This window comes from Planktothrix sp. PLAVEN19ND (genome assembly GCF_057220675.1).
The window spans coordinates 4,403,675-5,326,420 of record NZ_CM170132.1 but is presented as its reverse complement, the minus strand read 5'-3'; the positions used below and the strand labels follow the sequence as shown (position 1 = coordinate 5,326,420).

Sequence of the window (922,746 nt, the reverse complement as noted above, 5' to 3'; positions counted from 1 at the left end):
AGAATTGTTCAAAGGGCAGAGGAGGACTAATCAAATACCCTTGAATAAAATCACAACCTTGTTGAGTTAAAAACTCTCGTTCTAACTCCGTTTCTACCCCTTCAGCAATGACTTTAAAATTCAGTTGACGGGCTAGTCGAATAATCGCAGAAACAATCGCTGAATTTTTATTATTTTGCGTAATATCTTTAATAAAACAGCGATCAATTTTTAAAATATCAAATAAAAAGTTTTGAATATAACTTAAAGAAGCATAACCCGTGCCAAAATCATCAATGGCAATTTCGATGCCCAATTCCTGTAACTGTTTAAATTTTTCTAAGGTTAAATTAATATTATGAACTAGCACACTTTCGGTTAATTCTAATTTTAATCGCTGGGGTTCTAAACCTGTTTGTGTTAATATTGATATCACATCGGATACGAAGTTCTCATCTTCAAGCTGTTGAGCCGAAATATTAACCGCAATTTCCATGGCTGCAAGTCCCACCTGTTTCCAAGCAACCGCTTGGGTGCAAGCAGTTTTTAATACCCATTTCCCTAAAGGCACAATCAAACCTGTATTTTCAGCAATCGGGATAAATTCAATCGGCGAAATATTCCCCTTTTCAGGAGATATCCACCGAATTAATGCTTCTGCACCAACAATTTCCTCGGTTTTTAAATCTATTTGAGGTTGATAGTAAAGACTGAACTCCTGATTTTCTAGGGCTTGAGCGAGTTCAAAATCTTGTTTTTTGAGCAATGAAATTCGAGATTCTTCTAATTGATTGACTTTTCGTTCTAATATTTCTAAAATCCCATAGAGTTCCAAAGGATCTAAAACCTGAACTAAATTACTCTCGGTGATAATTCCTTGTAATTCTCCCCGTTCATTGACAACTACTAATCTGCGGATTTTATGTTTTTGTAAAATTTGTTGTGCTGTTGATAGAGATTCTGTAGATTGAATTGAAAATATAGGAGAACTCATCACCGCTTCGGCGGTGAGATTTTGTAAATTAAGTTCCAAGGCTTGCAGTTGTAAAATATCTCGTTCGGTGACAATTCCGACGGGGTAGAATGTGCCTTCTTGTTCAACCACAACCACAATACAACTAATATTATATTGAGCTAAAATTGTCGCAATCTCACGAATAGAAGTTAAGGGATCAACTGTAATAACCTGACGAGTCATCACTTCTGAAACTTGGCGAAACCTCAAAAAATGGTGATGATTTAAAACCTGTCGCAAGCTGCTTAATGTGATTAACCCTAAAACTTGTTTCTGTTCATTCAGAATCGGTAAGTGACGAATTTGAAAACGACGCATCATATTATGAACCACAAATACATCCGTAAATTCTTCACGGTTTAAGGTAATTACGGGTTTTGTCATAATCTGTTTAACCGTTATTTGAGATAAATTTTCAGCTTGAACGGCTAGTTTTACCGTATCTCTTTCGGTTAAAATGCCCACTAATTCTTCATCTTCCATCACCAATAGACATCCGGGAGGCTGAGAATAAAAAGTTAAATTTTCAGTCGGATGGGGTAATTCGGGGATTAAGCACTGTTTTGTATGGGTTTGATTCATGATCATTAATGCTTCCAACAGAGGCGTATCCGGTGTTACGATCGCACAAATAGGAATAATTGCATTTTGAAGATTAATGATTTCATCTAGCATGGTAAAACTCATGTAATTTTTTGAATTTGAGCTCAGGATTAATCCTATTATTTATTGCCCATTCCCTATTGATCAGAAATTTGGGACACCCATCAAATCGGATTGCTATAGTGACGCGGGGTATAAACCCATGGCTTTTTATCTCCTTGCTGAATCATCCGAGTTTTACTTGATCCGATTAAAATAACTGTCCGCATATCGGCATCTTCAACGGTCAATTGTTCTAGGAATTTGATCGTCACGGTTTGCCCTTTTCGACCTAAATTACGCGCTAAAATAATCGGGGTTTGGGGCGATCGCCACTTTAATAAAATCTCTTTTGCCTGGGAAAGTTGCCAAGTCCGATCCTGAGAAACTGGGTTATAAAATGCGATCGCTAAATCCGCCTCTGCCGCTAACTCAATTCGCCTAGCAATGGTTTCCCAAGATTTAAGAATATCGGATAACGAAATTGCACAAAAATCATGTCCCAAGGGCGCGCCCACACTCGCCGCCGCCGCTTGCATCGCCGAAATCCCAGGACAGACCTGAATCTCCACGGTTTCCCATGCCGGTTTTGCCTTTTTTTCTAATACTTCAAACACCGCCGATGCCATGGCATAAATCCCCGGATCACCGGAAGAAACTACCACCACCGACCGCCCTTGAGTCGCTAAATCTAAAGCTGTTTCCGCCCGATCTAATTCCACCCGATTATCCGATTCATGGCGAATAATTTCCGGTTTCCGCAGAAATTCTACTAAATCTAAATAGGTTTTATAACCCACCCAATCCGTTGCGGTTTCCAGCACCTCTCGCACCTCTGGAGACATCCAACGAACTGCACCCGGCCCCGTTCCCACGATCGCTAATTTCCCCTGATTTAGCCCGGTTTCTGGCGGGGAAATCGGGCTTTCTTCCCCTAGGGTAGTTCGGTAGAAATCCTTTTTCTCCTCCGTTGATTTTCCCTGATCCAACAGATAAACCAAACAATTTAAACTCGGTTTTGCTAATGCCAAACTATTATAATCTCGAATCTCAATAGTTAATTTCCCATCGGTGGCAAAGGGTAACTGACTCTTTTCTAACCAGTCGGCTGCACCGATTAATTTTACTGTTTCACCCGCCAACAAATCAGCAATAAAAGTTTTAGCATCATCGGGATTAACTAATTGATAACCCGCAGGGGGAGATAATAATGTAGTTTTAAATCTAATCTCGCCACTGGTGGTAATTGCCGGGGAAATTTGCAGGGCTGAGGCAATTTGACGGGCTAAATCATTAACTCCTTGTAAACCCCCCAATAAAGGCACAACAGCACTACCATCTTCCGCGATCGCTAAAACCGCAGGTTCGGTATTTTTATTCATCAATAAAGGAGCAATTGTCCGAATTAAAATTCCCGCCGCACAAACTCCAATTATCGGTGTTCCGGTTTGGAATAATTCTCGCACCGTTTCCCCAAAATTTGTATAGGTTAAATCCGCCGATTGAGTCCGATGAATTAAACCATAAATCATGGATGAACCGAGTACCCGTTGAATTTCCCGAGCAACTTTTATACTGGTTTCTGTTAGAATAATAATAGCGGGTGGTTTCATTGGGGTTGGGTGGTACTCGGAACTAAAATTAATGACCAATAGGTAACGGCTTCGGGATCAACTTCAGTAATCGGAATAATTTTTTGATTCGGTAAAGTCGCTCTTTCGATATAAAGGGCGCGATTTAATAATCCTAATTCCTGCAAAATATCCCGAACTTTCGCAAAATGTCGGCCTAATTTAATAATAGCAGCAGCGTCAACTTTGGAAAGGCGATCGCGCAATATTTCCGCCTCCAATGTGCCGGGCATAATGCTAAAAACATCATTGCGATAGGTGATCGGCACGCCCAACATGGCGGCACTGGCCATCACCGAAGAAATTCCGGGGACAACTTCAATGGCAAACCGCCCCGCGAGGCGATTAAAGATATACATAAAACTGCCATACAGCATGGGATCGCCCACACAGAGCACCGCCACATCTCGCCCCAGACTCAACTGTTCGGCAATCTTGTCGGCTGCGATATCATAATAGGGTTGGGAACTGCGCTCCACACTAAAGGGGAGGGGCATGGGAATTTCAATTTGATCGGGGCGAATAAAATCAGCTACGATCGCCCGGGCCAAAACCTTGCCATTTTCTAGGGTCGGATAGGCAATGACCGGGACAGTGGTTAGAATGCGGTGGGCTTTGAGGGTGAGTAATTCGGGATCTCCCGGGCCAATACCCAATCCATAAAGTCGTCCTAATGGGCTCATAATTCGTTTTCCTTTGCTAAGGCGTTGACTGCGGCGGCGGCGATCGCACTTCCCCCCCGCCTCCCGTGTAGGGTGATAAAGGGAACACCGCGACTATTGGCGGCTAATTCGGCTTTTGATTCTTCTGCCCCCACAAACCCCACGGGAAAACCCAAAATTAGGGCGGGTTTTGCTATTCCTAAATCCAGTAATTCCAGTAAGCGAAATAGGGCGGTGGGGGCATTACCAATGGCAATGACAGCCCCGGCTAAATCCGGTTTCCATAATTCCAAAGCCGCGGCCGATCTGGTATTATTAATTCGATGGGCTATTTCGGGAACCTCTGGGTGATTCAGGGTACAAATAATCTGATTATTTTGAGGTAATCTCTTGCGGGTAATCCCATTAGCAACCATCTGAGAATCACAGAGAATTTTAGCACCATTTGTAAGGGCATCCCGTCCGATTTTTACCGCATCGGATGAGGCTTCTAAATCCTTAACAATATCGGTCATTCCACAGGAATGAATCAAACGCACGGCTACATGAGCTAAATCCTCCGATAGATTTTCTAAGGGAGTTTCAGCGCGAATCATCGCAAAGGATTTTCTATAGATATCGTCACCATTTCGCAGGTAATCTAACATATTAATTATTTGATGTTTAAAAAATTATTCTGGTTGGGTTTTATTGAGATCAATACAAACTTTCTTAATTAATGGAAGAATATCAACCAGTTTTCCCTCACAAACTTGATGGTTTAACGAGTCTTGACCCTTGCCAATATAAACTTGATATCCCTCAACTTTTTTGCCATTTTGTTCAATTGTTGTTCCTAAAAGTGTAATTTCTGCCGGACTCGGTTGGGCGCATAATTTATCACAACCGGATAAATGAATATTCACAGGGGAATTCAGCGTTAACTGTTCCTTGAGATAATCTCCTAATATTAAAGCATGGATTTGGGTTTCCGTTGCCGCTGCCGCACACCCGGGTTTTCCCGCGCAAGCAACAATTGCCGCATCGACTAAAGAATTTGATAATCCGAATGGGGCGAGTTTGGGGAATAATTCCGGTATTTTTTGATCGGGAATATCGGGAATTAAAATAGTCTGCCAAGGGGTTAAGCGTAACTGACCACTCCCAAAGGTTTCCGAGATTTCTACTAATTCCAAGAGTTGATCTGCACTCAATTTTCCTAATTTTAAGGATAAGCCTAAATAGGATAATTCGGCTTGTTTTTGGGGATGAATTCCTAAATGGGCATAGGGTTGGGAGGGTAAGGAATTTAAATTTTTTAAAACTGTATTTTCTGCGTCAGAAATTAGAGTTAAGGGATACTCTAACTCAGCCTTAACCAATTGAATATATTTTTCCAATCCCCAATCTTTGAGTAAGTGTTTCATCCGAGGTTTTTTCCCGGTTGGAGATGGATTTTTCCGCACATAATCGATATAAACATTAACCAAAGATTCTACTACGACTAAACAGTTTTCTGGTTTAATAAAAACTGAAGTAGGATATAAAGTTTTATCGCCTCCGAGGGCTAACTGGAAGTAAATATCAGAGGTTAAATGGATAGAATCAACAGCAACTGCTGAGAGTTGAATTTCGTTATAACGGTGTTCCCAAACTATGGGTGAGCGGGTTCCAATTCCTACTTTTCCCCCGCCATCAATGCCTATACTAAATTTAGGACTTAGTTCAAGAATTGAGGGATGATTCTGAATAAAATTATCTAATTTTTCAACCCATGGACGAGTATCAATTAATTCTTGAGGATCAATTCCGGCGGTGGGACTAGCCATAATATTCCGCAGGTGATCGATCCGAGGATCAAAAGCGGCTAACCCCAGGTTTTGTAAGGTTTGAAATACGTCTAAACTCGGGGAAGTTTGTACCGCCCGAATTTGCAAATTCCCTCGATTTGTAACTTGTAGGGTTTCACTTCCCCACTCTTGGAGTAGTTGGGCGATCAATTTCCCCTGTTGAGTATTCAGCCATCCCCCAGGAGTGCGGATGCGAATTAAAAACCCATCTTGGGCGGGAGTCCCATAAAATAACCCCGGACAAACTTTTGTTTTAACTAACCAATTCACAGTTGTTTTTTCTCCATGCAACGCAGAGAATGAGTTAGAAACTGGTTTTTTTTCTATTCGTTTAAAACCGTGTTTCTATCCAATCTTAAACCGCTTGAAATTGGCATTCTGACTCGCAAGGGAAAAGCTGAAAAAGTAAAATTCAATTATTTTTTCCTTGATTACAGTTGCGGCACAGTAACGGAATCTCACCGGACTTTCCCAACAACAAGCTAGGGAATTATACCACAGTTGACACTCTGCGTTAAAAAAATGTAGGGGCGAGGTCTCCTCACCCTAATCGGGGAATCTCGCTGTATCATCTGTGTCTGCACCCAATTAAGATAAGTACCTAAACAAAATTAATTACACATCCTCTTCATCAAATACCGGAGGCCAGATTTCTGCAACTATTAATTCCCATCCAGGTAGCAGTTCGCTAACAGTTAAAATATCACCATTTCTTAATATAATTACAGGCTGATCTGGTCGGTAAATTTCCAGTTGACAGGTATCGGGGTCAATCAGAATTGCAACTTTAACACCCTGTTGGATATAAACTTTAATTTTATCTCGCAGTTTTTTTAGACGATCGCTTTGAGATTTGACTTCAACGACTAAATCGGGAACTAGGGTCGCAAAATATCTCACACTTCTGAGCAAGCGATCGCGCAATACAAAAGTAACATCCGGTGCTTTTAGGTCACTATTTGGTAAAATGAACCCACCTGCTGAGTCAAAAACACGACCCAAACCACGAGGTTTCACCCAATTACTGAGTTGACGAGCAAATTCTAAGGAGACTTCACTGGCGACTATATCTGATGGCCCCATAATGGTGATATTACCCTGTTCCAGTTCAATTTGATAGTCCAAACCAGCTTCACACAAGACGGACTCGATCCGCTCTAGGTCTTTGACGGTCATTTCAGGCATGGTGCAGAAGTCCCAGGAGATTGTTATAACTGATCTTACCGAAAATACACTTGAAGCAGGAGCGCATTTCACCTTCAATGTAACTCAATTTTATATTAATATCACGCTCAATATAAATATTGCTATATTCAGTTAAAATAAGTAAAGTTGAAACTATTGCTAAAAAATGAACACCCTATCTACTTCCACAATTCAACCTCAAACCCTGACCAAAATTGGCGTAATTGGAGGGGGACAACTGGCTTGGATGATGGGAATAGAAGCCTCATCTTTAGGGGTTTCTTTATTTGTTCAAACCCCCCAAACTGACGACCCCGCCGTACCTTTTGCCACGGAAACTATTTTAGCCAAAATTGATGATGCCACAGCCACGGCAAAATTAGCAACTCATTGTGATGTCATTACTTTTGAAAATGAATTTGTGGATTTAAACGCCCTATCTAAACTTGCGGAACAGGGGGTTTGTTTTCGTCCTCGTTTATCAGCTTTATCTTTATTATTAGATAAATATGATCAACTCAGTTATTTAGAAAAAATCGGTTTACCCGTTCCCGAATTTCAACTTTTAAACCCCGAAAATGGTAAAGTAATTGATCATAATTTGGGTTATCCGGTGGTTTTAAAAGCCTGTCGTTATGGCTACGATGGCCAGGGAACTTTTATTATTAAAAATGCCGAGGAATTATCGAAAACTTGGGCAAAATTCAATTATCCTCCCATGTTATTACAGAAATTTGTTCCTTTTGAACGGGAATTAGCGGTGATTGCAGCCCGTTCAGTTGCGGGAGATGTGGCAGTTTATCCCATAGTTGAAACAGTGCAGAAAAATCAAGTTTGTCATCGGGTTATTGCTCCAGCTAATATTAATAAAACTATAGCCGAACAAGCAGAAGCGATCGCAACAACCCTACTTAATAGTTTACAAGTTATTGGTGTATTTGGGATAGAATTATTCTTAACATCCGAAGGTAAAATATTAGTTAATGAAATCGCCCCCCGCACCCATAATTCCGGTCATTTTAGTTTAGATGCTTGTGAAACTTCCCAATTTAAACAACATTTAAGGGCGGTGAGTGGTTTACCGTTAGGCAATACCGCTTTAAAATGTAGTGGGGCGATCATGGTGAATTTATTAGGGTTTGAAACCGCTAATAGTGAGTATTTAGAAAAGCGTCAAAAGATCGCAGAAATTCCTAATTCCTTCATTCGTTGGTATGGTAAAAACACATCTCGCCCAGGTCGAAAACTAGGTCATGTAACGGCGTTAATTCACACAGAAAATGGTCAAAACATAGAACAAGAAGCAAATGCGATCGCCTCTAATATTGAATCTATTTGGTATTCTTAGAATGTAGAAGTCCCGCCCACGCACCAAACCCCAATTATTACTAATTATAACAAAAAAACAATTCACAGCTTTTTTTTAGTAATATATTATTAATTCAAAGGAATATTGTCACTAATTAAAAATGGCAAACTCAATCTATTCTATTCCTATTGAGTCATCATTAGGAATTGCTAAACATTATTTTATTTCTTCCGATGGAACCTTTGAAAATTCAATCGGTTGGGGGCCTAATGGCGTTGAATATAAAGGCAAAGCAGCCGAATTAACCCCTGAACAAGAACAACGGATTTTAGAATATCCTCAAAGATTTGGAGAGTATAATATTCATCGGAATAATTGTGAAATGTTTGCTTGGTATGTGATTACAGGTAAACAATATTCAGGACAAATTCAAGACAAAATTCATACTGCTATTGGAGCTTTAGCCGTTTCTTTAGTTCAACCTGTTTTAACCGTTCGCAGTTATGAAAGTTATCAGTTAAAGCAGGCTATTACTAACAAGTTAAATGAAGATTTAAAAAGTGCTAGAAAAGAAAAACTGAAACAACAGCAAAAACAGCGTGATGAATTTTGGCGAAAACGAGATGCGGGTGAATTGTAGATAAAGTATTATTAGGTGCGTGGGCTGCAAGGGAGTATCCTACAAAGTTAAACAACTTGGCAAAAATTCCCTATATTTTTTTGATGGGGTAAAGGTTTACCCTCTGCTTGATAACTCTCAATTAATAATTCAATAACCTCCTCTGCATTATTAACAGCATCTTGATAGGAATTTCCATGGGTACAAGGTTGCATAATATCCTCAAATTCAGGTAAAAATACCACAAAACATTGATCTTCCTCAGACCATTGAATAATAATTGTGTATTTCATTCTTCTGTCTCCTTAGTAATTAACTCCCTAACAAATCCGAGGTAACTGTTCTCCACTCAACATATCAATAATCCGTTTTGCTCCGATTGTACTTTCCATAGTAACTAAAGGATTTGAAGTCGTTTTAACGCAACCAATTAAACTCGCTTCTGGAATTTTTGCCCGTAAAATTGATAAGGTTTTTTCAATATCTTTCTCAGGAACAAACACCGTAAACCGCCCTTCATTAGCAACATAAAGGGGGTCAAATCCTAAAATTTCACAGGCTCCTCTAACTTCTTCTAATACATTAATAGCCGTTTCTTGAATTGCAATTTCAACTTTAGCAGCAGTAGCAATTTCATTTAAGGTACTGGCTAAACCGCCCCGGGTTAAATCTCGTAAACAGTGAATTTCTATTCCCGCCTCTAATAACTCTAAAACTACATCCGCCACAGGTGCAGAATCACTTTCTATTGTTGTTTCAAACTCTAATCCTTCCCGCACCGCCATAATTGCAATCCCATGTCGCCCCAAATCTCCATTAATAATAACAGCATCTCCAGCTTGAACGGATAGGGGATTAATCGTTAAATTATGTTCAATGATTCCAATTCCCGATGTATTAATAAAAATCCCATCTCCTTTGCCTTTATCAACAACTTTAGTATCTCCAGTAACAATTTTAACCTGAGCTTTTTCGGCAGCTTGTTTCATCGATAGAATAATTTCCCATAAAGTTTGAATTGGTAAACCTTCTTCTAAAATAAAACCCACACTTAAATATAAAGGACGAGCCCCCGCCATTGCCAAATCATTAACGGTTCCATAAATCGCCATTGAACCAATATCTCCCCCTGGAAAAAATAGGGGATTCACCACATAGGAATCCGTTGTAAATGCTATTTTATTTCCGTTTAATTGTAGAGTAGCTGCATCATGTTCCACTTGATTAGAACTCCCAAAAGTAGGTAAAAACATTTTGTCAATTAATTGCCGCATAAGTTTACCACCTCCCCCATGAGCGAGTAAAATATGAGGATATTGTTGCAGAGGAATGGGACAAGTTAAACTAAAATCTGGATTAGAGGTCATGGAGAGGTTATTGATAGAATTACTATCAATTCTATAATGAAATTTACGGAACTTCAAAAAATCATGAAAAGTTATTATAATTTCTCTCAAAACTTAACTACTGGTACAACATTTATTACTGTCGGTGGAGCGACTGGGGCCGGAATTTATAGCACAATTGGTGGTGTCGGACTGGTAGGAAGTTTTGGGGGAATTGGGTTAGGAATGATGCCCTTAATGGGTGTGGGGGCGGTGGCGGGGGCTGCAACTTATGGAGCATTTAGAGCTATTAATCAAGGGGATGCTATTGCTTGGGGTGCAGTAGGATTAGGGGCAATTTCTGGGATAGGAATTTCTTCGGTTGTGGGAGGAATGGGGTTAGGTTTTGCCGGAACAGGCGTCGGAATTGGTATGGGAACATTAGGGGTTTTTGGCGGAATTGTTGGCTTAGGATTATATGGAATTGCCCAATTAATTGATGCTGGCGGAAGCCCAGAAACAGCGTTTCAAGCCTTTGACCGGATGGAAGAACGGATTTTAGATCAGGAATTTTATACCGCCGCGTTATTAGAACTTATTCCTGAATTTCAAGAAGAAATATTAAAACAAAAATTCAATGATTTAGAAATAGATGAAGAATTGAAACAGCTTAAACAAAATATTCAAGATCCCCAGAAATCATCTGCTCAAAAAAAACCAGAAAAACCTAAGATTGAAAGTCACAATCTTGTTATTTGTCCCCATTCACCGGATTTAATGTGGACAGAAACACAACGTTTAGCCGGACATCAAGATTCAATTCATGCGGTGGCTTTTAGTCCTGATGGTCAAACTTTGATTAGTGCTAGTGATGATCGCAATATTCACATTTGGGACGTTAATACAATTAAGAAAAAATATACTTGGTTTATGCCCTATGAGATGTATTCTGTTGCCATTAGTCCTAATTCAGAAATAGTTGCCACGGGGAGTGTTAATGGTCGAATTACCCTCTGGAATTTTCAGACTCGACAACTGAATCGAACTTTATTAGATCTGAATTTTCCTGAAAAAAATATGGGAATTATTACGTCCCTTGTATTTAGTCCCGACAATCAAATTTTAATCAGTGGAAGTAGCGATAAAACCGTTAGACTTTGGTATTTTAAAACCGGACAATCTAAACGAATTTTGAACGGACATACTGATGGAGTTTGGTCTGTAGCTATCTGTTCTAAGAGTCAATTTGTAGCTAGTGGTAGTGCTGATCAAACCATTAGAATTTGGGATCTTAAAACCTATCAAAATCCTATGGTTTTAACCGGACATTCTAACTGGGTGACTTCGGTTTTATTCACTCCTGATGATCAAACTTTAATTAGTGCAAGTGCAGACAATACAATTAAAGTCTGGGATTGGAAAAATCAGCAATTAATTCGGACATTAACTGGACATTCTGCCGCTATTTTTTCTATAGATTTGAGTCCCAATAGTCAAATTTTAGCGAGTGGAAGTGTCGATCAAACGGTTAAATTATGGAATTGGAAAACAGGAGAATTATTGCAAACGCTCTCCGGTGGTTCTCCCGTTGCCTTTAGTCCCGATGGTCAACGATTAGTTAGTGGAAGCAAAAAGGGTATTTTACAACTCTGGTATCAACAATTGAGTTTACCGGAATTAATTGCATCTGAATGTTATCAAAATTGGTGGCAAGTATTAGGGGTAAATCCCAAGGCAACACCGAATCAAGTCAAACAAGCTTATTATCAATTAGCAAAACAATATCATCCTGATTATAACGTTAAATCAGAAGCGATCGCTGTTATGCAAAGAATTAATCACGCCTATGAGACTTTTTTAAATGAATGGAATCAACAGGTGCGATCGCAATCAATAAAATGATCAATTTAACAAATATAAAGATTAGTAACTAAATCAAAAAAACAAGAATAATTATAATTTTTGAATAAAGTTAGTTGTGTACTATTACAACATAATTTAGATATTTCGCAATTTTATTTCGAGTGATTGATTATTCATGTTGCTTTTCAATCGCTCTTGATAAAGATACATAATATCGTTAATAGCTACTTCTTTGACTTCAATTGAATTAACTAATTTAATCTGTCTAGTTGTTCCTCTGGTAATAATCCAAACTTGTTTATGATGATTATAAAATTCTTCTGTTGTTCTTCCAGATAATTCAATACTACCTTGCTTCAGTTTATTACAATAATTATTTATTTGTTCACTTTTACTGTTTTCTATATTCTGGAAATCAAGAGTACAATCATAAATAACTGCTAAATTTCCAATTTTGAAAAAACCATCAGCTTTTCCTGCTTGTCTTTCTCCCCCAAAATTATATACTGTCTCTATTCCCAATAACTTTAGTAAATAATAAGCATATTCTTCAAATTGTTTCCAGTTATTTGTTGTGATAATTTTATCAAAAAATCTCGGTGATAAATCTGAATCTAATTGTATTTTTTGATTCGGGTTATCCTTGTTAATGTCTGAAATTTTATTAGGAATAAAATTATTTTTTAAAGTAAAAGCAATTAACTTATTCATAACTCTCTGAAATTCAAGCATTTCATCCGTGAAAATACGGATTTTGGTGCTAATAAATTCATTCTCTAACTTTTTTCTTTGATCTATTACAATATATTTAGTACCATTTTTTGATTCCTTCACCTCAAAAAAATAGTAATGGGAACTGCTAAAATATTTTTCTTCTAAAAAAATTAGATTATTTTGCGATAAATTAGATTCTATTTGATTATTATGATAATTGTTATCAGTTTTAGTAACAGAAGTGTCATTTAAGGAAAAATCAATTAGCTTATTCAAAATTCTTTGAAATTCAAGCATTTCATTTTCAAAAATACGCATTTTCGTACTAACAAATTCATTTTCTACCTTTTTTCGTTGATTGATAATAATATACTTAGAACCATTTTTTGCTTCTTTGACTTCAAAAAAATAATTATGTGAACCGCTAAAATATTTTTCTGTTAAAAGAAGATTCCTTTTTTCAGAAGAAAACCAATTTTCTGTCATATTTTTTATCCCTTTATATTAGCTGAGTTATTAAATAAATATAATATCAATATATATAACACCTCATCAAGTCAAACAAACTTATTATCAATTAGCAAAACAATATCATCCTGATTATAACATTAAATCAGAAGCGATCGCTGTTATGCAAAGAATTAATCACGCCTATGAGACTTTTTTAAATCAATGGAATCAACAGGTGCGATCGCATTCATAAAAAACAAGATATAGTTGTAAAAATTCGGGAGCGTTTCTTATGGAAGTTGAATTAATGTATCAGCACGCTTACACCCTTGGGCGTTTGCGGCTTCTAGGTGGAGAACAAGTGCGGGTTGAAGCCGCTTCGATGGTGGGAATGTCCAGTGGTGTCACCTTGCAGACCCAGGCTACAGGTGGTTTTCTCAAGTCTCTAGGACGGGCATTTCTAGGAGGTGAAAGCTTTTTCCAGAATGTCTACACCGCACCAGCGCAAGGAGGGGAAATTCTAGTAGCTCCTGGCTTACCCGGCGATCTGATGACTCTGGATATTACTGAGCCGATGTTGGTACAATCAGGAGCCTATGTTGCCTCTGATATTAGCCTTGAAATTGACTCTAAATGGGGTGGCTCCAAGTCTTTCTTCGGTACGGGGGGCGGGCTGTTCATGCTACGAGCGCAGGGTCGTGGCAAGATGGTGGTTTCTTCCTATGGAGCCATTCACGAAATTACCCTAGCCGCCGGACAGTCCTATACCATTGATACCGGACATTTGGTGGCACTACCCGAAACCATGCCCTTCAAAACCCGTTCTATTGGCGGGATGAAGACATTTCTGTTTAGCGGTGAAGGGTTTGTGGCTGATCTAACTGGCCCTGGGAAGTTTTTGGTGCAAACGCGATCGCAGGATCAATTCCTCTCCTGGTTAATTCCTAAACTGCCCCAAAGTTCGAGTACCAGCAGTAGTAGTAGCCAATAAAAAGCTGCATTTTGCGAGACATTAATCACTTTTTTGTATCAATAACAAGGTTTTCTTAATATCATGAAACTTCTTTCTTGTTTATTCTCCATTTCTCTGCTGACAATCACGTCTCTGATTAGTTATCCATCATCTGCAAGTACAACGGACAATCAGAATTTATTGGTATTAATTTGACGAGATCAAATAACAAAAATTTTACAATGATCCTTCATCGGCAGTAGAGAAGATATAGTTATAAAATTCTGTTCCTGTAACGACATTGATCACAACGACTCGACTTGTATCTTTATCGTACATCACACGAACTTTTTTATCTTGAGCCATAAATTTATTCCCCGAAGTCCGCTTTAACATTCCCGCGAAGAAAAACTCTCCATCCTGAATTTGAACAGCAATTTCGTTAGTATTTCTTTGGGGAGTCATATAAGTCTTTTCAGGTGCAGAAGACTGAGCAATCTGCATGGGGGTATTCTGTAAGTAATTAGCTTGAACAGGTAAAGAAATACCTACTGTACCAACAAGACAAGCGATCGCTAATAAGGAGGTTTGAAATTTCATAGTTGTTTCCAAAAATCAAGTTGAATGTTAACAAAAATCAAAACTTTATATTTGATTCCCCATCGCTAGGGAAACGATAAAGTTATCACCAAACAAAACTGTAGGGGTTAAACTGGCATATCAAACCCCTACAATAAAATACCACAACCTATTGAGGATTGCTAGATATATTCGGTTTTCTCAACATTAGAGATTTCGGTTGAGATTTAGGACGGACGCGATAAACTTTGAATTTGTTTAATGCTAAACTAGCGGCTTGTACGACGTTAGTTTGAGGATCTCGCAATGCTTTTTGTAAGATCGGAATGACTTGATGAGAGGGTATCTTTCCTAAAGCAATAATCGCTTCTTGACGAACACTCGGATCAAGATCTTGACTCAATCGAGTTAAAATGGGGATGCTTTGTTGCACTTCCCGACTCAATCGACCAGAAGCAGTGAGTTTTCCTAATGTTGCAGCAATAGCATAACGAACTTGAGGGTTAGGATGTTGTAAATATCCGGTTAATGTGTTAATAGATGCAAAGTTTCCCGATGCTCCAATTGCTGAAATTTGCTGAATTAATTCTTCCTCTGATGAGAGTTTTGTTGAAGGTAATGTTATTTTTTCTGTTTGAATAGTAGCGGTTTCTGTAACAACTTCCTCAACGGTAGGAGACTCTAAAACCGGAGATTCTGTAACAATTTCCTCAACAGTAGGAGACTCTGAAACCACAGGTTCTGTAACAACTTCCTCAACGGTAGAAGACTCTAAAACTGGAGATTCTGTAACAACTTCCTCAACGGTAGGAGACTCTGAAACCGCAGGTTCTGTAACAACTTCCTCAACGGTAGAAGACTCTAAAACCGCAGGTTCTGTAACAACTTCCTCAACAGTAGGAGACTCTAAAACTGGAGATTCTGTAACAACTTCTTCAACGGTAGGAGACTCTAAAACCGCAGGTTCTGTAACAACTTCCTCAACAGTAGGAGACTCTAAAACTGGAGATTCTGTAATAACTTCTTCAACAGGAGAAGATTCTAAAACTTCCGGTTCTGTTTCTAAAACTTCATCTTTAACAAAAGATGTTTCTGGCAAAGTAAGGATTAGTTCTGTTGCTGGAGTTACTGCTTCTGGTAAAATTTCCGATTCAACTCCTTCATCGGCAGAAAATTGACTCAGTTCCCGAACCTGTGCTTGACTTGTTTCCAATTCAGCAGTAACTTGTTCCAAAACTGTTCGATGCTCAGTCAAAAATTGATCTAGTTCTTCAACTTGAGCTTCACTTTCTTGTAATTGTTCTGTAATTTTTGCAACCTGAGTTTCAGATTCAAAAAGCGATTGATTCAGTTGTGCAACCTGAGTCTCTTTCTCCTGTAACTGCACACTTATCTGTTCGATTCGAGCTTGATATTGATTTTCTAACGTTTGTATTGCTTGCTGAAGTTGATTTTGATGTTTCTGTTCTGACTCTTGAACAGCTTGTTGAATCCGAATCTGATGTGATTTTTCCTGTTCCTCTCGTTGCCGACGATTGTTTTCTTCTGTACTATTTTTATGATTGGAGATCTGTTGGTCAAACCACCAGTAGGCCAGTCCTACACCAACCACGACCCCAATAATTAACATAACCGCTAAATTGCCGAAAACCATAAAATCACTCCTATTTGATCGAAATCTAACGCAGTTCTCTCAAGATAAGCTGTTAAGCATTATCAATCCCAAAATATGGGTTTATAATCTATAAACTATAGGTTGCTTATTTTGATACGATACTACTATACCCAAAAACAAGCAAAGTGATCCAAACGGCTATTAATCAAATACCAGTCCAGTCCCTATCAAGGATTGAACTCTGAATATCAGGCCAATAATTGTAGAATTATATTCACCTTTAACTTAACTCTTGACCAACTACCGAGAAAAAGCGATCGCAAATAGGAGTGATTACTGATTCCGTTCTTTTTGGAATATGGGAATAGAAACTTCAAATGCCGTAAAATTATCTTGATCTCGGTAACAGAGAATTTCCCCTCGATGTTGTTCTACCACAATTTTATAACTAATCGATAAGCCTAAACCCGTTCCTTTGCCCACCGGTTTTGTAGTAAAAAATGGGTCAAAAAGCCTATTTTTTACCTTATCTTCAATTCCCGGGCCGTTATCTCGAATTGTAATTCTAACCTGTTCTAAAGGAGGTAATTTCCCCTTGAGTTCTGTCAAATTCGGATGAATGACCTCCGTAGTGATTTTAATAATTCGAGGTTCGGGTCGATTATCTAAGGCATCAATTGCATTGCCAATCAGATTCATAAACACTTGATTTAACTGTCCGGCATAACATTCAACCTTGGGTAACTTGCCATATTCCTTGATTAACTCAATTCCACCGGATGCCCCTTTAGGTTTTAAACGATTTTGTAAGATTAATAATGTACTATCAATACCATCATGAATATTGACGGGCTTCATTTCGGCTTCATCTAACCGTGAGAAACTTCTCAAAGATACGACAATTTGACGAATCCGATCGGCTCCCATTTCCATCGAAGATAGAATTTTCGGTAAATCTTCGACTAAAAATTCTAATTCAATTTCTTCGCCTTTAGCTTGAATAGCAGGAGTCGGAATCGGATAAATTTCCTGATACAATTCCAACAATTCTAAAATATCTTGAGTATATTCCTTGGCATAGGTAAGATTCCCATAAATAAAATTAACCGGATTATTAATTTCATGGGCAACTCCGGCGACCATTTGTCCAAGACTCGACATTTTTTCACTTTGAATTAATTGGGATTCCTTCTGTTTTAAATCCTGTAGGGCTTCACTCAGATGAAAGGCTTGGGTTTGGGCTGCTAAGGCCGCCGCCCGGGTTTGGGCATATAATTCTGCCTGGTCAATGGCGATCGCTAACTGATCCACCACCGCGCGTAAAAGTTCCACCTCACTGTCCCGCCAAGGTCGATATCCTCCATAATGATTACAGACTACCGCTCCCCGTTGACCCGAGCGCGTTTCCAAAGGTAATAACAACAGGGAAAAAATACCCGCCTCCTGTAAAAACCTTCTGGTAGATTCATCTAAAACCGTTGTGGTGTGAATATTATCAATTTTAATCGTCTGAGCCATCCGAATTTTTTCGGCTAACAGAGGGATTTGTTCCGGGGGATAGTCCTGCAAACCATTGGATAAATTGGGATTTAGGGATTCGTGGGTGACAGTAAAACTGGGTTGTTGATTGGGTTGAATGTGCATATACCAGAGGAAATGACATTGATCCACCTGCAATAAAGCCCGAATTTCACTCACAGCAGTTCCAAGAATGGTATCAATATCTAAGGAATCCCGAATCTGACTCGCCAACCGAAATAATAACCCTTCCCGGCGACTTTGGAGTTCTTCCCGCGCCTTCACCCGATCAATACCCACGGCTAAAGCATTGGCTACCCATCCCAAAACCCCCCGGGCTTCGTCATTGAGAGTGGAGTGGCTACAAATTGCCATTAACCCCACCAGACGACCTTCCACCACCAAGGGAAAATCAAACGTCCGATTTTTCATTAGGGGTAGGGGGTAGGGAATAGAACTGGTTAAAACATCGGTTTCGGTAATATTATCTTCATGAACGGCTAACCCGGCATTGGCTTGGAGTTCTAATTGATTGCTATTCAGATTTAATGTCCAGATTCCCACCCCGGCCACATCAGGATAATCGGCGATCGCCTGTATACAATGGCTGAGAATCGTGGCAATTGACCCCCCGTGTCCTAGGGCTGTTCCCACTTCTGCTTCCAATTGAGAAAGCCGTGATCGCTCTAACAACAAGGTTTCAGCTTCTTTTCGTTCCGTAATATTCCGTGAAACCGCAATAATTTCATCAATGTCTTGTGAGTTCTGATTTCTCAACCCATGACAGGTACTTTCAAACCAAATATAGTCACCATTACAACATCGAATTCGGTAACTGACAGTATAAATATCTTGACAATTTCTCAATAGCGAATATTTTTCTTGAGTCCCGGCCAAATCCTCGGGATGAATCAAGTCATAGACCGATTTCCCGATCAATTCTTCCGGTGCATATCCTAATAATTGCTGACTAGCCGGAGAAGCATATAAATATGTGCCATCGTTGCTATGTCGAGAAATCAAATCCGTCGCATGATCAGCCAAAAGCCGATAACGAGCCTCGCTTTCGCGCAAAGCATCCTCAGACTGTTTGCGTTGGGTAATATCGGTTTGAATTCCGATAAAATGAGTTAAACGTCCTTCTCGATCGCGCACCGGAGAAATTGACAGTTCATTCCAGAAGTAATTGCCATCTTTGCGATAATTTTTTAAGGTAACGCTACATTCCCGATGTTGGGTAATCGCATCCTTGAGGTGGGCTAATTCTTTTGGATCAGTATCCTCACCCTGAAGCATCCGACAATTGCGCCCTAAAACTTCCTCCTGAGAATAGCCGGTTAATCGTTCAAAGGCGGGATTACAGTAGATAATCGGACAATCGGTGGCGGTAAAATCGCTAATCACAATTCCGCTAGGACTGGCCTTAATTGCCCTTTCCAGCAATTCCATCCGCACTTCGGACTGTCTGCGTTCGGTAATATCAATTCCCGTCGCAATCACATATTTGATCAAGCCATTCGCCTGAAACAAAGCCGTATTTGACCAAGCAATCCAATGGCGTCGGCCATTAGGCTGAATCCATTCCGTTTCCCAAGCATTTAAACTTGTATGATTCGGGATCGGCGGAAGGGAATGTTGAGTTTCCATCGATTTGGGAGATTCATCAAACTCAATCATTATCGACGATCTAGGGGCTGGTTGGCTACTAGAATCTAAGGGCAATAGGTTAACCCCCAACTCATCAAAGGTTTTTCCTTCGACTTCCTCGGCGGAATATCCCGTCAGTTGTTCACAGGTTCGATTAAACCGAATAATTCGACCCTCGGGATCAAGGACAATCACCAAAGCACTTACGGTGTCGAGAACCGCACAAACAAAGTCCCTTTCTTGGCGAACGACTTCCCAAACTTGCTTGCGTTCATTAATAATATCTTCGAGTTGACTGAGTTTGGTTTGGGAGTGAATCAGTTGGCGGTGTAAGTTAATTTGGCTAATAATTTGATGGTTGAGGGATTGTAAAGCCTTAATGGTTTCTGGTGGTAGCTCCCGGGGCTGATAATCCATGATCGACAGCATCCCTACCATTAAGTTATCGGTGGTGATCAAGGGAAGACCCAAATAAAACCGAATCCCAGGCTCTCGTTTAACTAAGGGTTGGTTAGAAAGCCGGTGATCATTCCAGGTATCGGGAATAATAATCGGTTCTGGAGATAGTTTTAAGGTAGATTTAGGAGGGTTCAGGGTTAAGGACTGATCGAGATCGTCTTGATCCTCCGTCAGCGATTCTAGTTGGCAGTGCAATTCAATAATAAACTCGCAGAAATTCAAATAAGAGTGTATTTTTCCCGTTAAACCCACCTGAGATTTCAACCACTGATGGCTGGTATCCATAAAGGTAATTAAAGCAATGGGCGTCTGGGCTAGATGGGACGCTAGGTGAGTCAAATCATCAAAGGGAATTTCAGCAAACCTGTGGATGACCTGAGAAAGATTATTGCCCTCTGGGCTGAACATGGTTTGACCTAAAAATCTTGCGTTCATTATCGGTAATCACCATACAAAGGGAGTGGCTAGATATCAGCAACCGGGTATTTCGCTTTTTGGGATGAGATGTTCGTATTCACTGAGGGGTCAAGGGTTAGTCGCTAACACCTCAACACCTTAACACCTCAACACCTCAACTGTTACCCGACATCTGACTTTTGTTTGACTCGCCCTAGCTGTATGACATTGTTTGTCCAAACGTCCTGATCTCACACAACCTTTTTAATCTACTTTAATCTTAACAAAGGTTGCAGCCACTTCTACTGGTGATATCGGCTGATGCAAAAAATCTTTACGGACACAAACCACTCTGGCAAGGCATCAAAAAAGGGTTTTTTGTGCTTTTTCCGTATTAGCGAAACCGACGACAACCAGGGGGTCTAGGAATTGTAGTTTGGTATTTTTACTTTTTAATTATTTGTACTATTCAAAAATAGCCATTGTTTTCGAGGTTAGATCAATCAAAAACACCGAAAACAGATTTGATCAAATTTCTTCATGATTATCCGGCTTAAAAGTATAGAATTGTTTATATTAAAACGAACGAATACTTTTCATCTATAATGAAAATAATAGATAGTCGGACTCAGATCCAGTCATCAAGGCTATTTTTTATAGGTTTGATTACTGATGAGCAGGGCATCTCGACTCACCGAACATGAATTACTATGCCAGTATCTCAAAGTTCTATACCCACTATTTTAGCCGTTGACGATAGTAGAGTTATGCAAGGACTCGTCCAACAGGCATTAGGGAAGGAATATCGTGTCCTTGTTGCTGATAATGCTGTGGATGCTTTATCCACCATTTACCATGAAGCCGTTTCGGTTTTACTTTTGGATGTAGCCATGCCGGGAATTGATGGCCTAGAACTCTGTCGCACCGTTCGCAGTATTCCTCAGTTTCAGAATTTGCCCATTATTATGTTAACAGCAAGGGACGGTGCTTTTGATAAGGTTCAAGGCCGTCTAGCAGGGGCGAGCGAATACCTTACTAAGCCCTTTGACGCTCAAAAGTTATCGGAAGTTGTTGGCCAAGTTCTACAACTCCAGTAAATTAATCCTCAAGCCTATCCCCACTAAACACTAAAAAAAAAGAGGACTATCTAGTAATATTATTTCTTATATTCCCCCATTACCCTGTTACTGAGCGAAGTCGAAGTATTACCCATTCCCCATTACCCTTTCGTAATTCGTAATTCCTACTTCGTAATTCCTACTTCCCTTTAAAAAAAGTTAAACTGTTCCTCTGTAATTCGGTTCGCTTCATACAAGGTTTCTGCGATTTCTGAAAGGGTTAAGACCGCGTGGGCTTGATAATTGTTATCCTTTAATCGTTCTTTAACTCCTCGTTCATGATCAATTAAAACCACAATATCATGAACGTTTAACCCCGCAGATTTTAGCTTTTCGGCTCCTTGAATCACACTATTGCCCGTAATTAAAATATCATCCACTACCACAATGGTTTCCCCTGGTTGAAAGTGTCCTTCAATTAATCGCCCCGCACCATAGGCTTTAACTTCTTTTCGCGGAAAGATCATCGGACGTTGTAATCTTAAGGATAACCCCGTCGCGGTTGGTAAAGAACCATAGGGGATACCCGCAATTCGATCAAAACTTAGGGTTTCTAAAATATCTCCATAGGCTCCGACAATTTGATGAAAAATTTGGGGTGTGGAAATAATCCGTCTCAGGTCAATATAATAGGGGAAAGTTTCTCCCGATGATTGAACATGATCCCCAAAAATAATACAGCCAATATCATACAATTGTAAAATCAAATCTCGATGGGGTTGATGTCTTAAAAAACAAACATCGGGCAACCATAAATCGCAGGTGGGATTTCCTCTGATTACCTGTTGTCGTTCTATATTAATTTGCTCTCTTAACTGTTTGATTCCAGTTCCGATGGTTTCTTTTTCTAATAATTTAGGAGGAATGGGTAATAATAAGCGATCGCCATTTAAACTTAATCCAGCAGCTAAAATTGGGGTTAAATCGTCTACATCCATTAAATCATTTTCTTCGGCTACATCCCCTTCTAATAAGATAAATTGTTCCGGGGCGGCTTGACGAATTTTGGCTAACATATCCGGTACCATCCCCACAAATAATCCCAATTGTTCAGGAGTTCCCCAAGTTTGAGCGACCTTAACTAATTCCAAATATAAAGGTTGTTGAGATTGAGGATATTCTTGGATAATAGAAGCCGAAGGATTAGCCGTGGCACAGGAAATAAATACCGCTTGATCAGGATAAACTAAAAAAGGTGCAACTTGATCTAATCCAGCATAAGGAGTTAAGGTACAAGCGCCAACCTTTAAGTCTTCAAACACAAAACGAGCAAAGACGGTACTCGAATGCAAATCACTATATTTCGCATCTAAAATAATAGGAATATTAGGCGGAATCACTTTTAATATTTTTTCTAATAGTTTCAATCCAGGGATTCCCAAACTTAAATAAAACCCTAAAGAAAGTTTATAGGCACAGACAAATTCCGCAGTTTCTCGAATCACAAAGCCTAGCCAATTCTGCCACTGTTCAAGAATATCCGCCGAATCACCATCAATTCCCTCACAATTGACCGTTTCAAAAATATGGCTATCGGGATCGGGTTCCAAGGCAACATAAAGCAAACTATTTTGTTGTTCAATTGCCGCTAATAATTGATTAAAAAAGTTCATTTTAAAGGTTAATTATTAATAATTGACAGGGATTACAGATGATGATTATAATTATAATGCCTGAAAGGTCGAGTTAAAAAATTAATCTTTGTTGATATAGCCTTCTAGGGGCAACAGGTTCTCTGATCAATCCTATAACTGATTACTGAAATGTTGAATACCAAAACCATACTCTCAGCCCTGTTAATTTTTGTGCCGATTTCGATTGCGGGTCACTTTTTGGAGTGGGGATCAACTCTTGTATTTGTCACCTCAGCTTTAGCGATTATTCCCCTAGCAGCTTGGATGGGAACTGCGACCGAAGAAATAGCCGTTGTCCTGGGCCCGAATTTAGGCGGGTTGTTAAATGCCACCTTTGGGAATGCGACGGAATTAATTATTGGAGTTGTCGCCCTGAATGCTGGACTCATTGATGTGGTAAAATCCAGTTTAGTCGGGTCAATTATGGGAAACCTCCTCCTAGTTATGGGTTTATCCATGTTCTTAGGAGGTTTACGCTTCAAAGAACAAAAATTCCAGCCCGTTATTGCCCGTTTGAATGCCTCGGCGATGAATTTAGCCATCATTGCTATTTTAGTACCAACGGCAGTAGATGTTACCTCCATTGGCATTGAGGAATCAACCATGCAAACCCTCTCAGCGGCGGTGGCGGTGGTTTTGATTACAGTTTATGTTCTTACCCTGCTGTTTTCCATGAAAACCCACTCCTATTTATATGACGTGGGAGTGGCGGAAAACGATGAAGACGGCGTAATCACCCAAGAAGAAGCCGGACATGAGGCAGAAAAGGTGAATTTAAAGCTGTGGATTGGGGTTTTGTTAGTGGCTACCTTAACTGTAGCCTTCGAGTCGGAATTATTGGTGGGGACTTTAGAGGAAGCTACCTCTAGTCTGGGACTGACAGCACTATTTACCGGGGTGATTTTAGTTCCCATTATTGGTAACGCGGCTGAACACGCCACCGCCGTTACCGTGGCGATGAAAAATAAAATGGATTTATCCGTATCCGTGGCCCTAGGTTCGAGTTTGCAAATTGCTTTATTTGTGGCCCCCGTGTTGGTTTTAGCCGGATGGATATTAGGGAAACCGATGGATTTAAACTTTAACCCCTTTGAATTAATCGCCGTTGCCGTGTCCGTGTTAATTGCTAACTCCGTCAGTTCCGATGGCCGTTCCGATTGGTTAGAGGGGGTATTACTCTTGGCTGCTTATACTGTTTTGGGGATTGCGTTTTACTTCCATCCGATTATTGAGGGGATTGGTTGATAAGCTGTACTGCATTTAAACTGCATATTCTAGGGATCCCGGATGCTCCCACAAGCATCGGGCAATTTCCTGATCGCAATTCATAGATGCAGTACAGCTTAATCCTGATCCGGTCTTCTACCCGACGAACTAAAAGTATGATCACGGAAACCGATGGTGAGGAATTTTGGGTTGAAGTTCTCAGCATTCTAAATAGTAATGACTAGACGCACAACCCAAAACGTAATACAATTCTCATCGGTTAGTCGCCCTTACGGACACTCCGAAAGGATTGCTGTTAATTTTTTATAGGGAAAGAATAGTGGGTCTTTTTAGTCGTTTTTCGCAGGACATGGGCATTGACCTAGGGACTGCTAACACATTGATTTATGTATCGGGTAAGGGCATTGTACTACAAGAACCCTCGGTTGTCGCCATTGACAAACTAGAAAAAATCCCGTTGGCGGTGGGAGAAGAAGCCAAAAAAATGTTGGGCCGCACTCCAGAAAATGTAGTGGTACTACGACCCCTGCGGGATGGGGTGATTGCAGACTTTGATGCAGCCGAACAAATGCTAAAACACTTTATTCGGCGGGTGAATGAGGGAAAAACCCTGATTGCGCCTCGAATTGTGATTGGGATTCCCAGTGGAGTAACTGGAGTAGAACGCCGGGCGGTGATTGAAGCGACTTCTCAGGCTGGGGCGCGGGACGTCCGACTAATTGATGAACCTGTGGCCGCGGCCATTGGTGCGGGTTTACCCGTTTCCGAAGCGACAGGAAATATGATTGTGGATATTGGGGGCGGGACAACGGAAGTCGCCGTTTTGAGTTTACAGGGAACGGTATTGAGCGAGTCCGTGCGGGTGGCTGGAGATGAACTCAATGATGCCATCATTTTGTATATGAAAAAAGTTCATAACTTAGTGATTGGAGAACAAACGGCTGAGGATATTAAAATTAAGATGGGTTCCGCTTACCCCAACCCCGCCGCCGATGAAGAAATGATTATGGAAGTACGGGGGATTCATTTATTATCAGGTTTGCCTAGAACCGTGACTATTAAATCTCCAGAAGTGCGCGAAAGTATGGCAGAACCTCTATCAATTATTATTGATGCGGTCAAACGCACTTTAGAACGGACTCCCCCAGAACTGGCTGCTGATATTATTGACCGGGGAATTATGTTAGCCGGTGGAGGAGCTTTACTCAAGGGCATTGATGCCTTAATTAGCCACGAAACCGGAATTATTACCCATATTGCGGCTGACCCCCTATGTTGTGTGGTGTTAGGTACTGGTCGGGTATTAGAAAATTTCAAACAGTTGGAACGGGTTTTTACTGGGAGTTCCCGCAATCTGTAACAATTGATAATCGATAATTGATAATTGACCCTGAAAAAAGTAATTATCAATTATCAATTATCTTCACAGTTAATTTTAATTGGTATGCAAACACGCAGTTGGTGGAGTCGCAGTCGGAATCAATTTTTTTTACTGGGTTTGGCAATTTTAGCCGCTTGGTTAGTGCGACAAACTCAAGGGGCTGCTTTATATGAAATGTACTATTGGGTGACTCGTCCGTTTCATTTATCGGCATCAACCGTAACGGAACAGGAAAGAATTGTTCGACAAATTGATCCTCGAATTAATCAGTTGGAAGCTCAAATTCAAGAACTGAAAAACCAAAATCAAAAGCTTCAGGATCTTTTAAATTATGTCGCTGCTAAAAAACAGGGTAAGGGAATTGTGGCTCCTGTGATTGGTCGCAGTGCCGATTCTTGGTGGAAACAAATTATTATTGGTCGTGGGAGTCAGCAGGGGGTTCGGAATCAGGATTTAGTGGTGGCTCCCGGTGGATTAATTGGACGGGTGATTAGTATGACACCTAGTACCAGTAAAGTGATGCTTTTGAGTGATCCGATGAGTCGCATTGGGGTGACGATTAGTCGCAGTCGCAATATGGGATTTCTCAAGGGAAATTCGACCGAACAAGGAATCATGGAATTTTTTGAAAGTGATCCTAAAGTTAAGGTGGGAGATGCGGTTGTTACTTCTAGTTATAGCCAGCTTGTCCCTGAAGGTTTGCCCATTGGTAAAGTCGTTTCTGTAGATATGAATAAAGCCCCATCCCCCGAAGCAATTGTTGAGTTTTTTGCCTCTATTCCTTCTGTGGAATGGGTGATTATTTATCCGAATCAAAAATCAGTAATTGATAATTAATTGCTCTTACACTGATTACTGATAAACGATAATTGATAACTGATTAAATATGTTTTTTAAGCCTTATCAAGTTTTAAATTTGATGATTACCATTATTTCTTTAATGGTTTGTATTTGGTTATCTTTGGTTCGGATTCCTGGGTTAGAACTCTTTGGAATTACCCCGAATTGGGTGTTAATTTGGCTGGTGACTTGGAGCATTAAACGCTCTTTTTTACAGGCTATGGTTGGGGGTTTATGCTGTGGGTTGATTTTAGATGGATTAACAGTTTCTTTTCCTTCCCATATTATTCCCTTGGTGATTGTTAGTCTTTTAACCGTAGTGATTTATAAACGAATTATCAAAAAAATTCAAGAGGATTTTATTTCTGTTGCTGTGATGGTTTTTGGGATGGCGATTTTAGTGGAAGCTATCCGAGGTTTTCAATTGAACAGTTTTGGATATTTGGCTTTAGATGAATTATTCCGATACCAACAACGGGTAGCACTGTCCACAGCAATTTTGAGTAGTTTGTGGACTCCTGTCATCTATCTGCCGCTTAATCGCTGGTGGGCATTTCTGGAAACCTCAAATCAACTAAAATCTTAGGGGCGGGTTTGGTGGAGAGTTGGGTTAATTCACAAAGTTCTCACGGAACTCGCTTCTACACGCTCTCACCGAAACTTATATGCTTAAACATAGCGATTTTGACCAAACAGATACAGCAGTTCGCGCTAAAATTCTCAGTGAAGCTCTCCCCTATATTCAAAAGTTTTCTAATCGTACAATTGTGGTGAAATATGGGGGGGCTGCGATGAAGGATAGCAGCCTGAAAGATAAGGTGATGCAGGATATTGTGTTACTATCTTTTGTCGGAATTCGGGTGGTGGTTGTCCATGGCGGCGGCCCAGAAATTAATAGTTGGTTAATTAAATTGGGAATTGAACCTCAATTTAAAAATGGGTTGCGAGTCACTGATGCCGCAACGATGGATGTAGTGGAAATGGTGTTAGTGGGTCGGGTGAATAAGGAAATTGTCTCTTTGATTAACCAGGCTGGAGGGGAAGCTGTTGGCCTATGTGGCAAGGATGCCAACTTAATTAAAGCTCGTCCTGAAGGTCAGGCGGATATTGGCTTTGTGGGAGAAGTCAGTAGTGTCAATACTAAACTTTTAGAGTCTTTGGTGAGTAGTGGTTATATTCCCGTGGTTTCTAGTGTGGCAACGGATGAAGATGGACAGGCTTATAACATGAATGCTGATACGGTTGCCGGGGAAATTGCGGCAGCCTTGGGTGCTGAAAAGTTAATTCTGTTAACCGATACAGCCGGAATTTTGGAGGATTATCATAATCCCGATACCTTAATTGCCCAAGTTAATATTCAGGAAGCCCGACAATTAATTGAACAAGGAATTGTTTCCGGGGGGATGATTCCTAAAGTCAATTGTTGTGTCAGAAGTTTAGCCCAAGGTGTGCGGGCGGCTCATATTTTAGATGGTCGTGTTCCCCATGCTTTATTGCAAGAAGTCTTCACTGATTCGGGGATAGGGACGATGATTGTCGCTTCTGAATTTATGCGTTAAAGATTCACCGATAGAGAGATAACAACAGTTGGGTCGGGCGGGTTTATTAATATCTGAGTAAAGTTTACTAGATTTGGGAGAACCCGCCCCTACAGGTTTATGTTGTTTTTTCAGGCTGAGTTGCAATGTAATCTTGAATGCTTTGATAGTATCCTCTCTGATAAGCTTGACGTGCTTCCTCAATTTCTGCGATAATTCCGGGGTCTTCTTCGAGTTCGGCTTCACCTTCAAATATCTGATCTTCTAAAATTTCTAAAAGCCGATGTTTTTAGGATAAATCTAAAGATTTAATCGCTGTAATCAAGGAATCAAAGGAAATATCAACTTGAATTGTTGTTGTCATAATTTTTATCCCATCTATTTCTAGGGTACAAATTAAAAAATAATCCCAGTATAACCGATTCGGTTTTGAGTTTGGTCAAGAGCGATCGCTATTTTTATAAAAGTATGATGTTTGGGTTGGTAGCTATGCGATCGCCTTCGGTTGGGCGGAACCCATCGCGCTATACTAGATTAAGAACGACTAAGGAAATATAGCCCATGTCTTTTGAGATTAAATTGAGTGAAAAATTGCTTAAAATTCAAAACCTGTTAGAAGATTTACAGGATTTACAAGATTTAAGAACAGCACAACAAAAAGAACAAGAAAGTCCTACTTTTTATTTAGATGAAGTTAAGCAAATATTAAATTTATCTTAGCTTAAATTCATCAATATTAAAAATTCCTAATTAACTTAACCAAATTTTAGCACTTCGTAGGGGCGGGTTCGAGACAATCTTTGTTAATTCACATAAATTTTAATAAACCCGCCCTTCCTGATATTTATTCAACTAAGGGGGGCAGGTTTATTAAGATTAGGGTGGGGTTTTCTAAATCTGAGAGAAACCCGCCCCTACTTCATACCCAATAGAAACCCTGTTTCCAACACTTAACTTCCGCCAACCCGCGCCACATCACGGGAATTGGCTTCAAACGCCGCCGTTAACGCATCATCCCCCGTTAAACCGGATTTTTCCGCTTCTTTTAATGCTTCCAAAACCCGCTTATAATCCCGGGGAATCACTTTAACAAAAGTTGGAATCATTTCCGTCCAATTTGCCAAAATTTTCAACGCTTTTTGACTCTTGGTATACTCCGCGTGTTTAGCAATAAGTTGATAAACCTGATTAATTTCTTCCGGGTCTTCCAACTTTTCTAAATCCGCCATAGACGTATTACAACGGGTAGCAAAATCGCCACTTTCATCGAAGATATAGGCAATACCGCCACTCATCCCCGCCGCAAAGTTACGTCCGGTCGCACCCAGGACAACGACCTTACCGCCAGTCATATATTCACAACCGTGATCTCCCACACCTTCGACAACGGCATTGACACCGGAGTTACGCACCCCAAAACGTTCACCCGCTAACCCTCGGATATAGACTTCCCCCAGGGTGGCGCCATATAGGGCGACGTTGCCGATAATAATGTTATCTTCAGGGATAAAAGTGGAAACTGCCGGAGGATAAATAATAATTTTACCTCCGCTTAATCCCTTGCCTACATAATCGTTAGCATCCCCTTCCAATTCTAGCGTCACACCCTTGGGAACAAAAGCCCCAAAACTTTGACCCGCACTGCCTTGGAAATGCAGATGCACCGTATCTTCGGGTAAACCTTGCCAATGGTTTTTGGTGATTTCATTGCCTAAAATCGTTCCCACCGCCCGGTTAATATTTTTAATCGGTAGGGTCGCTTCAACCTTCTCACCTTTCTCAATAGCAGGTTTACACAAATCCAGTAACACGGTGATATCCATAGATTTATCTAACCCGTGATCCTGGGGAATCTGACAATAACGGCCGATATCGTCCCCAACTTGCGGTTGATAAAGGATTTTCGAGAGGTCAATTCCCTTGGCTTTCCAATGGTCAACGGCTTTCTTGCCTTCCAATACATCCGTGCGTCCCACCATTTCCGTTAAGCTACGGAAACCCAACTCAGCCATGATTTCTCGGACTTCCTGGGCGATGAACTTCATGAAATTAACGGTATACTCAGGATCACCGGAAAAACTCTCCCGCAGTTGGGGGTTTTGGGTAGCAATACCCACCGGGCAGGTATTTAGGTGGCACACCCGCATCATAATACAACCCAGGGTAACTAACGGGGCGGTTGAAAAGCCGAATTCCTCGGCCCCTAACAATGCCGCCACCACCACATCCCGGCCAGTTTTCATCTGACCATCAGTTTCGACTGCAATGCGCGATCGCAAATTATTCAACACCAGGGTTTGATGGGTTTCTGCTAACCCCAACTCCCAAGGCAGTCCGGCGTGTTTAATTGAAGTTTGGGGAGACGCACCCGTCCCACCATCAAACCCGGAGATTAAAACCACATCGGCATGGGCTTTAGCTACCCCCGCAGCAATGGTTCCGACTCCGACTTCCGAGACTAATTTCACACTGATCCGAGCCTGGCGATTAGCATTTTTCAAATCATGGATTAATTCGGCCAAGTCCTCAATGGAATAGATATCATGGTGAGGAGGGGGAGAAATCAAACCCACGCCAGGGGTAGAATGGCGAACTTTGGCAATGGGCGGATAAACCTTACGTCCGGGCAGTTGTCCCCCTTCTCCGGGTTTAGCCCCCTGAGCCATTTTGATTTGAATTTCCTTGGCTTGGGAAAGGTACAAACTCGTGACCCCAAACCGACCGGAGGCGACTTGCTTAATAGCGCTATTTTTCGAGTCCCCCTGTTCGTTTGTCCAGGTGTAACGGTCTGGGTCTTCGCCACCTTCTCCGGTGTTAGACTTACCCCCAATTCGATTCATGGCGATCGCTAAGGTTTCATGGGCTTCCTTAGAAATCGATCCATAACTCATCGCCCCGGTTTTAAAGCGTTTCATAATCGCTTCAATGGGTTCGACTTCTTCTAAAGGAATCGGTTGACGATCTTTAAATTGCAATAAGCCGCGCAGGGTGAAATATTTTTGGTTTTGTTCATTCACCAACTGGGCGTATTTTTTGAACAATTCATAATCTCCCAAACGCACCGCTTTCTGGAGGGAATGAATCGCTTCCGGGCTTAATAAATGGGCTTCTCCTTCCTTACGCCATTGATATTCACCCCCCACATCTAGGGTATGGGTTTTCTCCCCGGGTTGGTTGGGGAAAGCGTGGGTATGGCGGAGGATTGCTTCTTGAGTAATAACCTCTAAATCAGCCCCTTCAATCCGAGTAGCCGTCCAACTAAAGTATCGATCAATCACCGATTGATTTAACCCAATAGCCTCAAAAATTTGGGCACCACGATAACTTTGTAAAGTGGAAATCCCGATTTTTGAAGCCACTTTAACGACCCCTTTTGTGGCGGCCTTAATGTAATTTTTGCAAGCGGTTTTATAGTCCACTCCCACTAATAATCCCTGCTCGATCATATCGTGGATACTTTCAAACGCCATATAGGGGTTAATGGCCCCGCAACCATAACCGATTAACAGGGCGTAATGATGGACTTCTCGGGGTTCACCGGATTCTAAAATAATCCCTACCCGTGTCCGAGTCCCTTGACGAATGAGATGGTGATGTAAACCGGATACCGCTAACAGGGCCGGGATGGGGGCGTTTTCCGGGTTGACTCCGCGATCGCTCAAAACTAACAGGTTCACCCCACCTGCAATCGCCTTGTCAGCCTGGGCAAAAATCCCCTCCATTACCGCTTCAAGACCTTTTACCCCATCTTTGGGGTTAAACAGAATCGGCAGGGTAACGGCTTGAAAACCGCCCCCATTCACAAATTTAAGTTTAGCTAATTCTTCGTTACTCAGAATTGGGCTTTTCAGTTCGATCAGGTGGCAACTTTCCGGCTCGGGTTTTAAGAGGTTGCGTTCCGCCCCGATAGTCGTTTCCGCCGAGGTGATAATTTCCTCTCGAATGGAGTCAATGGGGGGGTTTGTGACCTGGGCAAACAGTTGTTGAAAATAATCATAAAGCAGTTTCGGGCGATCGGATAACACCGCCAAGGGGGTATCGGTTCCCATGGAACCCACCGCTTCCACCCCATCCCGGGCCATGGGGGTTAATAACAGGCGTAGATCCTCGAAGGTATAACCAAAGGCCGTTTGTAGCTGAACTAACCCATCCTGTAGAGACGTGCCATGGCGCGTCTCTCCATGGGGCGTTTCTACAGGGTCTGGGAGGTTCGCCAATTCCACCATATTCTGGTTGATCCAGTCCCGATAGGGCTGTTCCGTGGCGATTTTGGTTTTAATTTCCTCATCGGTAATGATCCGCCCCTGTTCCATATCCACCAGGAACATCCGCCCGGGTTGTAACCGACCTTTATGGGCCACCCGTTCCGGTTCGATGGGGAGAACTCCGGCCTCCGACGCCATAATTACGAGATCATCCTTAGTGACATAATAGCGGGAAGGTCGTAAACCGTTGCGATCGAGGACAGCCCCCATCATCGTCCCATCGGTAAAGGCAATGGAAGCCGGGCCATCCCAAGGTTCCATTAAGCAGGAATGGTATTCATAAAAGGCCTTTTTCTCGTCACTCATGGACTCGTGGGCCGTCCAAGGTTCGGGGATCATCATCATCACCGCATGGGGAAGTGATCGCCCTGCCAAGACTAACAATTCTAGGGCATTATCAAAAATAGTAGAATCGCTACCTTTAATATTAATTACGGGTTGAATTTTTTTCAGATCCTCCCCAAACAATTCCGACTCCAACATCGACTGGCGGGCGGTCATCCAGTTAATATTGCCTCGGAGGGTATTAATTTCGCCGTTATGGGCAATGTAGCGATAGGGGTGGGAACGTTCCCAACTGGGGAAAGTATTGGTACTGAAGCGGGAGTGAACCAACGCTAAGGCACTTTCCATATCGGGATCATGGAGTTCGGGGTAATAATCACCCACCTGTACAGGCATCAGCATCCCTTTATAGACCATTGTCCGACAGGAGAGACTCGACAAATACAAATAGGTGTCCACCTGAGTCACCCGGATCTCGCTATGGGCGCGTTTACGGATCACATACAATTTCCGTTCAAAGGCCAAATCATCTATTAAACCCGAACCCCGTTGAATAAACACCTGCTGCATGAAGGGTTCACTCATTTTAGCGGTATTTCCCAGGGAGGAGTTATCCGTCGGTACATCCCGCCACCCTAAGACCTGTTGACCTTCATCGGCCACAATTTTCTCAAAAATTCGGCGACCGCTTTCCCTGGCGTTGGTATCGGGGGAGGCGTACATCATCCCCACGCCATATTGACCGGGTGCGGGTAGGGTAATATTCTGCGCCGCGGCGACTTTTTTCAGGAACTTGTGGGGGAGTTGCATTAAAATTCCCGCCCCGTCACCCGTATTGGTTTCCGCACCACAGGCGCCGCGGTGGTCGAGGTTGAGCAGGATAGTTAACCCCTGTTCCACAATATCGTGGGACTGTTTGCCTTTCATCTGCACAATAAACCCGACCCCGCAGGCGTCGTGTTCAAATTGTGGATCGTATAAACCCTGTTTTTCGGGGAATTTGTGAGTATTCATGACAGTCAATTTAAGGTTATGAATGTAGATACCTAGAGCTTTACAGTCTCCGAGGGCAACGAAGGCCCATTAAGGGAGGGAAAAACCTATTATGTCAGCTTACCTTGGTTCAGGGGAGTTGTGGGGGAGTTAGGGGAGTTGGGGAAAACAAAAAATTGTTCTGTTTGTTGGTATACATTTAGACTAAGTTGGGACTGAATGATCAAGATTATTAACCCTAAAAAATGGACACAAATTCGGTGTGTAGGGTCGGGGCGCGCCCAAAGTCCGTCAACTTAACTCTAAAAGTAGGCGCTCAAACCCGAATTCCCTTGATCTGATCCCAAGTCAATGATCCCCCCTAGCCCCATTAAAAAGGGGGGACAAGAGATCAAAGTCCCCCTTTTTAAGGGGGATTTAGGGGGATCTAATCTCGGCTGTAATCACGGGTTTTCGGCTTAATTTGACGGACTTTGGGCCCGCCGTCCCCCTACGATGATTCGGATTTTCAGCTATTTGTACAACTGATTTAGACTTGCTATAATTTTACAATCTATTTAGAATTGTTATAGAATAATACTCCGATAAAAGTCGGTAGATTACTAACAAGTTAAAAACTTATGGATAACAACAATAAACAAGTTTACAATTATACCGTTATTCTGGAAAAAGAACCCGAGGTCGGTTATCATGCTTTTTGCCCTATTCTAAAAGGTTGTCATTCTCAAGGAGATTCCTTTGAAGAAGCGATCGATAATATTACAGAAGCGATTGAATTATATATTGAAAGTTTAAGGGCTGATCATCAGTCAATTCCTAGAGAAGATTTAATTGTTAAGCCATTAAGGATCTTAGCATGAGTAATTTTCCCAGTGTCAAGGCTAAAGACTTTATCAAAGTTATCGAAAATTTAGGTTTTATTTTGACCGTCAAAAGGGGAGTCATGCTCTGTATGAGGATGTGTAATTAATTTTGTTTAGGTACTTATAGCAATCCGTGTAGGGTTTGTAATATTTTATCCTAGGGGTTGGGAGACTTAACCCAAGCACCAAGAGGGTTGGAAGACCCAACCCCTACAGATTTTTATCACAACTCAAATAGGATTGCTATATTAATGTTTTGACACTCAATCATCTTGACGCTTGGAAATGATATTAAAGTTTTGATCAAGGTAAATCTCATAACTCTTTCCATCGGAGCAAATCACGTCATCAACTTCATAACGATTGCGATTTAATTCAAAATCTACATCATTATCATCATCAAATGAACACCCCTGACCTGCCAAAACCTGTTTAATTCTAGTAATTTCCTCTGGGGTTGCGTCTCGATCGTCATCGGCTCGAACACTGTCTATCCCCAAAATCAAGCTAAAAAATGACAGAGATATCAATAAAAGACAACCCGAACCTGTTTTTTTCATCATTTTTCTTTAGAGTATTCACGCAATTTTCAATTTGTTATTATAGACTACGGGTTGTGCTCAACAGGCAGATTTGAAACGGAAAACCTTCACTCACCAGAGAGAACCTGCGGATACGGTGAGATCCTGCATAGTAATGCCATAAGCTTCCTCTCGGCACAGAAAAGCCGCCAATGCTCCAATCTCTCCCGGTTGGATGATTCTCTGTTGCGGATTTGATCGCTTGGTTGCTTGGATATATTCATCTGCACTTTGTCCTTGGGTTGTTTCAGCAATATGCCCCATCCAGCTTTTACCAAAACGAGTTTCTACCCAACCCGGACTGATGGTATTGCAGGTTACGCCATGTGGGGCTCCCTCCAGGGCGACGCAGCGAGTTAAACCCACAACAGCCGCCTTGGAAGCGCAGTAGGCAGCAGAAGCAGGAGCACCGACGGATGCGGCAGTAGAAGCAATATTGATAATCCGTCCCCACTGGCGATCGAGCATTCCTGGCAAACACAGCTTAATGGTACGGTAAACACCATTAAGGTTCACATCCATCACCTTCTCCCAGAGGGCATCGGGATGGCCACACATGGTTTGTTCGGCGGTAATTCCGGCTGCATTTACTAAGATATCCACCTTGCCCAAAGTTTGAACTGTAGCATCGTAAAAGGTTTGTACAGATTCGATTAAGCAAACATTCAGGTTGAGGGCGATCGCTCTGACTTCTCGCGACTCAATTTCCTTTCTGGTTTCTTCGAGTTCCTCAGCACCGGGTAGGTAGACTAATTCCCCAGCAGCTTTACTTGAAACCCCTGTAAGTAAAGAACCAATAGCAATATCAGCACCTGCTTCGGCTAATGCCAATGCGATCGCCCGACCCATCCCTGAAGCACCACCGGTAACCATGGCAGCCCGACCTTTTAAATACTTTTCTTGACTCATTTCTAGTTTTTTTATCAGTTCAATAACTATTTTATTAGCCTAATTTCAATCCAAATACTCCCACTAGAATGAGTAAATTTGATATTGCTCATAAATTACCTCTCGGATTTTTCGAGAATTTACTTTTTGACAGATGCTATTGTACTCTAATTGTCTCCTCTATGGTAATCTAGGTATGTTAATTAAGCAAAAGGGAAAAGCATTGTTAAGCGAATATCATAGAAAAAAGTTACTGCATCACTTTCACTGTCTGGATGCAGATAATTCGGGCTTCATTAGCAAAGAAGATGCTAAGATCTTTGCCGAGAGATTTGCCAAGCTCCGTAGCGCGGATTTAGGTTCAGAAATTCACAAAGATTTGTTGTTTAAGTGGCTTAATGTTTGGGAGAATTTTTGGTCTAAAGCGGATTTGGATGAAGATGGTAAGGTTAGTCCTGAAGAATTTTGTCAAAGCATAGAAAAAGCGGTTTCAAATCCAGATTACAACGACCCTTTAATAGAGACTTTGTTTGACATTATTGACTTAGACGGTGATGGTCACATCTCACAACAGGAGCATCGTCTCTTTTTCAGTGTGTTTGACCTAGATGCTGAAAAATCAGCCTTTGTCTTCTCCAAACTTGATATCGACCAGGACGGTATTCTCTCTAAAAAGGAGTTTGTTTCTGCTAAGAGAGAATTTCTCACTGAAAAAGACGACGGTGCTGTAGGCAACTGGTTTTGGGGTTCTGTGGGGTAATGCACGCCATGATTGTGGGGAATTATCTTTAGCCTCCCCACCAACAACTGTTCTAGCCTACAACCTCTCCAACTCTACGATTTAATCTGAGCCAGCAATTTAAATATCCTAATCTTTGATAAAACCGCTTCGTTTAAAATATGAAAAGTATACATTAAGTAATTGAGTATTGACGGGGGCACAAATAATAGATGTTTCCCCCAGAGCATTGAGGGTGTTTTGGTAATCAAACGATTGAGATGCCATTGAAGATGTCTCTAAATAGGTTAATGGCTTTCCGGGCATCTTTTCAACCACAAGCGGTAATAAGGGGCTGAGGGAATTATCTGTTAAATGCTTGACAACTTCTAGGATTTCTGATTGCCAATCTTGATAGGGAATTTGCCCAATAGAATATCCCAGAGAGTTAATTTCTTTAATTAGACTGCTCAAGTGTAAAGGCTGAGGATTAACTAAGTGGAACGTTTTACCGATAGATTCTTGTTGTTTTGATATATAAACAATAGCACTACTGACATAATCTACAGGGGTCATATCCATCATCAAATCTAACTGAGGAGCATTTCTTAATAGGATAAAACTTTTTAACAGGCGGGACATAAGATCATTGGTATTGGTCAAACCCGTTTCGCTATGTCCTGTGACCATTCCCGGTCGGTAGATGCTAATAGGAATTCCTCGCGATTGGGCAATTTTGATTACTTTTTCAGCTACCCATTTACTTTGAGCATAACCCTCATCAAGACCTTGACTTTCTTCAATGCTATCATCTTCTTTGATTCCCTGTTTCCCTGCATAAGTATCTGACTCAAAGATAGCTAAAGTTGAGATATAATGAACCGGTTTGAGTTTAATTTGGCTGGCTAATCTCAAGACTTCTTGAGTCCCTCGTACATTAGTCGCCTTTAATGCTGAATAGGGATAAATTAAATTAACCAAAGCTCCGTTATGATATATTACATCAATTTCCCTGGCTAACTGGTGAAACTCGGACTTGGATAATCCCAAAAGTGGCTGAGATAAATCTCCCAAAATGGGAATAATTCTAGCCTGAAAAGTGTCATCCCATAATATATACTGTTCCAAGTTTTTTTGAATTTTCTGCTGACCTTCTTGCCCATGGATAGCACGAACTAAACAGTAAATCTTGGCTGAAGTTTGCTGTAGTAACTGTTGCAGCAAAAAAGCCCCTAAAAATCCGGTAGCCCCAGTCAAGAAAATGTGATCCGCTTCCCTCACTAGCTCTGTAGAGTTTTCCGGTGGATAAATGCCATCATCTAATACGACTTCGGCTGATAAATCTATACTTTTGATGGGACGGATTGCACCAGATTTCTCGATACTCTTAATAGTTTCTTCCATACCAGTAATGGTAGGATTTTCAAAGAAGTAAAGCAGCGGTAATTCTACCCCGAAAAACTCGCGAACTTGGTGAAGGATTTGGGCAGTTAATAATGAATGACCGCCTAATTCAAAGAAGTTATCATAAATTCCGACTGGCTCAATTCCTAAGACCTGCGCCCAGATTTCAGCTAGTTTTTCTTGAACGGAATTTTGTGGCGGTATAAAGGGTGATTCTAAAACGGGTCTGCTTTCATTAGGTGCAGGAAGCGATCGCCTATCCACCTTTCCATTAGGTGTTAGTGGCAGACTATCCATGATTACAAAATTAGAGGGAATCATGTAATCCGCTAGTTTTTCTTTCAAGAAACTGCGCAACTGGGGAATAAATTTCTGGGTGCTATCTTCCTGTACGGGGTTATTTGCATAAGCAATCCAAGGTTTGAAAAAGAAACTATTTTCTATCTTATGATTCAATTCACTAGAAAATACTTCTCCCTGACGCTTAAACAGCACATCAAAACAGCCATTTTTTCCCTCATCTGACCCGTTAAGATTGATTGAATAAGGGAGTTCTTGACTTAATGCCCAAATATCCTCGGGTTCGATCACGTCTGGAGTCATTTGTTGTAGTAATTTACGCAGTTCTCCCACACTTTGCGGACAATTGCTGCTAGTTAGTAATTCTTGCGCTTTCACATCAGCAAAAATCCGAGCATTGGGAATGTGACGGATGCCTAAAATTGCAGGTTGAGTTTCGGCTAGAATTTGCCGTAATTTTACTAATGTTAATCCGTCTTGATTCCAATTCAGCCAAGGATGATTAATTTTCGGTATGACTTGGGTTCCTATTCGTAAAATAACATCATAACGAAAGCGCACCAATTCATTAGGATAACGCCCACGTTTAATTTGAATTTCTACATCAATAATCTGTGGTAAATGATGCTTAAGCGCGATAAAAAATGCTGGATCGATGACCAGTCCTTTTTCTTGGTTGATGCGTTTTTGGATGCGTTTTTGAAGTTGTGCTGTAGATAATGATTCGGGAGCTTGATACAACTGCACAGAAGTATGGAAAGCTGGTAATAAGGGCAAACTCCGCACATCACCGATGAAGATCGAGCTACCGGGTTTTAGTCGTTGCACCAGACCTTCTAAAACTTGGACTAAATAATTAATACTAGGGAAATATTGAATCACGGAATTGATCACTACAGTATCAAAGTTTTCCGTTTCTATTCCTTCTAAATGATCGGCTGCTCTTTGATAAAGACTGACTGACCCATTCTGTTTTTGCTTCTTGAGTTGTTCCTGAATATAAGATATTGATGCTTCAGTAATGTCTGTACCACAATAATGGGTGCAGTAGGGAGCAATTCTAAATAGTAATAATCCTGTACCACAACCAATTTCCAATAAACGCTGGGGTTTTAATGAGAGAATCCGGGCCACTGTATGTTCAACCCATTCGCGAATTTCTGCGGCGGGAACTGGCAAACCTGTATAACTGTTGTTCCATCCACTAATATTAAAGGTTGGATCTTCTTCTACTTCAGTAGCAGACTGACTATAAGCGTCGTTCCAGATTTTCTGCCATTGGGCAGTTTGTTCGGTATGGGAGTCGTTAACGGAAATGGGTTCCGATAAGGCTTGGGTTTCTGGACGGGGAACCACATAAGCCACTAAGCGTTTGTCCCCGTTGGCTCCTTCCCTGGCAATGACGATGGCTTCTCTAACCCTAGAATGCTGAAGTAATAGTGTTTCAATTTCCCCCGTTTCGATGCGGAAGCCGCGAATCTTAACTTGATGATCTCTGCGTCCGATATACTCGATATTACCATCTGGGAGAAAGCGAGCTAAATCTCCTGTTTTATAAAGACGAGCACCTTTTTTCTGACTAAATGGATCTAAAATAAATTTATCTGCGGTGAGTTTGGGTTGATTGAGATAACCTCTGGCTACACCATCCCCACCTATCAATAATTCTCCCACTTCACCGATAGGAATAGGTCTGCAAAAATCTTCTGGAGAAAGCGGATTTTGCTGTAAAATATAAATTTGAGTATTAGCAATGGGCTGTCCAATAGAAATTTTTTCGTTAGCTGATTTTACGGGGTAAATCGTTGACCAAATAGTGGTTTCAGTGGGGCCGTACAGATTCCACAGGGAGCCCACTTTTTCTAATAATTGAGTCGCGAGTTTTTGGGTTAATGCTTCGCCACCACAGAGAACTTTTAGTTGTGGATTTCCTGGCCAACCGGCTGCGAGTAACATTTGCCAAGTGGCGGGAGTTGCTTGCATAACTGTAGCACGCGATCGCTCTAATTCCTCGATCAATTGGGTTCCATCGGCCGCAACTTCTCGACTGACTATCACTAAACGCGCACCGACGATTAGGGGTAAATAAATCTCTAATCCAGCAATATCAAAAGATAGGGTCGTGACAGCTAGTAGAATATCTGTTGCTGTCATTCCGGGCTCTCGACTCATAGACATTAAAAAGTTGACAACAGATTGATGCTCAATCTGCACGCCTTTAGGTTTACCCGTAGAGCCAGAAGTATAGATGGTATAAGCTAAATTTTGAGGAGTTACTTCGCTAATCGGATTGTCTTTACTGTATTGATCAATTTCTTCCCAATTCTCGTCAATACAAATAACTTTAATATGATATTCTATACTGGAATTAATAAAAATTTTGATTAAATTTTTCTGAGTTAATATTATTGATAATTGGGCATCTTCTACCATGTAAGCCAGGCGCTCTTGGGGATAACTGGGGTCTAAAGGAACGTAAGCTCCTCCTGCTTTCAGAATAGCTAAAAGTCCAATTACTGTAGAGTGCGATCGCTCTAAACAAATGCCCACTAAAACTTCCGGTTTGACTCCTTGATGTCGTAAGTAATTTGCTAACTGATTAGCTCGGAAATTCAGTTCTTGATAAGTGATTTGCTGGTCAAAAAAATCTACCGCTATCCGCTCACCGTTAACTTGGGTTTGAGCTTCAAATAAGTGATGAATACATTGATCTTTTGGATAATTTGCCTCCTGGGTTCTATTTTGGAATTCAAACCGTGCCATATCTGCCACTCCCTCTGAAAATTGATGAGAACTCCCGGCATTTTATCAGAAAAATGGGTTTAAAACCTCGTCCTAGAAGGACGAGGTTTTATTAAGATAAATAACAAAACTACCGAATTACTGTGGTTTTCTGTTAGCATATTAGTGGTTGTGAAAAGACCCGCCCGAATCAAAGATACTCCGAAATAAATAACAAGGTTGAAAGTCCTGTGGGGTTGAGATGAGAAACTGGGGAAGCGGATGTAAGGCAATGGTAAATCCAACCTTGAACGCATTAATTAACAAATTAAACAAAAAGTTTAACTTAGTGAACGAGGTTAAACTCAGGTCGCGGGAGGGCATTCCGAGACTTAAAACGGACGTGGAGACAGTGTAAGACTACTTTTAAAGTAGCAACAGTCTGCGTTGGCGAAGCCTGCGCGAAGCGCGAAGCGTCAACCCCGTTCAGCGACCATCCTAAAAAGGTGGCGTGGTGAGGAATCCCCGTCCGTTTACGGCGGGGCGGATGTCAACATCATTGCGTTGTAGCCATGAGTGAAACAGCGTTGGCTTTGGTTTTTGAATCCCTTGGCTATTCATCAATTCCCATGGGGGAGACGCCTCAATATTCGGTCGAATGAATAAAGACGTTCTTGAACTCCAGAACCTAACCCTGCCGTTCATTTAGCGGTCATTTTTGAAATTTTGGATAGAAATTGGATAGAAACGAAAAACCGCAACGTTGCGGTTTTTGCTATTGCAATAGATCGTTAATGCCTTTTTTGTCAGTCTCAAGCTGCGACATGATTTTGTTGAGGCGACTCACAACATAATCTTTGTCGAACTTGACCAATCGCACCTTGGACGGCTTCAATCTTGGACACTCGCTTTTTAATACACAGGTTAATTTCCTAGTAAACCCGTTAGGGTTAAGCATTTCTCTGTTCACCGGAATATTAAAACATCTAACTTCTGTCCAGCTTCTTTCTTCTAAAGGCAATTCTTCATGTTCAGGCATAGGGGCACAAGGGTAAGTAAAATTGATTCTATTTATAGATGCCTCGTGTTTAAAGATATGCTAGTCAATCCCGGTTGTTCCGACCATCCGAGACAGTAGAATGATGATTTTATCAAGCTTGCTGGATACATTCTTCATTTCGGCTTCGAGCTCCTGTTGCTCCTGAAGAATATATTTTTCAGCCTTCAAAACTAGGTCTCTTGCAATCTGTCCGAGGAACCAGGATATCACCCCTAGTAATCCGTAATCAAATAGTAATTTTGCAATTTGAGCGTCCATTTTATAGATAAGGCTTTGCCTTAGAAGAATAGTTGGAATAATCAAAAGTTAATTGAAATTCTGTCAATGACATGGTGATGTCAAATTCATCCCAAACAGCATCACCTTTAGCAATACTCCAATCAACGTATTTGTCCCCATCAACGGGGATTAATTTATCCTCTTGCTGACCAAGGAACACAAACAGATGAAAAATTGAATCAATTAAGTTAGCTCGTCCCAGGGGATAAACACCCAAGCCGGGGTCAAGGGTAAAATTAAAAGGATTGACGGCAACGATTTCACCATCAACGATTTTCCCTTTACAGTTCAAGGTAACAGTTGTCCATTTCTCTTTGTCGTTAGAAGAAATTTCTATTAAGTCAATATCAGCTTGGGTTTGTTGGAGTTCAAAAACCTTCCGACATTGGCTTAAAAGTAATTCTTCAAAATGAGTATCGGAGGCAAATTGAGGGTAAGAATTTGTTGGGAGTAACATTATTCTTGGTATTGGTAAATGGCTAATTGCACATCACTAAACCACCAGGGCGGCTCATAAAATAAATGAAACTGAGAAGAATTTGCGCCTTCTATTAGGGAGAAATCCAGTAAAGCCCATTTACGCAATATTAATTTTCTATTTGTTGCGTAAATGGGGGAAGGAGTATTAATTGAACCAACATTTAAAGTAATTCTCCCCCCGTAATACCATTTTTGATTAGAAGTAGAGACGTAAGCCCTAAAATATCTACTAATAAAAGGAATTACTAAAGGGATAGACGGAATTTTGTTTTCTCGTGTTGGTTGTCCGGTTACACTTGTACTTCCCTCATAGACTGGATACCATAGCGCATCGTTACTTAGATCCGGCATTTCAAACTATGCTCAAATTCGTTTAGATGTCGCTGAACATTTCCAGTGGTATCGTTGACTAAATCAAGATATTCCCCTGTGTTAATTTGTCCCCAAAGCCAAGAATAAGTTTGATCATTTAAAAAATCAATCTCAGGTTCGTATTCTGGCTCAAAGTATTGAGGGACAATAATTAAAGAGTCTTCAATTTCATTCATTATAATTAAGGAGCAGCAGCAGTTACCGCAATGTCAATGTCCCCTTGGTGGGTAAAGTAAGTAGCATATTTATCCTCTGTTTCTAGGGCTTTTCTGATTGCTTCTCGCGCCGCTTCGTAACCAGTGTCGGTTCCAATTTTTTGACCAAAACTACAGCTAATAGAATTTTTTTTGCGATAGCTGTAAGGTCGCCCCGTAAAACGAGAAACAACATCAGCAACGGGAGCACCAATTTCGACTAATTTGCATTTGGCGGGTTGAATTTTTTTACCCCGAGTATCAACAATAAAGCTACTAGCAGCCGGAAGGACTGCCCCAGATGCAGGCGGGACATAAGCATATTTATCTGCACCAAAAAGGACAGTTGTTAATTTTGTGATTAAAGCAGTTTCTGTTTCCGCTTTATCGGATGGGGCTGTTCCTGCCTTGACGAGATTAACTAATAACAGAATTTTTTTCGATTGATCTATCCCAAATGGGAAAATATATCCTAGTTCTTTGCCAATATTAGAACGTTTGTTGGTAGTTTTATCAATCGTCGCTTTATACGCAGTTTGTTTTTCTGCCCTGCTTTTTTTAAGCCATAACTCATAAGCGTCTTTGTCTGCTTTAAGTTCATCGGCGCGCATAATATCGCTGAAACGTCCCATAAATACTTACTCCTAATTTTCTGCTTTGATGCCAGTATCTACGACAAATCAAGCGAATTTAAAGAGATATTTTTTACCAAGGGCATATACCCTTACGGGAGATTTGGCAGAATGTCGCCATTAGGATTAACTAATACGATAGGTTGCTTCCAATTGGTTAATAATAACTCGGCATGATTAAAAACGACCTCAGCAATAGGTCTTAACCTATCTCGTTTTTTTTCCTCTCCAAGAACTATGATTTTTTCAGGAATAGTAGGATATGCAGCCATAGGATCTTCGGGGACGGAATGCTTGACCCATTTAGGCTCGTATACATGATTTTGAATAGCAACAATTTTTTTTATTAATTCAATGCCATCAGATTTATTTTTGCATAAAAGCTGTAATTGATAACCTCTCTCCCAATCATGGTAAATTACCTGCTCTTTTCCCTTTTTCCATGTATAATTTATAAAATTACCGTTAGTATCTTTCTTGGTTGAGAAAAATAACTCCTTAATCTTTTTAGCAATTTTTTCAATATCATTTCGGGTAATTTTATCTAATTTCTCTATTTTTGGATCATCGGTTTTATCCATGATCCGAAAACTGATCCGACCGTAAACAGGGGAAAATTCAGGATCAACATCTTCCCTAGATTCCTTAAACCAGAGGACAACTTGTGGCTGTCCTTTTCTTTTAATTAATCCTCCCCCTGACATAACGGATGCGCCGCCTCCTAGCCCCCGAATTTCTAATAATTGATCTACAGCTTTTAATAACGATATTTGCAGTTCAATGTTTAAAGTATTTCCACTAATGATAATAGGCTGATCGTCTTTCCCCTTGAGCTTAACTTGAAAAACATCAAATTGAGGTTGGTCTGCTGATTCAATCCCTGATTGAATATTCTCATCCCCAAGAAATACCGTCGGAGACTCCGCTCTATTCAATTTTTCAATAGCGCGGTCACGCCATTTCCCTTTTTTCGATTGCGACATTTATTGTTACGCGATGACTAATTAGACTAACTTAAATAAAATTCATCAGGCGATTAAGTTACAAGAAATGGCTAAGCCTAGAGCGATTAACACAAAAAAAGACACCCGAAGGCGTTCTCGGCCAGCCGATCTCAGTGGACAAAGGCAGGCAATCAAAAGCGATTTCCAAACACAATTAGCAGCCGAAAAAGAACGCTGGCAATTGATTGGGGGATTAGTTCGGATGTGGGTACGGCAAGCCCTGGGATTACCCGGAAATGATCAGGGGTTGAAACTCTACTTAGACCAAATGGAAGATGGGTTTAACCGGACGGCTCAATTTGATCCAAAGGTTAAAATAATTGGCTGGGAGAAAGGCGATACTCCCATCTGTATTAGATTAAATAGAACAGCAACCTTTGTGGAGCTAGAAGACGGGCAAGCAATTTTTAAAACAAGAGTTAAGGAAGGGGAAACCTCGACCCCTAATAATCCAACAAAATCCGAAAACAAAACGACTGAATTATCAGGAAAAAGAACTAAACCACCAAGTAAAAAATAATCAAACAATAAATATGACAGAAGCAGCAATTAAAGAGAATGATTTTAATATAGAACTATGGGAATTAGGTAATTCCTGGAAAAGAAGTGTGACGGGACTTTTTAATTATGAACATACTCAAAAATATCAGAAATTTTTAAAGGATTCTGGCAGTTCTTTTTATCAAGCAAAAATACAAGGAGCAAAAATCATAAGTTCCGTTAAGGATTTTTTTGGGTCTGCCATGAAATTCGGAAAAAATGTAATTAACGGAGGAGTCGAATTATTTCAATTGATTTCCAGAGGTGATTGGGGAACCATCGGAAAAATTTGGGGGGAGGTTAAGGAAAATGATCCGGCGGCTTGGTTAGCTGGTTCCATTGCTGCGGCGGGTATTGTTGGTGTCGCGGGGGCGGGGATTAGTGCGGTTGTAGGGGCGCTCGGAAGTATTCCGTTAGTCGCCACTGGAATTGCCACTGTTGGGGGTTTTGTAGGATGGGTGAGTGGGGGAGTAGGAGCTTTATTGTCTTCCCCGTTCATCCTAAGTTTGACGGGGGGGAGCATTGGTACTTTTTTGTTGGCATTCACGAAAATTGCGCCTAAAATTTACAACTTTCAATGGCAGGTGAGTGACGAACAATATCAATCTGCAATAGATGACGCGATTACTAATTTGTATGAACCAGCAGGGGAATTTCTAGGGAGAGCTTCAGGGGCTTTTATTGCTGGCAAATTCAGTGGCATGGGTAAGCCACCAAGGGTACAGATGGACATAACGACCTTGGCTTTAATGCACGCGACTGGCGATGACGAGATTAAGGAGGAGATTGAGGACGCAGCGACTGAATTTATGCACACCGGAGTGCGGTGTTTTCTTGGGGTAGGAATAACCTACCTTTATCAAGAATTTCGGCATCTTGTACGGTCTGCTTACAATAAATCTCCAGAGTTTGCAAAGAAAATTTTAAGAAGCATTCCAGCATGGGGAGGCGGGAATATAGGAGATAGCATTGCCAATTGGGGAAATAAAGGGAACAAGGGCTGGTCAATCAAGTCGGAAATAGACTTAGAAGGAAAAATAGAAGCGGTTGAAGACAAAAAATTGAAAGGTTTCTTAGAGGGATTTTTTGAGAATTTTTGGGATTCCTTCTCGGAGTGCGTAGAATACTCCTCCGTAATGAAGGGAGGAGCTTATTAATTATTCCTATAGCTTCATGAAAATACTCATGATGTAGTACCAAATAGATTCTCCAGTATCAGAAAAATGAGTATGTAGATACTCTTGCTGTACGGTTGACAAAAAGTCGGGAAGTAGTTTTTCCGTTGAACTTTCCCTGTTTTCGTTCAGGGAATTCATCGCACTTTCTACTCTGGCTTCTTCTTCTTTGTCTTTAGGATTAACCTTGGGGTCAAAGCCTTTTCCTCCCAATCTTTTCTTTGTTGCTTTATTTTTGGGAGAATCAGGAGAAATATCAAAAGGGGCTATAAAATGGCTCCCTTTTTGATGAAATGGAAGCCCTAAACCATACATAATTGTATAGACGATTGATAGCGTTTCCAGTGTTGCAACTTGCTGTTGAGTTTCTAATACGGATTGTCGGATCAAGATATTTAATCGGGTCGCACTATCAATTTTATTTTCCAATAAAAGTTCGACAATTTCCTTGCAAGCTGATGTTGCATCTGGATAATATTTTGTCATTGCCTGATCACCTTCTTTTGCCGGGTCACTATCTTTAAGAGTTGCGGTAAACGGTGATACTGTGTTTAAATCCAATATCTGTATAATCTTTTTAAGCACATTTGGGTAATCATAAACTACCGTACTTCCCACCCCGTTAGGGGCAAAAAGTTCATTGGGTATTTTCATCCCTTCTTTTTTCAAGTTGTCTGCTCTTAAAATTTCTGAAATATTTTTGCTGTTATAAAGTTCTGCTAAAATCAATTGTGGAATCGATTTAAATTGAGTAGTTGATGCTTTTAATCCTTCCTCTTTATTTTTTGCTTCAAGCCATTGTTGATAGTCTAAAGAAGTTTTCCCTTCGCTATACTCCTTGAGCCACCTTAAATAATGAAAAATCGGATTTTTCCGATCCTTCTCAAACTCTAATTCATCAACTCCAACAGCTAATCCTACTTTGCGATTGCTTAATAAAGACAAAAATATATTTAGATGCAAATAATCTTGAAACGCTACCTCTTTTTTTGGTTCCTCTAGCATTTTATCGATATCTTTTTCAAGTTTTTCAAGTTTTTCTCCCGTGGTTTTGTAGGGTTTCAACATCTCATCAACCGCCAAAACCTTGGCGATTTTACGCATTAAACTAATAGAGGCATCACAACATTCAGACATTATTTTTTCAGGGGGTATAGGTCGGCGTGGTTTATCTGTTTTGGGAGTATTAATATAATAACAATCATTAGAAGATTGACTATAAAACCAAGTTGCTGTTTTTTTAGCTAGTGGGGGGCTTTCCCCTTCTAAAAAATAATAGTTTTTGTCATATCTCCCAAGCTCAGGATATAATCTTAATATTGCGCCAAATCCTACTGAAAATACTGTGGCGTTGCCGTTTTCATAATTAAAAGACATCCCCGGATACCAGATTCGATTCTGTGGTTTATTTCTCCATAAAATCATACTACCTATATAAGATGGCCCTATCCCGATTACTTGACCCCCCGATCTTTCTTCTGGGTTCAAATCATTTAATATTCCGGGGGGGGCTGCACCCTGTTGGCTGGTAGTTGTAGTAAAACTTATTAGATAATCATAGCTTTTTAATTCATACGGAAAAGGGTTAAAGTCGGAATTAGGAGGCAAGGTATTAGTGTACGCCCATGATCCTACCTGTTTGCTTATCGTTAACGAGACAGGGCAAACCATACCTGAATAACCAGGTGGGGGGGAAAATATGCGAGGGGCTGGCAATGAAAAATCATTATTGGGGTCGGGGTCGGGGTCGGGGTCGGGCTCCGGTTCCTCACAAGTATCTTTGCTCACCGCAAAACCCACACCCCAATAAGTAACTTGCAGGGTTTGTTCACACTTAGAGACTGAAACCTCAACATCAGCGCCCCCAATTCCTAAACTAACCGAGCCGCCTGTAATCTCTCCCGTGTCCAAATCAACCACAACGCCACCACCTACCCCCACGACACCGCCCGGAATTTTAACCTCGCCTGATACACCCAATTCATTACTAGAGACGTCATAACTAACATCCCCAGACAAGGGGGATATATCAATATCAACAACCCCTTTAACACTTACATCCCCATAATCAGCGACGGTCACGGAACCGCCCAAGCCGCTTTTTGACTGTCCGGCCGATCCTTTTTCTGCCGAGGTAAAACTACTACCACCTTTTTTCGCCATTGCCATTAAAGACTCCCCTCAATCCCAGAAACAAGAGAGGATTGATCATGCGAAATAGCCCAAACTGACTGCTTAAAGTTCCACTCGCTTTCGTCGTTGTAAGTTTGCCCCGGCTTTAGCTGTGGACAAGCCCCTTTAATGCAATCAGCTTGATTACCAAAGGCAAAACTAACCGGGGATTCGCCTTCATTTTTAAATGATAGTTTAACCCGTGATTGGTTAGCTCCGATCAATAATTGGGGAAAAGCTGGTGTAATTGTTTTTGCAAAATTAAACGGCGTTACATTTATTCCAACTTTTCTTATGCCATTAATAACATAAGAATAATCAATCTCAATTTGCAAATAATCGTTGAGACCTAACAACCCACTCCCAGAATCAATTAACCTGCATTTTAAAATATCGTTAATCCCCCATAGTTTAACGGGGATGTTCCCATCGCATAAATAGGGACGGATTAACGATTTATGATATTGCATTCCTTTATTCTGAAGGTAAATATCTCCTGTTTCGTGTTCGATTCCGTCTTGAGATTTGAACAATCTAAAAATTATATTAGGGTTATGATATTCAGTTTGTAAAAGTTTATTGTTTCTTGTCCCTGCTCCATCTTCTGGGTAAATGTCAGGGAATGGAGCCACGGGGAGGGATTCAATGGCTATTAAAAGCCTGAATCCTTCTATTTTAAGGATGCAGTCCCATTCATATAAAAGATTAATAGCATCAATTTTAGATTGCAGAAACAACAATGGGTTAAACAATTCAATAAAATTATCATTGTCATAGCCTGTAATTCTTGTTGACTTTGAATTAGCTCCTTCAAACAAAGTTTTGTTTTCCATAGTACAATGTTAATAAGTATATTGTTATATGATAACATTATGGGCTTCATTGTTGGTAACTCGTTCAGTTCTAACCTTAATAGTTCGGTATCTTACCCTTTTATCAAAGAATGGGAGGGGAATATTATCGAAAAAGTTATTGTTGTTCCCGAATCCAAGGATTTAAGAGAAATTAGCATCTATTCGGATGGGGCGATCAATCTGTATTGGGGAGAACAAATAATCCCATTCTGGACAATAAACAATCAAGTATTTGTTGATTCTAGCACTGCTACCAGTCTAAGTATTGAACCGTTAGATGGTGACGTAAATGTTAAAATATTAGTTAGAGCGACTAAACCAATTAATTATGAATTAGGAGGTCAATTAATGATTCCTGTGAGGCTTAGACTTGCTATCGGAACGGGAGCGAATTATGTTGATATTAATGAGGGTTCCTACGATTCAGACAACTATCAATATTTGATAAACTTGCAGAAACTCAAAGACTCTGATTCTGGAGTGACGGGCTTTAAACTTTTTGATATTTGCTCTTTTTATCCAGGTAAACCAATCGAATTTTCTGTATTGATTGACAGCACGGCAACCAATAATTATCAGCCTGATAGTATTGCTATACAAATCTTTGACCCCTTAGCAGTGGGTGAGGTCATGTTCGCGATCGCTAACGATGTAGTCAACCTAGAAGTCAATGGTTTGGGAGATAAATTTATAGGGAGCCTCACCCGTGACGCCTTCTATTATGAAGCCGTCAACAATAAGATTAATGTTTTTCCCGATTACAGCCGCCACGTTGGGCGGTTTGTTGCTATCAATAGCACGACGGGAAAATATGATACCGCAATCATTAAAGGCTACACGCCAAACAGCAACGAACTACTGGGCGGTACTTTTACCTTAACAGGTTCCTTCTGATATCTTTAAACAATGAGTAAAAGGCTCTTAAAATCAATCCATACATTTATTGAAAGAGCCTTCTATTATGGTTGCTATTATTAGTCCTCCCTCTACATTTGATGGAAATATTACCCAAAAAATCCTCGGAGTAATTCAACCGAAAGAAACAACCTTAATTGCCAATACCGCAGCAGATATCCTTGAGGCAGACGAATCCGCAATATTAGGTAGAAAAATTTTAAGTATTTCAAATACCGGAACGGAAGCCGTTTATATCAGTTATGGTGTCACGGCAACAACGACTAATTTCGATTATCCTCTTTACGGAAATCGCCAGCTTTTAGATATTGAGTACAACAAAGAGAGAATTAGTGCGATCGCTGCTGCACCCGCTACTATTAGAGTTAAATTTGCAAAATACAATGAAGTGTAAATATGGCAATATTAATTGAACCCCCTACAACCTGGAATAACTTACAAAATAAACCTACCATTCTGGCTGATAATCAGGTTCACTGGGATGAGATACAGGGAATTCCTTCTAGGATTTCTTTTTTAGCTAATACTATCCCAGCTAATTACAGTCCGTGGGTTTTAAGTGATTTCTATAGCCAAAAATTGGAATGGCTCGAATTGAAGACATCCCCCGGAGCTTTTACGATGGTACAAAGGAATGTCACGGGGAGAATCGATGCGACAAGTTTCCGTGCGACCGCCATCCCCACCTCAATCACAGACTTGAGTATCGGAAATTTCTACCGAGATTCTAATGGGTTCGTCAAGGTAGTCTATTAATTATGCTCTTTTATCGCAAAACCCCCCAGAATTTCTGGGGGGTTTTAATTTAACTAAATTCCGCAACGTTGCGGTTTTTAAAATTCATAGGGGACTAGATTGTTGCTGTTGCAGTCCCCATCATCAAAAGGGATTGAATCAAATTCCTCCTCTTCTTCAATGGCGGGAGGCATCAAGCCATTCCAGATGACCTCAACTTCGGTTAAATTTTGGAGGGTTGAACCCATGTAACCGTAGAAGTCGTTAGTCCCTTTGGTGATTGTTTCCATTTGGGCTTTCATTGACTCAACCAACTGCTTGAAGTTGATCAAGCGTTGGGCTTCCATGTTGAGTTCCAGAATTTCACGTTTCAAGCTTTCAACTTCTGATCGCTTATCCCGAACCGTAGCCAAAAGGTTTTTCAGTTCCCCTGATAGTTTCAAATCGCGATCGCTAAGAGAAGTAACATCGTCATAAGTAAACCCAGCTTGATCGGCTACCATCAATTTTAAATGTCGGAATGATTCGGTATAGTCCTCCCAATCCTCTAAGTGTGCCGACATATCTATCCGTGAGGATTGGTAGTTTCCGACGTTTCGAGTTAAGCCAAATGAAATGGTTGTAATTTTCATAATAGTTAAACCTCCTCTACAACATAAACGGGTTGACCATCAATCCAGGCAATAACCCCTTCTTCTGTCTCCACTGCTTCATTCTCATTCAGATGAATTTTATCAACCCGATTCAATAGAATTTTGTTAACTAACTCCTGCAATTTTTGGTTGTTAGCCTGTATTTTGCTTGACACTGAATCGGGTTCAGAATTAGACATTTCTAAAAAGGTGTCAGCCACAATTAAGGCATCACAAATAATTGACTTGGCTAGTCGATTATCTTGAGCCATTAAAGTAACCGTACCCGAATCATCGAACATAGTCCCCAATAGATTCAATGCGATTATTTGTCTGTCTGTTAACATCTCAATCTCCTTACAAATAATCAACGACTTTAATTAATCTTTCCATGATTGCCTCTAGTTCAATCTCGACTGTTAGCTCGAAAAATTCCTCCTTTATAAGTTCTTTTACGAAGTCAATGTAACCAATACTTTGCTTTTTGAAGTCTCCAAGCGTGTCCTCTGAATCAGTGTTACAGTCAAACATGGTTTACAAAAACTCAATGATGTCATCTAACATTTGCCAAATATCTTCCACTTGGGTTTTAATACTCGGTTCGATGTTTTCTTCTTCTAGTTGATGGTTAACCTCATCCATAAAGTCTAGTGTGAGTTCCCTGAAGGTTTTAGGGGTTTCAACATTTACGTCAGTCTCTAACAATTGTTCCTCCTTTCATTAATAAGTTGAGGTGAATTTACAGTGTCTAGCGAGCGACAGACACTGTAAATCAGCTAACAATAAAGAGGGAGAACTAAACAGGGGGTTAATGTTCTCCCATATTGTCTTTATTTTCGCTTCACCCCCTACTAGGCAACTAAAACTTTTTCCGATAAAACCATTGGCAAGTCATTGAAGTTTACCCCTATAGCACGACAGTAGTTGTGCCATTGTTGTCGCGTCATAGACGGTTCAACGCCATTGTTTTCCCATCGCGCCAAAGTAGAAACGGCAATGTCACCAATAAGAGCAGCTAACTGCTCCCTGGTTAATCCCGCTTTCTCTCTCAGTTGGCGGCTCAAAGTAGTTCGTTTAACCTCTTGATCGTTTTCTTCTTCTAGCATAGCATTATAACATCTCAATTTGACAAGTCAAGATAACGTGCTATATTGAGATGTAGGAAACAACAAAAAGCCATCCCTTGGTCAGACAAACAAGGGTTTCCTGTCACGGATTTAGCTTCTGTTGTGATTCTAAGGCCAACAGCAAACACCGTTTTGTTGTGATAAGCCTCTCGTTACCACATCCGTACCGTTGATGAGTTGAGGACGTGCCATGTAACAGCTATTCTCTCTGTCGATTTCCTCTAATTTCGGACATATACAGCAAAACCTGGGGTGAAACTCCCCAGGTTTCATTAAAACCTTTCGGTCAATCTAAACTCATCGGGGCATCTATACCAGAAGACCTTTACCCCGTAGGGGTTTAACCCCTCGTAATGCCATGAACAAACCTTGTAGCGATCGCGGAAGCGGTCGTTAAAATCCCACAAAAAAAGGGCAACCCCTTGCCCCTTCAGTCGTTAACTAATTAATAAGATGTCAACAGAACTAGAGTCTAAACCAATCAAAGAGCTAAAAGATATCGCTCTCCAGATGGGTATCAAACCCGCAGGCGATACCCGTAAAAAATCCGTCTGGATTGAAGCGATTAGTCAGAACTTTGTTGAATCCCCCCTCCCTTCTGTTCCCGTTCAGTTCCCAGAACCAGAAGATGAGGATGAGCCAAAACTGAGCCAAGATGCGATCGCTCACTGTCCAATCTGTGAAGGTAAGCCTGTTTATCGCTGTCCGAGGTGCAATGGTCAAGGTTCTGTAGGAGATCCTGAAACTCTAGGAGCACACATTATTGATTGTCCTCGATGCGCAGGATGGGGCGCAATCCATGATGTTCAATCGTATAACCCAGACCGACTTGTTAAGCTTCCATGTCCCCTCTGTGACGGAAAAGAACTCAGCGATGTCCTCCGCGATTGGAATGCTTTATCAGAGCAAAAAATCCCTGGTATTGAAAACTTTGAGGGATTCGCAATCACCCTACATCAACCTTGGGCAACCTTGGTCGCTCTGGGATTCAAAGCCTACGAAACCCGTTACTGGAGGACAAGCCACAGAGGACGATTGCTAATTCATGCCGCAAAACGCCCGATCAACTGGGATGAACTTAATCTGGCAGAAATTGAGCAATGCCCATACCTGCCAGATATTAAAGCTTTAGATTATCCCTTGGGGGCAATTGTTGCAGAGGTTCAGTTATCTGAATGCTACCGAATGACAACCAAAGAAAATTACAATCCCATCTCCGAAATTTACATTGATGGCCCGGAGTTAACAAGCGTAGAAAAACTGTTTGGAGATTGGACAGAAGGGCGTTATGCCTGGAAGTTAGAAAACGTTCAACCCTTGCTTATTCCTGATGTTAAAGGTTTTCAGAAATTGTGGAAATTCACTTTACCGTCAAAGGAAAATTGCACCTGTCCCCGATGCAAAGGGAAAGGATTAATTCTTGATGATGAAGCCTGCTTAAACCCTCTCCATGCCAGTGACCCCTACTACGATTGTCCTCGGTGCAAAGGTGAAGGGATTGTTAATTGTGACTCAATCGAATCGGGAATTAAAAAAACTACCGAGGCGACTCTATGCAGTGCTTAAAAACAATCCCACCCCTATTAGGAGGACAGGGACAAATCGAATATTTAGCCATGCTAATTATCGGTTTAGAATATCCTATCCCTGATCCAGATTCCAATCTAACCACCGAAAATGTAGCAGCTTGGATTATCAAAATGATCCTTTTCAATAGTGGGTTGAACCTCTATGACGCTCAAGGGGGATTGGGTGATTACCTTGATTGCTTCAAATTCAATTATCCCCATTACTTCAATGGGCAGCCATTTCAAGTATTCTTACCGGAGGGCGAATATCATGGCACTTGCAACAGCAACTAAAACAGAGCGAACGGAAAAGGCGGCTTTCTACGAAAAACTCTCTAAATATGATGCGTCTTGGGCAAAAAGAAAAGCCATTGAATTCAAGCAATCTGCCGACCGCACCTTAACCGAATGGGAATTACAAGGGAACATCTTAATCGACGCAAAAGCACGATTGGGACACGGCAATTTTGAGGAGTGGATAGCCACAGAATTTACCCCAAACTACAAAATCGGAATCGACACGGCAGAACGGATGATGAACGCTGCCAAAATGTTAAAAGACCGCCCAAAATTAGGGGGGTATGGCTACACTCTGATTGCTGAATTAAGTAAGCCAAGTACACCCTCAGAAGTCGTAGAAGAAGCAGAGAATCGAATCGAATCTGCAACCCCGATGACAGTACGGGAAGTCCAGAAAAAGGTTAAGGAAGTTAAACCCAAACCCCTATTTTTAAAAGGACAATTTGTAGAGTTCCTTAACGGTGCTGAAAGAACAATTGGGCGGATTGAATCTTCCCGTACCCTAAAGGAAAAAAACAGTTTTGAATATAAAATCCAGAAGCTTCACGGCCCCTCTTTTAAAGGGAAGTTTTTGGAACACAACCTCAAACTTTGTCCGGTGCAAACCCGTCAGAATTATTATGACGATTGCTCCATGAAACCAACGTTAGGAATTCAAGTTGTTTTCTGTCCGATTACTACTTGGGGACAAACTTGGAAAGATGAAGTTTTTACTGTCGCATCAAACCTAAGTGATTGGGTAGTGATATCTAAAAATGAACACAGAATTTTCGCTCATTGGGCTGAATTAAAACCCTATGAGCAACCAATAGAAGAAGATCAGAAAGTAGAAGAAGCGATAATAGATGTTGAAAGCACTGATATTGACAAAAATATCACACCAATTTCATCATCTATTCACGATGCAGTCAATCTTTTCAAGGAACATTTTGAAGCCAATGTTCGGGGCCTTCTTTGTTCCGTGAATGGCGATCAATTTGAATACTTGTTACAGATGGTTATTGAGCATAAAGAGAAGCGAGAAAAAGAAGCTGCTTGATATAAATGGGACAAATAAAAATCCCCCTCATTGGAGGGGGAAACCATCAGGGTGTATGAAAAGCATTTACTTGGTCAATAATTGTTTCAAGGTAATAATATGATAGCGCAACTTGAAAGAAAAATCAATAATTTCTCGTCCTTCAATGATGAACTTCCCCCGTCCAACATTGAAGCCGAGGAAGCAATATTAGGGGGGATTTTATTAGACCCTAACGCAATATCAAGAATTGCTGATTTTGTATCTCCCGAACACTTTTATCTTCATGCTCACGCCTTAATCTATGACGCTTGCCTAACGTTGCATAAACAAGGTAAAACGCCTGACCTGATGACCGTTGCGACACACTTAGCTAATAATGAACAATTGGATAGAGTAGGAGGACAATTAAAATTAGCCCAACTCCTAGACTCAACAGTTTCGGCAGTAAATATCGACCAATACGTTGAACTCATTGCAGAAAAAGCAGTCCGAAGGAAACTGATAGAAAATGGTTACAAACAGATTGCTTTTGCTTACGAACAACACACCCCTTTAGGAACAATATTAAGTGAAGTAGAAAACTCAGTCTCTAGTTTCACCCGTTCCTATGCTCGGACTAATTTTGTCCGAGAAAGTCGGATTCGATTCCAACAAATTTGTCAGGAATTGGAAAAAATTGAAGATGAACTAGACGACAACGAAGCCCTCAAACAATGGGAACTCCGAGAACTTGCGAAAAAGTACGGGTTTGGCAGTGGGGGTAGTGGTGTCAGGGATTTACTAAACTTTCACGCATCATGGATTAATAGCCAACACAGAAACCGATCTATGAGCGTTGATGAATACGTTCAACAATTCGGACAATCTCCCGAAAAATGGTTACTCGCTGGATGGATTCCGGCTGAATCCATAACCCTTGAACACGCAAAAGGGGGAGAGGGGAAAACCCGATTAACCGGGTCAATGTGCAAGGCATTATTAACAGGAGAATCATGGGGGGATTACTTCGTTCCCAAGCCTTGCCAGATTCTTTTTATTGAGACAGACCAATCAGAACGAATCACTGCAACCCAACTGATTGAGCAAGGATTCATGGATGAAAATCCAAAAGTGCGATCGCGATTCCGTCCCCTCAGTAATTGGGGGATTGAACAATATGGGGTGTTGAGGGCTGAAATCAAAGAGATGCAGGAACGTCACCCAGAAAACCCTGTAGTCGTGGTGATCGACTCCTTAACTTCGGTTTCCAACAACTCTAAATATAGTGAGAACGATCAAGAATATGCCCGGCCGTTGATTCGACTTCGGAAGATTGCCCGTGATTTCGGGGTTACGTTTATAGTCTTGCATCACAGTAATGCTGAAGGACGTTCACGCGGCACCACTGCCATCCATAATTCTGTTGACCAAGTATGGCGGCTTGAACGCATTACGAATAACAATCCCCAAAGTGCTGAGGCAAACCTGATTATTCAGAAAACCCGTAGCCGTGAACCGGGAACCTATCGCCTGGAATACAACCCGGAAACCTGGCATTGGAATATTAAAGGCAGCGTTGTTGATATTGATGGCGATTCCCAAGTTGAAAACTACAGCGCCCGTGAACGAGAAATCATTGAGTTCTTCCGTCTCCGTCCAAATATTCCTTTTGAGAGACAGGAACTCGCCTATACCCTCGGTATTTCCGAAAGCACCCTAGGGAAAGATTTGGGCTACCTAAAACGTCGCGGTTTGGTTTCATCCATCCGTAAACCAGGATCAAAAAGTTATTGGTATTTCGTCGGGGAAATTCCTCAACTTTCTGATATTTCCTTAACAAATCTTCAACCTGATCCAACTGATCCACCAACTGATCCGAAAAATAGCTCTGCTGATCCTTCTGCTGATCCAAAAAGCGGATCAGGTGTTATCCCTTTCCCCTCAAGCGATACACCCCCATCAACTTCTGCTGATCCAGGTGATCCACCAAAAAATTTAATTCACCTCGATGTCAACAGAAAAAAAATTGCGGATCAGCAGGATCAGCAGAATTTTGCCCCCTCAAATGTAGACCCAGAAGTGAATACAACTGATCCCAAAAATTCGGATCAGCAGGATCAGGTCAAAGAAATATTACAAGATTATGAGAACTGCGACGACGAGTGTAATTGTGAACCCTACGAAAAATGGATACCAGGTCAAACGAAATTGATGGCACTCAAAGATCCTATTTACCGAGGCTGTACTGGGATATTTCAGGATCTAATGTTCACGGCAGCAGGGGAAATCTTCATTCTGTTAGACATCAGGACGACTAGCAGCGCTGCGGACAAGAAAGGATGGCTGAAATTGTCAGAAGTTCAGGAGGTTTCGGGATGAAAAAATATAAGGGGAAAGTCGGAGTCTCCTCCGACAAAGGAACCCTCCGGCTATCCCTCCCACGATTCCTGTTCAACTCCCGTAAATTCATCTATTTAGGATTACAGGACACCCCTCAAAACCGAAAATTAGCCAAAGCTAAAGCTCAAAGGATTGAAGCTGACATCACCTATGAACGCTTTGATTTCAGCTTAGAATCCTACCTACCAATTAGAGCTAAGGCTAGTAAGGAGAGCAACACTCTCGTTGCTCTCTATCAAAAATATATTGAGGCCAAGAAAAATACAGTTAGGCCTGGAACTTGGATGAATACTTATATGGTCATGCTTCGCCATATCCAAAGATCACCATTTCCCGACGTCGATCCAAACATAGATGATGGATACTCTCAACGATTCTATGATTGGGCAGCCCAACATCTAACCCCTGATACCTGTAAAAGATTACTAATGCAGGTCAACGCCTGTTTAAAATGGGCGATCAAATCCAAACAGATCGCGTTAACTCACTCTCCTTTTGAAGGATTGGCAGCCCAATCCAGAAGTTTAACCAGGATTTCTAAAGAAGAGGAAACCGATATCAATCCTTTTTCAAGGCATGAACGAGACACCATCATAGAAGCCTTCAAAAATCATCAACAATTTTCGCACTACTACAACTATGTCCAGTTCTGCTTCTTTACTGGGTGTCGGCCATCAGAGGCGATTGCGTTGGAATGGGAGGATATCGCGCCTAATTTTACTTCATTGACATTTAAGGCAGCGATTGTGAGGGGTGAGGGGGGGATGAAAAAATGTGAGGGGCTGAAGACTCAGAAAAAAAGGGTGTTTCCCTGTAACGCTCAAGTCCAGGCAATCCTTAAACTTGCCAAAGACCGATCAACTACAAATCTAGTGTTTACCTCGGTGACTGGCAAAGTAATTGAGACCAGTTATTTTCGGACAATTTGGAAGAAGATTCTTGATGAATTGGGAATCGAATATCGCAAACCTTATCAAATGCGACATTCGTTTATCACTCTTTGCCTTGAATCTGGTGTAGATGTTAAGGATGTCGCTCGGCTTGTGGGAAACTCGCCAGTAGTTATTTATAAACATTACGCAGGGCGGCGGGTTGACTTGAGTATTCCAGACCTATAACTCGAAAATAGTATTGTCACCGGAACAGTAGCCATTGGTGACAATACTATGTCTAAAACTGCACAAATACTCAACAATGGATAGATTTTGGATAGAACCGAATCTTTAGCTTTTCCTTCACAACACCCAAAGCCTTACGGAGTGGCTATTACAGAACTTTGGATTTATTCGATATTCGGTTGAGAGAGAAACTCTGGGAGTCTGAATCAAGTAGGGGCGAACGGCTGTTCGCCCCTACCGCTTGATGTTAGAAGTTGGCCGATCAAACATTGTCAAACAATCGACCGTGGCTATTGGCACGTCTCTACTCGTACCAGAAGTGTGGGTAATTCACTCTAACTCTCGCCGCCCTTCCAATGCCCGGGCTAAGGTAATTTCATCCGCATATTCTAACTCGCCGCCCATCGGTAAACCAAAGGCAATTCGAGTGACTCTGGTAAAAGGTCTTAACAGTTGACCGATATATAATGTTGTGGTTTCCCCCTCAATACTGGGACTAATGGCAATAATCACTTCTTTAATCTGTTGTTGACTCACCCGCCGCACTAGGGGTTGAATGGTTAATTGTTCTGGCCCAATCCCATCCATCGGAGAAATCACCCCCCCCAAAACATGATACTTGCCCTTATATTCCCGTGTTTTTTCTAAGGCGATGACATCCCGGGAGTCGGAAACCACACAAATTGTATCGGGGTCGCGTTGGGGGTGACGACAAATATCACAAACGGGTTCAGCCGAAAGATGAAAACAAACCTGACAAAAACCTACTTGCTGTTTCGCATCCAATAACGCTTGGGCTAAGGCTTGCACATCTTCATCGGGACGCTTAATAATATGAAGCGCTAGGCGTTGGGCAGTTTTTGGCCCCACACCGGGTAAATGCTGTAATTGCTCAATGAGTCGAGCTAAGGGACGAGTATAAACCGTCGGACTGCCTCCAATTCCAAACCGTAGTAAGCCCTTCAGGGCTTTCTGAGAGAGTCCTTTAGGACTCACTACATTTTAGCTTAAAAATTCCCCCTCTCCTTCTCCCCCCATCTATTCGGTTTCCGCATGGAAATTATGCTCAATGGGTTTTGATTGTTTGAACAAGTGTGACTAAGCTAGGGATAACCCACAAAAAAACGAATCCTCTAAACAAAATCTGTATGTTTGAATTAATCCCCTTTCATAAATTCCGTGATACCCCCAGTGTCCGTTTTTTTGATATTACTATTGCCAATTCAAACGCCCGCGATTTAGTATTCCATGAGGGGCCAGCCATTAGTCCGAATAATACGGAAACTGGCTATTGGCAATTTTATCTTCATCCTCATCAAGAAGATAATTTGTTAGCGGTGAGTGGGGGACGTACCTTTTATTTAGTTAATTTTGCCTGGAAAGATCCCTATCATATTGTTAGATTAGATGCCAACCGTCACATTTTGAGGATTCCCCCCGGAACCTTCCATCGTTCTGTTTCTGACCCCGATGGTTCTTTGGTATTAAACCAAGCCGTTAGAACCGCAGAAGCGACTATTCAAAGTGAGTTCCGGGTTTATAATAGTTTTGAAATTCCCCGTTTGCTCAGAGTAACTTCTAAATTCGGCCCGGAACCCATTTTACACGGTTTTGATCAGGAAGAACGACAAGCGGCTTAAATTAGCACCTCAGAAACCGGGTTTCTCGAAGGAACCGGGTTTCTCTGTTGGTTTCTAATTTTTCTCTAAAAATCGATTTGGTCAAATCACAATTTTTTAGGTTAATCTGTTCTAAATTCAGGGATCTGAGATCGGCTTCCCAGAGCGGTAATTCTGAAAAATCTGCCCCGACTAAATCTATATTGAGAAAACACAATAAATTAATCAAAGTTCCAAAAGCATAACCGCAGGGGCCTTGTATTTCTCTGAGTTTGATTAAAATGATATTAAGCTGTTCGGCTACGTCTTCTGGGCTATTATATCGGGCGACAAGTTTCTGAATTAAAGGCTGAACTAGGCTAGAATTTTGATACTCTTGAACAGAGTCGGTTGCTGTTGCTTGGAAAATTGGATAATTTTGTAATGTCAAAAATAATGGACAATAACGAGGAGTCTTGTTGTCATGTTCCCAAGTTAAATCTTGGTAAAAATCTTCAATAATTTTTTCTGTTAGATAAGCTCCAATTAAATGAGTTTGAGTAAATGCTAAACTTTGTTTTTCAATTAGCGATCGCCGTTGCAAAGATTCTAAAGTTTCCAGTAATAGGGCTTCAGAAACAGGCGGAAATACATTTTCTACAAGTTGTTTAATAGAAACAGATTGACCCTCAATTGTCAACCAGTACATGATCTTTTGTTCTAATTCCGATAAATGGTTGAATTGCTGATCCAATATTGCTTTTATTCCATTAAAAATTAGATGATTTTCGCTTATAAATTCTGCGATACTATTGTTAAATAAATCTTGAATTGATGTAGCAACCAGTTTTAATAAAAGAGGATTACCCGAATAATCCCTAACCAGTTTTTTATACTCTAAAGAACTTCCTTTAACCTGTTTCAGTTTTAAAATTTCCTCTCCTGCTTGAGAATCTAAACCTTGTAACTTTAAGACTCGCACAGGTAAAAGATTTCCGGCTAAAATAGCAATTTCTTGAGGGATTTCTCGACTGGTGATTATAATACAACTTTGATGGTTAATTTCTCCTAGTTGTCGCAGCAGTTGCCCATATTCTTCATATCCATTTCGGTAGTTTCCTGTTAACATTCTATCTTGAAAAATGGCATCAAACCCATCAAATATAATTAAACAGCGATGGTTTTGTAAGTATTCAATAAAGCGTAAAATTTCGACTTCAATTCTTTGATAAATTCGGGGGGGGGGAGAGAGAAATCAAACAATAATCACATATCTCTGTTAGTAATTTAGATAAAGATAAACCAGTATTAAGGTTATAATAGAAAACAAATTCAAACTGTTGCTTAATTTCATGGGTCAGTTTAACGGATAACGCCGTTTTCCCAATTCCTACCATCCCTGAAATAGCAATCAAGCGACAGTTTTCTTCTAAAATCCATTGTTTGAGCGTTGAGATTTCAGTGTTTCTACCAGAGAAAAAGGAAACATCAATTGCTGTGTTTAAACCATAATATTTGGGATGATTTCTAACTTTTTCTGATTCTAATTTTTTAGCTATTATGATCTTTAAATAGGAAGAACAATCATGAATTGTCAATGGTTTTGATATAATCTCAGACTGACTAGATACCTGTTTTGATTTATGGGCATAGGAGTGAATAACTGCATGGAAAGTAGATTTGCTAACGGGAGTTCCTAGGATTTGAGAGAGCGATCGCCACAACTGAGAACCGACCCCTTTAATATAATCTGTATCATAGTCGAAGGCTGTGGCAATTTCTTGATAAGATTCTCCCTGCCAAGACCCCCGCAACACCAGTTCTTGAGTATCGCTCAACCGATTTGATGGAAACAGAGGAGTTAATAGAGCTACAATTTCATCTGGTGTGATCTCTGGCATGGTTTATTAACGTCGCACTCTCATTTTATTTGGATTCTATCACCTTTTCTTACTTTTTTTACTGTTCTTTGTTTATCTTCAGGTTTCTTTACATTAAAGTGATCACCTTTTCTTACTGTCAATCAACAAGTGATCAAGTTAGTCTAATAACAGAAAGCCAGAAAGTCTAATATAGCTGTTTTCAATCTGGAGAGGTAAAGCTATGAACATGAGGTTATTGAGTGCTACAACAATTCTTTTTTCGTCTGTAGTTTTGTTTCCATCTATAGGATTATCTCAAAGCACTGCTGCTTTTGAACAAGGTTTTGCTCAACCAGAAAGTAGCAATAATATAGCAAAGACGGCTCCAGTGATGCAACGGATTACATTACCAAACACCTGCTTAAACAAGAAACTGACTATGTAAGATTTCAGCCTATTTTTGAGAAAGATGTAATTACATTTAGTGCAGATGGAAAAAACATGATGGATTTAGAAGAATTTGTTGATGGTTATATGAAAATAAAAGACTATCGAGATCAAGTGCAAAAAGTCGTTGAAGAACTAACGTAATAAATTGGGGTTTTAAAAATCCTAATCTAGCCCAACCGTGTCATCTCAACTATCAATATAATTCCCTTTTAATGATCCGACTTCTGAGCCAGAGTTATCAACTAGAGTAGGGAATAAGTTAAAAGGGTTTTATTCGTTGATAGTTAGGGTCAATTCAGCCAAAGGATAACCTATCATGAAAAGATTAACGTCATCATTATTAATCGGACTCGCATTAACTCTAGGAATCTCCAACAGTTCATTATCAGCCCAACCCCCAACAGAGTTTAAAACCTTTGCCCAGTGGTGTGAGAATCAAAACCAATTAGGTGAGGAAACTAAACATACGATTGAAGTGTTGTTAAAAGTAGCAGAAACAACGGATTGTAATCAAGCTAATAAAATTTTATCTGAAAGCACTACAATTGATCTATCTAGCAATGAAATTAGTGATATTAGCCCCTTATCCTCTTTAACTCAATTAATAAGTCTTCCCCTCAGAAAAAATAAAATCAGTGATATTAAGGCTTTATCTACTTTGACTCAATTGAATTATCTTTTCTTGGATAGCAATCAAATTAGTGATATTAAGCCCTTATCTACTTTGACTCAATTGAATACGCTTTACCTCAGTGACAATAAAATCAGTGATATTAAGCCTTTATCTAGTTTGACTCAATTGACAGATCTTGAACTTGCTGGAAATCAGATCAGCGAGATTAGCCCTTTATCTAGTTTGACTCAATTGACAGTTCTTGTACTTGCTGGAAATCAGATCAGCGAGATTAGCCCTTTATCTAGTTTGACTCAATTGACAGGTCTTGAACTTGCTAGAAATCAAATTAATGATATTAGTCCTTTATCGAATTTGAATAAATTGGTTGCGCTTTTTCTCAGTGACAATAAAATTAGTGATATTAGTCCTTTATCGAATTTGAATAAATTGGGTACGCTTTTTCTCAGTGACAATAAAATTAGTGATATTAGTCTTTTATCTTCTTTAACTCAATTGGAGTTGCTTTTCCTGAATGGTAATCAAATTAGTGATATTACCCCCTTATCGAGTTTGACTCAATTGACAAAGCTTTCCCTGGGTGAAAACCCAATAGAACAGAAAATCTGTCCTCTACCCGATCAATCAATTTGTAAGTTTGAAGATTAAAAAATGCGATCAATTGCACCCCCTAAACACCTGTAAATTTTACCAAAAAAAGGAAAACATTATGAAATCTTACACTAACAAAGAAGAATTAACCCAAATCGGCTCCCCCAATCTTTGGGTAATATTAGGCTTAGGAACCGCTTTATTTATAATCTCAATGAGTTTTATTTATCCATTAATAGCAAAGGACTTAGTATTAATGGTTGGCATCTTTACTCTTCTTGTTGTCTCAATTGTAATGATTGTCATTTATATCGCTTGGGCGGCTATTCTTAATCTCAAAAAAACTCAGATCACCGATCAGATTAATCGTCAACTAGCCGGAGATTTTATTAGTAGCCCTGACAACTATTGGTATCGCTGGCAATACACCGAACGAGATCGAAAATGGATTGCATCTTATATTTTTTTACAAGGACTTGGGATATTATTATTATGGTCTCCGTTTATAATAATTGTTATTCTAATCATTGAAATTTTAAACGGGAGAAAATTTCATTATCATCCGACGGGAAATTGGCTTCAAGATCTGATTAACTTACTGGGAGTAGAGATCTGTATTGGCTTCGGAATCGGATTAGTATGTTTTATAGCTGGGATTTTTAAAGCAGCCAAAAGCAGCAAAGATATTCATGATGTTTATATTGGTGAAAATGCGTTTTATGCAGATGATGAATATTGGTGCTGGGAAGGAACGCCCTATCATTTATCTAGCATCAATTTATCAAAACGAGTCTTAAAATTTGAATTATTTTATCAATTACAAAAATCAGAACCCGATCAAGATTTTGTTTTGACAACTCGTTTATTTGCGGATGAACCCAATGGGGAGATCACTCGCTCTATTTTTGTTCCTCTCGGTCAAGAAGAAGCTGCTGATCAGATAGTGAAAGAATTAACGAAAAAATGTATTCCAAACCCTAAGAAGGGCAGGTATTCTAATAGCGACTATTCTGGCGATAGTTACTACGGTGATAATGATTACTCTGACTCCGATAATAGCTGTTCCTGGGGAGATTCCGGTGATTCTGGAGATAGTTGTTCTAGCGATGATTAGTCTATTGACTTTTTCTTTAGCATTACAGCAGTTTTAGACTTAATCGGGCATAGTCAGGGCGGGTTTAGGCAGATTTTTTATAGATATCGAAGCCCAAGGGGAACCCGCCCCTACAGAATCATCAGATTTGAGCCTGGGGTCAAACCCTTTAATTAACGTAGGGGCGGGTTCTGTGTTGATTTGTGTTTCTCACAGATTAGCTGGAAAAACCCGCCGCACCCCACCATTAATATTCAATTGACTTTTGTATTTCATCAACTCGCAAAATGCTATAGATAACCCCTAACCCCATGTTCAAGGACTCCCAATTCCCCCTTTTTAATGGGTATTTAGGGGGATCTAATCTCAGGGTAAAAGCCCTGAAGGGCTTACTACGAATTTACCAGATTAATGTTAAATCCAATATAAATCTAGCTCATTGCTCCGGTGTTAAACTGAACCAGCGATCGCTTAATTAGTAAAGTTAAATTGAAATAAAATGACCTCGAAGTTGTTGAGGAGAAATACCATAAACTGTCCCGATAACCTGATTTGATCCCGCGACACGAATTACTGTGTCAGAAAGGAAATCGGTTGAAAGTTCCAAGATTAAATTTGCTTCGGTCAGGCCTTCTGTTAAACCAATTTTATCAATACCGGGTTCAAAATCCACGATAGAATCTGCTAAAATTTTATCTGAACCAGAGGTTACCAAGGAAAGAATAAATAGATCCGATCCTATTCCTCCGGTTAAATAATCGGTTCCTAAATCTCCCGTCAAGGTATCATTTCCGGCTTCTCCATATAGATTATCATAATCCTGACCTCCAGCTAAAAAATCATCCCCTAATCCACCCGAAAGAATATCAAATCCTAAATTTCCATAGAGAGTATCATTTCCTTTATTTCCATAGAGATCATCAGAACCTTTTCCCCCAAAAATATTATCATCTCCCTCTAAACCTTTAATTGTATCATCTCCTTGATATCCATAGAGAAAATCGTTATTAATTGTGCCGATAATATTATCATTTCCACTATAGGGAGAAGGATTAATAATTTGATTAATCCAATCTGCATAAACCGAAACCCGGGTATCGGAAGCATATTCTCCAAAGCTCTCATCTAATTTATTAGTAACATCAATACCCGGCATTGCTGGGGTAAAACCGGTGGAGGTTAGACCAGCAATTTTGCCATTAATAAAACCTGGGCCCCCCGAATCTCCAGGACTAATATTGACTTCTTCTACTCCCAATCCTAAATCATAAATCCCAAATTCTTGTCCAAAGGCATCATTTTGGGCTAAACCATTATCAAAATCATAAACTAATTGTTTGCCAGGTTGATTATTATAATGGTAAGGGGTACTATTAAATAACTCACCGAGAGCGTCATAACGATTTTTCCCTATACGCTTAGTTGGAACAGGATCAGAATAGCCATTCTGTCCTGAATTACCCGTTGCAGGAATACCATAACCTACTTTTTGTATCACCTGACCAACCTCGTCAAACTCGGTATAAATCTGATAGCGATTTGCCTCTTGAGGTGCAGGTTGAGCCAGTTCTAAAATAGCAATATCATTATTAAAATTAAAATCATGACTCCATTCGGGATGAATATAAATTTGAGAAACCGGAATTGCTATTTGACCCGAGGGTAAGTTAAAATAAACGGTATATTCTGAGGGTGAATAATAATCAGGTTGACCCAATTTATCGGTAACACAATGGGCGACGGTTAAAATATGATTACCCGTAATTAATAATGAGCCTGTACAGCTTCCACCAGAAATATCTTGAATCTTAACAACACCATCTAAACCTGTCCCTGGTTGTACAATATAACCTGGATTATAAGGATCGGAAGTAGGAACAGCAATCCGAGGTTGAGGTGCAATTACAGAAAAATAATTTGACATTTTGCTTGACTTAAATCAGGATAGTCTGGGTGGGTTTAGTCTGAGTATTCAGAATAAAATGGATCAATTTTTGATTTTATATTAACATAAAGAAAAACGATTCAATTTCTGGAACCCTGTATGGCAGCAAACATTGAAATTTACACTTGGAGAACCTGTCCCTTCTGTATTCGAGCTAAGGAATTGCTGAAAAGTAAAGGCTTAGACTTCACCGAATATAGCATTGATGGGGATGAAGTAGCACGAGATAAAATGGCACAACGGGCTAATGGTCGCCGTTCACTTCCCCAAATTTTTATTAATAATCAATATATTGGGGGGTGTGATGATATTTATGCCTTAGATCGTCAGGGAAAACTTGATCCTTTACTGGGTTAATTCTATTCTCAATCCTGGCAAAATAAAACACTCCTGATTTATTCTGAGTTGGTTTTAAATGCCTGGATTGAGTATATCATACTTTGTTTAATTTGTTAACTGTTAATTGTAAATAAAGATGAAATTTGCTTTCATTATTGACCCCATCGAAAAATTAAATCCAAGTCATGATACCAGTGTTGCTTTAATGGAAGCTACGCAACTTTTGGGACATGAAGTTTGGGTCACAGAAGCTCACCAATTAAATGTGATTGCAGGTCAAACCTGGGCGCTTTTAACCCAGGTTAATCTGATTCCTATTATTAGAGATCAGGATCGTTGGAAAGTTGAGGAACCCTGGTTTTCGGTGGATCAATCGATACTCCAACCCCTAGAAAATATGGATGCGGTGTTTATGCGAACCGACCCCCCAGTCACGATTCCCTATCTATATGCCACCTATCTTTTAGACTATATTAACCCGGAAAAAACTTTGGTGGTTAATTCTCCTAGTGGGTTAAGAACAGCAAATGAAAAAATGTACGCACTGCAATTTAAAGATTGCATTCCGACAACCATTGTTAGCCGCGATAAACAGGTAATTCGGGAGTTTGTTGAACGTCAAGGAGCGGCGGTTTTAAAACCTTTAGGTGGAAAAGCAGGAGAGGGAATTTTATTTTTGTCAGGGAGCGATCGCAATCTCAATTCTTTAATTGAAATTAGCACTCAACAGGGTATATATCCGGTGATGATTCAGACCTTTTTACCGGAAGCAAAAGAGGGAGATAAACGGATTATTGTGTTAAATGGTGAACCAATTGGAGCGGTTAATCGCATTCCTACTGGTCAAGAATTTAGAGGAAATATGGCTGTTGGTGGACGGGTTGCTAAAACCGAAATTACAGATCGAGAACATCAAATTTGTCAAAAATTAGCATCTCAATTAGTTGCTGATGGCTTATATTTTGTGGGAATTGATATCATTGGCGGATATTTAACAGAAGTCAATGTTACCAGTCCAACGGGGATTCGAGAAATTGATTTATTGGATGGGGTTTATTTAGGAAAACAGGTGATAGAATGGGTAGAAAATAAAATCACGAACCGCTTTTGATCTGAGTTAATTTATAACTCTATTCTTCGGAGTAGTTCTGTATTATTTCTCCAAGAAATTACTCGCCCCGATTGATAAACTTTAGCAATAAAAGGTGGCGGATGATTCAAAGCAAATTTTGTCATTTTGGGCAAAGTATTTACAAAAGTGGAAGCGATCGCATCTCCTGATAAATTTGTTGAAGCTAAAACAAATACCCTCACATTTGCTTGAGCAATACTCAAAATCTGAGAGATGCGATAGCCAATTTTTTCATCTTTAGTTAAAACAACCCAATGGCGATTTCCTACTTCTATTAACCATTCCTCATCTCTAATATTTTGGGGAAAATGAGCATCATGAATTTCAACAGTTGCTCCTGCATTTCTTAAAGATTCTGGAACTTTAACTCGACCCAAACATCTATCAATAAAAAAGATAACTTGAGCGGTCATGCTACTAAGTCCAATTCGCTGCGAATTCCTTCTTCAATTAAGCTACGCTCACATTGATAATCAATTGCCAATTCATGAATAGATTCTCCGGCTTTATACCGTTCTGCTAAAATAATAGTTGGAATTCCAGTTCCCATTAAGACAGGACGACCAAAGGAAATATAGGGATCAATCACAACAATTTTGGGAGCATTTATATCAAAATTTCGAGTAAAAGGAAATAGTTTAATTGGTAATCCTGATGGATCTCGTTCAATTCTACTTAAAAATTGATAAAAAACTTCTTTTAAAGCTAATTGACCTTTTAAAGAAACATTTAATAATTCCCCAAACTGTTCAACAAATAGATTAACACCATCGGTTTGAAATTCTAATTTTGCTAAGGGATGGGGTGCAGAAAATTCTTGATTAAGATAATCTAATGCTGCACGAACTTTAGCTAAAGGGACTTGATGGAGGCGACGGATAGCACTTAAAACATGAGCTTCAATTAAATTCGTAAAAGATAGTTTTTTTTCCGAAGCTAATTCAATTAGGGGGGCAAAATATTTTTTTCCTTGACGAGTGGGATAATAACGACCATAGACCCAAGACCTCAATGTTCCAGTCGGAAGTTGCAAATATTTTGCGGCTTCTGTTAAGGAATAATTTGGCAAATCACGAACATCTAAACCCATAGACATGATCTCTAATCCTTCAGATATTTTACGGCTGTTCATAACTGATCATATTATATCAAATTTGTGTTAAAATTCGATCAATATTTTAATTTATTGAATCAGGAGAAACCATGACAACAAACACAAAAATTGGCATTGCCATAATTGGAACAGGATTCGGTAAAAAAGTTCATATTCCCGCCTTTCAAGACCACCCTAAAACCCAAGTAGTTGCGGTTTATCATCGAGATTTAGACAAAGCAAAAGCGGTCGCCTCTAGCCATAATATTCCCCATGCTTGTAACAGTATTGAGGAGATTTGTGCTTTATCTGAAGTTCAAGGAGTTGCCATTTCTACCCCGCCTTTTCTGCATTTTGATATGGCTAAAATAGCTCTAAATGCCGGGAAACATCTGTTATTAGAAAAACCCACAGCCCTAACGGTTGCAGAAGCAAAATATCTCTATCACCTCGCCCAATCTAAAGGCTGTATTACCAGCTTAGATTTTGAATTTCGGTTTATTCCCGCTTGGCAACATTTATCGCAACTGTTGGCGGAAAATTATGTAGGTCAAAAAAGATTAATCAAAATTGATTGGTTAGTTTCTAGTCGTGCCGATGAGACTCGTCCCTGGAATTGGTATGCTCAAAAAGACAAGGGAGGCGGGGTATTAGGGGCAATTGGTTCCCATAGTTTTGATTATATTTCCTGGTTGTTGGGTTCAATTAAACGCCTCTGTGGACAACTGAATACTTCGATTCTCTTACGTCCAGATCCTGAAGCTGGGGAAGAATTAAAAGTTGTTGATGCCGATGATATTTGTACCCTCATTTTAGAATTAGAGGATGGCACTCCCTGTCAAGTTTGTTTAAGTTCTGTTACCTACCAAGGACGGGGACATTGGGTAGAAATTTATGGTAGTGAAGGCACATTAATTTTAGGTAGTGATAATCAACAGGATTATGTGCATGGATTTCGATTATGGGGGAGTCAAAAGGGGCAACCTTTAAGTGAAATTTCTATCCCCCAAACCTTAGAATTTCCCCGAATTTATCCCGATGGTCGGATTGCTCCGGTGCTGCGAGTGGTTGACCAATGGATAACAGGAATTGAACAAGGAATAAGTTTAACACCTTCGCTGAAAGAAGGAGTTTATTCTCAACTCTTAATGGATTTAACCCATGAATCCAATGCAACGGGAACTTGGGTGAATGTACCGGATTTTGCCTCTTTTTTAGTGAGTGAATAGAATAGATATAGCCACCCGTATCGAGGTTGTTAGATTTGATGGTGTGGATAGACGATTATTGTGGTATGATGGCACTGTAGGTTCTATCATGCCAGTTCACTCACAGTCGATCTAGCAATCTATATAGAGTTAATCAAAAAAGGTGCCGGGTTTTGGTGTCTAAATCCAAGCGCACGCAGGCTTGAAACACCAAAACTTTATGCTAAAATCTTGTAGCCTTTTTCAGATTACGATAGCTACAAAACAACAGTCAAAAAGTGCTATTAGTAGTCAATACTGTTTCTGTTCTATTTCGTTTAGTTTGATTAAACGAACTCCCATCAAAATCAAAATCAGTCCAGAGAGTCACCGACTAGAACAGCGCTAAAATCACCCACAGGGGTCGATAGCGTGCTGAGACTATTGCGGTTTAAGTGTCAACTGTTATTAAGGTTAATACCATGGAGGTTACTATCATGAAAACCTTGCTTCCTAATGTCTTGGTGTTAAAATGTTTCCGTAACAATATGACTAATTCCTATGCCATGATTGGTTTGAGTTATGTAGTTAGTATATTTTTAATTTTATTTACTTTTTTTTGTGTCGCGGCTTCTCAATCTCCTAATGTTTCTGTTAAGTCTGTTCAACCCTATCATTCTGGGTCATAAACGGTTTTCTGCTGGAATCAAGGGGAAGAAATTTAACCTGTTTTTAAACTATTCTTAAATTTCTTCTCAAGTTTGGGTTAAACCCCAACGGTGGACTTGATATTACCTATTAATGGTAAAATCAAAAGCCATAACAATCCGCGACGCACGAGACGGAGAGAGAGAGGGCGGGTTTATCGATATTTAGGTTGGGTGCATTTAAATTTAGGCGAACCCGCCCCTACAAAAATCCGTCCTAATTACCAGGCGCGACTGCTATATATTAATTTTAACAGGAAAAAAGATCCATGAATATTCGCATTGGTAATGGGTATGATATTCATAAACTAGTCCCCGGACGGGCATTAATTTTAGGCGGGATTAAAATTGATCATGAATTCGGACTATTAGGACATAGTGATGCGGATGTTTTAACCCATGCCATTATGGACGCTATGTTAGGGGCATTAAGTTTAGGAGATATTGGGCATTATTTCCCCCCAACCGATGAAAAATGGGCGGGGGCGGATAGTTTAGTCCTCTTAAAACAGGTGAATCAACTAATATTAGATCGAGGTTGGAAAATCGGAAATATTGATTCCGTGATTGTCGCCGAACGTCCGAAATTAAAACCCCATATTAGCGCCATGTGCGATCGCCTTGCTACCACCTTAAACCTCAATTCCGATCAAATTGGAGTCAAAGCCACCACCAACGAAAAATTAGGCCCCGTGGGTCGAGAGGAAGGAATTGCCGCCTATGCCGTGGCTTTATTAGAAAAAGTCAATTAAAATTCCTGGGAATAGTTATATCGTTGGAATTTCAATGATAAACTCCGAACCTTCTCCGTAGGAAGAAAAGCAACTCAGTTTCCCTCCGTGTTTTTCCACAACAATTTGACGACTAATAGATAAACCAATTCCTGTCCCTTTTCCGACTGGTTTGGTGGTGAATAAATGCTCAAATATTTTTTGTTTCACATCTTCTTTCATCCCCATGCCATTATCTTTAATTCTGATAATAGCCCACTGTTCATCCTGAGATAATTCTGTACGGATACTAATTTTGGGAGGACGAGATTGATGGTTTTGATAAGATATTTTTTCGGTTACATCATCTAACACATCAATAGCATTGGCTAAAAGATTAAGAAAAACTTGATTCAATGGCCCAGGATAGCAATTAATCGGGAGCAAATCCCCATAATCTTTAATAATATCAATGTCGGGACGTTGTGAATTTCCTTTCAAGCGATGTTTTAAGATCATTAAGGTACTATCAATTCCTTCATGCAGATTAAATTCAACTTTTTGATCCGTATCTGCCCGAGAAAACGTCCGCAAAGAGATACTAATTTGTCTAATTCGTTCGGTTCCCATTTTCAGAGAACCCATTAATTTAGGTAAATCTTCAATCAAATAAGAAAGATCAATCTTTTCAATCTGCCTAACAATTTCTGGCACCGTTTCAGGATGGTTATTTTGATAAAGAATAATTAACTGAATCAGATCATGAATCGCCGTTTCCGCATAACTTAAATTGCCCAAAACAAAGGAAATCGGATTATTAATTTCATGGGCAACTCCAGCAACCAATTGACCAATACTTGCCATTTTTTCGCTTTGAACCATTTGTAATTGCATGGTTTTCAGGTCTTGTAAAGATTGTTCAAGCTGAAGGGCTTTTTCCCTTTCCCTAGCCTCTGAAGCCTGCAATTCCAAATAAAGACGAGTATTTTCTAAGAACGTTGCAGCTTGCGTGCAATGGGTTTTAATTCGAGCAATGAGTTCATCTTTGGTAATAGGTTTAGTCACATAATCATTCGCCCCAGCTTGTAAACCAATCACCAAATCAGAGACTTGATTTTTAGCCGTGAGTAAAACAATGGGTAACTCATTGGGTTGCCATCTTTCTCGAACTTTGCGAGTAACTTCATAACCGGTCATCCGAGGCATCATTACATCTAATAACATTAAATCCGGTTTCCAACCCTGATTGAGCAAATTCAAGGCTTCCTGACCCGACGCAGCCTCGGTAATTTCATATTGATATAAAGACAAATGATTGACTAAAACCTGACGATTTACGGGTTCATCATCAACCACTAAAATTTTATATTTTTGTTGTTTTTCCTGCCTAAATGTTGATAACATTTCCTCGACACCCAACTCCTCAACCCGAGTAAAAGAGGGTTCAGAATAGACAGGAAGATCAGAACTTAAAACCAAAGTTGCAGGAATATTATCTCTCAAACTAAAGACAGAAACATTAGAATAACTGATTTCTGAATCCCAACTAATTGGTAAAGTAAAATGAAATTTAGAACCTTCATTTAATATTGATTCTACCCAAATTTTTCCGCCTTGTAATTCGATTAATTGCTGAGTAATTGCCAAGCCTAAACCTGTGCCTCCATAGATTCTAGCCGTAGACCCATCCGCTTGTTCAAAAGATTCAAAAATGCTCTCTAATTTATCTTCTGGAATCCCAATTCCCGTATCAGAAACCGTAATTTGTATTTGTTGTAATCCCGCATGAGAAATAACCTGAGCCAAAATTTCAATCTTGCCACTATCTGTAAATTTGATGGCATTTCCAATCAGATTATAAAAGATTTGTTGCAGGCGGTTTTCATCAGCCATTACCGCAGGTAACGTGAGTAAAATTCTATTATTAATCTGTAATTTTTTTTGATTAATTAAGGGTTGAATTAGATTAATCACGACTTCAACAACCTCTCGTAAGCCAACGGATTTTAACTGAAGTTCTAGGGTTTTATGTTTGAGTTTAGAGAAATCCAAAATATCATTCACTAAATTAGCCAACCTTCTCCCACTGGATGCAATCATTCTTAAATTAGCCATTGTTGCCGATGATAACTGACCAGTTGTACCGTCAATTAAGGATTCAGCAATGCCAATAATTCCATTTAAAGGTGTGCGCAGTTCATGGGAGGTATTTCCCAAAAATTCATCCTTGAGTTTATCCGTTTTTTGTAATTCTATTTGTGCTTTCTTGAGTCTAACTTCTCGGGCTTGAACTTCCGCCACCATAGTATTAAAGGAGGTGGCTAATTGTCCTAATTCATCGGGGCGGGTGGTATCCAGATGAATATTAAAATCCCCCATAGAGATTTGTTCCGTTGCTACCATCAGTTGACCCAACGGTTCAGAAACTTGGTGGCGTAAAACCGATAATAATATGATAATTTCAATCAGCAAAGAAACGCCCCCTAAAATTAAAACAAAACGGGCATTATTCAGGGCAACTTCTGCTAAAATTGATTTAGGAAAAACCGTCACAAAATACCAATCTGGCGTTTCCAGTTTAGCTAAAGCTAAATATTCTTTATCTTGAGTATTTTCAACAACAACTTTCCCCAGTTTTAAGTTTTTCACTAATTGAAAAATTCTAATTAAATGGGGATCTTCAGATTGAAAAATATCTAATTTACCCTGATTTTTTTTGATCTCATCCATTTTATTGGGATGGGCAATTAAACGACCATCGGAACGAAAAATTAGATTATAAGTTCCCGGGAGACGGTCTTGCAAAGTTCGTTCCAGGAGTTCATTTAAAACAATATCATGGCCGATGGTCGCTACCTGTTTTCCTGCAATATCAACGGGAGTTCCACAGGAAATCATCCAGTTTCTAGCAATTTGATCATAATAAACTCCTGTGCAAACGGTTTGATGAGTAGGGTTATGTTGGGAGTCCGTCATCCAAAAAGAGTTTTCATGAGGAATATAAAGATCAGAGGTGGTATTTTCCGCCCAAGGAACCTCTGGCCAATACATAATTCCAATATTTTCAGGAGTATTAATATAGGTATTTTGAAACCGACTTTGCCAAGCCATACCAGAGGAAGTGACGAGATCATAAAAAGTGAGAACCCGACGACGAATTTCTGGAGTCAGTTCAACGGTTTTGCCAATATAAACTCCGGCTTGACGGCTGCGGTCAAAGCCTTCGGGTTGATTTCTCATGACTCCATCCTTAAACGCAACAAATTTTTGATCAAATTCTAGTTGCGGATCATAATCTTCCCATTCTTCTAAACGACGTTTAATTTCCTGTTTTAAAATTGCATGATTATCTTCTGCTAAAGTAAAAATATTGCTTTCCCGTTGTCCCCGTTCCACAATATATTTATCTAATTGTTGGATAGTTTGGGTTTCTAAGATAGACATTAAATGCAGATAACTAAGAGCCGTCGATCCCAAAATTACTAAAGCAATTCTCACCCCCATTTTAACCAGGGTTTCACGGGTAATTGAACCTTTCTGTTTGGGAAATATTTTTTTACGAAAACGGGCCATATTGTTTTTCCTACTGAGGCTAGTTAAAGTTTGAAAACTACGGATTAAGTGGGTGAACTGTCGATACATCCTGATGTTATGGCGCGGGTTGAGAGGCTCAATTTTTCTCTCAATGATTTTGTATTTAAAACAACATTGATCCGTAATTTGCGATCGCCTAATTCCGGTGAAATTATAGATAATTAATTATAAACTACACTAACCCTACCAACTTATAGTATTTTTTTATCAAAATCTCAATAAATATATGTTCCATCGTCAGTTACAGAATCGGATTATCCATCACAGCTTTTTGTTTTTGTTCCTGGTCAGTCTGGGTTTGACCCTGCTCCTCCCCGCCTGTGGTCAAAATCCCATCTCTCCTCCTGTCGTGGACGGAATTCCCCGACGTCCACCCATTGAAATCAGTTTTGTGTCCTACGCCGTAACCCGCGCCGCCTACGCCGAAATTATTCCTCTGTTCAAAGAAAAATGGCAAAAAGAACATCACCAGGAAGTCAGAATCAGACAAAGTTATGCGGGATCAAGTACCCAAGCCCGAGCCGTGATTAATGGACTTCCGGCGGATGTGGTGCATTTAGCCTTGGCCCTCGATACCCAAAAAATTCAGGACGCGGGCTTAATTCAACCCGGGTGGGAACACCGAAGTCCGAATCACGGGATTGTCGCCCACTCCGTCGGGGCGATTGTCACCCGGGCGGGCAATCCCAAAAACATCCGTACTTGGTCGGATTTGGCCAAACCTGGAGTTTCTGTGATTACGGCCGACCCCAAAACCTCGGGGGGTGCGCGCTGGAATTTCTTGGCGTTGTGGGGGGCGATTACCCAAACTGGGGGGACGGAAGCCCAAGCCCTCGATTTTGTGACTCAAGTTTATAAAAACGTCCCTGTCCTGGCCAAAGATGCCCGGGAATCAACGGATTTATTTTTGAGGCAAAATCAAGGAGATGTCTTAATTAATTATGAAAATGAAATGATTTTATCGGCTCAAGAAGGACTGGCTAAAAATACTTTTGTGATTATTCCCGATATTAATATTTCGATTGACAATCCGATCGCCATTGTGGATAAATATGTCGATCGCCGAGGAACTCGTGAAGTCGCAGAAGCCTTTGTAAAGTTTCTTTTTACTCCTGAAGCACAAAGGGCTTTTGCTAAAGTGGGATTTAGACCTTTAGATCCGATATCCTCCGAACAATTTCCCCCCATTAAGCAATTATTTAATGCCGAAGATTTAGGGGGATGGAGTAATATTCAAGATAAATTTTTTCAAGATCATGGAATTTTTGATCAAATTCAGTCAGAAATTAGGAACACACAGACTCCGTGATATGAGGAGCGACCATTGAATCAATCGGTGTTTTATAGAAACCATTTGAGATATCAGGACTTACGCAATTGCGCTATATATAGCGCATAGAAAATCGGGCGATTAACGAATAAAATTAATCTGACAAATATTCAAAGGTATAATCGGTTCAAACTCCTTACGATCAGAAGTGAGTAATATTCCCCCCTCCCGATTTGCCAAAGTCAAAGCAAAACAATCCGCCAGAGAAATCCTTTTAATAGTTGCCTTATAGTTAGCAACTTGCTGCCAAAAATCTCTAGTTAAATCAGAACGAAAAATCACATTAGCTTTTTCTAATCTGTTAATAACTTCTTTCGTAAAAGACTCCCCATCGCTTCGTAAAAAGCCATAGTAAACCTCACAAATATTAACACTATGAATCATACATTGAGCATCATCTCCTAATAAATATTGCTCGACAATATCAGCCCCTATTTCATCCTTAACAAGACAAATCACAGCACAAGCATCTAGGATAACCTTCATCGGTTTCTATCCTCCCAATCAATTTCTGCTTGTTTATGTTGGGCAAAATCCTCACTACTCAGCCTAGAATTGGCAGCCATCCCTCTTAAGCCTTTAACCCATTTTTCTTTTTGCGCTTGATTAATCACTTCCGAATCAGACTCCTCAATCTGAGCAAACCGTTTCTTAAGCTGCTCCAATAACAAAACCTGATCCGTGATGGACAAATTATCGACCGATTTTAGCACTTCCTGTAATGTCATAAAACCTCCCCTCAATCCTAAAACCAACCTTAGCTAATTGTAACTTAGGTTCTCTCCTAGCGGGCGATCATTAAAGGATCTCAAATGGCTTCTATAATTAACTATAGCAATCAGCTAGTTTTTGTAATATGATTCCATTCAAAAGACATTGGTTCCAAAAGACTTTATTCATCCTCTTAGCCCTGGTTCTGAGTGCCTGTAGTACCGCTCAATCCCAAATTCCGTCTCGGTTGGTGGTCGCCACGCCCAGCGGCCCAGCCACCTTTAATCCGCCCTTGAGTCAATCGGCCTATACCGTCTTTGGTTATTTGTATGACCCGTTAATTCAAGACGACCCCGTGACTGGAGAATTAATGCCTAAATCCGGTTTAGCTGAATCTTGGGAAATTTCTGATGATAAACAAAAAATTATTATTACTTTAAAAGACGGGTTGAAGTGGTCAGATGGCAAGCCCTTAACCGTGGATGATATTATTTTTACCTATAACGATATTTATTTAAACGATAAAATCCCTACGAGTTTTAAAGATATTTTACGAGTGGGAAAAAGTCGCAGCTTTCCCACGGTCAAAAAATTAGATAATCGCCGGGTGGAGTTTGCCGTTTCCGAACCCTTTGCACCTTTTTTACAATATGTAGCCGGATTAAGTATTTTACCCGCCCATATTTTAAAAGATTCAATTACCGAAACCGATAGTGAGGGAAACCCCAAATTTTTAACCACCTGGGGAACCGACACCAACCCCCAAGATATTGTCGGAAATGGTCAATATCGGATCAAAAGTTATACCCCTTATCAAAGGGTAATTTTAGAAAAAAATCCCTATTATTGGCGCAAAGACAAACAGGGAAATCCCCAGCCCTATATTGAAGAAATTGTCTGGCAAATTATTGAAAGTACCGACAATCAATTATTAGATTTTCGTTCCGGTTCCTTAGATACTTTAACCCTACAAACGGAAACATTTCCCCTATTAAAACCCGAAGAAAAACGAGGGAAATATACTATTTATAATTCTGGCCCCGATATGGGAACCGTGTTTATGTCATTGAATATGAATCGCGGAAAAAATGCCCAAGGAAAACCCTTTGTTGATCCGATTAAGTCTAAATGGTTTAATAATAAAGCCTTTCGACAGGCGGTTTATTATGGGATTAATCGGGAAGTGATGAAAAATAATCTCTATTTAGGATTAGGGGAACTCCAACATTCTCCCATTCCCGTCCAAAGCCCCTTTTATTTATCCCCAGAAGAAGGATTAAAAACCTACACATATAATCCTGAAAAAGCTAGACAAATGCTAATTGATGCGGGATTTAAGTATAATGCTCAAGGACAATTACTTGATAGTGACGGTAATCCAGTTCGCTTTACCCTTTTAGCCAGTGCCGGGAAAAAAATTCGGGAACAAATGGCTACCCAAATTAACCAAGATCTGGGTAAAATTGGGATTCAAGTTGATTTATTATTTCTCAGCTTTAATACCTTAGTCGAACGTCTTTCCAGTTCTCGGAATTGGGATGCCTATTTAGGGGGATTCAGTGGAGGAGGAATTGAACCTCACGGGGGTTATAATATTTGGTCAGTGAATGGACGGTTACACACCTTTAATCAGGGGCCGCAACCAGGGGAAACGGGGATTACCGATTGGCAAGTTGCCGATTGGGAACAACAAGTGGATGATTTATTTGTGAAAGCCTCCCAGGAATTTGATCCGAAAAAACGCAAAGAACTCTATGGAAAAGCGCAGAAAATTGTTGCCGAAGAACTACCCTTATTATATATGGTAAATCCCCTGGCCTTTGAAGCCATCAGAGATCGGGTTGAAGGCGTTGAATACACCCCATTAGGGGGAGGATTTTGGAATTTGTATGAACTTAAAATTGCTGAATAATCGGTTTAAATCCTGATGAATCCTGAAGCCTTACAACAGTTACTAGAACAAGTAGCATCTGGTCAAATTACCCCGAATGATGCTTTAGATAAAATCAAATACTTTGATTTTGAACCCGTCGGAGATTTTGCCCATATTGACCATCATCGAAAATTAAGAACCGGATTTCCCGAAGTCATTTGGGGATTAAATAAAACCCCGGAACAAATGATTAAGATTATCGAGGTGATGCGTCAGCGAAATCCGGTGGTGATGGCAACACGGATTGAACCCCATGTTTATCAACAATTGCAAGCCCAAATCCCGGATTTAAAGTATTACGAAATCGCCAAAATTTGTGCCCTTCACCCAGACGAAATTCCCCTGGCTAATTCTACAGGAATCATCACCATTTTAACCGCCGGAACCGCCGATTTACCCGTCGCCGAAGAAGCTGCCGTCACCGCTACCTTATCTGGTTTTGAGGTAAAACGGTTATCGGATGTGGGAGTAGCCGGAATTCATCGTTTACTCAGTAATTGGCCGATAATTGCCGATGCGGATGTATTAATTGTGGTGGCTGGGATGGAAGGAGCCTTACCCACTGTAGTTGGAGGATTAGCCGATTGTCCGGTGATTGCGGTGCCCACCAGCGTTGGTTATGGAGCCAGTTTTAACGGGTTAGCTCCCCTATTAACTATGCTGAATTCCTGTGCTACTGGGGTAGGGGTGGTGAATATTGATAATGGGTTTGGGGCGGCAATTTTAGCCTGCCAAATTTTAAGATTAGGAGAACGCTTAAAACGCAAAATTGAGCCTTAAACAAGGGTTCCCCATTCCCCATTCCCCATTCCCCATTCCCCATTCCCCATTCCCTATTCCCTATTCCCCATTCCCTATCGGTTTTTGTAAAAACAAACGTCGAGGTTGCCCGAATAATGCAAAATTCCAACCCGAATCAATCTCAATTAATCGATAACCCATTTTATAATATAGACCTCGGGCTTGATGATTATTTTCTAAGACATGAAGATAAAGATTAGAAAATCCCCAACGTTGGGCTGTTTGTTCACAAGTTGCGAGTAATTTTTGGGCAATTCCCAGCTTGCGATATTGGGGATGAACGGCTAAATTAGAAATATATAAATAGCGTGAGGTTAAAGATAATTGCCAAGGATAACGCGATCGCAAACCGATTTCTATTGTTCCTAAAACCGAGGGTTTAGCAGACCTGACTCCTGAAACCACCGCCACTAAACACAAATATTGGTCTGTATTTGCCAATAAACGATAGCGTGAATCCTCATAAATTCCTAACCGTAAAATCGGATAAATCCAGCCCAAAAGTCCCTCCTGGGAATGAAAACTCTCGGCCAAAACATCCGTTAATCCCGTTAAGTCCTCAGCAGTTGCGGGCCGAACCTGTAAACTAGAAAAATCCACAGAACTCTCCGTTGGTAGGGAGTTTTCCTGTCCAGGCAGGTTTTTTGAACCCGTGCCATTTCCGTAACCCCAGAAAAATGTGTTAGATCTCGAAGTGGAAAACAATTGATTCACAGTATATCGATGGTGCAATATTAATTCCGATCCCCCTTTTTAGGGTGATCGTGGCAGTTCTATACTTTCTGAGAGAATAAGGGAATTCCACGTCCAGAAGTATCAAGGTACAATCAATATTGTGCATCAATACCCTGATTGTGGTTTAACCCGTATTAGATAGGGGTCAAATTCATATCCTATTGGTAGATCTTACCGATCATAGCCCCCTACATCCATTGCAGCAGGAGATTCGGTGCATGAGTTCCCAGAAAAAATCTAAGCCGACGATCTTGGTTGTCGATGACGAACCCGATAACCTAGATTTGCTGTATCGCACCTTTCATCGGGAATACCGGGTGTTGCGAGCAGATGGTGGGCCGGAGGCGCTAGATATTTTAGCGTCCGAGACCGACGTGGCGGTGATTATTTCTGACCAAAGAATGCCGCAAATGAGCGGGACAGAATTCTTGAGTTTAACCGCGGCCCAATATCCCGATATTATTAGAATTATCCTCACTGGCTACACCGACGTCGAGGATTTAGTCGAAGCGATTAACTCAGGTAAAGTTTTTAAATACGTCACCAAACCCTGGGATGCGGAGGAACTCAAAGCCATAGTTAAACAGGCTTTAGAAACCCATGGGGTTCTCAAATCCCGTACCGAAGAACTTCGACGCGCCCTGCAACAAGAATCCCTCCTCTACGCCGTTACCAATACCATTCGCTCGGCTCCCAACTACCGGGAAATGCTGCAACGGATCGTGGAAACCGTTGGCCAGATGTTTGAGGCCCGCTATTGCCTGCTGCGACCCTTTCAAGATCGACAAATGGTGGATGAATGGTTTATGTATCAGTCTGGACGAGGAGAAGTCACAGAAACCCCAGATAGTCAAAAACCGTCCCAGCATCTGCTGCAATTATTAGTCTGGGAAACCACTGACGTCGAAGTAATTCAGGACGGGGCCACCGATGAACGGGTCTTATCGGTCACCGAACGTCAACAGGCCTATGATCAAACTCAAATTCGGTCAAGTTTAGTGGTTCCCCTATTCTATAAATTGGACTTAATGGCGGTTTTAGCCCTGCATCACTGCCAAGAACCCCATATTTGGCTCGACCACGAAGTGCAGTTAGTGATTACCGTGGCTGACCAAGCGGCCCTCGCCCTCTCCCAAGCCCGGGCCTATGACCAGGTGCGGGAACTGGCGAAACGGGAAGCCCTAGTTAATACCATCACCTCAGCCATTCGTTCGAGTCTCGATCCGCGCACGATTTTCGCCGCCATTACCCAACAATTGGGAGAAGCCCTACAAGTCGATGGTTGTGCCTTATCCCTCTGGACAAGGGATGATGAATATGTTCAGTGTGTGGGGTTGTATGATGCGACTCGCCAGGCTTCGATGGTTAGTGATGAATGGTCATCCGAAGCCACTACTCCCACCCCTAAGCTGTCCCTAGAAACCTTACCGCAGTCGGCCGTTCCGATTCGAGAAAATCCAGTCTTAAAAAAACTTTTACGCAGCCGCCAACCCGTTATTATTGAGGACTTAGATCTGCAACCGGAATGTAAGATTGCGGAATTACCCCTACGTTCTGCTTCTAAAGCCCTAATGTTAGTGCCTTTGCAGTCCGAAGGCCAGATTATTGGCAGTATTTCCCTGCGGCAAAATAATCGGACTCGTAAATGGCAGGAGTCGGAAATTAATTTAGTGGAAGTGGTGGCCGTACAGGCGGCTCTGGCGGTGCAACAGGCGCGTTTATATCAAAAAACTCGACAACAGGCGGAACGCTTGTTAGAAGCTGACCGGGTAAAAACGGAATTTTTCCAGAATATTTCCCATGAGTTTCGCACCCCTTTAACCCTAATGATTGGGCCGTTGGAATCGGCAATTAATCAACAGCAGGATTTACCCCAGGAACAAGCGAAAATCGCTTTAAGGAATTCTCGACGACTATTGCGGTTAGTGAATCAATTATTGGATTTACAACGATTTGATGCCGGACGAATGCAGCCCAGTTTTCGTCCCTGTGATTTGATTGCTTTTTGCCATAGTACCGTTGAGTCTTTTCAACTTTATTGTCAGAAGAAAGAAATTTACTTAGAAACGGAGTTAAACCATTGTCCGTTGCTGTATTTAGATCTAGAACGTTTTGATAAAATTCTCTATAATTTATTATCTAATGCCATGAAGTTTACCCCCGCTGGAGGAACTATTACCCTGAGAGTTGAACCGATCGGAAATCATTGTCGTTTACAAGTTACAGATACCGGAATTGGGATTAAACCTGAACAAATTCCCTATTTATTTGAACGGTTTCGGCAGGCGGAAGGGTCAGCTAATCGTTCCTATGAAGGGTCGGGTTTAGGGTTAGCTTTAGTCAAGGAATTAGTGGAACTGCACAAGGGACAAATTTCCGTGGAATCTGTGTATGGGAGAGGCACCACTTTTACGGTTTGGCTACAACAGGGAACCTCCCATTTACCCGGGGAACAAATATTAGAAATTCAGGCGGAATTAAATTCTAGTCGGGCTTCGGTGGAGTTTGCGGATATTGATGTGGATGTGACGGAGGGAGATGATTCTGATGGGGTTGAAGCTGGTCAAGAGAATATAATTTTAAATGAGAATATTCCCTCTACTAATTTAGTTTTAGTAGTAGATGATAACCCGGATTTACGCCGTTATGTCTCCAAAATTCTACGCCAATCAGGTTATAATGTGGTGGTGGCTTGTAATGGGGTGGAAGGGTTTGAAATTGCCCAAAAATATCACCCGGAAGTGATTATTACGGATTTAATGATGCCTTTAGTATCGGGGTTAGATTTAATTCGGTTAATTCGGAATAACCCTGAATTGAAGGGAACCCCGATGATTTTATTAACGGCTAAAGCTGATGAAGATACCCGTTTAGAAGGGGTGGAACGGGGGGCTGATGCCTATTTATCGAAACCCTTTAATGATCGGGAATTGTTAGCAGAAGTTAGAAATTTACAGTCTTTAAAAGAGAATGAAAGGCGTATATCTGAATTAAATCGATATTTAACAGAATCAGTATTGAAGCGATTTTTACCCGAAACCATGGTAAAAAAAGCCGCAACTGGTGAATTATCGTTGGATCTGAGTCCTGAACCTCGGTTAGTCACAATTTTATTTAGTGATATTGTCGGATTTACTCAGATGTCGAATCAGTTACAATCCCAGGGGATTGCGGTGGTGTTAAATGAGTATTTAGCGGAGATGACCCGGGTGATTTTTGCTAATGGGGGTACAGTAGATAAGTTTGTCGGGGATGCGGTGATGGCTTTATATGGCGCCCCGGAGGAGTTATCAGCCCAAAAACAGGTGAAACAGGCGGTGAACTCGGCGCGGCAAATGTTGCGATCGCTCGATAAGTTAAATCAACACTGGCGAGAACAGGGTATTGTCGGGGAAAATGGAGTTGAACCCGTGCGTTTTCGATGTGGAATTCATATTGGGACGGCGGTTGTCGGGATGTTTGGATCTCAAGAGCGATCGGATTATACCGCTATTGGCCCGGCGGTGAATATGGCGGCTCGCTTACAAGAAGCTGGACGTCCGAATAGTATTTTAGTCTCTACAGAAGTAGCCAGCTATCTCCCTCCAGAGGAAATTTTAAACCAAGAATTCCATAAATTAAAAGGCATTGGGGACGAAGTATTGACCCTGATGGTCAGCCCCGAACTCCCCTTTAATTAATTGTAGTGAATCCTTTAGGACTCTGAGGCGTAAACTGATATTGTAGTGAGTCCTTTAGGACTCTGAGGCGTAAACGTCTCACTACAAGTGATCACAATAACCGAAAAAAATCTAATTTCCTAATATTATATGAAATCTAATATGAAATCCCTAAATGTATGCTCCATATTCTACAAATTTCCCCCTTTTTAAGCATGATGAAATGGGTATGTGATAGTTTAGATTTACAAACAGATATAGGATTTATTCTACAGTGGATGTTTGTAACCTTGGTGGGATTTTTAGTTAGTTTAATTTGGATAGAAATTGGAGAAAAACCGGATTTAGGAGCCTTAGAAGGAGCTATTGGCGGATTAATTATTAGTCTGGCTCAATGGTTTATTTTGAAACAGTATATTTCCCAAAGTTGGCGATGGATTTTTGTTCATGTTTTCATATTCAGTATCATCGCCTTAACTCCGGTCGGACTCTTGGGTTGGGTGGCTCCACGCACCTTAAATCTTACCCCTAGAATTGTCCACGGGTTGATAGAAGGAGTAAAATTAGGACTGTGTTTAAGCCTAGGACAATGGTGGGTCTTACGCACTGAAGTTTTCCAAGCCTGGCGATGGATAATAGCCAGTGTCATCTCTTGGGGGGTCGCATTACCCATCGGTTGGATGTTTGGAGGAATTATGCGTCAGGGGACAAGTTTCTTTCTCGGAGACGTTTTAGGTTTATTCCTGGTTTGGACAATTGTTGCTGGGATGACCGGGACAGCACTAACTAGGTTATTATGGTATCCGGTTAAACAAGGTGATTGGTAGGAAGTTCAAGTTGTTTACGGTGATCAACCTCCGTTGTTTCCTCATTTTGATGAGGAAACAAGAGTTCGGAAGTAGATATAACTTCCCCTTGATGCGAGTCTATTTCTGGGGTTAAAACTGATTCTGAGGGATCGGGTAAAATATTTAATAGAATTTTAGGGCCAGATATTGCTAAGTGAATCACCTGTCCATCCACTAAAGGGATTTGTTGAACCGCCTGTCCATTGACATAGGTTCCATTGGTTCCTAGATTCACGACCAGCCAACGTTGATTGATATGACAAATCTCGACATGGTAACGAGAAACGACCGCACTATAGAGAACAACATCATTCTTCAGCGATCGCCCAATCCGAATCACATTGTCCTTGTCAAATACCCAACTGCGGACAGGAATCGATTGGAGAGGATGTAATAAGGTTAATCTAATCACATTGGCAGAATCTAACAATCAACAGCTATGCCATGAACCTATTTTCAATCGAAAATTTGGAATTCTCGGTTTTTAGGGAATAGAATCAAAAACTTCCTTCATTTTGGGGTTTAATAGGGGTTAGATTTCCTAATTCCCTTAAATAAGCTGTTAATGATCTAATCCCACGGTTCAACCGATTTGAATAACAGGGAAACCCGGTTTTTTCTCACCCCCTCCTAACCCTTGGAAAGTTGAAAAATAAACGAAACCAAATCCCCTTTTCCTAAAGAAATCCGATCACCTGGTTTTAACCGGTGACGATTCCCCTTGGGCAGAGCCGTATTATTAATATAAGTGCCATTAGAACTGCCCACATCTTCAATATAATACGCATCTCCTTCAAGGCGAATATCCGCATGGCTACGAGACACAATTTCCGAATTGGGAAATCCCGAAACATCCACATCGGGGGGGACTAAATCATTCGGTTTTCCCAAATGAATCACCGACACATTTTGAGGTAATTCCAGATCCGTACTGGTTTGGACATGAATTAACTTAGCCGTCTGTTGCTGTAACTGAGTCGCCGAACTTTGGGAACCCAAATTCATCGGAACCGGAGGGGGTTCAGGAATGACCATCGGAATCACCGGAGGAGTCGTTTCCATTGCCACAGGAGGGGGAGATTTCTCTAAATTTAACCCCGAACTCACCGCCACTTCCGGTGTGGGTAGATTCGGAGGCGAAACCACCGTCGGAATTACCGCTTGTATTTCCTCCTGATTACTAACCGTCGCGGGCTGTAAATTCGACCCACACTGACCACAGAAAGCCGCATCCGTTTGTATCGTTGCCCCACAATGGGGACAGCTGGTAGTGGAGGGCAAAGGCGTATAACAGGCTTCACATTGGGTCGCGCCTTCTGGGTTTTGATGACTACAATTCGGACAAACAATCATAGGATTTGGATAAGCAAACTTGAGTAAAATTAGGGTTTCAGATGCTTAATTTTGGCAAATTTTCAGCGAGTTTGGCTCCGGCTTCCCGATCCAATAACCACCAAAGTTCCCCCACGGGTTGAATTAGGCGGCTGGGATAGGTAATGGCATCCTCCTCGGTGGCGAACACCCGGTCTAACGGTTCTTGTTTATTTGACCCGGTGACCAGAAACAGGACACAACGGGCCTGATTAATCAAAGGAACCGTAAAGGTTATTCGGGGCTGACCATCCTTATTGCCAACGGTAATTAAGCGATCCTCAACGGTTAAGGCTGCGGTATGGGGAAATAAAGATGCGGTGTGAGCATCATCTCCCATCCCTAATAAAACCACATCAAAAGCGGGGAACTCTCCGGCATTGAGCGCAAAGAATTGTACTAACTCCCTATTGTATTGTTCTGCATCGGCAATGGGATTATTGGCTAAAGTTGGCATCGGATGAATATTAGTGGCGGGGAAATTCACCCGATCCAGCCAGGCCTGCGCTGCCATTTTTTGGTTACTATCGGGGTGATCCGGCTCCACATAGCGTTCATCTCCCCAAAAGACATGAATTTTATCCCAAGGTAAAGGTTGTTTGGCTAGGGCTTCATATAGGGGTTTGGGGGTACTCCCTCCGGCTAAAGCGATCGTAAATTGATTCCGAGTTTCAATTGCTTCTGTGATTTTAGCCAGAAGGATTTCTAAAGCTCGCTCAATGAGTTCCTCTCGATTCGCTAAAATTTCTATATTTTTTTCCACTGGGATAGCCTCACAAGATGGATTTCGACATTGAATTCACAGGCTATAATAATCATAGGGGGTTTTGTTCGTTAGCGGTTGGGGTACAAAACCCAGCATTTCTTATCTGAATTACTTGACTATCTACCCCTGTTCCTTTCAACCCAGCAATCGGCTGTTTGTCAGTTATGTCACACCGAATTCCTGAGTCTATTCGTGCCGTAGGGGAGGAATTGCGGTTTCTCCTGCAACCTCGTATTTGGGGCTCCGTCAGCGTTCTGGCAGTGGTGGGGGTTTTCTTTTGGCAATTTTCTGAAAACCCCGAATGGTTTAGTTTAGATGGAGAATCAACCCTAAATCCTGGCAACTCCGAGAGTCAACTCACCCCGGAACAACAATCGATTGCTGCGGATATTGATAACTCTAAAGTTTTACTAGACGCATTAGGGAGTAATAATCCCTTGATTTCGCCTTTAAATTCTAATAGTGAGGTCAATAAAGATTTACTTAAACAAACTCAAAACCCAGATAAAAAATCTGAGCCGAGTCCTCGGTCTAATCCTTTATTGGATAGTTTATTTTCCCCATCCAATTCCACAAATCAACCCCCCGTAGAGGAAAATTCCCCAAAAACCTCCAATCTTCCCAATTCGGTTTCTGAAAATTCTCCTACCTCTACTACTGGCAGTTCTAACTTGGGTCTAAAGGGTTTGGGCTCCCCTGCAACAGAAACCACAAATCCCGAAACGGCAAAAACCCCCCTACAACAAGCTATGCAGAACTATCTGCAAACCCAGGAAACAGAAAACACGGATTCGGCTGCACCCTCTGATACAACTGATGCTTCAAAAAGCTCATTAATCAACGATAAAAATTCCGCCAGTAATCCTCCGAATAATCTCACTAATTCTAATTCAGCCTTAGATCCCAGCCTTGGAACAGCAGTTGGTGTCACACCTTTTACTGGAAACCCAACCCTTACAGGACAGGTTACTCAACCCAGTTGGAGTGTTCCCAGAGACAATCCTAATCAGGCTGTTGGTACGGTTCCCCTGCCCCCGATTCAGAATCCCTATCAAACTAACGTTACCCTACCTCCGGTGGTTCCTACCGTGCCAACAGTTACACCTGGAACCGTCCCCAATTCTGGGTATGCCAACTTCAATTCCTTACCTTTAAATAATACCGTTCCCTCCTATTCAGTCACGCCTAACACGAATATTAACAGCACTGTTCAACCCGTTCAACCGAATAACTACATGACTCCTAGTAATATGAATCCCAATATACAACAGGGTCAAATTGGTCAACCCCAACCTAATTTTTCCGTTCCTAACCGGGTTCCAGGTCGTTATATTGGCGGGGGGGAAATTAACACTTTTGCCAACCCATAAATTAGAGAGGAATTGGGAATTACGAAATAATACTGTAATCATCCCAATCTTAATTATCGCTGTTACCAATTCAAATCAATCTCTATCTCTATCTGGAATATTGCACTCAGGGCATTCTCCAAAATACCACTGACTTTCCTCCTCATTATACCAAGAACTCCAAACTTCCCCACTATTATATGAACTCCCCAAAAAGTCATCTTCATCTTCTTCCAATCCAGAAAAAATATCTATTTTTTTGTCTGGATGATCAAATTTTTTCAATGCTTCCAAAAGCGTTTCCTCAGAAGATGTTTCAGCATTCCAGACCTCCTCAAAGACAGCCGTAGAATATTCTTCGTCGTTGTTGTATGTCCTAGCATAAACACTCAAAATTTCTCCAGAAAAAAAAGTTCCAATATAAACAGAAGGCTTTTTGATCCAATCATAGCCACGAGCGCGTCCATTATAATATTCAATCACTACATCACTGCCACCTGGTATGTGTGAAAGAAAATTTGTTCGAGCTTCGCGCTTAACCCACAATACACAATTAACAAGATGTTCTGGTAAACCGATATAAACGTGTTCAATTTCTTCATTTCTTTTTAACCTTTCTTCAAGTCGTAATTGTTTTTGATCTTTTATTTTTTCAGTTTGAGATTGCTTACGGACTAGTTCTTCTTCTTCTGCTTCTTTTTTCTGACGAATTTTCTCGTTACGTTGTTGTTCAAACTCATTTTTACGAACTGAACCCACCAAAGCTAGTGTAATTTCATCTAACCATTGGGGTACGGAACTATCAATATTGACCCATATCTTTTCAATAGAAGCAACTAGATCATCTTGCTCATGCTGAGGGATATCTTGTGCATTTAACCAAATCTTCCTGACTTTTTCACGATCACTATTATCAATCTCATACCAAAAGTTAATATCTACGGATAAACCAGAATCTAATTCTTTAGCAAGTTCGGGGTAATCGTGCTTGATATTTCTAATGTGAAACCAAATCCCCTTTTTTTGTCGTTGGTAAGTATTCTTAAATGTGCAACTTACAAAACCGAAACCTCTGTCTAAATTGTATTCACGAATATGACCAAATTCAATTTCCATAAATTTAATCCCTCAGATTTACGTCGAATTTAACCTAGCCTATATAATCAATGTGTGTTTTACTAAATTATTATAATAAATTTGAATTGTAGTTCCACTTAGAGACCCGCATTATCTTACTCCAACTGATTTACGGTTCTATTATCATCCAATCATACAAACTTAACAAGACGGAAAAAGACGGATAAAGAAGGAGATTTTCTTAAGAATGTATAAAGTGGGCGGAAAATGACGGATAATGGCGGATAAGTAATTTTTTTGGAGGGGTCAATCTCAAAGAGATGGACTGGGAAACTGTGTTAAAGTCGATTGATGAGTTAGTCTTTAAACAAACCGGAAAGCACCTTGATAGTTTGCAAATGGAAATTTTAAAAGGGGTTTTCAATAGTCAGAAGTACAGAGAGATTGCAGAACAGTATAAATGTACTAAGGGTCATGTCAAGGATGAGGGATATGAACTCTGGCAACTTTTGTCAGAAATCTTAGGAGAAGATCTAAATAAGTCGAATTTTTGCGCTACGGTTGAACGGTTAGGATTCGCAAATTCTCAACATCAGATTATTGGTAATCCCGTTCAGATTGGCAATCTTAATTTGTGTTCTAATCCCGAAAAATTAGATTTAGACAACTGGGATGCTGTCAATACTGAATCAAATCAGCAAAATACAAGACCTTCCAAGCAAACAATTGACGATGTTTTGCGTGTTACCCAATTAAAAACTATTTCTAAGTTAATCAAACTAGGTTTAACAGCAGAACAAATTACTGAAGTTGTTGATTTACCTTTAAATAAAGTACAGGAAGCTATGGAAAAATAAATTAACATTGGTTTAATTATCACTTTCAATTGATAGATTAGCAGCAAGCCCTAGAATTTCGCCAAAAGAGGAAACAGGAATTAAATGTTTATTTTTCGAGTAGTGGCAGTGGTTTAAATCTCGGAGCTTGACATGATTATAACTAAGCTCTATACTAGGAATATGGATGCAGCAGACATGAGATAAACATGACATCCCGTTACCCTTTAGGGTCGAGGCAAGTCCGGTAAAGACGATCTGAATACCAAAAATATAAACAAGTTTTTGGCGAAGGCTCCTGAAGGAGCCTTTGTTATTTAAGGCTTAGGTAGTTTCTTGTTATTCAATAAGTTCTTAGCTATGACGAAGAAATTGACTTTCTTTATTTTCCCTATACCTTCGTTTTTGGGATAGGCACTTGTTACATGGAGTCTTAGCCTTTTACTTTCCTTGAATACTCGAAAAACAACAAAATAATCAACTTTAACACCCTCTGAGTCCACAACTTTCACAATTGCATAATTTCCATACCCGGCATGACAGACTAAGGTTGCACTCTGACCTAGTGCCTTGATAATTTCAGGTAACTGCTTTGATAGGTAATATCTCTCAAAATTGAAGGGTCTGGACTCTCTTGGCGCATTGTACATTAATAATTGTGATTCTTCGTTTGTAAGCTCTTGTAATTCTTTAGTGAAGCAATGTAAGCCATAGGTTACTATAAATTTGTATGTAATCAGATTATTTTTGTCCCTATCATCAAGATATTCAACCGAATGGGCGTTTAGATGTGATAAATCGTAAATTTCACTATTTAGTGTAAAGTCTCTCCACTTTATAACTTCTGTTTCAACAGTATTAAATCTTTCACCCATCTGGATATAATATATAGCAATTCGCGCTATTATTTTTACAAGTGCCGAATATGATTATACCACAAAGATACAAAGAACAAAAAGAAATTGTAAACAATAAGCTCTCATTGCTACAACTAAAACAATTGCAGTGATGTATCAATCATCTGGTTTTAATAATTTTTTGTTGACCGCCACTCAATTTCATTGATTTTAAATAATCTTTAGCTTGAACAATTCGTTCCTCCTAACTGGGTTTCAGATCGTTTTCAGATCGTTATATTGGCGGGGGGAAAATTAATACCTTTGCTGATCCATAAAACCGGATTCAAACTATAATTTAATTATCAAAAATAGGAAATAAAACTGAATCAATCCCCCAAATAAACCCGGCAATTCTGATTAGAATTGATTCAACCCGTAAAAAAAATCACCCCTGAAGGACTTTACTATTGCAACCAACATGATTACTATGGGAAAGACAAAACATCACGGTTTGGAGTGAGGAAACAGGATGTACATCGTACAAATTGCCTCTGAATGCGCCCCAGTCATCAAAGCGGGAGGCTTAGGCGATGTTGTGTACGGACTCAGTAGGGAGCTAGAACTGCGGGGTCATACCATTGAAATTATTTTGCCCAAGTACGACTGCATGAGGTATGACCAAATTTGGGGACTTCATGAAGCCTATGAAGACCTCTATGTTCCCTGGTTTGATGGCGCAATTCATTGTACTGTCTTTTGTGGTTGGGTTCATGGAAGCTTATGCTTTTTTATTGAACCTCACTCCGAAGATAATTTCTTCAACCGAGGTTGCTATTATGGTTGCGTAGACGACCATTTACGATTTGCCTTTTTTAGTAAGGCCGCATTAGAGTTTTTACTTAGAACTGATAAACGTCCCGATATTCTCCATTGCCATGATTGGCAAACGGGTTTAGCTCCTGTGATGTTGTATGAAATGTACAAATATCATGGCATGGAAAATATTCGGGTTTGCTATACCATTCATAACTTTAAACATCAAGGAATCGCGGGGACAAATATCCTTTGGGCAACGGGATTAAACCGAGAATCCTACTATTTTGAATATGACCGTTTACGCGATAATTTTAACCCCTTTGGCTTAAATTCTATGAAAGGGGGAATTGTCTACTCTAACTTTGTTACAACCGTATCTCCTAACCATGCCTGGGAAGCCCATTATGGAGAATTTGGTTATGGTTTAGGACATACTTTAGAACTGCATCAACATAAATTTGGTGGCATATTAAACGGGATTGATTATGCGGTTTGGAATCCTGAAATTGATTCATTTATTCCCCACCCCTATAGTCCCGAAGATTTAACAGGAAAGGAAAAGAATAAAAAAGCTCTACGGGAAAGATTGTGGTTAAGTCATGATGATAAACCTCTTATTTGTTATATTGGTCGTTTAGATGATCAAAAAGGGGTGCATCTGGTGCATCATGCGATTTATTATGCCCTGCATCGACAAGCTCAATTTGTATTATTAGGTTCAGCAACCGAACCCAGTATTAATTCTTGGTTTTGGCATGAAAAGAACTTTTTAAATAATAACCCCGATTGTCATTTAGAACTTGGGTTTAATGAGGAATTATCCCATTTAATTTATGCAGCGGCGGATATTATTGTGGTTCCGAGTAATTATGAACCCTGCGGATTAACTCAAATGATCGGGTTAAAATATGGGGCAGTTCCAGTTGTTCGGGCTGTGGGAGGATTAGTTAATACGGTTTTTGATCGGGATTATGACGAATATCACGAACCGGAAGAACGAAATGGTTATGTTTTCAATTACACGGATTTTCAAGCCCTAGAATCCGCAATGGATCGAGCCATTGGCCTGTATAATTACTATCCCGATGAATTTGAAAAATTGAGAATTCAAGGCATGAATTATGACTATTCTTGGAACCAACCGGGAACAGATTATTTAGCCATTTACGAATTCATTAGACATAAGTAATTGAGTTGCTACGGATTTAAACCTGGGTTTGTGGAAAGCAGTGCCAGCGTCCTCGCTGGCTGGTGTTCATATCGCTGTGCGATCGCACGTTTCAGCAGTTTTAGGTTTCTGCGGTAAAAGATTCTGGGTCAATGTCCCAGTTTACCCAAGAAATGGCGGCACGGGCAGAAGTGAGGTCAGGAGGAACCCGCAAAACGTGAATATGATTTGTACTCGGACAAGTCATTTTCAACAGATGAATTGGTTCAATATCCACCTTAGCATCAATTTTAAGTAAGGTATATTCGCGCCAAGAGTCAAGTTCAATGGCTTGGAGTTCCTTACAGATGCGCTCATAGCCCATTTTTTGGATCAACAGTCGGCGAATTTCCGAATTTTTTTCCGTCAATAACCACTCAGCTTTTCGCTGGCTGGGGTGAGCCCAATATTGCCGAGGAAATCCCTTCATCCCAAATACAGAAACTTCCAAGTTTTGATTAGGATGATTAGCAAGTGCTGAGAAATCCTGAATCGGATTGTCCCTTAGATCAATATACTTCAAGTCTTTTAATTGTCCAATTTCCGGTGGTAGTTCTGTCAGAGAATTACGACATAAATCAAGTGTTTGTAGACTTTGCAACTGACCGATTTCCGGTGGTAGTTCTGTCAGATAATTACGCTCTAAATAAAGTGTTTGTAGACTGTGCAACTGACCGATTTCCGGTGGTAGTTCTGTCAGAGAAGTATGGTGTAAATAAAGTGTTTGTAGACTGTGCAACTGACCAATTTCCGGTGGTAGTGCTTTCAGATGATTATTCCCTTGATTATTCCCTAAATAAAGTGTTTGTAGACTGTGCAACTGACCGATTTCCGGTGGTAGTTCTTTCAGAGAAGTACCCTCTAAATAAAGTGTTTGTAGATTGTGCAACTGACCAATTTCCGGTGGTAGTTCTGTCAGACCATTACTGTTTAAATTAAGTACTTGTAGACTTTGCAACTGAACGATTTCCGGTGGTAGTTCTTTCAGAACACGATTACCCCCTAAATTAAGTGTTTGTAGACTGTGCAACTGACCAATTTCCGGTGGTAGTTCTGTCAGACGATTATGCTCTAAATTAAGTGTTTGTAGACTGTGCAACTGACCAATTTCCGGTGGTAGTTCTTTCAGACGATTATTCCCTTGATTATTCCCTAAATCAAGTGTTTGTAGACTGTGCAACTGACCAATTTCCGGTGGTAGTTCTTTCAGAGAAGTATTCTTTAAATCAAGTGTTTGTAGATTGTGCAACTGACCAATTTCCGGTGGTAGTGCTTTCAGAAGACGATTATACTCTAAATTAAGTGTTTGTAGACTGTGCAACTGACCGATTTCCGGTGGTAGTTCTGTCAGAAGATAATTACGATCTAAATAAAGTGTTTGTAGACTGTGCAACTGACCAATTTCCGGTGGTAGTTCTGTCAGACGATTATTGCATAAATAAAGTGTTTGTAGACTGTGCAACTGACCAATTTCCGGTGGTAGTGCTTTCAGAGAAGTATGATCTAAATTAAGTGTTTGTAGATTGTGCAACTGACCAATTTCCGGTGGTAGTTCTGTCAGAGAATTATGCTGTAAATCAAGTGTTTGTAGACTGTGCAACTGACCAATTTCCGGTGGTAGTGCTTTCAGATAACTACGCTCTAAATCAAGTGTTTGTAGACTGTGCAACTGACCAATTTCCGGTGGTAGTGCTTCCAGAGAAGTATGCTCTAAATTAAGTGTTTGTAGATTGTGCAACTGACCAATTTCCGGTGGTAGTGCTTTCAGAGAAGTATGATCTAAATTAAGTGTTTGTAGACTGTGCAACTGACCAATTTCCGGTGGTAGTGCTGTCAGAGAATTATACTGTAAATAAAGTGTTTGTAGACTGTGCAAATGACCGATTTCCGGTGGTAGTTCTGTCAGAGAACTATCCTCTAAATTAAGTGTTTGTAGACTGTGCAACTGACCAATTTCCGGTGGTAGTGCTTTCAGAGAACTATACTCTAAATTAAGTGTTTGTAGACTGTGCAACTGACCAATTTCCGGTGGTAGTTCTGTCAGAGAATTACTGTTTAAACTAAGTGTTTGTAGACTGTGCAACTGACCGATTTCCGGTGGTAGTTCTCTCAGATAATTAAAGGATAAATTAAGTGTTTGTAGACTGTGCAACTGACCAATTTCCGGTGGTAGTGCTTCCAGAGAACTATGCTCTAAATTAAGTGTTTGTAGATTGTGCAACTGACCAATTTCCGGTGGTAGTGCTTTCAGAAGAGAACTATACTCTAAATTAAGTGTTTGTAGACTGTGCAACTGACCAATTTCCGGTGGTAGTTCTTTCAGACGATTATCTCTTAAATAAAGTGTTTGTAGACTGTGCAAATGACCAATTTCCGGTGGTAGTTCTGTCAGAGAATTACGCTCTAAATTAAGTTCTTCCAGGTATGTATGCTGTTGAAAAAAGTCAGATAGAGGTTCTGTAAGCCTTGACCCCGATAAATCTAGCGATAAATTTAGTTTCATGAGATTCTCCAGTTGTTCAAATTTGTTTAGGAGAGCGATCGCCATCAAACCCACCAAAAGGAAGTTGTGGGATGATTGCCAAATCAGCAATTTTTAGGTTTTTACTGCAAAAGCTTCCGGGTCAACATCCCAGTTCACCCAGCAAATGGCTTCACGGGCGGAAGTGACGTCAGGAGGAACGCGCCGGACATGAAAACGCAGGCTGCATCACTCGTTGCAGCACTCGCCACCCGTCGCGCGATATCTGTTGAGTCTAGGACAATAGATTAATCAGCAACAGGGTGCCATCCTGTGGGTTCATACTCCCGTTGAATCCGCACGGCCCAATCCCCCTTGGGAATTTGCAGCGCATGATGTTCTTCGTGGCTGAGGGTAGCAAACTCAGACAAGACACGCAGATACAGCGTCCCATCCCGTTTATAGAGTTCTGCTTGTCCGTTTGAAATTTGGTGTTTGTGTCCGGTGGCTTCACCGAGGGCAAGCACCAGATGGTCTTGCTTATAATGATCATATTGAACTTCTGCTGTGCGGGGAATTAAAAGAACGTCACCTTGTCGCATCGGTTGCATTGTACTTCTCCTGTATAGCCGTTGTTATTTCCTAGTCTAATCGCTGTGAATAGTTGAGTTAGGGTCAAAATCAATTTACACTTTAGCCCAGATGGTTTGTACAGGCTATTTGGGATTCTGAGGCGATTACCCTGGGGCTAATTCTCTTGCGCGATCGCACGTTTCAGCAGTTTTAGGTTTCTGCGGCAAAAACTTCGGGGTCAGGGTCAGGGAGTAACGGTTATTTCTCTAACCGCACCGCATACCATTGCAGATATTGACCCGCACCCACATCTAGGTCACAGCTTGTATCAAGAAGACACTTGGCTTGTTCTTCAATGGTAGCAAAGCGCTGTAAATCTCTGGGTAAGTTGTCTTGACATTGCGACAAAACGGATTTGAGTTTTTCCAGGAGTTCCGTAACATTCATAAACTGTTCCGGTTCATGGGTTTCTAACAGCAGAAAGGTATCCTCATCATACATCAGCGCATCTGGCATAGTAGTTTTCTCGCAAAATATTAATATAATAATAATAGAACAAACTAAACTACACCCGCTTGAAAAATCTGGTTTGCTGTGAGGTTCAAATCTGGAAAAGTTGGCGACACAATCCGATCATTCTCTCGAAACTTGACGATTTGATATTCACCGTCAACCAAGTTACAGATAGAAATTGTCGGTTGTTTGGGATTTCCAATAAAATTGCGTCCGCCCAAAGCAGCATAATCGATAATCCAATATTCCGGTATACCCATCTCCTCATAATCGGCATATTTTAAATAGTAATCATCTCGCCAATTGGTTGATACAACCTCAATTACCAAAGCTATCGATGCACCTAAACTGAGGGTAGATTGTTTTTGCCATAATGTTTCGTTAGCCAGATTTGCGCGATCGAGCACCAAGATATCAGGAAAATAACCACAATCTTTTTCAGGAGGTCTAACTATCACTTGGCGGGGGATACCGTAGGGTAATCCCAGACGATCTATTTGAACGGAGATTTTGATGCCAAGAAAACTGATAACTTCCTCGTGTTCGCCTACTGGTTGTGCCATCTCAACAATATCTCCATTATGCAGTTCGTAGCGTACCGCCGAATTTTCTGGCAGCCACTCCACAAATTCCTCGAAGTTTACGAGTTTGGGTAAAGCTTGAGTCATAGGTTTTGAGAATTACCGATAATATAAATTATATCTCTAAGTTCTATTATCTAAACCAGTTATGACGCTTTGGAGAGCATAATGTTAAGAATTAGTATTGAAAACGTAGGAGATCACTTGAAAGCCCTCTTAGAAAGAGTAGCTCAAGGTGAAGAAATCATCTTAGTTGATGGGAGTAGAGAAGTTGCCAGACTTGTTCCACCAAAAACAAGACAAGAATGGGTATTGCAAAGAAAAAGATTTCGAGACTCTGTACTCTTGACAGGTGAATCGTTGAGGATGACAATTATTCAAGCCAGAGAAGGAGAACGGTATTGATTTATTTAGATACGAGCGTGTTAGCTGCTTTTTACTGGTCAGAAGCACTCAGCGAAATAATAGACGATTTATTAAACAATGAACCCGAACCCGCATTGAGTCAATTGCCAAGGTATTAGGAGTTCCAGTCCAAATTTTAAGACTTTAGCGCGACCAAAAAATTTCGTTTTAATTAATGCTTGCTTGGGAGCACAACTGCATTAATCCAGACTGAATCGGTATATATTGTTCAGGTGTTAAAGTTCCTAAATAAGCTAGAACTCGACGAGGATCAATGCTCCGCAATTGATCTAAAAGAACTATAGAGGGTTGAGGTAAACCACCTACTCCAGCTTCTAAACAGGGATAAAGGCTTGGATTTTGGCGTGACCATAATCCGGTTTGAGTTGTCAGAGGTACAACTATTAACATTGGATAACGTACTTCTCCCCAAGGCAATCCAATCACAATTACAGGTCGATTGCCTTGCTGTTCATGTCTTCTCGGAATGTGACCGGGTAAGGCAACTAAGATGACATCCCTGCTTGACAGTAAATCAGGCCGGAACATCTTTACCTCCAATTACTGCTAATCCTAAACCTGGGATATATTCAACTGGTTTCCCTTGGGGTTGACCATTGATGCCCCAATCGTAAATATCAACTTCTGAGAGGTTAGCTTCAGCTTCCTGAATTTGTTGTTCTAGTAACTTATACAGTTCATGTTTAGCTTCTAAATCCAGACGAGAGATGGCTTCTATGATTGTGGTCAAAGGAATTGATACATTTACGATTGTTTGAGTCATAACAGAAATTTGGGCTATTGTTTGCACAAAAAGGTTAATGCTAATAATTATTATAACACTAAATATCAACTTCTGGCTTAAATATTTGACACCCATAGACAACTTATAAAAACCCGCCCCAACCCCACCAACAAATGATGCAAACTGGCTTGACAATTATCAGCTAAAACTGAAAGAGATCGGAGCGATCACGCTTTCCCTCTAAAAAAACGATCACGATATTTTCGTGACCAACGCGATCGCACCTCCCCAAAAAAGCGATCGCTTTTAAGAGGGGGCGGGTTTAGATAGGTTATGGGTTAGTATTGAATCTTGTTGCGGAACCCGCCCCTACAAAAAGTTACTATTAGCCGATCGCACCTTGGTTGATATTAAACCCCTAAAAGGTCGGAATGACTGGCGCTTGAAAGTGGGAGATTATCGGGTAATTTTTATAATTGATAATGAAAATAAAGTTTATTTTGTTACTAAGATTGGGCCGCGTGGAGATATTTATAAATAAGAAGGTAAGGGCGATCACATTTAAGAAGAAGAAGGGCGGGTTTAGGAATATTATTGGTGAGAATTGAATATTATTACAGAACCCGCCCCTACCAATAGTGATCGCCCCCAATAATTCCTGTAGGGGCGGTGCCAAGAGTGCCCGCCCGACTATGACAGTTATCGCCGCGTCAAGCCCTCTACCGAAGTAAGCGTATAGACATTAGGCAAGAAATCTAGGGGATTAGGAGATCCAAGAAGATCAAATGATAGTTGTTTGTAATCACTAGCAAATAGTCCTCCTCCCAGTCCATTCCCAATCCCAACGTCTAAGAAATTATCCAAGCTTTCACTACCCGGGCCGCCTAGCTCTCTGCCGCGATTTGTCAAAGTGAAATTTAACTCTCCTTGACCCTTTTTATCTTCTGGAATTAGAAAACTGGTAGATCCTAGACCTTTTTGACCACTCCCCGTGATCTCTACAATTCTGCTGTCGTTGTCTGGATTCGAGTATTTGACATTGAGGTTAGCAGTCTCCAGATAAGGGATAGCAGATGGTTCTATCTCTATTTTTAACGAGGCAGTGGATGGTGCTGGGGGACTTGGTGTTGGATTTAGTGTTGGGGGAACTGTTGGAGATTGCGGATCGCAAGCATTGATTCCTAATTCTTTGCGAAGATTAGATGATAGTTCGCCTTTACCATCAAAGAAATATTTATTGATGCCACTAAATAAGTTTTGAACTGAATCGCCAATCTTAAGAAGTTTTGTTAGTGGCCCAGGAAGGGGAATTTTATCTTCTACCGCTCCTGTTACTGCTTCTTTGAGGGCTTCGTCGTTGCCAAACAAAGCTGTACAAATAACACCAGAAGCTTGACTTATTGCTTCAAATTCCTCAATGGCACTGCTATTTCCATTTACTGGTAATCTAAATTTCTGAAACACAGAGCCAACCTTTTCAGCACCATCTTTCCAATTACCTACCATTTCTGCTGTTTGCTCAAATGCTTGACAAAAACCTTTGCCAAAAATGCAACTAATCTCTAATGCTAAATTTCTGGCAAAGTCTGTTCCCAAGTCTCCAATTCTACCAACTTCTATTTCGCCTGCTGGACTTTTCTCTATTACACTGGCTGAGTTATTGTCAATTCGTTGCAGAATGACTGAGTTGGAGGAACCTGCTTGCTGGAGTTCCGCTCGCGTTCCTTCTGGATTGTAGCGAACTGTGTAGGGTTGAAGGCTGCTGTTGTCTTGATTCGATGGTGTGTATCTGACAGATTCCTGATACACTTGAGTGTCAGTTTTCTTGATGGTAGAAACAAACTGACTTCCATCACTGCCTGCTAGAATCATTTCATAAGTATCTGCTGATATCTGTCTGGTTGTCGGTGTGTCATAAGTTACAATGTTTGCTTTTACTAAGCGTCCTTGCACGTCTGCTGGTGAGACTCCTGCAACCCGACCCAAGATCGCACCAGTAGCAGTATTTTTAATTACCGTATCTGAAGTTCCTGGTACGATAGAAGCTGCTTCTAAAGTCACTCCTGCTTCTGTTAAACCCTCAGTTAGTCCAATAAAATCATCGTCTTTATTGAAGTCTGTGATTAGATCGGCAGTAGATAGAGTGATCACAGCACTATTACTAGGCAAGACAAAAATATCTTGACCTCCACCCCCAGTCAAAGTATCTATCCCAAAGTCACCGTACAGAAAATCGTCGCCGTCGCCACCGTCTATTAAGTCAGCACTCTTTCCCCCATAAATTGTGTCGTTCTCTTGGCTGCCGAAAAGATTGTCATTTGGCTCGGGAGTTGGCGTGAACGTTGGAACCGGAGTCGGTGTTATCGTTGGAACCGGAGTTGGCGTGAACGTTGGAACCGGAGTTGGCGTGAACGTTGGAACCGGAGTTGGCGTGAACGTTGGAACCGGAGTTGGCGTGAACGTTGGAACCGGAGTTGGTGTGACCGATGTAACCGGAGTTGGTGTTATCGTTAGTTCGGGAGTTGGTGTTATCGTTAGTTCGGGAGTCGGTGTGACCGATGGAGCCGGAGTTGGTGTGGCCGATGGAACCGGAGTTGGTGTTATCGTTGGCTCGGGAGTTGGTGTTACCGTTGGCTCGGGAGTTGGTGTTATCGTTGGCTCGGGAGTTGTACTAACGGCAAAACTGCTGCTAGGAACATTTAGCAAGACTGCGATCGCACGATTGGTAAGTTTGTCTATGATCAGCGTATCGCCACTACCAGTACCATCAGCACCTGTACCCGCAGTCAAAGTGTAGTTATCAAAATTCAAAAAGCCATTCTTGCTGGTAATGCGATCGCTTCCAATTTGATAATCGGTAATATAATCAATACTCTGATCATCTAGCCTCAGGAAAAATGTATCAGAGCCATCGCCACCTGTTAGCGTATTGATACCGCGATCGCCGTACAAAATATCATTGCCTCCACCACTGACAATTAAATCATTGCCTTGACCGCCGAATAACCAATCATTACCATTTCCTCCTATAAGAGTGTCTTGATCTTGGTTCCCGAAAAGGGAATCATCACCACCTCCGCCATCGATTGAATCATTTCCTTTCCCAGCGTAAACAACTTCAGCATCAGAAGAACCGCTCACGCTATCATTACCTTGGCGAATTACCAAACCAGACATACCCTGAAGTTGTCCGGCTTCGAGTACAACATTGTCGGCTGTATCTTCTCCGACTAAATAAATCCCTTCTTTTTTGATAGTCATAAGAATAAATATGAGTGTTTGGAAATCCAGTCGCTATACCTTACGGCAGGCTAGGCCAATAGCACTGGGAGGAAAAAGGAACTTGGGTTTCAAGGAGCGAATTTCTGGGAAAAACCCGGTTTCTTAGCTAGTTGCAGATTGTAAACCTCACCTATTTGTCAAAAAAACTCCACAGCATGGGTATCTTTTGGCGAAAGACTCGGTGTGATGTCCAAAAGTCGAACGGTCTGTCGAACAACTTTGATCATGCCAACAGACTACCAACCACCCAGGGAAAAAAAGTTGCCAAAAGGTGACGATTCAGGTAGGATAAAGTGACAAAAAGTGAAAAAAGTGAATAACATAGGTCTAAATCCCCAAATCCAGAGAAATAGACCCGGTTTCAATTACTATTAATTAATCCCCTATCTTGCGATGGATATTGAACAAATTGTTGAATCTATCAAGCAAATTGTTGATTCCAAAAGTGGAAAATACTTGAAAGATATTCAAGTGGATATTTTGCGGGGCGCATTGAAACAAGAGGGATATATTAAAATTTCTCAGGCCACAAACAGAAGCCTAGAGAGTATTAAAAAAGAAGCCTCTTTACTCTGGCAATTATTGAGTCAAATTTTCGGGGAAAAAGTTACGAAATTTAATGTTAAAGAAGTGTTAATGCGATCGCTTTATTCCGTTTCCCCGGCAAAATATAATACCCGTGAAGATTGGGCGTATGCACCGGATGTATCTTATTTTTTAGGACGAGAAACTGATTTAAACACCCTGAAACAATGGGTGATCCAAGATCATTGTCGTCTGGTGGCGGTGGTGGGACTACCAGGGAAAGGAAAAACTAACCTTTCTGTGAAATTAGCAAAAGAAATTAAGGGAGAATTTCAGGGAATTATTTGGCGATCGCTTGTCAATGCACCTCCGATTCAGGAGATCATTAAAGACTGGATTCTATTTTTATCCCAGCCAGAAAAGGCTGATTTACCGGATAGTTTAGACAGACAAATTGCTCTATTAATTGCTTATTTAAAACAATACCGATACTTATTAATCTTAGATAATATTGAGACGATTATCGCCACAGAAACTCACATCGGAAAATATAAACCCGGTTATGAAGACTATCAACAATTATTAGAAAAAATTGCACAAGTTTCCCATCAAAGTTGTTTACTCTTAACCAGTCGGGTCAAAATTAGTCATTTAGAAAAATCCGTAGGTCAAAATCAGCCCGTGCGTTTTTTCATGTTGGGAGGGTTAACTATTGACCAAGGAAAGCAACTATTTAAAGAAAAAGGTGAATTTTTAGCCAGCGAAACTGAATGGGAAACCTTAATTAATTTTTATCAAGGAAATCCTTCAGCCTTAAAGTCAACTGCTTGTCATATTAAAAATATTTTTGCTGGGAATATTGGGGAATTTCTGAATACAGGAAACTTATTTTTTAAACATCTGAGAGAATTATTAGAGTGGCATTTTGAGTCTTCCTGTCCAGAAGAACGTCAGATTTTATTTTGGTTAGCAATTCACCGAGAACCCGTTTCTATCTTAGAATTAAAACCGAATTTGATTTCGGTGATTACTCAACACCATTTATCCGATTATTTAGAATCATTATACCTCAAAATGTTGCTAAAAAGAATAGAAAATCAATACTATTTTACCCTGCAACCATTGTTAATGGAATATGTCACCCAAAAATTGATTATTACCGTCACTCAAGAATTAATCGCTGGAGAATTTAATCTTTTTAAGAGCCATGGGTTAATGGTAGCTACGACTAAGGACGATATCAGAAATAGCCAAATCATAAAAATCATTAATCCGATTATAGACTCTTTGTTAGAACAATTTAAAACTCAACAAAATTTAGAAATCCATTTAAAATCTATTCTCTTACAAACTCAAGAAAAATATCCCCTCGCTTCCGGTTATATTAGGGAAAATTTGATTAATCTGTTGCGCCATTTACCGACTAATCTCAAAAGTTATAATTTCTCTGATTTTACCCTTGGGCAAGCTAACCTACAAGGGGTTAATCTTCAAAACGTTAATTTTTCTAACTGTTATTTAGGAAGTTTTGGTTTTTGTGCTATTTGACCCGAGTTAGAGGCTTTAAATATTCCCCAAGTCGTCTTTCCTCTGGTGGGCTAAAGCCACCCAAGCTCCCAAACTTCCATCCCGAATTTGTGAATGGTATGATTTGTGGTTAGTCCCATGTTAAAATTAAATTCAATACCGATAATTCCGACCGAATTACAGGGGTTAGAAAAAAAGCGAGTTTAACTGGCGGGTTGGCTGTAACCAAAACCCTTAACTCGTAGAGTTTTTTATTGAAATAGGTATCCCACGCACATGACTTTATCCACAACACCTCCCAAGGTCAGTAAACCCTCAAAAGTAGAAGGGCTCAAAGAACGCAGCAATAGCTTGCGAGAACCCCTCGCCACAGAACTTTTAAATGATTTGAACTACTTCTCTGAAGATGCGATTCAAATTCTCAAGTTCCATGGTTCCTACCAACAGGATAACCGAGATAATCGAGTCAAAGGGCAGGAAAAAGACTATGGAATGATGCTGCGAACCCGCAGTCCTGGGGGTTTTATTCCGCCTCAATTGTATTTAACAATTGATCAATTATCCGATGAATATGGCAACCATACCATTCGGGCGACCACTCGTCAAGGGTTCCAATTACACGGGATTTTAAAGAAAAATCTTAAAACGGTTTTGGCTTCTATTGTTAATAGTATGGGCTCAACTTTAGGAGCTTGTGGAGATATTAACCGCAACGTCATGGCACCGACCGCACCTTATAAAAATCGGCACGATTATCAATATGCCCGGACTTATGCTAATAATATTGCCGATCTATTAACTCCCCAAACCGGAGCCTATTATGAAATTTGGTTAGATGGGGAAAAAGTAATTACCGCCGAAGAACATCCCGAGGTCAAAGCCGCCCGCATTCGGAATACGAATGGCACGAATTATCCCGACTCCGAGGAGCCGATCTATGGCACTTATTATCTGCCCCGGAAGTTTAAATGTGCGGTCACAGTTCCGGGGGATAATTCTATTGATATCTATACCCAAGATTTGGGTTTAGTGGTAATTACAAATGCGGCGGGAGAGTTAGAAGGATTTAATATTTTAGCCGGGGGAGGCTTAGGACGCGCCCATAATAAGGAAGAAACCTTTGCTCGGGTCGCCGATGAAATTGGCTATGTGGATAAAGCAGATATTTATGATGCGGTGAAAGCCATTGTTGCGACTCAACGGGATTATGGCGATCGCACTAACCGACGTCACGCCCGACTTAAATATTTAATTAATGATTGGGGCGTGGATAAATTTCGCCAAAAAGCCGAAGAATATTTCGGCAAAGCCTTTAAACCGTTTAAATCTTTACCTCCTTGGAAATATCAAGATTATTTAGGATGGCATGAACAGGGAGACGGTCAATTTTTCCTAGGAATTTCGATTGAAAATGGTCGGATTAAAGACGAAGGAAACTTCCGCCTCAAAACCGTTTTACGCAAAATTGTAGAACAGTTTGAAATTCCGATCTTAGTCACCGGAAACCAAAATGTGATTCTGTATGAAATTTCCCCAGAAGTTCAACCCAAAATCCAAACCCTGCTCAAAGAACACGGGATCAAAACTGAAACCGAAATTGATCCCCTAGAACGCTATGCCATGGCTTGTCCGGCGTTCCCGACCTGTGGATTAGCGATCGCAGAATCAGAACGGGTCATCCCTAGTGTATTGGGACGGATTCGGGTATTGTTGGACAATGTGGGTTTGCAACCTGAGCATTTTGTCATTCGGATGACCGGATGCCCCAATGGTTGCGCCAGACCCTACATGGCGGAGTTAGGCTTTGTTGGCAGTGCCCCTGATGCCTACCAGATTTGGCTAGGGGGTTCTCCGAATCAGACACGATTAGCTCAAGCTTTTGTTGATCGCTTATCGATTCACGATCTTGAAACTTTTCTGACCCCGATTTTAGTTTATTTTAAACAGGATCGGAAAGCTGGAGAGAGTTTTGGCGATTTTTGCCATCGTGTCGGCTTTGACGAGCTTCGCAAGTTTATAACCTCTTACTCAACGACTGCCTCAATGAATATTGAAACTCAAGAAGCACCCGTTTTTACAGGTAGCCAGACCCTACCAGAGATGATTGATGCTGATGCTGATGCCCCGGTTGATCCGAGCAAAATTCGGCATCGGGTCAGTGTACGCGATTCTGTTTATAATCAGTTGAAAGCTGAATCTAAACGTTTGGGAAAACCCGTGGTTGAGTTAGCCACCCAAGCGATTGAAGAATATTTGGAAAAACTGAAAGTAGAATAGTCAGGTTGAACTGAGGGGGTTTTAGGTTAGAGTATCTAACCAAGAATTTAATCGGTTTTATTCATGGTTCAACTTCAAAGGATTGCGATCGCCCCGGAACAACTTCAAAATGAACACCTATCTTTAACGGCTGAACAACAGCATTATTTAGGTCGGGTGTTACGGTTGAAACAGGGCGATCGCTTTATTATTATTCAGGGTCAATGGTGGATGGCAGAATTATTAGTCTCTTTACCTGCACCCTCTCCCCAGGCTAAATTAATTGAAAAGGTCTCGATCCAAACCGAATTACCGATTGAAGTTATATTAATAGTTGCCCTGCCAAAAGCCGATGGATTTGAGGAAATTCTGCGTTGTTGTACGGAGTTAGGGGTGACTCAATTTATCCCGGTAATTAGTAAAAGAACGGTATTAAAACCCAGTCCCCAAAAAGTAGAACGGTGGCGAAAAATTGCTAGAGAAGCCGCCGAACAATCAGAACGCCTGATTATTCCTAATATTTTTGATCCGGTTTCATTTCAATTGGGATTAGAAAAAAACGATCATTCTTGTTATCAATATATTTGTGAAGGTCGGGGAAATTATCCTTCTTTAATCCAGGAATTAATTCCCCTAGAAGCAGAAAAAAGACTCAATAAAATTATCCTAGCAACGGGGCCTGAAGGGGGGTGGACGGAGGAGGAAATTAAACAGGCGATTGCGATCGGATTTCAACCTATTTCCCTGGGAAAACGCATATTAAGAGCCGTTACCGCCCCGATTGTCGCCGTATCCCAAGTTGTCGGAATCATTGAAGGGAATGGGGAATAGGGAATGGGGAATGGGGAATGGGGAATGGGGAATGGGGAATAGGGAATGGGGAATAGGGAATGGGGAATGGGGAATGGGGAATGGGGAATGGGGAATGGGGAATCCAAATAATCGTAGGGGCGAGGCGCGCCTCGCCCCTACACACCTTTTGTACAATTAAATTAGACTTGCTATAGTAAGTCCAATTAATTTAAATTTGCTATAAATCCCTAATCTCTTTGATTCAAAGAATGATAACTTTCGTCTGAATCTTCATCTTCTAACTCAAAATTAGTATCCGAATAAAGTTCCAAGCGCTGAAGATTTCGTTCTCGTAACTGATGGGAACTTCTGCTATTTCCTGGCAGACGATTGGCTGATCGGCGTTGCAATTCAGAAGTAGAAGGTTTGCGAGTAAAGGTTTTCCAAGCCACTCGAATTCCGGTAAAAATACCACCCGTGGTAGATTGCAATTTTCTCGCTTGCAGTCTAGCACTATCTAACCCTTGATCGACTTGTTTAACCACTTGACTCGCACTTTGTACCCCCTCGCTAACATCCTCCGTCAATTCAGTAATTTCCAACCCGGTTAGCCGAATCGATTCCAAAGTTGGAGGAAATTCACGGGAGAGAGTATCCGCCAATTTTTCCACACTCCGAGCCGCCCTTGCAATAGCTTGCAAAGCAGGTAAAGCAGCAATCACAACAGCAGTAAGGCTGACTGCAACAAAAAATAGTGACAGTCCAAGCCAAAACAAAGGTTCAGTCACTTAATTTCCATTAACAACAAAATATTTTTGTCCGTCCCCATTAGTATAGCGATTTTCAGGAAAAATCCCCGATCCCTAGCGTTCCCCTGTGGTTTTTGAGGACTCAGGGAGAGGGTTTTGGGCTTCAGAATGATAAAGGGTTTGTTGTTGTTGACTCGCTTCTAATCCAGCCGAAACCGCCTCTTTGAGACGAATCAGGGTTTCATCCCAATTGCGTAGGGCTGACCCCGAAAGTCGATTAGCCTGTATCTGAACATTCGTGGATAGATCCTCCGCCAGTTCAGGTAAAGCCTCGGCTGATTTTTTAAGTAACTGTCTAGTTTCTTTTCCCGAACGAGGGGCTACCAGTAAACCGACTACCGTACCGACCACCGACCCCAAGACTAAACCCCCTAAAAACCGTCCTAACCGTTGATTTGACATATAAAAACCGCAATACCCATTCCATCCACGGACTCTATCCATTGTAAACAATTTTGTTCCTAGAGATTTGATTTTCTGGGTTTTCCTCCTTTTGGCCAGAACTTAACCGCTAAGGAAATGAGTCCCAGAGCTTGTTGAAGTTGTTGTAGTTTGACCTGAAATTGATGATAGTTTTGCCGGAGTTGATAACTGCCCCGTTGTCCAGAATTAATAAAATTTGGGGCTTTCTCCAGAACAAAACGGGTGCGTTGTTCCATCAGGATTAACCTTTTTTCCAAACGATTAATGGTTAATGTCAACATCCAGATTTTTCTCGCCAGAGATAAACACAGCAGAGAAATGAAAATATTAATGACAATAACGATAATCACCATTTTTCTAGGGATAACTGTTTAATATCCATCTGGCCCGATAGTGGTCTGATCACAGTTTGCATCGGATAAATTTGCCATTTTAGCTCGAAATAAATTGCATCCTGCTAATTGGGCATTTGTTAACTTGGCATTTTCCAAATTCGCATTACTCAAATCCGTATGTCTGAGGTCAGCTGACCTTAGATTAGCACCCGATAAATCCGCGCCTTGGAGATTACAATGGCTTAAATTAGCACCCCTCAAATCAGCATAGCCAAGGTTGCATCGAGACAGGGTACTTCCTTGTAAATTCGATTCGGATAAATCCACTTGATAAAGTTGCGTATCCCCCAGTTGAGCCTCCTGAATTTGGGTTTTCTGTAAATTAGCGTAGCTGAGGTTGGAATAGGGCATATAAATCCGGTTTAAATTACTACCCGCCAAGCCAATCTCCTCCAAGTTGGCTTCAAATAGATCGGACTCACTTAAATCAATGGCGCCAAAGTCCCGTTTACCCTCGCTGTATAAAGCGAGCAATTCCTTTGAACTAATCTTCTGCATTTCTTATATATTAAGCAACGAAACCAAAACCACCTCTAAGATTGAGGGAGTTGGAAAAACAGGGAAAATATTTTTGCCTAACCTCTGTTTACTTTAAAACCTAGTCAGAAATAGCCATGCTGTGTTAACAATTTTTTTTGTTTCTATCGTAGGTCGCAGGTCATGGCCGCAATAATTCAGCGATTCGGGGGAAGGGGGGTAAAATTGAAGCAGGGGAACAGATGTCTGAAAAATCGTACACTAGAAAATTGTGTACTCAAGCGATGGAGATAACGAAGGTTATTATGGCATCGTTGTATATTCCCTAAATATTCCGATAACCGTTAATGTGTTGACATTAATATTGCTGTGAGTGTAATGCAGTTAGAACAGTCCCAAAGTCAGTCAATTCCAATTATATTGGACAGTTTACCCGATCTACCGTTTGGTGAAAAAGGATGCCCACGTCGCGCCCGAGTAGAAATTGATTTAATGTTACTGGCGATTGAAGCCCTGTATCTGGGGGGAGCAGAATATATGCTGGTCGTGATCTCAGAACTGGATTTACAAACGGTTATCCCCAATCGGGTAGAATTGTGGCGACTCCGCAGTACCAATCCGTTACGCCGATTTAGCCAGCGTCGGGTGCTGAGTCTGTTGGAAGCCAAAGCCTTAGTCGTGATTATCTCTAACCTGGGAAGACGGTTAACGGCCAAAATTCGGCAGTTACTTATGGATTATGAGACCCTAACCCAAAAACAAATTCCCATTGAACGACATTTACAATTGTCTAACTACTTAACCCAATTTCGGGCGCATTTCCGCAGTCGGATGAATTCCCGGCGGGCGTTGGTGATGGCTTATAGTTCTGATGAAAAGTTAAATGAGCTAGGGATACGTTTATTAGAGAAACTTCTCTTTTGTACAGGGACGGCTGGAATGCAGCGATTTTGGATCAGTTTGTTTGATGGAGAAGTCTCATGACGATTGAACGTCAATATAGTTTACCGAACTGCAAACTAATTTTGCAGGGTTACAACACCGGAAGTGATGGTAAATCCGATGGACGGGCCAGTTTAAATGTTCTGATGAATGCAGAATGTCATTTTGTCGGTCATCCCCAGCCCATCACCGGAGGACGGGAGTTTTTTGAAAGTTTAGTCCGACAGGTGAGTCGCTATGTTCAAGGGTTCCTGAGTGGACTAAGCGCCCCGGAATCCTTCCGTCAGCAGTCGGAGCTAGTCGCATTACACCCCATTGCGGGAGAGCTACACCAGTTAACGGTTCATCAACCTCCCCAGGAACATTCCTCGGATGAATCCCCCTTAGCTCCGCCACCTGTGCAGGTCAATTTAACCACGGTACAATTATTTGATCTCATCGAAGCGGTGGATCAATTTTTGGCCGATAGCCAGACCTTGCCCGAACTGTCTATCCAGTTACAGCCCCTGTCTAAACGGTATCTCAAACCAGAACAGCCTATTGTTCAAAGGGCTGTCCCGGCAGCAATTGGGATATCGAGTCTAGCACTAACGGCCTTGGCTCTATTTGCGTTGCCGATTCCCGATATTAAACGACCCGAAGACCCGAAACTGCAACCGCAAACCCAAAGCTCAACGGTTCCTACACCAACCAATACTCCCCCCCAAGGGTCTTCCCCCCAAACAACCGTACCGCAACCTTTACCCCCTAATCTTTCCAGTCCTCCCCCGATTACCAATCCCCAAGAACTTCAGGATTTAAAAGCTCAATTAAGTGAAAAGTTGATCAAGGCCTGGATACCGACAGCATCGGTGAAAACTCCCTTAATCTATCGGGTGAGCGTGGCCAAAGATGGGGCAATAGTGGGTTATAAGTCTTTGAACCCGGAACCAGGAACGGAAACGAAACAAACACCCCTACCCGATTTATTGTATAAACCTGTAGGAAGTCGTCAAATCAATGAACCTTTGGCCATTTTTCAGGTAACGTTTAATCCTGATGGGAATTTAGAGGTGAGTAATTTACCGAGTAACACCGAGGCGAGTCCCCAAACTTCCCCCAAAACCCCCGCCTCCAATTAAGGAGACCAACTGATGACCCAATCTGCAAAACCCCGCCCCACCAAGCCCCAGCCCTCCCCTCGCCGATTTCGAGGCCTATTATTTCTGGGGGCGACGGTGTTTAACCTCCTACTTTTGGGGGTGGGTTCCTCCATCGCTTGGTTGGTGGGAATGGCTGTGGCTCAGGTCTATCCGAATTCGAGTTCTGAGGTGCCGTTAACCCAGCAGTTGCTCAATCGGGTTCAGAATTGGGGTTCCCAGGGAATAGTCCCTCCACCGATGGTTAGTCCTCCGGCTCCTCAACCGATTCCCGCACCCAGTCAACGGTTAACTGACCCCCAACGTCAACAACTGCGGATACAGTTACAGCAGTTACAGGGACAGTTGAATACCTTGATTGGACGGACGGCGGCGGTAGAAAGTCAATTGGGAGCCAGTCGTCCTACCGAACCCCTAGAGGAGCGTTTACAAATTCTGGAACAGCAATTGGCTTCTGCACCTCCGATTTCAGGTTCAGGAAATAATAAACAGGCTCCTGCGACTATTTCAGCCACGCCTGAACGTCGTCAAAGTTCTGATACCCTGGTGGTGACTTTTCCCAGTGATGTGTTGTTTGATGTGGGTAGTACCATTTTGCGTCCAGGGGCGAACGTGATTTTAGATACGATTCTTGCCGATATTAAAACCTATAAGGGTTCTGCTGTTAGGGTCATGGGTCATACGGACAATCAAGGCAGTCCTCAACAGAATTTAGATTTATCTTTTAGTCGGGCAGAAGCGGTGATGAAATATTTATCCGAGGCGATTGGTACAGACTATCACTGGGCGGCAATTGGATACGGGGCAAATCGTCCCACGGTTGATAATAATTCTGAAAATAATCGACAACTGAACCGTCGAATTGAAGTAGCAATTACGCCATAAATCAGTTATCAGTCATCAGTTATCAGTTATCAGTTGTAGGGGCGGGTTCATCGAGATTGAGGTGATTAACAACAGATATAAAAGAACCCGCCCGTACCAGTTATCAGTGTAAGAGTTAATTAATTGACGAATAAATCCCCCATAAATTCATTACCCATTCGTAATTCGTAATTCCCCATTCCCTTTTCCCTCAAATGAAAATAGTTTTTTTTGGTACGCCTGAATTTGCAGTTCCGAGTTTAGAAAAATTATTAGCCGACCCTGAATTTGAAGTTTTGGCGGTGGTGACTCAACCGGATAAACGCCGAGGTCGGGGCAGTCAATTAACCCCTTCTCCAGTTAAAATGTTGGCTCAGACCCATGAATTATCGGTTTGGCAACCCAAACGGGTGAAAAAAGATCAAAACACCTTAAAACTATTGCGAGAGGCTCAGGCGGATGTTTTTGTGGTCGTAGCCTATGGACAAATTTTGTCCCCAGAAATTCTGGAGATGCCTCGGTTGGGATGTGTGAATGGTCATGGCTCTATTCTCCCCAAATATCGCGGCGCGGCTCCGATTCAATGGTGTTTGTATCACGGGGAAACCGAAACGGGAATCACCTCCATGTTGATGGATGCGGGGATGGATACCGGGCCGATGTTATTAAAGGCGGTAACACCCATTGGACTATTAGAAAATGCCACGGATTTAGGACAACGGTTAGCCCAATTGGGGGCGGATTTATTAGTAGAAACCTTAATCAAATTAGACCGAGGAGAAATTCGGGCCATTCCTCAAGATAATTCCCTGGCGACCTATGCTCCCTTAATCAAAGATGACGATTATCGTTTAGACTGGAATCGATCGGCGATCGCTTTACATAACCAAATTCGCGGGTTTTATCCCAACTGTATAACATCATTTCAAGAAAAACCCTTAAAAGTTTGTGCTACGGTTCCTTTAGCACCGGAATATCTCCCTCAATTTCCCCCGGAATACCAGAATTTATCACAACAATGGCCGAATTTTCCCAACTTTCACCGACAACCGGGAGAGGTGGTCGCCCTGATTAAACGTTTTGGGATAGTAATACAAACAGGTGAGGGATTATTATTACTCACCCAAGTCCAATTGGCGGGTAAACGGATGCAGTCCGCTTGGGATTTTGTGAATGGAACCCGTCTGGCGGTGGGGGAAATTTTAGGTTAGAATCATCTTGGAAATAAAAATAATGGGAATTTAGGGTGCTATTGTCATAACAGAAAAGGATTAGTCCGACTTTTCGTACTGAATCAACGCCTTTTCTCGTTGTCCTTTGAGTATGATTAAAACAGAGCAGCAAAATTAACAACAACTACCCAGCAAATTATGGAGAGGGTTGGTCAAATTCCAGAAGAAAAATTTCAAATTATCCTAGCAGGAGATATTGTCTCTGTTCGCTTACCCGAACGCTTGAGTGTTTTAGAAGCAGTTTCTTTCAAAACGACTTGTCAGGATGTAATTTCCCTGACTCCTCCGCCCAAAAAAATCATTCTTGATTTTGGTCTGACTATATTTATTGATAGTAGTGGCATTGGGGCGCTGATTAGTAACCTGAAAACCACAAAAGCCAAAGGGATTGAGTTGGTTTTAAAATCCGTTGGTTCTCAGGTGATGGGGGTTTTTTCCCTCACTTCCCTTGACCAAGTATTAACCATTGAACCTCCGAGTGAAGACGATAAACTCAAGGATAAAATCAGAGGGGAAAATCGTCTCCCGGTGACTCATCCTTCTGTGCGGTCTTGGGTGAAGCGATTAATTGATATAACGGGTGCTATTGTTGGTTTAAGTATTTCATCGGTATTAGCGGTTCCAATTATTATTGCGATTCGTTTAGATAGTCCAGGGCCGATTTTTTTTGGTCAGGTGCGTTGCGGTTGGATGGGAAAACGATTTCGGATTTGGAAGTTCCGGTCTATGTGTACGAATGCGGAAGCCTTAAAAGATAAAATTCCGAATCAAGCAAAAGGAGCTATTTTTAAGAATGATAATGACCCTCGAATTACCAAAGTCGGTCGGTTTTTGCGGCGAACCAGTTTGGATGAACTCCCACAATTTTGGAATGTTTTAACTGGAGAAATGAGTCTGGTGGGAACTCGTCCACCGACACCCGATGAGGTAGAACGTTATGAAGTTCCTCAATGGCAACGCTTAGATGTTAAACCCGGGATGACCGGGGAATGGCAGGTTAATGGTCGTTCTCAGGTAAAAAATTTTGAGGATATTATTCGTTTAGATTTGAAGTATCAGGAAAATTGGAGTCTGATGTATGACATGAAGTTGATTGTCAAAACTATCATAGTTGTATTTAATAGAAATAGCGGTGCTATGTAGAGAATTGATGATTAATTCAGCACTACTGGCACAATCAAATCTTCAGGTCAAAACCACTTTAACCTCCCTAGAGGATGTGTTGATTTGGTTTGAAAACATTGCCTTGGATTTTCTTCCTTCGGATATTTTTCATCAGTGTCAAATTGCTTTGACGGAGGGATTTACTAACGCTGTCCGTCATGCTCATTGCGCCTTACCCGAAACAACACCCATTGAGTTAGAAGTTAGGATATTTTCCCCCTGGATTGAAATAAAAATTTGGGACAGGGGGGAACCCTTTGACTTAGAAAAAACCCTGGAGTCTTTAATTAAAATGCACGCCGACCCCTTGGAACATGAAGGTGGGAGAGGATTGATTTTTATGTCTAAATTAATGGATGAACTTCATTATATACGGTTAGACGATCAGCGCAATTGTTTAGTGATGAAAAAACAGATTTAATTACGAATTACGAATGTCATAGGATTTGTTTGGGTTAATTATGATGACCATATCCTCCACCCCCAGGGGTTTCAATGACAAAAATATCGTTGATATTCATTGCGACGGTGGCGGTACTAGTTAATTGTTCTATTGTTCCATTACTACGGATAATATAATTTTTACCCACTAACCCAGGTTGTCCGCCATTTAATCCAAAAGGAGGAATGATTCGATGTTCTGATAGAATTCCGGCGGTCATGAGTTCTAGGAATTTAACTTTTCTAATGATGCCATTTCCGCCTTTAAATTTTCCTAAACCCCCACTATTTTCTCGAATACTAAATTCTTCTAATAATACTGGATAACGCCATTCTAATACTTCCGGGTCAGTTAAACGGGAGTTCGTCATGTGGGTATGAACTGCATCGGTTCCATGATAATTAATTCCGGCACCTGAACCGCCACAAATGGTTTCATAATATTGATAATTTTGATTTCCAAAGGTGAAGTTATTCATCGTTCCTTGAGAGGCTGACATCACGTTTAATGCCCCATATAGAGCATCAACAATGGCTTGGGAGGTTTCCACATTTCCCGCCACGACCGCCGCTGGATAACGGGGGTTTAAAAAACAACCTTCAGGAATGATAATTTCTAAAGGTTTCAAACATCCGGCATTTAAGGGAATATTGTCATTAACCAAGGTTCTAAATACATATAAAACGGCAGCTTTACAAATGGATTTTGGGGCATTAAAATTAGTTGGAAGTTGGGGAGAAGTTCCCGTAAAATCTATAATTGCTCTACGGTTATTTTTATCGATTTTAATATTAACTTTAATCATTCCCCCGTTATCCATTTTATAACTAAATTCACCATCGGTTAATACATCAATTGCTCGACGCACCGATGCTTCTGCATTATCCTGAACATATTGCATATAGGTTTGAACGGTATTTAAACTATAATATTCAACCATTTTGAGAAGTTCTTGAACGCCTTTTTCATTGGCAGCAATTTGAGCTTGTAAATCGGCAATATTGGTAGCCAGATTTCGGGCAGGATAGTTTCCAGATGTTAACAAATTTAAGAGTTCTGTTTCTAAAAAATTACCTTCTTTAACCAATTGAACATTATCAATTAAAATTCCTTCTTCTTGAATATTTATACTATTAGGAGGCATAGAACCCGGTGTTATTCCCCCAATATCCGCTTGATGTCCCCTTGAAGCGACATAAAATAAAATAGTCTGTTCCTGTCTATTTCCTCCCTTTACTAAGGGGGGGGTAAAAACCGGAGTTATAACCGTAACATCCGGTAAATGGGTTCCCCCATTATAGGGATTATTTAATAAATAAACATCCCCGGGTTTGAGACTTTCACCTTTTGCAGCAATTAAACTTTCAATACTGTCACCCATTGACCCCAAATGGACGGGAATATGGGGTGCATTAGCAACTAATTGACCGTTTTGATCAAAAATTGCACAGGAGAAATCAAGACGTTCTTTAATATTAACAGAACTAGCGGTATTTTGCAGGGTGATTCCCATTTGTTCGGCGATAAATTGAAATAGATTTTTAAAGATTTCTAATTTTACAGGGTCAGCTTTTATTCCCCCATCTCCTCTGACTAAGGGAGGTTTAATAGAATTAGTTTGTTTTAAAACCAAATAATTTTTTTCAGTTATCTCCCCTTGCCAACCCGGTTCAATAATATTCGTGCCGATGGATTCTATAATCATCGCTGGGCCATGAATAATATCTCCAGGTTGTAAATCACTTCGATTAAAAATAGGGGTTTGTTGCCATTCATTCTGGGTATACATGGGAACAACAGTAATGGGGGTGAGAGACTGATTAGTTCGGTTTAATATCGGTTCTTCAAAGGTATCCATTTTTTGAATAATTTCTGTAGTTATTGATTCAACAATTAAGGCTTTTTCCGGTTTAATAAATCCATAACTGGTTTGATGCTGTTGTTCAAATTTTTGGGTTAAATTAGACAAATTACCGATAAAACGAATGGGTAATATGGAATCTGTCCCCTCATATTTGAGATTGAGTTTCAGAATTATCTCTGTTTTTGAATCTGGATTTTCTAATTCTGTTTTTGCCTCAGTTTCTAAATCTGAAAAAATCTGTTCTAACTCGAAAATCAAACATTCTGTTAAGGGTTTTTCCATGGCTTTTTCTCGTAATATTCTGATATCAGCCAGCCCCATTCCATAAGCCGATAAAACCCCTGCGTAGGGATGAATAAAAATCTGTTTCATGCCCAAGGTATCCGCAATTAAACAAGCGTGTTGACCGCCCGCCCCACCAAAACAACAAAGGGTATAGTTAGAAATATCATAACCCCGTTGTAGGGATATTTTTTTAATAGCATTTGCCATATTTTCAACCGCAATGGTAATAAATCCAGTGGCGACTTCTTCGGGGGTGCGGTTATCTCCCGTTTGGCTTTTAATTTCTAGTGCTAATTCCCTAAATTTTTGTTGAACAATTTCAGCATCTAAGGGTAAATTGCCATTTTTTCCGAATACTTTGGGGAAGAATTGGGGCTGAATTTTTCCTAACATCACGTTAGCATCCGTAACCGTTAATAGCCCGTTATTGCGATAACAAGCTGGCCCAGGATTAGCTCCGGCGGACTCTGGCCCCACTCGATATCGTGACCCGTCAAACCTTAAAATTGAACCGCCTCCGGCGGCGACGGTGTGAATAGCCATCATCGGAGTTCGCATTCTCACCCCAGCTATTTCGGTTTCAAATTGTCGTTCATATTCGCCATTAAAATGGGCAACATCGGTAGAAGTTCCACCCATATCGAAAGTAATAATAGAATCAAATCCGGCTTTTAAACTGGTTTGAACTGCGCCAATAATTCCTCCGGCTGGCCCTGATAATATACTATCTTTTCCCTGGAATTTTTGAGCATTGGTTAAGCCGCCATTGGATTGCATAAACATTAATTTGATGGGGTTTGATCCCCCCCAGCCCCCCTTAAAAATGGGGGAGTTGGAGTTATTGATATTTTCAATAATTTCTAACTCTAATTCTTCTTTTATTCCTCCTTCCTTTACTAAGGGAGGATGACAATTTAATTGAGTGGTAACTTGATCAATATATCGCCTTAAAATGGGAGATAAATAAGCATCAACAACGGTGGTATCTCCTCGGCTGACTAATTTCATTAACGGACTAACTTGATGGGATACGGAAATTTGAGTAAAGCCGATTTCTTGGGCTAAAGCTGCGATTTGTTGTTCGTGTTGAGGATAGCGATAACCGTGCATTAAGACAATGGCACAACTTCTAATTCCGGTTTGATAAACTTGTTCTAATTGGGGTTTTAATTGGTCTAAATTAACGGGTTTTAATTCATCTCCTTGGGCGGTATAACGTTCTTCGACTTCGATAACTTGTTCATAGAGCATTTCGGGTAATATAATTTGACGGGCAAAAATATCGGGGCGATTTTGATAGCCGATTCTTAACGCATCTTTGAAGCCTTTTGTTATAATTAATAGCGTGCGATCGCCTTTTCTTTCTAATAAGGCATTGGTGGCGACGGTGGTTCCCATTTTGACCTCAGAAATCAACTCACTAGGAATGGGTTGATGGGGGGATAATCCTAAAATTTCTCGTATCCCTTGAATGACAGCATCAGAATAGTGTTGTGGATTTTCTGATAATAATTTATGGGTGATTAATCTGCCATCGGGTTGGCGGGCAACAATATCGGTAAAGGTGCCGCCTCGGTCAATCCAAAATTGATATTTTGTAGTCTTGTCGATTAACAAATCAAATGTCGCATTTAACACATTAATATCGCTTTAAAAAATAGGAATAAAACCCTTTAATGATCAGCATTATAGCATTTTTTTAGAGAAAGATCCTTCGCTTTGTGATTTACACATTATGTGTCGCTTTTAGCCATTTTTTAGGACTCTATAGAAAATCGGGCGATTTTCTATGCGCTATATATAGCCTAATTGCGTAAGTCCTGTTTAACTAATCATGGGTTATTTTTAAACCGTCAAAGGGATACATTCTAAGCTGCCCCCTTGTCATAGTCCATCTTAAACAGTGTCTCACTCAACCAGGCTTTAAAATCGGGATCATTCGTAAACTTACGATAGGCTTCTGCATGGTCGAAGATAAAGTCTTGAAACTTATCGACTAACTTTTTATCAAAGGTAATTTTGGCGTTTTGACGGTCTGAATATTGTTTGGCGTTTTGATATTCTTCATCTTGACTAATTTCTTGGGGTAAGTCTTCAAATAAAAATTGTCGCACTTTGTCTTTTTCTATCCAATCAATATTCCCAAAGCGGTTATTAAAATCTTGAATAATATTACTGAGTATATCAATATTAGGATCATATTTGCTACCACTGGTATCGGGTGGCGGGGGTGCAATTTCGATGTTACCTTCAAGCTGAATTGCTAAGGTTGTTTGCCTTTCTACTCGGTAACTCTCCATATCAATACTTTCTAAAATCCCTTTGGATAAGTCAGCTTCATTCAGGCTAGGAAGTTTATTAACCAGCAACTTGAGAAAGCTTTTTAAACTTTCCCAATAGGGGTTACGGAAATGGCGAATCTGTACCAGAAACTCATAATTTCGCACAAATAATTTAGCTTTTTTCTTAAAATCCGCTTGTTCATTTTCGTCTAATTCGTCTTTAAAAGTTTGTTTACATTCATCCAGAATCGGGTCAAGTCGATCGCGCTCTACACCCTTAATAAATAAATCCATAAATTCATTAACTTGATCTTCTGAATAAACTTGATAAGCGTCCAGTGCGTCTTGTAAATCGTTGAGGCGGTTTAGGTCGGTTTCTTCGCTGAGAATCGTTGTTTTATAAAAAGGATCAAAGGCGGCTTTAATAATATCGGCTGAGTTAACAAAATCAAGAATAAATGTATCTTTTTTATCGGGTTTATAGGCACGATTAAGACGGGACAAGGTTTGTACTGCTTTAATATCTGCTATGGTTTTATCGACATACATGGTGTGTAATAACGGCTGATCAAATCCGGTTTGATATTTATCAGCAACGATTAAAAAGCGATATTCCTCTTTCTTAAATTGATCAGGGATATCTTTACTCGGAAAACCATTCATTGAGGATTCAGTTTCTAATTTTCCATCCACATCTTTACTCCCAGAAAAAGCAACAATTGTTTGATAAGGGGAGGCAATTTCTGTTAAATAGGCATCAAAGGCGAGTTTATAACGAATAGCGCTTTCAATACTATTGGTAACTACCATTGCTTTTGCTTCTCCGTTAATTTTCTGTTGACTAATCACTTCATCCATAAAATGATTGATCATAATTTCTGTCTTTTGGCGGATGGCGTGGGGATGACCTTCTACATATTTTTTAAGCTTTTTCTTAGCTCGTTTCGTATCGAATTGGGGGTTATCTTCAATTTTTTTCTGAAGTTTACAATAGCTATTATAAGTGGTATAATTTTGTAAAACATCGAGAATAAATTCTTCCTCAATGGCTTGTTTCATGGAATAATTATGAAACGGATAAAACTTATGATCCGTGGGATTTTGCACCCCAAAAGTTTCTAAGGTTTTATTTTTGGGGGTGGCGGTAAAGGCAAAATAACTGGCATTAGGGCAAAGTTTTTGTTCTTCAATAATCCTAATAATTCTATCTTCGGTGGTTTCTTCTTCTTCCCCTATTTCTTTATTCAAAGACGCGCTCATTTTCGCGGCGGTACTTCCGCTTTGGCTAGAGTGGGCTTCATCAATGATAATCGCAAAATGTTTATTGGCTAAGGACTGAATTTCTTTAACAATATAGGCAAATTTAAAGACGGTGGTAATAATAATCTTTTTACCTGCTTCTAAGGCTTTTTTGAGTTGTTGACTTCCTTCGGTGATAGCTTCAACTACGCCTTTAACCTGGGCAAACTGTTTAATATTATCGCGGATTTGTTTATCTAAGACTATCCGATCTGTAACAACAATAATAGAATCAAAAATTGTGTTAATATCGCTAGTATCGGTGAGTTCTACGAGTTGATGACTGAGCCAACTAATGGAGTTACTTTTACCTGAACCTGCGGAATGTTGAATTAAATAACGTTTACCGATACCATTATTTTTAACATCGCTTAAAAGTTGTCTTACCGAGTCGAGTTGGTGGTAACGGGGAAAGATTAGTTTCTTTTTATCCGGTTTTCCGTCTTCTTTTTCTTTAACAATATGAACGTATTTTTCAATAATATTACTCAGGCTAGATTTAGTTAGAATTTCTTTCCAGAGGTAATCGGTTTTTATTCCATTGGGGTTGATGGGGTTGCCAGCACTATCGGGAAAAAGTAGGTTTTGTTCGGATTTTTGACCTTTATTAAACGGAAGGAAAATAGTTTTTTCTCCTTTGAGTTCGGTGGTCATAAAAATCAGTTCCTCATCAACGGCGAAATGAACTAAACAACGGGCAAAATTAAATAAAGCTTCTTTGGGGTCGCGGTCTTTTTGGTATTGTTTGATGGCATCTTGTACATTTTGTTTGGTTAAGTTATTTTTGAGTTCAAAGGTGATAACGGGTAAGCCATTAATAAAAATTGCCATATCGAGGGAAAGGCGTTTTCTATCGTCGCTGTATTGCAGTTGGCGAGTAACAGAAAAAATATTAGCGTTATAGTGTTGAATAGCTTGGGGGTTGAGTTGGGAATCGGGTTTTTTATAATAGAGAGTTAGTTTAACTTCATCGGCTTTAATCCCGTTTCGCAGGATATCAATAATACCTTTTATTTTAATTTGGTCGGAGATGCGTTGCAGAAGTTTTTGTTCAAATTTGGTTTGATATTTAATTTCGAGTTTAGCGATTTCTTGGGGTTGAGTATGGCGGAGAAATTGCAAAAGTTTGGTTTTATCTATACAATAAATGCGATCATAGTCATGGGGTTGACCTTTAACATAATGGGATGTTTCAATTAGGCTTTTTTCGATTAAGGCTTCTAAGCCTTTTTCTGAGGTGTCAGTTGAGGTCATAGGATTCTGGAGACTGGGTTAATACAATTGTAGGCGATGTTATAAATATTGGCTACATTGTCGCAAGTTCGGGAGGTTTGGGGGAATTTCTGCTATCACTGTCATTGTCAAACCCCCTGACGTCTATTTTTCCGGTGACGACATCGGAAATTAGGGTAGTGCGGTATTCTTGGATCAGTTCTATTTGTTTTTCTATTTGGGCGATCGCAAGAGCAATTTTGTCACTCTCTATTTCTATATAATTCAGTATCTTTTGCTGTTCTTCTCTTGGTGGCTTGATTAATAGAATATCAAAGAAGTCTTCCGTGTACATTCGCAGCCTAGATAACCTAATTCCCTTCGATCTACAATTGTATTCATAAATATAGGCATGAGTTCTAATTAGATAATCAAGATAAGCTGATAAGAAGTTTTCAGAAGTAATTTGCCTATAAACCCCATAAGATGAGCTAACTATTCCACTATAATTTGATACTCCTAAAGCTCCCATCCACGCCCACATAATATTGCAGACTATATCTCCTATTTTACAAGTTTTATATCCTTCATAAGATTCAGCCTGAAACATTGTGATATTTTTTTCACTTCTAGGAGTAACACCTGTAATGTGGGACACAGATAATAGTTCTTCTGTGCCAGTTTGTGAACGTTCATCAACTTCATATAAATAATATTTTGCCCGTTTCAATTCCCAATGTTCAGGAATTTCCACCAACCACTCAATACCAGAATGTTTCATAGGTGCATTAGGGTTAATTCCTTTCGTAACAGCACGGTTAATTATGGTGGTTTTCTGTTCGTTGAGTAATTCGATAAGCTGTTTTTTGTTGCGGATGTATTGTTCTATTTGTTCTAGTTTGTGGTCTATGAAATGCGCGATCGTTTTTTGTTCTTCAGGTGGTGGAAAAGGAACATATATTTTTTTAAAATTGTCAAAATACAACCTATTCCTTTCATACATAATTCCATAAGCATTTCTGTCAAATTCAGTTAAATATAGATCCGTTCTAAATAAATAGTGAAAATAATTAGGATCTATTTTTATTTTTGGTCTACACACTGCATAAGCAGGACTAATAATTCCTTCATAATTAGAAACTCCAATGCTTCCCATAAAAGCATTCATCAAGTTGTACCCAATGTCACCTTTTTGAATCCTTTTATAGTTACTTCTATCCTCTGGCGCTCTTTCCTTACGTCCTGTCTCAGACTGCTTCACTATTCCCTTATCACTCAATATTGATAAAAGTTCTAAATCACCATATCCAGTCTCGACCATTTCCCGAAAAATCAATGAATTTCGTACAACACCCCAATGTTCGGGAACTTCTTCAATACCAGGTAATCTATGCTCTTGCTTATAAACTAGATAACACTTCATTTTTTAACCTCTTTTTGTTTCAGCCTTAATTTCTTGTAAAATCCTAGAAACTTCTTCTTGTGAGTCAATATGACGCAATAAAACTTGTGCGGTTTTATCTAATAAACGTTCATTAAATAACTTCGCTATATCTTGCCTTAAACCTTGTCCAATATAAAATTTCAACAAAGCTTCTACAGACATATCTTTATTAGCAGCTACTTCTGCCAAAGAAGCTAAAGTATCTGTTGGTATATTGAGAGAAACAACCTCTGTAACACGGGGACGGAGTTGTAATTGTAATTCTTCATCGTTATTGTTGTTCATATAATCTCCTTTCGCTATTCGTTGCAGGACGGGCAGAAATAATTCTTTTTCGAGCTTTTCTTTCTACATAAACAATTAATAATAAACGTTGTGATAGGGAATATCCCAAAATAAAATCGCGCTGTTCATTATTAGCACTTGCATCTCCCTCCTGATAAAATGGATCAAAAAATACCTCTGCTGCTTCTTCAAATATAACACCATGCTTAACAAAATTGCTCTCAGCTTTATTTGTATCCCATTCAAACTCAACCCCCTGAATTCGGTAAACAAAATTCATTATTTATTGCATTCCTCCCTTAATTGAATTACTACTCACTGACAATCTGATGTAAAACCCCCTCCGTTGCTGATTCTAATGCTAAAATATCCGCCGTTATGTCTTCCAAACTCCGTAACGGCTTAAACTGATAAAAATATTTAGTAAACGAAATTTCATAACCTCTGACTATCTTATCATAATCAATCCAAGCATCGGGTACATGGGGCAAAACCTCACGGGTAAAATAGTCCTCAATATCTTCTTTCATTGGTACACTTTCAGTATCTCTCAACTCAGAATCTGGTTCATAAATTATCCCTTCCTTAGTCTTTTTATTAATCACAGGTTCGGCGGTTTCATCTTTCTCCGTAAAACTATCATAAATCAACTTAAACTCAGATTTTGTTAACTTAATATTATCCACCTTTAAAGCCTTTTCCAAAACCTGCTGAACCTGGTTAAAATCCTTGTGAATTTCACTACCAAAAACATCCTTTAAAGTTTCCAAAACCGGATAAAGTTTCGGTTGTGCTTTCTCCTGAAACAGCTTTACCCGTTCAGGTGTCACCTGAAAAGTTAACCGCAAGGGACGATCAACGGTTATCTTATGAAAGCCAAAATCATCATTATCAAAAAGCTTAGATTTATCGGTTTCTGCAAACGCTAAAAACGTTTCCGTAATTCGGTTAATATCTGCTTGAGTTAACTGGCAATTTTTGTTCCCTAAATTCTTTCGTAATTTGCCATACCACTCCGTCCCATCTATTAACTGTACTTTCCCTTTTCGGTGTTCCGGTTTACGGTTAGACAAAACCAAAATATAAGTCGCAAGCCCCGTATTATAGAACATATTTAAAGGCAAAGCGATAATAGATTCTAACCAATCATTTTCAATAATCCAGCGTCTAATATTACTTTCCCCGCTTCCCGCATCTCCAGTAAATAAAGCAGAACCATTGTGAACACTAGCAATGCGACTCCCCAAAGGTGTTGATTGCTTCATTTTAGAGAGCATATTCACTAAAAATAATAACTGACCCTCACTGCTACGGGGTAAAAGAACTAACTTTTCTCCTGCGGGTAAACCAGGATGTTCGACAGCAAAGCGCGGGTCTTTAACATCCTTTTTCTTCCCATCAAAAATTGCCTCCTTATCCACACTCCATGACTTCCCATAAGGAGGATTTGCTAACATAAAATCAAACTCAAGATGGGAAAAACAGTCATTAGAAATGGTAGAAGCAAAGCGAATCTTTTCAGGATCTCGACCCTTAATCAACATATCCGATTTACAAATAGCATAGGTTTCCGGGTTCACTTCCTGACCATATAATTCAATTTTGACTTTCTTACCCGTCTTTTCTGCCAACTCTTGAATAAAAGCTTCTGATTCCGTTAACATTCCCCCAGAGCCGCAAGCATCATCATAAACTAAATAAGTCCCGCTTTGGATCTGTTCTTCAATGGGTAAAAATATCAAATTAACCATTAATTGAATAATATCGCGCGGTGTGAAGTGTTCCCCCGCTTCTTCGTTATTCTCCTCATTAAACCTGCGAATCAACTCCTCAAATACCGAACCCATATCCAGGTTAGTTAACCCTTCATAGATAATTTCTCCAACTTCATTTTTGACAGGTTCAGAACTAAGGTTAATTTGATTAGAAACAAATTTATCAACTAAGGAAAAAAGCCGATTACTTTCTTCTAAGGTTTCCAGTTGATTTCTCAACTTAAATTTACTAATAATTTCCTGTACATTATCGCTAAATCCATCTAAATAGTTCTCAAAATTCGACCGAATTTGACTCGGAAAATCCAGTAAACTTTTTAAAGTAAATTTAGATTTATTATAAAAAACATAACCCGATATTCTCGGTAATTGTTGGGCGATCGCATTATCACCATAATTCCCATCTTCGAGTTTTTGATAACGCTCAAGTACCTGATCTTTAGTGGGTTCTAATAAACAATCTAAACGCCGTAAAACCGTCATCGGTAGGATGACATCTCGGTATTTCCCCCGCACATAGACATCCCGCAGGACATCATCAGCAATATTCCAAATAAAGTTAACAATAGTGTTGTGTGTACCATGATTCATAGGAGTTAACGGTTAAGTATGCGATCGCACTTTCCATATTAAAGTCTACCAGTTGAAGCGATCGCTCTTTTGAATCCCCTCTATATGTAGCATGAATTACCCCCACATATAGGGTTACGTCCCAAAATTTGCCTAAGTCCTGATATAATTAACTTTTTGCTGTATCAACCCCCGGACAAGAATCTGTCATCATAGACAAATAATCTGGCAATCGACATCAAATCTAATGGGCGATGCGGGATTTGAACCCACGACCCCTTCCGTGTGAAGGAAGTGCGCTACCACTGTGCTAATCGCCCGCACAATTGATTAATATAACACAGCTTTTTACAGATTGTCAACCCCAATATCTCTCCGTTGAGTTTGAGAATAAGGCAAGTTATTCTGTTGTCTGGATTTTGAAGGGTTGAGAATTGTTAGCTAGAATATATTAATAAGGACTTTGGTGGATAACCTCTGATAATTTTATGTTTGTTCGCTATGTTAGTTATTTTTTGACTCACCTAACTTTGCTTGTAGGAGTTCCCCTGATTTCCGCCTTCCCGGTTAAAGCCCAAACCGCTCCTCTAATTCGTCCTCTCCTACCCAGACGGCAACCCGTGTTAAGAAACCCAGTTCGAGATTTTCCCTATGTTTTAGGAGTGGGGGATAAAATTCGTGTGGATGTTTTTGGCGTAGAGCGATACGGGGGCGAACAATCGGTTCTTGCCGATGGAACCATTAGTCTTCAAGGGATTGGGCCTGTCCCGGTGGTGGGTTTGACTCTGGTGGAAACTCAAAAATTGATTACTCGACTCTATTCAACAATACTCCGACAACCGATTGTTACGGTTAATTTAGTTACACCTCGTCCTGTACAGATTGCCATTGCTGGTGAAGTTTATCGTCCCGGTTCCTATAATCTAGGAGTAGATCAACAATTTGCTCGACTAACCCAAGCAATCAAAATCGCTGGAGGTCTAACTCAAGCGGCGGATTTAAGTTTAGTTCAACTCCGACGGACTACCCCACAACAACCCGTTGTTACCTTAAATTTAGCGGAATTATTAGCTCAGGGAGACTTAAAGCAAGATCCGATTCTCCGGGATGGAGACAGTATTTTTATTCCCACGATAACAGGTTTTAACTCAGAACAAATGCGCCAAATCGCTTCTTCTAGTTTAGCCGGGTCTTCCAACCAATCGATTCAGGTGGTAGTTGTCGGGGCGGTCTTTCGTCCGGGAGCTTATTCGTTAACTCCAGAAGCGAGTGCAATCGATACTACCATTTCTGGAACCACCACAACAGTAACTAGAATTAATTTACCCACGGTCACCAAGGCGTTACAAACAGCCGGAGGGATTACCAATGTAGCTGATATTCGCCATATTGAAATCCAACGCATCACCAGAACCGGGGTACAAACCACAAAAATCAATCTTTGGGAACTGTTGCAATCGGGAGATATCAACCAAGATGTATTTTTGCAAGAAGGGGATACTATAATTGTCCCGACGGCTACTAATATTGCCGCGGTCGATTTACAAAAAATTGCTTCCGCCAGTTTCTCACCCGCCACCATTTCGGTGAATGTGGTCGGGGAGGTCAAAAATCCCGGTGTGATTCAAATTCCCCCTAATCGTCCTTTGAATCAAGCCCTACTATCGGCGGGCGGGTTTGATAACAACCGTGCTAATAAAAGTTCCGTTGAACTGATTCGTCTGAATCCTAATGGTTCAGTAACTCGAAGAACAATTGATATAGATTTTACATTGGGGAATGCCCAGGAGAATAATCCTGTATTACAGAATAATGATGTGATTATTGTTCGTCGGTCTTTGATAACTAGATTGGGTGATAGCGGTTCTTCGTTATTGCAACCGATTCAGAATGCCTTCACATTGTACCGATTATTTAGTGATGTAATTCCAACTAGGTCAAATAAGTAGTAATCAATAATAAATAATCAGAATATTGACCTCTGCGTCCGGTTTTATTTACATCCCGGGCATTTCTGAGTGTCCACCCAATACCGCAGGACTCAACATTCCAAAAATCATGGCAATATGGGCAACCACTAGAAAAATAGCCACAAAGGTAGCATGGATTTTGAGTTTAGATTCTTCACTTTTGTGTTTAGCAATTAAGTTTAATTCTAAAAGACTAATTCCCAATAAAGGCACAACTCCTAATAAATAAAATCCCACCGCAATCACGTCAATAATGGTTCTCCATTGTCCCGCCATTGTGATGGGAATTACGGCTTTAAAAAATAGATGTAAAAAGATCACTAAAAAGTAAAATCCTGCTAAAATCCCGGCGATTTTATTAATATTTCTGACTATTCCTGTTAAATTTCGAGTAAATAAAATATAAAGTTCGGAGACGGCAATTGTTTCTGCCAGAATAACAGGCACAGCCATAAAAATCAAAAGATTCCAGGGCTGGTTAGTGGCTAGAAGCTCCATATAATGAGTCATATTCATTGGACATTCTCCTATATTTCTATAACTAATACTAATCTATTACAGTCCTATTTGATTGGCCTCCAAAATTTATGATTCATCGGGAATAGCCAATGGGCAATGGTTTTTAGGAAAAGGGGAAGTAGGGAAGATGACAATAGAATGAAAGCCATACCGGGCCTGGCTTCTGGAAATAATTCGACTTTTGATTATTTGTACTTATCATTTTAAAAACAAAGAACATTTGTTTCTATCGGTTAATCGGGGTAGATTAGAGGTTGTAGGGGGAACCCAAATTGAAACAAAAGTTTACAGGTGGAATATTCAAAAGATTAAGGAGACATAAAAATGAATGAGATTTTTACTGCTATTTTTACTGGTATTACAGCTTTTACCGCTACAAATTTGGATGATTTAGTTATTCTTACACTGTTGTTTTCTCAAGTTAATGCCACCTTTCGTCGTCGCCATATTGTTATCGGTCAGTATCTCGGTTTTTGTACTTTAATTATTGCTAGTATGGTTGGTTTTTTTGGGGGTTTAATACTACCCGCCGAATGGATTGGACTTTTGGGTTTAGTTCCCATTACCATTGGACTTAATCAGTTACTCAATCCTGATGATGATGATTCATCCTCCGAGCCGGAATTAGAAACGGAATTTTCTCCTACTTCTGGTTTAGCTAGGTTAATTTCTCCTCCCGCTTATAGTGTAGCAGCGATTACTATTGCTAATGGTAGCGACAATATTAGTATCTATATGCCCTTATTTGCTTCTGCGGGTATCTCTAGTTTACTGATTATTATTTCAGTCTTTTTGTTGCTGGTGGGAGTTTGGTGTTACATGACCTATAAATTAACTTGTCAACGGGATATCTCCAATTTACTCGCCCGTTATGGGAATCATTTTGTTCCCTTTGTATTAATTGGTCTGGGTGTATTTATTATCCTTGATAGTGCTTCTTTAAGTCCCATTGCTTTAATTACTAGCTGTTTGTGTTTAATGGGATTAATCAAAATTATTCAAGCCTCACAATTCAAAACTCAAAGTTTGTAATCGGAAAACAAGATGAAGGTTTTACCTATGTCTGTCGTTGTATTTTTACTGGGAATCAACTTCTTTGTTTCTGCCTCCTCTGTGGGAGAAACCTCCTCCCCTTCAACCAGCAATTCCGATGCTCTGGAAGTGGGTCAAAAAGTCATTTGGCTTTACAAAGCCCGTGCTGATTCGGCGAATGTCCATAAAGTTCCGGCGGAAATTGTTAAGCTAGGTTCTAAGCAAGTACAAATTAAGTTTTGTAAAAATAATAATGAATTCGTCAATCGCTGGGTGAACCGAAATCGACTGGAAATGATTCCTTCTATTCCCAGTTACGACCCAGAAATTTAATCAATTAAATTTATTAAAATGACAAGTAAGACTATTTGCTTTTATGAATTGATGCCACTTAAACTAAGGTCATAGCAAATTAGAGCGAAATGGCTATAATTCAATTGTTGGCATCTACCCAATTTTTAAAAAAGGAAAACAATATGCGGTTTCTCAAAATTGTGCTTGTCGGTCTTTTATTATGCGTGAATCTAATGATTGCCCAACCCTCTTGGGCCAGCAAAGATCTTACTAAAGGGGCTGACTATGCAGAGGTTACTCAGACATTGAATCAACTTCTACAAGTTAAAGATACACCAGAAGAAGCCGGTTATACTCCTGAGCAATTTCAACAGCGACTGGCTCAATTAGAGTCCCAGAAAAAAATTATAGAAACTGCGAAAAAACGGGCTCAGTGCCACAATGAAACAGGAAAAACAGTAGGGGTTTATGCCAGTGACGGCGGCAAAACTCCTAGCGAACTCTATTTTCTCGCAGCCGGTCAAATTACCGATGATGATTGGGATTGTGATGGCTTCTACTTCCCCGCAGGAACTCAAGTAGTATTCAGTCCGAATACTCCCGCCGAAGAATTAACAGAAACCCATTACGGTGAATTTTGTTGATGGTACTCAGTCCGTTGCTACGGCCGACCCGACAACCGGGGCAATTCAATTAAATATTGAACCCGCCAAAATTGTCAAAGCGGCGGAAAGCAATGGGTTAATCCCCACATTATCCCAAGCGGAGATTGATACCCAAATTCCGAGTCCAGAGTTGATTGACTAATTTTAAGTTCGGGGGAATGAATGAGTTTTAATTCATTCCCTGGGCTTGAATAGCGGTAATCGCGACGGTATTCACAATATCGGTAATCGTACAACCCCGACTTAAATCATTCACGGGTTTATTTAATCCTTGTAAAACCGGGCCAATGGCAACGGCATTCGCAGACCTTTGTACGGCTTTATAAGTATTATTTCCGGTGTTTAAATCGGGGAAAATAAATACCGTTGCGTGTCCGGCAACTTCACTTCCTGGTAGTTTGGTTTTAGCTACATCTTCATCAACGGCCGCATCGTATTGGATGGGGCCTTCTATTTTTAAATCGGGGCGTAATTGACGGGCAATCAAGGTCGCTTCTCGCACCTTATCCACATCTTTTCCTTGTCCTGATTCTCCGGTGGAATAGGATAACATCGCTACTAAAGGTTCAACTCCAAATTGTTCAGCAGTTAGGGCAGAACTAATGGCAATATCGGCTAATTGTTGGGGGTTAGGATTGGGATTCACCGCACAATCTCCATAGACCAAAACCCGGTCTTCTAAACACATAAAAAACACACTAGAAACAATCGAACATCCCGGTGGAGTTTTAATAAATTCCAAGGCGGGACGAATAGTATGTCCGGTGGTATGAATAGCCCCGGAAACCATCCCATCCGCCATACCTTTATGAACCATCATCGTGCCAAAATAGCTTAAATCGTGCATCACATCTAGGGCGCAATCTTCCGTAATTCCCTTATGTTTTCGCAATTGATAATAGGTTTGAGCATAGTCTTCATGCCAGGGAGATGTCATGGGATTCACAATATTTACTCCTTCTAATTTTAAGCCCAGTGAAATTGCTTTTTCTCGGATTTCTTGGGGATTTCCTAATAGGGTAATATCCACAATCCCCCGTCTTAATAGAATTTCAGTGGCTTTTAAAATTCGTTCTTCTGTGCCTTCGGGTAGAACAATATGTTGACGTTGTTTCTTAGCCCGGGCGACCAGTTCGTACTCAAACATAATCGGAGTAATATGGGAAGAACGGGATAGAGAAATCCGGGTTTCAATTTTAGACGTATCAATATGGTTTTCAAATAGTCCTAAAGCTGAGGCAATTTTTCGTTCATTATCGGGGGTAATTTTTGAGTGAATATTATTAATGATGGTTGCAGTATTATAGGTATCGGTTTCTACGCTAAACATCGGTACTGTCCATTTTGTAAACCCTTGAATTAGTTTTTGCAGAGAGGGTGGTAGTTCAAACCCCCCAGTTAAAATAATTCCGGCAATATTGGGGTAAGTTTCTGAAAAAGCCGACGCTAAACACGCTAGAATAATATCAGCCCGATCTCCTGGGGTAACAATTAAACAGCCTTCTCGAATATGATAGAGAAAATTAGGAACGTGCATCGCCGCTACTTTAAACGATAACACTTCCTGTTTTAATTGTTCGGAATCGCCATGAACAAATTCACCCTCAAGGGCAGTTATAATTTCCCCGACGGTGGGTTTAGAAAGAGCCTCTATTTCGGGTAAAATAAAGACGGGATCATCATAAGACCAAATCTCTGCCAGTTCCTGGGAAACGGATTGAAATTGTTCGGGAGAAATTCGATTAACCATGGTTGCTACCAGGGTTAAATCCCTTTCTATAAAGGCTTTTCGTTCACTTTTAACACTACTAATCACGTCTTCTTGGCTTTTTCCCTGTCCATTCGCGACTAATAAAATCGGTGCATCGAGTTGATTAGCAATTTCGGCATTAAAGTTAAATTCAAAAGCGGAAATAATATCAGTAAAATCCGTGCCTTCACAAACAATAAAATCACATTTTTCTTCTAAAGCCTTATATTTCTCAATAATCCGTTTCAGGATTTCTTCAAACTGTCCCTCGGCAATTAAAGTCCGGGTTTCTTCATGGGTCACGCCATAATAATCTTGATAGGGAAACTCCAAATGATAGCGACTCCGAATCAGTTCAATATCATTATCTAGTTGAGTTCCCGCTTGAATAATCGGCCGGAAAAATCCTAACCGTCGGATGCGTTTCGAGAGTAATTCCATAATTCCTAACAGAATTAAGGACTTACCACTATCGGGTTCAATGCTAGTAATATATAGGTTGCTAATCATAAATAAAAAAGGCAATAGACACTCTTGCAGTCATTGTAGGCTGATTTGTTAACTAGACTGTTGCACTTGTCGCAATTTTGCTGTTTTTTTAAAATTGTTACATTTATTAACAACTTAGGGACATCCAGAACCCACCCGAATGGGATAATTAACAATTGGTCTTTACTAAAAATATTTTTACCCCGTTTCTTATGTCTTCAGAATCTCATAAAAATGCCTTAAATCTGGTTCAACGTCCCCGTCGTCTGCGTCGCACCGATGCCCTCCGGCGCATGGTCACGGAAACCCAGCTTACGGTCAATGACTTAATTTATCCTCTGTTTATCATGGAGGGGGAAAATCAAAAGGTTGAGGTTTCTTCTATGCCTGGAAGTTACCGCTATACCTTGGATTTACTGTTAAAAGAAGTTAAGGAAGCCTGGGAGTTAGGCATTCCCGCCATTGCCTTATTTCCCTTGGTTGCGGAAGAAAAAAAAGATAACGCCGGAACGGAAAGTTATAACCCAGACGGCCTAATTCAGCGTACTGTTAGGGCAATTAAACAGGCAATTCCTGATATTATGATCATCACGGATATTGCCCTTGATCCTTTTTCAAGTAAGGGTCATGATGGAATTGTCAGCGAGGATGGGGAAATTCTCAATGATCAAACCGTCGCAGTTTTAGTTAAACAGGCGATTTCCCATGCCCAGGCGGGGGCTGATATTGTCGCCCCTTCGGATATGATGGATGGTCGAATTGGGGCGATTCGTCAGGGGTTAGATGAGGCGGGCTATACTCAGGTAGCGATTTTGGCCTATACCGCTAAGTATGCCTCGGCCTATTATGGCCCTTTTCGGGATGCCTTGGATTCGGCCCCGAAATTTGGCGATAAAAAAACCTATCAAATGAACCCCGCGAACTCCCGAGAAGCCTTGACAGAATTGGCTTTAGATGAAGCCGAAGGCGCTGATATTGTCATGGTTAAACCCGCTTTAGCCTATTTAGATATTATTCATCTGTTGCGCTCGTCAACGGATTTACCCGTGGCGGCCTATAACGTCAGTGGGGAATATGCCATGATTAAGGCGGCTGGACAAATGGGTTGGATTGATGAGAAAAAAGTGATGTTAGAAACCCTCACCAGTATTAAACGGGCTGGGGCGGATTTAATTCTCACCTATTTTGCTAAGGAAGTCGCTCTAATTTTGCGCCCCTAAGCAGTCAATTTACCCGGAAATAAATTTCGGGCTAAAAGCTCAAACCCGTTAAAACGGGTTAAAAAAGATCAATCTTGAGTCATCTTTAGATGACTTTAGCTCTTAGCCCGAACTTTAGTTCCGGGCTTTTGGCATGAAGTTGACCCATTACCTATTACCCATTCCCTATTTCCTCACCCAACCATTCACGGTAAATCGACTATCTTTAAACTGTTTAGACGGACAATCAACGGTTAGAACTTCGTGCATTAAACCACTATAAAAAAAGACAATTCGATTATTCACAGGTTCAATCGCTTGAAAATTTTCTAATTTAGAATAGGCATACTGACCTTGCCATTGGGTATCATAAATTAATAATTCTCCTCCACTAAATGCCTTGGGTTCCTGATAGAAATAATAAACATAAGTTAACATTCGAGTTTCATCCCTAGCTGAACCATTATCATTATGAGTTCGGAAGTAATGGCCGTGGTTATGGGCCGTGAGTTGGGCATCAATATGGGTAATCGGAAATGGGGGAATCTCGAGTTTTTCTAAGGCTTTCCAGAACACCGCTTTGATTTTATTTAGAATGATATCCCCAAAATCTGGAGAATAATAGAGAACCAAAGAATCCCGATGTTCAGGATAGTCTGATGTATTAGTGGCTGGGCCAGTTAATTGAAATTGCTGTTCTTCTTCTAAAGCATAATTCAGGAGTTTTTGATGGTCTTCTGGGGATAAAAAATTATCAATTTGCCAATATTTAATTTTAAAAATTTCCCCTTGGGGTTTAGCGGGAATTACGGGAGTATGCGCTTTAATAAAAATCGGTGGTTCGGTAATGACTCCGACTAAAGAATGACTTGAAAACCATAGGGCTTGTTGCTGTCCATTCATCGGAATTTGAAACAGTTTGGGCGGTTCATCTTGATTTTTTTCGGTGGGATGAACCACAGCATTTAATAAATTCAAGAGTAAGGGAGAATTGGAGGCTAAAGTAATTTGATATTGATAACCTCCTAAAAGGAGTATCGTCACATTAATATCTTGAGGGGTTGCTGCTGTTGTTAAACTGTCCATATTTTATAACACAAAACAGAGAATAATTGGATGTGCAAATAATTTTGTGTAGGTACTTAAAAACCCGTAGGGGTTTGGTCTCCAAACCCTCTTTGCGCCTAGGTTTGGAGACCAAACCCCTATGATAAAATATTACAACCTATTTAGGATTGCTATAGTAAGTAGTTACACAAAATAAATTACCTAGTTGAGAGAGGGAACACCGGATCTGGGAACAGGGAACAGGGTGGAGGATGTGTAATTAATTTTGTTTAGGTACTTATATAAATTAAATTAGCAATTAATTATAGCATACTTTCTTTTATTTATCTGGGCAAAGAGGGTTGGGAGACCCAACCCCTACGATAAAATGGGAATTGTAAATTAAAGTAAAATTTAATTCTCAAGTTATATTCGATCAGGGATAATCTAAAGTGAGACATTTTTCAACAAAAGTAAAGTTTTATCTATGAATCATCCCCTATCGCCCCAGTGCCAAAATTTACAACATCAGGTTGAAGGCTTAGTTAAACTCCTACATCAAGAACCCTCTCTACGTCAACAGGATATTACTGCTGTTCATGCTTCTTTGAAGAAAGTCATTTCTCCCAAATTTGAAATCGTGTTTGCGGGGGCGTTTAGTGCTGGAAAATCGATGTTAATTAATGCCCTTTTAGAACGGGAATTATTATATAGTGCCGAGGGACACGCCACCGGAACAGAATGTTATATTGATTATGCTGAACTTGATCAAGAGCGAGTAGTTTTAACCTTTTTAAGTGAAGCCGAAATTCGGGAACAAGTCGCTACTTTATGTCAATTATTGGGGTTATCTTCTAACGTTAATATCAATCGAAATGACATGATTGATGTATTAGTAGAAGGATGCGAAAGAATTATTCAGCAAGAAGGAGGAGTGAATAAATCGGAACGGGCAAAACAAGCTAAAGCCTTAGATTTATTGCTCAAAGGATTTACGGAAAATCGCGATCGCATTCAAACCCTAAATAACGCCACCTATTCGATGGAACAGTTTAACTTTTCCAACCTCAAAGAAGCGGCGAGTTATGCCCGTCGAGGGAGTAATAGCGCGGTCTTAAAACGGATTGAATACTATTGCTACCATCCCCTATTAAAAGATGGAAATGTGATTATCGACACCCCGGGAATTGACGCTCCCGTGGAGAAAGATGCCCAATTAACCTATAACAAAATCGAGAACCCCGATACCTCGGCGGTGGTCTGTGTTTTGAAACCTGCATCGGCGGGAGAAATGACGATTGAAGAAACGGAACTCCTAGAAAGAATTCGTCAAAATCCTAGTATCCGTGATCGCGTTTTTTATATCTTTAATCGGATTGATGAAACCTGGTATAATGCCCAACTACGTCAACGGTTAGAGAACTTAATTTATTCTGACTTTCAAGATACCACCCGAGTCTATAAAACCAGTGGATTATTAGGGTTTTATGGCAGTCAAATTAAAGGCACAAGTGGACGCGATCGCTTTGGTTTAGATAGTATTTTCGCTGAGAGTATTAAAGGATTTGGAGGGGAAGAAGAAACCCCCCAATTTGTCTATGCTTTTAATAACTATTGCGGCAGTTCTCGCAAACTTCCCCTCCAGTTTCGAGTCACTATTAATGGCTTTGAATCTCCGAATCAAAACTACACCCGAATTTTAGCCGATTGGGGACAACCGTTAATTGATCAGTTAATAAAAGATAGCGGAATCGAAGAATTCCGGGATGCTATTACTTACTATTTAACGGAGGAAAAACGCCCCCAACTGTTTAAAAATCTAGCCGATGATTTAGAAGATATTTGTATTCCGCTACGCAAGTATTATGAATCAATTCAACGGGACTTAGACAGTCAACCCCGGGAAATTGAAGCGATGAAAGCCCAAGAATTACAACTTCTCAATCAACAATTACAAGAAGCAGGGCAAGAATTTCGAGATCATATTAATGAAGAAGTCAATCAGATTGTCACCAGTAAATGTGATGGCTTTGAACAGGATTTTAAGCAATTACAATCTCGAATGGTGCGGCGTTTAGATGAATTATTAGATAGTTTTTCGGTCGAAGAAGCCTATAGTCGAGCAACTTTCAATCATCCTCGGAATGCAACCGCACCTTTATTAGCGGTTTTAGTTGAAGCGTTGTATTATTTAGCGAATCAATTAGAGGATATTTTAGTCGAGGCTATTAAATCTGTGAATGCAGGTTTTTTCCGTCGTTTAGTGGAAAAAGTTCGCAAGACTGAATATTATCGCAAACTCAATCGTTTATTAGGGAATGATGGGGGGTTAGAAAAACGCTTAAAAGAGTTGGAAGCAGAAGTAAATCAAGCCTTAATTGCCATGGCTAAAACTGAATGTGATCGCTATGTGCGAGAAAGTCCTAAATTCTATGATGAAGGCACATTTTCGATTTATCAATTTCGCCAAACTCTATTACAAACTTCATCCAGTTATGATTGTACCACGATAGTCGATGCCGAACCCGCTATCCGTCAATTATTGAAGTTAGATTTTGAACCTAAAGTCTCAAAATCTATTTATCAAAACTTCCGCCAAACCGTTAACCAAACCCTGAAAACCCATCTATTACCGATGACGGAAATTCAAGCGGATGAGATTATGCAACAGTATAGTCAAGCGCGGGTTTATTTGGAAAAAACCTTAGAGCAGGAAGCGGAGGAGAAAATCAAAAATAATGCCCAATCTAATGCGGAAGTGAATCAAAAGATTAAGGAATATAATCAATTTGTTTCGGAAATCAATAGTTGTTTACAGTCGATGCAACTGTTTGAACATTTATTACCGACTATTGCTGATTCTGGTGTTGTTGATGAGCCTTCTGATTTCTAATTAGAGTCTATAAAAACCCCGATTTCTTTGAGAATTTGGGGTTTTGGCTACACCGATTTATAATAATTTTAATGTTGACAAAATATTGTTATAACTCTAAAATAAACATATTGATATTTTATGAAGTTATTGTTAGACATGAGTGATCTAGTTGATTCAAAAAACTGTGAAGATTATGAAGTTCTGTTATTTGGAAATCATACTTGTCTTGTTGAAAAAATGAAACAAGATCTGGAGTATGCTTTGAAAGATCGTGCACAAGGTATTTTAGACTCACTTGCTAACAAACAATCTATAGATAAGAGTTATTATGACTGGTTTGGAGAAGGAAAAGAGTGTAAACTTTTAAAGTTAGGTGCGAAGGAATGGCAACCCGGAACCCTTAAAATGAAAGTTACTCTTGAATTCTGTCCAGAAGAACCTGAAGAAGATCAAGTTGATGGGGAAGAAGAAATCGACGAAATGGTAAAATCCTTAGATGATATTCGTCAAAAATTAAACCAAGAAAATCATAGTTAAATAAACCAATAGGCAATAGTTTTTATAAATATATCAAGTCTAAATGGATTGTACAACAGGACTCGCGGTGATTATTAATCTCAAAAAATATCTATATTCCCCTGTAGGGGCGAGGCGCGCCTCGCCCCTACGATGAATTGGATTTCAAACTATTTATACAATTGATTTAGACTTGCTATAGATAGAATAAGAATTATTGCCCTCTATTAGAATAATAGAATAATCAAAAAATTAATCCTTATCCCCTTAACTTTCACAAATAACCATGAATAATATAGAAAAAATTTACACTTTATATTTTGCAATTGATGATCTAACGAATATAATTTGTGGGATTATTAATACTAGAGAAAATCCCAGAAAAGTGAATGGCGATGAACTTTTTAATAAATTATTGACTAAAGCCAAAAATCAATATTCTGATTTAAACTATGATCTGGTTTGTGAAATGGGCGCAACTAATACTAAGGCAGAAAATGAGTTTGGGAGAATTGCCTCAGCCATAAATAATTCTTTAGGGAAATTAGAAAGTGATCGGAATGTACGACTGATTTATTACCTATGGTTTGCCCTGAATTTAGCATTAGTTGAATATGCTTTTACTTCTCCCACAGCTAACAGTCATAACCTATATTCTGAGATGGAAAATAGGTTAAAATTGGGTTCCGAAAAATATTTGTCATTGTCCCAATCTAATCTTGAAGATTGGCAGAATCTTGATTTGATCATTAAGTCAAAATTGGGTAATTTTTAAAGAGGGTGTTGGGAAATTAGTAGATTATGATCTATAATTAAAGAATAGAACAATAGTTGAATCATAGGTAAAACCATGAATAAAACCCCCAGAATTTTTATCCCTCCAGAAGTCAGAACCTATGTATTTGGACGGGACAATTATCAGTGTAAAAGTTGTGGTAAAAGAGAAAATGAAGCCCAATTAACTATTGATCATATTATTCCCTTGGCTAAAGGGGGAACTAACGATATTAGTAATTTACAAACCTTGTGTTTTCAATGTAATCGAAAAAAGAAAGCCGATCTTGATCCGCGTTTTAAACGGCACTTCACAAATTGAAAATTGATCCCACAAATGATAAGATAGTAGGTGCAGACTACCCAAGTCGGGATTTTAACTGTAAAAATGATAAATCCGCTTAGAAAAAAACTGCACTACTTAGTGGATCAGATCTCCGAAGAAGACTTAGGAAAAGCATGGAAATCCCTGCAAACCCTAATTTATGATACCTATATGCTCAAAGCCATTCAAGAAGCCAAGGAAAGCCTCAGACCAGGGGATTCCTTAACCTATGATGAAGCCTTAGAAATGCTGCATTTTGAGTATAATCGATCAACAACTACCCATCCAGAACATCCGACCTATCGTCCCATGCCCAAAGTGAATGAGTAAATAAATAACCCTGTTGTGACTCTCGATGTTCGCTATGGTCGTTCTTTTATCCATGACCTGATGAACTTAGAAGCATCAGCTTATTCTAGGGTCTATCATTTTGTGTTTGTCGAATTTAAAGATGTTAACAATATCAAAGATTTACCCGAACTTAAAGCTTTAGGTTCCAGTGCTATTTTTTATCGATTTACTTTAGAAAATCATTTAATCGGAATTGAAGTCACCGGTCAAATTGTTAAATTCGTCCGTATTTTACCGAAACCCCATCTATAGAGTAGGAGTATTCTTGGTTCGGGGTTTTGCACCCGTTTCTTTGATAAGATGAGTAACACCTGATCTGTTCATCTGGGAGTAGAGAATCGCATGAGTCGGGGAGATGGTCGAAAGCTGAAACTCATGGTCGTCGATGACGAACCAGACAACTTAGATTTGTTGTTTCGGACATTTCGCCGGGACTTCCAAGTGTTCAAGGCCGACAGCGCCCTCAAAGCTCTGCAAATTCTCGACGACGAGGGTGAAATGGCTGTGATTATTTCTGATCAACGAATGCCAGAAATGAACGGAAACCGAATTTCTCGGTAAAACCGTTGAACGTTTTCCAGACACCATTCGGATTCTGTTAACCGGATATACGGATGTCGAAGACCTCGTGGAAGCGATTAACTCTGGCCAAGTTTTCAAATATATCACCAAACCTTGGAATCCCGAAGAACTCAAGTCTGTAATTCAACAAGCTTCGGAAACATACAAATTCTTCAAACAAAGGACAAACACCCTGCGGCGCGCTCTGCGTCGGGAATCTCTTTATAACGATGTTGTCAGCGCCCTGCGAGAGTCCCTCGACTACTCCAGTATGCTCCAGACCATTGTTCGCACCCTGGGAGAAACCTTTAATGCCACGGGCTGCTGTATTCGCTCGGCTGAAACGGGGAAACTTTCGGCTCAAACTTTTTCCTATGGGGGAGAAACAGAGAATGTCCAAACTTGGTTATCTCAACTGGAAACCTCAATGCAAGGGGTCTTAGAAAGTCGAGAAATTGAAATTCAACAGGGGGAAAACTCTAACCCAGTTAGTCAAATCGTTTTACCCCTGACCTATCAACATGATTTATTGGCGGTTTTAGCCCTTTATCAAGAAAACAGTTCCTCTCCTTGGTCAGAGGATGATATTCAACTGTTGGAAGTCGTTTCCGAACAGGCATCCTTAGCGCTGTCCCAGGCCAAACTCTATCAACGCACGGTAGAGTTAGCCGAACAGATGCAGAACGAACTCAAGGTCGCCAGTCAAATTCAAAATAATCTCCTGCGTCAAAGTTGGCCAGAGTTTGAGACCCTGCGGGTACAAGCCTGTTGTCATCCAGCCCGGGAGGTGGGGGGAGATTTCTTTGAAGTCTTTACCCATCCCCAGGGAGATATTTGGGTCGGTTTGGGGGATGTATCGGGTAAAGGAGTTCCGGCCGCCCTATTTATGGCCAGTGCGATTTCGGTGATGCGTCGGGAACTTTCCGTGGAAACGTCCCCCGAACCCGATCAAGTCATGCAAAATCTTAATAGCATTTTGTCCGATGATTTAGTCAGTAATAATCACTTTATTACAATGGTTGTGGCTCGTTACACGCCCTCTACGGGATATTTAGCCTATGCCAATGCTGGACATATTTATCCCTTGGTTTGGTCAAGGCTGGAGAGTAACCTGGGGGAAAATCACCCGAATCCCTCTGTTCCTGTCGAACCGTTGTTTCTCAAGACCCGTGGGATTCCTTTAGGAATTCTTCCTGTCTGGAGGGGCAAAGGAGACAGTCTTACCCTCAACCCCGGTGATATCTTTTTAGTAACTAGTGATGGGATTACTGAAGCTACAGTGGTGCAAGAAACAACCGATGGCAGTCCCGCCATTCGTTCAATGTTGCAACAGGAGGGACTTTGGAAGTTACTCCAACAGCAAGAAAAACTAAATTTAGATGGCTTATTAGCCGCTATCCGAGAACATAATCCCGTTCAGGAAGATGATCAGACTATACTCTCTCTGGAGGTTTTGTTGACCGATGAAAACTGAGCTTCAAGTGCCAAGCGATATTAGGTTTTTAACCATCGTTGAAAACTGGTTATTGAGCAGTTTGGAAGTCGAACTAGGAGATCATGTGGATTGGCCCCGTCAGTCAAATCGGTTTCGCCTTGTCCTTGCAGAAGCTTACTCCAACGTCATCCGTCATGCTCACCGCGATAAACCCCATCTTCCTGTGATGGTTCGTTTAGAATTACAAGAACGAGATATTTCTTTAGAAATTTGGGATCACGGTACCGGTTATGAAATCGATAATTATAATCCGCCTAAACCAGAAGATAAACAAGAAAATGGTTATGGTTGGTTAATTATGAATCGACTAATGGATCGGGTGGATTATTCTTTACAAATTGAAGGTGGCAATTGTTTGAAATTACAAGCGAGTTTACCCGATAAAACCCCGAAAGCATAGGCGCTGATTCAATACAAACAGGAGACAGAAGGAATGGTAAATTTTCTCCTTCTGTGTCCCCATTAGTTTTTTTAAATAAATATTAATTACCCCATCAAAACCCCTTTCCCTTTCTTTGTGTCTTCGTGTCTTTGTGGTTCCTTATTGTATCTATGAATTCACCAATTAACACCAATCTAGTTAAACAAAAAGCCCTAGATTTGGGATTTCATCAAGTTGGTATTGCAGCTATCACTGAAACGGAAGAAAACCGTCAACATCTGCAATCTTGGTTAGATCAAGGATATGCGGCGGATATGGCATGGATGAATAGCCCCAAACGCCAAAATATTCGTCAGTTAATGCCAGAAGTGGCATCGGCTATTTGTGTAGCACTCAACTATTATACCCCCGATCAACAACCAGAAAATCCCGAATTGGGTAAAATTTCCCGTTATGCTCGGGGACGAGATTATCATAGGGTTTTACATAAAAAATTAAAGACTTTTTCCGAATGGTTACAACAACAAGCACCTGGAATTCAAGCCCGATATTATGCCGATACCGGGCCAATTCAAGATAAAGTTTGGGCGGAAAAAGCAGGAATTGGATGGATTTCTAAAAACAGTAATTTGATTACCACAAAATACGGATCTTGGGTATTTTTAGGGGAAATTTTAACTAATTTAACCCTCACGCCCGATCCTCCCCATACTCAACATTGTGGCACTTGTACCCGATGTTTAGAAGCCTGTCCCACGGGCGCAATTACCCAACCCTTTGTAGTCGATGCTAAACGTTGTATTGCCTATCATACCATCGAAAATCGGGCAGAAACCTTACCCGAAAATATTAGCAAAAATTTAAACGGTTGGGTCGCCGGATGTGATATTTGTCAAGAAGTTTGTCCTTGGAATCAACGTTTTTCCCAGGAAACAGACGTCATAGAATTTCAACCCTATCCTGAAAATATTGCCCCTAAATTAACCGAATTAGCCGAACTTTCTGAAACCGAATGGGATCAACGATTTCGGGCTTCTGCTTTAAGACGGATTAAACCGCAAATGTGGCGTCGGAATGCGCGAGCAAATTTGGAGCATTAAGAAAGTAGAATAATTGATCATTGAATTACTCAAATATGCACCGGAAAAATATTCATAATTTGCCTAAGATGGGATCGAAATGACTCAATTCCAAATTGTTTGATAATGTTTTTTCTTAACTGTTGAGGTTTATATAAAATAGGGTTTGGGTAAATTCCTTGCAAAATTTGTAATAGGTTTAAAGCGATCGCTTTGACATCCGTGGGATCAACTAAACAGCCTAATTCCCCCCCTAACAAGGGATCAACTGCACCATCTTGATTTCCTGCTAAAACGGGTTTACCACAGGCTAATGCTTCTAAATAAACAATTCCAAATCCCTCTCCCTGACTGGGTAAAGCAAATACATCACATAAATTGTAGTGATCACATAATTCTTGATCAGAAACAAAACCCGTTAAAGTAACATTATATTCTAAACCCAGATGTTTAATTAAATCTTTAATTCGAGGTGTATCATCTCCTTTTCCCACTAAAATATAATGGATATTGGGGAAAGATTGACGAATTAATCCTAATGCTTGTAAAATTTGATCATATCCTTTATAGCGGGCTGATTTTCCTAAGCGAGTAACACTTAAAATAATCGGTTGTTTAGCAGTTAAATTATAACGATCTAGTAAATATTCAGGTTTAGGAGCAATTTGAAACTGCGTGGGGTCAAAGGTATTCGGTACAACAATAACTGGTTTAAAATCGAGGTTTTGTTCTTGAATTAAGCGATCGCGCGTATAGTTACTAACGGCTATAATTTTATCAGCATCATGGAGAGCTTTTTGCAATTGAATAGATTTCAAATCCCAAACTTCTAACCCATGAGCAACAACCCAATAACGAACTTTAAAAAAACGTTTGAGATAATAGCAAATCCAACTATAGTTAACATGGGTACAAATAAAAATCAAGGATGGGTTTTCAATTGCTAACTGCACCATTTTGAAGGTCATCAAACAGCTTTGCAGCCACCGAGGAAAGCGTCCAAAGCTATGAAATTCAGTCTGAGGTAGAAATTGATGATTTTCAGGACAAGACCTATCATATTTTAGCAAAACTTGGTATTTTGCTTGAGGGTCAATGAGTTGTAATCCTTGCAAGAAAAAAGTAGTATAGGTTTGAATTCCCCCCTTAAACCCAAAAATATTAGGAGCTAAAAGTGTATATTGATTCTGGGATTTAATCATAACTTTGGTTAGTCTTTACAGGTCTTGTACTTTATCAACTTTGCGAATTATTAGTATTAAAACTAAAGTTTCCACCAAGGGAATAGTTTAAATATTTCTCGCTGAATCACTTGATAGACCCTCATTTGGGATGTCTGAAAATGAGCTTCCCCTTTTAATTCGGGTTGTAATTGTTCATCAATATTATTAATTAATATTTTCACATTTAAGACTTCTCTTTGAGTGGATTCATCGGATTTAATAACAGGTGAAATAGATAGGATTTTTGCAGGATATTCTTGTAATGTAGCTTGACGAGGTTTAAATGTAACAGATGAACCACTTTTAATTAAATCTCTATCTTCTTGACGAATTTCTGCTAATCCTGTTAACTGGGATAAATTCACAATATTTAAAATTTCTTTCCCCGCTTCTAAAGTTCGATTATTCAATAAGTCTAAATCAGAAGTTGTAACCGTTCCAGCTATAGTCGATTTTAGAGTTAACTGTTGTTTTTGTTCCTGTAAACGTTTTAATTCAACTTCTTGTTGAGTTACTAAGTTCTGTTGGTTGGAAATTTCAGTTAATGCCGCTTCTACTTCCTTTTGAGAGGATACACTCTCAGCCATTCTTTGTTGAACTTGGAATTGAGCTTGGTCTAAGTTCTCTTGACTTAATTGAGCGACTTCATTAATTTGCTCAGATTTAGCTTGAATCGTTTGATCTTTCTGACTTTTTAGTTCCTGAATTTGCAGAATTTGATTGCGTTTTTGATTAATTTGCTGTTGATGGGTTTTGATTTGTTGTTCTTCCTGAAGAATTTTACTTGTTAGTTCTTCAAATTCTTTTTCTGGGTTTACAAAAGCTGAAGCACCTAATACTCCTTGTTCCTTTAAAGGTTTTAGCCGATTCAGGTTACCTTCTACTATTGTTAACTGGTTTTTTAGTCCTTGGATATTAATTTTAACTTTTTCAATTTCACTTTCTATTCCTGAAATTTCATCTCCTATCCCATTAATTTGATGTTGTATTCCAGTGATTTCATTTTCAATTCCTTCCTGTTCTTCCTGAATTCCTCGAATTTTTGGTAAACCTTTTTCAGAAATAGCTCCCTTTAATTCATCTTGTCTTTTATCAAAATGTTGTTGGGCATTCGCTTCTAGGATTTTAGCAACTCCTAATTTTGATTGAGCAAGAATTAACTGCTGTTGTGCCGCACTTAACAGTGTCTTACCCTCTGCTAATTTTAGTTGAGAATCAGTAATTTGTTTTTCTAACTCTGGACTGGAAATTGTTCCTAAAATTTCCCCTGGGTTAACAACTTGATTCGGGCGCACAGAAAGCATTAAAATACCCGCTTGAGGCATTGTAATAGCCTGACGTTCTCCAACCGTTGAAGTAATAGTTGTTTCCCCACTCAGTCTAGGGTTAACTGGAATCATCCCAATACCACTAATTCCCAAAACTACAACCCCCCAAATTATCAAGGAATTAGAACTCTTAGGTGCGGGTTGAGAAACTGGAGCGGGTGCTTCTACAGGTTTGGCAACCGGAGTATCTTGAACCACAGGAGGAACAACTTTTAGACGGGGTTGGGATGGGTTTTGAGGGTGGTTAGTCATGGTGAAATCTCCGAATTTAAGGGTTAATTTTGAATGTTAACGGTCTTGGGGGAGAAAATAATAAATTGCCCAGATGAGCAACAACATTAATGATAAAATAGGAATATTCGTGAATGACCAGTCAGCAATTCTAACGAATAAAAATCCAAACACAAAGTAGATATAGACAAAACTTAAAGGGGCATAAATCGCTAAAATTAGAGCATCTTTTCCCGTCTCCTGAATTGGTTTTCTAGTGAATAAATTTTTATAAAATCCAAACGAACGACTGCGGAGATTATTAATTCCAGTGAGGGCAACCGCAAGGTAATAGCCATCAAATTTAGCCAGGGGGTTGAGGTTAAGGGCAACGGTGAACAGAGCCGCCGACATTAATAAATAGCTCAGGAAATTTAACCAGGTTCCAGGACTAGACCCGTTCCATAAAAATAGGCTAATTGCTGCTATGATTAACTGAACTAAAACCCCCGCACCGATGACAAGAACCCGTTGATATCGCTTCACTAAACAGTAACTATCGCTAGTATCTGTATAGGCGGCGGGCATGAACATAATCATCAATAGTCCAATTTGAGGAATAATGCCGCCGTAATATTTGAGGGTGAAGGCGTGTCCGAGTTCGTGCAGGGTGACAACCAACATCGTCAACAACCCAAAGGGAAGCAGCAGGGAACTGGGGGAATGGGCCAATAGTTTTTGTCCAGTTTGGAGCAGTTCACCGTGTTGGGAATACCCCATCAGGGCGGCGACGGTCAGGAATACACCCAGAAGCAGGGCAACCGGTTGAGTCCAGACCCACCGCAAACCCTTGATATGTCGGCTTAACCAGGGGTCGGGGTTGAACAGGGGAATGCGGAAAAACAACAACTGCATGGGGTTGAATTTGCGTTTCGGCGGTTGGGGCGGTGTGGTTCCCTCCAACATGGCCGTTACCGTCAGCATTTGCAGCAAATATTTAATCTGGTTTTGGGAAATACCAAATTCCGCAGCCACCGCAGCCATGGGCTGATGTCCCAGTTGGTCGATGATGGTTTTATCTTGTTCGGTGACTTGGATAAATTTGACGTCTTCCGGGTTCCGCAGAATCCAATATCCATCGGGGTGTTCTATCCACTGCACACAATCTTTCAGTTTTAAGAAGGTTTTGGAGAGAGGCTGTTTTTTAAGTAAGGTATTTAAAAGCCCCAGGTCTGGGTTCTCGCCGTTTTCTTCTTCATCCAAGGCTAATATATTGAGTTCAATCAATTTTTGTAGCAGGTTAATCACAAAATCGGGAGTTAAGGTTTCTCCAAATTCCTGTTGACAAACTTTTTGAACTTTTGTAATCGTGAATTGTCCAGTAAAATATCGCAGGGCAAAGCTTTCTTGAGATGAAAATAAATGGTGGGTTTGACCTTGTTTAGCTTTCAGGACAATTTGATTAAAATTTTTGACTTTTGCCAATTTCCAGTAGAGAGTTAAGTCTGGACAAATCCAGTCTAAACTGTTGGATTCAGGGAGAGGATTTTGAGCATTCATGATTACCTAGATGCAATAATTTATTCTATTAAACTTTTAGAGATAAGTCAAGGGTTTATTAGCTTTAATATTTATTAAAAATGAGGGCTTTGGGGAGAATGCGATCACGCCCTAAACACAAATTATTCTTAACATCTTGTCCCCCCTTATTAAGGGGGGCTAGGGGGGATCTTCTTCGAGTAATCTAAGTGGAGATCCCCCCCAACCCCCATTGAGAAGGGGAGCTTTAAGAGGTAAGCGATCGCAATACTTTATATTCTCCAGTTTTCTAGGGTCAAACTGATAACTGTTTTGATGCGGTTGAAGTCACTATCAGATGTTACTAGGGTAAGATGATAACGCCGAACAATAGCAGCTATCCAGAGATCATTTTCATCAAAACCTAATTCTGTTATTTTAGTTGTTTTTCGTTTCGTTTTTTGTTGGGGGCCAAATTCCTTGATTAAGGCAGCTTTAATTTGTCCATAGAATTTAGCGGTTTCTTGATCAATATAATAAACTCTAATATCTTCAATAAACTGGTTTATTAGAGTTAAATTTTGATCTTTATTAGTGGAATTTTCTGCCATATAAATTAGCTCACCTGCTGTAATAATAGAGGTAGCTATATTAGTTTCTCCTACCTGTTCTATGTTTTGGATAACGGCTTGGTTATTGAGGAGAATAAGGCTACAATGATTGGTGTCTAAAAGATACATTATTCAAAAGGATTAATATGTTTATTGACCAATACTTTTCCTCTGGTTTGATTAACTAAATTAAGGCAGTTTTGTAAGTCATCACCAACCCACTGACCAGCGTGTCGCAATACCGACTGACCAGAAGCGGGTTTGTAAGAAATATTTTCTGGTGATGGATAATCAATATTTTTAGCGTTTTCTTTTTGTTTAATAAATTCAACAAATTCAGCTATTATCTTGAGGTTATCTGCCGAAATTTTTAAAAGACTTTGCTCGATGTGCTTTCGCAATTCAATAGTATTCATTATTTTTAATAAATTGATATATAAATTATCTCAATTATATATTGATTGAGATAATTTGTCAATTCTTTTTGTTATCCATAGTTGGCTTTGAATAAATAGAATGCGATCGCCCTCTTTAACACAAATTACCATCAACATCTTATCCCTCCTCAACTTAACCTATAATTCCTCCTAACATCTTGTCCCCCCCTTTTTAAGGGGGGCTAGGGGGGATCTTCTTCGGGTAATCTAGGTGGAGATCCCCCCAAACCCCCCTTGAGAAAGGGGGCTTTAAGAAAATGCGATCGCCCTTTTAACACAAATTACCATCAACATCTTATCCCTCCTCAACTTAACCTATAATTCCTCCTAACATCTTGTCCCCCCCTTTTTTAGGGGGGCTAGGGGGGATCTTCTTCGGATAATATAAGTGAAGATCCCCCCAACCCCCATTGAGAAGGGGGGCTTTAAGAGGTAAGCGATCGCTCTCTTTAACACAAATTACTCTTAATATCTTATTCCCTCCTCAACTTAACCTATAATTCCTCCTAACATCTTGTCCCCCCTTTTTAAGGGGGGCTAGGGGGGATCTTCTTCGGATAATCTAGGTGGAGATCCCCCCCAACCCATTGAGAAGGGGGGCTTTAAGAAAATGCGATCGCTCTTTTTTAACACAAATTGCCATAACATCCTATTCTCTCCTCAACTTAACCTATAATTCCTCCTAACATCTTGTCCCCCCTTTTTAAGGGGGGCTAGGGGGGATCTTCTTCGGGTAATATAGGTGGAGATCCCCCAAACCCCCCTTGAGAAAGGGGGCTTTAAGAAAATGCGATCGCCCTCTTTAACACAAATTACCATCAACATCCTATTCCCTCCTCAACTTAACCTATAATTCCTCCTAACATCTTGTCCCCCCCTTTTTAAGGGGGGCTAGGGGGGATCTTCTTCGGATAATATAAGTGAAGATCCCCCCAACCCCCCTTGAGAAGGGGGGCTTTAAGAGGTAAGCGATCGCCCTTTTTAACACAAATTACTCTTAACATCTTATTCCCTCCTCAACTTAACCTATAATTCCTCCTAACATCTTGTCCCCCACTTTTTAAGGGGGGCTAGGGGGGATCTTCTTCGGGTAATCTAGGTGGAGATCCCCCCAAACCCCCCTTGAGAAGGGGGGCTTTAAGAGGTAAGCGATCGCTCTCTTTAACACAAATTGCCATCAACATCTTATCCCTCCTCAACTTAACCTATAATTCCTCCTAACATCTTGTCCCCCCCTTTTTAAGGGGGCTAGGGGGGATCTTCTTCGAGTAATATAAGTGGATATCCCCCCAAACCCCCCTTGAGAAGGGGGGCTTTAAGAGGTAAGCGATCGCTCTCTTTAACACAAATTTCCATCAACATCTTATTCCCTCCTCAACTTAACCTATAATTCCTCCTAACATCTTATCCCCCCCTTTTTTAAGGGGGCTAGGGGGATCATGCCCAGATTCAATAACTCCAACTTCCATCTTCCTTATAATTCTAAACTGACACCCATTGCTCAACAACTGCGACAAAATGCCACCCCAGCAGAACGTAAACTTTGGCAAGATTTTTTGAGACATTTTCCGTTTCGGGTGTTGAGACAAAGACCCATTGATAATTTTATCGTTGATTTTTATTGTGCTGCTTTGAAATTGGTCATTGAGATAGATGGGGATAGTCATTTTACGGAACAGGGTAAACAATATGATGCAGAAAGAACTGTGATTTTAGAGGGGTATGGATTGAAAGTTGTTAGGTTTACGAATGTTGAGGTGTTGCAGAGTTTTGAGGGGGTTTGTGGGGAGTTGTTGGGTTTGATCCCCCCTAACCCCCCTTAAAAAGGGGGGGATAAGAGTGGAGTATGATCGCTCTGATTTGAGAAAAAGATATCAATAAAAAGCAGTGATGGATCGAAAGAGTTTTCTGCCAAAAGTCTCAAGATATCTTCAACTTTGGGTTGTAGCTCTGGGTGTTTACGGATGAGGGCTTTGTAGGCACGTTTAAAATATGAAGTAAAAGTGATAGTTTTCAACGGTTTAGCTCCGCGATCGCTTCATCAACTGTACCTCTAAAGATGTTTCCAGATTGATAGTCCTGTTTTCCTTGTGCAATGTTAGCGGCAATTTCGGTGCGACGGCGATCACTAAGTCTTCGGTGCATAATGACAAGCAGAGCGGTTTGTTCGTCTATAGACAAGGTTTCGATCGCGTCTAAAATGCTGTCAAATGTTAAAGTTTGCATGGTTAGTTAGATTGGGAGGCTTAGATAGCTTTGTCTCATTTTACTTCTGATTTGAGAAAAATAAATATATAAAATGCGTCGCATCGCAGTGCTGGCTAAACCTACTGTTAATCTTGTGGCAGATTTAGGGATGAAACGATTGACAATAAGCAAGTATTCCATGATAAAAACCCTCCGAGATTGTTAGAAGAAATGATCAGGAAAAACAACTAATTTGAGCAATATGTTGAGGTGAATGTAGAGCGATCGCCCTTCCCATCCCCAACCCAACGCTCGCTTAGGGCGGCTTAGAAACCGGGTTTTTGCAGAAGATATCGGTTAAGAGGGAAAGGTTATCTGAAAAACCCGGTTTCTTTTGTTTGGGGGCGATAGCTTTTTTGATTTATTCCAAAGGGACGAATGCTTTTGACATAAAATTTGCCATGCAAACGATCAGGCGATTCGGATAAATCCAGCTACATTTGACATTTTTTGTGTTTTATTGTCTGTTCTAGGGTTGGGATCGTTGCCTACGTTACCTTCAGAAGTCTCAATGACATCACTTCCAGGCGTATATTTCCTCACAATACCAATGTGATTTGTGTCTCCGGGAACATGAGGCCAGTCAAAAATCAGTATGTCTCCAGGCTGGGGTGTAATACTTCCTTTTTCATACCAGTAACCCTGCTTCTTAGCCCAATATTTCCACGACTCGACTAAAGCCATCGTTGCCCAAAAACCTTCGGGCTGATCTGGAATTTGAAATCCAGCTTGTCGGCAACAATAAGTTACAAATGCAGCGCACCAGTCGTAGAACACTGGAGCAGTACCAATCTGCCCTAGTTTTTGCATTGGTTGGCGCAAAGGCTGGAGATATTTTTCAGCTTCGTTATTAGAGTTAATCCATGCAAGCTTTTTAACCGCTTCCTGCTCAGCAAACTTAGCAAGATCAGCTAACTTCCCTTTCTGAGTTGGAGTCGGTGTTGGAGTTGGTGTCGCATTGCCTACTGACAAGTAAGCACCAGCAATGTAGGCTGTTTTGCCATTAACGATGACTTCATACCAGTCGGTACGACCGTTATCATAAGAACTACCAGTCACCTTCCTCAGCACTTGTACAGTAGTTCCGTTATTCAGTGTCGTAATAGCAGCTTGGGCTGTAGATGCTGATGGACGGACATTGACATATCCTATTGGAGAACTAACTTTACCTGTCTGAGTCGGTGTTGGTGTCGGTGTTGGTGTTGGTGTCGGTGTCGCATTGCCTACTGATAAATAAGCACCAGCAATGTAGGCTGTTTTGCCATTAACGATGACTTCATACCAGTCAGTACGACCGTTATCATAAGAACTACCAGTCACCTTCCTCAGCACTTGTACAGTAGTTCCGTTATTCAGTGTCGTAATAGCAGCTTGAGCCGTAGATGCTGATGGACGGACATTGACATATCCTATTGGAGAACTAACTTTACCTGTCTGAGTCGGTGTTGGTGTCGGTGTTGGTGTTGGTGTCGGTGTCGCATTGCCTACTGATAAATAAGCACCAGCAATGTAGGCTGTTTTGCCATTAACGATGACTTCATACCAGTCAGTACGACCGTTATCATAAGAACTACCAGTCACCTTCCTCAGCACTTGTACAGTAGTTCCGTTATTCAGTGTCGTAATAGCAGCTTGAGCCGTAGATGCTGATGGACGGACATTGACATATCCTATTGGAGAACTAACTTTACCTGTCTGAGTCGGTGTTGGTGTCGGTGTTGGTGTTGGTGTCGGTGTCGCATTGCCTACTGATAAATAAGCACCAGCAATGTAGGCTGTTTTGCCATTAACGATGACTTCATACCAGTCGGTACGACCGTTATCATAAGAACTACCAGTCACCTTCCTCAGCACTTGTACAGTAGTTCCGTTATTCAGTGTCGTAATAGCAGCTTGAGCCGTAGATGCTGATGGACGGACATTGACATATCCTATTGGAGAACTAACTTTACCTGTCTGAGTCGGTGTTGGTGTCGGTGTTGGTGTTGGTGTCGGTGTCGCATTGCCTACTGATAAATAAGCACCAGCAATGTAGGCTGTTTTGCCATTAACGATGACTTCATACCAGTCGGTACGACCGTTATCATAAGAACTACCAGTCACCTTCCTCAGCACTTGTACAGTAGTTCCGTTATTCAGTGTCGTAATAGCAGCTTGAGCCGTAGATGCTGATGGACGGACATTGACATATCCTATTGGAGAACTAACTTGACCTGTTTGACTTGACGCTAGTGTCACCGAAGTCGCCGTCCCAGTCTGATAACTGACAGGCAGATAAACGGATTGACCGACTTGCAATTGCCGCGCTTCGGCATCAGTAAAGGTTCCACCGGTGGGAGTTTTCATAATCTCTCGCCAACGATTAGCATTACCTAATTCCCGTTGAGCAATAGCTGATAGGGTATCACCAGGCTTAATAATGTACTGGCGACTTTGCCCTGGTGTCCCTGGAGGCGCAGAATATGAATTAGTGCGAGCATTTTCTAGTTGAACAAACGACACACCAGCATATTGAGCCGGAGTTAAGATGCGTTCCTTAATCCAACTGCCAGTAGGCCAGTTTGCTTCAGTAATCCGAACCCGCCCATCTGGATAAACTTCTTCCAAAAAGGCAACGTGACCGACAGATCCAGCCCCTTTAGTATTCGGTGGCCAAACTACTAAACCCCGCGCCCCCTGAGTTGGTGTGGAAGTAACGGGCAAACCTACCTTCAAAGCATCGTTTTTCCACGCCCCAGCATTGCCCCGGAATAAAGCATTATTCTTAATAGCTGCTGGTAACAATCCAGTCTCTAGCATCCGACCGTAGGCATACCAGGTACATTGGCCAATCCAGTTGTACGCAAACGGGTTTACTGGCCCACTTCGATAGTTAGGTGAATTGGAATTAATAGGAATTTGAGGGATAGGCTGAGGTTGTGGCTGGGGTTGTGGCTGGGGTTGTGGCTGGGGTTGTGGTTGTGGCTGGGGTTGTGGTTGAGGTTGGGGTGCGGGTGCTGATACCTGTCGAGGAATCTGTATTCTCTGACCTGGATAAATGAAGTTGGCGTTAGCAATTCCGTTGTTCTGAGCAATAAAGTTGTAGTACGTTGCTGAACCACTACCCATTGTTCGTAAAGCGATCGCACTGAGGGTATCTCCTGATTGAATAGTGTAGGAATCCCACTCATAGTATTTCCCTAGGAACGCAGTTGCAACAGCCCTTTCTGTAGCGATTACTTTCCCTTCTCCACTCCAAGTATCAGGAATTAGGGTCGCCAATACGTCATACTCTTTTCCTGTTGTTACCTTCGCCAACTGTACCGCCGCCGCAATATTCAGTAACCCGGCTCCGGTTTCCTGATCGAAACCCGTTACACCTAAATCCGTTGCCGTATTCTTAATAATCTCAATCACCTGACGATAACTTAACTCAGGATTTGCCGCCCAAACTTGCGAAACAGCACCCGTGACTTTCGCCGTCGCCACCGAAGTCCCGGCCATCGTACCAACTCCATCACCAGTCGTGGACAACACTGGATTTTCCACTGTCCCCCCATCGGCCATGATATCTAATCCGCGGCCGTAACTGGAATAGTCCGCGCGATCATAAGCTTTAGAAAGGGCAATTTGATCATTGATTCGTTGCGCCGCCCCAACGGTAATAATATTGTCAAATTCCTGGGAAGCTTGACCCAAAACAGACATGACATCCCCATCATTACCCGACGCCGCTACAATTAATACCCCATTCTGCCGAGCATATTCAATCGCCGCTCGTTCTTGTGGGGTTAATTCATAACGAGTGGTGACACTTCCATCGGGATTAATTTGGGTTAAATCTAAACTTAAATTAACCACAGCATTCGGTTGTCCTGATGCTTTAGCCGCATCCACAAATTCCACTAAAGATTCTGCCCATTTTCCTGAACCAATTGCCCGTCCAGCCCAAATTGGAGCGTTATCATTAATCCCATCAATACCAATGCCGTTATTTTGTTGGGCGGCAATAATTCCTAATACATGAGTTCCATGTTCGTTGCCTTCTCCCGCCGCTAAAGTGGGGTCAGCATCGCCATCAACTTTATCGCTTCCCCAGGTAATTCGAGTATAGTCAATATCAGGATTATTTCCACTAAATCCAGTATCAATGACTCCAACTAAAGGTTGCTTTTCTGTAGCAAATTCAAATTGTACAGGGGGTTCGACGGGGGTAGGAATTGGGGGTTGAGTTCCTAATTTTGCCTCTAGTTTTTCGATTAATTGTAAGGCGGTAGAATTGAGGCTGGTAGAGGGTTTGTTTTGCAGTTGAGTGGTTAATTGTTCTAAGCGGGTAATCAGGGTTTGATTAACGGGTTGCTCCGATAGGGTTTGATGGCGTAATTGTTGGGTGAGATTTTCGAGTCGATCTACCAATGGATTATTCGGTTCTTGTGGAATAATCGGCGTAATTTTTATTTCTGTTGTTTGGATATTATTCTGAGTAATATTAAGCGGTACAATCGGATTATTGTCGCTAGATATTTCTTCAGGATTATTAATGGTTTCCGTCGGATATTCAGGGGTTTCTACTTTGGTTAATGTATCATTTTGTTCACTTCCTATAACAATCGGTTCTGTTTCTTCAATTAAATCTTGATTGTCTTCAGCAACAATAACTTCCGGTTCTGTTTCTGATTCTGGGTTAGTTTCAGCAACAACAACTCCGGGTTCTGTTTCAGATTCTGGGTTGGTTTCAGCAACAATAGCTTCGGGTTCTGTTTCTGATTCTGGATTATTTTCAGCAACAATAACTTCTATTTCAGGTTCAGGTTCAGAAGTAGTTTCAGCAACAATAACTTCAGGTTCTGTTTCTGATTCTGGGTTATTTTCAGCAACAATAACTTCAGGTTCTGTTTCTGATTCTGGATTATTTTCAGCAACAATAGCTTCAGGTTCTGTTTCTGATTCTGGATTATTTTCAGCAACAATAACTTCAGGTTCTGTTTCTGATTCTGGATTATTTTCAGCAACAATAACTTCAGGTTCTGTTTCTGATTCTGGGTTAGTTTCAGCAACAATAACTTCGGGTTCTGTTTCTGATTCTGGGTTAGTTTCAGCAACAATAACTTCGGGTTCTGTTTCTGATTCTGGGTTAGTTTCAGCAACAATAACTTCGGGTTCTGTTTCTGATTCTGGGTTAGTTTCAGCAACAATAACTTCGGGTTCTGTTTCTGATTCTGGGTTAGTTTCAGCAACAATAACTTCGGGTTCTGTTTCTAGTCCAGAGTTATTTTCAGCAACAATAACTTCAGGTTCTGTTTCTGATTCTGGGTTATTTTCAGCAACAATAACTTCGGGTTCTGTTTCTAATTCAGGAGTAGTTTCAGCAACAATAACTTCTGATTCTGTTTCTGATTCAGGAGTAGTTTCAGCAACAATAACTTCTGATTCTGTTTCTGATTCAGGAGTAGTTTCAGCAACAATAACTTCTGATTCTGTTTCTGATTCAGGAGTAGTTTCAGCAACAATAACTTCTGATTCTGTTTCTGATTCAGGAGTAGTTTCAGCAACAATAACTTCTGATTCTGTTTCTAATTCAGGAATCGTTTCCGCAACAACAACTTCGGGTTCTGTTTCTAGTTCAGGAGTGGTTTCAGCAACAATAACTTCGGGTTCTGCTTCAGATTCAGGAATCGTTTCAGCAACAATAACTTCGGGTTCTGCTTCAGATTCAGGAATCGTTTCCGCAACAATAACTTCAGGTTCTGTTTCTAGTTCAGGAGTCGTTTCAGCAACAATAACTTCAGGTTCTGTTTCTAGTTCAGGGTTGGTTTCAGCAACAACAACTTCGGGTTCTGTTTCTGGTTCAAAATCGAAATCATCTGCGAGTAAACCATCGAGTTCATCGAGTAACGAAGCGAGATCATCTTCAATTTCTGGAAGCGGATCTTCTGGGGTAATATAAGGTTTAGCATAAGCAATTAACCCTTCACCTAAATCGGAAGTTCGCCAGTCTTTTGCCGGGTTGATAACTTCATCTAAATGAACCGCTTTTCCTGTTGCTCCTCTGACTTGAAAAATAATATCATTGTAGTCTTTATCCGTATTCGCATCTACTCGTAAATCCTCCATCACGAAGGTATTTCCATCGCCAGTCACATCAGCAATTTGTCCGACATTAAATCCATCTTCAGGATTAGCTGTTGCGAGGGAAAATAGAGGACGCAGCGCACCTTGTACATCAGGATTGTTAAAAACTTGGGCTACTTTTCCATTGGGAACTAACATAATCGCAAACTGATCTCCAGCTTGCATATTGAAAGTTTTTACACCCTGATATTCTCCTTGGTTCCAATCAACTTCGTTCGATAATTTTCCACTGAATTTAGCTCCTTCAGTAGCATCAGAAATCACAATATAACCCAATTCTGAGTTACTTAAAGCTCGACTCGCGGCTTCTTGAATAAAGTCCGATGAACCAGGTTCAAATTGTTCCATCCCCTCTAAACTAAAGATGGCTAATTGTCCTTTATATTTCCCCCCATCAAATAGATAATCAATTCCAACTTTTCCGGTTTCGTCAACGGTAAACACGCCAGAATCAAATTTAAAGTTAGGTGTTGAGGTAGCGATCGCATCTACTACATCAACTTCACTCACTGCATCTATTTGTTCAGTTGGTATTATTTCTGTTGCGGGTTCTCCCTCGACTTCTGAAGTAGTTAGATGATCGGATTCTAACTCAGATTCGGGTTCAATTTGTTGATCATTAACCTCAGTTTGAGATTGTAATTCAGCTTCATTTAGGATTGATAATTCTTCAGATTGTTCGGTTTCCTCTAAAGTATTGACATCCTGGGTTTCTGTGTTAATATCGGGAGATAATTCTTCAAAATCCTTAGATTCCTCTAAAGAATTTGCAGCAACTTGATCTGGATCTAATTCTGAAATACTGTTATTAGTTTGATCAACTTGGGAAACTGAATCAGCCGTTGTTTCTTCAGCAACTGTATCGGTTAAGTTTAAGGATGTTTCAATATCTGGATTTTCAGGAATATTGGTTTCTTCAGTAACTTCAGCAACGGGATTAAAGTCTTGAGTTTCTAATAGTTTTGGATCGGTTTCAGCTACATTTTCCGAGTTTTGAGGATCTTCTGGAGAGGGTGTATCAAGGGTATCTAAATCTTCCCCAACTAAGTCCTGACTCCCATCAGTAATATCTGGGTCTGAGTCTAAATGAGTAACAAAAGCTATTTCTTCTAAGTCGTCATCCGCTAAGATATCTGGGATTTCCTGCGGGTGTATCGCTAAATCTTCACCGCCATCTGTAACATCCCCTTCGTCTACTGAGATCTCGAATTCATCATCTAGGGGTGTTACCAGGTCTACATTAACCGGATCAGGTGTATCGTCCCCACCATCGATAAAACCACTAGGTGTCAGAATCGGTTCAAGGATAAAAGACTGCTGATGCTGCGGAGCACGAGAACCAAAAAAGCCTTTTCGGGAAGCCATAGATACACCTGAAAGATGAGAATAAGCAAAAAACCAGGGATTTAGTTCCAAAAAGCCTTACTTGAAGGCGTTTTAGTTAAAAGATAAGCCTGATTTAAACTATCTTCTAATCTAAGTCAGTAACATTAATTTTGTCAAGCTTTTTCTTATATAAGTTATATCTATCTTCCCACACGAGTCCATCAAAGGATCTTCTACAGTGCTACGCATTACACACTCCAAAATCCTGAAACTCATTCACGGCTTACTTTTCCGGTGTTTCCCCTGGTGCTATGAAGCAGCCGAAAAAGAAAGCGATCACTCCTTCGCAAAAAACAATAACCGCGAAATATTTACGCTGTAGACGCAGGAAATTATCTAAAAATTGATTAATATTATTGTTACTTTTAAATTCCAAATAATGCTTTCATTCGTTCTCTTATCCAGACCAGAGGATTAATCTCTAAATCTTCTTCTTCCCCCAATACTCCCATTTCTCTTAATAGTTGTTGACGTTCAACTAATTCCTGTTTGCGTTCAACTAATTTTTCTGCAATTTGATCCGCGACTTGCGGATATTTAGATAAAAAATAGTGAAATACATTGCGATCAACCACAAATAAAATGGTTGTTTCTAGGGTTCTAACCGCCGCTGTGCGGGGGATTCCCATAATTAAAGCTAGTTCTCCAAAGAAGTCCCCAGCTTGTAAATTTCTAATCTGTTTATCGAGTTTTTCTGATATAATTTCTACAGAACCTGAAAGAATAATATGGAACGCATCCCCCGGATCTCCTTCATGGAAAATAAACGCTCCAGGAACAATAGTTTCTCGATACCCTTGTTCAATTAATCCTAATATTTCCAGTTCGGTTAACTGTTCAAAATAAACAACTTTTCTTAATAAATCTCGCAGGGATATATGATTAATAGATTCCAGTTCTAAACCTTGAGAATTTTCAATAGTTTGAATCGGAAAAGATGGGGTTTCAACCGGAGAATTAACAACAGTTTGATCGGGGTTAAAAATCATTCTTAGGTCTTCGGGATTTTTAATCCATAAATCTCTTTGGGGTAGAGGAATAGTAATATTGTTTTTTTTAAAAGCATTTTCAATCATATAGTTTAAGGCACTTTGAATCGGAAGTCTAGCTTTGGGTTGATCAATCCAAACTAAGAGTTCAAAGTTAATACAATCATCTCCAAAATTTCTTAACCAAACTTGAGGAGCCGGATAGGATAAAACTCTGGATTCTTGACGAGCAACGGTTAATAAAACTTCTGTCACTAACACCGGATCACTTCCGTAAGCGACGGGGATTTTAATATGAATTCGACTATTAATATTTCCATAACTCCAGTTAATAATATTGGCATTGACTAAACTTTGATTGGGGACAATAATTGAGATTCCATCATTAGTTAAAATGGTTGTAGCGCGAATTGATATTTTTTTAATATTGCCTTCTAAATCATCAATTTCAATATAATCTCCTACTTTGACCGGACGTTCAATTAGTAGGATTAATCCACTGACAAAATTCTGGAATAATCCTTGAAATCCTAAACCAATTCCAATCCCTAAACCCCCGGCTAAGAAGGTTAAAGATCGAATATCTAAACCGCAGGCTTGAGGAACAATAATAAACCCTAATGCAATTACAAAATAATAAAAAATTGTGGCGATCGCTTCTCGACTTCCTTCATCAAATCCCCATTTAATCAATAATTTATCCCGCAGCCAGTTTGTCACCAATCGCGCCAAGAAAATTACGACTAATAGTGATATAATTACCGTAATAATTAGACTTACCGAAATCGTGATTTCGCCGATTCTAATGGGTTGGGTGAAAATCGTATATAAAAATTGTATAATTTTCTGAATAATGATCATGGTAGGGAATAGGAAATAGGATTACACCTAAAGTAAATTCTATAGCCAGATTTTCATTATAATCGATAGGAACCCTATTAATTACAATAAATATGACTACATTTCAATTAATTATTTTAGCTGGTGGGGGATTGATTGCTGGGATTTTAGCGGGATTTTTAGGAATTGGGGGCGGGACGGTTTTAGTTCCTTTATTAGTAGCCTTAGGATATACACCTGTTCAAGCGGTCGCAACCAGTAGTTTATCCATTGTGATTACGGCTATTTCTGGAAGTTTTCAAAATTGGCGGATGGGATATCTGAGTTTAAATAAAGTAATTGGTATAGGATTTCCTTCGGTATTAACGGCACAAATTGGGGTATTTTTGGCGGGAATATTTTCCTCAAGATTATTATTATTTTTATTTGGCTGTTTATTATTATTAAATGTTTATTTAGTAGAAGTTCGTAAACAAATAATAGCTAAGAAAAAACAACGGGAAGAACAACAAACCTCTGAATCTACTATAAATTCTGAGGATAATATGCCATTTAATCCGGTTTTCTCTCGAATTTTAACCGGAAGTTCCGCCGGAATTTTAGCCGGATTATTTGGCGTGGGTGGAGGAATTATTATGGTTCCTTTGCAAATATTGTTATTAGGAGAAACCATTAAAGTTGCGATTCAAACCAGTTTAGGAGTGATTATGATTACAGCTATTTCTGCTTGTGTTGGACACGCAACTCAAGGGAATGTATTATGGATTCCAGGAATTATTTTAGGGTTAGGAGGATTATTCGGAGCGCAAATTAGCACCCGATTTTTACCCAAATTATCCGATCAAACCGTGACTCTAATGTTTAGAATATTTTTAATTATTCTCTCAATTTATATCTTTAGACAAGCCTATATACAATCTTCGTAGTCACCCCTTCAGGGGTGTTTCATAACTCTGGAAAAACACCACAAAAACCAATATGAATCTAGTTATTAACGCTACAGATGATCCCCCATAAACCCCCTTAAAAAAGGGGGAATAAGTTGCACTGTTAAAGAGAATCATTTTTTTTCTAACTGTGTTATTTGATCCGAATAGCTAAAGCATTGCGGGCTTGTTCTCGATCATCAAAATGGATTTTTTCAGTCCCCAAAATTTGATAATCTTCGTGACCCTTTCCCGCAATTAATACCCCATCTCCCGGTTGAGCTTCCAGAATAGCAGTATGAATTGCTTTAGCCCGATCTGCAATCACAATCGGTTTGATCCTGTCAGGAATTCCGGCTAAAACATCTTGTAAAATCTGTTCCGGGTCTTCCGTGCGAGGATTATCCGAAGTCACAACGGCAATATCAGCTAATTCTGCCCCAATTTTCCCCATTTTCGGGCGTTTAGTCCGATCGCGATCGCCCCCACAACCAAAGACACAAATCATCCGACCCGGAATAAACGGACGGGACGCCTTGAGTAAATTCTCCAAACTATCGGGGGTGTGAGCATAATCCACAATTACGCTAATATCCTGATCAGGACTAATTTGTACCCGTTCCATCCGTCCTGGAACTCCCTCAAACTGAGTCGTTTTTTCGACAATGGTAGTTAAATCTAAGCCCAAACTTAGCCCCGCCCCAACAGCAGCTAACAGGTTAGATAAATTATATTGACCGACCAAAGGTAAATAAAATTCCGCCTCTGTTTGGGGAGTATGGAGAACACCCTTAACCCCCGTGGGTTGGTAGGACAGTTGATCCGCCCAGAGATCAGCCCTTGGGTCACTGGTGCTATAACTCCACGCCCTATCCCCCAATTGGGCTATTAACCTTTGGCCATAGGGGTCATCGGCATTAATAATAGCTCGACCCTTGAGATAGTCGGGACTAAATAATAGGGATTTCGCCGCAAAATAATCCTCCATTGTGGCGTGATAGTCCAAATGATCTTGGGTTAAATTGGTAAACACGGCCACTTGAAACGGACAACCAAGAACCCGTCCCTGGTCTAACGCATGGGAACTCACCTCCATCGCCCCAAACTCACATCCGGCGGCCACCGCCTGGGCCAGTTGTCCCTGTAATTCTACGGAGAAGGGGGTGGTATGGGTGGCCGTTTCTTGGAATCCTGGCCAACGGGCGTACAGAGTTCCCAGTAAGGCTGTGGGATGGTTACTATGGCTGAGGATAAATTCAATCAAATGGGTGGTTGTGGTTTTGCCATTGGTTCCTGTGACCCCTACCAGGCGCAATTTTTCCGCCGGATGGTCATAAAAAGCCGTGGCAATTTGGGCGCAGGTTTGGGTCAGATTATCGCTGGGAATGATACAGGGATGTTCGGCGGTAATGCGGTCTTGGGTTTTTTCGACGGCGGTTTGGGAAATAATAGCTGCTACCGCACCGGAGGCGATCGCACTAGGCCAAAATTCCCCGCCATCGACCCGGGTTCCGGGCATTCCTAAGAACAAATCCCCCGGTTGACAAGCAATAGAGTTCGTTTTTAACCCCTTAACTTCTTGTTCTAAAGCCGGGTGAGACTCGGACGATATTGATATCCCAACTTTTGCTAATAACTCTTTAAGCTTCATCTGCTGCAACTCCTGACAACGGGACTGAATTTATACTGGATCATAGGTTATGAAGTAGATAGTATAATAGATTAAAAGGATTTTATATCTTCCCCATTACCGATCACGGATTTAAGAGGATTTCACGGATTTCACAGATTAAAATCTGTGTTAATCTGCGTCATCCTATTAAATCCGTGATCCCCATTCCCTTTATTTTAATTAAAGTTATGGTTTCTCAACCTGCAACTCTTAACCCAACGGAAATTATCTATCCCGAAACTGATGGAAAACCCATGGCAAATAATACAGAACAATTTAATTGGATTGTGGCAATTGAACAGAATTTAGAATGGTTATTTGCTCATGATCCTAATGTATTTGTAGCCGGGGATTTATTCTGGTATCCGGTGGAGGGAAAACCTCATATTGTCAATGCACCGGATGTTTTAGTGGTATTAGGAAGACCGAAAGGAAAACGGGGTTCTTATTTGCAATGGAGGGAAGAAGGAATTGCCCCGCAAGTGGTTTTTGAAATTCTTTCTCCGGGGAATACAAAGTCGGAAATGGAACGCAAATTAGTGTTTTATGAACGCTACGGCGTGGAGGAATATTATATTTATAATCCTGACAATTATCAATTCCAAGGTTGGCAGCGTGGGGATGGGGGGTTAGATGTAATTGAAATCTCTGAAAATTATGTTAGTCCTCGGTTGGGGATTCGTTTTGAAGTTTCAGAACACCCACTAAAAATCTATCGCCCTGATGGGGCAAAATTCTTGTCTTATGTGGAAATTAATCAACAGTTGGAACAGGAAATTCAACGGGCAGAAACTGAACGTCAACGAGCAGAAACCGAACATCAACGAGCAGAAACCGAACGTCAACGGGCAGAAACCGAACGTCAACGGGCAGAAGAAACGGAAGTATTATTAAGACAAGAAACCGAACGTAGTCAACGTTTAGCAGAACGTTTGCGACAGATGGGAATTAACCCAGATGAATTAGATTAAGGGTTAAAACTGGCTAAGATTAAGGTTAGATCGTCATCGGTTCTTTCTGTGACCCGGGGCGATCGCAAAAACCCGATTAACTGTTCTTGAGCATCGGTTTCATCGGTGATGGTTTCTACAAATTTAAACAGAGGAGAAAAGAACGGGTGATGGGGTTTTCCTTCTGGCATTTTTAACGCTAACATTTGTAAACCATCGGAAAAAGCAGCTAAATATTTCGGTTGTCCTAACCAGAGGTTGATTTGTGCAGTTTCAACTGCATTCGGAGCAATTAAAAATACCGTTTCATTCAAATATTCTCCACTAGTTGGTATGGTTAATTCCAGAATATTTCCGGTTTTATCCTCCACAACCATTGCCCCATCTCCCACTTGAGCAACAGCGACTAATTCCGGTGTGGCTATACCTATAATTAAAGTAGTTGCTAATTCTCTAACTTCTGTTTCTTGGGTAACAGATTCTGTTTGGATAGCAATTAAAGCCGCATTTAAAGCCTCTTTTAGATAATCTTCCCAAACAATATCTATATCAACAGAATTAATCTGTTTTTCCAGAGTCTCTAAAGCTATTTTAACAGCAATATTCGCTCCTAAATCCGCTAATTTTGCCGAACCTGCTCCATCAGCTACAGCAAAAATTAATTGATTATTAGATAACCGTTTATAACCCTGAGCATCCTGACAAGGCATATTTTGTTTTTCATGACTTTTTCCGGTTACTGATGCTGAGACAACTTGCCAATGACCAATTAAATCCATTGTAATTTTATATAATTTAACGACGGACAGAAAACTCCTATTTTTTATGAATAATTGCTTAAACACTTCCCCATCCTGGAGGTGGTAAAGCCACTTGTTCATCAACTTTAGAATGGGAAACGGTTTGCATACTTGTAGATAACCAAATAAACATTTCTCTAAAGTCTAACCCTCGTAATTTTAACGGAGTTCTCTGGACAATTTGAGCTAATTTATCCAGATTTGCCCCTTCAACTCCCACAGCAAAAAAAGCCACCTGTTTTTTAAATTCTTCCTCTTGAATTCGTCTAGTTGCTTCTTCTGTCACCCGGTCATTTTCTCCTTGAGGTTCACCATCGGTAATCATAAATACCCAGGGACGATAATAGGTAATACCATTATTACGATATTCTAACTTTCTCGCCGCCACTAAATCTAAAGATTGATTAATTGCAGTTCCCATAAAAGTTTGACCTTGGGCGGTTAATAAAGGCGGTTCAAACTGATCGGCAGTAACAAAATCCTGTAAAATTTTAACTTGATTATCAAAGGAAATAATTGCTACTTCCACCCGTTTTTTAGCGAGTTCATCCCGAATTAAATCATTTCTAAACGCCATCAGTCCATCGTTTAAGGCGTCAATGGGAACTCCTTGCATGGATGCGGAAGTATCCAACAACAACACACAGGGACACCGAGGTTCAGGATTTTCTGCAAATTCAACCGCTTCATCTAGTCTCATAATTGTGATCTGTTCTGTTTACAATTACTAGGATACTCACTATTATATCCTAAGTCGCCTAGGATAAATTAATAGAACTCCTGCGGAAGTTATGTGATTATTGCCAATCTTCCCAAGACTGATTAAAAATAGACATTCCTGGGAATAAAATCGGATTATTATTGCTTTCTAATAACCGTTGTAACTCCTCTAATATTGGTTCCCGATAGGGTAAATCATCCACTAATTCATAGGGAAAAACTTCGGTTTTTAAGCTAAATGCTGCGGTGGTTCCCGCCGCCGCCCCCACCGACCATTCAAAGGAATGAACCCGATAAGCCGCCGCCGCAACATGACTGGCAGCAATACTTTTTCCTGCTATTAATAGATTATCAATTTTTTGCGGAATCATGGCTCTTAAAGGAATTTGAAAGGGATAAGCTTCCCCCTGTCCTTGACGTTCTCCTTCCCGTTCCATATTCCCTGGAGTTTCCGGTGGACTTAGGGTTAAACAGGGGTGAAAATCAATCGCATAATGACCAATTCCTACGGTATCAGGATAAATTGTAGCCCGAGAACGGGCTTTAATTTCTGCAATAGTTTTTTCGCCGGAGAAAGCGGGTAAACTGTTTAATCTCCCTAACTCTAACCACAGCAGTCTATAGGTTTCTGGAGTTAAATTTTTAGTGTACCAATCTTGACGAAAGTTATTCCGAGAAATATCAATTTCTGATACCCTAAATCCGTCTTTTTGACCATAGGAAGGACGACCAATGATTCGTCTCCCTTCTCGGATATAGGGATATTTAGATAACCCATGAACGGTTCCCATGGGAGAATTTAACCCTGATAAATAGCGATAATTGGGATATTTTTGTTTAATACCTTCACCCAGTTGGGAGTCGGTAGTTCCTGCTACTAACCAATAGAAAAACCCTTGGGCATTTTCTTCTCCTTTTCGCAAGGTTTCTGTTCTTAACCCGCCTTTCCATCCCCCTGGTTCGAGTTGATCTGTTGCTTCTAATTGAGCGGGGCTTAAAATTAAGTTATCTGCTGAGGTTCCGGGTCGATAATCGTTTCCCCACGTCCAATTTTGCATAGTAATATCCCCAGGATAAATCGGCCATTCCCTGGGATTTCCTGACCGTTTTTCTTTGGGATTCATACTATGAATTCGCCGATAGGTATAAACTAAATTAAAATTGGCTAATCGGGGTAATTCATAACTATAATAGGGAGCATATTGATCATAAAATGAGGGTTTTTCATGGATTTGGGGATTTTTAGTCGCCTCCATAGCAAAGGTATAGGTAAATCCTTGAGTACAATAGGGATATTTTGTAATACTAGATGATGTGGGTTCTTGGGGAGAACGGGGATCAATTCCGAGTTGATGGGGAATATTAGTTAAACCAATAATTTCTCCGGTTTCTGTCGCTTCAATAATATACCAATCGGCTCCTTGATTCGCTTTTCGTTTAGGAATAAATTTAATAATTGTTTTATGTAATTGTGGGGAATTTTCATACTCATAAGCATCATCAATAATCGCAGATAAAGGTTTTGTATTTAAGGGCGGTTGTCCAGGGGCAGAAATATGTTGAATTGCGATCGCTTCTATAATTTGATGATCGGTAATTGCCATATCTTTAATGACAGTAGCGGGAAACCAGTGTAATTTTCCTTTCCCTTTCTTTTCGGATTTTTTTAACATTTTTAATAAAATTTCATGCCCAGCTTCTGGCATAAAACAAGCCTCACTCACCCAACAAGCACCCGGGTTCAGAATTCCATATTTTTTTTCAATTTCTGCCCGTAATTCTAAATACCCTCTCGGATAAAATAAAAGAGATCTTTGGGTCGGTCTTTCATCGAGGGCGGAGGTTCCCTGGGCAGAAATTTGTCCCCCAACCCAGTCGGTAATTTCGGTTAAACAAACGGTTTTTCCTGCCAGTAACCCTTCATAAACCGCCGCACTTCCCGCCAGTCCGCCCCCAACCACTAATAGATCACATTCTACTTTTTGATCAATTCGATCAGGGGTTACTAAGGCAAGGGATAAACTGGGATTTAAAGAGATGATACTAACGATTAAACCAATTAGGAATTTTGGGATCATTTTAGTGCTGTTTGCTCCGAACTTTATAGACATTTAATGACTTGAAAAGTTCCCAGTTAGAATAGATATGTCATAATAGAATTAACCCAGTTTATAAACATAGAAACCTTGACAGAGAAACTTCATTTATTGAATAGAGAAAATAAAATCACCATTTGTAACAAAATCATAATTAATATATAGAATATAAGATCACCCTTTAAACCAGGCTCAGACCCCCTATTTAATTTTCGGTATCAAATACTCCGTTCCTCACTTTGATTTATGATTGAACTTCTAGCGGTGCTATCGGCTTCGGCGGCGGCGGGATTAAGGATTGCTTTACCCTTACTGGTTATTGGTTTATTGCGAAATGATTTATGGTCGAGTGTACCGTTTCTGTCTAAATTTTCTCCACAGGTTGTTGTCGGGGTTCTCGTCAGTTGGTCATTATTTGAAATTTTTGCATCAAAAAAACTACTGGGACAGCGGATTTTACAAATAATACAATTACTATTTAGCCCCTTTGTGGGTGCTATTTTGGGTTTAGCGATCGCCGGAGCAACTAACGTTCAACCGGGCTTATATTGGATTATTGCCATTGTTGCGGGTTTACTGGCTCTGGTTTTACAATTAGTGCAAACAGGATTATTTTATCGTCTACGGGGTTTGCCCCTATGGGTGATTTTAGGACAGGATATTCTTTGTATTTTCTTGGTAATTTTTGCCTTCGACGCCCCTAAACAGGGGGGATTAATTGCATTATTATTACTATGGCTTTCCATTCGGATTTCTGGGGAATGGTATCGCTGGTACAGGAAACAAAGTCACCATGGAGAACGCAACCCCCGACGTTATAAACGGGAACCGGATTGATTATATGAAGTATCAAAGCTGATCCTTATTCCCCACCAAATTCTTGATATTCTTCTAATGGGATTGCATCAAAATCCGGGTATTCATAATTGTCAATGATCTCCTCTAAGGAGTGGATAACAAATGGTAAATTGGCTCCAATTAATCCGCGTTTAATCGATTCCGATGTCTCGGGAAATAAAACAAATAAAGGATAAAGATCCTCCGCCTCTTGGGAATCAATATGTTTATAATGGTGAGGCATAATCCATTCATAATCTTGATCTAATAGGACTTGAGTTAATCGCCAGCGTCTTAATAAATCCGATAATTCTTCTTGAGGACGATGAATAAAAACAAAAATTTCCGGCCCAATTTTAACTTTCCATTCTGGGTCACACATCAGAATCCCAATATCGCAGGGCAAACCCAGGGCATCGCCAGGTTTAATACTAATTCCCGGCACTCCCGAATAGGAAACGCCATGACGCAAACGCACGATGGGTAAGGGAATCGTAATCACACTATCATCGGAGCGGCGAATACTCGGAACCATTTCAAAATAAGGACGATGTTGCTTGAGTAAAGTAATTACAGCTTCCGAATTACTATATTCTGCCAGCAACGCTTCATAATGAGATTTTTGAATAGACATAACCTGGATAAAAAATTAATTTCAAATTATTAGATTCAAGGGAATACATATCGTTTAGTCTTCCCTTGAACAGTGTTCAACCCATTTTTTCAAATACTGAAAACATGGGCAAATACATAGATAACAAAATTGAACCGACAATTCCGGCCACCATCACAATCATCAGAGGTTCTAACATACTGGTGAGTCCTTTTACGGCTTCTTCCACTTCCGTTTCATAGAACGCCCCCACCTTCATCAACATTTTATCCAGTTCCCCCGATTCTTCCCCAATGGCAATCATTTGAATCGCCAAAGCCGGAAATACATTTCCCTCCTGTAAAGCTAAACTAATTAAACCCCCCTGTTGAATAGACTCTCTAGCATGGTGAATCGTTTGGGCAATCAGGGCATTTCCCGCCACTTCTTCCACAATTTCCAGGGAATTCATAATCGGCACCCCAGACCGAGTTAAGCTCCCAAAAATGGTACAAAACCTTGCTACAGCAGAAATTTTAATCAGGTTTCCAAAAATCGGTAACTTCAGAAATAGCTTATCAAAAAACATTCTTCCGGCGGGGGTTTTATAGGAAATTTTATAGGCCGTCAATAGCCCAAAAATTACTCCGATGATAATTCCCTGCGGAATCGGTGGCCAAGTTCTACAAAAGGAACTAATATTGAGCATAATCTGGGTAAACATTGGCAGTGTTGCCCCAATATCCTGAAACACCTTAGCAAAAGTGGGAAGCAAAAATGTTGTCATCCCAAAAAAGATAGTAATAGCAATAAAAAACACGGTTTTGGGATAGGACATCGCTGACTTAATTTCAGCGCTGGTTTTGTGGTTTTTTTCCATCATCACCGCCAGCCGTTCTAAAACTTCATCTAATACCCCCCCAGTTTCTCCCGCCGACACCATACTAATAAAAAGCTGATCAAAAATATCGGGAAATTTCCTCATCGCCACAGAAAGTTCCGTCCCTTCTTCCACATCAGCCCGAATCGAAGTTAAGGCGTTTTTTAACTTGGCATTACTACATTGTTCACTTAATACACTCAAACATCTCGCCATCGCAATCCCAGCATTAAACATAGACGCAAACTGACGAGCAAAAATTGCCAAGTCTTTAACTGTAATACTTGCCAGGGCAATACTAATACTTTCTTCAATTCGTTTAAAGTCGAAACCCCGATTTCTGACTTGACTCCGAACTACACTACCTGCCATATATTTTTACCTATTCAGTATTAATTAACCTTTTACTGATCACTGGTACGGGCGGGTTCTTTTCGATCTTTGTTAATTACCGTGCATCTCGATGAACCTGCCCCTAATCAGTCATCAGTTAACAGTCAACAGTTATCAGTTAAGAAGTTGACAGTTAACTGTTAACTATTTTTAGCCCACAAATATTAACAATGAACTCTTTACTGTCAACTGATGACTGATAACTCTTACACTGATAACTGTTAACTGATGACTGATGACTGATTATGCTCTAGCTTTTTGTCCCTTAGTCGCCGAGGGAGCCGGGCCAATTAAACGTTCCAATTCATCGGGTTTAGACGATTTACTCATCGCCGCTTCCCAAGTCACTTGACCCTCGGTATAGAGTCTCGCCAAGGCCATTTCCATCGTTTGCATTCCTAACTTTGCCCCCATTTGAATTTGGGAATAAATTTGAGCGGTTTTTCCCTCCCGAATCAGGTTAGCCATAGCCGGAGTATTCATCATAATTTCGATGCAAGCCCGACGACCTCCCCCAATGGCGGGAACCAAGTTTTGACTACAAACCCCCACCAGTGAACCCGATAACTGGGAGCGAACTTGAGGTTGTTGGATAGGTGGGAATACGTCTAACATCCGGTCTACCGTCGCCGCTGCCGAGTTCGTGTGCAGGGTTCCAAAGACTAAGTGACCGGTTTCAGCCGCCGAAATCGCCAGACCAATGGTTTCTAAGTCCCGCATTTCCCCCACCAGAATAATATCGGGGTCTTCCCGCAATGCCGCTTTTAAAGCATTCGCAAAACTCTTAGTGTCTTCTCCCTTCTGCCGTTGGTGGAATAAACTTTTAATATTAGGGAACACATATTCAATCGGATCTTCCACCGTCAGAATATGTTCGGAGCGAGTCCGATTCACTAAGTCTAACAAAGCCGCCATGGTTGTGGTTTTACCCGAACCCGTTTGACCAGTGACCAACACCATGCCCCTCGGACGTTCGGTCATATCCCGAATCACTTGGGGAACCCCTAATTTATCCGCATTAGGAATCTTAGAGGCTAAGGCCCGTAAACAAGCCGCCCAGCACCCCCGTTCCCGATAGACATTCACCCGGAACCGCGCCAGTCCCCGTACCCCATAGGCACAGTCCAATTCCCATTCCTGCTCTAACTGCTTACGCTGCATATTATTCAGCATTTGATAGATCAGAGATTGCACTTCCTCCGCCGATAGAGTTTCCCCAAATTGAGGCTGAGGGGTGAGTTTCCCACTAATTCGGAAAAAGATGGGCGCGCCTGCTTGAATATGAATATCAGACCCCCCCTGCTCGACTAAAGACTCTAAAGCGTCTTCAATCATTAATCCCATTATTGTTCTCCTCTAAATTAAGTTGTAACGATTTGATCAGTTGGGAGTGTTAACCCAAGACCTCTGAAAATTAAGAATTTCTCCTAGTATTCCCAATAGTAGTGTTTTACTAAGCACCAAAACCCCTGGGAAACCTGTGGAAAATAGCAATTTTTCCCCCATGTTTAGCTGGTAAAGCGTGGGGTCATGCAATAGGGACAATCTAACCATTCCGGTTTCAATTCCGCTTCACAACTCTTACAGGTTAAGCCCTGTTTCCGTTTGGCTTTGAGTTCAGCTTCTAAACCCGAATCGGTAAATGTGACCCGTTCCACTTCTTCAAAGGTGGTATAGCCTTCACGGACTAGCTGCAAACTGTAGGCTAAGATGGTTTTCATGCCTTCTTCCACGGCCGCTTCCTTAATTTGTTCCGTGGGGGCACCTTTGGTAATTAGGGTTTGCAGTCTTTCAGTCACCTTTAAGAATTCGTAGACCCCTACCCGACCTTTGTAACCCAGTCCATTACATTTTTTGCACAACTGACCCCCATCCGTCAGATGCTTGCGTTGTTCAGGAGCAATGGTATTGGCTTTATAAAAGGTAATATCAACTTCTTGGGAAGCCGATAGTCCATAGCGACCTAGTTCTTCAACCGTGGGGGTATAGGGAACCCGACACTCGCCACAAACCCGACGCATCAGACGTTGGGCGAGAATCCCTAATAAGGCAGCCGACACCATGAAGGGTTCTACCCCCATTTCATCCAAACGGGCGATCGCCCCGGCGGCGTCGTTTGTGTGTAAAGTCGTTAACACTAAGTGTCCAGTTAAGGCGGCTTCAATAGAAGTTTTAGCTGTTTCTAAATCCCGGGTTTCCCCCACGAGCAATACATCGGGATCTTGTCGTAAAAACGCCCGTAAAATATTAGCAAAAGTTAAATTTTTCTCTCGAATTACCTGACATTGGGTAATTCCGGGTAAGGCATATTCAATCGGGTCTTCGGCCGTACTAATATTAATCCCAGGATCGTTGCGTTCGGCTAAAACCGAATACAAGGAGGTGGATTTTCCTGAACCCGTTGGCCCGGTGACTAAAATTAACCCAAAGGGTCGAGAAGCGGTTTCCCGAACTAAGGCTAAGGTTTCTTGATCGGTAATTAATTTATCTAAGCCTAATTGAGTGGAGGAACTATCCAAAATCCGCAAAACAATTTTTTCCCCGTAGCGACTGGGGAGACTATTCACCCGAAAATCGATCGTCCGTCCTCGAAACTTCCGACGAATCCGACCATCTTGGGCTTGACGGCGTTCGGCGATATCCATTTCCGCTAGAATCTTAAACCGGGAGGTAATGGCGGGAATCACCTTTTTCGGAAACTTATAATATTCCTCTAAAACCCCATCTCGACGCATCCGAATCCGCATCTCATGTTCTTGGGGCTCCACGTGAATATCGGATACTCCTTCCGAGAGAGCTTTAGCGAGAATGATGTTCACCGCTTTAATCACCGGGGCCGTTTCCGATTGTTCGATTTCATCGGCCAAATCCATGCCACCGCCTTCATCCCCCACATCCTCAAGGTCTGTGGTATCAAAATCCCCGGCGGTAAAATCTAATTTTTCTTTATCACGAATGGCAGCTTCGACGGCTTTGCGTTTAACATCCTCATCACTGTAGGCAGAAATGATTTGGTCATAATCTTCATGGGTAATCACCCGCCGTTGTAACTTCAGGGCTTTGGGTCGCAGAATTTGGTTTCTTAACTCCTCCAACGCCGTTAGGTTATCGGGGTCAACCATCGCAATCAAGACCGAGGAGGGATCATTTTCGACTTTGCGTAGGGGAATAAAGCGATGGCGTTTACAGGTTTCTAAACCCGTCTCCAGAAATTTCAGCATGACTTCGAGTTCTTCCGTCGTCATCGGTTCAATTTCAGGATCATAGGCTTCGACCCCATGAACAATTCTCAGTTCAAATAACTGTTGTTTTTTGTACTGACGGGCTAACTCCGGGGGCAGAGGCTGACCCGTGATTGATTCCAAAATTTCCGTTAGGGGCTGACCGGGGCGGGCAGTTTTTAGGGCCTGCTGAAGTTGCTCAGGATTAATATAGCCAGATTGAATTAATTTGTTGCCAAAGGGAGTATTACTTTGAACAACCAAGGCGCGTCTTTGGGATGTATTAGTCATAGCCTAGACTTAAGGTATATATCTTTAAATTTTCTAGCCGATTTTCAGACCCATCTAAGAGCCAAGTCTCCAGAATACAACCGCTTTCATCTGCAATTTATCTGGATTTTAACTTACACCGCAGGGAAGTCCCCCGCTCCACCTGGTACTCCCGGTTAGCGGTGAGTAGTTCACTTTATTAATAATCTATATTGATGATAGCTTTTCCTCAGTCACCAGATTGTATTTTAAGATTTAATAGTTTGAGGCAACTGAATGGAAGAACTTCTGATTCAAGATAACTCCTCAAAAATCCTACTGTTGCGGTATTCCCCCTGGGGTGGGATGAATGGCTCCGATTCAGTTAAAATTTTTGAAGTAACGTTTACAGTCATAAAGGGTGAGGTTGCTCCTAATATCTTGAAGGTTTAGGAAATCTCGCTGGATTTTTTGTGATCAACAAGGACAAAGTACGATTATGGTGCCTAATTCAACAGCTAATACTCCTGATGAACTAACGGGTCAATCCTATTCAACCTCTGAATCGGAAGCGAAAAGCTTTGGTGATCTCGAAGATGATGCTACAACGGCGACAGAATCAAGCTCTGAAACTTCTGTGGCAACGGACACGACTGCTCCTGGCGAAACCACCTTTGGTCAGGAAATAGAATCAAGCGGTGAGGGCCTTCAGCAAGAATTCATGGCCTTAGCAGAAGCCAATACTTCCTTGAAAGCTCAACTAGAAGACATCACGGGGCAATATCGCCGTCTAGCTGCGGATTTTGAAAACTTCCGCAAACGGACTCAAAAGGAAAAAGAAGATTTAGAAATTTCCATTAAAGGGTCAACCCTGAAACCGTTACTCCAGGTGGTGGATAACTTTGATCGGGCTAGATCTCAAATTAAACCCCAGACGGATGCGGAAATGAATATCCACAAAAGTTACCAGGGGGTTTATAAATTAATGGTAGATTCCCTCAAACAACTTGGGGTAGCGGTGATGCGTCCAGAGGGAGAGCCTTTTGACCCGAATTTACATGAAGCGGTGATGCGAGAACCTACGGATGCCTACCCGGAAGGAACGGTGATTGAGGATTTAATGCACGGTTATCAATTGGGAGAAAAGGTATTACGTCATGCCATGGTGAAGGTAGCAACCGCTCCAGAACCGGGTTCTTCCGATTCTACAGAAGCATCCACGGCAGAAGCAGAAACCCCTTAATCAGTTGTCAGTCATCAGTTATCAGTTATCAGTTAATAGTTAATAGTTATCAGTCAATAGTTAATACCTGTAGCAATCCTATTTGATTTGTGTTCAAAATTACTGAGCCAAAGGGAACATCGCATATGGGATAATACTTCTGACTGTTTCATATCAGTATTGAAATGTTATAACCTCCTTCTCGAAAGCGCAGATTGCTATAGTTATTGACTGATCACTGTTTATCGATAATAACTGATAACTGATTACTGAAAATAATTTTTGACTGATAATAACTGTTTACGGATAACTGATGACCAATAACTGATAACTATTAACTATCGACTGATAACTGATCACTGATCACTGATAACTGATAACTGATAAGAGGAGTTATGGGAAAAGTCATTGGCATTGACTTAGGAACAACAAATAGTTGTGTGGCGGTCTTAGAAGGGGGTCAACCCATTGTCATTTCCAACTCTGAGGGAGGACGAACCACTCCTAGTATTGTGGGATTTGGCAAGTATGGCGATCGCCTCATCGGTCAATTGGGCAAGCGACAAGTCGTTACCAATGCGGAAAATACCGTTTACAGCATTAAGCGGTTTATTGGGCGTCGGTGGGAAGATACCGAAGAAGAACGCTCCCGGGTTCCCTATAACTGTGTGAAGGGCAAGGACGATACCGTTAATGTCCAAATTCGCAACCAAGTCTATACCCCGCAGGAAATCTCGGCGATGGTCTTGCAAAAGCTCAAGGAAGATGCAGAAGCCTATTTGGGAGAAGCCGTCACCCAAGCGGTGATTACGGTTCCCGCCTATTTTACCGATGCTCAAAGACAAGCCACCAAGGACGGCGGAACCATTGCCGGGTTAGACGTACTGCGGATTATTAATGAACCCACGGCGGCGGCTCTCTCCTATGGGTTAGATAAACAAGACCAAGAACAGAAAATTTTGGTATTTGACCTCGGGGGCGGTACCTTTGATGTCTCCATTCTGCAACTCGGAGACGGGATTTTTGAGGTCAAATCAACCGCAGGAAATAATCATTTGGGTGGGGATGATTTTGATAACTGTCTCGTGCAATGGATGATCCAAAAATTCAAAACCCAGGAAGGAATTAACCTATCATCGGAAAAAATGGCGGTGCAACGGTTACGAGAAGCCGCCGAAAAAGCCAAAATCGAGCTATCCAATCGCAACACCACTTCCATTAATTTACCCTTTATTGTCTCCGATGATTCTGGGCCTAAACATTTGGAACTAGAACTAGGTAGGGGTGAATTTGAAGGGTTGGTGAAACATCTCGTAGACAGCACGATCGAACCCGTTGCCCAAGCCCTCAAAGATGCCAGTTTACAACCGGATCAGATTAATCGGATTATTTTAGTCGGGGGGTCTACCCGCATTCCGGCGGTGCAACAAGCCATTAGTGATTATTTTGGCGGTCGCACCCCAGATCGTTCGGTTAACCCCGATGAAGCCGTGGCTTTAGGTGCCGCCATTCAAGCGGGAGTCTTAGCCGGGGAAGTGAAGGATTTATTGTTATTAGATATTACCCCTTTATCTTTAGGCTTAGAAACCCTCGGGGGAGTCTCAACTAAAATTATTGAACGCAATACTACTATTCCCACGAGCCGGTCTCAAATGTTTTCTACGGCCGTTGATGGTCAGTCCTCCGTAGAAATTCACGTCCTCCAAGGAGAACGAGCCATGGCAAAGGATAATAAAAGTTTAGGCAAGTTCCTCCTCAGTGGTATTCCAGCGGCTAAACGGGGTATTCCTCAAATTGAAGTCGCCTTTGATCTTGATGCCAATGGCATTCTCAAGGTTTCGGCTCAGGATAAGGGGACAGGGCAGGCACAAAGTATTGAAATTAGTAATACCGGAGGACTGACCGAAGCGGAAATTGAACGGATGCGTCAAGAGGCAGAGGTTTATGCCGATGAAGATGAAAAACGGCGTTTAGTTGCCGATTTGAAAAATCAGTCCGAAACCCTATTCTATAATTGTAAAGAAACCCTGAAAGGAAATGCTAACCGGATTAGTGATCAACTCAAAGAACGAGTCCGTCAAGAAGCTGCTGCCTTAAAAAAAGCCGTGGCTAATGCCGAGATCTCCTACGAGGAGATGAAACAACAGGTAGAATCGTTCCAAGAAATGTTGTATGCTTTGGGTTCGGCCATTTATGAACAAGCTGGCCAGAATTCTTCCCCGTCCCCGTCCCCGTCTTCGTCTTTCGCTTCTGAGGATTCAACATTGGATGCCACTCAAGAAGATGTAGAAAACACGGAAAATGCAGAAGATTTAGAAGGCATGGAAGATACCGATGATACCAGTAGCGGGTTATCCCTTGTGAACAACAGTATCATTGACACTCCCTTTGGAATAGATCCAGTTTCTGTTCCAGAGCCAGCACCCGATCCGGGCAATCCTTTTACCTCTCAATTCACTGAATAATTTTAGGCAAAATACTCTATGGCAGGCGATTATTATGAAATATTGGGTGTCTCCCGCGAGGCAGATACAGAAGAACTTAAGCGTGCCTATCGTCGCCTAGCTCGCAAGTATCACCCCGATGTGAATAAAGAAGCGGGCGCGGAAGAACGGTTTAAAGAAATTAGTCGCGCCTATGAAGTGCTAAAAGAACCGGAGTTACGGGCGCGATATGACCGCTTTGGAGAAGCCGGGGTATCGAGTGGTGCGGGTGGCTTTGACCCCAACTTTACCGATCCGTTTACCGATATTTTTGAGAGCTTCTTCAGTGGGTTCGGTGGCGGGGCGGGCGGTAATACCCAAGCGCGTAAACGCACTGGCCCGGCACGGGGGGATGATCTACGCTTAGACCTGCGTTTAGAGTTCAAAGAAGCGATTTTTGGCGGAGAAAAAGAAATCCGCATTAAGCATTTAGAAACCTGTGAAACCTGCACTGGAACGGGCGCTAAACCGGGGACTCGCCCCCAAACCTGTTCTACCTGTGGCGGTAGTGGTCAAGTCCGTCGGGCGACTCGGACTCCCTTCGGTAGTTTTACTCAAGTTTCCGTTTGTCCGAACTGTAATGGTACGGGACAGATGATTGAGGATAAATGTTCCACCTGTGGCGGTCGGGGTTTAAATGAAGTCACGAAGAAACTAAAAATTAATGTTCCGGCCGGGGTGGATAATGGCACTCGTTTACGGGTTGCTAACGAGGGGGATGCAGGCAAACGCAGTGGGCCTCCGGGGGATTTATATGTGTTCTTGTCGGTGGCACCCGATCCGAAATTTAAACGGGATGGGATTAATATTCTATCGGAAGTCAAAATTAGCTATCTTCAGGCAATCCTGGGGTTTGATTTTGAGGTGGAAACTGTTGATGGCCCCACTAAGTTAACGATTCCGGCGGGAACTCAACCCGGAACGGTATTAACCTTAGAAAATAAGGGGGTTCCCCGTCTGGGAAATCCGGTGAGCCGGGGGGATCATTTAATTACAGTTCAGGTGGAAATTCCTACCAAGGTGGCACAGGAAGAACGGGAACTGCTGGAACAGTTGGTCAAAATTCGAGGCGATCGCACGGGAAAGAGCGGAATTGAGGGGTTTTTGGGTAACTTATTCCACCAGAAGTAAGGGAGCAGGGGAGGCAGGGGAGGCAGGGGAGGCAGGGGAGGCAGGGGAGGCAGGGGGGGCAGGGGAGGCAGGGGGGGCAGGGGGGGCAGGGGAGGCAGGGGGAGCAAGGGGAGGCAGGGGGAGCAAGGGGAGCAGGGGGGGCAGGGGAGGCAGGGGGAGCAGGGGGGGCAGGGGGAGCAGGGGGGCAGGGGAGGTAAACTCTTTCTATTCCCTATTACCTATTACCTATTACCTATTACCTATTACCTATTACCTATTACCTATTACCTATTACCTATTACCTATTACCTATTACCTATTCCCTATTACCTATTCCCTATTACCTATTACCTATTACCTATTCCCTATTCCCTATTCCCTGTTCCCTATTCCCTGTTCCCTGTTCCCTATTCCCTATTCCCTGTTCCCTGTTCCCTGTTCCCTGTTCCCTTGCCATCTGTAGCACTAATTTAACGATTTTATATCAGATTTTGATTGTTTTAATACCTTGTTTTTATGAGAGAAACCGATACTTTAACGCCGGATGCTCAATTGGATTTGCGGGGGACTCCTTGTCCTTTGAATTTTGTTCGGACTAAATTGCGCCTGGAACAGATGACATCGGGTTCGCTGTTGGAAGTTTGGTTAGATGGGGGAGAACCCATTGAACAAGTCCCCGATAGTTTGACCATGGCGGGATATCATATCGAACAAATCAAAGATTGTGGAGAGTTTTTTGCGGTTCAGGTTCGTTCCTCACTCCTAAACCCGTCCAATGATCAGTGATGACTCCTTAAATACAACGGAACTGGTGGGAACCGTCGTCGCAGTTCAAGCGAATTTCTATCAGGTTCAACTGGAATCTGACCAGGTTTTAGCACCTGAACCCCTATTGCTATGTACCCGTCGTTCTCTTTTAAAAAAGATGGGTCAGCAGGTGATGGTGGGGGATCGGGTGGTGGTGGAGGAACCGGACTGGTCAGGAAAACGGGGGGCGATCGCTCGGGTGTTTCCCCGAATTACGGAACTGAGTCGTCCTCCCATTGCCAATGCGAATCAAATTTTGTTAGTTTTTGCGATCGCCGAACCGGAGTTAGAAATCACGGCTTTAAGTCGGTTTTTAGTGAAAGCTGAATCAACGGGTTTAGAAGTCTGTTTATGTTTGAATAAGTGCGATTTAGTGTCGTCCGAGGCGTTATTATTTTGGCGCGATCGCTTATTAAATTGTGGATATTATCCTTTATTTATTAGTGTTAATAGTGGTTTAGAATATACGGTTGATTCTGAGCGTAGAGTGATTGAAAAATCTATTTTTCAATCTGAAAATACCTTTAAAGAAAATACTTTACTTTATCAACTTAAAGATAAAACCACAGTGATTTCCGGCCCATCGGGGGTAGGAAAATCCAGTTTAATTAATCAATTAATTCCGAGTCTGAATATAAGAGTCGCTACGGTTTCAGGAAAGTTAGGACGGGGAAGACATACCACTCGCCATGTTGAATTATTTCAATTACCAACTGGGGGATTATTAGCCGATACACCGGGATTTAATCAGCCCGAATTAGAATGTCATCCAGAAGAATTAGTTGATTATTTCCCAGAAGCAAAACGCCGTTTAAGTACCGGAAAATGTCAATTTAGTGATTGCTCCCATCGAGATGAACCGAATTGTATTGTTCGGGGCGACTGGGAACGTTATCCGATTTATTTGGAGTTTTTAGAAACTGCGATCGAGTATCAAGCAGCTATTCAACAACAACCGGATGTAGAAACCAATATGAAATCTAAAACAAAATTAGGAGGTAAACAACAATTAGAACCTAAATTAGCTAGTAAGAAATATCGCCGTTCTTCCCGTCGTTTTCAACATCAAACCCTACAGGATTTATGTGAAGAATTCAAGGATGATGAGTAGCGCTTATTAAATTTTATCATGGTGATTCATCTTTATATCATCTTATAGATGCTATGGATTATGCTTCTAACCCCCCCTGTAGAGACGTTGCATGCAACGTCTCTACAGGGGGAATGTGTAGTGCTATATAACTTTTTGTTGCTCCATCACATCAGTAGAATTACGCAAATTAACGAAAAAGTGCGATTTTAGCGAATTATTTTTCCGAATAAATACTGTTTTTTTTAAAGGATAACCCTGATAGAATCAAGCCAAATCAGATGAAAAGTAGTGTTAATAAAATGATTTACTACTGTTCATCGGTATCCCCATTTTTGGTTGAAAATTTCCATGTTAAGACAATCTGATGTAGCTCGAATTTTAGGAGTTTCTCATCAACGGGTCTCTCAATTAAGACTTAGACATCGGATTGAGTTTACCTGGAATGGAAACTTAAAAACCTGGGTCACAACCGAGGAAGAAGTTGAATATTTTCTAGCCTGTCGAGCCCAGCGTTCTACTATGATTGAAAATTAGGAAGTATTCTTAATCTATAGCCGAGAATCGGGAATAATGGGATTTTAATAGATTTTCAGCCTAATAAAGTCTAAATTAACTTTATAGCAAGAGGCAATAGGGAATGGGCAATGGGCAATAGGTAAATACTTACTATAAGTAGCTTTTAGCTTTCAAGAATGTCCTAATAGATGTGGCAACTGCTATATAAGCTGAGAATATATCCCAATTTCCCGATATTCACTCGATCAATTGAAAATAAATCACCGTCCGAAATCCTTCAATTATATTAATTTCCCTTAAATATTCAGATTTTAAGATTAACTGTTGTATTGTTTTCCCTCGGTCAGAGTTCCGCACACCTAGCACCTAATTTTCGGTGAACCGTACTAAAAAGGTCGTGAAAATAAGATAAACTACTTTAATAGAGTTGGGTATAGTAAGAAAGTGTTATAGGAAATCTCTAACTTAGAACCTTCCTAATATTGTTAATTTTCGATCAATTAATTACCATCAAAGTAGAGGATAAATATGCAACCTACCGATCCGAATAAGTTTACAGAAAAAACCTGGGAAGCCTTAGCCCGGACTCCCGAACTTGTCAAACAATCCCAACAGCAACAAATTGAAACTGAACACTTAATGAAAGCGTTGCTCGAACAAGAGGGATTGGCTAAAAATATCCTGAGTAAAGCTGAAATATCCGTTAATCAGTTTCGAGAAAAAACCGATAGCTTTATTAATCGCCAGCCTAAAATAACCGGAACAATTGCTAATGTTTATTTAGGTCGAAGTTTAGACACTCTCCTGGATAAAGCTGAAACCTATCGCCAAGAATACAAAGATGATTTTATTTCCATTGAACATCTATTTTTAGCTTATACTAAAGATGATCATTTTGGCAAGGCTTTATTTCAAGAATTTCACTTAGATGAAACCAAACTCAAATCTATTATTACTCAAATTAGAGGAAACAATAAAGTGACTGATCAAACACCCGAAAACAAATATGAATCCCTGGAAAAATATGGTCGAGATTTAACCGAAGCCGCCCGTCAAGGAAAACTTGATCCGGTGATTGGACGAGATGATGAAATTCGCCGTACCATACAAATTTTAAGCCGGAGAACTAAAAATAATCCGGTATTAATTGGGGAGCCTGGTGTGGGTAAAACGGCGATCGCCGAAGGTCTTGCTCAACGAATTATTGCCGGAGATGTGCCTCAATCTCTCCAAGAAAGACGGTTAATTGCTTTAGACATGGGGGCGTTAATTGCTGGGGCAAAATTCCGAGGGGAATTTGAAGAACGCCTAAAAGCGGTATTAAAAGAAGTTACCGATTCTAACGGGGCAATTATTCTATTTATTGATGAAATTCATACCGTTGTTGGAGCGGGTGCAACCCAAGGAGCAATGGATGCCGGGAACCTTTTAAAACCTATGTTAGCCCGGGGAGAATTGCGTTGTATTGGAGCAACAACCCTAGACGAATATCGCAAGTATCTTGAAAAAGATCCAGCTTTAGAACGGCGTTTTCAACAGGTTTATGTTGATCAACCGACCGTTGAAGATACTATCTCAATTTTACGCGGATTAAAAGAACGTTATGAAGTGCATCATGGGGTAAAAATTTCCGATAGTGCTTTAGTGGCGGCGGCGGTATTATCAACTCGATATATTAGCGATCGCTTTTTACCCGATAAAGCCATTGATTTAGTCGATGAATCTGCTGCTAAATTAAAGATGGAAATTACATCTAAACCGGAAGAATTGGATGAAATTGATCGGCGAATTTTGCAACTAGAAATGGAACGTTTATCGTTAAAAAAAGAAAGTGATGCTGCTTCGGTAGAACGTTTGGAACGGATAGAAACGGAATTAGGAACTTTAAAACAAGAACAACAAAGCCTAAGTTCCCAATGGCAATCGGAGAAAAATGTGATTACCGATATTCAATCCATCAAAGAAGAAATTGATCGGGTTAATATTGAAATTCAGCAAGCCGAACGTAACTATGATTTAAACCGAGCGGCGGAATTAAAATATGGGAAAATGGAGGAACTCAAGAAAAAACTTAAAGCCATAGAGGCTCAATTAGAGAATACTCAAACCAGTGGTAAAACCCTATTGCGGGAGGAAGTTACCGAATCTGATATTGCGGAAATTATCTCAAAATGGACAGGGATTCCGATTAGTAAATTAGTCGAGTCGGAAATGCAAAAACTTCTAACTTTAGAAGCCGAATTACACCACCGAGTGGTCGGTCAAGATGAAGCGGTAACGGCTGTTGCTGATGCCATTCAACGCTCAAGAGCGGGGTTATCTGACCCCAACCGTCCCGTCGCTAGTTTTATCTTTCTAGGCCCCACGGGAGTCGGGAAAACGGAGTTAGCAAAAGCCTTAGCTTCCTATTTATTTGATACCGAAGAAGCGATGGTGCGAATTGATATGTCGGAATACATGGAAAAACACGCGGTTTCCCGTTTAATTGGGGCGCCTCCAGGGTATGTGGGTTATGATGAAGGGGGGCAATTAACTGAAGCCATTCGTCGCCGTCCTTACACGGTAATTCTGTTTGATGAAATCGAAAAAGCCCATCCCGATGTATTTAATATAATGTTGCAAATCCTGGATGATGGGCGGGTAACGGATGCCCAAGGTCATACTGTTGATTTCAAAAATAGCATTATTATTATGACCAGTAATGTGGGATCACAGTATATTTTAGATGTGTCGGGTTCCGATTCCCAATATGAAGAAATGCGGAGTCGGGTATTAGAAGCAATGCGGGCAAGTTTCCGACCGGAATTTCTCAACCGAATTGATGAAATGATCATTTTCCATGCCTTACAAAAATCAGAATTGCGACAAATTGTGAGTCTGCAAGTTGAACGTTTATCGAAACGTTTAGTAGAACGGAAAATGACGTTAAAATTATCGGATGCTGCCTTAGATTTCTTAGCAGAAGTCGGTTATGATCCGGTGTATGGGGCACGTCCGTTAAAACGGGCCATTCAACGGGAATTAGAAACCCCCATTGCTAAGGCAATTCTTCGCAGTGAGTTTATTAATGGGGATACAATTTTTGTGGATATCGAAAACGAACGATTAGTTTTTAAACGTTTACCCCAGGAATTGTTGACTGTTCAAGAGTGATAAATTAATCGTTTTTTTTACCTCTTATCTGCTCGGTAAGGGGTATTTTATATCGGTAACTAGAACAAGAAACTAGGTTTCTCAAAAATTTTTGTCCAATATTTACTCTATTTCCTAATCTTGAATTTACCCAAAAAATTCCTCATATTGATCATGACTACCAATCCAAAACCATGTAACTGTATCCTCTTGTAAAACTCCAATCGCGCGATAACTTCGCGTAATTCTGACTGACCAAATATCCTCATCACGATTAATACACTTAAAGTGTAAGGAGGGATAAAAAGGATTATTTGACCATAAACGATACGCTTTTCGGGCTTCTTTACGAATGTTGAGTGGAAGGCGATGATATTCTGACCAAAAGGACGGTAAGGTAGCAGACCTCATAATTGCTCATAGTCCATGGGTTGTGCTTGTCCTTGAGCAATTTGTTGTTTTGCCAGCTTTGCTGCTGCGACTAACTTGCTTTGGGTTTTTTGAAAAGATTGATCCCACTGCAATTCATCTTCCAAATCGGCGTTTTTATTTTTTATATCTCTAATATATTTTCGTAAATGCTCAATAAGCTGTTGCTGTTGAGCATCTGTCAGAGATTCTATGATTTTAACAACGGTTGCTATGTTTTCTGTTGACATTGTTGCTTCGAGTGGTACTCATTAATTGGAATATTTGGATTATAACACCCATTAACTTTGGAAAGAGAAACCGAGTTTCTGAACATCTGTATTGGTACAACGTTAGAGATTTAATCTATTCCCTATTAGATGAATAGTGGTATAATTAGCTATATTCCTAGTTACTAAATTTACTGTATAAGTGTATGAGTAATTTGCAGGAGATTGAAACTGCTGTCAGTCAATTAACGAAAGAGGAACTAGAAGCTTTCCGTGTGTGGTTTGCAGAATTTGATGCAGAAATATGGGATCGGCAATTTGAAGAAGATGTTGCAGCAGGTCGGCTCAATGGGCTGGCTCAACAAGCACTGCAACATCTAGGGGAAAGACGTTGTACCGACCTGTGAAATATCGCGCAACCCCGGATTTATAGTATTACTATAGTAGTAATAAATCGTCTGTAACAGAGGCAATGATGAATACATTAGAAAAGTTAGAACTCCTGAGTGAAAACTGTAGCGATCGCACGGAATTAGATCGAATTATTGGGCAACTTCTCAACATTATTTTGACTCGTCATCGTCAGAAGTTAGCGATCTATGATCAGGATATTAAAAAGTTTGAGCAAATTTATAAGCTAGATTCTAACCAGTTTATTCAACAATTTGAATCAGGAATATTAGGGGATGAGATGGATTTTTTTGAATGGTTTAGTTTATGTGAATTACGTCAAGATATTTTAGTCAAAATTGGTAAATTAGAAAAAGCATTATGATGAATGCTGAAGATTATTTGGCTTTGATAAAATCCTTAATTGCTCTTTGTCCAGAAGTAATAGATTTTAGTATTCTTAGAGAGGAAACACAAGTTACTAAAGGACTATGGCGATACCGAATAACTTTAAAAGATCATAGTTTTTTAGAAATGTTTGAGTTTTTTGAAATTCAATCTGGACAAGTAAAAATAATCAAGTATAGTTTCCATTGGCAAAAATATGATGGACAATTGATTAAACGTTGGGATAATGCGGCTCATCATCCTGAGATAGAAACTTATCCTGATCATCTACATGATGCTGCAGAAGACTCTGTATTTCCCTATCAACCAGTGGGGTTTGGCGGGATTTTAAAAATAGTTTCTGAGCAATTAAATTTTTATTTAGAAGATTGAAAGATATTAGATGTTTAGCACCTTAGAAATTGATATTTTAAATTCAGAATACTTGGATCATAACACCAATTAACTTAGGAAAGAGAAACCGGGTTTCTCAACAAAACTTTCTGTTTTCGCCGATAGATAACATGAGAAACCCGGTTTTTGATTACCTTGATATTAGCAAACCGTTAGAAATTGCTATTTTAAATTGGGAAAAAATACGGCAGGGGAAAAATGGAAAAACTCTGATAACTCTTGAATATGGCGAGTTGTGAGTTGGCGTTTTTCATTTAGAATATCAGAGACAATAGATTCTGTCTTAAAGATAGAAACAAGGTCTTTTTGTTTAAGGTTTAGTTCCGCAATTAAAACTTTTAAAAGCTCCACACCATAAATATCAGGAATCAGGTCTTCTTGTTGATTTTCATATTCGGAAACTAATGCACCCAAAACATCTAAATAGTCTTCTTCTTCTGGGGTGAGTTCGGGTTTATCTAGTAATCTGTTAATCACAGCTTGAGTCGCTGCAAAATCTTCTTCCGAGGTAATGGGACGAGGAGGAAAATCTTGGAGGAGTTGCATATATTTTTCTGCTGTCATCATAGGTTTAATCTCTATAAAAATTTAAGCAAAAATGATCAACTCAATTCATGATTGATTGTTCAGAAAAAAGGAAAGCAGAATGATTTTAATAACTTTAACGAGCTATATTTTAACCTTTACAGATTATACTCCTGTTTTTAAAACCAAGTATCTTTTTTCCAGTTGCCTTTGCTATATTCTGCGTGTGTTAGCATGGCTCTGATATAGACTTTTCCTTTCGGAAATACGATTTTTGCAATCAGTCTATAATTGTTCCCACAAATATTGAAAACCGTTAGTTGTCCAACAGCGTCAGCATGGGGAAAGGTTTGATGGACATCCTCTAAGTGCTTCCATCGGCTTTGACTGGCAATTTTATGCCAAGCTTTTAATCCGCTTTCTGCATTAGGATGCTTCTCCCAGAATTGTTTCAAGAGAGTTTTGCTGATAACGTGCATAGGCAACTTGGTTCACAGATAAGGTTTACAGCCATCATCTGCTTTCCTTTGTTTAAATGTGGTTTTACACACTTCGCCAATCTTAGCATATTGCGAAGTTTTTTGTCAATCCTCCAAATCAACTTATGAGGAGGCAATTCTCTAATATCGTTGCGTCCCTTAGTTAATTAACTGGTAAATTGAGTAACAATAGAATCTAGTTCATTTTGAATTTTTTCGAGTTTTTGGTGTTGTTGATTAATCCAAACAATCGTTTTTTCTTTTTCCTCTAAAGTCTTAGTATGAGTTTCTTCTTGTTGCTTAATCAAATTTTCATAGAGTGCGATTGCTTGACTAATAAAATAAGCAACGACAAGATATCGTTCTTGATAAACTAATGCAATATTTTCAACAATTGTATTAAAATTTTCTTCTTCAGACTCAAGAAACTTTTGAAAACCTAAGTTATAGACTTGTTGCTTACACTTAGTATACACCTCATCTTGATCTGGCCCACCAAAGAAAAAACCTCCAATGGCAGTTGCTAGACCCCCTAGACCTCCAACGATCAGTACAGGGATAAATCCTAAGCCTGTAACGGTAAGTAATAGACTTGCCAATCCGACTGCTCCCAAGCTACCAAACACATTGAATCCACCCTCATCATTATTTTCGCTACCAGCCATGAAAGAGTTAATTCCCAAATTATTAGCTCGGATATTGCTCGCCATGTTGCTAGTAAATTGGTCATCTAAATTGAGTCCTAGTTGATTATCCAATTCTTGTAAATCTATTCTAATCGCTTCTAATTCAGAATGAATTACCCTATTTAGTTCTTTTACCTGTTGGGATAAAATTTCTGATTGTAAGTTATTAATCCAATTTTGTATTTCTTCAGAAAGACATTGAGTAAATTGTTCGCAGTAATCCTGCAAAACTTTCTGCTTATCTACAAAAGGTGAATGTTCCGATGTCCATGTACCAGCTTTTTTAACTATACGTTCTTCCAACCCTTCAACCCATTTATTCCAAGATTCAGTCGCGTATTCCTGGGAAACAGCTACACTATATTTTACCTGATCTAAAATCCTAAGATCTCGTCCACTTACTTCTCCAATTTTCTCGAAAATTTCCAGTTTTGCTGATTCAGAAATTTTGATCTTTCCCTCTAAAATTTTCTCATACTGTTTCAGATCATTGTCAGCTATTTCAGTTAATGCTTGAATTCGATTTACACTAGAAGCAACTTCAATTTTACCTCGCTCATTGACTAAAAAGTCTTGAATACAATTAATAAAATAATCAAAAGTTTCTATGTATTCATTATGCTCATTATTCACAATAGCATCTAAGGCTAATTTTGCAGAAATATAGTGAATTCGATTTTCTCCTGAAATAATGGGGTTTTTACCTTGAATGTTTTCTTCAATTCGTTTAGGAATTTGATTGCGTCCCTTCTCCGTTTGTACTAAGTCCCAAAAATTAACTAAAATAAAAAGATTATTAGCAGGTTGATCAGATAATCCTGCATTTAAGGTAAGTTTTAATCCTTCTATTACATCTCGTTCCGATTTAGCCAAACAACGGGAAGCACTGGTGATAAAAATAGCTGCGTCCGTATCTTTAAGAATCTTTTGAGTAATGGCTTCTCTATCAGGATGTTCATTCAATCCAGGAGAATCAATAATTTCAACTCCACTGCTACAAATGTCTAAATCAGGATGTTCAAAAATAATTTCCTCAATTTCACAATGAGCCAGTTCATCACTTAAATTTCCAATAGCAGCTTCTTCCGAAATACTCGCTTTTTCTTGATAATCTTCTATGGCAATATCTTCTTTACGTCCATCTTTATAACAACAAATGACCCGTTTTTGCTCTCCATATCGTAAAACACTCACTACTCCAGTACAAGGAATTTCTCGTACAGGTTGGATTTCTTCACCGACTAACGCATTTAAAAAGGTTGATTTTCCTTGACTAAATTCTCCCACCACCGTTACACGAAACCGTTTTGATTGATTTTTCTGAGAAATTTCTTGAATATCATCAATTAAATTTTTAGACCAGACTTGATGCTTATTTTGATCAATAATTTTATAAAATTGATCACAAATATTATTTAATTGTTGGCGATATTCTTGAAATTGTTTTAGGTTATCATAATTAGGTAAAACACGAATCTTATCTCGCTTTATTCTAGGTTTTGCAGGTAAAATCTCAACAATATTTTTGGCAGCTACAACAAAAATATTATCTAATAATTGAAATTGAGCCAGATCAAGTAAACTATGAACTTCAATAAGAGCTTCTTGATCTTCAATAACTAGGTCGGTAAAAGCGGATTCAAAAATTTGTATATGTCGAGAGTCAATATTAACTTGATTAGCAAGGTTTTCTAAATAATCTTTTTCTCTAAGTTCCATCTCACCATCTGAAGCCGACATCTGATAACCAAAACCAATTAATAACAGTTTCTCGGAATCAGACAGAGTAGATATTAATAACAATAAGTCATGGAAGTTTTTATGAATTTTAAAGAAAAGAATATGTTTTGTAAAAATAGGGACTAATTTTTTTAAATTGCTGTTAGGAGGAATCAGACGAGTTAAATTCGTTTGCCAACGCTCTCTTTCTTGGGGTGTAATTTTATCATCCTGGTAAATAACACCCATCAATACGCACAGCAATGAAGCCATAAAAACGACCGCAGGGGTAGCATCTTTTTTCTGGAGTTCTTGCCCTGCCATCCGTGATAGTAAAGCTAGAGACTCAGAGTTAATTAAGCTGATGTCCATATATCAGTTCAATGGAATTTATAAGATTGTGAATGGTTCTATGGTATCATAAAAAAGCAAACTATTCTAAATTAAATTGCACTTAAGTAAGCGTAACAAAGGTTACAAAAAAAATAAATTGTTTACAGAAGTTAAATTTTCTTAACTTTCTACTCTGACTAAACAAAGGAGAAAAGCAATGGATTACATCTTTAGTGCGGCTAATCAAGCTCTTTGGGCTGCGGGTAAGCTAATCCAAGTGACAACCAATACAGGTCAACTTTTACCCATATTAAGAGATCCTGTAACAGGTCGATTTGTTGAAATCGCTAAAAGTTTAGCGGTTGATAATGCAGCTTTTGCACCTTTTATCACTGGTAACCCCCTTCTAGGTTTAGCTATGGTAGCGGGAAATATGGTGATGAAAACAGGTAATATGTATCCGAATAATCAGGGATTTCAAGCTGGTAGCTTCCCTCTAGGTTTAGTTATGGCAGGGGGAAATATGGCGATGAACGCAGCTAATATATATGGGAGTAATCAGGAATTTAAAGCGGTTCAGGGACAGTTAAATGTTCTACAAAGCAGTTTAGGCGTTTTACAAGCAACTACTGCTGTTATTGGTGTGGGTGTAGCTGCTACTGCTGCTCTTTCTGCGGTGAATTTATGGCAAACTTTAAAATTACGAGAAGATGTTAAACAACTGAGATTAGAAATTAAAGACGGATTTATTGATCTCAGACAAGCGTTAAAAAATCAAGGATTAGAAGTTATTCAACATATTAATCAAGTTGCTCAAGATATTACCTTTAATCAACACCGTTTAGAGTTTGTTAAAGCTTATAGCCGATTTTTAGAAGCTACCAAACTTATACAAATTGCTACGTCTATTCAAGATATTAATGCTAGAAATATCGAGTTATCTAACGCCCGACAAACGTTAAGTGAATCTTTGGCAATTTATAATAGTCCTCATATTCTTTCTGAAACGTCAACCGCAGGTCAACTGAGACGATATGAATGTGCTTGGATTATTGAACAAGCGATCGCTTTAACATATTATTTACAAGGAGAACCTAAAGCATTAAGTGAGCGTCTATCCCATTTTCAAAATAAAATTCGTCAAGATGCTTTAAACGTGATTGAAAATTGCCAAACACAAGACGAGTTAGATTTTATCTTTCCTGAAATTACCCGGATTCATAATCATGATCTAGCAGCTTTAGAACTCTGGAAAAATCAAGTTGATTGGTTCAACAGTTTACCTCCTTCTGACGTAAAATTGTTAGAAAGTGTAGATTTGAACAAGAGCGAGTTAAATTCTGTTTATAATTCAGAATCATCTTTAAAAGCTATTGAGAAACCGCCCGAACATATTTTTTATGAAAATATCAAAGAAAAATCTCATTCTTCCTCCTTAGAACAACAGCTTAAATTTTTAATGCGTTCTGATTTACGAAAACAAGCCGAAATTTATGTGAGTGAAAATGCTGAAAATTTCGGTTATAGAACATTAAATCTAGCCAATTTGGAAAAATCATCTAATTTAACAGTTGCTAATCTTTATTGGTATTTTAAAGTTAGAGAAGAATCAAAAGAACAAATCGAGGAAGAAGTTAGTGTTTAAACCCTAATCTAATATTTTTGTAGAGTGCGTAAGCAACGCGCACGCACCCTACGGGTTTAAGAGGGTTTAATAGCGGCAGATAAGGCGGAATAATCGTCGTCTGATTTTCCCAGGGTTTGGGTGGCTTCTAATATTGCTCTCACTCCTTCTAAAGAACTGGTATTTAACCCCATTGATGTTGCTTCTTTTAAGAACAAATTTGTGTCTTTTAATAAATGTTTGGTGGGGAAATTGGGGTTTTGATAATTTTCTTCTAACATCCGTTGTAATTTTTTATCAAAGGTGGGAGCATATAAGGCACTTTTGCGTAAAATTTCCATAAATAGTTCGATATCTACTCCTTGACCTTGAACAAAATTCAAACTTAGGGCGAATGCTGTTGTTAGGGAAGCAATTAATTGATTTAAGGCTAACTTTAATGCTGCCGCGCTGCCAACTTCCCCAATATATTTGGGTTCTCCTAACGGTTGTAAGACATGAAACCACTGTTTAAATTGGGCTTCTGTGGAACCGACCATAATTTGTAATGTTCCGGCTTTAGCTTCAGGAATACTCCCCAAAACTGGCGCTTCTAAATAGTTTCCCCCGGCTTTAATAATTTCTTTTTGGATATTTTTACTATCCGTTGGGGAAATAGTTCCCATAGAAATAATTGTTTTTCCTGATAAAAATGATTGCGATTCTGAACGGAACAAAACTGACTCAATGGCATCTTGATTGGTTAACATTAACAGAATACAATCACTAGCAGTGATTAAACCTTGGGGAGTTCCTGCTACGGTTGCTCCGGCTTCCCTTAACGGTTCTACTTTCGATGTTGTGCGGTTATAAACAACAACTTTAAACCCCATTTCCATTATTCTTAGGGCTATTGGTAATCCCATTAACCCGGTGCCGATAACTCCAATTTTCATTTTATCTTAACTCCTGTTGGCTAAAAATACTAATTTGCAACCTATATAATAATAGGGCAAAATTTGACGACTATTATTATTTAATCAATTAAAATGTCTTCTGATAAATCACTTCCTTGATGTTGCCAATCAATATCGGGGATCTGATTAAATCCTTGTTTTAGACATTCTTCCCAAAGTTTACGAATTTGTGCTAAATAGGGATCTCCTAAACGGAATCTGAGCCGATTTTTGATTTCCAAACTATTTTTTTCATACAGGATTAAATCAATTGGTGGCCCGACAGAAATATTGGATTTCATGGTAGAATCAATTGAAAGTAAGGCACATTTAGCAGCGGCTTCTAAATCGGTATGAAAACTTAGAGTCCGATCTAAAATGGGTTTACCATATTTGGTTTCTCCAATTTGTAAAAAAGGCGTTTCTCTAGTAGCATGAATAAAATTACCTTGGCTGTAAATCAAAAATAGACAAGGATCTTGTCCTTTGATTTGGCCACTTAATATCATAGAACATTGGGGTTCAATGCCGTCTTTTTTCAGCCACTTTTCATCTATTTCTTGAATTTTTCTGAGTTTTGTACCAATATATCGAGCCACTTCATACATGGAGGGAAGACTATGCAAATTAACATCTTCCTGACTTTTGATATCCCGATCTAATTCGCTGACAATCCCCTGGGTAACAGAAAGATTTCCGGCGGTACATAATAGAATAACGCGATCGCCATACTTAGAAAAATCAAATAACTTTCGATAGGTAGAAATATGATCAACTCCAGCATTCGTGCGGGAGTCCGAAGCCATCACGAAGCCCGTATCTGTAATAATTCCTAAACAATAAGTCATAAATGAAGTCGAAACAAAATTAGCAGACTGCCAAACATTAGAGCATAGACTTTTTGGATAGAACCTGTCAACCGAAATTAACTGTCAAGGGAACTTGAAGATTTTGTTTTGTGTGATGCAATCAAAAAAACCGTTACAGGCTACCCTCCTAGGAATATAGCATCTGGCCTTTGGAGATTCGGCCCCAAGGGGGGGATAGTCAGTTATTTTAAGAAATGTTAAACTTCTTAACATATAATGTAGTTATGTTAAGACTGTAACTGCAAATCAGAGTTACAGAGCTTAAACATTGGAAAAACCCCCAGGTCGTAATGCCTAGGCTAACCGTCCGTACTCGATGACGAAAGATATCAGTCCTTCGTGCTTCGAGTAGGGGCTTGACGTATCAAACCTATATAGGTTAAGGTATCCTGCCGGAGATGAGCCATGAAAATTGCTAAAACCTCAGACACAGACTCTGTACGCGCTTATCTACGAGAAATTGGTCGCGTTCCCCTGTTAACCCATGAGCAAGAAATTGTCTATGGTAAACAAGTTCAGCGCTTGAATCTCGTTCAAAATCAGTGGGAAGATCTAGCGACCCGTTTAGGTCGAGCGCCCAGTCCCACGGAATGGGCGGAAGCAGTGGGACTATCGGAAGCGGAATTAGAACGGGTGATGGAACAGGGCCAAAGTGCAAAACGCAAAATGGTGGAGGCGAATTTGCGTTTGGTGGTATCCGTCGCCAAAAAGTACATCAAGCGGAATGTAGACTTGCTGGACTTAATTCAAGAAGGCACGATTGGGATGCAGCGCGGTGTAGAAAAATTTGATCCGACTAAAGGATATCGCTTTTCCACCTATGCCTATTGGTGGATTCGTCAGGCGATTACCCGGGCGATTGCCGAAAAAGGCCGGACAATTCGTCTCCCAATTCATATCACCGAAAAACTCAACAAAATAAAAAAAGCCCAACGTCAGTTAGCTCAAAAGTTGGGACGAGCCGCGACCGTAGCGGAATTAGCCGTGGAATTGGATCTCACCCCGCGACAAATTCGGGAATATTTAGAACGTGCCCGTTTGCCCCTGTCCCTGGATCTGCGGGTTGGTGATAACCAAGATACGGAATTAGGGGATCTTTTAGAAGATACGGGAACGTCTCCCGAGGATTTTGCCTTACAATCTTCTCTGCGTACGGATTTAGAAGTAATGATGGCTGACCTAACGGAACAACAGCGTCAGGTATTATCCTTACGATTTGGTTTAGAAAATGGGCAAAGTTTAACCTTAGCTAAAATTGGCGATCGGCTGAATATTAGTCGAGAACGAGTCCGACAAATTGAAAGAGAAGCCTTAACAAAATTGCGAAAACGAAAAAAAGATATTGATGACTATATGGCTAGTTAAATCATTGATCTAGGGGGGATAACACGCCCTCAAAGAGTAGGGATGTTTTCTGAAAACGTCTCTACATCCTGCTAGATTAGAGTGTAGAGATCAACATTTGATTTAGATTGAGATCCACTGAAACTCTTGTATAAGGGGGAAGAAAGATGAACGACCGATCTAACCGCAATTCAGAATTTTTTCAGGAAGAAACCGGAGAAATGGGGAACCTCCTGTGGCAATATGTCCAATCCATGAGTCCCGATACCGTTTCCCAACTTTCTAAACCTAATTCGTCGGAAGTCTTCCAAGTTATGGAGCGGAATATAATAGGACTATTGGGCAATTTACCCTCCGAACATTTTGGGATTACGGTCACAACCAGTCGTGAACATTTAGGACGGTTATTAGCGTCGGCAATGATTAGTGGCTATTTTCTTCGCAATGCTGAACAAAGAATGGCATTTGAAAGATCTGTCCCAGGTATTGAAAAAGCCCCTCAAGAATAGTTATTATCCTTGATTATGTGCCATTCTATGAATACAAAATGTTTCAAATTTTGGCAAGCTGAATCTTGAGTTTGCCAAATTTTTGTATTGTTCATTTAAGTAAATTATTATCTATCCTATGCTTGAAACGTCCTCTCCCTTACCCCATAAAATTATTGGTGTTGGTGTGATCTGGAATCATCAAAAACAAATTTTAATTGATAAACGACGTGCTGAGCGTTCATTAGGGGGACTGTGGGAATTTCCCGGAGGAAAATTAGAACTGGGGGAAACCCTGGAAGATTGTATTAAACGGGAAATTAAAGAAGAATTAGCTATTGAAATCGAAGTCGAAGATCATTTAATGACCATTGAACACGCCTATACCAATTTTAAAGTCACTTTAAATGTCTATCACTGTCGTTATTTGGGTGGAGAACCCCAGCCTTTAGAATGTGATGAAATTCGCTGGGTTACCTTAGATGAAATTGATCAATTTCCCTTTCCCAAAGCCAATGAAAAAATTATTGCGGCCTTGAGAAATAATCCCTAGGTCAAACTCTTATCCTTAATAATAAACTGGTAAGGTAAAGTGAAAACAACTGCCTCGGGTGGAACTAGAATCGACCCAGATATTTCCGTAGTGAGCAACAATAATTTTTTTGCATAGGGATAAACCAATACCATAACCATCCTGACCTTCATCCCTGGCTAAACGAAAACCCTCTTGAAAAATGCGATCGCGATTTTCTTCAGGAATTCCTGGCCCACTATCGGCAATACTCACCTGTACCTTTTGACTGGTGCGGTGTAACACACTCACTTCCAGGGTTCCGCCCCGGGGAGTATATTTAATTGCATTATCTAATAAATTAACAATCACTTGCCGAATTCGTTCTGGATCAGCATAAACCCAAGGGGTATCATGGGGAATATCGGTTTTCAGATTCAACGATTTAGACTGAAATTGTGAGTCTAACTCCGCTAAAATTTGCTGTAGAAAAGTCGTTAATTCTAACTGATTCGGTTGAATTTGCAAACGAATATTAGGACTATTTGATGTTTGTAAAATATCCGTAATCATCCGATCAATAATCTGAATTTGAGCGCGAGCTTGTTGAATTAAACGCAGCTTCAAAGCCGGAGTAATTTGCTCAGAAGATAAAGTTTCTATGGCTAAGGAAGTCGCGGTTAAAGGACTCCGCAAATCATGGGCTAGAATTTCAATAATCCGATCTTTAAACTGTAATTGTTGCTGTAAAAGTTCCTTTTCTTGTTGGAGGTGAAATATCTCGTCACTGAGTTGAATTAACTCAGCGACATGGGCCACCGAATTGGCAAAATGAGAGGCGGGAGAACCAGAATGTTGTTCATCCAACTCCAATAAATCCGTCGTTTGTTTCCAACGTAGCCACCAGTGTTCCAGTTGAGCCACTAAATCACTACCCGCGAGCACCTGCCGAGGTTCGGGGTGAATTTTGATTAGGGTGGGTGTGGCTATCAGTTTAAAATGTTCAGCCAAATAGGGCTGTTCACCGACATCAATAATCTGAAGTTCAAATTCATCTTGAGTATTTAACTCCTCTAGGAAATCACGAATTCGCCGAATTCTTTCTTGGGAGCTAGGACGCTGATCAACAAATAAAAGAAGTTGCAAGGGGACTTCTGGGGAAGGGGACTGTTTCTCGGGAAAGGCCTGCATTTCATGGGTTTTGAGCAGGTGCGGTAAACTATTTTCACCGTCTCTGAAGGAAGAAGGATAGTACATGGGCAACTGCATTTATTTATAGTGTAATTTAATATCTTCTTTAGATTTGATTTTTTTTGGGGATCGGGGAAACTCCGAAAGAGAATGGTAGACTATTGCGTGATTGTAATTTGATGTCCCTCACCCCTCTTGAGTGTATGGGGGTCTTGATAGCTGTTGAAAAAATTTAGGTAGATCCCAAATGTTCCTAAGCGGGCAAAACTGGCAGAAAAATTCGTCGTTGAAATGGGTCGTAGGAGTGGCGATCGCATTTTTTATCATTTGTTTAAGCCTAACTCTACACCGTTACTTTAGTTTTTATGCCTCCTATGACCAGGGCATTTTTAATCAAGTCTTTTGGAATGGTGCTCACGGGCGTTTTTTTCAAAGTTCCCTGTCTTCTGCCCTATCCACCAATGTTGTCCACCAGGGGGAGTTTCCCAGTGTTAGTTACCATCGTTTAGGACAGCATTTCACCCCAGCTTTATTACTTTGGTTACCCCTTTACGCGCTGTTTCCTTCCCCGGTTACCCTCTCGATATTACAAGTAACATTAATTACCGTCGCGGGACTGGTGTTATATCTCCTAGCTCGTCAGCATTTGGAACCCCCTTTGGCTGCTTTAATCAGTGTCAGCTTTTATGGGGCTAATGCGGTTATCGGCCCCACCCTGAGCAATTTCCATGATATCTGTCAAATTCCTTTATTTATGTTCACTGCGCTACTAGCGATGGAAAAACGCTGGTGGTGGCTATTTTGGATCTGTGCCGTTTTAATTTTAATGGTGCGGGAGGATTCAGGGATTATTTTATTTGGGGTTGGGGTTTACCTAATTTTGAGTAAACGTCATCCCATTCAGGGTTTGATCGTTTGTCTACTGAGTTTTGGTTATATTTTAGCCCTAACTAATTTAATCATGCCCCTATTTTCGGCTGATATTTCCGAACGGTTTATGATGGAAAGGTTTGGTCAATATGCCGATGGAGATAAAGCTTCAACCTTAGAAATTCTTTGGGGAATTATTAGTAATCCCGGAAGATTAATCATGGAAATTTTTACTCCTTTTGGGGGAACATTAAAATATTTATTAGGTCAGTGGTTGCCCTTGGCTTTTATTCCCGCTATTGCCCCCGCTTCTTGGATGATTGCGGGTTTTCCTTTATTAAAACTATTTATGGCTAAGGGAGAATCGGTATTATCGATTACGATTCGTTATGCCCTAACGGTGGTTCCTGGGTTATTTTATGGCACAATTTTATGGTGGTCAAATCGTCAAAAACAGTTACAAGAACAGTCTGACCTACAATTAAACCCCGAATCAGGAGAAATTTTGGGAGTCAAGGTGGCTTTACCTTCGGTCAAATTCCGTCGATTTTGGTTATTTTGTATTGGGTTATCGTTATTCTTTAGTTTCACATCCAATCCCCATCGTAGCCTCTATTTTATTATTCCTGATTCGGTTGATCCTTGGGTTTATATTCCCGTTACCACCCAATGGTCTCATATTGCCCAATTTAGACCATTAATAGATGCCATTCCCCCCGATGCCAGTGTTGCTACCACGACCTATATTGTACCCCATTTGTCCAGTCGCCGAGAGGTATTAAGATTTCCGTTATATCAGTTAAGGAATGATGCGGGGGAGGTAGTTTCTGTTGAGTATATTTTAGCGGATTTATGGCAATTAAAAAAATATGGGATTGCGTTTTCAGGCGATCGCGATGCTTTCAAAGAAATTACCCAACGAATTGAACAGTTAACTGCTAATCGAGAATACGGGATTATTGATTTTAGAGATGGGGTAATTTTAATGAAAAAAGCTGTTCCCTCTGAGCCCCAAGCGGTTAAAAACTATCAAGATTTTTTAGCTTCTAAACCGAAGTGAACTGACATGAATCAGATATAATTAGCCAAATACAAACAGTGGCCGACAAGAAAGGTTATAATCATCACCAAGGTTCCGGGATAGAAGTTAGAACAGGATAAGAATGATGGAAAAAACTGATTTAAAACTGGAAGCGTTTCTACGGCAGGAAGCCAAACAACGCAAAATTTCCCGATCGGAATGGGAAGTCATGGCTTTGATCACCCAAGGTTATGATATTCCAGAGATTGCTGAACACATTCAAATTCAGGCTTCAGCAGTACGCCAGCGCCTGAGCCAAGTCTATGATAAGTTTGAAATCGAAGGAAGGGGCCCGGTAAAACTGGCGAAACTGCAAAAATTACTGATGTCTCGTTACCAGGAATATCAGACTGTTTTACCTGACACCACCTCAAATACCAACATCTTCAAAAATGATTGGGGTGAAGCGCCTAAACTCTCTGGGTTTCATGGACGCCAACAACAACTAACTCTGCTAAAAAACCAGATATTACAACAACAATGTAGACTTTTAGCCATACAAGGTATGGGTGGGATCGGTAAAACTAGCTTAATAGTTAAACTCGGTCAAATTCTGCAAAATCAGTCTTATTGTTTATTTTGGCGATCGCTCAAAAACACACCTTCCCTATCCGATCTGCTAACAGAACTGCTAGAATTTCTGAACCATGAAATTGATATTCCTGAGTCTACAGAAGGCAAAATATCCCTACTTATAAAACAGCTTAATTCCTCTCCCTGTCTAATTATTCTCGATGATGCGGAACAGATTTTGCAAAGTGGCAGTTCAGGAAAATATATTCCTGGATATGACGACTACGGACTATTTTTTGAAGTCGTTGGGGAAAGTCAACATCAAAGTTGTTTAGTGGTCATTAGCCAGGAAAAAATCAGAGAAATTAGTTTATCTGCCCAATTATCCTCTCAAGTTCATCAGTTTTTTCTCGAAGGTCTCAATGCCGAAGAAGTAGAGCAACTTTTACAAGAACAGGGTTTAAAAGGAACCGCAAATAATTGGCAAGAACTGGTGCATTATTATGGCGGAAATCCCTTGGCTTTAAAGTTATTATCTCTGATGATTATGGATATTTTTCAAGGAGAAATTGGGGGGTTTTTGAAATACGGTACTATTGTACTTACTGAAGGATTTAAAGAAATTTTAGATCCTCAATTCGATCGCCTTTCCGATACCCAAAAACAGATTTTATTTTGTTTATCTGAAGCTGATAAACCCCTATCTCTGAAGGATTTACAAGAAAAATTATCTAATTTTTTAAGTTTATCTAAAATCTTGGAACCTTTGGAATCTTTGTTGGGGCGATCGCTGGTTGAAAAAATCCAACATCAACCGGGTAATGAAGTCCTATTTAGCTTACAACCCCTAATCCAAAAGTATATCAAACAGCAGCAATTGTCTGGTTTATAAATATCAAATAAATGTGTGAACTACTGTATTAACCCTGAATGTAAATCGCGTAAAAACCCCAATTCCTTGCAGTTTTGTCAATCCTGCGAAACTCCTCTACTATTGCAAGGACGTTATCGCTTGTTGAAACCTTTACGAACCCTTGATCCTCGATATTCAACGGATATCTTTGAAATAGATGATCAAGGACATTCCAAAGTTATGAAAGTCTTAAAATATGATGATCCTGAACTGGTAGATCTCTTTTTTCGAGAAGCCTCAATTTTAAGAGATTTGGATCATCCGGGCATTCCTAAAGTTGAGAGAGGCGGATTTTTTAAGATTAAACCTACCGGAAGTTCTCGTCGGCTTTACTGTTTGGTCATGGAAAAAATTGCCGGGGAAAATTTAGAAACTTGGTTGAGTAGCCATGGTAGTATTTCAGAAAATTTAGCTTTAAAGTGGTTAAGACAAATTTGTGAAATTTTAGAAATTTTACACCAAAAAAAATTTTTTCATCGAGATATTAAGCCTGCTAATATTATTTGTAAACCCGATCATAGTTTAGCCTTAATTGACTTTGGAACTGTTAGGGAAATGACAGTGACCCATTTAGCAAAAATCAATTTAAGCAATGTTACCACCGTTATTTCCGGGGGTTATTCTCCCCCAGAACAGATGAATGGACAGGCGGTACTACAATCAGATTTTTTTGCTTTGGGGCGTACATTTGTTCATTTACTCACCGGAATATCTCCCCTAGAACTTCCCAAAGATTCCAAAACGGGTCAACTGATTTGGCGAAATAAAGCTCCTAAAATCTCTAGTGCTTTTGCTGATTATATTGATAGGTTAATGGAACTAGAATCCTATAATAGACCCCATAATGCTAGAGAAATTTTAAAAGATTTAACTCCCTATAATTTACGCCGTAAGCAAATTGAACGTTTTACCCATCAAGTTATTCAGTCTGATCAATTTAAAGTTTTCTTTGCCCTTTCGATCACTTTAAGTATAACAGGAAGTATCATCTTTTATTTAGTTAAAACACCTATTGCTAATTATTATTATCAGAAAAGCGTAGAATTTCTTGAAAAAGGAGACTCTACCCAAGCTAAATTTTATCTTGAAAAAGCCTTGATTTTTAATAAAAATGCTGCTAAAGTATACAATAATCTGGGATTAATTTGTAACAAAAAAAATGATTTTGAATGCGCTCAAAAAAATTATCAAAAAGCACTAGATATTGATTCTAAAAATTATGTTGCTCATTATAATTTAGGAAAATTATATGATGATTCAGGGGATTTTCAACAGGCGGAAATCGAGTATAAATTAGCAATGCAGTCTGATCAATCCGTTGGGGTTTATGCTCAGAATAGCTTGGCTCGTTTACAAATTTTAAAGGGTGATCCAGCAACAGCAATTCAATTAAGTTCAGAGGGGTTAAAAAAAACAGATCGAGCTAATGTTCAAGCAGCTTTACATAAGAATTTAGGCTGGGCTTATTGGATGAAAACTGAGTATATTCAGGCTGAAAAGAATTTACGAAAAGCGATTAAACTCGATGAAAAACGCCGAGATAGCCATTGTTTATTAGCTCAGGTGTTAGAAGCTAAAAATCAGAAAACTGAATCTTTAGAAGAATGGAAGGCTTGTTTAAAAGCTGACTCTCAGGATAGAATAGAGGTTAGAATCTGGCAAACGATCGCCCGTCAACGTTTAAAAGAGGCTAGACAAATTCTATGAAACTCAAAATAGCAGTAACTTTGTTGAGTTTAATTTTTATTGTATTGACAAGAAGTGAATTAATTCAAGCCGCTCCAGAAAATCAGTTATCTTATCCTTTAGCTCAGAAGACTACTGCCCAAGAAACATCACCCAATGACTGTAAAAATCCCCAGGGTTGTATAGAAGATTCTCCCCGAAATCCAGAGGATAAAAATACTCCAACAATTGTTAGTCCTAAGAATTATTCTACTTTAGAAAGTGATAGACCGGAATTTTCTTGGTATGCGGTTGAAGGCGCAACAAATTATATTGTTCGTCTGGTTTATAGTGGAAGTTCAGAAGGGATAGGAGAAAGAACAATAGAAGCAAAAACAGTTACACCCGATGAAAAAGGAGTGATTACAATTGATTATCCCTTTAATCCATCTTTACAGCCGGGAGAAGAATATAAACTAACTGTTGAAACTGATATTTCTAACTCCAAAGTCGGGATAACTGTTTTTAAAGTTAGATCCCTCTAAATCCCCCTAAAAAAGGGGGACTTTGAACTCTAATTCCCCCCCTTTTCTAAGGGGGGTTAGGGGGGATCTAGGGCTTAATAAAAGTCAAGGGACTACTGATTACAGAATAGATTAGATCCCCCTAAATCCCCCTTAAAAAGGGGGACTTTCAACTCTAGTTACCCCCTTTTCTAAGGGGGTTGGGGGGGATCTAGGACTTAATAAAAGTCAAGGGACTACTGATTACATAATAGATTATATCCCCCTAAATCCCCCTTAAAAAAGGGGGACTTTGAACTCTAATTCCCCCCCTTTTCTAAGGGGGGTTAGGGGGGATCTGAATCCCGAATGTAACACAGTTAAAGTCGATTTCCCACTAATATAAAAGCTCCCCAATAATAGGGAGAATTAAAATCCTTATATTTCTTATTATTAAGTAATTCGATTTGAGCTTGATGTAAAGCTTCTGCTTTTGTTAGGTTAGGATTGCTCAAATTTTGATAGAATAAACCCATGAGTAAAGCAGTAGAGCGATCGCTAACATTCCACAGACTCGCCACTACAGTTTCCGCCCCAGCTTGAATAGCAACACCCGCTAACCCTAAACTAGCGCGACGGTCTCCGGCGGCAGTTTGACAAGCGCTCAAAACCATTAATTCAATCGGAGTAAAATTTTGTTCATTTCTGTTTCTGAGTAATTGATCTAATTCTTTCAAATAGATCTTATCATCATAGGCGAGAATAAATGTTTGATTGGGATCGGAACTAAAATCGCCGTGGGTCGCAATATGTAAGCCGGAAAAATGCGATTGATTGAATTGTGAAGTCAAGTTTTTTCGGGTAAAATCCTGATCTAATAACACTTGGCTGGAAATTACTTTAGATTTAATATTTTCAATTTCATATTTAACATTTTTTAAAGGTTTAAAATCTTGATTAGCTTGAGTTAAACCAATTAGTAAAGATTTTGAAGGTTGCTTAAATAAAGGATGAGAGGGTTTGAGGAGAAAACCTAAATTAAAAGCTAAAGTATATTTTTCAATTAAATAATGGTTTTGCTCATCTTTGAGAATCGAGAAGGGAATCCCCTGTAATAAACTATCTAAAACCAATACTAATGTTCCTTGAGGGGGTAAAAATTGTTCAAGGGGTTGAATTAAAAGCTGATATAATTTGAGAGTATTAGCATCTAACCAATTTTGGGAAGCACTACTTCTAAATTCTCCTTGTTGCAAAGTATCTTGTAATTTATTAATAGCAACTTTTACCATTTCCCAGTTAGTCCGATAAAGTTGATACTCAAATGGTTTAGTTCCCTGAACAATGATAGCAACTTGATTTTTTGTTTCCAAGACTAACATATAAATAACCGGAACTGTTCTGTCTAAAGATTGTTTTTCCAGAGTATTACATTGTAGAAAATTTTCCAGTTCAATTTGTTGAAATTCAGAGATAACTTGAGTTACATTTTGCAATGTTTCCGGTGTGGGAGTTTGAAGTTGTAAATAGATATAGCTTTCATAAATTGGCTTAATTTTTTCTAGGAAAGATAATTGATTATCTAATTCTGAAACCAGAACATTAGGACGAACTTTTTTTAATATTTCCAGGGAATCTTGATAGAAACTTAACGCTTTTTCAACTTGTCCCTGGGTTTCATAAATTTGTCCTAACTGATAATCAAACTGATAAACAATATCCCAAGCGTGAATGGAGCGAGCTAAACTTAAACCAGATTGAGTTAATCTTTGAGCATCTAAAGGTTGATTTTTCTGTTGAGATAATTTTCCTAACAGTCCTAAAGCATAGGATTGAGATCTTTTGTTATCAATTTCATTGGCTTTTTCCAGAGCAGATGCAGTGATGTTCCAAGCTGTATCGAAATATTCTTGGGTTTCCAACTGGCTAAAAATTTGAGCCAATTTTAATTGAGCATAAATTTCTTGAATAGCTGAAAAGTTTGAAAAGATAGATAAATCTTTAATAAATGCTTCAGAAATAGTAGAGATTTGTTCCTGATTTTGGTTAATTATTTTTTGAATATTGAGATTATCTTCATTGACAAATTTACTTAACGCAGCTTTTAATTCCAGACGTAAATTGAGTTGATTTAGATTAGCTTTAACTGGGAGAGAGTTTTCTGCTTGAGTTGCGACTTGTTGATAGTGTTTTAGGGCTATTTCTGCTTGGGCGATCGCATTTTTTAGATTCTGAGATAACTCAGTTCTTTTGTATAAATCATATTTTTGTTGATATTGAGCGTGTTCGGTATTGGCTAAACTGAGTATAATTCCATTAACCTGCTCAGTTTTATGAAAAGATTCAGCAATTTTTAGACTTTTTTCTAAGGTTGTATAGGATAAATCTAACTTTCCTAATTTGCGAAGAATATCCCCTAGATTCTGTAAAGCAATTCCTTGTATCATTGTTCCCTGAAGTTGAGAAAAATCTTCTGTTTCTTCTCCTCCTCTCTGACAAATTTGGTTATTATTTTTAATTTCAAGTGCTGGGAGTAAAATTAAACAAGCTTGATAATTATTTCCCAGTGCTTGTAACGCCAGACTTTGATTAATTTGACTTCCGATAATTCCTTCATGATCCGATAATTTAGTATAAAGTTGATTGGCTTTTTTCCAGGTTTCTAAAGCCATTTCAGCTTGACCTAAATTTAACTGTTGATGTCCTTGTTGTGTGAGGTGTTGCGCTTCTAGGTGTAAGGGAGTTGACGTTAATCCAACCCGAGGTTTAACTAGATTTAAAATTAAGATTAAAGTTAGTCCTAGTAATATGAATAAAAGAAACTTAAATTTGTAAAAGATAGATTTCATAAATAGGACTTAATAAAAGTTAAGAAACTACTGATTATATAATAGATCAGATCCCCCTAAATCCCCCTTAAAAAAGGGGGACTTTGAACTCCAATCTCCGCTTTCCAATGGAGACTTTGAATCCGGTTCCCCCTTTTCCAAGGTGGGCTAGGGGGGATCTAGGACTTAATAAAAGTCAAGGGACTACTGATTACATAATAGATTATATCCCCCTAAATCCCCCTTAAAAAAAGGGGGACTTTGAACTCCAATCTCCGCTTTCTAATGGAGACTTTGAATCCGGTTCCCCCTTTTCCAAGGGGGGCTAGGGGGGATCTAGGACTCAATAAAAGTCAAGAAACTACTGATTATATAATAGATTATATCCCCCTAAATCCCCCTTAAAAAAGGGGGACTTTGAACTCCAATTCCTCCCTTTCTAATCGAGATTTTGAATCCGGTTCCCCCTTTTCCAAGGTGGGCTAGGGGGGATCTAGGACTTAATAAAAGTCAAGGGACTACTGATTACATAATAGATTATATCCCCCTAAATCCCCCTTAAAAAAGGGGGACTTTGAACTCCAATTCCTCCCTTTCTAATCGAGATTTTGAATCCGGTTCCCCCTTTTCCAAGGGGGGTTAGGGGGGATCTAGGACTTAATAAAAGTCAAGAAACTACTGATTATATAATAGATTATATCCCCCTAAATCCCCCTTAAAAAAAGGGGACTTTGAACTCCAATCTCCGCTTTCCAATGGAGACTTTGAATCCGGTTCCCCCTTTTCCAAGGGGGGTTAGGGGGGATCTAGGACTTAATAAAAGTCAAGAAACTACTGATTATATAATAGATTATATCCCCCTAAATCCCCCTTAAAAAAGGGGGACTTTGAACTCCAATCTCCGCTTTCTAATGGAGACTTTGAATCCGGTTCCCCCTTTTCCAAGGGGGGCTAGGGGGGATCTAGGACTCAATAAAAGTCAAGAAACTACTGATTATATAATAGATTATATCCCCCTAAATCCCCCTTAAAAAAAGGGGACTTTGAACTCCAATCTCCGCTTTCCAATGGAGACTTTGAATCCGGTTCCCCCTTTTCCAAGGGGGGCTAGGGGGGATCCAGGACTCAATAAAAGTCAAGAAACTATTGATTACATAATAGATTATATCCCCCTAAATCCCCCTTAAAAAAAGGGGACTTTGAACTCCAATCTCCGCTTTCTAATCGAGATTTTGAATCCGGTTCCCCCTTTTCCAAGGGGGGTTAGGGGGGATCTAGGACTCAATAAAAGTCAAGAAACTACTGATTATATAATAGATTATATCCCCCTAAATCCCCCTTAAAAAAAGGGGACTTTGAACTCCAATCTCCGCTTTCTAATCGAGATTTTGAATCCGGTTCCCCCTTTTCCAAGGGGGGTTAGGGGGGATCTAGGACTCAATAAAAGTCAAGGGACTATTGAAGATTGCTATATTTCAGGACAAGAAGGAACAGGAATAGATGAAGAATTGGGACGGGAATTAGTAATTTCAGCGACTAATTCAACCATACCATTTTCATGAATGATCCAACCTTGTGCTTCTACAATATTTCTTGACTTTACTTGAGGATTAGGGTAAATTTGTTGAGATGAAAACCGACGATCAACCCAACCTTGATCAGAACTCAGGGGTTCGGTGGTAGGATTTAAGGGTAAACCACCAGTTCCAGTAATAATAAAACTACTCAGTTTGGTATTTCCTGGGAGACACCTTTGATCGATTAATGTTTCTGCATTGACAAACTTTTCCTGTAAATTAGTTAACCCAGAAGCAGGATCAACAATTGGAAGATTAAGCTCAACTGTACCGTTAAATTCTGACCCTAAATCACTGGTTGCTGTAATATCGCTGGTTCTCGGATTTTGTTGTTGTCGAAAACTTGTTCCAAAGATTCCTTGAGCATTAATCACAACTCGTCCGCCATTTCCCTGTACTGAATTAGCTGTAATATCGCTATTTTCTAAAGCCGTTATTTTTTCCGTATTGATAACAATATTACCGCTACGAGCAGAACCCTGAGCATTTGTTGTAATATTGCTGTTATTTCGCAAGCGAATATCCTCGGTTTGAATATCGATGTTACCAAAATTACCAGCATTGGTTTCAGCCGTGAATTGACTATTATCTAATCTAATAGTTGGAGCCAAAATATTTAAGTTTCCAGAAGCTCCTGAACCATTGGACGTAACAGATATTTCTGCTCCATCTTTAAGAATAATACTATCGGCTTGAAGATTTAAACTACCCCCTCCACCTGTTGATTTTTCCCCCGTGTTAGCATAGATAGCACTGGCAGGACTTTGATTATCGCCAATAACAATAGTATTAAAGAAACGTTGGCGTTCAAAAAATGTCGGATCACTACCCGAAAGAAAAATCCCTTCAGTGGCATTAATTGTGATGTTACCCGCTTGACCCTGACCTTTGGCAAAAGTCAATAATTGTCCACCTGTCAACGCTTCAAATCGATCTGTATTAATGACAATATTACCACCCTTGCTATTATTAGAAGTCCGAGCATTGACAACAGCACCTTGGGAAATTTGAAACGAGGGAGTGTTAATGACAATATCTCCGGCATCTCCAACGGCTTCAGGTTCAGTGTGAGCAAATAAACCACTACCAGAATAATCCAATCCAAATCCTGAAACCGAGACAAAATTTTGGGCATTCACAAGAATATTTCCGGCCCTTCCTTGTCCATCAGTTCTAGTAATAATAATTGCACCATTTGTAATAGATAAAGATCCTGTCAAAACATTAATATTTCCGGCTGTTCCGACTCCGGTTTCCTTGACGGTACTGAAAAGACCACTTGATAGTTTAAGGTCGTCCTTTTCTATAATCGGTTCCAAACCATCTAAAACAGTTTGATCTTGGACAAAGAGGTTAATATTTCCCCCATTACCCCGCCCTTCTGTACTCCCCGTAATTACTGCACCATTGGTCACAAAAACTGACCCAGCACTCAAACTAATATCGCCACCATCACCAACCGTTTCACTGGTTTCGCTACGACTGTAAACCCCAGTGCTAAAACCGTCCCAACGCGAACCATCAAAGGTTGCCCGGTCACGAATATTAAGGATAATATTACCTGCATTTCCATGACCAAAGGTACTTGCTTGTATTGCTGCACCATTAGTGAGGGTTAAAGTACCTGCGGTGAGAGAAATGTTTCCTCCTTGACCCATTCCATATACTAGATTTAAAGCTGCGCTAGAGTTTTCATTTTCCCTTGCTGCACCATCAAATCTTGCCGTATCACGCACATTAATCTCAATATCCCCTACATTCCCTTTTCCCAAAGTTGCTGCGAAAATTTGGCCTCCATTCAACACCGTTAAAGTACCTGTGGAGATTCTGAGGTCGCCACCATTACCCATGGCATCATCTAGGATAGCATTTGAGATAAAGCTATCTGGGCCGATGATCGTGACGTTGTTTGTGGCGTTGATGTCTATGTCTCCCGCTTGAGCATCAGGAGAACCCATTCCGGCTGCAATTCCCGCTTTGAGGGTTGAACTTTCTTGTAATGTCAGATTTCCAGTCGTTACAGCAATATCACCCCCCATTTCACCCCGAACAGTAACTTCTGTACCATTGGTCAGCAGAATATCCGCTCGGCTCACTCCACTGGGAAAACTCAAATGGCCCTCTGGACTTAATCCTACAATTCCCGATTCTGCAAGACTTCCTAATTCAATTCGACCACCGGGGGCCAGTAAAAAGGCATTATCTAACTTGAGTGAGCCTCCGACTAGACTTAACGCTTTTCCTGTCCCGACTCGTAGCCCTCCCTCACCTTCCTCTGTTGATGCTTGAGAAGCTTGGACAACAATACTGGCTGGATTTGACCCATATTGCAAGCCGATGGGAACATTAATCGTCAGTAGGGGTGGAGCCTGGGGATTAGTGGCACTAAATTCGCTACCATCATTGAATAAAAGACTTTCAGCCGTGCTACCCAAAAACGAACCCCCAATCTCAAGGCGAGCATTGGGGCCAAAAACAATCCCGTTCGGGTTAATTAAAAATAAGTTAGCAATCCCATTGGCTCGAATCAGTCCATCTAGGTTAGAAACCCCTCCACCCGTCACACGAGTAATAATATTTACAATTTCCGTGGAATTATTGAAAAATGCTTCCGTACCCGTTGGTAAGGAAAACTCACCGAAACTATGAAACAGATTGGTTCCCGCAGGTGTTCCGCCGTCGATTTGAAAACGGTTTTGTTCTTGAGTGACGGCAGAATTGATGGGTAAGGTCGCATCAGGGATGACTTGAGCTTGAACGGAGATAGAGGCACTGGTTAGACTGAAGGCAACAAGACCTAATTGCCATTTAGAGGATGTCATGGGTTCAAAAGAGGTAGTCTGGTTGAAATTCTCTTTTTAGTATATCGGGAAACTGAAAAATATTGTTGTTTATCGGGAAGCGATCGCATATTTCTTCAAGCCCTTTATTAATAAATAAATCCACAATATCCCGAAGCATCCAAATATCTGCAAGTACCCAACAGGAGAATCAGAAATCGGGTTTCTTGGTTAAATCTGGGTTATGATACAAAGATTGTTCCAGAAACCCGATTTCAGGCAGTCTCTCGTTAGGTTTTCTAATCTAAATTATTCGGCCAGAGATTTCTTTCCTGCAACCATTGTTGATTAAACAATTTAGATTGATAGCGAGCGCCCCCATCACATAAAACCGTTACAATTGTATGACCTGGCCCCATTTCTTTCGCTAAAGCTACCGCCGCTGCCACATTAATGCCAACGGAACCCCCCATAAACAAACCATCTTTTCTTAATAGTTGATAAACCACCCGCACTGCTTCTTGATCGTCTACTAAAATAGCATCATCAATCGGAACATCCTGCATATTTGCCGTGATTCGACTATTCCCAATACCCTCTGTAATGGAATTACCCTGAAGGCTAATTTCTCCGGTTTTCACATAACTATATAAACCACTGCCCATCGGGTCAGCTACAACGGTTTTAATCTGAGGATTTTTCTCTTTTAAAAACAGCGAAACCCCCGCAAACGTTCCTCCGGTTCCGGTGGCAGCCACCCAAGCATCAACTTTACCATCGGTTTGTTGCCAAATTTCTGGCCCCGTTGTCTCATAATGGGCAATCCGATTGGCTAAATTATCAAATTGATTTGCCCACACGGCATTTTCCATTTCTGAAGCCAAACGTCCCGATAATTTAACATAATTATTGGGGTCTTTATAAGGAACAGCCGGAACCGGACGAACTTCTGCCCCTAATGTTCTTAATGCTTCCATTTTCTCAGGAGATTGAGTATCGGGAATAATAATTAAACATTTGTAACCCTTAGCATTACAAATATGAGCTAATCCAATCCCAGTATTGCCTGCGGTTCCTTCTACAACGGTTCCACCGGGTTTAAGTAATCCTTTTGCTTCTGCATCTTTAATAATATATAAAGCCGCCCGATCTTTCACAGACCCGCCGGGATTTAAAAATTCTGCTTTCCCTAAAATTTCGCAGCCAGTTTCATCGCTGAAACTATTTAATCGAATTAAAGGTGTATTACCAATTGTGCCAACAAAACCGTTTTTGATGTCCATGAGCAACGTCCTAGTTAAAATTTAGTAATGGGTTTCTTTTATTTTAAAGATTAACAGGACTAATGCAAAAAACCCGGCTTGGTAAAACCGGGTTTTTTGTTGAAGATGGTTTTATTTATTGGGTTGAGGAGTCAGACGTAAATAGGGTTTAACTTCTTGATAACCTTTGGGGAACTTCTCTTTTAAGACTTCTGGGTCTTTCAGGGAAGGGACAATTACACAATCTCCCCCATCCTTCCAGTCGGCGGGAGTAGCAACGCTGTAGTGGTCAGTTAGTTGGAGAGAATCAATCACCCGCAGAATTTCATCAAAGTTGCGTCCGGTGCTGGGGGGATAGGTGAAGCTCAGACGCAGTTTTTTGTTAGGGTCAATGATGAAGACACTCCGCACGGTCAGGGTGGCATTAGCGTTGGGATGAATCATGTCGTACAATTCGGATACTTTGCGATCGCCATCCGCTAAAATGGGGTAATTAACAATCGTATTTTGGGTTTCGTTAATATCTTGAATCCAACCTTTATGGGATTCGGTATCATCTACACTCAAAGCAATAACTTTAACGTTGCGTTTGTCGAATTCGGGTTTTAACTTAGCAACAGTTCCCAATTCCGTTGTACAAACGGGAGTATAATCGGCAGGGTGAGAAAATAACACCACCCAGCTATCCCCAGCCCAATCATAAAAGCTGATATCGCCTTCAGAAGACGCTTGAGTAAAGTTAGGGACGGTATCCCCAAGTCGAAGTGTCATAGTTAATATCCTGTAAGTTCAATGAAAACCTGTGTTCTTATTATACTCCAGTTTTCCCATCGGATTCAAGGGATTCTATACAAAAAGCGTTTCAAGACTTGAAAAAATCACGATTTAGGGGTAAGGATTTGATCATATTATGAAAGGATCTACAGGGTCAACCCTCAAAAATTTGTAAAGTTTTGTAAAAAAATGAGAGAATATTTGATAGCATACTTAACAAACTTTAATCTTCAGACTCATATTCATGACTTTATTAATTGTTGGTGGGACTGGCACATTGGGGAGACAGGTGGTGCGTCGCGCCATTGATGAGGGTTATACCGTGCGCTGTTTAGCACGCAGTTACCGCAAAGCCGCATTTTTAAAAGAATGGGGGGCCGAACTCGTTCCTGGGGATTTATGTGACCCTGAAACCTTAAAATCTGCCCTAGAAGGAGTAACGGCCGTCATCGACGCAGCTACGGCGCGTCCTACGGATTCCCTCGGGATTAAACAAATAGACTGGAAAGGGAAAGTTTCTCTGATTCAAGCCGCCAAGGAAGCGGGAGTGGAAAGGTTTATCTTTTTTTCCTTTTTAGATGCCGAGAAATATCCTCAAGTCCCTTTATTAGAAATCAAGCGCTGTACCGAACTATTTTTAGCCGAGTCCGGTTTAAATTACACCATTTTAAAGCCCTGTGGATTTTTTCAAGGGTTAATTAGTCAATATGCCATTCCAATTTTGGATAAACAAGCGGTTTTGGTACCCGGGTTAAGTTCTGCCGTTGCCTATATGGACACCATCGATGTCGCTAAATTTGCGGTTAAGGCCCTATCCGTTGCTGAAACTGAGAATAGAAGTTTTCCCATCGTCGGTTCCAAAGCCTGGACAGCCGAGGAAATTATTCGTTTGTGTGAACGGCTTTCGGGTAAAGAAGCTAAAATTACCCGTACCCCCACCCAAGTCCTGCGTCTATTCCGTCAGATCACGCGCTGGTTTCAGTGGAGTTGGAATGTCTCCGACCGTCTAGCCTTTGCCGAGGTTTTAGCCAATGGTCAATCCCTGCAAGCCTCAATGGATGAAACCTATCAAGTTTTTGGCATCGACCCCAAGGAAATCAGCACCTTAGAAACCTATATGCAGGAATACTTTAGTCGAATTATGAAAAAACTGAAAGAACTCGAATATGAACAGGAAAAACTGAAAAAACGCAAAAAAAGAAGCAATCCCTTCAAGCCCCTCTAACTGAATGCAATCGCCCAAAGACAGAGTATGCTTTAACTATAGCTAAATTTTTGTGTCTGCTCAGAATTGGGATGGAAATTCCAGTTCTGAGATAGACCCTGACTCTGTTTAAACTCAATTTTAAGAAGACGTCGCGTGCCAAAAGTAGGGATTATTTATAATGACTCCAAACCCACCGCTTGTCGTGCTGCTACCGAGATCAAAGATAAGCTGACAGGGCAAGGATTCAAGGTTTGTACTGCACCCGGAACCGGGGGGATATTAGGCTATTCCATGGGGCCAAATCCTTTACATCGGATTCCTATAGATCAACTTGCCCCTCCTGATTTTGATCGGGAGATGATGTTTACTATTGTTCTGGGTGGGGATGGTACGGTTCTCTCGGCCTCTCGTCAACTGGCACCCCATGGAATTCCTCTGTTGGCGGTGAATACGGGTCACATGGGGTTTTTAACCGAAACCTATCTGAATCAACTGCCTGCGGTCTTGGAACAAGTGATCGACGGCAACTATATTATTGAAAACCGTACCATGATTGCGGTGGAGGTGTGTCAGTCAGAGCAAGTGCTATGGGAAGCGCTGTGTCTGAATGAAATGGTGTTACACCGGGAACCCATGACCTGTATGTGTCATTTTGAAATTAAAATTGGTCGTCATGCTCCGGTGGATATTGCCGCTGATGGGGTGATTATTTCCACTCCCACGGGTTCAACGGCCTATTCCTTATCAGCAGGGGGGGCGGTGGTGACTCCCGGGGTGGAAGTGTTACAGTTACTGCCCATCTGTCCCCATTCTTTGGCTTCTCGGGCTTTGATTTATGGGGAAAAAGAACCCGTGATCATTTATCCGGCGAGTCCGAATCAGTTGGTGATGGTGGTGGATGGAAATGGCGGTTGTTATGTCCTTCCAGAATATCAGGTCAAAGTTCAGCGATCGCCCTATCATGCCAAATTTATTAGGCTTCAACCCCCGGAATTTTTTCAAGTTCTCCGAGAAAAATTGGGCTGGGGACTGCCGCATATTGCCAAACCGACTTCTGTGGAGTTGCCGTAGGTAGGGGGTAGGGGAGGCGGGGGGAGCGGGGGGAGTAGGGGAGAAGGGAGAAAACTTTTCTGTTCCTTTATGTTTCTTAGTCTTTGGCTTGCACGTTTGTTTCCTCTGGCTGCGCAACAGTCAACAGTCTAACTGGGATAGTGAGCATTGCTCGGTGGGTGGCAAATATATTGATAAAACCCCCCACCCAATCAATAACCTCGCACACTTCAGCAATTATCGCCTTTGCTGCGTCTAAATCTTCTGCCTGAGACGCATGATAGTGCGCCCTGATTAGTGGTTTAATATCCTCAATATTTTGCCATTCAGATTTAGGTTTGAGCGGAATATTAATATAATAACTATAAGCTTGACGATGGGCTATACTAACATTTTCAGAGTTTTGATTCAATAAGCGATCGCCTTTTTCTTGGACTAGCGGATGCAGTTGATAGGATTCATGTTGGTAATCATAATATAGCAATTGCCGACGCTTGAGAGCCAGGATAATATTTTCTTTGAGTTCATATTTACCTACTTCTGGCATTTGAGTAGAAATTGCAGCAAAAGATAAAGGATATTCTGAAGTTTGATAGACAGAAATTCGGCTCAGACAAGTTTGCTCTATTTCACTAAGACGCGCTATCATTTCATCAATTAACTTTTCGATATCTCGGATTAATAACCAGTCTCTATCCTGTAAAAATTTACCTACATTTCCTTGAAATTCAGCATCATCCCGAATTAAGGTGGCTACCAGTTGCAAGGCTTTAGGATATCCTTGATAGCGGGCTGATAATTCGGCTAATTCTTCTTCATTCCCTGTTAGATTAAAAGATTGTAATAAGGTAATTGCTGCATCTTGATTGAGTCCATTTAGCAGGATTTCACGGGTAAGAGTTGGCGGTAATTCCGCTAAACTTTCACGACTGGTAAATAGGATTTTGCTTTGATGTTCTGTTTCTAATAGTTGTTTGAATAACCAAGCATATTCGGCACAATTGTCGGCGAAATAACCAGCAGTTTTTGCCTCTCCGGTTTTCAAAAGTGTTTCGGCGCGATCGAAAACGAGCAAGCAAGGTTTTTCTCTGAGGATTTTGAGCAGATTTTCAGTTTTTTTGCCACAAAATTTTTAGTTCATCTTGTGAAAATCTTAATAAGTTAGGGATTAAACTAAATTTACTGGTTAAGGTATTAACCATATTTGATACAAAAATAGATTCAGAGGATATAGTTAATTATTTAAACGGAAAAGAACAGGGAAAAAAATCATCTGTTCAGACAGATTGGGAAAAATTTATTAAGGATATAGAAAAAGATAATGAAGAGAATGAGAAGTTAAAAAAGGATAATAAAAAGCCAGTCTGGTATAGCAATTACCCCAAAGATGATAATGAAATTCGTCAGACTGTTTGTGAGATTTTAACAGCTTGGCGAGAGGCTTTTAAACTTGGTTATTTTGAACTCATCCCCGAACGAGAACATGAGAAGTATGGAAGTAGATGCCAATGGACACAGGATATAGTTAATGATTTGTACAAGCCCAAAAACAACATATTTAATGAAGATGAAGAGGCTATATTTTTATATAGAATACTATTCTATATAACATTGAGAACGGTAATTCGTCACACGGTTATTTTGGAAAAAAGAACAGGAGAGCTACTGCTCAAGCCTGAAACGCGGTTAATGAGTCAAGAAAAACGAAAAGAGTGGAGAAATGCTTACACCAAAGAATTAATAAGTTTGATATCCAGACTGCGTGAATTACATAAACTCAGAAGTCGAGAAGAGTTTAACCAGAATAACGATCAGAAGCAACCTGTTTTGACATTTTTAGATACCTATTCTTATGGTTGTTCGATTGGTTATAAATTTTTAGAAGAAAAGTTTAAAGATAATACCTCTCAAATTAAAAAGAGAGATGTGCGAGATATTGAAGAAGATTCATACAACCTTATTGTGACAGATCCTCCTTATGGACTTAACATAAAAGAGAAAATAGAAGATTTAGCCAAGCTGTATCAAGATGCTTTTAAAGCTATAATCAATGCCTTGAAAGATGATGGACAATTAGTTTTGGGACTTCCTGATCGTTCTCATACGGGACGACAATTACCATTTTTTACACAAAAAGACTCCGTTAGAAGACAGATTATTGCAATAGCGGAGAATGAAGGATTTGAGGTTATTAATATTTTATCAGAAGTTCCTGAGCCTAAAGAGATATTTCAAGCTCCTTATTACTGGGAATCAGAACGAGCCTTGCGACGTGCGATTCTGCATTTTAGATTTCGGAGGAAGAATAAAAAAGTAGGTAGTGATAATATGTAGTGAAACTTGGACTGCTGATCGTTTGTACGCGATCGCCCTTAAAATTAGAATAGACTGACAATATCTAATGTGTTACAATTGAATAAAACTCTACCCCAAGGAGTTTTACCTAATTTTATAATAGCTGAAAGATATGTTTTGGATTTTGAAAAACTCAATCAGCACAGATCCACAAGGATGCCTCAGTTTAAACCTCGAACCCAAGTCAACAGAGTATCGCGTTCTGGTCAACGAAGCCGGACAAATTTTATTAGACCCAATAACCAATATACCTGATCGCGAACAGTGGTTGTGGCAAAACCCCCAAGCATTAGCGTCAGTCAAGTGCGGCCTCGCCCAAGCAGCTAAAGGTGAAGTACAGGATTTGGGTGACTTTTCTGAGTATGCTGATTTGGAGATTGAAGATTGATAAATTTTCGGATAGAATTTTCTTCATCAGCTAGAGATAGCTTAATTAATCTTCAAGAACTCGATGCCAAAAAATACAATAAAGTGCTGAAAACACTTGGATTGATGGCAACTAATTTACGCCATCCCAGCTTGAAAACTCATAAATACGACACATTATCAGGCCCTAATCAGGAAGAAATATTTGAGGCTTACGTCGAAAACAAAACCCCAGCAGCGTTTCGAGTTTTTTGGTATTATGGCCCGGACAAAGGAGTAATCACAGTTATTGCCATTACGCCTCATCCCTAAAGTGCGATCGCTATCCCTTGACGACAGGATCTACGGGGAGGTGGGGGGACTAGGGGAAGGAGAAGTGTGTTAGAACAGTTTTAAATGTTTTGATCAAAATAAATAAATAAATGAATAAGTTGGGGTTAGAACAGCATCCTTCGATCTTAGTTATTGAGCCAGATGAACTGTTAGCTCAACAGATTAGCCTAGATTTAGAAGAAGCGGGTTATTATCCGATTGTGGTTAATAACGGCACTGCCGGGTTACATCAAGCAAACGAATTACAACCTGCATTAATAGTAATTGATCGACTATTGGGAGGTGAGTCGGGGCTTTCTGTTTGTAGTCATTTACGCGATTTGGGCAGCCGGATACCTTTGTTAGTTTTAATGGCAAAAGATGCCATAGAAGATCGGATTGCCTGTTTAGAGTCAGGGGCAGATGACTATTTTTTAAAACCCTATCGGTCGGAAACTTTTTTAGAACTGGTAAATCTCTATTTGCAACCTGCAACTAGCAGTAACGAACAATTACGGTTTGGGGAATTAGTCTTAGATTTAGCCACCAGAAGGGCGCTACGCAATGGTAGAACTATTGATCTAACGATGAAGGAGTATGAGTTACTCAAATATTTGATGGAACATCCGCGAGAAGTATTAACCAGGGAACAAATTTTAGAGAATGTTTGGGGTTACGACTTTCTGGGAGAGTCCAATGTGATAGAAGTTTACATTCGTTATTTACGACTCAAAATTGAAGACGAAGGAGAAAAACGCCTAATTCAAACCGTTCGAGGGGTGGGATATGTCCTCAGAGATGGCTGAATTCGGAAGAATAAATAAAAAAATATCAAAATCGTCTAAGATGCTGTACAATTTTTTGTCGCTGAGGATACAAATTTTCTAAGAACGTTGAACCTTGAACTGTTAGTTGGATTGAGGGCAGGTTTGCTCCGGGCTTCTATCCCAAAAGCCTTAGTTTCCACGGGCTTAGGAATGGTCGGTGTATTATGCGTTAGCTGTTCACCCTTGTTGTCATCGGTTTCAACAGCACAATCTTTGAGCCTAGGAACTGCGGTTTCTCAGTCTCCTATAGGAACTCAAGAGCATGGGGGTCAAATGTTACCCATTACGGCAAAGGCTAAAATTGGGGGTGAACTTATTCAGCTTGAAGTAGCTAAAACACCCCAACAGCAAGCATTAGGCTTAATGTATAGAACCGATCTGGCTGATGATCGGGGAATGCTATTTCCCTTTGCTCAACCTCGGGTTGTGGGGTTTTGGATGAAAAACTGCAAAATTCCCCTAGATATGATTTTTCTGCGGGATGATGTGGTGAAGGCCATTCAGGTTAATGCTCTCCCCTGTGAACAGGAACCCTGTCCTACCTATGGCCCTAATGTTCCGGTGAATCGGGTGATCGAACTCCGGGGCGGACGATCTCAGGAATTGGGTGTGAAAGTGGGCGATCGCATCCCGATCAACTTTCTGAATTCTCAGCCCTGAGCTTTAAATTCAACAAACTTTACAAAAGTTCATGTAATTTGTTAAAACTTTAATGATAGGGTCTACACAATAACAAATAAATTTGTTAATCTGTTCATTCGGTGAACCGTTCAGCGTACCAGTCGTTAACCCTATACAGTTGATTTATTCTTCTTAGGTGTGAGGAGAGGCAAGCGGGCTAAAAAAATTGATCCACGACAATGATTTGTTGTCAAGGCTGATTTTGAGTCAAGTTCCCGCGTCTTGAACAAGCTAGGGTTAAATAACCGTGAAACTGTGACTCTACATCTTAGAGTTCCGCTACTTCTCTCTGTTGACAAGCAAACTGTTCTGTCGAGCAACGATTAATTTTGATGGCTTCATCTGTTTTAGGGGTTACTTATTCTTTCAGAAAGTGAACCTATGACAGAAAATTGTGTGGCTACCACTCCATTGTGCGGAATGTTTATCGCAGCTAATGTAGATGCGTGAGAAGAAAACTGGGTAAATAGTTTAGTAATACTTAAGTTTTTCTCCAGCCCAATCAATAGCTACGGATCAAGATTCTGAAGTTTCAAACCTCAGACTTGATCGGTATATCAATCTATAAAAAAAGGCGATTAGCCAATTTTATCAAAATTTTTTTTGTTAACCCTTTAATCCTTATTAAATTAGGAGGTGAATGTTAGAATGACACCCAATAACTACTCTCGGTTTATTCACTTTTTGCAGGATGAATTATCCCTATCGGCGGATTCAATTGCCATGGCAGAAAGAGCGAATCATCCCACGGATGCTCAACATAAATATCAAGATCCTAGTCCCGTATCCATGACCCTATGGCAATATGGTTTAGTGACTTTAGAACAGTTAGATAAAATTTTTGACTGGTTAGAAACGGCTTAAAAAATCAATTTTCAAGAACAATATCATCTTGAATACTGCCATAAAAAAGGTGGGAAGCAGGGGAGGCGGGGGAAGCAAGGGGGGCAAGGGAAGCAGGGGAGGCAGGGGAGGCGGGGGAAGCAGGGGAGGCAGGGGAAGCAGGGGAAGCAAGGGAAGCAGGGGAGGCAGGGGAAGCAAGGGGGGCAGGGGAAGCAAGGGGGGCAAGGAATTCACTTGTAATTCTTCTCCCCCTGCTCCTCACCTCCTCATCCCCCCCTGCTCCTCATCCCCCCTGCTCCTCACCTCCTCATCCCCCCCTGCTCCTCATCCCCCCTGCTCCTCACCTACTCATCTCCCCCTGCTCCTCATCCCCCCCTGCTCCTCACCTCCTCATCCCCCCCTGCTCCTCATTCCCCCTAAACAATATTTAATTAAGATTCTGCTAACACCCGGGCCGCCGCAGCCACTCCCGCACCCGGAGTAAATCCTTGATAACCGAGTTCCTGTAATGCGGCTTCTAAGGAAGCGATCGCCGTTAAAATATCGCGATCACTCACAAATCCTAAATGCCCAATACGGAAAATCTTACCCTTGAGATGATCCTGTCCTCCGGCTAAAACAATATCGAATTTCTTCTTCACAATAGCCCGAATATCTTCAGCATCTAAACCATCGGGAGGAACAACGGCCGTAATCGCTGGACTGGCACATTCATCGGCCGCAAATAACGATAATCCCAGGGCTTTTACCGCTTCCCGAGTCACTTTAGTTAACCGTTGATGACGGGCAAAAATATTTTCTAGCCCTTCTTTTTTCATCATTTGTAAGGTGACTTGTAAGGCAAAAAACAAGTTCACCGGAGGAGTAAAGGGATTAGTATTTTTCTTCGCTGATTTGCTATACAATCCCAAATCTAAATAATAGCGCGGGAGGTTAGCGGTTTTGTAGGCTTCCCAAGCCTTATCACTCACCGCCACAAATCCCAAACCCGGGGGAATCATATAACCTTTTTGGGAACCCGAAGCCACCACATCAATCCCCCATTCATCGATGGGAAGATTAAAGGCTCCTAAACTGGTGACCGCATCCGCAATCATTAACGCTCCATGGGCTTTAACATGGTGATTAATCGCTTTTAAATCGTTAATCACCCCGGTAGAGGTTTCGCTGTGGGTGATAATCACAGCCTTGATTTCTTTATTGGTATCCGCTTCTAATTTAACTCGGAAGGCTTCCGGGTCGAGGGGTTGTCCCCATTCGGCGGTGACGGTATCAACTTCTAACCCGTAGGCGGTGGCGACTTCTACCCAACGTTCTCCGAATTTACCGTTAGAACCACATAACACCTTTTCCCCCCGACTGAGGAAATTAATAATTCCAGCTTCCATCGCCCCCGTGCCACTGACGGTTAAAATCAGGACATCATTTTGGGTTTGGTGTAACCATTTCAGGTTTTCCGTCACCTCGGCCATGATTTTGAAAAAATCGCCACTGCGGTGTCCGATGGGGTGTTTGGACAGCGCCAGTAAAGCCTGTTCAGGAACCGGAGTGGGCCCTGGAATCATCAACATTAATTTATCGTCCATGGTCTGTTTCTATTAATAAGGGTTTGGTGTTCTGCATCAGTCACAGAAGGAATATTTTTGGCACGGATTTATACGGATTAAGAGGATTCACACGGATTACCTTCTTTTCTGCGTTTCCAATCTTATACCAAGCGAAGGCGCGGTTTTCTGATCATATCACTTAACGGCAATCAGTTGATTTAAGGCAACACCCGGATCGGGTTGCCTGATTAAAGATTCCCCAATTAAAACAGCTTTTGCCCCGGCTTCGGCGACTAAACTGATATCTTCACGGGTATAGAGTCCCGATTCACTCACAACTAAAATATCACGGGATTGCAGTTGGGATTGTCGGCTTTGTAACAATTGGCAAGTGGTTTGAAGATCGACAGAAAAATCCTGTAAATCTCGGTTATTAATCCCAATTAAGTTAACACCATCAAGGGTTAATACCCGATCTAATTCTTCCAGGGTATGGACTTCTATTAGGGCGGTCATACCTAAAACTTTGGCAATTTTTAGGAAATATTGCAGGTCTTGGTCGGAGAGAATTGCCGCAATTAATAAAACTGCATCGGCTCCATAATATCGAGCTAGATAAATTTGATAGGGATAGATAACAAAGTCTTTACATAGTAGGGGTAAATCAACAACAGCCCGAATTTGGGAGAGGTTTTCAAAACTACCTTGAAAGAATTTTTTATCGGTTAAAACCGATAGACAACTGGCACCTCCTTGTTGATAGGATTGAGCGATCGCCACGGGGTCAAAATCTTCTCTAATTACTCCTTTACTGGGGGAGGCTTTTTTAACTTCGGCAATGACCGCCGGTTGGGTTTGACTGGATTTTAATGCCTCAAAAAAGTTACGGGGGGCGGAAATTGTATTGACTTTTTGTTTTAATTGTTCTAGGGGTAAACGTTCCCGCAGGTCGGTGATTTCTTTTTCTTTATACCAAACAATTTCTTCTAAAATATTCTGGGGTTCTGCACCCGGGATAGCAACTTGATAGCGTAAACTTAAGACTTCAACGGCGGGATTAGGCTGACGACGACGAATAGAGACCATAGATATTGAGGAGGTTTACTGTTATTTAACTCGACTTGATTAAATTAAAGCATAAAATGTGTTATTATTTCATTTGTGTTAATGATTGGGTTACCTGGGTAAATTTTGAGATAAAAAAACAAATGACTATTGATTCCCAGAATCATGATATTTAATAAATAAAAATAGGGACTCTTTTATAAGCTGGGGTTTCCGCTACTGGATCAATTTGTGCCTTGAATAAAATATTGGCTTCAGGATAAAACATAAATGCGCTACCGGATAAAATATTACCTGCAATGATTTCAATAGGGTCTAATTCCCCCGCATCTCCTCGAACTTTGACCCATTGATGGGGTTGAAAACCTGCTTTTTTTATGTCTTTAATATTCATTAAAATACACTGACGGTGGGGCATTCCTCGATATTTGTCCGCCGAATTATAAACAATAGTATTATGTTGTCCGTAACCTCGACCCGTGCTTAAAATTAATACTAAACCTGGAGTATCTTCTTTCACTCCAAAATATTCTTTATGGGGAATTGTTAATTTTGGTAATGGGGTAATAGTCATTTGAGCTTTACCATTAGCTGTAGCAAAATGAGGTTTAGTAAAAATACGCCCCTCAATGGTAAATTCCGTTTGAGATTGGTCAATTTCAGCGATTTTAGTGTAACCGGGAATAGTTTTAGAAATTAACTCTCGAATATATTGGGTATCTTGTAACCGTTTCCAGTCGATAGGATTTTCTCCGAGTAGGCGATAAGCAATTTCTGTGATTAATTCAACTTCTGAAATTAAATCAGCTTCGGGGGCATTAAGATGGGTTGTACCGGGTTCATTTAAGCGGACAAAATTGTTACCTGATTCAGTCGTTGTGCGGTGAGGATTTTCAAATCGATTAAATACAGGAAGAATAATAGTATTTTCCTGAGCTAAACCGTGAAAATGACCTAAATTGGGTTTTGTGGCGACATAAAATATCGTTTCAATGTTAGATAAAGCCTGTTTTGCTTCGGTTAAATCGGGATTAGCGGCATATAAATTTCCCCCTAAACAAAACAAGGTATCAATTTTTTTCTCCAATGCAGCAGTAATTAAACCTCGGGCAGAATAACCTTTTGTTTCGGTCAGGGGTTGACCTAAAAGTTGTTTTAAAGCCTGTTTTATGGGTTCACTTAATCTAATTGTAACTCCCATGGAGCCAAAACCCTGAACATTAGAATGTCCGCGAATCGGCATTGTCCCCGCGCCTAATTTTCCGGCATTCCCCGTAATTAAAGCGGTATTTGCTATACTTTTAACGTTATCAACTCCGTTGGTATGGTGAGTAATTCCCATCGCCCAAGCAAAGACAACTTTACTTGATTTTCCAATTGTATAGGCGACTTCTTCGATTTCTTCTTGGGATAAACCACAAGTATCAGTAATCGTTTTCCAAGTCGTATTTTTAGCCTGTTGAATTACCTCTTGCCAACCATCGGTATGATGGTTTAAATATTCAAAATTAATCAAATTTTGTTCGAGCAAAGATTTTTGAATCCCCACAAATACCGCCACATCACTACCAGGAATCGGTTGTAAATAAAGGGTAGAAATATCCGAGCCGCCTTTGAGTAAGGATTTAATCGGAAAGGCGGGAGATGCAAATTTAACTAATCCGACTTCGATTTGAGGATTAATAATAATAATTTTACCATTTTTATTCCGAATTTTAATTAATTCATTCATTAATCGGGGATGGTTAGCGGGGGCATTTGATCCCACTAAAACCACACAATCGGACTCCTTAAGACTTTCAAGGCTAACCATGGATGTGCCACTACCAAAAACCTCTTTTAAACCTACCGTAGAAGGGGCGTGACATAAATCGGAACAATCGGCTAAGTTATTACTCCCTAATGCCCTGAGCATCAATTGAAGGAGAAAAGCTGCTTCATTTGAGGATCGCCCTGAGCTATAACTGGCGACTCTTTCTGGGCTTTTTTTAAAGGCTTTTTCGGCTATTTTATAAACTTCTTCCCAACTAATTCGTTCATAATAAGAAGTGTTTTTTCTTAAAATAACTGGATAGCTTAACCGACCCAAATTATCGCATTGTTGAGAGTCTAATTGTTGTAATTCTTGAATAGTAAATTTTTGAAAAAAATCCGCTTTAATACCTGCTTGTAACTCGGCGGCGATCGCTTCCACACTTTTCGCACAACGTTGTAAATATTCCCCATCTTCATTAATAAAACCGCCCTTTTGCCCGCCCGTACCCCAGGCACAGGATAAACAACTACTTTGATGATTCAACTTTTCCCAGATTTTCAACCCTTGAGGCGAGATACTTTTTTCCATCCAATATTGCAGTACGGGCAAACCGCCACCCGTAGATGGAGAATTGTGGGAGTCAGTTGGTTGAGTCATCGGTTAGAAACCCATGTTTGTGAATATGGTTATTGTGAAGACACAAGATGTTAATGCAGCATTGAATATATAAGTAAGTAAACAAAATTAATTACACACGCTCGTTGCCCTAAAGCCATTGAAACAAATAGAGAGCAATAAATCAGATGTGCAAATAATTTTGTGTGGGTACTTATAGGTTAAATCTTGGTTGGCGTGATCGCACCACTCCAACTTAACTTTACTTTAGGGATAATTTGTCAGAATCAAAAATTCGGATGCTGGAATTGGTTGGATTTCGACATAAGCAATCCCATCTTGTCCCTGCACTGACACCTTTGAACCCACCGGATGAGGACTCGCATAACCCGGATTTCCTACGACCGCCGTATTTAGAATCACCGTCATCTCACTTCCGAGCGGGTTGAGATTAGCATCTACTACGACTCTCGCGCCTCGATGATCTGTTCCATTACTGTTTAGTACGCAAACCGCTTCTTCATCATCTAAAATCCTTGACCAGCCAATAATTTCTCCACTCCGTCCGTGATCGCCAAAGGGCAAGTTCAAGAGAGGAATCGCGCTCGGTCGCAAATACTGCCGTCCTAACCGCAGCACAGGGAACTTTTTGCGCAGTGCCGCCATTGCAGCAATCCTAAGATATACAGGGTGGTGCGGATCGAAACAATGAGCACCCGCTGTCCCAAACGGCCCAAAGCCAGGTAAGTTTAGATCGAGATCTTTTAGTCCCGCCACTCCAGATTGCCGTGGATGCTCTGGGCCAAACATTGCTTCCCGCAAATAGCGATCGGATTTCTTCCAGTCAGGCAACCACTGCCGTTCAGAGGGTTCTGGCCCCGCCAAGGCCTGCTCAGTTCCTGCGTAAATGCAAGGAATCCCCAAGGTAAACAGTTGCAAGGCGACCCCCGCAATCACCTGATGCTCCGATACTGCTTCACTGGAAAAGCGGATTTTTTCACCAAAGACATGATCGTGATCGTCCAAAACCGAAACATGACGTCGCCCGATATTCCGGTGTGCCCCCATCACGGCATTCCCTGGATCAAATCCGTTAAAGAAAACTCTTGGATCAATCAGCCCTTTAGCAACCTGGTTAAGATTTACCCGCATCTCGCCGATATCGAGGGCAGCGTTGAGATTCTGCCCCACCACATCCAGATAACGGTCTTCGTTGTAGTCTCCGCCTGCTACTTCTGCTACCAAAAAGAAGTCACTCTTACCCAGATTGGCTGCAAATTCCTTAATCGCCCCGCAGAAATTGCGAGCTTGCTCGTAGGTTATATGCTTAAGCGTATCAATCCGAAAGCCATCGCAGTCTGTTAGCGCAATCCAGTATTTATAACACCGGGCTAAGTTATCTAAGAGATGGGGATAGTCTAACTGGAAATCCCGCAGGGTAATGAAGTCCGAACGTCGGAATTCGGCATTAGGATCATCCAGATCCCCCCGCCCTAAATCACCCGTGCCAGCACGAGTATAGCAATCTGGTTCCTGAAGTTCGAGCGGCCAGACTCCTTCGGGAGCCGTTTTAGGTAGCCCCGCAATGGGTTGTCCCTGCTCACCCAGCCACGAGCCAAACTGATACCAACCAGTTGTATAGGGGGGTTTTAATTCCCCCCCAGGAGTACCAGGGGCATAGATCCAGTTAGAGCCTGAATGGTTAAAAATGATATCAAGGATAATGCGTAGCCCCTTTGAATGGGCTTTATTGACCAGACTGACCAGATCCTGGCGAGTCCCAAAGCGAGGATCAACCTCCAGAAAATCTTGAATCCCGTAACCGTGATAGCTATTCAAGTGACTCCGTTGCTGAAAGATTGGCCCTACCCAGATCGTGGTCACGCCTAGTTGGTTCAGATAATCCAGCTTTGACTCTAATCCTTGGAGCGTCCCTCCCTGCCAGCGATATTCTCCCGACTCTGCCCATTTGTCAAATTGCCAAGACTGACCATTGGGCAGATTCGGTCGGGCTTGATTCAGTTGCTGCCGATTAAGTAGAGGGCGTTTGTTCTCTTGACCATCACTAAAGCGATCGGGTAAGAGAAAGTAAAGTACCTCATTTCTCCAATCCGCAGAGGAGGGAAAGTAACTCTCACGTCGGGGTAAAGAAAAGTCTTTTAGACTATCTGGGCGATTGTTATTGAGATTCTGATCGGCAAATGTCATAGAAATTAACTCAAGATTAATGAACAATATTGCCCGGTAAATTTTTTTCCAGGTGCATTGATAGATTTAGTGAGTGTGATTATTGGCAGGATTTTTGCCACCGTCTTACTACAAATTATCCTCATTAATATGTGGTGGCAGAAATGCTCTGAATTTGATTAACTAACAGATAATTAATGATTTTATCAAGTGTATTCAATTATTCCTAATCCCACGCCAACCCATTGGGTCAGCGTGGGGCTTTTCGTTAATTCCGCTCCCACGGATTTAACAAAAATTAACAGTCGTAGTAGAGGGCAAACTCGTAGGGAGTGGGACGTAACCGGGTGGGGTTAACTTCGTTATCGAGTTTGTAGGAAATCCAGTTAGCAATAAAGTCTTCCGTGAACACACCGGGTTCAGTTAAGAAGGCGTGATCCTGTTCCAAAGCTTCCAAGGCTAATTCCAAAGAACCTGGGGTGGAAGGAATCTTGCGCAGTTCTTCAGGACTGAGATCGTAGATATCCACATCCAAGGGTTCACCCGGATCGATTTGGTTTTTAATCCCATCAATCCCCGCACAGAGCATGGCTGCAAAGGCCATATAGGGGTTAGCGGTGGCATCAGGACACCGGAACTCTAAGCGTTTGGCTTTGGGGTTATTTCCCGACAGAGGAATCCGTACAGAAGCCGAACGGTTTCCTTGAGAGTAGGCCAAGTTCACCGGAGCTTCATACCCAGGAACTAAGCGTTTATAGGAGTTGGTGCTGGGGTTGGTCAAGGCCAACAATGCCGGGGCGTGTTTGAGAATCCCGCCGATGTACCACAGCCCCATGTCGCTGAAGCCCGCGTATTTATCGCCGGCAAACAGGGGTTTACCATCTTTCCAAATAGATTGGTGGACGTGCATCCCAGAGCCGTTATCAGCGAAAACGGGTTTAGGCATGAAAGTGACAGTGCGGCCGTATTTTTTAGCGACGTTTTTGATCACATATTTGTAGATCATCAAGTTATCGGCGGATTCAACCAGCGTCCCGAATTTTAAACCGAGTTCGCACTGTCCACCCGTGGCCACTTCATGGTGATGTTTTTCAATGGGAACCCCACATTTTGCCATGGTTAATAGCATTTCGGTACGGATATCTTGGAACGTATCCGTGGGAGCTACGGGGAAATAGCCTTCTTTGTAGCCTGGTTTGTAGCCTAAGTTACCACCGGGTTCTTCCCGTCCCGAATTCCAACGACCTTCAACGGAATCGACATAGTAATAGCCGCAATGTTGGGTTTGGTCGAAGCGAACATCATCAAAAATGAAGAATTCCGCTTCCGGGCCAAAAAATGCCGTATCCCCCATTCCGGTCGAAACTAAATAATCAATGGCTTTTTGGGCAATCACCCGGGGACATCGACTGTAGGGTTCTCCGGTACGGGGTTCTTGAATACTACAAATGATGCTCAGAGTCGGTTCTGCCATGAAGGGATCGATCCAAGCTGTTTTTGGATCTAACACCATGGACATATCAGATTCGTTGATGGCCTTCCAACCGCGAATACTGGAACCATCAAACGGTACGCCGTCTGTAAAGGAGGATTCATCGATTTGGCTGTTATGTACCGTTAGATGCTGCCAGGTTCCTAGCATATCCACGAATTTCAGGTCAATCATTTGAATCTTTTGGTCTTCGATTAACGATAAGACCTCTTGGGCTGTCTCTGGCATGGATGAATATCTCCTCAAAAATCTTCTTGATTATCTCTGACAGGTTTGGCAGTTTGACTGACAAAGCATCTGGCTGATCATAGTAAGTCAGATTGATTAAGTTTTGTATTGAGTGTTACAATACAACACGTCGCGACTTCAGAATAATTGAAAGATATTATAAGGGAGATAGACTTCATGCAAGATGCCGTTACCAGCTTAATAAAAAATTACGACAGAACGGGTCGCTATTTGGATCGGGATGCCATCGATCAACTCAAGTCCTATTTTGCGACTGGGACAGCCCGAGTTCAAGCAGCCGGAGTGATCAACAGCAATGCTGCTGATTTGGTTAAGCAAGCTGCTTCGTCTTTGTTCAACGAGGTTCCCGAGTTGATTCGTCCTGGGGGAAATGCCTACACTACCCGTCGCTATGCAGCCTGCTTACGCGATATGGGCTACTACCTGCGTTATGCGACCTATGCTCTGGTGGCCGGGAATACGGATGTTTTGGATGAACGGGTACTTCAAGGTTTACGGGAAACTTATAATTCTTTGAGCGTTCCCGTTGGCCCTACTGTTTTCGGGATCGGGATTCTGAAAACTTTGGTCACCCAACAGGTTGCTGCTGCCGGGTTGCCCACGGGAGATTATTTAGAACAACCTTTTGATCATTTAATTCGGGAATTGGGTGAACAGGATATTTAATTCTGGACTCGATTTTTTTGGGAAAACACCCCTTGGGTTCATCGGGGTTGCGCTCAGTTAAGTTGATCAATAATAGGGCGATCGCTAACAACTAGGAAGCATCGCCTTAATTTGCTTTAATTCAGGGTTTTGGGTTAAAAATTTAGCATATAACTCCCTAGGGTCTGGTATTTTAAATAGCCCTTAAAATTCTTCAAATCGACCCCAAACTACGCAGGTTTCCAGATTGTATTTCGTCGGGTTCTTCTCAATATTTTGGGTGGTAGTCATTTCTACTTTGCCGTTGGGATGGATAATATGAATAAATTCTCCACTTAAAACGGCTAGGGGGGAAACGGATCTATTTTCTGGTTCAGGAAGCGGAAAGGGATTGAGGGTGTTCATAATTTGCTCCTGTTGAATTTGACACAATCTTAACATTAATTAACTCATAAAATTAATTTTAAATTAGTGATATTTCTAATAGGAAATATAGATTAATCTCAAGAAATAAAGTGATGAGGATCACAGCGTAAAATCAGTTATCAGTCATCAGTCATCAGTTTATTGCCCATTCCCTACCTCCCCTGCTCCCCCTGCCTCCCCTGCTCCCCTGCTCCCCCTGCTCCCCATTTCCCGTGAAACAACGACTTGATACCTTATTAGTAGACCTTAATTTATGTGAGTCCCGCCAACAGGCTCAAGGGTTAATCCGGGCGGGATCGGTTTTAGTGAATCAACAAATGATTGATAAACCTGGAACGGAAGTTAATGTAGAAGCCCAGATTCAGGTGAAACAGCGATCGCGTTTTGTCTCCAGAGGTGGGGAAAAACTCGCTAAAGCCCTGGAGGAATTTAAAATTGAGGTGAGCGATCGCGTCTGTCTGGATGGGGGAATTTCCACTGGCGGTTTCACCGATTGTTTATTAAAAGCCGGGGCGACAAAAGTTTATGGTGTGGATGTCGGTTATGGACAAGTAGACTGGGGAATTAGAAATGATCCCCGGGTGGTTTTGAAAGAACGGACAAACCTGCGCTATTTAACTCCCGATCAATTGTATGGAGAATTAGATACACCGGAAAATTATCCTGATTTTGCCGTTGTGGATGTATCATTTATTTCTTTAACCAAAATTTTGCCCCCGTTGTGGCAATTGTTAAAGCCGAATCGGGAAGTGGTACTGTTAGTCAAACCTCAATTTGAGGTGGGTAGAGAACGGGTGGGTAAAAAGGGAGTTGTCCGAGATTCTAAGGATCACGCCCGTGCTATCTTTCAGGTGGGTTCTGTTGCGATATCCTTGGGATGGCAATATCGAGGTTTAACTTGGTCGCCTCTCCAGGGCCCGGCCGGAAATATTGAATATTTGTTGTGGCTACATACGGTCGGTCAACCCCTTCCTTCTGAGTTGGCGATCGCCCAAATTACTCAACTCGCCCAACAAACCCTAACCCAATCCCCCAGTCACCCTTAACTTTTTCAGTCTCTGTAATGAATTTATCCAAACTACTAAAGCGCATTACGATTTATGTCATCAGCGCTTTCATGTTTGTTTTTTGTGTGATTGTCCTCGCGGTTGTGGCGATCGCCATTAAGGTTTTAGTCTTGAAACTTGCCCATAGATTTGTTTACCCCATTTTTATATTTGGCGATTTACTCAGGGGTTTAGAAATTATTGATTTACTTAATATTTTGGTGTTTGCGATTTTAGGGATGGGATTAGGAGTCGCAACGGGTTTGTTACCCACTCAAGATGCTCGAAAAATTAGTCAAGTTTTTCTGATTATTTTAATTCCAATTATTTTAGCGGTTCCTCAAGTCGTTAAATACAATCTTTGGGTCGAGGATATTGCTCAAGATGATGATCTTTCCTTTCCGCAAGCGCAAACTGTAGCTGATTCTTTTCTTCAACGCAGAATTAATCAGGATGGGGTTTTCGGGTTTTATTTATATACTGGACAGTTTCCCATGGTTCCGACCCGACAACTGCAAATGCAGGAATTAGAACGTTTGGAACAGCAAATTAACTCTAAATTTGTGCGGGTAAGTGGGATTCCTCCAACTTTAATTACGATTATTATGGGGGTTTGTTTTTGGGGAATTCGGATGTTTTATTTTTCGGTTGCTGTGATTACGGCGATCGCCCATTATCGAGAAGGATTAAAGATTGTTGCCAAATAGTCAAATTTTAGAGGGTTGCTATATTGATTAAAAAGTCAAGCGTATGTTCATGTTAGCCGTAAGAACATCATCTCCTAAATCGAGATTTTTGTCAAGTAGTCAGGGGAACTAATTTAGCGAAAATTTGGGATGAAGTGGGATCTTGAAGCAGAAAATGGGGAGTTATGGGTTGAGAAAAGTCAACGCCAATAGGGTCTACCTTTCCAAAATAGACCGATTAAAATTCCCATGGTGGTAATTTGAGAGGTACTGAGTAAAATCACAGGGGGAAAGATGGATTTATAGAGGAATAAAACGACTAATAAACAAAGGAATAATGCCCATAAACAAGCAACGTTAAGAATAACTTTAGAGGGCTGAACTTCTATTAAATAAATTGATAAGGCTCCCACTCCCACCCCTACTCCAAATATAATCAACATCCCCAGGGGAGGAGTCAATAAAAGCAGCATCATTTGTTTGAATGCTGGAGAGTGAGTGATTCCCCAGAGGGTAAAAACTTCTGCGATCGCAACTATTAAATAAGTCAAGGCGACATTTTGTAACAAAGACGACCAGGGTAAATTTTTTAGCCGTTGGATAAAATTATTCATAGATTTTTTACTAAAATTCACCAGTCTTAACGGGTCTACCCAGTTGAACTTAATTTTATCGATTTTTTGATTCAACTCACGTTAAAATTTTTGATGTTGAGAACCCCGAACCCATTCCAAGTCCAAAACTGATAACGCAACAGAGGAGAAACCGATGATAGAAACATCAATTAACTGTGCAGAAGCCTGTATAAATGGCTGTGTTTTGGGGGATAAATGCCCCAATCGGGAATATATCCCAGAAACGGAGAACTTTATCAATAATACATCCTTAGACCAAATGTTAGAAATGGCGGAGGAAGCGATGCGGAAGAAAAGAATGCAGCCCCCCACTTGGGTTTTACCGGATTTTCCTGAGTAAATCTATGTCGGGTTGGGGGAATTAAGACCCACTAATTAACGATGGGAAAAGGGATAAAACTAATTATAAGATGCCCTTTTCCCTTTGAATCTATTAGTTAATTTTATTGGCTACAATCCGAATCCGTTTATAGTCAGCAATCCAAGTCCCATTCTTAAATAATTTGGGACGTAGGCGACTTTCGATATCGTTCATAATATTTAGTTGTTCTGAGGCTGGAATCCCTTTAAAAAATTCTCCAGCAAACATTCTCAACCAGTTATTTAAGCCTTTGTCTCCATCTGTTAATGGAGTGGGACGATCCACCAAGGTTGCCAGCTTTAACTCAAATCCTTGGGTTTCTAAAAGCATTCCATATTCGCTAATACTGGGAAAATACCAGGGATTCAGGGTTTTATTTTTGGGGTATCCCGCAGCATCTAAAGCCTGATCCATTGCTGTAATAATTGTATCAATATTGCCTTTCCCGCCAAATTCTGCCACAAAACGTCCCCCGGGTTTTAAGGCTCGACAAACTCCAGAAATGACCTTTTCCGGTTGCTTAATCCAATGTAAAACCGCATTGGAAAACACCGCATCAAACTGTTCTTTCCAGACTAAGTTGGCTCCATCAATCACCAAAAAATTCAGACCAGGATAGGTTTGATTGGCTTTTTTAACCATGGTTGAGGCTTTATCAATGCCGATAACTTCAGCCCCTGTGTTTGTGATTTTGTAACTCAAGTGACCTGTACCACAACCGAGATCAAGAATGTGTTCCCCTACACGGGGATCAAGCAATTCCAAGAGATCCACAGCTAAATTGGAGACAAAGCTATGGTGACTATCGTATAATTTTGCATCCCAATAAGGCACAGGAGCCATGGGAGCATAGTTTACGGTCTTAGTATTCATGGTGGCAGTAAGGCAGAATTTACTTGTCGTTTCTTATTATGCAACATTCTGTTCATGATTAACTAAAAGTCAAGGAAAATTTAGACTGATTTCAAGAGGCAGGTTTTGTGTTAAAGCCCAAAAGTTGATTCCATCGAGAAAAGCCGATCTTGACTCCTTGCGATTGGGAAACAGGAATCTCTTTATACCATCTGGTGAAGCGTTATTTCATCTAGTTGAAGATAGAGATTTACTCAACCCCTTATTTTATTTTTATCAAACTATTTAAAATTCTGAGAAAATGGTCATTACCGAAAGTATAGTTGCTTTGGGGTTAATCGGAATTGACAAAACAAACTAAATATGGTATCGATGTCCCATGGCACAAAATTGGGTCAAACAAATCTATCCTAAATACATTTTAACTTCACATTGGGAAACAATATTAGGCCCAAAGAATGATGCAATTTTAGTTGGGGTGATTACGCAAGGCTATAATCTAAGAAAATCAGGGTTTTTATCATTTATTATGCCAATAAGTTGTATCAGCAGCTACTTTTTCGCCTTAGTATCCAGGACAGTTAATTTATGTTTCCCTTAAAATCCGATCTAATTTACAAAAGAATTTCTAGCCGAGCTTTTTTGATTAGTGTTCTGGCAGTTTTCACAGTGATTCTGACCGTGACACTGCACTCTGCATCCTTTGCTATGAATAATCCTGATTCAGCAATGAATCAAACAGTCCATGCTCAGGAGTTAATAGCCCAGGTGTCAACCTCGGATCAACCTTCCCCGAGCGCCCCTTCTGACATCCCAACCGCCGATACAGCTTTGTTGTTTCAAAATGACCGTTATGCGGTGAGAGTGTTTCGACAAGGAAACAAGGCTTATGTCAATATCTATGACAAAGAAAACAAAACTCTAACCCTTAAAAAAATCCCAGTTTCAATTACTCCGGCTAAAAATCCCAAAAAAGATCCGATTAAATACGTTGCTACGATCGATAACCAAAAATATATCGTCATTATTAATCCGTTAGGTGCTTCAGAGTTAACCATTTTGAAGGGGGAAACGGTAGTCTACCGCCAGGAGAGTAATCAGGTTGAGGTTGCCCAAAAAGTTCCGGGCATTTCTGACCAAACTGAACCAGTTAACCCAACCCTGGCTCTAGTCAGAACAATATTCATCAATTATGCCAAACTAACCATCTTTGCTCTGATGTTTGCGATGGCAATTCGCTGGCGGTTTGAGGATGTGATCTGGTTGGGTCAACAACCGTCTCTCCTGCTGCGATCGCTAGTCTCAGTATTCATTGCCGTGCCCTTATTAGGGGCATTAACCATGCTGATTCCGGGGTTGACCGTGGCACAACACATTGGGATTTGGGCGATGATCACCTGTCCCGGCGCGCCGATGATTCCGTTTAAAAGCCTACAAGCCGGGGGAAATGCCAAATTTGTCGCCAGTTTACAGTTTATGGTGTGCATTCTAGCAATTATTAGCATTCCCTTAACGGTTATGATTCTAGCTCAGTTCTCTCCCAATGAACCCTGGTTGTCGCCCCAAGAAATTGCCAAACAAATCTTTTTTGCTCAGGTGTTGCCCATGGGAATTGGTGTTTTACTGGCTGAATACGCGCCCAAATTTGCAGAGGATCTGGTGGAACCCGCGACCAAAATTGCCAAATTCATGCTTTTGCTGGTGGTGATTATTTTGCTCGCCGTCAGCCTAGAAAAAGTTCTTAATGCCGGATTTACGGCTTACTTGGCGATGGCTTTTCTCTCGATTACTTCCCTGGCCTGTGGTCATTTCTTGGGCGGATCTGAACCTGACACTCAAACCGTTCTAGCATACTCAACGGCCACTCGCAATGCTGGTTTAGCGGTTCTACTGGTCAGCTTAAATTTCCCCAATCTGGATTATGTTAAAGGTGGGATTATTAATACGCTGATTACCTATGCCTTAATGGCAGCCTTTGTATCTATTCCTTATACAATCTGGCGGAAACGAACAATGGTTAAAAATTAGAGCGGTATTAGTTAGTAAAAGATTAAGGTTAAGTTAAGCGACTTTAACATTTTGTAGCAGATCCAGAATGTTCTACCCTAGAACATTGGATCTGTATTTTTGAGGAAAAGTAATTATGTCAGGTAGCGAATTAAAAGCTGATTTTTGGGTGAGCGAGTATATCACACCTTGGGATATTTATGTTCATGGAATTACCAAGGTATTAGCCTATAAAAAAACTCCCTATCAAGATATGTATGTGGTGGAAACCGGGGCCTATGGAAAAGCCTTAGTTCTTGATGGGAAATGGCAATCTTGTACCGGAGATGAATTTCTCTACCACGAACCCTTAGTCCATGTCGCCTCGGTCTATCATGGGTCTCCTAAAAAAGTTGCGGTTTTAGGTGGGGGAGAGGGGGCGACCATTCGGGAGGTTTTGCGCTGGAAAACCATTGAATCTGTGGCAATGATTGACTTAGATGGGGATGTGGTCGATGCCTGTAAAGAATATCTCCCAGAAATGCACGAAAATGCCTTTGATGACCCCCGCACCCAACTGATTATCGGGGATGCCATCGACTTTTTAGATCAGACTCAGGAAAAATGGGATATTGTGATTTCTGATTTATCCGATCCGATTGAAGATGGGCCATCCTTTAAACTGTTCACTAAAGAATATTTTGAAAAAATTCGTCAAATTTTAACCCCCGAGGGCTACGGGGTAATTCAAGCTGGCCCGGTTTCCCCGAATGAGATGAAACTGCACGTTCGTCTGGTGAATACCCTGAAAACGGTTTTTCCCCATGTTCACTCCTATACCAGTTATATTTCCACCTACGGAAGTCCCTGGAGTTTTATTATCGTTTCTGCTCAACCGATTAATACCCGTCCTGAACCGGAAAATGTGGATAAAGTGTTACAAGAGCAAACCACCGGAGGGCTACGGATGTTTGACGGGACAACCATGTTAGGAATGTTACAAGTTCCGAAACATTTGCGGGATGCGATCGCGGCTGAAACCGAAATTTATACCTTAGCTGAACCGCCGAAATTCTTTGGCAAAGGGGCTAACGCTTAATAAATAGTTATCTATTTGAACACTTTCCCATTATTTTAAGGTGGGAGAGTGTTAACAATTAACCAAAATCTAGTAGAATACATCCCGATACCCGCGTTCTGTGTACCGAAAAATTAATTATAAAAAATCCCACTAACAACCCCTTTTTAGTGATTGAGGAGTCAAACATTAATGGCAAAATCTAAATTATTTCGTCCGGGCAATATTATTTTACTAGCAGGATTAATCGGTCTGGGTTTTGGGGGACTGGGATGGAAACAACAGTTCGCCAAAGCTCAAAATGCTGAAGTCGCAACAGGTTTAAACTGGTCGGGGGCTTCTTTCCCCGTTGAAGGCTTTCAAGAATACACCTCCCCCTTCGGATATCGAGGGTCAGGTTTTCACTATGGTTTAGATTTAGCAGCCCCCCAAGGCAGTTATATTCGCAGTTGGTGGCAGGGGACGGTGACAGAGGTTTGGCAAGATGACCGTTGCGGGACTGGCATTGCGATTCAGTCTGGTCAATGGGAACATATTTATTGTCATATTCAAGGTAGCGTGGAAAAAAACGCTCAAGGGACTTATTTTATTGACCGACAAGGGGGGATTCAACTCTGGGAAGGTCAACAAGTTCCTTCTGGGACGAGAATTGCTAGGGTGGGAATGACGGGACGGACAACGGGCCCTCACCTACACTGGGGATTAAAGCATAATGGCAACTGGGTTGATCCCGGTCGGGTATTACGCTCGATGTACAATCAGCAAGTTCAACAGGCGAATCGGGGTTAATTCTTGACTCGTACCGCCTCAAGTTAAATTTCTGTCAAAAAAATGAGTAACCCTTGATACAATAGTTAACGTGAGATTTGAAAATTTCTACCCGCAGGCTGATGTAGAACGCGGCGTTTATGTGTCTTCAAATCGAAACAACAACGGTATCCATAAATTGAGACCAGCAATTGAGATTTTGCGCTGGTCTTTTTTGTTGGGTAATCGGGATCACGGATTTAAGAGGATTTCACGGATTTCACGGATTTTAATCTTTGTTAATATGCGTAGTTTCAGAAGATTTCATCGCTTTAGTTAAAGGCTGGATTCTGGAATTTGCTCATTATTTTTTGAGTTAATGAAACTATTTTTTCGATAAAATATTTTAAATGTTTAGGAGATTTAATCGCCCAAATATTAATGACTAAACAGGTTGTTCCTAGGGATAATAGAATATAGGTGGGAATCATCACCACACCAATCATAAACCAACTGAAAACGTGCAGCACCATCAATCCCGAATATAAACTAGCAAACCCAGAAATAAGGAGGATTTGAGAAGATGGACGATTTAGACCGATAAAAATTAAGGTTTGTAGGGTAGCTAATAAATTAAACGGGATTAAAAACGCACAAATTCCTAAACAATTATTTCGAGAAAACTCAGCAAGTAGGGTTAAATCTATCATGATCAAAACTCTGGTTTTTGAAAATAGCTAGAGATGCAATATTTTTTATAGTTTGGACTTTTCTATTATAGCCTTTTTAATGGCTATCGTTTCTTGGTTGTCCAAAAATTAGTAAACATCATCAAAAAACTACCGACCACAATCACTAAAGCGAGTCCGACGGGGATCGCCGTTTCCAAATCAATATTTTCCATTGTTTTTGTTTCTATGCAATCAAGAGATACCTTAACACAGATATTTCTACTTGGGGAAGGGAAAGGCCATAATTTTGAGGACTGACGATTTCACAGACCTTGAGCAACTTTGGCTTTCTTCTGTTACCATTAAATTTGTTACATATCTTAATCTATAGGAATAGTCATTTAACAAAATTATTGGGAGAAGGCAATGGTAGAGCAACAAAAAGGACAATGGGATGGGGGACGGTTTCTCAAAACCCTGGCTTATTTTGGGGTTGTTCCTTTTATTGGTAATATTAACTGGATACAAAATTTATTGGGAATAGGGAAAAAACAACCCAAACCGAAACCGAATATTATATTAGTAGTTGGGGCGACCGGAGGGGTGGGAAAACGGGTAGTAAAACGGTTGCAACAACGGGGAATCACGGTGCGTTGTTTGGTGAGAGATATTAAAAGAGCTAGAACCCTATTAGGGAATACGGTAGAATTAATTGAAGCAGATTTAACCATTCCTGAAACCTTAACTCCGGCTATTTTTCAAGATGTTACCACGATTATTTGTTGTAATGGAACTAAAGTTCAACCCGTGGAGGGAGATACTCCCAACCGAGAAAAATATTATCAAGGAATTAAGTTTTATTTGCCGGAAGTGGTTGATGTGCCGGAGTTAGTCGAATATCAAGGCATCCAAAATCTGATTTATGCTGCATCTGGAACCCTCAAGAAAGCGGGAGATAAAATTATATTTGATTTTACCAAACCCACGGAGGAGATCAAGGAAATTTGGGGAGCCTTAGATGATATTGTCATGGGGGGAATTAGTGAAAGTTCGTTAAAATTAATCCCCGATGGCGGATTATTTACCGGATATGTTTCAACGGCTAACTCAGGGGGTTTTGTTTCGGTGAGAACTCGCAATTTTGAACCCCCTTTAAATTTATCAGACTATCAGGGAATTGAGTTACGAGTCAAAGGCGATGGAAAACGATATAAATTTATTATTCGCTGTAATGACGGTTGGGATAGTGTGGGCTATTGTTATTCCTTTGATACGGTTTATAATATTCCGATTACCATTAGAATTCCGTTTACAGAATTAATTCCGGTATTTCGAGCTAAAACGATAAATGACGGAAAACCTTTTGATTCTAGTCAGGTATTTTCTCTCCAGTTAATGTTGAGTAAGTTTGAATATGATGGAGCTTTAAACCCGAAATTTCAACCGGGATTATTTCAATTAGAAATTGAGTCAATTAAAGCCTATGGGGGAACAGTATTCCCTCGATTTGTTCAGGTAAGTTCGGCGGGGGTAACTCGTCCCGGGAAACCCGGATTAAATTTAGCAGAAGAACCCCCTGCGGTACGTTTAAATGAACAATTGGGAGGGATTTTAACTTGGAAGTTAAAAGGAGAAGATGTGATTCGTTCTAGCGGTATTCCCTATACGATTATTCGTCCCTGTGCGTTAACGGAAGCCCCCGGAGGTTCGGCTTTAAAATTTGCCCAAGGTGATACAATTAAAGGGCAAGTGAGTCGAGATGATATTGCCGAATTATGTATTCAAGTATTAACTCAACCGTCAGCTTGTAATACGACCTTTGAAGTTAAAACAGAACCGGATAGTCAATTTTCAGGAAATTGGGATGAGTTATTTTCTGAGTTAAAATCCGATTAACATAATTCGTTGTTGCGCTTCAGCGCAATCTTGAGGGCTAAAGCCCAACAACGTTAAAATCCGATTAACATAATTCGTTGTTGCGCTTCAGCACAATCTTGAGGGCTAAAGCCCAACAACGAATTTTATTATTGAATGGAACGTGATGTTAAAGTTTAAACCCGTTTTCACCCCTTATTTATTTTTATTTCCGGCTTTATTAATGCTTACTTTGACCGTATTTTGGCCAGCATTACAAGCCTTTTATTTGAGTTTATTTAGTTACGATTTACTCACACCCCCCGAATGGGTGGGGTTAAAAAATTTTCAACGGTTATGGACAGATGAGGTATTCTGGGAAACCTTAAAAAACACCTTTCTTTATTTAATCATAGTAGTTCCTATTTTAGTCTTTGCACCCCTAACCTTAGCAATTTTAGTTAATCAAAAATTACGGGGAATGAATGGATTTAGAACTGCTTATTATGTCCCGGTTGTAATTTCCATGGTCGTGGCGGGAATTGCTTGGAAATGGTTATATGCAGAAAATGGTTTTTTTAATCAACTTTTGAACGCTATTGCTATTCCGCCGATTCCTTGGTTAACCAGTCCGAATATTACCTTATTTAGTGTGATGGCGGTGACTATTTGGAAAGGGTTAGGCTATTATATGGTAATATATTTAGCAGGATTGCAAAGTATTCCCTTAGAACTCTATGAAGCCGCCAGTATCGATGGTTCTGATGGGTTTAAAAAACATTGGGATATTACGTTACCTTTGATGAAACCCTATATGGTTTTAGTCGGGGTAATTTCGGCGATTTCCTCAACTAAGGTATTTGAAGAAGTTTATATTATGACCCAAGGAGGGCCGAGAAATAGCTCTAAAACCATTGTTTATTATTTATATGAACGAGGATTCCTACAGTTAGAATTCGGTTACGCTTGTACGATTGGGTTAGTTCTATTTTTAATTGTTTTAGGATTATCGATTTTACGATTAGTGATTGAACGGTTTACGGAAAATATCAATAGCAGTAATCATTTGATTTGACACTCCCACGCCTGAAGGTAGTGGGATTTTTGAATCAACGACCGAACGTAAAATAATTATTGGCTTAAATTTCAAAAAACCTAGGGGCGATGTCAGCATCACCCCGGAAGATAACTAGATATTTTCTAGGGTAAAAGATCTGGTTCGTTCTTTTTTACAATTCGTTGAAGCCTGCTAGAGATTAATTATTCAGGATTTAATTATAGGAACGAGTCTCAATTTTGCCATCAGGATAGGCTAAATAAATTTGTTTCAAGTTAGGAAAACTATTACTTTTCAGCCTGCCTTCAAAACTTGGTGTTTGCACTTCCTCACCCTTTACCCCGACAGTGGCAACGAGCTTGTTATCCTGAATATGAATCAGGTATTTAGATTGTAGAATTTCCTGCTGTTTGTCTGAACAGAACTTGATTTGATATTTATAATAGGTGTGATCAAGATAGTGACAATTAGCCCCCCATTTGCCCTTAAACTGTAGTAATCCATTATTCAAAATCGGAGGGACAACACCCAAATCAATCGCCGTATTTCCTCTCTGAATTGCTGTATTGAACATTTGATAATAAAGAGCAATATTGACAAGATTTAACTGGACTGCATCCTGGCTAACCTGATCGATTATCCCGACTTTATTAAAATACGCAGGAGACCCCGCTAATTTAGGCCAGAGGACGTGTATTCCTCCCAAGCGTTTTCCCCCACTTTTAACAAAAATTAGTGAAGAACGAGCCACCTGCTCCTCTGTATAAAGTGTTTGAAACGGATGAATCGAGGCATTCGCATCGTGACGCCGTTTCATCAGTGGAACCCACATCTGCTCATAAAACTCTCGATAGTCTGTCTCCGTTTCCCCAAACTCGATCTCAAAACCGGCTTTCAATGCTTTTCGAGTTTTGCGGCGTTCAGTCTCAGGTAGTTGGGACAGCAATTCTTCAATGGTTTTTGGTAAGGGGGCAATTGATTCTAGGAACATTGGAGCCAGATACACACCTTTTTTTGGGGGTCTTGCCCAGAAAAGGTGGTTAGTGACGACAACATCAAGATCCGATAATTCCGGGTAGGACTGTTCGTGGTATCGTCCCAATGGGTTGATTCGGCCGAGGTCTTGTTTTTGGAAAGTGTTCAGATCAAAAAATATGTCATTCACCATGTGAGTTTGCTTTGTATTCCCCAAAAACAACACCTTGATTGTGGTGTCGCTTCCAGGCAAATTACCGGAGAGATAAGTAGCGCGAAATAGGTCTGAATTTACTAAGTCTCCGAGGTAATGTCCAAAAGACCGTAACTTCTTCAGTGGACGAAGAGCATCAGCCAGGGCTGTTTTTAACTGAAGTTTTTGGTGCATCAAGGTATTTATTCCTAAAAATTGGGTTATGTGTTTTGTGATCATCGCTCTCATCTATCGATGACAATGGATCAGATTGTATATTTTGGCTATGGTCTTGATCTGGAAACGCACCCGGTGAAAAATTTTTCAGCCCAAATTCGGTAGGAAATTGATTATGGCTGAAAGAGTATGGTTGACCAATTGTATACTCCTGCTCGAACAAATGACCAGTGCCAGGGCTGTTTGATGATTGGGAGGGTTAAGTCTTAAAGAAACGAAACAAAATCCTCAAATATTCGCAACATTTGTTAATTTTAAGAAACGTTCTGAAGAAAACATAATTTTTCACAAAAAGCCTGTATCGCTTTACTGACAATATTCTTTTACTTTTAGTTACTATAGGCATAAAAAGAACCTATATTGCAATAATGAGAGAAAGTAGTAACATTTTAGATGGAGGGAAAAAACCCTCTCCTGACTACAAAAGTTCAAGCCTAGAGAGAACAAAGGAGAGAAATCTGAAGAACTGCAAAGTTCAAGATTCAAAATTCAGGAGTTCTAAACATTAAATTTGTTATGATTTAGAGCGAGTAAATTCAGAATGTACAGGTAAGGATTAATACATTCCAATCTAAGTTTGAACTTAAATAAACAATAAAGATTGACTGAATTTTAATAGAACAGTCATTCCAATGGGAGGAACTTTAACATGGTTGACGCTTATGCAACGACTGCAACAGTAAATTCAGAAGCGAAAGAAAAAGCTTTTGTACTGTGGTTTGATGAAGTAGGAATTTCTGATATTCCATCGGTGGGCGGGAAAAACGCATCTTTGGGTGAAATGATTCGAGAACTCACTTCCCAAGGTGTTAATGTTCCCAATGGATTTGCTACCACTGCTTATGCTTATCGTTATTTTATTGAGTCTGCGGGTTTAGAGAAAAAACTACGGGAACTCTTTGCAGACCTCGACGTTGAAGATATGCCGAACCTGCGACAACGGGGTAAACAGGCTCGTTCATTAATCCTTGACACTCCGTTTCCACCCGAATTAGAAGCAGCGATTACCAGCGCTTATAAAACACTCTGCGAACGCTACAGCACGGACGGCGATTTTTGTAATCAGTTTGGCGACGAATATAAAGAGGAATGCAAACGTTATTCCAATGATGTGGACGTTGCTGTGCGTTCCTCCGCCACCGCCGAAGACTTACCTGATGCCAGTTTTGCCGGACAACAGGAAACCTACTTAAACGTTTATGGCGAAGAAGGGGTTTTAGAATCCTGCCATAAGTGCTTTGCCTCAATTTTCACCGACCGGGCAATTTCCTATCGCACCATTAAAAATTTCGACCATTTTAACGTGGCTCTGTCCGTCGGTGTGCAAAAAATGGTACGGTCTGACCTGGCTTGTTCCGGGGTGATGTTCTCCATTGATACGGAAACCGGATTCAAAAATGCCGCCTTAGTTACTGGGGCCTATGGGTTAGGAGAAAATATTGTTCAAGGTACGGTTAACCCCGATGAATATTTCGTATTCAAACCGACCTTACTGCAAGGGTTCCGTCCTATCTTAGAAAAACGCTTAGGCAGTAAAGAACTGAAGATGGTCTATGACATCGGAGGTTCTAAACTAACTAAAAATATCTCAGTTCCGCAATCGGAACGGGATAAATACTGTATTACTGACGACGAAATTTTACAACTGGCGAAGTGGGCTTGTATTATTGAAAACCACTATTCGCAAGTCCGGGGTACTTATACTCCGATGGATATTGAATGGGCAAAAGATGGGATTACCGGACAATTATTCATCGTCCAAGCCCGTCCCGAAACCGTGCAATCCCAGAAATCCGCTTCCGTTCTGCGCAACTTTAAACTGCTAGGAACCAGTAAGGTTCTGTCTCGCGGTCGGGCCGTGGGTGAAATGATTGGTCAAGGCAAAGCCCGGGTGATTCTGGACGTGCATAAAATTGATGAATTCCAAGCGGGTGAAGTGTTAGTCACCAATAAGACTGACCCCGACTGGGAACCGATTATGAAGAAATCTAGCGCCATCGTTACCAACGCGGGCGGACGGACGTGCCACGCGGCAATTATCGCGCGGGAAATGGGCATTCCAGCCATTGTCGGTTGCGGTGATGCCACCTCAGTAATTAAAAACGGCCAAGAAATTACCGTTTCCTCATCTGAAGGAGAAGAAGGTCGGGTTTATGAGGGGTTAGTTCCCTTTGAAATCCAAGAAACCGTTCTCGATAATCTGCCCAAAACCCGCACGAAAATTTTAATGAACGTGGGCAACCCGGAAGAAGCCTTCGGTTTGTCTTCGATTCCCTGCGATGGTGTGGGGTTAGCGCGGCTGGAGTTTATTATTGCTAACCATATTAAAGCCCACCCCCTAGCGTTGTTGAAATTTGACCAACTCGAAGATGAGTTAGCCAAACGGGAAATCGCCGAGATGACCAAAATCTACGACCATAAACCGGACTTCTTCGTCGATAAACTGGCCCATGGTATCGGGATGATTGCCGCGGCCTTCTATCCGAATCCGGTGATTGTGCGGATGTCCGACTTCAAGAGTAACGAATACGCTAACCTGTTAGGCGGCCGTCAGTTTGAACCCAAGGAAGAAAACCCGATGATTGGTTGGCGCGGTGCCTCCCGTTACTACGACCCCAACTACCGCGAAGCCTACGGGTTAGAATGCGTGGCCCTGAAACGGGTGCGGGACGAAATGGGTTTAACCAACGTTACCCCGATGATTCCCTTCTGTCGCACCCCCGATGAAGGTCGGAAAGTGTTAGCAGAAATGGAAAAACACGGGCTGAAACGGGGCGAAAATGGTTTAGAAGTTTATGTGATGTGTGAACTTCCCAGTAACGTGATTTTTGCCGATGAATTTGCCGCCGTGTTCGATGGGTTCTCGATTGGGTCTAACGATTTAACCCAATTAACATTAGGCTTAGACCGGGATTCTGCGTTAGTTGCTCATATCTTTGATGAACGCAATGAAGCGGTGCTGCGGATGGTGACTATTGCCATTAAAGCGGCGAAAAAATATGGTCGCAAGATTGGGATTTGTGGTCAAGCACCCAGTGATTATCCTGAGTTTGCCCGCTTCTTAGTGGAGTTGGGAATTGATTCAATTAGTTTGAATCCTGACTCGGTGATTAAAACCATTCTGGATATTGGCAAGATGGAAGAAGCTGGCACGTTGTTAGATGAAGTGATGGACGTTGCCAAAGCCAAATAAACTATTGTAGAGACGTGCCACGGCGCGTCTCTCTCTATAGAGATTGTTTCCTAAATTTTAGGATTTGATATATTAGGGTATGGCGATGCTGTACCCTTTATTTATGGGCATAATCTTGCCAGTGAATATAGCAGTTGCCACATCTATTAGGACATTCTTGAAAGCTAAAAGCTACTTATAGTAAGTATTTACCTATTGCCCATTGCCCATTCCCTATTGCCTCTTGCTATATATTGCATTTTTATGGAAATATGAAAAATAATATTTCTAAACTCAAAAATAAACTAATTCTAACCTTCGGATATGGTAATCGAAAAAATTATGATTTATTTTTAGAATATCTGAACAAATATCAGGTTAATTTTGTCATTGATGTGAGAATGACTCCCCGGGCTTGGAGTCGTAAATGGTATGGGAATAAACTTCAAGAAGTTTGTGAAGCTCATAATGTTAAATACATCTCTAAAACTGCTTTGGGTAATACATCTGGTCAACAAAATTGGATTCCTCCCGACCGAGAAGCCGCCGGTATCGCTCTGCGTGAAGTTGCTGAACTCGCTGAAAAAGGAACGGTCTTATTATTGTGTGCTGAAATGAACTTTAATAGATGTCATAGAACAGATGTGGCTAGTCATCTAATTAAACTAATTTCTAATAGTCAAATCGAACATTTAGAGTAGATTAACTTATTTTTTTTAATACAAGAGATATTGATAAGGATTTGGCAGTCGGTGGAAAGAAATATCCTAAAACCGATACTAGGTAACCAAATGAACCGAATTTCGCCCCGGATTTTATCTTGTTTTCGCCATCGGGCAATCCGCACTATTTTAGTCCTATTCTGTTTAGGGGGAATAGTACGATTATTTCCCTATTTGATCCCCATTCATGCAGCAGATATTCAACAAAGAGATGTGGCTTTTGAATTTAGCGATCGCAATAATTTACCCTTGGGAACAATTCTGAGTTCCGATCAAAATCATACCGCAATTGTTCCTTTAAGTCAAGTTTCACCCCATTTTATTCAAGGAATTATTGCGGCTGAAGATAAACGCTATTATCAACATGGGGCGGTTGATTCGGTTGCCCTGATTCGTTCTATTTTAGAAGCCTTTCAAGCCAAGAAAATTGTTAGTGGTGCGTCTACTATTACCATGCAATTAGCTAGATTATTAGAACCCGCACCTCGAACCTTACCGAATAAATTCGGTGAAATTTGGTTATCTTGGCGACTCACCGCCGGAATGAATCAACAGGAAATACTAGAAAATTATATTAATCGTTTACCCATGGGAGGTAATTTATATGGCGTTGAGGCGGCGGCAAAAACCTATTTTAATACCTCATCATTAGAGTTAAATTTAGCCCAAGCAAGTCTATTAGCCGCCCTTCCTAATGACCCCACAGACCTGAATCCTTATTATAATTTATCCTCCTTAAAAAAACGTCAAAATTATGTATTAAAAAGAATGGTTGAAGATGGATATATTACCACTATTCAAGCGGAACGCGCCTATCAAGAAAAGTTACAATTCCAACCCCAACAACAAGGAATTATCGCCGCCCCCCATTTTTTATTCTGGCTAACCGAAAAGTTAACCAATTCTCTCCCCCCTTCCCCCATTAATAAGGGGAGTATTTATCAAGAAATAACCCCTAACCCTCCTCCTCCTAACTCTCCCCCCCTTACCAAGGGGGAGCCGGGGGGGGTCAGAGAGTCAACCTATAAAATTAAAACCACAATAGATCGCCCTTTACAACAATTTGTTGAAGCCCAAATCCAACAAATTATTACCAGTTTAAAAGACCATAATGTTCATCATGCTGCGGCTTTAGTAATTAATAATCATACCGGAGAAGTATTAGCTTATGTTGGTTCTCCTGATTATTTTAATACCGATAAATTCGGGCGAAATGATGGTGTTCAAGCCTGGCGACAACCCGGATCAACCTTGAAACCTTTTTTATATGAATTAGCCTTATCAAAAGCAATTATTCAACCCCATAGCATATTAGCAGATGTCCCTAGTTATTACGCCATTCCAGGGGCAAAACTTTACAGTCCAACGGACTATAGCGAAACATTTTTAGGCCCGGTGCGGGTGCGGGTAGCCTTGGCAAACTCTTTAAATGTTCCCGCCGTGAAAGTATTAGAAAAAGTCACGGTGACCGTATTTTTAGAACGATTAAAACAATTAGGATTTCAACATTTAACCCAATCTCCTGATTATTATGGTTTAGGATTAACTTTAGGAAGTGGAGAAGTAAGTTTATGGGAATTAGCCCAGGCTTATTTAATTATGGCAAATCAAGGTAAAATAGTCACACCAAATGTGATCATAAATCAAACTAAAGACATTAAAAATTCTCAACTTTCTATTGATGCTCCTGTCACCTGGCAATTAATCACCAATATGTTAAGTGATGCCCATGCCAGATCCCATTCCTTTGGTATTGATTCTGTCTTGAATTTACCCTTTCCCGTTGCAGTTAAAACCGGAACTTCTTCCAATTATCGAGATACTTGGACAGTAGGTTTTACCACGGATTATACCGTAGCAACTTGGGTGGGAAATTTTGACGGTCAAGGGATGCAAAATGTATCGGGAGTGACGGGTGCTGCACCCTTATGGAACCGGATTTTATTGCATTTACATGAAACAAAAGAACCTGCTAATTTTCCCGCCCCAGAAGGGTTAATTCAGTTACCCATTTGTGCAACTACAGGGTTACGTCCGACGAAAGATTGTTCCGGTGGAATAGTATTAGAATATTTTGATCCCAAAGCGATCACCGAATACGAGAAAAAATCTCCTAAATTAGTTTTAAATTCTGAATATAATGAATGGTTATCTCGACAATCTCATCCTCAGTTAACCCAAAATCAGTTAAAAATTATTTCTCCTGAAGCTGATGATTATTTTATAATTAATTCGGGAGAACCTGCTCAGTTAGAATTTAAAGTTATTGGCAATTCTCAAGAGTCTGTGGAATGGTGGTTAAATGGGGAAAAATTAAATTCTCAGTCTGATCATTCTCTGTTTTGGCAATTACAACCTGGACAATGGAGATTAACAGTTAAACAAGGTACTCAACAGGATAGTGTTCAATTTCAAGTGCAAAAAGCCAACAAAAAACCATATCGTCGAGGTTTTTCGCTTGTCAATACTAATAAATAGGTTTAGATAATTTATGGCTCTAATTAAGTTGTAGCTGTATTGGTTAATTGTAGTGAATCATACAGATTCTTTTCTTTACAAAACCTTTATAATCCTAGACAAATTCTTTTCCAATCCTTTACCTAATTGTTGATTGAGATTTATAAACTAGAAAATAGACAACCGAAAAAAGTTGTATTGTCCCTCAACAAGTTGAAATATGCTTAACCTGATTTCTTCTGTGCTTAACCCTCTCCGTCAATGGTTGGATAATCTGGATATTCACAACCCTGATTTGGCGTTATTTTTATATCGGGTAATTCCGGCGCAGTGTCCGTTTGCCCGGAATATCAAACTATTTGGACATACCATTGTACACATTCCTCCCCTGTGCAAATTCAATCCTTTATATGAACAATTGATGGGTTTGCGGTTTCGGGCAATGTGTTATTTAGTTGATGACTGTGGTATGACCATTTGACCCTTGAAATTATAGCAGTCGTACCGGGCTGTTAGGACAAAAACAAATGCTTATTCTTTACTATTGCTTGTTGCCTATTCCCTATTCCCTTCTATCAGTATTTTTCAATAGCAGGTCGAACTAAAATAACTGTACATTGACAGTTTTTAGCGATCGCTTCTGGAATATTACCTTGAATTACTTGTCGTAACATTCCCTCTCGACTTGCGCCTAATACAATCACATCACATTGATCTTTATCCGCTAAGTCAATCACCGCTTCCGATACGGAATTAGAACAAACATTGCTAAAAATTACCTCCGTATTTAAACGATGACTTAAATTTTCCGAACCTTGGTTAAAATCTATAATTTCTTGTGTAGAAATCATACTTTTAACTACTCGAAAAAGACAAATTTTGGGAGAGAAACTTAACTTAACTAATGCAGGTAAAAGCTGCACCGAAACTGAATTTTCCAGAGTGTCTCTAACTGGAACTAACCAACGATGCCAAGCCAAAACTGGGCAATTAGCAGGATCAGAATTTGTATTAGTTTGAGGAGCATGAGGCGTTTGATTTTGACCCCATTTTATCAACATAACTTGGCAGGGAACTAGACGAATAACCGCATCCATCACATTACCAAAAATTCGATCTGGTGCTGATATATCCCCATGCCAACCCATTAATAATAAATCAATATGTTCCTCTTGAGTTATTTCTAAAATCGCTTGGGCAACATCATGGGCAACTCGAATTTGAGTATGAACAGAAATCTTTAAATTCTGCCCTAAACGTTCGGCTTGTTGTAATAAACGCCGACTTTTTGTTAATCGTACAGAGGTTTCCGAAGGAGATTTACTATAGGGAATAGTAATCACTGTAATACATTCTAATTCATAATTGCGTTCCTGGGCGATCGTTACGGCAACTTTTAATAATGCCGGGGCAGTTTGGGGGTTATATAATGATACTAATAAACGCCCATTTCCCGTTTGTGGCCCCCGAGTTTGATAGGCAATATAAGAAGATTCATGATGTCGCCCGACTTGGGTTGCTTCCCCATTAATCTGCCCTAATTCTGCCCGAATAATATCACTGCGAGTAATAATTCCCACTAAATGATGACGTTCTACAACGGGTAAACGACTGAGTTTATAATGACCCAATAAGTATAATACCTGAGTTAAATTATCATCGGGATTAACAGTAATTGGTTGAGTAGTCATTAACTGATTAATCGGAGTATGATTGGGTAATTGACGATTACTAATTTGGGCTAAATCAGTTTGGGTAATAATTCCGACTAACTTGCCATTTTCAGTGACAGGAAATCCACGATGATGAGATTTTGCAAAGGCTTCAATCACTTGTTCTAAAGTCAAATGACCTGCCAGGGTTTCGACATTTCTTTGCATCACATCAGCAGCCCGTAATTTCTCTAATATTCCATCAATAGGTTGATCAGGTTTGAGTTCGATTCCACTCAATTTTAATAACTGATCATAGAGAGATTCAGGATCAATTTTTTCCGCAATTAAATAGGCTACAATAGAAGAAATCATTAACGGTAAAACTAACCCGAAATCCGTTGTAATTTCAAACACAATCACAACCGCCGTCATCGGTGTTCGCGCCACAGCACAAAAAAAAGCCCCCATTCCCGCAAAGGCAAAAACCATGGGTTGGTCAATTCCTAACATAAATTCTGATTCCCAGGTTCCGACTAAATTACCTAGGGCTGAACCTAATACTAAAGAAGGGGCAAATAATCCTCCAGGTGCGCCAGAACTGGCTGCAATTATAGTCAGAAGAAAATGAGCCGTAAATACTAAAGCACTGGTTTTCCAGGGTAATTCCCCACTTAAAATTAATTCTCGAATTCCGGTATTATTTCTAAAGGAAAGGGGCAATAATGATACGACTAAACCCGATAATAACCCGGCAACTGCCATACGCTGAGGTAATCCCCAACGTAACACTCGGCGATTAAATTTTGAACCGGCAATAATACTGTGACCAAAAATTGTTCCTAAAACTCCCGCTAGAATTCCTAATAGAATAAATAAAGGAATTTCTCTAGCATAGAGTAATCGATCCTGTATGGTTTCTAATATGATCGTTTTTGTCACACTATTACTGAATTCTTGACCCCCTAATAAACGGGAAACCACCGCACCAATAAAAGAGGCAATAATCGCCGGGCCGAGGGTAATTCCTGACACATCATGCAGCAGTTCTTCTACTACAAATAACACCCCGGCGATGGGAGCATTAAATCCAGCGGCTAATCCGGCGGCGGCACCACAAGCGATTAATTGACGACGGTAATTCGGAGAAGTGGGAACCCAACGACTAATCCAAGCGGCTAAAGCAGCACCAATTTGGACAGTCGGCCCCTGACGTCCTAAAGTTAATCCAGAACCCATCGTAAACATCGTGCCAATAAGTTTAGCAAATGCCACTCGGAAGTCAAGGGAAATGGGTTCTCCAGCCAATGCTGCTTTCACTTGTGGAATCCCACTTCCGGCGGTTTCTGGTGCTAATCTTTCCACTAAAAAACCCGTTAATAAACCGCCAATTAATCCCACACATGGAAGAAATATCCAAGCGGGAATCGCAGAATTTAAGGATGTGGAAATTCGCCAAGAACCTAACCAACCCGCACCTTCTTTTAATAGAAATGCCGCTAAACCGGACACTAAGCCAATTAAACCCGCTTCAATAATGGCAAAACGTTTCGGGGTAGTGGGTGATAAAATTTTGGAGAACAGAACGGAAACTTCTCTGGGGATAGAGATGCGCCACATAATCAGTCATCAGTTAACAGTTATCAGTTATCAGTTATCAGTTAAGAAGTTAACAGTTATTAGTCATCAGTTAACTGATGACTGATTTAACGATCCGTTGAATCACATCCTCGATGGTTAAATTGTCCGTTTGAATTTCCATCGCATCGCTGGCTTTTCTCAAGGGTGAAATAGCTCGATTACTGTCAAACCGATCCCGCTCGGCAATATCCTGTTCTAATTGTTCCTGAGTAATTTCCGTTTTCCCTTGACTATGCAGTTCTAATAATCTCCGTTTTGCCCGTTCTTGTACAGATGCAGTTAGGAAAATTTTTAATTCGGCATCGGGGAATACCGTTGTGCCAATATCCCGACCTTCGGCAACAATTCCACCTTGATTCCCAAACGCCTGTTGCTGTTTAACTAAAGCCTGACGCACAGCCCATTGAGCCGCGATCGCCGACACCTGAGCCGTAACTTCCAAGGATCGAATGGCCTCAGTCACATCCTGACCATTAATCAGTGTTCTGGGTTGCTCTCCGTCGGGGATCAATTCAATTCGACATTGACTGACAATTTCAGCTATAGCAACTTCATCCTCAACTGGAATTCCAGACTGTAACACCAACCAGGTCACGGCCCGATACATGGCCCCGGTATCCAAATATAACAATCCCAACGCCTGGGCAATTTTGCGGGTAACGGTAGATTTCCCGGCTCCGGCGGGGCCATCAATGGCAATTATCGGTTGACGACGGCGCAGAATCACATTATCAATTAAACGAGTCTGACCCACGCGAGCCGCGATCGCTAATAACCCCTTGGTTTCAACAATGGTTAAGGGGATTAACGTCTGGGGTTCCACTAGCTCAATATATTCTATCCGTACCCCCGGTTCCGTCTCCAATTCAGTTTGGACAAAGGTTTTAATCTCCGTTGCGGAATTACAACCTTTGTGGAAATGTTCTTGCCCGCGACGTAGGGCTCGATATAAAACCGTTGCTTGTTGTTGTTCTAAGGTCGTTAAATATTGATTCCGAGAACTATAGGCCAATCCCGACGGCTCCCGCACAATTGGACAGGGAATAATCTCAATGGGCAAGTTCAAATCCTGAACCAGAACTTGAATAATCGCCACCTGTTGGGCATCTTTTTGTCCAAAGTAGGCCCGATCCGGTTGAACTAAATTCAATAGTTTTGTCACAACGGTCGCCACTCCCGGAAAATGTCCGGGCCGAGATTTCCCACATAATCCTGACATGATTGATGTAGGAGGAATCACCATCGTCTGCACTGAGGATTGATACATCTCCCCTACTGACGGGGCAAATATCACATCAACTCCTGCCTGTTCACACTGCTGCAAATCCGTTTCTAACGCCCGAGGATAGGTTTGGAAATCCTCATTTGGCCCAAATTGCAGAGGATTCACAAAAATACTCACCACCACCAAACCATTCTCGGCTCTAGCCCTTTGAATTAAGCTCAGATGCCCCAAATGTAAGCCCCCCATCGTGGGAACTAGACCCACAAAATGTAGGGGGTTTTGAGTTCGATAGGAACGAAGATAACACCGCAGAGCAGCAACGCTAGTCAACAAACGAATCATAAATCAGTTAACAGTTATCAGTTATCAGTCATCAGTGTAAGAGTTCATTGTTAATATTTGTGGGCTAAAAACTGTTAACTATTAACTGATGACTGTTAACTGTTAACTGATAACTGATTTATGATTACTGATTAGCAGTCAATACATCAATTTGCACGGGAGCCACTCCACTGCCAATCATCCCAATGGCTTGAGCCGCGCCCGTCGATAAATCCAGCACACGACCTCCAGCATAGGGGCCACGATCATTAATCCGCACCACAACGGATTGGCCGTTATCTTTATTGGTGACTCGTACCGTCGTTCCAAAAGGCAAGGAGGGATGGGCCGCGGTTAAATCGTATTGATTAAAGGTTTCTCCATTGGCCGTTAGACCCCCGTCAAAGCCAGGGCCATACCAAGATGCCCAACCCTCAATCCGTTGAAACAAAAATCCCGTTGCCACGTCTGGAATCGAAAGCTTGGGTTGACCTTCAATGGCATTTAAGGGAGGAGCATTCCCAATTTGGCGTCTGAGTCTATTCGTGGCTTGTAGGGCATCAGTTGCCTTGTCATTGGTGGTATCAGGCAGAATCGTTTGCGAGTCGATGCTGACCAGTTCCTGACCGGCTGCTTCAATCAGGTAACGCTGACGTTGTTCATCCCATCGCACTTGAATCGTGCTGGCATCAAAGTTATTGCGAATCAGTTGATTAATTTCAGCTGCAACCGCAGTGGCCCTGGAAACGGGATCGGTGGCGACGGTGGCTTGAGTTGCAGGGGTTGTGGGGTTATTGGGTAGATAGGCTTGATCTGAATACGACCCCACTTTGATGCGTTGAAGGGTTGGGGGTGTGATGGCTTTGGGATCGAAATTCGTGTTTTTGATAAACGTCAGGACGGGAATATTTCTAATATAGAGGGTGGCAGCTTGTTGTTGATTCAGTTCATGGGCTTTGATTTTGGCCACGCTATCGGGTAATAAGGCTGCATTAGCTTGTTGGGATTGATATTCTCCCACTTTAATCACATCAGTGGATTCTGAACCCGTTAGACTTTTTCCTTGACTGAGGTCAGGATTCAGTTTAGACGCTGATATTGATTCAGCATGGCCCGAGGAGGTTAAGCTCAAAACAGGCAGAAGAATAACTGCTGTAAGACCGCCCCAAAGTTTATGTTTCATAGATATACTCTCAAAACTGCTGGTTATCGAGTTGAAGCTTTACCCTGGTTGATATCTCCTGAATTCGGAGCCTTGAAATCAGCTAATAAAATGCTGAAAGTTTCAATTGTTGGGTTTTAAACCAAATATCAGGTAATTCAATTCGTCAACTCACACTCGTTCCCCATTCACCTTTGTTTGAGGAACTGCAACAGACTAACATGAACTTGGAATTTTGGGGATCACTACATATCAAGGGTTTGGGGGTTTTTTCAAAAACTAAACTGTTCAGTGTCAAGGTATAACCCTGATCGATAAAAGGATGTAGAGATTCTAAGGCCATGAAAATTTTCCCCATCACGTTTTGATTAAATTTTCTTATGGGTTTAATTAATAGTCTGGCCATCAGTGCCACGAGAACCCAAAATAATCGTGCCGAAAGTTGATTAACTAACACCGCCGGGAATTCCCCCGCTCTACCTATACCCAGGTGAGCGGTGGGATGAAAGGCGGGTCAACTCCGTACCTACGTTGACCCCGTCTTTCCGATGATCTTTACTGTTTTCGGGAGTATGTAGTAATATATTCCGACCAGGAGGTGATATTGAGTGCTACACAAAGCTGTACAAGTCCGTCTGTATCCAACTGCATTGCAAAAAGCACTACTAGCCCAAACATTTGGATGTTCGCGCTGGTGGTGGAATTATGCCTTAAATAAATCCATTCAGGTTTATCAAGATACGGGCAAAGGGCTGGGACAGGTAGCACTCAACGCCCTACTGCCTAAACTCAAAAAAGCCGAAGATACCCTGTGGTTAGCTGATTCTTATAGCCAAGTTTTACAAGCTACAACACTTAATTTAACCACTGCTTACAAAAACTTTTTTGAGCAACGCGCAGGCTTCCCTAAGTTTAAATCTAAACATAGTAAACAGTCAATTCAATACCCTCAAAACGTCAAAATTGTTGATAGTAATATCAAACTTCCTGGCAATATTGGAATAGTCCCAGCCAAAATACATAGACCAATTGAGGGAAAAATCAAGACTGTAACTATTAGTAAAACACCATCAGGCAAATATTTGGCATCTATCCTGACAGAAGTAGAAGGGGAAAATCCCACTATTTCAGAAGGTAAAATCTATGGTGTTGACTTAGGAATCAAACACTTTGCCGTTGTTACTGATGGTGAAAAGATTTCTAAATACGATAATCCTAAACATCTTGCTAAACATGAGAAAAACCTCAAGCGTAAGCAGAAGAAATTAGCGCGTAAACAAAAGGGTAGTAAATCCAGAAATAAATATCGTCAAGTTGTTGCCACATTATACGAACGAGTTAGTAATTCTAGGCAAGATTTTCTACATAAACTTAGTCATAAGTTGGTCAGCGATAGCCAAGCTGTCATAGTAGAAAATCTTCATGTCAAAGGCATGGTTCGTAATCACAATTTGGCAAAAGCAATATCTGATGCAGGATGGGGAACTTTCAACAATTTCTTAGCTTACAAACTAGAACGAAAAGGCGGTAAATTAGTTGAGATAGATAGATGGTTTCCCAGTTCCAAACTCTGTTCCAATTGTTTCTATAAAGTGAGTGAGATGCCGTTGGATGTTCGTGAATGGACTTGTCCTAATTGTGGTAGTGATCATGACCGTGATGGAAACGCAGCTATGAATATTAGAACAGAGGGTATCAGAATCATCAAGGCGGAAGGTGCAGCCGTTTCTGCTGTAGGAGGGGAAGTAAGACCCCATCTTGGGCGAAAGTCTAAGATAGGGCATTCGCCTGTGAGTACAGAAGCCGACACTGTACTTGGTACTCCAAGTCAGTGTGGGTAGTTCACATATCCTTTAGGTAGCTCAAGGAAAGCAGAAGATGGATTATCGGGAAGCTGGTGTTGATATTCAAGCGGGTCGGGATTTTGTCGATCAGATTCGCAACCTCGTCCAGAAAACCTATCGACCGGAAGTTCTCGGGGGACTCGGGGGGTTTGGGGGCTGTTTTGCCCTGCCTGCGGGGTATACCGAACCCGTTTTAGTATCGGGAACCGATGGAGTCGGAACCAAGTTAAAATTAGCCACGATCCTCAACCGTCACGATACCGTGGGGATTGATTTAGTGGCCATGTGTGTAAATGATGTTCTCACCTGTGGGGCGGAACCCTTATTTTTTCTCGACTATTTAGCCACGGGAAAACTTGATCCCGACCAACTGACTCAAGTGGTGGCCGGGGTCGCCCAAGGGTGTCAACAGGCTGGATGTAGCCTTCTGGGAGGAGAAACGGCCGAAATGCCCGGATTTTATCAACCCGGGGAATATGACATGGCGGGTTTTTGTGTGGGCATTGTGGAAAAAAGCCGAATGTTAAATGGGTCTCAAGTCCAAATCGGGGATATTGCGATTGGACTGGCCAGTAGTGGGGTGCATAGTAATGGGTTCAGTTTAGTTCGTAAAGTGGTGAGCGATCGCGGATGGGAGTGGAATCAATCCCCGGAAACCTTGGGGGGTAAATCTATTGCCGAGGTTTGTTTAACCCCGACTCAAATTTACGTTAAATCCGTATTACAAGCCCTGCGTAACGGTTTAGAGATTCATGGCATGGCCCATATTACCGGAGGAGGTTTACCGGAAAACTTGCCGCGCTGTCTGAGTTCGGGACAATCGATTAATATTCATCCCGACAGTTGGCCGATTCTCCCGATTTTTCACTGGTTAGCTCAAGAGGGTGAAATTAGCTCTGCGGCGATGTTTGATACGTTTAATATGGGGATCGGTTTTGTGGTTTTGGTCGCGCCCCAACAAGCCGAAAGTACAAAAGCATGGTTTCAAACCCAAGGAATTGCCGCCTATTCTATTGGGGAAGTGGTATCAGGAACGGGGGATTTAATCGGATTACCTGCCCATTAATTGATACAATCAAAGGCTATTGTTCAATTGTTCAATTGTTAAATTCCATTCCCTAATTAATTACCCATAATGTCAGTTGCATGGCAAATTGCCAAAACCTACGAAGATATTCTGTATCATAAAGCCGACGGGATCGCTAAAATTACGATTAACCGTCCTGAAAAACGCAATGCTTTTCGACCTAAAACGGTTTTTGAACTCTACGATGCCTTTTGTGATGCCCGAGAAGACCTTAATATCGGTGTGGTATTGTTGACAGGAGCCGGGCCCCATACCGATGGAAAATATGCCTTTTGTTCCGGCGGGGATCAAAGCGTGCGGGGGGATGCCGGATATATTGATGATACGGGTATCCCTCGATTAAACGTTTTAGATTTACAACGGTTAATCCGAAGTATGCCGAAAGTTGTGATTGCTTTGGTGGCGGGATATGCGATCGGGGGCGGTCATGTACTGCATTTAATTTGTGATTTAACCCTAGCGGCGGATAATGCAATTTTTGGTCAAACCGGGCCGAAAGTCGGCAGTTTTGATGGGGGATTTGGAGCGAGTTATTTAGCTCGAATTGTCGGTCAAAAGAAAGCCCGAGAAATTTGGTATTTGTGTCGTCAATATAATGCTCAACAGGCCCTAGATATGGGGTTAATTAATCATGTTGTTCCCGTCGAACAATTGGAATCAGAAGGAATTGAATGGGCCCAGGAAATTCTGGAGAAAAGCCCCATTGCCATTCGCTGTTTAAAAGCGGCGTTCAATGCCGATTGCGATGGCCAAGCAGGTCTACAGGAACTCGCCGGCAACGCCACCTTACTCTATTACATGACTGAGGAAGGAACGGAAGGGAAACAGGCTTTCTTGGAGAAGCGATCGCCGAATTTCCGTCAATATCCCTGGCTTCCTTAGGCTAGGATATTATTTTTGCGGGGACTGGGAACTCCTAGCCCCCAAATTTTTCCATTAAGCTAATAAGGATTCTGCTTCCTCTAGCTGATGAACTCGATGGGATTCCAAAGGAATCACCTCCCCCGGGCGAGGCGTTTCTTGGGGTAAGTGGATGAGCTTTTCTAGGGTTTCCCAAGATGGAGCGAAGGCGGGAAGTGCTAATTGACAAGATTTCCAACTCCCTTTAACCGAAACTTGAAGAAGCTGACAATGCCCCCCACGATGGCCTTCGGGGGTGTATTTTTGGCAGTTACGGCAGACCGATATCAAGTTTCCAGACTCCATACTTTTATTTCCCCAAGAACATTACCTATCTATAATTATCGGGGATCATCAAATTCGGCTTTTTTATCGTCAAACTTAGATTCTGTATGGTTTTGAGTTAAATTTTGGGACTCAAAAAATTTAACACTTATTTTATTTTTTGTTTGAAATCAGATTCAAAATATTAAGAAATGTAAATTTGATATACTGTACCTGAAACAAAGTAAAATCTATAGGGATCAAGGCTTAATTTAGATTAAGGCATAGATAAACTCAGTACAAATCCCGTTTAAAACGACTTAATCGCTCAATTTGTAACTACCAAATCGATCCCCGACTTTAACAGGACTTACGCATCACCGCTATCCATAGTAGGGGTAATTCATGAATTACCCCTACATCTAGGGTTACATCTCCAAATTTGCGTAAGTCCTGTTTAATTGTGGAGTTGTGCAGAGTATGTCAATAAGCGGACGATGGGACTCGAACCCACGACGTTCAGCATGGGAAGCTGACATTCTACCACTGAATTACGTCCGCGACTGGGTTTTAATTTCAAATTGTTCCCCATTATAACCTAATTTTCCCAATTTTCAATCCCCCCAAATCCAGAAAAAACGAAAACCCGCAAACGGCAATGCTGGGATCACAGGTTAGGAAGACTGAAGATCGATGAGGAAAAGAGAATATTATTGTTTTTTAGCTATTATTTCGCAATTAATCATTGAGTTTTATCGATAAAAAAGATTACCACTACCCCCCCTCGCGATCGCAAGACCTGGGAGAAAAATTTTCATCCCTGAATGGCAACGCCGTCGAAACCCCCACTCTTATTGCCCCATAGAAACTTCTCCTCCGAACCAAGGGTTGTCACTACCCCTTTTGATTTCCCGATTTCAGTGTTCTTGGTTCGAGGATTGATTAATCCAATCATTACTATCATTCAATCAAATCTAAGCTAAATCTCTTGACTGGCAGGGGTTTTACAGAATTGTTTGATCTGAGTTAATCATATTGCTAAAATTATATGTAATACTATAAATTTATAGACTTATATCTATAACAAAAATCGCGAAAACCATCAAATATTGGGTAAAAGGAGGATATAGAATTTTGATGCAAGCAACATTACACCAACTAAAGGTATTTGAGGCGGTGGCTCGTCATAGTAGTTTCACTAAAGCCGCCGAAGAAATGATGATTACCCAACCAACGGTCTCTACCCAAGTGAAACAACTGACTCAGACCGTGGGTTTACCGTTATTTGAACAAATTGGCAAACAACTCTATCTGACTGAAGCCGGGGAATCTTTATTATCTACCTGTCAGAATATTTTTGAACAGTTAGACAATTTAGAAATGCAGGTAGCAGCTTTAAAAGGGACAAAACAAGGACGGTTACGGTTAGGGGTGGTTTCAACAGCTAAATATTTTGTCCCCCGATTATTAGGTTATTTTTGTCAACAATATCCCGGGATTGATATTGCCTTACAAGTCACAAATCATGCGACGTTAATTCAACGGATGCAAGATAATGAAGATGATTTATATATTCTGAGTCAACCACCTGAAGATATTGCTTTATCCAGTCAACCTTTTTTAGATAATCCCCTAGTCGTAGTGGCGAGACAGGATCACCATTTGGTGGGAGAAAAAAATATTCCGATTAAATCTTTAACGGGAGAACCTTTTATTATGCGAGAACAAGGTTCAGGAACACGGCAGGCGATTCAAAAGCTATTTGATCGTTATAAAATTGATGTGAAAGTTCGGTTAGAATTAGGGAGTAATGAAGCTATTAAACAAGCAATTGCCGGAGGTTTGGGACTGTCTGTTTTGTCTAAACATACTTTAATTTCAGAACAATTAACGGGAGAATTAACAATTTTAGATGTGCAGCACTTCCCGATTCATCTGCGTTGGTATGTCACCCATTTAGAAGGAAAGCAAATCTCTATTATTGCAGAAACGTTTTTAAAGTTTTTATTAGAAAATACCAGTCATATTCCCACGCTAGAAACAATGATTTTACATCAGCAACGCTCTGCAAACAATGGTCATGAAGATTTAGTGAAAAAAGGATGGAATACAAACTGAAATGGGATAGTCAGTCGGGTGTATTTCATGACCCTGAACGCACTCGACTGACTATTTTTGGGGAATAAGATAGTTGTTTATAATCACAACACCAGTATATAAAACAATTCCCCCATTCCTTTGCAGGGAAGGGGGTTAGGGGGGTTATATCAACGCCGGAATACCCAAAATATCCTCAATTTTCGGCATTTCTTCTAAGGGAATTACCCGACCTTCATCTTCAAATCCGGCAATTTGATCGAAGTTTAAATAACGGTATAAATCCGCAGCAAAAGGATCAACTTTTTGGGTCACAATTTCCCGATATTCTTCAACCGTTGGAATGCGTCCTAACAACGCACAAACCGCCGCTAATTCCGCCGAACCTAAATAGACTCGTGCATCTTTCCCCATGCGGTTATTAAAGTTTCGAGTAGAGGTAGAAAACACCGTTACCCCATCTTCAACTCGGGCTTGATTTCCCATACAAAGGGAACATCCGGGCATCTCTGTTCTCGCTCCAACCGCATCAAAAACCTGATAAATTCCTTCATCCCGCAATTGCTTTTCATCCATGCGAGTTGGGGGACAAATCCACAGACGAACATTCGTTTTCGCTGCCCCTTCTAATATCTTCGCCGCCGCCCGATAATGCCCAATATTCGTCATACAAGAACCGATGAATACCTCATCAATTTTGTCTCCCGTACATTCCGACATTAACTTAATATTATCGGGGTCATTAGGAGCCGCCACAATCGGTTCTTTGATCTGGTTCAAATCCACTTCAATAATATCAGCATATTCCGCATCCGTATCCGCTTCCATTAACACCGGATTTGCTAACCATTGTTCCATTTTTGCTACCCGTCGCATCATCGTTTTGGAGTCTTGATAACCCCGTGCGACCATATTAGTCATCAAGGCAACATTAGACCGTAAATACTCGGCAATGGTTTCTTGACTGAGCTTAATCGTAGACCCAGCACAGGAACGTTCGGCCGTTGCGTCGGTTAATTCAAAGGCTTGTTCCACCTTTAAATCCGGTAAACCTTCCATTTCCATAATCCGACCATTGAAAACATTTTTCTTGTTTGCCTTCTCCGTCGTTAACTTGCCTTGCTGCATGGCAACATAGGGAATGGCGTTGACAATATCCCGCAGGGTAACACCCGGTTGTAATTCTCCTTTAAATCTGACTAACACCGATTCCGGCATATCCAAAGGCATCACCCCGAGTGCGGCGGCAAAGGCTACCAACCCCGAACCGGCCGGGAAAGAAATGCCCAGGGGAAAACGGGTGTGGGAGTCGCCGCCAGTTCCCACCGTATCGGGTAACAACATCCGGTTTAACCAAGAGTGAATAATCCCATCCCCCGGACGCAGGGCCACACCGCCCCGAGTGGAGAAGAAATCCGGTAATTGTTGATGGGTTTTGATGTCAACGGGCTTGGGGTATGCTGCGGTATGACAGAAACTCTGCATCACCAAATCGGCGGAAAATCCCAAACAGGCGAGTTCTTTTAACTCATCCCGGGTCATCGGGCCAGTGGTATCCTGGGAACCTATGGTGGTCATCAACGGTTCGCAGGATGTCCCCGGACGGACTCCCGGCAACCCGCAGGCTTTTCCGACCATTTTCTGGGCGAGGGTAAAGCCTTTTCCGGTGTCTTCGGGTAGGGAGGGACGGACAAATAGGGTGCTGGGTGCAAGTCCCAAGGCGGCGCGGGTTTTATCGGTTAAGCTGCGACCAATTAATAACGGAATCCGACCCCCGGCCCGGACTTCATCTAAAATCGTATCGGGTTTGAGGGTAAAGGTGGAAATCACCTCTCCGGCTTCATTCGTAATTTCACCGTTGTAGGGATAAATAGTAATCACATCCCCGGTATTCAGTTTACTGACATCACACTCAATGGGCAAAGCACCGGAGTCTTCGGCCGTATTAAAGAAAATCGGGGCAATTTTACCCCCGAGAATATAGCCCCCAGAGCGTTTATTGGGAACGTAGGGAATATCATTACCAATGTGCCACAACACGGAGTTAATCGCCGATTTCCGAGAGGAACCCGTACCGACAACATCTCCGACATAGGCGACGGGATGCCCCTTTTTCTTCAGTTCAGCTAGGGTTTCTAAGCCTCCGGGCATCCGACTTTCTAACATCGCTAGGGCGTGTAAGGGAATATCGGGGCGGGTGGTGGCGTGGGGGGCGGGGGAAAGGTCATCGGTGTTGGTTTCCCCTGGGACTTTAAAGACAGTCACGGTAATGCTTTTAGGCAGTTTCGGACGTCCGATAAACCAGTCCGCTTCCGCCCAAGCATCAATCACTTGTTTAGCAAAGGGGTTAATCTCTGATAAATGCAGAACATCATTAAAGGAATCGAAGACTAACAAGGTTTTGCTGAGGGCGGTAGCGGCGGCGGCGGCAATATTCTCATCCCCTGCTTTAAGTAAGTCGATTAGGGATTGGACGTTATACCCGCCCACCATTGTACCTAAAAGGGAAACGGCCCCTTGATGGGATATCAGGGGACAGGTGATTTCGTCTTTAGCAATGGCGGTTAAAAAGGCGGCTTTGACATAGGCGGCTTCATCCACACCGGGGGGAATGCGGTCTCGGAGCAATGTCATCAAGAATTCTTTCTCCTCCTCTGGCGGGTTTTTCAAGAGTTCGCAGAGTTCGGCGGTTTGTTCGGCGTTGAGAGGAAGGGCCGGAATTCCCAGTTGGGCGCGTTCTTCCGCCTGTTGACGATAGGCTTGTAGCATGGGTTGAGGTGTTCTCCTATAATGGTTTGATTGGTGTGATTTTAGAGCTTAATGGTTGGGTAGGGGTCAACAGCCGTTGACCCCTACAGGTTATTGTAATGGGATCAGGAAATAGGTTAAAGTTATGGGTAAACTAAAATTGCAAAAATTTGTATTTTGGTAATCCTGATGAAAGGTCAAACCCATAAAGGTATTTTAGTTAAATGGAAAGATGATCAAGGTTTTGGTTTTATTAAATCAGAAACCAATAGAAAAGAAGTTTTTATTCATATAAGCGCTATTCCCAAACAAAGTCGTCGCCCCAAAATAGGAGATACAATTATCTATGAATTAAAGATTGAAGATAATGGTAAGTTAAAAGCTAATTCTGCTACGATTCAAGGCGTTAAAATTAAATCTTTATCTAAAAAAACAAATACTAATCGAAATAAAAATAATAATTTATTTACTAAACTTATTGGGTTAATCGGAATGGGATTTTTTGCAATTATCACACAAAATTTTATTTCTAGTAGTTCGCCACCACCAATAGTTCAATCAGTAATCAAACCAGGTTGTGAAATCAAAGGTAACATATCTCAAAATAGTGGGAAAAAATATTATCATGTTCCAGGAATGGAAGATTATGAATCTACGGTAATTAGTCCTGAATATGGTGAAAAATGGTTTTGCACAGAACAAGAAGCTATTTCTAATGGATGGGTTAAAGCACCTAATTAATCTGTAATGGTGTAGGGGTGAACGGCCGTTCACCCCTACAATGTAATTAAGATGGAATCAACATTTATCATTAAATCTAAAATTATGAAATACAATCCTGATCTACATAAACGTCAATCAATTCGATTAAGAGGATATGATTATTCTCAATCAGGTTTTTATTTCATTACAATTTGTTGTTATCAACGTAAATGTTTATTCGGAAATATTATTGATAGTCAAGTGGAGTTAAATAATTTGGGGGAATTAGTTAAAGAAGAATGGGTAAAATCAGCAATAATCCTTTATCTTGGGAAAATGATCAATTACATCCTAATAATCCTTCTAAATGGTAATTAGTGCGATCGCTTGTTGTGGGAGAATAGGGGGAAAATGCGATCGCATCTCAGAAACCCGGTTTCTAATGCACGTTTATTCATTCCCATAAAATTCATCTAAAATGGAATTAATCTCATTAACGCTAATATCTTCTTGTTCAGATTTACTGTAAATCGTTAACAATAAAACTGAAGTTGGAGATTCAACACAATAAATTAATCGATAACCTCCGCTTTTGCCTTTTTGAATATTACTATTTTTAACCCTGACTTTGTAAATAAAATAATTGATCCCAAATCCTTGTAAGCGATCGCCAATAAAATTTCCTTTTTGCAGTTCTATAATAACAGACTGAGTATCAGAACGAATATTTCGGTATTTTTTCGCTAAATCTCTTAAATTTCGTTTGTACTCAGGTGTTAAATCAATGTTGACGAAGGAGGAATTATTCTGCATCTATCCCCTCCCACATTTTTTCTAAAGGAATTCTTTGTCCTGTTTTCATTTCGTGTAATGCTCGTCTTAAACTCGCTTTTATTTCTTCCACAGGGGTATCATCAGGATCAGATTCTGATTTATCCTGCGGAGAAACTAAAACAATCACTTTCACCCGACTTGGTGTATTAATATCAAGGTTATGATCTAAAATTAATTGCCCTTTTTCATCCACTGTTCCCATGACTTCAAATGCTTGCATAATTCCATCTCCTGTCATAGTTTACCTAATATTATTATAGCAGATTTTATTAAATCAGGATTAGGAATAAAGTGCGATCGCTTCTCAGAAACCCGGTTTCTATTCTTTACGATAGCCCAGTAGTCTTTTATTTTCTAATCTGGCTCCCTCTTCCAACCATTTAATAGAATCAGATTCTTTGTCAGGATTTAACCATATAATTACTTTAATTTCAGGTATATCTTCTGAAACTTTTGCTAAATAATCCCTAACTTTATCATCTAATGATATAATAATTTTATCGGTAGCGATCGCAGCCTCTACCAGACAAATATCTTTCCAAATTGCTTCTCTGGTTTTATAAGTTATATCTAACTGTTCAAGTTTATTCCTTAATTCAGTTAACGTTACATTTTCACAATATTTATACTTTCTTCTGGCTATCATACTAACTCGCCATTTTCTAGCAAATGTTGATTCATGTTTATTCCATTCTGCTTTTAATTCATCAGTCATTACCATAGAATGACATATTTTTAAAACAGCATTTAAAAAATCACGGCAATGTTTTGAAGTTGGATGTTTAGCGTCTTCTCCACCACAAGAACGAGCGACAGAAGCATCAATAACTAAATATTTTGATTGTTTATTCTTCATTAAAGCTAGTTAGATTCATTCATTAATTTTAATTCAGCTGCATCTAAATAGCGACTTTCTTCTTGTAAATCAACTTCGCTAAAATCTTCGGGCCAATCTCCAAATGTACCCGCTTCATCTAAATCAGCCGTTGTTATATTTGTACAACCTTCTTGATCACGAGTAAACCAATGTAACTTAATTTTATCAGGTTTAATTTTATCTTCTGCAACTAAGGATTGAATTCGTTTTAAAATCAAGTCACTATGAGTTTCTACCACAACTCTTATCCCTCTATTTGCCGATTCTACTAATATATCAGCGAAGGCGGCTTGAGCGCGAGGATGTAAATGTATTTCTGGTTGTTCTAGGTAAACTAATTGTTTAGGTTCAGCAACTAATAACGCAACAAGAGCAGGTAAAGTTTGAGAAACACCAAAACCTACATCAGCAATGCTAACCATATCTGTAGATTTAGTTTTAGAATTAAAATTACAAGGAAGTCGAGCTACTCTAATTTCAACTTGAGTATCATTAATCTGTTTAGTGTCAACTTTACCTGTTAACCCTAAAATACTTAAATATCTAGCTAAGTCTTTAAGTTTAGAAGATTTCGTAGTTTGCCAATTATTAATCACACTAGCAACATAAGGCTCAAAAGTACCCGGAAATTGTTCCCCAATTGCTGTTACTGGATAAGTCCGTTCTGGATTTCCTCTTAAACCCGGTACATGAATAATACTGCGAATAGATTGTTCAAATATTCCGGTTTGACTAAAGATAGAAATTGTTGATGACAGAGATTTTTTGTCATCATTTGCGATGACTTGAGTTTCTAAAAAACATCTAATCCTGGTAATAGTAATAAAAATATTGTTAAATTGATAAGGTAATTTAATGAATGAATTTTTATAGCTCTCTAAAAATCCTTTGGGTAAAACATTCTCAATTTCTTCCTGGGTCATATCTTTTCGTAAAACTGTTTCTGGTTGGTTTTTTTGTTGATAAACCATTTGTTTTATGTCAATGCCCTTACTCGTTTTATAAAATTCCAATCGGATAGAGATAAATTGATTAATTTCAATTTCAACAAAAAAATCCTTATATTTTTTAGAAGATAGTTTAGAAAAAACTTGTTCTGTAGATGTAAATTTAACATTAGCACCATTTAACAATAAAGCCCCTGGATCATAAGTTGCTTCCAAGGTTTGCTTGAGCAGGAGCAAGGGTTGCATAATACTAGATTTACCTGAACTATTGGCTCCTGAAAGTATCGTTAAATTTTGAATTTCTATAGAGCAGGGATTGGCAATAGATTTATAGCCACCAACAGATATTTTAGTAATTCCTTCAAATTCTTCATTTTTTGATTTTGTAGAATTACTTATTTGAACTGATTTATACATAATTTTAATTGAATTAAAAACTTTACCCGATATTATTATAGCAAATTTTATTAAATCAGGATCAGGAATAAAGTGCGATCGCCTATCCTGTTTCCAGACCAACAACAAAACTTTTAATCAATATTAATACTTACCCTGAACTTCATAAGCTAACGTAAATCGGTAATATGTTAAAAAATATTAACCCCGTTGATTAACTGATGACCCATAGTAATATCTGGGTTAAAATCAAATCTAAAATAACAAACGAGAGGATAATTGTGTTAGAATTGCTACGAACCCTAATTCAAAGTATTCAACCCTTTTTAGTCCCGACTTGCTTTGTTTTGGCTTGGGGATTATTGATTTTGATGACTTGGAGTATTGTGGCTGCAATTGGAAATACGGTGAAACAAGCCAAACAAATGCACCAAATCCCCTGTGCTCATTGTATATTCTTTACCGGGGACTATCACCTCAAATGTCCGGTACAACCAACTATTGCCCTATCGGAAGCTGCGATTAACTGTCCCGACTATAGCAGTTGTCACCCTACTTCTACCCTCTAATTTACCCAGAAATTTAGGATTTCTCAATTCATGGGTCACATTTCGGAGAATGTACCGATCACTTTCTCCTGTGCTTGTTTGAAAACATCTTAATAATTGGGATCAAAAATTATAATTAATCATTAAAATTGGCTATTATCTTCAGTGATGACGATGATAGCCAATTAATGTATAATCAAAAACTTAATAGTTAATCCTTGAGACTATGAATATCATCCAACTCGATGTCCGCCTAACTGTTATTGTGGGAATTTTAGTCCTGTATTTGGGAAAATACCTAACTAAAAAGATTAAATTTCTTCAGAATTTTAATATCCCTGATGCAGTTTCTGGAGGTGTCCTCGCCTCCTTATTTTTTGGGATTTGTTATGGGATTTTTAAACAACAAATTGAATTTAATCTCTATATCCGCGATACTTTATTGATTGTTTTTTTTACCACAATAGGGCTTTCTGCTAAACTGAAAACCTTAATTAAAGGGGGTAAACCCCTATTCATTTTGTTGGTGGCGGCGGTCTTTTATTTGATTGTACAAAATGCCACGGGGGTGGCGATCGCAGCCTTGACGGGGTTGGACTTACCGATTGGGTTGCTGGCCGGATCGGTGTCCCTGAGTGGCGGACATGGGACAGTGATCGCCTGGTCTCCCCTATTTCGGGACAGCTATGGCATTGCCAACGCGCCAGAAATTGGGATTGCAAGTGCCACCTTTGGTCTAGTCTTTGGAGGAATTATTGGGGGGCCGATCGCCAAATTTTTAATTAATAAAAACCGACTCCAAGCTAATAATCCTAATCAAGATTTAATTATTGGCATCAAGGAAGATGAGAAAAATGTCAAAATTGACTATAACACCATGCTGAACTCCGTTTTGGTGATTGCTATTGCCATAACTTTAGGACTAGAAATTAATCTGATCGCTACAGCAATTGGTTTAAAATTACCGATTTTTGTCAGTTGTTTGTTAGCCGGAATTATTCTCACCAATACTGTCCCCTTGGGATTCAAACGCTTTCCTTGGCCGTCCGATACTCCAGCTTTGGCCTTAATCTCCGATATCAGTCTGGGTTTGTTTTTATCGATGTCTTTAATGAGTTTGCAGTTATGGACATTGGTGGATTTAGCAGGGCCGATCGCCCTATTATTGCTGGTGCAGTTATTCATGATCACGGTTTATACGATTTTTGTCGTGTTTCCCGTCATGGGCAAAAACTATGATGCGGCGGTGGTTTCAGCCGGATATTCAGGACTAGCATTAGGGGCAACTCCCACGGCGATCGCCAACATGACCGCCGTCACCGAACATTTTGGAGCGTCACCCCAAGCCTTTATTATTGTTCCGTTAGTGGGTGCTTTTTTTATTGATATTGCCAACGCCCTGATCATCCAAAATTTTCTCAATTTTGTATCGTAGTCAACGGGGGAGCGTCTCCACAGACTCATTAGTCATATTGGGTAAGTTGTGTTTCTAACATAGTTAATGATTTAAAATTGATAAAATGTATCTGATTGTGAAATCAGATTAACCAAAAAATAGGTCTTTCTATCAGTAATATAGCAATCCTATTTGAGTTGTATTGAAAATTTAGGTTCAAAAGGGAACACCAGATAAAACTTATGGCTGCTTCATATCAGTTGTAAATTATTATAACCTCCGTCTCGAAGGTGCGTATTGCTATAGCTCGGTTGTATGTTAATATATTTTTTTATCGATAAATCACTGAAATAAAAGGCAATCAGTTTTTGTGGGTTTTATTTCTCTGGGGATGGCAACGATTTATTCAGACAATTCAACGGCAGTTGTCACCTCTGTTTTTTTTCAAGCCTTAGTAATTAGTGGATGGGTTTTTATTTGGGAAGCAATCTCTCTACTGTTTTTCAAAAATCGGGAATTTTATCATCGCTACCGTACTTATAAAAGATTGCAGAATGCCCCGGTAATTTTCACGGAAAAAGAAAATACTCCCTGAATACACCCTAGTCCTAAAAAGTTGACTATAATTAACTGATACTATAGCGTTTTACCCCCTCAAAAATATGATTACATTACGCAAATCTCAGGATAGAGGACAGGTTAAAATTGATTGGTTAGACAGTTATCATACCTTTTCCTTTGGCAACTATTACGATCCCGAATATATGGGATGGCGGGCGTTACGAGTAATCAATGAAGATCGAGTCCAACCCCGGGGGGGTTTCCCGACCCATGGACACCAAAATATGGAAATTATTACCTATATTTTACAGGGTTCCCTAGAACATAAAGATAGTTTAGGGACAGGTTTCTATTATTAAACCTGGTGAGGTTCAACGCATGAGTGCGGGGACTGGTATTCGTCATAGTGAATTTAATCCGTCTTCTACTGATCTGGTTCATTTATTACAAATTTGGCTTTTACCCGATACCCAAGGTTTACCCCCTAGCTATGAACAAAAATCTTTTCATCCTTTAGAAAACTCCGGTCAATTCCAATTAATTGCTACAAGAAACCCAATTGATCATGCGGTCAAAATCCATCAAGATGTTAATTTATATGCCGCTATTTTAAAACAAGATGATCGCCTTTCCTATTCCTTTTCTCCCGAGCGTTATGGTTGGATACAAGTGGCTAAAGGGGAAATCATTCTCAATCAAATCTCCTTAACTGCGGGTGATGGGGCTGCGATCGCCCAAGAACCTGAAATTACCCTCACCGCCACCACCGATGCGGAAATATTACTCTTTGATTTGGCCTAAAATTCAATTGACCCGGATCTTACCCTTTCGTTTTAAAATCTTAATAATATTGAAAAACTATCTAGCTCCGATAACAAGCATATTTCCATTAAATCCCTATGGCTATTGGCTATCTCGCCCTGGTTCTCCATGCCCATCTTCCCTTTGTTCGCCATCCTGAAAGTGACTATGTATTAGAGGAAGAATGGCTGTTTGAAGCAATTACCGAAACCTACATCCCTCTAATCAAAATGTTTGAAGGGTTAAAGCGGGATGGAATTGACTTCAAAATCACCATGAGTTTGACTCCACCCCTGGTGTCGATGTTGCGAGACCCTCTGCTTCAAGACCGATATGACCAACATCTGACCCTACTCCAAGAGTTAACTGAACAGGAAATTGATCGCTATCAAAAAACCCCTCATCTTCGTTACCTGGCCGAACATTATGCCGAGGAATGGCAGGAAGCCCGTAAACTGTGGGAACGCTATCAAGGCGATTTAGTCACGGCTTTTAAACAATTTCAAGATAGCAATAATTTAGAAATTATCACCTGCGGTGCGACTCACGGCTATTTACCGCTAATGAAGATGTATCCCCAAGCGGTTTGGGGACAAATTGAAGTCGCCTGTCAACACTATGAAGAAACCTTTGGTCGTCGTCCTCGGGGAATTTGGTTGCCCGAATGTGCCTACTATAATGGCTTAGAACGAATGTTAGCCGATGCGGGAATTCGGTATTTTCTCACCGATGGTCATGGGATTCTCTACGCCCGTCCCCGTCCCCGTTTTGGCACCTATTCCCCTGTCTATACAGAATCTGGTGTGGCGGTATTTGCCCGGGATAACGAATCTTCTCAGCAAGTTTGGTCTTCGGAAGTGGGCTATCCCGGGGCGGCGGAATACCGAGAATTTTATAAGGATTTGGGCTGGGAAGCCGAATATGAGTATATTAAGCCCTATATTATGCCCAATGGTCAGCGCAAAAATACCGGGATTAAGTATTACAAAATTACGGGTCGGGGTCTAGGACTGGGAGAGAAAGAACTTTATGACCCCTATTGGGCTAAAGCTAAAACTAGCGAACACGCGGCTAACTTTGTGATGAACCGCGAGCGCCAAGTGGAACATCTCCACGGAATTATGCAGCGTCCTCCAATTATTGTCTCTCCCTACGATGCCGAACTATTCGGACATTGGTGGTATGAGGGGCCCTGGTTTCTGGATCAATTATTCCGCAAAACCTGGGAGAACCAAAAGGTTTATGCCATGACCCATTTAGCCGATTATCTCCAAGAGTTTCCTACCCAACAGGTTTGTCATCCTGCCCAGTCTAGTTGGGGATATAAGGGATTTCATGAATATTGGCTCAATCATACCAATTCTTGGATTTACCCCCATCTCCACAAAGCGGCGGAACGCATGATTAAAATGGCGGGTCGAGAACCAACAAGTGAGCAGGAGTTACGGGCGCTCAATCAAGCGGCGCGGGAATTACTCCTAGCACAGTCCTCCGACTGGGCTTTTATCATGAGTTCGGGAACCATGACTCCCTACGCCGTGCGTCGTACCCGTTCCCACCTGATGCGGTTTAACAAAATCTACGAAGATCTCAAAATTGGCAAAGTAGATTCAGGTTGGCTGGAAAAGGTCGAAGCTATTGATAATATCTTCCCCAATATCGATTTTCGCGTCTATCGACCCTTGATGTAAGAAGTAGTAATTACGAATTACGAATTACGAATTGGTAATATTTCACTTCCCCTGCCTCCCCTGCTCCCCCTGCTCCCCCTGCTCCCCCTGCCTCCCCTGCTCCCCCCGCTCCCCCTGCCTCCCCTGCTCCCCCCGCTCCCCCCGCTCCCCCTGCCTCCCCTGCCTCCCCTGCTCCCCCCGCTCCCCCTGCTCCCCCTGCTCCCCCTGCTCCCCCTGCTCCCCCTGCTCCCCCTGCTCCCCCTGCTCCCCCTGCTCCCCCTACCTCCCCCGGTAGGTTTTTTTTGTTATTGAATTCTAAGAAAAATGTAAAGATTTGTTAAATCAGGGCATTTTGTAATGTAGACTACAGAATGTTCTGGTATATTAGAAATTGAAGACCAAAACAGCCTTTTATTTTTTAGGCTATTCATTCAGGAGAACAAGCTCATGGGTACTCAAGAACAAGCTCGCGCTTTAATGATGCGTCATCACCACACCATCAAAAATCGTCAACAGTCCTTACTCAACCGGGTTTCCGATCAAGTTGGTGCAGAACCCGGTGATCCAACCACGATTCAGGGCAAACCCAGCGCCCATTCTGCCAGCAGCTACGGTCGCAGCAATGCCACAATGAGCTAGAAAGATTAATAATTGTAATCTTTCTTAATATTTTTGTTAAGAAAACTTTAACAAAAAACCATTCAATTTAAAACACAGGAGAAACAAATTATGAATACTCAAAATCAAGCTCGGGCTTTAATGATGCGTCATCACCAAGTGATTAAAAACCGTCAACAATCGATGTTAAATCGGGTTTCCGATGAAGTCGGTACAGAACCCGGCGATGTCTCAACCATTCAAGGCAAACCCAGTGCCAATTCTGTGAGTAACTATGACCGTGGCAACGGGATGATTTAGCTGAGTTGAATATAATATTAAACTCAAAAAAACATTCAATTTTAAACACAGGAGGAACAAATTATGGATACTCAAAATCAAGCTCGGGCTTTGATGATGCGTCATCATCAAGTAATTAAAAACCGTCAACAATCCTTACTAAACCGAGTCGCGGATGAAGTCGGCATTGAGCCAGGAGATTATCGGACAACGATTCAAGGCAAACCCACTGACAGCGCGAGCAGCTATGACCGCAGTGGCTCGTCCATGAGTTAATTGAGTTGTTACTGAGATAACTGTAAATTCACCATGAATCAATCAATGCCCCCGCTTTGCCTAAGCAAGTGGGGATATTTTTATGGTTGACGGTTGAGGTGAAAATTAGTTAAGTATGGCGATCGCTCAATGATATAATAAGCCAATATTCCCTGTAAATAAGCAAACTACTCCGTTAATAATCCCCTATAGAAACCGGGTTTCTAATAATTTTAACCGACAAAATCACTTAATTAATCAGTCAATTCCCCTGGAGGAAAAGTGATGGAATTTGCCACAATTAATTTATCGACTCCTCTGCAATTAACGATTAATTTAACGGATGAGCAGTTTTTTGAGTTATGTCAAAAAAATCGAGATTTAAAATTTGAACGGACTGCATCAGGAGTTTTAATGATTATGCCACCAACGGGAGGAAATACAGGGAGACGCAGTATTAAAATAGCGGCTCAACTCGAAATTTGGAGTAGTAAAACCAATCTCGGTGAAGCTTTTGATTCTTCGACCGGATTTAAACTTCCCAATGGTGCGGATCGTTCTCCTGATGCGTCTTGGGTTAAGCGCGATCGCTGGGATACTTTAACCCCCAAACAACGGGAAAAATTTGTGCCTTTATGTCCTGATTTTGTGATAGAATTACGGTCAGCAAGTGATACGTTAAAACCCTTACAAAATAAAATGGGAGAGTATCAGGAAAATGGGGCAAAATTAGGCTGGTTAATTGATCCGAAAAATAAACGAGTTGAAATTTATCGCCCAGATCAAGAAGTAGAAATTCAGGAAAACCCTACAACATTATCAGGGGAAAATATTCTCCCCGGATTTATATTAGACTTAACCTTAATTTGGTAAAACGTAGTAAGTCCTGAAGGGCTCCCATATTTTTTAAAAGGGGTTGATAGAATGCGGGTTCGGCTTCAGAGGTTTGAGACCGAATGGGGGTAAAGATTTGAGAAGATTATGCAGCATTTTCCCCCAAATAGTTGAGGATAATCAATTTAAGTTTTATCACCCTGGTTCTTGATATAATCCGTTCTCGGTAATATTGGAAACGAAAGGGGAAATCATGTCGGATTGGACAGTGATTGAGGGTGGGGTGACTGCCCCTAGAGGGTATCGGGCATCGGGAATTACGGCCGGACTGAAAGCATCGGGATTACCGGATTTGGCTTTAATTGTCTCTGATGTAGATGCGATCGCAGCCGGGGTATTTACTACCAGCCAAGTTAGAGCCGCCTGTGTTGATTATTGTCGTCAACAACTCCAAGCCAAACCCAGCGCCAGAGCGGTTTTATGTAATTCGGGACAGGCTAATGCCGCCACGGGGGCAGCAGGTTGGACAGATGCGGTAGACTCCGCCCAAACTTTGGCCCAAGTCTTAAATATTGCACCAGAATCGATTTTACTGGCTTCTACCGGAGTCATCGGTCAACGGATTAAAATGGATATCCTCAAAGCCGGGATTCCCAAGTTAGTCGAGGAATTGTCAGAGAATGGTAACGCGGCCGTAGCTAAGGCGATCATGACCACAGATTTAGTCCCGAAAACCATTGCCTTAGAAACGATGTTTGGCGACCGTCCCGTGAGAGTGGGGGGAATTTGTAAAGGGTCTGGGATGATTCACCCCAATATGGCGACGATGTTGGCTTTTGTCACCTGCGATGCGGTGGTTTCTCCTCCCCTGTGGCAAGAAATGTTAAGCCGTGCAGCCAACCGGAGTTTTAATCAAGTTACCGTTGATGGCGATACGAGTACCAACGATTGTTTAATCGCCTTGGCTAATGGGGCGTCTCGGACTCCAGCGATTACGGGTATGGGGCCAGAAGCGGAAAAATTAGAAGGGATGTTAACAGCCGTCTGTGAATATTTGGCCAAAGCGATCGCCCGGGATGGGGAAGGAGCCACCTGTTTAATTGAAGTTCAAGTTTCCGGTGCCCAGGATGAAGCATCTGCGAATAAAGTTGCTAAAACCATTGTAGGTTCATCTTTGGTGAAGTCCGCCATTTTTGGTCATGATCCTAACTGGGGAAGAATTGCGGCGGCGGCGGGCCGGGCGGGAGTCCATTTTGACCAAAATGATTTGGAAATCAAATTAGGGGATTTTGTCTTAATGCAGCAGGGTCAACCCCTAGCTTTTGATCGGAATGCAGCTAATGAGTATTTAAAACAAGCCAAAACAGGAGAATATCTCAAGGAAGATACGGTATTAATTTCAGTTAAAATCGGCAATGGCTCCGGTGTGGGCAAAGCCTGGGGATGCGATTTAAGTTATGACTATGTAAAAATTAACGCTGAATACACCACTTAATCAGTTAACAGTTATCAGTTATCAGTTATCGGTTATCAATTTATTGTCTGTTCCCTGTTCTCTGTTCCCTGTTCCTATACAAAAAACACAGGTTTCTTCCCGTTGAATTTCCCCGGAACAATCTCGAATTTCTGTATAGCCTTTTCCCTGACAATGGGGACAGATTTGATCAATGATTCTGTTTTTTTTCATAAGATTAAGCCCTGAAGGGCTTACTACAATGATTGTGATTAAGCCCTGAAGGGCTTACTACGGTTTAATTATTCATTCCTACCATGGGAAAGGATAATTGATTGAATTGAGTTATTTTTTCGGAAGTGGCTTTTAAGGGGGTTTGATTTAAACGATTAAAAATATAACGAGAAATGTCAGGGAAAACCTGTTCATTTTTTGCATAGGCGGGATCATCTCCAAAGACGGCTAAAATATAAATGGCTTTATCGTTTAAGGTTCTAACAAAGGCGACTTCTTGACGAGAACGACTGGTATAACCGACTTTAGAAGCATAGTAAATATCGGGGGGTAAGGATTCTCCTAAAAATCCTTTAACCGAGTTGGAATCAATATTTTTCCAGGCTTTGGGGTTCAAATCTCGGGTTAATAAATAAGCCATTTTTGTACTCGCTAAGGGAGAAATGGCTTGTTTTGTGTAGATTTCATACATTAATCGGGCTGTTTGGTCAGTGGTGACGCGATTTCCTTGGGAATAGGAAGGAATTTCTCGCAGTTGTACATCTCTACCCGTAGGTTCTTCTCCTACCCCGGTAATTGGATAATTTTTAGTGGTTAAATTAATTCCAGTATAACCGGATTTCTCAAAGAATTTATTAACTTGACTGCGTTTTTCTACCCATTTATCTAATTCGGATTTGTCTAAGTTTTCCCCTGATTCAGTTTGGGTAATCGCATCAACAATCCGACTGGCTGAATCATTATCGGAAATTCGCATCATCTGGGATAGGTCGGTATAAAAGGGCGATTCCTTGGGAATATATCCTTTTTCTGCATAGCCAAAAAATTGAACCATCCAAAATAATTTGGCAACACTGGCGGGAAATCTGAGTTTGGTATTGTTATATCCGGCGATGGTATGGGTAGCAGGTTTACTAACATCAATTAATGTAATGGATAGGGATTCGGTGGGTAATCCTTGGTTTTTAGCAATATCAACTGCACCATCAATAATAGTTTGTAAGTCTTGACTGGGGACTAAATTAGGAGGGGTTTTGATGTTATAAGCTACGGTTTTATCTGTTTCGGTCGCCGGGGCAGAAATGGTAATATTCTGAGTTTGGGGTTGGGGTTTTGCGGGTGGAAATAATAGTTTTAACACTGCTCCCAATGTCCAATTAACAGTTAATAATAGGGCAATTAAAAATATAATTCGAGAGTATTTTAATTTCGCTAATCTATGAGGTACTCTAGTCCCTACTCTAACAGGAGATTGCCTGTTAGAACGATGAGGAACAGAATAATTTCTAACGGAGCGACGACGTTGGGTAATATAAGCCATATTGGAGAAAGATATAAGGGGAGCAGGGGAGGCAGGGGAGGCAGGGGGAGCAGGGGGAGCAGGGGAGGTAGGGGGAGCAGGGGAGGCAGGGGGAGGTAGGGGGAGCAGGGGAGGTAGGGGGAGCGGATACTTGATTATATTAATTAAAGGTTAAGTATCAACTATAGCAATCCGTGTAGGATTTGTGATAAAAACCCGTAGGGGTTGGGTCTCCCAACCCTCTTTGCGCCTGGGTTGGGAGACCCAACCCCTACGATAAAATGTTACAACCCCTACACGGATTGCTATATTAACAACCTAATCATTTATACCATTTATCCTCAATATTTTATTCTGTGCCATCGGGTAAAGTTAAAGCAATTTGATAGATTTGACGACGGGGTAAGGAGGTGGCTTCGGCAAGTTGGCGACTGGCTTGGGAACGGGTAATCCCTTGCTGGAGTAGACATTGGAGTTCGGCTTTAAGTTGATCTTCGGTGACCACGGTTGGGGTTTCGGTGACACCAGCAATGACTAATGTTAGCTCACCTTTGGGGTTATGATCTTGATAGTATTGTACGGCATTTTCTAAGGTTCCTCGCCAAAATTGTTCATGGAGTTTTGTTAATTCCCGGGCAATTACAATAGACCGTTTTGCTCCTAAAATTAGGGCTAAATCTTCCAATGTTTCCACCAGACGATGGGGCGCTTCATATAAAATTAGGGTGCGAGATTCCGTTTGTAAACTGCTTAAACGCTGTTGGCGTTCTTTATTTTTGGTGGGTAAAAACCCTTCAAAAATAAATCGATCTGTGGGGAGTCCCGCCGCACTTAAAGCTGTTATACTAGCACTAACTCCAGGAATCGGAATTACAGCAATATTTGCTTCAATACAAGCCTTAATTAGTTCATATCCTGGGTCAGAAATTCCTGGCATTCCCGCATCCGTAACCAAGGCAATTGTATGTCCCTGACTCAGAGATTCCACCAAACTCGGAATCCGGCGTTGTTGATTATGTTCATGGTAACTGAGTTGGGGGGTTTTAATGTCAAAATGGTGTAATAGCTTGCCCGTATGACGGGTATCTTCGGCCGCAATCCAATCAACAGTTTGTAAAATTTTTATCGCCCGCAACGTAATGTCTTCTAGGTTCCCAATGGGAGTTCCTACAATATAAAGGTTTCCAGCTTGATTGGTCATCTTAAATTTAAGGCCCTACGGAAATATAAATGTGACATAAAACACACTCCCTCAAGGATAATATCAGATATCCTGGAGGGTAGGATGGGATATCCAGTTCATTGTTGACCACGAGATCAAGATTGATTGATCCTAACCCACACCCATCATGAACTAAACTAAAATGCTGACCATATCAGGGTTTGACACAACTACTTTACTGTATAGTAGCCCCACCAGTTTAGTCTATCGGGCCCATTGGATTCCCTATCAACGGCCTGTGGTGCTGAAAGTCCTGCGGGGAAAAGGGTACAGCCCTAAACAGATGGCTCAGTTTCAACGAGAATATGAACTGATTCAGTCTTTAAATTTGCCCGGAGTGGTTAAGGTTTATGGGTTAGAGTCCCATCAGGATCACTCCATAATGATTTTAGAAGACTTTGGGGGATCATCCCTGAGCCAGTTAAAATTGGCGGGTCAGTTAAGCTTAATTGAATTTCTGGAATTAGCCATTGACATTACCAAAATTTTAGGTCAAATCCACGGATTTAATATTATTCATAAAAACATTAATCCGAGTAATATTGTCTTGAATCCAAATACGGAAGTTATTAAACTGATTGACTTTGAAATTTCCAGTATTTTATCCCAAGAAAATCTCAGTTTTATTTCTGCTAATATCCTAGAAGGAACCCTGGGCTATCTATCCCCAGAACAGACGGGAAGAATGAATCGAACCATTGATTATCGAAGTGATTTCTATTCTTTAGGGGTAACTTTTTATGAATTAATCACGGGTCGATTACCCTTTACCAGTGAAGATCCTTTAGAATTAGTCCATAGTCATATTGCTAAAACTCCTATTTATCCCGATCATTATACTAACTTTAGTCTACCGGAAACCCTATGCCAAATTATTCTCAAATTAATGGCAAAAAATGCCGAAGATCGTTATCAGTCAGCCTATGGGATTAAAAGTGATTTAGAACGTTGTTTAGAACAAATCAAAACCCAAGGTTATATTGAATCCTTTGAACTCGGAAGTCAAGATTTATCAGATAAACTGCACATCCCCGAAAAATTATATGGTCGAGAACAACCCCTGGAAACCCTATTAACCGCTTTTGAACGAGTGAGTCAAGGAGATCGAGAATTAATTTGGATTTCTGGTTATTCTGGAGTCGGAAAATCCTCCTTAGTACAGGAAATTTATAAACCGATTACGGCTAAACGGGGAATTTTTATTTCGGGAAAATTTGATCAATATAAACGGAATATTCCCTATTTTGCCATAGCTCAAGCCTTAAATGAATTTTGCCATCAAATTTTAACAGAAAGGAAAGAAATATTAGAGCAATGGAAGCATAAAATTTTAGCTTTTGTCGGAAACAAAGGACAATTATTAATTGATATTATTCCTGATTTAGAACGAATTATTGGTAAGTTTTCTGTAACTGAATCCTTAGATTTACAACAAACTCCTAACTGTTTTTTAAAGGTTTTTCAAAAACTTATCCAAGCCCTAACTCAACCCCAACATCCCTTAGTAATTTTTTTAGACGATTTACAATGGGCAGATTGGGCTTCCTTAAACTTAATTAAAACCTTAAGTCAAGATGAAAGTATTCAATATTTAATGATTATTGGAGCCTATCGTCATCATGAATTAAATCTCAATCCCCCCTTAAAATCAACCTTAGAAGCGATTAAAATTACCCAAGACCCGGGAGTTGAAATTAGTCTCGATAATTTAAGTTTATCAGATATCAATGATTTAATCGCGGAAGGATTAAACTGTTCTACGGAAGTAAGTCAACCCTTAGCCCATTTAGTCTATCTAAAAACCCAAGGAAATCCTTTTTCTACTCGAGAATTTTTGAAATCCCTTTATACAGAAGGACTATTACAATTTGAATATCCGACTCAATTATCCTGGACACAAGGTCACAATAAAGGCAAATGGATATGGGATTTTGAACAAATTCAGGCTAAAAATATTACAGATTATCGAGAAAATTTTAGTGATTCTATCCCGGAATTTCACCCGATTAATTCATCTAATTCCTTAGACATTGCCAGCATTTTCAAAGCCTCTCAAGCCCTTTCCCGGGAAATTTCGATTGAGCATTTACTCACAAAGATCATGAAAATTGTTGTAGAAAATGCCGGAGCAGAAAGAGGACATTTAATTTTAGAATCCGATAAACAGTGGTTAATTCAGGCTGACGTTACAACGGTTCACGATGGAGTTAAAGTTTTACAAGCAATTCCGATTGAAAAAATTAATTCCGAAACTAATACCCCAGAAGTTTGCAACTCCATTGTTAATTATGTAATTCATACTCAAGAAAGTTTAGTTATTCATCAGGCGACAAAAGAGAATAAATTTGTTAGCGATGATTATATTATTTTTAATCAGCCTAAGTCGATTTTATGTGTTCCCCTTTTGAATCAAGGAAAACTGATTGGAATTCTTTATTTAGAAAATAATTTGATTGCTGGAGCTTTTACATCTCAACGGTTAGAAGTTTTAAATTTATTGTCTTCTCAAGCAGCAATTTCTATTGAAAATGCTTTACTTTATAAAACCTTAGAAGAAAAAGTTACTGAACGCACTCAAGCCTTACAACAAGAGATTTTAGAACGGAAAAAAGTTGAAGAAGTATTGAAACAGGCGAAAGAAGATGCCGAAGCCGCTAACCGTGCTAAAAGTGAATTTTTAGCAAATATGAGCCATGAATTAAGAACTCCTTTAAATGGAATTTTAGGATATACCCAAATTTTAAAACGCTCGATAACTCCATCGGAAAAAGATCAAGCGGGCATCCAAATTATTCATCAATGTGGAACCCATCTTCTCACCTTAATTAATGATCTTTTAGATTTGTCTAAAATCGAAGCTGGAAAATTAGAAATTTCTGCAAAAGTTGTTAATTTAGATACGTTTTTAAAGGAGGTTGTAGAAATCTGTTCTATCAAAGCTAAACAAAAAGGTTTATCTTTTATTTATCAACCCCTATCCCAACTGCCGATAGCTGTAGAAATAGATGAAAAACGCTTACGACAAATTTTAATTAATCTCTTGGGAAATGCGATTAAATTTACCGATTATGGCACAGTGACTTTGAGAATTAAAGTCATAGAAAAACCCCCAGATAATTCCAGTTTTTATCAAACAATTCAGTTTCAAATTGAAGATACGGGAATTGGCATAAATCCCGAACAATTAGAAAATATTTTTCTCCCTTTTGAACAAGTTGCAGAAATATCCTATCGTTCAGAGGGAACTGGGTTAGGGTTAGCAATTACCCAACGATTAATTAAACACCTAGGAGGAGATTTGTATGTAGAAAGTAACAGGGGAAAGGGGAGCCATTTTTGGTTTGAATTGAATTTACCAATTTCGACAGAAGTGCAACCTATTTCTGAAGCTAATTCTTTATATTCAATTGTGGGATTTAAAGGGGATAAAAACAAGATTTTAGTTGTAGATGATAAACAGGAAAATCGCCTGATATTGTTGGATTTATTACAACCTTTGGGGTTTGAAATTGTAGAAGCCAGTAATGGTCAAGAAGGATTATATCAACTGAAAAAAAGTCAATTTGATTTAATAATTGTAGATTTAGTTATGCCAATTATGGATGGTTTTGAAATGACTAGACACATTCGTTCTTTACCGGAATTTCATGATATTCCTGTGATTGCAACTTCCGCTTCTGTTTATCAATGGGATAGAGAACAAAGCCAAAATGCTGGATGTAATGATTTTCTTTCTAAACCCTTGGAAGTAGAGGAATTATTGATTAAACTAAAGACTTGGTTAAAATTAGAATGGGAATATGATTATCCCGAAAAAAATTTGCCCCAGACTCCGGCAGAAAATAGTCCTGATTTAGTTATTCCCAGTTCTGAAATTTTATCAAGTTTAATGAAATTAGCCAAACGAGGAAGGGTTTTAGAACTGGAAGCAGAAGTGATTAAACTTAAACAAATTAATCCTGATTTAAGTTTGTTTTCTGATAGAATTAAATATCTAACTCAAGATTTTAAAATCACACAAATTAAGGAGTTTCTCAATCAATGGACAATCAACTAATTTTAATTATTGATGATAATGGAACTAATTTAAAAGTCCTGTCACAAACCCTAACCAGTGCCGGATTTCAATTAGCTGTAGCCACCAATGGAGAAGAAGCCCTAGAACAAGTCCTAGAAGAATTACCCGAACTGATTTTACTAGATGTTAAAATGCCTAAAATTGATGGATTTGAAACTTGTATTCGTCTGAAAGCTAATCCTAAAACCAAGGATATTCCGATTATTTTTATGACGGCATTATCAGAAACTATTGATAAAGTTAAAGGTCTTTCTTTGGGGGCAGTTGATTATATTACCAAACCCTTTGATGAACAGGATGTTTTAGCCAGAGTTCGGGTACATTTACGTTTAAGAGCGGCACAAAAACAAATTATTTCTCAGGAAAAATTAGCCTCATTAGGAACCATTACCGCCGGGGTTGCTCACGAACTAAGAAATCCTTTAAATTTTGTCATTAATTATGCCCAATCTTCCCTTGATAGCCTAAATCAATTGTTAGCAAATATTCAGCAAAATCCTACCGAAGATTCCCAGGAAATTCTAACTCAATTGCAGGATATAATCACCGATGCTGAGGCTATTGATGAGCATGGACAGCGGGCTAGTCGAATTATTGAAAGTATGATGCAGTTGGCTCGTTCTGAACCAGGGGAATATCAATGTATTAATCTTAATGATATTTTAGATCAAGCGATTAAACTAGCATATCATAGTTTTCGAGTCAAACATCCACAGTTTGTCATTACCATTAAAACGCAATTTGATCCCCATCTTGAGGTCATAGAAGTTATTATATCTGATTTACATCGAGCTTTAATTAATATTATTGATAATAGTTGTTATGCCCTTTATTTGAAAATGCAAGAAAATATGAATCGAGAGGAAAAATTTGATCCTACTTTGTGCTTAATTACAAAAAATCAAGATTCTGAAATTGAAATTAAAATTCATGATAATGGCATAGGAATTCAACCCGAATTCATTGATAATATTTTTACTCCATTTTTCACCACGAAACCCCCAGGACAAGGCATTGGACTCGGCTTATCTTTAACCCATGATATTATTGTTTTACAGCATGGAGGCACCCTGCAACTTGACACGCAATGGAAACAATATACGGAGTTAATCCTAAAATTGCCTAAAAACCAAAAAGGGAATTAATCAAATTATATTTGTTCTTGAAAAATAGGAGAAAATTAAATTATACTCAATATCAAGATCTCAAAATATCACACTTAATATCCTTTTTCTTAAATGGTTTTAATCGATTATTCAAACGAAAATCCTATGTTACATTCCTCCGCAAAATCTCTATCTTCCCTCGCAGAAATTACACTCTATTCAGATTCTGTTACTATGCCTTCAACCCCTGCTTTTATTTTAGTTATTGATGATGAACCAGAGTTAAAACGATTAATCGAAAGACGATTAAAACCTCAGATTAAAGCGGGAGAATTTCAGTTTTTATTTGCTACTAATGGTATAGATGCTTTAGATATTTTACGTTCAAACCCTCATATTTCCGTCATTTTAACCGACTTAAATATGCCCGGAATGGATGGCTGGGCATTGCTGGAACAAATGCCTAAAATTGATCCGCTACTGAAAGCTATTGTTGTTTCTGCCTATGGCGATATTCAAAATATTAGAACCGCCATGAACCGAGGGGCATTTGATTTTTTAACTAAACCGATTAATTTTCAAGATTTAATTGTTACCATCCGAAAAACCATCGATATTGTTACTAATAGTCGGCTGCAAAAACAACAACTTAAAACTGCTGTTGAGAATTTGCAATATCTTGCTCTTTATGATAAATTAACGGGACTTCCAAATCAAAATCATGTGTTAGAATGTATTCGCTCTGCGGTTGATCATCAATTAGATTTTGCTCTATTTTATTTAGCATTAGATCGGTTTAAAATAATTCGGTATGGCTATGGAAAAACCTTAGCTGAAAAGTTTTTAATTCAAGAAGTTGAACGGATCAAAAGCTGTTTGCAACCCAGCGATATTTTAGCTAGAATCTGGAAGGATGAATTTGTCCTATTTCTACCCAATATAAAATCAGAAAATATTGCTTTAGAAAGAGCCAATAAACTCCATCAAGCCTTTAAATTATTCCTACCAGAACGTCGAATTACCGCCTCGGGAAATACTAATATTGGTGTTGCATTATCTAGTTTATTCTACGAACAAGCGGAAGATTTTTTAAGAGCAGCAGATACCGCTATGCACTATGCTAGAATGCAGAGCAATAAAAATTGCACGGTATTTTTTAATCCAGAAATGCAAATTGCTGTTTTGAATAGATTACAGTTAGAATCTGATTTAGAATTAGGACTAGAAAATCAAGAATTTCAAGTTTATTATCAACCAATTTACAATTTAAAAAATCAAAGTTTAGTCGGTTTTGAAGCCTTAGTTCGTTGGCAACATCCCAGTCGAGGATTAATTCCACCCTCTGATTTTATTCCTCTGACAGAGGAAACCGGACTGATTATTCCTTTGGGAGAATGGGTACTCCGAGAATCCTGTCGTCAATTTAGTTATTGGAAAAAAGAGTTTCCTGAGCAATTTCCTTTAAGTTTGAGCGTTAATTTATCAGGGTTGCAAATCTTAAAATCTGATTTCAGTGGCTTAATTGATGATATTATTGAATCTAAAGTTTTAGAAGGATTTAGTTTAAAACTAGAAATCACTGAAAGTATTTTAATGGAAAACCCCGAAGCTGTTACTGAGTACATGAATCAATTTAAAAGTCGCAATATCCAATTATCTATTGATGATTTTGGGACGGGTTACTCTTGTTTATCTTATTTACAATCTTTACCTTTAGATACTTTGAAAATCGATCGTTCATTTATTGTGAATATTAATTGCAATCCCAAAAGTTTAGATATTATTAAAACCTTGATTACTTTAGCCCATAGTTTGAATTTAGATGTGGTTGCGGAGGGTGTAGAAACTGAAAAACAGATTAATACTTTGAATGATTTAGGTTGTGAATATGGACAAGGATATTATTTTTCACCCCCGATTACTGTTGATGCTGTAACTCAGTTATTACAAAAAAATCAATTAATTTCCTAGAGTTTTGATCTTCTTTGATTTCTTAATTTAGTTTAAATAATCCCATGATCAAAGGTTTATTTGTTGGACTAATTACACTCGATTTGATTTATTCTGTTACTCAATATCCCCAGGAAAATCAAAAAATTGTCGCCTCTGATTATATCGTTGCAGCCGGAGGGCCAGCGACCAATGCTGCCGTTACTTTTAATAGTTTAGGCAACCAATCTATGCTATTAGGTGGATTAGGAACCCATGACCTAACTCAACTGATTAGAAAAGATTTACAACAATATTCTGTAAATATTATAGACTTAGATCCTAATCGTTTAGATGCTCCTCCTGTTTCATCTATTATTGTAAATAATGTCACCGGAGATCGCACTGTTATCTCAATTAATGCTACAAAATCTCAAATTTCAAGCCCCTCAAATTTATTCCAATATTTAGACAATATCGATATTATTTTAATTGACGGTCATCAAATTCCGGTCAGCCAAAGTTTAATTCAACAAGCAAAAATCAAACAAATTCCTGTTATTTTAGATGGCGGAAGTTGGAAACCAGGTTTAGAAACCCTTTTACCAGATATTCACTATGCCATTTGTTCCAATAATTTTTATCCGCCCTATTGTCAAACCTCTGAAGATGTTTTTGCTTATCTTCAAGGGATGAATATTCCTAACATTGCCATTACTAAAGGAGAAAAACCGATTCAATATATTAGTCTTAAAGCAGGAAACGGTAGTATCCCCATTCCCAGGATTCAAGCAGTTGATACTTTGGGCGCGGGAGATATTTTCCATGGAGCATTTTGCCATTTTATTCTATCTGAAAACTTCCCCACCGCCCTAGCTAACTCCGCCCAAATTGCATCTCAATCTTGCCTACATTTTGGTACTAGAAAATGGATTAAATTTTTAAATAATCACTAATCTTTATAGACAACTGGGGACAAGTAGGATATAATTAGAATATCTTCTTCTTTCCGGTTTTCACGAGTATAATTTTTGTTAAAATCTCTGATTATTAATATGACCGATATTCAACCTTTAAAAATCACCCTTCCCCCCTTACAAATTACCTTAAATGATGGGCAACAAGTCAGCTTGCAATGGCTTCCTCAATCCCCTTTAACTGAGTCTTCTCAACATCCTGAACCTCCCCAACCTCCGCTTCCTGATGGTTGGAAAAAATGGGTTGCGGCTAATAAGTTTCTGCATCAATCCGATGATGCCTTAATTGAATGTATGGTGAAAAATGGGATTGATGTTAAGTTAGCCATTGAGGAAGTCACAAACCTCGCTAACCAACCCTATTTTCAAGCCGCCGAGGAGGTTTTACAAAAGCTAGAAAAATTAGAATCTATTCTACAAATTAAAAATCAATTAGCAGCTTTAGGGTCTAATTATCATAGTATTCCTCGAATTCCATTTTTATCCAAAGATGAATTTTTAGACCAATATTATTCCCAGAATAAACCCGTTATTTTGACAGGTATTATGAAAAATTGGGAAGCAATGGAACTATGGACACCAGACTATTTAAAAGAAAACTATGGCAATGTTAGTATTCAAGTCCAGGGAAATCGCAACTCCGACCCGAATTATGAAATTAATTTAGAACAACATCGAAAAACGATGTTATTTGCAGATTATATTGATTGGGTAGTGCGGGCGGGAGAAACCAATGATTACTATATGGTTGCCAACAATAACACCCTGAATCGTGAAGAAATGCAGGGACTTTTTCAGGATATGGAGGTATTTCCCGAATACTTAGACCCAGCACAGAAAGTGGGGAAAACGTTTTTCTGGTTTGGTTCAGCCGGAACTGTTACCCCTTTACATCATGATACCATTAATATCTTTTTAGCTCAAGTTTCAGGACGAAAACTAATTAAAATGATTTCCCCGGAACAGACCCCATTTATTTATAATAATATTGGGGTATTTAGTCCGATTGATCCGGCAAATCCTGACTATAATCGCTATCCATTATATCGCAATATTCGCTCTATTGATGTGATCTTACACCCTGGGGAAGTAATTTTTCTTCCGGTGGGATGGTGGCATTATGTCAAAGCTTTAGAAATGAGTATTTCCGTTTCATTTATTAATTTTAAATTTCCTAATGATTATGATTGGAAAAACCCATCTTCAGTCAACAGTTATTAGTAGGGAATGGGGAATGGGGAATAGGGAATGGGGAATAGGGAATGGGGAATAGGGAATGGGGAATGGGGAATGGGGAATAGGGAATGGGGAACACTCTTACACTGATAACTGATAACTGTTTACTGATCACTGATTACTGATGATCCCCCGACGATAGATTTCTTTTGCATAATCTGTCCAGGTTCCCTGTCCCCAATAGCGAAAACAACTGGTTTGTAATAACAAATTGTACAATAATGCTTGTTGATAGTGAAATTCTTTAGTAATATTTGGGTTTTCTTTAACTAGAGAATCATACTTTTGGTGAAACGCAATGCTTAATTGATTCATCGGTTCCAAAACATTTTCATACCCTTGAACCCAACTTAAATTATTCGTCCAGGATGCCCCCTCCATTTGAAATTGATGATCGGTTTGTTTTAAAATTGCGATCGCCGCTTCTACCGTCTCCAGTGTCATTTGATTAGGATCAACTTTTTGCCAAATTTTATGCTGCTGAACCGCTTGACAAGCGGGGTAATCTTCTGGGTTCACCCCCGCTGCTTCTAAAAGTTCTAAATATTCCGTTCCATTCATTGCCACAACCCCATGATTTTGATCTCGCAATTCATAGAAAATCCGCAAGAAATCCCGGGGATATTCATTCATCATTACCCCGCCATTTTCCCCATCAGCAATTTGTGAGACTAAAGGCGGAATATTAACCCCAGAAATAGATTGTTTTTCCTTAGTTTTCGCTTCAAAATATGGCTGCATTTGGGCGACTAATTTAGTATCCGATCCCTGGGTTTTAATTAAAGCAATTATACTCAAGGTTTCTCCTTTAGAATTGCGGGCAATTAAACGATTTGGAATATATTTTTGGTCGTGGGGTAATCCTAAACCTTCTAAGGTTTCAACGGAATGTTCCTGAACTAATAACCAACGATAACCGCAGGATTTCAACGCTTTAATATACTCATACAAAGTATCAGGATGATTAGGTAAGTGCATTTCTGGAGGCGAAAAACCCTTAACACGCTTTAACGCATCCTCTCCAAAAATAGAGGCAAAATGATGTTGCCAAGCCTGAATTTGGAGTAAAATATCAGGAATAGGAGTCGAAGGAATTACCCCATGACTCCACATTGTTCCTAACCATTCCACATAGGGTTGATAGTTTGGATCACAGGTGATTTTTTTCAGATCATTGAGAATATCATCCCGCCCCATTTGGCGTAATCCCCATAATAAATTCCCCGAATAATCCAACATAATTCTAGGATTACAACCTTGGGAGATTAATTGAGGAATAAACTCTCCCATCCGACGATAACACCAGGCAAAAACTTCCGCATTATGATTGTCTCCCTCTTGGGGATGTTCAAACATATATTGTAGATTGCTGATTAATTCCCCATTATCACCAGCTGGAATAGTCGGTTGATGAAAATGTAACCCACAGGCAAAACCCGCTTTAATTTGATCTAACTTTAAATTAGTTTGAGGTAAAAATATAGGACAATTATGATTAACCAGAGATTGAATTTCAGCTTCCCAGCCGCAAAAATTAGGAAGACCAGAACGCAAGTCTTCTAAAACAGGTAAAGGAGCCAAAAGGCTAGATTTTGTCATACAACTAAATTTTGAGCAATTAAAATGCAATAAAAATACAAATCTGATTATACTCTTAAACCCAGACTCAGCAAAAAAGACTTTGAATCCAGGGTAAGATTCCATCGGAATTGAGCAGTGGGTTTAATATGTGTTCAATTTCACAAAACTGGGGGTTTTGATTTGGACAATAAAACGTTATAGTTAATGACGCTACTACTTACGCCAACGAGGACAACCTTTTTACTGATGGACAATTATCACCGATATTCTATCCCCAGATTTGACCGATGACCATTTATCTGTTTGATGGGGTTAATTGTTGAATTGAGACGGTGAAAAACCTCTAAATATTAATTTTATTGTTGATGCAAAATTTTGAGTGTTGAAGGTGATATGAGTATCAATTTTGGACGAGAAATCTGCGGTGATTTACCCAGTGCAGAAACACGGGAATGGTTAGTAACCAATGGCATCGGTGGCTATGCTTCAGGAACAATAGCAGGCTTGCTGACGCGCCGTTATCATGGTTTATTAGTAGCGGCTTTAAATCCCCCCTTAGGACGTACCTTATTAGTCCCCAAAATAGACGAAATTGTAGAATATCACCAACAAGTTTATCCCCTTTATACAAATCGTTGGAGTGGTGGCGCAATTAATGGCTACGGACATCATCATATTGAAAAGTTTCACTTAGACCGTACCGTACCGACCTGGAAATTTGCCTGCGCCGATGCTCTCCTGGAAAAACGGATTTGGATGCAGCCCGAGGCTAATATTACTTATGTTCGCTATAACTTAACTCGCGCCTCGGGGCCAATTATCCTGAAGCTCAAAGCCTTCGTCAATCATCGAGATTATCATAGCGATACCCATGCTGGGAATTGGAAAATGCAAGTGGAAGCGGTGGAAAATGGGGTTTGTGTCACCGCCTTTGGCCAAGCCACTCCCTTCTATTTATTGACGGATCGGGCGACGGTACAACCTACCCATCAATGGTGTTATAACTTTGATTTAGCTAGAGAACGGGAGCGTGGCCTGATGGATCATGAGGATCATCTCCATATTGCCACCTTCACCGCCACCTTGCATCCCGGGGAATCCTTATGTTTTGTCGCGAGTACCGAAGCTCGCCCCAGTTTAAACGGAGAAGCCGCCCTAGAAGTCCGTCGCAGCTACGAACGCAAATTATTAGGGTATTGGCAAGATAGCTGTCCTAGCAATATTAGGGAAGTGCCGGAATGGGTACAACAGTTGGTATTTGCAGCCGATCAATTTGTGGTGAATCGGGGTATTCCTGAAAATCCCATCGGTAAAACCATTATTGCTGGATATCCCTGGTTTGGGGATTGGGGACGGGACACCATGATTAGTTTACCCGGTATTACCATCACCACCGGACGCCTGCAAATTACCCGTGCCATCCTCTATACCTATTCCAAATATGTCAAGGAAGGAATGTTACCCAACCGTTTCCCCGACGAGGGAGAAACCCCTGACTACAATACCGTTGATGCAACCCTGTGGTATTTCGAGGCAATTCGTCAATATTATGACCTGACCGAAGATATTGATATTGTCGAAAATTTGTTTCCCGTTCTAGCCGATATTATCCAATATCACTGTCGCGGGACTCGCTACAATATCCACCTTGATCCCGCCGATGGTTTACTATACGCCGGAGAACCGGGATCGCAGTTAACCTGGATGGATGCCAAAATCGGCGACTGGGTGATCACCCCCCGCATCGGGAAACCCGTGGAAATTAACGCCCTTTGGTATAACGCCCTGCGAATTATGGGGAAATTTGCCCGTCAAATCGGTAGACCCTATCAAGAATATGATGCCCTAGCCGATCGCGCCTTAGCTCGGTTTGAACGATTCTGGAATCCTGAACTGGGCTATTGTTATGATGTGATTGACGGGATTTATGGCGATGATGCTTCCCTGCGTCCCAATCAAATTTTTGCCGTTTCCCTCCCCCATAGTGCCCTATCCCACGAACAACAAAAAGCCATTGTTGAAACCTGCGGACGGTTTTTGTTAACATCATCGGGATTGCGATCACTGGCCCCGAATCATTTTCACTATCGGGGATATTATGAGGGAAATCCAGTACAACGAGATAGTGCCTATCATCAAGGCACGGTTTGGGCTTGGCTGTTGGGGCCCTTTGTCATCGCCCATTTACGGGTGTTTCAAAATCCCAATGTAGCGCGTAGTTTCCTCGAACCGATGATCAACCACCTGACCACGGGAGGACTGGGAACAATCAGCGAAATTTTTGATGGCAACGCTCCGATGCACCCCCGGGGTTGTATTGCCCAAGCCTGGTCGGTGGGAGAAATTCTGCGGGCTTGGTTAGCCACCGAACGTTAGATCAAGGGTCGTGGAAAACCATGGGTTTAAAGGCAGTTCTATTTGATTTTAATGGAATTATTATTAACGATGAGTCCATCCATGAGCAACTCATTGCCGAACTTTTGTTAACTGAAAACCTGCGTTCTCAACCCGAGGAAATTCGCAAATTTTCTTTAGGACGGAGCGATCGCGCCTGTTTAACTGACCTATTAACCTACCGGGGTCGCGTTGTCAGTAATGCTTATTTAGATCAGTTAATTGAACGGAAATCTATTAGCTATCGAAATTATTTAGAACAATTAGAACAACTGCCCCTCTATCCAGGTCTGCGGGATTTGCTCCAACAGTTGCAAGCAGCGGATCTGAAGTTAGGAATTGTCACCGGGGCGTTACGGGCGGAAGTGGAACTGGTGTTAACGCGCAGTGGCCTGAAAGAGTATTTTCCAATTATTGTGGCTGGGGATGAGATTATCCTAAGTAAACCTGAACCCCTAGGCTATTTATTAGGCCTGCAACGATTAAATCAGGCTTACCCTGAGCTAAATTTACAGCCATCGGAGTGTCTGGCTTTAGAGGATACCTATGTGGGGATTATGGCGGCAAGGCGGGCCGGAATACAAGTCGTCGGTGTCGCCCATACCTATCCCCTACATATGCTGCAACGCTGGGCAAATTGGGCTGTTGATCGCTTCGGTGATCTGGAACTTGAACGGATGCAAAAATTTTTTTTATAGGAACCTTTGCAATCTCAGGTTTAGTTGTGTTAGGATAGTGAATCGGAGTCGGGGATCATTCCTCACACTTTGATCCTTTGACTCGCACGGGGAATTAGCTCAGTTGGTAGAGTGCTGCGATCGCACCGCAGAGGTCAGGGGTTCGAATCCCCTATTCTCCATTGTCCTCGTTAATATGCTAAGATCGAGGCCAATCAAGTCTAGCTTGAAGTTTTATATACTGCCTGCCACATCTATTATTTTTGTATAGCAACCTATTTTTACCCCTGGTTTGACCACGGGGGCATATTCCTGATCTGAAAATTTATTTTTTCAAAAAAATAAGCCTATTTTCCTAGCCCTAGATAGAGGAAAAACCAGGAAAATTAAAGCTAATATTGATCACGCTCTAAAATACTGACATTTTTAAAATCTAAATGAAAGTAATCACTTTGGGTCAATCAATATTAGTTGAGAAAAGTCTGAGTTTGATCAAAACCTGCGTGGGGTGGATTATCCGTAAAATTAATTTTATGCAATATCCAGATTCTCAAAATGAAACATCAGACCTAATTGAATCAAAGTCAAACAATAATAAGCTCCTAAATCATTCTTTTCAAACCCAAGAAAGGGTTAGACAACTACTTGACAGTAGCCAAGTAGTGATTTTTAGTTGTCAGCCTCAACCTAAATATCAAATAACATTTATCAGTAACAATGTCAAAATTATATTGGGATATGATGCTGCTATATTGTTAAGAGAAAAGGATATTTGGCACACCTATGTTCCACCTTCAGACCAAGATCAATGGCAGAATGCTTTTGTGCAATTATTAGTCAAGGAGAACTATATTCATGAAGCCCAATTCTTACACGCTAATGGGAATTTTTGCTGGTTACGAGTGGAAATGCGCCTAATTAAAGATGAAGGAGGAAATATTTCCGAAATCCTTGGTTACTTCGTTGATATTACGGATCGCAAAGCAGCAGAAATGCAACTATTAACCGCAGAAAATCGTTTAAAAACAGTGATTGAAACCGTTGGTAGTGGAATTACCCTCAGTGATAAACAAGGTAATTTTTATATTTTTAATTCTAAAATGACGGAAATCACTGGATACTCTTTGGAAGATGCTCAATCTCATCCAGATTTTTTAGCCCTATTATATCCGAGTTCCACATCCTATAGCCAAGCTCAAAACCGATTAAACAATGTAGCTTTAATGGGTTCAGTCTTTAATGCAGAAACCACAATTCCCACCAAAAATGGAGAGTTAAAAACCTTGCTTTTATCTACGGTAATGATAGAAGATCAGGAGAATCCGTTATTTTTATCGACTTTTCAAAATATTACTCCCCTTAAACGAGCCGAAAAAGCATTATGTCAAATGGTTGTTCAAGAACATTTGATTTGGGAAATTACCCATAAAATTCGTCAGTCTTTGAATTTAGAAGATATTCTCAATACAACAGTTACGGAAGTTCAACAGTTACTTGAATGTGATCGGGTTTTTATTTATCAAATTTTTCCTAATCGTCAAGGAAAAGTTATTGCGGAAACCAACCCAAATAAATTGTTAAAAACCCAACCCTCGAAAACTCCTTTAATTCCTTTAAACTGCTATGAAAAATTTAATCAAGGTCGAATTAGAGTTCTGAATAAGATTAATCATGATCCGACTGATTCAGAAATGTTGAAGATGATAAAATATTGGGAAATTGATTCTGCAATTATAGTTCCTTTATTGGAAATGAATCAACTGTGGGGACTTTTAATTGTTGATCAAAATCAGGGTTTGCGCCATTGGTTAAAATGGGAAGCCAACTTATTGCGACAAATCTCAGAACAGGTGGGAATTGCTATTCAACAAAGTCACCTCTATCAAGAAACTCAAGATCAAGCTCATCGCGCCCAAATTTTAAATCAGGTGATTCAAGTAATTCGTCAATCTTTAGACTTAGATACAATTTTTTCAATGGCTATTACTGAAATTGTTAGTTTATTACGTTTGGATAGGGCTTGTATTTTGCAATATCTTCCCCAGCAAAAACAATGGCAAGAGGTGGCTTGCTTTAGTGAGCATCACTATATTATTCCTCCAGTTTTTCCTCAGATGCAACAAACATATTGTTTAGACAGTGATGCCTTTGATGTTCTTACTTCTGAAGAAATTCAATATTTAACTGGAATTTCAGGAAGTTGGTTGCCGATTCCTTTGCGGGTGGGTTCTAAAATTTGGGGCTGTTTGGGATTACTTAAACATCAAAACCTGAAGGGCTGGAAAGAGTCAGAAATTGAGTTAACCTGTGCGATCGCAGATCAATTAGCGATCGCAATTCAACAGTCTGAACTCTATCAAGAATTACAAGTTGCTAACCAACAATTACTGCGCCTCGCCACCATTGACGGTTTAACTCAAGTCGCCAATCGTCGCCGTTTTGATCAATATTTGGAACAACAATGGCAAGATTTACAAGCGGACAAAAGTTCTTTAGCTTTGATTTTATGTGATATTGACTACTTTAAACAATATAATGATTACTATGGACATCTTGCCGGAGATAGCTGTTTGAAAAAAGTCGCTCAAGCCCTGGAGAATATTCTACGAGATCCTGTGGATTTAGTCGCTCGATATGGGGGTGAAGAATTTGCAATTATTTTGCCGAATACTTCTTGGAGTGAGGCGATTCAGCAGGCACAACATATCCAAAATATGATTCTACAACTGCAATTACCCCATGCCGATTCCCGGGTCAGTCAATGGCTGACTTTGAGTTTGGGAATAGCTTGTACCATCCCTTCTGATGACATCTCCCCCTCTGTGTTAATTGGGGCTGCGGATCAAGCCTTGTATCAAGCGAAACAGCAGGGACGCGCCTGCTATTGTGTTCACGGAGTGGAGGCTATTTGAACCACCGCATACGAATTGAACTCAATTTGCCAAGTTAGATGATCACACCGGAAAATAAACTCAAGGCGTTGAAGGTCTCTTGGCATTGTTTTAGTCAGATTGGGATCAATTAGTTTCGGTTAGGGCTGTGTTGAGCGGTTGTTTCCCGAAACTAATTTTCAGCAATCTGGGTCATCTTTGCCATCAATTATTCTGTATTTGTGGATGCTTCCCAATGAAATCCAGTCACCCCAACCGTCGCCCCCAAGCGATCCCCCCTGTGAACAAGAAGCAGCCCCGCCCATTTATATTGGCGTTGATGTTGACTGGGGTTTTAGCTTTAAAAGCTGACTCAAATTTATTAAAATCTGCCTTAGTTCACAGTCGAGCAGTCATCTCTGATTCCCTTACCATTACCCAAAAGCCTGTTTCTCCCAGACCGACAGAAACACAACGGTTATGGGAAATTCCTGAAAATCCTATTGCTATTTCTCCCATCACCCCGACCTATCGGGTTTTGCCGAATCCTTTATTTAAACATCAGGGACATTTACCCAAAACCATTCCGGTTATCTATGCAAAAACCCCTTTAAATCCTGAATGGGCAGTTAATGTCGGGGATCGGGCTAAGGTTTTACCCCCGACCGTGGACAAAAAAATTCGGGAAACTATCGCCCAGGAATCGGGAGTTATTGTCCAAGATCTTAAAATTGTAGAAGCGCGTCAACAAACTTGGCCAGATACCTGCTTAGGACTAGCTAAAACCGATGAAATCTGTGGCCAAATGTTAGTTTCAGGGTGGCGGGTAGTAGTCTCCGATGGTCGCCAAACCTGGGTCTATCGCACGGATGCTCAGGGAAGAATCATCCGTTTAGAATCCCAAGGTCATTCGTTAAATCTTCCATCCTCGGTCTTAGAGTCGGTGTTTAAGGATATTCTGCAACGGTCAGGTTTATCTCCGTCTCAACTGACTCTGGAGGCGGTGGAAGAACAAATCTGGCCCGATGGTTGTTTGGGGTTAGTGCAACCGGGGATGTTTTGTACCCAAAGTCTGGTGGCGGGTTGGCGGGTGATTGTCGGTCACGAAAACCAGCGTTGGGTTTATCGCACCAGCCAAACGGGTTCTAGTATACAATTTGATCAACCTGCTAGTTTAGTTATACCGAGTTTGCGTGTACAATTTTTGAATATTCCTGGGAATAATTTGTTATCTCCTTGGACAAAAACCTTAATTGCCCATCTGTCAACTTCCTGTCAAGTCTCGAATTTTGTTAATTTATCTATAGGAGAAACGTGTTCAAATTAATCAGTTTCCCCTTAAACTTATATTTAATATAAAGTATGACTGATATTAGTGGAACTTGGTTAGGAACCTATTGGCAACAGGGAGTTCCTACTCGTTTTGAAGTAACATTTATTCAGAGCGGTAATTCCTTAGCTGGGAATATTTTAGATGAGGGTTATTTGGGAGAAGCTCAAATTAGCGGGGCTGTGCTGGGTCGAGGGGTGAGTTTTACCAAACAATATCTAACGACTTCTCCCGATACGGTTAGTTACACGGGGACGGTCTCCGAAGATGAAAATTATATTCAGGGACAATGGCAAATTAGTCGGTTGTCCTCGGGAACTTGGGAAGCCCATCGCCAAGGAGATAATTTATCCTTGGAATTTAATAACATCATAGTTGAAAAGGTTCCGGTTTTTTCTTAAGCAATCAATTCCGTATCAACCCGAAGCCGTTTCTGTTTAAATTACGCCGTTGTTGGGCTTTAGCCCTTCTTCAAGGAGTGCTGAAGCCCAACAATTTGCCCGTTAGATAGATCAATTTTTAGATGATTTGCTGTCTCTACAGCGTAAATATTTCGCAGTTGATAATCCCATAACTAAAGTGATAGTTACACTTAATAAAAAGGCAAATATCCCCGGATGAGTGAATATTGTTAATGGGGATTGATTAGAATTAATCAAAGGTCTTTCAACATAACCAGAAAATGTTGATGCTGCTATTCCTCCCACACCTAAACTGATTCCTAAGATTGCAATTGTTTTTTCTAAGGAGCGATCAATTTCCGCCTGTTCAATTTCAACTAATCCGCGAATAGTATTAATTAATTCTGAAAACAAATTTTGACCCGGTATTAAATAACCTAAATCAACGTTAATTTGTTCTATAAACTTGTTTTTTGTGCGGGTTTCAAATTCATTGAAAAAGGGTAAATTATCCTCTGGTATCAGAATATTATTCAGTTTATTTAGATAATGTTGATAATTTTTAAGATTCGTTTCTATTGTATTTAACTGAAGTTTCATCTGTTGAATATATTCGCCATATTCAAAGGAAGATTGAGGAATTTCAATTAACTCCTGTTTTAAATTTGCTAGTTTTTCTGTTTGATTTTGGGGTAATTTCTTGAGATTATCTACTTTGGGTAATAACTGTTTATATAAATCCTTCGCTTGTTGATAACACCAACGAGCTTGAGTATAGCTATACAGAATTTTATGGCGACAACACAACAAATTAATTAACAATTCATAATATTTTCCCTGTGCTTCTAACATTTGGGTTCGCGGAGAACAATTAAACCAAATTAACAAATTAATCGAGCGCGAGGGGTTATATTCTCCCGTATCATATTCAAAAATAGGACTTCCAAAAAACTCACCTTGTGAGGGAGTATTTTTTAACAAACGTTCTGCGTCTGAACTCGGAAATAACTCCTTAATACAAGCATTGGCAAAATCTTGATAGTGATCTGATTCTGATAGTAAAGGTTCCGCAAATAATATTAAGGTTTGTCCTAAATCTGATTTAATATTCTTAGGTAATAAACAATAATTAGGGTTTAAGAAATAGTTAAATTCAGACAGATTAACAACAGCTTCAGGACGATGAAAGGTAATATCAATGGCGTAGGTATCATGTATTTGTAGGGGATAAACTCCGCCTTTGAGTTGGGGTTTATTCAGTTCGGGAATAGCATAAAAATGTAAAAACTGCTCTGATAAAAGTTCTACATAGTCATTTGAGATATCATCTTCTCCTGGGGGAAAACCAATTTTTCCTTGATCTTGCTCAAGTCGATTAATTAATGTTTTTAAATGGGGAGAATTTAATGTTTCTCCTAATTCTTGGCATTTTTCCCAAAGGTGATTTGCTGTTTCTATAGGTTCATCCCCTAACGCTAAATTATTTCTAAGTTGAAAAGCCATTAGCGTTAGTTTGGGATTTTTAACGGTTCTGATTATTGATTGATCTGCCATAAATTAGGATTGAGCAGGAGGTTTTTTAACGGATTGTTGAATTGCGTTTTTTAATGTTTCTTTGTTAATTTGTTGATTTGGTTTAGGAATATTAATAAAGTTAGTTCCGGGTATACGATCAACTTCTGATATAGAATTATTCAAGATTTCTAATTGAGCATCTACAATTTCATCATGGTTTTCATACCAGGTTGCGATCGCAACGGATAAGGTTTCAAGATCATCAGGTAAGGGTTCAATTAACGCGATTAATTCTTGACGTTTTGACTCAGTAAATAATTGAGGCTGTTCCTGTAACAGTTGCATAAAGGCTTGGAGGTTTTGCTGGTAGAAAGACATGGGCTAATACTCTAACGCAATATAGAATTAATTATATCAAATTTAGGGTTAATTTTGTAAACCTGCTCCAAGAAACCGAAAAGCCCTGAAATAAATTTCGGGCTTAAAGCTAAAGTCATCTAAAGATGACTGAAATGCTAAACCGTTGAAATTTAACCCGTTTTAACGGGTTTGAGCTATAAGCCTGAAATTTATTTCAAGGCTGATCAAATTTTAATACTTATTTCCCGATCGCACAAAATGCAGCCCAATAATAGGGAGAAGCAAAGGGTTTTTCATTATTATTCATGTTCTGTAAAGACTGACGTAACTGCATTTTATTCCCCGGATCGATCCAAGCTAATAATTCGGCTTTGGTCGCATTTCTTAACCAATTTTGAGCATGATTTAACGCGATCGCAACTTCTTCACCCTCCTGCAATAATTGATAAAATTTAATCATTAAAATAGCCGTAGAAATATCACTCACCGCCCACAGAGAACTGACAACATTAGTCGAACCCGCAACTAGAAACCCACTGGGTAAACCAATATATTCATCACTATTAGATTGAACATCAATTAACCCCGTTTCACAGGCGGAAAGGGTGACTAAACGACAGCTACGCAAATCCAATGTAAACACATCCCCCAAGGTTAAACATTCACTCAGATCGAGAGTTTGACCTTTTTCCAGGCGAAGATGGCGACTCGGATCAAGGGGCGAAGGTGCGGGCTCTAGGTAACAGTCTGCGAATAGTAATGCAGACAAAATAGGATTCTCAAAATTAAAATAACCGTGACAGGAAAAATGGTGACAGTTAGCCGTTTTTAGGGTGGTTTGTTGTTCATTAAAGGTGGTTTTTTTCGCGTTTTCATGGACTAGAATATGACTCGGATTAAAATAAGTGCGAATACTGTTAACTTCTAAGTCCGTATAGTCTAAATCTTTTGTCGGATTTTGAATCGCAAATAGTTGAGAAAAATCGGGACGCTGGCGGTTTTTTGCGGTTTGTAATAGTTGACAACTGGGAGCATAACTCACCCCACCGGAAAACAGATCCATTAAAATGACAGACTCCTGTACGGGCGAGGCGCGCCTCGCCCCTACCCCTGACGAGGAAGTTAACTCTCCTAAACGATCTGGAGATATCGGTAAAGCGTGCAGGGGGAATAAATGCAGGAAACGGTTAGGAATAAGTACCAGACTATCGCATTTTTCCCCGATAATATTGAGGATTTGGTCAAAATGTAGGATTTCTCCCAGACGTTGCAGACGGGAGTTTAGGGTGTTTTGCCATTGTTTTTTATCAGTTCGGTAGGCGGTGAGGTAGTCGTCAGCCCATGCTGTCAGGGCGTTATAGTCTTCGGGGGTGGACTGCCAGAGTTTGATCCCCCCTGCCCCCCTTAAAAAAGGGGGTTCTGAGTTTTCCGATTCCCCCCTTTGATAAGCAGGGGTTAGGGGGGGTGGAGTAACAATAAATACCACAAACTGATCGCTTAAAATATACCATTCCAAAATCGCGGTATTGTCCCCCGTCAACGCTTGAATATCGCTAAAGGGGATGGGTTGAACCTTTTGGGTGAGGCGGAAATCACCGTCAATGGGGGTAATATCACGGGTAATGAGGTCGTCGAGTTGTTGCCGCAGTTCGTTGAGACGGCTACGATCTGGGGGTGAGGTTTGCAGGGCGGCGATATTGGGGCTACGTTCTCCGGTTGTCCCGTCCCCAAAGCGGTTGCGGGTGCGTTCTTCGATTTCCAGGCGGCGTTGTTCGGTTTCGATGTTTCGACGCAGACGGTCGAGTTCATCGAGGACGGTTTGGGGGATATCGCCTTTGGGGTAAAGGTCACGGGTTGCCAACAGTTCAACGAGGTTACGGGTTTTGCTGCGTTCAACATATTCTATGGCGGCGGTATAGTTTTTCAGTTCGATGCAAACTTCCACCATTCGTTGATAAAGTTTTTGCCATTCTTCCGCTAATTTCTGTTTATCTGCATCTCCCCCTTTAACAATTCCTGCCCGTATTTCTTCGAGGGTTTCAATGGCATTATCAAAGGTTTCGTAAGCTAACTGCCATTGTTGAATATTTTTATAAGCCCGTCCTAAATTAAATGATGTTTCTAAATAATTGTAAGGAAATGCTGCACGGGTTCTAATTTCTAAAGCCGCTTGAAAGGCTGCGATCGCCCGTTCAATATTCTCGGCTTTTTCCCCTTTGATTCTATCATAATAGGCAGCAGCCAGATTATTTTGAGTCTCTGCCCAATTTTCAGGAAATGCTGCACGGGTATAAATTTCTAATGCAGCTTGAAAGAAGGTGATCGCCTGTTCAATATTCTCGGCTTTTTCCCCTTTTATTCTACCATAATAGGCAGCAGCCAGATTATTTTGAGTCCTTGCCCAATTTTCAGGAAATGCTGCACGGGTATAAATTTCTAAAGCAGCTTGATAGAAGGTGATCGCCTGTTCAATATTCTCGGCTTTTTCCCCTTTGATTCTACTCCAATAGGCAGCAGCCAGATTATTTTGAGTCATTGCCCAATTTTCAGGAAATGCTGCACGGGTTCTAATTTCTAAAGCAGCTTGATAGAAGGTGATCGCCTGTTCAATATTCTCGGCTTTTTCCCCTTTGATTCTACTCCAATAGGCAGCAGCCAGATTATTTTGAGTCATTGCCCAATTTTCAGGAAATGCTGCACGGGTATAAATTTCTAATGCGTTTTGACAGGCTGCGATCGCCTGTTCTATATTATCAGCTTTTTCCCCTTTGATTCTATGCCTATAGGCAGTAGCAAGATTCATTTGAGTCATTGCCCATTGTTCAGGAAATGCTGCACTGGTTCCAATTTCTAATGCAGCTTGATAGCCTGTGATCGCCTGTTCTATATTATCAGCTTTTTCCCCTTTGATTCTATCCTTATAGGCAGTAGCCAGATTATTTTGAGTCATTGCCCATTGTTCAGGAAATGCTTCACAGGTATAAATTTCTAATGCAGCTTGAAAGAATGCGATCGCCTGTTCTATATTCTTGGCTTTTTCCCCTTTGATTCTACTCCAATAGGCAGCAGCTAGATTATTTTGAGTCATTGCCCATTGTTCAGGAAATGCTGCACGGGTTCTAATTTCTAAAGCAGCTTGATAGAATGCGATCGCCTTTTCAATATTCTCGGCACGCTCTCCCCGTATGCGTTTATAGTAGGCATTTGCCAAGTTATTTTGCGTACCTGCCCATTGTTCAGGATAAGCGGTAAGGGTTCTCACTTCTAAAGCCGCTTGATAGTAAGCGATCGCTTTTTCAATATTCTCGGCTTTTTCCCCTTTGATTCGATTAAGATAGGCAGAAGCCAGATTATTTTGAGTGTCTGCCCATTGTTGAGGAAATGCTTCACGGGTTAAAATTTCTAATGCAGCTTGATAGGCTGCGATAGTAATCTCTAAATTGTTCTTTCGACTTCCCAGGGGAAACTGTTGGATTAAATTACCACAATTGACAATATCTGCGGCAATATAGGTAGCTTTTTCTATGGGAAATTCTTTAAATTTAGCAGTTGCCAAATTCGTTAAAATATCGGCTAAATTTTCATCAAGTTTATCGAGATTTTTGGCAAGTAGGGGATAAACAATTTGAGGATTTCCATCACTATCTGAAATTGCTTGCAAAACTTCCATTAAGAAGTTATAATAATCTTCAGGGGAATTCATTTTACCTAGCAAAGTCGATAATTGTTCTGCTAAATTGATTAAAAATTTCGCATCTTGTTGTCTTCCGTCTTCCTGCAATTGTTGGGATATTGCTAATAAAACCTGTAGGAAATCTTGATCCAGTAATTCTTGATTGTCCTGTAAAATTTGCGGTTCTTCGCCACTGGGACAGGCGAGAAGATTGTTAATTAAAGTTAAATAGGCGTTTAGGCGTTGTTCGTTCATGGTTAGGGGTGGGGAATAGAGATTATTTTAAAAATGATTAGGCCGTTTAGTCGGCGTGTCCTGGGAACTATTAGTCATAACCCTAACTCCCTGATGTTAGTCTGATTCAATTCTAGCTCAACAGGAGAATCAGAAACCGGGTTTCTTCCTTAAATCTGGGTTAGGATAAAAAGATTGTTGCACCAAACCCTGCGACTCAATTTCGAGATAAACTGGGGTTACTTGTTTAGATACTTCTCTATGCTGATTCCCCATGCTGAGAATGCAGTGGTTGATATTCGTAAACTACGGGACTACTGCCTCAATTTAGAACACGACGACGGTAAGCACAAAGCCCGGCTGTTTTCGTCTATTCTGGGGATGACTGCTGATGATGCGGAAGAATTGCGCCAAATTCTGCTGGAAGTTGTTAAAACTCAAGCAGCGCAACTCGGTAGACTAGATGAGTTTGGTCAACGTTACACCCTCGATTTTACCGTCCAATGGCAAAATAAAAGTACAAGGCTTAGGAGTGGTTGGATTATCGAGCAGGGTTCGGATATTCCCAAGTTAACCACCTGTTACCCCCTGTAATCAATAGAGGCAATATTTATGAAATCCAAAACCATCAAGTTGTTAGATGTGGTGGCTCTCACCGTTGACCTTCCCGAATATAATTTGTGCCAAGGACAAGTCGGAACAGTGGTAGAAATTTTGGCAAATGGGGCTGCGTTTGAAGTCGAATTTAGTGACCATCGCACGGGTCGCACTTATGAATCAATTGGGTTGCGTCCAGAGCAAATCATTGTCTTGCATTTTGAACCCGTTTCCCCCGATACTCAACTCGCAATGCTCCCGGTCTAACCTGCATAATTACCAAATTATACAAGCGAATTAGCGATCGCTAACCCACTTAGGTTAGAAGTATTACTAACAACAATTATACCTAACTTGTTCAATTATACCTCAACAGGGAGTTCAGAAATCGGGTTTCTTCCTTAAATCTGGGTGAGGATAAAAAGATTATTGTAGAAACCCGGTTTCTTGGGGTTCACTGACGTAGCCTACAGGAATTTTAGATATTAAAACAAAGGTTTAATTCCTGCTAAATCCAAAATTTTAGGAATTAAATCTTCCCGTTTAACTGCCATAATATGGACTCCATGACAGAGTTCACGGGCAATTTTAATCTGTTCGGATGCAATTAAAATTCCTTCTTCTAGGGGGTGTTTAGACTGTTCTAAACGATCAATAATTGTATCGGGAATACAAACGCCCGGAACATATTTATTAATAAATCGAGCATTTTTCGCGGATTTTAATAGAAAAATTCCGGCTAAAATCGGCTTTTTACTACTATCAGCAATTTCAGTCATAAATTGATCTAACCGATCAAAATCCGTAATTAATTGACTTTGAAAAAATTGCGCCCCCGCTTCTATTTTCCGTTCAAATCGGCTTTTTAACCCTGACCAACTGGAAGATTGGGGATCAACAGCCGCCCCCGGAAATAAATCCGTCGCCCCATCGGGTAAGATTTTATTATTCCAATCTTTACCTTGATTGAGTTTATCAATCGCTTGTAATAATCGCACAGATTCTAAGTCAAAAACCGCCTTAGCATCGGGATGATCTCCGGCTTTGACCGGATCACCGGTTAAGGCTAAAATATTTCTAATCCCGAGGGCTTGGGCACCTAATAAATCCGCTTGTAAACCAATGCGATTGCGATCGCGACAAGCCAATTGATAAATCGGTTCTACCCCATGATGCAATAAAATAATTGAAGCGGCCAGGGAACTCATACCTAAAACAGCCCGACTCCCATCGGTAATATTAACTGCATGAACTCGACCTTTGAGGAGTCTGACCATTTCAATCATGTGGCTGGGGTCTGCGCCTTTGGGGGGGGCGACTTCCGCCGTTACAATAAATTCATCTAAAGTTTGACAAGCAGTACGAAAACGATTCATTCTTAGGGTCTGAGGTTATTTTTTAAAGGTTAATGTTGAGAGTTTGTAGCCTGGTTGAAAGTTCCTGAATCAGATCATCAAATAGGGATGATCAATTTTAATTCATCGGAATTGAACTTATAAAGGTCGGGAATATCCCATGGCTTCCTTAATGCGAGTTAGGGTTTGGTTAGCCACCGCTTCGGCTTTTTCTCGACCAGTTTTTAACACCGATTCTAAATAGCCCCGATCATCCATTACCGCTTTATATTTTGCCTGGATGGGTTTAAGATTTTCAATCAGAGTTTCTGTGAATAAAGGTTTAAATTGACCCCATCCCATATCCTGAGCTTCTGCTGCAACTTCGGCTTTAGTTTTACCCGCTAAAATTCCATACAGCATTAATAGATTATGACATTCGGGACGGTCTGGATCATCAAAGGTTAAACCACGAACTGCATCGGTTTTACAGCGTTTAATTTTTTTAGTAATGGTATCAGGATCATCTAATAAATTAATCCGACTTAATTCGGAGGGATCGGATTTTGACATTTTGCGAGTCCCATCGGTGAGACTCATCACCCTAGCCCCTTCAGGACGAATTAAGGGATCAGGTAATTTTAATAGGGTTTTTCCTTTCCCGAATAAATGATTAAATCGTACGGCTAAATCCCGGGTTAATTCCAGATGTTGTTTTTGGTCTTCTCCCACGGGAACTTTATCCGCATCATAGAGTAGAATATCTGCCGCCATTAATACGGGATAATCGAGTAATCCCACACTGACATTTTCCCCCTGTTTAATTGCTTTTTCCTTAAACTGAATCATATCTTCTAACCAATTCATCGGGGTAATACAATTCAGTAGCCAGGTGAGTTCAGTATGGGCGGAAATATGGGACTGAACAAAAATTGTAGAATGGTCTAAATCGATGCCACAGGCTAAATAAAGAGCGGCAATAGTGTAGGTATCGGTTGCTAAGGTTGCAGGATTATGGGGGACGGTAATGGCGTGTAAATCGACGACACAGAAGAAGTTATCGTATTGCGCTTGATGGTCTACCCAGTTGCGAATCGCCCCTAGATAGTTGCCTAAATGCAGGTTTCCGGTCGGTTGTACTCCAGATAGAACTCGCTGTTTACCCATAAGATGATATTAACTGAACTTAATACTCTATCTTGGCACGAATGGGATAATATGGTTGAAAAATTGAAGCATCGTGTGTTTCTGCTTTTAGAGACGAAGGAACACCAACACCCGTTAGGTCGATTTTTTAAATATTTTTTAATCTTTTTAATTACTTTAAATACCCTGGTGGTTTGCATTGAATCGATAGATGAAATGTTTAAAATTTATCAAACGATTTTAAACGCATTTAATCAGTTTTCCTTGGGGGTTTTTACCTTGGAATATATATTAAGGGTCTGGTCATGTACGATCCTTAAAAAATATCGTCATCCTGTTTGGGGAAGGCTAAAATATATGTTAACTCCCCTAGCAATTATTGATTTAATTGCTTTTGTACCCTTTTATTTTCCTTTTGATCCCGGCAATTTTCAAGAGATGAAATTCTTGCAATTGACTCGCTTTTTACAAATTTTGAAATTAGGTCGTTATTCCCAGGCAACTCGAATTTTAACTCAAGTGATTGATCTGAGAAGAAAGGAATTAATCTTAACATTAAATGTGGTATTTTTTTTGTTGATATTTTCAGGAAATTTAATTTATTTTGCCGAACATGAAGCACAACCGGATAGATTTCCTCATATTCCGGCGTCCATGTGGTGGGCGGTAATTACCTTAACAACGGTGGGTTATGGAGATGTTTATCCTATTACTCCCCTGGGAAGATTATTAGGGGGTATTTTAGCGTTATTAGGAATTGGACTTATTGCCTTACCTGCGGGGATTATTGCCTCTGGTTTTACGGAAGTGATTGCCCTGAATCAACGGACAAATAAAACCCTTTATCCTAAAATTTGTCCCCATTGTGGTAAAAATATTGATCAACCTCTGGAACATTCTAGGGATCTTGATCATTAATTGATTTTGCGGTTATGATTGAAAAAGTTTAATCTAATTTTGCTAAAATTAAGGAAGATTTAATCATGGGTCTGGAACGAAAACTATTTAGAGGAATGTTTGAACAAACAGAAACGGTCGAATTGAGACAAATATGTTTTACTCCCAGTCGCATTTTTGAACCAGGACATTATATTGCTGGAGAGTTACCTGATATTGCTTTTGATCTGGGTTTAGTGGATAAATTACCCCCAGTTCGTGGCAAAAGTGCCGAAATTAGTCAACCCTATCCTGATGATATTGAACATGATCAATGATGCTTATGCTTGGATTGAAAAAGCACTCCATACCATTCATAAAGCGGACTGGTATCGTTCGGTTCAAACTGTCGAAAGTCAACCGGGATCTACTCTTATTATAGAGGGTAAATCCTTAATTAATTTTGCCAGTAATGATTATTTGGGATTGACTGGAGATCAACGGTTAATTGATGCCGCGATCGCAGCTACCCAACAATTTGGTACGGGGGTGACAGGTTCTCGATTATTAACTGGACATCGCCAACTCCATCGAGATTTGGAATTAGCGATCGCCGCTTTTAAACAAACCGAAGATGCCTTAGTTTTTAGTTCTGGTTATTTAGCTAATATTGGCACAATTGCGGCTTTAGTTGGGCAACGGGATTTGATTTTATCCGATGAATATAACCATTCTAGTCTAAAAAATGGGGCAAAAATGAGTGGGGCAACGGTGTTAGAATATCAACACAATCACCCAGAACATTTGAGAAAACTATTAGAAGAAAATCGTCTTCCCTATCGCAAAGCCTTAATTATTACAGATAGTGTATTTAGCATGGATGGAGATTTATGTCCCCTACCTGATTTACTCGATTTAGGCGAAGAATTTTCCTGTATGGTATTAGTAGATGAAGCCCATGGAACCGGGGTTTTTGGTAAAAATGGAGCCGGATGTGTCGATCATTTTAACTGTACGGGAGAGCCTTTAATTCAGATGGGCACTCTGAGTAAAGCCCTGGGAAGTTTAGGGGGTTATGTCGCAGGATCGGCGGAATTAATTGACTTTTTAAGAAATCGCGCTTCTAGTTGGATTTATACCACCGGATTGAGTCCTGCGGACACCGCCGCCGCCTTAGCCGCGATTCAAATTGTGCAAACCGAACCCCAACGCCGGAAACAATTATGGCAAAATGTAAAAACCGTAGAAACCCTATTTCGAGATCATAAAAAACCATCTAATTTACCAATTTCCCAGACCCTTTCCCCAATTTTTTGTGTTCCGATTAAAGATGCAGCCACGGTATTAACCCTCAGAAATCAACTCAAAGAACAGGGTATTTTTGCCGCGGCTATTCGTCCCCCAACTGTCAATACCAGTCGGATTAGGATTTCCTTAATGGCAACTCACACCCCCATGCAGTTACAAACATTGGTTCAGGTTTTAACCGATATAATTTTTGAAGGAAACACCAAGACACAAAGACATCAAGAGCTATAATTAAGGAGTATTAATTCGTAATTCGTAATTCGTAATTCGTAATTCCCCATTACCCATTACCCATTCGTATCCCTATATTAATGAAATACATTCTTCTATTGACTGGTTTAACTGTTACTTTAATCGCCACCCTATCCTCCTGTGCCAATAGTCCCACGGGGGAAGCGATCGGAAATTCTCTAAAAGCTGATCCTCAATTAGAAACTTCCCCCCCGCCTGAACCGATCATCACACCGACTCAAACCCCTGAACCTGTAATCCCTGCGGTTGAACTTCCGGCTGATTTTCCCTCAGAAATTCTGCCCTATCCTAATGCCACTTTACGAGAGGTTATGCCTTCCACAACGGATAAAACGGCTGTAATTACCCTCTGGGAAACCCCTGATCCGAGTAATGCTGTTCAGAGTTTCTATAAAAAAGAATTAGTGGCAAAAAAATGGGAAATTATAGATAATTTAGATAATGAAAATAGCGATAATCTGAATGCGGAGAAAGATAATTTAAAAGTTACTATTGCTCAACAATCTAATCCTAAAGCAGACGGAAAAACCTATTTTCAAATTCGTTATCAACCCATTCCTGTTACGGCGATCGCTTCTCCCACACCTACACCCACGATCACTCCTAATCCCGAAACATCAGAAAATAATTCTGTTTCTAAAGAGTTAACTTCCTTTGTTTCTGATATCGCAAAATTGGGTATTTTTAAAGCCCCCAATTCCCAAGAAGCCGGAATTTTACCCAACCCGAATGGTACGATTACTCGCAGTCAATATGCCCGTTGGCTAGTTGAAGTGAATAATAAATTATATGCCGAGAACCCAGCCAAACAAATTCGTTTGGCTGCGGGGAATAGTCAACCCATTTTTACAGATGTTCCAAAAACCCATCCGAATTTTGCTGAAATTCAAGGATTAGCAGAAGCTGGTTTAATTTCAAGTCCGTTATCAGGAGATAATACGGTGACAAAATTTCGTCCCGATTCCCCTTTAACTCGGGAGGATTTAATTGCCTGGAAAGTTCCCTTAGATACTCGACATTCCCTACCGAAAGCCAATATTGATGCAGTTAAAGAAAGATGGAGTTTTAAAGATACCTCTAAAATTGATCCGGGAGCTTTACCTGCTATTTTAGAAGACTATAATAATGCGGATAATTCTAATATTCGTCGAGTTTTTGGGTATACCACTTTATTCCAACCTAAAAAACCTGTTACTCGCGCACAAGCCGCCGCTACCCTTTGGTATTTTGGATTTCAAGGAGAAGGAATTTCGGCTAATGAAGTATTAAATAATCCTAATCCCAATCCCAATCCTAATCCAACACCAACACCAACACCAACACCAAATTAAGGGGAGGAAAAGCTGATGATTCAGGAATTAGCAGATTTAAAAGCAAGTCTTTTAGAAGGACGATATCAGGATGCGTTAACCCTCATTGAACAATTGGATGGCATGAGTAGACAGGCTAAAATTGATGCCATTGAATCACAGTTAGTCAGAATGTTGATTCATTTAGTTAAAAATCAATTAGAACAGCGCTTAACAAATTCTTGGGCGGCATCTATTCGCGGAGCTTTAGTAGAAATTAAAAGATTGAATTTGCAAGACAATAGAACATCTACTTATATCAAGCAAAATGAATGGCAATCTTTGATGGAAGATGCTTTAGAATCAGCAATTAGTGATGCTTCTGTAGAGGTTTTCCAGGGAGATTATACCCCCTTCCAATTATCGGAAATGGTCGATAGGGAGGCTGTAATTTTAGTGGGTGATAGTTTAATTGATTTAACCTATCGTTTTTCTAAAAAGGAATTACCAAATATTGTTAATCAAGCATTAATGCAATTACCTGGGGGAATAGCTTGGGGGAAGGGGAATTAGAAAAGATTGCGCTGAAGCGCAACAACGGGGTTTATGATAAGTTTTACTGATGTTTTTTGCAAAAATGTTTTGTTTTTTAAAGGATTGTCAGGAAATCTTGAAATTTTATTGAAAATAACTCTCAAATAGTTGACGGAATCATGGGGGTTCTGGTATAGTTAGGGAAATACCTCTCAAGGGTTTACTGTGTCTAATCTCCAAAACAGAGGCTAAAACCATGATTCCATCGTCAAATATCTTGATTTCCTGACAGAATTAGGGAGAGATGATGCACCAATTTTAGGCTAAAAACCGCAAGCTGAAAATGGGCATCTTGACAAAAAACCCATTTTATGTAGTAGACTCAAAAACGGAGTTTATCCTTCTCTTTCTTCGTGTCTTTGTGGTTTTTTAAAACCCTAATGTCCAAGCAACTTATCGCGTAACTGTTTAATTCGATCTCGCAACTTAGCTGCTTCTTCAAATTCTAACTTTTTAGCTGCCGTCTTCATTTGAGTTTCTAATTGGATAATTAAATCGGGAATACTTTCTAAGGGAAATTCCTCAAAGGTTTCTATCTGTTTCGCAGTAGTTTGAGCATTTAACCGTCGGGACACATCCAAAAATTCCAAAATAGAATTACTATATTTTTTAATAATTTGTTGGGGAATAATTCCATGTTTTTGATTGTATTTCCGTTGAATCTCCCGTCGTCGGTTAGTTTCCTCAATCGCTTTAATCATACTTTGGGTTAAATTATCCCCATATAAAATCGCCTGTCCCCTGATATTGCGCGCCGCCCGTCCGATAGTTTGAATGAGTGAGCGATGCGATCGCAAAAACCCCTCCTTATCCGCATCTAAAATCGCCACTAAAGATACCTGGGGTAAATCCAACCCTTCCCGCAATAAATTCACCCCAATTAACACATCAAACTCCCGATTTTGTAATCCTTGAATAATTTCTATCCGTTGAATTGACTGGATTTCAGAATGCAAATATCTAACATTAACTCCCCTTTCTTGCAAATATTCCGTCAAATCTTCCGCCATCCGTTTAGTTAAGGTCGTAATCAAAACCCGCTCATCCCTAGCAACTCGTTCTTGAATTTCCCCATATAAATCATCCACCTGTCCTGAAGTGGGACGGACAAAAACTTCTGGATCAATTACTCCCGTCGGACGGATAATTTGTTCCACCACTTGACCTTGAGATTGTTCAATTTCCCAATCTCCTGGCGTCGCGGAAACAAAAATACATTGATTCACTGTTTGCCAAAATTCCTCCGATTTCAACGGACGATTATCCGCCGCACTAGGTAAACGAAATCCATGATCAATTAAGACTTTTTTTCTGGCTTGATCGCCATTATACATTCCCCGAATTTGAGGTACACTGACATGGGATTCATCCACAATTAATAACCAATCATTGGGAAAATAATTAATTAAACATTCTGGAGGTTCTCCCGCCTGTCTTCCGGCTAACTGACGGGAATAATTTTCCACCCCATTACAATATCCCACCTCCCGCAACATTTCCAAATCATAACGGGTGCGTTGGGATAACCGTTGTGCTTCTAATAGTTTACCTTGACTTTCGAGGGTACTGACCTGTTGTTTTAATTCCTGTTCTATATCATCACAGGCTATTTCTAAACGATCTTCTGGGGTAACAAAATGTCGGGCGGGATAAATATTTAAACAGTCTAAACTTTGCAAAACTTCCCCCGTAACAGGGTCTGTATAACGAATCGCTTCAATTTCATCCCCAAAAAATTCTACTCTAATTATTCGATCTTCATAGGCGGGGCCAATTTCTAAAACATCACCTTTCACCCGAAACCGTCCCCGGCTTAATTCCACATCATTGCGGGTATATTGTACCGAGACTAATTCGCGTAACAATTCCCGTTGATCAACTTCTTCTCCCACCTGTAAAGAAATAGCAGCTTTTAAATATTCGGCTGGCATTCCTAACCCATAAATACAGCTAATCGAAGCCACCACAATCACATCTCGTCGTTCAAATAAAGAGCGGGTGGCGGAATGGCGGAGCATATCAATTTCATCATTAATTGATGAGGTTTTTTCAATATAAGTATCTGTCACCGGAAGATAGGCTTCCGGTTGATAATAATCGTAATAACTAATAAAATATTCCACCGCATTCTCGGGAAAAAATGACCGAAATTCGTTACATAATTGGGCGGCGAGGGTTTTATTATGGGCTAACACCAGAGTCGGACGTCCGATTTTTTCAATTACCGAGGCGATGGTAAAGGTTTTTCCAGTTCCCGTTGCCCCCAATAGGGTGCTGAAGGGTTGCCCATTTTGAATATTATCGGTAAGTTGGGCGATCGCCTGGGGCTGGTCTCCCAAGGGTTGAAAGGGGGCATGAAGTTTAAAGGGTTTCATTGCCAAACTTGATTAAGGATTCAACTAGGATAACAGCTAAGTGCCAAGAGGGTTGGGAGACCCAACCCCTACCCTGAAATATTACAACCTCGACGCGGATTGTCCATTTTCACACCGCAAATCACGAAAAATCAAGTAATAGGGCGAATAGATGACGGGCGATTGTCAACTGGTGTATGCTAAGTTTTATTAAGTTTTTTGGCTTGCTGAGAGAACATTATGGATTCGCCGATTCTAGTCTCGATTAAACCTTGGCTGAATTTCTTTCATCCGGTGTTGATGTGGATTTTGTTAGGATTATCTGTTTATGCGATGTATTTGGGGGTACAAATTCGTCGTACCCGGGAAGCGGACGGAGACACCAAAAAAGAGTTAATTAAGGGAAAATTCAATATTAAACATCACCAAATCGGTTCAGTTTTGCTGGCTTTGATGGTGTTGGGAAGTATTGGCGGGATGGGTGTCACTTATATTAACAACGGTAAACTGTTTGTTGGCCCCCACTTATTAGCGGGACTGGGAATGACCGGAATGATTGCGATTTCTGCCTCCTTAACTCCCTATATGCAAAAAGGAGTTAATTGGGCTAGATATAGTCATATTACCCTGAATACGATCATCCTGGGACTGTTTGCTTGGCAAGCTGTCACTGGGGTTGAAATCGTCCAACGAATTATTAGCAAAATGTGATCCCGGAGGGAATAGAAAATAGGCTGTTACTCTCAAAAATTGGGTTAAGTCAGATGTGAGAAATTAAGAATTATCCAATTTATTGAGAGTACAGTTTAATTTGACTTCAAGTGGTTTTCAATCTTTTTTACCTTTGTTTTTAGTTTCCAGAAATAAAGATATTGCTCAAGATGTGAGTATCGAGAACAACTATTTCAGACATTCCCAATCCTGTTCATGGATAATAGGGCTAATAATATCTCCTAAAGTTTTGGCTTTACCAGCTATCAAAGCCGAAGGAATCCGACGCTTTGGGGGTATTTTCGTTTCTTCTAAGACGGTCACAATAATACGCGCTGAACTCACTTGAGGTTGTTCTGATAGCCATTTCACCTGACCGTTTTCATAAATTGCTTCATAACTTTTTAACACAATAATCTCCTTTGGCTATATTTTAACACAAACAAGTTAGATAAAGCAACCCTAATTAACGATGCCAAATGGTTTGATTTCCAGGTTGATCAATTAAGGCAATTCCTAACCCTTTTAACTGATCTCGAATGCGATCGCTTTCTGCAAAATTTTTAGCTTTTTTTGCCTCTAAACGTTGCTGCACTAATATTTCAATTTCACTATCACTTAACCCTAACTCCTGACTTTCCTCCGGTTTTGCTTCTAATCCAAAAACCGTGGCTAATTCTATTAAAGTTTTCCAGGTTTTCTGTAAGTGTTCGGTCGAGGTATTAATATCGCCTCCATGAATTAGGATATTGCGATCGCGTCTTAATTCCTTAGCCAACTCAAACAAAATCACCAGCCCTTCCGGGGTATTAAAATCATCATCCATTGCCTCTTTAAACCGACCAATAGCATCAACATCAATTAGGGCTTTTTCATTGGGTTTAAAGCCTAATTCCTCGCCGTATTCGCTACCAAATAATAACCCCTCTTTTAAGGTATTCCATCCATTTTCAGCCGAAGCGATCGCTTCATCGGTAAAATCTAAGGGTTTGCGATAATGGGCTTGTAAAATGAATAAACGAATCACCATCGCATCCAAAGGACTATCCAACAAACCGCGAATTGTGGTAAAATTTCCCAAGGATTTAGACATCTTTTCCCCACTCACCCTAACCATGCCATTGTGCATCCAATAATGGGCTAAAGGTTGATGGGTTGCGGCTTCAGATTGAGCAATTTCATTCTCATGGTGCGGGAAAACCAAATCCCCGCCCCCGCCGTGAATATCAATCGTATTTCCTAATAGCGATCGCACCATCGCTGAACACTCAATATGCCATCCAGGGCGACCTTTTCCCCAAGGTGAATCCCATGCTGGCTCCCCTAGTTTTGCAGCTTTCCAGAGGGCAAAATCCGAGGGATCTTTCTTCTTTATTGTATCAGTGTCGGAGGAGGAAATTCGACCACTCGCACCCGCTTGTAATTGTTCCTGTTGACGGCCGGATAATTTGCCATAATCGGCAAAATCTTTTACACTATAGTAAACATCCCCATCCACGGCATAGGCAATCCCTTGATCTTCTAATTCTTGAATTAATTGAATAATTTGGGGAAGATGTTCCGTCACCCGGGGATAGGCATTTGCATCCCTAATATTCAAGCGCCGGATGTCTTCAAAATAGGCTTGAATATATTTATTAGAAACCACATCCATTGTGGTGCTTTCTAATTTCGCCCGGTTAAGAATCTTATCGTCAATATCGGTAAAATTCTGAATATAATTAACCCTATAGCCACTATATTCTAAATAGCGCCTCACAATATCCCAAGCCAGATAGGATCTCGCATGACCTAAATGGCAATAATCATAAACCGTCACCCCGCAGCAATACATTTTAACCTGTCCTGCTTCTAGGGGTTGAAAATCTTCTTTTTGACGAGTTTGAGTATTATAAATTTTGATAGCCATGTTTTTTATAGGGAACAAGGAATAGGGAATGGGGAATGGGGAATGGGGAATAGAAAGAAGATTGGGTCTACACTTAACTCCTATAAACGTGCCTATATCGGTTAAAAAGTTATTCGTGTATCTCTAATCTCTAAACTGATAACATTCAACAGTCAACAGTCAACAATTAATTTTAACTTCCTGAAAAAAACAACTTCTCGCCCCGGTATGACAAGCGATATCGCCAATTTGTTCTATTTTTAATAATAGAGTATCGGCATCACAATCATAATATAATGATTTAAGTTTTTGAATATGTCCTGATGTGGCTCCCTTGTGCCATAATTCAGAACGAGAACGACTCCAATAGTGAACTTCTTTAGTTTCTAAGGTTTTTTGAATAGATTCTTTATTCATCCAAGCCATCATTAAAACCGTACCATCTTCTGCGTCTTGAGCGATCGCTGGAATTAATCCTTGAGCATTAAATTTTAATGCTTCTATCCACAAATAGTCTTGATTCATAGTCAGTTTATATTTTTAATCCATTAATTCCTTAAACTTCAGCATCAAGGTTAGGGTCACAGTTTTGAGCTTTTTTCTTGAAGGTTTGGAAAATATTATAAAAACCGTTAGCGCGAGAAGGGGTTAAACTCGCTTGTAACCCAGTTTCTTGAATAAAGCTCGGGTCAAGTTGAACAACTTCTGTGGGAGTCATTCCATTCATTCCCATAATCAAAAAAGCCACTAATCCTTTAGTTAATTGAGAATCAGATTCTCCCTGAAACTGAACTTTTCCCTGTTCATCTAAGTTAGCAATCACATAAACCTGTGACACACAACCCGGAACTTTATTATCAGGAATTTTCTGATCTTCTGGAAAGGTAGGAAGTTTTTGGGCAATGGTAATTAACTGTTCATAACGTAATTTATTAGAAGAAGCCCGTTTAAAACGCTGTACAATCCGTTCTAAAGTTGGGGGTAGGGGAGTTGTGGTGGAAGACATAATCCAAAACCATAAAATTTCTACCTCAGTTTAGCAGGTGTTGGCAGGTAGGGAGGCTATTCACACTGTAGAGACGTGCCATGGCACGTCTCTACGACATCTAAAGATGACCTTTATTCACCCATTAAAAGGGGTTTGTAGGGGCGAGGTCTTCTCGCCCACTTTAAAGTCCAGACAACCCAGGCGCCAAGAGGGTTGGAAGACCCAACCCCTACGATAAAATGTTGCAACCTTAATGAGTAGCGCTATATCACCCTTTCAAGCAACGAATGGCTTCTAATAACCCCCGGGCTTTATTCAGGGTTTCCTCATATTCTTTTTCGGGTTGGGAGTCAGCTACCATCCCCGCCCCCGCTTGCACACTAACTCGATGTTCCCCTTGACCCTGGTTTTGAACAATCATCGTGCGGATGGTAATGGCAGTATTGAGTTGTCCTTCAAAATCATAGTAACCATAAACCCCGGAATAGGGGCCGCGACGACACCCTTCTAATTCATGGATAATTTCCATCGCCCGAATTTTCGGCGCGCCGCTCACAGTCCCGGCGGGAAAACAGGCTTTTAAAAGATCCCAAGCGGTTTTATTTTCTGCTAATTCTCCAATCACATTACTCACAATGTGCATCACATGGGAATAGCGTTCAATTACCATTAATTCATCAACTTTAACTGTTCCCATCCGACAAACCCGACCCAAATCATTCCGTCCCAAATCGACTAACATAATGTGTTCCGCGACTTCTTTAGGGTCTTTTAATAAATCTTCCCCTAACGCCTGATCTTCTTGATGGCTTTGACCACGGCGGCGAGTACCCGCAATGGGACGGACGGTGGTGATCAATTTTCCTTCTGGGTTTTTGTCCGCTTTCACCATAACTTCGGGACTAGAACCGATTAATTGCCAGTTTCCAAAGTTAAAATAAGCCATATAAGGAGATGGATTAATTAACCTTAAAGAACGATAAAGGGAAAAGGGATCGCCGGAATATTCAGCCGTTAATCTTTGGGATAAAACCACTTGAAAGATATCCCCGGCTTTAATATATTGTTTGCCTTTTTCTACATTGGTGCAAAATTGCTCCTGGGAAACATTACTAATATAATTTAAAGGCGGTTGTTGATCGGGGGGAGTCCATTCTAAAAGGGTATTTTGGGGGGATAATGGGGATTGTAATTTAGCTACTAATTGTTTGACCCGATCGCTCGCCTGTTGATAGGCCGTTTCTAAATCCGTATTCCGAGTATCGGCATAGGCGATCGCCCAAATTTTCCGTTTAACCTGATCAAAGATTAATAAATTATCAACCTGCATCCATAACCCATCGGGTAAATTATCGGAATTGGGGGAATATACCGGGACGCGGGACTCGATCCACTGAATTAATTCATAACCCCAAAAGCCAAATAATCCCCCAATTCCGGCGGGTAACTGGGGCAATTTTACCGGATGATAGGGTTGTAAACAGTCTTGTAGGGCTTGGAAGGGATCGCCTGTAAATTCTTGAATTGTTCCATCTCGCCATTTTTGTACCGTGTGGTCGCCATGAGCTTCTAAAATCCAAACCGGATCACACCCCAAAAAACTATAACGCCCGATGGTTTCTCCGCCTTCAACCGATTCCAAGAGAAAATTATAGGGTTGATTGGCACAAACCCGATACCAAGCCGAAACCGGAGTATCTAAATCAGCCACCCATTCTTGATAGACCGGAATAAAATTTCCTGTGGAAGCCAGTTGAGTAAATTGGGAGAAATCTGGAAAAATCATAGCGACTAATGGCGAACAATAAAAAATAAAGGATGAAGGCAAGAATAAACTATCCTCCATCCTAATATGTTTAGGGCATTGCCCTGGTTAATTGCACCTGATCGGTCTAAACGTCAGAGGTGCTTTTACCTGTGAATTTGACTTTAACTGGATCAACATTGCTACCAATATTGTGACTAACGGTGTTGACAGCTTCGCGTCCTTCGTTGACTTTTTCAGGGAAAACGCCATCTTTGGGATGCAGGTATTCAGTTTCGCCGTTGGGGAAAACCCGATAGATTTTATAGTTGTCGATTTTGGGTTTGAATTTTGACCGCAGTTGAGCGCCTAAAGCTAGACACTGTTCCTTGCGGGCTAAATACAGCAGGTTTTCCCCTTGGTTCATAATTGCTGCGCCACCTGTGGGCATTTCAAACACCTGTTCTTTGCTGCTAGTCCAGGTGATCGCGTATTTTTCTTCAACCAGGGCTTTTGTTAATAAGCCACCAGTGCTGCCACCAAACTTTGGTGGTGTTCCAGTCAGTGCTTCTGCCATAGGAATATCACTCAAATTATGTTTTTAGGGCATCGTAACACTGATGTTGCCCTTGTCTATAGCAGTCGTAAAGAACCGTTACAGAAATTAGGGGGTAGGGGGAGGTGGGTAGGTTGGGGGAGCTACTCTTAATTTGTCTACCGCTTACCAAAAATCTGGGTTTAAGGCCCCGAGGCGACTTTTGGGATGATAGCTTATCAACTTAATCTGGGTTATTCTAATCTCAAATGCAATATTCAAAAATTCAATGCGTGTTCAATCTTTTCGTCTTTTCAGGGGATTTCAGGTTCCTTCGGTATCAACGGCTATGACCTTTTGTGGATTAGTCATTACAATTTTATTTCTATTAATAGCAGTATTATCACCTTTATTTTTGACTTGGGGATGGATACAAAGTCCGACGGAATTTCTTTCTAACCCCATCCATCAACCGCCATCTTTTCAACATTGGTTGGGAACAAGTCGTTTAGGATATGATGTCTTTTCTCGGACATTATTTGGGACTCAAGTAGCTTGGCAAGTCGTCTTATTGGCAACGCTTTTGAGTGTCGGAATCGGCGTCCCATTGGGAATGGTGAGTGGATATTTAGGGGGGAAAATAGATCGGGTTTTATTATTTTTAATGGATACGATTTATACGTTACCCGGATTATTACTTTCGATTACTTTAGCGTTTGTGGTGGGAAAAGGGGTTTTGAATGCGGCTCTCGCCCTGAGTGTAGCCTATATTCCTCAATATTATCGCGTGGTTCGCAATCATACTACTTCGGTTAAAACGGAATTATTTATTGAAGCCGCCCAAGCTTTAGGGGCAAGTACGTGGAGAATTTTAACCCGTTATTTGTTTTTAAATGTGATCCAAAGTGTTCCGGTATTATTTACATTGAATGCGGCGGATGCCATTTTAACCCTGGGGGGATTAGGATTTTTAGGCTTAGGTTTACCCGATGAAATTCCCGAATGGGGACATGATTTAAGAATTGCCTTAGAAGCATTACCCACCGGAATTTGGTGGACAACTTTATTCCCTGGTTTAGCATTAACCATCATGGTCGTTGGTTTATCTCTCTTAGGAGAAGGATTAAACGATTTTCTCAATCCCCGTTTGCGGAATCAGCGTTAATAGTGGGGAATTGGTAATTACGAATTGGGAACAGAAATAATTAAAAAGTGATGTCTATAAAAAAATAGCTGTCCCAATAATTGGGGACAGCCATTTTCATTAGGTATTTTTACTTTTTTGTATAAAGTTTTTATCCTAAGATTGTTCAAGACAAATTGCATCACGCTTCGACTGTTTCCTCCGAATCTTCTGTATCTAAATTATCGGGATCAACGTAATAACAAACGGTGTCATCAACACAGATCAATGCCCAACCCGATTCATCAATATTTCTTAATTTATAGGCTCCTTGTTTCACAAAAAAGCCTTTGTGGTTACGGGTTTCGGCTTTGACATAAACTTGGCTATCCATAGTGATCCCATCTCCTTATTTATTATCAAAAAGTTTTTTGACTGGCTGATTTTGATTGTTAATGACTGAAGTTTCCAAATAGTATCACTATTTTTTGTCTTTGTTAGTTAACTTATGTAATTTTTTGTTGCGCTTTCTTAATACTTTTTAGGAGTTTATAGATTTTCAGTCATTTTCAGCCGTTTTTAGTGGATTTACAGCAGTTTAAAGAATTAAATTATCCATTCAGTTGTTGTGAACTTTTACCTAATTATGCTCATTAGAGCAGCAAAATTAGGTAAAAGTTCCCTAACTTTCAAATAACCATTGTTTGACTCGGGCTAAGGATTTCCAGTCGGGTTTGCGAGTTAATCCATCTTCAAAATTCTTTGCTAATTCCTGTTGCCAGTCTGTATCCACTAATACTAATTGACTAGCGAGTTCAACGTGGGAACGTACCCCCGTTTTCCCTAATTCCAACATCGCCGTGGCTAAATTCACTCGCGCTTGGGGATCATGGGGATTGAGTTTAACGGCTGATTTTGCCGCGTTATAGGCTAATTTCGGTTTATCTACTAATAGATATAACCAAGCTAAACTTGTCCAAGCATTACTATTTTTTGGGGCGTGATCACAAATATCCTTAAACACTGGAATCAAGGTTTCCGGGTCTTCCCCCGCTTGATACCGTTCAAAACCTTCCTTAAATAATTCTTCTGGAGTCGTCATGAGTTGTTATAGATTTAAAACACGGCAATAGGCTATAGACTGAGCTATTTAGCGCAAAATCTATACCCATGGCAAATTGCCAATCTTCAATTATACAGCAGGGAACACCGGAACAGGCAACACTGGGGGAAAAGATTTTGCTGCCCCGGGTTTGCTGCATCAAACTGCATAAAAAACACCCAAAACCAGATGGCACAAGGTACAAGATTTTAAGGAGGGATTTCCCTATTTCCTTCTAATCCCAGAAACCCGGTTTCTCAAGTCTTAGGTGGCAAAGGACTTACCACAACCGCAGGTTTGAGTGGCTTGGGGATTGGTAAACTGAAACCCGCCACCAATTAGGGCATCCGTATAATCGAGGACTAGGCCGTAAATGTAGAGTAGGCTTTTGCGATCGCAAACGACCTTAAACCCCTCATAATCAAACACGTCATCATCCTCTCGAATGGTACTAGGGTCAGCAAAATCCATTAAATAGGACATTCCAGAACAACCGCCCTGGCGGACTCCGACGCGCAGACACAGATCTTTTCCTTGCTTTTCCCGCAGAAATTGGACTTGTTTGATGGCTGATTCGGTCATCTGAACCCCTTGGGTTGGGGCTTGAGTCGTTTGTGTCATGGGTTGGCTTGACTCCTGTGGTAATGTTTTACACTGATCAAAAAATAATAGCCCTTTGATCAATCTTCTCTATTGTTAATAGTTTATCGCAATTAAACCTGGCTGGGCGACACTCCCAATCGGCTATTTTTTGCCCAACTATTCCGGCTGTTGAGGATATTGTCTAAGCCGCCAACTGAATAATAAGGCTAGAATCACCGAAGGTAAGCAAACGGCGACTAGGGCAATGGTTGAGGATGTGGGAATTGCCAGCAACGGGCCGAGGAACTTAATCAAAACCGATAGTCCCAGGGACAAGAGTAGAACTTTGAGTAGAAATGTAATTTTGTTATCCATAGATGGCATTGTATAAATAGAGAGGGTGCGATCGCAAGCGATTTGTAGGGGCGGGTTCGGCAACAATTTTTGAGGCTCACAGATCACCGTTAAAAACCCGCCCCACCCCAGCATTAATTTCCATTAATCGTGAATTTAGGGATGAGATCAGGGCGGGTTTTGGTAGATTGTTTGTGGGTATTTGAGATGGACTCGAACCCGCTCCTACGAAAGCGCCGTTTCCTTTTCCCAAATTGGGAAGTCAATAAGTTCCCTCGAATTAGAGCTTAAATGATTATTTAATAGTTTACTTGAGAAATACCAATGCAAAATCAAGACCCCGAATTATTAGAAAAAATTCGTCAACAGTTTGACTCAGCACCCTATCCTAGAATTCCCTTAGAAGACAACCCGAAAAATAACTATGAATTGCTATTTATCCATAATTTGGTCACTTCCTATTATTTAAAATATCAGAAGGTTATTAATACAGAAGGCAAAGTAATTTTAGATGCCGGGTGTGGAACTGGATATAAATCCTTAGTGCTAGCCGAAGCTAATCCGGGGGCTAAAATTGTTGGGATTGATATTTCTGAACAATCTGTTGAATTAGCTCATCAACGTTTAAGGTTTTATGGGTTTGAAAATGCTGAATTTCATGTGTTGGCGATAGAAGACTTACCTCAACTCGGTTATCAATTTGATTATATTAATGCGGATGAAGTGCTTTATTTATTGCCTGATATTGTAAGGGCATTAAAGGCAATGAAGTCGGTTTTAAAACCGGTAGGTATGATTAGAACTAATCTCCACAGTTTATACAGACGTTTTAATTTATTGAAAGCCCAGTCCCTTTTTAAACTGATGGGATTAATGGAAGGAACCCCTGGGGAAATGGAAATCACAATAGCCCGGGAAACAATTCAATCTTTAAAAAATCAAGTGTTATTTAAATCACAATCTTGGGAAAAAGGCTTACAAGATAATGATGAATGGGTTTTAATGAATTACTTTTTGCAAGGTGATAAAGGGTTTACAATTCCCCAAGTCTTTGAAATGTTAAAAAGGGCAGAGTTAGAGATGATCAACATGGTCAATTGGCGACAGTGGGAACCCTTAAATTTATTTGAAGATCCAGAAAATTTACCTGCATTTTTAGCCCTTAGTTTGCCTGAATTGTCCATGGAAGATCGCTTACATTTCTATGAATTGTTACATCCAGTTCATCGATTATTGGATTTTTGGTGTGGTCATCCCATAGAGACAACTACTGTGGACATTTCCGACTGGACGCAAACCGACTGGGAAACCGCAACGGTTTATTTACATCCCCAGTTCAAAACCGACCAAGCCAAGCAAGACCTGATTGAATGTATTCGCACGCATCAACCTTATGAAATTAGTCAGTATGTCAAGTTACCAACTCTTGTCCCCTTGCACCTTGAGAGTCGTCGGGCTAGCTGTTTGCTGCCGTTGTGGGAGGGAAAACAATCGATGATGTCTTTAGTGGAGCGATGGAAACAGATCCAACCTGTAGACCCCGTTACCTTAGAATTGATTAGTGATCAGATGGCTTTTGAGCAAGTAAAAGAATTACTCAGTGATCTGGAACCATTTTTGTATATTCTGTTAGAGCGATCGCTTTAAAATTAGTTCAAAAAACAGTTCCTATCTGAACCACCTATAAGGGAAATGAGCAGGTTCTTAGATGTATTCAAGTAAAAAAATCCCTATTTCGACTACTATAATTAACAGAAAAAACTATCATGGAAAATCACGATCCTGAATTATTAAAAAAAATTCGTCAACAGTTTGATTCAGAACCTTATCCGAGAATCCCCTTAGAACAATCACCGAAAACTGATTATGAATTGCTGTTTATTCATAATTTAGTCACGCCTTATTATCTCAAATATAAAACAGTTATTAACACAGAAGGAAAAGTTATTTTAGATGCTGGGTGTGGAACGGGATATAAGTCCTTAGTCTTAGCCGAAGCCAATCCTGGGGCTAAGATTGTTGCCATTGATATTTCTGAACAATCGGTAGAACTGGCTCGTAAACGGTTAGAATATCATGGCTTTGACAATACAGAATTTCATGTATTACCAATAGAAGATTTACCTCAACTCGGTTATCAGTTTGATTACATTAATCATGATGAATCTCTCTATTTATTCCCTGATATTACAGTCCCTCTAAAGGCAATGAAGTCAGTATTGAAGCCAGAGGGAATGATTAGAACAAATCTTCATAGTGCATTTCAGCGAGTTAATTACTTTCGGGCACAATCCCTATTTAGCAGAATTGGATTAATGGATGGAAACCCGACGGAGTTAGAAATTAACTTCATCGGTGAACTAATGAAATCTTTTAAAAATCAAGTTTTATTAAAGTCCCAAACCTATAAACCTGAAAAAATAAATGAAAAAGAATGGGTGTTAATGAACTATTTATTTCAGGGAGACAAAGGTTATACGATTCCTGATTTATTTTCAGCGCTCAGAACGGTTGATTTAGAGTTTATTAGTATGGTTTCTTGGCGACACTGGGAGCCCTTAGATTTATTTGAAGACCCAGAAAATTTACCTGCCTTTCTAGCCCTCAGCTTGCCGGAATTGTCCATCGAAGAACGCTTACATTTCTATGAATTGTTACATCCAATTCATCGGTTATTGGATTTTTGGTGCGGTCATCCTAATGATAATATGTCCGGTGTTCCGGTTTCAGATTGGGAGGATAGGGACTGGCAAACCGCAAGAGTTTATTTGCACCCTCAACTGAGAACTATTCAAGCCCAGGAAGACCTGATTCAATGTATTAATACCCATCAACCTTATGAAATTAGCCAGTATGTCAAGTTGCCCACACTGGTTAACATCCATCTCGAGAGTAGTCGCGCCGCTTGTTTACTGCCGTTGTGGGAGGGTGAACAGTCTGTCATGTCTTTGGTGGAAGGATGGAAACAGATCCAACCTGTAGATTCTGTAACACTTGAATTGATTAGTGATCAGATGGCTTTTGAGCAAGTGAAAGAACTGCTTAGTGATCTGGAACCATTTTTGTATATCCTGTTAGAGCGATCGCTTTAAAATGGATGTAAAAAAATAGTTCCTAGTTGAATTTAATGATAAAATCGATAATGACTTTGTTAGCTTTTAATTAAGAAAAAAACATATTTTTACAGAAAAATATTATGGAAAATCAAAATCCTGAATTATTAAAAAAAATTCGTCAGCAGTTTGATTCAGCGCCTTATCCGAGAATTCCTTTAGATAAATCCCCTAAAAATGAATATGAATTACTGTTTATTCATAATTTAGTCACCCCTTATTATTTGAAATATAAAAAATTAATTAATACAGAAGGTAAACTAATTTTAGATGCTGGGTGTGGAAGCGGATATAAGTCCTTAGTCTTAGCCGAAGCCAATCCTGGGGCTAAAATTGTTGGGATTGATATTTCTGAACAATCGGTAGAACTAGCCCGACAGCGTTTAAAGTTTCATGGGTTTGAAAATGCTGAATTTCATGTATTGTCAATAGAAGACTTACCTCAACTGGGTTATCAGTTTGATTATGTTAATGCGGATGAAGTTCTTTATCTGTGCCCGAATTTATTCAATTCGATGCAAGCGATAAAACAGGTTTTAAAACCACAGGGCATTATTAGAGCCAATCTACATAGTTTACATCAAAGAGCAAATTATTTTCGGGCGCAATCGTTATTTAAGATGATGGGAGTGATGGATGAATCTTCTCAAGAACTTCAGGCAGAGGTAGCCAGAGATACTATAAATTCTATCAAAAATGAAGTTTTACTGAAAGCTCAAACTTGGAATACGCCAGGTTATAAAAATGAAGAATGGTTGCTTGCTAATTACTTATTACAAGGGGATAAAGGCTATACAATACCAGAGGTTTTTGCTGTTTTGAAAGCAACTGATTTACAGTTTCTGAGTATGGTGAAATGGCAACAATGGGAACTAATGGATTTATTCAATGAGCCTGGGCACTTACCTGGCTTTCTAGCCTTAAGTTTACCAGAAGCATCGGTGGAGGAGCAGTTGCATTTATTTGAGTTGATTCATCCTGTCCATCGATTATTGGATTTTTGGTGTGGTCATTCTGAGCAGGAGTGTATTGTCCCGGTTGGTGAATGGACTGAAGCCAACTGGCAAACCGCACAAGTTCATTTACATCCCCAACTGAGAACCGATCAAGCTAAAACAGACTTAATTGAATCTATCAAAACCTATAGACCTTATGAAATTAGCCAATATGTGAAGTTACCCACTCCGATACCTATTATTCTTGAGAGTAGTCAGGCAGACTGCTTGCTGCCCTTGTGGAGTGGAGGACAGACGGTACTGTTCCTGGCAGAACGTTGGCAGCAAATCTATTCTGTAGATTCAGTTACCCTAGAACCTATTACTGGCCAGAGGGCATTACAGCAGGTTAAAGAAGTCCTAATCCTTCTGGATGGCTTTCTGTATGTGCTTTTGGAGCGTTCAGGATCAAATTGAAAAAAATTTTTGTTGAGGTGATATGAACTTTCCACCTGGTGGGTAAGTTAGAAATACCAGATAAAAAGTTAAACATCCCCCCAAACGGAGAAAAGACTATGAAGACTGAATTTAAAGCAAAATTCCTGCAATACGTTTCTAATAGAAAAAAAGAAGAAGGTTTCACCTTAATTGAACTGTTAGTTGTTATCATCATTATCGGTATTTTGGCTGCGATCGCCCTGCCTTCCTTCCTCAGCCAAGCTAACAAAGCCAAACAATCCGAAGGGAAACAGTATATTTCTTCCATTAACAAAGGTCAGCAAGCCTACTTTGTCGAAAATAATGGTTTTGGATCTGATGTCACGCAACTGGGAATTGGCCTCAAAACACAAACCTCTAACTATAACTATTCAATTAGTGCTACTACAGCAAGTAACGTCGGTAGTCTTGCCACACCTATTAACAGTTCAGCTTTGAAAGGGTATGCTGGTGGTGTTGGATTAGTGCTGGTTACAGGCAGTGATGCCAAGACAGCCCAGAGTGTACTTTGTGAAACAACTGTCCCAGGAAATCCTGTTGCTACGACCAATGATGGAACTGTTGTAGGTTGTGGAACTGCCATGACTGTCGTAACGAAATAGTAACTGTCAGGTTGAAGGAATTTCCTTGTTAAAAACAATAAGCAGGTGGAGTTGTTATTTCTACCTGCTTTGTTGTATGTATTTTTTATTATCTGATTAAATAGGATGATATGGTTGCTCAAGATTTACTATCTATGACATCGGATTGGCAAGAAAAAGCTGAACAATTGTTATTAAAAAATAATTATACTGAGGCTGAAAAGCTCTATGAACAAGCGATTGAAGTCCAACCGGAAATAAAATCCCACTATTGGCATTTAGGATTGGTATTGCTATTACAGGGGCAAGAAGCAGAGGCACAAACCACTTGGTTATTTGGGATGGCTGATGGGGAGCCAGAACAGATAGAGGAATGGACTCAAGAATTAATTCAAGTCTTGGAAACCGAAGCCGAGCGACGACGGTTAGACTTAGAAGACTATGCTGTAGCTTGGGCAATTCGACAACATATCCGAGAAATTAAGCCGACAGATATTAATAATCTTGTGCATTTAACCGGATTATCAATCTGTTTACGAACCTACACCGGTCGAGAACCCATTGAGTTAGGTTTGCTGGAGTTGCTCAAACAAGAATCCGCAACGGTAGATTCAGAATTATTACTCGAAGTCATTAAAAGTGTTGTAGATAGCGCTCCCTTACTCACTTCATCCCTGAATTTAACAGAAGCTAGTTTAGTTCATATTCAGAACACCGATATCTTTATTAATCAACTGATCATTCCTTTTGTGTATAAAATGGCTCACTCAGCCAAACAACTCAGTACCGCCGCCAAATTTACTGAACTGGGTTTGCGTTTAGCTCCTGAACATCCTGAGTTACTCTGTTTTAGTGCTTCTGTCTATCAAGATAGCAACCGTTTTGACCAGGGAATACAAGCCGCTAAACTCTATTTTTCTATAACTACAAATTTAGCCGCAAAATTTTTTGCCATCCACCTCATTATTCGGGGATTGATGAGTGCTGGGGGCTACTGGAAAGAATTTGCTGAAGCCACTGAACAGCAAAAAGACTTATTAAAAGTGTTACTAGAGGAACAGCCAACAGATTTATCGCAAGTGGAGACAATTAGATTATTTAATACAATGTTTTTTTTCCCCTACTTTGAAGATAATCCTCAAGAAAATACCAGGCTAAGAAGTCAAGTTTCTAACCTGGCTCAATTAAATATAGAAAACTATGCTAAAGAACAAATAGAACGATATCGCAACCGACAAACTACCCGTTTAAACCAGACTTATGTTGAGCGACGCTTAAAAATCGGATATATTTCCCATTGTTTTCGTACCCATTCCGTGGGGTGGCTGGCGCGGTGGCTATTTCAATATCATAACAAAGAGAAGTTTGAAATTTATGGTTATTTTATTTGTTATGATCATTATAATTACAATCAAGTACAAGAGTGGTATGTTAATAATATTGAAAACGTTCGTAAATTAGACTTTAGTGGTCTCGAAGCGGCAGACAAAATTGATGAAGATGAAATTGATATTTTAATTGATCTTGATAGTCTGACTTTGACAACAACTTCTGAGGCTATGGCCGTTAAACCTGCACCGGTGCAGGTAACTTGGTTGGGCTGGGATGCGTCTGAAATTCCCACGATTGATTATTATATTGCTGACCCTTATGTGTTAGCTGAAGATGCTCAAAGTTATTACAGTGAAAAAATTTGGCGTCTCCCTCAAACTTATTTAGCTGTTGATGGCTTTGAAGTCGGTATTCCTAATGTTCGCCGAGATCAGTTGGATATTCCCAGTGATGCTATTATTTATTTTACGGCTCAACGGGGATATAAATATCATCCCCACACCGCCCAATTACAATTAGAAATTCTCAAAGCTGTTCCTAATAGTTATTTTATTATTAAAGGAGTAGCCGATCAAAAATCACTCAAAACTTTTTATGCTGAAATTGCTGACGCTCTGGGGGTAGATTGCGATCGCTTAAAACTACTCCCGTCGTCACCTACAGAAGCCGTCCATCGCGCTAATTTAGCCATTGCTGATGTGGTACTGGATACTTACCCGTATAACGGCGCAACAACGACAATGGAAACTCTATGGATGGGGATTCCGATGGTAACTCTAGTCGGACAACAATTTTCAGCCCGAAATAGTTATACCATGATGATCAATGCGGGAATTACCGAGGGAATTGCTTGGACAGATGAGGAATATGTACAATGGGGGATTAAGTTAGGAACAGATGAAAATTTGCGAAGTCAAATTTCTTGGAAATTGATCAAAAATCGACAAACGGCTCCGTTATGGAATGGGAAACAATTTACCCGGGAAATGGAGACTGCTTACGAACAAATGTGGTTAAATTATATTAATAATAAAACTTAAATTTGTAATTTATGGTTAAAAACTTGATAGCAGGGGCGAGGCGAGCCTCTCCCCTACAAAGGAATTGAGATATTTTTTTAAGACCAATAAATCTGTTAATTTTTTACTTAAACTACTCCAATGAATTTACTAAACAGGAATCAACAAGGGATTAAATATCTGGAAACAGGGGATTATGTTGCCGCTATAAATCATTATGAAGAACTGATTAATACTCAGCCAGAAATCATTTCCTCTTACTGGTATTTGGGTTTATTACTGTTGCTACAAGGACAGGAAGTTGAAGCTCAAACGACTTGGTTAGTAGCAATGGCGGAGGGAGAACCGGAAGAAATTGAACAGTGGACACAGGAATTAATCCAAGTTTTAGAAACGGAAGCCGAACGCCAACAGCTAATATTAGAAGACCAGACAAAAGCCTGGGTAATTCGTCAGCATATTCGGGAAATTGATCCCACATATATTAATAATTTATTGCATTTAGTTCAATTATCTGCTATAGGTCAAACCTATACGGGTGAAGAACTAATTGAATGGGGAATTTTGGATTTACTTAACTCCGATCCTATTCCAACCACAGAAATTAATCCTGAACTTTTACTTCAAGTTTTAGATAAAATTTGCCAGCAAGCACCTGAACATCCTTCATCATACCAATTTGCTGAAACTTGTCTTAATTATATTACCGATATTCAATCTTATCTCAATTTTTTAATTCCATTTATTTATAGATTAGCTTACTCTCGACATCAAACACATCTCTCGATTAAGTTTACAGAGCTAGGGTTAAGATTGCATCCTAAACATCCCGAATTACTTCGATGTATATCTATGTTTTATCAAGATATTCGGGAATATGCCAAAGGAATAGAAGCGGCGGAGTATTGTTACTCGATGGCGGAAGATTTCCCTGATCAAGTTTATGCGAGATTTTTATTACTTCGAGGTTTAATGAGTGCAGGTGGACGGTGGAAACAGGTCTGTGCTGTTATGGAAGACTACCATTCCCTGCTGACTCGGTTAGTAACAGAAAAGCCAACTTTATCTTATGATTTAGCCGTGGGTTGTTTTATCACAACTTTTTTCTTTCCCTATTTTCAAGATAAAATTCAGGAAAATTTATTGATTCGGCGCGAAGTTTCGCAGTTTCTTCAGTCTAATATAGAAAGTCAAATTCCGCAGGTTATAGAACAATGTCGGCAGTGGGAATCTCGGCCCAAAACCTTGATATCTGCTGAAAAACCTCTAAAAATTGGCTATGTTTCTCATTGTTTACGCAACCATTCTGTTGGCTGGTTAACCCGGGGTTTATTTGAACACCATGATCGAGAAAAATTTGTCATTCATACCTATTTATTGGCGGCTTTAGATAAACCGGATGAATTGCAAAGCTGGTATATTAATAAAAGCGATAAAACCCATCAATTAGGGTTAGAAGGAAGGGAAGTCGCCCAAAAAATTTATGAAGATGAGATTGATATTTTAGTGGATCTCGACAGCTTAACGTTAAGCTCTACCTGTGAAACCTTAGCCATTAAACCAGCACCCATCCAAGTGACTTGGTTAGGTTGGGATGGGTCTGAAATTCCATCTGTTGACTATTTTATTGCCGACCCTTATGTGTTACCTGACAATGCTGAAAATTACTACAGTGAAAAGATTTGGCGTTTACCTCAAACCTATATTGCTGTTGATGGTTTTGAAGTAGCTGTTTCTAATATTCGTCGAGATCAGTTAAATATTCCTAATGATGCTATTATTTATTTGACGGCTCAAGGGGGATATAAATATAATCCTGATACGGCTAAATTACAGTTACAAATTTTAAAGGAAGTTCCTAATAGTTATTTCTTGATTAAAGGAAAGGCAGATCAAGAATCTTTGAAAACATTTTATGCTGAAATTGCTGACTCTGTGGGGGTAGATGGCGATCGCTTAAAACTCTTACCCTTATCACCCACAGAAGCTATACATAGAGCTAATTTAGCCATTGCTGATGTGGTAATGGATACCTACCCCTATAATGGGGCGACAACCACTATGGAAACTCTGTGGATGGGGATTCCATTGGTAACCCGAGTGGGGCAACAATTCTCAGCCCGAAATAGTTATACAATGATGGTCAATGCCGGAATTACAGAGGGAATTGCTTGGACAGATGAGGAATATGTGGAATGGGGAATTAAGTTAGGAAAAGATGAGAATTTACGCCAACAAATTGCTTGGAAATTAAGGAAAAATCGACAAACGGCTCCGTTGTGGAATGCGAAAAAATTTACCCGAGAAATGGAAAATGCTTATGAACAAATGTGGTTAAACTATATTGAGAATAAGACTTAAATTTGTAATTTATTTTCATAGCAACCAAGGGAGAAGCACGCCTCCCCCCTACTTAGGTTTTAACCGCATAGTCTTTTTCAGGTATTATTGTTTTCTAAATCATAAACTGGGATGATTTCTGATCCAACAGATGCGATCGCTTCTTGATTTTCATGCTCTAATTTAATTCGACCCTGGAGTTGAGGACATAAAGCAGACCACTGGCTAGAATTTAGCTGATCTATTAAAGCAATTTCTACACCGTCATCAAGCTCTAATTCTTCTTCCATTAACAAATTCATCATCACACTAGACAATGCTAAATTTGCATCTTCATCTGATATGTTTTGATGATCAATGAGTAAGGTGATTTGACTCCGGTTGGGATGAGTTGTTAGCGTTTTAATTATATTCGCTAATTCGGTATAAAGCACTTCTTCTGGTTGGCTCCAATCGGGAAAAACAACTAAATTAATCTCTCTAAGGTTTAAACGCAGAAGTGTGGCATCAATTAAAGCAGAACTAATAATATTAGCCATTTTTGACCAAGAAAACTTCCGTGTTTGTTCCAATCCCTTCGCCATTAAAATGTTACGGTATTTGAGTTTTTGTACCTCGCAAAGTGCATCAGTCATGGCATCAATATCATCATCTTTAATATAAATTGCAGCCTCTCCTGCGACTTCAGGAATCGAAGCATTTGCACAAGTAATAACCGGACAACCACAGGCTAAAGCTTCTGCAATGGGCATTCCAAAGCCTTCATATTTAGAGGGATAAACTAGGGCGGTGGCTCCTGAATAAGCAGATCTGAGTTCTTCATCACTTAGGTACAAAGAATGAACTGTACTACCTGCTGCTAACTCTCGATATTCGTGTCCTAATAAATAACCCGCTCCTGTACAGATCACATCAAATGCTGATTTACTATAAAGTTGAGAAAACCCTTGAAAGAACAAAACAGCATTTTTATAATCACTACCGGCTCCAACTAATAGAAAATAGGGTTTATTAATTCCATATTTAGTTTTAAATTGAATAATTTCTCCTGGGGGTGCAGGATAGAAAGCATTAGAAATTCCGCAGTGAGCAACCGTAATTTTAGAATTGATATTTGGAAACAATTTAACTAGGTCATTTGCTGTACTTTCTGAAATGGAAATATAAGCTGACGCATGGGCAATTCCTAGGTGTTTTTCCCGCCACATTGGTTCATCTAAGTTCGCCCCTAAAATTTCAGGAATCATATCATAGGCTATAAAAACCGATGGTGTTGATAGGGGCGTTGTATAGTAAGTTGAAACAAATAAGTCTGCTGCTTCTTGATCACAAACTTCTTGAAGCATCTGGCGGTCAACTTCTGTTTTAGAATAGTCATAGGCTGGAACGGAAAGATACCTAATTCCCGCTATTTTGGGGGCTGTTTCTGCTCGATCTAAAACAATAATATTTTGACCAAATCCGTTAACTGCCCATTCTAAGAATAACGATTGCCAAACCCTGGCTATTCCGGTTTTAAACATTTGGAAAAAGACCCCATCAACAATAATATTGAGCGGGCTATTTAACCTTGATGTCTCTAAATTGGGAGACAAGGATGATTCTGTATTGATGCTGTTGACTGAATTAGACGGAAAATATTTTTCCAGAATATTGTTAAAGTCTTGGTTAATTAAAGATGATTTTTCTACTTTTTTAAGTTGCTGACGGGATAATTGTTCAAACGGGTTACAAGGTAATTCTTTTTTGGTTAATAAATGTAATGAACTGCCATTAGAGTAAAAGTTTAAATCATATCGCTCTGCTAAAATTCTTAGGGAATGATGGGTATAAATTGAAATATGTTGACCTTCATGTAAAACATAATACCACCAGTCATTCGGTTTGGGATTGCTAACCGGGAGTAGCTCTGTACTAAATAAAATAGTTGAGGATATTTTTAAGAGATTTTCTAACTCAATACTAGGATTAATCAGATGTTCAAAGACTTCAAAAGCCGTTACAATTTCAAAGGCATTATTTTCAGTTGTATCTAAATTAATCTCGAAATTTTGAGCAAACAAATTATTACAAAATTTATCAAACCAATAAAAATCAAAACCATTATCTCTCATTAACCTAACAAATAATCCATATCCGGCTCCATAATCTAAAAATTTGCTCTGATGATCAAAAAAATTAAAAATTAGTTTACTGGCAACATCAGAAAACATTAAGTTTCTGAACACCAACCCAACATCACTGATCGCTATTGCATTAGAATATGCTTCTTCTAACCAGTAGGGTTCTTCAGTTTGAATAAATCTGCAATTTGAACACTGGAAATAACTAACATCATACTTATTAAGAATTTGAGCCGTAGCAAAATAGTTAGACTTAGAATTACAAACTTTACATTTCATAAATAATATCAATAAATTAGTTTGAGATAATGAGAAAACTTTGAGCTTTCTTCGGCTTAATATTACTAAGATTCTACTGAGAGTCAGGAAAAGTTACTCTGCTCCTATGATACCCAATATCATCCCATAAATGATCACTTTTTAAAGTTAATTAAACTCATTCCTCCTAACAATCTTGTACTATATTATATAGGTTCTATTCAACACTCCTAAGTTTGACTATGGATAATCAACGCTTTATTCAAGAACTACCGAATTTGTATGAACAGTGGGGGACTGTCTTTGTCCACGCGCAATTTAAACGGTTTCAGCAAGTGCTTAACCTCGCTTCAGAGCAGTTTCCCCAGAATTTGCTCCCGTTACTCAACTGTGCGGTGGCTAGTCTGGAACCCAATGAAATTTATTGTGAGATTGGAACACAAAAGGGTTTAACCTTGATTGGTGCGCTTTTGAATCAACCAGAAGCTATTGCCTATGCTATTAATGACAGTCCTGATTTTACACCAGATAGTGAAAGTTTGGAACAGCTATTTAAAAATTTACATCAGTTTAACCTGGAGGAACAGGTTTGTTTTTATAACCAAGATGTTGAAGAATTTTTATTAGAACTGCGACAACTAGAAACGGAGATTAAAATAGGGGTTTATGTTGTCCAGAGTGCGACCGATTATCGTTCTACTTTATTAGCTTTATTGTTAGCTAAACCCCTATTATCAGATTCAGCTTTAATCATCGTTGATCATGGAAATATTGGTTTTGTTCAGCAAGCAATCTGGGATTTTTTAGCATCTTATCCACAAGCGGAATTGTTCACAGAATTGTCTATTTTAGTAAATAGTCATCTCCCTGATAGAATTCAAGTTTTAAGTTGGAACCAGAACAGAACATTTAATTATTCAGTGGAAATATTTCAAGCACAACGTCAAGATATTGTCATCAAAAAAATTCTTGAATTAGCAGAACAAAAACCCACAGAGGATCAGTTACAGCAAATTTATCAACAAGGGATAAATGCGCATCAAAACCAACAGTTTAATTTAGCTGAAAAGCAATATAAATTCTTGCTTAGATGGCAAAAAGAAAATACTGAAATTTGGGTTAATTTGGGAATTTTGTATTACCAAAAAGAAATTTATTTTCAATCTATCTTAATATTATCTCATGTTTTAAAACAAAATACAAATAATAATTTAGCGTATTATTATTTAGGAATGAGTTATGAAAAATTGAATCAAATTCCACAAGCGATCGCAGCCTACCAAAAAACAATCGAATTAAAACCCGATCATATTGATGTCTATAATAACTTAGGAAATCTCTTAACGCAACAAGGGCAATTTATAGAAGCGGAAACCGCTTATCGTCAAGGGATTAATATTAACCCGAATCATTTTGGCAGTTATTTAAACTTAGGGAATCTTTTTCTATTGCAAAATCAAATAGAATCAGCCCTAGAAAACTATCAAATTGCTTTACAAATTTTTCCTGATCATCCTGATATTTTACACAATTTAGAACTGGCTAAAGAAAGACAACAAAATCCCGCACCCTACTATAAAAGTTTTGGCGATCGCCTGTATGAATTACGTAATTATCAAGAAGCGATAGCCCAATATCAAAAACTACTCAATTTACAACAGGGAGATGTTAATACTTATGAAAAACTCCATCACTGTTACTGGAATTTGGGAGAACATGATAGTGCAATTAATATTTTAAAAACAGCCCTAGAGCTTTATTCACAATTTGCACCTCTCCACTTTACCCTAATTACAAATCTTCTCTATCAGGGAAGAACAGAGGAAGCCACTACACAAGCGGAAATAGCCTCGGAATGTTTACCTAAAGATTATACTTTTATATTACTAAAAAATTTAATAGTTCCGATGTTTTATCACTCCGTTGAGGAAATTAGTGATTATCAAGAACGGTTTAAAAAAGGATTAAAAACCTTAATTAAAACCACGGATTTTAATAATCCTGAAACCTTAGAACAGGCGTTTTTAGGAATGGGAAGATTTACTAATTTTTACCTAGGTTATCAAGCGAGAAATATTATAGAAGAACAACGGATTTATGGTGATTTCCTCCATCGGATGATGTCAGCAAAATATCCCCAATGGGTGCAACCGTTAACCCTACCAACAGTTGAAGATAAAATCAGGGTAGGATATGTTTCTAATTATTTGCATTGTTATAGTGGGTCACTTTGGTTAACAGGTTGGTTGCGCTATGCTAATCATAATCAGTTTGAAATTTACTCTTATTATACTGGCAATTCTCCCGATCCAGTTACGGAACAGTTTCGACAATATAGTGATCAATTCTATCATATTCCCGACAATTTAGAAGCGGTTGCCCAACAAATTTTTAACGATAAACTGCATATTTTAGTCTACCCAGAAATTGGCATGAACCCCCCAACAATGGAACTAGCCGCCTTGCGTTTAGCGCCTATTCAATGCACCGCTTGGGGTCATCCCGTAACCTCGGGACTACCAACAATTGATTATTTTCTTTCTAGTCAATTAATGGAACCGGAAAAGCCCCAGGAACACTATTCAGAAAGCCTAATTTTATTACCTAATATTGGGGTTGCTTATCCCCAACCGCAAGATATTCCAGCCTTAGTTAAAACCCGCTCAGATTATGATTTACCCGAGGATGCGGTGATTTATTTATGTTGTCAAGCACCGTTTAAATATTTGCCTCAATATGATTATATTTTACCAGAAATTGCAGTAAAAGTTCCTAATGCTAGGTTTTTATTCTTCCGAGGAACCCTATTAAATAATCGGTTAAAACAAGCATTTGCTAATTATGGGTTAAATGATCAAGATTATTGTTTACATCGAAACGTCCCTGAGCGGTTTGATTATTTGATGTTAAATTTGCTTTCTGATGTGTTTTTAGATACCTTTACTTGGTCGGGGGGAAATACGTCTTTAGAAGCGATCGCTTGTAATTTACCCATTGTAACTTGTCCTGGGGAATTCATGCGCGGACATCATGCGGATAGTTTCTTAAAAATGATCAACTTAACAGAAACCATTGCACAAAATGAAGCCGAATATATTAAAATTGCGGTTAAATTAGGATTAGATCCCTTATGGCGAAAAACACTTTCTCAACAAATGAGCGATCGCCATCATCTGATTTTTGATGATCAAGTTTGTGTCGCTGCATTAGAGGAATTTTATCAAACCGTTGTTGGGCTTTAGCCCTCTCCTATTGGGGCACTCATCCCAATAACTTTCATACTTCAAGAAACCCTGTTTCTGCATAACTCCTGATTATTCTAACTGTTCAGCGAGTTGTCTAAGCCAATTGATAAATTCTCTGAGTTCAAAGTTGACTTGATGCCAAACTAAAGGGTAATTTTCAACAAGTTTTTCTAGCCTGTTAGGATCTAATTCAAAACCATACAAATTTCTAACAATATGCCTAAAACCTAGATACTCATTTAACAGAATAACTGTGTCTGGAGTCAAAATCGCTGGCAACCCTTCTCTTTCTATACTCATTCTATTTAAAAGTCTTTTATGCCAATCAAAACTTGAGGGTAAAGAACCATTTAATTCAGAAACAATGAGTTGAAAAATCCGCTCACAACCTGTATAAAAGTTATGTAACTTTAAGGCTAGACTTTCATGAAAAATTGTAGCCCGGTCTGGATCATTTTGAACTTCCTGATAGACTTGAGCGATCGCTAATTCCAACCTTCCTAAACGTTCTAACTCAATTTCAATATCAGTCGCCAGTTCTCTAATTTTACTCGCTGACATTGGCTTCATAAACACATTCTCCTGTGGCTAAAACCCTTTCTCGAAAGTGGGGTTCTAAGTCTTCTAGGGGTTTCAAATCAACCCATCGGGATGTTAAGTTATTAGCGATCGCAACGGCTGTAAAATAATCCCTGGTTGGCACTCCTTCTACCGCTAAATCAATATCAGAATTTTCATTAAATTTTCCTCGAACTAAAGAACCAAACAGAATAATTTTTTTAATAGAAAATTGTTCTATTAATACTTTGACAATCGCTTGAACTTCTGTTCTGGCTTGTTCCGCTCTAATTTGATCTTCTAACTGTTGCTGTTTTTGCTGTTTTAGCCAGTAGTCTAAATATTTCATAACTGGAATTTATTTTTTATTTTTCTGTTTTAATTCAGTTAATGAATTTTGATAATCCTGCCGATCAGGATATAATTTTACTAACTTTTCTAAGGGTTCAACTGCTCCTTGAATATTATTTTGTTGCAACCGAACATTCACTAAACCTTCCAATGCGGTTGGGTTATTTGGTTCCCGTTTTAATACAATTTCATAGCCTTTTTCTTGCTTTTGTAATAAAGCACTTGCAGATTGTTGTTCTGTCGTTTGAGTCGCTTCAGGTTTTTTTTCAAATGCACCTTTGAACACTTTTCCTAATCCAAATATACTCGTACCAAAAAAAGACAGCAGTGATAGGAACATAATCACTTTTTGTACCTGCTTAGAGCGTTCCATTTTACGGATACGCTCGGCTCCATATTGTTTTTCTAATGATTGTTTCTCGGCGGGATTCATTGCTTATACCTTCCTCTTATTTTCGATTATTTGGCTTTAATAGTACCTATTTTTAGAATACCCAATTTGATCTCAAAACTAATCAGAACTAGATTCAGGTAATTCCCCAAACTGTTGACGGTAGCGGCTGAGTAAGGTTTCTAACTCTTGGGAACGCTTTTGAGCTTGTTCAGCTTGGTGTTGGGCTTGTTCAGCTTGAAGTTGGGAGGCTTCAGCTTGGCGTTGAGCTTGTTCAGCTTTTTGTGCGGATAATTCATCGGGTGTGGGCAGAATTTCACCCTCTGGAGTTGCCCATCTTAACCATACGGTTTCAACGGTTTTATAAACTCCTGACCATCGTACTAATGATAAGCCTAATTGTTGACTGAATAATCGATTAAATTGATCGGGAAAAATTGGTTCATAACTGCCATTTTTTAAAGTAAAACCTGCCAATTCATCGGAGTTAAAAGGATCATACCAGAAATATTCGGGAACCCGAACTTGATTTTGATAAATGATTTTTTTGTTAGTTTTATCTTCTTGGGCGGTACTGGGTGATAATAGTTCAATGATCACATCGGGAGCTTTTCCCTCTTCCCAAACGACCCAACTTTTTCGTTCTTTTTTGGGAACTCCTAATACGGCAAAAAAATCGGGGCCTTTGAAGTCTTGGTTCCGCACTTGGGCTAAACTAAAGTAGAGGAACATATTGCCCCCAACATAACCATCTTCTCGCGGTTCTAACCAAGGAATTAACGGATCAATGAGTAAATCCATTTGCATTTTATGGCGTTGGGTTTCCATGGGGACTCCATCGTCATAGGGTAGTTCGTCTTGAGTGGGCGGTAATGTTAACCCATTTAGCAGTGTTTCTGGTGACATTGCCCTCAATTAATCAATAGATTAATGATTTTTAAGATATTATATCACAATAGTTTGTTGTTGCGCTTGGGTGCTTAGGGGAGCTAAAGCTCAACAACTAGCTGAGGTTAGATTGTTTTTGACTTTTAATTAATACATTTGCAAACCAAGGACTAATTAATAATATTAATAACATTCGGGTCATTTGCATTGCTAAAACAATTCCCGCATCTCCTCCGAGTTGAATTACCGTTGCGATCATCGCTGTAATGCCTCCGGGTGTGGAACCTAATATGGCGGTCATGGTATCAACCTGGGTGATTTGATGGAAAATATAACCTGCACCCAAACAAAATAGAATTAATATGATAACTAAAAATAATTCAATTAAAACAGCTTTCCAGAGTCTTTTGGCATTCTGCCAGTCAAACTTTAAACCCACCGAAAATCCCACAAATAATAGCCCAATTGTAAACAGCAAAGGGGGCATTTTAATCGCATAGGGAAATGTCCAAAACACAATTAGACTAACTAGAAACGGCCCAATAAACAAGGCCGAAGGTAAACTAAACATTTCCCCTAAAACGATTCCTAATGCCGCACAAACCCCCATAATTCCTAGGTTGTAAAGCATTGGTAAAGCAGGTGAAGTGTCAAGGGGAATAGAGACCACAGACCCGACAGCCACATCCCCCGCAAACCAAAACCCGACGAGGGCAGGAACAATTAATGCTACTAATAGAATCCGCAGATATTGTAACAGGGCAACGGCGATCGCATCAGCCCCCATTTCCTCACTCATGGCAATTAAACTGTAACTCGCCCCAGGAACACAACTGAGGAACCCGGTCGCCCGGTCAATTCCGCCCCAGCGTCCTAAAAAATAACCATTCAAAATACTCATACCCCCGGTCACCAAAATACAGAGCATCAGGGGGAAGGCGTAAGTCCCCATTAACCCTATAGTACTAAGTGAAAAGCCCGTAGCCGTTGCGATCGCCACAATAGCTTGACCCACAATAAAAAAGATCGGGGGTAGGGGCTGAGGTTTGCCCTGAAACACCGCATAAATAATCCCCGCCACCATTGGGCCAATTAGCCAGGCAACGGGAACGTGCAACCAATTGAACAGATAACCGACGCCCACAGCTAACATAAATAGAGGTAGAAGATGGGCAAGTTGGGGCAAAGTTTGAGATAACTCTTGCCCCAAGTTGGTGAGGGTATTTTTATAGTCTGTATTCATTGAATAGGGGCGATTTTTGATTAAAATTCTATGAAGTTGGAATCGATTTCAGGGTGGTCAACGCTTCCTCAACGTGACGCGAAAAATCTAGCATAGAATCAAACAGATGTCGCACTACGCCGTCCTTATCAATCACATAGGTAACGCGGCCCGGGAGCACCCACATCGTCGCTGGAACACCATAGAGTTGACGCACTTTATTCCCGGTATCGCTCAACAAAATAAACGGCAGATTGTATTTTGTGGCAAACTGTTGATGAGATTGGGCCGAATCCGAACTAATGCCAATCACTTCCGCCCCCGCATCTGTAAAAACTTGATAACTGTCTCTAAAGGCACAGGCTTCGGCGGTACAGCCCAGGGTATCATCCTTGGGATAGAAGTAGAGGACAATAGATTTTTTTCCCCGAAAGTCTTTGATGCTCACTGATTCGCCCGTTTGCGAAGTTAAGGTGAAATCAGGAGCCATATCCCCTATTTTAACAGCCATATTGGTGATAACCCTGTATGATTTGGTTAAATGTTAACGTTTGTATCATAGCGCCAACAATGAGAGATCCAGAGATCCGGCGATTGAAATCGCAGCTACACAACCCAAACCCGCCTGCGCGGGTTGAAGATAAAATCAGAGAACATTATGTTAATCTGTTAATTAGTCCGCGCACCATCCGGACTTCGTTTGTGTAGCCGCGATTTCAATCGCTGGGTGAAAAATTCTGGGTGAAAAATTCATTTGTACTATTTAACCAATTCTCTAAAATAATATTAACTCAACATTACCATTTTTACCATGAAAACATTATTAATTTATCCTCAATTCCCGTCTACATTTTGGTCGTATGAAAAAATCCTAGAATTAGTTGATCGTAAAGTGCTGTTACCGCCCTTGGGATTAATTACTGTGGCGGCAATTTTGCCTCAAACCTGGGAATTCAAACTGGTTGATCGTAATATTACGGCGGTAACTGAAGCGGAATGGGACTGGGCAGAATTAGTCATCCTTTCGGGAATGATTGTCCAAAAATCCGATTTTATCTCCCAAATTCAAGAAGCCAAAAGACGCGGGAAATTAGTCGCCGTGGGTGGCCCCTATCCCACTTCTGTCCCCCATGAAATTGAAGATTCCGGGGCAGATTTTCTGATTTTAGATGAAGGGGAAATTACCCTACCCATGTTTGTAGAAGCCTTGGAAAAAGGTGAAACTTCCGGGGTATTCCGCACGGAAGAAAAACCCAGTGTCACCTCAACTCCTATTCCCCGTTACGATTTATTAGAATTAGATGCCTATGATTCTATGTCGGTACAATTCTCCCGGGGATGTCCGTTTCAATGTGAATTCTGTGACATTATTGTGCTGTATGGTCGCAAACCCCGCACCAAAACTCCAGAACAATTGTTAAAGGAATTAGACTATCTTTATGAATTGGGATGGCGACGATCAATATTCATGGTAGATGATAATTTTATCGGGAATAAACGGAATGTCAAATTACTGTTAAAAGCCCTAAAAGTTTGGCAAGCTGACCATCAATATCCCTTCCGATTTAATACCGAAGCCTCTATTGATTTAGCCGATGATGGTGAATTAATGGACTTGATGGTGGAGTGTTATTTTGATGCGGTATTTTTAGGGATTGAAACCCCTGATACCAGTAGTTTAGAAATGACTAAAAAATATCAAAATAACCGCAGTCCGTTATTAGAAGCCGTTGATAAAATTATCCGCGCTGGCTTACGTCCGATGGCAGGATTTATTCTGGGATTTGATGGGGAAAAACCAGGGGCGGGATCTCGAATTATTGAATTTGTTGAACAATCTGCGATTCCCACGGCTTTATTTAGTATGTTACAAGCCTTACCCAATACGGCTTTATGGCATCGTTTAGAGAAAGAAGGACGGTTAATTAATCCTAAAAAGTTTGATATTAACCAAACTACATTAATTAACTTTGTTCCTACCCGTCCGGTGGAAGAAATTGCTCAAGAATATATTGAAACCTTCTGGCAATTATATGATCCTGAACGCTATTTAGAACGCACCTATCGCTGTTTCCTCAAGTTGGGCGCGCCGAAATGTCATCCCCCGGGTAAATTCCCCAGTTGGATTGATTTAAAAGCCTTAGCAACTGTGATTTGGCGACAGGGAATTAAACGCCAAACTCGCTGGAAATTCTGGGGATATTTGTTTAGTATCATCAAATATAATCCCGCCGTCTGGGATCAATATTTAACCCTCTGCGCCCATAACGAACATTTCTTAGAATACCGCCAAATTGTCAAAACTGAAATTGAACAACAGTTGGCAGAATATCAAGCTCAAAAAGCCCAACTTCCCGCCAAAATTCCCGCATAATTTAATCATCAACCCGTAGGGTGTGGCCATTAATGCCCACGCACTATTGATGTTAACTTAAACCTAAAATCCTGTTTTTATCCTAGACTAGATCCCCCCTAACCCCCCTTAAAAAGGGGGGAATTAGATCCCCCCTAAGCCCATTAAAAAGGGGGGAATTAGATTTCAAAGTCCCCCTTTTTAAGGGGGATTTAGGGGGATCAAATCTCAGCAATAATCAGGGGTTTTCAGTTTAGGTTAACACCAATGCTTACCCATCCCCTGATTATTGATAAATTTATTTTAAAAACCTGACATCATAAATGATATTTATAGAAAAATGATATTTTTTATGATTTCTTAACAATTTATCGAAGGTTTTATTAAATTTTTCTAAATTTGCTAGATATGACACCAAAATTGATCAATTTTATGGTAGGTTGCAACAGCAACTTATCAGGATTAAAACTGATAGTTCAATTCAAGTGCATTCTCAAGAGGTTTAATAATGCCACTGACTAAGAAATGTCTTGCTGAGTTCATGGGAACATTTTGGCTAGTTTTTGGAGGGTGTGGATCTGCTGTTTTTGCCGCTGCATTTCCCGATCCAACTAAAGATCCAACTAATCCCTTTGGGATTGGATTTGCTGGGGTTGCATTAGCTTTTGGTTTAACCGTTTTAACTATGGCCTATGCCATAGGTCATATTTCCGGTTGCCATCTCAATCCGGCGGTTTCCTTTGGATTATGGGCGGGTAAACGCTTCTCTGGAGGCAAAGATTTAGCACTTTATATTGGTTCTCAAGTTGCCGGAGCAATTTTAGCCTCTTTAGTGCTTTATTTAATCGTTAGTGGGAAAACCGGATTTGATCCAGTGGCTTTTAGAAGTGGTTCTAACCCCTTTGCTACCAATGGATATGGAGATCATTCTCCCGGCGGTTACAACTTATTTGCGGCAGTGCTGCATGAATTTGTGTTGACATTTATGTTCTTGATGGTGATTATGGGATCAACCGATAGTCGTGCACCTCAAGGGTTTGCCCCCATTGCCATTGGTTTAGGATTAACCTTAATTCACTTAATCGGCATTCCAGTCACCAATGTATCTGTAAATCCGGCCCGTAGCACAGGCCCGGCATTGTTTATTGGCGGTTGGGCAATTCAGCAATTATGGTTATTCTGGGTCGTTCCGATTTTGGGAGGAATTGCCGCCGCCCTCACCTATAACAATTTATTTGGTGAATCCCCATCTGATCCCAATTCTTAATCAATAAAAGTTTTAAATTCATCCTCGTTTTGTGTTTAATATCTTTCTTTCTAGGTAGGTGGTCAAAAAGCTAATTGTTGCGCCTTAGCGGACTAACGCAGTGCGCTGAAGCGCAACAATAAGTTGAACTTTATATGGGTTTATTTTTGACCACCTACTAACTCCAAACCGAGGGAGAAAATTAATCAAGGATCAATATTCAAGCCTTATTCTTCCTCTCCCGATTCAAAGGGTTGAATTGAAACCACCGGAGCAATAGAAGTTAGTTTTAACTCAGGATGATCGGCTTCCGCTTGACGACAATTCCATTCATTTTTAAACAGCAAAACTGGACGATCCCAACTATCTTTAACCACCGCCGCGTTAAAAATTCGTCCCACTTTATTTAAAACCTCCCAACCTCCAGTTACCCAACGGGCCACAGTATAGGGGAGAGGTTCTAATAGGGTTTCAGCCCCATATTCATTTTGCAATCTAAACTGCACCACCTCAAATTGCAGTTGACCCACCGCCGCTAAAATCGGGTCACGTTTAGATTGATCCACAGAAAACATAATTTGTACCGCCCCTTCCTCTCGTAATTCTAAAACTCCCTTATGGAATTGTTTAAACTTAGAAGGATTGGGATTTTTTAAATAGGCAAATAACTCCGGGGTAAAACAGGGAATCCCTTCATATTCTAATTTTTTGCCCATATAAATGGTATCCCCAATGGCAAAAACCCCCGGATTATTTAATCCAATCACATCCCCAGGATAGGCCGTTTCAATCGATTGTCTTTCCTGGGCAAAGAGTTTTTGCGGACGGGAAAGACGGACAACTTTTCCAGTCCGGGCATGATTCACCGTCATATCTTTTTCAAATTTTCCCGTACAAACGCGCACAAACGCCACCCGATCTCGGTGTTTGGCATCCATATTCGCTTGTAGCTTAAAAACAAAGCCCGTAAACTCTGGATATTCGGGTTCCATATCCCCCAAGGTACTCAGATGGGAACCGGGTTTTAAGGCATAATCTAAGAAGGAATCTAAGAATAATTGCACCCCAAAGTTAGTCATGGCACTGCCAAAGAAAACCGGGGTCATTTTTCCAGCATGAACTAAATCTAAATCAAATTCGGAACCGACGTGTTCTAGGAGTTCTAATTCTTCTTTTAATTGTGCATAAAGATCGGGATCTAAAAATTCCTGAAGGCGGGGATCATCTAAATCAAAAACCGTATCTAACGCTTCTCGACTTCCGTGGGCACTGCGTTCAAATAAATGAATTTTTTGTTTACGACGATCAAATACTCCTTTAAAGCGATCGCCCGTACCAATCGGCCAATTTATGGGATAGGTTTTTAACCCTAATTCTTTTTCTATTTCATCCAGTAATTCTAAGGGTTCTTGACCCGGACGATCCATTTTATTAATAAAAGTAAAAATAGGCAGACCCCGCATTTTGCAGACTTCAAAAAGTTTGCGAGTTTGCGGCTCTAAACCCTTGGCGGCATCTTCTAACATCACCGCATTATCAGCAGCAGCTAAGGTGCGGTAGGTATCTTCACTAAAATCTTGGTGTCCGGGTGTATCTAGTAGATTAATTTGACAGTTGTTATACTCAAACTGCAAAACCGTTGAGGTAATCGAAATTCCCCGTTGTTGCTCCATTGCCATCCAGTCTGAGGTAGCATGACGTTGGGCCTTCCGTACTTTAACAGCACCAGCTTCGTGAATGGCACCTCCGTAGAGGAGTAATTTTTCGGTCAGGGTGGTTTTTCCAGCATCAGGGTGAGAAATAATCGCAAAGTTGCGACGTCGCTCAACCTCCGTTTGAATTTCCGTTTGAATTTCTGTAGTCATTAAAGCCTAAATCGGGAATTTGTATCACAAGTATAATTATAAAGGTTAAAGGTGATTTTTGCTGCGGGCGATCGCATCACCCTATTACTGTTGGTGCTATTATCAATTGTTAATCCCCTTTTTTTGAACCCAAATTCAAACTTTTATTGTATCTTTAATTTCCAATGATAAATTCTAAATTGTCATGAATTTCACCTGGATGATTTCACAACAACTGGTTGCAATGACCTCCTGGATGCCTCATGGTTCCTGCTACCTTTGGCAATCTCAATTAATGGGGCTACATCTGGTTTCGGATTTATTGACTACGATCGCTTATTTTTCTATTCCCCTTGGCTTACTTTACTTTGCTCGTCGGAGTCAAGATATACCCTTCTCTAATATTTTAATCCTATTTAGTACGTTTATTTTTGCTTGCGGACTCACCCATTTGATGTCAATTATCACCCTTTGGTATCCTTTGTATTGGCTATCCGGTGGATTAAAGGCAATTACTGCAATAGTTTCAATTTTTACCGCCTGTTCCATTATTCCTTTAGTTCCTAAACTGTTACAGTTTAAAAGTCCCAAAGAACTTGAAAAAGTTAATGAGTTATTAAATAAAAATCAACAACATTATCAAAATTTAATGGATGCTTGTCCAGTGGGTTTGTTTGAAACCGATGCAACGGGACAGTGTTTATTTATTAATCAATATGGCTGCAAAATTACGGGAACTCAACCTGCGGATGCGTTGAATAAAAATTGGGTCTATGGAATTTATCAGGAAGATCGCGAAAGGTTAATTCAAGAATGGTTAACTGCGATTGAAAATCAACAACCCTTTTATTCAGAATATCGTTTACAGGCCGCCGATCAAAATGGGTTTTGGGTATTGGGTCAAGCGATTCCGATGAAAGATGAAGTGGGACAGGTGACCGGCTATATTGGCACAATTACAGATATTAATGACCGCAAAATAATAGAGGAAAATTTACAAAAATCTCAACAAATGTTGCAATTAATTATGAATACGATCCCGCAAAGAGTTTTTTGGAAGGATCGAAATTCAGTCTTTCAAGGGTGTAATTTACAATTAGCTTTGGATGTGGGATTAAAGTCTTCTGAAAATATTATTGGTAAGACAGATTACGATTTAAGTTGGACTTTGGATGAAGCTGAATTGTATCGACAAGTTGATCGAGAGGTCATGGAAACGAATACCCCTCGTTATCGGATTATCGAAACTCAATTACAAGCAAATGGAAAACAATGTTGGTTAGAAACTAATAAAATTCCTCTCCATGATCCAGAAGGGAATGTAGTGGGAATATTAGGAACCTATGAAGATATTACAGAGCGAAAATTAGCGGAAGAATTATTAGCAGAATCTGAAATCCGATTTCGACAACTGGCTCAACAGGAAAAACTAATTAATCATTTAGCCAATCAAATTCGCAATTCCTTGGATTTAAAAACAATTTTAGAAACAACAGTGTTGCAGGTTTGGGAGTTAATGAAGGTTGACCGATGCTATTTTTGTTGGTATCGACGGTCAGAAATGAGTTTCAATTCAGATTACCAAAATTTATCTCAATCCCATTCTAATTCAGTCTATTGGGAAATAGTAGCCGAAGCCAAAGATCCGGCAATTCCTGATATTATTGGTCGATATTATTTAGAAGATGTTGGTATTTGGTCGGAGAAGTATTTGGATTTAGAAATGGGACGAATTGATCATATTGATCATGTCCCCGAATCTGAAAGAAAGTCATTTTTGCTCAAGTTTGGCTTGGTATCTGTGCTGTCTCTCCCCATCCAAACTCAAATGGGAGAAATCGGGGTTTTAGTTTGTGGAAATCATCAAGAACCCCGTTGTTGGAGTGATTCTGAAGTAGAATTATTACAGGCTGTCACCGCGCAAGTGGCGATCGCCATTAATCAAGCCCAACTTTATAACCAAACCCGAGAAGCAGCGACTTTAGCTAAGGCTCAAACCCTGGAATTAGAAGCGACTTTAAATAAATTACGACAAACTCAAGCCCATTTAATTCAAACCGAAAAGATGTCTTCTTTAGGTCAGTTAGTGGCGGGAGTCGCCCATGAAATTAATAATCCAATTAATTTTATTTATGGAAATGTTAATTACGCGACCCAATATCTGGAGGATTTATTAAGTTTAGTAGCACTATATCAAGCTCATTATCCTGAACCAATTTCTGATATTAAAGAAGTAATTGAAACCGTAGATTTAGAATTTTTGCAACGAGATTTTCCCAAAATATTAAGTTCAATGAAAGTTGGGGCGAGTCGCATTCAACAAATTGTTTTATCCCTGAGAAATTTTTCTCGTTTGGATGAAGCAGATGTCAAACAAGTTAATTTACATGAGGGCTTAGAAAATACATTATTGATCTTACAAAATCGCTTATCAGAAACTGGAGAAAGACAAAAAATTCAGGTGATCAAAAATTATGGGGAATTGCCCTTAGTGCATTGTTATGCAGGTCAGATTAATCAAGTCTTTATGAATTTACTCACTAATGCTATTGATGCCATTCAGGAGCGAATCGTAGAACAAAATCAACAAATTATTTCTAATCTAAATCCCAATGATGTAGAGTTATATGCCGAAGATGATATCGGTTTTAATTCATTGAATTGTTGGAAACCCACTATTACGATTACTACAGAAGTTATTGAGAATAATCAGGTTTTAATCAGAATTGCTGATAATGGGATGGGAATAACGGAAACCGTTAAAAATAAATTATTTGATCCATTTTTTACCACAAAACCTGTAGGTAAAGGAACTGGTTTAGGATTAGCCATCAGCTATCAAATTGTGGTAGAAAGACATCTAGGTCAGTTAAAATGTTCCTCTCAAGTTAGGGTCGGATCGGAATTTACAATTGAGATTCCCATTCAACAACACAAAAATTTTACTCCTGATCAAAGCTAATTCCTTCATATAAAAGCTCAATCGGACATTCAAATTCTATGCTTTGTAATGCGATCGCATCTCCATTTGTGTATTCATAATAATACCACATTTTTCCTTCTCCCCGATGATAAATCTCAACACTCATCGATTCTGAATCAATTAACACATACTCTTGTAAACTAGGAATCTGGCGATAATATTTGAGTTTTTTTGTGCAATCATAACTAGCGGTACTGGGGGAAAGAACCTCAACAATAACTTTAGGGTTTTGAATAAACTTACGAGATTTTAAATCTTCAGGATCACAAGTTATGACTAAATCTGGATAAAAATAACGACTGTTTTGATTAGCCTGAACTTTCACATCGGAGACATTAACTCGACATCCTCTTTGACGTAAATGGGGTCTGAGTGAGGTATATAAGTTAAGAACAATGTCATTATGAGGAATACTCCCTCCGGTCATTGCCACAATTTCACCATCGACATATTCATGGCGCATTTCCTGTGTGGCTTCCCATTTTAGGTATTCTTCTGATGTCATTTTTGGAGAATCTTGAAAATTAGCAATCATGATTTTTTCCTGTATTAATCTAGGCTATTGAATGGCTATCTACTGACAATATTAACATTAATTAGATAAATTGTCATCTATATTTAGCCATAATATTATACTCAATTTCCTCTTCTTCAGTCCATTGTCTATATTTAAACTGATAATTTATTCCCTTAATTGCCAAGGTTGCTAGATAGTTTTCTGCGGTTTCAATTCTTTGTAACGTCCAATTTTTAGCTAATTCCGAATCCTGGGAAATTTTCAAAATTTTTAGGTGTGAATCCAGAGGAGTTGCAATTTCAATATCCTCTAACCCAACTAAACCTTCTCCCGTGGCTTTTAAATAGGCTTCTTTGCAAGTCCAGAGTTGAAAAAATGCCGAATATTGTTTTTCTGAATTAAGGGAATTCAACCACTGGTATTCAGAGTCACAAAAAAAGCGTTTTGCCAGAGATAGAACTTCAATTTCCCGAATATATTCTATATCTATGCCGATATTTTCTTCAAGGGCGATCGCATACATCGCTTTCCCATAGGCATGAGATAAATTAAACTTTAGGGGTAAGGAAGCTTGATCTAAACTCGGTTTTCCATTAGAACTGTACTTAAAGTAAATCTGTTTTGGAGAAAGGTTTAAATAGCGGCTGAGAATCATTCTTAATGTTCCCCTGGCAATCGTAAATGCCTGTTGATCTCGTTCAAACTTAAACCGTCTCGCTCGTTTTAGCTCATCATCAGCCAGAATACTTTGATAAAATTCAAAGTGTTGAGGCGATCGTGTTAGATTGGTTTGCCAAATATGAACCGTCTGGGAAGATAACTGAAAATCCGATAAAACCATTGTCCTGATTAATCTTATTAATGGAGTCAACAATTTCACTTGTTTTGTCTGATTCTGGTGCGGATCACCCCAAAAATTAACAGATCTGAGACTATCAAGGGTGAACAGATCAGATATTATTAGATAATCAAGGTAGACCGCCCACCCTAACCCGAGATGATCACTATGGAATCCTCAAAAAATCAGCGAAAAAAGCAAGTAAAGCGAGCGCTGGAAAAAACACCCACTCCGAAATATGTCGATCACTATATTACCTTAGCTAACCTCAGCTATTACCTGCAACTCCAGCAGCAGTATTAAAAAAATTCGATATATAGCAGCATTACCCATTATCTATTACCCCTTACCCCCTCGTAATTCATAATTCGTAATTCCCCCTTGCCCATTACCCATTTCTATATGTCATGCTTCAACTACAGACTGATCTTGATCTGCGGTGATATCATACCCAATGGACAGCTAATTAATACTAAATATGGTTAACTTAACACCGAATCCTAGTTATAGCGTTACAATTCGTCTGGAACTGCCTAACCGTGCCGGAATGTTGGCTAGTGTTTTTCAAGCGATCGCCACCGTCGGGGGAAATTTAGGCCAAATTGATTTAATTGAACAAACTCTGCACAAAACCATTCGGGAAATCAGTGTGGACGCCTCTAGTGAGGAACACGCAGAACAAATTGTCCAAGCGGTAAAAGATTTAACTGAGTTAAAAGTATTAGCGGTTTATGACCGAACATTTAATCTCCATCGTGCCGGAAAAATCAGTATTCAAAGTAAAATTCCGCTCAAATCTCAATCGGATTTAGCCATGGCCTATACTCCGGGGGTAGGTCGAATTTGTAAAGCGATCGCAGAAGATCCAGAACAAATTTATCAACTGACCATTAAACAAAATACCGTCGCGATTGTGACTGATGGTAGTGCAGTTTTAGGCTTGGGAAATTTAGGGCCCGGCGCAGCTTTACCCGTGATGGAAGGGAAAGCCATGCTATTTAAAGAATTTGGAGATGTTGATGCCTTTCCGATTTGTTTAGATACCCAAGATACTGACAAAATTATCGAAACGGTTAAATATCTGGCCCCAGTTTTCGGCGGCATAAATTTAGAAGATATCGCCGCTCCTCGCTGTTTTGAAATTGAAGCCAGGCTGCGAGAATCTTTAGATATTCCGATTTTTCATGATGATCAACATGGCACGGCAATTGTTAGTTTAGCCGCGTTAATTAATTCCCTAAAATTAGTCAAAAAATCCCGGGAAGATATCCACCTGGTTTTAAACGGGGCGGGTGCTGCGGGGGTTGCCATGGCCCGTTTATTTAAAAAAGCCGGAGTGCGGAATATTACCCTCTGTGATTCTAAGGGAATTATTAGTCATAATCGCACCGATATTAACGCACAAAAACGGGAATTTGCCGTTAACTTATCGGGAACTTTAGCGGATGCGATGAAGGATGCGGATGTGTTTATGGGAGTTAGTGCCCCTGGGGTGGTAACTCCAGAAATGGTGCGATCTATGGCGAAAAATCCTATTGTTTTTGCGATGGCTAATCCGATTCCTGAAATTCAACCGGAATTAATTCTAAATGATGTCGCAGTCGTAGCAACCGGACGGAGTGATTATCCCAATCAAATTAATAATGTTTTAGCCTTTCCCGGTCTATTTCGAGGGGTGTTAGATTGTGGAGCTAGAAGTTTAACCATTTCCATGTATTTAGAAGCCGCAAATGCGATCGCCTCTTTAGTTTCTCCCACGGATTTAGATCGGGAATATGTTGTGCCTTCGGTATTTGATAAACGGGTTGCGACAGCCGTCGCCAGTGCCGTTACCCATACCGCCCGTCAAGAAGGTTTAGCCCGCAATTAAATAATCGTAGTGAGTCCTGAAGGACTCTCTTAAGGGTGTGAAAGACTCACTACGATTTTTTATATAAAAAATTTGTTTGAGATAAACAACCATGTCTAAAATTCTGGTTATTGAGGATGAAGACTTAATTAGAGATAACATTATCGAATTACTAGAAACAGAAAAATTTGAAGTTTTTAATGCCGGAAATGGCAAAATTGGTTTACAATTGGCAATTCAGCATCAACCAGATTTAATTTTGTGTGATGTGGCGATGCCGGAAATCGACGGTTATGGGGTTCTCGTTGCTTTACAAAAAAATCCGGTCACGGCAACTATTCCCTTCATCTTCTTAACAGCAAACTCCGATGTCGGCGACCTGCGAAAAGGAATGCAGCTTGGGGCTGATGATTATCTAACCAAGCCTTTCACCCCCACAGAATTACTCAAAGCCATTGTGATTCGTTTGAAAAAAAATGCCACTTTAAAAGCTAATTATACTCACCAATTAAAAATAGCTGAATCTAAACTTAATCAATTAATTTATCAAGATAGCCCCACTAACTTACCCAACCGTTTATCCCTGTTGGAATATTTTCAACAAAGGTTGGATGAGTTTTCATTGCTGTCTGTTGCTAATCAAAATTGGCAACAAAATGGGATGATACCGATTATCTATTTAGGGATAGATCGGTTTGGTAGAATTAACGATATTTTAGGTTATGAAGGGGGAGATTCCCTTTTGAAAGCGGTGGCCGAGCGGTTAAGAAAAAGTTTACCTGCTGATAATATTATTATTCATATTGATAGCAATCAATTTGCAATTTTACTCCCACCAATTTTGGAGCAACAACAGATTAAGACCGTAATTGAAAACTTACAACAGCAGATCTCTGATCCCTTTGTGTTAACAAATCGAGAAGTTTTGATCACCGTTAGTGCTGGAGTTTCCCTTTATCCCCAAGATGGTCGGGATATTCAACACCTGCTGCGGGAGGCCAAACAAGCCATGAATCAAGTTAAACAACAAGGAGGAAATCATTATAGTTTTTATATTCCTGCTTCGGAACATCAACTGTCGGAAAGGATTGATTTAGAAGTTGCTTTGCGGTATGCTTTAGAAAGAGAAGAATTGGAACTTTACTATCAACCGCAAGTCAGTTTGAAAACGGGAAATATTATTGGTGCGGAGGCCTTACTTCGCTGGAAACATCCCCAAAAGGGCAGGATTTCCCCAATAAAATTTATTCCTATTGCGGAAGAAACGGGTTTAATTGAATCCATTGGCGAATGGGTTTTATCTCAAGCCTGTCAACATAGTCAAGCCTGGCGATCTCAAGGTTTAGGAAGTTTGCGCGTGGCGGTAAATTTATCGGGGCGGCAATTCCAAACACCTAATTTATGCCAAAAGTTAATGGAGATTTTACTCACTACGGGCTGTGAACCGGATTATTTAGAATTAGAATTAACCGAAAGTTTATTAATTCGAGATGCTGAATTATCCATCCAACAGTTACAGGCTTTAAAAGCCTTGGGAGTAACCATAGCTATTGATGATTTTGGGACGGGATATTCTTCCCTAAGCTATCTGCAAAAATTCCCCTTTGATGTGCTGAAAATAGATCAATCTTTTGTCCGCAATCTCCATACTAATAAAATCAATGCCACCATCACGCAATCTTTAATTTCAATGGCTCATCTGTTAAATTTAAAAGTGATTGCTGAAGGGGTAGAAACTCAAGAAGAATTAAATATCTTGCAGAGCTTTCAATGTGATGAAATTCAGGGGTATCTATTTAGTCGTCCGCTCAATTTAGAGGATTTTCAAACTTTAGTTAAAAGTGGAAGTCAATTAAATATTTCTCAACCTCATCCATCATAATCCTGAATCAAAATTATTGAGGAAATCAAAATGACCAGAATTTTAGTAATTGAAAATGAACAATTAATTCGGGATAGCATTTTAGAACTGTTAGAAATTGAAGAATTTGAAACCCTTTCTGCCGAGAATGGAAAGATCGGTTTACAAGTTGCCCAAAAATTTAATCCTGATTTAATTTTATGTGATGTGGTGATGCCGGAAATGGACGGTCATGGGGTATTAGAGGCCCTGAGAAAAGCACCAGAAACTAAGATAGTTCCGTTTATTTTTCTAACTTCTAAAGCCGATAAATTAGACTTACGAAAGGGCATGGAACTGGGAGCAGATGATTATTTAATTAAACCCTTTACCCCCAAAGAATTACTAAAAGCGATCGCCACTCAACTAGAAAAAAAAGCCTCAGTTCAAAAATTTTCCCAGCAAAAATTAGATGAACTTCGCAACAATATTACCCATTCCTTGCCCCATGAATTAAGAACTCCTTTAAATGGAATTTTGGCATCAACGGAACTTTTACTCGATGAGTTAGATTTTATGGAAACTCATGAGATCCGTGAAATTGTCGAGCAAATTTCCCTATCGGGTAAACGTTTGTATCGGTTGACAATGAATTTTCTGCTCTATGCTGAATTAGAACTAATTGCCACCGATCCCAAAAAGATTGCCAGCTTACGTCAGGATAAAACCCGATCCTCGCAAACAGTAATTACGGAAAAAGTAATGGCTCAAGTTCAAGAGGAAAAACGGGAGGCAGATTTATTTCTCAATCTACAAGATGTGGCGATCGCGATGGCAGAAATGAGAGTAGAAAAACTGGTTGAAGAATTAGTTGATAATGCCATGAAATTTTCCGCCCCCGGACAACCGATTGAAATTAACGGATTTGTTAAAGGTAATCAATTTGTTTTATCAGTTAAAAACTATGGACGAGAGATCACCCCTCAACAAATAGCTCAAATTGGAGCCCATGTTCAGTTTGAACGCAAATTGTATGAACAACAGGGTTCGGGATTAGGATTAGCCATTGTCCAAAAACTGATAGGACTTCATCAAGGTCAACTGATCATAGAAAGTCCCAGCGATCACCAAACTCTTGTAACCGTTTATTTACCTTTGTCTGCTTGACGGTTGACTATGGCTTTTTTTCTTTGAAAAATAACTATAATATCCGGTGATTTATGACAAAAAATAATAAAAAAGCAGAGAGGCAACACCTCCTTGACCAACAGGAACAAATCATTGAACAACGGGTACAACAACGCCTGCGGGAACTCCAACTCCCCCTCGACTCCAGCGCGCAACCAACCATAGAAGCTAAATTAGAACAAGCCCATCAACAGTTAATCTTTCACGTCGAAAATTCTCCTTTAGCTGTGATTGAGTGGGATGAGCAGTTTCGGGTCAAACGGTGGTCGCCCCAAGCCGAAAAAATCTTTGGATGGAAGGCAGAAGAACTTCTGAATCGCCATTGGAATAACTGGGAATTTGTATATCCAGAGGATTTAGAACAGGTAAATGCGATCTCGTCGCGGTTGCTCAATGGTGAGGAAAACCGGAATATCTGTTGCAATCGGAACTACACAAAACAGGGGAATTTAGTATATTGTGAATGGTACAATTCTGCTTTAAAAAATGAAAATGGGCGAGTTATTTCTCTTTTATCTTTAGTGCAGGATGTCACTATTCGTGAAACAGCCCAACAGGAACTCAAGCGTCGCGCCCGACAACAACAGGTGATTGCCGAATTAGGTCAATATGCCCTCTCACAAACCAACTTAGGGCACCTGGCCAAAAAGGTTGTGACCTTGGTGGGAAAAACATTAGGGATCAAATATGTTCAAATTTGGGAATTACTCCCCAACCAAAGCACATTTTTGTTAACGGCGGGATTAGGTTGGCGGCCTGGTTCGGTGGGGCGAGTTACTCTGAGCAATAGCCCCCAGTCCCAACCAGGCTATACATTATTAATGAAACAACCGATTATCACTGAGGATTTGCGGGTTGAAACCCGCTTTAACGGTTCGGCATTTTTTTCCAATCATCATATTGTTAGTGGGGTAACAGTTTTAATTTCTGGAAAAGAAAAGCCCGTTGGGGTGTTAGGAATTCATTCTCAGGAGCAACGAACCTTTAGCGCCGATGAAATTAATTTTTTACAAGCCGTTGCTAATATTATTGCCTCTGGTGTAGAGCGTCAACAAGCCGAAGCGGAGTTAAAAACCCTAAATCAAGATTTAGAAGTTCGAGTGGCTGACCGGACAACAGAACTAATTTTCATGAATGAAAAACTCCAGCGCCAAGTTGTCGAGTTAAAAAAAATAGAGTCTCAATTAGAAAATAAGACTAATCAACAAGCGATTATTGTCAAATTAGGTCAAAAAGCCCTATCAGAAATGAATTTAGTTTCCCTAATTAATGAAGTAGTGATTCAGATTGCTAACAATTTAAACGTTGAGTATTGCAAAGTTTTAGAATATTATTCCGGGGAAAATTTTCTCACCTTAGCAGTTTGGGATGAACCCTTGGAAAATTATATCCTTCTGAGTCACGAGCCCCTAGTTTTACCATCCTTGAACAGAAATCCAGACCCCGACAATCAGGAGGATTTAACATCTAACTTATTTTCTGGTAGCTGCAAATATAGGCAGAATTTACAGCCAACAGAACTTAATTATGGCAAGTTTAATTTTCTCAATCAAGGAATTTGTGTTCCGATTATGGGGCAAAATTATCAGCACTTAGGACAGTTAGACATTTATGGTAAAAAAAATCAACTGTTTAGCGAAGATGATGTAAATTATTTGCAAACTGTGGCGAATATTCTAGCAACGGCAATTGAAAGAAAACAAACGGAAGCGGCTCTACGGTTTAGTGAAGAACGATTTAAAATTACGCTAAAAAATTCGCCTATTGTTGTGTTTAATCAGGATGTAGAGTTACGCTACACTTGGATTTATAATCCGGCGGGAGGATATGAACCAGAAGCAATTATTGGTAAATTTGATTTTGATATTTTTTCTGTGGAAAATGCGATTCAACTCACCCAACTTAAACAACAGGTTTTGAACACAAAAGTTGGTTTGCGAAAAGAGGTGACTACTAATTTGGAGGAAGATTTTCAATGCCATGATTTAACCATTGATCCTTTATTGGATTTAGAAGGAAATATTATCGGAATTACTGGCGCGGCATTAGATATTACGGATCGCAAAAAAGCTGAATTAGAGTTACAAGAAAGTCAACGGTTTATTCAACGAATTACTGATGCTATTCCTAATATTTTATATATTTATGATTTAATTGAAACTCGCAATATTTATGTGAATCAAGAAATTATTAAAATTTTAGGATATACGCCAGAACAAACTTTAGAAAAAGGTTCAAATTTCCTCTCTGAAGTGATTCATCCAGAGGATTATATAAGGTTAGCAAAACATTATCAGAAAATTGCCACCGCCAATGACGATGAAATTTTAGAGTTTGAATACCGCATCAAAGATACTCAGGGAAATTGGCATTGGTTGGTCAGTCGAGATACAATTTTTGCTCGGACTTCCGACGGTAAACCTAAACAAATTCTAGGAACCGCAACGGATATTACAGAACGGAAAAAGGTAGAAGAACAATTGCGGCTGAGTGAACGAGCGATCGCCTATAGTAGTAATGGGATTGTGATTACTGATGCTCGACAACCGGATAATCCCATTGTTTTTGTCAACCCGGCTTTTGAAAAAGTGACTGGATATTCTGCCGCAGAAGCCCTGGGGAAAAATAGCCGTTTTCTTCAAGGTAAGGATCATAATCAGCCCGAGTTACAACAAATTAAAAATTCATTAAAACAGACAAAAAATTGTAATGTCGTATTAAGAAATTACCGAAAAGATGGATCTCTATTTTGGAATGAACTCAATATTTCTCCCATTTATGATCAGGAGGGAAATCTCACCCATTATTTAGGAATCCAGAATGATATTACTGAAAATAAATTAGCCGAGGAACGTTTAGCTCAACAAGTGATTCGAGAACGATTAATTGCCACTATTACCCAACGAATTCGAGAATCTTTAGATCTAAAATCTATTTTATCAACAATGGTGACGGAAGTTAAACAATTTTTGAAAACCGACCGGGTATTAGTTTATCGCATTTACAATGATTACACAGGTTGTGTTATTTCTGAAGCCGTTAGTCCTGAGTGGTGTTCCCTTTCAGAACAAACTTTTTCTGAAGAAATCTTTCCCTCAGAATGTCATAACCATTATATTCAAGGCAAAATTTGCTCGATTGCTAATATTAACAATGGTCATATTTTACCCTGTTTAGTTGAATTTTTAACTCGATTTCAAGTGCAAGCTAAACTAGCGGTTCCTATTGTTGAAAATGGGACGTTATGGGGTTTATTAATTGCCCATCAATGCAGTCAAACTCGACAATGGGAAGAATTGGAAATTTCCCTACTAGAACAAATTACCAGTCAACTCGCCATTGCGATTCAACAATCTGAACTTTATGAACAATTACAAACAGAATTAAAAGAAAGATCTCTCGCTCAACAATCTTTATTAGTCAGTCAAGAACGATTAAAATATTTGCTATTTTCTAGCCCAGGAATTATTTATAGTGCCAAACCAGGAGGAGACTATCAAACCACATTTATTAGTGATAATATCAAGACTCTTTTAGGATATGATGTTTCCGAATTTACTCAACCTGGATTTTGGTTAAGTCATATTCATCCAGAGGATATTGAGAAAATTATAAATCAATTATCTCCGTTATCTCCGTTGTTTGAGCAAGGATATTGTAGTTATGAATATCGTTTTCAACACCGGGATGGTAGCTATCGTTGGATGTATGATCAAGCCAAATTAATCCTCGATGCCCAAGGAAATCCTTTAGAAATAGTTGGATATTGGATTGATATTAGCGATCGCAAAAGAATTGAAGAACAATTATGGGCAACTACATCCCGGTTAAGCACATTGATTGAGAATTTACAATTAGGGGTTTTAGTTAAGGATGAATTTCAGAGAATTGTATTAATTAATCAAGCCTTTTGCGATTTATTTAAGATTAAAGAATCCTCCGATCAACTGATCGGTATAGATGGCAAAACATTTTCCTTTGAATATCAAAATCTCTTTAGCGATCCCACACAATTTATTATTAGAAATAAAGAAGTCATGGGCAGAAAGCGAGTGATCACGAATGAAGAAATCTCTTTAGTTGATGGACGGACTTTTGAACGAGATTATGTTCCGATTATCATTCAAGGAGTCTCTCAAGGTCATTTGTGGATGTATCGAGACATTACTGAACGCAAAAAAGCAGAAGATACCCTGGTGACATCCTTGCGAGAAAAAGAAGTTTTACTCAAAGAAATTCACCACCGGGTCAAAAATAACTTGCTGGTGGTTTCTAATCTTTTAGAATTTCAATCGGATTATATTCAGGAACCCGGATTAATTAAGGTTTTGGACGATAGCCGCAATCGGATCTATTCCATGGCTTTAATTCATGAAAAACTCTATCGTTCAACTAATTTAGAAAAAATTAATTTTGGAGATTATTTAGAAGATTTAATTGATAATTTATTTGAATCTTATAATATCCAAGCTGGTCGAATTGAGTTTGAACTCGATATTGAACCCGTGGGTTTGAATATTGAAACTGCTCAACCCTGCGGTTTAATTGTGAATGAATTAGTATCTAATACCTTAAAACACGCCTTTCCCAATGGTCGCTCAGGCATTGTTTATCTGGGACTACATCAAAACCCCGAAGATAAAATTATTCTAACGGTTCGAGATAATGGCATCGGTTTTCCCGCTGGAGTAGACTTTAGAAATGTTGAATCCTTGGGAATGGAATTAGTTTGCACTCTCACCGAGCAACTTGAAGGAACTATCACCCTCAACCGAGAAAACGGAACCTTATTTACCGTTAGTTTTTCCGAACTTCAATATCGACATCGGTTTTAATCGGAAGCAATTTTCGAGGGCCTGTATAGCTACTCCCCGTCACCCACAGATGATTTGTATACAGCTAAACTGGATCAAATAAAAAAATGTTAATATAGTTAATAGGGAAAGGAGGGAGAACAATGGCAGCCATTAAAATTTTAATTGTCGAAGATGAATTGATCATTGCTAAAGGATTGGCAAGAAAATTAGAAAAACTAGAATATGTGGTGGTGGGGATTGCGTCCTCTAGTGTATCGGCATTACAAAAAGTGACAGAAACCCAACCGGATTTAATTTTAATGGATATTGTAATTAAGGGGGATTTAGATGGAATTGAAACGGCAAAAATTATTCAAGAAAAGTTTAATATTCCGGTGATCTATGTAACAGCTTATGCTGATGATGAAACCTTAGAACGGGCTGAAAAAACGCAATCCTATGGATATATTCTGAAACCGTTTAAAGAGCGAGAAGTTCATGCCGCGATTAAAATTGCCTTAAAAAAGCATCAAGCCTCCTTAGAAATGCAGCAGTCTTTGGAAGAAGCCCAATCGGTTAACGATGATAAATCGCGGTTTTTATCTATTGCTTCCCATGATTTAAAAACCCCATTAACAGCGATTCAAATGTCCGCCGGAATGTTGAAAGATTATAGTGATAAATGGCCAGAAGATAAAAAGCAAAAACATTTAGATAGGATTCAAACCTCGGTGCATAATATGAACAATCTTTTAGAGGATTTGTTAATATTAAGTCAGGCGGAATCAGGGAAACTAATCTTTAATCCTGAGCCCATAGAAATTGTTGAATTTTGTCAAGCCATTATCGAAGAAATTAAACCTATTGCTAATACTACAAATCCTCTGGTATTAATCACTTCTCCAGACGTTATTCGGGGAAATTTAGATAAACATTTACTGCGTCATATTTTATTAAATTTGTTATCTAATGCGATCAAATATTCTCCTGATGGGGGTAAAATTAGCCTGACAATTCACCAAGAGGGTCAATTTGTCCGGTGTGAAGTGGCCGATCAAGGAATTGGTTTACCAAAAGATTATCAAAATAAACTATTTCAACAATTTGAACGCGCTAGTAACGTAGGAAATATTAAAGGGACGGGGTTAGGATTATCAATTGTTAAACAATCTGTTGATTTACATCAAGGTAAAATCACAGTTAAAAGTGAACCAGGAGAGGGAACAATATTTACCGTAATTTTGCCTTTGTAGACCCTAATTTTTTTAACGTAGTGAGTCCTTTAGGACTCTCACAGAGCAAGGGCTCACTACGGTTTTAACGACGGCGTAAAATTTCTAAAAGGGTTTTTAAGGAATGGGGCATCGGGGCGATCGCTTCAATTATTTCTCCTGAAATCGGATGGTTTAAGGTCAGTTTCCAAGCATGAAGCGCCTGTCCGGGTAAATTCACACCAATCGCTTTTCCGCGACTATATTCCGGGTCGCCCACAATCGGATTTCCCATGAAAGCACTATGCACCCGAATTTGATGGGTGCGCCCGGTTTCTAAGGTAAATAACATTAACGTATAGTTCCCAATTCGTTCTTGTATTTGCCAATGGGTAATCGCTTCCCGACCACTATTTTCTATGGGAACAATTGCCATTTTTTTGCGATCAATCGGATGGCGACCAATGGGTTGATTAATGGTTCCTGATTCGGTTTTAGGAACCCCATAAACCACCCCTAAATATTGCCGACGGGCGGTTTTAGATTTAATTTGAGCTTGTAAACTTTGCAGGGCAAAATCCGTTTTAGCCACCACTATTGCCCCGGTGGTATCCTTATCTAAACGATGCACAATTCCGGGTCTTTGTACCCCGCCAATTCCTGATAAGTGATCACAATGGGCTAATAAACGATTAACGAGGGTATCATTCTGATGTCCTGGTGAGGGATGAACGACTAATCCCGCAGGTTTATTCAGAATTAACAGACAATCATCTTCATATAAAATATCCAGGGGAATATCTACTGCTTCTAAGTCTAAAGGTTCCGGGGGTGGGAGAATAATTTCTAAGCGATCGCCACCTTGCACAGATACTTTTTTAGTGGTACAAACCTGTTGATTAATTTTCACCCATCCAGCACCAATTAAAGTTTGAATCCGCGATCGAGATAGATCAGGAATCTGTTGAGATAACCACACATCTAACCGTCGATGCTGTTTATCCTGGGGTAAATTTTCCTTGTCTACGGTTAACTCAATCAGAGCGGAATCATTCATTATTTTGTTCAGGTTGTTGTTCTAGGATAATCCCCAAGGTATCTAAGGTGATTCCCAAGTTTTTTTCTAAATTGGTCAAGGCATTCAGATACTCTATTTTAGCATTTAATTCGTTATTTTTGGCTGCATCTAAGTCAGTTTGAAACCGGACGAGATCTAAAAGTGTCGCCCCCTCTACACCCAACTTAATTTTCTCTACTTGGTTCAACAGTTGCTGTTGAGCTAACTCTTTTGCCCGTTGATATAATTCAACTTGTTTAAGGTTCAATTCAATATCTTGTAAATTTTTAGTCACCTCAGTATTAACGTTTTGGATAGTTTCTTTTAAATCGTTTTCTGCTTTTAAAACGTTAACTCGACTTCGTTGAAAATCACGCTCTATACTGCGATCGCCCAGAGCTTTACTAAAAGTCAATCCGGCACTTAATTCCGTTCTATTATCAATAATATTTGGTGCAGGATCATGTCTAACCACTGTTTCTAAATCAATATTCCAACGGCGGTTATTTTCAGCAACAATCGATAGTGTTTTTGCATTTTCCAAATTCAATTTTGCTTTTAAATAAATGGGTTGATGCTCAAAAATAGACTGTCTAATCCGATCAATATCTAAGGTTGGGGGCTGAATTTCCAAGTTTGCAGATGCCATGATATTAACATCTTCATCAATATCTAATAATTCCAATAAATCCAGTCGTCGTTGCTTTAAATTATTTCGAGAACTTAATAAAGCTATTTCTCGATCAGCAACCTGAGATTCTACCGTAATTAAATCGGCTCTGGGTTTGCGTCCAGCATCAATAAAAACCTGAGTATTTTCGACTTCTTTTTTAGCATTTATTAAAGATTGCAAAGCAATTTTAACTTGTTCTTGAGCTTGTAATACACTACGATAGGATATAATTATTTCGGTGATTTTATTAATCAAAGTAAATTTTAAATCCAGTAAATTAATGGTTTCTGTTATGCGGGCAATTTCAATATCAGCACGGTTAACCCTTTGACCAGCTCCCCTTAATAAAGGTTGTTTAAAAGTTAATTCTAAATTTTGTCTTAAAACATCTCGATCCGAACCTCCTGAACCTTGATAATTTTGTTGTTGTCGCTGTCCAACCCAACCCATATTCAACTCTCCCCCCGTGGGAATTTTAATTACTAATCCTGCTGACAACCTTAAACCATTGCTCATCACGGTTGAATTTCTTTGACTAATATCACTCCAGTTAATTGATAAACTCGGAGTAAAATTCGGATTAAATTTATCCTCAGCCACGATTAAATCCTGACGTTGGACAATGCGTTCTAAATATTGATTTTTAATCGTCCGGTTATTTTCTAAACCCAAAATAATCACATCATTTAAGGTCAATTCAACGCCATCAGTTTCAGTAACAACCGGAACCAGGGGGGAAGGTTGAACCTCTGGAGGTTGTTGAGTTATCCTCTGATATTGGGGACGATTAGCGGTTAAATTTAGAGAGGTCATACTATTTTCTATCATTTCCCTAGGATTTGGTTCCTCTGGCTCAACTTTAAACGAATAATTATCTATATTGAAAGATTCAGGATCAGGAGTTAAATATATATTTTGTTCCAAATTCTTTGATTCAATAACTGAATTATTATTCGGGTTGATATTTTCTAAAATTCCAAAAATATCGTTAGATTTGATAGAAGGTGGAGCCATTAAATTTCCTGTGGTAAAATTAATCGGAGCAGGGGGAGGAACAGGATTAAAATTAGTTGGAGGTTGCACCAAAGGAATTAGAGGAGAGAATAATTCTAACTTTGTAGAGGATGAATTATTAATCGGTTGAGAGGGAAGGGCCATAAAAATTATCCCACCTACACCGGAGATTAAAGTTATAATAATTCCTAAAGGCAAAAAATTGAACGATTCAGATTCAGTTAAATTTTCCGAGTTAACTGCTGACTCAAACTCGAAATTATGCTGTTCTTCCATAACCCTTAATCCCTGATTTTGTGTTCAATTGTTAATTCTTACCTATTCTCCTTTTAAGGCTTTTACGGGGTCAAGTTGACTGGCGCGTAAAGCAGGGAAAAATCCGGCTCCTACCCCGACTAATATAGCTGAACTCAGAGCCAGTATAGCCGTTCTATTTTCAAATTCATAGGGTAACTTAAATTGTTTAGCTACAACAACTGTTGCACCATGAACGGTGACAATAGCAATAGTTCCCCCAACAAAACTTAAAATAGCGGCTTCTAAAATAAATTGCAACAAAATATCTAATTGAGTCGCACCCACCGCCCGTCTTAATCCAATTTCTGGGGTACGTTCTATCACCGAAGCAATAGTAATATTGGCAATACCAACTCCTCCTACAATTAAAGAAATTGCACCTACAACTAATAACGCTTTAGAAACAGAATCTAGGGTTTTTTGCTGTTCTAAAATTCTCCTAACCGTGTTAGCAACATAAAATTTTTCTCCGGTAAACCGTTGTTCTAATATTTTTTTAGATTGTTTACCCATAGGCTCTAAATCTTCAATTTTATAGGGGCGTAACCACAAATTATTGATGTTTTTTACCCCTGTAATTGCACTATAAATTGCCATGGGAAGATAAACTTCACCTTTTGGTTCTTCCTGTTGAGTTTCTTGACTTTCAATAATTCCAATCACAATATAAGGCCTGAAATCAAGATAAACAGTTTTTCCTATTGGCTTGATTTCCTCAAATAGTTTATCCCTTAAAACTTTGTCAATAATAATGACAGGTTGATAGGTTTCAAAATCATTGGTGGTAAAAGAACGTCCAGCAATTAATTTACGTCCTGATGTATTTAAAAAATCGATAGTTGTAGCTCTAACAGAAGGACTAGCGTCTTGATTCTGGAAAACAATCTGCGAGGAATCCATCCAACTCATACCACTAATGGATTTCAACCCTTTTAACTGTTTTTTTAAAGCAGTAAGGTCATCTAAACTCAGTTTGGCGGAAGTTTTTGTGATTGGGTTCCACATTGGAAATATGAGAATTCGCGGAGCATCTCGTTCAGCTAATTGTTGCTCAATCACCGCAGTGCTAATATTTTTAACTTGCAAGGTTGCACTCACCGCAGCTACCCCCATAAATACCCCAATTCCTGATAGAAAAGAACGGACTGGACTCCCTAACAAGGAACTACAACTTAATTTAATTAAACTTAGACCAGAAAGACTCATAATGCGGTGTTTCTAATAGTTTTTTATTCTCCTCTTAACGCTTTTACCGGGTCAAGTTGACTGGCGCGTAAAGCGGGGAAAAATCCGGCTCCTACCCCAACTAATATCGCGGAACTTAGAGCCAGTGCTGCCGTTTTCTGTTCAAATTCATAGGGCAACTTAAATTGTTTAGCCACAACAACTGTCGCGCCATGAACCGTAATAATCGCAATAGTTCCTCCCACAAAACTCAAAATAGCTGCTTCTAAAATAAACTGTAACATAATATCTAATTGGGTCGCACCCACCGCCCGCCTCAGTCCAATTTCTGGGGTACGTTCTATTACCGAGGCGATGGTAATATTAGCAATTCCAACTCCACCCACAATTAAAGAAATTGCACCGACTACTAATAACGCTTTAGAAACAGAATCTAGGGTTTTTTGCCGTTCTAAAATGTCTTCAGCCGTCTTTGAAAAATCAAATTCATAGCCGATAAACCTTTTTTCTAATATTTTTTTAGCCTGTTTACCCATCGGGTCTAAATTTTCAATTTTAGAGGGACGTAAGAGCAAACTATCAATGCTTTTTTGTCCTGTAACTGCACTATAAATAGCCATGGGAAGATAAACAACACCTGTGGGTTCTTGCCCATTCCATAGCGGTTTAGTCACAACAATTCCAACCACAACATAGGGCCTAAAATTAATATAAATAGTTTTTCCTAAAGGATCTATACTTCCAAAGAGTTTATCGGCTAAAAATTGATCAATAATGACTACGGGTTGATAGGTTTCAAAGTCACTGGAATTAAAAGATCTTCCAGCAATTAATTTACGTCCTAATGTGTTTAAAAAATCTATAGTTGTAGCGAAAGAAAAAGGATTAGCTTGCTGATTTTCAAAAGAAACTGATAGGGAACCTATCCAATTATTGGCACTGATAGATTTTAACCCTTTCAACTGTTTTTGCAAAACTGTCAGATCTTCTAAACCGACTTTTGCCTGATCTTTTGTAATCGGGCTCCAGGGTGTATATATTTCGATTTGTGGTGCATCTCGTTCATCTAATTGTTGCTTAATCACCGCCGTGCTAATATTTTTAACCTGCAAGGTTGCACTCACCGCGGCTACCCCCATAAATACCCCGATTCCCGATAGAAAAGAACGAACGGGATTACCTAATAAGGAACTGCAACTTAACCGAATTAAACTTAGAATAGAAAGACCCATGATGTTGTTTATCCAACTGCTAAATCAACGATCTAATAGAGGCGTAAACGCCTCACTACGATTATTACCCATTGATTAATTCATTCAATTTATGATTAACTTCCTGAATATCTTGCCACATTAACCATTTCGGAGATCCGGGTTCCTTAGCAGGATTTCTTAATAAATAAGCGGGGTGAAAAATGGGCATACATAATCGCCCTTCCCACTCCATCCATTGCCCCCTGATTTTAGTGATACCCCGTTTATCTCCTAACAAGGATTTAACCGCCGTTGCTCCAGTTAATAAAATAATTTTAGGATTAACTAAACGAATTTGTTCTAATAAATACGGTTTACAGGCTTCGATTTCTGCTGGGGTTGGGGTGCGATTATTGGGCGGACGACAGCGAATGGCATTAGAAATATAAACCTCTTTTTCTGTACTCAAACCCACGGATTCCAAAATTTTTTCTAATAGTTGTCCCGACCGACCGACAAAGGGCAAACCCTGTTCATCTTCATTTTGCCCGGGTGCTTCTCCAATAATCATAATTGGCGCTTGAATATTGCCTCGACCAATGACCGCATGGGTACGATTTTGTCCTAATTCACATCGATAACAATGATTACAATGGTTAGCAATTTCTTCTAAGGTTTGATAAGTTCCTACAGGAATCGCAATTTTGGCATCAGTCGGAATTAAATCTCGATTCAAATTTGTTGACGGAGCAGCAGGTTCAGTATTTTTAAAATCAAATAAACTCAATTGTTCGTGATCAGACATAATTAAAGGGAGTAGGATTTAGAGTATTGACGATTAACCGATACCCAATTTACAACTATTTTCCATCCCGTGGGAATTTCTCAAGTTGCAACTCTCAACGGCAACAGTCATCATAGAGATGATGCGATGGTCGGGGGCAAGCAGATCATGTTATTCACACCAATATTTAAAGATCGGACTCAAGCGGGTGAGGAACTGGCAAAAGAAATTTTGTTACAGATGAGTTTAGAACATCCGAGTCGGGACATAAGAATTGTTGTCTATGCCTTACCCCGTGGGGGTGTACCCGTGGCTGTGCCTATTGCTCAAGGGTTGCACGCTCCTTTGAGTGTGATTGTGGCCAAAAAAATCACCTTTCCCGATAACCCCGAATTGGCCTTGGGTGCGGTCACCTCCGATGGCCATGTGTTATGGTCGAAACGCAAACCCCTGGATCTGGAGCTTCAACAGAGGATGTTGGAACAGGCTCAGACCAAAGCCCAGCAGGGGTGGGAACGGCTTTCTCCGGCCTGTCCTGAGATTAACCCCCATGGAGCTTTAGCCCTGATTGTCGATGATGGTATTGCCACGGGAATGACCATGGCCGTGGCGGCAAAGGCATTGAAAGCTCATCACCCCCTGGCAATTTGGATTTGTGTTCCCGTGGCGCCACTAGAATTAATTCCCTCTATGCAGCTATGGGGCGATCGCGTTATTGTCTTAGAAACTCCCCATCCTTTTTTTAATGTTAGTCGGTTTTATCAACAATTTGAACAGGTAGAGACAGAAACAGCTTTATCCGATTTACAAAAACAAACCTGGCTCAGATAATTATTAATCATGATCAGACGTTGGAATTTTTGGTGGCAAACTTTAGTGTTATCAACCCAATATAACCCCCCTCAATTTATTGAGTTACTAATGTTAATATTAGGGTTTTTTTTACTCCTGATTTGGATGGGAAATCAACAATGGCCCTATTTGGTGCTGTCCATGAGTTATGTCGCGGGATCATCTACTTCGATTTTAGTGAGGGAAGCGATGATTCCTTCCCCTAGTCTACAACTCCCCCAAAAACTGGCAATATTATTGTTAATTCTGAGCCTTTACACCCTCTTGGATTTAATTGGGTGAATAATTCCCCTAAATTTGATATAAAATTAAACGGTTTCCCATCGGATCATAAGCATAAATTTCTCGACCATGGGCAGCCGTGATGATTTCTCCCGGGGGCGGATATCCCAGATTTTTTAAATGGGCGATCGCTTGTTCTAAATCTAGGACTTCTAAACACAAACTCATCCCAGTTTTACCCGTCGGAGAAAATTCAGAAATATCGGTGGCTTTAGGTTGAAAAATTCCTAATTTCAAACTCGGTAACTGAAATTCTGCATAACGATTAGGAATATAATTTAACGGTTGTATTCCCAACAATTGAGCATAAAACTCAACCAAAATTTCCATTTTTGGATCACCGAGGGTGACAAATACCTGATTACAGTGTAAAACCATAAAGGGAATTAAAATATTTAACCTTAATATTAAACTTAAAATTGAGAGCATAAACTAATGACAAGAATTTTTTTATCCGCAGGTCATGGAGGATTTGAAAATGGTGTAAGAGACCCAGGTACAATTGCCGGGGGGACAACCGAAGCCCAAGAAATGATTCGGATTCGGGATTTAGTCATCGGTGAATTGCGCTCTCGGGGTGTACAAGTGATTGCGGTTCCTGATGATTTGAGTCAAACTCAAACCATTGATTGGATTAATACCCATTCCCGCTCTGGAGATAGGGCTTTAGAATTGCAAATGGGAGGCTCCTCAAACCCCCTAATTCGAGGGGCTACAGCCTTTTATATTGCGGGCAATCAATCTCGAAAACAAGACGCGGAATCCCTATTATTATCCCTGCTTCAACAAGTGCCTCAACTCCCCAACCGAGGGACAAAACCGGACACCGAAACTGGCTTAGGAAGTTTAATTTTTTGCCGTTGGATTGCTATTCCTTCCCTCTATCTGGAATTGGGATTTCTAACCAATCCCACTGATCGGGCTTTGATTCAAACTCGACGTCAAGATATGGCGATTGGCATTGCTAATGGACTGACAGATTGGTTAGGAAATAGTTCAACAAATCCTATTCCAACCGTTCCCCCAGGTACACCAGTTTATGGTTCTATTGGGATTAATATTAATGGTCGTCGCTATGGGGAAAATGGAATTTTAGTCAATGGAAATGCTTATATTCCAATTGATATAGTCGATAAATTTGGATTGAATTTATCACAAATTTCTGCTCGGGTAAGAAGAATTAGATATAATAATATTGTTTATATTCGGGCTGTTGATTTCAAGAGTTTTGGAATTTCTGTGGGCTGGGATAATCCCAATCGAAGTGTGGTTTTTCGTTCTAATATTCGTCCCTATAATAGTCAAATGGATCAGATTATGGGCAATGGTTTAACCACAGAAGTTCAACTAATTATGTTTATCAAAACTCAAGATTATCAGATGCTTAATACCGTGCCTGAAATTGCTAAATTTTATCGAGAAGAAGCGGCTATAGAAGGTGTGAATCATGATATTGCGTTCTCTCAAATGTGTTTGGAAACTAACTTTCTACAATTTGGCGGCACTCTCAAACCCGAACAAAATAATTTTGGAGGTTTAGGAAGTTTGGGTGGATCTGCCGAAAGTGCTTCTTTCCAGACAATTCAAATCGGAGTTAGAGCCCATATTCAACATCTAAAAGCTTATGCAAGTTATGAACCTTTAGTCCAAGATATTGTTGATCCTCGCTTTGAATTTGTTACCCGAGGAATTGCTCCTTTTGTTCAGCAATTAAGCGGGAGATGGTCAGATGATTCCACCTACGGCGATCAAATTTTAGCCTTGCTAAGAAGACTGTATGAAATTTAAGGAAATACAAAGACACAAAAAAAGGAGAAGGTTGATTATTTTCCTTTCTCCCCTCAATCTTTAGGCTTCTTTTACAAATCGAATAATTTCTCTAACATGATTAAGGAATTGTCCATCGGTGGTTAATTGAGCGATCGCATTTTTAGCCTCTTTTTCTAAACGCTCATGTTCGGATAAATTAGTGGATTTTAAGGATTCTAAATTCGCCGTTAATCGGGTGAAATCTTGACGAGTTGCTTGCCATCTTTGTTCCTGTTGAGAAGCCCAAGAATCCGCATATTTAAGATTCAATTGGCTTTGTAATTCTTTCAAGGTTAATTCTACAGTTTCAAAGCGATTTCGCAGTTCTACCACGTCCTCGCGGGGATAGGAAATTTGACGGCGAACCATGGATAATCGGATTGATAAATATTGGTAAGCCCGCACCGATGGCCGTAAAATAGTTAATAATAAAGCCGCCCCCGCACCCAAATAACCTACCAGACTAATTCCCGACCAAGCTAACCCATAAAGTCCTAAAGTAGATATTAAGTGTAAACCCAAAGCCACCCCCAGGGAACGTCGGGCTAACTGGGTGACATATTCCACTTGTTTCGGTTCAACGGGAATCCCTTTTTTTTTCGATTCCTCGGCTTCGGCTAAAACTTCTTTAGCTTCAAAATGAATATTCCAAGGAACGGTTACAATTAATAATAACCACCAAAAAATGGCACAGGCAATCACCCAATCTAAAAAGGTTCCCGCCGAAATTTGCAACCATTGTAACACACTAAACAAAATTAACAAAAGGATGGTTAATCCCAAACCAAAAAAACCATAATTAAACTGAACTCTCATGATGATTAATCCTAATTAATGATATGGCAATCCGTATAGGATTTGTGATAAAAACCCGCAGGGTTTGGAAGACCCAACCCTATTTGCGCTTTCTATTTAAAAGTCGGATTTCCCTGTTCTCTTTTAATCCCGATTATGGATAAAAATATTCAGATCGCGATCGCCCCTGTGACACTTCTTAAAGTTTCACACCCTGAAATTAGGATAAAATTAGATTTGAACCCAAATTTTTATGAAATTTATCAATGATTAACCCAACTGGAAAAGTTTATTTAATGGGGGCTGGGCTAGGGGAAATTGCCTATCTTACCCTACAAGCACAACAATTACTTTCCCAAGCAGAAGTCATAATTTATGATGCTTTAGTCGATGATTCTATTTTAACTTTAGTTCCGACAAATTGTTTGAAATTGGAAGTCGGAAAACGAGGTGGGAAACCCAGCACTCTCCAAACTGAAATCAATCAATTATTAGTTCAATATTGTCAATTAGGAAAACAAGTAATTCGTTTAAAAGGAGGTGATCCTTTTATTTTTGGACGAACAACATCGGAAATTCAAGCCTTAATTGAATCGGAATGTAAATTTGAAGTAATCCCCGGACTTTCTTCGGCTTTGGCGGCTCCAACCCTCGCCCATATTCCCCTAACTGACCAGGTAATGAGTCGTTGTTTTGCCGTCCTAACTGCCCATGATTTAGAAGCCTTAGATTGGCAAATTGTTTCTCAGATAGAAACCCTAGTTATTCTAATGGGAGGACGGAATTTAGCTGAAATTGTTCATCAACTCTTACGCCATGAACGACTCCCTCAAACCCCAATTGCTATTATTCAATCCGGCGGTTGTCCACAACAAAAAGTTTGGGTTGGCAGATTAAATGATATTGTAGAAATAACAGCCAATCAATCCCTATCTCCCTGTGTGATTGTGGTGGGTGAAGTCGTCCGTTTACGCGATTTTATCAACCCGGATCAATACCCTTGGCAACGGGAAAAACTGCCTCAAAATTCTATTTTAAATTCGGCTACTATGAACCAACCCCTATTTGGTAAAACTATATTAGTAACTCGTTCCGTCGAACAATCCAGTCTCCAAAGTGACTTATTAAAAGCTCAAGGAGCAATTGTTATTGAAATGCCCGCTTTAGTGATTACCCCTCCGTCGAGTTGGGAGAGTTTAGATCAAGCGATTGAACAATTAGAAAATAGTTTTGATTGGTTAATTTTGACATCTTCTAATGGAGTAGAATACTTTTTTAATCGATTAATTGTCTTGGGGAAAGATACCCGCAGTTTAGGTCAAACTAAAATCGCCGTAGTCGGTAAAAAAACCGCCGCTAGTTTACAAGAACGTTATTTAAAACCTGATTTTATTCCGCCGGATTTTATTGCGGATTCCCTAGTTGAATATTTCCCCGATTCCCTAGAAGGAAAAAGAATTTTATTCCCCCGAGTTGAAACCGGAGGACGGGAAATTTTAGTACAGGAATTAACTGCAAAAGGAGCAATCATCACAGAAGTTGCTGCCTATGAATCCGGTTGTCCTGAGAGGATTTCGCCTGAAGTTTTAGAGGCATTACAAACTCAAAAAATTGATGTGATTACTTTTGCCAGTTCCAAAACCGTTAAGAATTTCTGTCAACTGATTCAAGCCCTACCGGAACAAGCTTTAACCCCGGATTATTTAGATACAATTTGTATTGCTTCGATTGGCCCCCAAACCTCTAAAAGCTGCATGAATCTGTTGGGACGGGTAGACATCGAAGCGCGAGAATATACCCTAGAAGGATTAACTCAAGCAATTATTAATCACTTGTCCCTATTTCAATTAAAATTGACTGATTAGTCGTTAATTCCTGTTGAGTAATTCCACTTTTGAGACAAATTAGGATAAAATAGTTTTCAGAAGTTTGGAGAATGATAGATCTATTAGAGAATAGCTACTGATATGAAATATCTCAATATACAGGAAATTGATCTCTCCCTAAATACGATTGTTGACGAGGTGACGACAAACCAATCTGAAGTTGTATGGTTTACCCATTGTTAGAATTGTCCCCTGTCAAACTACACCGATAACAAAACATTATCCACTTAGGGGAAAACCAATTACTATTGCCAGTGATTTTGATGAACCTATGCCTGAGATCAGTTAGCACAAACTCATTCGGGGGTTGTGATCGAACCTTTATCACCCATAGATGCCATAGCGAGTACACAACTACCAGAGGTTTTTCACAAAGATCCAGCCGATAGAATTTTAGTAGCGATCGCACGACGCTATGAAATTTCCCTTGTCACCTGCGATGCTAAGATTCTTAATTATCCATTTGTCAAAACAATTTGGTAAGTATTTTTTGATTTAGGAATTTTGAGCAAGTGGGTGATTCTCCTTTGAGGTAATCTTTTCCCGACTTGCAAGCTCGTCTAATTGGGATTAACTTAAGATAGAAGTCAAAAAAATGATGAACAAAATCCAGTGAATTTGCGTCTATTGATCAAATTGTCCTCTGATGAATTTTGTCCCAGTTTTTAACGGGTAACGGGTAATGGCAAATCAAGGGAATTTATATCTAGGAGTTAAATTATGGGTTTAGGGTCGTTTTCATCTGATTCCCTTCTTTATCTGCTAACGGGAACAGCAACGGTTGTCACACTGGTTGTCAGTCAGTCTGCAATTGTCCTGGCAAAAACGGCGCAACAGGTGGCAGAAATCGCCGAACCCATTACCGTGCAAATTAACAGTCCGTTAGGGGATGGGTCTGGGGTCATTATTGCTAAAAATAACAGGGTTTATACGGTTTTGACGGTGAATCATGTTGTAGAAGATCCAAATGTTAAATATAGTGTGCGAACCTCCGATGGAAATAGTCATCCGCAGATAAAAATTGTTCGGCTACAAAATGATGATAAAGAACCGGATTTAGCTATTATTCAATTTGAAAGTTCTCAAAACTACCCAATTGCCACATTAGGTAATTCTGAACAGGCGGTTATTGGTGCTCAGATTTATGTTTATGGATATCCGGCAACCGGGGGATTAACTGGAGTGGAAAGGGAACCGGAATTATCCCCGGGATTAGTTACCAGTCGCCCAAAAAATCGTCCAGAAGGCTATAATTTACGCTATCAAGCGGTGACTTGGAGTGGCATGAGTGGGGGGCCGGTTTTCGATTCTGAAGGCCGGGTAGTGGGGTTACATGGCCAGGGGGAATTTGGCTTTGCCCAAACCAGTTCTGGTGATGTAGCTCCGATTAAAACGGGATTCAATGCGGCTATTCCCATTAATTTATTTATCGCAAAACTATTAGAAACAGGCTTAAAATCATCGGATTTAGTCATTGATGAAAAACTACCGGAAGCTAACCCAGTTTCCTTGGATTTTCCCCGAACCTATCAGGCGTTTTATTTTCAAGGTTTAACTTTATTAGATCAAGGTGAAACCTGGGATGCGATTTATGCTTTCAATCATGCGATTGAATTAAATCCTAACACTCCTGAAGCCTATTTTAATCGGGGAATTGCCCGGACTCTTTTAGCCACTAATATTGGTGAACCCACTCGTGGCCTTAATCCAATTGAGGATTATACCGAAGCCATTCGTTTAAATCCTGGTTTTGCGGATGCCTATTATAATCGAGCTTTGGCTTATCTGAAATTGAAGAATAAAATTAACGCGAGATCGGATTTTCAAAAAGCAGCTGAACTTTATGATAAATTAGGTCGAAAAGCTGCCTATCAAGAGGTGTTAGATCGTCTCAAAGAACTTGAATAGGCTACTTTATTTTTGGGGTTCTATATTCAATTTGATCATCTCCATAGGGTATAATAAATTTATAACCCAGAGTAGGAGGAGTTCTCCTTCCCGACCCAGGGTTTTTCTAACTTAAATCCTCTGTTATCTAATATTGGAATAGTTGACGGTGGGATGTTAAATTAATAACTGATTTACTGAGAGAGGAAAAAAACATGGATGCCAATACTATTAGAGAAAGAGTTGCTTTAATTGAAGGTAAACGAGAATCCCTCGTTAAGCTATTGGAAAAACCCAATTTAGGAACTCTTAGAATAGACGTTAATCAAGCCTTAGAAGAAATTGACGAATTAATCGAAGAATTTAAGCGGACTTTTCCGAATTCCGATCATAATTAACGGTCAATTATTTTCTATGGGGAATGGGGAATGGGCAATAGGCAATAAAATACTTTCCTATTGACCATTACCTCGTCCCTATTCACCTTAAATGGGTGTTTTTATCCTAGAGTAAATTCCCCTAAATTTCTCCAAACTTGACCGACCGTTCTTTGTTAAAATCCTGAATATTCATGAGCTTAAATAATACAAAAATAGAAACAACTGTTTCTTCAGAATGGGCCGAACAACTCCATCAATTATCCCTGGAAACCGGACATTCCTTAGAAGAATTAGTTCAAGAAGCCATTGGTCAGTATTTAGATAAAACCCGAGTTTTTTTGAGTAGTCAGTCTGTCGATTTGGAATATTTTAATCTCCAAAAAGAATTATTAGATTTACAGGGAAAAGTTGAATCTTTAAAACCATTATTAAATAAAGTTGCCAAGTTAGAAGCTAAAATAGTCGCTCTGGAAAAAATAGTTATCCCGGAACTTTCGCTTTCCCCTAGTTCTACTTTTTCCCAACTGTTAACCGATGACAATGATCAGGATGAGCCGGATGAAGTTCTGACGGATTTTTTAGTGGATTAGTTAGCCCTAAAGGGCTGACTACAGGTCTAGGGGAGGCATTATTCCTAGTTTTTCTTCTAATAAAATTTTGAGGAGAAATTGGGTAATCAAAACCAAACCTAGTCTGGCTTGAGCTAACTCAGGTTGGCTTTGTTTGACTTCTCCCCAAATTTGACAATAACGATAAAATTGTTGAAAATGTTGGCTAAATTGTTCGGCAATTTTTTGCCAATTTTGAGGACTATCAGAACAGAATAGAAGATCGACCAGATTCACCGATTGGGTCAATAATTGATATTCATAACTTTGGGTAAAGTGTAGTTTTCCTTGGGGATTTAACCAGGGAATCGGCGGAGAATTGGGATTAATTTTCAAGGGTAATGTAGCAATTAAATTAGATGATTCTAGGGTAATTAACTGATCGCGATCGCCTAAACGCAATAAGGAACAACAGCGAGCATGACTATATTGAATCCCAAATAGATCGGGCAGAATTTGCCGCTCCTGAATCGGAGTGGGTGTCCAGGGATGGCGGATCATTTGTTCTAACCAAGCGGCAATTCCGAGATCGGTGAACTCAAACTGCAATAGTCCCGAGGGTAATACCCGAATCGTGACATCCGGTAATTTACCCAAGTTGAGGGTTTGGAACTTCAGACCGATGGACGTGGCCAGATCCAAAGGGGATTGATGCAAACGGGAGGCTAATTTCAGGGCGATCGCCGATCCATAGATTACCCTGGTATTATTTTTAATCCAATTTACGAGAATTTCCTGAGAGTCCGCCGTATCAATTCCTAAAGAATCTAAAGTTCGTCTCAGTTGTACCCTTAACCTACCTGCTAGAGTTAGCATGAGTGATCAAACGACCTTGGCAAGTTGCTCAAATCTGATATTACCAGCACACCCGGTCAAAGCACGATCCCAATTTTTTGAAATTTATTTTTGAAAAGAATTGATTATTGATTCCCAAAGGGATGTGTTTTTTGCTACATTGGTTAAAATATCTTAAACCCGTTTACCTCAAGCATCAAATACACCGTTTACCCCTAGGTGTCTTAACCGCCCTCTCGCCTTTGATTTTGATTGAAAATTTCTAATTACCCGATCTAATGATGCAGTCTTCCCCGATTCCAACCGATTCTAACCGACCGTTTTTAACCTGGCAACGGATTACCGACTGGGCTCAGGAACATTACCGTTGTCGTAGTTTCACTAAAGATGAACGGATTCCAGCCCGTCCTGGGTTACTGTATTTAGTGCAACGAGGGGCTGTCCGGTTAGTGGGTAGCGCTGAACTCCAATATGCCGAGAGCAGACCCAAATCCAGACCGCGTAATCGCAATTTAGACGAAGCCTTTTTGGGTTTTGTGGGGGCGGGTCAGCCCTTTGAATTGATTGCCCAGTCTCCTTTTAGCTTGCAAGCCTATAGTCACGCCGATGATACAACGGTTTTATGGATGTATTGGCATGACTTGGATAACTGGCCCCATTTTCGTCGGGAAGTCCTTGATGCCTTTCGTTACCAGCATCAACGGAAATTACTGTGGTTAAGTACATTGGGTCAACGACGTACCATTGACCGACTTCTGGGATTTTTAACCTTACTGATTGAAGAATACGGCGAGTATTATACCAGTGGTGATGGGGAGGATGGGTTTAAGGGTTATCGTCTCCCTTGGTCATTAACTCACTCTCAAATTGGTAGTGCGATCGGGACTACACGGGTTACGGTAACCCGGCTGATGGGAAAACTCCGTCAACAAAACCTGATTTATACTCAAGATGATAACTTCATTTGTATCCCCGTTGACCCGGAAACCGACAATCAAACCCCAGATTTAACAGCAGAATCAGGCTTTGAGGAAGAATAATAATCAGTCATCAGTCATCAGTTAACAGTTAACAGTTAACAGTTAGCAGTTAGCAGTTAGCAGTTAGTAGTTAGTAGTTAACAGTTAGTAGTTAGTAGTTAACAGTTAGTAGCCCACCACTATTAACGATGAACTTTTTACTAATAACTGATAACTCTCACACTGATAACTGATTACTGTTAACTGATCACTGATAAAACTTGCCGTAATTGTTCCGTTGTCCGGGTTTGATTTTGGGAAATTTCGACCAACTGATTCAATTCAGTTGTGGTTTGTTCTAACTGTTGGCGAACTTGATTCCAGGAGTCTTGAACTGGTTGTAACATTTCCTGATATAAACTAATCCGGCCCCAAAGTTCGGCTACCATCCGTTGCTGTTCGATCCAACTTTGTTCCGCCGCTTCTAACTGTTGGCGGGTTTGTTCGGTGGTGTTGGTGCGACTATTGAGATCGGCTTGCCGTTGTTCAAAGCTCGAACTCAGTTGCTGAATTTCGGTTTCCAAGGTTTGGAGTTGCTGTTTTTGTTCCTGTTGTTGGGTTTCTAAACTGGCAATCACCGATTTAAAATCAACAGCCCCTCCAGGGGTTACGGGGGTTAGACCCTGGCGACGGAGTAAAACCGCTTGATATTGGGTTTTATGTTCCTCCCGTTCTTTGAGGGTACGACGCTGACCCACTAAGGTTTCATTCAGCATTTGATAGGCGTCTTGTTCATCGGCTAATTCCGTTTGTAAATTTTCCCGTTCGGAATCACTAATGGTTTTGAGTTTTTCCTGAATTGCCTGAATATCTTCGAGTTTGTATTTGAGTTCCTCCTCCTGTTCTCCCACCATCCGAAACCAGCGATCCCACTCTTTTTCGAGTTGTTTAACTTCGGTTTCTAATTGTTCCAAGGACATCGCTTCTAAGGCTTGGACATCTACCTTGACACTGACAGCCACCGGATCACTTTCCGATTGACGAGAGGCTAAATCCTGTAACTGTTCTAATAGGGTTTGACGGTTTTGGATCAGGGTTTTTAAGATTTGGGCATAGTCCTGTTTTGTTTGAAGTAACTGTTGCTCACCGACTAACTCCGCCCGGTTTTGGATTAAAGTATCCTGGGCCTGTTGCCATTGCTGCCATTGCTGTTCAATCTCTGTGGTCTTACTGTCTACGGTTTGTTGAAGTTGTTCTGCTTCGGAACGCTGTCCCCGTAACAGTTGGTGATGTTGTTCGAGTTCATTCAGAGCACTGGCTACCTGTTCCCGGGAGCGTTCGAGTTGTGTTTGTAGGGGTGAAATCGAAATGGGGTTAGATAGTTGATTGAGTAAATTTCCCAGGAGTTCTGACTGTTCCGCAGTGAGGGAAGGAGACGACTGCAAGGCGACCTGTTGTTCTTCAAGGTGTTGTCGTTGCTGTTGTAATGCGGCCCTAGTGCTTTCAATATCTTGACGGGCTTGATCAATTTCAGAACGTAGACGGTTACTTTCATCCTTAGAGCGATCGATTTCTTGACGCTGCTGTTCGAGTCGCTCTAATTCTCCCTCCAGTTGTTCCATTTGTTCCCGTCGGGCTTCCATTTCCATTTCCCGACGATTCAATTCTTGACTTTGGTAAGTCAAGGACTCTTTCCACTGTTCGATTTCTTCCTGTTGGGTTTTGAATTTTTCTTGCAACCGAGAAAAATCTTGGAGAATTCCCACCAGTTGGCGCGCAGCTTCTTGAATGCGCTGTACCTGTTTACCCGTATTCAGATCGACTAAAACTAAAGTTCCATCCTTGAAGTTATTCGCATCTTCAGCCAGGACGACCTCATCCCCAGATACGGCACTCCAATTGTTTTCACCTCGCTGACAAGCCAATAGCTTGAGTTCTGTCCTCCCGCCACCCAGACCAAATTTGTTACTCTGCTTTTGTACTTCCGCTAAATAGAGCATCGGCCCTTTATCCTCTTGAGGTGTTCAAGCATGATTTTGATTTACCTGTCTTAATCATAAAACCTTCTGGGAGTAGCAGTTAACAGTTTATGCTTTGCCCTATTCTACAGGCTCAATTCCAGCAGCGCGCAGTTGAGCTTTTAATCTTTCGGCCCGTTGATATTCCTGTTCGGCCCGTTGCCGTTCCTGTTCGGCCCGTTGCCGTTCCTGTTCAACCTTTTCTGCACCCCACCATAGCAAATTCCCCTGTTCATCCCACCAGCGCAACCAATGGCCCTGACGGTTTTCGCGAGTTCCTTGCCAGACTCCCAGAAAAAGCTGCATTTCCGGTATCCAAAACCAGCCCTGCTCATTCACCGATTCCAGTTTATACCTTTGGGTATCACCAAAACCGTACAATTCTAAGCTCCCTGAGTGGGGTTCAAAAATCCCGTAATTCGGGACTTGCAAAATCTGTTCATAGAAAAAGAATTTCCCGGGGGGATAGGTTTCTTTCACGGAATATTCTCCGCCATCGGTATCGGATAAAAACTCTAAGACCAAGGCTGGAATTTCCCCCTGGAGTTGGGGGGTATAACTGCGAACCACCTCCCCTCGACTCACGGAAATCTGGGGAATGTAGGCCCAGTCGGGGGCTTTAACGGCGATTTTGCCATTGATAGTCGCACAAATGCCGTAGTTCGTCGGGGTGAGGGCCGTTTCTGGCAGTTTTCCGGCCAGTTGCAAACTTTCGGTGAGGGCGGCGGCGAGGGCGGGTTGATTGATATTATCCACAGGGTCATTGGGTAGCACAAAATCATCTGGCAACTTTTCCCAAGTAATTGTGTAGGTGGGGGAGGTGGCTAACATGATCATGCGGGTAAGAGGAATTGATTTATAGGATTATATCAATTATTTGCTTAACCTTCAACAGATGCCTCCGTATTGTCTTCAGGAAAAACAACATCTTCGTACAGCAAAGAAATAGGACAATGGAAATTAACGCTGGTGAAGTGAACTTCCAAGTCTGTCTCGTTGGCAATAGTTTCTTCTGGGGAATAAGCAGTGAGTTCCCATTTTTCTTTCTCATTGAGTCGGTAACAATCTACACTCATTGTTTCTGCTTCAATCAGAACATATTCTTTTAAAGTATCAATTCGACGATAATTCCTAAATTTTTTTCCCTGATCGATATGTTCTGTACCTGGTGACAATACTTCTACAATTAGACAAGGATGATAGACAACCTGGCGAGCAGTTTGATCTCGACTATCACAAGTGACCATGACATCAGGATAGTGAAAGGGGCCATTGTCCGAGACTCCCACTTTAGCATCTGCCATAAAGACTTTACATTTTTTCCCCCGTAGGTGATTTTTGAGCGCTGCGGCGAGGTTTAAGGCAATAGAGTTATGGGCAAGAGTTCCCCCGGTCATCGCCAAGACTTGCCCATTAATATATTCATACTTCAGGGGTTGTTGTTCTTCCCATTTCAGGTATTCTTGGGGAGTCATCAATTGGGGCTGGGGATGAGCAATCATCAGCTATTTATCCTTTTAATTTAAAGTTTTATCACTTCTGTTATTAAGTTATAGAAAAGATGCGCAACAACGGCGCAACAACGGTTTTGTTTGGATTAATTTATTATAATTTAGGTGGCATCAGCCACCTTGGGTTTAGATATATTTTTTCAACAATAATTCTAACTGTTGTATGCGTTCTGAAGGAATTTGATTCAAGGGGGTTAAAACCGCATATTTTAAGGCGGAATGGGCTTCGGATTTCGGTAAATGATATTTTAACCGACGCACGGTTTCTTGAATAACTTGTTGAGCATTAACCGCATTTTTGCGGAGGTTTTGAATCACCATTTCAACGGTGACATGATCATGATCAGGATGCCAACAATCATAATCGGTAACTAATGCTAAGGTTGTATAGGCAATTTCCGCTTCCCGGGCTAATTTGGCTTCGGTTAAATTGGTCATCCCAATAATTGTTCCCCCCCAACTGCGATATAAATTAGATTCGGCTTTGGTAGAAAAGGCTGGCCCCTCCATACAGACATAAGTTCCCGATAAATGATAATTAATATCAGGTAAATTTAAACTGGCGATCGCTTCTCCTAATACTTTTGATAATTGGGGACAAAACGGATCACCAAAGGTAATATGAGCTACAGCCCCATTGCCAAAAAAAGTAGAAACCCGTTGATTGGTTCGATCAATAAATTGATCAGGAACCACTAAATCTAAGGGTTTAAATTCTTCTTTTAATGAACCCACCGCCGAAGCGGAAATAATATATTCAACACCCAAACTTTTGAGTGCATAAATATTAGCCCGATAGGGTAATTCTGTCGGTAAAAATCTATGGGTACGTCCATGTCTAGCCAGAAATGCCACGCGCATTCCTTCTAAAGTTCCGACTAAAATAGCATCGGAAGGCTGACCATAGGGAGTATCAATATGGAGTTCCTCTACATCGGTAAATGCCTCCATGTTATACAACCCACTGCCGCCAATAATGCCAATTTTAACCTGAGTCATGCTTTTTTCCTTGATTAAGTTGTACTCAGATATTGTACCGAAAATTGGGCAGAATTGACTCGGGGAAGATATTAATTTTTTTCCGATTGGGATGATTCCCTTGTAAGATGTCCCCTTCTTCGTTAAGCTATTAATCAGTTATCAGTTGTAGGATTACTTCACTCATACAGACGCGCCGTGGCACGTCTCTACACTGATAACTGATATTAGTCATCTCCTTCAACAATAAACATGAATTGGAACTCTATTAAACCCCCAAAATATTGGGAGTATTTGCGAATTAAACGCTTAAAATCCTTCACCCGTTCAGTGACAAGTCAAATTCAGAAAATTAGACTGGGAAAAATTACCAAATTTCAACGTTATTTAGCCTTGAGCATTTGTTGTGTTTTCTTGGGATTAACCTTGGCTCAATTTCCCGTTCTTTCCACTTCCGTTAATATCTCAACAGTCAGACAAGAACCATCGGAAAATTTATTATCCCAGGGAATAATTAATCCGACAAATTCCATTAGTCATCAACGAGAATTTAGGGGAGTTTGGGCAGCAACGGTTGCTAATATTGATTGGCCGTCTAAATCAAATTTATCAGTTGATCAACAAAAATTTGAACTAATTGCTATCCTAAATAGGATGCAAGAATTAAACTTAAATGCCTTAATTCTGCAAGTGCGTCCGAATGGAGATGCCTTGTATAGTTCTAGTATAGAACCTTGGAGTGCGTGGTTAACAGGAACCCAAGGAAAACCCCCCGAACCCTATTATGATCCGCTACAATTTGCCATTGAAGAAGCCCATAAACGCAATATTGAACTCCACGCTTGGTTTAATCCTTATCGGGCAAGATTAAGAGGAAATGCGCCCTTTGCACCGAATCATATGGCATCAAAATTCCCCCAATATGCCTATCAATATGGGGATTTAATGTGGATGGAACCGGGGGCAAAGGAAGTTCAAGATCAAACCTATAATGTGATTATGGATGTGGTACAACGTTATGATGTTGATGGCATTCATTTAGATGATTATTTCTATCCCTATCCTAAAGATGGTATTCCCTTTCCTGATAGTCAAACCTATAATTCCTATCGTGCTGCCGGAGGTAATTTAGGGCTTGCCGATTGGCGACGACAAAATGTTAATCTGATGATTAAACGCATTCATGATGGGATTAAAGCGACCAAACCCTATGTTAAATTTGGGATTAGTCCCTTTGGCATTTATCGCCCTGGTGCTGCCCCGGGAACAGTTGGACTTGATCAATATAATTCTCTCTACGCAGATGTTAAACTATGGGTCGAACAAGGGTGGATGGATTATTTATCACCTCAACTGTATTGGAAAATTGATCCCCCTCAACAAAGTTATCCCGTGTTGTTAAATTGGTGGTTACAAAATAATCCTCAAAGACGTCATATTTATGCCGGAAATGCTCTCTATCGGATTGAAAATGAATGGTCTATTTCTGAAATCCAAAGACAGATCGCAATTTCCCGACAAACAGCCCCCCAATTATCTTTAGGAAATATCTTTTTTAGTATGAAGATATTCCGAGATAATCGTCAGGGGGTGAATGAAATTTTCAAAAGTGCGGTTTATCCTACTCCAGCTTTAGTTCCGATTATGCCTTGGTTGGATAATCAACCCCCGGAACCTCCTAGCGGAATTGAAACTAATTCTGGTATGATTTCTTGGATGCCTGCTAATACTAATGATATCCGTTCTTGGGCAATTTATCAACAATTTTCTACGGGTTGGCAGTTAGTGAAAGTGGTGAATAAAGATACTACTTCTATTCGTGTTAACCCGGGAAACTATGCGATTCGTGCAGTAGATAGAATGGGAAATGAAAGCGTTGAACAGGTTGTTTCTGTGTCTTAAAATTAGATCCCCCCTAACCCCCTTAAAAATGGGGGAACCGATCACCCCTAACCCTCATTAACAAGGGGGTAATAGGGATCAAAGTCCCCCTTTTTAAGGGGGATTTAGGGGGATCGACCAAACGGCTGTAATCATCAGTTTTCGACCTATTTACTATTAATTCGACGCAAGGTTAATACATCGCTGATATTTTTGATTTGGGCACAAGTGCGTTCAAACTGTTCGCGATCGCAAATTTCAATTCCCAACTCAATTAACGCCGGAGCATCGGGAAATGTCTTAACTTGGGCGCTACAAACATTAATATTATTATCTTTCAAACGAGATAAAATATCATTCAAAACCCCCACTCGATCCAAGACTTCAATACAAATATTCACCCCGTATGTTTGAGGACGTCCGCCCTGTTGATAGTTCGGATTCCAACTCAAAGGAACGAATCTTTCTCCCTCCACTGTTAAGGTATTAGAACACCCTTGTTGATGAATGGAAATCCCTTTTGTGCGGGTGACAACCCCAATAATCGGTTCCCCTGGAATCGGATTACAACATCCAGCCATATGATAGAGTAATCCTTCAACTCCCATAATCGGAGAATTACTGGGGGAAGAAGACGGAAGTTGAGAATAGGAAGGTAGGTGAGGAACCTGTAAAGAAGTAGTAGTCAGTTCTTGGGAAACCGTTTGAATTTGACTCTGGGATTTCACCACATCCCGCAGACGATTCACTACTAAATTTAAGGTGATTTCCCCATAACCTAATGCTGCTAATAAATCATCAACATTATGATAGTTACAGCGCTTAGAAACCGAAAGCATGGGTTCAGATTTGAGCAGGGATTCAAAGCCATTTTTCCCCATTTCTTTTTCTAACAATTCCCGTCCTCGGTCAATATTTTCATCCCGGTGCGATCGCTTATACCACTGACGAATCCGGTTTTTAGCCGTATTAGTTTTAACGAAATTCAACCAATCTAAACTGGGGCGAATATTTTTCTGGGTTAATATTTCCACAATATCGCCATTTTTCAGGGGAGTATCTAAGGTAACAATTCGCTCATTGACTTTTGCTCCTTTACAATGATTCCCGACTTCACTATGAATCCGATAGGCAAAATCAACCGGGGTCGCCCCGTGAGTTAAGGCAATTACATCTCCTTCTGGGGTAAAGACATAAACATCGTCAAACTCTAAGTTACTTTTAACGCTTTCTAGGTATTCTGTAGCATCTTTTAAATCACTTTGCCACTCTAATAATTGGCGTAACCAAGTAAACTTATCATCCATGCCAGTGACTTCACCCATATTGGAATTGCCTTTTTCTTTATATTTCCAATGGGCGGCAATCCCATATTCAGCAATATGGTGCATTTCTACGGTGCGAATTTGGATTTCAACGGATCTTCCCGTATTGCCAATTACCCCCGTATGTAAGGACTGATAGCGATTGGGTTTAGGCAATCCGATATAATCTTTAAAACGACCTGGAATCGGGCGAAAAGCATCATGAACAATTGCCAACGTCCGATAACATTCTTCGTTAGTTTCCACAATAACTCGGAGGGCAGCGATATCATAAATTTCATGGAACTGTTTCTGTCTTTGGTTCATTTTTTTATAAATGCCATACAGATGTTTAGGACGTCCACTGACTTCATAACATTTAATTCCCGCTTTCTCTAGTCTTTCTCGTAAAACGTGAGCAAGTTGGGCTAATTTTTCTTCCCGAAATGCTCGGCGATCGAAGACTAATTCCTTAATATCTTTGTAGGCTTCGGGTTCTAAATATTTAAAAGCTAAATCTTCTAATTCCCATTTCAAGCGACCGATCCCTAAACGGTTAGCCAGGGGGGCAAAAATTTCTCGGGTTTCTAAGGCAATGCTGCGCTGTTTATGTTCGGGTAAAAAGTCCAAAGTTCGCATATTATGGAGTCGGTCAGCGAGTTTAACTACAATCACCCGAATATCTTTTGCCATAGCTAAAAACATCCGTCGGAAATTTTCCGCTTGACGTTCTGTGGTATTAGAAAAATTAAATTTGGACAGTTTGGTGACGCCTTCAACTAAATGGCGAACTTCTGCCCCAAAATGCTGTTCTAGTTCTTCTGGGGTGACTTCGGTATCTTCAATAATGTCATGGAGAAAACCGGCTGCCACCATCGCCGAATCCCCCCCTAAATAGCGCAATAAACCCGCTACGGCAATCGGATGATTAATATAGGGTTCTCCCGATTTGCGATACTGTCCTTGGTGCAATTGATAGGCAAATTGAAATGCCCGCACAATTAAATCGCTGTTTGTCGAAACAGATGTATCGGATTTTACTAAATCGCCAGATATCTCCATACATTGATGCAACCAATCGGGGATGCTACAATCATAGGAAAAGTCTTTTTTAGCAAGGGTTTGAATATTCATGATAGTTACACCTAAAGGGTAATAATACTGATAAAATTATCAGATAACTAAAAATTATGTGCTTTTTAATACCCGTACAAGGAACAAAAAGCCCCAAGCAGTGAAAGGCTGAAGTTTCACGGAATTGAATTGCACTTGATAGAAGAATAACACCTCTTAAGGTAAGCTTAATCTACCTCTTAATCCATTTTTACAGCAGAGGCTTAACCGCCAATCTCCCTGAACATCAGGATTTGGTCTATGGGGTAGCGGATCGGATTTAGCCGAAAAGGGGCAAAAACACAGATCACAATACTTATCTATTATTTAAGAATTGTAGACAAGTTTCTTCATAATATGTTGTCAAAATCTGCTTGTAAGGCGATCGCGCAGTTCCAAAATAGCTTAAAACAGCTTGATCTCAAGGTGATTTTAGTTCCAGTTGATCCCATCGGTTTAAAACAAAGTTTTCAGCAGCTAAAAGCCACCTTTGAAACCGAAATTATGGGGATCAGCCAGGGTGATTTTGATCCCGCCGTTGAGTCTCTAATTCAATCCTATTTAACCGAAACCCATAAACAGATGCGACTTTTGGAAATGGATATGAAATTTCTGCAAGCCGCCCGTCAAAGTGCCACCTTTAACAGTCGTCTTATCCCGATTCAAAACCGCCTTAATACTTTATTAAGTTATTCTGAGGATATTTTGAAGTTAGGGAACATCACAGATCTTTAATAGCATGAATACTCAATATCAAAATTTTTTAATTCGAGATTGGCTACCGCAAGATCGTCAGGAAGTGGTGGATTTAATTGCTTCTGTTTTAACCGAATATGGTTTAGGGTCAGAACCCCATGGCGCGGATATAGATGTTTATGAAGTGGAGAAATATTATCAACAGACTGGGGGAGAATTTTGGGTCATAGAACAGGATCAACAATTAATCGGAACGGCGGGATTTTATCCCATTAAACGAGGAAATCGGGCGGCAGAAATTAGAAAAATGTATTTATTACCCCCAGCCCGAGGAAAGGGATTAGGAAAGTTTCTATTATTACAATTAGAACAAACCATTAAACAAAAAGGGTTTAAGGAAATTTGGATTGAAACCGCATCGGTTTTAAAAGAAGCGGTACAACTCTATGAACATTCTGGCTATGAACCGACAACCGGAGTCGAAACCCAACGTTGTGATTTGGTTTATAGAAAGATTGTTAGTTGATAATTCCCATGACCTATTTCCTAGTATTAATAAAAGATGGAGTCCTGAAGGACTCACTACGGGTTAGGATTAAATAGTTGGAAGATTTGCCGACAAAAGAGTTTTAATTTTTCCGCCGATTCGGGTTCAGGTTCAGTTTGACCCACAAAATTCCAATTTTCAATGGTAGAGACTTTCCACTGTTGTCCTTGATGGTCATATCCGGCGGCTTCGACACCAATCACCCGACGGGTTTGATCAATCGGATCATGATAAAACCGAATTTCAATTAAAATGCAGCGACTTTGCAATAACCGACTTCGACCAGGGAAATGGAACCCAATATCAATAGAATCAGGATCAACCAATTCCCGTGTCTCTGGGTCATTTGTCCAGGGTTTAAGATCGACCCGGGCGTCGGGAAATTGAGTTTTAAATAAAGTCACAACCGATGCAATTTTGCTGGCAACCACCACGTTATTCGCCTGTTCAGCAGCATTCACAAACCTATTCTCCTGAAAAACAACCGTCTGAGTACCTTGAATTAACTTAGATTAACTATCTTAACGTCGAATTTAAGCATTTAGACTGATAACAGATAACTGATTTGGGCAATGGAGGAGGAAAAAAGTTCGGTTTGACTATCAGTTTATCGAAAATTTGAGTTTAAAATCCCATAGAATTTGATATAATTAGCGAAATAGATTATTCTAAAAGTCTCTATAAAATTTAATATTAATTTAACTTTTACCATGACGACTTCAGAAATTTGTTCTTCCTTTCCGAATAGGGGATACCAGGTGATCCAGTCCCCAACCTGGGATGCACGATGGCAGATTGATCAATTTTTGGGAGTGATTCATGATCTGATCCTAATCATTGATTGTGAACAGCAACAAATTCATGTTTTACCTACGGAAGCTGCCCCTAATTTATCTTCAGAATTAAATGTATTTAATCTAGTTTTACAGGAGTTACAAAATCCACAGGACTCCTCAGAATTTCTCTCTCTTATTCAACAGGTGATCAAGACTCAAGTAGCCCAAAATATTATTTATAAATGTTATCATTATCAGAATGATTATCAGATTTTAGTTGAGATTTATCCCCTATCAACAACAGAAGTTATCGCTGTAATTAAAGATCTGAGTCAATGTTCAACGGTGCAAGCAGTTCTGCAAAAAGTATCCGACAAAAACTATTCCCCAACCCTGACTCCCACCCCAACTATACAGGTAACTAAAGAATGCTTAAAAAAACAAATTGAAGAACGACAACGGATTGAAACCCAACTTCAAACTCGCAAAGCCGAACTAGAAAAATTAATGGATAATGCGGGGGATTGTATTGTTCGGCTAGATCAAAAATTACGCCATCTTTTTGTTAACCGTCGCACCGCTGTACTGCTTCGAATTCCTCAAGAAAAATTTATTGGAAAAACGAATCGGGAATTAGGAGTTTCTGATCCGGTTGCTCAAGAATGGGAGCAAAATTGTCAACAGGTATTAGATACGGGACAGCCTCAACAATTTGAGTTTGACTTTGAAACCGCCGAAGGACTGCGATCTTTTCAGACTTTAATTGTGCCGGAAATTCAACAGGGGGGACAGGTTAAAACCCTATTAGCAACCACACGAGATATTACCCAACAAAAACGCACTTTTGCGGAAACTCAAAAACAAAATCAATTTTTAAACCTATTAACCGAAGTCACCTCAAAAATCAGGCAATCTTTGGAACTGGATTTAATTTTAAAAACCACCGTTGAGGAGGTACAGAAAGTTTTAAATGTTGATCGAGTGATCATGTTAAAATTAGATTTTCACAGGGGAGGAACTGTAGTTCAAGAAGCGGTTATGCCCCAATGGTCATCCCTATTATCCCAGAGAATTTATACCCCGGAATTAACCCCCTACCTGTGCGATGCTACCGTACCTGATAGGGTGATTAGTTTTAGCGATATAAGTCAAGAAAATTTGGAAAGTTGCTATTTACAATTAATGGAATATTTCCAAGTTAAAGCTAGTTTAATTGTTCCGATTTGGTTAGAAAAAAAAGAAATTGATTCGATTATTACCCCACCAGAAAATCCAGAATTAACCGATCATTTCCCCGACCCCAAACCGAAATTATGGGGATTTTTGATAGCCCATCAATGTGCAGAACCGCGACAATGGAAAACCCTCGAAACTAACTTTTTAAAACAACTGGCTGATCAAGTCGGAATTGCTTTAAAACAGGCTCAGTTAATTGCCGAATTAGAACAGACTCATCAATGCTTATCCTGTCATTTTGATAATTCTCCCTTGGTTGTAATTGAATGGGATCAGCAACTCAAAATTAAACGCTGGTCATCCCAAGCTGAACGGATTTTTGGTTGGACATCGGCGGAAGTTTTGGGTCAGAAATGGTCAACCTTTCAAGAAGTTTTTGCCACCGATATCTTAAAAGTGACTCAAGAAATGATTCAACTGATTGATGGCACTAATAATCACCAAATTATTGAAGCTCAAAATCGCACAAAAGACGGCAGAGTGATTGATTGTGAATGGTATAATTCCGTGGTGCGGGATGAAGATGGGAATTTAGTTTCCCTCCTGTCCTTAGCGCAAAATGTCAGCGATCGCAAACAAGCCGAACAAGAATTAGTCAAAAGTGAAGAACGATTCCGAACCATTTTTGAACAAGCCGCCGTCGGATTTGCCCTGATTGATTTCTCGGGAGAACTCCTGCGAGTCAATCAACGCTATTGTGAGATTACAGGCTATGCCGAAAAAGACTTAATCGGTCAAACTATTCATAATTTTATTCATTATCTCAATTCCGAAGGAATGGAGTGGTTAGAACAAATTCAAGATCAAGATTTACTCGAAACATTTTCCATCGAAAAACAGTATATTCGCCCCAATGGTCAACGTAATTGGGTGCAAATTTTCGTGTCTACCCTAGATCAATTATGGCAAGGAAAAAAATATATTTTATTAGCCTTAGAAGATATTCAAGAACGCAAACAAACCGAAGAAGCCCTGCGAAAAAGTGAAGAACGATGGCAACTGGCTTTACGGGGAAATAACGACGGCATTTGGGATTGGAATATTCAAACGGAGGAGGTATTTTTCTCACCCAGATGGCGGGAAATGTTGGGGTATCAGGAACAGGAAGTCTGTGACCATTTAACCCAATGGAATAAACGAGTCCATCCCGATGATTTACCTTGGGTGATGAAAGCCATTCGAGAACATTTAGATCAAAAAACACCTTTTTATATTACGGAGCATCGAGTTCAATGCAAAGATGGCAGTTATAAATGGATTTTAGATCGAGGTCAAGCCCTATGGGATGATCAGGGAAATTTAGTGCGGATGGTGGGATCTTATACTGATATTAGCGATCGCAAACGCGCCGAAGAAGAATTACACCGGGTTAACCGAGCTTTAAGAACCATTAGCGACTGTAATCAAGCCCTAGTCAGAGCCACCACAGAAACCGAATTACTCCATGATGTTTGTCAGATTTTAATTAATGTTGGGGGCTACCATTTTGCCTGGGTTGGTTATACCCAATATACCTCAGACAAACAAATTATTCCCATTGCTAAAGCCGGATTTGAAGCAGGCTATTTAGATAATGTGACCGTGACTTGGGATGACAGTCAATGGGGTCAAGGGCCTTCGGGAACGGCCGTTAGAACTGGGCAAACCTGTGTTTTTCAAAACTTTGAAGCCAATGTCGATTATGCCCCTTGGAAACAACAAGCTCAAAAACGGGGTTATACCTCCTCCATTGCCCTGCCTTTAATCATGGCGACCGACTCTCACAACCAACATTTACAACCGAAATTGAACGGAGAGATTTCATTGATTCCCTTTGGGGTACTGAATTTATATTCCACTCAAGCCAATGCCTTTGATTCAGCCGAAGTGAAATTACTCAAAGAATTAGTGGATGATATTGTCTATGGAATTATGGCGTTAAAAATTCGAGCGTCCCATGCAGAAACCGAGAAAAAATTCCGCCAACTGGCTGAAAATATTGATGATGTTTTTTGGATTACTAATGCCCTGGGCAATCAATTTATTTATGTGAGTCCCGCCTATGAACAAATTTGGAATCGAAATATTAATGCCCTCTATCAGAATTTCCAGACTTTTATTCATACCATTCATCCCCAGGATCAAAATCGGGTTTTACGCGCCAGGCAAAATCCCGAGGGTCGGGGATTTGATTTGGAATATCGCATCCTGCGTCCCGATGGCTCCTGTCGTTGGATTTGGGATCGGGGATTTCCGATTTTGAATGAAACCGGACAATTAGATCGTCGGGGGGGAATTGCTAAAGATATTACCCATCGCAAACAAACCGAACAATTATTACAACAAAATAATGAAGAATTAGAATTACGAGTCGCTCAACGTACAGCCGAATTAGAAACCGCCAATGAGCGCTTACAATTTGAACTAATGCAGCGACATCGGACTGAGTTTAAATTGCGAAAAAGTGAGGAACAATATCGCACCTTAGTCAAGAATTTTCCCGATGGAGCGGTGTTTTTAGTGGATCTGGATTTGCGTTATACCATTGCCGATGGCATGGGCTTAGTCCTCAAGGGTTTATCTCGAAAAATGTTAGAAGGAAAAACCATTTGGCAAGTCCTACCGACCGCTTTATTAAAGATTGTTGAACCCCTATATCGGTCGGCTTTAGAGGGGGAAATGACGATTTCCGAAGTGGAATATGAGGGACACATTTATTATCATCAAGCCTTACCCGTTCGCAATCAACAGGGAGAAATTTTAGCAGGAATGGTGGTGATGCAAGATATTACTCAACGCAAACAAGCTGAAGCCGAACGAGATAAACTGATTTCGATTATTGAAGCGACTCCCGACTTTATTTCCTCGGCAAAACCCGGGGGAGAAGTGGTTTATTATAACCAGTCGGCTCGGCGAATTTTAGGATTAGATCGAGAGGGAAAAATCAGCGATCAACATATTCCTAAAAACCATCCCCAATGGGCGGTTGAAATTATTGAAAATCAAGGATTTCCTACGGCAATTCGAGAGGGATCTTGGATCGGTGAAACTGCACTAACCAGCTATGATGGGCGGGAAATTCCCCTATCTCAATTGATTATTGCCCATAAAAATCAGGAAGGACAGGTGTATCTTTTCTCCACCATGGCTCGGGATATTACCGAACAAAAACAAAGTCAAGCGAATTTGCTCGAAGCCGAAAGACGGTGGCGGAGTTTATTAGAAAATGTCCGGTTATTAGTGGTCGGATTAGATCGAAATGGGAAAGTTGAATATGTCAATCCCTTTTTATTGGAAGTCATGGGCTATACCCAAACGGAAGTTTTAGGAAAAAATTGGTTATCAGATTTTCAAGAAAATTCGGCTCAAAGGCTGAGTGCCTCAGACTTTGCAGAACTATTAGAATATGATTTTAAACCCTATAGTCAACAGTTGATTGAAACCAAATTGGGAGAGGAAAAAATTATTAGTTGGAATCATACGCTGTTAAAAGATTTACAAGGAAATGCGATCGGGATGATGAGTATTGGAGAGGATATCACCGAAAGATATGCCATTGAACGAATGAAAGATGAATTTATTTCCGTGGTTAGTCATGAATTGAGAACCCCCTTAACTTCCATTCATGGCGGGTTAAATCTGTTATCGACGGGATTAATTGATCCCCAGTCCGAACGGGGAGTCCATGTGATGAAAATTGCCGCCGAAAGTGCCGAACGTTTAGTTAGATTGGTGAATGATATTTTAGAGTTAGAACGCTTAGAATCGGGAAAAATTTGTCTGAATAAACAAGTTGTGAATTCGGCAGATTTACTGTTGCGAGCTACGGAACAAATGCAGGTTATGGCTAGTCGAAGCGGGATTAATTTAGAGATTTTTAGTCAAAGTTTAGAATTTTATGCCGATCCTGATCGGGTGTTACAAGTATTAACTAATTTATTAAGTAACGCGATCAAATTTTCCGAATCAGGGGATAATATTAGGTTAAGTGTCAAGACGGAACCTCCAGAAAATCCTGCGGAAGAACCCAAGATTTTGTTTGAAATTCAAGATCAAGGTCGGGGGATTCCTCCTGATAAAATTGAACGCATTTTTGAGCGTTTTCATCAAGTTGATGCCTCAGACTCTCGCAAAAAAGGCGGAACCGGGTTGGGTTTAGCCATTTGTCGTTCAATTGTCGAACAACATGGTGGGCAGATCTGGGTACGGAGTAAAGTGGATCAGGGCAGTTGTTTTTACTTCACCCTACCGATGGCAATACCAACCGAAGTGGAATCATGACAACAAAACGAATTCTGATTATTGATGATGATGATGGGGTGCGGGAGATTATCCAAATTTGCCTGGAAGTTGCTGGGGGTTGGGAAGTCATCACCGCTTGCTGTGGGAGTGATGGATTGGTTTTAGCCCAGAAAGCCCAACCGGATGCCATTCTCTTGGATGTGATGATGCCCGATATGGATGGGGCCACCACCTTTAAGCATTTACAAGCTAATCCCGAAACCCAGCATATTCCCACAATTTTGTTAACTGCTAAGGCAAAAATGAGTGAAAAACAGCAATTTATTCAGTTGGGAGTAACGGGGGTGATTACTAAACCTTTTGAAGCCATGGATTTAGTGGATCAAATTCGCACTCTGCTGCAATGGACGGATTGAAGCGTAACAAATTATTGCAAAATCAGTATGAGAATTTTTTCCTCACAAAATCTTCACACTTATTGGCTACAGTTCAACTATAGGCAATTGCTTTTTTTAGGTTGAACTGTGTTCCATGTATTTAACCCCTAAAAGTCTAACTTCGGTTGAAAACACCCAGACTTCGATTGATCCCTTTCCCGAATCGTTCAAAAGTAAGTGTCCCATCGTGACGTTTTCGACTGGTTCATCTTTAAATCGGCCTTTTTACAGCCTTAGCCGTTTGGCACAGGAAAATGTGATTAACTCATCGGATCAAGGAAGGGAAAATCAGGGTGAGATAGATCAATCCTATGTGGAATTGGCTATTGATGTTCTTCGCGCTCAAAACCAGGAATATATCCAAGCATTGAAGGATTTTTTAACAGTTTTGCCCAATCCCGGCTGGGTTGAATTGGTTTTAATCAAGGCGATTTATCAACTTGCCGAAATTGATCACGAGGCTGGCCGTTGGGTTTTGCATCATTCTGCCTATTTGATGCCGGAGTTGGACATCAATAATTATGCGGTGCAATGGGTTTGTTTTAAACTCCAATCTCAGGGGTTTATTTTCGATCAGGATTTTTGGTTTGTAGCCCCTTTGCAACTCGGACTCACGAAAAATGCTGAACTGGAATTATGGCAGGATGTTTCCCTGGGCGATCGCTTAATTCTCGAAGAAATCTTTAAGATTCATGACCCCTAAGTCGCATTTTTGATCAGGGTTTAAATCCAGTTCTAACCTTGATTTTTTTGAGTTTGTTTTAATTTTTATTATTTCCCATTTTGGTTTTGAGGAGGTTAATTATGTCTAATGTGATTTGTCCCTGCTGTTCATCTACGCTTCTGCGACATATTCGCCACACAGGAGTTTATTGGTATTGTAGTCGTTGCCATGAAGAAATGCCTGATTTGTCCCTAAGCTCTGCAAAACCAGAGAAACAAAAACAGACCGCTCCATTATCTTCGGTGAAAGAATCCCCAAATTTTAAGTTTAATTACATTCATTGGATCAATCAAAAAAATTTGTTAAAAGTTGCTAATTCAGCCTGATTTATACAATGGTGGATTTGGTAAAACAGTTTTTCCAGTTAATTCGGGTTCTGATATTCAGGACTCTGAACCAAACTCAAGCTGAAATCAAGGTACTTTTGGCTCCCTTGTTTGTAAATCGAGATCTACAGGAAGCTCTGCAACGCTCTTATAAAGAATTATCCGATTTTAAGTTCGCCCTCGATCAATCCTCTATTGTAGCGATTACTGATGCCCAAGGGAAAATTACCTATGTTAACCCCAAGTTATGTGATATTTCTAAATATTCTCGGGAAGAATTAATCGGCCGAGATCATAGAATTGTTAATTCGGGATATCACTCCAAACACTTTTTTACCGTTCTCTGGTCAACGGTTCAGTCTGGCAAAATTTGGCGGGGAGAAGTTCGGAATCAAGCCAAAGATGGCACCTACTATTGGGTTGATACCACCATTGTTCCTTTTTTAGATGAAAAGAATAAACCCTATCAATATATTGTGATTCGTAATGACATTACGGAGCGGAAAAAAGCCGAATTTCAACTGTTATATGATGTTTTTCATGATCGACTAACGGGATTAGCCAATCGTAGCTTTTTGATTAGTGAAATCGATAAATCCATTGAACAGGTGCAAAAATATCATCAGGATTTATTTGCTGTATTATGTTTAGATTTAGATCGGTTTAAAGTAGTAAATGATAGTTTAGGGCGTCATGCAGGAGACCAATTATTAATTGCCTTTGCCCATCTGATTCAATCCTTAGTTTCCCATCCTAATATTGTCGCTCGTTTAGGGGGGGATGAATTTGCAATTTTACTCAAATCCATTGAATCTCCCCTAGAAGCGATTGATCTGGCCAAACAGATTAATCATATCCTATCCAATCCTTTTGAAATTGGCGGACATCAAGTCTTTAAAACCAGTAGTATTGGGATTGTTTTAGGCACAACCCATTATCATCAATCGGAAAATATCCTCAGAGATGCCGATATTGCCATGCACGAAGCCAAGGAAAAAGGCAAGGGATGTTTAGAAATTTTTGACAAAAAAATTCATGATCAAGCCCTAATCAAAATGCAGTTAGAAATTGAACTGCGTCAGGCAATTATTAAACAGGAATTTGCCGTTTTTTACCAGCCAATTGTTAACTTAAAAACCGGAAAAATCAAAGGATTTGAAGCCCTTGTGCGTTGGCTACACCCCCAACAGGGGATGATTTCTCCGGCGGATTTTATCCCCCTAGCCGAAGCCACCGGATTAATTGTTCCCATCGGAAATTGGGTATTAAAACAAGCCTGTCAACAACTGCAAGAATGGCAAACCCTAAAAACCCTGAAAAATTTAGTTCACCCCTTAACTATAAATGTTAACTTTTCAGCCAAACAATTTGATTTATCTAATGTTATTGAAATTGTAGAAAACATTTTAAACACTACCCAGATTTCCCCAGGTGATCTCAAAATTGAGTTAACCGAAAGTATTTTAATTGATAACAGTAAAACCCTAGAGATCATTGCTCAACTCAAATCCTATCATATTGGCTTGAGTATAGATGATTTTGGGACGGGATATTCCTCCCTCAGCTATTTACATCGCTTCCCCTTAGATACCCTGAAAATCGATCAATCTTTTATTAGAAATATGGGACAAAAGGGTCGAGAAACCGAAATTGTTTTAGCAATTATTAGTTTAGCCCATAACTTAGGAATGGATGTGGTTGCCGAAGGAGTTGAAACCCAGGAACAGTTAGATCAACTGCGACAATTTAATTGTGAATATGGACAGGGTTATTTATTCTCTAAACCCCTAAGTGCCGAGGCCACTGAAGCCCTATTACACTCTAATCCCCAATGGTAATCTAATCTTCAACTGATATTTCCCTTGTCCATCGAAAGTTTCATGACAGATCAAGTAAAATTTGTTAAAATTCCCATGTTAATGGAATCAATTCCAAAACACAAAAGTCGATTAAATTTTAATTAGGAGAAAAAATGGCTGATAACAGACTTCGTAACTTTTTAATTGGTGCCGGAATTGCCACTGCGGGTGCTATTGGAACTAAAGTCGCCGTCGATTATTTCAAAAATCGAGGCAAAGAGGAGGTTGTAGATCAAAGCAAAGGAGATGCGATCGCCGCTTCTCCAGAACAAGTTAGTTATGCTGTGGTTCAACCCAGTGAAGTCCAGACCTTTTTAGATAAAAGTTTTGGCGAAGTGGGTCGTTATGTCCCTATCCGAGAACCCAAAGTTTTTGATTATCAAAATCAACAATATATGGTGATTTGGGCTGAAGATAATAAAAACAAGAAAAATCAAATGATGGCCTTCCAATATACGGACACCGGCCGGAAAATGATTGCTAGTGTCGGATATACTTCCGCCAAAACCGATTATAACCTTCCTGGCCTGGGTAGTACACCCTTTGCGGTAGAAGTCAATGGTCAAAAATTAACCTCCGGTCAAGGAGAAACAGGCGGCAGTAACGATGTCGATTTTGTTCTAGCCTAAACCCCCGTAGAGACGTGCCACGGCGCGTCTCTCTTTGCTTTTCCTAATTTGATTTAAAATTAATTGAATGTGTATGGCGCGAGATAAATTCCACTATGCTGTTAGACGAGGATTGGAAAAACAGGATTGGAAAATTACTCATGATCCATTGCGTTTAGAATTTGGAGCAGATGACCGTTTAGAAATTGATCTAGGAGCGCAAGAAATGCTGGGAGCGCAACGGACTGGAGAAAAAATTGCAGTAGAAATCAAAAGCTTTTTGAGTGATTCGGCAATGTTGGATTTTCATTTAGCCTTGGGTCAATTTTTGAATTATCGTTTAGCATTGGAAGAAATTGAACCTGATCGAGTTCTTTATCTGGCAATTCCTTTAACAGCTTATGAATCTTTTTTCTATCGAGATTTGCCCAGGTTAGCAATTCAAAAATATCAAGTCAAACTAATTGTTTATGAACCCCAAGCGGAGGTTATTTTACAATGGATAAATTAGCTCAATATCGCCAAATTATTCAGGAATTATTATTAGAATATGCAGCAGGGAATCCCTTGGGTGGGGAAATTGAATCCCAGACCGTTTTTGATCAGCAAACAGACCGATATTTGTTAGTTGATTTAGGTTGGAAGGGGCAACGGAGAATTTATAGTTGTTTGATTCATTTAGAAATTCGAGGGGAAAAAATCTGGATTCAGCGCAATCAAACTGACTGTTCCTTAACGGATGAATTGTTAGCCAAGGGTGTATTAAAAGAGGATATTGTCTTAGGACTCCAGCCCACTGAGTTACGAAAATATACGGGTTTGGGTGTGATTTAAAGATTTCTGAGAATAGGATAAAATAGCAACCATATTTCCACCCTGCCCAGTACAATGAACGAACAACGCCTACTCGCCTAAGCTGGGTAGCAGCTTACTACCTGACTGGACTCGAACCCGCAGGACATTTTAACCCTTCTCCGGGTACGGGAGTTGGGGACAAAGCCGGGGGTTCGGTGGAAGGTTGATCGGTTTTGCAAATATTAGCGATCGCCATTACACCCCCTGCGGTATGGCTCACCGTCACGACTCCAGCATAACTAGGGAGTCCGTCTTGTTTGGCCGCCGCCGTCATCAACACGGTTTCCGCATATTGACCTTCGGTATTCACGCTGTAGCGATATTCTCCGGTGTCTAAATTCGCATTCAAAGATAACCCTTGAATAGAGTTGGCAAACTGACCATTAGCTTGATAATAAGCCTGTTGTCCGGTGGTCATCGTTTGCATGACAAATTGTGCTTTATCGCTTTCATTCACTTGGGGTAAGGACAAATTCAGGGAACAACTCGTTAACAGGACAGGAGCAACGAGGAGAACTCCCGAAAGCCATTTTCTTAAAGACTTATCCATATTTCCCTTAACCTGTAATCACCGTATATAATGTTTGTTATCTATATCTACAGGGTAAAACTAGAGGATTCCTGAAATTCAACTCGACTTGGAATTGACCTGAATATGCCTCATACAATTGATCCCCATAATTTTATGAATAACATTGTTTTGCTGTTAACTGCAACAATTGATATTAAGGGAATGCCAAAGGCTTATCCTTCTGACCCAGAAACCCGTCAAGAGGATTATTTTCATACCTTGAAATATTATATTAATCATCATCCTAAAATTCAAAAAATTTTATTCGTTGAAAATTCAGGATGGTCTTTAGCAAGAGTCCAAGAGGCAACCTTAGAAAACCCTTATAATAAGGACGTTGAATTTATTTCTATCAATAGTAATACCTTCCCTCGTTCCTATGGCAAAGGATATGGAGAAATTTCTTTAATTGATCAAGGATTTAAACAGTCTGAATTAATTCAAAAAGCTAATTGTGTTGCCAAAATCACCGGACGAATTAAGCTATTAAATTTAACAGAAATTCTTGAAAGTGTATCTGGTTCTTACGACTGTCTATATGATATCAAAGATCAAGGATGGGTCATCAAAAAATATCTATTTCAAGAAACAACAGCCTCTCCTTATGTTGACACTCGATTTTTAGTCTTTAAAAAAGAATTTTATTTAAAATATTTTCAACCTTTACTTTACAATCATCAAGATGGATGTTTTTATATGGAGCGAAAAATTTATCAAGGAATTCAAGCAGCAAAATTAGATCAGAAGTTGATAGAACGTTTCCCAATAGAACCTGAATTTTATGGCATTGCAGGTCATTTTCAGGGAAAAGATTATAATAGTCCCATAGAAAAAGTAAAGTTCAATATTCGGTTTCTGGGTCGTAAAGTTGCTCCTTGGATTCACTTGTAGTAATTTTTACGGATCATAACTTGGGTGAAGTTAGGGTTTATAAACTTCTAAAGTGGTAACTCGGTTGGGAGTTTCTGACACACTCACCCGCATAATTTGGATATGATTATCAATGGGAATTCGAGAAAAATATAAACACATTTCCTCCGTAGTTCCGTGGGGACATAGGGGATGATCATTAACAATTTCGGGTAACTGTTTTGCCCAAACTTGTAATTGGTTTTCCATTTCCACCATGTCTAACCCATACAAATCTTCTGGATTTCTAATGGCTTGCAATTCCAAGCTAATTTCAAAATTGTGAAAATGGCAATCTTGCCAAATCGGCGGATTAAAATGTTGACGGTGTAAAGTGGTTTTAATGGTATAATTAAAGGTTAAGGATTCTCGATAAACTTGTTCATTCACCCCCACAATATTCCGGTAGGGAATCGTTTTTTTTTCTAGCCATTCTTGGGGATAATGGGAACGAAATTCTGGTTTCATAGTTATAATAGGGAATTACGAATTACGAATGGGTAAATAAATAGGATTTTAGACCTGAACAAAATAATTTTAAATTAAGGAACTTGTAACCATTTATGAATTTGCACCGATAACCGATAGTGAGGAAATTTTTTTAATAATTCTAAAACTAAAGGTAAAGTGCGATCGCGTTGGTTCCATTCCGGTTGTAGAAAGACGGGAATTTGACTATTAAGCTCTAAATATTCAGCATAAAACTCTAATTCCGATCCGGTTTCAATCACCACTTTAATCTCGTTTGCTCGTTTCCACATTAACGGAACTACAGGATAATTGGGACTAACATGATGTTTTGGACTTAAAGTGACCCAAACAGAATTAGGAATATCTTGCCAAAAGGAACCCGATGTTTCAACAGCAACGGTTCTCCCCATCGCTTCAATAGTTTGAATTAACCGGGGAAGTTGAGCATATATCAACGGTTCTCCTCCAGATATTACCACCCTTGGCGATCGCAATTCTGCAATTAACGAATCAAAAGATCTAACTTCGCGGGGTAAACTCATTCCCCCATCTCCATAACCCGTATCACACCAAGGACAACGAACCGGACAACCTGCTAACCGAATAAAATCTACGGGAGTTCCGACCCAATATCCTTCTCCTTGAATCGTCGATTGAAAAGTTTCATGAACTGGAATTTCAAGCATCAAAACGTTAACGATTTATCCCCCACTAATTTTAGCTTTATATCCTAATTTTATCAAGGTTTCCATCACTTTCGGACGATGATCCCCTTGAATTTCAATCGTATTTTCTTTAACCGTTCCCCCCGCCCCACACTGGGATTTCAACTGTTTAACTAACAATTCCAAAGTTTCCGGTTTAACTTGAAATCCACTAACTACGGTTACAGTTTTCCCCTTGCGTCCTGAACGAGTTGCTTGGACTTTCAAATTATGTTGATTGGGGGGGATCTCAGGAACAGAAACAGGAGAACGTTCTAAAGCCGATGAATTTGATCCTGTCCCAAACTCAGAATAAACCACACGGTTTCCCCCGGAGTTAACCTGATGCTCAGAATCACGTTTTGATGTAGCCATAAACCGAATCAAGAATTATATTTTAAGGTAAAAAAACCATCTTTACAAAGATCAAAAGCCCCTGATTATAGCACATTTAGAACAGATTTGTATTCTTTGTGTCTTTGTATCTTTGTGTTTAAATTAGGCTAAACAAGCCGCCACCAAAAATAAACTATCCACCAAAATCGTACTTAATACCGCTCCCCCAAAGGCCCACCAATGTTGTTCCTTCGATTGTAACGGAAAAACACCAACTCCAAATAAAAATAGGGCAAATCCGACGGCCCAACTAATTCCCCAGGGGGTAGTAACCATTTGCAGGGCGTTTTGAAAAATGGGTAGGGCTAGGGCGGGTTCAACGTGCATCAGTTGACGCCAACTGGGAATTAATCCGGTGATATAAAAATATCCGTCCGTAACCGCCGTTCCAAATAGGGAACCCAAATAAAACCAGTTTCCGACTTTTCCCCAGCCTCGATATAAACACCATAGGGCAAAGGGGACACCTATAGCTTCTACGGGTAAATGTAATAGGGGTTCCCAGCGTAACCAACCCCAATAGATTGCACCCGTAAACCAACTCCAACTAAATCCTAATAATAAGTCCCCCCAAACCCAAGTGGCGGTTTGTCTGATTAATCTCCAACTGATTCCTAGCCACCCCAAGGTCAGAATTACACTAAATTCTGGCCATTGTCGCACCAGGGGGGCTTGGAAAAACACAGGGACAGTCACAAGAAACACCGAGGCTAAAAACACTAGCCCAGTCTGGGAGACCCTAACTTTGGCTAGAACTCTCTGAAGCAATCGAGAGGTGGGATGAATCGGTTGAGTGGTAGTCAAAATAGAACCTATTAGTATGTTGAGCAAGATCTTTAAGATTTATTAAGTAGATTATCATAATTTAATATATCTTGACAATTATCCCCCCCTAGGGGATTGTCAAGTTTCATTTTAGCACAATGGGGATCGGGTGTCCGGTGTCAAAAAATGTTACATATTGTTGCATCGGTTCAGAAAAATGCCAGATGAGTTGCCGTAATCCCCTAATCTGTACTATAGCCAAGCCTGTGGCTCTAAAGCTCTGAGCGATCAGGGCAACACTCGACCACAAGATAAAAAATAAAGTTGACCTTCAAAATTAAGGAGATATTTAAGGTGGCGCTTCCTTTATTAAGCTATGGCCCTACCAGCCGCAATGTTCGCGTGGCTGGCTTTGAAGTAGCGGGTGATGAACAACCCAGAGTATTTACGGCTGAAAACCTGCCTTCAGCTTCTGAGTGGGATGACATCATTTGGGCTGCTTATCGCCAGATTTACAGTGAACATCAAATTCTCAAAAGCAGCCGTCAAACTCTCTTAGAGTCTCAGCTGAAGTTTGGTCAAATTAACGTCCGGGATTTTATTCGGGGTTTAGTAATTTCCGATCCTTTCCTGCGTCGCAACTACCAAACCAATAGTAACTACCGTTTCGTCGAGTTGGTTGTCCAGCGCGTCTTGGGACGGGATGTTTACAGTGAGCGTGAGAAGATCGCATGGTCGATTGTGGTTGCTAACAAAGGCCCTAAAGGGTTTATTGATGAGTTACTCGATAGCGATGAATACCTGGATAACTTCGGGTATGACACGGTTCCCTACCAACGTCGTCGGGTACTACTTCAACGTAATCAAGGGGAAGTTCCTTTTAACCTGAAAACCCCTCGTTACAACGAGTACCACCGGAACCAACTGGGCTTCCCTCAACTGGTTTGGCAAAATGCGGTTCGTCGTTTTGTTCCCCAAGAAAAACAACTCAAAGCCGGCGATCCCGCACAGTTCCTGGGTTTAGTTACTCCTAACGTTAGCCCAGTGACTCGCGTTGCTTTAGGTGATATCAATATTGAAACCATGGTTCCCTACCGCAAACCTTAAGGTAAACCGATTTTCAACACAAACATTATTAAAATAGTGTTGAAAATTCATCGGTTCTGGGGGCGGAGAATTTGGATAAAAGGTGATGAGAATATCATCATTTAATATCTGAATCCTTCGCCCCTAATTATTGAGAATATTGATTACACAAACGAACGAATAACCCCGTTTAAATTACTTTTTAAGGGTGTTCCTAATGCTTTAAATTTCCATTGTCCGTTTTCTTGAGAAAGTTCTCCTAATAACATAGAAGTTTGTCCAGAGTAAGCGGGTTCACCGGAAAGACTGTAACGAGCAATTTCTTTACCCTTAGCATCTATGGCTCTAACAAAGGCATTTTTAACCATCTCGAAGTTTTGTTGGCGGTCTTCAGCGTGGTATATATTTACCCCTAAAATAATTTGTTGATAGGTTTGAGGCAGGGTTTTGAAATCAATAATAATTCGTTCATCATCTCCTGCGCCTTCTCCGGTGAGGTTGTCTCCTGAATGAATGACAGTATTATTTTTTGTGGCTAAATGTCCGAAATAAACGACATCTTCTTGCTGATTTCTTAATTTTCCTCGCTCATCTAATAATAGGGCAAATCCATCTAAATCAAAATCGGTAGATCCGCTAAATATTCCGCCAAATAGTCCTTTTTTAGATACATCCCATCCCAAGCCCATGACCATTTTTGATAGGTCATATTCGCTTTTATCGAGAATAACGCTTTGGCCTTTTTTTAAGTTAATCGCCATGGTTAGAATCCTCAAAATAAATTAAACGTATTTATCCACAAAACTTTGTAAACCCGCATTATAACCCTGTCCGACGGCTTGAAATCTCCACTCGCCATTTTTGAGATATAATCTGCCAAATTCCACGGCGGTTTCTCGGGAAAAATCTTCTTCTAAATCATATTTTATGACTTCGGTTTGAGTATCGTCATCATAAATTCTAATATAAGAATTTTTCACCTGACCGAAGTTTTGCCGCCGTTGGTCAGCATCGTGAATAGTAACCACAAAAATTAATTCTTGAAGGTCGGGATTGATTTTTGCTAAATCGACAACGATGGTTTCATCATCCCCGCTTCCTTCTCCGGTGCGACTATCTCCTAAATGTTTAACAGATTGATCAGGAGAGATTAAGTTATTATAAAATACGAAATATTCATCAATGGGGATTTTACCATCTTCTGCTAACATAAACACAGAAGCATCTAAATCAAAGGCTTTTCCGGTATCACTAGCATTGATATCCCATCCTAAACCAATGGAGGCTCGTTTTAACCCTGGAGCTTCTTTCGATAAACTGATCCTTTCGCCTTTTTTGATATTAATTGACATGGTTAATTAATTCCTGCAATTATGAACAAAAAACTAGGTTTTGAGTTTAATCTTTTTAGGTATACTTTTGAACAAAGGCTTCTAAACCTGAATTATAACCTTGTCCAACGGCTTGAAATCTCCATTCACCATCTTTGCGATAGAGGCGACCGATTTCGATGGCGGTTTCCCTGGAAAAATCCTCCTCTAAATCATAGCGAGTGATCTCGATGTCGGTTTCATTGTTATAAATTCTGATATAGGAATTGCGAACTTGTCCAAAATTTTGTCTTCTGTTTTCGGCTTCGTAAACAGTGACAATAAAGACAATTTCTTGAATATTAGGATCAACGGTATTTAACTCAACAAAAACAGTTTCATCATCTCCGCCTCCTTCTCCGGTGCGGTCGTCTCCTAGGGATTCTACAGAACCATCGGGAGATTTTAAGTTATTATAAAATACGAAATATTGTTCGTTAGGAACTTTACCATTACTCCCGATCATGAATACCGATACATCTAAGTCAAAAGCAGCCCCAGTATCAGAAGTGTTAGTATCCCATCCTAATCCCACTCCAGCTTTTTTCAGACCGGGTGCTTCTTTAGATAGGCTAACTCGTTCACCTTTACTTAAATTAATAGTCATGGCGTTAATTAATTTCCCTAAAATTGACTTCTAAATATTCTACAATGATCCAGGTAACTATTCCGCAAAATCAAGATCGCCGATTTTGATGGATTTCACGGATTAAAACAAATCTAATCTGTGAAATCAGCGAAATCAGTGAAAATCAGCGATACGTTTTTGATATTCTTCGGTTTCGGTAACTAAATTCCCGGTACTTTCAACCCGATCTACAAATACAATTCCGTTCAGATGATCAAGTTCATGTTGAAAAATTCGAGCGACAAAATCTGTTAATTGTTGATAGCATAATTCTCCTTCTCGGTTGGTATATTCAATTTCTATGGCTTGATACCGAGGAACTAATCCCCTAATTCCAGGGACACTCAAACAGCCTTCCCAGTCTTTAATTGTTTTGTGAGAATGGTTAATAATTTTAGGGTTAATCATGGCCGTGGGTTCCATCAAAGGTGCGTTAGGATAGCGCAATGTGGGACGGGAAGCAATAATAAATAAGCGATCGCTGATTCCCACTTGAGGCGCGGCAATGCCCACGCCATTCGCTTGAGATGCGGTAATAATTAAATTATCAATTAAGGTTTGAATTCGTTCCTCCCTAATATTATTGACCGGATTAGCATAATGTCGTAAAACTGGATTGCCCAATTCAGAAATCGCTAAAATTTCACTCATAAACCTCTTTCCCTTCAACACTAAACAACTTACTTACCTACTCCCCCTACTCCCCCTACTCCCCCTGCCTTTCCTGCTCCCCCTGCTCCCCCTGCTCCCCCTGCTCCCCCTGCCTCCCCTGCTCCCCCTGCTCCCCCTGCCTCCCCTGCCTCCCCTGCTCCCCTGCCTCCCCTGCCTCCCCTGCTCCCCCTGCTCCCCCTGCTCCCCCTGCCTCCCCTGCCTCCCCTGCTCCCCTGCCTCCCCTGCCTCCCCTGCTCCCCTGCCTCCCCTGCCTCCCCTGCTCCCCCTGCTCCCCCTGCTCCCCCTGCCTCCCCTGCCTCCCCTGCTCCCCTGCCTCCCCTGCCTCCCCTGCTCCCCCTGCTCCCCCTGCTCCCCCTGCCTCCCCTGCCTCCCCTGCTCCCCTGCCTCCCCTGCCTCCCCTGCTCCCCTGCTCCCCCTGCTCCCCCTGCCTCCCCTGCTCCCCCTGCTCCCCCTGCTCCCCCTGCCCTCCGAAATCATCCTGGCATATTACCTGTTTTCACTTCTAATATTAGGGTCTGTCCTTGACGGTTTAACTCTACTTTCATCGGTATTCCGACATTCTTATTTTGAACTAATTCCTGAACCGTATCAGATTTTGTAATAGGTTTTTCATCAATTTTTACAATCACATCTCCTGGTTTTAATCCCGATTTCATCGCCGGGGAACCGGGAAGAACTCTGACAATTAAAACTCCACTATCTTGAGTAATAGTAAACTCTGCATCAGGATTTTCTTTCAATTCTTGCAGTAATTCAGGGCTAAGTGTCACCATTTCAATCCCCAAATAGGCGTGTTCAGCCCGTCCCGTTGTAGCTAATTGTTGGGCAATTTGTTGGGCTTTATTAATTGGAATAGCAAAACCTAAACCTTGAGCACCACTAATAATTGCCGTATTCATTCCGATCACCTCTCCATTGGCATTTAGCAGTGGCCCCCCGGAGTTTCCGGGGTTAATGGCAGCATCGGTTTGAATAAAGCCAATCCGTTTATCAGGAACACCAATATCACTACTCGACCGTCCGGTGGCGCTAATAATTCCCACCGTCACCGAATTATCTAATCCCAGGGGGTTGCCAATGGCGATCGCCCATTCTCCAGGGGATAGGGCCTCAGAATCGCCAATTTTTACGCTGGGCAAATTATCGGCATTAATTTTGATTACAGCCACATCCGTCACCCCATCCGATCCTAATACCTTGCCATCGAATCGACGACCATCTTTTAAAACCACTTGTACCCGATCAGTTCCTTCGACCACATGGGAGTTGGTCATAATCACGCCATCGGCCGAAAGAATAAACCCGGAACCTGTCCCCTGTTCAATCGGGCGATCGGAACGGCGTTTGGGGGGAGTCGCCCCAAAAAATTCCTCGGGAAAGCCATTTCCAAACTGCTCCAGTCCTCGACGGGTGGCTTGACGAGAAGCATTGATCCGAACCACAGCCGGCCCAATTTCGTTAACTGCATCGACAATAAAGTTAGAATCTACGGGCTTTGCAGCCACTTTTTGAGCTAACCAGCTAGTCGGACTGGAGGCAGAATTGGCTTGACTGTTGAAATTAGCGGTAGGAGCGGGGGCAGTTTTGGCAGGGGTTTGAACTATTGAGGGCGTAACAGTTGAAGCGGTGCGGGTGGCTAACCAGCGATCGCCCATCAAAGCTAACCCACCCCCAATTATCAATAGAAACAGGCTCCAGAGAGGGCTTTTACGATTTTCTTTGTCAGATGTAATTTTCATCAGAAAATTTGGTTTGAAACCCCGTCATGCCAGCGAAGTGGAGGACGGCTTTACCTAAATCTAGCTAAAAGCTTTTGGAACTGAGGAACTAATAATATTCAACGAGCCATTGACATCGGCACCGAATCGTTTCTCTGTAGAAGACTGATAAAGTCCCCTACAAATTCGTTCTAGGTTTTTACCAATGATCAAATTGCGAATTTGATGAAACACCAAATAACCCACAATCAATCGACTGGCTTTATGTAGATAATCCTCCACCTGATCGGGCAAGTCTATCACGATGTTCTACAATGATTGGGGTGAAATGAACCGAAATCCTTTCGCTTTCAGTTTGTCTGGCGGGATGAGGTAGTTTTTTTGTTAGACTTCCACCAAAAAAACGCCATGGGGCTTGGTAGCTAACTCCTAATTGTTTGGCAGTATTTGATCATTTTCTGGATACAGTATAGCAGATTTGACTATATTCTCGGTGAAGTTTTATAATACAGGCAGGTTGAACTTCCCTAGAATTGATGACATCAACGGTGACAAATTGCTGTAAATTAATGATATGGAGGATGCAAAACTGATCGTAACCAATACTCAAGACCCCTTAGAAAGTCCTTTGGATCAATTGGATGATGGCGAAGTAGCCAAACCCGATCCAGAGGAGATGTTGCTGTTGTTAACCTCACCTGAACCGCAACAACGCATGATTGCCGCCCGGGCATTTTGTGAAATTAAGGACGGGCGGGCTATTCCTGATTTAATTCGGCTGTTGAAGGATGGTTGCCCTTTGGTGCGGGTGAGTGTGGCCTATGCCTTGGGACGCAATTCTAATTCCCAAGTGGTGGAAGCGTTGATTACACAACTACACCAAGACTGGAATGGTTATGTCCGTAAAGGGGTGGTTTGGGCTTTGGGAACCTGTGGCGATCGCCGAGCTTTAGAACCTTTGTTAGATGCCCTAAAAACCGATATTCCCGCCGTGCGTCTGTGGGCAGCTAGTTCCCTTGGTCAAATGGCGAAAGTGAGTTATGATACAGTGATTCGGGCAATTCCCCCCATGATTGAAGCCCTGCGTCAAGATCCGGTTCCGGCGGTTAGAAGTAACTGTGCTTGGGCATTGGGGCAACTCTGTCGAGAACTACCCTCTAATGTTGTTTATGCCGTGGCTATTGATGCCTTAATTGAAGCCTTGGAAGAAGATGGGGATGTCGGGGTTAAGGATGATGCTAAATCATCATTATTAAGAGTCGGTGATCCGAGGGGATTACAAATTATTGAAGATTTAGAAATGGACGGCCTATTATAGTTTCTATCGTTTCAGAACTTGAGCGATAAGGTTAACCGCAACGCCGTGTTACCTCAGCTTTTGACCTGGGCAAAACCAGGTGGGTACCTCGACCAGACTTAAAGTTTCCGAGTCTAAGCTCGGTTTACTGCCGCCTGCAATTCTCTTAGTTCCCGTATTCTTAAAGCTATAGATCAAAAAAACATATCGGCAAATCACCAACGTCGCAGCACAACCTTGAAAGTATTATAACAGATTTTTCCGGGATAGCAAGGAGATCGGATAATGGGTAATGGGTAATGGCTGTTGTTCATCAACAAATTAAACTAATTCTTTGTCGAGCTTTAGCTCCACCCGTTGTTGCGCTTAAGCGCATCTTCTCCGTTATTGTAGTTTAACAATAGATTGCGCTTAAGCGCAACAACAATATCAAATATGTCTCTTTCCTTAGAACAACAACTCAACTACTGGACTAAATACTTCCATTCCCATCCCAATGATATTCGGGGATATATTCAACGGGGAATGGTTTATTTTAAATTAGGGAAAATTGCTGAATCAATTCAAGATTTTGATCACGCCGAACAACTAGACCCTAGTATTAAACCCTATCTTTGGCAACGGGGATTATCCTATTATTATGCCGAACAATATCAACTCGGTGCAGAACAATTTGAAATTGATTTAACCGTTAATTCCCAAGATGTTGAGGAAACGGTTTGGCGGTATTTATGTATTGCCCAATTTCAAGGAGTAGAAGATGCTAAAAATACCCTACTTCCGGTTAAAAATGATCCGCGTCCAGTTTTGAGAAGTGTTTATGATCTGTTTGCGGGGAATTGTACCCCGGAAGATTTATTAAAAATCGGACAAAAACAAGGAAAACAAGGAAATTTTTATAGTCATCTTTATTTGGGATTATATTATGAAGCCCAACAAAATATAGAACTGGCTAAAACCTATATTAATCAAGCTGCAACTGAATATCAAATTGATGATTATATGTGGAATTTAGCTGTTGTTCATCAAAAAATAAAACTCGGTGTTGAGTTTTAACACCACCCCTTGAAGAAGAATTATTCATAAATAGCTTCCCTGATTAATTATATTTTTGGGGTGGTGATGGTAGATTAAAAGGCTTGAGTTTTTAAGCTAAGGTAAAATCAGACACACCTAATGCTATGGTGGTACCTGAGAGAACCGCGATAATTTCCCCAGTTCCAGTAATTTGTACGGTGCTTCCCCCCGCTTGGGGAACAATAGCTAATTGTGCAAAAGTTAACCCTCCTGATAAAGCCAATTGATCGGAACCTTGAATAAAATCAGTAATAGTATCAGTTCCCAAACCCGGGGCAAGAATAAAGCGATCATTGCCTCCACCTCCGGTAATCGTATCATTATCGCGATCACCGGAAATCATATCATCACCTTCACCACCATTGATTTGATCGGCTTCTCGGCCCGCATAAATAGTATCATTTCCTACGCCCGCATCGAGGATATCACCCCCTTTTCCGCCATAAACCGTATCGTTTCCCTCTCCTGATTGAATACCATTGTTAAAACGGTTGCCTAGAATTTCATCTTGGCCGGCGGTTCCAATTAAGTTTTCAATTTCGGTTGTAAAGGACGTATAGGTTCCAAAGGTATCTGTTTTATAGGTTGTTCCCTCTGGCCCCCCTTGGGACGGTTCTAACTTATAGTCTAATCCCTTGAGAGCGGCTTGGGTGGTAAAAGGTAGCCCAGGAGCTAACCGCAAGGTATAAACTTCATCCGCAGATAAACCCGAAAAATCGACCGTATCAATACCACCACTATCCGAAATCGTGGCAACCTGTTTAAAGTTCGTATCGTTGAAGGTATAAACATCATTGCCACTATTATTATCTTTAGCCCCATACAAAAACTGCAAGGCTAAAATATCGTATGGCATTAACGTTTGAGGTTCCAGTGCTGCTACGTCCCCTGCTGTGGCACTACCCGGATTATAGGACATAATTGTATTTCGAGAATTGTCTTGTTCAAAGGGTAAGAATACTCGTCCTGGTGGGAGTGGAGTCGGATCTTTTTCTCCCGCATTGTAATTACCAGGATGGTCTAAACCCAGCGCATGACCCAGTTCATGAATCAGGGTTGAATATTCAAAGCTGCTCGGGCTATTCCCAAAGTTATATTCTTCTCCTTTTTTCAAAACTACAGACTGATAAGCGTTAGGGTCGGCTAAATCTCCAAGAGCATAAGCACTAGCATCAGGACTATTGGTTAAATCCCCCAACATAATCCGAAGATTACCTTGACCGGATAAATCTTCGACAAAGTTTATGGGTAGAACAGTTCCATAAACGGTCTGTATGATTTGACGAACTTGATTCTTTGTTCCTTCATCAACTTCTTGAATTCCTGTTTCCTCCAGTGCTGTTTCGTAAGCGCTTGCTTCTGCATTGGTCACAAAACTATAGGTTAGGGTTCCCCCTGGGGAAACATTCCATTTTAAAGGTTGTCCTGGATTATTTGGATTACTACCCACAAGGGCATCAATTCTTACATCATTTGTTGGGATCATCATAGGCTTAAAAAATTCTTTTTCTACAAGTAATTTATCAAGAATTAGTCATAAAATATCAATTTTTGTATAAAAATTAACATGATTTTTATTCACTAAAATTTAACATAATTTTAATAGAATATCCGAATTTCTCAACAAAAAATTAAATTTTTTGTTGAGCTTTCGCTCCACCCGTTGTTGCGCTTTAGCGCATCTTCTCCATATTAATTCAACACTATCTATCCTTTAACTTTAATAATAAAAAAGTGCGCTTAAGCGCAACAACGGGGTTATTTGAAACGTTGCAAGGGAACAGCATTTGGGTCAAGAATTTTGGGACTCAGGCTACCAAATTTAATCGCTAAAGACATTTTATCTTTATTTGAGAAAACGTGGGTAACTTCTCCAATTCCAAAGGTACGATGAAAGACCTTATCCCCTACTTTCCAATCCTTAACATCGGATTCTAACTTAACATTTTGTGCGGGTTTTTTCGTCTCTGTGGGGGGTTGTGACTCTTTTTTAGTTGCCTTAGTTTTCGGAGTTTTGGCTTGAGTCGGGGGGGTATACCCATGAATTAATCCTTCGGGTAATTCCTGCAAAAACATCGAGGGGATACAGGATTCTAAAGTCCCCCATAAGCGCCGTTGACAAGCATGGGTTAAAAATAATTGTTCCTGGGCGCGAGTAATTCCCACATAACACAAACGTCGTTCTTCTTCTATCGATAAGGGGTCATTTAAACTGCGATAATTGGGGAATAGTCCCTGTTCTAAACCCACTAAAAATACAATCGGAAATTCTAATCCTTTTGCCGCATGGAGGGTTAATAGGGAAACCGCTTGTTGTCCTTCTTTTAAGTTATCTAAATCGGAAGCTAAGGAGGCAGTGGCTAAAAATCCGCCCAGGGTATTATCCTCATATTCCTCTTGAAATTGGGAGACGGCATTGGTCAATTCTTTAATATTTTCTAAGCGGTTTTCGGCTTCATCTGTCCCTTCATTTTTTAGGTCTTGAATATAACCCGCATCGAGTAAAACACCTTCTAGGATTTGCATAGCAGAATGGTCTTCGATGCGTTCTTGCCAAGTTTTAATCGTTTGGGCAAATTGATTCACGGATTTGGCTGAACGTCCGGCGATAGTATTAACAGAATCTTCATCACTAATTACTTCCCAAAGGGGAATTCCTAACTGTTGAGACGCATTCATTAACCCATCAATGGTGGTTTTACCAATGCCTCGACGGGGAACATTAATAATTCTGAGTAAACTAATACTATCGGCGGGGTTGGCAATCACTCGTAAATAAGATATGGAATCCTTGATTTCTTTGCGGTCATAGAACCTTAATCCCCCCACCACGGTATAGGGAATATTATTCCTTAATAAGACATCTTCTAGGGCGCGGGATTGGGCATTGGTGCGATATAAAATGGCAAAGGCCCCATAATCTAATTCGGGATTTTTTTTACTAATTCCTTGAATTTGTGATAGAATAAAGTTAGCTTCATCTACTTCATCATCTGCCCGATAACAGTAAATCGGCAGCCCTTCTCCTCGGGTGGGACGGAGAATTTTATCAATGCGTTCGGTATTTTGTTGAATTAGATGATTTGCGACTTGTAAAATATTTTCCCGGGAGCGATAATTTTCTTCTAATTTAATCATCGTGCGGGTATCGTCATCGGGTAAGCGATCGCCAAAATCCTGTTGAAATTCTAATAATATTTTATAGTCGGCCATCCGAAACGAATAAATCGATTGATCTACGTCTCCCACGACAAAAATAGAGCGATTTTGCCAATTTTTAATGGTTCTCGGGTTTTCGCCATTGGTGACTAATAACCGAATTAAGTTATATTGGGTGCGGTTCGTATCCTGATATTCGTCTACTAAAATATGACAAAACTTTTGATGCCAATAGGCTAATACTTGCTCATTTTGACTGAGTAAATCAACGGTTATTCTAATTAAATCATCAAAATCTAACGCATTATTTGAAGCTAATTGAGATTGATAGGAACTATAAACTTCCGATACAACTCTACCATAATAATCGGGATTTTCCCTAGCATATTGTTGAGGAGAAAATCCGAGGTTTTTAGCATTGCTAATCGAATATCTAATTTTTTTAGGTTCAAATTTCTTATCGTCTAAATTCATATCTTTGAGAACGATATGCTTAACTAATTTTTGAGCATCATCTTCATCAAAAATCGAGAAATTCTTATCCCACTTTCTGCCACTTTCGTCTTGATACTTATTAATATCATATCTCAAAATTCGAGCGCACAAACTATGGAAGGTTCCCATCCAAAGATGTTTGCTAATACTGCGATAAACCTTGGATTTCAAGCGGGTTTGTTCATCGGCGGCTAAAGCGGATAGGGGTTTTCCAAATTCGAGTTCGGCCTGTTGTTGAGCAAAAATTAACTCCACCCGTTCCTTAATTTCCTTAGCGGCTTTATTAGTAAAAGTCACCGCCAAAATATTCTCAGGATGAACCCGATGGCTGCGAATTAAATTAGCGATGCGATAGGTTAACGCCCGTGTTTTACCCGAACCCGCTCCCGCCACCACCAGCATCGGGCCACAAAAATGTTCCACCGCTTGACGTTGGCAGGTATTGAGATGGCTAAGGAAATCAATGGTTTGAGTCATGGCTACAGAAAACACAGGAATCTAATTAATTCTATCCTATCTATAGCCGGGAATCGGGAATACCAGAACTAGAATTACTTAAGATTTTTGAATTCTGTTATAGGTGTCCTGAACAACATCAAGTAAGGTTAACACTTGTTGCCATCCGGGATCTCCAGTCCCATTATTACTTTGATGTTCTGCGGTTAAACGGTCTTTTAAATGCTTAAATAAATCATTAACCGATAAAACAATTTCCCTAGAAGCATCTTCTTTATCGTCTCCATTATCGCCCGAATCGTCGTCATCATCTTCAGAATCGGCTGAATCTTCGTGAATATCTTGGGCGGTTTCTGCTAAGGTTAACGCCCGTTGAGCAATATTTTCCGGGAGTTTAGGACGTTCTCCTAAAGCAATCCGAGACAATTCTAGCAATAGTTGACGCACCTGTTCAATCCATTGGCTTTTTTCAGATTGCCAACCGGTGTTGGCTGATTTTTGCAGAATATCCTGGGCTTTTTGGGCTAAAGGTAAGGCTTGAGTGGAAACACTATCAGGTAATTTAGGAGTATCTGCCAAAGAAGCGCGGGCGACTTCAATTAAGAAGTCATGAACTTGCTTGACCCACTGAAGATCGGATAATTGTGAACTTACTCTAGGCATATCTTAAACTCTGGTGATTTTTTACCAATAAATGTGGAACATCAATACACAGTCCTCCATTATTCTCCGCAGGTCGCACTTTGTCTAAGCTGGGGGATTTTGGGCAGATCAGTTCAAACAAATGTTTTCAGGGTTAGATTTTTTTCAATCCCTAACATTGATCTAAAACCCAGTTTATCAAAAAACCGGGTTTAAAAGTTTCAGTCCCTCTCTAGGACAGCTATTGATTTACTTCTCTGTGAGATTCCACACCCCTTCCCAGGTTTCATCCGGGGGTTGGGTGGTTTCATACAGAATACAGCGATCAACGTGCAGTTTAGCCGCCTTATTTTTCGGATCGATTTCTAAAACCGTCAGAAATTCCCGTTTGGCAGTCCTCAAAGATTCTTTGGCTTTTGCTGCAAATTTGCGTTTGGCTAAATCCACCATTTTCCTCAGTTTGGGTAGGGGCATTTCTGCGGCTTCGTCTTCTAACATTTTTTGGGTATTGACATCGGTTGTAAACTGTTTGAGTTTAACGATGAGTAATTTTTTAGTTTCCCGAGGAGTAAATCCTTTGACTTTTTCCGGTAAAATAGCTAAGGCTTCCTCCGTAGGCATCTGTTTAAATTCTTCTAGGGCTAACCGCTTGATGATGTTTTCATCTAACATTTCGGTGAGTTTCTCCAGAGAATTTCTTAATAACATTTGTCCTAATAAATCCTTATCATCATAGGAGAGTTTTTTCAGTTGAACTTCGGAGAGTTCTTCGAGTTCTTCTAATAACGGGACTATTTCTTCTGCGGTTAATTTTTCCGTGGCGGGTTTGAGGTAATATTCCCGTCCGAGATGATAGTGGTCGATGATCCCCTGTTGTTTTTCCGAAATCGGTCGGACTAATTTCCCCTCCCGAATACCGACGAGTTCATAAATTCTCACCGGTTGGCTTTTGCCTTTAACGGTGATGAAATCGAGTTCTCGGACAATTACCTTGTCGGCATAATGGATATAGGTATTCTCACTAATCACGATATCCGTGCCATATTGTTTACTGGTTCCTTCTAAACGGGAGGCGAGGTTAACCCCATCTCCAATCGAGGTTAATTCCATCCGTTTACTTGACCCAATATTTCCCGATACCACTTCGTCGGAATGGAGACCCATACCAATACCAATGGGCATTAACCCCTCGGCGACCCGACCTTCATTGTATTCGGCCAAACGGTAGCGCATTTCCACGGCCGCTTGCATGGCCATCCAGGGATGATCCACCAGGGGGGCCGGAGACCCAAACACGGCCATTAACGCATCTCCGATATATTTGTCGAGGGTTCCTTTATAGCCCAATACCGTGTCCACCATCTCCTCAAAATAGGAGTTGAGCATGGTGACCACTTCTTCGGCTTGCAGTTTTTCGGTGAGGGTGGTGTAGCCGCGGATATCACTAAATAAAACCGTCACCTGTTTGCGTTTTCCACCTAACCCGGTATCGCCACTGGCTAATAGTTGTTCGGCGACTTCTGGGGTCATGTAGCGATACATGAGGTTCTTAATTTCTTTCTCCCCACTAATATCTTCCATCACCACTAAAGCCCCACTGACTTTTCCGGGGTTGTTAATATCGGACATGGAATTAATCGATAAATTCACGCTGCGAGAGGATTCATTTGTCCCGGGGAATAGGGTTTGATCGGGGTAATATTGTTGCCGATCTTTGGCATCTTTTGGAGCTAAGGCGGCATCGAACCATTTACTAAAATCTCCGTCTTTGACCTGAATTAAATCTCGAACAGAACGCCCTTTCACCACATCTTCCTCTCGGATTCCTAGGAGTTCCATGGCACAATCATTAGTGGCAATCATGCGACCTTCTTTATCCGTAGAAATCACCCCATTACTGAGCGATCGCAGAATATCTTTTTGCCGTTGTTCCTGTTCTTTGACTTTTTGGAACAATTTGGCATTTTGTAGGGCAACCCCCGCTTGAATATTAAAAGCCTGCATGAATTCTAAATCATTCGTATTAAAGCTGGCTTTCCATTGTTCCGGTGCTTCTGGCCAATTTTCTGGATCATAGGGAGGGTGTTCTCCTTGTTTTTTCTTATTAATTAATTGAGTCACCCCAATCAGTTGATTATCGGCATTATAAACGGGCGTACATAACATACTGCACGTCCGATATTTGGTTTTTTGATCCGTTTGTTTAGAGGTTTCGGAACGAGGATCGTTATACAGATCAAAAGGAATTAATAAGGGTTCGCCACTTTGGGCCACAACTCCCGCAAATCCTGCCTGTCGAGGAATCCGAATTTCTACTAACTTTTCATTAATCGGAATTTTTGTCCAAAGTTCGCCTTTTTCTTCATCTAATAACCAGAGGGTACTGCGATCGGCATTCATTAATTCTTTTGCCTGATCCATAACATTTTTTAGGGTTTCCTCTAAGTCCAAACTACTCTTACTCAGGGCATTAACCGCATTCATTAATGCAGCCGCCGCCCGTTGTCTGACCGTAGCGGCATAAAAGGAACGGGAGGACTCTAAAATTAGACGAATTGAAGGAACAAATTCTTCAAATATCTTTTCATCGTTAGCCGTAAATCCCTCTAAATCTATTTTTTCATCTAAGGGATCTAGGGGGTTAGAATGGAGTTTTAATTTATTCAGTAATTGTACCACCGCTACCAAGCCATCTTCATCATTTAAAAGAGGCATAACGACCATCGTATAAGTCCGATAGCCATTTTTCTGATCCATTTTCTTGGCGGCGGCCGAACGCGGATCGTTATAAAAATCGTAGGGAATATTAACCACCGTTCGAGTCGTCGCCACTTCTCCGGCGATTCCGGCCGTGGAGGGGATTCTCAATTCTAGGGGTTTACCATCCTGTCCACCCGCGACAATTGACCAAAGTTCGTGTTTTTCTTCATCTACTAGCCAGATCGTTGTCCGATCAGCATTCAAAAGTTCCCCTATTTTAATCGTAATCGACCGCAACATCTCATTCAGGATTTCCTCAAACCCCTGGGCATCGAGCAGATTATTCAGCATCGATAGGGTTTGATTCACGGTTTTTAGTTTTTCCTCAACCTCTTTAACCACAATTACGAAATTGTCTTTGGTTAAAGGGGCTAGAAAAGAGGAGAAATTACCTCCACCTCCACCAGTAGGAACTAAACTCCCATTCATCGAACCAGATGATTTTTGCTGTGGGGTCTCACCCCCCACTTGGCTCATATTCTTTCGATTAGCTGTAGACTCCTCAACGGGCGTTACATCAATCACTTGGGATGAAACCACCGTTGATTCTCCTGATATAGAATTGGTCGGGGATGCAGATTTCATAGGGGTTTAAGACATAGATGGGGGTTCAAACCGTCTTTTAGGGAAAAATCAATATTTTTTTAAGTTTTGAACTATCAAAGGAAAATAGCCCATAGATAATTACTGTTTACCAGTTTACGTTGAATATTGACAAGTTGCTAGATTTAATCCCATGGGGCTTAAGCCCGGTTTGTCAAGCCATTATTCCACTTAGTATAGATTCTTGTCTGTGTTTTGTTCTACCAATTTTGAAAAAATAGGGCCACAGGTAATCGGGATCACAGATTTAACAGGATTTCACTCACTCATTTTAATCGCTCAGGACTTAGGCAAGCAAGCTATATATAGTGTACTTGCCTAAGTCCTGTGATAGTATAAAAATTGCCTAAAATCATCCCTTAATATTTGCCGATATGCCTCTAAGTTGGAATGAAATTAAGCAAAGGGCGATCGCATTTTCTAAAGAATGGGAAACCGAAACTTCAGAGAAGTCAGAGTCACAATCATTCTGGAATGATTTTTTTAATGTGTTTGGCATTTCACGGCGGCGGGTGGGAAGTTTTGAGCTACCGATTAAAAAGGCAGATAATAAACAAGGCTTTATCGATCTTTTGTGGAAAGGGATGATTTTGGTGGAGCATAAGTCTAGGGGTAAGGACTTAGATAAGGCTACACAACAGGCAAAAGATTATTTTCCCAATTTAAAAGAACATGAATTACCCAAATATATTTTAGTTTCGGATTTCCAAAAATTCCGGCTTTATGATTTAGATACGAACGAAACTACAGAGTTTGATCTAAAGGATTTTGTTAACCATGTGCATCTATTCGGCTTTATGGCGGGATATGAAAAACGGGTTTATAAGGATGAAGATCCGGTTAATATTGCGGCGGCGGAATTGATGGGAGAACTGCATGATCGCCTCAAAGAAATTGGCTATAGTGGGCATGATTTAGAGGTGTATCTGGTGCGGCTTTTGTTCTGTATGTTTGCCGATGATACGGGGATTTTTAATAAGGGAATTTTTTGGGAATATATCGATTTGCATACCAAGGAAGATGGCAGTGATTTGGCGATGCACATTGCTTCAATTTTCCATATTTTAAATACCCCCAATCAGAAGCGGTTAAAAAATTTAGATGAAAATTTAGCGCAGTTTCCCTATGTGAATGGGAAGTTATTTGAGGAGACTGTACAACCTGCGGCCTTTGATCAGCAGATGCGTGAAATGTTGTTAAAGGCTTGTGCATTTGATTGGGGTAAGATTTCCCCGGCAATTTTTGGGTCAATGTTTCAGGCGGTAATGAATCAGACGGAACGGCGTAATTTAGGAGCGCATTACACATCTGAAAAGAATATTCAAAAGTTGATTAAGCCGCTTTTTTTGGATGATCTTTATATTGAATTTGAGAAGGCTAAGGGTAGTAAGGGCAAACTAGAAGCATTACATAAAAAGATTGCAAATTTACACTTTCTCGATCCTGCCTGTGGTTGTGGTAATTTCTTGATTATTACCTATCGGGAATTGCGAGATTTAGAGATTCTGATTTTGTTGGAATTGAATAAAAGTGGGCAGTTAGTGACGGATATTAGCTCAATTATTCAAGTGGATGTAGATCAGTTTGCGGGGATTGAATATGATGAATTTGCGGTGCGGGTGGCTGAGGTAGCGATGTGGTTAATTGATCATCAGATGAATGTGAAGGTGAGTAATGAGTTTGGGCAGTATTTTGTGCGGTTGCCATTGAAGAAATCCGCGAAGATTGTGCATGGTAATTCGTTGCGGATTGATTGGGAGTCTGTTGTTGCAAAAGAGAAGTTAAATTTTATTTTGGGTAATCCTCCATTTGTCGGTAAAAAAGAGCAAAATAAAGAGCAAAAAGTTGATATGGAAAACGTATTAAAAGGCATTAACGGTGCTGGCTTGTTAGATTATGTAACTGCTTGGTATATCAAAGCAGCCCAATTTATTCAAAACACTAATATTTGTTGTGCTTTTGTAAGTACAAATTCAATTTCTCAGGGAGAACAAGTTGGTACTCTTTGGCAGGAGCTTTATAATCGTTACAAAATTAAAATCAATTTTGCTCATCGTACATTTAGTTGGAGTAATGAGGCTAAAGCTAATGCTGCTGTACATTGTGTGATTATTGGTTTTGGATTGCGGGATATTGAAAATAAAAGAATTTTTGATTATATGGATATTAAAGGTGAGCCATCAGAGAAAAAGGTTAAAAATATAAATCCTTATTTAGTGGAGGGAAATAACAACTTTGTTTTATCAAGAAGTAAGCCTATTTGTACTGTTCCTGAAATCATAAAGGGTAGTGAAACGACTGATGATGGTCATTTCCTTTTAACTGAAGATGAAGTTAACGAACTAAAGCAAAACTTTCCAGAATCTAATAGTTTTATTCGGTTATTTGTTGGTGGCGGAGATATTATTCGTGGAAAAGTTAGATATGCTCTTTGGTTAAAAAATGTTGAGCCTTCTTTAATCAGAAGAATTCCACTGTTAACTCAAAAAATTGAAAACGTCAAAAAATTTAGAGAAAGTAGTCCTAAACTGCGTACAAGGCAATGGGCAAAATTTCCTACACTTTTTTCTGAAGATAGACAACCGACTACTGATTTTTTAGCACTTCCAAAAGTTTCATCTGAAAGGAGATTTTATATTCCATTTGCATATTTAACATCTGACTACTTAATTAACAACACAGTCTCCTACATACCTAATGCAGATAAGTTTTTGTTTGGAATACTTCAAAGTGAAATGCACATGACTTGGGTAAAATATGTATGTGGAAGGACTAAAAGCGATTATCAATATTCAAACAAGATTGTTTACAACAACTATCCATTCCCTGAAAACGTCAGCGACAAACAAAAGCAAAAAGTAGAAACTGCCGCCCAAAAAGTATTAGACACAAGGGCAAAATATCCCGATAGTAGCCTCGCCGATCTTTACGATCCTCTCACCATGCCGCCCGACTTAGTAAAAGCCCATCAAGCCCTAGATAAAGCCGTTGATCTTTGCTATCGTCCCCAACCTTTTGTTAGTGAATTAAATCGCATTGAGTATTTATTTAGCCTCTATGAAGCCTTAAGTGCACCATTACTTAAAGTTGAGAAGAAAAAGCGAGTTAAGAAGAAGGATAGTTAATAAATTAGTTGATGTGGCGATCGCTATTCCTGTGAGTCGTGATTATTAGGCGATCGCTTTTGCTGTATTTAGATGTAAAATTAGATGTACAGATAGTGCGAACCTTATGGCTAACTTGCATCAAGGTATTACCGAGGCGAAATCAGCATTTTTAGGCGATCGTGATGTTTTGGCTGTTGAGGGGGCGATCGCTCTAAAACCCAAACCGAACTCTATGTTAGAATTTTAAATATTTTAGTATCTACACAATATGAAAAGCCAGTTATTAAAATTAGCTTTTGAAATAGAGCTTCAAGACGGAGAAAAATTTACAATACCTAGCTCCATAATAGAAGGAATCGGCAAAGGTAAATGGCTTATTACTATTCAGCCAAAATCAGAAACAGAAACAGGCGATCGCGCCCATGATGCCTTTTTAAAAAGTTATTCGTCAGAAGATGAAGGATTATATGACGACTATTAAGGCAGGAGAAATCTGGGTTGCATCAATTCCTTTTACAAATGGCATATCTTCAAAAAAGAGACCCGTATTAATTCTTTGGCTAGATGAAGCCGATCTTATATTAGCAGCAGTGACATCTGCACAGCCGAGAACACAAACCGATGTTTTACTAAAAGACTGGACAACCAGTGGTTTACGAGTTGCCTCAACTGTGCGTTTATCACGACTTGATTGCTTAGAGAAATCTTTACTAATTACCAAATTAGGGCAGCTATCTCAAGAAGATGCTGATAACTTGCGTGAAGTATGGAACACTCATATCAAACCTCAGTTCTGAAATAATGCGATCGCGGTTTGATTTTTTTGAAGTGGCGATCGCTATTCCTGTGATTTGTGAGTTTTGGGCGATCGCAATTTTAAAATTTAATCAACAAGAAGAAGGCGTTGCCGAAGGCACTGGGAAGCAGACCGCATTATTTCTACGGGAAATTTTTGTAAAATCCTTCTCGACTCTCTATTTTGAGAATTTCGATAACTTCCCTATCCCAAAAAATTCCAATCCGATAGCTGTAGTCAAATTTAATGCGATAATATCCTGAGAAGCCTTTTAGTGCTTCAAGATCGGGAATTTCGGATAGTGATTGAGAAGTTCCAATTGCTTCAATACATTTTCTGACTTTTGCGAGAATTTTTGGGTTGTTAATTCTATCTAAATCTTTTTTGAAGCATTTGGCAATTCGATATTTCATTGAGGCAAACTCTCCAAAAGAGATTGAGACTCTAATTCAGATAAAAATCCTTCTTTTCGAGAATTTTCACAAGCTAAATAAAGGATAAAGTCTTCTAATTCAGAGGAATTATTTTCAAATAAAAGTTGTAGAAAGCCTTGTCGGATTTCTAGTGGTAAGGTTAGAAAGAGGCTATAGAAACCTGTGCTAGTTAGCAAATAATCTGTAATTTCTGTTTGATTCACGGCTGTTTTTTCCTTTTTTACACTATCTCTATAATTTTACCAAATCATCCCCAAGTTTAACACAAAACCCTTTAAAATATCTTCCCCTGAAACCGTAGCAGGAGAATCTAAAATCTCAACCTCTTTTCCGGGTCTATAAATCTCTACTTGACGAGATTTACGATTAATTAATATACCCAAACGCACACCATTATCTATATATTCCTTCATCTTTTCCTGTGTAGTTTTCAAACTATCACTAGGAGAAAGTAACTCAATTACAAAATCAGGACAAATAGGAGGAAACTTTTGTTTTTCTTCATCGGTTAAAGCATCCCATCTTTCTAACTTGATCCAAGAAGCATCAGGAGAGCGATCAGCACCATTAGGCAATTTAAAACAAGTCGAAGAATCAAAAACTATACCCTCCTTATTTTGCTCATTCCAAATCCAAACTTGAGCAGTAATACCCGCATTACGATTTCCTGTTTCTCCTCCCGTTGGTGGCATAATTATTAACTCTCCATTGGCATTTCTTTCAAATCTCAATTCCCGGTTGTTTTGACATAGTTGAAAAAACTGCTCATCAGTCATTTCTATTAATGATTTCAAATTGACAGTTAAAGCATTCATAGTCCTATCCTCATTGAATGTTCGGGGAGAAATTTTAACTATCTCATATCCTATTATATATTATATTCCTGTGAGTCGTGATTATTAGGCGATCGCTTTTGCTGTATTTAGATGTACACTTAGATGTACAGATAGATTCAAAAATAATGCTATCCAATATTCCGATTACAGAAGCAAGAAACGAGTTAACCTCATTACCTGAAAAGCTTGCCCAGCAAGGCGGTACACTGGCAATTACCCGTAGAGGCAAGCCCGTCCTAGCCGTGATGACCTGGGAACATTACGAAGCAATACTCGAAACCATAGAAATACTTGGTGATGCGAACCTTATGGCTAACTTGCATCAAGGTATTACCGAGGCGAAATCAGCAGAAGGAATAGATTGGGAATTAGCTAAACGAGAATTAGACCTGTAATGTATCGCGTCGTTATTCAACCTACGGCTTTCAAACTATTAAAAGAAATTAGCGATCGCCCTAAAAAGCTATTGAGATTAGGGCTGTTAGACGAGTCAGACGAGGATCAAGATGATGATTAAAATTCAGAATTAAAGCATAGAATTTTGGGTATTCAGAAGTGATAGAAAAAGCGATCGCACTCGGCATCCTGTTACATTCCCACACTTTCTAAATAATCTGCAATAACACCCACTGCTTTATTCGTGTTTCCCTGTTGTGAGCCTTCTAGCGTATGACCAATAACAACAGCCGATTTGGATTTTTGTATCGTTATCGCGCCAAAACCTTTCTTTTTTGCGAAGGCTACCTTACCATCCTCTCTCAAGAATTGATATTTCACACCTTCTAACACGATACCATTGGCCTGCGCTGACGAGAAATCACCTGATTTCATCATTTGAGCAATTTTCTGTCCCTCCGCAGGTGTAAGTTGAATACCATATGGATGATTTGGGCTAGTCCATGATGCTCCACCATCTAGAGAAATAATAGCTGCTTTCCCACAGTGAGCTTTCCCTGTGGAATCATTTGATTGTGCACACAAATTGTCAAGATAACTGTCCCAAGACATATAAACACCTCTTTAATTTAATTAGTTTTTAGTTTAGTTTTTAGTTTACCATATACGTTGAAAATACATGGGGGAATTTTCAAAATTCGCACACAGATTTTTACCCTTGTCAGAAACCAACAAGATCATTCTCATACTAGCATACTGTTGGTAATTGGTAGATGAGCCAATTCTGGTGACAGAATTGTTCTGTGCTTCCCAGCCGTTTGAAGCATAAAACGATTCAAGCCGAGGTTCGCAAAAAAGTAACCCAAGATCAACATCGTTGCATAGGATATAATCCGTCGCTACTTTAACGATTTGTTTGCCATATCCTTTGCCCCGAAATCGCGGCAATGTTAATAAATTGGATATCCCACAAACCTTGTACATCTGTTCTAAATACTCTAGATCGACTTGAATAACTTCTGCCCGGCTAATTAGTTCGTCATTTTCCATGATCGAAAAGTGAATTGAAGCCCAACAGCAGACCGCATTCGGTTCAATTTTTACTAGGCGGATTGTTTGTTGACCAATATTTAGTCGAGCATTAGAAACATTTTCTATGAATAATAGTTGGTCCAGATTCGTCATATTCCTGTTTACTAACCCACATTTGTTCAAAAGTAGATGAAGACGCAAAAATTGAGCCACCAAGCCATGTTAAGATTCCACGCTCTGGAACAGCGATAATTTTAATTTTCATGGTGGGCGGAGCTAGGGCAGAAATTTTGTTTTGCATTGTGTTATCGATGCCTGGAACCATGGTACCTTCGCCGGAAAAAATGATATTGGCATACAAATCCTTATGAATATCTACATCACATTTCATTATAGAATTATAAACATCTTCAAAAATACCATTAGATTCTGTATTGCCGTCTGCCCAAACAACAGCAGCATAAGGTAGCGCATGTCCTTCATAGACAGGAACTACATAACTTACGTCGCCTTCGGAATCAAATACTATTCCTGTACTGCGCCCACTGCCACACACAGCCAAAACAGGTCGCATCGCTAAATACATAGCAGGAACATTAAATGTTTCAAATAAAATCTGTGTTAGTTTTTCTCGATTTGTCTTTGGATTCAAAGGCGCTTCCGTTATCAATACGGGATGTTCCTCTGGTGCTACTCTGAGTTCATGATAAAAAGTTTGGTGAAGATTTTTCTCGATGTCATTCCAATTTGTAACCATACCATGTTTCATGGGGGTGTTTGAATATGGACGAACAACAAGCGGACTGCCATCGCCTGCCAAACCAGCTTTAATCATATTCGCCCCTAAGTCAACTACAATTGGCGCATAATCCATATAATCCATATTGTTCTCCTGATTTTTAGTTGTGGTTAACTATCAATTATCTTGTAGGTTACATGATAACCAAGATTCAGCACTTCTCAATATATCTTTTTATTTCTTAACCCACCCAAAGGCATCTTTACGAAAAACCTTCATTTGAGAACTTCATCATAAATGACAAATGGCGTATTTGTTTTGAGTGGACAGAAACAGACGATTCAACCTCGTTCATCTATAAACAATCAGCCGTTAGTTCAAGTTTAGATAGATAATTTTACCAAATCCTCCCCAAATTCAAAACAAAACCCGTTAAAACATCTTCCCCCGAAACCGTAGCAGGAGAATCTAAAACCTCAACCTCTTTTCCTGGTCTATAAATCTCTACTTGACGAGATTTACGATTAATTAATATACCCAAACCCACACCATTATCTATATATTCCCTCATCTTTTCCTGTGTAGTCTTCAAACTATCACTAGGAGAAAGTAACTCAATTACAAAATCAGGACAAATAGGGGGAAACTTTTGTTTTTCCTCATCAGTTAAAGCATTCCATCTTTCTAACTTTATCCAAGAAGCATCAGGAGAGCGATCTGCACCATTAGGCAATTTAAAACAAGTCGAAGAATCAAAAGCGATGCCAGTACCATCAGCATCAGTCCAATTAAATAATTGTTGATTTAGTCTACCGTTACGATTTCCCGTTTCTCCTCCTGTTGGTGGCATAATTATTAACTCTCCATTTGCATTTCTTTCAAATCTCAATTCCCGGTTATTTTGACATAGCTGAAAAAACTGCTCATCAGTCATTTCTATTAATGATTTCAAATTGACAGTTAAAGCATTCATAGTCCTATCCTCATATATTATTAGTTACCAATTAATAGCTCTATTTTGTCATAATTTTGGAGTTTTTGGTGTCAAAAAGATTATGACAGCCGCTACTATAGCAGTCCTAAATAGGTTGTAATATTTTATCGTAGGGGTTTGGTCTCCAAACCCAGACATAAAGAGGGTTTGGAGACCAAACCCCTACAAAACTTTTGCACAAATGATTTAGGATTGCTATATGTTCGCAAATTAATTACTTTTATGGGTTATAGAAAGAGTTTATATCCCCTGCCTCCCTATTTCTTCATCAATGCCGCTTGACTTAAGAGGGACTCAGCAAAGGCGATCGCTTCTTGGGCTGATTCTCCACTGGCCAATTGAGCAAGTTCTTCCCGGCGTTGGGGGGAAGTTAGGGAAGTGACCCGAACAACGGTTCGAGTTTCAGGATCAGTGCCATTGGAGTTGAGATCGGTGTCCGTTTGAATGGTTTCTTTCGTGACGCGAAAATGATGATCTCCCATGGCAGCGACCAAGGGTTGATGGGTGACACAGAGAACTTGATGACGTTGGCTGAGTTGGTGGAGTTTCTGAGCGATCGCTGTGGCCACTCGTCCCGATACCCCGACGTCAATTTCATCAAATACCAGAGTTCCTGACCCGGCAATTTGGGAAAAACAGGCTTTCAAAGCTAATAGAAACCGACTCATTTCTCCCCCGGATGCGATCGCCCCCAAGGGTTGCAGGGGTTCTCCGGGGTTGGGACTAAAGCAAAATTGGATCTGATCCGCCCCCATAGCGGTTGGGGAAATCGGATGAATTTCTGCTTTAAATTTAACATTATTCATTGCTAAAGGTTTGAGTTCTTTTAGCAAATGGGTTTCCAATTGATGGGCGGCTTTTTGGCGCAGGTCAGTTAGATGTTGACAGGTTTCTTTTAGGGCTTGAAGCGCCTGTTGATAGGTCTGTTCTAAAGATTCAATCGATTGATCTTCATCTTCTAATTCTTTTAATTCGTCTTGAATGCGTTGATAATATTCGATCACTTCTTCTAAAGTTTGTCCATATTTGCGACAAATTTGTTTTAAGTCTCGAATGCGATCTTCTACTTCTTCTAACCGTTGGGGATCGGATTCTAATTGTTCACCATAACTGCCAATTTGTCTTCCGGCTTCGGTAATTTGGGCGACTGCCTCACTGACAATTTCTAAAATCGGTTGGAGTTGGGGATCATATTCCACTAAATCACTGAGTTTATTTTCCGCTTGGCTTAATAAATCCGCCGCAGCTAACCCGGTTTCACTTTGATATAGGGCTTGATAAATTTGATAACTTTGTTGTTGAAGTTCTACAATATGATTCAGTCGTTGATGTTCAATTTGTAATTGTTCTAATTCGTCGGCTGTGGTTAAAGTAGCTGCATCTAATTCTCGAATTTGATATGTTAATAAATCTAATCGCTGTAGGCGTTGCTGTTCAAATTGACGGCGTTTTTCTAAGGCCTGACTACAGGTTTGGGCTTGGGTATAGGTCGATGCTACGGCTTTTCTGGCTTTGATTAGGGGTTGACCTCCATAGAGATCTAACCATTCCTGTTGGAGTTCGGGTTGACCGAGTTGTAAGGTTTGTCCTTGGGCGGTAATTTCAATTAAGCGATCGCGAAGTTGTTCGATTAATTTGCGATTGACTAATACCCCATTAACCCGAGAGCGACTGCGAAGTTTATCCCCGGTAATGACCACTTCTCGACTACAAACAATTAGACTTCCATCGACTAAATCAATTTCTTGTTCTGTTAACCAATTAAACCATTTTTTTTCCATCTCAAAGGTTGCTTCTAATAGGGATCGGGTAGCTCCGGTTTCTAATGGAACGACGGTCTACTTTTCCCCCTAAAATCGCATCAACCGCATCTAAAATAATCGATTTTCCGGCTCCGGTTTCTCCGGTAAATACATTTAAACCCGTACCCAAATCTAAATCTAAATGATCAATTAAAGCAAAGTTTTCTATTCTCAGGGAAAGCAACATAATAAACAGTTATCAGTGATCAGTCATCAGTTATCAGTTTTAGGAGCAAGTTCTATATTTATTACCTTAATCTTGAGCAACTTGCCCTTAAAAGTTATTAGTAAATCATTGATCTAGCTTGCCGGAGATAAGGTTAAAATAATCCGAGTTATAATTTGTTGATTTTCTCCTGATTCTATTAGGAATTTTCCTGCCATTTTTTCTAACATTTGTTGACAAATTAAAAGCTGTTGACCTGGGGGAGAAGATAGGGGAGAGGGAGCCAGTAAATCGGGAGAATGACCGATTTTTAACTCAAGAATCAGTTGAGGATTGATTATACCATAATCTGTAATCATCAGTTCTAATTGATGATCATTTAAAGGTTGAGTGATTATCTCAATGATGCCACCCGGTTCCGCCCGGTGACAGGTAGTTAAGAGGATTTCATAAAAAACAAGTTCTAGTTTAATATGATCGCCAATAACATTAAAGTTTTCCTGTTGTTTAACAACTAATTGGATTTGTTTGTTTCTAATAATAGCATTAATTCGTTCTCGCACCCTGCGCAATAAATTCGTAATCGGAATAATATCATTTTGATGATGAAGTCGCCATTGTTCCTGTTTAATTAAGGAACTGGTGGAAGCTAAAGCACTGCCCATTTGACGCAATAATTGTTGATAGCGTAAATGGGAAAGTTGTGTTTTTTGGGGATCGGTTGATTGAAACGGAGATTGATTTAATTCGTTTAATTGTTTCAATCCTCCGCCTACGGTTCGATAGAATTCTTCTAAGCGCCTTTGTTTATACCAATTCAGCCATTGTAATTCTTCATGTTGAGTTTTTAAAACATCTTGAATCCTTAAATACCGACGTGACCAGGAAAATTGGGTGACCAAGGAATTGAGCATCGTTAAAGATAGTCCTGATTCGGTTTGAATTTTTTCGGGATCAGCAATAATTAAAAGACCTGTAGGATTGTGTTCAGAAGCTGTTTTAAGGGTCATAACTAAAATTTTATCGACAGCGCTAGTAAACCATTGTCTAGTGTACGCAGACAACTCATTTACAGGCCAGAAAAACAATTCTTTTGTTAATAAAGCGTGTTGAATTAGAGGATCTTTAGCTATAGAAATTAATCGATCAGAGTTAAGTAATAATTCCGATTGATGAGCAGCATAATTGACTAATTTTGCTCTTTTTTCTCCTTCATTCCATGTTAATAATACAACTAAAGGACTTTTTAAAAATTCCGATATTTTTTCTATAAATTGTTTTTCTAATTGTTGTAATTTATTAGTATTTTTCAAGATTGACCAACAACAATCCAAGGCTTGATTAAATTCTTCCTGAGATTTAATCCGTTGATTTAATTGCCACTGACGTAAACTCACGCTCAATTGTTTACTGACAATTTTAACTAATTCTTGTTCGGCTCGATCCCAAGTTCTAGGAGATTCATGACCAATTAATAATAACTCCTGAGATATTTTTTCCTGTTGATCTTTTTCCGTAGTTAAACAGGAATTAATTGGACAAAGTATTAGCGATTTTACTCCCGCATCCCGAAGTTGATTGCGCCAAGGTTTTAATTTTTCATCTTCATCATAATTTTCAATTAGCAAAAGTTCATTCTCATTTTTTAAAGATTGCCAATCTTGGGAAGTCAGAGAATCTAAGGGCGAAAAAATTGCGTTTCTATTTAAAGGATAATATTGATAAATAATCTCAAATTTTGCCGTTTTAAGATGACGTTTAATTAATAAAAATCGTCCCGTATTTAATCGCTGACACAACAAATTAGCGGTAGTTTTTAAAGAAAGTTGCCAATCTTGATCATCCACAATCGCACGGGTAACTTTAGCCGTCAGGGACTGATCCAGTTCCGCTTGTCGAATTTTAACTTCCATTTCCGCTAAGGGGGCGGTTAAGGAAATTAATTGCCCCACACCTCGCAAAAATTGTTTTTCATTTTCCTGCCAAATCCTGGGATTTTGACCTTCAACCGCAATAAATCCTAACATTTCTTGATTAAAAAGAATCGGAACCGCTAATAGGGAACGGGCGCGAATTTTCTCCATTAATCGTTCCGTTGTATCCGCTCTTAAGGAACTATAAGACTCTCCAATGGACACTAAATGATCGGAAATTAACGCTTGATAAAACTCTCCTAAATCCTGTACTGTTACTCCCGAAGCAGCTTGTTTCATTAAACTGACACTGGGAAGTTTTTGTTGATTACTCGCCCGGCGCCAAAAATAACGCCCTTCTCGATAATACCAATAGACATTAGTGCGGGTGGGTTCAATAAATTCATGGGTGGTTTCCACCGCCACTTCCAAACATCTATCTAAAGTATTTAGGGTTCTAAATTGAGTTAAAAGTTTTAAAAAAGGTTGGTCAGGTCGTTTAGTTTGTTGATACATCCAAGTGGTTTCAATTTGGAATAAAGAAGCCGCTAAGGTTCCTAAAACCATTGAAATTAGTTCTTTTTCCGTCGAACTCGGAGAAATTCCCCACTCCGTTGATCCTAATAAGACGACACCAAAACACCGATCTTTATAGCGCATGGGAAATAAAATTGATCCCTGAATATTGAAGGCTTGGGCAGCTTTTTGCCACTCGCCAGCGCGAGTTTCTGACCGCAGATCGGGGACAACTAAAGGTCGCATTTGAATCACTAACTGTTCGAGTAAATCCCCAGGAGATAAGATAAATCGTTGTTTAATTAACCAATTATCTTCCGTTGGGGTAATTCCCCCTTTGCCAATTAAACGATGATCTAAACGATCATACAAACTAATCCAAATCAAACTATAATTAAACTCGGTTTTCAAATAGTTTAAAATCGTTTCGATTAAAACATCAACATTATCTTCATCTTGTAGGGTCTGGAGAACACGCCCCAAGGTCATGATGGGTTGCTCTAATGCGGTCGATTCCTCAAATTGACCCATAATAAACTCCCAAATCGTATCTTTTAATTAACATTCAAAATTAAAATTTTAATTAAGATTCTAAAGCCGTACACTTTTCTGGTATAGGGTAGGAAAAATACTCTACCCGTTAGTCTGGTTAATGGTTCTATCTTACCCTTAGTATTTCACCCTTTTACTCAAAAATAGACTAAATTAAAAATTTGGGAATCAGGACATGATCAGAGGAGACTATCTTGGATATTTACCGCAGCGCCGTTAAACCCCTTTTATTTTATGGACTCAAGATTGACCCCGAATGGGCGCATCATCGCGCTTTAGAAGTCCTGAGTTGGATTGAGCAAAATCAGTCTCAGTCACCGATGAATTGGCTAGAATCTCAACTTAAGCCCTCATTCTGTTTACAGGATATCCGTTTACAGCAACAATTATGGGGTTTAGATTTTACTAATCCCGTGGGTTTAGCCGCCGGGTTTGATAAGGATGGGGTGGCGGCCGGAATTTGGCAAAGTTTGGGGTTTGGATTTACGGAATTGGGGACTGTAACCCTCTATCCTCAACCCGGAAATCCCCAACCCAGATTATTTAGATTAGTTGAGGATGAAGCCATTTTAAATCGCATGGGATTTAATAATCAAGGGGCGGAAATCTTGGCGCAACGGTTACGGGAAAAACATCAACAAAAATTTATTATTCCGGTCGGAATTAATTTAGGAAAATCTAAAATTACTCCTTTAGAAGCCGCCGCCGAAGATTATTTAGGCAGTTTTAAACTATTAAAAGACTATGGGGATTATTTTGTTATTAATGTTTCTTCTCCTAATACCCCCGGATTGCGATCGCTCCAAGATGCAGAACAATTAAGTAAAATTATAGCGGTTTTAAAAACTGAAAATACGGATAATAAACCGATTTTAATTAAAATTGCACCGGATTTAGAATGGGATGCGATCGCCGATGTGGTAAATTTAGCCCAAACCTATAAATTAGCCGGAATTATTGCTACTAATACCACCATCAAACGGGAAGGATTAAAAACCCAATGGCTACCCCAAACCGGAAGTTATATCACCCAAGAAGCGGGGGGAATTAGTGGTGCGCCTCTCAAAGAAAGGTCAACAGAAGTGATTCGTTGGATTCATCAAAATACCCAAGGACAGTTACCTATTATTGGAGTGGGGGGAATTTTTACCGCCGATGATGCTTGGGAAAAAATCACCGCCGGAGCTTGTTTAATTCAAGTATATACGGGTTGGATTTATGAAGGCCCAGGAATGGTAAAAAGCATATTAGCAGGACTCCTACAGAAATTAGATCAATATGGTTTAAAATCAATTTCTGAGGCCGTTGGTTTCAAACCTTAATTATTAGTTAGAAGTCGACAGAATAAATCTTCGCGGTTTTTGGGAAGGGTGATCAACTATTGCCATCCCTTGCCAAATATCCTTAGTTTTTACCTAAACAGGCGGATATTAATAGCGAGATACATCCTAATATTCCATATTTTAAGTTTCCACTAAAAATTTGTTTTCTTGCTGATTAGGTTTGATCATGGGTGTAGAAATAATTTGTCTACCACTAGCAGCTTGTTTTTTTTCTAAATCTTCAACGATAGCGTGTAAATTATAATCGAAGGATTTAGCGTATTCTTCTCGATATTTATAAATTTCTGCTAAGACTTCATCGTACCACATTGTTACTTAATCTCCCATTAACTCAAAAGGTGTACAAATAGTTGGTAGAGAATATCCTGATTCTCGGCTAATTTGCCCTAATTTTTTCTGAATCTGGGCGTTAGCAATATGCTTACAGTTCCATGTTAACAGATAATCCAAACCATAGACTGTAGCCAGGGCAATATGTAACGCATCATTAGCAGCTTTGGGGGGAAGATTGCTTAGAGTCAGAAATTGTTTGGCTAAGTTTTCTACCGTTAAATTTAATCCGAGTAAGGGAAAATCCCTCAAAATTTCCAGTCGCTTAGTTGCTATTTCAGCATCTCCTTCAGCTACTTCATCTAAAACTACCTGAGAGATGTAAAGTGTAAACTGACTCCGGCGTTTTTCCCACCAATCTATAGTCATTTCTCGATTAGCCATCAGGATCAAGTTATTACTTGATCGGACAGTTAGATAGCCAATTATACTGGTTTCGATATATACAGTTTCAGTCACAAATATATCCAATATTTTATAACATCATTCAATAGCTAGAAAATCATTGGAATTTGTTCTCTATTCTATCATATATTCCTTGAAAATGCAAGACAAATTAAACAAAATTGTATCGGCTTTAATTTTACTAACTAAATACCGTTGTTGTAAAGATTTTAAACCATTAATTAAGTCCATTGAGGACAAGTCTAAATGTTGTCTTAAATCTTCTCTGGAAACAGGTTGATCAAATTTGCTCAATTCTAAAACAATTTTTTGTTCGACGGGTGAAAGTCTATTGAATAATTGGTTAAAGTGCGATCGCATTTCTTTAGTAATTACTAAACTATCCTCAGCTAAAAATTCAGCCACATCACCATCAAAAACATCTTTAATTAAAAGAGCAATATCTTTCAAATACATCGGATTTCCTTGATATTTTTCAATCAATTTTAACCCGCTATCCTGATCTTGTTTTAATCCTATCCCTGACAAAATTTCTCCATCCTCTAAACCGGATAATTTTAAAGATTTAATCGGATATAATTCCTCATCCAAACATTCCATTTCTGCACATTGTTCTTGACTCATTAAAATTAGATGACTTTGATGTTCTGTTTCTGTGATCAGTTTAAAAAAGTTTTGATAATCTTGATAAACACTTTGATATTGTCCAGAAAATTCACCCTGGGTAAAAATATTATGAACGTCATCAAGGATAATCAAACATTTTTTATCCGTGAAAACATCAAATAATTGTTTTAAGTTGTCATCTATAGTTGCTTTGTATTCTTGCTTACAAGCATTCAATAAATCCTTAACAAGCAATTCTAAATCTTTGGGATATTTTAAACTTTTCCAGATAATCACCTCAAATTTATCTAAGTTTAAGTCCACAAATCTTTTAACTAGAGTCGTTTTCCCTATTCCAGATAATCCTAAAACTGAAATCAAACGAATATCATCATCTAAGATCCAACTATAAAGGACTTTAAGTTCAGACTGTCTATTATAAAAATTTATTATTTTGGGAGTTAAGGTTAAATCATAGTAGGGTGATTGAGATTTTATATCAGTTTCTCGATTATTTTGATTGGGGTTATTTAAGGTTTGTGAACTAAAAGTAAAATTATGATTAGTACCAATACAAATATTTTGTGATGATTCAATATAAACTCTTTCCAATGTAGAACGAAAATTAGTTTTTTTAATATCTTCGCCCAATGCTTGAGATAAAAGTTGCCATAATTCAGCCCCTACATCACTAGCATAATTTTTATTAACATGACACTCATGGGCAATATTATCATAGGTTTGCCTTTGCCAAGTTCCTTCAACTATAGACTTTTGAACATCATCAAGGTGTTTTCCAGTTTGTTCAAAAACAAGGCGATCTACAAATTGTAACACTTCATTTACATCCATAGAATGTATATAGGATAAAGGTTTTGAGCATTATAGCTGATCTTGATCCCAATTTTTCCTAACTTTTCTGTATTTTTGCTCAATATTTTGTCACAAAACTCCCGTGAAAATCTGTTTTTTTAGCAGGATTAATTTTTTAAACAGACTTTAGAATAAAGGTGTCTAAAACTAGAAATAATTGTGGTGTTCCTACTCGTTAGTGGGGGAGAAATCAATGAAGAAAAAAGCCGTTATCCTATTACTCGGTAGTCTTTTAGCCTTAAGTGGGGCTGTTATCAAAGGCAGCCAAAATGCTAATGCTAATCTACCGGAAACCCCTAGCATTAATGCTAATCATACAAGTATTATTCTCAAATCGAATAACCCTAGTATTATAGCACAGTATGGGGATAGTCCCTGGAATCAGAGAATTTCTCCGAAAACTTACACTAATCCTGACACTGGCCAAGACTTATGTTTTTATTATGCGTCATCACGCTGGGCACCATGTCCAGGCCAAGGGGATGTGATTATTAGACCTCAAAATGCCAAATGTCGAGGTGCTTCAACAGTCAATGATGTGATGCTTGGATGTCCAGCATCTAAATGTATTATAGACCAAATCGGCGACAATGCTGAAAGCGCTATGGGCATCGGTTCTGGTGGTACCCCCCCGTGTGATGGTTTACCTTAGTAGCCGCAGAGTGCGTCAAATATTCAAGTTAGAATTTTAATCAATAACTTTTTTATTTGACGCACCCTACGGAGAATTAAGCTGTAATTATCGTAAGTCTAAAAACTCCTCATCTAATAAATTATTATCTTTAAAAATTCTTCATTTTCTATTTCTAAACAAAGTTTACTCTTAATCTCTTTCTTAGTGTCTTTGTGCCTTTGTGTTTCTTTATTTCCTGTTAATTCTTTAGCCTAAAGGCTCAGTTGTTCATCACCACTAATAAACCAGATTAAAATATGAGTATCAAGATTTATCATTAATTTAATCTCCATACTGGGATCAACATCAGATCAAAATGATGATCATAAGTCCAGACAGGAGTATTTAAGCGTTGAGAAATACTAGCTATGACAGCATCAAATAAGGTAATTTTTTGATCCGTATATTGTTTAACTTTCTGCCATGCCAAAGTATAATCTTCTTCTGAAGGATGAATCAACTCAGCCGACTCTTTGATTTCTTCTGAAAATTTAATAGCTCTTTGAATACCTAAACGGTACAAAACCAAAGTATAAGTTTCCAAAACAATAGGATAAGGAATCATCACTTTCAAATTTAATAACTGAATTTGTGATAATTCTTGCCGAGCTTTTAGGTGGTATTGATCACTAGAATCAACTAAAGCATAAAGAGGAGTTGTATCAGCAATAACCGCTTTAATCATGACTCACCTAATAGAGTATTAGCTAATATCTGATCATGATTGATTGCTGTATCAGTATAACCGCTTCCTGGTACAGCAGGAGTAATATTAAATGTCTTTTTAACCTCATTCGTCAAAGCATTAGATGAGTTTAGATCAGAATTGTCAGAAATAGTAATTTCTTGCATTAGTTGTTGTAATAACCATTGTTTATCCTCAAAAGATAATTGGTTAATTTTTTTAGCAAATTCACGAACTTCTAAAGATGGCATAATAACTTACCAAAACTATTAATAAACCTTCTCTATTTTAGCACGATTTAGCCTTTATTTCTGGGCTAGGATGGCTTTTGCTTGTTGCCAGAGGGCGTCTAATTCCTCTAAACTGTATTCTGATAAGGGGCGATCGCAATATTCCTCAACCTTGGATAACCGTTTAATAAAACGATGATTAGTTTCTTGTAAGCCAATATGGGGATCTAAATTATACCAACGGGCTAAATTAATTAAGACAAATAAAATATCCCCTAATTCTGCTTGTTGATGCTCCTTATCAGTGCCTTGAATCGCTTCTTTAAATTCGGCAACTTCTTCCTCAAATTTATCCCAAACCCCCTCAATATTATCCCATTCAAAACCGATAGATGCGGCTTTTTGAGAAATTTTCATCCCGGCAATTAAGGGAGGTAATTGTCGCGCATAACGGCTTAATTTAGAACTAAAAGTTTTAGTTTCGGGTGTTTCTCCTCTTTCATTTGATTTGATTTCTTCCCAATTTTGCCTCACTTCTTCGACACTATTCACTTCCACTTCCCCGAAGACATGGGGATGGCGACGAATTAATTTTTCTGTAATATTATTGGCAATTTCTTCTAAAGAAAATTGATTCGATTCTCCAGCAATTTGGGCTTGTAAAACCACTTGTAAGAGTAAATCCCCTAATTCATCGGCGATCGCCTTTTGATCCCCACTCCGAATTGCATCTACTACCTCATAGGCTTCTTCAATAATATAGGGTACTAAGGTTTCTGGTGTTTGTTCCAAATCCCAAGGACATCCCCCCTCGGGCGATCGCAATTTGGCAACAACATCAATTAAGTTTTGCAGAGCAATTAATGTAGGATTCAGGGTGATCTTTTCGGTGTTACTCATTTCAAATTCTCGAATTTTATGATCAAAAATGGGTTATTTTTTAGGACGACGGGAAGATTTTTTAGCCGTTGTAGGATTAGATTTTTGACGTTTAGGTTTAATTGGGGGAAGCTCCAGTTGGGAAGATGCAGACACTTGACGCTTGGTTTTTTTGGGTTTGGGAGTTTCCGTGATCTCTGTGTGAGTTTTTCCGGTTTTTAGCCATTTTCTAAACTCTTTATATAAAGAGTTAGACCAGTCGCTAAAGGAATGACTCATGGCTCCCATTTCTAATCCTAAATAAATGGCGATACATTCCCTCGGATAATTGGAGAGCGATCGCAAAATAGTCTGAACTATTTCTAAGGGTTCCCTATTTAGTAACTCTAAATATTGTGCCACTATTAACCCTAAAAATCCCAAAATTCCCAGACCGCCGCCTAAATAAAGAATCCTTAACGCCGTCCCAATAAAAGGCCCATGGGATAAAAAGGAGCGATGGCGCAAACTGTTTTGGTAGGGCACCCAAAAACACCGCAACATCCCCCACCGTTGAAACTGTCGGGAGTCGATATCTAAATCGGGGCCAAACATTAAGCCACTAAATAGGAAACTCCCCGTCACCAGAAAGGTCAGATGACTGCTGCGGGTTTGGCTAAAGGTTAAGCCCGCAATAAAGGGTAAGCTCCAAAGGGTGATCTGGTCGTGGGTTTGACCTGATGGCATGGGGTAAAATGATCAATCATGGAAAATAGGGTTGCGATTCTAAAAGTTTATGCTATAATAGCTAGATGTGTTAATCGGGCGGTTAACTCAGCGGTAGAGTGCTTCCCTTACAAGGAAGAGGCCACAAGTTCGAATCTTGTACCGCCCATGATTTTAAATCTTAATAGGGTTCACCAACTCAAATAATAGCGGGGTAATTATGTCCAGATTACGTTATTTTCCCTTATTATTTTTAGGAGTATTAATTGGTTGTCAACAAAATAGCGATCGCACTCCCACAAATTCCTCCATTTCCGTTGCGACCGAAACCCAAAATAATATTATAATAAAACCATTATCCCCCCAACCGATTCGGATTAATTTAGAAGATTTACCGCCACCTTTCCATAGTGAGAGTGCATCGAAACCCCCCCAAGTTATTCCCATTCCTAATCATCCCGTTTTAAATGTTCCCCCGGGATTTAAAGTTAATATCTTTGCCGAAAATTTAGATAATCCTCGGTGGTTAGCGTTAACTCCCGATGGTGATGTATTAGTGACAGAAACCAAACAAAACCGCATTCGGTTATTAAAAGATACCAACCAAGATGGGGTAGCTGATCAAATTAAAACCTTTGCAGATAGCAAAAATGGCTTAAATATTCCTTTTGGAATGGCATTTTCACCTGGTTATTTTTTCTTAGGAAATACAAATGAAGTTAGACGTTATTCCTATAATAATCAACAGCAACTCACGGGAACAGGCGAAAAAATAGCGGAGTTACCTGGAGGTGGATATAACCAACATTGGACACGAAATGTTATCGTTTCTCCTGATAATCAAAAACTCTATGTTTCCATCGGTTCAAAAACAAATGTCAGTGAAGAAAATCCTCCCCGGGCATCGGTTCAAGTCATGAATTTAGACGGGTCTAATCAACAAACCTTTGCTTATGGATTAAGAAATCCTGTGGGGTTAGATTTTCATCCAGAAACCAAAGAACTTTATACAACCGTTAATGAACGGGATGGGTTAGGGGATGATTTAGTTCCCGATTATTTTACCCGTATTCGTCCAGGAGAATTCTATGGCTGGCCCTATAGTTATTTTACACCTAATAATTTAGATCCGCGTCATGTTCAAAATGGTCAAAGTGTCCGCCCGGATTTAGTTGAGAAAACCTTAAAACCCGATGTTTTATTTCAAGCCCATTCGGCGGCTTTAGGATTACAATTTTATGATGGGAATACCTTCCCAAAACCATACAAAAATGGCGGTTTTGTGGCGTTTAGAGGCAGTTGGAATCGCAATTCTGGTACGGGATATAAATTAGTTTTTATTCCTTTTAATCAAGGTCGTCCCCTGGGATATTACGAGGATTTTTTAGCCGGATTTTTAGTCAATCCTGCTATTCCTGAAACTTGGGGTCGTCCGGTGGGTTTGTTAGTATTACCCGATGGCAGTTTAATTTTTACTGAGGAAAGTAATGGTCGGATTTATCGGGTTCAATATTCCCCCTAGGTTGGGTTGAGAATAACTGATTAAGGATTTTTCAGGATTTAAACCATATATAGCAATCCTTGTCGGATTTGTGATAAAAACCTGTAGGGGTTGGGTCTCCCAACCCTCTTTGCGCTAAATTCATGTTCAGGTAAGTTTTACAGAACGGTAATTCCCTAAATGCCCCTTTTGTGGCAATCTATTAATCAATAGGAAAAAAAATTCCGATCGCTATATTGACAAAAATCAATTATTAACTATGCAAACTTTACCTATTCCTACCCAAACCCCTGCTAGTCAAACTTCGGTGGATACGATGATTCACCGCCGTCAAACCCGTCCTGTCCAGGTAGGGACGGTTACCATTGGGGGCGGCCATCCCGTGGTTGTCCAATCAATGATTAATGAGGATACGATGGACATTGAGGGGGCAACGGCGGCGGTGCGTCGTCTGCATGAAATTGGCTGTGAAATTGTGCGGGTGACGGTTCCCAGTGTAGGTCATGCCACCGCCGTGGGGAAAATTAAACAGAAATTAGCCCAAACCTATCAACCTGTGCCCTTGGTGGCGGACGTTCATCATAATGGGATGAAAATTGCCCTGGAAGTGGCAAAATATGTGGATAAGGTGCGAATTAATCCCGGGTTATATGTGTTTGAAAAACCGAAAAGCGATCGCACGGAATACACCCCAACTGAATTTAATGAAATTGGCGATAAAATTAGACAAACCTTAGAACCTTTAGTGGTATCTTTGCGCGATCAAGGTAAGGCAATGCGCATCGGGGTAAATCATGGTTCCTTAGCAGAAAGAATGTTATTTACCTATGGTGATACCCCGGAAGGCATGGTGGAATCGGCGTTAGAATTTATTAAAATTTGTGAATCTTTGGATTTTCAAAATATTGTTATTTCCCTGAAAGCTTCCCGGGTTCCGGTGATGGTGGCGGCTAACCGTTTGATGGTCAAACGGATGGATGAATTAGGCATGGATTATCCCTTACATTTAGGGGTGACAGAAGCCGGAGATGGGGAATATGGCCGAATTAAATCAACGGCCGGAATCGGAACTTTATTAGCAGCAGGAATTGGTGATACGATTCGGGTTTCTTTAACTGAAGCTCCCGAAAAAGAAATCCCGGTTTGTTATAGTATTCTGCAAGCTTTGGGACTGCGGAAAACCATGGTGGAATATGTGGCTTGTCCCTCCTGCGGTCGAACTTTATTTAATTTAGAAGAAGTCTTACATCAAGTTCGTGAAGCCACAAAACATTTAACCGGTTTAGATATTGCGGTGATGGGATGTATTGTGAATGGCCCTGGGGAAATGGCTGACGCTGACTATGGTTATGTTGGTAAACAACCGGGTTTTATTTCCCTATATCGGGGTAGAGAGGAGATTAAAAAAGTTCCTGAAACCCAAGGGGTTGAGGAATTAATTAATTTGATTAAAGCTGATGGTCGTTGGGTTGATCCCTAGATAGGAGTAGGGAGCAGGGGGAGCAGGGGGAGTAGGGGAGGTAGGGGAGGTGGGGGAGTGGGGGGAAAATTGTTTCTGACTGCTTCTGAAAACCTGAAAGCTGAAACCTATGCTACATTGGGCATATTGATATTGAAATTTCTATTTTCTAGTTCAGCAAACCGATGATTATTTCAAGAAGTGGGCTAGTTCTTGGGGCGACGGCAATAATGTTAACGGCTGTAACCGTTGCCGGAGCGGGAATTCATCTTTCTAGTCAGGCATCCCTTCGGGAAAGCCCAAAGGAGTTGATTGATGAAGTTTGGCAGGTGATCCAAAAAAACTATGTGGATGGCACCTTTAATCAAGTGGACTGGGTGGCAACCCGCACGGAGTATTTAAACCGAAACTATACCGACGACGAACAGGCTTATAAAGCCATTCGGGAAATGTTGAAGAAGCTAGATGACCCCTATACTCGCTTCATGAACCCCGAAGAATTCAAAAATATGCAAATTGACACCTCCGGGGAGTTGACGGGGGTAGGGATTCAATTAACCCAGGATGAAAAAACGAAAAAGTTAGTGGTGATTTCACCGATTGAGGATTCCCCCGCCTTTAGTGCTGGGGTTCAATCCCAGGATATTATTACTGAAATTGATGGTCGCAGCACCGAGGGCATGGATATTAATGAAGCGGTGAGTTTAATTCGGGGCCCGGTGGGGACGAAAGTTAATATTAAAATCCTGCGGGGGGATAAACCTTTGGATTTTAAAATTACTCGCGATCGCATTGAAATCCATCCGGTTCGTGCTTCTAAAAATCCCAGTTCTATGGGAGATATTGGTTATATTCGGTTAAATACTTTTAGCGCCAACGCCGCTGAAGAAATGCGAGAAGCAATTAATGATTTAGAAAAACAAAATGTTTCGGGTTATGTCCTAGATTTACGCTCAAATCCTGGGGGTTTACTGTATTCTAGCGTTGAAATTGCGCGGATGTGGTTAAGTAAAGGAGATATTGTTTCTACGGTGGATCGCCAAGGCGAAACCGACCGTCAAAAGGCAAATAATCGAGCTTTAACAACTAAGCCATTAGTGGTTTTAGTAGATGGCGGATCAGCCAGTGCCAGCGAAATTTTATCCGGTGCATTACAGGATAATAAGCGGGCACTTTTAGTCGGAACAAAAACCTTTGGCAAAGGGTTAGTTCAGTCGGTCAGAGGCGTGGGAAAAGGTTCGGGTTTAGCAGTAACTATTGCTAAATATTTTACCCCCAGTGGTCGAGATATTAACCATGAAGGCATTCAACCGGATGTTAAAATTGAACTCACTGAAAAACAACGAGATGAGTTAAGAAAAGATCGGACTAAAGTGGGGACAATTGATGATCCTCAATATGTGAAGGGGTTAGAAATTCTCGGTGGTGAAATTTCTAAAACTAAACAAGGGACTCAAGCCCAATCTAAATAATCAAAAGTTGTTGAGTTTGTTGTTGGGCTTTAGCCCCATCTTTCCGGGCTTTATCCCAACAACAAAGGATTATTTTATAACAGAATCTTGTTCAAATAACCAAACATTATCCTGATGATATTTTAATTGAAAATCAGGGTGATTTTTTAATCGGTTTATTAATCCGGTGACTAATTCGGGAGAACTCGGCCATCCGGGGTGACGTTGGTTTAATAAAATATATTGAAAGGGTTTTAAATCGGTCTGTTCTCGTCCTTGGATAGCTAATTGTAGGATAGGGCGGTGGGTGAGGTGGGGGGCAATTTTATCCGTGGTTAAAACCGGATTTTGGGTTTGAATATAGGTTAGAGCTTCCCGTGTAGCTTGCCAATTATCTAGGGTTTGGAGATATCTGGAGGTAAAATAACCATATTTTGCCAGGGCAAAAAAGCAAATTAAAGACCATAAAATTATCCATTTTTTTTGTTTAATCCATCCTCCCCCCGTTGATAAATTGGCAATAATAGCTAATAAAAGAAAAGGCAAAATCCCTAGGGAATATTGTTGCGTTAAGTTCTTCATTTGGGGATTTTCGGCTAAGAGATTTAAAAATAAAATCGGTGCCGCCCCAATTAAAGGGGTTAAATGTCGCCAAGAAAGTCCCCAAATTAAGGGAATTAAGAGTAAAATCAAATATTCTAAATTAGCCCATGTAAAGATTTTACTCAATACTAATCCAGGTTTTAATAGAATATTTAAGCTGATTTCAAATAGAGAATTTCCCAGGAAACTATAGACTCCAACGGCGATGGGTGGGGCTTGGGAAAAGTGGGGGATAATCCATTCGGTAGAGAGGAAAAACCAGCCAAGTCCTGAAATAATTGCGATCGCAGCACAACGACGTTTTTTCTCAAATAGCCATAACCATATCCCCATTGCTATTAATACTAAAGATAAAACTTCTTTACAGCCTAAAACAATAAAAATTGAGACTATAAATCCTAAAATATTATTATTTCTAGCTGCTAAAATAGCATATAAAATCGCAGGTAAGGCGATTACTTCGGGGTGAAAATCAAATAAATTAACATTAAAAATTAAAGGATATAATAGATAGATAAAGCCTAGGGTTTGAGCTTGGGTTTCTTTTAATCCTGCTTGTAAAGATAGCTGATAGGTGGGTAATGCACCAAGGGAAAGGGAAATCGCTTGAATAGCAAATAACCAATGAATATCGGGGTAAAGTTTATAAAATAGGGCAATAATATACAGAATATAGGCGGCATGATCTCCTAAAATATGTAATCCTCGAAAATAAACAAAGGGTTCTTTTCCTTGACTAATTAAGTAAATTCCATTATCAAAAATCCCTAAATCATAGGCATTAGATTGAAATAAAAAATGACGTAAACTACTACAAGCAAATAAAATCAAACTACTGACAATAACTGCTGTTAATACTGGATTAACTTTAATTTTTTTTTCGGAAAAAAATATCATTTTTTATCTTGTTTATTAAAAATTTTATATTTTCCTCTATTGCCTTTTTTCTATTAACTCACCCAAAGATGTTGGGCAAAGCGAACTGAAAAACTAATTAGTAAGAGGGCAAAAAATCCCAAGGTTAGATAACCCCAACGGCGATGATGGGATAACATCACTCCTAACGCTAAACTAATAGAAATAATACCATAGGTTAAACGACTTAGAGAAATAGTTCCCCCAGAGGCTAATAATAAACCCAAGGCAAAAAAGCCATAATTAACCGCTACTAAACTAAGTTCATGGCGTAAATACCAGAGTAAATAACCTCCGCCTAAAATAATAGCTGTATTCAGGAAAGGATCACCAGCAATTAGCCATAAAATGGTGATTAATAAAAATAAACTATAATCAAATTTCGCCTTTCCTAATTGATGCTGATAACGCCAAATACAATACCCTATTATAGCAATTATGATAACTAAAAGTGGATGCCAAGGGTCAACTATTGTGCCTTGTTTCCAATTTTGAGAACCGATCAAAATTTGCATAATCATTTTTAACCATCCCTGACTATCAAATCCAGTTTGGCGTTGCCATTGGGTATGTTGGACGGTAATAAAAGCAATGGGATTATTAAATTTTATCCCACAATAGAGACTATAAAATAACAACCCACCGCCACTTAATAAACCGGATAAATAGGCAACTTTAGGCCTTCGTTTTTGCCAGGATGTAATTAAAAAAGCCGGAATTAAAGCCAGTCCAGTAATGCGGGTTGCTGTGGCTAAACTTCCCCACAAAATCACTTGAGGATATTTTTTTAAATCAAATGCTCGTAGGGCGGCGGTACTCAGAAATAAAAACAAACCTTCGGTATAAATAACACTACCAAAAATGGATAGAGGACACCAAGCTAAAACAGCCGTTGCCCAGCGAGCAGCTTGAGAATTATTAGTGGTTTCAACCCATTTATAGAGTAAAATTAAAGCTCCAAAAAAAGCAAGATTACTAATTAAAGTTCCTGCCACTTCAAAGGGTAAACCTAAATTCATTAACCCGCGAATTAATAAAGGAAATAGGGGAAAAAACGCCACATTCCCACCGGGTTCAGTCTGATTAATTACTTCATATCCAGAGGTGGCAATACCCTGATATAAGGGACTATCCCAAGCCGAAAATATTTGCCAACCCCAGGCAATTTTTACCGTTTCTATTTCTGAGGAAACTTGATGCAATTGGGCTGTTATAAAAAAAGCCAATAAAATAAGACTGCGACTAAGTACCCCCATTGTGATTGCAAAAATCACGCCTTTGGATTGACAAAATTGGCTAATTTGGATTAAAAAATACTTTAATTTTGCTAGAATTAGAGTTAGACTATTAATTAAATTCATTGGTTAAGTTTTCTGCCCCGGACACGGGGGAATAATTATTGGTTTCAGTTTATAATTAAAGTAATTGTATCAAGAATGAGGCAATTATAAATCGGTTGTAATCATTAAAAGCTATTGTCCCTATTACCCATTACCCATCACGGATTTAAGCAGATTACGCAGATTAACCCTGCCCTCGACTTGATTGGGGGACAGATTAAAATCCGTGAAATCCGTGAAATCATCTTAAATCCGTGATCCAATTCCCTGTTTCCTGTTATGCCAAAATAGGGTAAACTACTGTAGGTTTTTAGGTTTCGATTCTTCCCATGAGCAATTCTGTTTTTTCGCCTTTACAAAATCGGTTACTGACTTGTTTACTTATTTTAGTAGTGGGTTGGTTAAGTTTTCAGTTATTAGGCTATGTTGGAGAATTAATTAGTTTATTAGTTACCTCGGGATTAATTGCCTTTTTACTTAACTATGCAGTGGCAAAATTAGAGCGCTTTATTCCTAGGGGACTGGCGGCGGCTTTAGTCTATTTAGTTGCTATTTTAACCTTTGTAATTATTGGGTTAACCATTGTCCCTCCGGTCTTTAATCAAGGACGACAATTGATCACACGCTTACCCGAATTAATTGAATCAGGACGACAACAGTTAGCTGAATTTCAAGTCTGGAGTGTTGACCGCAATTTACCCTTTGATGTGGGGATTTTACAACAACAACTGTTATCTAAAATTCAGGGAACTATTGAACCTATTTTTACCGGAAGTTTAGGGATAGTTTTAGGAACCTTTAATTGGTTTTTTGACTTAATTTTCATCTTGGTAATTGCCTTTTATATGTTATTAGATGGGGAGCGCTTATGGAAAAATTTAATCACCATTCTGTCCCCACAAATTCGAGAAGTGATCACGATTTCCTTAAAACGAAATTTGAAAAAATTTGTCCTAGGACAAACCTTGCAAGGGATATTTATGGCATCCATTTTAACCGTTGCCTTTTTTGTGCTTAAGGTTCCCTATTTCCTATTATTTGCAGTTGTAATTGGATTACTGGAAATTATTCCCTTTGTGGGGGCAACATTAGGCATTGGAGGTGTCACTGTCATTGTAGCTTTTATTGACTGGTGGATGGCTTTACAGGTGTTAGCAGTTGCCGTAGCAATTCAACAGGTGAAGGATAATATTGTTGCCCCTCGAATTATGGGAGATTTAACCGGATTAAGCCCCGTTGTTATTTTCAGTGCTTTATTATTAGGAGGAAAAATTGGGGGACTATTAGGATTTATTCTGGCAATTCCCATGGCAGGAGTAATTAAAAGTATCGTCGAGGTGGTTTTTGATCCGACTTTACCCCCTCAAACGGGTTCATTTTTTTATAATCCCTTAAACCCACAGGATGAGGTATAACGGGGAATAGGGAATAGGGAATAAGAAACTGGGAAAAATATTTCCAAAAATAGAGATCAATTTTAGTATTCTGAGAGTGAAAAAGCTGAACTATGAAATGGTGGCAACGACTGAAAACGAATCCTTTAGCTCAATTTGGAGCCGGGATTTTATTGTTATTTTATCTGGTGGTAATTGCGGCGAATTTTGTTGCGCCTTATAGCCCCTATGAATCTCAAATCAACGCTTCTTTATTACCCCCAACCCAAATTTATTGGTATGATCAACAGGGGCAATGGATCGGCCCCCATGTTTATCCCACAACTCAGGGCCCAGTTGATATTGAAACCGGAAAACGAGAAATTAATGTTGATCGAAGTCAGCCAAGTCCCGTGCGATTTTTTGTGCCGGGAGAACCCTATAAACTGCTAGGAATCATTCCTTTTGAACGTCATTTATTCGGGACTGTTGGGCCAGGAAAAATTAACTTACTCGGCACAGATGAACAGGCTAGAGATCAGTTTAGCCGCCTGGTTCATGGAGGGCGGGTTAGTCTGAGTATTGGATTAGTAGGAATTATAATTTCTTTCCCACTAGGAATGATTTTTGGGGGAATTTCTGGCTATTTTGGGGGATGGTTAGATAGCTTAATTATGCGAATGGTTGAAGTTTTAATGACAATTCCAGGGTTGTATTTATTGGTGGCATTAGCAGCCGTGTTACCTCCACAAATTAGCAGTACCCAGCGTTTTTTGTTAATTGTAGTGATTATTTCTTTTATTAGTTGGGCAGGTTTAGCGCGGGTGATCCGAGGGCAAGTTTTATCGATTAAGGAACAACAATTTGTGCAAGCATCAAGGGCAATTGGGGCTAGTCCGTTGTATATTATTACCCGTCATGTTCTACCCCAAACGGCTACTTATTTGATTATTTCGGCTACCTTATCGATTCCTAGTTTTATTATTTCAGAATCGGTTTTAAGTTTCATTGGATTAGGGATTCAACCCCCTGATCCCTCCTGGGGAAATTTACTTTCTTCTGCTACCAATGCTTCGATTTTAGTCCTACAACCTTGGTTGATTTGGCCCCCGGCGATTTTGATTGTTTTTACAGTTTTAGCTTTTAATTTATTAGGAGATGGGTTAAGGGATGCCCTTGATCCTCGCAGTATTCAACGATGATATCTTAGGCTAATTCCATGACCACATCAATACTATGTCCCAATACTTCATACACTCTCCGTTGTTTAAATAATTCTAAACAATCGGCATTAATGGTATTTTTAGAGGCTTCTTGTTGTAGAATTTTCAAAGCGGTAACGGTGGGTAATCCGCTTTTATAAGGACGATCGCCAGCCGTTAAAGCATCATAAATATCGGCGATCGTAATAATTTGAGCTTGAATCGGAATATCGGGGGTTGTTAATCCCAGGGGATACCCAGTACCATTTAGTTTTTCATGATGGCGATAGGCAATCATCGGCACATTTTTTAAATCATTTGTCCAAGGAATTTGTTTTAAAAATGCGTAGGTATAACTGACATGGGATTCAATACTTTCTCGTTCTTCTGGGGTTAAAGTCCCTTGATGAACTAGTAGTTGATCGATTTCTTCTGGAGTTAATAAAGGTTTCATTTCTCCATCTAAGTCACGGTAGGTTATTTGTGCGACTTCTTTCAGTTGATTTAAGGGAATTTCCGCTAAGACTTTAGGTTCATTAGCTTCTAATAAAATCGTCCAATATTTGCTTAATTTATTAATAGATTGCGATAATTTTGTATCTGATTCTTGCAGAGATTCACAAAATACACATTCTTCTTCTTGGAGTAGCTTTTGGGCGGAATGCTGCAATAAATGATCATATTTTATCTGAATCGATTCTGCTTCTAAGGTACGTTGAGCTAAGGCAAATCGATTACGGATTACTTCCAATTGGAGAGGATAGAGTTTTTTGGGTTTGGTTAAAATGGCTTCGGGAACCCCCACCTTTCCAAAATCATGTAGTAGGGCTGCATAACGTAATTCTTGTAATTGACGCTCACTAAAGGTGATTTTAGAAAGGGAACCAAAGTTAGCTTGATTGATTTCTTCACTTAAACGCACAGCTAATTCTGCGACTCTTTCTGAGTGACCACAGGTGCAGGGATCTCGGGCTTCAATCACTTCTACCGATGCTTTAACAAATCCCTCAAACAAATTTTCAATACTGTCTTGTAAATGATTTCTTTCAATAGAAATAGCTGCTTGGGAAGCCAACGATCGCAATATTCGCTCCTCCCATTTAGAATAGGATTGTGTAACTTCTACCGCATTTTCTGGCGTAATCTTGACATCATGGTTAACCTTACGATTAATTAATTGTAAGACCCCAATCACTTCCCCTTTGCGGTTTTGCATCGGAACCACTAAAACGGAACGGGTACGATAACTAATATTTTCATCAAAACTCCGATCCAGTTGATAGGGTTCATGTATGGGTAAATCATAAGCATCGGGAATATTTAAGGAAACGGAATTTAAAGCCACATATCCCGCTAAACTCCTAGGGGTTAAGGGAATAGCAAATTCTTTAAAGGATAAGTTAGGTAAAGACGCATTTTGGGCAATTTTAAACAGTAATTTTGAGGTGTTATCACTGTGATCCAGAAGATAGACACTTCCCGCATCACTGGAGGTAATTTCACGACTTTTGGTTAAAATTAAATTGAGCAGGGAGCTTAAATCTTCAGTTCCAGATAAGGCAGTACCAATATCGAGCAGTTTCTCAATGAGTTCCGCTTGTTCATCAAATTCAGGCAAGAACTTGGGGTTATTAAAAATCATCTTTCTTCCACACAGCTAAAGCTGCGAATTCAAATGGGGAATTAGCAAAGGATTATGCCGTATTCTATCATAAAAAAATCAGCAGTATTTTTAGGATTAAACCAGTGCGGAAATTTGTTGCGCTAGGGCAAAATCTTTTTTTGTTAAACCCCCGGCATCATGACTGGTTAAGCTAATTGTCACTTTATTATAGGAAATTTCTAAATCGGGGTGATGTCCAGCCGTTTCAGAAGGTTCAACAAGTTTATTCACAAATTCAATCGCTTGAATAAAATCTTTAAAGGTTTTGACTATTTTTAAATGCTTGCCTTCCACTTTCCACTCGGGAACTTGACTAGAAAGTTCTTGAATTTGGCTAGAATTGAGTAGTGCAACCATGGGATTATTTAGGATAAAAATAAAATAAAAAAATACTATCCGCCCTCACCCAGCCCTGGTTTTAGCCGTTGCCATTCCAGATCGGACGAGAGCGGTAAGCGCGGGTCTCTTGAATCGGAACCTGACTGCCGGAAGATCACTCTAATAAGTCCGGTTATCTAGGTCAACAAGTGTCCTAACAGAACAAAGACTTGGTACTAGAGGACAGCCCCGGCGCACAGCCGGCATTTTCCAATCAAGTGACCCATGGGTTTACTTCCTTCAATCATGGGCATCACCTCCTTGATTCCCTAAACGGTTTAATTCGTTCAGTGTCTACGCTTTTCAAGATAACACAATATTTCAGAATTGCACGCCTCAATGGGTAAAAAAATCAAATACTTTCCTGGGGTAAAATTAAGATTTTGCAATCTATCGGGGAATAGGGAACACGGATTTAAGAGGATTTCACGGATTTCACGGATTTTAATTTATGTTAATCTGCATAATCCTGCTTGGCTAAATTCAAGTTTTCATAACATTCAAAGGGTTGATGAATCCAAGGATTATCCGCTAGATAATCTATATAATAATCCGGTGCGATCGCCGAACAACTTTTGTACCACAAAACGGCGGTTTTCATCTCTTGAATCTGGGGATAACGGAATTTTAACCAACCGATAGACTCTTGTAAACTAACCCCAGAATCAACTAAATCATCCACTAATAAAACCTGACTTCCTAAAGTGTCTGTTGTCATTGTTAGGTGTTCAGCGAGTTTAATTCCTCCTCGAACTTTTCCCCCGGCTCCAGAATAGGATGATGTGGATAAAATTGCCAGGGGTTGATCAAAAATCCGAGATAAAATATCCCCAACTCGTAACCCTCCCCGTGCCAAACAGACAATTTGATTAAATTGCCACTGGGAGTGATAAATTTTTTGGGCTAAGGTTTCAATTTTTTGATGGTATTCTGTCCAAGAAATATACAGATCGCTCATAATAGGTAATATTAAACACGCAAAGGATGTTCTAAATCCTATCAAATTATTAAGACATTTTCGATAAACATCGTTCTAAATAAATTTGAGCTACTTGATCCTGGGGATTGCGATCCAGGCATTCTTGGAATAATTTCGCCGCCTCTGAGTAACGTTCTAAATAATACTGCATTAATCCATACTCAAAGGTGGTCTTAGTAATTAATTTACCCGCTTTAATCCCAGGTAAATCCGCATCAAACACCTCATAGACAGTAACAGCATCGGATTTTCCTTTCACTTTTACCCGATCAATAATTCTAATCGCGTATTGATTGGCGTCTTCTAAAGCCATAAAAGTCCAATGGGTAATTAATAAAGAAACCCCATAATTTTTAGTTAAATTTTCAATCCGAGAAGCCACATTCACCGAATCACTAATCACCGTACTATCCAGACGATTTTTACCCCCCACAATTCCCAACATTAATCCCCCGGTATTAATCCCAATGCCAATTTTAATTGGGGGACGTCCGGGGCGTTGGCGGGTTTCATTATAGTCATTGAGTCGGGTAATCATTTCAACTCCCGCCCGCACAGAATCATCGGCAGAGCCACCAAATAATGCCATAATTTCGTCCCCAATATATTTATCAATAAACCCATAATTATCAACAATTGCCGGCTCCATGCGACTTAAAAAAGCATTAATAAATTTAAAATTATCTTCGGGGGTCATATCTTCAGACAAGCTAGTAAAATCCCGAATATCAGCAAATAAAATCGACATTTCTTTTTGAACCGCCGCCCCCAACTGCACCTCTACAATACTTTCATAGCCTAAAAAAGAAAGAAATTCATGGGGAACAAATCGCGCCGCTGCGTCAGTTAATTCAAATTCAGAATCTAGGGCCTCATCTAAATGAAGATTTAATTCTGAGAGTCTTTGCATAAATTGAATTCGTTCTTCTTCGGCTTGTTTTCGTTCAGTAATATCAACCACAAAACCTTCATAATAGAGTAATTGATTTTGTTCATTAAATACAGCCCGGGCATTTTCTGAAATCCAGATAATACTGCCATCTTTGCGGTAGGCTTTGAACTCAAATCCTGATACCTCTCCCTGCTGATCAATTAATCGTTTAAAATCCTGGCGGCGTTCATAATCAACATAAATTTCTTCTTGAACATTGGTAATCATCGACATTAAATCCCAGGGAGAATCATAACCTAAAATTCTGGCTAGGGCGGGATTTGCACTAATATAACGTCCGGTGGGTGTGGTTTGAAATAAGCCTTCACTGGCATTTTCAAAAATACTGCGATATTTTTCTTCAGCTTGTCTTAAAGCTCGTTCAGTTTGCTGACGTTTGGTAATATCTTGAAAGGCGAGAATTGCATAGGCTAAATCCCCCTGTTCGTCATAGGTTGGTGTCACCCAATTTTCAATCAAAATGGTTTCATCCCCTTGATTGACTTCTAAAATAAAGGTGGTATCTCGTGTAGAGTTAGAGAAATGATAATCGGGAATAGGGGAATAGGATTTAGGGTTCTCTGATCCGTTCAAATAGGCTTGATAAATATTAGATAAGGCATCACAAACCACCCCTGGAATCACTTTAGTTTTGAGCAACTCCTGGGCTTTTTGATTAGTATAATAGGGCTTGCCTGTGGGATCTAAAACAGCAACACCCACGGGAATTCCTTCTAAAAATTGTGTCATCTGTCGCTCATTGTTTCTAACTTGAGAATACAGTTTAGCATTATCAATGGAAATTGCAGCCTGAGAAAATAGGATTTTCAGAACTTCTAATCTTTCTGGGGTAAACACTGCGGTTGTTAAGTTATTTTCAAGATACAGAATTCCAATCAATTTCCCTCTATTTTGAATCGGAGTCATTAAAATAGATTTAGATTGATGTTGTTCTAAATAGGGATCATGACGATATCGCGGTTCTTGACGAGCATCGGCTAAAATCACAAATTCTTGGGTTTGAATTACGGTATTGAGAATTAAAAGCGGTAGGTTTTCACTCTCCTCTATGGGTAGAGATTGTAACAGAGAATTAATTTCAATTGATTCTCCATTTAAAGGATTTAAACGGGCGATCGCTTCAATCACTAAGTTTCCCGATTTAGACAAAACAATACAACATTTTTGTGCTCCGGCATTTTGAATCACAACTTGAATTAATCGTTTCAAAAGCTGCTCTAAATCAATTTCTTGAGATAGGGCTTGAGAGGCTTTTGTCACCGTCGCTAAATCAAGAGCCGCCGAACCTCCATTACTACTTGATATAATTGTTTCTTCGGTATTTGTACTGATTGTAACTCCAGTTTTCGGGACAATAATTTGTTCCAAAATGGCATCTAAAAGTTGAGGATAACGAGATTCTAAATCCTTGACTTTAGCAAAAGCACCCCAATGGGCATAACCATAATAGGCATCAATTAGGTATACCCGAGCAATTTTTTCTTTTCCCCAATCTAAATAAAATTGAGCCGCTAATTCATAACCGAGGGCTTCTTCCTGAATAAATTGATGGGTTTTAGCCCAATCAATCGCTTGTTCAAAGGCTTCCATTACTTTAACATAATTCCTTGAGATCCGGTTATATTCGGCTTCTACTAAATAAAAATAATGGGAAAAATTCACCGGGGTCAAGGTTGAATAGATTTTTAGTTTTTTGAGATTTAAGGAAACTTTCTCTAAAATCTGGGACTGTTGCTCCGCAGAAGATTCAGAATATATGTTCAGATGAATTAAAGATTGATAGCAATAAAAAATCGGCAGGAAAACGAAATAGGTTTGTCTATCTAAATATAATTCTGCCTGTTGACACCACTCCCGCGCCTGTTGAAATTTCCCTAATCTATAGGTCAAAATCATAAAATTTAAAGCCAATTGAAACGGTATTTCCTGGGGAGAATGTCCAATTTCACTCATTTTTTGAATTTGGGTTTCAGCATGAATAGAAAACTTAAGTAGGGTTTGGAGCTCTAATTTCCCATTTAAAATTTGTAACTTTTGATCATACCGGGTCATGACCATAAGTTCTGATGGAGACTTAAAATCTCGAAACTGATTTAATAAATGCTCAATTTCCGACTCTAATTCCGATATATTTTTACCAATAATATTCGCTATTTCAATATAGGATTGAGCCAGACAATACCCCTGTTCAATATTCCCAAGTTCTCGATATTGGAATGGGTAAAGTTCCAGGGGTGATAACAGATTTTTTAAGGGATATTTATAGGGTTTGATCAGGGTATAAACTAAATTCTTGACATTGATTTTTAACTCATAATTTCCTAATTTGGCGGATAATTCTAAAGCCAATTCTCCCATTTGATTTCCCAATTCAATTTCCCCTTGGGTACAAAGCACAAATCCGAAAGCTGCATAGACTAAACTAGATAAAGCGGTATTTCCCCGTTGACAGGATAAATTTACTAATTTGATCACCCATAAGGGAAATTGTTCAGGGAGGGTAAGGTAAGCTGAAGGAAAAGTGGCGGTTAAAATAGTGAATAAACTCGCTAAATTAGGATCGGATAATTCGGGCAAATCCAATAATTCTAAAGGCGATCTTCCCGCTAAATAATTGATAAAATTTTGCTTTAATTCTTGCCAAGATTCTAAACGGGAATCATCTCCCAAACTTACACCCAGTTGTTGACAAACAGCTAAAGCAAGATTCACCGCATTTTGATCTTGATGTTGACTTCTATACCCTTGAATCAATAACTCATAAATTCTCACTTGATCCGATAGGGTTTTAGCCCGTTCTAATACAGTCTTACCCCAGTCATTCAAAGATTCAAAATCTTGACTTAGAGCCGCAACTTCTGCGGCTTCTGTATACAATTCTAAAGTTAATTGATAGTCGGTTTCCCAACTATTGGCGGTCAATAATCCCATACCGATCGCTAAATGTCCAACGGCCGTTGGATAGGCGGTAGTTATCTTTGCTTTGCGTCCTGCTATTAAGTTAAATAAAGCTAACTGATGACGCTCTTTTTGATCTTTAATTAAACCCACCCCTAAATTGAACTGATTAATAATATTGAGTAATTTTTCTGGTAAAAGTTCAGTTAAAATTGTTTCTATGGGTTGATCAAACTGTTTTTGAATTTGATTTAATAATAACTGTCCTATTTTTAAATGAGTGGCTTGTCGTTGAGAACTAGGAATTAAAAGATAGGCAGCTTGTTGAATTCGATCATGAATAAATTTATATTGATCAACTCCCGATTGTAATAGGGGTAAAGTTTCATCGGGATCAAATGCTGAACCCAAACCTACACCCATTTCTAGGGAATAAAAGGGATAAATTTCTTTAACACTAACAATTAATTGCACCTGAGCAGCAACTTCTAAGGCTTGTAAGATTTCTAAATAGGATATTTCTGTCACCGTTGCTAAATCAAAAGCATTAAATTGATGACCCAAACAGGCAGCGAATCTTAAAATTTCCTGGGTTGCTTCTGGTAATTGTTGTAATTTATAAATAATTAAATCTAAAATATTAGGATTGACAAAACGAGTTTTTATTTCTGTTAAATCACATTGCCAACCTCCCAGTAAATCTTGATTACCAAATGAAGATTGAGGGGGATGAAACCAGATTAGTTTTTCTGTATATAAGGACTGGAGAAATTGACGCACAAAAAGAGGATTTCCCTGGGTTTGTTGGCTGACTAATTCCGTTAGAGGTTGAGCGAGTTCTAAGGAACAAACCAAGGTTTCTGCTATCATTTGATTAATCGCAAATTCTTCTAAAGGATTTAAAACAATCTGTTCAATCGGAGTTCCTAAGTTTTCCAAGGTTTGTAAAGTTTCCCTTAAAGGATGGGTTTCTCCAATTTCTTGATCCCGATAGGCTAAAATTAAAACGAGGGATTGGGATGAATTTTCAGGACTCATTAACACCTGAATTAATCTTAAAGATTCTATATCAGCCCATTGTAAATCATCCAAAAAAATAATTAAGGGATGGGGTGGTTGAGCAAAGACTTGGATTAACTTGAGAATTAAATGATTAAACTGATTTTGATCAAGATTTGCTTCTAATTCAGGCGTTAAAACTTGCTGGTTTAATAAAGATTTAAGTTCGGGAATAACATCTACGAGAACCTGGTTTTTTTCTCCTAATGCTTCTATCAGTTTGCTTTTCCAATCCTCAACTTTTGCCAGAGTTTCTGTTAAGATTTGTTGAATTAACTGTTTGATTCCTTGTACCCATCCCCCGAAGGGGGTATTATTTCTAAATTGATCAAATTTACCCGATATAAAATAACCTTGATTTCGGATAATTTTTTGATAAAACTCTTGAACTAAGGAAGATTTTCCAATGCCAGATTGACCCGTAATTAAAATAATTTTGGATTGAATTTCTGGAAAAATTGAACTTAAACGAGCCAGTTCTGGTTGCCGTCCATAAAATTTATCAGGAATAATAAAACGATCATTTAAGTCCATTGTAGCTAGGGGAAATAGGGGAATATCCCCAATGGTTTCCCACTGTTCCAAACAAAATTCTAAATCATTTAACAGTCCTAATGGGGTTTGATAGCGTTCCTCTGGATTTTTAGCCATCAATTTTAAAATAATATTATTTAACATCAAAGGTAAAGAAGGCTTAATTTCAATTAAAGGTAACGGTAAGAGGGCTAAATGGGCATGAATTAACTCTAAAGGTTCAGAAGATTGGAAGGGAAGTTTGCGCGTGAATAATTGATAAAGGGTGACTCCCAAAGAATATAAATCCGTACGATAATCAATGCCTCGATTGGTTCTTCCCGTTTGTTCAGGGGACATATATGCTAAGGTTCCTTCTAACCCTTGAGGATTGAAAGTTTCCTGATTTTGGTGGTCAAGTTGGGTAGAAATACTAAAATCGATCAGTTGAATTTTCAGGGTTTCGGGATGCACTAAAATATTTTGTAGCTTCACATCTTTGTGAATAATTTGATGTCGATATAACTGTTCTAAAATTCGAGTAATTTCAATGGAAATTCTCAATAATTCACCCAAGATTAATTCTCGACTCGCCCAATAATCTGCCAAGGAAATATAACCCTGATCCTCCATAATCAAGGCAAACCCATTGGCATAGGGTTCCAAATCCAGAATTGGAACAATTCCCGCTATATTTAGGTTTTTAGTAATCCGATATTGATTCCTAAATTCGATCAGGGATGCTACGGTTGGGTATTCACTGCGTAATAATTTAATCACCACAGGGCGCTGGTCGGACAAACGAATTCCACGATAAACGAGTGTTCTCGATCCGTTATAAATAGGGTTAAGAATCTGATAGCCAGGTAAAGTAATCATAACGGGATTCTCGCTTATCGAAACCGGAAAGGGGGTGTGGGTTAATTAACAGTTACCAGTTCAATTGTTATCGGTTAGGAAAGGCAAGTTACGAAGTGATTGGGGGTTAACGGCTGATGGTTGACCAAAAACGGACATCCCAAACTCTTTTAATCATAGTTGATCAGCGAGGGTTGTTCAGGGCTTGGCTCAAATATCCGACCATCGGGTAATATTGCCCCATTCAAAATTGCCTCTGTGCAGTTTACCCCAGGTCGAACAGTACCCTGGAGATTAGCATGGGAAAGGTTAGCCTGAGCTAGATTAGCCCCACTTAAATTAGCATCTTTTAAATTAGCACCCATCAGTTGTGCTTGACTGAGATCGGCATCCCTGAGATCTGCTCGCCTCAAATCGCAAAAATTCAATTGGGTTTGTTGTAAATTGGCACTAACTAACTTGACTCGCTGTAAGTTAGCACCGGTCATTTCCGTTTGGCTTAAATTCGCTACTACTAATTTAGCCTGCTTTAAGTTGGCTTGGGTCAGATTGGCATTTTGGAGATTAGCTCCAATTAAATTAGCATAACTTAAATTGACTCCAGTCAAATCCAAACCCGATAGGTTGATGCCTTGAAAATTGCGATCGCCATTTTTATATCTTCGCATCAGTTCCCCCCTCGTGCTAATACTAATATCCCGTTGAGGTGAAAATAACTGGGGAAACGTGAAAGTATTGCCACTTTTGATCACCTGTGAAACTTCTTCATAGAGCGGATAGGAACCTAAACCACTTAATCGTAACCAACCTCGAGAACGAGTCATGGCGACAAATAATTGATTGCGAAAATTGAGATTATTTTCAGCGATCGCAACTTGCTCTAAACCGACAAGATAAACCATATCGGCTTCATTTCCCTTAGCTTGATGAATCCGAGAAATGGTCACCCCGCCCTCACACCAAAATTGATTCCCATGGGTATAACTGGGTTTTAGAATATTACAATCCGAGGTACCCGGGAGAAAAATATCAAGTCCTTGCTGCATTAAAAAGTTAGCAATATAGGTTTGCAGTTGTATTGTTTCCCAACCGATTCCTAAAACAATGATTAAAATTTCTCGACTGGGGCGCAACCCATCAATTTTTAAGTTATAAATTAGGCGATCGCTTAAATCAATTAATTCTGCCGAACGGGAATGATAGGCTTCAAATTCAATCAAAGGTTTTTTCCATAACTGAGCCGTGGGATTCAGGGAATTTTCTTTAGAACGTTTTAAAGTAATCGTTTCTCCGGTTTTAACAGAAGCATTAACAAGAGATTTTTCCTTTGTTTTTGAAGCAGGTGAAATCACTTCATAACCCAGCATTTCCCAGTCTTTCGCCCAAACAGTTCCAGTTAATAATCCTTGGGGACGTAATAATCCCAAACCTAGGCCATGAGCCGCCGTTAAAATTTCCCCTGGAACTCGATAACATCGAGACATAATCTCTGTTTTTTGAATGCCATTGCCATATTCCCCTGTAACTAATTGTCCCAATTCATCCCCAAATAATTCACTCGCCGTGGGAATCTTTAAACTGTTTAAACTTTGGATTTCATCATAGGCCCAAATTAATCGTTTTTGCGGAATTTCAGCACTATGACCCTCGGAAACCGTCACCGGACGTAACGCTTGATAGGCCATCCAATAAAAAGGCTGTTTTCCCTCAAATTTCAGGTCATCCTCCACCATAAAATCCTGACCTTCATCAATTAAAACCGCATCAAAAATAGCTGGAATTGTAGCTGATTTCAATAAATGTAAACAAGCTTCTGCTAAAGATTCATTTGCTTTTAAACGAGTGGTTTGTTGTAAACTTTGGCTCCAAATCCCCGCCGCCTGACAAATAGTGCGATAAAAACCCTGTTGATCCTTAGCACCCCAAGCATGGAGAACTTTTAATTTAGAATTTTCAGGATTATAGCCAATTTGATTACAACTAAATCGCCTTAACCATTGATCCACCTGTTGTAAAATTATCTCATATAAACTGCGACTAAAAAATACTAATGCAATATCCCAGTCTGGGTATTTCAGGTGCATTTGTACCGCTTTTTGACATAATAAAACGGTTTTTCCTGAACCGGCAACTCCGCGAATTCGTTGTGGCCCTGGGGGAATCACCTTAGCAATTTGTTCCTGTTGTAAATCCAATTCAGAAATACGTTGTCTGACCGTCTCTAATACCGCACTGCGGGTTAAAGAGGGTTCTAAATAATCCTTGGGACTCAAAAAAAATCGACGGGTTGGTGTCCTCAACAACGGCGTCCCACTAATCACCGCCTTTAACGCCTGCCATTGTTCCGGGGACAGTTCCCCGCCTTTGGCGACCAACGGTGCTGTTTTGATCCGTGCGATTAAACCCCAGCTTTCCCCAGTTTCCCCCGATTCTGTGATTAAATCTTCTTGAAATAAAATTGGAGGACAACTCGGGAGCAGGTCAAATCCCCGATGCTGCCATTGAGATTCCAGAATCCGAGGTAGGGCGACCAATACACGACCCGCAACGGCTCGACGGAGGATGGATTCTAAATGACAATATTCTAATAAGGCATATAATTGATGCTCAGCCTGTTGATAAGGGTTGGCTTGGGTGGTATAAAATTCTTGTAGTTCCCAGCAATGACCTCTAATCCCAAGAATTTGCTCAATTGTTATTGATTTTACCTCAATAATAATTAATCCCCATTCTGCATCTACGATTAAAATATCAGGTTCCTTACGAAACCGTCCCAGTTTCGAGAAAATCGGATAGCGCCAATAGGCAATACAATCTCGTTGGACAAAGCTTTGACAAATGCTAGTCCAGACCTGATATTCCGCCTGTTCTCCCGCTAAAAATAGAGGTTCAGTGGCAATGAATTTGCGTTCTTGGGATTTGCTATCTCCGATCATTTTTATCAGGTTTCTTGCGGGTACAGGTTAAACTAACAAAACGATTGATTCCCTTAATATCCACCCTAGCCGATCACAAATTTATTGAGTCTTATGGCTCCTTTTTATCGCCTGACCCTATTTCTATTGGTCTATATTGCCTCCTGGGGTGGAACTTCCTGCTTCAGTAGTCGGACTCTGGCTGCGGTTGACAACAAAACCCCAGCCCTGACAAACACAAGTGATCGCTTCACCACTCTACCTTTAGGGGGTTCCGATTTATCCTGGCAACTCGCCCAAACTAACCCCGAAAAACCCCCGACCCCAGACGCCAAAACACCCCCACCTGCCAAACAATCAGGTTTCCGTCTCCCCTCAAAAGCATTAATTCTTGGGGTAGGGGCTTTAATTGTCACGGTCGGGGCTATTTTAATCTTAATTCGGCTGATCAGTCCCTCCGAGCCCGAAGAAGGCAAAGTTATTGATATTCAGGCGCAAACCCTCCCCAAATCTGACCCCAGCCCAGCCCCATCGGTCAAGGAACCTCCCCAAACGGCTCCCACCGTGATCCAACCCTCTTTGTTCTCAGAACAGAATAGTCATCGGGAGGCGGCATTACAAATTGCTAAAACCGATACCCCACCGTCACCACACCCGGCGAGTTCCTCATTAACATCAGACCCTGCCCATGCTCCTAAACTCGATCCCCAGGAACAATGGATTAATGATTTAAAACAGACTAACCCCAATATTAGGAATAATGCTATTTGGGAACTGGCTCAAGCCGGAGATTCTCGGGCCATTCAAGCGTTATTAGAATTATTAATTAATTCTGACTCCAATCAACGCAGTTTAGTTTTAGCCGCTCTTTCAGAAATTGGCACTCGCACCCTAAAACCCCTAAACCGAGCGTTAAGTTTGTCCCTTCAAGATGAAAATGCAGAAGTCAGAAAAAATGCCATTCGAGATTTAACCCGAATTTATGATTTAGCCACCCAAATGAGTCAAATTTTACAACGAGCCATGGATGATCCCGATCCTGAAGTTCAAGAAATGGCAAAATGGGCAACGGAGCGATTAAGCCGCCTTCGTGCCGTTGACCGTCGTGATGAACCTTTAGGGTAATTATGAATTACGAATTACGAAATTCATAATTCCCTGTTGACTATTTTGTTTTAAATAAGAATTCATATTAATTTCAGTTCTTTCATTTGGGATAATAACCAACTGGCCATGGTTGCGCGTCGAGTATCCCGAGGGTTAAATTCTCCGATTTTATAACCCTTAAAACCCAATTCTTCCTTGAGCAATTGTTTATTCTCTGCGGGAATAGAACGAGTTAATTTTACCGTTGCGGGACGACTTTCGATAAAATCAGGAGGTGCGGGATATTCAGTTGTCCAATGGGTATCGGCATTTGTCCCATCCCATTGATCGGTTTCAGGATCATATCGATATCCTAGATAATACCAAACCAATTGATTCACGGTTGCATCATCAATATCTTGATTGATAATTGCCCAAATTGTATCGGTATTCAGGGGGGGAAGTTCCAGGGAATGGGTCATAGTCAAAAATTGAATCTTTCAGCTATTCCCTATTTAATCATAATTTTGCTTTTGAGGCGATCGCATTTCCTCGTTTAACTCAATTTTAACCCACTAAAAATCATCTCTGCTGTTAATTCTAAAATAATATATAGCAATCCTATTTGAGTTGTGTTCAAAATTCCTGATCAAAAGGGAACAGGGAACGCCGGATCTGGGAACAGGGGTAATACTTCTGACTGTTTCATATCAGTATTGAAATGTTACAACCTATTTGGGATTGCTATAATTATATTTGATCAGTCGAAAAACTAGGTTTCAGCAAGCCATCTTGAGAAACCTAGTTTCGGGGAATTATTATGGATTAAAAAACTCACACCGACGTTTTAATAAGCTAAGGTTTCCAAAGTTTCACGCAAGTACAAACTCACTAATTGATCTAAATTAGTGGTGGGTTCAATTAGGTTTAAATCCCGTTCTAATTCCCAGCGTTGAAAACCGGAACTAGATGCGATCGCTACTTTCAAACTTTGCCAGATTTGAGAATCTTCACCCCACTGATTTGAAGCGGAAGCGGCGTTATTCTCAAGGGTTGAATTTGCCATAGTTCTGTACCTCTTTAACAACAGTATCGACTTGATGGATCGAAAAATTCTGTCACCCGTGATACAGATTATCATTTAAACTGAGACAACTCAGTTGGATGAGGAATCAGAATGCACCGAAGACAGGAATTAATGTAACACTACTTAATAATACACAATTTTTGTCGATTTGGGTCAAGAAATGCTGATATTAAAACTATATAGCCGTTTTTGTAGCTATCTTTACAAGGATTAAGCTTAATTTAACCACAAAGACACGAAGACACAAAGAAGTTGTCAACACTAAAATTAATTGCTATAACATTTTTTCTAAAAACTGCTTTGCGCGTTCAGATTCAGGATTTTTAAAAAACTGTTCTGGGGGAGAATCTTCGGCCAGTAAGCCACTATCTAGGAATAAAATCCGGTTAGAAACTTCCCTGGCAAATCCCATTTCATGGGTAACAATTGCCATGGTAATTCCGGTTTTTGCTAAGGATTTCATCACCTCTAAAACTTCTTTAACCATTTCTGGATCAAGGGCGGAGGTGGGTTCATCCATTAATAAAATATCCGGTTCCATGGCCATGGTTCGAGCGATCGCTACCCGTTGTTTTTGGCCTCCTGAAAGTCGGGAAGGATAGACGTCTGCTTTCTCCGCCAAGCCCACTTTTTGTAATAACTCCATTCCCAAATCTTTCGCCGCAGATTCGGAGATTTTCTTAACTTTTATCGGAGCATAAATCACATTTTTTAAGACACTTAAATGGGGAAATAAATTAAAGTTTTGAAAGACCATTCCCACGGACTGGCGAATTTTATAAATTTCGGCTTTCGGATCAGTAATTTCCATGCCATCAATAAAAATACGCCCGGAGGTCGGGGTTTCCAGAAGATTCAGACAGCGTAAAAAGGTGGATTTCCCACAGCCTGAAGGGCCGATAATTGAAACAACCTGCCCTTTTTGAATGTCGGTTGTAATCCCTTTTAATACTTTTAAATCCCCAAAGGATTTATATAAGCGATCCACTATAACCGCCGAATCAACTGTTACTTTTGAGTTTGCGTTCAAGTCCATTTGCCCCCCAAGTTAAGGTAATAATCATGATATAATAAATAATAGCGACAAAAATCAAAGGTTCAAAGTAAATATACTTTTCTGCCCCGACAATTTGCGCCCGACGTAACATATCTTCCACCCCAATAACAGATACTAAGGTTGAATCTTTTAATAGGTTAATACTTTCATTCACTAAAGCAGGAAGAATGTTTCTGAGGGCTTGGGGTAAAATAATATCGACCATCATCAGTTGATATTGAATTCCCAAGGCTTCACAGGCTTCTTTTTGCCCTTTATCCACGGCTTGAATTCCCGCCCGAATGGTTTCGGAAATATAAGCCCCAGAATTTAAAGAAAAGGCTAATATCCCGGCTTGAAAGGCGGTAATATCATATCCGGTGAGTTGGGGAGTGGCAAAATAAATTAAGGTTAATTGTACCAGTAAGGGTGTGCCTCTAAAAATGGATGTATAGGCTTGGGAAAAAATATTTAGGGGTTTAATAGTCGAAATCTTAAATAGGGCGAGAATTGTTCCCCAAATAAACCCAAAGAAAGCCGAAACCAAACTAAATTGTAAGGTAATAAAAATTCCGGCTAAGATATAGGGAATATTGGGCGCAATTTTATTAAAATCAAGTTTTAATCCCTTTCCCTGGGGAACTTCAGCAGTTTCTAAGCTGACTGGACGATCAAACCATTTCTTAGCCAGTTCCTCAATTTTACCACTGGCTTGCATCTGTTGAATCACCTGATTAAAGGGTTCGACTAAGGGTGAGTCTTTGGGAAAGGCGATCGCCGATCCTGCTGCTTCGGTATTGGGAACTTCGTGATATACTAATCCTGGATTCGCTGCAATATAGCCCCTAACAATAGTATTTTCTAAAACCCCCGCATCCAGCCGTTTTGATTTTAACTCCTGAATAATATCACTAGTTTTATTTAAAGGAATAGCCGTTACCCCCGACCAATTTTTAACCGCTTCCTGCTGAATTGAACCCAGTTGTACTCCGACTTTTTTGCCTTTTAATTGTTCGGGATTGGTATAATTTTGGGTATCGAGACTAACAATAGTATTTTTAGCTTCAAAATAGATATCCGAAAAAGCTACATTTTTTTGACGCTCAGGAGTAGGGGTCATTCCTGCCATGACAAAATCCGCCCGTTTAGCGGTTAAAGCCGGAATTAAACCATTAAAATCTATACCATTAATTTTCAGATCGTAGCCTAATTGCTGAGTAATATATTTGGCAATATCTACATCAAAACCCACAATTTTATCGCCACTGGTAGCCGTATCTTTAAATTGATAGGGGGGATAATCTGGGGAAGTTGCCATGATTAGGGTTTTACTTGTCCCCGAGGGTTTTTCCTGGGCAGAAATGGGGGGATGATGGCTAGTGATAATCCCCCAAATTACTAAGGTTGTCAGAAATAAAAATAGTAAATATTTAAAGGGTTTTTTCAAAATCATGTTGGGTTGATGTTTTTGCTCTGGATAGATGCGCTCAAGCGCAACAACAAATTATAAGATCAAACTACAGTGTTCAAAGAAATTCTGTCAAATTTGATAGTTTTCTCTACTTCTGATGCAACCCATAACAAACAAGGGAATACAAATTAAGGTTTAAATGTCAAGTCTAGCCAACCGAGAATTAATATTTTAGTTGACTCGCGCTGCAATCTCGACTTACCATAATCTATTGGAGATCTGAACGAATAAAACGGGAGAAAAAACCTGAATGCAGCATCGAGGTGTAACAGTATGGTTTACGGGTTTGAGTGGTGCGGGAAAAACCACCATTAGCCAAGCGGTTGCTCAAATATTCCAGGAGAAGGGATGTAACCTAGAGATTTTAGATGGGGATATAGTTCGGGAAAATCTCACCAAAGGTTTAGGATTTAGTAAACCGGATCGGGATGAAAATATCCGTCGGATTGGATTTGTTGCCCATCTCCTAACCCGAAATGGCGTAATTGTCCTCGTTTCTGCTATCTCTCCCTATCGAGAAATTCGGGAAGAAGTGCGGGAGAAAATTGGGGATTTTGTGGAAGTGTATGTGAATGCGCCCTTAACGGTTTGTGAAGGTCGAGATGTTAAAGGATTGTATAAACGGGCTAGAGCAGGGGAAATTAAAGGCTTTACAGGTATTGATGATCCCTACGAAGCCCCAACAAATCCAGACGTTGAATGTAATACCGATCACGAAGATTTATCCGAAAGTGTTGCTAAGGTCTTAAAAAAATTAGCGGATTTAGGTTATATCTCAAACGATTAGGAAAGGAGTTGACGATTAACTGTTAGGATCAAAAAAAAATCGATGGGAACCCAGGATTATGAACATCTCTAGGATAGGACAACAGCTTTATCGTCAATCAAGGTTATGGATCACAATAGTTTTGATCGTTGGTGTGACGTTGATGAGTTGTTCAGAATCCGCCCAGTCTGATCAAACCGTTAAAGTTAATCCTCAACTGGAACAGCAAATCCTGCAAGTGATTCGACAGCATCCAGAAGTGATTTTAGAGTCCGTTCAAGCCTATCAACAGCAACAGGACAGCCAACTACAACAGGCGCGACAAACTTTCTTGGATCAAATCAAAACTAATCCGAAAGCGGTGATTGGGACTTCCCCCTTTACGGGTTCAGAGGCTAAAAATATAGTCCTGGTGGAGTTTTCTGATTTTCAGTGTCCCTTCTGCGCCCGCGCCCACGACACTATTGGCCAGTTTATGAAGACTCACCAAGATCAGGTGACTCTGGTTTACAAGCATTTTCCCCTGACTCGCATTCACCCAGAGGCTCTACCCGCGGCCCAAGCCTCCTGGGCAGCCCAACAACAGGGCAAATTCTGGGAATACCAAAACGCTTTATTTACACAGCAGAATCAGTTGGGAGAGGCGTTATATCCGGCGATCGCTAAACAGTTAAATCTGGACGTAGAAAAATTTAATCGCGATCGCCAAAGCCCAGAAGCCAAGGCTGCGATTCAAAAGGATATCCAATTAGGGGAAAGTTTGGGGATTTCGGGAACACCATTTTTTGTGATGAATGGTGAAACCTTCTCCGGTGCGGTGGAACTATCTAAAATCGAAGAAGTTTTAGCCACGGTTAAAGCATCCCAAGGCCAGAAAAAGTAACCCCTAAACCCAGACTGTTCAACCCGAACTATTCAACCAAGCGCGTGAATCAAGAACTTGCACCTTTTGTGAGAAGCCGTGAACCCCTTTCTAGTTTGATTCTGTATCACTTGTTCAAGTGGTCGGTGGTCAGCCCGATGTTACACCTGTACTTTCAAGGTCGGATTTATGGTGCGGATCGGGTTCCCTTGGCGGGGCCATTAGTGATTGTGAGTAACCATGCAAGTGATTTTGATCCTGTCCTACTGGCGAGTTGTATGGGGCGTCCAGTTTCCTATATGGCCAAAGAGGAATTATTTGAAGTACCCATCTTGAAACAGGCGATTTCCCTGTATGGAGCCTATCCGGTCAAACGGGGTTCCCCTGATCGCAGTGCCATCCGGGCGGCGTTACAACAATTAGAAAATGGTTGGGCTACGGGGGTTTTTCTCCAGGGAACTCGCACCCCCGATAGTCGAATTACGGAGCCCAAATTGGGGGCGGCATTAATTGCGGCCAAGGCAAAAGTTCCCTTATTACCCGTGTGTTTATGGGGAACAAATGCCATTGTGAATCGGGGTTCCTATCTGCCTCGATCGGTTCCGGTTACGGTACGAGTTGGTCATTTAATTCCCCCTCCCGATTCTACCGACAGGGATGAATTATTGGAATTAACCCAACGTTGTGCCGATGAAATTAATACTCTGCATGATCTCGGGCGTTAAGTTTTAATCAGTTATGAATTTTACATCTCAATTTTTTATGGAAACTGAATCTTTAAGATCCCAACTCACAGAAAACCTTGATGAAGCGGAATGGGATTGGTTAACGCCCCACCTGGAACGGGAGATTGTAATTATTGTGGAATCCCAATTGGATTTATTAACTGTAGGGGAAGCGATCGCCCAGGATAATGCCCTTTGCGTCCAACATTGGATTAGTGAAGGTTTAATTCATAAACCCTCCCCGGAGCAAATTTCACAATGGAATGATCAGCCTAAAAAACGATTTCAAGCCCTAATTGTGCAACCTTTTGTTTTAATTCAAGAGTTGTAATTTTGGGGTCAGTTGTTGCAAAATAGCCAGACTTTTTAAACCACTTCTCATCAGTTTTAATCCTTGAATTGGATGTTGTAATAACACTTTAATTAAGGGAAATGTTTTTAATGTTCCACTATTATCAATCGCCGGGGTTAAATCGGGTAAGTCTTGAGAGAAATCATCACTTACAACCCTGACCATTGCCGCCTTAATTCCGACTTTTGTTAGGGATTCTAATAGAATTAATCCTTCCATATCCACTACTTCCACGGGATAAAGTTGGCTGAGTTTTTGTTTTTCGGTGGCGGTGGTAATCACTCGGTCAGTGGTTAACCCCCTGACTAAATGGGAGGAAATTAATTTCTGGTGTAGGAATAAAGCTAAGTCATAATCCCAGGGAAATGCAATATCCTTGGGATCTTCACCGGAATCTCTGGACATTAAAGGTAAACAATTTTGATAAATCACAACGTCCCCCACCTTCAGATGGGGAGATAAACTCCCACATAATCCCAGAACTAAAACCTGTAAAGGACGATTTTTAATAGCTTCCGAATTGAGCCATTTTTTTAAATAAACGGTCAAATATTGAGAACCCATCGGAATTGGTAAAATCTGAACATTTGATGATTCTACGAGTTGTAATCCTTTTAAAACTGCTTGATATTCTTGACCTTGAGGAACAAGAATAAAATTAAATGGTTCCATCCCCTACCCCGATCACCGGACTAGCTAGGAACAGAAAACCCTCAGAGCCCAGGGTATTAATTCTGTTAAATCTAGCCAAGAATTAACCTATTATCCTATCATTCCTTTTAGGCTAGGGCTAATTCTTTAATTCTTCTTTCTAAGGATACGGTATAGTTAAGCCTCAAGGATTGGGTTGAACTCAAGTCGGGCATTTCTTGCCAACAGTGGCGACATCTCCAAACCAGATGACCTTTACGAACGTGTTGGAGCATTGGCGATGCACAGCAGGGACAGGTAGGCATATAAGTTGATTAAACCTCGTATGAATTAGCAACTTTCGATGAGCTTCTGGGATAGGGAGCAGACTCTATCGGTAACACTGAGATAATGATTTGAGAATAAAAAACAAATTTGAAGAAGTTTTGAAGATTAAAATAATTCCGAAAACTGTAATAAATCTATACATTAAGAATAGGAAACGGACTTAAGCAGAGTGATCAAAATTGGTGCCAAAAACACAGACTCGGTTTCTGCCTTCTTCTTTAGCTTGGTATAAAGCCGTGTCCGCTGCCCGCACAACCGACTCCCCTGTTAAACCTTGACTGGGGAACATGGAAATGCCTAAAGAGAGGGTAATTTGACCTAAATCTTGATCCCGGTGTTTGGGCTTTAATTGTTGCACTTCAACTCGAATTTGTTCTGCCCTTTCTTTCACAAGTTCCAGAGAAATTTCTGGTAAAATCAGGGTAAATTCTTCACCCCCATAACGACAAGCAATATCTGACCCCCGGACATTTTTTTGTAATATATTTCCCAGTTGTTGCAAGACAATATCTCCGGCATCATGACCAAAGGTATCGTTATACTGTTTAAAATGATCAATATCAATCATAATAATCCCTAAGCTAAACTTTTGACGTTGGGCGCGGTTAATTTCTCGTTCTAGGGATTCTTCTAAATAGCGACGATTATATAACCCGGTCAAACCATCTCGGATACTTTGATATTCTAAGGCTTCTCGTAATTTCAAGTTAGCTAAGGCTAAAGCAATATGTTCCGCCACGGCCGTTGCTAACCGTTGTTGGTCTCCCGAAATTTGTCCCGATTCTTCGGAGGCTAAACACAATAATCCTAGGGCATCTCCTTGGGCAATCATGGGTACACAAAGATGTTCAACCATCACGGGATAAGGACTGGGAGGTTCGGTTTTTGTCGAGGAGTTAAGAGTGATTTTACTAGAACTATTGGAATTTAATTGATATTGACGATAATTTTTTTGATGGATATGTTTACATAATAAATTACTCGTAGAAGCCGGAACAAAATGGGATCTTCCTCGCCGTAATGCCCAACAATCTTGAGGGGAAAAAACCGCCTCACTAATGCCATTTAAATCTCCCCAAATTGCCACCATTTCTACTAGATTTTTAGAATTTCTCGCCACAAATAACCCCCCCGAAATATGGGGGAAGAAGGGTTTAAGTAAATCATTAATTACTTGATAGGCTTCTTCGGTGGAATTACAAGCCTGTAAAAATTCACTCATTTGACCTAATAGCAAGGTTTCACGGTTGCGTTGTTCCAAATCATTTACCCAGCGTGTGAGGTTTTTATTGGCTTGTTGGGCGGCTTCTTCGGTTTGCTTGCGTTCGGTAATATCACGACAAGTGATGGCAATCCCATCGGACAGAGGAACCACTTGCATTTGTACCCATTTCGCTTTAATATTGGGGTGGGAAATTTCTAATTCTTCCTCAAAGCCTTTACGGGTTCTAAAGGCTCGCAAATATCGCTCAAAATAGGTTAAATTTCCCTCTCTGAGAAAAACTTCATTTAGTCCTTTCCCTAACAAATTATCTTTGTTTTGTGAAAGTAGTTCTTCGGCTTTAGAATTCATATCTACCAAAACAAAATTTGTTAATTTTTCCTCGGCATCTCGATAGCTTTGTAATAGAAAAAACGCATCTAAACTACCATCAATAGCCGCTCGAAATCGGGCTTCTGATTCCTGTAGGGCTAGGGTGGTTTTTTGGCGTTCAATGGCTTCTTGTTTGAGGTCATCAATGGCTTTAGCTAATTCATTTGTGCGTTGTTTTACCCGTTGTTCAAGTTCTTCATTGATTTCATGGAGTTGATTTTCTAAAAGTTTACGCTCGGCAATTTCTCGGATTAATTCATCATTGGAAGTTGCCAGTTGCATTGTCCGTTCTTGAACTTTAATTTCCAGGTCTTCTTGGGCTTTTTGAATAGCAATTTCAACCCGTTTGCGATCGCTAATATCTCGCATAAAAACCGTTAAAATTTTTCCGGCTTCTAAGGATAATTGAGAGATAGAAACCTCAGCCGGAAATTCCGTTCCATCTTTACGGCGACCCGTCACTTCCTGATATTCTCCAATGTGTTTAATTAGACAGTGGTCAGGTAATAATTCTGGACTATATTGACAATCGTTGTGAAATAAAAATTCAGAAATTAATAAGTTAAAAGGCTGTTTTAAAATTTCATTTGCCGTATAACCAAATATTTTTTCTGCTCCCTGATTAAATAGAGTAATTTCCTGTTGCTCATTAATCGAAATAATCGCATCCTGAGCCATATCTAAAATCCCAGCCAAGCGTAAACCCGAATCGATAATCGCTTGTTCGGCTTGTTTAGCTTTGGTAATATCTCGATTAATTTTTAGAATGGCAATCGGATCTCCTTGGCTATCTTTCTTGAGTGACCAACTACTATGAATAATAACCGTATTTCCCTCTCGATCAATTTGAATTAATTCCCCTTCCCAGTTCCCTTTTTTTAGCACTTCCTGTTTAATTTTTTCTAAGGATTCAGGAGATTGAATTTTGAGCAATTTAACTAAATTTTTTCCTAAGACTTCTGATTTAGAATAGCCATATAGTTTTTCTGCACCCTGATTCCAATAGTTGATATGATCATTCAAATCAATAGCAATAATGCCATCATTAGCTAAGTCTAAAAGTTGAGCTTGATCCTGTAAAATCTGTTGAGTTCGGGCTTGTTCTGCTAATTCCTGTTTTAACCGACTATTTAAAGATTCTAACTCAGCCGTCCGCTCAGAAACTTTGATTTCTAGTTCTTCATTAATTTTTTTTAAGGATTCCTCTGACCATTTTCGCTCCGTAATATTGGTGAGAATCACCACACAGCCTTTAAAAACACTATGGGGAGTGGACAAAGGACTCGCACTCAATAAAAAGTTGATTTTTTCTCCATCTTTGCGAATAAACAGAACTTCCCGTCCTTTATAGGGATGACCATTAATCACAGATGCAATGGAAAAAATAGAATTAGAACTTTTCTCCTTTTTTCGCAAGGCGGGACTACCATTTTGTGGCGGTAAAAGTTCAAGTTTAATTAGGTCATCGAAATCGGAAAGCAGTAAATTTGCCCCTAAAATTCTCTGAGCTTCCTGACTGGCGCGAATAATTTTTCCCTGATAGTCACAAACAATAATAGACTCGGCTGCTTGTTCTAAGAGTAATCGAGTTAACCGTTCTTGAGCAACAATATCTTCGTCTCGTTTTTGTTCTGATAAATCGGTGATAATTAAACATCCGACCTCCACTCCTTTTTGGTTCAGGATATTAATAGAAAGATAAACCGGAACTTCCGTTCCATCCCGAGCAATTAAGGTTAATTCAGCCTTTCCCGAACCCAAACTTGCCTTCTGACAGAGGGCTTGAAATAAGGTTAAATCCGAGGGAGAAATAAATTCCTTAAAATCCGTCCCAATTAAATTTTTTAATGGGGTTTTAACTAGAGACGCTAATCGTTTATTACAATAGAGCAGTAATGTACTATCGGTGGTAATGGTGGCGGCACCCTCTTTCATTTCTTCCACCAACATTCGATAGGAAGAATCAGCCCCTTGCAGGGTATAAACCTGTTCTCCCTCTAACCCGGCAATTACTAAAGCATCAACTTCCCCATTGCCAATCGCTCGTAGTGTTTCTTTGGCAATTTCTAATTGATAACGAAGATCTTCAACTTCCTGTTCTAAGGGGTCTTCTGAGTGATCTAAGTTAACCATGGTTAACTGTTCGGTTGCAAAATAACATTTTTTCAAAAAGATAAATTCAAAGCCATCAGGATTTTATCAGTTTGAGATAAATCCCCGATAATTCTCTGTAACGGTAAGGGGAGAATCCGAATTAAGGTGGGGACAGCGACGATTTTTTGTCCTTCCGTGAGTTCGGGTTGTTGGTACACGTCAATTACTTCTAAATTGTAATTGCCTTTTAAGTAGGTTTCACAAATGTACTTGATGGTTTTCAACGCTAGAATTGATTTAAGATTGGTTCCAGCGATGTACAGACGGAAACAATAATAACCTTCCTTCGCCGTCGACTGCAAGTCCTCTTTGGGGGCCAGGAAATAAGATTTCATAAAACAACTTCTCCTCTTGTTTTAAATCAGGGATTTTTCCAACCCTCTCCTTTCCACAATTCTAGCCCCACCAGAATTCTTTCGGGATTGGACAAGTCCCCAATAATTTGTTTTAGGGGGCGGGGAATTTTACGAACCAAGGTGGGAAGGGCGAAAATGTGATCTTGCTCGGCGAGTCGGGGGTCATTTAACAAATCAATGACTTCAATCTGATATTGACCCTGAAGATACTGTTCACAAACTTTTTTCAAGTTTATAAATGCTGTGATAGCTTTAGGGGTTTGTCCAGCAACATACAAACGCAATTCCCAAAGTTTAGGTTCACCGGGTTTCAAGTCCTTTTGATTATCCATGGTCGTGGCAACTTTTCTGGGTTCAAGACATTAACTTTAACAAAAAGATAACTTTTGACTAACGGTAGTAAGAGCAAATGGCAGTAGCAGAGGTTTATGTGGATAGGTTACCCCTTTGGTCACTAACTGGTAACCCTTTAAATACAAAAATTTACGAATTTTTAGAGTTAACTTCCCAGGCTTCGGATAGAGGCTGCAAATCGGACGCACACCGGACAATAATTCCCTGGGTTCGAGGGGAAATGGTTTTTTCTTTAGGCAATTTCAGCAGTAATAGATTTTGATCTAATTCTGCCGTTACGGTTTCAGGATGGACACAATGGGGTAGGGGAATCAAACATTGAAATTGTTGGGAGGGATAGGTAAAATCACAGTAGCCTAGCACCTGTACCTGTTCAATTTTTTCCCCAGATAAAAACACGGTTTCTGAGGTCACACGAATTTCCAGATTCTCTGGTTTTAGACTAGGAATGGAGACTTTTAAAACAATATGATTCGAGGTTTCTTGCATTTGCACATCCCGAATCGGTGTGATCCCCTCCTGAGCCACCCATAGGGTTAAGGGGGGATCATTAGAGATGGATTGATCTTTAATAACTTGCATCCGTTGATACAAATTGTTCAGAAATTGCCAAGGGTTCAAATTCTCGAAAATCATAGCTTAATTTTGCTTGAGTTAGCTTAAAAATTGGACATAAAGCCCTGGGTTTATATCTAGTATTCTTATAACCTAGCAAACAAATTTGAAGAATTTTTGAAGTTAGATATAGGTTTCTCAAGATTGGTGGGAATAGGTTAGAGGGAATAGGAAATTACGAATTACGAATTACGAATTACGAATAGGGACTAATGTATTTTTGATCACATCAATTTGCCGTTCCTCTCGAATTCTTTTATAATCTTGGGTTGGGGTTGGGAGTTTGGGGTTTTGAACTGTCCTATCGTTACGTTTCCTCCCCGGTTCTGATTCCACTGTTCTATGAGGTGTTTATGATGTTTTCCCAGTCTTTCGGATACCGAATCGATAACTATTCCCATTTTGAGGTCACAAGCGATAGCCGGATTGAAACCTGGTCTCCGAGTAATATTGTACCGATTGTGATTGAGCAGTCAGGCATGGGGGAACGGGCCTTTGACCTCTACTCTCGTCTGTTAAGAGAACGGATTATTTTCCTGGGAACTCCGATTGATGATGATGTGGCTAATGCCCTGAGTGCCCAACTGTTGTTCCTAGAAGCCGAAGACCCGGAAAAGGATATCCAAATCTACATTAATTCTCCGGGGGGGTCTGTGACCGCAGGCATGGCGATTCTGGACACCATGCAGCAAATTCGCCCGGATGTTGTCACCATCTGTTATGGAATGGCCGCTAGTATGGGGGCTTTTTTATTGGCCGCCGGTACCCCAGGAAAACGGATGTCTTTACCCAGTTCCCGAATTATGATTCACCAACCCCTCGGCGGAGCCCAGGGACAGGCCGTTGATATTGAAATCCAAGCCAAAGAAATCCTCTATCATAAACGGGTACTGAATGAGTTATTGGCGGAACACACTGGTCAACCCATCGAACGAATTGAGGAAGATACCGAACGCGACTTCTATATGTCCGCAGAAGACGCCAAAGAATATGGTCTAATAGATAAGGTGATCGACCGCACCCAAAATCTTCCGATTCCCGGAGAGTCCGTTCCCGTAACTTAAGATGAGGTAAATATGTCCAAGTACGACTCCCATCTGAAATGTTCTTTCTGTGGTAAGTCCCAGGAGCAAGTTCGCAAATTGATTGCAGGCCCAGGTGTCTATATCTGTGATGAATGTGTGGAACTGTGTAATGAAATTTTAGATGAGGAGTTATTCGACAGTAGTTCGGCCACGACTCCCCCCACTTCCCCTCGTCCCCAGCTTCCCCAACCCCCACAACGGCGACAACGGACTGGACGAGTGGGTTTAAATCAAATTCCTAAACCTAGAGAAATTAAATCCTATCTGGACTTGCACGTTATTGGCCAAGATGAGGCGAAAAAGGTACTCTCGGTCGCAGTTTATAACCATTACAAACGGTTAGGGTTTCTCCAAACGAAAACCACAGGACGACCCGCCGAAGATAGTAATGTTGAGTTACAAAAATCTAATATTCTGTTGATTGGCCCGACTGGATGCGGGAAAACCCTCTTGGCGGAAACCTTAGCTAAAATGTTAGAGGTTCCCTTTGCGGTGGCTGATGCCACGACCCTCACGGAAGCCGGTTATGTCGGGGAGGATGTGGAAAATATTCTGCTGCGGTTATTACAGGTTGCGGATTTTGATGTGGAAGAAGCCCAACGGGGCATTGTTTATATTGATGAAATTGATAAAATTGCCCGCAAAAGTGAAAATCCCTCCATTACCCGGGATGTATCGGGGGAAGGGGTACAACAGGCTTTATTAAAAATGTTAGAGGGAACCGTTGCTAATGTCCCACCCCAGGGCGGACGCAAACATCCCTATCAAGATTGTATTCAAATTGATACTAGTAATATTCTGTTTGTCTGTGGGGGGGCCTTTGTGGGCTTAGATAAATTGGTGGAGCAGAGGACGGGCAAAAAGTCCATGGGATTTGTCCAACAGGGAGACAGTCAACCGAAAGATAAACGCACCGTTGATGCCCTCAAACACATGGAACCCGATGATTTGGTCAAATTTGGTCTAATTCCTGAATTGATCGGTCGGATTCCGATGATAGCGGTCTTAGAACCCTTAGATGAAGCGACCTTAGTGGCTATTTTAACGGAACCTCGCAATGCTTTGGTCAAACAATATCAAAAACTATTGCGGATGGATAATGTTCAGTTAGAATTTGATGAAGATGCGATTCAAGCGATCGCTCAAGAAGCCTATCGTCGCAAAACCGGAGCCCGAGCATTACGGGGAATTGTAGAGGAATTAATGTTAGATGTCATGTATGAAATTCCCTCGCGTAAGGATGTCAAACGCTGTCGGGTCACGCGAGAAATGGTAGAAAAACGCTCCACAGCAGAATTACTATTACATCCATCTTCCTTACCCAAACCCGAATCAGCATAATCATTTGTAGGGGCGGGTTCTGTTAGATATTTGGTAATTACTTAAATCTGGGTGAACCCGCCCGTACATTATCGTTAACAAATTTATTATGATATTATGACATTAAATCTATTAAATTCGGTGCATCTAAGATTCAAAGAATCTCAATTCAAACTGAAAAAATTTATCCCTATTTTTGTCGGTTTAATTACCTTATTCAGTATTTTAGGGGTGGGACAATTTCAGGTTTTCGGACAACAACAAAACGATATTACGATTGATTTTGCCGCTCAAAGAACTGGCTTGAGTTCCGTCAGTGGCTTTTTGTATGGGAAAAATGCCACGCAACCTCCCGATACTATGATTAAACCCCTAGAACCTAAACTGTGGCGGACATCCCAACTGGACTTGTATCCGCGAGTGATTGGACTTGGGGCTCAATTTCAACTGATTTTAAGTGATACCTGGGGCTATGGCTCCCCCAGGGGATGGCCCTATGATAACTATGCCAAATGGGAAGAACACGTCCGACAACTTGCCCGACAAAACAAAGATAAAGTTATATTATGGGATATTTGGAACGAACCCGACTTAAAAGATCCCTTTTGGAAAGGCACCCGAGAACAGTTTTTTGAAACCTATAAACGAGCCTATCAAGTATTACGTCAAGAATTAGGCCCAAATGTGATGATTGGTGGCCCGAGTCTTGCCCAATATGATCAAAACTTTTTCACCGCATTTTTAAATTATTCTAAAGCTAATAATTTAGAAGTTAATTTTTTATCTTGGCATGAACTCAATGATCAAGATATTACCTCAATTACGGCTAGGATTAATAATGCCCGTCGGAGTTTCCAACAAAATCCCAACTACCAAAGTTTAAAAATTCAGAAAATTTATGTCAACGAAATTATCGGCCCTACGGCTCAATATCGTCCGGCGGAAAATTTAGGCTTTTTGTATTACACCGAATTAGGACGGCCCGATGGTGCGGTTAGAGCCTGTTGGGATCCAATTAATAAAGGAAGTGGAACTAATAATTGCTTTAATAATAGTTTAGATGGTTTAGTTACCCCCGATCAATCCTTACCCAGAGCCGTCTGGTGGGTTTATAAAGCCTACACAGATGGGTTTAATTCCCGGGTTGCCAGTCAGTCTAGTAACCCTAAAATTGTTGCCTTAGCCAGTCGTGCCAATCGGGAAGGAAAGGCTCAAATTCTATTCGGTTATTTTGAACAAGCCTTTTCTACACCAACGGCGGGAGTTACATTAATTCTGAAAAATTTACCGAATTCCACGGGAAATTCCACCGTCAAAGTCCAAAAGATTCCTGATTCTGGAGAACAAGTGATCAAGGAATTAGCTACAGTCCGACAGGAGAATATTACCGTAAATAATCAACAGTTAGTCCGGTTAACTATTCCTAATATCCAACTGCATGAAGCTTATCTTTTAACTATTGGCTAAGGTTTAGTTAGTAATCTCTAGCTGGAGATTGAACTTTTTTGCCGGAAGTTGGTCAATACCGAAAGAACCTATTACAATCAAAGATAACTGTTTCTGAGGTAAATTTATGCGGCTAACTTACCGGGCTATTGTAGCAATATTTGGACTGTCTATGGCGGCTCTGTTCACGAATTCAACTCCAGTTATGGCGGAATCAATTGCCCAAGCTGCACCGAATCAACCCCAAATGAATGACCGTTCAGATAAAATGTTCAGTTCACTGAATTTAACCCCGGAACAACAACAGAAAATTCAAGGAATTCGCCAGGAATATCAGGGACAAATCCGCCAACAACAACAACAAATGCGTCAACTTCAGCAAGAATTAAATGAGTTAATGGCTAAAAATGCACCGGAAAGCGAACTTCGCCTAAAACATAATCAGTTTATGGCATTAAAACAACAGATGGGAGACATTCAGTTTAATATAATGTTAAAAACCCGAGAAATTTTAACCGCAGAACAACGCACTCAACTGGCTAATTTGATGCAAGAACGCCATCAAAGCCCTCGTCGTGATCGCTAATTTTTTTAGCCTTCCGATAAAATAAAATATACTGATCAAAGCTTAGAGAATGTTTTAGGCAAAATTTTGCAGGAAATTCAATTATTTCTAGGCTTTGAACCTCAGTAATTTTAAAGGTAAACCCTGATTTTAAAATTAAGCAATGCGTGGAGAAGATTTTTTACTCAGTTAGCTGCACTTTTCCACATATTCAGATAACCAATTCACCAAATTCAGTTTATGTAAAACAAGCTGTCGAGCTTCTGCGATCGCCTCTTTAGCTTGATGCCAAGCATCTGGTGTAGCAATAATTTCCTTAATATAAGCAATCCCTTTTTCATCTAAACTGGGTATTCTTAGGAAACTGCCTGGAGGTAAAACTTTATCGGCTGCCGTTCCACCGTAGTAAATGGGAAGACACCAAGCTAATAAAGCATCCCACATTTTTTCGCTTAAATACCAATCATTATCAGCGAAGTTTTCAATTGTTAAATTATAATAATAGGGGGCCATACCATACCATTTATTAGCTAAATAACCGGATGACTTAGACCAATCTGGCATATTACGACCATAGTAATCAATCTCTGACCCACTCGATTGAATTAAACGCAAAAATTCTAATCGTTTGAGATGATTTTCTGAACGAGATACCCCAGATGTAATCCAACTACAAAGTTTGATTTTTTCAGGGGGGGGTAACTCATTAAAATCACGAAATGTATTTAAATGATACCAAATTGCGGGCATATATTCAGAAATCGGAGCCACGTCATCGGCTGCCGAAACATATCCACAATATTCTTGCGCCCATTGATAACAAGTACGATTATAATTATTCAGATACTCTAAGGGAGGTTCACGCCAGATAAAAATGCGACGTTCCTTGGGAACCCCTCTAAATTTTTGCTCTAAATTTTGTTGGTATTCTTCTAATTTTTCAGAGTAGTTAATATTTTTAAATATCAATTTATTATGTTTACGAGGTGGAAGTTGAGCAAAGTTATAGAGAAGGAGAAAGTCAGGATCAGGGTGTTTAGCCATGACTTGAATATTATTCCAAACTCCAAAACTATTAGGGCTTTGATGCCAACTCCAATCGCATTGTTCAACGCCTGGATAGGACGTGATCATCCCAATAATTTTTCGAGCCATCTTTTGATTCTCCAATTTAATTTATAACTTAATAGTTTTTCAGTCTTAGCTTAACGCATTTTTCAATAAATTCCAAATTTTCTAGGATACTCGTTGCTGATTTGTAAGACTCCATAATTAGTTCCTCTTTTTCCTCTGGAGTATCGACCATTTCATCAAGTAATAATCGTAAAAATCCAATCATCGGATTGAGACGAGATCGGACTTCATAGGAACTTTTAATTAAAGCTGCATCGCGACTCACTTCATCGGCAAACTGCAAGGAATAAAGTTTTGCATACTGACCGCCTTTTGCTAATAATTCATTGTGGGTTCCCACTTCTACCACTTGTCCTTGGTCTAATACAGCAATTTGATGTGCTTTTTGAATCGTAGAAAGGCGGTGAGCAATGACTAAAGTGGTGCGGTTGTGGCTAAGTTGATCAATAGCCTCTTGAACTAACCGTTCTGATACGGTGTCCAAGGCACTGGTAGCCTCATCTAAAATTAAAATTTCTGGGTTTTGTAATAATGCTCTAGCAATCGAAAGTCGCTGACGCTGACCTCCTGATAATAAAACACCGCGATCACCAATTTGAGTATCAAAGCCTTGAGGTAATGTAATAATAAATTCATAAGCATTAGCACGTTTAGCGGCATTAAAAATTTCTTCATCCGTTGCATTAGGTTTGGCATAAGCGATATTATTTCGAACCGAGGTATTAAATAAAAAGGTGTCTTGACTGACAATTCCCATTGCTCGTCGGAGACTTTTAAAATCAAATTCTCGTAAATCATGATCATCAATTTTAATGGCTCCAGCCACGGGATCAAAAAATCGGGTTAATAAATCAGCTAAGGTTGATTTTCCGGCTCCTGAACCCCCAACCAAGGCTAAAGTCGTTCCACGAGGAAGGTGCAGATCAATATCTTTTAACACTAATTTATCATTACCCGGATAACCAAAAGAAAGATGATCAAAATGAATTTCTTGTTGTAACCCCGGATAAGGGAGGGAACCATTATTCATGAAAGGTTTATTGTCTCGGCGCAAGAATTCCTGGATTATTAGTACCGATGGCATATTTTGAGCTAAATTACTCCGTAAGTTATTTAAGGTAGAAATTAAGGGCAGGGTGCGGAATAATAAAAATAGATATGTTAGCAAAATAGTTGTTAAAGATTGAATTTCTTCAGAGGCTAAAAAGCTTCGACCCAAAACTACTAGCAATAAAATCACTATCATATTAACTACTTCATTGATCGGGGCGATCGCCGATGAATTCATGAGAGATTGAAATTCCGCCTTTTCTCTTTTTTGACTTAATATTTTAAGGCTTTCATATTCTGCTTGTTCATGCCCCATCGCTTTAACCTGGCGCATTCCATTCAAGATTTCCATTAATTGAACAGAATAATTTCTCGAAGATTTTGATAATGCCGAACCATATTTTTTAGATCTACTAATAATGGACTGATTAATTCCAGTCACTACAGCTAAAACTAAAGTTGTTGCTAAAGTCAGTTGCCAAGAAATAGATACTAATAAGGTTAAGAATGTAAAAACCGTGATTCCCGTTGTAAACAGTCCTATATACAAACTAATCGCGCTTGAAGTTCGGCGTGTTTCTTCTCCTAAACGGTTAATTAAATCTCCAACTTTCGTTTTAGAGTAAAAATCTATATCAATGTCTAATAATAACTGAATCCCGGCTTCTCGAATATCACAGGTTAATCTTCGGCTCAAAGATGCTGCAATCAGGGTATTAAGATAGGTGGTAAGATTTTTTAAAACCAGGGTGAAAATAATAGCACCTGTCATTAATCCTAAGCGGTAAGATTCAGGAATATTGCCAAAGGGAGAAAGCAGTTTTTGAATAATTGGAGGTGCGCTTTGGAGTTCAATGGATTGTCCCAATAAATTTAAAATAACGGGTACAATTAAAGTTGTACCCACCCCACTAAAGATCGCGCCGGAAAATCCTAAAACAACGGTCAGAATCATTTTTACAGGATACCGTTTGGCATACTGAAAGAGAAATCGAGTTGCAGACATTTTGGAACTTGTATAGTGAATATCAGAATAATATTGTGAGCCCGATCAGAGGCAATCGCTCAAAGTCCGTTGGTTCACCTTACTGTTTAGGATAACAGTAAAGGCTCCATTACCTCAGTCAGAATCGCTGCCATGGTCTTGACACTATAGTGTTCAATACATCGCTTTCTAGCTTCCTGACCTTTCTGATTAGCCCTTTCTAAATCATCAAATATAACAGGTAAAATTTGGGCAATTTGTTCAGGAGAACCCGGATCGACTAAATAACCCGCTTCACCCAAAATTTCTGGAATATCTCCGACCCGGGTAGATAAAATGGGTTTAGCCATTGCCATACCATCGGTTAGCTTCAAAGGAAATTGAGCTTGGGCTGTCAGTGTATTTCGTTGAGGAACTATCACCACATGAGCCGCCGCCACAATTTCTGGCATGGCTTCGACAGGAGAGCGAGGGAGTTGAATAATCCAGCGACCCCATTTTTGCATCAGTTTTTGGTCATAATCATCATAGGGACTATCTCCCACCAGAACAAGCCGTAAATCAGGGGTATTCAACTGTTCAAGGGCGACGAGTACATCTTCTACACCTTTATGGGGTCGGGGCGCACCAGGAAACATTAAAATCCGATATCCATCTAAGCCATAACGTTCCCGACTAGTTTGCGGATCATATCGTTGAGGGTCAAATAGTTGGGTGTCTTTGCCATTGGGAAGATAAACTCCACCGAATCTTTGTTGCAAAAACTGAGTGTCAACCGTAACAGCATTTGCTCGGGTCACCAAAGGCTCCATCCATTTAAGATACTGGGGGTGATCGGAATATCTTAACTGACCGTTGGGTTTAAATAAATCTCGGTAAAACTGTTTAAGGGAGGGACGATACTGCCACTGGTCACCCCCATGCCAACTGAGTTCCCAGTCATCAATATCCAGGATCACAGGTTTTTGGTGAAAAAACCTTTTCAACAGGGCTATGCCAAAACTGGTAGGTTTGAGTTTAACGGCATAGATAATATCCCCATTAATTTTGTCTAAAAGCTGTTTGACATTGCCAAATAATTGAGGATAAATTCCCCCTGGTACTGACTCAACGTGCAATTTGGGAGGAGGGGCGGGGTAAATTTGATCACCTGGAAATAAAAATCCGAGAATTTCTACATCATAATTTAATGTTTGTAGAGCTTGAGCAATGACATAGGCACGATCAAGACCACCTTTGGATAGGGTTGGCGATAAGATAGAAATTCTTGGCATTTTGGCTTCGAGGTTAAGAGCAATAGTTGACACTTTCAGGTTTAAAGACACTAACATCCCGGTGACACAATTCAATTAATTGAATTGTCGCTGCGACTGCCATATATCATTAAACGATATGCCCACACTCGGGAATAGACTTTACAAAGTTGCTTTCCTGAATGATAGGGGATCAACACTTCGCTGATTCAGAATCTCTTGATACAAACCAGCCATTTCATCGGCAACATTTTGCATGGTTCTCACTGGTAAGATATTCTGATGGAATTGACGAATTAAATCGCGATGAGTCGCTAAATAGGCAATGGCTTCTGTCCAAGCCGAGACTTCCGTGGGTGTAGAGACAAGCCATCCATCAACACCGTGACGAACCAATTCTGCAATGCCTCCCAAATGGGAACCGATAATGGGTGTACCTACCGCATAGGCTTCGAGAACCACCAGTGGGCCTGTTTCTAACCCTTGGGAAGGTACAGCTAGTATATCAAACCCAGCTAAATGTTGAGGAACTTCTTCCCTGGAAAGCTTTTGAGCAACTCGAATTCGAGAATCTTGTTCAGCTATAGCTAAGACTCGTTCCCGATTGTTTTTACCAGCCTCCCCATGCAACATTCCATGAATGGTCAGTTCCACGGGAATATCTGGATCTAAGCGGTGGATGGCTTCTACTAGAATTTGGATACCTTTCGTTTCTTGCCATCGTCCTAAAAATCCAATTTTGAGCGGAGATTGCTGCTGAAATTGTTTTTTTTCTGCACTGGAATAGCTCACACCCTGACGACATAATACTAATTTTTCGGGAGGAACACCATTGAGCAAAAAGGCATCATAAAGCCATTGACAGACGGCCACGATTCTATCTGCTAAATTAGCCATTTCTAGGAGAGACTGCCGATGAATTTTAACGCTCAGAGGAATGGCTATTGTTCTTCCTAATTGTCGGATTCTGACATCGGGGGCAGAAGTGAGTTTGGCGGCAAGGGGCAGACCTATTGAGGCGGGGAGTTGACTGATTCCTTGGATGATGGGAGCGGGGACTCGTTTAGGAACACCATAACAGCGTCCACAACGCACAGGATCAATATAACCATCACAAGGATATTGTTCTTGGTGCATCATGGTTCCTCTGAGACACACTGCTTCTGGCATATGAATGGTGACGATGGTAGGTAGTCCCAATTCACGAGCCAGACGAAGATGATGCAAACCACAGCCATATCGCCAGGAATGTTGATGATAAATATCTACGCTTTGGCTAGATAACCAATCAGCGAACTGAGAAAAACCCAAAGGTGGAAGTTGTTGTTTTTCTTGAGAGAGGTTGGGACAAGGAGCTACGGGATAGCGATAAACATTAACTCCTTTATACTGATAGTTTCTTTCCTGGGTCTGCAAAAGATCGGACACAGCCACCTGAGTTTCAATACCATGGGGTTGTAGCCCTTGAATTAAGCCATCAAGGTAAACTTCAACTCCTCCAGAGGAATCAGGAAAATACCAACTTGTTGTGGAAATTAGTTTCATATTCTATAACTGGTTCATAGCTGCTCAAAACTCTTAATACAATAACGACTCTCTATTTTCGATTTCAGAATTATTTATGACTCAAAAGTTATCAATTTCCAGTTTACCTAAATTTTTATCATTAGAATTTCTCCTCCTGAGTGCAATTTTTCTAGGGATTTTCTTACGAATTCTTAATTTAGGAACCCGTGAATTTTGGTATGACGAGGTATTATCCCTCCTATTATCGACAGGACAAAAAAGTGCCTATGTTACTCCCCAAGATATTCCGGTAGTTTTAGCCCATTATACTCAACTTCTCAATTTGCCCACAGAGTCTCATCCCAGTGATATTCTGAAAACCCTAGTAAGTCTGCTGCGGGGAATTGTTGGGGGAGAACCTCATCCCCCTTTATTTTACCTCAGTCAGCATTTCTGGTTACGATTGTTTGGCAATAGCGAAATGGCGCAACGGAGTCTCAATACTTTACTGAGTCTATTCAGTATTTTTTGTAGCTATGGTTTAGGACGCAGATTATTAGGATATCGAGGCGGTTTATTATTCGCCGCCTTATTAGCAACCAATCCCTTCTTTTTATTTCACTCCTTAAATGTACGAATGTATGCCCCTCTAGTTCTCTGGACAATTTTAAGTGCTTGGGCTTTAATTCAGTTAATCGGTGTTGATAAAATTCAACCTCAAAGCTCTCAAATTGAAATAAAATCTTCTCTAAGTTTTAAACAAAAACTGTTTTGGACAGGAGTATTAATTCTGTCGGTAGCGGCGGGATGTTTAACGTTTTATTTATTTATTTATTGGTTAATTACTTTAGCCGTTTTGGTATTATATTTAGATCGGCGTCACTGGTGGCAACAAGCCTTACGCATCGGAACTGGGGTATTAATTACTGTTCCTTGGGTGTTATGGGGAACTCGTCAACAATTAAAAAATGCTGACTTAGGAAGGTTTAGCACTCCCCCCGGTTTTTTTGCGACAATGCTTCAGCATTTACAAGATTTTGCCTATCTTTTAGGTGTACAATTATTAGTAGGAGATTGGATTACCAGTATTCCAGTTTTTATTGCAGTTCTGGCTGGTATTTTCTGGATTATTGTTTTTATAGTTGGCAGTATTCGGCTTTGGAAATTGGGAGAACATCAACGGTTAGGAGTCGGATTAATTTTAGGAATATTCCCCCTGTTATTGGCTTTAATAGCAGATATTATCGGTAAAAAATTTACCATTGGGTTTGGCTGGGGCAGAAGTTTAATGATTATTCTTCCGGGTTGTCTATTGTTGATTACCCTATTCATTCAACGCCTAACAAAAGGACAATTATATCGTCTAACCGCAACGGGTTTGATTTTCATCTATTTAAGTATTGGTATCGCCGACTATAGTTTAAGAAATCGACAAATGTTTCATCAAATTTCTGATATTATTTCCACTCAACCGACCACTCCCACATTAATTGTCATGAATTCTAAAGCCTGGGGTCATGTCAACCGTTTAGCCTATTATATACCCCCTGAATCTCCTGTATTTTTACTCGCGCAAGAATCAAATAAACTGGCTCCGGCTTTACAAAAATCTTTAACTTCTAAACCTTCAACCTATGGTAGAATTATATTGTTAGAAGCGGCTGAACCTGTTTGGTCTGAACCCACAACAGAAGCAGAACGAGAAACAATTCAAGGGATTTTAAAACCTGAATATCAACTTAAAAAAAATCAGTTGCTGCAAGGGACAATGGATTTAGATCAATTTACTGTTAATGTTTATCAACGGTATTAATTTTGGGGATTAATTATTAATCGTGTAAAATAAGTAAATTAACTTTTGTCAGACATTTTTATGACAACAACTGCTCTCCCAAAACCCTATACTCGCCTGAGTGAATTGTTACCTAGCCTAAAAGCGATCGCAATTCTCTGGATCGTAGTCTATCACATTTGGGCTTATACAAAAGGATATCTAAAATTTTCAGAAATCACGGATATTTTGACTGGAAATGGTGTTAAAGGGTTGGTGGAAGGATTTCTTAATTTATTCTGTTCCATGGGAGAACACGGAGTCCATATTTTCTTAATTGCTAGTGGGTTTGGACTCGCAACATCTTGGTGGAAAAGTTATCAAAAAACACCCGGTAATAATAATATTATAGCATTAATTCCCTTTTGGAAACGGCGATGGCTGGGGTTTTTAATAATATTTTGGGCTTTAGGATTAGCCTGTGATTGGGGATCGGAATCAGGATTAATGGCTTGGAGAATTCCGGCTGATTTATTCCTAGGAATTGGAGAATTTTTTGCCCTATTTCAAATTATCAATTATTTACCTAGTCTGAAACCTTGGTTAAATCCTGTTGGCGACACATCCTATGGTATTTATCTAATTCACATGAACTTAGAAACAGGTTTATGGATCGGAATGGGTTTTATTTCCTTTTATTGGTTGCGTTTATTTGTGGTAGTCGCGATCGCCTGTTTCTTAGGAGGACTATTTGATCTTGCTGGGAATTGGATCATTAAACAGGGGTTAAAAAATAATTCTTTTTCTTCTCCTAAATAACCCCAAAACCAATAATTACTTAACTTCCGTTACTCGCCAACTCAATTTTAAATTTAGCCAGAAATTCCAAAAAGTGACAATAGCGATCGCAATTATTTTTGCTAAATAGGCATTCATTCCAAACACATTAAATAGGAGATTCACCAATAGCACATTTAAAATTAACCCCGATAAACAAATTAAGTTAAACTTCAAAAATCGTTTAAATCGTTTTCCTGTGCCTTTTTGATGGCTAGAAATATCTCCAAATGTCCAAAGATCATTCCAGATAAAATTATTAATAATCGCTACTTCTGCCGAGAATATAGCACTACGGGTTAAAGCCAAACCAACAACGGTATAGAGGAGATAAAACACTCCCATATCCACAAAAACCCCACTAAAACCCACAACTCCAAACCGCAAAAACCGCGTTACCGGCCATCGAGCTAAACGCAATTTAACTAAATGTTGTAAATATTCAATATATTGTTTCCAAGTCACTTTGCTTTCCCCTTCTAAGCGTTCTTGGAATACATAACCCACTTCTCCCACCCAACGAATTTGACCCCGACCTAACACTTCAATTAAAATTTTATAACCAATGGGATCAAGAGTTCTTCCAGCAATTGCTTCCCTTTTAACCATAAAATAGCCACTCATTGGATCAGACACTCTACCAATAACACCGGGTAAAATAATTAATCCTAAAACCTGCGCCCCTCTCGATAAAAAGCGCCGAATCACACTCCAATCACTAACGCCACCGCCCTCAACATGGCGACTGCCAACGGCTAAATCTGCACCCCGTTCTATTTCTCCTAAAAGTTGCAATAAACTCTCTGGAGGATGTTGTAAATCCGCATCAATTACCCCTAAAATTTCCCCTCTCGCCGCTTGCCAACCCCTAATCACCGCCGTTGATAATCCCCGTTCTTCCTGACGTCGCATCACCCGCAATTGGGGAAATTCTGGGATTAACTCCGCCGCGACTTTCCAAGTCAAATCGGGGCTATCGTCATCAACAATAATTAACTCATATTCATTGGGAATTGCTTCCTCTAATAACTGAGTTAATTGTTGGACGATGGGTCTAACATTTTCACTTTCTTTATAAGTGGGAATGATCAAGGATAATCTAACAGCAAACTCGCTAATTTCCGTGGGAATAGTGGCTTGGGTAGGAATCTGTAATATCCCGGTTGGAACCGGAATTAAATGATTGACTTCGGGAAAATTCATATCGGGTTTGACCTCATTATTTTTACTGTTCACATATCATTAAATTTAACACGACCTGTCTGAACATAATCAAAGACTCGATTAATCTGGTTGCGTTCAGATTCGGTAATATCTTTATCAGATAAAATAGCAGACATTAATCTCAAATAATCAGCATGACCTAGTTGACCCGAATTGACAATCCGATCCGTCACTTGACTAATTGAGATTTTAGAGCGAGTGGGAAGTGTCCACAGCATTTTAACCGTAACCTCTCTAATTTAATTATTGACTAATTTTGCGATAAAATTTGCTAAACTAGCGAATTGCACCCACCAAAGTCTCAACTATTATAAACCCTGATCAACTAATCCCAGGAGATTGCTTTTAATGCAAATTCAACTAATTCCAGTCCTCTCTGATAACTATATCTTTTTACTGCATGATCCTGATCGGAAAATTGCCGCCGTTGTTGACCCCGCAGAAGCCTATCCTGTTTTACAACATTTACAGACATTAGATGCCGAATTAGTTGCAATTTTTAACACTCACCATCATAGCGATCATGTTGGGGGAAATACTCAACTGATTAAAGAATATCCCGATCTTACGGTTTATGGAGGTGAGGGCGATCGAGGTAGAATCCCCGGTCAAATGGTATTTTTAAAACCGGGTGATCAAGTTGAATTCGGCGATCAAATCGGGCAGGTTTTATTTGTTCCCGGTCATACAAAAGCCCATATTGCCTATTATTTCCCACCCATAAATCCCGATCAACCCGGGGATTTATTCTGTGGGGATACCCTATTTGCCGGGGGGTGTGGCCGTTTATTTGAAGGGACTCCCCAACAAATGTTGACATCTTTAAATCAATTTCGCAACCTCCCCGAAACTACTCGGGTTTGGTGTGCTCATGAATATACTCTTAATAACTTAAAATTTGCCTTAACGGTTGATGCTGATAATCAAGATTTACAGGATCGTTTTCAAGAAGTTACCGTAGCCCGCAGTCAAAATCAAGCCACAATTCCCTCAAATATTGGCTTAGAAAAACGCACTAATCCTTTTTTGCGTTGGGATATTCCCACTCTGCAAACGGCGACCAATAGCGATGATCCGATCCAAACCTTTGCCCGTTTGCGGGGAATGAAGGATCAATTTTAAGCGTAAATTAAAGTTCCCAATCTTCGATTTGCAAGTTGGGAACTCGGCTAAATTCTGTGGTATTGTGGGTCACTAGAACTAAATTGTTAGCTAAAGCGATCGCTGCAATTTGCAGATCATAGGGGCCAATCGGTGTTCCTAAAGCTGACAATTGGGCGCGAATTTGTCCAGCGATTGCGGCGGATTTTTCACTGAAATGTAAAATAGCAAATTGTTGAAAAAAACGTTTTAATATTGCTAAATTGCTCTCTATTTGGCTACTTCGATATGCACCATAATAAAGTTCAAACTGTACAACAGTACACAAATAAATCTCCCCTGGCTGTTGCAAAGCTAATCGGTGAGTTACGGCTAGATTACTATTATTCAGGAGTTTAATACAAACATTAGTATCGAGTAAGTAACTCAAAACAAATTCTCCCTAATTTCATATTGTCCTTGATTTTCTCGGACTAATGGTTCACCCACCCAGCCACCAATTACCTCCTCAAAAAATCCAGGTTGCCAATTTCCATGTTTCGGGGTTTCACTCTTAGCTTGAAAGATCACAATAGCTTCTAAATCTCTATCTTTAAATTCTGCTGGCATTTGTACCCGTAATATTCCATCCTCACCAATGTGTCCTTTGAACTGAATACTCTGCATTGCAGCCTCCGGGGTGAATCATGACCCAACTTAGTCTGTATTGTACTACGCGATTACGAATACCCTCAATAGGGACAAGTTGATTATGGACTTGCGATCGCACCCTAATCTTGTTAATATAGAGTGTTTGGGTTAAAAAAAATATAGGAACTGATCATGGCGAAGCGTACTCAAGTTGTTCTGACCAAAGATGTGATTAAACTGGGAAAAAATGGGGATCTCGTAGAAGTCGCCCCGGGTTATGCCCGTAACTATTTGCTCCCTCAAAGTATAGCAGTTCGGGCTACCCCCGGCATTCTCAGACAGGTAGAACGACGTCGGGAAGAAGAACGTCAACGGCAACTAGAACTAAAACAACAGGCGGAAGCTCAGAAAAAAGCCCTGGAAGCGGTGGGTGTGTTCAAAATTGCCAAACAAGTTGGGGAAGAAAACGCAATTTTTGGAACCGTTACCGAAAAAGAATTAGCAGAATTGATTCAACAAGCAACGGGTCAAGAAGTTGATCGTCGGGAAATTACTCTCCCTAGTATCAGTAAATTAGGAACCTATAAAGCCAATATTAAGTTACATTCTGACGTGACGGCTGATGTAGAAGTTGAAGTGGTTTCCCTGTAAATTTCATCAATTTCAATGGTGTTTTCCCTAAGCCCGAACTTGAGTTCAGGGCTTATTTTTATTGATTACCAAATTATTTCAATGGTGGTTAATGCCTGAATTTTTGCATCGTGGGTGACTAAGGGAAGATTTAAATATAAAGCAGTAGCAGCGATAATTCTGTCTGGAAATAGATAAAATCTCCTCCATTAACTGCCTGTTCCAATGTAGTTAATGCTATTGGCGACAGTCTTGGCAGATCAAAAATGTACCAAATTAGAGTATGGGTATCTGCTACTACTGAAGGCATCAAACAATCTCCCTGGGAAAATTCCCCCACATTTCTTGTCGGGCTTGGGCTATGTCTTCTTCCGTAATATCTATTTTCAAGTCAGCACACAACCCTTTAACACTTTTTAAGGAGCGTTTTGGCAGATTTTTCTGTTGAAGAAATTCGGCAAAATTTAAAACTTCTTGCTGCTTATCTAGGGGCAGTGTTCGCAACTTATCTAAAACGGCTTGCTCTAAATTCATCGTTTTATTTCCTCCCTAACTATTCTAAAATAGTTTAGACATCTTTACTTAATAAAGCCAACAAATATTATTTAAACAGCATTGTGTAAGATCAATAACTATTCTATAATAAAGTTTAACATAAAATAGTATAATCGGCTTATTAACTAACTCATGCGATGAATGAACCTCAATTTTCCAGTATTAGCGATCGCCTTCCCCCGCAAAATATAGAAGCAGAGGAAGCCATTTTAGGGGGCATTCTCCTTGATCCAGAAGCCATTAGTCGGGTAGCAGAATTATTACAACCAGAATCCTTTGTCCTCAAATCCCATCAAATTATTTATCGGGCAACTTTAACCCTACATTTTCAAGGAAAACCCACGGATTTAATGACTGTGGCTACTTGGTTAGCGGATCAAAATTTACTCGAACAAGTGGGGGGACAATTAAAATTAACTCAACTGGTAGATCGGACTGTTTCGGCGGTTAATATTGATCAATATGGCTTATTAATTTTAGATAAAAAAATCCGTCGCAGCCTGATTACCGGGGGACATAATATTATTGAATTGGCTTATGATACCAGTCAAGATTTAGAAACCGTTCTCGATAAAGCCGAACAACAAGTCTTTAATATTTCCCAAGTTCGACCCCAACAGGATTTAGTATCAATTGGAGAAACTTTAATTGATACCTTCCAAGAAATTGAAGACCGTAATGAAGGAATTGCCCTGCCCGGTATTCCCTGCGGATTTTATGATTTAGATGCGATGACGGGAGGTTTTCAACGGTCGGATTTAATTATTATTGCGGGTCGGCCGTCCATGGGAAAATGTTTAAGTTTTGATAGTAAAATTGTTTTATCGGATGGCAGTATTGTCACGATTGAAGATATTTATAATCGTCAAAAAGCTCAAATTTTAACATTAGGAAATAATTGGAAATTTCAAATTACTGAACCTTCTGACTTTATTGATGATGGAATTAAACCCGTATTTAGAGTAACCACAAAACTAGGGCGTTTTGTAGAATCAACCCTCACCCATCCCTTTTTAACCATTCAAGGATGGCGACCGTTAGCAGAAATTCAACCTGGAGATAAAATTGCTGTCCCTCGTCAATTTAATAGCTTTGGATCTGAAAAATTACCCGAATATCAAGTTAAAATTTTAGGTTATTTACTAGGGGATGGAGGGTTGACCAATAGCAATGCCGTTTTAACGAATAATAATTATAAAATTCAACGGGATTTTATAGAATCTGTGCAAAACTTTACTGGTCTTAAAGTTAGAATTGATAATTATAATGAAACCCGTGCATTATCTTTAAACGCAGTTAAAGACTTAAAATTAGTTACTCATAATAGACAGATTTTTGCTAAAACCCTAAAAGAAATTGCTGAATCTCAAGGAATGTCAAGACTGAAAATTGCTCAAAGTCTAGGGGTTAGTGTATCTTCAGTTGATGCCTGGATTAATGGCAAATCTGTTCCCAAATTAGAATTATTTGAACAGTTATGTCATTTATTAAATATTGATAGGTCTGTTTTAGCTCATGATGGAATAGAAACAATTCAAAAAAATAGTAAAAATTCCTTGGTTATTTGGTTGGAAACAATTGGACTCTGGGGTAAAAATTCTCATCAAAAAACCATTCCTGAAATTATCTTTAAATTAGAGAGATCGCAAATCGCCTTATTTCTAAATCGTCTATTTGCAACGGATGGTTGGGCAACAATATTAGCCAGTGGTCAATGTCAATTGGGTTATGCCAGTGTTAGTGAAGAATTAGCCCGACAAGTTCAACACTTATTATTACGATTTGGTGTTATTGCAACTTTGAAAAAGCGTTCTATTAAATATAAAGAAACCAGACGAACAGCTTGGCAACTGGATATTACTGATGCTTTATCTATTAAAACCTTTATCTCAGAAATTGGAATTTTCAGTAAAGAAGAAACCCTTATAAAAATAGAAAAAGCGTTAATGAATAAACGCTATCAAACCAATCGAGATTTGATTCCCATAGAAATTTGGCAAGAAATCGCCACGGTTAAAGGCGATGAATCTTGGCAAAATTTAGCAAAAAGAGCCGGGATTCCGGGCTATAGTAATATTCATGTTGGTAAACGGCAATTATCACGGGAAAGACTCTGGACTTTAGCCACCGCTTTAGATCATTTACCCTTACAACAGTTAGCAACCAGCGAAATTTATTGGGATGAAATTGTCTCAATTGAATTTATGGGGGAAAAACAGGTTTATGACTTAACTATTCCTGAAACCCATAACTTTGTGGCTAATGATATTTGCGTTCATAATACCAGTTTTGCGGTCGGTTTAGGACATAATATTGCGAAGGGTCAAAAACTCCCCATTGCCGTGTTTAGTTTAGAAATGTCGAAGGGGCAATTAGTCCAAAGACTATTATCTAGTGAAGCAAAAATAGAAAGTAACCGTATTCGTTCCGGTAGAATTAGTCAATCGGAATGGGAACCTCTAACCATGGCAATTAGTTCCTTAGCAGAATTACCTATTTTTATTGATGATACCCCCAATATTACCGTTACAGAAATGCGTTCTAAAGCTCGAAGATTGCAAGCCGAAAATGGGGGGGTATTAGGCTTAATCTTAATCGATTATTTACAATTAATGGAAGGTGCTAGTGATAATCGAGTGCAGGAATTATCGAGAATTACCCGGTCATTAAAAGGATTAGCCAGAGAATTAAGTGTACCTGTAATTGCCCTATCCCAGTTAAGTCGTAGCGTTGAATCTCGAACCAATAAACGGCCGATGTTATCGGATTTAAGAGAATCTGGTTGTTTAACAGGTGATAGCTTAATCACATTAGCAGATACGGGATTACCAGTACCTATTAAAGAATTAATCGGTAAATCTGGTTTTCCAGTTTGGGCATTAAATGAAAAAATAATGAAGCTAGAAATAGCCATTGTGAGTAATGCCTTTTCTACAGGTATAAAACCTGTATTTACCTTAACAACTCGACTAGGAAGAAAAATTAGAGCAACCGCTAATCACAAATTTCTAACAATTCAGGGTTGGAAAAGACTGGATGAGTTAAATGGAGGCTATCCTATTGCCTTACCTGGTTCTACTATAGAAAATAGTGATATTAACTGGGATGAAATAGTTTCAATTATACCTGATGGAGAAGAAGAAGTATTTGATTTAACAGTTCCTGGCTTGCATAATTTTGTAGCAAATAATATTATTGTTCACAATTCAATTGAACAAGATGCGGATTTAGTGATGATGATCTATCGAGATGACTATTATAATCCCGATACCCCAGACCGAGGAATTACCGAAATTATTATGGCTAAACATCGGAACGGCCCCACAGGAACCATTAAACTATTATTTGATCCTCAATTTACTAAATTCAGAAATTTAGCCAATCCTCGTTCGGGCTAAATTAATACACAGAAACCGGGTTTCTTCATATATATAATAACTAGAAACCCGGTTTATTGGAGCTTGTCTATAACTTTTAAGGATGAAATAATCAACCTGCTTTTAACAGTTCCACATCAAAAATTAATGTTGCATTCGGAGGAATTACACCCCCGGCACCGCGAGAACCATACCCTAATTCCGGTGGGATAATTAACTTGCGACGTCCGCCCACTTTCATACTCATAACGCCTTCATCCCAACCTTTAATTACTTGACCCATACCAATATTGAATTGAAAGGGTTGTCCGCGATCGCGAGAACTATCAAATTTTGCCCCATCGGTTAAAGTTCCCGTATAATGAACCGTAACTTTTTGACCCTTGGTAGGAGAGTCACCCTCTCCCACTTTCAAATCCACATACTGTAAACCGGAGTCCGTTGTAATTACTGTTTCTTCTGAATTTGTCATGTTTTGAGCAATAATAGTTTGAGCATTGGTAACAAGATCGGGTGCGAACAAAGGACTACTAGAAGTTGCTACCGTTTGTTGCACTGCAATCGGAGTATTTTGATTAACCGCTTGTGCCTGTTGTATTGATGTTGTAATTTGAGCTACAACTAACACGACCGTACAAACAATAATCACCCCTAAGCTAATTAGAATTTCTCGCAAAATTCATCCTCCTGCATCTAATGATGTACCTTTAGGATTGTTGTTTTAGGGAAAACCCAAGATTCAAGTTTGACATTATTTGGGAACTTTTTAACGCCAAAGACGATTTTCCAAGTCTCTGACCTGACGTTCTAAGCGGTCTAGGCGTCCGCGTAACTCATCCAGTTCTGACTGACGGGGAACCCCCACATCCTGCATTAAATTGCGGAATTGGCGCTGCATCAGGTCTTCTAGGCTAGTTTGATCGAGTTTTAGACCCTGCATCATGTCATCGACAAACTTTTTGGCTTGGTCTGTATTCATCGTCCCGTCTTTGACCCACTGATCGGTGGCTTCCTGCAATTTTTCCGCCACTAGGGAGGTTGTCCCGATCCCAATCATCAACAGTTGTCGGAGTAAATTATTTTGATTATCCATTGTTTCTAACCTGATTAGGCTGCTAAAGTGCAAATATAAAGCTAAGCTTTATGTTTAAACTGACTCACATTTTCTATCTTAACGTCGTGAGAGGACTCCCGCCACAGCGTTAGCTTGGCGGTGAGATGAATCACGACCAAAGAAAACATGAGCGATAGCGAATCCGATTTAATTTTCTGGAGTTGATTGTTGCTCAACATATTTTTTTAACTGTTCAACTGTAATACCACCACAACTAGCAACAAAATAAGAGCCTGTCCAAAAACAAGGTTTATTGTAGAAATACCTTGATGCCAACAAATTTGAGCGTTAAGTGTTATCTTATCAGAAGATGATTAAAATGTAGCAACAATGCTAAACGTTCTCAAGGTAAGATTATATCCAAATAAAGAACAAGAAGTAGCCTTAGCTAAAAACTTTGGCTGCTGTCGTTTTGTTTGGAATTATTACCTTGAGAAGACTAACAATCAGTATCAGGAAACAGGAAAAGGGTTGAATTATTGCGAGATGGCCAAAGATTTAACCCAACTTAAAAAGCTGCCTGATTACTTATTCCTACAAGAAGCTACTGCTGCTACATTACAGCAATCGTTAAAGAATTTAGAATCGGCTTTCAAGAACTTCTTTCAGAAAAGAGCCAAATTTCCTAAATTCAAAAGTAAGCATAAAAAACAATCAATTCGTTACCCAGAAAGTTGTTCAATCAAAGGAAACGGCGTAAAACTTCCCAAGTTAGGGATTATTAAAGCTAGAATCCCAAAAACAATTAGCAGTAAAATAAAATCTGTTACCGTTTCCAAAACAAGTACGGATAAATATTTTGCTGCTATTCTGTTTAAAACCGATGATTTAACCCTTGATAAAAACGGGAAAATCTCAGGGATTGATTTAGGGTTAACGAGTTTAGTAACAGTGTTTGATGGTGAAACTTACAGAAAAGTTGATCCAATTAAACCCACTAGAAAATACGCCAAGCGATTAAAAAGGAGGCAACAATTATTATCTCGAAAGACCAAAGGTTCTAATAACCGTAAAAAGCAAGTTAAAAGGGTTGCTAAGGTTCATGAAAAAATAGCAAATACTAGACAAGACTTTCTCCATAAAATCTCCAGAGAGTTAGTTGACGAGAACCAAGTCATTGTAGTGGAAAACCTTTGTATTAAAGGATTGGCTCGTACCAAATTGGCAAAATCCGTGTTGGATGCTGGATTTGGGATGTTGGTAAATTTCCTGGGCTACAAACTCGAAAGAGAAGGTGGAAAGTTAATTGAAGTTGACAGATTTTTCCCGAGCACAAAACTCTGTAATTGCTGCAAGTTTAAAAACAATTCATTAAATTTGAGTATTCGTGAATGGGTTTGTCCGAATTGCCAAATCTACCACGATAGAGATGAAAATGCAGCAAAAAACATCAGGGAAGAAGGCATGAGAATACTGTCAACAAATACTGTGGGACACACAGGAATCGAAGCTTGTGGAGAGGATGTAAGACTCGTTGGTGCTTGCACTAAAAAGCATTCTTCTGTGAAACAAGAATCCCCCGTCGAGCGCGTGAGCTTGACGGGGGAGTGTCAATTTGTGGTATTTTTCCCCAATTCGCCGATTCGATTTTTCTGGGTTTAAATCTTCAAAATGTCCCATTGTCCCCGTTGTCACCAACTTGTTGATTCTCAGGCGTTAAGTTGTCCCCATTGTCAATATCAGCTTAAAGCCTTTGGACACCCCGGTATTCCCCTCTATCATTCGACGGGGAAGGAATATCTCTGTGAAACCTGTCTCTATCATGAAGATGATACCTGTAACTTTCCCCAACGTCCTTTGGCAAAGGAATGTACCCTTTATCAAAATCGTTCTGAACTGTTAATTTCTGATCCGATTAAATCTCAGCGAAGTATATCTGTTGCGTTCAGAAGTTGGCTTCAACGGAATATTATTTGGGTCGTTGTTTTAGGGTTATTAATTATTAGTTTTATTATAACTCTTTTGTAACCTTTTTTGCATTAATTTAAAAACTCCGTTGTTGGGCTTCAGCCCAAGGATATAGGGACTAGAACATCGAAAAATAGTTGTTTATTGGATAGGCGATCACTTTCGACTTCAAACAGAAAAGGATCGGAGATGATGAGTATCAGATAATGATATAATCAATACTAATAGCCCCGTATCCACTAAAACTTTCTGCTTCATACACCACCAAACCCATTAAAATAATCATGATTTGTACTCAAATCCTTGGGTAAATCTACAACACTTCCAATAACATCCAATTCCATTGCCAAATCATAACAACTTTTTTCAGGGATAAACTTCCGAATGTAACTTTCCACTGCTTCTATAATTAGTTCATGTTCTGATTTATCCTGTAATTCGGCTAAAGTTTTTAGTTGTTCACTTAAAGTTTTACTAACTGGAATTGTAATTGAATTAGTTTGCATTGATTTTAAGCTCCTAATTTTTTATTACTCTAAATTTTTGCTTCTCAAATTCAATCAAAATTGAAGGATGATCAATGAGTCCAAATTCAGTTGAATTTTCATCTTCTAAATGTAAAGCAACAGCCTCTTGTAAATTATAAACCACATCATCTAAGGTTTCTCCCTGTGTGACTACATCAATATCAAGGCATTCAGCAACATAACCCTGTTGTTCGCCTCGATGAATCATCGCTTTGATAGTATTGTTCAATAGCATAATTAATTTTTTGAATTGATTTTAACATTTTAAATCTTTACTAACAATCTATAAACCCTGTAGGGGCGAGGTGCGCCTCGCCCCTACGCTTTTTTTAATATTAGGCAATTTGTACAACTGATTTAGGTTTACTGAATAGGAGATCCGTCTGGAATATTCACCAGAACAGGACAATCAATATTACTCAGACCTTTCAAGTTAAAGTTATATCTCTTGAGAGCATCTGGAGACGTAATATACCTTTTTGTACCCTGATCAAAGAAGTAGATGCGATTATGCAAAGGATGTCCCTGTTGTGTACAAATGACAAGTCTGTTATCATTGTTTATGGGTAGTCCAGGTTCAACAGCATCGGTGTCTAAATAATCTCGATGGTTGGTTACAAACAATCGTGCATATGTAGCTGGATCTGTAATATAACGACGCTGACCTTTGTCAACCCAGAAAATCTTACCACTAACCGGATTTCTAATTAACACACCGTTTAAATCGGGGCGATTGCGTTGGAATGGCTGCTGCGCGTTAACACCTTTGTGAAAAGGGGTTTCACTTGTAGCAAGGAAGAGAACAAACGAGATGCAAACAGATGAAATTAACCTATTCATATTCCCCGGGTAAAATAATGTCTGTTGGCTGTATCAAATCCCTATTATGACTGTTGTTCCTAATAGACAAACGAAAAACCAAGGACTTAGCAACTAATGTAGTATCTTCTCTAGCAAAAGCACTATCAACTTCAAGAAAATTAACTTCCCCAACTCTAACTTTAGTATCTGCTATAAAGACTTTACAATATTTCCTGTGCAGGTAATTTTTGAATGCTGATGTTAGATTAACTGCAATGGATTTATGGGAAAGAGTTCCCGCCGTCACACACCTTAACAACCTTGACGTCCCTCCTTGCGGTAGGCTAGATCCAGTGACTTTATTAGCTTGTATTATCTCCTTAGTATGTCTGTATCTGCCCCGACTCGTACCGTCCGCATTGCATCGCGCAAAAGCCAACTCGCCCTAGTCCAAACCTATTGGGTACAGGAAGAACTTCAGAAACACTTCCCCGACATCACCTTTGAAGTGCAAACCATGTCCACCCAAGGGGATAACATCCTGGATGTCGCCCTGGCTAAAATTGGCGATAAGGGACTATTTACCAAAGAATTAGAAGTAGGAATGCTTGAGCGCAGCAGCGATATTGCAGTGCACTCCCTCAAGGACTTACCGACTCGACTTCCTGAAGGATTAATGTTAGGCTGTGTGAGCGAACGCGAAGATCCCGCCGATGCTTTAGTGGTTCATGAAAACCACAAAGATAAACAACTCGAAACCCTGCCACCGGGTGCTATTATTGGGACTTCTTCCCTGCGACGCCTCGCCCAACTTAGATATCATTATCCCCATTTAGAATTCAAAGATATTCGCGGCAACCTGAATACCCGGCTGCAAAAATTGGATAATGGAGAATATGATGCGATTATTCTGGCCGTTGCTGGGTTAATTCGTTTGGATATGAGCGATCGCATTCATCAAGTCATCAAGAGCGAAATTTCCCTCCACGCCGTCGGACAAGGCGCATTAGGAATAGAATGTCGAGAAGGAGATAGCGATATTCTGGATATTATTAAAGTCCTTGAACACACCCCCACCGCCCAAAGATGCTATGCTGAACGGGCATTTTTACGGGAGTTAGAAGGGGGTTGTCAAGTTCCCATTGGGGTAAATACTGCTATTGAGGGCGACCAACTCACCTTAGTGGGAATGGTGGCAAGTCTTGATGGCAAACGGTTAATTAAAGATACCGTAATTGGAAATACCACCGATGCGGAAGATTTAGGAATTCAACTCGCCCATAAACTCAAAGAACAAGGTGCCCAAGAAATTTTAAACGAAATCTTTGCTGAAATTCAGCGTAGTTAATTATTCTCCTTTTTGGGTGTTAATAGTTCTAAGAGGATTAAGCAGATTAACACAGATGAAAATCTGTGAAATCCGTGAAATCCTCTTAAATCCGTGATCCCATTACCTAACCCTAAATAAAATTATGTCTGAATATCCTGAAGCCTTTAAAACTGCTTTAAAATTCACCTTAAAATGGGAAACTGGTGTCGGCGATACTAGAGATTTAGCAGGTACAGTTAATTATGGGATTTCTCAACCCACCTATGATAGCTATTTACGGGGAAAAAATTTAGCCTCTAAGTCGGTATTACAAATTACCCCAACCGAAGTAGAACAGGTTTATTATGAACAATATTGGAAACCCTGTTTAGCAGATTTCATGGTGTTACCCTTAGCCGTAGCCCATTTTGATACCGCCGTTAATTTTAGTGTCAAAGGCAGTTTAGAATTTCTCCAAGAAGCCATTGGCGGGTTAACAATTGATGGAAATTTTGGGGCTAAATCAAAAATCGCATTAGAAAAAGCCAATAATTTACAAACCGCCCAACGCTATTGTCAAAATCGAATTGACTATCGGTATCAACGGGTAAAAGCTAACCCCAGTCAAGAAGTTTTCTTGGCTGGATGGTTACGACGAGATCAGGATTTATTGCGCTATGTGAATGAATTGGGAGGATTAACAACACCCCAACCAACCGCAAAACCCGTCAGTCAAACGGAAATATTGAGTAAAGTAGAACAGGCTATTCAGTTATTACAAGAAGCTGTGGATTTACTCAAAAAACAATAACTATATATGAACAAACCTTTAAAATTATTATTAGTATCTACTCCCGTTGGGCCCTTGGGTTCTGGGTTGGGAGGAGGTGTAGAATTAACGGTATTGAATATAGCAACTATTTTGCGAAAACGAGGTTATGAAATTACAATTGTTGCACCTGAAACCTCTAAATTAGAATCATTTTCAATAGTAGAAATTTCAGGAGAATTACAAACCTCAGCCCAAACCCAAAGTCGTCAAGATCCGGTAATTTTATCCAATAATTCCGTATTAGCCAATATGTGGAATTATACCATAAAAGTAGCGGATCAGTATGATATAATTATGAATTTTGCTTATGATTGGTTGCCTTTATTTCTGACTCCTTTTTTTCCAGGTAAATTAATCCATTTAATTACTATGGGATCTTTAACCGATATCATGGATAGGGCTGTTCAAGATGTAATCAAACAATCTCCTAATTCTATCGCATTTTATAGCCATAGTCAAGCCGAAACCTTTGGTTTAAAAGCGGGTTATTTTTGTTTAAGTAGTGCTATTGAATTATCTCAATATTGTTTTTGCAGTCAACCCCAAAATCAATTGGCTTGGGTCGGTAGAATTTCCCCAGAAAAAGGTTTAGAAGATGCGATGGCTGCTTCAGTTAAAACCGGAATTCCCTTAATGATTATGGGTAAAATTCAAGACCAGGTTTATTGGGAAACTATTCTGAATAATTATGTCGATGCTCCTATAGAATATTTAGGCTTTTTATCAACAGAAAAACTTCAAGCCAAACTAGGTCAATGTCGGGCGTTAATGATGACCCATCGCTGGATAGAAGCCTTTGGAAATGTTGCAATTGAAGCCTTAGCCTGTGGTGTTCCGGTGATCTCCTATCGTCGAGGCGGGCCAACAGAAATTATTCGAGATGGAATTACAGGTTGGTTAGTAGAACCTGATAATATTAATCAGTTAGTTCATGCTATCAATAATATAGATAAAATTGACCGTTCTGTATGTCGAAAACACGCGGAAACCGAATACTCTTTAGAGAGATTAGGCGATCGCATGGAACAATGGTTATTTCAACTCATCCCGTAGTAAGCCCTTTAGGGCTATCTTATTATTTTATATCAAAAAACAACCAATCATGATCAATTTTCAAGGATTAAAACCCGGAGATAAATTAAGAGTTATTACCCCCAGTGGAGCATTAAGAGAATGGGAAAGGTTCGAGGCAGGGCTGGAAATATGGCGATCGCACGGTTATAATATTCAATTAACATCGGGTTTTGATCAAGTTACAGGTTATTTAGCTGGAACCGATGAAAACCGCCGACAACAGCTAATAGAAGCCTTAAACGACCCCAATTGTCGCGGTATTTTATGCGCTAGGGGCGGGTTTGGGTCAACTCGATTATTAGAAGGTTGGAAATGGGAAAATATCACCCCAATTTCCCCAGATCCTAAATTTTTAATAGGATTTTCTGATATCACCGGACTATTATGGGCGTTTGCCAATCACCCCCAAATTATCGGGATTCATGGCCCCGTTATTACCACCTTAGCCACTGAACCCGACTGGTCAATTCAACGTTTATTTAAAGGAATAGAAACGGGATTTTTTGATACTTTACAAGGAGAAGGTTGGGGAAAAAACAAGGTTTCTGGTCGATTATTTCCCGCGAATTTAACCGTAGCAACCCATTTATTAGGAACAACCTACCAACCGGATTTAACCGATACTATTCTTGCTTTTGAAGATGTGAATGAAGAACCCTATCGTTTGGATCGAATGTTAACCTATTGGCGCATGGTCGGAGGGTTTAAAGGAGTTAAAGGAATTGCCTTGGGACGATTTAGTAATTGTGATGTTAAAGGGAATAATCATAGTTTTACCCTAGAAGAAGTATTGCGCGATCGCTTAGGAGATTTAGGTATTCCCATTGTCTCTAATTTACCTTTTGGTCATCAAGGATCTAATCCTATTTTACCCGTTGGTAGGGTGGTTAATCTGGATGGAGAAAAAGGAACATTGAGTTGGAGTTAGAGCTAAGTCTAATTTAACCACAAAGACACAAAGAAGTTATTGTAAACATTATAAATCCCTGTAGGGGTTGGGTCTTCCAACCCTCTTTGCACCTGGGTTGAAAGACCCAACTCCTACGATAAAATGTTACAAACTCTCCTGATAATTTTTAATAGACTGTGCTAAAATAAAAACGACTTGAATCAAATTTCTGTATTCACTAAAACTCAGTGAAATCAGTGTTTCCCTTCTTTTGGTTGATTAAAGATGAATATTATTGAATTTTTTGAATTAAGTGCTGGAAAATGGTTTTCTCAACGCACTTTACACAATTTAAAATCAGGACAATTACAGGCGGGTAAGTCTAATCTGATCATTGATACTTTACCCCAAACCGATGCTAAAGTTATTCAGCTTTGTCAACAGCATCATATTGACCCAGCCACAATTTCCGGCGGGTTTTGTTCAACCTGGGATGGCACAACAGAAGGGAACTCCAATCAACAAAAAGGCTCGGCTATTTTAATTCCGGTTATTAATCCTGACCATCCCCAAACAGGTCAACTACTCCAAGCCCAAGGCACTAACCCCAATCAATCTCTATCGGGACGCTATAATCTGGGAGAGGATGAAGTGTTAACCGTAATCACAGAAACTCCTAACTTGTATGTAGAAGAACGGTTATGGTATTTAATGCCCAATCTGAGATTAAGAACCAGCATTGTTAAAAATAATATGGGGTTAACTCAGGCTTCTTTTTGTTCAGAAATTCGCATGGGAGTCAAATAATATTAAGGCGAGTTCGTTTAACCTAAAATTCGTAAACTCGCCCCACTCAACAACAAAGGTGTTTACAACTTCTTCGTGTCTTTGTGGTTAAACTAATCTTAACCCCGATCAAGATAACAACACCAACTATTATTTCTAATTCTTCCTAGAAGCTAGAGCAAAACTAACTATTTTCCAAGGAGAGATAAAAGCAGTTGTTTCCTGGGGTTGTTCTAATAGATTGACCGAATAATCTATAGTTAATCCCAGATTATTCTGTAATTCTAACATAGTTGATTCTCCCTCACATTCATAACATCTTAAAATCCAGTGTTGGGAGTTAGTTTCTGACTGTTTAAATGCCATTAAAATTAAATGCTCAGACCCTAACTCTAGGAAACTCTGGCCACCGAATGATTCTAAATTAGTGGTTGAAGGTCGGGGGGGATAGACTTTAACCTGTAAAGGACGATTGAATTCGTAACCTTTTTGGACGGTTTTTGCTTGTTTCCAATCTCCTCCATGGGGATAAATGGTATAACTAAATTGATGCCATCCTAAATCCGCTTCTGGGTCAGGCCAGGTTGAACCTCTTAATAATGTTAATCGCAGTTGATCGGGTTGAGCGTCATAACCATATTTACTATCATTTAATAGGCTAATTCCATAATCCGATGTACTAATATCTGCCCAATGAATTGCCGGAACTTCCCATTTAGCTTTTTCTGGATCGGTTTGGGGGTTAGTAGGTCGTTGAATCACTCCACAGGGTATTTCATAACTGGCAAAATCCGCCGTAATTGTTAGGGGAAAAGCGACCTTAATTAAAGTATGACGTTCTTGCCAATTAACAGTGGTTTCTATTTTTAACAGGGGTGAACCTTGTTCTAAAATATAATCTTGGCAGAATTGTGATTGCTTGAATGTTTTAACAATTCTCAACCGCCATACTATCGGCCCCGATTCTATCCATTCTATTGATTTTAATTGCGGTGAATCTAAGGGATATTGTTGATAATTAGGGTTAATATTCCACCCATCCCAATATTGTCCCGAATCTTCAAATACTTGTAATTGATTTCCCTGTCCAGGTTTGAGGATATTTCGTTGATTAATTAAGTCGAAAACCTGTTCTAAATTTCCGGTTTCCGTATCTACAATTACCCGCAAAATATCATTTTCAAAGCTAATCTTTTGGGGTTCTAACTGATAATATTTGACAATCTCGTTTTTTTCTGCTATACTTTCAGTATAATTGGGAATATGTGTGCCCATATAAGGGTATTTCTGCGAGCTTTCTAGGGTTTCAGCCTGTTTGCGCCCCAACCAATACACCTGATATCCCAGACCCGGAACATTTTTTGCCAGGAATAGCAGTTGCGGGTTTTCCGACCCTGACCCCCGTAGTTGGGCGGTTTGGGGCATTCCCTGGTGATCATAAATTTGCCAAGGGCTATCGGAATTAGGAATAGGCACAGCCACGACTTCTGAGCGCGACCAGTTCAGGGAATTAAAGATAAAAATGGGTTGGGCGTCGAGTTGGGAGGGGAAGTTAACAGGAATAGAAGCAACAAGGGCATCGAAGGACTGGTGGAGAATTTCCTGGGCGGTTTTGATGGCGGTTTCCCAGTCTTGATTTGCCTGTTCGTAGACCGCAGCAATGGCAGATCCGGGCAGGATATCGTGAAATTGGTTTAATAAAATCTGCTTCCAAGCGGTTTCTATTTCCCCTTGGGGATAAATAGAACCGGAGTAAAGGGTGGCGATGGTGGCAAATAGTTCTGCTTCATATAATAAGGTTTCCCCCCGACGATTAAACCGTTTTTGATCGGCGTGGGTCGTATAGCAACCGCGATGGAATTCTAAGTATAATTCATCCTGCCAGATCGGAAGTTTTGATGGCGCATTATTCAGGACTTCTGTTAAATAGTCTTTGACCGTTTGAAACTTAAACTCTGGAAAAATAGCAGCTTGATTCCAGCGTCGAGTTATTTCTAGCATATCACGGGTCGGCCCGCCCCCATGATCACCGACTCCGGGCAACCATAAACTGTGATTTAATCCCGTTTGGGTTTTCCATTCCCGAGCATATTTAAACATCTTCACCGGGTCAACCCGCTCTCCAATTAAAGCGGTCATGAAACTAACAATTTTTGTGCCATCTAACCCTTGCCATTCAAACAACCCGTAGGGAAATTTAGTTGTATCATTCCAGCGCAGTTTTTGGGTAATAAAATAATCAATACCTCCCTGTTGGAATATTTGGGGTAATTGCCAACAGAAACCAAAGGTATCGGGTAGCCAAGCTACGGTGGAAAGTTGACCCATTTTTTCTAAAACATATCGCTGTCCGTATAAGACCTGACGGACGATAGATTCTCCATTAATAATATTCAATTCCGGTTCTACCCAGAGTCCGGCGGCAATTTCCCAGATTCCTTTTGCAATATTATCTTGAATTTGACTAAATAAATCGGGACGATGTTTTTCTATCCATTCATAGAGAATAGGGGAGGAATGACAGAAGATTAATTCAGGAAAGTCTGTTTGTAATTGCAAAACTGACTCAAAGGTTTTCTGCGCGACTATCCAAGTTTCTGTTATCGGCCATAACCAAGCTAAGTCTAAATGGGCGTGACCGAGTAAGGAAATTTTGTAGGAGTCTAATTTAGGAATAACTGATTTTAATATCTGACGAACTTGGATGAGGCTATTTTCAAATTTACTCAGATCTTGGGGGAGGATATAGCCAGAAATGATCTCTAAAATATTTCCGAGGAAAATCAAGTCGGTTTCTAGGTCGGGTTGGTAGTTTTCCTCGGCTAAAAATAGTCCTAAAATTTCCAATTCGTCCGCTAATAAACTCGGGTCAATTCGGGAGGTGTCTGAAACTTCATACCAACAGAAAGAACTAACCAACGCCCCGGCGTCGTGACCCGGACTAATTAAAAATAACTCTATTTCAAATTCATCTCCTGGCTGTACCGCCGAACTTAATAAAATTCTGGTATAACTATCAAACAAATCTCCAGCTTGTACAAATTGATGATTAATATAGATTTGAGCATCCTGAGCCCACCAACTTAAGACTAATCTTAAAGTTAAACCCGTTAACGGATAACCTTGTAAGGGAACTATAATTTTTTGTCTTAATTTCAAAACCTGTTTTCCCGCCGCCCAAGGAATATGTCCTCTGTCATTGATTTCAACTGGGTGCTCAGACTCCCCAGGGTTGATAACTTGCCAATGGGGTTGGATATTAATTTGAGTCAACAGACGTAACCGTTGAGCAACTTCTGAAATCTGTAATTGGAGGGTAGGGGTAGAAAAAGACATTTACTGTTATAGTTGATAGGGGAGAATATCGCTCATACTTAATATAACCATGTCTGTTGCTGACTCCGGGCCATATAAAAGTCGATTCTTTAATTTTATCTCTGAGGCGACGCAGAAATTTACCGACCAGAGCAGTCGCACTTGGCGCTATTTTAAGTTCGCCACTGAGATCGCCCTGCAAACAGCACTATATCCAGTTTATTTTATCCTGCAAACCGTTCGAGTCACTACCCAAAAATTAGGCACGGCGATTAAACAGCATTTACCTCAACTCAATTCTGAGGTCAAGTCCCAACCTCCTAATGTTGATGCTCCTATTATTCATATTCTAAATACCGTTACCACCGAAACCGCATCTCTATTGGAAAATTCGATAGCCTCCCAACCCGCAGCAGGAGAAATTCAAGGCGTAGCTAGTCAAATTGATTCCCAAACCTTAGTCTTAGTTCAAAAAGATAATCAAATTTTAGATAGTCTCACCGTTGAACAACAACATCAGCTTCAACAACGAATTAGTTTAGAAGTCGCAAACTATCACTATTGTTATCGAAATTCATCACAACATCCCAAACCCTTTCAACCCCAGTTACAACCTTTTAGCCATCCTATTCATATTGTATCTCCGATTCGGGGGTTTTGGCAAGTATTATGTTGGGTACAAACCAGTCCCGTCGCCGTTAAAATTAATTGTTTTGGAGAATCTAATTTTGTTGAGTCGGTTTCTTTCCCCCAGCCTTCCCCTACTTTTATTCATACCCTAGATTCGGCGATCGCGCAAGTCGAGGATTATTCGATTATTCCCCTCTCCCAAGCGACCCATAGCTTAGTCAAACAAAGTCAAACCCTAGGAAAAACCGTAATTCAAACTTGGCAATATCCCCATTTATCTGTCAAATCAGCATCTTCCTTAGAACCGGGTTTTGATCAATATTTCTATAAGGTTCAGTCCCTAATTCTGGCAGCAATTGATTATTTTTTCCAAGACCATCAGCATACTATTAATTCTGAGCCTATCTCCGAAGAATATTCCGGGGTAATTTCCGCTTCAAAATCTTCCTCCCCAGAAGACCCCTGGTTAACTATTGATACTCGAACAAATAATATCTTATCCAAACTCAAGAAACCTAAAACCCAGAATAACCCTATCGAAAACCATAGGATTTTTCAGAAAGTTCAATCTTCCTTAAACCCCTTTTCAACACAAACAACCCCCGAAAAGATCGGTTTAATTTCTGAAGTTCCCCAAAATACCTTGACAAAAACGCCCAACCGTGTTAAAAACCCCAAAAAAACCGCGACTGCTCCATCTTCCCCCGACTGGCTAGAAGCCCAGGTGACATCAACCGGATATATTAAACATCCCCTAGAGAAGATTTTAGGATGGTTAGATCAAATTATGGTTAAAGTTGAGGAGGCGATCTCTAAAACTTGGTATTGGTTAACTCATTATGAGTAATGGGGAATGGGGAATGGGGAATGGGGAATGGGGAATGGGGAATGGGGAATGGGGAATGGGGAATGGGGAATGGGGAATAGTAAGAACACTGTACCGTAATTTTTCCAACCGTTCTAGCTAGTCCTAGAACCAAAAAATACTTTATAGGCGCGCACAGACTATCCATTATAATAATAACACAAAATCAATCCCTGTCAAGGGGGTAGAAAAAGAATCCTTAAAGCAAAGGATATTTTGGGATATGATGGTAAAGTTGTGCCTCCGGCATAACAGCTATAAATAAACTCTTGCAGCCTCGGAGAAATTCACAAATGCTGACCCTAAAAATCGTTGTTAATATCGTAGTTCTGTTCTTCTTTAGCTTATTCGTGTTTGGTTTCCTGTCCAATGACCCAGCGCGGAACCCCAAACGCAGAGACTTAGAGTAGAGAAACATGGAAATTGTCCAAACAGAAGTTAGGGCTTGAAAATCAGAACCAGATGCCAACAACCTCTGTGAACAAAATCCCTGATATAATAGAAGATGGGAGTGTCATTAGTAATCATCCCTACAGGCTGATAGCTAATGACATTGTTTTAGCCCGTTCCCTAAAGGGGTTGAGTTTTGGCTATTCTGTGGAATTCCGTTACAGCAAGTATGCCTTACCCGCCACCACCTGAACCACCCCCAATTATTCGTCATCTTCCCCAGCCACAGACCACTGAAACGGGGATAATTGGATTAGAACCAAAAATATCTTCCAGGGCAAAAACCCAAAGCACCATCACCTATCCTTTACCTAAATATCAGATTCAGGCACCCAGTGGCTCCCTATCCGCAGAACTACTGGGATCGACCGTCACCAGAGAAACCGCCCAACCCTTAACCGAGAATCAGTATCGGTTTGATGCCGCCTTTTCCTTTACCAATAGCGATAACTTCTGTCATACACCCTGTAACAGAATAGTTGTCACCCCCCCTAAAACTCCAACCCAAGAATCCACAGTTATTCCAGTTCCCACCCCCGCAGATATTGTCGAAATCACCGCCGATCGGCAAGAATATGATCAACAGCGGCAAATCGTCACCGCCCAAGGGAACGTGATAGTGCGGTTTCGCCAGTCCTTAATTGATGCGGATCAAGCCCAAGTTAACCTGAGTACCCGTCAAGTGGTGGCTCAAGGGAATGTGGCCCTGACCCGAGGAAATCAGGTGATTCGGGGCGATCGCATGGACTATAACTTCGTGCAAAGTACCGGGTCAGTTTACCAAGCCAACGGCGTTGTTTATACCCCCTCCACCGACACCGATTTAACCGTGGTTGATCCCCTAAATCCAGGTGTTACCCCCCTACTAAATGCCCCGATCAGCGACCGAATTACCGCCGCCCAACCCCTAGCAAAAGTCAAAGCCGATGGGGGATTAAACGCCGGAGTCTCTGTCGGAGGGGGGGAAACCTTTGGGGTACAAGGCAGTGTAAATCGCCTGAGATTTGCCGCCGAACGAATTGATCTGTTTGGGGATGGGGGATGGGAAGCCCAACAGGTGCGACTTACCAACGATCCCTTTTCCCCCCCGGAACTAGAATTAAGGGCCGATACCGCCCGATTTACTCGAGTTTCACCCCTACGCGATGAACTGATTACCACCAAATCCCGACTGGTGCTAGATCAATCCTTTAACGTCCCTCTCTTTCGAGAACGTACCGTCATTGATCGAAGCCAAAAAGAACCCCTGCCCTTTTCCTTTGGTTATGATCTCAAGGATTTTGGAGGATATTATATTCAGGGAAATCTGCCCTCTGTTCCCCTTGGCCCGTTGACCCTGCAAGTGGCACCTCGATTGTTACTCCAACGGGCTTTTCAAGAGAATGTCACCCCCTTCGATCCTAAAACCTTGGGGTTGGAAGCAAAGATTTCGGGATCAATTACCCCCACTACGGAATTGAGGGGGTTTTTATCCATAAATACCTTGGAAAATTTCCCCGATCTGAATGAAAAAGCCCTCCGAGGTAGTATCCGAGTCCGCCAACAATTGGGGTCTGGGTTTGCACTCAATGGAGAATATAGTTATCGTAACCGTTTGTTTAATGGAACTTTGGGGTATCGTACGGTTTGGAGTAGTTTGGGGGCAGTGCTGACTTCTCCTAAGATTGCTTTAAACGACCAGGGGGCTACCTTTAGCTTTCAAACCTCCTATCAATCGGTAAATGCCGATAGCGATCGCCCGGAATTACTCAAACCGACTCGTGTGAATAATCGAGTCACTTTAGATCGTTATGAGGCGTTAGGAACTTTAATTTATCCAGTTTTATTATGGCGGGGAGAAGGCTTACCAGCAACGGCTACGGAAGGTTTACGGTATACCCCTCGACCCGTGATTCCCTTCGTACAATTAGCATTAATTACCAGAGGAGTCACCACCCAATATAGTCAAGATTATTCCCAATCCTATCTCAGCACTTCGGTAGGGGTGCAGGGACAATTGGGTCATTTTTCTAAAGACTTTTTAGACTATACGGGGTTTAGTCTTTTTTATACCCAAGTGATATTGGATGGACAATCGCCCTTTTTGTTTGATCGTTTAGTCGATCAACGGGTATTAAGTATGGGATTAGTGCAGCAACTTTATGGGGGGTTAAGGGCTGGGATTGAATCGGCGGTTAATTTAGATAATGGTTTATCATTAAACAATGAATTAACCTTAGAATATAGTCGCCGTACCTATGGGGTGATTCTCAGGATTAATCCGGTGCGTCGGATAGGAAGTATCAATCTCAGAATTAGTGATTTTAACTGGATTGGAACTCCAGACCCCTATTTTGGTTCTACTCCTAAAACGGAAAATTAGGGTGTGAAGTTTATATTAACAAAATTCGTTATATCAATTTAAACTTTTTTATCTGCTATAATCATCTGAAAAGTTGCGAAAGTTTTTCTCTAAATCCCTGGAAAGTAAATATTTAAAAAATCTATAGCTGTTAAAATAGGGATATTTTCATAGTTTTCTAAGGTTAATAAATCCCGATCTCCTGTAATAATATAATCTGCTTGAGATGCGATCGCAGTTGCTAAAATAATCCCATCATTCGGATCTCTTAATTCAGGAAAATATCGTTTTGGAATAGAATAAATTTCTACCGAATTTCGGATTCCATCCATTAAATTATGAACTTCAAACCCCCAAGATTGGAGTTTAAGTTTAAATTTCTTTTGACTTAATGTTATTGCTAACTCCGTTAATAATTCTTCAGAAGCGCATACATTAATCTCTCCAATCTCGCCTAATTTCAAAATTTGATCAGGTCTGCCATCCCATAACCAACCGGAGATAAAAATATTGGTATCTAATACAACTTTCATAATTCTGATTTTCCTTCTAAATTCATTTGATGTCTCACTTCTTTGACGATTGCACAAATTTCTTCCATTGTCATTGGATTGGGATCGGGTTCAGATTCGTCTCTACGCCGTCTGAATTCTTCCCAATCAAATCCGGGTTTAACTTTTTTAAAAAGTAAGCCTTCTTCCGTAATTGCTACTTTATATTGATCCCCTGGTGTCAGTTGGGTTTGTAATTCTGCGGGAATGTCTAAGTTGCCTTCGGCGTTCACAGTAACAGTTAGGGTGACAGTTGTTTCCATATTGCTGACTTCCTAATTTTTCTAATTCTATTTTAGCTAATTTTTTACGGGATTAACAGGTATTTTTGGTATTGATTAATTCTTCTGGTGTTGCTAATTATTTCTGACAAAATTTATAGGCAGAATAGGCTAGAGTTACCACCCCCGTAATAATTGCCGATTCATCAATTTCAAACTTAGGATGATGTAAGGGATAATTATGTTTATTTTTGTGTCCGACACCCAACCGAAACATCATTCCGGGTGCATAATCTAAATAGACAGAAAAATCCTCTGCTCCTAAGGAGGGTTCGGGTAAATTTACCACCGCACCAGACCCAAAAGCCTCTCTAACACTTTCTTCGACAATTTGAGTTAACATCGGATCATTCTGCACCGAGGGAACACCCCGACGATAATTTAACTCATAATTTGCCCCATACATTTGGCAGATATTAGCAACAATTTGTTCTATCCAATTGGGTAAAGCTTCGTAGGTTTCAGGATGAAGCGATCGCACCGTTCCTAATAGTTTAACCTGATCCGCAATAATATTAGGAGCCCGTCCACCCATAATTTGACCAATGGATAAAACCACAGGTCTTAAAGGGTTTTGGGTGCGACTAATCGCCTGTTGTAACATGGTAATGACCTGAGCCGCGATCCAAATCGCATCCTTAGCTTCATGGGGTCGCGCCCCGTGACCCGACTCTCCGATAATAGTTAATTCCAAATCATCCGCCGCCGCCGTTAACGCACCCGATCGCAGTCCCACACATCCGGCGGGAATACTAGGGAATACATGAACGCCCAAAATCGCTGCCACGTCCTCCATGACGTTATCATGCACCATCCAGGTTGCCCCTTTAGCAATTTCTTCCGCAGGTTGGAAAAAAAACCTCACTTTCCCAGGAAACTCCTGGCCCAACTGAGATAATACCATCGCTGTGCCTAACCCTAGGGTGGTGTGCAGGTCGTGTCCGCAAGCGTGCATGACCCCCATCTGTCGAGAAGCATACTCTAACCCGGTTAATTCGGTCATCGGCAGGGCATCCATATCGGTGCGAATGGCAAACCAACGGGGGTTGGTGGTATTTCCCTTGAATTCTCCCACGACTCCCGTTGTCCCCACGCCTTCTTGCACCTTAATCCCACAGGAGGACAGCACCCCGGCAACATAGGCGGAGGTTTGATATTCTTGACCACTCAGTTCTGGATGGGCATGAATATGGCGACGAATCTCAATTAAACGAGGTGATAACGTTGTAGCAATATCTTTGATTTTTTCTAGCATAGAGGGCGACTTCTGGGTCATAATCTGATGAAACTATTAATAATTAGATTAAGTTAGATTCTTTATTATAGAGTAAAAAATAGGGAATAGGGAATGGGCAATGGGCAATAGTGAAGATATAGAATCTTGAATAAATGAAGTTCCCATCGGAAATTAGAATGATTATTGATCTTATTAGAAAAATCAATCACCATTGTTTATTGCTGATTTCCTAATTGCCCATTATCTCTTTATCTTTGCCTAGAAAACTAACAATTTGCTAAAATTATTCCTTGACGGGGAGGAAGATAGACCACTAATTCTGTGGTGTGATTTTCTGTTTTCCAACTGAATTTCCCTTCTCCATAAATTAACTGATTAGGACAAGTCTTTAAGTTAGTAACCGTAACATTAATTTCGGCTGATTCTGTTCCCGAATTCACCATCACAATTAATTCCTCATTCTCCAAACATCGAGCAAATCCATAAATCATATCCTCAGCATATAATACCTGATAAGAACCCGTTCTTAAAGCCGGATATTGGTGACGAATAGCAATCAGTTTTTTGTGATAGTCTAAAATATCTTGATGCCAAGAATCTTGCATTGGGAAACTGCGGCGAGAGTCAGGATCAAGGTGTCCTTCTAACCCGACTTCATCCCCGTAATAAATACTGGGCGCACCTGGAAAAGTAAATAACAATAAGGTTGCCAACTCAACACTGGCTTTATCTCCGCCAGCAATAGTAATTAATCGGGCTGTATCATGACTATCGAGTAAATTCAATTGTGTTAGTTGAATTTCCCAAGGATATAACTCTAATAAATCTTGTATTTTTTGCCCATATTCCTTAGCAGATAGAGCCGGATAAGGAAAATAGGAAGGACTTTCGACTAACTCCATTTGAACGCGATCGCCTGCGGTAAAAGCAATGGTCGGAGCCGTAAATAAATAATTCATCACCCCATCAAATTGCGTCCCATCTAACCATTCTCGGGAATCTTCCCACACTTCCCCAACAATATAAGCCTCTGGATTAACAGCCTTAACTCTATCTCGAAATTCCTGCCAAAAACCAGGAGTTTTGACTTCAAAAGGCACATCTAAACGCCAACCATCAATGCCAAAATCAATCCAATATTCAGCAATTTCCATGATATATTCCCTGACTTGAGGGTTGTCATGATTAAATTGAGGTAAAGCCCGATTTCCAATCCAACCGACATAATTAGCAGGTTTACTGCCATCATAAGCAGATAAGGGCCAGCCTTCAATTTTAAACCAATCTAACCAAGGAGAATGGGGGCCATTTTCTAAAATATCATGGAACTGGAAAAAGCCCCGACTGGCATGGTTAAATACCCCATCTAAAACAATTTTAATCTGGCGTTGATGGGCTGCATCTAATAACTCTTGAAAAGCCGTATTTCCCCCGAGTATGGGGTCAATTTGGTAATAATCATGGGTATGGTAACGATGATTAGAAGCCGATTGAAAAATGGGGGTAAAATAAATCGCATTAATTCCTAAATCCTGTAAATAATCTAATTGTTCAATCACGCCCCATAAATTGCCTCCTTTATATCCCTGTAAACTCGGTGGTAAATCCCATGGTTCCCAGCGATCAGATTTTAACAATTTTTTGCGCGGAATGGCGGCTTGAGCAAAGCGATCGGGAAAAATTTGATAAAATACCGAGTGTTTAACCCAATCTGGAGTTTGTATTTGCATAGATAAATTTTAATCACATATAGTTAAGTATAACTGCTAAAATTAAGCAAAATTTTACAAAGTTATTCGATTTAGCTGAACCACAGTGAGCTTAGAAATTAGCTCTTTAATTTTAGGCGATCGCTAACCTCTCCAGCAAGTCAATCACTCTAATCAGATATTAAAGTTTTATTAAGTAGCCATGAATATCTTATTTACCAATGATAAATTAGAAACAACTTATTGGATGTACACCCAGAGGAATGAATGACCCAAATAGTAATGTACCACCCATTGTTTACGCGGAAGCCTCAGTTCATTCACAAGGGGGGGTTTCCCTATTCCGATCTTCAGAACTAATTACCCGCGAGAATATTACTCAATTTTATTCTCATCCTCAACAGGTTAATTTAGCAATTCAACGTCTAAAAGCTGAAGGGTTTGAAGTTTTAGAAACGGGACGAGTCACTCTTAGTATTGCAGGTTCTGCTGATTTGTATGAGCGTGTTTTCAACACGAAAATTATTGCTAAAGAAAAAACGGTTATAAAAGGAGGAGGATTAGAAAGTATCGGCACATTTTTAGATACTCCCGATACTGATATTGTCGGTTTTATTGATCCGTCTTCTAGTCCTTTATCGGATTTAATTGAAGGAATTGCCTTAAGTGAACCTGTTTATTATGCCGATGTTGGCTTACCTTCAGAATCTCCTCCAAATCCTTCCTATTGGCATTTAATTCCCCAGGATATTGCCCAGAAACTGAATGCAGTAACGGCTCATAAACAGGGAATTAAAGGTCAAGACATTAACGTTGTCATGGTAGATTCAGGATGGTATCGTCATCCTTTTTTTGCCCGGAATGGATATCAAGGTAAAGTCATTTTAGGGGCAGGATGTATTAACCCCGAAGTCGATGAAAATGGACATGGCACCGGAGAATCTGCCAATCTATTTTCTGTGGCTCCTGAAATCAATTTTACGATGATAAAATGGAACTTCAAAAATTCAATTGCTGCCTTTAAAAAAGCGGTTTCCTTGCGTCCTGATGTGGTTTCTTGTAGTTGGGGAAGTAGCAAACAATATCTGCCTTTAGCCGCCTATGATATTGCCTTAACTGCTAATATTGCCGATGCAGTTTATCAGGGAATTATTGTTGTTTTTTCCGCTGGAAATGGACATTGGGGATTTCCCTCTCAACACCCGGATGTGATTGCAGCTGGGGGCGTTTATTTGGGTTCTAATGGCAACTTAGAAGCGAGTAATTATGCCATTTTAGCAGCAATATCTATTCGGAGCGAATTGTTCCTGATATTTGTGGGTTAGTGGGAAAAAAACCCAGGGCGGCTTATATTGTCTTACCAGTTCCCCCTGGAAGCACGTTAGATGCCGTTTTTGGTTTACCCGGAGTTAAACATCCTGATGCGGATGAAACGTCCTCAGAAGATGGTTGGGCAGCCTTTAGTGGAACATCCGCCGCCGCACCCCAACTCGCAGGAATATGTGCGTTGATGAAGCAAGTTAACCCGCAATTATCCCCCCAACAAGCCAAAGAAATTCTGCAACAAACTGCCATTGATGTAATTGAAGGAAGTTGCAATTCTGCGACGGGAGGACATTCGGCTAAACCAGGATTTGATTGGGCAACAGGAAGTGGTTTAGTTAATGGGTTTGAGGCGGTAAAAACAGCACAAAAATCAGCAAAAGGAGAAACAAAAAAACAAAATCCAAATTCTCAAGTTCGAGATGCACACCCAGTTTCAAAACATAAAAACATCAAACAAGTGGAGGGATTTATGAATTTTTCTGTTGATATTCAGTCTAACGAACAGCTTGCCCAAAAATTGAATAGATTAGATATTAATTGGCAACTTGATCAAAAACTGCAAGAGCTTCTAAAGGATGCTCGTAAGAATGATCCCGATATCCCCTATCTGGAAATTGATCAAATCAGCTTTACCATACGATCTTCCCAAACTAATGTTGTTGCGGCACTGAAACAAGAAATTGAACCAGTGAAGAATCTTATGGAAAAGGTAAAATCTGGACATACAATGAAAATTCCTTTATCGGCTTTAGTGGCGGCTGAAAGTCTATTAAAGATGGGCAAAGCCGATGATTTTGTAATTGAGTTTCTCACAGAAGCATTGCAAAAAGCCGATAGTCCAATGGCAAAATCCCGTGCAATCAAAGCGTTAGGGGAAATGAGTTCTTGTGGTTGTAGTTCAGAATCTAGTAATCCAAATGAGGATGATCAACAGATGGTTCGTTACAAATGCACAACACAGGATGTACGCAATAAGAAAAAAGTTACTTGCAGTGATAATAGCAACTTAACCTGCACCACAGCAGGTCAGGAAATCCGTTGCTAGTGGTAAGTAGTGTTTAAATTTAGGACTAATGCAAAGACACTAAATTTAGGAAAGTTTCTGCTTGTTTAAAATTATACCTAGGTCTGTTTTGCGAAAGTCCTGAATTGATAAAAACTTAAATCTTTGAGTTTGAGCCTGAACTTGTTCTTTTCTGAAGTTCTAATAAGACAAACTCAGAGGTTTTTACTGCTTTATCATTAGCTAAAAAGCAATCTAGCACCGCTAATAGAAATCCTTGAATCATTTCCGATGTACTTTGTTTTATATCAGCTGTAGCAAAAAATTCATACCATAACTGCTCATTATTACCGCAATATTCTACAACAAACATAGCTGCTAAATACTCAGCCAGAGGATCAAGAGCAAAGCGAATTTCAGTATAACTGGGAGGAACAGTTTGGATAATGCAGAGACGATTTTCTAAATATTTGAGACGCGCCTCTGCATCATCATTTCCTAATGCTTGAATGACAGTATCTTTTAATGCTGTTGTTGGTCGATAGGTCTGTTTGAGACATTCCCAAGCAATCATTTTAAGATCCTGGTGAATCTTCGAGTTTTCTGGGCGATCACCTGAGATATTCCCATTAATTCGATTTAAGTATTCTAAGATTAAATCAGGAATATTTTGAGGAAATTTATCAATATTACCACTCGTTTTGACTGCAATTATCTGTTCAATAAAAAGCTTTGCCAACAGCACAGTAACATCTCTTTTTCCAGCAATCATTAACAATCGATCCCTGACATCAACTAGTTCTTGGTCTTTAAAGATATCTTGTTTTCCCCGTTGAGTAATATAAGATTGTATAAAATATAACAAGCGATCCCTCTCAACTCGCATGGGTTGAAGTACAGTTTTATTCACTCCACCTAATGATTCCTCCATCCGTGAAGTTACAATTAAAGCATTAACCGGAAATCCTGGTAATTCTGGACGAATTTGTTCGCGGGTTGCTGGACTCATTTCTGAGAAATGATCCACAATTACCAGTAAACGTTGTTGAATCAGAAGTTGTTCTAAAAATTCTTCAGAAACAGGTTTCTGAGCATCGACTAAATTTTTTAATAAACCTCGGATAAGCTCAAGAAAAACCTGTTTTCCTTCAGCTACTTTAAAATCAAGTTCCTGTTCAACTAATATCGGCAACATCCGATGTTTACACAACCGTTTTTCAGGAGTATCCGACATCGCCCAGCGTGCAATTTGACAGGCAAGACTTGTTTTACCTGAACCCCCTTCACCCCAAATTAAAAGACATTCTTGTTGTTCACTAAATTTAGCTTGCAATTCCTTCGCTGTCAATTCCGCTATATCAATACCATCTAAAATGACTGGGATGGGAATATAAATACTACGCTCTTTAACCGTTGTTTTTTTGTCAAATTCTTTACGAGCTTTATCCAAATTAGCTTTTACCCATGCGTCTAGTACCCTGGGGTGGTAGCAAGACCGAAATAAAAGCAACCTTAATAAATCTGAAATTTTGAGATTTCCTAGAAAATTCGGTAAGGGAATATCGGTATAGCGTTGTAGAATATCATTACACCTTAACAGCCACAAAGGACGTAACCACAGAGACATTAAAACAAAATATAGCCAAGATGTAGTGATTAATATTGGCACGGATTCTTGGGGTTTACTGACTATCCAATCCAGTATTGTTTGAAATTCTACTGAATCTTGGACATTATTAATGTTATTTATTGCGTAATTTAAAGACTCCTTGACTTGATTGATATGTGCCATTGATTTCTGATTATTACTGCTATCGTTCTTATTAAAATAATCTAAAATATCTTGTAAACCTTCCTTGGAATTTAACCTTTCTTGTGGGTTTAACTTAGATGCTCTCTTAGATAACTCATCTCCGACCCCTATTAAAGATTTAATTACCTCTTGTGTTACTTGTGGATTATTTTTTTCTAATAATTCTTTGAAGATTATAATTGCGGTTTTAACGTCTCGCCCACTACTGGCGAGTGCGTAAGCAGAACCCATTCGCACTTGCCAATCATTACTTTTATCTAATGCTACTGATCTCACATTTTCGATAGCTATAGCTGATTTTGAATTTGACAAATCAACTTTACGAAGTAGAGAAGTGATAGCTAAGTCAGTGGTATAACGAACAGATTCGTCATCATCTTTTAAAGATTCAAATAAGGTTTTAAGTATTTTTTGTATTTTGTCTGGTGGCGCAATTTCCATTAAAACTTCAATAGCATAAACACGAACTGACTGCTTAGGATTACTGACAAATTGATTATCAATAATTAAATCTGTAATATGAGCAGCCTGTTGAGACGAAATTTTAGCAGGTTCTTCAATTTCTGATAAAGCTTGCAGGACAGATGAAATCACTTCAGGATTCTGATTGTTTTCTAATTCTTTAATTAAAATATCAACAACATTAGGAATTGTGCTTAATTGATTAATAGCTTCTGGATACTTCTCTTGATTGTTATAATCCATTAACATCTCAATCGGATCTTTAATTCTCGGATCAACCTCAACAGCATCCTGCTTAACATTCTGTTGCGCCAACCCAGCACTCGACAATAATAGAGGTAAAGAAACCCCGACCACAGCCACTTTAATCGCCTGAGAAACCTTATGCCAATATGGGTGCATCATAAATCCTCTATCCTGAATCAAAATTGATCCTGTTTATTCTCGTATAACCTGAAATTAACAAAACAATCCCCGATAAATCCGGTAAAAAACTATAAAGAATTATCCACTTCTAAACCGCTAGAAAATTTTCAACACTTAAAATTCAATAACCGTTTAACAATTATTTGGCCTTTTCCCTTCCTCTTAACTTAACCCAAACCCAAACTTAATGTCGGTTTTGCCTCTCCCCCCTTGTCAAGAGTACCGTACAGTCGGACACTGGACTTGGGAAGACTATTGGCAGTTGAGAGGTAATTTTTTGTGAAACGAGTTTTAGCAATCATTCTCGGTGGCGGTGCGGGTAGCCGCCTGTATCCTTTAACCAAAATGCGGGCCAAACCTGCGGTGCCCATTGCCGGGAAATATCGGTTAATCGATATCCCCATTAGTAACTGTATTAACTCCGAAATTCTCAAAATCTACGTTTTAACCCAGTTTAACTCAGCATCCTTAAACCGTCATATTGCCCGCGCCTACAACTTCTCTGGTTTTGATGATAGCTTTGCAGAAGTCCTAGCCGCCCAACAGACCACCCAAAACCCGAATTGGTTCCAGGGTACGGCGGATGCGGTGCGTCAGTATTTGTGGCTGCTGAAGGAATGGGACGTTGACCAATTTCTGATTTTATCCGGTGACCATCTCTACCGCATGGACTATCGGGAATTTGTCCAACGTCATTTAGACACCAAGGCGGATATTACCCTTTCCGTATTGCCCATTGACGAAAAACGGGCCTCGGATTTTGGGCTAATGAAACTCGATGACTCTGGACGGGTGATTAGTTTCAGTGAGAAACCCAAGGGAGACGCCCTCCAACAAATGCGGGTGGATACCTCCAGGTTAGGTTTATCTACTGAACAAGCTAAAGAAAATCCTTATATTGCTTCCATGGGGATTTATGTCTTTAACAAAGACACCTTGATTAAGTTATTAGATGAAAATCCCCAGGAAACTGATTTCGGGAAAGAAGTAATTCCCAACGCATCGGGGAATTTAAACGTTCAAGCCTTTTTGTTTAAAGACTATTGGGAAGATATTGGAACCATTGAAGCGTTTTATCATGCCAATTTGGGTTTAACCCAACAACCCCACCCCAACTTTAGCTTCTATGACGAAAAAGCTCCCATTTATAGCCGTTCTCGTCACTTACCCCCCACGAAAATCCTAGATTGCCGGATTACTGAATCCATTATTGCTGAGGGTTGTATCCTGAAAGAATGTCGGATTGACCATTCGGTTTTAGGGTTACGTTCCCGGGTGGAAGCGGGCTGTGTAATTGAAGATACCCTACTGATGGGTTCAGACTTTTATCAACCCTTCTCAGAACGTTCTTCAGGTTTACAAGAAGGTGAAATTCCTCTAGGAATCGGTTCTGATACCGTGATTCGTAAGGCGATTGTTGATAAAAATGCTCGTATTGGTCGCCATGTCAAAATTATCAACAAAGAGGATATCCAAGAAGCGGAACGGGAAGACTTGGGATTTTATATCCGCAGTGGTATTATTGTGATCCTGAAAAATGCGGTCATTACTGACTATACCGTTATTTAATGTTGGTGTGAAAACAAAACCCAATCCATTTATTTAGAGGACTTCCTGCTATCAGGAAGTCTTTTATTGTGTAGCAATGGATTATTTAATCGCCCAAGAGGTGGTTAAACTGCGAATTGAGATGGGAACTATTTCCCATCAAGCTACCTTACCAGAAGTGATTAAGTTATGCCTGGAAAGAAACTGGATATTCTCGGATTTCGGTGCAGGGAGAATCCAAGGATCAAATTGTCGGGATTGTTCATTTGAAACGAGCGTTACAATTTGCCCATGCCCACGGAGAGGAACAGGACAGCATTTCTGTCACAGAAGCCATGATTCCTCCGGTTTATGCCCCTGAAACTAAACGAGTTGGGGATTTACTCAAGGAAATACTGCAACAGCGCTTACACCCGGCAATTGTGGTGGATGAATATGGGGGTAAGGTTGGGTTAGTGACCCTGGAGGATATTTTAGAGGAGTTAGTCTGGGAAATTTACGATGAGAGCGATTTTCCCCGCCGCGCACCCAATCGTTCAACAAGCTCACTACAGGCCGTCCTCGCACCAGTTCCTCCCGTCCAACCCGCACAACGGAAAAAAACCATAAAACCCATAAACTCCCTGAACGCCAGGGTTTTTAGCCCCTTTCACCCTAGGTAAAAAAAATTTTTTGCCAAACCCCTAGACATTTTCTGAGATTGTGCTACTATATAAAATTGTTGAATAAATGGGTCGATGCCCGAGCGGTTAATGGGGGCGGACTGTAAATCCGCTGGCTACGCCTACGCTGGTTCAAATCCAGCTCGGCCCACCTCTAAAACTCAAAAAATTAAAGACTGGAAGCTATCATTTGTTAGTTTTTTGTTCTTGATTTTTTTTGCCCGTGTAGCTCAGTGGTAGAGCACTTCCTTGGTAAGGAAGAGGTCACGAGTTCAATCCTCGTCACGGGCTTTATTTTTTTTGATTATTTTAAACGCCCGAAACTAGGATTTCATCGTGACCTCTTCCTTACCAAGTGAAGATACTTACCACTGAAAAAAACCTAAGTTACTCAAAATTTACTCAACCTACCTTCAAGATAAGAGAAAAATGAGTAATTATCCCTCTATCTACTCATACAGACATTTAATCTAAAACCCTAAATAATTAATTTTTACTTATACCCTTAAAACTTAAAAATCCCATTAACACATAAATTTAAAAGTGTCAAATGGGATAAATAGAAAATTATATATAAGGAATAATCCCTATAAACTATCTCTACAAGGTTACCTCCCCTAACCCGACTATTGATTCTAAGTCGGTTCAGTTACCCGTCAAGGCACACTACGTTGAAGACACCTTGACTGCTACCTGAAACCTCCAATCAATATTTGTCAGGGGTTAGGGGGAGAGGGTATATTCTCCCAATCCTCAGCTAAGTTAAAAATTTTGTCACAGCCATTGGAGAAATTTGTAAATCTTCCCATTGTATGCAGCTTGGGAAGATAACCAGAAAGTTTTAGGATAGGAACGGTAGAAAGTTTTAACCCATGGCTGTGGTGATCGGTGAGTGATGGGAAAAGGGAAGGGGTGAGTGATTGGTGATGGCTCAATTTTTCGATTAAACCTGTAACGACTGATATTAATGACCTTAAAGGAATAGGGCATAGGTGATTATTTTCTATAGCCGCTATCCATTGCGGCTATAAATAGAAATCATCTATCAGACCCCCAAACCTATACCCCTAAGTAGTTTTGGTGAAATTAACTATATTTTCCCCTTATACCCTACTTAGTGTTGACTTTTTAGTGCAAGTTTTAAAACCTATATATAAAGGGTGTTACAGTGATATGCTTTATTCAAGGCGCATAATTAATGTATCGAGTATATTTAATCCTTCAAGACATTGTAGGCTAAATGAATCAGTGTTACACTGTTAGTAGTACCGTAACAGAGGACGCAATCATTATGCCTAACCGTATTCCTAACACCTCTGGACTAGATAAGTCCCCCTGGGTAAATAAACCCATCAAAGTCTACCGACTACCAGAAGCGATCGCACCTAAAGTTTTAGAATATGCCCACAAATTGGACAATGGGAGTTATGACCGTCAAGCTGAATTGGATACCGCCATTGACACCCTAACCCAAGCCCTAACCCTACCTGCTAACACAGGGGGTGCTATCAAAAAGGAAATCAAGGAAGCGTTAGCCAAACTCAATAACCTATAACTTTTTTCATGCGATAAATAAATAAAAGCTGGTAAAGCTGGTAAAGCTGGTAAAAAAATAAATTTAACTAAAATAGCTGTGTAGGCCGTGTAAGAAAGTGGGAAGTATTGATATATAAGGGTTAGAACCCTACACAGCCCCCCTACACAACCCTACACAACCACCCGTACCAGTTTTATCCTAAATAGCTTGTAACCATTACCCCGTAAGCATTACAGCATTTACACAGCCTACACAGTAAAAATAATCAAAAAAAATAACCCCTGATAGTTAGTCAGGGGTTTTAGTGTTTGGGGGTGATGGTGGGTTAGTTATCCTTTTTTGCTGTGATTACATTCTGATTATTTTTTTCTCTAACCGCAGTTTCAAGGATGTAGGTAGCAAGAGACGACAATGATCGCCCCTCTAGTTCCGCCCACTCCTCTAATTTTTTGTATATAGCATCTGCCATATATGCCGTTACCCGCTTTGTCACAACTTTAGTTTGCATAGCTTATCAGTTCCTATTTTGTCATGTATTCGTGTTGTTTACATACTTTAACACAGATAAGGGTTGCGTACAACGTGTATTAGTGTTATATTAACGAAATAACAAAACCCGTTAGTAGTTCCAAGTCGCCAAACTTCCCTACTAACGGGTACTCACCCCTAGCTATTAGGAGCATTTTAATTATGACACTGACAGAACTCAAAGCAAAAGCGACCGCACTGGGATTAACCCCTGATGAAGTACGGCAGTACGGTAGCCTATCCAAAAAGGCAACATGGGAGATTGCGATCGCCGAATTTGAGGAGATGAAGGTAGCGGTAGGCGCTCATTGTGAAGCGATGGGGATAACTCAATGGTCATACCCAGAGGATGAAACAGAGGAAACCGAACCCAGTACCGATATCACTGTAACACCCAATCCCCCTACCTTTGAGGATGTACCCTTTGACAACCCTACCCATACCCTGATTGATGGGGAGTGGGTGCTGGTTTCTGAAATTGTTGATCCGTCCCAACTGCCAACCCTTAAAGAAACCGACCCACGGTTTGAAGCGTGGCAACCTTGGTTGATACCCGGCGCAAACTTTACTACGGGCCGTCAGGTTTACGAAGTCCTGTACTTTGATGTTTGGGGTAACTGTATGGCCAAGGGAATAGATACCCGTTGGCACTCGTTTCGGCTTGAAACCATCATCAACACCGCAACGGATGATTTTGTAAAAAAGTCCCAACCCATCCCCCCGTTAACCCCTGCGGGTGAAGCTAGTCAGTTATCAGATTGTCTTGAATCCCCCACACCCATCCGTGATCAACTGCTCTTAAAGATGATGGACAAAGGGTTATCCCTACCAGATTTAGAACAGCTTCAAAGCGAACCCCTAGACGAAGATACCGCCGTCGTTTTCCTAACTTTATTAGAGGAAGGCGAACGGATGCTATCGGAGGCATTGGCAACATGAAACCCAAGGGAATTATTGATTACTTATTCCCAGGTTTGCTGTACCTGATGTGCTTTCTAGCTGGGTTTTATTTAGCAACCAATGTTCATATCACAATATCACTGTAACACTCATTATGACTTGTTTACGATTGTTTTCTACCAACAACAAAAAAGAGTTTGTAATAGCAACTCGGGACATAAGCGGGTATTTCATTAATCCCGAGTATTACAGGATAACTCTTTATACCCAATCTTCTCCTATAGAGGTTTATAGCTCAGTTATAGAGGACTGGGATAACTGGGATGAATTTGTCGAACAAGTTAAAGAACGGTTCACAGAATCAAACGAATTATTCTAACCCTTTTTATCAAAACAGTTATCAGTGTAACACTCATTCCATAGGAGATTAACTATGCTCGGATTCTTGAGAGGAGATGATTTTAAATCATCAACAATTGCGCCCGTTGACGGTTCCCATAAAGGGATTAGCAAGGATAACGTTTTCAAACGCAGTGCTGATAACGCCATCACCCCTGACAACCCACCGGAAACAATTTTTGATACCTACCGGACAATGCCAGTTTGTGACCGTGTGCGGGAATTTACCCCAGAGGAGGCGGACGGATTAAGCGAGTTAGCACGGGTTAAAAAGCAAAATGCTACTGCTACTAAAAAAGCAGCCGATAAACACGAAGTCATCTTAAAAGCCGAGGCAAAAATCAACCGTCACGGGCAACGGATGATCAGAAACGAAGCTGAATTTGAGGTTAAAACTCAAGGCTACAAGGGAACAACCGCCAAAGCATTACACGGGATGCGTCCCCGTTATGCAGCCATGGGTAAAGGTTTAGAAAAGTCTGAACAATTAGCTGATCAAGCTATTAACAATTTGATGGCTCAATTGTAACTACTCTACTGAGTAGATTTTACAGAGTAAAACTCAAAAACATAAACCCGTCCTTTTGGTTCAGGACGGGTAAGACCCACAGGTCAATTAATGTATCAACAACTAGAGAGATTGTAACATGACAGTAGTACAAATTGAAAGACGCAAAATTGAGTTTTTTGTATCAACAGATATCCCATTGCCTGAATATCGTATCGGTCAACTGGTAGAAGTTTTTTCCTCAGTCAGTTGGGATAACCCTAGCGAAAAGCGTTGGTTCCCAGCGCGGGTAACTGGTATGGAACACAGCCACGGCAAGTGGAGCTATCAAGTTCAATTCCTAAACTGTAGCGGTCAAGGTATTGAATGGGTCAACCCTGAAGATATGTGGCTATTGGAACCCTAGGATGATTCAACTTTATCGCGTTATAGGGTTCTTTCTATTGGTAGCTAGTGGTGCAAGTTTGGTTAGTTTACTAGCATTATTAATCACTCAATTGAGAGAACTCTTTTTTATTATTTCCTTACTGTGTTCTATTGGTTTAGGAATCGCAGGAACAGTTGTCTATTACCGTAAAACCGATGATGATAAAGAATGGGTCTTGGGTTTAGTGTTTATTATCGGTTTGGCTACCGCTTTATTATTGGGGGGTGTCATTCAATGGGTTACTCAGTGATCAATCCGTCTAGTAACGCAGAAGCAATAAAACAGAACTGGAAAACTCACCACTTAATTAACATTTTCCTGCTAACTACTTCACTCCCATTCTGGATTGCTACCCCTTTCTTAACCCGTGACGTAAGCGCTAACAATTGGCATAAGTTTTTTAGATTTACCTCTATAACCTACGCAATTTTAGCGAGTGGCACGTCGCTCTACTTAACAACAAAGTTAGGAGAAATTAAGCCTAAAATTGACGCGATTAAAAAGCGCGAGCAAGCCGAATTTAAACACAGTTTAGCTAGTGATTTATTTCTAGCACAGGGTACGAATACCGCGATCGCACAATATTTACTCACCGACCGGACTACTTCCCTGACTTCCCAAAGCGTAAGTGACTCGGAAGTGACACTAGAAGCCGATACTACCGCTTTTAGCGAGGAAACTTCCGATACTTCCCAAACACCGGAAGTACCTACTTCCGACCTTCCCGTAAGGGGAAGTAAACCGGAAACTGGGTTAAGTGTAGAAGCCGAGGAAATGCTTGAAATGGTAGTTGATGCGCTTGAGGATGGTTACTCAGATACAAAAATAGTAGAGGAGTTAATGGGGTATAAAGGCAGAAACTACAAAAAGGGTAAAAAGGTACTAAGTGAAATAAAACGTTTTTTAGAATTGGAGTGATGGGATAATTAGAGGATGGGTAAAGGTTAAGGTTTACCCATCCTCTAAAAACGCTCTAAAAACGTAACTGTAACACTGTTTATCTTTGCATATACAGCGAAATACCTATCGGAAACCTTTATAGGGTTTCCGCAAAATAGCACAGTATGTTTCAGGTAGTTGCAGAACAGGTAGAATTAGTCGAGCAAAAAGGTACAAGCCTGACACTTTATCTACTTTTTCTCAAGGTGCATACAATGGGAAGATTAAACAAATAGAGTGATAAAATCTACCTTGATATTGCTTCAAAAATTCGCTACTCTAGTAGGTAATTAATTGTCAACAAAAAATAAGGGGTTGTAACACCCCTTACTGTCAACAGAATCTAAATTTTAAAACAATATGAAATCAAATAAAATGACTGTTACCGCTACCGATACACCTAATTATAGTGCAATCCACCAAAAAGCACAACCTTTAGGAAAACTTTACAAAAATACTCGGTTAACCGTTGAGCATTGGGAGTATCTGGTTACAAAGCGGGGTTTGCCGCTTGATTGGGTGATGGATAACTGTGAGTCAATGACTGCAAAGACCGCCACGGAATACCTGGGATATACAGCACCATCTAACGGGGTTATGATTCGCAGCAGTAATGCTCAATGGCAGTTTAGACCGGATATCCCAAAGGTTACGGTTAAAGATGACGGGAAAAAGAAAGTTAGAAAATATTTAACCCCCAGGGAAGATGAAGGGTATGACGCAATGCTCTTAACCCATCCTGATCATTCTGATTACTGGACTAACCTTGAGAAGTTAAAGGAACGGGCGTATATCATAGACGGCGTACCCTGTATTGCCATAACAGAGGGTGCATTTAAGGCGATGGTAGTGATGGATAACGGCATCCCCTGTGTGGCTGCGCTAGGGGTTGAAATGGGATTAACTCCCAAGAAAAATGACCCGCAAGGGAAAAGATATTTAGTAAGAGTCCTAGAGAGACTAGCTAAAGCGGGTTTTGGGTTCTTGATGATGTTTGACGGTGATATCGCTACAAATATAGATGTTACGAACGCCCTAAAAAAACTTGGCCATCAACTAGGATTGTTTAACAGTCCTGTTCATGTAGCTAGTTGGACTATGACAAGTGAAAAAGATAAAGGTGTAGATGATTACATCCTTAATAACGGGTTTCCTCAATTCCGTAACGAAGTATTGGCACGGGTTCAACCCTTCACAGAATGGTTAGCTAAGGTTGATCAAGAGTTTAAGGATAGGGGGATTAATGCAGATGATTTACCGACTAATATTCCTGAAATTGAGGCGAAATTTACAAAAGCCAAAATGATTGTCGGGGATAGAATCCGGTTCAACGAATTGACCAAAGAGATTGAATTTGATGGTAAACCCGTAGGATTTGATGAGTTTAAACTAAAGTTAGCTCTTATGTTTAAACTGGATTTAAAGTGTAACAAAGAAGATTTAAAATCTATTGTTATTCAGATTGCAGAAGATAACAGTTACAACCCTATCAAAGAATACTTTAATCAATGCAACGAAAGTCACTCCGACACATCTATTTTAGATGGGATAGCTAAACGATTTTTTGGAACTAATAACCCACTTTATCAAGTATTTGTTAGAAAGTGGTTAATATCCACAGTAGCAAGGGTTATGAATCCTGGGTGTAAGGTGGATACAGCGTTAATCTTGCAGGGGGAACAGGGAACAGGTAAGTCTACATTTTTCCGTGTATTAGCAGGGGATGAATGGTTTTGTGATGATATGGGGAGTGTAAGTGATAAAGACCAAGTTCTCAAAATGCACCAATCTTTGATTACTGAATGGGCGGAGTTAGAGAATATTTTTAGTAAGTCAGATATCAGCAAGGTTAAAGGGTTTTTGTCATCTTCAACAGATAAAATCAGACTCCCTTATGGGGCAAGAACAAAGTCAATGCCTAGAATGGGAACTATTGTAGGGACAACTAACAAATTAGACGTCCTCCGTGACCCCACAGGCGACCGCCGCTTCTGGTTAATACCCGTGGCTAAAAAGATCCCTATTGACCTTTTGAAGCAAGAACGCGACGCGATATGGGGAGCGGCGGTACAAGCCTACAAGAGTGGCGAAACGTGGTATCTGAACAGCGCTGAACAGAAACAATCTACCGCTAACAATGAAGCATTTTCGGCGACTTCCCCCTGGTTAGATGACATTGAGAACTTCCTAGAGGGTAAAGCAACTGTTACCACGGATGAACTATTAAACCTGATGGGAATTAGCAAGGATAATCTGAGTCAGGTTAAGCGCGCCCAAAGCGAGATATCCGATGTCATGACCAAACTAAAATGGGTCAAGACTGAAAACTTAAAGGATGATAACGGCAATCGTAAACGGGGTTACAAGCGTCCTGTAGTAACGGTTCCTGATACAGAGGGAGATACACAATCCCCTTACACAACCCCCCCTAGCTGTGTAGATGACTGTGTAAGCTCAAACCCCGACACAGAGGGAGATACACAGTTTACACGGCCTACACAGCTAAAAACACAAAACTTTGAAAATATAAAATCAGATCCCGTACCGATGCCTAAACCAGAAGGGTTCAAGGTTGGTGACAGGGTGATAGAGGCGTGTCAGAAAACCGTTGACGGGCATAAACTTTATGGAAGCGTTGTTGAAGTAGAGGAGCCACGACGGGACGGTATGGGGGGTATCTATAAGGTCATGTGGGATAACGCCTCAATCCCTGGGTTGATGAACAGCGTCTATGAGCATGATATAAAACCCTATCAAGGCTAGTGTTTGTCTAAGTGGGGTTTTAAGTGTCTACTTTTTACCCTCCTGAACAGATACCCGGTTGCAACTTAATGGAAATCGGTAGTAGGTAATCCAGGGGGGTTTTAAGTGTCTACTTTTTTACGGTTCTGTAAAAATATTTTCTATCTTCCCTTTATACATACCTTGGGAAGATACACGCTCATCACTCCCAATCCCTACCGACACAGCCCCAATAAAAAAGCAACCCTGGTTAGAGGTTGCCTGATAAATATTTAGATTAGTTGGGTTCTAATCGTCTAACTGGTAGATGATTCGCAGAATTGCTTTAACCGATGGATCGTCTAAGTTAAAGCCAGATGATTCTAGTTGAAATCGTGCCGTTTCTAACCCTAGCGGTTGTTTGGTGTAGTTGGTCAACAAATCTACAGTAGTTTGTAAATTTTCACGGCTCTTGTAGGTTGAGTCATTCATTGCCACTGAATGCCCTAAACCTCTAGCTCGTGTTTCTTGCGGTATACCGTACTTTTCCCCTAGTTGGTTTCCTAGGTGTCTGAAAGCGTAGGCTTGAGTGACCGGGCATTTATAGCTTATCAGTTGGTCTCTAATTTGATTGGGAATACGATTGGGCAACGATTCGGGCTTGGTTTTAGGGCTGGGAATGTATACGGGTAACTTGGGTGTCTTTATCCTCAAAAATTCTATTATTCGTTTATCTGTACACAGAGGGGGACAGATACGTCCCCCTGTCTTGATTGTGATTGGGATGTCGTTATTTTCCCCGACGTAGTATTGATTACCTAATACTAAAAGCAATTCATTATTATTGGGGTCATTAATCGCCTTAATGACCACTCTTGAGTTACCTAATCGACTACCTTTATTGCCCCATGCAGCTTTGATATCTTTTTCCGTAGCAGGGTTAAATAAATTTATTGCGCTCATTATCTCTGCGGGTCTTAACCCGTAGATAACACACATCGCTGTTACCCATAACCACCGCTCCCGCGCTTCTTTATCACATTCTCTTTCTAAAGATGGTATCTCATCAATACAATCTTTGTACCATTTTAAAAACTCATCACAGCTTATGGATTGTTTATCTTTAAAAACAGTTTGTTTTGAATTAATTTTATTTAACTGTTCAAGGATAATCTTGCTTGAGCTTACAGGACACAAATTAGCAATTTTTTTTAAAACAGCATAAGCATTTTCATATTGTGCTTTTCCTTGTTCCCAGCTATTAAGTACCGTTTTAATGTCTTCCCATTCTGGGTATTTATCCCAGTTAGGAAATTTATTGAAAACAGTTACATAATAACGTTTATAGCTTTTGATAAAACTAGGGCAATTTCTATCCCGCTTTTCTTGAGTGTTCTTATGTGTACCGTTCCAGTATTCTTGTTCAATTTCCTCAAATATATCTCGGTACGTTTTTAAGTCGTTTATCAGGTTATTTTTGCCCAGTATCTCGACATCGTACCAAGTCCAGAACTCACTAGCTTTACTAAATCGTTTCAATGCCTCGGATACCATCCACGCTTTATTGATAGCTCCAATAACCCCTTCCTTTGAGAAGTTTACACCGCATGACTTGGGATTGCGTTTTCCTGTCCCCGGGTGGACGAACTGAAGCATAAGGTCTTTTTTATCCTGTAGTTTTAGTCGGACGCCTTTAGGACATTCTTTAGACTTCCGTTTGTAAAACTCCAATAGGTCGGGATAACCCTTATATTCTCCTTCTGTGTTCAGGTTCAACGGGTTACTCATTTTTTACTCACTCCTAAAAGTAGATTAGAGTTGAGTAATCTCAAGTAACGATATAATCGGTTTTTCAGCTTATCAACCGAGTTCAATCCTCGTCATGGGCTTAACGTTAACTGCTTAACTATAGAAGTTTTCTCTGCCAATTAGTGCAGAGATGCCCCTAACATCTTAGATATCAATACCTCAAAATTACGCACAGAATTAACCGAGGGCATGATTTCTGGATCAACCATCGGTTCCACCAAAATCGTAAACATTCCCAAACGGTTTCCCGCCAACACATCGGTAAATAAGCGATCGCCCACCATTGCCACCTGTTCTATCGGTAAATTCATGGCTTCCACCGCCCGCTTAAGTTTCCGCCGGGAGGGTTTACCCGCGCCGCTAATATAAGGCAAGTTCAAGGTTTCAGCAATACTACCAATGCGAGTTTGACTAATGTTGTTACTCACCAACCATAGACTCAAATCAGGTTTGAAGGTATCGATCCAACCTTTGAGATCCTCAGAAACCGACTTTTCTGTAATCGGAACTAAGGTTTCATCCACATCCAGTACCATTCCCTGAATCTGATGCCGTTGCAATAACTCCGGTGTCAAGTGCAAAATGCAATCCCCAAGGACTAAATCAGGCTGTAAGAGTTTCCCCCAAGACATAATAACCGTAGAATTTTAGCTCTTTAATTTTAGCGGAAAAGGGAGCAATATAGAGAAACTTTTTCCTGAAATTGTTGGATCACCAAGCAATAGGGGGCAAAGAAATCAGAATACTGCGATCAGAAATTTCCACTTCCGAGCGATTTCTTCCCCACTGTTCCAATCCCACCACAATTGTACTAGAAAGAATTGCATCCTCAGTCAGACGGCGATCAATTTTGCCTTCGGCAATTAACCGTTCAAAAATTGCTTTAAAGGGAATATAAACATCCTGAAATGGTAAATCTTTTAAAGGCAAATTACAATTCGAGGACTGATCAACAGTAAATTTCAAATCCTGGGGTGTCACGTTCCATAATTTGCCATTAACATGAAATTGAGCCAAAGAATATTCGGCTACTTTCGGTTCACGAAATAACTCAGGTAAGGTGGATATTTTGCCTTGATTAATTACATAATCCATTAAATTAACAGATACTCCAAACCCTCGACGGCTTTTTAAACTATAAAAAGTCATATCCGTGTGTACCCTAATTTTCCGGTATAAATCTTGAGTTTTATCTGCAAAACACACCTTAGCCCGCAATTTCAAACGGACACCTTGCACCCAAGCATATAAAGGTGTCATCACTCGATTTCGGTGATCTAACCCGCCATAAGTCCCGGCATAGGTTTTGAGGTTTTCTTGCAGTCCAATATAAAAACTACCATAACCAAAGGGAATTTGGGGCAAGCTGGAACTGTCATTGATCAAATAAGCTGAGGGACTCCCTCCGTTGTTTCTCCAGTAAAAAAAGTAAGGACAGCGACCCTTGACCGGGGGAGTACCGACAGGTTCAGAAGGGTGAGGTTCCATTAAAATTCGATCATTCGGGGCGTTGGGGTTTTCAGCCTCGTTGGGAATACAACTTAATTTTCCCGTTGGCCCCACTTTATCCTTGTAACTAAAGGAGCCATAGGCTAGGGTATAAAACCCAGAACGATTCGGAATTGACCCGTAACATTTTCCCCCAACTCCGTCGGGACAACTCTCGAAGTACACAGGACTACCTGGATAATAGCCAGCCACTCGGCGAATTTTTAGCCCTGCGTCCCAACCCCAAGGGATCAGAGAAGTTGGGGAAGTTGTCCCCTGAGAATCAATCCCCGAATTCCCCGAATAAGGCAACAAAATTGGAGAATTAGGAGCCATTGATGAAGGACTCGATAGTCCGAACAAAATAGCTAAATACACAGCTTTTGTTTTTGCTAAAAAACTGGGTTTTAGACTATAAAAATAATCACTAAAGCGCACGTTCTCTGGTTGTAGATGTAGATATAGGTTCAAAAAGCAATTATTTTCTATTGAGAAGAAAGATTGCGTTCAACTTCCGCAATCGCCGCTTGATGTTCCGCTTCTGTGCGACTAAAAATATGGGTTCCATCGTATCGCGCCATAAAATACAGATAATCGGTTTTTTCCGGGGTTAAAGTAGCTTTTAAACTGGCTAAACCCGGACTAGCGATCGCCGTTGGGGGTAAACCCACATTAATATAGGTATTATAGGGAGAAGGCGTTTCAACTTGTTTAAAGGTTAGGGGTTGTTCAACAGTTTGACGAATCCCCAAAGCATATTCTACTGTTGGATCAGATGCTAGTTGAATTCCTTTTTGTAAACGGTTATGAAATACCCCAGAAATACGATTTCTTTCTTCAGGAACAACCGCTTCTTTTTCCACAATACTCGCTAGGATTACCCATTCATTTAAACTCAAATTATGTTGAGATTGGGCCTGTTGATAAACGGGTAACGCCTGTTCTTTAAACCGATTCAACATCTGACGAATAACCGCCTGGGGCGTAACTTCCGTTGCTTCGAGTTGATAGGTGTCGGGAAATAGAAAGCCTTCTAATAAAGGTAAATTGGGCGGAAGCCAAGGATAATCCTGATGGGGAATTTGACGACTCGCCGCCAGAAATTTCTCCGCCGAAAAAAATCCCTGTTGCTCAAAATATTCGGCCATCTGTTGAATTGACCATCCTTCAGGAATGGTGAAACTTAGAGTCATCACTTCTCCATTCCAGATGGTAGCAGCTACCTGACTCAGTGACTGGGTAGGAGCCAGGGAATAGCTTCCCGCCTTAAAATCCCCTTGAGGATTTTGGAAGATTAACCACCTCGCCCACAGTCTCCAAGCCAAATCAGAACGAATTAATCCCGCCGCCTTCAAATCTTCTCCAATTTGCTGACTGGAAGTTCCCGGTGGAATCAGGATTTTGACGCTGTTCCCTTTGCTACCAGAGGAGTTAACCTGTTCCTGACCCTGGGGAGCGGCGCTGGCCCAACTCCACCAAGCCCAACCCTGCCATCCAAAGAATCCCCAAATAATCGGCAGAATTAGAAGGTAAAAAAATCCCTTAGAAAACCGTTTCATGGTTTGTTTATCTTGAGGTTTTTTCTGCTTTGTGTTTGCAATTCCCAAGCTACTTCCCCCTAATTAAAATTTCAATAAAAACAGAAAACCCGTTCACCTAAATCATCATAAAAGATGTTATCAGAGAAAGGGTATAAATAGACCTAAATCTGTTAATCCAAAGCATCAAAAAGTTGATCTTCAATTAGGGGTAAAAGAGGTTCTAACCTTTTAAATTCTTCAGGGGATAGTTGTTTATATTCTCCTTCTTCATTGGCTTTAGCCAGAATAAAAAATGGATCAGCCGGGGTATAAATACCGTATTCCTGTTCCTCATGGTAGAAACTGGCTAACCAGAGAAGTTCCTCATATTCTTGTTCATCGGGTTCAGCAGAATCCAGATCCAGATTCGAGTCTCCATCCTCGGGAAAATCTGGTAATTCCCCGGCTGCGGTTAGGGTAATTCCCGTTCGCTTTAGATCCAAATTGTGTTCTGCTAAAACCGCTTTAGCCGTTTTAAAAATTCTGTCAATTTCTTCTTCTGATTCCACCGGAACTGCGGATTCATCATCATCCTCATCGTCATTCCAAGTTAGAATTTCGATGGGCGAGTCCACGGGTAGAAGTAACCCATAATCTTGACCTTCTAACTCAATTGAGGATTGTAAGACGCAAACGAGCGATCGCCCCTGTTCGTCCGTCAGGGTCACGGTCACTTGTTCTTCCTCAGAACGTCCATTTTCTTCGGGAAATTTAGATGGGAACATCATTTATATCGTACTATTTTTAACCATATTAAACGTTACTGGTAACAACTTATTCAGGGATAAAATAATCACTACTCCCCATGCTCCCCCTGCTCCCCCTGCTCCCCCTGCTCCCCCTGCTCCCCCTGCCTCCCCTGCCTCCCCTGCTCCCCCTGCCTCCCCTGCCTCCCCTGCTCCCCCTGCTCCCCCTGCTCCCCCTACTCCACTACTCCCCCTGCCTCCTCTGGTCTAACCATTGTTGTAAAATCAAGGCGGCGGCTTTGCGGTCAATCATGCTTTTATTACGAGAGGGAGCAATATTGTCCGCAATCATTAATTGTTCTGCTTGGTAGGAAGTGAGCCGTTCATCCATATATTCCAGGGGTAAATTCAAGGCATGGGCTAACCGTTGAGCATAGTTTTGTGTATATTTAGCCTGAGAGCCCAAAGAACCGTCGAGATGGTAGGGTAAACCTGCCACTAATACCTGTACTTGCCTCTGCTGTACCAGGTCTTGAAATTGAGCAATATCCTGGGCAAAAGAACGTCGCAGAATTGTAGTGAGTCCCGTCGCAATTAAGCCCGTACCATCACAACCGGCGACACCAATCCGTTTACGACCAATATCTAATCCCAAGGCTGAAATAAACAGGGATTTTCCCATAATTACACAGGATCAGACGGTAAATCTAAGGACTTTTGGGTGGAGTTTTTCGGGTCTAATTCCGGTGTTTCAGAGATCCCCTCGACGGTAGATTTTTGTACTGGGGAAGGATGTTTAACCGTTGGCCCCAACCAAGACATCGGAGTGGGTACGGGTTTATGGGCAGGTTGCCAACTTGGTAAGACATCGGATAATTGCAACCCTTCCAGGGAAGATTTAGACTCCCGTAATTTATGCCAAACGGAACGGGACATTAACAAGGTATGTTCCACCCGGGTGGCTCCAATTTTTTCTAAATAGGCTTCTCGTTCGGGTTGATAGTCAGCCGATGCCAATTTTAGGGACTGGGGGCTAAATTCCTGGGCTAAATGGGCCATCTGGGATAGCAATTCGGGGTAAAGCCAGGTATAGGCCGGATGCACGGTTAACTCAGCAACATGGGGTTGACTGCCATCCCGGGATAACTGCACCTGAAAATATCCAATTGCCGCTTTTCGTTGGGGTTCAAACACATAGCCACTGACCTGTTCACTGCGGCTAAACCATTGTTTGATCGCATCCACAAGAGCCTGAATAAAACTGGTTTTAAAATCTAAAATATGACGGTCAAATACTTGTCGCAACAACGGAGGCATGGAAACCGTATCTAGTTGATACAGCAGTTGGGCATCCGCATTACTGACGGGTAAGAGGTTGGGTAAATCCGGTTGAGAATTTGCCAAGGTTTGCAGTAGTTCCGGTTCCACCACCCAATAGGTGATTTGAGCTAAGGGTTGAAACCCATTTTGCCGATAGAGCGCCATCAAACCGCTATCATTAACATTCACTTCTAATAGCCAGGTTCGGGCTTCCCAAAGGGTTTCAAAACAATACCGTAACAGTTGTGAACCGATACTGCTTTGATTATTTAACTGATCTACAAATACTCGATCAATTCGCCAAGTGCTGCGGGTGGTGTTGAAGGGAGAGACCTTAATCATCCCCAAAACTTGACCGAATTGTTCAGCAATATAGGCATTAAATAAATTTTGGCAGGGGTTCGGAAACCAACTTAAAAATTTTAGCAACCCATACCACCGACGCAGGTATTCTAACTCCTGGGCCGACGCCGTGTCATCAGCTTGGTCATATAGCTGTTCAATCGCCTCCAAGTCTCGGTATTGAAACGGGCGAAGATTAAACTGGTTTTGATTTTGGGAAAGAAATAAATTCATTACATAAACCTAGGTAAACCCGCCCCTAATACAGTGATCTGCAATGGGCAGTTAATTCTAAACAGTTAAGATTCAATTAATAATCAGTAGGTTTCAACTGAGACTCTGACACTGATAACTGATTACTGATGACTGATCACTGATAAAGGGCGAATGAGTACCAGTGGGGTTTGCTCATCGGCATTTCCGGCGGGATTACTTCTTAAGGCTTGCTCGATCAAAGCCGGGGAAAGACCGGAGGTTGCTGCTAATATTTTAACGGCTTTTAAATCATTCACGTCTACAATTGCCGCTCCCAATCCCGTTTCTTTTTGTAGGGTGTTGACCACGTTTTGAGGATCATCTGGCCCTAAGACAATAAATTGATCATAGGGGGGTAGGGTTCCGGTCACATCATCAATCAATCGGGCTTGTTCTCCAGCCAATTGATAAAACACCCCTGGTTTCCCGAGCAGTTTGGCGATAGTTCCTACCACGATAGCAAATAATACCCGGGCTGATCCGACCTGATTCACTAAGGTTTGCATCCCGCAGGCCGTGGCTAAACTGGAAGTAGGCATAAAGAAATAACAGACCCGTTGAGCCACCCATCCCGGCTTGATTTGGCTAGGATGATAAAATCGTCCTTGCATTAGGGCGACGGGGGTTTCTCCCAAGGTGACAATATCCCCGGCTTGAGCATGGGGAAGCACATACCTTTTAATCACCTCAACGGGATCATCGATATGGGTTAATAAATGGGTACGAATCGGATAAACTTCGGCAACTCCTTCTACGACTCGTTTATTCGGAGCCAGGGTCGGGTCGGGATATTGGAGAGGGAGGACAAGGTGGCGCACTTTGGGGATGCGTCCTTGGGGCCCGTAGGTCAGATACTTAACTTTCACCCAAGCCGATTGTAAAGCTCTGAGATCAATCCCTTCGATTTCAATTAAAACTTTAATTCGGGTGGTTTTTTGGGCTTTAACAATATACCCAAACCAATAGTTATCTTCCCTAGCACCTGCATCAATATGGGCGGGAATCACTTTAATTGTGTGTTTAATCCCGTCTAAACTCGCTTTAGACAAAAGGGTCAGTTGGGCTCTGACTTCCGGTATCATAATCTCCAGATTTGAGGTCAGGTTCTGGAACTCCAGTTCTCCCCGCAAGACATAATGGCGGTCGTCGGATAAATCCAGATTCCATTCTCCCTGTGTGAGTTCTAGTTTATTCCCCGGACGCAGACGATATTGAATTTCTAGCCCCAATGTTCCTAAACCTAGTAAAACTAATGCGGCTGTTGTTACCAGGCTCAAACCTGCTGCCATTACACCACTTCCCCTTTTAAATGTGCGTAGTTAATGCAAACCGACATCCGATTTGCACTCCCATCCTACCGCAGCCCGTCTGTTCTAAAATTCTTAAGTTAAATTATAAAAACAACCTCTAAGTGTCCCAAAGTATTAATAAGACTTATCCCACCGGGATATGGGGGGGAGAGTACACCTGATCTAGCACAAAAGGGTATATCCTTGTTTAAAGATTTGTAAAATTCACCCAAAACGCTTGACGTATCTTAATACTTTTTCAAGGAGTCCCATGAAGCACAAGTCAATTGCGGAACGATTTTGCCTCACGGCTCACGTTGTGTCAACCCTATTTGGACTGACAGGGTTATTGTTTATTCTCCCGAACCCTGAACTGGTCGCTAATTTACCTCCTATGGGGATGAATATCTTCGTCTGGAGTATGGCGACCGGAGGCGTAGCTTATATTGTTTTTGGGGCAGCGACGCTGGCATTATATGGCTATAGAACTTTAGGGTTAGGAACAACCTTAGCTTTTATGATTCCATCCCTATTGTTATCCTTATCCAGTGAACTTTTAGGAACCAGCACCGGATTTCCCTTTGGTCATTATCAATATTTGAGTGGTTTAGGTTATAAAATCGCCGGACTGGTTCCCTTTACTATTCCATTATCTTGGTTCTATATGGGCTTAACTTGCTATTTGTTAGCCCGGGCGGGTTTAAAATTAAAAATGGGAGACAGTTGGGTACGTCAACTTTCAGTCTTAGCGTTAGGGGCTATATTACTAACCGCTTGGGACTTAGTATTAGACCCCGCCATGAGTCAGGCTACTTTTCCCTTTTGGCAATTTCAAGAAGTTGGTGAATTCTTTGGAATGCCCTACCGAAATTTAGCCGGATGGATGGGAACTGGCTTTATTTTTATGGGCGTTGGGGCGTTTTTATGGCGCAAAACTCCGATTGCTTTGTCTCGCTCCCAATTAACCTTACCTCTGATTGTTTATATCACCAATTTCTTTTTTGGAGCGGCGATTACCGTTGTCGAATTAGATGCTCGTTTCCTGTTTCCCGTGGCTTTAAGTATTCTATTTGGAGTGGTTCCGGCGATCGTTTTCTGGTGGAATGCTAAACCCTCTTTAGATACCATGGAAAGTTTATTATCTAGTGATAATATTACTCCCTCAGCCGTTGAAGTGGTTGCAAAGTAAGCATTAAGATTTAAAGAGGATGGGCTTTGCCCATTCTTTTTTATGGGAAAATATTTAATATCCTCTTAATTATTCTTCTTTGTACCTTTGTGTTTCCTATTCCCTTCTATACTAATTTTAATGTTGAATCCAATTTTATTAACAATTCCTGATTTTTTAGAGAATAATTCCTGGGTTATATTATTTTTTGGGGTTATATTACTCTTGCAAATTCCCGCCGCAATTATTTTATTGTCTCGGTTATTAAAAGGGGCGATGCGGGTTCCGCCTCTGCAACCGCAAAACCCCACCTTAGAACTCTTAGGAACTGTGAGTATTGTGGTTCCTACCTTGAACGAAGCTGCCAGGGTAACGCCCTGTTTAGAAGGGCTAACACGGCAAAGTTATGAAGTACGAGAAATCCTAATTGTTGATAGTCATTCCCAGGATGGAACCCAGGATATTATTGAAAAATTTGCTGAATCTGATCCGAGATTTAGACTGATTTTAGATGATCCCTTACCTCCAGAATGGGTGGGTCGTCCTTGGGCTTTAAATACGGGTTTTTTAAATAGTTCTGAAAAAAGTGAATGGATTTTAGGCATTGATGCGGATACGCTCCCGCAACCGGGTTTAGTGGCGAGTGTGGTGAAAACTGCGATCGCCAATCAATATGATTTATTATCCCTATCCTGTAAATTTATTCTTAAATATCCAGGGGAATTGTGGTTACAACCCGCCCTATTAATGACTTTAGTTTATCGGTTTGGATCACCGGATTTATCGCCCCAAAAACCCGAACGAGTCATGGCAAATGGTCAATGTTTTTTATGTCGGCGTTCGGTATTAGAAAAAGTCGGGGGATATTCGAGTGCTAAAAATTCCTTTTGTGATGATGTAACTTTAGCAAGAAATATCGCTCAACAAGGCTTTAAAGTGGGTTTTTTAGATGGAGCAAATCTGTTAACGGTGAGAATGTATGATGGGTTAAAAGATACTTGGGAAGGTTGGGGGCGATCGCTCGATCTCAAAGATGCTTGTTCTAAAACCCAACTATGGGGAGATTTATTTCTCTTATTAGCAGTTCAGGCTTTACCCTTACCATTATTACTCATTAATCTAGGCTTTTCCTCTAACCTAGCCTTACCCAGTTTTTTGAGTTCAACCCTATTAGGATTAAACGGTTTTTTAGTATTTTTACGGATAATATTAACCGCCGCAATTTCTTTATCCTATGATTTGAGTCAAGCTCAAATGCCTTGGGTATTTTGGTTATCTCCCCTAGCTGATCCGGTCGCCGTATTACGATTATGGATATCAGCAACTCAGACTCAAATTCAATGGCGAGGGAGAACCTATGAAAAGAATTAAAACCTAAAAATTGATGATGAATTTTTGATTATCTGGTTTTTTTTCCAAGTCTAATTTTGTGTTTGCAAATATTTGTTAAGTCTTAGAAAACTGTCCTTAGTATTGCTATAATTGAAACATCCGATTACTACTTGCCAAGAGTGCCGATTACTGAATTTTTGTGTTTCTGTAATGGTGTCAGGAATTGTTTGTTAGTGTAATTAGGGAAATATTCTTATGGAATACCAATTTGATTTTAATATTGAGAAAGGAATAGAATCTGTTCTTTACATATTAGAGCTATTAGAGAATAAGGCTCAACCAACGTTGCATCGTGTTTCTAAAGTTTTATATTTTGCAGATAAGGAACACTTAGAAAGATATGGGAGACTTATTTTTGGCGATAGCTATTACGCCATGAAACATGGCCCCGTACCAAGTCAGATTTATGATTTACTGAAATTAGTGCGTGGAGATTTGTCTCCTAGCTTTCAGCCACCTAGAGAAATATCTGAACAGGTTCTTCATGCTTTCAAGATAGTTGATAAGCATGACATCAAAAAACTAAGAGAGTCTAATACAGATTTTTTGAGTGATTCTGATATTGAATGTTTAGAACATTCAGCAACAAAATATGGAAATTTATCTTTTGCAGAGCTTACGCAGTTAAGTCATGATCGCGCCTGGGAATCTGCGGATGAGAACGATATAATTAATGTGGAAGATATGATCAAAACCTTTGATAATTCCGAAGAACTGCTTGAACATTTGCAAAATCCACACCCATAGTTTAGAACTTTATGCCAGCAAAGTGGGAAATATTTTATGTGAAATCTTGCCGTTATAGTAAGCCACCCAAGGATAAGTTTGTTTTAATCGCATATATTGATCCTTCACCTTATGGATTTATGATTAATTCCAAAATTAATAACTATATTCAGAATAGAGATTATTTGCTATGTTGTGAGGCAGAAATTATTGCGAGCGAGCATAATTTTCTGAAGTATAATTCTTACGTTGATTGTACGGCAGGGTTTACTTTTAATGCTAGTGAGTTGATTAGTTCAAGAGGATTTTTGAGTGATGCTGGACAGGCTAAGGTAATTAACGCCGTGAAGTTATGTCCTGTGTTAGAGAAAATACATAAAAACAGAATTTTAAAATAGGGCGATCGCTAAATATTTAACTTTGGACAAAATTAAAAGCCTATAAAGTTCTCCCCCGTTATGAGGGAGAACTTTACTAAATCAGCACTCGACAATAAACAATCAACGGTCAGCAAACTGCTAGTTAACTCGTTCCAACTGCCAGAGAATTTGATTACCTTCTCGCCGCACTCTGGATACTTCCCAATTGCGCCAGGCCCAGTTATCCCCTCGACTGGTGACAGCACTAGCATTAATATCCATGAGATCAGCCAGTTCAGAACTACTGATTAAGTAGCCCTTGGTAGCAATTTCATCAGCAATATGCAGGGTTTCGATCAAATTGCGAAGTTGGTTCACCCTAACCTCGCGTGGTAGGTTTTCCAGTGAATCGTTAATTAAGTCAGTCATGGCAAGATCTCAGACAGCAAGATTAGAGTCTATCACACAGCCTGTTAAGAAAAGGTTTCGTTCACACCGTTTCCTCAATTAACCCAGAGGGCGGGGTAATTTCAATCCGTTTTTGTTCTAAATCCACAACTGGAACAATCTCTTTAACAAAGGGAATCAAAACCGTAGGTAGGGGTTTAGGTTTACGTTTCTTCTTAGATTTACGATGAATCCCCTCGGGAATCGGTTCAGAAACGAGGGTATCTTGGGTGGGAGTTGGGGAATTTAACTCCACTTCGAGTAAATCATTCCCGGCTGAAATCACATCTATGACTTTTCCAATCACTTGCGCTTTTCTTTGGTCAAAGACTTCCAACCCAATTAAATCTAAAACATAAAATTCGCCTTCCTCTAAATAGGGACGATCTTGGTCGGTAATCAATAATGGACAGCCCTGTAACGCCTCCGCCTGATTTCGATCTTCAATTCCTTCAATTTCAACCACATAAATGCCTTTACTGGGCATTAAATAGCCGCCCAAAAATTCCACGGGTTCAGGTTCAGTTTGTCCGGGATGTAATAACCAGCGCTGACCCGGTTCGATAAATCGTTCAGGAAAATCCGAATTGGGATAAACCCGCACTTCTCCTGTTAACCCGTGAGCCGCAACAATAGTCCCGATCTCGATCCACTCAGACATGATAATATTTCTTAATTCTTGCTGTTCTTCAATAATTTGATCCTGGGGATATCCAATTTGGATTTCCTCAATTCACGCTTAGATGATATGAAAAACAAAAACAAATTTGCGCTCACCTTCGCCTTTTGTCGATTTGGGACAGTGGGGAAGTTCACACCTAAGCTATTTGATCAACGGAGCCAGATTGCTACCGTTACCATTTTACTGTTTTTTACCTGTTTATCCACATATTCCCTGGCTCAAAATTCCCCGTTATCAGAATCTTCTGTCCGGGAACAGGAGATTAAAAATCAAGTAGAAAATCAGGTTGATAATACCTTCCGTCGCTATCTGGCATTATTAAGTTTAATTTTACTATTGTTATTGCTGTTGAATACGATCGCAGCCTGTGGAGTTTGGTTTTTACTGAAAAAATTAGCCCAACAAACGGCATCCGCAGAGCAGGAAATTGAAAGTCTCAAAACCGATACCCTGACGGAGATGGAACGGGTACTTACCGAAGCTAGACAAATTTTATATCAATTGCAAAATAAAAATGATTTAGCCCACGAAACCTTACAAACTCTAACGACTCAAACTGCTTTACCAGTCATTGAAGCGGTTTGGGTGGAACAGGCAGAAAAAAATGAATCCCTTTCAGAGATGGGAGAATTATTACCCGAAACAAATCATCAATCCGCCACACTAGAAACAACATCCCCGGTTAATAATTCTGAGAATATTTTAATCCCGGTTTTCTTACCATCTGCTTCAGAAACTGAAAAAACCGAAGTTGGGGAAAAATCTTCACCAGACACGGGGGCGGAAACTCCAGCTTCAGAAGTTGAACCGGAAGAACAACTTAGACAAGCGATTAGTTTAGCCAAACAGGGAGATAAATTATTTTTAGAAGGGGATTTAGAAGGGGCAGTTCAAAGTTATGATGAGGGTTTAAAATTCAAACCGGATTTAGCAGAAGTTTGGAATAATCGCGGGGTAGCACTAACTCGATTACAACGCTATCATGAGGCAATTGTCTCCTATGAAAGAGCGATTCAATTGCGATATAATTATGCCGATGCTTGGAATAATCGAGGAGTGGCTTTAGGAAAACTGAATCATTATGAAGCTGCGATTTTATCCTACCAACGAGCTATTGATTTAAAGTCTAATTATATGGATGCCTGGAATAATCGGGGCTTTGCTTTAGCGAAACTTCAAAAGTATGATGAGGCGATTTCATCCTATAATCAAGCGGCTAAAATTCGTCCTGATTTTTACCGAATTTGGTATAACAAAGCCCGATGTTATGCGGTTCAAGGGCAAGTGGAATTAGCCCTGGAAAATCTAAAACGGGCTACGCGCTTAAATCCTGAAGCCTGTCAAAAGTTAGTTAAACGGGAAACGGATTTTGACCCGATTCGACAGGACAAAAACTTTAAAAAGTTAAATTTTGACTCCTAATTATTGCAGTTAAATGAATATAATTGAATTGATTTTAGTTGGTTTTTCCGCTTGTTTTAGTATTTTTTATCCAGATTTATTTGATTATAAATCTTATAAATTTCAAGATTTAATCAATTACCCGTATGACAATTCCTTGGCAATATCCGATACCAGTAGCGATGGCGTAGACACCGCCTGGCGGGATCGCATTGTAATTCGAGATTTAGTTCAAACGGAAATTTCCCAGAGTTTCAGGCGGGTTAACCCGTTATTATCAACTTGGGTTTTAGTAGCTGTTTTGATTCCTAGTGCCAGTGTTTTAAGTATTTTAATTTTGTTTTTTAAAATTACCCGAGAGAGCCGGAAATTCTCCCAACATTTAGAGACGGTGAAAGATGATTTTATTCCTGAATTTTATGCCAGAATTGGTGAAGCCCAGGACATTGTTTATGATCTTCAGGATTCTTTTCAAGTCACCGAAGAAGCGATTCAAGGAATACAAGCAAGGCTAGATTCTCTTTCTACTCAAGATGATGATTTAGAAGAATATACGGTAGAAGATGATAAAAAAAGACTCAGAAATCGACGAATGACACCCTCAAAAAATAGGGAACAGGGAATAGGCAATAGGGAATAGGCAATAGGGAATGAGTTTGCACAGATTTAGATTTACTAGAGACGTGCCCGAGCGCAGCGATGCCGTAGGCTATTGGCGCATCTCTACAACTGTAATGCGTAGCTCTATATTGCTTGAACTCTGTTTTAGGGGCAATTCATGAATTACCTGTCTTTGTTTGACTGGGCTAGATACGAGAATCCCACCCCTTTAGCGTAGCGCCGGGGTGGGAGTGTCAACCCTACTTAATCATTAACCTATTCTGAGTTAATTTTGATTAAACAAATACATATTGATTACTGTCTAATGTTGATGAAATATTACCTTGAACAACTGCTAATAACTGTTGTGACCCATTAGCATTCAGTTTGAAAATTGCCACTCCTGGGGGTACATTGGCGGGTAAATTACCAATAGTATATAAATCGGGGGTACCACCTAAAAGTAACTTATCTTCATCTCCATTAAAATCCGTAATCAGGGTATAGCCTAAATTATCATTAGAAATGCCTACCAGGGTATCATTGCCTCGGTCACCTAAGAGCAAATCGTTTCCCGTCCCACCAATTAAACCATCATTACCTTGACCGCCATAAATACTATCATCCCCACCATCGCCAAACAGTGTATCCTGGTCATTATTCCCAAATATCACATCGGATTCTGTCCCCCCATAAACCGTATCAATTCCGATATCACCAAATAGAGTATCAAATCCGCTACTTCCGATCAGTAAATCACTCCCTTGACCAGAAAATAGAATATCATTTCCATTTTGTCCTTCCAGAAAATCATCTCCCAGGAAACCAATAATCGTGTCATTTCCGTCTCGACCGGCAATCACATCACGAAGCGCTGTTCCTTCTAAGATATCATCATTTTTTGTCCCAATCAGGGATGCAGCCGGGGTTAAGGGTGCAATTTGATCTCCATTACGGCGTAAAAAGAAGGAGTCTGCACCTTCACCGCCGATGAGTGTATCCACTTCATCATTAAACACAATGATGGCTGGGGTAGCAGTGTTGGTTTCTCTGGCCACGGGAATAGATACAGGTTGAAAGTTTGACATTGTACTTAAGGGTAAACAACAAGCGAGGGCAAGAACAAAAACAACATTTTACACTCAATTCACTATTTTTTATACCTTACAAACTTCTCTATAAATGGTTGTGTTGTTTTTTCGCTCTACTCCTCTTGCTCATTAGACTCCGACTAGCACAAAGAATCAGGATTGTTTTTGACAATGTTGGGGATAGGTCGTTTAAAGGGGTAACGGCTGATGGTATCGAAGGATTTAATTATGGTATGGTATAGGGTTGAATTAACAGGACTTACGCAAAACAACCATATCTAGCGAACGGCCGTTCGCCCCTACAGATGGTGTATAATTGGGTATTCTGCGTAAGTCCTAATTAAATTTTCCAGGGTTGTTGTTTCAAAAACCCATTCTAATCCTTGAGTGTTGACCCCTTTAATTAAAATAATATCTTGCTGGGAAATTTCAGCTAAGGGAAGTTGATAAGACCAAGACCATTGAGCATCAGAATCATGGGGTTTAACAGAAAATAAGCCATTTTGAACGAATCTGCCATTAATTGAAATGAGAATAGAATCTAATTGACTGCTGGGATTAACTTCTGCTATTGTTCCGGTTAATAAAAGATTTCCCTCTAGGGTTAATTCACACCGTTCTATTTTTCCTTGGGGATGGTGAGTAAATTTTAGGGAAGATAGGGATTTTTGAGGAGTACGAGTGACTAAATATAAATCTTGATAGCCACAAATTCCTTTAGGAATTCGAGAATAAACCGCTTCCCCTTGACTAATTGTTTTTAAACTCTGCGCCACGAAATTTTCACCAACATAACTAGTGCCATATTCATTCATATCTAAACTTCTACTTTCACTATTGGGAATAAATAAAATATCTGAGGAGGAAATAGCTAAATGGCTGGGTAATAAGTCCCGGTCATGAACACTAAACATCAATATTCCTTGAGGAGATAATAAAGAATAGAGTTTTTGTAACCAAGTTAAAAAGGTAGCTTCAGGAAGATGACTAAAAAACGAACAGGCTAAAATGCCATCAAAGGATTGTTGGAGTGGATAGTCCTGGGGATAGGTGGTAGAAACAATTCCCTGCACCCCGAATTGTTCGATTTGAAACTGCACCGCCTGGGCATAAATATCAGAAATCCAAAGGTTTTGGGGCGGGATTTCCTGAACTAAAAACCGGGTAAAACGACCATAACCACTGGCAAAATCCAGGAACGAAGAAATCCGATCTAATTGTCCAAACTGCCACTTTAAAACCTGTCTAACACTATCTAAAATCCGACGCCCATTAAAATAATAACGAATACAAGCGCGATCGGGTGTACCGTGATTCGCTAAGGCAAATAAATACATTTCATCCTGATCACAAATAGTCGAATTAAAGGTATCGGGAAATAAGGTTTGATCTTGAATAAACTGTTTCAGAGCTAAGGATTGAGGGGCTAAATTAACAAACTGCATTGATTGTTTTAAAAAATATAAGTTTTCCGATCCAGTTCATCTTACAGAAGACTGGGAATCGAAACAATCTGATCCCCTTGTGAAAAATTCCCCCCTTTGGCGGTAAAATGGTAAAGCAATAGTGATCACAACTTCATCCAAAGCTATGCGAGTTTATGTACTACTGTTCAACGCTGGAACAGAAAATGAAGGAATTCATACGATTCAGATGGGCGATCGCAATAAAGTGTTAATATTTGAAGACGAGGATGATGCCATTCGCTTTGGCGTGCTTCTGGAAGCTCAGGATTTCCCAACGGCTACGGTTGAGGCTATTGACGAGGAAGAAATCAAGGAATTTTGCATTTCGGTTGACTATGACTGGGAACGGGTTGGGTCTGGAGAGTTAGCCATTCCTCCCGAAAATAACGTTGATCAAACGGATTGGCAAGTCGAGGAAGACCAACCCCCAGAGAAAGAGCCGGATTTTGTCTCACCGGAACTAGACGATATTCGCAAACGGCTAGAAGGGTTATTATAGGTGGGTTTAAAGAGTACAGATTGTAGGTCAAGATCAATATGGAACAGTGGGAATCCCGGGGACATTTATTAACGGAACAAATCAACGTCAGCAGTCAGAACTTAGATCAACTGACCTCTTTGGAATTAGTGGATTTGTTCAACAGGGAAGATGTCCAAACCTTGTTGGCGATCGCCCGTTCCCGTGAATCCTTGGCCGAAGCCATTGACCTAGCCACGGCCGCACTGCGTCAGGGGGGGCGTCTATTTTACGTTGGAGCGGGAACCAGTGGCCGTTTAGGGGTTCTGGATGCGGCTGAATGTCCCCCCACCTTCTGTACCCCTCCAGAACTAGTTCAGGGCATTATTGCCGGGGGAGCCGGGGCTTTGGTTCGCAGTTCGGAAGATTTGGAAGATCGGGCCGAAGATGGAGCCGGGGCGATCGCTCTGCGTCAAATTACTTATTTAGATGTGGTGGTGGGAATTACGGCCGGAGGGACAACTCCTTTTGTCCAGGGGGCGTTACAAGCGGCTCGTCAACGGGGGGCAAAAACCGTATTTATTGCTTGTGTTCCGGTGGAGCAGGTGGAATTTGAGGCGGATGTGGATATTCGTCTATTAGTCGGGCCAGAAATCTTAGCGGGTTCAACCCGATTAAAAGCCGGAACTGTGACCAAAATGGCGTTAAATATTCTCTCAACTAGCGTTATGGTTAAGTTGGGGAAAGTTTATGGGAATCGCATGATTGATGTGGCGGTGACCAATAAAAAATTACACGATCGCTCCTTAAGAATATTAATGGATTTGACGGAAATTGATCGAGAAGCAGCTGAAATTTTATTAGAAAAAAGTGGGAAATCCGTCAAGTTAGCTCTATTGATGCAGTGGACAGGATTAGATGCTGTATCCGGTCAAGATTTATTAAATCAGCATCAAGGACAATTAAGACAGGCGGTATTGAGTCGGAATTTGCCATTAAGATGAGATGGGTTTCTCCTACCTCAAAACAGTAGTAAAGATGTCCAGATTGATTTTTCCATGTTTTATGAGCATCCTCTTAAAACTGATTCAAGTTAAGGGTCACTTTAACCATGAATGATCAAGAGTTAAAAGAACAAATTAAAACCCTGATTCATGCGAATACAAATAATTTATTGGCATTAGCTAAACTTGTTGGTATTGATGCAAAACATGATTTAATTGGAATTAATTTACAGGGTATTGATTTAACCAAGGCTGATTTAAGAGAAGTTAACTTCAGTCAAGCTAACCTCAGCCATGTTAACCTGACAGAAGCTAATTTAAGTCAAGCTAATTTAAGTCAAGCCAATTTAAGCGGCGTTAACTTGATGGGGGCAAACCTCAAGAATGCTGATTTAACGGGAGCCAACCTGAGTAATTCCAACTTAATTGGTGCCGATTTAACCGCAGCTAATCTGAGAGAAGCTGACTTAACCGAAGCTTACCTGAGTCAAACCAATTTAAGTGGAGCTAACTTGAGTAAAGCCTATCTCAGTGGGGTCTATTTAGGGAATACAAATCTGGCGGAAGCCAACCTGAATCAAGTCTATTTGAGCAAAGCCAATTTACAAGGGGTTGACTTGAGTGGAATTAACTTGAGTCAAGCTTATCTGATGGGAGCAAATCTGAGTCAGGCTAATTTAAGTCATGCGAACTTGAGTGAAGCCAACTTAAGTCAAGTGAATCTGGCTCAAACCAATTTGACCGAAACTAACTTAAATCAAGCTAATTTGATAGGAGCAAATTTAAGTCGAGCTAACCTCACCAACACCGAACTAATTGGAAGTAATTTAAGTCGAGCCAATTTAACAAAAGCTAACCTATTTCAAGCTAATTTGAGTCTAGCTAATTTGAGTTTCGCTGATTTAAGTTGGGCAAATTTAAGTTTGACTAAAATTAGAGAAATTACTGTTAAAAAAGCTCATTTTAGATATAATTTAGGTATTTCCCAACAAACCAAAGATGAACTAATGAGTCGGGGTGCAATATTTGATGATAATTTAGGCAATGGCTTGGGTATTTTGATCTCTGATTAATTTTATAGAAAAGTTTCATGACAACTTTTTACACGAGAAAAGAATAAGTGCATCTGCCAAACTAACCAAGACCCCACTCGCCAAGCTCCCATGGAAAGTTTTTCTGTTGACGCTTGGGCAGATAATTCAAAATTCGGGTCATAGTGTAACCATTGGGCAGGTAAGTGCCCCATGGGGGTCATCGGGGACAATTTAAAGGTTAGTGCTTCGTAGTCTAACCACTTGCCCTCTTTTCGCCACCCCAGGCGCTCGCCGAGTCTCTTTTCCGTTTCATAATCAACTTGACCCCCCATTTCACTCCAAATTGTTTGCTGAATACTAAAGCCAAAATAACCATAACTATATTGTTCCCAAAGTTGATCAATTGTCTGGAGATCTTGACCAGAAAAGTTATCAATATCTTCCTTATAAACCTCATTCCAATACTTCTTACCCATGACTTTTAGCATTAATTGAGTGGTTTCAAGATCAGCTTCTTTCCAACTATGCTGGGCAAGGAGATCCCGCAATTGGGTATAATCAATATTTCGATCACTGCGAAATTCTTGGGTTAACAGAATAGGACGATTACTTAGTCCCATTGATCTTGTTTTTTCAAAAGTAGATAGGGGGACGGTAGGAACAAACGTTACTTCTGTAATGCCTAGAACTTTTCTTTGATCAGTGAGTTGGTTGGAGATATAGTTAGAGATTAAATCAATACCTTGGTCTAAAAATATACCATTTTCACCGCCATCAAAATTATGAATTTGCCAATCTAATAATTGAGATTGAATAAAAGCATCTTTTAATCGAGCTTTTTTCTCATAACTGGTTACCATAAAATCAAGAAAAGTTTCAGAAATCACCCCATCATCTTCCAGATTTACTAAATTGGCATCATATTTCAAAATATTATCCCCTAGATTTTTAATATCTCCGACCGTGGCATAAAAATATTCATCTACCTTGACAATTTCATCAATTAAAGATTGAAAAGGGCTGAAATAATCTTGTAAAGAGCTATCAAAATTAATAGCATTATGGGCAATTTTTGCTATTTTTTGACGAACTTTATAGGCTTTGCTTTGATATTCATAAATCTCTTGATGGACTTCTAAATCTTTAACTATTTGCTGAACAATTTCTTTCTGATTTTTGGTGTCTTCTGCAAGTTTTTGAATCCCTTCACTAATCAATCTTATTTTTTCTAACATCAAAAAATAAGCATTACTTAACAATAAAACTGCTTTAAAATTTTCTTGTTTCTCCCACTTTAGTTCCTCCAGTATTTTCGGATTTTCAGTGTTTTTCAACTCTAATTTTCTTCTTTCATTTTCCAAAGTTTTTATTTCTAAATATTTTTGTTTGAATAACTTTTTTAAGTCATCAGCCAGGGTTACCAAAAATCCATAATAACTATCCCTATAATTTTCTAATAAATTAATAATATGACTATAATCCTTAATAAATAATTGAATTTCATCAAAAATTTCTCCCTGGCTAATTTCTTCTTTTCGCTTAATGATTCCTCCCAACTGATAACGGTATCGAACACCCTCTTTAATTAATTTCTGATGTTCTCTAATTTTTTTCTGAACTGCTTTTACACCGTTATTTTTCAGGACGGGTAATCGATAGGTTCGTTCATAAATTAAAATGGTTTCGTAAGTAATCAGTTGTCTTTGCTGTTTGGATTGCATATTGTGAAAATCAGTTGAGGCCATTGAAATTGATCTAAGATCGAATCACTTGGTTATTTGACTCTATAGATGATTTAACCCAAAAAACGACTTAAATCAAATTCGCCTTCGGTTTGGGATGGGCGATCATGTTCTGCCATTAATATTAACAATAATCGATCCGAATAATCAACCGTTCCGCGACATTCTTCTCGTAATATCTCTAAGCCACCATTGGCATATTCTTCAAAAATCAATGCCCTTTCTTCTTCTGCTTCTAGTTCAAACGGAGATAAAAGTTTAGTATTTTGGGTTTCTGAAATTGCTACTAATTTGATAACTGCATCATACCCCCGAGAAATAAAAACCTCCAGGGAAATTGGCCCGGGATCTCGCTTAGAAAGTCCATCAACGGTCATCCGTTTTTGCCGTCGTTTTCCTAATAAGGCAGCAAAGGCAATCACGTCGGCGTAGGTTTGAAACGGCCCGGTTTTGCCTTCTATTTCTGTGAGCGATCGCACTAATTCCGCCTTATCTTTAGCAATTTTAATTCGACTAACAGCCATAATTAATCAGTATAAAAACTAAGTGGATTCAGTCCAAAGTAATTTGATTTTATGTTCAAATCCGCCTTTTTCTGCCCGTTTATGATCCCGTTCTAATAAAATTCGTTCATCTTCAATGCCGTAGGTTTCCATTAATGCCGCTATCACTTCCAATAAATCCGCTAATTCCTGGACTAATTCCCCAGGTGAGGCTTGAGCCGCTTCCTGGGCTTCTTCGATGAGTTTATCCCGTAAGGCTTGACGATATTCGGTTTCTGATAACGTTGTAATATTATACTGAAATCCTGATTTTTGAATCAGTTCTGGGATGCGATCGCGGACTAATTTGTTATATTCTTGATGCAAGGTATAATTCTCCTATAAAATAATTGCACCTAATTTTTATTTTGTGCTATTTTTTATAGTTTAACAAGAGTTGCAAGCTAAGTAAACAATGAGCAAATCTTTATATCAATATTTATCCCCGATTCTTTATAGCATGGCGGTGATTTTGTTGGGATGTCTGTTTAACCCCGATCCCACCCTCGCCTTAACGGCCCCAAAAGTTGATTCTGTTTATGAATACCGTACCCTCCACAGTCCCGACGGGATTGGGAAATTTTATCTGGGCAGAGAAATTGCTCAGGTGATGGGCCATCAGGGAGCCGGATGGTTAGAACGTCCGAGTCGAGAAACCTCCGAACAACCGGAACAAGCGATCGCCGCCTTAAATTTAAAACCCAGCGATATTGTCGCCGATATTGGGGCGGGAACCGGATATTTTAGCTTTAGAATTAGCCCCTTTGTTCCCCAGGGAAAAGTCTTAGCTGTGGATGTACAACCGGAAATGTTGGAACTGATGAATTTTGTGAAAACCCAGGAAAATATTCAAAATGTTGAACCCATTTTAGGGACTGAAGATCACCCGAATTTACCCGAATCTACCGTGGATTTAGCCCTAATGGTTGACGCTTATCATGAATTTCAATATCCCCAAGAAATGATGCAAGGAATTGTCAAAGCCTTAAAATCCGGGGGACGGGTGGTATTATTAGAATATCGTCAGGAAAATCCTTTGATTTTTATTAAAGGACTCCATAAAATGTCAGAAAAACAGGTAAAAAAAGAAATGGCAGCCGTGGGTTTAAACTGGAAAGAAACCCAAGATTTTTTGCCCCAACAACATTTTTTAGTCTTTGAAAAACCCTGACTATTAACCAGCTTTAGAGAAAAATTCCTGCCGAAAGGGAACTTAATAATGGTAGGATAGCTGTATCAGTGCGTTTTTACGACTATGTTAAATTAAGAATTGATATCAATATGACTGTTAGAGTTCGTCTTGCTCCAAGTCCCACCGGAAATTTACATATAGGAACTGCTAGAACTGCCGTTTTTAACTGGTTATTTGCCCGCAACCAAGGAGGTACTTTTGTCCTGCGGGTTGAAGATACCGACTTAGAACGCTCTCGCCCTGAATATACGGAAAACATTCTCACCGGGTTGACTTGGTTAGGCCTAACCTGGGATGAAGGGCCATTCTATCAATCCGAGCGGTTAGAATTATATCGCCAAGCTATCCAAACCCTGCTGGAGAAGGGTTTAGTCTATCGTTGCTATTGCACCCCAGAGGAACTAGACGCCATGCGAGAAGGGCAGAAGGCTAGAAATGAAGCCCCTCGCTATGATAACCGCCATCGCCATCTGACGCCCGAACAGCAAGCCGCCTTTGAAGCCGAGGGTCGTCAGGCGGTGATTCGTTTCAAAATAGACGATGATCGAGAAATTAGCTGGAATGATTTAGTCCGGGGAAAAGTCACTTGGAAGGGCAGTGATTTGGGCGGTGATATGGTAATTGCGCGGGCTTCTGGTAGCGGCGAAATTGGGCAACCTCTGTATAATTTTGTGGTGGTTGTTGATGATATTGATATGAATATTACCCAGGTAATTCGAGGGGAAGATCATATTTCTAATACGCCGAAACAAATTCTGTTATATGAAGCTTTAAATGCCAATATTCCTGAATTTGGTCATACCCCTTTAATTCTGAATGCGGAGGGTCGCAAATTATCCAAACGGGATGGTGTGACCTCGATTTCTGATTTTAGAACTATGGGATATACGCCAGAAGCTCTTGCTAATTATATGACCCTATTGGGTTGGACTCCTCCCGATGCTACGGAAGAATTATTTACCTTGGAAACCGCAGCCAAACACTTTAGTTTTGAGCGAGTTAATAAAGCCGGGGCAAAATTTGACTGGGATAAATTAAATTGGATTAATAGCCAATATCTTCATAAAATGCCGATCCCAGAATTAACTCAGTTATTGATTCCCTATTGGCAAGAAGCGGGTTATCAATTTGACTCTAATACCGATCAATCTTGGTTAGAACAGCTTACGGCTTTAATTGGCCCTAGTTTAACCACTCTGAAAGATGCGGTGGAAATGAGTCGATTATTTTTCACTGGAAGGGTTGAATTAGACGAGGAAGCAACGACTCAATTGCAACAGGAAAGTGCGATCGCCATTGTGCAGGCAATTCAGGATAAAATAACCCAACAACGAGATCAACCCTTAACATCTGATGCTGCTAAAGCAATAATTAATAGTGCGATGAAGGAAACAAACGTCAAAAAAGGGTTAGTAATGCGATCGCTTAGAGCAGCTTTGATGGGAACCATGCACGGCCCAGATTTAATTGAATCTTGGGTATTGTTCCATCAAAAAGGGATTGATTTAATTCGTTTTCAAACTGTTTTACCGGGTTAATATTTAACGAGGCAGATATTATGGCAAATTCTCCCAGATCTCGCAAATCATCCGATGCAAAAGGCAATTCTTCCCAATCTAAAAAATCTAAGCCTATAGTTGATCCAATTTCCGCCCCAGCATCTGAGGAAGAAACGGGAGTTGATGTCTCCTTATCCCCATCTTCAGAACCTCCGATCACGGTGGAAGAACCTGTAGCTGAAGAACCAATAATTGAGGAACCTCCTGTGGTTGCAGAAGAACCCGTAGCTGAGGAAACTCCGATCACGGTGGAAGAACCTGTAGGGGAGGAGCCACCCGTCGAGGAACCTCCTGTGGTTGTGGAAGAACCTGTAGCGGAGGAAACTCCTATTGCAGAAGCACCTGCACCCGCACCCGTAGCTGAGGAAACTCCTCTGACCCTGGAAGAACCCGCGCCGGAACCAATTGTGGAACAAACTATAGCAGAGGAACCTCCTGTTGTAGAGGAAGAACCCACACCGGAGCCCTTGGTTGAGGATCAGCCGAAATGGGTGAATACTTCAGCAACGGAAATTTTATTCAATGCTGAACCGATCAGTGCCAGTAAAGTTGAAGTGGTGATTGATTCTCCCACGACATTCTCCTATGATTCTGTTAACCAATCTGTACAACCCATGAAAGAAGAAATTCTCGCATTTTTATCTGAACTCCCGGAAAATTTAGGCAGTTTCTTTAAAGATTACAAACGTCCCTTAACGACGGTAGGTTTAATCGTTGCCTTCTTAATTACCTTCAAGATTTTAGTGGGATTAGTAGAAATTATTAATGAAATTCCTCTAATTAAACCCACCTTTGAAACCGTTGGTTTAGGATACTCAGCTTGGTTTATTTATCGTTATCTCCTCAAAGCAGATAACCGCAAAGAACTCAGTGCCGATTTTAATACCCTGAAAGAAGAAATCCTGGGTAAAAAATCATAAATAAAATAGTTCTAACAATGACTAATGCCACTCTCAAAAACTTAGCATTGGGCGTTGTGATGGTGACGGTTGGGTTATTACTGCCTCGTGCAGTGGAAGCTCAACCGTTTAACGGCACATCCACCCCCATGTTTGAAAATATCACCCTCAGTCCTCAATTCAGCCCCAACCCCCTGCTGATTCGGGGATTAAGTGGAGGGCCAACTTTGGCGAAGGATATCGCCGGACGCCAAGAAACCCAAACTGGAACTTGTCAGGGTTATGTGGATCAACAACCGGATCATACGGTAATTTTAACCAGTTTTTTTGATTATTTAAAACTGCAAGTCCAAAGTAGCGAAGATACGGTTTTAGTGATTCGAGGGCCAGGGGGAAGTTGGTGTAGTGATGATGCTAAAGACATTAATCCTAGTATTGAGGGTCAATGGTTATCGGGAAAATATGAAATTTGGGTAGGGTCTTATAAACCCAATGCTTATCACCCCTATGTGATTTCAATTACGGATAAACAACAATGATTAGTGGCGATGATCTTGTTCTCGAACCCAAGTTCTAAACCCCTTTAATGTGGCAGTTTCTCCATCTCTTAAACTTTGGCGAATATATTGGGGAATAATTTCTAAAGGGAGCCAGGGAAAATGTAAACTTTGAGTTGATTTTTGATAGGACTGAGTGATTTTATCTAAAACAAAAACCTCTAATTTCTGACCATTATAACGCCATAGTTCAGGAATTTCAAAGGACGCATAAATCGCTTGTTTATCTAAAGAACTGCTAGTTATATCAATTTCCAATACTAAATCAGGAGGTGGGTCTGATGCCAAATCAATATTCTGTTTATGTCTAACTAAGGGTTCATTATTCAAATAATAACAAGAATCCGGTTCTGCACCTTTTAATAATTCTTCTCGTTTTAAGGTTAAAGATCCCATTTTTTTTAGGTTTAGGTTTAATTCATCTGCGATAGCTCTCACTAAATCATCAATAAACCGATTGTTATTCTCGTGTTCTCCCAATGGAGTCATAATTTCTAATACTCCTTGATCATAATATAAACGAGCAGCACGATTATCCCCTAAATCGTCCAATAAATTAATAAATGTTTGCCAACTGACTTGATTTAAAACCGTGCGCTGTTCAGGTATGGTTAAAGTCGCTGTGGTCATAGTGGGTTTCCCTCCATTAATTTAGTATAACCAAACATTTCAGATCATGATATGTCATAATCAAGGCTGACCTATCTTGATTGTTATTCTCCCAATTATCAATGGTTGCACTTCCCCTGGAACTTACAACAACGGTTTTAGAATTACAAAGACAGTTATTAGCGGTTATTAACCATGCTACAGAAACTAGTTTTGTAATCATGGAAACTTATTCTGAAACCGAAACCACGATCATCACCTTAGAAGATCTGGATAATATTCGGCAAAGGGCAAATACTTACTATTCTCGATTTTATACTCTTATGGCTAGAATGGCTGAATCACAGCGGATTTCTCATTCTACTATGCTGGAGCCACTGACTCGTTCTATTGAGGACGCAATAGTCACAATAGCCAGAGCACAAGCTACAATTGGAGAAGCAAAAAGTAACTTTAATTTGCCATGACCCAAGAACATCAACCCGATTTACAAAAAGTGCAACAAACATCTGTCAAAATTCAGGAAGTTTGCCAACGAGCAGATGCAGGAATTTCTATTTTAGATGATTTGATTTCTCAATTGGAGAGTCAAATCAATACTTCTCCTCTGTATCGTTATCGTTCAAAAAAAAGCTAATAATTTTTTCAATATTTAGCTATAACTATTGCAAAAAATTATCAAATATAATTTGATTTTCCCTACCTTCTCTCGGTTAAAGAAAGAAGAATAGGGAATTGAGTTAAATTAAGCTGTTAACTGTTTTAAGGCATTTTCAACCGCTTGTAACGCCTGATTAACTTCTTCCTCCGTCACAATTAAAGGCGGTACAAAACGTAACACTTTCGGGCCAGCTGGAACTAACAATAACCCGGCTTCCATTGCCACTTTCACCACCTGGGGGGAGGTTAATTCCACATCCTCTTTTAATTCTAAACCATTAATTAAACCCCAGCCTCGGACTTCGGCAATTAAATCAGGATATTTTTGGGCAATTTCTGTTAGTTTGTTACGAAGTTGTTCTCCCCGTTTTATAACATTTTCCAGAATATTTTCTCGTTCTAAGGTTTGACAAACCGCCAACGCCACCGCACAAACAAAAGGATTTCCGCCAAAGGTAGACGCATGACTTCCGGGTTCAAAAACATCACAGAATGCTTTACACATCATCGCCCCGATGGGAATACCACCGCCCAAACCCTTCGCTGAGGTAAAAATATCCGGCTCAATTCCTAAATTTTCATAACCCCATAATTTACCACTGCGACCCACGCCAACCTGAACTTCATCTAAGATTAAAAGAATGCCTTTTTCATCGCAAATTTGCCGAACTCGTTGGAAATATTGAATATCCCCAGGACGGACACCTCCTTCTCCTTGCAGGGCTTCTAACATAATCGCAGCTACCCGTCGCCCGTCTTGATCAACATCAGCAATTGTTGATTCTAAAGCCTGAATATCATTATAAGGAACATACACAAAACCTGGCACTAACGGACTAAAACCTTTTTGATATTTGGGTTGTCCCGTAGCCGTAATTGTGGCTAAAGTTCGACCATGAAAACTGGCGTGGGCGGTGATAATAACCGGGTCTTCAATATTTAATTTGTCGTGGGCATATTTCCGAGCTAATTTAATCGCTCCTTCGTTAGCTTCTGCTCCAGAATTACAGAAAAATGCCTTATCTGCACAGGAATGATCGGTTAACCATTTGGCTAATTCTCCTTGCACGGGAACATAATATAAATTAGAAACATGGTGCAGAGTTTTAATTTGTTGGGTGACCGCTTCAATTAATACCGGATGGGCGTGTCCTAGGGTACAAGTAGCAATTCCGGCGACAAAATCTAAGTATTCTTTGCCATTAGTATCCCAAACGCGACACCCTTCTCCGCGCTCTAAGGCAATGGGAAAACGGGCGTAGGTATTCATGACATGGGAATTAAAGTCATCAATACTAAAATCGTGGGTAACAGGCTCTTTTTTGACTAAGGTTTCTGGACTCATAAATTACTCCTAAATTCGGTTTGTGTTTGATTTCTAATTTTAGGGTAAAATCTTCGTTTCCGGGGTTTGTTTTGTTACCAAATCCCTATAATTTATATTCTAAAGGTTGACAAAATTGATCAATTCCCGATTTCACCGCATAAATTACAACCGGGGTAATTAATAGGGCTGGACATTGATTTTCCGCAATTAGAGATTCTACCATGGCTGTAATATTGCCTTGAATTAATTCTTCCCGCAGGTCTTTATTACACAAACTCACTCGATATCGTTTGGCTAAACCATCTAACCAATTTTCAGAAGTATCGGGTGACTGACCCACATAAATTGCCATTTCAATGGCCGCATCTTCGAGATCTCCTTCACAATTTTCAATTCTATCTAAGGCTTCTAAAGCAACGGAATATTCAGCCAGTTGGGAGCGAAATTGAGCGATTTCTTGAGAGGTGAGAATAATCATAAATAATCCGTTATACTTCAGTGAATTAACTCGTATTGGAAAATTATATCAGGATCAAACCAAGCGGTTAAAGCGGTAGCTAAAGCATCCGCAGCATCATCAGGTTTAGGAATTTCTGTTAAATTCAATTCCCGGGCGACCGCTGCTTGAACTTGATATTTGTCCGCATTACCGTGTCCTGTCAACGCCTTTTTAACTTGACCCGGAGTAAACTCAATTAACGGAATTTGGTGTTGAGCTAAAACCAATAATAACACTCCTTTGGCTTGAGCAACGGCAATGGTATTTGCCATACGATAAAAAAAGAGTTTTTCCACAATAGCCAAATCAGGTTTTATATGAGTTAATAACTGGTTTAAATCCTCATAAATAATACATAAACGCTTGCCTAATTCGGTTTTGGCTGGGGTTTTAATTACTCCAAAATCAATCATAGAAACGGATTTTTGTTCCTGAGTTTTGTCATCAATTTCACACTCTATTGCCCCAAATCCTAATATTGCTAAACCCGGATCAAAACCTAAAATTATTTTTTTCATCTGAAAAATGCTATAAGTGGCTCCCGGTTTGATCCCCCCTAACCCGCCTTAAAAATGGCAACCGGAGTTATAAAATCCCTGGTTTTTTCTAGTTGGGAAATTTCCGATCAAAGTCCCCCTTAAAAAGGGGGATTTAGGGGGATCTGATTTCGGCTGCAATCAGGGATTTTCCACTTCAATTAACGCTACACGACCTCACCTGTAACTAGGCATCAGGTAAACCAAAAACTTGACGGAAAACCTTTTGAACTTTGAAACCCGAATCAATGGTTTCTAGGGGATCTTTGCGCAGACGGTGACGCAAACATAAGGTAATCACCCGTTGAATATCATCGACGGTGACTTCTGTGCGTCCTTCAAAAGCGGCTAGGGCTTTAGCCGCCCGGTTACTGACAATATCTCCCCGTAAACCATCCACATCTAATTCTGAACAAATCTGGGAAATTTTTACCCGTAAATCATGATCAATTTGGACAGAGGGGAGGAGAGTTTGAGCTTCTACCAGTTTATTTTGTAATTGGTTTTGGTCATTAATATGGGTTTCTAAAAATGTTTGAGGATTTTGATCAAAAGAGGTTCTTTCTTCAACAATTTTAACTCGTAAATTCGGCTCTTTTACGGTTCTAATTTCGGCGTGCATTCCAAACCGATCTAATAATTGTGGGCGTAACTCGCCTTCTTCGGGGTTTCCCGAACCGACTAACACAAACCGGGCGGGGTGACGGATGGAAATGCCCTCCCGTTCTACGGTGTTCCAACCACTGGCCGCCGAGTCTAACAAGACGTCAACTAAGTGATCATCGAGGAGGTTGACTTCATCCACATACAAAATCCCCCGATTAGCTTTGGCTAGAAGTCCAGGTTCAAAGGCTTTCACCCCTTCAGATAGGGCTTTTTCAATGTCAATTGTGCCACAAACTCGGTCTTCCGTGGCCCCCAAAGGCAAATCTACCATCGGGACTTTTTTCCGAGATACGGGAATATCCTGATGCTGGCTCAGACGCTCGCGGACGTTATCACTCATCAATTCCGCATCGGTGGGATGGCTATTGAAGGGGTCATCGGCGATCACTTCAATTTCGGGTAGCAGGTCAGCTAGGGCGCGGATGGTGGTGGATTTTCCTGTCCCGCGATCGCCCATAATCATCACACCACCGATTTTAGGATCGATAGTATTTAAAATTAAAGCCAGTTTCATTTCTTCCTGGCCGACAATTGCGGTGAAGGGAAAAACAGGACGACGAGACAGGTTGACCGTTGTTTGTGTATCTTTTGGCGTGACGACAGTTGAACTCACAGTTTACTCTCAATTTCCAATATTAACGTAATTTATTTTTACATATTCAGTTAAAAAATGCTGAAACATTTTGAGCTAAAAGATTTTTGTACTTCCTCCGCATCCGGAATCACAACCAAACCATAGAAGAAAGGAAGTTAGATAGGTGGTATTGAGGCGGGGTATCAATTATGCAACTAAATCCGGTCAATGGTTTTGGGATGACAGCACCGACAACAGCAGAGGTCTCTCCTGAAGGTTTACGCTCCCTGGTGCGTCAAATTGAGGCGGAATTATATTGTAGTGAAGTCTATAATATTGCTCTCAAAAGTTTACAAAAAATGTTAGGACAGGCGGCTAGTAAAGCTGAAATTGTGATTAAAGCTGTGGGACGAGAAGCCATTCAATTGTCTTTAAAGCAAATAGCCAGACAAGAAACAGCGATTATTTCTACCCTGTCTTCTGCTGCTAATCATTCTATTTCCGTAACTGCTATTCCCTCGAATGATTCAGATAGTTCTACTCCTACAGAAATTCAAACGGTTGTTGTTTCTCCCCTGGGGTTAGTTGCGGGATATCAAGCACCGGATTTAACGGTAGAATCTCCAGAAAAAACTCCGGGTGTTTCTGAATCAGATAATATTCCTAAAACTAAAACTAAAAATAAACCTCAGAATCAAGCAGAAATTAACCATCAAATTCAGGAAAAACAAAAGATCTATTTACAAGAAATTGGGATAGAACTGCGTAATGCTCGAGAATCCTATAGTCTTACATTACAGCAAATGCACTATTTTACTTTAGTTCCTCTCCATCATTTAGAGGCTTTAGAACAGGGAAAACTTGAGGCTTTACCCGAAGATATTTATATTCGCGGGTTTATTTATCGGGTGGCGAATGCCTTGGGATTAGAAGGAGGAAAAATGGCATCATCTTTTCCTTGTTTGGAATTTAATCAACCCGTAGGAAAGTCTAATTCTAAGGTTGATGTGGATTCAGAATTTTACCTCAATTCAGCCCATTTATATTTAGGTTATGCGGCTATTTTAGCAAGTTCTATGGGAGGAGTTGCCTGGTTATCTCAACAAAGTGTTCCTGATGTGACTCTCCCTCCCGATATTCAGAATTTATTAGAACAACAAGTTCCTCAATCTCGCCATCAAGAACCAACAAATCCTATACCCGGGAGACAATCACAAACCCATGATATTCAGATTAGCTCGGATTTTTCTCCGCCAGAAATGATGGAGGTTGCAACTTCTTAAACCTACTTAATTATATCCTATATTTTCTTAAAAATCAAGGATAAATTATTAGCGGGCATGGGGATAACTTCTACTAATTGCAAATTTTCTAATGTTGCAATTTCGCTCACCGCCTCCAAATCCCTGACTCCCCATTCTGGATTAGATAACCGCAAAGAAGTATCAAACTCTTGATTACTGGGTGCGGTATGTTTGCCATTTTGTTTATAGGGGCCGTATAAATATAAAATTCCTCCTGGGGGTAAAATTCGATTTGCACCTGCCATTAATTTGAGGCAAGCTGACCAGGGGGAAATATGAATCATATTAATATTAACAATGGCAGTAATCGGAAATTCCTGTAAGCAAAAGGGAAATTTTAAATCGGGATTTTCGACTAACCAAATAGATTTTTGTACATCTAATTCTAAAGGAGGAAATAAATTATCTGAAGGAAAATAGGTTTCCCAAGCTAAAATACTCGCTTGCAAAATCGGATTAACTTCCGATGGCAACCATTTTCTCGGCTTCAATTCAGGTGCAAAAAATACCGCGTGTTGTCCCGTACCACTGGCAATTTCTAACACCGTCCCATTCACCGGAAGTACCCGTTTTAAGACCTCTAAAATGGGTTGTTGATTTCGTTCTGTCGCCGGGGCATATTGTCGAGCATCGTGGGAAATATTCATTTTATTCATGGGTAATGGGTAATGGGTAATGGGTAATAAACTGATAACTGATGACTGATTTTACCATTGAGGATTAGATTCAACAAAAGCTGTTACAATATCTGGAGGAACAGGTTTAAGAAAGAAATAACCTTGGGCATATCCACATCCTAAAGACCGTAATTGTGCCAATTGATAAGCGGTTTCTACCCCTTCTGCAATCACCTCTTTATTTAAGGCATGAGCTAACCGAATAATCGTGCGGACAATGACTAAATTTTCTCCTGCTTCATCTGCTTCTATTTTCCCCACAAAAGACCGATCAATTTTAAGTGTATCAATGGGAAATCGAGGTAAATAACTTAAAGAAGAAAACCCCGTCCCAAAATCATCAATACTTAATTTTAACCCTAGGGATTTTAATTGTTTTAATAAATTAATAGTTGCCTCCAAATCATCCATAATCACACTTTCTGTAATTTCCAATCTCAACCCATTGGGGTTAATTTCTGAAGTTTGAATAATCTCTTGAATTTGTTCGATTAAATCAATTTGAAAAAACTGTCTGGCAGATAAGTTAACTCCTAAAATTAATTCGGGTTGCCAATGAAATTGTTGTTGCCAAATTTTTAATTGATTACAGGCTTCTTGAATTGCCCATTTCCCCATGGGGACAATCAATCCCGTCTCTTTTGCCGTAGCCATAAATCGTTCTGGGGTAACTAATCCTTCCCCGGGATGTTGCCAACGAATTAAAGCCTCAAACCCAGAAATTTGACCGGATTTCAATTCAATCACTGGTTGATAATATAACACAAATTCTTGACGTTCTAGGGCTAATCTCAAAGAGGTTTCTAATTCTAATTGCTCAATGCCATTAACGTGCATGGTCTGTTCAAAAACCTGGATCATTCCCTTTCCTAAACTTCGGGCGCGATACATGGCAGTATGGGCATTTCTTAATAAATAATCTGCCTTTCCTTCGGCGGTTTCACTAAAAGCAATTCCCATACTTAAAGTCATAAAAATATTATGATTATTCAAGTTAAAAGGAGAAAGGAGAGTATTTTGAATGCGATTGGCGACAAAAATAGCATTTTCAGGGGACTTTAAATGTTCAATTAAAATCGCAAATTCATCTCCACCCAGCCTAGCAATAATATCTTTATTTCTCAAACAATGCTTGATTCTTTGGACAATCTCAATTAATAATTGATTTCCCGCTTCATATCCTAAACTATCATTAATTCTTTTAAATCGATCAATATTTAAAAACAGAACTGCACATTGAGATTGCTCATTCTTTGTATTTACAATTGACCATCCCACCCGATCTAAAAATAAAATACGGTTAGGTAATCCGGTCAGGGCATCATGCAAAGAATTATGAATTTGTTTATAAGCAATTACCCCTATTCCTGACAAAAATAAGGAGAAGATAGGAGCAATAACAGGAACCCAAATATTTAATAAAAATACTCCATAGCTCGTTCCCAATAAACTCACAATTCCGATTATTAAAGCTACTCCCTGATTCAGAGGATGGGAAATTTGCCACATTAATATCCCTCCAACTATTGCCCAAATTCCTATCCACAATAGTTCTAAAGATTGGGGCATAAACCTAAATAAATCTGAAGGATATAAAATTTGGGATAATAGATTGGGAGATTGATAACTTAGGGTAGAATTAATAATCTGGCTCACCATTTGAGCATGAATCAGTACCCCAGGCATTTTAAAATCATCCCCGGCCTTCATACTATAGGGGGTTAAAAAAACATCGGGAATACTCGGGGCGGTTGTCCCAATTAAGACAATTTTATTTTTAATCCAATTGGGATTAACTTGATTTGATAAAACCTCTCCGATACTGACAATTCTAGCAATTTCTGGAGTCCGATAATTGAGCAGAATTTGGTATCCTCGGTCATCGATATTAGCATAGCCTCCATCTCCCGATTTTAAAGGGAAAAATATGCTATTTTTAAGTTCCATGTATTGGGGATATCGGCTATTATTCTTAGGTTCAATTCCCTGGGCTTTTAAGTAAGTTAATGCTAGTTGTAAAGAAAAAGCAAAAACCGTTTGATTATCCTGGCCACTGGCAAATAATAACTGGCGACGCACCACCCCATCCGGGTCTAATACTAAATCATTAAATCCAATTTGCTCTGGAGAAATTCCCGGGGGCGGTGACACACTGGGATTTTTAGAATTGCCGATTTTAGTAATTACAATGACATTATCTGCTTTTAACTGCTGTAATAATTGGGTACCCCCCGGTTCTCGGGGTAAATCTCGGTATAAATCTAAGCCAATTACCCGGGGTTGATGTTGTTGAAGTTGAGAAAAAACCTGTGCCAAAATTTTATCCGTCAACGGCCATTGTTTTTGAGATTGGATATCATCTTCAGTAATAGCAACAATTAATAAGTGAGGGTCAGGTTCAGGCATAGACCGCAAACAGACCAACGCATCAAACATTCTTAATTCTAAAGGTTCTAACCAGCCTAATTTTTGACATCCGACCACAAGCACCGTAACGATTAAACTGGTCGATAAAGCCGGGGATAACCGGACTAAGGAGGGTAAAACTTCCCCTTCATCTCCGGGCATCGGTAAGGATAACCAAGTTTTGAGAAAACGCAACTTTCGAGAAAACATGAATTTAAGGTAAAATACAAATACCGAAAGGATTTTAATTAAATACTCCTTCTAGGTATAATTTACGCGAAATCTTTTCTGTGACTGGAAATTTTGACCGAGATATATTGAATTTATTATGACTAATTCCCTTCCTATTCCTGTAATTGTTAATGGCGCTGGCGGAAAAATGGGCCGCGAAGTGATTAAAGCGGTCGCCGCCTCTCCCGATATGACCTTGTTAGGGGCGATTGATCATAACCCGGCTTATCAAGAACAAGATGCGGGAACTTTAGTCGGAATTGAACCCTTGGAAGTTCCGATTACTAATGACCGAGAAGGAATGTTAGCCATGGCAGCCCAGGAAAAACAGCCCGGGGTGATGGTAGATTTTACCCATCCTGATTCAGTGTACGACAATATTCGGGCGGCGATCGCCTATGGGGTGCGTCCAGTTGTGGGAACTACGGGGTTAAGTCCGGCCCAAATTCAAGACTTAGCGGAATTTGCGGATAAAGCCAGTATGGGGTGTTTGCTGATCCCTAATTTTTCCATTGGCATGGTGTTATTACAACAAGCAGCAATTGCCGCTTCTCGCTATTTTGATCATGTGGAAATTATCGAATTACATCATAATCAAAAAGCCGATGCTCCCAGTGGTACAGCCATTCAAACGGCGCAATTATTAGCAGAATTAGGGAAAACCTATAATTCTCCTCTGGTCACGGAAACCGAAAAAATAACCGGAGCCAGGGGCGCCGAAGCCGGAGAGGGAATTAGAATTCATAGTATCCGTTTACCCGGATTAATTGCCCATCAAGAGGTGATTTTTGGGGCAGCGGGTCAAGTTTATACCTTGCGTCATGATACTAGCGATCGCTCCTGTTATATGCCCGGAGTTCTACTGGCGATTCGCAAAGTCTTAGCCTTGAAAACCTTGGTTTATGGATTGGAAAAAATTTTATAGTAGGGAACAGGGGAGGCAGGGGAGGCAGGGGAGGCAGGGGAGGCAGGGGAGGCAGGGGGAGCAGGGGAGGCAGGGGAGGCAGGGGAGGCAGAGGGAGCAGGGGGAGCAGGGGGAGTAAACTATTACCTATTACCCATTACCTATTCCTTTTTCTCTTTTCCCTTAAATTAAGGATTAGAACACTTAAACTTCCCTTGTCTCGATTAATAACTGATGACTGATAACTGATAACTGGTAACTGAAAAATGCTTGTTCCCATAACTCGTCAAACTTTTGAAGAATTAATTCCATCTGTAGCTACAGGTGAACAATATAAGTATTGTTGGGGAAAACCCAGAGATTTTTTAAAACGTCTATTGGTTTCTGCGGTTTGTTTAGCGGTTTGGATTTTTCTGGAATATACCGTAGAAGGAGATACCCTGAGAATCCTAATATTAATCGCCGGGATTAGCTCCTCTTTATATTGGTTATGGATGCCCGTTTGGGAAGCTAGTTGGCGGAATATTAAATATCGAAAATATCCCTATGCAGGATTTTTACAGGGAAAAATTCTTGATTCTTATATTAGTGAAGCAGTCACAGAACAACAGGAATCTGTGAATAAGCGCGGAGAACTAATTATTATTGAAAACTTGGAAAGAAGAATTAACGTAGAAATCGGAGATGCTACCGGGTTTAGTACCTTAATTCAAGCCCCCCTAAATCGCAATCATAAACGCTTACGTCGAGGTCAAGTTGCCCAGATGATTGTGATGTCTTATTTAGATGATTTAAGCGAAATTAATGAAGTTTCCGATGTCTATATTCCCAGTCAAAATCTCTGGATTAGTGACTATCCCTACGTCCGTCGAGATATTTTTAGAGAAATTAGTCATCGCTTCCAGTCCCGTCGTCCCAAAAAAGCACCCCCCTCTCCCCAGACTTCTGCTATTGAACGTTATCAACCCGCAAACGGTTATGATCAGGTTTATGATGATGATCAACCCTAACCTCAAAATCCCCCAAAATAGATTAACTAATCTAATACCTACAACCGAATAATTTTAAATTTTAAAATTATCCCCATTTCACAATTCTTAATAAAAGCCCAATTATTGAGAATAACTTCTATTAAGCCCACCACTTGACAATACTTTCAGCGAATGTTAGAGTTTTAGTAAATAGACTAAGATTGCCTGTCTTATAACCATACCCCAAATCAGAAGCCACAAAGCCTATAAAAACTCTAAAAATCAACCAAAACCCCAAAAACCACCCCTAAAAAAACCCATAATTAACTTTTTAAATTCCACCCTTTCCGAACACCCCTTGACAAAAAGACGAAAATATGATAGTGGCTAACTAATAACTTAGTATTTTCAGCCCCTTTGTGTCTTTGTGGTTAAATTAATTAATTAATTCCCATTCCCTTCTCGACCATAGGCTTGCCAAGCCAGATCAACCAAAGCATCCACCAAAGCCACGGCTACCACCGCACTACCCTTGCGTCCATCAATCCGAATATGGGGAACCATCGAATCATTCAAACGAGACTTAGCCACATCAGCCCCAACAAAACCCGAAGGGGTGGCAATCACCAAAGCCGGCTTAATTTCCTCCGCCTCAATTAAATCGACTATCCCAGAAAGGGCTGTTTGTTCCTGACCAATCACAAAAATCGCCTCGGGATAGCGCCGGGCCAACGTCTCAATTCCCCAAGCCGAGCGAGTTTTTTCCCGTTGCGGTCGAGTTACCGCCTCCATGGAACAATAAACCGGATTCGCAAAAGTCGAAAGAATGCGAGGAGTAATCCCGACTTGTACCATGGGGACATCCACCACAATCGTTGTCCGGGCAGCTAAGGCCGCCGCCCCACCTTGTAAAGCTTGGTCAGAAAACCGCACTAAACTTTTATACTCAAAATCCGCCGTCGCATAGACCACCCGGCGCACAATTTCATATTCGGCTGGCGAAAAGACATGATCGCCAATTTCATCGTCAATAATTCCTAAACTCTGGGCATCCGTAATATGCCATTCCATTGTGACTCGCCGATTATTACTGAAGTTCTGGGGCTAAATAAAGTTTACTTAGGGGAACCAGATTACAACTCACCCAGTGTATCAGGTTGTTGTCGATTTGACGAGAAATCAGGGTTCGGAATGCGGAGGATAAATTATTTTCCCCTGCTTCCCCTGCTTCCCCTGCTTCCCCTGCTCCCCCTGCTCCCCTGCTTCCTCAACCTTCCTGGGAGAAGGACTGATTTAATATCGGAGTCAGATAGGCTACTAAGAAACCAATTAAAAACCCTGAAATATTGCGGACAAGGGGAAGCCATTCTTGGGTACGGGAGATCACAGGGCCAATTCCGAAGGCAATAAATAAAATTCCCCATAGCGGCGAGAAAATTAACGCCCACTGCCAGGAAATCAATTGTCCCGACTTGCGGGGAATACTTGCCACACCACAAATAACCCCACCGATAGCAGAAGTAATGAGGGTTAAAATCCATTGTTCTGGAGGAAGTCCCGGAACTACCCGACAACCGCCTTGGATTAAACAACTTTGAATGGTATCAATCGATTGAATAATTGATTGGTCTTCGCCATTTTCTCTCACAAAATATTGATTTCCGAAGCGAGTTTGTAACTCCACCCAGAATGTCCGAGATAGGAAGGGGTAAATCTGACGACCGACGCTAAAGTTTAGGATATTGCCCCCCCGCTCATCAGCTACGACTAAAACGCTTTTATCATCCAGTCCCCAATACTCCTTAACAGCGCGACCGGGGGTTTGGTCAAATTGAGTTAATACCCGAACTTTCCAACCCGTTTGGGTTTCAAAATCTTCGATATCCTTGGCTAATAGATTTTCCTGAATATCGGTGAAAATTCCCGCCAGGTCAATAACGGGGGTTTGAATTTGAGGAAGTAATTCAGGATTATTAAACGCATGAGCAACCGGGGTAATTGCCCAGGTGGAGAGGGTAATAGCTAATATAGCAATAGAGAGGAGCAATCTATTTAGCCAATTCTGTTGCATGGGAGATCCTATAAATGTTTATAAGGGTGAGCAATATTGGTTTTTTGTTAACCGAGAGATCATCAGACTCTCATTTTCTTTACAATTTTTAACTTTATCATAAAGTTACCACGCAGCGAGCAGATACGGGCCAGAGGCGGAGGCAAAATTTCACCCGTCGCTGGCCTAATTATTTTTCGCCAAGAAAGAAACCGGGTTTCTGACCCAATTATTAAAATAAAACCCGTAGGGGCGGGTTCGACAAAGTTTTTCAAATCCGAAAAATAATCTTGATAAACCCGCCCTACCCCACCAAAATTTAACGTTAATAAAACCGGGTTGATATTGATTCCCATTGTCGGGTTGGGCGGGTTTATTTGGGTTAATTATTGTTAACAAAAATCCCGTCTAACCCGCCCCTACATTCACTAAAACCCGCTTAATGAGTCAAAAAAGGATTTAAAATTTGTTCAGCTGTTAATTTTAATTCGGGAAAACTTAGAGAATTTATAATATCTTTTTCTCTAAATTCTACCCCTTCATACAAACCCGAAACTAAGGTTAAAATTGATATTTTTAATGCTTGTGGGTCAATAATCCAATATTCATAAATCCCTAACGCAGCATATTCTGAACGTTTATAACGATAGTCATCATCGGGGTTATTCGGACTGACTATTTCAACAGCTAATAAAGGCGAATCTTCTAATATGGCTGAAGATAATGTGCTGAGAAATTGACGCTGAGTTTCCGTCATCACTAATACATCAGGAATGCGAGATTTTCTGATTCCTGTTCTGACTCCCACAGTTCCAGGTCGCACCACCCAATCTAGTTGTAATCGTTGAATTTCTGCTTTTAAGATATCATAGATCAAACATAAAATTTCAGCGTGTAAACCACTAGCAGGTGGCATAGGAATTAATTCTCCGTTGAAAAGTTCATATTTGAGATCGGTATCATCTTTATAATTGAGATAGTCTTCAAAGCTATAGGTTTTAGTAACGGTTTGCACCATCATCAGTTCTTAGCCTCTAATTTAGTCCCTCATTTATTCTAGCAAAATTTTTATAACTTGTTCTAATATATTAAACTTCGACATATTCTGATATCGCTACGGGTTGAGGAAAATTATTAAAATAAAACCCGTAGGGGCGGGTTCGACAAAATCTTTCAAATCCGAAAAATAATCTTGATAAACCCGCCCGACCTCACCAAAATTTAACGTTAATAAAACGGGGTTTATATTGATTCCTATTATGGGGTTGGGCGGGTTTATTTGGGTTAATTATTATTAACAAAAATCCCGGCGAACCCGCCCCTACATTCCCTAAACCCGTAGGGGCGGGTTCGACAAAGTTTTTCAAATCCGAAAAATAATCTTGATAAACCCGCCCGACCTCACCAAAATTTAACGTTAATAAAACCGGGTTGATATTGATTCCTATTATTGGGTTGGGCGGGTTTATTTAGGTTAATTATTATTAACAAAAATTCCGGCGAACCCGCCCCTACATTCCCTAAAACCCGTAGGGGCGGGTTCAACAAAATTTTTCAAATCTGACAAATAATCTTGATAAACCCGCCCCAACCCACCAAAATTTAACGTTAATAAAACCGGGTTGATATTGATTTCTATTATTGGGTTGGGCGGGTTTATTTGGGTTAATTATTATTAACAAAAATCCCGGCGAACCCGCCCCTACATTCAATCAATGTCATCAATCTTTACGAATATCTGTAAGCCTTATATGTTACATTCATCAAGTCTCGACGCGAGAGAAGAAACAAACAAAGCCACCTCACCAAAGCCGCCCGTTCCAGGCCCACCATTTAGCTGACTTTAATTCTGTATTGGGTTGGGGTGTTGGTTTAACTGTTAATTGTAATGCTTCTAATACTTCTTGAGCGGTTTGAAAATAAGTCTCGACGCGAGAGAAGAGACCAACCCCACCCACCCCATAACGACCCCACCCGACCCCCAAACGGCCTGATAGAAAGGGGAGGTAGCCTACTGGTGCTGTCTGATTGAATTTTAGATCTTCGTAATATAACCAGCTACCTCCTACACGCCAACCCACCTGATCACCAAACGCTTCCCAGACTTTATCCTCATAACTCCGGGTTCCACCCAGACTTTGATAGATGCGCTTCTGTACCGAAAATCCGAAGCGTCCATTGCTATATTTTACCCAAAGTTGGTCAATGGTGCGTAAATCCTCACAGGAAAAATTATCAATATCTTCAACCCTTAACCATCCTTCCTTTGTTCTTCCGGCGACTTCTAACATTTTATTGGCCGTTTCTTCATCAGCTTCTTTCCATTTTCTCGCTTTCAAAAATTGTTCTAATTGACGATAATTAACGCCTTTAGCTGACTTTAATTTTATATTGGGTTGGGGTGTTGGTTGTGGTGTTGGTTTGACTGTTGGTGGCGGTGTAAATTGTGGTGTTGGTGGTGATATCTGTTTTTGGGTTAATTGTAATGCTTCTAATACTTCTTGAGCCGTTTGAAAACGGTTTTTTGTTCCCTGTTGTAAGAGTTTATCTAAGACTTGACCCAAAGTATTATTGACTTTAACTGTTAAATAATCTCGCCAAACCCAATCACATTCACCACTATCAAATAAATTAAACGGTTCAACATTAGTTAATAAATAAATACAAGTCACCCCTAAACTATATAAATCACTAGCAAAAGTCGCTTTTCCCATTAATTGTTCGGGTGCAGTATATTCGGCTGTACCAATAACTGTTCCTGTCCTCGCCAACGCCGTGTGGGTGGCTGCTTTAGCTGCTCCAAAATCAACTAAAAATAATTTATTATCGCTTTTTCTTCTAATAATATTTTCCGGTTTAATATCTCGATGAATTACCTGTTTTTGATGAATAAACGCTAAAACAGGCAATAAATCTCCTAAAAGATTAATAATTTTAGTTTCTGAAAATGCCCCAGTTTGAGCTAATTCTTGTAATAAATTTTGTCCTTCAATATATTCTTGAACTAGATATTGACGGTTATCTTGGATTAAATAGGCGAATAATTCAGGAATTTGTTGATGTTTGCCTAAATGTTCTAATTGTATCGCTTCCTGTTTAAAAAGTTCTCCCGCTTTTTCTTGAGTATTCGTACCTTGATCTTTCGGTAAAAATTGTTTAATTACACAATAGGGTTGAGAAGGTTTCTGCTCATCAACCGCTAGAAACGTCCGACCAAAACCTCCTTGTCCTAATATTTCTAACGCCCGATATCGATCTGTTAACAGTAATTTAGAACCACACTTTTGACAAAAGGCTGTTTTAGAGTTAATTTGTGAACAACCGGGGTTAAGGCATTTACTCATGTTTAAGCCTATGGATAGATGACAATGCTGATTTAATTATAGCCGTAAGTGGTTCTGCTTGTATCAAGAAATCCCACTAAACTAGGTTTCTGTAATAACTTCTTTTACTAATGGCTAATCACTTTTTTCTATCCCCTATTCCCTATTTTCTTTTTCCTCCTGTTCCCTTTTCCCTATTCCCTGCTATTGAGATTAACAATTGGTTTCACAAGCCCCAATACTCACCCAACTACTTGAACCATCTTTCCCATGTTCTTTTTTCCAAATCGGTGCTGTATGCTTTAAGGTATCAATCGCATATTGACAGGCTTCAAAGGCTTCTCGACGGTGAGGACAACCCACTGCAATTAAAACACTAATTTCACCAATTCTTAACCGTCCAATACGATGATGAATCACCACACGGGTCACATCTGACCAGGAAGTGCGAATATCTGTGGCAATTTTTTCAAATACCCTTATCGCCATTGGTTGATAGGCTTGATATTCTAAAGATTCCACGGGTTGACCATTGGTTTGATTTCTCACCATTCCACTCATAACCACAATAGCGCCATTTCTTTGATCATCGGCTAAAGTATAAATTTCCTCTAATAAAAGAGGCGCAATTGTAATTAAAAAACTATCCTGAAACTGAGGTTTATTTTCCGTTAATTTCGGTTCCAAACTATTAGAAATAATCACAACCTTAAACTCCTAAATTAACCAATTAACCTGTACGGGCGGGTTTATTGAGATCTTTGTTAATCACCTAAATCTCGATGAACCCGCCCCTACGAACTTTCCGTTGTCACTAATCCTAGATTAATTATGGATTTAAGGTTGACTGCTATCGGTCGGTTGAGATGGTTCAACCGGTTTTTGATCGGCGAGTTTTAATAGTTCAGGAACTGTGACAAAAGTATAACCCTGCTCTTTGAGTTTTTTGATTACAATGGGTAATGCTTTTACCGTTTCCGAACGATTTCCTCCCCCATCGTGCATTAAAATAATGCCACCGGATTTAGCCTGTTTTAAAACATTATCAATAATTTTGTCCGATGAAGATTTCCAGTCCTGAGAATCCACTGACCACATGATATTCACATGATTCTGCTTCAACGCATAGTCAACTAACCCATTATCCAAAACTCCCCCGGGGGGTCGAAATAAGGGACTTTCAACCCCAGTTACTTCTTCAATTAATTTATTGTTGCTTTCAATTTCCTCCGTGGCTCCGGCTGCACTATATTTTTGGTAGCGATGACTCCAGGAATGGTTGGCAATAACATGACCTTCGTTAACCACTTCCTTGCCAATATCCTTCTGATTTTTTAGAGCATAACCCACCCAAAAGAAAGTAGCTTTAATATTATTATCTTTGAGAATATCTAAAACTTGTCGGGTACTCTTGGGCCAGGGGCCATCATCAAAGGTAAAGGCAATTACTTTTTGTTCCCCAGAAAGACTCACTTGTTTAACGGTTTTCCCTTGAAACTGTTCAGGAATGGTATAGTTAAAGCGTTGAGTTTCTAGTTGTGCTAAGGTCTTTTCCAGGCTCTCCACACCTTGGGAGATCGCCTCTTTCGGATTTAAGTCCGACCTGGATATCTCGGGAGCAGTTGTCTGCACCGAAGCAGTATCTTGAGCTTTTTCAGATCCTTGAGAAATCCTCCTTTGGGGTGGTGAAGAAACCGCAGCAATACCCTGTTTACTGGCGCGTTCAACACGCAGATTAAATGGTAATATCACACCCATCACAAAACTTGTAGTCGCCGCTACAAGAGCAAAGAGGGCGATTTTTTGTTGTCGCAGGATAGGACTATACTGAGCCACGAGATTACTCCTTCACACCGAAATGAATTGTAGAATTGAGATCGATTAAGCTGCACCTAAAAATATCCACCGATCTAACCTGAAGATCAGCATTATAGACGCATAGTTTCAATAAAAAGTCAAGAAAAAGACTACAAATGTAACCTAACTAATTTTCAGAGGTTTCAAGATAAAACCCTTAAAATCTTAGTATATAAAGCTATCAACAGGAATATATTTTTTCTTATGACTAATTTATATTTGATTCGTCATGGCATTGCAGCAGAACGGGGAACCTATGAAAATGATGATCAACGTCCTTTGACCCAAGAAGGCGATCGCAAAACCCGCCAAGTGGCAACTCGCTTGAAACAACTCAACTTACAATTTGATCAAATTCTCACCAGTCCCCTAATTCGCGCCCGTCAAACCGCAGACATCCTCAAAGCCGTAGGATTATCCCCTAACCTAGAGGAATTTGCCCCCTTAGCTCCCGATGGCAAGATTGAGGATTGGATCTCTTGGTACAAAACTTGGCAGTTAACGGGGGGTAAAAGTTTAGCCTTAGTGGGACATCAACCCGATTTAGGATATTGGGCGGAATTATTGATCTGGGGACAGCCTAAAGCATCCCTGATGGTCAAAAAAGCCGGAATTATGGGAATTACCCTGCCCGCCACCCACCCGATGGGGAATAGTCAACTGTTCTGGCTGACTCCCCCCAAATTTTTGTTAAATTGAAGCGCCGAGGGTATTGCATGAGTGTCAGAAAGAGATAACAAAATCCTGTCAAAACGAAAACACTATCAATTGCTCTGGTAATGTAGCTTGATAAATATCCACACACATACACAAACTTCTATGACTACCGTTAGTGAATTCAAACCCGGTCTTGAGGGGGTTCCGGTCACCTTATCCAGTATTAGCTACGTTGATGGACAAAAAGGCATATTAGAGTACCGAGGAATTGGTATTGAACAACTGGCGAACCAGAGTACCTTTCTGGAAACTTCCTATTTACTGATCTGGGGAAAACTCCCCACCAAAGATGAATTAGTCGAATTTGAACATGAAATTCGCTATCATCGACGGATTAAATATCGAATTCGGGACATGATGAAATGTTTCCCCGAAACCGGACATCCCATGGACGCCTTACAAACTTCGGCGGCGGCTTTAGGACTATTCTATTCTCGTCGGGCTTTGGATAATCCCGAATATATTCGAGAAGCCGTTGTTCGGTTAATCGCTAAAATTCCGACAATGGTTGCAGCCTTCCAATTGATGCGAAAGGGTAACGATCCCGTACAACCCCGGGATGATTTGGATTATTCCGCCAACTTTCTCTATATGTTAAATGAGCGCGAACCCGATCCGATCGCGGCACGGGTCTTTGATATTTGTCTCACCCTGCATGCGGAACATACTATTAACGCTTCCACATTCTCAGCCATGGTGACGGCCTCCACCCTCACCGATCCCTATGCGGTGGTGGCTTCTGCTGTAGGAACCTTAGCCGGGCCATTGCACGGAGGAGCGAATGAAGAAGTTTTGACCATGTTAGAAGAAATTGGGTCGGTGGAAAATGTTGGCCCCTATGTGGATCATCTGATTGCTACAAAATCAAAAATCATGGGATTTGGACATCGGGTTTATAAAGTTAAAGATCCCCGGGCTACCATTTTGCAAGAATTGGGAGAGCAACTATTTGAGAAATTTGGTCATGATGAATATTATGAAATTGCTTTGGAATTAGAACGGGTAGTTGCTGATCGTTTAGGGCAAAAAGGCATTTATCCTAACGTTGATTTCTATTCCGGTCTGGTTTACCGCAAATTAAACATTCCCTCCGATCTATTTACCCCGATTTTTGCGATCGCCAGGGTTTCGGGTTGGTTAGCCCACTGGAAAGAACAACTCACCAAAAACCGGATCTTCCGTCCGACTCAAATTTATACCGGTTCCCATAATGAAACCTATATTCCCATTCATGAACGCAACTGCGCCATTAACCTAGAAGGAGAAACCCTGTAAAGCATTTTTACAGCCGCATTCCAGGTGAATTTTCACACTATGACCCTAAAGTTTTGAGAGCAGTCAAACGCTATACTGGTTTACGGCAAAAAATTAGTGATCAGTTCTACACTGATGACTGATGACTGATTACTGATTACTGATTCCATGAACCCAGGAATTGACTTACAAGCAAGTTTTGTAGAAGGCCTCACAGGTCTGGGCCTACCCTTAGAGATTGCCAAATTGTTTTGGCTGCCTCTGCCCATGGGATTAATGATTGTGTCTGCCACCGTTGGTGTTTTAGGAACGGTATGGCTAGAACGGAAAATTTCCGCCGCCGCCCAGCAGCGTATTGGCCCCGAATATATGGGCCCAATGGGAATCTTAGCCCCTTTAGCCGATGGTTTGAAATTACTGTTCAAAGAAGATACGATTCCCTTTAATGCAGACCCCTGGTTATTTACCTTGGGGCCTGTTATTGTGTCCATTCCCGTGTTTTTGTCCTATTTAATTGTCCCCTTTGGACAAAACATGGTGATTACGGATCTCAGTACCGCCATTTTTCTCTGGATTGCCCTTTCAAGTATTCAACCGATTGGGTTGTTAATGTCCGGTTATGCCTCCAATAATAAATATTCTTTATTGGGAGGGTTACGAGCCGTCGCCCAATCGATTAGCTATGAAATTCCCCTAGCCTTAGCAGTTCTAGCCGTGGTGATGATTTCCAATAGTATGAGTACCTTGGATATCGTGAATCAGCAGTCTGGCTATGGCATTCTGGGGTGGAATATCTGGCGTCAACCCGTAGGCTTCCTAATCTTCTGGATTGCGGCCCTAGCCGAGTGTGAGCGCTTGCCCTTTGACTTACCCGAGGCCGAGGAAGAACTGGTGGCTGGTTATCAGACCGAATATTCGGGGATGAAGTTTGCTCTGTATTATTTAGCATCCTATGTCAACTTGGTACTGTCGGCTTTGATTGTGGCAGTCTTATATTTGGGGGGTTGGGATTTCCCGATTCCGGTAGATGTAGTTGTCCGAGTCTTGGGATTGAGTGAAACCACACCCTGGTTACAGGTGATTTTGGCGATGTTAGGTATCACCATGACGGTTCTCAAAGCCTATCTGTTGGTCTTTACGGCGGTTCTACTACGGTGGACATTACCTCGGGTACGGATTGACCAATTGTTAAATCTAGGCTGGAAATTCCTATTACCCATTGGCTTGGTCAATTTACTATTAACGGCGGCACTCAAGCTGGCTTTTCCCGTTGCTTTTGGCGGATAAGGTGGGTAGCAGTTATCAGTGATCAGTTATCAGTTATCAGTTATTCAGTGTAAGATTTTAATTTGAAAGCTACTGATTACCAACTGAGTCTGAAATGCTGATTACAGATGACTTAAAACTGATTTTTTTCTTTACTGATAACTAATTAATGTTTACTGATAGCTGTTGGAGGGAGACATCATGCTCAAGTTTCTGAACCAAGTTACCGATTACGCGAAGGAAACCTTTCAATCTGCAAAATATATCGGCCAGGGGCTTGGGGTTACCTTTGACCATATGCGTCGTCGCCCCATTACGGTTCAGTACCCTTACGAAAAATTGATTCCTTCTGAACGGTTTCGGGGGCGGATTCATTTTGAATTTGATAAATGTATCTCCTGCGAGGTTTGTGTTCGTGTCTGTCCGATCAATTTGCCCGTTGTCGATTGGAACTATAATAAGGAAACCAAGAAAAAGCAGCTTAAACACTACAGTATTGATTTTGGGGTCTGTATTTTCTGTGGAAACTGTGTGGAATACTGCCCTACCAATTGCCTCTCGATGACGGAGGAATATGAACTAGCGGCCTATGACCGTCATGAGTTGAATTATGACAACGTGGCCCTCGGACGTTTGCCCTATAAGGTGACGAATGATCCCATGGTCACACCGTTGAGGGAGTTCGCTTACCTGCCAGCCGGGGAAATTGACCCCCATGATTTACCGGAAACGGCGGTTCGACCCGGGTTACGCCCAGAATCGATTATTGAACAAAAGTCAAAAGGCAATCAGGAGTAACGCTAGCGTTTCAGGTGCAAGCCACGCATCCAACCACTGATAACTGATGACTGATGACTGATAACTGATTAAACTGATTACTGATAAGGATGAAATTGTGAATTTAGCGGAAGGGGTTCAAATTGTTGCCTTTGGCTTATTAGCTGTGATCATGATTGGGACAGCTTTAGGTGTGGTGCTGCTCAAGAATATTGTCTATTCTGCGTTTTTACTCGGGGGTACATTTATTAGTATTGCTGGATTATATATTCTGCTCAATGCTGATTTTGTAGCCGCCGCCCAGGTTTTAATTTATGTGGGTTCGGTGAATGTTCTAATCCTATTTGGGATTATGTTAGTTAACAAGAGAGAAACCTTTAAAGAACTTCCTGGAAACTGGCTGCGAAAGGGGGCAACCGCCATTGTCTGTGGGGGATTATTTGCCCTCCTAGGAACCATGGTCTTATCGACTTCTTGGTTAATTACTCCGATTGTTGAACCCGTGGGCGGTTCGGTGACCTTAATTGGACAGCACTTTTTTAGTGATTTCCTGTTACCGTTTGAGTTAGCCTCGGTATTTTTATTAATGGCGATGGTGGGGGCAATTATTCTTGCCCGTCGGGATTATATTTCTGATCTTTTACCCACCCAAAAAAGTGAGCCTCCGGTTTTAACGCTACAGGAACGTCCCCGGGAGTTGATTTCAGTGGCAAGTGATCGCCCTCAAAAGGGGGAGTAGGGGAGCAGGGGGAGGCAGGGGAGGCAGGGGAGGCAGGGGGAGCAGGGGAGGCAGGGGGAGCAGGGGGAGCAGGGGAGGCAGGGGGAGCAGGGGGAGGTAAACTCTTTCTATTCCCTATTCCCCATTCCCTATTCCCCATTCCCTATTCCCTATTCCCTATTCCCTATTCCCTATTCCCTATTCCCTATTCCCTATTCCCTATTCCCTATTCCCTATTCCCTATTCCCTATTCCCTATTCCCCATTCCCTATTCCCCATTCCCTACTTTTGAATTAAAATAAAATCGGAGAAAAATAGAGAGTTATGCAATTACAACTGGAGTATTTTTTATTAATAGCAGCGGCTCTTTTCTGCATTGGTATCTATGGGTTAATTACCAGCCGTAATGCTGTTAGGGTTTTGATGTCGATTGAATTATTATTGAATGCCGTCAACTTGAACCTCATGGCATTTTCTAACTTTTCGGATTCGGCTAATATTAGGGGTCAAGTCTTCACTGTTTTTGTGATTACCGTAGCTGCGGCGGAAGCGGCTGTAGGTTTAGCAATTGTTCTGGCTATTTATCGCAACCGAGATACTATAGATATGGAAGAATTTAATTTGTTGAAATGGTAGACCCGCTCAGGATTTAAGGATGAACAGAATCCTTGTATTAATCCTTAAATCCTAGGGTTTAACCACCATTACCGCATAATTTTCTAAATTTAGCAGTTCCTGCAAAATAGCTTGCAATTCTAAGGGTTCAAAGGATTTAATTTGAGTCGGATAGGTTACCGATATCTGAGGTTCTGCTACTGTAAAATAGTATCCATATAGTCCCGCTAATTGTCCGGGGGTCTCCGTTGAAAAGGAATAGTCATTACAGAGAAACCTTTGACTTCTCCTAAGTTCTGATTCTGAAATCGGCTCGTTCATTAACTGATTAATTTCTTCACAGATCAAATCTTCTACTTTCTCTAAATTTTTAGGTTCTAATAAAGCACTAATTGTAAACAAACTAGACTCTTGTTGTAAGGAAAAGTCGCTACAAATATCATGGACAAGTTGCAGTTTTTCCCGCAGTTTTTGGACTAATCGAGAGGTTCTTCCCGAAGCAATCACCGAGGAGAGTAAATCGAGTCCATAGGCCTGTCTTAATTGCTCTACCCCTGGCCCCGTCCAAGCCAAGGTTAAACGGGCTTCTTCAACATAAGGTAAACGCAGTTCCCGACGATGAATTCCCCGAATTCGGGGCTGCACCACTTCATAAAGATGGGTGTAAGTGGTTGGGGGTAAAAAATTCCCAAAAGCCTGATTTACCAAATCTAGGGCTTGTTGTTCTGCCACATCCCCAATCATCACCACAGCCATATTGTCCGGTTGGTAGCGACATTGATGGAACCGTCGCATTTCATGGGGTGCTCGCTCCATTAATTTGGCTTCTGTTCCCAAAACAGAACGACCGTAGGGATGACGTTCATATACCGTTTCCATTAAAACCTGGAAACTCAGCCAATCGGGATCATCAGTCGCCTGACGAATTTCTTCCAAAACCACATCCCGTTCTCGATTAAATTCACCATCGGGAATCGTGGCATGGAGCAGCAACTCCCCCAGGGCGTTTAAGGTTTCCTCTAAATACTGAACGGCGGTTGTAATATAAAAATGGGCATAATCATGGCTGGTTGCAGCATTGGCGACACCCCCGCAACTTTCAATCACTTGATCGAACATCCCCGGCCCAATCCAATCTGTGCCTTTAAAAATCATGTGTTCCAAAAAATGTGCCATCCCCGACCACATATCCGGTTCGTAAATGGCACCCGCCCTAACCCAAACATCCACAACCACAACCGGGGTGGCGGTCATCTGCTGATGAATCACCGTTAAACCATTGTTTAACTTAAAAGTGCGGGCGGGAAAGGTTGAAGTTGTCAAAACTTGAGACAAATTATTAGGTGTTAAACTCCACTTAATGTAGCCTACTTCAAATTAATCAGCAGTAGTAGAGAAAATCTGAGTACCTGGATACAAAATTGCTAGAGTTCTTTTTTCCAGGGAATTTGCCTTGCCAAAAAATATCACCCTAGAGAAGAAGCTAATTCTAAAGATTAGTGCTCCCCTAGGATGAAAATTAATTAAACAGATCGATGTATTAATCAATCAATCAATCACTAAATTTAAACGACTGGGAATCCAGTGTTAGGAAGGAAAGGGTTTTGGGCAACGACTTGGACTCCAGGAACAGGAATCAAAGTTTTTTCGTTAATAGCGGGCTTAGGTTGAACACCAGAGACGCCGATAGCCAGTTGGGCAGCTTGACCCGAGCCTAAGATGACATTAGGAATTGCCGTTGTCGGGAACTTCCCGCTACTGGTTGTCCGTACAATATAGTCGCCCGGGGTGGTCAGGTTAAAGAAGCCAAAGGAACCCGACGCATCGGTAACAGAAGCCGGCTCAACCAAAGAAGTATCATTATCTCGTTTGCCGTTGTTGTTGAAGTCAAGATAGACTTGGACTCCGGCTTGGTTGGGTTCACCCGGTTGCAGAATCCCATCTGAGTTTAAATCATTGAAAACAAATCCTGTAATGCTATCACGCAGCACCGCCGTAGGTGTCTGAGCAAAAGTATACAGGAAGTTGGCTTGAGCCGAACCACCTGGAATCACAGGAGCATCAATGGTGGCTCCGGGTGTTGGTGATGTTCTAACGTAGGCGGTGGTTGGGGGAACTGAAGTCACCGGGAAAGTCTTGGCGACAGACAGAGGATCAACTAAAAGCTGGTAGGCGAGATAGGGGTTTTGAGCCAAGGTGGCATTAGATTCCTGACCAACGTTGGTATTTAAGCCTTTGATAATATAGGCCCCATCAGCAGCACTGACCGTAGACTTTTCGCCCAAGTCAAAGACGTTATTTCCGTTAGAGTCGAGAAAGACAGTAATGCCGTTAATTCCGGGTTCGTTGGCTTCTGGGACGCCATTACCATTTCGGTCATTAATGACTTTACCGTAAACACTATTGGGAACCACAAGTCCCAGATCCACTTTGTTGGTGGTTGAGCCAGCAAAGACATCAACAACTAATGGAGTATTGGTTGTTTGTACATCACCCAGAATAGAGATTGCTCCGTCTACCTTATCAGCAGGTTGAGCAATTCTTAACAGGTAGGAGCCAGCAGGTAAAGCATTAAAGTTATAGAACCCAGCTTCATTGCTGAGGGTTCTGGGTTCGTTAGCATTCAGGAAACCATCGTTATTGAGGTCAATGTAGACGGGAACCCTTGGTAACGTGGCATCCACTAAGGGATCGTATACCTGAGTCTGAGAGGAAAACCCATTGGGATTGACAACAAGGTTACCATTAACGTCGTAGACGTTAGTGTTGTTATAGGTAACAAGATTGCCTTTATCGTCATAGGCGTAGTTGTAGAGACCCTGTAGATTGTTATCTACAAAAACAGCCCCACTAATGTTGCCGGTCAAAGACGGAACTACCACAGGAGCAACGGCTCCAGTATTGGCAATGTTAACTGTAGTTGCATCAGCCGCTCCAGTCAGAGTAACTGGGGTTGCAAGCGTTGTCCGTGTGAAACCTGGAGGAACAATTTGTCCCACCAGAAAATTTCCTGCCGCTAGGTTAGGAAACGAATAAAAACCATTAATGTCAGTGACACGAACCTGTTCTAAGGCTTCCGGCGAACCATTGCCATTGGTATCTAAAAAGACAGTGACATTGGGCAGTGCCACGTCCCCGGCATCAAAGATGCCGTTGCGATTAATATCATTAAATGTTGTACCGTTGAGTGTACTCACGATTTGACTCCTCCACCAGAGTGAATTGCGAAACGCATCGAAAACCTTGACTGATTCCGTTTGACTTAGGGTAGAACTCCTCGCTTAACCTTCAACTACAACCCTTAATCGGAATCACCAGGGTGTATCCAGTCCGAGCAAGATATGAATTCTACATTATCGTAGGCAACTATATCAGACTTCCTAGAGATCTGGCAATTTGGATCGCCAGATTGATTTACAGGTTGCCCTTAATAGGCATCTTGCAACTCATGGAAATCAGGAGAGATATAATCTTTTCTTAAAGGCCAACCGATCCAATCTTCAGGCATTAAAATCCGTTTCAGATTAGGATGACCTTCGTAGACGATACCATACATATCGTAGGATTCTCGCTCCTGAAAATCGGCTGCTTTCCATATCCAGTAGACTGAAGGGACTTTGGGGTCATCCCGTGGGACGAAGACTTTGACGCAGATTTCCTGCGCTTGTTCCACGTCATCATCAATTTTAACTAAATGATAGACACTAACTAGGGCATCCCCGGGGCCAGCGTCATAGGCACATTGACAACGTAAGCAGTTAAATCCGTAAGCATACAGGGCAGTGGCAAGGGGAATCAAGTAGTCTCGATCAACTTTAATAATTTCTACCCCCATGGCATTAGGGCCAAGGGATTCATGCTCAAAGCCATTTTCTGTCAACCACTGGGAGACTTTTCCCGCTTCAACCAGGGGAGCTTCGGTGTTATCCACGTTTTTCCTCCCGGGCTGGTTCAGCAACTAAGGCAGGGGGAATTGCCCCACCCATCGCTTCGGTTAACTGTTTGGGCGGAACCTGACGGGATTGTGTCACCAAATATTGACCGGTTAAAATCGGTTCCACTGGTTTGAGATTGTGGGGGCGGGTGTAATAGCGATGGGTTTGTTGGAGATTGGCCCGCTCCTGGAGGGCATCATTGGCCACTTTCTTCCGTAGTTTGATCACCGCATCAATAATTGCTTCAGGACGGGGGGGACACCCGGGAATATAAACATCCACGGGAATTAATTTATCCACGCCTCGCACCGCCGAGGGGGAGTCCATACTAAACATCCCCCCGGTGACGGTACAAGCTCCCATGGCAATCACATACTTAGGTTCGGGCATTTGCTCATACAAACGCACCAAAATCGGGGCGTATTTCATGGTGATGGTGCCGGCGGTAATCAGTAAATCCGCCTGTCGAGGGCTAGACCGGGGAACCAGACCAAAACGGTCAAAGTCAAACCGAGAACCAATTAAACCCGCAAATTCGATAAAACAACAGGCTGTCCCGTACAACAGCGGCCATAGGCTAGAGAGCTTTGCCCAGTTGTAAAGATCATCTACCGTGGTCAGGATCAAGTTTTCCGAGAGTTCCTGAGTCACTTGGGGTCGCTCAACCGGATTAATAATTTTTTCCATGTCGGATGAAACGCTTTGAGTCATGGTTGTATCACTGTCTATGACCATTCCAATGCACCTTTACGCCAGGCGTAAACCAGTGCAATGACAAGAATTGAAATAAAAATTAAGGCTTCAATAAAAGCCAAGAGTCCCAAATTATGGAAGACAACGGCCCATGGGTAGAGAAACACGGTTTCAACGTCGAAAATGACAAACACCAAGGCGAACATATAGTATCGGATGTTGAATTGAATCCATGCCCCTCCAATGGGTTCGTTTCCTGATTCATAGGTGGTGTGACGGACACCCCGACGACTTTTTGGCCCTAAGATCTTGGAGGCTGTCAAAGCCAGGATGGGAACTAGGCTGCTGATGATTAGGAAGCCTAAAAAGTATTCGTAGCCACTGAGAACAAACACAATAAATTACTGACCGTTCTAGGTTTGTAACTGATTTTTTACATTTTACCCTACTACGGATTTTAGTCTGATTTTAAAACCCGACTGAGTTATTCAATCTCAATCGGGTTTTAGTTGGTTTATTGTTTAAATCGTTTCAGTAGCTCGCTGTAGAGCATATTCACAACTTTACTCATTATCTTGGCTTGGATATGCTTACCTCTGAGGGTAGGCTTTCCTTGACCATCAACTTGAGATTTTAGATCATCGCGATAAGCAATTAAGCGTTGATTGATTTCATTCTCGGGGAGATTACCTTTAGAGCTTTCAATCCTGGTTAGAACGTGAAGGTAGAGCGATTGACGGCAGATTGCTGAACCTCCAGCTTTCTCAATCCAACCATCCCCCGAACTTTCCATAATTGTTCCTTGGCCCAAACGCATTTTAAAAGCGTCACGGCTCCGGTTCTTCTTAGTTACCTTGACATCACCAGGCTTAAACTCAACCTCAATAGTTCCCTTGTTATAGGACTTGTCTACCCTTTTAACCTCCCGATGTTCCCTGTCTATCCATTCCTTACCGTCTGGCAATAGAAATGATTCAAAGGGATAGCACCGGGTTAATAGGCGAGTACCAATCCTTAACCCAAACCCGAACAGATCAAACACTTCCATGTAAGGCAGGAATTCTTCCCGCCGGAGTAGTTCTATCACTTTGGACTCAATTCGGTTTTCTTCCAGGCATAACTCGGTTAACCATCGGGCGTGACATTTAGTAATCGGATCAATTTCCAGGTCGTAATCGTGAACGATGGAATTGGCGTATTTTTTCCGAATCAGGGTTAAGCCGCTTTTGCTCGAATGTTCTGGCATATCCCCCAAGAATCCCCAAATTGCCGGGACGTATTTACCGATCCTTGCTTTGGAGAATGCCGCCTCTGGGAATTCGTGGGTTAAACGTTGACGGGCATAGTTAATGATGGGACTCTGAACCCGTGCGAGATGTTCTAATTGTTGAACTAACTCTCGCAGTTCCATCACTGGCTCTGGCTGGCTTAATAAAAAATACCGTTCGTTTAAAGTTCCATCACTTTGTAAGTGTTCGGGGTCAAACGGGTAAGCCGCCATTGCCAGAGCGTCAACCGCATCATTCTTACCGTGACCGGGTAAATTTTTCCCTTCACGATAGCGTTTTAACTCCATGTGACCAACCCACTTAACAGTAACTCCCTCAGTCTTTAAAATCTGATAAAAGATGCGACTATAATGGACTCCTGTGGGTTCTAATACTGCTAAATTGGGTTTATGTTCCTTGATAAATTCCACAAAATCCCAAAGTGATTTTTGCCGATCGCCCTTTGGATTTGAATAGAATCGCGGGTAAAATTCCGCCGCGTTTTTAGCAGACTTGCGCCAATAGTTTCCCAGTCCGCCTGCTGGATAATTTTCTAAGACATGACAACAAACGTTGTCCTTTGAAACGTCCAGGCCCAAAACTTTGTATTCCATTTTCGAGGTTCTTGTATAGGTGGTTTTCGCTGTTTAAATCCCTTCTTGAATTGCCGCACAAATCACCCTAACAACCCCGGAGGGTCGCGCTTTACCGCTAAACGGCGAAAGGGCGGATCATAGGTAGCGATCGCATAAAATGTAGAACGCCCAGAGAGCGCAATTTGACATCAACGACCACTAACCTACTTATGATCCGACGGAAAGAGAGCGACCCTTTCCGCGACATTCTCCCGATGTTCTGGGAGAATGTTTCGGCTAGGGGGTCAGCCTAGCTACTCATCAGGCGGAGAAATTAAACGTAGTAAAAATCGATTTCTGTGGGTTTACTGCCGTCATCCATCGGGTTAGGTGGGAAGAAATGATCATCTAGTTCTGTTAACAGGCGGGTTAGGGTGTCGTTGTCCCAGCAACGTCCTTCTAGGTGTCGTTCTCTTCCCGAACTTAGGTACAGATGGATTACATCTATTTCGTCATCCGCCGTGCTAATTTCGTAAGAAATTACCTCCTCCAAATTGATTACTAATTGGGTTGTATATTTGTGATTGTCTGTTAATGCTACGATTTTGATTCGTGATGCTTTCATGATTCTGTTTCCTCATCTAAGTAATCTAAAACGCTGTGTTCAACTTCCCAATCAACTAAGTAAACAATGCAATCAAATCGATTTTCCCCTTCTGGCAAGTCGCAGTCACAGCCACAACAATAAGTTGCATCAGTAAGATTGTCTGACTCGCATTCTGGGCATTCAATCACTCTTATTAGTCGCATAATTTAACCCTCATAAAATTGGGTAAAATTCCCTAAATTTACGCACATCATTTAACCCTCCGAATACTGTTGAACTGGACTTGTTTCCAAATCTCTAAAGCCTCTGTAATTTGTTCGGGAGACATAGAAAAAACCTCCTCCATAACTTTTGAATAATCACAAACCTCACGGGTTGTTAAATCCCATTGAAAATTAACTTGAGCTTGCGCTGAAGAAGAAACTACGATAACCTTAGTGGACATGATGATTAACTCCAATGTGTATAAGATTGGGGAGAGGAAGGTTGCCCCCTTCCTCTATTTTTTTTGTCGGTATTACCCAACCGACGGGGCGATATCCTCAACAACTTGAGTAATCTTTAGTCTGGGATACCACTTGAATAACAATTCAGAACATTTATCCGCAACGATAGGATGGGAGAACGGCCCCGCTTTAATCGTTAATCCGTCTGGGAATATCCCAATCACTAGATATTTGCGTTTGAGCATGATTTTAATTCCTGATAAAAGGACTAAATCTTGGCGATTATTCTTCCTCACGGGAGGGAGGCTTTAAAGGCATTAATCCACCAAATGATCGGTAGGATTTAATGGAATCACTCAACCCTTCACAGGCTGTAATTACATCCTTGGGGTCTTCGTCATCTAACAGGAAACAGACTTCAACGCGGGTTTCCTCACTCTCGTCTTTATTGATCTTGGTTCGATAACCAATTTTTTCAATTAACACTTAACCTCCTTGGTTTAACGATAGACTCTGTAATTGAAATTTATTGACATCAAGTTAGAATTTGAACTTTTTCGCAAAAACGCGATTAGTTACTATTTTCTGTCGGAGTGAGTGGCTATTACCAGTAAGCAGAATAACTGGCCCTTTGTTCTTCTTACCTCGTTTATTCCGTCGATTAGCTATTTGATATCTATTGGGTTTTTTTGACATGAAAACTGACCATCTCCTTTGCTGTGTTTAATAGTTTCTGCTTGATGACATCCGGCATCTTTTGGATTTCACTAACCCCGCAGTCAATCGCGTTATAGGTGAATTTTTGAAAATCTTCGTCATCATCAAACATTCCGAGAAGCTGTGAGGTAGAAATCAACGCACCCATTAGGGCGAGGATTGTTCCCTCGTTTGCAGAAAATATGATCGTGGTTTCTTCTCCTAGTGTTGGGTTTTCTTGGTTTGAATCTTCAGTAATCGTGCTTAAAGGTTCTCCACAATCTGAATAAAAAGGGATTTGAGCCTGTTGATAAGGATCTAGGAATATCAAATCTACTTTTAAACGTTTGCGCTCGATTACCGATGCAATTTTTTCAATCTTTAGGGCTTCTTGAATCAGAGCGATTCCTTCAGGGTCTTCACAATTAAGCTTTAAATTAGAATCGGATTTAGCTTGATTTACTGCTGATTCAATGTCAAAGATTAATTGTCGAAAATCTATGGGCATAAGCAAGTTTTCCAATTCGTGAACATCTACAGCCGCCCCGTTTTGGAGCGTCTTTATCAGCATTAGAAGATTGACTCACATAGAAGCTAGTGAGCAATATAAACATGATTGAAATTTTTATAAATCTGCTAGAATTGTTTTGAAGAAACCACTTGACTTTGCATCAAGAATCTTTTCTCTATCACTTCAGTAGAAAGGGTTCTTTTTTTTTGCCTAAAAGTCCTTGAGGGGGCGCTTTGTCGCTTTTGACCTTTCGGGCGCTCGCTGCACTGTGAAAGGGGCCGCCTACCAGTTCCTCGGATTTAGGGAAGGGGGGAGAATGCTACAAAACCCCCCAAGCGGTAGATTCTTCGTTTTTTATGGAAATCTTGGCTTGTTCAAAAAGTTCTAACTAATCCATAGGCACTAATTCCCCTGTGTAAATTTACGGTTGGTTCGTGGTAGACAATCAACTCATGGCTTGTAAATCTTGAAGGACTCGCATATCCGATTGATCGCCAAGCCTTTGTTGTATCTACCTTCTTGCACTATAGTGCATGACTATTATATTTGTCAAGCATTATTGTGCAAGCACTATTGTGCTATTATGACAGTAAATCAAAACTCTGACTCATTTCCTACCTTGAAGAAACTAAGGGAAGCCTCTGGATTAACACAGCCTGAGTTAAGTCGCCGAATGTCTGTAGGAATTCGGATAATTAGCGACTGGGAATCAGGCGCAAAAATCCCACGATTTGATAACGCAATTGCACTAGCTAAGGAATTGGGGGTTTCCCTAGAAGATTTAGCGAGGGCGATGAACTTGGGCGGTGTTGACAGCCCGCCTAGTAAACGATGATCACCCTCGTCTGAGTTGCCTTTCTTTAATTGAAGATAGCGCGAGTCTACCACTGCCTTACAGGTAGTGGTTTTTGATTTTTCTGATGACACTTATATAAATAGATAGGAACCCGAAGTGATGGAACTTGAAGTCAAAACCCAAATTACCGATCATTCATCCGAACGGATCGAGTCCGAAGTGATGGAACATTCCGATCACCCAGACGATGACCTGACCGCAATATTGAAAGCTAAGGACGAGCAAATTAAGCGGCTGCAACTGGGCAACCTGTGTTTTATGAACCGAGGTAAACGTTTAGAGGCAAGAATTGAGGACTTGAAAACCGGGTTGATAGAAGTTAGAGATCGTTTAAGCGCAATCAACCAAGTGTTGACCGTCATCCCGTCAGCCGCCCTGTCAGACTCAGAACTAAAGGGGGTGTTATGGGTGATTCGGTGCCTGACGGACGAAGGTGAAAGCAACATTGAGCATGGTTTGGCTATGTCCTTTTCCCCTGACTTATATGACGAACCCGATTCAGATGAGGATTAACGGCCATGGTTCAGCAACTTAACCTACTCCCCTCAGAGGAACCGTTACCATTATTCGGAAATTCCAACCCCCAGGAATTAGCGGCGCTGGCATTGGAACAAATTCGGAATCAACCCGGAATTACTACCGAAGATTTAGCGACCCGATTGGGAGTTAGTTACCAAGATATGCGGTTCGCCATTGTCCGATTTTTGAAACGCACCGGCGCGGCTGTTGATCAAGGTTGGGCTGTTCCCGCCGCTCTGCCATCACCCGGCATCGATGCTGATATTTTCATTCGTCCCGTGACGAATGAAAATATCAAGTCTAATTCGTCACGGGACGAATTAAACATTAAATGGAAATCCCCTAGAGGGACGGCTAAAACTGATTCAAAATACCCTTGGCTTTACGATGGCGATCGCCACTTAATTTATATCGGTGGTGGTAGTCAATCAAACCCGATTGCTAAGTCTCGCGTTGAACAAGTGGAGCATTGGATTAGTTGCGGGCTCGCAACTGGAGAAATTATTCGGCGGGTTGAGGAAATGAAGCGGGGCCTCTAATCCCGATGAGAAATTCCGAAGTGCTGGAACTTTTTTAAATTTTGCCCCCTGCTGAAATTTACGGCGGGGGGTAAGTTTTTATTAGACTGGAGGAAACTCGGTGGACTCAATCAACTGAAGTAGCCTATCAGCATCGGCTATCGCTTGTTTAGTAATTTGCTTGATATCGTTTGCCCTACGGTTTTTCATCCCTATACCAAATTCATACGAGTAGCGACCTAGGCGCGCGGAATAACCATGATATAGGATTTTAACCGTTCCACCCTTGTACTTAAATTTTTTAACTATTGTCTTTACCATAAATCCTAGAGAGCGATCGCTTGTTCGTCGCGCAAGGGACACCCTCTAGGATTTAACTTTCTCATTCAACCAGAGGGAGTAACCGACCGATGCTATGCCGTTACTTTGTTTATTGTATCCCAAGCGTTGATAAGCTACAATAGAAGCAGAAAATATTAATAATTGCTGGGTTGATGGTGTCAACATAAAACCGCCCAAACCCGCCCAGTTGCTCTTTTATCTAAAACAGCAACCCCAGATATAGACCCCATACCCCCCATATAGTAAGGATTTTGGGTACTATTGGCGGTGTCGGGTATGTGCCGGAGTTGCTAAAATAGTAGAAAATGACCAAAAACAGCAACTAAATTGATGCCCAAAAGAAACCGGATCGGACAAGCTGCAACCCTTACCCTTTTAGAGATAGAAAGAATCTACCAGGCGTTTGAATCAAAAAGAGATAAAATCATCTGGGCTATACTCTGTGGAACGGGGGAACGAATATCAGCAACTCTCTCGCTAAATGTTGCGGATATTTACAGAGTGCCGTCTAAGTCCAAAACCTGGGATGAAATTACTTTCCCCTCCTCAATCCGTAAGAAACGCCCCGACGGTACAAGCGAAACCCGGCAAGTTCCCATCAGTCGCAAACTCAAATCTGAATTAGAGAATTTTACCCCCCCAAGCCACGGATTGTTATTTCCGTCACCCGATAACCCATTGGTTCCCATCAGCCGCCAGAATTACGATAAGAACTTTCGGCAGGCCTTAAAAAAATCGGGTTTATCTCGATTAGGCGCGACGTTGCATTCTCCCAGGCGCACCCTTGCCACAAGATTATTTGAGGAAGGAACCCCCATCAACATCATCCAAAAGATTACAGGACACCGTTCTATCGCAGTGTTACAGCGATATATTGACGTGAGTGACGCGCAGGTTAAGAGCGCGATGGATATGCTGTGAGTTTTGAGAGTTGCGATCAGTTAGTCTATTCTCATAGCTACAACCGAGCTTAAAGAGTTGGGGCTAAAAAAAACAAATAATGGAACCCCAATAGTAGAGGCTTCTATTGTTGGGGAAGGGAGAAAGACGGGAAAGTCTATAATAACAGGATTGTTATTAGAGTCAAAACTCAATAAATTATCTAATTTAAAAATGTCTAAAGTCTTTTTAAAAAAGTTAAAAACAATTTTAAAAACATAAGAAGAATTTATTGTTATTGTATTGGTAGGGGCTAGTTGAATCGCGGAAGGAGTGGGAAACAAATATTCTCGAATTATCGCAATAACGTTTGAATAAGCCTCAAATCCAACAATCATTTTATTAGTATTTTCGTTGGTTCTTCCAACCCCTATTCTTGCCCTATGGGGATATGCGCCCGAGATGATTGTTGTATCGTAAGTTACTATAAAGGAAATAATGGTAGAATCCAATGGAAAAATATAATTATTAAATTGAATGTAATTAGTAGTGTTATTGGAAGCCCCTGTATTCCCAATAATTAATCCTTTCTCACCGCTTAGTAAATAACCGCTATTTGCAAATGTTTTGGTCGTCAAACCTTGGTTTATGTGGCTAAGAACCAAGCCGAAAATATTACTATCGGTGTTTCTAAAATCTAACCATCCGTTGGTCAGATTTAGCCCGTTTCTAGCGAGTAGTAAAGGTGTATAGCTAGAGCTCCAGTTGTTGCTGGATAAACTACCATTTTTTAATTCTATAGGCGACGATCCGGTAAAACTAGCTAAAATATCAAATTCGATTTTCTCAGGATTTCTTCTAATATTCGATATTTCACCAATGCTACAGATAATGTTTGTATCGGGGGTGAAGTTAAAACCTTTAATAATTATAGGGGAAATTTCCCCTATAATAGCCACCCCCTCCACGCTTTCGATGTAGGGGATTTCGCTATTATTGAGTAATGGAGAAGTAATCGAAAATGGCATAAAATTAACAGTATTGTTATTGATTTTTCTGTTTTTATTGTATAATATAATTAATGAAATTCGCAAAAAAGGAAACAACAAATTATGCAAATTACATCTGGGTTGTATCCAGATTTTTCAACTCTTGTCACCCTGGAATCTTTGACCCTAAAACTGGCTAGAACTATTTTATCAGTTCAAAAAAACCCCCTCTATAATTCCGGTGTGCAGGATATCATCTCAATCACGGGGGACGAGGAAGCCGAATATTTGACCGTCACCTGTGAAAATTGGGAGGCGAGTCTACTAGATGGGCAATTGACAATCAAAAATTATTTTCCTACCCATCCTTTCGTCGCTGGCACGGGGGATTACCCATTCAACCGAGAGCATCTATGTGATGCGTTGTTCCATTGTGTCGCCTATCAACAATTGCAGGAATTAAACCTACAAAAGAACCCCGGAGACGGGAATCAATATATTAGTTTTAGTGCGTCTCATGCGGATGCAAAAGGTAGGAGTTTGAATTTTGATGTTTCGTTCTCTCTGAATAATCTGCCAACAATGTTAGTAGATATTGTAGACGGTTTGACAATTAAAGCTAGACCCTATCTACAGGATTAAGGGAGTTGAAATAAATGCCAATTAATTCCCCGAAAAAAGATGATTATTCCGATTTGTTAACCGCTATTTCTCAGTTAACCTTAACTGGGGGCGGTGGTAATGGATTCAAATATGCTAAAGCTATAGAATTTAATCTACCCGCCAACGAAGAATCTATAATTTTAGGCAGTGATTCCGACGTTTTACGAGAAGTCTATCTAATCAACAACTCCGATACAAATGTACAGCTATTTTGGGATGACGGAATCACTGTAACAGCGATTCTTGAAGGGCTGAAACCAAATGGCGGTATATTTCAAGATTGGAGCGATGGAGGATTAGAATTAAGAGCAAAGTCTGGTAATCCTGCTAATTTAAAATTATTAGTTAGGAGTACGAAGCCAATTGATTATCAAGTAGGAATTGAGGTTGAGGAAATGACACCTGTTAAAGTTATTCTGTACGCACCAACGACACGCGATTATTTAGGGAATGATGTAGACCCCGGAAACTTTGGGGCAAATTTGTCTAAATTATTTGGATCTAATAATTATATTGACGGACATAAATTATTTGCTGTAGCCGATTCCACACCAGGGAAAGAGTTAAATTTTACAATTCAAACTGATTTAGAATTTCCTATTGTTTTTCAGTGGATTGATCCCTTTGAAATAGCTTTACAAGGATTTAAAATTGCTGCTGACATATTAAATCCCGAAATAGAAGATTTGCCCTCTGATTTCGCTGGTAGAATTACAAGTCAAGGTTCTTGGATGAATCAAACAGATAGCTTGTCTATTCCCATTAAAATAAAGCCTGATCGTTGTCATTATGTGGGGCGTTTTATGGCTATTTCTGGAATAACGGGAATGTTAGACACCTGTGTGATCACTGATTACACTCCTAATCCAGTAAACGCATTTGACGGCGGCACGGTAACAATAGGAGGGTTTTAGATGGAGATTGTCTCCCAAACCTTTAAGGGGATTATCCCCCCAGTGCGAATAGACCATATTAACGGAGATGGGCGAATTGTTCCCATAATTGATTGGGCTGCAATTTCGGAAAAGCACACCCCTGAGAATGCGGTTAACGTGCAATATGAAATGACCTTGGAATATTTAACTATAAACCATTATTTGCCTACTTTATTGAAAATTCCTAGTTCGTCATACCCTGAATATCGCGCCGCCGATAAAGAATTACAAAGAGCATTAAAAACCGTTGAATTTAAGCGTAATTTTTCCCCTGACAAAAATTACGCGGTTCAATTTCTTCTTTGGAATTGGTATTTGGATAATTGGAGACCAGTCCATTTTGATAGAGACGTTTTACAAAATGCGGGGATGGAGGGCCGAATTAATTTAATTAAGCCCTATTTGGTAACGGTGGGGGATACGATTTTTGGAGATAATCTTCACAAATTGGGACTCTCAATAGCCCCTCGATATTTAGAGGAGGGGGATTATTTAGAAATTAGTGGCGGATATTCGGGATCAATTTCTTATCTCTATAGAGAACCTGAAATTGTTTTATCTGAAGGACAGAGGGGAGTTGAGGATATTTCGACAACATCAATCCGACTACTAGGAGCAAATTCTAAGCGGGCTGTATTATGGGTTTGTAATGAAGGTTTGCAACGGGTCTACTGGCAATTTACGAACCCTTATTACACTGAATTAGAACCAGGAATCTCCCCTTATTTAGATCCAGGGCAAAGTTTGACTTTTGAACATGGAACTTTGATCTCTAATGGAGGAGACAATCATAAATTCCTTGGAAAATTTGCTAATTCAATTTGCAAGTTGCCTTTATTGATTGTTTGTCAGTCAGGAACAAGTAAAGTTGTTTATCAGGAATTAAATTTTGATGTTAATTAAATTTTTCTTATGCCAAGTCGAACAGAAACTAGAATTGAATCCGATGGAAATGATGGAATTAATATTGGGGTTGATGTCGGAAGTTTTAGTGCTAGTATTAGTACCGGGGGAATTCTTTCTTTGGGAATTGGAATTGCCGAAGTTAATCTAAATCTAAAAAATCTAAACGAATCAGAAATCAATTATGCTTTTGGGCTTTACTCAATAGAAGGAGAGCAGCAAGGCTGTACCGTTATATTGAGATATTACATTGCTGGTCAACTGGCACAGACCGAAACCCGAACAATCCCAGAGTGCGAACCCGAACCCGAACCCGAACCCGAACCCGAACCCGAACCCGAACCCGAACCTGACCCACCTGACCCCCGCACTCCCAAACATCTATTGTATGAAAATGTGGAATGTATTTTTTATATCTTTCACTTCTTAGCTGGAGAGAGTATAGATACGGTATCAGCAGGTTCCTCTTTGTATTTTTTGTTAGAAGAAAAATTTGAATATATAGATTTTGAATTTTGGGGGGGGAACTCTGAGGGGAAATATTATGGAGCAAAAGCGCGCTACTGGGGGTTTCAATATGTTTATCCTGTTGTTCTATCTTCGGATGCAAACATCTCGGCAGTTATAGAAAATGGGTATACTACCTGGGATAAAAAATATAAAAGCTCGGGGAAAATGTTTCCGGCTTTAGGTGTAAAAATGTTTTTGGATTCAGAGGTCAATATATGGGGGATTAATTATCCCACTGGTTCTCGGAGTATCGGTATTTTTGGTCTGGGATTTGAGATCGATCAAATCTTGCAAAGATTCCAAAATAGTTCAGTCGCTTGGCGATCAGGTAGTTTGACCTATCTGTATCAAAGAACTGATGATGGTGCTTTGATTCCTTATACATCTTTTTATAAAAATACAAAAGAAAGGATACAATATAAAGCTGTATTTTCTGAACCCAAAAAATCAAAACCCCCATGGTTGAATCAGCCGCCGCCTTATAAGGAGACTCCTAAAATGGATGATAATTGTTGTGAGAAAATTGACGAAATCTACGAAGTTTTAGGAATTGCAGAAATGCAGAACCAAGGATTTATTATTCCTAATCGTTGTATTGCCCCAAATGCCAAAGGAAACACTAAATTAGAAAATTATCTCCAGATATTAGAATGGCAAATTAGACAAGCAGATCATATGGGAATACATCCCTTTGTGGCTACGATTAAAGATGCTAATGAAGCCATAGCGGGTGATCAATCTCTAAGTATTCAGTTTCCAAATGCCACGGCGGCGGTTAAATATATTGCTGAAACAGTAATGGAGGGTAAAGGCGACGCAGCGACGCGATTATCATTATTGGTGCGATTATCTTACGCAACCGCACAAATAACAACTATTTTGGTGCAGGCTAGTCGGGGAATTAAAGCACTATCTTCCTATTTTGGAATGCCTGTTGTTGAACGAATCGAATCCGTTAAAATTCCATTTGATATTCTGTTGGGAATTAGACCCGAAGGGGATAAGGGATTCGGAAAACAAACTACTAAATCAGGGGAACAAATTAAAGCCGAACTGTTGAAAAAAATAGACCAAAATTCAGAAGATGCAACTGAAGATATGTTACCGGATTTTATGAAAGTAGCAGAATTAGAGGTCAAGACTCAAGACTTTAGACCTTCTACTGAGTTTGATTTCTGGGCATTCTTAAAACGAGTTATGCGGGTTGATTAAATTTTAGGAAAGTTTAATTATGGCAAAACCAAGATCGGGAGCTTCTGGAAAGAAACCCCCTAACCACGACCCAAGGAAAGATCCAAAAGATCCAAAAGATCAGAAGAAAGCGATTCATACTCACCTCGTGAATGAGATGATCAGTTTAGCTAAATCCATGCAAATGGAGGAGGAGTTGAGTATGAAACCGATTAACAGATTGTTGGGAGTTGGGGGGACTGACTTGGATGGATTTATCGGACAACTTACGACCGGATATAAAGACATTGATCCGGGTAATCCCCTAGCCAAAAAATTGAAAGAGGAGAAGGAGAATATTCCATTTCTCAAGAAAGTAAGCAAAGAGGAACCGTGGGAAGATGACTCAGCAAGCGCCGGGTCACAAAATCCTCCCGCCGTCGCCAAATCAACAGGAAAGGGGGGTAAGAAATAATGGAAATTTTAGCCGGGACTCTTAGCAGTTCTGTGATAACTCGCGGGGAAAAAACCGACCTGAGTTTTTTCGACAAATTAAAATCGGAAGTTTCCCGATGGTTCAATACGGGGAAAGCTTCGGGAAAATCTATCAAACAAGCCACTAAGGAATCTTGGGGGGATAAGATTGGCAAGGCCTACGGAAAACTAAAAACCGGGCTTAAATCAATATTAGGAAAAGCGATTAAAGGGAAAATCCCATTGAGCGAGGAACTGTATGGGGTTCTCAAGTTTGGGGATGACAATTTAGCCGCTATTCAATCGGCGGGGGCGGGGGCGGCGGCGGTGACGGCAGCCGTCGGGTTAAATGCGACGACCGGGGTAACTGTCCCCGAGATGGTTGAAGGGCTTTTGAACTTTGGCGAGGTGGCCTACGAATTTAATTGGAATACCTCAGACAAGGAAATTTGGAATCAGATCAAGGGGTTGATTGATTCCCTCTATGGTCAGGCGGGGGAGTTTATTGGGGGAAACGTGGCACGCCTTCTCGTCGGGGGGGTGAGTACGCCGCCAAAGATATCAATTAACCTTAGAGCGTTAACTTTAAGTTGGTTAATCCTACAGGAGGAGGAGGGTAATGCCATGCTGCAAAGTGTCTCGACTTTTGCATGGCAAGGGATTTATGTGGCAAGGGAAATTTTGTTTAAATTTGCATTTTTAAAGGGGAGAGAAGCTATTAAAAAATTATATGAAGGCAATAAAACTATGTTCAAAGAACTATACCCAGATTTAGCTAAAATTATTCCTAATTGGGGGAAGGAGGGAAGTGATGAATGGTCGATTTCTGGGTGGGTTGAAAAGAAAGTTGAGAGTTTAAATGACAAGAGGATTCAGGATTTTGTTCAGGGAGCAATGAGTGGATTTTGGAACGAATTTAGAAACAGCGTGGAACTGAGGTTTGATAGATGAGCAAGCAAGGCGACTATGAGGAAAAGGCGTTTGAGGCTTTGCAGCGACTCCGAAAAGTGACCAAGATGGGGGCGGCTAAGAAGGAGTGGAACTTAAACGAGCACCCTAATATTGATGTTTATGACTACTCACCCAACCTCAAATTAGACGGGGATAATAGATATAAAATAGCGGGGAGAGAATGGGCAATTATTCTCCAGACTTCCCTACTTCAAGCCATACATGATATCTTAGGAAATCGTCTCGGATATACGATTGATTTTGAGGATTGGTTTAAAGATTTTGAATATGAATTTTATAAAGCATTACCCCCGGGTAAGCAGCCCCCAGAAAGCAAGTTAAAACCTTGGGGTAAAGACGTTAAAAATAGACCTAAAAAATTAAATCTATTAGACAAGAAAAAAGCGGCAGAGAAGGGATATCAAATTATTAGATTCTGGCCTGACAGGGAGGCGGAAGATACCTCTATTCTGTTAGCGGGAACTTATACCGAATTACGCCAGGAAATGGTAAAAATTATGCGCCCGTCCGGGGGTGGTGGTGGTCAGGGTTCTCTAATGAGGGGTGGGGCAACCTTTAGACGTAAAGGACAGCCGCAGGTAATCCTCTGGTTTATAGAGGATCAAGAGGATGTAGAGGAAGGATACGATCCGGTTTGGGGACGGATCAGTTTTAGATTAATGGATTGCAGCGATGGGGTGAACGGAGATCAGCCCCCTATTACTAAGGCCGACGTTGAGCGGTTAGCGGCCCAGATTCACACTTTATTCTGTGGCACAACCCGAACTCTTTGGAGGAAAGGAAAAGAAATGTATGTTTATGCGGACTATAAGAAGGGTTACGATTTCCGGGTGCTGTGTCGAAATATCTCAGATGGGAAGGAAATAGTCCAGAAAGTCCTGCAAATTCAGAATCATGCCTTTGAAGCCAAGCGAGGTAAACAAAGCATCCCCGACGACCCTATGGCCGCTTATCCCACGGTTCCAGAGACCTTTACCTTGTTTGGCGAACAGCGCAAACAAGACCGATTGCGCCCAATTGCCGATGTTAAATTTTCCTATGCCCAATTACTGCTAGGGTCGATTAACATTCCTGTCATCTTGGTCAGTCCCGAGGGTGAAATTCTGCCAAATGGGGTAAATGCAACCGCAAATACTTAAAGTATTTACCGGGGAGTATTTCGCTAATGCGCGTTGTATATGCTGAAAAAGACAAGGTAAATCCGATAAAAGCCCTAATAGTGGCAACAGGAGAGCGATGGGAAAATTTAGCGATATTCGCCGCGCAGAACAATTAGTCAAGGACAAGGAAGCCTACGACGCATGGCAGGGAAAATCAACCGCCGAGAAACAAGCCGCCTTTAAGGCCACTCAGGGACTAACTAAGAACCTTAAAACAGCCTTAAAACAAGAAGATGGCTACATCCAGCCGTTCGGGATTGGTTTAGCTAAAAAGGTTTTTTTAATTGTTGACTTGCCGGTCTCTGGGACGGCTGAATCAGGGAAGACCGAAAGTGAGTCAAGTCTGATCACCTCCTTTAGAGCATTAGTCGGAACTCGGGCAACAAAAGATAAACCGAGTGGGGCGGGGAATTACTTGGTTGAAAGTCGGGGGATTAAAGGATTTGTCCCAGCAAGGGCAATCATTACCCGAAAAGGGAGTAAGGTAGATGGCGTTGTATCCCGGTTCACAAACCGAGGATACAGCTACACCGCTAAAAATTCGGTCTCTTGTCCGTTTGGAGCGATTACAGACGAGGAGGGGTTTGAGTTGGCCGCCAATGGAATTAAAAGTGGCACGCTTCCGGCTGATACGAGCTTACGGTTTACCCCGCAAAAAGGGATTTTGATTACAGTTACAGCCGCTTAATTAATATGAGTGAATCCCTGATCTATATTCCGGGTTCAAGCCTAACGGTAGAAGACTTGATGCTGTTAGGGGTTGATAATTCTACTCCCGACGAAGATGTCAAGGCAATTATGCAACTCAACGAGGTAACGTGCCGTTGGTTTTGGGGGGAAGTCCCAACGGGTGATTACCTAGACTTGGTACAAGAAACCTTGGTTGATGGTAGCGCTCAACACCTTGACCGATTAGATCAAGTGTTACGGAAACTCCCAGGGAGTTAGTTAAAATGCCCCAATTCTCGAACGAGGAACACTGGGAGTTAATCGCGGACGAAACCCGATCCGTTACCGGAACTCCGGCTAGGGATAATGCGATCGCTCCCATCCTATTCCCGGTTCCCTATCTCTCCCCCTACTTCAAAGCGTTTATCTCAACCCTCAATAACAACCGCCCCTGGTATTACGGCGGGCGGTTTGTTCTCTATATTGGAGGAATTGAAAGCCCCGTTCCGGTTTATGCAACCAGTCGGAAAATGTTACTCAACGATTGGAAATTATTAGAGTTCCCACACATAGAGGCCGCATCACAAGGAAGTCAGTTTTATTTTCAATATGAAGCCCCGTGGTGGTTTCCAAATGTGTCTCTGGAAATGTATCAATACATTGAGTCACCGATTATCAATCCATTAGCCGCCTTTCAATCTTCTGGAGTCAATAATTAATTAAATATTGAAATAGAGTTAACTTCTGGGTTTGACGTGAAACCCTTTAAAAACAAATGAGCCGACTTTCTGAGTCAAATGTTAATCTATTATTGGTTATTGTTACCTTACAATCAGCGATTGGCTTTGTTATCGTTGTTTTTGTGGTTTTAAAGTTAGGAGAAGTTTTAAGTCGCCTCAAAAAACTAACCAAAGATATTGACGAGGTGTGGAAAAGGCACAGATTTTTCAAAGGAATGATCCAAGGTTTACACAATCGATTGATTGTTAAGATTGAAAGAAAATTCAAGGAGCTTGATGTACATACGGATTTTAGTTCGGAAATGTACAACGGGGATGATCAAGATTAACTGGGTTTTGGTAAAACTTTCGATTATTTACATTGAGATCAAAATTAATGGGAGTTGGGGCGAGGGGAAAGGGGCGGGGGATAGAAAAGAATCCAATTGAGAGCGGTTGAATTAGTTAAACACCAAAAACCCCCGAGTAATCATGAATCTGATTTTCGGGGGTTTCGGGTGTGGTATCTAAACTTAATCTCATTGTACTACATCGGTGATGGCGATCGCCTTCTCAGAGAAGCTGTCAGGCTTGGGGTGTGGAATTTACCGAAACACCCTATCTGTCTAGCTTTTGGTTTTCAAGATCGTTTGACAAAAACATAATACAAACGTAATCATGAGGGTGGTGATCGCTCTTTGAAAGTTGCGATCGCCACCTAATACCCAAAAATCCAACATTCAATAGCCAACGGCCAATGACCACCACCGGAAAATCAAAAAACTTTATCGTTGTGGGGATTTGACATACTCCCACCCTTAATCTTCGATCTGATGGGGGATTCTTAAATTTAAACTTCGACGGGGCTTCCCAACTCAGAAAGTTTCCGTGATTTGCTCAAATTTTGTAATATTATTTAATAGTTATTTTAATAATCCCAAACTCATCCTTGTTGAAGTTATGAGTGATCCAGCCACTGAAGTTACAGTCCTTGATCGTCATGAGTGTAGGGCTTGTGGCTATGTCTATGAGCCGAATAAAGGGAGTTCTAAGGTTCCTGTGGGAACAGCCTTTACCGATCTACCCAAAAAATGGCGTTGTCCGGTTTGTGGTGCTCCCTCCAGCCAGTTTATCAATATTGGTTCTCAGGAAAACCCCTCGGGGTTTGAGGAAAATCAAGGCTTTGGTTTAGGGGTCAATACCTTGACTGCCGAACATAAGAATCTCCTGATTTTTGGGGCCTTAGCCCTAGGATTTTTGTTTTTTATGAGTTTGTATGGCTTAAGTTGAGGGAGTTTAAATTTCTTTGAATCTGATGCACATTGTTAAATTTTTGCAAAAAATCGTTATAGTATTGACAGTTTCTCTCATCTGTGTTAGCTGTCGCTACTTGCCCCAACTCAGTTACAACCCCTGGGAAGTGGTTTCCACGGGAACCCAGTCCAATTTGGCCGATATTGCCTTTACCGGAACTAATCCCCAACGGGGTTGGGTTGTGGGGAGTGAGGCTACGCTACTGGAAACAACTGATGGCGGTGACCATTGGGAGGTGAAACAACTGGATTTAGGGGAAGAAAAAGTTCGCTTTAACTCCATTAGCTTTAATGGGGCTGAAGGGTGGATTGTGGGACTTCCCTCGATTCTGCTACACACGACTAATGAGGGTCAAACTTGGGATCGGATTCTTCTGAATGCCAAGTTGCCCGGTGCCCCCTATAGTATTGTGGCTCTGAGTCCTAATCGCGCTGAGATGACCACGGATTTGGGGGCAATTTACCAAACTGAAGATGGCGGGAAAACCTGGACAGCCCTGGTTGAAGATGCTGTGGGTTTTGTCAGAAATTTATCTCGCTCTGAGGAGGGTCGCTATATCAGCGTTTCGGCGAAGGGCAACTTTTACTCGACTTGGGAACCCGGATCTCAAGCCTGGGAACCCCATAATCGCTTTAGTTCTAAGCGATTAGAGAAAATTGGCTTTGGTCAGGACGGCCGACTCTGGATGATTGCTCGTGGGGGTGAATTACGATTTACTGACCCGGAGAATCCCCAGGAGTGGGGTGAACCCATTAACCCTGAATATTCAACCAGTTGGGGATTTTTGGATTTAGCCTATCGCACCCCAGAGGAAATTTGGGTCAGTGGTGGGAGTGGAAATCTCCTCTGTAGTTTGGATGGGGGTAAAACCTGGCAAAAGGATGGGTCAGTGGAAAACGTCCCGTCTAACCTGTACAAAATCAAGTTTTTTAGCACGGAACAGGGTTATGTCCTGGGTCAACGGGGAGCCTTACTCCGTTATCAGGGTTCTACCCCACAAACGGCTTAAACCGATTCGCAGGAAATCTATGGGGTAGGCTTGTTCCACATTCCCTGCTCCCGTATCATTAGAGTTGAGTATTTAACTATTCCTTGAGGAGATTTAACGATGTCAGGTACAACTGGAGAGCGTCCTTTTGGGGATATTATTACCAGTATCCGGTATTGGGTAATTCACAGTATTACTATTCCGGCTTTATTTATTGCTGGTTGGCTGTTTATCAGCACGGGTCTGGCTTACGATACCTTTGGAACTCCCCGCCCCGATGAGTATTTTACTCAACAACGGCAGGAAATTCCGATTGTAAGCGATCGCTTTAGTAGCAAATCACAAATTGGCGACTTTACTAGTAAATAGTTGACATAGGAGTTTAATAAGATGGCAACTGGTAGCAGTTCCAATGAACCGATAACTTATCCGATTTTTAGTGTTCGTTGGTTAGCAATTCATACTTTGGCGGTACCTACGGTTTTTTTCTTAGGTGCGATCGCGGCTATGCAATTTATTCAACGATAGGAGACTAACTATGGATCGCAGTAATAATCCTAATCGCCAACCTGTGGAGTTGAACAGAACTTCACTCTATTTAGGTTTGCTGTTGGTTTTTGTTGTGGGTATTTTGTTCTCCAGTTATTTCTTTAACTAACTGGATTTTTTCTCGATTTAACGATTTTGGATTCACTTCGTGACGCTTCGCGAACGTTGATTGAAGAAACATATTTTTTCTAAAATATTTATCCTAAATCTCATATCCAAAATCTAAAATCCCTTGTCAATTAAACTTTGAATTAACGAGGTAATAACTGTGTCGCAATCAGGTAGACTTCCTTTGTGGTTAGTCGCCACTGTTGCCGGAACTGGCGTTTTAGTGGTGGTTGGTTTGTTTTTCTATGGTTCCTATGTGGGCATAGGTTCCTCCTTCTAATCAGTTAACAGTTATCAGTTAACAGTTAACAGTTAACAGTTATAACTGTTAACTGTTAACAGTCTAATTAAGTAGGTGGGCGAGAATATCCCACCATCCCAGTGTGGCTGAAAGGTATTTACAGCAAGGGTTTTCCCTATCTAAATAGTTAGGTTTAATTACGCCTACCTACTTAGTATCAGTGTAAGAGTTGATATTTCTGATAACTGGTAACTAATGACTGTTAACCAATAACTATTAACCGATTAACTGATAACTGATAACTCTTAAACTGATGACTGATGACTAATAACTGATGACTGATTCTGTCTTTGATGCTGAACGTTTACTTTTTACTCCGACTCCCTCTAATTTAGATGCCATTCCAGTTATTTTTGCCTTTCCCAATGAATATACAGTAGGGATTACCAGTTTAGGATATCAACTGGTTTGGGCAACTTTAGCTGCGCGTTCCGATGTGGAAGTGAGTCGTCTATTTACAAATCTACATGAACCCTTACCCCAAAATCCTGAATTGGTAGGTTTTTCCTTTTCTTGGGAACTCGATTATGTCAATATTTTTGAGCGTTTAGAATTTTTAGATATTCCTTTACGTTCAGTTAAAAGAACCGAAAAACACCCCTTAATTTTTGGCGGGGGCCCGGTATTAACTGCTAATCCAGAACCATTTGCCGATTTTTTTGATATTATTTTACTTGGGGATGGGGAAAATTTATTGGGAGATTTTATCGACGCTTATCTACAGGTTCGTCATGAATCTCGCCTGACCCAATTACGACATTTAGCACAGGTTCCAGGCATTTATATTCCCAGTTTATATCAAGTATCTTATCACAGTTTAGAAGGCGAAATTGAAGATATTAAACCCCTAGATGCTAGTATTCCTTCCCAAGTCCAAAAACAAACCTATCGAGGCAATATTCTATCAGCTTCAACCGTCGTAACAGAAAAAGCCGCTTGGGAAAATATTTATATGGTAGAAGTGGTTCGCAGTTGTCCTGAAATGTGCCGTTTTTGTTTAGCCAGTTATTTGACTTTACCCTTTAGAACTGCTAGTTTAGAAGCATCATTAATTCCCGCAATTGAAAAGGGACTGCAAGTAACAAGGCGCTTAGGTTTATTAGGAGCATCGGTAACACAACATCCCGAATTTGATCAATTATTAGACTATTTAACCCAACCGAAATATGATGATGTGCGGTTAAGTATTGCTTCAGTTAGAACTAATACCGTGACTGAAAAACTAGCAAAAACCTTAGCAAAAAGAGAGACTCGCACCTTGACAATTGCCGTAGAAAGTGGTAGCGATCGCCTGCGAAAAATTATTAATAAAAAATTAGAAAACCAGGAAATTCTGCAAGCCATTATTAACGCTAAAAATGGCGGTTTACAGGGCATGAAAATCTATGGGATGGTGGGGATTCCAGGGGAAGAATTAGAGGATGTAGAAGCCACCGTAGACCTAATGAAAGCCTTAAAAAAAGCGGCTCCAGGTTTTAGATTAACCTTGGGTTGTAGTACCTTTGTGCCCAAATCCCATACTCCCTTTCAATGGTTTGGAGTGAATCCCGATGCGGAAAAACGCCTAAAATTATTAGAAAAACAGTTAAAATCCCATGGGATAGATTTTAGACCCGAAAGTTATAAATGGTCAGTGATTCAAGCTCTACTTTCGAGGGGCGATCGCCGTCTTTCCCATCTGTTAGAATTAGTTAGAAACTATGGAGAATCTTTAGGAAGTTATCGGCGAGCCTTCAAAGAATTACGGGGAAAACTACCTACTATGGAATATTATGTTAACCAAAATTGGGATTTAGATCAAGTATTACCTTGGGAACATCTGCAAGGCCCCTTACCCGTCGCCACCCTAAAAAAACACTTAGCCGACTCCCTGTAGGGTTATTCAGCAAACCTATCTATTTCTTAGTGACAATAGTGCTTTTGTGGTTTCTTCTTCACTTAAAAAGTTAACCAACGGAATAATTGATTAACGGATAATTGGTAATCTTTTAATATATCTAAAACGGGTAAAATTTGCTCTCCTTCCAATACTTCCGGTTGTTGTTTGGGTTTAAATACTAATACTAATCTTTCTTGAGGATCAATTAACCAACCTAATTGTGTTTGATGTTTTGAACAGAATAAAATATTATTAATTACGCGGGTTGTATTTTGATCTGGGGATAAGATTTCAATTGTCCAATCTGGGGCAATATTAACATCATTAGCGATTTCCCCTTGTTCATCTAGGGGGATATTCTGCCATTCTAATACAACAATATCAGGAACAAGAGAACGCCCGCCAAAACTACAGCGTAACTCAGGGAAAGCACAGGCTAAATGTTTAGTTTCAGCGACTTTGCTAATAGAATCAATGAGACATTTTTGAATGCGACTATGTTTTCCTTTTGGCATCGGTTTTTGATAAACAACTCCGTTAATATATTCTTGGGCGGGTTTGGTTTCCGGTTGGGTTAAAAATTCCTCTAGGGAGAGAGATTGAATTTGGGGTTTATCTTCAATTTGAATCATAATTTCATTATTGAATTTAGTTATTTATAGTAAGGGTAAATTAATTATACAAAAAAATGAACAAGATGCCAATGAGGAATATAGATACCAGCGATCTTGTCTATTGATTTAAAACTTCCGATTTACCGATTATTTTTTTTATAAACCGGATAATTTCCCGTAAATCAATATAAATAAAATATAAATGGGAAGGTTTAAGTAGGTAGGGGGGAAAATCCAAAAGTATGTAATGAAAATTTTATTGATCTTTACATCCTTTTGTTTCTTCCTACCTACCTACTGATGGGTAATTAGCCGCCAGCCATGTTATTCATTTTGTCAAAGGCTGTGGCAAGAGTATTAACATCAGATGCACCATTAAGCAGCCCGCTACCAATAGTGAAAACATCTTTAACCGCATTGATCACTTCTAAAGGACGGATAATTCCATCTCCCGCTCCAGTTATAACGCCGTTCGCATTTAAGAAACCTACATCTACTTTGGTGCTAAGAAATGTTACAACTTCTGGTAATAATAGACTTGGATCAATGATGTAGTTAATATCAGAGCCTTTGACATTGTTATTTAACTCATCACTTTTAGCATTCAATAAAGCTGCCGTAGCTGAACGACCCAGAGCACTAATGTTTCCATAGGTTTTGACTGCACCAGAGCCCGTACTGCCTTTTAGGTCTTCTGCACTTAAAGCTCCTAAGAGACTGTCATTAAACCACTGAACATCACCATAGGTGAATTTATCACCGGTTTGATCTGCACCCAGGAAAGTCTTGCTAAAGCTGTCACTGCGAGTGTAAGGCCCAGGCCAATATTGAAAATGCTGTTCTTGTTTCCAGAAACCAGGGGTTTTACCTAAACCTTTTTCACTAGAGTAGCCACTAGGGTCTTTAGCGTCTACAGTTTTTCCGTTGTAGTCACCTGTGACTGTACCCAGATTACTGTAGTTACCAGGAAGAGCAGTTCCTGTTGCTGTATAAACCCATGTTTCATTGGTATCTAATTGTTGATTACCATTAGCATCACTACCACTAATTAAATTGCCGATTGTACCTTGTTTGTCATCTGTTAATGATACGTTAGATAATGCAACGTTACCAGGATTAGTGACTGTGTAAGTCCAGGTTACAGCACTACCAAGAAGAACATTTTGCAGATTGTCACCTGTTTGCATTCCAGTAGCAGTATTAGCAGTGGTGACTTTATCAATCTTAATTAGAGGATTAGCTCCAAAGTAGTTACTAGGGTCTTTAGCGTCTACAGTTTTTCCGTTGTAGTCACCTGTGACTGTACCCAGATTACTGTAGTTACCAGGAAGAGCAGTTCCTGTTGCTGTATAAACCCATGTTTCACCGGGATCTAATAGTTGATTACCATTATCACCATCAGTTAAATTAGTGATTGTACCTTGTTTGTCATCTGTTAATAATACGTTAGACAATGCAACGTTACCAGGATTAGTAACTGTGTAAGTCCAGGTTACATCACTACCTGCTAACACTTGTAAATTATCAACTCCATTGGTGACTTTATCAATCTTAATTAGAGGATTAGCTCCAAAGTAGTTACTAGGGTCTTGAGCGGTTACAGGTGTTCCATTATAGTTACCTGTGGCTGTACCAGTATTTTTGTAATCGCCAACACCAGCAATTCCTGCTTTTGTATAAATCCATGTTTCATCGGTATCTAATTGTTGATTACTATTAGCATCACCAGTAAATTCGCTGATTGTACCTTCCGGGTGATCCGTTAATGATACGTTAGATAATGGAACGTTACCAGGATTAGTGACTGTGTAAGTCCAGGTTACAGGACTACCTGCTAATACTTGTAAATTATCAACTCCATTGGTGACTTTATCAATCTTAATTAGAGGATTAGCTCCAAAGTAGTTACTAGGGTCTTGAGCGGTTACAGGTGTTCCATTATAGTTACCTGTGGCTGTACCAGTATTTTTGTAATCGCCAACACCAGCAATTCCTGCTTTTGTATAAATCCATGTTTCATCGGTATCTAATTGTTGATTACTATTAGCATCACCAGTAAATTCGCTGATTGTACCTTCCGGGTGATCCGTTAATGATACGTTAGATAATGGAACGTTACCAGGATTAGTGACTGTGTAAGTCCAGGTTACAGGACTACCTGCTAATACTTGTAAATTATCAACTCCATTGGTGACTTTATCAATCTTAATTAGAGGATTAGCTCCAAAGTAGTTACTAGGGTCTTGAGCGGTTACAGGTGTTCCATTATAGTTACCTGTGGCTGTACCAGTATTTTTGTAATCGCCAACACCAGCAATTCCTGCTTTTGTATAAATCCATGTTTCATCGGTATCTAATTGTTGATTACTATTAGCATCACCAGTAAATTCGCTGATTGTACCTTCCGGGTCATCCGTTAATGATACGTTAGATAATGGAACGTTACCAGGATTAGTAACTGTGTAAGTCCAGGTTACAGGACTACCTGCTAATACTTGTAAATTATCAACTCCATTGGTGACTTTATTAATCTCAATCTTAGGCTTTGCATCAGATATTTCACCAATAACCCCGCCCATTTTTGCACTTCCAGCACCACCATTAGTTGACTGAAGACGAATATACCAGTCTGTATTCTCGATCAGTGACTTTCCTATAGACGTACCTGGTTTCGTGAGGATAAAACTTGCACTCTGAACAATGCCTTCTCCAGAACCTCCATCACTGAATTGAATTCCCACATCAAATTTGCCATCAGCTGGAACATCAACAGGAAAGCCAGGAATTGCATTTTGTCCATTAGACGGAACACCATTAGTAGTAATAAAACTAATCGGAGTAAAAGTACTCAAAGTACCGTTTTCAGTAAAACGTTGAATTTGGTTGATCAGCAAATTACTGACAGCATCATTATTAATGTCGAAGGCAATGCCAATCATATCTTCAGTACCAGAGTTATCAGCAGACTCCAATTCTAAAGTAACTTTAATGTCGTTGTAAGTGTCACCAGTAAAGTCCTGATCATATTCAAAAGTAGCGTTGATTCGTTCCTGAGTACCATTACCAAGTGATTTACCGAAAGTTGTGTTGTAGGTTAAAGTCATGTTCTTATCCTCCAGTTATTTTATTATTTATCGCTTCCGTATTTTTACGGAACCCTTTGATCATTAAGATTACGAAGCAACTGTGTAAACTTTGTGTAAATACGGAGTTTTAACCATAATTTAATAATTTTTTTATAATTTACTGGAAGAAAAATCAGATTTTGTGGGTTATAAGCGTGCAGATGTATAAGAAAGCACAGGAATTTCGCAATCAAGTTAATATATCGGATTAAGTACAGATATTGCTTTAGAATTGGGTACATAAGTATTACAAAATGAAGGAATGGGAATCTGATCCTAAAAAGTTTTTAGGCAGACCCAAACCTCCCAATTTTTATCAAAATTTTTTTTTAATTTATTTTTTTCGAGGATAAGAATATGTTATTCCCTGGTCAAATCTGCGTAGATACGGATTCATGTAGAGTCACCTATCAGGATGAAACTGTTGACTTATACCCCAAACAATACCAATTATTATTATTGTTTTTAAAACATCCCAACTATATCTTAAGCTATGATTTCATAATCAATCGGCTTTGGGATATGGATCATATTCCCACCTATAGTAGTATAAGAAACCCATATCAAAAGTATCAGGAAAGCATTTAAAAAAGTCAAATATTCTGAAGAAATCATAGAAAATGTTTATGGGATGGGCTATAGATTAAATCCGGTTATTAACAATAAAATTCGAGAACATAATTCCTCCTTACCTTCGGTTTCTAGCTTCCAAAATCTTCTAAGTGTTAAAGGAATAGAGTATTTAGTGATCGATGATCAATTTATCATTCAATATCTATCACCTAATTTGATTTATTATTGCGATTATCCTCAACATCTCCAAGCGGGAGTTTATGCCGGAAATCCCTTTCCAGAATTAATAGGTCTGAAAGAAGTCTTTAATAAAATTAGAAAAAAAGAGGATCAAACCTTTACAATCAAGGGAATTGCCAGGGCTTGTTGTCCTAAAAGACCCGAATATATTAACTTATATGTCATCGCCGATGAAGCTCAATATATAGGGAATTCAGGAAAACAACTGGTCTTGGTATTCTTTGAAGATGCCTCCGAACAGATGATTTATAGCAATTGCCTGGGTCGTTAGGAATTACCATGAATAACCATCCCATTAGGATTTAAACCCAATCAACTTATAACTAAGGTCTTAAAAAATTCAACAATTCCCGATTCACGGTTTGGGGAACTTCCTGTTGCATCCAATGACCACAATCGGGAATTAATTGTAGTTTAAACGGGGCAGCAATTAATCTATCTAAACCCTCAGTTAGATGATAACTTAAAAATGAGTCTTCCTTTCCCCATAATACCAAAGTGGGGGATAAAACTTTTGCCGGGGTTTTTGTCAAATTTAACAACCAAGTAGGCGGCCAAAATAAATGACGATAATAACTCATCGCCGCTTTTAATACCCCTGGTTTTTCTAAAGCTGCTTCATAAATTTGAGTTTCTTCGGCACTAAAAGCACCCTTACGAATAGCGTGTTCTCGCAACGCATTAGTGACAAATTCTTTTAAATTTTGTTGGATTAACCATTCGGGAATCCCCGGAACTTGAAAGGCAAAAACAAACCAACTGCGACGAATTTGATCTAAATTACTAACTAATTCTTGAACAAAGCGAGAGGGGGGAGGAGCGTTTAGAATCGCCAAACGATTGAGAGATTCGGGAAACTTCTGGGCAAAATGCCAGGCAATTAATCCCCCCCAATCATGCCCAACAATATGAGCTTTAACATAGCCTAATCGTTGAATCAAGCCTTGAATATCAGCTACTAGGGTGTCTAAATCATAACCACTATCCGGCTTATCAGAATCATTATAGCCCCGTAAATCAGGCACAACGACTTTAAAATGACGAGCCAGAGCCGGAATTTGATAGCGCCAGGCGTACCAAAATTCAGGAAATCCATGCAGAAGTATGACGAGTTCACCCTCACCTTGGGTAACCGTGTGTAAACGAATGTTATTCGTTTCCACAAACAGATGTTGCCAATCAGATTCTAATGTCACCATAAACTCCAATATAATGCTCACAAGCGCTTAGGCTAACGTCTTAGAGAATTTCCTCAACGGATTGGAGCAATGTTAAACAGTTGCTCGGTGATTTCAGATTACCACCGACAGGGGTTAACTCCATCAACTTCATTAGGTCTGTAGAGAGGCAATTCCGCATCTTCTACACACGCTGGGCAAGTTTGGGACTCATAAGATGGGGAGAAGGTGTTCCTCTGTAAATTACCAAATTAGCCAACTCCTGCAATTGTTGAATGGCTTCGGCACCCTCTAATTTCATGAGTTCCCGGTCATCACGCATTTCCGTCCAGGTAATTCCATAGTCTGATACCAGGAAACGAATCAAATGACTTTCGCCCAAACTGACCATGAATGAGGCACTATTCATCTGACCGCCACAGGTATAGCAAGAGGCAAGATACCCCTGTCTTTCTAGCACCGTAGCTAGAGCTTGGAGGTTCATCACCAAGTCCTGAACGAATTTGCGGTGTTGTTCTGCAATTCTGAGAAACATAATTCTCCTCCTATCACCACACCTAGGATTATTTACAAAATGTAACATAATCTTAAAGTTATGGTGCTGAAATATTAATCTTAGTCTGATCAGCCTAAATTGAAAAGATCACCCCCCCAGTGCCAGAATATAGACTGTTTTGCAGATTAACCAAAACCCTCCGTTGAGAAGGTATCTAGGAAAACAATAACCTTAAATTTTTCTAACTTTACTGTTTCAACTAGGCTAATATCCTGACACAACAAGGATTAGCAGGAAAATCGGGTCTAAACTGATAAAAAGATCTAATATTTGTGATAAGTTTAAACCCCCACTAATCGGATCTTTGATCTGCCCTCCTGGGAAATCTATTTCCAGGTACAGAAACTTTGCCTCAACCTCAATCAATTTGCCACCAACCAAATCCCGGGCCGATAAATCGAATCGTAACCCAAACAACAACCAGTAAACCAATCCCAAACCAACTGGCTTTACTCGTAATTTCTATGAATTGTTGACTTTGGTTTTTAGTAACGGGAAACCAAGGGGCAATTTTTTCCTCTTGGCCATAACGTTCTCCCATGGAATCTTTTCGGCGTTTTGCTTCACCCATATTTGTATATAAAAGTTAACAGTAGGACTCATTTACTCAACTTCATTTTATTTGATCTGTTGGCGAGTTGACGATTATTCCTTGATCGATCACAAATGGTAATAGTCGCTGCCAATTCAAAGTAACAGTTTCAGAGGCTGGATCAAATTTCCACCGCAAAAGCTGACTGGCGGATTCACCCATGAGGGAAAATAGACCCAGGGCTTGCCTCGGGGCAATAGTGGCTAAGGCGATCGCCTCCCCCAGATCACAACAATTCCACTTCACCAAATTTTCTACTCCCACCAATAAAGGTAAGGTGGTTCCAGATAACGTGCCATCGGCTAAACGGGCGGTACCTTCTTTCACTTCAATTTGTCGCTCATCCCAAGGATAAACCCCATCCGGTAGTCCCAAGGGGGCTAAGGCATCACTCACCAAAAACAGGGGAATTAAACCCTTGGCTTCGGTGGGTTGGTTAATTCCCGAAATCCGTAACAGCAAATTAACCATTAGGGGGGAAACGTGCTGTCCATCGGCAATAAAGCCCGATTGAACCTTTTTGTTAACTAAAGCCGTCCCTAATAAACCCGGTTCTCGATGGTGTAGGCTCGGCATGGCATTAAAGGCATGGGTTACCATCGTTGCCCCGAGGGTAAAAGCGCGTTCTGCCTGCTCTGCTGTAGCTTGGGAGTGGCCCAAACTGACAATTATCCCTAAATCTCTCAAATAGGGAATCACCTTGTCTGTGGGGTCTAATTCGGGGGCTAGGGTAATGATTTTTACGACGTTTGCATAGTCCCCTAGAACCCGTTGCACCTGATCTAAGGTCAGGGGTAATAAATGCTCTTGAGGATGGGCACCCCGTTTACTGGGATTGAGAAATGGCCCTTCGAGATGCACCCCTAGAATTTTGGCGCTGGGGTGATCGGAGGGAACCGCTTGGATAAATTCCGCTATTGTGGCGAGCGATCGCTGAATTTTATCTATTGAAGTAGTGACAATAGTGGGCATAAACCCATCAATGCCCTGTGCCCATAAATACTGGCAAATTTCGGTCAACTTAGAAAAATATTGCGGTTCTAAATCGGGAAAAGCTAATCCTAATGCCCCATTAATTTGTAAATCTATTCCTCCCAAAGATAGCCAATCTCCTTGCAAATCTAGTTGTTGAATTGCTGCGGTTGATGTGGGTTGAGATGAACCTGCCATCGCTTCAACGCCAGAGATTTTACCCTGACTAATTAAAACTCGTTGCAAATTTTGTGTTCCAGGGAGACGGACATTGATAATATCGAAGTTAACGGCGTCTGGCTGTGGTGTTGTGATCATGAGGAATGGTTGGCTTTGAACTCTACATTATTATCGACTAACTCTACTCCTGTGGTTGGGATTATCATGGGAAGTGATTCAGATTTACCCACAATGGCGGCGGCGATCGCCGTTTGTGAGGAATTTAATATTCCCCATGAGGTTGCCATTGTTTCCGCCCACCGTACCCCAGAAAGGATGTTTGAATATGCTAAAACCGCCCATTTGCGAGGATTAAAAGTGATTATTGCCGGAGCCGGAGGAGCCGCCCATTTGCCCGGGATGGTGGCATCTTTAACCCCTCTGCCTGTAATTGGGGTTCCGGTAACAACTCGCACCTTACAAGGAGTTGATTCTCTATATTCGATTGTACAAATGCCCGGGGGAATTCCGGTGGCAACGGTGGCAATTGGTAATGCTAAAAATGCGGGTTTATTAGCGGTACAAATCTTAGCCAGTCATGATCCTGAACTATTACAAAAAGTTCAAGACTATCGGGAAAATCTCAAACAATCTGTTCTGGAAAAACAACAGCGTTTGGATCAAGTCGGGTATGGTGAATATTAGGTGAAAAGCTGGAGATCTGCGAGCAGTCATTGAGAACTATAGTGCTATCAATATTCCCTATTCCCCATTCCCTATTGCCTATTCCCTATTGCCTATTCCCCATTCCCCATTCCCTATTGCCCATTCCCCATTCCCTATTGCCCATTCCCCATTCCCTATTGCCCATTCCCCATTCCCTATTGCCCATTCCCCATTCCCTATTGCCCATTCCCTATTGCCTATTCCCCAGCGCTATAACAAAAAAAAATAGGATAAAAAAATTATGACAACCCCTTGGCAGTTTGGCAGTAATCACCCCGATAATGGCACCCATCTGGATATCATTCGTCAGTGGTGGGCATCTTTACAAGGTCAGGAAATTCACTGGCAACAACGTTTACTTCCTCCCGATGGAGATTATTTAGGCGGTTTAGATTGGCAAGCCCAACGTTTCGATGAAACCTTTACGATAAAAAACCCAGAAATTCGCGGAATTACACTCTATTATTTTAAACCAGAACTACCCCAAGAACTAAGTATTACTCCCCATAAATTAGAACTAGATTCTCAACAACAACGACTGTATATTTTCCCCCAATCTCAACAGCAAGTGGTGATTCGAGTCGAAGGCTATAAACCTCCTTATCAAATCATAGAATTAACCGATCCCGATTTGGCTGTTGGTAAAGATGGGATAATTTTATTCCGGGATCATCAACAGTTAACCGATGTTAAAATTAAACTGAGTTCTGATCGGCTAAAGTTATTAAAATCCAAACTGAATTCTATCGAATAATCAGTCTTTAAGAGATTCAACTTGCCGATCAGTTTCTTGACATCCCTGAGACGGATGCACTACCATATCCTCAATTACCGAAAAGCGAGGGTCAAGCTCCCGGATTTAGGCGTGGGGAGTATGTCAAAGACCAATCCCATAAATACTGACAATTTAGGACGTTTCTGATGTCAAAAACCTACAGTACAGAGGAACTGATCCAAATTTTAAATCAGGAGCGCCAAGCCTGCCTGAAAGGGGAGCGTTTGAATTTAAGGGCAACTCCTGCGGTTGGTAATCCAGTGGTTGATTGCTTTTTAAAACCCGAGGGAATTCAAAAGTTTACAGCCTATCAAAATTTTAAGGCAACGATTCATCAATACCAACAAGAACATCAAGTTTCCGGGATTGTTTGGCGGGAAATTGTTGTTAAGGGAAAAACCCTACGGTTTCCGTTTGTCAATGAACAATTAATTGCCTTACCCTATGATTTAGAACAGTTAAAAGCAGAAAAAACTAAACTATTAGAATTTTGGGATGATGTAACCGCCGGGATGGATTTATATTTAAGTTTAAATAGTGGTAAGGATTATCGTAAAATTTGCGTAGAAGAAGTAGATGCTATTGTCCAACGTACGGAATGGACTTGCATTTGGAAGTGGGAGAAATCGAGTTTTTTAGAAATGTTATTACAATTAGGTTGGGGACAGCCCTCAGAAGCGGGTGATCGAAGGGGATGGCCCCAGTCAGGAAGCGAAAATATTCATGCGGTTAAGCCTGGTCAGCATCCGATTTGTTAAATCCAGCGGTTAAGAAGGCATTTTAAATAACTTACCATTTTCGTGATTGAGTTCATTTTGCAAAATCTTTTCATAAATTTCGGGTAAGGAATTCGTGACCAGATTATCTTCAATTCCATAGCCTAAACTTGTCCAGGTTCCTGATAATAACTCTAACACCTGATCTACTTTTCCTTCGCGTAATAATTGAGAAATATTAACCCCCCAAAATTTGTCATCTAATAACCAACGATAAACCACCGTATCTTGATATTCCGGTTCAAAACTATAGGGAAGCCAAAACCAAAATTGAGCGGGTTTTGGATGATAGTGTTCGGCTTTTTCATCCCAGGTGGTTTTTAACATTTGATAGCGGCCGGCGGCGGTGCTACATTTGCCTTGATTTGGGCCCGTAACAATCTTCATACACAGGTCAGGATGGCTGTGTAAATTAGAGACATATTTTCCCCCGTATAAAACATGATAGGGGTCAGAATAACTGGACTCACTGGCGGAAATGGTGCGCATCAAAGCCCGAATATAGGGATCTCCTCCCCGCATCACTAACGGTGGCCATTGTTCTTCTACCTGTTGATCAATTAACGGTTCAAAGTCAGATTTTCCCTGGCAACTTCTGACCCCAATAAAGGTTAACGTCAACAGCAATAATCCACTCCAGAATAGCCGTTTTCGGCGATTAAGGTTCTGTCTTTTTCTTTGATAATGTTCCATCAATGACTTACACTGGCAAATAGTTGTTCTAAGGGCTGTTGTTGAGCCTCTGGGTTAGCTACAATTTCAATAATTTTATTCCGCGAATCTTCAACAAATAGGGCTTCTACACAAACTTGAGCCACTTTTGTTCGGGGAATACTGCCTTCAAATAGGGTATCGGCTGACTGCATGACTAAATTATCATTATTATCCTCATTTTTTAACCCACCCGGACGAACAATGGTATAATTCAATCCACTATTTTGAAGATATTCTTCCGCCTGTTTTTTCCACAAAAGAATCAGCCAAAATAAATTTAACGGGTGAAAAAATTGTGAAACACACAGGGAAGTCACTAAAACAAAATGTTCAATTCCCTGGGATTTTGCCCCGTCCACTAAATTTTTTGTTCCTTGATAATCCACTAGATAGGGCCCAGTAAAATCAAAACTGGGTTTGGCTCCAGTGGCACATAAAACAACTGTACAATCCCGGAGTGCTAAAGCTAGACTATCGGTATTTAAAACATCTCCGACCACCAGTTCCACCTCGGTCGGTAAAATTTGTTGAGCGGTTTCTGGATTCCGAACCAAGGCTTTAACCGGGATTCCCCGCTTCACTAATTCGGCAACAATTCGCCGTCCTGTTTCTCCTGTTGCCCCTGCGACAAATGCTTTCATAGTCTTAAAAGTTTTTCAGTAGATGTTAAGTTTTGCCAGCAATATCAAAAGTTCCATATATTGATTGTAGCGGTTCACGACAAGACAGGGCATTCTGGAAATAGAAAGCAAAGCAACCCTCACAGGAGAACTTATCATGCAACAGGACGAATCTGTTGAACTTCAACCATTAAGAGGGTCATCTGAGTCTGTTGATGATTCTGTTACTCTCCCAAACCCCGAAGAACAAAGCAACCCAGAGGCAGAAACTCAGGAGTTAATCTGGTTTCACAGCACTTTTGAAGACTGTATGGAAATGTTCGCCGATATGGATACGGTGGCGGAATATTTAGGTCAACATAGCGGGTGGTTTTGTCGGTGTGCATTACCGATGAAAACCGAACCCCTGGGAAATAATGCCTATGATTTATTAATTGGACGGTTTGGAGCCTTGGGTTATCGGGTGGAAGCGCGGATTGGGTTGGAATTGGTTCCACCGGATGCCGAGGGGATTTATCGGATTCGGACAGTTCCCATCCCTAATTATACGGCTCCCGGTTATGAGGTGGATTTTCAATCAACGATGAAGTTAGTAGAATTAGCCACGGCGGACTTTTGTACTGAACGGGGGATTAAATTAACGGAATGTCCGACTCAAATCACCGGGGCGCAATGGTGCTTAAATTTGGCCGTCGGGGTACAAATTCCCCAGTTTATTCGGGCTAAGTCGGAAGGGTTAATTCAAAAAACCGGGGACGCGCTGCTCAAAAATATTGTTAAACAAGTTTCTCGACGTCTGAGTGCAAAAACTCAACAGGATTTTCATAGCAGTTTGGGGATTCCTTTTCCAAAACATCGCTGTTAAGGCGGGCTGTTACGAATTTAAACTTTATTACCCTAGCGAGCACTGGACGTTTACTTGCCGTCTAATATAAGCGCACGCGACTATATAAAGCACCCCAACCCAGTCGGAGTATATTGACGTTTTTATATGTAAAGCATTCTAAGTATTGTTTTCTGTCAATGCTTGTCATCGGCTGTTTTTTCTTGACTTAAACAATCAATTTGTTGTTTAAATCTCAATTTTTGGCCAAAAATGGCGATTTTGATAATATTTGATTATATTTTAAATAAATATATTTAGAATAAACGATGAATGATAAGCAAAGCCTGATCACTCCCATTAAAAAAAAAATCATATTTAGCACTAAAAGGTAGTGACAATCTATAGATATGATGCTACTTTAGTATTTATAGACGGCTATGGCACGACTTAATTAACAATCAAGTCCCAACCTAAGTCACCCTGACCCTAGGGTAGTGTTTTATCTAGTGACTACCTCTAAGGAAAAGCTAGATCCCTTTAATGCAACAATGTACTACTACAAAATTCATTTTGTAAGTAGCAACCTATTTTTTCAACAGACAGGTTGTTAGGAGGTTTAATGTCTGAATTTTCAACAGGTTATTCTCGCAGAAAGTTTTTAATTACCGCCGGAGTTTCGGCGGCTAGTACCATCTTTTTAAAAGGATGTTTAGGCAACCCACCTGAACCTACAGCTAATACGGGAAATTCACCAGCGACAACAAACGTTCCGACGGCTAATATTAGTCCAGAACAAGCCCCAGAAGTGACAGCAATTAAACTGGGTTTTATTCCGATTGTGGAAGCTGCACCATTAATTATTGCCAAAGAAAAAGGCTTTTTTGCTAAGTATGGAATGAGCGATGTTGAAGTATCCAAACAGGCAAACTGGGCCTCAGCACGGGATAACGTCACCATTGGGTCAAGTGGGGGTGGAATTGATGGTGGACAGTGGCAAATGCCCATGCCCCATTTAATTACAGAAGGCATTATTACCGGGGGCAAAAAAGTTCCTATGTATGTCTTAGCCCAGTTAGTAACTAATGGCAATGGAGTCGCTATTTCTAATACCCATTTAGGCAAAGGAATAGGCTTAGATATTAAAGGTGCTGCCGAATATATTCGCAGTCTTCCAACTACCACTGGGCGCAAATTTAAAGCAGCTTATACCTTCCCTAATGCTAACCAAGATTTTTGGATTCGTTATTGGTTAGCTGCGGGTGGAATAAACCCAGATGTTGATATTGATTTGATAGCAGTTCCTCCGGCAGAAACGGTGCAAGGAATGCGAAATGGAACCATGGATGCCTTTAGTACAGGCGACCCTTGGCCCTATCGAATTGTTAGTGATAACATCGGTTTTATGTCCTGTTTAACCACTGAAGTTTGGCCGTTTCATCCTGAAGAATATTTAGCGATTCGTGCCGACTGGGTTGATAAACATCCCAAGGCAACAAAAGCCCTATTAAAAGGGATAATGGAAGCCCAACAATGGTGTGATAAACCGGAAAACAGAGCGGAATTAGTCACGATAGTTTCTGGACGGAATTATTTTAATGTTCCTGAAGCAGTTCTGACTCCTCCCTTCCAAGGAAACTATCAAATGGGAGATGGAAAACCGCCGATTCAAGACTTTAATAAAGGGCCGTTATATTGGAAAGATCCAATTGGGAATGTTTCCTATCCCTATAAAAGTCATGATTTATGGTTTTTAACTGAAAGTATCCGTTGGGGTTTCCACCAGGGTCAAATTAAAGATATTGCCCAAGCAAAAGCCATTGTCGATAAAGTAAACCGGGAGGATATTTGGCGAGAAGCAGCTAAAGAAGCTGGGTTTACTGCTGATATTCCCGCTTCAACATCAAGAGGTGTGGAAAAGTTCTTTGATGGGATTACTTTTGATCCGGCAAATCCAGAAGCCTATCTTCAAAGTTTAACAATCAAAAAAGTCTAGTGATGAGTTCATAATTAAGAATTAACCTATAGTAATCATAGATAATTCTTAATTGTGAAAAAGTGAATCTTCCCCATTCTCATTATAGACTCAGAAAAAAATAAAGGCTCATCTTCCCATTTGATTTACTAATAACTAATCAAGGAGTTTAAAAAATGACAAGTACCGCTAAAAGAAGAAGCAACGGAAATAGCTTTGTTGACAACTTGGGTGAATATTGGAAAAAGAACTCACAAAATATTATTCTTCCCTTCATGGGAACTTTGGGTTTTTTAGTAGTTTGGCAACTTTTATCCTTATCGGGAATTACCCGTTTACCAGGGCCGTTAAGTGTGATTACCAATGAACAAACCCGAATTTTATTAATGTATCCTTTTTATGATCGGGGAGGATTAGATAAAGGCTTATTCTGGCAAACTTTAGCCAGTTTAGGACGGGTGGCTCAAGGCTATTCAATTGCTGCAATTGTTGGCATTGGCGTTGGTATTTTAGTGGGAACAAATCCGATTTTAGATAAAGCATTAGATCCCCTATTTCAGTTTTTAAGAATGGTGGCTCCTTTAGCCTGGGTTCCCATTGCCTTAGTTGCCTTTCAACAAAACCAACCCGCCGCGATTTTCGTGATTTTTATTACCTCCGTTTGGCCGATTTTAATTAATACCAAAGAAGGTGTTAAACAGATTCCCGATGATTATAATAACGTTGCCAAAGTCTTGCAATTATCTCGCAAAGAATATTACTTAAATATTCTATTCCCTTCCGCCTTACCTTACATTTTCACCGGATTAAGAATTGCCGTAGGTTTAGCTTGGTTAGCGATTATTGCCGCCGAAATCGTGATGTCTGGGATTGTGGGAATTGGTTTCTTTATCTGGGATGCTTACCAACAAAACTATATCAGTGACATTCTTTTAGCCGTGGTTTATATCGGTGCCGTGGGTTTAATTTTAGACCGAGGTATTGGCTATGTTCAACAACTAATTGTGCCTGGGGAAAGAAAGTAATAACGGAATTGATAGGATTTACAGGATTAACCGGATAGACGAGACAGTTAATCCTTAATTCCCAACAGTCAAAAGTTACAGTGTGAGCGTCCTCGCTTGCTGAGGGTAAAAATAAACCATTAATCAGGAGTTAATATCATGGAAAAACCCTTAATTGAAGTGGAACAAATTGATAAAGTCTTTAACTTAACCGGGGGAGGTCAATATGTTGCCCTCAAAGGCATTGACTTACAAATTAAAAAAGGTGAATTTGTTACCTTAATTGGACACTCTGGCTGCGGAAAATCAACCTTATTAAACATGGTGGCGGGGTTAGATTTACCCTCAGAAGGAATTGTCACCATTGAAGGTCAAAAAATTACCAAACCAGGGCCAGATCGCATGGTAGTATTTCAAAACTATTCTTTATTACCCTGGCGAACTGTCCGAGAAAATATTGCTTTAGCAGTAGATTCCGTGATGAAAGGATTACCCTTAGCGGAACGGACAACTATCATTGAAAGCCATATTGATATGGTAGGATTACGCCCCGCCACAGACAAATATCCTGCCCAATTATCAGGGGGAATGAAACAACGGGTGGCGATTGCCCGTGCCCTAGCATTACGACCAAAATTATTATTATTAGATGAACCCTTTGGGGCTTTAGATGCCTTAACCCGGGGCAATCTTCAAGAACAATTAATGAAGATTTGCCAAGACAATGAAATTAGTGCCTTAATGGTGACTCACGATGTCGATGAAGCCGTGTTACTTTCGGATCGAATTGTGATGTTAACCAACGGCCCCGAATCAAAAATCGGACAGATTTTAGATGTAGATATTCCCCGCCCCCGCCAACGGATGCAAGTGGTAGAACATCCCAGTTATTACCGCTTGCGGAGTGAAATGATTTATTTCCTCAATCAACAAAAACTCATCAAAAAAATGCGGGCGAAAAAGAATAAAGTTGTTGCCCGTCATGGCCTAGAAAAAATTAATTTAGAACTCGGTTTTGTTCCCCTGACCGCCTGCGCCCCCCTCGCCGTGGCGAAGGAATTGGGATTTTTTGAAAAACACGGCCTCGATGAAATCAATCTCGTCCGAGAAACCAGTTGGCGCGGCATTAGTGATGGCATCGCTGGAGGCTATTTAGACGCGGCCCAGATGCCCTCGGGGATGCCTCTGTGGATGACCTTGGGAGGGGATGACACCCAACCCATAACGGTGATTACAGCCCTGACTATGACTCGCAACGGTAACGCCATTACCCTTGCCCGTCGCTTTTATGACCAAGGGATTTACACCCTGGCTGACTTTAAACAGATGTTGTTAAAATCCCCGGGACAACAACATCGCATGGGGGTGGTGCATCCAAGTTCCATGCACAACCTGTTACTGCGCTATTGGTTAGCCTCCGGGGGTATTGACCCAGACCATGATGTGGAACTGTTGACCATTCCTCCAGCCCAAATGGTGGTGGACTTACAAGGTGGTACTATTGATGGGTTCTGTGTGGGGGAACCTTGGAACCTGCGGGCGATGATGGAGGACGTCGGGTTTACCGTGGCGACGGACTTGGAAATTTGGCCGGGACATCCGGGGAAAGTTTTGGGAGTGCGCGAAGACTGGGCGCAGGCCTATCCCAATACCCATATTGCCTTAGTTAAGGCGTTGTTAGAGGCTTCCGCCTATTGTGCTAACCCGGAAAATTCCGATGAAATTCGGCAACTGTTGGCCCAACGTCACTATCTGGGAACCCGCCCCGAATATATTCAATTAGTCGATCCCAATGATGCAGCGTGCAACTTGGATCAACCCATGGGTCAATATGCCCATCATCAATTTTTTGGCGATGGAGTAAACCGTCCCAGTCGCACCGAACAGCTTTGGCACATGGTTCAAATGGCCCGTTGGGGACATACGCCTTTCCCCCGCAACTGGGTGGAAATTTTAGAACGGTTATGTTCGGTGGGTGCTTTTAGTACGGCAGCCCGGGAATTAGGACTTTCTGAAATTAGTTATAGTCGGGGCGCAATTCAATTATTTGATGGTACAAAATTTGATACCGAAGATCCCATTGGTTATCTGAATAGTTTGAAGATTAAACGGGATTTTACCGTAACAGAAATTGTATTAGATTCTCCCCGGATTAAAGTGGCTTAATTCAACAAAATTAGAGACGCGCTCCCGGCACGTCTCTACAAATCTAATTTAAAATTCAGGAAATATCAACCATGACTACTACTAAAATTTCTGCCTCTACCTTTGGGAAAAAATTTACTAAAAAATCCACCGATAAAACTGAACCTTATTTAGTATTTGATCAGGTTTCTAAGGTTTATCCCACTGCTAAAGAGCCCTACACGGTTTTAAAAGATGTTAACCTCACGATTAATGAAGGTGAGTTTATTTGCGTCATCGGACATTCCGGTTGTGGAAAATCGACTTTATTAAATATGGTGTCTGGGTTTAATATTCCTTCCGATGGTCAGGTGACATTGCGTTCAAAACCGATTTTGAAACCTGGCCCCGACCGGATGGTGGTCTTTCAAAACTATGCGTTATTGCCTTGGCGCACGGTGTTTGAAAATGTCTATTTAGCGGTTAATGCGGTTCATCCCAATAAGTCAAAGGCTGAAAAAAATGCTATTGTTCGAGACCATTTAGCCATGGTGGGATTATCAGAAGCCGCTGAGAAAAAACCTCCTCAAATTTCGGGAGGGATGAAACAACGGGCGGCGATCGCCCGGGCTTTAGCTATTCGTCCAGAAGTGTTAATTTTAGATGAACCTTTTGGAGCTTTGGATGCAATTACAAAGGAAGAATTGCAGGAAGAATTGTTAAAAATTTGGAATGATCATCGCTGTACAGTATTAATGATTACCCATGATATTGATGAAGCATTATTCCTGGCAGATCGCTTAGTGATGATGACTAATGGCCCCTCGGCAACCATTGGAGAAATCCTAGAAATTCCCTTTGAACGTCCCCGCGATCGCACTCAAATTATGGAAGATCCCGAATATTATAACCTGAGAAATTATGCCCTTGATTTCCTCTATCGTCGTTTTGCCCATGATGACGAATAAATAAATAATTGTTAACAGTTGACTACAACCCAAAACCCCGGTTTCTTCCAAAAACTGGGGTTTCAGTCTCCGTATCGTCTTATATACAAAAGCAATTCTAATAGGACTTACTACTTTTGTAGTAAGTCCTTCCGGGCTTAATCAGAGTCCTAAAGGACTCACTACGATTTTAGAATCAATTAATCATTGAAATGCTTAATAATTGCATCGGCAAATTCTGAACATTTCAAGGGTGTAACAGGGGGTTCCATCAACCGAGCTAAATCATAGGTGACTTCTTGATTAGCGATCGCTCCACTTAACCCTTTTTTAATCAAATCAGCGGCTTCTTGCCAACCCATATATTCTAACATCATCACCCCCGATAAAATCAGAGACCCCGGGTTAACTCGATCCAGTCCGGCGTGTTTGGGTGCAGTCCCATGGGTGGCTTCAAAAATCGCACAGTCATCCCCAATATTTGCCCCTGGGCCCATGCCTAAACCTCCGACCATCGCAGCGGCCGCATCGGATAAATAATCCCCATTTAAATTCATGGTAGCCAGGATAGAATACTCATCAGGACGGGTTTGAATCTGTTGGAAAATACTATCGGCAATCCGGTCATTGACCATAATTTTTTCTTTCCATTTCCCATTGCCATGGGTTTCCCCAATAGCCTTGAGAACATCTTCCACTTCCTGACAAATTTCGGCTTTTTTCTCAGGCGTTAGGGAGTCGTAACCTGGGTCAATCATTCGGGCATTATCTTCAATAGAAAGATCGGGATTTGTTTCCTGATTCCCCAAAATCCAAGATTCCCGTTCAGTCACACATTCGTTGCGAAATTCCGTGGTTGCCAGTTCGTAACCCCAATCCCGAAAGGCTCCCTCGGTATATTTCATAATATTACCTTTATGCACTAACGTCACCATTTGTTTGTTTTTAGGTAGACGCAACGCTTGAAAAATAGCTCGACGAACTAACCGTTGAGATCCGGTTTTACTAATGGGTTTAATTCCAATGCCAGAATCAAGGCGAATTTGTTTTTTCCCATGTTCAGGAGTCGCCGGAATTAACTCCGTATTCAGAAAATTAATTAATTTTTCGGCAATTTCCGTTCCCTGCCGCCATTCAATTCCTAAGTAAATATCTTCGGTATTTTCCCGATAGATAATCACATCTAATTTTTCCGGGGTTTTGTGGGGGGAAGGAGTTCCAGTATAATATTTACAGGGACGCACACAGGCATACAGATCATGAATTTGTCGTAATGCCACATTCAAAGACCGAATCCCGCCTCCGATGGGAGTGGTTAATGGCCCTTTAATGGCAATCCCATATTCCCTGATGGCGGTGGTAGTATCTTCGGGTAAATATTGATAAGTGCCGTAGAGTTCGCAGGCTTCATCGCCAGCGTAGACTTTGAACCAACTAATTTTACGTTGATCTCCGTAGGAGGCTGCAATAGCCGCGTCTAAAACTTTCTCCGTGGCGGGCCAGAGGTCAATTCCTGTCCCATCTCCCCGGATAAACGGAATAATCGGATTATTCGGGACAATGGGTTCGCCATTTTTGAAGGTAACTTTTTCGCCTGTGGTCGGTGGAGTGATTTTGTCGTACATATTCCTAAGAGGTGGAAAATAATTTTCCCTATTTTGTCATGATTGTTTACACCGATCCCCATTATTCACTGAAAAATTTTAGTTTTTCTGTTAGAATTGGCACAAGTATGTTGTTTTTTTACGGTTTATATCAAGGAATTATGACATTTTTAGCTAAGGATAGAATTTTGATGCAAAAGCTGCACCTTGGCATCATTTCTTAAACAATTGAAAGAAAAATACAAGAATATTTTAAAAAAAGTTAATATTCAAAAATTCAAACCTGTGTATGATGATTAGTAGCGAAAGCTAATGGAAATTGATTAACTTTCGACCCAACCTGGATTAGAGACCGACAAAGGGTTAAACTAGAGATTAAATATCAAACTCGTTGTTTCTTTTCTGAATATTTATATTCCAGTTATCTGTCATGCTGGGTTGCCAGGGTTAGACTGGCAATCCCAACCCGGACATCAAACGAATCAGTTGGAGAAAAGTGACCTCCTTCAAACTGAGTTTGTCACTTCAATAGGTTATTAATTTTTTACCCTTTTTAATTAATCCTAATTTCAGAAAACTTCAGATTTAATATTTATTGACTGGAGATTGCAACTATGGAAACCACTAGATCCATTAATCAAAACCCCTATCAAGATGTGTTTTCTCCCACATTAATTAATAGTCGATTGGCAGATCAGCAAGGGGATTTTCCCACAAATTATACCCCCAAAAAACAGACAGAACAACCCCTTTTATTAGAATTATCCGATTATGGGTTAGGAGAATTAGGACTGAGAAATCTGGGTCATGTTTATCGGAATTTAGCCATTCCCATTTTAGTAGAACATTCGATTGCTCGCATCGAAGGGATTTTGAGTGCTAACGGGGCGCTGTGTGTGAAAACCGGAAAATATACCGGACGTTCACCCCACGATAAATATATGGTGGATGAAGCCGAAAGTCGGGATGAAATTCACTGGAGCAAAACCAATGTTCCCATCCCAGAATTTAATTTTGATCGGCTGTATCGTCGAGTGCGGTCTTATGTTCAGGGACGGGATTTATATATTTTTGATGGCTATGTGGGTGCTGATCCTCAATATCAATATGGGGTGCGAGTGATTACCGAAAGAGCGTCCCAAAGTTTATTTGCACAACAACTGTTTATTCGCCCCACTCCTGAACAACTTCAAACCCACCACGCCGATTTTACCGTGATTGCGGTTCCCGGGTTACACGCCGATCCCGAAGATGATGGGATTAATAGTGAGGCTTTTATTGTTCTGAATTTATCAAAAAAAATGGTAATTATTGGGGGGTCTAAATATGCTGGAGAAATCAAAAAATCCGTATTTTCCCTGATGAATTACTTCATGACCAAAGCCGATGTGCTACCCATGCACTGTGCCGCCAATATGGATGCAGATGGAAACACCGCCCTCTTTTTTGGTCTCTCAGGAACTGGAAAAACCACCCTCTCGGCTGACCCCCAACGCTATTTAATTGGGGACGATGAACATGGCTGGTCAGATCATGGGGTATTTAACTTTGAGGGCGGCTGTTACGCCAAAACGATTAAACTGCGTCGGGAACAGGAACCCCAAATCTGGGATGCGATTCGGTTTGGGGCGTTGATGGAAAATGTGGTGTTAGATCATGACACCCGTGTTCCTGATTTTGATGATAGTAGCTTGACGGAAAATACCCGGGTTGCCTATCCCATCGAATATATCCCGAATGCGGTGATTCCGGGCGTCGGTCGCCATCCTAAAACCATTATTTTCCTGACCGCAGATGCCTTTGGTGTGTTACCTCCGATCGCCAAACTGACTTCATTACAGGCGATGTATCATTTTATGTCCGGTTATACCAGTAAGGTCGCCGGAACCGAACGGGGGATTAAAGACCCAGAAGCCACCTTTTCCGCCGGGTTTGGTAAATGTTTCCTGCCCCTGGCTGCGTCAGTGTATGCCAAATTATTGGGGAAACGTTTGGAAGAACACCCAGAAACGAAGGTCTATTTGGTAAATACCGGGTGGTCGGGGGGGCCCTATGGCGTGGGTGAACGAGTGGCCATTGCCCATACTCGCGCCATGGTATCGGCGGCGGTGAATGGAGATTTAGAGCAGGTGAAATTTAATCCCCATCCGATTTTTAAAGTCTTAATACCCGAAACTATTCCCGGGGTTCCCGATGAAATTTTAGATCCGGTGAAAACCTGGAAAGATCCCCAAGAGTATGAAAAACAAGCGAAACAATTAGCCCAGTTATTTGTGGAAAACTTCCAGAAATTTGAGGGAGTTCCTGAAAGTGTTCTGGAGGCTCAACCCCATATCAATTAAGTTCACCCGTAGTGAGGGCTGAAGCCCTCAATTCTATTAATCCCTTTGCTGTTGGAGCGGAGGGTTTTTAGATTTTTAAAAAGTTACAAATTTTGTGTTTTTCCGGTTTAATCTTATTTAGGTTCGGTTTGATCATAAAATGTAACTATTTAATCCATGAACCAGCTAATCAAACAACAAGCAATTCCGGGAATTATTGGGGGGTTAGGGCCCTTAGCTCATATTGAATTAGAGCGTCAATTAATTGCTTTAAATCAAGCGCGAGGAGCCTGTTGTGATCAGGAGCATCCCGTTTGGTTTTTAATTAATGCTACGGATATTCCCAATCGGACGAAAAGTATTATTGGAGAGGCGGAAAGTTGCACCCCCTGGTTAGTTAAATATGGCAAAATTTTACAAACCGCCGGGGCTAATTTTTTAGTGATTCCTTGTAATACCTCCCATGCTTTTTATGATCAAGTTCAGCCTCAATTAAATATTCCTTGGATTCATTGGATGAACTCTACAAGCCTATTCATTCAAACCCATTATCCTCAATATCAAAATATTGGGGTTTTAGCAACAACAGGAACACTCAAAACCCAACTTTATCACCACAGTTTAACCGCATTGGGACTAAATTCGATTCAACCTCCCTTAAATTCTGAAGTCCAAAACCAGATTATGAATGCCATTTATCATCCGATTTGGGGAATTAAAGCCACAGGAATTCAAGTTTCTACCCAGGCTTTAGAAATCTTAGTTACTGCGACTAATTGGTTAGCAGATCAAGGAGCAGAATTAGTGATTGCTGGATGCACAGAACTTTCTGTAGGTTTTGATTATTTAACAGATCTGCCTTTAATTTGGGTTGATCCGATGAAAATTATGGCAGAAATTACTTTAGATTTAGCTTGGGGATATGGTGCAACTTAGACCATTTCTCCTTGATCTATTACTGGATATTCAACTAAAACTCTAGGATCAGCAATAACCGCAGTTGATGCGATCGCCGTATGAACAATACACAATGTTCGGAAAGGGTCAATAATCGGGTCAATGGCAATTAACAGGACTAACACCGCTTCTAAGGGTAATCCCAAGGGTTTTAGGACTAAATCTAATAGAGTTAGGGTTAAAACCCCCGTTGTCCCTGACGTTGCCATGCCCGCAAAAATGGAGGCAATAATAATAATTAAAAAACTAGATAAATTTAAGGATGTATTATATAACTGGGCAATAAAAACCGAAGATATCGCAAAATAAGTAACCGAACCAAATCGACAAATCGTAATCGCTAAGGGAGTGACTAAATCAACCGTTTGCAAATTAAATTTTAAGATTTCAGTTAAGGAGGAAATAGAGGAGGGTAAACAGGAAAAACTACTTCGGGTTGCTAGGGCTAATATGGTGGGTTCTTTTAAAGCTATACAGACATTTTTGAAGGAAGTCTTAGCTTGTTTAGAAACCACTAAGGTACTGAGACAATAGATTAAGGCATAGGCAAGAATCACCACTCCTACAAAATCACCCATAGCCAGAACAATTCCAAACCCAGTTTTAGCAATTTGGCTGGCTAATAGACAGAATAAGCCAAAAGGTAAGAGCAGAATCAGCCAATCAATTAATTGTTTTGAACTTTTATAAATAGTATCAAGCAGCAAAAACAAGCTGGAAGATGATGATTCTTTTACCGACCCTAAAGCGATGCCAAAAATAATTGAAAAAAACAAAATTTTTAAAGTATTACCCTCGCTCAAAGCTGAAAAAATATTGTCAGGAATCAAGTTGAATAAAAAAGAGATTAACATAGAAGTTTCTTCTGGTTTAGGGGTATCACTGCTAAGAGAGACTTCTAAATCTAGTTCTGATGAATTAACAATTACCCCTAAAGCCGTTAAAGTTGATTCATCTAAATTTCCCCCTGGATTAGTAACGACAGCTAGGGTCATACCGATGACGCTACAGGCTAATAGTCCAACAGAAAAAACCAACAGAATGCGTTTGATATATTTCTCAGTGTCTTGACTACTAATTAACCGCCCAACACTCATGGTTGTCGCCGAGAATAATATCGGTAAAACACACATTTTTAATAAGGCTAAATACAAATTGCCAAAGGGCGTTAAAAATGCCGATATTTCTTTTTGGAATATGCCAAAATATAGCCCTAATATAATTCCTGGAACAATCGCCAAGGGATGACGCAATATTTTGAATAATTGATCAAAATTGAAATATTTTTTAAGCATTTTCAGGATGATATTTATTGTTGTTTAGGTTGTCCGGGTTTTCCAAATATATCGGAATATTCTTGAATCAGACTATCAACGGTATAGTTGATTTTGTTCAAGTCTAGGTAGAGATTAACAAATTGTAAAAGATGCCCACTTGACCAAGGAAGGGCAATTGCAATCGGATCGTAACTATCTGAGAGGGCAACCGTTTTAAAATTTAATGCTATATTAGGTTGATTCAGAAGAATTTTTTTCACTTCTAACTCATCCCGATAGGCTGCTAAAACATCACCGTTGATTGCGGCTTCAATTACATCCTCCCAAGTCGTAAATTCAACAATTTGAGCTTGGGGAAATTTCTCTTTGGTAAATCCCACATAGGATGATCCTTTAATCACCCCAATTTTTCCTTCAAAATTCTTTAAAAAATCAACCGTATCTTTCCCTTTTGACGCTTTTGCTAATTGTAAACGATTGATTAATAGACCATGCCTTAAGGTTAAATAAGGACGGGAAAAAGAGACCATTTTGGCTCTGGTCAAGGTCTGACTTAGTTTGGAAATTCCTAAATCGGCTTTTCGAGAATCAACAATATCCACGACATCATTAAAGGTTTTAGCCGTGCGATCAATTTTGAGAGAAACACCTAAAGCCGTAGCTAAATCTTGCGCTATTTTAATATCTGATCCGGTTAAATCACCCTGTTTATTTTTGACAAAAAATGGAAGAATATCAATTCCTATAATCGCAACAATTAGCTGATTTCGATCTACAATGGTTTGCAGATCGGGGGACAAACCAACAGAGGAAGTGGTTAACCCGATATTAGAGGTTAGTTCAGCCCTCATGCTATCATTGGGTTGGAGGTATTGCCAAGTTTGAGAATCAACTGTTCCCGTTGCCTCTAAGCCCATACTGACTTGAAAATTATAAACAGCCTCTTGTGTCCCTTCTCCATAAACTCCATCTAATGCACCTGGGTAATATCCTCGTTTTTTTAATTGAGTTTGTAAGTCAATGACTTGATTTCCCTGGCTATTAAGAGTGAGTAATGGTTGATCTGGATTAGATTGAACACTGACAGATATTGCCTGGGTTTCGGCAGTTTTTCCTATTGTTTCCTTAGGTAAAATATTGCTGGTTGAAATTGCAGAATCTCCCGTTGTCACCAAGACAGCTACAATGGCTGCTATACAACAAATAATCCCGATCAATTTTAGGAATGTCTGTTTCCGACTGGGGGGAATTGACATATTATTTTCCAAACTCCAAATCCTATTATACTCTGGTTGTGCTATTCTTCTAAAAATTCATAACTTTATCAGGAAAATTTCACATCTTTATGTGGGAATTGGGCATGAGTTATGACACTTTGCGGAATATTATCCAAAAATTCAGATATAATATATGTCAGTCGATTTTGCTAAAATGGAATTAGGAAGTTAACTTGATCTAATCCAGTATTAATCGGTCAAAATCATTTCAGGGTAATAGACTAATGAATTAGCTACTCTATTTTATAGAGTCCTATCAACTAAAGCATCTACTTTTACACTTTCCCACTGGAACACCACTGCTTGATAAATTACCGGATTTTAGTCATAAAAACAAAAAATATTGATTTAATTTACTGAATTTTATCATCAGATAACCATGAAAAAAATCACAAAACAACAAAAAACAAAAACCAGTATAAGTTTAAAAACAATGTTAACTGGTTTTATTGTTTTAACCATCAGCTTTACAACGGCAATTGTTTATTTACCTTGGTTTTTTACCTCTAAAAAAAATATTGCTAAAATTGTTACTCAAATCAACGAAGAAATTGCTCTATCAACCTCAAAAGAATTTATTGATTTATTCCAGAATGTTTACTATGCCCAGGATTTTATTAGAAGTGCCATTAATCGGGATTTAGTAGATATTAATAATCCCGAAGAACGCGATCGCTTTCTTTTAAGTATTCTGCAATCTAATCCCAGCTTTTCCTTTGTGCAATTTGCCTATCCGAATGGGGATTATGTCGGTGCTCAACGGGTAACAACAGCTTTTGAAAAACAAAATACGTTTAAACTGCATTTTCGTCAATGGGATGAAGAAAGAAAATTAGCGATTAAAACAACGGATAACTATGAATTAGTAGGCCAAAAACTACAATTAATTAAAACCACCCAAATTGAAGAACCGAATTGGTATACCCCGGGTCGTCCTTGGTATCGAGATGCACTGAAAACTCCTGGTCAAGCTGCTTGGACAGTCTATGTTTATCGCTCTACCAATACCCCTGGAATTGACTCTAATATCGCGCTTTATAAAGAACAAACAAATAACATCTACTGGCAGGTCGAAAACCCACCTGCACTCTTAGGCGTGATTGGTGTGGGGTTTGAATTCAAACAGATTTCCCGGCGTTTACAAGAACAACAAAAAGGGCGATCGCATATTGAGGTTTTTGTGATTAATTCTCAAGGAGAAATGATTGCTTCTACCGATCCCAATGAACATTCTCCAATTCAAATTAAAGGCCAAGATCAACCTCAGCTTCAACTCTTAAAATATTCTAAAAATCCCTATTTTCAGCTGGCTGTAAAAACACTAGAAGAACAAGCAGTAGATCTAAAACTGGTTAATATTCCTCAACAATGGATATCTAAAAATCCCCAGAATGGCAAATATTATTATGTCTCTCTGACTCCTGCTGTCACTCCAATGAATCAATTAGATTGGTTCATCGGAACAGTAATTCCCGAAGATCAATACATGGGAAAAATCAAAAAAAATAATCAAATTTTATTGGGGTTTGTGACAATATTAATTTTAGGAACAACGGGTTTAGTAATCACCGTTAGTGATCAATTATTGGTCAAACCGATTAATCAGATTAAAGAAGTGACTCATCGCGTTGAAAATGGAGATTTAGAAGTCAAAAAACTAGAAATTGAAACCTGTCAGGAGTTAAGCATTTTAACCAATTCGATTAATAATATGATTGTGGGACTTCGAGAAAGACAGCGAGAACGGGATATTTTCGGCCGTGTGGTTTCCCCGGAAGTCCGAGAAAAATTATTACAAGGTCAATTAAAATTAGGAGGGGAACTCTGTTGGGTCTCAGTTTTATTTACCGATATTCGCAATTTTTCTACCCTATCAGAACAGATGCAACCCCAAGAAGTGGTGGCATTTTTAAATGAATATCTAACCGAAATGACCGATGCAATTCGTCCTTGGGGGGGATATGTCAATAACTTTATTGGGGATGCAATTGTGGTAATTTTCGGAGCTCCTTTATCCCCAGCAGAAACAGAATGGCGTTCAGTGGCAGCCGCATTAACCATGCGTGAACGTTTAGAAGAACTAAATCAACGGCGAATTCAACGGGGTGAAGTTACTATTCAAGCGGGAATTGGTATTAGTAGTGGAGAAGTTGTGGCGGGACAAATTGGTTCCTTAGAACGGTTATTATATACGGTGATTGGGGATGCAGTAAATGTGGCGGCGCGTTTGGAAACCTTAACTAAAGAATATCCTGAATATACCATTTTAATTAATGAATCAACGGCCACCGCCATTGCCGAACATCATCATATTGTTCTCAAAAGTTTAGGTGAAATTAAAGTTAAAGGTCGCCAAAAGTCCGTAGAAGTTTATGCGGTTTTAGATTGGAAAAAAGAAGAAATTCTGGTTGTGACCTAGATTTAAATTAGGAAGGCAAAGGTGACATATAACATCGCTACGAATAGTTGCACAGCCATGACTGGAATTCCATAACGAAGAAAGGTTTTAAAGGAAATTGTTCGTCCATGTAGTTCAGAAATTCCGGCGGCGACAATATTAGAAGAAGCTCCCACTAATGTGCCATTTCCGCCCAAGGTTGCCCCAAACATCATCGCATAAAATAGCGGTAATACTTCCGGGGGAAACTGTCCGTTAAAAGCCGGGTCAAGCACTTCTGTACCGACAAATCCCACATTAACTAAATATTGTTTTAATAGAGGAACCATCGCCACCACTAAGGGAATATTAGGCACAACACTAGAAATAATCCCTACTGTTAATAGTAGCAAAATTGAACCGAGAGCAATATTTTTTCCTAAAATTACTGCTAGAAATCCTGATAAACCATTAATCACTCCGGTTTTTTCTAATCCCCCAATTAAAACAAAAATCGACATAAAGAAAATTAAGGTACTCCAGTCTACATCTCGTAAAATATTATTAACGGTATCGATCTTACTATGATGGGCTAACATCAAAGCTAAAGCTGCCCCTAATAAGGCCACCGCCGCCGGAGAAATCGGAACAGGTAAGGTTTCTCCAATTACAAAAAAGGTTAAAACAAAGGCTATAATTAAACCCCCCATTGCTAAAATGCGGGGATGATTAATTTTGGGACTGGGTAAATCTTCTAAATGTTCAAATTTTGCATTCCAGGTTTTGCGGAATAAAATGGGTAATAAAATCACTACACTAACTACGGCTAATACTCCTCCAATACTTAATCGTTGTAAGTAATCAAAAAAGCTAATATTAATCGCATCTCCGACAATAAATGTGGCAGGATCTCCAACTAAGGTTAATAATCCAGAACTATTAGCAATGAATACCATTAAAATTAATAAGGGGACAAAATCAATTCCTAAATCCTGAGCAATGGGAGGAATTAAAGGCGCTAACAACATCACTGTTGTAGCGTTGGGTAACATCGCACAAATGGGAGTCGTTAAGGCGACTATTCCCAACAATAATCGTTTCCCTTCTCCCTTAGCCATCAAAATCATTTTGACGGCTAAATAATCAAAAATTTTAGTAGGTTCAAAGCAACGGACTAAAACCATTACCCCAAAAAATAACCCTAAAGTTGCATAACTTTGACTGATATAATTAACAGCCTCCGTCAAGGTCATGACATGGAAAAAAATCAGAATCAGAGCACCTAAAAATGCGGCGATGGTCAGGTGTAGCCACTCTCCTATAATTAGGATAATTACCCCAATGAAGGTAATTCCAGCAATGAAAGAATCCAGGGTTTCTATTGATAACATAGGTTTAGGAATAGAGGATAGAATTTAAGCATCAATGAACTTTTTTAAAAGTATTAGATCTTTTTCCAAAGCCAAAATCAGCTTTAGTAATTTAATGAGCTTGTTTTTCCGATTTAGATACCGGGTTTAATTTTGCGGTAAAATTGATCGGATTGGATAAGGTTTTATCCTGTATTTGACCTTTAAATAGTTTGTTTTTAAATTCTCCTGTAAGTGTTAATGGATTAGAAGTTTGGGACAGATCAGATGAACAGAACAATAACGGATTTGAAATTCCCGATAATATCATTTTTGGCTCCTTAAATTTGCCACTTAACGCGATTTTATTCAGATTATCTGGGGATTTTTCTAATACTAAATTGGCAAAAATATAAATACCTGACTGTTCAATTTTCAAGGTTAAATCTTTGTTTTTTAAACAGTTGGGAGGGGTATCAAACTCTATAGAATAATCACCCCCAATACTGACAGGTGCTTTTAATTGGGTTTCTCCATAGGTTGTGACTCCTTTAAAAAGGATCAGAACTGAGGCGATTGTAGCCGCATAAAAGACGAAGGATATCCAGTTAAAATTATGGCGCATAGTTCAATAATAATTGTTAGGTGTTAATCGATTGCTGTAATAATGATTCGAGGTGGGAGGTAACTTGAGAATAACTCCGAGTAATCAGTAAAGATGAATGACAATCTTGAGCCAGTTGATCGGTATACCGTCCCAAAGTTTGCCTTTCAATTCCCCAGGTGCGGCTGGTACCTACAATGGTTAAATCTACGGTTTTTGAAGTTTCAATTACCGCTTGAATGGGATCAGTTTCTGGCAGTCGAATCATTTCTAAACGGGATTGAATCTGGGTGGGCAATATATCAATCATATTCCGTAATTCATAGCTTAATTCTTTCTCTGGTTCGTTAGATGTCACTAAAATTTTTAACTGACAATTGGGGTCATTGAACATCATTCTTAAGGCTAAAGTCAACCCTAAATCATCGTGAATATTAGAAGCATAAGCCACTAATAAGGACTGAATTTGTTGCTGTTCTTTATTGACAAATACGGCAACATCGGTGGGAGAAGTATTCAAAATTTTGCCAACTCTCCCACCTAAACGATTGTCACTGAAGGCGGGACGATGCCAACCTACTAATATTAAATTAGCTTGATCAACTTGTGCAATTTCTATCGTTTTTTTAGCAACATCCTGGGCAATGCGGATAATTGGATAAACTCCTTGTCTGAGTTCAGGAGGTTCTAAACTTTGAATTAATTCTTCTAAACGTTGTCGTTGTTTCTCAATTAAGCGGTTTGCTTCATCGGGCGTACTTTGAAATAAATAATCTTCCTCTAGTTCGATTAAACTTAAAGGATGAACAACAGCAGGAGGTTTTCCGGCGATCGCTAAAGCTAATTGTACTAATCCTCTTTGAGTATTGGGATTTGCAACAGGAACTAAAACTCGATAAGCAGGAGTCAGAGGTTCAGGACTTATTGTTCGGGTTTCCGGTTCAATAATATCAAGTTTAATTAACTCTTTGGGATAGGTCATTTCTAATAATGGCGAAGTCATAAAGGTTGTGACTAATGCCATAATGACTAATAGGGTAAAAAGTAACGGTGAAATTACCCCAAAACTTAAGCCAATATTTAAAACAATTAGTTCAGTTAATCCCCTAGTATTCATTAACCAACCTAACGCCGAGGCTTCCCGTTTTTCAATTCCACTAACCCTGGCGGCGACATAGGTTCCGACATATTTTCCAATAATTGCCACCCCAACGACTAACGCACATAATAACCACAATTCAGGACGATTTAGCAAGCCAATTTCCGTGCGTAATCCACTATAAGCAAAGAAAATTGGTAGTAAAAAAATTAAGACAAAATCCTCTGTTTTTTCAGCTATTTCTCGGACTAAACCTGGATCTTTGGGCATCACAGCCCCGAGTAAAAAGGCTCCAAAAATTAAGTGAATTCCGATCAATTCAGTAATTAATGCAGAAGCCACCACTCCCATATAAATCCAAGCTAAAACCCATTGGGTGAGTCGTCCTGTGCGTTGATAATGGACAGAGAGTTTTCGCAAAAGCCACCGCCCTGCGGTTGCCATTAAAATAATATAAAGAATCGATGCAATAATCGTGGGAAATGCCCCCGATATACTGTTAGTTCTGGTGACCGCGATTGCTAAGGCTAATAAACACCAGGCGGTGACATCATCAACGGCGGCACAAGTTAAAGCTAAGGTTCCTAAACGAGTTCCTTGTAAATTATTTTCTGTGATAATTCGCGCTAAAACGGGAAAAGCCGTAATCGATAAAGCCGAACCTAAAAATAAGGCAAACGCAGTGAAGGAAACGCCATTATTAGAAACAATTGGATACAGAATTAATGCGGTCGAAATCCCCAATGCAAAGGGAACTACAATACTAACGTGAGAAATTAAAACTGCCTTTTCTAGTTGCCCACTCAAATATTTCGGGTTCAGTTCCAACCCAATTAAAAACATGAAGAAAATTAGTCCAATTTGAGATAAAACATTCAAGTAGGATAGAGTTTCGGCAGGGAATAAAGCGGTCATCACATTAGGAGCAATTAACCCTAATAATGATGGCCCCAACATAATTCCGGCAATAATTTCTCCAATGACTAAGGGTTGTTTAATTTGACGACAGAATAATCCCATTAATCGGGATAATCCAATCACGATCAAAACTTGCAGGAGAACTAAAATCGCAGGGTGCATAGTCAGCCTCAAATGGAATACGAAAGTTAAAGGGAGATTAATGTTTGTTAATCCCCGCACTCATTGAATTTTAGGACAGGTTATCTATATCTGTGATTACCCAAAATTAGCAAACAACAAAACCTAGCCATTTCCATGACCCTCACACATCTTTGCAAGTGGGTTTGATTCTCGTATTCAACCCTCACGGATTGAATATTAATAACACAGTCTGATATACTTAGAATTCCGGTGAGGGCAATGATCAAAACTTTGCCGATCAACAGTCTTCTCTCACAGCCGACGGGGTTAGCTGACGGGCTAGGACTGAGAGATGTCCTTCTCGACAATCGTAAACAATCGAAGATAAGCCCCTAAATATGGTTCCCCCGCTCTTAACTCATTAAAAAAGAGTGGATTAGGCTGACTGACTCTACTTAATAGGTTAACCTAGCATATTAATTGAATTTTGTCTATCTATAGCAATCCGTGTAGGGGTTGTAACATTTTATAGTAGGGGTTTGGTCTCCAAACCCTCTTTGCGCCTGGGTTTGGTCTCCAAACCCCTACAGGTTTTTATCACAAATCATTTAAGATTGCTATATAGCAATCAAAAGCGCCCTGAACTTCGATTCAAGGCGCGTAAAGTTTCGATTAATTCGTTGAAATTAAGATAAAATTCGTTCAACGGTAGCGCGATAGGAATTGCTATCTAACCCATCGCCGGAGTTAACCATACTGGGATCAAGAAGTCGTTGCATGGCGGAAATGCGATCGCCCGTGGCTGGGTGAGTGCTGATAATGGTTGGCGGAGACCCACTTTTTAACAGTTTAGCCATAAAATCTACAGCACCCCGCGGCGCATAACCCGCACGAATTAAAGTTGCTAAACCCAGGCGATCGGCTTCATATTCAGCTTCACGGCTTTTAGGGCGGTTTAAGGCTAATTCCACCCCAATTTGAACTAATTTATTCTGATCCGCACCAACGGCCGTAGCCACCCCCGCCGCCACCGCCGCTTGACGCATTTGTTTAATCGCATGACGTCCAGCAATATGTCCGATTTCATGGGCTATCACACTCGCTAATTCCGCTTCATTATCCGCCGCCGCAATTAAGCCCGTATTAACATAAACAAACCCGCCCATAGTGGCAAAAGCATTGACATTCCGATCATCAATCACTTGAAACGTGTAGGGAATATTCGGGCGCTCGCTGGCTTGGGCTAGACGTTGACCAATTTGATTAATATAGTTTTGAGCCTCTTGATTACGAAATAATTTAACTTGTTTAGAGAGTAATTCTTGATTAATTTGTTCCCCGATCGCAATTTCCTGACGGGCCGATAAATTCGATAACTGGATAACTTGAATTCCTCTAAAGATTAATTCGGGTAAAGGAATTGCCAAAGTTGTGACCGTTGAACTCAATACAATACCCAGGGTAAGAGTTATTGAAATCACCGGATACAACCAACGACGGCGCAAAGATCGGGCAATTGTCAAGCGGTTTAACATAATGAGTGCAGGTGAGAATTTACAGGTTAAAGGTATAAAACAAAAGTGGGGGTGTATTTAAGTCTATAGACGCAGATTTAAGAAACCGGGTTTCTAATCCTTATCTCTGAGTCTCCATCAAGTTCTGTTGAGAAACCCGGTTTCTGAGCTAAACTGACCAAGTGGCTAAATAAGCATCATTTCCTCCTAATGGATTAGGATTAATCGCGTTAGTTGTTGTCGCAACAGAGGGTTGGGTTACTGTCCCCAAAATCACCGCTTGACCCTTTGCCACCGCAAAACCATTCACACTTCCTTTCGCCCCATCAGCGTCACCGGTTTGAGTTAAAGGAGTCCAGAATTTTCTGATAGTATAATCAGCCGATAATCCTAATACTGCCATTTCTCCCAAGGTATAAGCTCCAACGGGTTGATTATTAATGGTTTTAGCCGGACGATTTTGCAATTGAAATGCCGAAGATCCTCCTATATATACATTACCAAATTCGTCAGCCGTGATGGAATTGGGGGTAAAACTATTCGCCCCGGTACTAGTCCGGGTAACAATAAATTGACCCCGATCAACAATTCCATTATTCGGATTAATTTTGGCATGAAAAGTGAAAGTTCCCGCCCCAGCACCGGAGAAATTATTAAAGGAATCAACATCAACTTTTGAGGCTAAATTTTGCGTAATGGTTTGACCATCCCGTTGAAAAACATTATTGCCACCATCGGTTCTTCCTAAGAAATACAGTCCCCCATCTTTACCCATTGTAATTCGTTCTCCTCTTGTATCTGCTCCTAAATTTTGTCCGGTGACTTCCGTTGCACTAAAATCCCAGGTTTTCCATAACAAATTTAAGGAAGAATCAAACCCGCGTAAGAACGGCGTTTGTAAAGTGCTGGTAACTTGATTATACCCGGTAACAAAGACTTGTTTAGTGGTAGGATCAATCGTAATATCCGCCGGATTAACATTCGTTCCAGTTAAGGTTGTGCTAGTTAATTGAGTTCCCGCTGCATTCCATAAAGTAATCGTATCTGTACTATTATTTAAAGTGGCAACTGTACCATCCGACGCGATCGCAACTCGATTAAAAGTTCCCAGTTGTGACCATAAAACCGTATTAGCTGTAGGGTCATAAACCTTAATTCCAAAATCCCCAACAGCGACAATTTCTCCACTATCTCGATCCACATCTAAATCATTCACAACACCGCCTAATGGTGTATTAGATAAAGGTGCTGTATTGCCATTTTGTAACCTTTGAATTTCTCCCACACCGTTGAAATTACCCGCAATAATAATATTATTATTAACTGGGGAAATTTCAACCGATGTACCACTATCATTTCCAGTTGTTCCTAAATAGGTTGCACTATTTAACGGGAGATTTTCACTCGGATCATTATCAACAATTTGTAAAATTGCAGTATTTTGAGTTCCGATGGTCGCGCTTCCTTCGGTAATAGCTAAGGTCAAATTAATGCTTTCCGTCGGTTCAAATACCGTATCCTCAATGATGGGAATTGTAATAGTTTTAGAGGTAATATCTCCATCCGCAAATGTTACCGTTAGGGGCGTATTAGTATAATCTGAAATTGCCGTTGCAGTTCCATCCGTTGGGGTGATTTGTGCCGTCACTAAACCACTACTTCCTCCCGTTCTATTGATCGTAATAGTGTTAACAGGTATGCCATTTTCATTAACACTAAAATTAGCAGAACTAAACCCTAAAACACTAAGAGGTACTGGTGTTGGTGTCGGTACTGGTGTTGGTATTGGAGTTGGTATTGGAGTCGGTACTGGTGTTGGTATTGGAGTCGGTAATGGAGTCGGTACTGGAGTTGGTATTGGAGTTGGTATTGGAGTCGGTACTGGTGTTGGATCGGGTGTTGGTAATGGTGTCGGTACTGGTGTTGGTGCTGGAGTTGGTATTGGAGTCGGATCGGGTGTTGGTGCTGGAGTTGGTATTGGAGTCGGATCGGGTGTTGGTGCTGGAGTTGTTACTGGAGTCGGATCGGGTGTTGATACTGGAGTTGGTATTGGTGTGGGCGCTAATGTTGGTGAAGGTGTGGGCTCTAATGTCGGTACGGGAGTTGGTTCTGGGATAGGATCAGAACCTTTAAAAATAAAATTATCAGAATTGAGACTATTGTTATTTACGTTTTTGAGAATTGCTAAATATTCATTAGAACTTTTATCTTGAATAATCGTATCATTAGCATATTCCCCAGTTCCTTGAGTAATCTTTAACGCAGTGAATGTCAGATCTCCTAATAATCCAATAGCATCTTGATTTAGAGTAAAATCTGTGATAATATCAGCGTCAGTAATCGCAAATCCTCCCATAGTTTTGCCAATATAAAAGAGATCATTTCCCTCTCCACCCGTGATCATATCAGCACCTAAATCTCCATAGAGAATATCATCTCCAAAATCCCCGAATAATTGATCATCTCCTTCTCCTCCGGCGACTAAATCATCCTCTTTTCCCCCATAAATAATATCGTTATTCTGGTTTCCAAATAATGTATCTGCACCGCGATCGCCCACAATAAAATCACTTCCCACATCACCAAAAATCAGATCATTATCTTGACCTCCAGCTAAAGTATCGTCATCTTGACCGCCATAAATACTATCATTTCCTAGATTACCAAAAATATAATCAGCTTGTTCATTTCCTCCTAAAATATCATTACCTTCTAAACCATAAATCGTATCATTTCCCTCCAAAGCAAAAGCATTATCATCAAATGTCGTACCAATAATTAAATCAGAATTATTAGTTGGAATAAAATTAGTTTCAGTTGTCGTAATAGCTGTAAAACTTCTTCCCACGGGAAGATTACCACCCAAACTAAACGATAATATTTGAGGATCAGGAATAATCTGGGTCGGACTGAAAAACAAATTTCCAGAATCAAAAGTGTCAAAACTCATAATCTAATTTTCCTCGCAAAGACTCGCAATAGCTATACTATTTTTCTGGATATTTTCAATTAATCAGGAAAATATTTAATTTAATCTGATCAACAATTTAGTAGATGTAAAAGCTGTTTAAACCCTGACTCTGAAGGTAATACACTAAATAATGAAGACGATTTATTGAGGCAAAAAGTTTCTCAAATTTAGCTTTTTTTTACCCAAATTGTTGATTTATAAAAGTAATTTAATATACATTAATTTTAAAAATCACCGTATTTTTAAGGATACTCAGTTATTCATTACATCCTGTAGTCATTAAAAATACTGAGTAAATTAATAACTTTTATTGAAATTATTCTAGCTTTGATCAGTAGATCGACTTAGACCCATAGAATTTGATAGAATTGACCCATAATCGGTTAAAATAGTATCTCAGTGAAAACCAGTCGTCGAAAAATGATTAAACCTGATAGCACTCAACCCGGTTTAGGACAGCAAAGTTGGCAAAGTCAGTTAGATCGGTTTGTGAAAGATAACCGTCAGGAATTAGCCGCCTTAACTTGGGGTTTACACCTACAATGGGGAGAAGAACCCAATACCCTCGGAATTGATCTCAAACCCACCCCGCACTTTGTCGCTTGTCCGAAATCAACCATTGAACAACTGAATCAAAATGTTGAAAATCGGTTAAAAGAAATTGTCGGAATTGTAGACGGGTATCAACCGGAAAAAGAAGTATTAATCATTGGAATTGGTTTTGATCATGTCAGATTAATTTATTTTGAATCTAATCCTACTCCTCCAGACTGTTTTCAACAAGTGGGAAAAGATGTGGATACTTTATTAACACAGTTAGAAGATTCCATGAATCAAATCATAAATCTTTCCAATCTGTAGGGGCGGGTTCTGAAACAATATTTAATAATAATAAAAAATCTGAATAAACCCGCCCAAACCAAACCAAAAATCGAATTAATTATTGATTTATGAATATAAAAAAAGGGCGGGTTGATTTAATTCTTTTGTTGGTATTCAATATTATTGTAGAACCCGCCCCTACATATAAAAACAGGGTTTCTAGTTATTGATAATTCAAAATAAGATATTGTTGAATAATAGGAGAAACCTTAAAATATGTTTGCTGTTGCTGTTCTTCGGTTTCTATTAAACAACGCCGTTCTAAAGATTGAATCGCTTTAAATACATCCGTTGCAGGTAATTTAGATATTTCTATTAATTCTGCAATTCCTAGGGGTTGCTTTTCTTGACTCAGAGTAGCAATCACCGTTTTTTCAAGATTTGATAACCGTTCCCAATGCTGTTTTAAAATTTCGGTCAGTTCCTCCCCTAAGTATAGATTATCATATTTGAGAAATTCTGCAACCCTTCCCCTAAAAATATCTTGAATCATGTTTGCTACGATTTTTAACCATAAGGGATTTCCTTGATAAGTATTAATTAATAGATACCATTGCTCCTCATCTTTTAATCGTTTTTCGTGTAAAATTTCCGTTGCTGCTGAACCCAAACCCGATAACTTTAAACAGCGAATGGGTGCATTATCATCGGTTAAAGTAACAATATCTTGGGGAAGTTCCCAACTATTGAGAATTAAACAACTTTGATGGGAGGTTTCAGCGATTAATTTAAACAACAGGCTATAATTTTTAAAGTCAGGATGATATTGTCCGGCTAGGGTTCCTTGATTGAGTAAGGTTTGCACATCATCCAGAATAATCAGACAGCGTTTTGTTCTCAGATGTTCGATTAATAAAGATAATTGTTCTTCTAAACTAACAGGTAATTCTGTTAAGGATTGATTAGATAAAAATAATAATAAATTTTTGAGGGTAATCTCTAAACTGGGGGAAGTATAAAAACTTCGCCAGATAATTGCTTCAAATTCCGGTTGTAAAGTTTGAATTAAATAACGAGTTAGGGTAGTTTTACCAATACCACTTAATCCAATAATAGAAACGAGGCGACAATTTTCTTGAATTATCCAATTTTGTAGGGTTTTTAATTGGTGAGTGCGATCGCATATTTTCTTAATATCGGGTGCTGTTCCTAAGTCAATTTGTTGTTGTTTTGGGGGAGAAGGTGATCGCTCTTTGGGTATGATTGATGATGGGTTATTACTGCATATATGAACGTTACTAATATTAAAAGAATCATTTTTGCAATTCAAAAAATAAGCTGATTGTGAGCGTTCTAAACTCGATCTAATATTCGATTTCCTAATATTTTCACCTAAAATCCCTGAAAACATTTTCCATAATTCTGAGGCTAAATTTCTCACATAAGCCTCGGTACGATAACATTCTTCTGCGATTTCAGAATATTTTTGGCCATCCCATACACCGCGCAAGACCGCTTTTTGCAGATCATCCAGATGTTTTTCTGTCTCCGAAAAAACCACACTGTCTGCTAACTTTAAGAATTCTTCTATATCCATAACTCCACAAAATATCAGTATTTTCACTAGGATATCAGACTTTTTGTGATTTAACATGACATTTTTCAAAATATTATGACAATTTATGACGAAAACAATTTTAATTATCTGCTTAAAAGTGATGTTTTATTACTTTACAAAAACAGGTTTTTCATCCATACTATTTTTTAAATCAGTTACTTGAGTCAGTTAATTATATTTATCAAAATTATCTCACTTTTACCTAACCTAAATTCAGGGAAGATATATGTCTAATCCACTTTCGCCAGATCCTAGTCAGAATTTGCTCCCATCTGCCAGTTTTTCTGCTTTGAATTGGAACCCTAGTCAGGAACCTAATCCAGTAGTTGTTCTACAATCTGACTTATTAATCGGTCATATTAATCAAAGCCAAAATATTCCAGCAGTCACGCCAAACCCCTCTGATAGTTTATTGCTGGCTCCAATTGAAGGATCAATTGCAACTATTGACCCGAATATAACGTTACCGAATGACAATTCTTTCGATGGGTTGACGGGTGAAGCAATGGATATTGTCAAGGAACAATTAACCCAGTTTGCAAAGGTTCCTAATTTTGTCGAAAAGATGAATTTAGCCTTTGGAGAAAGTTGGGATACTCAAGCTGCAAATGTTCTAACCCAAGATTGGTTAAACGGTGATTTTAGTTTAATTCCGCCAGTTAAATTTGTCTCGTCTGCCGAAATTGGTGGGGCGAATGGGGCTTTTGCAGGGGCGACAGATACGATTTATTTATCGAGAGAATTATTGGCTGGGAATAGCGCAAATCCGGCGGCGGTGGCCGATGTGTTGTTGGAAGAAATCGGGCATTCTATTGATGCGCGGTTGAATATTACGGATGCACCCGGAGATGAGGGGGCGATTTTTGGGGCGGTTGTGCAGGATAAGGTATTGAGTGAGGGTGAGCTTCAGGGATTGCAGAGTGAGGATGATACTGCAAAGATTAACTTGTTGGGAAGTGACATTTCTATTGAGATGTCACAAATTCCAATGGCAAGTTTAAATGGCAGACTCTATCAATCTCATCGGGGTAATGACAATAATATTTACACCCGTTCTTCCACCGATGGTATCAACTGGACGAATTGGAATAATAACGGCGGAGGCTATACACTAAACGCCCCAAGTTTAGCTGCTTTTAATGGCCGGTTGTATCAATCTCACCGAGGTTCTGACAATAATATTTACACCCGTTCTTCCACTGATGGAGTTAATTGGTCAGCTTGGGCTCAGTCAGGAGGAACAACGCAAAGCGCACCTACTCTGGCTGCTGTAAATGGCAAGCTTTATCAATCTCACCGAGGTTATGACAATAACATTTACACCCGTTCTTCCACTGATGGAGTTAATTGGTCAGGTTGGGCGCAGGCTGGGGCTGGGGTAGGTACATCAACAGCACCAGCATTAGCAGGTTATAATGGCCGACTTTATCAAACTCACCGAGGTTTTGATGCCAATAAAATGTACACTCGTTCTTCGACAGATGGAATGAATTGGACAGGTTGGGCTGAGTCAGGAGGAGGATCGACACCAAGTTATCCAACAATGGCAGAATTTAATGGCAGACTTTACCAAACTCATCGTGGCTATGATAGCAATTTAATCTATACTCGGTCTTCTACAGATGGAGTGAATTGGTCAGGTTGGACATCAATTAACAGAAGTACACCAACGGCTCCATCAATGACAGCTTTTAATGGCAAGCTTTATCTGACTCACCAAGGTTTAGATGATAAAATCTACATGAGTTCTTCCACCGATGGAATTAACTGGGGTTCGTGGATTGAACGGGGAGGAGCAACACCAACTGATTCTGATAATTCTCCCATTTCACCGCCAACACCAGACCGGCTCAATCAGCTAGGGAGTAAATCATCGCTCACTATTGATGAAATTCGAGAATACAGACAGCTTGTCACTCAAAAACCCGAATCTGAGCGTCCTGGTTTCTATCGTACTTTGCAATACAAAGTTCCTTATTTCAACCAACGTGATAATGCTTCTACCGAAGGTGGTCAAAGAATTGGTGATGTAATGTGCAACGTCACTAGCCTCGCAAGCTGCTTAACGGCTCTTGGTGTAAAAAATCCAAATTCAAGTAAGCAATTTGAAGATGTGCTAGAAGATAGATTACGAGCCAATCCATCGAGATATCCTAGCTCTCAAGGTACCAATGCCCGCTACTGGTGGGATAATCTTTCTAAACTTGCACAAGATCTTGGCGTTACTTCCTCTGGAACGCAATATATGCCAGGGTTTTCGTCAACTAATACTACTTTTTTCCAAAATTTTGTAAGGGATAACTGGGAATCGGGACTCAAGCAAGGCAAGGCAATAATGGCTGGTGTTTACACTACTAACCCCGGACATATTGTCAAAGTTATTGATATCGATTGGAATCGTGGTGGAATTGTTGTGGACGATCCTTACGGACAAGCACAAAATAGCAGTCTCAACGATTACAAGCGATTTAATTACACGGGAACTCAAAATACGACAAGTCGTGGATCTGTGAATACTCAACAGGGTCAAAATGAAAATGGAATTGGAAACGATAACTTCTGGTCTTGGTCATATTGTGCAGAAATTTTTGGTGACACTTGGTATTTGAAACTAGGTTAGACCATATGCTAGTGGTATCGCTCCTTTTTATTAGGAGTGATGAGTTTTTATTTAGACAATGCGATCGCTCTTTTTTTTCTAAAGTGCGATCAGTTTTTATTTAGAAGATGCGATCGCTCTTTTTTTCTGAAAGTGCGATCTCCCCCAAAATAGATTATAATTGAATAGCCTAACTCACTCGACAGATTAAATAACATAATCAATTGAGGTAATTTTAAATGAAATTAACAGCAACAGAGCAAGGATTATTAATACCTAAAGAAATGTTAGGAAAAGACCAAGAGTTTGAAATCATTCAAGAACAGGAAAAAATTATTATTACGGGTATCAAAAAAGAATCTTCTATTTGGGATTTAGGTTCAAACCCTGTGGAATGTGATGTAAAAGATGGCGCAGTTAACCATGATCATTATCTGTATATTCCATGAAAAATATCTATTTTTTAGATACCAGCTATATTTTAGCTCTGGAAATAAGAAATGAAGACGCTCATGAAAAAGTATTACAAAATTGGGCAGCTTTAGCAAGCTCCAAACCTTTTTTAGTAACCACAACTTATGTTTTTGATGAAGTTGTCACTTTTTTTAATAGTCGCAACTTTCATTATAAGGCAGTTGAAGTCGGTAATCGTCTCTTGGAAAGTCCTGATATAGAGTTGATAGAGATTGATCGGACTTTGTTTAATCAGGGATGGCAATATTTTCAAAAGCATAAAGACAAATCTTATTCCCTCACTGATTGTTTATCATTTATCGTTATGGAAGAACGAGAGATTGTTACAGCTTTAACCTTAGATCATCATTTCATTCAAGCTGGATTTCAAATTTTACCATCATAACCTAACTGCAAATAACTTTTTATTTTTATCCCATAAAAGTTAGATGATAGTTCATGTATGATGGTTTCTGAGATGGTTATTTTGTTTCGGTGACTTTTTGTCACTTGATTTCCTACTGCCTACTATTTTAATTTGAAATGTGCTGGTATCGCTCCTTTTTTATTAGGGGCGATCAGTTTTTATTTAGAAGATGCGATCGCTCTTTTGATTTTTGATCGGGCGATCATTTTCAGAACATCAAAAATATTTTGCTATAATCAATTTAACTTTGATAAAACGACGAAATATTAATATGAACATCACTTTTAAACAAAATTTGATTAATACATTTGATAATTTAACTTCAGAAGAACGAGATCAACTGATTGAGTTTCTGCAAAAACGCCGGTCGGAGTTGCAAGAACAAGAAATATTAAAATCTGTCAAGCTGACACGAGAAGCCAAGAAAAATGGCACAGCTTTTTGTGGCACTGCGGAAGAAGCAATTGCAAATCTTTTGGCAGACTAATTTATGAAAATAGTCTATGAAAATAGTCTATGAAAATAGTTTTAAAAGGTCATTTAAAAGATTAGTAAAGTCGCTGTTGCTTGTAGTTATAATCTTCATCGTAGTCAATAGTACCAAACAATTCCAATATTTTTAGTTGTTTACGACGTTGAATATACTCGCGTAAAGCCGCTTCGATTAATGTAGTAGGTGTTGGATGGTTACTCAAATCAAGAGCTTCTTGAAGAAGAGTTTTGTCAATTTCGAGCGTAGTTACCATGTATTTTTCTCCTGCAAGTAGGGTATGACGCAATTGCTACCAGACAATACTGTAATTCTAGTGTAGCACTGAAACTCCTTTAAGGGGCGATCGCGCCTCTCCCATCCCAAATCTCACGCGATCGCTCTTTATTTAGAAGATGCGATCGCTCTTAATTTTCCGAAAGTGCGATCGCCTCATATCAAGCTTTTACCCGTTACAAACTCATAGTAAAAAGAATACGCTCATAAAAAATTATTAAAAAATTGGGCAGCTTTAGCAATCTCCAAACCTTGTTTCTATTCTATTGTTTAGTATAAGATTGTTCTATTTTTTCCCTATTTTAAATATTAATATAAATTTTAAAACTTTGCTTGATTTTATACAAATACAGCCAAGAAGTGCTGAAGCACAACAACGGTTGTTATTTCAGTGAAACCCTTTAATCATAAACTATTGCGTACAGAAACATAAATTAAGGTACAATCATAGAATATTTATCAATTGTATATCAATAAAACCAATGAATGACTTAGATCCCACAGTAGAAGAACTCAACAACTTGCTAGAACATCATCATCATCCTGAACATTCTAGCCATCCCCATATTCATAGTGAAGAATCTTTGAGAAAGATAGTCAATCGTCTATCACGACTAGAAGGACATATTCGAGGCGTTAAAACCATGGTACAGGAAAATCGCCCTTGTCCCGATGTCTTAATCCAAATTGCCGCGATTCGAGGAGCTTTAGATCGGGTAGCACGAATTATTTTAGATGAACATTTGAGTGAATGTGTTGCAAGGGCGGCAAAAGAAGGGAATATTGATGTTGAAATTGAAGCCTTAAAAACAGCATTAGATCGGTTTTTACCCTAAAAATCAGTCATCATTTAATAGTTTATTACCCATTACCCTAAGTTTAATTATGAAAAATAAGATTATTTTTGGTTTGATTTGGCTTGGATTTATTCTGTATGCGTTTATATTTGCACCAACCGATCAGCCGGAAACCTTGGATTTAATCAAAAATCTCTCAACGGGGAACTGGACAGGAATTAATCCTTTGATTATTGCCCTATTTAATATTATGGGAATTTGGCCGTTAATTTATAGCTGTGTTCTATTTATTGATGGACATGGGCAAAAAATTCCAGCTTGGTTGTTTGCAACTTTATCCTTTGGGGTAGGTGCTTTTGCAATTTTACCTTACCTAGCTTTGCGCCAACCCAACCCTCAATTCTCAGGAAAAAAATCATGGTTTATAAAAATATTAGATTCTCGAATTACAGGACTATTATTAACAATAGGAACAATTATACTGGTTATTTATGGTTTAACCCAAGGCAATTGGGAAGATTTTATTCAACAGTGGCAAACTAGCCGTTTTATTCATGTTATGAGTCTTGACTTTTTATTGTTAAGTCTTCTGTTTCCGGTTTTATTAACAGATGATCGAGCTAGACGAGAAATGAAAAATTCTGTAATATTGGAGTCGATCAGTTTAATTCCTTTATTTGGGGCACTATTTTATTTAACTACGAGAGTGCCTTTGACTGCTCAAACTGAGTGATAAGAATTATTTTGTCGATCTTAAAATTCTTACAACATCATCTATAATACACTTCCAATATTCTCAATTGAGTTTATTCTCCGTTTCCCGTTTTCGACAAAACCATGAACAAGCGTCTAGCATCTTGGCATTCCTATTTTCCTCTCATCCTAACTAGCTTTCTAATGACTGCTTGTGGAGATGAACCCCAGGCTGCGGCCCCTCCACCCGTCGTGGTGAATTTGGCAACCGTAGGTATGAGTAATGTTAGAGATACCAGCGAATTTAATGCTAGGGTCGAAGGGATTCAAAATGCGGTGATTCAACCTCGTGTGAATGGATGGGTGAAACAGGTTTTTGTCCGTTTGGGCGATCGCATTTCTCAAAATACCCCCTTAATTGAAATTGACGGACGCCAACAACAGGCGAATTATGAAGGTCAATTAGCCAGCGTTGAGTCCAGAATGGCACAACTCAATAGTGCTAGGGCAAATCTGGATGCCCAACGATCGGAATTGCAGCGAATCCAGGCCCAACTGACCTATCAGTCCCAAGAAGCGGATTTACAAGATGCTCAACAAAGTCTAGCCGCCGAAAAAAATGAAAAACAGCGATTAGAGTACGAATTAGAATACACCTCCGTTGCTGATGAGCTAAAAACCGCCCAAGAGAATGTGCAGGTAGGGCTTAAAGAACGGGAGCGCCGACGGGCAATTATGGACGAAAGAAAAAAAGCCTATGATCGCTATCAGCAACTGTACGAACAAGGGGTCGTTTCCTCAGAAATCTACGATCAAAAATTAAGAGACTATCAAGCATCTCAAGCGGATTTTGCCGCTCAAGAACGGGAGATTATGTCCCTCCAGGCGAAAGTCAGAACCGCCCAACAAAACCTAGAACGTCAAATTTCCACCTTAAATACCCAAATCAAGACGCAACAAAGACGGGTGGATGCTTCTCAAGCCAAAGTTGAAAGTGCCTCGCAGAATTATAGTCGTGAGGTCTCCACCCTCAAGGCTCAAATCGCCAGTCAAGAAAAGGTGATTGTGGCTCAAGAAGCCGAGGTACAAAGACTCCAGCGCGATATTGACCAAGCCCGGTCAACGGCAACGGCTGGACAAATCCAATTGGGATATTATCAAATCAATGCCCCGATTGATGGAATAGTCGGGGAGGTACTGGTCAAAGTTGGGGATTTTGTCGATAGTCAAACTACAATTACCACCATTCGACAAAATGACTTATTAGAAGTTAAAATCAATATTCCCATTGAACGCCTCTCTCAAGTTAGAGCCGGAACTTTAGTCGAGCTTAGATCTCAAGAAACCGGAGCATTAATCGGAACTTCCCAGGTGTCCTATATTGCCCCCAGTGCGGGGACAGGAACCCAAACCATTTTAGTCAAAGCCCTTTACAATAACCGGGATAATAAATTACGCACCGATCAAATTCTCCGAGCTAAGGTAATCTGGGAACAACAATCGGGAATTACAATTCCAGTCACCTCTATTAGTCGGATTGGGGATCAAAGTTTTGTATTTGTTGCCCAAGAACAAACCAAGGAGGGGAACACTCGATTAATTGCCAAACAAAGACCCGTACAGTTAGGTAGTATTCAAGGTCAGAGCTTTGAAGTTCGCTCGGGTTTGAAAGCTGGAGAAAAAGTGGTTATAGATGGCGTGGTCAAGTTACGAGATGGCACACCCATTACGGATAAAAAACAGCAACCCACGACCGATGCCCCCTCACCGGTCAAACAATAAATGAAAAAACACGGATTCCCTGAACTTCGTTAATTGCCGACCCCCCACTAACTGCCAACCCCTGAGAAGATTGCCATGCTTCTATTTGTTCAAACCTTTATCAAACGACCTGTCCTAACGACAGTCTGTAGTATCCTAATTATTTTGGTGGGTGCTATCTCCATTCCCCTGCTGCCGATTACTCAACTTCCTAACCTCGCGAATACCCAAATCAGTGTTGTCGGCGCGAATATTGGGGCGGATGCGGAAACGACTGAAACCACCGTGACCACCATCATCGAGCGGGAAATTAACGGGGTGGAGGGGATGAAATATATGTCCTCTAGTACGGGAAATAACGGTATCAGTAATATTTCGGTGTTTTTTCCCAACGATGCGGATCGGAATATTGCTCAGGTGAACGTCCAAAACCGAGTGGCCCAAGCCGAATCTAATTTACCCGATGTTGTGAAGCAAACCGGACTCTCGGTTCAAGCCTCATCGCCCAATATTCTCCTCGTGATCGGGTTTTATTCCGCCAAAGATGAAACGGGAAAACCCCTCTACGATCCCACTTTTATTAGTAACTATATTGATCTATTTATTGTTGACCAAATTAGCCGAATTCCTGGGGTGGGTCAGGTTACTATCTTTGGAGAACGGAAATATGCCATGCGACTCTGGCTTGATCCGGCTCGAATGGCCGCCAGGGGATTAACGGCTCAGGATGTGGTCGGGGCTTTACGCGAACAAAATGTCCAAGTCGGGGCGGGAAAAATTGGTCAACAACCCACTCCCCCCGATCAACTATTTGAAATTCCCCTACAGGCCACAAGTCGGCTGCGGGGGGCTGAAGAATTTGAACAACTGGTACTGAAAACCAATAGTGATGGTAGTTTAATTACCATTCGGGATGTAGGAAAGGCGGAGTTAGGGGCGGAAAGCTACGATCTGGCAGCCACCTTTAACGGGGAACCCGCCGCGGGTTTAGGTATTTATCAATTACCTGGAAGTAACGCCTTAGAAACATCGGATCAAATCAAAGCCACGATTGCGGATATGGCCAAAAGTTTCCCGCCGGGACTCGAAAACCGGATTGCTTATGATACGACTTTATTTATTAAAGTGTCCCTTGAGGAAGTGGTGATCAGTTTACTGATGGCCGTTGGCTTAGTGGTGTTGGTGATTTTTATCTTTTTACAGGACTGGCGGGCTACCTTAATCCCCTCCATTGCCATTCCCGTAGCCCTAATCGGGGCGATGGCTGGGTTAAAGGTCTTTGGTTTTGAACTCAATACCTTAACCCTATTTGCTTGTACCTTGGCAACGGGGTTAGTGGTGGACGATGCGATCGTAATTGTAGAAGCCGTCTCGATCAAAATTGAACAGGGGATGAAAGCCCGTCAAGCTGCTTTAGATGCCATGCAGGAACTCACCGGGGCGACCATTGCCACTTCGGTGGTGTTGATGGCCGTATTTATTCCCGTGTCCTTTTTCCCGGGAACCACCGGGGCGATTTATCGGCAATTCGCCATGACGATTATTTTTGCCCTGGTGTTTTCCACTTTTAACGCCCTTTCCTTTTCCCCCAGTATGGCTGGGTTATTACTCCGCCCCAAAGAGGAAAGCCACGGGCCTTTAGGATGGTTTTTTGACCGATTTAATCAAGGTTTTGGTTGGGTACAGGAAGGATACCGTAAATTCATTACCTTTTTAACCCGGATTAATGCCTTAGTTATGGGTGTGTTTGTGGCGGGGTTAGTGGCAACGGTGTTCATGTATCAACTGGTTCCTTCGGGATTTGTTCCCGAAGAAGATCAGGGCTATCTGCTGATTCTATTTCGGACTCCCGATGGGGTGTCCCTCAACTATACTGCTAAAGCCTCGCAGCAAATTGTGGATCGAGTTTTAGCCATTCCTGAAATTGAAAGTGCCTTTGTGGTGCCGGGATTTGGTTTTGAGGGACAAAACCCCAGTCAAGGGATCGCCTTTGTGTTACTCAAACACTGGGAAGAACGCCAGAACCCGGAACAGTCGGTTTATGGGATCTTAAGAAAATTAAATGCGTCTTTACAATCGATTCCTGAAGTTCAAGCCTTCGCGGTGAATGCCCCCCCGGTACAGGGTTTGAGTACCACCGGAGGCTTTGAATTTCAACTCTTAGATACTACGGGGACTTTACCAATTCAATCCTTAGTGGAAAATGGTAATCGTTTAATCGCCGCAGCTAATGCCAATCCGACTTTCGCCGGGGTATTTAGTCAGTTTTCAGCCAGTAAAGCTCAGAAGCGAGTGGAGGTTCTGCGCGATCGCGCTAAAGCCCTGAATGTCAATATTAATGATATCTTTGGCACACTACAAACCTATTTAGGGTCATCCTATGTGAATGATTTTGTCCTGGGTCAGCGTCAATATCGGGTTTATGCCCAGGCTGCCCCAGAATTTCGCGCTAGACCCGAAGATATTTCTCAATTGTATGTGCGTTCCCAAGACGGCGAGATGATTGCCCTGAGTAATTTGGTGAAACTGACTGATTTTGTCGGGCCAGAAACTATTAACCATTTTAATATCTTCCGTTCCATGCTAATTCAAGGCAACCCCGCCCCCGGTTCTAGTACGGGCCAAGCGATCGCCGCGATGGAAAAATTAGCCTCTGAGGTCTTAGACCCCGGTTTTGATTATTCCTGGCAGGGAAGTGCCCTAGAGGAAAAATCCTCCGGGGGTTCGGCAGTTCTAATTTTCGGATTAGCTTTTATTATGGTGTTTCTGGTGCTGTCGGCCCAGTATGAAAGTTATATCGATCCGACGATTATTATGTTGTCCGTGCCTCTGGCGGTCTTGGGGGCGATGGCCGCGGTTTGGTTCCGGTCAAATATCCTGATGCAAGGGACGGTCTGGCCGGTGATCACCAATGATGTCTATGTGCAGGTGGCCTTGGTGATGTTGATTGGTTTGGCCTCTAAAAACTCGATTTTGATTGTGGAGTTTGCTAACCAACTGCGGGACAAGGGGTTAAATATTACCCAAGCGGCAATTCAAGCGGCGGAACAACGGTTCCGACCGATTCAAATGACGGCGATTTCTAGTTTAATCGGATTTTGGCCGTTGGTTGTTGCTTCTGGTGCGGGTTCTAGTAGTCGTTGGTCATTGGGAACGGCAATTTTTGGGGGTTTGTTAGCAGGAACCGTGTTAAGTTTGTTAATTACACCCAACCTATACATTACGATTAAAACCCTGGAATCTCGTTTTCTGAAAGGGGAAAAATCTGATAAGTCTAATAACAATAAATCGGATAAAAATAACCCCCCCTCTCCACCGGAAAATCCCCATGCTCCGGGTAAAACTTCTGAGACTTTGCCCCCCTCGGGTAATGGTTCTATCCAACCGGATACCAGTGTCAGTAAACCCTAAATTGTTATAGATTAATCAGGTAGGACTTACGCATGGGGCCCGAGAAACCGGGTTTTTTAGAAAATATGTGAGTCACAACGAAGTATTTTCGGAAAAAAACCCGGTTTCTTTGGTTGGGTGCGTAAGTCCTGTCAGGGAAAATGTCAAACAATGGGCTATCTAGGTCATAGTTGCAGTCGAGTTCTGATAGACTCAAGTTAACCCGGTTAGGAGGACTAGCATCCACCATGGCTAAAGACATTTTCCATCAACAGGTTAGAAATGCTTTAATCAAAGATGGATGGAATATTACTCATGATCCTTTAACAATTCGCATTAGCGAATCCATAAAATTACAAATTGATTTGGCGGCAGAAAGTGCGATCGGTGCAGAAAAAGATTCCGAAAAAATTGCCGTAGAAATTAAAAGCTTTATTGGAGACTCTGATATTAGCTCTTTTCATACTGCCTTGGGACAATATCTTAACTATTGTCAAGCCATGGAAGAAAAAGAACCAGAGCGGATTGTTTATTTAGCAATTCCTTCTGAAACTTATAAGGATTTTTTTCAGCTTTCTTTCATCCAACGTGCTTTGAGACGTTACCAAGTCAAGCTAATGATTTATAATCCTAAATTAGAGGAGATTAAGCAATGGATAAAGTAGAAGGTTATCGACAATTGATTAAACAAATTTTGACCGAACACGCCCAGACCGCAACAACTGAGGATACGGTGAAGGCAGCGTTAATCTTTGATAGTGAACATGACCATTATCAACTCGCTTATGTGGGTTGGCAAGGAGATAAGCGGGTATTTGGCCCAGTGCTGCACTTTGATATTCAAGAGGGCAAAATTTGGATTCAGTATAATGGAACGGAAGACTCTGTTGCCCAGAGATTAGTGGAGATGGGCGTACCCACTTCAGATATTATTCTGGGTTTTCATTCCCCTTTCAAACGCCAATTTACGGGTTATGCAATGGGCTAGTTAAGTTGAATAAACCATGAAAAACTGGGCTTAAGTTAACAAGTATTATGATGGCTATGGTTAGTCGTAAACTTTCAATCAAATCCTCTATAAAATATGTCAAACGCATCGCAACAACCCAAACAGTCTAAACCTCAATCTCAACCGTTGAGTTTAGATGCTTTATCAGAACGAGTTGAACGCTTAGAACAGAAGTTAGATAAAGCGTTATTATTATTAACGGATATATACCGATACCAAAAATTACGGGATTTTTTAGAAGCTGAAAATTGGAAGGGTGCGGATGAGGAAACCACAAGAATTATGTTAGAAATCATGGGGAAAACCAGTCTGGAAAATATTATTCCTGATGAAGTGATGAATTTTCCCTGTAGTGCATTAAGCCTACTGGATCAACTGTGGATGAGTTACAGTAAAGATCGTTTTGGCTTTAGTGTTCAACAACAAATTTATACCAGTTTGGGGGGAACCGATGATATTTCTGACATTGATATGAAAGTTTTACAGGCCATGGAAGCTCAATTTGGATGGAGTGTCAATAATAAATTATTAGATTATGACGATCTTGATTTTAGTTCAGAAGCTCCTGTGGGGTGTCATCCGTCCGGGTGGTGGCGATCGCCCTACGGAGCCAAAATGGAAGTCTATTTTATTGCCCGTTTGATTCGTTGCGGTGTTGATTGATCTGGAGCATTTATGAATCTTAATGGATTTAATCATTGGTTGAATCAAAGACAAATTCAACTCTTAGAATCCGCTTATCAAAGTGCCCAAGAAATTCAAGCCCTCGAAGATCAATATTTTCAGGGAAACCCAATTGGGTATGGTCTTGAATCTAAAAAAACCGTGGTTGATTATGTTAAAAGTTTACGCGATCGCCACCTCTTAACGATTCGTTTTAATTTGAGTCAATTCAAGTTGAATAGTTTTTTGTGGAATTATCAATCCTTATCCCAGGAAGAAACTTTTCAATCCGTTGGTATTCCCGAAACTGAAATTATCGAAAAGCTGGATTTTATTGATGGGGTGATCAAAAAATATCGGGACGACTCGGAGGATGCCTTAATTAATGGTTTAGCCAATACCTCGACACCGATGGGGTTAACACCGGAAGAATTAAAAACAGAAAACAATGAATCTGCGATCGCCCGTACCCTAGATACTCCAATTATATCGGCGACCTCTATTATTACACCTCAACCCCAAAATAATTGGTTTAGTTGGGGATGGTTTGGGGGAAATAAAGTTAAACCAGACTATGAGCAACAGGTAGTTCAAGAATTAAGAATTAGACGCATCCAAGATAAAATGGCTAGGCGTTGGATCTTGATTTTATTCTTGATTCCCGTGTTGGTTCAAATCGCTGTAAAAAATATAGTTTTTAACCCTTTAATGGGAAATTATAGTGACAAATATCCGACTAAAATTGAACTCAGTTCTGCGATTCAGGAGGAATTTTTACAGGAGTATTCTTTTTTCAAAGAAGGTTTAGAAATCAAACGGTTATTAGCAAGAAAACCGATGCTTTCTGAGGAAGAAAAAGAAGAAAAATTATCAGAAAAAGCCACTGAAATTTGGCGACAGTCTCGCAATCGTGCCTTGAATGGATTCAAGAATATTTTATCCGATGGTGTAGCTTTACTTACCTTTGGGGGATTAGTTTATTTTAATCGAAATAAAATCACGGTATTAAGAGGTTTTTCTAATCGAACTTTCTTAAATTTGAGCGATCCTTTAAAAGTATTTTTATTTATTTTAATTACGGATATGTTTGTGGGCTTTCACTCCGCCGAAGGATGGGAAGTTTTATTAGAAGGTGCGATCGCTCATTTTGGACTTCCAGAAAGTAGGGTAGCAATTAATGGTTTTATTGCAACGGTTTCCCGTGATTATTGATTCCTGTATCAAATTCTGGATTTTTAGCTATCTCACCCGTTATTCTCCGGCTGCTTCTGCTATTTACGAGCGCATGAATACCTAATCTATATAGAATTTGTAGCCTGCTGATTAATAGCTACCATAAAAACTTATATTTTAAGTATATCAGTTGAATATATCAGTGTTTCATATTGATGGAAAAACCACGCATTTATAAAGGATTAAGCCTCTAAAACTCTACAAATTGTATCAACTTTTTTAAACTTTTGTGAACAAGGTTAAAAATATTGTTCAAAAACAGAAAAATAGAGCTACTTTTAGAATATAGGGCTATGATTGCAACAAATTATATTTAGGATTATCAAAGGAAGATAGTTATGAATATGCGACTGGTAATTTTTTCTGGAATGGTGATGATGATCGTCGGTACAATTGCCGGACTGGGGGCTTCTAAATATAGCGAGAAACACTATCAATGCTGTAATATTGGCACTTCCTTGGACTTAGGCTACAGTCAGTCGCGCGACCCCCGGACTTATGCCCTAGCAGGGGCAGCCATGGGTTTTGTTTTTGGTTCTACCCTAGAGTTAGTCAGACAATCTGCTCCGCAAGAAGCGGAAAAGTAGTCTCCGTTTTAATCTCTGTTGATATCTTCATAGATGTGGCGACTGCTATATCTAATCAAGCAGAGTAAAAGGTTGTTTCTATCGGTTTATCAAAAGAGCCAATTATGGTAATAATATTATTAGCATCCTCATTGTTAAAAACTCCATCTAATCCTCCGGTGTGAATATCAGTAAAAGGGGATTCATACAAAAGAGAGGGATTCATAACCCCATTTTGGGTTAACCAGTTAATAATTTGTTCAATAAAACGAATTTGATTAGCATTGAGGTTATTATTTTCCAAATATTTACTAAAGGCTTGTTTAGCGGTATTTCTGTCTAAACCAACCAATTTCAAAATAAAACTTTTCAGGTTAACATTTTTACTATAGACTAACTCGAATTTATCCCTAGATTCGATCGCATTTGAGGTAAATAACATCTTTTCTAATTCCTGTAAATCAGTGTCGGTTAGGGGTAAATTTCTCTTTAACTTGGCGATCGCAATATGATCTTGATGGGCTAAAATATAGCTTTCTACTTTTTTTCGGTATTGATAGGGGCTGAAACCTGTTTGACGGTTAGGGACTTCTAAGATTTCTAAATCCCCTAATTCATCCTTAAAATCAGTATAGATAATGATTTCATCCCGTTGATCAATCAATACCATTAAATCCCGCAGATTTAGCCTGATTTCTTCTACTAAATAAACCGTCACATCTTGCCACCATCTTTCTGCCTGTACTTGTTCAATTAAATTCAATTTATCCTTAACAATAGGGATGGTTTTTTTAGTTTCTAAACGGGTTAATAAATCCCTGACTTGATCCCGTAACCTTTCAAAATTTTGGCTATTTTTCAGGATGGCTAACTGGATTTTTAGACACAGCAGATCAAAGTTTTTAATCCGAGGATTTTCTACGGGTAAAGTATTAGGTAGGGGGATCAGAGTATTCACAATCACTTGCCGATCTTCTGGGTTTAAATTCTGCCATTTTTCCCGTTGACGAAAAGTTAAAACGGTTTCTAAGTGACGACGCACTAGAAAATTATTTTCTTCCATATTGGCAACGTGCTGATGTAATTCATCTAGGATTTTTTCCTTGAGATTATCGGTTTTAACTACAGTATAGGCAGCTTGAGACTCTTTAACTCGATTTTGAGGGTTACTCCCAAGGGTTGTAGTTTCTGCGGTATTTAAACATTCCCATAAGTCTAATTTTGCCTTTAAGAGTCGAGTTTGCAGTGATTCAGTCGGGGATTGTTCTTTTTCAGTTATTTCTTGATTAAAATAAGCAAAGTTATCGCATAAGTCAAATATCAAAAATTCCGTTTTATCCTTACCAAATCCAAATAAATTAGGGCATAAACGAGTGCCTCTGCCGATCATTTGATTGAATTTGACCTCGGAGTAAACGGGTTTAAAAAACATTAAATTCACGACTTCTGGCACATCTACCCCCGTGTCTAACATATCTACAGAAATGGCTATCATGGGCTCTTTTTCCGCGTCTGAGAAGTCATCGAGTAGACTTTGGGCATAATTGTCATAGCTGTCTATAATCCGGGCAAATTTGCCTTTAAATTGGGGATAGTTATAGTTAAATCTTTCCTCGATAAATTGGGCGTGTTGATGATTTCGGGCGAAAATAATAGTTTTGCCGAGGCGATCGCCCTGATGGATTTTTAAACCCCAATCCATCAGAATTTCTAAGGCTTTATCCACCGTATCAATATTAAATAACCAATTATTGAGGGCGGCGACGTTAATTTCCTTGGGGATTTCTCCTGTTTCTTCGTTATAGAATTTTTCCTCATATTCTAATTTTTCTTCTGGGGTCAGATCAACATATTTCACCCCACTCCGCAAAAATTTAAACGGGACATTGATACCCGTCGGAGGCACTAAATAACCATCGGCGATCGCATCTTGTAATTCATAAGCAAAGGTAGGATTACCAGCTTCTAATTCAAAAATGCGGTAGGTATCTCGGTTAATTTCGTTTCTGGGAGTGGCGGTTAAACCGATTAACAAAGCATCGAAATAGGTAAATAGGGCTTGATATTTTTGGTAAATACTGCGATGGGCTTCATCGATAATAATTAAGTCGAAATAACCCACTCCAAACAGGCGATTAATTTCATCTCTTTTTTGATCCCCCCTAGCCCTGCTTACTAAGGGGGGAATGTCGTTGTCGTTGTTGATGCGATTCATCATAGTGGGATAGGTGGAGAGGACGATATCTGCACCACTTACGTCTTTTTCTTGGGTTAGGTCTATGGCCGTGGCGTGGGGTAAGTGTTTCTGGATGGCTCTTTTGGCTTGGGTGATTAAAGAGGTACGGTCAGCTAAAAATAAGACTCTTTTAATCCAATTAGCTCTAGTTAATATATCAACTAGGGCGATCGCTGTTCTGGTTTTCCCTGTGCCTGTTGCCATGACTAGCAAGGCTTTCCGTGCTTTTTTCTCAAAGGTTTCGGTAACTCGTTTCAGGGCTTCGAGTTGGTAGCTTCTCCCGGCTATTTCTTGATTAGGTAAAACGATCTCAAAGGGTTTTCGGTGACTGCGGCGATAAATTATCCTTTGTAATTCGTCTTTTTTTAAGAAGCCTTCCACCAAGCGCGGGGGATAGTTGCCATCATCCCAGAGATAGGTTTGATAGCCGTTACTGTAAAAAATAATCGGGCGCTGGTTAAATTGTTTTTCTAAACAGTTAGCATAAAGTTGGGCCTGTCGTTTACCTAGATTTGCGTCTTTTTGGGTACGTTTCGCTTCAATAACAGCCAGGGGTAAGCCGTTATCATCCCATAAAACATAATCAATGTAACCTTTACCTGTGGGGTTAACGGCTTCGGGCATTCCGGTGATTTCATACTCGGTAAAATGGGGTTGAGTTAAATCCCAGCCCATTTCTTTAAGTAATACATCAATTAAGTATTTACGGGTATCAATTTCGTTATAGTCATGATGATCTTTAAGGTTACTATTTGCCTGTTTGAGTTGACTAATTTCTACTTTAATTTGGTTATATTCTGCTTCTGTTTGTTTCTGTGTTTTTTGGGCAATTCTTACTATTTCTTGAGCTTGGGATAATTCTTGCTCTAGTTTTTGCAGTTGGGCAAGGGTTTTTTGATCCCCCCTAACCCCCCTTAATAAGGGGGGAATGAATTTGAGTTGAGGGAGGTTTTTACCGTTGGGGGAGTAGTAGCGACAAAGCCAATAGAGAAAATGGAATAATTCTTGAGTAATATAATCTGCGTCTTTTTCACTAATTTTTTCGTGACTGTGGGCGGCATTATTGCCCATTTTGTGGATGATACGAACTTTGGGGAAAAGGTGAGGAGGTAGGTTATCTTTAAATGTTTGTTCGTGGATTAATGCCCCTAGGTTATTATCGTAGGGTAGTTTTAAATAGGGGTCATGATCATAGAGCCAGATAACGGCTTGCTCAAGGGTATAACGGGCATAGAAGCAACAGGCGCGGCTATCGGTGAGGGCGAGGGTTTCGACCCGGGTGGCATTTTCGTAAATTTGGGGAAAGTGGGGTTTTAAAAAGTCAAAGTTGGATGACATGGCGATGTTTCTGGTTTAGGTGATAGATAAAAATTCATCGGGTTGAAGAATCTTAATTTCTCGGAAAGGGTTTAGTATTAATAAGTCTTTGTCACCAGTGATGATATATTGAGCTTTACCGCTTACTGCTAATTCTAAATACTTATTATCTTTCGGATCTCGACAATCTGTAATGAGTTCAGTTATTTCGATAACGGGTGTTAGAGTTTGATATAAGTCTCTTAAAAACATCTGACGATCTTTTAAGTCAACATAACGATTGAATTTTGGTCTAGCTGTTACTATCTCTAACTCCTCCCATATTTCAGGAGAAATTAGTATGTCTCCAACATCTTGAGCTTTTTGTAACGCTAGTTGGGGCTTAGTTTGAGGAAACAATAATGCACTTATGATTACATTGACATCTATAACTATTCTAATGTTATTCATCCTCGCTTAATATTTCCTCTAATATTTCAGGGGTTAAACCTCTGGCTTGAGCTTTTTTGCCAATCTCTGTCATGGTATTTCTTAACTGCTGAATCGCTTTTCTTTGGTTAGCAATGGGTTGTAAAAAGAATGCTATTCTATTGGTTAGTTGCTCTTTTTCTTCTTCATTAGCCTGATTGTAGGCTTGGGCTACATCAGAATTTACTTTGATAGTTATTTCCGTTACTGTATCCATAGATTTTTTTCTTAGGGTTGGTATATCCATTTTATATCAATATTATTGATTTTGGCTTAATATCTCCTTTAATATTTCAGGAGTTAAACCATTGGCTTGAGCTTCTTCACTAGCTTGATCCATTAATTTACTTAGGTTATCACTAGCTTTAGCTTTTCTCTTGATTTTTTCTATCTCTAAATTAGTCATATTCTCCGATATTTTAATGATGATATTTTTCATGTCTTTAAAAGTTAATAGTAGTTTTGTCTAAGTTATTAGAAGCGTTAGTTATTCCACTGTTAACAGGATTTTTCCCTAAACCAAAAATCGGATCTTCATCGGACATATACTCCTCAAATTCTGGTAAAGGTTGATCAAAATCGGGACTCATTTTAATTAAGCCTTTAGCACTACCACGATTACGGCGTTTGGGTTGATTAATTTTTGTTAATTGATAAAGGGGTTGATTATTTTGGGTAATGATTACACTATTATTTTCTAAGGTTAATGTTTCCAAAATTGCTGGATTTTCTTGGATTTGTTTAAGTTCAATTTGCATCATGTTAAAGTTAAAAATAAACAACTAGATTGAGATTAGCATAATTATAACAGATTTAAACAGAATTTGTTTGGGTTTTATTCATCTATAATTCACCTTTGAATGCTTTTTGCAATAAGGAGTTAAATAAGTTTTCTGATTCTGTCAAATACTGGTTAAAATTCTTTTGTATTTGAGTTATCTTATTACACTTATCTGAAAAATCTTTTTGTATGTTTATCGGTGGACAAGGAAATCTAAAACTTAATAAAGTAGGTCTATTTATTTTAGGGATATTTGTTCTTGTTGAATGTTTTTCTGCATAATCTAAAAAGAATTTTGATCTTAGTAAATAAATGAGAAAATCATTTTTAATTTTTGTTTTTATAACTCTTAACGGATAAATGTCGGCACTACATACACCTGAAAAATCGGGAATAACAACTTGATTGAGATATGGTCGAATTTTTGAATATAAAACATCTCCAGACTGAAATAAATATTTTCCACTTTTTAACTTCAACTCTCTAGGAGTTTTTATATTTTGGATGTTATTAGTATTGGACTGCAAATTTTCTCCGCCAATATGAGGCATATCAATAAAAGGTTCAACTTTTGGATCAACTTGACCTGAAATGATAGAAATAACATTATTTAATTCTTCAACCTCCCAACCTTTAGGATTAGTAACAGGATCGCCGAACATATCGAGAAAGATGGATTTTTGCAGTTGTTCAGTAAGAGCGATCGCTTCTTTCCTTTTCCTGATGATTTCGTCTGCTTTATCCAATATATCCGCTATTCTACGTTGAGATGCGATCGGGGGTAAGGGGATTGTATAATCTAAAAAACTTTGCATCCTAATATAATTAGTTGCTGAACCGAATTGCTTCGATAAATTAAATTTTTTCCAATAAGCAGATAGATGATGAAATAAATATCTTGAATTACATTTAATGTTATTTAAAACATAAGTTCTTTGATATGCTTCAAATTTACCAACATGATAAAAAACCATTCCAACATTAGCCCCATTACCCGGTAGAATTATTGACTCCCCATCAAATGAATATGTTGGACTCAAAATAGGTTTATCAGCACAAGTAAAAAAAGGATATTCTCCCCCTTTGTCTCCATAATTAGCATCTTTTTTACCTGTTTGAATAGTACATATTTCATTAAGAGAAACATAATTTATTTTAGATTCCATCCTGACATCTCCTTTAAAAAAATAATGATATTAAGAAGTAAAAACAATTAGATAATTATTCTGTAGCAAAGGATAACGAAGCTAAAATATCATCTAATTCCAAATCCTCATAATCTATTAAAATTTCCTCTGTAGTCATTCCCGAACTGAGTAACTCTAAAATAAATTCCACAGGATACCTTAAACCTCGAATACAAGGCTTACCATGACAGATATTAGGATCTATAGTAATACGTTTTATTAATAAATCCTTCATAATTTAATCTCCTTTAATTAAGTTAAGAGCAGAAGTATCAACAAAAACCTGTTTCATTTACTCAACTTCCCTTTTAGGAGTGCCATGAATATAGTGATCATGTTGATAAGCAAGATCCTGAATACCTGTACTGACTTTACATCTTTCCAATAAATCACCTAACTCATCATCGTGATTGTTTTGTCTCTGACTACGACTTTTTAACAACTCATAAAATTTCTGTAATTCCTGAGTTGATAAATGATCCAATTCCGCATTAATTAACTGCTTAATATTCATAAAAAAATTGATTACCCCTGCAATTGAATCAAACTATAGCGATCTTAACATATTATCTAAAATTTACGCCTTTTCTAACGGGGATAGGGAGGATCTAATTCCTGTAACTGATTAAGGATGTCTTGAATTTGCTGATGTAACAGAGGAATCTGATTAATAACCACCTCCCACACTAAATTATAATCAACGCCAAAATAATCATGAATTAACTTGTCTCTCATCCCCGCCATTTGCTTCCAAGAAATTTGAGAATATTGTTGTCTAAAATCATCAGGTAACTTTTTCGTCGCCTCGCCAATAATCTCCAGACTACGCACGAGTGCCCTTGTTAAAATGGGGTTGTCCAAGAAAACTTCTTTCTCCAAACCCTCAGATACTTCGAGGATAAAAGAAGTTTCTAGGAGAATATGACCTAAATAATCATCAGGAGAATGAAACATATTCCACCTCCGCTAAAATCTTATACCCAAAGATAGGACTCAAAGACTCAGGAGTTAAGACATCTACCTTACGCCCAAATAAATCATCAAAGAAAAAGCATAAATCCATAAAATTCATAAAAGTTTTCAACTCCGGCTTAAACTCCACCAACAAATCAATATCGCTGTTTTCTGTAGCTTCCCCACGCCGAAACGAACCAAACAACCCACATCGCTTTACCCCATAACCTTCTATGGTTTTTTGATGCTTCCGTAATTGCTCAAAAATATCCTCTTTACTGTTTACTACTACAACTTCCATAATATTCCAACCTATAGAATTACAAATTTTTGAATATTTGACTAATGCTTGATAACCTTTATTTTTAAATTCAGTTAATTTACCTATCAAGTTTAGCCATTGGCAAATCTTTCTAAACTTGTGCTAAATTCCTCACTTCCCACCATTGAAGATTGAGTTAGGGCAGTTTGTGCTTGTTGCCCCCAATGTAAATCTTCCAATTCTTCCAGTTTATCAATTAGTTTTTGATAAGACTCTGCGGAAAGAATGACATAGCTGGGACGTTTTTGCTCGGTGATTAACACAGGCTCAACTTTTGCTTGATCAAAGACTTCACCATGTTGATTTCTGGTTTGCGTCAGGGTATAGCTTTTCATGCTCTCAAAAGATTGACTATTTTAGACATTATAGCAAAAATGGACAAATAAATAAACTTTCAATAATGTCACTATCATTTGAAGGAATAGTTTTTCCTTGCTGTTGATAAGCTAAAATCATTTCATTTAAAGCATCTTCAAGCATTAAACGACACTCTGTAACCGTTTTTCCCTCCGTAACCACTTCTTGCCATTCCATAATTTGCCCCATATATCCCGATGGGATTTTTGTATATTTAGCAGTGTATTTATATCTCATGGTATTGTTCATTAATTGTTGATTAACATTTTACAGTATTTATATAGCAACTCTAAATAGATTGTACAAAATGAATCACGGTGATTATTAATCCCAAAAAATATCTATATTCCCCTGTAGGGGCGAGGCGCGCCTCGCCCCTACGATGAATTGGATGCCAAACTATTTATACAATTGATTTAGACTTGCTATACTATACCTAACATTTCCTCTAACACCTCCAAATCCGCCATAATCTCCCCTTCAATTAACTTTAACTTACCTAAAATCACTGCCGGAGACTCATAACTAACTTCCCCATATTTCACCTCCTTATAACGATTGATTGATAAATCATAACCATTTTTAACTATTTCCTCCTTCGCCACAAAAAAAGCCTTACTGGTGCGGTTAATATCTTTGTTTAAATTGCGATCGCGCCACTTAGCAATAATATCAGGAATATCATTTTCTTCCACAGGTTGACGCTTATCATCCAACGATAAACCATCCGCACCCATATCATAAAACCAAACCCCATCCGTACCCCCTACCCCCGTTTTCGTAAACATCAGCACCGCCGTAGAAACCCCCGCATAGGGCTTAAAAACCCCCGAAGGCATGGAAATAACCCCATCTAACTTATGGTTTTCTACCAGGGTTTGACGCAGGGTTTTATGGGCATTAGACGAACCAAATAACACCCCATCCGGCACAATTACCGCCCCTCTCCCGCCTTTTTTTAATAACCGCAAAAATAACGCCCCAAATAATAACTCGGTTTTTTTGGTATTAATAATTTTGGTTAAATCCTTAGCAATAGTATTCGCTTCTAACGATCCCTTAAAAGGCGGATTCGCTAAGATTAAAGTAAAAGCTTCCGATACTTCTGAATGCTCCTGCGCTAAGGAATCCCTCGCCTCAATTTTCGGGTCTTCGATGCCATGTAACATCATATTCATACTGCCAATTCGCAACATGGTAGCATCAAAGTCAAAACCGTGAAACATCTCCTGATTAAAGTGCTTACGATTGACAGGATTACTCAAAATAGAATTACCCTCACTATCTTTTTGCTGACGCAAATATTCCGCCACCGCCACCAAAAAGCCCCCAGTCCCACAAGCGGGATCACAGATTACCTCATGGGGAGAGGGATTCATTAATTCGACGATCATTTTAATAATATGGCGAGGGGTGCGAAACTGTCCATTTGTTCCGGCGGTGGTGAGTTTTGATAACATATATTCATAAAGATCTCCCTGTAAATCTATATAGGTTTTATCTTGAGATTGACCAGCTTGTTGATTGAGTAATTCAAAGATTTGGTCAATTTGTTCTACTACATTTGCTAATAGAGCCGGGTTAGCAATTAAAAATACAGCATCCTTCATGTGTTGGGCATAAGTCCCTCCTTCCTTACCGATAGTTTTGATTAAGGGAAATGCAGAATCCCTGACCGTAACTAACATATCAATAGGGTTTTGATTTTTAAATTCAGACCAGCGACAATGATTATTTTCTGGGGTAAAGGTCGGATTTTCTAATGTCCCCCCTAAGCGTTTGTTCTTCTTCTCTTGGGCTAATTGTAAGTCATCTAAGCGTTTAATAAACAGTAAATAGGATATTTGTTCAATCACCGACAGGGGGTTACTAATGCCGTTATTCCAAAAGGTTGTCCACAATTTATCAACTTTGGATTTTAATTCGCCTATTATCATCGCTTGAGATACCTTTATTGCTGCTTATCCTTCTTATTATCAATGATTACCAGATCATTTTAGGATTTATGCAAAAGTTTCGTAGGGGTTTGGTTTCCAAACCCTCTTTGCGCCTGGGTTGGGAGGGACGCTACCCCTACGATAAAATATTACAACCTCCGTCTCGAAGGCGCGGATTGCTATATTTTAACTCTTTTGTCCGGGAGATAATTAATTTAAGGTTTTGACGGTTAAAACTTGCGGCGGTGTAGCATCGGGAGGATAACGAAAATCAACTCTCACAAACCGCGAGGATTTGGGGTTTAATTTGAGTTTAATTAAAGGATCAACAATTTGCCCTCGACGATGCCATAAATGCAGATATTTGATCACCGTTTTTCCTTGTTCATCTTCATATCTTAACCGAACCGTGCCCCGAAAAAACGGAAGATTCAAAGGAGGTTGTTGAAAAATTAATCCATTTTTAGATAAGGTTTCTTCTTTAAAAGGCGTTTCTAAAGTTACTGTTACCGTTTGGGTTTCATCCGTTATATTTAATAGCGGTAAATGTAAATCATAATGTACCCCATAATTGCCATGGGATTCATAAGCAGTATCTGGATAACGAACAATTAACGGCGCGGCTTGAACTTGTTTTGTGCCTAATGTTCCCGCCCGGACGGTGCTAATGGGAAAAGAAATTCCCTTTCCCCTATCAGGAATAGTCAGAAAATCTTTGCCCTCATCCACTAAATCTGCTGACCATTCTGCCCCTTTTTGAATACCTGCAACCCGACTATAAATTAACTGACCTCCCGTTTGCTCTGGAGAAGTAGGAATTTTATCCCTGGGTTGTGCTAAACTGCCATTGTCAAGTAACTGTTGCCATTCTTCTAAAGTTGGCGCACGCTCCTTGCCATCGGGCTGCATTTTCGCATATTGAGCTAAACTCGCCATATAAATTGAAGCCGGGGCAGAATCATCGCTTTGACCCCGAACTTTCAGGCGCATAAAAGTAGAACGCCCATTTACCGGACGTTCTAAACCCTTGACTGGGATTGGCAAATTCATTAACATTTGAGTTTCCCCTGGGCCAATTTCCAAGGTTTCAGGAAATTCAGCCTGGCGCTTTCCCCTTAACACATCATCAACAGCCCGAATTCCTGGCCCAGAATAAATCTCACCCTTAGCATTATCACTCATGGCAGGTTGTTCTTTAAAAGGAGCATCTGGCTCCAATAAATAACTTGCTGCCTGCAATACTTCAACGGTCACAGGTTCATTATCGGGATTATGAACCATCAACCCCAAATATAAGGTTTTTAAATCAGGGGGAGTGTGGGTAAAATGATGATCAAAGACCTCAAATTCTCCCGTTAAACGATATTCTAAATGAGCTTCAGGATCACCCCGCCATCCCCCCGGAAAAGTTGAGAGTAGAATTCCTTCCTGTTTCACCCATTCTGGACTATTGCTATTAAACATTAACACCTCATCCAGTTTCCCAGGTAAGGGGCGAACTTCGTTCTGAGCAATAATTTCCTGGGGGGGCAAGGCATTGGCAAAGGGCAACCGCGGCAAAAGGGTAGGAAACCGTTCAACAATGACCGTTTGCCGAAAAAAAATTCCTCCGACCGCTCCCCCCAAGCCAGACAAACTAACAATTAAAATAGAAGTGATCCGATGTAAGGTTTGATCTTTCATTTATTCTGAAAGGTTGGTCTAATTTTTTTACCGTGAGTATTATGACTTTTTTTCCTCAGTATTCCACAGGCGACGAAATTCGGCAAAAGTTTCTCAACTTCTATGCCGAAAAAGGGCATAAAATTCTGCCCAGTGCTTCCCTAGTTCCCGAAGACCCGACGGTGTTGTTAACCATTGCCGGGATGCTACCCTTCAAACCGATATTTCTGGGACAGCGACAACCGGAATTTCCCCGCGCCACCACCTCCCAAAAATGTATCCGTACTAATGATATTGAAAATGTGGGCAGAACCGCCAGACATCACACCTTTTTTGAGATGTTGGGCAATTTTAGCTTTGGGGATTATTTTAAACAGCAAGCGATCGCTTGGGGATGGGAAATTTCCACAAAGGTCTTTGAGTTACCGCCAGACCGTTTAGTGGTCAGTGTGTTCGAGGAAGATGACGAAGCCTTTGCCATCTGGCGGGATGAAATTGGGGTGTCTCCCCAACGCATTAAACGCATGGGAGAAGCGGATAACTTCTGGAAATCTGGCCCCACTGGCCCCTGTGGCCCCTGTTCAGAAATTTATTATGATTTTCACCCCGAACGTGGCGAGGAGAATATTGATTTAGAAGATGATACTCGGTTTATTGAGTTTTATAACTTAGTATTTATGCAATACAACCGAGATAATGATGGTATTTTAACCCCTTTACAGAATAAAAATATTGATACGGGCATGGGGTTAGAAAGAATGGCGCAAATTTTACAGCAAGTTCCTAATAATTATGAAACCGATCTAATTTTTCCGATTATTAAAACGGCGGCGGAAATTGCCCAGATAGACTATCACAAGTCTGACGAAAAAACCAAGGTTTCCCTCAAAGTAATTGGGGATCATATTCGGGCGGTTGTGCATTTAATTGCTGATGGAGTTACGGCGTCTAATATTGGCAGGGGTTATATTGTCCGGCGCTTAATTCGGCGGGTAGTTCGTCATGGTCGGTTAATTGGAATTAATCAGGAATTTACCACCCAAGTCGCTGAAACAGCGATGCAATTATCGGAAGCTATTTATCCGAATGTGCGTCAACGGGAAAGTGCAATTAAAGGGGAATTACAGCGAGAAGAAACTCGGTTCTTGGAAACTTTGGAACGGGGTGAAAAACTGTTAGCTGAAGTTATGGAAAAAGCTCAGGGTGAAATTTCCGGTCAAGATGCCTTTGTTTTATACGACACCTACGGTTTCCCCCTAGAATTAACCCAAGAAATTGCCGAAGAAAATGGGTTAACTGTTAATATTGCCGGGTTTGAAACGGCCATGGAAGAACAGCGTCGCCGTTCTCAAGATGCCCATGAAACTATTGATTTAACTGTTCAAGGCAGTTTAGATCAACTCGCAGAACATATTCACCCCACGGAATTTTTAGGCTATACTTTGTTAACATCTGATGCCAAAGTGGAAGCGGTTTTAGTGAATGGAAAACCTGTAGAAACAGCAGAAGCGGGAACAGAAATTCAAATAATTTTGAATAAAACTCCCTTCTATGCTGAGTCGGGGGGACAAATTGGCGATCGCGGTTATTTGAGTTATGGTGATACGGTAATTCGGATCGAAGATGTGCAAAAAGAATCTAATATTTTCATCCATTTCGGACGCATTGAACGGGGAATAGTCACCCCAGGAATGACCTTAACCGCCCAAATTGATCGCGCCTGTCGTCGTCGTTCCCAAGCTAACCATACGGCAACCCATTTGTTACAATCGGCGTTAAAATCAATAGTAGATCCCTCCATTTCTCAAGCGGGTTCTTTAGTGGATTTTGAGCGTTTACGGTTCGATTTTCATTCTCCCCGGGGGTTAACTGCTGAAGAATTGCAACAAATTGAAGATCAAGTTAATAGTTGGATCACCGAAGCACATCCGGCGGTTATTGCAGAAATGGCGATCGAAGCCGCTAAAGCTAAAGGTGCTATTGCGATGTTTGGAGAGAAATATTCTGATATTGTGCGGGTGGTCGATTATTCGGGAGTTTCGATGGAATTATGCGGGGGAACTCATGTTAGTAATACCGCCGAAATTGGTCTATTTAAGATTATTTCGGAAACGGGTATTGCATCGGGAATTCGACGCATTGAAGCGGTGGCAGGACAGGCGGTTTTAGAGTATTTGAAAGTACGGGATACGGTGGTTAAGGAGTTAGGCGATCGCTTTAAAGCTAAACCGGAAGAAATTCCCGAACGAATTACTAATTTACAACAGGAGTTAAAAGCCACTCAGAAACAATTAGAAGCCGTTAAAGCGGAATTAGCGATCGCCAAATCCGAACAATTATTAACCACGGCTGAAACCATTGGTGAGTTTAAATTAATTGTAGCAGAACTTCATGATGCGGATGCAGAATCATTAAAAACTGCCGCAGAAAGGCTACAACAAAAGTTAGGAGAAAGTGCTGTTGTATTGGGTTCAGCTACAACCGATGGTAAGGTGAATTTTGTTGCTGCGTTCAGTAAAGCGATTAATAATAAAGGCTTACAAGCGGGTAAATTTATCGGCGGTATTGCTAAAATTTGTGGCGGTGGCGGTGGCGGACGTCCGAATTTAGCCCAAGCTGGCGGTCGGGATGCAACGCAATTAAAAGCAGCGTTGGAGAGTGCAAAAATGCAGTTAATTGATGGGTTGAAATAAGTTAACTTATACCCCTCCCTGTTTAGGAGAGGGGCTTTTGATATTCTCAGATTTAGAAAGGAGAGCAACTATGGCCTCAACTGTAAAAGTTTATTTTGATAAAAAAGGCGATTTTTTAGAAGTTTTATTTTCCGATAAACCGGGTTATATGCGAGAAACCGATAATGATGCGATTATGGAACGAGTGGATGAAGCCGGAAATTTATTAGGGTTTTCTGTATTAGCTGTGAGTCAGTTATCAACAGATCAACCATTAGTAGCTCAATTAGTGGCGGGTGCTAAAATTTAAGTTTTTAGGTAAATGTTGTTAACAAAACCTAACAATGAAAAAAAATTAATAGTGTTTAATCAGCCAAGAACATATTATAATAGATGAATTAACTTTGAAGGATTTATTCTCATGGAACGAGATAAACGACTAATTCTATCGGCACTGAGTCATGGCGCCATCTTCTTTAGTGCTACTTTAGTCGCCATTGGGATTCCCATTGCTATTTTATTTCTAGTTAAAGATTCCGTTGTCAAAGCCAATGCGAGAGAATCCTTAAACTTTCATATTAATTTATATGTTTATGCGTTTATATTTGGAATGCTCACCTTTTTATTAATTGGGTTTCCTTTATTAGTGATTTTGGGAGTTTTCAGTTTAGTCATGCCGATTTTGGCGATTATTTCTGTTGTTTCTAATCCTGATCAACCCTATTCCTATCCTTTCATTTTTAGAATTGTTCAAGAATAAGGGAACAGGGAATTGGGAATTACGAATTGGAGGAGTACAAGTCTAGGTTTCAGAATCAATAGGAGTCCTAACTTCCTTGGTGACTGCTATATCATTAAGTTCACCTTTGATTTCTTGTTCATAATTCTGAACACTGGGGGGGAGAGAAGTCAAATCTTGAATATTTTTTGACATTGCTTGACAAATTGCATCCAGTTGTAAATCGTTTTCGTCGTAACCGAAAGGATTTTCAATCTGGCGGGCAATTTCCTCAATTCCCAATAGAGTAAACGTCATAATTGCTACGATTAACCCGGTAAATAATCCTAAATTATTGACAATTTTTAACGGTAAAATCAAACAATAAATTAATAAAATTTGTTGTAGATGAATTTGATAAGCTAAAGGCAGAGGAGTTTTAGCAATTCGTTCACAACCTCCTAAAACATCTACCATGGTATCTAAGAGTTTATATAAAGCTGTTAATTGGTAGATATGGAGGTGATGATGTTTATTTTTATCCTGTAAATAATCTCCAATCCAAAAGGCAATTTCCAGGGGAGGATGATTCATTGTTTGCAGTTTTGTATACTGTTCTGAAGATGTTAAAGCCTCAATTTCTTGATTGACTTTTTCTCCCCTTAAATGAAGTTTAGTTGCTACGGCAAAAGCAACTAATAGTTTTAATGTGGCGATTTTATTATTGGTATCATTAACCTCTTTTTCGGGAACCATTAACCAGATTTGACGAGAAAAATTTCTCACGGTATTAACTAAAGTTCCCCAGAGTTTTCGACCTTCCCAAAATCGATCATAGGCTGTATTTGTTCTAAAAACTAATAATAAACCTAGAACTAAATCAGGAAAAATAAAATAACTAAATACTTCGGTAGGTAAGGGTAGATTCTGATGATCTAATAGAGAAATAATAATGCCCAATGTTGTACATAGGATCACACGGGGCATGATTGCTGGAATTACGGAACTTTGAATGCGGAGTGTTAACTGAAACCAGTTTTTTTCGAGCTTAGACATATAAGTTTTTGAACGTTTATCCTCCTAAAAATTCCTACTAACAGACTATCCCGCCGACGATCGCAGTTCAATAATCTTATTCCCCTCGACGGGAGGGGTAGGAGGGTTTAATTTTTGATTTAGTTCTCGAATGCGTCGAGACAATAAACGAATAATATTAATCGCAATGCCGGGGGTTTCATCAATGGCATCATAGAGTTGCATTTGGGTTAAGATCAAACATTCGCAGGTTTCTAGGGTGCTGACGGTGGCGGAGCGAGGTTCGGCATCAAAGAGAGACATTTCACCGAAACAAGTCCCCTTGCCTAATTCGGCTAAATTGCGATCGCCAATATGAACCCGCACCCGTCCAGAAACCACAATATAAAGTGCCCGTCCCTCCTGACCTTCAGTAAAAATACTATGTTCATTGGGAAAGGATAATTCATCCATAACCGATGCTAGGCGGACTAAAAAATCGTCTCGCAATTCTTTAAAAATCGGGACACCCCTGACAAATAAAAGGCGTTCAACGCTGGTTAACATAGGTTTACTAAAAAAATTTAAAATTTAGATCCGGTAGGGGTGGGGAGACCCCCATTTGTGTCAACTTCAGCCGAAAATCCCTGATTACCTCCAAGATTAGATCCCCCTAAATCCCCCTTAGCAAGGGGGACTTTGAATCGGGTTCCCCCCTTCCCAAGGGGGGTTAGGGGGGATCTAGGACTTCAGAAAAGAAAAGTCAAGGGACTTGCAGTTTTACAGCCTACTTTTAGTCTGAAGTTAACATTGATAGCTCTCCCCACCCAAGTCAAATAGCCAAGAGCTTATTTAACTCCAAGCTGAAGCATTAACTCCTCAACTTGGTTTGCGACTAAACGATCGGGATCATTTTGTAGCATTGGTAATAATTCTATCAAAGCCCGTTGAGAGGCAATCTTTAGATATGCTAAGACTGCTTCTCGAACAAACCCGGTGGGATGACGTAAGCACATCAGGGCTTGTTCAGCCGTTAAACTCCATCGGGAGCTTTTGGCGACATGGAAACAACAGGCCAAGGCCCAGTCCGAGAGGAAATGGCGTAACTCTAATAAACGGCGTAGGCGATCGCTCGGTTTCAGGGGTTGATAGCTAACTAAATCAGATAAATTTTGCAATTTCTCCAATTTGGAGTGCTGATCGAGAATGCTAATTAATGCCCGTTTATGGGCAATATCAACAATATTATCAATAATTTCCAACCCCCGTGCCACATTAGAAGAAGAATTTGACTGAATATTAAAGGATGCTGCTTGAATCGAGTCATGGGGATATAAAAACTTCATTAATAAAAAGCAGCGATCCACCGCATCAATTTCTAGTCCTTCCAGGGCGCGTTTTAATAACTGTTGGGGAGCATGAATATCATGCACAACCGGATCGAAGGGATCAAAGGTGTCTGAATCTTCATCATCTGAGTCCGACAGGATAGGGGTTTCCAGGGACAAATCCAGCAAAGCCGCATAAATTTGACCGATGAACATTAATTCCTGCTCAATTAAAATTTCTACCCCGGTGCGTCCGACCCGATCTAAGACTCCTTCAATTCCCGCATCTTGAGGAATTTTAAGTAAAATTCTCAGGATATTGCGCCGGGTGGTTCCCCAGGAAATCATCAATTCACTAATTAGGGTATCGAGGGCTTCGGCTGTCCCGATTTCACCGAGGGCTGTCCAAGCCTGTAACCGCACCAAATCCGGTTTGTAGATATCACTGGCTTGCTGGATTAATAAAGGAATCGCCTCATTTCCTAACCTCACTAAAGCCTGCAAAGCTGTATCTCTTGTGGAACGATAGCAGAGAGCTTTCATTAAAGAGGGATAGTATTCTTCCAAATGGGTAGAGGCGATCACATCTAATAATGCACAACGCACGCGCAAAGATTCATCCTGTAATAAATCGTTAAGATAGAGCCGCAGTCCCTGTAAATAATCGGCTTCTCCCAGGGCGCGGACTCCCATCACCCGTTCCCGTTCTTGGCCGTTGGTAATCATCCGTCGGATGGTATTAGTGGCGGCGGCTTTTTGTTCGCGATCGCCTCGACGCAAAATCAAGGCCCCAGCCGTTCCCCGCACCACCGGATCAACCTGGGGTTGGAGATAGGGGCGCAACTGTTCAATATCGGGACTGGTTTCGGTCAACCACAGGTATCGCAAAGCCAGGGCCAGAACCTCCGGGGCTAAAGTCCCCTGGGTAAAAGCTCGGATTTCCTCCAAATAAGCCGGATTGGGGTGATTGAGCATAATTTCCAAGCTCTGACGCTGTAACCCAGGGGAAAGACTACCCAGGAGGGGAACCAGGGTTTCACCGACGTTTTTCGCATCCAGTTGACTCAGGAGTTCAATACAAGAGCGTTTATCCGCTTCTTCTCCGGGTTTTTTCAGGGTTTCCACCACATTCCGCTTGAGTTGGGGCATATCAATATCCGAGACACTCAGCCGTCCCCGTTCGGCGCTCCGCACCAATAAACTGACATATTGGGCACGAATTAACCAAACCACCAATAGCCAAACCGCAGCCATGAGGATGATCAGACCAACGAACATTAAGCCCTGTTCACTTTGTAACTGGGTTTCGGTGGATTCAGGAAAAATCAACCTGGACACCCAGAGGGTAATTAAAATCAGCACCCCCGTTACCCCCGTGGACATCGGTTCAAAGATGCCATTGACCATCGATTGAATATCGCTGCGAACGTGATCCGGCAACGGTTGGAACAGTACGGCTCCGGTGGTTTCAATTAAGGTGTAGTGGAATAATTCATCCAGGAATCGGAGGATCACAAATCCTATAAAAACAGAAAATATTCCCGTAATTCCCCCAATTAAGGAAATAGTACCTAAAATAATCACCCCAACGGGTAAAACAATGGCGGTGACAAAGACCCCCGTGCGTTCAACTAATCGGCTAGACCCAAACCACTGAGTTAGAACTTGAGCCACACTCAAAATCCCTTCAAAGATTCCCAGGAAGCTAACAATCCCACTGGCTCCGGCTGTATCGCTTTGAAATTCTAATTGACTAAAAAATTGGAAATCTACTAATACATATAGGGCTTCTGCTAGAACAAAAAATGAGACTAAGGGAATTACATAACCCAAAACTGGGCCCTTGAGATTGCGGGTACTAAATTCTTGTTCCTCATCGTCAGGTGTCCATCGGGTGGAGTCGGGGAAAGATTGACCGTAGCGTTGGGATAGATAAAATAAAATTACGGCGGCTAGGAGTACCATCACCCCAGAAACCAAAGTGACGTTATTGAGTCCCACCACTCTTAATAGCAGGGGGAGGGAAAACCCACTAATCACCCCAGCGACCAGAAATCCACTACTAATAATTGGATAGGTGCGTTTAATTTCTCGAATATTAAACAGTTGGTTAGCGGTGATCGCATTATTTAAGTCGTTGAGAACATAAGAGGCTTCCACCCATAACCACATGAGAAATAGGGTAATAAATTGAAGACTTAACCCTAATATTTTAATCTCGGATAATCCCAGTCCCCAACGAAATAAAAATAGGGGTATTGCCATCATCACAAAGATAATCACAATCGCCCGACGGAGGGGAAAAACCTTTTGCAGCGACGAATAAACAAAGCCCAAACCTGAACCCATCCCGGCACTGGCGATATAGATCCAGGGTAATTTATCAGCCCCGTATTCATCGAGGAACAGACCCACGGTACTGAGTTCTAACCAAATCAACCCTACGGACGCTAAGGTGTAGACCAAAAACATCAGTAGGGTTCTTTCTACTTCCTCCTGACGGAGATTCAGCCCCCGCAGCACCCCCTGTCCCAGCATAGCGGAACCACTGACTGGTTTTTCCATGCGATGCCCAAACCCCTTTTTGTGATGTTCAAAGTCTCTCAATAAAGTTTAACTGATTTATAGCCCCTCTTGGGTTGGAGTTGAGGGTTGGTGGTTTCCGCTCTACAAATATTAATGTTTCTCCCTGATAAACTCTCCTACCTTAGAGGTAGACTAGAAGTGATGGAAAGCAACAAAGATAACTCACTGCCCAGGCTGTGGAAGTGTTCCCGAGTTTCGATGAAACCTTAGTTTTCTACGTTTGAGTCCAGTTTTTATGAACGCAGATACCTTTAATACTCATTCTGTTACCTGTCCAATTTGCCATCATACTAGCATTTTGCCCTCAATTGGAATGTTAGGTGGACTCTTTACTTGCCCTCACTGCCATACCCATTTTGTCATGAGTCACAGTGGTCATTATGTGCGAGATCCCTTTTGTCTCCAGCAGTGTGCCGTTGCCCAAATGCTCCGACGCCAAAGTCGTCCCTTTGCCCGTATTCGACGAGATCTGAGTCTAACCAAAGGATTACCGCTTTTAGCCGTTATTAGTAGTCTTTTATTCCTCGGACTTGCTGTTACTATTGGTGATAAATTAAACTTAAATCGTCAAAATATTGATCCTCAAGTCGAGTTTTTACCAGATTCTTATTATTCTGATCCTCATCAATAATTCATTTAAGGAGATGGGTAATTACGAATTACGAATGGGTAATGGGGAACAGTAGTTTATTTTTCGATTAATAAATTAACAGTTAACGATTAACTCTTACACTGATGACTGTTAACTGATGACTGTTAACTGCTAACTGATAACTGTTAACTGATGACTGTTAACTGATTAAAAGCTAATCGTTAAATAACCGTTTTGAAACTTTGCTCCAGTTACAGGTTTTCCGGTCAAGGCTGGGGGAAGAAAGATGTTCCGCCGTTGATCTCCGGCTTCTATCGTGACTTCTGGGCCGTATTGGGTTAGCTTGACTTGTTTTTTATCAAAACTGGGCAGAAACAGGCTGACCTTGCGTTGTGCCACGTCAATGCTGATTGGTTTTGGAGCTAACCCAGCCTGGGTAAAATCAGGCAAAGACTCGATCAGAGATTGCCAGCTTTGACCCGAACGTGGGGGAATGACACTGACTTTTAACGGATCAAACGCTTCGGTAATCGCCTCTGTCAGCGACGTTTGGTTTAACAACACCCCACCCACGGTTAGTCCCACCTGTTGGGCACTTCCCCATAAATATCTGGCTGTGGTGATCGCCACTTCATCCTGGGTACTAACTAAATAAGCCGCCACTCGTCGGGGATCGGATACCGCCGTTTTCCCCTGATCCAAGATATTATTCATGTCTTGAGTCGGTTGGGCAAAAGTATCTCCAGAAATATCAATATTCAGAATACTACTAGCAATTGGTTGTGCAAAAGGAGAAAGGGTTTTTCCTAAATCCGACTCCATAAATACATTCCGAAAACGGCGCAGATACCAGCTTAAAATCTCTGGCATTCCTAACATTCTCAGGGTATCTTGACTGGCTAACCCATCATAAACAATTACATCATATTCGCCACTGGCATCATATTGGCGAATAGCGTTGAGGGCTAAGGCACTATCCATTCCGGGTAAAACCCCCAATTCCTGACCATAAACATTCCTAAAAAATGGGGTACGAACATATTGGGTTTCCAGCTTTTTCACTTCCTCCCAACTGCGTTCGAGTAAAACTGCACTTTTCAATTGCACGGCTTTCAAATCGGTGGTAATTTCCGTTGGATCACACCCCACTTCCGTTTCTAGCAGGATATTCCAGGCGGGACTACCATCTTGTCCAACCAATAATACCCGCTTCTGGCTGGCTGCCAATTGTTGAGCGGCTGCGATCGCCAGTGTTGTCCGACCCGTACCCCCCTTACCCAAAAATGTTAATGTTAAGGCCATTTATGATTTTCCTAATCTCGTTCATGGAAACTTGATCCTACAATAAATCAATTAGAATGGGTATATTGTAATCGGGTATATTTTAAACTCATCAAGGAGCTAATTTGATGAATTCTGAATTGTCACTCAAACTCAACCAACTTTATGAACAAGATTTCCATTTATGGGTAGAGCAAACAATTCAATTGCTAGAAAATAAACATTTTGAAGAATTAGATTGTCAAAATTTAATTGAAGAATTAGACAGTATGGGAAAAAATGATAAAAATGCCTTAAAAAGTAATCTGAGGATTTTATTAATGCACTTACTGAAATATAGATTTCAGCCAGAAAAACGTTCTAATAGTTGGCAATATACAATCATTGAGCATCGTCAAAGGATTGAAGATGCACTCGAAAACAGTCCCAGTCTCAAGCCATTTTTAGAAAATATTTTTATACAATGTTATCAAGGTGCTAAAAAATTAGCAGCCGCAGAAACAGGTTTACCCCGTTCTTCTTTTCCTGAAAATTGTCCATTTTCTATTGAAGAAACACTAAACATTGATTATTTACCCGATTCCGATAATAGTCATATAGCAGGGAATGACATTTCGACAATTTCCAAAAATCAAGAGGATGATCCACAATAGCCTCAAGCCAAACTTGCAGATCATCCTCTTAATATTTCTCGCCCCCCACCATAGGGGAATATTAACGAGAAACTTCTAGTTCATCTTCAAAGAACCAAGTTGCTGCTTTATTATCGAGTTGGACAATAAAACCGACTCCACTTCCATCCACCATTTTGAAGCCTTTGACGGTTCCAAAAGGATTTTGCTTGAGTTGAGCGATAATATCGGCAGGGACTCGCTCTATAACTCGACGAATCTTGACTCTTTGACCAATTTCGATTGCCACGTCCGGTGTTCTCCTTGGGGTATTAACCAATTCACAATTTAGTTTAATATGTCCTTGCCCCAGATTCTACTGTTCCACAAAACTTAGATGGCTTCACCTTATGGGGGGAACTCAGGGGGAGAAACTTCATCTTTAAGTCCAGACAAGTTAATGTGGATCTCCGGGGCGACTCTTTCAGGGTTAGCACTGGATCTCTTTTCTTGGGATAGACCCGCTAAAGACCAGGTTAAACTTAAAACTGCTAATTTGGCGATCGCATCTAATTGTTTTTCTTGAGAGCCCGGTAGGGAGTATCCTGTGGGATGATAGTTATCGTTATTCATAAAATTATATTTTTTAGAACCTATTACAAGTATTCACGATCCAGCTTCAGATTTCCGCAATATCTATCAAGATTATTTGTGATCATTATTACCAATTCCTGTGATGAATCTCACCTTCTATTCTGTATTGAGATTAGTCCCAAAAACTAAATCCATGACGGAAACCACATTCGCAGTTGCCATTGTGCAGGGGACAAAGGCAGTCCTAAATATAACGGCATCCAATACAAAAAACCGAATAAAACCAGGAATAGGATCAGACCTCCTAGCCACCGAAATTGTTGATTAGAACTATATAACCATCGTTCTAACCACCAAGCTAACGCCATACAACTAAACACAAATCCGGTCATGTAGTGATAAATAAATAAACAGCGAGTGACTCTCACCCAGGGTAATAAATTTGCCAACCAATTCAAAATTAAAAATAGGGTTAACCACAGTTCAGGTGTCGGCGGAAAATCTAGGGATAATCTAGGTTTTAAATCGGAAAACCTCACAGATAAAGCTATCCATACTCGTTGAATTAACATCCCACATAATAATAGACTAGCTAGGGTAGATAACCACCATAAAAAGGGATTTCCCATCGCATAAACTGAATAAATAATGGGAAGTTGGTCGGGATGATTTAAGGGTAAAGTCGGATCAAGGGGAGTTGTTGCATCAACTTTCTTATAAAAATAGGCAATGGGTCGTAACATCAGAATCCAACTGTACCATTTAGAACAGTAGGGATGAACTTTTGTCCCATCTCCTAAGTTATGATGATAAGCCCAAATTTTGGCTTGCAGACCCCAAAAGGGCGGATCTGGATTTTGTTGTAAATGGGGAAGCCAACCGATCCAATAAACCAGAATCGGAATGATAATTAAGGTGACTAGAATGATAATTGGGGTGAGTTTATTTAGGTTTTGCAAGGGAGATTTAAAAGATGTTTCTGGGATTAATTGTTGTGAATTTTTGGTAAAAAATTGAATCAATCCTGAGACTATTAATATTAAATAAATTCCCAATAAAAATCCCAATCCATTCCATTTAGTTAGGGCTGCTGATCCTAATCCGATTCCTGCTAAACCCATCCAAAACCAACGTTTAATCCCTTGTTGATGTAAAGCCTTTAAAAAAAAGAGTTGTCCTAATAATCCAAAAAATACAATATAAATATTACTCAGAGCATAGCGAGATTCTACGATAAATAATCCATCTGTTGCCATTAAAAAAGTAGCAATTAAAGTATAGCTGCGACGTTGGGTAAGTTGATAGGCGATCGCACCAACTATTAAAGGAATAAACGATCCAAATAAAGCATTAAACCATCGATAACTCCAAGTAGATAGGGTCGAACCCGTTAAATTATTAATGGTTTCTTGTCCAAAGGGTAGTTTAGATCCGAGCCAAATTCCCATGGCAATTAAATATTGACTCAGGGGAGGATGGGAATTAAAAAACGGAGTTTGAGTTAAATAATTATTGGCAAATTTAGCATAATAAACTTCATCAAAAACCAAACTATTAAATTGCTCTAAACCCCAAAATCTTAAAAGAATAGATCCAATAAATATTGAGATCATCCCCAAAGTAAAACCAGAGAATTTGAGTTTAAATTTATATTTTTTATCAGTCATTATTTTTGGCTTTATTTCCTATAGTAGAGACGTTGCATGCAACGTCTCTACTGATTACCGATTTCTAACTCCTTGCAAATCGGAATCTCAATAATGAATTCCGATCCTTTTCCTAACTGAGAATGACACAATAATCGCCCTTTGTGGGTATCTTCAATAATCTTTCGACTAATGGATAGTCCCAGTCCCGTGCCTTTTCCCACGGGTTTAGTAGTAAATAAATAATCAAAGGCACATTTTTTAGTATCTTCAGACATCCCCGTCCCATTATCCCTAACTGAAACAGCAACAGCACGACTATTAGAAACAAGATAAGTTGAAATTATAATTTGATTAGGATGTTGTAATAACTCTTGATAGGATTTAGTCGCACTGGATTCATTTAAAGCATCAATAGCATTATTAATTAAATTCATAAAGACTTGATTCAGTTGCCCCGGATAGCAGTCAACCAAAGGCATTTGACCATACTTTTTAATCACCTTAATATCGGGACGGTGATCGGTTGCTTGTAATAAATGTTTCAGGATTAATAGGGTACTTTCTAAACCTTCATGAATATTAAAAGGGACTTGAGCCTTAATATCACTCCTGGAAAAAGTTCGTAAACTGGTACTAATATTAGAAATCCGATCCGTCCCTAATTTCATAGAAGAAATCAATTTAGGTAAATCTTCAATTAAATAGTCTAAATCAATAGATTCAGCATGGGCAAGAATAGAATGATCGACATTAGGATAATAACTTTGATACAGTTTTAAATGCTGAATTAAATCCTTAATATAAATATTGGCATGATTCAAATTACCCGCAATAAAGTTAATTGGATTATTGATTTCATGGGCAACTCCGGCAATTAAATGTCCTAAAGTTGACATTTTTTCGCTTTGTACTAATTGCATTTGAGACTGTTTTAAATCTTCTAATACTTGAGACAACTCAGCCGTTCGTTCTAAAACTCGTTGTTCTAATTCTTGATTTTTTTCTAATAATTGTTGTGTTAAAGAGCTAATTTTTAAATGAATTTTAATTCGAGCAATCACTTCTTCGGCTTTAAACGGTTTAGTAATATAATCTACAGCCCCAATCGATAATCCCCTAACCTTCTCTAAATCATTCGCCACTGCGGTCATAAAAATGATCGGAATATCATAGGTTGAAGCATGACTTTTGAGGTGTTTACAGGTTTCAAACCCATCGGTTTCGGGCATTACCACATCTAATAAAATCAAATCAGGCTGTTCAGTTTCCGCAACTTTAATGGCTTGATTGCTATGGTTTGCAATCAAAATTCTCCAGCCACAATTCTCAATGAAACCTGATAATAAATTAAGGTTTGTTGGGCTATCATCGACAATTAGTATGGTGGTTTCCTTAAATGAGTTGGAGTTCATATTGAATGGGATTATGATTTATGGATCAATCGAAATTGTTCCAGCAAAAAGCAAATTACTATCTCAACTCAACGTAATGATAAATGTTCATAACCATTGATCAACGGATTTATTTTGAATGCTTCCCAAAAGGAAACAAAAGACACAATACCCCTAACCTGTTGAGTATCTAAACTTATACGGAACTATTTAGATTATATTTTACGGTGATTGATCACGATTTGACAATGACACCCATCACCACTAATGGCGGACTTAACAAAAAACACCCCATTATGGGGTGTAAAAAAGGGGGCTATTCTCACTTGAAATTAATCTGAACTTATCGTAACTTCAGAATTTGAGCCGTTAGATCCAGACTTTCCTCATAGAGAACATCCCGTCCCCAACGCTGTAACTGTTGCGCCATCAGGGATTCTGCTTTTTGATCCGTGGCGGCGATCACTTGTTCAGTCCGACAAGATTGGGCACTTCCTCCGGCTTCCATTCGCATACACCCGGTGGTTTCCGAACATAAAATCGTGCAGCAGTTGGCGCTAGGATTACTAGAAGTTAACCGTAACCCCACTAAATCCCCGGGAATTTCACCATAATCCGCCGTGGGAATTGCCGCAAGTTCCGCCATAATTTTTTTATCATTCGGCCCAATAAACTCAAGATGTTTTAAATCATAATCCCCACCTTGAGCCACAAAAGAAACAGGTTTCCATTCCAAACGACTCGCAAACCACCCCAAGAACATTAAGGCTTGAGCCGCATTGCCTTTTTCATAGTCAATGGTGATATTATCAATTTCGACTAAGGAAGCTCTGCGTTCTGGGGGGTCAAAGGCAGAGGCAGTTAATTCTTGCCAAGGGGAAAGTCGATGCCAATTTAAGTCAGCAATATAGGTTTCCTGTTCAATCAAATCGTTCATTTTTAACAATTCCGATTCTGGATCACTAAAATAGGAGGAATCCACAATCACACAATTACAACAACCCGCTAATTGTTTAAACAATTCCTGCTCTGGGTTAGGTGTGGCTTTCCACCAAACAAACTTAGGTAGATCGGGAATCATCAGGGATGAAACCACATTTCCCACCCGTTCTAGGGCTGCTTTTGTGCCTCTGAGAGTAATATATTCACAACAGACTAAGCCTTCTTCACTTTTTTTCTGAATCGGGCAGTAGGCGGAAACCTGGGCCGTTACTCCGGTATCCTCTCCCAAAATTGGACACAAAGTAATAATCCGACAGGGATTTTGGGCGGCAATGGTTTCACTAATGCTAAATCCCCGGCCATCCAAATTCGGAATAATTTGATCTGCGGGGGGAAGTTTAGCAAATTCTTGGCGTAATTTTACCAAGGTATCGGGGTCAACTCGCCCGGTAATAGGTAAACCATAAATTCTCTGAGCTTCTTTAATCGCATCCCGGGTTGATGTTCCATGAATTCCATCAATAGTACTGAGATAAAACCCTAAAGCTCCTAACAATTGTTGAAATTCTTCGGGTTCATAAACCACCATACTAAAGGTAGCCGCCCGGGTGGCAATGGCGGTAGTTTTCCCATTGCCAATATTCTGACTCAGCCAAATACTACTTAACTCAGCTTCAATTTGACTGAGGGAAATATCCTTGGGTTTTTGCAGGGCAACAAGTGGTGTAGTCATAATCAGTTATCAGTTATCAGTTATCAGTTATCAGTTATCAGTGGGGAGTTATCAGTGGGGATTTATCAGTCATCAGTTATCAGTGCAGAGTAAACAGTGGGAAGAAGGTTTAGGCTGTAAGGCTGTAGGCTGTAGGCTGCGGAGTATAAGGATTTTCCTGCCCCCCCTGCCTCCCCTGCCTCCCCTGCTCCCCCTGCTTCCCCTGCTTCCCCTGCTTCCCCTGCTTCCCCTGCTCCCCCTGCCTCCCCTGCTCCCCTACAATCGTCTCCAACGACGCCCATCTCGGTTGAGCAGAATTTCCGATTCCACTGGCCCCCAAGTTCCGGCTTCATAGAGTGGGATAGACTCGGCTGGGGCTGGGGCATCCCAAACTTCTAAAACCGGGGTGAGAGCTTGCCAAGAGGCTTCGACTTCATCCCCTCGGGTAAATAGGGTTTGATCGCCTAACATACAGTCAATCAATAAACGGGCGTAGGCATCTGTATTGGGTTTACCAAAAGCCGTATCATAACGAAAATCCATATCAACGGAACGAGTCCGCAGAGAATTTCCCGGGGTTTTCACCTCAAAGCGCATGGAAATTCCCTCATTCGGTTGAATTCTCAAGACCAAAACGTTCGGGTTAGCCTGTTTTGCCGCCGACTGGAACATTAAAAAGGGTACTTCTTTAAATTGAATGGCAATTTCTGTCACCTTTTTCGGCATTCGTTTTCCAGTTCGCAGATAGAAGGGAACACCTTTCCAGCGCCAGTTATCAATATAAAATTTTAACGCGGCATAGGTTGGGGTGATGGACTCGGGGGCGGCTCCATCTTCTGAACGATACCCCGGCACCTGTTGGCCATTCATCCAACCGGGGGTATATTGTCCCCGTACCGCAGAATATTCTAAAAAATTAGTATCCGCTAGGTGGGTTGCTTGTACCACTTTGACTTTTTCGTTCCGAATACTATCGGCGTCCAGGGAGTTGGGGGGTTCCATTGCCGTTAGGGAAAATAACTGCATCAGATGGTTTTGCACCATATCCCGCAGCGCCCCGGAGGTTTCATAATAACCCGCCCGTCCTTCTAAACCGACGGTTTCCGCCACGGTAATTTGGACATGATCAACAAATTGACGGTTCCACAGCGGCTCAAAAATGGCATTGCCAAACCGAAACACCATCAGGTTTTGGACGGTTTCTTTCCCCAAATAATGGTCAATCCGATAGACCTGTTCTTCGGAACAAACTTGACGCACCACCCGGTTAAGAACCTGGGCCGAACCTAAATCTCGACCAAAGGGTTTTTCTATGACTAAACGCTGTTTTTTCGGGTCGGGGAGCATTCCCGCCCCACCTAATTGTTGAATGGCTTCGGCAAAAAAACGTGGGGCTACGGATAAATAAAAGACTCGGTTTCCCCTGGTGCGGCGCAGTTCATCGAGTTCCTCTAAAAAGGCTTTGAGTTTTTGGTAACTTTCGGGTTCATCCATGTTGCCCGAACAATAAAAAATCCCCCGGGCGAAGTCGTCCCAAAGGGCTTGGGAAGATAACCCTCCGCCAAATTCTTCGACTCCTTCCCGCAGGTGTTCGCGGAAAAATTCGTGGCTCCACTCCCGACGAGCAACCCCGACAATGGTTATTTCTGGTGGGAGTTTGCGCTCTAATTTCATCTGATAGAGGGCTGGGACTAATTTCCGTTGGGTTAAGTCTCCCGATGCACCAAAAATTACTAAAATCTGGGGTTCGGGAATTCGATCTTGTTGCAGTCCCACCCGCAAGGGATTTTCAATCAGTGTTACCATGTCTGTTCCTTTTGCGACAGCGAGATTATCTTTCTGGTGGACTCTGGGATTAAGGTAGCACGTTTACCCTGTCAGAGTCGGCCAGAGACCTTTCCCGATTATAGAATTGAGTTAATTTCTAATTTTTACCGTTGATCGTCCCTGATCCGGCAAAATTTTTGTTTAATTTAAGATTAGCTGCCGATTGTTGGTTTTTAGATATTAATTTGTCGGTAATTTTAACCTATTCCCGATGCTGATAGTTTATTTAAAAATTCTTGAATATTAACCAAAATATCTTCGGAAAAAGATTGAGGATAAACGAAACGATGTAGATGGTAACCCGGGAAGGTTTCCCCAATATAATAATAGTAATCTAATGGGACTAAATTACTAATCCACCAATAGCAATGATAGACATAATTTGGGGAAAATAGCTCGATTACTTTGGTATTGGGTTGACAAAATACAAGATTGGTTAACCCACTCCCGTGGGGTGCAATAATTATTTCAGCCTGGGAAAATAAAGCTGCTTGTTCAATCACAGACATCGATTCTAATTCAATAGAGTGAAATCCCAGGGGTTGTAAAACCGTCAATAATTCATTCTCATTTAAAATTCGACGGCTTTTTGCTGCTTTTCTGGTAATATAAATTCGTTTAATATTAGGGGAATTTGCAATAGCATCGGGATGCAAAAAATGTTGCTTTAAAAAATCACAAGTCCATTGGGGCATCCAAGCGGCACAACCGGGGAAAGAAGGCACAATTAAATCTTGGGCTTGGAGGTGATGGAATTCATTAATATTAATTTGTTTATTTTGGGGAATTTGTAATTTCTCTAAAGTCTCCTGTTGAAAAGGCAAACGATTATCGACAATAAAATAGTCAATCTCATGCCAATTAATACTGCTTTTTCTCAATAACTCAATTCGAGGTAAAACATCTAACATCCAGTGAAAATAAACGGAATTTGAAAGTCCGGCTAAAATAGCAACAGTCCCGTTGATCAAATGAATTGGCGGTAATTTATTCAGGGATAAAATAGAATGCTGACTCGGATTTTTGTCAGGATGACCCGGACTTAATAAAGGAAACTCTGGGGAAAGATCCCCTAAAAAATGTTGTTCCCGGGTTAAAATAGCCGATTGAGTTTGATCGGAACTTAACCAAAATCGCCCTTGAGGAATTTTAACTACAAAAGCAGCAGGAAGTTCTATCTGTTGACCAAATCTAAAACTAAAATGGAGAGAATCATCCCCGGATTTTGGGGGTTTTAGGTTAACAATAGTTTTGGGATAAATTTGTTGATAATTGTGTTGAATTTCCGTGTGGGATTTTAGCCAATCTTCCGTTGATTGATCAAATTGAATTGGAGGATTAATTGGTTTAATTTCCGAGAGATCAACAGAAGCCTTTAATTTCCCTGATTCTGATAAATTGTTTAATAAACTATCAATCCAACTAGCAACGGAAGATTCATAAATCATGGCTTTTTTGAAATAAAATAAGCCGGATTCAATCTGGTTATTATAAATCAATAAAAATCCTAAATATCCTGAATATAAAGCCGATTCAGAATCCCGTTTTAAACATTGTTTTAAACTATTAATAGCTTCATTAATTTCTCCAGTATGAAATAAAGCCTGACCTAAACCATAATAAGCCTCAACTAGATTATAATTAAAATCAATAACCGTTTTAAAATTGGCGATCGCCTGTTGATAACAGTTTAATTTTAGCCGACATTTTCCCAATGCTAAATGATAAAGAGCTTGTTTTTCTTCCAAGGAAATAATATCATCTATTACAGACAAAGAACCCGATAAATTAGCTCCTAAATAACACTGAATGGCTTCAAAATAATCCTGTTTATAATTATAAAATATATCTCCAAAGTTTAAATAAATTTGAAAATTATTAGAGGCGATATCCTGGGCTTTTTGAAGTATAATCAAGGCTGAATCTGGATCAAAACTAGATAACATTTTGCTCAAGCCAAGATATAACTCTATTGGGGGTGTTGAGGGAAATAATAATAAGTCTAAAAAATTAATTGCTAAGGAATTTATATTCCGATTTGACAGGGTTTTATTTCCCGTTAAAGCCTGATAAAATTGAGGCTGTTTCTGGATTCCTTGTTGGAGAGAATTAATGCCTTTCTCCAATAAACCCCCAATTATTAAACTAATCCCCAAATCACTATAAGCGGGTGCATAATCCGGTTGAAGTTGAATCGCATTTTCAAAGGCATGAATCGCAGATTTCCATTGTTTAATTTGAGTTAAACATAGTCCTAATTGGTAATAAATTAAATAGTTTGGGGAATGTTGAATTACTACTTGATAACATTGAATTGCCGCTTCAAATTGTTCTAATTTTTGAAAGATAGTGCCTTGATTGAGATACATTTGGATAGAATTGGGTTGTAACTCAATCCCTGTTTGCCAAATCCTAATAGCTGCTTCCAAATCCCCTTGAAGTGCCATCGTATGACCTAGATTGTCATAAACCTCAATATCAGTTTCACACCAGTCTAAAATTGCTTCATAAATCCGTTGGGCAAATTCAAAAGAGTGACAGGATAAATAGTCTCTTGCTTTACCTTTTAAAAAATTAACTAATTCAGTAATTTCAGTTGTGGCTGAATTAGATTCAGCCAAGGCAGAAAACCATATTGTTTGCGCCTGTAATACATCTCCCTGTAATAACCAAGATAATCCCAAATACCAATAGTTAGCAACAATATCAGGGGACTCTAAAATACACTGTTCATAAACTGATATGGCTTTTAAAAACTGTTTTTGACCCAAATAATTATCTCCTAAACTTTGGAGTTCAGGAATAGATATAGGCTGATTTGAGTTTATATTTTCTGACACTGGATTACCTTATTAATTCAATATAAAGTTAATTAGATTGCACCTGTGATTCCAATATTTTTTGCATCCGATTCTGAGTTTGTTCTAAATGGGCTAAGGTGTAAGCATTCATTTTATTCCTACTCCGTTTTAAGGTCGTTTCTAACTGATTATTTAGCTGTTTAAGCTGATACCAAGCTACGGTTTCCGCATCTTCAGGAATTGAGATTTTTCGCAATACCATCTTACTTAAAATCTCTAAATGTTGCCGTTGTAAAGAACGCCGAATACTAGAAATCTCAATTTCTCCATTATTAGCTAAAATTTCTGTCCAGATTCCATTCTGAATAGTTTCAAATAATTCCGGTATGGTTAAAGCATTATTCGCCGTTGTTTTTAATTCTAAATCTCGTAACCGAAATAACCTTATCGGATGAAATAACTCTTGTAAAACATAACGATGAAGCAGACTAATTAAGCTAGTAACGGGATAATCTAACGGACTATTTTGATCGGGATTTGCCCAATCTGACCAACGAGACGGAGCTAATTTGTTTAATAAATCAGGAGAAAAATTAAAGGCTTTATCGTTAAAAATATAGGTTTCCAATAGTTTTAAAGCATTTCTTTGTTTTTCAATCGAAATCGGTTCCAAGGGTAAACGACTATTTACATTTCCGGTGCCTGTGCGAGTAAAAGATTGTCCGCCAATGTAAAGGTTTAAACGATTGGCTTGCATAAAATAATAGTTAAAAATTGTATTGAACATTTTCCTGATTTTATCATAACTTTCTCCCCGACTTGGGGTATATTTTTCTAAGCGTTTCCACATCTCAATTGCATTGTCAAATTGCCATTGGGAATACTGCAACATATTATTACTTAAATCCTCCTGATTAATTGCTGGGTCAAGAAAAGATCCCAAATCCTCATCCGTTGCATAGGCTAATTCTGGTTGAATAGATCGTTTTGCAATCTCTTGTAACCTTTGCCATTCTCCCTGTGGAGTTGTACTCACAATGGGTTGATAACCATATTCAATTGCCCACTGATCATAGGGCCCAACTCGGGTAGAAAAATAATCTCCTTGGGTTATTCCTGGGGGGGCTAAATTAACTGGAACATAATCCATCACTGAACTCACTAATCCTTTTTCTTGGGTAATTTCAGTATTATTTAATTCCTCTGGAGATAGCAGGGTACTGCCTTGAAAATTATGTCTTAATCCCAGAGTATGTCCGACTTCATGGGCAATTAAAAAACGTAAATATTGCTTGATATAGAGTTCCATTTTCGGGCTATTGGGCATCACATTTCCCAAAAGAGATAAAGCTGTGGCTCCTACGTTAAATTGTTGCTTTGAACCTCGATAAAAGCACGACTCATGGTTAAAATTATCTCGAGATTTTTGGTTTTTTTGAGATTCAGATTGATTGGCAATAGAATAGGCAGATAATCCCCTTGGACAAGGTTGATTTTCTGGCTTTAATCGTGAATTTAGCAAATTATTTTCCTCCCCCATCGTTGATAAATTTTCTCCTAAAAATACATCTATTTCATCCGAAAAATTCCGTATAGCATTACTTTCTATAATAATATCTGCATCTAAAATTTCCCCTGTTAGGGGGTTAGTATGGGAGGGGCCATAACCACTAAACTCAGCATCAAAGGAAGTAGACCAACGAATGGTATTATAACGAACATCTGCGGGGTTCCAAGGGGCATTATCGGGCATTTGTTCGACTTGGATCGCATTAATAAATCCGGCTTGTTCAAAGGCTTTATTCCAAAATAAAATTCCCTCTCGAATTGTCTCCCGATATTCTAAAGGGACGGTATTTTCAATCCAAAATGTAATCGGTTTAACCGGGGGAGAAAAATCAGCATTGGGATCTTGTTTTTCTAAATTCCAGCGATTAATATAACGAACGGCTGTCGATCTTTCATTCCGCTTTGATAGATCTTTATAGGTGGTTGTAAAATACCCAACTCGTTCATCTGCTAACCGAGGACGATAATTATTATGGTAGGGAACTGCTAATAAACTATAACGAACTTTTAAATTGAAGGTGCGGTTATCGGGCAAAGAAGGAATATATTGTCCATCTGCATATTGGGTAAGAGAAAATCCAAATAGGGATTCAATTTCAACATTTTCTGGAAAGGTTTGAATTTCCGAAATATAGGATTTACTCGGATCGATCGCATAGTTAGTTTTTAAAAACTCTGAGAATTGGATCATCAACCCCGGTAAATCACTTTCACCATTGAATAAATCACCAATTTCAATTAATATATTTTTGTTTTCAGGATGAATACTTAAAATAGGTAAAGTTTTTAAAACAGATTCACTAAAGGAACGATTAATAGAATCAATTTGAGGATCATTTTCCTCGGTACGAAAATTAATATTAGGAACAACAAATTGAATGTTATTCTGTAAATGACGGAATTGAAATAGAATATCTCTGAGATGATATCCACTGAAAATTCCGGCTTCTCCGATACCGGATTCTAAGGTCGTAAAACACAAAAAATCTTGATTTAATTGTTCAGGTGTTAATTCTAAATAAACCTTTCCTGATTCTTTATTTTGATAAATTGTGAATAAACCTTCTAATTTTTGACTGCCTTTAATTAGCTCCTCAAAAGATTGTTGGGTAACTTCTTGAGCTACTAAATTTTCTCTAAATTCAGAGATGGAAACCCCTTGAGCATCAACTTGAGATAATCTTAAAATTACTATTAAAAATGATATCAACCCCAACAAAAAAAGACGTTTAATTTTATTAAATTTAGTCATGATTTGTCATCTTATTAATAGGGATAGCTGCCATCTTTTAAAAGTTATATAGCAATCCGTGTAGGATTTGTGATAAAAACTCGTAGGGGTTGGGTCTCCCAACCCTCTTTGCGCTTGGGTTGGGAGACCCAACCCCTACGATAAAATTTAGGATTGCTATAGCAAGTCTAAATCAGTTGTACAAATAGCTGGAAATCCAAATAATCGTAGGGGCGAGGCGCCCCGTCCCCCTACACAACGAATTTGTGTCCATTTTTTAGGGTTAATAATTTTGATCATTATTTTGTACAATTCATTTAGACTTGCTATAGCCAAAAACAACGCGATAATTCTCAAACATGAAACATCCCTAGAAACCAGACTATTAAACTTAACCGTCCTGATTAATTTGAGCAATTAATTCCTCTAAAATGTGCGGAGCCTGATCATTATCAATTTGGCAAGTTCCAGCGTTTTCATGACCCCCACCCCCATACTTTAACATCAACTCTCCAATATTAGTTTTAGAGGTTTTTTGAAAAATAGATTTCCCCACAGCAAATACCGTATTTTGTTGTTTAACTCCCCATAAAATATGAATAGAAATATTACATTCCGGGAACAAAGCGTAAATCATAAACCGATTTCCCGCATAAATAATGTCTTCAGGGCGTAAATCCAAAATTACTAAGTTTTGATGCACTTGGGAACAGCGTTTCAGTTGTTCTTTAAAATTTTCTTCATGTTCAAAATAAATTTCTACTCGCTCTTTAACATCAGGAAGTTGTAAAATATCAGTAATTGGATGGTTTTTACAATAGTCAATTAACTCCATCATTAGTTGATAATTAGAAATCCGAAAATCTCGAAATCTTCCTAATCCAGTTCGAGCATCCATTATAAAGTTTAATAAAACCCAGCCTTCAGGGTTTAAAACTTCTTCCCGATTAAATTGGGCGGAGTCTGCCTTATCCACTGCCTGCATCATTTCCTCAGAAATATTAGGAAATTTAGCCTTTCCTCCATAGTAATTATATAAAACCCTAGCCGCCGAAGCCGCCTTGGGATCAATAATATAATTTTGATGAATAGAAGGATTTCTAAGGGTTTCACTAAAATGATGATCGAAGGCAAGATAAACCCCTTCAACATAGGGTAAATTAGTGGTGATATCCTGATTCGTAATTTCTATTTTGCCATCCTGCATATCTTTAGGATGAACAAATTTAATTTCGTCAATCATCTCTAAATCTTTTAAAAGCACCGCACAGACTAAACCATCAAAATCGCTACGGGTCACTAATCTATATTTTTGAGTCATTGTTTTTCCCTCGGGATTAAATATCCTAATTATAGTGCTTAATTTTAGAGCTAAATAAGGTCAGTTTTCACTCTTAGTCTAAAGTTTTTACCGTTAATACTTGGGGCGGGGTCGCATCGGGGGGATAAATCAACTCCACTCCCACCGCACGAGATCCCCCCGCAGGTAAATTTAAGCTGACTAACCCTTCCCCCCGTTGTCCCTGGCGTTGGACTAGGTGAAAATAACGCTGTTGGTTTTGTCCAAAATCATCAACATAATTCAGTCGCACCGTCCCGCGAAAAAATATTTGTCCCTGGGGAGGTTCAATAAAGGTTAACCGATGAGATGCCACATTTTGTTTAAACGGAGTTTGAATTGATAAACTCACGGTTTGGGATTGTTGGGTAGAATTATATAAGGGTAAAGTGAGACTATAACGCACCCCGTAATTACCATTAGCGCGCAGGGCTGTATCATGATAACGAGCTAATAAGGGTGCGCTTTGAACCTGCTGGGTTCCTAAAGTTGCTGTTGATATCGTACTTAAAGGATAGGAAAAAGCCGACCCCCGATCGGGAATGGTTAAATAATTCATCCCCGGACGGTCTACCACTGTCCCCGTCCATTGGGAACCTACAGATACCCCCGCCACACGACCATAAACCTTTTCTCCTGTGTAGACATTATCTCCCGAGGTTGGGATCACATCTCTGGGTTCAGCCAGTTTTCCCATATTTAAAAAATTCTGCCATGGGGCTAAAGCTGGAATTTGTGGGGGAAAAAACCCAGATAGAGACAACCGTGGGATATTGGGAATCATCGGAGAATTCATTGGGGAGTTAAATCGCACTAAATTCGCTAGGTATACAGGGCCATTACTTTGTAATCGTAGTAAGGTGGAACGGGCACTGGCCGTTGGGATGGGTAAATTAAACAACATCTGGGTTTGTTGGGGCGGAATTATGATTTGTTCGGGAAAGCTGCGTTGATGTCTTCCCCGCAAAATATCCCCCGCCATCCGTGACCCTGGCCCCGAAAATACCCGACCCTGGGGGTCTTCTACAAGAGACGGTAGTTCTATAAAGGGCGCGTCTGGTGAGGTCACATAACTAATTCCTTGCAGAATATTTAGGGTTACGGGTTGAGAACTGGGATTATAAACCAATACGCCCTGATATAAGGTTTGTTGTTTATTAATCGGCCGAGCAATATGATGGGAAAAAAATTCAAACTTTCCGCTAATCGGTACATTTAGGTGAGCGTTTGGAAATTTTTTAGCGGTTTGGGGAAAGGTAGATAATAAAATTCCTTCCCCTTGCACTACTTCAGGACTATTACTATTAAATACTGGAATTTCATTCAATTGTCCTGGTAAAACCCGAATTTCCTGCGCTTGGGTAATATATCGTTTTCCAGGGTTTGGGGGGGGAATGGTAATAACTTCCGCTAAAACCAATATGGGAATAAATGGAAACATAGATAATGATTTAATCTGGTGAAATTTAAAGTTTGGCTCTAGTTTTAAGATGGCTTTTTAGAGAATATTTGTCAACCCACCCCTTAATTAGCCTTTTAGCCCTAAAAGGCATAAATTACTAACGGCTATAAGTGTACAATAAAAGTTAAGGCTGGGCTAAAATCGTTTTGATATAAATAGATAGCAGCAGCTAGGCGTATATCCTGAACAAAATCATCAAGGGGAAGACGGCGGGCTAAAAAGACTTTTTCAGGTAACTCTAGTGTTAATGTAGTCATGATTTTTGGGAAGGTTGACGTTTTTTAGATGATCATAGCAATTCCAACTAGAACCAGGAAACGATAGAATACTACTACTAACGGAGAACAGAGATCGGTTCCTAGATTTGTGAGTAACCAGCTAGTAATATATAAACAATAGATAAAATAGTTATAAGCTAAATATGTTAACTCAATACATTCAGGCTGCGATGAAGCAAGCTCGGTATGAAATTTTTCCTGATGACGGGACTTTTTATGGAGAGATTTCTACCTGTGAAGGAGTCTATGCAAATGCTGAAACCCTGGAAGCGTGCCGAGAAGAATTGCAAGAGGTATTAGAAGATTGGATTTTACTGAGTCTTACCCTGAATCTTCCTTTACCCGTCGTTGATAATATCGACTTGACAATTACTAGAGAAGTTGCCTGATGCCTCCTTTAAAACCCATTAAACTTCGAGACTTAATTTATTACCTGAAACAACTGGGATTTGATGGCCCCCATTCGGGAAAAAAGCATCAGTTTATGTTGAAAGAAAACCTTCGTGTTACTATTCCTAATCCCCATAAAGGTGATATCAGTACAAACTAAACTTTTTAGCTAAAATTTTGCGACAGGCTAAAGTTGATATTAGTGATTGGGAAAATCTCTAAAGTTGAGTTTTTATAGAATACAATTTCAACTCTTACCTAAAATTTATTTATAATAATAACGATCGCTTCTTTTATATCAATAAAGGCGATCGCTCTAGGATTAGTATTTTAAGGTAGAATCTTTAATACATCCAAGCTGCCCTGAAGCAAGCTAAGTATGAAATTTGAGTGGAATCCAGATAAAGCAGCACGAAACTTAGAGAAACATGGTGTTTCCTTTCAGGAAGCTGTTACTGTATTTAATGATCCCCTTTCTGTAACTTTTCCTGATCCTAACCATTCCATCGGAGAAAGCCGCTATATTATTATAGGTATATCTAGGTTTGGGCAACTTTTAATTGTTGCACACACTGATCGATTAGAAAGGGTACGAATCATCAGCACCCGAAAAGCACTCGCGACAGGAGCAGAGGTTTTATGAACAAGGATAAACAGAACGAAATGGAAGATGAATTGCTGTCTGAGTATGATTTTCAGCAATTGGAAGGAGGTGTTAAAGGTAAGTATGTTGAGCGGTATCGTGCGGGGACAAACTTAGTGCTTTTAGACCCCGATATTGCCCAAGCTTTTCCCAGTGATCAAGCTGTTAATGAGGCATTAAGAATGTTAATTGAAATTGCACAGTGCCAGCAATCAAACACCAAAATTACGCGAACAGAATAACAATTATTTATAATAATAGCGATCGCTTCTTTTATATCAATAAAAGCGATCGCTCTAGGATTAGTATTTCAAGGTAGAATCTTGAAACGAGCGACAAGGGAATTTATACTAGGGATTGCCTTTGGTTTTGAGGTGCCACCGCACCGCGTAATAATCCTTCGGTACTAATATCTTCATCTATTTCTTCCCAATGAATCCCATAACCCCCGCCACAAATTTCCCATTTTTGTAATTGTTCGGGATTAGCTTTTAATAGTCGAGGAAACCAAGCTAAGGGAGTGGTGAGAGTGCGTCCATCCATTAATTCCACACTAAAAGCATCTTCATGGATGAGAACATTTTTCACACGAATATCAGTTTGAATTGCCAAAGTATTCATACCATGCCTCTAAAAATTTTTGTTGATTGACTTCCACAAGGGATTGTATTTTTCTTAACTCTTTAGCATTAAATCCTATATTTTTAGCTAAAGATACGGTCGATAACCAGAATTTAGCTGAGAGATTATCTCTATCAATGTGAATATGGGGAGGTTCGTTGGGTTCATGGCTGTAAAAATAAAAGCGATAGCTTTCAAATCTTAAAACTGTTGGCATTTTTTATAGATATTTTTACCCTAATATATTTAATCATATTGATTTGATTTTGTCAATTTCAGTTTAAAAAACAGACATTAGTGATCATATATTCTCAAGCATGAGCCTGGGAATGAGGAAATTCTTAACCCGTCATAATAATTTAGAGCGATCGCTTCTTTTCTATCAATAAATGCGATCGCAGTATAATTATTATTTCAAGGTTCTACCTTGAAACGAGAAAATCCTTACTCATCAGATTTAGATAGCCATGCCCCTATGAGGGTTCCTACTATTCCACCACCTACAAAACATAATGTTACTGGAGCACCTACTATTCCGCCTCCAATAACCGCAATTCCCACACCTGCTGCTGCTGATTGAAGAACTGCTGAAACAAACTTTTCCCTAATAATTTCTTTTTGCTTATTATTGAAATGAGTTCGCCCTGTGATGCTAGAGGTTAACATAGAAAGAAAACAAATAAGCCTATTCAGATCTAGTCGATCTACTACTACTGTAAAAAATTCTCCAAGCCATTCCTTTCCATCAGGTGTTGTTCTACTTTTATTGTCTATTGGAACTGCGGGAATTTGATTTGCTACTTCTGTATTCTGTATGCAATCTGCTATTGCTTTTCGGATAATTTGTGTTCTTGTCTCCAATTTTTCTGAATATTGTGATTTGTTAACATTATTGGAAAAAGTAAAAACAATAACAGCTTTTTCCCAAACCCTTACACCCAATGCTTCTGAAATAATCTTTATTGTTCGTGTATCGTTATCTGTGAGCCTGGTTTCATCAAGTCTATTCACATACAGCATCGAATCAGGATTTTTGACTCTTGAACCGATCATTTGTATGTATTTTTCATCATTTCCACTACCATCGCAAAGACCAGGAGTATCAAAGATCGTACATTTAACATTATTTATAACAAAATCTAACTCAGTCACCTCTGTTGTTGCTGGTTCATCGTCATCTACGATACATTTATCTTCACCTATTAATGAATTTACTGTGCTAGACTTGCCCCAACCCGCACGACCCACTACAAAAAATACCAACCGTTGTCCACTAATTTCTTGCACCTTTCTTGTAAGTGCTTCAATAAAGCTTGTTGTAGCTAATTCATCACTCATAAATCCTTCTTTAAATTATTGAAAAAATTAAGTGCTTTCCTACCTAATTTTATTTGGTAATGTGTTCGTTATGACAACTAAAAATAGTACATTCAGCACCCAATTTTTCCAGCCATCCCGAACTAATTTAGTAGGATTCAGTACAATTAAGTTGACAAAGTAGGGTTCGGTAGGATAGATTACAAACAATATCTATCTATGTCTACTTATGAAGAATGTTGAGGATGTGTTAGAGTGGGCGGATCACCTGATTTTTGATCAAACCGGAGAAAATCTCACACCGATACAGGAAGCAATATTAACAGGTGTTTGGGACAGAAAAAAATATCCTCAAATTGCTAAAGATTATAATTGTAGTGAGTCTCACATTAAAAAAGAAGCAGCTAAGTTATGGGAAAAGCTGGGTGAAGAATTAGGACAAGACCTGAAGAAGTTTAATTTTCGTTATAAACTAGAGAAAAAACATAAGGTTTCTGAGGTTTCCCAGTCTGGTAATTGTGTATTCCAAGAAATTGATATTAATATTTATGGTCAATTTATACAAAATATTAAAAATGAAAAACCGCGATCGCAATCTCCCCCAGAAACATCCCAAACTCAAAATCAATCAACAATTATCAATATAATAGAAGCGCCAGAATTAAAAACCTTTTACGATCGCACCTCAGAATTAACTACCCTCAAACAATGGATATTAGAAGACCATACTCGCTTAATTACTATTTATGGATTAAGTGGAATAGGAAAAAGTGCGATCGCCCTTAAACTCATCGAAGACATTAATACCCAATTCGATTATATTATCTGGAAAAGTCTTAATAATATTCCTACCCTTTCAACGCTACAAAACGAACTCAAACAATTCTTTTCTCAGTCTCAACAAACCCCCTTATCTACAGTTATCGAATATTTTCGTAACTCTCGCTGTTTAGTAATTATTGATGATCTACAGGATATTTTTAAACCTGGTGAATTAGCAGGTCAATATTTACCTGAATATGAAGATTATAGTCAATTTTTCAAACAAATTGCCACATCTCCCCATCAAAGCTGTTTAATTCTCCTGAGTTGGATAAAACCTATAGAAATCGCCAATTTACAAACAGAAAATAGATCCACACAAACCTTAAATCTCAAAGGTTTAGGAGAAGAAGCAACCGAAATACTTAGAGAAAAAGGATTAATTGATCAGGAAAATTGGTTAGAATTAATTACAATCTATCAAGGTCATCCCAGATGGTTAAAGATTATCACTTCAACAATTATTGAACTCTTTAATGGTAGCGTTTCCCTATTTTTAGCCGAGCAAAATGATATCTACTTAGGAGATTTAGAACCTAATTTAGAATCTCACTTAGAGCGTTTATCAGAATCAGAGAAAACGACAATTCATTGGTTAGCCACTCAAGATCAACCTGTGAATATTTCTCAAAAACCTGCTAATATTGAATTATCAAAACCTCAATTCTGGCAAGCGATACAATCCTTAATTCGACATAATTTAATTGAAAAAGTCGAAGCAGAAGGGCGATCGCTCTTTCGATTAAATCCAATTTTCCAATGCTATATTAAACAGAAGTTAAGTTAAAGGGAACAGGGAACAATAAGTAGTGAAAGGGTTTCAGAATTTAAAAGTGTCAAACACGGTAATGCGTAGCGCTATACTATAACTTTCTAATTTTAATATAATATTTATAAAAAATAATTACGAGGAATAAAAAATGCGATCGCCCTTACCCCTATTTACCGTTGAAGACTATCTAAACGCCGAAGCTAACAGTCAAACTCGCCATGAATATGTCGGCGGTTATGTCTTTGCCATGGCAGGTGCGAGTGAGGAACATAATATTATTGCGGGAAATATTTTTGCTTTATTGCGTCCCCATCTGCGGGGAAGTTCTTGTCGGGTGTTTGTGTCGGATATGAAAGTTAAGGTTCAAGACGATATTTTTTATTATCCTGACTTACTGGTAACTTGTAACCCCCAAGATAATCATAGATATTTCAAAACCCAACCCAATTTAATTATTGAAGTTCTCTCAGAAAGCACAGAAACCACCGATAGACGCGAAAAATTAATCAACTATCAAACCTTAGAAAGTTTAAAAGAATATGTTCTAATTTCTCAAGACCAAATCAAAGTCGAAGTTTATCGTCAAGATGCTCAAGGAAATTGGACTGTCCAAATCCTAGGACAACAAGATAATTTAATCCTAGAATCTGTTGGGTTAACATTAACAATGGCGCAAGTTTATGAAGATGTATTTAAGGTTAGTCAGTAATTAATATGAAATCTAATTATAAACGAACCACGATGATCCCCCCTAGCCCCCCTTAAAAAGGGGGGAATCTGTAGCCAGCATTTACGGATTTTATATGAATACTCCACATAACAATTTAATCATAAATATTAAACACCAAAAAACGCCCCCCTTGCGGAGAGCGTCTTTTGGAATATTGAGGTTAAAAATTAACCATTAATTTGAGGAGCAACCAAAGCCACAGGAGCCGATTCACCAGAAGCTAAGTCTAAGGGGAAGTTGTGAGCGTTGCGCTCGTGCATCACTTCCATACCCAGGTTAGCGCGGTTTAACACATCCGCCCAGGTGTTGATCACGCGACCGGTAGAGTCGATGATTGACTGGTTGAAGTTGAAACCGTTCAGGTTGAAGGCCATGGTGGATACACCTAAAGCGGTGAACCAAATCCCGATCACGGGCCATGCACCTAATAAGAAGTGTAAGCTACGGCTGTTGTTAAAGCTGGCATATTGGAAGATTAAACGACCAAAGTAACCGTGGGCTGCAACGATGTTGTAGGTTTCTTCTTCTTGACCGAATTTGTAACCGTAGTTTTGGGACTCGACTTCGGTGGTTTCACGCACCAAAGAGGAGGTAACTAAGGAACCGTGCATGGCGGAGAATAAGCTACCACCAAACACCCCAGCAACGCCTAACATATGGAAGGGGTGCATCAGGATGTTGTGTTCGGCTTGGAACACTAACATGAAGTTGAAGGTTCCAGAAATTCCTAAAGGCATACCATCAGAGAATGAACCTTGACCGATCGGGTAGATCAGGAACACGGCGGCTGCTGCTGCCACGGGGGCAGAGTAGGCGACGCAGATCCAAGGACGCATACCTAAACGGTAGGATAATTCCCATTCCCGACCCATGTAGCACAGGATACCAATGAAGAAGTGGAAAATCACTAATTGGTAAGGGCCACCGTTGTACAGCCACTCATCTAAGCTGGCTGCTTCCCAAATCGGGTAGAAGTGTAAACCGATGGCGTTCGAGGAAGGAACAACCGCACCAGAGATGATGTTGTTTCCGTATAACAGTGAACCAGCTACGGGTTCACGGATGCCATCGATGTCCACTGGGGGGGCTGCGACAAAGGCGATGATGTAGCAGATGGTGGCGGTTAACAGGGTGGGGATCATCAGAACACCGAACCAGCCCACATAAATGCGGTTGTTGGTGGATGTCACCCAGTTACAGAACCGTTCCCAGATAGAGGCGCTTTCGCGCTGCTGAATCGTGGTTGTCATGTTGGTTATGATTGCTATGTATTTGTCGAGGTACGTTTGGTATCTATGTCTATTACATTAACGGCTTTGTTACGGTTTGTAAAGTATTTTGACATCAGAGTTTTGGATAAAAGTCATAAGTTTTATTAATGCTATTGCTCTATTGCTTCGGCTGTAGGGGGTTTGACCCAAAATTCACAAAAAATGCCCTCGCTTTCGGAGAGCATTCTTGTTCATTTTTTATTGATCATGCGGACAAAAGGACTTGAACCTTCACATCTTTACGATACTAGAACCTAAATCTAGCGCGTCTACCAATTCCGCCATGTCCGCGTTTATTTTTCAATATTATATCCTAGCACAGATCCGCAGAATTTAACATTAATAATTTGATTTGACCTGATCGGCCACTGCTTCAATGGCTTGCAGAAGTTGGGTATTATTCCAACCTAGGGCCAAATAAGCCGCGATCGCAGCCCCTCCAGCCCCTACTCCTTCCTTCACATAACCCTGTTCATAGGCCCGCAGTTGCGGATAAACCGACGCAGAAAAATTCAGTTGCGTGGCTAATAGGGGGACATTTCCCACCATTTCCGCTAATCCCACCGTATCCCCCGTGGTATCTTCAGCGACCCAACGGGTTGTTCCCACCACCACCCGATCAGCACCCCAAGGAATAGGATATTGAGTGGCGATCGCCTCTACCAAACCATAAACCGCTAACATCTGAGTTCCACCCGCCAACAGTACCCCTATGGTACGACTGGCCGCCAAAGTCATCCCCGCCACCACAATTTGCATCGGATCACCCACCGCAGCCACCAACTCGAACGGATCAATCCCGATCCCCGATAACGGCCAAAACCCGGCTTGTTGTAATCCTTCGGTGGCGATCGCTAATTTCTGGCCATGATTACAACGGGGATGACTACTATTCACCTTATCCATGGCAGAAATTCCTAGCCCCAGCAACACAGCTAAAGCCGTAGTCGTTCCGCCCACCACACATTCCGATAAAATCAGATAACTATTTGGGGCATCCTGCGCCATCCGTTCACCCCAGATTAACCCCTGCTCAAACAGATGCTTGACAGTTTCTAAGGTCATGGCGGAACCCGATGTTATACATCCGGCGGCTACCCCCCCCAAATCAATTGTAGGAATCGCAGGAGCAACAGATAATCCCGCATTAAACAGATACAAAGGACATTTTAAGGATGCCACCACAGCCCGGGAAATTAACACCGGAGAAGCCCCCGCATCTAAGGGCGGTAAGGGATACTGGGGATGGGGTTGGGGGCCATTATAGAGAAATTCAGCATCCGCAACGGCTGTATATTGTCGAGAGTCGGTGGTAGCTCCGGCGGCGGAAATCCCTGGAATTAAAGCCGTTGCGGTAAATCCCAACACACAAGCAAACACGGGTTGAGTCCCTTGATAGCGGTGTAACCATCGATCACCTTGCGTAAACTGGGTATAAACCTTAACAGTCATTTAAACGTCGTAATCTAATAAAATTTGTACCCATTTGGGAGGGCGAGGAATGGGACTATTGAGACGATCTAATAATAATAACGAGACTAGATGAACCACAAATAAATAGACAATACTATTAATTAAAATCATCAGAACAGCCAGCACCTGAACCAACATTAGACTGGGTTGAGCTAAAATCCCCAACTTAATAAAAATCCAGTCCGCCACCGCAGTAATTTGGATCGTAGCGTAGGCCCACAAATTCCGTCCCAGTAGAATTGAAAGTAACCAATATTTAAAGAAAAAACCAATAGCAACAATCAAAGAACCCGTCCCAATGGACATCCACCAAGGAGATTTGCGTTTCCACATTCCCCCCAAAACCACCCCTAACCAACCATAAGGAATTAAAAACACAATACTGCGAGTTGGCCCCATTAATACCGATAATAATAAAAATGAAGCCACGGCCCCCATAACCGCAGCCCGTTTTCCCCATCGTAAATATAATAAAGCCATCGGCAAAGCGAAAAACAGTCGCAGCACTGGCCCCATGGGAAAATAATAATTAACAAACCAAATCAAACTGGCGGCACTGGCCAGAAAGGCCGTTTCTACTAAAATCAGGGAGTTTCGATGGGAAGCAGATAGTTTAGCCAGATGATCCGAAGGTTCAGAGCCGGGGATATCTGCATCAACCGATACCCATTCCTGAGTTTCAGATTCACGGGGGTTAACAGAGGAACTTAATGGAGAAGGATCACTCATTTAATAGGGAATGGGCAATGGGCAATGGGCAATAGTACCATTCAGACTAATATCCGTTCTAGGGCATGAACATAAGGATCACTCATTTAATAGGGAATGGGCAATGGGCAATGGGCAATAGTACCATTCAGACTAATATCCGTTCTAGGGCATGAACATAAGGATCACTCATTTAATAGGGAATGGGCAATGGGCAATGGGCAATAGTACCATTCAGACTAATATCCGTTCTAGGGCATGAACATAAGGATCACTCATTTAATAGGGAATGGGCAATGGGCAATGGGCAATAGTACCATTCAGACTAATATCCGTTCTAGGGCATGAACATAAGGATCACTCATTTAATAGGGAATGGGCAATGGGCAATGGGCAATAGTACCATTCAGACTAATATCCGTTCTAGGGCATGAACATAAGGATCACTCATTTAATAGGGAATGGGCAATGGGCAATGGGCAATAGTACCATTCAGACTAATATCCGTTCTAGGGCATGGACATCGGGAATACTCAAAATATCCCGTTCCCGATGAATTAATCCTTTTTTCTCTAACTTACTGAGCACCCGAGTTACGGTTTCCCTGGCTAGACCACTCAAACCACTTAACTCCCGATGGGGAAGATTCGGAATTTGTGTTCCTCCTTGATCTGAAGTTGTACCTTGGCCTTCCGCCAGAAATAGGAGAATATCAGCCACCCGGGAGGTACTATCAGATTCGCGCAATCTCAGACGTCGATTCACCTGGCGTAAACGCCGGCCCATCAATTGAGCCAGTCGCATTCCCGCCTTGGGTTCGGTGGTAATCAACTCCACAAAATCCTGAGCGGGCATATTCCCAATTAAGGTCGGTGCTAATGTAATAACATCGGTGGAGCGGGGGACTTCATCAAGTGCTGCCATTTCTCCAAATAGTTCACCCTTACCCAAAATATTCAGCGTTACTTCTTTCCCATCCAAATTATAGGTACGAATTTTGACCCAACCGTCCAGAATAAAATAAACGGAGCTTCCCCAGTCATTTTCTAATAAAATCACTTGGTTAGCTGGATGGTTTCGACCCACAATATGAGAGGTTGCTTTATCCGCCGCATCCGGTGGCAAGCCTTGAAAGAAAGGCGTTGAGCAGATCATCTTGTGAATATCAGAGTGATTGTCACGGGAGAAATACCGATCTTCCATGAGGCTGTGATAAAATTATAAATTCGTATTGAGCAGTAGCTAATCAAGAGATTGGATTTTCAGTCAATTGCACCGAAAGCAGAATTGGCATTCTTTATTGGTCAATTACCCTAAAATTTCCCGATCATTGTTAACTCAGATTCTGCCTGGTGTCAATTACAACACCGAATCAAAAATTACTAGGCAATTTTATATTTTAGAGCTATCAGGACATAAAAAAGTTAAACTGGTTTAGTTTTTAACCGTATTGCCTCCGGTGGGTGATTAGCCAATAAATCCCAAATCTCAAGTTAGCTGCTTGAGTGCTTCGTGCCAAGCCTAACATATTATGTAGATCACAACTGCTTTAATCAAGGGAATCCTTGAGATTAAGCAATTATGGAGTCCCATTAACAGAAAGATTATTGAGGGGGTTCAGCCTTGAATGTTCAGAAAGGTCAGATTCAAGCACTCATCACCGAAATTGACGAGGTTCTTAGTCAGCCCAGCTTACGTTTGCCTTGGGTCGTTTTTGGCGAAACTGTCACACGCTCCCGTCAAGTCCTAGAGCGTGTCCGCAGGTATTTGGTCTTTCTTCAGGAACAGGTGGACGAGGAGGCTCTCGGTGTTACCCTGGAGAATCATCAACCCTCTATATCCCACGGAACGCGAGAACCTCTGTGGCAGGCAATCCGACGGGAAATGATTTATTTGCGGACTAATTTGACTCAACCCCTTCAGGATGAGATTGATCGTTTGCGTACCGAACAACGTAATTTAATCCAGGAAATTCAACAATTAGAAGCCCGCAAAGCCCAGGCCATCGGACAAGTCCCGCCTCAACCCTATCAACAACAACTCAGTCGTGAATTTCTGCAAGAGTTCATGACTCGATTACAGGACAGTCTGATTCATAATGTGACTGAAACCCTGAACCATATTGAAACCCGATTTTTAGATTCGGTGTTATTAACTGAATCTAACTCACTCCCGGCCCTGGTTTCTGAAGCCGTGGACAGACCCCAAACTGCTCTCGACCGTCTGACTCCAGCCCAACGCCTGGAACAGATGCGACAGTTACAAGCGCAATCTGATCATTTATTGATGACTCTCGATTCCAGTCTAAGTGTGATTTTTGAAGCCTTGCAACGAAACCTACAAACCTATTCTGATTCCCTTTCCCAAAGCCTAGAAAGGATGCACAGTTTGGGGAAACAGGGGGAGGTCATGTTTACCACCTTAGTCAACCAATTAGCCCAACAGGTAGGTCAAGAAACGTCTTCCTATTTACAATCTTCACTACAATTAACTGAATCGGAAACCCCCTCCAACACTGGTAATTTACCTTCTCCTCCGTCCGTGGTTTCTCTACCCCAGAATTTCTCCTCCGCTTTTGAGGGACTCTTTCCCTATGCGGGGGCAGAAGTTCCTAGACAATCGACTCCCACTGTTACTTCTGATCATGATATTGATGAAGATGACGAAGAACAGCTAAAAATCACCGATGAAGATGAATTCGAGGTGGCGTTTGAGACCATCGAGGGATTATCTACTCCCCCTATCGAGGATGGGTTAGATAAAACACCAGAAAGGTCTCTTTCTCTGGATTGGGATGAGTCGATGGTAGAACAGTCTCTCCCCGATGCCGATTCAGAATTAGAAAGTTTGTTTGATCTGGCGCCGGAGGCAGAATCCCCAGTTGTGACTGTGACGCCTCAAACACAAAATAATGATTTATTTGAGGATGATTTTGATGTCATTCAGGTACTGGATGAGGATGATGTTTCTGAGGACATAGAAACCCTATTGCTCGACGAGGAAACCGATGTTGCAAGTTCTTCAGGGGTCGAGAATGAATCAGAAATCCATTTAGACATCGAAGATTTATTTGGGGATGGGTCAACACCGAAAATCACAGCCAGAGAATCGGAAAATATTCACACCGAATCCCTGGAGGCAACGGCTGATTTCTTGAGCTTAAATAATTTGGATATATTCAGTCAACCGGAGCAAAATTTTCCGATAGAATCTGATTTCTCCTTAACCGCAGATGCCATCGATCCTATATCCTTAGAGTCTGAGAACTTATTTACACCAAGAGTTGAGTTAGTGTCTCCTCTGACTGATGAAATCACGGATTCCTCTTTCACTTCTGCACCGAATCCCTTCGAGGAAACCCTGGCAGATTTAAGTGATGTTTTTGAAGAACTCACCTTTGAGGAGGTTTCCCCCCCGAATTCCGGTGTAGTCTCGGCTAGAACCCAGCAAGAACTTACGGGAATAGTCAGTCCTATGGCATCCCCTCCTGGTCAGATTGACAGCCAAACATTTAGTTTAGAAAAGGATGCTTATATTCAAGCTTCCCCGGATGAAAATTTACTGCCCCTAGATTTGGAGGAGGATAGCGAACAAGTCGATTCCCGTTTATTAATTGATCGCAATACTTTAGAACATTTAGAGGCAGATCTATTTAATTTAGAACAACCTGAAGCCAGTCCAGTTTCTAAACCAACTCGCGTAAAATCAGCCTATTCTCAACCTGAAGTTACTCCTCAAAAATTATCAGCAAAAACGACATTAAAAGTATCTCAGGCTGAGGAACTAATTACTTTTGAAGATTTATTTAGAGATATTGGGATGGAACCTAGTTCGGCTCAATCAGTTCCCTCTATTTCCGTTGAATCCCTAAATAAACCAGCAGCAGAAAAGCAAAATGTTGCATCAAATCAAGGATTATCAGATTTAACTTTAGATGATATTTTCAACAGTTTGAACCTGGCAGATGAAAAAAACTTAAATTTGGACATCGAACAAGAGGAGGATTCCCTCAGTCTTGAAGCCTTGAGTCAGGAGTTTTTTAAAAACTGATGACTAATAACTGATGACTGATAACTGATGACTGATAACTGATTATGAAATGGTATTTAGGAGTTGACTTAGGAACAACGGGAATATCCGCCGCTTTGTTACAGAGCGAAACCCAAAAAGTTTATCCGATTTATTGGCAAGCGGAACAGACAGAACTCTCTGGAATCGAGGATCTTCCCTTTACCTTTCGGCTAGCGGCGTCAATTTACTATTTAGATCCCCAGGAAGAAACCACTCAAGGCCTGATACAACGGTTTAAATCCTTATTAAACCTGGGAATTCCCTATCATTCAGTTAATTCTCCCGAGTTAACGGGGCTTCCCATGATTCAGTGGTCAGAACAACAGTCCCTCCCCTTGGGGGGGTTTCGAGAAGCGTGGACAGCGTTATTATCTACGTTGCATCCCCATCGAGTGTTGTCCGGTCGCAGAATTTCCCCATTAAAGCAGCCCAACCGGGAAATTTCCCCCATCATGGCTTTACCTAATTTTTATACTGTGGGTGCAGTGGGACTCGATACGGTCGAATTTCAGCAGGCGTTAAATTGTTTAGACGGGGTGGTTTTAGGCTGTTCCACGGCCTCGACAGAAGCCTATCGTTTCAATCTGAGGGAAGCCGTATTAGCAGCAGGAATCATCAAACGTCCTGAACAAATTTTTATTATTGAGGATGCGATCGCCACTTTACTCTATCAATTCTATCTCCATCCCCCCGATCCCAATGGCACAATTTTAATTATTAATATCGGCGCTACAACCACGGAAATAGCCGTAGTCCAACTTCCCCAGGATTTAACTGAATTTGTGGCTTCCCAAGTGGTTTGTCATCATTTGGCCTATGCTGGAGATGCCTTAAATCAGGATATCATTACTCAACTTTTGATTCAGCCAGAGGGTTCACCCTTCCCCACATTTAATAATATTCCAAATGTGGAATTTCCTGAACCTGGACATCCTGATTTAGCCAAACGTTATCGTTTACAACAAATTTTACAGAGTGATTCTACAGGATTAAAATTATTAGAAATTGCAGAAACTTTAAAATTTGAACTGCAACAAAGCGATCGCTATACCCTAACATTAAATAATTATTCTTGGGAAGTTTCCCAACGAGATTTAGAACAAAAGATTTTTATTCCCTTTATCCAACAGTTAAATCGAGAACTCAACCATCTTTTCAGTCATAATGGAATTTCTCCGATTAGAATTACTCAGGCCATTTGTACGGGAGGAAATGGAACTTGGCCGACCTTTAGCCGTTGGCTACGCCAAAAATTACCCAATGCGTTAATTACCCAAGATAGTCCTCACGATCAATATAATAGTGATAATAATTATTCCCATTGTAGTCGCTTGGCTTGGGGTTTAGCTGTATTACCCCTTTATTTTCAAGTCTTGGATATGTCTCGACATCAATACAGTGATTATTTTCTTTTAGCGGAACTACTGCGAGTTTTTAAAGAACAACCTTTATCTTTATCAGAGGTTTATCAACTCTTAGAAAATCGTGGGGTGAATACCCGTTCTGTTTCAGATCGAATTCTGGCTATTCTCAATGGAAAATTACCCTCGGGTTTCATTCCTTCACCTACTGATGCGATTTGGTTAACGGTAGAATCTCAAAATCATCCTGATTATCAAGGGTTACTTGAAGGATCATTATTCTATCAAGATGTGGATAATAATTATTTTATCAGTTTAGACCGCGCCGACCTGACCCGAAAATATTTAGCACAATTAAGTCTAAATTCCCTACAAAATTGGGAAGAACCCTTAATCAGTTATCAGTCATCAGTTAGCAGTTATCAGTTTAAGAGGGGAATTAGAGTTCAAAGTCCCCCTTATTAAGGGGGATTTGGGGGGATCTAATAAGATAATATAATAACCGAAAACTGATTACTAATTTATGAATTTACCGAATTGGATTACTATTTCTCGTTTGTTCGGAATCCCATTTATACTCTATTATTTACATGATCCAACTATTACTAATCGTTGGATTTGTTTAGGAATTTTTTTAATTGTAGCCAGTACCGATTGGTTAGATGGATATTTAGCGAGAAAACTAAATCAAGTTACAGATTTAGGAAAATTTCTCGATCCTTTAGTCGATAAATTATTAGTTTTCGCGCCCTTACTCGCCTTAATTGAGTTAAAAACTATTCCAGCTTGGGGAGTATTTTTAATCTTAGCCCGGGAACTAACTATTGCCGGATGGAGAGTCAATCAAACTCAAATTTCTGGAGCAAATATTTGGGGTAAACTCAAAACAGTCAGTCAAATTTTAGCGATCGCATTTCTAATAGCACCCTTACCCTTATCTTGGCAAACACCCAATTTAATTCTATTCTGGATAACCGTAGGATTAACCCTAATTTCAGGTTTAATTTATCTAATTCCCCAACCTTCCTTAGAATCAAGTGTTAAGAACATCAAAACTTAAAACAACCACAATCTCAATCTTCCCCATCACCTATCACGGATTTCAGAGGATTACGCAGATTAACCCTGCCCTCGACTTGATTGGGGGACAGATTAAAATCCGTGAAATCCGTGAAATCCTCTTAAATCAGTGATCCCTATTCCCCAATAAATAAGGGGTGACAAAAGCCACCCCATATCAAACTATAAATTAGTAATCAGGATCTTAGTAGTCGAAATCGCCACCCATACCAGCGCCAGCACCAGCAGGAGCGCCGTCTTTAGGTTCAGGTTTGTCAGCAACAATACACTCAGTTGTTAACACCATTCCAGCAATAGAAGCGGCGTTTTGCAGAGCAGAGCGGGTCACTTTGGCCGGGTCAACAATCCCCGCTTCAAACATATCCACAAATTCGTTAGAAGCCGCGTTGTAACCAACGTTGAAGTCTTTTTCTTTGACTCGTTCGGCGACCACAGCACCGTTAACGCCAGCGTTTTCCGCAATGCGTTTCAGGGGCGCAGCCAAGGCCCGGGACACAATTAAGGCTCCGGTTAAGGCTTCGTGGGTTAGGTTAGCATTAGCCCATTCTTCCAGTTGAGGAGCTAAGTGGGCTAAGGTTGTGCCACCACCCGGAACGATCCCTTCTTCAACGGCCGCTTTCGTGGCGTTGATGGCATCTTCCAGACGCAGCTTGCGATCTTTCATTTCGGTTTCGGTAGCTGCACCCACTTTGATCACAGCCACGCCACCAGCTAATTTAGCCAAGCGCTCTTGGAGTTTTTCTTTGTCGTAGGAAGACTCGGTTTCTTCCATTTGACGGCGAATTTGCTCACAACGGTTTTTAACAGCAACTTCATTACCTTCGGCAACGATGGTGGTGTTATCTTTGGTCAAGGTGATCCGACGGGCTTTACCCAGCATATCCAGCTTGGCGTTTTCCAGTTTCAGACCCGCATCTTCGGTGATTAGTTGACCACCTGTTAAGACGGCGATATCTTCCAACATGGCTTTCCGGCGATCGCCAAACCCAGGCGCTTTAACGGCAGCCACATTCAGCACACCGCGCAGACGGTTAACCACCAGGGTTGCTAAGGCTTCTTTTTCGATATCTTCAGCGATAATCACCAAAGGACGGCCAGAACGGGCAACTTGCTCGAGAACAGGCACTAAGTCTTGAACTAAGGTGATTTTTTTATCGGTAATTAACAGATAGGGTTCTTCGAGAACCGCTTCCATCCGTTCGGTATCGGTGGCGAAGTAGGGGGAGATATAGCCTTTGTCAAAGCGCATCCCTTCAGTGATTTCTAATTCGGTGGTCATGGATTTTCCTTCTTCCAAGGAAATCACGCCTTCTTTACCGACTTTATCCATGGCCGAAGCAATCATTTTACCGACTTCTTCGTCGTTTCCGGCAGAAATTGAACCGACTTGAGCGATCGCTTTGGAATCTTCCACTTGGCGAGCGTGTTCGGCGATTCTTTCGACTAAAAAGGTCGTGGCTTTATCAATACCGCGTTTGAGTTCAATGGGGTTAGCTCCGGCCGCCACGTTCCGCAGACCTTCTTTAACCATGGCGTGGGCTAGAACCGTTGCAGTGGTGGTTCCGTCGCCAGCGGCATCGTTGGTTTTGGAAGCGGCTTGACGAATCAAGGCAACTCCAGTATTCTCGATGTTATCTTCTAGTTCAATTTCTTTAGCAATAGTGACGCCATCATTCACAATTTGGGGCGCACCAAATTTTTTTTCTAATACGACGTTACGACCTTTGGGGCCAAGAGTAACGGCAACGGCTTCTGCCAGGATATCCATACCACGCTCTAGGGCGCGACGAGCATTTTCGTTGTAAATAATACGTTTAGCCATGTTTTGTCTTCAGGTTTTAGGTTGATAATTAGAAATGAATTTCACCAAGGAGTGGGTTTTAACCTTGTAGATCGGATGACAAATTTGTGGTGTACGATCTAGGGTTGAAAACACCGATTAGTTGACGATCGCTAAGATGTCTTTTTCGGCCAACAGAACAAATTCTTCGGTACCGAGTTTGATGTCAGTGCCCGCGTATTTGGAGTAGAGAACTTTGTCACCGACGCTGACTTCTAATTCCGAGCGGGAACCATCGTCGTTACGTTTGCCAGGGCCAACGGCGATCACTTCGCCGACCTGGGGTTTTTCTTTGGCGGTATCGGGTAGTAAAATTCCACCGGATGTTTTTTCTTCAGATGCACTAACTTTAACGAAAACGCGCTCACCAAGGGGTTTAACGGTTGATACGCTTAGAGATACAGCAGCCATTTATTAGCCTCCACTTTATATAAATATTCGGTGATCAGAGCTTGATCATTTCCTTTGAGGAATTCAAATTAGCACTCTCGATCCCTGAGTGCTAATTTACCGAAAAAAGCCTCCCCATTGCAACAGTCTAAGTTGTACGGGTTCCCGAACAAGGGAGCGGGGGAGGCAGGGGGAGCAGGGGAGGCAGGGGGAGCAGGGGAGGCAGGGGAGGCGGGGGAGGCAGGGGAGGCAGGGGAGGCAGGGGGAGCAGGGGAGGCAGGGGAGGCAGGGGGAGCAGGGGGAGCAGGGGAGGCAGGGGGAGCAGGGGAGGCAGGGGAGGCAGGGGGAGCAGGGGGAGCAGGGGAGGCAGGGGAGGCAGGGGGGTAGGGAGTAAGTAGTGGGTTCTCAGTCGCTGGTAATCAACAATCTACAATCAACAACTGTTAGGATGGATTTTTAGGGTTTTTTTGATCAAACTGCGTAATTCTATGTCATCTTCGTTGGAATCTGTGAGTATTACTGCCCCTGAGTCTGATTTAATCAAGGTCGATCTAGCTAAGAAGGTGCAGACCTTGGGATTAGATAAAATTGAGCGTCATATTTTTATTTGTGCGGATCAGACCAAGCCCCTCTGTTGCTCCAAAGAGCAAAGTTTAGAGGCGTGGGACTATTTAAAAAAACGATTAACTGAGTTAAAACTGGATCAAGTGACCGAGGGTAAACCCAGTTGCACCTTTAGAACCAAAACAAATTGTCTGCGTGTTTGTACTCATGGCCCTATTTTAGTCGTTTATCCCGATGGGGTTTGGTATCATTCCGCAACACCGGAGGTAATTGAACGGATTCTTCAAGAACATATTTTAGGTTCTCAAGTAGTCCAAGAGTATGTGTTTTTAACCCATCCTCTAGCCCATGACTTTTCCTAATCCCCATTTGGGTAAGGGATTAGAAAACCGATCTGTTAAAACTTTAAATGTTTTTTTCGTCAGTATTTTTAACTTAAGCAGGTTGTATTTCAGGTATAATCGATCTTGGATAAATTGTTGAGTAATCTATTATACTTGCGAATATATCTATATTTGGGTGATATCTCTTGATCGGAAATAAACCTCTAAACAGATATCACCAAACCAGATATCAAAAATCGACCTTAATGTTGTTGTCGGATTCGACCTTGGAACAGGTTTTAAATGAAGGATAGGAACGGAGATCAAAAACGACTCATGCTTGTGGATGATGACCCTAACCTGATTTTATTGGTCAGGGACTATTTGGAGTTTAGGGGATATGATGTGGTCACGGCAGAAAACGGTGTGATTGCACTGGAGATTCTCGAAGATGAACTTCCTGATCTAATGATCTGCGATATTATGATGCCAGAAATGGATGGTTATAGTCTGGTGAAAAAAATTCGAGAAGACCCCCGCACTGGATGGATTCCTGTTCTGTTTTTATCGGCTAAAGGTCAAAGTCAGGATAAGGTTAAAGGCTTAAATACCGGAGCAGATGTCTACATTGTCAAACCCTTTGAACCGGAAGAATTAGTGGCTCAAGTGGAGTCCTCCCTGCGCCAAGCCGCTCGTTTAACCAGCAGCCCAAGTTCTAATCTGGATAATAGTGGCCCTAAACTGCGAGTGCGTCGAAATGTACAACTCACCCCGACGGAATTAAGGGTTGTTCGCTTAGTCACTCAAGGTTTAGCTAACCGTGATATTGCTCGGATTATGAAAGTCAGTCAGCGCACAATTGAAAGCCATGTCAGTAATATGTTGGGAAAAACAGGTCTTCATAATCGGACAGAACTAGCCCGATGGGCGCTAGAAAGCAAAAAATTCTAGCTGAGTCGGTCATCAGCCCCAGGTCTGTGGTTTGGGAAAATGTCGGATGAGTGGCTCCATCAGGGATTTGGACTTTTATTGTTTTCCATAGCTTTTCCCAGAACTCCTAAGAGTATTGTAAATTTTCGTTAAACATATAATTAAAGATAATCATATATGATATTTTATAAACATAAAATTATATGAATAACCAAGATATATTAGTGTTGACTGCCAAATTAATGCAGTAGGATCAAATTATATCTTTACATCTATCGAATAAAATATTTATGGCAAGACAACAGCCTTTGTTGAGGCATATACTTTATTTGATTATGGATGTTAAGATAGAATATTTAGATTAAATTCATTTCTACAAATATTAGGTCTTAATTTTCTATGCCTAACGTAAAAAACCGTCTTTCTATTTTTGTGGACGGTAACAATATGTTCTATGCTCAACAAAAAAATGGTTGGTTTTTTGATCCCCGTAGGGTTTTGACCTATTTCAAAACAGAACAAGTGGATATCACCCTGGTCAATGCCTTTTGGTATACAGGACTCAAAGACCCCCAAGATCAAAGAGGATTCCGAGATGCTCTGATTAGTCTAGGTTATACAGTTCGCACTAAAATTCTCAAAGAATACTACGATGATAGTTCCGGTCGGTATTCCCAAAAAGCTAATTTAGATATTGAAATTGTTGTAGATATGTTTAATACGGTAGAACAATATGATCGGGTGGTTCTATTTAGTGGAGATGGGGACTTTGAACGAGCGATTGAACTGTTACGATCTAAAAATACTCATATTACCGTTGTTTCTACAGAAGGAATGATCGCCAGAGAACTGCGTAATGCCACCGATCGCTATATCGATCTTAACGATATTCGAGAACAGATTGAAAAAACGGACTATTAATCAGTTATCAGTGTAGAGACGTGCCATGGCGCGTCTGTACCAGTGTAGAGATAGTACCAGCAGCAGGCCTGTACGAGTAATCTTACAAGGAGATTTTCTTTTATGAAATTTCAACCTAACCCCGACCGAATTATTATTTTTGATACGACTTTGCGCGATGGCGAACAGTGTCCGGGGGCTACCCTGAATGTGGATGAAAAGTTGGTGATTGCTCGACAATTGGCCCGTTTAGGGGTGGATGTGATCGAGGCGGGATTTGCGATCGCTAGTCATGGGGATTTTGATGCAGTTTCTCGAATTGCCGAAGCAGTAGGCACAGAAGATGGCCCGGTTATTTGTAGTTTAGCCCGATCGGTGAAAGGGGATATTGAGGCGGCGGCGAAGGCGGTTTCTCCGGCTTTCCATCGTCGAATTCATACCTTTATTGCCACCAGCGATATCCATTTGCAATATAAATTGAAAAAAACCCGCTCTGAGGTCTTGGATATTACCTCGGAAATGGTCGCCTATGCCAAATCCTTTGTGGATGATATTGAGTTTTCCCCCGAAGATGCGGGACGGTCTGACCCGGAATTTTTGTATCAAGTTTTGGAGCGGGCGATCGCAGCCGGAGCCACCACGGTTAATATCCCAGATACCGTCGGTTATACCACCCCGGCGGAATTTGGGGCGATCATTAAGGGGATTAAAGAAAATGTCCCCAATATCGACCAAGCGATTATTTCCGTCCATGGTCATAATGATTTAGGTTTGGCCGTGGCTAACTTCTTAGAAGCGGTGAAAAATGGGGCGCGGCAGTTGGAATGTACAATTAATGGCATCGGAGAACGGGCCGGAAATGCTGCCTTAGAAGAACTGGTAATGGCCTTGCACGTCCGTCGGCAGTATTTTAATCCTTTTTTGGGTCGAGATCCAGAATCAGAAGCCTCCTTGACCAATATTGACACCCGCCAAATTTATAAAACCTCTCGCTTGGTGTCTAACTTAACCGGGATGTTAGTCCAACCGAATAAGGCCATTGTCGGGGCGAATGCCTTTGCCCATGAGTCGGGAATTCATCAAGATGGGATATTAAAACATAAGCGCACCTATGAAATCATGGATGCTCAATCGATTGGGTTGAATGATAACCTGATTGTTTTGGGCAAACATTCCGGCCGCCATGCGTTTCAATCTCGGATGCGGGAGTTGGGATTTGAGTTGACCGACCCGGAGGTGAATAAGGCGTTTATCCGGTTTAAGGAATTGGCGGATAAGAAAAAAGAAATCACCGATTGGGATTTGGAAGCCATTGTTAAGGATGAAATTCAGCAAACCCCGGAATTATTCCATTTGGAATTTGTCCAGGTATCCTGTGGCAATCAAGCCCGTCCCACGGCCACGGTTACAGTCCGTACCCCCGATGGTCAGGAATTAACCGATGCAGCGATTGGGACTGGCCCGGTGGATGCGGTCTATCAGGCGATTAACCGAGTCACCAATGTACCAAATGAGTTAATTGAGTTTTCTGTGCAGTCGGTGACGGCGGGAATTGATGCGATCGGAGAAGTAACGATTCGGTTACGTTATCAAGACCGGGTGTTTTCTGGTCATGCGGCTAATACCGATATTATTGTAGCCTCGGCTCAGGCCTATTTGAATGCCCTGAATCGTTTGTCTGTTTTCATACAGACCCAGAGTGTGCCCCAGTCTCAAGAAGTTGTCCAAAGTTCGGTAAGTTAATTAGAAGGAAGTTGGCGGTGTATATTCACCCGTCAACTTTCAACCTATAATCCTAAATTTCATGAATCCAGAACCTTCGGAACAAGAGAAAAAAATCAAACAGGAAATGTTGTTGCAATATGAAGCAGCAACGATGAAAACCAAAAAAATCTTTATTGTGGTGATGGCAATTTTGGCTTTATTTTTGGCTGGGTTAGGATTATTAACCTTTAAAAAAGCTAAAACGATCAATACCCCGGTGGAGAGAATACAAAATTAATGGTTAGGTCTGCTGGTTATACAGGGAAGTTCTGAGATTACCCTGGGGTTTGCTTATGACTCTGATTAAAAATTTAAACCAATGGGAAATTAGTTAATGTTAAACTGGGGGGTAGAGTAAATAATAGGTAAATCATAAAAAGCCGTCCTCAAACAGCCTGTCTTGAGCTTGTCGAAAGGATTGTCGAAGGGACGGAGCTTTATACCGAATTTTTTGGTAAGGACGAATCATGTTACCCCAACCGATATCTGACGATCGTGCGCTAAGTCAGTCTTTGCATCAGGCGTTAATTAAACGTTTTCATGATGCTCTCCCTCCCTTAAACCAGTCCCAACTTTCTGAATGTAGCTTTGGTTTTGCTCCTAGTCCCACCGGAGTCAAAACCTTTTTTATTGTTACCCCTTCCCTATTTGTAGCGGAAACATTACTGGTGGATCTTGATCAAATTGTTGAACAAGTCCAAACCTTAATGATTGGAGTTGGACAGGTGGCTGTGTGTATTCAACCTCAAAACAATCCCGTGGAAACTCCGTCCTCCTCGTTAGTTTGTCACCCGTCCGCAACTTTTCATCCCGAATATATGATGTGTAAAGTCTTTCCCGTCAACAGTGCCATTCCCAGTTTAGAAGATTAATTGGTTTTTGAGTTATTGCTGTTACCATGAGATTCGATCACTTCCCGAACTCTATAGATCGGTCGATCTTGGGATTCGTGATAGGTTCGCATTGAGAGTTCCGCCAACAGACCAAAGCAAAAAAGTTGAATTCCGGTTAGGGTCATGAGCACCGCTAGGGTAAGTAAGGGACGAGCGGCAATCTCTTGGCCCAAGACCAGGCGAATAAAACTCAAATAAGCACCCACAACAATTCCAATCGCAAAAGCTAATATTCCTAACAGACCAAAAACGTGCATGGGTCGAGTTAGGAATTTTTTGATAAAAGAAATGGTTAACAGATCCATCACGACTCGGAAGGTACGATCTAAACCATACTTACTCTGACCAAAACGACGAGCATGGTGGTTAACAGGAATTTCAGTAATTTTTGCCCCTTCAATAAATGCTAAAGCGGGTAAAAATCGGTGTAATTCTCCATAGAGGTTCATATCGGCGATTAACTCAGTCCGGTAGGCTTTGAGAGAACAGCCATAGTCATGTAACTGCACCCCGGTCATTTTGCTAATCAGCCAGTTCGCAATTCGGGAAGGAAGTAAACGGCTCAGTTTGGCATCTTGTCGATTTTTCCGCCAACCACTGACGACATCATACCCTTTACCCAATTCCCTTAGCAGGAGAGCAATATCCTGGGGATCGTTTTGTAAATCGCCATCCAGGGTAATAATCACCTGACCCTGGGAATACTTAAACCCCGCCGCCATGGCTGCGGTCTGACCATAATTGCGCCGGAGAACAATGGCTTTGAGATGAGGATTAATGGCGGCTTGCTGTTTCAGGAGTTCTGTTGACCCATCGCTTGACCCATCATCGACACAGATCAATTCATAAGTTAAACCCAGATAGGCCATATTTGTATCAATCGCTTCGATCAATCGCGGTAAACTTTCTACTTCATTGTAAATAGGTACAACAATTGAAACAGCTAAGGTGTGGGAATCAAAAATCAAATCTCCATATTGAGGTTCTGGAGTTTTTAAAATTGGCGGTTGTGAAATATCCATTTCCATCTGTTTAACTCGAATGATCAAATATCCGTCCAGACTACTTACACAGCTTTAGACTGTTTTATTGTAGGGGTTTGAAGACAAAATTCCTACGGTTTTTTTCGCAGAAGATTTAGCATTGCTATATACTGGTGGTATTTTCACGGAAACGGGTAGGTTACGGTTTTTCACAAATCCTAAATTTTCAATGCCACAATTGACTACTTCCCAGATTCAATTAGACAATCGTCAAAAATTGCTGCTTCAAGTCCAAAATGAAGTGAGACAGTATCGCTTACAATCGTTACATCGAGCGGTATTAACTTATTTAGCTCAAGAAACGCCACCCTTAAAAATGCGACGAACCTGGGATGTGGAGTTAAAAGTGAGTCATCATCCGAGTGTTCGTTTAACGAATGATACGGGAATTATTCAGGTTTTTGATCGTTTAAATGGCAGATTATTAATTTTAGGCGCGACCGGTTCGGGAAAAACCACAACCTTGATCGGATTAACTAAAGTATTAGTTAGTCGCGCTCAAAATGATGTTGAAGAACCTATGCCGGTTTTACTGGATTTATCAACTTGGAAGAATCCCGATCAATTGATTATAGATTGGATTGTAGAACAACTGCATATTAAGTATGGAATTTCTATTGCTGTGGGTCAAAATTGGATACAACAGCTGCAAATTTTACCTTTAATAGATGGATTAGATCAAGTTTCTTTCAATAAACAAGTTCAATATATTCAACAAATTAATCAACTGTTGAATGGGGATGTTTCTCCTTTACATTTGGTGATCTGTGCTAATGTTATAAGTTATCAAAAACTTTCAGAACGCTTGGATTTGAATGGGGCTATTTTCTTACGTCCCTTAACAATTCCCCAAATTCAAGATTATCTAATTAATTCTCGTAGTCGAGAACTTTGGCATAATATTGAAACTGATAAACCCTTATTAAATTTAGCAAAAACACCGTTATATTTAACGATGATGACTTTAGCTTATGAAGAAATTTTGATCATGTCTTGGAAACATCTTAATTCCTTTGAGGAACAACGGGATTATTTATTTAATGCCTATATTCGTCGTCAACTAAATCAGGATATTCATAAATCGCAATATCTCCCGGGAAAAGCTCCTAAATCCGAAAGTTTTAGACGATGGTTAGGATGGTTAGCAACTCGACTAACAACCGATGAAGTCACAGAATTTTCAGTTAAAAAAATACCGATTCATTGGTTAGATGAGAATGAACAAAAACCACGTTATAAATTGACATTAAAGTTGATTTTAGGTTTAATTTGGGTCATCGTGATCGGGATTATGATCACCGGAATTATTAGTAAAATAAATTTGCTATTAATTATTGGGATAGGGTTGGGATTGTTATGGGCAATTGGATTAGAAAAATCGAGTTTAAAGCAAAAAATAGAACAGTTTGTAATCCGATGGATTCTTTGGAAAGATGGCAATATTCCCTGGAATTATCAACGGTTTTTGAATGATGCTACGGATAAATTATTATTACAGAAAACAGGCGATCGTTATCGTTTTATTAATCGTTTATTGCAAGATCATTTTTCTCATAAAATCTAAACCGGAAACCAATCAATATCTAGTAATTGCTCAAGGATATAAGGACATTCTGGGGGAAAGTTGACGGAATTTTGAGTTTTAATCTTGACAAATCCTAACGCATCCTGATAGATAGAATCCAATTCCAATTCTAAATAATTACGGAGATTTGTGGTAATTTTTCGTCTCAACTGAACTCTAAAGGTATACATTTCTTCTTTCTGGTGAACAGCATTATATTCAGCTTCACTTGTCCAATATTGCAGTAACAATAAATGACGGATAATCTGTTCTAAAAGACTCGCTACCGCGTTTTTCTTTTCTCTCCCCAAATCCTCTAATTCCTCAATTAAGTTTTCTACATCTAGCTGTTCAAATTGGTGATTTTTAATTAATTTAACAGTTTCTTCTAACCATTCAGCATCATCTAATTCATAGAGAGATTTTAAATCTATCATCATCAATGACTCACCTCCTCATTGATTAATCTTCAGTGGTTTTGCGTTTTCCCCCGGGAGTCATTCCCCGACGTCCGGGATCGGTTTGAGACCGCTTAATAAACTGGCGTAAATGTTGAATCGCCACATGATCTGGTAATAAATCTAACTGTTCTAACCCTTGGGTAAAAGAATATTCAGAACGATATAGTAAGCGAAAGGCTTTCTTTAATAAAGAAAAATCCTCGGAACTAAATCCGGCTCGTTTTAACCCGACTAAATTCAGCGATCGCACCCGAGAAGGATTCCCCTCAACTAACACAAACGGAGGCACATCTCGATCAATTCGGGTCATTCCGCCAATCATAGCCAATTGCCCAATATGCACAAATTGATGCACCCCTAAAACCCCACTCAATCGAGCTTTTGATTCAATATAAACATGACCTGCTAAGGCGACGGAATTGGCGATTACCACCTGATCTTCAATCACACAATTATGGGCAACATGAACATAGGCCATCAATAGATTTTGATTCCCAATAATCGTCGCGTCCCCGGCATTTGTAGCGCGATTAATCGTGACATATTCCCGAATCAGATTATCATTGCCAATTTTAACTAAACTCAAAGAACCATCATATTTGAGATCTTGAGGTTCGGAACCAATCACCGCCCCGGGAAAAATTTGATTGCGATCGCCAATTTCCGTGCGGCCATGAATCACCACATGGGAATCAATTACCGTATCCGCACCGACCTTAACATATTCCCCAATCACAGCATAAGCGCCAACTTGAACCGTCGGATGGAGTTCTGCACCAGGATGAATCACAGCAGTGGGGTGAATTAAGGTCGTCATAGAAATTAAAATGGGTTAAAACCTAATAAGGTATAAGAATTCAGTCCACAAGGGAGAACATTAGTTCTCCTTCACAGGCCAGTTTACCATCGACTTCGGCGCGAGCTTGCATTTTACCAAAACGGCGTTGTTTCACGACTAATAATTCCGTAGTCATGATCAATTGATCCCCTGGAACTACGGGACGACGAAATCGGACTTTATCAATTCCCGCAAATAAAAACAAGCTTCCTTTCAAATCAGGAAGTTGAGTTAAAACCACTCCACCCACTTGGGCCATGGCTTCCACAATCAAAACTCCGGGCATAATGGGACGCCCCGGGAAGTGACCTTGAAAATGGGGTTCATTGATGGTGACATTTTTTAAGCCCACGGCCTTTTTCCCCGGGATATATTCAATAATTCGATCCACCAAGGCAAAGGGATAGCGATGGGGTAATAAATTTTGAATCTCCTCAATCATCAATACTGTTTCAGGATTCAACACGGGGGCGTCGTCCATATCCGATGAATTTAAGTTAGCGTTAGTGGTAGACATCATCAACCGTCGTAATAGGGGTTAGGGCGTGATCAGTAAGAGGGGAGGGAAGCCCGGTCGGGCTTACTACTTTGATATTTCCTGAACCAGTTGAACATGGAGATGGTGTCCGGCTTTGTATGCTAAGTAATGAGCTTGGGGCAGAAAACCCAATAAACTCAAATCCCCTACTAAGTCTAAAATTTTATGACGCACGGGTTCATTTGCATATCTCAAAGGTGGATTTAACCATCCTGATTTTCCGCAGACAATCGCATTATCCAGACTACCTCCTTTAATCAGTCCCGCTTGGCGTAACTGTTCTACCTGTTCTTCTAGGGTGAAAGTCCGAGCCGGAGCAATTTCCCGCGCAAAGATTTCAGGATTAGCCGTGTAACTATACCATTGATTGCCAATCGCTGGAACCGAAAAATCAATCCCATAGGTAAATCGGGTTTCGGATGCGGGAAAAGCGGCGACAAACCCATCCCCCTGTTGGACGGATAGGGGTTGGGTAATTTGAAAATGAGGGACATCCTGGGGAGGACTATCGAGAGGTTGACGTCCAACGGTGGCGATCGCCTCTACCCAATTTTGAGCCGAACCATCTAATAGGGGAACTTCCGGGCCATCAATTTCTATCCGGGCGTGATCAATTCCCATTCCGGTTAGGGCTGCTAACAAATGTTCAACGGTTCTAACTGTTGCGATTGAATTGCCTAATTCTGTGGATAAAGTTGTGGATAATACTGATTCTAATATAGCAGGAATTTTAGGAGTTTCTGGTAAATCAACCCGCACAAAATAGCGTCCTTCCCCCATATTTGCAGGTAAAACCCTAACAGTTGTGTTCACACCCGTATGTAATCCCACACCGGAACAACTAAACCCAGCTTTTAAGGTATATTCGCTCTTGATGCTCAATGTTTAATTCTCCTCTATTTTCAGGGTTTGTGTGTTTAAGTATTGCATATTTTTTTATTTTGTGATACCATGAAAAATCTGGTGATTATTGTCAAAATTTATGAATCAACCCTTATTGCATTTTTTGGCAACCAAAAACTACAAAAATTTATGTTCTGAGCAACCATTTTATCTGAGTAATCTGAATATATTTATCGGGTCAAATGGTTCGGGAAAAAGTAATTTTATTAGTTGTCTTAAATTCTTAAAAAATTGCTTAATTAATATTCCCGAAGAAAATCGAGGAGTGAGTGGTTTTGAAGATGCCATTTCCAAAATTGGTGGCACTAGAATTTTAGATAGTAGTGTGAGTAGTCCAGCAAAAGTTAATCTTTATTATTGTTTTTCCCAAATTTCCCAGACGAATAATCCTGAAAGAGACAGTGTAGTTTTTGACTTACAACTCTATACTGATAGGGGAGAAACTAGGGCGACAGTTTCAGAAGAATATTTATATGGGGGGGAAGATTTACATGATCCAGCCGACTCCGATCCTTTTTATTATTATAAATTACATAATAGAGGATTAGGTAAAGGAGTTGTATCTGTTTACGATCAACCCGGTCAATACTACCCAACTCATTTTGAAAGTTTAGACAATATTCCTACAAATTCTTTGGGCCTATCATCAATTACTAAAATTTTAGAAAATAGTCAATATCCTCCTGAAAATACACCGATTTATAGAATCAGGAGAGAATTAATTGACTTGGTTTCAAAGTGGCATTTTTATAATGCTAATAACATGGATTTAAACCAAATTAGAACCGCCGAGCCAAAGCTAGGACAAAGTGATATTTACTTATCTCAATCAGGCGATAACTTAGCTTTAGTTTTGGATAACTTATATAATCAAAATATTGATTTTGAGGAAAGTCTTAATTTAGCAATGAAATCCATTCTACCCAAAACTCGTCGAATTAGACCAATCCGTTCTGGTCGTTTATCTTTAACTGTAGAATGGCATTTTAAAGACACGAATGAACCCTTTTATCTCAATGAAATGTCCGATGGTACAGTGAGGATGTTGTGTTGGGCAACAATATTACATTCTCCAGTCCTACCTTCTTTGTTAGTAATTGATGAACCAGAATTAGGATTGCACGTTGCCTGGATGCCAATTTTAGCTGAGTGGATTAAACAAGCGGCTCAAAAAACTCAGGTGATTATTACGACCCATAGTCCTGATCTTTTGGATCATTTTACCGATTGTTTAGAGAATGTTTCTTATTTTGATTCCACTGATCAAACCCATTTTTCAATTAAATCCATTTCTAGGGAAATGTTAGAGCCAAAATTAACAGAAGGGTGGGAATTAGGTGATTTATATCGTGTTGGCGATCCGAGTCTGGGAGGTTGGCCGTGGTAGTATGGGTTTTTGCTGGAGGGGGTGAATCTGAAGTCGGATTGAGGAAAAAGGACGGAGCAGGAGAGGGAAAAACAGGAGGGTTAATCAATTTTTTAACAAACACTTTTCCGGGGTGCACATTTAAAAGAAAAACGCCATTTCGTCGAAAATCTGGCCCTAGACCTAATAAGTCCATGAGTTATGGAAGAACAGGTAAGAGTTTAATTGAGCAAATTCAAGAGGAATTACCAATTGCTTTAAAAGAAAAAAGAAATCAATGTGACCTGATTTTTGTTTTTGATGATTTAGATTGTCGTAATCCAGAAACACAAAGAAAAAAAATATCAGACTCTTTATCAAAAATACCAAATTGTGATGGGATTCCAATATTGATAGGGTTTGCCGCGCCTGAACTCGAAGCGTGGATTATTGCAGATTGGGATAATTCAATCGCTAAACATCCTGATTTTAGAGGAAGACAGCAACGGATGCGTTGGTGGTTAAGTACGCAAGCAAATATTTCTTTTGATAATCCAGAATCATTTAGTGAGTACGACTCTCAAAGAGATTGCTGTCAAGATAAACTATCAGAAGCACTAATCCAATCAAGTATTCAAGATGAAACTGATCGGCACAAACCCCGTTTTTCTAAAGGATATTATACCCCTATTCTTTTATTAGAAATTGATCCGAATAAAGTTAAAAAAAAATGCCCCTTATTCCGTCAAATGTATAATGACCTCCAAACTTTTTGTTGTTCTTTGAAGTCTTCAACCTAATACATGGTTTTTTATAAATTTCTGCCTTGGGGGGATCAAAACTGAGTATAATCAAGGAATTGATTTTATAAAAACTTTGATTTATGCAAAAAAAATCATCTCCACTGTTATCTAATATGGAAAAAAATCAAGACTACAATATCAGGTTTGATCAAATTTTAAATCAAGCCTTAGAAATAGTGAAGTCTAGTATTAATCAACCAGAAATTCCCTATGAGCAAAGGCTAAATGCCGCATTAAAAGTATTAGAAATAGGCAGATTATCACAACAGAAAGATTTTAATTCAAATTTATCCGATCTTCTCCCATCTTGCGATAATTCATCCCATAGTACCGAAGCAGAAGCAATTATTATAAATCCTGATTATGTACAAATTGATAATTTTTTTTCAGAGGAAGATTATCAAAAACTTTTAAACCTGACGCTCGCTAATCAAACTCATTTCTTTTCCTCAGAAGTGATTAATCAGGAATCAGAATATCGTCAATCCTATATTTTACTTCCTGAACACTTTGCAGAATTTCATGAATTAATTACCCATAAAATTCTTACCGCCAGACCGCAGGTGATGGAACAATTAAAAATACAAATGTTTTTAGTGGCGCATTTAGAAATCCAAATTACGGCTCACTTACATGGAGGATATTATAAAATTCATCAAGATGTAGATGGGGGAAAAGCAGCTAATCGTAAATTAACCTATGTGTACTATTTTCATCAAGAACCTCAAGGTTTTTATGGTGGAGATTTGAGGTTATATCAAACTAAAATTACCGGGGAATCAGCCATAATTCAAGAAAAATTTACTCAGATTCAACCTCGAAATAATAGTATTATATTTTTTGATAGTCGCTGTAAACATGAAGTTTTACCCGTGTATTGTCCCTCTGAAAAGTTTGCTGATGGTCGATTTACTCTCAATGGTTGGATTCATGGTTAATTAAGATTTTTGGATCATATTTTCCAGGACATTAAAAATCAAATCGAACCTAAAATGATCCACCCAATATTTTAATTCTTCCGATAACTCCTGTTTTTCTGGTGGAATTTTCTCAATTAAACCAAAAATCAAAGGTTCGTCTAAGGAGGAAATAGCTTGATATAATTGTTCTATCCATTCTAAGGACATTCCCGAAAAGCTTTCCACCGTTAGGTTAAAAGTTTTTAGGTTTGTTTGAGTATCTACATAAATTTCCTGATCAAAATTAGGGTTTATGGTTTCTACTTCGGTTTTTGTAAAAGATAAAATGTTATTAATTAATTTCAATAAATCTTCTCCACTATTATTAATACTTTTAATATTTTCTCGATCCTTAGGAGATAGGGTCTGAGAACTATTCATGATTTGGGTAAAACCTAAAATTATATTCAAGGGCGTTCGCAGTTCATGACTCATATTCGCAAGAAAAATACCCTTAGCACGGTTGGCGACTTCGGCTTTATCTTTGGCTTCTGCGAGTTCGGTGGTGCGTTGTTTAACCTGGGTTTCTAGGGTATGATTATAGTCTGCTAAAGTTTGTTCGGTTTGTTTGCGCTGACTAATATCTTGAAAGGCTGCGATCGCATAAATAATTTCACCTTGATGATTATAAATCGGAGTAGCCCAAATTTCAAGCAGAATAATTTTTTCTGGCTGATAAATTTGCAAATCATCTAAATAAATGGTTTCTCCAGCTAAGGCTCTAATAATCGGTAACTCCTCTGTAGGATAAAATTGATTTGTCCCCTGTTTATAAATTCTGTAAGTTCGACTTAAATCTTCTTTTTCTGCATTTAAAATAGCTTTTATTTGCAAAATTTCCAGACATTTTCGGTTCATATAATAAATTTTTCCCGTGGGTTCATGTACGGTAATCCCAATGGGAACAGCATCTAAAAATTGGTTCAAACGATGTTCATTTTCTTGCAGAATCGAAAAAGATTCTTTTAACTTATTTGCCATAAAATTAAAAGATGTTTCTAATTCTCCCAGTTCATCATAACGGTTAACTTCCGTTGTCTGATTCCATTCTCCTCGAGCAATATTTTTAGAGGCTTGATTGAGTTTTAGAATGGGTTTGATCACCCATCGAGCCGTCAATAAACTCATCAATAAAGCGACAAAAAATGCACACAAACCCAGTAAAAAAGTGGTTTGATTATTGGCTTTAATTTGTCCTAAAAAATCATTTTCTGGAACAACAATAACAATCAGCCATTCCAACCCCTTAGAATCCCGAAAAGGAACCAAACTTAAAAAATAGTTTTCTTGTTGGATTTTTAACTTAATTTTGGGGTTTTTAGGAAGTGATTTTAATTGAGAAAATTGCCTGTTTAAATACTGGGCTGTTGCCCGGGTGATAGGATTTTTACTTTCGGTGGCTAGAAATAATTTTTTTTCACCCTTAACCGAGCGAAAGGGAATTTCTCCCGTGGAAGTGGCTAACAATTTACCGGTTTTTTCAATAATAAAAGTTTGTCCTGATTTGCCAATTTTTAAGGTACTTAAAAAGTGACCAATCTGATCGAGGCGTAAAGTAGAGAGCAACACCCCGACCACCTGTTTGTTAGGATTATAAATAGGTTCTAAGGCACTAATTAATAAGGTCGGTTCCAACAAAGAAACAAATACATCACTCCAAGATGATTTTCCTGCTCGGACTGCTTTTTGATAACTGGGATGTTGACGCAGATCATAATTTTTGATAATCAACTTTCCCGTGGTACGATCGCCCTTTTCATTCACATTGAAACTATAAAAGTTCATCCCCACATCATCCCCCACCAGGTTAATATGAAGACTTCCACCTAATAATTTCTCTCCGCTTCGTTGTTTGTTTTTATCGGTTGTGATGGCAATATAAGCCATGTCGGGGTGGATTTGAATTTGTCGCCACAAATATTTTTCCCAGGGATATAAATTTTGTAAATTCAATAAATTGAGTTCAATTTGGATTAAGTTAACTTGATTAATTTGATGAGGAGTTTGTAAATAGAGTTGTAAATTTTTTTTAACGCGATCGCCGACTTCATCCATTAATTGGGTGCCTAAATCTTCAACTGTTTTCTGTCCAGATTGATAGGACAAATATCCCACTAATCCCACAATACCAGAAATTTGCAAGACAAAGGGAATTATAAAAATAATCCTTAAAGGGAGTTTAGCTAATATTTTATTTAAGAGGTAATCCTTCATCTCTTTTCCCTTGTTACTGTGGCTTTTTCCCCAGAATTAATCCCAAATTCCTACCGAAAACACACCCCCTCTATACTACTACTAGGTTAGAGGGGGAAAATGTAACTATTGATGGGCAACTTAAAAGCGAACAGGCTGCGTCCTGAGCATTAGTCAAACACCGAACACCGCAGGGATAATCCCCATCATTAAAGTTAATCAATGATTAGGTGTCATACAACCGAGCTTCTGCCGCATCGGGATTTTCTTCACAGTATAAATCAAAGGCAGTTTTCTCTAAACGTTCGGCTTTTTGGTGAGATGCTTCGGCTTCTAATTCCTCTACAATATCCCAAGCCGCGGCGCATTCTTTTGAGGTTGCTCCTTTTTCTGCACAAATCGCCCGGGCTTCATCAATTGACTCTTGAATCCGTTCTTCTAATAAAATACCTTTAGGATTTTCTACAAAGTCTCCCTTAGCCAGAATATCAGTTACAGAAACAATTCCCAGGAGCTCATCCTGAATTACAGGAGCGCGACGAATTCCGGTTTGAGCAAAGAGCCGCGCTACATATTCCACACCCAGGTCAGGATTCACAGAAATACAAGGTTTAGTCATAATTTCATAAACCCGGATTTTTTTAGGATCTTTCCCGTAGGCAGTGACTTTGTAAACAATATCGGTTTCAGTGACAATCCCATAGGCATCCTGTGGATGACGCCGTTCAACAATCAAGGCGCGTAAACACAGATCATTCATTTGTTCAACGGCATCGGCAACGGTGGCGGAACCCTTGATGGTGACCACCTCGGCGGTCATAATATCTCTAGCTTTAAGCATCATAGTGGCTAATTCACAAAAAACTCTATACTTATATTTTGCCTTGAATTGGCAATAAAAAAAAGGGTTGTTTTATTTACTATAAAATGTTAAAATTTGGCGATTCAAGACCTTTAAAAACTAGGATTTAAGAGGATGCAGAACCTCTGACTGGAAATAGCCATCTTAACCTGGATTAACTGTCCCATCCGAAAGGGTAGCCCCGGTTAAATTAACATTTGTCAAATCAACTCCTTCTAAGTTAGCACCGCGTAAACTGGCTCCATAGAGATTGGCACCTGCTAAATTAGCTCCAGATAAATCCGCTTTCCAGAGATAGGCATTTCGCAGGTTAGCACCGCGCAAATCGGCTTTTTTCAAGATAGCTAAATTCAAATTCGTTTCCATTAGCGCCGCATGGGTTAGAATAGCCCCGGATAAATCCGCCCGGATTAACATTGCATTAGTCAAATTACTACTGATTAGATTAGCTTCAACTAAATTCGCATCTTGTAATTTAGCCCGACTTAAATCCGCTTGTTTTAACTGAGTCTGGCTCAAATTAGCGGCAGTTAAATCACAATCTTGTAGATTAGTTCGGGTCATTAATGCTTGGGTAAAATTGACTCCACTTAAATCCAATCCCTGAAGATTTAGTTCTAATAAATGGGAATAACTCAGATTAATTCCGGTCATTTGGGTGTCTTTAAAAATTGCCCCTGTGAGTCTCGCGCGAGTCAAATTTGCCCAGTTTAAATTAGCTTGACTTAAATTAGCCCCGCGTAAATTTACACCCACCAAATTTGCCCCACATAAATTCACCCCGGATAAATTAGCCGCTCGCAAGTTAACCCCGCGTAAAATCGCACCACTGAGTTTAACGCCACTCATCTCAGACTTGACTAAAAACGCTCCTTCCAAGTTGGCTTTGGTCAAATCAGCATTTTTTAATTGTCCTCGACCCAACTTGACAAAACTTAAATTACTCCCGTACAAAAAGGCATTGGTCAAGTTAACTTCATGGAGTATAGCTCTTGTTAAATCTGCCCTGGCTAAAGATGCTCCAGTTAAATTAGCCCCAACCAAATTGACTTGACATAGATGGGCACCAATCAAGTTAACATGGTTAAAATCTCGTTCTCCAGCTAAATAACGACGCAACAGTTCTTGAGAATCAATAGTCGATTGTATTGGCACAGAACCTATCCATTATTTATTCGGTAAAATTGCTCCCCGGGTATCCGCATCTCTCAAATTCGCTTGGTCTAATTTAGTATCAATCATAATAGCTTCAATCAGATTGACACTACTTAAATTCGACCAGGATAATTTGGTGCGGTAAAGTCTAGCTCGGCTCATATTAGCCCCGCGTAAAGTTGTCCAAGTTACATTCGCCCCCCGCAGGTTGGCTTCACTCAGGTTAGCTTCACTTAAATCAGCCCCAATCATGGTGACTCGGGTTAAATCGGCTTCATGGAAATTAGCCCCAATCATCATTCCTCCACTCAGAGTCGCATTCGTTAAGTTTGCTCCTTCTAAGATGCTTTCTCGCAGAATCACGTTGGTTAGGTTGGCGCTTTCTAAAATCGCTCCAGTGAGATTAGCTTTCATCAAATTAGTTCGGACTAAGGTAGCATGGGTTAAATTCGCCCCCGCAAAATTCGCCCCCGCAAAATTCGATTCCGTCAGGTTAGCTTCGGTGAGATTAGCTTGAGTGAAGCTAACATTTTTAGAAGAAGACCCGCGCAAACTCGAACCGCATAAGTTGGTTCGGTTGAACTTGGTATCGCCTAAATAGCTCCCAATTAAGTTAACATCGCTTAAATCCGCATCGGTGAAGTCAACACCCGTAAACTTGGTTTCTCGAAAATTTGCCCCGACTAAGTTGGCTCCCACGAAGGAGGTATTTTCCAAGTTAGCTCGGGCTATTGTGGCTTCCCGGAGGTCAACACCCCTTAAATCTGCTCCTACGAGGCTAACGGCTCGAAACAGGCGCTCTCCTTCTGCATAGCGTTTTAATAATTCATCAACCTCCATATCATTAGCCTCACGAATAGTCCCAGTATTAATTTAGAATGACACAGCCGCATAATACTCCCTCCATCATCCCAGATTACTTAGGTTTTGGGGAGTCAGTCTGGAATCTCAATCTCTAGGAAATAGCCATCACAGGCCATAATACCCTAATTGTTCATTGCTAAATTCAGTAAAAACTAAATCTTCAGGACGATCAATATCTAATAATACAGGTAATTTACCGACGGATAAATTCAAGGTTTCACAAATCTTGAGGGTCGTCTCACAAACCGTTGCTGTTCCCCAAGCAATATCTTTAAATAATTCAGGAATATAACGTTTTAAACCAATTAAATAATATCCCCCATCCTTGGCTGGGCCGATCACAATATCATGATCTTGCAATAGTTTAAATCCCTCAGATAAAATATCAACAGTTAGTTCTGGGCAATCGGTTCCAATCATGAGAATCTGGTTTTTTTTCTCATAAAATGCCATTTGAAAGGCTTTTCCCATCCGATTTCCCAAATCCCCAAAACTTTGAGCATCATAAATTAAATCTGCTCCTAACCAATTTTGCATCACATCTAAATTGCCTCCAGTAAATCTAACTTCAATAGACAGAGACTCTATTTTTTGTAATTGTCGGGCTGTATTTAAGGTTTTTTCCGTCATTTGACGATGCAAATTTGCGGCTCCAATTTCTCCCACAACCGGAATTAACCTAGTTTTTGTTTTTCCGGGTTCGGGGTAGCGGGTGAAAATAATTAAATGTTTATTCATGAGTTATTGATCCGTTTAATATTCAGCAAGGAGATTTTTGATCTAGGTTTTATATAGCAATCATAAGTGATTCGTGAAAAAAAATGTAGGAGTTCACTCTCTAAACTAGACCTCGAATCGGGTTTAGAGAACGAACTCCTACCATAGAATATTACAATTTTGACAAAAATTGTGATTTTTCTGACTCCTTCCTATCCCTTGGGAACATTAATATTTTGACTCATTTCTAACATTCGTTGAATCGGACGTAAAGCGGCAATTCGGATTTCTTCAGAAAGGGTAATTTCGGGAGAACAATTTTTCATCGCTAAATATAGTTTTTCTAAGGTATTTAACCTCATATGCGGGCATTCATTACAGGCACAACTACTGAGGGGTGGGGCAGGAATAAAGGATTTTCCCTGGGTTTCCTTCTCCATTTGATGAATAATTCCGGGCTCGGTTGCCACAATAAAACTTAACTTAGGACTGTTTTTGACATAGTTTAATAATGCCGTGGTGGAACCAATATAATCCGCCTGATCTAAAATCGGAAGTTCGCATTCAGGATGGGCAATAATTTCCGCTTGGGGATGTTCAATTTTTAGCTGCACTAACTTCTTCTGGGAGAAGTTTTCATGCACCATACAAGCCCCCTCCCATAATACCATTTCCCGTCCCGTTTCTGCCATCACATATCGGCCTAAATTGCGATCGGGCGCAAAAATAATCGGCTGATTTTCAGGAATTTGCCGGACAAGCTCCACCGCATTAGAACTGGTGCAAATAATATCACTCATCGCCTTAATTTCGGCGGTACAATTAATATAAGACACCACAATATGATCGGGATATTTGGCTTTAAATTGAGCAAAAGCATCGGCCGGACAACTTTCAGCCAAAGAACACCCCGCATCCAAGTCCGGTAATAATACCAACTTATCAGGATTCAAAATTTTGGCCGTTTCCGCCATAAAGTGAACCCCAGCAAAAACAATCACATCGGCATCGGTCTGAGCCGCTTGTCGCGCTAGTCCCAGGGAATCTCCAATATAATCAGCAATATCTTGAATATCAGGATCTTGATAGTAATGCGCCAAAATCACCGCATTTAATTTTTGCTTAAGCTCTTGAATGGCGGCAAACAAATCCTCGGGTAAATCGGCAACAGTGGAACGGTTTGTCGCGGGAAGGGTGGATGTAAACATAGAACCTTATCGGAACTCTCAATATTGTTCAGGGTAGTTTAATTATAGTTGGATTCACCAAAAATGGGGATTCACCGTTGCCCCAAAATTGCTTATTCTAGGTTAGGAAGCTTTGAAACTATCATCCTTGTGAATATCAAACCCCTAAAAATTGCCGTTGTTGGAGACGTTCATGATCAATGGGAACAGGCCGACACCCTAGCATTGAAGTCTTTAGCGGTTGATTTAGTTCTATTTGTGGGGGATTTTGGCAATGAGGCGGTGGATGTGGTCAAAACCATCGCCGCCGTGGATACCCCCAAAGCCGTCGCTTTTGGCAACCATGACGCTTGGTACACCGCCACCGACTGGGGACGCCAAAAATGCCCCTATAATCGGACAATAGAAGATCGTGTCCAAGAACAACTGGATCTGATTGGGGAGGATCATGTAGGCTACGGAAAACGGGACTTTCCCGATTTGCAATTAACCGTGGTCGGAGGCCGTCCCTTCAGTTGGGGGGGCCCAGAATGGAAATATCACGATTTCTACACGGAGCGATTTGGTGTAGATGGTTTTGCAGCATCCGCCCAACGCATGATTCAGGCGGTGGAAACGGCGACCTATGATCGGATTCTGTTTTTAAGTCACAACGGCCCCACAGGGTTAGGAGAGGCAGCAGAGGCTCCCTGCGGGAAGGATTGGAACCCCATCGGGGGAGATTATGGTGATCCCGATTTGGCCGAAGCGATCACCCACGCTCGCACCCGGGGTAAAACCATTCCCTTAGTCGCTTTTGGTCATATGCACCATCACCTTCGCCATACGAAAACCCGTCAGCGTCAACGGTTAGTAACCAGTCCAGAAGGGACGGTCTATCTGAATGCCGCCTGTGTGAGTCGGATTAGAAAAACCCCCCAAGGGAAGCAACGGAATTTTTCGCTGGTCAGTTTAGACCAAAATCAAGTATCGGAAGTGTCGTTAGTTTGGGTAGGTGAGGACTTCCAGGTCGTTGAAACAGAATTATTGTCTCAGCGCTTGGCACAATCATCATTTATGTTATAATTGTTTGGCTGAACAATGAGCAATTGGAGAGGTGGCAGAGTGGTCGAATGCGCCTGACTTGAAATCAGGTGAACCGAAAGGTTCCGGGGGTTCGAATCCCCCCCTCTCCGTTCTGAAGAAGATAGCAACCGTAACTATAGCAGCAAAGCCATATCAGGGGTTTCGGTCATTTCTGCTATAGATGTACCCCGATAATTTTCCTTCAACTTAGATTGGGGGAATTTTTTTTTGAGAATATCCTGATCAGAAACAATCGCCCAGGAATAAGTAAGAGTAGATGCACCCTGATGGTTTCCTTCAACTTCGGTTGGGGGAATTTTTTTTTGAGAATATCCCGATCAGAAACAATCCTAACAGAATAAACAAAAATAGATGCACCCTGATGGTTTCCTTCAACTTCGGTTGGGGGAATTTTTTTTGAGAATATCCCGATCAGAAACAATCCTAACAGAATAAACAAAAATAGATGCACCCTGATGGTTTCCTTCAACTTCGGTTGGGGGAATTTTTTTTGAGAATATCCCGATCAGAAACAATCCTAACAGAATAAACAAAAATAGATGCACCCTGATGGTTTCCTTCAACTTCGGTTGGGGGAATTTTTTTTTGAGAATATCCCGATCAGAAACAATCCTAACAGAATAAACAAAAATAGATGCACCCTGATGGTTTCCTTCAACTTAGGTTGGGGGAATTTTTTTTTGAGAATATCCCAACCAGAATTAGGCGTTAAAATTTAATGATGTTCAAAAATACCATTAAATTGTAATAAATCCAAAGTCACAAGCACAGGTAAACAGGAAAAACATTGTTGTGCGAGTTCTAAACGGTCTTCTCGCTCCAACATGGAAACCAGCTTTTTCTGTACATTTAATAAATAGCGAACATCATTGGCGGCATAATTTAATTGATTTTCCGATAAGTTAATTGCATTTCCCCAGTCGGAACTTTGGGAGGTTTTATCGAGTTCGACGTTTTCTAATTCCTGGACTAACTCTTTGAGTCCGTGTTTTCCCGTGTAAGTTCTAACCAATTTACTCGCAATTTTAGTACAGAAAATCGGATTAACTTCAATCTCTAAATGATAACGAATTGTAGCAATATCAAATCGAGCAAAATGGAATACCTTCAGAATATTAGGAGCTTCAAAGAGTTTTTTTAAATTAGGGGCTTCTTTTTGACCTTTAGCAATTCTAATCGCACTCACTTGACCTTTAGGGTCACAAATTTGAATTAAGCAAAGGCGATCACGCCAAGGTAATAAACCCATTGTCTCCGTATCTACCGCTAAAGCATCTGCGGTCAGATATTCGGATAATAACGCTTCCGAAATATCCCCATCACAAACTTGAAAATTAGACATATTATTTAAAAATAATTTTAATTGATTTTATCGTAGTTTGGCAAATATAGCAATGAGCGGGTTAAGGTTTTAAACCTATTTGTGTCTTCGTGTCTTTGTGGTTAAATTAGACTTAACCCTTCTCAGAATAATAGCAAGAACTCCTATTGACCCTATTTTTTTCTCACGAAAATTTGAGTAAAATAATACTCTCCCTTCGCATTTTTAACAATACCTACTCCCGTTAAATCATAATTTCCCACCATATTTCGTTGATGACCCGGACTTTCTATCCACCCTTTAACAGCTTCTTTTCCTGGGTCAACATAACCAGAATTAAAAGCCACATTCTCCGCAATTTCTCGCCAAGGAACAAACTGACTAATTTTTTGAAACCGAGCTTCTGCACCCCCATGACCAAAAGCTACTTTCCCATTAGCCATTGCATAGCTATGAATTCGAGACTGTTCACTAATATTAGGGTCAAGTTTTAACAGGGGTAAATTCTTAGATTTGCGATATTCATTGACTTGCTGATAAACCGATAACTCTAATTTTTCAAGATTAGAAGGAGTTGAAGCTAAAATGGGTTTTACCTCCGGTAAGGATGGAGAAATTAAGTTAGTTTTCGATAAAAATGTACACCCTCCCAATAATAAGACTATTCCCATTACAGGTAACTTAAACATTGTTCGCTTTTTTAATATGGTTGACAAGGTATCGTTGCGATGGGGAAAAACAGGTTTTTGGGAGATGGCGATCGCTTTTTCTGCTTGATGCACAAAACATACCATTTGTCAAGATACCTTTCTAGGGCTTCCAGTTTTTTGCCTAAAATTCGTGCAAGATAGGCTGGCAATTGGGGCAAAAAAACCGGATATTTCACGAAATAATCAGGGTTTTAGACGCTATTTTTGCTCTTAAACACAACAACCCCTTGGCAGGTATATTTTATAGTGTACCAGAACCCCGATGATTTCGTCAACTATTTGAGAGTAATTTTCAATAAAATGTCATGACTCCTTGACAATCTTTTAAAAAATAAAATTATACCCCTAGATAAATTAGAAAAACTAATATTGATTGGGCGATCAAAGATATTAACCCTAGGGGTAGGTGACATATTACCACCCACCCAAAAAATGTTAAGCGGTGAATAATTTACTTCAGCTAACTATTAGAATGATTCAGGAATTTTTGTACCGTTTGTACATCCTTATCCCCCCGTCCTGAACAATTTAAAATAATCCGAGGACTGCCTTCTAATTGCGGACAAAGGGTTTCTAAATAGGCGATCGCATGGGCGGTTTCCAAGGCGGGAATAATCCCTTCTAAACGGGATAACCGTTGAAACGCATCCAAAGCTTGCTGGTCGGTCACACTGTAATATTCCGCCCGACCCAAATCTTTTAAATAACTATGTTCTGGCCCCACCCCGGGATAATCTAACCCGGCACTAATCGAATGGGCCTCCATGATTTGGCCATCATCATCCTGTAATAGATAACTCATCGCTCCGTGTAACACTCCCACCCGGCCATGGGTGAGGGTAGCGGCGTGTTTTCCCGTTTCCACCCCTGACCCGGCAGCTTCGACCCCGATCAGACGCACAGAGGTTTCATGGACAAACTCATTAAACAGCCCCATGGCGTTAGAACCACCTCCAACACAGGCTAACAAAATATCGGGTAAACCCCCCCATTTCTCCCAACATTGGGCGCGGGTTTCTACCCCAATCACATTATGGAAATCCCGAACAATCATGGGGTAGGGGTGTGGCCCGGCAACGGAGCCCAGAATATAATGGGTGGTTTCAACGTTAGTTACCCAGTCGCGGATGGCTTCAGAAGTGGCATCTTTTAAGGTTCCGGTACCCGCTTCCACCGGGCGCACTTCCGCCCCTAATAGCCGCATTCTAAACACATTCAGGGCTTGACGCTCCATGTCGTGAATGCCCATATAAATCACGCAGTCTAGGCCATAGCGGGCGCAAACCGTCGCCGTGGCTACCCCATGTTGACCCGCCCCGGTTTCCGCAATAATGCGCTGTTTGCCCATTTTTTTGGCTAATAGGGCTTGGGCGAGGGCGTTATTAATTTTATGGGCTCCGGTGTGGTTGAGGTCTTCCCGTTTCAGATAAATTTGTGGGCCGCTGCCGTCGGGTCTAGCATAATATTGGGTCAGGCGTTCGGCGAAATATAGGGGGCTAGGTCTTCCCACATAGTCTTTCAGCAGACTTTGTAGTTCGGCTTGGAATTCGGGATCTTGACGATAATGGTTATAGGCTGTTTCCAGTTCAGCTAAGGCAGGCATTAGGGTTTCTGGGACATATTTGCCTCCAAATTGTCCGAAGCGTCCGAGCAGGTCTGGGCGTTGTGTGGCGGGGCGTTGGGGATTGGGAGGTAAGGGAGTGGTAGTCACGGCGAGTGGGAAATAATGAATACTGAACAATCTTTTAATTATAGAAGATATCTCAGAGATTGAAAATTCAGTGGCTTTAGACCACCAGATGAAAAGCAATTCAGGGGGTTTTAACCCCTGTCAATATTTTCTATAAATTCATGTTAACATTTTAGAAGGTCGAAAACAGAGGAAATCCGATAAATATCAGAGGCAAGATGAGGTTTAACAAATTATGAATAAATTACAAGAAATTACGATTAAAGTACCAGAAGAAATTGCTCAAGCCTATCGGGAAGCAAGTGACATAGAAAAGCAACAAATTGAATTAAAATTTTCCACATTAATGAAACTAAAAATCAACTCCATTCAAACAGAAAAAGTTGATACCCTAGGGCAATTAATGGATGATATTAGTAGAAAAGCCATAGCTAGAGGTTTAACTCCTGAAATATTAGAGGAGATTTTAAATCAATTGAAGAATGCCGAGATCCCAAAGATAATAAATATTTAGAATTGGCTGTTAGTGGTAACGCTGATTATATAATTACAGGAGATAAGGATTTGTTGGTATTAAATCCTTTTCGAGCAATTAGTATTATTACAGTTGACCAGTTTTTATTATTGATTTAATACAGATTTGATTATAAAATTAACAAAATAAATTAGCTATTCCCTATTACTTCCCCTAGCAACGGTTGAATTAACTCCATAATTCGGTCAGAATTAAAGTTATTGATGTAATCAGTTAGTGCCTTAGACAAACCTACTTTAGATTCGGGAATTTGTAAGATTAATTCGTTCATTACTTCAGTATCGAGATAGTAAGCAGCTTGATACATTTGTTCTAACCACTGAGGAGACATCATAGATATATCTTCTACAGAAAGCGTTTCAACCAATTGTTTTTTGGGGGCTTGTTCTTCGACTTCGTAAATATATTGCACTCCTAAATATTTAGCGAGTTTGTCAAAAATTTCTCTCTGCTGAAATGGCTTGCTGATAAAATCGTTACAGCCAGTCAGAATAACTTTCTCTCGATCTTCTTCAAAAACACTAGCAGTTAAAGCAATAATAACAGTTTCTTGGCTCTTAGGGTTTTCTCTAATGCGTTTTGTAGCAGTATATCCATCTATGATCGGCATTCGCAGATCCATAAAAATCAAGTGTGGCAACCAATTTTCCCACAGCGAAAGTGCCTCCAAGCCCTGGGTTGCTTCCCTCACCTGAAAACCAACTGAGGTCAGGATATCGACTAACAAGTGACGATTTTCTTCTAAATCTTCGACGACAAGAATGCGGTAAGTTGGTTGTCCGGGAGCTAAACTAATTACTCTTTGATCAATAATTGATTCTGAGGGTAAGGACTTGGCTTGAGGTAACTGTACACCAATCTCAAAGGAAAAAGTGCTCCCTCGATTCAAAGTGCTTTTAACCCGAATTTGACCGCCCATAAGTTGGATTAGTTTTTGACTAATGGCTAAACCCAGACCCGTACCTTGACTCAAATTATTTCCGGCTTCGGCTTGTACAAAAACCTGAAATAAACTCTCAATTTCTGTGGGCGCAATTCCCACCCCCGTATCCTCAATGGCAAAGCTTATACGACAGAAGTTTGTTTCTTTTTGTCCTACTCTTACCCGCAGGGTGATACTTCCTTGCTTAGTAAACTTAATCGCATTACCGAGGAGATTGACTAAGACTTGATAGAGTTTTTTCTCATCGGTATGCACAAATTTAGGAAGATCGGGATCTCGCTCAACAATTAGCTGTAATTCTTTAGATTGAACTTTAACTTGAAACAGATCTTGAATGGAAGTTAGTAAATTTGTTAAGTCAAAGTCAGAAAGATTGAGGGTCATCCGTCCGCTTTCAATTTTGGATAAATCTAAAATATCATTAATCAAATCCAACAAATGTTTACCACTCCGATTAACAATTTGTAAGCGTTCTTGGACGGAAGGAGGCAAAGCGCTTTCATAGCTCATTAATTGCGTGAATCCTAAAATTGAGTTGAGGGGGGTGCGGAGTTCATGACTCATATTGGCAAGAAAGATACTCTTAGCTTGGTTAGCCGCTTCTGCTGCTTCTTTTGCCTGCTGAAGTTCTAATTCAAATTGTTTGCGATCGCTAATATCAATTAAATATCCCAAAATTTCCACAGGTCTACCTACCTGATCTCGAATGAGTTTGACTTGTTCGAGTACCCAACGATAATTCCCATCTGCGTGCAGAAGACGGAATTCTTGAAAATGAAAACCATCGTCGAATAGATTTGCCAGTCCATTAAACACTTGATCTGCGTCATCTGGATGTAGATGATTCATCCAAAATTCAGAATCTTCTAAAAACGCTTTGGGTTCGTAGCCCAATAAATCCTTGATATTTTCGCTAACAAATGTTGCACCATAGTCACCATCGGGTCTACTGCTAAAAATCACAACGGGGCTGTAGTTGAGCAGAAAGTTAAGGCGATTAGTGGTGGCTTGCAGGGCTTGTTCCGCCAGTCTTAGCTCTGTGATATTCTGCTGAACAGCAACATATACAGTCCCATATTCAGGATGCTCAAACCTAGAGGTGTGAACTCGGCACCAAAAGAGTGTGCCATCTTTTTTCCGATTGTAGACCTCATATTTGGCTTCCCCGTCCCGTTCAAGTTGGGTGGCGATATCTTCAACGGTGGCATCGGGCGTCACCCGGGTATCGACATAATTAATCACACCCACGGGTTGACCGACAAGTTCGCCTTCTGCATAGCCAAACATCGCATCAAACTTGGGATTAGTGTAGACAATTATCAAATCTGGGACTTTAACTAAACAGACTCCCCCCGCCATATTATTCATAATAATGCTTTGCAGTTCTAGGGTCTTTTGAGCTTCTTTTCTGGCCGTGATATCTTGGATTTGAGCAATAATGTGCAGTGGATTTCCCTGCTGATCTTGGACGACCGATCCATTCAGCAGAATCCAAACAATATGTCCTTGCTTATGGATATAACGTTTTTCTCGTTGGTAAGTTGACAGGGTTCCTGCTAATAGCTGATGTCTATTGTTCAGATCTACTTCCAAGTCTTCAGGATAGGTAATATCTTCAAATGTTAGTGTTAGCAATTCCTCTGGAGAGTAGCCAACAATTTGACACAAAGCAGGATTGACTTTCAGCCAATGCCCATCCATCGAAAGAATTCCCATCCCAATTGAGGCATCTTGAAACGCATGGCGAAACTGTTCTTCACTATTGCGTAAAGCCGTCTCAATCTGTTTGCGATCGCTAATATCCCGCAAAATAACCGTAAATAATGTTTCGTCTCCGATTTCTAACCGAGAAATTGAGGCTTCAGCCAAAAACTGCGTCCCATTTCGACGACGACCCCAAATTTCACCTCGTTCTCCCATTCTTCTGGCTTTTCCCGAAGACTGGGCAAATTTTTGGATATGCTGATGATGGGCATTTCTAAACTGTTCTGGGAGTAATAAACTCAAAGGTTGCCCCAAAACCTCCTCTAGTTTGTAACCAAAAATCTTTTCCGCCCCTTGATTAAACAGGGTAATATGTTGAGTGCTATCCACTGAAATAATCGCATCATTGGCAATTTCTAAAATTCCGGCAAAACGAGCCTGGGATTTTTCTAAAGATTCTGTGCGTTCGGTTACAAGACTTTCTAAGGTTTGGTTAATTTTTTTGAGTTGTACCTCGGCTTGTTGGCGTTGGTGATCAATTTGGTTCAAAAATCGAGCCGTGACCCAGAGCAGAATTGAGAAGGTCAAAACTAGAATGATTGACCGTAAACTATAGCCAAATTCGGCGTTATACCAGCCTAATTTTTGTCCTTGAAATGTTAACAAGTTTAGGGATATGGGAAAAACAATTGCCCAAGGGAGTAACAGTCGAAGTATGACACCACCCACTAGGGGACTGGTTAAGACCTGCATGAATCCCTCCTGCGGTCGGAGCCACAAAATTCCGATATGGAGAAGGAAAAAGGCTAGGATTGAGTTGATTGCTTGACCCGTGCTTAGGAGGAAAAATCGTTCAAGAACATCGACATGGAATAGGTGTCCTAATAACGCTAACAGAGAAATTAAAGCCGCAACACTACTACAAATCTGAGCCAACCCAATATTCCAGGGACGGTTTCGCCCGAGTAGGAATAGGGCTACTCCCATCAGGACAAAATTGAACGCCGTATTGATTCTCATGCGTCCTGAATCATGGGTTTCTGAGGATACAATATATCCATGATTTGTCTTCAAATCCGAACCGAATAAATATCCGCTCAGGGTTAGTAAACCGATGAAAATGATCGCTCCGGCTAAACCTTGAGAGATTCGATAATATAGTTGGGTGGGTCGTGGGCGCGACAACAATATTAAAGATACTCCAGCAGACAGAAAGCACAGTGCTGTGTTTACTTTCATGGTTGAGGTCATCGAGGGAAAACCACTTTTGAGCAGGGATAGGTTAAATTGCCAACCTAGGAGTACAATTACAGAGATGGAAATAACCAGTAGCCCGGCGATTTGGGAAGTCCGATTTTTCATAACCGATTTACTTGATATTTAGGAAATTCCAACTATCTGAAATCCCCAGAAAATAAAATATGAGTATCTAATAAAAACCCATTAATATTTTTTCCCTATTCAGTAAAATATTGCTATATTATACTTAAATTTTATCAAATTAAAGATATAGCATGATAAGCGATCCAATTATCAGTCATCAAGGGGATATTTTAATCGTTGACGATTTACCCGATAACCTCCGTTTGCTCAGGGATACCTTGAGTGAAGAAGGCTATAAGGTTCGCAGTGCCACGACGGGGGCCATGGCACTCAGAGCCGCCCAATCTCCATCGACGGAATTAATCTTACTTGATATTAAATTACCCGATATCGATGGCTATGAAGTGTGCAGACAATTAAAATCCGATGAGCGCACCGCAAATATTCCCGTGATTTTTTTAAGTGCACTGAATGAAACATTAAATAAAGTTCAAGGACTGGCGGCGGGCGGGGTAGATTATATTTCTAAGCCGTTTCAAGTCGAAGAAGTATTAGCCCGGGTCGAAACTCACCTCACTATCCAACGACTCCAAAAAAGACTGCAAGAACAGAATTTGCGCCTGCTCAAAGAGATAGAAGAACATCAACGCCTCAAAGATATCCTCTTTGCTGAAAAAGAATTAGCTCAGGTGACCTTACAATCTATTGGTGATGGGGTGATTACCACTGATGCCCAAGGGAATATTAGATATATTAATTCAGTTGCTGAAAAACTCACGGGCTGGAAAGCAGAGCAGGCCCAAGGACTTTCTTTGTCTGAGGTTTTGGTAATTATTAATGAAGTTACCCGAAAACCCGCAGATAATCCGGTCAGCCAAGCACTGTTAGAAGGGAAAATAGTAGGTTCAGCTAATAACCATACAATTCTGATTGCCCGGGATGGGACGGAGTATGCGATTGAGGACTCAGCAGCCCCAATTCGCGATCGTCAAGGTGAAGTTATCGGCGCAGTCATTGTCTTTCATGATATGACCCAATGGCGTCATCTCACCCGTCAACTCTCCTGGGAAGCCAGTCATGATGCCCTGACAGGGTTAATTAACCGTCGAGGATTTGAGCAGTACCTCATAGATGCGATCGCTTCTACTAAAAATAGCAATCAGCAGCACGTTCTCTGTTATTTAGATTTAGATCAGTTTAAAGTTGTTAACGATACCGTCGGTCATATTGCTGGGGATGAGTTACTGCGTCAAATTACGGAACTTTTACAACAGGGGGTTCGCGCTAATGATATATTGGCTCGCCTGGGGGGTGATGAATTTGGTCTTTTGCTCAATCAATGTCCCCTCGCTCAAGCTTTTGATATTGCAGAAAAGCTCAAAGACCTAGTGCGTCAGTTTCGGTTTATGTGGAGTGGCAAAACTTTTATCCTCGGGGTCAGTATTGGAGTGGTTGCCATTGACCAAACTAGCCGAGATTTGATGGAGGTTTTAGGAGCAGCTGATGCGGCTTGTTATGCGGCTAAAGCGAACGGGCGCAACTGTGTTCATATTTACCGTCAAGATGATCGCGAACTCATTAAACAGCGGGGGGAGAGACAGTTAATTGCCAAAATCAGTCGAGCCCTGGAAACCAATCGTTTTTGTCTCTACTATCAAAAGATTATCTCTATTACTTCTAAACCTTTAGTAGAGCATTATGAGATTTTGGTCAGAATGTTAGGTGATAATGACGAATTAGTCTCGCCTAATGAGTTTATTCCCGCCGCCGAACGTTATGGCTTGATCACCGAGATCGATTGCTGGGTAATTGAAACTTTTTTCTCGAATTATCAAAATTTATCTAGGCAAGAAATTCTGACTAAAGGCTTATATACGATTAATCTTTCTGGTGCTAGTATTTGTAATCATCAGTTTATGAGGTTTTTAATCGAACAATTTCCTCGCTTCCAAATTCCCCCACAGACCATTTGTTTTGAAATTACTGAAACCGAAGCGATCGCTAACTTTGACCAAGCCCGATATTTTATAGGCGCGCTCAAAGAGATTGGCTGTAGTTTTGCTTTAGATGATTTTGGCAGTGGGTTAAGCTCCTTTGCTTATTTGATGAATTTACCCGTTGATTATCTAAAAATAGATGGTATTTTTGTCAAGAATATTAATCATAATTTGATTTCTCAAGCGATCGTGGAAAGTTTTAATCATATTGCCCATGCCATGAATTTGGAAACGGTGGCTGAGTTTGTCGAGGACGAAATGATCTTAGAAAAATTGCGGGAGATAGGAGTTGATTATGCTCAGGGTTACGGAATTTCCCACCCCGTCCCAATTAACTTTAATTAATAAAATTTGGGATATAAACTAATGCTCAAACCTCAAATTCCTCACCAATGGAGAGTTCGCTATCGCCTGATTTTATCGGCTTTATTCTCTTTAATATCATCATTTTTTCTGCCATCTTGGTTTAGTTTATCCACTCGGATTCTCTCGGTATGGAATACGGGAATGCTCTGTTTTTTAATCTCAACTTGGCTATTAATGGTGCAAGCAATCCCCAAAACAATGCGCCGCAATGCTCAAAGTCAGGATGAAGGAAGATTAGTAATTTTGAGCTTAATTACGGCTGCTGCCTGTGCTAGTATATTAGCAATTACTTTTATATTAAAAGAAACAAAAGATCAGAATATTCATATAATTATTCCCCATATAATTTTGGCAGTGATCACAATTATTGGGTCATGGTTGCTAGTTCATACAATTTTTGCGATTCACTATGCCCATGAATATTATCAAGACCATAAAACTCTCAGTAATTCTCCAGCAGGAGGACTGGATTTTCCCGAAGATATAGAGCCAGACTACTGGGATTTTTTATATTTTTCTTTTGTAATTGGCATGACCAGTCAAGTTTCAGATGTACAAATTACCTCGCGATCATTAAGGCGTTTATCGCTATTTCATAGCATTCTTTCTTTTTTCTTTAATACCGTAATTGTGGCGATGAGTATTAATATTATTGCAGGTTTAATTTAATAGAAATCTATAGAAAATAAATGCGATCGCCTCTTGTTTAAAAAAGCGATCGCACCTTTAACCTTTAAAAAATTTCCTCAAAAAATAGTTTCATCGCTTCAAAAGAACGACGATCAGAATCGGGATTATAGGCGATTCCTTTAGAGGGATCATCCCCCGATTTCGGATTGGTAAAACTATGAACTGTTCTACCATAATTCACCATTTGCCAATCGACATTTCCCTCTCGCAATTCCTTCTCAAATGCCTGAATATCCTCTTGGGAAACTAACGGATCATCCGCCCCATGTAAGACCAAAACTTTGCTTTTAATTCGTTTCCCATCCTGGGGATTAGGACTATCTAAACCGCCATGAAAACTCACCACCCCATCCACATCTGCACCACTTCTTGCCAATTCTAACACTGTTGTTCCTCCGAAACAATAGCCAATCGCAGCCAACTTTTCAGGATCAGTTTGAGGTTGTTTACGAAGTTCTGCTAAAGCAGCATTTACCCTTTCCCTTAATAACGCCCGGTTATTGCGGTAAAGGGTCGCTTGGGTTTTAGCTTCCTCTGCGGTTTGGGGTCGAATTCCTTTGCCATAAATATCCGCAGCAAAGGCAACATAACCCATACTAGCAAGTTGTTCCGTGCGTTTTTTTGCATAGTCATCTAACCCCTTCCATTCATGCACAACCAACACCCCTGGACGTTTGCCTGTTTTTGAAGAATCATAGGCTAAATATCCTTCTAAAACCGCATCTCCTTGGCGATATTCGATGACTTGAGTTTTCAGAGTATTAGAAGTTTGGGCAGAGGTTAGCATTGTCCAAACGGGAGCGATCAAAATCGCAATCACCAACAGAATGAATACAGAATATTTTTTGAGAATGTTCATCAGCATCGGAGATATACTATTAACTCAATTTTGCTATTATAGCAACTATAGCGAGTTGCATAAATTACCCAAAATCACAAAAATTGTAGGGGCGGGGTCTTCCCGCCCTAACATCTCAAATCACAAAAATGGTAGGGGTGGGGTCTTCCTTATTCTATTATCTTTCGTTCTGCTAATCTTAATTTAGCTGAACGAGAACGGTGATTATTATTTAGTTCATCGGGTTGGGGTTGAATCGGTTTTTTAGTTAATACCTGTAAAATAGGAGACTCTTTTAACCGATGTTTAACGATTCTATCTTCTAAACTATGAAAACTAATCACCCCAATTCTACCTCCAGGTTTTAACCAATATTGCGCTTGATCTATAAATTTTTCTAAACGAGTTAACTCTTGATTCACCGCAATTCTTAATGCTTGAAAGACACGGGTAGCCGGATGAATTCGTCCATGACGATAACTCGCTGGAACACAACCGCCGATCGCATAGGCTAAATCCGTTGTGGTTTGAAACGGCCGTTTTTCTACAATTCCTTTGGCAATGCGTCTGGATAATCTTTCTTCCCCATACTGATAAAAAATATTCGCTAATTGCTTCTCATCCCAATGGTTAATAATCTCCGCCGCCGTCAAAGATTGTTGTTGATTCATTCGCATATCTAAAGGGGCGGTATGGCGAAAACTAAACCCTCTTTCTGGCTGATCAAACTGATAGGAACTTACCCCTAAATCCGCTATAATTCCATCAAATTGTTTAGATTTAGGCTGATATTCAGCAAAGTTTCCTTGCCAAAACTGCACTCTTTCCAATAGAGAAAGATCTGCTTGTTCAAATTTAACCCTAGCAGCAGCGATCGCGTCTTTATCTTGATCAATTGCTGTTAACTGGATATTCTCCCCGGCTTGCAATAATAACAAACTATGTCCACCACCGCCAACGGTTGCATCGAGATATTCCCCCCCCGCACGAATTTCTAACCCTGCAATTAATTCCCGACTCAATACGGGAATATGGACAAAGGAGGTTTGAGTATTTTCTTCCACTACTTTGATTTCAGACAATGTAATTATTCCTATAATTAATGATATTAGCTTAAACAATAAGTATAAGTCATCTTCTTGACTTCTAGTTTAGCATTATATGTCTTTTTGAACTTGAGCTTAAACTTTTGAATTTCAGGTGTTGTTAGAGGGCACCGAGTTGATATAATAATACAAACCTTTTCTTGTTTAGCTGGATGATCAGAAAGCTCTTGAATGGTTGCTTCGAGTTGTTTAATGGCGTGCAAAATTTCAGACCCTTTAAGCTCAATATAGATTTCTATAATTTTTTTGATATCCTGTTGATCAGGAATAACCAAATAATCACAACGCTTACCTTCTTTAATTGCACATCCATCAACCTGAACTACACAAACTTTAAATTGATTCGGATTTTCAATAATAATTTGACTCTGATTTTCTTTACGAGTTATTCGTTTATTAGACGAAATAGTTTCGCACTCTGGAAAACGCTTTTTCATATCGCACTTAAATCAGGTCAAGAAGTTGATCAAATTCCATAGCCAATTCTTCAGAAACAGAGTCAATAATATTGGTATCAATTAATCCCGTTTCGTCAGAGATAATGGATTTACAGAAACCATCCATTAAAGAATAAACTGCTACATCTTTTGTTAATAAAGTTTTATAGCGAGGAAGAATTTTTTCGAGTTTTTCGATCACTTGATCATTAGCATCCTGATAAATTAAACCCGCTTGTAGTAAATTGTTAGTGGCGGTTAAAATATAGGGGCTATGGGTGGTAATAAAAAATTGAAGACTATCAGGGTTAGTATTAAAAACAGTAGCTATTAATTCAACAATATGTTTTTGAGCAGTTGGAAAAACATGGGCTTCTGGTTCTTCAATATATATGGTTTGACCTCCAAAAATAGGTTGTATAAATGGCATGATAGATTGTATAAATGGCATGGTAGATAATATAATTACTAATGGGAGTGTTTCTTGCTGACCAGATGAACAATTAGAAATATTAATTTTCCTACCATCTAAAGTTTTTAAAAAATCTTCCTCATTTTCAATAATATATTTAGCACATAAAATTTTTTCTACTAAGGGTTTTATTTCCATATCAATAAATTTTTGACGTTCATCTTCAAACTCGTTAATTTGCATAGTGTTTTTCATTAATTCATATAATCTTCCAAAGCTTATGATAAATGGATCTAAAGATTTCTGATTTGATAATATAGAAAAAATATTTTTTCCTATATAAGCAAAAAATGAACGACCCGCCGGAATAAAATATTGGAAAAAAGTAGAGTTTTTACCAAGATTTTTTTCAAAAATATCCATCAAATTTGAGCGATTTTCAACAACGTCTAAAGGATTAAGATGTAAAATCACCGTTTTTTTATTTTGTCTTTGACGATCAATTTTTCGCAACTTAGACAAAGCAGAGTTATAGAAATCAGAATAATCAAGTAAAAGCGATGATTTATTATGATTTCGATAGATTTGAACAAAATAGCCATTAATTTCATATCTTAAGTTGAATTCATGATCTCCCCAGAATTTGGGAGGAAAAAACTCTTTAAACTTGTTAGAATAAGAAGATTCTAATTGACGCTTAGTTTTTTTTTCTTCAACAGCTTTAATTAGCGCGAAGATAAACTCTTTAAAATAAAATAATAATTTTGCACAGACACTCTTACCACTGGCTTGAGGGCCAATCATAATATTGATCTTCTTAACCTCTATTTCTAAGTGTTCAATTCCTGCAAAGTTATCTATAATTAATTTCTCAACCATTGTGCGTCCTTATTCTGATTAATAACTTCAACAATTTTAACGGGTGGTGTGTTCATAGACTATTTTCAATAGATATAAATTAATAAAATTGCGATCGCAAACCTCTCAAACTAAGAAACCCGGTTTCTGGGAAAGTACAGACCCCTAGCAGGGACAAAAGGCTTTTGAGTATTTTTTGCTAAGACTTCGATCTCAGACTATCCAAGTATTCCTATAATATTAAGCAATTGAAACAAAAATCCCAAGAAAGCCATAAATCCGCGTTAGGGAACACCGAGAAAAGTATGAGTAGAATTGAAACCCGCACAGAACCCATGGTCTTGAACATGGGGCCACACCATCCCTCCATGCACGGGGTCTTACGGTTAATTGTCACCCTGGATGGGGAAGACGTGGTGGACTGTGAACCCGTGATTGGGTATCTGCATCGCGGCATGGAAAAAATCGCCGAAAGTCGCAGCGTTGTCATGTACGTTCCCTACGTTAGCCGTTGGGACTACGCCGCCGGAATGTTCAACGAAGCGGTAACGGTAAATGGCCCGGAACGATTGGCCGGAGTCACCGTCCCCAAACGGGCGCAATATATTCGGGTGATTATGCTCGAACTCAACCGCATCGCCAATCACCTCCTATGGCTTGGCCCATTCCTGGCCGACGTCGGCGCCCAAACTCCGTTTTTCTACATTTTCCGAGAACGGGAACTGATTTATGATCTCTGGGAAGCGGCCACCGGATACCGGATGGTGAATAATAACTATTTCCGCATTGGGGGAGTCGCCGCCGATTTACCCTATGGTTGGGTGCAGAAATGTCGAGATTTTTGCGATTATTTCGGGCCAAAAATTGACGAGTATGAACGCTTAATTACCAATAACCCGATTTTCCGACGTCGGATTGAGGGGTTAGGGACTATTACCCGGGAACAGGCAATTAACTGGGGATTATCCGGCCCGATGTTGCGCGCCTCGGGGGTGAAGTGGGATTTACGCAAAGTTGACCACTATGAATGTTATGACGAGTTAGACTGGGATGTGCAGTGGGAAACCGCCGGAGACTGTTTAGCCCGTTATTTTGTGCGGATTCGGGAAATGCGAGAATCCCTTAAAATCCTGTATCAAGCCCTCGATGCTCTGCCGGGTGGCCCCTACGAAAATTTAGAAGCCCAACGGATGATGGGCGGGCCGAAATCCGAATGGAATGGTTTTGATTATCAATTTATTGGCAAGAAAATCGCCCCGAGCTTCAAAATTCCCAAAGGGGAACATTATGTCCGAATTGAAAGCGGGAAGGGAGAACTCGGTATTTATATTATTGGGGATGATAATGTCTTTCCCTGGCGGTTCAAAATTCGGGCGGCGGATTTCTGCAATTTACCCATTCTCTCGGAATTAGTTCGAGGGGAAAAAATCGCTGACCTCGTGGCAATTCTCGGGAGTATCGATATTATTATGGGTTCGGTTGACCGTTAGGGATAATTTTTCAACCTCGGGTCAAAAAGAGCTAAAGAAAAAGCGATCAACGAATGATTTTATCATCCGGCGATCGCTAATTTTTTAGGAAAAAATCTAATGTTAATCAATCCAATAGAGAAGGAAAATAGCTTTAGAGATTTTCACTTCCCGAACCACTGCTAGAGCCCGAATAGACAATCCCGCGTTCCATATCTAAGGTCAGAATCACCCCATCTCGAATCAAGCGAGTGGCATTCTTCACCCCAACAATCACAGGCACCCCCAAACGTAAAGCAATCACCGCCGCGTGACTGGTCAAACTATCAACTTCCGTGACCACACCCCCCGCCTTCCGCATCACATCGACAAAATCGGCACTGGTTTGAACCGTGACCAAAATTTCCCCGGCATTAAAATCAGCTAACTCTCCAGCACTGCGGGCCACCCGTGCTCGTCCGGTCACACAGCCTTGACCCACGGCCGTTCCCTTACCCAAAGCCGCCGTCACCACTTCCACCTTAATCAAATCCGTAGATCCGGCCACCCCTTGTAAAGTTCCCGCCGTGGTCACAACCAAATCCCCATCGGCCAGCAGATTTTTTTCCCTCGCCACATTCACCGCGGCTTGAAAGGTTTGGTCAGCCGAAGGTAAATCTAAAACCAATAAAGGCTTCACCCCCCAAACTAAACTTAACTGTCGCGCCACCTCAACGTGGGGAGTAATCGCTAAAATCGGGGTTTGGGGTCGGAACTTGGACACATTCCGAGCCGTAGACCCAGTTTTAGTTAAAGTCATAATCGCGGCTGCATTCAACTGATGGGAAATTTGTGCTACCGCCTGACTAATAGCATTGGGAATCGAACGTCCGGTATCTTCTACCTTAGAAATATTGCGGGTCACACCCTCCTGTTCAATCCGCACCGCAATCCGGGCCATGGTCGCCACCGCTTCCACCGGATAGTTACCCACGGCGGTTTCATTGGAAAGCATCACCGCATCGGTACCATCTAAAATCGCATTAGCTACGTCGGAAATTTCCGCCCGGGTGGGTCGGGGATTATTCACCATGCTATCTAGCATCTGAGTCGCAGTAATCACCGGAATTCCCATCCGGTTGGCGGTGATAATTAACCGTTTTTGTAAAATTGGCACATCTTCGGCAGGGAGTTCCACCCCTAAATCACCTCGGGCCACCATCACCCCATTACACAACGCCAAAATTTCTTCCATTTGTTCAATGGCTTCATGTTTTTCAATTTTGGCAATCACGGGAACATCCTTACCCGCACTCGCAATTAATTCTTTAATTTCTAAAACATCCTGGGGATTTCTCACGAAACTTAAAGCTACCCAGTCCACCCCTTGATCTAAACCAAACATTAAATCCCGGCGGTCTTTTTCCGTCATGGCTTTAATGGACAGATAAACCCCAGGAAAATTCACCCCTTTACTGTTAGAAAGAGTCCCGCCCACAACCACACGACAACATAAGCGTCCTTTGGCCTGTTCGACTTTCTCCACGACCATTTCCACCTTGCCATCATCGAGGAGAATCACCGCCCCATCAGGGACTTCATCGGCTAAGGGTTTGTAGGTGACAGAGGAAATTTCTTGAGTTCCCACCACATCTTCGCTGGTGAGAATAAACTGATCATCCCGGTTCAGGACAATCGAACCCGTCTCAAATTTCCCTAATCTGATTTTTGGGCCTTGGAGATCTTGTAAAATCCCCACAGGTTGATTCAGTTCAAAGGCGGTTTGTCGAATCATCCGAATACTGCGTTGATGATCCTCATGGGTATTATGGGAAAAATTCAAGCGCAGAGTCGTTGCACCCGCTAAAATCAATGCGCGGAGAACTTCAGGCTTCTGGGTAGCAGGGCCGATTGTAGCGACTATTTTGGTTCGATGCAGTAGATTTTGCGGTTGCATGACTCAATTAAAGATCTAGGGAATTGTCTGTAGAGACGAGCCATGGCGCGTCTCTCTACAGATCATAAACAGAATTTAACCACGTCAGGGACACATCAGGATCAGGAATTACGAATTACGAATTACTAATGGGGAATGGGTAATGGGTAATAGGTAATAGAAAGAGTTTACTCCCCCTGCTCCCCCTACTTCCCCTGCTCCCCCTGCTCCCCCTGCTTCCCCTGCTTCCCCTGCTCCCCCTGCTTCCCCTGCTCCCCCTGCTCCCCCTACTTCCCCTGCTCCCCCTGCTCCCCCTGCTTCCCCTGCTTCCCCTGCTCCCCCTGCTTCCCCTGCTCCCCCTGCTCCCCCTGCTTCCCCTGCTCCCCCTGCTCCCCCTGCTTCCCCTGCTTCCCCTGCTCCCCCTGCTTCCCCTGCTCCCCCTGCTCCCCCTGCTTCCCCTACTCCCCCTGCCTGCTCCCCCTGCTCCCCCTGCTCCCCCTGCTCCCTGTTCCCTATTGAGGAAAATAACGGGGGTTTAAGCGTGCTCCGGTGCCGCCATCGGTGGGGTCGAGGAATTGACGGAGGGGAATACCAGTAGAACGGGTTCTCGGACGTCCTAAAGCCCCTCGAATGATGTCCCCGGTACTTTTTTCATCTATCAGGGTTAGAACACCTTGGGTGCTTTGGCCACTGTCGGCAATTACGAGGTTTTGGAAAATGCGATCGCGGACTAATAAAGGATCTTCCCCAGGGGGTACGGTTAAGACAATCCGACATTGGGGAACATCTTCGGTGGTGGCGCAGAGGGTATTGTAACCGTTCTCCATCGCTGTACTGATTTCTGCTAATCCATCGGGACGATAGGATTCTAAACGGCGACTAATCTCTCCACAACGGCGTTCCGGTGTCCATCCGCCCCCCATATTACTAGGAACTGCCCAAGCATAGCCTTGATTGGGTTGGCTGACGGGATAATACATCACCGTATATTGACCGCCAATCACCTCACATCGAAACCGAGCAATTGCTGTGTCCCCGGTTTCCACTTCCACTTGAGGATTTAGGGGGCCTTGATCGGTGGGTTGGGGGGCTGGGGATTGGGTGGGATTAGTGGCCGGAGTCGGAAAGGTTTGGGGGGGTTGGGTTGTGTTGCGGGGGAGTTGCAGCAGGTCGGTCAGACTGGGTAAAGATGGCCACCGAGGTTGAGCGTTGGCCCCGGTGGCGGAACCCAGGATTGATAGGGTCATGGATAAACTAAACAGTCCGACTAAGGATGTACGCGACAGTGAGCTAGACATAAATATTTTCTCCTAGGGGTAAAATCGTGGTATTTTAGGCAATTACGTTCGGGTTTAGTGATTTTATAAATCTTTACACTTTGTTACTTTTCTCATAAAATACTCAGGTGTGAAACTTCAAGGAGTGCAAACTGTAATGTCGGAGGCAAGTAAGCCACTGACAGTCCCCAAGGAATACCTCACCGCAGAGGGTGGTTTTAACACCACGCTACTGATGTTTTTCGGTGCGGTAGTAATGGTGATCTGTTCCACATTGGGATACTGGCTTTGGGGTTGGCCGGATTGGTGTTGTTTTTTGATTAATGTTTTGGCGCTGCACCTTTCGGGGACAGTGATCCATGACGCATCCCATAATTCTGCCCACAAAAACCGCATTCTGAATTCGGTATTAGGACACGGTAGTGCTTTGATGTTAGGGTTCGCTTTTCCCGTATTTACGCGGGTGCATATCCAACATCATTGCCATGTTAATGATCCAGACAATGATCCGGATCATTTTGTTTCCACAGGTGGCCCCTTGTGGTTGATTGCGGCACGTTTTTTCTACCATGAAGTGTTTTTTTTCAAGCGCCGACTTTGGAAAAAATATGAGCTTTTGGAATGGTTTTTGAGTCGCTTATTTGTAGTGACTATTGTTGCGATCTCTATTCATTATGAATTCCTCGGCTATATTCTGAATTTCTGGTTTTGTCCGGCTTTGGTTGTGGGCATAGCTTTGGGTTTATTCTTTGATTATTTACCCCATCGTCCGTTTCAAGAACGGGGTCGCTGGAAAAATGCTAGGGTGTATCCGGGTTCGGTTTTAAATCTGTTAATTTTGGGGCAAAATTACCATCTGATTCATCATTTATGGCCATCTATTCCTTGGTATTATTACAAGCCAACCTATGAATTTATGAAGCCTCTGTTAGATGAAAAAGGTTCTCCCCAAACCTTGGGAATATTAGAAGGAAAGAAAGACTTTTGGGGTTTCCTCTATGATGTCTTTTTGGGAATTCGTTTTCATCACAAATCCTCCCATGAGAATTAACAATTTATCCCTTCAATTTCCAGGGTTAATGATTGAGAATTAAGAATCATAGCTTAATTGCGATTCTTAATTCTCAATTTATTTTTATAGATAATAATATTAGGGAAAAAAACAATGAAATCCGAAGAAAAACAAGTAACTCAAAAGCCCCAACCTGCAATCCCTAAAAAAAGTATTTGGGATCAAATCCGAGAGAATATTGTAATTTTAGCGATCGCCCTGGGATTATCATTATTAATTAGAACTTTTGTTGCTGAACCTCGATTTATTCCCTCAGATTCCATGTTCCCGACTTTAGAAATAAACGATCGCTTAGTCATAGAAAAGGTATCCTATTATTTAGATTCTCCCCAATTTGGCGATATTATTGTTTTTGCTCCTCCTCCCCAATTACAAGAGATTGGCTATGCGGCAGATCAAGCCTTTATTAAGCGAATTATTGGTCAGCCAGGTCAAACCATTGAAGTTAAAAATGGTCGGGTTTATATTGACAATCAGCCCCAATTTGAGCGTTATATTGCTGAGGAACCTCATTATCAATTACCCCCAGTAAAAGTTCCTGAGAATTCCTATTTTGTTATGGGAGATAATCGCAATGATAGTAATGATTCCCATGTTTGGGGTTTTCTTCCCAAGGAAAATATTATTGGTCGCGCCGTATTTCGTTTTTGGCCGATTGAACGATTTGGCCGCGTTTAGGATGAGCTTCCCTCGACAGATTCTTCTTTTTACTATTACTATCTTTTTGCCCTTACTATAGTGATAAAAGAGGGATTATCTGTTTTCCGCTCGTTTTTGGCGCGATCACAACTTCTCAAAAACCGGATTTCTCAAATAAACCTGGTTTCTAGTTTAAAGTGTCTTTTAACGTTCAGGAAATAGCTTACATTCCCTGAATGTAGGTTGATTAACTTCCCCTAAACGGGAGTTTAAAAATCGATCCATCCAATTCTCAAAATAGATCCGATTAGCTTGTTTTTGTTCAGGATCATTAGTATTAATAGAATGGGGGGCTAATCCCACAATTGCCGCCGTGGTGACACAGAACATTGACTTTTGAAAACTCTGACAAATTTGCACCCGTAAATCATCTTCTCCGCGACAACTATTTTGATAGATATTATGTAAATAATCAGGAAGAAAATGACGCATATCCTGCATTAATTGAGTTGGGGGAATACCCGACCCACCAATCGGTAAAGGATCGGCGTATAATGCACCATAGGCAAAGTCTTTTTGCTCTGTGGGAATTTGATGGGCTTGAGCATTATAAGAAACCGTTCCAGGAAAAGGAGTTCCCCTAAAGAACACAGCTTCAACATAGGGAACTGCGGTATCCATTAAAAAAGTTAATCCGGCAGATTTTGGCAGGATATCATAAACTTGATTATTGATTTTGACGCTATAAGTAATGGGTTTATTAGCAGCTTCTACTAGGGCTAATAAAATATGATTGACTACTTCAGGAATAGATTTAATTTCTCCTTGATCATAACGGTCAGAAAGGGAAATAAACATATCACTCATCACCCGCCAAAATTGACCTAATCCACTATAATAAGCCAGTTGTCGGATTTGTTCGGGTAGAAATTCCGGGAAAAAACGATGGAGAGTTTGAATCATCAAATTTCCCTTAGTTTTAGCTTGAATCGCAGTTTCTGCTAACTTGAGAAATTCAGAAGAATCTAAATATTCATCTAATTTGCCTCCCCCATGCCAAAACATGGTTTTCATACAATATTCGGCATATTCAAAATTAATCCGATCATGCCACAAATATTGAAATAATTTTTTGATATTGACTTCTCCATTAAAATACTTGAAAAAGGGGAATAATTCTAAAAACTGTTCATCTGCAATATAAATTAAATTATTAGAATAGGCATCCAGAACAACACCATAACTTTTCAAGATGCCCACAACTTCCACCAAATTTTCGGGATAATTCGGCAACAGAGCTTCACCGGACTCCAGGCGATGAATATATTCAGATAAAGGATGTTTAGACATGGGGGTAAAATCCGTAAGTTTCATTTTGTTTAAAGGTTTAATTAAAATTTATCTTTGGAAAAGTGATAAAGTGGGTTTGATTTTCTGCTCAATTATTTAAACCCACTCTATCAAAAAATTAAACTTTTTCTGCGAGATGGTGAGCAAATAAGGGTTGAGTATGGGCTAAAGCCGTTGTAGAAGCATCACTTAATCTCACCAGTAAGTTAGGCTGAATTCCTAAAATCACAATAATTAAGGCTAAAATTATTGCCGGAATCCGATCGCTCCATTGTACAGAAGGCAAATTCACCACATATTCCGAAAGGCGACCAAAGAAAGCTTTATTAATCATAATCAGGAAATAAACCGAAGTTAATCCGGTTCCAATCATGCACAATAAAGTTTGTACGGGGAAGACTTCCATACTGCCCCGAAAGATGATAAATTCTGCCACAAATCCCACTAAACCAGGTATACCCGCACTCGCCATTACCGCCATAATCATAATAGTTCCAATTAGGGGTAAACCGCGTTCTGGGTTAAGTAACCCTTGAATAATATCTAAATCTCGACTCCCCGCTTTTCGGTATACAACGCCAACGGTTAAAAACATTAATCCCGAGATTAAACCATGACTCACCATTTGCATCACAGCCCCTAATAAACTGGTGGAGTTAGCAGCAGCAAAGGCTAATAAAATATAGCCCATGTGAGCAATAGAACTATAGGCGACCATTTTCTTCATATCTTTCTGAGAAATGGCACAAAAAGCTCCATATAAAACACTAACTACCGCCCAACTGGCCACCCAGGGAGCAATTACTGACCAAGCATCAGGAAATAGGCCGACTCCAAACCGTAATAACCCATAGGTTCCTAACTTTAATAATACCCCAGCCAACAGCACAGAAACGGGAGTTGAGGCTTCAACGTGGGCATCCGGTAGCCAGGTATGGAAGGGAAACAGGGGAATTTTAATTCCAAATCCAATTAACAGACCGCCTAATAAAATTAATTGGGTGTTTAGGGGTAAAGATGAGACTCCTAACGCCGTAGCACTAATAGTATCTAAATCAAAATCTAGGGTATGGGTCAGCCAAACAATGCCTAAAAAAGAAGCTAAAATGAGAAATCCCGAAACGGCTGTATACAGGAGAAATTTAGTGGCTGCATAGCCTTTGCGTTTACCTCCCCAAATCGCAATTAACAGATATAAAGGGATGAGTTCAACTTCATAAAATAGCAGAAACAATAATAAATTTTGGGATAAAAATGTTCCTGAAATTCCTGCCGAAATCAATAATATTGAGGCGTAATAGAGTTGATGACGACTGATAAATAAATCCGTAATAGCGATCGCAATGGTAATTAATAACCCATTTAAAATCACTAAAGGTAAGGATAAACCATCAACCCCTAAAGTATAATTTAACCCCAAGGGTTTAATCCAAGGAATAAATTCTTTAAATTGTAAGGAAGGATTCCCTGGATCAAATAATCCTGCTAAAACCAATGACCATAAAAATAATCCAACCGTGATGACCAAGGACAATTGACGAGCCGTTTTACCCGATAAATTCGGCCAAAAGGCAATAATAGCCGCACCAAATAAAGGAAGCCAAATTAATACACTAAGCATAAAGCAGTCATGAGTAATCAGTAATCAGTAATCAGTAATCAGTTATCAGTAATTACTGATAACTCCGATAATCCGTGTCATCCTTCAATCCGTCTAAATCCGTGATTAAAATTGCCACAACATTAATCCCACCAGCACCCCCACCCCCAAAGCAATCGTCAGGAGATAAAATTGGGACTGTCCAGAAATACTGTATTTTAAGCCTTCTCCACTAAATAAAGTGGCTAAACCAAAAACATTAACAATGCCATCGATAATATAGCGATCAATCCAAGCACTAAAAGCAGAAATTCGATTCACAAACAAAACCACCGTTAGATCGTAAATTCGATCAATATAAAAATCGTAAGCGAATAAATCTTGCAATCCTTTCCAGGGTAATTTGTAAGGCTTAGAACCCATTCCAAATAAATAAATCCCGCCTCCAATTGCCACTCCAACTAAACCCGAAATCACCAGTAAAGGCACCGTAGCTTGACGCAAAATCTCAGCCAACCCAGTAGCGGGAACTTCCACCAAAGGCGCAGTCCAACTGAGCAATAATTGCCATTGTTGTAACATTATTGGCACTAATAAAGTCAAAATAATCATGGCAACCATCGGTAAAGCCATCGGCCATGGAACTTCTGGTGCTCGCCGGGTTTTTTGTTGGGGTTTTCCAGCAAAAACCAATCCGAAAACCCGGGTTAAACTTAAAGCCGTTAAACAATTAACCAGCAGCAAGACCAAAATTAACCACAGAGGAATTGTCCAAAATCCATCGACCCAACGGCGCATCGTCCAAAAGGTTCCCAAGGGCATTAACGCCACTAAACCCCCTGCACCCACAATAAAAGCGATGGTTGTGGCGGGCATTTTTGACCATAACCCCCCCATCTCGGTTAAATCTTGAGTATTGGTGGTTAGAATTACCGAACCCGCACTCATGAAAATTAAGGCTTTGGCGATCGCATGGGTGAACAGCAATAGTAGGGCAATATCAACATGACTTTCTCCTACCGCAATAAACACCAACCCTAAATAGGCACTGGTGGAATGGGATAAAGCCCGTTTGAGATCAATTTGAGCAATAGAAACCAGAGAAGCACCAATGGCGGTAATTGTCCCTAAAACCACTAAGGTTGTGGAAGCAATCGGGGATAGGGCCAAAACCGGTTGCAGTTTAATTAAGACATAGGCTCCACTGGCCACCACCACCGAATTTCGCAGAATCGAGGCTGGGTTAGGGCCTTCCATCGCCTCATCTAACCAGAGATTTAAGGGAAATTGAGCACATTTTCCAATCGGGCCAGCAATTAGGGCCAAACCCAGTAAGGTCGCCTGGAGGGGCATTAAGGTGGCGGTTTCTGCCCATCCTTCCAAATCGGAAAAGCTCAAACTTCCGGCCAGGGTGGAGAGATACACCACCCCCATCAACAACAAGACATCTCCGACCCGTTTGGTTAAAAACGCATCCCGAGCCGCCGTCACTACCAGGGGTTGGGCATACCAGAAGCCCACCAGCAGATAGGTAGAGAGGGTTAATAATTCTAGGAGAATATAACTCAATAATAGGGAATCACTTAGAGCCAACCCACTGATGGCGGCTTCAAAGAATCCCATCAGGCCAAAAAACCGAGCCAGAGCCCAGTCCTTTTCCATGTATCCCAGGGCGTAGCATTGAGCTACTAAACTCAAGGCCGTAATCAGTTCCATTGACCCCAAACTCACAGGGGAGATTTCCAGGGCAAAGGATAGGTCTAAATTGTTGGTGTGTACCCAATGGAAAAGGATTTGCTGAATGGGTTCATCCCAGGTAGTGCGGAAAATCACCGAACCATGGACAAGGGCTAAAACCGTCATTAACAAATTAAAGTAGGCGGCGGGTCTGGGCCCGGTGCGTCGCACCAATCCCATTGACCAAGGCAAGGTCAAGATTGCCCCAATTAAGCCATAAAAAGGTATCCACCAACTGGTGTGGAGGAGAAAATCTGTCATTTAACTTAAAATTAGAAAATTCTTAGGAATTCTCAGCTTACTATACCAAGATTTTGGATTCATAGGTCTTTGGGTTGACTTGTAGCCGGAATTGGCGGGCTATTATACTAGCTTGTAGAGCTATAAGGGTAAAAAATCTTTTAATTAGAGCTATGGTTTTATTGGCACGGCTATAATTCTTAAAAACTTAACAAAACTTAATCAAAATTCATTATCAACAAAAATAATATTAAAAATGAGAAAATATAATCCAGATTAATATTGTCAAGAGTGTCACCCTTCTCCTATTCTTAGAGAGGGAGGTTCGTTACTATTTCTGTAAATTGAAATTGTAGGTAATCTGCTGATCTCGGTTTCCATCCTCAAGGGTCGGAAAGTAAGCAATAGGAAAATATAACTATTGCCAAATCTAGGGATCAATAAGCCCTAAAATTAGACTTAAAGGGGAACTGCAACATCTGAGTGTAGCCCGAAATCCGACGGTTAAATCTGTTGGAAAGTCGCTTATTGCTTAAAAATACAGTGTAGTTTGTTTTGTTCACCAATTAGGAGTTAAACCATGTCAATTGCTGTGGGAATGATTGAAACTTTAGGCTTTCCTGCTGTTGTAGAAGCAGCAGACGCCATGGTAAAGGCCGCCCGGGTTACCTTGGTGGGATATGAGAAAATTGGCAGTGGCCGAGTCACCGTGATTGTGCGTGGGGATGTCTCCGAAGTGCAAGCCTCCGTAGCAGCCGGAGTCGAATCCATCAAACGAGTGAATGGCGGTCAGGTGACTTCCACCCACATTATTGCTCGTCCCCATGAGAACCTAGAATATGTTCTGCCGATTCGCTATACCGATGCAGTCGAGCAGTTCCGTTCTTACTAGGGACTCAAAAAATCCAACGTTGAATTGACTCGCGTAGAAGTTCTAAAAAGTAATTTCACAACCCCAGGTCAATTTCAATTGAAATCAGAATTATCCCCATTTTATGGAGAAATTCTGTATTATTTCCTAACTGTTTTGATTGATTTTAGGAGTCAAATTTAATGGCGATTGCAGTTGGCATGATCGAGACCTTAGGCTTTCCTGCCGTTGTGGAAGCGGCGGACTCAATGGTAAAAGCCGCCCGTGTCACCTTAGTGGGTTACGAAAAAATTGGCAGCGCCCGGGTCACCGTGATTGTGCGCGGGGATGTCTCCGAAGTGCAAGCATCCGTATCCGCCGGGGTAGAATCGATTAAACGAGTTAAGGGTGGAGAAGTGTTATCCACTCATATTATCGCTCGTCCCCACGAAAACTTAGAATATGTTTTACCCATCCGCTATACCGAAGCAGTGGAACAATTCCGCGAAAGCCTCAGTGGGATTCGTCCTTTAAACCGTCCCTAATGTCCAGAGGATTTTAAAAATCGGTAAATTGACCCTAAATCCTGTGATGAATCGCTCCAAATTCCCATTTATTCTTCCTCAGACTCATTATGCAAATTGCCAAAGTGATTGGCACGGTTGTGGGCAATCAGAAAGAACCTAGTTTAAGGGGTTCCAAGTTTCTACTTTTACGATTTGTTGATGAACATGGAGAGGATCTCTCCAACGAGTATGAGGTGGCGATTGATGTGGTGGGAGCCGGAATCGGTGAATGGGTACTCGTGAGTCGAGGCAGTGCGGCTCGCCATGTTGAAGGGAGTGAAAAACGACCCAGTGATGCGGCGGTTGTTGCAATCATCGACACCATTAATGTGGAAAATCGAACGATTTACAGCAAAAAAGATCATTATTAACAGGAAAAAAGTGGGAGTTATTGAGAAGCGAAAGACTTTAAATTTTTAAGAGGGAAAAAGTTAGGAAAGGTGTTATTTATAGGATAAATCAAATTTTGAAAAAAAGTTGAAATTCCGCACCCGAAATTAAAAACTTCAGAACTTCTTAATGTTTAACGGGATCAACTTCTTAATCATCCCTTTTGCTCCAGTGCAATAACGAACAACTGAAAACAAACAACAAACAACTATTCGGTTAGGAGAAATTAAAATATGGCAGTTCGTGGCCTAGCGGCTCCTCCAACCCCTTGGTCGAAGAACTTGGCAGAGCCGAAAATCGACCCAACGGCTTATGTACATTCTTTTTCTAATATTATTGGTGACGTTCGGATTGGTGCTCATGTATTAGTCGCCCCGGGTACTTCTATTCGAGCCGATGAAGGAGCACCCTTTGCCATCGGGGAAAATAGTAATATCCAAGACGGTGTGGTGATTCACGGCTTAGAAGAAGGTCGCGTTAAAGGGGATGATGGTCAATCCTACTCCGTATGGGTAGGTAAGAATTCCTCCATTACCCACATGGCCTTAATTCATGGCCCAGCCTATGTGGGAGATAATTGTTTTATCGGATTCCGTTCTACGGTATTCAATTCCAGAGTCGGAAATGGTTGCATTGTGATGATGCACGTTTTAATCGAAGACGTGGAAATTCCCCCGGGAAAATATGTTCCCTCCGGTTCAATTATCACTAACCAACAACAAGCAGATCGCTTACCTAACGTCACGGATGCCGATCTAAGCTTTGCTACCCACGTCATCGGGGTCAACCAATCCCTAAAAGCGGGTTATCAGTGTTCTGAAAACTCCTCTTGTATTAACCCGATTCGGAATGAATCGGGGGGAGTCGGGAATGGTAGTGGTCGCGATCGCTCCTATGCCTATACCGGAAGTTCCAATTTAGCGGCTGAAATCGTACAGCAAATCGGGGATCTGTTAGCCAAGGGTTACAAAATTGGCACCGAACACGCCGATACCCGTCGCTTCCGCACCGGATCTTGGCGTAGTGGTGCTCCGATCAATGCTAGAACCACAGGGGAAGTCGTTGCAGCCTTAGAAGCTTGCCTCAGAGATCATGGCGGAGAATATGTCCGTCTGTTGGGCATTGATGCTAAAGCCAAACGTCGTGTCTTAGAAGAAATTATTCAACGTCCTGACGGCGGCGTAGCACCCAAATCCAGTAATGGAAAAGGCAGTGCTTCCGTGGCGGCTCCTGGAGGTTCGGCCAGTGTTGCCAGTTCCAGTCTCGGGGGACAAATTGGCGATCTGTTAGCCAAAGGCTACAAAATTGGGACGGAATATGCAGATACCCGTCGCTTCCGTACCGGATCTTGGCGCAGTGGCCCTAGTCTCTCGGGATCAGGAGTAGCAGACATTCTTTCTAAATTAGATGCGATCGCCAGTGAGCATCAGGGGGAATATGTGCGTTTAATTGGAATTGATCCCAAAAACAAACGCCGTGTCCTAGAAGAAATTATTCAGCGCCCCGACGGCAGCGTGGCTGCAAAATCTGGCAGTGCTCAAGTCAGCGTCTCTAGCTCGGCTCCTGGGGGCTCGGCCAGTGTTGCCAGTTCCAGTCTCGGGGGACAAATTGGCGATCTGTTAGCCAAAGGCTACAAAATTGGGACGGAATATGCAGATACCCGTCGCTTCCGTACCGGATCTTGGCGCAGTGGCCCCAGTCTCTCCGGCTCAGGAGTAGCAGACATTCTTTCTAAATTAGATGCGATCGCCAGTGAGCATCAGGGGGAATATGTGCGTTTAATTGGAATTGATCCCAAAAACAAACGCCGTGTCCTGGAAGAAATTATTCAGCGTCCCGATGGCAAAGTAGCGCCAACGGCTTCGGCTCCGGCTTCCACCAGTAGTCCTAGTACAGCAACCGTCAGCAGTGGCAAACTAGATAATAGCGTTGCGGATCACGTTCGCGGTCTGTTAGCCAAAGGCTACAAAGTTGGCACAGAACACGCGGATGCTCGTCGCTTCCGTACCGGATCTTGGAACAGTTGTGCTCCGATTCAATCTAACAATATCTCCGAGGTGATGGCAGCTTTAGACGGTTGCTTGAACGAACATCGTGGGGAATATGTCCGATTAATCGGGATTGACTCCAAAGCCAAGCGTCGGGTACTGGAGGAAATTATCCAACGTCCCTAACATCAAGTTTCCTGTTGCAACGCTAGAGGTTCGAGTAAAGTTCACTAACCCCGCCCTAAAAGTGCGGGGATTGCTTAAACCAATTTAGGCAACGCAAGAAGTGAATAGCTGATTGAGACTCAATTGGGTACAGACTTCCGAATACTTCTCTAGTTCGGACAAAATCTAAACCTGATTGGTTCAGGTGTTGGGTAAAGCCAAGACATCTTAATTGAGTTGAGCAAAGAGACTAAAACAAGAAATTGGGTTATACCAAAATGCGAATCCCAGTAATTGATCAAAACAACAAGCCGTTGATGCCAACCACACCAGCAAGAGCGAGGAAGTGGATTGAGTCGGGAAAAGCAGTTAAGCACTGGTCAGATGGTGGGCAATTTTATGTTCAACTAACAGTTGAGCCCAGTGGGTACACAACCCAAAATATTGTGATTGGGATTGATCCTGGCAAGAAATTCTCTGGGATTGGTGTTCAGTCAGCTAAATTTACACTTTATACGGCTCATCTAATTTTACCTTTTCAGACAGTCCGTGAACGCATGGATGTAAGACGATTAATGCGCCGAAGTCGTAGAGGAAGAAGAATCAACCGCAATGTTGAGTTCTCAAAACGCAACCATCGCCAAAAACGCTTTAATAATCGTCGCCAAGGTAAACTTGCTCCCTCAATTCGCGCTAATCGCCAATTAGAATTGAGAATAGTTTCCGAATTATGCAAAATTTACCCAGTTGCAGAAATTAGATCCGAGTATATCAAAGCCGATGTTGACTTAACCAGTGGACGTAAACAAGCGAAATCTGGTAAAGGTTTTTCACCTGTTATGGTTGGACAAAAATGGATGTTAAGCCAACTAGAAAAGTTAGCACCTGTAGTTAAGATTGAAGGTTATCAAACCGCATCAACTCGTAAATACTTAGGGCTAACCAAGAACAAAACAGACAAATCTAAGGCTAAGTTCAACACTCATGCAGTTGATGGTGTAGCGATTGCAGCGACAGCTTTTGTTGAGTATCGCCCATATCATACAGCCAAAACTGATGGTGCTAATTGGTTTGGTGATGTTGTGATTACCACTACCCAATTCCGAGTGATTCGCCGACCGCCTTTTTCTCGTCGTCAACTTCACTTAATGCTCCCGGCAAAAGGCGGAGTGCGTCGTAAGTATGGAGGTTCTACAACTCGTCATGGATTTCGCAAGGGGGACTTAGTGAAATGTCCCAAGGGTGTTGGTTATGTGTCAGGAGACACCGAAAGACAAGTATCTGTCAGCGATGCTAATTGGAAACGGTTAGGGCAGATTGCTTCTAGTAAAGTACAGTTAATTCGCCGTTCCAACGGGTTGATTGTTACTTAGAAGATTGTGTAAAGCCGTCCTTCACTTCGCTAAAGGACGGGGTTTCAAACCCAGTTTTTCGATGAAAATATCGCCACCGCAACTCCTAAACCTAGATGTTTATGTGAGTGGCGATGTCACAATTGATCCCGGGGCTACCCTAGCACCCGGGGTGATCCTACAAGCGGCAGCCGATGGTCAGCTTCGGATCGCTGCGGGAGTTTGTATCGGGCGGGGGGTGATTATTCAGGTTTACCAAGGTATCCTAGAGATAGAGACAGGTGTGGTCTTGGGTTCGGGGGTGTTGATTCTAGGGGCAGGAACCCTGGGGGAAAACGCCTGTATTGGTTCAGAAACAACGATCTTGCAGAGTTCTATTGCACCTCAACAAGTTGTTGCCGCGAGATCTCTAATTGGGGATCACTCTCGTGTATTAGAACCCCAACAGGTATCTCCGCCACCGGAATTGACTCCAGAACCCGCGATCATGTCTCCCTGGTTTGAGGAGCCTGCTCCAGTTTTAGACTGGGTATCCCCTACCTCTGAACCAGAGATTACCCCGGTATTGGAGGAAATCCCGGCTCAACCGTCCGATATTCCGCCCACTCCGGCTGAACCGGAAACGGTTGTCCCCTCTAACCCAGAAAAATCGGAGGAAACGGCTCTGGTTCCCCAGTCTCCAGTATCCTCGGAACTGTCATCTGGGCCCCTTCCTCCGGTAATCTATGGAAAAGAACATCTGAGTCAGTTATTAGATACCTTGCTTCCCCATCGCAAAGCCTTCAATAATTCCCATCTATCGGAATAATTAAAAATGGACGCAAACAGACGGAATTCCGGCCATTCTGAACGGTCAAACCAGACCGATTTTAGAGATATGGCTTTGGGTTTAGTTTCCACCCAGAGCTTCCCGGCGATTGTGGGAACGGCGGATATGATGTTGAAGTCCGCCGGGGTTCATTTAGTGGGCTATGAAAAAATTGGGGGGGGACACTGCACGGCAATTGTGCGGGGAAAAATTTCTGAGGTGCGTTTGGCTGTGGAAACAGGGGAGCAAACGGCTAAACAGTTTGGTCAATTTATTTCTAGCTTAGTAATTCCTCGACCCTTTCCAAATTTAGAACTGGTGCTTCCGATTAGTTCGCGGTTATCCAATCTAACCAATGGGGCGGGTCATCGTTTAAGTAATCAGGCGGTGGGGTTACTTGAAACTAGGGGATTTCCGGCGATGGTGGGAGCGGCGGATGCCATGTTGAAGGCGGCGGATGTGAGCCTGATGTCTTATGAACGGATTGGGGCGGGGTTGTGTACGGTGATTATTCGGGGCCCTGTGTCCGATGTGGCGATGGCGATAGAGGCGGGAATGTTTGAAGCCGAACGGATTGGGGAGTTAAACGCTGTAATGGTCATTCCTCGACCTTTGGAAGATTTGGATCAAACCTTACCTTTAGCCAGTTGTTGGTTAGAACAGCGTCAACCTTTGAGGGTGCCAATTAGTGTCAAGGAACAGGAGAAGGAACTGGTGGAAATCCCCGATTTACAAAAGTTACCGAATTCTATCCAAGAAGAATATTTATAAAATTTAGAGGTTTTAAATACAATAGTTAGAAGCAGTGTGCACTTGTGCGCGTCCTTGCTCGCTAATTTTTAAGGGTGGGTTGGCAATAATAAAGTCATCTTAATTAATATCATACTCAAGTTTGACTATGAAAATTGCGATCGCTCAACTTAACCCCACCGTTGGAGACTTAACGGGAAACGCCCAACGGATATTAGAAGCAGCAGAAAAAGCCTTGGCCGCCGGATGTGATTTGTTATTAACAACAGAATTATCCTTAACAGGATATCCTCCCAGAGATTTATTAATTCGTCCCAGTTTTATTCAAGCAGCAACGGAAAAGTTAGAGCAATTAGCAAGAGATTTACCGCCAGGAATTGCGGTATTAGTAGGAACAGTTGAACCCAATTTAGACTATCAAAAAAATGGGGGAAACCCGATTTATAACAGTGCAGCCTTATTAGAACAGGGTGAAATTAAACAATATTTTCAAAAGCGATTATTACCGACCTATGATGTTTTTGATGAAGATCGATATTTTGAACCGGGGTTAGAAAGTGATTTTTTTATTTTAGAAAATTCTGGAGAAAGGATTAAAATTGGGGTAACAATTTGTGAGGATTTATGGAATGATGAATCATTTTGGGGTAAGCGTAATTATGCTTGTAATCCTTTAGCAGAATTAGCTGAAAAAAATATCAATTTAGGGGTTAATTTATCAGCTTCTCCCTATCAAGTGGGGAAACAGAAGTTCAGACAATCTTTAATTAGTCATAGTGCAAAACGGTATAATATTCCCATTTTGTATGCGAATCAAGTGGGGGGAAATGATGATTTAATTTTTGATGGCTGTAGTTTTGCATTTAATAAAAATGGTGATAAAATATTAAGTTTAAAACCTTTTGATACGGATTTTGAAATTATAGAATTTGACCCAAATACACAAGATTTAATTGCTGTTTCTGACCAAAACCAGCAAATAAACTTAATTGAAAGTCAGGATCAAGAAATTTGGTTAGCGTTGGTTTTAGGCGTAAAAGATTATGTGCATAAGTGTGGATTTTCTCAAGTTATTTTAGGTTTAAGTGGCGGAATAGATTCGGCTTTAGTCGCTGCGATCGCAACGGAAGCATTAGGCAAAGAAAAGGTTTTAGGGGTGTTAATGCCCTCTCCATATAGTTCCGATCATTCGATTCAAGATGCCTTAGAATTAGCCAATAATTTAGGAATACAAACCCAAACTTTACCCATTGGGGATTTAATGAAAACCTTTGATCAAACCCTAGATCCGATCTTTGCAGGAACCTCCTTTGGGTTAGCAGAAGAAAACCTGCAATCTCGCATCCGAGGCACACTATTAATGGCGGTTTCTAATAAATTCGGACATTTGCTATTAACTACAGGAAATAAATCAGAAATGGCGGTAGGATATTGTACCTTATATGGGGATATGAATGGGGGATTAGCGGTAATTGCCGATGTGCCTAAAACCAGGGTTTATTCCTTGTGTTCTTGGTTTAATCAATATCATGGCAAAGAAATCATTCCTGATCATATATTAACAAAGCCACCCAGTGCAGAACTCAAACCCGGACAAGTCGATCAAGATTCTTTACCCCCTTATGGAATTTTAGATGATATTTTATATCGTTTAATTGAAAAACATCAATCCTTAGCTGAAATTGTGGAAGCAGGACATCAAGAATTGGTGGTTCAGAAAGTGATTAAATTAGTAATGATTGCGGAATTTAAACGCCGTCAAGCCGCCCCGGGATTAAAAATTAGCGATCGCGCTTTTGGAACTGGATGGAGAATGCCCATTGCCAAAGGGATTTATTGGTAATCCCTCTTTATTTAACTGGCTTTTGGTTGGGATAAATTTAGGGGAGCAGAGGGTTGAATTGGTGGGACTTGAAAGATGTCTCTTAATGCTTCTTCTAAGGTTGGTCGCATCACAACTCGGTTTTCACTAGCAACAATTACTCTAACTAAGGTCGGTAAACTATTTTCCTCTGCCTCTAAATATAAAGGTTCAACATAAAGTAGGGATTGTTCAATGGGAATTACTAATAAATTGCCTTGAATTACCCGGGAACCTTGACGACTCCAGAGGGAAATCTGCTCAGAAATTTCGGGTTCTTGGTTAATTAAAGCTTCTACCTGTTCCGGCCCAAAAATCAGGCGTTGTTTGGGGAAACGATATAATAGTAAACTGCCATAATGTTCGAGATCAGAGCGAGCCGCTAACCAGGCGACTAAGTTATTCCGACTAGCAGGAGTAAAGGGCAGCAGCAGCATAAATTCCTCGGTTTTTTCCGTCGGTAATCGCATGATTAAATAATAGGGTTCCATGGGTTGTTGTTTACTCGCATAAATTTCTACTGGAACCCGCCAGAGGTCTTCCCGATTATAAAAAACAATCGGATCACTCATGTGATAAGTGAGTAAATGTTGAGATTGAACACTAAATAAATCAAGGGGATAGCGAATATGTTGACGCAGGGTAATAGGCATTTCTTCAATAGAATTAAACAAATCAGGAAAAACCTGTTTTAGTGTGGATATGATGGGATCTTTATCTTCCTCTAATGAATAGAACTTCACCTTACCGTTATAAGCATCAACAATTACTTTAACCGAATTTCTAATATAGTTAAATCCCGCCCCTTCGGGATCGGAATAGGGGTACATATTACTGGTGGTATAAGCATCAATCATCCAATATAAATAATTATGATCTACGGATGGGAAATTAGAGTCAGCAACCACAAGATAGGGGTTACTATCATAATGGAGAAAAGGAGCGATCGCCTTTACCCTTTCTAAGATATTACGCCGAAATAATAACTTAGTTTCGGGGGTGAAGTTATCGGTAAATAGCATTTGCCAATTTTTTAAATAATAGGCAAATAAAAACCGTTTCCATCCCGTTCCAATCACAATTCCACCCTCACCATCATAGATATTATAAACATTCTCATTGCCCAAGGGAAAATCCAGTTCTTTGACCTGAGTAGAAGTCATAATTTGCGTATTAGTCAATAAACCGTAATAAAGTCGAGGTTTACCAATCGGAATAATATTTTTAATTCGAGGAGAAACTTCTAAGGTTGTATCGGGATCTAATTGGGGATCAGCACCAATATTTTTAACAAAAAATTCAGGGAGACCGCCCTCAGCCACCCGATTGACTGGAGAAAGGGTAAAACCATAACCATGAGTATAAACCAAATGCTCATTAACCCAAGTCTTGGCTTTTTCCGGCACTAATTCATAATTTAATTCCCGAGGGGCGATCAGTACCTGTTGTTTTTGTAAACCCGTATTAAACTTTCCTAAAAATTTATCGGGTAAAATGGAATATCGATCATAATCAGCATCGGAAAATTCATAATAAAGACGAATTTGTTGTAATTGACGATTTGTTTGTAATAACGGTCGTTTATCCCAAAGACGAATATTATCGATGGTTAAATTATTATTTTGAATATCGGTATAACTTAATTTAGCATTTGGATCAAAAGTTTCAACATTGATTTTATCTAAATTAAAGCCTTGGCGAGTATACTTAATACTGTGTTTAATATAAGGTAATTCTCGCTCTAATTCGTTGGGTTGAACAATAAACTGTTGAACCAAATTGGGAATAATACTTACCACTAGAAGACTCAGCCCTAAATACCAAGTAAATATTACTCTAAGGGAATAGCTATCTGCGAATAATTTATCTCGGCGTGAATTTCGGTTTTTAATTAGAGATAGTACCCCTATTTTTCTTAAAAAAATATCAATATATGGTCTGACTTTTTTGACCGAAAAAAGAGATTGCCAGATTAGAAAAACAGAAAGAAATAGAGCAATTATAGATAACAATAAATAACCAGGTTTTAATACATTGATATCGGTAAAATCTGCCCCAAATACAACCCCCTGGGTGGAGTATAAAAGTTCATAACGAGCTAACCAATACCGCATCGCACAACTAAACATTAAAAGCCCCGCCAGTCCGTGCAGGTGACGTTGCTGGGGTTGGGAAAAACTTGGGAATCGTCCTTGACTGAGACTATTTCCAGATAGTAAATATATTAAACTACAAGTAATAAAACTAACTGAAAACAATCCAATTACCCAAAATTCTAACAGGTGGGCAATGGGAAGACTAAAAATATAAAAGCTAATATCTCGATTTAATAAGGGTTCGACTTGGTTAAAAGAAGTAGGATGAAAATATTGCAAGAAATTTGCCCAATGACTTGATAATAATAAGCTAAATCCAAAACCAAAGATTAAAGCAATAAAACTAAAAACAATTAAAGAATTCCAGAGAATAGAAATTACTAAAATTACTAAAACAGGTATTTTCCAACTGTAGTCTTTAAAATTTTTAATCCATTGCTCAAAAATTTGAGGTTCAAACTGAGCCGGAAGTTTAGAAAATAGAGGTTGACTCGAATCCCAATGCCAATAACTAATAAAAATCTGGCTATAATGAATAATAATCAAACCCAGCAACAGGGAGAAACCCATCACCAGCATTAGAAGCGAAGGTAATCCCAAGGAAAATCGAGGTAAATTCTGATGAGATAAATCAAAAAGATGATCGGGAGGTTTATTTTGTAAATCTTGAGACAAATATCGATAGCGTCGAGCTATCACTAAATTCCCCATTAACCAAGCCACAGTTATTAATAAACCCAGTAGAGCCAACCCAACTTCTATCAGTAATCGTCCTTGAAAAACCGACAAATAATTAACTTCTTCAAACCAAATAAACTCTCCCCAGAACTTAGCGGTGAGATCCAGAATAAATCCTAAACTCAATCCCACTAAGATCACTTTAAAAAACAAATTTTTTCTCGGCATGAGATTCAATTAATCAATGAGAAAGCCTCGGGTTTTATTGTAACTGATCAAACCTAAATTCTGAATTTAAACAAACCCCGGGATAGAATATTAAAACTCTCACTACGGATTTGCTATACACCTGCCAACTCAGAACGGTCTACAATCAAAAGCGTATTGAGTGGAGTTGATTACCAAAAATGGATATTAAATTAATCCTGACCGTATTAACGGTGTTCTTTACCCTGGGCTGTCTGTTCTTCGGAACCAAAAACGGCTTCTATAATAGCGACGATTACCATGGTAACGGTTCCGCTCATTAATTAGAGAGGCGGGGGAGCGGGGGAGGCAGGGGAGGCAGGGGAGGCAGGGGGAGCAGGGGAGGCAGGGGAGGCAGGGGGAGCAGGGGGAGCAGGGGGAGCAGGGGGAGCAGGGGAGGCAGGGGGAGCAGGGGGAGCAGGGGAGGCAGGGGGAGCAGGGGGAGCAGGGGAGGCAGGGGAGGCAGGGGAGGCAGGGGAGGCAGGGGAGGCAGGGGGAGCAGGGGAGGCAGGGGAGGCAGGGGAGGCAGGGGGAGCAGGGGAGGTAAACTCTTTCTATTCCCCATTCCCCATTCCCCATTCCCCATTCCCCATTCCCCATTTCCCATTCCCCATTCCCCATTCGTAATTACTTCTTGGACTAGCTTTCTGGACACTTTGTATGGCACACTGATTGATTAAGATCAAGATCTGGGAGTAATAATCCTCTGGCCGGGATATCTGATAACACTGTTGACTTTAGGGTTGAGGTCTTCTTGGCTCTTTGTGTCAGGTGGTGAACTTGAAATCATGGTGTGTGTAGTGAACGAGGACGAAAAAATTGCTGCGGTCAATCAAGGGTTTTGTCAGAACTTCGGGGCGTGGGAGTCAATGGTCGCTTGTCAATAGCCGATTATCCCTCAAACTGAATCTGCTAAGTACATTAGTCCGAAGGGACTTAGAGGCACGATACAAAGGTTCGATTCTTGGCAACCTCTGGCCTCTGTTGAATCAGCTGTCCCAACTGCTGATTTATACCTATGTTTTTTCCATTGTTCTCAAGGTCAAACTCAATCTTGAGGGGTTTCCCGATAACGAATTAGCCTTTGGCCTGTGGCTATTTGCGGGTTTAATTCCTTGGTTTGCCTTCACAAATGGATTAATTCAAGCCGCCAGTTCCGTCGTTGGACAGCCGAATTTAGTCAAAAAGGTGGTTTTTCCCCTGGGATTATTGCCCCTGGTACCGATTTTTTCCGCCTTTATTGAAAGCTCCTTTGGCTTAGTAGCCTTAATTGGCTTAACCGCCTTGTCTTCTCAAATCCTCCACCCCACCCTTTGGTTACTGCCGTTAGTTTGGATACCCCAAGTTTTATTAACCGCCGGGTTAGGCTACTTAACAGCTGGATTAACCGTATTTCTACGCGATATTCCCCAGAGTTTAGGCGTAATTTTAAACCTTTGGTTTTATGTGACACCAATTTTATATCCCGTTGCCAAAGTTCCCGAATCCTGGCAATTTTGGATTGTTTGGTGCAATCCCATTACCGGACTTTCAGAAAGCTATCGAGATTTAGTTTTAGTCGGGGAAATGAGACATTGGGGAGAATTAGCCATATCCTCAATTATTGCCCTGGTTATATTTTATGGGGGCCTATGGGTTTATAGACGGTTGCGTCCAGCCTTTGCTGACGTTTTGTAGCGGTGACAGTTCCTCACACAACTCACACACAAACTGATCACTGATAAACCGGGAAATCAACATCGAATGACCGAAATTGCTATATCCGTTAATCACGTCTCTAAATGCTTCAAACGTTATCGCCATCCGGTGGATCGATTGAAGGAGGTTTTTGTGCCTGGAAAAAGTCTGGCGCATAATTTTTGGGCATTGCAAGATATAAATTTAGAAGTTTGGAAAGGCCAAACCCTGGGGGTTGTCGGTCGCAATGGTTCGGGAAAAAGTACCCTATTACAAATAATTGTGGGAACTTTAACCCCAACTCAAGGAGACGTGGAAGTTAATGGTCGAGTTTCCGCCCTATTAGAACTCGGGAGTGGGTTTAATCCTGAATTTACCGGGCGACAAAATGTATTTTTTAATGGTCAATTATTGGGATTAAAAACCCATGAAATTGAAGCCAAATTTGATAGTATTGCTGCTTTTGCTGATATTGGAGATTTTATTGATCAACCCGTCAAAACCTATTCCAGCGGGATGTATGTCCGTTTAGGATTTGCGGTAGCTACCAGTGTTGATCCTGATATTTTAATTGTTGATGAAGCCTTATCCGTTGGAGATGAAGCCTTTCAACGCAAATGTTTTAGTCGAATTCATGAAATCAAAGATCGGGGTGGCACCATTTTATTTGTCTCCCATTCAGCCCCTTCAATTATTCAACTCTGTGACTCGGCTGTATTAATGGATCGGGGAGAATTATTACTCGAACATACTCCTAAAATGATCATTTCTAAATATCAAAAAATGATCTATGCCGATGCGGATCAAATGATCATGATCCGAGATGAAATTCAACATTTAACCCGTAAATCCTCCCAACCTTTAGAGGAAGTTGAAGAAGATGCCCAAAAAAATCAGTCCCATCCTAAAAACCCAGCCTCTCCCTCCGTCCTACCTTCTTGGAATACAAAAAATGGACATTACAAAGATTATTTTGATCCTAAATTAGTTCCTGATCATCCGATTAAATATCCCTCCAGGGGGGCGGAAATTTTAGAACCCCATATTATTACCCTAGGGGGTGAAACCGTAAATCATTTAGTCGCTCGAAATAGTTATATTTACACCTATTCCGTGAAATTTGATAAACTCGCCTCCCATGTTCGCTTTGGAATGTTAATTAAAACCGTAAGTGGATTTGAATTAGCGGGAGCCTCCTTTTTAGCCACATCTCAATCTATTAAACAGATTGAACCCGGAACGACCATTGCCATCAAATTTAAGTTTGAATGTCAACTATCACCAGATGTGTATTTCCTGAATGCGGGGGTTTCTGGTATTGTAGAGGGTGAATTTACTTATTTAGATCGCTGTATTGATGTTGGGATGTTCCGAGTTCAACCCTATGAAGATTCCTGTAGCACTGGGGTAGTGGACTTGTTGATTGAACCCAGTTTAAAAATCAAGTCCGGTTTAGTCAAGACAGCATCGGAACTAGGTCTTTAAATATTGTTGTTGATTGTGATTAAAACGCTGAAATAGAACCCCAAGAACATGATGGATACAACTAACACCCCTTCTCCCATTATTATCATTGCCGGAATGCACCGCTCAGGAACCTCTTTAACCGCTTCCCTGCTACAAAATCTAGGGGTTAATATTGGTAAACAGTTAGTTGGTGCCGACTATGGCAATATTAAAGGTCATTTTGAAAATGTTGATTTTGTAGACTTTCACAAATCTATTTTTAAAAGCAATAATATTGATGAACTGGGGTGTGTATTCTCAGGGGAAATCTCCCTCACAGAACAAGAGATAGAAACCGCTAAAAAACTGATTGAAATTAATCAAGATTCGTCTTCAGCTTGGGGATGGAAAGATCCTAGAACTACTTTATTTTTGGACTTTTGGCATCAATTATTACCCCAAGCTAAATTTATTTTTGTCTATCGTTCTCCTTGGGAAGTCATCGACTCTTTGTATCGTCGGGCGACGGATGCTACCTTACTAGACCATCCCGAAATTGCCATCCAAATGTGGAGCAATTATAATCGCAAAGTTTTAGACTTTTATCATCAACATCCCGATAATTGTTTGTTAGCAAATGTTTATACTATTGGCAATCAACCATCTGATTTTATTGAAGAAATTAATCATAAATTTAATCTTAATTTACAGGGTGAATTTTCCGATAAATTCGAGCCGTCTCTATTAGTAAATCGGATTTTAGCTACTCCAAAACCCCTGTTTATTAAAGCCTATTTCCCTGAAGCCATTGAACTCTATCAAACTTTAGAAGCCACTGCTTACCCCTTAAATAGCAATTTAACGGCATCGGAATTAGAGAGTTTAAATCAGCCTTTATCCGCCGATTGGGTTTTTGAAGATTGGGCAAAACTCAGAAAATTAGAAAAAAATCAGTCTGTTCTCGCAAAAGATTTAGATATTTTACTCAAAGATCGAGATATTTTACAAACGGATATTCAAGAATGGCAAGAACGCTTTCAAGATGCTGTTGAACGTTTAATTAAAACTGAAAATCTCCTGGGTGAAACTCAGTTAAAACTCAACGGTGTAGAAATTAAAGCAGGGGAAGCCATTACAAAGTTAATCTCTACCGAAGAAGAACTCGGCAAAACTCAAGGAGAATTAGAAGGGTTTAAAACCCAATTTGAACAAGCAGTAAATAAACTCGTTGCCACAGAAATAGAATTAGGTCAAACCCAGGGTAAATATCAAGATATTCATGAAAAGTATATCCCCTTATATGCTAAATATCAAGAAATATTAGCTCGATGTCTGGAATCGGAAACCGCCCTAGAAAAAACGGAATTTAAACTACAAGTTACCAGTATTCAATATCAAGATGGACTGGCTAAACTCCTAACCTTAGAAGACGAATTAGGTCGCACCCAACTTAAATTATTCGGGGCAGAATCTCAATTTGAACAAGCCTTAAATAAAATATTCAGTTTAGAAGATGAACTGGGTAAAGCCCAGGGAGAAATTATCGCCATGAAGTCCTCCAAATTTTGGAAACTGCGAGGAAAATGGCTCGGGGCTAAACGACGGTTAAAACAATTCCGTCGTCGATTTATTTACTCACTAGATTTTCCTCTCAATTGGGAATTAATAGGGTTTACCGAGAAATTTTTGAATATTTCCGGTTGGTGTTTTCATACGGGAAATCAAGAACTAAAAGCAGTAAGAGCCAGAATAGGAACGGATATTTTCACCGGAGAATATGGCATTGAACGTCAAGATGTGGCGGAGATTCATGCGACCTATTCCCAAGCAAAATCATCAGGATTTTATCTGCAAATTCGTGTTCCCCAAGGCAATTCTTTAGTAGAATTAGAAGCCCAAGATAGTAACGGAAAATGGACGGTATTCGCCCGTTATCCCTTAACAGTTTCTAGTTTGAGAGCGTCCTTTGATGTGCCGTCACAGTGGGAACAAAGACAGGGACAAATTCTATTTGCCGGTTGGTGTTGCCATCCAACTCAGCGAATTACACAGTTAAAATTAATCTACGGTAATCAATGGGTGATTTGTGCCTATGGGTTACGTCGTGTGGATGTGGGACAGGTTTTTCCTAAGTGGATAGGCAGCGCCGAAAGTGGATTTGAAGCCTTAATTGATTTACCCCCGGGAACTTGGGAAATTCGATTAGAAGCCCATTTAGAAAATGGGGAAATTCTGATTTATAACTGTCCTCAAACGCTCCAAATTTCTCGCTACGGACTATTAGAAAAAAGTACCGCCAAAGTCAAACAAGTTTCTCGTTATACCGCAGCCATTCAAAAACGAATAGCAGAACGAAAACAACGTTTAGGGCGTCTTTTACCGATGCCTTGGGAAATTCCCGCAATTCTGCGGCAAATGAGCCTAATGTATCGGCAAACAACCGTTCCTCAAGGAGATTTTTTACCCCCCCAAGGCTTTGAATTACTGCAACCCATTGAACCCTATCAAGCCTGGTTAGCCGCCAATCAATGGACAGAACGCAGTTTAGAATCTTTAAAAACTCGGTTAACAGTTTATTCGCCAGAAATCCTGCCTAAAATTTCCGTGGTTATGCCCGTGTATAACCCCCCGATTGAATTTTTAGAAAAAGCGATTCAAAGTGTTGTTAATCAGGTTTATACCAATTGGGAACTCTGTATTGCGGATGATTGTAGTACCGATACCCAAGTCGTAGAATTATTAACTGAATATTCAGCAAAAGATTCTCGAATTAAAGTGCTTTTCCGTACCGAAAATGGCAATATTAGTGCGGCGACCAATAGTGCAGCGAGTCAAGCCACCGGGGAATTTATTGCCTTTTTAGATAACGACGACGAATTAACCCCCGATGCTTTAGGGGAAATGGCATTATATCTAATCCAACATCCCGAAACTGATTTTCTCTATTCCGACGATGACAAAATTGACCCAGAAGGCAAACGATTTGCCCCCCAATTTAAGCCCGATTGGTCGCCCCAACTGTTACTTTCCTATATGTATATGGGGCATTTATTAGTGGTTAGACGAGGAATTTTTGAGGAATTAGGCGGATTTAGAATTGGATTTGAAGGGTCACAGGATTATGATTTTGCCCTACGAGCAACGGAAATTTCCCGCCAGATTGGTCATCTTCCTTTAGTCCTCTACCATTGGCGCACCGCCCCCGGCTCAACGGCCGTTTCTGGAGCGGCAAAACCCGCGAGTTTTGATGCTGGAAAACACGCCATTCAAGATGCCTTAACCCGTCTTCAAAGTTCAGGAAAAGTTTATCAACCGAATTGGGCCAGTGAACTAAATCTAGGAATTTTTTATCATCAATTCCCCGACCAGGGGCCGTCGGTAACAATTCTTATTCCGACTAAAAATCAACTGAAATTACTCCAGGCCTGTGTCGAATCAATTCAGAAAACAACCTATCAAAATTATCAGGTTGTAATTATTGATAATGAAAGCGATGACCCCAAAACCCTAGAGTATTTAAAGAAAGTTGGCGACACGGAAAAAGTATCGGTTTTAAAAATAGCCAATCAAGGAAAATTCAACTTTGCTGCGATTAATAATCGGGCGGTGGAACAGGTGAATACGGATTATGTATTATTCCTGAATAATGACACAGAAGTGATTAATTCCCATTGGTTAACTCAGATGATGGGTTATGCTCGCATCCGAGGCGTCGGGGCTGTGGGGGCGCGGTTAATTTATCCCGATGACCGGATTCAACACGCTGGAATACTGCATGGACTTCACCATGGTTTAGCGGGTCATGCCTTTAAGTTAACCCATCGTCAAGATTTCGGTTATTTAGCCTATTCTAAAGTCGTAAGAAATTATTCGGCGGTGACGGCGGCTTGTTTATTAACACCTCGCCAATTGTTTTTAGATTTAGGAGGATTTAATTCAGTTGATTTTGCCGTTGCTTACAATGATGTGGATTATGGTTATCGATTATTTGAACAAGGTTATCAATCGGTTTATTGCCCAGAAGCAGAATTAATTCACCGAGAAGGAACCAGCCGGGGTTATAAAGATGACCCGAAAGAAGTGGCAAAATTCCGTCGCCAATATGCCCATAAAATTGATCCCTTTTATAACCCCCATTTATCCTTAGATAATGAATGGTTTCAAATTCAACCTCGACGCTATAAACTAAAATCAACGGTTAATTTTGCCCCTATTCCTAAAGTTTTAATGTGCAGTAATGCCTTAGAATATACGGGCGCGCCGTTACATCAATTTGAAATTGCTGTTAAGTTAGCCGCAGAAGGAAAACTAGAGCCGACGATTTTCTGTGTTGATGATGGGCCGTTACGCTATGCCTATGAACAGCAGGGAATTAGAGTTATTGTTCGGGAACATCCCCTGGCTAATGTTTATCAACGGGAAGCCTATAATACTGCCCTTGAAAGTTTAGCCAATGAACTCAAAATAGAACAATTTGATCTGGTTTATGCTAATACTTTAGAAACCTTTTTCATGGTCGATTGTGCAGAGAAAAAATTAATTCCTTCTGTGTGGAATGTCCATGAAAGTCAGGCTTGGCAAACCTATTTTAATGGACTGGGTTCAGAAATTGCAGCCCGCGCCTTAGAATGTTTTCAATTTCCCTACCGAGTGATTTTTGTTGCCGATGCAACCCGCAATCTTTATCACTCTTTAAATAGTCATCATAACTTTACGGTGATTCATAATGGCTTAGATATTCAACGGTTACTGAAAACATCTGAACAGCTAACTCGAACTGAAGCCAGAACCGCGTTATCAATAGCAGAAGATGAAATCGTTATTTTGTTACTGGGAACGGTTTGTGAACGAAAAGGACAGAAGGATCTACTCGAAGCGTTGCCCCTATTATCAAAGGAGTATCATAACAAAATTCGTTGTTTTATTGTTGGCGATCGCCCTAGTATTTATAGCACCGAATTAGCTCAATTAAAAGCCCAACTTCCTGATACTTTAAAACAGCGATTAACCCTAGTTCCAGAAACCCCAGAAACCGCCCAATATTTCCTCGCTGCGGATATTTTCGTCTGTACTTCTCGGATTGAAAGTTATCCCAGAGTAATTATGGAAGCCATGGGATATAACCTACCAATTATTACGACTCCCGTATTTGGAATTCCTGAACAGGTGCGTCCTGAAATTAATGGTTTATTTTACACACCCCATCAACCGGAAGAATTAGCAAAATGTCTAACAACATTGATAGAAAACCCGGATTTAAGACAGGAATTTGCACAAAATTCCCAGTATGTTTTGGAGTCTCTCAATACCTTTGAAGAAATGACTCAAAGTTATTTAGAAATCTTCCAAGAAGCCTATTTTATTAATCCCTATCCCGCCTCTAATAACCTCTCTACTCCTCCATCTGTTGAATCCTTAGAGATGCAGATAAACCCCCCTTCTCCGGTCACAATTCCCGCCGTCGAAGTCAATCATCCTGAGCCAGAAATTGCCGAACCTCAAGCCAAGAATTATTGGGAAACTAACCCTACTGCCGCCGCCAGTCAATGGGTTTCTAATCCAATTATTGCGGATACTATCCATCAACGAATGTCTGGAGGTCAAACTAAAAAATATTGGTTACGGTGGTTAATTCAAGATTATTTTGCAGGTCAAAAGTTTAATCACCTGATTTCCTTGGGATGTGGGATTGGTAATCATGAAATTTTGATGGCAGAATTGGGATTTGCTCAACATATTGATGCCTTTGATTTTTCGGAATCCTCCTTAGAAATTGCGCGAAAAGATGCGGAAAAAGCTGGAGTTAAGGTTAATTTTTATCAGGAAGATTTTAATACCTTTAACCTAAATCCAGAGGTTAAATATGATGTGGCATTTTGTTCAGGTTCTCTGCATCATGTGAGGGAACTAGAACGATTTTTAGAAATGGTTCATAAGGCGTTACATCCCCAGGGCTATTTTATTATTAATGAATATGTTGGGGCTAATTATTGCATTTACAATAAACGCCAGGTGGAACTGATTAATCGTCTGTACCAATGTTTCCATAAATTAATTCGTTCTGGAATTATGGAAAACAAATTTATTAACCCCAGCATCCATCAAGTTTTTGCCACTGACCCTTCAGAAGCGGTTCGTTCTCAACTGATTTTACCCTTTATTGAGTATTATTTTGATATCGAAATTTTTCATCCGTTTGGGGGCGCAATTCTTCATCCTCTGTATCCTTTGTTAGATCATAATCAGTTTTTACCTGGTGATCCTAAAGGAGAAACCTTAATTAAACTTTTGTTGGAATTTGAACAAATATTAATGGAAATTCCCGGAGGGTTAGAATCGGATTTCTGTTTGTGTGTATTGCGTCCCAAACGCTTTTGAATCAGTGATCATTTGTAGGGGCGGGTTCATCAAGATTTAGGTCATTAACAAACATCTAAAAGAACCCGCCCTTACCAGTCACCAGTTATTACCAATTACCCATTACCAATTACCCATTACCCATTCCCTGTTCCCTACTATACTTTTCTGATAATAGTGATCAGTTCATTGCCATTATCAAAAATCTTTTCTAAAATCAAAGGGAACCCGAGTTGGTGTTTTAAGGTCAGGAGAAAATCCACAAAATCCGCAGTTGTCCAGACGTGGAAATGGATACTAAAATCCCGTCTCATCAATTCTTTAACCATCCATTGTGCTTTGGTTTCATCCGTTTCTTTTTCTACTAATTCAATCCATTCTTCATAATGATTTTGCCGAGACCATTCCGGGCCTTGTTGATAATCTTTTAATAAATGTTCAATAGAAGTGACCGGGCGATCGCAATCAAAACAGGTTCGTTTTTCAGGAACCGCTAAATACAAAATCCCGTCTTTTCTAATCACCCGTAATAAATTTTCAATCGTTAGGATCGGGTTTTGGCAATGTTCAATAAAATGATTTGCAATCAAAAAATCCTGGGTTTCATCCTCAACTGTTTCTAAGAGTTCACCATTATCGATAATATCGACAGGAACTAAATTAACATCTGCTAACTCGGGATAATGTTTTCTTAAATCAGGAACACTCATACGATCCACATATTTAACTTGAGCGGATGTAGGAACTTCCAAAGGATGATTTAATGCCCCGACTTCAATGCCATTTCCCTGTAAATATCGGTTGGCAAAAAAACGGCGAAACGTATAAATTGGAGAAAGTGTTTCAGCATCAGCCGTGAGTGTCATAATCTAATGTCCTCAGCAGTTCATTCTTAATTTACATTCAATTTTCAGTCAATTTATAACCGAAACAGTTAACCCTTTAGAGTATAATCCTAAATTGAGTTGAAAATTTATCCAATTGTGTTCAGTTTCTACCTGCGGATTGATCTTAATTTGCGCAGGAGGAAAATTGAACTGATAGGAGAGCGTAACTGTTGATGATTCAACTTTCAATCTGGAGGCATATCACCGTTGATTCAACAAGCAAGGATAATCGATTCAAAACCGATCACCGCGCCCCAGTTTATTATTCTTGGGGTACAAAAGGGGGGAACTAATTCCCTCTATCAGTATCTATGTCAACACCCTCAAATTGTAGCCGCAACCCAAAAGGAAATTCATTTTTTTACGCTAAATTATCAGCAGGGTTTAGAGTGGTATAAATCCCAATTTTCAACCGAAGCTGATGGAAAGCACTTAATTACAGGGGAAGGTTCTCCCTATTATTTTTTTCATCCCTTAGTGCCCCAACGACTTTATGAATCTTTTCCTGAAACTCGGTTCATTGTATTATTGAGAAATCCGGTAGATCGGGCGATTTCCCATTATTATTGGGAGGTGAAACTCGGGTATGAATCCCTATCTTTGAAAGATGCGATCGCCCAAGAAACTCAACGGCTGCAAGGAGAAGCTGAAAAAATGGGTTCAGATCCGACTTATTTTAGTTTTAACCATCAACATTATTCTTACCTTTCCAGGGGAATCTATATTGATCAACTGCAAAGATGGATGAAGTTCTTCCCTCGGGAACAATTCTTGATTCTCAAGAGTGAAGATTTATATGTAGATTCTAAAACCATAGTCAATCAAGTTTTTGATTTTTTAGGAGTACCGAATTATCAATTATCGAGTTATGATAAATACAATGTTAATAGTTATCCCAATATTGACCCAATTATTCGTCAGCAGTTACAAGATTATTTTCAGCCTTTTAATCAAAAATTAACGCAATTTTTAGGTCAAGATTGGAGTTGGGGAATTCCTGAAATTTCCTCTAAATCAACGCCTGAATTATCAGAAATATCTGAAAATACCCGTTCTCAATCCATCTCAAACTCAGTTAAAATCATGAAAAAAGTTGACTATGAATCCGCCTGGGATGACTATGCTAAAAATTGGCAAAGTGTAAGCTCTGAAGAAGTTTATAGAGGAGATGAATGGATTGGATTTGCCGCGGGTGCGGCGACTTCCTTAGCCGAATATGAAGCCTTAATTGAGAACCAATTTATTGCCCCTTATATTCAGAAGCACCATCAGGTTTTAGAAATTGGTGTAGGGGGAGGAAAAACGGCAGCTTTGTTACTGAAATATTGCGATCGCCTAGTCTGTGCCGATATTTCCAATGAACTCCTGAATGCAACTCACAAACGTTTGGGAGATGAACGGGTGAGATATGTTAAATTAGACGGTTTAACTTTAGATGGAATTGCGCCCCAATCCCTAGATGTTTGTTTTTGTTATGACACCATGGTACATATTGAACCCTGGGATATCTTTAACTATTTAACCCGAATTCCGGCTTTATTAAAAGGCGATCGCCTCTGTATTTTTCACCATACCAATCTATTAAGTGAATTGGGCTGGCAAAAATTCGTACAGGATTGGGATAAAAACCTATTAGGAAACCGACATGGAACCGCTTTTTCCTTAATGACCGATACCATTATGGAGAAATTTTTAACCCATCTTAACTATAAAATTATCCGAAAAGATAGTGAGTCTGTACCCAGAGACTGCGTTTGGATTTGTCAAGCACCCGAAGTGATCAGTTATCAGTGATCAGTTACCAGTTATCAGTTTAAGAGTTATCAATTACGAGTTATCAGTTTAAGAGGTAATATTCCCTGTTCCCCGTTCCCTGTTCCCTGTTCCCCGTTCCCTGTTCCCTATGAAAGCATTATTTTTACATCCCAACTTTCCCGCCCAATATCGCCATATTATTACAACATTAGGTGCAGATCCCAATAATCAAATTGTATTTGGGACAAAAAACGAACGTCCCGAGTGGAGCATTCCCGGGGTAGAAAAAGCCGTATTTAATCCCAGTCGAGAAACGAGTGCAGACACCCATCAATATGTCCGGGTTTTAGAAAGTGCCGTATTACAGGGACAGGCTGTATTTAGAATGGCTGAACAACTCAAAGCCAAAGGATTTGTCCCCGATGTAATTTGTGGCCATTCCGGTTGGGGGCCGACTTTATTTGTCAAAGAAGCCTTTCCGAATACCCCATTATTATGTTATTTCGAGTGGTTCTATCATGCAGAAGGTTCCGATGCTGACTTCGATCCGGCTGACCCCCTGAGCATTGATGATAAAGCCCGAATTCGGGTGAAAAACACCCCAATTTTAATTGATTTATATTCCTGTGATTGGGGACTTTCACCCACCCATTGGCAACAATCCCAATTTCCCCCGGAACTGCGAGAAAAAATTTCTGTGCTTCATGATGGAGTGGATACCAGTTATTTTAAACCGAATCCCGGGGCTAAATTAGTTTTACCCAACTTGGATTTATCCGGTGTAGAGGAACTGGTAACCTATGTGGGGCGAGGAATGGAACCCTATCGGGGCTTTCCTGAATTCATCGAAGCCGTGGCTTATATTCAAGAACGTAGACCCAAATGCCATGTTGTAGTTGTGGGATCGGAACGAGTTTGTTATGGTAAACCTTTACCCAACGGCATGAGCTATAAGGACTATATGCTCAAGAAAGTCCCCTTGGATCTTTCACGGATTCATTTCGTTGGGCCCCTAGCCTACGGCCAATATCTGCAAGTGATTCAGGCTTCAGATGTTCATATTTATTTAACCCGGCCTTTTGTTCTATCCTGGTCAATGATTGAATCCATGTCAACCGGTTGTTTAGTTCTGGGTTCAGATACTGCTCCCGTGCGGGAAGTGATTCAAGATGGAGTAAACGGTTTGCTGGTAGACTTTTTCTCTCCCAAACAGATTGCAGATCGGGTCGATGAAGTCTTAGATCATCCTGATCGGATGGCTCAATTACGAGTTAAAGCGCGTGAAACAGCCTTAGAACGTTATGATCTGAGCAAACTCCTCTCGAAACATCTACAACTGATTACCCAAGTTGCCAACCGTTCCCTCCCCGCCACCGTTGGCCGGGTTGAGTCGGGAATGGTTTTGCGATAGGGCGGGAACTTGCTCGAAGTTCCGTTCGTCTACAGAAGGGATCTTTTGATTAGAAGATAATGAATGGTTAATGAGGAACATTGTTGTCTATAAACCCGTCTGACGGAGGTAAGCAAGTCAAAATAAACTGCCTTTTATGAGTTAAGAGTGATGGCTTCAATACCAATTGAAGATGAAAATTTTCAATACATAATTGATAATAAAATCCGGCCATCGAAACCACCATATCTATCAACTAGACAAGAATGATCACAAAGGACTAGACTTGCTGGAGATAAACAGGTTAAACTACTGCCGAACAAGTTATGGTGTTTTAAGCAGTGTCTGTCATCCCAACAGAGCTAATGACATTATTGCAGAGGAGTGAAATCAAATGGTAACAGCTTTAGGCGCAGGGCCACAATTTTACGATCAGGATGTGGGCTTCGCCCCCAGACCCGATACCATTCTGGGTGAAGGAGGAAATGACACAATCCTTTCTTCTACCCTCGGTGGAAGCCAGGTAGACGGTGGTGCGGATAATGATATCCTGACATCCAGAGGCCCTGGCGACACAGTTTTTGGTAATACGGGCAATGACTCTATCCGGTCTCAACAGCTTCGTACCCTTCTGCTCGGTGGTACAGGCCGGGATACCCTGTCGGCAGATTTAACCGCCAGCCTGTATGGGGGGGTAGACCGCGATTTTCTCATAGGTCAGGCTGCTAGTAACTACCTGTTTGGCAATAAAGATGAAGATACCCTGCTAGGCGGTATTCAAGGTGGAGATTTCCTCTATGGCGGTGGAGGGGATGACCAACTGGGGTTTGTAGGCACCAACGGTCAAAGTAACCTCACAGGGGTTGCGGTGAGTGGGGCTATCGGTGGCTTGAACCAAGGAAACAACTATGTCTCTGGAGATAAGGGCAGAGATAGTATTGTTGGGATTAACACTGGAGATACCCTCCTCGGTGGTGACGATAACGACTCCATCATTGGTGTAGGTAGTCTGAACTTCCTTCATGGTGACAGTGGCAATGACAGCCTAAGAATCCAAAACCCCGTCGCCCCCCAACAATTCTCAACCAATCTGGCGGTTGTTGGTGTGAGCCAAACCACCCTACTGGGTGGGGCCGGTGATGATTCTCTCTACGGCGGTGTAGGTCGCTTTGGAGCGGGCCAGAACTACTTTGCGGGTGGAGAGGGTAACGATACAATCCGAGGCTTTGCCCTTCAAGACGTCCTGTATGGTGGTGACGGCAATGACTTGATCGTCACAACCAATCCTAATGTTCTGACCATTCAGGGTGGCACCAGTCAACCAGGCTTTGCCGGTGAAAGTACCCTGTACGGTGGTGGTGGCAATGATACCCTACTAGCAGGTTTCAGCACCGATTTCCTCTATGGTGATGCCGGGAATGACAGCCTCAGTGGAAAATTCTCCATCTTAGAGGGTGGGGATGGAAATGATACCCTCTATGGGGGAAATTGGACATTAGATATCCCAGGAGCCACTAAAGTTCCGACTGTTACCTTATCTGGTGGTGCCGATAACGACTATCTCTACGGTGCCTTAGGGTCTGTGGCTAATCTTTATAATGGTGGTCTTGGTGATGACACCATTGTCTTTACCACAACTAACGATAGCCTCCTGGGTGAAAGTTCCCCAGAGGGTAATGACAAAATTTCCTTCGTGAGTGGTTTAGCCGATGGAGCTACCGGACTCAGTTTTGTCTTGTTTGATACCCTCGGCAACAACACCATTTCCGGTAGTAATGGCAATGACAGCATCGTTACGGGTAGTGGGGCTGACTTCCTGCAAGGGGGCAGCGTTGCCGCCGCTGCGACATTCGATGTTGGCTTCGGAGATGACACCCTGATCGCAGGTGGTGGGAATGACTACCTGTTTGGCGGTTCAGACAGTGATGTCCTGTTCGGCGAAGCGGGTAATGATACCCTGCAAGGTGGTACTGAACGGGATACATTAGTCGGCGGTGAAGGTTCTGATGTCTTCCTGTATCAGTTTAAATCAGATCTTAACGGTGCTAATGCCAGTACAGCCGACATTATTACTGACTTTAAGTCTGGTGAAGATAAACTATTCTTCTCTCGTGGGCCTGGAGGCTTTGCCTTTGACTTGCGTCCAGGTGTCCCGACCACTGAAATTTCCTTCGAGCAATTTATTGTTCTCGATAAGAACAGTTACAATGGCGGTGGTGCAAATACTCAAGCCCCAACCAATGTTGGCCCTGTATTAGTGTACGAGAAAGCCAGTGGAGTCTTATGGTATGACTCCGATGGTGGTGGAGTTAACCCAGCCGATATCGTTGCTAACATGGCACAACCGAACAATACAATTCCGACCCTAACCCGAACTGATATTGTGATCGTTCTCTAGGTTAGGTTGATACAAGTAGAGACGTTGCATGCAACGTCTCTACTTTCGGGATTTCAATAGGTTCAAATATAACAAAAAGACCGGGAAATAATTTCTCGGTCTTTTTTTCTATAGCACCACGCATTACAGTTAGAACACTTTTATTTCAAATCATGAAACTCATTACCTATCACCCATTACCCATTACCCATTCCCTGTTTCCTGTTCCCTCCCATACTTAACTTGTCGGCCAATCAAATTAATAAAACCCGAACCAAAATGCTGAATTTCTAAGAAATTAGCATGGGAAGCCGTCGGCTTATAAACTTTAAATGTTTTCATAATTCCTAGGGTTGCGGCACTTTCTAATGGCCCGATAAAACCACAATCTCGATCTAAAAAATAAGGTTGCTTTGCCCAATATTCCATCTGTTCAGCATTCAAAAAGAAACAACCGGAATGGGGATTTAAAGGGCGTTTAAATGAAACCGCCTGTTCCATCACTTTCCCAATAAATTGGGGCTGATCTTGAATATTTTGAAAATTAGCCGTGATATGGGGTAAAAGATCTCCATCAATATAGGCTTTAATGGCTTTGCTATGGGGAGAAACTTCGTAACGGTTGGGCTGTAACAGACAGCTATTTCCAGCGTGACGATTAAACCAATTTAACTTTGTAAATAACCAAGGATCACGCAAAATCAAATCATCTTCCAAATAACAATAATAATCATATTGACCCAAATATTCTCGCAAAACTTGATGACATTGAAATCCCAATAACATTGGTTCTACCTGGGTAGAATAATGTTTACAAAACCATGAAGGTAAGGGAATTTGTGCCAGCAAATGATAGTCTTGAGTAGTACAAATCACAATGTCAACTTGATAATTTTGTTCCTGATTCACAGGAATTGTCTGACATTGAGCAATATCAATCATGCACTGGGATTGACTATAAAGTTCCCGCAAAGCAGTTAAAGCAAATACTAACCCAGTAATTCGAGGGCGTGGATCTTTACTTAAAGATGCGTGTTTCCCATCTCCATCCGAGTTAAAAAAGTGAGGAATTGTAAATAAAATCCGCATAATTTATAACTAAACCTTTTAACATTAATTATCCAATATTCTGTAGCGCAAATTAGAAGAACTTCAACGAAGCCCAAATCTAATCCGTGCAATCCGCGTAATCCTTTGAATCCGTGATCATAATTCGGGAACTCGTTGACGCAATTCTTGATTTAAACTTGGTAAATTATCTCGCATTTTTAAATACCATTCTCGTCGCTGTTGATAATGTTGGCAGAGTAAACGATTACTTTTTACCCAAAGATAGGCATTATTAGCGATTTTTTGCCGAAGTACGGTATTAATAATTAATTCATTCAAATACATTTCAAACTGTTGAATATTGCGATAAATTAAACCCGTTTCTTCATGAATTACCGATTGTTCATAGACCGTTGGACTCGCTAAAACCGCCACCCCATGACCCGCACATTCCAAAAACTTTAAATCCGATTTCATCAAATTAACAGGTGTGGGGGTTAACGGTAACAAACCAATATCACAGGTTTGCAGAATCTGATGATATCTATCATAACTGCAAAAGGGTTCAAATTCTTTATCAGATATTGCCAAATGATCAAAAAAACGTCGATCATGAATGACCTTAACCTTAACTAAAGTTTGATGACGAATTAAAACCCGGTTTAAGGTTTCCATAATCGGTTGCCAATCCTGTTCCCGATTTAATGCTCCAAAAAATAAAGTAACTTTTGGATGGGAATAAATTCGAGGGGGAGGTAAAATCAATAAATGATTTTTAAAGATAGCAACGTGAGGATTAAATTGTTGTAAAAATTCCTTTAAAGGGTCTGTTGAAGTCTGTACACCATGACAGCCACGATAGCTCAAATAACGATTGTCTGCATACTCCTGCCTGCGTAACGGATTATCGTCAATTTCAGCAATAATTAGGTAATCTTGTTTTAGCAAATTTCTTAATATTTCTAAGTGATGATCATAGGATAAAATTGTCCGTTGCCAAATAAAAACCTTTTCTTCTTCGGGTAAAAAGGAACAGTTAGGAATAGATTTAGAGGCTGAAATAGTGCGCGTTCCCGGTATGGTCGCACTCAATTGATCGGGTTCCAATACCCGCAGGCGATCGCATCCTGTAGGAGCCATAATTGCAGTTTGAATCAATAAACGACGGGGAGGTTGTAACGATTTAATTGCACGAACAATATAAAATTCGGCGGCGGTTTGAGTAGCAAAACGATTGGGATCTAAACCCAAAGTATTCCTCAGAGGTTCTACTAATTGCAGAAAATTTTGAAACTGATCATCTTTTTTTCCTCGGGTTTGAATTTCATAAATATATAATCCCGCTTCCCAGAATAGTTTTTGAATTCTTTCTAAAGTAAATCCTTGATAATCAGTATTTTCTTCACCCTCATTTTCTGATTTTCCTTGCAATAAATTAATAATATTTTGCCAATACTGAGGATTAGGAATATAAGCTAAAACCTGACCTTGAGCTTTTAACCATCGGGTGTGATATTGTAAAACCTTGAGCGGATTTCTGATTTGAGGTAAAATCCTGTCATAAATTAAACAATCTACGGTTTGTTCTTCTAATTCTAATGGGATTGTTTCTAATTGATCAATTGAACTCAGAGTAATCCTATCTAAACCTTGAGTTATTTCTGAACTTAATTCAGAATCAATTAAAATTCCCCCATAAAAACTTTGAGGATTAATTCGTTTATAATGATAAGCTGTACTGCCGTTTCGACAACCCACGTCTATTAGGACTTGAGCATTAGGGGGTAAAAAATTCAATAACTCTGAGGGTTCGCGATTCAAATAATGATCACTGACCTGATCTATAGTATCTCTATTCATAACTTTTAGTAAAACTAGAGCTATTTTATAAATAACAGGTTTTAGGTCACACTGGCAAGTTAATTTTAGAATTAAAAATTTTTTATCAAATCTTTACCCTAAATTTTATGGCTAGAGTTAGCGTTATTATTCCAACCTATAACCAAGATTCCTACATTTCTGAAGCAATTGATAGTGTTTTAAACCAAACCTACCAAGATTTTGAAATTGTGATCACTAATGATGGTTCTACGGATAAAACCTTGCAAATTATTCAAGAAAAACAAGATCCTCGAATTCGCTATTTTTCTTTCGATCAGAATCAAGGAGTGAGTATAGCAGCCAATCATTGTATTCATCAGGCGACGGGAGAACTCATTGCTATTTTAGATTCTGACAATATTTTTTTACCGAATAAACTTGAGAAACAAGTTAATTTTTTGGATGAAAACCCTAAATTTGATGCGGTTTTTACCCATGCTATTATTATTGATAAAAATGGTAATCATCACCAGGGTAAAGAATCGTCTTTTCAACAGTTATTTGCTCAAGAAAACAAAAATCGTTTTCAATGGTTAAATTCTTTTTTTTACTCTGATAATTCTTTATGTAATACCAGTGTTTTGATTAAGAAAAAATGCTATAATCAAGTAGGTTTATATGATCCACGATTACGTCAAATTCATGATTTAGATTTTTGGATACGTTTATGTCTGAAATCAGAAATTCATATTTTACCGGAACCTTTAGTTTTATTTCGATTTCATGATCGCAATATTAGTGGGGTAACGGCGGAAAATATAATTCGACATACTTGGGAAATTCCTCAAGTGCTTGAGCATTATTTCTGTCCAGAGGTTAGCCAAAATTTTCATACTATTTTTCCTCAACAGCAACTTATTCAAACTCCTATTACCCTTGATGATCTACAATTTTTAATCGCAAAACAGTCTTTAAATATTCATCGTCCTAGTCATCAATATTTTGGGATTTATACTTTATATCGGTTAATGAATAATCCTGAATCGGCTGCATATATTGAAAAAAAATATTCCTTTAAATATACGGATCTGATTCATCTGACTGGAAATTATGATATTTTCCAAATGATTAGTAATCGGAAATTGAAGCAAGATCTTGATCAAACAAAAAAATACCTAGAAGCATTACAACCAAAATTAGATCTATCTATTGAAACTGCATCTCAACCGCTAGTAAGTATATTAATTCCGACTTATAACGGGGAACAATTCTTATCAAAAGCGATTCAAAGTGCTTTAGATCAAACCTATTCTAACCTAGAAATTATTATTTCTGATGATGGGTCAACGGATAGGACTGTAAAAATTGCTGAATCTTTTAAAAATAATTGTTCTACTCCCTATCGGATTATAACTCATTCTAATTATGGATTGGTCAAAAATCTTAATTTTTCTATTCAGCAAGCCCAAGGAAAATACATAAAATTTATTTTTCAGGATGATTGGTTAGAACCTAATTGTATTGAATATATGGTTAATTTAGCAGAACAAGATCCAGAAATAGGGTTGGTTTTCTCGCCCCGTCAAGTGTTAATTGACCCTGATTCTCAATCTGATTTAGCGTGTCAATCTGCTTATAATGGGGCGATTAACTTACATCAAAAATGGTCTGATTTAAAACCCATACAATCAGGTGAAGATCTTTTGTCTGATCCCAACTGTTTAATCGGAGGATTAAATAAAATTGGAGAACCAACAACAGTATTAATTTCTAAAGGAGTTTTTGAAGAATTAGGAGAATTTGATGCTACACTTCAGCAACTTTTGGATGTTGATATGTGGTTTAGAATTATGGGTCGTTATAAAATTGCTTTTGTGAATCAAACTTTATCTTCTCTCCTGATTCATAAAAAACAACAGACTCAAGTGAATATTGTTCAAAAGGAAAATTATAAAGATTATGAAAGACTTTATTTAAAGCTATTGCAGGATTCTTGCTATAGTTTTTTGAATCTATCTTTTAAACAGATGGTTTTACAAAAAACCTTGTTTAATTCGCAATTTTACCTCAAGTTAATCACTAATTTACTGAATCAATTCCAAGAAAACCCTACGGAGAGAGTCATAGAGTGTCTGCAATTAGTTCGTCAAACCCTAGTTAAATATTGGTTAACTTTAACTCCTGGGGATTTAGAAACTAGATATTCTAGCGAAATTCGTCCAATTTATCAGCATTTATTGAATAGTAATATTATTGACCAAGAAGTGAGTGAGATTGAACAATCATGGATTGAATCCATGAGAAAAAAACTTTTCCAAGGTTTGTCTTCCTGTGATTTAATTCCTGGCTTGATGGGATTTATGTTGTATGAAAGAGCTTATAATTTTGATTCTATATATGAAAATGCAATTATTCCTCAATATTTTTTCCCTGAATTTATCAGTTGGCTGTTTGCTCCAATTCAAACTTTTAGGTCTCCAGAAGACCGATTAAAATATATTAATTTTCAGGAAAATTTATTGGCTTATATTATTCATAACTTAAATACGGATTCATCTTTTTGTGATTTGTGGATCTATGTCGCCCAGTGTTATCTTAAATATTCTCAGTGGGATTTTGAAGATTTCGCCGAAATTAATCTCCAGAGGATTTATGATTACAGAAAAAAAATGATTAATTTTTTAGCATTGAACTCAAAGGATAATTGTCTGAACCGATAGCCAGTCTGAATCAACCATAACAATACCAGGGCTTTGCAGCCGAACACTGGAACTTGAAACCATTGATCCGCGTCAGTTCAACCAAAAGCTATTTTTTTCACCAGTTTCCCGAAAGTTGAGGTAATTTAAAGATCAACAATTTCAGGTAAGGGGTAGACGGTCTGCTATTATTTGGACAAGTTGATTGATAGAGTAGTCCGTTGAGGACTACCAAGGGTAAATTTGAAAGGGGTAGTGAAAGTCGGTTGGAGAGTTCAATGACAGGATTGTTCAAAGTCGGAGATACCATTATTACAGCAGAGGATTTGCCATCGCTGCTCAAGCGTTATCAGTTAATGCCATTATTCTTGCGAGAAGTGATTTTGGATCAAGAGATCGCTAAGATCACTTGTACAGAAGCAGAACAGGCGGCGGCCATCGAACGATTTGAAAGTCAACACCAACTTACTTCCCCGGAAGCAAAAGCAGCTTGGTTAGCAGCCTATGATATGACCCCAGAACAACTTGTGGAAATGGCAGAACGCCCGGTAAAAGTTGAAAAATTTAAACAAGAGATGTGGAGTGGTCGAGTCGAGAATTATTTTCTGACTCGCAAAGGTGGTTTAGATCAAGTTGTATATTCTTTAATTCGGACAAAAAATCCTGGCTTGGCTCAAGAACTCTATTTCAGAATTGCGGAGGGGGAAAATTCCTTTGCTGAGGTGGCCCGGGATCATTCCGAAGGGCCAGAATCTCGATCTGGGGGTGTTTTAGGGCCAGTTCCGGTATCCCAACCCCACCCGGCAATTAGTAAACTGTTATCGGTGAGTCAACCCGGTCAACTGTGGGCACCGCGCCCCTTGGCGGAATGGTTCGTGATTATTCGGCTGGAAAAATTCCTTCCCGCCCAGTTAGACGAATCCATGCGTCGCCGTATGATCGAAGAAATGTTTGAAAATTGGCTACGAGAGCAAATGGCTCAAGTCGGCTCCCTACAACCTGTTCGCACTTCAGTGTCTTCTGCGTCATGACAACATCCGCCGTTTCTCAATCCCAAATTCAGACCTTCCTGGCTGAAACGACTCCCTTTGATCGACTCTCGGAGAAGGCACTTCAGAACCTGTTGCCCAAATGCCAACTCCTGGGCTATCGTACCGGACAACCGATCTTTGAGCGGGATAAATTGCCAACTCAAATCACTGTAATTTATCAAGGACAGGCTCGATTGCTGGGTTTTGATCCCAGGGCGCAACGCCATGTGAGTTTGGGCTTGCTCGGAGCCAGGGAAATTGTCGGTTGGGGGGGGTTAATTCGAGGAGTTCCTTGTGAAACCGCGATCGCTTCAACCGACACAATTTGTATTACCTTGTCGGCTGCGGATTTTCTGCAATGGGTGGTAAAAGAACCGACTTTTGGAGAAGCCTTCCGGGATCAAGCCGGGTTGAGCGAAGTTTTTGACCTGTTAAGCCAACATCTACAGGCCCAGGCCGTTCCGGTTAACAATATTAAAAATTTAGCAGTTGATCTGGGGCAGGATGCCGTTGTGCTGAACTTGGCGGCGGGTAGCCGGAAAACCAAGGAATTGACTGGCCTACTTGATCCCCAACGAATTTGGCTAGTCAGTAGTGGGACTTTGGGTGGTTTTGCCCCAGGTAGCCGGGTTTTATTAGAAGAAAGTAATCCATCCTATAAGCTCGAAGGGCCCCAGGGGGTTCGGTTAGTGGGGTTGCGAGAACCGGTTTATGAAGTCGAAACCTCAGTAGAAACCTCCGATGGAGAGGTGAGTGTTCAAGACTCCAATAATGGCAACGGTAATCGCACCATCGATCTATCGGCGGTGACTTCGGCTCCTGAAGTCCCCCCCACTCCAGAAACCAATGTCCCGAAATCGGCTCTGAAGTTTCCTGTGGTCAGGGGCAGAGGCAAAATTGACGCGCCCCTAGCCTGCTTCAATATGATTGCGAAGTTCTTCGGCATTAGCTTTAAGAAAGATATTGTCCGTCGGGTTTTAGATAATCAGTTAGCAACGGTCGGTAATATTAGTTTGCAGGCTTGCGGGGCCGTGACCCAAATGCTGGGAATTAATGCTCAGTTAGTCCAGGTGCCATCCAAAGCCATTGGTCGCCTCAAAGCCCCGGCCATGGTGGTCTGGAAAGATAGCTTTGCCATTCTCTATAGCATTACCGAACGGGAAATCATCCTAGCATCCCCGGAAAAGGGTTTAGCCCGGATGCGTCCAGGGCAGTTTGCGGAAATTTGGGGGGAGGAAGGACAGGTACTGCTGTTACAAGCGCCCCGAGTTGACCAAAAAGAACAATTTAGTTTCTGGTGGTTTCTCCCGGCCTTGATGGAGCATCGAGCAACATTTGTTGAGGTGTTGCTGTCTTCGTTTTTCATCCAAGTGTTCGGTTTGGTCAACCCCTTGGTCAGTATGGTGATCATCGATGCGGTGATCGGACAACAGAACCTAGACGCCCTGAATATCCTGGGGATTCTGCTGTTGGGGTTTGCGCTGTTTGAAGGGTTATTGACGGCATTACGAACCTATCTGTTTGTGGATAGCTCCAACCGAGTTGATATCAAACTGACGGCGGAAATTATCGACCATATGTTGCGGCTGCCCTTGGGCTACTTTGATAGTCGCCAGGTCGGGGACTTGATGAGCCGTTTTAACGAGTTGGGAAATATCCGTAACTTCCTAACGGGGACGGCCTTAACAGTGGTTTTGGATGCGGTGTTCTCGGTGGTCTACATCGCTGTGATGTTCGCCTTGAGTCCAACTCTGACTCTGGTGGCTTTAGCTCCTCTACCCCTATTTGCTGGAATTATCTTCATCTTCTCCCCGATTATTATGCGGTTAATCCGCAAACGGGCGGGTTTAGCCGGAACCTCCATGGCCTATATTGTGGAAGTTATCAGTGGAATTCAAACTATTAAATCCCAAACCATTGAATTAACAGCCCGTTGGCGGTGGCAAGGAATGTATGCCCGTTTCATGAGTGCGAGTTTACAAACCACTCTCACCCAAACGGCCGCGGGAACGATGAGTGACTTCCTGAATAAAATTGGGGGGATTGCCCTGTTATGGGTGGGAGCCTATCTGGTGATTGAACAGAAGTTGACCATCGGGGGACTAATTGCTTTTCGGATTATCTCGGGAAACGTCACCGGCTCGTTATTACGCTTTATTAGTGTTTATCAACAGATCCAAGAGGTATCGATTTCGGTGGAACGGTTGCGGGATATTATCGATACCCTTCCTGAAGCCGATGAAGCCGATCGCAATAATATTCCATTACCTGAAATTGAAGGGTCAGTTACCTTTGAGGAGGTGTCTTTCCGATTTAATCCCACCGGGCCACTGCAACTGGCTAATATAAATTTAGATTTCCCCTCTGGGTCATTCGTGGCGATTGTGGGCTTAAGTGGATCGGGTAAAAGTACCCTGATGAAGTTATTACAGCGTCTATATGCTCCCCTATCGGGACGAATTTTAATTGACGGCTACGATATTAATAAAGTCGAACTCTATTCTGTCCGCCGTCAATTGGGGGTGGTGTTGCAAGATACCCTCCTATTTAACGGAACGGTTCAGGATAATATCGGTTTGAGTAACCCCGAAGCCAGTAGCGACGAAATTATTCGGGCGGCTAAAATTGCTGCGGCCCATGATTTTATTATGGGCCTTCCCAATGGTTATAATACCCAGGTCGGAGAAAGGGGATCGGCTTTATCGGGGGGACAACGACAACGGGTGGCCATTGCCCGCACAGTATTACAAAATCCTAAACTGTTAATTTTGGATGAAGCCACCAGTGCCCTAGACTATCAATCGGAACGGGCTGTAATCAATCACTTAATGGACGTCTTTCACGATCGCACGGTGTTTTTTATTACTCACCGTTTGAGTGCCGTCAAAAACGCGGATGTAATTATTATGATGGATCAAGGGTCTGTGGTTGAGCAGGGAAATCATGATGAGTTAGTTGCCCTGAAAGGACGCTATTACTGCCTGTATCAACAACAGGAAGCCCCCTAATACAGTCATCAGTTACCAGTTATCAGTTATCAGTTTAAGAGTTATCAGTTTAAGAGTTAGGAAGCAGTTACAATTGCTCTCAATTAGTAAAAATCTTGATTTTATTTCTTTCACTGATAACTGATTACTTTTTACTGACCACTGTTTAGAGTTAATTTCTGATTACTAATAACTCTAAACAGGTTCTTTCCTTCACTGATAACTGATTACTGATAACTGATTACTGATTTTGTTGTTTACTAATTACTATTTATGAAATCTGTATCCCTTGTTGATCAACCGGTTATTCTTGAGAAACCCGCGATGTGGTCTCATCTTTTTCTCTGGATGATCATGTTAATTACCACTTCAGGTGTGGTTTGGGCTTATTTTTCTCAGATTGAACAAACGGTTCCCGCCGTAGGTGAACTCGAATATAAAGAAGGTGCTAGGGAAATACAAGCCCCAACCACCGGAGCCGTAGTGAGATTGCACGTTGAAAATGGAGATCGGGTTCAGAAAAACCAACCGCTTTTAACCTTTAGTCCGACAAACCCCAGTGCGGATATTAAATCTTTAGCTAAATTGCAAGGGACTCTTAATCAAGAAAACGAATTCTATAAGAATATTATTCAGGGAAATGGTCGAGGAACTTTACCCCCTGAATGGGAAACCATGGTTAAAGATCGAGATACCCGAATCCAAGAAAATCAAGTTTTGAATTCTTTGATTAATGAACTTTATAATAATCAAGGTCGAACAGTTAATTATAGTTCCGCTCAGGGGGGTTTAGTGACTAATTACCGAGCGGAATATCAATCCCGGGTGTCTGCGGTGGAAGGACGAATTATTGAATTTAACAAACAACTTGAACAGACAGAAAATTTGATTCGAGCAACGAGAGAACAGGTTCAATACGCAACCAATCAAATTCGCTATTCCGAAGAACAATTAAATTCAGCCCGGGATCAACTTAATAAGTCTCAAGAGGGTTTAGATCTAAACCAATCTATTTTGGGTCAAATTGCGCCTTTAGTGGATGAAGGAGCCATGTCTGACCTCAATAAAAAACGTCAGGAACAGGAGGTTTTGAAAAGTCAAAATGAATTTTTACGACAACAGGATCAAATCACCACCCGTCAAAGTGAAATTAATGCGCGTAAAGGTGATGTGGAAAAACAACAAGCTGAAATTAAACGATTAGAAGATGAAAAACAAAAAGTTCTAGCCTCTATTGAACGAACTCAACAAGAATTACAAAATACGAAAGATGCTTGGGCAAAAGACCTGTATCTTCGCATTGAGGAAAACAAAAAACAGATTGCTAGTATTGACTCTCAACTGAGTCGATATAAACTGGAAAACGAAAAACGATTAGGCGATGTTAATGCTCAACTGGAAAAGGTTGAAGAACAGCGTGATACTCAAGTTTTACGTTCACCGGTGGCGGGAGTAATTTATGATTTAAAACCCTCAACCAAACAGAATTCTGAAGTCGATATGACCAAGGATGACATTTGCAATTATGTGAATCAGCAAGTGTTAAAATCAGGTGATCCAAAAATGAAGCGTTGTAATGAGGCTTATTATGAAGCCCAACAAACGGAAAAATTGATGCAAATTTTAGCCGATGATAAGGGACTTGGGGGGACAATTTTTATTAAAAATACGGATTTGGCTTTAGTTTTAAATGCCTTACGGGTCAAACGTAAATTCTTACAGCCCTATGATGGAAAAACCGTGGCTGGAGAAGTGATTGAATGTAAAGCAGAAAAAGATTGTATTTGTCCAGATTCTCCAGAAGCTCGATCAGAAATTGGGATTACTGATGCAGATTGTATTCCCGTGGAAGTTACCATTGATGCTTTTCCCAATGATCAGTTTGGGATGGTTTCTGGACAGTTAAAATGGTTGAGTCAAGACGCGATTAAACCTGACCCAGAAAAAGGCCGTCAGTATTTTTCGTTTAAAGGAAAAGTGAAATTGGATAAACAAAGCTTTGTCTTAGATGAGGATAAGAATATTAAGATTGGTTTGCAGTCGGGGATGTCCGTAAATACTAAGATTAATGTCGGTAAACGCTCGGTGTTAGACATCTTCTTAAACCGCTTTACTGGTCGGATCAACAGTATTACAAACTTGAAGTAATTTTAATCAGTGTAGAGACGCGCCATGGCGCGTCTCTACTAGTTATCAGTAAGAGTTAAGAATTGATAGTTAATGGCTCAAAAATCTTCCTCTTTTGTCGCTTTTCCTGCTGTTATTTTATGGCTAATGTATTTAATCCCGATCTTGGGGGTAACGGGATTTATTATTTGTTTTGGGGTGAATGTTCCTTTTTATGATCAGTGGGTTGTACCTGCTTTATTTGAAAAAACAGCCACGGGAATATTACAATTTCAAGACTTATTTGAACTCCATAATAATCATCGTATTCTATTTCCTCGCTTAATTTTTATTGGTTTAGGATTTATTTCAAGTTGGAATATTAAATTAGAGCTTTTTTTGAGTTTAGGATTGGCAATACTAACCTTTATATTGTTGTATAAAATTTCTGTTAGTAGTTCAAAAAATCAAAACTATTTCTTTCATTTTAACAATTTATTAACAGCTTTAATATTTTTCTCTTTAGCTCAATCGGAAAACTGGCTTTGGGGATTTCAAATTGCTTTATTTTTAATCAATTTTTGCATAATTTTAAGTTGTTTTATTTTAAATAATAATAAAATTCAGCCTAAAACAAAGCTATTACTGGCTGCGATTCCCTGTTTAATTGCTACTTTTTCATCAGCCCAGGGTTTAATGAGTTGGTTGGCTTTAATACCTGGGGTTATAGTGATTTCAGCATCAGGTCATCAAAGAAAAAAATACCTAATTTTTTGGATAACTTTATTTGCAATTTCCAGTTTGATTTACTCCATCGGATACACTCAAGAACCCAAAACGATCAATCTTTCTCTCCTAGAAAAGTTATTGGCTCTGATTCAATTCTTTTTTAATGTGATTGCTGCACCCCTAACAAATTCTCAAAATTTCAGTATGTGGATTGGAATAATTATCATCTTAAATTTTATTGTTTTAGGAAGTTACTGTTTAATTAATCTAAAAAATAAAAAATATTTAATAAAATTATGCTCTCCTTGGTTTTCGATTGGAATATTTTCTATCCTATGCTCAATTTTAATAACATTAGGTCGTTATAATTATGGAGCAAACTATGCAATTTATACTTCTCGATATACCACCCATTCTTTACTATTAATTATTGCTGTTATTCAACTTTGGTTTATAATTATTTCAGAGGATAATTTTTTCAAGCGAAATTATTACCCGAAACTCATTTATAGTTTTGTTGGGGGAATTTTAGTTTGTTTAATTGGGGTAAAATCAGAAATGGCGATCGCTCAAGCTCAAACGGATGTCATTAATAAACAACGGGGAGAAACCTGCTTAGAACTCATTAACTATTTAGAAGACTCAAAATTCTTTAAAACCCATCCTGAACGCTGCTTATTAAGATTAAGTAAAACCACTTGGTGGATTCAAGATGGAGTGAAACAACTCCAGAGCGTTAACCTTAGAAATTGGGCAAATCATATCACATTTAAAACAGAATCAGAACAACTTTATGGTTATATTGATTTTCCATTATCCAGTGATCAACCTTTAAAACTCAAGCCCCAAGATTCCGTCACCTTCAAAGGATGGGCTATTTTTCCTCAGCAACAAAATCAACCCCAACTCGTCTTTTTCTCCAGGGGAAACCAACGCTCTTTTTTTGCCCAAGCTAATATTGGTTTGAATAGTCCCGATATTGCTCAAGTCTTGGATTCTACCCTCTATAATTATGCGCGATGGGAAGTTACAATTCCTACTGTACAATTGCATAATGGTTTGGGAAACACAACGGTTAAAGCTTGGGTCTATAATCCTAACGGGAATGAATTTATCCCGTTGAAGGGAGAAGTTAAGATAATTTTTGAGAAAGACTAACCCTTTCTCGATTGACCCTTAATTTAGTTTTCATCCAGAAGCAACAATTTGGTACAATGTTTAGTCGCTGACACCGTTTAACCTAAATATGAATATTATTCCAACTTCCATTCCCGATGTTTTCATCATTGAACCCAAGGTTTTTGGGGATGAGCGAGGCTTTTTCTTTGAGAGCTTTAACCAGAAAATATTTACTGAAAAAACGGGAATTACCTTAGAGTTTGTACAAGATAATCATTCCCGTTCTGTGAAAGGAGTTTTGCGTGGTTTACATTATCAAATGCAACATACCCAGGGTAAATTGTTGCGGGTTATTGCAGGAGAAATTTTTGATGTGGCGGTGGATATGCGAAAAAGTTCTCCGCATTTTGGAGAGTGGGTCGGTTGCATTCTCAGTGCAGAAAATAAGCGACAATTTTGGATTCCCCCGGGATTTGCCCATGGCTTTGTCGTGATTTCAGATATTGCTGAAGTGTTATATAAAACCACCGATTATTATGCCCCGGAATATGAGCGTTCTTTGCTCTGGAATGATCCCGATTTAGGAATTGATTGGCCATTAGAAGGGATTACACCGATTTTGTCAGCCAAAGATCAAGCAGGTCAACCTTTAAAAACGGCGGAATTTTTCTCATGAAACCCATTTTACTGATCGGAAAAGATGGTCAACTCGGTCAAGAATTGCAACCTTTCCTTGCTTCTAGGGGTTCATTAGTCAGTGTCGGACGAGATACCTTAGATTTATCCCAAACCCAAGAAATTGAACGGCTCATTCAGGAAATTCAGCCAGAATGGGTGATTAATGCCGCTGCTTATACCGCAGTAGATAAGGCGGAAAGTGAACCGGAATTAGCCCTAAAAATTAATGGCATTGCACCTGGGATTTTAGCCAAAAGCTGTCAGCAATTAGACGCAACATTGATTCATATTTCTACGGATTATGTCTTTGATGGAACCCAAAGCCATCCTTATCTTGAAACCGATCTGACTCACCCTTTAGGTGTTTATGGAGAATCAAAATTAGCCGGAGAAATGGCAATTCAAGCAACCCAAGCTAAATTTGCAATTCTCCGAACCGCTTGGGTTTATGGTGTAGGTGGAACCGGAAATTTTGTTAAAACCATGTTACGGTTGGGCAAGGAGCGGGAAGAAATTCGGGTGGTGAGTGATCAAGTGGGAAGTCCGACTTGGACGGGAGACTTAGCCCAATCTATTGTGCAATTAATGCCCCTTTTGAATGATCAAACCTACGGAATTTATCACTGTACAAATAGTGGTGTGACCAGTTGGTATGATTTTGCGATCGCCATTTTTGAAGAAGCAAAACTCTTAGGTTTTCCCCTAAAAATTGAGCGCGTTATTCCTATTACCACCGCCGAATATCCAACGCCAGCAAATCGTCCCGCCTATTCAGTTTTAAGTGGGAAAAAATTAGCAAATATTCTGGGAAATCATACCCCTCAATGGCGGCAAGGACTGCGAAAAATGTTACAGGAATTAAAACCGTAGAGACGTGCCACGGCGCGTCTCTCTTGCCTATCAACTATTAACCCTTAACTATTAATTATGAAAGCATTGATTCTTTCCGGTGGAAAAGGAACAAGGTTACGCCCTTTGACCTATACGGGTGCAAAACAACTCGTTCCCGTCGCCAATAAACCGATTTTATGGTATGGAATTGAAGGAATTGTGGCGGCTGGAATTACAGAAATTGGGATTATTATTAGTCCAGAAACTGGAGAAGAAGTTAAAAGTTTAACGGGGAATGGCGATCGCTTTGGTGCAAAAATCACCTATATTTTACAAGAACAACCCGCCGGACTTGCCCATGCGGTGAAAGTGGCTCAACCCTTTTTAGGCGACTCTCCTTTTATTATGTATTTGGGCGATAACTTAATTGAAAGTCAACTGAGTCAATTTTCTGAACGATTTAAACAGCAACAATTAGATGCGTTGATTTTACTCAGAACAGTGAGTAATCCCAGTGCTTTTGGGGTAGCCGTTGTTGATGATCAAGGACGAGTTTTAAAGTTAATTGAAAAGCCCAAAGTTCCCCCCTCAAATTTGGCTTTAGTGGGGGTTTATTTCTTTGATAAAACCATTCATGAGGCGATCGCTAAAATCCAACCTTCCGCTAGGGGAGAACTAGAAATTACCGATGCTATTCAACAACTGATTGATGATCATAAAAGTGTTGAGGCTTGTACCTTAGAAGGGTGGTGGTTAGATACAGGAAAAAAAGATGATTTACTCAGTGCCAATCAAATTATTTTAGATTCTTGTATGACCTATAATGTTGAAGGAGAAGTAGACGAAAATAGCCAAATTTTAGGACGGGTTAAAATTGGTAAAGGCACAAAATTAGTGAACTGTAGTGTGCGCGGGCCAGTGATTATTGGGGAAAATTGCCATTTAGAAAATTGTTTTGTTGGCCCCTATAGTAGTATTGACAATAAAGTCACTTTAATTGATGCAGAAATCGAGCATAGTGTACTCTTGAGTGAAGCCAAAATTATTGGAATTAATCAACGTATTGTGGATACGGTTATTGGTCGTCGAGCCAGTTTAAGTACCGCTCCTCAACGACCTAAAGCCCTACGGTTTATGATTGGAGATGATAGTCAAATTGAATTAGCGTGATTTACTGGATAACGGTTAATTATTACTCCACCGAATTGATTCAAAGGTTAATCGATTCCATTGTAGAGACGTGCCACGGCGCGTCTCCACAGGGGATAAATTATCAAATAATTATCATTAATAATTCTCCCGATGATCTCTCTATTCATCGGTTAAAATCTCCGTCTATTTCAGTATTTGACGCACCCGAAAATATTGGATTTGGTCGAGCTTGTAATATAGGCTTAACTTGGGTTTATCAACAAGATTCTCAAGCTATTGTGTGGTTAATTAATCCTGATGCTTATTTATCTGAAAATTACCTATCTCCAGCAATTAATTTCTTTAAATCTTACCCAGAATTATCTATTTTAGGAACAGTTATTTATAATAATAAAGGAGAATTAGAGTTTACAGAAGGGCAATTTCACCGAAAAACAGGGATAATTAGGATCGGTAATCAATTATCAGAAATCTTGCAAAATCAACCTTATCAGTTAACAGAATGGGTATCGGGATGCAGTCTATTAATTAATTTGAAAAAATTTAGAGAATGTCCTCAATTTGATCCAAACTATTTTCTCTATTATGAAGATTTTGATTTCTGTTTAAGATATCTAAATCAAGGATATCAAATTGGGATTACTTCACAAATGCAAGTATTTCATGAAACTTCATCCATTACCCAGAGAAACCCTAACCTTAAACTTCAATACAGTATTTACAGTTACCTCCTCAGTCTTCATAAACATACCTCTAAAGCTGTTTCGCTCTACTGGTTATTTAGAATTAGTTTTATCGGTTTAATTACAATCTTAATTACTCCTCAAAAATCTTGGTATAAACTCAAAGGAGTTGTAAACTTTATTGTTAAAATATATCAGAAATAAGCTATTATAGATTTAGTAATATTTTCAATTATAGATTTTTTATGAGTAAATCACTCTTGATTAATTTATCCTTTTTAATTCCTAAACCTACGGGAATATCTATTTATGCCAGTCATATTTTACCCGCTTTAAAACCTTTGGAACCCACCTTATTAACTGCTAAAAAAAACCTCGATTATTCCTGTTATTCTGTTCCTAATAATATGACCCCCGACCAAGGAACAAAGGGACATATTAGGCGGTTGCTTTGGACACAATTTAAACTCCCTAAAATTTATCAGGAATTAAAGGGAAATTTGATATTTTCTCCCCTTCCAGAAGCTCCTTTATATTCAGGATGTCGGTCGATTGTCATGGCCCATGATTTAATTCCGTTACGGTTTCCGAGGCGAGGTTCTCGGTTAACTGCTTATTTTAAATATTATATTCCCCTAGTATTATCCCAAGCTGAACATATTGTCTGTAATTCTATCTCAACGGCGCAAGATTTAGTTCAATTTTTTAACATTCCAGAACATAAAATCACACCCATTCCCCTCGCCTACAACCCGCAGAGATTTCAATTTTTAGATTTGCCAACTCGCAATTATTTCCTATATATTGGTCGTCATGATGCGTATAAAAATCTATCTCGATTAATTAGGGCTTTTTCTAACTTTAAAAATTTATCCGAATACGAATTATGGTTCGCCGGCCCAACGGATGAAACCTATACCCCTGAACTTAAAAGGCAAGTTCAAGAGTTAGAATTAACTCAACAAATCAAGTTTTTAAATTATGTTCCGACCGATGAATTAACTACAATAATTAATCGAGCCATTGCTGTCGTTTTTCCCAGTCTTTGGGAGGGGTTTGGTTTCCCTGTTTTAGAAGCGATGGCTTGCGGAACTCCTGTAATTACCTCTAACCTATCTTCCTTACCTGAAGTGGGGGGAAAGGCGGCATTATATGTTAATCCTTATCAAGTAGAAGAAATTACAGAAGCCATGGAAACTCTAGCTAATAGTGCGGAAATGCGATCGCATTTAAGAGAATTAGGATTAGCACAAGTTCAACAATTTAGTTGGGAAAAAACCGGACAAGAAACAGCAAAAATCATCCAAAATCATCTATAAATTATCCCGTTGTTGCGCTTCAGCGCATCTTATTTTGCAAGCTCCGCCTGCTCTTAACCGGAGGCAGAACCTAGAATCTTGATGAATAATAAGCGGTTAATGAAAAGGTTATAAACCACTGGGGATTAAGCCCTGAAGGGCTTACTACGTTCCCAGGTACAACCAGAGAAAAAGATTATAAACTGTTGCTAGAAACAGGAATAGTAGGAATACCAGGAATACCAGGAATACCAGGGATATCAGGAATTACATTTGTAGTTGTTCCCCCAAAACTAGCTGTCGTCAAATTACTAACAGAAATATTATTAATTTGGGCTAATTGTTCTCCTGTACTTTTAACGGTAACTAGGGTATTTCCTGACAAGGGTTGCAACAGAATATCATTAAATGTTACACCATCAGGCAGTTTAATAATATCAATGTTATTTTCAAAATCAGTAATTACATCTAAACCTCCACCTGTAACTAAAACAAAGGTATCTTTTCCCGTTCCTCCCGTCAATGTATCATTATCTTTGTCTCCTGAAAGAATATCATCCCCGGCATCTCCAAACAATTGATCACTATTTTTACCGCCATATAAACTATCGTTACCGTCTCCTCCTCTAACAATATCTTGATCTAAATCTCCGGCTAAGAAATCATTCCCACTTTCTCCATCGAGAATATCATCTTGTTTTCCGCCTCTAAGGGTATCAATTCCTCCATTTCCAATTAAGGAATCTAAACCCGTATTTCCATTAATAAATTCACTATTTTCTGAACCGATAACGGTATCATTACCATCCAGGGCTAATAAACCACCAGGGTAATTACTAAGTTGTCCAGAAGATAAAATAATTGATTCTGCGGTATTATCTCCAACTAAGAAGGATATACCGTTTTGAGTGCTAGGTTGTAGTGCCATTTTTAGTCCTTTTTTTTGATTAATTTCAGCGTATTTTAACCACTAATTACACCAATTGCTTGCGGAATAATTCTTGGTTGCCATAGGACGCCAGCGTTTTTAGGGTGGGAAAATGAAAATTTAGTATCACTGGACGTGACCAATGGGTCATCCTTAGCTATCATTTGTGTAGATCCACTACCATCAAGCTGCATTACAGCATTAGCTCCAAAATCTGTTAGTATTTTAGCTGCGCCGTTTGGAGTATTCTCTTTAGAAGTTAAAATCAAAACTGTTTCATTAATTTTATCAGAGTTATTATCTTTAACAGCCACATAAGTTCTACCCACATTCTCATCTACTTGATCTCCAGTTTTTTCTGGCAGACCAACTATAACCTGTGAAGCAGATGAATTTTTGACATCATCAATCTTATCATCAAAATTATTAATTGATGCCTCATTATTCCATATTTCAAGTTTCAGTTTTGTTCCCTTATTATTATTTGTAAATCCATCGTATGTTTCGTTATCTGCTTTGAGGGGATAAGACAAAGTAGTGAAGACACTGAGCAATAATGAATCAAAGAATGCACCATTAGATACGGAAAAAGCATTTGGGTCAACCTTTAATTTATTCCAGAAATCATTAATATTTTCCTTTTTGAATTTAGGGCCTGATCCACCATAGACACCGTTGCTTTTATTATTATCCTTTTCACCAGTTAGCAACTTTATAGAAGCACCTTGACTTAAATCTACGACTTGCACATAGTCATTCTTGTTAGAACTTTCGTATAGATTAACACCCGTAGCACTTTTTATAGAAGTAAATCCATTTGGTATAGAAGTAATTCCATTTGCGACAGAATCTTTCTCCCAAGAAATATCAACACTAGCATTACCTGTTATATCATAAGACCAAAAATTAACTCGATAAGTACCAGTTTGATCAGGGGTAAAGTTATACTCTTTGGCTTGCGGGTTATTATCGTCATACTTTTGCCATGCGTATTTGTTTTGTGCTGTGTCATAAGGTGTAATAAAACCTTTTATTGTCACCTTTTGATCTTTAGGTTGAGCGGTTACGATAATTCCGTCATCTGCATTAACTGTAAATTTATAAGTCTTTCCAGCTTCAAAATCAGCGTATGCAGCACCCTGCACAGCAAAATAGTCTGAGTTATTACTATTGGAAATGTTACTCGCGTTAAAAGGAGATCCAAGACCCCAATTAATATAAATACCGTCCTTACCATCGGGTCGATTCCCCTTTTGGATCGTGTTACCATTTGGTTGATACCAAAAATCAGATTCCTTTTTCCTCCAGTCATCATAACGCCAAACGTTCCAGTCGGATTGCAGATTCATTTCAATAACAACATTTTCTCCATCCAGTATCACAACAGCCGCATCATCATCACTCTTTAACGTTTGAATTTGTTCAGGACTTAATCCTTTACCTTGAACAATATTGCCAAAAATTTCGCCTTCATCCCCAAGAGAATCGCTAGAATTAAGTCGAGGATCAAGAGAATGTCCAATTTCTTCCAAGACTACGCTAACAGCCTGATTAACGTTGCTACCCGTCAAAATGTCTTCAGCCAGGTAAATTTGATTTGTGGCATCGGCAAACGCGCCAGAAGCCCCTTTAATATCGGCTGAAGTGACAATTTTAATTGGTGCAAGGGTGCTAAAATTTCCTGTAAGCCATTCTGTGGCTAAGGTTTGTGCCTTTTGAATATCCCAAGTCTCGCCAAAAGGTAGCTTCAGTTGCTCAACGAAAGTGGGATCACTAGCAAATAGTTGCAGTTGCTGATAAACTTTGGGCATCACCTGTTCTGCTAGGAAAGTGTTAGTCTCCGCTAAAGAGGTGATAGCGTTGGCTGATTGAGGGCTAGGATTAACTTCAAACATAGTAGATTCTCTGGTTAAGTAAAAACTAATTAAACTTTCAGTCTTGAAATGTTCTATTTATGCTATTGATGGCTAGTGGCGACTTTTGCGCCAAACCTCAGTATGGGTTACAAAAGTTTACGTTCTGATTGGATCAACTCATATTTTTTCAGGCTAAAAACTGCCTATTCATAGGGAATTGGCTTTTGTTTTTAGGGTTTTCTCGAAAATCAATGTTTTAGCGGGTTAGTTTTAGAATATACCAGCCTAAACTATTACACAACTAACAAAAGCTAGTATTTTACGCTATGCTTACGTTAGTCAAATTACCTAGAACTACTATGAATACTAAAGATGAGATGTTTACTGAGGCTAGTAACATTTGGGATTTACAAAAACTGTATCAAGACCTAGAAGCGGTAAAACGGCTATTGTCCCCTCGTTCTCGACAGGGGTTAACTGAAACGGAAAAGCTTTATCTGAGGGGACTATTGTGTGGTTATAGTCCGGCGGAAATTGCCAAAAAACTATTTCAAAGTCCTAAAAGTGTGGAGGTTTACCTCTGTAAAACGTTATATCCTTATTTAAAAAATCTTTTAGATGTTCCCTCAGAAGTGGGAAACTGGCGTAATATTTGCAATTGGTTAAACGATGCAGGTTATAAAAATTTGTCTTCTGGAGAAAATTTATTCAATAATTCATTACCTCAAGAAGCTCTAATTAAGATAATAGGTATTAATTTACATAAAGAAAATACTATTTCAATTGATATTAACCTTCAACTCCATTTCCCATCAGCTTTAAACCGTGAAGAATCTAAAAATAATATTGATGAATAATAAGCGGTTAATGAGGAGGTAATATGAAATCCTTAAATATCGGCTACAATTATTGGGTGCGATCGCCAATTAATTCTGAAGAAATTTAACCAATTCTTCCAGTTTTGACCAAGCCGCACCACTTTGTAAAATCTCTTGAACTAAACGAATTCCTTGCTCATGGTCGGCCATCGGTACAACACCCGCAACTTGTAAGGCTAAAGACCCATTCAGGGCTACCACATCTTTTTGCGCCTGTGTGCCTTTTCCCTGTAATAAATTTCTCAGAATCTCCGAATTTTCCTGCACCTCTCCTCCTTTGAGAGCCGTTAGGGGGGCGGGAGTTAATCCCAAATTCTGGGGGTTGAGGGTGGCTGATTTAACCTCTCCTTGGGATAAAATTGCTAAGTCGGTGATATCCCCTAATCCAGCTTCGTCCAATCGTTCCCGTCCATGTAAAACGATCGCAACTTCTGTCCCGAGTTGGTTTAAGGCTTGGGCAATGATGGGCAGCATTTTAGGATCAAAAACCCCAATGATTTGTCCGGTGGGATATAGGGGATTAACCAGGGGCCCTAATAAATTAAATACGGTTCGGACTTTCAGAGTTTGACGTAGGGGGGCCACGGTTTTGAGGGCGGGATGCCAACCCGGGGCGAATAAAAAGGTGATTCCGACAGTTGATAACGCCTGTTTCACTTTTTCGGTCGGTGCTTTCAGGTTCACGCCCAAGGCTTCTAATACATCCGCAGAGCCAACTTTACTCGATGCGGAACGGTTTCCATGTTTCGCTACCTGAACCCCCGCCGCCGCAGCTACAAAGGCAACGGTGGTGGAAATATTGAAGGTGGAAGCTCCATCGCCTCCGGTGCCGCAGGTATCAATCACACGGTAGTTAGAAATGATGCCGGAATTGTTTTTTGTGGGGGTATCCGAGGAACCAAAGGACTGCAAAACCGAGGCCATTCCGGTTAATTCTGTGGCGGAGACGCCTTTGGCTTGTATCGCCGCCAAAATCGCCCCGGAAAGAACGGGGGGAACTGTTTCTAGGAGCCATCCCTGCATTAATTGTGAGGCTTGGGTTAGGTCAAGGGATTGGCCGTCTAACAGTTGTTGTAATAATTGCGGCCAAAGATTGGGATTAGTTTGGGATGGATCAGGATTTGTCATGAAAAGTGGAGTTTACATTAACCACTGTTCAGTTTACCGTATTGTGGGAATTGTTGACATCCACCCCGCCGTAAAACGGGCGGGGATTCCATCTATTTAAGTAGGTCAAATATTGACAACTGCTTAAATGCTGGAAGGGTTGACGCTTCGCCGAGATGTGCTTTCTTTGCAGAAAGTCTGACCTTCTCTCCACGTCCGTTTAGAGTCTCCGAAAGCCCTCCGGCGACTAAAATATTAATTGCGGCATTCACATCTCTATCGTGAAAAGTACCACAATTTAAACAAATCCACTCTCTAACATTTAGCTCTTTTTTGCCACCTTTAAAACCACAGCAAGAGCAAGTTTGAGAAGTTGGAGTCCATCTATCAATAATCCGAAAATCACGCCCGTACATGACTGATTTAGCTTCTAACATAGTTCTGAAATACTGCCAACCTAAGTCACTAATAGCACGGGCTAGTTTGCGATTTTTCATCATTCCTGATACATTCAAATCTTCTAAGACTATTGTTTGATTTTCACGAATAATCTTAATTGATAACTTATGTAAAAAATCATTTCGGGTATCAGAAATCTTGGCGTGAAGTTTAGCTAGTTTTTTTCTAGTAACTTCCCTTCTTTTGCTGCCATTCTGTTTCCTTGACAAATTTTGCTGTAATTTCCTTAAACGCTTTAATTGTTTTTTTAAAGGTTTGGAGGATTTAATTTTTTCACCGTTACTTAATGTAGCAAAATCGGTTATACCTAAATCAATTCCAACACTTTGTTCATTTTTAGGTAATTGTTGAGGATTAAACTCAACTACAAAACTAACAAAGTATCGATTAGCACTATCTTTAATCAAGGTAGCACTAGAAGGAACTGCGGGTAATTCTCGACTCCAAATTACTCTAATATCACCTATTTTAGCTAGGTGAATGTAATCTGAATTAGGATAGAGTTTAAACCCGTTATCCATAAATCTAGCTGATTGCTTGGATTTACGTTTCTTGAATTTAGGAGGTTTAACTTTCTTGCCTTTTCTTTGCCCTTTACAGGATTTGAAAAAGTTTGAATAAGCCTGCTCTAAATCTCTCAAAGACTGCTGCAAGGGAACCGAGGAAACTTCTGTTAACCATTGCTTTTCCTCGGTTTTCTTGAGTTCTGTAAGTCTCTTAGAAAGTTCATTACTGGAAGGTTTTTTATTACCAGCACGATGTTGTTCTTGACAGTAAGCTAAGGCATCGTTAAAAACCACACGACAACAACCAAACAATTGGGACATTAGCCTCTTTTGTTGGTCAGTTGGGTAGATTCTATACCGATACCTTAACTTCATTCTTTGCGCTTAAAATCTTCTTCTTCAGTATACACTACAATTGAATAAAAAGCCTAAGTGGAACTTAGGGATTTTAAACCCATTTTTCTGATAATAAGAGGGAACACGGATTAGGCAGATTACACAGATGGCGCGGATTAGGTTGTTTGCTATGGTGACAAATATTAAAATCCGTGAAATCAGCGTAATCCATCTAATCCGCGTTTAAGGTTCAACGATTACGAGGGTTCCGATTTTTACCCTCTGAAATAGAGCCAAAACATCTTGATTAAACATCCGAATACAACCGTGGGACGCGGCTTGTCCAACGGTTTCAGTATTAGGAGTTCCATGGAAGCCAATATAGTTTTTTCCATCTGTCCAAAACCCAATCCAACGCTCTCCTAAAGGATTATCTGGCCCTGGAGGAATAATTTCTCCGGTAAAGGGATGTTCCCAAGTGGGCTGGGAAATCATTTCAATCACTTGATATTCACCGACAGGAGTTTCCCAACCTTCTCGACCAACGGCGATGGGATAGCTGGTTTGGAGTTGTTGATTTTGATAGAGATAAACGCGACGTTGATTTAATTTAATCACCACTCTCAAATTATTTTCAATGGAGTCATTAAGTTGATTATTGGGTTGGGGGAATAAATTAGAAGTCGCAAATTTGGGAGTATTAGGGGTTAATAATTTGATCGGGGATGGAGCCAGGGGAATGGGGTTTTGGGGCTGAACAGATAGGGCCGGGGTCTGTTTTGTCACTCCCCCGACCAGTACAGTTGTCCCGAAAATAACTGCTGTCAAATGTTTTAGAAAACTTTTTCCTCTAACCATGTCACTGTTATTGTTTCTTTTGACGGGTTGATTCACTATTATTGTTTCCCATGTTTTTCTCGTCTTCCTCCCCAAAGTCTAATATTTATAGAATTTTGGGGATTTTGAGAATTGTGGTTTAAGATAATGGGAAAATCGGCTTATTTGTCACATCATCTTACAACTATGTCTAAAAATCAAACCCTTGGCTCCCTTAGCATAGTGGGTGTCATTAGTGCCGGGTTACGCATTTATCGAGATCATTTTAAATCCTATTTTAATATTGCCCTGCAAGCCTATTGCTGGTCAATTGTTCCCATTTATGGCTGGGCTAAATGTTTAGCCCTTTCTGCACTAATTAGCCGTTTAGCCTATTATGAAACCTTAGAACAACCCGAAGTAATTTCAGAAGCTCGTTCCCGCGTCGAGCCAAGAATGTGGAGTTTTCTAGGACAAGGACTTCTGGTCGCCTTAATTTTAATGGGTGGAATTTTGGGATTAGTTTTAGTCTGGGTAATTTCCTTTGGTCTCGTGTTGGCTATTTCAGGAGAAGATAACGCGATTATATACTTAATAGGTTTTGCGTTTTTTATTGCTATTGTATTTGCGTATATTGGGCTGGTTTCTCGACTTTTTATTGCGTCTTTACCCCTAGCCGTTGAAGATAATATGACCGCAACAGCAGCAATTATTCTTAGTTGGAACTTAACCAAAGGATCGGTATTTCGGATTCAAGGTATTCTGTTTCTGGGATTTTTGATTATCCTTCCTTTTTCGATTTTACTTCTATTTATTGTGGTCTTTTTGCAATTGTATTTAGCATTTATAGTTAGCACGGATTCCTCCACTTATCATCTGGTTGTAAATTTATTTTCCGTAGCGATCAATATTATTATCGGGGCCTTATTTCTTCCTTTTTGGCAATCAATTGCTGGGGTTATTTATTATGATCTTAAAGTCAGACAGGAAGGAATCAGCTTGAAAACCAACCCGATGGATAGCATTCCCTATTATGAGTACGAGGATGACCTGTAGGACTTCCAGTTGCGATCGCTAATCTCCGCCTCCGTGATTTGGGCAATTTCCACTTGCATTTTATAGATGATTTCCGCAAAAACTGTTAAACTAAACTTATATCGATAACCGTTACTAATACCCTTGTCTTCATTCCTCAACGGTTGCAGATATGGAATTGCCGTCGGGGTGCCTTTTTGATATGCAGCTAATTCATACTGAACTTAGCTCTAAACCCAAGAATATTGGACTAAGACACTAAATTAAATTATAAAAAATGTTAGCTAAATCTGAAGCAACTGGGACAGTTCCACTGGAAGCGCAGCAAATTTTTGCCTTAATTGACAGTATTTTACCGCTAGAAGTTTGCTTGCATTACCAAATTTTACCTTTATGTCTCAAAGAGAATCATTTATATTTAGGTGTTGTTGATTCAGAAGATCAATCAGCCTTAGAATATGTGCAGAAGATCGTATCCTACATGAATTGCTCCATCATAAGTCAGGTGATTTCTTCGGAGGAGCAACGTTCTATTTTATCAGCCTATCTCTATCATACCCAACAGGTTAAAGCTGATGAATCTTTGAAAATAGATATTGAAACAATCACCCAATTGTCTGAACAGAAAAACTCATCACAAACTCCTGTTTCCAGTTCTGATGTTTCGACTTCTGTTCCCTCTCCAAAAGTTGTGGAAATAGAGCCAGTTATTTCTTTAGCACCAGTCAATTCAAATTTATCAACTTCAAAAATCGAAAATTTTTTACCTGAATCTATACAACCAACATCCCCAAGTTCTTCGGAAGCACTATCGGTTTTAGAGGTAAAGACGACTTATTTAGAAAGTCCGGTAGAAGTTTTATCAATGTTATCTCCCCATGAATTATTACAAGAACTTTTAGGACGAGTTTTAATGGGGGGTATTGGACGGCTTTATTTTGAACGTCAAGAGGCTAATTTAGGTCGAATTTTGTGGAGTCAGGATGGCGTTTTACAATCCGTTGTTACCGGGTTAGATGATCAGCAATTTAAGGGGGTTATTAATGAATTGAAACTGTTAGTAGAACTACCATTAATTCCCGTAGATAAACCGCGACAAGTTGAAAGGGAATGGCTTTATCAAAATACTCATCTTTTAATGCGTTTAAGAGTTAATCCAGCACCCTTGGGAGAAGAAGCTAACCTACAGGTTTTACGCGGGGCTGCTTTAAAGTTTTATCAAAAACAACAGTTATCTAAGTTAAGTTTAGATGCTCTAAGACTGACGCAGCAACTTCAAAATAAACTCAGTGAACTGAACAATCGTCTAGCAATAACGCCACTATCTTCTGAGAATTTGTTATTACTGAATCAACTATTAAAAACTATGGTTCAAGAATCTGATGCTTTAATTGAAAAAAGTCAGGAACAGGGAATAGGGAATAGGGAATAGGGAATAGGGAATAGGGAATATTGTGACTATTATTGCCACAATACTCCTTTTTGGGTAAAATTATTTAAAAATCAAACCCAGTAAACCTTTCGTGTAGATATAACTAAAACCAACTTGAATCCCAAAATCCGTTTCTTCTCGAATATATCCGACACTGGCACGTCCAGTAATTAAAAAACTATAGGAAACGGGAATATCAATTCCCACGGTCGCTGAAGGGCCGAAACTAAGGTCACTATTAAATAAATCTTTGTAGATAATTCCGGCTCCTACAAAGGGTGAAAAACGCACAGCATTTGTTTCACTTCTGATCGGAAAATCAGCCGTTAAATGAACTAGACTCGCACTATCACTGCCAATCAAAATTCCACTGGAATGTAAGGAAAGATTTTCAGAAAACCCGGTTTTTGAGAGGCTCATTAAACCCCCTCCTCCTAAACCTGATCCATCTCCGGTAATCCCAATATTACCTCCAATTCCAATATAATTATAGTTATTACTTAAACGACGACCATTAGCATCGGCGGCTTTACGCGGATCTTCGGGTTTTTCTTCTGAGTTTTGTTGTTGAGCAACAGGTAAAGATTGATCTGGATTTTGAGCAATATTCCACTCCACTCGATCCATCCAACTATTACTTAAATCGGCTGCTTTGGTTGAAGAAAAATTATTTTTAACTTCCGATAAAGTCTGGGGTTGCTGTTGAATACTTTCGATTGAGGGATGAAGTTCTGAAGGTTGAATAGATACCTGCTCTGGGTCAAAATCCGATGTTTTTAAGGTGGTTTGAGCAGCTATTTCTAGGGAAGGATTAAGCTCTGAAGTTTGAGCAAAAACCTGCTCTGGGTTAAAATCCGGTGTTTCTGAGAAGGTTTGAGAGGCAATTTCTACTGAAGATGCAACAACCTTTTCTAAGGAGGATTCCGAGGAAAGTTCTTGAGCTAGAAGTTCACCCCCATTCAGGGTTAATGCGATCGCAGTCCCTAAAAAAACAGTTTTGTACAGATCAGACATTTGCCAGTTCACTCCTCAAGAAATAATTTTTGCCGAGATTTTAACACAATCATAATGGATAGATGCCAAAAACAAAGGCGTTTGTAGCAAACGCCTTGATCAAGTTTCAAATTTTTGAGACTAATTTAACCGACGACGGCCAGTTCTTTCGGCCAACGACCCACGGCTTTACCGATGACAGACAGTTCCTGCATTAAGCGGTCAAACCGTTCTGGAGTCAGGGATTGGGGGCCATCGGAGAGGGCCTTAGCCGGGTTGGGGTGGACTTCAATCATCAGGGAATCTGTCCCAGCGGCAATCGCAGCCATGGCCATGGAGGGAACATATTCCGCCACACCGACACCGTGACTGGGATCGATCATAATCGGCAGGTGGGTGAGCGATCGCAATACAGGTAAAACGGATAAATCCAAGGTATTACGGGCATACTGACGATCAAAGGTGCGAATTCCCCGTTCACACAAAATCACGTTGGGGTTACCACCCGCTAGGATATATTCCGCCGCCATTAACCATTCTTCGATGGTGGCAGCCATGCCCCGTTTGAGTAATACGGGTTTATTTTGCGCTCCCACTTTTTTCAATAGGGAAAAGTTCTGCATATTGCGAGCGCCAATTTGAATAATATCGGCGACTTCCCCTAATTTGTCCAGGTCTTCGGCATCCATTAACTCGGTAATAATCCCCAGTCCCGTTGCATCCCGGGCCGCTGCTAATAGCCCCAAGGCACTTTCCCCATGTCCTTGAAAGGCGTAGGGAGATGTCCGAGGTTTGAAGGCTCCACCCCGCAGGAATTGAGCCCCGGCGGCTTTGACTCGTTTTGCCGTTTCGACAATCATCTCCTCGTTTTCCACCGAGCAAGGCCCAGCCACAACGACTAGGGGATGATGTTCGCTAAAGGTAACATTTCCGGCGGGAGTGGGGACAGTGACTTCACTGGCTTCTCCATGACGGTAGGCGCGACTTACCCGTTTATAGGGTTTTTCCACCCGCATGACGTCCTCAATAAAGGGACTCATTTCCCGCAGTTGTAAAGGGTCGAGATCGGCAGTTTCACCGACTAACCCCATCACAACCTTGTGTTTACCGACAATTTTCTCCGGTGATAAACCCCAACTGGTTTTGAGATCTTCACTTAAACGTTCAATTTCGGCTTCTGGTGTGCCGACTTTCATTACTATAATCATTTATCCTGTTTTGATCGATCGATCAAATTTAAAAAGCTGAAATTGTCTAAGAAAATACAGCCCGAGTTAAAGCTAATTTAGCGTATAACAATTCAGTTTTGGACACAAACTTTTGAATTCTTAATTTTTCTGTTTTTTTTGCTGTGCAGCTTTCCATCCGTCCTGCATTCGCCCTAAATTTAGTTTGAATTCCTGCCAACCCAAAATACTACCGGAGGCTTCCTCATCCCAGGATGCGGATAGCACCCCATAGCTTAACCCCAGGACACTTAACCCAAAACATCCCATACTCAAAATTACCACAGCCGTATTCGGAAGGACGAGTAAATCTTGGGTAATGATGAAGTAACTGCCGATGAAGCTTGCCAAACCCAGGAGCAAAGGAATTCCAGCTAAAACCACCATCCGAGAGAGCATCCGTTGACTAACTTTCTCAGGAATTGCTGTTTCTTCCCGGGTATAGGTGCGTTGAGTCTCCTTATGGCTTTTGGGTTGAGGCTTAGGAGACTCAGGAGTCGCCCTAACTTTCTGATTGGGTTTTGTCGGTTTCGGGTCTGAAATCGCCTTTGCTGGGGGATTAGAAGTCGCTTTATCGGTTTTTTTGCGATTCTTCTTAGGTTCAAAGGCGGGCCGTGCGGTCGGACGTTCAGAGGACATAGGTTCAGAGAATGGGTCTGGAAATGCAGGAGGAAAGCTTGACGTCGGGAATCAAGACCAAGGTTTTCAGAACATTTCTGAAAAATCCTAGCCCCGAATTCCTAAACGAGCGATTAACGCTTGGTAGCGGGCTTTATCTTGCCGTTGCAAAAAGCTTAATAGGCGTTTGCGACGACTAATAATTTGTAAAAGTCCACGGCGAGAAGCGTGATCTTTTTTATTGATTTTTAAGTGTTCGCTGAGTTTGCTAATCCGTTCCGTCAGCATAGCCACTTGCACCTCGCAGGAACCGGTATCGGTTTCATGGGTTTGGTGCTCGGACATGATTTCTTGTTTACGCTGCTGTGTGAGAGCCATAGTTGTTGAATCTCAGAGATGATCCGTAAATTTCCACAATCACTTAGGATACCACACTTTTGTTTTGATTGTTGATTGTTGGCTGTTCGCTTATCATTAATAAATCTAGCTCAGGGGTGAGAACGTGGGAATTCTCGATTTAGTTAGTCAACGCAATCTACGTCTGTTAACAACCTTTGGGGCGATTGTGGTTGGGGGTGTTGCTTGTCCCCTGATTCCGGCTTTACAAGGAATTGGCCTACTGCAATGCGTTAGTGCCATTGGTACAGGACTTGCTGGGAATATATTCGCAGGTGATCTTGGGGCTATTGTCAACAGTCTGGGACAAGAAGATATTCTCTCTAACAACGACCTCACCAAAGCCGTCGGATTAGCCGTTGGGTTATTATTAAAGTCCATCGCCACCTCAGAACCATATCGCAGTTTCCAGAAACCTTTAAAAAAATTAGCCACATCCACGCCGAAAAAGTGGCTCAAATTAACCGAGGTTTTAATCCACTGTCTGCAACAACAACGGTTTTTACTGGTCTTAGATAATCTGGAATCGGTGCTTCAGGATGAAGGTTATCAGAAATGGCGAATAACGCCGTAGGAGTAACTTACCACCGATTACACCACTTTTTAACCGCAGCTCCTTGGTCAGCAATGAAGTCGATGGGCTAACAAACCTTTAAACACATTTGCTGATGCCCTTGAAGCCTTTCGCACAGCTATTTCCTTTCGATTTGTGGAGTGGCTACAGGATAATAGGGATGTATTTGCAGCCTACAAAGCAAGTTTAGGCTTGATTTGGGCTTGATTTTTGTTTAAGTCCCACTAGTCCCAACCCTATATTTCGGTTAACATCAACCCCAAAATTCAATCTATATTATGAAACAAGAACTTATTCAAGAACTCGAAACTACACCCGACTTTGTAATTGAGGAAGTTTATCACTTCTTGATTTTCCTGAAAACCAGAGTCAAAACCAGAAACACAACGGATTTAACCCAAGCCAAACTTAATAATTCTATCCTAAATATGGTCGATGAAATTATATCAGAAGTTCCTCCCGAAGAATGGGAAAAACTTCCTAAAGATTTTGCCGAAAATATTGATTATTATTTGTAGGGCGCGCCCAAAGGTGAAGAATGAAAACGGTTTTTGCAGATAATGGCTTTAGCCTACTGTTGGGTGCTGGGGTGCATTGGGTAAGCGGTTGATGGGAAGTTTGACAAATTTTCGGCTACTAGCCATTTGTTTATTTCGCAAATCATCAAATATAGCCTTGAGGTCATAGTTAAATGATTTTGCGTACTCCTCTCTATAATTATGGATTTCTTCTAAAATTGGATCTTTATACATTGTTATTCTCCCAGAGGATCAAGGTTAAGAAATTCGTAAGGGGTACAGATAAATGGTAGGGTATATCCTAGATTACGGCTAATTTCAGATAACTTTCTTTGGATCTGAGAATTTGCCATGTGCTTGCAGTTCCATGTTAACAGATAATTCAACCCGTAAACCGTAGCTAGAGCAATATGCAGAGCATCATTAGAGGCTTTTTCGGGTAGATTACTCTGCTGTAGAAATTCCTGTGCGAGATCTGTGGCTTCTTCTGTAAACTCCAGAAATATCAAAGATTGTAGTAGGGTTAAGCGTTGAGTCGCGATGATTGAGTCTCCTCTTTGGGCTTCATCTTCAACCAGTTCGGAAGTATAAAGTACCAGTGAGTTACAATACTCGTCCCACCAGTCTTGAGTAATTTTCATATTTGCTGCCACAATTAAATTATCTGTGGGGCGAGCCGTCAGGTAGCCAATAATACTGGTCTCAATGTAAACAGTTTGAATCATTCTCAAAGATTGTGGATAATTAAGTTCATCATGCCATACAAAAGAGATGTGTCAACCGTCACAACGATCAAAACACCTAAGATAATAAACCTAGAAAGGAAAATAAAATGAACTCACCGTTATCCTAAAGACATTGATATCTGGAGTAAATATTATGAACACCAAACTGGTTGAATCTTTGATTACAATTATTGAGTCACTTTCTAAGGAAGAACGGACTCTCCTTGAACAAAAATTATTTCTTGATCTCTCTTACCCTTCCCCAGAAGAAATCGCCCATTTAGCCGAGTCAGAAGGGACATTTAACTTTCTTAATAATGAACCCGGTCTATATACCTTAGAAGATGGAGAGGAAATCAAATGGTAGTAAAAAAAGGAGATATTGTTATAAGGTGGCGTGGTGAGCAATCCTCGTCCGTTTACGGCGGGGTGGATGTCAAAATTGATTACAGACTTATTTCTTTGTGTCATGAGTGTCTTCGTGGTAACAATAATCCCAACCACAAAGACACGAAAACACAAAGATTTTCAAGTTCCTTGACTTAACCAAGCGATCGCACTTCTAATCCATTCATCGGAATTAGTTTGCTTTGCTAGACTAGAATCTTGACTAATAACTTGTAAAGCTTGCATCACTTCTGCTCCAGTGTAACCCAGGGCGAGTAAGGTCATTTCCACTTCTTCTTGAATTTTTGGGGTAATATTAGAGGGAGTAGATGAAAGCATTCCAGCTTGTTGTCGCCATTCCGATAGTTTAGTTTTGAGTTCTAGGGCGATACGTTCTGCGGTTTTACTTCCGACGCCTGGAGTTTTGGATAAAACGCGGGTATTACCGCCTACAATTGCTTGAATTAAATCTTGAAGTCCGAGGGTATCTAAAAGGGCGATCGCTAATTGAGTTCCGATTCCACTAACGCTAATTAATTGGCGAAACAAATCCCGTTCAGCCATATTAGAAAAGCCATATAAAACTATTTGATCTTCTCGGACTTGTAAATGGGTGAAAATTTGCATCGACTCCCCAAATGCAGGTAATTCCGCTCTCATTCGAGGTAAAATTTGCACTTCATACCCGATATTATTAACATCGAGTAATAGGGTGATTCGATTTCCTGTTCCTTTTTGAAGATCAGCAACATTCCCCTTGAGATAACCCATCATATAGAAAATTAAAATAGTTCAAAGTGTTATAATTATTGTACCATTATTTTCATTAATTATCAGGGTATTAAGATCATGGGTAAACAATCTAAACTTAAACACAAACGCCAAGATTTAAAAAATCATCCTCCTGAAATATTACCTGAAAAAAATAATCAAGATCCTACTCATTTTGTAGAGACAATGGAAAAACAAGGTTATCACTTGAAAACCACAAATTCTTGTCCAGATATTCCAAAATCAGAGGACGGAAAACCCAAAATTTGATAATTTGTTTATTATTCGTTGTTGCGCTTGGGCACTCTTTCCATGGACTAAAGCCCAACAACAGATTTTCCTGCTAACCATCCTGTTGTCCAAGCACTCTGAAAATTAAATCCTCCGGTAACTCCATCAATATCTAAGATTTCTCCGGCTAAATATAACCCGGGACAACAGCGACTTTCCATGGTTTTAAAATCAACTTCCTTTAAATTTATTCCACCACAGGTAACAAATTCTTCCTTAAAAATACCCTTGCCATTAATATTATAACTTCCTTGGGTTAATTCTTGAATTAGTTGATTTAAAGATTTATTAGAAATTTCTGACCAGCGTTTTTCCTCATCAATTCCAACATAATCAACCAATTGTTTCCACAGACGACGAGGTAAATCTACCGGACAATTTGCTGATATTAAACGATTAGGAAATTGTGATTTTAGGTCTAATAATTTTTCCTTTAACTGTTCTGGATGTTCCTGGGGAAGCCAATTAATTTGTAGAGGGGATTTATAATTACAATCATATAAAACCCTCGCCCCCCAAGCGGATAATTTTAAAATTGCTGGCCCACTTAATCCCCAATGGGTAATTAATAATGGCCCGGTTTGTTCTAATTTAGCTTGAGGGAGTTTAACCCGCGCCGAACTAACAGAAACTCCCGCTAAATCTTGCAGTCGTTTATCCTTAAGATTAAAGGTAAATAAAGAGGGAACTGGTGGAATAATTGTATGTCCTAAAGCCTGAGCAAACTTATAACCAGAGGGGTTACTTCCGGTCGCCAGTAAAATGCGATCGCCTTCTAAAATTTCTCCCGATTTCAGTTGAATTTTAAAAGGATAGGGGCTATAATTATTATAGGAAATAGAAGCCACAGGAGCTTGCGTTTTAATCCTGACTCCCGCCTGTTCTGCTACTCTAATTAAACAGTTAACTATAGTAGCAGAATCGTCCGTTGTGGGGAACATTCGCCCATCGGTTTCTGTTTTTAATTTCACCCCATGACTAGCAAACCATTCAACGGTATTTTTAGCTTGAAATCGACTAAAAGCACCGCGCAAAGCTTTGCTTCCCCTGGGGTAATTCTGCACAAATTGAGTCGGTTCAAAACAAGCATGGGTGACATTACACCGTCCCCCGCCGGAAATCCTTACTTTAGCCAGGGTTTGTTGTCCGGCTTCAAGCAAAATTACTTGAGTCTGGGCGTGGTGATTTGCACAAGTAATCGCTCCAAAAAAACCTGCTGCTCCACCCCCAATTACAATCACTTTTAAAGGCTGTATACTAGACAAATTAACCCTCTATTCTTCTAATTCAAAATCTTTTTTTTCCGCGCTACAAAGTGGACAAATCCAGTCTTCTGGGATATCTTCAAAAGCTGTGCCCTCGTCAATACCGCCATCGGTATCACCGTATTCGGGATCGTAGGTATAGCCACAGGTTTTACAAACATACTTTTTCATGTCAGATTTGCCAATTAATTACCGATCAATATGGTACATTTTTTTTAACCCAATACCAACTTATTTATACAAAGATTTGTGAACTTAAACCTCTATGAATAACCCTTTCAATTTTAAACTACAATTTGCCTCATTTTTCCCCTATTTGTATCCACTTTTAAGCCAAAAATTTCCCCTATGTCTATGGAAAGGGGATTCATCTCAACCGGAAATTTGTTTAACCTTCGATGATGGGCCGCACCCCCAATATACTTTAGAATTATTAAAGGTTTTAGAACGGTTTCAAATTACAGCTAGTTTTTTTTGGTTAGGACAAGAGGTAGAAAAATATCCTGAAATTTCCCAAGCTGTATATCAACAAGGTCATTGGATAGGGCTACATGGTTATAAACACGATACTTTCCCATTGTTAACAGAAACAGAATTAAAACAAAGCTTAGAAAGAACTAAAACAGCTATTTTTAATGCTTGCGGTTTGGAACCCGAATTAATCCCAGATGTTCGTCCCCCTAACGGTGTATTTTTACCACGAACTTTAGATTTATTAACAACTTGGGGATATCGTCCAGTAATGTGGAGTGTTGTCCCCGAAGATTGGGTACATCCTGGGGTTGAAGTTGTTAGTAATAGGGTGATCAAACAAACTCGAAATGGGTCAATTATTGTCCTCCATGATGGATATAATGGGGGAAAAGATGTGGCAAAAACGGCTGAAGAAATTATTCCTAAATTATTAGAAGGGGGCTATCAATTTGTAACGATTTCTAAATTTTGGCAGTCAGCAAAACCGATGCTATAATTAGCAATGTTAGTATTTTAATTTTAGTTTACCCAATGACATCATGGTGCTAAAACCAGAAACCGATTATACCACAGGTTTACTTCGCTTAGTCGGAGACAATACCCCTGAAGACATAAGATTTTTCCCTGGAGAATTGGGTGTATTTAAGTTAGGTGTTTTTTTATTAGGAGGAGATGATACGGTTCGAGGTTCATCGGATTCCGAACTAATCTATGGTAATTCAGATAACGATCAATTATTTGGAGAAGGGGGAAATGATACTCTATTTGGAGGGGTTGGAGACGATCAAATTTTGGGAAATCAAGGCAATGATCTGTTATTTGGAGAAGCAGGAAATGATCGGTTTGTGGGATTTGTAGATCCTGATAATTCGACCCAATTATCGGGAGTTGAAGGGGATGATACCATTTATTCTGGGTCAGGAAATGATCAAGTTAGAGAGGATTTAGGTAAGGATTTTATATTCGGAGGTCAGGGGAATGATGAACTCAGATCAGGAGTAGATAATGATTGGGTTGAAGGCAATGATGGAGATGATTTTATCGGTGCAGAAGATGGAGATGATACGGTTTTTGGAGGGAATGGAAATGATCAGGTTCGAGGAGACGGAGGGAATGATTTAGTAACAGGAAATGCTGGAAATGATCAGGTATCGGGAGGGATGGGAAATGATACCTTAGTTGGGGGTCAAGGCAATGATCAAATCATTGGAGATGACGGAGATGATTGGCTTTCTGGGGACGCAGGAAGTGATACGTTAATCGGTGGAGAAGGTAAAGATATTTTTGTTTTAGATAGTAATAATTTAAGTAATAATCTGGAATTATCGGATGTTATTTTAGACTTTAAGCCAGAGGAAGATATTATTCTTTTAACTGGAGATTTGGGTTTTGAAAACCTCATTATTAAATCCGATACAAGAACCGAAAATAGTACAATTTTAGAATCTAAATCGGGAGAAATTGTAGCTGTTTTACAAGGAATTAAACCAGATAAAATTAATCGTTCTAACTTTATTATTCCTGGGTCTGTAGCTTTTAGTTCCGATCAATTTGCTGTCAATGAAAATGGGACTGTAATTAATCCGATTACCGTTGTTAGAAACAGTGGAAATGATGGAGAAGTCAGCGTTACGGTAGTTCCAATTCCTACTCCCTTAACGCCAACGGGAAATCAAGTCGATACTACACCAATTATTGTTAATTTTGCCAATGGAGATACTACCCCTAAAATCATTAAAATTCCCATTGTTAATAATAATGTTCCCAATTATTCATCTAACTTACTTTTAACCTTAGAAAACCCCACTAATTTTGCCCAAATCGGCACACCTAATCAAGCTATTTTAGACATTGTAGATGATGAAATTCCACCTTCAGCATTAGGAACATTAGTTAATCCTATTCCAGAAGAAAATGCTCAATTTGGTTCCAAGTTATCTCGGTTAGGAAATAATTTCTTAGCAGTAACCGCCCCCGGTCAAACTAATAATCAAGGAATCGCCTATTTATTTAATCTCACAACTCAACAACCAACATTAACTTTTCGTAACCCTTCTCCAGCTGCGGGTGCTTCAAAATTTGGTCAATCTGTAGCTACAACTTTAGGAGATAATATTATTATTGGCGCATCTCAAGATAGTAGTTTAGCCCCCAATTCTGGAGCGGTTTATGGGTTTAGTACCGCCACGGGAGCGCCCTATTTAGCTATCAATGATCCGACCCCAAATGTATTTAATTTATTTGGCTATTCCGTGGCTACTTTGGGCAATAATGTTATTGTCGGTGCACCTAGTGATTCCACCTTAGCACCCGCCGGAGGAATCGCCTATTTATTTGATGGAAACACGGGTCAACTATTGCAAACATTTTTGAATCCTAACCCTCAAATTAATGATTTTTTTGGTGCGTCCGTGGCGGCGGTTGGCGGAGATAGAGTATTAATTGGTGCGCCCGCCAGTTTAACCCCAACCGTGGGAAAACAACCCGGTGAAGCTTATATTTTTGATAGTGTCACCGGACAGCTTTTGCAAACCTTTAAAAATCCCAATCCCGGGTTAGATAATTTTGGTTATTCCGTCGCCTGGACGGGTGTTGGTCGAGATATTTTAATCGGTGCGCCAGGAGACGACCAGGGGGGAACAGATGCGGGAATCGCCTTTTTATTCGATGGGATTACCGGAGCAGTTTTACAACGTTATAATGCTCCTAAAGTGGAGGAATTTAATCAATTTGGTCAAGCCTTAGCCATGATGGGAAATGAGGTTTTGATTGGTTCTCCGGGCTATGGATTAGGAAATTTAGGAGGAACATTTCGCTATGAATTAAGAACCGGAAATTTAGTTAAAACTTATTTAAGTCCGGTTACGAATAATTCCGATACCGACTTAAATTTTGGAACATCCGTTGCTAGTGTTAGTAATCTCGTCTTGGTGGGTGTTCCTGATTTGGATACCACCTTACCAGGTGTGGGTGCTGTTGTTCAATTTGTTTAAATAAGGAGTAATATGAAATCTAAAATTTTATCCTATTTTCAGTCTGGAAAATTAATGGCTTTTTTCCTTATGAAATGGAGGTCTAATTTATCCCAGATTAAGTTATTTTTTATCGTCGCTTTAGGAATAATTATTACTCAGAAATCCCTACCATTGATTAATCCCGTTTTCGCCGAAGATTCTCGAAATTTTTCAGATATTAAAGGTCATTGGGCGCAAAATTGTATTGAGAATTTAGCCCAAAAAAATATTGTAAAAGGCTATTATGAAGATGATACTTTTCGCCCCGATAGTCCCGTTAATCGGGCTGAATTTGCAGCTATTATTAGTCAAGCATTTCCTAAAATTCCTCGAAGTGAAAAAGCGATTGATTTTGTCGATGTCCCAACGGATTTTTGGGCCTACAATGCCATTCAAGAGGCGAATCAAAAAGGGTTTATGTCAGGATATTTAGGAAGTGTTTTTAATCCTTTATTAAATATCCCTAGAGTCCAGGCGTTAGTGGCGGTAGTTAATGGTTTGGATTATAAATCTAACCAAGTTTCCAATCAACAATTAACCAAAATCTTTGATGATGCTTCTGATATTCCTGAATATGCAAAAAAAGCGATCGCAACAGCAACAGAAAATTGGTTAGTAGTTAATTATCCGAATGTGCGGCGATTAAATCCTAATAAACCCGCAACCCGGGCGGAAGTTGCTACCTTAATTTGTCAAGCGATTTCCGAAGATAAAAAACAGGCTTTAGTTCCGACTGAATATATTGCCAGAGTCTCAATTTCTGATGCTCCAGCAGTCAGTTCCGAGTCTAAATCTTCCCCGAGAACCCCGCCAGTTAAAATGCAGCCTCAAGGGACACCGCCAATAGAATCAAAACCTGAATCCTATCCAGAAACAAAGGATTTAAAGGTACAAAAAACAGTTACTTTAGGAGAGATTAAAGCTGAATTATTAGCAGATTCTAATAGTACAATTCAACTCATCCAAATTAAAATTACCCGCAAAGGGGATTTGATTTCAGAAGATGTTATTTCCATGGCAAATTTATCTAGTCCTGGAGTAAAAACCGTTAAAAATGCCAGGGTGATTGATTTTAAAATCCTAGATTTAGATAATGATAAAGAACCCGAAATTTTAGTAGATTTATTAGTTGATGAGGATAACAATTTCAAGAGTTACTATTCCGTGATTTATCGGTATAGTCCGATTAAACGGGAATATCGAGATTTACAACAAAAATGGGGTTTAATTTCCTATCAACTGAAAACAGACAACCAAGAAACCCCAATTTTGATTCATTATGACCAACGATTTAGTAAACAATTTCAAGTCTATACCACGGAACAATTACCTTTACAAATTTTTAAATATCAGTTTGGGGAATTGCAAGATGTGACTCGACAATATTCTGAATTGCTTGCGGAACATAACTCGGTTTTGTTACAAGAAATCACTAAACGTAATCGCCTGAAACAAGATTTAAAAGGAGCTTTAGCCACTTATTTAGCCCAACAGTATTTACTCGGTCAAGCAGATGCAGGATGGAAAACTGTTAAAGAAGTTTATCAAAACCCCGATAGAAACCAATTTTTTACTCAACTTCGCCAATGGTTAAAACAGACAGGATACATGGAATAAAACTTCATAAATACATTGACTCAAATATTCTATAATAGGAAAAATGCAATGAATTTAGGATCGGCAATGACTGTACAGTATATCCTCAGTGATTATCTTGAGCAGGCAATGGCTGAAGCAATTTATGACAAACTGGAAGACCAGACTTTTGTGGGAAAAATCCCAATTTGTCAAGGAGTTATTGCTTTTGGTTCAACCTTAAAACAATGTGAACAAGAATTGTGTTCAACTTTAGAAGATTGGATTTTATTGGGGATCAAATTGGGGCATCCATTACCCATTTCTCATTCTATTTCATGATAAATCAATCCTTGTCTTCAACCATTTTTAAACTATGATTAACGCCAAACTAAAACCAGACTGGGCAGGAGAGGATTTTCTGTCTCAAATTGTTAATATTTTAATCCAAACGAAACCGCTTTATAGTTTAATGAAACTTCAAGCGAGAAAAGTTTTAATTAAAACTGCTGAAAAAAATGGAGTTCCATGGCGAAAAACTTGTCAAGAATTAGACGCATCGGGAGCCAAAGAACTGTTAAAAACCGTCACTAATCCTAATATTAAATACCCCGATTATTATCAGGTTCCCTTTCATGCCTATGACCAGGGAAATCTCTGTTGGTTAGCTGCTTTTGAAGCCGAACCCGCAACAAAAGCCATGGGTTTACGAGTCTGGCCAAAAGAACAAATTACTTGGGAAACCGCAGAACATCGCTTGCGTTCTAGTTTCCATGAAATTTTAGGACAATATTGTCCTGAACGGGTGGAAAACGTGTTAGATATTGGTTGTTCTGTCGGGATGTCTACCCTACCATTACACCGCTATTTAGTACAGAAATATGGTAATAATATTAGAACAGTCGGGTTAGATTTATCGCCCTATATGTTAGCGGTGGCAAAAGTTCGAGATACCCAGGGAGAAATAGCCGAATGGAGACAGGAACTGGCTGAAAATACCAGTTTTCCCGATAACAGTTTTGATGTTGTTACCTTGCAATTTCTATTACATGAACTCCCGAACAAACCCAGTCGAGAAATCTTTCAGGAAGCTCTCCGAATTTTACGTCCAGGCGGCTGTTTAGCCATTGTGGATAATAACCCCAAATCAGAAGTAATTCAGAACTTACCTCCAGCGTTATTTATTCTGATGAAAAGTACCGAACCTTGGAGTGATGAATATTATACTTTTGATGTGGAAGAAACCTTAAAAGAGGTGGGGTTTGATTATAAAATCACCCTTCCCAGTGACCCTCGCCATCGGACAATTATTGCTCTCAAACCCTAACCCGTTGTTGTGCTTCAGCACCATCTTAGTCATAAAATAATGGTAGATGGTGCGATCGCGTTGATGGCCGCACCCTACTAATTTATGCTTTAAGTCTGTTTGCATAATCTTTACTCTAACTCGTTCTTTCCCATTTTAAATATAGGCGGGGCGGGTTTATGAATATTCGGGGTTGAAATCAAAGATTTTGGCGAACCCGCCCCTACAACAGTTTATTTTTATAATTGTTTCAACAATAATTTTAACCCTTGTACCTACATCCAGGTTTAAGATAAAGTCTTCATCTGTCAATGGTGGAAAGTCAAAATGGACGAGCCGCCTAGTGTTAAAGATGATCTTGAGCAACTATCAACGGTCAACGGCTAACCCATGATATCATTGTGCAAAACTTGAAATGGCTATGAATCCTTCTATTGTGATGTTTTCTGGATTAAAAAAAGCACTTCTGACCCACCTCCCACGACACCACCGTTGGTTATCCGTAGTGGCGACGGTAAGTTTGTTTCCGTTGTTTGTTTCCGTTGCTCCGGCCGAGGCGTTTCCTTCCTTTGTCTTAATACGGCGACAGGACTATAGAAACTGCACCCAACAGTTAGTCGCCGCCGGGCTATCGGTGGAGTTGGCAACACAAGGCTGTGGAATGGCATCTCGGCCTAGGAATATGGGATATTGTGTCACCCAAATGCAAAGAAATGTGGCAGCCCTGCCCGTAGAACAAATCCTATCTGGTTGTCTACAGGTACGCCGTCCCGATGAATTAGCAAATTGTGTGGTTAATATTAACAGAAATACCAGTGCATCTGATCCGTTAAATGTTCTGGATAGTTGTCGTCGGAGTGTATTACCGGAAACGTTTGCTAATTGTGTTGTTGGGATGAACCAAGCTAGTACAAATTTAGGAGTTGATCAACTATTAAAAACCTGTTTAACTCCTCCTGAAAATGTTATGAAATTAGAGCAGGAAAAATCGATTGATTTGAAACTGAATACACCCAATCAGTAATTAAAGACCCAGTAGAGACGATCCACGGCGCGTATCTACTGGATAGAATATTTAGAACAGGATCACATCATCAGGATTTAGGGTTGTTAGGCCCGTAACTCCTTCTAACTTAGCCAAAATTCGAGAGTCGTTTCCTGTTAAATTATTGCCATTCCCGTCATAAATTAAGTAGGTATCCTTACCACTATCAAAGGCAAATAGACCTGGGTTATTTCCCAATAGAACATTCGTTGAAAGATTGGTTTGTACCGTCAGCAGAATGTTAGCAGTACCCGCAATTAAACTGGTGGATAAACCAATTTGATCGCCCCCAACCTGACCTAAACTCTCAAAATTGTTAATGGAATCATAGAAACCACTACCAATTTGAAGATTAATTCCCGTTCCCACCGCATTAAATCCGACACCGCCCCCATCCAGGGAGTCCGTATAAATAAACAGGTCTTTTTCCCCAGCACTCCCAATCAAACTATCCCGTCCTAAACCGCCCTGAAGTGTATTAATTCCAATTCCACCCTGTAACAGATCGTTTCCACTTCCTCCCGATAAACTATCATTCCCCGCATCCCCTCGCAGGGTATCATTCCCATCCAAACCACTGAGGGTATCATTGCCCCCTAGACCATTGAGGTTATCGCTAAAACTACCTCCGGTGAATGAGTTGGGGTTATCATCAGAAACAGGTAAGAGGTCAATCGTAATACTCGCCGCGGCCGTTCCCCCTTGACCATCACTAATAATGTAGTTGAAACTATCTAGCCCGGTCGTGGTTCCCAAACGGGTGTACTGAACTAAGGAACCTGATCGAGTGATCAACCCCTGGGCGTTAGCCGCATTATCCACCGAGGTCAAGGTCAGAACCCCTCCATCCGGGTCACTATCATTATCTAGGGGAGAAATAGCGAATTGGATGCCATTGTTAGCAAAAATTGGGCCATCATTAACGGCGATCGGAGGCTGATTCAGAGCAATCACCTTAATGGTACTAGCCGCGGTATTACTATTGTTAGTTCCATCATTGACCTTAACCTCTACGTTGCGGGTGGCGGTATTAGGAGGATTGGCCGTATTATTATAAATAATTTGTCCAATCGCCGTTTTATAAGCACTAATCGCAGCATCCCCTGTTAGGCTTAAAACTCCAGTGGTGCTGTTATAACTGCTGGCTGTAATCCCCGCAGGTAACACACCATTAACCGATAAACTTTCTGCACTGCTATTGAGTGGGTTGGTTAAAGTGAGGGTAGCTGACTGGGCGGTGGTATTGTCAGGATCGGTAATTAAAATATTAGCAGCATTGGCGATCGCCACCGCCGGTTTTCCTTGCTCAAAGGTTACTTGAGTATTATTTCCCGTTTGGCTACCATCTAAGTCTAGGGTTGGGGGTTGATTGGGATTAACTGTAACACTCACCGTCGCGCTACTGGTTCCTCCATTACCATCACTAATGGTATACAGGAAACTAGCTGGCCCGGTATGGTTAGGGGCGGGGGTAAATAGAACATTACTATTATTTAAAGTCACCGTACCATTAGCAGGATTGCTAACTTGAGTAATAGTCAAAGGATCATTATCAGGATCGATATCATTGACTAATAGGGTTGAGGATGCGATCGTCAATAGTACATTTTGCGTTCCTACAACGCTATCATTTACCGCATTCGGGGGACGATTTGCCCGATGAACATTCACATTCACCGTCGCGCTACTGGTTCCTCCATTACCATCACTAATGGTATACAGGAAACTAGCTGGCCCGGTATGGTTAGGGGCGGGGGTAAATAGAACATTACTATTATTTAAAGTCACCGTACCATTGGTGGGATTGCTAACTTGAGTAATAGTTAAAGGATCATTATCAGGATCGGTATCATTGACTAATAGGGTTGAGGATGCGATCGTCAATAGTTGATTTTGCGTCCCTACAACGCTATCGCTTACCGCATTCGGGGGAAGATTTGGTCGATTAATCGTAATCGTACTGGAGGCTTGTTGCGAGCTACCACTGCCCGTATTTCCCTGATCCGTTGTTACCACTTGCAGGGTTGCTGAGGTGGTAAAGGGTGCGGGTGGGCTAAAGGTTAAACCATCCAGGGCTGTATTAATATTATCAATTCGACCAACTAAGGTAATATTTGTGGTTCCATCTCCAGAAATTGTTACATTATTCGGTGTTGTACCTAAAGTTAGGGTTCCGGTACTAGCGGTTAAAGTTACTTGAATGGGATTAACGCCAGCATCAGGATCACTAATAGAAATTTGATTCCCAGTCCCCTGACTAAATACAATGGGTTCGTTGCCGTTGGCAGCTTGCGACCCTGGAACCGTATTCACAGGAGGATCGTTAACCGCATCCACTGTAATCGTGCTAGTCGGAATATTACTATTATCTTGGCGATCGGTAACAACTACATTAATCACCCGATTTTGAGTGTTGGGATTTTGGGAACTATTGCTATAAACTACTTGAGAAAGTGCGGTTTCATAACTCGCAATTGGGGCAGTTCCTGTTAGCAAAATAATTCCGGTTGTCGGATCATAGGCTCTAGCCGTAATCCCACTGGGTAAAGTTCCTAGGACAGATAACCCTTCAATTTCACCATCGGGAATATTGGTTAAGGTAATTGTGGCAGAGGTCAGTTCCGTATCATCGGCATCAATAATACTGACACTTCCAGTAATCGCAACGGGGGTTGTTCCTTCAACAAAAACCGTACTGTAATTATTCCCGGGTTGGGAACGGCTGAGATCCAAAACAGGAGGCTCATTAACCGATACCACATTAACCGTAACCGTTGCCGTTCCTGTTGCTCCATTATCATCTCGAATTTGATATTTAAAACTATCAAAACCGGAAAAGTTTTTATCAGGAATATAAGTAATTGATCTCACATCTCGATTTAAGCTGGCTTTTCCATTGGCAGGTTCTGTAATTCCGGTGATGGTGAGCAGCCCAACTCCCGTATCATTAGCAGTGATAGTACTATCGGGAATCTGCAACAGATTATTCTGTAAACCCGATAACGTATCATTCTCCATCGCTAAAATTGCTGGAGTCGGCGGTTCCACTGGGGGACGTGTGGGTTGAGAGGGAGTTGGAGGTGGTGGTGTAGTTGGTGAGGTTGTTGGTGGGGTTGTTGGTGGTGTAGTTGGTGGTGTAGTTGGTGAGGTTGTTGGTGTGGGAGTTGGTGAGGTTGTTGGTGTGGGAGTTGGTGAGGTTGTTGGTGTGGGAGTTGGTGAGGTTGTTGGTGTGGGAGTTGGTGAGGTTGTTGGTGTGGGAGTTGGTGGGGTTGTTGGTGTGGGAGTTGGTGGGGTTGTTGGTGTGGGAGTTGGTGGGGTTGTTGGTGTGGGAGTTGGTGGGGTTGTTGGTGTGGGAGTTGGTGTGGGGGGAAGGGGAGCAGTAGGGTCAAGAATAAAGCTAGATTCAGTTAAGACACTGGCATTAACCCCCTGTAACACCGCCAAAAATTCACCCGTAGTCTTATCTCTGATAATGGTATTACTGGCATTAGAGGCTTGACCTTGGGAAATTTCCAGATCTTGAAAAGTAAGTCCTCCAGATAGCCCAATCTTATCGTTAGTTGTAAAATCCGTAACAATATCGGCTAAATCAACACTGGTGCCGCCCGTGGTTCCGGTAATGAAGCTACCCCCATTAGGTGCTTGAGTCACCACATAACCAAGAACAAAAATATCATCTCCCGCACCCCCTGTGAGGGTATCTACTCCGGCTTCCCCAGCTAATAAATCATTCCCAGCATCACCGGAAAGAAGATCCCGACCTTTACCGCCATTGAGAATATCTTCCCCGGCCCCTCCATATAAATTATCGGCTCCATTATCTCCATTGAGAACATCATCCCCCCCATTGCCAAACAGTTGATCGTCATCATCCCCGCCAGAAAGGGTATCATTTCCCAGATCTCCGTAGAGGATATCAACCCCTTGACCGCCCACCAAACTATCATCATCTCCGCCGCCAAAAAGTTGATCATTTCCAGCCCCTCCATTCAGAAAGTCCTGACCGGAATTACCATATAAAATATCGTCTCCATCTCCCCCAGAGACCGTATCGTTCCCGGCATCACCCGATACCGTATCATTGCCCTTATCTCCAGAGAGGAGGTCATCTTCTCCCCCGCCTCGAATACTATCGTTGCCTTGGCCACCATACAGACTATCAGCCCCGACTCCACCATTCAACGTATCATTATCTCTATCCCCAAAAGCCAGATCATTCCCGGCATCTCCGAAGATCAGATCATCGCCTTGCCCTCCTCGCAGACAATCATCCTCTGACCCTCCAATAATGGCATCATTGCCTTCATTCCCATTAATTTGATCATTTCCCGCATCTCCTTGGAGGAGGTCATTCCCTGCTAATCCAAAGATACTGTCATTCCCTTCTAATCCAGAAATCGTGTCATTTTGACTACTACCAATAATGGTGTCATCTCCTTTTGTCCCTGTCCCTGCACCTTGAATCTGAATCGGTCGGGGTTCAGGGTTGGGAGTCGCTGTAGGGCTAGGGGTAGCCGTAGGACTGGGGGTAGCTGTGGGACTGGGAGTAGCTGTGGGACTAGGGGTAGCTGTGGGACTGGGAGTAGCTGTGGGGCTAGGTGTAGCTGTGGGACTAGGAGTAGCTGTGGGTGCCGGGGTTTCCGGGCTAAATCCAGCGGGAGTAAAAATCAAACTTCCGGCGGCCCCAGTTTGAACGGTTCCTGTTGTTTGACCATTCAGGGTTTGAAATTGACCTGTTTCTGTTTCCGCAACATAAATCGGTCGATTCGTTTCAATAGATATTGCTTCTATAACAGGTGTATCGGGTACAAATACGACCCCTCCTGTCGCCCCAGGTAAAGTAGTTCCGATGCCATTAGACAGGGGAACAAAAGACTGAACGTCAGCCGGAAAAGTTTCAAATCTTCCTTGAATTCCTGATGCAAAAATTAATACTGAATTTCCCGTATTGTACAGGCTATTACCAGGAGAAATTCTTAAGGATAAATTGGCAGGAATCGTATTGATAATAGAACTTGTCATAATCAGAATCCTTTCAAGGAATAGGGATATTAATGTTAAACTTGTAGTAAGCCCTTTAAGGCTATCTTCAGACAGCCCTAAAGGTCTTACTACAAACTGCCTAGATAATCACAAAATCACTAGGCCCAATTAAGGTACTAATATTATTGGTTTGTGGATCAATAGAGGGTAGAATCCCTAAATCAAAAGCAGGTAAACTATCATCACTTAAATTCGGATCATAGCCCACAACATAAGCACCCGGAAAAGCTCCATAAGACAAGTTATTTCGATAAACAAAGAAAGCGGCAGTGTCACTTGATCCATTTTGATTTTTCAAGGCGGCATTCACCGCTTGAACATTATCAAAGGTATCTTGGAAAATGATCACCTGTTTATTACTAATATTATCTCCCTCCGAACCCAGGTTAGAAACAATAATGCCCTGTAGGGGAACCACTGTTCCTTCTGCGGTGGTGAAACCAGGGAAACCTAAAGAACTAAACAGGAATCGATCATCTCCATTCACATTAAATTCGGTGATCACATCCACACCTTCGGTGGGGGCTAAATAATAGTAAGAATTATTCCCCACATTTCCAATTAAACTATCCGCCCCGCCGCCCCCGGCTAAGGTATCATCATCTTCACCGCCAAAGAGGGTATCATTGCCCTCATCGCCAAAGACTAAATCATTGCCAATTCCTCCAAACACCGTATCTAAACCATCTCCAGCAAAAATACTATCGTCCCCAAGATCAGCCACAATGGAGTCATTTCCAGCACCCCCAAAGACGGAATCATCTCCAGTCCCTGCTAAAATCGTATCGGCTCCGTCGCCAGCATTGACAAGATCGTCCCCATCACCGCCGATAATGGAATCATTCCCTGTTCCACCAAATACGGTGTCATTACTTTCTCCTGCATCGATGGCATCGTTACCTGGGCCACCCAGAACCAAGTCTCGACCGACTCCGGCAAAAATTAGGTCATCTCCATCTTCTCCATAGAGGGAATCATCTCCGGCATTCCCGGTCAAAGAATCATTGCCACTTCCCCCTAACAGGGTATCGTTCCCAATGCCACTAATCAGGATGTCATCATTATTACCACCGGAGAGTAAATTACTATCATCTCCGGCAACTAAGGTATCATTTCCATCTTCTCCTAACAGGGTATTGCGACCTGCACCGCCATCGAGAGAATCATTCCCCTGACCGCCAAACAGAGAATCATTTCCGACTTGACCCAGGAGCGTATCATTTCCTTCTTCTCCTTGAAGAACATCATTTCCCTCTCCCCCTTCAAGGGAATCATTTCCCGTTCCCCCTTCGATAATATCTCGGTTGCCCGCACCAACGAGGGTATCATCCCCGGCAAATCCCCTGATATTTTCACTCAAACCACTACCAATAATGAGATCATTTCCATCCGTACCCGTGATGATGTCATCTACAATGGTGATACTAAAAGAACTTTGGGCTGTCGTCCCAATATTATCAGTTAGAAGAAACAAAAATTGGTCTCCTCCCGATGTATTCCGGGCATTAAACTGAATCGAACCCGTATCAATATTTTGTTGAGTAAAGCTACCTCCGGTATTAATTCGTTGAGGTGTAGATCCGACAATTTGTAAGTTCCCTAAGTTGGGTTCTTGGGTGACGCGGTAAAAGATTTGATTGGGGGGATTATCAGGGTCTACCGCAAACAAATTGGCGGCGGTAATATTTTTCTGATCATTTTGTAAAACAATAATTCCATTATTGACTAATAATGTTGGGGGAATATTAACAGTGATGATCACTTGGGCCGTGGACGTTAAGCCATAACTGTTTTGAATGGTATAGGAAAAGGTTGATGGCCCTGTAAAGCCAGGGTTAGGTATAAAAGTAATATTTCCCCCAACCGTAATTGATGCACTACCATTGGCGATTGTTCCCACACTCACTAAGCTGAGTTGACTACCCTGGGGATCGGTATCATTTGTGAGCACGTTAAATGTCACCGAACCATCGGGAGGCCGTTTTACGCTGTCATTTTGCGCGATGGGTGGCTGTAAAGGGGGAGTTGTGGGTGTTGGTGGGGTGGTTGGTGTTGGAGTTGTAGGTGTTGGAGTTGTAGGTGTCGGCGGGGTGGTTGGTGTTGGAGTTGTAGGTGTTGGTGGAGTTGTAGGTGTTGGTGGAGTTGTGGGTGTTGGTGTGGTTGGTGTTGGAGTTGTAGGTGTTGGTGGAGTTGTGGGTGTTGGTGTGGTTGGTGTTGGGGTGGGAATCGGAATAATAGTACCGGAAATTGGAGTAAAACTATCTGCGGTGATGGTGTTACTATCCACACCAATTAGAACTGCAATATAATCCCCGGCACTGCCGTTTCTAATAATAGTATTGCCTGCGTTTTCACTACTTTGGCTAATAAATAAATCACTAAATTGTAAACCTCCAGCTAAACCAATGCGATCGCCGGGTTCAAAATCATTAACAATTTGAGCATCTCCTAAATTTGCACCGCCACTTTCGCTAGTCATCACAAAGGTATCATTTCCTGAGCCTCCGGTCAGGGTATCGACACCTAGACCCCCAAACAGGAAGTCATCCCCGGTTTCCCCTGAAAGTTGGTCGTCTCCTTCCCCCCCAAATACTACATCGTTACCAATACCGCCAAAAATGGTATCGTTTCCTTGGTTTCCATAGAGGTTATCGGCGCCATCATTGCCAAAAATCAGGTCTTCCTCTCCGCCACCATAGATGGTATCATTGCCCCCATCGCCCCAAAGGACGTCACTGCCTTTATCGCCAAAAACAAGATCATTGCCTTCCGCGCCTCGAACACTATCTGCTCCTTGGCCTCCATAAAGGCTATCATTGCCTAAACCGCCAATAACGGTATCATTGCCCAGTTGTCCAAATCCGGTATCGTCTCCAGCACTAGCGTCAAGGAAGTCATTATCCTTACCGCCATTGAGTTCATCCTTCCCTTCACCTCCGGTGAGGGTATCATTGCCTTCATTTCCGTAGAGGGTATCATTATCTTCATCCCCTCGCAGTTCGTCATTTCCGGCTAAACCAAAGATGGTATCGTTTCCGGCTAAACCATTAATCACATCATTGCCAGAGGAACCTGTAATATAGTCGCTAGTTTCTGTTCCTTTACCAATACCCTCAATAATAATCGGTTGATTGCCCGCCAACACTTGAATAAAAACTTGAGCCGGGGCAGTTCCATTTGTGACAGTATAACTAAAACTATCTGTACCAAAGAATTTGGGGTCAGGAGTGTAGGTAAAAATTCCTGCCCCGTTAAAGACTAGGGTTCCGTTTGCTGTTGAGCTAAACTGATTGACGGTGATACTGGTTCCACTTCCACCCTGAACTGTATCGTTTTCCAAAACATTAAAAAATGTCGCCTGTCCTAACTTCGTCTGAAAAAAATCATTATTGGCAACTGGGGCTGGACTTGTCCCGCCATTACTATTAGAAGGGGTGGGGGTGGGAGGAGTGGTTGGGGCTGTGGTCGGGGTGGGAGGAGTGGTTGGGGCTGTGGTCGGGGTAGGAGGAGTGGTTGGGGCTGTGGTCGGGGTGGGTGCTGGGGCATTTTGAGGCACAAAAATGACTGCTCCGTTAGCACCAGGAAGGGTTTCCCCCACTAGCCCACTGAAACTTTGAAATACACCCGGAAGTTCCGTCGGAAATATTAATATAACTTCCTCGGTATTAATGACTCTAGCCCTAACGGTATTAATTACTGCACTTGTCATTTTTTAGTATCCTCATGAATGAACCCACTCGATCAAGTCTACCTCTAACACCCCGACCCAGGATTAATTTATATTATTCCCAGAATAGCTGATGATAGTAACATCAATTCCCGGAAACTTATCGAATTAATTTCTTGATTTTGAAAACAACATAAATAATCTCATTTTTTATATTATAATTAAGGTTGAATTTACCTTTTCTGGTTGCTGTTTTGAAAGACAATTATCTGAAAGTTTGGTTAAAACTATTCCCTATATTATCCGGGTTGGAAGATAGCCCTGAAGGGCTTACTACATGAACTAGAGGTAAAAGGGGGCCAAATTGTTCTTGACCATTGACCGCCAAATCACTGTGACAGAGAATCAAGCGATCGCTAACCCGACTTAACAAATCTACAATAATACGGTGCAATCGTTGTAGATCAGCCGACCTTGTATTTTCTTCTGTCCCCGGATACTCCGGTTGCTCCTTGAGAAACAGAGGTGCTCCCCAGAGGGTACTTGCTCCTCCACTCAACCACAAGGGAGATCCCACATCCAGCCAAAAGTGCCAAGGATGGGAAGCTCGACTGGCTCGATATTGAAAAATTGTCCCCAAGGTCACCGCCGGAGGTTTAATCCCCAAACTGGATACCGGATAGGGGTTAGCAGAAATCACTCCCTGTTGTAATAACTGAATAAACTGGCCCACTTGTTCGCAGATGCTCCCATCGGTTTTCGCCTGTAAACGATGCTGCACCTCCCAATAGTGGATCGCCGTTTCCATCAACTCCCGTAGTGCAGACAGTTGGTCGTTTCTCAGGGTGTACCAGGTAGCAGTGCGACTCGTCCCACCGCCCATGAAAAATTGCTGAATTCCTCGATCTAACAACACTACTGGACTCGTTAATAACTTTTGTTGATAGTCTTCCCGTTGCACTTCCAGCCAGTGCAAAATCTGATTATAGGCGACCGTCGCCTGATACCCCAACCGATCCCAACGGGGAAAAGCATTCACGGTCAGTAACCGAGGATTCTCCAAGTCAGGTACAAAACAATGATCAGCTAATAACCCAGCGCGTACGGGGTCGATGGAGAAGCCGGGGGGAGGGGGGGTAGGGGAGGCAGGGGGGGCAGGGGAGGCAGGGGGAGCAGGGGGGGCGGGGGAGGCAGGGGAGGCAGGGGGAGCAGGGGGGGCGGGGGAGGCAGGGGAGGCAGGGGGAGCAGGGGAGGTAGGGGTGTAACGACTTAGTGTTACGAGCATTTCGGCGATCGCATCTCGATGCACTAAACGACCATTGCCGGGATAGACCAGTGCCATTAGAGTTAATAATCCTCTAACTAGGGCAGAACTGATTAGGGGACGTTGTTCTTGCATCGACTCAACGGCTATCCCTGCATGGTTGAGAATTTCTCTGAGGGTATAACGGGCGATCGCATCTAAACCAGGGCCAATCAGGGCAATTTCATCGGGCCGTACCTGACCAGTTTTAACCCCGGCGATAATCTGTTCGGCGGTTTGTCGGAGTAAATCAGCCCGTGATACCGTTTGAATCGATTGAATCTGAGGAGAAAACAAGAGGGAGTCGGGAAACGCAATGGCATTCTCCAGTACCAACTCTAAAATCGGTTGGGCTAGATGTTTCCCTAAACCCTTGGGTTGGTCTAAGGTTTCGGTACGACATCGCTTTTGCAAATCTGATAGGGCTATAGGGTCAGCCCCTAGCCCCAAACGTACAGCCCCATTTGGATTGTAGGTAAATGCAGCCATTTTTCCCTGCTCCAGAAAGAATTCAAACAAGTGACGGGCTAGGACAGGATATTCGTCCACGTCGTCCGCTAAAACTACCGGATATCGACGCAGTAGGTGTTTTTGATAGGTGGGATGATGCAGGAGATGTTGACCATAGAGATCGGCAATAATCCCATAGGTGAGTAACCCCCGGTCTAAGCACCAGTCCCGCCATTGTTGCAGCCATTCTCCGATCTGGTTATAGGGGGTTTCGATGTCGCCCGTGGGGAGAAATCCCTGTTCTAAAATCTGGGGAATAGCCTCTATTGAGTTAACACTTAGGGCTGCTAGTTGCAGAATATCCAGAATTTGGCGCACCATGCGGTTAAGGCTAATCCCTGGACGTCTGAGGGTACTGATTGACCGATCACGACTCCAAAGCTGGAGGGCAAGTTCCTGTTCGGTTTCGGGGCGTAAGCGCAGGGGAAATTGGGCTTTTAACCCCAACTTTTCGACTAACAGGGGCCAAAACAGAATTACTTCGTCTTGAAAAAACCCCAATGGGGTTGTGGAATAAAAGGCATATTGTCCCTGGGGGATAGTGGTTAAACGGTTAACCAGGGCAATGCGGTTATCACCATTGGCGGCAAAAATTAAGGTTGTGGTGCCGACAGACTCAGGGTTTAACTTGGTTTGGCGTTTTTGGCGTTGAGGTTGTGGGGGGTGGGGAAGGGTTCCCAGTAGGGGTGTCCACTCACAAAATAATTCGATCAGGCGAGTGGTTTTGCCACTTTGGGAACTTCCGGTAATCCACAGAGCAGGAGACAGCACAGCAATCGGTCTAAAATTTGTTAAGATACCCCGTACATTGTAGCGATGTTCTACCAGAACATCTTTTAATTAACATTCATTCCACTGATTCTTGAGGGGTCTAAACCATGGCCGCTGCTGATTCTAATTTATTTCAACAATTCTTTGGTAATGCGAATCAATGGTTTCGTACTACACCGGAACGGGCTTTAGATCAAGCATATGATGCTGCTTTAAAGATTCGTTCTCTTGAGAATGAGCATTTCCAAGGTGAAAAAATATCCCTAGAATTCCATCCTGAATATAGCGATCGCACTATTTTATATTTTAATTCTGAACTAAAAAAATATCTCAAAATTATTCAGACTCGCTTAATGGTATTTAATGCCAGCCGTTCGGTTTTCGGATGGTCGGAACAAATCAATCCCTCATCGGGTATTAACCTGGAGTTAGACCAAAAATTTACCTCGAATGGATCTTCACCTCACCGGAAAATAGTTGAGACTATTTGTGAAAAACTCGATTATATTGATGCGGTAGTTACTCGTTATCAATCCGCAGAATCCTCGGATTTTTCTGTAGATTCAACCCCAATTCCTACCGAAAAATCTCTATCACTAACCCCTACAGGAAACCTCCAAAATTCAACTCCAAATTATAGCTCTGAAAACAAGAATTTTTTGAATATTAACCGGAATTCTAGTTCCAGAAAAACGATAAAACCGGGTTTGAGAAACAAAAATCCAACTCGGGTTTTACCCCGTTCTTTATTGAGAACATTAGGTCGAATTAAACAGGAACTCAGACCCGGCTCGGAGTCAGAAATCATTGCAAGTTATAAGCAAACTCAAGCTAAAACCCTAATTTCTATCCGATTTATTCTGTTGTTGATTTTGATTCCTTTACTGACTCAACAACTGGCTAAAAATTTCTTGGTTGGGCCGATTATCGATGGGATATTTACAAATAAAGAACAAACAACTATTTTTATTAATGTTGATATGGAGGAAGAAGCTTTTATCGAATTAAAACATTATGAAGAACGCTTAAAATTTAAAGCATTAATTGGTCAAGCTCCTTCCCTAACATCGGAAGAATTAGATAAAAAGTTAAAGGAAAAAGCCCAAGAAATAGCCGAACAATATAAAGGGGATAGTGGTGGTGCGATCAAGAATGTTTTTGCAGATATTATCTCAGTTTTTATGTTTGCTTTTATTTTGGTTTCCAACCGCAGTGAGGTAGAGACTCTCAAATCATTTATGGGGGATTTAATTTATGGGTTGAGTGATAGTGCGAAAGCTTTTATTATTATTTTATCTACGGATATGTTCGTCGGGTTTCACTCGCCCCACGGTTGGGAGGTGGTTTTAGAAAGTACCGCCCGACATTTTGGACTTCCTGAAAATCGAGACTTCAATTTTTTGTTTATTGCTACTTTTCCAGTCATCTTAGATGCGGTGTTTAAATATTGGATTTTCCGTTATCTCAACCGCAGTTCTCCTTCTGCTGTTTCTACTTATAAAACGATGAATGAATAAAAGGTCTGTAGGGGCGGGTTAAAATTAATCTTTGATACCCATAAACAATTTACCTAAACCCGCCCCGATCTATTTTAATATTAATGGTGTGGTTGGGCGGGTTGATCAAGGTGATCTGTTGGGATCGGAAATTTTTACAGAGCCCGCCCTAATTCTATCCCCAAATCCCTAATTAATTGAATATTAATCGTGGGGTTGGGCGGGTTGATCAAGGTGATCTGTGGGAATCAGAAATTTTTACAGAACCCGCCCTAATTCTATCCCCAAATCCCTAATTAATTGAATATTAATCGTGGGGTTGGGCGGGTTGATCAGGATGTTCTGTGGGGATCGGAAATTTTTACAGAACCCGCCCTAATTCTATTCCCAAATCCCTAATTAATTGAATATTAATGGTGGGGTTGGGCGGGTTGATCAAGGTGATCTGTGGGAATCAGAAATTTTTACAGAACCCGCCCCTACAATTGGGATGATAAATTTATCGGTAATGTACTGTTATCATTTAATTTAATATTGAATTTTTGAGAAATTGGAAATTTTTGTGACGGGTGCATTTCGTCCTTTTGCCAATTATAGGGATTGTTCAGAATATATTCCTGAATTTTTGTTAATGTTGTTTCGTTCCGAATAATATGTTCATAATATCCCCTTTGCCATATAGATATTCCTGAAAGCGATCGCAATTGATTAATTCTCCGGGCTGAAAATGTTTTCAACCCTCTGATAATTTCAGACAAATTATGGCTATAATCCGTTAATATAATAATACCATGAATATGATTTGGCATAATTACAAAACTATCTAATTGAATGCTAGGATAAATTTTGGTCAGATTAAACCAATTGAAATCAACAACTTCACCATAACGGCTTAAAATAACAGTTTGCTCTTGAATATCCCCTAACAAACATTCCCGTTTATCAATACAAAGCGTTATAAAATAAGCCCCGGGTTGACTATAATCATATCCCTGTAGACGAATAGAACGGCGATGATGAATATCCCGATTGTATTTCATAATTTTATAAAATTAATACAATATTTCTATTCTATCTAAAGTTAACTTGTAGGGGCGGGTTCAAGTTAATCTTTGATACCTATAAATAATTTACCTAAACCCGCCCCGATCTATCCCAAAATCCCCGATTAATCGAATATTAATGGTGGGTTGGACGGGTTGATCAGGATGTTCTGTGGGGATCAGAAATTTTTACAGAACCCGCCCCTACAATTGGGGTAATTGGGATGATAAATTCATCTAATTGAATATTAATGGTGGGGTTGGGCGGGTTGATCAGGATGTTCTGTGGGAATCAGAAATTTTTACAGAACCCGCCCCTACAATTTAATGTTGTACCCCCTAGGGATGAATTTTTAATAGTTATTTATGAGGATCAGAAATTGGGTTGGCTGGGTTTTCTTGGGGTAATAATGCTTTTAAGACTTTGACTTCCTCCTGCAATAATTTCACCTGTTCTAATAATTGTTGATTACTCTCGGTTAAAACTTTGGTTTGACTACTTAAATAGGGATCACTTTCCCACCAATTAATCCCGATTTCTCTTGCTTTATCGACGGAAGCAATTAACAAACGAATTCTAATATTCAGGAGTTCGGTGGAACCCACGGAAACGGAAATATCCCCAGCGATGACAATTCCTTTATCTAAGACCCGTTCTAAAATATCGGCTAAACTCGATCCTTGAGTCGATGTGGGAACACCGCGTTGTATATTTGAGGGACGTTGCTGTGAGTTCATGGTTGAATTAATTCTCCTTGTTTCTGCACCGCAAAGAAACGATTATCCTGCTGTTTCAAATGACCTTGTTTTAATAAAGATCGCAATACATTAGTCGTTTGAACTCGATTTAATCCTAACGCTACTTCAATTTCTGAAACCCTAGCACTGGTGGTTTTCTGTAAATATTGATAAACTTGTTCCTCAATCTCTACGGAGTTATTTTCAGTTAATTGGGTTTCTGAAGATGGCAAAAAACTGTTAGTTGATAGATCACCATCGGTTAATACGGTTTTGATCACTTTTTCTAGTTTATTCTGACCTTCTGTTGTAGATAGGGCGGTACGGGATAATAAGATATCGGCACAAACTTCGATAAAGTCTTGATTATTTTCCTCAATAGAAATATCATGTTCATGACATATTTTAGCAATAATTAATCCCGGTCTTAATCCCGAGGCTTTGTCAATATGGGGTCGGGCAGCTTTACCATTTTGAACGGGTTTAATTTCTTTTTTTTGGGTGGTTATTTCTAAATAGATTTTGACTATTTTAATAATTCTTTGGGCATCTTCGGGGGAAATGCCAATTTTTTGAATTAAAATTTCCTGCTGGGTTGCGTCGTCAGGTTCGGGCATATCAATCGTAATTAACCGATCTAATAACGCATCTTGAGTTCCATAAACCCCACAATATTCTTCGGGGTTGGAGGTGAAAATTGCTCTAAAATGGGGATTGACTCGAATATATTCCGAGCGGCTATTATTCGGGGGCAGCACTAATAATTTTTCTTCTAAAGCAGACAGTAAAACGTTATTGACTTCGGGACGGGAACGGTTAAACTCATCATAAACCAGGGTAAAGCCTTCTTTACAAGCCAAGGTTAGACGAGAATCAATCCAATTTTGTCGTAATTCATCTTCTAATTTAACAACACTATGAATAAAATTATCAACAACTTTCTTGCGAGTATAGCCCAGTTGGTTGCCAATTAAATCGGAGGATTTGAGTTCATCATCCCCAAAAATTAAGACGATCGGACGGTTTAATAAATCGGCTAAGTGCATCGCCAGGGTGGTTTTTCCGGTTCCGGCGGGCCCCCTTAAGTGCAGAGAAAATCCACTCTGAAGATACCTCAAGGCTCTAATGGTAAGTTGTTCAATGGCTGGCGTATTAACAAAGCCTTTAGGACGAGCTTGAAGCACGGTAGTCATATTTTTAATGGCGTTATTCAGCTAAAATACTGCCGAGTTAGGGATGGGCGGCAGGTTTAATTTAATGTTATCGCAGGGAACCGAGACTGGGGGAGAAACCCTCAACCCTAGGATTTTTTGGCGGGAATATAAACGCGATCGCGTTGAGTAATCTGTCCCCGTTGTAATAATACCCGAATTGCATCCACGGTCTGTACCCGATTAATACCCAGAGCTTGCTCAATTTCGGCTAACCGAGCACCGTTTTGATGGGTTTGGATATACTGATAAACCCGTTGATCCGGGGTGGCAGGTTGGGGCACAGAGGGGGTAACGGTGGGTTGGGGTTTAATAGAATGGGGAATGGCTTGGGGTTTGGGAGCAGTTTTGGGCTTTAAGGGAGGTTTAGAAGAAAGGGGTGTTTTATGATAAGTAATAGTTTTTTTAGGATCAATAGACCGTGGCGGAGTGACGGCTTCTCGTGGTTGTCGATGGGAACTTCCCCAAACGGTCTGTTGGAGTTTCCGGTGATGGTCTTGCAGTTCGGCGCGAAATACACCTAAATCTTCAAATAACTTCTGAACAGCGTTTTTTCTTTCCGTCCGACTCTGTTGGAGTTGTTGTTGCAATTGTGCGGCCATTTGTTGGTGCAGAATATCTAACTCTCCTAAATAGTCTTCGACTTCCCGAAAGAGGGTTTGGCGAAAAATAGCTAAGTTCTCAAGTAAGGGTTCCCGGACTTCTAGGCGCTGTTGCTGATAATCGGCTAACAGATCTGCCACCCGATATTCCAGGTCTTCCCGAAATTCAGATAACTGTTGATGCAGTTGGGTTGCGACCTGTGAGCGTTCTTCGGTGGTTTGCTGCAAAAACTCACCGACTTCTTGGGATAACTGCCCGATAAAGTCTTCCAGTTGTTGTCGCTGTTGCTGGGCAACCAACAGACGTTCGGTGCTGATGTTGGTTAATAATTCTTGGGTTTGTTGCTGTAAACCCGTGACAAACTCCTGTCGAGATTCTTGATCGTCTAAAGCTTGATTTTGGCGCTCTTGTTGCCAAAGGGATAGGGTGGTTTGAACGTGCTGTTGACGTTCTTGAACCCTCTGTTGGCGTCCGAGGCGCTCCCGTTGCCACTGATCTTTTAAAGCCATAATTTTTTGAAACCCTCGTGTCGGTGGGTTGTGTATTGTTGTGCATTGGGTATGGGCTTTTAATTCCGTTGATTATACTTACACCCTGACCATCAATCGGTAAAAGATTACACTGGGCAGCAATGACTTTCGTGAGTCATTGTGCTTTTTTTTTGCTCCATACCCGTTGCCTATTCCGTCAATCTTAGACCGAAGGGACAGCCGCCTGTGCGGTTAAACCAACGGCTTCCGCGTATTTGAGATAGGTTTCAACAGAAGCGATCACGATTCTCGCTTCTATGGATAAAAGTTCGATCCCAACCAGGGAAACCCGTACCCAAGCGTCAATCACAATGCCCTTATCTAAGATCCGATCAATTACTTCAGCCAGACTGGAGGATGAGTTCACTTTTTCAACGGCCATGAGTCTATTACTCCTTTTTGGTGGAAAGAACTGGGTATATGCTGATACAGTCCTTTAGGCTAATCATACCCCGAAAGTTGCTAATTTTGATTTTTGTTTGTTACTTATTTTTACAATTTCTGAAGCTCGATTTATCCCCGGGAATGAATTTGTGCAATAATTAATTCCGATTTCAAGAATTGTTGCACAAAAAACAAAAAAAGGTTACAATCTAATCCGCCGTTTCAGTTATCAGTTAAGAATCAAGAATAGAGAGTAGAGATTTATATTTTATCTTTACTAATAACTGATAACTGATAACTGTTTACTGATAACTGATCACTGATTATGCCCAAATCACCGGATTAAATGATGCCCCGGATATTAGTCATAGATGATGACCCCGCAATCTCGGAATTGGTAGCCATTAACTTAGAAATGGCTGGTTATGAAGTGAGCCAAGCAGAAGATGGGATTAAAGGACAAGCCCTGGCGATGCAATTGTTGCCAGATTTAATTATTTTAGATTTGATGTTGCCGAAGGTGGACGGGTTCACCATTTGCCAACGTTTACGCCGGGATGAACGCACGGCAGATATTCCCGTGTTGATGTTAACTGCATTGGGACAAACCCAAAACAAAGTTGAAGGGTTTAATTCGGGGGCTGATGATTATTTAACTAAACCTTTTGAATTAGAAGAAATGCTGGCCAGGGTTAGGGCTCTGTTGCGAAGAACCGATCGCATTCCCCAGGCGGCTAAACATAGCGAAATTCTCAGTTATGGGGCTTTAACCCTAGTCCCTGAAAGGTTTGAGGCGATTTGGTTTGAGACCACGGTTAAGTTAACCCATTTGGAATTTGAACTTTTACATTGCTTGCTGCAACGTCATGGTCAAACCGTCGCGCCCAGTGAGATTTTAAAAGAGGTTTGGGGCTATGACCCCAATGATGATATCGAGACGATCCGAGTTCATATTCGCCATTTACGCACGAAGATGGAACCCGATCCCCGTCATCCTCGATATATTAAAACCGTCTACGGTGCGGGATATTGTCTGGAACTTCCCACGGGTAAGGGGAAACCCGATGATCTCGCTATCCCTACAGAGTCTTCGATAGACGGCAATGGAGCCAAGGGTAAGAAGAAATAGGGGGCAGGGGAGGCAGGGGAGGCAGGGGAGGCAGGGGAGGCAGGGGGAGCAGGGGGAGCAGGGGGAGCAGGGGGAGCAGGGGGAGCAGGGGGAGCAGGGGGAGCAGGGGGAGCAGGGGGAGAAATCATTAACTTGGGTTTTTTGTCCTCGGTTTTTTGTCCCCTGTCTTCTGTCTCCTGTCCCCATCCAAAGTTAGTCGCCTGTAACTTGTTCTTTGTAGGATTTGAATTCTTGAACCAATTCTTGACGGGTTGAGGCTTTGAGCAGGTAACGATAGACAAACCAGGCGGTATACCCCATGCCAATTAACTCAAAGGTTGGAGCCAAAAGGGGAACATCATTCAGGGCATCGATCACCGCAAATAAAACCTTCAGAGTCACAAGAGCAGATAAAATCAGAACGATGGTAATAATCGGTTTTTGGTAGGAGCCAAAAAAACTGGAGATATAACCCGGAAGTTCGGATAAGACTACTACAACTTTTTCTTTAATTTCATCAAACTGGGCATTGGTTGAAGGGGAGGTAATAGCACCACCTGTGTCTACAGTGACGTCTATTTTGGCTCCGCTAGGGGTGGATGTGTCCGTGATCTTCGTGGGTTCTTGCATTTTTCGTCTCCTTGTTTAAAAAAAATATGCAGTACCAATCGATTTTAACTGAAATGGAGGGGATGTAAGTCCTAAATATGGGTGTAAGTCTATGCTTAGGCCATCCTTGGCAAAATCACCAAGTCCATACTTTACCTTCCGATCGGTGTGGGTGAGAATTAAACGATTTGACAGACCTAGACTGTTTCAAAACGCTTAATCATCTAACGGTAAACTACACTGTTCTAAGATGAATAGATCTTGCAACAATTCTTTAGTGGGTTATCGACTTACCCCTAAACGGAAAAAATCGGGTAGGTGAACCTATACAGAAGAAATTTTATATAAATCTTAATCATTACTTTTGGGGGAAGATGATAATTGTAACTCGTTATTCTAAAAAGCATAAACTATTGCCATAATAAGTAAAGTGTTTTTTAGTTAAAAGACAAAATATGAGAGATCTCGATTTACCAAAAGCTATTGAACTTCTCAACACGATCATGGAATTCGAGTTAGCCGGAGTGGTGCGTTATACCCATTATTCTCTGATGGTAACTGGGCCAAATCGTTTACCCATTGTACAGTTTTTCAAGGCTCAGGCCACAGAATCTTTGCTTCATGCTCAACAAGCTGGAGAAATTCTCACGGGTTTAGAAGGACATCCTAGTCAGAAAATTGCCCCAATTGAGGAAAGTTATCAGCATTCGGTCAGGGATCTTTTGCAGGAAAGTTTGGCACATGAGCGCAAAGCTTTAGAATTGTATAAGGATTTGCTAGAAGTTGTTGAAAATGCGAGTATTTATTTGGAAGAATATGCTCGTACTATGATTGGTCAGGAGGAATTACATAATATTGAGATCAAGAAAATGTTACGAGATTTTAGTTGATCTTAGATAATCTTTAGGCTGGTTGATTCCAGCCTATCCAGCCACTTATTTAACTGGTTTCAAACAATTATTATGAGTATAACCCAAGCATTACCTACATTTTTTATTACTTTAAGAGAAGGTTTTGAAGCTGCTTTAGTAGTAGGCATTGTCATGGCTTGTTTAAAAAAAGCCGAACAAAGTTATCTCAATTCCTGGGTGTTTTCTGGAGTAGGAGTAGGAATTATTGCCAGTGCATTTTTCGGCATATTATTTGGATGGCTAATTCAAGGAATTGCTACTTCTGAACATCCCTACGCCCCAGTTTTTGGGGAATTTTTAGAGGCGGGAATTGGGTTATTTGCGATCGCTATGTTAAGTTGGATGTTAATTTGGATGACCCAACAAGCTAAATCCTTAAAATCGGAAGTAGAAGGGGCGGTTAAAGCAGCTATTGAGAAAAATAAAACCGCAGCAGGATGGGCAATTTTTGGGTTGATTTTTATTGCAGTTTTACGCGAAGGTCTGGAAACCGTTGTTTTTATATTAGCTACTTTTGAACAGGGAATTATGCCTGCTATTGGGGCAGTTTTGGGCTTATTTGTAGCTGCGGGTTTGGGAATATTACTATTTAAGTGGGGGGTAAAAATTAATATTCGTTTGTTTTTTCAAATCATGGGAATTTTTCTGTTATTAATTGTAGCGGGATTAGTAATTTCAGTTCTCAAACATTTAGATGCGGGAGTAGGAATATTAGCCCAAATTAATCCTGAATATGCGGGATTATGTTTAACTCAACCTGGGTCTTGTTTATTGGGGGATTTGGTCTTAAATGCCCAGGGATTTTTACCCGACAAGCAATTTCCCGGGATTGTTTTAAAAGCTTTATTTGGCTATCGAGATCAATTGTATTTTGTACAAATTGTAAGTTATTTTCTGTTTTTAATAACAGTGGGAGGGTTTTATTTAAAAGAAATCAAGGGGAAAGCGATCGCACCCCCAAAAATAGAAAAAACAGTTTCTTAATGTGATTTGAAATTAAGCGATCGCAAATCCAGTTAAAGGTCGAACTTGAGGCGATTTAAACCCTAAAACAATCCGTTCTTTAGCAATTCCCGCCTCTAGTAAATCATTCGCAACGCCATCTTCGGTGCCATCTCGATGAATCCAAATTTTACCTTCAATAATTTCCAGATGAATAATACATCCATGCACCTGTTTAATACCTTCCCATCCCAAAATCATGAGTAAATACCGATCATGGTGATGATCAAACACAACATGGCGCTCAATTTCTCCATAAGCATAAGAAATAGCCGCATAATCACTAATGACTTTTTCAATAATTTCTCGATCTTGTTTTAAGGTATCCATTGTACGATCGCCTCTGAAACTGGGTTAAAAACAAGTAAACGAATCCGGTTATTATTTAATAATAACTGACCTAGAGGTTCTTCAAATAGTCCCTGAGCAACTTCTTCAGCAACAGCTAAATAAAGCAGTCGTTTCGGTTCAACTTGCAATAAAACATCATTATAAACAATATATTGACCAACTGCTCGTTCTAAATCGGTCATTTCTGAGTTTCCAGTAAAGCTTTTTACCTCTACTGCAATTTTACGTTCTGTTTTTTCAGCCGCCAGAAGCTGTTTTGCACCGAGATCAACATACATATCTTTCTTCCCCCATTTTAAACTCAGTGGATCATGGGTAATTACCCAGTCATCTTTGATTAGGGCATTTTTAACCGTATTGTGATAGATATCTCTGGCTGGCATTGTGATCGTTTTTTTGGAACTCAAGGGTAAACTAATCATAGTCCTCAATTGATGCACAAAGAGTAATTTATGCTAAAGTTTGTGATTGCAGCTTTAGTGGCTTTAGAAATCGTTTTGCTGAGTTACTGGGTGATTCCCCCCGCTAATGCCACATCCCCCAATTCAGAAGTGTATATTTGGGATTATGCTTCAGTTGGGAATAGTCAAATGGTCTGTAAAAAGGTCGTTTTTCATGTCGAAAATCGTCCTTTACCTCCCGGTGTTGAAGTTCAACCTGCAAGAATTGATTCTAGGATTGTTAATGATGTTGATTGTAGTCATTTAACAAAACCTATTTTAAAATAAAATAGTACAGGAAAGGAAGTTGAAACCATCCTCAAATTAGGAAAATTCAATTTTCTTTCTTTTTTTGTTAAATAATGTCTGTTGCACCCATGAATGCTGAATTTGCTAGATGGCTAACGAATCCTGTTCCATAGGACTGGACAAGGTATCGTAACCAATGGGAATATACACACGCAATAAACGCTTTAATTAAAATCATTGAATTAAGTTTGATATTGGTTTCTGTGCTGGTTGAAACCCCTAGAAATAGAGTCGTTCATTCTAATCCAAAATAAAGCAATTATCACAATAACATAGTAAGGAATATGACACCGCCATATTCCCTACAAATTGATCTTAACTAACTCTGAAATTACGCATCATTTAACGCTGCAATTCCGGGTAATACTTTCCCTTCTAACAGTTCTAAACTAGCGCCGCCACCAGTGGAAATATGGCTCATTTGTTCGCCTAAATGCAACTGTTCAACAGCCGCAACGGAATCACCACCACCGATAATGGTAATCGTGCCTGTTTTGGTTAAATCTGCTAAAGTTAAAGCGATCGCTTTTGTCCCAGCGGCAAATTTCTCAAACTCAAAAACCCCCATGGGGCCGTTCCAAATCACGGTTTTGCAATCGCCTAACGCTTCTTGGAAGACTTTAATTGAATCGGGGCCAATATCTAATCCCATCCAACCATCGGGAATATCATTAATGCTAACGGTTTTTGCTTCCGCATCAGGAGCAAATTTATCAGCAACAATCACATCGGTAGGTAATAAAAATGCCACACCTTTTTCTTTGGCTTTGGCTTCCAATGCCCGGGCTAAATCCAGTTTATCTTCTTCCACCAAAGATTTACCCACATTCAAACCGCGAGCTTTATAGAAAGTGAAAATCATCCCACCGCCCAACAGCAATTTATCGCATTTATCTAAAAGAGCTTCAATTACACCAATTTTAGAAGACACTTTAGAACCACCAACAATAGCCGCTAAAGGCCGTTTAGGTTCTTCAATAGCGCCTTGTAAAAACTTGAGTTCTTTTTCAATTAAATAACCCGCCACAGAAGGCAAATAATGAGTTACTCCTTCAGTAGAAGCATGGGCACGGTGGGCGGTTCCAAAGGCATCATTAACGTATAAATCGGCAACAGAAGCTAATTTTTTCGCAAATTCAGGATCATTATCTTCTTCTTCGGCATAGAAACGGACGTTTTCTAATAATGCCACATCGCCATTTTGCAGTTCGGCAACTCCTTGGATGACTTCATCGCCAATACAATCGTCAAATTTCTTAACGGGTTTACCTAACAATTCCGATAACCGGGCAGCCACAGGGGTTAAACGCATGGACTCGTTAACTTGACCTTGGGGACGACCAAAGTGGCTAGTTAAAATCACTTTAGCGCCTTTGGAGGTTAAATCTTGGATTGTCGGCAGAGCCGCACGAATCCGTGTATCATCGGTAATTGAACCGTTATCTAGGGGAACATTAAAATCAACGCGGACTAATACCCGTTTCCCAGATAAATCTGATGCTGATAAATCTGCTACAGTTTTTTTTGACACAGGATAATCCTCCTAGGATGTTTTGTTGTCTAAATCAGATTAAATTTAGGGGGCATGGTTTAGGTTTGGGACGGTTTAATGCTGTCTATCAACCCAATCCGGTCTACCACCTAATCGTTCACAGTAAACATTCTACCGAAGTCCGCGTCTCGGAGATGCGCGATTATGTTTAAAACCATTTTATTTGCTGTTGACCAAAGCCGTGAAGCCCACGAAGCGGCGGTAATTGTGACCAACCTGGTCAAAACCTTTGGGTCTAGTCTCCATGTTTTGGCGGTTGTGGAGCCCAATGCCGAGGTGACCGAACCTCATCCTCATCCTGAACAAATGACGTCCCCGGAAGCGGTGGCGGACTTGCTGAAACAGGCTCAAACCCTGTTTTCTCAGGAGGGTATTGAGGCTCAAATCCTGGAAAAAGAGGGAAAACCCGCTTTTACGATTTGTGACGTTGCCGATGAAATTAATGCGGATTTAATTGTCATGGGTAGTCGAGGCATTGGTCTTACTGAAGATGGTGCCGCCGATAGTGTTACCAACCGTGTGATTAATTTGTCTCCCTGTCCTGTCCTGATTGTTCCTTAAGGAAGGGTGTTGATGGTTGATTGTTAAGCCACGCCCAGGGTTATTGATAAATCCTGAAATCCTTCCCCCCTGCCTCCCCTGCTCCCCCTTCCCCCCCTGCCTCCCCTGCCTCCCCTTCCCCCCCTGCTCCCCCTGCTCCCCCTGCCTCCCCTGCCTCCCCTGCTCCCCCTGTTCCTACTCCCCCTGCTCCCTAACCTATGTCTATCCAATGGTATCCCGGTCATATTGCTAAAGCGGAACGCACCCTTCAGGAGCAACTGAAACGGGTGGATGTGATTTTGGAAGTGCGAGATGCTCGTATTCCTCTGACGACCCATCATCCCAATGTTCCGCAGTGGGTGGGAAGTAAAACGAAAGTCTTGGTGATTAACCGTATGGATATGATTCCCTCTCGTATTCAAAAACAGTGGGAGGAGTGGTTTGAGGAACAGGGGGAAACGGCTTATTTTACGAATTCTAGGTTGGGAAATGGGGTGGATGCGGTGGCGAAAGCTGCCCAAGCTGCCGGGTTACAAATCAATGAAAAACGGGCTGTGAGGGGGATGTTGCCCCGTCCTGTGCGGGCGGCGGTGATTGGTTTTCCGAATGTGGGAAAATCGGCGTTAATTAATCGGTTATTGAATCGACGAATTGTGGATAGTGCTAGACGGGCGGGGGTGACTCGTCATTTGAAATGGGTGAGAATTTCTGAGACTCTGGAATTATTAGATGCTCCTGGGGTAATTCCGACCAAAATCAGAAAAGAGGAAGATGCCTTAAAGTTGGCAATTTGTGAAGATATTGGGGAAGCGTCCTATGAAAATCTACAAGTTGCAACGGTATTAATCGAGTTGTTACAGGATTTGAATTTACAACATTTGCTAGTTTCCCGGTATCAATTAGAGTTTACGGCTCTGAGTGGGGATATCTATTTACAGGAATTGGCAGACTATAGAAACAAAGGGGATATCGAACGCACTGCCCGTCAAATGTTAAATGATTTTCGTAAGGGTTTGTTGGGAAATATTGCCTTAGAATTACCGCCTAATGTTTAGTTTTCAGTCAATTTAAAGTATGAGTTGATAGCCATGACATTCTCTCTGTTTCAAATGATCCAAAAGTTATTATAATGTCAGTTCATGAACGCTTCCCTAATGTCGTCTAATTCCATTTCTGGTCAAGTTTTGATTCAGGTTCCTTCCCAAACACAAACCTCTCAAGTTCCTCCCCCAAATCTAACTCTGATTGATCAAAAAGGGCAAGATTTAGTGGAAATTGGAGCCGTTTTATTGGCAATTAGTTTAATTTTAGTGATCAGATTATTGAGTAAAAAAGTAGAATACGCCCTGATTTTTGCAGCAATTGTAACGGCTATTTTAGTTCCTCTTTTATGGTTTTTATAATATCAAAAATCAACAGTTAACGGTTAAAACTTGACCGTTAACTGGGGTAATTCAGAGTTAATTCTTAACGATTAAAAGGCTGTCCAACCGCCATCGGTTGCCACGACACTCCCGGTGATATGAGCAGCTTCTTCTGAGGCATAATAGAGAATAGAAGCAGCTTGTTCTTCGGCGGTTGCATTGCGTTTCAACATACTTTGAGTTTTTGAACCTGGTAATACCATTGAACCCGAATCTGGTGTGCCATCACCCGATGCAGCTTGAGCTTTTAGAACAATTTGCATGGCTTCTTCTACCATCGGTGTATCGGTTCCTGATGGACAAATTGCATTACAACGGATACCATATTTAGCATAGTCTAGGGCAATTTGACGGCTAATCCCACTGACACCATGTTTAGAAGCGACATAGGGAGGATTACCTGGTAAACCTGTTAATCCAGCAATAGAACTCACATTCACAATTGCACCGCCAAGTCCCTGCTGAATCATGACTTTTAACTGTTCCCGACAACACAAGAAAACGGAGGTTAAATTATTAGCAATTACCCAATTCCAAGTTTCATCGGATGTTAAATGTACCGGACTGGGATTACCAATAATTCCAGCATTATTAATGCCAATATGCAGTTCTCCAAAGGTTTGAATTGTGGTTTCTACGACCTGCAATACTTGTTCAGGAATAGAAACATCGGCATGAACAAAAACCGCTTTTCCACCTTCAGCAATAATCTGATTTGTTGTTTCTTCTCCTAAATCTTTGAGGCGGTCAGCAATGACGACATTGGCACCTTCCCTTGTAGCTCTGATTGCTGTGGCTTTACCAATTCCCCTGGCACCTCCGGTAACAATTATTGTTTGGTTAGTAAAGCGATTAGGAATATAATAATTGGGGTCTAATTTGGGCGTGTATTGAAAATTTTCGTTGGACATAGATGCTTTTCCTGGGTGCTAAATTAATGACAAAATTATCGAGACATGATGATTAACAGCAAAAGGATAATCACTACTCTCTAGCCAATACCAATCCACAGTCAACCTAAATTATAGTGACAAATTCCGGTAAAAGTTTGACCACTATGCCGAATTTGAACGACACTGTAGTTACCAAGCAGGGTAAAACTAATCGGACTTCCGGCTTGAGATTTTCCGCTAAAAGTATCGTTGCCTTGATAGCTTGTGGAGGCTAAAGCGGCTGGCTCCATTTCTCCATTGATGAATTCATTGATGGTGACAGAAACGGATTGCTTTTTCTCTATGGTGTTGTCATCAATGACAGAGGTTTGACATCCGCCCCGCCGTAAACGGACGGGGATTCCTCACCACGCCACCTTTTTAGGATGGTCGCTGAACGGGGATAATTAAAATTTAACCACAAATCAACCCGATTACATTTGATTTTTAGGCTGGAAATTATCAAATGCAGTCGGGTTTTATCTTGACAATTGATTAAAGTATATAGATATTGAAAATCCATAGACTTTAATCAATTGTTATCCCAGGTAAAATTTATATACAAATCGTTACACAGTTGAGTACAATACAATTATTCACGGATAAGTATTTGTTCTTACTGTCATGATGGCGGATCAATTTCCCTGGCTGACCACGATAGTCCTGCTCCCACTCGTTGCTTCGGTGCTAATTCCTGTACTGCCGGATAAAGACGGCAAACAGTTGCGCTGGTATGCCCTGGGTGTAGGCATCGCCGACTTATTATTAATGTGCTATGTCTTCTTGAAGTACTACGATGCGAGCAGTGCAAATTTCCAACTCGTGGAAAAGTTTCCCTGGGCGCCTCAATTGGGTTTGAACTGGGCCGTTTCTGTAGACGGGATTTCCCTTCCCCTGGTACTTCTGGCCGGACTGGTTACAACCCTGTCTATTTTTGCAGCTTGGCAGGTAGACCAAAAACCTCGTCTGTTCTACTTCCTGATGTTGGTGCTGTATTCGGCCCAAATCGGGGTGTTTGTGGCTCAAGACTTACTGCTGTTATTTATTGTCTGGGAACTGGAATTAATTCCGGTGTACCTATTAATTTCCATCTGGGGCGGGCCAAAACGCCGCTACGCCGCGACTAAATTTTTATTATATACGGCCGCAGCCTCTTTATTTATCCTGGTGGCTGCCTTAGCAATGGCCTTCTATGGCGGTGGCCCCTTAACGTTCGATATGGTGGAACTGGGTCTGAAGGATTATCCTCTCACCCTAGAATTATTGATGTATGCCGGGTTATTAATCGCCTTTGGCTTGAAACTGGCGGTTTTCCCCCTGCACACTTGGCTCCCAGACGCTCATGGTGAAGCCTCGGCTCCGGTTTCGATGATTTTGGCTGGGGTGCTGTTAAAGATGGGGGGATACGGTCTGATTCGGGTGAATATGGGGATGCTACCCGATGCCCATATCTACTTTGCCCCGATTCTGGCAATTTTAGGGGTGGTTAATATTGTGTATGGCGGATTAAATTCCTTTGGCCAATCGAATATGAAACGCCGCCTCGCCTATTCCTCTGTGTCTCACATGGGATTTGTGTTGCTGGGAATTGCCTCCTTTACCGATATTGGGGTGAGTGGAGCATTATTACAAATGATCTCTCACGGTCTAATTTCGGCGGTGCTGTTCTTCCTGGCGGGTGTTACCTATGACCGCACCCATACTCTGGCTTTGGATGAAATGGGTTATATCGGTAAGGTGATGCCCAGGGTGTTCACTCTGTTTACCGCCGGGGCTATGGCATCCATGGCCTTACCTGGGATGAGTGGCTTTGCTAGTGAGGTGTTAATCTTTATTGGGATTAGCACCAGCGATATTTATAGCACGACTTTCCGAGTGGTTCTGGTGGCCTTGGCGGGTGTGGGATTAGTTCTGACCCCGATTTATTTACTGTCAATGCTGCGTCAGTTATTCTATGCAACGGGTGAAGCGCCTGCTTGTATGTTGGGTGATGCGGTTGCAAAAAATCCTGGTGACCTAGAGGCATTTTGTTTTGGAACCAGTTGTGTACTCCCCTCGGAATCGACTTTTAGTGATGCTCGACCCCGGGAGGTGTTCATTGCAGCGAGTTTCCTGGTACTGATTGTGGGAATTGGGTTATATCCTAAACTGGTAACTAAGGTTTATGATGCCACCACCGTTGCCCTCAATAGTCAGATGCGGGATTCTTATGCTCAGGTGGCTAAAGCTAATCCTGATTTGTATGCAAAGGGGTTTATGGCTCCTAGGATTGCTAAACCGGAGGTGGCTTCGGTTTCGGGAATGTTGAAATAACAGTAATTTCAATTTAGTTAAAATAGCGATCGCTTTTATTGAAAAGGGCGATCGCTTGTTTTATAGTAAGGGTTGGGCAGAATTTAACTCCAAAGACAGAAAGAAGTTGTCAAGGGTAAACTGCCGATTGCTATAGACCGTTTCAATATTTGATTTAGGGAGTAGGAAAATCAATTGCGTTACCGTTTTTTGCAGTTAATTATCTTAGTATTAATATTTTTGACCAGTTGTAGTCCCAAGGATACGGACAAAATATCTGAGCCTCAACCACAATCCATTCAAGGGCAGATTTTAGTCTGGCATTCCTTTGAGGACAAAATCAAGGAAATGATGCAAGAGTCCTTGAAGGACTATATGCAAATATATCCTAATGTTAGGATTGTGAGTGAATATATTCCCAGTGATCAATTAGATCAGCAATTCCGCAAACAAGTTAAGAGAGGTTTGGGGCCTGATTTTCTATTTACCGCTTCTGGGGTGATTCCGAGTTTAGTTCAGGATAATTTGATTCCGGTGATTCAAGACTTTGACTTTTCGGGTTATCTTCCTGCGGCGATTAGTCATGTTCGCTATCAAGGAAAAATGTATGGTATACCCACCTCGGTGATGACTCAAACTCTTTGCTATAACAAGAAGAAAGTGAAGTTACCGCCTAAAACTTTAACGGAACTCTTGCAACAAGCCAAGACGGGTTACTCGGTGGGGATATGGTCTAATTTTGTAGGCACTTTTTGGGGAGTGCAAGTTTTTGGGGGGAAATCTTTTGATGTCCAAGGTAATTTTGTTTTTGATCAAAAAAGTTGGGGAAAATGGATGGAGTGGCTAAAAATTGCCCAAAACGAACCAAATATGGTTTTTAGTGATGGTATTGAAGGTTTAGAACAGGGATTTATTAATAACCGATTAGCCTATGTTTTTTGTGATTCTTCCCAGTTTCCAAAATATAGCCAAGCGTTAGGAAAAGATAATTTGGGTGTTGCTTTATTACCCGGGGAAGGGAACAACCCCGCCGGGCCTTTTATCTATTCCCGTGTGATTTTGTTTAATCGAATATCGAGTCCTCAGCAACAGCAGTTAGCTCTAAAATTGGCTGAGTTTTTTACAAATCCAGAACAAACTCGTAAGCGGTTAAGTCTCCTAGAAGGCTCTTTTATGCCGGCTGATAACAATGTTAATGTTAATAGTCGTTTGTTTCCCCGAGAAGCAATATTAGTCCAGCAATCTAAAACCGCAATCGCGATTCCTTTAGACCAAGTTGAATCAGCGCGGGTTTGGGCGAAGACGGGCAATAGTTTATATCCTCAAGTATTAGCGGGAAGTATCACTCCTGAAGATGCTGCTGCTCAGATTACTGAAACTGTTAATCAGAAATCAAGTCAACCTTAAAAAAATATTATATGTCTAATCAACCTAATTTAACATTTATTGTTGATCAAATTACTAAACTCTTAATTTTTTTGAATCGCTCTCCGGTACAAATTCAATTAGGGGTGATTTTGATCTCGATTTTAGTCGGTCATAGCCTATCCTATTGGGTCGGTAAAAAAATTAAAGAGAATTTCCCACAACTAGCAGTTAATCTAGTCCAAGAAACAACTTTAGCTCCTTATTGGTGTGGATTAGTCTTAATTCCTGATTTAGTGGGTCGGGGATTTAGCTTAATTGTCTTAAATTTATTTCAAAATTTATTCATTTATCAAGGATGGATTGCCGGAATTATAACAATCGCAATTAATATTTTATGGGTTTATCTATTTTATCGAATTTTTATCGTTAGTTTATGTCTATTTATTCCGATTAATCGGGTTAAAGAGTGCGATTTCTATTTTTTCAGACCGATATTTGTTTTATATATTTTGAGAGAAATTTTAAATTTATTTGTAGATTTTGAGAAACTTCTGCAAGTGGTGGTGATTAATTTATTTGGCAGTTCGGTCACCGTAGCAGCAGTTTTAATTAGTACCGTGGGGTTATATTTATGGATTGTTGCCGTCAATATTTTACAATATATCCTCTGGCAGACTACTATTAATAGCACGAAACTGGATTCGGGTAGTGCTCAAGCCTCTTTGATTTTAATTCGTTATTTTTTAATTACTCTAGGAATCGTGATTGTTATTGGATATCTAGGATTTAATTCTACAACATTTGCGGCAATTACGGGGGGTTTATCCGTTGGAATTGGGTTTGGGTTAAAGGAAGTATTTAGTAATTTTATTAGTGGGATATTTTTGTTATTTGAAGGCTCTTTAAGACCGGGAGATATTATTGAAATTGGGGGAGAATCGAGTGAAGTTAAAAAAATTAGTATCCGAGCGACAACGGTACAAGTGATGAGGGATAATTCCGAAAAAATTATTCCGAATCAAATCTTTTTTACCCAGGAACTTAAAACGATGACGGGGAGCGATCGCCGGGTGCGAAAGTCTTTGATTGTGGGAGTGAGTTATGATTGTAATCCCGAAACCGTGATTGAGATTTTATTAGAAATTATCTATAAACATCCTGAAACTTTAAATGATCCTGCTCCTTTGGTTAATTTTATTGATTTTGCAGAATCCAGTTTGGATTTTGAGATCACAGTCTGGTTAGAAACTCCCATCGGAGGGAAACGAATTATGAGCGAAATTGCTTGTGAGATTTGGAAAGTTTTTGCAGAGAATAATATTGAAATTCCCTATCCTCAACGAGATTTACATATTCGCAGTGATATTAGAAAATAAGTTGATTGAAAAAATGGGTTTATTTAGGGCTAAAATACAATAATTCAGATTAGGAAGCCGCCATTAATATGACCAGTTCTAAACGTCTCATTGTAGGTATTAGTGGGGCGAGTGGTATTATCTATGCGGTGCGTCTGTTGGAACTCCTGCGGGAAACTGATGTAGAAACCCACCTGGTTGTTTCTCGGGCGGGAGAAATCACTAGAGCGCATGAGTTGGATATAGATAGTAAACAACTCCACAACTTAGCTGATGTGAGCTATGCTATCGGTGATGTGGGGGCGGCGATATCTAGTGGTTCGTTTCGGACAATGGGGATGGTGATTCTGCCCTGTTCGATGAAAACCTTGGCTGAGGTGGCTACGGGAGTGACGAGTAACCTGCTCACCCGGGCGGCGGATGTGGTACTCAAAGAGCGCCGTCGGTTGGTGTTGATGGTGCGGGAAACCCCTCTCCATGCTATCCATCTTAAAAATATGTTAACGGTGACTGAATGCGGGGGAATTATTATGCCTCCGGTTCCGGCATTTTATACTATGCCAGAATCGATTGATGAAATGGTTACAAATACGGTTTGTCGGGTGCTTGACCTCTTTGATATTGATGGGGGTCGGATGAAACGCTGGGAGGGAATCAGTAATCAGTAATCAGTTATCAGTTTAAGAGTTATCAGTCGTAGGGGCGGGTTCATCAAAATTTATGTCATTTACAAATATCTAAAAGAACCCGCCCGTACCAGTGTAAGAGTTAATTGATTATCTATTACCCACTTAACAACCATAATTTTTGATCTTCAATGTCAATTTCTTTGCCTAAATTTCAGTTGATTTGGATTAGAATGGTTCGGAAAAGTCAGCGTCCGATTCCGATCCGAACGGTTTTGATTATACCTTTTTTACTGCAAATTTTTGGGGCAGTTGGGATTGTGGGGTGGCTGTCTTTTCAGGCAGGGCAGAAGGCGGTTAATGAGGTAGTGGGTCAATTGCAAAATGAAATTAGTGCGAGGGTTGAACAGAATTTAGAAGCCTATTTAGCTATTCCAGAAAAGATTAATCAAACGAACTTAAATTTACTTCAGTCGAGAATTTTAACCTTTCAAAACTTAACCCAGTGGGAACAATATCTCTGGCGACAGGTACAAATTTATCCTGATATTAACTTTATTAAAATTACTAATGCTGCTGGACAAGAACGCACGGGGGAACAGTTGGGGGATGGGTCTTTAAGAATTAATGTAGTTGATACTTTTACTAATTCTGATTTTTATTCCTATAAAACTGATTATAAAGGAGATCGCACCGAAGTTGCAACCATTGTTAAAGATTTTGATACAAGGAAAGGGGTGTGGTATAAAGACGCAGTAAAAGCGGGAGATGCGACTTGGAGTTCGGTATATCTATCCTTATTAGAACCGACTTTATTAATGAGTGCCTTACTTCCGGTTTATAATCCTCAAACCCAAGAAGTTCAAGGGGTTTTGAATACCGCATTACGGTTAGATGGAATTGGAAATTTTTTAAATCGATTAAAGGTGGGAAAATCAGGACAAACCTTTTTAATCGATAGCGATGGCACGTTATTAGCCACTTCAACTTTAGAAAAACCCTTTTTAGTTGTTAATAATGATAGACAGTTATTTGCGGCGCTAAAAAGCCAAAATCCCTTAACTCAAGCGACCGCCAACTATTTAAATCAAACCCATTCTAATCTCAGGGAAATTAAACAAGGGAAAGAACTAGAGTTTATTTGGAATAATAGTCGTTATTTTGTCAAGGTGTTACCCTTTCAGAAGGGAAAAACCGTTAATTGGTTAATTCTTGTGGTGGTTCCTGAAGCGGATTTTATGGAACAAATTAATGCTAATACTCGCACCACTATTGCTTTGTGTAGTTTGGCATTATTGGGAGCTACATTAATCGGATTATTCACAACACAATGGATTGTAAAACCGATTTTACAGTTAAATATTGCCGCCAAAAAAATTGCTCAAGGGGACTGGGAACAAAAAGTAAACCTGAAACGGGATGATGAATTAGGTCAGTTAGCTAAATCTTTTAATAGCATGGCTAAACAGTTAAAAGAATCCTTTACTATTTTAGAAGCTAAAAATGAAGAACTGCAACATTTAGACCAATTAAAAGATGAATTTCTAGCCAATACATCCCATGAATTAAGAACTCCTTTAAATGGAATTATTGGGATTGCTGAATCTTTAATTGATGGTGCAACGGGAGATTTATCCCCTCAAACTAATAGTAATTTAGCGATGATTGCCGCTAGTGGTCGCCGTTTATCAAGTTTAGTCGGTGATATTTTGGATTTCTCTAAACTGCGCCACCAAAATATAGAACTGGAACTGCGACCCCTTGATATTCGGGCGATTGCGGATGCGGTTTCTATTTTGAGCCAACATCTAATTACTCAGAAAAATTTACATATTATTAATCGGATTCCTGTTGATTTTCCCCTAGCGGAAGCAGACGAAAATCGGTTACAACAAATTCTCTATAATTTAATTGGAAATGCGATCAAATTTACCCCGGAAGGAATCGTAGAAATTTCAGCCATCATTTTACCTAAAGGCAATAAGTCTCAAATTGCAATTACAATTTCTGATACGGGAATTGGGATTCCTACTAATAAATTAGACCGAATTTTTGAATCCTTTGAACAGGGAGAAGGGTCAACTGCTAGGGAATATGGTGGTACCGGATTAGGATTAACTATTACCAAACAATTGATTGAATTACATAGGGGTGAAATTACCGTTGAATCGGAGGTGGGTATCGGTTCTCGATTTACGTTTACCCTACCCATTGCTGAAAATGCAGTTAAAACACCAACGGAAAAACGAGTTAAAAATCCGCTGCAACCTCAAGAAATTAATACCTTATTATCGATTAATTCTAGTTTTGTTCAACCCCAAATTAACCCTTCTTCAGAAGTTATTAAGATTCTAATTGTTGATGATGAAGCAGTTAATCGGCAAGTTTTATTTAATAATCTTTCCCTGCATCAATATGCTGTTTTTCAAGCCAGTAATGGCGAAGAAACCTTAGAATTAATTGCCAAAGGACTCAGACCTGATGTGATATTATTGGATGTAATGATGCCTAAAATGACTGGATATGAAGTTACTCAAAAACTTAGAGAACAGTTTAATCAAACGGAATTACCGATTATTTTATTAACGGCTAAAACTCAAGTTCAAGATATTGTAACGGGGTTAAATATGGGTGCGAATGATTATATGATGAAACCCTTTGCTAAGGATGAACTTTTAGCCAGAATTAAAACCCATGTTAATATTAGTCGCCTACAAACGGAAAATTTACGGTTAGCAACGGAATTAGAAGTTACTCGTCGCTTACAACAAATGATTTTACCCAAACCAGAGGAATTGGCGGCGATTTCTGGGTTAGAAATTGTGGGATTTATGGAACCTGCGGAGGAAGTTGGGGGCGATTATTATGATGTTTTAGAAACCGATGGTGTGGTGACTTTTGGAATTGGAGATGTTACCGGACATGGGTTAGAAAGTGGGATTTTAATGTTAATGGCTCAAATGGGAATTCGTACCCTGACGGAAATTAGAGAAACTAACCCTATCCAATTTTTGACGATTCTTAACAACACTCTTTATAAAAATGTTGCACGGATGAATGTGGATAGAAATTTAACTTTAGCTATTTTAAATTATTATCAAGGTTTATTAACAGTTAGTGGACAACATGAAGAAATTTTGATTGTTCGTTCTGATGGTAAGATTGAACGGATTGATACCATGGATTTAGGGATTCCGATTGCTTTAGATGAAAATATTACGGAGTTTATTAATTCCATAACTGTTGAGTTAAAAACTGGGGATGGTGTGGTTTTATATACTGATGGAATTACAGAAACCTTTAATCTTAATAAACAACAATATGGACTGGATAGACTCTGTGATGTTATTTCTCAAAATTGGCAACACCCAATAGAAGAAATTAAACAAACTGTGATTAATGATATTGTAACATTCCGAGGAGAAGAAAAACAGTTTGATGATATTACCTTATTAATTTTGAAGCAAAAAGCATAAATTCACCGTTGCATCGTTGTTGCGCTTCAGCGCTCCATAAAAGTGTCCTTATCCCAACAACAAATTTTTGTATTGATGACCCCCTAATGATTATCTTTCAACTTGATTGTTAATTAACCGTTGAACACTGGCGATAGTCGGGTTAAATTCATATCCTTTTTTTTGGGGATTTTCTAAATAAGATTGTTGTTCTTCTTCTATCATTAAAATATCCTGTTTTACCAACCCATCCAATAGGTTTTGGGCGGAACCAAAACATAAATCTTTGACAAACTTTCTGAACTTGACGGGCAATTTATGGAGTCGCCAAAAGGCATTTAACGAGGTAAAATGAATTAAATAAGCTCGGGTTTCTGTTAAACTTATTGGACAAAATAAACAATATATTTTAAAATATTCTCCCAGGATAGAAACCCAATGGGGATAAATATAACTCACCGTTAAAGGTTCGGGATGAAGTTTTCTTAAACCCGGAAAAAATAGCTGAGAAATTGACCAAATTTTATCAATTTTATAATAACTCTGAGCTTGATAATAAGCATCAACTCGGTTTGGAGTTTCTTCTATTTTTTCTAACTGAGCATCTGTCCAAGCTTGTAAATCTTGATGTAAATGTCCATGGTACATATCCATTAAATTCTCAATTAAAAAGGAAAAATGACCTTGATAATGAATGGTTGAAACCGTAGCAATATAATTCAAGTGTTCCCATTCTGGAATTGCTAAGGGTTGAATTAAATTAGGATTATCCCCAAGAAATAACCAAATAAAACCCTCTAATTCTTTAACAGAATATTCTTTAATTTTACAATTTTTAGGTAATTTTTGCTTATCCTCTAAATAGGGAACTAGGACACATTCTCCTTGATGATTAAATTGCCAACCATGATAAGCACATTCTATATAATCCGAGATAATTTTACCATGACTCAGTTTAACTTGTCGATGGGGACAGCGATTTTCTAAGGCTTGAATTTTGCCTAAACTATCCCGAAATAAAACAATATTTTGATGCCATAATTTTACTTCTACGGGTTGAGTTTTGACTTCATGACTCGCCGCTACAACATACCAGTGATTCGGGTTGATTCCTGACTGTCGAATATCGTTAGTTGTATGGGATAATTTTTCTGAATTCATATTAACCTGGGTGATTTTAATAGAAGATTTATATTAACCTGGCGATTGAAATCGCAGCTATACAAACAAATTACGCCTACATAGAAAATTTATATTAACCTGGCGATTGAAATCGCAGCTATACAAACAAATTCCGCCTGCGCGGAATTAAAGTGAAATCAATTTTATATCTTTAAAAATCCTTCTGGATTTACAGAAAAAAGTGATCGTTTTTGCAACCCTTCCTGATATAAAATCTCATTTGCTGCTAATAATCCACTACTAACAGCCCTTTCCATTAAACCACAGGGAAAGGGCATTTTTACCCAATCTCCGGCAAACATTAAATTAGTAACCCCGGAATTCGTAGCCGGACGATTTGCATAACTTCCGGGGGGATATCCGGCAAAATTTTTCTGATTGACTAATTCCCGATGTAATAGGGTAGCTGATTTTAATTCGGGGACAATTTCATAAAGTTCCTGTTCAAAAGTTTTTAACAAGGTTTCTTGAGTGGGAAACTGAGCTTCTTTATAACAATAAGCATGAAGTTCTACCACAGTCCCCCCAGTTTCTTCATACCATTGAATATATTCTTCTTGAATTCGATGATAAAGGGTGATACTATCGGTTAAATCATAACCCGATAGGGAGGTAAAATGGCTATGTTCCCAGGGAAAATCTCGGTCAAACCAAAACCGACAAACGGCAAAAGGGTCAGCGACTTTTAATTGTTCAATTTGTTGTTGTACCTGTTGATTAATTTCCCCTGTCATCAACGTAAATAATCGTTGTGTACCCGGAATATCTGTCGCTAATATATAATAGTCTGCCTGAATATTCTGGGTTGGGTTTGTATGAGAATTAACACTCAATAACTGAACTTGATTATCCTGTCTGTCCCTAACTTTGTAGGGTGTTAAATCCCGTTGTGCTGGGCCAGAAATCACTTTGCCATTTTGATCAAAAATAGCTCCGTGACAAGGACAATGAAAATATCCATCTTCTGCCATTTGTACCGTACAACCTTGATGGGTACATTGTAAAGAAATAGCTTGATTATTCTGACTAGATACCGCATAAACATCATCTCCATCCCCAAAGTATTCTAAATGTTTGTTTTGGGGTAAAGATGGGGTAATTGATGATAGAATTGAATTGGATTGCACCCAAAATGGAACCGAATTAATCTGATTACCTTGAAAATAACTGATAGAATCAATTTTTCCTTGATTCCAGTTAATATTACTTACGGTAATATCGGTTAAAACTTCTCCGCCTTTTTCTTGAATTGCTTTAACTAAAGGTTGGACTAAACTGCTTCCCATATCTTGACAAGTCCCATTAAAAGCTAACCCTTCAGGATTACCAAAAAAATAGAAATGGAAAAACTGCATAAGTTCCCCCACACTCAATTTATCCGGTGCATTTAAACTGGATTTAGCAAAGGGAAGAAAGTATAAATCATATAAACCTTGGGGGAAATCTTGACTCACCCAGTCAGTCACGGAAATATCATCTAAGCGTTGATAACTATTAGGAATTTTAAACCCCCCAATTTCTCTAAATACTTTCCAATGATTGAGATGGGTCAGATTAATTCCCCAGTTTAAACGATTAGCAGAAGAAAATCCTAAATCAACCACATTCCAAGGAAAAGCAGAATGACTGGGACGGAATACTTCCGGTTGATATTGGTTATTTTTAAAGACGACTGCATAGGATTCTAAGGATTTAAAATTATCTTCAATTTGGATTTCCTGAACTAAGGATTTTAAGTTATAATATTGAGGAAAGAACCCATGAAACCCATGTTCCATTTTAAAGGTTTTATCCCCTATTTTAATATCCCAACTGGCAATTTTACCGCCTAACTGGGGAGATTTTTCTAATAAAGTTACTTTAAATCCCCGTTGACTTAATTCATAGGCACAGGCTAATCCAGCTAGTCCTGCACCGACAATGACAACGTGCTTAGGTTGGGTTAAAAATTGAGGTAAATTAATTATATTGGGCTGGAAAATAGTGGGTTCGGGTTTATGAAATCGAGAATATCCTAAGACTCCACCAACCGCACTAATACCGAATAATTTTAGAATAAAACGACGAGAAACATTAGAATTTTCAGAAGGATTAAATAGTTCAGTCATGGATAAAATAAACTTAAAATTTTAAAGCCAGATTATTTTATAATCTAGCGAGGGATGACGCTCACCATACAATGATTATATCAATTTTGTAGATATTGGTAAATTAATTGTTATTAACATAAACATGATGTTGTATGTTGTTGGGCTTTAGCCCTCAAGATTGCGCTTCAGCGCAACAACGGGATTTTTTTATTTGTTGATAAAAATATAAAATTTTATGCTATAATTAGAAACAGATAATTTTTTAGAACACTACAAATGGCAATAGAAATCGAGCGAAAATTTTTAGTTACAGGAGATGAATGGCGATCGCTCGCGGTCGGAGAAACCTATCGTCAAGGCTATATTGCTAATATCAATGGTCGCACGGTGCGGGTGCGGGTCGTAGGAAGTCAAGGATATTTAACCATTAAAGGCTTAACAACCGGAAGCAGTCGGGCCGAATTTGAGTATAAAATCCCCGTTGAAGATGCTCAAGAATTATTAGAAACCTTATGCGATCGCCCTTTAATTGAAAAAACCAGATATAAAATTAATATCGGGAATTTAATTTGGGAAATTGACGAATTTGGGGGAGAAAATCAAGGATTAATCCTAGCAGAAGTCGAACTCGAAACAGAAGATCAAAATATTAATATTCCCGACTGGATCGGAGAAGAAGTCACCTCCGATCCCCGATATTATAATGTTAATTTAGTTAAAAATCCTTTCCAAACTCAATAATTAATTGAATGTTAACCAAAACTTATCGAGCAACTATATCCTCTTGGGGTGGGGCAGGTTTATTAAAGTTATTGGTAATTAACAAAATCGGTCGGCGAACCTGCCCCTACAAGCTTGTAGGGGCGGGTTAAAGTTAACCTTTGATAATTACAAATAATCTCCCTAAACCCGCCCCGAACTGACAAATAATCCCCCCAAAAAAAGGAGGGATTTCTAATTACAAATTAAGGCAAATCCGTCTGTCCCATCAAATACAAATCACATTCCCGGGCAGCGCCGCGACCCTCATTAAACGCCCAAACCACAAGGCTTTGACCCCGACGACAATCCCCCGCCGCAAATACCCCAGGAATACTGGTAGCATACTTGCCATGTTCAGCCTTAACATTACTGCGGGCATCCCGTTCTAAACCCAAACTGTCTAATAACGGTTGTTCTGGCCCCAGAAATCCCATCGCCAGTAACACTAATTGGGTGGGAGTCACCTTTTCCGTGCCGGGAATATGCTTAGGAATAAATTGCCCCTGCTCATTTTTCGCCCATTCCACCTCGACGGTATGAATCGCCTTAACATGGCCATTTTCATCCCCTTCAAACTTAGTTGCAGTGGTTAGATAAACCCGGGGATCGGAGCCAAATTTCGCCGCCGCTTCCTCCTGGCCATAATCCATTTTATAAACCTTCGGCCACTCCGGCCAAGGATTATTAGCAGCCCGTTCTGTGGGCGGTTGGGGCAAAATCTCCAACTGCACCACCGTATTGCAACCGTGACGAATAGAGGTTCCTACACAGTCCGTCCCCGTATCTCCCCCGCCAATAATCACCACATCTTTCCCCTGGGCCGAGATAAAATCACTGCCGGGTTGCTTATTTAAAACCGCTTGGGTATTAGCGGTGAGGAACTCCATGGCAAAATGAATCCCCTTAAGGTCGCGCCCTTCAATGGGTAGATCCCGGGGTTTAGTAGCTCCCGTACATAAAAGTACCGAATCAAACTCTTTTAACAGATTTTCGGCGGGAAAGTCCTTACCGACTTCGGTATTGCAAATAAACTTCACGCCCTCGTCTTCCAAAACCTTCAGACGCCGCAAAACCACCTGTTCCTTATCCAGCTTCATGTTCGGGATACCGTACATCAACAGGCCCCCCGGACGATCAGCCCGTTCAAAGACCGTAACCCAATGACCCGCTTTATTCAGTTGGGCCGCCGCCGATAAGCCCGCCGGGCCAGAACCAATCACCGCGACTTTCTTTCCAGTGCGTTTAGCCGGGGGTTCCGGGGTGATCCAGCCTTCCTCCCAACCCTTATCAATAATCGAACATTCAATATTTTTAATCGTCACCGGAGGGTTATGAATGCCCAAAACGCAGGAACCCTCACAGGGCGCGGGGCAAACCCGACCCGTAAATTCGGGGAAATTATTGGTTTTGTGCAGACGGTCTAGGGCCTCTTTCCACAGTCCCCGATAGATTAAATCATTCCATTCGGGGATCAGGTTATTGATGGGACAACCACTGGCCATGCCACTAATAATCGTTCCCGTATGGCAAAAGGGCGTGCCGCAGTCCATACACCGGGCGGCTTGGGTGCGTAGTTTGTCATCTTCCATGGGCAGATGAAACTCATCCCAGTTATGAACCCGGTCAAGGGGGGCGAGTTCAGACGGTAACTCCCGCAGATATTCTAAGAAGCCGGTCGGTTTTCCCATAGTTGTTTCCGTTAAACTTTTGAGTATTGGTGGTTAGTCATCTTAATCGATATTCACGGTCAAGATTGTTCAATATATTAATATAGCTGTTGCTGAACAACTCAGATTCCTAGTTTTCCCCATTAGCTGAGTGTTTGGTTCGTCAACCGTCAACAATTGATGACAATAGTTTTTAGAGTTTAATTCCCCTGGCTGCAATTTACCCGATTTAATTGTAGAGTATTTTTAAGGTTAATTGCCATATTTTTCAATATTTATTAACAATATATAATCTTTTTTATTCTAATAGCCAACCGAATAACTCGCCAACTGTTAGTTTAAGATCCGTGGCAAATGGGGGTACAGATATTAGTGATTCGGGTTGTTCAAAAACTTCTGTTTGTTGTTGAGCGTGATAAACAAAGATAGATTGTTCTTCAGGATCAATTAACCAAGCCATTTGAGTTTGATGATTCAGACAATAGAGAATTTTTTTAATCACTTTTGTTAGACTTTGATCGGGGGATAAAATTTCAATCATCCAGTCCGGCGCGTTTAAAAAAATATTGGCAATTGCACCATTATCATCCCGAGGAATTCTATCCCAAGTAAAAACAGAAACATCAGGAACAATAGAACGTTCTTCAAAAGTACACCGGAGTTCGGGAAATGCCCTGGCAATTTTGGCAGGTTTTAAAATAGCGTTAATGGCGGTAACAAGTTCACCTTGAATTGTACTATGTTTTCCTTGGGGCATGGGTTTTTGGATAATTTGACCTTCAATATATTCGCTGGCGGGTTTGGTTTCGGGTTGTTTCAGAAACTCTGCTACAGTGATAATTTTAGATGGGGTTTGTACCATTGAGGTTGCCTCCTAAAGTATTTTTATTTTAGCCTATTTATTTCGGAATCATATTAACCAAATCAATTTTGATATTATAACTTATCTTGTGATTTTTCCTGTTGATCAAACCAATCTAAAATCCGATTCCAAGCCCACCATCGGTCAGGATCATCAAACTGATTCTGGCAAATCTTACTACTAATATAACCGACATGACCCCCATAATTTGTTGATACTAAATCAATAGCCGGATTCTGATGACTAGCTGCTTTTAAATCGGGAATAATAGTTGGATCAAATAGAGGATCATCCTCAGCATATAAAATTAACGTAGGTTTCCTAAGTTTAGGAATTAACTGTAACCCACTACTGGCTTCATAATAGGCTTCCACACTCTTAAATCCTAAGCGTCCAATCACTAATTCATGATCAAATCCCCAAATTGAATTTGCCCGTTTAATTGCCTCGGGATCAATATCATTGGGATGGTGCTGATAAAGATTTCTGGCTAATTTTTTCAGTTCTTTGGTAATCGCTTTTTCTAAATATTTTCCCCAGGAATGTTGGACTAAATAAGATAAGGAACGAATAGAATCTAAACTGGGACAAATCACGGCACCTCCAGCAATATCGGAATCTTGTAGGTCTAAATCTGCTCCCCATTGGTTGACGGTTTGAGCCGTTTTAATCCCCCATAAGGCTAATTGTCCCCCTAAAGAATAACCCGTAAACCAAAAAGGAGCCGGACAACCCATTAATTTAGATTGAGCCGCAATTCTGACAAAATCTTCCCCTTCATATAAACCATCGGAGGTTAAAGTCGGAGATAATTCTGCGGTTTTTCCATGGGCTCTCCAATCAAATAAAACAACAGCGTAACCCGCAGCAAAGACTTTTCTTCCCCAAAGTCTTAAAAACCATTGATTGTCTAAAGTTCCAGTAATTCCATAGGTAGAAATAATTGTTCCTCTGGGGTTTTCAGGAATTGCCACCATCCCATAAATTGGAACGCCTACGGCTCCTAAAAAAACCATTTCTTGATAGGGAGGTTCTGGTAAGTCAATACTTTTTTCCCAATTACGACTGGCTCTTAATGCTGCATAAATAGTCATTAAAAAACCATTTTTTAGAGTAAAAGGGGGATGGTAAATCGGCTGAATCATGTTGAAGTGTAATAATAATTTGATCTAAGTGGATTACACAATTTTTATGACTATTTGCGAACTTTATGAATTGCTTCTTGAATATTTGCTTGAGTTAAAGAACCAACAATTGTTAAACTGAAAGGAGAGGTTTCAAGTCTCTGGATATAACCAGCATTTAAATAGGGCAAATATTCAGTTTGACCTCGAATATAACTATTAAAAAATACTAAACTGATTGCTTTTAAAAATGGAAAGGCTAATTCGGGATTTGGGCCAATAATTTCAGCCGGGACAGGAATAACCGATTCCCCAGATTCTAAGAAGGAAAAATGGGTTCCTTTCTCTAATAACATTAAGTATTTGTTAGGGCTAGTCAACCAAGAAAAGGGATAAATTTGTTCACTAACGGCGGGGGCTACATAATCATCACTTCCTCCAATCATTAACACGGGGATTTTAATTTGACTCATGCCTTCTTGTCCAAATACCACACTGGTAATCGGATTCACCGCAATCACCGCTTTAACCCGTTTATCTTGAAGATTATAACCCTTATTGGCAATAGAAGTGGCTTGACATTGCAGTAAAATCGAGATATTTAGAGTAAGTTGCTGGTCTGCAACCTTGGCACACTCTTGATTAATTCTGTTGGTATTAAAGGTCGCTCCCCCTACAGCTAAAGCTGTATAACCACCATAGGATTGACCGATAACCCCCACATTATCTAAGAGTAAAGGGCTAGGAAATGCGGATTTTTTGGCTTTTTCTTCTAATAGATTAAGTACAGCAGTAATATCCGAAGGACGATCAATAAATGCTTCTGCACCAGGAGGTTGAGTGTTTCCTTGTAAGAAATTAGCTAACCCATTGGCACTGGTTTCTAAATGTTCGGGAACTGCAACAAAATACCCATGGGAGGCTAAATGTTCCGCTAAATATTTGAAGGTTGTTCGGTCGGAACCTAAACCATGAGAAATTACAATAACGGGGGCTGGGGTGGAAATTTGGGGGATATAAATATCAACGGGAGAAGGCTGATTTCGTCGAGGATTTTGAAAAGTCAAGGATTCTTTTTTCCATTCAGTTGTACCCGGATTTCTCAAATTAATTGGCCGATTTTGCAGGGCTGGATTATTGATTTCAGCTTTAGCTTGTTGCCTAATCCAATTGATGATCGATTGATCTTCATAAATAATTTGAGATAAATCTTGAATCACTTGGAGAGCAAAATTCAGGTCAATTTCTATCCTGTTACCCGGAAAATTTTCTAAAATCCCGAGTAAAGTTAAACCCCCAGGAAGTTTAGAGGCTTGATTAATAGCTGTTTTTAAAGCATTTAAACCATTTTCCCCATTATCGGTTTGAATGAAATTACCAAAGCGAGTTAGAATCACAGTCCCTGTAGGGGTATCATTAAATTGTTGAATACTCCAAGGACTGGCGGTCATGGGAGTGACTAAAAGTTGACGCAGTTTTTCTACATCTTCAGGGCTAAGAATTTTTTCAGGAATTGATAGAACTGGCGAGATTTCTCCCCCTTGAGCAAATGTGGCTAAGTCTTCAATGGGAATTAAGACCGTACCAATATTATACCGAACTGCAATTTGTTCGGCGGCCATTGTCGAGGAGGTTGTGGCCATTAAACCCGATATAATTCCTAAGCCAATTTTAATCAGTTGAGTTGAGAGAGACCGAATTCTTTTATTGTTTTTGTTGGGTTGATAGTCCTGGGAATTTTTAATAGGTTTTAACATAAAATTAAAAGGGAATTATATGACTTTTTTATGCTAACACTGAAGGTCGAATAATGTCAACATTTTTGAGATTTAATTTATTGATTTGAACCGGAAGTTATCCCCTTAATTGCGTTAGTTAATTGATTGGGAGTTAGGGATTGAATTAAACTCAAAGGATAAGCCTGATCGCTAATGGTTTGAATATAAGCTGCATTCAGATAGGGTTTGTATTGAGAATTTTGAGTTAAATAGGTATTGAAGAATGCCGTACTTAAGGCTTTAATATAGTCTCGACTAATTTCAGAGGTGGGAGGGACAAATGCAGGGAGTTTCGAGAGTTCAGAGGTATTTTCTGAAGTAATATCGTAAAAATGAGTCGCATGATTTTGCATCATTAAATATTTATCGGAGGTGGTTAGCCAAGTAAAAGATTGCAGCTGTTCTGATAATGCAGGAGCAAGAAAATCTATACTACTTGCGGTGATAAAAATGGGAATTTTGATTTTACTTATACCCGATTGTCCTAAAATAATACTATTCACTGGATTTAATACAAAAATAGCTTTAACTCTTGGATCTTTGAGTTGATAGTTATTATCAGGAAGTTCTAAAGCTCGACACTGAAGAAAAACCGAAGGATTTAGGGGAATATCGGATTGTTGACATTGAGTTTTAAGTTGGGTAAAATCAAGGGTAGCTCCGGCTAAAACCAAAGCCGTATATCCCCCTAAAGAATGACCAATTACACCGACATTTTTTAAATCTAATTGATTATTAAAATCGCTGGTATTGAGTTTTTCCAGGTGATTAAGTAAGGCGGTTATATCTCGGGGTCGATCAATAAATTGTTCGGGTTCAAATAGGTCTTTTACTTCCCCTTTAAGTAAGGATTGAAATTGTTGATAATCACTACCTGGATGTTCGGGAACCGCCACAGCAAAACCATAGGAATTGAGATGTCTAGCTAAACTTTCAAAGCGAGAACGATCAGAAGCTAACCCATGGGAAATAACAATCACAGGATGGATTTGATCTGAAGAATTTGAAGTATCGGGTAAATAAATATCAACCTCGAAGTTCCGATTATTTTCGGAATTATTGACCGTTATGGTTTTTTTAATACTCTTGAAGTTTCCGGGTTTTCGTAAATCTGGTTTTTGACTAAAATCAGTAAATTCAGCTTTTTTAGCTTCGATATTTGATAAAATTTCTAAGGATTTTGTAACGGTCTGAGTTTGCTGAACTAAAGTAAAAATTCGGGTTAAAATTTCTAATGTTTGTTCAATATCTAAATGAATTTCTGGACTAGGAAACCGACGCATAACATCTATAATAGTGAAACCATTGGGTATATTAGCAACCTCAATTAAGCTAGTCTGAATTGCTTCTACTCCATTATCCCCCGATTGGGTTTGAATGATATTTCCCAGATAGCTTAAAAAGGCTAAAATCAGGGGGGAATTAAAAAAAGGTTGAATAGAAATATATTGATTGGTATAACGAATTTTCAATAGTCGGATTAGGGTTTGTTTTTGTTCAGGACTTAATAGTTGTAAATAGGTAGACAAAGATTCTTTAGGATTAATTGTGCCTTTTTGGGCATAATTTTCTAAGGAATCAATGGAGATAGAAATGCTGGTTTTTCCCAACGGGATAATAATTGAATCTGCGGCAATTACCGGGAAAGTTGTCAATAATACAGAGGCTATTGTTAAGGTAAAAGATGAAAACCAGCGCATAGTTTTTTCCTGTTTTATTATGAAATAATATAACTCTATGTTAAGTCTATTCTAAAATTATTCAACCTTTTCAGAGATTAAGAATTGATTAAGTCGAATTCATTGATAGGGTTTAGGGTGAGTGAGTAAAACTTTGATTTCCTCCAACAAAGAATCTACGGATAAATTAAAAGGTAAGACTTTCAGGGGAAAACTAGAAGCAAAGCGTTGTAAATAAATAGCCATTTTTTTCCAAATATGCTCCTCTAATTCAACGGTAGGATAGGGTTGATTTTTTTGTTTTTTGTTGATAGTCTTATTCAAGATATTAATATCTGATTGTGCTAGAATAATTATGGGAATTTTAGATTCTATTTTTTCCAAAGTTGACAGGGCTTCAATGATATTGGTAAAAGATTTACCTCGAAAACAAATTAATATTAAATCCAAACTTTTACACTGAATTTTCCGAATGATTTCCTCCCAACTTTTCCCCATAATTCCTTGAAATCCAGCAATTTCAATATATTGAACCAGGGCTTGATCAATCTTATAATTAGTATTATCAATTCTATCAAGACAGTCTGGATCAAGGTTAGGATTTTCCTCAAAATTACGGTTGTCAGACCTTGATATTAATTCAGGGTTAAACTCTGGGTTTATATTAGGGTCTTGAGAATCTAATAAATGGCTGGATTGTTCTTCAGGTAAAACAGAAGAATCGACCACTAAAATACTAGGTTTCCAACTTAAACGAGTCGCAATTTGGACGACTTCTAATAAAGCTGAACTCATGGATAAAGGAAAACTTTGATTTTTGAGTTGGTCTTCTGGAGAATTGGCTAAACAAGGAAAAATTGATAATTTTTCAATTTGATTAGCAACCTGAGTGGTCAGGGGGTCTAGGGTAACAATGGGCAAACGGGCTAAACTTTCTTGTTGACTAATTTCCTTTAACAAATAGGATGGATTTTTTATCGAACTATCTCGTTCTAAAACCATGACATTAGGATGCCAGATTCGAGCCATCATGGCGGCTTGATTAATGTCATCTACTTCTAAAATTCGGCAATGGGAAAACCGAGATAAAAATAAGGCTGAATGATAAATAGAGTTTTTACTTTCCAAGGGTTCTATTGACCTTGAAATTTGAGGATTTATCGATAAACTTAACCAAAGAATAATCAACTGTTGTGGAACAGAAAATGAAACTTTTGGTAGCAATTCTTTCAGCAATTTTTCTAACTCTAACCCTTGAACTGGCAAGCGGAGGAATCCATCACAATGATTCATGGTTGCCCGTTGTTTATCTCCTAACGTAGCGGTAACAATCACGGGAATTTGATGGGTTTTTAGATCGGTTTTAAGCAGGGTTAAAACATCCCAACCGGACAATAAAGGAATTAAAGGATTCAGTAAAATCACCCTAGGTTGTAAACAACGAGCTTTTTCAACCGCTTCTGTTCCTGAACGGGCTACCACGACTCGATACCCTAAATCAGCGAGTTGTTCGCTCAGGTTTTGAATAAATTGGGGAACGGTTTCTACAATTAATACTAACCGCGATTTTTCTGAGGAAACTACAGGAGCAAAAGTCGAAGATTGAGAGTCTTGACTACCTAGTTTATGTCTTAATTCCCAATTGCAACGGGGGGGATTAGGTGGTAATAACAGCGTAAATTTACTACCTTGATGGGGTTTAGAAATAAAGCTGATATCTCCCCCATGTAGTCGAGCCAAACGTTGTGTTAATACTAACCCCAGTCCCGTTCCTTCAAATTCACGGGTCAAGGGACTTTCTAACTGTTGGAATTTTTGAAAAATTAGATGTTGTTTATCATCAGGAATTCCAATGCCTCGATCCCAAATCGTAAAAGCTACCCAATTTTCCCAACGACTCACTTGTAGACCAAAATCACTGCCATCGGGAGCAAATTTTAGGGCATTACACAACAAATTGACTAACATTTGTCGTAATCGGAGTTCGTCCGCCACAAAGGTTTCTAAACCGGATTCAATTTCTAAGTGAAATCGGCGTTTAACTTGGGCTAGAATTTCTGCTTGCAGTTTAATATCCGATTTATCCTGGCTTTGGTAGTGTTGAATAGCTAAATCAAAGGCAGCTTGACAAACGGTATGAATATGTAAAGGTTCTGGGACTAACTCTAATTGTCCGGTTTCTATGCGGGTTAAATCCAGAATATCATTCACCACTAACATCAGGTGACGACCACTTTTATGAATTAGTTGGGCATAACGGGTTTGTCTTTCGTTAAGTTCCCCCAAGACTTGATCTTTTAATAAACTCGATAGACCTAAAATTGCCGTTAAGGGAGTTTTTAGTTCATGACTAATACAAGCCATAAATTCATCTTTGATGCGATTCAGTTGAATTAAATCAGTATTTTTGGCGGTGAGTTCCTGGGCAACTCGATGCTGTTCTGTAATATCTTGGGCTAACACTAACCACAGGTCATGAGTCTCCTGTTCTAAACATAACACCATTTCCGATTCCGGGTTCAACCGTTGACGGGTAAATTGCCATACCCGCTCCTGATTTTGAGCAACGGGACAAATGCAAATATAAGTATCGGGTTTACTCCCAAGTTGACACCATTTGGGCATTTCTAAGGAGGCTGAATTTGAGGCTAAAGGTTCAGCAACATGGGTTAAGGGGTTAGATAAAAACCCCAAGTTTCCTGCGGTTTCTAAAGGGGAATTCAGTCCGTTTTCCTGCTCAGAAAATATTTCAGAGGTTTCAGTCCAACGGGTTACTGCTTCTGCGACTTCCTGTACGACTTCTGCTCCTCGCCCAATTAGCGATCGCCAGGCTAAATTTTGACTGATGATCGTGCCATCATTCTGTTGAATCATTAAGGGGATAGGTAGCTCATTTAAAAACTCAACTAAATGATGAGGGAAGGCAGAATTGCTTAGGGATAAAGGACTTAATCCGAGTGGGGTTTCTGTTTTCCAGTCGAAAGTTGGGGGCGGCGACGCTTTCGGTGACTCAACGGGGGGGAATGGTTGGGAATGCCTGGCTAAATGGTCTAATACCTGTAAACTATCAATTAATCCGATAAATTCCCCCGTCTGATTCACTAAAGCTAAGGATATACTTTGAGTCTGAGCCTGATCCTCCAAAGTCTGGGAACTTTGATATTGTAAATAGAGCCAGAACTCTTGTAGGTTTAAATGGGATGGAATGCCGATCACCGGCTCAATGATGGCTTGAAAAATTTCTTCGAGGGACGGTTGAGTCTGAGTCGGTGGGGAAACGGGAATCTGATTCAGCAGATAGGGAAGGAAACGACGCAACGAAATCATTCCTAGGGGCTGATATTGGGAGTTGACAATCACGACCTTTTCACAGTTACCCTGGGAAAAAATAAATCCCAAGGTTTCTAGGGAAGCGTCATGTTGACAAACAGGAACGACCTGAAGGAAGGTTAGGAGGTTAGTTTGGGGAGACATAAGACTTAAATCCTCCAGATGAGATCATCAACTGATGAGTTAACGATCATGATCCGATAGAACTCTATATAGTATTTCTATTGTCATAGCAAAGGGTTGACTTTTCTGTGAACTTAACGATTTCATAAACAATCTTAAGGGAATTGAAAGTTTTCCGAGGTTTTTTGGGGTAATTTTCCTAAAATATTGATCCCCAACGGTTTAACGATATTATTTTATTCGTTCACTGCCACAACAGTCTGGATATTTGCTCTGAGGAGACGAAAATCTTCTTTCTATTTGATGCACCGATTACTGAGAATTATAATAAACATATTGATACAAGGAATTAGCTTATTGTCATCTGCTTTAAGTTATAGTTTCAGTTTATTGACATTTGATCTGGTATTAATGGATTTGATATGGCGTTTTGGCGTACCTATTATCATTTAGTGTGGGCAACAGAAAATCGACAACCTTTGATAACGGCTGATCGAGAATCAGAGCTTTATGGTTACATTATCGGTAAAGCGGATTATTTGGGGTGTATTATTCATGCAATTGGGGGTGTGGAGGATCACATTCATCTTGTGGTTTCTATCCCTCCAAAATTATCGGTTTCTGAATTTGTCAAAAATATTAAAGGGAGTAGTGCTTATCATTTGAATCATACCCCTTCAGCTTCAAATGTAGGGTTTAGTTGGCAACATGGATATGGGGTTTTGACGTTAGGGGGTAAACAATTAGAAGATGCTAAAGCCTATGTGAATAATCAAAAAGAACATCATTCTTATGGGACTACAATTTTGGGTTTAGAAACCCGATTATCGAGATAAGGATTAGATAGTTTTTGCTGTAGGGGTGGATTCACTCAGATTTTGATGATAGAGCCGTGAAATAAATTTCCGGCTCAGAGCTTAAACCCGTTAAAACGGGTTATTTTTTGAATTTTTAACTATCTTTAGATAGTTTTAGCTTTTAGCCCGAAATTTATTTCCGGGCATCAAAGGTTATAGGAAATACCCACTTTTTCGCTATTCTTAACTAAATTGAGGTTGATTTTTTTTTATTCAAATCAACCTCAATTATTCTTAAGTTGCTGCGGGTAACTTGTCTTTTAAAGCAATTGCTTGATTAACTATTTCTTGAACTTTATTTACTTCGGCAGTTAATTGAGCAAAATAGCTATTAACCTCATCAATTAACTCTTGATAAGTCTCGGCAGAAAGGGGATCTTTACCACTTAGTTTAACGTCATAATACTGACACGCTGCATATCCAACCCCTAAAAATAGGGTAGCATTAATTATTGGATTAATTGCCCAACTTGCAATCGGAGTATGTTTAAGTAAAAATCCTAAACCCATTTTGGGTAAATTATCAACTGTCAAAGTTAAACATAAAATTGCCACAATCTCCTGTGTTGATTCCGGGGATTTAATATCTTGCTCATAAGCACCAGCAATTTCATAAACCATTTGAATTAATAAGGGTGTCGTTACACTTAGATCTACCAAAAAAGTAGCTCCTGGAATTGCACCAACCATACCGGTAATCAAAGAATACAAGAGTTTTTCATTGATGACATTTTGAGCAATTTGGTTGCTCGAAAAATTCGGATAATTTTTCTTGATTTTACTGACAATAGTGAGTGCTTTTTCCCCTAGATCCAAAATCAGAATACACTCTAAAATTCTTTCTTTCCAAGATTCATTCCAATAGTTAAGGATTTTTTGCAGTAATTGTTTAACAAATTGTTCTGATGTTTGAGTAATCCCATTAAGAATATTAGTAATTTGTTGAGTTGTATTTTCAACCGATTGACTAGATACTTTCAAGCTCTCTTCTACGGTTTTTTGGGCTTGTTCTAGTGAATAATATGTCAATTTTATATCTTCATTGGCTTTATTTTGAATCGTTTTTACAAGATTTGTCACAAACTGTCCTAGCAGACTAATATCTGCTACTGCTGATGAAGTAACACTTGTTGTTTTTGTCAGAGAAACTGGTTCATTCGTAAAATCTAATAACGCAGTCACTGGAATCCATTGACCTTGACCGATACTGTCAACTTGAAAACAAACCGTTTTTCGTCCATCTCCATAGGTACAAATTGCCAAAACCTTACCCGTTTTCTCCTCATGATTTAGAGAACAAGTAGTCATCTTAAAAATAGCTGAATTGTCTGAAGACATCATTTAATCCTCTTAAAATTATTTGGGTATGGGAAAATTTCCCCAACCTCTGAGGGTTGGGTTGTGCTTGGATCAAAAAACTTGTAGGTAGCGGTATAAAAATTTATTTTACTACAGACTCAGAAAAATAGAATCGCTTTTTTCCAACCCATTAAGAAGAAATCAATGTGATTCATCAGTCAATGTCAGGTTTTCCTCACATTTAATCGAAGGGTTTGTCCACATTCGGGTGATATAATTAAAAGTCGGCTTTTTATAGAACTAACTCCCCCTTCTCAACCTGAGAAGTGGGATTTTGTAGTGACTCAAATCTTCTATCGGTAGAAAACCGTAGTGTCTACCCTATTGTACCTAAAATGACAGAATCAATTCGCTTTCTGATGTGTTCTCCAGACCACTATGATGTGGACTATGTAATCAATCCTTGGATGGAGGGAAACATCCACAAATCCTCCTTTGACAAGGCTAGAGAACAATGGCAAAGTTTGTACCATCTGATCAAAGAACACGCCATTGTTGACTTAGTAACCCCCGCCAAAGGCTGGCCGGATATGGTTTTTACCGCCAACGCCGGATTAGTTCTCGATAAAACCGTGGTTCTTAGTCGTTTTTATCATAAGGAACGTCAAGGGGAAGAACCCTATTTCAAAACCTGGTTTGAAAGTCAAGGATTTACCGTCCACGAACTCCCGAAAGACCTCCCCTTTGAAGGTGCTGGAGACGCATTATTTGACAGGGAAGGGCGCTATTTATGGGCAGGATATGGGTTTCGGTCTGAACTCGACTCCCACCCCCTAATTGCTGAATGGCTGGATATTGAAGTCCTATCCCTGCGATTAATGGATGAACGGTTTTATCATTTGGATACCTGTTTTTGTCCCTTAAAAGGCGGGTATTTAATGTATTATCCTCCCGCTTTTGATTCCTATTCAAATCGCTTAATTGAACTACGAATTCCCCCTGAAAAACGGATTATTGTAGAAGAACCCGATGCCATCAACTTTGCTTGTAACACCGTCAATATCAATCAGAGGGTGATTATGAACAAAGTTAGCGAAAACCTCAAAGCCAGACTCGAAGAAGCAGGTTTTACTGTCCTAGAAACTCCCTTAACTGAGTTTTTGAAAGCAGGTGGAGCTGCTAAATGTTTAACCCTGCGGGTGACTGAACCTGTGATTGTGGATCGTCATGCTGTGGTTAAAGTCGAAAGCCACACCGTCCTGATGGAAGGACATCTATTAGACGCCGGGTTAATTAACCGCGCCCTAGATTTAGTCGTCGAAGGCGGGGGGAGTTTCAAAGTCCTTAACTTTAATTTAGGGGAACAACGCCAAAGCACCTCGAAAGCCGAGATTAAAATTTCCGCCCCCTCCCATGAGGTGATGGAAGAAATTATTAGCCAATTAATTGATATTGGTGTGGTGTCCTTAGAAGAAGATCAACGAGACGCCCGCTTACAACCTGTAGAACAAGATGGCGTTAGTCCTGATAATTTCTACGTCTCCACCATTTATCCCACGGAAGTCAGGATGAATGGAGAATGGATCACCGTTCAAAATCAACGCATGGACGGCGCGATCGCGATTTCCCAAACCCCCAACGGTATAGTGGCCCAATGTAAGATTCTGCGGGATTTAAAGGTCGGAGAACGGGTGGTTGTGGATGTGGTTGGTCTTCGCACTATCCGCAAAACCGAATCCAGGGAAGCTCGGAATGCACCCCAGGAATTCAGCTTTATGTCATCTGGAGTCTCCAGTGAACGTCGGGTTGAGTTGATTGTAGAACAAGTCGCCTGGGAATTGCGCCAAATTCGCGATCGCGGCGGTAAAGTCGTGGTCACAGCCGGCCCAGTGGTGATCCATACCGGAGGGGCGCAGCATTTATCCCATCTGATCCGTGAAGGCTATGTCCAGGCGTTATTAGGAGGAAATGCGATCGCCGTTCACGACATGGAACAATCAATCATGGGAACCTCCCTGGGTGTGGATATGAAACAAGGAATCGCTGTTAAAGGAGGACATCGACATCATTTAAACGTAATTAATACCGTTCGTCGTTATGGGAGTATTGCCGCCGCCGTTGAACATGGCTTGGTTAAAAGTGGGGTAATGTATGAATGTGTGAAAAATAACATTCCCTTCTCCCTAGCGGGTTCGATTCGAGATGATGGCCCCCTGCCGGATACCCAAATGGACTTAATTAAAGCCCAAGAACATTATGCCGAACTCTTGCAGGGCGCGGATATGATTCTGATGCTGTCCTCGATGCTGCATTCGATTGGAGTGGGGAATATGACCCCTTCGGGAGTTAAAATGGTCTGTGTGGATATTAACCCGGCCGTTGTGACCAAACTCAGCGATCGCGGTTCCGTGGAGTCCATTGGCGTTGTCACCGACGTGGGACTATTCCTAAGTTTATTAGTCAATCAATTGGACAAATTAACCAGTCGTTACGGGGTCGTACAAGTCAGTTAATTTCATTTTTAAATAAGAAAAGATCACATTCAAAACCGATGAACGTGATCTTTTCCAGATCAAACTTTAAGCCCGTGACATCAATGTTTTCACCGCCCAGGAGCCGTTCATTTGCTTGATTCCCGTAGAGAATATCATTATTTTCCTTTGTTCTAAGTCATTATGGTAAAATGCCACTATGTTTGTAATTTAGATATCACAAAACCTAACTTTCAATGACTTCACTACAAGAGCCCGCCAAACATCTCAAAGCTAAAGGTATGAAACCAGGGAGTCGTCGCCCGGCGAAAGAACTCTGTAGCGAGTGCGGTCTGTGCGACACCTATTATATTCATTATGTTAAAGAAGCCTGTGCGTTTCTCAATCAACAAATCGCCGAATTAGAAACAGAAGCCCACGGACGTCGCCGCAATTTAGAAAACTGGGATGATGTCTATTTTGGGGTGCATCAAGATATGATGCAGGCTCGAAAAAAAGAACCTATTGAGGGTGCCCAATGGACGGGAATTGTGAGTACCATTGCCATTGAAATGCTCAACCGTGGGTTAGTGGAAGGTGTGGTTTGTGTTCAGAATAGCAAAGAAGACCGTTTTCAACCTCAACCCATTATTGCAAGAACCCCAGAGGAAATTTTAGCTGCAAAAGTTAATAAACCCACCCTATCCCCAAATTTATCGGTATTAGAACAAATCGAACAGTCGAAAATGAAGCGGCTGTTAGTGATTGGGGTAGGTTGTCAAATCCAAGCATTAAGGGCAGTTGAGAAAGAACTGGGATTAGAAAAACTCTATGTTTTGGGAACTCCCTGTGTGGATAATGTTACCCGGGCAGGGTTAAAAAAATTCCTAGAAACCACCAGCAAATCCCCTGATACTGTGGTTTATTATGAATTTATGCAGGATTTTCGAGTTCACTTTAAACATGAGGATGGCTCCACTGAAACCGTGCCATTTTTTGGGTTAAATACTAAGGAATTAAAGGATATTTTTGCCCCATCTTGTTTGAGTTGTTTTGATTATGTTAACTCTTTGGCGGATTTAGTGGTGGGCTATATGGGGGCAACTTTTGGCTGGCAATGGATTGTCGTTAGAAATCAAACCGGACAGGAAATGTTAGACTTAGTGGGAGATTTAATTGATACTAAACCTGTCATCGCCCAAGGAAATCGGAAACCCGCCGTACAGCAAAGTATTCCCGCCTACGATAAAGCCGTTACCTTACCAATGTGGGCAGCAAAATTAATGGGTGTGGTGATTGATAAAATCGGCCCCCGGGGGTTGGAATATGCGCGATTTTCCATAGATTCTCACTTTACTCGGAATTATTTGTATGTTAAACGGAATCATCCTGAGAAGTTAGACGCTCATGTTCCTGATTTTGCCAAGCAAATCGTCGAACAATATAATCTTCCTAATTCTTAAGGGAATGGGGAATGGGGAATGGGGAATGGGGAATGGGGAATGGGGAATGGGGAATGGGGAATAGGGAATGGGGAATAGGGAATAGGGAATCAAAAACCCCGCGTTGGTTACTGAGTGCTAATGCGGGGCATAATAGATTAGTATTGAGTTGGTTGTGGATTTTTGCACCCTTAGAACTAAACAGGGTGTTTTGGGATTTATCCAGCATTTTTGACCAATTTAGCACCGATAACGGGGACTGATAAAATCAGTAACACTAACCAATGTGCTAAAGCTAAACTGACCAACAAACTGATAGCAGCAACTCCCCTAGCCATGACTCGAACGATTTCTTCGTTGGTACTCAGACTGAACAAGACTGCAAAAACGGAAATTGCGAAAGAAAATAAAGAAGGTACTAACATCACAACAAACCCTTAATTTCAGGTGAAACTGTGTTGTGCGTTCCTTCGGGAAAATTCCCTACTTCCGTCTTCCCCAAACGCCAGAACGCATCCCTCTTGATTGAGCATTTGGGGGAGATGAACGTTTAATATTGAATTTTGTTATCAAGATTATAACATACTTAAGAAAAAAGTATATAGTCTTCCCTTAACCGTAATTTTATCTTCTAAGAGCCAAAAGAGACGCGCCGTGGCACGTCTCTACATTTTTAGGGATTAAGAAAAAGTTAACGTTTGACTAACTTCTTGCTGACTTTGCGTAGACGAATAGACTGGGGAGTCACTTCCACCAATTCATCATGGCCAATATACTCTAAAGCCCGTTCCAAACTCATCTCCACAGGCGCTTGTAACTGCACCAGTTCATCCCCGGTGGCAGCCCGATGGTTGGTCAACTGTTTGGTTTTACAGACATTCAGTTCTAAATCTTGGGGACGGTTGTTTTCCCCCACAATCATGCCTCTGTACACCTTAGTCCCAGGCGTAATAAAAAACACCCCTCGGTCTTCGGCGTTTTTCATCGCATAGAAGGTACTCACCCCTTCCTCAAAGGAAATTAACACCCCATTCCGACGGGCTTCAATATCTCCAGATAGGGCGCGATATTCCAGGAAACTATGGTTCATAATCCCTTCCCCGCGAGTCATCCGCATGAATTCCCCTCGGAACCCAATTAAACCCCGGGCAGGCACCACAAAATCTAACTGAGTCCGGCCATTACCACCAACCAACATATCCTGCATTTCCGCCCGCCGTTGGCCCAAGCGCTCAATACAGCTACCCACGCCATCTTCAGGCACATCTAAGACTAGATATTCAAAGGGTTCATAGGGTTGGCTATTGACTTCGCGGTAAATCACCTGGGGTTGGGATACCTGGAATTCGTACCCTTCCCGACGCATATTTTCAATTAAAATCCCCAGGTGCAGTTCCCCCCGTCCCGATACCAAGAACTTATCAGGGGAGTCGGTTTCTTCCACCCGCAGGGCGACGTTGGTTTCCAATTCTCGCATTAGGCGGTCGCGCACTTGTCGCGAAGTCACCAACTTGCCTTCCTGTCCAGCAAAGGGCGAGTCATTCACCGAGAAGGTCATTTGTAAGGTCGGTTCATCGACTTTAATTAACGGTAAGGCCTGGGGGTCATTGGGACAGGTAATCGTTTCCCCAATATTGGCATCACTAAACCCGGCCACGGCGACAATATTTCCCGCCGATGCTTCTTGTAGTTCAATGCGTTTTAAGCCCTCAAATCCCATTAATTTAGAGATTTTGCTTTTAACAATACTGCCATCTTCCTTAATTAAGGAGGCGAGTTGTCCCGCTTTAATCACGCCATTATGAATTTTTCCAATCACAATGCGCCCGACATATTCAGAATAATCCAGGGTTGTCACCTGCATTTGCAAGGATTTTTCCGGGTTTCCCACTGGGGGCGGAACATATTCGAGGATATACTCAAACATGGGCTGCATATCCGAGCTTTCATCCTCTAGGGTGCGTTTGGCAAAGCCTCCTAAACCGGATGCAAACAAATAGGGGAATTCACATTGGTCATCATCGGCGCCGAGTTCTAAGAATAAATCTAAGACTTTATCAACGGCCGTGTGTGGTTCCGCCCGATGACGGTCAATTTTATTAATCACCACAATCGGGCGCAGTCCTTTTTCCAGGGCTTTTTTCAGCACGAAACGGGTTTGAGGCATGGGCCCTTCGTTGGCATCGACGATTAAAATACAACCGTCCACCATCCCTAAAACCCGTTCCACTTCGCCCCCAAAGTCGGCGTGACCTGGGGTATCGATAATATTAATAACGGTCTCTTTATAGCGAACTGCGGTATTTTTAGATAGAATTGTGATCCCACGTTCCCGTTCAATATCATTAGAGTCCATGACGCAATCTGGAACTTCTTCCCCTTCACGGAAAATGCCAGATTGTCTGAGAAGTGCGTCCACAAGGGTCGTTTTGCCGTGATCGACGTGGGCAATAATTGCTACGTTGCGAATGGGGAGAGACATAAGTTAGGTCTAAGTAAGCTGAATTTTTGGAAAATTGTCAATATTGTTCCAATCTATTAATAATTGTAACGCATCTGCGATCGCATGGGTAGTATTTCTGAGCCAAAAGCCACAAAATTTAGCCCGAACTCCATAGGTGGGGAACTCAACATTAGAAGTTACCTCAGAAAGATTAACGATCTTATTAACGGTAAAAGTATTAAGTTTTCGGGGATTATTCTTGATTTAGATATAATAGTTGTAAGTAAAGTTTTTATCTATTTTATTGATAAAATATCAGTAACAACCATGAATCAACGTCAACCTTTAATGAATTTTAGCCTATTTTTAATCGGTTTATTTTTGATAGTAAGCTGTCAAGTATTGCAGCCCGAGTTAAAAACCCTAAGCCCCGTTTCTACTGTCCGGTTAGGGTTTAATAATTGGCCGGGATGTGCCGTTTGGCAAATTGCTGCCGAGCAAGGAATTTTTGAGAAAAATAATCTGGATGTTGATTTACAATTTTCTGATTATACAACGGGATTCACTAACTTTTCCTCGAGTCAATTAGATGCAAATTGCCATACTTTATATGATACAATTTATTTAATGGGGACAGATTCACAAGTTGATCAAGTGATTGTAGCCCTGACAGATTGGTCTACGGGGGGCGACCAAATTATTGCTGCACCAGGAATTAATAATATTCGGGATTTAAAAGGCAAAAAAATTGCTCTTGAATCAAAATCTGTCGGCAATTTTATGCTGCTGATAGCCCTAGAAAAATATGGCTTAAAGCCCTCAGATATTCAAGCACTTAATCATGATTTAATTACTAATGCTGCCCTTTTTGTTGAAGGAGAAGTAGATGCTGTTATCACCTATATTCCTTTTTCTAAGGAAGCTATGAATCTTCCTGGCAGTCAAATTATCTTAAGCTCCAAAGATTTCCCAGGAGTTATTTCTGATCATTTGGTTGTGAATCGTAGATTTATGGAAACCCATCCTCAAGTCGTACAATCTCTAGTTAATAGTTGGTTTGATACCGTTGAATTTATGCAGAAAAATCCAGACCTATCTCGTCAAATTATTGCTTATACTTCTGGGTTAACAATTCAAGACTTAAAAAAATATGAATCCCAAATTTCCATCAAAGGATTATCGGAAAATTTAACCGCTTTTGAAAGGGCAGAAACCTTGACATCCTTACCCTATGCGGCGGAACAAATTTATCAGTTTTTGCAAAAGAATAAATGGATTAACAAATCCGTCAATATAGAACAAATTTTAGATCCTAGTTTTGTTATTAACCATAGCAAAAATTAGCATAATTCAAAGAAAAACAAAAATTAATCATGAAAAAAATAATTGATTTTTTCAAGCAAGGTGAATTACAATTAAAAATGATTAATGCCTTTATTCTCATGGGATTAATTACATTTATTGTAGCTTTCCTAGGATGGCAAAGCACATTAAATTTAAGCACTGAACTCAATGAAATTAGCGTAGTCAGATTACCCTCAATTTTCAGTTTAGAAAAGATTGATCAGGGATTGAGAAATATTGATTCTAAACAATCCTGTCTTTTAAATAATTGTATAGCGGGTGAAAAGAGAGACATTACCCTTGCCCAAATCCAAGAAAATTTTGATTTAATCAGAAGCGGTTTTTCCGAGTATGAAATATTACCTCGGACGGAGAAAGAAGATCAACTATGGAAGCAATTTAAGTTAAGATGGCAACAATGGGAAAAACAGCATAAAAATTTTATGAATCTTTATGATGAATTTCAAGCAGTGGGCATTGTATACCCCTATAAAACCCAAATTAAATTATGGAAAACAGGTCAACAAAATTCCCCAGAAATGCAAATAGCCCGCCAAGCATCTCTACTTTTAGCAAAATTAAATATTCAAGATAGCTCGATTAATCAACCTATTTTATACGCCATATCTCAAAGTTTAGCAAAAGTGATTCAAGAGAATCAAAATATAGCAAAATTAGCCAAAAATCAAGCCGATATAACTATTGAAAAAAGCCAGAATTTTAGCGTTTTAGCCATGATATTTGGGCCTGTAATAGCCATATCTTTAGGTATTATTTTAAGTATAGCGATCGCCCGCCCCATTAGTCAAAGTCTCAAAGGATTAGTTAATACCGTTGTCAATTCTTCCTCCGAAATTGCCGCTACCGTTGAACAACAAGAAAAAATTATCGCCTTACAAGCATCATCGGTGAATCAAACTACAACTACAATGGACGAATTAGGGCGAACTTCTCGTCAAGCCACCCAACAAGCTGAAACCGCAGCCCAAATTACTAAACAAGTCTTAATTTTATCCCAGGACGGGGCAAACGCCGTTTCTAAAACCATGTCAGGGATGGTGACTTTAGACAAAAAAGTAGGTGAAATTGCGCGTCAAATTACCACCCTAAATGAACAAGCCCAACAAATTAATAGTATTAGTAACTTAGTCAGTGATATTGCCAATCAAACGAATATGTTAGCTCTGAATGCCTCCATTGAAGCTGTTAGAGCCGGAGAGCATGGTTTGGGATTTAATGTAATTGCTTTAGAAATCCGTAAGTTAGCCGATGAAACCCATAAATCTGCTCAAGAAATTAATCAATTAATTGCTAAAATTGAACAAGGGGTTCAAGGTACGGTTGTTGCGGCGGTCGATGGCAAACATACCGTGGAAAATAACTTAAAAATCGCCGAAGACACCACGGCAATTTTCAGCAAAGTTACCGCAGCAATTGATCAAGTTTCCATAAGTTCTCAACAGATTTATTTCACTTCAAAACAGCAAGTTCTCGCCATTGAAGAAGTCATCACAGCCATGAATTCTATTAATAATGGCGCTCAAGAAACAGTTATGGGAATTAGCCAAACCAAATTAGAAACCCAACAGTTAAAGAATGCGGCCTATAATCTAAAACTATTAGGGGTAGGTTAATGCCGGATTTCTGGATTCAATTAGGGCTTAGGAACATCATAATAGGCAGGAATCCCTTGAACTTGTAACTCATCCCGTAGGCGTTTAGCTCCGGCGGCATCGGTTAGGGCACCCAGTTGAATTTTTTTACCCGTTTTGAACTCCGCAATATAGGCATCGGGAACCACTTCTTTCGCCTGTTCAAAGGAGCGTTCGCCACTATAATCCAGCACAACATAATAATATCCGTCCCCGGATTTTATCGGTTCAGTTGGTCTAGCTGGACTCTGTGCGGTCACGATTTTAGGAACCGCACCGCCCCCGGGTTGAACCGTTGAGGTATTGGTTCCCGGTTTCGACACTGGAGCAACAGGAGTTAAAGGTTTTTTGGGTAATAATTCCTGGGTCAGATTATTCAAACCCGGATCATTCGGGGATGTTAGGTTGTTTGAGGGTGCAGGTAAGGTTGTGGCTGGACTCGGGGGTAAGGTCGCCGGGACAGAAGGAAGGGAAACCGGATTCTGATTCGGATTAATATGGCTCAAGGTATCCAAATCCAAGTTAACAAATTCCTTGGCCGCTAAATTGGGCGAGAGGGAATCCGTCGGAGGCAGGGATGTTTCTGTTGTGGCTAGGGTTGGAGGATTAGCCGGAGCCGGGTTAGCCGTTGGGGTGGGAAAAAACCGATCCAAACCCAAGCTAGTACGACCGGAGGGAGACGAGATCACATAGCTTAAAGCCGTACAGGATAACAAGAACAGAAACATTGAAGCAATGCCCAGGGGTGTTAAGAGACTAGCCATCAAACTCCGGTTTTCCTGGGGGTTAGGGCGCCGTTCTTCTATACTTTTGATCAGGGCTTCCGTCGATTCTAAATATCCATCCGATGAAGTTGCAGTTGGGGCGGGTGACTTCAAGCTAAAACTAACCGCAGGTTCAGCCCCATTAGTTTGAGGAGGGGTGGTCGATGAAGGTTGAGACGCAATAGCCAAAGGTGCCGATTTTGCAGGAACCACGGTTTCCCAACCCGACGGTCGAGTTTGGGGTTCAAACAGTTTTCCCTCCGATGCTGCGGTGTCATTCATTGCCACGGCTACGGCATCGGTCGCTTGTTCAAACTGCGAGTTGCTTTGTCCGTTGGGGTCGGGTGTAGTTTGTTTTGTGCGTCGTCGATGACGCCGATAACGGGTTAATTCTGATTCGAGTTGCACATCCAAATAACCTAAAACCGCTTTGAGTTGGGGTTTTAATTCTGGCTGTGAGGGTTGAGGGGACTTGATCTCAGATGCTTGACTCATGGTTAAACTCCTAAGCACTGGTTATTAATTTTAAAAATAGGGACTTTCGAGTTTAAATCTTCAATATTAAATGTCAGTTTATCTATATTTTGATTCATTTTACTGATTTGGTTAACAATGCAATCCCTCCATCATATTTTAGGTCGCCTTCAATCTCAGATTCTTACCCCAGAACAGCAACAATTTCAAGATCTCTGTCAATGTTGGTCTGAAATTGTGGGAACTTTAGCCAGTCGTCATACTCGTCCAGTCACTTGGCACCGAGGGGTGTTGAATGTTGCCACCTCTAGTGCCACTTGGTCTCAGGATTTAACCTTCAGACGGTTGCAAATTATCCATAAATTGCATCAAAAACTTTTATTTCCAGTTCAGGATATCAAATTTTCTCCGGCGGGATGGCACTATCAACTCCCTGGTGATCAATCGGTTTCCCGGCCTTCTCAGAAAGATGAGTTTTCTCAAATGTGGCAGGAACATCCCAGTCGGGTTGAGATTTTGATTCCAAAAGCAGTGGGCGAGGTGACCGGGCGTTCCTCCCTGACCCCATTAACGGCCTTTGAAGGTTGGGCTAATCGTCTAAAAGAGCGATCGCAATCTTTTCCCCTATGTCCCCAATGTCACTGTCCAACTCCCCCAGGGGAATTATCTCGTTGGTCAGTTTGTGGCTTTTGTTCAATGCAAACAGGAGAATGAAGCCCCCGTAAAGACGCGCTACAGCACGTCTTTACAACAGAATTAATTCCCTAAACAAATCCCCATACTTTGGGCGGTTTCTACTAAGATATCATCGGCATTAACAGCCCGATATTGAGCGATCGCATCCAAAATTGGAATACTCGACACATTCCGGTCGCGCCAAACGACAACCCGATCATAATTCTCCTCAACAATCAGATCCACCGCCGCCACTCCAAAAGCGGAAGCAATAATTCGATCGATGGGTGAAGGAGTTCCCCCCCGTTGAATATGACCGAGAACCGTAACCCGAGTTTCTGCCCCACTGCGATCGCAAATTTCATCGGCTAGATATTGTCCAATGCCACCCAAACGGGCCTGTCCCATGCGATTAATCATGGTTACAGGTTCTCCCGTTTCTGTTTTAACCGCCTCTGCCACCACGACTAAACAATAGTTTTTCCCTTGTTTTTGTCGTTCTGCAATATGCTGACAAATGCTATCCAAACTATAAGGAAGTTCAGGAATTAAAATAATATCCGCACCGCCCGCAATTCCCGCATGGAGAGCAATATGTCCCGCATCTCGCCCCATCACCTCTAAAATCATCACGCGGCTGTGACTAGCGGCGGTAAAGTGCAGTCGATCTAGGGCTTCCGTGGCAATATCAACGGCGGTACTAAACCCAATAGATAAATCCGTGCTACCCACATCATTATCAATGGTTTTAGGAATGCCAATCAAATTAATATTTCCCTGTTGGGCAATGCGTCGCAAAATGGCTAAACTGCCATCTCCCCCAATTCCAATTAAGGCATTTAATCCCAAGAGATGATAACCTTCAATAATCTCCTCAGAGCGATCGAGCAAACTGCCATCCGGCATCGGAAAGGCAAAGGGATCACCCTTATTGGTGGTTCCCAAAATTGTCCCTCCGGCGGTGAGAATATTATCGACTTTATCAATAGTCAGAGGAACACTGTTGACGGGACGACACATTAATCCTTGGGTGGCTTCTCGAATGCCGAAGACCTCCCACCCCAGGATTCCTGCCGCCCGATAAACCACAGCCCGAATTGCTGCGTTTAAACCTGCACAGTCTCCCCCACTGGTTAAAATACCAATGCGTTTGTGTTCTACCATATTTGGCGAATTCTGGATTTACAGATGCAAATTTAGATTACATCTGATTGGCAAATGATGGGTAAATCTTTGCTCATCTTTAATATTTTAATCAGGAATCAACAGGCATAATACCCTGATCAATCTGCGCAAATCATGGCTTCAACCGGAATCTGGATATCGGTAAAGGCCAGGGGTGTAACTTCACCTTCGGTTAAGGTGATTTTGGAGCCATATTCCCCATCCCGGGGATCACGATAAATAATTAGTTCCCGGCGCTGTAGGTTAACTAACCAATATTCGGAGATTCCTGCTTCAGCGTAGATCCGATATTTAACAGTTGAGTCTTTTTCTAGGCTGGAGTTGGAGTATTCGATCACCCAGAAAATATTCTCAGGATAGGGATGATGACTGAGATATTCCCGCCCCAAACGTTCCACAATAGCGATATCGGGTTCGGGTTCGGAGTCATTAGCAAGGGTAATGGGTTTAGCGGGACGAACTAGGGCGCGATTTCCCAGTAAACGGCTAAGATAATCTCCTGCTTCGGTGCTGAAATAGGCGTGGGGTTCTCCTTCTGGGGACATTTGAACAATTTCTCCCTGTAGTAGTTCAACGGGGCGCTCATCGAGTAGACCCATTTCGACGATGCGGTGATAGTCGTCTAGTTTCCATTTTGCGATTGATAGTGTCATCTTGATTAACCATTAGGAGTGGGTATTTTTAAGATAGCGGATTTAAGTTCCCTATTATACTATCTCTTTTATCAATTTCATAAATTCGCTCCTTCCTTGATTATCTGATATTTTTCTAATTCTATAAAGTTTTTGTCCTGCTAAACCAAAAATCTTGTCTTTATAATTGTCCCTTTTTTGTTGTTCAAATGAATCATGATAAGAGCTATCTAACTCGAAGAATTTAGTCGGTTTATAGTTATTATGCTGATCGAATACTACACAATCAATAATTCCTCTAAAGAAAAAACTTCTCTCCTCTTGAGATAAACCGTTCTTAATTTTTTCAAAGTCAATAACGCAACTTAGTGCAACGTTCGGATAAACAACGAACATCTGAAATACCTCTCTAACCCCCATAAAAAACTCAATCTCTTGATTTGACTTGAAAAGACTTATCGTGAAGTTAACACTGGCTATATCTCCATTATGTGTAACCCTGATTTGGTTGCTTTGGGAATGCTCTAAAACTTTTGGCAACGACTCTTGATGAAGGTTTATAATCTCAGCACACATCTCATATTTAGGGCAAAGTTTAGCATATTCATATGCTTTTTTCCTAAATCCTTGTTTGCTGTATATTTTCACTAATTCAACAACAATTCTGCAAGATCTATCCTCAGATAATTTATAAATTCTACCTTTGTCAAGTAAAAGAATATTTTCTAAAACGGATTGAATATTATCGTTTTCAATACCTTTGTCTAACTCCTCAAAAAATTCATCTTCAAATGTCTTGACTGCTCTCATTACTAATTCATCTGAGGATGCAGCTTTAGAATACTGATAAACAAGTTCTAGCAATTCAGACCATTGCTTGTGAAACGTTAGTTTATAAATACGCTCGTAGTCAATATTGGTCACTATGTATTTTTTCCTAATATTAAAAACAGACAAAATTATTCATCCTCGTCCAAAAGGGGTGTATCCAGATCGAGATCAACATCAGAAACTAAGGACTGAACACGACTGACTAAATCAGAGCTAAGTGCTTTAATATGTTGAGGATTATTCTGGATATCCTGTGCTATAAAATTGAGAAATTGCCCTAGTATCGGATCATTTTCTGTCGGGTCAGCACGAGAAATAATGACTTGACCGTCAGACCCGATGGTGTAGCGGATTTTATCGCGCTTATTCAAACCAAGAGCTTTGCGAACAGGATCAGGAATTGTAGTCTGATAACGATCAGTTAGAGTTGATTCCGAGCATGGAGCCAATTTTGCAGCCATAGCGACTTCTAAACCTATTGGTTAAACTCTATTTTCAAGGTAATGCAATTGCATTGTGTTGTCAAGGGTGACATAATTGACTTGAAAACCAAACTAAATCTTGATAACTAATTAAAGTGCGATCGCTAATATTGCTCATTCCATATACGATTCCGATTTGATAAATGCGATACAAATTCTTCGGTAAAGTTTGAATTAAGTCGGGTTTATAAATATAAATTAAATGACTATATTGCAATTAATTCGGGCTTAATTTGGCTAACAGCACCCGCTCAAAATAATCAGAATAACGATGCAATTATTGGCATTGTTAGAACAACATTTACATTTTGATCGGTGATCCTCCCAAAAATGGTAATATCAGCAATTAGCTTGTTCAATAGACACCGATGGATATAGCAGAGTTAGCAGCCCCCTTAGAAACCTTTGGACGGCAAAGACAATTTCAGCAGATCACTCAAGCCTTAGCCCGTGATCGAGATTTGTTAATTGCCGGAGTACCGGGCAGTGGCCGACGAACCCTGGTCAGAAGGGCAGCGACGGAAGTCGGGGCAAAAATTATCGAAGTGGACTGTATTCGGGCAACCGATGGCCAACGCTTGACTCAACTGTTATGTGAGGGGATTTCTCAGGCAATAAAAAGTCCTATCGCTATTGAGTGTTTGCAAGAATGGATAAGTAAAGAAGCTACTGAATTTTTTGCCTGTCAAGGAAATATGGCAAAAAGTTTGCGGCTAATTGCGAAACCGGAAGAAGTTTGGCAAGCCTATCAATTATTAATTCATTTTCCACAATATTTAACGGAATTTGTAGGGCGACAAGTGGTGTTAATTTTGCAAGGTTTTCCCCATATTAGATCTTGGGATCGACAGGGAAATTGGGAAAAATTATTGCGCCAAGAAATTCAACAGCAAAATTCTGTGAGTTATGTTTTAATAACAACTTTAGCGGAAACTAGCAATCAAGAGGAGTTTCATAAAAATTTAGATATTGTGCAGTTAACGCCCCTATCTAATGATGTGGTTGCAGCTTGGGCGCATGGGGTTTTACATCGAGAAAATTTAACTTTTGATCCGCGATCACAAGCATTACAATACTTTTTAGAAGCGGTGCAAGGACATATTGGAGATGCTTCGGCTTTAGTGCGTCGCTTGTGTAAAGTTAAAACCACAAATGGTTTAATTGCAGATCAGGAAATCGAGGAAACCTTACAGGAATTATTAGCCGATTTTTCAACGGTATTCGAGTCATTGTTAGTATTACTTCCGGCTTCTCAAGCTCAATTATTAGAGTCTTTAGCCCTAGATCCCACGGATAAACCCCAAAGTCGGGAATATATTACTAAACATCATTTATCCAGAGGAGGAAGTCTACAAGGAGCGATCACGGGTTTGCAACATAAAGGCTTAATTTATGGTTCAGAATTAGGCTATAAATTAGCTTTACCGTTATTTGGTTTATGGATCAAACAACGGTTAAGTTAAATTAAAATTAAGGATCAAACTTAATGTATGGTAATTTTTTCATGAAAAAAACAGGTTTATTTTTATTGTTGTTTTTATTAACAGGTTGTGAAATTCTATCGGAACATTGGCGACAACTTTCAAAAACCATGAATATTGTTAGCTCCAGTTCATCTAATAAAATTGAACAATGTGGGGAACAACCTTCAGGAAATATTGCTTCATCTAATATTAAATTAATCAATTTAACCGCTATTAATACCAAGGAATCTGGCCAAATTCGCCAAGGAAGTTATTTAGCTTATCAATTTCCTGCTAAAGCTGGTCAACAGTTAAATTATCGCACAGAAGATAATTTATGTATTTGGGTTTATGCACCGGATAGACAACTGATTAAAACCAAAGATTTATCCCAAACGGGTCAATATACAATCGTTTTAACAGCTTTAAAAGGAGCTACAACTTTTGATCTAAAAATGAGTTTAGGGTCTCATGGTGCGACAGTAAAACAACCCTTACAACCCCTACCTCCTTTTGCTAATTCTCCTACTCCTACCCCAACTCCTACCCCAACTCCTTCTATTTCTCCTCAAGCAAATAACGCCACCGAAAGAGTTAAATTTGACCCTGGAGCGACGGGAACAACGGTTACAGGTATGGTTAAACCCGCAGAAAAACGACAATATAAATTAGAATGTGCCGCCGGACAAAAGATGTCGGTTGATGTAACCGAAGGAACGGTAGATATTAATATTTTAGATCCGAATGGTAAGAATATTGGTACTATTAAAAATAGCAAAAATTGGCAAGGAGAATTGCCCATTGATGGAGATTATACCATCGAAGTTTCTGGCTCAAAAGCAGCTAATTTTAAACTTAATGTTGATGTGCCTGCATTGTAACTCTATTCCTGGGATTATGATGTTGCAATGTGATATTATAGAAGTATAAAAAATTTTGTTGTATGAGTTGATATGACTGTACAATCGGTTTCTCGTTATGTGAGTCGTAACCCTGAAATTCTTCAAGGTGAACCTATCATTTTAGGAACTCGAACTTCAGTCCGAGCTATTGTTGGGTTATGGCGTTTAGGAATATCTCCTGAAGAAATCCCGATACATTTACCCCATCTAACATTAGCACAGGTTTTTGATGCCTTGAGTTTTTATTTAGATAATCAAGAGGAAATTAATCATTATATTGAACAAAATCGCATTCCTGAAGAATTAGTTCATCCTGCTGTTAAAGCGGCTATGAAAAAAACATGAAATTATTTGCAACACTATATACAGATGAAGATGTTTCTGTTCTAGTTGCAACTTTACTCCGCAGTAGAGGTTTTAATGTGACAACATCACTAGAACAAGGAATGTTAGGAAAATCCGATCAAGATCAGTTAATTTATACAGCAAAATCTGATCGATGTTTACTGACTCATAACCGAGTTGATTTTGAACAGTTGCATTTAGAATATATGGCTAAAAAACGGAACCATTCAGGAATTATTATTGTCCCTCAAAAAAGTCCTCATGAAATCGCTCAACGGGTTTCTATTTTATTAGATACTCTAACGGCTGATGAAATTTTTAATCAACTTTTGTATGTGTAAATTGACTTTAATATTCCATTGTTCAAACAAAATATTATAATTAATTCTATTATCTTGTTGAGTAGAGAAATGAAAAACTTTATTGACTTATTCTCCGGCGCCGGGGGAATGTCTTGTGGATTAGAAATGGCAGGAATGAATTGTTTATTGGGAATAGATTTTGATAAATCTTCCTTAGAAACCTTTCAAGCTAATCATCCCCATTCCCAGACGATTTTAGGAGATTTGCGGGAAATTAAAACCGAATCAATTCAAGATATTATTGGAAATCAAACCGTAGATTTAATTTGCGGTGGCCCTCCTTGTCAGGGATTTTCAACCATTGGTACAAACGATAAAAAAGATCACCGAAATTTTCTATTTTTTGAATTTTTGCGAATGGTAGAAACCTTTAAACCTAACTTTATTATTCTGGAAAATGTTACCGGGTTATTAGCAAAAAAGAATGAAAGTACATTGACATTAATTATTAATAGTTTTACCCAATTGGGTTATACTGTCGATGTGAAGGTATTATCCGCCCATCATTATGGTGTTCCCCAAGCCAGACGACGAACTATTTTATTAGGAAATCGTTTCGGAGTTAGTAACATTTATCCAGAAAAACGATTTAAAGACTCTGAAAAAGATCCTGATCTTTTACCCTTACCTCGCACGGTAGAATGGGCATTTAATACTTTATTAGAGTTTGCAGGTCAAAGTTTTAACCATGATTTGAAAACAGCCCAAATCAAAAATGAATTAGAAAGAAAAAGAATTCATTATATCCCTGAAGGGAAAGGAATTCGTTATGAACGAGATCAGTTAGCCTATCTCCCGCCTTCCTTGTGGTATGATATAAATTGGAAAACAATTCGAGAAGAACGATTTCGAGAAACCCAATTAAAGCGTTTAGATCGGTATTACCATTCCGGTACAATTAATACAAATAAAACCACCTATTATCATCCTACAGAAGATCGTTATTTGACTCCCCGAGAAGCCGCCGCTATCCAATCTTTTCCACCTGATTATATTTTTTATGGAACATCCTCTCAACAATGGCGACAAATTGGTAATGCAGTCCCGCCGTTATTAGCTGCATCGGTAGGAGAGGCTATTTTAAAGTTAGACCAACTCAAAGATAACCTAGAAAAAACCTATTCTATCCCAGATTTTCAAGCAGTGCGTTCCCAGGCATTTAATTATCGGTTTAAGGAAAAAATAACTGGACAACAGCACTAAATCCCGGTAATAAAGGTGATGTGATTTCATCTGTTTCTAATAAGGTTGAAACCTTAACTAATTGTGCTTTTTCTCTGCGATAAATTTCAACTTGTTTGGTAGAATAATTAACAACCCAATATTCCTGAACTCCCGTAATAGAATAGAGTTTTAATTTAGCTTGTTTATCTCGACGCTCGTTTTGTTTTCCGGGGGATAAAACCTCAATCACTAATTCCGGTGCTCCGGTTAAATGTCCCGCTTCATCTTCAATTTGTTCGAGTCTTTCATGAGTCACCCAAACCACATCAGGAATAACACTATCAATATCAGAAAAGATTAAACCCGGAGCAAAAATTGTGACGCCTAAATTATTCGACTCTGACCAAATATCAAGTAATGCACAAATCTTAACACAAGCCTGTTGATGGCGACGATGGGGAGAGCGAGTCATAAAGAGTTCTCCATTGAGGATTTCATGGCGTATCCATTCATTTTCTGGTAGTCCCTCGACGTCTTCAATTGTCCAGATTACTTGTTCTAGGGTTTGATTCATCATGACCCCCGTTTTGGGTTTAATCCTTTTAATTATAGCAAAAAATCGGATATTTTCAATACATCATAAATTCAGGACTTCCTAAAATTAATGCTCCTCTTAAATTCGGGGTAGCTTTGTCTAAAACGGAGCGAGTTTGAGGGGAGAAATTATTTTCTAATGTGGAGGCTAAAAAATTAGCATCAATGGGTTTTCCATCGTCAAGTAATCCATTGGATAAGGGAACAGATAAACTACTGCGTCTTACCATGGCGTCGGGATTTAACCAAGCGGATTGAATATTTTTATACCCATCGGGAGACGGACAACCATAGAGGGGCATTCCTAATTGATTTAGGATACCATCTAGGGGTTCAAAATTGGTAACTGTACCGATAATTCTCATCACTGAAACCAGATATCGATAGGGGGTTTTAAATTTAGTTTGATAAATATTGGTTTGCCAAAATTCGTTACTTGCAAAGAGGGTTTGGAGAACCATTGCAATATTTCCATCGCTATCTAAGAAGGTTTTAGCTAGTTTTTTAACCAGGGGATCGGGAGGAGTATCACTAACAAAATTTTGAGCTAATTGATAACTAATATGTTGGGCTGTAGAAGGATGTTTTGCTAGAATATTAAGAGCTTCTTCGCCTTCATTCATTCCACTACCTTTAATCGAATATCCTAAAAACACTTTATCGCTAAAATCATGGCGGGTTTCGTCAAAATAAAATCCCGATTTAGTTGAGGTTTGGGCAATAGGTTGAAATAGTCCCCATCCGGTTAAAATTTTGGCTAATTCAATAATATCTTTTTGGCTATAACCGCCATTAACTCCTAATGTATGTAACTCTAATAATTCCCGGGCATAATTTTCATTTAACCCTTTAAATGCGCCCTTTGCCCCCGAACTTCCCGGGGCAGTATTTTGCCAATTATCTAAATAGACTAACATAGCCGGATGTTTGGCAGTTGCTCCTAATAATTGTCTAAAGTTTCCTAAAGCATGGGGTCGAATGGCGTGTTGTTCATAGGAACTAAAAAACTGTCGAGTTAAATCACTTTTTGTCGCAAATACATTAAAATGGTTATACCAAAAATCCACCATTACTTCTTCTAATTGACGAGGACTAGCAAAAGCCCTTAATAAACGTCCTCGTTTGGCTTGCTGCATGATTTTTTGATTAAAACTTTGCTTAATTTTAATCATGGATTTGCTATCTAAACCGAGGGTTTTAGCTTGTTCTAGGGTTTGTTTTTCCGCTAGAATAACTTCACCGGGTTGCCAAACTAATGTATTTAAAGGATTGAGTCTTTCCTTTAAATCGGCGGGATAGGGAATTGTTTGTGGTTGCAGTTGGGTCTTAATATAAGTATCAATTCCCATCTGTTGTACCTGTTGAATTTGTCCAGGAGTAACACCAAAACTTAAACGATTAATTAGATGAAAAATTTTAGGTTCAATCATAAATCAGTTATCAAGTATCCGCATTATCATTTGTAGGGGCGGGTTCATTGAGATGCGCAGTAATTAACAAAGATCTAAAAGAACCCGCCCGTACCAGTTATCAGTGTAAGAGTTAATACTTGATTTATCACCTATTACCCATTGCCTATTCCCCATTCCCCATTCCCTTCAATTACAAACTCTAACAATTGCCCCTGAGAACTGCCAAATTTTAACTGCATTCCTGATATTAACGGAATTTCTTGATGGTGTATGCGTTGCCATTCTTGAGTATGAAAAATTAAGGTTCCATAGCGAGAAAAATCCCTTAAAAAATAATTCGGTTGGGTTTTTCCATCGGAACTATGACGACAAAAAATTTCTGCGTGTTTAGAAGAAACCCACTGTTCCGCAACAATTACATCATTCCCTTCTCCACGACCTACCCGCATTAATCCGGTATCAATGGGCCAAACCTGGGCTGGGGTATTAGTCCCGGGGTTATAGAGTCGTAACCAGGCCCGGGGAACATCCCCAAACCCTGTTACCGAACTCATTGGCATTTCTGTCTTAATCTGTTCTAAAGGCTGGACTAACACCCCGTCAAATTCCGGGTGCATATACAAGATGGGTAACGTCCAAGCGGGTTGATTAAACTTATAAAGGGCTAACAAATGCTGACGGGCCATGGCCACGGCCTGATCTACGGGGAGACGTTCCCCTAAAGCTCTAGCAAAGGCTTGAATAAAGCTTAACGCCTCGGCGTCGGTAATCGAGTCCCGCATTCCCAACACCGCCGGAACCCCGTGATGGATTAATACTTTAGCTAAACTACTACTAGGAATGGCTTGAAATAGTGAATTAGAGGGGGTTGACACGGTTTCAACGGCCGGGTGAGCACTCCAACAGGCGTTAAACACCGCTAGGATAATCCCACATCGGACTAACACCTGGGCCAGTTCTGTCCCATTAATAGTAGTATCGGGACGCAGAAATAATAACCCACCATCGGGGGCTGGCATTCCATGTCCTGCATAAAATAAGACGTTATAGCGGTCGGTTTCTAATTCTGCAATCAGTTGTTCAACGGTCGGTTCCAGAAGGGTTTTAACGCCGCAGGAAACCTCACTATCGACTCGATTTCCCAGGGTATCCATGCCGCATTGTTCAAAGGCTTTACCGATGGCGATCGCTTCTTTTTCTAAAGCCAATTTCGATAATTCGGAATTAGGAGACACCCCAGGGGTTTGACCTTCCCCCAACACCAATAAAATATTCAACCCTGGAGCCGCCAAACGCTGGGGGAGGGGGTTGACATCAAAGGTCGTGCGACTAAACCACAGATGTTGACTCAGGGAAATCGCCGGTTGACCGCCTTGGGGTTGCATCGTTTCCCAGGGAATGGGGATTAAATCCGGGTCTCGGAGGTCTAAGCGAATCCGTAGGGGTTGATCCTGGCCAATAGCAATCCCTTGACTGCGGTGTAAACTAGCTTGAATTGATCCTTGAAATAACCATTGCCAGAGATTGATCCCAAATTGCTGCATTAAACGGGTGGTATAACTAAGTTGTTGCCCCGAATTGGCAGCAGCAGTTAAGGACAAATTGGCAGGAGGAGAACACAAACCATTGGGAATACTATGGGGGGAAAATAGTTCTAACCACGCTTGCCAAGTTTGGGAAAGGGGTTCGGGCCAGCTACTATCATGGTGAACATATCCATTCCAATCGGGAGACTGTACCACCCAAGTTGCAAAATGATGGGCAACGGAGGTATTCATCCGAGCGATCGCAATACTTAAGCAAGGGGTTTCTGAGGGGGACATTCAACTGAACACACAGTTTTATTGGGATTTTCTGCTAGTTTATCGCGTTTTTAGCACTGGTGATCGGTTATTTATCCCAATTAACGATAATCTAGGTTAAACATTATGTTAAAGGCAAAATTTCTGTGCAGGGGGACGGCGCGCCTTGCCCCTAGGATGAATTAGATTGGGTGATTCCCAAACCGATAGAGTTCATTCTTTCTGTTCCGATGTTCTTTATTCCACAACAGAATTATTCAACCCGAAAAGGAGTTAGACCGTTGAATACAGCAATTGATAATCGAGAAAACTTGCAAGGAGTGAAAGGCGTGCATCTTGATATTTTATCTGGTCAAAGCTACCCCTTGGGAGCCACGGTTTATGCCAATGGGGTGAATTTTTGTATTTTTTCTAAAAATTGTACGGCTATAGAATTACTTTTATTTGATACCGCCGACGCCCACGAACCCACCCAGGTAATTCCCTTTGATCCTAAACATAATAAAACCTTTTATTATTGGCATATTTTTGTTCCAGGAATTCAAACCGGACAAATTTATGGATATCGCGTTGATGGTTTATATGAACCGGAATTAGGGTATCGTTTTGACCCTCAGAAAGTATTATTAGATCCCTATGCAAAAGCTATTGTTAATACGGAAAATTATAGTCGGGCTGCCGCTTCTGTTCCGGGGGATAATTGCGCTCAAGCCTTAAAAGGAGTGGTGGTTGATAAGCGAGGTTATGACTGGGAAGGAGATAAACCTTTAGAATTACCCTACGCCCAAACGATTATTTATGAACTGCACGTCGGGGGTTTTACGCGCAATCCTAACTCGGGAGTTGCCCCGGAAAAACGGGGAACCTACGCGGGATTAATTGAGAAAATTCCCTATTTAAAAGATTTAGGAATTACCGCCGTGGAATTACTCCCGATTCATCAATTTGATGAACAGGATGCAGTTCCTCCTCGGAGTAATTATTGGGGATATAGTACCATTTCCTTTTTTGCTCCCCATCGAGAATATAGTTCTAATCGAGATGCTATCGGCCCGATCAATGAATTTCGAGATATGGTCAAGGCTTTTCATAAAGCTGGAATTGAAGTGATTTTAGATGTGGTTTATAACCATACTGCCGAAGGAAATGAAGAAGGCCCGACCTTATCCTTTCGCGGATTAGATAACAGTATGTATTATATTTTAGAGAAAGATAATCCGGCTGATTATAGTAATTATAGTGGCTGCGGAAATACTATTAAAGCTAATCATGAAATTTCAGGACAGTTAATTATTGATAGTCTGAGATATTGGGTTTCAGAAATGCACGTCGATGGATTTCGCTTTGATTTGGCTTCGATTTTATCCCGGGATAAAGAAGGAAATCCGATTGAAGATGCCCCGATTTTATGGATTATTAAATCCGACCCCGTATTAGCCGGAGCAAAATTAATTGTTGAAGCTTGGGATGCAGGGGGATTATATCAAGTAGGTTCTTTAGCAGGGGATCGTTTTGCCGAATGGAACGGACAATTTAGGGATGATGTCCGTCGTTTTGTCAAGGGAGATGAAGGACAAGTTGAAAAGTTAGCCTATCGAATTATGGGGAGTCCTGACATTTATCCCCATCCCGATCGAGAAGTGCATTGTAGTATTAATTTTGTTACCTGTCATGATGGTTTTACTCTGCATGATTTAGTTTGTTATAATGAAAAACAGAACGATGCTAATGGAGAGGAAAACCGAGACGGTTCTGAATATAATTTTAGTTGGAATTGTGGCATTGAAGGGCCGACGGATGACCTGTATATTCAAGCTTTACGCCTGCAACAAATTAAAAATCTGTGGGTAATTTTATTACTGTCTCAAGGGACTCCGATGATGTTAATGGGGGATGAGGTTTGTCGGACACAATTTGGAAATAATAACGCTTACTGTCAGGATAATCCGTTAGGGTGGTTTGACTGGAGTGATGTGGGGAAAAATCCTGATGTCTTGCGGTTTGTTAAAAGTTTAATCCGCTTTAAAAAGGAACTCCATCTCTTTCAGTTAGATGATATTTTGGAAATGAATATAGAGAGTAATTCTCCCTATGTGATTTGGCATGGAGTGAAGACAGGAAAACCTGATTTATATGACAGTTCTCGCACCATTGCTTTTAGTTTATATCATCCCCAAAAAGGCGAACATCTCCATATTATGTTAAATTCCTATTGGGAACCCTTAAACTTTCAATTACCTCCCCTTTCTAAAGGAGAACGTTGGCATCGTTTGGTAGATACGGCTTTAGCGGTTCCTAATGATATTAGTCGCTTGAGTGCTGCCCGACCAATTATGGGAAAATATTATCATCTCAGCCCCCGTTCTGCTGTTGTTTTAATTGCTATGGCAGGGAACAGGCAACAAGTCTAAGAAAAAAAGTTGATCCTCTGGGTCTGAGCAATTAGGATTGCTATAGCAGTTTAACTAAATGGGTTAATTCAGGCAAAATTAATTTTTCCATTGCCAACTTTACTGCATTAGAAGATCCAGGAACCGAAAAGATTAATTTCCTTTGATAAACTCCAGCTACAGCCCTGGAAGCGATCGCTCTTGACCCTATTTCATGATAACTCAAAGCTCTAAAAATTTCTCCAAATCCAGGTAAAGTTTTTTCTAATAATTGTTCCAGAGCATCATAGGTAGTATCTCGGGGTGAAATTCCGGTTCCTCCACTAAAAATACAAGCATTCAGTTCAGGAATTTGACAGAGTTTTTTCAATAGTTTTATAATGTCTTTCGGTTCATCTTTAATAATTTGATAATCGAGAATTGGATGCCCAGTATTCTGTAGAAATTGCTGAATTAGTTGACCACTTTTATCGGTTTCTGGCGTGCGAGTATCACTCACCGTAATCACAGCACAATTAACCAAAAATTCCGAAGTATCAGGATGGGGAACTGGTAAAGTCATAAGGAATTACGAATTACGAATTACGAATTACGAATTACGAATGGGTAATAGAATGGGGAATTTATTTAATAAATTAACTATTAAACTGATGACTGGTACGGGCGGGTTCTTTTAAATGTTTGTTAATCACCTAAATCTCGATGAACCCGCCCCTACAAATGATGACTGAATTAGGATTTACTAAATTCTAATCCATTAGCTTTTGCATAACGTTCCATAAACAACATGAAACGATCCCATTCTTCGGGAGATTTCATTAAATGAATCGCCTCGATTTCCGTAGGTCTTCCATTAACAAACTTAGCGTTAACATCACGGGTGACGATTTCCCCATCATCATCAATCATATACATTCCTGTAATTTCTTGGGTGGAATCATCCGCTAAGGCTTTAGGATTGAGAAAATAAAATTTTGCTGTACCTTGACTCCCATCCCGTGAACGAGTCAGACGAACATCAGGAATTACATCTTCATCAATACCTATTGAAAATTGAATTTTAGCTACCATATTATCTTGTTAATCCTTTCTTGTTTAAGAGTTAACATCTGATTGTCTCATAATCTGGCAATGAAGTACAGCATCAATAGATTATCTCCCAAAATAGACAATAGCACGAGATAATCCCGAACTTTGCAGATAAGTTTCCCATTGTTGGGCTAACTGTTGATTGGCAAAAGGCCCAACAGCAACAAAGGGATTAGTAGCCGCCTGCTGCATCTGAATACTTTGGGAAGGAACACCCAAAGCTGCTACATTTTCAGCCACAGAAACCAGTTGATTTCTTTGACTAGGAATTAAGATAAAATAGCTATCAGTATTTCCTAATCCTAAACCAGAACCAGGGAAGGCTGGCAGGATATTCGGGGGGATATTGGGAATAGTAGCTAAAAACGCTTGTAATTGTGCGGTACTGTTAATAACGGTCGAAGAAATCCCCCCTAATGCTAACTTTTGTCGGAGTTGGTCAGCATTAGACTGATTCACAAAACTGCCCGCTTGAATAATCAATTGTCCTTGATAGGTGGATGTTCGAGCATTGGGAGAAATTTGGCGGACTGCACTTAAAGAATTCGAGGTCGGACTCACATAAACTTGATATAATCCCAAGTCAGTTGTGATCGGAATTTGACCCGATGGAATCGAAGTTCTGATCACTTTAATATCCGTTTGGTCGGGAGGAATAACCATCGGATTAACTCGAATTGGATTGTTAAAATCTTCTCCAGATTTCAAGTTAATAATTTCTCCTTGAACCCCCTGGCTTTTTAAGTCTGCAATTAATTTTTGAGCCTCACTTTGATTAAAATAAATTCCCAGATCAATAATGCTACGATTATTATATCGTTGGATCATGGCTCCGGGCTGAACTTGCTGCACGACTTCTAACAGTAAAGGACTCTCGCCATTGACATAAACTCCATAGCGTTCTTGGGCAAAAACAGGGGAAACCATTACCCCATATCCCCCCAATAGCACGAGGCTAGAAAATAGGGGTATTTTCCAAATAAATTTTGTAAGCCAATTGGTTTTTTTCTGTATTACAATAGAACAGACTGACATTTTAGCGTCCTCCCGTTTGGAGTGGGTTCGGTTGATATTGGCAGGTAAGCCAGTTAAGAGTAATCAAAATTGGCAGATCAGTCAAGATTAAAGTTAGGTTAGTTAATCAAAATTAGCAAGTTATTCTGATGTGATCATGAGCAAAGTTGTTGTAGGTCTTTCTGGTGGAGTCGATAGTTCCACAGCCGCCGCCTTGCTACACCATCAGGGATATGAGGTGGTGGGGTTGACCCTTTGGTTAATGAAGGGAAAAGGACAATGCTGTTCAGAAGGAATGGTGGATGCGGCCTACATTTGTGAACAATTAGGAATTCCTCATCATATTGTGGATAGTCGAGAGTTATTTCAAACCTATATTGTAGACTATCTCGTTGATGGTTATAGTGCCGGAATTACTCCGTTACCCTGTTCTCAATGTAATCGGGCGGTGAAATTTGGCCCGATGTTAGATTATGCCCGAGAACAGTTAGGAATTGATCGAATTGCCACGGGTCATTATGCTAGAATTGATTATGATGAAAAGGGCGATCGCTATCAATTAAAACGAGCCGTAGACCTGAATAAAGATCAGTCTTATTTTTTATATGACTTAACCCAAGATTTACTCGCCGGAACTCTATTTCCCTTGGGAGAAGTGTTAAAAACCGAAACTCGCCAAATGGCTAATCAATATGAGTTAAAAACCGCCGACAAACCCGAAAGTCAAGATTTATGTTTAGTGGAAGCCAATGGTTCCATGCAGGCTTTTTTAGATAAATATATTACGGGTAAAAAAGGCGATATTATAGACACAAAAGGTCGGGTTTTAGGACAACATGAGGGCATCCATCATTATACCATTGGACAACGAAAAGGTCTAGGAATTTCGGCCCCCAATCCCCTATATGTTGTCGGAATTGATGCGGGTAGAAATCAAGTGATTGTTGGGGATAGAGAAAGCGCGGTACAAACAGAATGTACAATTAAAAGAGTGAATTGGGTGTCTATTTCCCCACCAAATACCCCCATTCGTACCCAGGTACAAATTCGCTATCGGTCTCAACCCCAACCTGTCACCGTAATTCCGATTAATCCCCCAGAAGGAGCCGAAATTGATCCCAAAATTGGTTCCTGCGTTAAACTTATTTTTGATGAACCTATCTTTGGAATTACTCCCGGTCAAGCAGCAGTTTGGTATGACGGAGATTTAGTCTTAGGAGGGGGAATTATTGATATTCAAATACCCATAAACAGGGAATAGGGAATAGGCAATGGGCAATAGGAATAAATAGGGATCACCCATTACCCGTTACCCATTACCCATTACCCATTACCCATTACCCATTACCCATTACTCATACCGATCTAAATCCCCCAAACTTAAAGAAAAATAGAGGAACTGTGACCCAAACTTTAACCCCGTCTAATACAATTCGTAATGTTCATCGCACAGTTCAGGATAACGGGATTGTGTTGCTAGTAACAGAAAATCCCGCCGCTGATATTATTGCAACTCGTCTATTTCTCCGAACAGGAAGTCGCTGGGAACCTCAAGAAAAAGCCGGACTTTCCCATCTGGTAGCCACGGTATTAACCAAAGGAACAGACCAGCTTTCCTCCATGGAAATTGCCGAACAAGTCGAATCAGTCGGGGCCAAATTAAGCGCAGACACGTCAACGGATTATTTTTTACTAAGTCTAAAAACTGTTGCTTCCGATTTTGAAGATATTTTAAGTTTAACTGGTGAATTATTACGTTCCCCCTCCTTTCCCGAAGAAGAAATCGAACTAGAACGTCGCATCACCATTCAAGGAATTCGGTCACAACGGGAACAACCCTTTTCCGTCGCCTTTGAACAACTGCGACAACAGATGTATCAACATCACCCCTACGCCCTTTCCACCCTAGGAACCGAAGCCAGCGTTTCCCAACTCAGCCGCGCTGACCTGCAAGAATTCCATCAAACCTATTTCCGTCCCGATAATTTAATTATCTCCATCGCCGGACGCATTACCCCAGAGGCGGCAACTGAACAAATTCAACGGGTATTTGGCGACTGGAGGGCCCCTGAAACCCCCTTACCGACATTATCCCTACCCATCCTAACCTCAATACCCCAAAACGCCATTACCCCCCAGGAAACGCAACAATCGGTTGTGATGTTGGGCTATTTAACCAGTTGTGTCAACCATGAGGACTATTCGGCGTTAAAAGTATTAAATACCTATCTGGGAAATGGCTTATCTAGTCGATTATTTGTAGAATTGCGGGAAAAACGGGGTTTAGCCTACGATGTATCGGCTTTTTTCCCCACCCGTCTCGACCAGTCTCAATTTGTTGTCTATATGGGCACGGCGCCGGAAAATACCGAAATTGCCATTGATGGGTTACGCACCGAAGTGGAACGCCTGGTCAATATTCCCCTAACGGCGGATGAGTTACAAGTAGCTAAAAATAAACTTTTAGGTCAATATGCTCTGGGGAAACAAACCAACTCCCAACTGGCGCAAATCTATGGCTGGTATGAATGTTTAGGGTTAGGAATTGAATTTGATACGGAATTTCAGAATAACATTGCGGCGGTGACTTCTGCTGATACCCTGCGGGTTGCTAACCACTATTTTATTGAACCCTATCTTTCCGTTGTTGGCCCGGAAGCCTTTGTGAGTTCCTTTTCTGTTTCCCAGTCCTAGAGGTTTTCTGAACATCGGGGGGGAATATAGCAATCTGTGCCGGGGTTGTAATATTTTATTGTAGGGGTTTGGTCTCCAAACCCAGGCGCAAAGAGGGTTTGGAGACCAAACCCCTACAGGTTTTTATCACAAATCATTTTCCGGTGTTCCCTAGTGCCATAATGTCTATATTAACTATATCCTCCGAACAGATTCAACTGATTTGTACCCACGCCGAACAAACCTACCCCCAGGAATGTTGTGGGTTATTAATGGGTGAAATTAACGAAAATAATCATAAAATTACAGTAGAGATTATTCCAACCGAAAACGCTTGGAATTCTGAAACTGCTAAAACCTTTGAGGAAGTAGAAACCACCGATATACCCGTTACCTCTGAACGTCGGTTTACGATTTCTCCTCAACAAATGATTCAAGCTCAAAAACAAGGTCGCGATCGCAATTTAATCATAATAGGTATTTATCATTCCCATCCCGATCATCCCGCTATTCCCTCCGAATTTGATCGAGTTTGTGCTTGGTCAGACTATTCTTATATTATTATTTCTGTAGAAAAAGGAAAAACCACCGACCTACAAAATTGGAGTTTAGATCAGAATCATCAATTTCAAGCTGAACCTTTAATCAGAGATTAGCCAATCTTCCCGATCATCAGCTACAATATATAATTTTGATGACCCAAACCCCTAACTGGGACGGTTATATTTTTTGTCAAAATTGCTATGCTAAATCCGAATCTGGATGAAATCCAGTTAACGAAAGACGACTACGAACGGTACTCCCGCCACTTGATTTTACCAGAAGTCGGTCTGGAAGGTCAGAAACGCTTAAAAGCGGCGAGTGTGCTTTGCATTGGAACCGGGGGACTAGGTTCGCCCTTACTGCTCTATTTGGCGGCGGCGGGCATTGGACGCATCGGAATTGTTGATTTTGATGTGGTGGATACCTCCAACCTGCAACGCCAAATTATTCACGGGACAGCTTGGGTGGGGAAACCCAAAATTGAGTCGGCGAAAAACCGGATTTTGGAAATTAACCCCGCTTGTCAAGTTGACCTCTACAATACCCGCATCAGTTCAGAAAATGCCCTCGACCTGCTGCGACCCTATGATGTGATTGTAGATGGAACTGACAATTTCCCGACCCGATATTTGGTGAATGACGCCTGTGTGTTGCTGAACAAACCCAACGTCTATGGGTCAATTTTCCGGTTTGAAGGTCAAGCAACGGTCTTTAACTACCAAGATGGGCCTAACTATCGGGATTTATACCCCGAACCCCCACCTCCAGGAATGGTGCCCTCCTGTGCAGAAGGCGGGGTTTTAGGCATTTTACCTGGAATGATTGGCGTGATTCAAGCCACAGAAACCGTTAAAATCATTCTGGGTCAAGGACGAACTTTAAGCGGACGTTTGTTATTATATAACGCTTTAGAAATGACGTTCCGGGAGTTAAAATTACGTCCTAATCCTGTTCGTCCGGTAATTGAAAAATTAATTGATTATGAACAGTTCTGCGGAATTCCGCAAGCACAAGAACAGGAGGCAAAACAGAAAATGGATATTCCTGAAATGACGGTTCAGGAACTGGAAAAATTACTCGGTAGTGGGGCGAAGGATTTTGTATTAATTGATGTGCGTAATCCCCATGAGTATGAAATTGCTAAAATTCCAGGTTCGGTGTTAATTCCTTTACCCGATATTGAGCAGGGAAAAGGCATTGAACAAGTTAAAGAATTGTTAAATGGTCATCGTTTAATTGCCCATTGTAAATCGGGAATGCGTTCAGGAAAAGCATTAGGGATTCTCAAAGAAGCTGGGATTTCAGGAATTAACCTTAAAGGTGGAATTCTGGCTTGGAGTCGAGAAATTGATGCTTCAGTTCCCGAATATTAGATTGCATTGATTTGTGATCAAAACCTGTAGGGGTTGGGTCTCCCAACCCTCTTTGCTTAAACACCAGATATTAAAGTTAGTAATTCTGCTTCTGATAATAGGGTAATTCCTAAATCTTGGGCTTTTTTAAGTTTAGATCCTGCTTCTTCTCCTACTACTACATAATCGGTTTTTTTACTAACTGAATCCGTGACTTTTCCTCTGGCATTTTGAATTAATTTTTTAGCATCTTCCCTTTTTAAAGTTGGTAATGTTCCTGTAATTACAAAAGTTTTACCTGCCAAGGTTTGAGGTTCATTACTTTGATTATAGTCTATTTTTTCTGAATTTGCAAGCTCTAATCCTGCGGTTTTTAATCGTTCTATTAATAGTTGATTAGCAGGAAGATTAAACCATTCATAGACAGAATAGGCAATTTCTGGCCCGATACCATAAACTCCTTCAATATCGGCGGCGGATGCTTGGGTTAATTGTTCAATATTCCTGAATTTTTGGGTAATTAATTCGGCATTCACACTGCCAACATGACGAATTCCTAACCCATATAAGACCCGTGCCCAGGGTTGGTTTTTAGAAGTCGCGATCGCTTGAATAATTTTAGTCGCCGACTTTTCCCCCATCCGGTCTAAAGTCATTAATTGCTCAAGGGTTAAATCATATAAATCTGCTACGGAATTAACTAATTTTTTATTAACAAACTGTTGAACTAATTTGTCCCCAATGCCATTAATATCTAAGGCATCTCTGGAACACCAATGAATCAAAGATCCTTGTAAAATTGCCGGACAAGAATCATTAATACATCTGGTTACCGCCTCTCCCAATGACTGTACAACCGCCTGACCGCATTCCGGGCAATGGGTTGGCATTTCAAACTTTTTAGCGTCCTGGGGGCGCAATTCTAATAATACTTTAACGACTTCGGGAATAATTTCCCCGGCTTTGCGGACAATTACAGTATCACCGATATGTAGATCCAACTCAGCTAGGCGATCGCGGTTATGTAGTGTTGCTCTTTGAACCGTTGTACCTGCCAGTAAAATTGGGTTAAGTTCCGCAACAGGGGTTAAAGCTCCAGTTCTTCCCACTTGTACAGTAACAGATTTAATTTGAGTGGGCATTTCTTCCGCCGGATATTTATAAGCGATCGCCCATCGCGGAAATTTCTGGGTAAATCCTAATTTTTCCTGTAGAGATAAAGGATTAATTTTAATTACCACTCCATCGGTCATATAGGGTAAGTTTTGCCGTTTTTGATCCCAATATTCACAATATTGAATCACTTCATCTAAATTAGAACAAAGTTGACGGTTGGGATTAACTTTAAACCCCATTTTTTGCAATAATTCTAAATTATCCCATTGGGTTTGAGTAGAAACTATTTCTAAATTATTCCGTTCTGGAATATGTAAGGTATAGGCAAAAAAATCCAGTTTCCGTTGGGCGACAATTTTAGAGTCTAATTGTCTTAAAGTTCCAGCAGCAGCATTTCTGGGATTAGCAAATAATGATCCCCTTTCTTTTTGTCTTTCTTGATTAATAATTTCAAATACTTTTAAGGATAAAAATGCTTCTCCTCGGACTTCAACTAAATCAGGTGGATTTTCTAATTCTAATTTTAAGGGAATTGAACGAATTGTTTTCACATTTTGAGTAATTTCTTCCCCGGTTATCCCATCTCCTCGCGTTGCACCTCTAACTAATATTCCGTTTTCATAAGTTAATGCTAAAGCCGATCCATCTATTTTTAATTCACAAACATAAGTCGGAAATTCTGATGTATTTATAGCTATTTTTAGACCTCGATCTTGCCAAGTTTTTAACTCATTAAAATTAAAAGCATTATCTAAACTATATAGAGGAATATTATGTTTAACAGATTGAAATTGAGTAGCGGGGGTTTCTCCGACTCTTTGAGTCAGACTATCAAAAGTAATAAGTTGTGGATATTGTTGCTCTAAATCTTGCAGTTCTCGATATAATTGATCATAAACTGAATCCGGTATTGTGGGTGAATCTAAGACATAATATTCATAACTGGCTTTCCGTAATAACCGTTTTAATTCTTCAATTCGGTGCTGAATTTCTGGGGTAATTTCTATCATTGTTAATACCTCAAAACTGTTAACATAAAATAGATTAAAAGGAAGATCAATAAATTAACCTCCCTTTCTCAATTAGGAATTACCTTTTTTCCGATCAATTTTGAGTTTCTATAAATTTAAACCCGTTAATTCAAAGGATTTTTGATCATTTAAATCGCTACCTTTATTCTGATCATTTTTGTTCCCACCATTGACTTCAGCCGGAAATTGATTAATTCCTTGTAAAATTCGAGATTCATTTTCCACTTGAAATACATTGGCGTAAAGGTTAGCAACAATCTGTTTTCCTTCTTGGGTTAATTCCAAATATTTCAGTGCCGCCGGAATATAAGGAAACACTCCATTCCAGTAAAATTTAGCATAATTTCGCCGTAAATCCCCGGGAGTTTTATAACCTAAAACTTTGTTAGTTCCCACTTCTTCAAACTCATAAAATAGGGAACTAATCTTTTTCAAATACCGGGGATCACTGAGTTGACCAATCAAATCAGCAGCCCGGGCTAGTCCCGAATAATTATGTCGATCTTGATGGGTTTCATCAGCAGGAACAGGAAAACGAGTCAACTCAATATTCCGTTTAATTTGTTCAGCATCAATTAAATTATGCCCTCCAAATCGTTCATCAATTACTAACTTTCCCCGATCAACATGATAAGGAGTTAAACTAGCCGATGTAGCACCCACCGAAATTGGCACAATCCCATCCCCAATTCCCGTCGCAAATAAACCCACAGATTCTTGATCTTGCCGACAAACACCCTTCACATAGCCAATATCATGACACAGTAAAGAAATGATAAAATGTAACCAGTCTTCGGTCGTAACTCCACCTTCCCGAATATGTTTTCCGCGTAAAATTTCCTGTCCCACTAACGTCACTAACATGGTATGCTCAACGTTGTGGTAAAGAGCGTCACAATTGGCAATATTTTCCAGTGCCATTGTTCCGGCCCAGGCAATAATTTCAGGGTAGTTGGGTTTAAACCCGCCGTAAGTCCGACGATATCCAGCTTGTAATTGCTGAACAAAGACATCAATTAGAATCGCTGTGGCATTAATCATAACTTATTAGTTAAATAAAGTGCTACAGACCAGATAATTAGCTATCTAGTCATGGGTTTCAAGGCTTAAACTAATTATATTCGATTAATCCTTTGTCCCTGTATAGGCAAAATTTCAGATCAACCTAGTTTTGAACCTATTATGACATCTGCATTTGATCCGAATTTAGTTTTTTTGTTATACGACAACACCTTACCTGGGGACACCTTGACCAATGGTAACACAACGGTTCCCGGAGGTGATAGTACCGTTTCTGGCAGTACGGGGGGAAACAGCAGCTTGAGTGGAAACCAGATTCCCCAAATCACTGATACCTTGGGTGCTAGTCTGACGGGAACTGCGGCTGCGGATATTATGCGAGGAAATATCGGCCGCGACAGTTTGTATGGCGGCGGAGG

Annotated in this window: 810 protein-coding genes, 8 tRNA genes, 1 other RNA gene, 8 pseudogenes and 2 riboswitches (2 of these 829 only partly in view); of the genes and pseudogenes, 417 read left to right on the top strand and 410 right to left on the bottom strand. The window is 40.3% G+C overall.

The features are described from left to right. From AC2D3N_RS22890 to AC2D3N_RS22865, 6 genes are all read right to left on the bottom strand, one after another. Positions 1 to 1,669: the 5' portion of an EAL domain-containing protein gene (locus tag AC2D3N_RS22890; RefSeq protein ID WP_484692268.1), read on the bottom strand. It extends 44 nt beyond the left edge of the window; the window shows 1,669 of its 1,713 coding nt (coding positions 1-1,669); the start codon lies at positions 1,667 to 1,669; its stop codon lies beyond the left edge, outside the window. Positions 1,670 to 1,761: 92 nt separating this feature from the next. Continuing rightward, entirely contained in the window at positions 1,762 to 3,249 is a 1,488-nt protein-coding gene (cobJ, locus tag AC2D3N_RS22885) for a precorrin-3B C(17)-methyltransferase (RefSeq protein WP_484692267.1), read from the bottom strand. Next, positions 3,246 to 3,950: a precorrin-2 C(20)-methyltransferase gene (cobI, locus tag AC2D3N_RS22880; protein ID WP_484692266.1), complete on the bottom strand. Its 705-nt coding sequence runs from the start codon at positions 3,948 to 3,950 to the stop codon at positions 3,246 to 3,248. The genes cobJ and cobI overlap by 4 nt, the downstream gene beginning before the upstream one ends. Then, complete coding sequence (locus AC2D3N_RS22875) at positions 3,947 to 4,576, bottom strand: precorrin-8X methylmutase (RefSeq protein WP_484692265.1); 630 nt, start codon at positions 4,574 to 4,576, stop codon at positions 3,947 to 3,949. Before AC2D3N_RS22875 ends, cobI begins: the two co-directional genes overlap by 4 nt. A gap of 24 nt (positions 4,577 to 4,600) precedes the next feature. Next, complete coding sequence (cobG, locus tag AC2D3N_RS22870) at positions 4,601 to 6,028, bottom strand: precorrin-3B synthase (RefSeq protein ID WP_484692264.1); 1,428 nt, start codon at positions 6,026 to 6,028, stop codon at positions 4,601 to 4,603. A 345-nt stretch (positions 6,029 to 6,373) separates the two neighbouring features. Further along, a complete protein-coding gene (locus AC2D3N_RS22865) occupies positions 6,374 to 6,943 on the bottom strand; it encodes a Uma2 family endonuclease (RefSeq protein ID WP_079680500.1) in 570 nt (189 codons plus the stop codon). Between the two features lie 166 nt (positions 6,944 to 7,109). On the opposite strand from AC2D3N_RS22865, the gene AC2D3N_RS22860 reads away from it, so the two are divergent. Both AC2D3N_RS22860 and AC2D3N_RS22855 read left to right on the top strand, forming a co-directional pair. Continuing rightward, entirely contained in the window at positions 7,110 to 8,291 is a 1,182-nt protein-coding gene (locus AC2D3N_RS22860; RefSeq protein WP_484692263.1) for a 5-(carboxyamino)imidazole ribonucleotide synthase, read from the top strand. A 121-nt stretch (positions 8,292 to 8,412) separates the two neighbouring features. Then, a complete protein-coding gene (locus AC2D3N_RS22855; protein WP_484692262.1) occupies positions 8,413 to 8,892 on the top strand; it encodes an NC domain-containing protein in 480 nt (159 codons plus the stop codon). A gap of 47 nt (positions 8,893 to 8,939) precedes the next feature. On the opposite strand, the gene AC2D3N_RS22850 is transcribed toward AC2D3N_RS22855, so the two are convergent. After that, positions 8,940 to 9,164 carry a type II toxin-antitoxin system HicB family antitoxin gene (locus tag AC2D3N_RS22850; RefSeq protein WP_484692261.1) on the bottom strand — a complete coding sequence of 75 codons (225 nt, stop codon included), beginning with the start codon at positions 9,162 to 9,164 and terminating at the stop codon, positions 8,940 to 8,942. A 27-nt stretch (positions 9,165 to 9,191) separates the two neighbouring features. Beyond that, the gene (gene hypE / locus AC2D3N_RS22845) at positions 9,192 to 10,238 is read right to left on the bottom strand and encodes a hydrogenase expression/formation protein HypE (RefSeq protein ID WP_484692260.1); all 1,047 of its coding nucleotides are present in this window, start codon (positions 10,236 to 10,238) and stop codon (positions 9,192 to 9,194) included. 63 nt (positions 10,239 to 10,301) lie between these two features. On the opposite strand from hypE, the gene AC2D3N_RS22840 reads away from it, so the two are divergent. Beyond that, the gene (locus AC2D3N_RS22840; protein ID WP_484692259.1) at positions 10,302 to 12,098 is read left to right on the top strand and encodes a DnaJ domain-containing protein; all 1,797 of its coding nucleotides are present in this window, start codon (positions 10,302 to 10,304) and stop codon (positions 12,096 to 12,098) included. Positions 12,099 to 12,194: 96 nt separating this feature from the next. Here the strand turns inward: AC2D3N_RS22840 and AC2D3N_RS22835 are convergent, their stop codons facing one another. Next, a complete protein-coding gene (locus AC2D3N_RS22835; RefSeq protein WP_484692258.1) occupies positions 12,195 to 13,259 on the bottom strand; it encodes a hypothetical protein in 1,065 nt (354 codons plus the stop codon). 34 nt (positions 13,260 to 13,293) lie between these two features. Here AC2D3N_RS22835 and AC2D3N_RS22830 point away from each other — a divergent pair, with 34 nt between their 5' ends. Together AC2D3N_RS22830 and AC2D3N_RS22825 are read left to right on the top strand one after the other, a co-directional pair. After that, positions 13,294 to 13,476: a J domain-containing protein gene (locus AC2D3N_RS22830; RefSeq protein ID WP_484693786.1), complete on the top strand. Its 183-nt coding sequence runs from the start codon at positions 13,294 to 13,296 to the stop codon at positions 13,474 to 13,476. A gap of 39 nt (positions 13,477 to 13,515) precedes the next feature. After that, on the top strand, positions 13,516 to 14,214 hold the full coding sequence (locus AC2D3N_RS22825) for a TIGR00266 family protein (protein ID WP_484692257.1): 699 nt from the start codon (positions 13,516 to 13,518) through the stop codon (positions 14,212 to 14,214). Positions 14,215 to 14,412: 198 nt separating this feature from the next. On the opposite strand, the gene AC2D3N_RS22820 is transcribed toward AC2D3N_RS22825, so the two are convergent. The 3 genes from AC2D3N_RS22820 to AC2D3N_RS22810 all read right to left on the bottom strand — a co-directional run bounded on the left by AC2D3N_RS22820 (position 14,413) and on the right by AC2D3N_RS22810 (position 20,428). Next, positions 14,413 to 14,775, bottom strand: a complete 363-nt coding sequence (locus AC2D3N_RS22820; protein WP_484692256.1) for a hypothetical protein — start codon at positions 14,773 to 14,775, stop codon at positions 14,413 to 14,415. 148 nt (positions 14,776 to 14,923) lie between these two features. After that, positions 14,924 to 16,408 (bottom strand): HEAT repeat domain-containing protein, encoded by a 1,485-nt coding sequence (locus AC2D3N_RS22815; RefSeq protein WP_484692255.1) that lies wholly within the window; start codon positions 16,406 to 16,408, stop codon positions 14,924 to 14,926. A 294-nt stretch (positions 16,409 to 16,702) separates the two neighbouring features. After that, entirely contained in the window at positions 16,703 to 20,428 is a 3,726-nt protein-coding gene (locus AC2D3N_RS22810; RefSeq protein WP_484692254.1) for a PAS domain S-box protein, read from the bottom strand. 671 nt (positions 20,429 to 21,099) lie between these two features. On the opposite strand from AC2D3N_RS22810, the gene AC2D3N_RS22805 reads away from it, so the two are divergent. Further along, a complete protein-coding gene (locus AC2D3N_RS22805; protein ID WP_079680492.1) occupies positions 21,100 to 21,486 on the top strand; it encodes a response regulator transcription factor in 387 nt (128 codons plus the stop codon). 170 nt (positions 21,487 to 21,656) lie between these two features. Here AC2D3N_RS22805 and AC2D3N_RS22800 read toward each other — a convergent pair whose 3' ends face one another. After that, positions 21,657 to 23,120, bottom strand: a complete 1,464-nt coding sequence (locus tag AC2D3N_RS22800; RefSeq protein WP_484692253.1) for a bifunctional orotidine-5'-phosphate decarboxylase/orotate phosphoribosyltransferase — start codon at positions 23,118 to 23,120, stop codon at positions 21,657 to 21,659. 150 nt (positions 23,121 to 23,270) lie between these two features. Between AC2D3N_RS22800 and cax the strand changes: the two genes are divergently transcribed. The 6 genes from cax to AC2D3N_RS22770 all read left to right on the top strand — a co-directional run bounded on the left by cax (position 23,271) and on the right by AC2D3N_RS22770 (position 28,847). Next, positions 23,271 to 24,386 carry a calcium/proton exchanger gene (gene cax / locus AC2D3N_RS22795; protein ID WP_484692252.1) on the top strand — a complete coding sequence of 372 codons (1,116 nt, stop codon included), beginning with the start codon at positions 23,271 to 23,273 and terminating at the stop codon, positions 24,384 to 24,386. A 301-nt stretch (positions 24,387 to 24,687) separates the two neighbouring features. Then, positions 24,688 to 25,728, top strand: a complete 1,041-nt coding sequence (locus tag AC2D3N_RS22790) for a rod shape-determining protein (RefSeq protein ID WP_079680489.1) — start codon at positions 24,688 to 24,690, stop codon at positions 25,726 to 25,728. A gap of 84 nt (positions 25,729 to 25,812) precedes the next feature. Then, positions 25,813 to 26,586, top strand: coding sequence for a rod shape-determining protein MreC (gene mreC, locus AC2D3N_RS22785; protein ID WP_484692251.1), 774 nt, complete (start codon positions 25,813 to 25,815; stop codon positions 26,584 to 26,586). A gap of 49 nt (positions 26,587 to 26,635) precedes the next feature. Then, positions 26,636 to 27,175 carry a rod shape-determining protein MreD gene (gene mreD / locus AC2D3N_RS22780; protein WP_079680488.1) on the top strand — a complete coding sequence of 180 codons (540 nt, stop codon included), beginning with the start codon at positions 26,636 to 26,638 and terminating at the stop codon, positions 27,173 to 27,175. 79 nt (positions 27,176 to 27,254) lie between these two features. Then, complete coding sequence (argB, locus tag AC2D3N_RS22775; protein WP_079680487.1) at positions 27,255 to 28,148, top strand: acetylglutamate kinase; 894 nt, start codon at positions 27,255 to 27,257, stop codon at positions 28,146 to 28,148. A 540-nt stretch (positions 28,149 to 28,688) separates the two neighbouring features. Next, positions 28,689 to 28,847 carry a hypothetical protein gene (locus AC2D3N_RS22770; protein WP_484692250.1) on the top strand — a complete coding sequence of 53 codons (159 nt, stop codon included), beginning with the start codon at positions 28,689 to 28,691 and terminating at the stop codon, positions 28,845 to 28,847. A 230-nt stretch (positions 28,848 to 29,077) separates the two neighbouring features. Here AC2D3N_RS22770 and gltB read toward each other — a convergent pair whose 3' ends face one another. Continuing rightward, complete coding sequence (gltB, locus tag AC2D3N_RS22765) at positions 29,078 to 33,691, bottom strand: glutamate synthase large subunit (protein WP_484692249.1); 4,614 nt, start codon at positions 33,689 to 33,691, stop codon at positions 29,078 to 29,080. Positions 33,692 to 34,290: 599 nt separating this feature from the next. Between gltB and AC2D3N_RS22760 the strand changes: the two genes are divergently transcribed. Continuing rightward, on the top strand, positions 34,291 to 34,530 hold the full coding sequence (locus AC2D3N_RS22760) for a type II toxin-antitoxin system HicB family antitoxin (RefSeq protein WP_484692248.1): 240 nt from the start codon (positions 34,291 to 34,293) through the stop codon (positions 34,528 to 34,530). Between the two features lie 266 nt (positions 34,531 to 34,796). Here AC2D3N_RS22760 and AC2D3N_RS22755 read toward each other — a convergent pair whose 3' ends face one another. Beyond that, a complete protein-coding gene (locus AC2D3N_RS22755) occupies positions 34,797 to 35,096 on the bottom strand; it encodes a hypothetical protein (protein ID WP_484692247.1) in 300 nt (99 codons plus the stop codon). A gap of 90 nt (positions 35,097 to 35,186) precedes the next feature. Beyond that, positions 35,187 to 36,023: an SDR family NAD(P)-dependent oxidoreductase gene (locus tag AC2D3N_RS22750; RefSeq protein ID WP_484692246.1), complete on the bottom strand. Its 837-nt coding sequence runs from the start codon at positions 36,021 to 36,023 to the stop codon at positions 35,187 to 35,189. 175 nt (positions 36,024 to 36,198) lie between these two features. Here AC2D3N_RS22750 and AC2D3N_RS22745 point away from each other — a divergent pair, with 175 nt between their 5' ends. After that, a complete protein-coding gene (locus AC2D3N_RS22745; RefSeq protein WP_484692245.1) occupies positions 36,199 to 36,762 on the top strand; it encodes an EF-hand domain-containing protein in 564 nt (187 codons plus the stop codon). 108 nt (positions 36,763 to 36,870) lie between these two features. Here the strand turns inward: AC2D3N_RS22745 and AC2D3N_RS22740 are convergent, their stop codons facing one another. The 8 genes from AC2D3N_RS22740 to AC2D3N_RS22705 form a co-directional block, all read right to left on the bottom strand. Then, positions 36,871 to 41,187, bottom strand: coding sequence for an amino acid adenylation domain-containing protein (locus AC2D3N_RS22740; RefSeq protein ID WP_484692244.1), 4,317 nt, complete (start codon positions 41,185 to 41,187; stop codon positions 36,871 to 36,873). A gap of 733 nt (positions 41,188 to 41,920) precedes the next feature. Further along, the gene (locus AC2D3N_RS22735) at positions 41,921 to 42,184 is read right to left on the bottom strand and encodes a hypothetical protein (RefSeq protein WP_484692243.1); all 264 of its coding nucleotides are present in this window, start codon (positions 42,182 to 42,184) and stop codon (positions 41,921 to 41,923) included. 60 nt (positions 42,185 to 42,244) lie between these two features. After that, positions 42,245 to 42,463, bottom strand: coding sequence for a hypothetical protein (locus AC2D3N_RS22730; protein WP_484692242.1), 219 nt, complete (start codon positions 42,461 to 42,463; stop codon positions 42,245 to 42,247). Between the two features lies 1 nt (position 42,464). Further along, positions 42,465 to 42,941: a hypothetical protein gene (locus AC2D3N_RS22725; RefSeq protein ID WP_484692241.1), complete on the bottom strand. Its 477-nt coding sequence runs from the start codon at positions 42,939 to 42,941 to the stop codon at positions 42,465 to 42,467. Then, positions 42,941 to 43,315 carry a hypothetical protein gene (locus AC2D3N_RS22720; RefSeq protein WP_484692240.1) on the bottom strand — a complete coding sequence of 125 codons (375 nt, stop codon included), beginning with the start codon at positions 43,313 to 43,315 and terminating at the stop codon, positions 42,941 to 42,943. Before AC2D3N_RS22720 ends, AC2D3N_RS22725 begins: the two co-directional genes overlap by 1 nt. Continuing rightward, positions 43,303 to 43,512, bottom strand: coding sequence for a hypothetical protein (locus AC2D3N_RS22715; RefSeq protein WP_484692239.1), 210 nt, complete (start codon positions 43,510 to 43,512; stop codon positions 43,303 to 43,305). The genes AC2D3N_RS22720 and AC2D3N_RS22715 overlap by 13 nt, the downstream gene beginning before the upstream one ends. A 5-nt stretch (positions 43,513 to 43,517) precedes the next feature. Further along, the gene (locus AC2D3N_RS22710; RefSeq protein ID WP_484692238.1) at positions 43,518 to 44,162 is read right to left on the bottom strand and encodes a hypothetical protein; all 645 of its coding nucleotides are present in this window, start codon (positions 44,160 to 44,162) and stop codon (positions 43,518 to 43,520) included. Between the two features lie 92 nt (positions 44,163 to 44,254). Continuing rightward, positions 44,255 to 45,145 (bottom strand): hypothetical protein, encoded by an 891-nt coding sequence (locus AC2D3N_RS22705; protein WP_484692237.1) that lies wholly within the window; start codon positions 45,143 to 45,145, stop codon positions 44,255 to 44,257. Positions 45,146 to 45,212: 67 nt separating this feature from the next. On the opposite strand from AC2D3N_RS22705, the gene AC2D3N_RS22700 reads away from it, so the two are divergent. Both AC2D3N_RS22700 and AC2D3N_RS22695 read left to right on the top strand, forming a co-directional pair. Further along, the gene (locus AC2D3N_RS22700; protein WP_484692236.1) at positions 45,213 to 45,686 is read left to right on the top strand and encodes a hypothetical protein; all 474 of its coding nucleotides are present in this window, start codon (positions 45,213 to 45,215) and stop codon (positions 45,684 to 45,686) included. 13 nt (positions 45,687 to 45,699) lie between these two features. Next, entirely contained in the window at positions 45,700 to 46,863 is a 1,164-nt protein-coding gene (locus AC2D3N_RS22695) for a hypothetical protein (protein ID WP_484692235.1), read from the top strand. Positions 46,864 to 46,869: 6 nt separating this feature from the next. On the opposite strand, the gene AC2D3N_RS22690 is transcribed toward AC2D3N_RS22695, so the two are convergent. Then, a complete protein-coding gene (locus AC2D3N_RS22690) occupies positions 46,870 to 49,050 on the bottom strand; it encodes a hypothetical protein (RefSeq protein ID WP_484692234.1) in 2,181 nt (726 codons plus the stop codon). Next, positions 49,050 to 49,886: a hypothetical protein gene (locus AC2D3N_RS22685; RefSeq protein WP_484692233.1), complete on the bottom strand. Its 837-nt coding sequence runs from the start codon at positions 49,884 to 49,886 to the stop codon at positions 49,050 to 49,052. Before AC2D3N_RS22685 ends, AC2D3N_RS22690 begins: the two co-directional genes overlap by 1 nt. A gap of 39 nt (positions 49,887 to 49,925) precedes the next feature. Here AC2D3N_RS22685 and AC2D3N_RS22680 point away from each other — a divergent pair, with 39 nt between their 5' ends. The 3 genes from AC2D3N_RS22680 (at position 49,926) to AC2D3N_RS22670 (ending at position 51,578) form a co-directional block, all read left to right on the top strand. Further along, positions 49,926 to 50,801: a hypothetical protein gene (locus AC2D3N_RS22680; protein WP_484692232.1), complete on the top strand. Its 876-nt coding sequence runs from the start codon at positions 49,926 to 49,928 to the stop codon at positions 50,799 to 50,801. Positions 50,802 to 50,868: 67 nt separating this feature from the next. Continuing rightward, positions 50,869 to 51,216 carry a hypothetical protein gene (locus tag AC2D3N_RS22675; protein ID WP_484692231.1) on the top strand — a complete coding sequence of 116 codons (348 nt, stop codon included), beginning with the start codon at positions 50,869 to 50,871 and terminating at the stop codon, positions 51,214 to 51,216. Positions 51,217 to 51,218: 2 nt separating this feature from the next. Beyond that, on the top strand, positions 51,219 to 51,578 hold the full coding sequence (locus tag AC2D3N_RS22670) for a hypothetical protein (RefSeq protein ID WP_484692230.1): 360 nt from the start codon (positions 51,219 to 51,221) through the stop codon (positions 51,576 to 51,578). Between the two features lie 77 nt (positions 51,579 to 51,655). On the opposite strand, the gene AC2D3N_RS22665 is transcribed toward AC2D3N_RS22670, so the two are convergent. From AC2D3N_RS22665 to AC2D3N_RS22650, 4 genes are all read right to left on the bottom strand, one after another. Continuing rightward, entirely contained in the window at positions 51,656 to 52,189 is a 534-nt protein-coding gene (locus tag AC2D3N_RS22665) for a hypothetical protein (protein WP_484692229.1), read from the bottom strand. Positions 52,190 to 52,194: 5 nt separating this feature from the next. Continuing rightward, a complete protein-coding gene (locus AC2D3N_RS22660; RefSeq protein ID WP_484692228.1) occupies positions 52,195 to 52,536 on the bottom strand; it encodes a hypothetical protein in 342 nt (113 codons plus the stop codon). A 187-nt stretch (positions 52,537 to 52,723) separates the two neighbouring features. Then, the gene (locus AC2D3N_RS22655) at positions 52,724 to 52,894 is read right to left on the bottom strand and encodes a hypothetical protein (protein ID WP_484692227.1); all 171 of its coding nucleotides are present in this window, start codon (positions 52,892 to 52,894) and stop codon (positions 52,724 to 52,726) included. A 146-nt stretch (positions 52,895 to 53,040) separates the two neighbouring features. Beyond that, positions 53,041 to 53,313, bottom strand: coding sequence for a helix-turn-helix domain-containing protein (locus AC2D3N_RS22650; RefSeq protein WP_484692226.1), 273 nt, complete (start codon positions 53,311 to 53,313; stop codon positions 53,041 to 53,043). Positions 53,314 to 53,769: 456 nt separating this feature from the next. Here AC2D3N_RS22650 and AC2D3N_RS22645 point away from each other — a divergent pair, with 456 nt between their 5' ends. The 5 genes from AC2D3N_RS22645 (at position 53,770) to AC2D3N_RS22625 (ending at position 59,702) form a co-directional block, all read left to right on the top strand. Further along, positions 53,770 to 54,882 (top strand): ASCH domain-containing protein, encoded by a 1,113-nt coding sequence (locus AC2D3N_RS22645; protein ID WP_484692225.1) that lies wholly within the window; start codon positions 53,770 to 53,772, stop codon positions 54,880 to 54,882. Then, entirely contained in the window at positions 54,870 to 55,178 is a 309-nt protein-coding gene (locus tag AC2D3N_RS22640) for a hypothetical protein (RefSeq protein WP_484692224.1), read from the top strand. Before AC2D3N_RS22645 ends, AC2D3N_RS22640 begins: the two co-directional genes overlap by 13 nt. Continuing rightward, entirely contained in the window at positions 55,156 to 56,223 is a 1,068-nt protein-coding gene (locus tag AC2D3N_RS22635; protein WP_484692223.1) for a hypothetical protein, read from the top strand. Before AC2D3N_RS22640 ends, AC2D3N_RS22635 begins: the two co-directional genes overlap by 23 nt. A 99-nt stretch (positions 56,224 to 56,322) precedes the next feature. Next, positions 56,323 to 58,563, top strand: a complete 2,241-nt coding sequence (locus AC2D3N_RS22630; protein WP_484692222.1) for a DnaB-like helicase N-terminal domain-containing protein — start codon at positions 56,323 to 56,325, stop codon at positions 58,561 to 58,563. Further along, the gene (locus AC2D3N_RS22625) at positions 58,524 to 59,702 is read left to right on the top strand and encodes a tyrosine-type recombinase/integrase (RefSeq protein ID WP_484692221.1); all 1,179 of its coding nucleotides are present in this window, start codon (positions 58,524 to 58,526) and stop codon (positions 59,700 to 59,702) included. Before AC2D3N_RS22630 ends, AC2D3N_RS22625 begins: the two co-directional genes overlap by 40 nt. Before the next feature lie 330 nt (positions 59,703 to 60,032). Here the strand turns inward: AC2D3N_RS22625 and recR are convergent, their stop codons facing one another. Further along, complete coding sequence (gene recR / locus AC2D3N_RS22620; protein ID WP_484693785.1) at positions 60,033 to 60,644, bottom strand: recombination mediator RecR; 612 nt, start codon at positions 60,642 to 60,644, stop codon at positions 60,033 to 60,035. A gap of 206 nt (positions 60,645 to 60,850) precedes the next feature. Between recR and AC2D3N_RS22615 the strand changes: the two genes are divergently transcribed. Further along, positions 60,851 to 61,342 (top strand): redox protein, encoded by a 492-nt coding sequence (locus AC2D3N_RS22615; protein ID WP_079680482.1) that lies wholly within the window; start codon positions 60,851 to 60,853, stop codon positions 61,340 to 61,342. Position 61,343: 1 nt separating this feature from the next. Here AC2D3N_RS22615 and AC2D3N_RS22610 read toward each other — a convergent pair whose 3' ends face one another. Beyond that, entirely contained in the window at positions 61,344 to 62,429 is a 1,086-nt protein-coding gene (locus AC2D3N_RS22610; RefSeq protein ID WP_484692220.1) for a pentapeptide repeat-containing protein, read from the bottom strand. Positions 62,430 to 62,517: 88 nt separating this feature from the next. Then, a complete protein-coding gene (locus AC2D3N_RS22605) occupies positions 62,518 to 63,201 on the bottom strand; it encodes a helix-turn-helix domain-containing protein (protein ID WP_484692219.1) in 684 nt (227 codons plus the stop codon). A gap of 202 nt (positions 63,202 to 63,403) precedes the next feature. Here AC2D3N_RS22605 and AC2D3N_RS22600 point away from each other — a divergent pair, with 202 nt between their 5' ends. The 3 genes from AC2D3N_RS22600 (at position 63,404) to AC2D3N_RS22590 (ending at position 65,951) form a co-directional block, all read left to right on the top strand. Continuing rightward, entirely contained in the window at positions 63,404 to 63,607 is a 204-nt protein-coding gene (locus AC2D3N_RS22600; RefSeq protein WP_484692218.1) for a hypothetical protein, read from the top strand. A 321-nt stretch (positions 63,608 to 63,928) separates the two neighbouring features. Beyond that, positions 63,929 to 64,894 (top strand): leucine-rich repeat protein, encoded by a 966-nt coding sequence (locus AC2D3N_RS22595; protein WP_484692217.1) that lies wholly within the window; start codon positions 63,929 to 63,931, stop codon positions 64,892 to 64,894. A gap of 61 nt (positions 64,895 to 64,955) precedes the next feature. After that, positions 64,956 to 65,951, top strand: a complete 996-nt coding sequence (locus AC2D3N_RS22590) for a hypothetical protein (protein WP_484692216.1) — start codon at positions 64,956 to 64,958, stop codon at positions 65,949 to 65,951. Positions 65,952 to 66,414: 463 nt separating this feature from the next. On the opposite strand, the gene AC2D3N_RS22585 is transcribed toward AC2D3N_RS22590, so the two are convergent. After that, the gene (locus tag AC2D3N_RS22585; protein ID WP_079680476.1) at positions 66,415 to 67,854 is read right to left on the bottom strand and encodes a trypsin-like serine protease; all 1,440 of its coding nucleotides are present in this window, start codon (positions 67,852 to 67,854) and stop codon (positions 66,415 to 66,417) included. Positions 67,855 to 67,974: 120 nt separating this feature from the next. Between AC2D3N_RS22585 and grxC the strand changes: the two genes are divergently transcribed. Both grxC and gshB read left to right on the top strand, forming a co-directional pair. After that, on the top strand, positions 67,975 to 68,232 hold the full coding sequence (gene grxC, locus AC2D3N_RS22580) for a glutaredoxin 3 (protein ID WP_079680475.1): 258 nt from the start codon (positions 67,975 to 67,977) through the stop codon (positions 68,230 to 68,232). 118 nt (positions 68,233 to 68,350) lie between these two features. After that, a complete protein-coding gene (gene gshB / locus AC2D3N_RS22575; protein ID WP_484692215.1) occupies positions 68,351 to 69,325 on the top strand; it encodes a glutathione synthase in 975 nt (324 codons plus the stop codon). A gap of 11 nt (positions 69,326 to 69,336) precedes the next feature. Here gshB and AC2D3N_RS22570 read toward each other — a convergent pair whose 3' ends face one another. Together AC2D3N_RS22570 and AC2D3N_RS22565 are read right to left on the bottom strand one after the other, a co-directional pair. Beyond that, a complete protein-coding gene (locus AC2D3N_RS22570; RefSeq protein WP_484692214.1) occupies positions 69,337 to 69,759 on the bottom strand; it encodes a PIN-like domain-containing protein in 423 nt (140 codons plus the stop codon). After that, entirely contained in the window at positions 69,756 to 70,442 is a 687-nt protein-coding gene (locus AC2D3N_RS22565; RefSeq protein ID WP_079680472.1) for a DUF433 domain-containing protein, read from the bottom strand. The genes AC2D3N_RS22570 and AC2D3N_RS22565 overlap by 4 nt, the downstream gene beginning before the upstream one ends. A 107-nt stretch (positions 70,443 to 70,549) precedes the next feature. Here AC2D3N_RS22565 and AC2D3N_RS22560 point away from each other — a divergent pair, with 107 nt between their 5' ends. The 3 genes from AC2D3N_RS22560 (at position 70,550) to ispF (ending at position 73,085) form a co-directional block, all read left to right on the top strand. Continuing rightward, positions 70,550 to 71,668: a Gfo/Idh/MocA family protein gene (locus tag AC2D3N_RS22560; protein ID WP_079680471.1), complete on the top strand. Its 1,119-nt coding sequence runs from the start codon at positions 70,550 to 70,552 to the stop codon at positions 71,666 to 71,668. A 440-nt stretch (positions 71,669 to 72,108) separates the two neighbouring features. Beyond that, complete coding sequence (locus AC2D3N_RS22555) at positions 72,109 to 72,315, top strand: hypothetical protein (protein WP_144017826.1); 207 nt, start codon at positions 72,109 to 72,111, stop codon at positions 72,313 to 72,315. A gap of 287 nt (positions 72,316 to 72,602) precedes the next feature. Beyond that, positions 72,603 to 73,085, top strand: coding sequence for a 2-C-methyl-D-erythritol 2,4-cyclodiphosphate synthase (gene ispF, locus AC2D3N_RS22550; RefSeq protein WP_484692213.1), 483 nt, complete (start codon positions 72,603 to 72,605; stop codon positions 73,083 to 73,085). 15 nt (positions 73,086 to 73,100) lie between these two features. Here the strand turns inward: ispF and AC2D3N_RS22545 are convergent, their stop codons facing one another. Then, positions 73,101 to 76,616 carry an ATP-binding protein gene (locus tag AC2D3N_RS22545; protein ID WP_484692212.1) on the bottom strand — a complete coding sequence of 1,172 codons (3,516 nt, stop codon included), beginning with the start codon at positions 76,614 to 76,616 and terminating at the stop codon, positions 73,101 to 73,103. Positions 76,617 to 76,863: 247 nt separating this feature from the next. Between AC2D3N_RS22545 and AC2D3N_RS22540 the strand changes: the two genes are divergently transcribed. Further along, positions 76,864 to 77,946, top strand: a complete 1,083-nt coding sequence (locus AC2D3N_RS22540; RefSeq protein WP_484692211.1) for a sulfate ABC transporter substrate-binding protein — start codon at positions 76,864 to 76,866, stop codon at positions 77,944 to 77,946. Positions 77,947 to 78,048: 102 nt separating this feature from the next. Here AC2D3N_RS22540 and AC2D3N_RS22535 read toward each other — a convergent pair whose 3' ends face one another. Continuing rightward, on the bottom strand, positions 78,049 to 78,453 hold the full coding sequence (locus AC2D3N_RS22535) for a PIN domain-containing protein (RefSeq protein WP_484692210.1): 405 nt from the start codon (positions 78,451 to 78,453) through the stop codon (positions 78,049 to 78,051). Further along, the gene (locus tag AC2D3N_RS22530; protein ID WP_079680465.1) at positions 78,450 to 78,695 is read right to left on the bottom strand and encodes a hypothetical protein; all 246 of its coding nucleotides are present in this window, start codon (positions 78,693 to 78,695) and stop codon (positions 78,450 to 78,452) included. Before AC2D3N_RS22530 ends, AC2D3N_RS22535 begins: the two co-directional genes overlap by 4 nt. A 128-nt stretch (positions 78,696 to 78,823) precedes the next feature. On the opposite strand from AC2D3N_RS22530, the gene AC2D3N_RS22525 reads away from it, so the two are divergent. Next, positions 78,824 to 80,590, top strand: a complete 1,767-nt coding sequence (locus tag AC2D3N_RS22525; protein ID WP_484692209.1) for an ABC transporter substrate-binding protein — start codon at positions 78,824 to 78,826, stop codon at positions 80,588 to 80,590. Between the two features lie 15 nt (positions 80,591 to 80,605). After that, positions 80,606 to 81,391 carry a nickel pincer cofactor biosynthesis protein LarB gene (gene larB, locus AC2D3N_RS22520; RefSeq protein WP_079680463.1) on the top strand — a complete coding sequence of 262 codons (786 nt, stop codon included), beginning with the start codon at positions 80,606 to 80,608 and terminating at the stop codon, positions 81,389 to 81,391. A 60-nt stretch (positions 81,392 to 81,451) separates the two neighbouring features. Here larB and AC2D3N_RS22515 read toward each other — a convergent pair whose 3' ends face one another. Continuing rightward, positions 81,452 to 82,126 (bottom strand): GNAT family N-acetyltransferase, encoded by a 675-nt coding sequence (locus tag AC2D3N_RS22515; protein ID WP_484692208.1) that lies wholly within the window; start codon positions 82,124 to 82,126, stop codon positions 81,452 to 81,454. A gap of 239 nt (positions 82,127 to 82,365) precedes the next feature. Here AC2D3N_RS22515 and AC2D3N_RS22510 point away from each other — a divergent pair, with 239 nt between their 5' ends. Together AC2D3N_RS22510 and AC2D3N_RS22505 are read left to right on the top strand one after the other, a co-directional pair. Next, positions 82,366 to 85,827 carry a response regulator gene (locus AC2D3N_RS22510; protein WP_079680461.1) on the top strand — a complete coding sequence of 1,154 codons (3,462 nt, stop codon included), beginning with the start codon at positions 82,366 to 82,368 and terminating at the stop codon, positions 85,825 to 85,827. Positions 85,828 to 85,985: 158 nt separating this feature from the next. Continuing rightward, a complete protein-coding gene (locus tag AC2D3N_RS22505; RefSeq protein WP_234996773.1) occupies positions 85,986 to 86,633 on the top strand; it encodes a hypothetical protein in 648 nt (215 codons plus the stop codon). On the opposite strand, the gene AC2D3N_RS22500 is transcribed toward AC2D3N_RS22505, so the two are convergent. The 3 genes from AC2D3N_RS22500 to pgl form a co-directional block, all read right to left on the bottom strand. Further along, positions 86,614 to 87,066 carry an FHA domain-containing protein gene (locus tag AC2D3N_RS22500; RefSeq protein WP_079680520.1) on the bottom strand — a complete coding sequence of 151 codons (453 nt, stop codon included), beginning with the start codon at positions 87,064 to 87,066 and terminating at the stop codon, positions 86,614 to 86,616. The genes AC2D3N_RS22505 and AC2D3N_RS22500 overlap by 20 nt on opposite strands. 218 nt (positions 87,067 to 87,284) lie before the next feature. Further along, positions 87,285 to 88,007 carry a double zinc ribbon and FHA domain-containing protein gene (locus AC2D3N_RS22495; protein ID WP_484692207.1) on the bottom strand — a complete coding sequence of 241 codons (723 nt, stop codon included), beginning with the start codon at positions 88,005 to 88,007 and terminating at the stop codon, positions 87,285 to 87,287. Positions 88,008 to 88,044: 37 nt separating this feature from the next. Beyond that, positions 88,045 to 88,788, bottom strand: coding sequence for a 6-phosphogluconolactonase (gene pgl / locus AC2D3N_RS22490; RefSeq protein WP_079680459.1), 744 nt, complete (start codon positions 88,786 to 88,788; stop codon positions 88,045 to 88,047). Positions 88,789 to 88,955: 167 nt separating this feature from the next. On the opposite strand from pgl, the gene AC2D3N_RS22485 reads away from it, so the two are divergent. Further along, complete coding sequence (locus AC2D3N_RS22485; protein WP_484692206.1) at positions 88,956 to 90,161, top strand: hypothetical protein; 1,206 nt, start codon at positions 88,956 to 88,958, stop codon at positions 90,159 to 90,161. A 75-nt stretch (positions 90,162 to 90,236) separates the two neighbouring features. On the opposite strand, the gene AC2D3N_RS22480 is transcribed toward AC2D3N_RS22485, so the two are convergent. Then, positions 90,237 to 91,256 (bottom strand): hypothetical protein, encoded by a 1,020-nt coding sequence (locus AC2D3N_RS22480; RefSeq protein ID WP_484692205.1) that lies wholly within the window; start codon positions 91,254 to 91,256, stop codon positions 90,237 to 90,239. Positions 91,257 to 91,537: 281 nt separating this feature from the next. Between AC2D3N_RS22480 and AC2D3N_RS22475 the strand changes: the two genes are divergently transcribed. Then, complete coding sequence (locus AC2D3N_RS22475; RefSeq protein WP_484692204.1) at positions 91,538 to 92,074, top strand: helix-turn-helix domain-containing protein; 537 nt, start codon at positions 91,538 to 91,540, stop codon at positions 92,072 to 92,074. A 296-nt stretch (positions 92,075 to 92,370) separates the two neighbouring features. Here AC2D3N_RS22475 and AC2D3N_RS22470 read toward each other — a convergent pair whose 3' ends face one another. Continuing rightward, positions 92,371 to 92,928 (bottom strand): hypothetical protein, encoded by a 558-nt coding sequence (locus AC2D3N_RS22470; protein ID WP_484692203.1) that lies wholly within the window; start codon positions 92,926 to 92,928, stop codon positions 92,371 to 92,373. 493 nt (positions 92,929 to 93,421) lie between these two features. Here AC2D3N_RS22470 and glgA point away from each other — a divergent pair, with 493 nt between their 5' ends. Further along, entirely contained in the window at positions 93,422 to 94,897 is a 1,476-nt protein-coding gene (gene glgA, locus AC2D3N_RS22465; protein ID WP_079680455.1) for a glycogen synthase GlgA, read from the top strand. 100 nt (positions 94,898 to 94,997) lie between these two features. Here glgA and AC2D3N_RS22460 read toward each other — a convergent pair. The 5 genes and pseudogenes from AC2D3N_RS22460 to AC2D3N_RS22440 all read right to left on the bottom strand — a co-directional run. Further along, a pseudogene (locus tag AC2D3N_RS22460) lies at positions 94,998 to 95,327 on the bottom strand (DUF6745 domain-containing protein); the annotation flags it as partial. Between the two features lie 66 nt (positions 95,328 to 95,393). Beyond that, positions 95,394 to 97,418: pseudogene (locus tag AC2D3N_RS22455) on the bottom strand (leucine-rich repeat domain-containing protein); the annotation flags it as partial. Between the two features lie 266 nt (positions 97,419 to 97,684). Then, a complete protein-coding gene (locus tag AC2D3N_RS22450) occupies positions 97,685 to 97,987 on the bottom strand; it encodes a hypothetical protein (protein WP_484692202.1) in 303 nt (100 codons plus the stop codon). 220 nt (positions 97,988 to 98,207) lie between these two features. Beyond that, a complete protein-coding gene (locus AC2D3N_RS22445) occupies positions 98,208 to 98,465 on the bottom strand; it encodes a CRR7 family NDH-1 assembly protein (protein WP_484692201.1) in 258 nt (85 codons plus the stop codon). A 44-nt stretch (positions 98,466 to 98,509) separates the two neighbouring features. Then, a complete protein-coding gene (locus tag AC2D3N_RS22440) occupies positions 98,510 to 99,130 on the bottom strand; it encodes a Uma2 family endonuclease (RefSeq protein WP_484692200.1) in 621 nt (206 codons plus the stop codon). Between the two features lie 69 nt (positions 99,131 to 99,199). Between AC2D3N_RS22440 and AC2D3N_RS22435 the strand changes: the two genes are divergently transcribed. Next, on the top strand, positions 99,200 to 99,448 hold the full coding sequence (locus AC2D3N_RS22435; protein WP_484692199.1) for a type II toxin-antitoxin system Phd/YefM family antitoxin: 249 nt from the start codon (positions 99,200 to 99,202) through the stop codon (positions 99,446 to 99,448). Between the two features lie 168 nt (positions 99,449 to 99,616). Here the strand turns inward: AC2D3N_RS22435 and AC2D3N_RS22430 are convergent, their stop codons facing one another. Together AC2D3N_RS22430 and AC2D3N_RS22425 are read right to left on the bottom strand one after the other, a co-directional pair. After that, positions 99,617 to 99,997, bottom strand: a complete 381-nt coding sequence (locus AC2D3N_RS22430) for a type II toxin-antitoxin system PemK/MazF family toxin (protein WP_079680449.1) — start codon at positions 99,995 to 99,997, stop codon at positions 99,617 to 99,619. Then, on the bottom strand, positions 99,984 to 100,232 hold the full coding sequence (locus AC2D3N_RS22425; RefSeq protein ID WP_144017825.1) for a hypothetical protein: 249 nt from the start codon (positions 100,230 to 100,232) through the stop codon (positions 99,984 to 99,986). Before AC2D3N_RS22425 ends, AC2D3N_RS22430 begins: the two co-directional genes overlap by 14 nt. 304 nt (positions 100,233 to 100,536) lie before the next feature. On the opposite strand from AC2D3N_RS22425, the gene AC2D3N_RS22420 reads away from it, so the two are divergent. After that, positions 100,537 to 100,734 carry a type II toxin-antitoxin system RelE family toxin gene (locus tag AC2D3N_RS22420; RefSeq protein WP_484693784.1) on the top strand — a complete coding sequence of 66 codons (198 nt, stop codon included), beginning with the start codon at positions 100,537 to 100,539 and terminating at the stop codon, positions 100,732 to 100,734. A gap of 158 nt (positions 100,735 to 100,892) precedes the next feature. On the opposite strand, the gene AC2D3N_RS22415 is transcribed toward AC2D3N_RS22420, so the two are convergent. Next, positions 100,893 to 103,454, bottom strand: a complete 2,562-nt coding sequence (locus AC2D3N_RS22415; protein ID WP_484692198.1) for a calcium-binding protein — start codon at positions 103,452 to 103,454, stop codon at positions 100,893 to 100,895. A 414-nt stretch (positions 103,455 to 103,868) separates the two neighbouring features. Here AC2D3N_RS22415 and AC2D3N_RS22410 point away from each other — a divergent pair, with 414 nt between their 5' ends. The 3 genes from AC2D3N_RS22410 to AC2D3N_RS22400 all read left to right on the top strand — a co-directional run bounded on the left by AC2D3N_RS22410 (position 103,869) and on the right by AC2D3N_RS22400 (position 108,614). Continuing rightward, positions 103,869 to 105,548 (top strand): helix-turn-helix domain-containing protein, encoded by a 1,680-nt coding sequence (locus tag AC2D3N_RS22410; protein WP_484692197.1) that lies wholly within the window; start codon positions 103,869 to 103,871, stop codon positions 105,546 to 105,548. Between the two features lie 255 nt (positions 105,549 to 105,803). After that, complete coding sequence (gene sir / locus AC2D3N_RS22405; protein ID WP_079680444.1) at positions 105,804 to 107,804, top strand: sulfite reductase, ferredoxin dependent; 2,001 nt, start codon at positions 105,804 to 105,806, stop codon at positions 107,802 to 107,804. Positions 107,805 to 107,867: 63 nt separating this feature from the next. Continuing rightward, entirely contained in the window at positions 107,868 to 108,614 is a 747-nt protein-coding gene (locus AC2D3N_RS22400) for a 16S rRNA (uracil(1498)-N(3))-methyltransferase (RefSeq protein ID WP_079680443.1), read from the top strand. Between the two features lie 209 nt (positions 108,615 to 108,823). Here AC2D3N_RS22400 and AC2D3N_RS22395 read toward each other — a convergent pair whose 3' ends face one another. The 4 genes from AC2D3N_RS22395 to AC2D3N_RS22380 all read right to left on the bottom strand — a co-directional run bounded on the left by AC2D3N_RS22395 (position 108,824) and on the right by AC2D3N_RS22380 (position 110,700). Next, positions 108,824 to 109,363, bottom strand: coding sequence for a DUF948 domain-containing protein (locus tag AC2D3N_RS22395; RefSeq protein WP_234996771.1), 540 nt, complete (start codon positions 109,361 to 109,363; stop codon positions 108,824 to 108,826). A gap of 75 nt (positions 109,364 to 109,438) precedes the next feature. Continuing rightward, a complete protein-coding gene (locus AC2D3N_RS22390) occupies positions 109,439 to 109,786 on the bottom strand; it encodes a YtxH domain-containing protein (protein WP_079680442.1) in 348 nt (115 codons plus the stop codon). 59 nt (positions 109,787 to 109,845) lie between these two features. Next, on the bottom strand, positions 109,846 to 110,160 hold the full coding sequence (locus tag AC2D3N_RS22385) for a hypothetical protein (protein ID WP_079680441.1): 315 nt from the start codon (positions 110,158 to 110,160) through the stop codon (positions 109,846 to 109,848). 18 nt (positions 110,161 to 110,178) lie between these two features. Beyond that, positions 110,179 to 110,700, bottom strand: coding sequence for a pentapeptide repeat-containing protein (locus AC2D3N_RS22380; protein WP_079680440.1), 522 nt, complete (start codon positions 110,698 to 110,700; stop codon positions 110,179 to 110,181). 357 nt (positions 110,701 to 111,057) lie between these two features. Between AC2D3N_RS22380 and AC2D3N_RS22375 the strand changes: the two genes are divergently transcribed. From AC2D3N_RS22375 to AC2D3N_RS22350, 6 genes are all read left to right on the top strand, one after another. After that, entirely contained in the window at positions 111,058 to 111,663 is a 606-nt protein-coding gene (locus tag AC2D3N_RS22375; RefSeq protein ID WP_079680439.1) for a DUF3038 domain-containing protein, read from the top strand. Further along, complete coding sequence (locus AC2D3N_RS22370) at positions 111,660 to 112,742, top strand: DUF4335 domain-containing protein (RefSeq protein WP_484692196.1); 1,083 nt, start codon at positions 111,660 to 111,662, stop codon at positions 112,740 to 112,742. Before AC2D3N_RS22375 ends, AC2D3N_RS22370 begins: the two co-directional genes overlap by 4 nt. A 12-nt stretch (positions 112,743 to 112,754) precedes the next feature. After that, positions 112,755 to 113,645 carry an OmpA family protein gene (locus tag AC2D3N_RS22365; RefSeq protein WP_484692195.1) on the top strand — a complete coding sequence of 297 codons (891 nt, stop codon included), beginning with the start codon at positions 112,755 to 112,757 and terminating at the stop codon, positions 113,643 to 113,645. A gap of 194 nt (positions 113,646 to 113,839) precedes the next feature. Then, positions 113,840 to 114,835: a methionyl-tRNA formyltransferase gene (gene fmt, locus AC2D3N_RS22360; protein WP_484692194.1), complete on the top strand. Its 996-nt coding sequence runs from the start codon at positions 113,840 to 113,842 to the stop codon at positions 114,833 to 114,835. 159 nt (positions 114,836 to 114,994) lie between these two features. After that, positions 114,995 to 115,999, top strand: a complete 1,005-nt coding sequence (locus AC2D3N_RS22355; RefSeq protein ID WP_079680435.1) for a sugar transferase — start codon at positions 114,995 to 114,997, stop codon at positions 115,997 to 115,999. 7 nt (positions 116,000 to 116,006) lie between these two features. Next, the gene (locus AC2D3N_RS22350; protein WP_079680434.1) at positions 116,007 to 116,441 is read left to right on the top strand and encodes an ATP-binding protein; all 435 of its coding nucleotides are present in this window, start codon (positions 116,007 to 116,009) and stop codon (positions 116,439 to 116,441) included. Between the two features lie 34 nt (positions 116,442 to 116,475). Here the strand turns inward: AC2D3N_RS22350 and AC2D3N_RS22345 are convergent, their stop codons facing one another. The 7 genes from AC2D3N_RS22345 to AC2D3N_RS22315 all read right to left on the bottom strand — a co-directional run bounded on the left by AC2D3N_RS22345 (position 116,476) and on the right by AC2D3N_RS22315 (position 127,798). Beyond that, positions 116,476 to 120,249: a hydantoinase B/oxoprolinase family protein gene (locus AC2D3N_RS22345; RefSeq protein WP_484692193.1), complete on the bottom strand. Its 3,774-nt coding sequence runs from the start codon at positions 120,247 to 120,249 to the stop codon at positions 116,476 to 116,478. A 230-nt stretch (positions 120,250 to 120,479) separates the two neighbouring features. Then, positions 120,480 to 123,446, bottom strand: a complete 2,967-nt coding sequence (locus AC2D3N_RS22340; RefSeq protein WP_484692192.1) for a type I restriction endonuclease subunit R — start codon at positions 123,444 to 123,446, stop codon at positions 120,480 to 120,482. A 52-nt stretch (positions 123,447 to 123,498) separates the two neighbouring features. Beyond that, entirely contained in the window at positions 123,499 to 124,827 is a 1,329-nt protein-coding gene (locus AC2D3N_RS22335) for a restriction endonuclease subunit S (RefSeq protein ID WP_484692191.1), read from the bottom strand. Between the two features lie 3 nt (positions 124,828 to 124,830). Then, positions 124,831 to 125,133: a hypothetical protein gene (locus AC2D3N_RS22330; RefSeq protein WP_484692190.1), complete on the bottom strand. Its 303-nt coding sequence runs from the start codon at positions 125,131 to 125,133 to the stop codon at positions 124,831 to 124,833. Then, positions 125,120 to 125,413, bottom strand: coding sequence for a BrnT family toxin (locus AC2D3N_RS22325; protein ID WP_484692189.1), 294 nt, complete (start codon positions 125,411 to 125,413; stop codon positions 125,120 to 125,122). Before AC2D3N_RS22325 ends, AC2D3N_RS22330 begins: the two co-directional genes overlap by 14 nt. Positions 125,414 to 125,444: 31 nt before the next feature. Next, complete coding sequence (locus AC2D3N_RS22320) at positions 125,445 to 127,499, bottom strand: type I restriction-modification system subunit M (RefSeq protein ID WP_484692188.1); 2,055 nt, start codon at positions 127,497 to 127,499, stop codon at positions 125,445 to 125,447. 227 nt (positions 127,500 to 127,726) lie between these two features. Continuing rightward, positions 127,727 to 127,798 (bottom strand) — tRNA-Val (locus tag AC2D3N_RS22315). Positions 127,799 to 127,966: 168 nt separating this feature from the next. Between AC2D3N_RS22315 and AC2D3N_RS22310 the strand changes: the two genes are divergently transcribed. Next, positions 127,967 to 129,427, top strand: a complete 1,461-nt coding sequence (locus AC2D3N_RS22310; RefSeq protein ID WP_079680432.1) for an SLBB domain-containing protein — start codon at positions 127,967 to 127,969, stop codon at positions 129,425 to 129,427. Positions 129,428 to 129,475: 48 nt separating this feature from the next. Here AC2D3N_RS22310 and AC2D3N_RS22305 read toward each other — a convergent pair whose 3' ends face one another. Beyond that, positions 129,476 to 129,964 carry a DUF6803 family protein gene (locus AC2D3N_RS22305; RefSeq protein ID WP_484692187.1) on the bottom strand — a complete coding sequence of 163 codons (489 nt, stop codon included), beginning with the start codon at positions 129,962 to 129,964 and terminating at the stop codon, positions 129,476 to 129,478. A gap of 327 nt (positions 129,965 to 130,291) precedes the next feature. On the opposite strand from AC2D3N_RS22305, the gene AC2D3N_RS22300 reads away from it, so the two are divergent. From AC2D3N_RS22300 to AC2D3N_RS22285, 4 genes are all read left to right on the top strand, one after another. Next, a complete protein-coding gene (locus tag AC2D3N_RS22300) occupies positions 130,292 to 130,999 on the top strand; it encodes a cadmium resistance transporter (RefSeq protein ID WP_484692186.1) in 708 nt (235 codons plus the stop codon). Between the two features lie 27 nt (positions 131,000 to 131,026). Beyond that, positions 131,027 to 131,332, top strand: a complete 306-nt coding sequence (locus AC2D3N_RS22295; protein ID WP_484692185.1) for a hypothetical protein — start codon at positions 131,027 to 131,029, stop codon at positions 131,330 to 131,332. Positions 131,333 to 131,475: 143 nt separating this feature from the next. Further along, the gene (locus AC2D3N_RS22290) at positions 131,476 to 131,937 is read left to right on the top strand and encodes a hypothetical protein (RefSeq protein WP_484692184.1); all 462 of its coding nucleotides are present in this window, start codon (positions 131,476 to 131,478) and stop codon (positions 131,935 to 131,937) included. Then, on the top strand, positions 131,924 to 132,100 hold the full coding sequence (locus tag AC2D3N_RS22285) for a hypothetical protein (RefSeq protein WP_484692183.1): 177 nt from the start codon (positions 131,924 to 131,926) through the stop codon (positions 132,098 to 132,100). The genes AC2D3N_RS22290 and AC2D3N_RS22285 overlap by 14 nt, the downstream gene beginning before the upstream one ends. A 27-nt stretch (positions 132,101 to 132,127) precedes the next feature. On the opposite strand, the gene pta is transcribed toward AC2D3N_RS22285, so the two are convergent. Next, positions 132,128 to 134,218, bottom strand: coding sequence for a phosphate acetyltransferase (pta, locus tag AC2D3N_RS22280; protein WP_079680428.1), 2,091 nt, complete (start codon positions 134,216 to 134,218; stop codon positions 132,128 to 132,130). Positions 134,219 to 134,409: 191 nt separating this feature from the next. On the opposite strand from pta, the gene hemB reads away from it, so the two are divergent. Then, positions 134,410 to 135,417 carry a porphobilinogen synthase gene (gene hemB, locus AC2D3N_RS22275; RefSeq protein WP_484692182.1) on the top strand — a complete coding sequence of 336 codons (1,008 nt, stop codon included), beginning with the start codon at positions 134,410 to 134,412 and terminating at the stop codon, positions 135,415 to 135,417. 165 nt (positions 135,418 to 135,582) lie between these two features. Here hemB and AC2D3N_RS22270 read toward each other — a convergent pair whose 3' ends face one another. Then, positions 135,583 to 136,482 carry a 2OG-Fe(II) oxygenase gene (locus AC2D3N_RS22270; RefSeq protein ID WP_484692181.1) on the bottom strand — a complete coding sequence of 300 codons (900 nt, stop codon included), beginning with the start codon at positions 136,480 to 136,482 and terminating at the stop codon, positions 135,583 to 135,585. 448 nt (positions 136,483 to 136,930) lie between these two features. Between AC2D3N_RS22270 and AC2D3N_RS22265 the strand changes: the two genes are divergently transcribed. From AC2D3N_RS22265 to queG, 9 genes and pseudogenes are all read left to right on the top strand, one after another. After that, positions 136,931 to 139,336, top strand: coding sequence for a dynamin family protein (locus tag AC2D3N_RS22265; protein WP_484692180.1), 2,406 nt, complete (start codon positions 136,931 to 136,933; stop codon positions 139,334 to 139,336). 120 nt (positions 139,337 to 139,456) lie between these two features. Further along, positions 139,457 to 139,855, top strand: a complete 399-nt coding sequence (locus tag AC2D3N_RS22260) for a KGK domain-containing protein (protein ID WP_484692179.1) — start codon at positions 139,457 to 139,459, stop codon at positions 139,853 to 139,855. A gap of 265 nt (positions 139,856 to 140,120) precedes the next feature. Beyond that, positions 140,121 to 140,609: a hypothetical protein gene (locus AC2D3N_RS22255; protein ID WP_484692178.1), complete on the top strand. Its 489-nt coding sequence runs from the start codon at positions 140,121 to 140,123 to the stop codon at positions 140,607 to 140,609. Positions 140,610 to 140,684: 75 nt separating this feature from the next. After that, positions 140,685 to 140,930 (top strand): HNH endonuclease, encoded by a 246-nt coding sequence (locus AC2D3N_RS22250; RefSeq protein WP_484692177.1) that lies wholly within the window; start codon positions 140,685 to 140,687, stop codon positions 140,928 to 140,930. Positions 140,931 to 141,032: 102 nt separating this feature from the next. Then, positions 141,033 to 141,263, top strand: a complete 231-nt coding sequence (locus AC2D3N_RS22245) for a hypothetical protein (protein ID WP_484692176.1) — start codon at positions 141,033 to 141,035, stop codon at positions 141,261 to 141,263. A gap of 15 nt (positions 141,264 to 141,278) precedes the next feature. Further along, positions 141,279 to 141,536, top strand: coding sequence for a cytotoxic translational repressor of toxin-antitoxin stability system (locus tag AC2D3N_RS22240; RefSeq protein WP_079680422.1), 258 nt, complete (start codon positions 141,279 to 141,281; stop codon positions 141,534 to 141,536). Positions 141,537 to 141,626: 90 nt separating this feature from the next. After that, positions 141,627 to 143,319, top strand: a pseudogene (locus tag AC2D3N_RS22235) (SpoIIE family protein phosphatase). Then, a complete protein-coding gene (locus AC2D3N_RS22230) occupies positions 143,309 to 143,740 on the top strand; it encodes an ATP-binding protein (RefSeq protein ID WP_079680420.1) in 432 nt (143 codons plus the stop codon). Before AC2D3N_RS22235 ends, AC2D3N_RS22230 begins: the two are co-directional and overlap by 11 nt. 152 nt (positions 143,741 to 143,892) lie before the next feature. Then, positions 143,893 to 144,822, top strand: a complete 930-nt coding sequence (gene queG, locus AC2D3N_RS22225) for a tRNA epoxyqueuosine(34) reductase QueG (protein WP_484692175.1) — start codon at positions 143,893 to 143,895, stop codon at positions 144,820 to 144,822. Between the two features lie 29 nt (positions 144,823 to 144,851). Here queG and AC2D3N_RS22220 read toward each other — a convergent pair whose 3' ends face one another. From AC2D3N_RS22220 to AC2D3N_RS22200, 5 genes are all read right to left on the bottom strand, one after another. Beyond that, positions 144,852 to 146,003 (bottom strand): glycosyltransferase, encoded by a 1,152-nt coding sequence (locus AC2D3N_RS22220; RefSeq protein WP_484692174.1) that lies wholly within the window; start codon positions 146,001 to 146,003, stop codon positions 144,852 to 144,854. A 62-nt stretch (positions 146,004 to 146,065) separates the two neighbouring features. Next, complete coding sequence (locus tag AC2D3N_RS22215) at positions 146,066 to 147,604, bottom strand: HlyD family secretion protein (RefSeq protein ID WP_484692173.1); 1,539 nt, start codon at positions 147,602 to 147,604, stop codon at positions 146,066 to 146,068. Positions 147,605 to 147,640: 36 nt separating this feature from the next. Further along, positions 147,641 to 149,122 (bottom strand): zinc metalloprotease, encoded by a 1,482-nt coding sequence (locus AC2D3N_RS22210; protein ID WP_484692172.1) that lies wholly within the window; start codon positions 149,120 to 149,122, stop codon positions 147,641 to 147,643. Positions 149,123 to 149,373: 251 nt separating this feature from the next. Beyond that, positions 149,374 to 149,820 carry a type II toxin-antitoxin system VapC family toxin gene (locus tag AC2D3N_RS22205; RefSeq protein ID WP_484692171.1) on the bottom strand — a complete coding sequence of 149 codons (447 nt, stop codon included), beginning with the start codon at positions 149,818 to 149,820 and terminating at the stop codon, positions 149,374 to 149,376. After that, positions 149,820 to 150,107, bottom strand: a complete 288-nt coding sequence (locus AC2D3N_RS22200) for a hypothetical protein (RefSeq protein ID WP_484692170.1) — start codon at positions 150,105 to 150,107, stop codon at positions 149,820 to 149,822. The genes AC2D3N_RS22205 and AC2D3N_RS22200 overlap by 1 nt, the downstream gene beginning before the upstream one ends. Positions 150,108 to 151,567: 1,460 nt before the next feature. On the opposite strand from AC2D3N_RS22200, the gene AC2D3N_RS22195 reads away from it, so the two are divergent. After that, positions 151,568 to 151,951, top strand: coding sequence for an endonuclease domain-containing protein (locus AC2D3N_RS22195; protein ID WP_484692169.1), 384 nt, complete (start codon positions 151,568 to 151,570; stop codon positions 151,949 to 151,951). 190 nt (positions 151,952 to 152,141) lie between these two features. On the opposite strand, the gene AC2D3N_RS22190 is transcribed toward AC2D3N_RS22195, so the two are convergent. From AC2D3N_RS22190 to AC2D3N_RS22180, 3 genes are all read right to left on the bottom strand, one after another. Next, positions 152,142 to 152,354, bottom strand: a complete 213-nt coding sequence (locus tag AC2D3N_RS22190) for a hypothetical protein (RefSeq protein WP_079680410.1) — start codon at positions 152,352 to 152,354, stop codon at positions 152,142 to 152,144. A 432-nt stretch (positions 152,355 to 152,786) separates the two neighbouring features. Then, the gene (locus tag AC2D3N_RS22185; RefSeq protein WP_484692168.1) at positions 152,787 to 159,851 is read right to left on the bottom strand and encodes an SH3 domain-containing protein; all 7,065 of its coding nucleotides are present in this window, start codon (positions 159,849 to 159,851) and stop codon (positions 152,787 to 152,789) included. Between the two features lie 386 nt (positions 159,852 to 160,237). After that, positions 160,238 to 161,722, bottom strand: coding sequence for a mechanosensitive ion channel domain-containing protein (locus tag AC2D3N_RS22180; protein ID WP_484692167.1), 1,485 nt, complete (start codon positions 161,720 to 161,722; stop codon positions 160,238 to 160,240). A gap of 92 nt (positions 161,723 to 161,814) precedes the next feature. Here AC2D3N_RS22180 and AC2D3N_RS22175 point away from each other — a divergent pair, with 92 nt between their 5' ends. After that, complete coding sequence (locus tag AC2D3N_RS22175) at positions 161,815 to 162,627, top strand: sulfite exporter TauE/SafE family protein (RefSeq protein WP_484692166.1); 813 nt, start codon at positions 161,815 to 161,817, stop codon at positions 162,625 to 162,627. A 154-nt stretch (positions 162,628 to 162,781) separates the two neighbouring features. On the opposite strand, the gene AC2D3N_RS22170 is transcribed toward AC2D3N_RS22175, so the two are convergent. Further along, entirely contained in the window at positions 162,782 to 164,278 is a 1,497-nt protein-coding gene (locus AC2D3N_RS22170) for a UDP-N-acetylmuramoyl-L-alanyl-D-glutamate--2,6-diaminopimelate ligase (protein ID WP_484692165.1), read from the bottom strand. 209 nt (positions 164,279 to 164,487) lie between these two features. Between AC2D3N_RS22170 and AC2D3N_RS22165 the strand changes: the two genes are divergently transcribed. Next, entirely contained in the window at positions 164,488 to 165,270 is a 783-nt protein-coding gene (locus AC2D3N_RS22165) for a Uma2 family endonuclease (RefSeq protein WP_484692164.1), read from the top strand. Here the strand turns inward: AC2D3N_RS22165 and AC2D3N_RS22160 are convergent. The 3 genes from AC2D3N_RS22160 to AC2D3N_RS22150 all read right to left on the bottom strand — a co-directional run bounded on the left by AC2D3N_RS22160 (position 165,267) and on the right by AC2D3N_RS22150 (position 168,880). After that, complete coding sequence (locus AC2D3N_RS22160) at positions 165,267 to 166,028, bottom strand: PP2C family serine/threonine-protein phosphatase (protein ID WP_079680406.1); 762 nt, start codon at positions 166,026 to 166,028, stop codon at positions 165,267 to 165,269. The two genes, AC2D3N_RS22165 and AC2D3N_RS22160, sit on opposite strands and share 4 nt — an antisense overlap. Before the next feature lie 58 nt (positions 166,029 to 166,086). Next, the gene (locus tag AC2D3N_RS22155; protein ID WP_079680405.1) at positions 166,087 to 166,749 is read right to left on the bottom strand and encodes a vWA domain-containing protein; all 663 of its coding nucleotides are present in this window, start codon (positions 166,747 to 166,749) and stop codon (positions 166,087 to 166,089) included. 97 nt (positions 166,750 to 166,846) lie between these two features. Beyond that, positions 166,847 to 168,880 (bottom strand): FAD-dependent oxidoreductase, encoded by a 2,034-nt coding sequence (locus tag AC2D3N_RS22150; RefSeq protein WP_484692163.1) that lies wholly within the window; start codon positions 168,878 to 168,880, stop codon positions 166,847 to 166,849. Positions 168,881 to 169,111: 231 nt separating this feature from the next. On the opposite strand from AC2D3N_RS22150, the gene AC2D3N_RS22145 reads away from it, so the two are divergent. Further along, positions 169,112 to 169,702, top strand: coding sequence for a DUF4126 domain-containing protein (locus AC2D3N_RS22145; protein WP_079680403.1), 591 nt, complete (start codon positions 169,112 to 169,114; stop codon positions 169,700 to 169,702). Positions 169,703 to 169,727: 25 nt separating this feature from the next. Here the strand turns inward: AC2D3N_RS22145 and AC2D3N_RS22140 are convergent, their stop codons facing one another. From AC2D3N_RS22140 to AC2D3N_RS22125, 4 genes are all read right to left on the bottom strand, one after another. Next, the gene (locus AC2D3N_RS22140; protein WP_079680402.1) at positions 169,728 to 170,336 is read right to left on the bottom strand and encodes a hypothetical protein; all 609 of its coding nucleotides are present in this window, start codon (positions 170,334 to 170,336) and stop codon (positions 169,728 to 169,730) included. Positions 170,337 to 170,412: 76 nt separating this feature from the next. Continuing rightward, on the bottom strand, positions 170,413 to 171,546 hold the full coding sequence (locus tag AC2D3N_RS22135; protein WP_079680401.1) for a type II secretion system F family protein: 1,134 nt from the start codon (positions 171,544 to 171,546) through the stop codon (positions 170,413 to 170,415). Positions 171,547 to 171,810: 264 nt separating this feature from the next. Then, on the bottom strand, positions 171,811 to 172,911 hold the full coding sequence (locus AC2D3N_RS22130; protein ID WP_079680400.1) for a type IV pilus twitching motility protein PilT: 1,101 nt from the start codon (positions 172,909 to 172,911) through the stop codon (positions 171,811 to 171,813). A 164-nt stretch (positions 172,912 to 173,075) separates the two neighbouring features. Then, positions 173,076 to 175,079: a GspE/PulE family protein gene (locus AC2D3N_RS22125; protein ID WP_484692162.1), complete on the bottom strand. Its 2,004-nt coding sequence runs from the start codon at positions 175,077 to 175,079 to the stop codon at positions 173,076 to 173,078. A gap of 457 nt (positions 175,080 to 175,536) precedes the next feature. Here AC2D3N_RS22125 and grpE point away from each other — a divergent pair, with 457 nt between their 5' ends. The 7 genes from grpE to clpB all read left to right on the top strand — a co-directional run bounded on the left by grpE (position 175,537) and on the right by clpB (position 185,421). Continuing rightward, positions 175,537 to 176,280: a nucleotide exchange factor GrpE gene (gene grpE / locus AC2D3N_RS22120; RefSeq protein WP_079680398.1), complete on the top strand. Its 744-nt coding sequence runs from the start codon at positions 175,537 to 175,539 to the stop codon at positions 176,278 to 176,280. 374 nt (positions 176,281 to 176,654) lie between these two features. Then, on the top strand, positions 176,655 to 178,724 hold the full coding sequence (gene dnaK, locus AC2D3N_RS22115; protein ID WP_484692161.1) for a molecular chaperone DnaK: 2,070 nt from the start codon (positions 176,655 to 176,657) through the stop codon (positions 178,722 to 178,724). 18 nt (positions 178,725 to 178,742) lie between these two features. Further along, positions 178,743 to 179,873, top strand: coding sequence for a molecular chaperone DnaJ (dnaJ, locus tag AC2D3N_RS22110; protein WP_484692160.1), 1,131 nt, complete (start codon positions 178,743 to 178,745; stop codon positions 179,871 to 179,873). 495 nt (positions 179,874 to 180,368) lie between these two features. After that, a complete protein-coding gene (locus AC2D3N_RS22105; RefSeq protein ID WP_079680395.1) occupies positions 180,369 to 180,638 on the top strand; it encodes a sulfurtransferase TusA family protein in 270 nt (89 codons plus the stop codon). Further along, positions 180,628 to 181,770: a small ribosomal subunit biogenesis GTPase RsgA gene (rsgA, locus tag AC2D3N_RS22100; RefSeq protein WP_484692159.1), complete on the top strand. Its 1,143-nt coding sequence runs from the start codon at positions 180,628 to 180,630 to the stop codon at positions 181,768 to 181,770. Before AC2D3N_RS22105 ends, rsgA begins: the two co-directional genes overlap by 11 nt. Before the next feature lie 330 nt (positions 181,771 to 182,100). Further along, positions 182,101 to 182,286 (top strand): hypothetical protein, encoded by a 186-nt coding sequence (locus AC2D3N_RS22095; protein WP_079680393.1) that lies wholly within the window; start codon positions 182,101 to 182,103, stop codon positions 182,284 to 182,286. A gap of 510 nt (positions 182,287 to 182,796) precedes the next feature. Next, the gene (gene clpB / locus AC2D3N_RS22090; protein WP_484692158.1) at positions 182,797 to 185,421 is read left to right on the top strand and encodes an ATP-dependent chaperone ClpB; all 2,625 of its coding nucleotides are present in this window, start codon (positions 182,797 to 182,799) and stop codon (positions 185,419 to 185,421) included. A gap of 126 nt (positions 185,422 to 185,547) precedes the next feature. Here the strand turns inward: clpB and AC2D3N_RS22085 are convergent, their stop codons facing one another. Next, the gene (locus tag AC2D3N_RS22085; RefSeq protein WP_484692157.1) at positions 185,548 to 185,811 is read right to left on the bottom strand and encodes a ParE family toxin-like protein; all 264 of its coding nucleotides are present in this window, start codon (positions 185,809 to 185,811) and stop codon (positions 185,548 to 185,550) included. Next, a complete protein-coding gene (locus AC2D3N_RS22080) occupies positions 185,808 to 186,059 on the bottom strand; it encodes a hypothetical protein (protein WP_484692156.1) in 252 nt (83 codons plus the stop codon). The genes AC2D3N_RS22085 and AC2D3N_RS22080 overlap by 4 nt, the downstream gene beginning before the upstream one ends. Positions 186,060 to 186,244: 185 nt before the next feature. Here AC2D3N_RS22080 and AC2D3N_RS22075 point away from each other — a divergent pair, with 185 nt between their 5' ends. From AC2D3N_RS22075 to AC2D3N_RS22065, 3 genes are all read left to right on the top strand, one after another. Next, positions 186,245 to 186,445 (top strand): hypothetical protein, encoded by a 201-nt coding sequence (locus AC2D3N_RS22075; protein ID WP_484692155.1) that lies wholly within the window; start codon positions 186,245 to 186,247, stop codon positions 186,443 to 186,445. Between the two features lie 65 nt (positions 186,446 to 186,510). Next, positions 186,511 to 186,813, top strand: coding sequence for a hypothetical protein (locus tag AC2D3N_RS22070; RefSeq protein ID WP_234996641.1), 303 nt, complete (start codon positions 186,511 to 186,513; stop codon positions 186,811 to 186,813). Beyond that, a complete protein-coding gene (locus AC2D3N_RS22065; RefSeq protein WP_200816726.1) occupies positions 186,810 to 187,208 on the top strand; it encodes a toxin-antitoxin system TumE family protein in 399 nt (132 codons plus the stop codon). The genes AC2D3N_RS22070 and AC2D3N_RS22065 overlap by 4 nt, the downstream gene beginning before the upstream one ends. 183 nt (positions 187,209 to 187,391) lie before the next feature. Here AC2D3N_RS22065 and AC2D3N_RS22060 read toward each other — a convergent pair whose 3' ends face one another. The 3 genes from AC2D3N_RS22060 to AC2D3N_RS22050 form a co-directional block, all read right to left on the bottom strand. Continuing rightward, positions 187,392 to 187,796, bottom strand: coding sequence for a helix-turn-helix domain-containing protein (locus AC2D3N_RS22060; protein ID WP_079678074.1), 405 nt, complete (start codon positions 187,794 to 187,796; stop codon positions 187,392 to 187,394). A 137-nt stretch (positions 187,797 to 187,933) separates the two neighbouring features. Next, positions 187,934 to 188,233 carry a type II toxin-antitoxin system HigB family toxin gene (locus tag AC2D3N_RS22055; protein ID WP_079678075.1) on the bottom strand — a complete coding sequence of 100 codons (300 nt, stop codon included), beginning with the start codon at positions 188,231 to 188,233 and terminating at the stop codon, positions 187,934 to 187,936. A 167-nt stretch (positions 188,234 to 188,400) separates the two neighbouring features. Beyond that, positions 188,401 to 191,010: a dynamin family protein gene (locus tag AC2D3N_RS22050; RefSeq protein ID WP_079678076.1), complete on the bottom strand. Its 2,610-nt coding sequence runs from the start codon at positions 191,008 to 191,010 to the stop codon at positions 188,401 to 188,403. A 178-nt stretch (positions 191,011 to 191,188) separates the two neighbouring features. Here AC2D3N_RS22050 and AC2D3N_RS22045 point away from each other — a divergent pair, with 178 nt between their 5' ends. Beyond that, positions 191,189 to 192,616 (top strand): hypothetical protein, encoded by a 1,428-nt coding sequence (locus tag AC2D3N_RS22045; RefSeq protein ID WP_079678077.1) that lies wholly within the window; start codon positions 191,189 to 191,191, stop codon positions 192,614 to 192,616. 56 nt (positions 192,617 to 192,672) lie between these two features. Here AC2D3N_RS22045 and AC2D3N_RS22040 read toward each other — a convergent pair whose 3' ends face one another. After that, positions 192,673 to 193,530 (bottom strand): NAD(P)-dependent oxidoreductase, encoded by an 858-nt coding sequence (locus tag AC2D3N_RS22040; protein WP_079678078.1) that lies wholly within the window; start codon positions 193,528 to 193,530, stop codon positions 192,673 to 192,675. A gap of 80 nt (positions 193,531 to 193,610) precedes the next feature. Further along, on the bottom strand, positions 193,611 to 194,378 hold the full coding sequence (locus tag AC2D3N_RS22035) for a proteasome-type protease (RefSeq protein ID WP_079678079.1): 768 nt from the start codon (positions 194,376 to 194,378) through the stop codon (positions 193,611 to 193,613). Between the two features lie 426 nt (positions 194,379 to 194,804). Here AC2D3N_RS22035 and AC2D3N_RS22030 point away from each other — a divergent pair, with 426 nt between their 5' ends. The 3 genes from AC2D3N_RS22030 to mutT all read left to right on the top strand — a co-directional run bounded on the left by AC2D3N_RS22030 (position 194,805) and on the right by mutT (position 196,784). Next, a complete protein-coding gene (locus AC2D3N_RS22030; RefSeq protein WP_079678080.1) occupies positions 194,805 to 195,764 on the top strand; it encodes an RNA polymerase sigma factor, RpoD/SigA family in 960 nt (319 codons plus the stop codon). Positions 195,765 to 195,910: 146 nt separating this feature from the next. Continuing rightward, entirely contained in the window at positions 195,911 to 196,252 is a 342-nt protein-coding gene (locus AC2D3N_RS22025) for a DUF760 domain-containing protein (RefSeq protein WP_079678081.1), read from the top strand. A 118-nt stretch (positions 196,253 to 196,370) separates the two neighbouring features. Further along, on the top strand, positions 196,371 to 196,784 hold the full coding sequence (mutT, locus tag AC2D3N_RS22020; protein ID WP_484692154.1) for an 8-oxo-dGTP diphosphatase MutT: 414 nt from the start codon (positions 196,371 to 196,373) through the stop codon (positions 196,782 to 196,784). A 15-nt stretch (positions 196,785 to 196,799) separates the two neighbouring features. On the opposite strand, the gene AC2D3N_RS22015 is transcribed toward mutT, so the two are convergent. Beyond that, on the bottom strand, positions 196,800 to 197,933 hold the full coding sequence (locus AC2D3N_RS22015) for a histidine kinase (RefSeq protein ID WP_484693783.1): 1,134 nt from the start codon (positions 197,931 to 197,933) through the stop codon (positions 196,800 to 196,802). Between the two features lie 247 nt (positions 197,934 to 198,180). Here AC2D3N_RS22015 and AC2D3N_RS22010 point away from each other — a divergent pair, with 247 nt between their 5' ends. The 4 genes from AC2D3N_RS22010 (at position 198,181) to AC2D3N_RS21995 (ending at position 203,520) form a co-directional block, all read left to right on the top strand. After that, positions 198,181 to 199,863 carry a DUF2079 domain-containing protein gene (locus AC2D3N_RS22010; protein ID WP_484692153.1) on the top strand — a complete coding sequence of 561 codons (1,683 nt, stop codon included), beginning with the start codon at positions 198,181 to 198,183 and terminating at the stop codon, positions 199,861 to 199,863. A gap of 103 nt (positions 199,864 to 199,966) precedes the next feature. Then, positions 199,967 to 201,289: a helix-turn-helix transcriptional regulator gene (locus AC2D3N_RS22005; RefSeq protein WP_484692152.1), complete on the top strand. Its 1,323-nt coding sequence runs from the start codon at positions 199,967 to 199,969 to the stop codon at positions 201,287 to 201,289. A 15-nt stretch (positions 201,290 to 201,304) separates the two neighbouring features. Further along, positions 201,305 to 203,017, top strand: a complete 1,713-nt coding sequence (locus AC2D3N_RS22000) for a protein kinase domain-containing protein (protein ID WP_484692151.1) — start codon at positions 201,305 to 201,307, stop codon at positions 203,015 to 203,017. Continuing rightward, complete coding sequence (locus AC2D3N_RS21995) at positions 203,014 to 203,520, top strand: hypothetical protein (RefSeq protein ID WP_484692150.1); 507 nt, start codon at positions 203,014 to 203,016, stop codon at positions 203,518 to 203,520. Before AC2D3N_RS22000 ends, AC2D3N_RS21995 begins: the two co-directional genes overlap by 4 nt. A 338-nt stretch (positions 203,521 to 203,858) precedes the next feature. Here AC2D3N_RS21995 and AC2D3N_RS21990 read toward each other — a convergent pair whose 3' ends face one another. From AC2D3N_RS21990 to AC2D3N_RS21975, 4 genes are all read right to left on the bottom strand, one after another. Then, entirely contained in the window at positions 203,859 to 206,327 is a 2,469-nt protein-coding gene (locus tag AC2D3N_RS21990) for a CHAT domain-containing protein (protein WP_484692149.1), read from the bottom strand. 1,447 nt (positions 206,328 to 207,774) lie between these two features. Beyond that, positions 207,775 to 210,705 carry a two-partner secretion domain-containing protein gene (locus tag AC2D3N_RS21985; protein WP_484692148.1) on the bottom strand — a complete coding sequence of 977 codons (2,931 nt, stop codon included), beginning with the start codon at positions 210,703 to 210,705 and terminating at the stop codon, positions 207,775 to 207,777. Positions 210,706 to 210,962: 257 nt separating this feature from the next. Next, positions 210,963 to 211,946: a cysteine synthase A gene (locus tag AC2D3N_RS21980; RefSeq protein ID WP_079678089.1), complete on the bottom strand. Its 984-nt coding sequence runs from the start codon at positions 211,944 to 211,946 to the stop codon at positions 210,963 to 210,965. Positions 211,947 to 212,057: 111 nt separating this feature from the next. Then, positions 212,058 to 212,696, bottom strand: coding sequence for a peroxiredoxin (locus tag AC2D3N_RS21975; RefSeq protein ID WP_079678090.1), 639 nt, complete (start codon positions 212,694 to 212,696; stop codon positions 212,058 to 212,060). A gap of 247 nt (positions 212,697 to 212,943) precedes the next feature. Between AC2D3N_RS21975 and AC2D3N_RS21970 the strand changes: the two genes are divergently transcribed. Beyond that, the gene (locus AC2D3N_RS21970; RefSeq protein ID WP_079678091.1) at positions 212,944 to 213,924 is read left to right on the top strand and encodes an SDR family oxidoreductase; all 981 of its coding nucleotides are present in this window, start codon (positions 212,944 to 212,946) and stop codon (positions 213,922 to 213,924) included. A gap of 135 nt (positions 213,925 to 214,059) precedes the next feature. Continuing rightward, positions 214,060 to 214,977 (top strand): NAD(+) kinase, encoded by a 918-nt coding sequence (locus AC2D3N_RS21965; RefSeq protein ID WP_484692147.1) that lies wholly within the window; start codon positions 214,060 to 214,062, stop codon positions 214,975 to 214,977. 76 nt (positions 214,978 to 215,053) lie between these two features. Here AC2D3N_RS21965 and AC2D3N_RS21960 read toward each other — a convergent pair whose 3' ends face one another. Beyond that, the gene (locus AC2D3N_RS21960) at positions 215,054 to 216,031 is read right to left on the bottom strand and encodes a hypothetical protein (protein ID WP_484692146.1); all 978 of its coding nucleotides are present in this window, start codon (positions 216,029 to 216,031) and stop codon (positions 215,054 to 215,056) included. A gap of 566 nt (positions 216,032 to 216,597) precedes the next feature. Here AC2D3N_RS21960 and AC2D3N_RS21955 point away from each other — a divergent pair. The 6 genes from AC2D3N_RS21955 (at position 216,598) to AC2D3N_RS21930 (ending at position 220,361) form a co-directional block, all read left to right on the top strand. Continuing rightward, a complete protein-coding gene (locus AC2D3N_RS21955; protein ID WP_484692145.1) occupies positions 216,598 to 217,290 on the top strand; it encodes a TRM11 family methyltransferase in 693 nt (230 codons plus the stop codon). 133 nt (positions 217,291 to 217,423) lie between these two features. Beyond that, entirely contained in the window at positions 217,424 to 217,699 is a 276-nt protein-coding gene (locus tag AC2D3N_RS21950) for a hypothetical protein (protein ID WP_484692144.1), read from the top strand. Then, on the top strand, positions 217,696 to 217,989 hold the full coding sequence (locus AC2D3N_RS21945) for a hypothetical protein (RefSeq protein ID WP_484692143.1): 294 nt from the start codon (positions 217,696 to 217,698) through the stop codon (positions 217,987 to 217,989). Before AC2D3N_RS21950 ends, AC2D3N_RS21945 begins: the two co-directional genes overlap by 4 nt. 110 nt (positions 217,990 to 218,099) lie before the next feature. Then, a complete protein-coding gene (gene nblR / locus AC2D3N_RS21940) occupies positions 218,100 to 218,795 on the top strand; it encodes a response regulator transcription factor NblR (RefSeq protein WP_079678101.1) in 696 nt (231 codons plus the stop codon). Positions 218,796 to 218,882: 87 nt separating this feature from the next. After that, positions 218,883 to 219,476: a DUF192 domain-containing protein gene (locus AC2D3N_RS21935; protein ID WP_484692142.1), complete on the top strand. Its 594-nt coding sequence runs from the start codon at positions 218,883 to 218,885 to the stop codon at positions 219,474 to 219,476. Positions 219,477 to 220,145: 669 nt separating this feature from the next. Next, positions 220,146 to 220,361 (top strand): DUF2949 domain-containing protein, encoded by a 216-nt coding sequence (locus AC2D3N_RS21930; protein ID WP_079678102.1) that lies wholly within the window; start codon positions 220,146 to 220,148, stop codon positions 220,359 to 220,361. Between the two features lie 410 nt (positions 220,362 to 220,771). Here the strand turns inward: AC2D3N_RS21930 and AC2D3N_RS21925 are convergent, their stop codons facing one another. The 5 genes from AC2D3N_RS21925 to glnA form a co-directional block, all read right to left on the bottom strand. After that, on the bottom strand, positions 220,772 to 221,926 hold the full coding sequence (locus AC2D3N_RS21925; RefSeq protein WP_079678103.1) for a pyridoxal-phosphate-dependent aminotransferase family protein: 1,155 nt from the start codon (positions 221,924 to 221,926) through the stop codon (positions 220,772 to 220,774). 156 nt (positions 221,927 to 222,082) lie between these two features. After that, positions 222,083 to 222,973 carry an indole-3-glycerol phosphate synthase TrpC gene (trpC, locus tag AC2D3N_RS21920; protein WP_079678104.1) on the bottom strand — a complete coding sequence of 297 codons (891 nt, stop codon included), beginning with the start codon at positions 222,971 to 222,973 and terminating at the stop codon, positions 222,083 to 222,085. Between the two features lie 151 nt (positions 222,974 to 223,124). Then, complete coding sequence (locus tag AC2D3N_RS21915; RefSeq protein ID WP_484692141.1) at positions 223,125 to 225,365, bottom strand: FdhF/YdeP family oxidoreductase; 2,241 nt, start codon at positions 225,363 to 225,365, stop codon at positions 223,125 to 223,127. Between the two features lie 225 nt (positions 225,366 to 225,590). Next, positions 225,591 to 227,531, bottom strand: a complete 1,941-nt coding sequence (locus AC2D3N_RS21910) for an alpha-amylase family glycosyl hydrolase (RefSeq protein WP_484692140.1) — start codon at positions 227,529 to 227,531, stop codon at positions 225,591 to 225,593. Between the two features lie 277 nt (positions 227,532 to 227,808). Beyond that, positions 227,809 to 229,230, bottom strand: a complete 1,422-nt coding sequence (glnA, locus tag AC2D3N_RS21905) for a type I glutamate--ammonia ligase (RefSeq protein WP_026795415.1) — start codon at positions 229,228 to 229,230, stop codon at positions 227,809 to 227,811. 177 nt (positions 229,231 to 229,407) lie between these two features. Between glnA and apcB the strand changes: the two genes are divergently transcribed. Further along, a complete protein-coding gene (apcB, locus tag AC2D3N_RS21900; RefSeq protein ID WP_079678107.1) occupies positions 229,408 to 229,917 on the top strand; it encodes an allophycocyanin subunit beta in 510 nt (169 codons plus the stop codon). 183 nt (positions 229,918 to 230,100) lie between these two features. Here apcB and AC2D3N_RS21895 read toward each other — a convergent pair whose 3' ends face one another. Beyond that, entirely contained in the window at positions 230,101 to 230,301 is a 201-nt protein-coding gene (locus AC2D3N_RS21895) for a hypothetical protein (protein ID WP_144017697.1), read from the bottom strand. A 233-nt stretch (positions 230,302 to 230,534) separates the two neighbouring features. On the opposite strand from AC2D3N_RS21895, the gene AC2D3N_RS21890 reads away from it, so the two are divergent. Together AC2D3N_RS21890 and AC2D3N_RS21885 are read left to right on the top strand one after the other, a co-directional pair. Then, positions 230,535 to 231,368 (top strand): TlyA family RNA methyltransferase, encoded by an 834-nt coding sequence (locus tag AC2D3N_RS21890; protein ID WP_079678185.1) that lies wholly within the window; start codon positions 230,535 to 230,537, stop codon positions 231,366 to 231,368. Positions 231,369 to 231,385: 17 nt separating this feature from the next. Continuing rightward, the gene (locus AC2D3N_RS21885; RefSeq protein ID WP_484692139.1) at positions 231,386 to 232,075 is read left to right on the top strand and encodes a hypothetical protein; all 690 of its coding nucleotides are present in this window, start codon (positions 231,386 to 231,388) and stop codon (positions 232,073 to 232,075) included. Positions 232,076 to 232,254: 179 nt separating this feature from the next. On the opposite strand, the gene AC2D3N_RS21880 is transcribed toward AC2D3N_RS21885, so the two are convergent. Then, positions 232,255 to 232,668 (bottom strand): peptide chain release factor 1, encoded by a 414-nt coding sequence (locus AC2D3N_RS21880; RefSeq protein ID WP_144017698.1) that lies wholly within the window; start codon positions 232,666 to 232,668, stop codon positions 232,255 to 232,257. Between the two features lie 154 nt (positions 232,669 to 232,822). On the opposite strand from AC2D3N_RS21880, the gene AC2D3N_RS21875 reads away from it, so the two are divergent. Further along, positions 232,823 to 233,029, top strand: a complete 207-nt coding sequence (locus AC2D3N_RS21875) for a hypothetical protein (RefSeq protein WP_079678111.1) — start codon at positions 232,823 to 232,825, stop codon at positions 233,027 to 233,029. A 93-nt stretch (positions 233,030 to 233,122) separates the two neighbouring features. Here AC2D3N_RS21875 and AC2D3N_RS21870 read toward each other — a convergent pair whose 3' ends face one another. Continuing rightward, positions 233,123 to 233,923, bottom strand: coding sequence for a class I SAM-dependent methyltransferase (locus tag AC2D3N_RS21870; protein ID WP_079678112.1), 801 nt, complete (start codon positions 233,921 to 233,923; stop codon positions 233,123 to 233,125). A gap of 660 nt (positions 233,924 to 234,583) precedes the next feature. On the opposite strand from AC2D3N_RS21870, the gene AC2D3N_RS21865 reads away from it, so the two are divergent. The 3 genes from AC2D3N_RS21865 (at position 234,584) to AC2D3N_RS21855 (ending at position 237,755) form a co-directional block, all read left to right on the top strand. Then, on the top strand, positions 234,584 to 235,930 hold the full coding sequence (locus AC2D3N_RS21865) for a bile acid:sodium symporter family protein (RefSeq protein ID WP_484692138.1): 1,347 nt from the start codon (positions 234,584 to 234,586) through the stop codon (positions 235,928 to 235,930). 115 nt (positions 235,931 to 236,045) lie between these two features. Next, positions 236,046 to 236,987 carry a spermine/spermidine synthase domain-containing protein gene (locus tag AC2D3N_RS21860; protein ID WP_484692137.1) on the top strand — a complete coding sequence of 314 codons (942 nt, stop codon included), beginning with the start codon at positions 236,046 to 236,048 and terminating at the stop codon, positions 236,985 to 236,987. Between the two features lie 171 nt (positions 236,988 to 237,158). Next, positions 237,159 to 237,755 (top strand): M23 family metallopeptidase, encoded by a 597-nt coding sequence (locus AC2D3N_RS21855; RefSeq protein ID WP_484692136.1) that lies wholly within the window; start codon positions 237,159 to 237,161, stop codon positions 237,753 to 237,755. Positions 237,756 to 238,045: 290 nt separating this feature from the next. Here AC2D3N_RS21855 and AC2D3N_RS21850 read toward each other — a convergent pair whose 3' ends face one another. After that, on the bottom strand, positions 238,046 to 238,423 hold the full coding sequence (locus AC2D3N_RS21850) for a hypothetical protein (protein WP_484692135.1): 378 nt from the start codon (positions 238,421 to 238,423) through the stop codon (positions 238,046 to 238,048). 387 nt (positions 238,424 to 238,810) lie between these two features. Here AC2D3N_RS21850 and AC2D3N_RS21845 point away from each other — a divergent pair, with 387 nt between their 5' ends. Continuing rightward, on the top strand, positions 238,811 to 240,280 hold the full coding sequence (locus AC2D3N_RS21845) for a CIA30 family protein (protein ID WP_484692134.1): 1,470 nt from the start codon (positions 238,811 to 238,813) through the stop codon (positions 240,278 to 240,280). 145 nt (positions 240,281 to 240,425) lie between these two features. Then, entirely contained in the window at positions 240,426 to 241,313 is an 888-nt protein-coding gene (locus AC2D3N_RS21840) for a carbohydrate ABC transporter permease (RefSeq protein ID WP_079678118.1), read from the top strand. 196 nt (positions 241,314 to 241,509) lie between these two features. Here the strand turns inward: AC2D3N_RS21840 and AC2D3N_RS21835 are convergent, their stop codons facing one another. Continuing rightward, positions 241,510 to 242,658, bottom strand: a complete 1,149-nt coding sequence (locus AC2D3N_RS21835; RefSeq protein ID WP_484692133.1) for a hypothetical protein — start codon at positions 242,656 to 242,658, stop codon at positions 241,510 to 241,512. A gap of 691 nt (positions 242,659 to 243,349) precedes the next feature. On the opposite strand from AC2D3N_RS21835, the gene ppsA reads away from it, so the two are divergent. From ppsA to AC2D3N_RS21815, 4 genes are all read left to right on the top strand, one after another. Next, complete coding sequence (gene ppsA / locus AC2D3N_RS21830) at positions 243,350 to 245,893, top strand: phosphoenolpyruvate synthase (protein ID WP_079678120.1); 2,544 nt, start codon at positions 243,350 to 243,352, stop codon at positions 245,891 to 245,893. A 251-nt stretch (positions 245,894 to 246,144) separates the two neighbouring features. Next, on the top strand, positions 246,145 to 246,573 hold the full coding sequence (locus AC2D3N_RS21825; protein ID WP_484692132.1) for a DUF488 family protein: 429 nt from the start codon (positions 246,145 to 246,147) through the stop codon (positions 246,571 to 246,573). A gap of 90 nt (positions 246,574 to 246,663) precedes the next feature. Then, entirely contained in the window at positions 246,664 to 249,072 is a 2,409-nt protein-coding gene (locus AC2D3N_RS21820) for a penicillin-binding protein 1C (RefSeq protein ID WP_079678122.1), read from the top strand. A gap of 199 nt (positions 249,073 to 249,271) precedes the next feature. Further along, positions 249,272 to 249,532 (top strand): Mo-dependent nitrogenase C-terminal domain-containing protein, encoded by a 261-nt coding sequence (locus AC2D3N_RS21815; RefSeq protein WP_484692131.1) that lies wholly within the window; start codon positions 249,272 to 249,274, stop codon positions 249,530 to 249,532. 94 nt (positions 249,533 to 249,626) lie between these two features. Here the strand turns inward: AC2D3N_RS21815 and AC2D3N_RS21810 are convergent, their stop codons facing one another. The 3 genes from AC2D3N_RS21810 to AC2D3N_RS21800 form a co-directional block, all read right to left on the bottom strand. Beyond that, a complete protein-coding gene (locus AC2D3N_RS21810) occupies positions 249,627 to 252,323 on the bottom strand; it encodes a chloride channel protein (protein ID WP_484692130.1) in 2,697 nt (898 codons plus the stop codon). A 70-nt stretch (positions 252,324 to 252,393) separates the two neighbouring features. Continuing rightward, positions 252,394 to 253,908, bottom strand: a complete 1,515-nt coding sequence (locus tag AC2D3N_RS21805; RefSeq protein WP_079678186.1) for a bifunctional pantoate--beta-alanine ligase/(d)CMP kinase — start codon at positions 253,906 to 253,908, stop codon at positions 252,394 to 252,396. Positions 253,909 to 254,035: 127 nt separating this feature from the next. After that, positions 254,036 to 255,073 carry a septal ring lytic transglycosylase RlpA family protein gene (locus AC2D3N_RS21800; protein ID WP_484692129.1) on the bottom strand — a complete coding sequence of 346 codons (1,038 nt, stop codon included), beginning with the start codon at positions 255,071 to 255,073 and terminating at the stop codon, positions 254,036 to 254,038. Positions 255,074 to 255,660: 587 nt separating this feature from the next. Between AC2D3N_RS21800 and AC2D3N_RS21795 the strand changes: the two genes are divergently transcribed. From AC2D3N_RS21795 to menB, 3 genes are all read left to right on the top strand, one after another. Further along, entirely contained in the window at positions 255,661 to 256,893 is a 1,233-nt protein-coding gene (locus tag AC2D3N_RS21795; protein ID WP_079678127.1) for an RNA-guided endonuclease InsQ/TnpB family protein, read from the top strand. Between the two features lie 37 nt (positions 256,894 to 256,930). Next, positions 256,931 to 257,962: a phosphoribosylformylglycinamidine cyclo-ligase gene (purM, locus tag AC2D3N_RS21790; protein WP_484692128.1), complete on the top strand. Its 1,032-nt coding sequence runs from the start codon at positions 256,931 to 256,933 to the stop codon at positions 257,960 to 257,962. Between the two features lie 69 nt (positions 257,963 to 258,031). Next, positions 258,032 to 258,865, top strand: a complete 834-nt coding sequence (gene menB, locus AC2D3N_RS21785) for a 1,4-dihydroxy-2-naphthoyl-CoA synthase (protein WP_484692127.1) — start codon at positions 258,032 to 258,034, stop codon at positions 258,863 to 258,865. A 54-nt stretch (positions 258,866 to 258,919) separates the two neighbouring features. Here menB and AC2D3N_RS21780 read toward each other — a convergent pair whose 3' ends face one another. Further along, complete coding sequence (locus tag AC2D3N_RS21780; RefSeq protein WP_484692126.1) at positions 258,920 to 259,189, bottom strand: hypothetical protein; 270 nt, start codon at positions 259,187 to 259,189, stop codon at positions 258,920 to 258,922. Positions 259,190 to 259,636: 447 nt separating this feature from the next. Continuing rightward, positions 259,637 to 259,708 (bottom strand) — tRNA-Gly (locus AC2D3N_RS21775). Between the two features lie 573 nt (positions 259,709 to 260,281). On the opposite strand from AC2D3N_RS21775, the gene AC2D3N_RS21770 reads away from it, so the two are divergent. Next, a complete protein-coding gene (locus AC2D3N_RS21770) occupies positions 260,282 to 261,265 on the top strand; it encodes a LysR substrate-binding domain-containing protein (protein ID WP_484692125.1) in 984 nt (327 codons plus the stop codon). A 144-nt stretch (positions 261,266 to 261,409) separates the two neighbouring features. Here AC2D3N_RS21770 and acnB read toward each other — a convergent pair whose 3' ends face one another. After that, a complete protein-coding gene (gene acnB / locus AC2D3N_RS21765) occupies positions 261,410 to 264,013 on the bottom strand; it encodes a bifunctional aconitate hydratase 2/2-methylisocitrate dehydratase (protein ID WP_484692124.1) in 2,604 nt (867 codons plus the stop codon). A gap of 168 nt (positions 264,014 to 264,181) precedes the next feature. Here acnB and AC2D3N_RS21760 point away from each other — a divergent pair, with 168 nt between their 5' ends. Next, a complete protein-coding gene (locus AC2D3N_RS21760; RefSeq protein ID WP_484692123.1) occupies positions 264,182 to 264,733 on the top strand; it encodes a cold shock domain-containing protein in 552 nt (183 codons plus the stop codon). Between the two features lie 411 nt (positions 264,734 to 265,144). Here the strand turns inward: AC2D3N_RS21760 and AC2D3N_RS21755 are convergent, their stop codons facing one another. The 4 genes from AC2D3N_RS21755 to AC2D3N_RS21740 form a co-directional block, all read right to left on the bottom strand. Then, positions 265,145 to 265,507 carry a type II toxin-antitoxin system RelE family toxin gene (locus AC2D3N_RS21755; protein ID WP_484692122.1) on the bottom strand — a complete coding sequence of 121 codons (363 nt, stop codon included), beginning with the start codon at positions 265,505 to 265,507 and terminating at the stop codon, positions 265,145 to 265,147. After that, entirely contained in the window at positions 265,497 to 265,748 is a 252-nt protein-coding gene (locus AC2D3N_RS21750; protein ID WP_484692121.1) for a type II toxin-antitoxin system RelN family antitoxin, read from the bottom strand. The genes AC2D3N_RS21755 and AC2D3N_RS21750 overlap by 11 nt, the downstream gene beginning before the upstream one ends. 99 nt (positions 265,749 to 265,847) lie before the next feature. After that, complete coding sequence (locus AC2D3N_RS21745; RefSeq protein WP_484692120.1) at positions 265,848 to 266,384, bottom strand: hypothetical protein; 537 nt, start codon at positions 266,382 to 266,384, stop codon at positions 265,848 to 265,850. 5 nt (positions 266,385 to 266,389) lie between these two features. Beyond that, on the bottom strand, positions 266,390 to 267,769 hold the full coding sequence (locus tag AC2D3N_RS21740; protein WP_484692119.1) for an AAA family ATPase: 1,380 nt from the start codon (positions 267,767 to 267,769) through the stop codon (positions 266,390 to 266,392). A 260-nt stretch (positions 267,770 to 268,029) separates the two neighbouring features. Here AC2D3N_RS21740 and AC2D3N_RS21735 point away from each other — a divergent pair, with 260 nt between their 5' ends. The 10 genes and pseudogenes from AC2D3N_RS21735 to argJ all read left to right on the top strand — a co-directional run bounded on the left by AC2D3N_RS21735 (position 268,030) and on the right by argJ (position 276,205). After that, the gene (locus tag AC2D3N_RS21735; protein ID WP_079678189.1) at positions 268,030 to 268,317 is read left to right on the top strand and encodes a hypothetical protein; all 288 of its coding nucleotides are present in this window, start codon (positions 268,030 to 268,032) and stop codon (positions 268,315 to 268,317) included. A 205-nt stretch (positions 268,318 to 268,522) separates the two neighbouring features. Next, positions 268,523 to 269,731 carry a sodium/glutamate symporter gene (gene gltS / locus AC2D3N_RS21730; protein ID WP_484692118.1) on the top strand — a complete coding sequence of 403 codons (1,209 nt, stop codon included), beginning with the start codon at positions 268,523 to 268,525 and terminating at the stop codon, positions 269,729 to 269,731. Between the two features lie 331 nt (positions 269,732 to 270,062). Beyond that, the gene (locus AC2D3N_RS21725; RefSeq protein WP_484692117.1) at positions 270,063 to 270,287 is read left to right on the top strand and encodes a hypothetical protein; all 225 of its coding nucleotides are present in this window, start codon (positions 270,063 to 270,065) and stop codon (positions 270,285 to 270,287) included. 67 nt (positions 270,288 to 270,354) lie between these two features. After that, positions 270,355 to 271,054 (top strand): annotated as a pseudogene (locus AC2D3N_RS21720) (pirin family protein). A 98-nt stretch (positions 271,055 to 271,152) separates the two neighbouring features. After that, on the top strand, positions 271,153 to 272,745 hold the full coding sequence (locus AC2D3N_RS21715; RefSeq protein ID WP_079678140.1) for a glycoside hydrolase family 57 protein: 1,593 nt from the start codon (positions 271,153 to 271,155) through the stop codon (positions 272,743 to 272,745). Between the two features lie 426 nt (positions 272,746 to 273,171). Continuing rightward, positions 273,172 to 273,363 (top strand): glutamine synthetase inactivation factor IF7A, encoded by a 192-nt coding sequence (gene gifA / locus AC2D3N_RS21710; RefSeq protein WP_079678141.1) that lies wholly within the window; start codon positions 273,172 to 273,174, stop codon positions 273,361 to 273,363. A 90-nt stretch (positions 273,364 to 273,453) separates the two neighbouring features. Then, positions 273,454 to 273,642 carry a glutamine synthetase inactivation factor IF7A gene (gene gifA / locus AC2D3N_RS21705; protein ID WP_079678142.1) on the top strand — a complete coding sequence of 63 codons (189 nt, stop codon included), beginning with the start codon at positions 273,454 to 273,456 and terminating at the stop codon, positions 273,640 to 273,642. A gap of 63 nt (positions 273,643 to 273,705) precedes the next feature. Further along, positions 273,706 to 273,897: a glutamine synthetase inactivation factor IF7A gene (gene gifA / locus AC2D3N_RS21700; protein WP_079678143.1), complete on the top strand. Its 192-nt coding sequence runs from the start codon at positions 273,706 to 273,708 to the stop codon at positions 273,895 to 273,897. 264 nt (positions 273,898 to 274,161) lie between these two features. Continuing rightward, on the top strand, positions 274,162 to 274,749 hold the full coding sequence (locus AC2D3N_RS21695) for a Uma2 family endonuclease (RefSeq protein WP_484692116.1): 588 nt from the start codon (positions 274,162 to 274,164) through the stop codon (positions 274,747 to 274,749). 214 nt (positions 274,750 to 274,963) lie between these two features. Then, the gene (gene argJ / locus AC2D3N_RS21690) at positions 274,964 to 276,205 is read left to right on the top strand and encodes a bifunctional ornithine acetyltransferase/N-acetylglutamate synthase (RefSeq protein ID WP_079678145.1); all 1,242 of its coding nucleotides are present in this window, start codon (positions 274,964 to 274,966) and stop codon (positions 276,203 to 276,205) included. Between the two features lie 21 nt (positions 276,206 to 276,226). On the opposite strand, the gene AC2D3N_RS21685 is transcribed toward argJ, so the two are convergent. The 3 genes from AC2D3N_RS21685 to rsmI all read right to left on the bottom strand — a co-directional run bounded on the left by AC2D3N_RS21685 (position 276,227) and on the right by rsmI (position 278,898). Further along, entirely contained in the window at positions 276,227 to 276,397 is a 171-nt protein-coding gene (locus AC2D3N_RS21685) for a hypothetical protein (protein ID WP_484692115.1), read from the bottom strand. Positions 276,398 to 276,461: 64 nt separating this feature from the next. Then, a complete protein-coding gene (locus AC2D3N_RS21680; RefSeq protein ID WP_484692114.1) occupies positions 276,462 to 277,718 on the bottom strand; it encodes a serine hydrolase in 1,257 nt (418 codons plus the stop codon). A gap of 328 nt (positions 277,719 to 278,046) precedes the next feature. Next, positions 278,047 to 278,898: a 16S rRNA (cytidine(1402)-2'-O)-methyltransferase gene (gene rsmI, locus AC2D3N_RS21675; RefSeq protein ID WP_484692113.1), complete on the bottom strand. Its 852-nt coding sequence runs from the start codon at positions 278,896 to 278,898 to the stop codon at positions 278,047 to 278,049. Positions 278,899 to 279,061: 163 nt separating this feature from the next. On the opposite strand from rsmI, the gene AC2D3N_RS21670 reads away from it, so the two are divergent. The 5 genes from AC2D3N_RS21670 (at position 279,062) to AC2D3N_RS21650 (ending at position 288,230) form a co-directional block, all read left to right on the top strand. After that, a complete protein-coding gene (locus AC2D3N_RS21670; protein WP_484692112.1) occupies positions 279,062 to 282,976 on the top strand; it encodes an AAA family ATPase in 3,915 nt (1,304 codons plus the stop codon). Next, positions 282,961 to 284,142, top strand: a complete 1,182-nt coding sequence (locus AC2D3N_RS21665; protein ID WP_079678150.1) for a hybrid sensor histidine kinase/response regulator — start codon at positions 282,961 to 282,963, stop codon at positions 284,140 to 284,142. Before AC2D3N_RS21670 ends, AC2D3N_RS21665 begins: the two co-directional genes overlap by 16 nt. 126 nt (positions 284,143 to 284,268) lie before the next feature. Continuing rightward, entirely contained in the window at positions 284,269 to 286,074 is a 1,806-nt protein-coding gene (locus AC2D3N_RS21660) for a putative bifunctional diguanylate cyclase/phosphodiesterase (protein ID WP_484692111.1), read from the top strand. A gap of 44 nt (positions 286,075 to 286,118) precedes the next feature. Continuing rightward, positions 286,119 to 286,988: a sugar kinase gene (locus AC2D3N_RS21655; RefSeq protein ID WP_200816728.1), complete on the top strand. Its 870-nt coding sequence runs from the start codon at positions 286,119 to 286,121 to the stop codon at positions 286,986 to 286,988. 75 nt (positions 286,989 to 287,063) lie between these two features. Further along, positions 287,064 to 288,230, top strand: coding sequence for a cupin-like domain-containing protein (locus AC2D3N_RS21650; RefSeq protein ID WP_339394354.1), 1,167 nt, complete (start codon positions 287,064 to 287,066; stop codon positions 288,228 to 288,230). A 126-nt stretch (positions 288,231 to 288,356) separates the two neighbouring features. On the opposite strand, the gene AC2D3N_RS21645 is transcribed toward AC2D3N_RS21650, so the two are convergent. Further along, positions 288,357 to 289,844 (bottom strand): glycosyl hydrolase family 57, encoded by a 1,488-nt coding sequence (locus AC2D3N_RS21645; protein ID WP_484692110.1) that lies wholly within the window; start codon positions 289,842 to 289,844, stop codon positions 288,357 to 288,359. Between the two features lie 375 nt (positions 289,845 to 290,219). Between AC2D3N_RS21645 and AC2D3N_RS21640 the strand changes: the two genes are divergently transcribed. The 6 genes from AC2D3N_RS21640 to AC2D3N_RS21615 all read left to right on the top strand — a co-directional run bounded on the left by AC2D3N_RS21640 (position 290,220) and on the right by AC2D3N_RS21615 (position 297,498). Then, on the top strand, positions 290,220 to 292,202 hold the full coding sequence (locus tag AC2D3N_RS21640) for an amylo-alpha-1,6-glucosidase (RefSeq protein ID WP_079678153.1): 1,983 nt from the start codon (positions 290,220 to 290,222) through the stop codon (positions 292,200 to 292,202). A gap of 20 nt (positions 292,203 to 292,222) precedes the next feature. Beyond that, positions 292,223 to 292,918, top strand: coding sequence for an HAD family hydrolase (locus AC2D3N_RS21635; protein WP_079678154.1), 696 nt, complete (start codon positions 292,223 to 292,225; stop codon positions 292,916 to 292,918). Between the two features lie 88 nt (positions 292,919 to 293,006). After that, a tRNA-Ala gene (locus tag AC2D3N_RS21630) sits at positions 293,007 to 293,079 on the top strand. A gap of 255 nt (positions 293,080 to 293,334) precedes the next feature. Next, positions 293,335 to 295,809 (top strand): sensor domain-containing diguanylate cyclase, encoded by a 2,475-nt coding sequence (locus AC2D3N_RS21625; protein WP_484692109.1) that lies wholly within the window; start codon positions 293,335 to 293,337, stop codon positions 295,807 to 295,809. 214 nt (positions 295,810 to 296,023) lie between these two features. Next, a complete protein-coding gene (locus AC2D3N_RS21620) occupies positions 296,024 to 297,094 on the top strand; it encodes a hypothetical protein (RefSeq protein ID WP_484692108.1) in 1,071 nt (356 codons plus the stop codon). 35 nt (positions 297,095 to 297,129) lie between these two features. Then, on the top strand, positions 297,130 to 297,498 hold the full coding sequence (locus AC2D3N_RS21615) for a hypothetical protein (protein ID WP_484692107.1): 369 nt from the start codon (positions 297,130 to 297,132) through the stop codon (positions 297,496 to 297,498). 111 nt (positions 297,499 to 297,609) lie between these two features. Here the strand turns inward: AC2D3N_RS21615 and AC2D3N_RS21610 are convergent, their stop codons facing one another. The 3 genes from AC2D3N_RS21610 to AC2D3N_RS21600 form a co-directional block, all read right to left on the bottom strand. After that, complete coding sequence (locus AC2D3N_RS21610; protein ID WP_484692106.1) at positions 297,610 to 299,001, bottom strand: hypothetical protein; 1,392 nt, start codon at positions 298,999 to 299,001, stop codon at positions 297,610 to 297,612. 54 nt (positions 299,002 to 299,055) lie between these two features. Continuing rightward, complete coding sequence (locus tag AC2D3N_RS21605) at positions 299,056 to 299,391, bottom strand: hypothetical protein (RefSeq protein ID WP_484692105.1); 336 nt, start codon at positions 299,389 to 299,391, stop codon at positions 299,056 to 299,058. 220 nt (positions 299,392 to 299,611) lie between these two features. Next, positions 299,612 to 303,301 (bottom strand): CHAT domain-containing protein, encoded by a 3,690-nt coding sequence (locus AC2D3N_RS21600; protein ID WP_484692104.1) that lies wholly within the window; start codon positions 303,299 to 303,301, stop codon positions 299,612 to 299,614. Between the two features lie 240 nt (positions 303,302 to 303,541). On the opposite strand from AC2D3N_RS21600, the gene AC2D3N_RS21595 reads away from it, so the two are divergent. After that, complete coding sequence (locus AC2D3N_RS21595) at positions 303,542 to 303,874, top strand: DUF6883 domain-containing protein (protein WP_484692103.1); 333 nt, start codon at positions 303,542 to 303,544, stop codon at positions 303,872 to 303,874. Positions 303,875 to 303,892: 18 nt separating this feature from the next. After that, the gene (locus AC2D3N_RS21590; protein WP_484692102.1) at positions 303,893 to 304,144 is read left to right on the top strand and encodes a DUF4926 domain-containing protein; all 252 of its coding nucleotides are present in this window, start codon (positions 303,893 to 303,895) and stop codon (positions 304,142 to 304,144) included. 218 nt (positions 304,145 to 304,362) lie between these two features. On the opposite strand, the gene AC2D3N_RS21585 is transcribed toward AC2D3N_RS21590, so the two are convergent. Together AC2D3N_RS21585 and trpS are read right to left on the bottom strand one after the other, a co-directional pair. After that, positions 304,363 to 305,253 carry a methylenetetrahydrofolate reductase gene (locus tag AC2D3N_RS21585; RefSeq protein WP_484692101.1) on the bottom strand — a complete coding sequence of 297 codons (891 nt, stop codon included), beginning with the start codon at positions 305,251 to 305,253 and terminating at the stop codon, positions 304,363 to 304,365. Between the two features lie 117 nt (positions 305,254 to 305,370). After that, positions 305,371 to 306,378 carry a tryptophan--tRNA ligase gene (trpS, locus tag AC2D3N_RS21580; protein WP_484692100.1) on the bottom strand — a complete coding sequence of 336 codons (1,008 nt, stop codon included), beginning with the start codon at positions 306,376 to 306,378 and terminating at the stop codon, positions 305,371 to 305,373. Positions 306,379 to 306,429: 51 nt separating this feature from the next. Between trpS and AC2D3N_RS21575 the strand changes: the two genes are divergently transcribed. From AC2D3N_RS21575 to AC2D3N_RS21555, 5 genes are all read left to right on the top strand, one after another. Continuing rightward, entirely contained in the window at positions 306,430 to 307,275 is an 846-nt protein-coding gene (locus AC2D3N_RS21575; RefSeq protein ID WP_484692099.1) for an ion transporter, read from the top strand. Positions 307,276 to 307,340: 65 nt separating this feature from the next. Beyond that, positions 307,341 to 307,571 (top strand): hypothetical protein, encoded by a 231-nt coding sequence (locus tag AC2D3N_RS21570; protein ID WP_079678166.1) that lies wholly within the window; start codon positions 307,341 to 307,343, stop codon positions 307,569 to 307,571. Then, the gene (bioF, locus tag AC2D3N_RS21565; RefSeq protein ID WP_484692098.1) at positions 307,561 to 308,772 is read left to right on the top strand and encodes an 8-amino-7-oxononanoate synthase; all 1,212 of its coding nucleotides are present in this window, start codon (positions 307,561 to 307,563) and stop codon (positions 308,770 to 308,772) included. Before AC2D3N_RS21570 ends, bioF begins: the two co-directional genes overlap by 11 nt. Before the next feature lie 80 nt (positions 308,773 to 308,852). Then, a complete protein-coding gene (locus tag AC2D3N_RS21560; RefSeq protein ID WP_484692097.1) occupies positions 308,853 to 310,124 on the top strand; it encodes an S-layer homology domain-containing protein in 1,272 nt (423 codons plus the stop codon). A gap of 15 nt (positions 310,125 to 310,139) precedes the next feature. Continuing rightward, positions 310,140 to 310,655 (top strand): DUF29 family protein, encoded by a 516-nt coding sequence (locus tag AC2D3N_RS21555; protein ID WP_079678169.1) that lies wholly within the window; start codon positions 310,140 to 310,142, stop codon positions 310,653 to 310,655. A gap of 398 nt (positions 310,656 to 311,053) precedes the next feature. On the opposite strand, the gene uvrB is transcribed toward AC2D3N_RS21555, so the two are convergent. Beyond that, entirely contained in the window at positions 311,054 to 313,051 is a 1,998-nt protein-coding gene (uvrB, locus tag AC2D3N_RS21550) for an excinuclease ABC subunit UvrB (protein ID WP_484692096.1), read from the bottom strand. A 219-nt stretch (positions 313,052 to 313,270) separates the two neighbouring features. Here uvrB and AC2D3N_RS21545 point away from each other — a divergent pair, with 219 nt between their 5' ends. Beyond that, positions 313,271 to 313,741: a DUF4079 domain-containing protein gene (locus AC2D3N_RS21545; RefSeq protein WP_079678171.1), complete on the top strand. Its 471-nt coding sequence runs from the start codon at positions 313,271 to 313,273 to the stop codon at positions 313,739 to 313,741. 189 nt (positions 313,742 to 313,930) lie between these two features. On the opposite strand, the gene AC2D3N_RS21540 is transcribed toward AC2D3N_RS21545, so the two are convergent. The 6 genes from AC2D3N_RS21540 to psaD all read right to left on the bottom strand — a co-directional run bounded on the left by AC2D3N_RS21540 (position 313,931) and on the right by psaD (position 318,938). Continuing rightward, a complete protein-coding gene (locus AC2D3N_RS21540; RefSeq protein ID WP_484692095.1) occupies positions 313,931 to 314,152 on the bottom strand; it encodes a hypothetical protein in 222 nt (73 codons plus the stop codon). Positions 314,153 to 314,207: 55 nt separating this feature from the next. Further along, complete coding sequence (gene cysS, locus AC2D3N_RS21535) at positions 314,208 to 315,650, bottom strand: cysteine--tRNA ligase (protein WP_484692094.1); 1,443 nt, start codon at positions 315,648 to 315,650, stop codon at positions 314,208 to 314,210. A gap of 159 nt (positions 315,651 to 315,809) precedes the next feature. Next, on the bottom strand, positions 315,810 to 316,154 hold the full coding sequence (hisI, locus tag AC2D3N_RS21530) for a phosphoribosyl-AMP cyclohydrolase (RefSeq protein WP_484692093.1): 345 nt from the start codon (positions 316,152 to 316,154) through the stop codon (positions 315,810 to 315,812). A gap of 31 nt (positions 316,155 to 316,185) precedes the next feature. Next, entirely contained in the window at positions 316,186 to 316,635 is a 450-nt protein-coding gene (locus AC2D3N_RS21525) for a SufE family protein (RefSeq protein WP_079678175.1), read from the bottom strand. A gap of 250 nt (positions 316,636 to 316,885) precedes the next feature. Further along, positions 316,886 to 318,403 carry an anthranilate synthase component I gene (gene trpE, locus AC2D3N_RS21520; protein WP_484692092.1) on the bottom strand — a complete coding sequence of 506 codons (1,518 nt, stop codon included), beginning with the start codon at positions 318,401 to 318,403 and terminating at the stop codon, positions 316,886 to 316,888. Between the two features lie 106 nt (positions 318,404 to 318,509). Continuing rightward, positions 318,510 to 318,938 (bottom strand): photosystem I reaction center subunit II PsaD, encoded by a 429-nt coding sequence (gene psaD / locus AC2D3N_RS21515; RefSeq protein WP_079678176.1) that lies wholly within the window; start codon positions 318,936 to 318,938, stop codon positions 318,510 to 318,512. A 247-nt stretch (positions 318,939 to 319,185) separates the two neighbouring features. Here psaD and AC2D3N_RS21510 point away from each other — a divergent pair, with 247 nt between their 5' ends. Beyond that, positions 319,186 to 320,061, top strand: a complete 876-nt coding sequence (locus tag AC2D3N_RS21510; protein ID WP_079678177.1) for an ABC transporter permease — start codon at positions 319,186 to 319,188, stop codon at positions 320,059 to 320,061. Positions 320,062 to 320,221: 160 nt separating this feature from the next. Here AC2D3N_RS21510 and AC2D3N_RS21505 read toward each other — a convergent pair whose 3' ends face one another. The 4 genes from AC2D3N_RS21505 to AC2D3N_RS21490 form a co-directional block, all read right to left on the bottom strand. Continuing rightward, on the bottom strand, positions 320,222 to 320,413 hold the full coding sequence (locus AC2D3N_RS21505; RefSeq protein WP_079678178.1) for a hypothetical protein: 192 nt from the start codon (positions 320,411 to 320,413) through the stop codon (positions 320,222 to 320,224). A gap of 288 nt (positions 320,414 to 320,701) precedes the next feature. Next, positions 320,702 to 321,121, bottom strand: coding sequence for a tetratricopeptide repeat protein (locus tag AC2D3N_RS21500; protein ID WP_079678179.1), 420 nt, complete (start codon positions 321,119 to 321,121; stop codon positions 320,702 to 320,704). A 264-nt stretch (positions 321,122 to 321,385) separates the two neighbouring features. Then, the gene (locus AC2D3N_RS21495) at positions 321,386 to 321,742 is read right to left on the bottom strand and encodes a HesB/IscA family protein (RefSeq protein ID WP_026788329.1); all 357 of its coding nucleotides are present in this window, start codon (positions 321,740 to 321,742) and stop codon (positions 321,386 to 321,388) included. 138 nt (positions 321,743 to 321,880) lie between these two features. Beyond that, on the bottom strand, positions 321,881 to 322,078 hold the full coding sequence (locus tag AC2D3N_RS21490) for a hypothetical protein (protein WP_079678193.1): 198 nt from the start codon (positions 322,076 to 322,078) through the stop codon (positions 321,881 to 321,883). Between the two features lie 303 nt (positions 322,079 to 322,381). Here AC2D3N_RS21490 and AC2D3N_RS21485 point away from each other — a divergent pair, with 303 nt between their 5' ends. The 6 genes from AC2D3N_RS21485 (at position 322,382) to AC2D3N_RS21460 (ending at position 331,896) form a co-directional block, all read left to right on the top strand. Continuing rightward, positions 322,382 to 323,704: a class I SAM-dependent methyltransferase gene (locus tag AC2D3N_RS21485; RefSeq protein WP_484692091.1), complete on the top strand. Its 1,323-nt coding sequence runs from the start codon at positions 322,382 to 322,384 to the stop codon at positions 323,702 to 323,704. 119 nt (positions 323,705 to 323,823) lie between these two features. After that, positions 323,824 to 325,149, top strand: a complete 1,326-nt coding sequence (locus AC2D3N_RS21480) for a class I SAM-dependent methyltransferase (RefSeq protein ID WP_484692090.1) — start codon at positions 323,824 to 323,826, stop codon at positions 325,147 to 325,149. A 104-nt stretch (positions 325,150 to 325,253) separates the two neighbouring features. Further along, complete coding sequence (locus AC2D3N_RS21475; protein WP_484692089.1) at positions 325,254 to 326,582, top strand: class I SAM-dependent methyltransferase; 1,329 nt, start codon at positions 325,254 to 325,256, stop codon at positions 326,580 to 326,582. A gap of 98 nt (positions 326,583 to 326,680) precedes the next feature. Next, entirely contained in the window at positions 326,681 to 327,205 is a 525-nt protein-coding gene (locus tag AC2D3N_RS21470) for a type IV pilin-like G/H family protein (protein ID WP_484692088.1), read from the top strand. Between the two features lie 110 nt (positions 327,206 to 327,315). Then, positions 327,316 to 329,556 carry an O-linked N-acetylglucosamine transferase, SPINDLY family protein gene (locus AC2D3N_RS21465; protein ID WP_484692087.1) on the top strand — a complete coding sequence of 747 codons (2,241 nt, stop codon included), beginning with the start codon at positions 327,316 to 327,318 and terminating at the stop codon, positions 329,554 to 329,556. A 120-nt stretch (positions 329,557 to 329,676) separates the two neighbouring features. Further along, positions 329,677 to 331,896 (top strand): O-linked N-acetylglucosamine transferase, SPINDLY family protein, encoded by a 2,220-nt coding sequence (locus AC2D3N_RS21460; protein WP_484692086.1) that lies wholly within the window; start codon positions 329,677 to 329,679, stop codon positions 331,894 to 331,896. A 77-nt stretch (positions 331,897 to 331,973) separates the two neighbouring features. On the opposite strand, the gene AC2D3N_RS21455 is transcribed toward AC2D3N_RS21460, so the two are convergent. After that, positions 331,974 to 334,277 carry a methyltransferase domain-containing protein gene (locus AC2D3N_RS21455; RefSeq protein WP_484692085.1) on the bottom strand — a complete coding sequence of 768 codons (2,304 nt, stop codon included), beginning with the start codon at positions 334,275 to 334,277 and terminating at the stop codon, positions 331,974 to 331,976. Positions 334,278 to 334,498: 221 nt separating this feature from the next. On the opposite strand from AC2D3N_RS21455, the gene AC2D3N_RS21450 reads away from it, so the two are divergent. Further along, positions 334,499 to 337,498 carry an O-linked N-acetylglucosamine transferase, SPINDLY family protein gene (locus AC2D3N_RS21450; RefSeq protein WP_484692084.1) on the top strand — a complete coding sequence of 1,000 codons (3,000 nt, stop codon included), beginning with the start codon at positions 334,499 to 334,501 and terminating at the stop codon, positions 337,496 to 337,498. A 72-nt stretch (positions 337,499 to 337,570) separates the two neighbouring features. Here AC2D3N_RS21450 and AC2D3N_RS21445 read toward each other — a convergent pair whose 3' ends face one another. From AC2D3N_RS21445 to AC2D3N_RS21420, 6 genes are all read right to left on the bottom strand, one after another. Continuing rightward, complete coding sequence (locus AC2D3N_RS21445; RefSeq protein WP_079679948.1) at positions 337,571 to 338,071, bottom strand: ribonuclease toxin HepT-like protein; 501 nt, start codon at positions 338,069 to 338,071, stop codon at positions 337,571 to 337,573. Next, positions 338,049 to 338,408 carry a nucleotidyltransferase family protein gene (locus AC2D3N_RS21440; RefSeq protein WP_484692083.1) on the bottom strand — a complete coding sequence of 120 codons (360 nt, stop codon included), beginning with the start codon at positions 338,406 to 338,408 and terminating at the stop codon, positions 338,049 to 338,051. The genes AC2D3N_RS21445 and AC2D3N_RS21440 overlap by 23 nt, the downstream gene beginning before the upstream one ends. Before the next feature lie 9 nt (positions 338,409 to 338,417). Next, positions 338,418 to 338,843, bottom strand: a complete 426-nt coding sequence (locus AC2D3N_RS21435) for a tetratricopeptide repeat protein (protein ID WP_484692082.1) — start codon at positions 338,841 to 338,843, stop codon at positions 338,418 to 338,420. A gap of 78 nt (positions 338,844 to 338,921) precedes the next feature. Beyond that, entirely contained in the window at positions 338,922 to 339,707 is a 786-nt protein-coding gene (locus AC2D3N_RS21430; protein ID WP_484692081.1) for a Uma2 family endonuclease, read from the bottom strand. 97 nt (positions 339,708 to 339,804) lie between these two features. Continuing rightward, positions 339,805 to 340,932 carry an AbrB family transcriptional regulator gene (locus AC2D3N_RS21425; protein ID WP_484692080.1) on the bottom strand — a complete coding sequence of 376 codons (1,128 nt, stop codon included), beginning with the start codon at positions 340,930 to 340,932 and terminating at the stop codon, positions 339,805 to 339,807. Between the two features lie 28 nt (positions 340,933 to 340,960). Then, complete coding sequence (locus tag AC2D3N_RS21420; protein ID WP_484692079.1) at positions 340,961 to 341,422, bottom strand: peroxiredoxin; 462 nt, start codon at positions 341,420 to 341,422, stop codon at positions 340,961 to 340,963. A gap of 300 nt (positions 341,423 to 341,722) precedes the next feature. Between AC2D3N_RS21420 and AC2D3N_RS21415 the strand changes: the two genes are divergently transcribed. Both AC2D3N_RS21415 and aqpZ read left to right on the top strand, forming a co-directional pair. After that, on the top strand, positions 341,723 to 343,285 hold the full coding sequence (locus AC2D3N_RS21415; protein ID WP_484692078.1) for a B12-binding domain-containing radical SAM protein: 1,563 nt from the start codon (positions 341,723 to 341,725) through the stop codon (positions 343,283 to 343,285). 487 nt (positions 343,286 to 343,772) lie between these two features. Then, positions 343,773 to 344,531: an aquaporin Z gene (gene aqpZ, locus AC2D3N_RS21410; RefSeq protein WP_079679941.1), complete on the top strand. Its 759-nt coding sequence runs from the start codon at positions 343,773 to 343,775 to the stop codon at positions 344,529 to 344,531. Between the two features lie 206 nt (positions 344,532 to 344,737). On the opposite strand, the gene prfC is transcribed toward aqpZ, so the two are convergent. Further along, positions 344,738 to 346,375, bottom strand: coding sequence for a peptide chain release factor 3 (prfC, locus tag AC2D3N_RS21405; protein WP_079679940.1), 1,638 nt, complete (start codon positions 346,373 to 346,375; stop codon positions 344,738 to 344,740). 184 nt (positions 346,376 to 346,559) lie between these two features. On the opposite strand from prfC, the gene AC2D3N_RS21400 reads away from it, so the two are divergent. Beyond that, positions 346,560 to 349,316, top strand: coding sequence for a PAS domain-containing sensor histidine kinase (locus AC2D3N_RS21400; RefSeq protein WP_484692077.1), 2,757 nt, complete (start codon positions 346,560 to 346,562; stop codon positions 349,314 to 349,316). On the opposite strand, the gene AC2D3N_RS21395 is transcribed toward AC2D3N_RS21400, so the two are convergent. Both AC2D3N_RS21395 and AC2D3N_RS21390 read right to left on the bottom strand, forming a co-directional pair. After that, the gene (locus AC2D3N_RS21395; RefSeq protein WP_484692076.1) at positions 349,297 to 349,872 is read right to left on the bottom strand and encodes a Uma2 family endonuclease; all 576 of its coding nucleotides are present in this window, start codon (positions 349,870 to 349,872) and stop codon (positions 349,297 to 349,299) included. The two genes, AC2D3N_RS21400 and AC2D3N_RS21395, sit on opposite strands and share 20 nt — an antisense overlap. Positions 349,873 to 349,945: 73 nt before the next feature. After that, entirely contained in the window at positions 349,946 to 350,695 is a 750-nt protein-coding gene (locus AC2D3N_RS21390; protein ID WP_484692075.1) for a 4'-phosphopantetheinyl transferase family protein, read from the bottom strand. Positions 350,696 to 350,860: 165 nt separating this feature from the next. On the opposite strand from AC2D3N_RS21390, the gene AC2D3N_RS21385 reads away from it, so the two are divergent. From AC2D3N_RS21385 to AC2D3N_RS21360, 6 genes are all read left to right on the top strand, one after another. After that, a complete protein-coding gene (locus tag AC2D3N_RS21385; RefSeq protein WP_255377698.1) occupies positions 350,861 to 350,995 on the top strand; it encodes a hypothetical protein in 135 nt (44 codons plus the stop codon). A 175-nt stretch (positions 350,996 to 351,170) separates the two neighbouring features. Beyond that, positions 351,171 to 352,562, top strand: a complete 1,392-nt coding sequence (locus AC2D3N_RS21380) for a malic enzyme-like NAD(P)-binding protein (protein WP_079679936.1) — start codon at positions 351,171 to 351,173, stop codon at positions 352,560 to 352,562. A gap of 91 nt (positions 352,563 to 352,653) precedes the next feature. Continuing rightward, positions 352,654 to 354,423 carry an EAL domain-containing response regulator gene (locus AC2D3N_RS21375; protein ID WP_079679935.1) on the top strand — a complete coding sequence of 590 codons (1,770 nt, stop codon included), beginning with the start codon at positions 352,654 to 352,656 and terminating at the stop codon, positions 354,421 to 354,423. 30 nt (positions 354,424 to 354,453) lie between these two features. Then, positions 354,454 to 355,548: a hybrid sensor histidine kinase/response regulator gene (locus AC2D3N_RS21370; protein ID WP_484692074.1), complete on the top strand. Its 1,095-nt coding sequence runs from the start codon at positions 354,454 to 354,456 to the stop codon at positions 355,546 to 355,548. Positions 355,549 to 355,601: 53 nt separating this feature from the next. Continuing rightward, entirely contained in the window at positions 355,602 to 360,404 is a 4,803-nt protein-coding gene (locus AC2D3N_RS21365; RefSeq protein WP_484692073.1) for a PAS domain S-box protein, read from the top strand. 122 nt (positions 360,405 to 360,526) lie between these two features. After that, entirely contained in the window at positions 360,527 to 361,618 is a 1,092-nt protein-coding gene (locus tag AC2D3N_RS21360; protein WP_484692072.1) for a hybrid sensor histidine kinase/response regulator, read from the top strand. A 64-nt stretch (positions 361,619 to 361,682) separates the two neighbouring features. On the opposite strand, the gene AC2D3N_RS21355 is transcribed toward AC2D3N_RS21360, so the two are convergent. The 5 genes from AC2D3N_RS21355 to AC2D3N_RS21335 form a co-directional block, all read right to left on the bottom strand. Further along, a complete protein-coding gene (locus tag AC2D3N_RS21355) occupies positions 361,683 to 362,633 on the bottom strand; it encodes an RluA family pseudouridine synthase (protein WP_079679931.1) in 951 nt (316 codons plus the stop codon). Then, positions 362,626 to 364,596 carry a TolC family protein gene (locus AC2D3N_RS21350; protein ID WP_079679930.1) on the bottom strand — a complete coding sequence of 657 codons (1,971 nt, stop codon included), beginning with the start codon at positions 364,594 to 364,596 and terminating at the stop codon, positions 362,626 to 362,628. The genes AC2D3N_RS21355 and AC2D3N_RS21350 overlap by 8 nt, the downstream gene beginning before the upstream one ends. A 42-nt stretch (positions 364,597 to 364,638) precedes the next feature. Continuing rightward, positions 364,639 to 365,823: an ABC transporter permease gene (locus tag AC2D3N_RS21345; protein ID WP_079679929.1), complete on the bottom strand. Its 1,185-nt coding sequence runs from the start codon at positions 365,821 to 365,823 to the stop codon at positions 364,639 to 364,641. A gap of 23 nt (positions 365,824 to 365,846) precedes the next feature. Then, on the bottom strand, positions 365,847 to 367,034 hold the full coding sequence (locus AC2D3N_RS21340) for an ABC transporter permease (RefSeq protein ID WP_484692071.1): 1,188 nt from the start codon (positions 367,032 to 367,034) through the stop codon (positions 365,847 to 365,849). Between the two features lie 64 nt (positions 367,035 to 367,098). Further along, positions 367,099 to 367,800 carry a uracil-DNA glycosylase gene (locus AC2D3N_RS21335; protein ID WP_484692070.1) on the bottom strand — a complete coding sequence of 234 codons (702 nt, stop codon included), beginning with the start codon at positions 367,798 to 367,800 and terminating at the stop codon, positions 367,099 to 367,101. A 69-nt stretch (positions 367,801 to 367,869) separates the two neighbouring features. On the opposite strand from AC2D3N_RS21335, the gene AC2D3N_RS21330 reads away from it, so the two are divergent. Together AC2D3N_RS21330 and AC2D3N_RS21325 are read left to right on the top strand one after the other, a co-directional pair. Then, a complete protein-coding gene (locus AC2D3N_RS21330) occupies positions 367,870 to 368,610 on the top strand; it encodes a phosphoribosyltransferase (RefSeq protein ID WP_339394365.1) in 741 nt (246 codons plus the stop codon). 9 nt (positions 368,611 to 368,619) lie between these two features. Further along, on the top strand, positions 368,620 to 368,913 hold the full coding sequence (locus AC2D3N_RS21325) for a hypothetical protein (protein WP_484692069.1): 294 nt from the start codon (positions 368,620 to 368,622) through the stop codon (positions 368,911 to 368,913). A gap of 9 nt (positions 368,914 to 368,922) precedes the next feature. Here AC2D3N_RS21325 and AC2D3N_RS21320 read toward each other — a convergent pair whose 3' ends face one another. Next, positions 368,923 to 369,291, bottom strand: coding sequence for a VOC family protein (locus AC2D3N_RS21320; protein ID WP_079679966.1), 369 nt, complete (start codon positions 369,289 to 369,291; stop codon positions 368,923 to 368,925). Positions 369,292 to 369,348: 57 nt separating this feature from the next. On the opposite strand from AC2D3N_RS21320, the gene tftA reads away from it, so the two are divergent. After that, the gene (gene tftA, locus AC2D3N_RS21315) at positions 369,349 to 370,701 is read left to right on the top strand and encodes a hormogonium tapered terminus morphoprotein TftA (RefSeq protein WP_484692068.1); all 1,353 of its coding nucleotides are present in this window, start codon (positions 369,349 to 369,351) and stop codon (positions 370,699 to 370,701) included. A gap of 60 nt (positions 370,702 to 370,761) precedes the next feature. Here the strand turns inward: tftA and AC2D3N_RS21310 are convergent, their stop codons facing one another. Next, complete coding sequence (locus AC2D3N_RS21310) at positions 370,762 to 371,538, bottom strand: hypothetical protein (RefSeq protein WP_079679924.1); 777 nt, start codon at positions 371,536 to 371,538, stop codon at positions 370,762 to 370,764. A 245-nt stretch (positions 371,539 to 371,783) separates the two neighbouring features. Between AC2D3N_RS21310 and cobA the strand changes: the two genes are divergently transcribed. From cobA to AC2D3N_RS21285, 5 genes and pseudogenes are all read left to right on the top strand, one after another. Next, the gene (gene cobA / locus AC2D3N_RS21305) at positions 371,784 to 373,382 is read left to right on the top strand and encodes a uroporphyrinogen-III C-methyltransferase (RefSeq protein ID WP_484692067.1); all 1,599 of its coding nucleotides are present in this window, start codon (positions 371,784 to 371,786) and stop codon (positions 373,380 to 373,382) included. Between the two features lie 324 nt (positions 373,383 to 373,706). After that, positions 373,707 to 373,886: pseudogene (locus AC2D3N_RS21300) on the top strand (PIN domain-containing protein); the annotation flags it as partial. A 237-nt stretch (positions 373,887 to 374,123) separates the two neighbouring features. Next, the gene (locus AC2D3N_RS21295) at positions 374,124 to 375,311 is read left to right on the top strand and encodes a trypsin-like peptidase domain-containing protein (RefSeq protein ID WP_484692066.1); all 1,188 of its coding nucleotides are present in this window, start codon (positions 374,124 to 374,126) and stop codon (positions 375,309 to 375,311) included. A 194-nt stretch (positions 375,312 to 375,505) separates the two neighbouring features. Continuing rightward, positions 375,506 to 375,688 (top strand): hypothetical protein, encoded by a 183-nt coding sequence (locus AC2D3N_RS21290; RefSeq protein ID WP_079679920.1) that lies wholly within the window; start codon positions 375,506 to 375,508, stop codon positions 375,686 to 375,688. 173 nt (positions 375,689 to 375,861) lie between these two features. Then, positions 375,862 to 376,260 (top strand): hypothetical protein, encoded by a 399-nt coding sequence (locus tag AC2D3N_RS21285; RefSeq protein ID WP_079679919.1) that lies wholly within the window; start codon positions 375,862 to 375,864, stop codon positions 376,258 to 376,260. Positions 376,261 to 376,278: 18 nt separating this feature from the next. Here AC2D3N_RS21285 and AC2D3N_RS21280 read toward each other — a convergent pair whose 3' ends face one another. Continuing rightward, positions 376,279 to 377,094, bottom strand: coding sequence for a DALR anticodon-binding domain-containing protein (locus AC2D3N_RS21280; protein ID WP_484692065.1), 816 nt, complete (start codon positions 377,092 to 377,094; stop codon positions 376,279 to 376,281). A gap of 260 nt (positions 377,095 to 377,354) precedes the next feature. Between AC2D3N_RS21280 and AC2D3N_RS21275 the strand changes: the two genes are divergently transcribed. Next, the gene (locus AC2D3N_RS21275) at positions 377,355 to 378,113 is read left to right on the top strand and encodes a Crp/Fnr family transcriptional regulator (RefSeq protein ID WP_484693782.1); all 759 of its coding nucleotides are present in this window, start codon (positions 377,355 to 377,357) and stop codon (positions 378,111 to 378,113) included. Between the two features lie 179 nt (positions 378,114 to 378,292). Here the strand turns inward: AC2D3N_RS21275 and hmpF are convergent, their stop codons facing one another. From hmpF to AC2D3N_RS21255, 4 genes are all read right to left on the bottom strand, one after another. After that, positions 378,293 to 380,032 carry a pilus motility taxis protein HmpF gene (gene hmpF, locus AC2D3N_RS21270; RefSeq protein WP_484692064.1) on the bottom strand — a complete coding sequence of 580 codons (1,740 nt, stop codon included), beginning with the start codon at positions 380,030 to 380,032 and terminating at the stop codon, positions 378,293 to 378,295. A 99-nt stretch (positions 380,033 to 380,131) separates the two neighbouring features. After that, positions 380,132 to 380,881: a PDDEXK family nuclease gene (locus tag AC2D3N_RS21265; protein ID WP_484692063.1), complete on the bottom strand. Its 750-nt coding sequence runs from the start codon at positions 380,879 to 380,881 to the stop codon at positions 380,132 to 380,134. A gap of 50 nt (positions 380,882 to 380,931) precedes the next feature. Beyond that, positions 380,932 to 381,552 carry a Uma2 family endonuclease gene (locus AC2D3N_RS21260; protein ID WP_484692062.1) on the bottom strand — a complete coding sequence of 207 codons (621 nt, stop codon included), beginning with the start codon at positions 381,550 to 381,552 and terminating at the stop codon, positions 380,932 to 380,934. 135 nt (positions 381,553 to 381,687) lie between these two features. Then, positions 381,688 to 382,560: an S-methyl-5'-thioadenosine phosphorylase gene (locus AC2D3N_RS21255; protein ID WP_079680855.1), complete on the bottom strand. Its 873-nt coding sequence runs from the start codon at positions 382,558 to 382,560 to the stop codon at positions 381,688 to 381,690. Between the two features lie 231 nt (positions 382,561 to 382,791). Here AC2D3N_RS21255 and AC2D3N_RS21250 point away from each other — a divergent pair, with 231 nt between their 5' ends. Continuing rightward, positions 382,792 to 384,441 carry a glycoside hydrolase family 10-like protein gene (locus AC2D3N_RS21250; protein ID WP_079680854.1) on the top strand — a complete coding sequence of 550 codons (1,650 nt, stop codon included), beginning with the start codon at positions 382,792 to 382,794 and terminating at the stop codon, positions 384,439 to 384,441. A 146-nt stretch (positions 384,442 to 384,587) separates the two neighbouring features. On the opposite strand, the gene AC2D3N_RS21245 is transcribed toward AC2D3N_RS21250, so the two are convergent. Next, positions 384,588 to 386,858 (bottom strand): RelA/SpoT family protein, encoded by a 2,271-nt coding sequence (locus AC2D3N_RS21245; protein ID WP_079680853.1) that lies wholly within the window; start codon positions 386,856 to 386,858, stop codon positions 384,588 to 384,590. Positions 386,859 to 387,194: 336 nt separating this feature from the next. Here AC2D3N_RS21245 and patD point away from each other — a divergent pair, with 336 nt between their 5' ends. Both patD and AC2D3N_RS21235 read left to right on the top strand, forming a co-directional pair. Continuing rightward, complete coding sequence (patD, locus tag AC2D3N_RS21240) at positions 387,195 to 387,572, top strand: heterocyst frequency control protein PatD (RefSeq protein WP_484692061.1); 378 nt, start codon at positions 387,195 to 387,197, stop codon at positions 387,570 to 387,572. Between the two features lie 4 nt (positions 387,573 to 387,576). Then, positions 387,577 to 388,059, top strand: coding sequence for a GNAT family N-acetyltransferase (locus AC2D3N_RS21235; RefSeq protein WP_484692060.1), 483 nt, complete (start codon positions 387,577 to 387,579; stop codon positions 388,057 to 388,059). 56 nt (positions 388,060 to 388,115) lie between these two features. Here AC2D3N_RS21235 and AC2D3N_RS21230 read toward each other — a convergent pair whose 3' ends face one another. Further along, positions 388,116 to 388,541 (bottom strand): hypothetical protein, encoded by a 426-nt coding sequence (locus tag AC2D3N_RS21230; protein ID WP_079680850.1) that lies wholly within the window; start codon positions 388,539 to 388,541, stop codon positions 388,116 to 388,118. Between the two features lie 249 nt (positions 388,542 to 388,790). Between AC2D3N_RS21230 and AC2D3N_RS21225 the strand changes: the two genes are divergently transcribed. The 8 genes from AC2D3N_RS21225 to AC2D3N_RS21190 all read left to right on the top strand — a co-directional run bounded on the left by AC2D3N_RS21225 (position 388,791) and on the right by AC2D3N_RS21190 (position 399,101). Next, entirely contained in the window at positions 388,791 to 394,352 is a 5,562-nt protein-coding gene (locus AC2D3N_RS21225) for a PAS domain S-box protein (RefSeq protein WP_484692059.1), read from the top strand. After that, positions 394,349 to 394,729 carry a response regulator gene (locus AC2D3N_RS21220; RefSeq protein ID WP_079680848.1) on the top strand — a complete coding sequence of 127 codons (381 nt, stop codon included), beginning with the start codon at positions 394,349 to 394,351 and terminating at the stop codon, positions 394,727 to 394,729. Before AC2D3N_RS21225 ends, AC2D3N_RS21220 begins: the two co-directional genes overlap by 4 nt. A gap of 208 nt (positions 394,730 to 394,937) precedes the next feature. Beyond that, positions 394,938 to 395,453 carry a hypothetical protein gene (locus AC2D3N_RS21215; RefSeq protein WP_484692058.1) on the top strand — a complete coding sequence of 172 codons (516 nt, stop codon included), beginning with the start codon at positions 394,938 to 394,940 and terminating at the stop codon, positions 395,451 to 395,453. 101 nt (positions 395,454 to 395,554) lie between these two features. Next, on the top strand, positions 395,555 to 395,800 hold the full coding sequence (locus AC2D3N_RS21210) for a hypothetical protein (protein ID WP_079680846.1): 246 nt from the start codon (positions 395,555 to 395,557) through the stop codon (positions 395,798 to 395,800). Positions 395,801 to 395,808: 8 nt separating this feature from the next. After that, positions 395,809 to 397,638, top strand: coding sequence for a putative bifunctional diguanylate cyclase/phosphodiesterase (locus AC2D3N_RS21205; RefSeq protein ID WP_484692057.1), 1,830 nt, complete (start codon positions 395,809 to 395,811; stop codon positions 397,636 to 397,638). Between the two features lie 134 nt (positions 397,639 to 397,772). After that, positions 397,773 to 398,288, top strand: coding sequence for a hypothetical protein (locus AC2D3N_RS21200; RefSeq protein WP_484692056.1), 516 nt, complete (start codon positions 397,773 to 397,775; stop codon positions 398,286 to 398,288). 73 nt (positions 398,289 to 398,361) lie between these two features. Next, a complete protein-coding gene (locus AC2D3N_RS21195) occupies positions 398,362 to 398,778 on the top strand; it encodes an element excision factor XisH family protein (protein WP_484692055.1) in 417 nt (138 codons plus the stop codon). Next, the gene (locus AC2D3N_RS21190; protein ID WP_079680842.1) at positions 398,766 to 399,101 is read left to right on the top strand and encodes a XisI protein; all 336 of its coding nucleotides are present in this window, start codon (positions 398,766 to 398,768) and stop codon (positions 399,099 to 399,101) included. The genes AC2D3N_RS21195 and AC2D3N_RS21190 overlap by 13 nt, the downstream gene beginning before the upstream one ends. 97 nt (positions 399,102 to 399,198) lie before the next feature. On the opposite strand, the gene AC2D3N_RS21185 is transcribed toward AC2D3N_RS21190, so the two are convergent. Beyond that, entirely contained in the window at positions 399,199 to 399,672 is a 474-nt protein-coding gene (locus AC2D3N_RS21185; RefSeq protein WP_079680841.1) for a type IV pilin-like G/H family protein, read from the bottom strand. 135 nt (positions 399,673 to 399,807) lie between these two features. Here AC2D3N_RS21185 and AC2D3N_RS21180 point away from each other — a divergent pair, with 135 nt between their 5' ends. After that, on the top strand, positions 399,808 to 400,584 hold the full coding sequence (locus tag AC2D3N_RS21180) for a hypothetical protein (protein WP_200816829.1): 777 nt from the start codon (positions 399,808 to 399,810) through the stop codon (positions 400,582 to 400,584). 30 nt (positions 400,585 to 400,614) lie between these two features. Here AC2D3N_RS21180 and AC2D3N_RS21175 read toward each other — a convergent pair whose 3' ends face one another. The 4 genes from AC2D3N_RS21175 to AC2D3N_RS21160 form a co-directional block, all read right to left on the bottom strand. Then, on the bottom strand, positions 400,615 to 401,070 hold the full coding sequence (locus AC2D3N_RS21175) for a 6-carboxytetrahydropterin synthase (protein ID WP_484692054.1): 456 nt from the start codon (positions 401,068 to 401,070) through the stop codon (positions 400,615 to 400,617). 74 nt (positions 401,071 to 401,144) lie between these two features. Beyond that, positions 401,145 to 401,759 (bottom strand): 7-carboxy-7-deazaguanine synthase QueE, encoded by a 615-nt coding sequence (locus tag AC2D3N_RS21170; RefSeq protein WP_484692053.1) that lies wholly within the window; start codon positions 401,757 to 401,759, stop codon positions 401,145 to 401,147. A gap of 15 nt (positions 401,760 to 401,774) precedes the next feature. Continuing rightward, positions 401,775 to 402,152, bottom strand: coding sequence for a translation initiation factor (locus tag AC2D3N_RS21165; RefSeq protein ID WP_484692052.1), 378 nt, complete (start codon positions 402,150 to 402,152; stop codon positions 401,775 to 401,777). Positions 402,153 to 402,275: 123 nt separating this feature from the next. Further along, the gene (locus AC2D3N_RS21160) at positions 402,276 to 403,007 is read right to left on the bottom strand and encodes a DUF3120 domain-containing protein (RefSeq protein ID WP_144017844.1); all 732 of its coding nucleotides are present in this window, start codon (positions 403,005 to 403,007) and stop codon (positions 402,276 to 402,278) included. 285 nt (positions 403,008 to 403,292) lie between these two features. Here AC2D3N_RS21160 and AC2D3N_RS21155 point away from each other — a divergent pair, with 285 nt between their 5' ends. Beyond that, positions 403,293 to 404,045: a phycobilisome rod-core linker polypeptide gene (locus AC2D3N_RS21155; RefSeq protein ID WP_079680836.1), complete on the top strand. Its 753-nt coding sequence runs from the start codon at positions 403,293 to 403,295 to the stop codon at positions 404,043 to 404,045. A gap of 143 nt (positions 404,046 to 404,188) precedes the next feature. Here the strand turns inward: AC2D3N_RS21155 and AC2D3N_RS21150 are convergent, their stop codons facing one another. The 6 genes from AC2D3N_RS21150 to AC2D3N_RS21125 all read right to left on the bottom strand — a co-directional run bounded on the left by AC2D3N_RS21150 (position 404,189) and on the right by AC2D3N_RS21125 (position 408,715). Then, positions 404,189 to 404,785: a TerD family protein gene (locus AC2D3N_RS21150; RefSeq protein ID WP_484692051.1), complete on the bottom strand. Its 597-nt coding sequence runs from the start codon at positions 404,783 to 404,785 to the stop codon at positions 404,189 to 404,191. 21 nt (positions 404,786 to 404,806) lie between these two features. Further along, a complete protein-coding gene (locus AC2D3N_RS21145; RefSeq protein ID WP_484692050.1) occupies positions 404,807 to 405,376 on the bottom strand; it encodes a TerD family protein in 570 nt (189 codons plus the stop codon). 55 nt (positions 405,377 to 405,431) lie between these two features. Continuing rightward, complete coding sequence (locus AC2D3N_RS21140; RefSeq protein WP_079680833.1) at positions 405,432 to 406,001, bottom strand: TerD family protein; 570 nt, start codon at positions 405,999 to 406,001, stop codon at positions 405,432 to 405,434. Positions 406,002 to 406,136: 135 nt separating this feature from the next. Beyond that, positions 406,137 to 406,673, bottom strand: a complete 537-nt coding sequence (def, locus tag AC2D3N_RS21135) for a peptide deformylase (RefSeq protein WP_484692049.1) — start codon at positions 406,671 to 406,673, stop codon at positions 406,137 to 406,139. A 494-nt stretch (positions 406,674 to 407,167) separates the two neighbouring features. After that, positions 407,168 to 408,433: an HhoA/HhoB/HtrA family serine endopeptidase gene (locus AC2D3N_RS21130; protein ID WP_079680831.1), complete on the bottom strand. Its 1,266-nt coding sequence runs from the start codon at positions 408,431 to 408,433 to the stop codon at positions 407,168 to 407,170. Between the two features lie 60 nt (positions 408,434 to 408,493). Then, entirely contained in the window at positions 408,494 to 408,715 is a 222-nt protein-coding gene (locus AC2D3N_RS21125) for a hypothetical protein (protein WP_079680830.1), read from the bottom strand. Positions 408,716 to 408,986: 271 nt separating this feature from the next. On the opposite strand from AC2D3N_RS21125, the gene AC2D3N_RS21120 reads away from it, so the two are divergent. Further along, positions 408,987 to 409,730, top strand: coding sequence for a HEAT repeat domain-containing protein (locus tag AC2D3N_RS21120; protein WP_484692048.1), 744 nt, complete (start codon positions 408,987 to 408,989; stop codon positions 409,728 to 409,730). Between the two features lie 28 nt (positions 409,731 to 409,758). Here AC2D3N_RS21120 and ssrS read toward each other — a convergent pair. After that, a non-coding RNA gene (ssrS, locus tag AC2D3N_RS21115) (6S RNA) lies at positions 409,759 to 409,945 on the bottom strand. A 199-nt stretch (positions 409,946 to 410,144) separates the two neighbouring features. Here ssrS and AC2D3N_RS21110 point away from each other — a divergent pair. Next, positions 410,145 to 410,765 (top strand): tetratricopeptide repeat protein, encoded by a 621-nt coding sequence (locus AC2D3N_RS21110; RefSeq protein WP_484692047.1) that lies wholly within the window; start codon positions 410,145 to 410,147, stop codon positions 410,763 to 410,765. A 91-nt stretch (positions 410,766 to 410,856) separates the two neighbouring features. Here the strand turns inward: AC2D3N_RS21110 and AC2D3N_RS21105 are convergent, their stop codons facing one another. The 4 genes from AC2D3N_RS21105 to AC2D3N_RS21090 form a co-directional block, all read right to left on the bottom strand. Beyond that, a complete protein-coding gene (locus AC2D3N_RS21105) occupies positions 410,857 to 412,275 on the bottom strand; it encodes a M10 family metallopeptidase C-terminal domain-containing protein (protein ID WP_484692046.1) in 1,419 nt (472 codons plus the stop codon). 269 nt (positions 412,276 to 412,544) lie between these two features. Then, the gene (gene pcrA, locus AC2D3N_RS21100; RefSeq protein ID WP_484692045.1) at positions 412,545 to 414,917 is read right to left on the bottom strand and encodes a DNA helicase PcrA; all 2,373 of its coding nucleotides are present in this window, start codon (positions 414,915 to 414,917) and stop codon (positions 412,545 to 412,547) included. A gap of 78 nt (positions 414,918 to 414,995) precedes the next feature. Continuing rightward, positions 414,996 to 415,559, bottom strand: a complete 564-nt coding sequence (locus AC2D3N_RS21095; RefSeq protein WP_484692044.1) for a hypothetical protein — start codon at positions 415,557 to 415,559, stop codon at positions 414,996 to 414,998. A gap of 228 nt (positions 415,560 to 415,787) precedes the next feature. Further along, positions 415,788 to 418,883, bottom strand: a complete 3,096-nt coding sequence (locus tag AC2D3N_RS21090; RefSeq protein ID WP_484692043.1) for a GAF domain-containing protein — start codon at positions 418,881 to 418,883, stop codon at positions 415,788 to 415,790. Positions 418,884 to 419,275: 392 nt separating this feature from the next. On the opposite strand from AC2D3N_RS21090, the gene AC2D3N_RS21085 reads away from it, so the two are divergent. The 5 genes from AC2D3N_RS21085 to AC2D3N_RS21065 all read left to right on the top strand — a co-directional run bounded on the left by AC2D3N_RS21085 (position 419,276) and on the right by AC2D3N_RS21065 (position 423,067). Continuing rightward, complete coding sequence (locus tag AC2D3N_RS21085) at positions 419,276 to 422,026, top strand: class I SAM-dependent DNA methyltransferase (RefSeq protein WP_484692042.1); 2,751 nt, start codon at positions 419,276 to 419,278, stop codon at positions 422,024 to 422,026. Between the two features lie 106 nt (positions 422,027 to 422,132). After that, complete coding sequence (locus tag AC2D3N_RS21080) at positions 422,133 to 422,255, top strand: hypothetical protein (RefSeq protein ID WP_269321696.1); 123 nt, start codon at positions 422,133 to 422,135, stop codon at positions 422,253 to 422,255. 21 nt (positions 422,256 to 422,276) lie between these two features. Then, positions 422,277 to 422,489: a hypothetical protein gene (locus AC2D3N_RS21075; protein WP_042156661.1), complete on the top strand. Its 213-nt coding sequence runs from the start codon at positions 422,277 to 422,279 to the stop codon at positions 422,487 to 422,489. After that, positions 422,476 to 422,805: a type II toxin-antitoxin system PemK/MazF family toxin gene (locus tag AC2D3N_RS21070; protein ID WP_484692041.1), complete on the top strand. Its 330-nt coding sequence runs from the start codon at positions 422,476 to 422,478 to the stop codon at positions 422,803 to 422,805. The genes AC2D3N_RS21075 and AC2D3N_RS21070 overlap by 14 nt, the downstream gene beginning before the upstream one ends. Before the next feature lie 4 nt (positions 422,806 to 422,809). Continuing rightward, on the top strand, positions 422,810 to 423,067 hold the full coding sequence (locus AC2D3N_RS21065; RefSeq protein WP_484692040.1) for a hypothetical protein: 258 nt from the start codon (positions 422,810 to 422,812) through the stop codon (positions 423,065 to 423,067). 146 nt (positions 423,068 to 423,213) lie between these two features. Here the strand turns inward: AC2D3N_RS21065 and AC2D3N_RS21060 are convergent, their stop codons facing one another. Next, positions 423,214 to 423,441 carry a hypothetical protein gene (locus AC2D3N_RS21060; protein WP_484692039.1) on the bottom strand — a complete coding sequence of 76 codons (228 nt, stop codon included), beginning with the start codon at positions 423,439 to 423,441 and terminating at the stop codon, positions 423,214 to 423,216. Between the two features lie 36 nt (positions 423,442 to 423,477). Continuing rightward, the gene (locus AC2D3N_RS21055; protein ID WP_484692038.1) at positions 423,478 to 424,053 is read right to left on the bottom strand and encodes a Uma2 family endonuclease; all 576 of its coding nucleotides are present in this window, start codon (positions 424,051 to 424,053) and stop codon (positions 423,478 to 423,480) included. A 98-nt stretch (positions 424,054 to 424,151) separates the two neighbouring features. Between AC2D3N_RS21055 and AC2D3N_RS21050 the strand changes: the two genes are divergently transcribed. Further along, positions 424,152 to 424,469 carry a type II toxin-antitoxin system Phd/YefM family antitoxin gene (locus tag AC2D3N_RS21050; protein WP_484692037.1) on the top strand — a complete coding sequence of 106 codons (318 nt, stop codon included), beginning with the start codon at positions 424,152 to 424,154 and terminating at the stop codon, positions 424,467 to 424,469. Beyond that, positions 424,469 to 424,591 (top strand): hypothetical protein, encoded by a 123-nt coding sequence (locus tag AC2D3N_RS21045; RefSeq protein WP_255377737.1) that lies wholly within the window; start codon positions 424,469 to 424,471, stop codon positions 424,589 to 424,591. The genes AC2D3N_RS21050 and AC2D3N_RS21045 overlap by 1 nt, the downstream gene beginning before the upstream one ends. 71 nt (positions 424,592 to 424,662) lie before the next feature. On the opposite strand, the gene AC2D3N_RS21040 is transcribed toward AC2D3N_RS21045, so the two are convergent. The 6 genes and pseudogenes from AC2D3N_RS21040 to AC2D3N_RS21015 all read right to left on the bottom strand — a co-directional run bounded on the left by AC2D3N_RS21040 (position 424,663) and on the right by AC2D3N_RS21015 (position 432,163). Further along, complete coding sequence (locus AC2D3N_RS21040) at positions 424,663 to 425,082, bottom strand: profilin (protein ID WP_027249559.1); 420 nt, start codon at positions 425,080 to 425,082, stop codon at positions 424,663 to 424,665. A gap of 45 nt (positions 425,083 to 425,127) precedes the next feature. Beyond that, positions 425,128 to 425,655, bottom strand: coding sequence for a GNAT family N-acetyltransferase (locus AC2D3N_RS21035; RefSeq protein WP_026793456.1), 528 nt, complete (start codon positions 425,653 to 425,655; stop codon positions 425,128 to 425,130). Further along, positions 425,612 to 426,385: an acetate and sugar kinases/Hsc70/actin family protein gene (locus tag AC2D3N_RS21030; protein ID WP_026793455.1), complete on the bottom strand. Its 774-nt coding sequence runs from the start codon at positions 426,383 to 426,385 to the stop codon at positions 425,612 to 425,614. The genes AC2D3N_RS21035 and AC2D3N_RS21030 overlap by 44 nt, the downstream gene beginning before the upstream one ends. 253 nt (positions 426,386 to 426,638) lie before the next feature. After that, positions 426,639 to 427,214, bottom strand: a complete 576-nt coding sequence (locus AC2D3N_RS21025) for a Uma2 family endonuclease (protein WP_484692036.1) — start codon at positions 427,212 to 427,214, stop codon at positions 426,639 to 426,641. A gap of 278 nt (positions 427,215 to 427,492) precedes the next feature. Further along, positions 427,493 to 429,224: pseudogene (gene recN, locus AC2D3N_RS21020) on the bottom strand (DNA repair protein RecN). Positions 429,225 to 429,337: 113 nt separating this feature from the next. Then, positions 429,338 to 432,163 (bottom strand): GAF domain-containing protein, encoded by a 2,826-nt coding sequence (locus tag AC2D3N_RS21015; protein WP_079680815.1) that lies wholly within the window; start codon positions 432,161 to 432,163, stop codon positions 429,338 to 429,340. 215 nt (positions 432,164 to 432,378) lie between these two features. Between AC2D3N_RS21015 and AC2D3N_RS21010 the strand changes: the two genes are divergently transcribed. Next, positions 432,379 to 433,506 (top strand): quinone-dependent dihydroorotate dehydrogenase, encoded by a 1,128-nt coding sequence (locus AC2D3N_RS21010; protein WP_484692035.1) that lies wholly within the window; start codon positions 432,379 to 432,381, stop codon positions 433,504 to 433,506. 141 nt (positions 433,507 to 433,647) lie between these two features. Here AC2D3N_RS21010 and AC2D3N_RS21005 read toward each other — a convergent pair whose 3' ends face one another. From AC2D3N_RS21005 to AC2D3N_RS20995, 3 genes are read right to left on the bottom strand one after another with little or no spacing between them, the layout of a single operon-like run. Beyond that, positions 433,648 to 433,836: a hypothetical protein gene (locus AC2D3N_RS21005; RefSeq protein WP_484692034.1), complete on the bottom strand. Its 189-nt coding sequence runs from the start codon at positions 433,834 to 433,836 to the stop codon at positions 433,648 to 433,650. A gap of 6 nt (positions 433,837 to 433,842) precedes the next feature. Further along, positions 433,843 to 434,316, bottom strand: a complete 474-nt coding sequence (locus AC2D3N_RS21000; protein ID WP_484692033.1) for a type II toxin-antitoxin system VapC family toxin — start codon at positions 434,314 to 434,316, stop codon at positions 433,843 to 433,845. Between the two features lie 60 nt (positions 434,317 to 434,376). Next, on the bottom strand, positions 434,377 to 435,720 hold the full coding sequence (locus AC2D3N_RS20995; protein WP_484692032.1) for a helix-turn-helix domain-containing protein: 1,344 nt from the start codon (positions 435,718 to 435,720) through the stop codon (positions 434,377 to 434,379). A 178-nt stretch (positions 435,721 to 435,898) separates the two neighbouring features. Between AC2D3N_RS20995 and AC2D3N_RS20990 the strand changes: the two genes are divergently transcribed. Then, positions 435,899 to 436,393 (top strand): hypothetical protein, encoded by a 495-nt coding sequence (locus tag AC2D3N_RS20990; RefSeq protein ID WP_227397894.1) that lies wholly within the window; start codon positions 435,899 to 435,901, stop codon positions 436,391 to 436,393. Positions 436,394 to 436,691: 298 nt separating this feature from the next. Here AC2D3N_RS20990 and AC2D3N_RS20985 read toward each other — a convergent pair whose 3' ends face one another. Genes AC2D3N_RS20985 through AC2D3N_RS20970 form a run of 4 tightly spaced genes read right to left on the bottom strand, consistent with a single transcriptional unit; the run spans position 436,692 to position 438,934 of the window. Next, positions 436,692 to 437,099, bottom strand: coding sequence for a type II toxin-antitoxin system VapC family toxin (locus AC2D3N_RS20985; RefSeq protein WP_227397893.1), 408 nt, complete (start codon positions 437,097 to 437,099; stop codon positions 436,692 to 436,694). Further along, the gene (locus tag AC2D3N_RS20980) at positions 437,096 to 437,350 is read right to left on the bottom strand and encodes a hypothetical protein (protein WP_227381522.1); all 255 of its coding nucleotides are present in this window, start codon (positions 437,348 to 437,350) and stop codon (positions 437,096 to 437,098) included. Before AC2D3N_RS20980 ends, AC2D3N_RS20985 begins: the two co-directional genes overlap by 4 nt. A 54-nt stretch (positions 437,351 to 437,404) precedes the next feature. Beyond that, positions 437,405 to 438,229: a nucleoside triphosphate pyrophosphohydrolase gene (gene mazG / locus AC2D3N_RS20975; protein WP_484692031.1), complete on the bottom strand. Its 825-nt coding sequence runs from the start codon at positions 438,227 to 438,229 to the stop codon at positions 437,405 to 437,407. A gap of 33 nt (positions 438,230 to 438,262) precedes the next feature. Beyond that, positions 438,263 to 438,934 carry a metal-binding protein gene (locus AC2D3N_RS20970; protein WP_079680807.1) on the bottom strand — a complete coding sequence of 224 codons (672 nt, stop codon included), beginning with the start codon at positions 438,932 to 438,934 and terminating at the stop codon, positions 438,263 to 438,265. Positions 438,935 to 439,010: 76 nt separating this feature from the next. Here AC2D3N_RS20970 and AC2D3N_RS20965 point away from each other — a divergent pair. The 4 genes from AC2D3N_RS20965 to ctpC all read left to right on the top strand — a co-directional run bounded on the left by AC2D3N_RS20965 (position 439,011) and on the right by ctpC (position 443,345). Then, positions 439,011 to 439,082 (top strand) — tRNA-Val (locus AC2D3N_RS20965). 51 nt (positions 439,083 to 439,133) lie between these two features. Further along, entirely contained in the window at positions 439,134 to 440,435 is a 1,302-nt protein-coding gene (locus AC2D3N_RS20960) for a PQQ-dependent sugar dehydrogenase (protein ID WP_484692030.1), read from the top strand. Positions 440,436 to 440,673: 238 nt separating this feature from the next. Beyond that, positions 440,674 to 441,894, top strand: a complete 1,221-nt coding sequence (gene ispG / locus AC2D3N_RS20955; protein WP_079680805.1) for a (E)-4-hydroxy-3-methylbut-2-enyl-diphosphate synthase — start codon at positions 440,674 to 440,676, stop codon at positions 441,892 to 441,894. A 164-nt stretch (positions 441,895 to 442,058) separates the two neighbouring features. Then, a complete protein-coding gene (gene ctpC, locus AC2D3N_RS20950; protein WP_200816826.1) occupies positions 442,059 to 443,345 on the top strand; it encodes a carboxyl-terminal processing protease CtpC in 1,287 nt (428 codons plus the stop codon). A gap of 69 nt (positions 443,346 to 443,414) precedes the next feature. On the opposite strand, the gene AC2D3N_RS20945 is transcribed toward ctpC, so the two are convergent. After that, a complete protein-coding gene (locus tag AC2D3N_RS20945; RefSeq protein WP_484692029.1) occupies positions 443,415 to 444,824 on the bottom strand; it encodes a DUF2079 domain-containing protein in 1,410 nt (469 codons plus the stop codon). 53 nt (positions 444,825 to 444,877) lie between these two features. Continuing rightward, a complete protein-coding gene (locus tag AC2D3N_RS20940; RefSeq protein WP_484692028.1) occupies positions 444,878 to 446,203 on the bottom strand; it encodes a mannosyltransferase family protein in 1,326 nt (441 codons plus the stop codon). Positions 446,204 to 446,511: 308 nt separating this feature from the next. Between AC2D3N_RS20940 and AC2D3N_RS20935 the strand changes: the two genes are divergently transcribed. Further along, positions 446,512 to 447,597 carry an AI-2E family transporter gene (locus AC2D3N_RS20935; protein ID WP_079680802.1) on the top strand — a complete coding sequence of 362 codons (1,086 nt, stop codon included), beginning with the start codon at positions 446,512 to 446,514 and terminating at the stop codon, positions 447,595 to 447,597. A gap of 92 nt (positions 447,598 to 447,689) precedes the next feature. After that, the gene (locus tag AC2D3N_RS20930) at positions 447,690 to 448,757 is read left to right on the top strand and encodes an ABC transporter permease (RefSeq protein ID WP_079680801.1); all 1,068 of its coding nucleotides are present in this window, start codon (positions 447,690 to 447,692) and stop codon (positions 448,755 to 448,757) included. A 4-nt stretch (positions 448,758 to 448,761) separates the two neighbouring features. Here the strand turns inward: AC2D3N_RS20930 and AC2D3N_RS20925 are convergent, their stop codons facing one another. The 5 genes from AC2D3N_RS20925 to AC2D3N_RS20905 all read right to left on the bottom strand — a co-directional run bounded on the left by AC2D3N_RS20925 (position 448,762) and on the right by AC2D3N_RS20905 (position 460,993). Further along, positions 448,762 to 450,399, bottom strand: a complete 1,638-nt coding sequence (locus tag AC2D3N_RS20925; protein ID WP_079680800.1) for an HD family phosphohydrolase — start codon at positions 450,397 to 450,399, stop codon at positions 448,762 to 448,764. A 96-nt stretch (positions 450,400 to 450,495) separates the two neighbouring features. Then, on the bottom strand, positions 450,496 to 450,777 hold the full coding sequence (locus AC2D3N_RS20920; protein WP_079680799.1) for a 4a-hydroxytetrahydrobiopterin dehydratase: 282 nt from the start codon (positions 450,775 to 450,777) through the stop codon (positions 450,496 to 450,498). Between the two features lie 475 nt (positions 450,778 to 451,252). Beyond that, positions 451,253 to 451,756 (bottom strand): phosphoribosyltransferase, encoded by a 504-nt coding sequence (locus AC2D3N_RS20915; protein WP_079680798.1) that lies wholly within the window; start codon positions 451,754 to 451,756, stop codon positions 451,253 to 451,255. Positions 451,757 to 451,805: 49 nt separating this feature from the next. Next, positions 451,806 to 458,078, bottom strand: coding sequence for an AAA family ATPase (locus tag AC2D3N_RS20910; RefSeq protein ID WP_484692027.1), 6,273 nt, complete (start codon positions 458,076 to 458,078; stop codon positions 451,806 to 451,808). 149 nt (positions 458,079 to 458,227) lie between these two features. Continuing rightward, positions 458,228 to 460,993, bottom strand: coding sequence for a pentapeptide repeat-containing protein (locus AC2D3N_RS20905; protein ID WP_484692026.1), 2,766 nt, complete (start codon positions 460,991 to 460,993; stop codon positions 458,228 to 458,230). Between the two features lie 93 nt (positions 460,994 to 461,086). Here AC2D3N_RS20905 and AC2D3N_RS20900 point away from each other — a divergent pair, with 93 nt between their 5' ends. Further along, positions 461,087 to 462,097: a HEAT repeat domain-containing protein gene (locus AC2D3N_RS20900; RefSeq protein WP_079680795.1), complete on the top strand. Its 1,011-nt coding sequence runs from the start codon at positions 461,087 to 461,089 to the stop codon at positions 462,095 to 462,097. 62 nt (positions 462,098 to 462,159) lie between these two features. On the opposite strand, the gene AC2D3N_RS20895 is transcribed toward AC2D3N_RS20900, so the two are convergent. From AC2D3N_RS20895 to AC2D3N_RS20880, 4 genes are all read right to left on the bottom strand, one after another. Beyond that, on the bottom strand, positions 462,160 to 462,540 hold the full coding sequence (locus AC2D3N_RS20895) for a DUF1823 family protein (protein WP_484692025.1): 381 nt from the start codon (positions 462,538 to 462,540) through the stop codon (positions 462,160 to 462,162). Between the two features lie 365 nt (positions 462,541 to 462,905). Further along, complete coding sequence (locus tag AC2D3N_RS20890; RefSeq protein ID WP_484692024.1) at positions 462,906 to 463,124, bottom strand: hypothetical protein; 219 nt, start codon at positions 463,122 to 463,124, stop codon at positions 462,906 to 462,908. Positions 463,125 to 463,419: 295 nt separating this feature from the next. Then, the gene (locus AC2D3N_RS20885; protein ID WP_079680792.1) at positions 463,420 to 464,181 is read right to left on the bottom strand and encodes an amino acid ABC transporter ATP-binding protein; all 762 of its coding nucleotides are present in this window, start codon (positions 464,179 to 464,181) and stop codon (positions 463,420 to 463,422) included. After that, the gene (locus AC2D3N_RS20880) at positions 464,147 to 465,634 is read right to left on the bottom strand and encodes an ABC transporter substrate-binding protein/permease (RefSeq protein ID WP_484692023.1); all 1,488 of its coding nucleotides are present in this window, start codon (positions 465,632 to 465,634) and stop codon (positions 464,147 to 464,149) included. The genes AC2D3N_RS20885 and AC2D3N_RS20880 overlap by 35 nt, the downstream gene beginning before the upstream one ends. 268 nt (positions 465,635 to 465,902) lie before the next feature. Here AC2D3N_RS20880 and cysC point away from each other — a divergent pair, with 268 nt between their 5' ends. The 4 genes from cysC to AC2D3N_RS20860 all read left to right on the top strand — a co-directional run bounded on the left by cysC (position 465,903) and on the right by AC2D3N_RS20860 (position 468,336). Continuing rightward, positions 465,903 to 466,439, top strand: a complete 537-nt coding sequence (gene cysC, locus AC2D3N_RS20875; RefSeq protein ID WP_079680790.1) for an adenylyl-sulfate kinase — start codon at positions 465,903 to 465,905, stop codon at positions 466,437 to 466,439. A gap of 142 nt (positions 466,440 to 466,581) precedes the next feature. Further along, positions 466,582 to 467,301, top strand: coding sequence for a DsbA family protein (locus tag AC2D3N_RS20870; protein ID WP_484692022.1), 720 nt, complete (start codon positions 466,582 to 466,584; stop codon positions 467,299 to 467,301). 44 nt (positions 467,302 to 467,345) lie between these two features. Next, a complete protein-coding gene (locus AC2D3N_RS20865; protein ID WP_484692021.1) occupies positions 467,346 to 468,005 on the top strand; it encodes a lysophospholipid acyltransferase family protein in 660 nt (219 codons plus the stop codon). 13 nt (positions 468,006 to 468,018) lie between these two features. Then, on the top strand, positions 468,019 to 468,336 hold the full coding sequence (locus tag AC2D3N_RS20860) for a DUF2288 domain-containing protein (protein ID WP_484692020.1): 318 nt from the start codon (positions 468,019 to 468,021) through the stop codon (positions 468,334 to 468,336). On the opposite strand, the gene AC2D3N_RS20855 is transcribed toward AC2D3N_RS20860, so the two are convergent. From AC2D3N_RS20855 to AC2D3N_RS20830, 6 genes are all read right to left on the bottom strand, one after another. After that, a complete protein-coding gene (locus AC2D3N_RS20855; protein ID WP_484692019.1) occupies positions 468,319 to 469,029 on the bottom strand; it encodes a phosphorylase family protein in 711 nt (236 codons plus the stop codon). The genes AC2D3N_RS20860 and AC2D3N_RS20855 overlap by 18 nt on opposite strands. A 107-nt stretch (positions 469,030 to 469,136) precedes the next feature. Continuing rightward, positions 469,137 to 469,283, bottom strand: a complete 147-nt coding sequence (locus tag AC2D3N_RS20850) for a hypothetical protein (protein WP_159451565.1) — start codon at positions 469,281 to 469,283, stop codon at positions 469,137 to 469,139. 212 nt (positions 469,284 to 469,495) lie between these two features. Continuing rightward, on the bottom strand, positions 469,496 to 473,062 hold the full coding sequence (locus AC2D3N_RS20845; protein ID WP_484692018.1) for a PAS domain S-box protein: 3,567 nt from the start codon (positions 473,060 to 473,062) through the stop codon (positions 469,496 to 469,498). A 32-nt stretch (positions 473,063 to 473,094) separates the two neighbouring features. Beyond that, positions 473,095 to 473,418, bottom strand: a complete 324-nt coding sequence (locus AC2D3N_RS20840; protein ID WP_484692017.1) for a circadian clock KaiB family protein — start codon at positions 473,416 to 473,418, stop codon at positions 473,095 to 473,097. 26 nt (positions 473,419 to 473,444) lie between these two features. Beyond that, positions 473,445 to 473,771: a circadian clock KaiB family protein gene (locus AC2D3N_RS20835; RefSeq protein WP_079680784.1), complete on the bottom strand. Its 327-nt coding sequence runs from the start codon at positions 473,769 to 473,771 to the stop codon at positions 473,445 to 473,447. A gap of 151 nt (positions 473,772 to 473,922) precedes the next feature. Next, on the bottom strand, positions 473,923 to 474,429 hold the full coding sequence (locus tag AC2D3N_RS20830) for an Hsp20/alpha crystallin family protein (protein WP_484692016.1): 507 nt from the start codon (positions 474,427 to 474,429) through the stop codon (positions 473,923 to 473,925). A gap of 332 nt (positions 474,430 to 474,761) precedes the next feature. On the opposite strand from AC2D3N_RS20830, the gene clpP reads away from it, so the two are divergent. The 4 genes from clpP to AC2D3N_RS20810 all read left to right on the top strand — a co-directional run bounded on the left by clpP (position 474,762) and on the right by AC2D3N_RS20810 (position 478,845). After that, the gene (gene clpP, locus AC2D3N_RS20825) at positions 474,762 to 475,472 is read left to right on the top strand and encodes an ATP-dependent Clp endopeptidase proteolytic subunit ClpP (protein WP_079680782.1); all 711 of its coding nucleotides are present in this window, start codon (positions 474,762 to 474,764) and stop codon (positions 475,470 to 475,472) included. 12 nt (positions 475,473 to 475,484) lie between these two features. Further along, complete coding sequence (clpX, locus tag AC2D3N_RS20820) at positions 475,485 to 476,834, top strand: ATP-dependent protease ATP-binding subunit ClpX (RefSeq protein ID WP_079680781.1); 1,350 nt, start codon at positions 475,485 to 475,487, stop codon at positions 476,832 to 476,834. A 96-nt stretch (positions 476,835 to 476,930) separates the two neighbouring features. Next, complete coding sequence (locus AC2D3N_RS20815) at positions 476,931 to 478,280, top strand: GH39 family glycosyl hydrolase (RefSeq protein ID WP_484692015.1); 1,350 nt, start codon at positions 476,931 to 476,933, stop codon at positions 478,278 to 478,280. 106 nt (positions 478,281 to 478,386) lie between these two features. After that, a complete protein-coding gene (locus AC2D3N_RS20810) occupies positions 478,387 to 478,845 on the top strand; it encodes a Spy/CpxP family protein refolding chaperone (protein WP_484692014.1) in 459 nt (152 codons plus the stop codon). A gap of 168 nt (positions 478,846 to 479,013) precedes the next feature. Here the strand turns inward: AC2D3N_RS20810 and AC2D3N_RS20805 are convergent, their stop codons facing one another. The 4 genes from AC2D3N_RS20805 to AC2D3N_RS20790 form a co-directional block, all read right to left on the bottom strand. Beyond that, positions 479,014 to 479,979 carry a glycosyltransferase family 10 domain-containing protein gene (locus AC2D3N_RS20805; protein WP_079680778.1) on the bottom strand — a complete coding sequence of 322 codons (966 nt, stop codon included), beginning with the start codon at positions 479,977 to 479,979 and terminating at the stop codon, positions 479,014 to 479,016. 28 nt (positions 479,980 to 480,007) lie between these two features. Beyond that, positions 480,008 to 482,014: an ABC transporter ATP-binding protein gene (locus AC2D3N_RS20800; RefSeq protein WP_484692013.1), complete on the bottom strand. Its 2,007-nt coding sequence runs from the start codon at positions 482,012 to 482,014 to the stop codon at positions 480,008 to 480,010. 86 nt (positions 482,015 to 482,100) lie between these two features. Then, the gene (locus AC2D3N_RS20795) at positions 482,101 to 483,267 is read right to left on the bottom strand and encodes a glycosyltransferase family 4 protein (RefSeq protein ID WP_079681053.1); all 1,167 of its coding nucleotides are present in this window, start codon (positions 483,265 to 483,267) and stop codon (positions 482,101 to 482,103) included. Positions 483,268 to 483,408: 141 nt separating this feature from the next. Continuing rightward, the gene (locus AC2D3N_RS20790; RefSeq protein ID WP_484692012.1) at positions 483,409 to 484,791 is read right to left on the bottom strand and encodes a glycosyltransferase; all 1,383 of its coding nucleotides are present in this window, start codon (positions 484,789 to 484,791) and stop codon (positions 483,409 to 483,411) included. A gap of 76 nt (positions 484,792 to 484,867) precedes the next feature. Between AC2D3N_RS20790 and AC2D3N_RS20785 the strand changes: the two genes are divergently transcribed. Next, the gene (locus AC2D3N_RS20785) at positions 484,868 to 486,565 is read left to right on the top strand and encodes a glycosyltransferase family 39 protein (RefSeq protein ID WP_484692011.1); all 1,698 of its coding nucleotides are present in this window, start codon (positions 484,868 to 484,870) and stop codon (positions 486,563 to 486,565) included. A 60-nt stretch (positions 486,566 to 486,625) separates the two neighbouring features. Continuing rightward, positions 486,626 to 487,342, top strand: a complete 717-nt coding sequence (locus tag AC2D3N_RS20780; protein ID WP_484692010.1) for a hypothetical protein — start codon at positions 486,626 to 486,628, stop codon at positions 487,340 to 487,342. 15 nt (positions 487,343 to 487,357) lie between these two features. Here AC2D3N_RS20780 and AC2D3N_RS20775 read toward each other — a convergent pair whose 3' ends face one another. Next, positions 487,358 to 488,563, bottom strand: a complete 1,206-nt coding sequence (locus tag AC2D3N_RS20775) for a glycosyltransferase (RefSeq protein WP_079681052.1) — start codon at positions 488,561 to 488,563, stop codon at positions 487,358 to 487,360. 29 nt (positions 488,564 to 488,592) lie between these two features. Beyond that, positions 488,593 to 488,802, bottom strand: a complete 210-nt coding sequence (locus AC2D3N_RS20770) for a hypothetical protein (RefSeq protein WP_079680773.1) — start codon at positions 488,800 to 488,802, stop codon at positions 488,593 to 488,595. A 130-nt stretch (positions 488,803 to 488,932) separates the two neighbouring features. On the opposite strand from AC2D3N_RS20770, the gene gloB reads away from it, so the two are divergent. Further along, entirely contained in the window at positions 488,933 to 489,706 is a 774-nt protein-coding gene (gene gloB / locus AC2D3N_RS20765) for a hydroxyacylglutathione hydrolase (RefSeq protein WP_079680772.1), read from the top strand. Positions 489,707 to 489,713: 7 nt separating this feature from the next. On the opposite strand, the gene vapC is transcribed toward gloB, so the two are convergent. Further along, a complete protein-coding gene (gene vapC / locus AC2D3N_RS20760) occupies positions 489,714 to 490,115 on the bottom strand; it encodes a type II toxin-antitoxin system tRNA(fMet)-specific endonuclease VapC (RefSeq protein ID WP_079680771.1) in 402 nt (133 codons plus the stop codon). Beyond that, positions 490,112 to 490,351: a hypothetical protein gene (locus AC2D3N_RS20755; RefSeq protein WP_079680770.1), complete on the bottom strand. Its 240-nt coding sequence runs from the start codon at positions 490,349 to 490,351 to the stop codon at positions 490,112 to 490,114. The genes vapC and AC2D3N_RS20755 overlap by 4 nt, the downstream gene beginning before the upstream one ends. 156 nt (positions 490,352 to 490,507) lie before the next feature. Here AC2D3N_RS20755 and rplI point away from each other — a divergent pair, with 156 nt between their 5' ends. Continuing rightward, the gene (gene rplI / locus AC2D3N_RS20750; protein ID WP_079680769.1) at positions 490,508 to 490,966 is read left to right on the top strand and encodes a 50S ribosomal protein L9; all 459 of its coding nucleotides are present in this window, start codon (positions 490,508 to 490,510) and stop codon (positions 490,964 to 490,966) included. Positions 490,967 to 491,254: 288 nt separating this feature from the next. Here the strand turns inward: rplI and AC2D3N_RS20745 are convergent, their stop codons facing one another. Next, complete coding sequence (locus AC2D3N_RS20745; protein ID WP_484692009.1) at positions 491,255 to 491,479, bottom strand: DUF2281 domain-containing protein; 225 nt, start codon at positions 491,477 to 491,479, stop codon at positions 491,255 to 491,257. A gap of 158 nt (positions 491,480 to 491,637) precedes the next feature. Here AC2D3N_RS20745 and dnaB point away from each other — a divergent pair, with 158 nt between their 5' ends. Beyond that, positions 491,638 to 494,898 carry a replicative DNA helicase gene (gene dnaB / locus AC2D3N_RS20740; RefSeq protein WP_484692008.1) on the top strand — a complete coding sequence of 1,087 codons (3,261 nt, stop codon included), beginning with the start codon at positions 491,638 to 491,640 and terminating at the stop codon, positions 494,896 to 494,898. A 91-nt stretch (positions 494,899 to 494,989) separates the two neighbouring features. Here the strand turns inward: dnaB and AC2D3N_RS20735 are convergent, their stop codons facing one another. The 3 genes and pseudogenes from AC2D3N_RS20735 to AC2D3N_RS20725 form a co-directional block, all read right to left on the bottom strand. Further along, positions 494,990 to 495,553 carry an FKBP-type peptidyl-prolyl cis-trans isomerase gene (locus tag AC2D3N_RS20735; protein ID WP_484692007.1) on the bottom strand — a complete coding sequence of 188 codons (564 nt, stop codon included), beginning with the start codon at positions 495,551 to 495,553 and terminating at the stop codon, positions 494,990 to 494,992. Positions 495,554 to 495,643: 90 nt separating this feature from the next. Next, complete coding sequence (locus AC2D3N_RS20730) at positions 495,644 to 495,970, bottom strand: phasin family protein (RefSeq protein ID WP_079680763.1); 327 nt, start codon at positions 495,968 to 495,970, stop codon at positions 495,644 to 495,646. A gap of 168 nt (positions 495,971 to 496,138) precedes the next feature. Next, a pseudogene (locus tag AC2D3N_RS20725) lies at positions 496,139 to 496,252 on the bottom strand (transposase); the annotation flags it as partial. Between the two features lie 69 nt (positions 496,253 to 496,321). Between AC2D3N_RS20725 and AC2D3N_RS20720 the strand changes: the two are divergent. Both AC2D3N_RS20720 and AC2D3N_RS20715 read left to right on the top strand, forming a co-directional pair. After that, the gene (locus AC2D3N_RS20720) at positions 496,322 to 497,593 is read left to right on the top strand and encodes an RNA-guided endonuclease InsQ/TnpB family protein (RefSeq protein ID WP_484692006.1); all 1,272 of its coding nucleotides are present in this window, start codon (positions 496,322 to 496,324) and stop codon (positions 497,591 to 497,593) included. Between the two features lie 9 nt (positions 497,594 to 497,602). Beyond that, positions 497,603 to 497,959, top strand: a complete 357-nt coding sequence (locus AC2D3N_RS20715) for a zinc ribbon domain-containing protein (protein WP_484692005.1) — start codon at positions 497,603 to 497,605, stop codon at positions 497,957 to 497,959. A 194-nt stretch (positions 497,960 to 498,153) separates the two neighbouring features. Here the strand turns inward: AC2D3N_RS20715 and AC2D3N_RS20710 are convergent, their stop codons facing one another. The 3 genes from AC2D3N_RS20710 to AC2D3N_RS20700 form a co-directional block, all read right to left on the bottom strand. Continuing rightward, positions 498,154 to 498,405 (bottom strand): CopG family ribbon-helix-helix protein, encoded by a 252-nt coding sequence (locus tag AC2D3N_RS20710; protein WP_484692004.1) that lies wholly within the window; start codon positions 498,403 to 498,405, stop codon positions 498,154 to 498,156. A 13-nt stretch (positions 498,406 to 498,418) separates the two neighbouring features. After that, complete coding sequence (locus AC2D3N_RS20705) at positions 498,419 to 498,661, bottom strand: type II toxin-antitoxin system HicB family antitoxin (RefSeq protein ID WP_484692003.1); 243 nt, start codon at positions 498,659 to 498,661, stop codon at positions 498,419 to 498,421. Positions 498,662 to 498,789: 128 nt separating this feature from the next. Continuing rightward, the gene (locus AC2D3N_RS20700) at positions 498,790 to 499,266 is read right to left on the bottom strand and encodes a hypothetical protein (RefSeq protein WP_484692002.1); all 477 of its coding nucleotides are present in this window, start codon (positions 499,264 to 499,266) and stop codon (positions 498,790 to 498,792) included. 346 nt (positions 499,267 to 499,612) lie between these two features. Here AC2D3N_RS20700 and hemC point away from each other — a divergent pair, with 346 nt between their 5' ends. The 5 genes from hemC (at position 499,613) to AC2D3N_RS20675 (ending at position 504,138) form a co-directional block, all read left to right on the top strand. Then, positions 499,613 to 500,575, top strand: coding sequence for a hydroxymethylbilane synthase (gene hemC / locus AC2D3N_RS20695; protein ID WP_484692001.1), 963 nt, complete (start codon positions 499,613 to 499,615; stop codon positions 500,573 to 500,575). A 124-nt stretch (positions 500,576 to 500,699) separates the two neighbouring features. Continuing rightward, entirely contained in the window at positions 500,700 to 501,347 is a 648-nt protein-coding gene (locus AC2D3N_RS20690) for a glycoside hydrolase family 108 protein (protein ID WP_484692000.1), read from the top strand. Between the two features lie 6 nt (positions 501,348 to 501,353). Beyond that, on the top strand, positions 501,354 to 502,421 hold the full coding sequence (locus AC2D3N_RS20685; RefSeq protein ID WP_484691999.1) for a glycosyltransferase family 4 protein: 1,068 nt from the start codon (positions 501,354 to 501,356) through the stop codon (positions 502,419 to 502,421). Between the two features lie 49 nt (positions 502,422 to 502,470). After that, positions 502,471 to 503,370, top strand: coding sequence for a S66 peptidase family protein (locus AC2D3N_RS20680; RefSeq protein ID WP_484691998.1), 900 nt, complete (start codon positions 502,471 to 502,473; stop codon positions 503,368 to 503,370). A gap of 246 nt (positions 503,371 to 503,616) precedes the next feature. Beyond that, complete coding sequence (locus AC2D3N_RS20675; protein WP_484691997.1) at positions 503,617 to 504,138, top strand: phycobiliprotein lyase; 522 nt, start codon at positions 503,617 to 503,619, stop codon at positions 504,136 to 504,138. 135 nt (positions 504,139 to 504,273) lie between these two features. Here the strand turns inward: AC2D3N_RS20675 and AC2D3N_RS20670 are convergent, their stop codons facing one another. Beyond that, the gene (locus AC2D3N_RS20670; protein ID WP_484691996.1) at positions 504,274 to 507,453 is read right to left on the bottom strand and encodes an alpha-mannosidase; all 3,180 of its coding nucleotides are present in this window, start codon (positions 507,451 to 507,453) and stop codon (positions 504,274 to 504,276) included. 49 nt (positions 507,454 to 507,502) lie between these two features. Between AC2D3N_RS20670 and AC2D3N_RS20665 the strand changes: the two genes are divergently transcribed. The 5 genes from AC2D3N_RS20665 to AC2D3N_RS20645 all read left to right on the top strand — a co-directional run bounded on the left by AC2D3N_RS20665 (position 507,503) and on the right by AC2D3N_RS20645 (position 511,739). Continuing rightward, a complete protein-coding gene (locus AC2D3N_RS20665; RefSeq protein ID WP_484691995.1) occupies positions 507,503 to 508,909 on the top strand; it encodes a hypothetical protein in 1,407 nt (468 codons plus the stop codon). Then, the gene (locus tag AC2D3N_RS20660; protein WP_484691994.1) at positions 508,902 to 509,030 is read left to right on the top strand and encodes a hypothetical protein; all 129 of its coding nucleotides are present in this window, start codon (positions 508,902 to 508,904) and stop codon (positions 509,028 to 509,030) included. Before AC2D3N_RS20665 ends, AC2D3N_RS20660 begins: the two co-directional genes overlap by 8 nt. Before the next feature lie 190 nt (positions 509,031 to 509,220). After that, positions 509,221 to 509,337, top strand: coding sequence for a photosystem II reaction center protein I (locus AC2D3N_RS20655; protein ID WP_071782591.1), 117 nt, complete (start codon positions 509,221 to 509,223; stop codon positions 509,335 to 509,337). Positions 509,338 to 509,389: 52 nt separating this feature from the next. Continuing rightward, the gene (locus AC2D3N_RS20650; RefSeq protein ID WP_144017838.1) at positions 509,390 to 509,569 is read left to right on the top strand and encodes a hypothetical protein; all 180 of its coding nucleotides are present in this window, start codon (positions 509,390 to 509,392) and stop codon (positions 509,567 to 509,569) included. Next, positions 509,547 to 511,739: a DUF3769 domain-containing protein gene (locus AC2D3N_RS20645; protein WP_484691993.1), complete on the top strand. Its 2,193-nt coding sequence runs from the start codon at positions 509,547 to 509,549 to the stop codon at positions 511,737 to 511,739. Before AC2D3N_RS20650 ends, AC2D3N_RS20645 begins: the two co-directional genes overlap by 23 nt. A gap of 89 nt (positions 511,740 to 511,828) precedes the next feature. Here the strand turns inward: AC2D3N_RS20645 and AC2D3N_RS20640 are convergent, their stop codons facing one another. The 4 genes from AC2D3N_RS20640 to AC2D3N_RS20625 all read right to left on the bottom strand — a co-directional run bounded on the left by AC2D3N_RS20640 (position 511,829) and on the right by AC2D3N_RS20625 (position 515,517). Continuing rightward, positions 511,829 to 512,251 carry a putative toxin-antitoxin system toxin component, PIN family gene (locus AC2D3N_RS20640; RefSeq protein ID WP_079680750.1) on the bottom strand — a complete coding sequence of 141 codons (423 nt, stop codon included), beginning with the start codon at positions 512,249 to 512,251 and terminating at the stop codon, positions 511,829 to 511,831. Then, the gene (locus tag AC2D3N_RS20635) at positions 512,248 to 512,532 is read right to left on the bottom strand and encodes a hypothetical protein (RefSeq protein WP_079680749.1); all 285 of its coding nucleotides are present in this window, start codon (positions 512,530 to 512,532) and stop codon (positions 512,248 to 512,250) included. Before AC2D3N_RS20635 ends, AC2D3N_RS20640 begins: the two co-directional genes overlap by 4 nt. A 97-nt stretch (positions 512,533 to 512,629) precedes the next feature. After that, a complete protein-coding gene (locus AC2D3N_RS20630; RefSeq protein WP_484693781.1) occupies positions 512,630 to 513,805 on the bottom strand; it encodes a M20 family metallopeptidase in 1,176 nt (391 codons plus the stop codon). Between the two features lie 248 nt (positions 513,806 to 514,053). Beyond that, entirely contained in the window at positions 514,054 to 515,517 is a 1,464-nt protein-coding gene (locus AC2D3N_RS20625) for a glycoside hydrolase family 13 protein (protein WP_484691992.1), read from the bottom strand. Positions 515,518 to 515,759: 242 nt separating this feature from the next. On the opposite strand from AC2D3N_RS20625, the gene AC2D3N_RS20620 reads away from it, so the two are divergent. Beyond that, complete coding sequence (locus tag AC2D3N_RS20620) at positions 515,760 to 516,821, top strand: S8 family serine peptidase (RefSeq protein WP_484691991.1); 1,062 nt, start codon at positions 515,760 to 515,762, stop codon at positions 516,819 to 516,821. Continuing rightward, the gene (locus AC2D3N_RS20615) at positions 516,821 to 517,867 is read left to right on the top strand and encodes a S8 family serine peptidase (RefSeq protein ID WP_484691990.1); all 1,047 of its coding nucleotides are present in this window, start codon (positions 516,821 to 516,823) and stop codon (positions 517,865 to 517,867) included. Before AC2D3N_RS20620 ends, AC2D3N_RS20615 begins: the two co-directional genes overlap by 1 nt. A 115-nt stretch (positions 517,868 to 517,982) precedes the next feature. Here the strand turns inward: AC2D3N_RS20615 and AC2D3N_RS20610 are convergent, their stop codons facing one another. Beyond that, positions 517,983 to 520,505 (bottom strand): NACHT domain-containing protein, encoded by a 2,523-nt coding sequence (locus tag AC2D3N_RS20610; protein WP_484691989.1) that lies wholly within the window; start codon positions 520,503 to 520,505, stop codon positions 517,983 to 517,985. Between the two features lie 300 nt (positions 520,506 to 520,805). Here AC2D3N_RS20610 and AC2D3N_RS20605 point away from each other — a divergent pair, with 300 nt between their 5' ends. From AC2D3N_RS20605 to AC2D3N_RS20585, 5 genes are all read left to right on the top strand, one after another. Next, positions 520,806 to 522,095, top strand: a complete 1,290-nt coding sequence (locus AC2D3N_RS20605; protein WP_079680744.1) for a glucose-1-phosphate adenylyltransferase — start codon at positions 520,806 to 520,808, stop codon at positions 522,093 to 522,095. A gap of 203 nt (positions 522,096 to 522,298) precedes the next feature. Further along, positions 522,299 to 522,736 (top strand): CBS domain-containing protein, encoded by a 438-nt coding sequence (locus AC2D3N_RS20600; RefSeq protein ID WP_339394372.1) that lies wholly within the window; start codon positions 522,299 to 522,301, stop codon positions 522,734 to 522,736. Positions 522,737 to 522,805: 69 nt separating this feature from the next. After that, a tRNA-Tyr gene (locus tag AC2D3N_RS20595) sits at positions 522,806 to 522,887 on the top strand. Positions 522,888 to 522,955: 68 nt separating this feature from the next. Beyond that, positions 522,956 to 523,027, top strand: a tRNA-Thr gene (locus AC2D3N_RS20590). A gap of 1,000 nt (positions 523,028 to 524,027) precedes the next feature. Then, positions 524,028 to 524,291, top strand: a complete 264-nt coding sequence (locus AC2D3N_RS20585; RefSeq protein ID WP_484691988.1) for a hypothetical protein — start codon at positions 524,028 to 524,030, stop codon at positions 524,289 to 524,291. Between the two features lie 307 nt (positions 524,292 to 524,598). Here AC2D3N_RS20585 and AC2D3N_RS20580 read toward each other — a convergent pair whose 3' ends face one another. Then, a complete protein-coding gene (locus AC2D3N_RS20580) occupies positions 524,599 to 524,781 on the bottom strand; it encodes a ribbon-helix-helix domain-containing protein (protein ID WP_484691987.1) in 183 nt (60 codons plus the stop codon). A 182-nt stretch (positions 524,782 to 524,963) separates the two neighbouring features. Here AC2D3N_RS20580 and AC2D3N_RS20575 point away from each other — a divergent pair, with 182 nt between their 5' ends. The 6 genes from AC2D3N_RS20575 (at position 524,964) to AC2D3N_RS20550 (ending at position 530,737) form a co-directional block, all read left to right on the top strand. Further along, positions 524,964 to 525,740, top strand: coding sequence for a hypothetical protein (locus tag AC2D3N_RS20575; RefSeq protein WP_484691986.1), 777 nt, complete (start codon positions 524,964 to 524,966; stop codon positions 525,738 to 525,740). Between the two features lie 394 nt (positions 525,741 to 526,134). Beyond that, positions 526,135 to 526,629: a hypothetical protein gene (locus AC2D3N_RS20570; protein WP_484691985.1), complete on the top strand. Its 495-nt coding sequence runs from the start codon at positions 526,135 to 526,137 to the stop codon at positions 526,627 to 526,629. A 118-nt stretch (positions 526,630 to 526,747) separates the two neighbouring features. Further along, positions 526,748 to 527,014 carry a hypothetical protein gene (locus tag AC2D3N_RS20565; protein ID WP_484691984.1) on the top strand — a complete coding sequence of 89 codons (267 nt, stop codon included), beginning with the start codon at positions 526,748 to 526,750 and terminating at the stop codon, positions 527,012 to 527,014. Between the two features lies 1 nt (position 527,015). Further along, positions 527,016 to 527,285: a hypothetical protein gene (locus tag AC2D3N_RS20560; protein WP_484691983.1), complete on the top strand. Its 270-nt coding sequence runs from the start codon at positions 527,016 to 527,018 to the stop codon at positions 527,283 to 527,285. Continuing rightward, positions 527,282 to 527,953, top strand: coding sequence for a hypothetical protein (locus AC2D3N_RS20555; protein WP_484691982.1), 672 nt, complete (start codon positions 527,282 to 527,284; stop codon positions 527,951 to 527,953). The genes AC2D3N_RS20560 and AC2D3N_RS20555 overlap by 4 nt, the downstream gene beginning before the upstream one ends. A 381-nt stretch (positions 527,954 to 528,334) precedes the next feature. Further along, positions 528,335 to 530,737 (top strand): VapE domain-containing protein, encoded by a 2,403-nt coding sequence (locus AC2D3N_RS20550; protein WP_484691981.1) that lies wholly within the window; start codon positions 528,335 to 528,337, stop codon positions 530,735 to 530,737. A 267-nt stretch (positions 530,738 to 531,004) separates the two neighbouring features. Here the strand turns inward: AC2D3N_RS20550 and AC2D3N_RS20545 are convergent, their stop codons facing one another. The 8 genes from AC2D3N_RS20545 to AC2D3N_RS20510 form a co-directional block, all read right to left on the bottom strand. Then, on the bottom strand, positions 531,005 to 532,483 hold the full coding sequence (locus tag AC2D3N_RS20545; protein WP_484691980.1) for a recombinase: 1,479 nt from the start codon (positions 532,481 to 532,483) through the stop codon (positions 531,005 to 531,007). A 140-nt stretch (positions 532,484 to 532,623) separates the two neighbouring features. Continuing rightward, positions 532,624 to 533,136: a YqeG family HAD IIIA-type phosphatase gene (locus AC2D3N_RS20540; RefSeq protein ID WP_079680742.1), complete on the bottom strand. Its 513-nt coding sequence runs from the start codon at positions 533,134 to 533,136 to the stop codon at positions 532,624 to 532,626. Positions 533,137 to 533,215: 79 nt separating this feature from the next. Beyond that, the gene (locus tag AC2D3N_RS20535) at positions 533,216 to 534,328 is read right to left on the bottom strand and encodes a hypothetical protein (RefSeq protein ID WP_484691979.1); all 1,113 of its coding nucleotides are present in this window, start codon (positions 534,326 to 534,328) and stop codon (positions 533,216 to 533,218) included. A gap of 149 nt (positions 534,329 to 534,477) precedes the next feature. Then, on the bottom strand, positions 534,478 to 535,551 hold the full coding sequence (gene mltG, locus AC2D3N_RS20530) for an endolytic transglycosylase MltG (protein ID WP_079681049.1): 1,074 nt from the start codon (positions 535,549 to 535,551) through the stop codon (positions 534,478 to 534,480). A gap of 152 nt (positions 535,552 to 535,703) precedes the next feature. Then, positions 535,704 to 536,297, bottom strand: coding sequence for a DUF3727 domain-containing protein (locus AC2D3N_RS20525; RefSeq protein WP_079680740.1), 594 nt, complete (start codon positions 536,295 to 536,297; stop codon positions 535,704 to 535,706). A 205-nt stretch (positions 536,298 to 536,502) separates the two neighbouring features. After that, entirely contained in the window at positions 536,503 to 536,940 is a 438-nt protein-coding gene (ruvX, locus tag AC2D3N_RS20520; RefSeq protein ID WP_484691978.1) for a Holliday junction resolvase RuvX, read from the bottom strand. Positions 536,941 to 536,942: 2 nt separating this feature from the next. Beyond that, entirely contained in the window at positions 536,943 to 538,154 is a 1,212-nt protein-coding gene (locus AC2D3N_RS20515) for a GNAT family N-acetyltransferase (protein ID WP_079680738.1), read from the bottom strand. Between the two features lie 122 nt (positions 538,155 to 538,276). Then, entirely contained in the window at positions 538,277 to 539,464 is a 1,188-nt protein-coding gene (locus AC2D3N_RS20510; RefSeq protein WP_484691977.1) for a F420-0:Gamma-glutamyl ligase, read from the bottom strand. Between the two features lie 271 nt (positions 539,465 to 539,735). On the opposite strand from AC2D3N_RS20510, the gene cruF reads away from it, so the two are divergent. The 4 genes from cruF (at position 539,736) to AC2D3N_RS20490 (ending at position 543,148) form a co-directional block, all read left to right on the top strand. After that, positions 539,736 to 540,653 (top strand): gamma-carotene 1'-hydroxylase CruF, encoded by a 918-nt coding sequence (gene cruF / locus AC2D3N_RS20505; RefSeq protein ID WP_079680736.1) that lies wholly within the window; start codon positions 539,736 to 539,738, stop codon positions 540,651 to 540,653. Between the two features lie 120 nt (positions 540,654 to 540,773). Continuing rightward, a complete protein-coding gene (cruG, locus tag AC2D3N_RS20500) occupies positions 540,774 to 542,003 on the top strand; it encodes a 2'-O-glycosyltransferase CruG (RefSeq protein WP_484691976.1) in 1,230 nt (409 codons plus the stop codon). A 216-nt stretch (positions 542,004 to 542,219) separates the two neighbouring features. Next, positions 542,220 to 542,771, top strand: coding sequence for a Panacea domain-containing protein (locus AC2D3N_RS20495; protein WP_079680735.1), 552 nt, complete (start codon positions 542,220 to 542,222; stop codon positions 542,769 to 542,771). 11 nt (positions 542,772 to 542,782) lie between these two features. Continuing rightward, entirely contained in the window at positions 542,783 to 543,148 is a 366-nt protein-coding gene (locus AC2D3N_RS20490) for a hypothetical protein (RefSeq protein ID WP_484691975.1), read from the top strand. Between the two features lie 120 nt (positions 543,149 to 543,268). On the opposite strand, the gene AC2D3N_RS20485 is transcribed toward AC2D3N_RS20490, so the two are convergent. Beyond that, entirely contained in the window at positions 543,269 to 543,538 is a 270-nt protein-coding gene (locus AC2D3N_RS20485) for a hypothetical protein (RefSeq protein WP_026787989.1), read from the bottom strand. 61 nt (positions 543,539 to 543,599) lie between these two features. Further along, entirely contained in the window at positions 543,600 to 544,217 is a 618-nt protein-coding gene (gene rimM, locus AC2D3N_RS20480; protein ID WP_079680733.1) for a ribosome maturation factor RimM, read from the bottom strand. 87 nt (positions 544,218 to 544,304) lie between these two features. On the opposite strand from rimM, the gene AC2D3N_RS20475 reads away from it, so the two are divergent. Together AC2D3N_RS20475 and AC2D3N_RS20470 are read left to right on the top strand one after the other, a co-directional pair. Further along, on the top strand, positions 544,305 to 545,660 hold the full coding sequence (locus AC2D3N_RS20475) for a tetratricopeptide repeat protein (protein ID WP_484691974.1): 1,356 nt from the start codon (positions 544,305 to 544,307) through the stop codon (positions 545,658 to 545,660). Positions 545,661 to 545,673: 13 nt separating this feature from the next. After that, entirely contained in the window at positions 545,674 to 546,279 is a 606-nt protein-coding gene (locus AC2D3N_RS20470) for a hypothetical protein (protein WP_484691973.1), read from the top strand. A 256-nt stretch (positions 546,280 to 546,535) separates the two neighbouring features. On the opposite strand, the gene AC2D3N_RS20465 is transcribed toward AC2D3N_RS20470, so the two are convergent. Together AC2D3N_RS20465 and AC2D3N_RS20460 are read right to left on the bottom strand one after the other, a co-directional pair. Continuing rightward, positions 546,536 to 547,327, bottom strand: a complete 792-nt coding sequence (locus tag AC2D3N_RS20465) for a calcium-binding protein (protein WP_484691972.1) — start codon at positions 547,325 to 547,327, stop codon at positions 546,536 to 546,538. A gap of 302 nt (positions 547,328 to 547,629) precedes the next feature. Continuing rightward, a complete protein-coding gene (locus tag AC2D3N_RS20460; protein WP_484691971.1) occupies positions 547,630 to 548,775 on the bottom strand; it encodes a class I SAM-dependent methyltransferase in 1,146 nt (381 codons plus the stop codon). Positions 548,776 to 548,920: 145 nt separating this feature from the next. Here AC2D3N_RS20460 and AC2D3N_RS20455 point away from each other — a divergent pair, with 145 nt between their 5' ends. From AC2D3N_RS20455 to AC2D3N_RS20445, 3 genes are all read left to right on the top strand, one after another. Further along, positions 548,921 to 549,295 (top strand): DUF3110 domain-containing protein, encoded by a 375-nt coding sequence (locus AC2D3N_RS20455; protein ID WP_079680728.1) that lies wholly within the window; start codon positions 548,921 to 548,923, stop codon positions 549,293 to 549,295. A gap of 38 nt (positions 549,296 to 549,333) precedes the next feature. After that, entirely contained in the window at positions 549,334 to 550,257 is a 924-nt protein-coding gene (gene murQ / locus AC2D3N_RS20450) for an N-acetylmuramic acid 6-phosphate etherase (protein WP_484691970.1), read from the top strand. Between the two features lie 107 nt (positions 550,258 to 550,364). Next, positions 550,365 to 551,330, top strand: coding sequence for a pentapeptide repeat-containing protein (locus AC2D3N_RS20445; protein ID WP_079680726.1), 966 nt, complete (start codon positions 550,365 to 550,367; stop codon positions 551,328 to 551,330). A 2-nt stretch (positions 551,331 to 551,332) separates the two neighbouring features. Here the strand turns inward: AC2D3N_RS20445 and AC2D3N_RS20440 are convergent, their stop codons facing one another. The 3 genes from AC2D3N_RS20440 to AC2D3N_RS20430 all read right to left on the bottom strand — a co-directional run bounded on the left by AC2D3N_RS20440 (position 551,333) and on the right by AC2D3N_RS20430 (position 553,902). Then, a complete protein-coding gene (locus AC2D3N_RS20440; protein ID WP_484691969.1) occupies positions 551,333 to 553,012 on the bottom strand; it encodes a GUN4 domain-containing protein in 1,680 nt (559 codons plus the stop codon). A 74-nt stretch (positions 553,013 to 553,086) separates the two neighbouring features. Beyond that, positions 553,087 to 553,557, bottom strand: a complete 471-nt coding sequence (locus AC2D3N_RS20435; protein WP_079680724.1) for a DNA phosphorothioation-associated protein 4 — start codon at positions 553,555 to 553,557, stop codon at positions 553,087 to 553,089. 18 nt (positions 553,558 to 553,575) lie between these two features. Further along, positions 553,576 to 553,902, bottom strand: a complete 327-nt coding sequence (locus AC2D3N_RS20430; RefSeq protein ID WP_079680723.1) for a nucleoside triphosphate pyrophosphohydrolase — start codon at positions 553,900 to 553,902, stop codon at positions 553,576 to 553,578. An 88-nt stretch (positions 553,903 to 553,990) separates the two neighbouring features. Here AC2D3N_RS20430 and AC2D3N_RS20425 point away from each other — a divergent pair, with 88 nt between their 5' ends. The 4 genes from AC2D3N_RS20425 to AC2D3N_RS20410 all read left to right on the top strand — a co-directional run bounded on the left by AC2D3N_RS20425 (position 553,991) and on the right by AC2D3N_RS20410 (position 557,764). Continuing rightward, positions 553,991 to 554,746, top strand: a complete 756-nt coding sequence (locus AC2D3N_RS20425) for a class I SAM-dependent methyltransferase (RefSeq protein WP_484691968.1) — start codon at positions 553,991 to 553,993, stop codon at positions 554,744 to 554,746. Positions 554,747 to 554,856: 110 nt separating this feature from the next. Continuing rightward, positions 554,857 to 556,305, top strand: a complete 1,449-nt coding sequence (gene gltX, locus AC2D3N_RS20420; RefSeq protein WP_484691967.1) for a glutamate--tRNA ligase — start codon at positions 554,857 to 554,859, stop codon at positions 556,303 to 556,305. A gap of 20 nt (positions 556,306 to 556,325) precedes the next feature. After that, complete coding sequence (locus tag AC2D3N_RS20415) at positions 556,326 to 557,246, top strand: CAAD domain-containing protein (RefSeq protein WP_484691966.1); 921 nt, start codon at positions 556,326 to 556,328, stop codon at positions 557,244 to 557,246. Positions 557,247 to 557,263: 17 nt separating this feature from the next. Then, on the top strand, positions 557,264 to 557,764 hold the full coding sequence (locus AC2D3N_RS20410) for a hypothetical protein (RefSeq protein ID WP_079680720.1): 501 nt from the start codon (positions 557,264 to 557,266) through the stop codon (positions 557,762 to 557,764). Here the strand turns inward: AC2D3N_RS20410 and AC2D3N_RS20405 are convergent, their stop codons facing one another. Continuing rightward, complete coding sequence (locus AC2D3N_RS20405; protein WP_484691965.1) at positions 557,765 to 558,412, bottom strand: Uma2 family endonuclease; 648 nt, start codon at positions 558,410 to 558,412, stop codon at positions 557,765 to 557,767. Positions 558,413 to 558,513: 101 nt separating this feature from the next. On the opposite strand from AC2D3N_RS20405, the gene AC2D3N_RS20400 reads away from it, so the two are divergent. Beyond that, positions 558,514 to 558,858 (top strand): hypothetical protein, encoded by a 345-nt coding sequence (locus AC2D3N_RS20400; RefSeq protein WP_079680718.1) that lies wholly within the window; start codon positions 558,514 to 558,516, stop codon positions 558,856 to 558,858. Then, positions 558,855 to 559,028: a hypothetical protein gene (locus AC2D3N_RS20395; RefSeq protein WP_484691964.1), complete on the top strand. Its 174-nt coding sequence runs from the start codon at positions 558,855 to 558,857 to the stop codon at positions 559,026 to 559,028. The genes AC2D3N_RS20400 and AC2D3N_RS20395 overlap by 4 nt, the downstream gene beginning before the upstream one ends. 108 nt (positions 559,029 to 559,136) lie before the next feature. Here AC2D3N_RS20395 and AC2D3N_RS20390 read toward each other — a convergent pair whose 3' ends face one another. The 4 genes from AC2D3N_RS20390 to bchI form a co-directional block, all read right to left on the bottom strand. After that, a complete protein-coding gene (locus tag AC2D3N_RS20390; RefSeq protein ID WP_484691963.1) occupies positions 559,137 to 560,396 on the bottom strand; it encodes an acetylornithine/succinylornithine family transaminase in 1,260 nt (419 codons plus the stop codon). A gap of 85 nt (positions 560,397 to 560,481) precedes the next feature. Beyond that, the gene (locus AC2D3N_RS20385) at positions 560,482 to 560,856 is read right to left on the bottom strand and encodes a hypothetical protein (protein ID WP_079680716.1); all 375 of its coding nucleotides are present in this window, start codon (positions 560,854 to 560,856) and stop codon (positions 560,482 to 560,484) included. Positions 560,857 to 560,873: 17 nt separating this feature from the next. Beyond that, positions 560,874 to 561,395 carry a crossover junction endodeoxyribonuclease RuvC gene (ruvC, locus tag AC2D3N_RS20380; protein ID WP_484691962.1) on the bottom strand — a complete coding sequence of 174 codons (522 nt, stop codon included), beginning with the start codon at positions 561,393 to 561,395 and terminating at the stop codon, positions 560,874 to 560,876. A gap of 205 nt (positions 561,396 to 561,600) precedes the next feature. Further along, a complete protein-coding gene (gene bchI / locus AC2D3N_RS20375; protein ID WP_079680714.1) occupies positions 561,601 to 562,692 on the bottom strand; it encodes a magnesium chelatase ATPase subunit I in 1,092 nt (363 codons plus the stop codon). A gap of 170 nt (positions 562,693 to 562,862) precedes the next feature. Between bchI and AC2D3N_RS20370 the strand changes: the two genes are divergently transcribed. Further along, positions 562,863 to 563,936, top strand: coding sequence for a helix-turn-helix domain-containing protein (locus AC2D3N_RS20370; protein ID WP_079680711.1), 1,074 nt, complete (start codon positions 562,863 to 562,865; stop codon positions 563,934 to 563,936). Positions 563,937 to 563,953: 17 nt separating this feature from the next. On the opposite strand, the gene AC2D3N_RS20365 is transcribed toward AC2D3N_RS20370, so the two are convergent. Then, the gene (locus tag AC2D3N_RS20365; protein ID WP_079680710.1) at positions 563,954 to 564,604 is read right to left on the bottom strand and encodes a DUF938 domain-containing protein; all 651 of its coding nucleotides are present in this window, start codon (positions 564,602 to 564,604) and stop codon (positions 563,954 to 563,956) included. 60 nt (positions 564,605 to 564,664) lie between these two features. Then, complete coding sequence (locus AC2D3N_RS20360; RefSeq protein ID WP_079680709.1) at positions 564,665 to 567,250, bottom strand: EAL domain-containing protein; 2,586 nt, start codon at positions 567,248 to 567,250, stop codon at positions 564,665 to 564,667. Positions 567,251 to 567,368: 118 nt separating this feature from the next. Here AC2D3N_RS20360 and dapB point away from each other — a divergent pair, with 118 nt between their 5' ends. Both dapB and AC2D3N_RS20350 read left to right on the top strand, forming a co-directional pair. Beyond that, positions 567,369 to 568,196 carry a 4-hydroxy-tetrahydrodipicolinate reductase gene (gene dapB / locus AC2D3N_RS20355; RefSeq protein WP_079680708.1) on the top strand — a complete coding sequence of 276 codons (828 nt, stop codon included), beginning with the start codon at positions 567,369 to 567,371 and terminating at the stop codon, positions 568,194 to 568,196. A gap of 245 nt (positions 568,197 to 568,441) precedes the next feature. After that, positions 568,442 to 569,185, top strand: coding sequence for a phosphate ABC transporter permease (locus AC2D3N_RS20350; RefSeq protein ID WP_079680706.1), 744 nt, complete (start codon positions 568,442 to 568,444; stop codon positions 569,183 to 569,185). Between the two features lie 405 nt (positions 569,186 to 569,590). Here the strand turns inward: AC2D3N_RS20350 and AC2D3N_RS20345 are convergent, their stop codons facing one another. The 6 genes from AC2D3N_RS20345 to AC2D3N_RS20320 form a co-directional block, all read right to left on the bottom strand. Then, a complete protein-coding gene (locus AC2D3N_RS20345; protein ID WP_079680705.1) occupies positions 569,591 to 570,217 on the bottom strand; it encodes a precorrin-8X methylmutase in 627 nt (208 codons plus the stop codon). A gap of 196 nt (positions 570,218 to 570,413) precedes the next feature. After that, entirely contained in the window at positions 570,414 to 571,217 is an 804-nt protein-coding gene (locus tag AC2D3N_RS20340) for a TPM domain-containing protein (RefSeq protein WP_484691961.1), read from the bottom strand. A 418-nt stretch (positions 571,218 to 571,635) separates the two neighbouring features. Further along, positions 571,636 to 572,217, bottom strand: coding sequence for a Uma2 family endonuclease (locus AC2D3N_RS20335; protein ID WP_484691960.1), 582 nt, complete (start codon positions 572,215 to 572,217; stop codon positions 571,636 to 571,638). Between the two features lie 781 nt (positions 572,218 to 572,998). Beyond that, positions 572,999 to 574,540, bottom strand: a complete 1,542-nt coding sequence (locus AC2D3N_RS20330) for a GUN4 domain-containing protein (RefSeq protein ID WP_484691959.1) — start codon at positions 574,538 to 574,540, stop codon at positions 572,999 to 573,001. Positions 574,541 to 574,732: 192 nt separating this feature from the next. Beyond that, the gene (locus tag AC2D3N_RS20325) at positions 574,733 to 575,206 is read right to left on the bottom strand and encodes a molybdenum cofactor biosynthesis protein MoaE (protein ID WP_200816842.1); all 474 of its coding nucleotides are present in this window, start codon (positions 575,204 to 575,206) and stop codon (positions 574,733 to 574,735) included. Between the two features lie 150 nt (positions 575,207 to 575,356). Continuing rightward, positions 575,357 to 576,355: a polysaccharide deacetylase family protein gene (locus AC2D3N_RS20320; protein WP_079680702.1), complete on the bottom strand. Its 999-nt coding sequence runs from the start codon at positions 576,353 to 576,355 to the stop codon at positions 575,357 to 575,359. Positions 576,356 to 576,580: 225 nt separating this feature from the next. On the opposite strand from AC2D3N_RS20320, the gene sixA reads away from it, so the two are divergent. From sixA to nuoK, 6 genes are all read left to right on the top strand, one after another. Then, complete coding sequence (gene sixA, locus AC2D3N_RS20315; RefSeq protein ID WP_079680701.1) at positions 576,581 to 577,075, top strand: phosphohistidine phosphatase SixA; 495 nt, start codon at positions 576,581 to 576,583, stop codon at positions 577,073 to 577,075. 120 nt (positions 577,076 to 577,195) lie between these two features. Next, positions 577,196 to 578,368, top strand: a complete 1,173-nt coding sequence (locus AC2D3N_RS20310; RefSeq protein ID WP_079680700.1) for a citrate synthase — start codon at positions 577,196 to 577,198, stop codon at positions 578,366 to 578,368. A gap of 147 nt (positions 578,369 to 578,515) precedes the next feature. After that, positions 578,516 to 579,634 carry an NADH-quinone oxidoreductase subunit NuoH gene (gene nuoH / locus AC2D3N_RS20305; protein WP_079680699.1) on the top strand — a complete coding sequence of 373 codons (1,119 nt, stop codon included), beginning with the start codon at positions 578,516 to 578,518 and terminating at the stop codon, positions 579,632 to 579,634. Between the two features lie 180 nt (positions 579,635 to 579,814). Next, complete coding sequence (gene ndhI / locus AC2D3N_RS20300; RefSeq protein WP_079680698.1) at positions 579,815 to 580,411, top strand: NAD(P)H-quinone oxidoreductase subunit I; 597 nt, start codon at positions 579,815 to 579,817, stop codon at positions 580,409 to 580,411. A gap of 97 nt (positions 580,412 to 580,508) precedes the next feature. Continuing rightward, positions 580,509 to 581,129 carry an NADH-quinone oxidoreductase subunit J gene (locus AC2D3N_RS20295; RefSeq protein ID WP_079680697.1) on the top strand — a complete coding sequence of 207 codons (621 nt, stop codon included), beginning with the start codon at positions 580,509 to 580,511 and terminating at the stop codon, positions 581,127 to 581,129. A gap of 303 nt (positions 581,130 to 581,432) precedes the next feature. Continuing rightward, on the top strand, positions 581,433 to 581,744 hold the full coding sequence (nuoK, locus tag AC2D3N_RS20290) for an NADH-quinone oxidoreductase subunit NuoK (RefSeq protein ID WP_079680696.1): 312 nt from the start codon (positions 581,433 to 581,435) through the stop codon (positions 581,742 to 581,744). 51 nt (positions 581,745 to 581,795) lie between these two features. Here nuoK and AC2D3N_RS20285 read toward each other — a convergent pair whose 3' ends face one another. From AC2D3N_RS20285 to AC2D3N_RS20230, 12 genes are all read right to left on the bottom strand, one after another. After that, positions 581,796 to 583,058, bottom strand: coding sequence for a M16 family metallopeptidase (locus tag AC2D3N_RS20285; RefSeq protein WP_079680695.1), 1,263 nt, complete (start codon positions 583,056 to 583,058; stop codon positions 581,796 to 581,798). Between the two features lie 230 nt (positions 583,059 to 583,288). Further along, positions 583,289 to 584,920 carry an SdrD B-like domain-containing protein gene (locus AC2D3N_RS20280; protein ID WP_079680694.1) on the bottom strand — a complete coding sequence of 544 codons (1,632 nt, stop codon included), beginning with the start codon at positions 584,918 to 584,920 and terminating at the stop codon, positions 583,289 to 583,291. A 230-nt stretch (positions 584,921 to 585,150) separates the two neighbouring features. After that, positions 585,151 to 585,654 (bottom strand): NAD(P)H-quinone oxidoreductase subunit J, encoded by a 504-nt coding sequence (locus tag AC2D3N_RS20275; RefSeq protein WP_079680693.1) that lies wholly within the window; start codon positions 585,652 to 585,654, stop codon positions 585,151 to 585,153. Continuing rightward, entirely contained in the window at positions 585,647 to 586,369 is a 723-nt protein-coding gene (locus AC2D3N_RS20270) for an NADH dehydrogenase subunit K (RefSeq protein WP_234996789.1), read from the bottom strand. The genes AC2D3N_RS20275 and AC2D3N_RS20270 overlap by 8 nt, the downstream gene beginning before the upstream one ends. A 14-nt stretch (positions 586,370 to 586,383) precedes the next feature. Continuing rightward, positions 586,384 to 586,746, bottom strand: a complete 363-nt coding sequence (gene ndhC, locus AC2D3N_RS20265; RefSeq protein WP_079680691.1) for a photosynthetic/respiratory NAD(P)H-quinone oxidoreductase subunit C — start codon at positions 586,744 to 586,746, stop codon at positions 586,384 to 586,386. A 119-nt stretch (positions 586,747 to 586,865) separates the two neighbouring features. Next, on the bottom strand, positions 586,866 to 588,233 hold the full coding sequence (locus tag AC2D3N_RS20260; protein ID WP_484691958.1) for an IS110 family transposase: 1,368 nt from the start codon (positions 588,231 to 588,233) through the stop codon (positions 586,866 to 586,868). Positions 588,234 to 588,528: 295 nt separating this feature from the next. After that, entirely contained in the window at positions 588,529 to 588,819 is a 291-nt protein-coding gene (locus AC2D3N_RS20255; protein WP_484691957.1) for a hypothetical protein, read from the bottom strand. Next, on the bottom strand, positions 588,816 to 589,004 hold the full coding sequence (locus AC2D3N_RS20250) for a hypothetical protein (RefSeq protein ID WP_484691956.1): 189 nt from the start codon (positions 589,002 to 589,004) through the stop codon (positions 588,816 to 588,818). Before AC2D3N_RS20250 ends, AC2D3N_RS20255 begins: the two co-directional genes overlap by 4 nt. A gap of 47 nt (positions 589,005 to 589,051) precedes the next feature. Then, positions 589,052 to 589,246: a hypothetical protein gene (locus AC2D3N_RS20245; protein WP_484691955.1), complete on the bottom strand. Its 195-nt coding sequence runs from the start codon at positions 589,244 to 589,246 to the stop codon at positions 589,052 to 589,054. Between the two features lie 72 nt (positions 589,247 to 589,318). Then, a complete protein-coding gene (locus AC2D3N_RS20240; RefSeq protein ID WP_484691954.1) occupies positions 589,319 to 589,492 on the bottom strand; it encodes a hypothetical protein in 174 nt (57 codons plus the stop codon). A 37-nt stretch (positions 589,493 to 589,529) separates the two neighbouring features. After that, the gene (locus AC2D3N_RS20235) at positions 589,530 to 589,733 is read right to left on the bottom strand and encodes a hypothetical protein (RefSeq protein ID WP_484691953.1); all 204 of its coding nucleotides are present in this window, start codon (positions 589,731 to 589,733) and stop codon (positions 589,530 to 589,532) included. Positions 589,734 to 589,923: 190 nt separating this feature from the next. Continuing rightward, complete coding sequence (locus tag AC2D3N_RS20230; protein ID WP_484691952.1) at positions 589,924 to 590,466, bottom strand: hypothetical protein; 543 nt, start codon at positions 590,464 to 590,466, stop codon at positions 589,924 to 589,926. A gap of 571 nt (positions 590,467 to 591,037) precedes the next feature. On the opposite strand from AC2D3N_RS20230, the gene AC2D3N_RS20225 reads away from it, so the two are divergent. The 3 genes from AC2D3N_RS20225 (at position 591,038) to AC2D3N_RS20215 (ending at position 592,368) form a co-directional block, all read left to right on the top strand. Further along, positions 591,038 to 591,289, top strand: coding sequence for a helix-turn-helix domain-containing protein (locus AC2D3N_RS20225; RefSeq protein ID WP_484691951.1), 252 nt, complete (start codon positions 591,038 to 591,040; stop codon positions 591,287 to 591,289). Between the two features lie 120 nt (positions 591,290 to 591,409). Beyond that, on the top strand, positions 591,410 to 591,823 hold the full coding sequence (locus AC2D3N_RS20220) for a hypothetical protein (RefSeq protein WP_484691950.1): 414 nt from the start codon (positions 591,410 to 591,412) through the stop codon (positions 591,821 to 591,823). 5 nt (positions 591,824 to 591,828) lie between these two features. Continuing rightward, complete coding sequence (locus tag AC2D3N_RS20215; RefSeq protein WP_484691949.1) at positions 591,829 to 592,368, top strand: hypothetical protein; 540 nt, start codon at positions 591,829 to 591,831, stop codon at positions 592,366 to 592,368. Between the two features lie 345 nt (positions 592,369 to 592,713). On the opposite strand, the gene AC2D3N_RS20210 is transcribed toward AC2D3N_RS20215, so the two are convergent. After that, positions 592,714 to 592,854: a hypothetical protein gene (locus tag AC2D3N_RS20210; protein WP_484691948.1), complete on the bottom strand. Its 141-nt coding sequence runs from the start codon at positions 592,852 to 592,854 to the stop codon at positions 592,714 to 592,716. 165 nt (positions 592,855 to 593,019) lie between these two features. Between AC2D3N_RS20210 and AC2D3N_RS20205 the strand changes: the two genes are divergently transcribed. Next, on the top strand, positions 593,020 to 593,610 hold the full coding sequence (locus AC2D3N_RS20205) for a tyrosine-type recombinase/integrase (RefSeq protein ID WP_484691947.1): 591 nt from the start codon (positions 593,020 to 593,022) through the stop codon (positions 593,608 to 593,610). Between the two features lie 20 nt (positions 593,611 to 593,630). On the opposite strand, the gene AC2D3N_RS20200 is transcribed toward AC2D3N_RS20205, so the two are convergent. Further along, positions 593,631 to 594,596 (bottom strand): hypothetical protein, encoded by a 966-nt coding sequence (locus AC2D3N_RS20200; protein ID WP_484691946.1) that lies wholly within the window; start codon positions 594,594 to 594,596, stop codon positions 593,631 to 593,633. Positions 594,597 to 594,680: 84 nt separating this feature from the next. On the opposite strand from AC2D3N_RS20200, the gene AC2D3N_RS20195 reads away from it, so the two are divergent. The 18 genes from AC2D3N_RS20195 (at position 594,681) to AC2D3N_RS20110 (ending at position 607,868) form a co-directional block, all read left to right on the top strand. Further along, positions 594,681 to 595,199: a hypothetical protein gene (locus tag AC2D3N_RS20195; protein ID WP_484691945.1), complete on the top strand. Its 519-nt coding sequence runs from the start codon at positions 594,681 to 594,683 to the stop codon at positions 595,197 to 595,199. Between the two features lie 14 nt (positions 595,200 to 595,213). Beyond that, positions 595,214 to 596,134, top strand: coding sequence for a hypothetical protein (locus AC2D3N_RS20190; protein WP_484691944.1), 921 nt, complete (start codon positions 595,214 to 595,216; stop codon positions 596,132 to 596,134). After that, positions 596,135 to 597,058, top strand: coding sequence for a hypothetical protein (locus AC2D3N_RS20185; protein WP_484691943.1), 924 nt, complete (start codon positions 596,135 to 596,137; stop codon positions 597,056 to 597,058). It abuts the gene before it with no gap. A 9-nt stretch (positions 597,059 to 597,067) separates the two neighbouring features. Further along, positions 597,068 to 598,780 carry a hypothetical protein gene (locus AC2D3N_RS20180; RefSeq protein WP_484691942.1) on the top strand — a complete coding sequence of 571 codons (1,713 nt, stop codon included), beginning with the start codon at positions 597,068 to 597,070 and terminating at the stop codon, positions 598,778 to 598,780. Positions 598,781 to 598,799: 19 nt separating this feature from the next. Continuing rightward, on the top strand, positions 598,800 to 599,213 hold the full coding sequence (locus AC2D3N_RS20175) for a hypothetical protein (protein WP_484691941.1): 414 nt from the start codon (positions 598,800 to 598,802) through the stop codon (positions 599,211 to 599,213). Next, positions 599,213 to 600,163, top strand: a complete 951-nt coding sequence (locus AC2D3N_RS20170; RefSeq protein ID WP_484691940.1) for a hypothetical protein — start codon at positions 599,213 to 599,215, stop codon at positions 600,161 to 600,163. The genes AC2D3N_RS20175 and AC2D3N_RS20170 overlap by 1 nt, the downstream gene beginning before the upstream one ends. Then, complete coding sequence (locus AC2D3N_RS20165) at positions 600,160 to 601,323, top strand: hypothetical protein (protein WP_484691939.1); 1,164 nt, start codon at positions 600,160 to 600,162, stop codon at positions 601,321 to 601,323. Before AC2D3N_RS20170 ends, AC2D3N_RS20165 begins: the two co-directional genes overlap by 4 nt. A gap of 97 nt (positions 601,324 to 601,420) precedes the next feature. Beyond that, a complete protein-coding gene (locus AC2D3N_RS20160) occupies positions 601,421 to 602,032 on the top strand; it encodes a hypothetical protein (RefSeq protein WP_484691938.1) in 612 nt (203 codons plus the stop codon). 5 nt (positions 602,033 to 602,037) lie between these two features. Beyond that, complete coding sequence (locus AC2D3N_RS20155) at positions 602,038 to 602,292, top strand: hypothetical protein (protein WP_484691937.1); 255 nt, start codon at positions 602,038 to 602,040, stop codon at positions 602,290 to 602,292. A gap of 5 nt (positions 602,293 to 602,297) precedes the next feature. Continuing rightward, complete coding sequence (locus tag AC2D3N_RS20150; RefSeq protein ID WP_484691936.1) at positions 602,298 to 602,732, top strand: hypothetical protein; 435 nt, start codon at positions 602,298 to 602,300, stop codon at positions 602,730 to 602,732. A gap of 56 nt (positions 602,733 to 602,788) precedes the next feature. Next, positions 602,789 to 603,082 carry a hypothetical protein gene (locus AC2D3N_RS20145; RefSeq protein WP_484691935.1) on the top strand — a complete coding sequence of 98 codons (294 nt, stop codon included), beginning with the start codon at positions 602,789 to 602,791 and terminating at the stop codon, positions 603,080 to 603,082. 610 nt (positions 603,083 to 603,692) lie between these two features. After that, on the top strand, positions 603,693 to 604,022 hold the full coding sequence (locus AC2D3N_RS20140) for a rubredoxin (protein WP_484691934.1): 330 nt from the start codon (positions 603,693 to 603,695) through the stop codon (positions 604,020 to 604,022). A gap of 25 nt (positions 604,023 to 604,047) precedes the next feature. Beyond that, on the top strand, positions 604,048 to 605,055 hold the full coding sequence (locus AC2D3N_RS20135) for a photosynthesis system II assembly factor Ycf48 (RefSeq protein WP_079680689.1): 1,008 nt from the start codon (positions 604,048 to 604,050) through the stop codon (positions 605,053 to 605,055). A 99-nt stretch (positions 605,056 to 605,154) separates the two neighbouring features. Next, positions 605,155 to 605,403, top strand: coding sequence for a cytochrome b559 subunit alpha (gene psbE / locus AC2D3N_RS20130; protein ID WP_079680688.1), 249 nt, complete (start codon positions 605,155 to 605,157; stop codon positions 605,401 to 605,403). A 21-nt stretch (positions 605,404 to 605,424) separates the two neighbouring features. After that, a complete protein-coding gene (gene psbF / locus AC2D3N_RS20125) occupies positions 605,425 to 605,562 on the top strand; it encodes a cytochrome b559 subunit beta (protein ID WP_079680687.1) in 138 nt (45 codons plus the stop codon). Between the two features lie 10 nt (positions 605,563 to 605,572). Then, positions 605,573 to 605,692 (top strand): photosystem II reaction center protein PsbL, encoded by a 120-nt coding sequence (psbL, locus tag AC2D3N_RS20120; protein ID WP_071782613.1) that lies wholly within the window; start codon positions 605,573 to 605,575, stop codon positions 605,690 to 605,692. Between the two features lie 159 nt (positions 605,693 to 605,851). Beyond that, entirely contained in the window at positions 605,852 to 605,971 is a 120-nt protein-coding gene (locus tag AC2D3N_RS20115; protein ID WP_079680686.1) for a photosystem II reaction center protein J, read from the top strand. Positions 605,972 to 606,266: 295 nt separating this feature from the next. Further along, positions 606,267 to 607,868 carry a B12-binding domain-containing radical SAM protein gene (locus AC2D3N_RS20110; RefSeq protein ID WP_484691933.1) on the top strand — a complete coding sequence of 534 codons (1,602 nt, stop codon included), beginning with the start codon at positions 606,267 to 606,269 and terminating at the stop codon, positions 607,866 to 607,868. A 62-nt stretch (positions 607,869 to 607,930) separates the two neighbouring features. Here AC2D3N_RS20110 and AC2D3N_RS20105 read toward each other — a convergent pair whose 3' ends face one another. Further along, positions 607,931 to 608,503 (bottom strand): Uma2 family endonuclease, encoded by a 573-nt coding sequence (locus tag AC2D3N_RS20105; protein WP_484691932.1) that lies wholly within the window; start codon positions 608,501 to 608,503, stop codon positions 607,931 to 607,933. A 290-nt stretch (positions 608,504 to 608,793) separates the two neighbouring features. Then, complete coding sequence (locus tag AC2D3N_RS20100; protein WP_484691931.1) at positions 608,794 to 611,589, bottom strand: DUF7507 domain-containing protein; 2,796 nt, start codon at positions 611,587 to 611,589, stop codon at positions 608,794 to 608,796. 378 nt (positions 611,590 to 611,967) lie between these two features. Between AC2D3N_RS20100 and AC2D3N_RS20095 the strand changes: the two genes are divergently transcribed. Beyond that, positions 611,968 to 612,198 (top strand): winged helix-turn-helix domain-containing protein, encoded by a 231-nt coding sequence (locus AC2D3N_RS20095; RefSeq protein ID WP_484691930.1) that lies wholly within the window; start codon positions 611,968 to 611,970, stop codon positions 612,196 to 612,198. Positions 612,199 to 612,241: 43 nt separating this feature from the next. Next, positions 612,242 to 612,694, top strand: coding sequence for a hypothetical protein (locus AC2D3N_RS20090; RefSeq protein ID WP_484691929.1), 453 nt, complete (start codon positions 612,242 to 612,244; stop codon positions 612,692 to 612,694). A gap of 52 nt (positions 612,695 to 612,746) precedes the next feature. Here the strand turns inward: AC2D3N_RS20090 and AC2D3N_RS20085 are convergent, their stop codons facing one another. The 4 genes from AC2D3N_RS20085 to nagA all read right to left on the bottom strand — a co-directional run bounded on the left by AC2D3N_RS20085 (position 612,747) and on the right by nagA (position 616,039). Continuing rightward, positions 612,747 to 613,622 carry an alpha/beta fold hydrolase gene (locus tag AC2D3N_RS20085; RefSeq protein WP_079677414.1) on the bottom strand — a complete coding sequence of 292 codons (876 nt, stop codon included), beginning with the start codon at positions 613,620 to 613,622 and terminating at the stop codon, positions 612,747 to 612,749. Between the two features lie 163 nt (positions 613,623 to 613,785). Next, positions 613,786 to 614,136 carry a DUF1815 family protein gene (locus AC2D3N_RS20080; RefSeq protein ID WP_079677415.1) on the bottom strand — a complete coding sequence of 117 codons (351 nt, stop codon included), beginning with the start codon at positions 614,134 to 614,136 and terminating at the stop codon, positions 613,786 to 613,788. A gap of 379 nt (positions 614,137 to 614,515) precedes the next feature. Continuing rightward, positions 614,516 to 614,728, bottom strand: a complete 213-nt coding sequence (locus tag AC2D3N_RS20075; RefSeq protein WP_079677416.1) for a DUF2839 domain-containing protein — start codon at positions 614,726 to 614,728, stop codon at positions 614,516 to 614,518. A gap of 42 nt (positions 614,729 to 614,770) precedes the next feature. Further along, complete coding sequence (nagA, locus tag AC2D3N_RS20070) at positions 614,771 to 616,039, bottom strand: N-acetylglucosamine-6-phosphate deacetylase (RefSeq protein ID WP_484691928.1); 1,269 nt, start codon at positions 616,037 to 616,039, stop codon at positions 614,771 to 614,773. 66 nt (positions 616,040 to 616,105) lie between these two features. On the opposite strand from nagA, the gene purE reads away from it, so the two are divergent. The 3 genes from purE (at position 616,106) to AC2D3N_RS20055 (ending at position 618,139) form a co-directional block, all read left to right on the top strand. Continuing rightward, positions 616,106 to 616,585, top strand: coding sequence for a 5-(carboxyamino)imidazole ribonucleotide mutase (gene purE / locus AC2D3N_RS20065; protein WP_079677418.1), 480 nt, complete (start codon positions 616,106 to 616,108; stop codon positions 616,583 to 616,585). Positions 616,586 to 616,847: 262 nt separating this feature from the next. Next, a complete protein-coding gene (locus AC2D3N_RS20060; protein ID WP_484691927.1) occupies positions 616,848 to 617,360 on the top strand; it encodes a hypothetical protein in 513 nt (170 codons plus the stop codon). A 167-nt stretch (positions 617,361 to 617,527) separates the two neighbouring features. Further along, on the top strand, positions 617,528 to 618,139 hold the full coding sequence (locus tag AC2D3N_RS20055; protein WP_484691926.1) for a hypothetical protein: 612 nt from the start codon (positions 617,528 to 617,530) through the stop codon (positions 618,137 to 618,139). 9 nt (positions 618,140 to 618,148) lie between these two features. On the opposite strand, the gene AC2D3N_RS20050 is transcribed toward AC2D3N_RS20055, so the two are convergent. Further along, on the bottom strand, positions 618,149 to 618,850 hold the full coding sequence (locus AC2D3N_RS20050) for a glycoside hydrolase family 24 protein (protein WP_484691925.1): 702 nt from the start codon (positions 618,848 to 618,850) through the stop codon (positions 618,149 to 618,151). Next, complete coding sequence (locus tag AC2D3N_RS20045) at positions 618,850 to 619,512, bottom strand: SDR family oxidoreductase (RefSeq protein WP_079680683.1); 663 nt, start codon at positions 619,510 to 619,512, stop codon at positions 618,850 to 618,852. The genes AC2D3N_RS20050 and AC2D3N_RS20045 overlap by 1 nt, the downstream gene beginning before the upstream one ends. Before the next feature lie 136 nt (positions 619,513 to 619,648). On the opposite strand from AC2D3N_RS20045, the gene AC2D3N_RS20040 reads away from it, so the two are divergent. The 5 genes from AC2D3N_RS20040 (at position 619,649) to AC2D3N_RS20020 (ending at position 626,385) form a co-directional block, all read left to right on the top strand. Then, positions 619,649 to 620,356, top strand: coding sequence for a DUF1997 domain-containing protein (locus AC2D3N_RS20040; protein WP_079680682.1), 708 nt, complete (start codon positions 619,649 to 619,651; stop codon positions 620,354 to 620,356). A 580-nt stretch (positions 620,357 to 620,936) separates the two neighbouring features. Then, positions 620,937 to 622,310, top strand: a complete 1,374-nt coding sequence (locus tag AC2D3N_RS20035; protein WP_079680681.1) for a CmpA/NrtA family ABC transporter substrate-binding protein — start codon at positions 620,937 to 620,939, stop codon at positions 622,308 to 622,310. A gap of 155 nt (positions 622,311 to 622,465) precedes the next feature. After that, positions 622,466 to 623,314 (top strand): nitrate ABC transporter permease, encoded by an 849-nt coding sequence (ntrB, locus tag AC2D3N_RS20030; RefSeq protein ID WP_079680680.1) that lies wholly within the window; start codon positions 622,466 to 622,468, stop codon positions 623,312 to 623,314. Positions 623,315 to 623,452: 138 nt separating this feature from the next. Further along, positions 623,453 to 625,459 (top strand): ABC transporter ATP-binding/substrate-binding protein, encoded by a 2,007-nt coding sequence (locus AC2D3N_RS20025; protein ID WP_079680679.1) that lies wholly within the window; start codon positions 623,453 to 623,455, stop codon positions 625,457 to 625,459. A 71-nt stretch (positions 625,460 to 625,530) separates the two neighbouring features. Further along, the gene (locus tag AC2D3N_RS20020; protein WP_079680678.1) at positions 625,531 to 626,385 is read left to right on the top strand and encodes a nitrate ABC transporter ATP-binding protein; all 855 of its coding nucleotides are present in this window, start codon (positions 625,531 to 625,533) and stop codon (positions 626,383 to 626,385) included. Between the two features lie 179 nt (positions 626,386 to 626,564). Here AC2D3N_RS20020 and AC2D3N_RS20015 read toward each other — a convergent pair whose 3' ends face one another. Next, a complete protein-coding gene (locus tag AC2D3N_RS20015; RefSeq protein WP_079680677.1) occupies positions 626,565 to 627,989 on the bottom strand; it encodes an NADP-dependent isocitrate dehydrogenase in 1,425 nt (474 codons plus the stop codon). Between the two features lie 593 nt (positions 627,990 to 628,582). On the opposite strand from AC2D3N_RS20015, the gene pckA reads away from it, so the two are divergent. Continuing rightward, positions 628,583 to 630,310 carry a phosphoenolpyruvate carboxykinase (ATP) gene (gene pckA / locus AC2D3N_RS20010; RefSeq protein ID WP_484691924.1) on the top strand — a complete coding sequence of 576 codons (1,728 nt, stop codon included), beginning with the start codon at positions 628,583 to 628,585 and terminating at the stop codon, positions 630,308 to 630,310. Positions 630,311 to 630,466: 156 nt separating this feature from the next. Further along, complete coding sequence (locus AC2D3N_RS20005) at positions 630,467 to 631,225, top strand: aspartate/glutamate racemase family protein (protein WP_484691923.1); 759 nt, start codon at positions 630,467 to 630,469, stop codon at positions 631,223 to 631,225. Here the strand turns inward: AC2D3N_RS20005 and AC2D3N_RS20000 are convergent. Beyond that, the gene (locus AC2D3N_RS20000) at positions 631,222 to 632,541 is read right to left on the bottom strand and encodes a dicarboxylate/amino acid:cation symporter (RefSeq protein ID WP_484691922.1); all 1,320 of its coding nucleotides are present in this window, start codon (positions 632,539 to 632,541) and stop codon (positions 631,222 to 631,224) included. The genes AC2D3N_RS20005 and AC2D3N_RS20000 overlap by 4 nt on opposite strands. 14 nt (positions 632,542 to 632,555) lie before the next feature. Further along, positions 632,556 to 633,779, bottom strand: coding sequence for a peptidoglycan-binding protein (locus tag AC2D3N_RS19995; RefSeq protein WP_484691921.1), 1,224 nt, complete (start codon positions 633,777 to 633,779; stop codon positions 632,556 to 632,558). Positions 633,780 to 634,179: 400 nt separating this feature from the next. On the opposite strand from AC2D3N_RS19995, the gene AC2D3N_RS19990 reads away from it, so the two are divergent. After that, positions 634,180 to 636,219 carry an adenylate/guanylate cyclase domain-containing protein gene (locus tag AC2D3N_RS19990; RefSeq protein WP_484691920.1) on the top strand — a complete coding sequence of 680 codons (2,040 nt, stop codon included), beginning with the start codon at positions 634,180 to 634,182 and terminating at the stop codon, positions 636,217 to 636,219. 2 nt (positions 636,220 to 636,221) lie between these two features. Here the strand turns inward: AC2D3N_RS19990 and AC2D3N_RS19985 are convergent, their stop codons facing one another. The 5 genes from AC2D3N_RS19985 to AC2D3N_RS19965 form a co-directional block, all read right to left on the bottom strand. Continuing rightward, positions 636,222 to 637,568 carry an ArsB/NhaD family transporter gene (locus tag AC2D3N_RS19985; RefSeq protein ID WP_234996788.1) on the bottom strand — a complete coding sequence of 449 codons (1,347 nt, stop codon included), beginning with the start codon at positions 637,566 to 637,568 and terminating at the stop codon, positions 636,222 to 636,224. 91 nt (positions 637,569 to 637,659) lie between these two features. Continuing rightward, entirely contained in the window at positions 637,660 to 638,151 is a 492-nt protein-coding gene (locus tag AC2D3N_RS19980) for a hypothetical protein (protein ID WP_079680670.1), read from the bottom strand. 16 nt (positions 638,152 to 638,167) lie between these two features. Then, on the bottom strand, positions 638,168 to 640,309 hold the full coding sequence (locus AC2D3N_RS19975; RefSeq protein ID WP_079680669.1) for a cation:proton antiporter: 2,142 nt from the start codon (positions 640,307 to 640,309) through the stop codon (positions 638,168 to 638,170). Between the two features lie 263 nt (positions 640,310 to 640,572). Next, positions 640,573 to 640,723: riboswitch (cyclic di-AMP (ydaO/yuaA leader) on the bottom strand. A gap of 233 nt (positions 640,724 to 640,956) precedes the next feature. Continuing rightward, positions 640,957 to 641,805, bottom strand: coding sequence for a M48 family metallopeptidase (locus tag AC2D3N_RS19970; RefSeq protein WP_079680668.1), 849 nt, complete (start codon positions 641,803 to 641,805; stop codon positions 640,957 to 640,959). Positions 641,806 to 641,953: 148 nt separating this feature from the next. Next, positions 641,954 to 644,734, bottom strand: coding sequence for a Calx-beta domain-containing protein (locus AC2D3N_RS19965; RefSeq protein ID WP_484691919.1), 2,781 nt, complete (start codon positions 644,732 to 644,734; stop codon positions 641,954 to 641,956). Positions 644,735 to 645,175: 441 nt separating this feature from the next. On the opposite strand from AC2D3N_RS19965, the gene ccmS reads away from it, so the two are divergent. Beyond that, positions 645,176 to 645,616 carry a beta-carboxysome assembly chaperone CcmS gene (ccmS, locus tag AC2D3N_RS19960; RefSeq protein ID WP_079681044.1) on the top strand — a complete coding sequence of 147 codons (441 nt, stop codon included), beginning with the start codon at positions 645,176 to 645,178 and terminating at the stop codon, positions 645,614 to 645,616. Between the two features lie 184 nt (positions 645,617 to 645,800). Here ccmS and AC2D3N_RS19955 read toward each other — a convergent pair whose 3' ends face one another. Beyond that, positions 645,801 to 647,174 carry a helix-turn-helix domain-containing protein gene (locus tag AC2D3N_RS19955; protein WP_484691918.1) on the bottom strand — a complete coding sequence of 458 codons (1,374 nt, stop codon included), beginning with the start codon at positions 647,172 to 647,174 and terminating at the stop codon, positions 645,801 to 645,803. 247 nt (positions 647,175 to 647,421) lie between these two features. Between AC2D3N_RS19955 and AC2D3N_RS19950 the strand changes: the two genes are divergently transcribed. From AC2D3N_RS19950 to AC2D3N_RS19930, 5 genes are all read left to right on the top strand, one after another. Further along, the gene (locus AC2D3N_RS19950) at positions 647,422 to 649,815 is read left to right on the top strand and encodes a DUF8189 domain-containing protein (RefSeq protein WP_484691917.1); all 2,394 of its coding nucleotides are present in this window, start codon (positions 647,422 to 647,424) and stop codon (positions 649,813 to 649,815) included. Between the two features lie 218 nt (positions 649,816 to 650,033). Next, positions 650,034 to 650,243 carry a hypothetical protein gene (locus tag AC2D3N_RS19945; protein ID WP_254034355.1) on the top strand — a complete coding sequence of 70 codons (210 nt, stop codon included), beginning with the start codon at positions 650,034 to 650,036 and terminating at the stop codon, positions 650,241 to 650,243. Continuing rightward, positions 650,240 to 650,653, top strand: a complete 414-nt coding sequence (locus AC2D3N_RS19940) for a type II toxin-antitoxin system VapC family toxin (RefSeq protein ID WP_484691916.1) — start codon at positions 650,240 to 650,242, stop codon at positions 650,651 to 650,653. The genes AC2D3N_RS19945 and AC2D3N_RS19940 overlap by 4 nt, the downstream gene beginning before the upstream one ends. Positions 650,654 to 650,785: 132 nt before the next feature. Further along, positions 650,786 to 650,944, top strand: a complete 159-nt coding sequence (locus tag AC2D3N_RS19935; RefSeq protein ID WP_484691915.1) for a hypothetical protein — start codon at positions 650,786 to 650,788, stop codon at positions 650,942 to 650,944. 1 nt (position 650,945) lies between these two features. Further along, complete coding sequence (locus AC2D3N_RS19930; RefSeq protein WP_484691914.1) at positions 650,946 to 651,161, top strand: hypothetical protein; 216 nt, start codon at positions 650,946 to 650,948, stop codon at positions 651,159 to 651,161. A 61-nt stretch (positions 651,162 to 651,222) separates the two neighbouring features. Here the strand turns inward: AC2D3N_RS19930 and AC2D3N_RS19925 are convergent, their stop codons facing one another. Next, a complete protein-coding gene (locus AC2D3N_RS19925; protein WP_254031456.1) occupies positions 651,223 to 651,420 on the bottom strand; it encodes a type II toxin-antitoxin system VapB family antitoxin in 198 nt (65 codons plus the stop codon). A gap of 502 nt (positions 651,421 to 651,922) precedes the next feature. Between AC2D3N_RS19925 and AC2D3N_RS19920 the strand changes: the two genes are divergently transcribed. From AC2D3N_RS19920 to AC2D3N_RS19875, 10 genes are all read left to right on the top strand, one after another. Beyond that, a complete protein-coding gene (locus AC2D3N_RS19920; RefSeq protein WP_484691913.1) occupies positions 651,923 to 652,276 on the top strand; it encodes a metal-sensing transcriptional repressor in 354 nt (117 codons plus the stop codon). A gap of 49 nt (positions 652,277 to 652,325) precedes the next feature. Then, on the top strand, positions 652,326 to 652,970 hold the full coding sequence (locus tag AC2D3N_RS19915) for a DUF2834 domain-containing protein (RefSeq protein ID WP_484691912.1): 645 nt from the start codon (positions 652,326 to 652,328) through the stop codon (positions 652,968 to 652,970). Positions 652,971 to 653,074: 104 nt separating this feature from the next. Continuing rightward, positions 653,075 to 654,712, top strand: a complete 1,638-nt coding sequence (locus AC2D3N_RS19910; protein WP_484691911.1) for an efflux RND transporter periplasmic adaptor subunit — start codon at positions 653,075 to 653,077, stop codon at positions 654,710 to 654,712. A gap of 75 nt (positions 654,713 to 654,787) precedes the next feature. Further along, on the top strand, positions 654,788 to 658,102 hold the full coding sequence (locus tag AC2D3N_RS19905; protein ID WP_484691910.1) for an efflux RND transporter permease subunit: 3,315 nt from the start codon (positions 654,788 to 654,790) through the stop codon (positions 658,100 to 658,102). A gap of 227 nt (positions 658,103 to 658,329) precedes the next feature. Continuing rightward, positions 658,330 to 658,746, top strand: a complete 417-nt coding sequence (locus AC2D3N_RS19900) for a XisH family protein (RefSeq protein ID WP_079680649.1) — start codon at positions 658,330 to 658,332, stop codon at positions 658,744 to 658,746. After that, positions 658,734 to 659,069 (top strand): XisI protein, encoded by a 336-nt coding sequence (locus AC2D3N_RS19895; RefSeq protein ID WP_079680648.1) that lies wholly within the window; start codon positions 658,734 to 658,736, stop codon positions 659,067 to 659,069. The genes AC2D3N_RS19900 and AC2D3N_RS19895 overlap by 13 nt, the downstream gene beginning before the upstream one ends. A 96-nt stretch (positions 659,070 to 659,165) precedes the next feature. Next, positions 659,166 to 659,753, top strand: a complete 588-nt coding sequence (locus tag AC2D3N_RS19890; protein ID WP_079680647.1) for a GUN4 domain-containing protein — start codon at positions 659,166 to 659,168, stop codon at positions 659,751 to 659,753. Between the two features lie 12 nt (positions 659,754 to 659,765). Then, positions 659,766 to 660,965, top strand: coding sequence for a hypothetical protein (locus AC2D3N_RS19885; protein ID WP_484691909.1), 1,200 nt, complete (start codon positions 659,766 to 659,768; stop codon positions 660,963 to 660,965). Further along, complete coding sequence (locus AC2D3N_RS19880; protein WP_484691908.1) at positions 660,931 to 661,050, top strand: hypothetical protein; 120 nt, start codon at positions 660,931 to 660,933, stop codon at positions 661,048 to 661,050. Before AC2D3N_RS19885 ends, AC2D3N_RS19880 begins: the two co-directional genes overlap by 35 nt. 274 nt (positions 661,051 to 661,324) lie before the next feature. Continuing rightward, positions 661,325 to 661,573 carry a hypothetical protein gene (locus tag AC2D3N_RS19875; protein WP_484691907.1) on the top strand — a complete coding sequence of 83 codons (249 nt, stop codon included), beginning with the start codon at positions 661,325 to 661,327 and terminating at the stop codon, positions 661,571 to 661,573. Positions 661,574 to 661,628: 55 nt separating this feature from the next. On the opposite strand, the gene AC2D3N_RS19870 is transcribed toward AC2D3N_RS19875, so the two are convergent. From AC2D3N_RS19870 to AC2D3N_RS19805, 14 genes are all read right to left on the bottom strand, one after another. Then, a complete protein-coding gene (locus AC2D3N_RS19870; protein WP_484691906.1) occupies positions 661,629 to 665,126 on the bottom strand; it encodes a DEAD/DEAH box helicase family protein in 3,498 nt (1,165 codons plus the stop codon). Between the two features lie 15 nt (positions 665,127 to 665,141). After that, on the bottom strand, positions 665,142 to 665,555 hold the full coding sequence (locus AC2D3N_RS19865; RefSeq protein ID WP_484691905.1) for a putative toxin-antitoxin system toxin component, PIN family: 414 nt from the start codon (positions 665,553 to 665,555) through the stop codon (positions 665,142 to 665,144). Next, on the bottom strand, positions 665,548 to 665,790 hold the full coding sequence (locus AC2D3N_RS19860; RefSeq protein WP_484691904.1) for a hypothetical protein: 243 nt from the start codon (positions 665,788 to 665,790) through the stop codon (positions 665,548 to 665,550). Before AC2D3N_RS19860 ends, AC2D3N_RS19865 begins: the two co-directional genes overlap by 8 nt. 42 nt (positions 665,791 to 665,832) lie before the next feature. Then, positions 665,833 to 665,979 (bottom strand): hypothetical protein, encoded by a 147-nt coding sequence (locus tag AC2D3N_RS19855; RefSeq protein ID WP_484691903.1) that lies wholly within the window; start codon positions 665,977 to 665,979, stop codon positions 665,833 to 665,835. A gap of 37 nt (positions 665,980 to 666,016) precedes the next feature. After that, positions 666,017 to 666,334: a DUF2281 domain-containing protein gene (locus tag AC2D3N_RS19850; protein WP_484691902.1), complete on the bottom strand. Its 318-nt coding sequence runs from the start codon at positions 666,332 to 666,334 to the stop codon at positions 666,017 to 666,019. 82 nt (positions 666,335 to 666,416) lie between these two features. Continuing rightward, positions 666,417 to 667,520 (bottom strand): restriction endonuclease subunit S, encoded by a 1,104-nt coding sequence (locus AC2D3N_RS19845; RefSeq protein WP_484691901.1) that lies wholly within the window; start codon positions 667,518 to 667,520, stop codon positions 666,417 to 666,419. A gap of 55 nt (positions 667,521 to 667,575) precedes the next feature. Next, positions 667,576 to 667,776, bottom strand: coding sequence for a DUF433 domain-containing protein (locus AC2D3N_RS19840; RefSeq protein WP_484691900.1), 201 nt, complete (start codon positions 667,774 to 667,776; stop codon positions 667,576 to 667,578). A gap of 57 nt (positions 667,777 to 667,833) precedes the next feature. Further along, positions 667,834 to 668,055, bottom strand: coding sequence for a hypothetical protein (locus AC2D3N_RS19835; protein WP_484691899.1), 222 nt, complete (start codon positions 668,053 to 668,055; stop codon positions 667,834 to 667,836). A gap of 74 nt (positions 668,056 to 668,129) precedes the next feature. Next, the gene (locus tag AC2D3N_RS19830) at positions 668,130 to 668,495 is read right to left on the bottom strand and encodes a HepT-like ribonuclease domain-containing protein (RefSeq protein ID WP_026785930.1); all 366 of its coding nucleotides are present in this window, start codon (positions 668,493 to 668,495) and stop codon (positions 668,130 to 668,132) included. Next, positions 668,479 to 668,796 (bottom strand): nucleotidyltransferase family protein, encoded by a 318-nt coding sequence (locus AC2D3N_RS19825; protein ID WP_484691898.1) that lies wholly within the window; start codon positions 668,794 to 668,796, stop codon positions 668,479 to 668,481. The genes AC2D3N_RS19830 and AC2D3N_RS19825 overlap by 17 nt, the downstream gene beginning before the upstream one ends. A gap of 92 nt (positions 668,797 to 668,888) precedes the next feature. Further along, entirely contained in the window at positions 668,889 to 669,152 is a 264-nt protein-coding gene (locus AC2D3N_RS19820; protein ID WP_484691897.1) for a type II toxin-antitoxin system Phd/YefM family antitoxin, read from the bottom strand. A gap of 28 nt (positions 669,153 to 669,180) precedes the next feature. Next, the gene (locus AC2D3N_RS19815; RefSeq protein ID WP_484691896.1) at positions 669,181 to 669,411 is read right to left on the bottom strand and encodes a type II toxin-antitoxin system HicB family antitoxin; all 231 of its coding nucleotides are present in this window, start codon (positions 669,409 to 669,411) and stop codon (positions 669,181 to 669,183) included. Positions 669,412 to 669,599: 188 nt separating this feature from the next. Then, positions 669,600 to 671,111, bottom strand: coding sequence for a type I restriction-modification system subunit M (locus AC2D3N_RS19810; RefSeq protein WP_484691895.1), 1,512 nt, complete (start codon positions 671,109 to 671,111; stop codon positions 669,600 to 669,602). A 210-nt stretch (positions 671,112 to 671,321) separates the two neighbouring features. Beyond that, complete coding sequence (locus AC2D3N_RS19805) at positions 671,322 to 672,794, bottom strand: DUF3370 domain-containing protein (RefSeq protein ID WP_484691894.1); 1,473 nt, start codon at positions 672,792 to 672,794, stop codon at positions 671,322 to 671,324. Between the two features lie 41 nt (positions 672,795 to 672,835). Here AC2D3N_RS19805 and alaS point away from each other — a divergent pair, with 41 nt between their 5' ends. The 3 genes from alaS (at position 672,836) to AC2D3N_RS19790 (ending at position 676,205) form a co-directional block, all read left to right on the top strand. Further along, the gene (gene alaS, locus AC2D3N_RS19800; RefSeq protein ID WP_484691893.1) at positions 672,836 to 675,466 is read left to right on the top strand and encodes an alanine--tRNA ligase; all 2,631 of its coding nucleotides are present in this window, start codon (positions 672,836 to 672,838) and stop codon (positions 675,464 to 675,466) included. A 70-nt stretch (positions 675,467 to 675,536) separates the two neighbouring features. Then, a complete protein-coding gene (locus tag AC2D3N_RS19795; protein WP_484691892.1) occupies positions 675,537 to 675,755 on the top strand; it encodes a DUF2283 domain-containing protein in 219 nt (72 codons plus the stop codon). A gap of 111 nt (positions 675,756 to 675,866) precedes the next feature. Beyond that, positions 675,867 to 676,205, top strand: coding sequence for a DUF4870 domain-containing protein (locus AC2D3N_RS19790; RefSeq protein WP_484691891.1), 339 nt, complete (start codon positions 675,867 to 675,869; stop codon positions 676,203 to 676,205). A 42-nt stretch (positions 676,206 to 676,247) separates the two neighbouring features. Here AC2D3N_RS19790 and AC2D3N_RS19785 read toward each other — a convergent pair whose 3' ends face one another. The 3 genes from AC2D3N_RS19785 to AC2D3N_RS19775 form a co-directional block, all read right to left on the bottom strand. Next, positions 676,248 to 677,219, bottom strand: a complete 972-nt coding sequence (locus tag AC2D3N_RS19785) for a bestrophin family protein (RefSeq protein WP_484691890.1) — start codon at positions 677,217 to 677,219, stop codon at positions 676,248 to 676,250. 45 nt (positions 677,220 to 677,264) lie between these two features. Beyond that, positions 677,265 to 677,744 (bottom strand): Crp/Fnr family transcriptional regulator, encoded by a 480-nt coding sequence (locus tag AC2D3N_RS19780; protein ID WP_484691889.1) that lies wholly within the window; start codon positions 677,742 to 677,744, stop codon positions 677,265 to 677,267. Positions 677,745 to 678,025: 281 nt separating this feature from the next. Next, positions 678,026 to 681,070 carry a HEAT repeat domain-containing protein gene (locus AC2D3N_RS19775; RefSeq protein ID WP_079680631.1) on the bottom strand — a complete coding sequence of 1,015 codons (3,045 nt, stop codon included), beginning with the start codon at positions 681,068 to 681,070 and terminating at the stop codon, positions 678,026 to 678,028. Between the two features lie 256 nt (positions 681,071 to 681,326). Here AC2D3N_RS19775 and AC2D3N_RS19770 point away from each other — a divergent pair, with 256 nt between their 5' ends. Then, on the top strand, positions 681,327 to 681,722 hold the full coding sequence (locus AC2D3N_RS19770; RefSeq protein ID WP_079680632.1) for a hypothetical protein: 396 nt from the start codon (positions 681,327 to 681,329) through the stop codon (positions 681,720 to 681,722). Positions 681,723 to 681,890: 168 nt separating this feature from the next. Here the strand turns inward: AC2D3N_RS19770 and AC2D3N_RS19765 are convergent, their stop codons facing one another. Then, positions 681,891 to 682,985: a Get3/ArsA fold putative tail anchor-mediating ATPase NosAFP gene (locus AC2D3N_RS19765; protein WP_484691888.1), complete on the bottom strand. Its 1,095-nt coding sequence runs from the start codon at positions 682,983 to 682,985 to the stop codon at positions 681,891 to 681,893. Positions 682,986 to 683,092: 107 nt separating this feature from the next. Between AC2D3N_RS19765 and AC2D3N_RS19760 the strand changes: the two genes are divergently transcribed. After that, positions 683,093 to 683,617, top strand: a complete 525-nt coding sequence (locus tag AC2D3N_RS19760) for a DUF29 domain-containing protein (protein ID WP_484691887.1) — start codon at positions 683,093 to 683,095, stop codon at positions 683,615 to 683,617. A gap of 61 nt (positions 683,618 to 683,678) precedes the next feature. Here the strand turns inward: AC2D3N_RS19760 and petP are convergent, their stop codons facing one another. The 11 genes from petP to AC2D3N_RS19705 all read right to left on the bottom strand — a co-directional run bounded on the left by petP (position 683,679) and on the right by AC2D3N_RS19705 (position 699,349). Continuing rightward, entirely contained in the window at positions 683,679 to 683,885 is a 207-nt protein-coding gene (gene petP, locus AC2D3N_RS19755) for a cytochrome b6f subunit PetP (protein ID WP_026788853.1), read from the bottom strand. A gap of 98 nt (positions 683,886 to 683,983) precedes the next feature. After that, positions 683,984 to 684,208 carry a hypothetical protein gene (locus tag AC2D3N_RS19750; protein ID WP_079680636.1) on the bottom strand — a complete coding sequence of 75 codons (225 nt, stop codon included), beginning with the start codon at positions 684,206 to 684,208 and terminating at the stop codon, positions 683,984 to 683,986. Between the two features lie 146 nt (positions 684,209 to 684,354). After that, positions 684,355 to 685,836, bottom strand: a complete 1,482-nt coding sequence (locus tag AC2D3N_RS19745) for a dolichyl-phosphate-mannose--protein mannosyltransferase (RefSeq protein WP_484691886.1) — start codon at positions 685,834 to 685,836, stop codon at positions 684,355 to 684,357. Between the two features lie 47 nt (positions 685,837 to 685,883). Beyond that, complete coding sequence (locus AC2D3N_RS19740) at positions 685,884 to 687,230, bottom strand: hybrid sensor histidine kinase/response regulator (RefSeq protein ID WP_079680638.1); 1,347 nt, start codon at positions 687,228 to 687,230, stop codon at positions 685,884 to 685,886. Between the two features lie 322 nt (positions 687,231 to 687,552). Beyond that, complete coding sequence (gene opcA, locus AC2D3N_RS19735; protein WP_484691885.1) at positions 687,553 to 688,884, bottom strand: glucose-6-phosphate dehydrogenase assembly protein OpcA; 1,332 nt, start codon at positions 688,882 to 688,884, stop codon at positions 687,553 to 687,555. Positions 688,885 to 689,139: 255 nt separating this feature from the next. Then, complete coding sequence (zwf, locus tag AC2D3N_RS19730) at positions 689,140 to 690,669, bottom strand: glucose-6-phosphate dehydrogenase (RefSeq protein ID WP_484691884.1); 1,530 nt, start codon at positions 690,667 to 690,669, stop codon at positions 689,140 to 689,142. A 218-nt stretch (positions 690,670 to 690,887) separates the two neighbouring features. After that, positions 690,888 to 693,530, bottom strand: a complete 2,643-nt coding sequence (locus AC2D3N_RS19725) for a glycosyltransferase 61 family protein (RefSeq protein WP_484691883.1) — start codon at positions 693,528 to 693,530, stop codon at positions 690,888 to 690,890. A 28-nt stretch (positions 693,531 to 693,558) separates the two neighbouring features. Beyond that, entirely contained in the window at positions 693,559 to 696,312 is a 2,754-nt protein-coding gene (locus tag AC2D3N_RS19720) for a zinc-dependent metalloprotease (RefSeq protein WP_484691882.1), read from the bottom strand. A gap of 370 nt (positions 696,313 to 696,682) precedes the next feature. Then, the gene (locus AC2D3N_RS19715) at positions 696,683 to 697,612 is read right to left on the bottom strand and encodes an exopolyphosphatase (protein ID WP_484691881.1); all 930 of its coding nucleotides are present in this window, start codon (positions 697,610 to 697,612) and stop codon (positions 696,683 to 696,685) included. Positions 697,613 to 697,685: 73 nt separating this feature from the next. Then, positions 697,686 to 699,071 (bottom strand): DUF3370 domain-containing protein, encoded by a 1,386-nt coding sequence (locus AC2D3N_RS19710; protein WP_484691880.1) that lies wholly within the window; start codon positions 699,069 to 699,071, stop codon positions 697,686 to 697,688. A gap of 125 nt (positions 699,072 to 699,196) precedes the next feature. Beyond that, positions 699,197 to 699,349, bottom strand: coding sequence for a hypothetical protein (locus tag AC2D3N_RS19705; RefSeq protein WP_484691879.1), 153 nt, complete (start codon positions 699,347 to 699,349; stop codon positions 699,197 to 699,199). A 164-nt stretch (positions 699,350 to 699,513) separates the two neighbouring features. Here AC2D3N_RS19705 and AC2D3N_RS19700 point away from each other — a divergent pair, with 164 nt between their 5' ends. The 4 genes from AC2D3N_RS19700 to AC2D3N_RS19685 all read left to right on the top strand — a co-directional run bounded on the left by AC2D3N_RS19700 (position 699,514) and on the right by AC2D3N_RS19685 (position 700,645). Further along, positions 699,514 to 699,759: a type II toxin-antitoxin system HicB family antitoxin gene (locus AC2D3N_RS19700; protein ID WP_484691878.1), complete on the top strand. Its 246-nt coding sequence runs from the start codon at positions 699,514 to 699,516 to the stop codon at positions 699,757 to 699,759. After that, positions 699,759 to 699,920 (top strand): type II toxin-antitoxin system HicA family toxin, encoded by a 162-nt coding sequence (locus AC2D3N_RS19695; RefSeq protein WP_484691877.1) that lies wholly within the window; start codon positions 699,759 to 699,761, stop codon positions 699,918 to 699,920. The genes AC2D3N_RS19700 and AC2D3N_RS19695 overlap by 1 nt, the downstream gene beginning before the upstream one ends. A gap of 219 nt (positions 699,921 to 700,139) precedes the next feature. Then, positions 700,140 to 700,403 carry a BrnT family toxin gene (locus AC2D3N_RS19690; protein ID WP_484691876.1) on the top strand — a complete coding sequence of 88 codons (264 nt, stop codon included), beginning with the start codon at positions 700,140 to 700,142 and terminating at the stop codon, positions 700,401 to 700,403. Then, positions 700,400 to 700,645 carry a hypothetical protein gene (locus tag AC2D3N_RS19685; RefSeq protein WP_484691875.1) on the top strand — a complete coding sequence of 82 codons (246 nt, stop codon included), beginning with the start codon at positions 700,400 to 700,402 and terminating at the stop codon, positions 700,643 to 700,645. Before AC2D3N_RS19690 ends, AC2D3N_RS19685 begins: the two co-directional genes overlap by 4 nt. Positions 700,646 to 700,748: 103 nt before the next feature. Here AC2D3N_RS19685 and AC2D3N_RS19680 read toward each other — a convergent pair whose 3' ends face one another. The 3 genes from AC2D3N_RS19680 to AC2D3N_RS19670 all read right to left on the bottom strand — a co-directional run bounded on the left by AC2D3N_RS19680 (position 700,749) and on the right by AC2D3N_RS19670 (position 702,362). Further along, positions 700,749 to 701,024 carry a DUF2442 domain-containing protein gene (locus AC2D3N_RS19680; RefSeq protein WP_484691874.1) on the bottom strand — a complete coding sequence of 92 codons (276 nt, stop codon included), beginning with the start codon at positions 701,022 to 701,024 and terminating at the stop codon, positions 700,749 to 700,751. Beyond that, the gene (locus AC2D3N_RS19675; RefSeq protein ID WP_072720128.1) at positions 700,999 to 701,241 is read right to left on the bottom strand and encodes a DUF4160 domain-containing protein; all 243 of its coding nucleotides are present in this window, start codon (positions 701,239 to 701,241) and stop codon (positions 700,999 to 701,001) included. Before AC2D3N_RS19675 ends, AC2D3N_RS19680 begins: the two co-directional genes overlap by 26 nt. Before the next feature lie 227 nt (positions 701,242 to 701,468). Continuing rightward, positions 701,469 to 702,362 carry a GTPase gene (locus AC2D3N_RS19670; RefSeq protein ID WP_484691873.1) on the bottom strand — a complete coding sequence of 298 codons (894 nt, stop codon included), beginning with the start codon at positions 702,360 to 702,362 and terminating at the stop codon, positions 701,469 to 701,471. A 208-nt stretch (positions 702,363 to 702,570) separates the two neighbouring features. Here AC2D3N_RS19670 and AC2D3N_RS19665 point away from each other — a divergent pair, with 208 nt between their 5' ends. Both AC2D3N_RS19665 and AC2D3N_RS19660 read left to right on the top strand, forming a co-directional pair. Next, positions 702,571 to 703,950 carry a helix-turn-helix domain-containing protein gene (locus AC2D3N_RS19665; RefSeq protein WP_484691872.1) on the top strand — a complete coding sequence of 460 codons (1,380 nt, stop codon included), beginning with the start codon at positions 702,571 to 702,573 and terminating at the stop codon, positions 703,948 to 703,950. 133 nt (positions 703,951 to 704,083) lie between these two features. Then, complete coding sequence (locus AC2D3N_RS19660; RefSeq protein WP_484691871.1) at positions 704,084 to 704,644, top strand: Uma2 family endonuclease; 561 nt, start codon at positions 704,084 to 704,086, stop codon at positions 704,642 to 704,644. Positions 704,645 to 704,832: 188 nt separating this feature from the next. On the opposite strand, the gene psbA is transcribed toward AC2D3N_RS19660, so the two are convergent. From psbA to AC2D3N_RS19635, 5 genes are all read right to left on the bottom strand, one after another. Continuing rightward, on the bottom strand, positions 704,833 to 705,915 hold the full coding sequence (psbA, locus tag AC2D3N_RS19655) for a photosystem II q(b) protein (protein WP_079679836.1): 1,083 nt from the start codon (positions 705,913 to 705,915) through the stop codon (positions 704,833 to 704,835). Between the two features lie 229 nt (positions 705,916 to 706,144). Further along, positions 706,145 to 706,227 (bottom strand) — tRNA-Leu (locus AC2D3N_RS19650). A gap of 48 nt (positions 706,228 to 706,275) precedes the next feature. Continuing rightward, on the bottom strand, positions 706,276 to 707,388 hold the full coding sequence (gene cobT / locus AC2D3N_RS19645; RefSeq protein WP_484691870.1) for a nicotinate mononucleotide-dependent phosphoribosyltransferase CobT: 1,113 nt from the start codon (positions 707,386 to 707,388) through the stop codon (positions 706,276 to 706,278). Next, complete coding sequence (locus tag AC2D3N_RS19640) at positions 707,389 to 708,138, bottom strand: DUF2232 domain-containing protein (RefSeq protein ID WP_079680617.1); 750 nt, start codon at positions 708,136 to 708,138, stop codon at positions 707,389 to 707,391. Between the two features lie 471 nt (positions 708,139 to 708,609). Beyond that, positions 708,610 to 709,320, bottom strand: coding sequence for a Crp/Fnr family transcriptional regulator (locus AC2D3N_RS19635; RefSeq protein WP_026786569.1), 711 nt, complete (start codon positions 709,318 to 709,320; stop codon positions 708,610 to 708,612). A gap of 420 nt (positions 709,321 to 709,740) precedes the next feature. On the opposite strand from AC2D3N_RS19635, the gene AC2D3N_RS19630 reads away from it, so the two are divergent. Genes AC2D3N_RS19630 through pgsA form a run of 3 tightly spaced genes read left to right on the top strand, consistent with a single transcriptional unit; the run spans position 709,741 to position 714,609 of the window. Beyond that, the gene (locus tag AC2D3N_RS19630) at positions 709,741 to 712,167 is read left to right on the top strand and encodes a hypothetical protein (RefSeq protein WP_484691869.1); all 2,427 of its coding nucleotides are present in this window, start codon (positions 709,741 to 709,743) and stop codon (positions 712,165 to 712,167) included. A gap of 44 nt (positions 712,168 to 712,211) precedes the next feature. Beyond that, positions 712,212 to 714,014 carry a hypothetical protein gene (locus AC2D3N_RS19625; protein WP_484691868.1) on the top strand — a complete coding sequence of 601 codons (1,803 nt, stop codon included), beginning with the start codon at positions 712,212 to 712,214 and terminating at the stop codon, positions 714,012 to 714,014. Between the two features lie 58 nt (positions 714,015 to 714,072). Then, positions 714,073 to 714,609 carry a CDP-diacylglycerol--glycerol-3-phosphate 3-phosphatidyltransferase gene (pgsA, locus tag AC2D3N_RS19620; RefSeq protein WP_079680614.1) on the top strand — a complete coding sequence of 179 codons (537 nt, stop codon included), beginning with the start codon at positions 714,073 to 714,075 and terminating at the stop codon, positions 714,607 to 714,609. A 204-nt stretch (positions 714,610 to 714,813) separates the two neighbouring features. Here the strand turns inward: pgsA and groL are convergent, their stop codons facing one another. Beyond that, positions 714,814 to 716,451: a chaperonin GroEL gene (groL, locus tag AC2D3N_RS19615; protein WP_079680613.1), complete on the bottom strand. Its 1,638-nt coding sequence runs from the start codon at positions 716,449 to 716,451 to the stop codon at positions 714,814 to 714,816. Positions 716,452 to 716,568: 117 nt separating this feature from the next. Continuing rightward, the gene (gene groES / locus AC2D3N_RS19610; RefSeq protein WP_079680612.1) at positions 716,569 to 716,880 is read right to left on the bottom strand and encodes a co-chaperone GroES; all 312 of its coding nucleotides are present in this window, start codon (positions 716,878 to 716,880) and stop codon (positions 716,569 to 716,571) included. A gap of 467 nt (positions 716,881 to 717,347) precedes the next feature. Between groES and AC2D3N_RS19605 the strand changes: the two genes are divergently transcribed. The 6 genes from AC2D3N_RS19605 (at position 717,348) to AC2D3N_RS19580 (ending at position 722,212) form a co-directional block, all read left to right on the top strand. Further along, entirely contained in the window at positions 717,348 to 717,785 is a 438-nt protein-coding gene (locus tag AC2D3N_RS19605; protein WP_079680611.1) for a (2Fe-2S) ferredoxin domain-containing protein, read from the top strand. 264 nt (positions 717,786 to 718,049) lie between these two features. Beyond that, complete coding sequence (locus tag AC2D3N_RS19600) at positions 718,050 to 718,697, top strand: response regulator transcription factor (RefSeq protein ID WP_079680610.1); 648 nt, start codon at positions 718,050 to 718,052, stop codon at positions 718,695 to 718,697. 378 nt (positions 718,698 to 719,075) lie between these two features. Then, complete coding sequence (locus tag AC2D3N_RS19595) at positions 719,076 to 719,597, top strand: LabA-like NYN domain-containing protein (protein ID WP_026788799.1); 522 nt, start codon at positions 719,076 to 719,078, stop codon at positions 719,595 to 719,597. 102 nt (positions 719,598 to 719,699) lie between these two features. Next, positions 719,700 to 721,319, top strand: a complete 1,620-nt coding sequence (locus AC2D3N_RS19590) for a 2-isopropylmalate synthase (protein WP_079680609.1) — start codon at positions 719,700 to 719,702, stop codon at positions 721,317 to 721,319. A 61-nt stretch (positions 721,320 to 721,380) separates the two neighbouring features. Continuing rightward, complete coding sequence (locus AC2D3N_RS19585) at positions 721,381 to 721,578, top strand: hypothetical protein (RefSeq protein ID WP_079680608.1); 198 nt, start codon at positions 721,381 to 721,383, stop codon at positions 721,576 to 721,578. Between the two features lie 229 nt (positions 721,579 to 721,807). Beyond that, positions 721,808 to 722,212 (top strand): hypothetical protein, encoded by a 405-nt coding sequence (locus AC2D3N_RS19580; RefSeq protein ID WP_079680607.1) that lies wholly within the window; start codon positions 721,808 to 721,810, stop codon positions 722,210 to 722,212. On the opposite strand, the gene AC2D3N_RS19575 is transcribed toward AC2D3N_RS19580, so the two are convergent. Further along, entirely contained in the window at positions 722,209 to 723,255 is a 1,047-nt protein-coding gene (locus AC2D3N_RS19575) for a glycosyltransferase family 2 protein (protein ID WP_484693780.1), read from the bottom strand. The two genes, AC2D3N_RS19580 and AC2D3N_RS19575, sit on opposite strands and share 4 nt — an antisense overlap. 190 nt (positions 723,256 to 723,445) lie before the next feature. Between AC2D3N_RS19575 and AC2D3N_RS19570 the strand changes: the two genes are divergently transcribed. Then, positions 723,446 to 724,840 carry an NACHT domain-containing protein gene (locus AC2D3N_RS19570; protein WP_079680606.1) on the top strand — a complete coding sequence of 465 codons (1,395 nt, stop codon included), beginning with the start codon at positions 723,446 to 723,448 and terminating at the stop codon, positions 724,838 to 724,840. Here AC2D3N_RS19570 and AC2D3N_RS19565 read toward each other — a convergent pair. From AC2D3N_RS19565 to lpxC, 4 genes are all read right to left on the bottom strand, one after another. Continuing rightward, positions 724,837 to 725,280 carry a DUF29 domain-containing protein gene (locus tag AC2D3N_RS19565; protein ID WP_079680605.1) on the bottom strand — a complete coding sequence of 148 codons (444 nt, stop codon included), beginning with the start codon at positions 725,278 to 725,280 and terminating at the stop codon, positions 724,837 to 724,839. The genes AC2D3N_RS19570 and AC2D3N_RS19565 overlap by 4 nt on opposite strands. Positions 725,281 to 725,302: 22 nt before the next feature. Next, positions 725,303 to 726,118, bottom strand: a complete 816-nt coding sequence (gene lpxA, locus AC2D3N_RS19560) for an acyl-ACP--UDP-N-acetylglucosamine O-acyltransferase (protein ID WP_079680604.1) — start codon at positions 726,116 to 726,118, stop codon at positions 725,303 to 725,305. Between the two features lie 40 nt (positions 726,119 to 726,158). Beyond that, positions 726,159 to 726,620, bottom strand: coding sequence for a 3-hydroxyacyl-ACP dehydratase FabZ (fabZ, locus tag AC2D3N_RS19555; protein ID WP_369821850.1), 462 nt, complete (start codon positions 726,618 to 726,620; stop codon positions 726,159 to 726,161). A gap of 102 nt (positions 726,621 to 726,722) precedes the next feature. Further along, entirely contained in the window at positions 726,723 to 727,559 is an 837-nt protein-coding gene (gene lpxC, locus AC2D3N_RS19550) for a UDP-3-O-acyl-N-acetylglucosamine deacetylase (RefSeq protein ID WP_079680602.1), read from the bottom strand. A gap of 100 nt (positions 727,560 to 727,659) precedes the next feature. Here lpxC and AC2D3N_RS19545 point away from each other — a divergent pair, with 100 nt between their 5' ends. The 3 genes from AC2D3N_RS19545 (at position 727,660) to AC2D3N_RS19535 (ending at position 730,666) form a co-directional block, all read left to right on the top strand. Next, a complete protein-coding gene (locus AC2D3N_RS19545) occupies positions 727,660 to 728,967 on the top strand; it encodes an AAA family ATPase (protein ID WP_079680601.1) in 1,308 nt (435 codons plus the stop codon). Positions 728,968 to 729,140: 173 nt separating this feature from the next. After that, entirely contained in the window at positions 729,141 to 729,725 is a 585-nt protein-coding gene (locus AC2D3N_RS19540) for a DUF4276 family protein (RefSeq protein WP_144017834.1), read from the top strand. 83 nt (positions 729,726 to 729,808) lie between these two features. After that, positions 729,809 to 730,666 (top strand): 2OG-Fe(II) oxygenase, encoded by an 858-nt coding sequence (locus AC2D3N_RS19535; protein WP_484691867.1) that lies wholly within the window; start codon positions 729,809 to 729,811, stop codon positions 730,664 to 730,666. On the opposite strand, the gene AC2D3N_RS19530 is transcribed toward AC2D3N_RS19535, so the two are convergent. From AC2D3N_RS19530 to nadA, 6 genes are all read right to left on the bottom strand, one after another. Beyond that, the gene (locus tag AC2D3N_RS19530; protein WP_484691866.1) at positions 730,667 to 732,901 is read right to left on the bottom strand and encodes a cache domain-containing protein; all 2,235 of its coding nucleotides are present in this window, start codon (positions 732,899 to 732,901) and stop codon (positions 730,667 to 730,669) included. A gap of 205 nt (positions 732,902 to 733,106) precedes the next feature. Beyond that, positions 733,107 to 733,724: a CP12 domain-containing protein gene (locus tag AC2D3N_RS19525; RefSeq protein WP_079680598.1), complete on the bottom strand. Its 618-nt coding sequence runs from the start codon at positions 733,722 to 733,724 to the stop codon at positions 733,107 to 733,109. Positions 733,725 to 733,886: 162 nt separating this feature from the next. Continuing rightward, entirely contained in the window at positions 733,887 to 734,879 is a 993-nt protein-coding gene (locus tag AC2D3N_RS19520; protein WP_079681041.1) for a pentapeptide repeat-containing protein, read from the bottom strand. 30 nt (positions 734,880 to 734,909) lie between these two features. After that, positions 734,910 to 735,737: a pentapeptide repeat-containing protein gene (locus AC2D3N_RS19515; RefSeq protein ID WP_079680597.1), complete on the bottom strand. Its 828-nt coding sequence runs from the start codon at positions 735,735 to 735,737 to the stop codon at positions 734,910 to 734,912. A gap of 129 nt (positions 735,738 to 735,866) precedes the next feature. After that, positions 735,867 to 736,499: a TIGR04282 family arsenosugar biosynthesis glycosyltransferase gene (locus AC2D3N_RS19510; RefSeq protein ID WP_079680596.1), complete on the bottom strand. Its 633-nt coding sequence runs from the start codon at positions 736,497 to 736,499 to the stop codon at positions 735,867 to 735,869. Positions 736,500 to 736,690: 191 nt separating this feature from the next. Beyond that, positions 736,691 to 737,686 carry a quinolinate synthase NadA gene (gene nadA / locus AC2D3N_RS19505; RefSeq protein ID WP_484691865.1) on the bottom strand — a complete coding sequence of 332 codons (996 nt, stop codon included), beginning with the start codon at positions 737,684 to 737,686 and terminating at the stop codon, positions 736,691 to 736,693. A gap of 120 nt (positions 737,687 to 737,806) precedes the next feature. Here nadA and AC2D3N_RS19500 point away from each other — a divergent pair, with 120 nt between their 5' ends. Beyond that, a complete protein-coding gene (locus AC2D3N_RS19500; protein WP_484693779.1) occupies positions 737,807 to 738,730 on the top strand; it encodes a TIGR04168 family protein in 924 nt (307 codons plus the stop codon). 25 nt (positions 738,731 to 738,755) lie between these two features. Next, positions 738,756 to 738,840 (top strand) — tRNA-Ser (locus AC2D3N_RS19495). A 626-nt stretch (positions 738,841 to 739,466) separates the two neighbouring features. On the opposite strand, the gene AC2D3N_RS19490 is transcribed toward AC2D3N_RS19495, so the two are convergent. The 3 genes from AC2D3N_RS19490 to trpB all read right to left on the bottom strand — a co-directional run bounded on the left by AC2D3N_RS19490 (position 739,467) and on the right by trpB (position 742,493). Further along, entirely contained in the window at positions 739,467 to 740,093 is a 627-nt protein-coding gene (locus tag AC2D3N_RS19490; protein WP_079680592.1) for a ribonuclease D, read from the bottom strand. A 152-nt stretch (positions 740,094 to 740,245) separates the two neighbouring features. Further along, entirely contained in the window at positions 740,246 to 740,866 is a 621-nt protein-coding gene (locus AC2D3N_RS19485) for a CAP domain-containing protein (protein ID WP_484691864.1), read from the bottom strand. A 376-nt stretch (positions 740,867 to 741,242) separates the two neighbouring features. Continuing rightward, positions 741,243 to 742,493 carry a tryptophan synthase subunit beta gene (gene trpB, locus AC2D3N_RS19480; protein ID WP_079680591.1) on the bottom strand — a complete coding sequence of 417 codons (1,251 nt, stop codon included), beginning with the start codon at positions 742,491 to 742,493 and terminating at the stop codon, positions 741,243 to 741,245. A gap of 214 nt (positions 742,494 to 742,707) precedes the next feature. Between trpB and AC2D3N_RS19475 the strand changes: the two genes are divergently transcribed. Continuing rightward, entirely contained in the window at positions 742,708 to 742,986 is a 279-nt protein-coding gene (locus tag AC2D3N_RS19475; protein WP_484691863.1) for a hypothetical protein, read from the top strand. Positions 742,987 to 742,988: 2 nt separating this feature from the next. Continuing rightward, positions 742,989 to 743,105, top strand: a complete 117-nt coding sequence (locus AC2D3N_RS19470) for a hypothetical protein (RefSeq protein ID WP_234996784.1) — start codon at positions 742,989 to 742,991, stop codon at positions 743,103 to 743,105. Positions 743,106 to 743,137: 32 nt separating this feature from the next. On the opposite strand, the gene AC2D3N_RS19465 is transcribed toward AC2D3N_RS19470, so the two are convergent. Continuing rightward, complete coding sequence (locus AC2D3N_RS19465) at positions 743,138 to 747,016, bottom strand: PAS domain S-box protein (RefSeq protein WP_484691862.1); 3,879 nt, start codon at positions 747,014 to 747,016, stop codon at positions 743,138 to 743,140. Between the two features lie 152 nt (positions 747,017 to 747,168). Here AC2D3N_RS19465 and AC2D3N_RS19460 point away from each other — a divergent pair, with 152 nt between their 5' ends. Then, positions 747,169 to 749,319, top strand: a complete 2,151-nt coding sequence (locus AC2D3N_RS19460) for an EAL domain-containing protein (RefSeq protein WP_484691861.1) — start codon at positions 747,169 to 747,171, stop codon at positions 749,317 to 749,319. Between the two features lie 21 nt (positions 749,320 to 749,340). After that, the gene (locus tag AC2D3N_RS19455) at positions 749,341 to 750,009 is read left to right on the top strand and encodes a DUF1345 domain-containing protein (RefSeq protein ID WP_079680586.1); all 669 of its coding nucleotides are present in this window, start codon (positions 749,341 to 749,343) and stop codon (positions 750,007 to 750,009) included. 64 nt (positions 750,010 to 750,073) lie between these two features. Here AC2D3N_RS19455 and AC2D3N_RS19450 read toward each other — a convergent pair whose 3' ends face one another. The 4 genes from AC2D3N_RS19450 to AC2D3N_RS19435 all read right to left on the bottom strand — a co-directional run bounded on the left by AC2D3N_RS19450 (position 750,074) and on the right by AC2D3N_RS19435 (position 753,702). Next, entirely contained in the window at positions 750,074 to 750,895 is an 822-nt protein-coding gene (locus AC2D3N_RS19450) for a dienelactone hydrolase family protein (protein ID WP_079680585.1), read from the bottom strand. Positions 750,896 to 751,038: 143 nt separating this feature from the next. Next, complete coding sequence (gene rsmH, locus AC2D3N_RS19445; protein ID WP_484691860.1) at positions 751,039 to 751,950, bottom strand: 16S rRNA (cytosine(1402)-N(4))-methyltransferase RsmH; 912 nt, start codon at positions 751,948 to 751,950, stop codon at positions 751,039 to 751,041. A 26-nt stretch (positions 751,951 to 751,976) separates the two neighbouring features. After that, positions 751,977 to 752,411, bottom strand: coding sequence for a hypothetical protein (locus tag AC2D3N_RS19440; protein ID WP_484691859.1), 435 nt, complete (start codon positions 752,409 to 752,411; stop codon positions 751,977 to 751,979). A 7-nt stretch (positions 752,412 to 752,418) separates the two neighbouring features. Continuing rightward, the gene (locus AC2D3N_RS19435; RefSeq protein ID WP_484691858.1) at positions 752,419 to 753,702 is read right to left on the bottom strand and encodes an AAA family ATPase; all 1,284 of its coding nucleotides are present in this window, start codon (positions 753,700 to 753,702) and stop codon (positions 752,419 to 752,421) included. Between the two features lie 284 nt (positions 753,703 to 753,986). Between AC2D3N_RS19435 and AC2D3N_RS19430 the strand changes: the two genes are divergently transcribed. Further along, entirely contained in the window at positions 753,987 to 755,171 is a 1,185-nt protein-coding gene (locus tag AC2D3N_RS19430; protein WP_484691857.1) for an NAD(P)H-quinone oxidoreductase subunit H, read from the top strand. A gap of 133 nt (positions 755,172 to 755,304) precedes the next feature. On the opposite strand, the gene pyk is transcribed toward AC2D3N_RS19430, so the two are convergent. After that, on the bottom strand, positions 755,305 to 757,086 hold the full coding sequence (gene pyk / locus AC2D3N_RS19425; RefSeq protein ID WP_079680581.1) for a pyruvate kinase: 1,782 nt from the start codon (positions 757,084 to 757,086) through the stop codon (positions 755,305 to 755,307). Positions 757,087 to 757,577: 491 nt separating this feature from the next. Beyond that, positions 757,578 to 758,363, bottom strand: a complete 786-nt coding sequence (locus tag AC2D3N_RS19420) for a COP23 domain-containing protein (protein WP_079680580.1) — start codon at positions 758,361 to 758,363, stop codon at positions 757,578 to 757,580. A gap of 136 nt (positions 758,364 to 758,499) precedes the next feature. Between AC2D3N_RS19420 and crtR the strand changes: the two genes are divergently transcribed. Together crtR and lepB are read left to right on the top strand one after the other, a co-directional pair. After that, positions 758,500 to 759,393, top strand: coding sequence for a beta-carotene hydroxylase (crtR, locus tag AC2D3N_RS19415; protein WP_079680579.1), 894 nt, complete (start codon positions 758,500 to 758,502; stop codon positions 759,391 to 759,393). 114 nt (positions 759,394 to 759,507) lie between these two features. Then, positions 759,508 to 760,092, top strand: a complete 585-nt coding sequence (gene lepB / locus AC2D3N_RS19410; RefSeq protein WP_079680578.1) for a signal peptidase I — start codon at positions 759,508 to 759,510, stop codon at positions 760,090 to 760,092. 165 nt (positions 760,093 to 760,257) lie between these two features. Here the strand turns inward: lepB and AC2D3N_RS19405 are convergent, their stop codons facing one another. The 3 genes from AC2D3N_RS19405 to AC2D3N_RS19395 form a co-directional block, all read right to left on the bottom strand. Next, on the bottom strand, positions 760,258 to 761,427 hold the full coding sequence (locus AC2D3N_RS19405) for a CO2 hydration protein (RefSeq protein ID WP_079680577.1): 1,170 nt from the start codon (positions 761,425 to 761,427) through the stop codon (positions 760,258 to 760,260). Between the two features lie 94 nt (positions 761,428 to 761,521). Next, positions 761,522 to 763,024 (bottom strand): NADH-quinone oxidoreductase subunit M, encoded by a 1,503-nt coding sequence (locus AC2D3N_RS19400; RefSeq protein ID WP_079680576.1) that lies wholly within the window; start codon positions 763,022 to 763,024, stop codon positions 761,522 to 761,524. A gap of 105 nt (positions 763,025 to 763,129) precedes the next feature. Continuing rightward, on the bottom strand, positions 763,130 to 765,001 hold the full coding sequence (locus AC2D3N_RS19395) for an NAD(P)H-quinone oxidoreductase subunit F (protein WP_484691856.1): 1,872 nt from the start codon (positions 764,999 to 765,001) through the stop codon (positions 763,130 to 763,132). 559 nt (positions 765,002 to 765,560) lie between these two features. Between AC2D3N_RS19395 and AC2D3N_RS19390 the strand changes: the two genes are divergently transcribed. The 8 genes from AC2D3N_RS19390 (at position 765,561) to AC2D3N_RS19355 (ending at position 773,692) form a co-directional block, all read left to right on the top strand. Next, the gene (locus AC2D3N_RS19390) at positions 765,561 to 765,872 is read left to right on the top strand and encodes a carbon dioxide-concentrating mechanism protein CcmK (protein WP_079680574.1); all 312 of its coding nucleotides are present in this window, start codon (positions 765,561 to 765,563) and stop codon (positions 765,870 to 765,872) included. A 161-nt stretch (positions 765,873 to 766,033) separates the two neighbouring features. Then, a complete protein-coding gene (locus AC2D3N_RS19385) occupies positions 766,034 to 766,375 on the top strand; it encodes a carbon dioxide-concentrating mechanism protein CcmK (RefSeq protein ID WP_026789214.1) in 342 nt (113 codons plus the stop codon). Positions 766,376 to 766,464: 89 nt separating this feature from the next. Beyond that, positions 766,465 to 766,767, top strand: coding sequence for a beta-carboxysome shell vertex protein CcmL (gene ccmL, locus AC2D3N_RS19380; RefSeq protein WP_079680573.1), 303 nt, complete (start codon positions 766,465 to 766,467; stop codon positions 766,765 to 766,767). Positions 766,768 to 767,019: 252 nt separating this feature from the next. Beyond that, entirely contained in the window at positions 767,020 to 768,960 is a 1,941-nt protein-coding gene (gene ccmM / locus AC2D3N_RS19375) for a beta-carboxysome scaffolding protein CcmM (RefSeq protein ID WP_484691855.1), read from the top strand. Positions 768,961 to 769,217: 257 nt separating this feature from the next. Beyond that, entirely contained in the window at positions 769,218 to 770,312 is a 1,095-nt protein-coding gene (locus tag AC2D3N_RS19370) for an RRXRR domain-containing protein (RefSeq protein ID WP_484691854.1), read from the top strand. A 61-nt stretch (positions 770,313 to 770,373) separates the two neighbouring features. Continuing rightward, entirely contained in the window at positions 770,374 to 771,099 is a 726-nt protein-coding gene (gene ccmN / locus AC2D3N_RS19365; RefSeq protein WP_144017833.1) for a beta-carboxysome scaffolding protein CcmN, read from the top strand. A gap of 6 nt (positions 771,100 to 771,105) precedes the next feature. After that, positions 771,106 to 771,870 (top strand): beta-carboxysome assembly protein CcmO, encoded by a 765-nt coding sequence (gene ccmO / locus AC2D3N_RS19360; RefSeq protein ID WP_484691853.1) that lies wholly within the window; start codon positions 771,106 to 771,108, stop codon positions 771,868 to 771,870. A gap of 127 nt (positions 771,871 to 771,997) precedes the next feature. After that, positions 771,998 to 773,692, top strand: coding sequence for an NAD+ synthase (locus AC2D3N_RS19355; protein WP_484691852.1), 1,695 nt, complete (start codon positions 771,998 to 772,000; stop codon positions 773,690 to 773,692). An 11-nt stretch (positions 773,693 to 773,703) separates the two neighbouring features. On the opposite strand, the gene AC2D3N_RS19350 is transcribed toward AC2D3N_RS19355, so the two are convergent. Next, on the bottom strand, positions 773,704 to 776,712 hold the full coding sequence (locus AC2D3N_RS19350) for a UPF0182 family protein (protein WP_484691851.1): 3,009 nt from the start codon (positions 776,710 to 776,712) through the stop codon (positions 773,704 to 773,706). 849 nt (positions 776,713 to 777,561) lie between these two features. On the opposite strand from AC2D3N_RS19350, the gene AC2D3N_RS19345 reads away from it, so the two are divergent. From AC2D3N_RS19345 to AC2D3N_RS19335, 3 genes are all read left to right on the top strand, one after another. Next, the gene (locus tag AC2D3N_RS19345; RefSeq protein WP_079681038.1) at positions 777,562 to 778,407 is read left to right on the top strand and encodes an ABC transporter permease; all 846 of its coding nucleotides are present in this window, start codon (positions 777,562 to 777,564) and stop codon (positions 778,405 to 778,407) included. A gap of 66 nt (positions 778,408 to 778,473) precedes the next feature. Beyond that, positions 778,474 to 779,892 carry an ABC transporter ATP-binding protein gene (locus AC2D3N_RS19340; protein WP_484691850.1) on the top strand — a complete coding sequence of 473 codons (1,419 nt, stop codon included), beginning with the start codon at positions 778,474 to 778,476 and terminating at the stop codon, positions 779,890 to 779,892. 51 nt (positions 779,893 to 779,943) lie between these two features. Further along, the gene (locus AC2D3N_RS19335; protein ID WP_484693778.1) at positions 779,944 to 786,231 is read left to right on the top strand and encodes a glycosyltransferase; all 6,288 of its coding nucleotides are present in this window, start codon (positions 779,944 to 779,946) and stop codon (positions 786,229 to 786,231) included. A gap of 137 nt (positions 786,232 to 786,368) precedes the next feature. Here the strand turns inward: AC2D3N_RS19335 and AC2D3N_RS19330 are convergent, their stop codons facing one another. After that, positions 786,369 to 787,076 (bottom strand): methyltransferase domain-containing protein, encoded by a 708-nt coding sequence (locus AC2D3N_RS19330; protein ID WP_484691849.1) that lies wholly within the window; start codon positions 787,074 to 787,076, stop codon positions 786,369 to 786,371. Positions 787,077 to 787,304: 228 nt separating this feature from the next. On the opposite strand from AC2D3N_RS19330, the gene AC2D3N_RS19325 reads away from it, so the two are divergent. From AC2D3N_RS19325 to AC2D3N_RS19315, 3 genes are all read left to right on the top strand, one after another. Next, positions 787,305 to 788,891 carry a sulfotransferase domain-containing protein gene (locus AC2D3N_RS19325; protein ID WP_484691848.1) on the top strand — a complete coding sequence of 529 codons (1,587 nt, stop codon included), beginning with the start codon at positions 787,305 to 787,307 and terminating at the stop codon, positions 788,889 to 788,891. Positions 788,892 to 789,000: 109 nt separating this feature from the next. Next, complete coding sequence (locus AC2D3N_RS19320; RefSeq protein WP_079680563.1) at positions 789,001 to 790,263, top strand: glycosyltransferase family 4 protein; 1,263 nt, start codon at positions 789,001 to 789,003, stop codon at positions 790,261 to 790,263. 373 nt (positions 790,264 to 790,636) lie between these two features. Continuing rightward, the gene (locus tag AC2D3N_RS19315; RefSeq protein ID WP_484691847.1) at positions 790,637 to 792,640 is read left to right on the top strand and encodes a calcium-binding protein; all 2,004 of its coding nucleotides are present in this window, start codon (positions 790,637 to 790,639) and stop codon (positions 792,638 to 792,640) included. 183 nt (positions 792,641 to 792,823) lie between these two features. Here the strand turns inward: AC2D3N_RS19315 and AC2D3N_RS19310 are convergent, their stop codons facing one another. Together AC2D3N_RS19310 and AC2D3N_RS19305 are read right to left on the bottom strand one after the other, a co-directional pair. Then, positions 792,824 to 793,708 (bottom strand): calcium-binding protein, encoded by an 885-nt coding sequence (locus AC2D3N_RS19310; protein ID WP_484691846.1) that lies wholly within the window; start codon positions 793,706 to 793,708, stop codon positions 792,824 to 792,826. 117 nt (positions 793,709 to 793,825) lie between these two features. Then, complete coding sequence (locus AC2D3N_RS19305) at positions 793,826 to 795,529, bottom strand: glycosyltransferase family protein (protein ID WP_484691845.1); 1,704 nt, start codon at positions 795,527 to 795,529, stop codon at positions 793,826 to 793,828. Between the two features lie 107 nt (positions 795,530 to 795,636). Between AC2D3N_RS19305 and AC2D3N_RS19300 the strand changes: the two genes are divergently transcribed. The 10 genes from AC2D3N_RS19300 (at position 795,637) to AC2D3N_RS19255 (ending at position 810,824) form a co-directional block, all read left to right on the top strand. Then, positions 795,637 to 798,210, top strand: coding sequence for a glycosyltransferase family 2 protein (locus AC2D3N_RS19300; RefSeq protein ID WP_484691844.1), 2,574 nt, complete (start codon positions 795,637 to 795,639; stop codon positions 798,208 to 798,210). Between the two features lie 257 nt (positions 798,211 to 798,467). Next, complete coding sequence (locus tag AC2D3N_RS19295; protein WP_079676743.1) at positions 798,468 to 799,220, top strand: peptidylprolyl isomerase; 753 nt, start codon at positions 798,468 to 798,470, stop codon at positions 799,218 to 799,220. Continuing rightward, positions 799,217 to 802,228: a peptidase domain-containing ABC transporter gene (locus tag AC2D3N_RS19290; RefSeq protein ID WP_484691843.1), complete on the top strand. Its 3,012-nt coding sequence runs from the start codon at positions 799,217 to 799,219 to the stop codon at positions 802,226 to 802,228. Before AC2D3N_RS19295 ends, AC2D3N_RS19290 begins: the two co-directional genes overlap by 4 nt. Positions 802,229 to 802,480: 252 nt before the next feature. Next, complete coding sequence (locus AC2D3N_RS19285; RefSeq protein WP_079676745.1) at positions 802,481 to 804,355, top strand: beta-barrel domain-containing protein; 1,875 nt, start codon at positions 802,481 to 802,483, stop codon at positions 804,353 to 804,355. A 72-nt stretch (positions 804,356 to 804,427) separates the two neighbouring features. Then, positions 804,428 to 806,200 (top strand): hypothetical protein, encoded by a 1,773-nt coding sequence (locus AC2D3N_RS19280; RefSeq protein WP_484691842.1) that lies wholly within the window; start codon positions 804,428 to 804,430, stop codon positions 806,198 to 806,200. 88 nt (positions 806,201 to 806,288) lie between these two features. Further along, positions 806,289 to 806,837: a dTDP-4-dehydrorhamnose 3,5-epimerase gene (gene rfbC / locus AC2D3N_RS19275; RefSeq protein ID WP_079676747.1), complete on the top strand. Its 549-nt coding sequence runs from the start codon at positions 806,289 to 806,291 to the stop codon at positions 806,835 to 806,837. After that, positions 806,834 to 807,709: a dTDP-4-dehydrorhamnose reductase gene (gene rfbD / locus AC2D3N_RS19270; RefSeq protein ID WP_484691841.1), complete on the top strand. Its 876-nt coding sequence runs from the start codon at positions 806,834 to 806,836 to the stop codon at positions 807,707 to 807,709. The genes rfbC and rfbD overlap by 4 nt, the downstream gene beginning before the upstream one ends. Positions 807,710 to 807,766: 57 nt before the next feature. Continuing rightward, positions 807,767 to 808,840, top strand: coding sequence for a glucose-1-phosphate thymidylyltransferase (locus tag AC2D3N_RS19265; protein ID WP_484691840.1), 1,074 nt, complete (start codon positions 807,767 to 807,769; stop codon positions 808,838 to 808,840). Continuing rightward, the gene (locus AC2D3N_RS19260; RefSeq protein WP_079676750.1) at positions 808,837 to 809,709 is read left to right on the top strand and encodes a glycosyltransferase family 2 protein; all 873 of its coding nucleotides are present in this window, start codon (positions 808,837 to 808,839) and stop codon (positions 809,707 to 809,709) included. Before AC2D3N_RS19265 ends, AC2D3N_RS19260 begins: the two co-directional genes overlap by 4 nt. 41 nt (positions 809,710 to 809,750) lie before the next feature. Continuing rightward, positions 809,751 to 810,824: a glycosyltransferase family 4 protein gene (locus AC2D3N_RS19255; RefSeq protein WP_484691839.1), complete on the top strand. Its 1,074-nt coding sequence runs from the start codon at positions 809,751 to 809,753 to the stop codon at positions 810,822 to 810,824. Between the two features lie 175 nt (positions 810,825 to 810,999). Here AC2D3N_RS19255 and AC2D3N_RS19250 read toward each other — a convergent pair whose 3' ends face one another. Both AC2D3N_RS19250 and AC2D3N_RS19245 read right to left on the bottom strand, forming a co-directional pair. Continuing rightward, positions 811,000 to 811,731 (bottom strand): calcium-binding protein, encoded by a 732-nt coding sequence (locus AC2D3N_RS19250; protein WP_484691838.1) that lies wholly within the window; start codon positions 811,729 to 811,731, stop codon positions 811,000 to 811,002. A gap of 35 nt (positions 811,732 to 811,766) precedes the next feature. After that, positions 811,767 to 813,626, bottom strand: a complete 1,860-nt coding sequence (locus AC2D3N_RS19245) for a hypothetical protein (protein WP_484691837.1) — start codon at positions 813,624 to 813,626, stop codon at positions 811,767 to 811,769. A gap of 320 nt (positions 813,627 to 813,946) precedes the next feature. On the opposite strand from AC2D3N_RS19245, the gene AC2D3N_RS19240 reads away from it, so the two are divergent. After that, positions 813,947 to 814,444, top strand: a complete 498-nt coding sequence (locus AC2D3N_RS19240; protein WP_484691836.1) for a DNA-binding response regulator — start codon at positions 813,947 to 813,949, stop codon at positions 814,442 to 814,444. A gap of 69 nt (positions 814,445 to 814,513) precedes the next feature. On the opposite strand, the gene trpD is transcribed toward AC2D3N_RS19240, so the two are convergent. The 3 genes from trpD to AC2D3N_RS19225 form a co-directional block, all read right to left on the bottom strand. Next, positions 814,514 to 815,593, bottom strand: a complete 1,080-nt coding sequence (gene trpD / locus AC2D3N_RS19235; RefSeq protein ID WP_484691835.1) for an anthranilate phosphoribosyltransferase — start codon at positions 815,591 to 815,593, stop codon at positions 814,514 to 814,516. 92 nt (positions 815,594 to 815,685) lie between these two features. Continuing rightward, positions 815,686 to 816,858: an RNA-guided endonuclease InsQ/TnpB family protein gene (locus AC2D3N_RS19230; RefSeq protein WP_484691834.1), complete on the bottom strand. Its 1,173-nt coding sequence runs from the start codon at positions 816,856 to 816,858 to the stop codon at positions 815,686 to 815,688. Between the two features lie 258 nt (positions 816,859 to 817,116). Continuing rightward, positions 817,117 to 817,659, bottom strand: coding sequence for a L,D-transpeptidase (locus AC2D3N_RS19225; RefSeq protein WP_234996779.1), 543 nt, complete (start codon positions 817,657 to 817,659; stop codon positions 817,117 to 817,119). Between the two features lie 237 nt (positions 817,660 to 817,896). On the opposite strand from AC2D3N_RS19225, the gene AC2D3N_RS19220 reads away from it, so the two are divergent. Both AC2D3N_RS19220 and AC2D3N_RS19215 read left to right on the top strand, forming a co-directional pair. Further along, positions 817,897 to 818,745, top strand: a complete 849-nt coding sequence (locus AC2D3N_RS19220; protein WP_079680528.1) for a hypothetical protein — start codon at positions 817,897 to 817,899, stop codon at positions 818,743 to 818,745. A gap of 256 nt (positions 818,746 to 819,001) precedes the next feature. Continuing rightward, entirely contained in the window at positions 819,002 to 820,156 is a 1,155-nt protein-coding gene (locus AC2D3N_RS19215) for a GspE/PulE/PilB domain-containing protein (protein WP_079680529.1), read from the top strand. A gap of 60 nt (positions 820,157 to 820,216) precedes the next feature. Here the strand turns inward: AC2D3N_RS19215 and AC2D3N_RS19210 are convergent, their stop codons facing one another. The 4 genes from AC2D3N_RS19210 to rpsO form a co-directional block, all read right to left on the bottom strand. After that, the gene (locus tag AC2D3N_RS19210) at positions 820,217 to 821,170 is read right to left on the bottom strand and encodes a hypothetical protein (protein ID WP_079680530.1); all 954 of its coding nucleotides are present in this window, start codon (positions 821,168 to 821,170) and stop codon (positions 820,217 to 820,219) included. Between the two features lie 125 nt (positions 821,171 to 821,295). Then, entirely contained in the window at positions 821,296 to 822,357 is a 1,062-nt protein-coding gene (aroF, locus tag AC2D3N_RS19205; RefSeq protein WP_079680531.1) for a 3-deoxy-7-phosphoheptulonate synthase, read from the bottom strand. A 120-nt stretch (positions 822,358 to 822,477) separates the two neighbouring features. Then, entirely contained in the window at positions 822,478 to 823,014 is a 537-nt protein-coding gene (locus tag AC2D3N_RS19200; RefSeq protein WP_079680532.1) for a PAM68 family protein, read from the bottom strand. An 87-nt stretch (positions 823,015 to 823,101) separates the two neighbouring features. Further along, the gene (gene rpsO / locus AC2D3N_RS19195; protein ID WP_079680533.1) at positions 823,102 to 823,371 is read right to left on the bottom strand and encodes a 30S ribosomal protein S15; all 270 of its coding nucleotides are present in this window, start codon (positions 823,369 to 823,371) and stop codon (positions 823,102 to 823,104) included. 124 nt (positions 823,372 to 823,495) lie between these two features. Between rpsO and AC2D3N_RS19190 the strand changes: the two genes are divergently transcribed. The 3 genes and pseudogenes from AC2D3N_RS19190 to AC2D3N_RS19180 all read left to right on the top strand — a co-directional run bounded on the left by AC2D3N_RS19190 (position 823,496) and on the right by AC2D3N_RS19180 (position 824,481). Next, positions 823,496 to 823,963, top strand: coding sequence for a hypothetical protein (locus AC2D3N_RS19190; RefSeq protein ID WP_079680534.1), 468 nt, complete (start codon positions 823,496 to 823,498; stop codon positions 823,961 to 823,963). 60 nt (positions 823,964 to 824,023) lie between these two features. Continuing rightward, a pseudogene (locus tag AC2D3N_RS19185) lies at positions 824,024 to 824,170 on the top strand (IS701 family transposase); the annotation flags it as partial. A gap of 71 nt (positions 824,171 to 824,241) precedes the next feature. After that, complete coding sequence (locus AC2D3N_RS19180) at positions 824,242 to 824,481, top strand: hypothetical protein (protein ID WP_484691833.1); 240 nt, start codon at positions 824,242 to 824,244, stop codon at positions 824,479 to 824,481. A gap of 48 nt (positions 824,482 to 824,529) precedes the next feature. On the opposite strand, the gene AC2D3N_RS19175 is transcribed toward AC2D3N_RS19180, so the two are convergent. Further along, positions 824,530 to 824,715 (bottom strand): hypothetical protein, encoded by a 186-nt coding sequence (locus tag AC2D3N_RS19175; protein ID WP_079680536.1) that lies wholly within the window; start codon positions 824,713 to 824,715, stop codon positions 824,530 to 824,532. Between the two features lie 2 nt (positions 824,716 to 824,717). Continuing rightward, complete coding sequence (locus tag AC2D3N_RS19170) at positions 824,718 to 825,206, bottom strand: type II toxin-antitoxin system VapC family toxin (RefSeq protein WP_079680537.1); 489 nt, start codon at positions 825,204 to 825,206, stop codon at positions 824,718 to 824,720. Positions 825,207 to 825,360: 154 nt separating this feature from the next. Between AC2D3N_RS19170 and AC2D3N_RS19165 the strand changes: the two genes are divergently transcribed. Further along, the gene (locus tag AC2D3N_RS19165) at positions 825,361 to 825,573 is read left to right on the top strand and encodes a homeobox domain-containing protein (protein WP_079680538.1); all 213 of its coding nucleotides are present in this window, start codon (positions 825,361 to 825,363) and stop codon (positions 825,571 to 825,573) included. A 161-nt stretch (positions 825,574 to 825,734) separates the two neighbouring features. Here the strand turns inward: AC2D3N_RS19165 and ruvA are convergent, their stop codons facing one another. Beyond that, the gene (gene ruvA / locus AC2D3N_RS19160; RefSeq protein WP_079680539.1) at positions 825,735 to 826,367 is read right to left on the bottom strand and encodes a Holliday junction branch migration protein RuvA; all 633 of its coding nucleotides are present in this window, start codon (positions 826,365 to 826,367) and stop codon (positions 825,735 to 825,737) included. A 75-nt stretch (positions 826,368 to 826,442) separates the two neighbouring features. On the opposite strand from ruvA, the gene AC2D3N_RS19155 reads away from it, so the two are divergent. Continuing rightward, the gene (locus tag AC2D3N_RS19155) at positions 826,443 to 826,634 is read left to right on the top strand and encodes a hypothetical protein (protein ID WP_079680540.1); all 192 of its coding nucleotides are present in this window, start codon (positions 826,443 to 826,445) and stop codon (positions 826,632 to 826,634) included. A gap of 47 nt (positions 826,635 to 826,681) precedes the next feature. Here the strand turns inward: AC2D3N_RS19155 and AC2D3N_RS19150 are convergent, their stop codons facing one another. Next, positions 826,682 to 827,920: a BaiN/RdsA family NAD(P)/FAD-dependent oxidoreductase gene (locus AC2D3N_RS19150; protein WP_484691832.1), complete on the bottom strand. Its 1,239-nt coding sequence runs from the start codon at positions 827,918 to 827,920 to the stop codon at positions 826,682 to 826,684. A 9-nt stretch (positions 827,921 to 827,929) separates the two neighbouring features. Then, complete coding sequence (rd, locus tag AC2D3N_RS19145) at positions 827,930 to 828,091, bottom strand: rubredoxin (RefSeq protein WP_079681035.1); 162 nt, start codon at positions 828,089 to 828,091, stop codon at positions 827,930 to 827,932. A gap of 94 nt (positions 828,092 to 828,185) precedes the next feature. On the opposite strand from rd, the gene AC2D3N_RS19140 reads away from it, so the two are divergent. The 6 genes from AC2D3N_RS19140 (at position 828,186) to AC2D3N_RS19115 (ending at position 835,313) form a co-directional block, all read left to right on the top strand. Then, entirely contained in the window at positions 828,186 to 828,890 is a 705-nt protein-coding gene (locus AC2D3N_RS19140; protein ID WP_484691831.1) for a polysaccharide deacetylase family protein, read from the top strand. 43 nt (positions 828,891 to 828,933) lie between these two features. Continuing rightward, positions 828,934 to 831,387: a Calx-beta domain-containing protein gene (locus tag AC2D3N_RS19135; RefSeq protein WP_484691830.1), complete on the top strand. Its 2,454-nt coding sequence runs from the start codon at positions 828,934 to 828,936 to the stop codon at positions 831,385 to 831,387. Positions 831,388 to 831,399: 12 nt separating this feature from the next. Continuing rightward, complete coding sequence (locus AC2D3N_RS19130) at positions 831,400 to 833,025, top strand: S-layer homology domain-containing protein (protein WP_484691829.1); 1,626 nt, start codon at positions 831,400 to 831,402, stop codon at positions 833,023 to 833,025. 48 nt (positions 833,026 to 833,073) lie between these two features. Continuing rightward, entirely contained in the window at positions 833,074 to 833,325 is a 252-nt protein-coding gene (locus AC2D3N_RS19125; RefSeq protein ID WP_484691828.1) for a type II toxin-antitoxin system HicB family antitoxin, read from the top strand. A gap of 34 nt (positions 833,326 to 833,359) precedes the next feature. After that, positions 833,360 to 834,310 (top strand): class I SAM-dependent methyltransferase, encoded by a 951-nt coding sequence (locus tag AC2D3N_RS19120; protein ID WP_484691827.1) that lies wholly within the window; start codon positions 833,360 to 833,362, stop codon positions 834,308 to 834,310. 400 nt (positions 834,311 to 834,710) lie between these two features. Then, positions 834,711 to 835,313 (top strand): hypothetical protein, encoded by a 603-nt coding sequence (locus AC2D3N_RS19115; protein WP_484691826.1) that lies wholly within the window; start codon positions 834,711 to 834,713, stop codon positions 835,311 to 835,313. 51 nt (positions 835,314 to 835,364) lie between these two features. Here AC2D3N_RS19115 and AC2D3N_RS19110 read toward each other — a convergent pair whose 3' ends face one another. The 3 genes from AC2D3N_RS19110 to AC2D3N_RS19100 all read right to left on the bottom strand — a co-directional run bounded on the left by AC2D3N_RS19110 (position 835,365) and on the right by AC2D3N_RS19100 (position 846,628). Continuing rightward, on the bottom strand, positions 835,365 to 840,356 hold the full coding sequence (locus AC2D3N_RS19110; protein WP_484691825.1) for an Ig-like domain-containing protein: 4,992 nt from the start codon (positions 840,354 to 840,356) through the stop codon (positions 835,365 to 835,367). A gap of 100 nt (positions 840,357 to 840,456) precedes the next feature. After that, entirely contained in the window at positions 840,457 to 844,086 is a 3,630-nt protein-coding gene (locus tag AC2D3N_RS19105) for an Ig-like domain-containing protein (protein ID WP_484691824.1), read from the bottom strand. A gap of 223 nt (positions 844,087 to 844,309) precedes the next feature. Beyond that, positions 844,310 to 846,628 (bottom strand): recombinase family protein, encoded by a 2,319-nt coding sequence (locus AC2D3N_RS19100; RefSeq protein ID WP_484691823.1) that lies wholly within the window; start codon positions 846,626 to 846,628, stop codon positions 844,310 to 844,312. 107 nt (positions 846,629 to 846,735) lie between these two features. Here AC2D3N_RS19100 and AC2D3N_RS19095 point away from each other — a divergent pair, with 107 nt between their 5' ends. Further along, complete coding sequence (locus AC2D3N_RS19095) at positions 846,736 to 848,145, top strand: proton extrusion protein PcxA (RefSeq protein ID WP_484691822.1); 1,410 nt, start codon at positions 846,736 to 846,738, stop codon at positions 848,143 to 848,145. Positions 848,146 to 848,603: 458 nt separating this feature from the next. On the opposite strand, the gene AC2D3N_RS19090 is transcribed toward AC2D3N_RS19095, so the two are convergent. The 5 genes from AC2D3N_RS19090 to gvpA form a co-directional block, all read right to left on the bottom strand. Further along, the gene (locus AC2D3N_RS19090) at positions 848,604 to 849,164 is read right to left on the bottom strand and encodes a transposase (protein ID WP_484691821.1); all 561 of its coding nucleotides are present in this window, start codon (positions 849,162 to 849,164) and stop codon (positions 848,604 to 848,606) included. A 363-nt stretch (positions 849,165 to 849,527) separates the two neighbouring features. Then, the gene (locus AC2D3N_RS19085; protein ID WP_079680553.1) at positions 849,528 to 849,905 is read right to left on the bottom strand and encodes a gas vesicle protein; all 378 of its coding nucleotides are present in this window, start codon (positions 849,903 to 849,905) and stop codon (positions 849,528 to 849,530) included. After that, positions 849,902 to 851,098 (bottom strand): gas vesicle protein GvpN, encoded by a 1,197-nt coding sequence (gene gvpN, locus AC2D3N_RS19080; RefSeq protein ID WP_484691820.1) that lies wholly within the window; start codon positions 851,096 to 851,098, stop codon positions 849,902 to 849,904. Before gvpN ends, AC2D3N_RS19085 begins: the two co-directional genes overlap by 4 nt. A 107-nt stretch (positions 851,099 to 851,205) precedes the next feature. After that, positions 851,206 to 852,228, bottom strand: coding sequence for a gas vesicle protein GvpC (gene gvpC / locus AC2D3N_RS19075; protein ID WP_484691819.1), 1,023 nt, complete (start codon positions 852,226 to 852,228; stop codon positions 851,206 to 851,208). Between the two features lie 184 nt (positions 852,229 to 852,412). Next, positions 852,413 to 852,631, bottom strand: a complete 219-nt coding sequence (gene gvpA / locus AC2D3N_RS19070; RefSeq protein WP_026789190.1) for a gas vesicle structural protein GvpA — start codon at positions 852,629 to 852,631, stop codon at positions 852,413 to 852,415. Positions 852,632 to 852,982: 351 nt separating this feature from the next. Between gvpA and AC2D3N_RS19065 the strand changes: the two genes are divergently transcribed. Then, positions 852,983 to 853,762, top strand: a complete 780-nt coding sequence (locus AC2D3N_RS19065; protein ID WP_079680556.1) for a response regulator transcription factor — start codon at positions 852,983 to 852,985, stop codon at positions 853,760 to 853,762. A gap of 192 nt (positions 853,763 to 853,954) precedes the next feature. On the opposite strand, the gene AC2D3N_RS19060 is transcribed toward AC2D3N_RS19065, so the two are convergent. After that, on the bottom strand, positions 853,955 to 854,371 hold the full coding sequence (locus AC2D3N_RS19060; RefSeq protein WP_079680557.1) for a CAAD domain-containing protein: 417 nt from the start codon (positions 854,369 to 854,371) through the stop codon (positions 853,955 to 853,957). A 434-nt stretch (positions 854,372 to 854,805) separates the two neighbouring features. On the opposite strand from AC2D3N_RS19060, the gene AC2D3N_RS19055 reads away from it, so the two are divergent. After that, the gene (locus tag AC2D3N_RS19055) at positions 854,806 to 855,240 is read left to right on the top strand and encodes a ferritin-like domain-containing protein (RefSeq protein ID WP_079680558.1); all 435 of its coding nucleotides are present in this window, start codon (positions 854,806 to 854,808) and stop codon (positions 855,238 to 855,240) included. A 72-nt stretch (positions 855,241 to 855,312) separates the two neighbouring features. After that, positions 855,313 to 856,245, top strand: a complete 933-nt coding sequence (locus AC2D3N_RS19050; protein WP_484691818.1) for an FTR1 family iron permease — start codon at positions 855,313 to 855,315, stop codon at positions 856,243 to 856,245. A gap of 12 nt (positions 856,246 to 856,257) precedes the next feature. Here AC2D3N_RS19050 and AC2D3N_RS19045 read toward each other — a convergent pair whose 3' ends face one another. Both AC2D3N_RS19045 and AC2D3N_RS19040 read right to left on the bottom strand, forming a co-directional pair. Then, the gene (locus AC2D3N_RS19045) at positions 856,258 to 856,593 is read right to left on the bottom strand and encodes a XisI protein (protein ID WP_079680560.1); all 336 of its coding nucleotides are present in this window, start codon (positions 856,591 to 856,593) and stop codon (positions 856,258 to 856,260) included. After that, a complete protein-coding gene (locus tag AC2D3N_RS19040; RefSeq protein ID WP_484691817.1) occupies positions 856,581 to 857,036 on the bottom strand; it encodes a XisH family protein in 456 nt (151 codons plus the stop codon). The genes AC2D3N_RS19045 and AC2D3N_RS19040 overlap by 13 nt, the downstream gene beginning before the upstream one ends. Positions 857,037 to 857,066: 30 nt before the next feature. On the opposite strand from AC2D3N_RS19040, the gene AC2D3N_RS19035 reads away from it, so the two are divergent. Continuing rightward, positions 857,067 to 857,342 carry a hypothetical protein gene (locus AC2D3N_RS19035; RefSeq protein ID WP_484691816.1) on the top strand — a complete coding sequence of 92 codons (276 nt, stop codon included), beginning with the start codon at positions 857,067 to 857,069 and terminating at the stop codon, positions 857,340 to 857,342. 352 nt (positions 857,343 to 857,694) lie between these two features. Here the strand turns inward: AC2D3N_RS19035 and AC2D3N_RS19030 are convergent, their stop codons facing one another. Beyond that, complete coding sequence (locus AC2D3N_RS19030; RefSeq protein ID WP_484691815.1) at positions 857,695 to 858,894, bottom strand: phosphoglycerate kinase; 1,200 nt, start codon at positions 858,892 to 858,894, stop codon at positions 857,695 to 857,697. A gap of 165 nt (positions 858,895 to 859,059) precedes the next feature. On the opposite strand from AC2D3N_RS19030, the gene AC2D3N_RS19025 reads away from it, so the two are divergent. From AC2D3N_RS19025 to AC2D3N_RS19015, 3 genes are all read left to right on the top strand, one after another. Further along, complete coding sequence (locus AC2D3N_RS19025; RefSeq protein ID WP_079676737.1) at positions 859,060 to 859,476, top strand: universal stress protein; 417 nt, start codon at positions 859,060 to 859,062, stop codon at positions 859,474 to 859,476. A gap of 197 nt (positions 859,477 to 859,673) precedes the next feature. Then, entirely contained in the window at positions 859,674 to 860,510 is an 837-nt protein-coding gene (ylqF, locus tag AC2D3N_RS19020; RefSeq protein WP_484691814.1) for a ribosome biogenesis GTPase YlqF, read from the top strand. Positions 860,511 to 860,594: 84 nt separating this feature from the next. After that, on the top strand, positions 860,595 to 860,858 hold the full coding sequence (locus AC2D3N_RS19015; RefSeq protein WP_144017633.1) for a hypothetical protein: 264 nt from the start codon (positions 860,595 to 860,597) through the stop codon (positions 860,856 to 860,858). 71 nt (positions 860,859 to 860,929) lie between these two features. Here the strand turns inward: AC2D3N_RS19015 and AC2D3N_RS19010 are convergent, their stop codons facing one another. Both AC2D3N_RS19010 and AC2D3N_RS19005 read right to left on the bottom strand, forming a co-directional pair. Further along, complete coding sequence (locus AC2D3N_RS19010) at positions 860,930 to 861,790, bottom strand: SDR family NAD(P)-dependent oxidoreductase (RefSeq protein ID WP_079676735.1); 861 nt, start codon at positions 861,788 to 861,790, stop codon at positions 860,930 to 860,932. A 101-nt stretch (positions 861,791 to 861,891) separates the two neighbouring features. Next, a complete protein-coding gene (locus AC2D3N_RS19005) occupies positions 861,892 to 862,062 on the bottom strand; it encodes a hypothetical protein (RefSeq protein WP_484691813.1) in 171 nt (56 codons plus the stop codon). A 373-nt stretch (positions 862,063 to 862,435) separates the two neighbouring features. Between AC2D3N_RS19005 and AC2D3N_RS19000 the strand changes: the two genes are divergently transcribed. The 5 genes from AC2D3N_RS19000 to AC2D3N_RS18980 all read left to right on the top strand — a co-directional run bounded on the left by AC2D3N_RS19000 (position 862,436) and on the right by AC2D3N_RS18980 (position 870,928). Further along, entirely contained in the window at positions 862,436 to 864,124 is a 1,689-nt protein-coding gene (locus AC2D3N_RS19000; RefSeq protein WP_079676732.1) for an NAD(P)H-quinone oxidoreductase subunit 4, read from the top strand. Between the two features lie 174 nt (positions 864,125 to 864,298). Next, positions 864,299 to 865,510, top strand: coding sequence for a sugar ABC transporter substrate-binding protein (locus AC2D3N_RS18995; protein WP_484691812.1), 1,212 nt, complete (start codon positions 864,299 to 864,301; stop codon positions 865,508 to 865,510). 11 nt (positions 865,511 to 865,521) lie between these two features. Then, complete coding sequence (locus AC2D3N_RS18990; RefSeq protein WP_484691811.1) at positions 865,522 to 866,847, top strand: mechanosensitive ion channel family protein; 1,326 nt, start codon at positions 865,522 to 865,524, stop codon at positions 866,845 to 866,847. Positions 866,848 to 866,915: 68 nt separating this feature from the next. After that, the gene (locus AC2D3N_RS18985; RefSeq protein ID WP_484691810.1) at positions 866,916 to 867,494 is read left to right on the top strand and encodes a UbiX family flavin prenyltransferase; all 579 of its coding nucleotides are present in this window, start codon (positions 866,916 to 866,918) and stop codon (positions 867,492 to 867,494) included. 149 nt (positions 867,495 to 867,643) lie between these two features. Next, on the top strand, positions 867,644 to 870,928 hold the full coding sequence (locus tag AC2D3N_RS18980) for a SpoIIE family protein phosphatase (RefSeq protein WP_079676728.1): 3,285 nt from the start codon (positions 867,644 to 867,646) through the stop codon (positions 870,926 to 870,928). 90 nt (positions 870,929 to 871,018) lie between these two features. Here AC2D3N_RS18980 and AC2D3N_RS18975 read toward each other — a convergent pair whose 3' ends face one another. Both AC2D3N_RS18975 and AC2D3N_RS18970 read right to left on the bottom strand, forming a co-directional pair. Beyond that, positions 871,019 to 872,068, bottom strand: coding sequence for an aromatic ring-hydroxylating dioxygenase subunit alpha (locus tag AC2D3N_RS18975; RefSeq protein ID WP_484691809.1), 1,050 nt, complete (start codon positions 872,066 to 872,068; stop codon positions 871,019 to 871,021). Positions 872,069 to 872,232: 164 nt separating this feature from the next. Beyond that, positions 872,233 to 874,197 (bottom strand): FAD-dependent oxidoreductase, encoded by a 1,965-nt coding sequence (locus AC2D3N_RS18970; RefSeq protein ID WP_484691808.1) that lies wholly within the window; start codon positions 874,195 to 874,197, stop codon positions 872,233 to 872,235. A gap of 258 nt (positions 874,198 to 874,455) precedes the next feature. Between AC2D3N_RS18970 and AC2D3N_RS18965 the strand changes: the two genes are divergently transcribed. Beyond that, positions 874,456 to 874,920: a CYTH domain-containing protein gene (locus AC2D3N_RS18965; protein ID WP_484691807.1), complete on the top strand. Its 465-nt coding sequence runs from the start codon at positions 874,456 to 874,458 to the stop codon at positions 874,918 to 874,920. A 224-nt stretch (positions 874,921 to 875,144) separates the two neighbouring features. Here the strand turns inward: AC2D3N_RS18965 and gltD are convergent, their stop codons facing one another. The 6 genes from gltD to AC2D3N_RS18935 all read right to left on the bottom strand — a co-directional run bounded on the left by gltD (position 875,145) and on the right by AC2D3N_RS18935 (position 885,525). Further along, complete coding sequence (gltD, locus tag AC2D3N_RS18960) at positions 875,145 to 876,629, bottom strand: glutamate synthase small subunit (RefSeq protein ID WP_484691806.1); 1,485 nt, start codon at positions 876,627 to 876,629, stop codon at positions 875,145 to 875,147. Positions 876,630 to 876,906: 277 nt separating this feature from the next. After that, a complete protein-coding gene (locus AC2D3N_RS18955) occupies positions 876,907 to 877,470 on the bottom strand; it encodes a Uma2 family endonuclease (protein ID WP_484691805.1) in 564 nt (187 codons plus the stop codon). Between the two features lie 74 nt (positions 877,471 to 877,544). Next, positions 877,545 to 878,615, bottom strand: coding sequence for a YheT family hydrolase (locus AC2D3N_RS18950; protein WP_484691804.1), 1,071 nt, complete (start codon positions 878,613 to 878,615; stop codon positions 877,545 to 877,547). A 50-nt stretch (positions 878,616 to 878,665) separates the two neighbouring features. Continuing rightward, positions 878,666 to 880,351: an alpha/beta hydrolase gene (locus AC2D3N_RS18945; protein ID WP_484691803.1), complete on the bottom strand. Its 1,686-nt coding sequence runs from the start codon at positions 880,349 to 880,351 to the stop codon at positions 878,666 to 878,668. Between the two features lie 77 nt (positions 880,352 to 880,428). Next, on the bottom strand, positions 880,429 to 882,072 hold the full coding sequence (locus AC2D3N_RS18940) for an alpha/beta hydrolase (protein WP_484691802.1): 1,644 nt from the start codon (positions 882,070 to 882,072) through the stop codon (positions 880,429 to 880,431). A gap of 99 nt (positions 882,073 to 882,171) precedes the next feature. Next, the gene (locus AC2D3N_RS18935) at positions 882,172 to 885,525 is read right to left on the bottom strand and encodes an ATP-binding response regulator (protein ID WP_484691801.1); all 3,354 of its coding nucleotides are present in this window, start codon (positions 885,523 to 885,525) and stop codon (positions 882,172 to 882,174) included. 401 nt (positions 885,526 to 885,926) lie between these two features. On the opposite strand from AC2D3N_RS18935, the gene tnpA reads away from it, so the two are divergent. Continuing rightward, positions 885,927 to 886,340 carry an IS200/IS605 family transposase gene (gene tnpA / locus AC2D3N_RS18930; protein ID WP_484691800.1) on the top strand — a complete coding sequence of 138 codons (414 nt, stop codon included), beginning with the start codon at positions 885,927 to 885,929 and terminating at the stop codon, positions 886,338 to 886,340. Positions 886,341 to 886,595: 255 nt separating this feature from the next. On the opposite strand, the gene AC2D3N_RS18925 is transcribed toward tnpA, so the two are convergent. Continuing rightward, positions 886,596 to 887,669, bottom strand: coding sequence for a hypothetical protein (locus AC2D3N_RS18925; RefSeq protein WP_484691799.1), 1,074 nt, complete (start codon positions 887,667 to 887,669; stop codon positions 886,596 to 886,598). Between the two features lie 386 nt (positions 887,670 to 888,055). Here AC2D3N_RS18925 and argZ point away from each other — a divergent pair, with 386 nt between their 5' ends. Together argZ and AC2D3N_RS18915 are read left to right on the top strand one after the other, a co-directional pair. Further along, positions 888,056 to 890,173 (top strand): bifunctional arginine dihydrolase/ornithine cyclodeaminase, encoded by a 2,118-nt coding sequence (argZ, locus tag AC2D3N_RS18920; RefSeq protein ID WP_484691798.1) that lies wholly within the window; start codon positions 888,056 to 888,058, stop codon positions 890,171 to 890,173. Positions 890,174 to 890,388: 215 nt separating this feature from the next. Then, positions 890,389 to 891,594, top strand: coding sequence for a Coenzyme F420 hydrogenase/dehydrogenase, beta subunit C-terminal domain (locus AC2D3N_RS18915; protein WP_079676715.1), 1,206 nt, complete (start codon positions 890,389 to 890,391; stop codon positions 891,592 to 891,594). Between the two features lie 197 nt (positions 891,595 to 891,791). Here the strand turns inward: AC2D3N_RS18915 and AC2D3N_RS18910 are convergent, their stop codons facing one another. Then, entirely contained in the window at positions 891,792 to 891,998 is a 207-nt protein-coding gene (locus AC2D3N_RS18910; protein ID WP_159451487.1) for a hypothetical protein, read from the bottom strand. A gap of 34 nt (positions 891,999 to 892,032) precedes the next feature. Then, a riboswitch (Glutamine riboswitch) is annotated at positions 892,033 to 892,124 on the bottom strand. 140 nt (positions 892,125 to 892,264) lie between these two features. After that, positions 892,265 to 894,055, bottom strand: coding sequence for a translational GTPase TypA (gene typA, locus AC2D3N_RS18905; RefSeq protein ID WP_079676713.1), 1,791 nt, complete (start codon positions 894,053 to 894,055; stop codon positions 892,265 to 892,267). A gap of 288 nt (positions 894,056 to 894,343) precedes the next feature. Here typA and AC2D3N_RS18900 point away from each other — a divergent pair, with 288 nt between their 5' ends. Both AC2D3N_RS18900 and AC2D3N_RS18895 read left to right on the top strand, forming a co-directional pair. Next, positions 894,344 to 895,360, top strand: coding sequence for an ABC transporter substrate-binding protein (locus AC2D3N_RS18900; RefSeq protein ID WP_484691797.1), 1,017 nt, complete (start codon positions 894,344 to 894,346; stop codon positions 895,358 to 895,360). Between the two features lie 29 nt (positions 895,361 to 895,389). Continuing rightward, entirely contained in the window at positions 895,390 to 896,994 is a 1,605-nt protein-coding gene (locus AC2D3N_RS18895) for a HAMP domain-containing methyl-accepting chemotaxis protein (protein WP_484691796.1), read from the top strand. Between the two features lie 20 nt (positions 896,995 to 897,014). Here the strand turns inward: AC2D3N_RS18895 and AC2D3N_RS18890 are convergent, their stop codons facing one another. After that, the gene (locus tag AC2D3N_RS18890) at positions 897,015 to 898,271 is read right to left on the bottom strand and encodes a hypothetical protein (RefSeq protein ID WP_079676710.1); all 1,257 of its coding nucleotides are present in this window, start codon (positions 898,269 to 898,271) and stop codon (positions 897,015 to 897,017) included. A gap of 117 nt (positions 898,272 to 898,388) precedes the next feature. On the opposite strand from AC2D3N_RS18890, the gene AC2D3N_RS18885 reads away from it, so the two are divergent. Then, entirely contained in the window at positions 898,389 to 898,964 is a 576-nt protein-coding gene (locus AC2D3N_RS18885) for a DciA family protein (protein WP_484691795.1), read from the top strand. Between the two features lie 42 nt (positions 898,965 to 899,006). Here AC2D3N_RS18885 and AC2D3N_RS18880 read toward each other — a convergent pair whose 3' ends face one another. The 5 genes from AC2D3N_RS18880 to AC2D3N_RS18860 form a co-directional block, all read right to left on the bottom strand. Further along, positions 899,007 to 900,089, bottom strand: coding sequence for an ATP-dependent 6-phosphofructokinase (locus AC2D3N_RS18880; RefSeq protein WP_484691794.1), 1,083 nt, complete (start codon positions 900,087 to 900,089; stop codon positions 899,007 to 899,009). A 119-nt stretch (positions 900,090 to 900,208) separates the two neighbouring features. Beyond that, on the bottom strand, positions 900,209 to 900,763 hold the full coding sequence (locus tag AC2D3N_RS18875) for a Uma2 family endonuclease (RefSeq protein ID WP_484691793.1): 555 nt from the start codon (positions 900,761 to 900,763) through the stop codon (positions 900,209 to 900,211). Between the two features lie 54 nt (positions 900,764 to 900,817). After that, positions 900,818 to 901,666, bottom strand: a complete 849-nt coding sequence (locus tag AC2D3N_RS18870; RefSeq protein ID WP_484691792.1) for a hypothetical protein — start codon at positions 901,664 to 901,666, stop codon at positions 900,818 to 900,820. A 35-nt stretch (positions 901,667 to 901,701) separates the two neighbouring features. After that, complete coding sequence (locus AC2D3N_RS18865) at positions 901,702 to 902,034, bottom strand: type II toxin-antitoxin system PrlF family antitoxin (protein ID WP_484691791.1); 333 nt, start codon at positions 902,032 to 902,034, stop codon at positions 901,702 to 901,704. 61 nt (positions 902,035 to 902,095) lie between these two features. After that, entirely contained in the window at positions 902,096 to 902,272 is a 177-nt protein-coding gene (locus AC2D3N_RS18860) for a hypothetical protein (protein ID WP_484691790.1), read from the bottom strand. Here AC2D3N_RS18860 and AC2D3N_RS18855 point away from each other — a divergent pair. From AC2D3N_RS18855 to AC2D3N_RS18830, 6 genes are all read left to right on the top strand, one after another. Next, on the top strand, positions 902,266 to 902,367 hold the full coding sequence (locus AC2D3N_RS18855) for a carbohydrate porin (protein WP_484693777.1): 102 nt from the start codon (positions 902,266 to 902,268) through the stop codon (positions 902,365 to 902,367). The genes AC2D3N_RS18860 and AC2D3N_RS18855 overlap by 7 nt on opposite strands. 56 nt (positions 902,368 to 902,423) lie before the next feature. Then, on the top strand, positions 902,424 to 903,518 hold the full coding sequence (locus AC2D3N_RS18850; RefSeq protein WP_079676702.1) for an ATP-binding protein: 1,095 nt from the start codon (positions 902,424 to 902,426) through the stop codon (positions 903,516 to 903,518). A 23-nt stretch (positions 903,519 to 903,541) separates the two neighbouring features. Next, positions 903,542 to 904,399: a hypothetical protein gene (locus tag AC2D3N_RS18845; protein ID WP_484691789.1), complete on the top strand. Its 858-nt coding sequence runs from the start codon at positions 903,542 to 903,544 to the stop codon at positions 904,397 to 904,399. 72 nt (positions 904,400 to 904,471) lie between these two features. Then, positions 904,472 to 904,765 (top strand): DUF433 domain-containing protein, encoded by a 294-nt coding sequence (locus AC2D3N_RS18840; RefSeq protein WP_079676700.1) that lies wholly within the window; start codon positions 904,472 to 904,474, stop codon positions 904,763 to 904,765. Next, positions 904,762 to 905,106, top strand: coding sequence for a DUF5615 family PIN-like protein (locus tag AC2D3N_RS18835; protein WP_484691788.1), 345 nt, complete (start codon positions 904,762 to 904,764; stop codon positions 905,104 to 905,106). The genes AC2D3N_RS18840 and AC2D3N_RS18835 overlap by 4 nt, the downstream gene beginning before the upstream one ends. Positions 905,107 to 905,175: 69 nt before the next feature. After that, positions 905,176 to 906,330, top strand: coding sequence for a DNA cytosine methyltransferase (locus tag AC2D3N_RS18830; RefSeq protein WP_484691787.1), 1,155 nt, complete (start codon positions 905,176 to 905,178; stop codon positions 906,328 to 906,330). On the opposite strand, the gene AC2D3N_RS18825 is transcribed toward AC2D3N_RS18830, so the two are convergent. The 3 genes from AC2D3N_RS18825 to AC2D3N_RS18815 all read right to left on the bottom strand — a co-directional run bounded on the left by AC2D3N_RS18825 (position 906,299) and on the right by AC2D3N_RS18815 (position 910,120). After that, positions 906,299 to 906,865, bottom strand: a complete 567-nt coding sequence (locus AC2D3N_RS18825) for a Uma2 family endonuclease (RefSeq protein ID WP_079676697.1) — start codon at positions 906,863 to 906,865, stop codon at positions 906,299 to 906,301. The genes AC2D3N_RS18830 and AC2D3N_RS18825 overlap by 32 nt on opposite strands. Positions 906,866 to 906,920: 55 nt before the next feature. Beyond that, positions 906,921 to 908,315: a DUF1800 domain-containing protein gene (locus tag AC2D3N_RS18820; RefSeq protein WP_484691786.1), complete on the bottom strand. Its 1,395-nt coding sequence runs from the start codon at positions 908,313 to 908,315 to the stop codon at positions 906,921 to 906,923. Between the two features lie 134 nt (positions 908,316 to 908,449). Then, positions 908,450 to 910,120 carry a CHAT domain-containing protein gene (locus AC2D3N_RS18815; protein ID WP_484691785.1) on the bottom strand — a complete coding sequence of 557 codons (1,671 nt, stop codon included), beginning with the start codon at positions 910,118 to 910,120 and terminating at the stop codon, positions 908,450 to 908,452. 308 nt (positions 910,121 to 910,428) lie between these two features. Here AC2D3N_RS18815 and glgX point away from each other — a divergent pair, with 308 nt between their 5' ends. Continuing rightward, positions 910,429 to 912,510: a glycogen debranching protein GlgX gene (gene glgX, locus AC2D3N_RS18810; RefSeq protein WP_484693776.1), complete on the top strand. Its 2,082-nt coding sequence runs from the start codon at positions 910,429 to 910,431 to the stop codon at positions 912,508 to 912,510. Positions 912,511 to 912,550: 40 nt separating this feature from the next. Here the strand turns inward: glgX and AC2D3N_RS18805 are convergent, their stop codons facing one another. The 3 genes from AC2D3N_RS18805 to AC2D3N_RS18795 form a co-directional block, all read right to left on the bottom strand. Beyond that, positions 912,551 to 913,051, bottom strand: a complete 501-nt coding sequence (locus AC2D3N_RS18805) for a MogA/MoaB family molybdenum cofactor biosynthesis protein (RefSeq protein ID WP_079676693.1) — start codon at positions 913,049 to 913,051, stop codon at positions 912,551 to 912,553. A 170-nt stretch (positions 913,052 to 913,221) separates the two neighbouring features. Beyond that, positions 913,222 to 913,560: a photosystem II reaction center protein Psb28 gene (gene psb28 / locus AC2D3N_RS18800; protein WP_079676692.1), complete on the bottom strand. Its 339-nt coding sequence runs from the start codon at positions 913,558 to 913,560 to the stop codon at positions 913,222 to 913,224. A gap of 81 nt (positions 913,561 to 913,641) precedes the next feature. Next, a complete protein-coding gene (locus tag AC2D3N_RS18795) occupies positions 913,642 to 914,505 on the bottom strand; it encodes an SPOR domain-containing protein (protein WP_234996582.1) in 864 nt (287 codons plus the stop codon). 244 nt (positions 914,506 to 914,749) lie between these two features. On the opposite strand from AC2D3N_RS18795, the gene mnmA reads away from it, so the two are divergent. The 4 genes from mnmA (at position 914,750) to moeB (ending at position 919,181) form a co-directional block, all read left to right on the top strand. Further along, positions 914,750 to 915,853, top strand: a complete 1,104-nt coding sequence (gene mnmA / locus AC2D3N_RS18790) for a tRNA 2-thiouridine(34) synthase MnmA (protein WP_484691784.1) — start codon at positions 914,750 to 914,752, stop codon at positions 915,851 to 915,853. A gap of 140 nt (positions 915,854 to 915,993) precedes the next feature. Next, the gene (locus AC2D3N_RS18785) at positions 915,994 to 917,286 is read left to right on the top strand and encodes a M16 family metallopeptidase (RefSeq protein WP_079676689.1); all 1,293 of its coding nucleotides are present in this window, start codon (positions 915,994 to 915,996) and stop codon (positions 917,284 to 917,286) included. Between the two features lie 161 nt (positions 917,287 to 917,447). Further along, a complete protein-coding gene (locus AC2D3N_RS18780; protein ID WP_200816675.1) occupies positions 917,448 to 917,921 on the top strand; it encodes a M67 family metallopeptidase in 474 nt (157 codons plus the stop codon). Between the two features lie 87 nt (positions 917,922 to 918,008). After that, positions 918,009 to 919,181 (top strand): molybdopterin-synthase adenylyltransferase MoeB, encoded by a 1,173-nt coding sequence (gene moeB, locus AC2D3N_RS18775; RefSeq protein WP_079676754.1) that lies wholly within the window; start codon positions 918,009 to 918,011, stop codon positions 919,179 to 919,181. A gap of 56 nt (positions 919,182 to 919,237) precedes the next feature. Here moeB and ligA read toward each other — a convergent pair whose 3' ends face one another. Both ligA and AC2D3N_RS18765 read right to left on the bottom strand, forming a co-directional pair. Beyond that, complete coding sequence (gene ligA, locus AC2D3N_RS18770) at positions 919,238 to 921,286, bottom strand: NAD-dependent DNA ligase LigA (protein ID WP_484691783.1); 2,049 nt, start codon at positions 921,284 to 921,286, stop codon at positions 919,238 to 919,240. 108 nt (positions 921,287 to 921,394) lie between these two features. Continuing rightward, the gene (locus AC2D3N_RS18765) at positions 921,395 to 922,348 is read right to left on the bottom strand and encodes an Npun_R2479 family HD domain-containing metalloprotein (RefSeq protein WP_484691782.1); all 954 of its coding nucleotides are present in this window, start codon (positions 922,346 to 922,348) and stop codon (positions 921,395 to 921,397) included. Between the two features lie 141 nt (positions 922,349 to 922,489). On the opposite strand from AC2D3N_RS18765, the gene AC2D3N_RS18760 reads away from it, so the two are divergent. Continuing rightward, a protein-coding gene (locus AC2D3N_RS18760; protein WP_484691781.1) for a calcium-binding protein crosses the window boundary here: on the top strand, positions 922,490 to 922,746 show its beginning. It continues 595 nt past the right edge of the window; the window shows 257 of its 852 coding nt (coding positions 1-257); the start codon lies at positions 922,490 to 922,492; its stop codon lies off the right edge, out of view.

Coding starts and splice junctions, on each gene's coding strand:
- cobJ (WP_484692267.1), bottom strand. CDS start 3,249: ATGAAACCACCCGCTATTATTATTCTAACAGAAACCAGTATAAAAGTT.
- cobI (WP_484692266.1), bottom strand. CDS start 3,950: ATGAGCCCATTAGGACGACTTTATGGATTGGGTATTGGCCCGGGAGAT.
- AC2D3N_RS22875 (WP_484692265.1), bottom strand. CDS start 4,576: ATGTTAGATTACCTGCGAAATGGTGACGATATCTATAGAAAATCCTTT.
- AC2D3N_RS22865 (WP_079680500.1), bottom strand. CDS start 6,943: ATGCCTGAAATGACCGTCAAAGACCTAGAGCGGATCGAGTCCGTCTTG.
- AC2D3N_RS22860 (WP_484692263.1), top strand. CDS start 7,110: ATGAACACCCTATCTACTTCCACAATTCAACCTCAAACCCTGACCAAA.
- AC2D3N_RS22855 (WP_484692262.1), top strand. CDS start 8,413: ATGGCAAACTCAATCTATTCTATTCCTATTGAGTCATCATTAGGAATT.
- AC2D3N_RS22850 (WP_484692261.1), bottom strand. CDS start 9,164: ATGAAATACACAATTATTATTCAATGGTCTGAGGAAGATCAATGTTTT.
- hypE (WP_484692260.1), bottom strand. CDS start 10,238: ATGACCTCTAATCCAGATTTTAGTTTAACTTGTCCCATTCCTCTGCAA.
- AC2D3N_RS22840 (WP_484692259.1), top strand. CDS start 10,302: ATGAAAAGTTATTATAATTTCTCTCAAAACTTAACTACTGGTACAACA.
- AC2D3N_RS22835 (WP_484692258.1), bottom strand. CDS start 13,259: ATGACAGAAAATTGGTTTTCTTCTGAAAAAAGGAATCTTCTTTTAACA.
- AC2D3N_RS22825 (WP_484692257.1), top strand. CDS start 13,516: ATGGAAGTTGAATTAATGTATCAGCACGCTTACACCCTTGGGCGTTTG.
- AC2D3N_RS22820 (WP_484692256.1), bottom strand. CDS start 14,775: ATGAAATTTCAAACCTCCTTATTAGCGATCGCTTGTCTTGTTGGTACA.
- AC2D3N_RS22815 (WP_484692255.1), bottom strand. CDS start 16,408: ATGGTTTTCGGCAATTTAGCGGTTATGTTAATTATTGGGGTCGTGGTT.
- AC2D3N_RS22810 (WP_484692254.1), bottom strand. CDS start 20,428: ATGAACGCAAGATTTTTAGGTCAAACCATGTTCAGCCCAGAGGGCAAT.
- AC2D3N_RS22805 (WP_079680492.1), top strand. CDS start 21,100: ATGCCAGTATCTCAAAGTTCTATACCCACTATTTTAGCCGTTGACGAT.
- AC2D3N_RS22800 (WP_484692253.1), bottom strand. CDS start 23,120: ATGAACTTTTTTAATCAATTATTAGCGGCAATTGAACAACAAAATAGT.
- cax (WP_484692252.1), top strand. CDS start 23,271: ATGTTGAATACCAAAACCATACTCTCAGCCCTGTTAATTTTTGTGCCG.
- mreC (WP_484692251.1), top strand. CDS start 25,813: ATGCAAACACGCAGTTGGTGGAGTCGCAGTCGGAATCAATTTTTTTTA.
- mreD (WP_079680488.1), top strand. CDS start 26,636: ATGTTTTTTAAGCCTTATCAAGTTTTAAATTTGATGATTACCATTATT.
- argB (WP_079680487.1), top strand. CDS start 27,255: ATGCTTAAACATAGCGATTTTGACCAAACAGATACAGCAGTTCGCGCT.
- AC2D3N_RS22770 (WP_484692250.1), top strand. CDS start 28,689: ATGTCTTTTGAGATTAAATTGAGTGAAAAATTGCTTAAAATTCAAAAC.
- gltB (WP_484692249.1), bottom strand. CDS start 33,691: ATGAATACTCACAAATTCCCCGAAAAACAGGGTTTATACGATCCACAA.
- AC2D3N_RS22760 (WP_484692248.1), top strand. CDS start 34,291: ATGGATAACAACAATAAACAAGTTTACAATTATACCGTTATTCTGGAA.
- AC2D3N_RS22755 (WP_484692247.1), bottom strand. CDS start 35,096: ATGATGAAAAAAACAGGTTCGGGTTGTCTTTTATTGATATCTCTGTCA.
- AC2D3N_RS22750 (WP_484692246.1), bottom strand. CDS start 36,023: ATGAGTCAAGAAAAGTATTTAAAAGGTCGGGCTGCCATGGTTACCGGT.
- AC2D3N_RS22745 (WP_484692245.1), top strand. CDS start 36,199: ATGTTAATTAAGCAAAAGGGAAAAGCATTGTTAAGCGAATATCATAGA.
- AC2D3N_RS22740 (WP_484692244.1), bottom strand. CDS start 41,187: ATGGCACGGTTTGAATTCCAAAATAGAACCCAGGAGGCAAATTATCCA.
- AC2D3N_RS22735 (WP_484692243.1), bottom strand. CDS start 42,184: ATGCCTGAACATGAAGAATTGCCTTTAGAAGAAAGAAGCTGGACAGAA.
- AC2D3N_RS22730 (WP_484692242.1), bottom strand. CDS start 42,463: ATGGACGCTCAAATTGCAAAATTACTATTTGATTACGGATTACTAGGG.
- AC2D3N_RS22725 (WP_484692241.1), bottom strand. CDS start 42,941: ATGTTACTCCCAACAAATTCTTACCCTCAATTTGCCTCCGATACTCAT.
- AC2D3N_RS22720 (WP_484692240.1), bottom strand. CDS start 43,315: ATGCCGGATCTAAGTAACGATGCGCTATGGTATCCAGTCTATGAGGGA.
- AC2D3N_RS22715 (WP_484692239.1), bottom strand. CDS start 43,512: ATGAATGAAATTGAAGACTCTTTAATTATTGTCCCTCAATACTTTGAG.
- AC2D3N_RS22710 (WP_484692238.1), bottom strand. CDS start 44,162: ATGGGACGTTTCAGCGATATTATGCGCGCCGATGAACTTAAAGCAGAC.
- AC2D3N_RS22705 (WP_484692237.1), bottom strand. CDS start 45,145: ATGTCGCAATCGAAAAAAGGGAAATGGCGTGACCGCGCTATTGAAAAA.
- AC2D3N_RS22700 (WP_484692236.1), top strand. CDS start 45,213: ATGGCTAAGCCTAGAGCGATTAACACAAAAAAAGACACCCGAAGGCGT.
- AC2D3N_RS22695 (WP_484692235.1), top strand. CDS start 45,700: ATGACAGAAGCAGCAATTAAAGAGAATGATTTTAATATAGAACTATGG.
- AC2D3N_RS22690 (WP_484692234.1), bottom strand. CDS start 49,050: ATGGCAATGGCGAAAAAAGGTGGTAGTAGTTTTACCTCGGCAGAAAAA.
- AC2D3N_RS22685 (WP_484692233.1), bottom strand. CDS start 49,886: ATGGAAAACAAAACTTTGTTTGAAGGAGCTAATTCAAAGTCAACAAGA.
- AC2D3N_RS22680 (WP_484692232.1), top strand. CDS start 49,926: ATGGGCTTCATTGTTGGTAACTCGTTCAGTTCTAACCTTAATAGTTCG.
- AC2D3N_RS22675 (WP_484692231.1), top strand. CDS start 50,869: ATGGTTGCTATTATTAGTCCTCCCTCTACATTTGATGGAAATATTACC.
- AC2D3N_RS22670 (WP_484692230.1), top strand. CDS start 51,219: ATGGCAATATTAATTGAACCCCCTACAACCTGGAATAACTTACAAAAT.
- AC2D3N_RS22665 (WP_484692229.1), bottom strand. CDS start 52,189: ATGAAAATTACAACCATTTCATTTGGCTTAACTCGAAACGTCGGAAAC.
- AC2D3N_RS22660 (WP_484692228.1), bottom strand. CDS start 52,536: ATGTTAACAGACAGACAAATAATCGCATTGAATCTATTGGGGACTATG.
- AC2D3N_RS22645 (WP_484692225.1), top strand. CDS start 53,770: ATGTCAACAGAACTAGAGTCTAAACCAATCAAAGAGCTAAAAGATATC.
- AC2D3N_RS22640 (WP_484692224.1), top strand. CDS start 54,870: ATGCAGTGCTTAAAAACAATCCCACCCCTATTAGGAGGACAGGGACAA.
- AC2D3N_RS22635 (WP_484692223.1), top strand. CDS start 55,156: ATGGCACTTGCAACAGCAACTAAAACAGAGCGAACGGAAAAGGCGGCT.
- AC2D3N_RS22630 (WP_484692222.1), top strand. CDS start 56,323: ATGATAGCGCAACTTGAAAGAAAAATCAATAATTTCTCGTCCTTCAAT.
- AC2D3N_RS22625 (WP_484692221.1), top strand. CDS start 58,524: ATGGCTGAAATTGTCAGAAGTTCAGGAGGTTTCGGGATGAAAAAATAT.
- AC2D3N_RS22615 (WP_079680482.1), top strand. CDS start 60,851: ATGTTTGAATTAATCCCCTTTCATAAATTCCGTGATACCCCCAGTGTC.
- AC2D3N_RS22610 (WP_484692220.1), bottom strand. CDS start 62,429: ATGTTAACAGGAAACTACCGAAATGGATATGAAGAATATGGGCAACTG.
- AC2D3N_RS22605 (WP_484692219.1), bottom strand. CDS start 63,201: ATGCCAGAGATCACACCAGATGAAATTGTAGCTCTATTAACTCCTCTG.
- AC2D3N_RS22600 (WP_484692218.1), top strand. CDS start 63,404: ATGAACATGAGGTTATTGAGTGCTACAACAATTCTTTTTTCGTCTGTA.
- AC2D3N_RS22595 (WP_484692217.1), top strand. CDS start 63,929: ATGAAAAGATTAACGTCATCATTATTAATCGGACTCGCATTAACTCTA.
- AC2D3N_RS22590 (WP_484692216.1), top strand. CDS start 64,956: ATGAAATCTTACACTAACAAAGAAGAATTAACCCAAATCGGCTCCCCC.
- AC2D3N_RS22585 (WP_079680476.1), bottom strand. CDS start 67,854: ATGTCAAATTATTTTTCTGTAATTGCACCTCAACCTCGGATTGCTGTT.
- grxC (WP_079680475.1), top strand. CDS start 67,975: ATGGCAGCAAACATTGAAATTTACACTTGGAGAACCTGTCCCTTCTGT.
- gshB (WP_484692215.1), top strand. CDS start 68,351: ATGAAATTTGCTTTCATTATTGACCCCATCGAAAAATTAAATCCAAGT.
- AC2D3N_RS22570 (WP_484692214.1), bottom strand. CDS start 69,759: ATGACCGCTCAAGTTATCTTTTTTATTGATAGATGTTTGGGTCGAGTT.
- AC2D3N_RS22565 (WP_079680472.1), bottom strand. CDS start 70,442: ATGTCTATGGGTTTAGATGTTCGTGATTTGCCAAATTATTCCTTAACA.
- AC2D3N_RS22560 (WP_079680471.1), top strand. CDS start 70,550: ATGACAACAAACACAAAAATTGGCATTGCCATAATTGGAACAGGATTC.
- AC2D3N_RS22555 (WP_144017826.1), top strand. CDS start 72,109: ATGGAGGTTACTATCATGAAAACCTTGCTTCCTAATGTCTTGGTGTTA.
- ispF (WP_484692213.1), top strand. CDS start 72,603: ATGAATATTCGCATTGGTAATGGGTATGATATTCATAAACTAGTCCCC.
- AC2D3N_RS22545 (WP_484692212.1), bottom strand. CDS start 76,616: ATGGCCCGTTTTCGTAAAAAAATATTTCCCAAACAGAAAGGTTCAATT.
- AC2D3N_RS22540 (WP_484692211.1), top strand. CDS start 76,864: ATGTTCCATCGTCAGTTACAGAATCGGATTATCCATCACAGCTTTTTG.
- AC2D3N_RS22535 (WP_484692210.1), bottom strand. CDS start 78,453: ATGAAGGTTATCCTAGATGCTTGTGCTGTGATTTGTCTTGTTAAGGAT.
- AC2D3N_RS22530 (WP_079680465.1), bottom strand. CDS start 78,695: ATGACATTACAGGAAGTGCTAAAATCGGTCGATAATTTGTCCATCACG.
- AC2D3N_RS22525 (WP_484692209.1), top strand. CDS start 78,824: ATGATTCCATTCAAAAGACATTGGTTCCAAAAGACTTTATTCATCCTC.
- larB (WP_079680463.1), top strand. CDS start 80,606: ATGAATCCTGAAGCCTTACAACAGTTACTAGAACAAGTAGCATCTGGT.
- AC2D3N_RS22510 (WP_079680461.1), top strand. CDS start 82,366: ATGAGTTCCCAGAAAAAATCTAAGCCGACGATCTTGGTTGTCGATGAC.
- AC2D3N_RS22505 (WP_234996773.1), top strand. CDS start 85,986: ATGCTCCATATTCTACAAATTTCCCCCTTTTTAAGCATGATGAAATGG.
- AC2D3N_RS22495 (WP_484692207.1), bottom strand. CDS start 88,007: ATGATTGTTTGTCCGAATTGTAGTCATCAAAACCCAGAAGGCGCGACC.
- AC2D3N_RS22485 (WP_484692206.1), top strand. CDS start 88,956: ATGTCACACCGAATTCCTGAGTCTATTCGTGCCGTAGGGGAGGAATTG.
- AC2D3N_RS22480 (WP_484692205.1), bottom strand. CDS start 91,256: ATGGAAATTGAATTTGGTCATATTCGTGAATACAATTTAGACAGAGGT.
- AC2D3N_RS22475 (WP_484692204.1), top strand. CDS start 91,538: ATGGACTGGGAAACTGTGTTAAAGTCGATTGATGAGTTAGTCTTTAAA.
- AC2D3N_RS22470 (WP_484692203.1), bottom strand. CDS start 92,928: ATGGGTGAAAGATTTAATACTGTTGAAACAGAAGTTATAAAGTGGAGA.
- glgA (WP_079680455.1), top strand. CDS start 93,422: ATGTACATCGTACAAATTGCCTCTGAATGCGCCCCAGTCATCAAAGCG.
- AC2D3N_RS22450 (WP_484692202.1), bottom strand. CDS start 97,987: ATGCAACCGATGCGACAAGGTGACGTTCTTTTAATTCCCCGCACAGCA.
- AC2D3N_RS22445 (WP_484692201.1), bottom strand. CDS start 98,465: ATGCCAGATGCGCTGATGTATGATGAGGATACCTTTCTGCTGTTAGAA.
- AC2D3N_RS22440 (WP_484692200.1), bottom strand. CDS start 99,130: ATGACTCAAGCTTTACCCAAACTCGTAAACTTCGAGGAATTTGTGGAG.
- AC2D3N_RS22430 (WP_079680449.1), bottom strand. CDS start 99,997: ATGTTCCGGCCTGATTTACTGTCAAGCAGGGATGTCATCTTAGTTGCC.
- AC2D3N_RS22425 (WP_144017825.1), bottom strand. CDS start 100,232: ATGACTCAAACAATCGTAAATGTATCAATTCCTTTGACCACAATCATA.
- AC2D3N_RS22415 (WP_484692198.1), bottom strand. CDS start 103,454: ATGACTATCAAAAAAGAAGGGATTTATTTAGTCGGAGAAGATACAGCC.
- AC2D3N_RS22410 (WP_484692197.1), top strand. CDS start 103,869: ATGGATATTGAACAAATTGTTGAATCTATCAAGCAAATTGTTGATTCC.
- sir (WP_079680444.1), top strand. CDS start 105,804: ATGACTTTATCCACAACACCTCCCAAGGTCAGTAAACCCTCAAAAGTA.
- AC2D3N_RS22400 (WP_079680443.1), top strand. CDS start 107,868: ATGGTTCAACTTCAAAGGATTGCGATCGCCCCGGAACAACTTCAAAAT.
- AC2D3N_RS22390 (WP_079680442.1), bottom strand. CDS start 109,786: ATGTCAAATCAACGGTTAGGACGGTTTTTAGGGGGTTTAGTCTTGGGG.
- AC2D3N_RS22385 (WP_079680441.1), bottom strand. CDS start 110,160: ATGGTGATTATCGTTATTGTCATTAATATTTTCATTTCTCTGCTGTGT.
- AC2D3N_RS22380 (WP_079680440.1), bottom strand. CDS start 110,700: ATGCAGAAGATTAGTTCAAAGGAATTGCTCGCTTTATACAGCGAGGGT.
- AC2D3N_RS22375 (WP_079680439.1), top strand. CDS start 111,058: ATGCAGTTAGAACAGTCCCAAAGTCAGTCAATTCCAATTATATTGGAC.
- AC2D3N_RS22370 (WP_484692196.1), top strand. CDS start 111,660: ATGACGATTGAACGTCAATATAGTTTACCGAACTGCAAACTAATTTTG.
- AC2D3N_RS22365 (WP_484692195.1), top strand. CDS start 112,755: ATGACCCAATCTGCAAAACCCCGCCCCACCAAGCCCCAGCCCTCCCCT.
- fmt (WP_484692194.1), top strand. CDS start 113,840: ATGAAAATAGTTTTTTTTGGTACGCCTGAATTTGCAGTTCCGAGTTTA.
- AC2D3N_RS22355 (WP_079680435.1), top strand. CDS start 114,995: ATGGAGAGGGTTGGTCAAATTCCAGAAGAAAAATTTCAAATTATCCTA.
- AC2D3N_RS22350 (WP_079680434.1), top strand. CDS start 116,007: ATGATTAATTCAGCACTACTGGCACAATCAAATCTTCAGGTCAAAACC.
- AC2D3N_RS22340 (WP_484692192.1), bottom strand. CDS start 123,446: ATGACCTCAACTGACACCTCAGAAAAAGGCTTAGAAGCCTTAATCGAA.
- AC2D3N_RS22335 (WP_484692191.1), bottom strand. CDS start 124,827: ATGAAGTGTTATCTAGTTTATAAGCAAGAGCATAGATTACCTGGTATT.
- AC2D3N_RS22330 (WP_484692190.1), bottom strand. CDS start 125,133: ATGAACAACAATAACGATGAAGAATTACAATTACAACTCCGTCCCCGT.
- AC2D3N_RS22325 (WP_484692189.1), bottom strand. CDS start 125,413: ATGAATTTTGTTTACCGAATTCAGGGGGTTGAGTTTGAATGGGATACA.
- AC2D3N_RS22320 (WP_484692188.1), bottom strand. CDS start 127,499: ATGAATCATGGTACACACAACACTATTGTTAACTTTATTTGGAATATT.
- AC2D3N_RS22310 (WP_079680432.1), top strand. CDS start 127,967: ATGTTTGTTCGCTATGTTAGTTATTTTTTGACTCACCTAACTTTGCTT.
- AC2D3N_RS22305 (WP_484692187.1), bottom strand. CDS start 129,964: ATGAATATGACTCATTATATGGAGCTTCTAGCCACTAACCAGCCCTGG.
- AC2D3N_RS22300 (WP_484692186.1), top strand. CDS start 130,292: ATGAATGAGATTTTTACTGCTATTTTTACTGGTATTACAGCTTTTACC.
- AC2D3N_RS22295 (WP_484692185.1), top strand. CDS start 131,027: ATGTCTGTCGTTGTATTTTTACTGGGAATCAACTTCTTTGTTTCTGCC.
- AC2D3N_RS22290 (WP_484692184.1), top strand. CDS start 131,476: ATGCGGTTTCTCAAAATTGTGCTTGTCGGTCTTTTATTATGCGTGAAT.
- pta (WP_079680428.1), bottom strand. CDS start 134,218: ATGATTAGCAACCTATATATTACTAGCATTGAACCCGATAGTGGTAAG.
- hemB (WP_484692182.1), top strand. CDS start 134,410: ATGTCTTCAGAATCTCATAAAAATGCCTTAAATCTGGTTCAACGTCCC.
- AC2D3N_RS22270 (WP_484692181.1), bottom strand. CDS start 136,482: ATGGACAGTTTAACAACAGCAGCAACCCCTCAAGATATTAATGTGACG.
- AC2D3N_RS22265 (WP_484692180.1), top strand. CDS start 136,931: ATGAATCATCCCCTATCGCCCCAGTGCCAAAATTTACAACATCAGGTT.
- AC2D3N_RS22260 (WP_484692179.1), top strand. CDS start 139,457: ATGAAGTTATTGTTAGACATGAGTGATCTAGTTGATTCAAAAAACTGT.
- AC2D3N_RS22255 (WP_484692178.1), top strand. CDS start 140,121: ATGAATAATATAGAAAAAATTTACACTTTATATTTTGCAATTGATGAT.
- AC2D3N_RS22250 (WP_484692177.1), top strand. CDS start 140,685: ATGAATAAAACCCCCAGAATTTTTATCCCTCCAGAAGTCAGAACCTAT.
- AC2D3N_RS22230 (WP_079680420.1), top strand. CDS start 143,309: ATGAAAACTGAGCTTCAAGTGCCAAGCGATATTAGGTTTTTAACCATC.
- queG (WP_484692175.1), top strand. CDS start 143,893: ATGAATTCACCAATTAACACCAATCTAGTTAAACAAAAAGCCCTAGAT.
- AC2D3N_RS22220 (WP_484692174.1), bottom strand. CDS start 146,003: ATGATTAAATCCCAGAATCAATATACACTTTTAGCTCCTAATATTTTT.
- AC2D3N_RS22215 (WP_484692173.1), bottom strand. CDS start 147,604: ATGACTAACCACCCTCAAAACCCATCCCAACCCCGTCTAAAAGTTGTT.
- AC2D3N_RS22210 (WP_484692172.1), bottom strand. CDS start 149,122: ATGAATGCTCAAAATCCTCTCCCTGAATCCAACAGTTTAGACTGGATT.
- AC2D3N_RS22205 (WP_484692171.1), bottom strand. CDS start 149,820: ATGTATCTTTTAGACACCAATCATTGTAGCCTTATTCTCCTCAATAAC.
- AC2D3N_RS22200 (WP_484692170.1), bottom strand. CDS start 150,107: ATGAATACTATTGAATTGCGAAAGCACATCGAGCAAAGTCTTTTAAAA.
- AC2D3N_RS22195 (WP_484692169.1), top strand. CDS start 151,568: ATGCCCAGATTCAATAACTCCAACTTCCATCTTCCTTATAATTCTAAA.
- AC2D3N_RS22190 (WP_079680410.1), bottom strand. CDS start 152,354: ATGCAAACTTTAACATTTGACAGCATTTTAGACGCGATCGAAACCTTG.
- AC2D3N_RS22185 (WP_484692168.1), bottom strand. CDS start 159,851: ATGGCTTCCCGAAAAGGCTTTTTTGGTTCTCGTGCTCCGCAGCATCAG.
- AC2D3N_RS22180 (WP_484692167.1), bottom strand. CDS start 161,722: ATGATCATTATTCAGAAAATTATACAATTTTTATATACGATTTTCACC.
- AC2D3N_RS22175 (WP_484692166.1), top strand. CDS start 161,815: ATGACTACATTTCAATTAATTATTTTAGCTGGTGGGGGATTGATTGCT.
- AC2D3N_RS22170 (WP_484692165.1), bottom strand. CDS start 164,278: ATGAAGCTTAAAGAGTTATTAGCAAAAGTTGGGATATCAATATCGTCC.
- AC2D3N_RS22165 (WP_484692164.1), top strand. CDS start 164,488: ATGGTTTCTCAACCTGCAACTCTTAACCCAACGGAAATTATCTATCCC.
- AC2D3N_RS22160 (WP_079680406.1), bottom strand. CDS start 166,028: ATGGATTTAATTGGTCATTGGCAAGTTGTCTCAGCATCAGTAACCGGA.
- AC2D3N_RS22155 (WP_079680405.1), bottom strand. CDS start 166,749: ATGAGACTAGATGAAGCGGTTGAATTTGCAGAAAATCCTGAACCTCGG.
- AC2D3N_RS22150 (WP_484692163.1), bottom strand. CDS start 168,880: ATGTCTATAAAGTTCGGAGCAAACAGCACTAAAATGATCCCAAAATTC.
- AC2D3N_RS22145 (WP_079680403.1), top strand. CDS start 169,112: ATGATTGAACTTCTAGCGGTGCTATCGGCTTCGGCGGCGGCGGGATTA.
- AC2D3N_RS22140 (WP_079680402.1), bottom strand. CDS start 170,336: ATGTCTATTCAAAAATCTCATTATGAAGCGTTGCTGGCAGAATATAGT.
- AC2D3N_RS22135 (WP_079680401.1), bottom strand. CDS start 171,546: ATGGCAGGTAGTGTAGTTCGGAGTCAAGTCAGAAATCGGGGTTTCGAC.
- AC2D3N_RS22130 (WP_079680400.1), bottom strand. CDS start 172,911: ATGGGATTAATGATTGAAGACGCTTTAGAGTCTTTAGTCGAGCAGGGG.
- AC2D3N_RS22125 (WP_484692162.1), bottom strand. CDS start 175,079: ATGACTAATACATCCCAAAGACGCGCCTTGGTTGTTCAAAGTAATACT.
- grpE (WP_079680398.1), top strand. CDS start 175,537: ATGGTGCCTAATTCAACAGCTAATACTCCTGATGAACTAACGGGTCAA.
- dnaK (WP_484692161.1), top strand. CDS start 176,655: ATGGGAAAAGTCATTGGCATTGACTTAGGAACAACAAATAGTTGTGTG.
- dnaJ (WP_484692160.1), top strand. CDS start 178,743: ATGGCAGGCGATTATTATGAAATATTGGGTGTCTCCCGCGAGGCAGAT.
- AC2D3N_RS22105 (WP_079680395.1), top strand. CDS start 180,369: ATGAGAGAAACCGATACTTTAACGCCGGATGCTCAATTGGATTTGCGG.
- rsgA (WP_484692159.1), top strand. CDS start 180,628: ATGATCAGTGATGACTCCTTAAATACAACGGAACTGGTGGGAACCGTC.
- AC2D3N_RS22095 (WP_079680393.1), top strand. CDS start 182,101: ATGTTAAGACAATCTGATGTAGCTCGAATTTTAGGAGTTTCTCATCAA.
- clpB (WP_484692158.1), top strand. CDS start 182,797: ATGCAACCTACCGATCCGAATAAGTTTACAGAAAAAACCTGGGAAGCC.
- AC2D3N_RS22085 (WP_484692157.1), bottom strand. CDS start 185,811: ATGAGGTCTGCTACCTTACCGTCCTTTTGGTCAGAATATCATCGCCTT.
- AC2D3N_RS22080 (WP_484692156.1), bottom strand. CDS start 186,059: ATGTCAACAGAAAACATAGCAACCGTTGTTAAAATCATAGAATCTCTG.
- AC2D3N_RS22075 (WP_484692155.1), top strand. CDS start 186,245: ATGAGTAATTTGCAGGAGATTGAAACTGCTGTCAGTCAATTAACGAAA.
- AC2D3N_RS22070 (WP_234996641.1), top strand. CDS start 186,511: ATGATGAATACATTAGAAAAGTTAGAACTCCTGAGTGAAAACTGTAGC.
- AC2D3N_RS22065 (WP_200816726.1), top strand. CDS start 186,810: ATGATGAATGCTGAAGATTATTTGGCTTTGATAAAATCCTTAATTGCT.
- AC2D3N_RS22060 (WP_079678074.1), bottom strand. CDS start 187,796: ATGATGACAGCAGAAAAATATATGCAACTCCTCCAAGATTTTCCTCCT.
- AC2D3N_RS22055 (WP_079678075.1), bottom strand. CDS start 188,233: ATGCACGTTATCAGCAAAACTCTCTTGAAACAATTCTGGGAGAAGCAT.
- AC2D3N_RS22050 (WP_079678076.1), bottom strand. CDS start 191,010: ATGGACATCAGCTTAATTAACTCTGAGTCTCTAGCTTTACTATCACGG.
- AC2D3N_RS22045 (WP_079678077.1), top strand. CDS start 191,189: ATGGATTACATCTTTAGTGCGGCTAATCAAGCTCTTTGGGCTGCGGGT.
- AC2D3N_RS22040 (WP_079678078.1), bottom strand. CDS start 193,530: ATGAAAATTGGAGTTATCGGCACCGGGTTAATGGGATTACCAATAGCC.
- AC2D3N_RS22035 (WP_079678079.1), bottom strand. CDS start 194,378: ATGACTTATTGTTTAGGAATTATTACAGATACGGGCTTCGTGATGGCT.
- AC2D3N_RS22030 (WP_079678080.1), top strand. CDS start 194,805: ATGAAAATTGCTAAAACCTCAGACACAGACTCTGTACGCGCTTATCTA.
- AC2D3N_RS22025 (WP_079678081.1), top strand. CDS start 195,911: ATGAACGACCGATCTAACCGCAATTCAGAATTTTTTCAGGAAGAAACC.
- mutT (WP_484692154.1), top strand. CDS start 196,371: ATGCTTGAAACGTCCTCTCCCTTACCCCATAAAATTATTGGTGTTGGT.
- AC2D3N_RS22015 (WP_484693783.1), bottom strand. CDS start 197,933: ATGCAGGCCTTTCCCGAGAAACAGTCCCCTTCCCCAGAAGTCCCCTTG.
- AC2D3N_RS22010 (WP_484692153.1), top strand. CDS start 198,181: ATGTTCCTAAGCGGGCAAAACTGGCAGAAAAATTCGTCGTTGAAATGG.
- AC2D3N_RS22005 (WP_484692152.1), top strand. CDS start 199,967: ATGATGGAAAAAACTGATTTAAAACTGGAAGCGTTTCTACGGCAGGAA.
- AC2D3N_RS21995 (WP_484692150.1), top strand. CDS start 203,014: ATGAAACTCAAAATAGCAGTAACTTTGTTGAGTTTAATTTTTATTGTA.
- AC2D3N_RS21990 (WP_484692149.1), bottom strand. CDS start 206,327: ATGAAATCTATCTTTTACAAATTTAAGTTTCTTTTATTCATATTACTA.
- AC2D3N_RS21985 (WP_484692148.1), bottom strand. CDS start 210,705: ATGACATCCTCTAAATGGCAATTAGGTCTTGTTGCCTTCAGTCTAACC.
- AC2D3N_RS21980 (WP_079678089.1), bottom strand. CDS start 211,946: ATGGACATCAAAAACGGTTTTGTTGGCACAATTGGTAATACACCTTTA.
- AC2D3N_RS21975 (WP_079678090.1), bottom strand. CDS start 212,696: ATGACACTTCGACTTGGGGATACCGTCCCTAACTTTACTCAAGCGTCT.
- AC2D3N_RS21970 (WP_079678091.1), top strand. CDS start 212,944: ATGACTTTATTAATTGTTGGTGGGACTGGCACATTGGGGAGACAGGTG.
- AC2D3N_RS21950 (WP_484692144.1), top strand. CDS start 217,424: ATGTTTTGGATTTTGAAAAACTCAATCAGCACAGATCCACAAGGATGC.
- nblR (WP_079678101.1), top strand. CDS start 218,100: ATGAATAAGTTGGGGTTAGAACAGCATCCTTCGATCTTAGTTATTGAG.
- AC2D3N_RS21930 (WP_079678102.1), top strand. CDS start 220,146: ATGACACCCAATAACTACTCTCGGTTTATTCACTTTTTGCAGGATGAA.
- AC2D3N_RS21925 (WP_079678103.1), bottom strand. CDS start 221,926: ATGGACGATAAATTAATGTTGATGATTCCAGGGCCCACTCCGGTTCCT.
- trpC (WP_079678104.1), bottom strand. CDS start 222,973: ATGGTCTCTATTCGTCGTCGTCAGCCTAATCCCGCCGTTGAAGTCTTA.
- AC2D3N_RS21915 (WP_484692141.1), bottom strand. CDS start 225,365: ATGACTCAACCAACTGACTCCCACAATTCTCCATCTACGGGTGGCGGT.
- AC2D3N_RS21910 (WP_484692140.1), bottom strand. CDS start 227,531: ATGACATTTGCCGATCAGAATCTCAATAACAATCGCCCAGATAGTCTA.
- glnA (WP_026795415.1), bottom strand. CDS start 229,230: ATGCCAGAGACAGCCCAAGAGGTCTTATCGTTAATCGAAGACCAAAAG.
- apcB (WP_079678107.1), top strand. CDS start 229,408: ATGCAAGATGCCGTTACCAGCTTAATAAAAAATTACGACAGAACGGGT.
- AC2D3N_RS21895 (WP_144017697.1), bottom strand. CDS start 230,301: ATGAACACCCTCAATCCCTTTCCGCTTCCTGAACCAGAAAATAGATCC.
- AC2D3N_RS21885 (WP_484692139.1), top strand. CDS start 231,386: ATGAATTTATCCAAACTACTAAAGCGCATTACGATTTATGTCATCAGC.
- AC2D3N_RS21880 (WP_144017698.1), bottom strand. CDS start 232,668: ATGAATAATTTTATCCAACGGCTAAAAAATTTACCCTGGTCGTCTTTG.
- AC2D3N_RS21875 (WP_079678111.1), top strand. CDS start 232,823: ATGATAGAAACATCAATTAACTGTGCAGAAGCCTGTATAAATGGCTGT.
- AC2D3N_RS21870 (WP_079678112.1), bottom strand. CDS start 233,923: ATGAATACTAAGACCGTAAACTATGCTCCCATGGCTCCTGTGCCTTAT.
- AC2D3N_RS21860 (WP_484692137.1), top strand. CDS start 236,046: ATGTCAGGTAGCGAATTAAAAGCTGATTTTTGGGTGAGCGAGTATATC.
- AC2D3N_RS21855 (WP_484692136.1), top strand. CDS start 237,159: ATGGCAAAATCTAAATTATTTCGTCCGGGCAATATTATTTTACTAGCA.
- AC2D3N_RS21850 (WP_484692135.1), bottom strand. CDS start 238,423: ATGATAGATTTAACCCTACTTGCTGAGTTTTCTCGAAATAATTGTTTA.
- AC2D3N_RS21845 (WP_484692134.1), top strand. CDS start 238,811: ATGGTAGAGCAACAAAAAGGACAATGGGATGGGGGACGGTTTCTCAAA.
- AC2D3N_RS21840 (WP_079678118.1), top strand. CDS start 240,426: ATGTTAAAGTTTAAACCCGTTTTCACCCCTTATTTATTTTTATTTCCG.
- AC2D3N_RS21835 (WP_484692133.1), bottom strand. CDS start 242,658: ATGCACCAAAAACTTCAGTTAAAAACAGCCCTGGCTGATGCTCTTCGT.
- ppsA (WP_079678120.1), top strand. CDS start 243,350: ATGGTTGACGCTTATGCAACGACTGCAACAGTAAATTCAGAAGCGAAA.
- AC2D3N_RS21825 (WP_484692132.1), top strand. CDS start 246,145: ATGAAAAATAATATTTCTAAACTCAAAAATAAACTAATTCTAACCTTC.
- AC2D3N_RS21820 (WP_079678122.1), top strand. CDS start 246,664: ATGAACCGAATTTCGCCCCGGATTTTATCTTGTTTTCGCCATCGGGCA.
- AC2D3N_RS21815 (WP_484692131.1), top strand. CDS start 249,272: ATGCTTAACCTGATTTCTTCTGTGCTTAACCCTCTCCGTCAATGGTTG.
- AC2D3N_RS21810 (WP_484692130.1), bottom strand. CDS start 252,323: ATGTGGCGCATCTCTATCCCCAGAGAAGTTTCCGTTCTGTTCTCCAAA.
- AC2D3N_RS21800 (WP_484692129.1), bottom strand. CDS start 255,073: ATGAAACATAAACTTTGGGGCGGTCTTACAGCAGTTATTCTTCTGCCT.
- purM (WP_484692128.1), top strand. CDS start 256,931: ATGGATTATCGGGAAGCTGGTGTTGATATTCAAGCGGGTCGGGATTTT.
- menB (WP_484692127.1), top strand. CDS start 258,032: ATGTCAGTTGCATGGCAAATTGCCAAAACCTACGAAGATATTCTGTAT.
- AC2D3N_RS21780 (WP_484692126.1), bottom strand. CDS start 259,189: ATGGAGTCTGGAAACTTGATATCGGTCTGCCGTAACTGCCAAAAATAC.
- acnB (WP_484692124.1), bottom strand. CDS start 264,013: ATGCTACAAGCCTATCGTCAACAGGCGGAAGAACGCGCCCAACTGGGA.
- AC2D3N_RS21760 (WP_484692123.1), top strand. CDS start 264,182: ATGAAAGGTCAAACCCATAAAGGTATTTTAGTTAAATGGAAAGATGAT.
- AC2D3N_RS21755 (WP_484692122.1), bottom strand. CDS start 265,507: ATGCAGAATAATTCCTCCTTCGTCAACATTGATTTAACACCTGAGTAC.
- AC2D3N_RS21750 (WP_484692121.1), bottom strand. CDS start 265,748: ATGCAAGCATTTGAAGTCATGGGAACAGTGGATGAAAAAGGGCAATTA.
- AC2D3N_RS21745 (WP_484692120.1), bottom strand. CDS start 266,384: ATGAAGAATAAACAATCAAAATATTTAGTTATTGATGCTTCTGTCGCT.
- AC2D3N_RS21740 (WP_484692119.1), bottom strand. CDS start 267,769: ATGTATAAATCAGTTCAAATAAGTAATTCTACAAAATCAAAAAATGAA.
- gltS (WP_484692118.1), top strand. CDS start 268,523: ATGAATATCATCCAACTCGATGTCCGCCTAACTGTTATTGTGGGAATT.
- AC2D3N_RS21715 (WP_079678140.1), top strand. CDS start 271,153: ATGGCTATTGGCTATCTCGCCCTGGTTCTCCATGCCCATCTTCCCTTT.
- gifA (WP_079678141.1), top strand. CDS start 273,172: ATGGGTACTCAAGAACAAGCTCGCGCTTTAATGATGCGTCATCACCAC.
- gifA (WP_079678142.1), top strand. CDS start 273,454: ATGAATACTCAAAATCAAGCTCGGGCTTTAATGATGCGTCATCACCAA.
- gifA (WP_079678143.1), top strand. CDS start 273,706: ATGGATACTCAAAATCAAGCTCGGGCTTTGATGATGCGTCATCATCAA.
- AC2D3N_RS21695 (WP_484692116.1), top strand. CDS start 274,162: ATGGAATTTGCCACAATTAATTTATCGACTCCTCTGCAATTAACGATT.
- argJ (WP_079678145.1), top strand. CDS start 274,964: ATGTCGGATTGGACAGTGATTGAGGGTGGGGTGACTGCCCCTAGAGGG.
- AC2D3N_RS21685 (WP_484692115.1), bottom strand. CDS start 276,397: ATGAAAAAAAACAGAATCATTGATCAAATCTGTCCCCATTGTCAGGGA.
- AC2D3N_RS21680 (WP_484692114.1), bottom strand. CDS start 277,718: ATGGCTTATATTACCCAACGTCGTCGCTCCGTTAGAAATTATTCTGTT.
- rsmI (WP_484692113.1), bottom strand. CDS start 278,898: ATGACCAATCAAGCTGGAAACCTTTATATTGTAGGAACTCCCATTGGG.
- AC2D3N_RS21670 (WP_484692112.1), top strand. CDS start 279,062: ATGCTGACCATATCAGGGTTTGACACAACTACTTTACTGTATAGTAGC.
- AC2D3N_RS21665 (WP_079678150.1), top strand. CDS start 282,961: ATGGACAATCAACTAATTTTAATTATTGATGATAATGGAACTAATTTA.
- AC2D3N_RS21660 (WP_484692111.1), top strand. CDS start 284,269: ATGTTACATTCCTCCGCAAAATCTCTATCTTCCCTCGCAGAAATTACA.
- AC2D3N_RS21655 (WP_200816728.1), top strand. CDS start 286,119: ATGATCAAAGGTTTATTTGTTGGACTAATTACACTCGATTTGATTTAT.
- AC2D3N_RS21645 (WP_484692110.1), bottom strand. CDS start 289,844: ATGACAAAATCTAGCCTTTTGGCTCCTTTACCTGTTTTAGAAGACTTG.
- AC2D3N_RS21640 (WP_079678153.1), top strand. CDS start 290,220: ATGAGTATCAATTTTGGACGAGAAATCTGCGGTGATTTACCCAGTGCA.
- AC2D3N_RS21635 (WP_079678154.1), top strand. CDS start 292,223: ATGGGTTTAAAGGCAGTTCTATTTGATTTTAATGGAATTATTATTAAC.
- AC2D3N_RS21625 (WP_484692109.1), top strand. CDS start 293,335: ATGAAAGTAATCACTTTGGGTCAATCAATATTAGTTGAGAAAAGTCTG.
- AC2D3N_RS21620 (WP_484692108.1), top strand. CDS start 296,024: ATGAAATCCAGTCACCCCAACCGTCGCCCCCAAGCGATCCCCCCTGTG.
- AC2D3N_RS21615 (WP_484692107.1), top strand. CDS start 297,130: ATGACTGATATTAGTGGAACTTGGTTAGGAACCTATTGGCAACAGGGA.
- AC2D3N_RS21610 (WP_484692106.1), bottom strand. CDS start 299,001: ATGGCTTTTCAACTTAGAAATAATTTAGCGTTAGGGGATGAACCTATA.
- AC2D3N_RS21605 (WP_484692105.1), bottom strand. CDS start 299,391: ATGTCTTTCTACCAGCAAAACCTCCAAGCCTTTATGCAACTGTTACAG.
- AC2D3N_RS21600 (WP_484692104.1), bottom strand. CDS start 303,301: ATGAACGAACAACGCCTAAACGCCTATTTAACTTTAATTAACAATCTT.
- AC2D3N_RS21595 (WP_484692103.1), top strand. CDS start 303,542: ATGCTGATTCCCCATGCTGAGAATGCAGTGGTTGATATTCGTAAACTA.
- AC2D3N_RS21590 (WP_484692102.1), top strand. CDS start 303,893: ATGAAATCCAAAACCATCAAGTTGTTAGATGTGGTGGCTCTCACCGTT.
- AC2D3N_RS21585 (WP_484692101.1), bottom strand. CDS start 305,253: ATGAATCGTTTTCGTACTGCTTGTCAAACTTTAGATGAATTTATTGTA.
- trpS (WP_484692100.1), bottom strand. CDS start 306,378: ATGGGTAAACAGCGAGTTCTATCTGGAGTACAACCGACCGGAAACCTG.
- AC2D3N_RS21575 (WP_484692099.1), top strand. CDS start 306,430: ATGGTTGAAAAATTGAAGCATCGTGTGTTTCTGCTTTTAGAGACGAAG.
- AC2D3N_RS21570 (WP_079678166.1), top strand. CDS start 307,341: ATGGGTCTGGAACGAAAACTATTTAGAGGAATGTTTGAACAAACAGAA.
- bioF (WP_484692098.1), top strand. CDS start 307,561: ATGATCAATGATGCTTATGCTTGGATTGAAAAAGCACTCCATACCATT.
- AC2D3N_RS21560 (WP_484692097.1), top strand. CDS start 308,853: ATGAAATACATTCTTCTATTGACTGGTTTAACTGTTACTTTAATCGCC.
- AC2D3N_RS21555 (WP_079678169.1), top strand. CDS start 310,140: ATGATTCAGGAATTAGCAGATTTAAAAGCAAGTCTTTTAGAAGGACGA.
- uvrB (WP_484692096.1), bottom strand. CDS start 313,051: ATGAAACCCTTTAAACTTCATGCCCCCTTTCAACCCTTGGGAGACCAG.
- AC2D3N_RS21545 (WP_079678171.1), top strand. CDS start 313,271: ATGGATTCGCCGATTCTAGTCTCGATTAAACCTTGGCTGAATTTCTTT.
- cysS (WP_484692094.1), bottom strand. CDS start 315,650: ATGGCTATCAAAATTTATAATACTCAAACTCGTCAAAAAGAAGATTTT.
- hisI (WP_484692093.1), bottom strand. CDS start 316,154: ATGAATCAAGACTATTTGTGGATAGAAGCATTAAAATTTAATGCTCAA.
- AC2D3N_RS21525 (WP_079678175.1), bottom strand. CDS start 316,635: ATGTCTTCCACCACAACTCCCCTACCCCCAACTTTAGAACGGATTGTA.
- trpE (WP_484692092.1), bottom strand. CDS start 318,403: ATGATTTTTCCAGATTTCTCCCAATTTACTCAACTGGCTTCCACAGGA.
- psaD (WP_079678176.1), bottom strand. CDS start 318,938: ATGGCAGAAGCACTGACTGGAACACCACCAAAGTTTGGTGGCAGCACT.
- AC2D3N_RS21510 (WP_079678177.1), top strand. CDS start 319,186: ATGCGTGTTCAATCTTTTCGTCTTTTCAGGGGATTTCAGGTTCCTTCG.
- AC2D3N_RS21505 (WP_079678178.1), bottom strand. CDS start 320,413: ATGGATAGCCAAGTTTATGTCAAAGCCGAAACCCGTAACCACAAAGGC.
- AC2D3N_RS21500 (WP_079678179.1), bottom strand. CDS start 321,121: ATGACGACTCCAGAAGAATTATTTAAGGAAGGTTTTGAACGGTATCAA.
- AC2D3N_RS21495 (WP_026788329.1), bottom strand. CDS start 321,742: ATGACACAAACGACTCAAGCCCCAACCCAAGGGGTTCAGATGACCGAA.
- AC2D3N_RS21490 (WP_079678193.1), bottom strand. CDS start 322,078: ATGGATAACAAAATTACATTTCTACTCAAAGTTCTACTCTTGTCCCTG.
- AC2D3N_RS21485 (WP_484692091.1), top strand. CDS start 322,382: ATGCAAAATCAAGACCCCGAATTATTAGAAAAAATTCGTCAACAGTTT.
- AC2D3N_RS21480 (WP_484692090.1), top strand. CDS start 323,824: ATGGAAAATCACGATCCTGAATTATTAAAAAAAATTCGTCAACAGTTT.
- AC2D3N_RS21475 (WP_484692089.1), top strand. CDS start 325,254: ATGGAAAATCAAAATCCTGAATTATTAAAAAAAATTCGTCAGCAGTTT.
- AC2D3N_RS21470 (WP_484692088.1), top strand. CDS start 326,681: ATGAAGACTGAATTTAAAGCAAAATTCCTGCAATACGTTTCTAATAGA.
- AC2D3N_RS21465 (WP_484692087.1), top strand. CDS start 327,316: ATGGTTGCTCAAGATTTACTATCTATGACATCGGATTGGCAAGAAAAA.
- AC2D3N_RS21460 (WP_484692086.1), top strand. CDS start 329,677: ATGAATTTACTAAACAGGAATCAACAAGGGATTAAATATCTGGAAACA.
- AC2D3N_RS21455 (WP_484692085.1), bottom strand. CDS start 334,277: ATGAAATGTAAAGTTTGTAATTCTAAGTCTAACTATTTTGCTACGGCT.
- AC2D3N_RS21450 (WP_484692084.1), top strand. CDS start 334,499: ATGGATAATCAACGCTTTATTCAAGAACTACCGAATTTGTATGAACAG.
- AC2D3N_RS21445 (WP_079679948.1), bottom strand. CDS start 338,071: ATGAAGCCAATGTCAGCGAGTAAAATTAGAGAACTGGCGACTGATATT.
- AC2D3N_RS21440 (WP_484692083.1), bottom strand. CDS start 338,408: ATGAAATATTTAGACTACTGGCTAAAACAGCAAAAACAGCAACAGTTA.
- AC2D3N_RS21435 (WP_484692082.1), bottom strand. CDS start 338,843: ATGAATCCCGCCGAGAAACAATCATTAGAAAAACAATATGGAGCCGAG.
- AC2D3N_RS21430 (WP_484692081.1), bottom strand. CDS start 339,707: ATGTCACCAGAAACACTGCTAAATGGGTTAACATTACCGCCCACTCAA.
- AC2D3N_RS21425 (WP_484692080.1), bottom strand. CDS start 340,932: ATGAATACAGACTATAAAAATACCCTCACCAACTTGGGGCAAGAGTTA.
- AC2D3N_RS21420 (WP_484692079.1), bottom strand. CDS start 341,422: ATGGCTGTTAAAATAGGGGATATGGCTCCTGATTTCACCTTAACTTCG.
- AC2D3N_RS21415 (WP_484692078.1), top strand. CDS start 341,723: ATGAAAACATTATTAATTTATCCTCAATTCCCGTCTACATTTTGGTCG.
- aqpZ (WP_079679941.1), top strand. CDS start 343,773: ATGCCACTGACTAAGAAATGTCTTGCTGAGTTCATGGGAACATTTTGG.
- prfC (WP_079679940.1), bottom strand. CDS start 346,375: ATGACTACAGAAATTCAAACGGAAATTCAAACGGAGGTTGAGCGACGT.
- AC2D3N_RS21400 (WP_484692077.1), top strand. CDS start 346,560: ATGAATTTCACCTGGATGATTTCACAACAACTGGTTGCAATGACCTCC.
- AC2D3N_RS21395 (WP_484692076.1), bottom strand. CDS start 349,872: ATGATTGCTAATTTTCAAGATTCTCCAAAAATGACATCAGAAGAATAC.
- AC2D3N_RS21390 (WP_484692075.1), bottom strand. CDS start 350,695: ATGGTTTTATCGGATTTTCAGTTATCTTCCCAGACGGTTCATATTTGG.
- AC2D3N_RS21385 (WP_255377698.1), top strand. CDS start 350,861: ATGGAATCCTCAAAAAATCAGCGAAAAAAGCAAGTAAAGCGAGCGCTG.
- AC2D3N_RS21380 (WP_079679936.1), top strand. CDS start 351,171: ATGGTTAACTTAACACCGAATCCTAGTTATAGCGTTACAATTCGTCTG.
- AC2D3N_RS21375 (WP_079679935.1), top strand. CDS start 352,654: ATGTCTAAAATTCTGGTTATTGAGGATGAAGACTTAATTAGAGATAAC.
- AC2D3N_RS21370 (WP_484692074.1), top strand. CDS start 354,454: ATGACCAGAATTTTAGTAATTGAAAATGAACAATTAATTCGGGATAGC.
- AC2D3N_RS21365 (WP_484692073.1), top strand. CDS start 355,602: ATGACAAAAAATAATAAAAAAGCAGAGAGGCAACACCTCCTTGACCAA.
- AC2D3N_RS21360 (WP_484692072.1), top strand. CDS start 360,527: ATGGCAGCCATTAAAATTTTAATTGTCGAAGATGAATTGATCATTGCT.
- AC2D3N_RS21355 (WP_079679931.1), bottom strand. CDS start 362,633: ATGAATGATTCCGCTCTGATTGAGTTAACCGTAGACAAGGAAAATTTA.
- AC2D3N_RS21350 (WP_079679930.1), bottom strand. CDS start 364,596: ATGGAAGAACAGCATAATTTCGAGTTTGAGTCAGCAGTTAACTCGGAA.
- AC2D3N_RS21345 (WP_079679929.1), bottom strand. CDS start 365,823: ATGAGTCTTTCTGGTCTAAGTTTAATTAAATTAAGTTGTAGTTCCTTG.
- AC2D3N_RS21340 (WP_484692071.1), bottom strand. CDS start 367,034: ATGGGTCTTTCTATTCTAAGTTTAATTCGGTTAAGTTGCAGTTCCTTA.
- AC2D3N_RS21335 (WP_484692070.1), bottom strand. CDS start 367,800: ATGTCTGATCACGAACAATTGAGTTTATTTGATTTTAAAAATACTGAA.
- AC2D3N_RS21325 (WP_484692069.1), top strand. CDS start 368,620: ATGATCAGACGTTGGAATTTTTGGTGGCAAACTTTAGTGTTATCAACC.
- AC2D3N_RS21320 (WP_079679966.1), bottom strand. CDS start 369,291: ATGGTTTTACACTGTAATCAGGTATTTGTCACCCTCGGTGATCCAAAA.
- tftA (WP_484692068.1), top strand. CDS start 369,349: ATGACAAGAATTTTTTTATCCGCAGGTCATGGAGGATTTGAAAATGGT.
- AC2D3N_RS21310 (WP_079679924.1), bottom strand. CDS start 371,538: ATGAGAGTTCAGTTTAATTATGGTTTTTTTGGTTTGGGATTAACCATC.
- cobA (WP_484692067.1), top strand. CDS start 371,784: ATGATTAACCCAACTGGAAAAGTTTATTTAATGGGGGCTGGGCTAGGG.
- AC2D3N_RS21295 (WP_484692066.1), top strand. CDS start 374,124: ATGGGTTTAGGGTCGTTTTCATCTGATTCCCTTCTTTATCTGCTAACG.
- AC2D3N_RS21290 (WP_079679920.1), top strand. CDS start 375,506: ATGGATGCCAATACTATTAGAGAAAGAGTTGCTTTAATTGAAGGTAAA.
- AC2D3N_RS21285 (WP_079679919.1), top strand. CDS start 375,862: ATGAGCTTAAATAATACAAAAATAGAAACAACTGTTTCTTCAGAATGG.
- AC2D3N_RS21280 (WP_484692065.1), bottom strand. CDS start 377,094: ATGCTAACTCTAGCAGGTAGGTTAAGGGTACAACTGAGACGAACTTTA.
- AC2D3N_RS21275 (WP_484693782.1), top strand. CDS start 377,355: ATGCAGTCTTCCCCGATTCCAACCGATTCTAACCGACCGTTTTTAACC.
- hmpF (WP_484692064.1), bottom strand. CDS start 380,032: ATGCTCTATTTAGCGGAAGTACAAAAGCAGAGTAACAAATTTGGTCTG.
- AC2D3N_RS21265 (WP_484692063.1), bottom strand. CDS start 380,881: ATGTTAGCCACCTCCCCCACCTACACAATTACTTGGGAAAAGTTGCCA.
- AC2D3N_RS21260 (WP_484692062.1), bottom strand. CDS start 381,552: ATGATTGCTCATCCCCAGCCCCAATTGATGACTCCCCAAGAATACCTG.
- AC2D3N_RS21255 (WP_079680855.1), bottom strand. CDS start 382,560: ATGACTCAGGTTAAAATTGGCATTATTGGCGGCAGTGGGTTGTATAAC.
- AC2D3N_RS21250 (WP_079680854.1), top strand. CDS start 382,792: ATGAATTGGAACTCTATTAAACCCCCAAAATATTGGGAGTATTTGCGA.
- AC2D3N_RS21245 (WP_079680853.1), bottom strand. CDS start 386,858: ATGAATATTCAAACCCTTGCTAAAAAAGACTTTTCCTATGATTGTAGC.
- patD (WP_484692061.1), top strand. CDS start 387,195: ATGTTGTCAAAATCTGCTTGTAAGGCGATCGCGCAGTTCCAAAATAGC.
- AC2D3N_RS21235 (WP_484692060.1), top strand. CDS start 387,577: ATGAATACTCAATATCAAAATTTTTTAATTCGAGATTGGCTACCGCAA.
- AC2D3N_RS21225 (WP_484692059.1), top strand. CDS start 388,791: ATGACGACTTCAGAAATTTGTTCTTCCTTTCCGAATAGGGGATACCAG.
- AC2D3N_RS21220 (WP_079680848.1), top strand. CDS start 394,349: ATGACAACAAAACGAATTCTGATTATTGATGATGATGATGGGGTGCGG.
- AC2D3N_RS21210 (WP_079680846.1), top strand. CDS start 395,555: ATGTCTAATGTGATTTGTCCCTGCTGTTCATCTACGCTTCTGCGACAT.
- AC2D3N_RS21205 (WP_484692057.1), top strand. CDS start 395,809: ATGGTGGATTTGGTAAAACAGTTTTTCCAGTTAATTCGGGTTCTGATA.
- AC2D3N_RS21200 (WP_484692056.1), top strand. CDS start 397,773: ATGGCTGATAACAGACTTCGTAACTTTTTAATTGGTGCCGGAATTGCC.
- AC2D3N_RS21195 (WP_484692055.1), top strand. CDS start 398,362: ATGGCGCGAGATAAATTCCACTATGCTGTTAGACGAGGATTGGAAAAA.
- AC2D3N_RS21190 (WP_079680842.1), top strand. CDS start 398,766: ATGGATAAATTAGCTCAATATCGCCAAATTATTCAGGAATTATTATTA.
- AC2D3N_RS21185 (WP_079680841.1), bottom strand. CDS start 399,672: ATGGATAAGTCTTTAAGAAAATGGCTTTCGGGAGTTCTCCTCGTTGCT.
- AC2D3N_RS21180 (WP_200816829.1), top strand. CDS start 399,808: ATGAATAACATTGTTTTGCTGTTAACTGCAACAATTGATATTAAGGGA.
- AC2D3N_RS21175 (WP_484692054.1), bottom strand. CDS start 401,070: ATGAAACCAGAATTTCGTTCCCATTATCCCCAAGAATGGCTAGAAAAA.
- AC2D3N_RS21170 (WP_484692053.1), bottom strand. CDS start 401,759: ATGCTTGAAATTCCAGTTCATGAAACTTTTCAATCGACGATTCAAGGA.
- AC2D3N_RS21165 (WP_484692052.1), bottom strand. CDS start 402,152: ATGGCTACATCAAAACGTGATTCTGAGCATCAGGTTAACTCCGGGGGA.
- AC2D3N_RS21150 (WP_484692051.1), bottom strand. CDS start 404,785: ATGGCGATTAACTTAAAAAAAGGCCAAAGCGTTATTCTCGATAAAAGC.
- AC2D3N_RS21145 (WP_484692050.1), bottom strand. CDS start 405,376: ATGTCAATTAATATCAAAAAAGGCGAAAGGATCAGTTTATCGAAAGAA.
- AC2D3N_RS21140 (WP_079680833.1), bottom strand. CDS start 406,001: ATGACTATTAATTTAAGTAAAGGTGAACGAGTTAGCCTATCTAAAGAA.
- def (WP_484692049.1), bottom strand. CDS start 406,673: ATGAGTGAAATTTTAGCGATTTCTGAATTGGGCAATCCAGTTTTACGA.
- AC2D3N_RS21130 (WP_079680831.1), bottom strand. CDS start 408,433: ATGAAAATTACATCTGACAAAGAAAATCGTAAAAGCCCTCTCTGGAGC.
- AC2D3N_RS21120 (WP_484692048.1), top strand. CDS start 408,987: ATGGAGGATGCAAAACTGATCGTAACCAATACTCAAGACCCCTTAGAA.
- AC2D3N_RS21110 (WP_484692047.1), top strand. CDS start 410,145: ATGTCTCTTTCCTTAGAACAACAACTCAACTACTGGACTAAATACTTC.
- AC2D3N_RS21105 (WP_484692046.1), bottom strand. CDS start 412,275: ATGATGATCCCAACAAATGATGTAAGAATTGATGCCCTTGTGGGTAGT.
- pcrA (WP_484692045.1), bottom strand. CDS start 414,917: ATGACTCAAACCATTGATTTCCTTAGCCATCTCAATACCTGCCAACGT.
- AC2D3N_RS21095 (WP_484692044.1), bottom strand. CDS start 415,559: ATGCCTAGAGTAAGTTCACAATTATCCGATCTTCAGTGGGTCAAGCAA.
- AC2D3N_RS21090 (WP_484692043.1), bottom strand. CDS start 418,883: ATGAAATCTGCATCCCCGACCAATTCTATATCAGGAGAATCAACGGTG.
- AC2D3N_RS21085 (WP_484692042.1), top strand. CDS start 419,276: ATGCCTCTAAGTTGGAATGAAATTAAGCAAAGGGCGATCGCATTTTCT.
- AC2D3N_RS21080 (WP_269321696.1), top strand. CDS start 422,133: ATGGCTAACTTGCATCAAGGTATTACCGAGGCGAAATCAGCATTTTTA.
- AC2D3N_RS21075 (WP_042156661.1), top strand. CDS start 422,277: ATGAAAAGCCAGTTATTAAAATTAGCTTTTGAAATAGAGCTTCAAGAC.
- AC2D3N_RS21070 (WP_484692041.1), top strand. CDS start 422,476: ATGACGACTATTAAGGCAGGAGAAATCTGGGTTGCATCAATTCCTTTT.
- AC2D3N_RS21065 (WP_484692040.1), top strand. CDS start 422,810: ATGCGATCGCGGTTTGATTTTTTTGAAGTGGCGATCGCTATTCCTGTG.
- AC2D3N_RS21055 (WP_484692038.1), bottom strand. CDS start 424,053: ATGAATGCTTTAACTGTCAATTTGAAATCATTAATAGAAATGACTGAT.
- AC2D3N_RS21045 (WP_255377737.1), top strand. CDS start 424,469: ATGTATCGCGTCGTTATTCAACCTACGGCTTTCAAACTATTAAAAGAA.
- AC2D3N_RS21040 (WP_027249559.1), bottom strand. CDS start 425,082: ATGTCTTGGGACAGTTATCTTGACAATTTGTGTGCACAATCAAATGAT.
- AC2D3N_RS21035 (WP_026793456.1), bottom strand. CDS start 425,655: ATGACGAATCTGGACCAACTATTATTCATAGAAAATGTTTCTAATGCT.
- AC2D3N_RS21030 (WP_026793455.1), bottom strand. CDS start 426,385: ATGGATTATATGGATTATGCGCCAATTGTAGTTGACTTAGGGGCGAAT.
- AC2D3N_RS21025 (WP_484692036.1), bottom strand. CDS start 427,214: ATGAATGCTTTAACTGTCAATTTGAAATCATTAATAGAAATGACTGAT.
- AC2D3N_RS21015 (WP_079680815.1), bottom strand. CDS start 432,163: ATGGGTCAATTTGAGGAATCGACCGCATTAGAGCAACCCATCATGACC.
- AC2D3N_RS21005 (WP_484692034.1), bottom strand. CDS start 433,836: ATGTGGTACGATGAAGTCTTAGCAGAAATTTATAAATATCGAGAAGAA.
- AC2D3N_RS20995 (WP_484692032.1), bottom strand. CDS start 435,720: ATGGATGTAAATGAAGTGTTACAATTTGTAGATCGCCTTGTTTTTGAA.
- AC2D3N_RS20985 (WP_227397893.1), bottom strand. CDS start 437,099: ATGATTAAAGCGGTTATTGCTGATACAACTCCTCTTTATGCTTTAGTT.
- AC2D3N_RS20980 (WP_227381522.1), bottom strand. CDS start 437,350: ATGCCATCTTTAGAAGTTCGTGAATTTGCTAAAAAAATTAACCAATTA.
- mazG (WP_484692031.1), bottom strand. CDS start 438,229: ATGAGTAACACCGAAAAGATCACCCTGAATCCTACATTAATTGCTCTG.
- AC2D3N_RS20970 (WP_079680807.1), bottom strand. CDS start 438,934: ATGCCATCAGGTCAAACCCACGACCAGATCACCCTTTGGAGCTTACCC.
- AC2D3N_RS20960 (WP_484692030.1), top strand. CDS start 439,134: ATGTCCAGATTACGTTATTTTCCCTTATTATTTTTAGGAGTATTAATT.
- ispG (WP_079680805.1), top strand. CDS start 440,674: ATGCAAACTTTACCTATTCCTACCCAAACCCCTGCTAGTCAAACTTCG.
- ctpC (WP_200816826.1), top strand. CDS start 442,059: ATGATTATTTCAAGAAGTGGGCTAGTTCTTGGGGCGACGGCAATAATG.
- AC2D3N_RS20945 (WP_484692029.1), bottom strand. CDS start 444,824: ATGATATTTTTTTCCGAAAAAAAAATTAAAGTTAATCCAGTATTAACA.
- AC2D3N_RS20940 (WP_484692028.1), bottom strand. CDS start 446,203: ATGAATTTAATTAATAGTCTAACTCTAATTCTAGCAAAATTAAAGTAT.
- AC2D3N_RS20935 (WP_079680802.1), top strand. CDS start 446,512: ATGAGCAATTCTGTTTTTTCGCCTTTACAAAATCGGTTACTGACTTGT.
- AC2D3N_RS20930 (WP_079680801.1), top strand. CDS start 447,690: ATGAAATGGTGGCAACGACTGAAAACGAATCCTTTAGCTCAATTTGGA.
- AC2D3N_RS20925 (WP_079680800.1), bottom strand. CDS start 450,399: ATGATTTTTAATAACCCCAAGTTCTTGCCTGAATTTGATGAACAAGCG.
- AC2D3N_RS20920 (WP_079680799.1), bottom strand. CDS start 450,777: ATGGTTGCACTACTCAATTCTAGCCAAATTCAAGAACTTTCTAGTCAA.
- AC2D3N_RS20915 (WP_079680798.1), bottom strand. CDS start 451,756: ATGAGCGATCTGTATATTTCTTGGACAGAATACCATCAAAAAATTGAA.
- AC2D3N_RS20910 (WP_484692027.1), bottom strand. CDS start 458,078: ATGATTACTTTACCTGGCTATCAGATTCTTAACCCTATTTATAACGGA.
- AC2D3N_RS20905 (WP_484692026.1), bottom strand. CDS start 460,993: ATGATCGGAGATAGCAAATCCCAAGAACGCAAATTCATTGCCACTGAA.
- AC2D3N_RS20900 (WP_079680795.1), top strand. CDS start 461,087: ATGGCTCCTTTTTATCGCCTGACCCTATTTCTATTGGTCTATATTGCC.
- AC2D3N_RS20895 (WP_484692025.1), bottom strand. CDS start 462,540: ATGACCCATTCCCTGGAACTTCCCCCCCTGAATACCGATACAATTTGG.
- AC2D3N_RS20890 (WP_484692024.1), bottom strand. CDS start 463,124: ATGGCAAATTCAACCCTTGAGAATAACGCCGCTTCCGCTTCAAATCAG.
- AC2D3N_RS20885 (WP_079680792.1), bottom strand. CDS start 464,181: ATGGACTTGAACGCAAACTCAAAAGTAACAGTTGATTCGGCGGTTATA.
- AC2D3N_RS20880 (WP_484692023.1), bottom strand. CDS start 465,634: ATGATTTTGAAAAAACCCTTTAAATATTTACTATTTTTATTTCTGACA.
- cysC (WP_079680790.1), top strand. CDS start 465,903: ATGCAGCATCGAGGTGTAACAGTATGGTTTACGGGTTTGAGTGGTGCG.
- AC2D3N_RS20870 (WP_484692022.1), top strand. CDS start 466,582: ATGAGTTGTTCAGAATCCGCCCAGTCTGATCAAACCGTTAAAGTTAAT.
- AC2D3N_RS20860 (WP_484692020.1), top strand. CDS start 468,019: ATGAATTTTACATCTCAATTTTTTATGGAAACTGAATCTTTAAGATCC.
- AC2D3N_RS20855 (WP_484692019.1), bottom strand. CDS start 469,029: ATGGAACCATTTAATTTTATTCTTGTTCCTCAAGGTCAAGAATATCAA.
- AC2D3N_RS20850 (WP_159451565.1), bottom strand. CDS start 469,283: ATGCTCCAACACGTTCGTAAAGGTCATCTGGTTTGGAGATGTCGCCAC.
- AC2D3N_RS20845 (WP_484692018.1), bottom strand. CDS start 473,062: ATGGTTAACTTAGATCACTCAGAAGACCCCTTAGAACAGGAAGTTGAA.
- AC2D3N_RS20840 (WP_484692017.1), bottom strand. CDS start 473,418: ATGAAATCTTATTTCCTGGCCCCCAAAGAGGACTTGCAGTCGACGGCG.
- AC2D3N_RS20835 (WP_079680784.1), bottom strand. CDS start 473,771: ATGGATAATCAAAAGGACTTGAAACCCGGTGAACCTAAACTTTGGGAA.
- AC2D3N_RS20830 (WP_484692016.1), bottom strand. CDS start 474,429: ATGATTTTCGAGAATTTGAACCCTTGGCAATTTCTGAACAATTTGTAT.
- clpP (WP_079680782.1), top strand. CDS start 474,762: ATGATGTTTTCCCAGTCTTTCGGATACCGAATCGATAACTATTCCCAT.
- clpX (WP_079680781.1), top strand. CDS start 475,485: ATGTCCAAGTACGACTCCCATCTGAAATGTTCTTTCTGTGGTAAGTCC.
- AC2D3N_RS20815 (WP_484692015.1), top strand. CDS start 476,931: ATGACATTAAATCTATTAAATTCGGTGCATCTAAGATTCAAAGAATCT.
- AC2D3N_RS20810 (WP_484692014.1), top strand. CDS start 478,387: ATGCGGCTAACTTACCGGGCTATTGTAGCAATATTTGGACTGTCTATG.
- AC2D3N_RS20805 (WP_079680778.1), bottom strand. CDS start 479,979: ATGGCTCGAAAAATTATTGGGATGATCACGTCCTATCCAGGCGTTGAA.
- AC2D3N_RS20800 (WP_484692013.1), bottom strand. CDS start 482,014: ATGTCTGCAACTCGATTTCTCTTTCAGTATGCCAAACGGTATCCTGTA.
- AC2D3N_RS20795 (WP_079681053.1), bottom strand. CDS start 483,267: ATGCCAAGAATTTCTATCTTATCGCCAACCCTATCCAAAGGTGGTCTT.
- AC2D3N_RS20790 (WP_484692012.1), bottom strand. CDS start 484,791: ATGAAACTAATTTCCACAACAAGTTGGTATTTTCCTGATTCCTCTGGA.
- AC2D3N_RS20785 (WP_484692011.1), top strand. CDS start 484,868: ATGACTCAAAAGTTATCAATTTCCAGTTTACCTAAATTTTTATCATTA.
- AC2D3N_RS20780 (WP_484692010.1), top strand. CDS start 486,626: ATGACAACAACTGCTCTCCCAAAACCCTATACTCGCCTGAGTGAATTG.
- AC2D3N_RS20775 (WP_079681052.1), bottom strand. CDS start 488,563: ATGAATTTTCCCGAAGTCAATCATTTAATTCCGGTTCCAACCGGGATA.
- AC2D3N_RS20770 (WP_079680773.1), bottom strand. CDS start 488,802: ATGCTGTGGACACTTCCCACTCGCTCTAAAATCTCAATTAGTCAAGTG.
- gloB (WP_079680772.1), top strand. CDS start 488,933: ATGCAAATTCAACTAATTCCAGTCCTCTCTGATAACTATATCTTTTTA.
- AC2D3N_RS20755 (WP_079680770.1), bottom strand. CDS start 490,351: ATGCAGAGTATTCAGTTCAAAGGACACATTGGTGAGGATGGAATATTA.
- rplI (WP_079680769.1), top strand. CDS start 490,508: ATGGCGAAGCGTACTCAAGTTGTTCTGACCAAAGATGTGATTAAACTG.
- AC2D3N_RS20745 (WP_484692009.1), bottom strand. CDS start 491,479: ATGAATTTAGAGCAAGCCGTTTTAGATAAGTTGCGAACACTGCCCCTA.
- dnaB (WP_484692008.1), top strand. CDS start 491,638: ATGAATGAACCTCAATTTTCCAGTATTAGCGATCGCCTTCCCCCGCAA.
- AC2D3N_RS20730 (WP_079680763.1), bottom strand. CDS start 495,970: ATGGATAATCAAAATAATTTACTCCGACAACTGTTGATGATTGGGATC.
- AC2D3N_RS20720 (WP_484692006.1), top strand. CDS start 496,322: ATGCTAAACGTTCTCAAGGTAAGATTATATCCAAATAAAGAACAAGAA.
- AC2D3N_RS20715 (WP_484692005.1), top strand. CDS start 497,603: ATGTCCCATTGTCCCCGTTGTCACCAACTTGTTGATTCTCAGGCGTTA.
- AC2D3N_RS20710 (WP_484692004.1), bottom strand. CDS start 498,405: ATGCAAACTAATTCAATTACAATTCCAGTTAGTAAAACTTTAAGTGAA.
- AC2D3N_RS20705 (WP_484692003.1), bottom strand. CDS start 498,661: ATGCTATTGAACAATACTATCAAAGCGATGATTCATCGAGGCGAACAA.
- AC2D3N_RS20700 (WP_484692002.1), bottom strand. CDS start 499,266: ATGAATAGGTTAATTTCATCTGTTTGCATCTCGTTTGTTCTCTTCCTT.
- hemC (WP_484692001.1), top strand. CDS start 499,613: ATGTCTGTATCTGCCCCGACTCGTACCGTCCGCATTGCATCGCGCAAA.
- AC2D3N_RS20690 (WP_484692000.1), top strand. CDS start 500,700: ATGTCTGAATATCCTGAAGCCTTTAAAACTGCTTTAAAATTCACCTTA.
- AC2D3N_RS20685 (WP_484691999.1), top strand. CDS start 501,354: ATGAACAAACCTTTAAAATTATTATTAGTATCTACTCCCGTTGGGCCC.
- AC2D3N_RS20680 (WP_484691998.1), top strand. CDS start 502,471: ATGATCAATTTTCAAGGATTAAAACCCGGAGATAAATTAAGAGTTATT.
- AC2D3N_RS20675 (WP_484691997.1), top strand. CDS start 503,617: ATGAATATTATTGAATTTTTTGAATTAAGTGCTGGAAAATGGTTTTCT.
- AC2D3N_RS20670 (WP_484691996.1), bottom strand. CDS start 507,453: ATGTCTTTTTCTACCCCTACCCTCCAATTACAGATTTCAGAAGTTGCT.
- AC2D3N_RS20665 (WP_484691995.1), top strand. CDS start 507,503: ATGTCTGTTGCTGACTCCGGGCCATATAAAAGTCGATTCTTTAATTTT.
- AC2D3N_RS20660 (WP_484691994.1), top strand. CDS start 508,902: ATGAGTAATGGGGAATGGGGAATGGGGAATGGGGAATGGGGAATGGGG.
- AC2D3N_RS20655 (WP_071782591.1), top strand. CDS start 509,221: ATGCTGACCCTAAAAATCGTTGTTAATATCGTAGTTCTGTTCTTCTTT.
- AC2D3N_RS20650 (WP_144017838.1), top strand. CDS start 509,390: ATGCCAACAACCTCTGTGAACAAAATCCCTGATATAATAGAAGATGGG.
- AC2D3N_RS20645 (WP_484691993.1), top strand. CDS start 509,547: ATGCCTTACCCGCCACCACCTGAACCACCCCCAATTATTCGTCATCTT.
- AC2D3N_RS20640 (WP_079680750.1), bottom strand. CDS start 512,251: ATGAAAGTTGTATTAGATACCAATATTTTTATCTCCGGTTGGTTATGG.
- AC2D3N_RS20635 (WP_079680749.1), bottom strand. CDS start 512,532: ATGGAAACAACTGTCACCCTAACTGTTACTGTGAACGCCGAAGGCAAC.
- AC2D3N_RS20630 (WP_484693781.1), bottom strand. CDS start 513,805: ATGCTAGAAAAAATCAAAGATATTGCTACAACGTTATCACCTCGTTTA.
- AC2D3N_RS20625 (WP_484691992.1), bottom strand. CDS start 515,517: ATGCAAATACAAACTCCAGATTGGGTTAAACACTCGGTATTTTATCAA.
- AC2D3N_RS20620 (WP_484691991.1), top strand. CDS start 515,760: ATGAATGACCCAAATAGTAATGTACCACCCATTGTTTACGCGGAAGCC.
- AC2D3N_RS20610 (WP_484691989.1), bottom strand. CDS start 520,505: ATGATGCACCCATATTGGCATAAGGTTTCTCAGGCGATTAAAGTGGCT.
- AC2D3N_RS20585 (WP_484691988.1), top strand. CDS start 524,028: ATGCCTAACCGTATTCCTAACACCTCTGGACTAGATAAGTCCCCCTGG.
- AC2D3N_RS20580 (WP_484691987.1), bottom strand. CDS start 524,781: ATGCAAACTAAAGTTGTGACAAAGCGGGTAACGGCATATATGGCAGAT.
- AC2D3N_RS20575 (WP_484691986.1), top strand. CDS start 524,964: ATGACACTGACAGAACTCAAAGCAAAAGCGACCGCACTGGGATTAACC.
- AC2D3N_RS20570 (WP_484691985.1), top strand. CDS start 526,135: ATGCTCGGATTCTTGAGAGGAGATGATTTTAAATCATCAACAATTGCG.
- AC2D3N_RS20565 (WP_484691984.1), top strand. CDS start 526,748: ATGACAGTAGTACAAATTGAAAGACGCAAAATTGAGTTTTTTGTATCA.
- AC2D3N_RS20560 (WP_484691983.1), top strand. CDS start 527,016: ATGATTCAACTTTATCGCGTTATAGGGTTCTTTCTATTGGTAGCTAGT.
- AC2D3N_RS20550 (WP_484691981.1), top strand. CDS start 528,335: ATGAAATCAAATAAAATGACTGTTACCGCTACCGATACACCTAATTAT.
- AC2D3N_RS20545 (WP_484691980.1), bottom strand. CDS start 532,483: ATGAGTAACCCGTTGAACCTGAACACAGAAGGAGAATATAAGGGTTAT.
- AC2D3N_RS20540 (WP_079680742.1), bottom strand. CDS start 533,136: ATGTCTTGGGGGAAACTCTTACAGCCTGATTTAGTCCTTGGGGATTGC.
- AC2D3N_RS20535 (WP_484691979.1), bottom strand. CDS start 534,328: ATGGCTCCTAATTCTCCAATTTTGTTGCCTTATTCGGGGAATTCGGGG.
- mltG (WP_079681049.1), bottom strand. CDS start 535,551: ATGAAACGGTTTTCTAAGGGATTTTTTTACCTTCTAATTCTGCCGATT.
- AC2D3N_RS20525 (WP_079680740.1), bottom strand. CDS start 536,297: ATGTTCCCATCTAAATTTCCCGAAGAAAATGGACGTTCTGAGGAAGAA.
- ruvX (WP_484691978.1), bottom strand. CDS start 536,940: ATGGGAAAATCCCTGTTTATTTCAGCCTTGGGATTAGATATTGGTCGT.
- AC2D3N_RS20515 (WP_079680738.1), bottom strand. CDS start 538,154: ATGAATTTATTTCTTTCCCAAAATCAAAACCAGTTTAATCTTCGCCCG.
- AC2D3N_RS20510 (WP_484691977.1), bottom strand. CDS start 539,464: ATGGCAGCAGGTTTGAGCCTGGTAACAACAGCCGCATTAGTTTTACTA.
- cruF (WP_079680736.1), top strand. CDS start 539,736: ATGAAGCACAAGTCAATTGCGGAACGATTTTGCCTCACGGCTCACGTT.
- cruG (WP_484691976.1), top strand. CDS start 540,774: ATGTTGAATCCAATTTTATTAACAATTCCTGATTTTTTAGAGAATAAT.
- AC2D3N_RS20495 (WP_079680735.1), top strand. CDS start 542,220: ATGGAATACCAATTTGATTTTAATATTGAGAAAGGAATAGAATCTGTT.
- AC2D3N_RS20490 (WP_484691975.1), top strand. CDS start 542,783: ATGCCAGCAAAGTGGGAAATATTTTATGTGAAATCTTGCCGTTATAGT.
- AC2D3N_RS20485 (WP_026787989.1), bottom strand. CDS start 543,538: ATGACTGACTTAATTAACGATTCACTGGAAAACCTACCACGCGAGGTT.
- rimM (WP_079680733.1), bottom strand. CDS start 544,217: ATGTCTGAGTGGATCGAGATCGGGACTATTGTTGCGGCTCACGGGTTA.
- AC2D3N_RS20475 (WP_484691974.1), top strand. CDS start 544,305: ATGAAAAACAAAAACAAATTTGCGCTCACCTTCGCCTTTTGTCGATTT.
- AC2D3N_RS20470 (WP_484691973.1), top strand. CDS start 545,674: ATGAATATAATTGAATTGATTTTAGTTGGTTTTTCCGCTTGTTTTAGT.
- AC2D3N_RS20465 (WP_484691972.1), bottom strand. CDS start 547,327: ATGTCAAACTTTCAACCTGTATCTATTCCCGTGGCCAGAGAAACCAAC.
- AC2D3N_RS20460 (WP_484691971.1), bottom strand. CDS start 548,775: ATGCAGTTTGTTAATTTAGCCCCTCAATCCTTAGCTCTGAAACAGTTT.
- AC2D3N_RS20455 (WP_079680728.1), top strand. CDS start 548,921: ATGCGAGTTTATGTACTACTGTTCAACGCTGGAACAGAAAATGAAGGA.
- murQ (WP_484691970.1), top strand. CDS start 549,334: ATGGAACAGTGGGAATCCCGGGGACATTTATTAACGGAACAAATCAAC.
- AC2D3N_RS20445 (WP_079680726.1), top strand. CDS start 550,365: ATGAATGATCAAGAGTTAAAAGAACAAATTAAAACCCTGATTCATGCG.
- AC2D3N_RS20440 (WP_484691969.1), bottom strand. CDS start 553,012: ATGCAATCCAAACAGCAAAGACAACTGATTACTTACGAAACCATTTTA.
- AC2D3N_RS20435 (WP_079680724.1), bottom strand. CDS start 553,557: ATGGCTGTTAGTCGAATTAAAATTGCTAAAGATAAGGCGGAATTAGTG.
- AC2D3N_RS20425 (WP_484691968.1), top strand. CDS start 553,991: ATGAGCAAATCTTTATATCAATATTTATCCCCGATTCTTTATAGCATG.
- gltX (WP_484691967.1), top strand. CDS start 554,857: ATGACTGTTAGAGTTCGTCTTGCTCCAAGTCCCACCGGAAATTTACAT.
- AC2D3N_RS20415 (WP_484691966.1), top strand. CDS start 556,326: ATGGCAAATTCTCCCAGATCTCGCAAATCATCCGATGCAAAAGGCAAT.
- AC2D3N_RS20410 (WP_079680720.1), top strand. CDS start 557,264: ATGACTAATGCCACTCTCAAAAACTTAGCATTGGGCGTTGTGATGGTG.
- AC2D3N_RS20405 (WP_484691965.1), bottom strand. CDS start 558,412: ATGACCACAGCGACTTTAACCATACCTGAACAGCGCACGGTTTTAAAT.
- AC2D3N_RS20400 (WP_079680718.1), top strand. CDS start 558,514: ATGGTTGCACTTCCCCTGGAACTTACAACAACGGTTTTAGAATTACAA.
- AC2D3N_RS20395 (WP_484691964.1), top strand. CDS start 558,855: ATGACCCAAGAACATCAACCCGATTTACAAAAAGTGCAACAAACATCT.
- AC2D3N_RS20390 (WP_484691963.1), bottom strand. CDS start 560,396: ATGAGTCCAGAAACCTTAGTCAAAAAAGAGCCTGTTACCCACGATTTT.
- AC2D3N_RS20385 (WP_079680716.1), bottom strand. CDS start 560,856: ATGATTATTCTCACCTCTCAAGAAATCGCTCAATTTCGCTCCCAACTG.
- ruvC (WP_484691962.1), bottom strand. CDS start 561,395: ATGAAAAAAATAATTTTAGGTTTTGATCCGGGTTTAGCAATATTAGGA.
- AC2D3N_RS20370 (WP_079680711.1), top strand. CDS start 562,863: ATGCAACTAAATCCGGTCAATGGTTTTGGGATGACAGCACCGACAACA.
- AC2D3N_RS20365 (WP_079680710.1), bottom strand. CDS start 564,604: ATGAATATTTCCCACGATGCTCGACAATATGCCCCGGCGACAGAACGA.
- AC2D3N_RS20360 (WP_079680709.1), bottom strand. CDS start 567,250: ATGTTTTCTCGAAAGTTGCGTTTTCTCAAAACTTGGTTATCCTTACCG.
- dapB (WP_079680708.1), top strand. CDS start 567,369: ATGACTAATTCCCTTCCTATTCCTGTAATTGTTAATGGCGCTGGCGGA.
- AC2D3N_RS20350 (WP_079680706.1), top strand. CDS start 568,442: ATGCTTGTTCCCATAACTCGTCAAACTTTTGAAGAATTAATTCCATCT.
- AC2D3N_RS20345 (WP_079680705.1), bottom strand. CDS start 570,217: ATGGAATGGCATATTACGGATGCCCAGAGTTTAGGAATTATTGACGAT.
- AC2D3N_RS20340 (WP_484691961.1), bottom strand. CDS start 571,217: ATGCAACAGAATTGGCTAAATAGATTGCTCCTCTCTATTGCTATATTA.
- AC2D3N_RS20335 (WP_484691960.1), bottom strand. CDS start 572,217: ATGATGGTGCAAACCGTTACTAAAACCTATAGCTTTGAAGACTATCTC.
- AC2D3N_RS20330 (WP_484691959.1), bottom strand. CDS start 574,540: ATGAGTAAATGCCTTAACCCCGGTTGTTCACAAATTAACTCTAAAACA.
- sixA (WP_079680701.1), top strand. CDS start 576,581: ATGACTAATTTATATTTGATTCGTCATGGCATTGCAGCAGAACGGGGA.
- AC2D3N_RS20310 (WP_079680700.1), top strand. CDS start 577,196: ATGACTACCGTTAGTGAATTCAAACCCGGTCTTGAGGGGGTTCCGGTC.
- nuoH (WP_079680699.1), top strand. CDS start 578,516: ATGAACCCAGGAATTGACTTACAAGCAAGTTTTGTAGAAGGCCTCACA.
- ndhI (WP_079680698.1), top strand. CDS start 579,815: ATGCTCAAGTTTCTGAACCAAGTTACCGATTACGCGAAGGAAACCTTT.
- nuoK (WP_079680696.1), top strand. CDS start 581,433: ATGCAATTACAACTGGAGTATTTTTTATTAATAGCAGCGGCTCTTTTC.
- AC2D3N_RS20270 (WP_234996789.1), bottom strand. CDS start 586,369: ATGACTCAAAGCGTTTCATCCGACATGGAAAAAATTATTAATCCGGTT.
- AC2D3N_RS20260 (WP_484691958.1), bottom strand. CDS start 588,233: ATGGAATACAAAGTTTTGGGCCTGGACGTTTCAAAGGACAACGTTTGT.
- AC2D3N_RS20255 (WP_484691957.1), bottom strand. CDS start 588,819: ATGAAAGCATCACGAATCAAAATCGTAGCATTAACAGACAATCACAAA.
- AC2D3N_RS20250 (WP_484691956.1), bottom strand. CDS start 589,004: ATGCGACTAATAAGAGTGATTGAATGCCCAGAATGCGAGTCAGACAAT.
- AC2D3N_RS20245 (WP_484691955.1), bottom strand. CDS start 589,246: ATGTCCACTAAGGTTATCGTAGTTTCTTCTTCAGCGCAAGCTCAAGTT.
- AC2D3N_RS20240 (WP_484691954.1), bottom strand. CDS start 589,492: ATGCTCAAACGCAAATATCTAGTGATTGGGATATTCCCAGACGGATTA.
- AC2D3N_RS20225 (WP_484691951.1), top strand. CDS start 591,038: ATGACAGTAAATCAAAACTCTGACTCATTTCCTACCTTGAAGAAACTA.
- AC2D3N_RS20220 (WP_484691950.1), top strand. CDS start 591,410: ATGGAACTTGAAGTCAAAACCCAAATTACCGATCATTCATCCGAACGG.
- AC2D3N_RS20215 (WP_484691949.1), top strand. CDS start 591,829: ATGGTTCAGCAACTTAACCTACTCCCCTCAGAGGAACCGTTACCATTA.
- AC2D3N_RS20210 (WP_484691948.1), bottom strand. CDS start 592,854: ATGTTGACACCATCAACCCAGCAATTATTAATATTTTCTGCTTCTATT.
- AC2D3N_RS20205 (WP_484691947.1), top strand. CDS start 593,020: ATGCCCAAAAGAAACCGGATCGGACAAGCTGCAACCCTTACCCTTTTA.
- AC2D3N_RS20200 (WP_484691946.1), bottom strand. CDS start 594,596: ATGCCATTTTCGATTACTTCTCCATTACTCAATAATAGCGAAATCCCC.
- AC2D3N_RS20195 (WP_484691945.1), top strand. CDS start 594,681: ATGCAAATTACATCTGGGTTGTATCCAGATTTTTCAACTCTTGTCACC.
- AC2D3N_RS20190 (WP_484691944.1), top strand. CDS start 595,214: ATGCCAATTAATTCCCCGAAAAAAGATGATTATTCCGATTTGTTAACC.
- AC2D3N_RS20185 (WP_484691943.1), top strand. CDS start 596,135: ATGGAGATTGTCTCCCAAACCTTTAAGGGGATTATCCCCCCAGTGCGA.
- AC2D3N_RS20180 (WP_484691942.1), top strand. CDS start 597,068: ATGCCAAGTCGAACAGAAACTAGAATTGAATCCGATGGAAATGATGGA.
- AC2D3N_RS20175 (WP_484691941.1), top strand. CDS start 598,800: ATGGCAAAACCAAGATCGGGAGCTTCTGGAAAGAAACCCCCTAACCAC.
- AC2D3N_RS20170 (WP_484691940.1), top strand. CDS start 599,213: ATGGAAATTTTAGCCGGGACTCTTAGCAGTTCTGTGATAACTCGCGGG.
- AC2D3N_RS20165 (WP_484691939.1), top strand. CDS start 600,160: ATGAGCAAGCAAGGCGACTATGAGGAAAAGGCGTTTGAGGCTTTGCAG.
- AC2D3N_RS20160 (WP_484691938.1), top strand. CDS start 601,421: ATGGGAAAATTTAGCGATATTCGCCGCGCAGAACAATTAGTCAAGGAC.
- AC2D3N_RS20155 (WP_484691937.1), top strand. CDS start 602,038: ATGAGTGAATCCCTGATCTATATTCCGGGTTCAAGCCTAACGGTAGAA.
- AC2D3N_RS20150 (WP_484691936.1), top strand. CDS start 602,298: ATGCCCCAATTCTCGAACGAGGAACACTGGGAGTTAATCGCGGACGAA.
- AC2D3N_RS20145 (WP_484691935.1), top strand. CDS start 602,789: ATGAGCCGACTTTCTGAGTCAAATGTTAATCTATTATTGGTTATTGTT.
- AC2D3N_RS20140 (WP_484691934.1), top strand. CDS start 603,693: ATGAGTGATCCAGCCACTGAAGTTACAGTCCTTGATCGTCATGAGTGT.
- AC2D3N_RS20135 (WP_079680689.1), top strand. CDS start 604,048: ATGCACATTGTTAAATTTTTGCAAAAAATCGTTATAGTATTGACAGTT.
- psbE (WP_079680688.1), top strand. CDS start 605,155: ATGTCAGGTACAACTGGAGAGCGTCCTTTTGGGGATATTATTACCAGT.
- psbF (WP_079680687.1), top strand. CDS start 605,425: ATGGCAACTGGTAGCAGTTCCAATGAACCGATAACTTATCCGATTTTT.
- psbL (WP_071782613.1), top strand. CDS start 605,573: ATGGATCGCAGTAATAATCCTAATCGCCAACCTGTGGAGTTGAACAGA.
- AC2D3N_RS20110 (WP_484691933.1), top strand. CDS start 606,267: ATGACTGATTCTGTCTTTGATGCTGAACGTTTACTTTTTACTCCGACT.
- AC2D3N_RS20105 (WP_484691932.1), bottom strand. CDS start 608,503: ATGATTCAAATTGAAGATAAACCCCAAATTCAATCTCTCTCCCTAGAG.
- AC2D3N_RS20100 (WP_484691931.1), bottom strand. CDS start 611,589: ATGACTTTAACCTACAACACAACTTTCGGTAAATCACTTGGTAATGGT.
- AC2D3N_RS20095 (WP_484691930.1), top strand. CDS start 611,968: ATGTTATTCCCTGGTCAAATCTGCGTAGATACGGATTCATGTAGAGTC.
- AC2D3N_RS20090 (WP_484691929.1), top strand. CDS start 612,242: ATGGGCTATAGATTAAATCCGGTTATTAACAATAAAATTCGAGAACAT.
- AC2D3N_RS20085 (WP_079677414.1), bottom strand. CDS start 613,622: ATGGTGACATTAGAATCTGATTGGCAACATCTGTTTGTGGAAACGAAT.
- AC2D3N_RS20080 (WP_079677415.1), bottom strand. CDS start 614,136: ATGTTTCTCAGAATTGCAGAACAACACCGCAAATTCGTTCAGGACTTG.
- AC2D3N_RS20075 (WP_079677416.1), bottom strand. CDS start 614,728: ATGGGTGAAGCAAAACGCCGAAAAGATTCCATGGGAGAACGTTATGGC.
- nagA (WP_484691928.1), bottom strand. CDS start 616,039: ATGATCACAACACCACAGCCAGACGCCGTTAACTTCGATATTATCAAT.
- purE (WP_079677418.1), top strand. CDS start 616,106: ATGGGAAGTGATTCAGATTTACCCACAATGGCGGCGGCGATCGCCGTT.
- AC2D3N_RS20060 (WP_484691927.1), top strand. CDS start 616,848: ATGACAACCCCTTGGCAGTTTGGCAGTAATCACCCCGATAATGGCACC.
- AC2D3N_RS20055 (WP_484691926.1), top strand. CDS start 617,528: ATGTCAAAAACCTACAGTACAGAGGAACTGATCCAAATTTTAAATCAG.
- AC2D3N_RS20050 (WP_484691925.1), bottom strand. CDS start 618,850: ATGGAACATTATCAAAGAAAAAGACAGAACCTTAATCGCCGAAAACGG.
- AC2D3N_RS20045 (WP_079680683.1), bottom strand. CDS start 619,512: ATGAAAGCATTTGTCGCAGGGGCAACAGGAGAAACAGGACGGCGAATT.
- AC2D3N_RS20040 (WP_079680682.1), top strand. CDS start 619,649: ATGCAACAGGACGAATCTGTTGAACTTCAACCATTAAGAGGGTCATCT.
- AC2D3N_RS20035 (WP_079680681.1), top strand. CDS start 620,937: ATGTCTGAATTTTCAACAGGTTATTCTCGCAGAAAGTTTTTAATTACC.
- ntrB (WP_079680680.1), top strand. CDS start 622,466: ATGACAAGTACCGCTAAAAGAAGAAGCAACGGAAATAGCTTTGTTGAC.
- AC2D3N_RS20025 (WP_079680679.1), top strand. CDS start 623,453: ATGGAAAAACCCTTAATTGAAGTGGAACAAATTGATAAAGTCTTTAAC.
- AC2D3N_RS20020 (WP_079680678.1), top strand. CDS start 625,531: ATGACTACTACTAAAATTTCTGCCTCTACCTTTGGGAAAAAATTTACT.
- AC2D3N_RS20015 (WP_079680677.1), bottom strand. CDS start 627,989: ATGTACGACAAAATCACTCCACCGACCACAGGCGAAAAAGTTACCTTC.
- pckA (WP_484691924.1), top strand. CDS start 628,583: ATGGAAACCACTAGATCCATTAATCAAAACCCCTATCAAGATGTGTTT.
- AC2D3N_RS20005 (WP_484691923.1), top strand. CDS start 630,467: ATGAACCAGCTAATCAAACAACAAGCAATTCCGGGAATTATTGGGGGG.
- AC2D3N_RS20000 (WP_484691922.1), bottom strand. CDS start 632,541: ATGCTTAAAAAATATTTCAATTTTGATCAATTATTCAAAATATTGCGT.
- AC2D3N_RS19995 (WP_484691921.1), bottom strand. CDS start 633,779: ATGTCAATTCCCCCCAGTCGGAAACAGACATTCCTAAAATTGATCGGG.
- AC2D3N_RS19990 (WP_484691920.1), top strand. CDS start 634,180: ATGAAAAAAATCACAAAACAACAAAAAACAAAAACCAGTATAAGTTTA.
- AC2D3N_RS19985 (WP_234996788.1), bottom strand. CDS start 637,568: ATGTTATCAATAGAAACCCTGGATTCTTTCATTGCTGGAATTACCTTC.
- AC2D3N_RS19980 (WP_079680670.1), bottom strand. CDS start 638,151: ATGCGCCATAATTTTAACTGGATATCCTTCGTCTTTTATGCGGCTACA.
- AC2D3N_RS19975 (WP_079680669.1), bottom strand. CDS start 640,309: ATGCACCCTGCGATTTTAGTTCTCCTGCAAGTTTTGATCGTGATTGGA.
- AC2D3N_RS19970 (WP_079680668.1), bottom strand. CDS start 641,805: ATGTTAAACCGCTTGACAATTGCCCGATCTTTGCGCCGTCGTTGGTTG.
- AC2D3N_RS19965 (WP_484691919.1), bottom strand. CDS start 644,734: ATGAGTTTTGACACTTTTGATTCTGGAAATTTGTTTTTCAGTCCGACC.
- ccmS (WP_079681044.1), top strand. CDS start 645,176: ATGATTAAACCTGATAGCACTCAACCCGGTTTAGGACAGCAAAGTTGG.
- AC2D3N_RS19955 (WP_484691918.1), bottom strand. CDS start 647,174: ATGGATATAGAAGAATTCTTAAAGTTAGCAGACAGTGTGGTTTTTTCG.
- AC2D3N_RS19950 (WP_484691917.1), top strand. CDS start 647,422: ATGTCTAATCCACTTTCGCCAGATCCTAGTCAGAATTTGCTCCCATCT.
- AC2D3N_RS19945 (WP_254034355.1), top strand. CDS start 650,034: ATGAAATTAACAGCAACAGAGCAAGGATTATTAATACCTAAAGAAATG.
- AC2D3N_RS19940 (WP_484691916.1), top strand. CDS start 650,240: ATGAAAAATATCTATTTTTTAGATACCAGCTATATTTTAGCTCTGGAA.
- AC2D3N_RS19930 (WP_484691914.1), top strand. CDS start 650,946: ATGAACATCACTTTTAAACAAAATTTGATTAATACATTTGATAATTTA.
- AC2D3N_RS19925 (WP_254031456.1), bottom strand. CDS start 651,420: ATGGTAACTACGCTCGAAATTGACAAAACTCTTCTTCAAGAAGCTCTT.
- AC2D3N_RS19920 (WP_484691913.1), top strand. CDS start 651,923: ATGAATGACTTAGATCCCACAGTAGAAGAACTCAACAACTTGCTAGAA.
- AC2D3N_RS19915 (WP_484691912.1), top strand. CDS start 652,326: ATGAAAAATAAGATTATTTTTGGTTTGATTTGGCTTGGATTTATTCTG.
- AC2D3N_RS19910 (WP_484691911.1), top strand. CDS start 653,075: ATGAACAAGCGTCTAGCATCTTGGCATTCCTATTTTCCTCTCATCCTA.
- AC2D3N_RS19905 (WP_484691910.1), top strand. CDS start 654,788: ATGCTTCTATTTGTTCAAACCTTTATCAAACGACCTGTCCTAACGACA.
- AC2D3N_RS19900 (WP_079680649.1), top strand. CDS start 658,330: ATGGCTAAAGACATTTTCCATCAACAGGTTAGAAATGCTTTAATCAAA.
- AC2D3N_RS19895 (WP_079680648.1), top strand. CDS start 658,734: ATGGATAAAGTAGAAGGTTATCGACAATTGATTAAACAAATTTTGACC.
- AC2D3N_RS19890 (WP_079680647.1), top strand. CDS start 659,166: ATGTCAAACGCATCGCAACAACCCAAACAGTCTAAACCTCAATCTCAA.
- AC2D3N_RS19885 (WP_484691909.1), top strand. CDS start 659,766: ATGAATCTTAATGGATTTAATCATTGGTTGAATCAAAGACAAATTCAA.
- AC2D3N_RS19880 (WP_484691908.1), top strand. CDS start 660,931: ATGGTTTTATTGCAACGGTTTCCCGTGATTATTGATTCCTGTATCAAA.
- AC2D3N_RS19875 (WP_484691907.1), top strand. CDS start 661,325: ATGAATATGCGACTGGTAATTTTTTCTGGAATGGTGATGATGATCGTC.
- AC2D3N_RS19870 (WP_484691906.1), bottom strand. CDS start 665,126: ATGTCATCCAACTTTGACTTTTTAAAACCCCACTTTCCCCAAATTTAC.
- AC2D3N_RS19865 (WP_484691905.1), bottom strand. CDS start 665,555: ATGAATAACATTAGAATAGTTATAGATGTCAATGTAATCATAAGTGCA.
- AC2D3N_RS19860 (WP_484691904.1), bottom strand. CDS start 665,790: ATGGATACAGTAACGGAAATAACTATCAAAGTAAATTCTGATGTAGCC.
- AC2D3N_RS19855 (WP_484691903.1), bottom strand. CDS start 665,979: ATGACTAATTTAGAGATAGAAAAAATCAAGAGAAAAGCTAAAGCTAGT.
- AC2D3N_RS19850 (WP_484691902.1), bottom strand. CDS start 666,334: ATGATGCAAATTGAACTTAAACAAATCCAAGAAAATCCAGCAATTTTG.
- AC2D3N_RS19845 (WP_484691901.1), bottom strand. CDS start 667,520: ATGGAATCTAAAATAAATTATGTTTCTCTTAATGAAATATGTACTATT.
- AC2D3N_RS19840 (WP_484691900.1), bottom strand. CDS start 667,776: ATGAAGGATTTATTAATAAAACGTATTACTATAGATCCTAATATCTGT.
- AC2D3N_RS19835 (WP_484691899.1), bottom strand. CDS start 668,055: ATGAATATTAAGCAGTTAATTAATGCGGAATTGGATCATTTATCAACT.
- AC2D3N_RS19830 (WP_026785930.1), bottom strand. CDS start 668,495: ATGTTTCATTCTCCTGATGATTATTTAGGTCATATTCTCCTAGAAACT.
- AC2D3N_RS19825 (WP_484691898.1), bottom strand. CDS start 668,796: ATGGAAGTTGTAGTAGTAAACAGTAAAGAGGATATTTTTGAGCAATTA.
- AC2D3N_RS19820 (WP_484691897.1), bottom strand. CDS start 669,152: ATGAAAAGCTATACCCTGACGCAAACCAGAAATCAACATGGTGAAGTC.
- AC2D3N_RS19815 (WP_484691896.1), bottom strand. CDS start 669,411: ATGAGATATAAATACACTGCTAAATATACAAAAATCCCATCGGGATAT.
- AC2D3N_RS19810 (WP_484691895.1), bottom strand. CDS start 671,111: ATGATAATAGGCGAATTAAAATCCAAAGTTGATAAATTGTGGACAACC.
- AC2D3N_RS19805 (WP_484691894.1), bottom strand. CDS start 672,794: ATGAAAGATCAAACCTTACATCGGATCACTTCTATTTTAATTGTTAGT.
- alaS (WP_484691893.1), top strand. CDS start 672,836: ATGACTTTTTTTCCTCAGTATTCCACAGGCGACGAAATTCGGCAAAAG.
- AC2D3N_RS19795 (WP_484691892.1), top strand. CDS start 675,537: ATGGCCTCAACTGTAAAAGTTTATTTTGATAAAAAAGGCGATTTTTTA.
- AC2D3N_RS19790 (WP_484691891.1), top strand. CDS start 675,867: ATGGAACGAGATAAACGACTAATTCTATCGGCACTGAGTCATGGCGCC.
- AC2D3N_RS19785 (WP_484691890.1), bottom strand. CDS start 677,219: ATGTCTAAGCTCGAAAAAAACTGGTTTCAGTTAACACTCCGCATTCAA.
- AC2D3N_RS19780 (WP_484691889.1), bottom strand. CDS start 677,744: ATGTTAACCAGCGTTGAACGCCTTTTATTTGTCAGGGGTGTCCCGATT.
- AC2D3N_RS19775 (WP_079680631.1), bottom strand. CDS start 681,070: ATGGAAAAACCAGTCAGTGGTTCCGCTATGCTGGGACAGGGGGTGCTG.
- AC2D3N_RS19770 (WP_079680632.1), top strand. CDS start 681,327: ATGAACGCAGATACCTTTAATACTCATTCTGTTACCTGTCCAATTTGC.
- AC2D3N_RS19765 (WP_484691888.1), bottom strand. CDS start 682,985: ATGGCCTTAACATTAACATTTTTGGGTAAGGGGGGTACGGGTCGGACA.
- AC2D3N_RS19760 (WP_484691887.1), top strand. CDS start 683,093: ATGAATTCTGAATTGTCACTCAAACTCAACCAACTTTATGAACAAGAT.
- AC2D3N_RS19750 (WP_079680636.1), bottom strand. CDS start 684,208: ATGAATAACGATAACTATCATCCCACAGGATACTCCCTACCGGGCTCT.
- AC2D3N_RS19745 (WP_484691886.1), bottom strand. CDS start 685,836: ATGACTGATAAAAAATATAAATTTAAACTCAAATTCTCTGGTTTTACT.
- AC2D3N_RS19740 (WP_079680638.1), bottom strand. CDS start 687,230: ATGAACTCCAACTCATTTAAGGAAACCACCATACTAATTGTCGATGAT.
- opcA (WP_484691885.1), bottom strand. CDS start 688,884: ATGACTACACCACTTGTTGCCCTGCAAAAACCCAAGGATATTTCCCTC.
- zwf (WP_484691884.1), bottom strand. CDS start 690,669: ATGGTAACACTGATTGAAAATCCCTTGCGGGTGGGACTGCAACAAGAT.
- AC2D3N_RS19720 (WP_484691882.1), bottom strand. CDS start 696,312: ATGACTAAATTTAATAAAATTAAACGTCTTTTTTTGTTGGGGTTGATA.
- AC2D3N_RS19715 (WP_484691881.1), bottom strand. CDS start 697,612: ATGACTCAAAAATATAGATTAGTGACCCGTAGCGATTTTGATGGTTTA.
- AC2D3N_RS19710 (WP_484691880.1), bottom strand. CDS start 699,071: ATGTTTCCATTTATTCCCATATTGGTTTTAGCGGAAGTTATTACCATT.
- AC2D3N_RS19705 (WP_484691879.1), bottom strand. CDS start 699,349: ATGACTACATTAACACTAGAGTTACCTGAAAAAGTCTTTTTAGCCCGC.
- AC2D3N_RS19700 (WP_484691878.1), top strand. CDS start 699,514: ATGTTAACTCAATACATTCAGGCTGCGATGAAGCAAGCTCGGTATGAA.
- AC2D3N_RS19695 (WP_484691877.1), top strand. CDS start 699,759: ATGCCTCCTTTAAAACCCATTAAACTTCGAGACTTAATTTATTACCTG.
- AC2D3N_RS19690 (WP_484691876.1), top strand. CDS start 700,140: ATGAAATTTGAGTGGAATCCAGATAAAGCAGCACGAAACTTAGAGAAA.
- AC2D3N_RS19685 (WP_484691875.1), top strand. CDS start 700,400: ATGAACAAGGATAAACAGAACGAAATGGAAGATGAATTGCTGTCTGAG.
- AC2D3N_RS19680 (WP_484691874.1), bottom strand. CDS start 701,024: ATGAATACTTTGGCAATTCAAACTGATATTCGTGTGAAAAATGTTCTC.
- AC2D3N_RS19675 (WP_072720128.1), bottom strand. CDS start 701,241: ATGCCAACAGTTTTAAGATTTGAAAGCTATCGCTTTTATTTTTACAGC.
- AC2D3N_RS19670 (WP_484691873.1), bottom strand. CDS start 702,362: ATGAGTGATGAATTAGCTACAACAAGCTTTATTGAAGCACTTACAAGA.
- AC2D3N_RS19665 (WP_484691872.1), top strand. CDS start 702,571: ATGAAGAATGTTGAGGATGTGTTAGAGTGGGCGGATCACCTGATTTTT.
- AC2D3N_RS19660 (WP_484691871.1), top strand. CDS start 704,084: ATGCGATCGCCCTTACCCCTATTTACCGTTGAAGACTATCTAAACGCC.
- psbA (WP_079679836.1), bottom strand. CDS start 705,915: ATGACAACCACGATTCAGCAGCGCGAAAGCGCCTCTATCTGGGAACGG.
- cobT (WP_484691870.1), bottom strand. CDS start 707,388: ATGACTGTTAAGGTTTATACCCAGTTTACGCAAGGTGATCGATGGTTA.
- AC2D3N_RS19640 (WP_079680617.1), bottom strand. CDS start 708,138: ATGAGTGATCCTTCTCCATTAAGTTCCTCTGTTAACCCCCGTGAATCT.
- AC2D3N_RS19635 (WP_026786569.1), bottom strand. CDS start 709,320: ATGGAAGATCGGTATTTCTCCCGTGACAATCACTCTGATATTCACAAG.
- AC2D3N_RS19625 (WP_484691868.1), top strand. CDS start 712,212: ATGAAATGGTATTTAGGAGTTGACTTAGGAACAACGGGAATATCCGCC.
- pgsA (WP_079680614.1), top strand. CDS start 714,073: ATGAATTTACCGAATTGGATTACTATTTCTCGTTTGTTCGGAATCCCA.
- groL (WP_079680613.1), bottom strand. CDS start 716,451: ATGGCTAAACGTATTATTTACAACGAAAATGCTCGTCGCGCCCTAGAG.
- groES (WP_079680612.1), bottom strand. CDS start 716,880: ATGGCTGCTGTATCTCTAAGCGTATCAACCGTTAAACCCCTTGGTGAG.
- AC2D3N_RS19605 (WP_079680611.1), top strand. CDS start 717,348: ATGTCATCTTCGTTGGAATCTGTGAGTATTACTGCCCCTGAGTCTGAT.
- AC2D3N_RS19600 (WP_079680610.1), top strand. CDS start 718,050: ATGAAGGATAGGAACGGAGATCAAAAACGACTCATGCTTGTGGATGAT.
- AC2D3N_RS19595 (WP_026788799.1), top strand. CDS start 719,076: ATGCCTAACGTAAAAAACCGTCTTTCTATTTTTGTGGACGGTAACAAT.
- AC2D3N_RS19590 (WP_079680609.1), top strand. CDS start 719,700: ATGAAATTTCAACCTAACCCCGACCGAATTATTATTTTTGATACGACT.
- AC2D3N_RS19585 (WP_079680608.1), top strand. CDS start 721,381: ATGAATCCAGAACCTTCGGAACAAGAGAAAAAAATCAAACAGGAAATG.
- AC2D3N_RS19580 (WP_079680607.1), top strand. CDS start 721,808: ATGTTACCCCAACCGATATCTGACGATCGTGCGCTAAGTCAGTCTTTG.
- AC2D3N_RS19575 (WP_484693780.1), bottom strand. CDS start 723,255: ATGGATATTTCACAACCGCCAATTTTAAAAACTCCAGAACCTCAATAT.
- AC2D3N_RS19570 (WP_079680606.1), top strand. CDS start 723,446: ATGCCACAATTGACTACTTCCCAGATTCAATTAGACAATCGTCAAAAA.
- AC2D3N_RS19565 (WP_079680605.1), bottom strand. CDS start 725,280: ATGATGATAGATTTAAAATCTCTCTATGAATTAGATGATGCTGAATGG.
- lpxA (WP_079680604.1), bottom strand. CDS start 726,118: ATGACGACCTTAATTCACCCCACTGCTGTGATTCATCCTGGTGCAGAA.
- fabZ (WP_369821850.1), bottom strand. CDS start 726,620: ATGGACGACGCCCCCGTGTTGAATCCTGAAACAGTATTGATGATTGAG.
- AC2D3N_RS19545 (WP_079680601.1), top strand. CDS start 727,660: ATGAATCAACCCTTATTGCATTTTTTGGCAACCAAAAACTACAAAAAT.
- AC2D3N_RS19540 (WP_144017834.1), top strand. CDS start 729,141: ATGAGTTATGGAAGAACAGGTAAGAGTTTAATTGAGCAAATTCAAGAG.
- AC2D3N_RS19535 (WP_484691867.1), top strand. CDS start 729,809: ATGCAAAAAAAATCATCTCCACTGTTATCTAATATGGAAAAAAATCAA.
- AC2D3N_RS19530 (WP_484691866.1), bottom strand. CDS start 732,901: ATGAAGGATTACCTCTTAAATAAAATATTAGCTAAACTCCCTTTAAGG.
- AC2D3N_RS19525 (WP_079680598.1), bottom strand. CDS start 733,724: ATGATGCTTAAAGCTAGAGATATTATGACCGCCGAGGTGGTCACCATC.
- AC2D3N_RS19515 (WP_079680597.1), bottom strand. CDS start 735,737: ATGGAGGTTGATGAATTATTAAAACGCTATGCAGAAGGAGAGCGCCTG.
- AC2D3N_RS19510 (WP_079680596.1), bottom strand. CDS start 736,499: ATGAATAAACATTTAATTATTTTCACCCGCTACCCCGAACCCGGAAAA.
- nadA (WP_484691865.1), bottom strand. CDS start 737,686: ATGTTTACATCCACCCTTCCCGCGACAAACCGTTCCACTGTTGCCGAT.
- AC2D3N_RS19490 (WP_079680592.1), bottom strand. CDS start 740,093: ATGTCTAATTTTCAAGTTTGTGATGGGGATATTTCGGAAGCGTTATTA.
- AC2D3N_RS19485 (WP_484691864.1), bottom strand. CDS start 740,866: ATGGTATGTTTTGTGCATCAAGCAGAAAAAGCGATCGCCATCTCCCAA.
- AC2D3N_RS19475 (WP_484691863.1), top strand. CDS start 742,708: ATGAATAAATTACAAGAAATTACGATTAAAGTACCAGAAGAAATTGCT.
- AC2D3N_RS19465 (WP_484691862.1), bottom strand. CDS start 747,016: ATGAAAAATCGGACTTCCCAAATCGCCGGGCTACTGGTTATTTCCATC.
- AC2D3N_RS19460 (WP_484691861.1), top strand. CDS start 747,169: ATGATAAGCGATCCAATTATCAGTCATCAAGGGGATATTTTAATCGTT.
- AC2D3N_RS19455 (WP_079680586.1), top strand. CDS start 749,341: ATGCTCAAACCTCAAATTCCTCACCAATGGAGAGTTCGCTATCGCCTG.
- AC2D3N_RS19450 (WP_079680585.1), bottom strand. CDS start 750,895: ATGCTGATGAACATTCTCAAAAAATATTCTGTATTCATTCTGTTGGTG.
- AC2D3N_RS19440 (WP_484691859.1), bottom strand. CDS start 752,411: ATGAAAAAGCGTTTTCCAGAGTGCGAAACTATTTCGTCTAATAAACGA.
- AC2D3N_RS19435 (WP_484691858.1), bottom strand. CDS start 753,702: ATGGTTGAGAAATTAATTATAGATAACTTTGCAGGAATTGAACACTTA.
- AC2D3N_RS19430 (WP_484691857.1), top strand. CDS start 753,987: ATGAGTAGAATTGAAACCCGCACAGAACCCATGGTCTTGAACATGGGG.
- pyk (WP_079680581.1), bottom strand. CDS start 757,086: ATGCAACCGCAAAATCTACTGCATCGAACCAAAATAGTCGCTACAATC.
- AC2D3N_RS19420 (WP_079680580.1), bottom strand. CDS start 758,363: ATGTCTAGCTCACTGTCGCGTACATCCTTAGTCGGACTGTTTAGTTTA.
- crtR (WP_079680579.1), top strand. CDS start 758,500: ATGTCGGAGGCAAGTAAGCCACTGACAGTCCCCAAGGAATACCTCACC.
- lepB (WP_079680578.1), top strand. CDS start 759,508: ATGAAATCCGAAGAAAAACAAGTAACTCAAAAGCCCCAACCTGCAATC.
- AC2D3N_RS19405 (WP_079680577.1), bottom strand. CDS start 761,427: ATGAAACTTACGGATTTTACCCCCATGTCTAAACATCCTTTATCTGAA.
- AC2D3N_RS19400 (WP_079680576.1), bottom strand. CDS start 763,024: ATGCTTAGTGTATTAATTTGGCTTCCTTTATTTGGTGCGGCTATTATT.
- AC2D3N_RS19395 (WP_484691856.1), bottom strand. CDS start 765,001: ATGACAGATTTTCTCCTCCACACCAGTTGGTGGATACCTTTTTATGGC.
- AC2D3N_RS19390 (WP_079680574.1), top strand. CDS start 765,561: ATGTCAATTGCTGTGGGAATGATTGAAACTTTAGGCTTTCCTGCTGTT.
- AC2D3N_RS19385 (WP_026789214.1), top strand. CDS start 766,034: ATGGCGATTGCAGTTGGCATGATCGAGACCTTAGGCTTTCCTGCCGTT.
- ccmL (WP_079680573.1), top strand. CDS start 766,465: ATGCAAATTGCCAAAGTGATTGGCACGGTTGTGGGCAATCAGAAAGAA.
- ccmM (WP_484691855.1), top strand. CDS start 767,020: ATGGCAGTTCGTGGCCTAGCGGCTCCTCCAACCCCTTGGTCGAAGAAC.
- AC2D3N_RS19370 (WP_484691854.1), top strand. CDS start 769,218: ATGCGAATCCCAGTAATTGATCAAAACAACAAGCCGTTGATGCCAACC.
- ccmN (WP_144017833.1), top strand. CDS start 770,374: ATGAAAATATCGCCACCGCAACTCCTAAACCTAGATGTTTATGTGAGT.
- ccmO (WP_484691853.1), top strand. CDS start 771,106: ATGGACGCAAACAGACGGAATTCCGGCCATTCTGAACGGTCAAACCAG.
- AC2D3N_RS19355 (WP_484691852.1), top strand. CDS start 771,998: ATGAAAATTGCGATCGCTCAACTTAACCCCACCGTTGGAGACTTAACG.
- AC2D3N_RS19350 (WP_484691851.1), bottom strand. CDS start 776,712: ATGCCGAGAAAAAATTTGTTTTTTAAAGTGATCTTAGTGGGATTGAGT.
- AC2D3N_RS19340 (WP_484691850.1), top strand. CDS start 778,474: ATGACCGAAATTGCTATATCCGTTAATCACGTCTCTAAATGCTTCAAA.
- AC2D3N_RS19335 (WP_484693778.1), top strand. CDS start 779,944: ATGGATACAACTAACACCCCTTCTCCCATTATTATCATTGCCGGAATG.
- AC2D3N_RS19330 (WP_484691849.1), bottom strand. CDS start 787,076: ATGACACTCACGGCTGATGCTGAAACACTTTCTCCAATTTATACGTTT.
- AC2D3N_RS19320 (WP_079680563.1), top strand. CDS start 789,001: ATGAAAGCATTATTTTTACATCCCAACTTTCCCGCCCAATATCGCCAT.
- AC2D3N_RS19315 (WP_484691847.1), top strand. CDS start 790,637: ATGGTAACAGCTTTAGGCGCAGGGCCACAATTTTACGATCAGGATGTG.
- AC2D3N_RS19310 (WP_484691846.1), bottom strand. CDS start 793,708: ATGCGGATTTTATTTACAATTCCTCACTTTTTTAACTCGGATGGAGAT.
- AC2D3N_RS19305 (WP_484691845.1), bottom strand. CDS start 795,529: ATGAATAGAGATACTATAGATCAGGTCAGTGATCATTATTTGAATCGC.
- AC2D3N_RS19300 (WP_484691844.1), top strand. CDS start 795,637: ATGGCTAGAGTTAGCGTTATTATTCCAACCTATAACCAAGATTCCTAC.
- AC2D3N_RS19295 (WP_079676743.1), top strand. CDS start 798,468: ATGACAGGATTGTTCAAAGTCGGAGATACCATTATTACAGCAGAGGAT.
- AC2D3N_RS19290 (WP_484691843.1), top strand. CDS start 799,217: ATGACAACATCCGCCGTTTCTCAATCCCAAATTCAGACCTTCCTGGCT.
- AC2D3N_RS19285 (WP_079676745.1), top strand. CDS start 802,481: ATGAAATCTGTATCCCTTGTTGATCAACCGGTTATTCTTGAGAAACCC.
- AC2D3N_RS19280 (WP_484691842.1), top strand. CDS start 804,428: ATGGCTCAAAAATCTTCCTCTTTTGTCGCTTTTCCTGCTGTTATTTTA.
- rfbC (WP_079676747.1), top strand. CDS start 806,289: ATGAATATTATTCCAACTTCCATTCCCGATGTTTTCATCATTGAACCC.
- rfbD (WP_484691841.1), top strand. CDS start 806,834: ATGAAACCCATTTTACTGATCGGAAAAGATGGTCAACTCGGTCAAGAA.
- AC2D3N_RS19265 (WP_484691840.1), top strand. CDS start 807,767: ATGAAAGCATTGATTCTTTCCGGTGGAAAAGGAACAAGGTTACGCCCT.
- AC2D3N_RS19255 (WP_484691839.1), top strand. CDS start 809,751: ATGAGTAAATCACTCTTGATTAATTTATCCTTTTTAATTCCTAAACCT.
- AC2D3N_RS19250 (WP_484691838.1), bottom strand. CDS start 811,731: ATGGCACTACAACCTAGCACTCAAAACGGTATATCCTTCTTAGTTGGA.
- AC2D3N_RS19245 (WP_484691837.1), bottom strand. CDS start 813,626: ATGTTTGAAGTTAATCCTAGCCCTCAATCAGCCAACGCTATCACCTCT.
- AC2D3N_RS19240 (WP_484691836.1), top strand. CDS start 813,947: ATGAATACTAAAGATGAGATGTTTACTGAGGCTAGTAACATTTGGGAT.
- trpD (WP_484691835.1), bottom strand. CDS start 815,593: ATGACAAATCCTGATCCATCCCAAACTAATCCCAATCTTTGGCCGCAA.
- AC2D3N_RS19230 (WP_484691834.1), bottom strand. CDS start 816,858: ATGTCCCAATTGTTTGGTTGTTGTCGTGTGGTTTTTAACGATGCCTTA.
- AC2D3N_RS19220 (WP_079680528.1), top strand. CDS start 817,897: ATGTCTAAAAATCAAACCCTTGGCTCCCTTAGCATAGTGGGTGTCATT.
- AC2D3N_RS19215 (WP_079680529.1), top strand. CDS start 819,002: ATGTTAGCTAAATCTGAAGCAACTGGGACAGTTCCACTGGAAGCGCAG.
- AC2D3N_RS19210 (WP_079680530.1), bottom strand. CDS start 821,170: ATGTCTGATCTGTACAAAACTGTTTTTTTAGGGACTGCGATCGCATTA.
- aroF (WP_079680531.1), bottom strand. CDS start 822,357: ATGATTATAGTAATGAAAGTCGGCACACCAGAAGCCGAAATTGAACGT.
- AC2D3N_RS19200 (WP_079680532.1), bottom strand. CDS start 823,014: ATGTCCTCTGAACGTCCGACCGCACGGCCCGCCTTTGAACCTAAGAAG.
- rpsO (WP_079680533.1), bottom strand. CDS start 823,371: ATGGCTCTCACACAGCAGCGTAAACAAGAAATCATGTCCGAGCACCAA.
- AC2D3N_RS19180 (WP_484691833.1), top strand. CDS start 824,242: ATGAAACAAGAACTTATTCAAGAACTCGAAACTACACCCGACTTTGTA.
- AC2D3N_RS19175 (WP_079680536.1), bottom strand. CDS start 824,715: ATGTATAAAGATCCAATTTTAGAAGAAATCCATAATTATAGAGAGGAG.
- AC2D3N_RS19170 (WP_079680537.1), bottom strand. CDS start 825,206: ATGATTCAAACTGTTTACATTGAGACCAGTATTATTGGCTACCTGACG.
- AC2D3N_RS19165 (WP_079680538.1), top strand. CDS start 825,361: ATGAACACCAAACTGGTTGAATCTTTGATTACAATTATTGAGTCACTT.
- ruvA (WP_079680539.1), bottom strand. CDS start 826,367: ATGATGGGTTATCTCAAGGGGAATGTTGCTGATCTTCAAAAAGGAACA.
- AC2D3N_RS19155 (WP_079680540.1), top strand. CDS start 826,443: ATGGGTAAACAATCTAAACTTAAACACAAACGCCAAGATTTAAAAAAT.
- rd (WP_079681035.1), bottom strand. CDS start 828,091: ATGAAAAAGTATGTTTGTAAAACCTGTGGCTATACCTACGATCCCGAA.
- AC2D3N_RS19140 (WP_484691831.1), top strand. CDS start 828,186: ATGAATAACCCTTTCAATTTTAAACTACAATTTGCCTCATTTTTCCCC.
- AC2D3N_RS19135 (WP_484691830.1), top strand. CDS start 828,934: ATGGTGCTAAAACCAGAAACCGATTATACCACAGGTTTACTTCGCTTA.
- AC2D3N_RS19130 (WP_484691829.1), top strand. CDS start 831,400: ATGAAATCTAAAATTTTATCCTATTTTCAGTCTGGAAAATTAATGGCT.
- AC2D3N_RS19125 (WP_484691828.1), top strand. CDS start 833,074: ATGAATTTAGGATCGGCAATGACTGTACAGTATATCCTCAGTGATTAT.
- AC2D3N_RS19120 (WP_484691827.1), top strand. CDS start 833,360: ATGATTAACGCCAAACTAAAACCAGACTGGGCAGGAGAGGATTTTCTG.
- AC2D3N_RS19115 (WP_484691826.1), top strand. CDS start 834,711: ATGAATCCTTCTATTGTGATGTTTTCTGGATTAAAAAAAGCACTTCTG.
- AC2D3N_RS19110 (WP_484691825.1), bottom strand. CDS start 840,356: ATGACAAGTTCTATTATCAATACGATTCCTGCCAATTTATCCTTAAGA.
- AC2D3N_RS19105 (WP_484691824.1), bottom strand. CDS start 844,086: ATGACAAGTGCAGTAATTAATACCGTTAGGGCTAGAGTCATTAATACC.
- AC2D3N_RS19095 (WP_484691822.1), top strand. CDS start 846,736: ATGGCCGCTGCTGATTCTAATTTATTTCAACAATTCTTTGGTAATGCG.
- AC2D3N_RS19090 (WP_484691821.1), bottom strand. CDS start 849,164: ATGAAATACAATCGGGATATTCATCATCGCCGTTCTATTCGTCTACAG.
- AC2D3N_RS19085 (WP_079680553.1), bottom strand. CDS start 849,905: ATGAACTCACAGCAACGTCCCTCAAATATACAACGCGGTGTTCCCACA.
- gvpN (WP_484691820.1), bottom strand. CDS start 851,098: ATGACTACCGTGCTTCAAGCTCGTCCTAAAGGCTTTGTTAATACGCCA.
- gvpC (WP_484691819.1), bottom strand. CDS start 852,228: ATGGCTTTAAAAGATCAGTGGCAACGGGAGCGCCTCGGACGCCAACAG.
- gvpA (WP_026789190.1), bottom strand. CDS start 852,631: ATGGCCGTTGAAAAAGTGAACTCATCCTCCAGTCTGGCTGAAGTAATT.
- AC2D3N_RS19065 (WP_079680556.1), top strand. CDS start 852,983: ATGCCCCGGATATTAGTCATAGATGATGACCCCGCAATCTCGGAATTG.
- AC2D3N_RS19060 (WP_079680557.1), bottom strand. CDS start 854,371: ATGCAAGAACCCACGAAGATCACGGACACATCCACCCCTAGCGGAGCC.
- AC2D3N_RS19055 (WP_079680558.1), top strand. CDS start 854,806: ATGAGAGATCTCGATTTACCAAAAGCTATTGAACTTCTCAACACGATC.
- AC2D3N_RS19050 (WP_484691818.1), top strand. CDS start 855,313: ATGAGTATAACCCAAGCATTACCTACATTTTTTATTACTTTAAGAGAA.
- AC2D3N_RS19045 (WP_079680560.1), bottom strand. CDS start 856,593: ATGGATACCTTAAAACAAGATCGAGAAATTATTGAAAAAGTCATTAGT.
- AC2D3N_RS19040 (WP_484691817.1), bottom strand. CDS start 857,036: ATGATTAGTTTACCCTTGAGTTCCAAAAAAACGATCACAATGCCAGCC.
- AC2D3N_RS19035 (WP_484691816.1), top strand. CDS start 857,067: ATGCTAAAGTTTGTGATTGCAGCTTTAGTGGCTTTAGAAATCGTTTTG.
- AC2D3N_RS19025 (WP_079676737.1), top strand. CDS start 859,060: ATGTTTAAAACCATTTTATTTGCTGTTGACCAAAGCCGTGAAGCCCAC.
- ylqF (WP_484691814.1), top strand. CDS start 859,674: ATGTCTATCCAATGGTATCCCGGTCATATTGCTAAAGCGGAACGCACC.
- AC2D3N_RS19015 (WP_144017633.1), top strand. CDS start 860,595: ATGAACGCTTCCCTAATGTCGTCTAATTCCATTTCTGGTCAAGTTTTG.
- AC2D3N_RS19010 (WP_079676735.1), bottom strand. CDS start 861,790: ATGTCCAACGAAAATTTTCAATACACGCCCAAATTAGACCCCAATTAT.
- AC2D3N_RS19005 (WP_484691813.1), bottom strand. CDS start 862,062: ATGGAGCCAGCCGCTTTAGCCTCCACAAGCTATCAAGGCAACGATACT.
- AC2D3N_RS19000 (WP_079676732.1), top strand. CDS start 862,436: ATGATGGCGGATCAATTTCCCTGGCTGACCACGATAGTCCTGCTCCCA.
- AC2D3N_RS18990 (WP_484691811.1), top strand. CDS start 865,522: ATGTCTAATCAACCTAATTTAACATTTATTGTTGATCAAATTACTAAA.
- AC2D3N_RS18985 (WP_484691810.1), top strand. CDS start 866,916: ATGACCAGTTCTAAACGTCTCATTGTAGGTATTAGTGGGGCGAGTGGT.
- AC2D3N_RS18980 (WP_079676728.1), top strand. CDS start 867,644: ATGTCAATTTCTTTGCCTAAATTTCAGTTGATTTGGATTAGAATGGTT.
- AC2D3N_RS18975 (WP_484691809.1), bottom strand. CDS start 872,068: ATGAATTCAGAAAAATTATCCCATACAACTAACGATATTCGACAGTCA.
- AC2D3N_RS18970 (WP_484691808.1), bottom strand. CDS start 874,197: ATGACTGAACTATTTAATCCTTCTGAAAATTCTAATGTTTCTCGTCGT.
- AC2D3N_RS18965 (WP_484691807.1), top strand. CDS start 874,456: ATGGCAATAGAAATCGAGCGAAAATTTTTAGTTACAGGAGATGAATGG.
- gltD (WP_484691806.1), bottom strand. CDS start 876,629: ATGGGAAAACCGACCGGCTTCTTAGAATATCTGCGGGAGTTACCGTCT.
- AC2D3N_RS18955 (WP_484691805.1), bottom strand. CDS start 877,470: ATGGTACAAACCCCATCTAAAATTATCACTGTAGCAGAGTTTCTGAAA.
- AC2D3N_RS18950 (WP_484691804.1), bottom strand. CDS start 878,615: ATGATTCAGCCGATTTACCATCCCCCTTTTACTCTAAAAAATGGTTTT.
- AC2D3N_RS18945 (WP_484691803.1), bottom strand. CDS start 880,351: ATGTTAAAACCTATTAAAAATTCCCAGGACTATCAACCCAACAAAAAC.
- AC2D3N_RS18940 (WP_484691802.1), bottom strand. CDS start 882,072: ATGCGCTGGTTTTCATCTTTTACCTTAACAATAGCCTCTGTATTATTG.
- AC2D3N_RS18935 (WP_484691801.1), bottom strand. CDS start 885,525: ATGTCTCCCCAAACTAACCTCCTAACCTTCCTTCAGGTCGTTCCTGTT.
- tnpA (WP_484691800.1), top strand. CDS start 885,927: ATGGCGTTTTGGCGTACCTATTATCATTTAGTGTGGGCAACAGAAAAT.
- AC2D3N_RS18925 (WP_484691799.1), bottom strand. CDS start 887,669: ATGACTACTTGTTCTCTAAATCATGAGGAGAAAACGGGTAAGGTTTTG.
- argZ (WP_484691798.1), top strand. CDS start 888,056: ATGACAGAATCAATTCGCTTTCTGATGTGTTCTCCAGACCACTATGAT.
- AC2D3N_RS18915 (WP_079676715.1), top strand. CDS start 890,389: ATGACTTCACTACAAGAGCCCGCCAAACATCTCAAAGCTAAAGGTATG.
- AC2D3N_RS18910 (WP_159451487.1), bottom strand. CDS start 891,998: ATGTTAGTACCTTCTTTATTTTCTTTCGCAATTTCCGTTTTTGCAGTC.
- typA (WP_079676713.1), bottom strand. CDS start 894,055: ATGTCTCTCCCCATTCGCAACGTAGCAATTATTGCCCACGTCGATCAC.
- AC2D3N_RS18900 (WP_484691797.1), top strand. CDS start 894,344: ATGAATCAACGTCAACCTTTAATGAATTTTAGCCTATTTTTAATCGGT.
- AC2D3N_RS18895 (WP_484691796.1), top strand. CDS start 895,390: ATGAAAAAAATAATTGATTTTTTCAAGCAAGGTGAATTACAATTAAAA.
- AC2D3N_RS18890 (WP_079676710.1), bottom strand. CDS start 898,271: ATGAGTCAAGCATCTGAGATCAAGTCCCCTCAACCCTCACAGCCAGAA.
- AC2D3N_RS18885 (WP_484691795.1), top strand. CDS start 898,389: ATGCAATCCCTCCATCATATTTTAGGTCGCCTTCAATCTCAGATTCTT.
- AC2D3N_RS18880 (WP_484691794.1), bottom strand. CDS start 900,089: ATGGTAGAACACAAACGCATTGGTATTTTAACCAGTGGGGGAGACTGT.
- AC2D3N_RS18875 (WP_484691793.1), bottom strand. CDS start 900,763: ATGACACTATCAATCGCAAAATGGAAACTAGACGACTATCACCGCATC.
- AC2D3N_RS18865 (WP_484691791.1), bottom strand. CDS start 902,034: ATGGCTGCAAAATTGGCTCCATGCTCGGAATCAACTCTAACTGATCGT.
- AC2D3N_RS18850 (WP_079676702.1), top strand. CDS start 902,424: ATGGATATAGCAGAGTTAGCAGCCCCCTTAGAAACCTTTGGACGGCAA.
- AC2D3N_RS18845 (WP_484691789.1), top strand. CDS start 903,542: ATGTATGGTAATTTTTTCATGAAAAAAACAGGTTTATTTTTATTGTTG.
- AC2D3N_RS18840 (WP_079676700.1), top strand. CDS start 904,472: ATGACTGTACAATCGGTTTCTCGTTATGTGAGTCGTAACCCTGAAATT.
- AC2D3N_RS18835 (WP_484691788.1), top strand. CDS start 904,762: ATGAAATTATTTGCAACACTATATACAGATGAAGATGTTTCTGTTCTA.
- AC2D3N_RS18830 (WP_484691787.1), top strand. CDS start 905,176: ATGAAAAACTTTATTGACTTATTCTCCGGCGCCGGGGGAATGTCTTGT.
- AC2D3N_RS18825 (WP_079676697.1), bottom strand. CDS start 906,865: ATGAATCAAACCCTAGAACAAGTAATCTGGACAATTGAAGACGTCGAG.
- AC2D3N_RS18820 (WP_484691786.1), bottom strand. CDS start 908,315: ATGATTGAACCTAAAATTTTTCATCTAATTAATCGTTTAAGTTTTGGT.
- AC2D3N_RS18815 (WP_484691785.1), bottom strand. CDS start 910,120: ATGTCCCCCTCAGAAACCCCTTGCTTAAGTATTGCGATCGCTCGGATG.
- AC2D3N_RS18805 (WP_079676693.1), bottom strand. CDS start 913,051: ATGACTTTACCAGTTCCCCATCCTGATACTTCGGAATTTTTGGTTAAT.
- psb28 (WP_079676692.1), bottom strand. CDS start 913,560: ATGGTAGCTAAAATTCAATTTTCAATAGGTATTGATGAAGATGTAATT.
- AC2D3N_RS18795 (WP_234996582.1), bottom strand. CDS start 914,505: ATGGTTTCCCCTGTTTTTGCCCAAGAACGCTATGGAGTTTATGTCAAT.
- mnmA (WP_484691784.1), top strand. CDS start 914,750: ATGAGCAAAGTTGTTGTAGGTCTTTCTGGTGGAGTCGATAGTTCCACA.
- AC2D3N_RS18780 (WP_200816675.1), top strand. CDS start 917,448: ATGTCTATATTAACTATATCCTCCGAACAGATTCAACTGATTTGTACC.
- moeB (WP_079676754.1), top strand. CDS start 918,009: ATGCTAAATCCGAATCTGGATGAAATCCAGTTAACGAAAGACGACTAC.
- ligA (WP_484691783.1), bottom strand. CDS start 921,286: ATGATAGAAATTACCCCAGAAATTCAGCACCGAATTGAAGAATTAAAA.
- AC2D3N_RS18765 (WP_484691782.1), bottom strand. CDS start 922,348: ATGATTAATGCCACAGCGATTCTAATTGATGTCTTTGTTCAGCAATTA.